This is a genomic window from Nocardia otitidiscaviarum (assembly GCF_007362295.1).
Classification (GTDB): Bacteria; Actinomycetota; Actinomycetes; order Mycobacteriales; family Mycobacteriaceae; genus Nocardia; species Nocardia otitidiscaviarum.
In genome coordinates this window covers 5,034,868-5,952,557 of the sequence record NZ_CP041695.1, presented here as the reverse complement: position 1 = coordinate 5,952,557, position 917,690 = coordinate 5,034,868, and the positions used below count along the sequence as shown (strand labels likewise).

The window sequence follows — 917,690 nt, the reverse complement described above, 5'->3', positions numbered from 1 at the left end:
GCGCGTGCTGGCTGAGGCCCTGCGCGACCCGGCGGTGGCGCAACAGATCTCACCGTCGGTCGCGCCGGAGGCGCGCACCATTCATATCGACGGGAACGGCCGGGTCAGCGTGGAAACCACCGATACCGTGCCGGTGGACCCGCACGGGCGGCCGGAGCCACGGGTCGACCAGCCCGACATCACACCGGGCCAGCTGGCGGATCAGGCTACGGCCGAACGCATCACGCGTCTGCGCGCGGTGCTCGCGGAGACTCCGGCCGGGCAATGGGCCAACGAGACGCTGGACCGCCACGGCGTCGCCTACACGCACCGGACGGGAGCTCCGGCACAGTACTACCCGGCCCGCAATACGCTGGTCCTCGACCCCGGTGCCACCGATGCCGAGCATCTGCTCGCCCTGACCCATGCCGCCATTCACGCCGACCTCGCGCACCGCGATCCGGTCGCCGTCCGGCATCGCATGCAGTCCACGCGCGAGGACTACATCCGCCGGATGATCGCGCAGCACAGCCGGGCCTACGCGCTGGAGATCGTGGTGGCCATGCAACTGCGCGAGGCGGGCCACGAGCTGCCGGTGAGCCCGCTGGAGCAGGTGTACCGGGACGCGTTCGACCGGACGCGCGCCGATGTCGCGCGGGCGCTGCCCGGCACGCCGGACGCCACCCTCGATCGGTTGGCCAACCAGGCGGGGCTGGAGGCCCTGCGCCCGGTGCTCGCGGACCATCGGACCACGGCAGCCGGTGAGTCCTACGCCGAGAGTTACGGCCGCGCCTGGGATGTCGCGCACGGCGTTCGCAGCTTCGCGGAACGGGCGCGGGCCGCCCTCGCGACGAGGCCGAGCTCGGTCGAGGTACTCGGCGAAGGCAGATCGCTGACCGAGCCACGCCGCACTGAACGGCTCACCTTCGACGACGGCACGGTGCTGCACCGCGTCACCATGCTCAACTCCCGGCATGCCGACGCCGAGCATTTGGTCTCGCTCGTCGGCCGCGCGGTCGGGGCCGACGCCCCGCAGGTGTTCCGCGACCCGCACCGCCCGAATGTGGTGTACCTGGAGCCGATGCCGGGATCGGTGGCGGGGGAGAAGTTCGTCGACGCCCACGAGATGTTCCTGGACGCGCCCGGCGCCCGGGAGCTCGGGCTGCTCGATATGCTGACCGGAACCCCGAGCCGCGGCGACTTCGATTGGGTGCTCGCGCCCGGCAATCGCGTGACCGGCATCGGCCACCACCTGAACTTCGGCAATCACCCGACCGCGGGCGACGCGCTCAGCCCCTTCACCCAGCACTTCCAGGTCCGCCTGCCCGACGGCACCCTGGAAGTCACCGATCACGCCCTCACGACCGCCGAGGTGGAGGCCATTCGCCGTCGCATCGAGGCGCTGCGACCAGACTTCGCCGCCCATGGCCGGGAAGGCTGGCACGATGTCGTGCTGGACCGGCTCGCGGAACTCGCCGACCACGCGGATCCGGGGCACCCCGACGACATGATTCCGGTCCCTGGGGGCGGTTTCGTCTCCGCGGACGGCGGAACGTATGTCAACCGCTACGGCGGCGACCACCGCCACGGCGTCCTCGCCAGGGTCGACGCCGACGGCACCCTCACCCTCGAACTGCGCGCCGGACCCGGTACGCCGACGGGGTCGGAGATGTTCGCCGACGCCTGGCGCGTGCTCGGGGATCGGGTGCGGGTCATCGAGGGCAACTGGTTCGAAGGCGGCGGCGGGCCGCTCGGCGACAACCTCGCGACCTTCAACGCGACTCTCCAGGCGGGCTTCACCCCTGAGGAATCGGCCTGGTACACGCACACCGGTCAGCTTGCGGAGCGGTACGGGTTCACCGATGTCACCATCGACCGCGGGCAGGATCTGGAAGGTCCGCTGGGCGAGAACATGGGTGCCACAGTCAGATTCACCCGTCCGGAGAATGGCGCGGTCCTGCACGAGGGCACGCTGCCGGACGGCGAGGGCCGCACCCCGCTCTATCGCGGCATTCCCAGGAAACTGGAGAGCGGGATCCTGAATCCGGCGTATGTGGCGGCGCTGCGCGGCGACGCCATTCCGCGTGGCACCGAAAGCGTTTCGGCGGAAGAACACGTGCTCTCGAAGTCGGATGTCAGCGATTCCACCTCATGGACCCGCGATCGCGGGGTGGCCGAGGTGTTCGCCAACGGCGACGGTCTCGTCATGGAATGGCGCACGGGTGCACCGCCGGAGGGCGCCGCCTGGCGGTTCAATCCGATCGAAGACTACGACCTGGCAATGCAATTGCAGCAGGTGGTCATTCAGGGCACCGTCAACGATGTGCGGGCCGTGCGCTTCCTCGCCGAGGACGCGGCACCCGAGGGTTCCGGGACTCCACTGGATCCGCAGCCACTGTCCGACGGCAGCGTGGACCCGGAGAACATCGACCTCGATGCGGGCATCCCGGATCTCGGGTCGACCGAGCACACGCCGACCGGACCGCAGGAGTCGAGCGCGCCCACGCTCGCCGACCGTGCCCTGACCATGCTGAAGCGACTGCTGGGTTCCCTGGCCGGGGATGAATGGGCGCTGCTCGCACCGCGTGAGGTGGCCCAGGTCCTCCAGGACCGTTACGACGATCTGACGGTCTTCGGGGTCGACGACCCGCAGGTGGACGCCGAGGTCGTCCGCGAAATGGCCCGGACCGTCGACGAGACACTGCGCACCTACCCGGAGATCCGGCTGCGCCGCCTGGGAATCGGCGATCCACCCGACCAGAACTGGATTGCCTGGGCGGAGCCGAGAATCGGGTCCGACGGTCGGATGTACACCGACGCGATCATCCTGAATCGTGCGTACGCCGCGGACCCGCAGGCGCTGCGGGCACTCGTGGAGCACCGCGAGTCCGTCGGCTGGTTCCCGCCGGGGGTCTCCGAGAATCCGGTGCGGTCGATCCTGCTGCACGAACTGGGTCATGCGCTCGACAATGCCGGCAATATCGAGCATTGGGACCCGCGGACGCAGCGGGACTACACGATCGAGCGCTTGCAGGCGTACTACCTCCAGGAAGCCGGGGCATACGACCACGCGGGATTCGTGCAGTGGCTGAGCCAGCTCAGCGGTTACAGCTTCAACGGGAATCCGAAACTCCCGGAGAACCTGGTACCGCAGGAGGCGTACGCCGAGGCATTCGCGGCCCACGGGATCAACGGCCGCTACGCATCCGGGCCGGAGCGGGCGCTGTACTCCATTCTGGTCGATGCCGCCCAGCGATTCGCACAACCCGGATATACGCGTCCGACGCCGGGTAACTGGCCGGAACCGCTACCGCGCCAGACGGATACGGCCAGCGATACCGATGCTGGTCCGGGGCGTGAGCCGAATCCGATGTCCGCCGCACCGGATCCGGCGCGGAGTGCGCCGGATCCGATACCGGAGTCCGATCCGGATCCGGTGGCGCACTACGACCGGTTGCTCGAACAGCACAAGAAACTGACGAAGGAACTGGAGTTCCAGCGCGCCAAGCGCGATTACCGGTTCGCCCAACTGGGCGGCGGCAATCCGGAGCGGGCGCTCGGTACCGGAGAGTCGCTCCAGGCCACGCTGCTCCGGCTGCACCAGGAGACCGGATCCCAATCGGTCGACATCGGAGCCCTCGGTGACCAGGGGCCGCAGCGAACCACCCGGTCACCGGGACCAGCAGAGCGCGCCTTCCGGCTGGACACCCTGTCCAAGCTGACCGAAGCCGCGGAACGGGTACTGGGGCTACGCGAGCGGATTGTCGATCTCGAACAGCGGATGAGTGCGCTGGAGCGCGCCGGGGTCGAGCGGGTGCGACCGCCGTCCGAACTGGTCACGGCCGAACTCGCCCGGCTGGCGCAGCAGCGGGCCGACGAACTGCTGGCCACCAAACCCGGACGGCTCGCGCGCGATGAACTGGCCGGGCGCCTGGGTGTACTCGACGACGCGGGCGCGGTGGACGAGTCAGCGCTCGGCCCCGACCGGCTCGCCGACACCCTGGCTCGGCTGCGCACTGACCTCCCCGACGAGCACCGGACCATCGCGGCTCTCGGTGAGGTGGCGCACGAGGTGAATCTGGCGCACAACCGGATCGGGCGGCTCCAGGACGATATGGCACGGATCGCGGGGGAGTGGCGGACGCTCGCCGAATCCGAGGGCGCCCGAATGGAATCCGAGCGGGTGGCGATCGTGGACGGGGATCCGCGCCGGATCATCGTCTTCGGCCCACGCGATGAATTCGGCCATTCCCGCGCCGACCACGACCGGGCGCTCGAAGACGCGCTGCGCCGCAGTGCCGCGGTGGCACAAGCGCTCGTCGACCCGGACACCCGGCTCGAATACCGGCGAGTCCGGGCCGATCGCGACGGCAATCTGACCGTCGACGCGCTGCGGCCGCCCGAGGTGGACCATCTCACCGCCGGTGGAGCCGGCTCGCAGCCCGGCGGTCGGTACGGCCTGGACCGCTTCGACAGCACCCGCTGGCGGGACGCCGAGGGGAACTGGCACGAAGTCGATCCCACCCGTCCGGACTGGACGGGCAATCGGGAAGGCGAGGTGCCCAAGAAGTACCAACCCCGCGACCTTCCGGAAGGCGTCAGCAGCTGGGCCGTGGACCAGATACAGGCCGCGGTCGTGGATGCGCTCGGCGTCGATCCGGCGACGGGGCCTCCATCCGACGCATTCAACCAGGATCTGTTGCCGCACTTCCCCGGCGGCGGCAGTCCCGCGGTGCCGGACGGCACGCCCATGTACGAGCTGCCGTACGCGGACGCGGTGTCCAACATCATGCGCGTGATCCTGGAAGTCGCGAAACTGAGCGGCTTCACCTGGTTCAAGGACCCGGATAATCCGGGCCGGATCCGTCCGGGATTCAAGGGACATCCCTGGTTCCGGGATCGGTCCGCCGAGGTGCAGCCCATGGTGCGCGAATGGCGGCCGGAGGAGCACGCCGACGGCGCCGCTCGACCGCGCCCACCTCGGCATCGAGCCGACGGCGTCGTCGATGGCGTGCTGCGCGCCATGAACGAGTTCACCAGTCGTGACACCGATATGGGTGTGGCGGAGAGCGTGCGCGAGCAGCAGGAGTCCGCCGCGCGCAGGTGGGCGCGGGTGCAGGAGTGGGCCGACGCCCAGTACGCCCGGTTCCGCGCCGACGACTCCGATCTGGACGCGATCACACGCGGCCTCGCGGAGCATCGCGAGGCGGTGCGGCGAACCCTCGTCGAGAAGCTGGCCAGAGCGCTGGGGCCCGATGCGGACGCGGACCGGCTCGCCACGCTGTTCTCCGACAAGATCAATGCCGCGATGGGCGTGGACCCACTGCCGCCCGCGTTCACCCGCGCCGAGATGGAGCAGATCAAGAACCATCTCATGCGGGACCGGCATCTCGTGTTGGATCCGGTCACCGGACAGCTGACGCGCAGCCCGCTGGACGCGGTCGCCGATGTCGCCGAGGCGTGGCACCGCCTGATCCAGGGCAAGCCCCTGCCGCCGGATCTGCTGCTCCTGCAAGACGCCCTCGCCGAATCCGCGTACCTGCGCGCGAATCCGACCGCGACCTGGCGCGAGGCCAATGCCCACGTCGCCGCGCTGGATGGATTCCATTGGGACGCGGCCCGCCCCCCGCTCACCGGCGACCGCGCGGGCATCCCCTACGAACCCATGCCCCTCCCACCACCCGCCCCCTTCCTCCCACCCCGCACACCAGAACATGCCACCGCGACAACCGAATCCGACGCCGCCACCGACAACGCGGCCGACACCCCCACCCCGCAACCCGACGGCCCCACACGGCCGTTCGGCCCCGACGACCTACCGACCGCTCAGCTCGATCAAGAAGAGGTAGCGACGACCCGGGTGGATCCGGACGGCCTGCCGACGGTGCCGCTGGATTCGGATGAGGTGCCGACGGTGCCGCTGGATTCGGATGAGGTGCCTACGGTGCCGCAGGACCCGGATGAGGTGCCTACGGTGGCGCTCGACCCGGATGAGCTGCCGACAGTACCTCTGGACCAGGATAAGCTGCCGACAGTAGCGCTGGACCCGGACGAGATCCCCACGGGTCCGGTCGATCCCGAGACCGATGAGGAGCCCGGCCGTACGCCGGCCCCGGACGGCCCGCAGGATCCCCCTGCCGACCCACCGTCCAGCCCGTCCACTCCACACGATGGCCACCGCATACCGCCGGCCGAATCCCACCAGCCGCCGAGGCGAGGCTTCCGCTCCCACATCCCGCATCCACCACACGAATTCGAGGTCGAACTCCCCGATTTCGAAGGCATCGACCCCTTCGACCCCCGCCGATGGCTACACCCGGACCGGCCGGACCAACCGAATCAGCCGGAGCAGCCAACACACCCCGAACAGCCGGGACAACCGGAAGCCCCAGACGCACCCGCACCACCGGCATCGCCCGAACCTCCGGACACGCCGGAACCTCCGGATGCGCCGGAATCTCCTGAACCCCCGGACCCCCCAGGGCTGCCGCAACCGCCGGAGCCACCCGAGCTTCCTGAGGTTCCGGAGTTGCCCGAGGTTCCAGAGTTGCCGGAGCCGCCCGAGCTTCCTGAGTTGCCTGAGTTGCCTGAGGTTCCGGAGTTGCCTGAAGTTCCGGAGCTGCCTGAGGTTCCGGAGCTGCCCCGACCTCCCGAGTTGCCAGGGTCTCCCGGGCTTCCGGACCTCCCGCAGCGCCCTGAACTGCCGAATGTCCCCGAGGTTCCGGGGCGTTCAGACCTGCCGGGGCGTCCTGGTCTGCCGGACGCACTCGAACGCCCTGACTTACCGGAGCGTGGCGAATTGCCGGAGCCCCTGAATCTCCCCGAGCCGCCAGGACGTCCTCAGTCTTCGGATCTGCCCGAACAGCCAGGTCTGCCGCACGCGCCGGAGTCCCCGGACACGCCGGAGCGCTATGCGCGGCCGCAGTCGCCTCGGCCGCTCGGCGTGTCCGAGCCGCTCGGATTGTCGGTGCCGCCAGAGCTGCCGCCGCTTCCTGGCGCGTCGGAGGCACCCACCCACCCTGATGCGCCAGAACGCGTTGGGCCGCAGGGACTTTCGGACACGCCGGGACGTCCGCAGTCGCCGCCCGCTCCGCTCGGGACACCCCTGGCGTCGGACAGCCCACCGGGGCGGTCGATGGTGGATGGGCCATGGACGCCGCAGTCCGCGGCGCCGTCGCCGTACGGGGCGGGGGACCGGCAGTGGGGGCCCGGATCCGTGGGTGAGCCGTGGGCGTCGCAGGGCGCGCCCGAGCGGTCGGGTCCGTCGGTGCCGGGCGGGCCGCATGCGCCTCAATCACCGCCGTGGGCGCAAGCGCCGGGAGCGCCACCGGGTGGGCAGCCGCCCTCCTGGCAGTCGCCGATGTCTCCGTACGCCGCTGCGCCGGAACGCGAATGGGGTCCGGGAGCGCCAGTACCGGACCAGCCGGCGACATTCCCGACCGTCGCGCCGCCGTCGTCGTCGGCGTCCGGTTACCCGATGCCGCCGGCTATGCCGCCCATGTCCGCACCGGGGACCGGGGCGACCGGGCCGAGCCGAGGCGGCACGCCGGGTGGGAATCGCTATCGGCGAGCCGAGCCGCGCGGGAATGGTGGCGGCGAGATCGTGGTGCGTCCGCACACCGGATTCGGTGTCTCGGCGAGCTTCGATCCCGCGAACGGCCGGTTGCAGGCCGGTGTGGCGGAGGCCCGGGAGATCGGCGGCGTCTACGGCGAACTGGGTGAGATCCCGGCGGTGTTCTATCGATTCGACGGTCGGTTGTGGCTGCGCGTGGGTGAGCACGTCATAGATCTGGACGACTCGGCGGTGCGGACACAGTGGCAGCAGCCGGAGAAACGCACGGCACGGTTCACCGTCACCGCCGGTGACCGGGTACTGGTCGATATCGGCTATCGCTCGATCGGTGGCGATCTCGATCTCGGCCTGTTCATCCGGGACGCACTCGCGGATCCGGACCGCCGTTCCCGAATGTTCACCGGGTAGCCGAGCGGCCGGTTCACCGGAACTTCGCCGATCCGTCGCCGAATGTTCGGGCACTCGAGCGAGTGTGGGCACGACGTCGTGCCGTCCCGATGGGCGGCCGCAACGAGAGGAGACACCGTGCGACTGGGTCCACCCACCGACGACGAACTGCGCCGAAACTTCGAGGCCGCCCTGACCTCGGTCCGCGAGGGCGGCGGTGTCAGCTCGGCGACCGGTCTCGATATGGAGACCGAGGGTGCGCTGTGGGCGATCGCACGCGCCCACCCGCGCATCGACGACGACCTGATCGCCGCTGCTCACCGCGCCTTCGCCGGACAGCTGGACGGCTCGAACGCGGCCGCGCGACGCGCCCGGATCGCGCACATGACCGCGCCGGCCGATCCGGATCGCGCATAGCGCACCCGGGATGACGCCGAGCGCGCCACCACATATGTTCAATGCCGACAGGTGCCGGACGAGGAGATGGCTGCGACGTGACGAGACCAGCGGAAGAGGCGCTCGAGGAGAGGGGTCTCGCGGGGGAGGGCCGGGTATCGGATGGCTCCGAGCAGGCCGCGGTGACCGCGGCGGTGCTCGGGGCGGACGAACCCGTCGATGAGCCGGATATCGGGTTCACCCTCGGTGCGGCTGCCCCCGAGCCCGACATCGATCTCGCCACGCGGGCAAGGCAACTCACCCACCGCATCGCCCGGGAACTGGCGGCCGCGGGCCCGCGTGGCTGGCGGCGATTGGACGCAGTCTTCGCGCTCACCGTGGCCACCGAGGTGGTGCACGTCTTCTTCGCGACCGACGAGAGTACGGTCCGTGTCCAGCCGCCACAGTCGGTCCTCGGGCTCATCCGCGAGCACCGCGGGTTGGCGGCGCGGCTGGGCGACGGACCCTGGTGGCGAATGCTGGTGTCGCTGGACGATTCCGGCAAGCTGGAGGCCGACTACGACTACGGCGACGTGCCCTTCCCCGACGACTATCTGTTCCCGGCACCGGCGTACCGTGCCGATCTCGCCGAGTATCCGCGCACCCGGCTCCCGGTCTGGCTGGCTGCTTATGTGAACCACGACGGTCGCCAGACCCGCTCGCCCCGTACGGCTTTCGCGCAAGCCGGTGCCGACCGGGCCGCCGATGTCGCGGCTACCGTGGCCGACAACGAGTTTCCCCCTTTCCCGCTGATGTGGGCCCGCTGGGCTGTCATCGCGGCGACCTTCGTGGGAGCGGAATCACAATGGGGCCCTAGGGTATTGCCGTCGCTGGCCTGGTTCGAAGGCGCCAAACGCAGCGGCTCCACCCTGTACGCCCTACCCGGTGGCCGCGCCGTGCTGTCCGGCGGCGTATGGGACGCGCCCACCCTGGACGCGGTCTACAACGCGGGCGCGCCCATGCCCCGGTTCTATGCCGGAGCACCGGAGTGGGTGGCGAACCCGGTCGTGAATCCGCGTGCCGCCAACGGTCTGCTGTCCTTCTGCTACTGGTGGGAGAACGGCCACTGGTATCGCGGCGAGTCTCCATCCGCGACCGCACTCGCCAGCGCGCTGCCGGGCATGTGGACGGTCGAGACCGTGGTGGATCTGATGTCGAGGCTGGTCGCCGAGCAGCCGACCGAGCGGCAACGCGAGTCGGTGGCGGCTCTGGTCTCGGCCGCGGAGGCGGCTGCGGTATCCCGGGATCATCTGGTCGAGACGTTCGGTGACACCGGTTCGTTCGATATCGACTCCGCGCTCTATCAGCTCACCATGGCCGGGGTGACCGTCGCGACCCGCTAGCCGGCCGCGTGGGGTATCGATTCGCCACGGGCACAGGCAATTCGATGTCTCGACGGATCGTATTCACAGCTCGTTCACTCGCGGCCGTTAGCGTTTCGATGCCGTAGGTCGAGGTGAATGTAGGAGCGGCGAGTGGGCGAGACCGTAAATCCTTGGCCGGGGCTCAAACAGCAGGCGGGCAACGGGCTGATTCAGGTCGCCGAAGGGGTGGCGCAGGAAGCCGCGGGATTCGCCGCCGATGTGGCGAACGCACTCGCCGATATGAAGACCTATGTCGCGAATCTGAATGAGCACACGGGCTTCAGCGATAACGGGCATCTGCAGCGGGCGCTGCAACTGGCGGGGAACTTCAATATCGAGGGCGGCCGCCTCGCCGAAATCCTCGATATCTACCTCGATATGGTCAATTCGCTGGGCGAGACCCTGGTGATCGCGGGGAAGCTCTACGACAATGCCGAGCAGGACTCGGGGGACGCGTTCAACGGGCTGAAGGGGCAATCCCTGGAGGATTCGCCGAACAGGGAGCGACCCAGGTACATCGGCGAGGATATTCCCCACTGGCCGGGCGACGATCAGACGGCGGCCACGGCGTACGACAGCCACTTCAAGAACCTCAAGGATCGGGCCGCCGCTGCCGGAGGCGTGCACGCCGCCATTTCACCCGAGAACCCGTACAACCACCTGCACGACGGTGCGTGGTTCGTCAAGGTGCGCGAGGGCATCAGCACGTCCGCCGTTTCGTGCTGCTCCGGGGAATGGGGATGGTTCGCCGATCGCATCAGTGGCGACTTCGAGAATCTCACGGGTCGGCTGGCCCGGATGGAGCAGGACGGCTCGTGGAAAGGTGACGGCGCCAACGGCGTCATCAACGCTGCCAGACTGTTTCAAGCGCAGGCCGATGACCTCTCCGCGGATCTGCGTGTCATGGCGGACAACCTGCTCTACATCGCGGGCTGGCTGCGCTATACCCGCGACAGCATGCCCGAAAGCTGGGAGTCGGAGTGGGACAACAACCACGAGGACTACGACTCGGTCAAACTCGAATACGCCCAAGCGTTCGAGAACTGGTACGTCACCGGAATGCGCAACTCCAGCGCGGCCATTCCGAAACTGACCGACCCGACCGATCCGACCGCCGGCCTGGAGGATCCGGGCGACCGGGGCAACAACGGCGGTGACAACTCCGGCGGCGGCAACAACGGTGGCAGTGGCAACGGCAACGGCGGCGGTAGCGGTAGCGGCGGCGGAAACAGCGGCGGCGGCCTGAGTCCTGGATTCCAGAGCCAGATGGCCGCCCTGTCGCAGCAGGCGGGCAGGGATACCGGTTCGACCACTACGTCTGCGGACGCGCGGTACCAGAACGCGGATCGGACCTCGCCGGATTCGCGCTACGGTCGACAGTCCACCGGTCAGCAGTCCACCGGCCAGGACGGCCAGCAGGCTCTGCAGCAGTTGCAGAGCGCCATGCAGCAGGGGTTGCAATCGGCCCAGCAGGCCGCCCAGCAGGCGCTGTCCCAGGCACAACAGTCCGATCTGGCCGACCGGATGGCGAACACGCCGTTGTCGGGATTGCCCGCCGCGCTCAACGACATTGCCAAGAAGGCCGGTGGCGGCGGGCCGAAGGGCGGTGGCGGCGCACCCGGTGGCGGCGGACCGCAGACCAGCCTCGCCCGGGACTCGGCGTCGTCGAAGCTGTTCCCACGCGCCGCCCTGGCCGCCGAGGCGGTGGGCAGCTTCCGCGCCGGCGCGGCACCGGGGGCGGGCTCGCCCATGATGGGCCCCATGGGTCCGGCGGGCGCGGGTGGTGCCGGAGCACAGAACCAGGGCGGCAAGGAGCGCAAGCGGCCGGAATGGCTCGAATCGGAGGAGTACCTGGAGGAGGCCATCGGCGCGCCACCGATCGTGGCGAAACCCGTGGTGGAGGACTGAACCGGTGCACCGGACCTGGAATCTCGGCGGCATGGAACTGCTGGTCCTGTGGGAGGACACGAACGCGGAGTATCTGCCCGCGCCCCTGATGTTCGCCACCGGCGCCGAATGGTGGGACGAACATCTGGCCGAGAAGGTGCGGGCCCGGGAGGAGTTGCGCGACCGCGATCCAGCCCTCGATCGAGTGGTGGCCGCGCTGCGTACGCCCGACATCCGCATCGAGGTGCGCGGCCGAGACGGCGGTGGCATGCCCGGTTCGACCGGAGCCATCCGGTGTTTCGGCGCCCGCTGCGGCGACCTCGGCTATCTCGTCACCCAGCGACCAGGTGAAACTCCGGGGCAGGCGGCGGGATTCACCATCGTGGAGTTCTACGCGGAGGAGCTCGCGCGGGAGGTGGTCGCCGCGCTCCCGGGCATCGGCGCGGGCCGCGGCCGCGACCTGGTGCTGGCGCAGCGGGAGAGCCGCGATCAGACCGACTACGGGTTCGGGTTGTCTCCGGCCCATGAGACCTACCACGGTTCGGCGATCGACCGTGCCGCCGAATTTCTCGCCGCGCCCGCGGCCGGCATCGGCACCATCACCGTGGCACAGGGCTATTCCGCCTACGGCCCCCGCGGTATCGCGCGGTATCGACTCGGCTGGCGTGACCTCGTCGACGACGGCCGCTATCTGATCACCGACGAGAACCCGCCCATGGCGGTGGCCGCCGACCGGCGGCGCATGCTCACCGCCATCGAGACCCGAATCGCCGAGGTGGCTTTCGTCCTCGACGACGAGCGGGTCTGACCGGACGTTCCACGCTCCTCGTTCTCGAAGTCGACGGACCTCTCACCCGCCGGGGCGGGCCTCGCCGCTGCACCGTGCGCGCCCGCGCGGCGCTCCGCGCTATGTTCGGTGGTTCGGTGCCTCGACGTCGTGATGCGTACACTTGCTGTTCACTTCATGGGTATCGCAGCGGCGCGGTTCCGGCAGGGGTAGGCGAGTCGGGCGCGCTCACGCTGCGCCACAGCGGCTTCGGGTGAGGGAGGAGCGATACGGTGGCCGAAGGCGACAATCCATGGACCGGTCTGGCGCAGCAGGCGCAGCAGGGGCAGCTGCGCATCACCGAGACCGCGGCGCGGGAGGCGGCCAATTTCGCGGCCGACTCGGTGCATTCGCTGACCTCCGTCGGCATGTACGTGTCCTTCGTCAAGGAGCACAAGGGCTTCAGCGACAACAACCATTTGCAGAAGGCGCTCGCCCTCGCCTCCCGTTTCGATGCGCAGGGTCGCCGGCTCGAGGAGTCGCTCGGCAAGTTCATCGATCTGGTCACCGCCATGGGCGAAACGCTCATGATCGCGGGGAAGCTGTACGACGACGCCGAGACCGACTCCGAGGCGGCGTTCGACGGGCTCGGGCCGGCCGCGGCGGAGCGGGACAGATCCATGCTGGGTCCCAGCCCGCGCTACGGCCAGATCGAGGTGCCGATGCCGGACGGGCGGAAGACGGCAGCGGAGATCCTGTCCTCGAACTACAGCGACGTCAAGGCGGTCGGCACCGGCGCGGACGACCCGAACCTGCACTTCGACGATCGTTACGCCGACCCGATCGACCCCGAGGACCCGAACGGCCATACCGGCCAGTGGTTCCAGACCGCCCGGGAGGGCATGGATCCGCAGAAGGTGGCCAACAGCAGCGGTGACTGGCGGTGGATCGCCGACCGCATCGATGAGGATTTCGACAATCTCACCGGCAGGCTGGAACGAATCGAGCAGGACGAGCAGTGGTCCGGTCAGGGCGCGGCCGCGGCCATCGCCGCGGCCAAACGCTTCAAGGCGCAGGCCAACGATCTCACCACGGATATGCGCTCGATCTCGCGGAATCTGCTGTACGCGGCCGAATGGCTCTGGGGGACACAGCAATCGCTACCGCGGAATGTGGGGCAGTACAGCCCCGAGATCCAGGAGTCGCTGGTGCAGTCCGCGATCCAGGGCTGGAAGCGGTACTACATCCCCGGCCTCACCGCATCCAGTCTCGCCATCCCGAAACTGGCCGATCCGACCGCCCCGCCGCCGTCGCTGGACGGGGGCGGCAACAACAACGGCGGCAACACCAACGGCGGCAACAACAGTGGCGGCGGCACCGGCGGCGGGGGTACGGGCGGCGGGGGCGGCGGACTGAGCGCCGACCTCCAGCGGCAATTGGCCGCCGCCCAGCAGGCGGGGTTGCGGCCGGACGCGGCGAACGGGTCACCGCGTCCGAATACGCCCTCCCCGGACGCGAATCGGGATCCGCGAGGGTCCCAGTCCGACTCGCGGACCGGCGGACAGCACGGTCAACAAATCGAGCAGCAGGTGCAGAGCGCGGTGGACCAGGGGATGCGGTCGGCGCAGCAGGCCGCGGAACAGGCTCAGCAGGCATTGGCCCAGCAGGCGCAGAACGATGCGCGGAACCAGCTGGCGAACGCACCGTTGGCGGGAATGCCCGCCGCGCTCAACGACCTCGCCAAGAAGGTGGGCGCCGGTGGACCGAAAGGGGGCGGCGGCGCACCGGGCGGCGGCGGTCCGCAGACTCAACTCAGCGCAAACAGTCCCGCCTCGAAGCTCTTTCCCCGCGCCGCCCTGTCCGTCGATGCCGTCGGTACCGTCCGGGCCGGTCTCGCCACCGGCGCGGGCATGCCCATGAGCGGGCCGATGGGACCCGCGGGCGCTCCGGGTGCGGGTGCTCAGAATCAGGGCAAGGAGCACAAGCGCCCGGACTTCCTCGATTCCGACGAGCATCTCGCCGACGCCATCGGTGAACCGCCGATCGTGGCGAAGCCCGTCGTGGAGGGGTGAATCGGTGGAAACGGAAGCGGCGTTGCGCACCTGGACGCTCACCGATCTGGAGTTGCTGGTGCTCTGGGAGGACCTCGGTGCGGAATTCCTGCCCTGGCCACTGGTATTCGCCAGCCGCACAGAATGGTGGAGCGAGCATCTGGAGAACCTGGCCCGCACCCGCGACACCCTGCGGGATCGAGATCGTGCCGTCGACAAGGTGCTCCGGGCCGTGCACGCCCCGGATCTCCGCATCGCGGTGTTCGGACAGAACGGGTGCGATCCGCACGATCCGCACGGCAGTATCCGCATCCTCGGCGCGCGGTGTGGTGATCTCGCCTATCTGGTGACGCAACTCCCCGGTGAAACGGTCCGGCACAGTAGCGGATTCACGATCGCCGAGTACTACGCGAACGAACTGGCCGAACGTGTGGTCGCGGCGCTGCCGGATGTCGGCGCCGGGCGGGGCCGGGAGATCGTGCTGGCCGGACGAGAGGACTCCGCCGAGGTGGATTACGGTTTCGGTCTTTCGCCGGCACACGAAACCATGGACGGATCGGTCGTGGACCGTGCCGCCGATTTCCTGGCGGCGCCCGCGTCCACCGTGGGCACCATCGACGTGGTGCAGGGGCGCTCCCGTTTCGGCCCGCGTGGCCTCGCCAGATACCGGCTGGAATGGCGAGACCTGACCGACGACGGCCGATATGTGATCATCGACGAGTACCCGCGAGTAGCCGTCGCCGCCGACCGCGGTCGACTGACGGCCACCCTGCACAACCGGATGGCCGAGGTCATGCTGGTACTCGAAGACGAACACGTGTGAAAGGCTGGATCAGCCAATGGGATACGACCCCGAACCCTTCCCGACCGAGTTCACGGCGTCGTCCCGGACGGGTTCGGTGGTGGTCACCACCACCGAACAGGGTCTGCCGCTGGGCATCGAGGTCGACCGCGACCGACTGCGCGGCGATCTGGGGCCGTTGGCCCGCGAGATCGTACTGCTGTGCCGGCAGGCGGCCAGCCGCGCCGGTATGGAACGGCGCGAACATTTGCGCGCCGCCGGGCTCGCCCCGGAACACCTGGCGCTGACCAGGCTGCCCACCGCCGAGGAGGTGGCGCGCCAGGAGTACGCCGACGAGCAGGACTACGAAGACGAACCGGATAGTTGGTTGCGCCCGGTCTGATCTCCGCGATACACCAGAAGGCAGGGAATGAGAGGGGATTCGCGTGATCGAGTCGATGGACGAGCTGCAGGCGCGGGTGAACGGCCAGCTGAACCGGCTGTTGGATTTGCAGGACGCCATGGTCGCGGTGCGGATGCGGGAAACCTCACCGGACGGCGCGATCACCGTCGAGGTCGACGGCAACGGCGGATTGGTCGACCTGGAACTCGGCACCCCGGTATCTCGGATGTCGCCGGAGGAGTTCGAGCGCGTCCTGGTGGATACCTGCGCCACGGCGGCGGGGCGGGTCTTCGCGGAACGGTCGCGACTGGTGGTGGACTTCAACGATGAAATGGCCACCGGGAAATAACCATTAGGCCGCCAGCTGTTAACCATGATCGCCGGAAGTTCGTTGAAGATTACCTCGAACTGGCGAATCTTATTCTCGTAGACTACATTTCGAACGTAACTTGTTGACGGGAGCATTATGAGCAATCTCATTGCAACACCCGACGCGATCCGCGGCTACGGGGATGCTTCTGCCGCCATGGCCGGTGCGGTGCTCGGCGCCGCCAGCACCGACCAAGCCGCCACCATTGCCGCGATCGTGCCCGTCTTCGGCTTGATCGGCCAGGATTTCCTGGCGGCTTTCGCCTACGCGCAGGCCAATCACTTCTCGTCCGCCGCGGAGCTCGCGGCCGTGCACGCCGGTACCGCGGTGGCCGCGTACGAGGCCGCCGGGACCTACGAGGCGGTCGACGCCGGGTCCGGCACCGATTTCCTCAACCTCACCGCGCAGCTATGAACCCGGTCCCGACCTCCGCGCCGGGACCGCTGGACCCCACCGTGTTGGACGCGTTGCGCGGCACGGCCCTCGGACCGCTGTTGGACCGGCCGGTCAACTCGATCCTGCAGGATATGGGCCTGCCGCAGCTGCCCGACCTGCCACCGGCCCCGCCGCTGCCCGAACTGCCCCCGCTGCCGCTGATCGACCTGGCCGCGCTCACCCGACCGCTCACCGATCTGGCTTCCAGCTTCGGTACCGGCCAGCTCGGCGACACCGGCGGACAGGATCCGATACAGGCGCTGTCCGGGGTCGCCAGTGCCCTGCAGCAGGCGATGACGCTCGCCACCAGCATCATGCAGCTGGCGTCTTCGCTGTGGCAGGGTGCCGGCGCGGCCGGCGCCGCCGAGAAGGGGACAGCGGCTGCCTCGGACGCGGCCGAACTCCAGGTACAGGGTGCGCAGCAGAAGACCGTGCTGGCCGGTGCGGCGGGCACGGTCGCGACCGGCGCGGCCAGCATGGCGGCCATCATCACGAAGTACATCACCGCGCTGGCGGCGTCGGCGCCCTTCCTGGTGACACCTCCGGGCCAGATCTTCGTGCTGACACTGACCACCGAGACGGCCGCGGAGGCGACGGCCGTGGTCGCCAAGACCAGGGCCGAGCTGACCGGGCACAGCGCCTCCATGACCGCGGCGGGCGAGAAGGTGAAGGTCACCAACGCCCCGCAGGGCGTGGATCCGATGCAGCACGTATCGCAGCTGCTCGGATTGGTGCAGCCGTTGATGGGCATGGCCACCACCGGTGCGCAGACGGTCAAGCAGTTGCACGACATCAGCCAGCCCACGACGCAGCCCGAGGACGAGCAGCGGACCACCGACACGGAGTCCGCCGGTCTCGCCACCCCGGAGGCCATGGGCGGACCCGTCGGGGCGGTGGCCGGACTCGGCGCAGCGGGCGCGGGAACGCAGCTGAGCCAGTGGTCCGGGGCCCGCGCCGCTGCCGGTGCGACCCCCAGCGCGCCCGCCGCCGTGACCGAGTCGACCACCCCGGCCACCCGCACGGTGGGAACGGGCGGTACGGGCATGGTGCCGATGGGTGCGGGCGCCGGACTCGCCGCGCGGGCCGGTGACGCCGACTCCGGCGATCACGAGGTACGCACCCAGTTGGTCACATCCGAACACGGTGACGCCGTGGTGGGTGATATGGGCAACACCGCGACCCCGGTGGTCGGCGCGGTGGGGACGCAGACTCCGCACGTCGAACGCTGACCCTGTAGGATGCCGTCGAAGGGAGGGACAATGAGCGAATTCAACTTGGGCGCTGTACGTTTCGACAAGGACACGGCACTGTCCGCGGCGGCTGCGCTGGACACGCTGGCGGACAACCTGGAGGCCGCGGTGCGCGCGGAAGCGCCGGTGCTGCCGGTGGCGGCGGCCGGAGCCGACGAGGTCTCGGTGCAGGCGGCCAACACTCTGACCGCGGTCGGCGCATCCTTCACCACACAGTCCGACCTCGGCATCGTGGAACTGCGCAAACTGGCCGCGGCATTGCGCGATCAGGTGAGCACCTTCACCCGGGTGGAGGCCGAATCCGTCGCCGACTTCTCCGCCATCTCGACGCTGGGCTGAATCCGGACGGTTCGCCGTCGACCGAGCGCACCCCCATCGACCGGCGGGGGAGCGCTCGGTCGGGCGGGCCGCCGCTCACCCGCCGATGACGAGTTCCACCGCGCGGTCCTTGGCGGCCTCGGCCACCTCGCCGATCCGGAATCCGCGCTCCGCCATATGCGCCAGCAGGTCCGGCTCCGGTGGCAGCCCGTACTTGCGCAGATAGTGCGGAACCGATCCGGCCCAGACCCATTCGCCGTCGGTACGGAAGTTCAACGGCACGTCGCGTTCTCGCGGCGCGAACTCGTCCACGTCGAAGCCGCGCGCGGCCAGCACCACGGGAGCCGCCTCCAGATAGGTGAGGACGGCGTCCAAGACGGTGGGGTCCACCGCCACCCGATCGGTGTGCGGGCGGCCGTCGCCGTCGCGTCCGTCGTACACCCGCGCCAGGCGGGGGCTGGATTGCCGACTCATCGGTCCGTTGCCTCCTCGAGGAACCGCGCCCATTCGGGCAGCGGACGTCCCTGCTCCACCGCACGGCGCACCGTGCGCCGTGCGCGCGGCACATCGGGTGTCATGGCATCGAGCCAGCCGGTGGTGCTGCCCCACATCGCACGGACCCGGCGGGTCCGCTCACCCTCGCCGATCTCCCAGACCGGTGGGTCCTCGTCGACGAGATCGACACCGTCGACGACGTGGTATGCCTGACCCGGATACGCGGCCAGGACGAGCATTCCGGCGGCATCGCGCAGCCCATGGTCCATACCGCCCACCACCTCGAGCACTTGGCGTTTCAACGGTCCGTCGATACCGTGGACGCCGAAAGTCATGGGGTGCAGCCAGAATCCGGGGTGTTCCCCGAGCAGCCGCAGCGTCGCGCGCACCGCGGTCGGCACCCGTTCCACGCCCTGTGCGGCGGCGAAGCGGTCGATCGCCGCGTCGGATGCGCCGACGACCGAATCCCGGCGCAGTCCCGCCGCGAAGACCCGCTCGACGATTTCGCCGATCCGCGGGCCAGGGTCCAGGACCGGGGGTGTGCCGGCGGTGCGCGGCAGGATGAACCGGGCCCAGGACGGGCGCGGCCGCCCCTCGCGGTCGTACCGCTCCAGCTCCCGGCGCCGGCTTTCGACGAGCGGCTCCATCTCGGTGAACCACGCGGTGGTCGAGTCCCAGCGGCGCACCGCCCGGCCCTCGCCTATCTCCCAGACCGGCGGGTCGTCCAACGCCAGGTCCGGCCCGTCGATCCCGTGGAACAGATAGCCCTGATGCGCCGACAACACCAACATGCCCGCCGGGTCGCGCATCTGCTGCTCGGTCCGGTCGAGGAGCTGGCCGACGACACCGCGCTTCACCGTGTCGTCGATACCGCTCTCGACGCCGAAATCGGTTCCGTCGAACCATAATCCAGGCTCGCCGCCGATCAGCTGGAACACCTCGTGCACGGCGGCCGGAACGTGCGCGACCTGCTGCCGGTCGGCGTATCGCGCGATCTCCGCCGCGGTGGCGCCCCGCACCGAATCCCGACGCAACCCCTGCGCGAGCACTTCCTCGAAGGCGGACCGGATCCGCTCGCGCGCTGCCTGCTGTGATCGAGTCATAACGGATACAACCTATCGAGCGCGAGGTTGACGGCCTCCAACCGGATATTGGGGAACATGCGCTGATACACCTCGAGCAGGTTGGTGCACGAAAAGCAGATCTGGAACCGCTCGGGCATATCGTGCGTCCGAGCGGACGGCAGGTCGATGACCAGTCGCAGGTCACCGGTGATATCCGCGGCGGTGAACGGGGTATGAGGTCGGCCCTCGCGGGCGGCTGCCGCCGCGGCGCGGGCATTGAGCTCGTCGATGGCCAGCTCGATGCGCAGTCGGGTGCGCTGCTCCTCGGCCGCACGGCCCGGCCGCATATCGGGAACTGCCGACTTGTGCACCTCCTGCGCGTCCTGGACGACCTGGTCCACCAGCTCCCAGGGCAGATCGGTGTCGTTCACCAACTCGTGCACCGTGGCGTCTCGGATGGTCCGAGGTGTGTAGGGGGTGCCGTTGGCGGCGGCTTCCCGGGCCGCATCGCGGTTGTCCTCGACGAGGAATCGGTTGATCTCCAGCCACGTCTTCCGCACCTCGGCGTAATCGGCCTTCGCCGCCGTATCCACCGCCTGGATGGCCTCGTTCAGCACCCGCTCGACATCCTCGCGGCGCAGCCCGCTGTACTGCTCCAACTGGTGCCGCAGCAGTTCCTCGAACAGCTTCGGTTCGGAGTCGTTGGCGCGATCGGTGCCCTCACCCGTGCGCGGCACGCCGGTTTCCGGGTCGTAGGAGGTGGCGTGGAAGGTCTCGAAGACCCGCTGCCCCTTGGGCGGTCGGGCCGGTGCTTCCTTTGCGGGGGTCCAATCGTGGTGCGCGCCACTGAAATTGAAGAAGTCAGTGGCGGTGCCGGTCCCGGCGTCCCGGTAGCGGGCCGTGGTGAGGGCGCGGTCCAGCGGGCGGCGTCCCGCGTCCACGGCGGGATGCCGCTGGGTCATGTTCTGGACCGATCCGAAGCCCTCGAGCCGCCGCTCTCGGTTCTCGTCCCGCAATTCGCGGAAGTCCTCGAGCCGCTGCGGGGTGTCCGGGAGATCGCGGGCGCGATCCCGCGCCTGGTCGGGGTCCAGGCCGACAACGTCCTCCGGTCGGGTGCCGGGGGCGAAGCCGTCCTCGGTGGCGGGGGTCGTGGTGCCGTCCGGATGATGGGTCTGCCACAGCCCGTCCGGTGGGATGCGGGGACGCCGGTTGCCGTCCGGACCGATCTCGGCGGTGGAGGTGTAGACGCGACCGGCGGAATCGGTCCAAGCCGGTGCCGTGGGCGCGAGCACGTCCACACCCAGGTGCTCGGCCAGCCGGGTGGCGAAGGTGTTCGATCCGGCATCGCAGCCGATGAGGCGGATGGGAGTGCTTCCGTCCCAACCGGTTCGGCGGAGCAGGTCGCCGTACTGCGCGGGCGTGTAGACATCGTCGCCGATATGCGCGTGCCCGTCCGGGGTGATGTGCACGTCGGCGGTGAAGCGATTCGGGTCCGGCGACACCCGGTGGGGCAGATCGCCGAGGACCGGATCCCCGCGATGGTGCGAGACACCGGCGGGAGTCGGCTCGGCGTAGCGCGTGGTGGGGGACTCCGCATCCGCGTCGGTGAATCGGGTGTGTTGCGAATTCAGCTGGTCGGCAACCGATTCCGTCGCCTGCGTGCCATCGGGGTCGTAGACGATCACCATGCGGTGGTCGGGACGCGGCGGCACGAACTGCGCCATCTTCCCGGCGTCCAGCGTATTGCTGGCTCCGGCGTCGATGGTGTAGTCGTAGTCGTCGTTGCCCGGGGGCGGGAATTCGGTGCTCTCGGCCACCCGGAACGGGCCGCCGGTGTCGCCATAGCGGCGCTGAATCGCCTCCCACAGTTTGTCGCCGTCGATGTGCCCGCGGTCGCCGAGCCGGCCGCCGTTCTCGATCGGCTTCTCCGGCTTCATATCCCATTGCAGCTCGATCCTGCCACCGGGCGCGAGTGTGTTCGCCAGTCCGGCGGCCAGCGCGTCGTAGGCGGCATCGGGCAGTTTGGCGCTGACATTGTTGATGTAGATCCGTGCCACGTCGCCGGTGGTGCCGTCGCCGAGTACGTGGCCGCTGAACAACAGGTCACCGAACACCATGACGGTGCCCGGTTCGGTGAGCGGTCCCGGGTCGAGAATGCCGAGATTGCGGCGGCGCTGCCCGGCCACGGCGAAATCGGAGGCGAGTTCGGTCTTGATGACCAGTCCGGCACCGGATCGGTCGCCGACCGGTGTCATCTCGACGGCGAAGGCGCTGCGGCCGACGCCGACGTCGATGGTGTGCGCACCGGCGACCGCCGCGGGCACGGATGGCCGGGGCTGATGCGGAAGCGGCTGGTTGTCCGGACCGAACACGTTCTGCGCCAGGGGAAGCCGATGTTGGGGTCGCGGCCGTGACAGGATCTCGACCGCGGCGGCGCCGTCGGCCGGATCGTGCACGATCACGGCGAACTCGAGGTTCAGCCCGTTCTCGGTGGCGCCGCGATTGGCCCGGTCGACCTGCCGGAGGAGGTCGCCGAGCGTGGTCTGCTCACCGTCGACGGTGAGCGCGCCCGTGGCCGGATCGAGGACGCCGGTGATGCGGGTCGGACCGATCCCGAAGGCATCCGCGGCCTCGTGCATGCGGTGGAACGCCGCCGGACCGAGGGCGTCGCGGAAGGTGTCGGGCATGGAGTTGTGAAATTCGTCGATGGCCTGGTGCACGGCCTGGGCTCGATCCGGACCGCTGAGGGTCGGATTGTTGATCGCCTCGTTGATCGGATCGAGTGCCCTCAACAGCTCCGGCGTCTTCACGGTCTTGCGCGCGGGTGCGGCGGCGGGATCGTTGAAGATGGGGTCGAAGACGCGCCGCGCGAGTTCCTCGCGCATGCGCCCGTCGAGCGCGCGCTGCTCCGCCCGCACGACATCGTCGACGAAGTCGCCGCCCAGCAGGTGCCGGAGGCGGTCGAGGTGTGCTGTCGGGTCGAGGTCGGTATTCGGCAGGTTCTGGTCGATGGTCGGTCGTGCGCCGAGCACGTCGCGCAATTCGAGGTCGATGCGCCGCGCGAGTTCGGGATGCCGGTCGGTCAGGTGCTGCCGCACGGTGTCAGCGTGCTCCGGATCGTGGAAGCCGAGCTGGTTCACCAGATCGTTCAGATCGGTTCGCAGCCCCGGGAGTTCGCGCGACCGCGCGGGATCGAAGGTCGCGCGGTCGATCTGCGCGGTGAGCACCCGCAGCTCCGCGAAGCGGCCGTCGAGGTGCGGCGTCTGCTGGGACGGGCGATCGGCGGTCGGGTCGATGTCGATCACCGGATCCTGCGAGAGCCGGATCTCGGCCAGCTCGTGGGCGACTGCCCGGACGACGTCCTGATCGCGTGTCCGCGGCGAGACGTGCACGTCGTAGCCCGAACCATCGGGGCGGGAGGTGAATTCCGCGACCGCGCCGTCGGTGGTGGGGCCGACGGCGACCGTCACGGTCCGGCCGTCGGGCAGCACGAAATGGCCCTGGTCCCGGTTCCACGCCATGCCCTCGGGCGTGATCAGGCCCAGATTGTTGCCGATCTCCCCGGACAGGCGTTCGGGCGTCAGGTCGGGCTGGCCCTCGGGGCGTGCGCCGCCGTCGAAGTCGCCGACCCGGCTCGCGGTGCCGTGCTCCGGTGAGCGGTTCGGGCCGCGGGTGCCCTGCGGCGTGGAGTCGGAGCCGCTCGGTCCGGGGACCGGCGTCGCGATCGGCACCACCGCTGCGGTGTCGACGGGGGTATCCGGTGAGCTCTGCTCGCGATCGACGGTGGTATCGGCGGACGCGGGCGCGCCGGGTGGTTCGACCCCGGTTCGGCCTGCCTGCATCGGTCCGGTGGTGCCCGGGTAGGGGCCGCGATCCGCGCCCGCACGGATCTCCACACCCGCCGACGGCCGATCGGCATCGGCTGTCGCCGGTGCGAATTGGCTTGGCGCACTGCTACCTCCGTCCAACGGAGGCACGGTCGGGCCGTTGTCCGGGAGTGTGGCCGACGTCGCGTCGGAGGGTGTGGGCGACGTGGCGTCCGAGGGTGTGGTCGGGTTCGCGTGGGAGGGTGCGGTCGCCGTCGCGTCCGAGGGTGCGGTCGGGCTCGCGTCGGAAGGTGTGGGCGACGTGGTCGGGGATGTCGTCGGACTGACGCTCGGGGTCGTGCCCGGCAGTGCGGTCGAGCTGGCGTTCGGCGGTGTAGTCGGGGTCGTGCCCGGGGATGCGGCCGGACCCGCGTTCGCTGGGGTGACGCGGTTCGCGCCGGTCGAGTCTGCCCCGCGCGCGCCGCTACCGGACGGGGAGGATGTGGATGCGGTGGTCGACGTCGGTGCCGACGCGGTGGTGCCGGAGGTGCCCGACGTGCTTCCGGCAAGACCGGTCGGTGCGCCACCGAGGGGTGCGGCCGGACCCGCGCCGATGGCTGCTGTCGATGCCGCCCCCGTGTCAGCCGTTGGGGACGTGGATCCCGCATTCGTCGCAGGCGCGTCGATGGCGGAGCGCTGGCCGGGTGGCGATTTCGAATTGTCGGAGGTATCCGAGTTCGAATGGGGGTCGTCGGACGCGCTCGAGGGCTCGGTTCCGTCGCGAGTCGAGTCCTGTTCACTCGTCGCATGATCCGAGTCGGTCTCGCCGCGCTGCGAGTCCTCGCGACGGTCCGATTCGTCGCGATTCGAGGACGAATCGGTATCCGATCCGCCCGGCTCGCCGCCGGACTTGTCCCCAGCCCGCGTGCCGCCGTCCGAGGATTCCGAATCGGCGCGGTCGGACCGGCCGCCCGCATCCGCGTCGGCCTCCGAGCTCGATCGCCCGGTCTGCCCACCGCCGGGGGATTCGCCCCCCGAACTCGAGGTCTGATCACCACCGGACCGGGATGCGGAATCGGTGCCGGTAGGGGCGGTCTCACTCGACCCGGCCGGGCGCAGGGATAGACCGTCGCCCGATATGGTGCTACCGGAGTTCGCGCCCACGTTCGGCGCATTGCCGCCGGTGGTGCCGGGCTCGCCGTCGGTACCGGTCGGGCTGGTCGTCGTGTCGGTGCCGGTCGGGCTGGTCGTCGTGTCGGAGCCGGTCGGGTCGGGCGTCGTGCCGCCGGGGACCGGCCCCGTGCTGCTGCCATCGCCGATGGTGGAGTCCAGGGGCGCGCCGGAGAAATCGGACTTTCCGCTGAACCCGTAGAGGGCGCTCGGCCCAGCTCCCGACAGCGCACCGCCGGTGAGCGAGCGCGGATCGAAATCCCAGTTGCCGGTGAGGGCGCCGCCACCCAGCCACGCGGCCCCGGCCCCGGCCGTGCCGGCGGTGGCGCCGGTGAGAGCGCCGTTCAGCGCACCCTTCCAACCGCCCATATCGGTGGGGAACAGGTGACCCGCACCGAAACCGACGCCGCCGCCCACCCCACCGGCGAAGGCGGAGACGGCGGCATTGATGCCGACCTTGTTCCAGTCGTAGCCGTCGATACTGCCGGTCTGGTTCTGAATGGCCTGCACCAGCAGCTCTTCGCTGACCCCCTGCACGGTCTCGACCAGCGCCTCCTGGCCGATCTCGTAGACCAGTTTGGGGAGAACGCGCTGCAGCACCGGCTTGGTGATGTGCCGGCCCAGGGTGGTCGTGATGCGCAGGGCCAGCCGTTCCGCGAGCTTGCGGAACGTAATGCGAGCCATGGCGAAGATGGTGCCGTGCAGCAGCGGCGCGGCGGGCCCGGCGGCAGCGGCCCAGGCCAGTTCCGCCAGCAGCCAGCCGCCCGCGATGTAGAAACTGAGTTTTGCGGCCTGGAGTTCGTCGCCCATCCCGTCGGCGGCCGCGGCGAGCGAACGGTAGTGCTCGGCGAGTTGCCCGATGGACCCGTGCTCCTCGGACCCCTCACCCTCGCGCAGTGGTTTCAGCCACTCCAGGATCTTGTCGCCGCCGGTACCGTCGGGGTAGGCGTCACCGACACCGCGGACGAGATCGTCCAGATCGTTCAGGAGGGCGTCGACCTCATCCGCGACGGCCTGCAAATCGCGGCCCATCTGCCACATGAGGTCTTCATTGCCGTGCGGCCAGTCCGCTCCGACCAGCCATTCCAGCCACTCCAGCCATGACGGAAACTGAAGTGCCACACATATCCTCGGACGGTGTCGTGTTGATCTCGGCGAGATCGACTGTGCCACAACGGGTAGGTGAACTCAACATGAACACCGTAGTGATAGCCTCCCGACGGAGGAGATGGCATGGGCGAGATTCCGGGAGCACGAGAGGAGCTCGACCGCCTGGGTCAGGCCCTGCGTGCGCAGCTCACCGAGCTCGTCGCCCGGCTGACCCCCGAGGCGGCCGATGATCTCTCCATGCCCGCCGAACCCAAGGTCGCCGACTGGCGCGAGCCGGAAGGGTACCGATACTCGGCGATCGTGCGTGGGACGCGCTCGGCGGATCCCGGGAGCGTGCTCGACCGCGCGAGCGAGCTGCTGACCGCCGCGGCGTGGCGGGTTTCCGGACCGGAGGACTCCGACGGGCGCGGCGCCATGGTGCTCACGGGCAGCCGTGACGGCATGACGATCGAGATTCGCGTCTGGGCGGACGCTCCCGGCGTGCTGTACAGCGCGCACACTCCCGCCGTCGCGCTCTACACACCGGAACCACCGGAAGCGCCCGAGCCGGTCCGCACACCGGATACGGTCACACCCGGCTATGTGCTGTGCTACGAATGCGACGGTCTGGGCTGGTGCCCGACCTGCGGTGGGCAGGGCTGGATCACCGGCGCCGACGGCGACCAGCAGCCGTGCCCGGAGTGCCTGCGGCAGCGGGTCTGCCCCATCTGCCGCGGCGCGGGACAGCTGTACATCACCGACCTGCGACCGGAGGAGCGCGCACTCTACGCGGAGCTGCGCGACGAGCCGCAGTAGGCTGCCCGGTGCCTGGTCGTCAGAGGAGGGGAGTGCCCGTGCCGGATGTCTTGCCGTTGGCGCGGACCAATGCCGAGGCACGGCTGTTCCTGGATCTGCAACCCTGCCCGGAATGCGGTGCGGGCAGCTGCGTCTTCCGCAGCGCGGTGGTGACCGTGGACGGCGTGCTGGCCAGCCGCTACACCGGCGACTGCGGACAGTGCGGTGCGCATCGGGTGTACGAATTCCGGCTGCCCGACGTAGTGCTGCCGCCGCCCGCCGATTCGGTGCGATTCGGTGCGGAGGATCCCTCGCAACTGCTGGACCCCGGTGTGTGGCTGTGGTACTCGGATATGTGTGCCCGCCGGGTCCCCGCCGACGGCGCGGAATTGGACGGCCGGGCCCGCCGCAGCGCCCGGCACACCCTGGCGACAGCGCTGGCCGCGGTCGACGAGGTGCTGAAATTCCTGCCGCCGAATGAGAACCGGGTGCCCGCGACGGCCTTCTTCTCCGCGGATGGCCGAGCGGTATACGACCGGGAGCCCGGACGCTTCACCCGAGAACGACTGACGGCCATCCGCGATCGATACGCCGCGACGCTGGCCCGCTGGTAGCACAGCCACCGACCACACGGGCGCGCCACTCGGACACCGCTAATTGGTCGATCGATCACGGGGAACTGGTGGCGGCGTCTGCCGAGAGGGGACCGCCACCAGTTCCCCCTCGCGGAGTCATCCATTCCGCGTGATCGTCACCAGGACCGGTCGGTCGCACCGGGGTTTCCTCGGGAACGCCACTCCTCGTATTCCTCGGCATCGGCGTACGTCGGGGCGTCGGCTTCCCGGTCTAGCCGTTCGCGAGCGTCCGGCGGTGCCATGGACGCGTCGGGGATGGCGGGCCGCTGATCTTCCAGATCGGGCAGTTCCTCGAGCAGTTCCGACAGCTTCGGCATCCTGGCCCGCCGATCCGCCAGCGGCCGCATCAACTCCTCGGTCTTGCGCGCCGCCTCCGCCGCCGCCTTCTGCGCCGCGCTGGTGACCGCCTTGGCGATCTCGGCATACGACAACTCGCCGACATGATCGGCGAATCGGGTAGCGATCACCGCGCCATCGGCATTGACGGTCACGGTGACCCGTCCGCCACCGGCCGTCGCGGCGGCGGTGAGCCTGGCACGCTCCTGCGCCGCCGCCCCGATGGCCCGCATCTGCTCGGAGAAACCCTCCAGCAGGGTCGCCGCATCACCTTCGCCGTACACGCCCCGCACTCCTACTAGAACCGGCCGGTATTGCGCTGTTCCATCAGCCGCAGATTCTGCGCGGCCTCGGTGAGCCCCTGCACCAGATTCCCGAACGAGCTGGACAGATTATCCGTTCCGGTAGCCATATTCCGACTCCCCGCCACGAACCCCTCGTCCCCGTCCGCGAACTTGCTCCCGAACTCGTCATCCCCCCACGCGGCCTGCCCCGCCGACACCGCCGCCCGTGCCCGCCCGGCAATCCCGGACAACCGATCCCGAATATCCCCCGCGATATCCGCGACCCCGTCGACCCGGTCCGGATCGACCTCAACCCGCTCAGCCATGGGATCCCCTCCGAGGTTCCGGCAGCCGTCCGCTGCGCGCGACAACACAGTGAGATCGACTGTGCCACAGCCGGTTGGTGACCACAATATGAACGGAGGGTGACGCACCGAACGTCCAAGCGGCACATCCTGGACCGGCGGCGCGGCGATCCGACGAATTCGGTGCGAAGCGGGGCACTCTCGGTCCGGGGGACGTTCCGCTGGAGTGGGGCGGAGCGCGGACTGCTGTTAGATTGACGCGGACTGGTCGGCATTCCGGCGGGGATCGAAGGTAGGAAGTCCGGTCGCTGGCACAGCGGCGGACCTAGGGGGAGATGCGGTTGCGGTACCACCGGCTTGCCGCCGTGGCGCTCGCCGCCACGGCCATTGTTTCGGCCGGGTGTTCGGACGGAAGCAAGGATCCGGCCCGGGATTTCGGTCCTTATCCGAGCGAGCGGATCGACGATGACTACGACGACCGTCCCAGCCGGGCGCGCGGGATTCTGGTGGAGTCGCTACGCCTCGGTGAGCACCTGGTGTACGCCGATGAGATCGACTCCGCGCTGACGGTGGGCCGAGGAGGCGGGGTCATCGCCAACCACACCGGAGTGGTGAGCATGATCTCCGGGCCGCAGCGCTCAGCCTTGAGCGATTATCCGGTGCTGGGCGCGTTCGGAGCCATCGCCGCTGATCGGGACTACGGCGGCGAGCAGACCGAGACCATGCTCTCGATCTCCCTCATCGCCCTGCCCGACGAACAGACCGCGGCAGCCGCGGCAGCCGCCATGGCCAGGGCCGATTTCGAGACCAACGCCGACAACGTGCCGGTCGCGGTAGACGCCTACCCGACAGCGCTGAGCCACTGGCGGCCCGGAGTGCCGACCATCGGCAGCTGGCTGACCTGGAAATCGGTGGTCATCCGCATCTACGCGCGCATGCCCGAGCCGAACCTGGAACGGCTCGTCGAGATGACGACTCAGGCATACCGCGCGCAGCTCGCGCACCTCGAGAACTTCGCCCCCACCCCGGAGGCCGAGCTGCCCACGCTGCGACTGGACCCGGACAACCTGTTGCCCCGGCTCGTGAAGACCGGTGATTACATACCCGACGATCGGGACTTCGCGGTCTACAGCCCGCGGACATTCGCGCTGCTGGTCGGCAAACCCACCGAGGCGCTCGCCGCGTACGCGACCCACGGGATCACCGCGATCGGGGTATCGCACAACAAGTTTCTGTTCCGCCTCGCCGACCCGGCGAGAGCGGACGAGGCGGTCGAGTATCTGGCGTCGGGCGACGAACAATTGGAATACGTCCCCATGTCCGGTGTCTCCGGCCTCGCGGGTGTGACCTGTTATCGGGCACAGCAGCCGTCCACAATGCAGAAGGAGGCTAGGCGATTCCGCTGCTTGATCGCGCGCGGTGATGCCGTCGCGCGGGTCTTCAGCAACCAGGAGAGCGACGTCCGTCAGCTGGCGGCGGCGCAGTACGCGGCACTGGGAGATGAACGGTGAGCGTCGCCTGCCATTTCGCGGAGGGAATCGCATGAAACCGCTGGGTCCCAAGGACCCGCGCCAGCTGGGGCGCAATCAGCTGATAGCCGTCATCGGACAAGGTGGCATGGGACGGGTGCTGCTCGGCCGCGCGCCGACGGGCAGATTGGTGGCCGTCAAGCAGATCCACCGGCACCTGGCAGGAGATACCGAGTTCCGTGCCCGGTTCGATCGGGAGGTACAGGCGAGTCGCCGGGTCGCCGGTGCGTACACCGCTGCTGTCGTCGACAGCGACACTGGCTCCGAGAGCCCTTGGCTGGCAACCGAGTACATCCCGGGTCCCGCACTCAAGACAGTGGTGGACGAATGCGGGCCGTTCACCCTGGGCGGTCTGCGGCTCCTGGCCACGGGATTGGCCTCGGCACTGGTGGAGATCCATCGCGCCGGTTTGGTGCACCGCGATCTGAAACCGGCCAACGTGCTGCTGGCGGCGGATGGCCCCCGCGTCATCGACTTCGGCATAGCCCGTGCGCTGGAAGCCGATCAGCAGCTGACCGCGACCGGCTCGGTCATCGGCTCACCCGCCTTCATGTCACCCGAGCAGGCGGAAGGCCGCAGCCTCACTCCGGCCGCCGATGTGTTCTCGGTCGGCGCGATCCTGGCCATGGCGGCGCGCGGCAGCAGCCCCTTCTCCGGCACATCCACCCCGCAGATCCTCTACAACGTCATGCATTCCGAGCCCGACACCACCGGTGTTCCGCCCGATATGCGCGCACTTGTCGAGGCGTGTCTGGCCAAGGATCCGGCGCAGCGCCCCACGGCGGAGCAACTGCTCGAGGTCGCCGGGCGGATCGCCGCCGAACCGGCGTGGCCGCCCGCGGTCCGCGAGCGTATCGCCGAGCATCAGGCCGATACCGACTGGTGGGTGGAGAAGGCCACACGGGAGATTCGTCACCGGGAACAGCTCGCGCGGGTGCGCGGCCGTCGGCGCGGCATGATCCGCGCCGCTGCCGCCGCTGCCGCGGGCCTGCTGGTAGTGGCCGGTACCGCTGCTGCCGCGCAAGATCTGGCACGTCAGCCCGGGCAGGCGGTGCCCATGACCGAGCCGTCATTGGCGCTGAGTGCGGAGGAATGGCGGCTGCTCGACCGGTGCGCGCTGCTGGAAGAGCCGGTGCTTGGGGTGCTCGGCACACTGGAAGACCAGGCGCCGGACAACCCTGAACTGTGCCAAACTTCCATTACCGATCATGATGGAGGGAAGGTTAACCTTAGCCTGTATTTCGGCTGGCCCTTGTCGGAATCTGCGGCGTCTCCAACCGGCAGCACGGTCGCGTGGATGCCGATCTTCAAGTCGGGACAGGGGGACGCGTGTTATCGCTCGGTTGTCGCGCAGAGCGGCGCACCCGTAGTGATCTCCGTGGATGGCCAGCTGGTGAGCGGAGACAGTTCGTGCGAGGAAATGGCTCAGCGGGCACTGATCGAGATCGTCAAGCGTCTCACCGTCAATCCGCCCTTCCGAAAGCTCCCCGCCGAGTCGGTATTTCGGATTGATCCCTGCGGAGTGATCGATCCGCAGCTTGCTCGTACGAGTGCTGGCGAGCCCGGACAGAAGACATCGAATGACCCGCACGAGTGCTGGGTGAGCGGCAGTGACTACTCCCTACAATTCGATCTGCTCGAAGAGGGACGTCCGGATCGAGAGAACCGTCCGTCCGTTCAACTGGGGGACGCGACGGTGTACATCAAGGATCGTGAGCAATACGGCTCCTGTGAACTCGCGTACATGGTGCGCCTGCTCGAGGGGATCGATGCCGAGGTAGCGAAGGTAAACGTCGTCAAACGTGACGGTGGGCCGGGCGCGTGCGAGGTCGGCAAAAAGATCATGGCCGCCGTCATACCGAGGCTCTCAACATGAAGCTCCAGCCACTAGCCGACGATGACCCGAACCATATCGGCCGGTACCGGCTGCACGGAGTGCTGGGTTCCGGCGGCATGGGAAGAGTGCTCCTCGGTATGGGGCCGGACGGCCGCTTCGTCGCAATCAAACAGGTGCATGCGCACCTCTTGGACGAGCCGGAGTACCGGTCCAGATTCCGCCGCGAAGTAGCGGCGACAGCACAGGTGTCCGGCGCATTCACGGCTCCCGTCCTGGATTTCGACGTCGATTGCCCGATCCCATGGTTGGCCTCAGTTTTCGTGGCCGGCCTGCCGTTGGACAAAGCCGTCACCCGGTATGGCCCGCTGCCGGTTCCGGCCGTGCGAGTACTTGCGGTCGGGCTGGCATCGGCATTGGAGGCCATTCATCGGACCGGTGTGATCCATCGAGATCTGAAGCCCGCCAATGTGATGCTGGCCGCAGACGGTCCCCGCGTCATCGATTTCGGGATCGCCCAACCGACCGAAATCACGAGCGAACTGACCGAAGCTGGTTCGGTGCTGGGATCACCGGCATACATGTCGCCCGAGCAGGCGCTGTCCCAACAGATCACACCTGCCAGTGACATCTTTTCGCTCGGTTCCCTGCTCGCCATGGCGGCGACCGGAGCCAGCCCGTTCCAAGCCCCTTCGCTGGCCTACACGCTGTTCAATATCGCGCACGCCGAACCCGAACTGGAACGGGTGCCACCGGAACTGCGAACGCTGATCGCGGCCTGCCTACACAAGGATCCTCAGTCCCGGCCCACACCGACGCAGCTACTCGACTACCTCGGGCACTCGGGGAGTCAGGGCCGCCCGTGGCCAGGAGCCGTACACGATGAACTCGACCGTTTAGCAAGACAACTGACAGAAATCGCTTCGGATCCGGAAGCGACACAGGTTATCCCTGCATCGGGTCGACAGCGTGCCACGGCGCGATCCGCACCCCCGGTAGAGAATCGTCGGCGATCAACGATCGCGCTTGCCGCGCTATCAGGGCTGGTCGTTGCGATGGTGGCGGCCACGGTGGTTTGGGCGGGTCGGACCGTCGAAGCGGAAGCTCCGGATATGCTGACCCGGTTTCGCGAAGCCGATACCTGTCGTTGGGTCCAGCAGGCGCTGGGGTCGGACCTTCCTCAAGAGGTGGCGGCCGGGTGGCCGGTCAACGTGACCGAGTGGTCTTGGCAGCCGACATCCACATGGGGATGCGGCGCGCAGGATGGTCAGCGGACCCTGCGGGTCGAGCCCGCTATGTCGCTGGATCTCGCTGAATTCGAACCCACGGGTGCCGCGATCGACGGCAAGCCGATAATGGCATTCGATGGCCAGGGTTTCTGTCGACGCAGTCTTCAGTTGGGTACCGCCGGGCGAGGCTGGGGCATGCGGACCACTTCGTCCGAGGCGGACAACTGTGCACTTGTCGAATTCGTGCTCACGCGAATGATGGAGGTCATCGACGCAATCCCGCGCAATCAGAACGCGGACCGATCTCTTGCTGGCGTGGACCCGTGCACCCTGCTGTCGCCCGACGACTTGAATCCACTGATCGGGCCGCTGCCGACCTCCCCCGCCTCGGTTGATGTTCATTCCTGTCTGTGGTCCGGCCGATCGGACATCAGTGTGAAGCTGCGACAGTACGACCCCGAGGACATGTCCGGTCAGTCAGTCGACCTGGGCGATGGACTGTCGGTCGTGGCTCCCTCACAAGAGTCTTCATACGGCTGCACTCGCATCTATGCCTATCGGGAGATAGGGGGCCGCACCGAGATACTGGAGGTACACGCTTCAGGAGGCTACAAGGAGACGGAGATTTCTTGTGCCGCAGCGGAATCCGCTATTCGGCTGGCAGTCGGAAACCTGCCCGCGTAAGCCCCTCCTACGGCAAGTCGAATTCGCTGCCCGCCAGCGCGGCAGTGAACGCGGCCCACGCTGCGCCGCTGAACCGCAGCGCGGGTCCAGAGGGGTGCTTCGAATCACGGACGGCAACTTGCTCACTCGCGAGAAACGCGACTTCTACGCATTCCTTGCCCATGGAGCTGCGCGTGCTCTTGTGCCAAACAGCCTGAGCTAGATCATTGTTCACGTCATGAACTCCTTCAACCGTTGCCGGAGCAAGGTTCGACTAGCGACGACGTCCAGAGCGGCACGGTGGATAGTCGCCCAGGCCGCGCTGTACTTCTGGACCTGCGACCTGCCCTCAAGGTACAGGTCGCCGGTGAACCCCTCCACGTAGACGACGGTCGGGTCGGCCGCCGTGGAACCGCCGTCAGCGCCGTAGCTCAGGATGACGAAAGGTCCGACGGGGCCGCCGACCGGGAAGCCCGAACTGAACGGAAGGACACGAATGGAGACGTTCGGTGAAGTGCTCAACTCCGCCAGGTGGCGCATCTGAGCGGCCATGGTCACCCTGTCGCCGACCTGAGAATGCACGACTGCTTCATGAAGCACAGCATCGACTACTACCGGTGACGCCCTTCGGGTGATGATCCGCTGACGTTTCATCCTCAGTTCGATACGCCGGGCTTGCTCTTCTTCGGTCGCGTATGGGAAATAGATCCGATCGAGAACACGCGCGTACCCGGCGTTTTGCAGCAGCCCGGGCACCAGGTCGGGTCGGTATATCTCGAGGGTGCGAGCTTCGTTCTCCAGTTCGATGTACACGTTGAAGCTCTCCGGGATGAGATCTCCGAAGCCGTGCCACCAGGTCTTCTCCGCACCCTGCTTGAACATCCCAGCCATGGCTGCGGTCTCGTCGTCGGTCAAACCCAGACTCCGGCACACGAGTTCGATATCGCGCTGCCGTAGACGGCCGACTTCGCCCCGTTCCAACCTGGACTGGGTGCTGACGCTCCAATCAGCCATCGCCGCGACCTGTCCCTGACTGAGATCCTGTGCCTCGCGTGCTCTGCGCAGGTACCGACCCATCTGCCGATGCGGCAGTGACGGTGTGGGCTTCTCGGTGACCATCGAAACTCCCATTGCGATTGCCGAACTGAGAAGTGCTTGTTCTCAGTCTGGCAATCCACCTGGGATGACACGCCGATCTCCAGAAATTCTCTGTTCGGCATTCTCCGTGCCGTTGTGAGCTGTTGTGCTGGATCCCTACTCACACAACTCTTCTCGACGCTTCAAGGAGTGGCCATGGTTCTCGACTCGTTGCAGGTTCTGCTCATGGTCTACAGCGGTCTGGCGGTCGTGCACGTAACGCTGGTGTCGATGGTCAGGCGGCACCGGCCAAGGGATCCAGAGGTGGAGAAGTGGACCGCCGCGGCGATCATCTCCCGAGTGCAGCACGAGGAAGCGGGCGCATCGCGATGAACACCGCGAAGTTCGAGCATGTGGAGAGCCGTACACACCAGGTGGCCGAAACGCTCTACCCCATCTACGAGTGCCGCGTCGATCCCGGCCCCCTGCCCGCGAACACACGCAACAGCGCGGCGGTCGCCAGGCTCCTCGAACGCATCCACGGCGACTGCGTCACCGCTTGGTGCCGTCCCAAGCAGCGTGCCCGCGAGGCCCTCGACCCGTTGGTCACGCCGATGCCGGAGTGGCGCTGCCCGATTCCCGCCGACGAGATCGAGGCGGCTGTCACAGCCGTCGACAAGGCGCGCGCCGCGCTGAAAGCCGCCGAGTCCGCGCACCGAGAGCGGCCATCGGCGAGCACAGACGCGACGAGTGCGGAAGCACTGGCTGACGCCTCGCATATCCTCAACGCCGCGATGAAACGGAGGGGTGATCTGTTGCGTCGTGCGTTACCCGAGGACGGCATCATTCCCATCCGCGTGGTCCGGCAGTTCCGTGCGTCCGAAGAGCATGTTTCCGCTCTGATCCGTGAGGTGACGGGGGAGCGGTAGGTGCAGTATCGACGGCGAGCCGACCGGAATACACCGTGATACGGTCGGACCCATGGCGACACACCGGGGGCGTTCGCGGGTGATGGGGAACGGAATCAATGACTGATGGTGGAACTCGGTTCGGCGGTCTGAAGTCGCAGGCCGAAAACGGCGGGGGTCAGCTTCTCTTCGACGCGAGTGTCGTCGCGGATATGGTCAATGCCTGCAATGGCGTGCTCGGTCAGCTGCTCGCGCTGCGAACTTTCGCCGACCAGGTGAGTACGCTGGCGGCATTCGCGGGTCCGCCCGAACTCTTCGAGTCCGGAACCCATCTCGCACAGGCGTACTCCAGTGCCGGTGCCGACCTCGCTGCCTACTTCGAGACTCATATCACGACGCTCGATGACCTGGTCGCAACCTACAAGGCGGCGGGTAAGGCTTTCGCCGGCGCGGAGGACGAATCCGTCAGGGCATTCGAGAGCATTCAGCGCCCACTCGGCGGCAGCTTCACCACGCCGCACCCGGCACTGGGTGGCGGGGGCGAGGTCCCCGCTTTCGAGCCCAAGGAACCGGCCGCGACGTCACCGTCCGGCGCGAATGCGATCAGCGCCGAGAACCCCGAGTCGAAGTCCTGGGAGGACCTCTACCAACTGCGCGAGAGCATCGACGCCCCGGCTGTCGCCTATATCGGGTCGGTCTGGGGATTCATCGCCACCGAGTTGAGCGGTGCGGTGCCGGAACTCCGCACCAAGATTGTCGGTTCGAACGACAAATGGGCGGGCGGTTCCGGGGACACCGCGAGATCGGCGGCCAGTTCGTACGCCGACAATCTCGTCGCGTTCGTCGCGAGTATCAAGACGATCGGCGAGGGGCTCGGCCACACCTCCGGTTGGCTGCAAGCCTGTAAGAACAGCATGCCGACGGAGGAACACAATCCCGCCTATCGGACGTCCTCCGGTCAGCAGGGACTGGCTGTCCCCGCCGAAGCCGTCCCGGATCGCACCAACGAGTTTCGCGAGAATTACCGCCGGACATACGTGGCGGGAATCGCGGACTACAACTCGGCGACCCCGAAACTACATCCGCCGACCAACCCCGTGAACCCCGCCACGGTGCCGCAGAGCCCGACCGGAGCCGACACGTCTCCAGTCACCGACGGCGGCAGTCCCGCACAGGAGACTCCCACCGCGCCGACGACCGAGGTCGACCCACAGCAGCCGCAGGACCAGGCCCCCGAGCCCAGCCCGGCTACCGATACACCGGCTCCGTCGACCGAAGACCCCGCCCAGCAGTTGACGCAACTGGCACAGGGAGCCCTGCAAATGGCTGGGCAGGTAGCACAGCAGGTGGCGCAAACAGTGCAACAGGCGATCCAGTCCGTGCAGGAACAGATTCAGCAACTCGACGACCGGTCCGACGAGGAAGACCAACTCGAGGAACCGCAACTCGCCCAGGACGATCGCGCGAACGGCACACCGGAATCCACCGTGCCCACCGGTAGCGGTGGCGGCCCATCGGCCACCCCGCAAACCACTCTCTCGGACACTCCCACCTCGAACCTCTATCCCCGAGCGAATATCGCGGAAGAAGTCTCGACGGCAAGAACTACGGGCACACCATCATCGAATTCGCCCTACGCCGCACCCGGCATGATGCCGATGGGCGCCGCCGGTGCCGCTGGTGCGGGGCAAAGCCAGGAGAAGGAATACAAACGAGCGAGTTTCCTCGAAGACCGCTCACATCTCGCCGAAGCACTCGGTGAGCTCCCGACCGCAGTGAAGCCGGTCGCCGACACGTGAACCGCAGTTGGCACTTCGGGGATCTGGAATTCGTTGTGCTGTGGGAGAAATTGACCGGAGATTTCCTCCCACACCCCTTCACTTTCACCAGCCGTACGCCACTGTATGACGACTTTCAACGCGAGAAATACGAGACATCGCTCCGGATGCGAGACGGGGTGGACGTTGCGCTGGTCCGTGCGTTCGAGTCATTGGCGCACCCCGATATTCGGGTGGCGGTACACAGTTGGGACGCGCAGGATCCGGAGCGAGCGGGCGGCTGGATCCGGCTCTTGGCCGGACGTCGAGGCGACCGTGGTTGTCTCGTCGCGCAACTGCCCGGCGAGACCCCGAGGCACAGCGGTGGGTTCACGATCATCGAGTGTCATGCCCTGGTGCTGGCGGACGCCGTGGTCGCCGCATTGCCCGAGGTGAATCCTGGCGGACGGGGCGATATTCCACTGTCGGCGGCAGTCGAGAACCACGACCACTCCTTCGGAATATCGCCGGTAGCGGCACCGGGTGATGACGCCGAGGAGCACGTCCGCGCATTTCTTCGCGCTCGCCACGATCGGATCGGCATTATCGAGATCATCCAGGGTGAATCGAAATTCGGTCCTCGTGGCATCAGTGCGCACCGTATCGAGTTTCGGGATCTGTCGGACGACGGCCGCTATGCCGTCGGACACTCGGCGCCGTGGACGGCAATGTCGACTGACGCAGCCAGATTGAAGGCGATCATCAACACTCGCATAGCGGATATCGTCCGAACGATCAGGGATGAGCGGTGTTGACGAATACTCTTTGTGTGGAAATCTCGGATCGCCGGATCGGCTGATGTGGTTCCGCACAGTCGGAGGTCCGCCGCTGGCGCGGGCCACCGGTGATGTGATATCTCTACCAATGGTCATATGGGAGGGAGTTCAGCATGGCGGATACGGGGGCGGTGAGTACTGGACCCGGTGAACAGGGGATTCCTACGTTCTCCGCGGCCACGTTCAGCGGCTCGATCAAGGTGCGAACCACTGAGCAGGGCCTGCCCGTGGCCATTCGTGTCAATCCTTCCGAATTGCATCGTGATCCATCACAGCTCGCGGCCGAGGTCTTGCGGCTGTGTCAGCGCAGCGCGGCTCGCGCGGGCGCCGAGCGGCGCAAGCAGCTGGAGGAGGCTGGCGTGAGCGCGGAGACGCTGCAGCGTTCCGGACTCCCCACCGAGGCCGACGTCGCACGTCTGGAACTGGTCGAGGAGCAGGAGTACGAGACCGAGCCGCAGAGCTGGCTCGGGACCGTGTAGGGGAGGGGTACGTGGTCGGGTCGTGGGATGAGCTGGAGACGCGCGTTCGTCAGCAGATGTATCGGTTCCAGGAGTTCGGGGACGAGCTTGCCGCCGTGCGCGGGCGAGAGACGTCCGAGGACGGTGCGGTGACCGTCGAGGTCGACGGCAATGGGGCGTTGCGGGATTTGAACTTCTCCAGCGAGATTGCGCGGATGTCGCCTGACGAGTTCGAGCGAGCCGTCGTGGACACGGCGAATGCGGCGGCGCGGAACGCGTTCACGAAGCGGGCAGAGCTTATGACTCGCTTCAACGAGGAGTTCGCTGGTTAGCCGCCAGGTTAAGCGGACCTTTTGAAATTGTTAACCAACTGGCGCAACCATTTTCGTGCCAGTACTCTTCACCCAAGATCGATCGTCAGGGAGGGAACACAATGGGCGACCTGGTGAAGGCCGAGTTCGCGGAGATCACAGCTTTCGGTAGCACCGAGGCCGCGACGGCGGCGCAGGTCGCCGGTGCTGCCGCGGCCGATTCGGCGGCGGCACTGGCATCGGCGGTACCGGTGTTCGGGCTGATCGGTCAGGACTTCCTCATCGCCTTCGCGCAGGCGCAGGCCAACTATCTGCTGTCGACGGCCGAGATCGCCGCCGTGCACGGACAGACCGCGGCCGCCGCGTACTCGGGCGTCGCGCTGTACGAGAGCACCGAACTCGCGTCGGCGATCAGCTTCGCAGTCAACTCGCTGTGAGTGACGCCACGCTGAACCCGACGGTGCTGGACGTACTGCGTACCAGCCCCGTGGGTTCGATGCTGGATCGTCCGGTCGCCGATGTGCTGCGCGATCTGGGTATTCCCCAGCTGCCGCAGCTTCCGCAGTTGCCAGCCATGCCGGAGATCACCCTGCCGTCCATTGATCCGACGGTGCTGATCCAGCCCGTGGTGGAGCTGCTGTCGGGCTTCGGCAGCGGCAGTCTGGGCGGCGGCGGATTCGATCCCACCGATCTGTTCTCGCTGGTCACGAATGCGCTGGGCAGCGCGAACGATACGACCATGCAGGCGCTGAACCAGGTCTCGGCCGGGTGGCAGAGCGAGGCGGCGGTCAAGGCCAAGCAGAAGAGCCTGAGCGTCGTCGACGACACGGGGCGGGTGCAGGCGCAGGGTTTTCAGCAGAAGGCCATTCTGCTCGATGCCGAACGGGTCGTCGCCCAGGGATACGCGGAGCTCAGCGGTGTCATCGCGAAATTCGTCGCCGAGGTGATCGCCGGTGCGCCGTTCTTCGTGACGCCGCCGGGTTTCCCGGTGCTGCTCGGCCTGGCGTCCCAGGTCGTCGGCGAGGCGACCATCATCGCCGCCAAGACCCGTGGCGAGCTGAGTGTCAAGACCGCCCAGATCGTCGGTGCGGGAATGAAGATTCCGGTCACCGGAGCGCCCACCGTCGCCGATGCGGTGCAGCTGGCGAATATGGTCGCGCAGTCGGTGCAGCCGCTGGCGCAGCCCGCCGCCCAGCTCGCGACCAAGGTCGCCGAGAAGGGCGGCGAGGTGGTCAGCAGCGGTGCGCAGGTGATCAGCAAGGCGACCGATACCGGTCAGCAGCTGCTCAGCGGTCTGACACCGACGACCACACCGACCAACCCGTCCAAGACCACCGACAGTCCCACCACGGATGGGCTGGGCGACGACCCGACCGGCAAGATCGACGGCGACGATTCGACTCCCGGCGGTTCCATCATCGGTGGCGGCGGCGTGCCCATGAGCCCGACATCGCCCAGCAATACCCCGTTGACCAGGACATCGTTCGGGGAGCCGACCGGATCCGGTGCTCCGGCCCGCACCTCCACGGGCACCACGACACAGACCGGCCGCATGTCGACCTCGCCGATGATGTCCGGCATGGGTGGCGGCGCGGGTGCGGCGAATCGTGCCGGGGCCGCCGACGAGACCGCTTCGAACGACCGCTCCAACCTCGTCACCGGCGTGAACGGCGACGAAGTGGTCGGCGTCGTCGAAGGTGTATCCACTCCCGTGATCGGTGGCGTGGCCCCGATCGAAGAGCCGCCGGACAAAGCGCTAACCCTCTGAAACGCCAAAGGCAACAGGAGAAACCACCATGGCTACCACCGAATTCGCCGGCCTTCGTTTCGATCCCGAATCAGCTCTGCTCGCCGCCGCCCAGCTCGACGCTCTGGCGGACCGCCTCGCCGGGGGTGTGCGGGACGAACAGCCCAAGCTCACCCTGGTTTCCGCCGGTTCCGACGAGGTCTCGGTGCGTGCGACGCAGACCCTCAACGCGGTCGCCGCGTCGTTCCAGCAGAGCGCCGACAACGGCGTGAGCGAGCTGCGCCGGCTCGCCACCGCCCTGCGCGCGCAGACCACCAACTTCGGACAGGTCGAGAGCCAGAGCGCGCTCGGCTTCGCGGTCTGATCGGAACCGCCGCCGATGCTGGAACCACAGAACCCCGGCTTCACCGGGACGGTTTGGGAAGCCAGGCCGCCGGAGCAGCTGGCCCGAGACCTGGTGACGGGTGCGGGCGCGGTGCCCGCGGCCGAGGCCGGTCTCGCGTGGGCGCGGTTGGGCGCGAGCTTCGCGGCGGCGGCCGTCGAGTACGACCGGATCCTCACGACGCTCGGCACGGCGTGGGAATCCAGTAACAGCGGACCGGCCATCGAGCGGTTCCGCATGTTGCGAGACTGGCTGACATCCTCGGCGGCGGCCGCCGCCGGCAATGCCACGCAGGCCGAATCACATGCTGTCGCTTACGAGATCGCGCGCCTGGCCATGCCCGACGCGCAGGAGACGGAAGCGCTGCGCGACCTGCAGAAGCTGATGGAACAGGTCGGCACCGCGCTCGGAGCGCCGATGCTCGCAAAGATCTCACAGGTCGAAGGCGACGCCGACGCCGCGAAAGCCGTTGCGGCGCGGGTCATGCGCACCTACGAGGCCGCGACCGAGACGTTGGCGACCCCGTGGGAACACGAGGCCCCGCCTGTCGTTGTGCCCGAGGTGGCCGCGAGCGGTACGGAACCCGGAGCGACGGACCCGAGCCAGTCGACCGCGCAGTCGCCCGGCGCTGTCCCGGGATATCCCATCGCTCCGATCAGCATCGCACCCGTGAAGACCGATTACCGCGGTCGAACCACCACCCCGGTCACGGTCACACAGTCCGAGCGGACGCAGGTACAGCCGGTCTCGACGATCCAGCACAGCACGGCCATGCCGCTGGCTCCGGCCGCGATGGCGGCGGGTGCCGGGCAGTCCGAAGAGGAACACACCACACGTTCGGATCTGGCGGGTATGCCGACCGGCGACACCGAACTCGGCCTGAACGCCGGGGTACAGGTCGCCCCGGCGGTGCTCGGCGGCCTGGATCCGAATGCGCAGCGGGCGGTTCCGGATATCGCGTTCAACGCGGGCAGCGCGGGAGCGGAGAGCGCCAAGCCCACCGAGTCGGGCAGAAGTGAGGAGGCGTCATCATGACGACTCTCACCAATGACGGCGTGATCGCGCTCGCCGGGCACCTCGGCGTGCAAACCCTGCCGCTCGTGCTTTCGGTTGGGCCGCAACAGGAATCACATCGTGACTGGGCTCTCGCTCAGGAGCGGGCCCGGGCCGAACTGATCTCCGGCCGGGTGATCGACGGTCGCGGCGATGTCGAACCCGACACGGCAGAAGCCATGTTCGTCCTCGCCCAACCCGAACGGGAGTTGGCCGTGCGGGTTTTCTCCGAAGACGGGCAGACACGAGTGTGCGTGGCTCGCCGCGGTGCGAGCCAGGCGGTCGCCGTGCGACGCGGCGACAGCCTCTCACTCCGGACGCTGTGGTCCGACGGCTCTGCCGAGTCACTGGCGCGCCCGATCATCGACGCACTCGGTGGATGTCCGCCCGCGGACGTGGTCAACCTCAGCGCGCCCTCCGCCGAACTTCACGAACGCTTCGATGCCGCAACGACATCGGAGGACTACGCGGGTGCTGTCTACAGTTACGGCCTGGAGGAGACCGAGGCCACCGCTTACGGTCTCGCACTCGCGTCCTGTAAGGCTTACGCCGAGGTGGTGGCCTACGCCCACGCCGACGGCGTGACAGACCGATCACCGGGAGCGGCCGTGGTGTACGACACCGCGCGTGGCCGCATCGTGTCCGCCCCCGGGGTCGCCCCGGACCAGCAGATCTGGTCCACGCTGACACCAGGCACCGATCACCGGATCGCGCAAGCGATTTCGGGTCTGTTCGACTGGCTGCCTGGGGGGAGGTGGCTGTCGTAATCCAGATGTGAACAGACAGTTGACCCATGCAGAGATGGGTGATGTGGTGCCACATCACCTGGCGTTCCTCGGAATACACAGAGATTGAGGTACATACGATGGTTGCAACAGATGCGGTAGCAGTCCAGAACGCGAAGGACGAGGTTGCTACGGTTGTCGACCGGATCCAGACGATTCTCGCCGCCGTGCAGGACCTGGTGCAGGAGGGCAGGACCGGGTTCAAGGGCGCGGCAGCCGCTGCGTACGAGAAGGCCGCGAATGAATGGGATCAGGAAGGCCTTCGTCTGAAGGGCGTGCTGATGAAGCTCGAGGCGCAGGTTGGTGAAGGCCAGACCCAGTACAACAACATGGAGCTGGAAAACGAAGAAGGTTTTGCAGCTGTTACCGGCGGTCTGACGAATTTGGCGTGAGAACCGAGTTCTCCGCAACCACATAAGTAAGCAGAAGGAGCGAAAATGTCGGATATCACCGTATACGACAAAGCGACTATCACCAACATGTACAACGAGCTGCACCGGCTTTACGGTCAGCTGTCGCAGGCTGGTGTCGACGACATGCAGGCCGCGTCCGAGAAGCTGCGGTTGGCATGGTCGGACGACAAGGGCAATATCAATGCGGCGTACACGTCCGGTTATGAGCCGGTGAAGAACGCGTGGGACGCCGAGTTCGGTGACACCCTGAGTGTCCTGAACAAGATCGCGGTCGCGCTCGAAACCGCGATGGGCAATGCCTTCGGTGCCGACGCGAGGATCGCGGACGGCTTCGGCGCGATCTGAATCGAGTTGAGCGCTCACACATGGCACCCCTCTTCGGAGGGGTGCCATGTCACTGTGTCCCGCCGCGGGCCTACTATCGTTGCCCCGAGGACCTGGCCGCCCTGCTCGTTGGCCTGATGGAGGATTCGTGCCAGCACAGTTGACCACCCGTGCCCAAGTCAACGGGTACCGATTTCTTCTTCGTCGGCTCGATCATGCCCTGATCCGCCGCGACGTGCGGATGTTGCATGATCCGATGCGGGCGCAGTTCCGTTCCCTGGTGGTCGGTGCGGTGCTGGCATTGTTGGTTGTCGCCGGTGCGGTGATCATGTCGTTCATTCGTCCCCAGGGGTCGATCGGGGACGCGAATATCGTGATGGGCAAGGAAAGTGGCGCGCTGTACGTTGTCGTGCCGGATGAGAACGACGAGGATGCCAAGACTTTGCATCCGGTGCTGAATCTGGCTTCGGCGCGGCTGATTATGGGAAGCAACGAGTCTCCCACGTCGGTCAAGGACAACAAGCTCAATTCGCTGCCCCGTGGGCCGCTGCTCGGGATACCCGGCGCGCCCGCGGCGCTGCCTGGTTCCGGTCAAGGTGACCGGTCGCAGTGGACGCTGTGCGATACGGTTCAGCTGTCCGCGTCCGGTGGCGCTGCCGCTTCCCAGGGTGCGACGACCACCGCGATCGCCGGGAAACTGGAGCTGAGCGACCGGATGAACAATGTCGCCGACAATGGTGCGCTGCTGGTGCGGGCGGGCGACAAGAGCTATCTGATCTACGACGGCAAACGCGCGGAAATCGATACGGCGAATGCGGTCATGCAGCGTTCGCTGCGGTTGGCCGATCAACAGCCGCGGCCGATTACCGCGGGCCTGCTCGGGGCGGCGACCGAGGTTCCGCCCTTGACGCCGCCGGTGATCGAGCGCGGCGGTGAGCCCGGACCCGGACGGCTCGCCGATATTCCGATCGGTGGCGTCATCCGGGTGACCGGACTCAGCGATGCCGACGCATCCGACCTGTACGTCGTGCTTCAGGACGGTGTGCAGCGCGTTTCCGAGTTCACCGCCCAGGTGATCCGGAATACCGATTCTCGCGGGATGAGCGATATCCCGTCGATACCGCCGGACATGCTCAGCGGAATCAATACGGTGCACACACTCCCGGTCGACGACTTCCCCGAGGACACTCCGACCGTGATCGCGGCCGAGGACCATCCGGTCGCCTGCATCACGTGGTCGAAGTCAGGTGGCGCCGGGCTGCTGCAAGCCGATGCGACCGAAGGCCCTGCCGACCGCGCGACGGTCACGCTGCTTTCGGGGACGCGGCTGCCGCTCTCGGATTCGGCGAAGCCGGTGGCCCTGGCGACGTCCGATGGCACCGGTGATCGCATCGACAGTGTCTATATCCCGCCGACCACAGGGGAATTCGTGCGGGTCACCGGAGTCGAGCCGGGCAGCCAGCGGCGGGACAGCCTCTTCTATGTCGCGGACAACGGGATTCGTTACGGTGTGCCCGATCTCGATACCGCGTCCGTACTCGGCCTCGGCAATACTCCGAATCTCGCACCCTGGGCCATCATCGGCCAACTCGTGCCCGGACCCACCCTGAGCAAACAGGACGCCCTGGTCAGTCACGATTCGGTGTCGGCAAGCGGCTGACCGCGCAACTCGAAAGTACGTCTGGACAGCGTCCGCGAAGGTAGCGGATCGAAATGGGGGGATCGTGCGATTCCGGATTCACCGTGCTGCGGCGGTTGGTGTCATCGCCGCATTGTCCGGCGTTGTCGCCGGATGCGGGGGCACCGCGGATGCGCCGCCGGGAACGGTTTCGACTACGGATTTCGGAACGTACTCCGCGCAACCTCCCGAAGGCGATTTCGACGTCCGTCCGGACCGGGCGCGCGGAATGCTCGTGGAGTCACTGCGATTGGGCGAGCACATCGTGTTCGGCAGTGAGATCGCCCCTGAAGTCGCGGTGCAGCGCTACGCTGCGGTGACCCTCGGAGAGCGTGGAGCGTGGTCGGGAATCCAGACGCACCAGGTGGTCGCGGCCCAGCCGTTCAACCCGTACGCGGGCTTCACGGCGGAGGCGGCGGACTCACCCTATCTCGGCGAGCATTCGAAGCAGCCGCTGGTGAGCGTCACCCTCATGGCGTTTCCGGACGAACAGTCGGCCGGCGCGGCCGCGGGAGCCATGGCCGCCGCCGATTTCGGACTGAACGCCTCCAATACCCCGGTAACCCTGCCCGGCTACCCCGCGGCACTGACGCACTGGATTCCCTCATACGCCAATGTCGGCAGTTGGATGGCGGTCGGATCGGTTGTCGTCCATGTCATCGCCCAGCTTCAGGAACCGCGACTCGACCAACTCACCGCTCTGTTGACCAAGACCTATCGCGAACAGTCACGGCGGTTGGAAGGGTACGCGGCCGTAGCACCCGACGGGCTCGATGCCCTGCCGATGGATCGCGACGGACTGCTGACCCGACTGGTCGGCACCGGTGACAATCTCCCGGACGCGCGCGATTTCGCGGTTTACGGTCTGCGCACTTATGCCGTGCTTTCCAGTCAGGATCCCGCCGACCTGGTGCGCGAGTTCGAGCAACGGGGGGTTACGTCGATCGCGGTGTCGGACAACAAGTATCTGTACGCCCTGACAGATCCCGGGGCCGCCGTGAACTTCGCGGGCTACCTGTCCGAGACACCGACCGTTTCGGAATACGAACGGATGGACGGCGTTTCGGGTACGGACGAGATCAACTGTTTCCAGGCCACCGCGCCGAATCCGACGGAGGCACAGGCGCGCCGCTTTCGCTGCGTCATCCCGCACCGAAATGTCGTAGCCGAGGTTTTCAGCGATCGGGAGTCCGATGTCCGCCAGTTGGCAGCCGCCCAATACGCCCTGCTGAAAGACGGCGAGTGAGGGCCATCACAAGACGGCCTCGATACCGCGGGGGCACGGAGGAAGACGTATGAAGGGTCTGGGTTCCAACGACCCACGCCAGCTCGGACGAAACCGAATCGTGGCCGTGATCGGCCAGGGCGGCATGGGCCGGGTGCTCCTCGGCCAGTCCGTGTCCGGGCGGCTGGTGGCGGTCAAGCAGGTGCACCGTCACCTCTCGAAGAACGCCGAGTTCCGGGAACGGTTTCGTCGGGAGGTGGCGGCGAGCCGGCAGGTGACCGGTGCGTACACCGCCGCCGTGGTGGACAGTGACACCGAATCGGCTACGCCGTGGCTGGCGACCGAATACATCCCCGGTCCGTCCCTGAAGACGGTGATCGAAGCAACCGGCCCGATGTCCCTGGGCGGATTGCGTTTGCTGGCAGCGGGTTTGGCCTCGGCGTTGATCGAGATACACCGGGCGGGGCTGGTGCACCGGGACCTCAAGCCCGCGAATGTGCTCCTGGCCGCGGACGGGCCACGCGTGATCGACTTCGGTATCGCCCGGGCGATGGAGGGCGACGCGGAGCTCACCGCGACCGGATCCGTCGTCGGCTCGCCCGCGTACATGTCACCGGAACAGGCACAGGGACAGCCGTTGACACCCGCCGCGGACGTCTTCTCGGTGGGAGCCATTCTGGTCATGGCCGCCACCGGCGCGGGACCCTTCGCCGGAACCGCGACCCCTCAGGTTCTCTACAACGTCATACACACCACGCCCGAGACATCTCGGGTGCCCGAGCCGCTGCGCGCCATCGTGGAGCGTTGTCTGTCGAAGGATCCCGGGCAGCGTCCGACACCGGACCAGTTGTTGGAGGCCGCCGGTTCGATCGCGGCCGAGCCCGTGTGGTCCGGGGCGGTCCAGGACGCCATCTCGGAGCACCGTTCCGACTCGGACTGGTGGGTCGAAACCACCGCCAAACATGCTCGATACGAATCCCAGCTGGCCGGTTTGAAGGAGCGGCGGCGGCGCACCGTTCGATTCGCCGGTGCGGCGCTCGGTGCGCTGCTGTTGTTCACCGCCACCGCCTATGCCGGACACCGGTGGGCCGAGCAGCCGGGGCACGCGGCGCCCGCCAGCGATCTCGCGGTGACGCTCACCGGCGAGCAGTGGCGAACCATCGACCCCTGCGCGCTGCTGGAGGGCTCGCTGCAGGATGAATTCGGAGCCCGCACGGGTGATTCCTCGACCAACTCCGCGGGGCAATGCAGCGCCGAGTTCACCGACTCCGCCGGAACCGAACGAACCTTCGACGTGTCGATCGGCGTCGGCATCGCGACGAGCCGAAATCGAATGCGGCCCACGGGAGCAGTGGCCGGCTGGATGCCGATCTACGGTCTGCTCGACCAGGGAGCATCGTGTGACCGGTGGGTCATTTCGCAGGGACGGCCGAGTGTCGCGGTCAGATTCACCGCGCGGGAGTCCGGCAGCGGGGCCGACGGATGTCCGGCGGCCGAACGCGGAATACAGGCAGTGGTGACCCGGCTGGCGGTCAATCCGCCACGACTTGCCCTGCCCGCGGGGACTATTCGGACACTCGATCCCTGCGATCTGGTCGATCGGCCGAAGGTCACGGAGCTGACCGGGAACTCCGTTCGGCAGCGCAGCGCTCCGACCAATTGCTACTGGTCCGGCGACGACTACTACGTGTCGCTCGAGCTGACCGAGGGCGCCCGGCCGGATCGTGCCGGCGGCAGCCGCAGCACCGAACCGAGGCAGACCGACGGTGAAACGGTCTATGTCGATGACATTCAGGCAGCGCACGGTACCGCGAAATGTGAGCTGACCTATCTGGCTCGCCCCACTCGCGACGATAGGGCCGAGATAGTGAAAATTACCATCGGCAGTTGGCATTCGGCTCCCGATACCTGCGATCGGGCTGGGCGCATGTTCTCCACGGTGCTTCCCCGGCTGACGACATGAAGATCCAGCCGCTCCAGGCCGATGACCCTCAGCATGTCGGTCGGTATCGGGTCCTCGGTGAACTCGGCGCCGGTGGCATGGGCCGGGTGCTGCTCGGCGTCGGCGCCGACGGACGGCTCGTCGCGATCAAGCAGGTACATCCGCATCTGCTCGACGAGGCGGAGTACCGCGCCCGCTTCCGCCGCGAGGTCGCCGCCACCACCAGGGTGTCGGGCGCCTTCACCGCGCCGGTGATCGACTTCGACATCGATTCGGGCGTACCGTGGCTGGCCTCGGTATTCGTCATCGGAATGCCCCTGGACAAGGCCGTGTCCCAGTACGGGCCGCTGCCCCCGTCGGCGGTACGCAGGCTGGCGGTCGGACTGGCGGCGGCATTGCATGCCATCCATCAGGCTGGTCTCGTTCATCGGGATCTCAAGCCCGCGAACGTATTGCTCGCCGACGACGGTCCACGTGTCATCGATTTCGGCATCGCGTCCATGAGCGAGAATCCGGGTGGACTCACCGAGACCGGTTCGGTGCTCGGTTCTCCCGCGTACATGTCACCGGAACAGACACTGGCGCAACGTCTTACATCCGCCAGTGACGTGTTCTCGCTCGGTTCGGTGCTAATGGCGGCGGCGACCGGATCCAGCCCCTTCGAGGCCGCTTCCTTGGCCTACACGCTGTTCAATATCGCCCACACTCAACCCGACCTGGAGGCGCTGCCGTCGGAACTTCGCGACCTCATCGAACCTTGTCTGCGCAAGGACCCGGCCGCACGTCCGACACCGGCACAGATCCTGGACTACCTGGGCCAGCCGGTACAGCACGAGCTGCCGTGGCCGGAACCGGTCCACCACGAAATCGAGCGACAGCGTACGGAATTGGCCGCGTTGGCGGCCGACCCCGATGCCACCTCCGTACTGCCCGGCGTCCGCCGGGTGCGCGACCGCCGCGAGCAGCCACACCCGACGCGTAGGCGGAGCGGACGCGTCGGGACGGCGATCGCCGTCGCGGTGGTACTGGCCGTCGCGATGGCGGTCACCGCCACCGCGGCATGGGTGCGGTCAGGTGACACCGCACCGCAGCCGGCGGCCAGGGAACTGACGCTGCCCCAGGTACGCGAGGCGGATACCTGCTCGTGGTTGAAAGAGGCGTTGGGAGCGTCGGTTCCAGTCGATCTCGCCCAGAACGTGCCCGCTGAGGTTTCCGCCTGGCAATTGGTCCCCTTCTCCCAATGGAGCTGTCATTCGGCGGTTCGTCTGGGCGACCGCCAGCTGATCTTCAGTGCGGGGGACATAGTGCACCGCTCGGAGAGGACAGCCGTCGAGGTCCCCGCGGGTTCCTTCGCGGCAGGCCAGCCGATCGTGGGCGATTCCGACGGGTACGGCTGTGAACGCTCGGTCAGAGTCTCCGACAGCACGACATGGGGTTTGACCGTGAGTGGCGGCGCCGAATCCTGCGACCTGCTCGAGCACATCCTGCTGCGGGTACTAGCGGTCGAGGAGGTTCCGCGGCTGGCGGACGTCGCGGGTTCGCTGGCATCGGTCGATCCGTGCGGCCTCGCCGACCCGGCGTCGCTGCTCCCGCTCATCGGTCCGGTTCCGGATATCCCGTCCGTGGCCTCGGCACGTTCCTGCGAATGGCAGGGTTCGGAATCCGTCGCGATCACGACCAGCCGCAGCACTGACCTGGATGACGCTCCGGTGATCGAGCTCGGGGACGGGCGGCAGCTGCTCGCGCCGACCTCGACCGTGGATGCGATATGCGACCGCAAGTACGTATTCCGACAGGATGGTGCGGACTCCGAGGTCGTGAACGTAAGGGTGCACGGTGGTGCGGGCATGAACGAACAGATCTGCGCCACAGCGGAATCCGTGGCTCGAACGGCTATCGACAGACTGCCGCGGCAACCTGGATGATGCCGGGAGCTGCCCCGCGCGGGGTGGCGGGCCACAGAAGGGAACCGGATGAGCAAGGATTGGTTGTTCGCCCTCATCCCGCTCGGACTGGGATCGGTGTTCTTCGCCGTCGGCGTCAACTTCGTGCTGCGCACCCGCGCATTGCGCCGGAACGGGGCTAAGGCGTATGGGGAGGTGGTGCGGTTGGCGACGAGTTCGGGTAACAACGGCACGCTCTACCATCCGGTGGTTCGGTGGGTGGCGGCCGATGGGCGGGTCGTGGAGCGTGCGGCGCCGATCGGCAAGACGTGGATCGTCAATTTCCGGCCCGGTCGGCAGGTGCTGGTGCACTACAATCCGGCCGATCCCGACCGGATGGCCATCGACGGCTACAGCGGCGGTTCGGAGTGGCTGTTCTGCCTGCTCGGCGCACTGCTGATCATCGGGACCGCGGCGGTTTTCGTCGTGTTCGGGCTCTGATCGGCTACCGTCGTGCGGGGTCTAGCGCCGCACCGGCATCGCGCCGATCAGCTGCTGTTCCGTCGGGGTCGTCACCAGCTGTGCCGTGGTGCGGGTCGCCGGGGTGTGCACCGTGACCGTCTGCGGTTCGTTCGGGTGCTGGACGATGGTGACGTCCGCGTTCGGCTGGTAGTGCTCGGGGATGCGGTCGAGCACGGTGATCACCGAGGCCGAGCCCGGGGGAGTGCTGGCGGGGACGCCGTCGAAGACGATGACGGTGGCCGCCGGGTGAGGGGCGTTGGGATTCATGATCTGGTGGCGGGTGCTGTGGGTGACCGAGGACGCCAGCGAAAGGGCGTGGGGAGCGGCCACATTGGCGATCATGCCCTGCCAGGCGGCAGGACGGGAGGTGTGCACCACCGCGCCCGCGCCGAGCGCGATGGCGCGGAGAATGGTCTGCTGGGCCAGGTGCAGGCTGGCGATGATGTCGATGCGGCGGGAGCCGGAGCCGATCAGCGGGACGGCGACACCGCTGCCGGAGGCGTCGGCGCCGATGAGCTGACCGCAGCCCGCGGTGGGGATGGCGATGCCGGACAGGGCCGTGACCGGACCGCGGTAGCCCTTCTCCCGGGCGTTCTGGGAATCGAAGGCCAGCGTGTCCACCAGCGCCCATAGTTGGCGGCGGGGGAGTTCGTGCAGGCCGTCCACCGGCGGGACCTCGGGCTCGTGGCGGGTGTCGTAGCGGACGCGGGCATCCACCTCGATGGTGGTGGCCTTGGTTCCGGGGCGGGCGGTGGGGTCGGTGACGGGCCGCAGGCGGACGGTCACCGTGGTGGCGAGGCTGCGGACCGCCCAGATCTTGGCGAGACCGTCGGAGGTGAACAGGTCGCGGCCGATGCGGTAGGTGGTCAGGTGAATGCCGTCGTGGGCAAGCGATTTCGGTGTCTCGGTGAATTCGCCCACCGGAATGCCGCGGGTGATCTCGCGGATGGCGGCGGTCATCTCGGAGCTGGTGAGCACCGATGCGGTGATGCCGCGGGCGGCGAGGCGGTTGGCGACGCGGCGGGTGGCGGTGATGGCGGAGCGCAGCGCTCCCTCCGACCCACCGCCGCGGTTCTGCACCGCCTTGGCATTGGCCAACGGGTTGAACCGCAGCATGATCCAGACGGTGCGATGCGCGATGGCGGGCAGCGGGCCGAGGATCTCGTCGTACATGCGCCCCAGATGCGCGACGCTCGCGGCGTAGCCGGAGAGCACGGCGTCGGTGCCGGCGGTGCGGGTGCCGGTGCTGACCACATCGGCGGAATCCAACTCGACATCGTATTGCCGCAGGCAGTCGGCGATCTCGGTGAGCGGGAGCACCTGATCGGTGCTCAGCGAACCACGACGGAGCAGGGTGAGGGTGTCCGGCGGCGGGTCGATACGAAGCATCGTGGTGACGAGCGTGCCGTCCCAGCGCATGCCGTAGCTGCCGCCCTCGGGGAGCGGCAGATCGGTGAGCGACTCCTCGTCCTCGGTGGCGCGGCGGCGAGACTGCCGCCAGCGGTAGGCGACCCAGCTGCCCAGCCGCAGCCCCAACGGAGTGCCGCCGACCGGTGCCAGTCCGATGAGGGCGGGGACGGCGGTGGCGATGGCCGTACCCCACCACGGCGCGTCGAACGCGATGGCGATCAGGGATGCCGCCACGGCGAGCAGCGCGACGGGAATCACCAGTCGCAGCGGCAGATTCCGGAACAGCCACATCTCGTCCGAATGCAGCTGCGGCGTCTGAGGTTCCGGTGCGCGATGGTGGCGGCCCGATCCGGCGGACCGGGAGTCACGTTGCGGCGCGGGTGAATCCGGCCGCGGCGGCTGATCCGGTCGGCGCGGAGGACGGTCCTGCGCGTGTCGGGCCGGGTCGCGCTGCTCGTGCTGGGGCGCACCGAACTGCTCATGCTGGGGTGCTCCACGCCGCTCATGCCGGGGCGGTCCACCCCCCGGGCGGGGTATGCGAGCGGTGCGCTCCATCGCATTCGCCTGGTCGTTCACCGAGCCGTTCACAGCCCACCCCCGAAATGCCTTGTGTACAGCCGAGATCCGTCCCCGGCAGCGTCTGTCGTTGTGCCCACCCTGTCCCCGACGATCAGGCCGTGGCCGACGCCAGGCCGAGCGAGGTGAGAACGGTCGTGAGCGCCGCCTTCATATCGGGTGCCTCGATCCGCATCAGGACCGTTTCGTCGACCGCGCTCAGGTCGAGCGAATCGTCGTTGGCGAGCCGGAATTCGCGCTCCTCCTCGGCGGCCTCGATCAGGTTGCGGATGAACCGGCCGTTACCGGCCAGGTCCACGCCTCGACGCGGCTGGCCGCTCTGATCGGTGCTCTCCATCTCGTAGAGCCGCTGACAGGTCTGTACCAGCAGCTCCAGCGCGCCCTCCGACAGCTCCGAATCCCGTTTGCCGGCGATGACCTGACCGATCTGGCCCAGCTCCGGCGCGGTGTAGGACGGGAACTGCAGGCGTTTGGCGAAGCGGGAGGCCAGACCGTCGTTGGCGGCCAGGAAGCGATCGATCTCGCCGTCGTATCCGGCGATGATCACCACGAGGCGGTCGCGGTCGTTCTCCATCCGCGCCAGCAGCGTGTCCACGGCTTCGCGGCCGAAGGCGTCACCGCCGGAGAGGCCGGTCTGGATCAGCGTGTACGCCTCGTCGATGAAGAGCACGCCGTCCAGGGCGCTGTCGATGAGCGCCTCGGACTTGATGGCCGTGGAGCCGAGGTGCTGGCCCACGAAATCGGAGCGCTTGGCCTCCACCACCTTGTCGGTCTTGAGAATGCCGAGTCCGCAATAGATCTTGGCGACCACCCGGGCGATCGTGGTCTTACCGGTACCGGGCGGGCCGGTGAAGGCCAGGTGCTGGCCGCGCGCCGAACTCGACAGCCCCTTCTCGGCGCGGATCTTGGCCAGCTGCGCACTCGACTGCAGCTTGGCCACCTGTGTCTTCACCGCGGCCAAGCCGATCTGCTTGTCGAGCTCCGCCCGCGCCTCGTCGAGGATCTTCTTGGCGCGGTCGGCGAATTCGGCCTTGGCCTTCTCCTCCAGCGAGGGCGCGGAGGCGGGATCCCACTTGTCGGTGCGGGCCTCGATGACCTCCTTGTTGGTCACCGTGATGCGGTAGGTCCGGTCGCGCATGGCGGCGGTATTGGCGTCGAAGTCCGGCGCCTGCGAGTACACCTTCTCGAACAGCGACTGTGCTTCGTCGGCCTTGCCCATCTCGCGCAGGCACAGGCCGCGACAGAACATGGCGGCGGTGCGGGCGGCCGGGATCGGCCCCGCCTCGGCCTTCTCCATGCGCTGCACCGCTTCGCCGAACAGTCCCAGCTGCGCGCACGCGGTACCCACCATCACATGGGCGCCCGCGGCGATATAGGGGTCCTCCCACTCCGCCGATCCCGCCAGAATGGTCATGACATCCGGCCAGCGCTGGGTGTTGTAGTGCAGTACCGCGCGCACGTAGGCGGCAATCCGGTTGTCGATCTCGCGGTCCGGGTCCGACGTGCGTTCGCGCCGGTGCTTCTCGAGGTCGTCGAGAATGCGTTCGGCCTCGTCGTACTGCTTTTCCGAGATCAGCTGCGCCGCGTACGCGAGCCAGATCTCGGTGAAGCTGGCGAGCGGGTAGTCGATGTAGAGGCCGGGGAGAAAACGTCCGGCGAACATCCGCGGCGGCAGACCGAGGCGGCGCTGCTCGCGGTAGAGCGTGGTGGTGCTGGTCTTGTGGAGGTTGTACAGAACGTCCTTGGTGACCTCGCCCGCGGCGGCCCGCCCCAGCCACGCGTCACACATGGTCGGATCCCACTCGGTGGCGCGCTGGAAGGCCAGTTTCGCGTACTCGAGATCGCGGGTCGACTCCTGTCCGTCGATGCTCAATCCCAGTGACAGCACCCCGGCGTCGAATGCGCGTTGTGCCTGGCGAGTGTCGATCATATTGGTCGAACCCCGAATTCGTTGAGCCTGGTTTAACTTTCGTTCACAATCCCCACCAACCCAGTGCCGTCGCACTGCTGCGGACTGTCGGATACATTATGGTTAACCGCCCTGAATGGGCAACTGAGGGAGAAGCTAGGAGCAGTTCAGGAAGTGACCGCACAGTCGACCAGCGGCGTCCGCGCCACTGAGCCCGAATTGTGCCGAGTGTCCGTCATCGGGGGGAACACCCAGCTCGACGTCGGTCTGCCGGCCAACGTACCCATCGCTGCCTTCATGGGCGATCTGGTGCAGCTCATCCAATCACGCAATCCGGATCCGGTCGAGAAGGAGGACTCGAACCCGGGCCAGGTGGAGAACTGGACGCTGGCCAAACTCGGCCGCGACATGATCCCGCCCAACCAGACGCTCAATGACGCCGAGATCCACGACGGTGAATTGCTGGTACTGCGTTCCGTCGCCGCGAAGGAGTCGCCGGCGCTGTTCGATGATGTCATCGATGCGGTGTCCCGACTCACCGCCGACGATTTCCGCGGCTGGTCGGCGGCCTCCGCGCGCTGGACCGGCCTGGTGGTCGGCGTGCTCGCCACCGTGCTCGCACTACTGCTCGGCGCGGACGCGCGTGGCCACGGCGACACCTTCGTCGCACCCGCCATGCTGCTCGGCGCCGCGATCGCCGCGTTGGTGGCGGCCGTCATCGCCGCGCGCAAATACGGTGACGAACTCACCGCGACCGTGCTCATGCTCTGCATGCTGCTACTCGTCTTCGGGGGAGCGGGACTGGCGGTGCCCGGAGCCATCGGCAGTCCGCACGCGCTGCTGGGGGGTTCAGCCACCCTGCTGTTCGCCGTCGTGGGATACCGCCTCATCGGCGTGGGCGCGGCCATTGTCTCCGCCGTCGTCACGCTCGTCGTCTTCGCCGGGGTCGCCGCGGCCGTGCACATGATCTGGGATACCGACCTGCCGAAACTGGCCGCCGGAATCCTGGTCTCCTCGATGATTCTGCTCTCCATGGTGCCGCGGCTGGCCGCCCTGCTGGCCCGGTTGCCGGTGCCGCCGGTACCGACCGCCGGTGCGGCCATCGACCCCGCCGACCACGAACCCCGCCCGAATATCGAGGGCATCGGCGCGATCGGCGCCACGGTGCTGCCGTCCGCGCAGGGCTTGGGGCAGCGCGCCCGCGCGGCCAATCAGTTCCAGACCGGCATCGTGCTCGGCGCGACGCTCGGCGCGGCGTTCGGTGCGATCGGTGCGGCCGATGTATTCGGCCAGGCTCGCTGGCAGGGCATCACCCTGGCCGTCGTCGTATCGGTCATCCTGTGCCTGCGCGGTCGCTCGTTCGCCGACCTCGCACAGGCCGCCATCCTGATCGCCGGCGGCTGCCTGACCTTCACCACACTGCTGGTGGCGCTGGCCATGGACGATCCGGACCGACTGCTGCTCTCCGCCGCGCTGCTGCTCGCCTTCGCGGTGGGTGCCATCGGCTTCGGGGTGATCGGCCCGCATATCGAGGTGACGCCGGTGACCCGGCGGCGCAACGAGCTGTTCGAGTATGCCCTGATCGTGTCGATAGTCCCGTTGGTGCTGTGGATCATGGACGTCTACTCGATGGCTCGGAACAGATGAGTCGGTGGTCCGGGGCCTGGGCACGGACGCTGTGCGCCGCATCGATTCTCGGTGCCGCGCTGCTGGGACCGTCCACTCCGGTCGCGGCCGCGCCGGTGCGGACCGTCAATCCGCCGGAGATCGACCTCGGCCGGCTCGGGGAAGCGCAGGCGCTCAGCGGTAATCCGGCCCCGCTACAGGAGACCGAACAGCACGCCGTCTGCGCGGAACCGACGCTGCGCGGTGAGGCCCCCCGCGATGAGCCGCTCGCCCAGAAGGTGCTCGACCTCCCGGCGGCCTGGCAGTTCAGCCGGGGCGCGGGCCAGAAGGTGGCCGTCATCGACACCGGTGTGAACCCGCATCCGCGGCTGCCCGCCCTGCAGGCCGGCGGCGACTACGTCTCCGACAGCGACGGCACGGTCGACTGCGATGGGCACGGCACCCTGGTGGCCGGCATCATCGCCGCGCGGCCCAGCCCGGACGACGCCTTCGTCGGGGTCGCACCGGAGGCGGAGATCCTCACGATTCGCCAGCTCAGCCTCGCCTACCGGGCCAAGGACAGCCGCGGCAATCCGCAACCGGGCGCCATCGACTCGTCCGGATACGGCAATATGCTCACCCTCGCCGGAGCAGTGGTGCGTGCGGTGGACATGGGGGCGACGGTCATCAACATCTCCGAAGTCGCGTGCGTACCGGCCGGATCCGACACCTCCGACGCACCACTGGGCGCGGCGGTCCGGTACGCCTACGACCGCAATGTGGTCGTGGTCGCCGCCGCCGGGAACCTCGGATCCGGCTGTGAGAACCAGAACGAGGACACCGGATGGGGGCAGGTGCGGACCGTGGCCACCCCGGCCTGGTTCAGCCCGTACGTTTTGTCGGTGGGCTCGGTGGACCCCAATGGCGACCCCTCGGCGCTCACGCTGTACGGCCCCTGGGTCGGGGCCGCCGCCATCGGCCGCAATGTCGTCTCGCTCGACAGCAAGCCCGGCGGCACCGGACTGGTGAACGCGGTGCAGGGACAGAACGGCCTGCAGCCCATCGACGGCACCAGTTTCGCGGCACCGTACGTGGCCGGGTTGGCGGCGTTGGTGCGGGCGCGCTTTCCGGAACTCTCCGCGCAGCAGGTCATGGACCGCATCACCCGCACCGCGCACGGACCCGGACCGGGCCGCGACGACCGCATCGGCGCGGGCCTCATCGACCCGCTGGCCGCCCTCACCGCGCAACTGCCCGCGGAGCCGGTGAGCGTCGGCGCCGATCAGCCCCGCGCCTTCCCCGAACCCGGCCGGCCCCAGGGCCCCGACTCGCTGCCGCGGCTCGTCGCCACCGTCGGATCCATCGTCTGCCTCGCCGCGCTGGCCATCGGACTCGCCATCTCGATTCCGTTCCGCCGTGCCCGCCGCGACGACGAGCTGCCCGACCTCGATTCGTAACGACCGGAGAAATACCCATGGCTACCGAAGGTTTCGTGCGCAGGCCCCGCATTGCGCCACCACGCGCGCCGGGCGGCGAAATGGCGCTCACCGCGCCGCCGGAGATCCCGCGGGCCGTTCCGGCTCCGCTGATCACCAAGATCATGCCCGTGGTGATGGTCGTCGCCGTGATCGGCATGCTGGTCATCTTCGCCACGATGGGGCGGTCCATTCTGACCAACCCCATGATGATGATGTTCCCCATGATGATGATCATGTCGATGGCCGGCATGATGATGGGCCAGCGCAGCGGCAACAAGAGCGCCGGCGAACTCAACGAGGAACGCAAGGACTACTTCCGGTATCTGGACCAGACTCGCCGCGATGTGCGGCGCACGGCCGCCAAACAGCTGGACACGTTGGTGTGGAGCCATCCCGCACCCGACCACCTGCTCTCCATCATCGGCACGCGGCGGATGTGGGAACGCCGGCCCAACGATCCCGATTTCGGCCATGTTCGCGTCGGCATCGGCACCCACCGCCTGGCCGCCAAGCTCGCCCGCCCGGAAACCGGTCCGCTGGAGGACCTGGAGCCGGTGTCGACCGTGGCGCTGCGCCGGTTCGTGCGCACCCACTCCGTGGTGCACCACCTGCCCACCGCGGTCTCTCTGCGTGCCTTCCCCGCCATCAATATCGAAGGGCCGGAAGAGGACAGCCGGGCGCTGGTGCGGGCCATGCTGATGGAGCTCTGCGCGTTCCACGGCCCCGACCACGTGGCGGTCGCCATCGTCTGCTCGGACCCGGATTCGGAGACCTGGGCGTGGGCGAAGTGGCTGCCGCACCTGCAGCACCGGACCGAACGCGACGGCATGGGCGCGGTGCGCATGATGTACGGATCGCTCGGCGAGCTGGAAACCGGGCTCGCCGACGATCTGCTCGAGCGCGGGCGCTTCATGCGCAATCCCCAGCCGACCCAGGGGCGGCTGCATCTGGTGGTCGTCATCGACGACGGCTACGTCAACGGAACCGAGCGCCTCGTCAGCGAATCCGGTCTGGACTCGGTGACGGTCATCGACCTCACGGCACCGGAGAACGGCCTCGCCGTGCGCCGTGGACTGCAATTGGTCGCCACCGGTGGGGACATCCTCGCCAAAAGTGCTGTCGGCGCGGAGAAATTCGCCACCGCGGACCGGGTCACGCTCGCCGAGGCGGAGTCTTTCGCCCGTGGCTTGGCCCGCTACCGGCTCGCCACCGCGGCACAGATCGTCAGCCTCGGCGACAGTTCCAGCACCACCGCCGATCCCGGTCTCATGGCGCTGCTGAAGATTCCGGATGCCGCGCAGATCGATCCGGCCAAGGTGTGGCGTCCGCGTGCCGGACGCGAGCGGTTGCGGGTGCCGATCGGCATCACCCCCGATGGTGCGCCCGTCGAGATCGACATCAAGGAATCCGCCGAGAACGGCATGGGACCGCACGGACTGTGCATCGGCGCGACCGGTTCCGGCAAGTCCGAATTCCTGCGCACCCTGGTGCTTTCCCTGGTGGCCACGCATTCGCCGGATCAGCTCAACTTGGTGCTCGTCGACTTCAAGGGTGGCGCCACCTTCCTCGGCCTGGACCCGCTGCCGCATGTGGCGGCGGTCATCACCAACCTCGAGGACGAGATCGAGCTGGTCGACCGCATGCGGGACGCGCTGGCCGGTGAGATGAACCGGCGGCAGGAACTGCTGCGCGAGGCGGGCAATTTCGCCAATGTCAACGACTACGAGAAGGCCCGGGCCGCCGGTGTCGCCCTCGATCCGCTGCCCGCGCTCTTCATCGTGGTCGACGAGTTCTCCGAACTGCTCGCGCAGAAGCCGGATTTCGCCGACCTGTTCGTCATGATCGGCCGACTGGGCCGGTCGCTGCACGTCCACCTGCTGCTGGCCTCGCAGCGGCTCGAAGAGAACAAACTGCGCGGACTGGACTCGCACCTGTCCTACCGGATCGGTCTGCGCACCTTCTCCGCCAACGAATCCCGTGCGGTGCTGGGTATCACCGACGCCTACCACCTGCCGTCCGTCCCCGGTGCGGGCTACCTGAAGAGCGACGCCTCCGACCCGCTGCGATTCAACGCGACCTATGTGTCCGGACCCTACGTCGCGCCCCGCGCCACCCGGCAGGCCGACGGGCGTGCCGTCATCGAGGCGCCGCCGCGGGTGTTCACCGCGTCCCCGGTCGAGGTGCTGGAGGCACCCGAGCCGGAGAACCCGTTGGATCCGCTGGACCTGTTGCCGCCGCCCCCGCCCGCGGGTGACGAGGGCGTGCCCGACAGTCTGCTCCAGGTCGTGGTGAAGCGGCTGACCGGTCACGGCCGACCCGCCCACGAGGTGTGGCTGCCGCCGCTGGAGGAATCGCCCACCGTGGACATGCTGCTGCCGGATCCGGACTGGCGGTCGCCGGTCAACCGACACGGCCAGCTGTGGATGCCGATCGGCATCATCGACAAGCCCTACGAGCAGCGTCGCGACGTACTGACCGTGAATCTGTCTGGCGCGCAGGGCCATGTGGCGGTGGTGGGCGGTCCGCAGTCCGGCAAGTCCACCACACTGCGCACCATCATCATGGCCGCCGCGGCCACCCACACGCCCGAACAGGTGCAGTTCTACTGCCTCGACTTCGGCGGCGGCAGCATGGTCGGTCTCAACGGGCTGCCGCACGTCGGCTCGATCGCGCGGGCCATGGACGTGGACCGGGTTCGTCGCACGGTCGCCGAGATGACCACCCTGCTGCGACAGCGCGAGGAGAACTTCACCCAGCTCGGCATCGAATCCATGGCCGACTACCGGCGGCGCAAGGACGCCGCGAAGGCGCAGGGCCGGACCGACGATCCGATTCTCGCCGACCGGTTCGGTGACGTCTTCCTCGTCATCGACAACTGGATGGTCATCCGCGACGATTTCGACAGTCTCGTCGGGCAGATCACCGCGCTGGCCCAGCAGGGCCTGTCCTACGGCATCCACCTCATCCTGGGTGCTAACGCGTGGCGTGAGATCCGCGCGAATATCAAGGACCAGATCGGAACTCGGATCGAGCTGCGGCTCGGTGATCCCTCCGACTCGGAGCTGGGGCGGCGGGTGGCGGCCAATGTGCCGCAGAACCGGCCGGGCCGCGGCCTGACCCCCGACCAGCTGCACATGCTCATCGCGCTGCCGCGGTTGGACTCCGACACCAACGCGCAGACCCTCGCCGAGGGCGTATCGACCTCCCGGGAGCAGATGGCCCAGCTCTACGGCGAACTCCGGGCACCGGAGGTGCGGATGCTGCCGGAGCATCTGCCGCGCGAACAGGTGCTGCGACTGGCCCAGGCCCGGGGTGTCGAACAGAGCCCCACCCGGGTGGTCGTGGGTATCGACGAGGCCGAATTGCAGCCGTTGGCACTGGATTTCGGTTCCGATCCGCACTTCATGGCCTTCGCGGACGTGGAGTCCGGCAAGACGACCCTGCTGCGCGCGCTGATTCGTGGCATCGCCGAGAATTCCACCGCCGAGACCGCGCGGATCATCCTCATCGATTACCGCCGCACCCTGCTCGGCACGCTGGAAGGTGATCAGCTGGCGGGGTATTCGACGTCCTCGCAGACCTGCGGACCCATGATCAAGGAGGTGGTGGGGTTCATGACCAAGCGGATCCCCGGCTCCGACATCACCCCGCAGCAGCTGCGGGACCGCAGTTGGTGGAGCGGCCCCGAGATCTACGTCGTCATCGACGATTACGACATGGTCTCGACGGGCGGCATGCAGGATCCGCTCGCGCCGCTGATCGAATTGCTGCCGCAGGCACGGGATATCGGCCTGCACATCGTCGTCACCCGCAATACCGGTGGCGTATCCCGCGCTCTCTACGGCGGTCTGCTGGGGGCCATGAAGAACATGTCGGTGCCCGCTCTGATCATGAGCGGCCCCCGGGACGAGGGCAAGATCATCGGCGATATCCGGCCCTCGAAGCTGCCCCCCGGGCGCGGCGTGCTGTGGACGCGCTCCGGACAACGCATGGTGCAGATCATCGACCTGCCGCCGGAGTGACCGGGCGGTGCCCCGGCTGGCTACCGAGCCGCCGGGGCATCCTGGTCCGGGGTCGCCGTGGACAGCAGGGGGTACATGCTGTCGGCCAGCGACCGCACCGGCCGGTGCGCCCAGCTCTCGGTGCGGCGTTCGAACAGCGCACCGGACGGGCCCGTCGCCTCCGGGCCCGCGAACCGGGCCAGGTGGAATCCGGCCCGCCGGTAGTAGGCGTGCAGGTCGGCATTGGCGGACCAGGCATCCAGACGAACCCAGCCGCGATGCCGGTCCCGGGCGATCCGTGCCGCGTGGGCCAGCAGCGCTTCCCCGACCCGCTGTCCCGCGAAGCGCAGATCCACGATCATGTAGTGCACGATGACCGCGTCGGCCAATTCCCCTGGGCTCCAGAGTCCTTCGTCGGCGCGGTCGTTGACCGTGATGGTTCCCGCGCGTTCGCCGTCGACCTCCGCCATCCAGGTTTCGCCATTGCTGATCGCTTGCGCGACCGAACCGGCGAAGGTCTCGATGGGTAGGCCGCGACCCTCGCGGGTCCACTGATCACTGCCGCGGGCCGCCAGCCATACCGTTCGTTGGAGTCGGAGCCTACAGATGGTCCCGAGATCATCGAGGCGGGCTGGGCGGATGCGAAGCGTCATGGTGAGCCGGGTAGCAGGGAGTTGCCGAAGGAGTGGGAGTTGGCGGGTGCCGAGGGGACGCCGAGGACGCGGCGGATCATCTCGGTGCCGCTGTCGTCGCCGAGTTCGTAGGTGAGGCGATTGCGTGCCGCAGTGGAACGATGCCTGGTCACTCGGGTGACGCGGTCGTGATTGGCGCCGATGCGCAGATGGTCGAGCAGAAAGGTGCCGGGGCCGACGCCGAGTACGGCGGCCTCCTCGGAGGTCGCCGGGCGGGCGACGATGCTGTCGCGGTGCGCCGTCTCGGCGTGTCCGCGGTCGGCGAGTCTGCGCGTGGTGCCCTCCGGTATGTCGTAGGGACAGTCGATGCCGGTGGCCTCGGCCAGGTCTCTGGGATAGAAGCTCACCTCCCAGGACCACGGTTCGTTGTCCAGGTATTGCACGACTGTACGCGCTACCACCCACGAGTCCTTCGCGATCCCCAGCCAATGCGCCACCTCCGCGCTCGCCGGCTCCATACGGGCGGTGAACTGCTTGGATGGCTCACGCCCGGCGGCGCGCGCGATCTCCTCGAAGATGTCGTGCGCCGCCCGCGGGCGGTTCGGGCGGATGTGGTTGGTGACAACCGATTCCAGCACTTCCTGGCTGCGCACGATGGTGCCGCGGGAAGTGGCCGTGTAGACCAGGTTTTCGGCGACGAGGACCTGGATGGCGTTGCGGGCGGTCGTGATCGACACCTGCATCTGCTCGGCCAGCTCGTTGTGGCTCGGTAGTCGATCGCCGGGCTTCCACTTGCCGCCTCGGATCTCCTCGCGGAGGAGGTCTGCGATCCGTTGATACCTCGGACCGTCCGCCATCTCGCTCCTCGGTTGTTGCTTCAAGGCATCGAAGTCTACTCCGCCCCACGAACCGCCGTGTGAGGCTTGACACACGCATTTCTCGGTTTATTGTAATGAACGTCCTGAATGCGTGTTGGTCAGCGATGAACGCGAGGCAACGTGGCAGTTTCGGAGACATCCAATACGGTCGTAGTGGCCCTTCCCGACGTTCCGGGTTATTCGGACGCCGAGTCGCAGCCCCTGACGGCGGGCCTATTGCCGCCCTCGGACCTACTCCTGCGTGCATGCCGCGGCCACCGCGTCATCGGTGGGCCACTGCTGTGGTTCGCCCATGACCTGGCCGTATTGCATGAGAAGCGTCTAGTCGGGCGGGGCGGCACCGGGCCGGATACGGACCCAACCTCCATCGTCGAGAACAAACGACGCCGAATCGAATTGGTCATGGCGATCGACGACTGGGTCGTGCGCAATCTGCCCCAACATCGGCTGGGCGCGACTCTACACACCGAAACGGTCGGTTCGGTCATCGACAGGCTGGCGGAAGCGTCGGTGCGAGCACATCACGCGTTGATGACGCTTGACGCCAATGATGAAATTCTGCATTCCGCTTGGCACCATTTGGCCGAATTGTCGGACGCATATGACGATTTGGTGCGGGATGTGCTGGCGGGACGGCGACGGTTGCCCGCCTGGTAGATCGTCCGGTGTGTGCCGTGTCCGCCCCAGCCGGCGGCGGACACGGCACTACCCGCGATAGCGGCGGTGCTCGGCGGTGAAGTCGTCGGCCACGGTGGCGGCCAGTTCCACCAGGGCGCGCTTGGTGGTCTTGTGCAGGCGGGCGAGGTCGATTTCCGCGCCCTCGGCCAGGTGTTGGTCGAAGGGAATGATGTGGACGGCTCGGCAGCGGGCGAGGAAGTACTCGCGGAGCTGTTGGATGCCGACATTGGGGGAACCCTGGCGGGGGAGGTTGATGACCACCACCGCGTTGCGGACCAGGTGGTCGTGGCCGTGCAGGGACAGCCAGTCCAGGGTGGCGGCGGCGCTGCGGGCGCCGTCGATGGCCGAGGACGAGATGAGCACCAGGGAGTGGGCCAGATCCAGGACGCCCGCCATGGCCGAATGCATCAGACCCGTACCGCAATCGGTGAGGATGATGTTGTAGAAGCGCTGCAGGATGCGCGCCACGTTGCGGTACTCCTCCTCGCTGAAGGCTTCGGAGGCGGCCGGATCGCGTTCGCTGGCAAGCACTTCCAGGCGGCTCGTGCCCTGGGAGGTGTGGCGGCGGACGTCGGAATAGCGCTGGATGTGCTCATCCAGCAACAGATCTCGCACCGTGGATCGGGTTTGCAGGGCGACGCGCTGGGAGAGGGTGCCGAAGTCGGGGTTGGCGTCCACGGCGATCACGCGGTCACCGCGGATGGAGGCGAAGATGGAACCCAGGCCCATGGTGGTGGTGGTCTTGCCGACACCGCCCTTCAATGACAGCACCGCGATGCGGTAGTCACCGCGCACGGGCTGGCGAATGCGGGCCACCAGCTCCTGTAGGCGGCGCTCCTCGGCGGACATGCCCGGGTTGATGGCGCCGCCGGACATGTGATGGACGGCCCGCCGCCACCCCGAACCCGGGGCCTTCTTGGCGCGGCGCAGCGGGACGTCATCCAGTGAGGGGATCGGACCGCCCTGCGCGGCAGCGGGATTGCCGTACGGACGCACGCCTCCCGCCGGTCCGTAACCCGGCTGTGCGGGCGCACCGGGCTGGCCGTAGCCAGGCTGGCCGTAGCTGGGCTGGTTGGGCTGAGCGTGGCCGGGCTGGCTGTGGCTGGGCTGGTTGGGCTGAGCGTGGCCGGGCTGGCCGTGGCCGAGGTGAGGTGGGTAGGCGGGACCGGGGTGCGGGTGTCCGGCCCGGCTGGCGTAGTCGGGCTGGCCCGGATTCGGCTGCTCGGGTCGACCCTGAGCGGACCGCTCCGGTTCGGGCCGCTCCGGTTCCGGCCGCTCGCCGGAATCGGGCCGCTCGCCGGAATCGGGCTGACCGTGCGTGGCGTAGGGCTGCTCCGGAGCCTGGGTGTACAGGCTCGGTGAGGGCGGTTCGGGGGCCTGGGCGTAGAGGTTCGGTGAGGGCGGTTCGGGAGGCTGGGGGTACGCAGTCGGCTGCTGTTGCTGCCAAGGCTGTCCGTCCTGCCCCGAGGCCATCGTCGGCGTGGGCGGGTAGGGCGCGGCGTGCCCCTGCTCCGGAGCCTGCTGCTCGGACTGGAACCGCGCCGCATCCGGTTGCGGCGCACCGTCGCCGGACCCGAAACCCGGTGAAACCGTGTGCGACGGACCGGTCGAGTGCGGGCCACCCGCCTGGGGACCGGTCGCGGCGCTTGTCCAGGGGCCGACCGCCTGCGCTCCTGCCCCTCCCGATCCCGGTCGGTCGATCGGACCGCTGGTCGGCCGCTCCTCCGGCGTCCGGTGCTCGGGGTGTGTGGCAGGCGGGGCGGCCCACCGATTCTGCGGCGTGGGTGCCGGGTGGCCGGGAGCAGGATTGCTCTGCGGTACGGGCGAACTCGATCCACGGCCGACCGAGCCGGGGTCGGTTGCGTCCGTTGTCTGGGGATGGTCGATCGGTGTGTTGTGTTGCGGTACGGGCGAACTCGACCCACGGTCGCCCGGACCAGGGTCGGTTGCGTCCGTTGTCTGGGGATGGTCGGCCGGTGTGTTGTATTGCGGTACGGGCGAACCCGGCCCACGGTCGGCAGGGTCGGAACCCGTCGTATCCGGTGCCTGGCGGTCGTCGGCCGGTGTGTTGCGCTGTGCTGCGGGCGAACTCGGTCCATGGTCGATGGGGCCGGGACCGGTCGTGTCGGGTGCCAGCGGACCGGCCGAGTCCGGTTCCCGCGCGGTTGTCGAACCGGGGACCTGTGCGCCGCGTGCGGGTGGTGTCTGCGGGTCCGGTGGCCGCGGAGTCGCGTACGGGGCCTGAGACTCGGCCGCGGTGTCGGTGCGAGCTTCGTCCGGTGCCGGGTGCGTCGGCGAGGCGGTCGGGGGAGCGGTCCAGCGCTGTTCGGCCGCGGGTGCGTGCGGCTGAGCGGCGGACGGTTTCCCTTCGGGGGTAGCCGGATTCGCCGTGCCGGGATGCTGCGGGCCGCCGGGCTGGGGCGTGTCGTAGCGCACCGTGGGCGGGCTCGGCGGGGGCGTGGTCGGGGCGCGGTGCCTACCGCCGGGGGACGTGCCGCGAACCGGCTCGGCCGCTGGCGCGTGACCGCTCGGAGGGGCGTCCGGCAGGTCGAACCGCTGCGTGGGAGGAGCAGCGGTCGGGGTGGTGCGGGCCGCCGAGTCCGGTGCCTTATCCGACGGTGGCGGGGTCCCCGCAGGCGCGGTGCGGGCCTCGGGAACCCCACCGTGCGGTGCGGCGGTCGCGCCCGGCACGGCCGAACCGTCGAAGTCGGTGTTCGCCGGGGTGGAGCCCACGGTGCCGTCGGCGGGCGTGGATTGCGGCGGGACACTGCCGTTCGGTGCGGAACTGGTCTGTCGCCCCGCTAAATTCGAGTCGGCCGACTTGGGGTCGGCGGCACTCGGGCTCACTGCCCCGTCGGTCGACTGCTGTCCCGATACTGCGGAGACTTGTTGCGGTGCAGCGGGGCTTGTGCGCGCGGTGCCGTCGTTGGCACCGGCAGCAGCATGGCCGGTGGACGGAGCGCCGGACACGGGACCGGTCGAGTCCGTGGGCGGTCGATGCGGTGCGGAGCGATCAGGTACGGCGGTATCGCTCGCACCGGAGACCGAGGTATGTCCCGGCCGCCCGCTCGCGGTCGGTGATCCGGTGTTGGACGGCATCGGGCGTTGTGCGGGCGAGTCGGGCAGCGGCGGGCGTTGTTCGGCCTGTCGAGAATCGGCGGCTGGCGAGGGGTGCTGCCCGGACGGGGCTCCGACAGGAGTGGGGTCGGTGCCGGGGGGAGTCGAGGTCGGGGAGGCCGTCGGGGGCGGGTCCGGGAGCGGCGGACGCGGTGGGAGCGGTGGGCGGGTTGCGGCGTTGGGGGCCGGTGCTTGGTTCGGGGCCGCGGGGTGGGCGGGAGCCGGGGGCGGCATGAGGGGACGCGACGACTGCTGGCCGGAGGTCGGTGTGGCACCCGGGGCGGGTGCGGTGCCACTCGGGTCGGCGCCGTCGGGTGTACCGGGGGGCGGCGAAGAGGGCTCGGCCGTCGGTGTCCGGTCGGGTGCGGTGCTGCCGGGGTGCGCGGCAGCGGTGCTGCCGGGGTGCGCGGCGGCGGGGGTGTCGGGAGAGGTCGGCTCGGCCGCCGGTGTCCGGGCGGGCGTCGGCGCGGGGCCAGGTGCGGTGTCGCGCGTCGAAGCCTCGGGCGCGATGGGAGCGGGTGGCCGGGTGAAATCCCGGCTCGGGGTGGGTGCCGAATTCGCGGAGGGCACGGACTGTGCCGGGGCGTTCGGTACGGGTGCCGGGTGCGTGGGGGAGCTCGGGGCGGGCACGGAGTGCGTGGGCGAGCCTGTGGCGTGTGGCGTATCCCGGTGCGGTGCGGGTGGGAGCGGGGGGTGGGCGCTCGACGGACGCTCGTGTGGTGGGGCGTCCTCATGGAGGGGTGGCAAGCGGCGGGGGGCGGCTGCGGCGGGGTCGGGCTGTGGCGTGGGGGTTCGGCCGGTTTCCGGGTGCTGTGGCGTTCGGTTGTCGATGGGCTGCGGTACCCGGTTGTCGTCGGGCAGGGGGTGGTGTGGAGCGGTGCCGGGGTGCGGCTGTGCGGGGGTGCGGTGCTCGTCCGGTGTGGATCGTTCGTCGCGCTGGCGGTGGGCGTCGAAGCCGTGGGCGGAGGCGGGGAGGGGGTCGCCGGGATGGTGGCCGGAAGCCTGCGGTGTGCGGCGGGGGAGGCCGGTGGGGGGCTCCGATTCGGGGGCGTGCGCGTCGTGGGGGGACGGGTCCTGGTTCCAGGCGGGGGTCGGGGGGATACGGACCGGCTCGCGCTGGGGGATGGGATCGGGCTCGGGGGCGTCCTTGTCCTTGCGGCCTTTGCGGCGGCCGAACAGGCCGCCGCGGGCGGACTTCTTCTCGGGAATGAGTTCGTCGTGCGGGAGGTTCTCGACGGGAGCCTCGTAGCCGACCTCGGTGACTTCACTCTCGGAGAGCCACGGCGGCAGCATCGGGAGGCCGTCGTTGTTGCGGCTCACATGTCCCCCTGAATGCTGGACCGAACTGATACAGGACAGCGCAGAGTTTAGCGATCGAGACAAGGCCCCGTTGGGGGCAGTCGGTTCTCCGCTGGTGGATGACGGCCGGGCGCGGGCTCCGCTCCGCACATCACCGGGCCTCCGCATCGCACGTCACAATGCCCCGCATTTGGCGCGAGCTGGGAAGACCGGTAAGCTTGGTCGGCGGTGCACCTACACGGTGGCTGTGGCATGTCCTCATGCCGTGTCCAGTGAGTATGGCACCGGGTCGACTGGAGTGCACGACAAACCAGTGATCGCACAGCTAGCCGAGAGCGCTGCAACCAACCAGGTTCAGCCTAAACGGGATCGCGGAGGATATGGCGAAGAAAGACGGGGCCATCGAGGTCGAGGGTCGAGTTATCGAGCCGCTCCCGAATGCGATGTTCCGGATCGAGCTGGAGAACGGTCACAAGGTTCTCGCGCACATCAGCGGCAAGATGCGGCAGCACTACATTCGCATCCTGCCCGAGGACCGCGTGGTCGTCGAGCTGTCGCCCTACGACTTGTCGCGGGGCCGCATCGTCTACCGCTACAAGTAATCGCCCCGGCGGTTACCCCCTAGATTTCCCCGGCCACACCGGCCGGGGAACAACTGTGTTCACGGCCAGTGGACACCGACCCAGATTGGATCTGACGTGAAGGTTCAGCCGAGCGTCAAGAAGATCTGCGAGAAGTGCAAGGTGATCCGCCGCAACGGACGGGTCATGGTGATCTGCGACAACCTGCGCCACAAGCAGCGCCAGGGCTGATTTCGGCCGGAAGGCCGGGCTCGCCGGGAGCAATCCCGGTCGCTCACCAGCCAAGCACCGAACGCAGTTCGGATTGGCAACACAAGAAGACCTCCCAGCGCCAGTCGCCGTTGTCGAGCCCCGCGAGGGGCGGATGGCGGCCCACCCCCGGTACGGAGGCCGGGGCCCCATACGAGGGGACGGACAGGGAGCAGACCTCCGAACAGAAAAGGAATCGCCACCATGGCACGTCTGATGGGCGTCGACCTCCCGCGCGAAAAGCGCATGGAGATCGCGCTGACCTACATCTTCGGCATCGGCCGTACCCGCGCCAAGGAGATCCTGGAAGCCACCGGCGTCAGCGCCGACCTGCGCTCGAAGGACCTCAGTGACGACGACCTGACCAAGCTCCGCGACTACATCGAGTCGCAGGACTTCAAGGTCGAGGGTGACCTGCGCCGCGAGGTGCAGGCCGATATCCGTCGCAAGATCGAGATCCAGTGCTACCAGGGCATCCGCCACCGCCGCGGCCTGCCCGTGCGTGGCCAGCGGACCAAGACCAACGCTCGCACGCGCAAGGGTCCGAAGAAGACCGTCGCCGGCAAGAAGAAGTAGGGATAGCGCATGCCTCCGAAGAGCCGGGCCGCTGGCCCGAAGAAGACTCAGAAGTCGCGTCGCCGGGACAAGAAGAACGTCCCCCACGGCAACGCGCACATCAAGAGCACGTTCAACAACACCATCGTGTCCATCACCGACCCGCAGGGCAACGTCATCTCCTGGGCGTCCTCCGGCCACGTCGGTTTCAAGGGCTCGCGTAAGTCCACCCCGTTCGCCGCGCAGCTCGCTGCCGAGAACGCTGCCCGCAAGGCGCAGGAGCACGGCGTCAAGAAGGTCGACGTGTTCGTGAAGGGCCCGGGTTCGGGCCGTGAGACCGCGATCCGTTCCCTCCAGGCCGCCGGCCTCGAGGTCGGCACGATCTCCGATGTCACCCCGCAGCCGCACAACGGCTGCCGTCCGCCCAAGCGGCGTCGCGTCTAGCGGGAAAGGAAGAGTAGAAAATGGCTCGTTACACCGGCCCTATCACCCGCAAGTCGCGTCGTCTGCGTGTCGACCTCGTCGGAGGCGACCAGGCGTTCGAGCGTCGTCCTTACCCGCCCGGCCAGCACGGCCGCGCGCGGATCAAGGAGTCCGAGTACCTGATGCAGCTGCAGGAGAAGCAGAAGGCTCGCTTCTCCTACGGCGTCATGGAGAAGCAGTTCCGCCGCTACTACGAAGAGGCGAACCGCCAGAAGGGCAAGACCGGCGACAACCTGCTGCGTCTGCTCGAGTCGCGGCTCGACAACGTCGTGTACCGCGCCGGTCTGGCCCGCACCCGTCGTCAGGCTCGTCAGCTCGTGTCGCACGGCCACTTCACCGTCAACGGTGTGAAGGTCGACGTGCCGTCGTTCCAGGTCTCCCAGTACGACATCATCGATGTCAAGGAGAAGTCGGCCGGCTACCTGCCGTTCCAGATCGCGCGTGAGACCTACGGCGAGCGTCCGGTTCCGGGCTGGCTGCAGGTCGTCCCGGGCCGACTGCGGATTCTGGTGCACCAGCTCCCCGAGCGTGCGCAGATCGATGTTCCGCTGCAGGAACAGCTGATCGTCGAGTTCTACTCGAAGTAGGCGCTCACCGCGCCGCTGGTGGGGGACCGACGAAAAACGGTCCCCCGCAATCCATGTCGTGAGCGTCAAATAGCGGGCGCTCTTGAAGGAGGAACAGTCCATGCTGATTTCACAGCGACCGACGCTGACCGAAGAGGTCGTTTCCGAGAATCGCTCCCGGTTCACCATCGAACCGCTGGAGCCGGGCTTCGGCTACACCCTCGGCAACTCGCTGCGCCGCACCCTGCTCTCGAGCATCCCGGGTGCCGCGGTCACCAGCATCCGCATCGACGGCGTGCTGCACGAGTTCACCACGGTTCCGGGCGTGAAGGAAGATGTCACCGACATCATCCTGAACCTCAAGGGCCTCGTGGTGTCGTCCGAAGAGGACGAGCCGGTCACCATGTACGTGCGCAAGCAGGGCCCGGGCACCGTCACCGCCGGTGACATCGTGCCGCCGGCCGGTGTGACCGTCCACAACCCGGACATGCACATCGCCACCCTGAACGACAAGGGCAAGCTGGAGATCGAGCTCGTGGTCGAGCGCGGTCGCGGCTACGTCCCTGCCGTGCAGAACAAGGCCTCGGGCGCGGAAATCGGCCGGATTCCGGTGGATTCGATCTACTCCCCGGTCCTGAAGGTGACCTACAAGGTCGAGGCGACTCGTGTCGAGCAGCGCACCGACTTCGACCGGCTCATCCTGGATGTCGAGACCAAGAACTCGATCTCCGCGCGGGATGCGCTGGCGTCGGCCGGTAAGACCCTGGTCGAGCTGTTCGGTCTGGCTCGTGAGCTCAACGTCGAGGCGGAAGGCATCGAGATCGGGCCCAGCCCGGCCGAGGCCGACCACATCGCGTCCTTCGGGCTGCCGATCGAGGATCTGGATCTGACCGTGCGGTCCTACAACTGCCTCAAGCGCGAGGGTGTGCACACCGTCGGCGAGCTGGTTGCCCGCACCGAGTCCGATCTGCTGGACATCCGCAACTTCGGACAGAAGTCCATCGACGAGGTCAAGGTCAAGCTGCATTCGCTGGGCCTCTCGCTGAAGGACTCCCCGGCCTCCTTCGATCCGTCCAGCGTCGTCGGCTACGACGCCGCCAGCGGCACCTGGAGCGACAGCGGCTCGTTCAGCGACACCGACAGCGGCGAGCAGGACTACGCCGAAACCGAACAGCTCTAAGGCCGCGCGGGGTGTAGCGCCCCGAGCCGGCCTTCAACACAGGAGATTCCAACAATGCCCAAGCCCAAGAAGGGTGCCCGCTTCGGCGGGTCGGCGTCGCACCAGAAGGCGATCTACGCCAACCTGGCCACGGCGCTCTTCGAGCACGGTCGGATCACGACCACCGAGGCCAAGGCCAAGGCGCTGCGCCCCTACGCCGAGAAGCTCGTCACCAAGGCGAAGGCCGGCACCCTTGCCGACCGTCGCGAGGTCATGAAGGTGATCCGCCGCAAGGACATCGTGCACGCTCTCTTCGCGGAGATCGGCCCGTCCTTCGACGGTCGCGAGGGTGGCTACACCCGCATCATCAAGACCGTTCCCCGCAAGGGTGACAACGCGCCGATGGCGATCATCGAGCTGGTCCGGGAGAAGACCGTGACCAACGAGGCCGATCGCGCCCGCCGCGTTGCCGCTTCGCAGAAGAAGGTCGACGAGGCCAAGGTCGAAGAGGCCAAGGCCGAGGAGAAGGCCGACGAGGCCGAGGCCGTCGCCGAGGCGCCCGCTGAGGAGAAGAAGGAAGACTGACGTCTGCCGTCTTCGGAGTCGAGCCCGTCGTCCCCTCCGGGGCGGCGGGCTTTACTCATGTCAATCCAGGAGGTCGCTGTGACGGTGGCGGATTCGGAGCCGGGTGCGGTGCGGGTGCGGCTGGATATCGGCTATGACGGGACCGACTTCATCGGCTGGGCCCGCCAGCCCGGGTTGCGCACCGTGCAGGGTGTGCTCGAGGAGTCGCTGAGCAAGGTGCTGCGCGAGCCCGTGCAGCTGACCGTGGCCGGGCGCACCGACGCGGGGGTGCACGCCGAGGGGCAGGTCGCGCATTTCGACACCCGCGCCGAGGTGGACGGGCCGCGGCTGGTGCACCGGCTGGCGCGGTTCCTGCCGAAGGACGTGCGGGTCAAGGCGGTGAGTTTCCCGCCCGCGGAATTCGACGCCCGCTTCTCCGCCGTCCGCCGCCACTACGCCTACCGCCTCACCACCGCGCCCTACGGCGCGGAGCCGTTGCAGGCGCGCAGCGTGGTCGCCTGCCGCTCCGACGTCGATCTGGACGCCATGCGCGCCGCGTCGCGAGAACTGTTGGGGCTGCACGATTTCGCCGCTTTCTGCCGCCGCCGCGAAGGCGCCACCACGGTACGTGAACTCCAGCGGTTCGACTGGGAGCGCGCCGGCGATCTGCTCACCGCCCACGTGAGCGCCGACGCGTTCTGCTGGTCCATGGTCCGCAGCCTGGTGGGTGCGGTCCTGGCGGTCGGCGAGGGGCGGCGCACGCCGGAGTGGGTGGCGGGCCTGCTGCTCGAACGGGAACGTTCCAGCGCGGTGACCGTGGCCCCGGCGCACGGCCTGAGCCTGGTCGCCGTCGACTATCCGTCCGCCGCCGAACTGGCCGCCCGCAATGCCCAGACGCGAGAGGTGCGCACCGTGCCCGGCGCTGAGGGCTGCTGCGGCAGTTGAGTATTCGCACAGCTGTCCGTTCGGGAGATGAGGAGTAGTCGTGTCGACCTGCCATGCCGCCATCACCGTGCTCGGAGTGACCGCCGCCGGAGGGAGCGGCAGACGGTGACCAGCTGGGTGCCGGATATCCGCGAGGTCGAGATCCGCTCCGGAGCCGAGGTCTCGTCGGGTGAGGCGTTTCAGCGCTGGGAAGCGCATATGAGTGAGACGTACTTCCCGCTGGCCGTATCGCCCACCGCGCCGCATCACTTCCACGGCTGGATCAGCCACGGCAGATACGGCGGCGTGGAGCTGTCGGCGGTCGGGTCGACGCCGCAGCGGGTGCGGCGCACCGCGCGGGCGGTCGCCGATGCCGAGGAGGAGTACCTGCTGGCCGGGATCTTCGTCCGAGGCCAGGGGCGGTTGCATCAGGGTGACCGGGTCGCCGAGCTGCGTCCCGGCATGATGGTGCTCTACGGCAGCGGGGAGCGGTACCACTGGGAGATCGAGGGCCGGTGGGAGAAGGCGGTCGTGCAGGTCCCGCTGAGCCGACTGCGTGAGCACAGCGGGATCACCCTGGACGAGGTGCCGACCGTGGTGGCGCTGCCCGGTAACTCCGCGACCGGTGTGGTGGCCCGCTATTTCCAGGGCCTGGCCGGAATCCAGCGCACCGATCCGGACCAGGCGGCGGTACTGGCGGCTCCGGCCATGGACATGCTCGTCTCCGCGGTGACCCTGGCCGCGGGTAGTGAGCGGTCCACCCCGGACGCCTTCGCCCGCGAGCGGGTGCTGGACTACATGCGCGCCCACCGCACCGATCCGGGCCTCACCGTCGATCGGATCGCCCAGGGCTGCCTGATGTCCCGGCGTACCCTGTATCGGGTCTTCGACGAGATCGAGGGCGGCCCGGCGGCGGTGCTGCGGCGGATGCGGGTGGATTACGCGTGCGAGCTGCTGACGAAATCGGCATTGCCCATCGCGGCGGTGGCGCGGGCGTCCGGCTTTCTCACCGAGCGGCACTTCTACCGGGCCTTCCGGCTGGAGAAGGGGGTCACCCCGGCGGCGTTCCGGGTGTCCGACCTCGCCTGATGTGCGCCCGATTTGTCCGATCGAATTCGCTTATCTGCGAATGTGAAGCGAGCGAACTCATAGCGTCGATCGGAATGCTGGGAGTTCCGGCCCACTCGGTGGGAAGATAGCGGTGTGGGCCGACCGATTGCCGCCACCGCCGAGGTCATATCGACCTCGGATGTTTCGCCGCGCCAAGCCTTCGAACAATGGGAGGCCATCGTCGCCGACACCGTGGTGCCGGCGACCGTCGCGCCGCTGGCACAGGGGCACTGGCACGGCCAGCTGACCTGCACCCAGTTCGAGCGCTCCAGCGTGACCCTGATGCGCGCCAGCGCGCAGCGGGTGATCCGATCGCGTAAACAGGTGGATCAGTCCACCGACGAGTTCTTCCTCGCCAATTTCGTCGTCGACGGGGTCAACTGGACCGAGCAGCAGGGGCGGCGCGCCGAGACCGACACCGGATCCATCGCCTTCTTCGACAGCGGGCGGCCGCTGGTCAGCCTCACCACGGACAACGCGCTGTCGGTGATCGTGCGCGCCCCGATGGACCAGCTGCTCGAACACTCCGGCCTGACCCGAGACGAACTGCCGATTGCCACGGCCATGCCCACCGACGGCGCACTCGGCGTGGTGACCGGATTCTTCCGCGGGCTGGCCGAACTGCCGCCCGGTGAAAGCGACCGAGCGGCAAACGTACTCGGCACCCAGTGCGTGGAGATGCTCGCTTCGGCGGTGTTGCTGGCCACGGGCGGCAATACCGCCGCGCCCACCGACTCGATCTTCACCCGGCGGCAGGTGCTGGCCTACCTACGTCGCCGGTTCACCGACCCGGACCTCACCATGGACGAGGTCGCGCACGCCTGCCTGGTCTCGCGGCGCACGCTCTATCGCGTCTGCGCCGGGTTCGGCGGGCCCGCCGCGCTGGTACGGCGCATGCGCATCGAGCACGCCCGCAAACTGTTGCGCGCCGATCCCTCCCGGCCGCTGTCGGCCATCGCCTTCGCCTCCGGTTTCGGCACCGAGCGGCACTTCTATCGCGCCTTCCGCGACGAGACCGGGATGACGCCGGGCGAATTCCGCACCGGTCTCGGTCCCGACAGCCAACCAGGCACGCACGGTCGGTAGCACGGCACGAGATGTCGGTGTGCCCCGGCACTCACCTGGCGAAGGGTGATTGCACCGTCAATCAACGGTGAGTGTCGAGGGGAGGCGAGGTGCTTTCGAAAGTGCGAGTCGCGGCGGTGCAAGCCGAGCCGCGCTGGTTGGACCTGCGCGCCGGCGTGGAGCAGACCGTGGAACTGATCACGGAGGCGGCCGCCGGCGGAGCGCGATTGGTCGCCTTCCCCGAGGCGTTCCTGCCCGGATATCCGTGGTGGCTGTGGTTGGACTCGGTCGGTGGGGGACCCGGGTTCTTCGCCCGCTACCGGACCAATTCGATGATCGTGGGCCGTGCCGAGTTCCGCCGCATCACCGATGCGGCGCGGCGGAATCGGATTCACGTGGTGTTGGGATTCAGCGAACGATCCGGCAACGACCTGTACCTGTCGCAGGGCTTGATCGACGATCGCGGGAATCTCGTCGGATTGCGGCGCAAACCGGAGCCGACGGAACTGGAGGCGAAGATCTTCACGCCCGGAGATCGGGTGCAGCCCTACGTATTCCGCTCCGCCATCGGGCGGATCGGCATGCACGGCGGGTCCGAGCAGCTGCGACTGCCCGCCCGGCAGGATCTCGAGCGTGCCGGGGCACAGCTGCACGTGGTGTCCTGGCCGGGCTTCATCGTCGCCAAGGAGGTGGGCTGGGGCGTGCGGGTGAACACCGCCGCCACGCTCTGGTACGCGGTGGTGGGCGGCATGTTCGTGATCGCGCCGTGTGCCGTCATGGATGTCGCGGGCAGTGAACAGCGCCGCGGGCCGGACGCGGGCAAGCGGCTGGTGCGCGGACCGGGCGGGCACACCCGGATCTACGCACCCGGCGGGCGGGAACTGGCCGCACCGCTGGTGGGCGGAGCCGAGGGCATTCTCTTCGCCGACGTCGAACTCGATCTCAGCGCGGTGCACGCGGCCTGAACGGCGGCGGTGACGGTGGAATAGCCGAGTGCGCAATAGAGTTCGCTCTCGGTATGACGGAACTCGGAAGATTCGGTGTCTGGCGTGCCCACGGGGGATTCACCTCGGAAGAGGCCCGGGAGCTGGAGCGGCTCGGCTACGGGACGCTGTGGCTGGGTGGATCGCCGCCGGCCGAGCTGCCGGGCGTGGCGGAACTGCTCGCCGCCACCGAGACCATCAGCGTGGCCACCAGCATCGTGAATGTCTGGTCGGCCCCGGCCAAGGAGGTGGCCGAGTCCTTCCATCGCCTCGACGCCCGCTATCCGGGACGATTCCTGCTCGGCATCGGTGCGGGCCATCCGGAGATGACCGGTGAATACCGTAAGCCCTACGAGGTGCTTGTCGAATACCTCGACGAGTTGGACCGCGCGGGGGTGCCGAAGGAACGGCGCGCCCTGGCCGCGCTCGGTCCGCGAGTGCTGCGACTCGCCGGTGATCGCACCGCCGGCGCGCTGCCGTATCTGGTCACCCCCGATCACACTCGCGGTGCGCGCGAGATTCTCGGGCCGGACGCACTGCTGGCCGTGGAGCACAAGGTGGTGCTGGATACCGATCCGGTGCGCGCCCGGGCGCAGGCGATACCGCGGGTGGAGTTCTATCTCGACCTCCGGAATTACGCGAGCAATCTGCGGCGGTTGGGATTCCAGGACGCCGATCTGGTGAAACCGGGCAGTGCTCGGCTGCTGGACGCCCTGGTGGCGCACGGAAGCGCGAAATCCGTTGTGGAACAGTTGATTCACCACATCGACGCCGGTGCCGACCATGTGGTTCTGCAGGTTCTCGACGACGATTCGATGGCGACGCTGCGCACACTCGCGCCACTGCTGCACGAGTCGTCGTGAACGGAAGCCGACTGTAAGCGCGGTCATTGGGATCGGCGCCGGGAATCTGAGAGACTGCAACGCAATCATCGACGTACACCAGGTGCAAGGTGAGTGCGGAATTGAATCGGTCGGCGCTCGAACGAATCGAGCTGCGATCCGGTGCCGACGAGTCGGCGGCGGAGGTATTCGAGCAGTGGGAGGCGCTGCTCGGGGACAGCTATGTGCCGCTGGCGTCCGCACCGCTGCCGTCCGGGACTTTTCACGGACGGATCGAACTGGGCCACTATGACGACATGGACTTGTCCACCGTCGGATCGACGCCGCAGGAGGCGCGGCGCACGAATGGTCTGATCGCGCGGTCGAGCGACGAGTATCTGATCGCGACCGTTCAGCTCGGTGGGCACGGGCGGTTGTATCAGGACGGCCGGGTCGCCGAGGTGGGGCCCGGCTCGCTGGTGTTCCTCAACACCACCCGGCCCTATCACTGGGTGATTCCCGAGGAATGGGAAATGGCGGTCGTGCGGGTGCCGCTGGCGCGAATACGGGAACTCACCGGACTCGTCGACGACGAATTGCCGACCGCCAGCGCCGTATCGCACGACAGTCCCGCCGGGGTGGTGGCGCGGTACTTCCGGGACCTGGCCGAACTGCAGGGACGGGAACCGGATCAGGCGCGGTTGCTCATGGCGCCGGGAATGGATCTGCTCGCCTCAGCGGTCACCCTGGCGGCCGGAGGGGCGGAGTCCGAGCAGTCCGCGGACGCCTTCGCGCGTCAGCGGGTACTCGACTTCATGCGCGCCCGCTGCACCGATCCCGAGCTCACCGTCGATCGAATAGCCGACGGCTGCGCGATGTCGCGCCGCACCCTGTACCGCGTGTTCGACGATTTCGAGGAGGGCCCGGCCGCGGTATTGCGGCGAATGCGGGTGGAACACGCCTGCGAAATGCTCGCCCGAGACTCTATGCTGCCCATAGCGGTTGTCGCCGCCGCATCGGGATTCCTCACCGAACGGCATTTCTATCGGGCCTTCCGAGTCGAAAAGGGCACGACCCCGGCCTCATTCAGGGTGGTGGGCCGCCGCACTGGCACGGACGGTCGGTAACCAGGCACGGATAGGCATTGTGCGGCAACCCGTTCCTGCAAAGAATGCGAAGACGAAGGGGTTTACGCGGGAGTTGCCGAGGGAGAGAAAGTGCGGGTCGCTGTCGTTCAAGCAGAGCCGAAATGGCAACTGCGCGCCGGAATCGAACATATTGTCGAATTGATGGGCGCTGCCGCTGCGGCTGGTGCGGAACTGATCGCATTCCCCGAGGCTTTCGTACCCGGCTATCCGTGGTGGGTATCGCCGGATGGGCGCGGTGCGGCGGAATCCGTTGCGCACTACCGCTCCAACGCCATGACCCGCGACGGCGCGGAAATGCGTGCGGTACTCGACGCGGCCCGGGAGTATCGAATACACGTGGTGTTCGGATTCGTGGAGCGGTGTGATCGCCGCGTATTCATGACACAGGCCGTCATCGACGACACCGGGACGGTGCTGTCGCTGCGCCGCAAACCGGGACTGAACAGCCAGGAGCGGCGCGTGTTCAGCGCGGGCACGCCGGGCCTGCCGACGGTGCACCGCAGCCGCATCGGACGCTTGGGCGCCCTGTCCGGGCAGGAGAATTCGCGGCCGCTGTTCACCCGCGCCATGCGCGCCGACGGACAGCAGATCCACGTCGCGGCCTGGCCCGGATTCCTCACCGCCGGGGATACCGCCGGAATCGGCGCGCCCACCACGGCGAGCCGGTTGTACGCGATCGAGGGCGGCGCATTCGTACTGGCCCCGTGCGCGGTGGTGGGGTCGGCCGGACTGTCGGTGCCCGGGGTGAACGCGCGACTGGCGCGCGGCGGGGGCTACGCGCGCATCTTCGGCTCGGACGGAGCCGAATTGGCCACTCCCCTCGCCGAGGACGAGGAGGGTTTCCTCTACGCCGATCTGAATCTCGGCGTCGGCCGGGTCGATCCGCCGCTGCGCGATCTGCTCGGCGCACCGCCGGTGGTCGCACCCGACGCCCCGGCCGCCACGCGCCGCCGGGGCTCCCGCGATACGGCGGCCGCGCCGGGCGCCGAGCGGATCCGTCTCGTGGGGCGCGAAAGCGCTTGATACCGCAGCCGCGTACCCGGGCTCAGCTGCGTACCAGGCGGGCGATGGCGTCGGTGGCTTCCTTGATCTTGGCCTCGGCTTCCGGTCCGCCCGCGACGGCGGCGTCCACCACGCAGTGGCTGATGTGATCCTCGAGCAGGCCCATGGCGACGGCCTGGAGGGCCTTGGTCATGGCCGAGACCTGGGTGAGGATGTCGATGCAGTACTTCTCCTCCTCGACCATGCGCTGCAGGCCGCGGGCCTGGCCTTCGATACGGCGCAGGCGCTTGAGGTAGTCGTCCTTGGCGGTGATGTAGCCGTGCGTGGCGTGATCGTGGCACGACTCGGCCGCCTCGACAGTGGTGTTCTCGTCGGTCACCGGCATACCCTCACTCCCGGCCGTGTCGGCCCTCGCCCGCTAATACCCCCCTAGGGTACACGTGCGCGCGGGCCGTCACCACCTGACACCGACACCCATGCACGGATACGCAAGAATCGGGGCATGAGTGCGGATCCTCGGGCCACGCTGGCCATTATCGGCGGCAGCGGGTTCTACGACTTCTTCGGTGACGACGCGACCACGGTCGAGGCCGAGACGCCTTACGGCGCGCCGAGCGCCCCGATCACCATCGGCACGGTGGAGGGGCGGTCGGTGGCCTTCCTGCCCCGGCACGGCCGCAAGCACGAGTACTCGCCGCACACGGTGCCCTACCGCGCCAATATGTGGGCGCTGCGCTCGCTCGGCGTGCGGCGGATCTTCGGTCCGTGCGCGGTGGGCAGCCTGCGCGCCGATTGGGGGCCGGGCACCGTCGCCGTACCCGACCAGCTGGTGGACCGCACCTCCGGCCGCGACCAGACCTTCTTCGACGCGGGCGGGGTGCACGTCGCCTTCGCCGATCCGTACTGCGCCGAACTGCGCGCGGCCGCCGTCTCGGCCGCCGTCACCGAACTCCCCATGAAGGACCACGGCACCATGGTGGTCGTGCAGGGGCCGCGCTTCTCCACCCGCGCCGAGAGCCGCTGGTTCGCCGGACAGGGCTGGGAACTGGTGAACATGACCGGGCATCCCGAGGCCGTCCTCGCCCGCGAACTCGAAATGTGCTACAGCGCAATCGCTCTGGTCACCGATCTGGACGCCGGGCTGGAGTCCGGCGAGGGCGTCTCCGCCGCGGCCGTGTTCGCCGAGTTCGAACGCAACCTGGTCCCGTTCAAAACCCTGGTGCGCCGTGCCGTCGCCGCCGTCGACCGCGACGACACCTGCGACCACTGCCGCGTGCACGCGGGCACGGGCGTGAAACTGCCGTTCGAACTGCCGTAACCGGTCGGGTGCCCGTACCGGGCAGCGGTGGTGGACGTACTCGCTCGGGGCCGGATCCGCGTGCGCCACGCGCGACGCATCGGCCGTTGGTCATGCGACCGCACGGGGATGCCCGGACTGGTCCGCCCCGGCACCGGCGACGGCAAGGACGGAGCCCGAGGTGATCGGACCGGGGCGGGGTGCGCGGCCGCTGTCGTTGCGTGCGGTGTCGTTTCGGGCTGCGGCCGGTGCGGCGGCCGTCCCGGCGGCTCGGAACGTTGTGCGGGGTTGCCTCCGGCGAGTGCGTGCGGTCGTGCCGGGGGGACCTTCGCTTCGCCGGAACCGGCGGCGGGCGTATTCGGGGCGAGAATCGGAAACGTTGGGGTCGGTCGTTATGGCTCCGGGCCCGGCCGAATCGCGGTGTGCGGCGCGATCGCAGGGGCGTGCGTTGGCCCGGCCCGGGGTGTCGCCGCTCGCTTACGCTGGGGGCATGAGCGTGGGTGATGGGCCGGGGGAGCGGTCGCGGGTGCTGGTGACCGGGGCGGCCGGGTTCATCGGGGGGCATGTGCGGCGGGCGCTGGCGGCGGCCGGGCACGAGGTGGTCGCGGTGGACAGCATGTGGGAGGACGTGCACGGGTCGGACGCCGAACCGCCGCAGGGGGTTTCGGTGGTCGATGTGCGCGATGCCGACGCACTGACGGAGTTGCTGCCCGGTATCGACGTGGTGTGCCACCTGGCGGGTGCCGGGCCCGGCGCGGTCGACGCGGAGGCGGTGGACCCGAGCCGGATGCCCGGCGCGGATCTCATGCGGGGCGCGTCGGTGTTCGTGGCGCACAACGACGCCGCGACCGCGACGCTGCTGGCGGCCATGGAGCGGGCCGGCGTGCGGCGGCTGGTACTGGCCTCGTCGGTGGCGGTCTACGGGGAGGGGCGGTATCGCGGAATGCGGGGTGGGGTGTTCCATCCGGGTCTGCGGCGGCGGCGCGATCTGGATCGGGGAATGTTCGATCACCGGGCCCCGCGCACGGGCGATCTGCTGACCTGGGAGCCGGTGGGCGAGGATGCGCCGGTGCGGCCCCGGAGCGCCTATGCGGCAAGCAAAGTCGCGCAGGAGAACTACGCGCTGGCATGGGCGGCGCAGCCGGGGGTGTCGGCCACGGTGCTGCGATACCACCACGTGTACGGCGACCCGGTGTGTCCGGTGCGGACGGCGGAAGCCGGTGTGGTGGCGCGCTTCCGTGCCGAACTCGCGGCCGGACGCGCCCCGCACATCTTCGAGGACGGCGGCCAGACCCGGGATTTCGTGCACGTGCGCGATGTCGCCGCCGCCACGGTGGCGGCCGTCCGCCAGCACCTGCCCGGCTTCGTGCCGCTGAATATCGCCTCGGGCCGACCGGTCACCGTCTGGCAGGTCGCCTCCCTGCTGGCCAAGGCCCTGGGCGGCCCCGAACCCGTCGTCACCGGCCGGTACCGCGCCACCGATATCCGGCACCTGGTCGCCAACCCCGAACGTGCCCGCCGCGCCCTCGATTTCACCCCGCGCATCCCACCCGCCCAGGGCCTCGCCGCCTACGCCACCGGCACCCAGCCCTGACCGCCCGCCGCGGCGATGGACCACCGGGTCGGGGGCGGCGGCCGTCGAGGCGGGGGATCGGGATGCGCGACACCCGGTCAGCGTGCGGTGCGCCACCGGTTTCCGCTCGGGGTTAGGCTGCGCGCATGGATGATCCGGTGCGGCTCGAGGTTATCGTGGCCAGTACGCGGCCGGGGCGGTTCGCGCCGGTGGTGGCGGACTGGTTTCTGCGGGCGGCGCGGGGAGACGGGCGATTCGATGTCGGAGTGGTGGATCTGCTCGATACGCCGCTGCCGGTGGATCTGAGCGAGACGCCCGAGGTGCTGGCGTACCGGGAGCGGGTGGCGGCCGCGGACGCCTTCGTGGCGGTGACGTCGGAGTACAACCACGGGTATCCGGCGTCGTTGAAGACGGCGCTGGATTCGGCCAAACGGGAGTGGCGGGGTAAACCGATCGGCTTCGTCAGTTACGGCGGACTGTCGGGTGGCCTGCGTGCGGTGGAGCAGCTGCGGCAGGTGGTGGCCGAGATCCACATGGTGTCGATTCGCGAGACCGTGAGTTTCCACGAGGCCAAGCGCAAGTTCGACGCGGCGGGCGAGACCGCCGACGGTGCGGCCGTCGACGCCGCCGGGCGGCTGCTGCGCCAGCTCGACTGGTGGGGCCGGCACCTGCGGGCGGCGCGGGCGTCGGAGCCGTATCCCGGTTGAGCCTCACCGGGTCTGGGCGTGTGCCCCGCGCGGTCGGCCGATGTAGGTGGTCTCGCTCGGGATGGACACCAGGGTCAGTTCCTCCCGAGTGGTGCCGGTGCGCAAGGTGATTCGGTTGCCGACGGCTCCGGGCTGGTGGATGGACAGCTCGGGCCTGGTGTCCGGCCAGCCGAGCGGGTCGCCGGTGAGGTAGACGGTGGTGATGCCCGCGTGCGGTGCGGGCGCGAGCACGCCGTCGACGACGGTGGCGGTGAAATCGGCGTCGGGCTGGTGGGTTTCGGTGGCGATGGTGAGCCGCTCCGGATTGCCGATGGTGGTGACGAGGTGCTCCCAGGAGTGCGGTCGGTCGGTGCGGATCAGCACCCGTTCCCCGATGGCCAGCGCCCGGAATATCAGCTGCTGGGCGAGATAGAGCTCGCCCGCCACGTACACGCGGGAAATCCCCTGTCCGACCAGGCGGATGGCGACGCCGCGGCCCTCGGCGTCGGATCCGAGCAGTTGCCCGCAGCCCGCGGACGGCAGCCGCAGCGCGTCGAGATCGGCGACGGGGAATTCGTCGGTCGGCACCGCGGCGTCCGCTCCGGGCAGGGCCAGCGGCAGGTGGGCGAGCAGTCCGTCGCGGTGGCGTCCGTTCATCGAGATCATGTGCGGCTGTAGGGGTTTCTCGGGCAGCTCGCGCATGGTCAACCGCCACGCCGCCCCGACTCGCACGGTGTGCGCCGACCGTCCCGGACGCAGCCGCACCACCACGGTGGTGCCTCGGGTCGGCGGCACCCAGAGGCTGTCGAGCACGTCGGTGCCGAGCCGCCGGGGGTCCACCGCCGCACCGATGTTCACGCCGTTGCCGACCTCGGCCCCCCGCCACTGCTGGGTGAGTTCGCGCGGGTCCAGACCGCCGGTCACCTGCACCGCCGCCTGCCGGATCTCGGGAGCGGTGAGAATGCGCGCCGTGCAGTCCGCGTCGGCGAGGGTGCGCACGACGCGCTGGGTGGCGATGCTGACCGCGCGGCAGGCCCCGCTCAGGCCGCCGCCGCGCCGTCGTGCCGCCTGCGGGCACCACAGCGGGTCGAACGCGATGGCCAGCCACACCGTGCGGTGCGCGGTGGCGGGCAGCGGTCCCAGCAGTTTCTCGTAGCTGGCACCGGCGGGAGTGCCGGAGCGGCTGCGGAATCCGTGCGCGACGATATCGATCCCGGCGAGCAGGATGTCGTGTTGCCGCAGGCATGTCGCCAGTTCCGGCAGCGGCAGCAGATGGGAGGCGTGCACGGTACCGCTGCCGAGCCGGGTCAGTCCGCCCTTGGTGGCGAGCACCTCCACGACGGCGACCACTCGGCTGCCGTCGCGGTAGATCCCGAGGGAGCGGCCGTCGGCGGCGCGGAAGTCGAGGGTGTCGCCGATGCGGTAGGCGCGCTGTCTCCGGTAGTACCACCAGGTCGCGAGCCAAGAGGAAACTGGTCGTTTGCCTAATGGAATCAGCAGTGCCGCCATGAGCGCCAGGCCGACCGCCACCGCCGCCCACCACGTCGCCCCGCAGGCGAATGCGGCCAACCCCGCCGCCAGCCCGGCCAGTTGCGCGCCCACCAGATCCGGCAGGGTGATCCAGCCGAGCAACGGGCGGCCCGGTGGCGGCGGCGCGGTCGGCGGATCGGTGGGTGCGGCGGTCTCGCCCGGTGCGGCCATCATGGTCCCCCAACTTCCGTCGGCGGCCGCCGGTGGCGACCCAAATCGGACAAAGACCAGGTGCGATAGGAATCGGCTGTCAGCGGAACTGTACTGTGTCGAGCGAACTCGATGACCCGTCGGGGGAGAATCCATGCCTTCGAAACCGACCACGCGCTGGCAGGTGAGCGGCTACCGCTTCCTGGTCCGCCGCATGGAACACGCACTGGTGCGCCGGGACGTGCGAATGCTGCACGACCCGATGCGCTCGCAGTCGCGCGCGTTCGCGGTCGGCCTGGTGCTCGCCCTGGTCGCCCTGGCTGGTTGCGGAGTATTAGCGCTACTGCGTCCGCAGGACAAGATGGGCAACAGCACCATCCTCATCGGCAAGGATTCCGGTGCGGTTTACGTGGTCATCGACGGTGTGGTGCATCCGGCGCTCAATCTCGCCTCGGCCCGGTTGGCGGCGGGCGAGGCCGCCGCACCCGCCACCGTCAAGGAATCGGAACTGGGCAAGAAGCCACGCGGCCAGCTCATCGGCATTCCGGGCGCGCCCGCCTCGCTGAACTTCGACGACAGCGGACGCGGCCGTGCCTGGACGGTCTGCGACACGCTCGCCAGTGACGGCAGCGGCGAGCTGACCACCGCCGTGCTGGCCGGTGATCCGGAACTGGCGGAGAAGGCGGGTCCGCTGGCCGCTGGCCGGGCGCTGCTGGTGCGGGGCCGTGAGTCCGCGTACCTGGTGTACGACGATCGGCGGGCCCGGGTGGACATGAACGACCGCGCCGTCGTCGATGCCCTCGGTATTCGCGGTATGACGCCGCGCCCCGTCAGTGAGGGGCTGCTCAACGCCATCCCCGAGGTGCTGCCCATCGTGCCGCCGCCCATCGCGGATGTCGGTGCGGCACCGGGCTATCCGCTCGGTGATCACCGGATCGGCGATGTGGTGCAGGTGCGCACCGACGGCAGTCACTACGTGGTGCTGGCCGACGGCCTGCAACCGGTGTCGGAGCTGACGGCCGATATCGTCCGCAACACCTACCGCGCCACGCCGACCGATACCCATATCGCCCAAGCGGATCGGACGGCGGCCCCGGTCTCCTCGGCACTGCGGGTCGCCGACTATCCGGCGGCCGCCCCCGAGATCATCGACGGCAAGGACCAACCCGTGGCCTGCCTGTCCTGGCAACCCGTTCCGGTCGCCGACAAGTCCGAGGGCAGCACCCGCGCGGAGCTGACCGTGCTGACCGGGCACACCGTGCCGATCCCGGATCGGGCGCGGCTGGTCTCCTTCGCCCAGGCCGACGGCTCCGGGCCGCACGCGGACGCCTTCTATATGCCGCCGGGCGCGGGCGCGTATGCGCAATCCACGGGAATCGAACCCGATAGCGAGCGCCGCGACAGCCTCTTCTACATCTCCGATTTCGGGGTGCGCTACGGCATCGTGGACCTCGACGCGGCGAAGGCGCTCGGCATGGACCCCGACAGCGTCCGACCGGAGCGCGCGCCCTGGCAGCTGATCGGCCTGCTGGCGCCGGGCCCGGCCCTGAGCCGGGCCGCCGCCATGGTCGCGCACGACGGTGTCGCCCCGGACGCAAACCCCGCGAAAGAGCCGGTGCGGACCCAGAATTGAGCCGGGGCCGGGCATGTGACCCGACCCCGGCGCCGACTACACCGTGGTCGCCAGCCAGGCGATGGTTTCCTTGGTGTGGGTACCGCTGCGCGGCGCGAGCGCCTTGCCCTCGACCACGACCTCGTTCATTCGAATGCGGAAGCCCTTGGTGGTGACGTCCGCGATGCGGACACCCGGGGTGTCCGGACCGTTGAAGGTCTGCACCATCGGAATGACGATCACGTGGGAATTCGGCGGGAACGGCGTCGGGAAGGTCACCTCGGTGAAGGTGCCGGTCTGCCCTCCCCGCAGTTCGGCTTCGTTCGGGGCGTCCAGGTCGATGAGGCCGGTCAGCATCATGCTCATGGGAATCTCCTGTGCGCGAAATGGATGGTCATGTCGAGCCTCATTGCGCGGCATGACTTCAGTGTGGCGCGTTCCCGGGTAGTTTCGGGTAGTAATCGAAAGTCTATTTCTGTTCGCGCACAACACTTTTCGTGCCAACCGGATCGTATGTGTCCGTTCAATCACGCGTGCCGAGGCGGCGGCGCAGCGGGAAGGAGGCCAGCCAGCCCAGGGTCAGCAGCAGGGCGATCACGGCGGTGCCGATCAGTGCCGTGTCCCGGGCCGTGGTGTCGGGCGGGGGCGGGGGTGTCGGGAGGGGGAGTTGTTCGCTGCGGGCGGCGCTGGAGCGTTTGGGCGGCAGCTGGTCCGGCACCTCGGCGGTGAGGGCGGCGACGGGATCGACAGCGCCGTAGCCGATGTAGGGGTTCCAGCCCTCGGCCGGTGCGTGCGCGGTGGCCTGGATGCGGTCGATGACCTGTCGCGCCCGCAGCTCGGGGAAGCGTGCCCGCACCAGCGCGGCCACGCCCGCCACGTACGGCGCGGCGAAACTGGTGCCGCTGTACGGAGTCAGCTGCCCCTGCCGGGTGAACTTGGCGGTGGTGAGGCCGGTATTGCGTGGATCCAGGGAGATGATGTTCTCCCCGGGGGCCGCCACGCCCACCCAGGGGCCGGGGACGGTGAAACCCGAAGGCTGGCCGAAGGAGTCGACCGAACCGACGGACAGTACGTACTCGTCCCACAGTGCCGGGGCCACGTAGGAGACGACGGTGTCCCAGGGGTCGCGGTCGGGATGCAGCGGGTCCGGACCCGGATTGCTCGCCCGGCAGGTGTCGGTGTTGCCCGCCGAGGTGACGATGACCGCGTCCTTCTCCAGCGCCGCGTATTGCACTGCCGCGCCGAGCATTCCGAACTCCCGGCTGTCGGGACGAGCGGTGGGGCAGGCCACCAGGGAGATATTGATGACGCGCGCACCGGCGTCGGCCGCGCGGCGCACCGCCGATGCCAGCGCGGAGATCTTGCCGTAGCCGTCGGGCATATCGTCCGGACCCTTGTCGCGCCCAGCCCCTTTCGCCTGGTACAGCGCGCTGGTCTGGCGGATGGTCAGCACCCGCGCCTCCGGGGCGACACCAGCGAAGCCCTGCCCCTCCACCCTGGTGGCCGCGATCAGACCGGCGACCAGAGTGCCGTGGGCATCGCAGTCCTCGGTGCCGTCGCCCCCGATCGCCACGTAGTCGCCGTCGGCGATGAGCCCGGGCAACCGTGGATGCGGCGTCACCCCGGTGTCGATGACCGCCACCAACTGCCCGGCCCCCCGGGAGAACCGCCAGGCGTGCTCCAGTTCCAGCGACCGCTGCGCGGGCGGAATCGTCGGGCCGCCGCCCCCGGCCTGGGTGCTGATGCACGGCGCGTTGGGCGGATGCTCGGTCTCGGTGGGCGGTGCGGCGGGACCTCCGGCGGGCAGCAGCCCGGCATCGATCGCGGGCGGCCGCTCCGCCCGCGCGGGCGCGGCGGTGAAACCGGTGCCCACCGAAACACTCAGGGCCAATACGGAAGCCGCCGCGAGCGCCCGAAGCCCATTGCCACACCGCGTGATTCGTGCGGCGAGTGCCGTTGTTCGCGGCGAGCTGGGCGCGGTGGCGTGCGGCGACATGGGGGCTCGATCAGAGGCCGCGGACGAGGGCGAAGAGCTGAGTCACCCAGAACACCAGCGGAATGACCGCCGCCACGAACGCGTACTCGAGCAGTTCCACCGCGCGGCGCATGGGCGGGGTGGCCTGCTGGTTGGGCAGGATCATGCCGAGGACCAGGGTCGCGCCCAGCACGACCATGGCCGCGCCGAAGACGAGCAGGGGCTGCTGCATGCGCAGGGCCGCGCCCGCCAGGATGAGCAGGACGATGGCCGCGCCGCCCGCGACGAGCGGAACGGCCTGCGCCGCGCCCGCGTAGGTACGGCTGCGGAACATGAGCACCGCCGCGCACACCAGCGCCAGCGCCAGCCCCGGCCGGTAGACGTCCGTACCCGCGGGGTCGGCGGCGGCCAGCGCACCGGTGGCCGTGACCAGCGTCGTGGCGGCCACCAGGCCGGTGAGAAAGCGGCGGGCCGCCTCGGCCGCGGCACGCAGCGCCTCCAGGGTGGGCAGCGCGCGATGGTCGTCGGGATCGTCCTCGGTGGGGTCGATGGGCGTGCCCGGCGCGGGGACCGGCGGCAGCGGCAGCCCGGCCAGCAGCATGGACAGCCGGGGCGCGAGCGCCAGCCCGGCCAGCCCGAGCCCGGCCGCACCCGCCCCGATGGAGCGTACGGGCAGGTCGGTGAGCAGTCCGACCAGTGCGGCGGGCACCGCGTACACCGTCACCGTGGCGACGCCGAGGAACAGGCCGGGGCTTACCCCGGCCCCGCGCCAGGCCAGGATCGCCACCGCGCCCAGCAGGGCCGCGCCGAGCAGCAGATTGGCCCAGCCGTAGTGGTCGGGCACGAAGAGCATCCCCGCGGTGGCCGCCAGCGGCAGCGCGCACCCGCCCAGCACCAGCGCGGTCCCGCCGTCCTCGTACAGGCGGGCCAGCACCGTGCTCGCCACGACCAGCAGCACGGTGACGAACAGCGCCACCGCACCGCTCACCCAGCCGGGAACGGCATCGGGTGCGGCGAGCAGTCCGAGGCAGCCGACCAGCGTGGCGGCGACCGCCAGCACCGACCCGGTCAGCCGCGCCGTGCCGGGCGTCCAGCCCCGGTAGTGGTCGGCGTCGGCGATGGCGACGTTGTACATGATGTCGTCGAACAGCGGTGTGGGAGCGATGTGTTCGGCGCTCTCCAGCATGAGCAGCTCACCGTCGCGCACCCCCTGTTCGGTCAGGCTGAGCGAGTTGGCCAGGGGCGGTTCACCGATGCGGGCGAGCACCCATTCGTGCGGTTCGACATCCTCGTCGTCGTCGTGGTCGAAGTCGTTGGCGCGGCTGTGCTGGGCGACCATGTCGACGACGCTGGGAATGACGAGCGCGACCGGAACATCGAGCGGAATGGCGGTATCCACCTGGGTGTGTTTGGCCAGGATGGTGACCCGTGCCAGGTCGGGGGCGCGGACGGTGCCGCGGGCGTCGTCGAGTTGATCCATTCGCGCGTTCACGCTGTCGCCAACTTTCGCTGTCACCTCTTTATCGGCGAGTTCGCCGATTCGCGGCGACGCCGTGATGTGCGGAATTGCTGCCCGCACTGTACGTCATGTCGGATGCTGGCCGTACACTGAGGCCGAATTCGGCAGTCTGGTCACGAACCCTATGGGGGATTTCCGTCAGATGAGCACCGTCCGGTTTCAGCGCCGTCCCCGCCGGGAGATTCCGCGTTCTCCCGGCGGGGAGGTGACATTGCAGCCGCCGCCGGAAATTCCCCGGAACATTCCCGCGAATCTGTTCACCAAACTCATGCCGCTCGTCATGGTCGTGGGCATGCTCGGCATGGTGGTGCTGCTGTTCACCTCGGGCAGCGGGATCGCCACCAATCCCATGAGCCTCATGTTCCCGATGATGATGGTGGTGTCCATGGTCGGCATGTATGCCGGGCAGGGCGGCAAGGGGCAGAAGGCGGCCGAGGCCGACGAGGACCGCAAGGACTATCTGCGCTATCTGGACCAGGTGCGTCGGGATGTGGCCGAGACCGCCGCGCGGCAGCGCGCCGCGGTTCAGTGGAGCCATCCCGAGCCCGGCCTGGTCTGGATGCTGGCCGGGACCACCCGCATGTGGGAGCGCAGGCCGGGTGACAAGGACTTCTGCCATGCGCGCATCGGGGTGGGCGGGCAGCGGCTCGCCACCCGGCTGGTCGCGCCGGAGACCGGGCCGGTGGAGGAGTTGGAGCCCATCGCGGCGGTGTCGCTGCGGCGGTTCGTGCGCACCCACTCCACCGTGCCGGACCTGCCGACCGCCATCGCGGTGAAGGGTTTCGCGAGTATCCAGCTGGGCGGCGATCGGGCGCAGGCGCGGGATATGACGCGCGCGATGCTGTTGCAGCTGGCCATGTTCCAGGGCCCCGACCAGGTGCTGATCGCGGTGGTGTGCGGTCCGGACACCGCGCGCGAATGGGAGTGGGTGAAATGGCTGCCGCACAGCCAGCATCCGGAGGCGTGCGACGGCGTCGGCTCCGAGCGCATGGTCTACGGCTCCATTCGGCAGGCGCACGCGGGCCTGCGTCCGCTGCTGCACAACCGGGTTCGCTACTCGCGCAATCAGCCGCCCGACCCCGCCCTGGTGCAGGTGGTGGTCGTGGTGGACGGCGGGCTGCTGGAAGCCGACGAGGATCCGTTGCGGGAGACCGGATTCGAGGGGGTGACCGTCGCCGACCTGTGCAATTATGCTCCGCGCCTGGCGGTTTCGCGCGGTATCCAGATGGTGGTGGAGGATGGTGACTGTTCGGGCCGGGGCGCGTCCGGGGCCATGGAGCGCTTCGCCCGGATCGACCGGGTCACCGCGCGCGAGGCGGAGCGGGCGGCACGGCGGTTGGCTCCGTATCGGCCGGTGGTGCGGCGCGGAACCGAACCCACCGGGGACGAGGGGGAGGTCATCTCCTCCTGGGCGCAATTGCTCGGTCTCGGGGATATCGGCGGTTTCAACCCGGAGCAGGCGTGGCGGCCGCGCTACGGCCGGGAGCGACTGCGGGTGCCGTTCGGGGTGGGGGCCGATGGATTGCCGGTCGTTCTCGATATCAAAGAGGCCGCCGAGGGCGGAATGGGCCCGCATGGTTTGTGCATTGGCGCGACCGGTTCCGGCAAATCGGAATTTCTTCGCACATTGGTGCTTTCGCTGATTGCCACACATTCGCCGGATCAGCTGAACTTCGTCCTCGTCGACTTCAAAGGCGGCGCGACATTCCTCGGATTGGACGGCGTCGCGCATATCGCCGCCATCATCACCAATCTCGAAGAGGAAGCCGATCTGGTGGACCGCATGCGCGACGCCCTGGCGGGTGAGATGAATCGCCGCCAGGAGCTGTTGCGCGCGGCGGGAAATTTCGCCAATGTGTCCGAATACGAGAAGGCCCGGGCGGCCGGGGCGGATCTCGACCCCATGCCCGCGCTGTTCGTGGTGCTGGACGAATTCTCCGAACTGCTCTCCCAACATCCGGACTTCGCGGAGCTGTTCACCATGATCGGACGGTTGGGCCGGTCGCTGCACGTGCACCTGCTACTGGCCTCCCAGCGATTGGAGGAGGGGCGGCTCAAGGGCCTGGAGAGTCACCTGTCCTATCGGATCGGACTGAAGACCTTCTCCGCCAACGAGTCCCGCCAGGTGCTGGGGGTGCCGGACGCCTACAACCTGCCCAACAATCCCGGCGGCGGCTACCTCAAGTCCGATTCGGGGGAGATCGTGCGCTTCCAGTCCGCGTACGTGTCCGGGCCGTATGTGGGCGGCGGGTCGCACCGCGAACCGAGCGCCGGCGGCGGGACTCCGGCGGTCGATGTGGCGGCGCGACCGTTCACCGCCACGCACGTGGACTACCGTGCGGGCGACTATCTTCCGGCCGCGCCGGAGCCGGTGCCCGACGAGCCGGCACCTGACGCCGAGCAGATCTCGAACCTGCAGATGCTGGTGTCCCGGGTGCGCGGACACGGGCGGGCGGCGCACGAGATCTGGCTGCCGCCCCTGGAGCACGCCCCGACCCTGGATCAGCTCATCCCCCGGTCGGTGCTCACCGGTGAGCACGCCCCGGTGGCGACGCTGCGGGCGCCGATCGGCATCGTGGACCGGCCCTACGATCAGCGGCGCGATCCGCTGGTGGTGGACCTGTCCGGATCGCGCGGGCATGTGGCGGTGGTCGGCGGACCGCAGTCCGGCAAGTCGACGGCGCTGCGGTCGCTGATCATGGCCATGTCGCTCACCCATACCGCCGAGCAGATCCAGTTCTACTGCCTCGACTTCGGCGGCGGCACCCTGGTCGGGCTCCAGGGGCTGCCGCAGGTCGGCGCGGTGGCGAGTCGGCTCGACGCGGATCAGGTGCGGCGCACCGTCGCCGAGATGGTCACCCTGGTGCGCCAGCGCGAGGCGCGGTTCCGGCAGCTCGGCATCGAATCCATGGCGGAGTTCCGGCGGTTGCGCGCCGACGATCCGACGGCCAGCCCGGCCGCCGCCGGAGCCCAGCAGGATCCCTTCGGCGACGTCTTCCTGGTCATCGACGGCTACGGCACCTTCCGTCAGGAGTTCGAGACCCTGGAACAGACCGTCATGAACCTCGCGGGCCAGGGGCTCTCCTACGGTGTGCACGTGGTCATCACGCTGGCGCGGTGGCCGGAGGCGCGACCCGCGCTCAAGGATCAGATCGGCACCCGTATCGAACTGCGCCTCGGCGATCCCATGGATTCGGATCTCGGCCGCAAATTCGCCGCGCTGGTGCCCATGGGGCGTCCCGGTCGCGGTATGACGCCGGACTGCCTGCACATGCTCACCGCGCTGCCGCGGGTCGACGGCGTCTCCGATCCGGTGACCCTGGGCACCGGGGTGGCCGCGGCGGTGGCGGCCATCGCCGCGGCGACCCCCGGCCGGGCCGCGCCGCCGGTGCGCATGCTGCCCGAGCGGCTGCCGCGCGAAGACCTGCTGCGGATGGCCGGGAACTGGCCCGCCGGCGTGTACCCGGGGGCCGCCTGCCTGCGCTTTCCGATCGGCATCAACGAATCCGAACTCGCCCCCGTCTACCTCGACTTCGCCGCCAGCCCGCACTTCCTGGTCATCGGCGATTCGGAGTGCGGCAAGACCACGCTGCTGCGCGCCCTGGTGCAGTCCATCTGCGCCGCGAACACCCCGGATCAGGCGCGGCTCATCGTGGGGGACTACCGACGCGGCATGCTCGGCACCATCCCGCAGGGCTACCAGGCCGGATACGCCTCCACCGCACCGCAGTTCACCCAGAACATGACCGATCTGGCCGCCTACGTCGCCCAGCGCACGCCCGGGCCGGACGTCACGCCGCAGCAGCTCAAGGACCGCTCCTGGTGGTCGGGGCCCGAGCTCTACGTCATCGTGGACGACTACGATCTGGTGGCCACCTCCTCCGGCAATCCGCTGCACGCCCTGGTGGACCAGCTCGCGCATGCCCGTGACCTGGGCTTCCATCTGATCGTGGCGCGGCGGTCCGGTGGTGCGGGGCGTGCCATGTACGAGGCCACGCTCAATCGCATGAAGGAGCTCAATTCGGCGGCGCTGATCATGAGTTGCAGCCGGGACGAGGGCACCCTCGTGGGGTCGGTCCGCCCGTCGCCGCAACCGCCGGGGCGCGGCACCTACGTCACCCGGGCCGCCGAGGAGCTCATTCAGCTCGGCTGGCTGCCGCCGGTGTGATGACCATCGACCTGGTTGTCACGGAGACGCGCGTGCGGGCCTGTACGCGCGAAATATGTTGGGACGGACCGCCGACCGTCGCCCCGGCAAGCGCCGGAACCGGGCTGACGGCGGGGGTGCCGCCGAGCCTGGGGGCCTCGCTCGTCGCCTTCGCCGACTCCGATCGAATCGCCTTCGCGCACCGGGCGGCCGCGGACACGATGGGGCGTGCGGGCAGCGACGGGTACTGTCTGCCGACTGTGGTGCACGCCTGGGCGGTGCTGCTGCGGCAGGCACTGACCAGCCTGCGGCTGACCGGCCCGCTGCTATCCGGCCCCCAGCCATCCGCCCCGCAGCTGTCCGGCCCACAACGGATCACTGCGGCGTGTCCGACGGCGTGGGGCGCGCGCCCCCTGGCAGCCTTGCGTGCGGCGGCGGGGCGGTGCGGCGCGACAATCGAATTCGACACCCTGGCGGTCCGAGCCGCCACTGCGGAGCCCGCCACCGGCTACGAGCAGCGGGTCCTGGTAATCGAATTCGACTCCATGTCCACCACGGCGACCGTGGTCGCGCGCACCCCGTACAGCGCCCGGATCGAACGCTGCGAATACGAACCGCGGGGCGGCGCGACCGAATCGTTCCAGCGCGGCGCGACCGAATCGTTCCAGCGCGGCGCGACTGAATCGTTCCAGCGCGGCGCGACTGAATCGTTCCAGCGCGGCGCGACCGAATCGTTCCAGCGGACTGCCGCAGACCGGCTCGCGGCACTGCTCGAGCGGGCGGTGGGCGACTGCCCGCCCACACGTACCATCGTGCTCGGCGAAAGGCAGGCAGTTCCGCTGCGGACCCTACGCGCCCTCCTCACGACCGGCCGCCGCCCGACCGATATCCGCTGGCTGGAGGACTCCCGGCTGTCCCGCGACCCGGGCGCGTAGTTCGCGCCGCGCCGCGAACCCGCCCGCATCGAGGCGGGGGCAAATCCACCACAGCCACGGCCCAACGTCGCTGCGCGGCACCGGGAATCGGCGTCGACGAGCAGCCTCGACCGCTGCTGTTCGGCCAGCGGCATGGGGGTGTTACGGATGGAGCGGTCGTGGTCGAGCGGCATCCCTCGGCGGGCGTCAATCGGCGACAGGGGGTGCGAGCGCGCCCCGAGCAGGTGACGGAGGCCCCGGCGGTGGACCGGGGCACCCGCGGGGTCGGGCTGCCTCAGAACAGGCCCGCGAGGGCGGTGTCCTTGGCCTGGAGTTCGGCGTTGCCGGTGCGGACCAGGGTGGCGGCACCGGAGAGGGTGGCGTTGAGCTGGTCGGTGTGCGAGCGCCAGGTGCGCTGGAGATCGGCGAACGCCTCGTTGGCGTCACCCTTCCAGTTGTTGGCGACGAACTCCTCCACGCTGCGGTGGAAGGCCTCGAGCTGGTCGCGCAGGTTCTCCGCGCGCTTGATGATGGTGTTCGCGTTCTGCTCCACGCCCGCGAACTGGGCGGAAATGATCTGACCCATGGAGCCTGCCATAGCTGTGTCCTTACTCGGGAGGTCGAGAGTTTCGGGGGAGGTCGAAAAGAGGCCGGGTGTGCGGTGGGCTACACCGGGGGCAGGTCGAGGCTGGAGACCTGCGCCTTCACCTGGGCCGCGTAGTCGAGATCGTGCTCCTCGTAGTTGGAGCCGGCCTTGATGAGGCTCTCGGCGGTCTGCATCAACTTGTCGTTGAGCCGGTCGGCCTGGAAGTAGTAGCGCTCCATGAAGGCGTTGAAGGCGTCGGCCGCGCCGCCCTTCCAGTTGGAGCCGGTGGTGATGGCGTCCTCATCGGCCTTGAGCTGACGGATCTGGCCCATCAGCATCTCGTGCGTCTTCTTGAACTCCTGGGCCTTGGCCTGGATGAGCTCATTACTGGCCTCGAATGCACCTGCCACGGTGCCTCCTTTCGATTCGCGGGCGGACGACCCGTACACAGTCTTGGACGCGGGTCACGGCCCTGCGGTTCCACCCCTGATTCAGCAATTTGTCAGCACCCTAGCCGACGCGCGGGGTGTCTGACCAGCCCTGATGCGCGAATCTCAGGCAGTTCGGCGCGAGAGTAATCCCACATTGAAGCCGACCGACCAGCACCTGATTGCGGTGCGCGACTACCAGCTATTGGCCAGCGTCGCGTACTGAGCGGCGGCTCGCTGATGCGCGTCCGCGAGCTGATCGCTCTCCACGGTCGCCACGTACCGGCGATAGCTCACCGCGCACCGGAACCGTTTGATGTCGTAGTCGTCCTGGATCGGGCTCTCCCCGCACACCGCGTGCGGAATCCCGGCCGGAGCGTCCGCTGGTTCCGGATACGCCTTGTCCAGGATCACCGCGACGAGATCGTCGGCGGCCGCGGTATCGCGAGTGCGGAACAGCATCGACGCGCTCGACATGGCGCTGGTCACCGCGAACCGGTCCACCCCGGCCTCGGCCATGATCGGCGACCAGTGCCGCTGGTCCGCGGCGAGATGCAGGAACCCGCGCGCTCCCACCACGAATTGCGTCTTGGTGTCCGGGCTGCCGAAGCCGTCGGGATTGAGGGTGCGCCGCAGCATGCCGTCGGTATCGTACTCGAGGCGCAGGATGTCCTCGCGGCTCAGCGGCGGCAGCTCGTCCAGCAGCGGCAGCTGGGCGTCGAGCACCTTCTCGGTCAGGGCGGTCAGCTGGGCGAGGTCGGGATCGCGCACGCGCAGCAGCAGATTCACGACGTAGTTCGAGCGCGCCACCGCGGTGCCGAGACTGGCTACGCCGGGACGCCAATGCGCATGCGCCTCAGGATATTTTGACAGCGTCACCGGCTCGTTCTCGGTGGCCGCCACCGCGAAGTCGGCCGCCTCGATCTCCTGGGCGGCCGCGGCCGCCGCCGCCTCGCTCGGGAACTGGAGCACCGTCATGGTGACGGCGTCGGCGTCCTTCGGTGTCTTGTCGTTCTCGTCCTTGTCCTGCGAGGCGTGGCCGACCGCGTAGCCGTACAGCAGGCGATGGGCTTCCAGTATCGGCTGGGTGACATCGGCCAGCAGTTTGGTGGCGGACTCGGCGTCGGTGATGGCCAGCGTGCCGGTGGTGTAGGTGAAGCGGTCGTCGAGTTCGAGCCCGTTCGCCACCTGTCCCGCCAAGCGCATGACGGCCAGCTTGGTACCCGCGCTCAGATCGTTGTAGTAGGTGTAGCGCATATCCAGCGGTTCGGTCGGATACGTGCCGACATCCAGTGTGCGCACATCGATTTCGCCCGCCGCCGGGGTGCCGTCGACGGCGGCGCAACCCGCCGCCGCGCAGACCGCCGCCACCAGGGCCATGAGCCGGATACGTCGTGAAAACATGGTCATCCTCGGCATGGTGTCGTACTGCGGCGTCGTCATTCGCTGTTGACGAGCAGGGCGTACTGCGCGGATATCCGCTGCTGGGCGTCGAGCAGCTGATTGGCCGCGACCTCGGCGGCATAGCGGCCGTACGAGACGTAGCAGTAGTAGGCGATCTCGAAATCGTTCGCGGTGACCGCGTGGCGGCACTCGGCGTCGGGCAGTCCGGTCGGTGCGTCGACACGGACGAACTTCCGGGTGGTCTCGGCCCGGTCGGCGACGAACTCGCGGGCGGCCGCCGCGTCGCGGGTGCGGTAGACGTACGCGCCGCGCCAGGCCACCCGATCCACCCCGGTCCGCTCGAACAGCGGTGCGTCGAGTTCGGGCGCGATGGAGATGTGCAGCCCGCCCTGTCGCTCGTACACCCCGGGAATGCCGCGCTGCGCGCCGTCGTCGAGCACGGTGAACAGCGAGCGCGCCAGCACGCCGTCGGGGTCGACCGGCAGCTGGGTCAGCTGATCGGCCGGGGTGACCGGGAATTCGGCGACCCGCGGCGCGATGGTCTCGATACTGCGTTCCACGCGTTCGATCAGCTTGGCGTGATCCGCTTCCCCGAGTTCGGCCATGACCGAATCGAAGACATAGGTGAAGATGACGAATCGGCCGGTGGCGTACCAGGATCGAATCTGCCCGGGGCCGGAGATGTTGTCGGTGGTGTAGGCGACGGCCTCCGGATAGCGCGGAATCGTCACCGGTGTGTTGTCCTCCGACGCGGCCAGATCCAGTTCACCCAGCGCCGTGGCCGCGGCCGCCTGTTCGTCGGAGAAGATCATGACCAGATTGTCCAGCTCGTAGGACAGGCTCGGCATATCGTCGGACCGGCCGGTGGTCACGAACCCCGCCACGAATCCCGGCGCGGCCTCGCGCATGGCGTCCTTGTCGGCCGTGGTGCGCGTCCCCATGGCGGAGGTGTCGAAGCCGATGAACGGGCGGATGGCGCCGCCCATGGCGGAGGCCGCGTATTTCACCTCGGGCATGATCTCCCACGGCAGCGGCAGGTAGTTGGCGAGCCGTTCGGCTTCGACGAGTCTGGCCAGCTCGATCTCGTCGGCGGTGCCGTAGGGCTTCGGTTCGGTGTCGAAACCGCCGACATCGAGGGCGGCCAGATCGACGGCCGGTTCCGGGATCGGCGGGCTCTCCGGCTCCGATCCGCAGGCGCTGGTCAGCGCCACGGCCGCCGCGAGTCCGGCGGCGCACAGCGCACGCTCCAGTAGACGCATGGGCTCCCCTCCCTACACCGAGTCGCGGGTGTCGCGTGCGACTCGGCTGCTGACGACGCGCCCCACCCTACTTCACGCGGCTCTGGAGTACCGGTACGAGTTCGGCCAGCAGGACGCGCTCGGAATCCGCCGTCCAGTTGCGCACGGCCGCCACCGCCGCCGGGGTGTCCAGCGGAATCACCACCGCCCGCGAGCCGGTGATTTCGTGGGGCAGGCCGAGAAGTCCACCGCCGCCGGCCTTCTCGTCGCTGCGCACGGCGATGATGTAGGAGTCGGCGGGCGCTTTCAGCGAACCGTACTCGGTCGCCGGGCGCGGTGAGGGCTCATCGCCCTGCCGGGTGAGGTCGAGGTTGTAGACGAAGCCCAGATCGGCGAGGAACTGGGTCTGCGGGGTGCCGCCGAGGTAGATGGAGAACTTCCGCGACTCGGTGACGTCCACCATGGTGATGGTCTTGCCGTGGAAGGCCGGATTCGCCTCGCGGGCCTGCTCCAGCGAGGTCAGCGCGATCGCCGTGGTGCTGGAAGGCGCTGCCGCCGTGGTGGTCCCGTCCCCGGTCGGGGTGTCGTCGCGCAGCGACCAGACGCCGATCCCGGCGGCGAGCGCGACCGCCACCGTCGCGGCACCGGCCCCTACGAGCAGACCCCGGCGGCGCTTGCCGGGCGCGCCGACCACCCGCCCGGGCTGAGAGACCTGGGTGGCCATATGCGGCCCGGACTCCTGCGGGCCCGCCAGCATGCTCGGCGGTGCGACCTGCACCGGATATGTGGGGGAGGTGGTGGTGCGGACCGGTCGGTAGCCGGGGGTGAGGGCCTCGGCCGCCGCGTCGGCGAGTTCACGGCAGCTGCCGAAGCGGTGCGCCGGATTCTTGGCCAGCGCCCGGGCGATCACGTGGTCGATGGCCTCCGGCAGATGCGGGTTCACGGCCGTGGCGCGCGGCGGCGGCTCGTGCAGGTGACCCATCATGACCAGTGCGGGTTGCGTTGCCGGATACGGGTTCTGGCCGGTGAGCAGCTTGTAGAAGGAGCAGGCCAGACTGTAGATGTCGGCGCGGTGGTCGAGCGGCTGTCCGGCCAGCTGCTCCGGCGGCGCATAGGCGATGGTGGCGACGAAACTGCCGGTCTGGGTGAGTTCGATGGTGTCCTCGGTGGACTTGGCGACACCGAAATCGGCCAGCAGGGCGCGCTCCTCCTCGTCCCCACCGGCCGCGGAGAGCAGGAAGTTGGCGGGTTTGACGTCGCGGTGCAGCAGGCCCTTGCGATGCGCGTAGTCCAGGCCGCGCCCCACCTGGGCGATGATATTGAGCGCCCGCAGCGGGGTCATGCCGTGTGGATCGCGCTTCTGCTCCGCGGAGGCATCGGTGCCCTCCACGTACTGCATGGCGATCCACAGCTGGCCGTTCTCCTCGCCGCGATTGTGGACCGACACGATATTCGGATGATCCAGTCCCGCGACGATATTCGCCTCGCGTTCGAAACGGCCACGGAACTCGCGGTCACGTGACAGATCGGCGCTGAGTACCTTGAGCGCGTCCATGCGCGGCAGTTGCGGATGTTTGGCCAGGTAGACAGTGCCCATGCCGCCGGAGCCGAGCACCCGTTCGATCCGGTATCCGCCGACGATGGTGCCGGGGCTCATCGCCATAACTCGCGAACTCCTGGTCGACGGGGGGGGGGGCCTTCGATGCTCTCGGCGAGCATACTGGACGGCTTCGCGGAGAGGCTCGGCAAAGAAATCCCGGTCCGAACGCGACAGTGGGCGGCCACGTAACCTGATGCTGTGCTGAACCTCGCCCGCCGCCCGTCGTTCCGGGGCCGATTCCTGTGATGGATCGGCAGGTCGAGGTGGTCGCGGGCAGTCATGTGCTCACCCGGGTGGCGGGTGCCGTCATTCTGGTGGCGCATCGGGAGAGCGGCAGGCTCACATCCGAATCCCGGGCCGCCGTCGCCGCCCGGGCGCTGGGTGATCTGGTCGCGGACGCCACCGAGGAGGCTCCCGACGGTCCCGGCCGACTGGTCGCGCGGCAGGCCACCCGGTGGCTCATGAAGGAGGCCGAGCGGATCTCGCCGGGGCAGTCCGTGGACTTCGGGATACTGTCGGCCGCCGACACCGGCGGTGTGGCCGTCTTCCTGCACGGTGCGGTGACCGCGGTGCTGGCCGGACAGTCGGTCGAGTACTACCGGGGTAGTGACGCCGCCTTCACCGTGGACCGGGTCGCCGAACATCCGGCGCTGGCCGCGGCGCTCTATATCGACGACGGCCGAGGACGGGTGCCGGAACTGCCACAGCGAGGTATCGGCTCACTCGTCGAGGGTGTCGCGCAGGCCGGTGGCGCGGTGGTGTGGTTCGAGGGCGAACCGCTGCCGGTGCGTCGGCGGGCGATCCCGTCGCACGGGGTGGAGTTCGGGGGCGGCGGGCGGCACAGCGCCCCGGAGCCGGGTGAGTCGCCCCGGGGTCGGCATGCCGCGCCGCCACCGACGGCTGCCTTCGATCCGATCACCGATCGTGCTGTGCCGGAATACGATCCGGATCTCACGCCGACCCGCACCTCGACCCAGCTGCCCGCCGAGTTCGAGGTCGCCGAGGGTGCGTCGACGCAGTCGGGTGCGCACACCGACCCGGATGCCGGTGCGGTCGGCGGTCACGGCTCGAGTGCGAGCCTCGGCGCGGGCTCACAGTCCGTGCCGCGCACCGGTCCCACCGGGACGCAATCGGATTCGGCCGATACCGGTGACTTCGACCCGCACCGCGCCCCGACCGAGCTGGGCGGCACCAATCCCGCGCCCACACCGGACCCGGATCTGCAGCGCCGCCTGGATGCCACCGCCAAGGCCACGGCGCTCACCGTGAAGGTGCTCGGATTCAGATGCGCGCGTGCGCATCCCAGTGATCCGCGGTCGGCGTTCTGCAGCGTGTGCGGGATGCCGGTGGACCAGACCCAGCCGCTGGCCGAGGTGATCCGCCCGCCGCTGGGCATGCTGCTGCTCGACGACGGCATGACCTACATGCTCACGGCGGATGCGGTGGTGGGACGCGATCCGGAGCAGTCCGAGGCGGCGCGGGCGGGCCTGGTGCCGCTGCGCGTCGACGACGCCTCCGGGGGAATGTCCCGCGCGCACGCCGAAATCCGTTTGGTGAACTGGGATGTCACGGTGGTCGACCGCGGCTCCACCAACGGCACCCGCGTCCGCCTGCCCGGCTACCACGACTGGGTGCGGCTGCAACCCCACCAGCCCATGGCGCTGACCTACGGCGCGGAGGTGCTGCTCGGCAACCGCGTACTGCGCCTGGAACCCGTCGCGCCGCCGCCCTTCGGGTAGTCGGGGTGATGCGTCGCGACAGCGCGACCGCCGCTAGCTGTAGCGCGCGTCGCAGGTGTTGCGGCTGCCGAGCACTCCGGCGCGGAACGCGTCCACCCGGGAGAATCCGCTCGGCACGGTCTTGCCCTCGGTATCGCTGGCCGCCAAGCCGTCGGTGAGCAGACCGGAGACCGCCTCGTCCAGATCGCCGGGGGAGAGTGTGATGCTCGCCTGGGTTCGCGTATCCGGATCGGCCAGTTCCGCCGTGATCACCCCCGCCAGGCAGGCGGCCCGCAGGCCGGTCTTCGCGCCGGTGAGCCGTTGACCGGCGGCGTGCTGTACGGCCAGCGCGTAGCGGGAGATGAACACCACGTACGCGTTGTAGTCGCCGGTCACCTTGACCGGAAGTCCGTCCTGCTCTTCGGCATCGGCCGCGCCCCGATCGGCGAGCGCGGACAGGTCGGTGCCGATGGTGTTGGTGGCCGGGCAGTAGGTCACCGGCACGGTGTCGGCGCCGTTGCGGCAGTCGAGATTCGCGGTGTCGTAGTCGTACTTGGGCTCGTCCGCGATCGGCATGATGGCCGCCATGGCCTTCGCCAGTTCGGTGAGAGTGCCCTGGCCGACTTCGGATTCGCCGCGGTTGGCGTCATCGCCGAAGTCCTGCGGCAGCTTTCCGCGTCGGCTCTCGATCTCGGCCATATCGATGGCCTTGCAGCTCCTGGCCCCGTCGGTGAAGCCGATCTGCACCGCCGTCACGCGTTCGAAGGCCGAACCGTGCACGCTCTCCGGATCTTCCGGATCGGAATCGCGGATGGCCACGGTGGCGGCCAGCACCGAATTCAACCCGTCGGAGGTGTTGATGGTGAAGTGCTTCGACTTGCCCTCGGCCACATGCCGGATGAACGCCCCCGCGAAGCAGTCCGCCTGCTGTTCCTTGACGATCACCGGATCCTTGCGGCCGAGCAGCTTGGCCATGGTCTGGATGGCGTGGCCGTACTCGTGGGCCATCACCATCACCACCGACATCTGTCCGAAGGTGTCCTGCATGGTCGGCAGCAGCACCGCGCGGTCCCAGCCGATGGAATTGTCGAGGCGGCAGTACGCGGCATTGACCAGCCGGTAGGTGGTCTCGTCGCAGAAGCGCACCGCCTGGGCGCGCGGGGTGCGCGCGCTCCACGACACGAAGGTGTTCACCGGCGTGAACTCGTTGCCGAACTCCTTCGGATACTCCTGCTGCCAATAGGTCTGGATATCTTCCAGGGCATTGAGGACCAGTGTGTCGATGGCGCCGCCATCGGAGTTGGTGGCGGTGAGGGTGGAGTCGGGCACGCCCGCGCGGGGGCCGTTGGGTCCGCTGGTGGTGGGCAGGCCGGCCACCTGGAACGGATCGTCGTAGATTGATACGGCCCGACCCTCGACGGTGAATGTGCATCCGGCCAGCAGCGCGGCCACCAGAGTGAACACGGCCAGGGCCGCCGCTGTCCGGCCGCCCGGTTCGATCCGTCGCGAGGATCGGCCGGTCGTACGGCGCATCGACACATCCACTCCCTTGCCAGCCGACCAGTTCCCGCCCGAGGGTAGACAGCTTGCCGCTCGGGGCTCCGCCGAAGTCCGGGCAATCGAATAGTATCCGCAGCATGTCTTTACCGGGGGCGCAGCAGATCACCGTGCGTCATGAAGGAACCGATCGGGTCTTCGACGCGAGTCAACAGGTCACCATGGGACGGGCACCCGAGGTGGCGCTGTTCGTGGACAGCCCTCTCGTGTCGCGCGTACACGCCACCCTGTCGTTTCAGGGCGGCGCCTGGGTGCTCACCGACAACGGCAGCACCAATGGCGTCTTCGTGGACGCTCGCAGGCTCACCATGCCGCTGGCCATCCACCGGCCCACCCAGGTGCGCCTGGGCGACGCCATCACGGGGCCGCTGCTGCATCTGCTGCCGCAGGCCGCCCGCGGGGGGAGCGGGCCGACGCCGAACCCGGCCGCGCCGCCGCAGCAGCAGTGGCCGCCGCAGCAGCGTCCGCCGGAACCGCGCCGCACCCCGCCGCCACCGCAGCAGCGGCCGCAGCCCTACGCGCAGCCGCACGCCTTCCGGCAGCCGACGAATCAGCCGCCGCTGCATCGGCCGCCGTCACAACCGCAGCACCAGCCACCTGCGCAGCATCAGCCGCCCGCGCAGCACCAGCCACCCGCGCATCAGCAGCCCTCCCACCAGCAGCCGCAGCACCGGCTGCCGTCGCAGCCGCAGCAGATGCACCGCCCGCCCTCCACCCCGCAGCCGGAGGTGCGTCCGCCGTCGATGCCGCAGCCGGAGGTACGGCCCCCGTCGATGCCGCAGCCGGAGGTGCGACCCCCGTCGGCGTCGCAGCCGGAAGTGCCGCTGCACGCGGGCGCTCCGGATGTCATGAATATGACGGCCAAGGCCGATGTCTCGGCCCTGCCGCCGGTGCGCGCCCGGGCCGCCGAAGGTCCCGTGGCGCGGGCGGATCGGCTGCCCGCGGGCGGGCTCACCATCGGTCGTACGCCGGACAATCAGATCGTCGTCAACGATCCGCTGGCCTCCCGCAAGCATGCCCGCCTCATCGCGGGCAATCAGGGCGGGCTGACCATCGAGGATCTCGGGTCGGCCAACGGCACCTTCGTCAACGGTCGTCGGCAGCAGCAGGCCGAGCTACGCGAACGCGATATCGTCACCATCGGCAATGTCGACTTCGTCGTCAAGGAGGGCACCCTCGTCCACCGGCAGCGGCCGGTCGCCGAGCAGGGCCTGCACGTACACGGCATCGGGTTCACCGTCGAGGGCAACAAACAGCTGCTCGTCGATGTGAACATGCAGGCCGGGCGCGGATCGCTGACCGCGCTCATCGGGCCCTCGGGTGCGGGCAAGTCCACGCTGTCCAAACTCATCGCGGGCGCGACCCAGCCCTCGGCCGGTGTGGTCACCTTCGAAGGTCGCAATCTGCACGCCGAGTACGACGCGCTGCGCTCCCGGATCGGCATGGTGCCCCAGGACGATGTGCTGCACCGCCAGCTCACCGTCAAGCAGGCGTTGGGCTTCGCCGCCCAGCTGCGCCTGCCCCCGGATACCACCAAGGAAGACCGCAAACGCGTGATCGACGGTGTGCTGGCGGAACTTTCGCTCACCCAGCACGCCGACACCCGCGTCGACCGGCTCTCGGGTGGTCAGCGCAAGCGTGCCTCGGTGGCCATGGAGCTGCTGACCGGTCCCTCGCTGCTGATCCTCGACGAACCCACCTCCGGTCTGGATCCGGCGCTGGACCGTCAGGTCATGACCATGCTGCGGGAGCTCGCCGACGCGGGCCGCACCGTCATCGTGGTCACGCATTCCGTTGCCTGCCTGGACATGTGCGATCAGGTGCTGCTGCTCGCACCCGGCGGCAAGACCGCGTTCTGTGGGCATCCGGGCGGAGTGCAGGACTTCCTGGGCACCAACGACTGGGCGGAGATCTTCGCCCGGGTCGCCGCCGATCCCGATCGCGCCTTCGCGAATTACCGGTCGCGCCAAGCCTTCGCGCCGCCGCCACCGGCGGTGAAACAGCTCGAACCGGTGAAGCCGCCGAAATCCAGTGGTTTCAAACAGTTCTCGACACTGGCGCGCCGACAGGTGCGGTTGATCCTGGCCGACCGCGGCTATCTCATCTTCCTGGCGGTCATGCCGTTCGTGCTCGGCGGGCTGTCACTGGTGGTGCCGGGCAAGAACGGTTTCCAGAAGGGTGCGCTCACCCAGATGCCGGACGGCTCCTTCATGGTCGTCGGCGGCAGCGAATCCCAGCAGTTGCTGGTGGTGCTGGTACTCGGCGCCTGTTTCATGGGATCCACTCTGACGGTGCGAGATCTGGTGGGGGAGCGCGCGATCTACTTCCGCGAGCGCGCGGTCGGCCTGCGCTCGGGCGCGTACCTCATGTCGAAGGTGGTCATCTTCAGCATTGCCGCGCTGCTGCAGGCGGCGGTCATGCTGGGCATCGTGCTGGCGGTCAAGAAGGCGCCCGGCGCCGGCGCGGTCATCCCCAACGGCAGTATTGAGCTGTATGTCGATATCGCGTTGACCACGGTGACCTGTGTGGTGCTCGGCCTGCTGCTGTCCACGCTGGCCCGCTCCAACGAGCAGGTGATGCCGCTGCTGGTCGTCATCATCATGTGTCAGCTGGTGATGGCGGGCGGCATGATCCAGGTGACCGACCGGGTGGTTCTGGAGCAGGTGTCCTGGCTGTTCCCGGCGCGCTGGGGCTATGCCGCCGGTGCGTCCACGGTGAACATCCGTGAACTGTTCGCCGCCGCGCAGCCCGATGAGCTGTGGCAGCACGAACCGCGGATCTGGGCGCTGAACGTGGGCATGCTGGGCGTGCTGGCGCTGGTCTTCGCGCTGCTCACCTGGTCTCGGCTGCGGCTCAAGAAATCGGCCGCGTGACGGGCGCGCCGCGCGTGCCGACGGGTGAACAGGCAGACTGGTGGCTGTGACGGCTCGAGTTGGGGCAGTGCATCTCGGGTGGGATGTGGTGACGGCGGCCGCCGGCGGCGGTGGCACACCGATCCGCCCGGTGCAGGTCGAAGGCACATATACACCGCCCGCGTACCTATTGGCGGATTCATCCGGTCGGCTGCACACCGCCGGGGTGGACCGGCGTCCCGACGTCGGTATCGCCATCTCGGATGTGCGCGACATCATCGGTCACCCGCAGATCGTGGTGGCCGGGGCCACCTGGCCCGCCGAACTGGTGTTCCGGGCGCGGCTGTTCAATCCGCTGGCGGGTATCGGCAAGCATCTGGGCGGGGCGCCCGCGGTGGTGGCGCTGCCGTTCCCGGACGACTGGCCCGACCCCAAGGTCGACGAATACGCGCGCCTGGTGGAACAGCTCGGCGTGATCGTGGAGCCGTTGCCGGAGTCGGTGGCGCTGTCGGGATACGTGCGCGCGCTGAACCTGGTGCGCGGCCCCGAACCCGGCCCGGTGGTCGGCGCGACCGGCGTCTACTCCGACGGTCGCGGCTGCCTGGTCGTCGCCGTACACGGTGACGACGAGGAGCCCACCGAATCCATGGGCCTGACCATCCATCCGGAGGCCCTGCACGACGCCCGCGCCGCCGACAATGTGGTGATCGAGGTCATGGCCGCCGCCCGCACCATCGGCGCGGACACCTCCACGGTCCTGCTCACCGGCAATATCGCCTTCAACGACGCCCTACGCCTGGCCTTCCAGAACCACCTCGGCCACCGCCTCCAGGTCGCCGACCACCCCATGCACGCGCTGGTCCTGGGCGCGACCCACCTGCTGGCCAATGACATCGAGGCCGACGAGTACGCACCGGACCCCCGCCTCACCCAACCCGCGCCCGGACAGCCCGGATACGCGCAGCCGGGCGGCGCCGCGGCGGGGCAGCGGGGGTCGAGCGAATCCGGTTCGGGCGCAACGGCGATCGGTCAGCAGGCGGTCGCCGCCGCCGATCAACAGGCCGGGGCCGCCGTCGCGGGACAGGTCGGGCACGGCACGGTGGCTAATCCCGCCGGTGCGGCGGACGGGGCGCAGGTGGCGAGCGGCGGGGGTGCGCGGTCGGCATCCGGTGGGATCGACCCCGCCGAAGGGCAGACGCGCCGGATGACCCAGGCCGAGGCCGCGCAGCTCGCGGCGCAGGGGCATGCGGCGGCCGCCCAGGGGCAGGATGGAACGCCCTCGAATCCGCCCAGCGGGGAGGTGCCGATCGCGTCGCAGTCGGCGCGGGGACTACCGCCGGGGCTCGCGAACGTGGGCGGCCGGTTCACGCGGCCACCGGGGACGCCCGCCGACGACCAGATGACCGCCGTGGTCGGGCGGCAGCCGCAGGCCGGTCAGACGGCGGGACAGGGGAATTCGCCCAGCGGGAGTGCTGGGCAGCCGGGTGCTGCCGCCGGGCAGGGCTATTCGGGTCAGACGCCCGGACAGCAGCAGTCAGGAGCTGGCAATAGTCCTGCGGGGCAGGACTATTCGGGGCAAGGTTATCCGGGGCAAGCTGCGGGCCCATACTCGCCGGGGCAGAGCACCGGCCCGCACGGGCAGGTTCCCGCCGCGCCCGGACCAGGCTCCGGTTACGGGCAGGCTTCCGGTGCGCCGGGGCAGAATGCTCCGTACGGCCAAGCTGCGCCGGGCCAGGGCACCGGGCCCCATGGGCAGGTTGCGCCCGGTCAGAGCGCGGGATCGCATGGGCAGGCCGCGGCGGGGCAGAGCACGGGTCCGCATGGGCAGGTAGCGCCGGGGCAGGGATACGGTGCCGGTGGCGTTCCGGGCGGGTACGGCCAACCGGGGCAGTACGGGCCTGGCGGCGGGGGATACGGGCCGCACGGACCCGGCGGAACGTCCGCGGGAACCGGGGCGGGTCAGGGCGGAGCGATGTACGGTGGACCGATGCCGTCCAGCGGGCCGCAGTCCCCCCATCCGCTATCGCCGGACCGCGATGCCGACAGTTCGGATCGCGATGCGGCCGAGGGCGATCGCAAGCGCAAGGGCTTGTGGCGAAAGATGAAGGGCAAGCGCTGATGCGAAGGCGCTTCGGAACCCCCGCCGTCCTGGGTGCGGCCGCTTTCGCCGCGGTCACCCTGCACTCCGGGCATCCCGCCGACGACCTCGCGGCGACCGCGCGGGGGACCGAAACCGTGGGGGACTCCGACGCCGCATCATCCGGGTTCGGCGCCGGCGATGCGCTCTCCGGTGCGCAGACGCCTCCGGTCGCCGCCGAAACACCCGCCACCACGGTCGACTCGACCGCGGTGGCCAGTGACTTCGACATCCGATCGGTCGAATACGACATCCCCGCGCCCGCCGTCCGGCCCGTGGGTGACTTCGGCTCCTGGCCCGCCGTGGACCGCACCGCCGAACCGGCCGGGGGCTCGTGCGCCGTAACCCCCTTCGCCACCCTCCCGCCCGCCCCCGGCATCGCCGCCATCAACGGTCCCGGGGTGGTCGAGTGCACCCCCAGCGGCATCGACACCCTGCGCTACTCCATCCCCGGCCCCATCCGAGGCGCGGACCCGGGCCCGCCCGTCCAGATCTGACCCGCACTTCGACTCCTGACCGGTTCACTCCGCTCGTGACCGGTTCGCGGTCCGAGCGGGCCTGTGGCCGGTGCGCCGACCCGCGTGGCCCGTGACCGGGTGCGTTGCCTCACTCGGCCGGTGAGGTCCACTGCCCGCCCGCCGGAGACCGGTTTCTGGTGCCCGGCCCACCCCTGGTATCGTGGCCCGTTGGCGTGCGGTACCGCCGGGCAACCGGTGTGTCCCACGAGTCCCCGGGTCTCCACCGGCCGCCGGGATCGGCTCGATCGCATGCTTGGCTGGCAACACCGACGACAGACAGGGAAGCACTGTGCCTACGTACAGCCCCAAGGCTGGTGACGTGACCCGCAAGTGGTACGTCATCGACGCCACTGACGTACGGCTCGGCCGCCTTGCCGTGCAGGCAGCGAATCTGCTGCGCGGCAAGAACAAGCCGACCTACGCCCCGAACGTCGATGGTGGCGATTTCGTCATCATCATCAACGCCGACAAGATCTCCATTGCCGGCAACAAGGCCGACCGCACCTTCATCCACACCCACTCGGGCCACCCGGGCGGTCTGAAGACCCGGTCTGTCCGCCAGGTGCTCGAGACCCGCCCCGACCGGCTGGTCGAGCGTGCCATCAAGGGCATGATCCCGAAGAACAAGCTGGGCAACCGCATCGCCGGCAAGCTGAAGGTGTACGCGGGCCCGACCCATCCGCATGCCGCTCAGCAGCCCATTCCGTTCGAGATCAAGCAGGTGGCCCAGTGACCGCTCCTGAGGAATTCAACGACGACTACGTCGTCGAGGACACCAGCGTCGAGGTCGTCGACGAGGGTGCCGGCTACGACGCCGAGTACACCGCCGAGACCTACGCCCCGGTCGTCATCGACCGCCCGGTGCAGACCGTCGGCCGCCGCAAGGAGGCCGTGGTCCGCGTCCGCCTGGTGCCCGGCTCCGGCAACTTCGTGCTCAACGGCCGCACCATCGAGGACTACTTCCCGAACAAGGTGCACCAGCAGCTGGTGAAGTCCCCGCTGGTCACCGTCGAGCGCACCGAGACCTTCGACGTGCACGCCCGCCTGGTCGGCGGCGGCCCGTCCGGTCAGGCCGGCGCGCTGCGTCTCGCCATCGCTCGTGCGCTGATCGAGGTCACCCCTGAGGATCGTCCGGCCCTCAAGCGCGCCGGCTTCCTGACCCGTGACCCGCGTGCCACCGAGCGCAAGAAGTACGGCCTCAAGAAGGCCCGCAAGGCGCCTCAGTACTCGAAGCGCTGATATCGCGCCGTACGGCTGTACCGTGCCCGGCCCCGCGATGGGCCGGGCACGGTATTGTCAGGTGCGGCGATTCGTACGGGCATGGCGCGGCGAGACCGCGTGCTCCCCGCAGGGCGGGGGCGATCCCCGGTACGAGAGCAGGCTTCCGGCAACGGTTTTCGGACCGGCCGGGCGCCTGCTTTTTTGCTATGTCAATCGACCAGGGGTGAGGTATGGGACGTTTGTTCGGCACCGACGGAGTCCGCGGGCTTGCCAACGAGTCACTGAGTCCGGAACTGGCGCTGCGGGTTTCGGCCGCGGCGGCGCAGGTACTGAGCCGGGGCAAGAAGCGCGCGCTGGCGGTGGTGGGGCGCGATCCCCGGGCCAGTGGCGAAATGCTGGAGGCGGCGGTCACCGCGGGCCTGACGTCGGCCGGAGTGGACGTGCTGTCCGTCGGCGTGCTGCCGACTCCGGCGGTCGCATATCTGACCGGCGTGTATGACGCGTGCCTGGGCGTCATGATCTCGGCATCGCACAATCCCATGCCGGACAACGGAATCAAGATTTTCGCCGCGGGCGGGCACAAGCTCGACGACGCCGTGGAGGACCGCATCGAGGCGCTGGTCGCCGAGGGCTCCTTCGCCCGGCCCACGGGGGCGGCCATCGGACGTGTGCTGGGCCGTCCCGGCCTCGGCGGACAGGTCTTCCACGCCGATGCCGCCTACACCCTGGAGGGCACGCACGAGCGCTATGTGGAACACCTCGTGGAGGCCACCGGCCGCGACCTCAGCGGACTGAAGGTCGTGGTGGACTGCGCCAACGGCGCGGCTTCCGAGGTGGGGCCGACCGCGTACCGCGAGGCGGGTGCGACCGTCATCGCCATTCACGCCGACCCGGACGGGTTGAACATCAACGACGACTGCGGTTCGACGCATCTGGAGCAGGTGCGGCGCGCGGTCCTCGAACACGGCGCGGATCTGGGTCTGGCGCACGACGGTGATGCCGACCGCTGCCTGGCCGTGGACGCCACCGGCGCGGTCGTGGACGGCGACGCCATCATGGCGATCCTGGCACTGGCCATGCGCGACAGCGGCCAGTTGGTCGACGACACGCTGGTGGCGACGGTCATGAGCAACCTGGGTCTGCACATCGCCCTGCGTGAGGCCGGAATCACGGTGCTCACCACGGCGGTCGGCGATCGGTACGTCCTGGAAGAGTTGCGGCGCGGCGGCTATTCACTCGGCGGCGAGCAGTCCGGGCATGTGGTGTTCCCGCGCTTCGGCACCACCGGCGACGGCATTCTCACCGGCTTGAAGCTCATGGCGCGCATGGCCGAAACCGGTCGCGGCCTGGCGGATCTGGCATCCGTGGTGCGGACGGTGCCGCAGGTGCTGGTGAACGTCCCCGTCAGCGACAAGTCCGCTGTCGCGGCGGCTCCCTCGGTGCAGGAGGCGGTGTCCGAAGCCGAACGTGTACTCGGCGATTCGGGTCGAGTTCTGCTGCGCCCCAGCGGAACCGAACAGCTGGTCCGCGTCATGGTGGAGGCCACCGATCTGGACCAGGCCCAGCGGCTGGCTGGTGATCTCGCGAAACTGGTAGCGGCGGTGTAGGACTCCGCCGCGCGTCAGCGGTCCTCGGTCAGTCGGCCGCGTTCCATGCGCCAGCGGCGGGTGGCGCGCACGGTGTCGAGCATGCGGCGGTCGTGCGTGACCAGCAGCAGGGTGCCGTCGAAGGATTCGACCGCCTGCTCCAGCTGTTCGATGGCGGGCAGGTCGAGATGGTTGGTGGGTTCGTCCAGTACGAGAAGGTTCACCCCGCGCGCTTGGAGCAGGGCCAAGGCGGCGCGGGTGCGCTCGCCGGGTGACAGGGTGTCGTTGGGGCGCAACACATGTGAGCCGCGCAGGCCGAACTTCGCCAGCAGGGTACGGACCTCGGATTCCGGCCAGTCGGGCACCTCGGCGCTGAACGTATCGGCGAGCGTGGCGGTTCCGCGGAACAAGCCGCGAGCCTGATCCACCTCGCCGATGGCGACGCCGGAGCCCAGGGCGGCGGAACCGCTGTCCGGCACGGTCTTTCCGAGCAGCAGCGACAGCAGGGTGGACTTGCCCGAACCGTTGTCACCGGTGAGCACGATGCGGTCGCCGAAGTCGATGCGCACGGTGACCGGCCCGAGTGTGAAGTCGCCGCGCGCCACGGTGGCGCTGGAGAGTGTGGCGACCACCGTGCCACTGCGCGGCGCGGTCGCGATGGACATGCGCAGCTCCCACTCCTTGCGCGGTTCCTCCACCGCATCCAGGCGCTCGATGCGCTTGAGCGTTTGCTTGATCTTGGATGCCTGCTTCTCGGTGGACTCCGCGCGCATCTTGCGACCCGCCTTGTCGGAGTCCAGCTTTCGCGGATCCTTGGCCTTGCGGCGGGCGGTGCGCACGCCGTGTTCCATCCAGTTGCGCTGCATGGTGGCGCGGGCCTCGAGTCCGGCCTTGGTGTCGGCGAACTCCTCGTAGGCCTCGCGGGCGTGGCGGCGGGCGATCTCGCGTTCGGTCAGATACGATTCGTAGGAGCCGTCGTAGACGTCCACCCGCTGCTGGGCGAGATCCAGTTCGACGATGCGATTCACGGTGCGCGCCAGGAACTCCCGGTCGTGACTGACGACCATGAGGGGTGCACGCACACCCGCCACGAACTGCTCCAGGCGCTCCAGGCCGTCCAGATCCAGGTCGTTGGTGGGCTCGTCGAGCAGCAGAATGTCGAAGCGCGACAACAGCACCGAGGCCAATCCGGCGCGGGCCGCCTGGCCGCCGGAGAGCACGGTCATGGGGGTGTCCAGGCCGTGCGGCAGACTCTCGGCGAGGCCGAGTTCGGCGGCCACCTCCGCGGCGCGCTGCTCCAGATCCGCTCCGCCGAGCGCCAGCCAGCGCTCCAGGGCGGGGGAGTACTCGTCCGCGCCGCCGTCAGCGAGCCGTTCGGCCGCCGCGTCCATCCGCCGCTGTGCGTCCGCGACACCGGTGCGGCGGGCCAGGAAGGCCATGACCGTCTCGCCCGCCAGCCGCTCGGGTTCCTGCGCGAGGTAGCCGACGGTCGCGTCGGGTGGGCTGAGCGCGATGCTGCCATCCGCCGCCCGACCGGCGGCGAGCATGCGCAGCAGGGTCGATTTCCCGGCCCCGTTCACCCCGACCAGGCCGATCACGTCGCCCGGTGCGAGGACGAGATCCAGATCGGTGAACAGGGTTCGTTCACCGTGCCCGGCCGATAGTCCGCGGGCGTGCAGGGTCGCGCTCACGCTGTGTCCTTTCGCGCATCGTCGGGGCGCGGCGTGGACACCCGTTGTCGCTGCCGCGCCTGCCCGCTCATTGGGTGCAGTCTGCCCTGTTCAGGGTTGGACCCTGAGATGGGGGCGGCGGAAAGTCAGGGTCCGAATCGGGCGTTGGACCGATGCGCGCGCGAGGCCGCGCGGGGAGAGTGGAGGTATGACAACACCGACTCCCACCCGCCGCCTCACCCGCTCGACCAGCGATAAGTGGATCGCCGGAGTCTGCGGTGGACTTGCCGAGTACTTCGGCTGGAACGCCAATCTCATCCGTGCGCTGTTCGTGCTGTCCTGTCTGCTGCCGGGACCGCAGTTCATCATCTATCTGGTGCTCTGGCTGGTGATTCCGAAGAACAAGGGACCGTACGTCGCCCAGGTGTAACCGATCCGGGTTGTCCACACCCGGCGAGTAATCCACAACTCGAGAGTAAGTCACCCCGAGCCACCGCCCCGGGTGCGAGGATGATGGGCACGTCGCAGTGAAGGAGTGCACATGGTCGCATCCGGTGATCTGCCCGGTCTGGACTTGCCGAATCTCGACACCCACTCGGAGCTGGGTGCTCTGGGCGCGGTGGAGCTAACCCATCCCGTTCAGGACATCGACGGCGACGGTCGCCTCGACACCCTCACCACCAATGGCGACCGCGCCATGCACGTATGGACCGACCTCGACCACGACGGCTACGCCGACCACGTCACGGTCGTCGACGAGGGCGGCGATTACGCGGCCTGGGAATTCCGCCACAACACGGACGGCACCAGCGAATGGGTGCGCACCGACGGCGGCAGCCTGGGCGGATGAACCCGTCGGCGGACCTCGCCCGACCCGACGCGCGGTAGTCATCCGACCGGACACACGGAACTCGTCCGATCGGGCGCGCGGGTCGGCCGGGCATGCGGGACCGTCCGCCCCGGACTCGCCGCGACCGATCTCGGGTCGATCGCTGCGGCGTTCGCGCCCGGACCCTGATCGGGCCGGGCGCGCAGATGGCGTCGGGGCCGTGCATGCCTCCACCGGACTCGCACAGCGACGGGTGAACATGCCTGTGCGGCCGTGTGACCGTGAACGATCCGGCCGCTCGGAGAGGTAGAGCACACGGCTCTGCGAGTGGACCACAGGTCGTCCGAGCGTGACGAATGACGGTCGTGGAATGCCGGTCGGTCGAATACCGCCGGGCGACCGTCGAGCGGTGGCCGCGGCCGGTCTCGGCGAGCCGTCGAACAACGGTCGCCGTGTCGAATGTGCGGGCGACGGTTGGATGATCGCCGCGACAGTGGCCGAACCCGGCCGCATCGGTGACTGAACGCGAAAGGGGGATATATGGGTGGCGGGGCCGATAGTTTCGCGGTGGATATCGCCGCGCTGCGCATTGCCGCAGCAACGTTGCGCGACTCCGCGGAATCGCTACGCCTACAGGCGCGTCGCATTGACGAGCACATGTTCGGTATCGGCAACGACGAGGCCGGGCGAAACTACGCGGAGCACGGCATGTCGGTGCATCGAGGGCTCGAGCACCTTGCGGGCTGGCTACGCGACTGGGCCACGGCCACCGCCACCACCGCCTCGGGTCTGGATACGGCGGTCACCGAATACGAGCGCACCGATCGGGAACGGGCCGAACAGACCCCGCGGTAGTGGTCGGAATCGGTGCCACCGGGTGGCTCACATGCCACTCGCGTGGAGTTGGTGCGCGTGCCGCATGGGCGAAACCGGTTGGCATGGCGAACGGCACGGGGCGGTCGGCGTGCTACCGGAGAGAGATGACGGGATATCAGGGGGGACTGTGACTTTCGATCCGGCGGGGAGGTCCGTCGACGAGATCCTGGATTACGGGGCGGCTGGGCTCGAGTACTGGGAGCGGTTCCTTCCGCTGTACGAGCGGGCCTTCGGTGCGCTGCCCGGTGTCGGGACGCGGGAACTGCAAGCTCGGTACGACGAACAGCGTGGGCTCGATCTCGAGAGACTCGATGCGGCACGGAATGCGCTGGCCGATGCGGTCATCGGGGCCGAGCGGCAGTGGATGGCCCAGCTGGGCGTCGCGCGGCGGCTACCGGATATCTGGGCGGGACGAGGTGGCGCGGCCGCCCGCGAGGTGGTCGACGGTCAGCAGCGGCGAGCGCGCGGTGATCTCGATATCGCGCGGGCCGTGGTGGCGGCCATCGACGGCGTGCTCGACCCGCTGCGGCAGGCGGTGTTCACGAAAGCCGTTCGGACGGTCGGGCTGCTCGAACGGCTCGGGGACGACAGCACCGCCGTCGCCATCGGCGGCAAGTCGCCCGGCGATATCGAGGCCATGCTCGACGCCGCGGACGATGCCGCCACCGACTGGCTGCGTACCACCTTCAAACCGGACGTGGAGCGCAAACACGCCGAGTTCACGGCCATGTGCGCGGATACCGACCACATCGTCGTCGACAACTATCGCACCGTCACGACCGCCATGGCGGCGCTCCTGGACAGCCCCTACCCCCGCCCTGTCGCACCTTTCGATCCACCGCTGCCCGCGAACGAAACCGGAACAGCACCAACGCAACCCGCGGACGCGATCGCCCCGGGGGCCGAAGAGGGAACGACCCCCGCCACGGCTGGCTCGTCCGCGAGTCCACCCGGTACGCCACCGGCAGGGGCCGCACCTCCGGGTGCCTCCTCGAGTTCGTCGACCGATACATCTTCTGGTGGGTGGTCGAGCCCGTCGACCGGTGCATCTGCTGGTGCCCCGCCGAGTTCGCCGAGCACCGCACCTCCGGGTGTGCCCTCGAGCACACCGAACGTCCCGTCTCCCGGTGCCTCGCCGACCCCGGCAACCGCTACACCCACCGGTGCCGCACCGTCAGCCTGGGCGGGCACTCCGACGGAAACTCCGTCCGCCTCGGTCGGCGCCGGCCGCACCGCTCCCACACTCGGGCAGCCCGCGCTGGGCGGGCACGCACAGCCGCTCGGCGCGGACACCCCCGACCACCCGCCATCGGGCACCTGGTCCGATACTTTTCCGGGCGAAGGCACCGGCGCACACTCGGATCCGCTGCCGCTCGGTTCCCTGCTCGCGGGCGCGGGCTCCGCACTCACCGAACTCCTCGGCCACCTCACAACGGGCCTCCAAACCGGCGTCGAATCCGCCCTCGGCAGTCTGATCGACCTGACGAATCCCGACCGTTCCGACGATCCGGCAACGGAACCCGGCACCGACGAAGACACCGACCAGGGTGACCTCGATTCCACCCCTGGCACCGACCAACCACCCGGAAGAGCCGATTTCGAGCTGGGCGAGCACGACCTCACCATCGAGCAGACCACAAACGGCACCCTGAGCGTCGCCCTCACCGACCCGTCCGGAGCCACGACCACTTTCACTCTCCGCCTGAACGAGCACGGCATACCGATCCTCACCGCCGAATCCGAAACCCCCGCCGCGCCCCCGAAACCCGATACCCCACAGCCCGATTCGCCTCGCTCCGATCCCACCGCACCCGACGGATCACCCCAGCCATCGCCGTACGCTCCATCCGCACCGAATCCCGGCGATACGTCGAATGCACCGAGCAGTCCACCCGACAACTCCACACCACCCGACTGCCCGCCCCCCGCTCCCGAATGCACCGAGCCGCCCACCCCGGCCTCGGAAAGCCCACCGGTCTGCCGCACTCCGGACCGGGACGCCCCGGACCAAGGTGCTCCGGACGTGGGTGCGCCGGGTCGATATGCCCCGGATGAGGGTGCGCCGGGCCAGAACGTCCCGCATCAGGACAACCCCGAACACATCCCCCCACAGCAGGACTCCCCGATGCCTCCGGGACCTCCGGATGCCCCTTCCCCCGACTTGCCGATCCCCGACCTGCCCGGAACCGACTCGCCGCCCACCTACCCAGGCATACCACCCCTGGACCGGCAATCGTCCCCGGACATCGGGGCGACCGGTGTCCCGGTGCAACCGATCCCACCGCTCCCCGATCCGCCCACACCCTGAACCGCTACACCGGTCCGCCGGACGCAACCCACCATTGCGACGATCACGACCCGAAAGGGTGCAGTGGGCGTGTGCGGGGCTGACCGATCGGGCTAGGTCCGAGTGTCGATCGCCTTCCGGATCAATGCCCGTGCGGAGTCACCGGTCAGCGCCAGCCCTGCGAGCTCGGCGAACAGTCGGCCGTACTGGCTTATCTCCCGGGGCTGAGTGACGGTCAGTTCTGCGGTGACAGCTTCCACCAGCACCAGCCGATCGTCGAACATCACGAAGTTGGTTATCTGCATCGGTAATTCGGCCTCCGATGGGACGATGCCCAGCAGGACGCGAGGCAGGCCGATCACGGCCAGCAGCCGATCGAGCTGACCCACCATGACGGAATCGCCTCCGACCGTGGTTCGCAGGGCTTGCTCCGCTATCAGTATGTGGAACCGATGGTTGCCCTTGTACAAGAGTTGTTGCCGCTCCAGGCGTTTGGCTACACCTTCGTCCAAGTCGTCGGGGACTCGGTAGAAGTCGATGTACCGGCGCAGGATCACCGCAGCGTATTCCGCGGTCTGGAGGATGCCGGGGATGATGGTCGGCTGAAAGATCCGCATGAGCTGGGACTGCTCAGCGAGCTTCGCCACTTGGTTCTGTCTGCGCTTGGTACCGGTTCCGAGGACCCTGCGCCACTCCAGGTATGCGGCTTGGACATTGCGGAGGGTGGCAATCAGGTCCGGTAGTTGAGAGTCGTTGCCGGTATGGCGGCAGTAGGCGCGGAGATGGGCCTCCGTGGGGCTTCGGTCCCCGGTTTCGATTTTGGACACCACCGACTCGTGCCAGCCTGCCAGGGAGGCGAGCTGACGGCCGGAGAGCCCGGCATCACGACGAAGCCCCCGGAGCGTCTGTCCGAGGGCTCGTCGTGCTTCGTGAACGGAACTTGTCACCGTGCCGCATACTCCGCGTACGGGATACCCAGCTTCCAAAGCCGTTCGCGGACACCTTGGCAATACGCCACGATTCCGGGGTCTGCGGTGACCGCTAGACCGGCCGGTGCCCCGGTCGGGTCCGTGAGGTTGTAGGCAACCCGCTCGCCGTCCATCAACCACCAATCATCCGGCGGTACTTGCCCGGCGAGCGTCCTGGGGACGTAGCGAATGTCCTCCCCAGCGGCAACGTTGTGGCCGGTGACCGACAGCAACCACCGCTGATAGTTCGAGTGCGGCTCCGTCACGACCCGAATCCTGCTGACCGGCACGCCCCGGCCGGTGGTTTCCCGCATGAGGTCTTGCCACGGTGTCCGGATGTACGGAGCCGGTTCGCCAGCGAGGAATGCTCGTATCCGGGAGTCCTCATCGGCTACGTGGTACTCGTCCCTGACCTCCAGGTGGAACGCATCGCGCCGCAACTCTCGGAACAGCCGCGGCCACAGGTCCGGTTCATTCTTGGGCCGCAGCAGCATTGCCGTAGAACGTCCTCTCCAGCTTCGGTACCTCGACAGCGGTTTCGTCGCCCGCCAATTCCAGTATGCTCAGCGCTTCCGGCTCGGTGACCGGCCGACCGGACAAGCTGAAGGTACCCCTTCCGGTATCGGTCAGGTGCGAGCCGATAAATGTATGCGGCTCAGCGAATCCCGTGAGCAAATGCGGGATTTCCACCGTTCCGGGTCGGGATGTCTCCCACCCTTGGACCACATACGTGCCCCGGTCGGTGGCGTAGAGACTGGGGCAGCCGCCGGAGTCGGATCCCCCCTTGCCGAGGAACTTCAGGTTCATCGGTCCCACTCCCATCCAATGCCTTGACGCAGTGTGGCGTGTGCCTTCTCGATTGTCTCGCGCCAAGGCACTTCATATGGCTGGTAATGACGATTTTGGTCAAGTTATGCCAAGTCGATGGACCACACTGGCCGCCGCTTCGTAGCGTCTTTTCTCAGGCGCTCGGAGGCGGTGCGGTCATCCCGCCCCCGGTTGCCGACCACCATCGAACCAAGGGGAGCGGGATGGCCAGGCGGACCAGGCTCGGAGAGTTCCCCGGCGGCGTGCTGGAGATCAACGCATACGACGATGACCCCGTCGATGGGTATCCGGGGGTGTATCTGGAGATCTACCACGCCGCCGACGACGCAGAGGAAGGCACCGAGATGCGTTATCGGGCAACGGCTATCGGCTATCTGCGGACCGATGTGTCCGGTGCGGCGCGGTTCCGGGACGAGAGCCGGATCCGCGAGTTGGCGGCTCGCCTCGGCTACGACTTCGCCGACATGATCGTCTACGACCCGAAATTCGGGCGGCCACCGCTGGCCCGGCTGAAGGCGCAGGCCACCCGGCTGGACGCCGCAGCCGTCATCGTCCCCGCACCTGAGCACTTCGAGGGCGGACACATCCCTGCGTCGCTGGTCGAATACGTGGATGTGATCACCGTGACGCCGGAAGAAGTCTGCGCGAGCCGCGCCATGTCGCCGGATCTGCCGCGGCAGGGCGTCCAGGGGCAGGGCGGCGCGGCATCCTGAAGTCCGCCGCTAGCCGCGTTCCGAGGTGGGTGTCCGGGCTTTCGGGCCGGGAGCGTTCATGCTGCCGAGCAGAGTGAGGGCGTGTGCCGCGGGCGAATCCGGTTCGGCGTGGTAGACGACCAGGACCTGGCCGGGAGCGTCGTTCACGGTGAAGGTCTCGTAGCCGAGTTCGCCGACCAGGGGTTGGTGAAGCGCTTGCTGCCGGAGGTTTTCATGGCCACGTCGTGACGAGCCCAGAGTCGGCGGAAATCTGCGCGATGCCGCGCGGACCGTGCGGGCGGCCCTCGGGCCGGTCGATCTGGTGGGCGCGAACGCCGGCGTCATGCTGGGCGCGCCGTTCGAGGCGGGCCATGTCGACGAATGGGATCGGATGGTCGGCACCAATATCAATGGGTTGCTCGGGTGAACATTGCCGAGATGATCGTCGTGCCCACCCCGCAGGGCTGAGTATCCGCGAGAGCGGTTGCGGTGGAGCTACTTTCGCAGGGCCTGTACCAGTTGCAGGAGGGGGAGCCGCTGCGGTTCCGGCTCCGGTTCCTCCTCGACCGCGTGCGGGTCCACCAGTTCGGTGTGCGGGATGATCGCTTCGGGGTCGGCGAAGAGTTTGTAGGTCTTGTCGCCGAGCAGGGTGTAGTTGAGGTAGCCGACCAGTAGGGCACGGGTGAGGCGTTCGGTTTTCGGTTCGTGCTTGCCCGCGCCGAGGGCGGCGAGGGCGCGGCGGCCCTCGACGATGCCGTTGTGTGTGGCCTTCTCCACCGAGCGCAGGATGGCGGGGCCACCCCAGGCGGCGGCCAGCGGGACGGCGTTGGAGCTGACCGAGTCGATGTCGGCGGCTCCGGCCAGAATCAGTGCGGGGGTGTCGATACTCGGGGCCAGCGCCTCACCCGAGGGGGCGGTCGGCGCGGGGTAGAGGGCGGCCACGGCGGCGACCGCGCGCTGGGAGGCGGCGATGGTGGCCGCCCCGGCACCCATTCCGTGCCCGGCCAGGGCCAGTTTGTCGGGATGCACGCTGATATCCCCGCCGCCCAGACGCACACCGGTGCAGATGTCGAGGGTGGTGAGCAGATCGGTGGCCAGGTTCAGATGCGAGGGGATCGGTCCGCGTTCGGTGTCAGGTGCGGCCGCGACGTATCCCCACGACGCCAGATGCTCGAGCAGGCGTCGGTAGTTCCCGGCTCCGGTCAACCACCCGTGCCCGAAGGCCACCGCGGGCAGGTTCATCCCCTTCTCCGGGGTGAACACCACCCCGGGCTGCCCGGCGATACCGAGATTGCCGCGCAGCACCGTGTGCGGACCCTTCGCGGTCAAGGTGCTCAATAGCGATTTCACTGACGCCGACACGCAGAAGAACTTAGCGCTTTCTCGATCCGCACGCTGCCGCCCACGCATGTCGCATATTCCAACGCGGCGACTACGTGCGGAAACATGGTGCGGCGAATGCCGGAGCGCGGCTCGCATTGCCTGGGGCTGTGGGGCCGTGGGTCGCGTTGCCGGGTGCGGACTGCCTGGCGCTGTGACGTCGGGGTCGCGTCGCTGGGGGACCGCCCGCCGCCGCAGCAATGTCATGGCCCGCTCCGGCCGAGCCGCGATCTTCGAACGACCATTCGTCGGACTTGCCCGGCGCGAATCGCGACTCGCCGCGACATACACGGAGGAATCGGGCGAACCGCCGAGGCGGGCGCTCGCAGGGGTGCCGAAGGGGCGAACCACCGGGCGGAGTGCCCCGCCCCAACCCAGTACTCTGAGGCCCCATGTGCGGAATCGTGGGGTACGTGGGGTATCGGGACGCCCTCACTGTGGTGGTGGACGCATTGCGCCGCATGGAGTATCGCGGCTACGACTCCGCGGGGGTCGCCATCCTGGACGGAATGGGCGGCCTCGCGGTGGAGCGCAAGGCCGGGCGGCTCGCCAACCTGGAGGCGGAACTGGCCGCGGCCGGGCCGGAACGATTCAGCGGAACCACCGGTATGGGGCACACCCGCTGGGCCACGCACGGCGCGCCGACCGACCGCAACGCCCACCCGCACCGCGACCACGACGGTCGGGTGGCCGTCGTGCACAACGGCATCATCGAGAACTTCGCGCCGCTGCGCCGCGAACTCGAGGACGCCGGAGTGGAACTGCGCAGCGACACCGACACCGAGGTCGCGGTGCACCTGGTGTCCCGCGCCTATGCCGCCGGCGAGACCGCGGGGGACTTCGTCGCCAGCGCGCTGGCCGTGGTGCGCCGCCTCGAAGGTGCGTTCACCCTGGTCTTCACGCACGCCGACCATCCGGGCACGATCGTGGCCGCGCGCCGCTCGACCCCGCTGGTGGTCGGGGTCGGGCAGGGGGAGATGTTCATCGCCTCCGATGTCACCGCCTTCATCGAACACACCCGCGAGGCGGTCGAGCTCGGCCAGGACCAGGCCGTCGTCATCACCGCCGACAGCTACACCGTCACCGACTTCCACGGTGCCGTCGATGGGGTGCGCACCCGGCCCTTCACCATCGATTGGGATCTCGCCGCCGCCGAGAAGGGCGGCCACGACTACTTCATGCTCAAGGAGATCGAGGAGCAGCCCGCGGGCGTGGCCGACACCCTCATCGGCCACTTCGCCGAGGGGCGGATCGTGCTCGACGAACAGCGCCTCGTCGACCAGGAGTTGCGCGAGGTCGACAAGGTGTTCGTAGTCGCCTGCGGCAGCTCGTATCACGCCGGGCTGCTCGCCAAGTACGCCATCGAGCACTGGACCCGGCTGCCGGTGGAAGTGGAGTTGGCCAGCGAATTCCGTTACCGCGACCCGGTTCTGGACCAGTCCACCCTCGTCGTCGCCATTTCCCAGTCCGGGGAGACCGCCGACACCTTGGAGGCGGTGCGGCACGCCAAGGATCAGAAGGCGCGCGTGCTCGCCATCTGCAATACCAATGGCGCGCAGATCCCCCGCGAATCCGACGCCGTGCTCTACACCCGCACCGGGCCGGAGATCGGCGTCGCCTCCACCAAGGCGTTCCTGGCGCAGATCACCGCCAACTACCTGGTGGGCCTGGCGCTGGCGCAGGCGCGCGGCACCAAATATCCGGACGAGGTGGCGCGGGAGTTCGAAGAACTCGAGGCCATGCCGAAGCTCGTCGAGCGGGTCCTGGAGACCGCCCCGCAGGTGCGCGCCATCGCCCGCCAGCTGGCCGGGGAGTCGACGGTACTGTTCCTCGGCCGCCACGTCGGATATCCCGTGGCGCTCGAAGGTGCTTTGAAACTCAAGGAATTGGCGTACATCCACGCCGAGGGTTTCGCCGCGGGCGAGCTCAAGCACGGTCCCATCGCCCTGATCGAAGAGGGGCTGCCGGTGATCGTCATCATGCCCTCCCCCAAGGGCCGGGCGGTGCTGCACGCCAAGCTGCTCAGCAATATCCGCGAGATCCAGGCGCGAGGCGCGCGCACCATCGTGATCGCCGAGGAGGGGGACGACACGGTGCGGCCGTTCGCCGATCACCTCATCGAAATCCCGTCCGCGCCAACGCTGTACCAGCCCCTGCTGGCAACCGTCCCGCTCCAGGTGTTCGCCGCCGAGATCGCCATGGCACGCGGCTACGACGTCGACAAGCCCCGCAACCTCGCCAAGTCCGTCACCGTCGAATAGGTCGGCGCGGCCCGTCTACTCGACGGTCACGGTGCCCTTCATCTCCGGATGCAGCGGGCACAGGTAGCGGTAGGTGCCGGGCACGGTGAAGGTGTAGCTCCACTCGCCCTTGGTGAGGATCGGGCTGTTGATGCCCATGGCGGCGTCGCCGATGCCCTGCACCGAATGCGGTACGCGGTCGGAGAATTTCCAGGTGACGGTGTCGCCCGCCGCGATGGTGATGTCGGCGGGGGAGAACGTCATATCCGTGACGGTCACGATGGTGCTGGCGGGCGTCCGCGGTCCGGAGGTGGTCGGGGTGGCCGAGTTCGACGCGGTGGACGTCGGCGTGCCGTCGGCATTCTCGCCGTTCGAACCGCACCCGGTGGCGACCAGTACACCCGCCACGGCGAACACGCTGATCAGGACACGTACGGACCTACCTCGGGAACCAGTCGACATGCTCGCCAGCCTAGTCTCCGCCGGTAGCCGACCATTCGCGGCCGCCCCGACCGACGACGCCCCACCGGAACCGCGGCCGACGCGCCCGCCTCCTGTTCATGATCAAGGGGAACTGGTGGCGGCATCGTGCGAGTAGTCCACGCCATGGATTCCCCCTCGCGGGATTCCGGGCCGATGCGGGGGCGGCGATGCGGGACGGGGCGGATATCGTGGGTTCCGACGGCGGCTCGAGTGGGAATTGGAGGCGACCTGTGCGCGGATATTTCACGGCCGACGAGGTGCGGGCGGCGGAGGCGGAACTGTTCACCCGGGTGCCCGCCCGAATGCCGATGCGGCGGGCCGCGTTCGGGCTCGCCGACGTGGTCGCGCGGGAATTGCGGGAGCGGACCGGTGGGGTCGCGGGGCGGACCGTGACGCTGCTCGTCGGATCCGGGGACAATGGCGGCGATGCGCTGTGGGCCGGATCCATGCTGCGGCGGCGCGGCGTGGCGGTGCACGCGGTACTGCTGTCACCGGAGCGGGTGCACCGGGAGGGTCTTGCCGCGCTGCGGCGCACCGGCGGCCGGGTCCGCGAAGAGTTGGGGACGCCGGATCTGGTGGTCGACGGCATCGTCGGGATTTCCGGTAAGGGCGCGCTGCGGCCGCGGGCAGCGGAACTCGTTGCCGCCGTGCAGGTTCCGATCATCGCCGCCGACCTGCCCAGTGGAGTGGACGCCGACACCGGGGCGATCTCCGGCCCGGCGGTCCGCGCCGATGTGACGGTGACCTTCGGCGCGTACAAGCCGGTGCACGCGCTCGCGGCAGCCCATTGCGGTCGAATCGTGCTGGTGCCCATCGGATTACGGTTGCCGCAACCGAATCTCGCGGCGCTGGAACCGGAATCCGTGGGAGCGGACTGGCCGGTGCCGGGGGCCGCCGACGACAAGTACACACAGGGCGTGACCGGTGTCTGCGCGGGCAGCGCGACCTATCCGGGTGCGGCCGTGCTGTGCACCGGGGCCGCGGTCGCCGCCACCTCGGGCATGGTGCGCTACGCCGGAACCGGATGCGAGCAGGTGCTCGCGCACTGTCCGGAGGTGATCGCGGCGCCCTCGGTGAAGGAGACCGGACGGGTGCAGTCCTGGGTGTTCGGTCCCGGCGCGGGCACCGACGCCGCCGCGCGCGACCGGCTCGCCGAGATCCTCGCCACCGATCTCCCGGTGGTGGTCGACGCCGACGGTCTCACCCTGCTCGCCCAGGACCCGAGCCTGGTCACCGGCCGCACCGCCGCCACGGTGCTGACCCCGCACGCGGGCGAGTTCGCCCGCCTCACCGGCGCGGACCCGTCGCCCGACCGGGTCACTGCCGTCCGGGATCTCGCGGACTCCTGGCAGGTCACCGTCCTGCTCAAGGGCCGCGCCACCCTCGTCGCCGCCCCCGGCCGCCCGGTCCTGGTCAACGAGGCGGGCGGATCCTGGGCCGCCACCGCCGGTTCCGGCGACGTGCTCTCCGGCATCATCGGCGCATTGCTCGCCGCCGGCCGCGACCCGTCCTGGGCCGCCGCCGCGGCGGCCCGCGCCCACTCCCTCGCCGCCAACCTCGCCGCCCACGCGCCGTCCGCCGCCGGAGCCCCCATCTCGGCCTCCCCCCTGCTCACCCACCTCCGCCCCGCCATCGGCACCCTGCGCGACCTGGCCGCCCGCTGACGCCCGCCGCCGGGGTCACCGCTGGATCGCCGGGACGAACAGTTCCGCCGCGAGCGCGCGGTGGTCTGTCCGGGGCAGGGCGTGGGTCGAGACCTCGCCGACGCCGATGCGGAAGTCGGCGAGGATGTGGTCGATGGTGATCGGCGGAATGGGTTTGCGGCCGTTGCGGCCGCGGTAGGGACCCCAGGTGCCGGTCAGGCCGACGCCGGTCGCGGCGGCGGCGTCACGGTAGCCGCGGGAGATGAGGGCGCGCAGGGCGGTGTGGTCCAGGGTGGCGTTGAAGTCACCGGCCAGAACGCGCATGGTGTCGCCGCTCGCGGCGGGCTGGATCGCGAGGTCCCTGCGCCAGTAGTTCAGATTGTCCAGGTGCGCGGGCGGGGTGGTGTGCACCGATTCGACGCTCACCGGCCGGGCGCCGGGGAGCGTGATGCGGGCGTACGCCTGGGTGAAATGTCCCGGATTCTCCCGCACCCCATCCTCGGCCAGCGGGTAGTGCGAGAACAGTGCGGAACCGGAAGCCTTCGGCAGCGGCCGGGTCCGGTGAAACGGCAGGACAGCGTCGATGCCCGCCGCCCGCAAGCCCACCTCGGCCTCCGGCGTGTACTCCTGCAGCACCAGCACATCCACCCGGCGCTCCCGCACCAGATCCATCAGCGCCCCCGCATCCGCCGCCCCGAACTGCATATTCGCGGTGAGCACCCGCAGCGACACCCCGCCGCCGGTCGCGGCCGACCCGATTGCCCGGGGCAGCACCGCCCCGGCCAGGGCCGCCACCACCAGCAGCGCCACCCCGGCCAGCCACCAGCGTCGCAGCGCCAGCATCACCACTGCGGGCAGTACCGACCACGCCGCCACGTACGGGGTGAAGGCCAGCAGTTGCACCAGCGGTCCCCGCTCCAGCCCGCACAGCCGCACCACCGCCCACAGCGCTCCCGGCGCGATCACCATGCAGCACAGTGCGGTACGGGTCGTGTCGCGCAAGGACGTCCTCCCAGAGTCGTGCTGACCGCTCGCGGTCACCGGTGCCCGCGAAACTATCGCCGACAGATGGGCATTCGGTGTGGGACCGGCGGAGATCCCGTGTGATCCGGCCGTGCGCTCGCCACGACCATGTCGGTGTCCGATTGGTGCGCCGCCTGCTTGGCAAGGGCCTGCTGACCGCCGGAATCGTCATCCTGCTGACCCGGACGGAGCGCCGGAACAGGTGGGAGGGGGTGGCGCTGGGCGCGCCGCTCGATCGGTGGCCGCCGGGTGTGAGCGGAAACGCAGCGGGCGGGATGGCAGGATCTAGGCCGTGAGTACGCCCGAACCGCAGGTGGAGACCGTCATCGATCTGGATGCCATCGCACACAATGTGCGGATCCTGATCGAACGTGCCGGGGACGCTGCCGTCATGGCGGTGGTCAAGGCCGACGGGTACAACCACGGCGCCGTCGAGGTGGCGCGCACCGCGCTGGCGGCGGGGGCGCGGGAACTCGGGGTGACCACGGTCGCCGAGGCGGTGGCATTGCGGGAGGCGGGGATCACCGCGCCGATCCTGTGCTGGCTCAATACCTCCGATACCGATTTCGCGCCCGCGGTGGCCGCCGATATCGAGATCGGGGTGTCGTCGGTGCGGCATCTCGACGCCGTCGCCGACGCCGCGCGGCGGCTCGGTAAGACCGCGACCGTCACGCTGAAGGTGGATACGGGGCTCAACCGCAACGGCGTGTCGGTGTCGGAGTACCCCGCGGTACTGCGGCGACTGCGTGAGCTGGTCGATGCGGGGGTGGTGCGGTTCCGGGCTATCTTCTCCCATCTGGCCCTCGCCGATCAGCCCGACCATCCGGCCAACGACAGTCAGCGCGAACGCTTCCTGGAGTACATCGCGGCGGCGAAAGAGCAAGGGCTGCAACCGGAACTGGTGCACATCGCCAATGCCGCCGCCACCCTCACCCGACCCGATCTCGCCTTCGACATGGTGCGGCCCGGCATCGCCGTCTACGGACTCTCCCCGATTCCCGAACTCGGCGACTTCGGGCTGCGGCCCGCCATGACTCTGCGCGCCCGCGTCATTCTGGTGAAGAAGGTCGCTGCCGGAGAAGGTGTTTCGTACGGGCACGAATGGATCGCCGACCGCGACACCACCGTCGCGCTGATCCCCGCCGGATACGCCGACGGCATCTGGCGACCGCTCAGCGGACGGTTCGACGTGCTGCTCGGCGGCCGCCGCCGTCCCAATATCGGCCGCATCTGCATGGACCAGTTCGTGGTCGACCTCGGCGACAACGCCGAGGGCGTGCGCGAAGGCGATCTCGCGGTGCTCTTCGGCGGCGGCCCCGGCGAACCGCACGCCCAGGAATGGGCGGACGCGCTCGGCACCATCCACTACGAGGTGGTGTGCTCGCCGCGCGGCCGCGTCGCACGCCGCTACATCGGGGGGAGCGCCCATGCATGACGGTCGCGGACACCGCACCCTCCCGACGGTCGAGGACACCGAGGCCCTCGGTCGCGAACTGGCCGCACAACTGCACGCCGGGGACCTGGTCGTCCTCGACGGCCCCCTCGGCGCGGGCAAGACCGCCCTCACCCGAGGTATCGCCGCCGGGCTCGGTGTACAGGGCCGAGTGAGTTCCCCCACGTTCATCATCGCCCGACAGCACCGCGCCGGGGCCGAACCGGGCGCGGTCGGACTCGTCCACGTGGACGCCTACCGCCTCGGCGGCGACCTCGACGAACTCGACGCCCTCGACCTCGATACCGAACTCGACGACGCCGTGGTCGTGGTCGAATGGGGCCTCGGCGTGGTCGAACACCTGGCCGACCGCCACCTACGCGTCCTCCTCCGCCGCGAACCCGAATCCGACACCCGCACCGCCGAATGGGAATGGGTGGGCTAGACACCGGCCCGCGCCCGCTACACCAACTCTGCCGCCACTCCGTTGGTTCGCGGCGCGTCCCGGTTCTGGACTGACGGAGCGGGGGAGCGAAGCGGAGGAGCGGAGGAGGGAAGAACTGGGACCTCCAGCGCCGCGAACCCGCCGGAGCGAAGCGGAGGCAATCAAACACAGTACAGTTGGGTCAATCATGTTGGTACTGGCTGTCGACACCGCGACCCCTGCCGTCACGGCGGGACTGGTGGAACTGGATCCGGCGGAGGCCGGTAGCACACCTCGAACAACCACGATCGCCACTCGGGTGACCGTGGACGCCCGCGCGCACAATGAGGTGCTGACCCCGCAGATTCTCGCCTGCCTCGCCGAATCCGGGCGGGCCCGCGGCGAGATCGACGCGGTCGTGGTCGGGGTCGGTCCCGGACCGTTCACCGGGCTGCGGGTCGGCATGGCCACCGCCGCCGCCTTCGGGGACGCGCTCGGTATTCCGGTGCACGGGGTGTGCAGCCTGGACGCCATCGCCGCCGATACCGAGAGCTACCTCGCCGAGGCGCGGGATCCGGTCGAACTGCTGGTCGTCACCGATGCCCGTCGCCGCGAGGTGTACTGGGCCCGCTATCGCGCCCTGTCGGCGGAGAACCCGCGCGGCCGGGTCGCCGGCCCGGAGGTGTGCAAACCCGCCGACTTGGACACCAGCAGCGCCACCGTGATCGCGGGCTCGGCCTCGCATGTGGACTACTTCGATCTGCCGGTGCTGCCGGTGGAGACGCCCTCCCCGGCGGGGCTGGTGCGCTGCGCCGCCCGCGACCTGCTCTCCGGTGCGATGCCGGACCCGCTCACCCCGCTCTACCTGCGTCGGCCCGATGCCGTGGAACGCAGCTACGCGCAGGTGAGTCGATGATCCGCGTCGAACCGATGCGGCCCTCCGATATTCCTCGCTGCGTCGAACTGGAGAAGCTGCTGTTTCCCGAGGACGACCCCTGGCACGAGGTCGCCTTCCGCTCCGAACTCGCCGGACCGCACAACCGCTACATCGTCGCCCGCAACGGCGACGGCCGTATGGTCGGCTACGCGGGTATCGCGCTGCTGGGCAATCGGGAGTACCCGGAGGCCGAGGTGCACACCATCGGCGTCGACCCCGGACAGCAGGGGCTCGGCATCGGCACCGCCCTGCTGGAAGCCCTGCTCGGTGAGGCCGGGCGGCGCGGCGGACCGGTTTTCCTGGAGGTGCGCACCGACAACGCCGCCGCCATCGCGCTGTACGAGAAGCACGGATTCCACATCATCGGCCTGCGCAAGAACTACTACCAGCCCAGTGGCGCGGACGCGTACACCATGCGCCGACCCGCCATGACCGGCTTCCCGCGGCCGCAGGACACAGAGGTCTTCTCATGATCGTGATGGGTATCGAAAGCTCCTGTGACGAAACGGGAGTCGGCATCGTCCGCTGGCTGCCCGACGGGAGCTGCGAACTGCTCGCCGACGAGGTGGCCTCCAGCGTCGACCAGCACGCGCGTTTCGGCGGCGTGGTGCCGGAGATCGCGTCGCGCGCGCATCTCGAGGCCATCGTGCCCGCCATGCGCCGGGCATTGGCGGCGGCCGGGGTGGACCGGCCGGATGCCCTCGCGGTGACCATCGGACCCGGCCTCGCCGGTGCGCTGCTGGTCGGGGTGGCGGCCGCGAAAGCCTATGCGGCGGCGTGGGATATCCCCTTCTACGCGCTCAACCATCTGGGCGGCCACGTCGCGGTGGACACCCTGGAACACGGGCCCATGCCGGCGTGTGTGGCGCTGCTCGTCTCCGGCGGGCACACCCACCTGCTGCACGTGACCGATCTGGCCGACCCCATCGCGGAACTGGGCAGCACCGTCGACGATGCCGCCGGGGAAGCCTTCGACAAGGTGGCGCGACTGCTCGGACTCGGCTATCCGGGCGGTCCGGTGCTGGATCGCATTGCGGCGGAGGGTGATCCGCACGCCATCGCCTTTCCGCGCGGCATGACGGGGCCGCGCGATCCACGCTACGACTTCTCGTTCTCCGGACTGAAGACCGCTGTCGCGCGCTATGTCGAAGCGGCGCAACGGGAGAACCGCGAACTGCCGATCCCCGATATCGCCGCGTCCTTCCAGGAGGCCGTGGCGGATGTGCTCACCATGAAGGCCGTGCGTGCCGCCCAGGACGTCGGCGTCGACACCATCGTGCTCGGCGGCGGTGCGACCGCCAACTCCCGTATCCGTTCGCTGGCCGAAGAGCGTTGCGCCGCGGCCGGTCTCACGCTCCGCGTGCCGAAACCGCGGTTGTGCACCGACAACGGCGTCATGATCGCCACCCTGGGCGCGCACGTGATCGCCGGGGGCGCGCGGCCCTCCGAACTCACCGTGGCCACCGACCCGGGCCTGTCGGTGGCGACCAGCCAACTCTGACGCCCGCCTGCCCCCAGTCGTCTGGGCAGGGGATCTGCTGTCTGGGGGCGTGATTCCGGCACCGATACCGTGCGATCTACGTGGGTGTCGAGGCGTCGGGAGTTCGGGATGTGGTTCAAACGTGTGCTGGCGGCCGTGCTGGCGGGTGGGGCGCTGGCGCTGCCGGGACTGTTGGGGTCGCCGACCGCGCCCGGTGACATGCCGGGCGAGCGGGCGGTGGAAATTCACGTCGGGCGGTGAGGCGGCCGTACGGAATCCGGCGACCAGGTGATCGCCGCAGCGGACTACCGCGCTCAGTGGCTGGATTCGACGCGCTCGGAATTGGATTCGGCGCGCTGAGGATTGGATTCGGCGCGCTCAGGACTCGATTCGAGCGGAGCGGTGACGCTGCCTCCGCCCGCGGAGCCCGAGTTGGATCGCGGGATCCGCGGCGCGGCGGGCGTGGTGGGAGCCGTCGTGCTCGGGCTGTTGGTGCTCGGGCCGGTCGTGCTCGGGCTCGTCTCGCTCGGATCGGGTTCCTCCGTCGGGCTGACGGGGGTGCCGAGGAACGGGCCGAGGATGCGGGGGAGTTCGGCCGGGAAGGGGATCTGCGGCAGCCCCGGATCCGGGCGCAGCGGCGGGGGCGATTGCGCGGGCGTGGTGGGCGTCGGCCGCGGACCGGTGGAGGTGGTGGGGTCGTCCGTATCCGGTGCGGTCGTCGGAGTGGCCGGGGCGGGCCCGGTGCTGTCGCGGTTCTGCGTCATGGGGGCGGTGCCCGGCGCGGTGGTCGTCGGCGTCGTGGTGTCCAGCTGTTCGCCGCTGGTGGTGCCGACCGGGGAGTAGTCGCGGTCCTCGGGGACGAGTTCCTTTACGCCGTAACCGATGACCAGCCCGACCACCACGATCGCCCCGGCCAGCGTGCCCACCAGTTTGGTGAAGGTGCCGACCGGCGCGTCGGTGCCGCGGCCGATCACGGTGAGCGCCGTCGGCTGCGCCGAATCCGCCACCAGCGCGGCGCCTTTCGCGATGGCCGCCTCCGGCTCCGGCACGGTGCACACCGGCACGTCGAGCTGTTCCTCGAGCTCCCGCACCACGGCCGGGACGTTCGCGCCGCCGCCGATCACCGCCACGCACTGCGGAAACTTCGGGGTCCGCGCGAAGACGCCGCGCGCGAACACCGCGAGTTCGCGCAGCAGATCGGCGATGAGTTCGTCGAAATCCTTGCGGGTGAGCTTGAGCGGCTGCCCGGCCACATGGTCGATGGTCACGGCCTGGGCGATGGCCAGATGCTCCTTGGCGGCCCGGCTGCGGTTGAGCAGCATGCCGCGATTGGGGCGGGTGCCGCGGCGCGCCAGATGGCAGTCCAGCAGATGCTGCAGGATCAGCTCGTCGATGGCGTTGCCGCTGATGGCGGTGGTGCGTTCGGAGCGGAGCACGGTGTCGTCGGCCTGATCGGCCACCGTGACCGTGGCCCCGGACGCGCCGAGATCGATGATGGCGATCGTCTCGTAGCGCTCCAGCATGCCGGTGTGCCGCAGGTAGGCGAGCGCCGCACCGGATTCCGGGATGAGCCGAACGTCGCGACGCTGCCGCCCGATGGCCGAGCGGATGGTCTGCGCCTGCTCCCGGTCGCGGTAGGCCACCGCGATATCGCCGGGCGGGGTGTGGTCGCCGTGCCGGGTGGCCGAGAGTGCCGAGGAGTGCGTGCCCACGGGATGGACGATGTCGCGGGACAGCTGATGCGTCGTCATCAACTCGATCGAGGACGCTACGAGATCGCCGAGATCGGAGTGCGCCGTATCCGCCGTGACGACCCGGTAGTCGAAGTGCAGGACGCCGTTGGGAGCGGTGGCGACCGTCGCCGAGCACACCACTTCACTCCCGGCCGAGATGCCGAGGGATGTTCGCATGTTCACCTCCCTTCGAGCGGATGGTCCTGGTGTCGCCGACCATCTCGAACGGACTGCGGAGCCGTCGCGTGGATGGCGAGCGACCCCGAGCTACGGATCCGGCCGAGTCCGTGTCCGATAGGGCATCGGATCCAGCCGTCGATCACTTGCGGTCTTGCTCTCGTCTCAGGTTTCTGCGCGTCGCCGCGCAGGGGGTGAAGCACTCTGTAGATCTCGCCGGAACGCGGGATGGGGGCCGTACCGTGCCCCTCTCGAGGCCGTGCGGTGCCCTTGTCTCGCGACCGTCGTCAATAATGTCACGATCCGTTATCCGAACGTTACAGATTTTCGTTTTTCTTTGGAAGACCTCAGATTCCTCGGCCCGTGGCTCGGTGTGTCGCGTTTGCGCTGGGCTGGCGTCCAGTCGGCTTCCCGGCGGTTGGCGACCGGTAGCAGAGCCCAGCCTTGAGCGCTGGCACTCGCGTGTATAGAGTGCTAGTTGGCACTCGCGCTTGTGCTTCGAGTGTCGGCTTTGACTACTGAGCAGGGGCTCCGGCACCCGCGACGACGGCGCCGTGCTCGGCGGTCAACAACGTGACCGAAACCGTGAGTCCGGGGAACCGCCCCGGGCGAAGAAGAATCCCCTGAAAGTGGAGGGCTCAACGTGGCGAGCGTGAACATCAAGCCGCTCGAGGACAAGATCCTCGTCCAGGCCAACGAGGCCGAGACGACGACCGCCTCCGGCCTGGTCATCCCCGACACGGCGAAGGAGAAGCCCCAGGAGGGCACCGTCATCGCCGTCGGCCCGGGTCGGTGGGACGACGAGGGTGAGAAGCGGATTCCGCTGGACGTCAAGGAAGGCGACGTCGTCATCTACAGCAAGTACGGCGGCACCGAGATCAAGTACAACGGCGAGGAGTACCTGATCCTGTCGGCGCGCGATCTGCTGGCCGTCGTCACCAAGTAACGCCCAACTCTCCGGGGCCCCGCAGGGGCTCGCCCCCTGATCCCCGAGCGTTGCCGCCCCGGTGTCGCGGCTGGTCACACAGCCACCGACCCGGGGCGGAGTGCGTTCGCCCCGGACCCACAGGAGTAGGAACACATGGCAAAGCAGATCGAGTTCGACGAGAAGGCTCGTCGGGCTATGGAGCGCGGCGTCGACAAGCTGGCCGACGCCGTCAAGGTCACCCTGGGCCCGCGCGGACGGCACGTGGTGCTGGCCAAGGCGTTCGGCGGCCCGACCGTCACCAACGACGGCGTGACCATCGCCCGCGACATCGACCTCGAGGACCCGTTCGAGAACCTGGGCGCGCAGCTGGTCAAGAGCGTCGCCACCAAGACCAACGATGTCGCCGGTGACGGCACCACCACCGCCACCGTGCTGGCCCAGGCCCTCATCAAGGGCGGCCTGAAGAACATCGCCGCGGGCGCCAACCCGATGGTGCTCGGCAAGGGCATGGAGAAGGCCGCCGCGGTCGTCTCCGAGGCGCTGCTGGCCGCCGCCACCCCCGTGACCGACGAGAAGTCCATCGCGCAGGTCGCCACCGTGTCCTCGCGGGACGAGGAGATCGGCGAGCTGGTCGGCAAGGCGCTCACCACCGTCGGCAAGGACGGCGTGGTCACCATCGAGGAGTCGTCCTCGCTGCAGACCGAGGTCGTCATCACCGAGGGCGTGCAGTTCGACAAGGGCTACCTGTCGCCGTACTTCGCCACCGATCCGGAGACCCAGCAGGCCGTCTTCGAGGACGCCTGGATCCTGCTGAACCGCGAGAAGATCAGCTCGCTGCCGGATCTGCTCCCACTGCTGGAGAAGATCGCCGAATCCGGCAAGCCGGTCGTCATCATCGCCGAGGACGTCGAGGGCGAGGCGCTGTCCACCCTGGTGGTCAACGCGATCCGCAAGACCCTCAAGGCCGTCGCGGTCAAGGCACCGTTCTTCGGTGACCGCCGCAAGGCGTTCCTGGACGACCTGGCCATCGTCACCGGCGGCACCGTGGTCAACCCCGAGCTGGGCATCAACCTGCGTGAGGCCGGGCTCGAGGTGCTGGGCAAGGCCCGCCGCGTGGTCGTCACCAAGGACGACACCACCATCGTCGAGGGTGCGGGCACCCAGGACGCCGTGGACGCGCGCGTCGCCCAGCTGCGCAAGGAGATCGAGCACACCGACTCCGACTGGGACCGCGAGAAGCTCGAGGAGCGGCTGGCCAAGCTGGCCGGCGGCGTCGCGGTGATCCGGGTCGGCGCGGCCACCGAGACCGAGCTCAAGGAGCGCAAGTACCGCGTCGAGGACGCGGTCTCCTCCGCCAAGGCCGCGGTCGCCGAGGGCATCGTCTCCGGCGGCGGTTCGGCGCTGGTGCAGGCGTCCACCAAGCTGGTCGAGCTGAAGGACTCGCTCTCCGGTGACGAGGCGGTCGGCGTCGAGGTCGTGCGCCAGGCGCTGCTGTCCCCGCTGTACTGGATCGCCAGCAACGCGGGCGTGGACGGCGCGGTCGTGGTCGCCAAGGTCTCCGAGGGCAAGGAGGGCTTCAACGCCGCCACCCTGACCTACGGCGATCTGGTGACCGAGGGCGTCGTGGACCCGGTCAAGGTGACCCGTTCCGCCGTCGAGAACGCCACCTCCGTGGCGCGCATGGTGCTCACCACCGAGAGCGCCGTGGTCGACAAGCCGGCCGAGGAAGAGCCCGCGAACGGCCACCACGGCCACGCGCACTGAGCGTGACCCGCGTGCGCTGAGCATGTGCCGACAGACCGAGGCCCCCGAGACGGAAATGTCTCGGGGGCCTCGTCGTCACTACACCGGGAAATTCAGGGCTCGACCGCGCGTCGAGGGGCCTGTGCCTGTCGGATGACCACTCCCGGTGGTCTGGACCCATCGGTGAGCCGGAGCGGACCGGGCGGATGACCTGTTCGGTGGACAGCCGGATCAGTCGTTGACGGCGTGGTTGTGGCCGTTGCCGTTGCGGGCGGCCGTGCGGGCGAGGGAGATGACGGTCGCGGGGGCCTGGTCGGCGGCGATCGCGTTCAGGACGCGGTCACGGAGAGCGGCGGGTGGTGCGGTGGCCGAGGCGGCTGCGAACAGCGCCAGGGCCTCGCGTGTCTGCTGCACTTCGAGGGTGAAGTCCGCGCGCAGCGCCGGGTCGCCGGCATCCAATAGCCGCTGCACTGCGCGCTGATCTTCGTCGCCGATCGATCCGAGCGCGACAGTGTGCGCGAGATCGATCTGGCTTTCGTTCATCTCACGTCACTCCCAAACTTTTCTTGAGTCTCGTCAGTCCGTCCCGAATACGGGACTTAACGGTAGGTAACCCTACGCCCAGATAGGCCGCTACCTCGGCATACGTCCGTCCGCCGAAGTAAGCGAGGGAGATCGCCTCCCGCTGGGTCTCCGTCAGTGTGGCCAGCCCCTGCAGAACCGCCTGCTGTTCCAGCCGTCGGCCTACTTCTTCGGTGACCTCATCGAATTCGTTACCGAGGGTGCTGGTTCCGTAGGCGACCTCGCGCTGGGCATGGGCCTGCTCGGCGCGGACGCGATCGACCGCGCGACGATGGGCGAGGGTCATGAGCCAGGTAACGGCCGAACCCTTCGCCGGATCGAAATTCGCCGCCGTGCGCCAGATCTGGAGGTAGACCTCCTGTGTGGTCTCCTCGGCGTAGCCGGGATCGTGCAGCACCCGTAGGACGAGCCCGAATACCCGCGCGCTGGTGCGGTCGTACAGCTCGGCGAACGCCTGCTGATCCGACTGCCCGCAGCGTTCGAGAAGTGCGGCGAGTTCGAGGCTTTCGGCTGCGCGAGCCGTCACCGCAGAGTCCACGCGGGGTGGGATGGCGCTCTGGAAGGAGTCGCCCTCTGCGGCCGGCGGCCGCGTTGTCACAACGCTCCGTTCTGTGTCATCGGCCACTACCGTAGCGTGCCGCTATGACCTCCTCTCGGTGGGGGTGGAGGCAAAATGGCTGTCGCCCAGCGTTTTTCGGACAATTCGCCCAACTCGCACTTCGACTTTCGATGACACGCCGTGAGCGTTGAGCCCAACCCGTCCGCGCTCGGCAGTGGCCGGTTGTTTGCTAGGAATTCGAGGCACCGCGGCGCGCGGATGGGAAAGAATCCGAAGTCACACGGTGTGCACAGCCGTCACAGGGCGCTGCGTTCGCCTCACGCGACAACACGTCGCCGATTGCGGCGCGCGTGCATCTCTCGTTCCGTTTCCGACATTCCGCCCCAGATGCCGTAGGGCTCGCTGACCTTCAGCGCGTGCGAGCGGCACTGCATGAGGACCGGGCAGGCGCGGCAGATCTCCTTGGCCCGCATCTCGCGCTGGGCGCGGGCGCGGCCGCGCTCGCCGTCGGGATGGAAGAACACCGACGAATCCTGCCCGCGGCAGGATCCCCGCATCTGCCAGTCCCAGACGTCCGCGTTCGGACCAGGGAGGTGGGTCGGCATAGGCATGTGAACTCCTCAGGTGCGAGCTCGTCGGCATTGTCGAGCGGGTGCTGGTGTGGCATAGGGCCGCATCACAATTCTTCGCGCGGCGCCGATGGCGGCGATGTCGTACGTTAGGACGAACAATGAAATGGCGTCAATAGCCTCACTCGCTCTATTGGGAATACCAGCACATTCGAGAATTAACGTGCTTGCTATTTACAACGGGCCGGTCTGCGGCGATACTGATCGGTTGCCCAGGTGTCGGATGGGGTGTCGACATGACGCCGAAGGCAATAAAACAGCAGTTCACGGCGTATTTTTCGTTACGGTGAGCAACGTTGCGGTGTCATGTGCACATGTGGCTATGGGTGATCTCAGCCATTGCGGGCCGCTTTATGGGTGCGGGCGAGATGGCCGCTTCGAGGCTGCCAGGTTAATAATGTGATACGCATACGAATTCCATACGAACGTGCTGGGGGATTGCGAGCACAGATTTACCCAACGGAAACAGGGCGGGCACTTCGAATGCTGAGAGTTAGCTGTAGGAATGTGCTATGTCGGGCAGCGGCGGACCCGCTCGGCTGCACCGATAGAGTGCGGCCGTGCCTGTGCTCGAAGTGAACTCCGTACTCGCCGAATCCGCTTTCGGCGGTACTCCGGAACGCGCTGCCGCCGGGTTGCCGGTTCCCGCGAACGCGACCGAATCCTGGTTGCGCGCGGTGGCGCTCTCCGGCGTCGGGCACTACGCGGCGGCCCGCGCCGAACTGGCCCGCACCCGGCGGCTCACCCGGGACCCGATCCTGCGCTCCCACACCCTCAGTACCGAGGCCTCGTTCCTGCGCCAGCTCGGCTGGCACGCCTTGGCCGCCACGTTGGACGGTCGCGCCGCCAACCTGGTCCTGCCCGATGCGGACCCGGCCGACCGCGGCCCAGGCCGCCCTGCGGGCGATGACCGCACGCTGCCGGACGCGGCGCGTCACGAGGCGGTTTGCGATGCGTTGACCGGTTTGGCCGCGGATGCCCTCGGCACCGGCCGCCCGAAGCTCGCCGCTCGGCTGCTGCGGCGTAGCCGACGCCACCTCGACGCCCTGCCCGCCGACTATGAACCCGCCTGGCGGCCCCGGATCCGCCTGCACTGGGTCAGCGCCGAAACCGCCCTGTACGCCCCCGGCGCGGGCCTCATCGCACCTCCCGAACCGATTGCCGCTACCCGGTCGGACGCCGCTGCTCGACCGCCGGTGACGCCATCCCGTATGGACGTGGGACACGGTGGTTCGGGGGGCGAGTCCACCGCCGCCGAACCTACGCATCTCGGCCCGGGGCGATCCACCCCCCGGGCCGGCTCCTCCGTGCCGCACGCTGCTGCGCGCGGCGAACATCTCGACCCAGCGCACACCGATCCCTCGTCGGCGCATGCCGACCCTGCCCTGGCGCACGCTGACCCTGCCCTGGCGCATGCCGACCCTGCCCTGGCGCACCCTGACCCTGCCCTGGCGCATGCCGACCCTGCCCTGGCGCACCCTGACCCCGCCCTGGCGCACGCGGCGGCGGCCCTGGCATTGGCGGAGCGGTCGCCGTCGGTGCGGCACCGGGTGAAATCGGGTCTGCTCGTGGCCGCCGCGACGGCCGCGGGAGGTGATGTCGATCGCGCTCGGGAGTTGGCCGAAAATGTCGCTGGGCAAAGTCGGATTTTCGGGTTGCTGCCGCTGCGATGGGCCTGCGCCATGCTGCTGTCGGGCCTGGATTCGGCCGGTGGCGGGGCGGATGAGGCGGCGGTGTGCGCGGCGTTGCTGGCCGCCCGGGGCGGGCGATTGCGAACGGCCGCCTGACATCTGAACCTCGCCCGCGAGTGACCCCGATCTCGCGCCGCCCGCTATTGTTGGACCGTTCCGCCCCCTCGCGGAAGCACGTGCCCAAGGCTGACGTGCCACTTCGTAACGCCAGGAACAGCTCTGACGATGAAGAACACGGGTGAGGAGTTGGACCCCGCCGTCGTCGCTGCCGCAGCGCAGGGCGACCGGTCTGCCCTTTCCCAGGTACTGGAGAGCATCCGCCCACTGGTGGTCAAGTACTGCCGTGCGCGAATCGGAGCCGCCGAACGCGGTCAGCTTTCCGCGGACGACGTGGCTCAGGAGGTATGTCTGGCCGTCATGACCGCCCTGCCCAGGTATCAGGATCAGGGCAGACCGTTCATGGCGTTCGTGTACGGCATCGCCTCCCACAAAGTCGCCGACGCCCATCGAAACGCCGCCCGTAACAAGGCGGACGCCATGGCCGAAGTACCGGATGTCATATCCACCGACCAGGGGCCGGAGCAGCGAGCTCTCGATTCCGAAACCAGTCGCCAGATGAACAAGCTGCTGGCGACGCTTCCGGAGAAGCATCGAGAGATTCTGATCCTGCGCTTGGTCATGGGTTTGTCAGCTGAAGAAACCGCGACCGCCGTGGGCAGTACGGCGGGCGCTATACGAGTCGCCCAGCATCGGGCACTCGCGAAACTCAAGTCACAAGTGGCGAGGGCAGGTGAAATGTATGGCTAGGGATGGCGAGCGCGGTCGGGGCGACTGGAAGGCGCGATCTGGATCGCACAACAGCGGTCCCTACGCCGAGGCGTCCGGTGACACCGGGCCGGTGGACATCGCGGCGGTACGCCGTGATGACGAGCTGATCGAGGCCATTGCCGGTGACGGCGCGGTCCAGACCAGCAGCGCGGACGAGTATCAGCTCGCGGCGCTGCTGGCCAACTGGCGGGCCGAGATCGTCAACGAGCCGATGCCGGCCGGACCGGACCTGGATGCCATCGTCGCCGCGGTGAACCAGGAGGTCGGCGCCAAACAGGCGCGGATCGCGGCCTCGGGTAGCAGGCGACTACGGCTGGTTCGTCCCATCGCCGGTGCGGCGGCCGCCGTGGCCCTGATCATGGGCGGTCTGACGGCGTTCTCCTACGGCGCCGAGCCGGGCGACGCACTGTGGCCTTTCAAGGAGGTCGTGTTCTCCGAACAGGCCCAGACCACCGTGGTGAACCGGGCCGGCAACGATATGGCGCAGGCGCAGCAGTTGATCGACGAGGGCAAGCCCGAGGCGGCCAAGGTACTGCTCGAGCGCGCCGAGGGCAATGTCAGCCAGGTCGACGACAGCGGCAAGAAGGACGATCTGCGGCAGCAGTGGGAGCGGCTGGTGGCGCAGCTGCAGGAGCGGGCCCCGGAAATCGCGGCCTCGCTGCTACCCAGCACCACCAAGGCGGCCGAACCCAGCGGATCGCAGCCGACGACCAAGCCCGGTGGCAATGCCACCACGGCCCCGGTCGCGCCGGATGCCTCCGTGACCACCGAACCGTCGGTGGATCCCCGGATCCTGTCCACCCAGCCGAATACCGGCGGTACGACGGAGCCGAGCGATTCCGCGACGACTCCGGACGGACCGACCACCGATCCGACGGTGCCGAGCACGGAGCCGTCGGACCCGGCGACGGAGCCGACGGTGCCGCCGACGACGGTCCCGACCGCACAGCCCACCACCACGGTGGTGGTGCCCACCGGTCTGCCGCAGCAGCCGACACTGCCGCCCACCGGTGGCGGGATCTCGGGGCTGCCGTCGGTGCCGGGTACGGAGGTGGTGCCGACGGGCGGCGGGCTCGTCCCGCCGACTCAGCTGCCCACCGCTCCGGGCGGCATCCGCTGAGCGCTGGCCGCCGACACTGCGCTGGCCGCTGGACAATCCGGCCGCTGCTGATCCGGCCACTGACAATCCGATAGGGGATCCGAGCCGATAGGGGAATCCGAGCCGTTCGCGGTGGGGATCCACAGGGGCTCACAACGCCGGGCCGCCCGTCCGGCGGTTCGATCACGCACCATCCGATCGCCGACCGGCGGTCGGCTTTTCGTATCCGCGCCTCGCCGCTCCTGCGAAACGATGTGGGCCCGCGCCATTCCCGAGTGGGAGGCGCGGGCCCACACCTGTATCAGTCGTTCCGGTGCACGGCCGGAGTGCCCGCGTCGATCGGGAGGGTCACCCGGGGCGACCCTCGAGTCAGACGTCGAACCCGTCGAACCCGTCGCCGTGCAGCGCCTCGTTCATCGAGGCATCGGCGTAACCGCGGCAGTAGTCCCACGTGACGTAGGCCTCCGGGGTCGGGTCGTACGCGGGTTCGTGCGGGCGCACCGTACCGTCCACCAGTAGCTGGAGCAGGTTGGCGCGCAACATATCCCAATCGTGGTAATGATCCTGCCGACAGTCCTCGCAGCTGACCACGAGTCCGCGGATACCGCGGTGCGCCAGCAGCGCCTCGTACACTGCGAGGTCGGCGAGATCCTCCTCGACCGCTAGGCGCTCGTGAGGATCCAGCGGTTCCCCCGGCTCGATGGCATCGAGCGCGGCCGACGGGTCGGAGGGATCTCCGGCGAATGGATCCGGCGGCAGGCCAGGTGGTAGATGGTCACGCACAGGTCCACGGTACGCAGAGATAGCCCTTCCGCGCCAGCGCTGACACCCATTTGCCCTGACATAACTGGTTCCATAGCGCAAATCCGGCGCTACCGACGTACCCGTCTCCGCCGCCCGCGGCGAGGCGGAGGGCACATCGAGCACAACTTTGCGCGACCGATACCATGGACGGGCAGATGCCGGGTAGCGATCTTCGGTATCGAAATCAATCCATTCGTCCGCCGGGTCCTGCTCCGGTGGGCATTGCCGAGGTCCAGGAGGGGTCGATCCGATGAGCAGTCCCGTGACAGGCGGCGACGATCCGAACAAGATCGCCATGCTCGGGCTGACGTTCGACGATGTGCTGCTGCTGCCTGCCGCGTCCGACCTCATTCCGAGTTCCGTCGATACCTCCAGCCGGTTGACCCGGGAGATCTCGCTGCGCACGCCGCTGGTGAGTTCGGCCATGGACACCGTCACCGAGGCGCGCATGGCCATCGCGATGGCGCGGGCGGGCGGTATGGGCGTGCTGCACCGCAATCTCTCCGTCGAGGCGCAGGCCGCCCAGGCCGAGACCGTGAAGCGGTCCGAGGCGGGCATGGTGACCGATCCGGTCACCTGTCGGCCCTCCGACACCCTCGCCGAGGTGGACGCCATGTGCGCGCGGTTCCGCATCTCCGGTTTGCCGGTGGTCGACGACGCCGGAATCCTGGTGGGCATTATCACCAATCGGGATATGCGGTTCGAGGTCGACCAGAACCGCGAGGTCGCCGAGGTGATGACCAAGGCCCCGCTGATCACCGCCCAGGAGGGCGTGACCGCGGAGGCCGCGCTGGGCCTGCTGCGCCGCCACAAGGTGGAGAAGCTGCCGATCGTGGACGGCAACGGCAAGCTGCGCGGACTCATCACCGTCAAGGACTTCGTCAAGACCGAGCAGTATCCGAACGCCACCAAGGACCGCGACGGGCGACTGCTCGTCGGCGCGGCGGTGGGCGTGGGCGAGGACGCCTGGTCGCGCGCCATGACGCTGGCCGACGTGGGCGTGGACGTGCTGGTCGTGGACACCGCGCACGGCCACCAGTCGGGCGTGCTGCAGATGGTGCAGAAGGTCAAGGCCGAGGTCGGCGACCGGGTGCAGATCATCGGCGGCAATATCGCCACCCGCGCCGGTGCCAAGGCCCTGGTCGAAGCCGGTGTGGACGCGGTGAAGGTGGGTGTGGGCCCCGGCTCCATCTGCACCACCCGCGTGGTCGCCGGTGTCGGCGCGCCGCAGATCACCGCCATTCTGGAGGCGACCGCCGCGTGCAAGCCGCACGGAGTGCCGGTCATCGCCGACGGCGGCGTGCAGTACTCCGGTGATATCGCCAAGGCCATCGCGGCCGGTGCGTCGACTGTGATGCTGGGTTCGCTGCTGGCGGGTACGGCCGAGTCGCCGGGTGATCTGATCCTGGTGGGCGGCAAGCAGTTCAAGAGCTACCGCGGCATGGGTTCGCTGGGCGCCATGCAGGGCCGCGGCGAGGCCAAGTCCTACTCCAAGGACCGCTACTTCCAGGACGATGTGCTGTCGGAGAAGAAGCTGGTGCCCGAGGGCATCGAGGGCCGGGTGCCGTTCCGCGGCCCGCTCGACACCGTGATCCACCAGCTGGTGGGCGGCCTGCGCGCCGCCATGGGCTACACCGGCTCGCAGTCCATCCCGGACCTGCAGGCCGCCCAGTTCGTGCAGATCACCGCCGCGGGCCTCAAGGAATCGCACCCGCACGACATCACCATGACCGTCGAAGCCCCCAACTACACCACCCGCGCCTGACGCGGACCCGCTGGAATTACACCCACCCGCAATGCTTCAAGCCATCGGTGCCGCAACCCCCGTGCTCCAACTGGCGGTGCGCGAACCACTGGCGTACCGATGTGCGATGCTCCACCCCGCAGTGCTCGAAGTGCCTGAACCTGCAGTGCACCACCCCCCGAAGCTCCACCCCACAGTGCTCCACCCCCGGCGCTCAGCCGAACTCGCCCGATTCGCGGCGCGTCTCGGTTCTGGACTGACCGGAGCGGAGGAGCGAAGCGGGGGAGCGGAGGGAGGGAAGAACCGAGACTTCCAGCGCCGCGAATCCGCCGGAGCGAAGCGGAGGCAATTAGACACAGGAGGAACCGATGCGCGATATGGTCGAGATCGGCATGGGCCGGACTGCCCGGCGCACTTACGAACTGGACGATGTCGACATCGTTCCCTCGCGGCGGACCCGCTCGTCGAAGCAGGTGTCGCTGGCGTGGCAGCTCGATGCCTACCGTTTCGAGATCCCGTTCCTGACGCATCCGACCGATGCGCTGGTCTCGCCGGAGTTCGCCATCGAGCTCGGCCGTCACGGTGGTCTCGGCGTTATCAACGGCGAGGGTCTGTGGGCGCGGCACGCCGATGTGGAGGCCAAGGTCCAGCAGCTCACCGAGGTGGCCGAGAAGGAGGGGACGGAGGCCGCGGTCGCGTTGCTGCAGGAATTGCACGCGGCCCCGATGCAGCCGGATCTGCTGGCGGCCGCGGTGGCGCAGGTGCGGGCCGCGGGTGTGACGACCGCGGTGCGGGTGAGCCCGCAGAATGCGCGCACGCTGACCCCCGCGCTGGTGCAGGCCGGTATCGACCTGCTGGTGGTGCACGGCACCATCATCTCGGCCGAGCATGTGGGCGACGGTGAGCCGCTGAATCTCAAGACGTTCATCGCCGAGTTGGATGTGCCGGTGGTGGCGGGCGGTGTGAGCGATCACCGCACCGCGCTGCATCTGATGCGCACCGGCGCGGCGGGTGTCATCGTCGGTTACGGCTCCATGCAGGGCGCGACGTCGACCGGTGAGGTGCTCGGTATCGGCGTGCCCATGGCCACGGCCATCGCCGATGCCGCCGCCGCGCGCCGCGATTACCTGGACGAGACCGGCGGCCGCTACGTGCATGTCATCGCCGACGGCGACATTCTCACCTCGGGGCACGTGGCGAAGGCCATCGCCTGTGGGGCGGACGCGGTCATGCTCGGTGTGCCGCTCACCCTGGCCGCGGAGTCGCCCGGCAAGGGCTGGTTCTGGCCCTCGGCCGCCGCCCACCCGTCGGTACCGCGCGGCGCCCTGCTGCCCTACGCCATCGACGAGGAACGCGTCCCCCTCGCCCAGGTCCTGGAGGGCCCCTCCAACGACCCCTTCGGCTCCCTCAACCTGGTCGGCGGCCTCCGCCGCTCCATGGCCAAGACCGGCTACTGCGACCTGAAGGAATTCCAGAAGGTCGGCCTGAACGTCCGAGCCTGACCGAGCCGCCCGCACACAGCACCCGCCGGGAGCGCAACACCCGTTGCGCCCCGGCGGAATCCTCGCCGCAACCCGCTGGTCTGCCGGGTGGCTATGTCCTCGCCCTGACCGGAACGCCCGCCCGCGCGGCCTGAGCGGCTCGTGATCACTGCCCTTGCTCCTGCCGGGATGCCCGCCTACGCGGTCGGTTCGGCCGCGCCCTCACCGGAACTCTCTACCAGCACCTGTCGACCAGTGCTCATCACCGTTCTCGTCCGGGAACGCAACAACTGATCTCGCATCGATTGGGGTAACTCATCGGGTACGCCCAGAATCGGATTGGCACTCGACCGCAGGCACGCGTGCACGCGCCGTAACGGCTCTCAGCCGCGCGCTGAAGTCCCGGAGAGGCGGGCTAGCGGCAGTGCGCGGAGGAAGTTCAGGATGGCGGTGTTCACCTCGCCGGGGTGGGTCATATTGACGGTTTGGCGGGCACCTTCGATTTCCAGGTAGCGGGCGGCGGGCAGGCGGGCGGCGAGTTCGCGGGCGTTGGCGCGGGAGATCCCGCTGTTGGTGGGGTGGATAACCAATGCGGGACAGGTGATTTCGGATAGTCGGTCGAGTACCGAGTCACGTCCGAGCAGGCAACCGGCGGCGACCTCGGTGGCGTGGTGGTCGCGGGCGAGCCAGCGTTTCACCCAGACGGCGCGATACCAGGCGTCGTCGCCGATGAGCCATTCCGCGAGGTGTTCGGCGAGGGCGCGGCGGGGGCCGTTCTCATACCATTTGTCCAGGAAGCGACGGGCATTGGTGAGTTCCAGCGTGGAGGGTTCGTGTGCCTCGGTGCTGATGAGAATGAGTGCAGCCACGCGGTCGGGGGCCAGCAGCGCGGTGCGCAGTGCGGTGAATCCGCCCTGTGAGGTACCGCCGATGACGGATCGCCGCACACCGAGTTGGTCCAGTACGGTCAGCACGTCGCGGGCGCTGGTCCAGTAGGTGAAGGGCAGGCCCTTGTCGCGCGTGCGTCCGTGTCCGCGCGCGTCCCAGGTGACGATCCGGTACTCCGGTGTGAGCGCCGCCTGCTGCGACGCGAACATCGTTCGGTCCATGAGGAATTCGTGCCCCAGTAGCACTACCGGTCCATCGCCCCCGCTGTCCTCGTAATGGATTTCGGCATCGATCGCATGGGCGAATGGCACGAGGAAGAGGATAGTCACGGCCGGTGACAGAGATCGACAGTTTTGCCCCGTGCCGGGTGCGCGTACGGCGTGCCGCGCCACCCGATTTGTGTGTCTCGGGATGAATGCGTCGATCTTGGTCCGGACCGGTGCGCCCGACGGACGTGTGTCCTGCATCGCTCACTAGACTGATCCGGTGGCAGAAACCCAGCGACCAGTCCTTGTCGTCGACTTCGGCGCGCAGTACGCGCAGTTGATCGCGCGCCGGGTGCGCGAGTGCAGTGTCTACTCCGAGGTGGTTCCGCACACCGCGACCGTCGAGGAGATCGCCGAGAAGCGGCCCGCCGCCGTGATTCTGTCCGGCGGTCCGTCGAGCGTGTACGCCGAGGGCGCGCCGCAACTGGATCCGCGGCTGTTCGACCTGGATGTGCCGGTCTTCGGTATCTGCTACGGCTTCCAGGCCATGGCGCAGGCGCTGGGCGGCACGGTCGCGCACACCGGTACCCGTGAATACGGCCGCACCGAGATCAATATCGACGGTGGTGTGCTGCACGGCGGCCTGCCGATCCACCATCCGGTGTGGATGAGCCACGGCGACGCCGTCACCGACGCCCCCGAGGGCTTCGAGGTCACCGGCACCACGCCGGGCGCGCCGGTCGCCGCGTTCGAGGACCGCGCCCGCAAGCTGGCCGGTGTGCAGTACCACCCCGAGGTGCTGCATTCGCCGCACGGTCAGCAGGTGTTGAGCCGCTTCCTGCACGAGATCGCCGGGATCCCGGCGGCGTGGACGCCCGCCAATATCGCCGAGGCGCTCATCGCGGATGTGCGTGAGCGGATCGGCGACGGCCACGCCATCTGCGGCCTGTCCGGCGGCGTGGATTCGGCCGTCGCCGCCGCCCTGGTGCAGCGTGCCATCGGCGACCGGCTGACCTGTGTGTTCGTCGACCACGGGCTGCTGCGTGCGGGTGAGCGCGAGCAGGTGCAGCGCGATTTCGTCGCCGCGACCGGCGCCAAGCTGGTGACCGTCGACGCGGTGGAGAAGTTCCTCGGCGAGCTGAAGGGCGTCACCGATCCGGAGGAGAAGCGCAAGATCATCGGCCGGGAGTTCATCCGCTCCTTCGAGGACGCCGTCGCCGAGGTGGTGGGCGAGCAGGGGGAGACCAAGGTCGAATACCTGGTGCAGGGCACGCTCTACCCGGATGTGGTGGAGTCCGGCGGGGGCGCCGGAACCGCGAATATCAAGAGCCACCACAATGTCGGCGGACTGCCCGACGACCTGGAATTCTCGCTGGTGGAGCCGTTGCGGCTACTGTTCAAGGATGAGGTCCGCGCCGTCGGCCGCGAACTGGGCCTGCCCGAGGACATCGTCGCGCGCCAGCCCTTCCCGGGCCCCGGCCTGGCCATCCGCATCGTCGGCGAGGTGACCGCGGACCGTCTGGAGCTGTTGCGCCAGGCCGACGCCATCGCCCGCGAGGAGTTGACCGCCGCCGGTCTGGACGGCCAGATCTGGCAGTGCCCGGTGGTGCTGCTGGCCGATGTGCGCAGTGTCGGCGTGCAGGGTGACGGCCGCACCTACGGCCATCCGATCGTGCTGCGGCCGGTGTCCTCGGAGGACGCCATGACCGCCGACTGGACTCGGTTGCCCTATGAAGTGCTGGAACGCATTTCGACCCGGATCACCAATGAGGTGGCGGAGGTCAACCGGGTGGTGCTGGACGTGACGTCGAAGCCGCCGGGGACCATCGAGTGGGAGTGAGCGCCGCGCGTCGCGTGCGGTAGGCGTGGGCTCTCGATCCGGACCGGATCGCCGGGCCCGCTACGTGTACGCGGCGACACCGACCGTGATCAGGACGATGAACAGCAGGAGCAGCACCGCGCCCGCGGTGGTGTAGCGGTGCTCGCCCGCTCCGTTCGGATGCCGTTGCGCGGGCTGGGTTTCGGGCAGCGTGCGGGTGAGCGGGTCGATGCGCGCCGCGTCCTTCGCGGCCACCGGGTTCGAAATCCCGCCCGTACTGCGGTATCCGGCGACGGTGAGGCGATGTCCCGTGCGGTGCCGCCAGGTCGCGGCCAGCGCCTGCGAGAACAGCGGGAGCAGGCCCGGGTCGTAGCTGTGTCGGTCGTGGTGGTCGCCGACGCCGCACAGGTCGGCGATGATCAGCTCGTCGAGACCGGCTTCGAGTTCGAGTCCGGCCAGGCGCGCGGGACCGGTGACGGCCTGGGCCAGTTCGTCGGGGCGCATCGGGCCCAGGATGTAGCTGCGCTTCTCCAGTGCGCCCTGCAGGCTCGAATAGGCGAGGCAGGGGGCGTAGTAGTCGGCGCGCAGGGCCAACACCACGGCGGCGGTGTGCTCGGTGGCGCAGCGGTGCAGGGCCGCCAGGAATTCCGCACGGGCGCTTTCGCTTCCGCAGCCGGTGAAGAACTCCTCGAACTGGTCGACGATGAGCAGACGCTGCCGGTCGAGCCGCTGTGCGGTGAGGGCGGTGACGATGTCGTCGGCGGTGAGGTCGCCGCCGTCGATGCCGTAGGCCGCTGCCAGGGTGGTGAGCGGGTCGGTGCCGGGGGTGATGGTGGTGACGTCCCAGTCGCTCACCGCCGGGACCAGCCCGGCCGCCAGCAGTGACGACTTCCCCGCCCCGGAGGCCCCGATGAGGATCACCATGCCGCTCGCGTCACCGGCCGCCTCGCGCACCAGATCGGCGAATTCCGCTGTGGCATGGGTGCGTCCGAAGAACAGGTCGCGGTCCCGACGCCGGTAGGGGGCGAGCCCGAGGTACGGACAGTCGGAGTCGTCGGGGGTCCGGGTGGGGGCCTCGTACTCGGTCGTGGTCTCGCCGCTCACCATGTTCTGTCCTCGATCTTCCCGAGTGCCGGTTGACCGGCCGTACCGCGTCGACCGCCCCAGTGTCGCATCCGTCGTCGCCTGGAATGCGAACGGCCCCTGAACCATTCGGGTCAGGGGCCGTACTCGGTGGTCGACTACTCCTTGCGTTTGCGTGGCGAGATCACCAGCAGCACGCCGACCACGATGGCGGTGATCACCACGATCCAGCCGAAGGACAGCCCCTCGGGCCAGGAGTGCGGGCCGATGAAGGCCCAGACGCTCACCAGCAGGCCGAGGACTCCGGCGATGAGGAGTGAGAACGACGGACGACGGGTCTTGTTGTCAGCCACGCTGCACCTCCACGGATCCCATGCTCATATCGACGGCCAGATCGAGAATCGGCCCCTCGGCGGGGCCCACGAGGCCGGTGGGGCAGTTGTTCTCTCCCATATCCACCGAGCAGTCGAAACGCACCCGCAGATCGTTCGGCACGATGATGCGGACCTCACCCATCGCCCCCTCGATCCTGGTCGCGTGATCCTCGGTGAGTCGCAGATTGCTCAGGTCCAGGGTGGCGGAGCCGAACGACCACGAATACTCCGGGGCCAGTTGGCCCGCGTCCTGCACCACCCAGACCCGGTCGCCCATCCCGCCGCGGTCGAATTCGATCGGGCCGATGAGCGAGGCCAGGAGGACGAATCCGGCCAGCGGTGCGAGCACCACCATGAGTCCGTACCCGCGCCGGGCGAACGCGCCGACGATGAGACCCAGTGCCACCACCGCCAGGGCGGCAGCTCCGATCCGGCCCGGCGTCATCCAGTCCACCCCGGCCGCGGCGGCCGCACCCGCGGCGGCCGCGGCCAGTATGGCCAGACCGATGACGGTGGGGGTCAGTCGGGAACGCGGGCGCTTGGGCGGGGCCTGCACCGGTACCACGTGGGAGGCGCTGGGCTCCGGGAGATCCCAGGCGAGCGGGGCCACGCCCAGCGGATCCCAACCCGGCGGGGTGGGGCCGAAGTCCGGGGAGATGGGGGCGGGGCCGTAGGCGCGGCGCTCCGGCTCCGAGGCGGATGGAATCCGGTGCAGGTCCGGGTCGTCGGCCGGACGCGGGCCGGGTGTGTCGTCCCGGTCCGCGCGCGGTGTCGGATCATCCGGGTTCGCGGGCTCGTCGGTGACGGCCGCGCCCTCCTTCCGCAGGATGACCGATTCCACCACGTCTCCGTCGACGCGCAGCACCTCGGTGCGTGCCTCGGCCGGTGTCGGATCGCCCTCGGGCACAGTCGAATCCGCGGTGGGTAGTGTCGCGGTGGGCGTGGGGTCGCCCTTGGACAGCTCGACGGTCGGGGTCGGGTCACCGTCGGCTGCCGAGGGCGTCCAGTCCGTCTCGGGCTGTCCGGTGTTCCCGGTCGGCCTGGGCAGCACGTCGGTGCGGTCGGCGTTCGAATCGTTTTCGTGCACCGGCGGTTCCGTGCGCAGTCCGGCGGCCTGCCGCGCCGGGTCGGGCTCGTAGTGGTCGGGCAGTGTGGTGTACGGCCCGTACGGTGAGGCGGTGCCCGGATATCCGGTCCACTGTGGCGAGCCGGGGAAGGCGGTCCCCGGGTATCCGGTGGTCGTCGGGTACCCCATGGCGGCGAATCCCGAATCCAGGCTCCCCACCGGCGGTTCCGGTTGCCGCTGGTAGAGCAGCCACCAGCCGCCCAGCATGAGCGCGAAGCTGATCAGTCCGGAGCCGCCGAGCCCGGTGCCGACCGGTCCGGCGGTCATGATCGCGATACCCAGCGCCACCATCAACACGATGGTCTTGGTGTGCGACTGCGAACTGCGACCCTTCCCGAACAGCGATTCGGCGGCCGACGCCTCGTCCCCCTCCTGCCGCATGAGCACCCAGCTCGCGAGGTACAGCACGATGCCCGCGCCGCCGAAGAAGGCCGAGATCACGAAGGCGACCCGCACCAGTACCGGATCGACGTTGTACCGCCGTCCGAATCCGGCGGCCACGCCCGCGATCGGCCCCTGCCGCGGCATTCGCACCGGCCGGGTATGCCAGAGATGATGAAGCTGATCGCTGAAGCTGCCCCGTCCGGCGCCACTGGACCAGTCGCTCGCTGAGTTCATGGTCCCATCGTCGCGCCGCCCGCCGCTCGGCCGCATCGGGGTTCACCCTGAAAAAGGGCCTGAACTCCCGGATCAGGCACAGGGCGGGTCGTAGGGCAGCTGCGGCAGGTACCGCTGCCAGAGTTCCGGGGTCCACAGCTCACCGGTGACCGCGCAGACGCGATCCACGGCATGCTCGATATCCAAGTCCCAGACGCGAAGTGCGCCGTCCTCATCGGTCGCGACGGCGAAACGGCCGCTCGGGTGCAGGGAGCTGAGCCAGGGCTGGCCCGATTCGACGAGCGGTTCGCCCAGGCGTCGGGGGTGCGCGGGATCGCTCAGCTCCCACAGCTGGATCGCACCTCGGAAATCACTGGTGATCATGGTGCGCCCGTCGGCCGAGAAGTCGATGGTGCGGGTCGAGAGCGGATGGGCGACGAAGGGCTCGCCGATCCGGACCGGTTTCGCGAGGTCACTGATATCCCACAGTTGCACGGATTCGGAGTCGGTGGTCGCCATGAGTCGGAAGTCGGGGGAATAGCTGGCGAAGTTGGACAGTCCGGCGCGCTGCCGGACCATATCGTCCAGGTATCGCGGTCGGGCGGGATCGCTGACATCCCAGCGGCCGATGGTGAAGTCGCCGTCGACCGAGACCGGCGGATGCTGGAGCAGCAGCGTCGCGCCATCCGGGCTGAAGTCCATCGAACTCGCATTGTTGCCGCTCGCTATGGCTCGATCGAAGGGGACGGGGTGGAAGCGGTCGGCCAGATCCCACAACCGGATCCGTTCCCCCTCACCCGACGCCATGATCTTCCCATCGCGGCTGAGCGCCAGGTCGTAGAGCGGATCCGGCATCCGCCAGGGGACCGGCGGTCCGATGCGCGCGGGATCGGAGATGTCGATGGCGTAGCCCGCCGGGGGGAAGAACGAGGTGACCAACAGGGTGCGGCCGTCCGGAGTGAGCGCGGCGTCGAAGTCGCGGCCGTCGAGCCTGCTGTCGCCGCGGAACGCGGGCGGCTGTCCGTCCCGCATGTCCCAGACCTGGATCCGTCCGTCGGCCGAGACGCTCACCATCCGATCACCCGAGGCGTCGAACAGCGGCGGAGCGACCACGCCCGCATGCCCGTCGAGCCGGGCCGGTGGCAACGACCAGGTCTGGATGCGCCCGCCCACGCCGGTCGCCAGGGTGCGGCCGTCGGGGGCGAAGACGATGTCGGCGGGGCCGTCGACACAGGGCGTCGACACCTCGCGATACCGGCAGCTGGTGGTGTTCGAGACGAGCCGGTGCGGATAGCGGATCGGCGATGCCGCGGCGGTGACATTCCACAGCACGGTGCCTTCCATACCGGCGATCGCCAGCGTGCGGCCGTCGGGACTGAAGGCCAGCGCGTTGACGGTGTCGTCCTCGATATCGAGGGATGGGCCGAGGGCACGCGGGTGCGCTGGATCGCCGATATCCCACAGCCGGACGGTGGCTGTGTGCCCACCGGTATCGGGTACCGCGTCGTAGCCGCCGACCGCGACGACGGTGCCTGTCGGATCGAAGGCGAGGTCGGTGACGGTCAGTGTCGCGCCGTGGAACTCACCGACCGGCACCGCACGGCCCGAGCCGGTCGTATCCCAGAGCCGGACGAGCTGGTCGCCTTCTTCCAGATTCACCGTCGCCAGGATGCGGCTGCCGGGGCCGTAGCGCAGCAACTGCTGAGTGGAGCCGTAGCGCCCGGTGCCCAACGGCAGGACCGACTTCCGAACGGCGAGCGCGGCATCCGCCACATCCCAGAGTTCGAGGTCGTAGGGGGTGAGGATGGCCACGGTGCGGCCGTCGCCGACGAACTCGGCGGCGAGTATCCGACCCGTTGTTTCGGGGAGAACGCCGACTTCACGAGGTGCTACGGGTCCGTCGACATCCCACAGACGCGCCGGTGCGGTCTTGGCCGTGGTGAGCATGAGCGCGCCGTCGGGGCTGAACGTGAAACCGGAGACCTGCTCGATCGTGCGCGCCGTCGGCCGGGGGCGCTGCTGTTCGGTGGCGTCCCAGAAACGCAGCACCCCGGCCGCGTCGAGCGAGGCCAGCGCCGAGTCGCCGGGGCGGTACCGCACCTGCTTCACCAGGAGGCTGTCGGCAGCCGGGCTGACGGTCACCAACGGCAGGTCCTGAGTCCGCAGCAGGCGGGTGCCCACCCCGGCGTCATTCGGGCGCAATTGTCGTGCCACCAGTGATAATTGGGCGGCCAATGACGGGTCCAGAGAGAACTGTCGGTCGGCCTCGGCCAGCACGGCGGCGAAGTTCTTCTCATCGCGCTGCTGATCGGCCAGGCGCATCTGGGTGTACGCCGCGAACCCGACCACCAGCAGCACGACGCCCAGCACGGCCAGCGCGGCCTTGGTGCGAGTGGACCGCAGGCGGGAGTGTGCGCGGGAGACCTCGGACGCGGTGAGGAATTCGCGGGCGAGGTCGCCGACGGGCGGTGGGTCGGCATTGTCGAGTGCGTGCCGGAGGCGGGTGCCCCGGTAGAGCAGCGAGGAATCCCGATGCTGGGCCGCCCATTCCGCGGCATCGGACTCCAGGCGCTGGCGGATCAGGTAGCCGACGCGGTCCTCGTCGATCCAGGCGTGCAGGCGGGGCCAGGCGGTGAGGACGATCTCGTGGGTGAGGGTGACCGCGTCGGCGTCGAGGGTGAGCAGGCGGGTCCGGGACAGGAGTTCCAGTGCGGCCGTGGCGTCTTCGCGGTCGACCGCCCGGGCCAGCAGTTCCGGGCGCCGGGCGGGACGGCGGGTGTCGTGCGCGTCCTGGCCTACCGTGACCAGACCCAGCAGGATGTCCTTGGCGGCGTGCCGCTGCGGTTCGGACAGCTCCCGCCAGGCGTCTTCGGCGGTGGCGGCGACCGAGCCGACTACACCGCCCGCCTTGCGGTACCCGGTGACGGTGAGTTTGCGGCCCTCGCGGTGCTGCCAGGTGGCGGCCATGACGTGGGAGAGCAGGGGCAGTGCGCCCGGGTCGTAGCCGCGCCGGTGGTCGTGCTCGCCGACGCCGCACAGTTCGGTGATGACCAGTTCTTCCAGGCCGGGCTCCAGTTCCAGCCCGGCCGCGCGGGCGGGCCCGGTGACGGCCTGGGCGAGTTCGTCGAGCCGCATCGGCCCGAGCAGGTAGCCGCGCTGCTCCAGTGCCTCCTGCAGGACGGGATAGCTGAGGCAGTGCGCGTAGAAGTCGGCGCGCAGCGCCACCACCGTTGTGCCGTGCCCGGCCCGGTCGGCGAGGGCGTCGAGAAACTCCTGGCGTTCGGATTCGCTGGCGCAGGTGGTGAACACCTCTTCGAACTGGTCCACGACCAGCAGGCGCCGCGGTGCCGCCTCGCTCGGCGTGGGAGGTTCCGGAACTGGTTCGGACACCGTGTGATTTGATGCGGCGGCCGATCCGGTGGGCGTGAGCGTGTCGAGCGCTTCGCGCAGCGCGGTGAGCGGGTGCGGCCCCGGGGTGAGGGCGGTGATCTCCCAATCGTCCAGTGCGGGAACGAGACCGGCCGCCAGCAGGGAAGACTTCCCGGCTCCGGAGGCGCCCACCACCACGATCACGTCCCGGTGGGTGCGCACCAGATCGGCGAGTTCGGCGGTGGCGCGGGCGCGGCCGAAGAACAGTCTGCGGTTCTCGCGGCTGTAGGAGGTCAAACCCGGGTAAGGGCAGGCGGTTTCGGTCTCGTCGTCCGGGTTCCAGGTGGTGGCCGCGTGCCACAGTCGCTGCCATTCCTTGGGATCGGCCAGCGGGCGGGGCAGTGGCGCAGCGGATGCGCGGACCTGGTCGATGAGGGTGAGCACCACCGGGAGCAGGGATTCGAAGCGGGCCGGAACATTGCGGCCCGCCTTCCAATCGCTGATGCGCTGGGCGGACACGCCGCCCCCGCGACGGCCCTGGGCGGCGCGCATGCGGGCCTCGCTGGCGGCGGCGACCCGACGCAGCGTCGGATTGCCTGCCGCCTCGTACAATTCGGCGAATCGATGTGCGAACAGTGCTCGTGGTGACCGGATTTCCGGATCGGTGCCGGTTCCGCCGCCGTTCGATCGATCCCCCACGAGCATGGAGTCAATGTAACTGTCGTTCAGCGGAATCGGTGAGGAGCGGCGGCGCGGATACCGCGCCGCCGCCCCCGGCGTAGCCGGTCAGAGCACGATCGGGTCGCCGGTGACCCAGTCGGCCGCATCGGCCTCCGGCGAGGTGGCCTCGACGATGGTGTACGACTGCACGGTCAGTGGGCCGCCGCAGTTCTGTACGGTCAGGCGGTAGTCGCGGTCGACGACGTAGCCGGTGCTGCCCGGCGGCAATTCCTTGGAACCGCGCTCCACCGTGACGATCTCGCCCGGCGTGATGGACAGATGCAGTCCCATGCCACCGCCGATGCGCGGGGTGATGCCCGCGCTGGCGTGCGGGGTCACCCCGGTGAGGGCGTTGGCGCTGACTCCGATGCCGAGGTCGGCGTCCACGCCTGCGCTCGCGTCGATGTCGAAGGTCACGTCCAGGTCGACCGCGCAGCCGACGAGCCACCCGGTGTGGATGGTTCCGGTGCCGCCCTCGACCCGCCCGTAGGAGGTGTTCGTGAGGTACACCTCGCGGTTGGTCGGCATGCCGTTCAGCGGCGCCACCGGATGGAACCAGCTGTCGGTGTGTCCGACGGTGACGCTCATGCCATCGGGTACGGCGGTGGTCTTCTCGTGCGGCGCCAGCCCCCCGGCTCCGGCGGTGGCCGCGAACGGCCCGGCGACGGTGACTCCGGTCGCGACGACGGCGGCGATGAGTACGGACTCGATATTCATGGTTCCTCCCCGAACCTGTTGCACCCGTGGCGATCCGCGAGTGCCGGAGCCGTTGTGGCTCTGAGAAGAACGTAGGGAGCGAGCCCGGGGCGATGTTGTGGTCCGCTTCGGTCCGGACTATGAAACCGCTGATGGGAGAGCTGGATGAGTTGTCCGGACCGGACGCCCCTCAGGCCCGAAAGGATCTGGCGCGCAACCGCTGTGCCACACTCGCCGCCATCAGGGTGGCGATTCCCGCCGGATCCTGCGGGTCGTATCCGGTGAGTTCGCCGATCCGGGACAGCCGGTAGGTCACCGTATTGCGGTGGATGAACAGGGCCCGCGCCACGGCGTTGTGATTGAAGTGGTTGTCGATGAACGCCGTCAGAGTGCGACCCAGCGACGGCTGATCATCGAGCGGGTCGAGGATGGCCGCCAGGTTCGGCAGTGCGGAATCCGCGGTGGCGATGGCGTATTCGAACAGCATGTCCTGGCGGCGGCACACGATATCGGCGCGCTCCAGGCAGCGCGCCGCCTCCGCCACGGTGCGCGCCTCGGCGAAGGCGCTCGGAATCAGTGGGTGCGCGGTGGCCACGGCGACCCCGATCCACAGCTGCGGATGCGGTTCGGCGCGCAGTGCCAGGCGGGAGCGCAGTGCGCGCACCGGATCTGCCTCATCGCCGGGACGCAGCGGGACGAGTGCGGCCCAACCGCCGCTGTCGCGATGCAGGAGTGCACCGGACAGACCGCCGATGCGGGCGCGCAGCGCGGTCAGGGTGCCGGGGGTCGGCTCTCCCAGGCGTACGGCCGCGACCAGGAAGGCGTCGGCGACGGGCGGTTCGCGGTCGCTGGCCCGGCGGCCGGGATCGCGCCCGGCCAGCAGGTCCGCGGCGATCTCGCTCTGTCGCTCCCAGGGCTCCCAGACATCCCAGCGGGGCTGGCGGGCGTCGGCGACCAGCGCCGCGGCGATGCGGGACATCATGAGGCCGGCGTAGTCGGTGGCGCGCTGGCCGATCTCGGAGATGAAGCGTTGCTCGTCGGCACGCAGCAGCGGTACGAGTTGCGACCAGAAGAACGCGATGCCGATCCGGTAGTTCGCCAGCACCTCGTCGACCGACATACCGTCGTGGACCAGCCGCACCGCCCGCTCGATGAGCGGCCGGGTGTCCTGTTCCGACGGTTCGGCATCCGTGGTGAGATACCGGAAGAACAGTTCGAGATTCAGCTGCGCGCTGGGCACGAAGTCGGCGTCCATCATCGACTGCGGCAGTGCGTCGTACGGCGGCACCTCCGCGCTGAACGCGCCGGCCAGTTCGACCGCTCGGGACCGCAGCCGCTCGACGACCTCCGCCCGCTGGCCGTCCTCGGCGTATTCGGTTCCGGCGGGGGAGAAGTGCGTCATCGGACTCCACCTTTCGCCGTTCGCGCTCACCCTATGTGACCGCCCGGCGGCCGAGGGCCGCCGGGCGGTGTGCGCTAGCCTCCGGGGAAGCCGGGCGGCAGTGGCTGGAAATCGGCCTTGAACTTCGGGCCCGGCGGCAGGCCGCGCAGCAGTGCGCTGGTCCAGGCGACCGCGGGAATCCATCCGGTCACGGCGTTGGTGATGTGCTCGGGGACGGGCACGGTGTAGAAGCGCAGGTCCGCACCGCGTTCCCAGTACGAGTTCACGGTGGGGATCACCACCGACGGTGGGATCAGCTCGTCCCACAGGCCGTGCCACCACAGCACCGGCGTATCGGGGATGTATTTGCCGAGGCTGTTGTCCCGCAGCACCTCCAGCACCGCGGGCGAATTCTCCAGCGACTTGCCCGGCTGGTAGTAGGCGCTGATCGGACGGTACGAGCCGGTCAGTGCGATGGTGGCGTAGCAGCGGTCCTGGAAGTCCGCGAGCAGCCGCTGCCCCTCCTCGGTGAGCAGTTCCTTCGGGTCGAACACGTCGGGGTATTCGCGGGCCAGGCTGGCCATGCCGAGCCACATGGTGAAGTTGCTGGTGCCGGTCAACCCCGGCTGCGGCTGGGTGGCGTAGCGCGCGATGCCCACCAGATCGGCCGGGGTGCCGCCGATGGTGGTGCCGAGAATCCGCACATCCGGTGCGTAGGTGGCGCGCAGTTCCGCCGCGCGGATGGAACCGGAACCGCCGCCGGAGTAGCCGTAGAGCGCGATGCCGGAATCGGTCAGGCCCAGGCCCGGATCGTTCTTCATGGCACGCAGGCTGTCCAGCACCATCTTGCCCTCGGCATAGGTATTGAAGGTGTTGAACTTGCCGTCGAAGTCGGGCACGTTGATGGCGAAGCCCTGCGCCAGCCAGTACTGGGCGAGCGCGGCCTCCTTCATGGTCCCGGTCCGCAGCGTGTAGGACGGATTGCAGGAGGAGTCGGTGGAGTCGATCGCCTCCTGGAAGGACACCACCGGGCGCGGGCTGCCCACCCACGGAATGCCGGGGACGATCACGGTGGTGGCGGTGACGATCGGATTGTCGTGCACGTCGTTGGACCGGTACAGCAGCTGCTTGGTGTAGACCGGGAACGGAATTCCCAGGATCCGGGTCTGCACCTCGCGCGAGCGCACGATCTGTCCGGGCTGGTAGGAGGCGATATCCGCCGGATCGTCGTACCAGGGATCCTCCTCCGGCACCGGAATCGGCAGCAGGTCGTACAGCTCCGGTTCGGACGGCAGCTGCGGCAGCTGATTCTGGTCGGGCGGGAAGGTCGGATATCCGGGTTCGGCGACCGCCGTCCCCGCCGCACTCACCGCCACTAGCCCCGACATCGCCATCACGGCGAGTCGGCGCAGGCGCGCCTTGCTCACTTGGATCCTCCAGCGTCGTTGCTCGTATCGCCGATCACACTTACTCGGCGGTCAGTTGCCAGCTCACAGCAAATGACAGCAATGCGCTATCGGCAGACCGCCGAGGGTGGACGGATCCGACTGTGCATGTGCACAAGCACCCCGGCCTCAGGGTGTGAATCCGGGTGTTTCCGGATGTCGTGGTGTCGGGTGTGCGTGCCAGTATCGAAGGCATGTACCCGCCGGTGCCTTTCCTCGACCCTGCCCAGGGGCAGCCCGTCGCGCATGTGCCGCGGCTGATGCGGCGTTCCGGTGGGCGGATCGTCGGCGGGGTGGCCGGTGGGCTCGCCGATCACCTCGGTGTCGACGTGTTCAAGGTGCGGATGGCGTTCGTGCTGTTGTCCGCGCTGGCCGGGGCCGGGATCCTGGCGTACGGACTGCTGTGGATCTTCACCCCGGGCGGTGGGGACGACACTCCGCCGTCGGCGCGGGAGCGGCGGCAGGGGATCGGGTTGGCGCTGCTCGGGCTGGCGCTGTCGGTGGCCATGGCGTGGGTGTTCAGTGGGACCGCCGCCCAGGTGATCGGGCCGATCATCGTGGTCGCCGTCGGCGCGGCGCTGGTGTGGCGCGAATTCGACGAGGACGGGCCGCGCTCGGTCCTCGGCCTGCCCGCCAAGGCGTCGGTGGTGACCTGGGCGCGCATCGTCGGCGGGGCCACCCTCATCGTGGTCGGTCTCGGTGTGGTGGTGTTGGCGCGCATCGATCTGAGTTCGCTCGGTTCGGCGCTGCTGGCGGTGGCGGTCACCCTGATCGGCGCGGGACTGCTCACGGTGCCGCTGTGGCTGCGCATGATGCGCGCGCTCAACGACGAGCGCTCCGCCCGCATTCGCAATGAGGAGCGTGAGGAGATCGCCTCGCATCTGCACGATTCGGTATTGCAGACCCTGGCTCTGATCCAGCGGCAGGCCGACAATCCGCAGGAGGTGGTGCGGCTGGCCCGCAGCCAGGAGCGAGAGCTGCGCAAATGGCTGTTCGACGACACCGGGCCCGCACATTCCAGCCTGGCCGCGGCACTGCGCACCATCGCCGGTGAGGTGGAGGACCAGCACGGTGTGAAGGTCACGCCGGTGACCGTCGGCGATGTCACCATGGATCTCGACGACAGCGGCAGCGGGCTGCCCAAGGAGCATTTCACCGCCATTCTGGGGGCCACCCGGGAGGCACTGGTCAATGCCGCCAAACACGCGGGCGTCCCGGCCATCGACCTGTTCGCGGAGGTCGAACCGCATCAGGTGAGCGTCTTCGTGCGCGACCGCGGCAAGGGGTTCGACCCGGACGGCGTCTCCGCCGACCGGCAGGGCCTGGCGAAATCCATTCACGGCCGGATCGAGCGGCGCGGCGGCACCGTCGAGGTGAAATCCGCGCCCGGCCGCGGGACCGAGGTGCGAATCTTCATGCCGCGCAAGGACGGCGCCGACGAGCGGTTGGTCGTTCGCACCGAGGAGCCGGTATCGGGCGCGGAGCCGGAGGCCGAGCCGCCGAACGGCCGGGTGGTCGATGACGCGACCGTGGAGGGTCGGCGCTGACCGCCGCATCGGCGCAGCGTGTGGTACGGATGTGGGTGGGTTCGATCCGCTGGCAGCGTGAGGAGATGCAGTGAGTGTCCGGGTTTTTCTGGTCGACGATCACGCCGTGTTCCGGTCCGGGGTGCGTGCGGAGCTGAGCCGGGAAACCGATATGCAGGTGGTCGGCGAGGCCGGTGGGGTTGCCGAGGCGATCGCCGGAATCAAGGCCAGCACCCCGGATGTGGTGCTGCTGGATGTGCACATGCCCGACGGCGGCGGTGTCGCGGTGTTGCAGGGGATCGAGGCAGGGCCGGTGTGCTTGGCGCTCAGCGTCTCCGATGCGGCCGAGGACGTGATCGCGGTGATTCGGGCGGGGGCGCGCGGCTATGTCACCAAGACCATCTCGGGGCCGGAACTGGCCGACGGGATTCGCCGGGTGGCCGGGGGCGACGCGGTGTTCAGTCCGCGGCTGGCCGGATTCGTGCTGGACTCCTTCACCGGCCGGTCCCAGGTTCCGGAGCCGCCGCTGGATCCGGAACTGGATTCGCTCACCCCGCGTGAGCTGGAGGTGCTGCGCCTGCTGGCGCGCGGCTACACCTATCGGGAGATCGCCGAGAATCTGTTCATCTCGGTGAAGACCGTGGAGACGCACGCCTCCAATGTGCTGCGCAAGACGCAGCAGTCAAACCGCAACGCCCTCACCCGCTGGGCGCATCGTCGGCGCATCGACTGAGCGGCACGCGCCATCCTGCCCGCCGGGTCCCCTCCGCTCGGCGGGCAGGATGCTGCGCGAACCGGTGGCGTGGTGCCGCCGATCCCGCTGGACTATCTGGGTGCTGAGCCGAACGACGGCCTCCTCCAGGGTGATTCCGAGGTGTTCGGCGCGGGCCGCGGCCAGTTCGAAGGCGAGCAGCACGTCCTCGGTCGGCGTGTCTCCGGCGGCCGCCGTGGCCAGATCGAAGTCGCCCAGGAATTCGTCGAGCGCCATTCCGCTCATCGCCTGCACCTTGGTCAGGAAGCGTCCGGGCAACCAGCTCAGGGTCCAGCCGTTGCCGCGCGGATCGTAGATCGCGATTTCCGGGGTGAGGTCGCTGGTGATCGACCAGTCGGTGATCCGGAGTGTCATGGTGCTCGCCTCCTGCTCAAGGTGCTCGTGACTTGGCTTGTTGGCGTGGATGTTTCGCGGGTGGGCCGTACCTAAATGCTAAGAGTCGCCACTTCGGGACGTCAATAAAGCTTTAGTGACTTGTGATGATATTTGATAAGCATTTCTGCTCGAATTTAGGCAATAGGAATGGATTTCGGCGCGAGTAGGCTGTCAATTGTCCGGTGCACAGTGCGCGGAAGCGGAAGAACACCGCCGAAAGCCGGGTGAGCTACCGTGCATCGCGTGTCACCCGTAGCGGGGGCTACAGCGGTGTGCCGCACGAAGTTCCAGGTGAGAGGGCATAACATCCATCACTCGACAACCGATGACACATCGTGATTAGAATGTCGCCTCGTGACACTCTGTGTGCACGCGAATTCCGGGCGACCGACAGGAGGCGCCCGATGACCCGGCCCTCGGACAGCGAGCGGATTGGCGAACTGGTACGCCGCCTGCGTATCGAACGCGGCTATACCCAGGCGTCCCTGGCGGCCAAGGCCGACTGTTCGCGCAGCCTCATCCAGCAGATCGAGAACGGCACCCGCATCCCGCCGCTACCGCTGCGGGAGCGGCTGAGTCTGGCACTGGGAGAGGAACTTCCGATGTCCGGCCCGGCCGAGCCCGGCGAGGCCGTCGGCAGCGAGTACTACGAGCTGCGCATGCGGTTCAACGTGCTGCTCGGCAAGGATCCGCAACTGGTGGAGCGCGCCCTCGGCATCGCCCAGCGCCTCATCGACGCGGCGGGCGCGCGCGACGACATCGAACCGCTGCGCCTCATCGCCGACCGGCAACTGGAACGCGCGGAAGAGATTCTGGCGCAGATACCCTCACGCAGCGCCACCGTGTGGGAGTGGAACACGGTGCTGGACTGGCTCACCATTCTCGACCAGGCCGTCCACACCGTGCGCGCCATCCACACCGCGGACCTGGGCACCATCGGCGGCGACGTCGGCGACGACTACCACCAGGCCATTCTGCGGCTCGCCGACGCCGGACGGGATGTGCGGCGCATGTACGTGCTCGACGGCATCGACGATGTGGTGCCCTACGAGGACAAGCTCTGGCGGCAGGCGCGCGCCGGCGTGGTGAGCATCCTGGTCAAGCGCGAACACGCCCGCAACGCGCAGAGCATGCTGGTGGTCGACGAACGCTATGTGGCCGTGGGGGAATACGACTACTCCCGGCAGGCGCGCGTCGCCACCCGCTTCTCCGCGCTCAAACACGATGTGGAATTCGCGGTGAAGCGGTTCGAGAAGCTCTACGACCTCGCCCGGGAAGGGTCGGCCATCACCGTCAACGATATCGTCGCCACGCCGGAGCTGGCCCGCTACGAGCGGCTCACCGACGACGGCTGCCGTGAGCTGTTCCGGGAAGCGCTGGAACGGCAATGGCGTGAGCTACCCGCACCCGGAGAAGCACCGCGGGGTGATCGGTGGTGAACCACCGGTTCGAACTGGGTGCCCGCACCAGCCGCTCGGAGGAGCGCAAGCGCGAGGTGCGGCGGTATCTGGGTGCGGCGCAGTGGTTTCCGGGGACAGAGGGGCGGATCTATCCGGAGGTCATCGACGCCTATCACGGGGAGACGGGGCTGGCCCCGGACGCCAAGGCCGTCGCGGCGCTGGACCGCGCGTGGAACGAGCTGCTGCGGCTGGAACGCCCGGCGGAGTACCGCGACGGGGTGCTGTACGACAAACGCCAGCCCATGATTCTGCGAGAGTTGGCCGCCGACAAGCTGTTCGGGCGGTTGTGGCAGCCCACGGCCGAGGTGGCCGGGGTGCGGGTGCGGCCCGAGGAGGTCGTGGTCTGCCCCTATTCGAGCACGGTGCTGCTCGAGGAGGCCGTGGCCACGCTGGCCCGGCCCGGCGGGGTGATCGTCTGTCCCGAGGGGTTCTACAAGAGCTCCAGCATTCATGTGGAGAAGTACGGGCTGGCCATCGTGACCTGCCCCGCCACCGCCGACGACGCGTTCCGGATCGACCCGGAGGCGCTGGCGCGTTGCCTGGACGGCTACGCGGCGCAGGGGCGGCTGTGCGGCGTGCTGCTCACGCTGCCCGGGAATCCGGTCGTCGCCGACTACTCGGCCGAGCAGCTGGGCGAGATCGGTCGGGTGCTGCTGGAGCGCGACGTGCCCGTCATCTGCGATATGGCCTTCGACCGGCTGGTGGAGCACATCCCGCTGGCGGCGGTGCGGGTCGCGGGCGCGGACGGGGTGCGGCGGATGTACGACCGGGTGCTGACCGTCACCGGTAATTCCAAGGGCTACAACGCCTTCGGGCCCTGCAAGTTCGGCGCGGCCTGCACCGGTGACGCGGTGTGGCTGCGGGAGGTCAGGGAGCGGCTGACCATCGCCTTCCAGCGGGAGACCACCCATCTGGTGCGCGCCACCCTCGAACACACGGGGGAGGAGTACTTCACGGCCAACCGGGCGCGGATGCGGGCGCAACTGGAGCGGGCGCGGGTGCGGATCGAGGGACTCAACGCCCGGGTGGGCGTGCCGGTGCTGCGTCCGCTCGGCAGTTTGCAGGGCATGTTCCTCAGCGTGGTCTTCGACCGCGCGATCCTGGAATCGGCGGGTGTGCACAGCAGTGCACAGCTCGAGGACGTGCTGTTGGCCGCCGCCGGAATCGACAGCGTGGCCCTGGACCGCACCGGGTCGCCGCGGCTGGGGGTGCGGCTCAATGTGCTCGCGCCGCGCAAGGCTCCCGGCAGTGAGTCCGCCGACCTGCTGGACGAATTGTTCGACCGGATCGAGCGTTTGGTGCTGGATATGGTGGCCGGGCTGACCTACGGGCAGGTGCTGGCCGGGCGCGGGCTGCCCGAGCTGCCCGAGTTCGCGGCGGCGTCGTGATCGTCGGCGTACCGCGCGAGACGGCTCCCCGGGAACGGCGGGTCGCACTGACCCCCAACGATATTCGAGGGTTGGTGGCGGCAGGCGTGACGGTGTTCGTGGAGCGCTCGGCCGGACTCGGGGCCGGGTCCGCGGACGCCGACTACGCGGCGGCCGGTGCCTGCGTCGCGGCCGACCGCCAGGCGATCTTCGGTCGTTGCGACGTGGTCGCCTGGGTGAAAAAGCCCGCCTTCGAACTGGATTCGATGCCGCTGCGTCCGGGTATGCGGCTGGTCGGATTCCAGGATCCGATCGCCCGCCGGGACGAGATCGCCGCCCTGCGGGCGCGCGGAATCGACTCGGTGGCCTTCGAACTCGTCCCGCGCACCGACCCGCCCGCCTCCCACGACGCGCTCTCCGCCATGAGCCGTTTCGCCGGGCGGCTCGCCTATGCCGAAGGGCGGGAACTGCTGTCGCCCCGGGACCGGCCGTTGCGTGTCCTGATCCTGGGTTGCGGGCAGGCCGGGCTGGCCGCCGTCGCCGCGGCCGTCGACCACGGTGACGAGAAGCCGACGGTCTTCGGCAACCGCGCCGAGCAGGAGTCCGCCGCATTCGCCTGCGGCGCAGGGGCCTTCGTGCCGGACACCAGCCCGGACCGCATCCGCGACCACATCGAACGCGAAGCCCCGGACCTGATCTGCTGCGCGGCCGTACACCGTGGTGACCGCGCGCCCTTGCTGCTCGATGCCGACGCGTTGGACGCTCTCGGTGCGGGTGCGGGTGCGGGTGCGGGTGCGGGTGCGGGTGCGGGTGCGGGTGCGGGTGCGGGTGCGGGTGCGGGTGCTGTGGTGGTCGATCTCGCGGCGAAGGCGGGCGGCAACTGCGTCGCGACCCGTGTGGACACCACGACCACTCTCGCCAATGGCGTTGTGGTCACCCATCGTTCGAACTACCCGGCCGCACAGCCCCGCGCGGCCAGCGTGGCGTACGGCGCGGCCACCGCCGCCATGATCCTGCGACTCCTGGGCTCCGCCCCGCACCTCTAGGACCGGTCGCCGGATACACCGAGGTGTGGCACTCGAGCACGGGCCGTGTGGGCGCCGAGGCGCCACTGCGGTGAACGCGGGGAACCAACGGGTCCGTAGGTCGGGCGCCACCGCGAGTGCCGGTGCCAGCCTATCCGGCGGCGGATCTCGGTGAGACGAACCGGTTCGACGGACATACCGCCATGGCGCGGGCGGCTACATCACCGCCACGAGGACCACGATGATGATCAGCAGGCCGATGAGCAGGCCGATGGCCACCGCCAGAGGGCCCGCGTTGGGTCCGAGGTTGGCGAAGTCGATGCCCTTCGGCTTGCGCTGTGCCGCTGCGGGAGCGGCGGTTTGGGTGCGCGGCGGGCGGGGGAGCGGGGTGGAGTGCGGGCTGCGCAGGCCCGCGGCGGAGTTGCGGGCGGCCCAGGCGGGGATGGTGCCGTCCTCGGTGCGTACGGGCGCACCGAGAATGTAGGGGGCGGTGCCGGGACCGAATGCGGCCGTGAGGATCTCGTTGCGGGCCTCGGTCATGGTGGGGCGGCGCTGCGGTGCCGGCTCCATCATGTGCAGCAGGGCCTGGGTGAGCGGTCCGGTGCGCTCCGGCGGAATGATCTGCGCCATGGCGGCCCGCTGCACCACCGCGTCGCTGTCGTCGGAGAAGCCGTAGGGCGGCTGGCCCTCGATGGCGGTGTACAGCGTCGCGCCGAGGGAGAACACATCGCTGGCGCTGGTCGGCTGTGCCCCGCGCGCCACCTCCGGCGGCAGGTAGGCGGGGGTGCCGGTGATGACATCGGGATCGTCCATGCCGTCGCCGACGCCGCGTGAGATGCCGAAGTCGCTGAGCTTCACCATGCCCACCTCGTCGCCGCGGTCGGCGACGAGGATGTTGCCGGGCTTGATATCGCGGTGCGTGATTCCGGCGGCGTGCGCGGCCGCGAGCGCGTCGGCCACCTGCGCGCCGATCTGCGCCACCTCGATGGGGGAGAGCCGGTCCACCAGCGCCAGTGCCTTGGCCACGCTGCGCGAGGGCAGGTACTCCATGACCAGCCACGGCTCACCGGCCTCGAGCACCACGTCGTACACGGCGATGGCGTGCTCGTGCGAGAGCTTGGCCGCCACCCGGCCCTCGTGGACGATCTGGTTGCGCACCGCCTCGGCCTGCTCCTCGCTCAGTCCGGCGGTGGTGAGCACCTGTTTGATGGCGACGTCGCGGTGGAGTAGGCGGTCGGTTGCCAGCCACACCGCACCCATGCCGCCGCCGCCGATTTTGGACTGCAGGCGGTAGCGGCCGGCCACCAGGTAATCGGGGCCGACGATGGGACGGGCGCGTTCGGTCACGGGTGCAGGGTAGCGGAAAACCATCCCGACGGGCCTGCTTCGAAACCCGAGGTTTGCGCCACTCCCCCTTGACGTGACCGAGGTGTCGGGTTCTACTGGATTGCACTCGAACGTATATTCGAATTATGTGGGTAGCTGGATCGGTGCTGGGTATTCGGGATCCGGTAGCGGTGGATCCATCGGTGGGAGAGGTGGTCGATGATGGGTTCGGCGGGGCAGGTGCGGGGGCAGCAGCTCGAGCAGCTGCGGCGGCGGATGGCCGCGATCCCGGCCCGCGGCGCGGATCCGGCCGGGCGAGCCGCGGTGTCCGGTGCGCTTCGACGGGAAGCGCTGCCCGTCCCGCCCGCGCTGGTGGAGCTGCTGCCCGAGGGCGGGCTGGCCAAGGGGTCGGTGGTCGCCTACACCGGAGCCAGCTCCCTGCTCTCCGGCCTGCTGGCCGCCGTGACCGGTGCCGGAGGGCACGCCGCCGCGGTCGGTCTGCCCCGTCTCGGTCTGCTGGCCGCCGCCGAAATGGGAGCCCAGCTGGGCCGCCTGGCGGTCGTGGCGGACCCCGGCCCCGACCGCCTGGAGGTGGCCTCGGTCCTGCTGGACGGCTTGGACCTGGTCGTCCTCGGCCTCGACGGGGCCGCCGTGCCGCCGTCGCGCGCCCGCGTGCTCTCCGCCCGCGCTCGCGCCCGCAGCTCCACCCTCGTGGTCACCGGCGGCTCCTGGTCCGGCCCCTCCCTGCACATCGACACCAAGGTCACCGGTTATGACGGCCTCGGCCGCGGCTGCGGCCGCCTGCGCACCGTCCGCCTCGACGTCTCCGTCCGCGGCCGCTCCCTCCCACCCCGCCACGGCAGCCTCGCCACCTTCCCCCGCAACGGCCGCGTCGAATGGGATCACACGCCCGTCGAAACCCTCCGCCCCGCCCACACCGACCCCGCCCACACCGACCCCGCCCACCCCACCGCGTCTTCCCCCGCCCACGCCGAACCTCCCGCCCGCCATGCGGCCTCCTGAACCGGCGGGACCCGGCGTGGCCGCGCCGCTGCCGAGCCACGGTCGGTCGGCCCGTACCGCTGTCGCCATGGCGGAAACGAATGCGCGGTGGCCCGAACGGGCGGCCAGTTCGCACCGACCCGGTTGTGCCGCAGCGTCTGCCACAGCGGCGAAACGTCCTGAGCCTCGGCAGCTCCAGGCGACAGCGCGGGGCGAATCGACAGCGCGCTGTCGCGACATCGAGACGGCGCGAACCTCAAGGCCGCACCGCGTCGCTGCGCGGTCGTCGTGGCGGCGTCCGTGGGCTGGGGTTCGGGTGGGTTTCGTGCTCGGCGAGCGGTCTCTGGAACCGGCTGATTCCGGCCCGGGAGTGTCCGCGCCGAACTGTGGGCAGTCGTCCAGGCCCGTTGTTCCGCTCTCGAGGTGGGTGTGGCCCTTCGTTGGGAAACGGTCCGGAAAGCGCCGGTGGACCGCGGAATGCTCGGGTGGTCGCGGTGAGTGAGCGGGCGCGGTCTCGGGTGTTGGCGGTGTGGTGTCCGGATTGGCCCGCGGTGGCGGCGGCGGCCGTGGCGGGGGTGCCGGTGACTCGGCCGGTGGGGGTGTTCTCGGCGAATCGGGTGGTGGCCTGTACGGCGGTGGCTCGGGCCGAGGGGGTGCGGCGGGGGACGCGGCGGCGGGAGGCGCAGGCTCGGTGTCCGGAACTGCTTGTGGTGCAGGATGATCCGGATCGGGATGCGCGGGCGTTCGAGCCGGTGGTGGCGGCCGTGGATGCGACGGTGCCGGGGGTGGAGGTGTTGCGGCCGGGGCTGCTGGTGCTGGCGGCTCGGGGCGCGGCGCGGTATTTCGGGTCGGAGGAGGCGGCGGCGGAGCGGTTGGTGGACGCGGTGGCGGCGGTGGGGGTGGAATGCCAGATCGGGATCGCCGACGAACTGTCGACGGCGGTGTTCGCCGCGCGGCGCGCCATCCTGGTGCCGCCCGGCGGCGGCGCGGCCTTCCTCGCGCCGCTGCCGATCGGCGAACTCGCGGTGGAACCCGCCCTGTCCGCCCCGGAACGCGCGGACCTGGTGGATCTGCTGCACCGCTTGGGATTACGCCGCATCGGCGACTTCGCGGCGCTCACTCCCGCCGAGGTGTCCTCCCGTTTCGGCGTGGACGCCATCGCCGCGCACCGCTGCGCGCTCGCCCGACCCGAACGCCGACCCGGCACCCGGCCGCCCGCCGCCGACCTCACCGTGGAATACCGCTGCGACCCGCCCATCGACCGCGTGGACGCCGCCGCCTTCGCGGGCCGCATGCTCGCCGCCCAGCTGCACGAACTCCTCGCCGCCGCCGCGGTGGCCTGCACCCGCCTGTCGATCCAGGCGGAAACCGCTGCCGGAGAACACCTCTCCCGCACCTGGCGCTGCGCCGAACCCCTCACCCCCGACAGCACCGCCGACCGCATCCGCTGGCAGCTCGACGGCTGGCTCACCCGCCGCACCCGCGGCGGCGGTCGGGCGGATCCGCCCGCGCCCACCGCCCCCATCACCCTGCTGCGGCTGGAACCCGTCGAGGTGGTGTCGGCGGGGGCGCTCCAGCTGGGCCTGTGGGGCGGGGTCGGAGAGGAGGAGGCGCGGGCACGGCGTGCGTTGGCTCGGGTGCAGGGGCTGCTGGGCGGGGAGGCGGTCCGGGTGGGGGTGCTCAGTGGCGGGCGCGGTCCCGAGGAGCGGATCACCATGGTGACCCTGGGCGAGGAGTTGGTGCCCGCGGCCGATCCGGCGCAACCGTGGCCGGGGCGGCTGCCCGAACCCGCCCCCGCCGTCATCCTGGCGCACCGCCCGCGGGTCCGGCTCGAGGCGGCCGACGGCACCCCGGTCTGGGTCACCGACCGTGGTCTCTTCACCACCGATCCGACGCATCTGCACTGGGGTTCCCGCAGTTGGCGGCTGCTCGGCTGGGCCGGACCCTGGCCCCTCGACGATCGCTGGTGGACCCACCGGAGCCCACAGGGTTACGTGGCCCGCGCCCAAGTGCTGCTGGACGGCGACACCCGCGCCCTGCTCCTGCTCGCCTACGACCACGCCTGGCATGTGGAGGGCCTCTACGAGTGACCACCGACCCGTTCACGCCGGGCGCGGCGGGCGGGCCTGGCCGCGATCTGCCCAGGTTTGGCCGTGATCTGCTCGGATCAGGCCTGTCCCGGTTTCGCCGGGCACTCCTGATCGGGGCCGGGTCAGGATGTTATCGGCCGGTACTCCGCCGGTAGCGGCACGGTTTCCCGCATATCGGAATCCAGCCGGGGTATGGTGCCGCGCACAACCGGCGGCGCGGTGCGGGCACGCCCCGTAGGCTGGCTGATCGTGGAGTCGACGGTTACGCGGGTCGCGTTCGAGGACGTGCTCATCGCCTATCGGGATTCCGGGGCGGAGCGGGCCGCGAGCACGGTGCCGGTGGTGCTGGTGCACGGCATGGGCGGGGATGGTCACACCTGGGATCGGTTCGCGCGGCAGTTGGCGCGGCGTGGACGGCGGGTGATCGTTCCGGATCTGCGTGGGCACGGGCGCAGCGCGCACGCCGACTCGTACCTGTTCGCCGAATTCGGCGGCGACCTGCTGCGGCTGTGCGACCGGCTCGGTCTCGAATCGGCGGATTTCGTGGGCCATTCGCTGGGCGGCTACGCGGTGTCGTGGCTGGCCATGCGACGTCCGGAACTGGTGCGCCGCTTGGTGATCGAGGAGCAGCCGCTACCGCTGCGCTCCGGTGACGAACAGGTGACCCTGACCCGACGGCTGCCCTCGGTGCCGGAGCTGTGGCACGCCACCACCAGCCTGCTGCGCCATCCGCGCGCCGTGCTGGCCTTCGACCGCTCCATGACCCGCACCGCCCTGGAGCAGTTCCGCAAGCCGTATCCGGAATGGTGGGAGGGTCTCGCGGATATCGCCGCGCCGACGCTGTTCCTGCGCGGCGGCCCCGGCGGCATGGTCGACCCGGACAAGGTCGAACAGTTGCGCGTCAGCATCCCCGACTGCACCGTGCACACCTTCCGCTGCGGGCACAGCATCCACCGTGACCGCTACCACGAGTTCGAGGCAGCGGTCCTGCCGTTCCTCCGGCACTGACCACGCAGGGGCGGCTCGCCGGCGATACCGCCCGGCCGCGGTCCTGACGGGTGACGCTCAGTCCGGAATCGGCGTCTGCTGGTAGCAGGCCAGCCGCCAGTCCCCGTCGACGCGGACGTAGACGCTGGTCATGATGCCCCGGAAGGCGGGCTCGGCACCCTCGCGGTACGCGATGCCGGTGTAGACCAGGATCGTGCTGTCGCCGGCGTCCACCAGACGCGGACTCTCCAACTCGAAGGTCCGCCACGGTGGAGCGTTCTTCAGCGAGTCGATGACGCCGTCGCGGTCCAGCACCATGCCGTTGGCGAGCACCATCACCGCGTCCTCGGTCATGAGCGAGCCGTAGAAGTCCGCCCCGGTGCTGGTGCACAGCGCGTCCCAGCCTCGACGCTCGACCGCGAGGAGTTCGTTCAGTAATTCCTTATCGGTCATGCCTCCACCCTACGAGCGCGTCCGATTTCCGCCGGTACGACGCTGTCCGGGGCAGGACGGGTGGCCCGTTTGCGCCACGTGTCGGCGGCGTTTTCTACAGTGAGATCGTGTCCGCATCAGATCGCCCGATCCTGTTCTTCGCCGGGGAGGCGGAGTTTCGGGAATGGCTGATGGCCAATCACGCCGCCATGGACGGGGTTTGGCTGAAATTCGCGAAGCGGGGCACCGGCTACATATCACTCGACTACGCCGGTGCGCTGCGTCAGGCGCTGTGCTTCGGCTGGATCGACGGGCAGGCGCGGCGGCTCGACGACGAGTTCTATCTACAGAGTTTCACACCGCGGCGGCCGCGCAGCTCGTGGTCGCAGCGCAATGTGGGCTACGCCGAGGAATTGATCGAACAGGGACTCATGCATCCGGCCGGGCAGGCCGAGATCGACCGCGCCAAGTCCGACGGCCGCTGGGACAATGCCTACGGTCGGGAACTGCCGCAGGACTTCCTGGACGAGCTGGCGAAGCATCCGGAGGCGGCGGCGTTCTTCGAGACGCTGCCCGATCAGATCAGTGTCGAGATCGGCCAGCAGCTCGGCAGCGCGGTGCGGCCGGAGACCCGGGCGCGGCGGTTGGATCAGATGATTCGCAAACTCATCGACGGGCAGCCGCTGTGACGGCATTCGCGGGTCTGCCGTGTACGACGGCGGCGTGGGAGGTGCCGCTACCCGGCAGCGCCACCCACATCACCGGCTGGCTGTGTGTCGAGCAGCCCGGGGCGTGGGGGCGCGATGTGATCGGCGACGAGGTGCTCGGCTCCGATATCACCGCCGAACTGGCCGCCCGCACCAAGGCCGCCCGTGTGCGTCCGACGCTCATCCGCAGACCGGGTCGCCACGAGTTCACCGGTGTCCGAACGGTATTGCTCGTCAGCTCGCATCCCGAGCGTCCCTGGTGCGAACGTTTCGAGATCACCGACCTGAAACAGCTGCTCGACTTCGACCCGCACCTGCTCAACGGCCCGCCCCCGGGAATCGGTGCGCCCGTCGCCGATCCGCCGGTGCTGGTCTGCGCGCACGGCAAGCGCGACCAGTGCTGTGCCCGCCTCGGCCGCCCCATCGCCGCCCGCCTCGCCGCCGAATATCCCGGCCGCGTCTGGGAGTGCTCCCACACCGGCGGCCACCGCTTCGCCCCCGCCGTGGTGCTGCTCCCCTCCGGCCTCACCTACGGCCGCCTGACCGCCGACACCGCCCTCGAAACACTCGCCGCCGCCGACCGGAACACGCTGTCCCTGACCGGCTTCCGCGGCCGCAGCGGCCACACCCCGGTGGAACAGGTAGCCGAGATCACGGTCCGCGAACACCTGCGCGATATCGGCGACGACACCGCCGTGGCCCTGAATGCCCTCACCGTCACAGCCGCTTCGGCGACCTGGGGTCCCGCCGAAGCGGCCGACCAGGCAAGCCTCGCCGAGGCGGATACCTCGGCGGGGAGTGCCGAGGTGCCCGCGTCGATCGCACCGGCTGCCGCCCGGCTCGGCGATGGGACGGCACCCGCCGACCCCGCCACCTTCGCGGGCGCGGCGCAGGTCACCCACCGCGACGGCCGCCGCTGGCTGGTCACCGTCCACGCCTCCGCCTACGCACCCCGCCAAGCCAGCTGCGGAGCCGCCCCCAAACCCGTCAAAGCACTACGCGCCACTCGGCTGCACCGGCTGGAGTGAGCCCGCAACGGGTGCCGAGGCAGCCGGTGTCGCACCGCTGTCGGGATGCGGTTATCGCTTGCCGCATGGACTGTCGGCGCACATTGCGCTGGGGCGATGCCGGGACAGTCATAGGTGGCTGCGACTGGTCCAGCGCTGCGGTTCGGGAAGGCGCTGGCAGCCTTTGCGTACCGTCTGCACGCCGTGGCTCGGTGCCTGGTCGCGGTGCCTCGGCTGCGCGGCCGATGACGGAATCCGGCGTGCCCCAGCCGGATCTATTTCGGGCGAGGGGGAATTGGTGCGCTGCATCGTGCGAGAGCGTTCCGCCACCGGTTCCCCCTCGCGGTGCTACCAGTGGGTGCCGGGGACGAGGCGGGCGGCGCGGCGGAGGGCGGTGCCGGTGGCGCGGACGGCGGGGGGTACTTCGCGGCGGTGGCGTTTCGGGGGGAGGATTTCCAGTTGTGTCGTCTCCTCGGACTTCTCGCCTTTGGCGGCGGGGGAGTCGGGGAGGGCGCGGTAGTAGCGGTGCAGGATGCGGTCCTTGATGCGCGGGGTGATGAGGCTGCCGTATTCGGCGAGGGTGCCCAGCGGGACGTCGATGCGCTTGGGGCGGTCGGTGAGGGCGCGGACGATGGTGGCGGCGGCCCATTCGGGGGATTCCGAGGGGCCCTGGTTGCCGCTCGGGGCGATCATGGGGGTGCGCACCAGCGGCATGTGGATGGTGGTGAAAGTGATGTTGTCGGCCAGCATCTCGATCGCGGTCACCTCGGCGAACTTGTCGAGGGCGGCCTTGGAGGCCAGGTAGGCGGCGAAGCGCGGCGTGGCGACCTGCACTCCGGCGCTGGAGATGTTCACGATGTGGCCGAATTTGCGCTCGCGCATCTGCGGTAGCAGGGCCAGGGTCATGCGCACCGCGCCGAAGTAGTTGACCGCCATGGTGCGCTCGAAGTCGTGCATGCGGTCGGTGGAGCGGTGTACGGCGCGGCGGATGGAGCGCCCGGCATTGTTGACCAGCATGTCCACGTGACCGTGTGCGTCCAGGATCTGGGTCACGGCCTTCTCGACGGAGTCCTCGTCGGTGACATCGCACTGGTAGGCGTAGGCGTCGCCGCCCTCGGCCCGGATCTTCTCGACCACCACGGCCAGTTCCTCGGCGCGGCGGGCGAGCAGGAAGACCGTCGCTCCCTTCTCAGCCACGGCCGAGGCGGCCGCGCGGCCGATGCCGGAGGACGCGCCGGTGATGACGACGTGTCTGCCGGACAGGTCCCGGCGAGCGCGTCGACGGGCCCGGTAGCCGTCGCCTGTCGTTTCGCTCATGACTGCTCCTTTGCAGGTCGGATTGGCTCGAACTTACTCCAAAGTAAGTTCCAATGCCAGGGTGAGTTCCGAGGTTGGCGTGATGGGCTCGAGTTAATACAAACCGCCCGGTTGGAATGCGTGTACAGTCGCTGACTATCGAACACAAGTTCGATTTCTGGAGTGTGTGCGGAGGAGGTGTCGTGGGCTGGCACAACGGACCGCCGACCTGGTCGGAGCTGGAACGGGTGCTCTCCGGACGCCCGAACCGAACCGTCCCCGCGGGCGACGGCGGCGACAGCCCGGCCTGGTCTCGCAAGCGCGAGCCCTACCGTGCCGCACCGCTGCACCGTCCCGACGAACCCACCGTCCCCTACGCCGAACTGCACGCCCACTCCGCCTACAGCTTCCTCGACGGAGCCAGCCAGCCGGAGGAACTGGTCGAGGAGGCCGTCCGCCTCGGCCTCGAGGCCCTCGCCCTCACCGACCACGACGGCTTCTACGGTGTCGTGCGCTTCGCCGAGGCCGCCCGCGAATGGGGTATGCCCACCGTCTTCGGTGCGGAACTCTCCCTCGGCAGCGCCGCCCGCCCCGGCGCCCACCTCGCCCCGCGCGGCGGCCGACCCGCCTCGAGCTACCCGACCGCGTCCGGTGGCAGGGCTCGGACGCGCGGACGCCCAGCCGATTCGGCCGTGCCGAGCGATTCCGAGCCCCGCACCGGCGCACCCGATCCCGCCGGACCGCATCTGCTGATCCTGGCGCGCGGGCAGGAAGGGTACCGGCGGCTGTCCCGGGAGATGGCGGCGGCGCACATGGCGGCGGGCGAGAAGGGCATTCTGCGCTACGACCTGGACCGGCTCACCGCGGCGGCGGGCGGGCACTGGCAGGTGCTGACCGGCTGCCGGAAAGGGCATGTGCGGCAGGCGCTGCGGCGGGGCGACGCGGAAGCCGAAGCGGCACTGCGGGATCTGATGGAACGATTCGGACCGGACCGGGTGAGCGTGGAGCTCACCCACCACGGCATACCCACCGACGACGAGCGCAATGCCCGGCTGCTCGCCCTGGCCGACCGCCTCGGCCTGCCGGTGATCGCCTCCACCGGAGCGCATTTCGCCGCGCCGCCACAGCGCCGCCGGGCCATGGCGCTGGCCGCCATCCGGGCCCGGCAGAGCCTCGACGAGATGGCGGGCTGGCTCGCCCCCACCGGCGGCGCGCATCTGCGGTCGGGAGCCGAGATGGCGCGGCTGTTCGCGGCCTGCCCGCAGGCGGTGGCCAATGCCGCCGAACTGGCCCGGGAATGCGCTTTCGACCTGCGCCTGATCGCCCCGCGGCTGCCGCCCTTCGACGTGCCGGAGGGGCACGACGAGACCTCGTGGCTGCGCGAACTCACCTACCGGGGGGCCGCCCGCCGCTACGGTCCCCCCGCGCACAACCCCCAGGCGTACCGGCAGCTCGAACACGAACTCGAGGTGATCGAGCGGTTGCGGTTCCCGGGCTACTTCCTGGTGGTGCACGACATCGTCAGCTTCTGCCACGACAACGACATCCTGTGCCAGGGCAGGGGTTCCGCCGCCAACTCGGCCGTCTGCTACGCCATCGGCATCACCAATGTGGATCCGGTCGCCAATCAGCTGCTGTTCGAACGCTTCCTCGCGCCCGAACGCGACGGCCCGCCCGATATCGACGTGGACATCGAATCGGACCGCCGCGAGGAGGCCATCCAGCACGTCTATGCCAAGTACGGGCGCGAGTACGCGGCGCAGGTGGCCAATGTCATCACCTATCGGGGTAAGTCCGCGGTGCGCGATGCCGCACGCGCACTGGGGTTCTCGTCCGGACAGCAGGACGCCTGGAGTAAGCAGGTGAGCCGCTGGACGGGTGTCGCGAAGGAGGAGCACACCGATATTCCCGACGACGTCCTCGCCCTGGCCGGTGAATTGGAGGGATTGCCCAGGCATCTGGGCATCCACTCCGGCGGCATGGTGATCTGCGATCGCCCCATCGCCGATGTGTGCCCCACCGAATGGGCGCGCATGCCGGGACGCAGTGTGTTGCAGTGGGACAAGGACGACTGCGCCGCCGCCGGGCTGGTGAAATTCGATCTGCTCGGTCTCGGCATGCTCTCCGCCCTGCACTACATGATCGACCTGGTGCGTGAGCACAAGGGGGAGACCGTGGAGTTGCACCGGTTGGACCTCACCGAAACCGCTGTGTACGACATGCTTTCGCGCGCCGACTCGGTGGGCGTGTTCCAGGTGGAGTCGCGCGCGCAGATGGCGACCCTGCCGCGGCTGCGGCCGCGGAACTTCTACGACCTGGTGGTGGAGGTGGCCCTGATCCGTCCCGGGCCCATCCAGGGCGGCTCCGTGCACCCCTACATCCGCCGTCGCAACAGGCTGGAGCCGGTCACCTACGACCATCCGGCGCTGGCGAACGCGCTGGAACGCACCCTCGGCATCCCGCTGTTCCAGGAGCAGCTCATGCAGATGGCCGTCGATGTCGCCGGATTCACCGCCGCCGAGGCCGATCAGCTGCGCCGCGCCATGGGCTCCAAGCGGTCACCGGAGAAGATGGAGCGGCTGCGGGAACGCTTCTATCAGGGCATGCGGGAACTGCACGGCATTACCGGCGAGGTGGCCGACCGCATCTACGAGAAGGTCTACGCCTTCGCGAATTTCGGTTTCCCGGAAAGTCATTCGCAGAGCTTCGCCTCACTGGTGTTCTATTCGGCGTGGTTCAAGCTGCATCATCCGGCGGCGTTCTGCGCGGGCCTGCTGCGGGCGCAGCCGATGGGGTTCTACTCGCCGCAGTCGCTGGTGGCGGACGCCCGGCGGCACGGGGTGGTGGTGCACGGGCCGGATATCAATCACAGTCTCGCCGAAGCGACGCTGGAACGGCGGGGGATGGAGATCCGGCTGGGGCTGGCCGCGGTGCGGCACATCGGCGACGAACTGGCCGAGCGGATCGTCGCCGCCCGCCTGTCCGACGGGCCCTACCGCTCCTTCCTCGACCTCACCAACCGCGTGGAACTTACTGTCCCGCAAGCGGAATCGTTGGCCACGGCGGGTGCGCTCGGCAGCCTCGACATCACCCGCCGCCAAGCCCTGTGGGCCGCCGGGGCCGCGGCGGGGGAACGCCCCGACCGGCTCCCCGGCACCGGCGCGGCCACCGCCGCACCCGCCCTGCCCGGTATGAGCGAGCTGGAGTTGGCCGCCGCCGACGTCTGGGCCACCGGCGTCTCACCCGGCAGCTATCCCACCGAGTTCCTGCGCCCGCGACTCGATGCGCTGGGGGTGGTGCCCGCCGCCCGCCTCGCCGATATTCGCGACGGCACGCGGGTGCTGGTGGGCGGCGCGGTCACGCACCGGCAGCGCCCCGCCACGGCGGGCGGCGTCACCTTCCTCAACCTGGAGGACGAGACCGGCATGGTGAACGTGGTCTGCTCCGTCGGCCTCTGGACCCGCTACCGCCGCCTCGCCCAGAGCGCGCCCGCCCTGCTGATTCGCGGGCGCGTACAGAACGCCGAGGGGGCGATCACGGTGGTCGCCGACCACCTGCAACGCATGGACCTGCGCATCGAGGCGAAGTCCCGCGACTTCCGCTGAGCGCCGTCACGACCCCCGGGCCGCAGTGGGACCGCAGCCCCGACCGGGTGCCCGGCGCGGGCGGGACGCGGGGAGAATGGAGCGTGAGGAGAATTGTCGCGCAGAGAAGGGAGCCACCGTGCCGACCGTGGTCCGCGCGACGATCAAACCGAACAGCAAGAAGGGGCCGCTGGTGGAAACCCTCCCCGACGGCACCCTCCAGCTCTACGTCCGCGCCCCCGCCGTGGAGGGCAAGGCCAACAGGGCCGCCTGCGAACTCCTCGCCGCCCACTACGGCGTGCCCAAATCCGCCGTCCGCCTCACCGCGGGCGCGACCTCCCGCTTCAAACGCTTCGATATCGACGACTGACGCGTGCCCGGGCCTACCCGGCCACGACCGGAGAGCGGTCGGGGCCGATCGGGTTCAGAACGCGAGCTCTTCCCACGGAATGCGCAGTTGGAAGGGGAAGTCGAACTCGATGCCGTCGGTATCGGCCGCGGTCCACTCGCCGGCCATGAGGTAGTTGGCGGCGTGCAGCAGGTGCACGCCCGCCGGGACCAGCTGGCCGGGTTCGGTTTGCAGCGCGAAGGCGCGCACCTTCTCGATGACGCTGGCCTCGCGGGCGAGCGCCACCTCCCAGTACAGCGGAATACCGGCCCGCGCGTAGCGTGCCTTCTTCGCCTCGATATCGGATGCGGTGTTGCCGGGAGACAGCACTTCGCCGACGAGGTGGACATCGGCGGCGCGGACATCCTGGTACGGGGTTTCGAGACAGCGGTGGATCAGGAAGTCCGGTGTCACGAAATCGGACTTTCCGCTGGCGCCGAAGAAGACGTTCGTCTCGGTGGTGACGCGCCAGCAGTGATCGGGATGGCGGGTCACATCCGACCGTGCGCATCGGCGCAGTGCGCTCCAGAGCAGATTCGTGAACGTCTGATGCTCGGCCGGGCCACGTCGCATCCACATCACCCGCCCGTCCCACAGTTCGATCTGCTCGGCGATCTCCTCCGGTAGCCGCTCGAGCTCCTCCCACGTCATGTACTCGGGGATATCGGGCTGCTCGAGGTGGGGGACGGACATGTCCTCAGGATATTTCGCCATGTCCACGGCCTCCCGGATTCACGAGAAGCAGACGGTTTCGTCCGCGATGTCGGGTGTTGTCAGTGTCAGTAGACCGTGTGGGCGCGCGTCTGTCACTACACCGCGCCCGGGAAGCCCAGTTGCCGCCAGGCTTCGTAGACGGCGACGGCGGCGGCGTTGGAGAGGTTCATGGAGCGGCGGCCCGGGAGCATGGGGATGCGGACCTGGGTGGTGACGTGCGGGTCGGCGAGGACCTCGGCGGGTAGGCCGGTGGGTTCGGGGCCGAAGAGCAGGGTGTCGTGCTCGCGGTAGGCGACGGCGGTGCTGTGCGTGGTGGCCTGGGCGGTGAAGGCGAAGACGCGTTCGGGGCGGATGGCGTCCCAGGCGGCGGCCAGATCCTTGTGCACGGTGACCGAGGCGAGGTCGTGGTAGTCCAATCCGGCCCGCCGCAACTTGGGCTCGGATAGGTCGAAGCCGAGCGGCTCGATCAGGTGTAGTCGGCATCCGGTCCCGGCGGCCAGCCGGATGGCGTTGCCGGTATTCGGCGGGATGCGGGGCTCGTAGAACACCAGATGGAACACCCCGCCAGTCAACCAGACGGGGGTCACGCCGCTGTGCCGGACCGGCGGCGCGGCCGTTGCCGGGCCGTGTGGCGTTGCTGGGTGGTGGGGTTGCCGACCGGTGTGGCGTTGCCGGGTGGTGGGGTTGCCGACCGGTGTGGCGTTGCCGGGCGGTGTGGGGTTGCCGGGTGGTGTGGGGTTGGCGGGCGGTGAGGCGTTGCGGGGCGGTGTGGCGGGTGCCGGGTGGATTCGACCGGGCCGTATCGGTGGAAACCGCCCCGCCGCTAGACTGCGGCGCGTGAGTGCCCACGCCGCCCCCGAGAGCCGCAGCAGCCGCATCGGCGCATCCATCCGCACCCATCTGCCGCTCATCCTGGTGGCCGCGGTGCTGGTGGTGGCGGTCGTCTTCCTGGCCTGGGACCGCTGGCGACGCGGTGCCGTGTTCATCGGCGGCGCGGCCCTGCTGGCCGCGGCCTTCCGCATGCTGCTGCCCGCCGAACAGGTCGGCCTGCTCGCGGTGCGCGGCAAATGGTTCGACGTGGTCGCCCTGACCGCGCTGGGCTCGGCCATCATCGTGCTGGCCGCCACGGTCAACCCGCTCGGTATCACCTAGATCCGGCTCCCGCCGCAGCGGACGACGCGGGCCGATGTCAGCGGACGACGCGGGCCGATGTCAGCGGACGACGCGGGCCGATCTCAGCGGTCGGCGTAGGCCGATGTCAGCGGTTGTCGCGGGCCGCGCGGGCCAGGTCCATGGTTTCGGTGAGGAGTTTGCCGACCGCTTCGGTTTCGGTGAGGAAGCCGTCGTGGCCGTCGCGGGAGCGGACGATTTCCAGGCCCTTGCAACCGGGGAGGAGGTCGGCCAGTTCCTGTTGGGTGCGCAGCGGGTACAGGCGGTCGGAGTCGACGCCGCCGACGATGCAGGGGACCGGGGTGGAGGTCAGGGCGGTGGCGATGCCGCCGCGGCCGCGGCCCACGTCGTGCCGGTTCATGGCCTCGGTGAGCAGGATGTAGGTGCCGGGGTCGAAGCGGGAGACGAGTTTGTCGGCCTGGTATTCCAGGTAGCTCTGCACCGCGTAACGGCCGCCGTCCCAAGGGTTCTCGTCACCCTGGGCGTGGTTCTCGAAGCGGTGGTCGAGTTCGAATTCGGTGCGGTAGCTCAGGTGCGCGATACGGCGGGCGATGCGCATGCCGGTCATGGGCGCGCGCCCGGTGCCGTGGTAGTCGCCGCCCTGCCAGTCCGGATCGGCGGTGATGGCGGCGATCTGGGTGGTCTGGGTGCCGATCTGGTCGGCGGTGGCGCGCGGGCCGACGGCCAGCACCAGGGCGGAGCCGACGCGGTCGGGATGGCCGATCATCCATTCCAGCACCCGCATGCCGCCCATGGAGCCGCCGACCACCGCGGCCAGCCGTTCGATCCCGAGCAGGTCGAACAGCCGCACCTCGGCGGTCACCTGATCGCGGATGGAGATATCGGGAAATCGTGAGCCCCAAGGCTTTCCGTCGGGGGCCAGGGAGGCGGGTCCGGTCGAGCCCTGACAGCCGCCGAGCACATTGGTGGCGATGACACACCACTCCCGGGTGTCGATGGGCGCACCGGGTCCGACGGTGCCCTCCCACCAGCCGGGCGGCGAACCCGCCGCCCCGACCACATGGGAGTCACCGGTCAGCGCGTGCTCGACCAGCACCACGTTGTCCAGATTCGCCGAGAGTTCGCCCCAGCGTTGCGCGGCCAGCGTCACGTCGGTGACGACCGCCCCGTTCTCGAGTTCGACGTCCCCGATGGCAATACTGCCGAGCGTCCCGTCGGACGGTGGAAGCAGCGCCTCCACCGTCTCCCGGGACGTGCTCGATTCGATGTTCACGGTCAACGTGCCGCCGCCGTCAGTCCGGCCGTGAGATCGGCCAGGATGTCGTCGATACCCTCGATACCCACGGCCAACCGCACCAGCCCCGGGGTGACGCCGGAGGCCAGCTGCTCTTCCGGCGTCAGCTGTGAATGCGTGGTGGAGGCCGGATGGATGACGAGGGAACGCACATCCCCGATGTTAGCGACATGGCTGTGCAGCTCCAGCGCGTCCACGAACTTCTTGCCCGCATCGACGCCCCCGGCGAGCTCGAAGGACACGATCGCGCCCACACCCCTCGGTGCCAGCTGTTTGCCACGCTCGTACCAGGGGGAGGACGGCAGCCCGGCGTAGGACACCGACAGCACCTCCGGCCGCTGGGCCAGGAACTCCGCGACCGCCTGCGCGTTGGCCACGTGCCGCTCCACCCGCAGGCTCAGCGTCTCGATGCCCTGCGCGATGAGGAAGGCGTTGAACGGCGAGACGGCCGAGCCGAGGTCGCGCAGCAGCTGCACCCGCGCCTTGAGCGCGAAGGCGGGCGCACCCAGGTCCGCGTACACCACGCCGTGGTAGCTCGGATCGGGGGTGGTGAAGCCCGGGAACCGCGCCGCGCCGGATTCGTCGCGCCCGGTCCAGTCGAATCCGCCGCCGTCGACGATCACGCCCGCGACCGCGGAGCCATGTCCGCCAAGGTATTTGGTGGCCGAATGCACCACGATGTCGGCCCCGTGGCGCAGCGGCTGGATCAGGTACGGCGTCGCCACGGTGTTGTCCACGATGAGCGGCACCCCGGCGGCGTGGGCGATCTCGGCGACGCCCGGGATGTCCAGCAGCGCGCTGCTGGGGTTGGCCACGGTCTCGCCGTAGAACGCCTTGGTGTTGGGTCGCACCGCCGCCCGCCACTGCTCCAGGTCGTCGGGATCGTCGACGAAGCTGACCTCGATGCCCAGCTTGGGCAGCGAGTAGCGGAAGAGGTTGTAGGTGCCGCCGTAGAGGTGCGGGCTGGCGACGATGTGATCCCCGGCGGCGGCCAGATTGAGGATGGCGAAGGTTTCGGCGGCCTGTCCGGACGCCAGCAGCAGCGCCGCGACGCCGCCCTCCAGGGCGGCGATGCGCTGCTCCACCACGTCCTGGGTGGGGTTCATGATCCGGGTGTAGATATTGCCCGGCTCGGCCAGTCCGAACAGCGCGGCGGCGTGTTCGGTGTCGCGGAAGGCGTACGAGGTGGTCTGGTAGATCGGCAGCGCGCGGGCCCCGGTGGTGGCGTCGGGAGCCTGTCCGGCGTGCACCTGCTTGGTCTCGAAAGACCAGTTGGCCGGTTCGATGGGCGCGGTCGAGTCACTCATGTCCTGCTCCAAGAAAAGTCGCCGAATGGCGGGAAGTCTGACGTTATCGGAAGGCGAATGGGCTTCGACAACAACACATTTCGGTAGACCTCCTACAGTGCGCTTGCGCTCGGCCTTCGAGCGCCCGGTCCTCACCCGGAGCACCCCACCGCAGCTGGAGGGTTGCCGATCAGCAAGCCGGGGCTTGACGCTGATGCTCTTGACCTGATGCGAGATTCTAGCGGGCGGAGGGGTCGGAGTCCGAAGTGGGGCTGGACACACAGACGTTTCCGCAGATACGCAGGAATTCGCGATAGGCCGCGACCACGGCGTCGGCCATGCCCCGGGCGGAGGTGGCGCAGTTGCCGTCGACGGCCTCGACCTCGGTGCCGACCCGCATGATGGTGTGCCAGGTACCCAGCAGCAAACGCACCGGCAGGCTGTCCGCGGGCTGGCCGATGCGCTCGGCGATCACCTCGCCCATCTGCTGGGTCTTGTGCTCGCCCGCGTCGAGACTGCGGGCGCGCACCGCGGCGCTGCCGCGGATGATGTTCTGCATCTGCTGGAACCAGCGGAACGGCACCGGTTCATCGGCCTCGATGATGCGGTCGGTCAGGGCCAGGAAGCCGTCCAGCATCGCCTGCAGCTCGTTGTCGTGCGGCGGCTGCGCCCGCAGATACTCGGCCATGGCCTGCCCCCATACCTCGATGGGGGCGATGACGATCTCTTCCTTGCTCTCGAAGTACCGGTTCACGGTGCGTGGTGAGACGTCGGCCGCGTCGGCGATCTGTTCGACGGTGGTGGCGTCGAAACCCTGGGCGTCGCACAGCTCGAGTGCCACATCGATGATGCGCTCGCGGGTCTGCTGCTTCTTGCGTTCGCGCAGTCCCGGTCGACGGCGTTCCAGGAGATCGGCAGGCGTTGACGACTCGGACATTGCCTCAGTCTATCGCTATCGGGCCGAATTGTGTCATTAACAGCCATCTGTCTGATTGCGACATTTTTCGCTTGACGTCATTTGTCGGTGGGTGCCAGTATGGTCCGGGTTGTTCGTAATGCCCTGAGGAGAACGACGTGACCACTGCGACCGCGACTCGCGAACCCGACGAAATATCCAGACAGACAAGCGCTTCCAAGCGCTGGCTGGCCCTGGGCGTACTCGCCCTGGCGCAGCTCATGGTGGTGCTGGACGCCACCATCGTCACGATCTCGCTGCCCTTCGCGCAGCAGGATCTGCACATCAGCGAGGCCGACAAGCAGTGGATGCTGACGGCCTACACCCTCATCTTCGGCGGCCTGCTGCTGCTCGGCGGCCGCCTCGCCGACTACCTCGGCCGCCGCCGCATCTTCCTGATCGGCCTGGTCGGCTTCGCCGCCGCCTCCGCGCTGGCCGGGCTCGCACAGAACGCCGGACAGCTGTTCGCCGGGCGCGGCCTGCAGGGTGCGTTCGCGGCATTGCTGGCACCCGCGGCGCTGTCACTGGTGTCGATCACCTTCACCGAGGTCACCGAGCGAGCCAAGGCGTTCGGTGTCTTCGCGGGCGTCTCGGCGGGCGGCGCGGCCATCGGGCTGATCGCGGGCGGCGCGCTCACCGAGTACGCCGACTGGCGCTGGTGCCTGCTGGTCAACACCCCCGTCGCACTGCTGGCACTGGTCGGGGCGTACGCCTTCGTCGTCAGGGACGAGCCCGCGCCGCGCACCGGCGGCTACGACCTGCCGGGCGCGATCACCGGCACCCTCGGGCTCATCGCCATCGTCTACGGCTTCACCCGCGCGGCCGAGAACGGCTGGGGCGCGGCATCCACCCTCGGGCTGCTGGCCGCGGGCGCGGCCCTGCTGGTGGCCTTCGTGGTCATCGAACACCGGTCCGCGAATCCGCTGCTGCCGTTGCGCATCCCCGGGGAGATCAACCGGGGCGGCTCGTTCCTGGTGGCGCTGCTCATCCCGATCGCCATGTTCGCCATGTTCCTGAACCTCAGCTACTACCTGCAGATCACCCTCGGGTACTCGGCGCTGAAGGCCGGTGTCGCCTTCCTGCCGTTCCCCATCGGCATCGTGGTGTCGGCGGGTATCGCCAGCGCGGTACTGCCGAAGCTGGGTCCGCGCCCGGTGCTGCTGGCCGGGACCGCGCTGGGCATGCTGGGGCTGCTCTATCTGGCCCAGCTCGATTTCGGTGACGGCTACGCGGCGTCGGTGCTGCCCGCCATGACGCTCATCGCACTCGGTATGGGTGGCGTCTTCGTGGCCATGCAGACCACCGCGCTGCATCAGGTGGACGAGGCCGATTCCGGGGTGGCCAGCGCGCTGCTCAATGCCGCGCAGCAGGTCGGCGGTTCCATCGGCACGGCCCTGCTGACCACCATCTCGGTGCAGGTCGCGCAGCGGTACGTGGCCGACAATCCGACCATCGACAATGTCATGGCCCGGGCCGCCATCCACAGCTACGACGTGGCGTTCTACATCGGTGCGGGCTTCTTCCTCATCGCCCTGCCGATCATCGCGCTGATGATCCGCGACAAGCCGGAGAACCTGCTCGAGGGCGCGGAGAAGCCGGTTCACGTGGGCGTCTGATCCTCGTATCCTCGACTCATAGGCCGCGTGCTTCCTACTTGCGAGTAGCCCTCCGCTGTTCCCGCACAGCGGGGGGCAACCGCGCGGTGAGGTTCATAGCAGCAGTACGCTTGTCTTGCTTGACGCCACAGCGTACGTGGACCTGGCACCACAGGCCCCGTGCCGCGCGCCATGCGTATACGTTGTCTGTTGAACAGCTGGGGTCCGCTACAAGCGGTGCTCACCGGCCGTGCAATGGGAGCACCACCTTCCTAGGAGGACACGAAGATCCATGTCCAAGATCAAGGTTGAAGGCACCGTCGTCGAGCTCGACGGCGATGAGATGACCCGGATTATCTGGCAGTTCATCAAAGACAAGCTGATCAATCCGTATCTCGATGTGAACCTCGAGTACTACGACCTCGGCATCGAGTACCGCGACAAGACCGACGATCAGGTCACGATCGACGCGGCCAACGCCATCAAGAAGCACGGCGTCGGCGTCAAGTGCGCGACGATCACCCCCGATGAGGCCCGCGTCAAGGAATTCGGTCTGAAGAAGATGTGGCGGTCGCCCAACGGCACCATCCGCAACATCCTCGGCGGCACCATCTTCCGCGCGCCGATCATCATCTCCAACGTCCCGCGCCTGGTTCCGGGCTGGACCAAGCCGATCATCATCGGCCGCCACGCCTTCGGTGACCAGTACCGCGCCACCGACTTCAAGGTGCACCAGGCGGGCACCGTCACCCTCACCTTCACCCCGGAGGACGGCTCCGAGCCGATCGTCCACGAGGTCGTGAAGATGCCCGAGGACGGCGGCGTCATCATGGGCATGTACAACTTCCAGGAGTCCATCCGGGACTTCGCGCGGGCCTCGCTGAACTACGGCCTGCAGCAGAACTACCCGGTGTACATGTCGACCAAGAACACCATCCTCAAGGCGTACGACGGCATGTTCAAGGACACCTTCCAGGAGGTGTACGAGACCGAGTTCAAGGAGGAGTTCGACGCGGCCGGTCTCACCTACGAGCACCGCCTCATCGACGATATGGTCGCCTCCGCGCTGAAGTGGGAGGGCGGCTACGTCTGGGCCTGCAAGAACTACGACGGCGACGTGCAGTCCGACACCGTGGCGCAGGGCTTCGGCTCGCTGGGCCTGATGACCTCCGTGCTGCTCACCCCGGACGGCCGGACCTGTGAGGCGGAGGCCGCGCACGGCACCGTCACCCGGCACTACCGCCAGCACCAGCAGGGCAAGCCCACCTCCACCAACCCGATCGCCTCGATCTTCGCGTGGACCCGTGGTCTGGCCCACCGCGGCAAGCTGGACAACACCCCCGAGGTCATCGGCTTCGCCCAGGCCCTCGAGGACGTCGTCATCAAGACCGTCGAGGACGGCCAGATGACCAAGGATCTCGCGCTGCTGGTCGGCGGGGATCAGGGCTACCTGACCACCGAGGAATTCCTCGGTGTGCTGGACGCCAACCTGGCGCGCGAACTGCGCTGAGCAATCCCGGGCGTACCCACGCCCGACCCGCTCCTCCGCGTTGCGCGGATGGGCACAGCGCTGACGCACGTGAACAGCGCGCCGCGGCGAACGATGGCGGCCGGGACCACCGTCCCGGCCGGAGCCATCGCCGCGACACATGCCGGGCACCTGCCCCCACTCACCGGTGGAGCGGGTGCCCGAACTGTTTTCCGGACGCGTCTACCCGAATCGCGGCGGACATGTCAGGATGCAGGACGATGTCTGCGACACAACGCCTTTCGCGTTCTTTCGGATCCCATCGACGGCAGCGCCGCTGGACGGTCCCGCTCCTGGTCGCCCTGCTGCTGGCCGGATTCGGCTGCATCGATCCGGCTCCGGCCGCCGCCGACTCCGATGCCGGGCCGCTGGTGCTCGCGCATCGCGGTCTGGGCCAGACCTTCGATCCGGACGGGATCGAGGCCGACACCTGCACCGCCGAGCGCATCCACCCGCCCGAGCACGGATATCTGGAGAACACCGTCGCCGGCATGCGGGCCGCCTTCGACGCCGGAGCCGACCAGGTCGAATTCGACGTGCACTGGACCGCCGACGGCCAGTTCGCCGTCTTCCACGACTGGGAACTGGACTGCCGCACCGACGGCACCGGCACCACCCGCGACCACACCATGGCGGAACTGCGCGGCCTCGACATCGGCTACGGCTATACCGCCGACGGCGGCAAGACCTTTCCGTTCCGAGGTAAGGGCGTCGGTCTCATGCCCACCCTGGAGGAGGTGCTGACCGCCTTCCCCACCCGGTCGCTGTTGATCCACATCAAGAGCAATGACCCGGCCGAGGGCGAGGCCCTGGCCGCCCGGCTGGCCGCCGAACCGGCCGAACGGCGCAGCGCGCTCACCGTGTACGGCGGTGACAAGCCGATCGCGGCCCTGCGGGCGGCGCTGCCCACCGTGCGGGTGATGTCCAAGCAGATCATGCTGGAGTGCCTCGGCGCGTACGCCGCCATCGGCTGGACCGGCACCGCCCCCGCCACCTGCCGCAATACCCAGCTGCACATTCCCGAGGGCTACACCCGCTTCCTGTGGGGCTGGCCCGACCGGTTCGTGGAGCGGATGGCCGCCACCGACGCCCGCGTGGTGCTGGTCGCCGGGGACGGCGGATTCTCCGAGGGATTCGACACGCCGGAATCGCTGGAGCGGATTCCGGACGGGTTCACCGGCCTGGTGTGGACGAACCGGGTGGATGTCGTCGCGCCGCTGCTGCGCTGACGCACGTGAACAGCGCGCCGCGGCGAACGATGGCGGCTGGGACCACCGTCCCGGCCGGAACCATCGCGGCGGTCGACGATCAGCAGAACATCGGGTTCCCGCAAGGGGGGCCGCTGAGGGTGCTGATCAACGCGAACGGCACCGCGAGCAGGTCACTGCTGCCCGTGCCGACGGCGCCGTCGATGGGTGCCGCGGGCGAATGGGCGTCGCCGGCGGACATCGGCTCCAACTCCAGCGGCGCCGCCATGACGCCGCCGGTCGTCCCGGTGAGCGCCGCTGCCACGGCCGCGGTCACGATGCCGATCCGCACGATATTCTTCATTGACGATACCTCCTGGTCGAGTGCCATATGTTCCCCGTGAACGCTTGCGGTTCACGGGGTTTCGACAATGCATGAGGGGAGCAGCGCCTGCGAGCCCCCAGTTATCAGGTCCGCTCCGGATTGCCCGGTTCTCGGCGGCGGAATCTGGAGCGGATTCCAGGCGGGTTCACCAGGGCGCGCGGCCGCCGTCCGAGCTCGACCGACTGGTCGATGCCGCGCGCATCCGCGTGAGTGGGATCACGCTGTCTGCGGAGCCCTGAGGGTAGGTGGAAAGCTGTGCGGGGCAGAGTATTTCGAGCCGGATGATGACTACGGCCAGGTCGTGACCGAGATCACTCGATACTCGGGTGGCGGTCGGGTTCGCGGCGGTGTTGCCATGGACTGTGACCGAACCCGGGATTGCCGCCGAGACGTCCGCCGCCGCGACCGAGGAGAGCGCGGCCGCCGCGCAGGGCGCGCGAGCGTCCGGGATGCCAGGCACCCGGGTTGCCGCGACGGACGGTCACGCCCCGTCCATTTCCGGCGGGGATGCGCCCGCCGTGCCCGGCGGGAGCGGTTGGCATATCCCCGCCATGCTCGCGCTGGCGCTGGGCGGTTTCGGTATCGGCACCACGGAGTTCGTCACCATGGGTTTGCTGCCGGATATCGCGTGGGGCATGAAGGTTTCCGAACCCGCCGCGGGTCATGCGGTGTCGGCGTACGCGCTGGGTGTGGTGGTCGGTGCTCCGGTGATCGCGGCGCTGTGCGCGCGGGTGCCGCGCAAGCGCTTGCTGATGGCGCTCATGGCGGCGTTCACGCTGGGCAATGCGGCGTCGGTGCTCGCGCCGTCATTCGGGACGTTCGTGGCGGCGCGCTTCGTATCCGGTCTGCCGCACGGGGCGTATTTCGGTGTGGCCTCCTTGGCGGCGGCCACGCTCGCACCGGTGGGGCAGCGCGCCAAGGCGGTTGCCGCGGTTATGCTGGGTTTGAGCGCCGCCAATGTTGTCGGCGTTCCCGCCGCCACCTGGATGGGCCAGCACCTCGGCTGGCGGGACGCCTACGTGGTGGTCGCCGTGATCGGCGTGGCCACCGTCGCCGCCATCGCGCGGTTCGTGCCGGAACTCACCGGCATTCGCATGACCGACCCGCGCACCGAGCTCGGCGCGCTCGGCAAATCTCAGGTGTTGCTGACGCTGCTGGTCGGCGCGGTCGGCTTCGGCGGCATGTTCGCCGTCTACACCTACATCACCACCACCCTCACCGATGTGGCGGGCATGCGCCTGGGCTTCGTCCCCATCGTGCTCATGCTCTTCGGCCTCGGCATGGTCGCGGGCAATATCATCGGCGGCGTCCTCACCGACCGCGGCGTCAACCGCGCGGTCTTCGCCGCCCTGCTGTCCATGGTGGTCATCCTCGCCGCCTTCATCGCGGCCGCTCACAACCCCGTCACCGCGGGCCTCGGCGCCTTCCTGGTCGGCGCCTCGGGCGCGGCCCTGGCCCCGGCCCTGCAAACCCGCCTCATGGACGTCGCCCACGAAGCCCAAACCCTGGCCGCCGCCCTCAACCACGCCGCGCTGAATATCGCCAATGCCGCCGGAGCCTGGCTGGGCGGCCTGGTGATCGCCGCCGGCCTCGGCTACACCGCTCCGGCCGCCGTCGGAGCCGGGCTGGCGACCCTGGGCGTACTGCTGTTCGCGGTGACGGTCACGCTGGCCCGCCGCACCGAAGCGCGGGTGAGCAGCCGCTGATCCCGTCCCGGGGTTGACCCTGACGCAGCGTCAACCCCGCAGCATTGTCGGCATGGCTACCACAATCGAGCACCGCACGATTACCCACGACGGTGTCGCCATCCCGGTCTCCCGGGGCGGCACGGGCCGTCCGCTGGTGCTGTGTCCGGGCCTCACCTCCACCCAGGCGGAGTTGTCCGAGCTGATCGGGTTGTTGCGGCGCGACCACGAGGTGGTGAGCTTCGACCTCCGCGGCCACGGCCGCACCTCGGCGGGCGCGGTGTATGCGTTCGAGGCGTTCCTCGGTGACTTCCGCGCCGTGATGACCGAACTCGTCCGCGACGGCCTGGCCGAGCCGCCGGTTCTCGTCGGCCACTCCTACGGCGCGGACGTGATCGCGCACTACGCCGCCGAATCCTCCGGCTCGATCGCACGGCTCGTCCTCATCGACGGCGCGAATCCGATCCCCACACCGTTCATCACCGCCGCCGATCTGCCGGGATTCCGTGCCTTGTGGGAAGACGCCGCGCGCGAACGGCAGGCGGTGGCGGATCCCGCGCGCCGGGTCGTGCTCACGGGGCGCGAGATCCTCGAGCTCAACCTCGAGATCGACCGGATGCGGTCCGGACTCGATCTCGACAATGCCGTGCTCGACAATGCCGTGGTCGGATCCGGCATCATCGACCGATACCGCGCGATCGGCTGTCCGATCACCATGATCATGTCGACCTCGATGGCCGGCAGCGGTGACGACGCCGGATCGCGCCGCTACAACGGGCTCTGGCGGGCGGGTGTGCAGCGCCTGGTTCGCGAGTTCCCGCACATCGCCACGAGCTGGCTGGACGCCGATCACGGACTGGTCGTGACCCATGCCCCGGAGATCGCGCGGATCATCCGGGATACGCGGGCCGCCGACGGTCGGCCACCCTCCTGAGCAGCAGTAGAGCCGGAAGGCGGGTCCGATGTTGACGATCGGCGAATTGGCGTCCTACGCGGGCGTGACGGTACGGGCGGTGCGCCACTACCACGCCGTGGGTCTGCTGCCGGAGCCGGAACGCGACCACTCCGGCTACCGCAGGTACGATGCCGGCGCCGTTGTCGAGTTGATCAGGATCCGAACGCTCGCCGACGCCGGGGTTCCGCTCGCGCGGGTGCGCGAACTGCTGCGGGCGGGGCCGGAGGAGTTCGCGGCGGCGATCACGGAGATCGATCGGCGACTGCGTGCGGAGATCCGGAAGCGGCAGCGATACCGGGAACGGATCGCGCGGCTGGCCGCCGGGGAGGAATTGGCGCTGCCGCCGGAGGTGGTGGAATTCCTCGATCGGCTGCGGGCGCTCGGGGTCGACGAGCGGATCGTCCGGGTCGAGCGTGATGGCTGGATTCCCCTGGCCGCCCGCTCGCCCGATCTGGTCCCGGTGCTGCTGGCGCGCAAGCGCGAACACCTCGCGGAACCCGAACTCGTCGACTTCTATCTGACCCTCGGCCGGGTCCTGGATCGGCCGGACGACGAGACCCTGCTGACCGCGTTGGCCGACCGGCTGGCGGCCTATTTCACGCGACTGGCCGATGCCGAGGGCGCGGAGTATGTGGGCGGCGGTATCGAGCAGCCACTGGTCGACCTGATCGACAGCCTGGCACGGGAGGCCGCCGCGCCGGTGCGTCGTATGACGGAACTGTTGACCGATCGCGGGTGGTCGGGGTGGACCAGGTTGGAGCGGGTCGATCCGGCGTGATCATCGCGGGTCGTCGCGCCGGGCCGCCGGCGGCGCGGCAGGCGGATCGCGCGGCGGTCAGTTACGTACAGATCTGCATGTAAGTGTAGAATCGTCGGAATGACCAGCTCCGCAGTCTCGAAGCCGCCGCGCCGCACTCAGGAGCAGCGCAGTAGTGAGATGCGGACGAGGTTACTCGACGCCACCATCGACTGCCTCGTCGAGTACGGGTACGCGGGGACCACCACGCCGCGGGTGGCGGAGCGGGCCGGGGTCACGCGGGGTGCGCAGGTGCACCACTTCGGGTCCAAGAACGATCTGGTGGTCGCGGCGGTGAACCATCTGGCGCAGCGGCGGACCGAGGCGGCCATGCAGGAGCTCGGGAAGATCAAGTCGGGGCCGGATCCCATTGCCACGGTGCTGGAATCGCTGTGGGAGCTGCATCAGGGGCCGCTGTTCATCGCGGCCATGGAGCTGTGGGTGGCGGGGCGCACCGATCCGGAGCTGGCGGCCGAGGTGCGCAAGGTGGAGCCGTTCGTCAACAACGCGGTGCTCATGGCGCTGAGCCGGTACGTGCCGGACGAGGTGGAGCGCAAGGACGCCCGCGATTTCGTGTACACGGCCATGGACGCGCTGCGCGGCATCCTGGTCTCCAGCTTCGTGGACCCGGGCACCGAACGCGCGCACCGTCGCTGGCAGCGCGCCTCGGAACACCTGCGCACCGCCGCCCAGGTGGCATTGCCGGGCATCCGGCTCACCGACTGAGGCGCGACCACCCGCCGCACCCGGAGTGTCGTGTCCGGAAATCAGCTCGGTTCCGCTCCCGCATGAAACGGGCCCGGCACCCGAAGGTGCCGGGCCGCAATCGCTTTCGGTCCGCGCTGGCCCCGGTCGAACTCAGTGCTGGCGGGGCAGCAGGTGGACGCCCGCCTTGTCCGTGGACAGTGCCAGTGAGCTGATGTACTGGATCTCGCCCTCCGGACCCGGCACCGCCGAGGCGATCATGTCGGGCCGCTCGAACTCCATGCCGGTGACCACGCAAGGCAGCGTCTCACCCGACGGGTTGCCGTGCTCGTCGAACATCGGCGCGTCGATGCCGTCGTCGTCGCGACGCAGGTAGTACCGGCCCTTCGTGGCGAGGGCCATGACCGGCGTCGCGACGAAGGCGACCACGATGGCGACCAGCGGCGAGTACGGCTTCAGCAGGTCGCCGAAGAGGCCGAAGAAGGTGGCGATGGACAGTACCGTCGAGAGGCCGAAGCCGACCAGGCCCACGGGGTTGAAGTCGTAGAGCATGCCGCGGCGGAACTCCGGCACCTTGGGCGAGAGCTTCAGCACGTACTTGTTGATCGCGATATCCGTTGCCACGGTGACGATCCAGGCGATACCGCAGTTGGCGTAGAAGCCCAGGATGTTGTTCAGGAAGTCGAACATGTTGGCTTCCATGAGCACCAGTGCGATGGCCAGGTTCACCACCAGGAAGACCAGGCGGCCCGGGTAGGTCTTGGTGACCCGGGTGTAGGAGTTGGTCCAGGCCAGCGAGCCCGAGTAGGCATTGGTCACGTTGATCTTGATCTGCGAGATGACCACCAGCACCACCGCCAGGGTCATGGCCAGCCAGCCCGGCACCATATCCTTGTAGATCTCCAGGAACTGGTGCACCGGCTGATTCGCGATGCCCTGCGCGGCAGGCAGATTCGCGATCAGGTAGACCGCCAGGAACAGGCCGACCACCTGCTTGAGCGCGCCGAACACCACCCAGCCCGGTCCGGCCAGCAGCATCCACGTCCACCAGCGGCGCGCGTTCTCCGGCGTCCGCGGCGGCATGAAGCGCAGATAGTCGATCTGCTCGGCGATCTGCGCGATGAGCGACAGGCAGACGCCCGCGGCCAGCAGGGTGCCCGACAGGCTCACGCCCGCACCGTCCTCGCCGCCGTAGGCGAAGAACGCCGACACCGAATCCGGATGGCGCACCAGCAGGAATCCGAAGGGCAGCACCATCAGCAGCAACCACAGCGGCGTCGTCCACACCTGCAGTTTCGCGAGCGTGTTCATGCCGTAGATGACCAGCGGGAAGATGATGAGCGTGGACACCAGATAACCCAGCCAGAGCGGTACGCCCAGGCCCAATTCCAGGCCCTGCGCCATGATGGAGCCCTCGAGCGCGAAGAAGATGAAGGTGAACGACGCGAACACCACATTCGTCACGATCGAGCCGTAATAACCGAATCCGCTACCGCGCGTGATGAGATCGAGATCGAGGTTGTACCGCGCGGCATAGTAGGCCAGCGGAAATCCGGTGAGCATCACCACGATCGCGAAAATACCGATGCCCAGCAGCGCGTTTCCGGTTCCGTGCGCGATTCCGATATTCGCTCCGATGGCGAAGTCGGCCAGGTAGGCGATGCCGCCGAGGGCGGAGACGCCGACCACCGCCGGACTCCATTTGCGATAGCTGCGCGGGGCGAATCGGAGGGTGTAGTCCTCCAAGGTCTCCTTGGCGGCGGCTATTCCATCCGAATCGGTCGCGCGGGTATCGATATCGACCACGTGCTACTCCCGTCAAACCTCTCAGCGTGCACAGCAACCATGTGAACTTCGTACAGGGATGTGCACGGGCAATTTCCGATCCATTACGCGGCCGTTACGTCATCCTCACCGGTGGCGTGGATCACAGAGGTTGGCTATCGGCTGGCATATCGGCTACGCGTGCGCCCGCGAAAGAGTCCACATACACCTCTGGCTGTATGTGTGATATCTGCTGGCTAAGCTGCGGTTTTAGTGTCGGATTCGCGGTCCGATCGGATAGCTCTTGTCTAGTTACGTACAGAGCTGTATGTTTGTGGCCAGTTCGATCCGCACGGATCGCGAATGTGAGGAGTTCGATGACGAACAGGGTCTACGTCGTCGGCGTCGGCATGACGAAGTTCGAGAAGCCGGGCCGCCGCAAGAACGAGGACGGCAGCGACTGGGACTACCCCGATATGGCGCGGGAGTCCGGTACCAAGGCTCTCGCGGACGCCGGGATCGACTATCGGGAAGTGCAGCAGGCATACGTCGGCTACGTGTACGGCGAATCCACCTCGGGCCAGCGCGCCGTCTACGAACTCGGCATGACCGGCATCCCGATCGTCAATGTGAACAACAACTGCTCGACCGGTTCGACCGCGCTCTACCTTGCGGCGCAGGCGATTCGGGGCGGTCTCGCGGACTGCACCCTCGCCCTGGGCTTCGAGCGTATGAAGCCGGGCTCGCTGGAGTCCACCTGGGACGACCGCGAACAGCCCATGGGCAAGCACATTCTCGCGCTCGCCGAGATCTCCGAGGTGCTGTTCCCGGTGGCCCCGTGGATGTTCGGCGCGGCCGGGCGGGAGCACATGAAGCAGTACGGCACCACCGCCGAACACTTCGCCAAGATCGGCTACAAGAACCACAAGCACTCGGTCAACAACCCGTATTCGCAGTTCCAGGACGAGTATTCGCTCGACGACATCCTGGGCGCGCGCATGATCTACGACCCGCTGACCAAACTCCAGTGCTCGCCCACCTCCGACGGCTCCGGCGCGGTCATTTTGGCCAGTGAGGCGTTCGTGGACAAGCACGGCCTCGCCGGACAGGCGGTGGAGATCGTCGGGCAGGCCATGACCACCGACTTCGCCTCCACCTTCGACGGCACCGCCAAGAACATCATCGGCTACGACATGAACGTCCAGGCCGCGCGCAGCGTGTACGACCAGGCCGGGCTGGGCCCGGAGGACTTCCAGGTCATCGAACTGCACGACTGCTTCTCCGCCAATGAGCTGCTGCTGTACGAGGCCCTGGGCCTGTGTGGCGAGGGCGAGGCCGGGAAGCTCATCGACGCGAACCAGACCACCTACGGCGGCAAGTGGGTGGTGAACCCCTCCGGCGGGCTCATCTCCAAGGGGCACCCGCTGGGCGCGACCGGTCTGGCGCAGTGCTCGGAACTGACCTGGCAGTTGCGCGGCACAGCCGACAAGCGCCAGGTGGACAACGTGACCGCCGCACTCCAGCACAACATCGGCCTGGGCGGCGCGGCCGTCGTCACCGCCTACCAGCGCGCCGAGCGCTGAGGCAGCCGACCTTCTCATTTCACTCAGGTCCCGCGCCCGGCAACGCCGGGGGAGCGGGCAACAGCACAGGAGTTTCATCATGGGCCACATCGAAGCCAGCAAGACCCTCAACGCCACCCCGGACGCCCTGTGGGCGGTCGTCTCCGACCCGCAGACCTGGGACAAGTGGTTCTCCATCCACGAGCGGTGGATGGAGGAGCCGCCCGCCACCCTGGCCCCCGGCGCCAAGCTGGTCGCCAAGATCGTCATGCTCGGTATGGCGAACAAGATCGAGTGGGTGGTGGAGAGCGTCGAGTCGCCCAACAAGATGGTGCTCAGCGGCACCGGCATGGCCGGGGTGAAGGTGCAGTTCACCTTCGACATCACGGCCGAGGGCGACGGCACCAAGTTCGCCGTCTCCGGTGACTTCGAGGGCGCGCTCATCAAGGGCGCACTCGGCAAGGCGGTCGAGAAGGACGGCCTGACCCAGCTGGACAAGACTCTCGCGCAGCTCGACACCCTCGCCACGGCGGCCTGAGATGCCGAGCACCGCAGTCGAATTCGACCCCAAAGGGCTCGACGTCTGGAGCGACGAGGAGCCCTTCGAGGTCACGCGGGAGCGGATCGCCGAATATGCCGCCGCCACCAACGATCCCATCGAAGCGCATCGCAGCGGCGATGTCGCGCCGCCGATCTTCGGGATCGTGCCGGTGTTCGACGCCATGATGGTGCCGATCATCGACGTGGTTCCGATGGACGTCTTCGGCCGGGTCGTGCACGGCGAGCAGGACTTCCACTTCCATCGGCCCATCCGCCCCGGTGACAAGCTGTCGTCACGCGCCAAGGTCATCGGCTACGAGGGCCGCGACAACGGCTCCACCATCACCGTGCTCATCGAATGCCGCGCCGAGGACGGCGAACTGGTCAACGAGCAGTACCTGACCGCGTTCTTCCGCAACCTCGACGCCGGGCCGCGCGTGGGCGACACCGCCCCGGCGCACAAGTTCGATCCGGCGCTGGCGGAGCGGAAGCCGCTGGCCACGGTCGCCGCGCACGTCGACGCCGACCAGACCTACCGCTACGCACCGGCCTCCGGTGATCCGGTGCCGATCCACCTGGACGAGCAGGTCGCCAAGGACGCCGGACTGCCGGGCATCATCGCGCACGGCCTGTGCACCATGGCCATGTCGTCGTGGGGTGTGCTCACCGCGGTGGCGGGCTCGGATGTGCACCGGCTGAAGCGGTTCGCGGTGCGCTTCTCGAAGATGGTCTTCCCCGATGACGATCTGGAGACCCGGATCTGGCGGGCCGACAGTGAGAACGGGCTCACCACCTACGCATTCGTGACCGCGCGCGGTGACGACCTGGTGCTGACCGACGGCCTGGCCGTGGTCGCCGACTGAAAGGAAAGATTTCCATGGGTGCACTCGAGGGCCGGGTGGCCGTCATCACCGGCGCCGGTCGCGGCATCGGCCGGGAACACGCGCTGCTGTTCGCCCGCGAGGGCGCGGCCGTCGTCGTGAACGATCTGGGCGGCAGCAATGCCGGTGAGGGCTCCGATGCGGGCCCGGCACAGGAGGTCGTGAACGAGATCGTCGCCGCAGGGGGGCGAGCGGTAGCGAACACCGACAGCGTCGCCGACTGGCAGGGCGCGAAAAATCTGGTCGATCAGGCGGTTTCGGAATTCGGTCGCCTCGATGTCGTGGTCAACAACGCGGGCATCCTGCGCGACAGCTTCATCGCGGGCATGGACGAATCGCAGTGGGACGCGGTCATCGCCGTCCATCTCAAGGGCCATGCCGCGGTGCTGCGCCATGCCGCCGCGTACTGGAAGGACCAGTCCAAGGCGGGCAACCAGCCCGCCGCCGCGGTCGTCAACACCGCCTCGGCCTCGGGCACCACGGTGCCGAACGCCGGTCAGGCGAATTACGGTGCGGCCAAGGCTGGTATCGCCGCGCTCACCCTGGTGGCCGCCGACGAGCTGGCCCGCTACGGCGTGCGCGTGAACGCCATCGCCCCGATCGCCCGCACCCGCCTCACCCTGGCCACCCCGGGGATGGGCGCGATGATGGCGGCCGAGGCGGATGCGGTGGAGGAGGGTGGATTCGACGCCTTCAGCCCCGCCAACATCTCGCCACTGGTGGCCTACCTGGCCACCGAGAAGTGCCCGATCACCGGCAAGGTGTTCGCGGTGCAGGGCGGTGCCATCTCCGAGCTGGCGGGCTGGCACGACGTGAAGACCATCGAGACCGAAGGTCCGTGGGCCGTAGACGACATCGCCAACCGGCTGCCCTGACCCCTACCGACCCGAAAGATCTGGCGAAAGATCGAGGAGAACAACGATGTTCGAGTGGTCCGAGACCGATGAGATGATCCGCGGCGCGGTCCGCGCGTTCATCGACAAGGAGGTCCGTCCCAACCTGGACGCCCTGGACAGCGGTGAGATGTCGCCGTACCCGGTGATTCGCAAGCTGTTCAGCGAGTTCGGCATCGACGTCATGACCGGCGAGATGGTCACCAAGATGCTGGCCAAGCAGCGGGCGCGGGAGGAGGCACTCGCCGCCGGGGAGCCGCTGCCGGAGAAGCCGAAGAAGGAGTCCGGCGGCAGCCCGTTCAGCGGTCAGGAATCGCTGATGGCCGTGCTCATCGGCGAACTGTCCGGTGTCTGCATGGGTTTGGTGAGCGCCATGGGCGTCTCCATCGGTCTCGGGGCCACCACCATCATGTCGCGCGGCACACTCGCCCAGAAGGAGCGGTGGCTGCCCGATATCGTGACCATGAAGAAGGTCGCGGCCTGGGCGATCACCGAACCCGATTCGGGTTCGGACGCTTTCGGCGGCATGAAGACCTACGTCAAGCGCGACGGTGAGGACTACATCCTCAACGGGCAGAAGACCTTCATCACCAATGGCCCGTACGCCGATGTGGTGGTGGTCTACGCCAAGCTCGGCGAGGGCGACGGTGCGGAGAAGCGGGATCGCAAGGTGTTGACCTTCGTGCTGGACAAGGGCATGGAGGGTTTCACCCAGGGCAAGCCGTTCAAGAAGATGGGCCTGCACTCCTCACCGACCGGCGAACTGTTCTTCGACAATGTGCGACTGTCCAAGGACCGCCTGCTCGGGGAGACCGAGGAGCACAAGGGCGGCGACGGACGCGACAGCGCCCGTTCGAGTTTCACCGCCGAGCGGGTCGGCGTGGCCTTCATGGCGCTGGGCATCATCAACGAATGCCACCGGCTCTGCATCGATTACGCCAAGAACCGCAAGCTGTGGGGCCAGGAGATCGGCCGTTTCCAGCTGGTGCAGCTCAAGCTGGCCAAGATGGAGGTGGCGCGAATCAATGTGCAGAACATGGTGTTCAGCGCGCTGGAGCGGGCGCGGGCCGGAAAGCAGCCCACCCTCGCCGAAGCCTCGGCCATGAAGCTGTACGCCTCGGAGGCCGCCACCGAGGTGGCCATGGAGGCGGTGCAGCTGTTCGGCGGCAACGGCTACATGACCGAGTACCGGGTGGAGCAGCTGGCGCGGGACGCCAAGTCGCTCATGATCTACGCCGGTAGCAATGAGATTCAGGTGACCCACGTGGCCAAGGGGCTGCTCGCACAGTAGCGAACGGCGGTCCGGAGTCGCCCGCGCGCGGCGGGCGGCTCCGGCGGGTACGCGGCAGCGCTGCCGCGCGACAGCAGGGAGTCCGGCGATGACGCCATCCGATCACGGTGCGGTGAGGGAATCCACCCGCGAGTACGCCGGAGTGCGTACCCGCGAACTCGCGGTCGGCGGGACGGGGCCGACCATCGTGCTGTTGCACGGCTACTGCGACAGCGCCGACACCTGGCGCGGAGTCCTGGCGCGGCTGGCGGCGGCCGGGCGGCAGGCCGTCGCGGTGGATCTGCCGGGCTTCGGCCTGGCCGATCCCCGGCTGCCCGGCCCGTTGAGTCCGCAGTTCGACGTGTTCGCCGACGCGCTGGTCGCGGCGCACGGACCCGTTGTGCTGGTGGGAAATTCACTCGGCGCGGCCACCGCGGTGCGCGCCGCCGGACGCGACCGTTCGGGCCGGGTCGCCGGGGTGATGACCCTGGACGAACCGATTCTGGCCCGGCACTGGCTGGCGCGGGTGGCCCGGTGGCGGGAGTACGCGCGCCTGTTCGAGCTGGCCGCCGCGCTGCCGGTACCGGACCGGATGGTGCACTGGTTCGTGCGCCGCGGTGTCGCCCGATTCGTCTACGCGCCCGGGGTGCGCCCCGATCCCGCCTTCGTCGAGTCGGCCATCAGGTCGGTGCCGACCATGGCGGCCGCCGCCGCGCGAGGCCGTGACGCGGTGCGCTACGCCCGCGAAAACCGGTTCACCCACGGCGATCTCACGGTGACGTGTCCGGCGCTGATCGTGCACGGCGCACGCGACCGCATCATTCCGGTCGCCGCCAGCCGCGCCCTGCACGGCCTGCTGCCGGGCAGTGAACTCGTGGTGCTGCCGCACGCCGGGCACTGCCCGCAACTCGACCAGCCCGATGCCGTGACCAGCTTGTTGCTCGGACTCGTGGACCGGGCGCATTCGGTGGGGCGCGCCGGATGACCGCCCGAGTCGACCCAGCACGGAGTCCAGCCGCCCGGGGGGATCGCACTCGACCACAGAACCGACCGATATGGCATTCCGCTCGGCCGGTGTCCCGGACCGGAGGTCGGGGATGTGTGGACGATTCGTCCGAATGCCTGCGCGATAGCGGCGGGCGATGAATTATCGAACTAGTGATCCGGCCGATTTCCCGGCCGAGTGGGGGATGGAGCCGGACGGATTCCCCCATGCCGACTTGGAGGCGAGATGAGTACGGCGGCGACAATCGCGGGCAAGGTCGTGGTGATCACGGGAGGAGCGCGCGGTATCGGGTACGCGACCGCGCGCACGCTCCGGGATCTCGGGGCGCTGGTGGCCATCGGCGATGTGGACGAGGCCAAGGTGAAGGAGTCGGGCGCGGACCTGGGCCTGGAGGTCTACGGCACGCTCGACGTCACCGACCCCGACAGCTTCACCGCGTTCCTGGACGAAGTCGAGCGGCGGTTGGGCCCGCTCGACGTCCTGGTCAACAATGCCGGGATCATGCCCGCGGGCCGCTTCGCGGACGAACCGGACCGGGTCACCCGGCGCATTCTCGACATCAATGTGTACGGCGTGGTGCTGGGCAGCAAGCTCGCCGCCCAGCGCATGCTGCCGCGCGGGCGCGGCCACATCATCAATATCGCCTCCCTGGCGGGTGAGGCGCCGACCCCGGGCCTGGTCACCTACTGCGCCAGCAAGGCCGCGGTGCTCCAGCTCACCGAGGCGCTGCGACTGGAGAATCGCGATTCCGGCGTGCACTTCTCCGCCGTGGCTCCGACCTTCACCAATACCGAACTCATCGCCGGTACCCAGGGCGCGAAGGGATTGCGCAACGCGGAGCCGCAGGATATCGCCGACGCGGTCGCCGGACTCATCGCCAAACCGCGCCACCGGGTGTCGGTGACCCGCATCGCGGGCGCGCTGGTGCACCTCCAGTACTTCCTGCCCCGCACGGCCAAGGAGTTCCTGGGCCGCGCCTTCGGGCTCGAGCACGTGTTCACCGATGAGGTCGACCAGGACGCGCGGCGTGCGTACGAACAGCGTGCCCGCGGCGAGAACTGAGCGGACGACCGCCCATGCTCGTTCGCCGAGGCGGGCAACCGGCGCGGGTGTCGAGGCTCACCGTGCGGACGGTGACCCGTACGGCGGACGACGTGGCGGTGCCCCGGCGGCGATCACACCGCGCGCAGGCGGGTGCGGCTGGCGTAGACGTGCTCGGCGATGAGGGTCGCGATCCGGTCCGGCGCTTCCAGCATGGGGACGTGTCCGACGCCGTGGACCATGATGCGGTCCGCGGTATCGGGTAGTTCCTTCAGGAAGCGGCGGGCGTAGACCCGATTGGGAATGATGTGGTCGTGCTCGCACATCAGCAGCCGCACCGGGGTGGGCAGATCGCCCAGGTGCTCGAGGCAGGGTGCGCGCAGGCCGCTGACCAGCATGGGGATCATGGCGCTGCAGTTCAGGGCCGAGGTGATGGCCGCCTCCACACCGCGCCGGTGCGCGGCCGTGAAGTTCTTGGTGAGCAGGGCCGCGACGAGCTGGCGGATCGGCGTGCTGAACGCGACGACCTCGGGCAGGCGTTTGCCGAGCTCCACCACCGGCACCAGGGACAGGAATTTCAGACCCACCCGGATCTGCAGGCTGGACGGGGTTTGCCAGCCGCCCGCCGGAGCGATGGCGGTGAGCGTGCGGGCCCGGCCGCGCCGCGCCAGCTCGAACCCCACCCAGCCGCCCAGCGAATTCCCGGCTATATGGCAGGAGCGCCAGCCCATCTCGTCGAGCTGATCCTCGATCCGATCGGCCAGGGCGCTGACGTCCAGGTACCAGCCGTCGAAATCCGGTCCGCCCCAATGCCCGGTGAAGGCGGGGGCGAAGACCTCGCAGTGGCCGGCCATCCGCTGTGCCACCTGCTCCCAGCAGTGCGGGGAGAGCATGAAGCCGTGCAGCAGGAGCAGCGGTTCGCCGGAACCCATGTGGAGGGCCTTCATCGGCGCGAGCGGGGTGGTGGGCTGGGTGGTGCCTGACGTCATCGTCATCACCCCTTCCTGGACCTCGATGTCCACGAGAAGAGTGGGATAGCCGCATTGTACGGTCGTACCGTGGCGACAATCATCTCAACGATCAACGTCAACGGGATCCGCGCGGCCACCGGCAAGACCGGGAAGGGGATGCTCGAGTGGCTGGCCGTCACCGAGGCCGACATCATCTGCCTGCAGGAGACGCGAGCAACCGAGGAGCAGACCCGCAAGGCGCTGGCTCCGGCCCTGGACGCCGGATGGTTTCTGAGCCACGCCGAACCGGGCGTGAAGGGTCGGGCGGGCGTGGGTGTGCTGTCGCGGCGGGAACCGCGGGCGGTGCGCGTCGGCATCGGCCACGACGACAACGGAACCTGGGTTCCCAGTACCGAATTCGGTGGTACCGGCCGCTACATCGAGGTCGACTTCGATGAGGTGACCGTGGCGAGCGTGTACGTCCACACCGGCGAGGCGGATACGCCCATGCAGGACGAGAAGTACCGCTTCCTGGACGCGGTGGGCGCCCGCATGCTCGCGCACACCGGCGATTTCGTCATCTGCGGCGATTGGAATATCGGCCACACCGAACTCGACATCAAGAACTGGAAGGGCAACGTCAAGAACGCGGGATTCCTGCCGGGGGAGCGGGCCTGGGTGTCGAGCATGCTGGCCGCCGGATACGTGGACGTGGTGCGCGAACTGCATCCGGGCGTGCCCGGCCCCTACAGCTGGTGGTCCTACCGCGGCCGCGCCTACGACAATGACGCTGGCTGGCGAATCGACTATCACCTGGCGCGCGGTGACATCTCCGGGCGGGCCAAGCAGGCGGTGGTGGAGAAGGCGCCGACCTACGCGCTGCGCTGGTCCGACCACGCCCCCGTCACGGTGCAGTACCGGTGACCATCTCGCCGCGGCTGCGCGCCTGGCTACTGCTGGGGGTCGCCCTGGTGGCGCTGGCGGTGGCGGTGCTCGGCTCGCGCGGCGGCGACTCCGACCGAGAGGCGGGCTCGCCCAGCGGAACTCGACCCGCGGCCACCGCGACCAGCGCGGCCGACCGCGACGCGGCGCCCGCGACCACCGCGCCGAAACCCGGACCCGCCACCGGAACCGGCGGCACGCCGTCGACGGCGGCATCGCCGAGCCACGTACCCGGCGTCCCCGACCGCGCCTACCGCACCCTCGTCGAGATCGACGCGGGCCGCTGGCCGGACTCCGCCAACGCTCCCGGAACCCACGGCGGCGACACGTATTTCAACCGCTCCCGAGCCCTCCCCACCAAGGACGCCGCGGGCAATCCGATCACCTATCGGGAATGGGACGTCAACCCCAAGCAGCGAGGCCGAGGCCGCGACGCCGAACGCATCGTCACCGGCAGCGACGGCTCCGCCTACTACACCGGCGACCACTACGACACCTTCACGAGGATGCGCTGATGCCCCGGCCGATCCCGCTGTCCCGCTTCCTGTCCGCCGACCCCGCCCGCACGGAATCGGCCGTCCCGCACCCGAGATCGGGCGTCACCGACTCTGCCCAGTCGCCAGGTGGGACGGAGTCGGCCAGTGGTGCGGCCGGGGCGTCGGGTACGGCCGGATCAGGCGCGGAGGCGGCCGAATCGGTTGCGGCGGGGGCCGGGCGAGCCGAAACGGCCGAGGGAACGGACGCGCGCGAGCGGAACGAGGCCGAGGAAAAGGATACGCACGCCCAGGACCCTCGGGTGCGAACGGGCGCGGGGGCGACCGGGGCGGATGCGTCGCCCGAGCCGGGTCCGGCGAGGCCGACCAACCGGACCCGTCCGGCGGACGCGGCAGCGCGCACGCCCGCGCTCGGCGCGCTGGACGTGAGCGCCCCCGATTTCGGCGGTGTCCGCTACGCGGTGCCGGACGGCTACACCGCACGCGAGGTGCGGGGACGCCGGATGCGCACGGTGGCCGGTGTACTCGACGAATTCGCCGCCGCACTGCAATTCCCGTACTACTTCGGTGGCAACCTCGACGCCTTCGACGACAGCCTGCGCGACCTGGACGACTGCCTCGCCCCCGCGCGGGGGTATGTGATCGCCGTGCGCGACGCGGACGAACTGCTCGCCGACGAACCCGGGCAGCGGTCCTGGTTCGATTCCGCCATGACCGACGCGGCGGACTACTGGGCACGGCGCGGGGTGGTCTTCCGGGTGGTGTTGCAGGGTGCCGCACCGACCGGCTCCGCGATGGCGTCGCTGGTACTCGATACACGAGACGACGACTGACTCCGGCGTACCGGGTAGCGCAATCGCCGACGCCGGGGCGGCGTGCGGTCGATCAGCCGATGGTGGTCAGTACCGTGGTCCTGGGGGGTTCGCGCAACACCGTGATCGCCTCGTGCATACCGGACTTGGCGGCGTCCTCCATATGCGCGTGGAAAGCGGCCGTGCTCTCCCACACCTGCACCGCGTAGAACGCGCCGGCGTCGTTGAGATCCGCGTACTCGGTGGAGCTGACCAGGCCCGGCTTCGCCGAGGTCTGGATCGCATGCAGCAGCGAATCCCGGGCCTGCTGTTCCTGGCCGGGGTTGGCGTGGATCTCGATGAGGACGGTCACGGTGTCCGGGCTGTTCAAGGCTGTGTCCTCGCTGTCGACTGCTGTGCGCGGTGCGAGCCGCACCGAGGTTCAGCGCAGCCGCTGTGCCAGGTCCTCGGCCAGCAGCACGAAGACGTCGGTGGTCTGGTCGATGAGTTCGTCGCGGGTCATGGCGAGGTCGCCTTCGACCCAGCTGGCCAGGATCTGCACCAGGCCGCCGACCAGGTAGGTGGCGCGGAAGGCGATGGCCGGGTCGGGGTCGGCCTCGGTGAGGCCGTAGAAGTCGATGCCCTCGGCGGCGACCAGGTTCGCGAAGGTGCGGATGGTGCGCAGGGTGCGGGAGCGCAGTTCCGGGGTGGCCGCGCTGACCAGCAGCGCCACCCGGGTCTTGCGCGGGTCGTCGGCGAGCACGCCGATTCCGGCGGATACGGCGGCGTGCGCCTTGCCGTGGGTGTCGTCGGGTGCGGTGAGCACTGCGCGCAGTACCGCCGCCGCCAACTCCTCGGCGATGCCGTCGAACAGCGCGGTGAGTACGGCATCGCGGCTGTCGAACTGTTCGTAGTAGTAGCGCTCGTTGAGTCCGGCGCGGGCGCAGAGTCCGGCGACGGTGAGCCGTTCCAGGCCCTCGCTGCCGAGGATGTCCAGGGCGGCGTCGAGCAGGGCCGCGCGGCGTCCCGCACGTCGTTGTTCCGCGGAGACGCCACCGTAGGTTCGCTGCCCGGTCACGAATCGATTCTGGCACGGTCGCGTTTTTGGTAGGACTCCTTGCCAGAATCGTAATTCTGGGGGATGCTCTTGCCAGATGGACGTGCGTCCCCTGACTGGAGGCAACGATGCCCGCACGCGAGCCCGGATACTTCTCCGACGATTCGATGATTCGCCGCGTCATGCGCAAGCGGGCGGTGGGACTCACCTACGGCCAGCGAGCGCTGGTGATCGGCGCGGTCAATCCGCTGCTGTACGTCGGCACCGCCGAGAACACCCAGCACCGGACCACCCCCTACACCCGGCTCGCCCTGACCGGACGTCTGTTCGAGGCGGTCTTCCTGGGCAGCAAGGCCGAGGCCGACCGGGCGCTGTCGTTCACCCGCAAGCGGCATGCCCCGGTGAGTGGCGCCCTGCCGGAGGCCGCGGGGGACAAACATCCGGCCGGAGCCCGCTACTCCGCCCGCGACCCGCATCTGATGTACATGACCATGGCGTTCACCTTCGACTCCGCCGAGGTCATGCACGATCTGCTGGTCCGCCGCCTGACCGCGACCGAGCGCGAGGGCCTCTACCAGGACTACGTGCGCTGGGGCGAACTGTTCGGCATGCCGCGTTCGGCCGCCCCCGCCGACTACCGGGAGTTCCGCCGCTCCTTCGACGCCTACCTGGCCTCCGACGAGCTGTACCTCACCGACGAGGCCACACTGGTCGGCTCCTATCTCATGGGGCAGCGGGTCGCCTATCCGCTGCCGCTGCCGTTCCAGTCGGCCGCGTCGGGATTCTCGCTGCTCGTGCAGGGCAGCCTGCCGCCCCGCATCCGGGAGATGTACGAGGTGAGGTGGGGTCTGCCCGAGGAGGTCGCCTTCCGCGGCCTGACCCGGGCCGTCCGCACCGCCCATATCGCCCCGCCGCTGGTACCCGCCCCGCTGCGCGGCCCCCTCTCCGGCCCCAGCCATCCGCTCTACCGCCTGCTCACCCGCCGGGAACAGCAGCTGGTGAACTCCGGTCGGCCCAGCATGCCGGGGGTGGATCCGCGTCCGCTGGCGGCGCGGCTCGGCGCCTGACGGGCGGTGCGGGCGGCCCCGCGCGGCCGGGCGGGGTGGCCCGAAATTCCGCTGGACGCGGCATGGGAAGATCGGGGCATGTCCAGTCCTGCACCCACCCCCGATCGCAAGCAGCGGGTCCTGTCCGGGATCCAGCCGACCAGCGGTTCCTTCCACCTCGGCAACTACCTTGGCGCGGTGCAGTATTGGGTGGGCATGCAGGAGGACTACGACGCCTTCTACTTCATCCCGGATATGCACGCCATCACGGTGACGCAGGATCCCAAGCAGCTGCGCGAGCGCACCAAGATCTCGGCCGCCCAGCTGCTCGCCGTCGGCGTCGACCCCAAGAAGTCGACGCTGTTCGTGCAGTCGCACGTGCCCGAGCACGCCGAACTGACCTGGGTGCTGAACTGCATCACCGGTTTCGGCGAGGCCAGCCGGATGACCCAGTTCAAGGACAAGTCGGCCAAGCAGGGCGCGGAGAACGCCACCGTGGGCCTGTTCACCTATCCGGTGCTCATGGCCGCCGACATCCTGCTCTACCGCGCGCATCAGGTGCCGGTCGGCGAGGATCAGCGCCAGCATCTGGAGCTCACCCGAAATCTGGCGCAGCGCTTCAACACTCGCTTCAAGAAGACCTTCGTGGTGCCCGAGGCGCATATCGTGTCCGGCACCGCCAAGATCTACGACCTGCAGGATCCGACCTCGAAGATGAGCAAGTCGGCCGCCAGCGATTCCGGGCTGATCAACCTGCTCGACGATCCCAAGGTCTCGGCCAAGAAGATCCGCTCGGCCGTCACCGACACCGAACGCGAGATCCGCTACGACCCCGAGCACAAGCCCGGCGTCTCGAACCTGCTGGCCATTCTCAGCGCGCTCACCGAGACCCCGATCGTCACCCTCGAGCAGGATTACGCGGGTAAGGGCTACGGCGATCTCAAGGCCGATACCGCCGACGCGCTGATCGAATTTGTCACCCCCTTCCAGGCGAAGGTGGGAGAGTATATGGCTGACCAGGGCGAACTCGACCGCATTCTCGCCGCGGGCGCGGAGCGGGCGCGTGAGGTCGCCGGCAAGACCCTCGCGCAGGTGTACGACCGGGTCGGCTTCCTGGCTCGGCCGAGCTGATTCGGCCGGGTCGGCGCAGCGCCGATATCCGCCGCACCCGCGCGGGGCCGTGGCGGAGGTGAATGGTGCTCGACAAGGTCAAAGCGCGAATCGAGGGGTGGATCCAGGCCCGCCCGTGGCTGGACCACATGGTGCGCGCGGGCGGCCGATATCAGCGGCAGCGCGGCGACTACTACGCGGCGGGCATTACGTATTTCACTGTGCTGTCGCTGTTTCCGCTGCTCATGGTGGGTTTCGCGGTGGCGGGCTTCGTGCTGGCCAACAATCCCGAGCTGCTCACCCAGATCCAGGAGAAGATCGTCGAGAACATTCCGGGCTCGGCGGGGGAGCAGCTCAACGACCTCATCGACCAGGCCGTCGAATCCCGCGCCGGGGTCGGCATCATCGGTTTGGCGGCGGGCCTCTACTCCGGACTGGGGTGGGCGGCGAATCTGCGCGCGGCGCTCACCGAGCAGTGGGAGCAGAAGGCCGAGGAGCGGAACTGGTTCGTGACCAAGGGGTCCGACCTGCTCGCGCTCATCGGTCTCGGACTCGCCTCGGTGGTGTCGCTGGGCCTGTCGGTGCTGGCGGGCAGCGGTCTGGCGGGGGAACTGCTCGAAACCGTGGGGCTCGACCATGTTCCGGGCGCGACCGCCGTGTTGACCGGGCTGTCGCTGCTGCTGGCGGTGTTGGCCACCTGGGCGCTGTTCGTCTGGATCATCGCCCGCATGCCCAGGCATGCGGTGACCCTGCGCAGTGCCGCCCGCGCGGCCCTCATGGCGGCCATCGCCTTCGAAATCTTCAAGCAGCTGGCCACATTCGTTCTCAAGCGGGTGGCGACCAGCCCGGCCGGGGTCGCCTTCGGTCCGATCCTCGGCCTGATGGTGTTCAGCTACATCACCGCGCGCATCATCCTGTTCGCCACCGCGTGGGCGGCCACCGCCTCGGAAAACGACGTCCCCGCGGATATCCCGGCTCCGGGACCGGCGGTCATCGAACCGCGGGTGACCGGTCCGGGGCTCACCGCCGGGGCGGGGGCGGCCCTGTTCGGCGCGGGAGCCCTTGCCGCCGGGCTGCTGTCGACGTTGCGCCGCCGACGATGAAGCGCCGCCCCGATCGGTACCCGGTGTCGGGGGCGGCTTCAATAGCGGCGGCGGCTGATGCGGCGCGCCCCGGCCAGCAGCACGAGCACCAGGACGGTGCCGCCGACCATGAGGGTGACCCGCAGGTTGTCGTGATCCCGGCCGCGCGGCGACAGCGCCCCGGCGTCGTCCAGCGGTGGACTCGCCACGGCCACAGCGGAATCGGTGCTCTCGGAAGGTTCGGCTCCGGTGCCCGTCAGTGATCCGACGCTCGCCTCGTCCGGCAGGGCGAAACCGTAATCCAGCAGCCCGGCCGCCTGTTCCCACGGCCGCAGCGGGCGCACCTCGGCCTGCAACAGGGTCACCACCAGTCGGCGGCCGCCCCGTTCGGCGGCGGCCACGAACGTCTGCCGGGCATCGTCGGTGAAACCGGTCTTGCCGCCCAGCGCGCCCTCGTAGTTGAAGAGCAGGTGGTTGTCGTTTCCGATGGCGAAGCCGGGGTGGTCCTCGTCGCCGGGTACCAGCGGGTTCGCCGGGAAGCCCGGAAAGTCCACCTGTTCGGTGCGAATCAGTTCGGCGAACAGCGGGATCTCCATGGCGTCGCGGAACAGCACCGCCAGGTCGTAGGCCGAGGTGCTCATGCCCGGACCGTCCAGACCCGAGGGGGTGGCGGCGCGAGTGTCCAGGGCGCGCAGCTGTTTCGCTCGCGCGTTCATCATCGCCACCGCCGCCTCGTCGCTGCCGAGTTGCGCGGCGATGGCGTGCGCGGCGTCATTGCCCGAGGCCATGATGAGCGCCTGGAACAGTTGCCGATTGGTGTAGCGGCCACCCGGCCCGATGCCGACCCGGGTGCCCTCCACATTCGCGTCCTCCTGGGTGCCGATCACCACCGTGTCGAGGTCGAGCGTGCGCAGCGCCACGGCCGCCAGCAGCACCTTGATGGTGGAGGCGGGCCGGTAGCGGCCGTGTGGATCCTTGGCGGCCAGTACCGCGCCGGTGTCGAGGTCCGACACCACCCACGCGGTGGCGGAGATGCCCTCCGGCACCGCCGGCGCGCCCTCGGGCAGCACCAGGCCACAGCCGCCGAGCTGTTCGCCGCCAACGGGCTTCGCCGGAATCGGCAGCGGGGTGGGCGTGGGCTGGCCGGGGGCGGGCACCTCCGAGGTGTCGACCGGCGGTGGCGGCTGCCTCTTGTTCGGGCAGGCGTCGGTATTGGGGGTGGTGAACGGTGCCGTCGTGGTCGGATCGGCGGTGGGCGGTTGCGCGGTGGCGGGCCCGATCGCCGACAACGCGATGAGGACGAGTGCGAGCAGTGGTGTGCGTAGCGCCGCGAACCGGCCGATCCGAATGCTCCGGTATCCGCCCGCGAGGTGCCGGGCGGAATCGGTGGCGTGGTCGTGGGGTGCTGGCCCGCAGCGAATACTCATCGTGGATGAGCTTAACGGTGGTCGATCGGCGGTCCGGCGCAATGTTCCGGGAACCGTCGATCCCATGTCCGATCGGACGGTGTGCGGGTCCGGCCTGACCGTACGCACGGGAGATGCCGCGATGCGGTCGCGCGCACCGTATTCCGGCGCGTCGCCGACCGCGCGGAGGCCGACGACGCGTGAAGATCTCCCCCCGGAGTGGTCGCCGACACCGGGTGACGAGCCCGTACGGCGGCGCAGCGGCCGAAACCGCTTGGGGGAGGGTGCTATTCGGCGCTGTTCCGCACGGGGCAGCCGTGCGCGAGCGGGCCGAGCAGCTTGTTGTTGTCGTAGAAGTGCTCGAGTTCGAGAATGCGCAGATCCTCGCTGACCTTGGCGATGGTGATGCCGGTCATCTCGATGAGCTCACCGGTGGGCTCGTGGCCCTGGTACGCCCCGGTGTAGCGGCCCCAGTGCCGCCATTTGAAGGTGACGGTGGGTGGTCCCGCCAGCACTTCGAGCACCTCCCAGAAGAATCCGCCCGGGAAGGCGGTGTGGAAGATGTGGTGCGAGGATTCGAAGTCCTCGCCCGCCGGGTAGTAGGGGTTGTCGCCGATCAGGATGTTGTAGCTGCCGATGCGGGCGAACTCCTCGGCGTTCTGCCAGGGGCCGCCGTTGACCCGGCCGCGGTAGTGCTCGGCGACCAGGGAGACCCAGGTGGCCGGGTCCTTCTTGTGCGACACCTCCATCTCGAAGACCTTCACCAGCTCCTCGACGATGGCCTCCAGGGAACCGGGGGCGTGGTCGGTGGTGCGCTCCTTGGGCATGACCTCCTTGCTCAGGTGGTAGTCCGGAGCCTCCGCGCGCCAATCCTCCGCTGCCGCAGCGGCGATCACGGCATCGCGGCCCTGCAGGTGGAGCGGGGTCTCGGTGGCTTCGGATTCTGTTGTATCAACCGTCATTTCGTGCCTCTTGTGTCCAGACCCGATGTGGGTCAGTCGATCTCGTTTCGGACCGGTTGAACCTAACAGCGAACGCGGGCGGCGTCGCGTCGAACGCGGCCGCCGTGACGGCTATTGACAGTGACTAGAAAATGGTAGACGCTTTCAAAATATAGTAAATATCAAATGATCGGAGCTGTCATGAAGGCTGCGGACACCCGCCGCTGGCTGGCCCTCGGCGCGCTCTCGGTGGCCATGCTCACCATCGGACTCGATGTCACCGTGCTGACCGTGGCGCTACCCACCGTGGCCGTCGACCTGCACGCCGACACCGCCGCGCTGCAGTGGTTCACCAGCGCCTACACCCTCGCGCTGGCCGCGCTCATGCTGCCCGCTGGTGCGCTCGGCGACCGCTACGGCCGCCGGAAATTCCTGCTCGGCGCGCTGCTGTTGTTCGGCGTCGCCTCGGTGGCATGTGCCTTCGCGGCCAGCTCCGGCCAGCTCATCGCCGCCCGCGTCGCCCTCGGGGTCGGTGCGGCGGCCATGATGCCGCTGTCCATGGCGGTGCTGCCCGGTTTGTTCCCGGACCCCGACGAGCGGCAGCGCGCCCTGACCATCTGGATCACGGCCACCGCCATCGGCCTGCCGCTCGGCCCCATCGTGGGCGGCTGGCTGCTCCAGCACTTCTGGTGGGGCTCGGTCTTCCTGATCAATGTGCCGCTGGTGATCGTGGGCGCGATCGCGGTACCGCTGCTGCTGCCGGAATCCCGCGGCGACAACGCGTTTCGGATGGACCTGCCCGGTGTGGTGCTGTCGGTGCTCGGCATGCTCGGCCTCACCTACGGCTTCATCCGCTGCGGCGACGAGGGCTGGGGCGACGGCATCGCCTGGGTCTGCATCGCCGCCGGGGTGGCGCTGCTGGCGGCGTTCGCGCTGTGGCAGCGGCGGACCACACATCCGCTGATCGATCCGGAACTGTTCCGGGCGCGCGGATTCCGCTGGGGCACCGTGTACATGGTCCTGGTGCAATTCGCCATGTTCGGCCTGTTCTTCACCATGCCGCAGTACTTCCAGGCGGTGCTGGCCGCCGATGCGCTCGGTAGCGGGCTGCGGCTGCTGCCGCTCATCGCGGGCCTGCTCATCGGCACCCGGGTGACCGACCGACTCCTGCCCGCGGCCGGACCTCGGGTGGTGCTCACCTCCGGGTTCGCGCTGCTCGCCGGAGGGCTCGCCCTCGGTGGACTCATCACGGTGGACAGCGGCTATGCCGTCGCGGCCGCATCCCTGACCCTGCTCGGCATCGGCATGGGCTTCGTCATGCCCGCCGCCATGGGGCTGGCGATCGACGATCTCTCGGCCGAGCGCGCCGGATCCGGCTCGGCATTGCTACAGGCGCTGCGTCAGGCGGGCGGCACCATCGGCATCGCCGTGCTGGGCACGGTGCTGTCCACCGCCTACCGGGCCGGACTCGGCGACCTGGACCGCGCGCCGATCAGCGACAGCGTGAATTCCGGTGTGGCGGTGGCGCATCAGCTCGGCGACGGCGCGCTGCACACGGTGCGGACCGCCTTCGTCGGTGGGATGAGCGCCATGCTGTGGGTGTGCGCGGCGATCTGTCTGGCCGCGGCCGGGCTCGCGGCGCTGACCACCGCGCCGCGCGCCGCGGGTGAGACGCCCACGGCCGATACGGGACAATCGCTGCATGTCGGTTGAGTCGAAGCCCGAGACCCGCCCGGCCGCCAAGCGGTCCGGCGGGTCGCTGCGTGAGCGGAAGAAGGAACGCACCCGCCAGGCCATCCGCGTCGAGGCGTTCCGGCTCTTCCGTGAGCAGGGCTACGCCGCGACCACCGTGGAGCAGATCGCCGAGGCGGCCGAGGTGTCGCCGAGCACCTTCTTCCGCTATTTCCCGTCCAAGGAACAGGTGGTGCTCGTCGACGACCTGGACCCGATCATCGTCGCGAGATACCGGGAGCAGCCGCCGGAGCTGTCCGCCTTGGAGGCCATCAAGCGGACCATGCTGGAGGCCATCGACGGGCTCGACCCGAGTCAGTTCGAGTTCGAGCGCGAACGCGCGGATCTGGTGCGCAGTGTTCCGGAACTGCGCGGCGCGCTGGCTCGGGAGATGGACCGCAATGTCGACCTCATCGCCCGGATGGTCGCCGAACGGGTCGGCCGGGAGACCGGCGATATCGAGGTGCGGGCCCTGGCCGGGGCCTTCATCGGGGCCGCGGAGGCGGTGCTGATGGACCCCGCCCGCGATCCGTTCGATCTCACGGCCGTCGCCGGGATCATCGACTTCCTGTCGGCCGGGATGCCACTCTGAGCGGCGACTCGTCGTCCATCTCGGCGAAGAAGCCGCCCACCACGTCCTCGATCTCGGCCACGGACTCGGCGCAGTACAGCACCGGCTGATAGTGCGTGATGTCGTAGCTGACGGTGCCCATCTCGGCGATGTCCAGCGGCCGCAGCTCGGCGGCGCGGAACTCCTCGATCTCACCGTACGACGACAGCAAACCCGCACCGTAGCAACGGATTTCACCCTCCTCGCGGACCACGCCGAACTCCATGGAGAACCAGAAGACGTCGGCCAGGAACTTCAGCGCGACATCGGTTTCCAGCCGGGCCACCGCCGCGCCCACCTCGGAGTAGATGGCGGCGAAGCGCGGACTGGCCAATTGATTGGCGTGGCCCAGGATTTCGTGTACCGCATCCGGTTCCGGGGTGTACAGCGGCGCGCTGTGATGGCGAATGTACTGGGTGGAGTGGAAGATCCGGTCCGCGAAGGAACCGAAGAACTCCCGCAGCGGCACCAGCCCGGCCGCGGGCACGTAGCGGAAACCGGTGAGCGGGGTCAGCGCCGCGGACACCTCGTCGAGCTGCGGGATGTGGTCGGCGGGCAGCGCCAGGCGTTCGGCCGCGGCCCGCACCTCCGCACAGGCGTAGCGGCGGCGTTTGCGGGCCAATTCGGCGGAGACGATCCGCCAGACCTCCTGTTCCTCGCCGGTGTAGTCGACGTGGGGCACCGGCTCCCCGGGGCGATACGACAGTGCGAGGGCGGCAATGGCATTGCGGCGGGCCCGATACTCCGGATCGTGCACGCCGGGATGCTCGTCGCTCAGATGCACCGTCACATCACCGTCGGCGCCCGTGGTCACCGGCGAGTACAGCTGAGCTTCGGTGAACATGCCTCCAGGCAAGCACCAGCCGGGCCGTACGACAACAAAAGCCATCCCAGCTGAACAGATTGACTAGCTTTGCGGCATGATCGGCCGCGTCAACGGGTAGCTCGCCGGGCAACGGTGCGCAGACGGCTCACCACCGCGGATCGGCAACTCTCGGCCCGTGTTCACCCGGCTTGTGTTGTTCCGTGGTTCCTTCCTCCGCTCAGCGGGTAATTGCCTACCGTAAGCAGGGTATGGCGCGACGGGGGCGACCACCCTGCCACAACGACCGCGCACGCGGCGGCGACAGTCCAATCGAGTCGATGGGACCTAGCGGTGCATCAGGTTGCCACCACATCTCCCATCCCGGAGCATTGGTACGACAGTGTTGGGTGATACGGAACTCCAGTGGCAGCGCGACGAGCGAGACGGGTGCACGGTGGTCCGTCCCCGCGGGGTGCTGAATCCGACCACGTACCGGTGCTTCAGCGACGACCTCGTCAAGTTCACCGTGGAGGAGCCGCGGGCGGTCATCGTCGTCCTCGATGACCTGCGGGTCTCCTCCGAGCCGCTGTTGTCCGTCTTCGCGAGTGTGTCCATGCGGGTGGGGGACTGGCCGGGGGTGCCCGTTCTACTGGTCGTCGAACTGGGCTTCCGGCGCGCGGTGCTGCGCTCCAGCGCCATCCGGCGTTTCGTGCCGGTCTTCGCCACCGTCACCGCCGCGGTTCGCTCACTCGAGCATCCGCCGCTGCGACGGTGGGCAACCCTCGATCTGGCGCCGACCGGGGACTGCGCCCAGCGCGCCCGCCGCTTCGTCGACGACATCTGTCAGCGCTGGGATACCGGCTCGGCCCTCGGCGATGCCCAGCTCATCGCCACCGAACTGGTCGAGAACTCCTTTCTGCACAGCCGCTCCGAGGCCGATATCCGGGTGCGCCTGGAGCTGCGCGACGACCTGCTGACCGTCGCCGTCGCGGATGCGGACCCACGGGAGGCGGTGCTGCGGGAGCCCGGCCCCGGTGGCCCCCGGTTCTACGGGCTGCACGTGGTGGCCCGGCTGGCGCGGGCCTGGGGCTGTGCGCCGAAATGGCCGATCGGCAAGGTCGTCTGGGCTACCGTGCCGGTCGGCCCCAGGCGGGAACCGCGCTGAGCCGACTGCACTGAGCAGCCGTCCGCACCGAGCCGACGCCACCGAGCCACAGCGGTATCACGCCCAGTGGTTTTCGAGTCGCAGCGGTTTCGAGTCGCAGCGGTTTCGAGGAGCCGAGGTACCGAGCTGGGTTGTCCAGCTACTGCGGGGGCTGGGCGTCCGCGGGTGCACCCGGTTCCGCGTCGCCCGCGCCGAACGGTTCCATCACCAGGATGGCACCGGTCGCCGCGCCGTTGCGATCGCGCAGCGCCGTGCACACCACCCGCACGGTGATGCGCCGCCCACGCCGGTTCACCCCCTCCAGTTCGACCTCGCCGCGGTAGGCCGGATCGCCGAGTGCCGGTCGCACGATCGGACGCAGCTCCGCCACCGGCAGCCCGATATCCAGGTTGAGCAGGTGTTCGCCCTCGGCCTCGTCCGCCCGCATGCCCCACAGGTTCTCCGCCCCGCTGTTCCACACCACGATGCGCATGGCGGTGTCCACCACGGCCACCCCGCCGGGCCACGAGCTCATGACCGCGGCGAAGAACTCGTTGACCTCGTCGAGTTCGCTGCTGCGCTCCCGCAGCTCGGAATTGATCGTCTGCAATTCGTCGTTGGTGGACTGGAGTTCCTCGTTGGTGGTCTCCAATTCCTCATTGGTGGACTGGAGTTCCTCGTTGGTGGTCTCCAACTCCTCGACGGTGGACTGGAGTTCCTCGTTCGTCGTCTCCAGCTCCTCATTGGTGGATTGCAGCTCCTCGTACGCGGATTCGCGCTGCTGATTGGCCCGGCTCAGCTCGGTGAGCAGACGGCGGTTCGCGGTCACGTCGTGGAACACCACCGAGACGCCGATCGGCACATCGTCGACCAGCAGGGGGCTGACGTGCACCTCCAAGGCCAGTATCTCGCCCGGGCCGCGCTGCCATTCGACATCCTTGATGCGCAACGCCCGCCGGTCGGCTCGCACCTGATCGATATAGCCGCGCAGCTCCACGGGGCGGTAGGACAGCTCGAGGTCGCGCAGCGGGCGACCCACATCGCGGTCGTTCAGGCCGAAGAGGTGTCTGGCCTGCTGATTCGCCAGTGTCACAACATCATTCGGGCCCAGCACCACCTGCGCCACCGGACCGGCGGAGAAGGACAGCGCGCGCAGGGCCTCCACCTGGTCCAACTCGCGCCGGTCCGGCACCAGCGATCGGCCGAAGACGGTGCCGACATCCATCCGCGACGTCGGCACCTTGCGGAACACCCGGCGTTTCAGATCGACCGGATCGAAGATGCGGCTGTGCGACAACAGCATCTCGGCCTTGCCGAGGAACAGCAAACCGCGCGGAGCCAGCGCGAAATGGAACTTGTCCAGGATCTTGGTCTGGGTCTCGGCATTGAAGTACATCAGCGTATTCCGGCACGCCAGCAGATCGATACGGGAGATCGGCGCGTCCTGCACCAGGTCGTTGCGGCCGAAGATCACCGAGCGGCGCAGGTCCTTGCGGAAGGAATAGCGCCCGCCGATCGATTCGAAGTACTTCTGGGTTAGTTCGTGGCCGAGCGGCTGCACCTCCTTGTCGCTGTACACGGCCTGGCGCGCGGTGCCGAGCGCCTCCTCGTCCACATCGGTGGCGTAGATCTTGACCCGCTGGCGGAACTCCTCGACACCGAGCGCTTCGGCCAGCACGATGGCCAGGCTGTAGGCCTCCTCACCGGAGGCGCAGCCCGCGCACCACACCCGGATCGGCTCCTCGGGTCCGCGCTCGGCGAGCATGCTCGGCACGATGTCGGACTGCAGGAACTCCCAGGCGTCGGGATCGCGGAAGAAGCCGGTCACATTGATCAGAATGGTGTTGAACAGGGCGACGAACTCATCCGAATTGGCCTGCAGCACATCCAGATACTCGACGTAGTCGCCGACGGCCAGTTGCGTCATGCGGCGGTCCACCCGGCGCATCAGGCTGCTGCGCTTGTAGCCGGTGAAATCGAAGCCGCGGGCGTCTTTCAGGTATTGCAGGATCTCCTCGAAGCCCTGGGTGGCGCGGGGCGTACTGTCCTGTTCCACCCGCTCAACCTACCGCTCGGAGCACTCGGCCCGGCGTTCGACCAACAGCTTTCGCAATACTTCCGCGGCGTGGGCGTGTTCGCCGCGCTGATCGGCGAAGCGGTGCGCGATCAGGTCGTCACCGCGACGTTCGGCGTCGGCCACCATCCGGTCGGCCAGACGCTCCTTCTCCTCCAGTGCGCGCACGGCCGTCCACAGCGCCTTCTCCACTTCGACGCTATGTTCCACCAGCAGTGCCTCGGCGGTCCACGCGTGTCCGACCAGGCAGCGGTAGCGCACGCCGTCGACCATCGTGAACAGCGGGCCGCTACAGTCCGGGCAGGTCAAGCCGGAGGGCTCGGCCGATGTCGCGATCCGGTCGTGCACGACGTGTCGACCGGCATCCATGTCGAGCTCCAATCGATCCAGTTCCGCCGGTGGCGGCGGTTCGGGTCGATGCGGACGCACACGCAACAGCCGCATCACCGCCGCCCCCAATTCCGCCGCGGGCAGCGCCAGGTCCACCCGCACCTGCGCCATCGCGCTCTCCGGCATGCTCCGGTACAACGCCTCTTTCGGATCCTGCACGGCCGCCAGGCCGCCACGTGCCTTGATCATCGACAGCCCGGCGGTCCCGTCGTCCAGCGATCCCGACATCACCACTCCCGCCGTCCGCGGGCCCCACGCCAGCGCCGCCGAGCGGAACAGCGCGTCCACGCCGGGCCGATGCCCGTTCTCGGTCGGCCCGTGCGACAGGACGATACGACCGTCCAGTACCAGCAGATGATGATCCGGCACCGCCGTATAGATCCGTCCCCCGCACAGCCGCGACCCGCTGCGCGCCGCCTCGACCGGCAGACCCGCCGCCCGCCGCAGAATCGCGGGCAGCGCGCTCACCCCGCGCGGCGGCATGTGCAACACCACCAGCACCGCCGCGTTCGCATCCTCCGGAATCCCGCGCACGAACTCACGCAACGCCTCGACCCCACCGGCCGACGCACCCACCACGATCACATCCGAAGGTTCCACCCGGACCTCTTTCCGTCGGCAGGCCCACCCCTCACGCTACGCCCCGGGATGCCACGGCCCGGGGGCGTCGATCTGCTCGCGCCGTTTCTCCGCTGGTGGGGCGGGACGATGGGGTGGCAGAGCCCGGCGCAGCGGTGAGACCCGGATGTTGTCCGCACAGCCGAAAGGCCGCCCGCATGCGGTGCTGCGGGCGGCCTTCGCGGTTCAGGCGATGCGGGGGAACTCAGCGCGCGAAGAGCAGGGCGCGCTTGACCTCCTGGATGGCCTTGGTGACCTCGATGCCGCGGGGGCAGGCGTCGGTGCAGTTGAAGGTGGTGCGGCAGCGCCACACACCCTCGACGTCGTTGAGGATGTCCAGGCGTTCGCGGGCGCCCTCGTCACGGCTGTCGAAGATGAAGCGGTGCGCGTTCACGATCGCGGCCGGGCCGAAGTAGCTGCCGTCGCTCCAGTACACGGGGCAGGAGGTGGTGCAGCAGGCGCACAGGATGCACTTGGTGGTGTCGTCGAAGCGGGCGCGGTCGTGCTGGGACTGGATGCGCTCGCGGGTCGGCTCGTTGCCCGAGGTGATCAGGTACGGCTTGACCGCCTTGAAGGCGTCGAAGAACGGCTCCATGTCCACCACGAGGTCCTTCTCCACGGGCAGGCCGCGGATGGGCTCGACGGTGACGGTGATGTCCTTGCCGTTCTTCGGCAGCATGTCCTTCATGAGGATCTTGCACGCCAGCCGGTTCACGCCGTTGATGCGCATGGCGTCGGATCCGCAGACGCCGTGCGCGCAGGAGCGGCGGAACGTGAGCGTGCCGTCCAGGTAGGACTTGATGTAGATCAGCACGTTCAGGAACCGGTCGGTCGGCAGCACCGGCACCTGGAAGGAATCCCAGTGCTGGCCCTGGCCGTCCTCCGGGTTGAAACGGGCGATCTTGACCGTGATGATCGTCGAGCCCTCGGGGACCGGAGCCGCCTTCTGCGGCGTTTCAGCGACAGCAGTCATCAGTACTTACGCTCCATCGGCTCGTAACGGGTCTGCACCACCGGCTTGTAGTCCAGCCGGATATCGGAGATGAGCTCCGGACCGGTCTTGTAGGCCATGGTGTGGCGCATGTAGTTGGTGTCGTCGCGATCCGGGTAGTCGTCGCGGGCGTGGCCGCCGCGCGACTCCTTGCGGTTGAGCGCGCCGACCACGGTGACCTCGGCCAGCTCCAGCAGGAAGCCCAGCTCGACGGCCTCCAGCAGGTCGCTGTTGTAGCGCTTGCCCTTGTCCTGCACGGTGATCCGCGCGTACCGCTCCTTGAGCGCGTGGATGTCGGTGAGCGCCTGCTTGAGGGTGTCCTCGGTGCGGAACACGGCGGCGTTCATATCCATCGTGTACTGCAACTCGGTGCGGATGTCGGCCACCCGCTCGTTGCCGTGGTCGGACAGGATCAGCGCCAGCCAGTCCTGCACCAGCTGCGCCGGGTTCTCCGGCATCTCCACGAACTCGCTGCGCTGCGCGTACTCGGCGGCGGCGATACCGGCACGGCGGCCGAACACGTTGATGTCGAGCAGCGAGTTGGTGCCCAGCCGGTTCGAGCCGTGCACGGACACGCACGCGCACTCGCCCGCGGCGTACAGGCCGGGGACGATATCGGTGTTGTTGCGCAGCACCTCACCGCGGATGCGGGTCGGGATGCCACCCATCACGTAGTGACAGGTCGGCATGACCGGCACCGGCTCCTTCACCGGGTCCACACCCAGGTAGGTGCGGGAGAACTCGGTGATGTCGGGCAGCTTCTCCTCGAGCACGTCCTCGCCGAGGTGGGTCACGTCGATGTAGACGTAGTCCTTGTTCGGGCCCGCGCCGCGGCCTTCGAGCACCTCGAGCACCATGGAGCGCGCCACGATGTCGCGCGGCGCCAGGTCCTTGATGGTGGGGGCGTAGCGCTCCATGAAGCGCTCGCCGGAGGCGTTGCGCAGGATGCCGCCCTCACCGCGCACGGCCTCCGAGATCAGGATGCCCAGACCCGCCAGACCCGTCGGGTGGAACTGGTGGAACTCCATGTCCTCCAGCGGCAGACCCTTGCGGAACACGATCGCCATGCCGTCGCCGGTCAGCGTGTGCGCGTTCGAGGTGGTCTTGTACATGCGGCCGGAGCCGCCGGTGGCGAACACGATCGACTTGGCGTGGAACACGTGCAGGTCGCCGGTCGCCAGTTCGTAGGCCACCACACCGGTGGCCACCGGGCCGCGCTCGCTCTCGGTGAGGATCAGGTCCAGCACGTAGAACTCGTTGAAGAACTCCACGTCGTGCTTGACGCAGTTCTGGTACAGCGTCTGCAGGATCATGTGGCCGGTGCGGTCGGCGGCGTAGCAGGCGCGGCGGACCGGAGCCTTGCCGTGGTCGCGGGTGTGGCCGCCGAAGCGCCGCTGGTCGATCTTGCCTTCCGGCGTGCGGTTGAACGGCAGGCCCATCTTCTCCAGGTCGAGCACGGCGTCGATGGCCTCCTTGGCCATGATCTCCGCGGCGTCCTGGTCGACCAGGTAGTCACCACCCTTGACGGTGTCGAAGGTGTGCCACTCCCAGTTGTCCTCTTCCACGTTCGCCAGCGCGGCGCACATGCCGCCCTGCGCCGCGCCCGTGTGCGAGCGGGTCGGGTAGAGCTTGGTCAGTACGGCGGTGCGGACGCGAGGACCGGCCTCGATCGCCGCACGCATGCCAGCGCCACCGGCACCGACGATGATGACGTCGTAGCGGTGCTCCTGAACAGGGCGAGATTCACCAGCACTGTTGATTCGTTCGCTGCGCTCACTCATGCGAGGTGGCCTGTTCCTAACTGATGTTGGGGTCGAAGGTGAAGATGACGTAGGTGCCCACGCCCATGACCAGGATCATCGAGACGACCAGCAGGGTCTTCAGCCAGAAGCGGGTGGAGTCCTTGCGGGCGTAGTCGTCGATCACGGTGCGCAGGCCGTTGCCGCCGTGCAGCTGGGCCAGCCACAGCATGGTGAGGTCCCAGATCTGCCAGAACGGGGAGGCCCAGCGACCCGCCACGAAGGCGAAGTTCAGGCGCTTCACGCCGCCGTCGATCATCAGCATGATGAACATGTGGCCGAGCACCAGGACGATCAGCAGCAGGCCGGAGAAGCGCATGAAGATCCACGCGTACTTCTCGAAGTTGTTGCCGGAGGTGCGGCGCGGCGCGCGGGGCGCGTCCAGGCTGGCGGGGCGGTCGTAGGACTTACCGAGAACAGGTGCGCTCATTTTCAGTGCTCCGTCAGCAGGTAGAAGAACTGGCGGCCGATGCCCGCCCCGGCGAGGAGGATCCAGACGGTCAGCACGATCCAGAGCATCTGCCGCTGGTAGCGCGGGCCCTTCTCCCAGAAGTCGACCAGGATGACCCGGACGCCGTTGAGGGCGTGGAACAGCACGCACACGACCAGGCCCATCTCCAGCAGGGCGACGATGGGGGTCTTGTACGTCTCGATCGTCTGGTCGTAGGTGTCCGGGCTGACCCGCACCAGGGCGGTGTCCAGAACGTGGACGAACAGGAAGAAGAAGATCGTGACACCGGTGATGCGGTGCAAAGCCCAGGACCACATGCCGGGGTCGCCTCGGTACAGGGTCCGCTTCGGCTTGGCCGGAGCTTCTAGCGTGGTCATAGAGTGCGGTGCCTCCAACGTCGTTGATGGACCCGGTCAGATCCCTCGCGGAGCCGCGTAGGCTTACTTGATAACACCAGCTCACAGCCGGAATCGTTATCCCGGTTGCGGTGGTCCGGTCCGCTGCCGGGTACCTGAACCGATCTGTCGTGAACTCTAATCCCACGGGTTTGGGGGAACTAATTCGGCGTGCCGCTCGTTGCCGCCGAATTGCCTGAGTTAGGTTTGCCTTTCCTGATTTGCAAGGCCGGTTGTCAAGGCTGTTAACGCGCTACCGTCGTGCCCATGCGAGGAAGGTCCGATATGCCGGAAGTGGATTGGAATGCCTTGCGCCGCAACGCATTCGAAGTCATGCGCAATGCCTATGCGCCCTACTCCCGATTCCCGGTCGGGGCGGCCGCTCTCACCGTAGACCGACGTATTGTGAGCGGCTGCAATGTGGAAAATATCTCATACGGTCTAGGCCTCTGCGCCGAATGTGTACTGGTCGGTAACTTGATTTCGGGCGGTGGGGGAAGGCTGGCCGCGGTGTCGGTCTGCGACTCGCGCGGAGAGATCCTGATGCCGTGCGGCCGGTGTCGGCAGATCCTGTTCGAGCACGGGGGCAATGAGCTGCTGGTCGACCATCGCGGGGGTCCGGTCGCACTGCGCGCGCTGCTGCCGGACGCCTTCGGGCCCGACGATCTCGAAGCCGGGCAGCGCTGATCGGTCGCCACAGCCGGTGCGCGGTCCGGCAGGGGGTGCGGGAACACCTTCGCTCGGGTGCGGACCGCGGTGGCGGCCATAGGATCGACCCATGCAGAGCGCGGTGGGGATCATCACGACCAAGCGGGACGGCGGCGAGCTCAGCGATGCCCAGATCGACTGGGTGATCGACGCGTTCACCCGCGGTGAGGTGGCCGACGAGCAGATGGCGGCGCTGGCCATGGCCGTGGTGTGGCGGGGCATGACGCGCCGGGAGACCGCGCGATGGACCGCCGCCATGATCGGCTCCGGGCAGCGTATGGACTTCACCGACCTACCCCGCCCGACCGTGGACAAGCATTCGACCGGTGGCGTGGGGGACAAGATCACGCTGCCGCTGGCCCCGCTGGTCGCCGCCTGCGGCGCTGCGGTGCCGCAGCTGTCCGGGCGCGGGCTCGGGCACACCGGCGGCACACTGGACAAGCTCGAGTCCATCCCGGGCTGGCGAGCCGAGCTGCCGGTCGCCCGGATGCGGGAGATCCTCGCCGATCCCACGATCGGCGCGGTGGTGTGCGCGGCGGGCGCGGATCTGGCCCCCGCCGACAAACGGCTCTACGCGCTGCGCGATGTGACGGGCACGGTCGAATCGATCCCGCTCATCGCCAGCTCGATCATGAGCAAGAAGATCGCCGAGGGCACCGGCGCGCTGGTGCTGGACGTGAAGGTGGGCCGCGGCGCGTTCATGAAGGAGTTCGCGGCCGCCCGCGAACTGGCGACCGCCATGGTCGAACTCGGCACCGACGCGGGCGTGCGGACGGTGGCGTTGCTCACGGATATGAGCACGCCGCTGGGCCGCACCGCGGGCAATGCGCTCGAGGTGGCCGAATCGGTGGAGGTGCTGTCCGGCGGCGGCCCGGCCGACGTGGTGGAACTCACCCTCGCCCTGGCGCGGGAGATGCTGGCGCAGGCCGGAATCCACGATGTCGACCCCGCGGACCCGCTGGCCGACGGGCGCGCCATGGACCACTGGCGGGCGATGATCGCCGCCCAGGGCGGCGACCCCGACGCCCCGCTGCCCCGGGCCGCGCACACCGAGACCGTGCCAGCCCCCTCGACAGGAACCCTCACCCGCCTGGACGCCCTCGACGTCGGCCTGGCCGCCTGGCGGCTGGGTGCGGGCCGCGCCCGCCAGGGCGACCCGGTGCAATGGGGCGCGGGCATCGAAATGCACGCCAAGCCGGGCGATCCGGTGACCGCGGGCCAGCCCCTGCTCACCCTGCACACCGACACCCCCGCCGCCATCCCCGCCGCCCTCGAAGACCTCCACGCCGCCTACACCATCGGCGCCCCCGGCGAATTCGCCCCCACCCCACTGCTTCTGGATCGCGTCGAACCCTGATCGAAGCGGGACGACCGATTTCGGAAGCGCAGGAACACCCCTTCGGCGGTCTGCCCACGACTCGCTGACCGCATCACCCGCACCTGACGCTCGGATGACTCGGGGGCAACGTATGGGCAACAACACGCCACAGTGCGGATGGCGGTACCGCGACTACCCTGACGCCGCGCGTTTCGCCGACTAACGTGGGTACATGACTGGACCGACGCCCCTTACCCTTGCTTCGATCCGCCAAGCGCCCAAGGCCGTGCTGCACGATCATCTCGACGGCGGGTTACGGCCCGCGACCGTGCTCGAGCTGGCGCGCGACTGCGGCTACGACCAGCTTCCGGCACACGACGCCGAAACCCTCGGGCGCTGGTTCCGAGACGCCGCCGACAGCGGATCGCTCGAACGCTATCTGGAGACCTTCGCCCACACCGTGGCCGTCATGCAGACCCCGGAGGGGCTGCGGCGAGTGGCCCGCGAATGCGCGCTCGACCTCGCCGCCGACGGCGTCGTCTACGCCGAGGTTCGGTTCGCGCCCGAACAGCACCTCGAGGCCGGGCTGACGCTGGACGACGTGGTGCGGCACACCCTCGAGGGCTTCCGCGAAGGTGAGGCACTGGCCGCCGAGGAGGGCCACCCCATCCGCGTCACCTGCCTGCTCACCGCGATGCGGCACGCGGCTCGTTCGCGGGAGATCGCGGAGCTGTCCGTGCGCTGGCGCGATCGCGGCGTATGCGGCTTCGACATCGCCGGCGCCGAAGCCGGATACCCGCCCACCCGGCACCTGGACGCCTTCGAGTACCTGCGGGCCAACCACGCGCACTTCACGATTCACGCCGGTGAGGCATTCGGCCTGCCCTCCATTCACGAGGCGCTGGCCTTCTGCGGCTGCGATCGGCTCGGCCACGGGGTGCGCATCACCGACGACATCGTCGACTCGGCGGACGGCCCCCGGCTTGGCCTGGTCGCGAATTACGTCCGGGACATGCGGATCCCGCTCGAGCTGTGCCCCTCCTCGAATGTGCAGACCGGCGCGGTGCCCTCACTGGAGAAGCACCCGTTCGACCTGCTGGCCCGGCTGCGTTTCCGCGTCACCGTGAACACCGACAACCGGCTGATGAGCGACACCACCATGAGCCGCGAAATGCTCAAGCTCGTCGAGACCTTCGACTACGGCTGGAGCGATCTGGAACGGTTCACCATCAACGCCATGAAGTCCGCCTTCATCCCGTTCCCCGACCGCCTCCGCATCATCGACGAGGTGATCAAACCCGGCTACGCGGTACTCCTGGGCTGAGCCCCGACCCACCGCGCAGCGTCCAACTTCGTTACCGTGGCGAACTATGAGGACTGTGCGCATTCCGAGCCGCTTCAACGGCCCGCCCGGCTCCGGTAACGGCGGCTATGTGGCGGGCCTGCTGGCCGACCAGCACGACGCCCCCACCGTGCGGGTCGTCCTGCGCAGTCCGCCGCCGCTGGACGTGGATCTGCGCTTCGCGGACGGCGACCTGTTCAACGGCGACACCCTGGTCGCGCAGTCGGCCCCCGGTGACTTCACCCGGCCCGCGCCCGCCCCGGTGCCGCTCGCGGCGGCGTCCGACGCCACCAGCGAATACCGGAACAACGACCTGTTCGGCCACTGTTTCGTCTGCGGCAGCCTGCGCTCCGACGGTCTGCGTATCGAACCCGGCCCGGTCGCCGACGGCGTCGTGGCCGCCCCCTGGACCCCCGACGGCACCGTTCCCATCGGGGCGCCGCTGCTCTGGGCCGCCATGGACTGCCCCGGCGCGTGGTCCGTCCCCGGAATGTTCGACCGTCCGGCGGTGCTCGGCTCCATGACCGCTACGATCACCGCCCGGCCCGAACCGGGTGAACAGTGCGTGGTGATCGGAGCCTTCCACAGCGAGGAGGGCCGCAAGGCCCACACCTCCACCGCCCTCTACGGTTCCGACCGCCGTCTGCTGGGCCGCTCCGAACAGATCTGGATTCGTCTCAACGCCGCCTGACGGCACGGCCGGTGAAACCTGCTGTCGCTCAGCCCTTGTGCACGCTGAGGCGGCTCTCGAAGCCCTGCTCCAACGCCCTCCACGCCTCCGCCTCGGCGGCGAACGGCGGGTTCGGCGCCAGCCGGGTCGGGTCCGGGTTGAGCAGGTAGGACACGTACCAGCCCAGCGGGGTGGACACCGCCAGCGCCGTCTCCACCGCGTCGTCGTCGGCGTAATCGGCGGCGTCGGTGAACAATTCGACCGCCAGGTCGAGCTGGTCCACATCCACGGCCTTCGGACCCTCGGCGAGGTCGTCGGCCAGGCCGGGCAGCACGTAGACGTTCTCGTCGGTCACCTCGACCTCGAGCGAGCCGTCCACGGCGGCGGTCTGCACCTCGCCGTAGGTGCTCACCTGCGCCAGATCGTGGTCGTGCTCGTCGGCCAGGTAGCGGGCCAGCGCGCGTTCGGATCCGAAGACGGTGATGGTGCCGTCGGTGCCGAGGAAGACCGGCTCGTCGTCGAGGTAGCAGCGCAGCGTGAAGTAGACGCCCTCGGAGGTGACGATCTTGACCGGGTCGATGCCGACCTCGTGCCAGAACGACTCGTCCTCGTCGTCGTCCTCCTCGTCGAGGTCGACCGGCTCGATATCCTCGTCGGTCTCGGCCGCGTCCTCGGCGTCGACGATATTCTCCTCCGCCGCAAGCAGTTCGGCCTCCGCGACCGCGACCGCGTCGGCATCCACCTCCGGCGTCTTCACCACCGAGTCGACGGCGTCGAGCACGGAGTCCCAGTCCTTGGCGATGGCCGCGCCGATCTGGTCCCAGAGCTCGAGTCCCTCCTGGCCGGTGAAGGCGCTCACCCCGGCGGGCAGCGCGCCCAGCACCGGATGCGAGCCGAAGAACTTGGTGATCACGTCGAGTTCGCAGACCTCGCCGATATTGCGCACCATGTCGAGGGTTTCCTCGAGCTCGGCGACGACCTCCGGGTCCGGATCGCCCGCCGCCAGCTCCAGCACGCCGACGAGGTCGAAGACGTACTGCTCCTCGGGCTCGAGCTCTGCCGCCGACAGCCCGGCGATGATCTTCCACGCCGGGTGGTCGACCAGATCGTTGTCGGAGTCGGTGCGAATGAACGCGGCCAGCTCCGCGACCGACTCGAAACCGTAGAGGGAGTCCTCGTGACCGAGGAACGCCTCCCACTCGTCGTCACCGTCCCGCCAGCGCGGCGCCCACAGGGTGACGAGGTCGCCATTTGTCAGACCGAGCTCGATCGGGACGATGTCTCCAGAAGCCATGACCGGAAGCCTAGCCAGTGGTGGCGTCAGGCACTATCCGGGTTCCCCGCAACATTTCCCGGCGTGAAGGACTCGTTCAACCGGGCAACGATTCGGGACCGCTGCGCACCGGCCTCCGCGGCCGCTCGGCCGCACGCCCAGAGGATCGATTCCGCCACTTCCGCCGGGGGCCGTGAGGTCATGGATTCGGCCAGCCAGAGGCCGGTGAGCGCGCCGTCGCCGTCCACCTCGGCGGTGACCGAACCATCCTCGGCGGCGAATCTGCCGCGCACCCGCTTCAGGTCGTAGAGCGCGGCCTCCAGCGCTTCCAGTTGGTTGGTAACCCCGGTGACCAGGGCGTCCATCTCGGCGCTCATACCGGCTTCACCCAGCTCGTCTGCCCGGTGTCGGCGTCGTCGAGGCGATCGAGCGCCTCGACCGCGGCCCGGCGGGTGGGCAGCCCCAGCCGGTCGAGCGCGTCGTCGGGCAGGCCCGCCTCCGCCAGCAGTTCGCGCCGCCGCGCCTTGGCCGCGATGGCGGACCGCTTGGTCAGCCGCAGGATCTCGTCGGCGAGAGCCTGTGCACCGTAACGGTATTCACCGCGCTCGAAGGAGATCTCCACCGGCATCCCCTGATCGGTGGCGCGCACCGTGACCGTGCCCGCGCGATTGGAACTGCTCGCCGTGGTCACGTTCGGGACCTGCGCTTCGCTCATGCGGTGACCTTCCGGAAGTGGGTGGTTGACCTGTCGGCCCTGGGCTGTGATCGTTCGAGCTGCTGTTCCCCGGCTCGTCCATCGTGCTCCGCTCGGTCGTGCTTCGCCCGTCGTGCTCTGGCGGTTGTGCTCCGCTGGTGGCGCTCCGCCGGTCGTGCTTTCCACCGGACGCCAGCCGCCAGCGGTTTCGGCTCGTCATGCGGTCGGGCGGTAGAACCCGAGGAACCGCATCCCGCTGTTCTCGGTGCGGATCGGGCCCACTTGGACCGGGTCGCCCGCCTCCACCAGTTGGCCGTTGCCGATCACCATGGCCACGTGCCCGTCCCATACCACCAGATCGCCCGGCAGCAATTCTCCCGGACCCACCCGCATATGCCCATCGCCCTGGTGCTGGGCCAGGCGCGGCAGCGGTACGCCCGCCTCCGCGTAGGCCCACTGCGTCAGTCCGCTGCAATCCAGGCCGACGCCGGGAGTGGTGCCGCCCCAGACATACGGGGTGCCGACCGCGCCGAGCGCATTGCGCACGGCATCCGCCGCCTGCTGATTGGGCGCTTCCACGGTACTGCCGTCGGGGAGGGTGAGCTTCACCCCCTGTCCGGTTGAACTGGGCTCGGTGCGGTCCTCGGACAGCGCGCTCGTGCCCAGGGTGCTCATCGCGGCGGGGACGGTGCGTGCGGAGTCGACCGGTCGCGATCTGCTGTCGAACATCCCGGCTCCAGAACCGACCGGACCGTTCGATACGGGTCCGACTGCGGCGGCCGGGGCCACAGCGCCGCCCACCGGTTCGGCCGTGCTCGCCGGACCGGCCGTGCTCGCCGGTGCGGTCGCTGACGCCTCCGCCTCGACCGGTAGGGGAGTGGGTATCGGCTCGGCCAGGTCGAGCAGTGCCGCCGTCTCGTCCTCGAGGTCCACCCGTACCCGGCCCACCACCGCCAGCGCCCGCCCCAGATGCTCGATGGCGGCCGCCACGATCAGGCCGATGCCCGGCGGTGTCGCCGCCGCCGGTCCGAGCGCGGTCACACTCGTCCCGAACGACCGCAGGATCTCCTCCAGCTCGCGCTCCCCGGCGACCACCTCCCCGGACGCGCGCTCCACCACCTCGGCCACGGCCCGGCCGCGATCGGCCAGTTCCGCCACCGCCGTCTGCACCCGCAACCCGGTGCCCAGCGCGGCATCCCCGGCCTCGCCCCGCCACGCGTCGGCCAACCGGTCGACCCCGGCCCGCCCCGAGCCGAGCATCCCGTCGAGCTCATCCGACAACCGCCGCAACGCCTCCACCGCGGCCGCCACCTGCGCCGCATCCCCGAGGCTCGCCCGCAACTCGACGATCGGCCGCGCCAACGCCCCGATATCGACCCCGCTCACCGCACACCCCCACCCGCATCACCCGGCGCCCCCCGCCGCCCCGAGCAACCCCCGCCCCGCCCCGCCCGCACCCGACACCCGGCCGGCCCTGCCGCCCGGTACGACCACCGCGCACAGACCCGTTCCCCGCGCGCCCGCCCCGCACCCCGCCCGGCGGTCACGCGACCACCTCCGCCGCGCTGGGCCGCGAATCCCCGCGTGTGCGCTCCGCGTGCTGCCGGATCGTCGCGCACCTACCTCTGCGCCCGGTCGTGGGGCTTCCGTACGGAAACCCGGCGTCCCCTGTCGAGCGGTCACGTGTGCATCCGCAGCGCGCTCGGTCCCGGGCTTTCGAGGCGTATGCTCCCGTGCCCCGCCAGGCGTTCCCGCCCTCGCCTTCGAGGTGATCGAAGCCGGCTCCAGGACCGGCGGGAAGGTAGTCATCCGGGGCGTCGCCGGGGTGGGGTGCGGTTCTGGGTGTGGAGGCGGCCCGTGTTGTGTTCGGAGTTCGTGTGCCTACACCCGCGCTGGTCGGGTGGCGTCCGAGGCCGGGGGTGGTGTCCACGCGGTGCTGGGTGGCCCGGCGCTCGCCGCTGGGGCGGGTTGTGGTCGCTCGGGTGTGGAGGCGGTCGGTGCTTCGCTCGGTGGTCATGCGTTCATCTCCCCGCTGGTCGGATGGAGTCCTGCGGCGCGGGCGCTGTCCAGGGCGGTATAGGTGGTGGCCGCGCCGGTGGCGGTGGCGGCCATGCTGGCCAGGACGGTGGCGAGGGTGGTGATGGTGGTGAGGTGAGTGGTGTGCGCTGCGGTGTAAGCGGCGAGGAAGTCGGGGGACAGTAGGCCGAAGCGGGGGGTGAGTAGGGGCGGGCCGGCGGGGGTGGCTCGGGTGGCGGCGGCGGTGAGGTCGGCCGCCCGGAGGTAGGTGGTGGTGGCGTAGGTCGCCATGCCGGTCGGGTCGACGGTGAGGTCGTACATCCGAATCCCCCAATCACACGGTGGCCGCCGCGGGCAGCCGTGGTACGTCGGGGACGTCGCGGCGGGCTGCCGACGGCGGAGCGGTTCGTTCATGGGATTGGACGCGGGCGGACCCGGACCGGTTCCGGTCGGCGCGGAAATGCGCAGGCCGTCGGCGTGGCGCGTGGCAACTCGCCGTATCCTCTTCGTACATGCGCACCCAGATCGTCGATCACCCGCTCGCGGCCGCACTGCTCACCACCATGCGCGACGCCCGCACCCCCAATCCGACATTCCGGGCAGCGCTGCGTGATCTCACCGCGCTGCTGGTCTACGAGGCCATGCGGGAAGCGCCGGTCGAGACCTTCCCCATCACCACCCCGGTCGCCGCGGCCGAGGGCACCCGGCTGGCCGCACCGCCGCTGCTGGTTCCGGTGCTGCGCGCGGGGCTGGGCATGGTCGAGACCGCCGAGAATCTGGTCCCGGACGCCCGCATCGGTTTCGTCGGCCTGGCACGCGACGAGAAGACCCACCAGCCGACGCCCTACATGGAATCCCTGCCGGACGACCTGTCCCGGACCCCGGTCATCGTGCTGGATCCCATGCTCGCCACCGGCGGCTCCATGGTCTACACCCTCGACCTGCTGGCCACCCGCAACGCCCGCGACATCACCGTGCTGTGCGTGGTCGCCGCCCCCGAAGGCATTGCCGCCCTGGAGAAGTCGGGCCACGCCATCCGCCTGGTCACCGCCTCGGTGGACCGCGGCCTCAACTCCGAAGCCTTCATCGTCCCCGGCCTCGGCGACGCCGGAGACCGCCAATTCGGCCCCCGCTGAGCATTTTTCGGCCCGGCCGCACGGCCGCTACTTCCGGACGAAGAGTTCCAGGTGTGAGCAGCGGGTGCAGCGGTGGGCGGTGACGGGGAAGCGGCGTTTGCCGAAGCGTCTCGCGCCACCGAACAGGCCGAACTCCAGCGGGCCGGAGATCCAGCGTGAGTAGCCGCGCGACGATTCCCCCGCGTCCTCCAGGAATCCCGGTTCCAGCTCGTGGTGTCCGCACGAGGTGCAGCGTTGACCGTTCATGGTGTGATTCACAGCTTTTCGCAGTACTCCCGGATTCCGGCGAGCCGCTGCTCGGCGGCGGCGCGCGCGGTGGCGAGTTGGGCCGGGTCCGGAACAGGTTCGAAGGTCTCCAGGTAGCACTTGAGCTTTGGTTCGGTGCCGGACGGGCGGACCACCAGGCGCAGCGCGTCGCCCTCGAAGATCAGGGCGTCGGTGCGCATGCGCCCGCGCACCTGGAGCAGATCCGTGGAAGTGACCGGCTCCCCGGCGATTTCGGTGGGCGGCTCGGAGCGCAACCGCGCCACCACGGCCGTGGCCTCGGTGGCGCCGGCCAGGCGCAGCGACACCTGGGCACCGGCGTGTACGCCGAATTCGACCGCGTAGTCGTCGAGTACGTCGTCGACGCTGCGTCCGGCGGCCCGCAGCCGCGCCACCAGATCGACCACCGCGACCGCGGCGGAGATACCGTCCTTGTCGCGCACCGCGGCCGGGTCCACACAGTGCCCGATGGCCTCCTCGTAGGCGTAGACCAGCCCGTCGCCCGCGCGGGCCAGCCACTTGAACCCGGTGAGCGTTTCCGCGTAGCGCGCCCCCCGTGCCGGAGCGAGTTTGCTCAACAGCCGTGACGAGACGATGGTGGTCGCGACCAGCGCACCCGGAGCGGCCGTGCGCAGCACGTAATCGCCCAGCAGCACCCCGGTCTCATCCCCGCGCAGCATGCGCCAGCCCCCGCGCCCCGGCACCCCGACCGCACACCGGTCGGCATCCGGATCCAGCGCGATGGCCACATCCGCCCCGACCCGCTCGGCCAGTGCCAGCAGCAGATCGGCGGCCCCCGGCTCCTCCGGATTCGGGAACGCGACGGTGGGAAAGTCCGGATCCGCCGCGAACTGCTCCGTCACCACCTCCACATCCGCGAACCCGGCCGCCCGCAACGCCCGCACCGCGAGCTCACCGCCCACACCGTGCATGGCGGTCAACGCGATACGAACGGGCCTGCGCCACAACCGCTCAGCACCGTCGCCATCGGACGTCCCCACGGTATCGACGGCGGACTCCAGGCCGTATGCACCGGCAGCTCCGGTGGTCGGCGTCGCGCGCACGTTGGCAGCGCTCACCTCGTCGCCGCCCGCGGTCGTACCGCCGATGCGCGCAGTCGCACCCGAGAAGGAGGAGCCCCCGGCGCCGGATGTGGTGGTCGGGGTGGTGAGTCCGCCGGTGCCAGGTCGGGCGGTCGGGGAGGTGGGGGTGCCGGAGCCGGATGCTGGGTCGGCACCGGCGTCCGGTGCCCCCGCACCCGCCACCGGGCTCGCGGACATGGGTGCAGTGCCGACGTCGGTTATCCGTGCTTCGACGGCGGTGGGCGGCGCTTCGGCTGCTGGGGGCCGTGTAGTGGCCCCGGCCGGGATCGTCGGTGCCCTGCGTGATGTGGCGGGTGCCGCACCACCGATGCGGGTCGGCAGCTCGGCGACCCGGGCGAGGTAGCGGCGGACGATCTCCTCGCCCATCTGCGCGACGCTGGCATCGGCGGGGAGCGACAGCAGGCCGGGATCCGGTGCGGCGGAAGCGGGATCGGAGCGGGGGACGGGGGTGGTGACCGCTTCGATCCGCCGTTCGATCTCGGTGTCGGCGGGCGGGACGAGCTGGGAGCCGCCGTCCAGGTAGAGCTTGTAGCCGTTGTCGGTGGCCGGGTTGTGTGAGGCGGTGATCTGCACGCCCGCAACCGCTTTCAGTTCGCGTACCGCGTAGGCCACGATGGGCGTGGGCAGCGGGCGGGGGAGGGGCAGCACCGTGAAACCGGCGGCGGCGAAGACTTCCGCCGTGGCGGCGGCGAATTCCGCCGACCCGTGCCGGGCGTCGCGGCCGACGATCACCAGACCGCCGCCGAGGCAGCGGTCGCGCAGCCAGTCCGCGATTCCGGCGCTGGCGCGCGTCACCGTCTCCACGTTCATACCGTCCGGACCGTCCCGCAGGGGTCCGCGCAGACCGGCGGTGCCGAAGCGCAGCACGAGCGCCTCCTAGAGTCGTTCCAGCACGCCGCGCAGCAACTTCCCCAATCGTGGTGCGGCCGCGTGGCCTTCGGCGAGCACCTCCGCATGCGACAGGTGCGCGCCGGTCACCCCGGCGGCGAGGTTGGTCACCAGCGAGATGCCCAGCACCCGCGCCCCCGCCGCTCGTGCGGCGATGGCCTCCAGCACCGTGGACATGCCGACCAGGTCCGCGCCGATGGTGCGCAGCATCCGGATCTCGGCCGGGGTCTCGTACTGCGGGCCGGTCAGCCCCGCGTACACGCCCTCGGTCAGGCTCGGATCGACTTCCTTTGCCAGGGAACGCAATTCGGGATCCCAGGCATCGACCAGATCCACGAAGTTCGCGCCGACCAGCGGCGTCCGGCCGGTCAGATTGAGGTGGTCGCCGATCAACACCGGCTCGCCGACCTGCAAGCCCTGGCGGATGCCGCCCGCCGCATTGGTGAGCAGCACGGTCCGCGCGCCCGCCGCGATGGCGGTGCGCACCGGATGCACCACCTGCCCGGGTTCGTACCCCTCGTACAGGTGCTGGCGCCCCATGAGTAGCAGTACGGGCGCATCACCCACGCTGACCGAGTGGATCGTGCCCTGGTGTCCCTGCGCCGTCGGCGACCCGAATCCGGGCACCTCGCTCATGGGAATGGAGACGGCCGGCTCCCCGATCTCGAGCGCCGCCTCCTGCCATCCCGACCCGAGCACCACCGCGACTCGGTGCTCCTGCACTCCGGTTCGTTCGGCGATCGCCTCGGCGGCCTGCGCGGCTAGCATGCCGCCCACCCTAGTCCCACTCGATCTCCCGCGCAGTCTCCCATCCACCCCCCGCCCCCTTTGCCCGCTTCCCGAGTCGGGCGGGCGATCAGGGGGAACTGGTGGCGGCGAAACGCGAGAGACCTCCGCCACCAGTTCCCCTTCGCGGGGAACCGGGTGGCTACCCGCGAGTAGGTAGTGGGTGTGGGGTGATTACGCTGCACGCATGCCGTATTTGAAGCGTGACGGGGACGTGTTCGTGCTGTACCTCGGCAATGAGGGGCAGACCGACAGCGAGAACCGTTTTCACCCGGACTGGATCGACGAGGTCCACGCGAAGCTGGATGAGGTCGAGGCGTCCGAGGGACCGGGCGCGCTGGTGACGGTGGCGACCGGCAAGTTCTACTCGAACGGACTCGACACCGACTGGCTGTTCGGCAATTTCGACAAGAACCACTGGTACCTGGACCGGGTGCACTCGCTCTACACCCGCCTGCTGGCCTTCCCCATGCCGACCGTGGCGGCGGTGAACGGCCACGCCTTCGGGGCCGGGGCCATGCTGGCCACCTCGCACGACTTCCGCGTCATGCGCGCCGACCGCGGCTTCTGGTGCCTGCCCGAGGTGCATTTGGGCATGCCGTTCACCGTGGCGATGAACGCGCTGGTCACCGGCAGGCTGACCAATCAGGTGGCGGTCGAGGCCATGACGACCGGACGCCGGTACGCGGCCGATGACGCCATCGCCGCGGGCATCGTGGACGACAAAGCGGATGCGGACCAGTTGCTGGGTGCGGCGGTGGCGCGGGCGGCGGCACTCGCGGGCAACCGCAAACCCAACCTCGCGGTCATCAAGAAGGCGCTGCACGCGCGCACGCTCGAAGGGCTGATGACGCCGACGACGGCGGAGAATCTCGCCTTCAGCGTGGGCTGAGCAAGCCGCTCGCGATGCCCCGCGCGCCAGTGGGCGTGCGGGGCGGACCCGCCCCCGAGCGGCAGGCCGGACGGTATTGGGGGTGCTTTCCGGGGCCGGCCGCTGCGACATTCGGGTGACACAATGCGAGACTGTCTCCCATGTCAGCGCACAGCGGCGGCGATGACCCGAGTTCGAATGGGCGGCAGCGCACTGCCGACCTATCGGTGCATGCTGCCGTGACATCGGCGGATTCGGCGCTGCTGACCGGGGCGGACACGGTGATCGCGGGGGCGCGGGAGCGCCTGGTGGCGCTGTCGCACGCGATTCACGACGAGCCGGAGCTGGCGTTCGAGGAGCGGCGCAGCGCGGCCAAGGTCATCGAACCGCTCGCCGAGCACGGCTTCGAGATCGAGACCGGTGTCGGCGGGCTGCCGACCGCCTTCACCGCCAGCTACGGCCACGGAGACCTGGTGGTCGGCTTGTTTGCCGAGTACGACGCGCTCCCGGAGATCGGCCACGCCTGCGGGCACAACATCATCGCCGCCGCCTCGGTGGGGGCGGGGTTGGGACTCGCCGCGGTGGCCGACCGGCTCGGCATCACGGTGAAGGTCTACGGCACGCCCGCCGAGGAGAGCGGCGGCGGCAAGGTGCTCATGCTCGAGCGCGGTGTGTTCGACGACACGGCCATGGCGCTCATGGTGCATCCGGGTCCCGAGGACATCGTGGGCGCGCATTCACTGGCCCTCGCCGATCTGCAGGTGGTCTTCCACGGACGCGAGGCGCATGCCAGCGCGGCCCCGGAATATGGACGCAATGCGGGGGACGCTGCCACCGTCGCTCAAGTTGCCCTCGGATTGCTGCGTCAACATCTCCTCCCCGGACAGCAACTCCACGGTATAGTCGGATCGGGCGGCGTGGCCCCCAACATCGTGCCCGGACACGCGGAACTGCTGTATTACCTACGAGCAGAGGACTCCGCGGCCCTCGACGATCTGATGCGACGCGCATCGGCGTGCTTCGAGGCTGGTGCCCTGGCTACCGGATGCACACACGACATCCGGCAGCTCGCGCCCACATATACCGAGCTCACGCCCGATGCCGCACTACTGTTGGCGTATCGCGAACAGATCATCGGTCTGGGACGCGCTCCGATTGCCCCGGAACTCGAGGCGGCACGACCGTTGGGCAGTACCGATATGGGCAATGTCACCAATGTCATTCCCGGCATTCACCCGATTATCGGCATCGATGCCGGTGGAGCGGTTACGCACCAGCCCGCCTTCGCGGCCGCCGCCGTGAACGCCTCGGCCGATCGCGCCGTCCTCGACGGGGCAACGGCGCTGGCGAGAACGGCGATACAGGTCGCGAGCGATGAATTACACAGAGACAGGTTGTCGGAACGCGTCAAGCAACGGCAGTTTCAGCGACAGGAGGACATTCGGTGAGTACAACCGGCCGGTCCCCGGTGCGAGGGTTGGGCCCGGAGAAGGCGGCTTGCGTGACCACGGACGGATCCGCGAGCACCGCTTCGGGCGCAGCACGAACCGCAGGCCCGGAGGCGGCGGCTTGCGTGACCAGACCGGGCAGAGCGAGCGCCGCCACGGCAGTACAGACCGGGCGTCACGCGGTCGACGCGTGGCTGTCGGAGCACATGGAAGACCTCATTTCCTGGCGACGGCACATCCACGCGAACCCCGAGCTCTCCCGCACCGAGTTCGGCACCACCGAATTCGTGGAGTCCTGGTTGGTCAAGGCGGGGCTGGAACCGCGGAAACTGCCCAGCGGTACCGGGCTGATCTGCGATATCGGTCCCGACGACGGCCCGCGCATCGGCCTGCGCGCCGATATGGACGCGCTGCCGCTGCAGGAGTACACCGGGCTGCCCTTCGCCTCCACCGTGCCGGGCGTGTCGCACGCCTGCGGGCATGACGCGCACACCACCATCCTGCTCGGCACCGCGCTGGCGCTGGCCGAGGTGCCGGACCTGCCGGTCGGTGTGCGACTGGTGTTCCAGCCCGCCGAGGAGGTCATGCCCGGCGGTGCGCTGGACATGGTCGCCGCGGGCGCCATGGAGGACGTGTCGCGCATGTTCGCGCTGCACTGCGATCCGCGTTTGGAGGTCGGGCGTGTCGGCATCCGCGTGGGTGCCATCACCTCCGCCGCCGACACCGTCGAACTGGTGCTGGACTCGCCCGGCGGGCACACCTCGCGGCCGCATCTGACCAGCGATCTGGTGTACGCCATCGGCACCGTGATCACCGGTCTGCCGGGCCTGCTCAGCCGCCGCATCGATCCGCGCACCAGCACCGTCATGGTGTGGGGCGCGGTGTCGGCGGGCAAGGCGCCCAATGCCATTCCGCAGACCGGCATGCTCACCGGCACCGTGCGCACCGGCGACCACGCGACCTGGTCGCTGCTCGAGCCCATGGTCCGCGAGATCGTGGACGGATTGCTGGCCCCGACCGGCGTGCGGTATCAGCTCAACTACAAGCGTGGCGTGCCGCCGGTGGTGAACGACGAGACCGCCGTGCGCATGTTCGAGGAGTCGATCCGGGCGCTCGGCCCCGACGCGCTGGCCGACACGCCCCAGTCCGGGGGCGGCGAGGACTTCTCCTGGTACCTGGAGGAGGTGCCCGGCGCCATGGCGCGCCTCGGCGTCTGGTCCGGGCACGGCGAGCAGTTGGACCTGCACCAGCCCACCTTCGACATCGACGAACGCGCGTTGGCGGTCGGTGTGCGGGTGATGAGCAACCTGGTGCTGAACGCGCACTGACACGGCGAGATTCGCACACCGGCGATTCGATACGAGCGGGCCGCGCCCCCGGATCGGGGTGCAGCCCGCTCGTGCCGGTAGGTCGCCCGCTCGTGCCGGTAGGGCAGGCGATCGAGTCTGCAGGGCAGCCGGTTCGGCACCCCTGTCGCCGACCTTCGGTGCCGGGCCCAGCGGTGCCGGGCCCGCGGCGGGAACGATGCGCGTACGGGAGCGAGGGGTGGGTCAGAGGCCGAAGGTGCCCGGACCCACGTTCTTGGAGTTGCGGGTGCGTAGCGCGTGCACGTAATCCTCGGGCGCGCCCGCCTTTTCGGCCGCGTCGGCGATGACACCGAGGTAGCGCGCCGAGGGCAGGCCGCCCTCGTAGGCGTCCAGCACGTAGAGCCAGGCCAACACCGGTTGGGTGCCGGTGCCGGGGCTGGGGGTGACGCGGAGCCGGATCTTCTTGTGGATCCCGAAGTCCGAGCCCTCCCAGCGATCGAGGCTCACCTCGTCGTCGTCGGGAACGTCGTAGAGGACGACGAACACGCGCGAACCGGGCTCCTCGACCACCGTCGCCAGCGGTCCCTCCCAGCCGATGTCGTCCCCGGCGAAGGTGAGGCGCCACCCCTCCAGCCAGCCGGTTCCGTACACGGGGGAGTGCGGACAGCGCTTGAGCATCTGCTCCGGATCCATGTTGGATCCATAGGCGGCGTAAATCGGCACTGTATGAGCCTATCGAATGAACCCACCCGGCGTTCCCGATCCCCGATCACGCGGTGTCGCCCGCGCGCGTTTTGCCGCAGCCCAGCCGCCACGCGTCGGCCCGACTGTCGCGCGCGCCACAATGGCGGCAGGGCCGTGCGAATACCGGGCGAATTCACACCGGATGCGGTCGGATGTGTACAGACCTGTCCCGATAACGTTGAGAGCGGTGCCGGAGATCCCGGTTGCCGAGCTGAAGCGGAGGAACAATGACCCGCATTGCGATCATCGGAGGCGGCCCCGCCGGATACGAGGCGGCGCTGGTGGCGGCCCAACACGGGGCGCCGGTCACGCTGATCGACAGTGACGGCATCGGCGGCGCGTGTGTGCTGTGGGATTGCGTGCCGTCCAAGACCTTCATCGCGTCCACCGGGGTGCGCACCGATCTGCGGCGCGCCCGCGATCTGGGCATCACCGTGCACCCGTCGCAGGCGCAGGTGCGGCTGGCCGAGGTGAACTCCCGCGTGAAGGCGCTCGCACAGGCGCAGTCCTCGGATATCAAGACCAAGTTGCAGACCGCGGGCGTGACCGTGCTGCACGGTCGCGGCGAGATCATCGACCAGGCCCCGGGTCTGGCCACCCACCTGGTGAAGGCCACCACCTTCGACGGTCAGGAGCGCGTGCTCGAGGCCGAGGTGGTGCTGATCGCGACCGGTGCCAGCCCGCGCGTGCTGCCCGGCGCGGAGCCCGACGGCGAGCGCATCCTCAACTGGCGGCAGCTCTACGACCTCAAGGAACTCCCGGAGACCCTGGTGGTGGTCGGCTCCGGTGTCACGGGCGCCGAGTTCGTCTCCGCCTACACCGAGATGGGCGTGAAGGTGAAGATGGTCTCCTCCCGCGACCGCGTCATGCCCGGTGAGGACGCCGACGCCGCGCTGGTGCTCGAGGACGCCCTCGCCGAGCGCGGTGTGGAACTGGTCAAGCACGCCCGCGCCGACGCGGTCGAGCGCACCGCGGACGGCATTGTGGCGAAACTCTCCGACGGCCGCACCGTCACCGGCTCGCACGCCCTGATGACCGTGGGCTCGGTGCCCAATACCCAGGGGCTGGGCCTGGAGCGTCTCGGCATCGAGCTCGACAAGGGGGGTTACCTGCGCGTCGATCGCGTCTCGCGCACCACCGCGACGGGCGTCTACGCCGCGGGCGACTGCACCGGCCTGCTGCCGCTGGCCTCGGTGGCCGCCATGCAGGGCCGCATCGCCATGTATCACGCGCTGGGCGAGGGCGTGCAGCCGATTCGTCTCAAGACCGTGGCCTCGGCGGTGTTCACCCGCCCGGAGATCGCGACCGTCGGCGTCAGCCAGACCGCCATCGACAACGGCGAGGTTCCCGCCCGCACGGTCATGCTGCCGTTGAACACCAACCCGCGTGCCAAGATGTCGGGCCTGCGCCGGGGTTTCGTCAAGATCTTCTGCCGTCCGGCGACCGGTGTGGTGATCGGCGGCGTGGTGGTGGCCCCGATCGCGTCCGAGCTGATCCTGCCGATCGCGCTGGCGGTGCAGAACAACCTCACGGTGAACGATCTGGCGCAGACGTTCTCGGTGTATCCCTCCCTTACCGGCTCCGTTACCGAGGCGGCGCGCCAGCTCATGCGTCATGATGATCTCGACTGACGGGTGAACATCCGGTGGTGGGAATACCTGCCGCCTTGCCGCTGGCCGCGCAGTGTGATTCACTTCGCGGCGGGAAAGCGATCGGTCGGGCGATCGCGAGATTGTCGGGGGTGCAACCCTTTCCGGTCCCTACCGGTGCGAACTCGCGGTCACCCGCGTGACGCGCGCGGGATGAGGGATCGAAAGGGATACACGAGAAGTGAAGCACCGCAAGCCGAACCGCATGAAGGTGAGCACCTCCCTAACGGTGGCGGGTGCGGCCGTGGCGGCCACACTGATGTCCACCCCGGCCAATGCCGTTCCGAACGATCCCAACGCCTCGCCGACCGCGCCGGCGCAGCCGGGTGAGGGCGAGAACCCGGAGGTACAGCCCCGCACGGGTGGCGCCCCGGCCCCGCAGCCGGACAACACCCGCAAGCCCGAGAACCGGCCCACGCCGAGCCAGCCGGGCGTCAATCCGGAGCAGCCGGTACCGCAGGGGGAGACCCCGGGCACGCAGCCGGGGACCACGCAGCCCGGCACCACGGAGCCGGGGACTCAGCCCGGCACGACGCAGCCCGGCACCCAGACCGACCCCGGCGCACCGGCCGAGCCCGGCGCCCAGACGCCGCAGCCGTCGCCGTCGCAGCCCGGTGTGACCACCCCGCGGGTGGCGCCGCTGCCGGTGCCGGGTCAGCAGAATCCGGCCGAGCCCGCCGTGAACACCCCGCGCCAGCCGGGCACCACCATTCCGGCGCAGCCGGAGGCGCAGGCCCCCGAGGCCGACGCGGAGGCGGTCCAGCCGGACGAGGAGACCCCGGTCGACACCCTGACGAGCCCGGAGACGGTGCAGCCGCGCTGGGAGGCCCCCGTGGTCGAGACCGCTCCCGCCGCGCCCGTGGTGGAGATGACGGGCCCGCACACCGAGGTCGGCGCGAACGTCGACGGCGGTGCGCTGCTGCCCGGTTTCGCGGCCAACACCCACCACTTCAGCAACCTGGACGGCTACGTCGGCACCGTCGGCTACAGCACCCCGGGCGGCTACGGTGAGGCCGGTGTCTCGCTGGAGTTCATCGAGGCCAACACCATCAAGGTGACCGGCTTCGTCGGTGGCGGCGGCGCCGAGGACCGCAAGGTCGAGTTCACCGTGGACACCACCCAGGCCAATGCGGCCAAGGCGGCCGCCGAGGGCTGGATCCGCCTGCAGCCGGGTGGCTCCGCGGCACTGGCGGCGCTGGGCGAAATTGGTAAGCTCCCGCAGGGCGAATTGCCCGCCCAGACGATCGAGGTCGGCGGTGCGACCACCCAGTGGGGTGGTTCGGTCCAGTACTGACCTCGAGGTCGAATCCGGCAGCTGAGTTTGTCGCGTGGGGGCGGTCGTTCGCGGCCGCCCTCAGTGCATGCGTGGGGAAAGGACACCGGTGATGGGTTCCGGCAAGGATGAGACCGCGGACGCCGCGAACGCGCAGTCCGGGCTCCCGCCGGAGTCGGACGGGTTGGAGTCGCGCCCCACGGAGCAGTTGTCGCGCGATGCGGTGACGGCCGACGCGGAGCCGACGGCCGATCCGGACGCGCAGGAGACCGAGCAGCTGTCGCGCCGCGATTTTCCCGACAGCGCGCGAAACGGCACGGAAGACGCGGGTTTCGGCCCGCCGCTGACGGAATTCGGCCCGCCGCAGGGCGAGTTCGGTCCGCCGCAGGGCGAGTTCGGTCCGCCGCAGGGCGAGTTCGGTCCGCCGCAGAGTGATTTCGGCCCGCCGCTCTCCGATTTCGGTCCGCCGCTGTCGGAGTTCGGCAAGGCTCCGGATTCGGGTGCCGCGGCGTGGACTCCGGCCGCGCCGCCGTCGCCCAGCCCCGAGATCGGGTGGCGGCCGGTGGACGGACCGCAGTACCGTGCGCCGGAATCGACTCCTGCGCCGCCGACCGCGCGGTTTGATTCCGCCGCCAACCCGGACGCCACCGTGCGCCTGTCCGGCGACCAGGTGCCGCCCGCGCCGAAGAAGTCCTCGGGCTGGGCCGTCGCGGGCGGGATCAACACCACCAACTCCGGTCGCGAGTCGTCGTGGCTGCGCGGCGGCGGTGAGTCGGGTTACCCGCCACCCGCCGCGCCGGAACCGGCGCGCTCGTCCACCTCGGCGTCGAAATCCACCGGCACGGAACGGGAATCGCTGTCGTGGGCGGATGATCCCATCGGCAAGATGCTCGCGCCGAAGACCGCGCCGCCACCGCCGCCCGAGCCGGAGAGCCGCGGCCGGAGTCGGCTGCTGCTGGTCGCGGGCGCGGTCGTGGCGTTGATCGCCGTCGTGGTGACGGTCGCGCTGATCACCCGGGGCGGCGGCTCCGACGACGGTGCGTCCGCCGATCCGCTTCCGGTCACCACCGGGGCGGCGGCCACGAGCAGTGCCGCCCTGAGCTGTCCGGCCCGCAAGGACGGCAAGGTCACGGTCGGCAACGGCCCGGGGTCCACCGCCTCCGGGGCGGAGGCGATCCTGGGCTTCCAGCACGCCTTCTACGCGCAGCGCAGCGGCACCAAGGCGCGCGAGTTCGTGGCTCCGGACGCGTTGAACATCTCCCCGGCCGACACCATTCAGCAGGCCATCGACGAGGTGATTCCGGCGGGCACCACCTACTGCCTGCGCATTGTGGAGATCACCCCGGACATCTTCGACGCCGACCTCACCGAGCACCGCCCGGACGGCACCACCACCGTGTACCGGCAGCACATCACCACGGTCAACCGTGACGGCAGGCATCTGATCGTCGCCATCAACGAGCGTCCCTGAGCGCAGGCGGCGGGTCGGGCCCGCCGCCTGCGCGGGTGCGGCCGCTGTGCGCGCCCCGGTACCGGCTAGAACACAGAAGATCTCAGAATATGAGAATCACATTTCATATTCTGGTAGCGCTGTGAAACAGTGGAGTTCCGCGAACCCCGGCTTTCCCTCGGAGGTGTCCATGTCGCCGCTCACTCCACCCCTGTCTCAGCGCCTCGACGGGCTGCGGAGTTCGGCGATTCGCGATCTGCTCAAACTCACCGCGCGCGCCGACATCATCAGCCTTGCCGGTGGTTTGCCCGATGCCGAACTCATGCCGCGTGACCGCATCGCCCGCGCCGCCGACGCCGCCCTCACGGACCGTTCGCGCTTGCAGTACACCGAATCGCCGGGCTGGGGTCCGCTGCGCGAGGTGCTGGCGGCACGTGAGTCCACCCGCCTGGCCCGCCCGGTGCCGGTCGACGAGGTGTTCGTCACGCACGGTTCGCAGCAGGCGCTGTCCCTGCTCGCCGAGGTGCTGCTCGATCCGGGTGCGCTGGTGGTGGTCGAGGATCCGGCCTATGTGGGTGCGTTGCAGGTCTTTCGCGCCGCCGGGGCGCGAATCGAGGCCGTGCCCCTGGACGCCGACGGCATGCGCCTCGACGTCCTGCGCGAACTGCTGGCCCGCGGCGAGCGGCCCGCCGTCGTGCACACCGTCAGCAACTTCCACAATCCCGGTGGTGTCACGCTCCTGTCGGACCGTCGCCGGGAGCTGGCCGAACTCGCCGAGACGTACGGTTTCTGGATCATCGAGGACGACCCGTACGGTGAGCTCTGGTTCGACCGGCCGTCCCCCGATCCGGTGGCCACCTACTCGCCCAACGTGATTCGGCTGTCGAGCTCGTCCAAGATCCTCGCACCCGCGCTGCGGGTGGGCTGGATGGTCGCGCCCACCCGGGTGTGCCGCGCGGTGGAACTCCTCAAGCAGGGTGCGGACCTGTGCGGTTCCGCGCTCACCCAGCAGATCGTGACCGACCTCCTCGCCGACGCCGAATGGCTGGCCGCGCATGTCGACTCCGTGCGCACCGCCTACGGCTCCCGGGCCAAGGCGCTCGTCGACGCGGTGCGCGCCCGCTTCGGCGACGCCGTGGTCAGCACCGACGCCGCGGGCGGCATGTTCGTCTGGGTGGATTTCGCCGACGGCACCGATACCGACGCCCTGCTGCCCGCCGCCCTGGACGCGGGCGTCGCGTACGTGCCCGGTTCGGCCTTCGCGGTCGCCACCGACTACAGCCACGCCATGCGCCTGTGCTTCACCACCTCCGACGCGGAGACCCTGGGCCGGGCGGTCGACCGCCTGGCCGGTGCCCACGCCGCCGTGCGGGGCTGACCGTCCACGGTCCGAGGACCGGAACGTATCGTCTTCCCCGACACGGGATCACGGCTGCCCCCGTGCGGTCGACGGAAGGAATGCGGTGCGATTCGGTGCTGTCCCCGGCGGTTTCGGCGATTCCCTGCCCGGCTCGACGGCCGCATGCCATGACCGCGATCGTGGCGGACCTCGATCGGCGGGGTGGTGCCGGAGCCGGATTCCGGCTCATACCCGCGTGATTCGCCCGCTCACACCCAGTCGTAGGTGCGTTCCACCGCCTTGTTCCACTCGGCCATGAGCCGGTCGCGGTCGGTATCGGTCATGGTGGACTTCCAGCGCCTGTCCTCCGACCAGTTGGCGCGGATGTCCTCCGTGCCGGCCCAGTAGCCGACCGCCAACCCGGCCGCGTAGGCGGCTCCGAGCGCGGTGGTCTCGGTGACGACCGGGCGCACCACCGGAGCGTCCACGATATCGGCCTGGAACTGCATGAGCAGGTCGTTGACCACCATGCCGCCGTCGACCTTGAGGGTCACCAGCTCCACGTCCAGCCGCTGGGCGGCCGCGTCGGCGCGCATGGCGTCGAGGACCTCCCGGGTCTGAAAAGCCGTGGCCTCCAGGGCCGCTCGGGCGAAGTGGCCCTTGTTGGCGAATCGGGTCAGCCCCACCGCCACGCCGCGGGCGTCGGGACGCCAGCGCGGTGCGAACAGTCCCGAGAACGCGGGCACGATGTAGACGCCGCCGTTGTCGGGTACCGACCGGGCCAGCTCCTCCACATCGTCGGCGGTGCTGATCAGGCCGAGATTGTCGCGCAGCCACTGCACCAGCGAGCCGGTGACCGCGATGGAGCCCTCCAGCGCGTAGACGGCCGGTTCCGCACCGAGCCGATAGCAGACGGTGGTGAGCAGTCCGTGCTCGCTGAACACCGGGGTGGTGCCGGTGTTCATCAGCATGAAATTGCCGGTGCCATAGGTGTTCTTGGCCTCGCCGGGGGACAGGCACGCCTGTCCGAAGGTGGCGGCCTGTTGATCGCCGAGAATGCCCGCCACCGGAACGCCGCGCAGCGCACCGGAGGTGATGTCCGCGTACACCTCCGACGAACTGCGGATGGTGGGCAGCATCGCGACGGGCACACCGAATTCCGCGCAGATCTCCGGATCCCATTGCAGGGTGCGCAGATCCATGAGCATGGTGCGCGAGGCGTTGGTGACGTCGGTGATGTGCTCGCCGGTGAGGTTCCACAGCACCCAGCTGTCGATGGTGCCGAAGCAGAGTTCGCCGTTCTCCCCGCGTTCCCGCGCCCCGGGTACGTGATCGAGAATCCAGCGCAGCTTGGGCCCCGCGAAGTAGGTGGACAGCGGCAGGCCGGTGCGATCGGCGTACCGGTTCGGGCCGTCACCGCCACCCAGTTCGCCGACCAGCGCGGCGGTGCGGGTGTCCTGCCAGACGATGGCATTGTGAATCGGCTTGCCGGTGCCGCGATCCCACACCACGGTGGTCTCGCGCTGATTGGTGACTCCGGCGGCGGCGATGTCACTCGCGCTCAGGCCGGTCTTCTCCAGGACTTCGGCGATCACGGATTCGGTATTGCGCCAAATGGTTTCGGCATCGTGCTCGACCCAGCCCGGCTGCGGAAAGATCTGCTCGTGCTCCCGTTGCGCGACGCCGACGATCGACCCGCGCTGGTCGAAGACGATGCACCGGCTCGAGGTCGTACCCTGATCGATGGCGGCCACATAGCGACGCATTGGAGCAGGCTACCGTGCGAACGGGCCGATACGGGCGGATGACACAGGCCCCGTCGTTCCTTCCTGTCGCGAACGACCGCGTTAGGCTGGTGTCCGGTTACCCGTGGGCAACCACACCAGAGCCACGAGCGTCATCGATACGAATGCCGCGTCGCCGGAGCCTCCGGCGCGCCGGTCGGCCGGAGGAGTCGAGCATGGCGAAGCACCCGCACTCTCAGTTCCTGGGCCCGGAGCAGCGTGCCGCTGCCTGGGAACGGCTCGGTAAGGAGCCGTTCGACGTGATCGTGATCGGCGGCGGCGTGGTGGGCGCGGGTATCGCGCTCGACGCCGCCACCCGCGGTCTGGAGGTGGCGCTGGTGGAGGCGCGCGATCTGGCGGCGGGCACCTCGAGCCGCTCCTCCAAGATGTTCCACGGCGGCCTGCGCTACCTGGAGATGTTCGAGTTCGGGCTGGTGCGCGAGGCGCTGCGGGAGCGGGAGCTGGCGCTGTCCAAGCTCGCGCCGCATCTGGTGAAGCCGCTGAAGTTCCTCTACCCGCTGACCCATTTCGGCTGGGAGCGCCCCTATGTGTCCGCGGGCTTGCTGCTGTACGACACCATGGGCGGCGCGAAATCCGTTCCCGGACAGCATCATCTGACCCGGCACGGGGCGCTGCGGCTGGCGCCCGGGCTCAAGCGCAGCGCGCTGACCGGCGGCGTCACCTACTACGACACGCTGGTCGACGATGCCCGTCACACCATGACGGTGGCGCGCACGGCCGCCCACTACGGGGCGACCATCCGCACCTCCACCCAGGTGGTCGGCTTCCTGCGCGAGGCCGACCGGGTGGTCGGAGTGAAGGTGCGCGACAGCGAGGACGGCCGCACCACCGAGGCCCGCGCCAGCGTGGTCATCAATGCCACGGGCGTGTGGACCGACGAGATCCAGGCGCTGTCGCATGTGCGCGGCCGATTCCATGTGCGAGCCTCCAAGGGCGTGCACATCGTGGTGCCGCGCGACCGCATCGCCAGCGACGCGGCCCTGATCCTGCGCACACCCACCTCGGTGCTGTTCGTGATCCCGTGGGGCAGCAACCACTGGGTGGTCGGCACCACCGACACCGACTGGAATCTCGATCTGGCGCATCCGGCCGCCACCAAGGCCGATATCGACTACCTGCTCGACCGCATCAACGAGGTGCTGGTCACGCCGCTCACGCACGCCGATATCACCGGTGTGTACGCGGGCCTGCGCCCGCTGCTGGCGGGGGAGAGCGACGAGACCTCCAAGCTGTCGCGCGAACACGCCGTGGCTCGGATCGCGCCCGGCCTGGTGGCGATCGCGGGCGGCAAGTACACCACCTACCGGGTGATGGCCTACGACGCCGTCGACGCGGCGCTGGTGGACATCCCGCGCCGGGTGTCGCCGTCGGTGACCGAGAAGGTGCCGCTGCTCGGCGCGGACGGCTATCACGCCCTGCTCAACCAGGTCCCGCATCTCGCCGAGAAGTACGGCGTGCACCCCTACCGCATCGAGCACCTGCTCAACCGCTACGGCTCCCTCATCGACGAGGTGCTCGGCCTGGCGGACGGCAAACCCGATCTGCTGCAACCGATCACCGCCGCCCCCGCCTACCTCCAGGTGGAGGCCGTGTACGCGGCGGCAGCCGAAGGCGCGCTGCACCTGGACGACATCCTGGCCCGCCGCACCCGCATCTCCATCGAATACGCCGACCGCGGCGTCGACTGCGCCGACCAGGTGGCGCGCCTGGTCGCTCCCGTCCTCGGCTGGGAGGACGCCGACATCGCCCGCGAGGTGAGCACCTACCAGGCCCGTGTGCGCGCGGAGATCGAATCCCAGACCCAGCCCGACGACACCTCCGCCGACGCGCTGCGCCTGGAAGCGCCGGAGGCGCGCCGGGAGGTCTTGGACCCGGTCCCGCTCACCGCCGACTGATCGACAGCTCCGGCGATACGGCGAGCGCCCCACCTGTGGTGGGGCGCTCGCATTCGCTTCGGCGGGGTGAGATCAGTTGGGCCGGTGGAGTTCTCCGGTGCTCACCCGCGTGGTGAAGGAGCTCCACTCGCTGGCGGTGAAGATCAGCGCGGGGCCGGTTGGGTTCTTGGAATCGCGGACGCCGACCATGCCGCCGTCGAGATATGCGATCTCTACGCATTCGCCACCATGCTGGCTGTGGCTGCTCTTGAACCAGTGCGTGTCGGAGAGATCAATGCCCACTTCCGTACTCCCTTGCTAACTGCCTGAGCAACTGTCGGCTGGTGGTGCAGTCGAGCGCCGCGTTCCGTATTCGATCGTATGACCGTGCGAAGCTCACCACGTCGTCCGCGTCCTCAATGTACAAGTTGCCCACCACGCCTTCCAGAAACACCACAGGCGGCTCGACCGGCTCGCCGGGTGCGGATTCCCCGTACTGCAGTACGACGAAGGGCGGCATCGAGATCCCGCTCGGAAAGCCTGCGGCGAAGGGGAGTACGCGAAGCTCGACGTTCTCGTCGGTCGACCTATCGGCCAGGTGCCGTAGCTGTGCGGCCATAACGCCTCGGCTGCCAGCGATTCGGTGCAGTGCGGCCTCACCGACCACGACATCCAATCGGACGGGCTGGGTCTTGCGCGTGACTATGCGCTGGCGCTGCATCTTCAACTGCACGCGCCGCTCCCGCTCGTCGTCGGTATCGTCCGGTCGGCTCGTTGCCAGCGCCCGGTCGTAGTCGGCGATCTGCAACAGCCCCGGCACCAACTCCGGCTGGTACGTAATGATTCTCGCCGCCGCGGCCTCGAGCCCCACATACACGTCGAAGTCCTTGGGGATCAGATCCCCGTACTGATGCCACCAGTTCTTGACATTCGCCTGTCTCGCCAACCCCACCAACGCCGCGGTCAAATCCTCCGGCACACCGTACAAATCACACGCGGCCTGGATATCCCGCGACTTGATCCGCGAATTCTCCCCCTTCTCCAGCCGACCAAGACTGGTCGCCCCGATCTCCAAGAGCTGTGCGGCTTTCGCCTGGGTGTATCCGGCGCGGCTGCGCCACTCCAGCAGATACCGGCCGAGCTGACGCCGCGGCAGCGTCGAACCCGCCTCACCGTTCGCCTGGGTCATCGCATCCTCCGATTCGGGGAGGTCGAGTTCACCGTTCCGAAGAAATGCTCCCACCTGCACCGGTGCCCGTTCAGCGATTTCCGGGCACTTCTTTCGGCCCCGCCGTTTCGGCCCGCGTGTCGCCGCCGCGAGGTGTGTCATCGAAACCAGCCCGACACCCCCACATCCCGACAGAACGGACTCACCATGAGATTTCGCCCCACCGCGATCGGCTACCTGCGCTCCGACATCAGCGGCCTCCGCCAAGCCTGGGACGAGTCCCAGATCCGCGGCCTCGCCTCCCGCCGCGGCTTCGACTTCGCCAAGATGATCGTCCTCGACGGCCGCACCGGCAAACCACCCCTCGCGGCCCTGAAATCCACCATCACCCGCATATCCGCCAGCGCCGTCTTCGTCCCCAGCACAGCCCATTTCGACGGCGACACCGTACCCCCCGCCCTCCTGAACGTCGTAGCCGTGATCACCATCGACCCGGACAACACCTACCCCCGATCCGATGCCGACCCACGGCGATGACACCCCGGCACCGACCGGCGACGACCAGCCGCTCGGCTGGATCCAATTCCACGACGGAACTTGGGCTTTCCTATGGCCCGATGGACATATCGGCCCTCCGCTCCCGATCCTCGAACTGACGCAGACGACCCGTACCGCGACAGTGTGCGACTCCGACTGACCTAGGCTGAACGCACTGATCTGCCGATTCTCGGGCGCGAACACGGAAGTCGACTCCGTGCTTCACCACATCAGGAAGATCGCCTCCAGGCCCACGGCATAGCCGATGACCGCTGCGGCCACACCACCGAGCACCAATACGAGCCATGATCTGCCGCGCCACCGAAGCGTCACTACCACGAGGGTGGTGAACACGAGAATTCCGATGAGCAAAGCTACGGCAGGTGCGTAATCGGTATGCATAACGAATCCAGGTGCACGATCGGACTCCACGCTCGTTGAATCGGCGCAGTGGGAGTCGACGTTTCGCCGAGCCGGCCGCCATGTTTGCCAATCGGTGTCTACGATCTTCGTGCTGTCGACATTTCAAGAACTCAACCGGCAGAATATCGGCCGAAAGCACGCTTAAGTCGGCAAGGCATGCGAGTCCGGGGCAGTACACACCTGGAACCGCCCACAACGATCGGGAGTTGAGATGAGGCGCAAGGCAATCGCTGGATTGGCTGCCACCGCCGCGATGCTCGGCATGGGTGTAGCGATGATGGGGTCCGGTACGGCTCAGGCGGCAGCGCCATCGGATTGTGGTTTGCAGCGGGACGCGTTCAGCGCCTCAGCCCAATGCCCGGTGGGCGGCGACGCGTTCTACGACCTGACCGTCGATTGCTGGGGCCTGAACTGGCCGTTCGGCGGGGGCCCGGCGATCGGCCCGTACAGCTACACGGTTTCCACCCTGGCCAGTGGCCCGAACGTGACCGCGCACTGCGCCATGGGGGCCGGGATTACCGGCGTGGTTACCAACGCCTACATCACCCCTCGTGATATCTAGAGCTGGTCGGGAGGGGTCCGGGCCAGCGCCGCGGCGAGACGTACTCCTCTGCCGAGTTCAGGAAACCGGCCTTATCCCGCACTCCCCAGCGCCCGTACGGTGTCAGAAGGCCAATTCTGCTGCAATAGTGCGAGACTAGCCCGGATGATCTTGCTGCAAGCTGCCCGTGCCGCATCCGCTCCTGTCTCGTCCCGCGCGGTCCGCAGCGGCCGGCGCACTAACTAGCTGAAGATCAACGGCCCGGGTATCTCGAGGCCGTCGTGGTGTCCGCACGTAGCCGAGTTGAGTGCGGTGTCCGTGATCGAAACCCGCACGATTGCATTGTGCGAACCGGCCGACGCGTTAGAGGTTATCGATTGCGGTGCCCAAGTCGTCGCCGTAACTCGACCAGCAGAAGATCGGTTCGCCCGCTGTTCCTCGGTTGCCCATGTACCACTCGGCATCGTCCACGCACCGGGCGAGGCACAGGCCACTGAAATCCAGGATCAGATCCACGTTCAATGGATCTGACTGGTCGGAGCCGTTCGGGGCCAGGTATACCCGGGTGCTGGGATCCAGCAGAACAGCACTCTCGGATTTAGCGCGTCGCCGGATCTCATCGATGGTCCACCCATCCGGAAGCAGTTGACCGTCCACAATACCCTCCATCCCTACGGGGATATCCTGTCATGCCGCATACCGCGCTGACCAAACCGGCCGCAGCTGGATGTCAAGCTGAACCCTGACGATGTAGCCAAATGCTGTGGAAGGCTGGATCGATGCAGCTGATCGATAGCGAGGGCCACGGGGTAGAGCTACGCATTGTGGGCTACCAATTCCCGGATGCTGCCGATCTGCGAATACGACGGAGTTGGCTCGTCATCGAGGGGTCTGCCTACTCTCCGCAAGGCGACTGGCCCTTTCGCTGGCAGGCGATGACACCCCCGGAAGCGGTGGCCCTGAAACAGTGGCTGCAACGGGTTGCGAATGTGCTGGTCGGTGGCGAACGTCCCATTACACAGCTGAGGTTCACCGAGCCCAATCTCGCGTTGTCCTTCGATACGAGCGAAGCGGAGCCGATCGAGTTGAGTATCAGCCTGGACCTCGAGTTTTCACCACCGTGGCAACGACGTACTCGCGCGGGCAACCCGTATGTCGTCTCCTGTCGTCTCACTGGTGGGTCCATCTCAGCTGCGGCGTCTGAATGGGCCACCGAGATCGAGCCGTATCCGGGATGATAGGCAGTCCGTGTCAGGGCGAATACACGATTCTGCCGCTGCTTGCGCGGGTTGGCGCGGGCTGCGGTATCCGCCGACGAACGTACTGATCTGCCGAGTACAGCGCGTCGAACTGCCGCCCGGTGGCGCGGCGTGTACGTCGACTGCGCCGACCAGGTGGCCCGCCTGGTCGCTCCCGTGCTCGGCTGGGAAGAGGCCGATATCGCTCGCGAGGTGAGCACCTACCAGGCCCGTGTGCGCGCGGAGATCGAATCCCAGACCCAGCCCGACGACACTTCCGCCGACGCGCTGCGCCTGGAAGCGCCGGAGGCGCGCCGGGAAGTCCTGGACCCGGTTTCGCTCACCGCCGACTGATCGAAGGGGATAGCGATACGGCGAGCGCCCCACCTGCGGTGGGGCGCTCGTGGTGCTGGGTGCTCCGTAGGCCGGAAAGTATGTCTTTCACCTGCGCACTCTGTTCCAAGCGGATGCCAATGGTTCGTTAATGCCCGGCGGTTAGCGTCCTCGGCGAGGGCCGTCCCATCGGCCGGTGCAGGAGTACGAAGTGACGGATCAGGATGGGCAGGTGGGCAACCGGGTCTACGAGGTTCGGTTCGGTTTCACCGTGCAGGATGTATCGACGATCTCCGTGTGCGCGGGATTCGCTCTCGTTGCTTTCCTTCCCGGCTGTCCGCTCCTGCTACGGATCGCATGCCTGGGGTTCTTCGGCGGGGGTGGTCTGGTCTACCTCTACCAGATCCTGAACCTGACGTGGTCACGTCGTGTCGCCTTGCGTGTTGACGCCACCGGTATCACGCTGGGCGAGTCTCCGATCCTGGGTCACCGGAAAGGGATTGTGCGCGTTCCGTGGTGCCAGCTCACCTCGGTTGCGGTGGTGACAGAACCTGGGCGCCATCCCTTGACCTACATCTGCGTGGCTACGCGAGATCGACCATCGGCATTGCCGAATCCGCCCGCCTCATGGCGAGACGGCGTCCACGATTTCGGCATTCCACACCCGTCACCGGGACTGTTCACGGCGAGCCGGCGGATCATCGGCTGGGAATTGAATCGCACGCGGCTGGAGCAAGCTGTGAAGCAGAATGCTCCGGGGGTCGACGTGCTGTACTTCAGCTGATACTGCCGCCCGCGGCCAGTTGTCGCGCCCGCTCGCCGCGTCTGACCCCCACCGGATGTCGCCGCCGCGAGGTGTGTCATCGAAACCGGCTCGACACCCACATCCCGACAGAACGGACCCCATCGTGAGATTTCGCCTCACCGCGATCGGCTACCTCCGGTTGATCCACGCAGGACGCCAGACCCCACAACAGGCATTGGACACCGCAGCCGCCGCGACCCGGCAGGCTCATGAGGCTGCCGCGGTGCCCAGGTGGGGGCCTGTTGCGGCTGGTGTGCTCACGGCGCTGGCCATGCTGCTGATCGAGACGGTGATCGAGGACAATCTGTCGCTGGTGGTCAGAGCGATCCTTGTGGTCGCCGGAATCGCCATCATCGTTGCGAATTTCAAGGTCCTCTGGTGGATGCGGGATCTGCGGCGTGCACGCGGGGTCGTCCCGCGTGAGCCATCGCCGTGGAAGGACGAGGCCGTGTGGTGGCCGCGCTCGTCATCGTGCCGTGCCAGGTCTGGGTGAACTCCGAGTACCGGGTGTGGCCGCGGCTGCTGACCAGTCTGATTCTGGGCGTGTGGATTTGGTACGTGTCGGCACGCCCGTCGGGGAAACCGCGATTGCGGCATGCGCCATGGAAGAACTGAACGAACTGTTCGCGACTGTGCCACGCCTCAAGCTCGTGGCATTCCTCGACGGCTGCGCCGAGGCCGAATTCCTCGTCATCGCCGAGATGTGCGATCTCAACAAATCCACCCTGTCCAAAGCGATGACCACACTCGAGAGCGCCGGCTACCTCGACGTCACCAAGGGCTACGTCGGCGTAAACCCAGAACCTGGCTGGCCCTGACCCCCAAGGGCCGCACCGCCTACCACGCTCACCTAGCCGCCCTCGCCGCCCTCACCCGCAAAGGCGGACAGGCCGCGCCTGAACCGTGACCGAATCTCGAGCGGTCCTGCGGACGCATCGCCTGTGCGAAATCCTATCGACTGCGGTAGGCCACTACGTCGGTACGGTCAGCGCCCGCACCATCGACCGCACGTTCTGGAGATTGCGGCCGTAGTCGACGGTCGTGATCGGAAGGCGCGGACGACTGGAGACCGCCACAGTGCTGCCGTCGAGCCGCTCGGCTACCACCACCTGCAGGTTCTCGCCCCAGCTCATCCATGACACCTTCGTGCGCGCGGTGAGTACACCAGCGGCTGGATCGCGCCGCGTGATGGTCGCCGGTACCTCGGCCAGTACTCGTTCGGCCATCGCGAACGCCTCCCCGGCGGGCCGCTGCACGTCGATCGAAACCTGCTGGCGCACCGCGGCTCCGAGCTCGTGGCCGGTGCCATCGCGTCGTGCCCGCATCATGGACAGTCCAGTGATGATGGCACCGAACAGGAGCCCGCCGATCAATCCGGCGATCACCCCAGCCCACACGGAGCCGGAGATCAATCCCAGATAGAGCGCCATCACAATGCCGAAAACCAGGCCGCTGCGCAGAAATATCCGGGTTGCCCCGCGCCAGAGAGGACTCATGGTCGGCAGCCTACTGAACTCGTCGAGGCCGACTGCCTGCTGAGTGCCGCCGGACAGCTATTGAGTGCCGTGCCGTCGACCGATCATCCGACGACTATGCTCGTTTCTCCGGACGCACTGATCTGCCGCGACCCGCGCGTTGGAGGACCATCCAAATCCCTTGGCCAACAGGCGGACCCCGGCACGCGATCATGCAACTCGATGCCGGACTGGCCCAGGGCGCTATCCAGGACCGGGATCTGGTCGAGGCCGGGTACGCCCTGGTCCAGGTAGACATCCGGGGAATCGGTGTCTCCGAAGGCGATTGGCAGCTTTGCGGCCCACAGGGTGCCTTCGAAAGCGTGGCCGTAGGTCGGTCCGGGGCGGTGCTCGACGAACAAGATGCCGGCGTCGATGGAGTGAGCGATCGGAACCCATTGGTGGGCATGGCCGTAAAGTGCTTCCTCGGGCATTCCCGACGCTCGATTCTCGGCGCTGAAGGTAGTGCGCCATTCGTGACCGTCGAGGATCCGGTCGATCGAGTCGAGCATGTACGCCATCGGCAGGAACTCGGCGCCTTCGACGGCATTCCCGTCGACGTACACAGTGCCGTTGTGATGTTCGAGCAGTGCCCGGACGTCGGGGTGCAGCGCGAAACCCTGGCCAGCTTCCAGTTGCGCGATCTGTTCGGCGGTGGCGCCGGGTTGCAGAGTCGCGACGGAGGCGGGTGAGTACCTGCCGAGCTGATGCAGGAAACGAGTCCAAACATGGTCGAAGGTGCGCGGAGCGGGATGGGTCATTCGGTGACCATGGCGACGGGCACCGCCACCGCCCGGGCGCAGGCGCGTTAGATGTGGAGGGCATCCAACGCACCGTAATGCCGCTGATCGCGCCGACCGCCCGAAGATGCTGGCGCTCACCGGCCGCCACGCCGATGGATGGATTCCTGGCCACCTCGCCGACTGGCGCAGCCTCGAAGTCACCCGGGGCCGACCCATCATCGACGAGGCCGCCGCGCCGCGGGCCGAAATCCCGCCGACATCGCCACCATCTACAACGTCGCGGGCACCATCTCCCGCGACCCGCTGCCCCGGACCCGCACCGCGGAAGGCCGCTGGATCGGAGGCTCGGTCACCCAGTGGGTGGAGGAACTGACCTACGCCGTCACCGAGCACCGCGCCGGTGCGTTCATCTACCTGACCCGCCCCGGCGACATCATCAGCGACGACACGGTCGACCGGTGGGCATTCGAGGTGGTGCCCGGCCTGCGAGTCGAACTGCGGGAACCTCCGACCGAGGTCACCCACCACACCACACGACGGTGGGCGACCCGCAACCAAACAACCGGAAAGGGACTGCTGCGGGGATCGGGGCGAGCTGACATGCTGTCCAGGTGGTAGCGGGACAGGAGGCAACGATGTCGGGTGAGTTGGTGAAGGTCGTTTTCCGGCTGCCGCAAGATGAGGGCGGATGGCCTCCTGCCGGGGCCGAGAGCATGTGGGCGAACCGGCGCAACGGTGATTGTGTTGAGCTGAACAACATCCCGTTCTTCGTTCGTGGGTTCGCGTCCGGGGACGTTGTGCGGGTCGCCGCTGATGACGATGGCGTGTTGTGGGTCGAGGAAGTGGTGGAGTATTCCGACAACTGCACCATTCGCATCATCCCGATCGGTGGCGGCGGTGAGGTTGCGGCCAGGCAGGCGGTGTTGGATGCGTTCGCGCCGTTGGGGGTTGAGGGCGAGGGCCTGGCCCAGTTCAACCTGGTCGCCCTGCATGTGCCGGCCAGTGCCGACCTGCACGCGGTGAAACGGCTGGTGGTTGTGGGCGAGGAGGAGGGTCGGTGGCATTACGAGGAAGGTTCCGTCACCGATGAATGGCGGGCGGCGGCTGGCCTGTAGTGCCGAGCTGTCCACTACTTCCGACGCCACCGGCGCGCGTATCCAGCGACCTCGGCGTGTCAGGCGAATGCCCCGTAATGCCGAAGGCAGGGAGCAAACCCCTCGCGTGGATCAGCTGAAGCTGTAAGAATCCGACCAGTGGGCAACTCTGCCGCGTTTCCGGCGTTTCGGACATTCGAGATCGCTGAGGCGCTAGACGTGGTCGACCGGCTGTTGGAGTTGGCTACTGAGGTTGTTTTGGTAATGTCGTCATTGCAGGCCGGTTTCGGTGAGGCAGCCGTCGATGAGCCCGGACCGGTATTGGATGCGGCGTAGCCGACTGCGGACGGCGGTCATCAGGTGAGCTGGGTCGGTGAACAGCGTGTTGGCCAAGCCGCGTCGCAGCAGCGACCAGATGCCTTCCACCGGGTTGAGCTCCGGTGCGTAGGAAGGCAACTGGAAGACGGTGAGCCAGTCCCGGGCGGCGGCGATCGACCGCATCCGCGCCGAGGTGTGGGTATTGAGGTTGTCCCAGAGCAACACGATCGGTTCACCGAGTTGGGCGTGTGCGGCATCGAGCAGGTCGCGATAGTCGTTCTCCGACATGCTCTTTCGATCGCTCACCCGGATGTGGCGGCGGGGCCGGTAGATCAGCCGGGATCGATGGCCGGGTTTGTGGCAGGTCAGTGCGGCGATCGAGACCTGCCGCCGCGACCTACCTCGCACGGTGACGATCGGAGTATGGCCACGCTGGGACCAGGTGCGGGCGGTCGGCGACGTCACCCGTGAACCCGGTCTCGTCCTCGAAGACGAGCCGGGCATCGAGCGCCGCCGCGGTCGTTTTACCCGCGGCCACGTATCCTTCACCCAGTCGGCGATCGCGTCCTCGCTGCGTTCGACCGCCCGACGGGCCGCCGATCACGGTGGTGATTCGGGCCAGGGTCCAGCGCTGGTCGGGCCAGCCGTGCGCGACCGCGCGCTTGGCCAGCTCGGCTTCCAACACCGCGAAGTGATCATCGGAGAGCAGCGGCAGCGATGGTGGCCCCTTCGACCGCACCCCAACCGGGTACCCCGCCCACCACCGAACAGCGTCAAGCCCAGCGACACAACGAATTCAATCTCGGTAAGCCCAGCGAGGTCGAGGTCGATTTCGACATTCGGGTGACATCAGCAGAGGCCCTTGACCCGTTGACGGCACTGCTGCCCCAGGCTGACTGGTGGGCCTATCGACCCGATCAGGACCCCTGCGCCCCAGTCCCGTGGTCGGAAAGTGGCGACGATCTACACGGAAGCTTGCCGATACACCTCAGACACTGGTGTAGAACCGGGATCGGTCGAATCCGTACTGGAGGCCGCTGGGGGCGAGATGGCGGCTGTTCGATGGGATTTCGATTCTTGGCTGCCCGTACCCGAACTCGGACTGGACCACACGTGCCGGTGTGCCTTCATCACGGTGAGTTTCAACGCCCGGAGCATCTACCCGGACGTACCGGGCTCCGACCACACACCCTTTACATGCTCATTCGATACCCAAGTCGAGCCCGAGCGCTCCGAACTCGAAGAGCGTAGCCGCCCCGAGATCGGAAAGGCCGTCGGCCCACAGGTCGGCCCAGATGAAGAGTGACGATCCGAATTCTGAGCTTTGTCAGCAAGCCCGACCTCCAACACGGACACCTCGCAGCCGACCGGACCGGGCCGCAGCCGATCGACATACCGCCGGTGATCGCCCGGTTTGAGACGGCTACGTCAAAGTCGTCCTGCAGCAAGGTCGCGTTTCGCGCTGGCCTGCCGCGTGTTCGAGTGGATAGTGTCCGCACGAGTGGAGGATCTCGTTTTCGAGCTGCTGGTCTCGAACCTCTCCGAGATCAGCGCAGTGGAGATTGCGCTGATCCAGAGTGGATTCCGGGCCGTTCATGTTCGTGCCGAGCGAATGGCAACGACGCCCGAGCCCAAAGGGTTTCGGATCTTGTTGCACAGCCACCAGGGCGAAGCGCAGAATTCGATCGCGTTGTGATCACCGCCGTGGCAGATGATGCCGTGGTGAGGTCGGACACGTCGTTCGCTCATGCTGAGTGTGTGCCTTGTCGCGTCGCAATCACTCTTCGGCCACGCTGAGGGACCTACGGCAAAGAACAGCAAGAATTCGACTCGGCGACGAGCCCGAGAACGAGATTTCTCCGACGCCGACCGGACCTCGTCCGGTCGTACGCCATCCTGCTGGACGCAACCGTGTCGCGCCGAGTCGTTAGGTTTTCGGCAGCTACCGGCGCTACCTCCGTGCCGACCTACCGCCTCTTCTCACCGGTTCCTACTCGATGCCCGACGAGTTCGGCGGATGCCCCATAGGGTGACGATTATGTGAGTCAGGAGCCCTGCGACTGCGATGGCGATTCCCACACCCGCTACAGCGAGCCAGATCATCGCGCCCAGCAGTAAATGGAGCCCCACCCCGAAGCCGACCAGTAGTGGTACCGCCCACCGCGCGATGCCGAGGCGAAGGTGGGAAGAGTTGCTGCACTTCATGCCCCGGTCCCGGGCTTGATCGCGGTGACGTAGCGGATCCACGGATGCAGGTCCCCGGCACTGGCGACCTCGAACCCAGCGTCGGCGACCATCGGCTCGAGCAGGTGCAGCGGATTGTGCGCCATCGCCGGGCCGGTCAACGCCTCGATGAGGTGTTTGCCGAGTGGGTTCGCCGGCGGCCGGAACTCACCGATCAGCAATCGGCCACCTGGCCGCAGCACCCGCCACATCTCGCCCAGCGCGCGGCCCCGCAGATCCTCCGGAAGGTGATGCAGCATGAGGCAATTCGCCACGATGTCGAAGGACTCATCAGCAGCGGGCAACGATTCGGCGACGCCGGTGGTGTAGGTGCAATTCGGTGCGCCCGTGACCGCCCGGGCCCGCTGCAGCACTGTCGCGGAGGGATCCACCCCCACCACCGTTCCGGCGCCGACGACGACGGCCAGTTCGCGCGTCAAATATCCGGTGCCGCAACCGATGTCGAGGGCGCGGTCACCGCCGCGCGCGCCAACGAGTTCGGCCAACCGCCGATACACCCGCCCGCGGCGCCCGCCGAAGAACACCGCACCGAACAAGTCATACCCGACACCGTGATCGATGGTCAGTCCCTCGGTGCCGGGATCTGGACTGTTATGCAAGAGACGTCCGAGGCCCATGGCCCACTCCTTAACTTAGTGACGACTAAGATAGACCACAACTTAGTCGCAACTAAGTTATGGTGCAAGAGTGGTTAGGATGACGGCATGGCCCGTTCCCGCCCGTCGGCACCCCACGATCGGCCCCGCACTCGGCTCAGTGGCGCCGACCGGCGGGCATTGATCATCACCACCGCCACCGAGGTGTTCGCGGAGTCGGGCTACCAGCGGGCCACCATGGGGCAGATCGCCGCCCGCCTCGGCGTCACCGAGCCTGTACTGTTCCAGAACTTCGGCTCGAAGACCGGCCTCTATGCCGCGACCGTGGCACACGCCACCGGTCGCATGGTCGCGATGCTGAGCGACCTCGCGGCACGCGCCGATTCCGTCGGCGCGCTGCTGAGGCAGCTGCTGAGCCCTGACCACATCGACGAACTACACGCCCCGGGCTCGTTGGGTGTCATCTTCGCCGATGCCATGACTCTCGCTGCGGAACCAGCGATCGAAGCCGCCGTACGGCAGCACCTCGGCGACCTGGCAACAGCACTGTCGGAAATCGTCGCACGCGGCCAAAACGACGGCGAGCTGCACACCGGCCTCGACCCCGAGGCTGTTGCCTGGATGCTCCTGTCATTCCTGTCCGCGCACCGATTCCGGACCGCGGTCATGCCCGACCGGCGGCGCCTCGAAGAACGCATCGCCGCAATGACTTTGAACATGATACTACCGTCCGGTGAGACCCCCACTCCAAGGCGCGACGACCATCGAGACCGGTAAACCGACAGCCGCCGGTGCGTGGGTCCCGCAGGGAACACCAGGCCGACGATGCAGCAGCGCAGCATCATTCGGCGTCGTTATTCTGCGTCGCCCCAGAACACTTCGCTAGAGACGGCGAGGCGGGCTCCGGCTACGGCCGCAGCACGATCTTGCCATGAGTGTGCCCGCGTTCGAGCTCGGTGTAGGCGTCGCGGACCTGCGTCAACGGGTAGACGTTCGCGATGGGGACTTCGAGGTACCCGGCGGCGATCAGGTCGGCGAGTTCGGCGAGCACCTCGGCGGCCGGTCTGGTCCTGGGGCCGGGTTCGGTCTTGACTCCGTACTTCGCGGCTGCCGCGAAATCGATGGTGGTGTCGATTCGCTCGCGCGTGACGCCGAGAGCGAGGGCCAGTTCGACATACCCGTCGCCGAAGGTGTCGATGAAGGCATCGATGCCGTTCGGTGCGGCGACCTCGATCCGGCCCATGACGCCGTCACCGTATGCGACGGGAATGACGCCGTGGCTCCGCAGCCACTCGTGGCCGGGCTCGCTCGCCAGGCCGATGACCGTGGCTCCGGCACGGCGGGCGAGATGCACGGCCAGCGAGCCGACTCCACCGGCCGCGCCGGAGACGACCACGGTCCGACCCTGCTCGAGCTGTACGGAATGTACTGCACCCCATGCAGTTACGCCTGCGACGTAGAGGCCGCCCGCCACCTCCCAGGGGACGTTGTCCGGTTTGGGGATGAGGTTGTCGATGTCGACCACGACCAGCTCGGCCTGAGCCGACCGCCGTTCGGAGAATCCGATCACCTCGTCACCGGGCGAGAATCGTTCGACACCGCCGCCGAGCTCGACGACGACTCCGGCGAGGTCGCTACCCTGCCCGGCCGTGGGCACCGGGCGGTCGACATCGTCGATTCGCAGCACGTCGATTCCGCCGAATTCGTTGTACCGCACTGCTTTCATAGCCTTCGGCGTACTCGTCACCAGGGCACTGCTCCAGCGTCGTCGTGGAATTCGCCGGTCGGTCCGTCGTCGGGCAGGGTCGCGAGGCGAATCGCGATGGCCGCGCCCTGTCGCGGTGTGCGGACGCCTCGGAACCCGTTGAGATCGGTGGCCGTGAAACCGGGGCAGCCGCAGTTGATCAGGATGCCGGTGCCGCTCAGTTCTCGTGCGTATTGGATGGTGATGGCGTTGAGGAAGGTCTTCGACGCCAGGTAGGCGGTGGGAACCGGCCCCATGTCGATGCCGGGCGTGGTCTGCAGGGAGAGCGAGCCCACGCTGCTGGACATGTTCACGATTCGCGGTGATGCCGATCCGCGCAACATGGGCAGCATCGCGTTGGTGACCCGGATGACGCCGATCACGTTGGTGTCCACGACGTTTCGCACGGTCGCGGGGTCGAGAGAGGTGGGAATCTGCGGCGAACCGCCGGTGATGGCGGCATTGTTGACCAGCACGTCGAGTCCGCCGGCTCGGTCGGCGATCAGCGCGGCGGCGGCGGCGACGCTCGCGTCGTCGGTCACGTCGAGCGGCACACCGAACGCATCGATCCCGCTCGCGCACAGCTTCTCCACCGCGGTGTCGCGGCGTTGCCGATCCCGCGCGCCCACGCCGATTCGCCAGCCGAGTGCGCCCAGCCCCGCGGCGATCTCATATCCGATTCCCTTGTTCGCGCCGGTCACCAGCGCGATCGTCTGTTCGCTCACACCGCCGATCCTGCTGCGCCGCTCGGTGCGGCGTCCAAGACCGATCGGGTGGTCGGCGATACCGCACGGGTATCGGCACTGGTCAGCGCCGGATACCATGATTCGGTGGAGACGCGGGAGATGCGATATTTCGTCGCCGTGGCCGAGGAGCTGCACTTCGGGCGCGCGGCACAACGGCTCACGATGGCGCAACCGCCGCTGTCGCGGGCCATCCAGCAGCTGGAACGACGACTCGGAGTCGTGCTGCTGCACCGCGATTCCCGCGCGATCAGGTTGACCGAGGCCGGGTCGGTACTGCTGCGGGAGGCCCGGCTCGCCCTCGAAGCGGTCGAAGCCGCCGAACGCCGCACCCGTCGTGCCGCCACCGACCAGCCAGGGCTGGTGCTGGCCATCAAGGCAGGAGCATCGAGCGAACTGTTGTCGACACTGCTGGACGCCTACGCCGCCGATCCCTGCGCAGTCGCGGTCGACGTGGTGCTGTGCGGCCCCAGCGAACCGGAAAGACTGCTACGCAACGGAAGTGCCGACGTCGCTCTCCTGCACCGGCCTTACGACACGACGACCGGATTCGACACCGAGGACCTGCGCAACGAACGGCAGGTTCTGGTCCTGCCCGCCGAGCATCCCCTCGCTAACCGCCCGCACCTGTCCATGGCCGAGATCAACGCTCTGACCGACCTACCGCTGCCGCGCTGGCCCCGACCGGATGGAACGTTTTCGGACGGTCCCGGCCCGAAGGTTCGCGACCACACCCAGTTGACCCAGCTGATCAGGCTGGGGCGGGCCTGCGCGGTCATGCCCGAGTCGCTTCGAGCCCGGCTGCAAGACGATCACGCCATCGTGCCGGTGCCCGACGCACCACCGGTCACGACCGTCATAGCCTGGCCACCGCACAGCAGATCCACGGCCGTCGCCGACCTCGTCCGCACCGCGACATGCCTCTGGCCGGCGTCCGGCGAAGTAATCCGACCGGGCATGTCGCATGTCAACTGACTGAAGGCAGCCGCCCCGACCGATGATTTCGCGGCCCCCGACCGGTCACAGCTCATGACACCGTAGAAGGGATATCACCATGTCTGAGCTTCTCGTCGACTTCATCACTACTCTCGACGGCTACGCGTCAGGGGAGGGGTGGCCCGGTTTCTGGGGCCTCGAAGGCCCGGAATACCTCGCATGGCTCGGTGAGCAGCCCGAGGCAACCTATCTGATGGGAGCCAAAACCTACCGCCTGATGTCGGGCTTCGCCGCCGGCGAGATTCCGGCTGGCCAGGACGAGTTCAGGCCCGAAGAGGAGGCGTCCGTCGACGGGCTCACGCGAGCGTCCAAAGTGGTATTCTCATCCTCACTGGAGGAGCCGCTGACGTGGGCCAACTCCACGCTCGTCCGTGACGACGCCATCGAGACGGTCCGCGCCATGAAATCGAACGGGTCGGGGCTGCTCAGCACGATCGGCAGCCTGAGCCTGTGCCGTTCCCTGTTGCGGGCCGGGCTCGTCGACCGGTTCCGGGTCGTGATGTTCCCGGTCATCACCGGTGCCACGGGTGCGGAACGCATCTACGACGGCTATCCGGACGTCGCGCTCGAGATGATCGAGCATCGCACCTTCGACGGCCGTACCCAGCTGGTCGAGTACCGGCCCCGCGTCCTCGAGCACCCGCCGCTCGGTGGCCCTGCGTAACGTCACGCATCCGCGTTCACGGCCGGATCTTCCCGGTCGGGCCGCTCGCGTGCGGGTTGCCGCTGTGTCAGACGCACGGGTTTGGGTAGGCCGTTGACAGAGGCGTTCGGGTCCCCGGACGTGACGGTCGAGCGACAGTGAATGCGGAGGTGATTGCCGTGTCGGGTGCGCAATCGCAGCACATCGGACCCGGGCCAGCCACCCACGATCCGAGCCGGGAGCCGGTCGGTGAGCTGGTGCAGCAGGCGTCGCAGCAGCTCACCGAGCTGGTGCGTGGGGAGCTGAGGCTGGCACAGGCGGAGATGCGGGAGAAGGGCAAGCGGTACGGAATCAGTGGCGGGCTGTTCGGCGGTGCCGCCGTGGTCGGATTCCTGACCTTGCAGGCCCTGGTCTTCACCGTGATCGCGGCGCTGGCCGTGGCCTTGCCGATGTGGGCGTCGGCGCTGATCGTCACGGCGCTACTCGCCGTGATCACCGCGGTGCTGGCGCTGGTCGGTCGCAAGGAGGTCGATCAGGCCACCCCGCCGACACCCGAGCACACCATCGAAACCGTCAAAGCCGATATCGCTCAGATCAAGGAAAGCGCACACCGATGAATCAGCCGGACTCGGAGAAGAAGACCGCGGCCTCCGTCGACGAGCTGCGCGAGCAGGTCGAGCACACCCGTGAAGAACTCGGGCAGACCGTCGAAGCGCTCGCGGCCAAAACGGACGTCAAGGCCCGCGCGCAGGACCGGGCCGAGGTGGCCAAACACCAGGCCGCCGCCAAGGCTGAACAGTTGAAGCACAAGACCACCGACGCCGCCGAGCAGGCACGCAGTCACCCCGGCCTCGTACTCGCGGGTGTGGCGGGCGTGGTGATCGCGGTGTGGGCGGTGCGTCGCCGACGGAACGGGTGATCCAGTGAAATCAGTCGACATTGCCTACAAGCCGATCGGTCTCGTCCTGGGCGCGGTCAGCGGCCTGCTCGCCGCGGCGGTATTCAAGCAGACCTGGAAGGTGCTCCGCCACGACGAACAGGTCCCGGAAGCAACCGACCCGGATCGAAGCTGGCGGGAGGTCCTGCTCGCTGCCGTCGTCCAAGGCTCGATATTCGCCGGAGTCAAGGCCGCCGTCGACCGCGCCGGCGCCACCACCACCCACCGCTTGACCGGCACCTGGCCCAGCTGACACGCCCGGCGGCTGTCATGACGGTCTCGGGCGACGATGACTCCGGCACGACAGTGAAAAGCACCGCCGCGTGGTGAATCACGCGGCGGTGCTCGGTTGCGCGTCAGGCTTGGGCGGCGGCGGGCACGTCTCGGGTGCGGTCGAGTTTGGCGCTGTCCGCGAGTTTGAGCCAGATGACTCCGCCGATGATGACCGCGAGCCAGAATGCTTTGGCCAGGGTCAGGGTTTCGTGGAAGAAGACCGGTCCGAGGAGGGCGGCGCCGACGGCTCCGATACCGGCCCATACGGCGTACCCGATCCCGACGTCGATCTTCTTCAAGGCGACGCTGAGGAAGTACAGGGTGAAGAGGAAGAAGACGATGGCGACGGCCGACCAGAGCGGGTTGGTGAATCCCTCGCTGCCGTTCACGCTGAGGGCGTAGCCGATCTCGAAACCGCCGGCTGCCAGCAGTGCCAGCCAGGGCCCGGTCTTCTGTTCGACCGTTGCGGGTGCCGAAAGTGGCGTGGTGGTCATTGGGGTTGTCCTTTCACGAATGGGGGAGGGGGTTACACGGTTCCGGCGAGATTGAGTCCGACGACGCCGACGATGACGACGGCGATGCCGAGGAGCTTCTTCCAGGTCAAACGCTGGGCGAGGAACAGTGCGCCGATGACGACGATCGAGACCCCGGCCAGCGCGGTCCACAGGGCGTATCCGACGCCGACGTCGAAGGTCAGCAGGGCGAGGCTGAGGAAGAAGGTGGCGATCGCGCCGCTGACGAGCGTGCCGATCGTCCACCGCAGATTCGTGAAGCCCTGTGCCTTGCCCGCGGCGATGCCGACGGCGACCTCGAAGATGACCGCGATGCCCAGGTAGAGCCAGCTCATGACTATGTTCCTTTCAGATCTGATTGTAGATGCATGTACATGCAGTTATATGGACGGGAAAAAAAAGACGTTGTAGCAGCGGATAATTCAGGAATCGAGCAGTGTTTCGATCTCCCGCAGTGCCGCCCCGAGTTGCCTGATGTCGACGCCGGGGAAGTGTGCTGGGGCTGTGGTCAGGAGTTCGGTGATGCGATCTTCGTACGGGGATCGCGCACGACGGACCAATGCCTCGCCGTCTTCGGTGATTACCGCGTAGACGCCGCGCTTGTCATCCGCGCAAAGATCGCGACGAACGTAACCCTTCGACTCCAAGCGGGTAACCAGGCGCGTCGCCGAACTCTGATTCAAGCCGACTGCCTGCGCGAGATCATTGACGCGCAACTCCTTTTCGGGCGACTGGCTCACCAAACTCAGTGCACGAAACTCCGTCAGCCCGACGTGATAGGTATCGGCGAGCCACCGATCGAGGTTCGAGTCCACGGCGGAGGTCAGTGCGGCAACCTTCGACCAAGCGGCGCTGACGCCACCGCGTGGCATCCGCCCCGCCCCAGCTGTTTGCATGTACATGCATGTACTGTAACGGCTCTGCGGCGACAACGCCAGTGGGACCCGCAGACCGCCCTTCAGCCGCAGACGGTTGTCCCGACCGCCGGTATCTGCTCACCACGGCCCGGCCAAGCCCGGCCGTACGCGTTTCTACTCGCCACCACCCGGGCGTGCGCTGGTCAGGGCGGCCAGATCGAGCATGATGCGACTGTTCCCGACGGCCAGCGTCGCCCGGCCGGAGTACTCGCCCGCGCTTTCGTAGTGTTCGCCGATGAGCTGGAATGTGGTGAGGCTCGACGGTTCGTCCAGGTCGATGAGCCAGTAGTGGGGTATGCCCACTTCGGCGTACTCGGCGAACTTGGTGACGCGGTCGGTGCGTCGGCTGCCGTCGGAGAGTATCTCGACGGCGAGCAGCACGTCCGCGGGTTCCCAGCGGGGCAGATTGGCGGCTATACGGCTCGTCGGGACGACCAGCACATCGGGAACTCGGACGGTCGGTGGTGTGCCCGGCTCGATGACGAGTTCGACCTCCGTCAGGACGCCCTGGTCGGTCGGCAACTGCGGTTCGAGTTGCGCGGCCAGACGCCACATGGCGCGCTGGTGTTGGGACATCGGCCTCGGCGACACGACGAGAACCCCCTCGACGAGTTCATACCAGCGATTGTTGTCATGTGGGAGTGCGATCCAGTCGTCGAGGGTCAAGAGACGGTCCGGCCAGGACACGACATTCACCGCTGCCTCCCTTCGCAGGTATGAACCCTTGGCAAGTCTTGCACACGACACGCCGTATTCGCTGGTCCGCAGCCCCAGCGCGGGACCTATTCGAATGCTGGGGGCTGGCAGCGGGGGCAGAAGTAGATGCTGCGGTCGGCGCGGGTGGGTTCGTCGGGGTCGGGGAGGTGGCGGGCGAGCAGGTTGGTGGCGCAGCGGGGGCAGGGGCGGTGGTGGCGGCCGTAGGCCAGGGCTCGCCATGGGGGGTGGTGGGCGGCCTGGGTGAGGACTCGGTGAGCCTCGTCGACCAGGGCGGGGAGGTCGTCGATGTGTGCGACCGGGGTGGCGGGGTGCACCCTGCGGAGAAAGCAGATTTCGCTGCGGTAGATGTTGCCGATTCCGGCGAGGTTGCGTTGGTCCAGGAGGGCGAGGCCGATCGGTTGGTCAGGGTGGGTGCGCATGCGGCGCAGTGCTTCGTCGGGGTCCCAGTTCGGACCCAGCAGGTCGGGGCCGAGGTGGTCGGTGGCGGTGTGTTCGTCGGTGCGGGGCAGCACTTCCACCTGGCCGAGGGAGAAGCCGACCGCCTCCGTGTCGGCGGTGGCGAGGATGAGGCGGGCGGTGAAACCCGGCTTGGTCCAGCGTTGTCCAGGGGTGTAGACGCGCCAGGTGCCCTCCATTTTCAGGTGGGTGTGGATGCTGAGGCGCGGGGTGCGGACGAACAGGTGCTTGCCGTAGCTGCCGACACTGTCCACCGGCTCACCGCGCAGGTCGAGGGTGGCGTAGCGGGGTACGCGGAAATCGGTGCGGGTCAGCGTCTTTCCGACCAGCGCCGCGCGCAGCCGCTCGGCCGCCAGGAAGACGGTGTCACCCTCGGGCATGTCGACACCGTGGGACGGTCACGGACGGCTCCGTAGTCGGAAACCGCGCGGGGTGGGGGCGAAGCCCGCCGAGGTCAGGAAGTCGGCGAAGGTGTTGCCGTGCACGGATTCCCCGTTCACCCGGTCGATGACCAGCGAATCCACGCGCCGGGCGTGCACCAGTCCGGCCAGGGCACCGGCGGCGGCCGTGCGCACCGCCGGATCCTCGGTGAAGGTCAGCAGCGTCTTGCCGCCACGCTCCAGATACAGCGCCAGCTCGCCCTCCACCAGCACCACCAGCGCACCGGCCTTGCGTCCCGGCCGATGCCCCGCCCCCTCGGCCGCCGCCTTGGGCCACGGCAGCGCCGCCCCGTACGGATTCGCCGGATCGCAGGCGGCCAGCGCGAGAGCGGAACCGGCTGCCTCGGTTTCGTAGGAGCGCAGCCGGTCCACCACATCCGTGGTCGAGAACTGCGCGCCGCCCAGGGAATCCACGAAGTAGCCGCGGCGGCAGCGGCCGCGGTCCTCGAACTCGGTGAGCACCCGGTACATGAGGGCGAAGCCGCCGGGTACGCCCTCGCTCTGGACCGCGCCGCGGGTGAGTACGCCGTAGCGTTCCAGTAGCACGTCGGCGGTGGCGTGCGCGCGAATCGTATTGTCCGCCACCCGCTCCGGAAGCGGAGACCAGCGTCCGGCCACCTGCGGCGGGCTGGTGCGGGTCGGTGCGCCCGCGCGGGGGAGGTACATGCGTCCGCGCGGGGCGCGGCGCGGAGTGCGGTGGGCGGTGGTGGTGCGGGTGGTGCCGGAGAGCAGCGCGCGCACGGGGGCGAAGGTGTCACCGCCCACGTGGCCCGCCCACACCAGCTCCCACAGGGCGGTCACGACCGGGGTCTCGTCCTCGGTGCCGGTGGCCTCCGCCAACTGCCGGAAGAAGTACGCCCCACCGGAACTCGGCACCACCTGGGCGGTCGCGGATTCGCCCGTACCCGGGGCGGTGGCCGCGCCGATCACGGTCGCGCCCATGGCGGTCAGCAGGCTGATGTGTACCTCGCCGAGTTCCAGTTCGTCGGGCGGCGGCAGGGTGAGGGGCGCTTGGTCGGCCGGATGCAGGGCGATCCAGCCGTCCTTGGCGGTGATCGCGCCATGGCCGGACCAGAGCACCTCGCCGGTGGCCAGGAGTTCGTCCAGCATGGCGGGGGTGTAGTCGCGCACCCGCGACGGCAGCACGAGCGATTCCCAGGCCGAGGCCGGAATGGGCACGCCCGCAAGCTGTTCCACCACGGCGGCGACACCGTCCACGCCGCGCAGTTCCCCGGTGCCGACATGCTGCCAGGCGGGCAGGAATCGTCCGAGGGCGGCGGTGGCGACCGGCTCCACCTCCTTGCGGGCGGCGGCGAGCGAGCGGCGGCGCAGTCGGCGAAGCACCTGGCTGTCGCACCATTCGGCGCCCGCCGTTCCGGGCGTGAATTCGCCTTCCACCACTCGCTTTTCGAGCGCGAGGCGGTGCAGGGCGGTAGCAGCCACGGCCGAGCCGAGCCCGAAGCGGTGCGCCACCGCGTCCAGGGTGAACGGTCCGTGGGTGCGGGCGTAGCGGCCGACGAGATCGCCGAGCGGATCGGCCACCGGTTCCACGAATGCCGCCGGAACGCCGATGGGCAGTGGCACGCCGAGCGCGTCCCGCAGTCGAGCGGCATCCTCCACCGCCACCCACCAGCTCGATCCCGCGAAGGAGACCTCCAGCGCCCGATGGGTTTTCACCAACTCCGCGAACCACTCACGCGGGTCCGCGACACAGCGCAGCGCCGCCTCCTCGGCGGTGAGCGGCCCGAGCAGTCGCAGCAGATCGGCCAGCCCCTCCAGATCCCGGGCGTGCCGCTCCGGGGTGAGCCGCTGCAACTCCCGCTCGGTCAGCTCGAGTACCGCCGCGTCGAGCAGTTCGCGCAGTTCCACCCGGCCCAGCAGTTCCGCGAGCAGGCTGGAGTCCAGCGACAGCGCCGCCGCCCGCCGCTCGGCGAGGGGACTGTCGCCCTCGTACATGAACTGGCCGATGTAGTCGAACAGCAGCGAATTCGCGAAGGGCGACGGCGTGGCGGTCTCCACCTCGACCAGCCGCAGCTGCCGCCGCGCCACCCGGCTCAGCAGATCGCGCAGCGAGGGCAGGTCGTACACGTCCTGGAGGCATTCGCGCACCGTCTCCAGCAGCATGGGGAAGTCCGGGAACTTGCGCGCCACATCGAGCAGTTGCGCGGCCCGCTGCCGTTGCTGCCACAGCGGAGCCCGTTTGCCCGGATCGCGGCGCGGCAGTAGCAGTGCCCGCGCCGAACACTCCCGGAATCGTGAGGCGAACAGCGCCGAGCCGCCCACCTGCTCGGTCACCACATCGTCGATCTCATCCGGTTCGAAGACGAACAGCTCGGCCCCGGGTGGCTCGTCGGTGGTGTCCGGCAGCCGCACCACGATCCCGTCATCCGACGGTGTCGGCGCGGCATCCACCCCGAATCGTTCCCGCAGCCGCGCCCCCACCGCCAGCGCCCACGGCGCGTGCACCGGCAGCCCGTACGGCGAATGCAGCACCAGCCGCCAGTCACCCAATTCGTCCCGGAACCGCTCCACCAGCAGCGTCTTGTCCGTCGGCAGCTGTCCGGTCGCCGCCCGCTGCTCCTCCAGCAGCGCAACGAGATTCGCCGTGGCGTTCTCGTCCAGCCCCGCAGCCGCCGACACCGCGGGCAGACTCAGCTCCGAGCTGCCCGCAGGCACCTCGGTGTGCGTCGCGGTGCTCCGGTTCGACGCCGTGGCGGTCGAGGAAGTCCCGGACGCGCGCGATGGGCTGTGTGCGCTGTCGGACGCGTTCGTGGGTGGCCGGGTGCTCGCTCCGCGTCGACTCGCCGACCGCTCGACCGCCTGCCCGGCGCGGCGCACGAATTCGCCCAGCGCAGCACCCAATTCGGCCGGGCGGCCCAGCGAGTCACCGTGCCAGAAGGGCAGTCGCCCCGGCAGCCCGAACGCCGGGGTGACCAGCACCCGGTCGAAGGTGATCTCCTCGATGCGCCAGCTGGTGGCCCCGAGCGCGAACACATCCCCGACGCGGGATTCGTACACCATCTCCTCGTCGAGTTCGCCGACGCGCGACGCCTTCTCGCCCACCATGAACACCGGGAACAGGCCGCGATCCGGAATGGCCCCGCCGGAGGTGACCGCCAGTCGCTGCGCCCCCGGCCGTCCGGTGAGCGTCCCGGCGTCGCGATCCCACACGATGCGCGGCCGCAGTTCGGCGAACTCGTCGGACGGATACCGCCCGGACAGCAGATCCAGCACCGATTCGTAGGCCGAACGCGGCAGTGCCGCATAGCTTCCCGTACTCCGCACCACCTCGAACCAGGCATCGGCGTCCAGTGGTTCCAGCGCGCACGCCGCCACGGTCTGCTGGGCGAGGATGTCCAGGGGGTGCGCCGGAATCTTCAGCTCCTCGATCTGCCCGGCGGTCATGCGCATCGACGCCACCGCGCAGTGGATGACGTCGGTGCGGTGCTTGGGGAAGATCACGCCGCGCGAGATCTCGCCCACCTGGTGTCCGGCTCGTCCGACGCGTTGCAGCCCGCTCGCCACCGAGGGCGGTGCCTCGACCTGCACCACCAATTCCACCGCACCCATATCGATGCCGAGTTCCAGACTGCTGGTGGCCACCACGCAGCGCAGCCGCCCGCTCTTGAGGTCGTCCTCGATGAGCGCCCGCTGCTCCTTGCTCACCGAGCCGTGGTGCGCCCGCGCCAGCAGCGGCGCGGCGCCGTGCACCACCTCGGTCGACGGACCCAGCTGGGCGGGCGGCGCGTGCTCGGTATCCACCGTCTCCCCGAGCCGGGCCGCGTACGCCTCGTTCAGCCGGGCGGTGAGCCGTTCCGAGAGCCGCCGCGAATTGGCGAACACGATGGAGGACCGGTGTTCGAGCACCAGGTCCACGATGGCCTCGTCCACGTGCGGCCAGATGGAGGCGGCCTCCCCGGACTCGTCCGGTTCGGTCATATCCGCCACCGGCACCCGCACGGTGAGGTCGAAGGTCTTGGGTGCGGGCGGTGACACGATGGTGATCGGGGCATCGCCCACCAGGAACCGTCCCACCTCGGCGGGCGGGCGCACCGTGGCCGACAGCCCGATCCGCTGTGCCGGGCGTTCGGTCAGCAAATCCAGTCGGGCCAGTGAAAGTGCAAGGTGCGCACCGCGTTTGGACCCGGCAATGGCATGCACCTCGTCCACGATCACGGTGTGCACCCCGCGCAGCGTCTCGCGCGCCGCCGAGGTGAGCATGAGGAACAGCGACTCGGGCGTGGTGATGAGGATGTCGGGCGGCGTGCGCTGCATGGACCGCCGATCCGCGGCGCTGGTATCCCCCGATCGCACCCCCACCCGGATCTCCGGCGGCTTCGACCCCAACCGCTTGGCCGTCTGCGTCACCCCCACCAGCGGCGCGCGCAGATTCCGCTCCACGTCCACGGCCAGCGCCTTCAGCGGCGAGATGTACAGCACCGAGGTGGTGCGCGGCCCCTCCGCGGGTTCGCGTGCGGCCAGCCGGTCGATGGCCCACAGGAACGCCGACAGCGTTTTGCCCGACCCGGTCGGCGCGACGACGAGCGTGTGTTCCCCGGCGGAAATGGCCTCCCAGGCCCCCAACTGCGCGGCCGTCGGCGCGGGGAACGCGCCGTCGAACCACTGCCGGGTGGCGGGGGAGAACCGATCCATGCCCCCAGTCTGCACCCGGGCACCGACATCGTCCGGATATCACCCGGTCACAGTCGAGACAACGGCGGGCAATCGAAGTACGCCCGCCGATGCCGCGCGTACGCTTTCCAACCGTGCAGAAGGTGCTAAGACTCGACCTGGTCAGTCACGGCATGACCGAGGCGATGCGCAAGGCACGATTCCCCGTCGACGAACCGCTCACCGAAGCCGGACGGCGGGCCGCCTCCGCCTGCGGACGTCTCAATACCGCCCGGGTGCTGACCGCGCCGGAACGCCGCACCGTCGAAACGGCCGCCCTGATGGGACTGCTGGGCGCCGAGGACGACCGACTACGCGACCTGGACGCGGGCGCGTGGCGCGGCGGCGAACTCATGACGGTGCCCAAGGAGGACCTCTACGCCTGGCTCACCGACCCCACCTTCAAGGGGCACGGGGGCGAGTCCGTGGTGGACGTGATCGAGCGGACGGCCCAGTGGCTGGCCGATATCGCCGCCGACGGGGAGCCGACCATCGCCATCACCCATCCCGCCGTCATCCGGTGCGCACTGCTGGTGGCGCTGGACGCGCCCGCGAAGTCGTTCTGGCGCATCGACATTCCGCCGGTGAGCATTACCCGGCTGCACTACCGAGGCGAGTGGACCCTGCACTTCCGGGCGTGACCGCGCCGCCTGCCCCGGGGGTGATCATGGACCGCACCGCATCGGTGATCAGCCGCGCCGACAGGCTCGGGTCGATGGCCCGCTGAATCCCCAGCCCCAGACCGAGGCTCAGCACCGCGGTGGCGGCGTCCTCCGGCGGCATGGGCAGCGCGATGCCCAGCGATCCGGCCAGCCTCTGCAATTGCGCGGCGACGGTGCCGCGAATCAGCGACAGATTCGACACCAGCGCGGCCTGTAGCGCCGGATCGTCGCGCGCCACGATGGCGAACTCGAATTCCAGCATGGTCCAGCCGATATCACCGAGGGTGCGCTCGGCCCAGTCCTGGAAGGCCGCCATGCGTTCGTCGAATGCCTCGTGCGCGGCCAGCAGCGCGCTCACCTCGCCGAACTTGGTCTCGTGAATGAGTTCGAGCACCTCCAGGCACAGCTGGGATTTGGTGCGGAAGTTCGAGTACACCGCGCCCTTGGAATAGCCGGCCTCGTCGGCGACGCGCTCCAGGCTGGTCTTGGCGTAGCCGTCGGTGAGGAAGAGGTCACGCGCGGTGGCCAGCAGATCCGCGCGGGTGCGGGCCTGGCTCTCGGACCGGGTGAGACGTGGCATGCGTCGATTCTATGTACCCACAGTTTTGGGATACCGCCGGTATCCGAGAACTGCTAGTGTTCGAAACCATGAGTAACAGCAACGGGTCACAGCGACGTGGCCTGGCCATCGGCTGCGGGGGCACGCTCGGCGCGGCGTGGATCATCGCCGCCCTGGCCGCGGCGCGCGACGTACTGGACTGGGATCCGCGCACGGCGGACGCCATGATCGGCACCTCCGCGGGGGCCGAAATGGTCACCCTGCTCGGCAGCGGCATCGCGGTGGACGACCTGGTCGCCGTGCAGCGGGGGGAGTCGAGCGATCCGGTGCTGACCGCGCATATGCGCGCGGAGCCGGGCCGCTTCCCACCGCTGCCGCGACCGCGCCTCGGCGCGCCCGCGGGCACGCTGCGCGCCCTGCGCGACGGTCGGATCTCCGGCGGTCAGCGTCTGCTGACCGCCGCCAGCGGACTGCTGCCCGTCGGCGGCGGCGATCCGGGCTGGTTGCAGCGGCTGGCCGACCGGCTGCGACCGGACGGCGGCTGGCTGCCGCATCCGGCGGCCCGGCTGGTGGCCATGGACTACGCCACCGGAGAACGGGTGGCGTTCGGCGCGCCCGGTGCACCGGAGGCGAATCTCGGTGCGGCCCTGCGGGCCTCATGGGCGGTGCCGGGCTGGTTCCCGCCGGTGCCCATCGCCGGACGCCGCTTCATCGACGGCGGCGCGGCCTCCACCGCCTCGGTGGACCTGCTCATCCCCGATCACCTCGACGAGATCGTGGTGCTCACCCCCATGGCCTCCGCCACCCCGGTGCCCGCCACCGGCCCCGGACACCTCCTCGAACGCCAACTGCGCCAGCGGATGAGCGCGCGGCTCGACGACGAGATAGCGCGGGTGCGCGCCACCGGCACCAAGGTGCTGTGCCTCGGAGCCGGCGCCGAGGACCTGGCGGTGATGGGCCCGAACTTCATGGACGGCCGCCGCCGCCGAGAGACCTTCGAACACAGTCTGGTCAGCACCCGCAAGGCCATGGAGCAAGGGGAATTCGCATGAGCATCTTCGGAAGCGGCTATCCGGCAATTGATCCGAAAGGGGCCCGGGTTCTGGTCACCGGGGCCGGGCGGGGGATCGGCCGGTGCACGGCCGAGCTGTTCGCGGGCAAGGGCGCGCAGGTCGCCATCGCCGACGTCGACACCGCCGCCGCCGAGGCCACCGCGGCGGCGCTGGGGGCCAAGGCATTCGAACTCGATGTCCGTGATCGCGCACAGTGGGACCGGGTGGTCACCGAATTCGGAGGCGTCGACATCCTGGTGAACAATGCCGGTGTCATGCCCGCCGGGGCCTTCCTGGACGAGCCGGACGCGGTGGGCCGCACCACCATGGACGTGAACGTCTGGGGGCTCATCCACGGCATGCGCGCGGTCGCGCCCGGCATGATCGACCGCGGGTCCGGTCATATCGTGAATGTCGCCTCGCTGGCGGGCAAGATCCCGCTGCCGGGGCTGGCCGTCTACAACGCCAGCAAGTTCGCCGCCGTCGGCCTCTCCGCGGCCACCCGGCTGGAATTCGCCGAGCACGGCGTGAGCGTCAGCTGCGTCATGCCTTCCGCCGTCCGCACCCGCCTGTCGTCGGGACTGACACTGGGACACGGCCTTCCGACCGTCGACCCGGAGGACGTGGCCGCCGCCGTCGTCCAGACCGTCCGCACCCGCAAGGCGGAGGTGGCCGTCCCCAACTACCTCGGACCGGTGGACGTGGCCCTGGCCGCCGCCCCCGAACCGGCGGTCCGCCTGGTTCGCCGCCTGTTCGGCGGCGACCGCGCCCTGCACCCCGCCGACACCGCCACCCGCGAGCGGTACGAGGCGCAGATCCGCGCCATCGCCACCGAGGACACGGACTGACCCGCGCCGCGCCCACCGCCGTCGGTCGGCGACTACTCGAAGCGGATGCCCTGTGCCAGCGGTAGTTCGGTCGAGTAGTTGACGGTATTGGTGGCCCGGCGCATGTACGCCTTCCACGAGTCCGAGCCGGATTCGCGACCGCCGCCGGTCTCCTTCTCGCCACCGAACGCGCCGCCGATCTCCGCACCCGAGGTGCCGATATTGACATTGGCGATACCGCAGTCGGAGCCGTCGGCGGCCAGGAAGCGTTCCGCCTCGCGCTGGTCGCGGGTGAAGATCGCGGACGAAAGGCCCTGTGGCACACCGTTGTGCAGGTCGATGGCGGCGTCCAGGTCGTGGTAGGGGAGTGCGTAGAGAATGGGGGCGAAGGTCTCCTCGCGCACCACCGCGGTCTGGGCGGGCATCCGCACCAGCGCGGGGCGCACGTAGAAGGCGTCCTCGCCGAAACCCTCCACCCGCTCACCGCCGCAGATCAACTCGCCGCCGTCCTCGAGCGCGCGCTGCAGCGCGGCCTGCATGCCGAGGTAGCCCGCACTATTGATGAGCGGACCCACCAGCACCCCCTCGTCGAGCGGATTGCCCACGCGCAGTTGCCGGTACGCGGCCGCCACCCGATCCAGCAGCGGTCCGATCACGTCCGCGTGCACGATGAGCCGCCGCAGGGTGGTGCAGCGCTGCCCGGCGGTGCCGGCGGCGGCGAACACGATGGCCCGCGCGGCCAGATCCAGATCCGCCGACGGCGTCACCACCGCGGCGTTGTTGCCGCCCAACTCCAGCAGGCAGCGGCCGAATCGGGCCGCCACCCGCGGGGCCACCGTGCGGCCCATGCGCACCGACCCGGTGGCGCTCACCAGTGCGACCCGGGCGTCGTCGACCAGCTGTTCACCCACCTCGGCCGAGCCCTGAATCAGTTGGTGCACTTCGGGATCCGCCCCCGCCTCGACCGCCGCGCGGCGCAGCAGGGTGTGGCAGGCCAGCGCCGTGAGCGGCGTGGTCTCCGACGGCTTCCACACCACGGTGTCACCGCACACCAGCGCCAGCGCGGTATTCCAGGCCCACACGGCCACGGGGAAGTTGAACGCCGAGATCACCCCGACCACCCCGAGCGGATGCCAGGTCTCCATGAGCCGGTGCCCCGGGCGTTCCGACGGCATGGTGCGCCCGTACAGCTGGCGCGACTGGCCGATGGCGAATTCGCAGATGTCGATCATCTCCTGCACTTCGCCGCGCGCCTCGGCCGGGATCTTGCCCGCCTCCAGCGTCACCAGTTCGCCGAGCTCCTCCTGATGCTCGGCCAGCAGGGCGGCCAGCCGCCGCACCACCGCCGCGCGCACCGGCGCGGGCACGGTGCGCCAGTCCCGGAAGGCCGCCGCCGCCCGCTCGACGGCCGCGTCCACCTCCGCCCGGGAACTCGGTCGCAGGCTGGCCAAGTCACCGCCGGTGATGGGAGTGCGGGCCGGTAGCGGACCCGGCTCCGGCATGGCCACGCCGAGCCGCTGCAACAGCGCCTCGGCGCGGTTCCTCAGCTCGCGAGTGTTGCGCTCGGTCAATGCCTGAGTCATCTGCACCTCCTGGGTTCCCACCACCGAGTTCGGTTCGCCGCGTTAGTCTTCGCTGATGGCGGATACACCGGCGAAACCCGTACTCGACGATATCGATCGACTGCTGATACGCGAACTGATTGCCGATGGTCGCGCCACCCTGTCCAACCTTGCCGAGAAGGCGAACCTGTCGGTTTCCGCCGTGCAGTCGCGGGTGCGGCGGTTGGAGGCGCGTGGCGTGATTCGCGGCTACACGGCGAATGTGGATCCCGAGGCGTTGGGTCAGATGCTGTCGGCATTCGTCGCGATCACTCCTCTCGACCCGTCGCAGCCCGATGACGCGCCCGCGCTCCTGCAACATGTACCCGGAATCGAGGCATGTCATTCGGTGGCCGGCGAGGAGAGCTACATGCTGCTGGTCCGGGTGGCGTCCCCCCGGCACCTGGAGCAACTGCTGCAAGAGATCCGCGCGACCGCGAACGTCAGGACACGAAGCACCATCATTCTGCAGACATTCTATGACAAGTAGCTCCAGATCGTAATTATTTCGTTGTTTACGGGTCTCGCCGTTAATTTTCCTTTACAGTGGTGGCGTGACCCTCGAATTCGATCGGCTCGGGGCGGTTGCCGAAACGACACTGGTCACCCCCGCCCGGGTGCACGAAATCCTGTCCGCTTCCATCCTCGCGGACGGTTTCGACATGGTCCTGGACCTGCGGAAATCCCGCGGTCTCCGTTTGGTCGACGCCCGTACCGGTGACGTCTACCTCGACATGTTCGGGTTCTTCGCCTCCAACGCGCTGGGGATGAACCACCCCGCGCTGGCCGACGACCGCGCCTTCCGCGCGAGCCTGTCGGACGCGGCGATCAACAAGCCCAGCAACTCCGATATCTACACCGTCGAAATGGCCCGCTTCGTGGAGACGTTCACGCGGGTGCTCGGCGACCCTCGGCTACCGCACCTTTTCTTCATCGACGGTGGCGGCCTCGCGGTGGAGAACGCCCTCAAGACGGCCTTCGACTGGAAGAGCCGCCACAATGAAATGCACGGTCGCCCAGCCGAACTCGGCACCAAGGTGCTGCATCTGACCGGAGCCTTCCACGGGCGCACCGGCTACACCATGTCGCTCACCAACACCGATCCGGTGAAGACGGCACGGTTCCCCACATTCGACTGGCCGCGCATCGAGACCCCGTACCTGGCCTCCGGGCGTGATCTGGAGGCCGCCGAGCGCCGCGCGCTGGACCAGGCCATTCGCGCCTTCACCGCGCATCCGCACGATATCGCCTGCTTCATCGCAGAACCCATCCAGGGCGAGGGCGGCGACCGGCACATGCGGCCGGAATTCCTGCGCACCATGCAGGATCTGTGCCACGACAACGACGCGCTGTTCATTCTCGACGAGGTGCAGACCGGCGTCGGTATGACCGGCAGCGTGTGGGCCTACCAGCAGCTCGGGCTGGAACCGGATGTGGTGGCCTTCGGCAAGAAGACTCAGGTGTGCGGGATCATGGCGGGCGGCCGGGTGGACGAGGTGCCCGACAATGTCTTCCGGGTGAGCTCGCGGCTCAACTCCACCTGGGGCGGCAACCTCACCGACATGGTGCGGTCGCGGCGGCTTCTCGAGGTCATCTCGCGGGACGGATTGGTCACGGCCGCAAAGGAACTGGGTGAGCATCTGCTGGAGCGGCTGACGACCCTGGCCGTCGACCACGCCGCGGTGAGCGATCCGCGCGGGCGCGGTCTCATGTGCGCCGTCACCCTGGAGTCGGCGGGTCTGCGTGACGAGGTGCTGACGCGCCTGCGGGAGGAGGAGCGGGTGCTGATCCTCGGCACCGGCGAGCGCGGCATCCGGTTCCGGCCGCCGCTCACCGTCACCGTCGCCGAACTCGACGAGGCCGTGGACGCCCTGGATCGCGTACTGACCCGCTAGCGCTCGGCCTGGAACCGGGCCGGTGTCGACCGCACGTCGCACCGGCCTGTTCCGCCGCGCGCGGAAACCCCTATTCGACACCGAATCCGGCAACTGTTCCGCGCGCGGAACAGTTGGGTTCGCGGCCGTCGAGAATCGGTGACCAGCAGGCAATTCACCCGTTCCGACCAGCGTTTTTCTACTGGCGGGTAGCCAATAGCGATACCGGTCAGTAGCACCCGGCGGATTACAAAGGGGGCCTGGTACTGGTTACACTCGCGGCCATGACGAGTGTCCAGCAGCAGCCTTCGCCGGGGTCGGCGGGCGCCCCAGATATCCACACCACCGCCGGCAAGTTGGCTGACCTGCGCAGTCGCCTCGAGGAAGCCAAGCACCCGGTGGGTGAGGCCGTGGTCGACAAGGTGCACGCCAAGGGCAAGATGACCGCGCGCGAGCGCATTCTCGCCCTGCTGGACGAGGGCTCGTTCGTCGAACTCGACGCACTGGCCCGGCACCGCAGCGTGAACTTCGGCCTGGAGAACAACCGTCCCCTCGGCGACGGTGTGGTCACCGGCTACGGCACCGTCGACGGCCGCGACGTCTGCATCTTCTCCCAGGACGTCACCGTGTTCGGCGGCTCCCTCGGCGAGGTGTACGGCGAGAAGATCGTCAAGGTCATGGATCTGGCACTCAAGACCGGCCGCCCGCTCATCGGCATCAACGAGGGCGCGGGCGCGCGCATCCAGGAGGGCGTCGTCTCCCTGGGCCTCTACGGCGAGATCTTCCACCGCAATATCCAGGCCTCCGGCGTGATCCCGCAGATCTCGCTCATCATGGGCCCGGCCGCCGGTGGGCACGTGTACTCGCCCGCGCTGACCGACTTCGTCGTCATGGTCGACCAGACCTCGCAGATGTTCGTGACCGGTCCGGACGTCATCAAGACCGTCACCGGTGAAGAGGTCACCATGGAGGAGCTGGGCGGCGCCCACACCCACATGGTCAAGTCCGGTGTCGCCCACTACGTCGCCTCCGGCGAGCAGGACGCGCTCGACTATGTCAAGGACCTGCTGTCCTACCTGCCGAGCAACAACCGGGCCGAGGCGCCGCGCTTCCCGGCGTCGGACCCGATCGAGGGCGCGATCGAGGATTCCCTCACCGAGGAGGACCTCGAGCTCGACACCATCATCCCGGACTCGCCGAACCAGCCCTATGACATGCACGAGGTCATTCGCTGCCTGGTCGACGACGACGAGTTCCTGGAGGTGCAGGCCGAGCGCGCGATGAACATCATCGTCGGCTTCGCCCGCATCGACGGCCGCAGCATCGGCATCGTGGCCAACCAGCCCACCCAGTTCGCGGGCTGCCTGGACATCGACGCCTCGGAGAAGGCCGCACGCTTCGTGCGCACCTGCGACGCCTTCAATATTCCGATCATCACCCTGGTGGACGTGCCGGGCTTCCTGCCGGGTACCGGCCAGGAGTTCAACGGCATCATCCGCCGCGGCGCCAAGCTGCTCTACGCCTACGGTGAGGCCACTGTGGGTAAGATCACAATTATCACCCGCAAGGCATACGGCGGCGCCTACGACGTCATGGGCTCCAAGCACATGGGGGCCGATGTGAATCTGGCGTGGCCGACGGCGCAGATCGCCGTCATGGGCGCGTCGGGCGCGGTCGGCTTCGTCTACCGCAAGCAATTGCAGCAGGCCGCCGCGGAGGGCAGCGACGTCGACGCGCTGCGCCTGGAATTGCAGAACGAGTACGAAGACACCCTGGTCAACCCCTATGTGGCGGCCGAGCGCGGCTATGTGGACGCGGTCATCCCGCCCTCGCACACCCGTGGTCAGATCGTCTCCGCCCTGCGTCTGCTCGAACGCAAGATGGTGACGCTGCCGCCGAAGAAGCACGGCAACATTCCGCTCTGATGCGGCGATAAGCGCGGTATGGGGCGCACACTGAGTTGGGTACGGACGTGCAATTCCATACCGCGCACCATCGCCCCATCCGAGTGAAAATGGTTATGGCCAAACCCTCGCCGTCGAGGGAACCAACGAATACCGTTTGCGGACCGGAACCGATCCGGACGCGAACCAACCGCCACGAGCGGTGAACGGACAGGAGGACTGGCGCTGTGACGACCATGGCAGATGAAGAGGTTTTGCGCGCCGCCGAACTGGATCTGGCGGTCGACGAGTTCGTCGAGGTGGTCGACGCGCCCGTCGCCGCGGCCGAACCGGCCCACGCGGGCCCGGTGGTGCAGGTGCTGAAGGGCAATCCGACCGACGACGAGCTGGCCGCCCTGGTGGCCGTGCTCACCGCGGCCGCGGCCAATGCCGCCGCCGCTCCCGCCGCCACCGGCCCGGCCGATATGTGGGGCCGCCCGACCCTGCTGCACCGCGGCACTTCGCCATTCTCGCCCTACGCGTTCCCGGCCCTGTCCCACCTGCGGGACTGAGCGGCTCCACCGGGTGCGACGGCTTGCGCGCGACCACGCGCGGCGTCGAACGCGCCTGCTGGAATACTGAGCGCCGTGACCGTATTCGTACTGGCCTCCGCGTCCCCGGCCCGGCGCGGCGTACTGCGCAACGCGGGTATCGAACCCGTGGTCCGGGTGTCGAATGTCGACGAGGACGCGGTCGCCGCCGCACTGCCCGCCAGCGCCACCCCGGAACGGGTGGTCGTGGAACTGGCGCGCGCCAAGGCGCGCGCCGTCGCCGCCACCCTCGATCCCGTCGAGTTCGCCGATTCCGTTGTGGTGGGCTGCGATTCGATGCTGCTGATCGACGGCGAGCTACAGGGCAAACCGTTGACCGTCGAGGTGGTGCGGGCGCGCTGGGCCGAGATGGCCGGGCGCGCCGCGGATCTGCTCACCGGACACTGCGTACTGCGCCTGCGCGACGGGGACATCGTCGCCGAAGCCGCCGATTGCAGCGGCACCACAGTGCATTTCGCCAAACCCGAACCCGAGGCGCTGGAGGCGTACCTGGCGTCGGGGGAGCCGTTGCAGGTGGCCGGGGCGTTCACCCTGGACGGCCGGGGCGGCTGGTTCGTGGAGCGGATCGAGGGCGATCCGTCCAGCGTCATCGGTATCGGGCTACCGCTGGTTCGTCGACTGCTTGCCGAGGTGGGCGTCGGAATTGCGGAGCTGTGGGTCGGTGCCGCGGAGCTGGGGATCGACACTGCGTAACTGTGGCGCCACCCGGCTGGTGGCCGGGGCCAGGCGTGGTTCCACCTCGTCGGCCTCGGTCGGCGGCTCCTCCGCGGCGGTGGCCGGGACCGGTTCGCCCGCAGGGGGTTTCAGCAGCTCCAGGCGTGCCACGCAGAGTTCCGGCTCCACGAACGGATGCAGTCGCACCTGCACGTGATCGCGGGCGCCGTTGCGGTCCAGCACTTCACGCATGAGGCCCAGGTGCACGCCGCACACCACCTCCGAATGCGTGCGCGCGAGTTCGCGCAGCGGGCAGGCGGTGAGCCGGACCAGAGCCTGCTGGTCGGTTTCGCTGGCCGGGTCGCGTTCCGGTGCGAAACCGAGTTCGGAGGCCAGGGTGATGGTCAGGTCCTTGGCGTCGTCCAGCGTTTCGACGGGCTGGTCGACCGATTCCATCTTCGCGCCCCACACCCGGCCCGCCGCCACGGCGGCATCGGAGCGTCGCCGCGGGTCGGTGCCCAGCTGGTCGGCCAGCACCTGCGCGAGCTCCTGATAACCCACCGATCGCTGTACGGCGGTGTAGCCGATGCGCGGGCGTCCGCGACCGCGCGGCGGCTGCTGGAATTGGCGTACGAGCGATTCGCGGGTGAGCACGTCCAAATGGAAACGAACCGTAGTCACATGCTGGCCGGTGACCCGGGCGAGCTCCTGTGCGTCGAGAGGCTCGCTGGCGCCACGTAGGATCGCGAGCAGACGCCGTCGTGGCCAAGAATCGGACATAGCTCACCCCTCCTCCCGGGAGACTTTATCGGATGAAGCTGCGCTTTATTCGTTCAATCATCTGATTCGTGATCTGAAACGAGTTTCGTTACCGCCACCCGCTTACGATCGGTGCAGAGATCTTCAACCGTCACAACCTACCCACCGAGCGTGAAGGACCGACACCTTGCCCGTCGCCCCGGACCCGAATCCCTCGTTCGGCACCTACGCATATCCTCACCGACTAGTAACCACAGAATGGCTGTCGGCAAACATCGGCGCGCCGGGACTCAAGATCATCGAGACCAATGAGGACATTCTCCTCTACGACATCGGTCACGTCCCCGGAGCCATCAAGATCGATTGGCGAACCGAGCTCATCGACCCGCTCACCCGCGATGTCGTGAACGCGGAACGGTTCGCCGAACTCATGCGCATCAAGGGCATCGAACGCGACGACACCGTGGTCGTCTACGGGGACAAGGGCAACGGCACCGCCGCGGCCACGGTCTGGACCATGCACCTGTACGGGCATCAGGATGTGCGACTGCTCGACGGCGGTCGCGACGCGTGGATCTCCGAGGCTCGCGACACCACCTTCGAGGTGCCCTTCGCCGGAGCGGGCGACTACCCGAAGGTGGACCGGGACGACCGCACGGCGCGGGCGTTCCGCGAGGACGTGGTGGACGGCCTCGGCGGATCGCTGGTGGATGTGCGTCCGCTGGCGGAGTACACGGGCGAACACACCCTGCTCACCGATCACGAACTGGAACGCGCACTGCGCGGCGGCCACATCCCCACGGCGGTGAACATTCCGTGGATGACCGCCGTCGGCCCCGATTCGCGCTTCCGGCCGCACGCCGAACTCGACGTCGTCTACGGTGCGGTCGGCGCGGCCCCGATCGTCTACGGTCGGGTGGGCGAGCGGTCCGCGCACACCTGGTTCGTGCTCACCTTCCTGCTCGGTATCGAGGGGGTGCGTAACTATGACGGCTCCTGGACCGAATGGGGTAATGCGGTCGGAATGCCGATCGTCATGGGAGCCGAGCCGGGTACCGCACCCGAGATCGCCGCGCGCAGGTAGCGACCACGGGCGTTGTAGAGTGTCGCATCGGTCACTCTTCGGGCCTACTCCTCGGTAGCCCTATCCCGACTCGGTGGTTGTTGGCAGACTGCCTACACTGCCCAAGACGAAAGCTTTGAGAGCACAGGAGGCTCAGTGCCCAACCATGCCAACGCGCAGATCACCAAGGTCCTCGTAGCCAATCGAGGCGAGATCGCCGTGCGCGTGATCCGGGCTGCCAAGGACGCCGGGATCGCCAGCGTCGCCGTGTACGCCGAACCGGACGCCGACGCGCCGTTCGTGCAGCTCGCCGACGAGGCGTTCGCCCTGGGTGGTCAGACCTCGGCCGAGTCGTACCTGGTGTTCGACAAGATCCTCGATGCCGCCGCCAAGTCCGGCGCCGACGCGATCCACCCCGGCTACGGCTTCCTGTCGGAGAACGCCGATTTCGCGCAGGCCGTGCTCGACGCGGGCCTCATCTGGATCGGACCCTCCCCGCAGTCCATTCGCGATCTGGGCGACAAGGTCACCGCGCGCCACATCGCCGAGCGCGCGCAGGCCCCCATGGCCGCGGGCACCAAGGACCCCGTCAAGGACGCGCAGGAAGTCGTCGCGTTCGCCGAGCAGTACGGCGTTCCGGTGGCCATCAAGGCCGCCTTCGGTGGTGGCGGTCGCGGCATGAAGGTCGCGCACACCATCGAGGAGATTCCGGAGCTGTTCGACTCCGCCGTGCGCGAGGCCACCGCCGCCTTCGGTCGCGGCGAATGCTTCGTGGAGCAGTACCTGGACAAGGCCCGCCACGTCGAGGCCCAGGTCATCGCCGACAAGCACGGCAATGTGGTGGTCGCCGGCACCCGGGACTGCTCGCTGCAGCGCCGCTTCCAGAAGCTGGTCGAGGAGGCCCCCGCGCCGTTCCTCTCCGACGAGGTGCGCGCCAAGATCCACGAATCCGCCAAGCGGATCTGCCGCGAGGCCGGATACTACGGCGCCGGCACCGTGGAGTACCTGGTGCAGGGCGAGACCGTGTCCTTCCTCGAGGTGAACACCCGCCTCCAGGTCGAGCACCCGGTCACCGAGGAGACCGCCGGCATCGACCTGGTGCGCCAGCAGTTCCGCATCGCCGAGGGCCACGAACTGAGCATCACCGAGGATCCGACACCGCGCGGGCACTCCTTCGAGTTCCGTATCAACGGTGAGGACGCGGGCCGCAACTTCCTGCCCGCCCCCGGCCCGGTCACCGTGTACAAGGAGCCGACCGGCCCCGGCGTGCGCGTGGATTCCGGCGTGGTCGAGGGCAGCGTCATCGGCGGCCAGTTCGACTCCATGCTCGCCAAGCTCATCGTCACCGGCGAGAACCGCGAGCAGGCATTGCAGCGCGCCCGCCGCGCCCTGGCCGAATACCAGGTCGAGGGCCTGGCCACCGTCATCCCCTTCCACCGCCACATCGTGGAGAACCCGGCCTTCATCGGCGACGGCACCAAGTTCGACGTCTACACCAAGTGGATCGAGAACGAGTGGGACAACCCCATCGAGCCCTACACCGGCGGCCAGCCCATCGAGGCGGACGACGAGGAGCCCCGTCAGAAGGTGGTCGTCGAGGTCGGCGGCCGTCGCCTGGAGGTGTCGCTGCCCGGACAGTTCACCGTCGGCGCGGGTGCGACCGGTGGCGGCAACGGCGCGGGCGTCATCCGCAAGAAGCCGAAGCCGCGCAAGCGTGGCGGGGCCGGTGGCGGCGCCGCCTCCGGTGATGCCGTGACCGCGCCCATGCAGGGCACCGTGGTCAAGGTCGCCGTCGAGGAGGGGCAGTCGGTCGAGGCCGGTGACCTGGTGGTGGTGCTCGAGGCCATGAAGATGGAGAACCCGGTGACCGCGCACAAGGCCGGTGTCATCACCGGACTGACGGTGGAGGCCGGTGCGGCCATCACCCAGGGCACCGTGCTCGCCGAGATCAAGTGAGTTCGCGCCGGATTCCGTAGTCCGGCAATGCTTCTCGAACGGGCCGCGCCAGTTGTGCGCGGCCCGTTCGCGCTGGCGCTAAGGTCGGTGTATGGCTGAACCACCCGACATTCGCATCGGCACCGCCGAACGCGAGGACGCCATGCGGCGGCTGTCGAATCACTTCGCCGCCGGGCGGTTGAGCGTGGCCGAATTCGACGAGCGCAGTGCGATCGTGGCGGCGGCGGTGACGCGGGGCGATCTCGAGCAGGTGTTCACGGATCTGCCCGCGCCGGTGTCGCTGGAGAAGCCGAAACCGGCCGCGCGCGGATTCCGTCTACCCGCCGGAGTGCCCGAACGGGTGATGCCGGTGGTCACCATTCTCGCGCTGATCCTGTTTCTGGTGACCCACCAGTGGTGGTTCTTCCTCGCCATTCCGCTGGTGGGCGCGCTGCTGTTCGGGGACCGCCGCGGGCACGGCCGCTGGCACTGACGACGGAAGGCTGTATGGAACCCATCGAGATCAACGCGGGCGGATGGTATCTGCGCGCCCTGCGCGCCGATGAGCGCATCGACGACCGGCCCGCGCTGGTCGATGGCGGCATCACCGATCCCGACTATGTGGTGCGGCGGGCGCTGGAATGGGACGACGAGACGCACTTCTCCTGGGCGGTGTGCGTGCCCACCACCGCCGAGATGGTCGCGGAGATCGGCGCGACGCCCGAGGGCGACGGCACCGCCGTCATCTCCGGCTGGGCCCGCGACGGCTACGACACAGCTCTCGCCGACGGCCGCACGGCGGTGCGGCGTTTCGTCCAGGGTGCGCTGGGCCTCGAACCCCGCGACATCCCCGTCGACCGCTGACCCGTCCGGTCCGGACATTTCCTGAACGTCGAAAAACCCTGCTTCACCTGGGTATTCGCTCGTCCGGGTGGAAATAATCGCTCGTGCTCACCCGGGTCGCGGTGGGACTCTCGGAGCACCACCCGATACCGAGCCGAGCGGAGACGCACATGTGGGCCTGGAGCGAACACCACGCCGAACACGCGGCCGCGGCGAGCTGGACAACCTGGCGGACCGGCACGCCGAAACCGACCGTCACCGACCCACAACCCTGGACCGAACCACAGCGCACCGAACCCGCCCGCACCGAAGGCCACGGCGCTCGCCGGGCGGGCGAGCCCGGCGGCCGCAGGGCGGTTGGCCGCGAGTCGAACAGCCACCGGGCTCCGGCGCGGCCCGCCGGGAACGCCCCCGAGAGGCGAAATGGCCTGGAGCGGAAGGGAGCTTCAGAGACTCGACCCGGGGCGGCAGCGACCGAACCCGCGGTCGGCTCTCCGGCCGATGGCGTCGAGCGGCGGGCCGATGTGCGCTCGGCTACCGCCGCGCTCGCGACCGCCGGTGAATCCCCGCGCGCCGTAGCCAAGGCGGCCTCCGCGTGCGCGACTCGGACTGCGGGGGCTGTGGCCGTCGATGCGTCGCCGGTTTTCGGCCCGCGATTCGCGCCGGCGACGAGATGCGGCGAGCGCGTGGTCCTCGGGCGTGCGTTGCCGAGCCGGAGCGGCTAGACCGGGGCGGTCAACTCCTCAGCGTCAGGTGCAGTAGCGGATACGGGCGCCCCTCGCCGTCCGTCTCGCTGCGGCCCGTGACGACGAACCCCTTGCGGACATAGAAGCCGACGGCCTGATCGTTCTGTTCGTTGACGTCCACGGTGCGGCCGTCGAATTCGGCGACGTCAACCGGACCTGAGGGAAGTACGACCCTGCCAACTGCCCCTCGATCGCGTCGCGGTCCGGGGCAGCGAGGAAGTGATGCGTGGCATCGACCGCGCTACGCCAGATCTCGACGAGTCTCGGGTATTCGACGGGTCCCACGCTCGCGCGCAATCGAATCACCGTCGGGTTCCGCATGGTCGGACGTGCTCGACGCCACTGATATCCGAGTACGGGCAGCGCGTCCGGTGATGCCGGGGGAGGGACTCGCACGGAGTGCGGCCGGATCACGTGGCGGGGGTGGGGGAGTAGCGTGCCCGGCATGGAACGGGCGCCTTTGGATGTGGAGCGGTTGCGGCGGGAGATCGCCGGGGCGGCAGAGTTGGGGTTCTTCACCGGGATCGAGGTGGTGGAGTCGACCGGGTCGACCAATGCGGATCTGGTCGCGCGGGCGGCGGATCCGGGGGTGGATCGGGTGGTGTTGCTCGCCGAGGCGCAGGAACGGGGGCGGGGGCGGCACGAGCGGGCGTGGGAGAGTCCGGCGCGGGCGCAGATCGCCATGTCGATCCTGGTGCGGCTGCCGGGGATCGATCCGGAGGTGCTCGGGTGGCTGCCGCTGCTGACGGGGGTGGCGGTGGTGGACGCCGTGCGTGCGGTCGCGGGCGTCGACGCCGCGCTGAAGTGGCCGAACGATGTGCTGGTCGACGGGCGCAAACTGTCCGGCATTCTGGCGGAGGTCGCGGCGAGCGCACCCGATCCCGCCGTGGTGATGGGCATCGGCCTGAACGTGAGCCTCACCGAGGCCGAACTCCCGGTCCCGCACGCCACCTCGCTCGCCCTGCTGGGCGCCGCCGACACCGACCGCACCGATCTGGCCTTGGCCATCCTCCGCGAATTCGCCCGCCGCCTCACCGCCTGGCGCGCCGCGAACTGGTCGGTCACCGACCTCGCCGCCGCCTATCGCGAACGCTGCGCCACCCTGGGCGCCGAGGTCCGCGCCGAACTCCCCAACGGCCAGGCGCTCACCGGCATCGCCACCGGCATCGACGACCACGGCCGCCTGCGCATCGGCGACCAGGCCGTCACCGCGGGCGACGTCACCCACCTGCGCCCGGCCTGAGCAACCTCCTGACCCGTCCGATCAGAGTCGGGGGGCCGGGGGTTGCGAGCGCGGCCTGGGCGGCGGTCGCGAATTCTCCCGCGCTGGAATGGCGGTCGGCTGGGTCGCGGGCCATGCCGCGGGCGATGACGGCGTCCAGTGCTCCCGGTAGCTCCGGGCGGACCACCGAGGCGCGGGGGCGGTCGGCATTGACGTGGGCGTACATGAGGCGGGCCGGGTTGCGGTCGCGGAAAGGTCGTTCGCCCGTGAGGCATTCGTAGAGCACGCAGGCCAGCGAGTAGATGTCGGAGCGTGCGGAGGCGGTGCCGGTGAACCGTTCCGGGGCCATGTAGGCGGGGGTGCCGACCACCATGCCGGAGAGTGTCACCGGGGTCTGCCCGTCCTGCTGGGCGGTGCCGAAGTCGATGAGGTAGGCGATGTCGTCGAGCGCCACCATGATGTTGGCGGGCTTGACATCCCGGTGGATCACCCCGGCCGCGTGCGCCTCGTCCAGTGCCGTCGCCACCTGCGCGATGAGCGTCACGGCCGACGCGGGCGGGCGCGGCCCCTCCCATTCCAGCAGCGCCTCGAGATCGACCCCGTCGATGAAACCGGTCTCGATGAACAGCCGTCCCTCCAGCTCCCCGAAGGTGTGCAGCAGCGCCACGTGCGGCCCGCGCAGGCGGGCCGCGGCGCGGGCTTCGCGTTCGAAGCGCCGCCGATAGGAGGGGTCGGCGGCGAGAGCCGGGGCCAGCACCTTCAGTGCCACGGTGCGGTCGGTCAGGGTGTCGTGCGCACGCCAGACCTGCCCCGATCCACCACTGCCCAGCAGTTCGTCGAGGCGGTACCGACCCAGCTGACCGTCCCCCACGCCAGATCCTCTCGTACCGGACAAGTCTCACTGGGGGAACACCCTACGGCCTGGCTATAACGGCTGGAAAACGCTCAGGCGGGCTGCAGTTCGCCGCGCGCGGCCTCGCGGGCGAGCAGCCGGTCGCGCTGCTCCTCGAACTTGAGCACATCGGCCTCCATCTTCTCCAGCCAGGTGCCGAGCTGTTCGCGCGCCTGTTCGCCGCGCGTCCCGAAGTCGTTGCGCTCGAAGACATTCCACTGCTTGAGCACGGGCTTGACCACCTCGTCGAGATGCTGGCGCAGATCGTAGATGCCGTGCTTGGCCATGAGTACGCCGTTGCGCCGGAAGTTGGGCATGCCGTAGCCGGGCATCACGAAGTTGGTGAGCACCTTGGTGATCGCCGCGATGGCCTGATCCGGCACCAGATCCAGTCCGGCCCCGCACAGGGTGCGGTAGAAGATCATGTGCAGGTTCTCGTCGGCCGCGATGCGCTGGAGCATGCGGTCGGCGACGGGGTCCTCGCACACCCGGCCGGTATTGCGGTGCGAGACCCGGGTGGCCAACTCCTGGAAGGTCACGTACGCGACATTGTCGAGGAAACCGCCCCATTCGGCGGGCGACTTGGCCCCGTTGGTCATGTGCACCATGCGCGCCTGCTCCAGCGCGACCGGGTCGACGCCGCGGGTGACCACCAGATAGTCGCGGATCACGATGCCGTGGCGGTTCTCCTCGGCGGTCCACCGCCCGACCCAGGTGCCCCAGGCCCCGTCCATCGAGAAGTTCTCGGAGATCTCCCGGTGGTAGGAGGGCAGATTGTCCTCGGTGAGCAGGTTGGTGACCATGGCGACCTTGGCGACCTCGCTGAGCTTGGACTGCTCGGGATCCCAGTCCACACCGCCCATGGCGGCGAAGTTGCGCCCCTCGTCCCAGGGCACGTAGTCGTGCGGATGCCAGTCCTTGGCCATGGACAGGTGCCGATTCAGATTCTGTTCGGCCACCGGTTCCAGTGCCATGAGTATTTCGAGCTGGGTCAGATCCTTGGTCACACACGCCTCCTGTGTCTTGCGGGGTGGAGCAGGACTGTGCACATGCGCGGGACTAGCTGATGGTTCCCCCTACAGCCGAACGATTGTGCCGCAGAACAAGGTCCCGCGTGCGGTATTCGAAGCATCCTTCCGGGGTAATCTGCCGGTATGGCATATCCGGAGGAAGCGCTGGCACCGGACGAACAGCTGCTGCTGCATCGCCATCCGCACTGGAAGATGTTGTTCCTGCCCGCCGTCGCGTTCATCTTCGTGACCGCGCTGGCCGGTTTCGGCTTCGGTCTCGCTTCGCGCGCTCCGCTGGGGATACTGCGCACCGCGTTCATGATCGCGGTGCCGGTGGCGTGGGTGCTGTTGGTGATCTGGTGGTGCATCGTCCCCCTGATCGCCTGGCGAACCACGCATTTCATCGTGACCGACCGCCGGGTGCTGGTCCGGGAGGGCGTGCTCACTCACACCGGCATCGACATCCCGATGACGCGCATCTCCAGTGTGCAGTTCAGTCACGGCCTGTCCGACCGGTTGCTGGGCGCGGGCACCCTGACCATCACCTCGGCGTCGGAGGAGCCGCTCGAGTTCACCGACATCCCGCGGGTGCAGCAGGTGCACGGGCTGGTGTATCACCAGGTTTTCGATGTGGTGCAACAGGACCCGCGCAACGGCAACGGTCGTTAGCGCGTTCGGCCCGGTTCTACCCGTAGTCTTGGGTCCGTGACCGCCGTACTGCTGGCCGAAGACGACGAGGCCATCGCCGCACCGCTGTCGCGGGCGCTGGGGCGTGAGGGTTATTCGGTGACCGTGGAGAGCTTCGGCCCCGCGGTCCTGCAGCGTGCCCTGGAGGGCGAGCACGACCTGCTGATCCTCGATCTCGGGTTGCCCGGGATGGACGGCCTCGAGGTGTGCCGGCAGGTGCGGGCGCGCGGCGCGGATCTGGCCGTGCTGATGCTCACCGCCCGCACCGACGAGGTCGATTTCGTGGTGGGCCTGGACGCGGGCGCCGACGACTACGTGGGCAAACCCTTCCGGCTGGCCGAGTTGCTGGCCCGGGTGCGGGCGCTGTTGCGCCGCAGCGGAATCGGGGACGAGGCGGTGGAGGTCGGCGGTATCCGCCTGGAGCCCGCCGCGCGCCGGGTGCTGGTGAACGGGGTGGAGGTGAATCTCGCGAACAAGGAGTACGAACTGCTCAAGGTGCTGATCGACCGGGCTGGACAGGTGGTGCCGCGCGAGACCATCCTGCGCGAGGTGTGGGGTGACGCGGACCTGCGCGGTTCGAAGACCTTGGACATGCACATGTCGTGGCTGCGCCGCAAGATCGGCGACGAGGGGCCGGTGGCCGAGCGCCGGATCGTGACGGTGCGCGGCGTAGGCTTCCGCTTCAATACCGACTAGGTGAACAGCCTGGTCCGTGCGCAGGCGCGCACCACCGAGCAGCCCCCAGTGAAGCGAGGCATGTCGACGATGCGGCGCAGAATTCTCATGTCCATGGTGGCCGCACTGACCTTGACGACGCTGGTCCTCGGCATTCCGCTGGCATACACGGCGTGGCAGTGGGTCGAGGATATGACCCGCAACGATCTACGCGGCCGCCTGGAACGCATCTCCACGGAGGTGATCGCGCAGGAACCGGACGGTCTGGTGCACGGTGAGCTGGATCTGCGCTCGGTGCGCCCGCTCATTCCGGCGGGCGGCCGGTTGACCATTATCTATCCGACCGAGCGGACCGTCGCGCACCGCGTGGACGTCGGCGTCGACTACGTCGACGATCCCATCGTGGAGTCACTGTCCATGGGCACCTCGGTCTCGCTGCGCCTGGAAACCCCTGCCTCCCCGATGCATTCGATGCAGCGCAAGGCGCTCGGCGCGGTGGCGGGCCTGGTGCTGCTGTCGCTGGGCGCGGGTATCGCGGTGGCCACGGTGACCGCGCGCCGGGTGGCCGACCCGCTGCGCGATGTGGCGGCCCGCGCCGCCCGGCTGGCCATGGGCGACTTCCGCGCCGACCCGCGCCGCCACGGCATCACCGAACTGGATCGCGTCTCCGATGTGCTGGATTCGGCGACCGTGGAGATCGCGGGCCGCCTGCAACGCGAGCACGCCCTGGTGGCCGACGTCTCGCATCAGCTGCGCAGCCGCCTGACCGCGGTGCGCCTGCGCCTGGACGAGCTGTCGGAGTACTCGGACCCGGATGTGGTGCACGAGGCCGAGGAGGCCATGGCGCAGGTGGATCGCCTCACCGACGCCATCGACGATCTGGTGCGCGCCTCCCGGGACGAGGGCGCGGCCGAGCGCGATCCGGTGCCGGTGATCGACGAACTGCGCGGAGTGGTGTCGGAATGGCGGCATCCGTTCGCGGAGGCGGGTCGCAAACTGGTGCTGGCGGGCGATCCGACGCTGCGCGCGCCCATCACCGGTTCCCGGTTGCGGGAGGCGGTGGCGGTGCTGGTCGACAATGCTCTCATGCACGGCGGTGGCACCTGCACGGTGTCGGTGCGCACGGTGACGGGCGGGCGGGACCGGGAGCCGCTGGTGTGCGTGGAGGTGGCCGACGAGGGCCACGGGGTGCGCGACGAACTCGCCCCGCACATCTTCGACCGCGGGTTCTCGGCGGGTGGTTCCACGGGTGTGGGGCTGGCGCTGGCCCGCGCCCTCATCGAGGCCGACGGCGGCCGGCTGGAGTTGCAGCGTCGCCGCCCGGCGCTGTTCGCGGTCTTCCTGGGCGCGCCCGCCGCGAATCGCGTCCAGGGCGAGGTGGTCGCCGAACCGCGGTAGCGGCTAGCTGTGGCCGAGCTGTTCCTCGCCGAGCAGATCCTCGAGTTCCTCTTCGATCTGGCGCATCTCGTCGGGGAAGACCCAGCGCCGCATGGCCCAGAACCGGAACACCATCTGCAGGATATTGCCGATGATGAAGGCGCTGATGAAGTCGGTGATGTTCTCGGCGGTGAGGCTGATATTCGGCACCTGCAGGTGCAGCATGTACCGCGAGATCCACAGCGGTGTGAAGCTCAGCACCACGCCGATACCGCTGACCGCGAAGAACAGCAGGGCCTCGTGGTGTTTCTCCCGTCCGCCCCGATTCTCGAACGTCCATTCGCGATTGAGAATGTAGGAGGCGATCACCGCGATCACCCCGGAGATGATCTTGGCGGTTACCGGCTTCGGTTCCAGAATGGTCAATTTCAGGAAGTAGAAGATGCCGCTGTCGATGACGAACGTGGTGGCGCCCACGATCGCGAACTTGATCAGTTCGTGATGGCGGATCGCGAGATCCCGCAGCGGTGTGGGCAGCAGTTTTACCACGTCGTCGACAAATGACACGAGGCCGAGTCTACGTGCCCGCGATACCGGGTCGGCAACCCGCAGGCACGGGGCCCCGGGGCACCATGACAATATTGTCGAACGTGAGCGCACGTTCCTTCGATTCCTCGGCCATGCCCACGGTCACCATGATCGGTGGCGGTCAGCTGGCGCGGATGACCCATCAGGCGGCGGTCGCGCTCGGGCAGCGGCTGCGCGTCCTCGCCGAACGGCCCGACGACCCGGCCGCCCAGGTGACACCCGAGGTGGTGCTGGGCACCCACACCGACCTGGCCGCGCTACGTAAGGCCGCGGTCGGCTCGCACGCGGTGACCTTCGACCACGAGCACGTGCCCACCGAGCACCTGGAGACGCTCATCGCGGAGGGCGTGAACGTGCAGCCGCCGCCGGGCGCGCTCGTCTACGCCCAGGACAAGCTGGCCATGCGCCGCAAGCTGGCGGAGCTGGGCGTGCCGGTGCCGGCGTTCACCGCCGTGGCGTCGGCGGCCGACGCCGTCGCGTTCGGTGACGAGCACGGCTGGCCCTTCGTGCTGAAGGCGGTGCGCGGCGGCTACGACGGTCGCGGCGTGTGGATGCCCGCCGATGCCGCCGAGGCCACCCGCATCGCCGACGACCAGCTGGCGCACGGTGTCGCGCTGCTGGCCGAGGCCAAGGTGGACCTGAAGCGTGAGCTGTCGGCCATGGTGGCGCGCTCGCCGTTCGGGCAGGCCGCCGTCTGGCCGGTGGTGGAGACCGTGCAGCGCAACGGCCAGTGCGCCGTGGTGATCGCGCCCGCCCCGGAGCTGCCCGAGCAGCGTGCCACCGAGGCGTCGGCCCTGGCGCTGCGGCTGGCCTCCGAACTCGGCACCACGGGCGCGATGGCGGTGGAGCTGTTCGAGACCCATGCCGGTGAGCTGCTGGTGAACGAGTTGGCCATGCGCCCGCACAACAGCGGCCACTGGAGCATGGACGGCGCGGTCACCGGCCAGTTCGAACAGCATCTGCGCGCGGTGCTGGACTATCCGCTGGGCGATACCGCGCCGCTGGCCCCGGTCACCGTGATGGCGAATATCCTCGGCGCGCCCGAAGCCCCCGCCATGTCCATGGACGAGCGGCTGCACCACCTGTTCGCCCGCATGCCGGACGCTCGGGTGCACCTCTACGGCAAGGGCGAGCGGCCCGACCGCAAGATCGGGCACATCAATATCCTCGGCGACGACGTCGCCGCCACACGCGAGCAGGCCGAGCGGGCGGCGCACTGGATGTCGCACGCGGTATGGACCGACGGATGGGATCCGCATCATGAGTGATACCGAGCGCACCGCGCCGCAGGTCGGCCTGATCATGGGCTCCGACTCCGACTGGCCGACCATGCAGGCGGCCGCGGAAGCCCTGGCGGAGTTCGGCATTCGCTTCGAGGTGGGTGTGGTGTCGGCGCACCGCACCCCGCAGCGCATGCTCGACTACGCCAGGGAGGCGGCGGGCCGCGGCATCCAGGTGATCATCGCGGGCGCGGGCGGTGCGGCGCATCTGCCCGGCATGGTCGCCTCGGCCACCCCGCTGCCCGTGATCGGCGTCCCGGTGCCGCTGAAGTACCTGGACGGCATGGACTCACTGCTGTCCATCGTGCAGATGCCCGCGGGCGTGCCGGTCGCCACGGTCTCCATCGGCGGCGCGCGCAACGCGGGCCTGCTGGCGGTCCGCATCCTGGCCGCCGCCGATCCGGACCTGCGCGTGCGCATGGAGCAGTTCCAGGCCGATCTGGAGAAGCTCGTCCTGGAGAAGGACGACGCCCTGCGCGCCCGGTTGCTGGGATGAGCCCGGCGGCCACCGCACCGTGAACTCCATTCCGCGACAGCTGAGTTCGAGACCGCATGGGTGACTCCAGGGGCACGCCCGAGCGTGGCGACGGCACCGCGGCACGGGTTCGCGACGCGACCGCCGGTGCGGCGAAGGCACGCGGCGGCGGGGGAGCCATCGCGACCGCGCGGCGGTTGACCGTGGTCGATCAGGCGTTGCGGTTGTTCGCCGAGAAGGGGTACGAGGCGACGACGGTCGATGAGATCGCGGAGGCGGCGGGGATCTCCCGGCGCACCTTCTTCCGGCAGTTCCGGGCCAAGGAGGATGTGGTCTTCGCCGATCACGAATCGCAGTTGGCGCAGGCGCGGGAGTTCCTGGACGGGTGGGACGGCGATCCGTGGGCGGGTGTGCTCGCGGCGGTCGTCGGGGTGTTCGAGCGGTTCACGCAGTGGCGGGAGCTGGCGGCGCGGCGGTATCGCGTGGTGCGGCAGGTGCCCGCGCTGCGGGAGCGCGAGATCGTGACGGTTTTCCGCTACGAGCGGCTGTTCACCGACTACCTGCGCGAACGCCTGCGCGGGGAATCGGATCTGGCGTTGGTGCAGTTCACCGCGGCGGTGACGGCGACGCACAACTATCTGCTGCGCCGGATGGTGCGCGGGGAGTCCGATGCGAGCCCGGCCGATCTGCGGGCGGCACTGGATGCCATTCCGCGGGGCGTTGTCGACGCCGCGGACGAATCCGACCAGTTGGTCGTGGCCGTCTTCCCGCGCACGCTGTCGCCCCGGCAGGTCGCCGATCTGCTGGCCCGTCGCCTGGATACCCTGGACTGATCCGCACGTGTCGAATCTGACACTGCGTGCCACGGCCTGATGGGGTAGTAACCGCACGTGGCCGCGATTTGGCGGCGTATACTCGGCGACGGTTGGCACTGAGTGCCGAGATGCTGGAGATGGCGCTGGCGAGCAGCGGCGATCCGAAACCACGAACCAGGAGTGAACTCATGGCGGGCAACCCCGACTTCAATCTGTTCCAGCTCGAGGACTTCCACCACGAGCTGCGCGAGGCCATTCGCGGTCTGTCCGAGAAGGAGATCGCGCCCTACGCCAAGGACGTCGACGGCAACTCCCGGTTCCCGGAGGAGGCGCTGACCGCCCTCAACGCCGCCGGTTTCAACGCCGTGCACGTGCCCGAGGCCTACGGCGGCCAGGGCGCGGACTCCGTCGCCACCTGCATCGTGATCGAAGAGGTCGCCCGCGTCTGCGGGTCCTCCTCGCTCATCCCGGCCGTGAACAAGCTCGGCACCATGGGCCTGATCCTCAACGGCTCCGAGGAACTCAAGCAGCAGGTCCTCGCCGACATCGTGGCCGGCAAGATGGCCTCCTACGCCCTGTCCGAGCGGGAGGCCGGTTCCGACGCCGCCTCCATGCGCACCCGCGCCCGCCAGGACGGCGACGGCTGGATCATCAACGGCTCCAAATGCTGGATCACCAACGGCGGCAAGTCCGACTGGTACACCGTCATGGCCGTGACCGACCCGGACAAGGGCGCCAACGGCATCTCCGCGTTCATGGTCCACAAGGACGACGAGGGCTTCGTGGTGGGCCCGCTGGAGCACAAGCTGGGCATCAAGGGCTCCCCGACCGCCGAGCTGTACTTCGAGAACTGCAAGGTTCCCGGCGACCGCATCATCGGCGAGCCCGGCACCGGCTTCAAGACCGCGCTGCAGACCCTGGACCACACCCGCCCCACCATCGGCGCGCAGGCCGTCGGCCTGGCTCAGGGCGCGCTGGATGCGGCCATCGCCTACACCAAGGACCGCAAGCAGTTCGGCAAGGCCATCGCCGACTTCCAGAACACCCAGTTCATGCTGGCCGATATGGCCATGAAGGTGGAGGCCGCCCGCCTCATGGTCTACACCTCCGCCGCCCGCGCCGAGCGTGGCGAGCAGAACCTCGGCTTCATCTCCGCGGCCGCCAAGTGCTTCGCCTCGGATGTGGCCATGGAGGTCACCACCAATGCCGTGCAGCTCTTCGGCGGCGCGGGCTACACCACCGACTTCCCGGTGGAGCGCATGATGCGCGACGCCAAGATCACGCAGATCTACGAGGGCACCAACCAGATTCAGCGCCTGGTGATGTCGCGCGCCATTCTGCGCTGAGCGGACCGCGCGGGATTTCGTACGCGCGGCTGAGAATCCGCGCGTGCAGCTGAAATCTCTTGTGTAGCCATGGGATAACTCCGGTGGCCGACCCACCGCTGGACTGCGGGGTGGGCGGTTAGCCGGAGTTTTCCTTTTTATCCTTCGGGTGGCGGGGCTCGATTTCGGGGCTGTCCAGGCCGGGGTGAGGGGAGCAGTATGGTTCCATGGCCGGCGTCGAAATCAACGACAGGTTCGTCCGGCGCACGTTGGACAACGGGCGAGTGGAAGAGGTTTCGTGGACGGAACTGTCGGAGGTACGAATCATCACCACGGCGGACGGACCGTTCGCCGAGGACGTGTTCTTCGTGCTGATCAGTGCGTCCGGAAAAGGCTGCGTGGTACCGCATTCGGCGGCTGACACCGCATTCCTCGCCCGCCTGCAGGCACTACCCGGCTTCGACAACGAGAAGGTCATCGAGGCCATGGTCAGCACCACCGACCGGCAATTCCTGGTCTGGCGACGAGCGGCGTCCCGCCGCCGCCGGCATTGACCTAGGCCACCAGATCCGCGTACTCCGGGTTCTCGGCGATGAACTTCTCCACGTACCAGCAGGTCGGAATAACGGTGAATCCCGCCTCGCGGGAATCGCGCAGCGCGAATTCCACCACCTGCGCGGCCACCTTGCGTCCCCGGAATTCCGGGAAGGTCAGCGTGTGCTGGAAATCGCGGACCCGCACGTCCCCGTCCACGCGTTCGGCGTAGTCGGCGTAGCCCGCGAGAGTGTCGTCGAGATAGATCTCGTAGCGGGTGGCCGCGACATTGTGTTCGAGCCTGGTGGTCATGTTCGAGTGAACTCCCTTGTGACGAGGATTGTTCCGACGGGCCGGAACGGACTAGAGCACGGCCCCGGGGTTGAGGATGCCGTGCGGGTCGAGGGCGTGTTTGATGCGGCGGGTCAGGTCCATGACCTCGGGGCCGACCTGGTCGGGTAGCCAGGCTTTCTTGAGGCGGCCGACGCCGTGTTCGCCGGTGATGGTGCCGCCGAGGGCGATGGCGAGGTCCATGATCTCTCCGAAGGCCTGGTGGGCGCGTTCGGTTTCGTCGGGGTTGTTCGGGTCGTGCACGATGAGCGGGTGGGTGTTGCCGTCGCCGGCGTGGGCGATGACCGAGACCAGCACCTGACGGCGGGCGGCGATATCGGCGATACCCGTGACGAGCTCGCCCAAACGCGGTAGCGGGACGCCGACGTCCTCGAGCAGCAGCGGGCCTTTGCGTTCCACGGCGGGGATGGCGAAGCGGCGTGCGGCGCAGAACGCCTCGCCTTCGTCGGGGTCGTCGGTGCGGAAGGCTTCGGTGGCTCCGGCTTTCTCGCAGGCGGTGAGCATGAGGTCGGCTTCGTGTCCGGCGTGCTCGCCGGGGGCGTCGGAGCGGGCGACCAAGAGTCCGGCGGCGGTGCGGTCCAGGCCCATGCGCAGCTCGTCCTCGACGGCGTTGACGGCGACGGAGTCCATGAACTCGAGCATGGAGGGTCGTAGTGTGCCGGTGATGGCGAGGATGGCCTCGGTGGCGGCGGTGAGGGTGGGGAAGGTGGCCACCACGGTGGACTGTGGCGGTTGGGCGGGCAGCAGCCGCAGGGTGAGTTCGGTGATGATGCCGAGGGTGCCCTCGCTGCCGACGAACAGCTTGGTCAGCGACAGTCCGGCGGAGTCCTTCAATCGGGGTCCGCCCAGGCGTGCGGTGGTGCCGTCGGCGAGGACGACTTCCATGCCGAGGATGTAGTCGGTGGTGACGCCGTATTTCACGCAGCACAGGCCGCCGGCGTTGGTGGCGGCGTTGCCGCCGATGGAGCAGATCTCGAACGAGGACGGGTCGGGTGGGTACCACAGGCCGTGGTCGGCGGCGGCGCGTTTGACCTCGGCGTTGAGCAGTCCGGGTTGGGTCACGGCGGTGCGGGTGACGGTGTCGACGGTGATGGCCCGCATGCGTTCGGTGCTCAGCAGCAGTGCGCCGTGTTGGGCGGTGGCTCCGCCGGAGAGTCCGGTGCCCGCGCCGCGCGGTACCACCGGCACCCGGTGGTGGTGCGCCCAGCCCATGATGGTGGCCACCTGTGCGGTCTCGGTGGGGCGGAGCAGGGCCAGGGCGATGCCGGCGTCGGGGTCCAGGGCGCGGTCCTGGCGGTAGCCGCCCAGGACGTCGGGATCGGTGACCACCATGCCGTCGGGCAGCAGAGCGCGAAGCGAATCGAGATCGGGGGCAGAGCTGTGCGGGTCCACAGTGGAGAAACTACGTGGCGAGCGCGCGGAAGTGGGGAACCGGTCCCATGTCCATGCTCCTCGTCCGGCCGGTGGCGCGGGCGCAGTACACTGCGGGCCGTGTCCGATCCCAAGCTCGAAATCCAAATGCTGCACGACCGCGTCATGGTCAAGATCAATCAGGACGCGGGGGAGCGGCGCAGCAGCGGGGGCATTCTGATCCCGGCGACCGCGCAGGTCGCCAAGCGGCTGTCCTGGGGCGAGGTGTGCGGCGTGGGTTCGCACGTGCGCGCGGTGAGCGTCGGCGACCAGGTGCTCTTCGGTGCCGAGGATCAGTACGAGGTGGAGATCCAGGGGCAGGCGTACTACGTGCTGCGGGAGCGGGACCTGCACGCCGTGGCGAACGAGCGCCCGGAGCACGGCACCGGTCTATACCTCTAGCTGCCGATACCGCCAGCCCACTTGCGCGCCACCCGCTTGCGTCCGATTCGCCGCATTCTTGGCAACTATTAACCAAACATTTGCCATCGCGCGGGCGTACGCGATTGCTCCGGCCACCGGCGTCGGCCAGCATCCGATCCCATGTCGCGCAATCGCCTGAACCCGGCCGGAGATATCCCCGATACCGGCATACCCGAGCCGCTCGCCGCCGGCATGACCATGGCCGAGCAGTACGAATGGCATCGGAGCTATCTGCGGCGGCACGCGGTCTCGCGGCGCGGCTTCCTGCGCGGGTCGGCGGCGGCCGCCGCGGTGGCGGCGGTGGGCGCGTCACCGTTCGGGGCGCGCGCCTACGCCGAGGAGGCGCGGCTGGGGGTGGGCGGCCTGCACGTCGGATACGGCGCGGACGCGGCGAGCCAGCTGCGATTCGCCGCGCAGCTGTCCCGGAATCCACACGGGGCCAAGGTATTTCTCGACCACGGGACGACACCGGCACTGGGGGCGAGCATCGAGGCCGAGGTGCGCAACCTGGTCACCCAGATTCCCAGCAGCGACGGGGGAGTGCTGGCCGCCGAACAGTTCTACGTGCACGCGCCCGTGGACGGACTGCCGGGCCGGATGCCGCACTTCTACCGCTGGCGCACCTCGGACGGCTTCGTCGGCGACATACGCTCGGCCGCCACCGCCATGCCCACGGCGCGAGCGGCGGTGCTGCCCTTCCGCTTCACCATGATGGGTGACCAGGGAGCCGATGAAACACCCACGCGGCCAGTGGGTCTCGCGCCCGGTGTCTACGACGACATGTACTACCAGGCCGACAACGATCCCACGGTGCGACACGCGGACAATATCGTTCGCCAGATCGCCGCCGCCCGACCGGATTTCCACGTGCTCGCCGGAGACATCGCCTACGCCGACCCCTCGGGTGCCGGTAAGCGGGCGCAGTTCGTCCCCTCGGGCGGCAAGCCCGCCGGCGGTTTCGACAAGTTCAACCCGTACGTGTGGGACGTGTACCTGGGCGCGATCGAGGCCAGCGCCGCCACCACGCCGTGGATGTTCGCCACCGGCAATCACGACATGGAGGCCGCCTACGACACCCACGGCTACGGCGGACACCTTGCGCGCCTGTACTTTCCGGGCAACGGGCCCACCGGCTGCCCCTCGGCCTACTCGTTCACCTACGGCAATGTGGCAGTGCTGTCACTGGACGCCAATGACATCTCCTACGAGATCAAGGCCAATACCGGCTACTCCGGCGGTGCGCAGACCGGTTGGGTGGAGCGCACTCTCGCCGCCTACCGCGCCGATCGCGCGATCGACTTCATCGTCTGCTTCTTCCACCACTGCGCCTACTCCACCACCGAGGCGCACGCCAGCGACGGCGGGGTCCGCGACGCCTGGTGTGCGCTGTTCGACCGCTATCAGGTGGATCTGGTGCTCCAGGGCCACAATCACGTGTTCGAGCGCACCGACCCACTGCGCGGCGGCACGGCCACCCGGGTGGCCGCCGACCACGACATCGTCTATCCGGAGACCGACGGCACCGTCTACTACACCGTCGGCGGCGGCGGGCGACCCCGCTACGAATTCCAGCCCGGCTCCCGGGAGTCCTACCGCGGCAACGAGCTTCCCGACACCACGGTGCCGAACAGCTACGTCTGGACCGCGGACGGCGGCAAGCGCGACGAAGCGGCACCCTGGTCCCGGGTCCGCTTCCGCAATTACTCGTTCATCCGGGTGGATGTGCGCCCCGGCTTCTTCGCCAGCGAGATGGACGTGGTCGCCGTCGACGAGTACGGCCGCGAATTCGACAAGCTGACCTATCGCCGCCAGGTCCGCCCGTAACGCCGAAAGGCCCGTATCCCCTGGGGGTACGGGCCTTCCGACGGATCGCGGTCGAACTACAGTGCCTTGAGCTCCTCGGTGACCTCACCGACGGACTTCTTGGCATCGCCGAACAGCATGGAGGTGTGATCGGCGTAGAACAGCGGGTTGTCGATACCGGCGAAGCCGGAGTTCATCGAGCGCTTGAGCACGATGACGCTCTTGGCCTTGTCGACATCGAGCACCGGCATGCCGTAGATCGGCGAGGCGGAGTCCTCGCGGGCGGCCGGGTTGGTGACATCGTTCGCGCCGATGACCAGGGCGACGTCGGTGCGGCCGAATTCGCCGTTGATGTCGTCCATTTCCTTCATGGCGTCGTAGGACACCTCGGCCTCGGCCAGCAGCACGTTCATATGGCCGGGCATGCGCCCGGCGACCGGGTGGATGGCGTACTTGACCTCGACGCCCTTGGCCTCGAGCAGCGCCGCCATCTCCTTGACCGCGTGCTGGGCCTGGGCCACCGCCATACCGTAGCCGGGCACCACGATGACCTGGTTGGCGTAGGCCATCTGGATGGCGGCGTCGGCGGCGCTGGTGGCCTTGGCCTGCTTCTGCTCACCGCCGGACGCGCCGGGAGCCGTTCCACCACCGCCGAATCCGCCCGCCACGATGGCCGGGATGGACCGGTTCATGGCCTTGGCCATGAGGTTGGTCAGGATGGTGCCGGACGCGCCGACGATCATGCCCGCCACGATCATGGCGGTGTTGTTCAGCGCCAGACCCGCCGCGGCGGCCGACAGCCCGGTCAGCGCGTTGAGCAGCGAGATGACCACCGGCATGTCCGCGCCGCCGATGGGCAGCACCACCATGAGGCCGAGCACGCCCGCCAGCACCAGCACGGCGACCATCCACCAGCCCGACGCACCGCCGTCGGCGGCGGAGATGCCGATGACGGCCGCGGCGACAATGGATCCGGCCAGCAGCAGCAGGTTCAGCGGCTGCTGTAGTCGGCCGATGCCGATGGGCTTGCCGGGCAGGATCTCCTGCAGTTTGCCGAAGGCGATGAGCGAGCCCCAGAACGACACCGAACCGATGATGGCCGCGAACAGCGAGCCGATCACGATGTGCACGGTGGGTTCCTCACCGTGCTTGAAGTTCGAGAAGCCGCTGGTGTCGAGGAACTCCGCCCAGGCGATGAGGGCGACGGTGCCGCCGCCGACGCCGTTGAAGGCGGCGACCAGCTGCGGCATCTCGGTCATCTTGGTGAACTTGGCCGGGGGCACGCCCAGCACCACGCCGACGATCAGACCGGCGGCGATGATGATCCAGTTGCCGGTGTCGCGCACCGCGATCAGGGTGGCGACCACGGCGAGGGCCATACCGACCGCGGCGATCCAGTTGCCGCGCACCGCCGTCTTCGGGCCGGTCAGGCCCATCAGGCCGTAGATGAACAGCGAGAAGGCGATGATGTAGAGAATATTGACCAGATTGTCCATGGCTTACTTACCCGCCTTCTCCTGCGCAGCGGGCTTCTTGCCCTTGAACATGCCGAGCATGCGGTCGGTCACCACGAAACCGCCGATGACGTTCAGGGTTCCGAAGACCACGGCGACGAACAGGATGATCTGCATCCCGATCGAGGGATCCTCCACCTTGCCCAGCACGACCAGCGCACCCAGCACGACGATGCCGTGAATGGCGTTTGTGCCGGACATGAGCGGGGTGTGCAGGGTGTTGGGCACCTTGGAGATGACGGCGAAGCCCACGAATCCGGACAGCACCAGGATCGCGATATTCGCGAGAAGTTCGGTGTACATCAGGCATCAACCTCACGCGTGACGCAGGAATCCGCCAGCACCTGGTCCTCGAAATCCGGTTGCAGCGCACCGTCTTTCAGCATGAGTTCCAGGAGTGCGGAGATGTTCTTGGAGTACAGTTCGCTGGCGTGCTCCGGCATGGTGGCGGGCAGGTTCAGCGGCGAGCAGATGGTGACATCGTGCTTGACCACGGTCTTACCGGGTTCGGTGAGCTCGCAGTTGCCGCCGGTCTCACCGGCGAGGTCCACGATCACACTGCCGGGCTTCATGCCCTCCACGGCGGCGGCGGTGACCAGGCGCGGCGCGGGACGGCCCGGCACCAGCGCGGTGGTGATGACCACGTCGAAGCCCTTGATGGCGTCCTCGAGCGCCTGCTGCTGCTCGGCCTTCTCCTCGTCGGTGAGTTCGCGGGCGTACCCGCCCTCACCGGCGGCGTCGATGCCCAGGTCCAGCCACTGCGAGCCGACCGAACGCACCTGATCGGCGACCTCGGGGCGCACGTCGTAACCGGTGGTGCGCCCACCCAGGCGCTTGGCGGTGGCCAGCGCCTGCAGACCGGCCACGCCCACGCCCAGCACCAGCACGGTCGCGGGCTTCACGGTGCCCGCGGCGGTGGTCAGCATGGGGAAGAAGCGCGTGGATTCCGACGCGGCCAGCAACACGGCCTTGTATCCGGCCACATTCGCCTGCGAGGACAGCGCGTCCATGACCTGGGCGCGCGAGATCCGCGGAATCGCCTCCACCGCGAACGCCTGCACGCCCGCGGCCTTGAGCGTGCCGATCTTGTTCTCGGCATTGCGCGGGGCCAGGAAGCCGATCAGCGTCTGCCCGGCGGACAGCTTGGCGATCTCGGCGTCATTGGGCGGCGCGACCTTGACGATCACGTCGGCATTCCACGGATCGCCGATGGTCGCGCCCGCTTCGGTATACAGTTCGTCGGGAATGAGCGCGCCCAGCCCGGCGCCGGACTCGACGATCACCTCCACACCCTGCTTGAGCAGTGACGGAATGATCTTCGGCACCAATGCGACGCGTCGTTCGTCCGTGTTCGTCTCACGAACCACGCCGACGCGCGCACCGCGGGGCGCATCGTGCTGTGCGCTCTGCGTTGTGTCCACTTGTCAAACTTCCTTCTCGTGGTGAGGCCGGACCGCCTGCGAACTTACCGCGCAGTAAGTTCTAGACAATTCTCGCAACCATACCCGGCTCGCGGTGAGCTTAGTGGAGATGGCTGTCACAGTGTGGGGTGAGCGGTGACCAGCGGCAAGTACGCACCTGCCAGGCAGGTTGCTTACTTTCGGGTGTGCCAGCAGGTGAGCGCCTCGCGCCCGCGCCCGGGGGTGTCGCGGCTCACTCTTACGCCGTAATCTCAGCGGGGTGAGTGGCTGCATCTTTTGCCGGATCGTGGCGGGCACCGCACCCGCCACCAAGATCCACGAGGACGACACCCTGCTGGCGTTCCTCGATATCCGGCCCATCACGCGGGGACATACGCTCGTCATCCCGAAATGGCACTCCGGCGACCTGGACAAGCTCGACCCGGCCCTCGGCGCGCGGCTGTTCGCCTTCGGTCACCGGCTCGCCAAGGCCATGCGACGCAGCGATCTCCGGGTGGACGGTGCGAACTTGCTGATCAACGACGGCAAGGCCGCCTTCCAGACCGTCGATCACGTGCATCTGCACGTCGTGCCCAGGCACAGCGGGGACAAACTCAGCTTCGCCAAGGGCCTGCTGCTGCGGCGACCACACGACCGCGACAGCACCGCGGCCGCCATTCGCGCCGGACTGGACCGGCTCGCCGACGAGGAGAAGGAAACCAACGCATGACCGACACCGTGCCGGACCGGGAACGGATCACCGCCGATCTGTCCGATCAGTGGGACGCGCTCGCCCACCTGGTGGACGGACTCGACGAGGGCGGCTGGCGCACGGCGTCGTCGCTGCCCGGATGGACGGTCTTCGACGTCATCGCCCACATCATCGGCACCGAATCCATGCTGCTGGGTGAGCTGCCGCCCGAGGCGGACGTGACCGGACTCGAACACGTCCGCAACGAGGTGGGCGCGCTCAACGAGAAGTGGATCGAATCGCTGCGCCCGCTCTCCGGCGCGGAGCTGATGGTCCGCTACCGCGAGGTCACCGGCCGCCGCCGCAAGGCCCTGGCCGCCATGGACGACGCGGCGTGGGCCGAACCGGTGCCCTCACCGGTGGGCATGGTGCCCTACGGGCGGTTCATGCGGGTGCGGATCTTCGACTGCTGGATGCACGAACTCGACATCGCCGACGGCCTGCGGGCATCGGTCGACGAGGGCGGCCCGCGCGCGGAGTCGGCCTTCCCGGAACTCGTGCTAGGCCTCGGCCGTGCCGCGGTCAAAGGCGCTGGCGCGCCCGATGGTTCGCGCATCACCCTCGAGATCGGCGGCGCCACACCGCATACCGTGCATCTGACGGTGGACGGCGGCCGGGCGCATCAGGTCGAGGCCCTCGACGGTCCCGCCACCGTGGTCGTCGGCCTGGACTCGGGCCTGTTCGCCCGACTGCGCGGAGGCCGCACGGACGCGGCGGCGCACGCCGACGAGATCGCGCTCAGCGGTGACACCGACCTCGGCGACCGCCTGGTGCGCAGCCTGGCGTTCACCATCTGATTCCGTGCGCCTGTTCCTGTCCAGCTACCGCTTCGGGGCGCACTACGACCGGCTGCTCGAGTTGGTCGGCGCGCCGGGGCGGGTGGCGGTGATCGCCAATGCCTGCGATGCCTGGCCCTCGGCGTGGGCCAGCGCGGTGACCAGTGATCTGGTTCCGCTGCGCCGCTCGGGATTCGAGCCCGAAGTGGTGGACCTGCGTGACTACGTGGGCCGCGCCGCGGACCTGGAGGAGACTCTCGCCGGATTCCCGATGGTGTGGGTGCGCGGCGGCAACACCTTCGTGCTGCGCGCCCAATTCGCCCGCAGCGGAGCCGATCTCGCACTCCGGCGGCTGCTCGACGCGGACGCGCTCGTCTATGCCGGTTACAGCGCGGGCGCCTGCGTCATGACTCCGGATCTGCACGGCCTGGAAGCCATGGACGATCCGGACGAGGTGCGCACGGCCTGCGGCGGCGATGTGCTGTGGGACGGATTGGGTCTGGTCGACCACCGCATCGTCCCGCATCTGGATTCCCCCACCGATCCGGAGGGGCTGAGCCGGAAACTGTCCCAGGAGTACCGGATCGGCGGTATCGCGCACTGGGCGCTCACCGACGACGACGCGGTGATCGTCGACGGCGAGCGGCTCGAGGTGCTCGGCGCGGTCTAATCGCCCCGGTGGCGCAGGCCGTGGCCGACCGCGACGGCCGCGGCGAGGAACGCGCCGACGGCCAGGATGGCGAAGCTGGCCACATAGGCGTCCAGCGTCGGCACCCGGGTACCCGCGATGACGTGCGCCGACAGAATGGACGCGGTGACCGCGCCCGCGATACTGCCGCCCGCCGTGCGCACCAGCGAGTTGATGCCGCTGGCGATCCCGCTCTCGCTCATCGGCACGTGCCGCACCGCCAGTGTGCCGAGTGCCGCGTAGCCGATGCCGAATCCGGTGCCCTGCAAGATATTCGAGATCACCATGTGATAGCCGTGATCGTGGAACACCGCCAGCCAGGCCATGGACAGCCCCGCGAAGGTGGCGCCGATGGCCAGCGTGTAGGCGGGCCCGATGCGGGCGGCGATGCGGCCGGTGCGGAAGGAGAAGAACGTCATCAGCACCGCGCTCGGAATGCCGTAGAGGCCGACCGCCAGCACCGAACCGGACAGGCCGTAGCCGACCTGATCGGCCGGGGTCTGGATGAAATTCGAGATGAGCGTGAACGATCCGAACAGGGCGAACCCGAGCAGCGCCGACGCGAGGTTCGCCGACAGCGACTGCGGGCCCACCAGCAGCTGCAACCGCACCAGCGGTTGCTTCACCCTCAGCTCCACCAGCACCCAGATCACGGTCAGCAGCGCGGCGGCGGCGAACAGCGCCAGCACCGATCCGGAGCTCCAGCCCCAGCGCGGTCCCTGGCTGATGCCGAGCAGCAGGTTCACCAGCAGTCCGGCCAGCAGGGCCGCCCCGAGGAAGTCGGGTCTGCCGCCGTGGCGCACGCCGTTGTTCGCGGCGCTGACGTGGATCAGCACCGTGGCGGCCACGCCGAGGGCGGCGGTCAGCCAGAACACCGGGTGCGGATCGGTGGTGTGGTCGGCGATCACTCCGGTGACCAGCAGGCCGACCGTGCCGCCGATGCCCATGGTGCCGCTGACGATGCCGATCGCGCCGACCAGCCGTTCGCGCGGGAAGGTGTCGCGAATGATGCCGATGGCCAGCGGGATCATGGCCGCCGAGGTGCCCTGGAGGGCGCGGCCCGCGATGTAGACGCCCAGTGTCTCGGCCAGCGCGCACACCACCGAGCCGATGATGAGCAGGCCCATGGCGACCATGACCATGCGCTTCTTGCCGAACATGTCGCCGAAACGGGACAGCAGGGGCGTGGCGACCGCGCCGGTGAGCAGGGCCGCGGTGAACAGCCAGGTGACGCCGGAGACGTCGGTGTGCAGCTGGCCGATCATGCGCGGCAGCAGCGGGATCACCACGGTCTGCTGGATCGAGACCACCAGCCCGGCAGCGCACAGGGCGAGCAGCGTCATGCCGAGGTGTGCCTTGGGACCGTTGTGGGTGGCGGTATCGGCCACAGCGGTGGAAGTCATGGGCATCCTTGTGTATTACTTACCAAAATTAAGTAATTAGGTTTCGTAGGATAACCGCATGCCTCCCCCGAAGGCCACCTCCGCATCCGATCCCACGGCGACGGTCGGCGCGGCATCCGACGCCGTGGCGCACATCGTCGAACTGGAACGGGCCATGTCCCGGCTCGCGTACCTGCTCACCCGGGCCCGGCGGCACGATCGTGCCGTCACCGCCTCCGGTATCACCGTGGACCGGGCGAGTGTGCCGCTGCTGCGCATCCTCGCCGACGCCGACGCGCCGCTGCGCCTGGGGGAGCTGGCCGTTCGGCTCGATGTGGAGGCCCCGCATGTGACCCGGCAGGTGCAGCGGTTGGAGAAGAACGGGTTCGTGGGCCGGGTCGCCGATCCGGGCGATCGTCGGGCCCAGTTGGTCCGGCTCACGGATTCCGGCCGCGCCGCCGTGGACGCCATCCGCACCGTGCAGCGCCGGTGGATGCGAGAAGCCCTGGCGGACTGGAGTTCCGAGGATCTGCGCACCCTCGCCACCCTCAACCATCGCATGCTCGACGACTTCGCCGAGCACACGCGCTGCCTGGAGGAATCCGGAATCGCCTGAGCGTCATTCTGCTTCGGCGACCGGCCGCAGCGGCGCGGGCTGCCGGTCGGCGGGCGGAGCCACGATGCGGGCGAACCAGGCGCACACCAGCATGGCGGCCAGGGGGAACAGCATGGCGGTGGTGAGCGGGACGAGTTCGGTGAGCCAGCCGATGATCACCGGCCCGGCCAGCAGACCCAGATAGCCGATGCCGAAGACGCGGGACATATCGGTCGCCGCCGTCCTGGAGCCGAGATTGCCCGCCGCCGTGAACACCTGCGGCACCCCACCGGAGAGCCCGATCCCGCACAGCGCCCAGCCCAGCACGGTCGGCACCGTCCACGGCGACACCACGACCAGCAGGTACCCCGCCGCCGCCAGCAGCGACCCCCACCGCACCACGGCCACCGGCCCGAACCGCCCGCTGACCCGATCGGCGCACAGCCGCCCCACCGTCATGGCGACCGAGAAGGCCGCGAACGCCAGCGCCGCCGTCCCCGCCTCGACCCCGAGCCGCTCGCTCATCTGCAAGGCGCTCCAGTCACCGACCACCCCCTCCGCCATCAGCATGGCGAACGCCACCGCCGCCAGAGCCACCACCTTCCGCACGGTGGACCCCGCCACCGGCACGGACGTCTCGTGCTGCGCGAAACTCAACTCCGCCCGCGCCTCGGCCTCGCTCGGCACCGGCCCTGATGCCGAGTGGGGCGTATCGGCGCGCGGATCGAGAGACGCGGCGGTGCGTGGCTCCGCCGCGGTGGCGCCGTCACCGTCGGGAGCGGGCGTCGAGTACTCCCGCGCGGTGGCCGTGTTCAGGTCTGGGCTCGTGGTGGCCGCACTCGGCAGCGGCGGCCGCGGCCCAGGGGCAATGATGGCGTGCGATCCTCGCGTCTCGGTGTCGTGCCCTTCGCGCGATGAGGTCGGTTCCCGCGTGGTCGCGGTCTGCGGAGGACAAGGTGATGCGAAGGCATGGTCCCGGTGGCTGGCCAGTCGATCGTCGGGCCGCCCGGATGCGGCGGAATCGGCAGCGGCGGTCGCGCTCGCAGTCCGTTCCCGCGCGCTGCCGGTGCGGGGCAGCAGATTCGGCGCGGCCAAGGCGGCCACGGTCAGTCCCACTGCGGCGGTGACGATCATGGTCAGCCGGATATCCGATCCGGCGCGCTGAGCGGCGGCCCCGGCGAGTGCGCCCGCCAGCGAACCGCCGGAGAACAGGGCGTGGAAGGACGACATGATGGGGCGGCCGTAACCCGATTCCACCTCCACCGCATGGGCGTTCATGGCGACGTCGAGCGCGCCGAAGCCGATCCCGTAGCCGATCAGCGCCGCCGCGAGGGTGATCGGGCCGGTGGCGAAGGCGGGGCCGATGATCGCCACGGCGGTGAGGGCGGCGGCCACGGCGGTGACGGCGCGGCTGCCGAACCGGTCGGTGAGCGTGCCGGCGGCCTGCATACTGCCGATGGCACTGCCCGACATGAGCAGGATCAGCATGCCCAGGGTGGAGTGCGACACCCCGGTACGCTCCGTCACGGCCGGAATGTGCACGAACCACAGGGCGGACACCAACCCGTTCAGGCCGAACACCGCGAACAATGCGGTGCGTGCCGCGCGGAGCCGAGGAGCGGACGTCGGAGCGACCATCGGTCCGACGCTACCGGTCAGCGGAAGCTCCTCGTAACCCCCATCTTTCGCGGCATCGTCGACGCTCGGGACGGGGCTCCGAACTACTGTGCGGTTCGACCTGTTCGTCCTTGATTCTATTCGGGGGCACCGACACATTCGGCGACGCGGACATCTCGGACCATGCTCGCGGCCACCCCACCGACGCTGCGAACACAGCGGCAATTCGCACGGGTCCATCGGTGCGGATGCGATCGACTCCATCCCCGGGCATCGCGCCCCGGGAGACACGTCCGGCCCATGGGACAGCGGTGTCGGCGGTGGGCACCTCGGCGTCGTGGAGTACACCGCGATTCCGTGCGCGGATACCTGTTGAGAAGCGCCCGCGTATTTGCCATCGTCGTGTTGTGGACGCGTTGGCCAGCCTGCTCGAGGGACCCCGCGCGCGTGGCGCGTTCGTCATGCGGTCGTCGTTCGATCCACCCTGGTCGCTGCGCATCGAGGACGAAGCGCCGCTGACCGTGGTGGCGGTGGTGCGGGGCGGCGGGTGGATCGTGCCCGACGCCCGGGGCGGCACACCGGTCGCGCCGCGCCCCCTGCGCACCGGCGACGTGGCCGTCTTCCGCGGCCCCGACCACTACACGATCGCCGACGATCCCGGAACCGCGCCGCAGGTGATCATCCATCCCGGGCAGATCACCACCACCCCCGACGGTGAGGTGCTGTGCGAGACGCTGAGCCTGGGCGTGCGCAGCTGGGGCACCGCGGTCGACGCCGAGACCGTGCTGGTCACCGGCACCTACGAGCACGAGTCCGCGACCGGTCGCAGGCTGCTGCGCGCCCTGCCGCCCATGGTCGTGCTCGGCCGCGGCGAGTTCGATACGCGCGTACTGGATCTGCTGGTCGACGAGGCCGCCAAGGATCTGCCCGCCCAGGGGGCCATGCTGGACCGCCTGCTCGACCTGTTGACCATCGCCGCACTGCGCGCCTGGTTCGCCCGCTCCGACGCCCCCGCGTGGTATCACGCCTACGCAGATCCGCTGGTGGGTAGGGCGCTGCGCCTCATGCAGCACAATCCGGCACATCCGTGGACGGTGGCCGCGCTGGCCGGTGAGGTGGGCGTCTCCCGCGCCGCCCTGGCCCGCCGGTTCACCGAGTTGGTCGGCGAACCCCCGATGGCGTTCCTCACCGAGTGGCGGTTGGCGCTGGCCGCGGATCTGCTGCACGAATCCGATGCCACGCTCGAGACCATCGCCCGCCGGGTCGGCTACGGCAGCGCGTTCGCGTTGAGCACGGCGTTCAAACGGCATTTCGGCGTGAGCCCGCGCGATCATCGCGACGCGGCGGTGCGGGAGCGCACGGCCTGACGCGGCGGCACGGTCGTTCGGGTCCGCGCCCGATCCCCGCACGGACCGTCGTCGAATCGAGCACCCGCGCGCCCGCCGCGCACCCTGCCACTATCGTCAGCGAGGTGACTTCGGAGCAGGATTACCCGGTGCTGTGGCCGGTTCCGACCCGCTGGGCGGACAACGACCATTACGGCCACGTCAACAACGTGACGTATTACTCGTACTTCGACACCGCGGTGAACGCGTGGCTGATGCACGCCACCGGCACCGATACGCGGGACCTACCCGCCATCGGCATCGTGGCGCAGACCTCGTGCAAATTCCTGGGCTCCCTGAGCTTTCCGGACCAGTTGCAGGTCGGCATCCGCATCGCCCGGCTCGGGAATTCCAGCATCAGTTACGAACTCGCCATCTTCCGGGAGGCCGGGGATACGCTCAAGCTCGCCGCCACCGGTACTTTCGTGCACGTCTACGTGGACGAGGTGACCCGGCAGCCGATCGAGATCCCCGCCATCATCCGCGCGGCCGCCGAACCCCTGGTGGTCACCGAGATCCTGGAATCCGAGGCGGCCGACGCCTGACGCGCGCGCGGTGGCGGGATGCGCTTCCGCCACCGCGGTCCGGCGACCCGGTCGATCCCGGCGGGTCAGACCCGACCGAGCAGGGTGAGCGGATCCTCCACCAGCGCGGCCACACTCGCCAGGAAGCGCGCCGCCTGCTCGCCGTCCACCAGCCGGTGATCGAAGCTCAGGCCGAGCGTGGTCACCCAGCGCACCGCGATCTCGTCGCGGTGCACCCACGGCCGCTTCCGGATGGAGCCCAGGCACAGGATCGCCGCCTCGCCCGGATTCACCAGGGGCACACCGGTATCCACGCCGAAGACGCCCACATTCGTGATGGTGAAGGTGCCGCCGGTCAACTCGTGCAGGGTCGCCGTGCCGGATCGCGCGGCCTCGGCCAGACGGCCGATCTCCCCGCACAGATCCCGCAGGCTCAATGCCTGCGCCTCCGCGAGATTCGGCACCAGCAGCCCACGCTCGGTGGCGACCGCGATACCCAGATTCACGTAGTGCTTGGTGACGATCTCCTGATTCGCCTCGTCCCACACCGCATTGAGTTCCGGGAATTCGCTCAGCGCGACCAGCGTGGCTTTGGCGACCAGCGCCAGCGGCGTCAGCGAGAGACCGGCGAAGCTCGGGGTGCCGCGCAGGTGGTCCAGCAGCTCCATGGACCCGGTGAAATCCGTGGTGACGAAGGTGCTGGCCTGCGGAATGTCCCGCGCGCTGGCCATCATCGCCGCCGCCGTGCGCCTGCGAATTCCGCTCACGGGCGTGCGGGTTTCCCGCCCGGCGGGCACCGGGCGCGACATTCCCGAATCCGGGCGCATGGACGGCACCGGTGGCGCGATGTGAATCGGCAGCTGCCCACCGTCGTCACCGCGCCTAGCCATCCCCTCCCGGCCTTCCGCGCGTTCGGGCGCGCTCCCGGATGCGGCCGCAGTGTCCGGTGGCGACGTCGCCGCGTCCCGCACCCGCTGCACATCGGCCACCACAATGGCCCCGTCGGGTCCGGTCCCCGTCACCGCTGCGAGGTCGATCCCCAACTCCCGAGCCAGCTTTCGCGCCGCCGGAATGGCGGCGGGCCGCCCCGCCGCCGCGGCTCGCTCCCGGCCCAGCCCCTCCGTGCCGTCCCGAGCATCCCCTAGCCCGCGCATTCCGGAACTCCCGATCGCGTCGCCTGCCCCGCCCGCCGGGGCCGGGTGTGGGGCGCCGCCGGGTGCGCCCGGTTCCGCTACCGCACCCGGGTCGGTACCCGTGGTATCCGTTCCCCGCGTTGTCGTGGCGCGGCTGGATGGCCTGCTGCCGGGGTCGTATGCCGCCGCAGCGGCACCGCCGGGCGACGCTTCGTCCGTTCCCGAAGATGCAGCCGTACTCCCGGCCACGGTCTCGGTGGCGCTTCCGCTCGGCGGGTGAGCCGTGGGCGTCGCCGCCGGGGCGGCATTGCCGTTCGAAGCGCTTTCGGCCGCTGCGGCTTTCGCCGCCGCGGCCCGCGCGCGCCGGGATTGCGGCTCGCTGTCGGGGCCGTAGCCCACCAGTACCGACTGCCGCTCCGGGGTGGCGTCCACCCCGGCGATGCGGATCAGGGGTGCGCCCACCGGCACCGTATCCCCGGGCTCGGCGAGCAGTTCGAGTACCGTGCCCGCGTAGGGGCAGGGCAGCGCCACCTGCGCCTTGGCCGTCTCCACCTCGGCGATGGTCTGGTTCAGTTCCACGCGGTCACCGACCGCCACCGCCCACGACACCAGTTCGGCGTCGGCCAGCCCCTCACCGAGGTCGGGCAGTCGGAACTCGAGAACCTGCTGATCTTCCACCGGGCAACCTCCGTGGCAGTACGGTCAGGCGGCTAGCGTGCGGTCGACCGCGGCGAGGACGCGGTCGGGGTCGGGCAGGTGGTGCCGTTCGAGCTTAGCGGGGGGATAGGGGATGTCGAAGCCGCCGACCCGCAGCACCGGAGCCTCCAGGTGATAGAAGCACCGTTCGGTGATCCGGGCGGCGATTTCCGCGCCCAGCCCGCCGGATACCGGGGCCTCGTGCACCACCACCAGCCGCCCGGTCTTGCGCACCGACGCCGCCACGGTGTCGAAGTCGATGGGCGACAGGCTGCGCAGGTCGATCACCTCCAGCGAATGGCCCTCCGTATCGGCGATCTTCGCCGCCGCCAGTGCGGTGGCCACGGTGCCGCCGTAGGCCACCACGGTGGCGTCGCTGCCGGTGACGCATACCCGGGCCCGGTCCAGCGGCAGCCCCTCGCCGCGGTCCAGCCGGTCGAAGTCCACGTCGGCCTTGTCCCAGTACCGCCGTTTGGGCTCGAAGAAGATGACCGGGTCGTCCAGCGAGATCGCCTGCCGGATCATGAGATACGCGTCGGCCGGAGTGCTCGGCGACACCACCCGCAGCCCCGCGGTATGCGCGAAATACGCCTCCGGCGACTCCGAATGATGCTCCACCGACCCGATGCCACCGCCGTAGGGAATGCGAATGGTGATGGGAGCCACCACCTTTCCCTTGGTCCGGTAGTGGATCTTGGCCACCTGGCACACGATCTGGTCGAAGGCCGGGTACACGAATCCGTCGAACTGGATCTCGCACACCGGCCGCAGCCCGCGCAGCGCCATGCCGAAAGCCGTTCCGACGATCCCGGATTCGGCCAGCGGTGTGTCGATCACCCGGTTGTTCCCGAAATCCTTCTGCAGGGTGTCGGTGACCCGGAAGACTCCGCCTAGGCGGCCGATGTCCTCACCCATCAGCACCACCCTGGGGTCGTCCTCGAGCGCCCGGCGCAGGCCGAAATTGATGGCTCCGGCGAATGTCGTCTTCATGACCGGGCTCCCTCCAGGTAGGCGAGGTATTCGCGGCGTTCCTGCTCGATCAGCGGATGCGGGGTGGCGTAGACGTGTTCGAACAGTTCCTCGGGTTCGGGGTCGGGCATGGCGAGGGTGGCCGAGCGCAGCCGTCCGGCCACGTCGTCGGCCCGCGCGGCCACCTGCTGTTCGAAGTCGCTGTCCCACAGCCCTTCCCGCTCCAGCAGCCGCCGCAACCGGTCGACGGGGTCGCGGCGCTGCCACAGTTCGAGTTCCGCCGAGGTGCGGTAGCGGGTCGGATCGTCGGCCGTGGTGTGCGGCCCCATTCGATAGGTGATGGCCTCGATGAAGGAGGGACCGCCGCCCGCTCTGGCGTGGTCGATGGCCTGGCGGGTCACCGCCAGCACGGCGAGCACGTCGTTGCCGTCCACCTGCACACCCGGAACCCCGTAGCCGATGGCGCGAGCGGCGAGCGGCGTGGCGCTCTGCACCCGCACCGGCGCGCTGATGGCCCAGTGGTTGTTCTGGCAGAAGAACACCACCGGCGCACCCCAGCTCGCCGCGAAGCCGAGCGCCTCGGCGATATCGCCCTGGCTGGTCGCGCCGTCGCCGAAGTAGGCGATGGTGGCTATCTCCGCGCCCTCCAGCTGCGCCGCGTAGGCGTAGCCGGTGGCGTGCAGGCCCTGCGCGCCCACCACGATGGCGGGATTGGTCATCTTGACCGCGTCGGCGTCCCAGCAGGAGTGCGCGACTCCGCGCCAGAGCCGGGTCTGCTGTTCCGGCGGCACGCCGCGCACGTGGGCGACGCCCGCCTCGCGGTAGCTGCAGAACACGTAGTCGTCGGGGTGCAGGGCGTGCGCCGAACCGATCTGGGCGGCCTCCTGGCCCAGCAGTGGCGGCCACAGTCCGAGTTGGCCCTGCCGCTGCAAGGCGGTGGCCTCCACGTCGATGCGGCGGGCGATCACCATATCGGTGTAGAGCTCGCGCAGGGTGTCGCCGTCGATATCGGCGATCAGCGGGGCGTGTACGCGATCGTGCACGCGGCGGCCGTCGGGCTGTACGAGCTGCACCGGGTAGGTGGTCTTCTCGGGCATGGGTATCGCCTCCTCGAAGCACCGGTACACCGGGTCGCCGGGGGGATTGTGTCCCGGTGGGCGAAGGTGTACGTGTCCTGTATCACACAGCTTCCTCGCTGGGGCGAACTGCGCAAGCCGACGCGCGGCAACTGTGCAGAATGCTCGGTAGATCGGGCTGGACTCATGGCAAACTGATTCCTATGTCCAGTAGGGAGCCGGTGGGCGGGGCTATCGACGCCACCGATGCGCGCATGTTGCTGGAGCTGGTCGCCAACCCGCGCGCGACCGGTGTCGAACTGGCGGCGCGGCTGGGCCTGTCCCGCAATACCGTGCAGGCCAGACTGGCCCGCTGGGAGGCGGCCGGGCTGCTGGCCAGCGTCGAGCGGCGGGTGGACCCGCGGGCGCTGGGCTACCCGCTGGCGGCCTTCGTCGCGGTGGTGGTCGATCAGCATCGGCTCGATGCGGTGGTGGCCGAACTCGCCGAGATCCCCGAGGTCACCGAGGTGTGCGGGATGACCGGGCCGACCGACCTGACCGTGCGGGTGGTGGCGCGCGACGCCGACGACCTGTACCGCATCACCGGGCAGATCCTGAAGATCCCGGGTGTCGAGCGCACCAATATGGCCCTGGTCATGCGGGAACTGGTGGGTCCGCGCACGACCCCGCTGCTGGATCGGCTCGCCGGCGTGAACGGGGTGGCCGCCCGGGCCGTCGAGTGAGTCCCGGATACCGTGCCTTATGGACGTTTCGGGCAAGGTAGCCATTGTCACGGGTGCGGGTTCGGGGATCGGGGCGGCACTGGCCGCGACGCTGGTGGCCGCGCACGCGCGGGTGGTGCTGGCGGATATCGACTCCACAGCCGTGCGGGAGGTGGCCGATTCGCTCGGGGCGGCCGCGGTCGCGGTGGCGGGGGACGTCTCCGACGAGGCGGTGATTCGCGAGCTGATCGACCGGGCCGAGCGTGAATTCGGGCCGGTGGACCTGTATTTCGCGAACGCGGGCATTTTCGGCGGACGCGGCCTGGACAGTGCCGAGGCACAGTGGGAGGCCGCGTTGGATGTCAATGTGCTGGCGCACGTGCGGGCGGCGCGGCTGCTGGTGCCGGGGTGGCTGGAACGGGGCGGCGGCTATTTCGTCTGCACCGCCTCGGCGGCCGGGCTGCTCACCCAGATCGGTTCCGCCCCGTACGCGGTGACCAAGCACGCCGCCGTCGGGTTCGCGGAATGGTTGTCGGTTACCTACGGGGACAGGGGGATTCGCGTGAGTTGCGTATGCCCCATGGGCGTGGACACCGCGCTGCTGCGCGCGGGCACCGAGAGCGCCGACGCGGCGGCCGCGGCGGAGACGGCGATCCGGGCCGTGGTCACGGCGGGCAAGGTGCTGTCCTCGGACGAGGTGGCCGATGCCATCCTCGCCGGTGTCGCCGCCGAGAGCTTCCTGATCCTGCCGCATCCCGAAGTGCTCGACATGTACCGGTTCAAGGGCTCCGACTACGACCGCTGGCTGGCGGGCATGCGGCGCTACCAGCATTCGCTGGAGAGCTGAACCGCCGCGACCAGCTCCGGGATTTCAGTCCAGTTTCGGGGGATTGGCTGGAGACCGGCGGTCCGGTCCGAGGTCAAAATGGCCCGATGAGCAGCACCGAAGTGGAGAACGACACCGCCGTCGCGGCCTCTCCGGACCGATCCGTCGGCCTCGGTCAGCCGATCGGGGCCGGGATCGTCACCGCGCTGGTGGGATTCACGAGTTCGTTCGCGGTGGTGCTGGCGGGCCTCACCGCCGTGGGTGCGTCCTCGGCGCAGGCCGCCTCCGGCCTGATGGCGGTCTGTATCACGCAGGGGCTCGGGATCCTGCTCCTGAGCCGCCGCTACCGGATACCCATCACGCTGGCCTGGTCGACGCCGGGGGCGGCGCTGCTGGCCAGCACCGGGGCGGTGGCGGGCGGCTGGCCCGCGGCGGTGGGCGCGTTCGTGATCACCGGTGCGCTCATCGTGGTGACCGGATACTGGCAGCGGCTCGGCGCGCTCATCGCGGCCATTCCGGTGGAGATCGCCCAGGCCATGCTGGCGGGTGTGCTGCTGCCGCTGTGCCTCGCGCCCATGCACGCGCTCACGGTCAGCCCGGCGGTGGTGGCGCCGGTGATCGTGGTGTGGCTGCTGTTGCAGCGCTACGCCGCGCGCTGGGCGGTGCTGGCGGCGTTCGCGGTGGCGGCGGTCGGCGCGGGGATCGAGATCGCGGTGCGGGGGCGCGGTCTCGAGCTGTCGGCGATGGTGCCCAGGTTCGAACCGACCGTGCCGCACTGGAGTTGGCAGGCGATGATCGGTCTGGCCGTGCCGCTGTACATCGTCACCATGGCGGCCCAGAACATTCCCGGCACGGCGGTCATGAGTTCCTTCGGCTACCGGGTGCCGTGGCGACCGGCCATGGCGGTGACCGGGCTGGGCACCATGCTGGGCGCACCCGCGGGCGGGCACGCCATCAATCTCGCCGCCATCAGCGCGGCGCTGGCGGCGGCGCCCTCCGCCCATCCCGATCCCAAGCGCCGCTGGGTGGCCGCGGCATCGGCCGGAGCCACCTACCTCCTGCTGGCGCTGGTCTCCGCCGCCCTGGTCGCCCTGGTGGCCGCCGCCCCCGAGGGCGTTCTGGAAACCGTTGCGGCCCTCGCTCTCATCGCCACCCTGGCCGCGGCGCTCACCGCCGCCCTCGCTCCCGCCGAACACCGCTCCGCCGCCGCCCTGACCTTCCTCGTCGCGGCCTCCGGCATCTCCCTGCTCGGCATCGGCGCGGCCTTCTGGGCGTTGGTTGCCGGGCTGGTGGTCCGCTGGTTCCTCCGCCCGCCGGTCTGAGTGGGACGGTGCGACCCGGGCGGCCGCGCGCGGGGAGATCGGTGCCGCTGTTCGAGTAGCCCGGCCGTGTGCGTGCGCGGGGCCGCCGCCGGGTGCGTGGGCGGGCCGCCGTGCGAGTGAGGCGGGCGGATGCGCGGGCGGGTCGGGGCTGCGTAGGGTGGTGGGCGTTCGCGTGTGCGTGCTGGAATTCTGCGACGAGGAGTGGGCTTGAGCGCGGTATTGATTTCGGCGGAGGAACTGCGGGAATTGTTGTCGCAGGCGGATTCTCGGTTGCGACTGTTGGACGTGCGCTGGGCGCTGGGGGATCCGGACGGGCCGCAGCACTATCTGGACGGACACATTCCGGGCGCGGTGTTCGTAAACCTGGAGACCGAACTCGCCGCCCCGCCGTCCCCGGCGCGCGGTCGGCATCCGCTGCCGGAGCTCGCCCAGTTGCAGAAGTGCGCGCGCAGTTGGGGTGTGCGCACCGGCGACACCGTCATCGCCTACGACGCCACCGGCGGGATGGCCGCGGCCCGCGCCTGGTGGCTGCTGCGCTGGGCCGGTGTCCCCGATGTCCGCATTCTCGACGGCGGTCTCCCCGCCTGGGAGCGCGCGGGCGGCACGCTCGCCACCGGTGCCGAACCCGACCCCACCCCCGGCGACGTGGTCCTCACCCCCGGCCACCTCGCCACCATCGACGCCGACACCGCCGCCGCCTGGCCCGGCCTGCTCCTCGATGCCCGCGCGGGCGAACGCTACCGCGGCGAAACCGAACCCGTCGACCCCCGCGCGGGCCACATCCCCGGCGCGCACAGCGCCCCCACCGCCGAAAACCTCACCGCCGAAGGATATTTCAAACCAGCCGCCGAACTGCGCTCCCGCTTCACCGCCCTCGGCGACGGCAAGGTGGCGGTCTACTGCGGCTCCGGCGTCACCGCCGCCCACCAGGTAGCCGCCCTCGCCGTGGCCGGCATCGACGCCGCCCTCTACCCGGGCTCCTGGTCCCAGTGGTCCAACGACCCGAAACGCCCGGTGGCGACCGCCTGACCCGCCTCAGGGGCAGCCGGTGGCGACGCGTCGCAGCACCGCCTGGTCGGCGGTGGTGATGGGTAGGTTGTACTGCCTGGCGGCGGTCAGGTACTTGGCCGCGTAGAAACAGTGGTTGGCGGCGGCGGGTGGGAGCCATTCGGCGGGGGTGCTGTCGCCCTTGTCCTGGTTGGTCTTGCCCTCGGTGGCAAGGAGATTGAAGTCGAGGTCGTTGGCGAAGCGGATGCGGCGGTCCAGCGGCCACCCGTGGGCGCCCATATCCCAGGCGGCGGCCAGCGGGTAGACGTGGTCGATCTGGACGGTACCGGCATCGGCCTTCTCGAAGGTGAGGCGGCGGCCGGTGTACGGGTCGTCGAGGATGCCCGAGACCACCACGCAGGTGCTGCCGGGGCGGAATCCGATCTCGGTCAGCTGTCCGGCCAGCACGTTGTTGCGGGTGTCGCAGCCGTCGTGACCGCCGGGCGCGTCGTGGTCGTCGGTCCATGCCGGGCCGAAGACGCACGCCTGGCCGGTCTTGCAGCCGCGCTCGTACCCGCCCGGGCGCGGGCGGGTCGGCATGACCTGCACCTGCCCGAGCAACTCCTCGACCTGGGCACGGGAGGGACTGACCGGCGCGGGCGCGGCGCGCGGGCCGATGATCGAGCAGCCGCTCACCGCGATCAGCGCCGCGCCCAGCACGACGAACGTTCGGCACCGCCGCGACGCCGCCCGTCGAATCCCGCTCAGAATCCGCACATCTCACATCTACCCGGGTGCGGAAACGCCACGCGGGTTTTCCAGGACTTCGCACCGGTTCCGTGTTCTCGCACCGGTTGCGGGGACTACAGCCAGGCCCGCGCCAGCAGATCGTCGGCCGACGTCTCCGACATCTGCGGTGGCATGCGGGTGGCCGCGATCGTCTCGCAGCGCGCGCCATCGTGCCCGATCAGCCACGATCCGCCGCGATCCTCGCACTCGGCGATCTTGGCGAAGGTGGTGAGCAGGAACTGGATGGCGTCGCGCGGATCGGCCGTGCGGGCCAACCGCTGCGATTCCCCCGGTCGGGACAGATCCAGCCACACCCCCGATTGGCCGTCCAGGCGCATCCCCACGATCTTCGTCGTGTCCACGAAGGTGAATTTCCGCCGTTCCCACGGCGTTGTGGGCGTGAAGCTCTGCTCGAGCACTTGGAGCAGAATCGTCATCTTCACGGCCTCCCTCGGTATCGAGTCGTCGCGGCCCTGGCTGGTGCCGCGATGGATTGTTGCCGGTGCGTCCCGCTCGATCGCCGCTGAAGCGCAGCAGCCACCGTCCACGCGCGGTGACCAGCGGATATCCCAGTATGTTCCAAAATCGCCCGGTTTGGTATCCCCTCGGCGCGCCGGGTTTCAGACGAGTTCCAGACCGCCGTCCACGGTGATGACCTGACCGGTGATCCAGCTGGCCGTCGGTTCGCTCACCCGCAGCATCCAGGCCGCGACCTCGGCCGGGACCCCGCGGCGGCGCAGCGGGATGCGGGCGGTCTCCTCCTGCTTGATCGCGGCCACCACCTCGTCGGGGAGCCCGGCCGCCGTCAGTGCCTCGCTCTCGGTCGGACCGGGGGCCACGGCATTGACCCGCACGCCGTCACCCGCCAGCTCCAGCGCCCAGCTGCGGGTGAGCTGTTCGAGGGCGGCCTTGCTGGCGCCGTAGTGGGCGGCGCCCGGAATCGGCCGATGCCCGTAGGTGCTCGACACATTGACGATGCTGCCCCGGGTCGCGCGCAGGTGCGGCAGCGCGGCAGCGGCGAGCAGGCTCGGGGCGGTGACGTTGAGCGCGAACAGATCCGCGACGCGCTCGGCCGACACCTCGGCCAGCGGCATGGCCGCGGTGGCACCGGCATTGTTGACCAGCACGTCCACCCGTCCCCACCGGTCGACGGCGGTGTCGATGATCGCGGTGGCGGCCTCCGCGCGCCGCAGATCGTGGGCGATCACCTCGATGGCCGGATGTTCGGCCGCGGTCCGCTCCAGCACGTCCCGCCTGCGGCCGACACCGAGCACCATGGCGCCCGCCCGGGCGTACGCGATCGCGGCCGCCTGTCCGATTCCGGTTCCGGCTCCGGTCACGATCACCACGCGGTCGTCGAAGCTGCCCATATCGCATCCTTTGTTCGATGTTCGTAGAACGTCGAACAAAGTAGCATGGCGGTATGCGCGAACCACAGCATCCGTCGGCCTCCGATATCGAGCTGACGGCCGTGCTGGCGGCACTGAGCGATCCGATCCGGGTCGGCCTGGTGCGCGTGCTGGCCGACGATATCGAGCGCGGGTGGGGCGAACTGCGCGCTCCGGTCGCCAAATCCACACTGAGCCACCACCTTCGGGTGCTCCGCGATGCCGGGATCACGCGAACCCGGCAGGAGGGCACCCGCTGTTTCGTGGTGCTGCGCCGCGACGATCTCGACCAGCGGTTCCCCGGTCTGCTCGACTCGATTCTGGACGCCGCGACGACCGACGACGTGGGCCGCCACGTCGGGCTCGCGGGGTAGCGCCGCTGGGTCGGGCTCGCGGGGTAGCGCCGCTGGGTCGGGCTCGCGGGGTAGCGCCGCTGCGTCGGGCTCGCGGGACAGGGCCGCGACGTCGGGCTCGCGGGACAGGGCCGCTACGTCGGGCTCGCCGGAGCGGGCTGCCGCCTCGCGCGGACCGGATCGGGACCGGTGCTCAGCCGAGGATGTGCACGGCGATCAATCCGTCGCCCCGCTCCTCGACGCGAACGCCGGTCAGATCGGCGACGTGGGCGGTCGGGTCGTGGGCGACCGCGCGCGCTCCGACGCCGACGACCCGCATGCCCGCCGCCTTGCCCGCGGCTATGCCCGCCCCGGAGTCCTCGAAGACCAGGCAGTCCCCGGGCGGCAGCCCCAGTTCGGCGGCCGCCTTCAGGAAGCCCTCGGGATCGGGCTTGCTGACCGTGACCGATTCGGCCGTGATGCGGACGGCCGGTACGGGCAGCCCGGCCGCACCCATGCGCGCCTCGGTGAGCGCGATATCCGCCGAGGTGACCAGGGCGTGCGGGAGGTGCGCGACGGCCGCCAGGAAGGCCGGTGCGCCCGGGACCGGCACCACGCCGTCCACGATGGTGGTCTCCTCCCGCAGCATGCGGGCATTGTCGGCGTGATTGAGCTCCATGGGCCGGTCGGGCAGCAGCGCGGCCATCGTCGCCCACCCCTGCCGTCCGTGCGCCACCGCCAGCACCTCGTCGATCGGCAGCCCGTGCGCCGCGGCCCAGGTTCCCCACAATCGCTCCACGACTGCTTCGGAATTGACGAGGGTGCTGTCCATGTCCAACAGGAGAGCGCGGGCGGTGAGCGTGGCGTTGACCGTCATGTACTGGTTATAACCACGCTGGCCCGGCGAGGCAATGCGCTCCGAAGGAATGGGCGTCAGCCCAGTAGGAAATCCAGTCGCTCGTCCGCGCGCGCGGCCGCGATCTCCAGGATCTCGGCGGTGACCACATCCGCGATGACGAACGGGTCCTCGGCTACGCGTCGACGCAGTTCCTCCGCGGTCGTGCCGTGCGCGAGGATCGCGCCGCCCAGACCGGGCTCGAGGCCACCGACCAGAAGGAACACCCCGTCGTCGAAACCGCGTTGGATCCACCTGTTGTGCTCGCCCATGTGCTGGGCGGCGGCCTCGTTGCGAGCGGAGAACCGGAGCAGAACTACGAACATGCGGGATCGTCCTTCGTATCGTCTCGGTCGTGTCGATGCACAGCGGATTCGGTCGACGCGGCGGTGCCGTCCACCCAGTCGTACAGGCGTCGCACCTCACGCCGGATGAACTGTTCGTCGTGGAAGGCGTTGGCCATGGTGGCGACGCCCTGGCTGACGGCGAGCACGTACATGGCGTGCGCATCGGCATGGTCGGCCTGACCCAGTTCGACGAACCGCGCGCGCAACCAGTTTCGGAACAGTGTGAACAGTCCGCTGGCCGTGTCGAGGGCGGTGTGGTCGAGTTTGGCCAGCTCCGTGGTGAGCGTGCCGACCGGGCAGCCGTAGTTCTGGATGTCGGCGCGGTTGACCACCAGGATGTCGATGAACTTCCGGATCCGACCCACGGGATCGGCTACCTCGGCCTCCCATCGGGTGAGCATCGCCCGGGTCTGGTCGAGGCGCGAATCGATGACCGCGTCCAGAATCTCGTCCTTGGATTTGAAGTGGTAGTAGAAGTTCCCGCGCGAGATGTGTACCGCCTCGGCGATGGACGCGAACGAAGTCTGTTCGAACCCCCGGTGATAGAACAGCTCATCCGCCGCTGCGACGATATTCTCGCGAGTTGCCTTGCCGCTCACCGTATTACGCACTGATTTCCTCCTCGCCCGGACAGTCGGGGTAGTCGACGTAGCCGGTGTCGCCGCCTACGTAGAAGGTCTCCGGATCGGCGATCGCCAGCGGCAGATTCTCCCGGAAGCGGCGCACCAGATCAGGATTCGCCACGAACGGCACTCCGAACGCGACCAGATCCGCGTGTCCGGTGCGCACCGCCGCTTGGGCGCGCGTCAGGTCGTAGCCGTTGTTGGCGATGTAGGTCCCGGTGAATGTCGATCGCAGCGAACGGTAGTCCACCCCTGCGGCTTTGGTCATCATGTCGCCCTCGAGTACGTGGACGTAGGCCAACCGGCGGGTGCTCAGGCGGTCCAGCAGGTATTCGAAGTGCCGCTGCGGCTGGGAATCCGACATCGCGTTGAAGCTGTTCTCGGGTGTCAGTCGCACTCCGACCCGGCTGGCGGTCCATACGGTGCACACCGCGTCGAGTACCTCGTCGAGCAGTCGCATCCGGTTGCTGATCGTGCCCCCGTAGCCGTCGGTGCGGGTGTTGGATCCGTCGCGCAGGAATTGGTCGATGAGATACCCGTTGCCCGCGTGCACCTCGATCCCGTCGAAGCCGGCTCGCTCGGCCCGGGCGGCGGCATCACGATACTGCGCGACGACCGACGGAACCTCCGTGAATTCCAGTGCCCGGGGCGTGACGAAATCCTGCTTTCCGGAATAGGTGACGGCCTGCCCATTCGGCCGAATCGCCGAGGGTGCGATCGGCAGTGCCCCGTCGGCCTGCATACTCGGATGCGAGATCCGCCCGCAGTGCTGCAACTGTGCCACGATGCGTCCACCCTCCCCGTGCACCGCGTCGGTCACCCGCCGCCACCCCTCCGTTTGCGCGTCGGTGAAGAGCCCCGGGGTGTGGGGATACCCGACCGCCTGCGGTGACACCGGTACGGATTCGGACACGATCAATCCTGCGGTCGCCCGCTGTCGGTAATAGGTCGCCATCGACGGTGTCGCCACCCCGTCGGCACCGGCTCGATTGCGTGTCATGGGCGCCATCACCAGGCGATTGGCCAATATCAGTTCGCCCAGGCGAAACGGCCCGAACACATCAGCGGACAACGGAACCTCCCGTAACAGTTGTCTAGGACTTGTGTCCTAGACACGAGATTAGGACAGTTGACCTATCGAGTCAATGTCGCTCCCGGTCGTGGCTGCGCCGTTTCGGGAACCACCCGCCGGGTCGGCGACCTCGCCGCGTCGGGTGCTCGGTCGAACGATGTGCGCGACCGAATCGGCCTGTTCCCTGGTCGTGGGCCGGGCGCGGGCTTGTCGGACCCGGCTGATTTGATGGGCGGATGCTGCACGGACTGTGGTCGCCGGGGTCCGGGCTGGTGCTGTGGCATCGTCCGGACGGCGATGCCGGGGCGGCCGTCGACGCGCTGACGCTGCCGGATCCGCTGGGGTCGATCGTGCGGACGGCCCGGTTCCGGCATCGGGCCGAGGTCCTGGTCCCCGGGCCGCACGGTCCGGAGCACAGCACGGTGCGTGGGCACGCCTTGGCGCCCGAGGCGGCGGCGCGGGTGCTGCTGCAAGAGCTGCCGCCGCAGGCGGTGGCGGGGGATCTGCGGTTTCTCGCTCATGTGGCGCGCGGAATCGACCGCTGGGTACGGGCCGGCCGCATCGTGCCCGAGGTGCGCCGGGACGACGGTGACTGGTGGGTGCGCTGGCGTTTGCTGGGTGGTCAGCGGCAGCGCGCCTGGTTGGCGGAGCTGGCCGTCGCCATGCCCGCGGCGCTGCGCACGGTAGGGCGGCCGTCCGCGCTGCTGGAGGATTTCACCGGCGAACTCGCCGACCCGATCACCCGGCTGCGCCTGGCCGAGGCGGAGCCGATACTGCTGACCGGCGAATTCTCGACCGGCGCGGCGCATTCCGCGGCGGAGGTCACCGCGACGCCGACCGCGAGTAGGGCTGGCGCCCGGTCGGCGGCGTTGCCGACCGTGGGCTCGGTGGCGGTCGACGATCCGGAATCGCTGACAGCGGCGTTGCGGGACAGTCTGGCGGCGGCGGAGAGATATCCCGGACCGCGGGATCGTCCGATGCACGCCACCCGGGTGGCCCCCCATCCACTGCTCGCCGCGCTGGTGGGAGACGGGCCGCTGGAGGTCGGGTCGTATCGGCTGGCGTCGGTGCTGGAGGACTGGCGGACGAGTCTGACCGTCGACGAACCCGAGCTGGTGCTGCGGCTGCTGGAACCGCCCGACGCGGAGGCCGAGGCGGAGGATGTGCTGTGGCGGCTGGAGGTGTGCCTGCACACCGAGGGGGAGGCTCCGCAGCCGGTGCTGCTGCCGGGCGACCCCCAGGCGGTGCGGGTGGCGGGGGAGAAGCTGGCCGCCGCCAAGCAGGCGTATCCGCGGCTGCGCGATCTGCCCGGCGACCCGCACAGTATGGATCTGCTGCTGCCGGCCGAGGTCGTGATGGATCTGGTGGCGCACGGGGCGCAGGCGCTGCAATCGGCCGGGGTGCGGCTGCTGTTGCCGCGCGCCTGGAAGATCACCACGCCGAGCCTGCGACTGCGCGTGCAGAGCCCCGCCGCGACCGAAACAGCGGTCGGGCTCCAGGGTTTGGTGTCCTACCGGTGGGAACTCGCGCTCGGCGACACCGTGCTGACGCCCGCCGAGATGGCGCGTGTCATCGCGGCCAAGTCGGATCTGGTGCAGCTGCGCGGGCAGTGGGTGCAGGCCGACCACCGCATCCTGGCCGCCGCCGCGGAGTACGTCTCGGGTCGCGCCGACGACACGCCCACCACCGTCGGCGGCCTGTTCGCCGAACTCGCCGCCAACCCGGTGACCCGCGTCCCGCTGACTTCCGTTACCGCGACCGGTTGGGCGGCAGAACTTTTCGACACCGACCATCCGACCGAACCGATCGACCCGCCCGCCGGACTGAAAGCCGAACTGCGCCCCTACCAGCAGCGCGGCCTGACCTGGCTCGCCACCATGTCCCGCCTCGGCTGCGGCGCTGTCCTAGCCGACGATATGGGCCTTGGCAAGACCATCCAGGTGCTGGCGCTACTGCTGCACGAACGCGAAACCTCTTCTGCCCGGCCGCAACCCGTGCACCGGGTGGCCCCGCGTGCCGAGCCGGGTCTGGCGGCCGGTGATCCCGCGACCGTCGCCACCGCGACGAGCCCGGCCCTCGGCGCGGGTCCCGCCCCCACCCTGCTGGTGTGCCCCATGTCCGTGGTCGGTAACTGGCAGCGGGAGGCGGAGCGGTTCGCGCCGGGGCTGCGGGTGCTGGTGCATCACGGTGCGGGTCGGCGCAGCGGACCCGAATTCGATGCGGCCGTGGCGGATTCGGACCTGGTCGTCACCACCTACGCGCTGCTGGCCCGCGATGTGGAGGAGTTGAAGCGGCAGGGGTGGCAGCGGGTGGTGCTGGACGAGGCGCAGCACATCAAGAACGCGGCGACCCGGCAGGCGCGCGCCGCCCGCGCGATACCGGCGCGGCATCGCCTGGCGCTCACCGGAACCCCGGTGGAGAACCGGCTCGAGGAACTGCGCTCCATCCTGGATTTCGCCAATCCGAAACTGCTGGGCAAACCCTCGGATTTCCACGCCCGCTTCGCGGTGCCCATCGAGCGCGAGCGCGACGAGAACGCGGTGGCCCGCCTGCGCGCCATCACCTCCCCGTTCGTGCTGCGCCGGGTCAAGACCGATCCGGCGGTGATCTCCGATCTCCCCGAAAAGATCGAGATGACGGTGCGCGCCAATCTCACCGTCGAGCAGGCCGCCCTCTACCAGGCCGTGCTCGACGATATGACGCAGAAGCTGAAGGCCGCCAAGTCCAAGGAGGATATGGGCCGCAAGGGCGCGGTGCTGGCTGCCCTGACCCGGCTCAAGCAGGTGTGCAACCATCCCGCGCACTTCCTCGGCGACGGTTCCGGCGTGCTGCGCCGCGGCCGGCACCGCTCCGGGAAGCTGGCCCTGGTCGAGGACGTGCTCGAAGCCGTCCTCGCCGACGGTGAACGCGCCCTGCTGTTCACCCAGTTCCGCGAGTTCGGTGAACTGGTGGCCCCCTTCTTCACCGAACGCTTCGGCGTGGAGGTCCCCTTCCTGCACGGCGGCGTCCCGAAGCAGCGTCGCGACGCCATGGTCACCCGTTTCCAGGAGTCCGGCGGCCCGCCGCTCATGCTGCTCTCGCTCAAGGCGGGCGGCACCGGACTGAATCTCACCGCCGCCAATCATGTGGTGCACCTGGACCGCTGGTGGAACCCGGCGGTGGAGAACCAGGCCACCGACCGCGCCTTCCGCATCGGCCAGCGCCGCGACGTGCAGGTCCGCAAGCTGGTGTGCGTGGACACCATCGAGGAGCGGATCGACGACATGCTCTCCGGCAAGCGCCAACTCGCCGATCTCACGGTGGGCGTGGGCGAGAACTGGATCACCGAGCTCAGCGACGACGAACTGCGCGACCTGTTCGCCCTCGGCTCCGAGGCGGTGGGGGAGTGAGCGATCGCGTGGACTACAGCACCTTCGGCAAGCGCCGCCCGGTGCGCGGCGGCGTCGAATCCCGCAGCCAGCGCGGCGGTTTCGCCACGACCCGCTGGGGCCGCGCCTTCCTGGAGGCCGTCGAGCAGGTCGCCGATCGTGGTCGGCTGACCCGCGGTCGCACCTACGCCCGCGCCGGGCAGGTCGTCAGCTATCACCTGGAGCCCGGCGCGGTGCACGCCGAGGTGCAGGGCAGCCAGCCGCGCCCGTTCACCGCCGTGCTCACCATGCGCCAGCTGCGCGACGACCGGTTGGACGAACTCGTCGCCGTCGTGCGGCAGACCCCCGGGATGCTCGCCGAGATCGCCTCGGGCACACTGCCTTCCGCATTGGGTTCGCTCATCCTCCCGACCACCGTCAGCGAACTGGACTTCGCCTGCTCCTGCCCGGACTCGGGATGGCCGTGCAAACACGTGGCCGCCGTCTGCTACATCCTGGCGGAGCGGTTGGACGACCATCCGAAGGATCTGCTGACCCTGCGCGGCGTGGATCTGGAGACCCTGATCGGTGCGGTGCAGCATGATTCGAATCCGCCGGAGCAGGTGGATATCTACGGCGAAGAGTCCGAGCTCCCCGCGCTCCCGCGCCCCGACTTCCACCCGGCCCCCGACGATCTTGACCCGGCCCTACTACGCCGAGCCCTGCGGATGGCGGCAGAAGACGAGCCCACAGCGGAGACGGGCCTGCGTCACCTCCGCGCGCTCTATCGCGCCCTGCGCTGAAGCCGATACCGCGCCCCGCGCTGAAGCCCGGTAGCCCGGCGCGGATTCCGCCCTGCGTGGCGGTGTCGTCACTCGGTGGGAGTCGGCCCGACCCAGCGCGTTCGCCGGTTCACCGCACGGCGACCCGCCGCGACCGCCGTTCCGGTTCGGCGTTCTCGGCGAGTCGGTCGAACCGGTAGTCGCCCAGATCGAAGTGACCGGCCCGCCACGCCGCCTCCACCGTGCTCATCGGCTTGAGCGGCACATCGCCGTTCTTGTCGAAGTAGTAGCTGTTGGCCAGTGTGCAGCTGTCCTGCCAGAACACCTGGGTGCCACGGCGATTCAGCATCTCCCGGAAGAACCGCGCATTGGCCTCCGGCGTGACCTCCACCCGGGTCGCCCGCCGCTTGCGCGCGTTGCGCAGCAGTCGCAGGATGTGCCGGGTCTGCATTTCGATGAGCGCGAAGTACGACGACCCGTTGTACCCGTACGGCCCGATGATGGAGAAGAAGTTCGGGAATCCGGGCACGCTCACGCCCTCGTAGGCTTGCAGCCGGTTGTCGTCCCACCAGTCCTCCAGCCGCGCGCCGCCGCTGCCGTGCAGGTCGAAGGTCGGCATATTCCCCGACTCCATGACCTTGAAGCCGGTCGCCATGATCAGCACGTCGACCGGGTGGTGGTTCCCGTCGGCGGTGCGCAATCCGGTTTCGGTGACCTCGGCGATCGGATCGGTCTCCAACCGCACGTTCGACCGGTTGAAGGTGGCGAGGTAGTCGTTGGAGAATCCGGGCCGTTTGCAGCCGAGGGCGTAGCGCGGCGTCAGCTTGTCGCGCACCTCGGGATCATGTACCTGGTCGCGCAGGTGGGCCAGTCCGACCCGCTCGCCTACCTTGGCGATGGGCAGCAGACCGTAGTAGTGCGCGCTGAGCGGGAAGGTCAGTTCGACGAAGGTCTGACTGGCGAGCCGGGTGAGCAGCTGGCCCCCGGGCAGCCGCATGAGCAGGCGGACCGCCCCGGGCAGCTCCCGGTCCGGTCGCGGCAGACACCAGATGGGGGTGCGCTGGAAGACGGTCAGATGGGCCACGTCGGGGGCGATCTCCGGAATGATCTGTACCGCCGACGCCCCGGTGCCGATGATGCCCACGCGTTTACCGCGCAGGTTCTGCCCGTGATCCCAGCGCGCGGTGTGCATGACGATCCCGGAATACCGTTCCACCCCCGGGATATCGGGCAGTTTGGGCCGGGTGAGCACGCCGGTGGCCCCGATCACGTAGCGTGCCGTGATCTCCTCGTCCGCGGCGGTGCGCAAGCGCCACAGGTGCAGGTCGTCGTCGTAGTCGGCGCGGGCGATGGTGGTGCCGAACCGGATTCGCGGTCGCAGCCCGTACTTGCCGACGCAGTATTCGGCGTATGCCTTCAGTTCCCGACCGGGTGCGTAGATCCGGGACCAGCCGCGCTGCTGTTCGAACGAGTACTGGTAGCTGAACGACGGAATGTCCACGGCGATACCGGGGTAGGTGTTCCAGTGCCAGGTGCCGCCCACCCCGTCGGCCTCGTCGACGATCAGGAAGTCGTCGAAGCCGTGCTTGCGCAGCATGATCGCGACGCCGATGCCGGAGAATCCGGCACCGATGATGACGATCTCGTGGTCGACGACGCTGGCGTTCATGAGGTCTCCTCGGCGTAGATGACGCAGTCCACCCGATGCTCGATGCCGTCCACGGTGCGGATGCCGCGCGGTGCGAGCCGGGCGATCGGCCAGGTGATGAGCCGGACATGGGGGCGGCGCAGGGCCCGGTAGTAGTGGTTGTGCCAGGTGACCCGGGTGGGTGATTCCGGGGTGAGCTGGCGGCGGGTCCACGAATCCGGCACCTGGAGGCGCAGATTCGTGGCGGCGGCCCGGCGGGCGAGTCCGAAGGGCAGCAGCCGCGCCGCCGTGGTGGCCGCCGCGGTGAGGTACGGCAGCGGCGGGCGCGGCAGCACCCACACCGGATCATGTTGGAAGACGGTGACCTTCCGCGCGCGCTCCGCCACCCGGGGCAGCACCCGCGCGATCGCCGCCGCGCTGCCGATCACCGCGACCCGCTGCCCGGCCAGCGGCAGCTGGTCCGTCCAGCGGTCGCAGTGCAGTTGCGGTCCGGTGAAGGAGTCAGCGCCGCGCGGCGGACGCACCCCATTGCCCCGCGCGCCCCAGTCGGAGAACGCGTCCACCCGTGCGGCCGCCGCGTTCATTCCGCCACCGGCTCGTAGGTCAGCTCCTTGGACCAGGACGGCTCGCGGCCCAGCATCCGCACCGGGAATCGGTCGATGACCCGGCCGAGCCCGTCGTTCACCGCCTGTAGCGGTTGCAGCCGGTTGATGGTGGCGCGGCCGTGCAGCCGCACCACGTGATAGAGCGGCACCCGTTTGATGCTCGGGCTGCGTTCCCCGGCTTTCTCGTAGCGCCGCACGGCGTTCCAGAGCTTCTCCTCGTCGAGCCCCATGGCCATGATGTTGGCCGACATGCGTGACAGCAGCGGGGTGTACACCAGCGCGCCGAGCAGCAGGGTGGGGCGCAGCGTGTATCCGGCCGTCTCGATGGCGATACGGCGCAGCGGGCCCGCGCCGAGCTGTTCCAGGACCTGGAATCCGACGGCGAGGTGCCGCGACTCGTCGCTGTTGATGTGCCGGAACACGGTGTGGCACAGCGGGTCCCGGACCTCGTCGAGCAGGAACTTGACCAGCGCCCCGTCCAGAGCGCATTCCAGTGAGGGGATGACGGTGGCGAGCACCGGCAGGGACAGGTCGTCGGAGTAGCGGTCCACCCATTCGATGACGAGTCGGATGTTCTTGTTGGGCACCGGCATGGCGTCCGCGTCGAGCATTCCCCAGCGCCGCATGAGCGCCAGTTCCGCATTGGCGTGCTTCTGCTCCTCGGCGTGGAAGTAGCGGTAGATCTCGCGCAGCGGCCCGGGCGGCGCCTTACGCGTGAGGGCCGCGAAGCCGCGCGCGCCGACGTGTTCGATCCACACCAGGTCGGCCATGAACGCGGCGAGCGTCGGCCGCTGTTCGGCGGTGACGAGGTCGGCTCCCGGTGCGTCCCAGTCGATATCGGCCAGGGCCCATTGGCGGTCTCGGATGGTTTCCAGCATGTCCGGATAGGCGAACGCCATTGTTCGGCTCCCTTATCGGCGCGCCAGCCGTTCGATGAGTCCGGCGGCGCGGGTGTACGGAACGGGCAGCAGCCGCTTGGACTGCCAGATGAGCTTGGCCTCGACCTGCGGCACCACGTACAGCTGGCCACGGTCGACGGCGTCGAGGGTTTCGCGGGCGATGTTCGCGGGCGGCCGTCCGGTCCAGCGCAGCAGCAGATCGCCGAGTCGCGCGGTGGACGGGTCGTCGATGGCGGCATTGTCGAGGATGTGGGTGCGAACCGCCGTGGGGCACAGTGCCGTGACGGTCACCCCGGTGCCGACCAGTTCCGCGGCGAGGGTTTCGGAGAGCGCCAGCACGCCCGCCTTGCTCACGTTGTAGGCGGCCATGCGCGGCGCGGAGCCGAAGGCGGCCGCGGAGGCGGTGTTCAGAATCGCCCCGTGGCCGGCCGCGCGCATGCGGGGCGCGAAGACGTGACAGCCGTGGATGACGCCCCACAGGTTCACGTCGAGCACCCGGTGCCATTCGGAGAGCGGGGCCTCGCCGACCGGTGCGCCGCCCGCGCCGATTCCGGCGTTGTTGCAGACCAGGTCGGTGGGATTGCCGAACCACTGTTCGGCGGTGTCGGCGAGGGCGGCCACCTGGTCGGCGCTGCCCACGTCGCAGTACACCTCGAAGGCCTTGCCGCCGGCCTCGTGTACGAGTTCGACGGTGTCGCGGGCGGTGTCGGTGTCGATATCGGCGCAGACGACGCGCCCGCCGCGGCGGCCCAGCTCGACGGCCAGCGCGCGGCCGATGCCGCTGCCCGCGCCGGTGACCACCGCGTCCGCGTATCTGGTGCGGCGGGATCCGCCGAAGGGGTTGAGTCGCATGGGAACTCCCGAAGCCGTGCGACGCGACCACCCAACTGGTGTCGCCTGCCACCATTGGCCGCGCCTGCCACCAATTAGGCGCTCGATGGGGTAATTTGTCAATGATGAACATGCGCGCACCGGCCCGAACCTGGGGTGGCCGAACCCCGGAGGAACGCCGCGCGCAGCGCCGCCGCAAACTCATCGAGGCCGGATTGGCGATCTGGCTCGAGCACGGTTGGGCCGCGGTCACCATGCGCGGCGTGTGCACCCGCGCCGCCCTCAACGACCGCTACTTCTACGAGCATTTCGCCGACCGCGACGAACTGCTGGGCGCGGTGTGGGACGAGGTGTGCTTCGAGGTCTTCGGCGAATTGTCCGCGGTCGTGGCCGAACACCTGGACCGGACGCCGCTGGAGATCCTGCGCCTGGCCGTCACCCGCGCCGTCGATCTGCAAACCCACGGGCACGCCCGCATCCTCTTCGACAACCACGCGGGCAGCCGGGTCCTCGAGGAGCGCCGCCGGGCCACGCTCAGCGATTCCACCGATCTGCTCATCGCCACCGCCCGCCCGTATCTGCGGACCGGTGTGGACGAATCCGATTTCCGCATGAGCGTTCTCATGGGCATCGGCGGTTTCAACGAACTGCTCTCCGCCTGGCGCACCGGGGCCGTCGAGGCGGACGCGGAGCGGGTCATCGACCATGCCAGCCGGGTCGCCACGCTGCTCGGAACGCAGTACCTCGATCCCGCGGCCATCGCCGCCGATCGGGAGTAGGCGAATTCCCGGGCAATACCGCTCGGTACGCCCATACTGGGCGCATGACGCGACGATGGGTGGGGACCGCGCTGGACCGGCTGGTCGACGACGGCGTGCTGACCACCGAGCAGCGGACGGCGGTGGCGACCGCGCTCGCCGAGGAGCGCGCCGCCCCGGTGCCGTGGCCGCGCCTCGTCGCCGAGATCGCGGCCTACGTGGGCGCGGGCCTGCTGCTCGGCGGCATCCTGCTGCTGCTGGACTCCTCCTGGGACGATCTGGACCGGCTCGGACAGCTGCTCGTGCTGGCGGTGGTGTCGATCGGGCTGGCGGTGGGCGGCGTGCTGCTGGCCGGTGGCCCGGCGGCGCTGTTCGTCCGCGACGACGGTGACCGCTCGGTCGCGGCGCGGTTGGCGGCCGTGCTGTTCGTACTGACCGCGCTGTGCGTGGCCGCGCTGGTCGGCCTCGCCCTCGACGACGCCGGTGACGACACCACCTGGGTGTGGGCGATGCTCGCCGCACTGATCGTCGGCCTGGCGGGTTACGCGGCGCTGCCGTCGGTGGTGGGGCTGCTCGCCTGCGGGGTGTTCGCGGCGTCGGCGGTCGCCGGGGTGTGCGGTGAGTTCCTTGGCACCGACAGCGTGGGGACGGGGGTGGCGCTGGTGGCCCTGGGCGGAATCTGGTTCGCGGCCGGTCGATTCGGCGTCGCGGCCCCGAACTGGGTGGCCTATGTGATCGCCATCGCCACCGCGCTCATCGGCGCGCAGGTGGCGGGATTCGTCCACGAACGCTGGTCGTACCCGCTCGCTCTGTCGGTGGCCGTCGTCTGCTTCGGCGTCTACGCGACCGAGCGCACGCCGGTGCTGGTGGTCGGCGGCGTTCTCGCGGTCGCCGTCGGAACGACTCAGGCCGTATGGGATTGGACCGGGCAGGCGGCGGCGACCGCGGTCACCGTGCTGGTGCTCGGCGCACTGCTGCTCGGTGTGGGCGCGATGGCGTTGACGCGCAAGCGCTCCTGAGCTTCAGAGCACGTCGATGCGGTAGACGCGCTGGGCATTGGTGCGGAAGATCATGTCCAGTGCGGCGGCATCGGCCCCGTGCTCGGTGAGTGCGGTGGCGATGGCCTCGGCGGCATTGCCGATCGAGGTGATCGGTCTGTCCACCGGGAAGTTGGAACCCCACAGCAGCCGGTCCGCCCCGAAGACGTCCAGCGCGTGGTGCAGCATGGGGGACAGGCGCTCCTGGAGGACGGCCACCGGCGTCGACTCGCCCCGGGCGGGTACCGGATGCCCGAGGATGGGCATGCCCAGACCGCTGATCTTGGCCACCACATTCGGATGGGTGGCCAGCGCCGCGAGATCGTCGCGCCAGCGCAGGAACAGCTCGCGACGGCGCCCGGGGTCCTTCCCGGTGTCGCGGCCCACCGGCCCGAACATGCCCGCGGGCGTGCCCAGATGATTGAGCACGATGGTGGCGTCGGGATAGCGCCGGGCCAGCGCGGTGACCTCCGGCAGCTGCTGGGAGTAGACCCACGCCTCGAAGGAGAGCTTGCGCTCGGCCAGCACCGCGAAGCCGTCGAGGAAGGCGGCGCTGGTGAGCACGCCCGGCGGTTTGCGGTGCCCGCGGATGCCGCGGTCGGGATGGTGTTCGACGCGGGTGCGTATGCCCCGGAACAGCGGCGAGGCCGACTGGTGGGCGTCGAGCAGTTCGGCGAAGGTGGCCGCGGTGGGGTCGCCCCCGCCGACGATCGCGCCGAGCGCGGGGGTGTCGACGCCGAAGGGCAGGCTGGCCACCCAGCGGGTCTCGTCGGCCTGGGCCAGCCCGCCCCTGCCCGACCATTCGGCCTCGACGTGGACGATCGCCTCGACGGGGACGTCCCCGGCGTCGTCGCGATAGTCGGCGGGAAGGTAGGGGTGGACGAACGGTTCGGGGTCGGCGACGAATTCCCGGTCGCGTCTGGGTGCCAGTCTGGCGGCTACGTCGATGCGAATCGGCAGGTAGCGAAAGAGTTTCGCCAATCCGCTGAACTCGCGCGGTGTGGTCAGCGGATCCCACTGATGGATATGCGCATCGACGACAGTCATTCCAGTCAGGTCCATGACGTCCCTTCCGTACTGGTCGCTTCGATGCGGATTGTCCCATTTCCCAGACGGTCGGGCAGGCGAATCAGACGTTGCGGCGGTACTGGCCCCCCACGGTGAAGAAGGTGTCCGTGATCTGTTGCAGCGTGCACACCCGCGCGGCGTCCATCAATACCTCGAAGACATTGTCGTCACCGCGCGCCGCCGCCTCCAGTCGTGCCAGCGCGGCATGCGCCTCGTCGCGGTGGCACCGGGTGAATTCGCCGACCCGCCGCAGCTGCGACTGCTTCTCCTCCTCGGTGCCGCGCGCCAGTTCGAGCACCCGATGCTCGTCCGGACGCGGATTGCGGAAGGTGTTGACGCCGATGATGGGCAGGCTGCCGTCGTGTTTGCGCCGCTCGTAGAGCATGGATTCGTCCTGGATGCGGCCGCGTTGGTAGCCGGTCTCCATCGCGCCCAGCACGCCGCCGCGCTCGCTGATCCGCTCGAACTCCAGCAGCACCGCCTCCTCCACGAGGTCGGTGAGCTCGTCGATGATGAAGCTGCCCTGGAGCGGGTTCTCGTTCATGGCGAGTCCCCATTCCCGGTTGATGATCAGCTGGATCGCCAGGGCGCGCCGCACCGACTCCTCGGTGGGGGTGGTGACGGCCTCGTCGTAGGCATTGGTGTGCAGGCTGTTGCAGTTGTCGTAGACGGCGATGAGCGCCTGCAGGGTGGTGCGAATGTCGTTGAAGCTCATCTCCTGTGCGTGCAGCGAGCGCCCGGAGGTCTGGACGTGGTACTTGAGCTTCTGTGAGCGTTCGTTGGCCCCGTACCGGTCCCGCATGGCGATCGCCCAGATGCGCCGCGCCACCCGGCCGATCACCGAATACTCGGCGTCCATGCCATTGGAGAAGAAGAACGACAGATTCGGAGCGAAGTCGTCGATGTGCATACCGCGCGCCAAATACGCTTCCACGTAGGTGAATCCATTGGCGAGGGTGAACGCCAGCTGGCTGATGGGGTTCGCGCCCGCCTCGGCGATGTGATAGCCGGAGATGGAGACGGAGTAGAAGTTGCGAACCCCGTTGCGCACGAACCATTCCTGGATGTCCGCCATCATGCGCAGGCTGAATTCGGTGGAGAAGATGCAGGTGTTCTGGCCCTGATCCTCCTTGAGGATGTCGGCCTGCACGGTGCCGCGCACGGTGGCCAGCGTCTCGGCGCGCAACCGCTCCGCCTCGTCGGCGGTGGGCTCGCGGCCCTCGGCGGCCGAGAACTGCGCCAGCGCCTGGTCGATGGCGGTATTGAGGAAGTAGGCGAGAATGGTCGGCGCGGGACCGTTGATGGTCATGGAGACCGAGGTGGTCGGCGCGTCCAGGTCGAATCCGTCGTAGAGCGCCTTCATATCGTCCAGCGTCGCGATGGAGACGCCCGAGGTGCCGACCTTGCCGTACACGTCGGGCCGCTCGGCCGGATCGTGGCCGTACAGCGTCACCGAGTCGAAGGCCGTCGAAAGCCGTTTGGCCTCGGAATGTTCCGAGAGCACCTTGAATCGCCGATTGGTGCGGAAGGCGTCGCCCTCACCGGCGAACATGCGTGCCGGATCCTCCCCGTCCCGTTTGAACAGGAAGACGCCCGCGGTGAAGGGGAAGCGCCCCGGCACGTGCTCCGAACGCAGGAAACGCAGCAGCTCACCGTGATCGGTGTAGCGGGGCAGCGCCACCCGGGGAACCTTGTTGCCCGACAGTGTTTCCCGGGTGAGCACGGTCCGGATCTCCCGGTCGCGCACCCGGACGACCTGCTCGTCGCCCCGGTACGACTCGGCCACGGCGGGCCATTCGGCCAGCAGCGCGGCGTTCTCCGGCGTGAGGGTGGCGCGGGCCCGCTCCAGCAGCGCACCGACCGCCTCGGCCGCCGCGTCGCCGGAACTCCCGGCCGCGGCCAGCTCCCCGAGTACCGATTCGAGCCGCTGCACCCGCCGCGCCGCATCGGCCTGGCGGACCGTCTCGGCGTGGTAGTTCCGGACGCTCTCGGCGATCTCCGCCAGATAGCGCACCCGAGCGGGCGGAATGATCTGGGCGAAGCGGGTGGAGGCGCGAATGTCCACGCGGGGCAGCACACCCGGCTCCAACGGCAGCCCCCGCTCGGCGAGCAGCCCGCTCAGATGCTGATAGAGCGCGGTGACCCCGTCATCGTTGAAAGTGGCCGCGCTGGTGCCGAATACCGGCATGTCCTCCGGTGCGGCATGGAACTCCTCACGATTGCGCAGCAGTTGCCGCGAGACGTCGCGCAGCGCGTCGGCGGCCCCGCGGCGCTCGAACTTGTTGATGGCCACCACATCCGCGAAATCGAGCATGTCGATCTTCTCGAGTTGGGAGGCCGCGCCGAATTCCGGGGTCATCACATACAGCGACACGTCGACGTGCTCGGCGATCTCCGCGTCCCCCTGGCCGATACCCGGTGTCTCCAGCACGACCAGGTCGTAACCAGCTGCCTTGCAGGCGATGAGCATGTCGTCGACATTGGTGGGAAGTTCCCGCTCCCCGCGCGTGGCCAGCGACCGGAAGTAGACGTGGTCCGCGTCGAGGGAGTTCATCCGGATGCGGTCGCCGAGCAGTGCGCCGCCGCCGCGCCGCCGGGTCGGGTCCACCGCCAGCACCGCCACTCGCAGCTTGTCCTGCTGGTCGCTGCGCAGACGGCGAATCAATTCGTCGGTGAGCGAGGACTTTCCGGAGCCGCCGGTGCCGGTGATGCCGAGTACCGGCACCCGCCGATCGGCCGCCGCGGCGCGCAGGGCGGCCCGGTCGGCCTCCGGCAGGGCGTCCTGCTGTAAGCAGGTGAGCGCCCGCGCCAGTGCGGCCCGCTCCCCGGCGAGCACCCGCTCCACCGGCACCGGTGACCGCGCCAGGTCCACATCGCAGGTCTCGATGAGCTTGTTGATCATTCCCGGCAGCCCGAGCCGCTGCCCGTCCTCGGGCGAGAAGATGGTCACCCCGGAGGCCGCCAATCGCGCGATCTCCTCGGGGATGATCACCCCGCCGCCCCCGCCGAAGACGCGCACGTGGTCGGCTCCGGCCTCGCGCAGCGCGGCGGCCAGGTATTCGAAGTACTCGACGTGCCCGCCCTGGTACGAACTGATGGCCACGCCCTGCGCGTCCTCGGTGAGCACCGCGTCCACGACCTCGCTGACGGCGCGGTTGTGTCCGAGGTGAACCACCTCCGCGCCCTGCGATTGCAGGATTCTGCGCATGATGTTGATGGCCGCGTCGTGGCCGTCGAACAGTGCCGCCGCGGTCACGAACCGCACCGGGTGGACCGGGACGTGCAGGTCGGCCATCGCATCCTCCGCGGGAAGATTCCATTGGCGTCCAGATAGTAGGACGTCAAACCAACTCTAGAGTGATCCGCCACACATTGCCAGAGCCGTGCGAATGATCTTGTGAGTTATCCCACAGTCAATACTTGGATGTCCAACTATAGGATCGCCACGTACACCTACGGCGACGACGAACAGGACTGGCATGGTTCGCGAACTCACCCACTTCATCGGCGGACGGCACGTCCCCGGCACCTCCGGCAAATTCGGGGACGTGTACGACCCGAGTACCGGTCAAGTGCAGGCCAAGGTGCCCCTCGCCACCACGGCCGAGGTGGAAGCCGTCATCGCGAACGCCGCCGAGGCGCAGCGGGAGTGGGCCGCGTACAACCCGCAGAAGCGGGCCCGCGTGCTCATGCGGTTCCTGACGCTGGTGCAGGAGGAGATGGACTCCCTCGCCGCGCTGCTGTCCTCCGAACACGGCAAGACCATCGCCGACGCCAAGGGCGACATCCAGCGCGGCCTCGAGGTGATCGAATTCGCCACCGGCATCCCGCATCTGCTCAAGGGCGAATACACCGAGAGTGCCGGCACCGGCATCGACGTGTACTCCATGCGCCAGCCGCTCGGCGTGGTCGCGGGCATCACCCCGTTCAACTTCCCGGCCATGATCCCGCTGTGGAAGGCCGGACCGGCGCTGGCGTGCGGCAACGCCTTCGTGCTCAAGCCCTCCGAGCGGGACCCCTCGGTGCCGCTGCGGCTGGCCGAACTCTTCGTCGAAGCCGGGCTCCCGGCCGGGGTGTTCAACGTGGTCAACGGCGACAAGGAGGCGGTGGACGCGCTGCTGCACGACGAGCGGATCTCCGCCGTCGGGTTCGTGGGCTCCACCCCGATCGCGCAGTACATCTACGAGACCGCCACCGCCAACGGCAAGCGCGCCCAGTGCTTCGGCGGGGCCAAGAACCACGCCATCGTCATGCCGGACGCCGACCTCGACGATGTGGCCGATCAGCTCATCGGCGCGGGCTACGGCTCCGCGGGTGAGCGCTGCATGGCCATCTCGGTCGCCGTGCCGGTCGGTGAGGAGACCGCGGATCGCCTGCGCGAGAAGCTGATCGAGCGCGTCAACAAGCTCAATGTGGGCCGCTCCGACGATCCGGGCGCGGACTTCGGCCCGCTGGTCGGCCGCGACGGCGTGGACCGGGTGAACAATTACGTGCAGATCGGCGTGGACGAGGGCGCGGAACTCGTCATCGACGGTCGCGGCCTGGTGGTCGAGGGCGCGGAGGACGGTTTCTTCGCCGGTGCCTCGCTGTTCGACCGGGTCACCCCGGAAATGCGGATCTACCGGGAGGAGATCTTCGGACCCGTGCTGTCGATCGTGCGCGCCAAGGATTACGAGGAGGCACTGCGCCTGCCCAACGAGCACGAATACGGCAATGGCGTGGCCATCTTCACCCGCGACGGCGACACCGCCCGCGACTTCGCCGCGCGTGTGCAGGTCGGCATGGTCGGCATCAACGTGCCGATCCCGGTGCCGATCGCCTACCACACCTTCGGCGGCTGGAAGCGGTCCGGTTTCGGCGATCTCAACCAGCACGGCCCGGATTCGATCCGCTTCTACACCAAGACCAAGACGGTGACGCAGCGTTGGCCCGCCGGGCTCAAGGAGTCCAACGCCTTCGTCATCCCGACCATGGACTGACCCATGTTCCTACTCGACGACGACGAGCAGGCGATCACCGCGACCGCCCGATCCTTTGCCGACGAGCTCCTGGCCCCCAACGCGCTGGAATGGGACGAGCGCAAACACTTCCCGGTCGACGTGCTGCGCAAGGCCGGGTCGCTCGGCCTGGGCGGCATCTACGTCCGCGAGGATGTGGGCGGTTCGCAGCTGCGGCGGCTGGACGCCGTGCGCATCTTCGAACAGCTCGCCACCGGCTGCCCGGCCGTGGCCGCCTACATCTCCATCCACAATATGGCGGCCTGGATGATCGACAGCTTCGGCACCGAGCAGCAGCGGCACCGCTGGCTGCCGGGGCTGACCTCGATGGACGCACTGGCCAGCTACGCCCTCACCGAGCCCGGCGTCGGCTCCGACGCGGCGGCCCTGAGCACCAAGGCCGTGCGCGACGGCGACGACTATCTGCTCACCGGCGTCAAGCAGTTCATCTCCGGGGCGGGCAGCACCGATGTGTACGTACTCATGGCCCGCACCGGAACCGAAGGGGCACGCGGGATCTCGGCCTTCATCGTGCCCGCCGACACCCCCGGGCTGTCCTTCGGCGCGAACGAGAAGAAGATGGGCTGGAACGCCCAGCCCACCCGGCAGGTCATTCTGGACAATGCCCGGGTGCCCGCTTCGAACCTGCTCGGCGGCGAGGGCAGCGGCTTCCGGATCGCCATGAACGGGCTCAACGGCGGGCGGCTGAACATCGCGGCCTGCTCGCTCGGCGGCGCGCAGGCGGCGATGGACAAGACCGTGGCCTATCTGGCGCAGCGCAAGGCATTCGGGGCGCGGCTGCTGGACAATGCCGCACTGCAATTCGAACTCGCCGATATGCGGACCGCGCTGGAGGCGTCGCGCACGCTGCTGTGGCGGGCCGCGGCGGCGCTGGACGCCGACGCACCCGACAAGGTGGAGCTGTGCGCCATGGCGAAGCGGTTCACCACCGACGCCGGATTCGAGGTGGCCAACAAGGCGCTGCAATTGCACGGCGGCTACGGCTATCTGGCCGAGTACGGGGTCGAGAAGATCGTCCGCGATCTGCGGGTGCACCAGATTCTCGAAGGTACGAACGAAATCATGCGGGTGGTCGTCGCCCGCTCGGTAGTGGGGGCGGCGTGAAAGGAAACAGCATGGGCGAACCGGAAGTCCTGATCGAGCGGCGCGACGGGCTCGGCCTGATCACGCTCAACCGGCCCAAGGCCATCAACGCGCTGAATCATCCGATGGCGCTGGCCATTCTGGACGCGCTGCGCGAGTGGGCCGCCGACGACGAGGTGCGCACCGTCGTGCTCACCGGCGCGGGCGAGCGCGGACTGTGTGCGGGCGGCGATATCGTCGCCATCCACAATGACGCCAAGAACGCGGTGGTGCAGGGCGATACGGCCGCCGCCGACTCGCCGAGCGGCCGGTTCTGGCGTGACGAGTACATGCTCAACGCGCTCATCGGCCGCTACCCGAAGCCGTACGTCGCCGTCATGGACGGCATCGTCATGGGCGGCGGTGTCGGCCTGTCCGGGCACGCCAGCCACCGCATCGTGACCGAACGATCCAAGATCGGCATGCCGGAGACCGGCATCGGCTTCATCCCCGACGTGGGCGGCACCTACCTGCTGTCGCACGCGCCCGGCGAGATCGGCACCCACGTCGCCCTCACCACCGCGCGGATGAGTGCCGGTGATGCCATCGCGGCGGGCTTCGCCGACTACTTCGTGCCCGCGGAGCAGCTTCCGGCACTGCTGGAAGCGCTGCGCGACAACGACGCCGATACCGCCATCGCCAAATTCGCGCAGACCGCACCGGAATCCGAACTGATGGCGCAGCGCGACTGGATCGACGCCTGCTACAGCGCCGACTCGGTGGAGGAGATCGTGGCGCGGCTGCGCACCCACGACGCCCCCGAGGCCGCCAAGGCCGCCGCGGACGTGCTGACCAAATCGCCGGTGGCGCTGAAGGTCACGCTGCGCTCGCTGCGCAACGCGCGCGCCGCGACGCACCTCGAGGAGGTGCTGAACGAGGAGTACCGGGTGTCGGTGGCCTCGCTGAGCACCCACGACCTGGTGGAGGGCATCCGCGCGCAGGTCGTGGACAAGGACCGCAACCCGCGGTGGAACCCGGCCACCCTCGCCGATGTCAGCGCGGCCGAGGTGGACACGTATTTCGCCGAATTGGGCGACAAGGAACTGGGATTGACCGCACCGGAGGGCAAATGAGCACGACCGTCGCATTCCTCGGACTGGGCCACATGGGTGGCCCGATGGCCGCGAATCTGGTGCGGGCCGGATACGAGGTGCTGGCCTACGATCCGGTGCCCGCCGCACAGGAGCAGGCGCGCACCGATGGCGCGCGGGTGGTCGACACCGCGAAACAGGCTGCCGCCGAGGCCGATTGCGTCATCACCATGCTGCCCAACGGCCGCGTCGTGCTGGATGTGTACGACGAGGTCCTGCCCGCCGCCAAGCCGGGCACGCTGTTCATCGACTGCTCGACCATCGATGTCGCCGACGCCAAGACCGCCTCGGAGCGAGCGGTCGCGGCGGGGCATCGGGCGCTGGACGCCCCTGTCTCCGGCGGCGTCGCCGGTGCGGCGGCGGGCACGCTCACCTTCATGGTGGGCGGCGCGGCGGCGGATTTCGCCGACGGGCTGCCGCTGCTGGAGGTCATGGGCGGCAAGGTGGTGCACTGCGGCGGCGCGGGCGTCGGCCAGGCCGCCAAGATCTGCAACAACATGCTGCTGGGCATCTCCATGATCGGGCTGTCCGAGGCCATCGTGCTCGGTGAGAAGCTGGGCCTCACGCACGAGAAGTTCTTCGACGTGGTGTCCACGGCGTCGGGGCAGTCGTGGGCGCTCACCTCGTACTGTCCGGTGCCCGGCCCGGTCCCGACCAGCCCGGCCAACAACGACTACCGGCCCGGATTCGCCACGGCGCTGATGAACAAGGATCTGGGTCTGGCGGCCAACGCGCTCGCGGCCAATGGCGTCGACGGACAGATCGGCCTGCTCGCCGCCGCGATCTACGACCGCTTCAACCAGGACGAAGCGGGCAAGGACTTCTCGGCTATCGTCACCGATATCCGCAAGCGATCCGGAGGAGAGAACACGCGTGGCTGAATTCGAGACCATTCTGCTGGAGCGCAAGGGGCGCGTCGCGCTGATCACGCTCAACCGGCCGAAGGCCCTCAATGCGCTGAACTCGCAGGTCCTCGCCGATATCTCCGCCGCCCTCGACGAGCTCGAGCACGATGACGAGATCGGTGCGGTCGTGCTCACCGGGTCGGAGCGGGCCTTCGCGGCGGGCGCGGACATCAAGGAGATGCAGAGCAAGTCCTATATGGACATGTTCCTCGCCGACCACTTCGCGGGCTGGGATCGGCTCACCGCCTTCCGCAAGCCGATCATCGCGGCGGTCGCGGGCTACGCCCTCGGCGGCGGCTGTGAGCTGGCCATGATGTGCGACCTGCTGATCGCCGCCGACACCGCCAAGTTCGGGCAGCCGGAGATCAAGCTCGGCGTCATCCCCGGCATGGGCGGCTCGCAGCGCCTCACCCGCGCCGTGGGCAAGGCCAAGGCCATGGACCTCATCCTGACCGGCCGGAACATGGATGCCGAGGAGGCCGAGCGGGCGGGTCTGGTCTCGCGTATCGTGCCCGCCGCCGACCTGGTCTCCACCGCTCTCGAGGTGGCCGCGACCATCGCCTCGATGTCGCTGCCGTCGGTCATGATCGCCAAGGAGGCCGTGGACCGCTCCTTCGAGACCACCCTCGGCGAGGGGCTGCGCTTCGAGCGCCGGGTCTTCCACTCGCTGTTCGCCACCGAGGATCAGAAGGAAGGAATGGCGGCCTTCGTCGAGAAGCGCGCCGCGAACTTCTCGCACAAGTAGCGGAGCGCCCCGGCTCGACTCGACAACCTGTGTCCCGCCGTGAATCACGGCGGGACACAGGCGTATTCGGCGACTAGCCGCCGGGTTTCGGCGGTCCGATCACCTCGACCGGGCTGGCCGGGGTGCCGCCTTCCTGATGGCTGCGATCCATCATGAGCACGCCCGCGATGGTGCCGCCCAGGGTGGCGGTGACCGCGACGGCGGCGAGGAGTTTGCGCCGGGATACCGGCTCCTCGGTACCGCGCATGGCGGCGGCCATCGGGGCGAACCGGACACTGCGCACCCGGCGGGCGGAGGGGCGTTCGGCGGCGAGCAGGACCGCGCCGCGAGCGGAGACGAACTCCGGCTCCGGGTCGTAGATGAGCGGTATGTCCAGCTGCTGCTGGAGTTCGTCGCGAATGCTCAGCGTCCGGGTGCAGCCGCCGAGCAGGGCGATGGCGGTGGGGTGCACCCCGGTCTCGGCGATCATCTGCCGGACGAACGACGCCGAATGGTGGATCCCCGCCTCCGCCAGGTCGGCGAAATCACTGCGGGTGATCACCGCCCGATGCCCGGAGATGGGGTCGCACACCGTCACCACCCGCTCGGTGTCCAATGCCTCCTTGTAGCGGCGGCTGGCGGGCAGATCCACCCCCACCCCGTTGCGGGCCAGCAGCCAGCGCAGCAGCGCGTCGTGCCCGTCACCGCCCAGTACCGTGCTGCGCTTGCTCGCCAGGATGGCATCGGCGCGGCAGTCGATCTGGGTAACCGTCAGCCCGGACGCGCCCAGGTCGTAGAGCAGCACCGAGCCCTCGGCGGGTAGTCGGCCGGTGAACCGCAGATACCGCAGTTGGGCGACCGGTTCGTCGATCACGGTGAGGCGATTGCGCCCGGCCGTGGCGCGCACCGCCTCCGCCGCCGTGGCGCTGCGGCAGGTGGCGGCGATGCCGGTGATGAACTCGTCGCGGCGCGCGGCCGACTGGCGCATCAGGCGGATCGCCTCGAAAACCGCCTCCTCCAGCGCGCCGCCCACCCGGCGCGGCACGTGCACGCGGTCGATCGGGGGCAGGTGGGGCTGGTCGGAATGGGTCAGCATCGCCCGCGCGCCCGAAGCGCCCGCCGATACCCCGAGGACCAGCACCATGGCTCAATGGTGAACCTTTTGCGGCCCGATTCCAAGACAATGGCGCAGGAAAGTGGCTATCCGGATGCTGGAGGGTTACCGGCTGGCCCATCGTGTCGGCGTGTCGCCCGCATCGAAGTCTCCGGCGGCGCGTCGGAATTCTGCCAGCAACTCCAGCAGCTGCCGCAAACGTTCCGGTGACAGGCCCGGTCGGGAGAACACCTCCCGGTTCAGCGCGGCGGTCGCCTCGGCCACCAGTTGCCTTCCGGCATCGGTGATCTCGATCAGGGTCGCCCGCCGATCGCTGGGATGCGGCACCCGTTTCACCAGGTGGGCCGCTTCCAGCCGGTCGACGGTATTGGTCACCGACGTCGGATGCACCTGGAGCCGGGCGCTGGCCACCGCCATGGGCAGCGCACCCGTCTTGCTGAAACCCAGCAGCATCAGCAGTTCGTAGCGGGAGAAGGTCAACCCCGAGGGTTTCAGTGCCTCGTCCACCCGGGCCATGACGATCTGCTGTGCCCGCACCAGCGACGTCACCGCCGCCATACCGTCCGCGACGTCACCCCATCCGTGCTCGGTCCACTGGCGATGCGCCTCCTCGATGGGATCGAGCGGCAGGGGACGTGGCCGAGACATGAACCGATCATCGCACGAGCGACCGTTTTCGATGGACCGGCCGACGGCACCGGGTGTCGGAGGGCGACGGGTCGCATTGCGATCAGCGCGATTCCAACCCTCGCGGAGCTCGGGCCGACAGGGGAGTATCGACGGCGATGCGGGTGTGACCGAGTGGTTAGGTACCGGCCTGCAAAGCCGTTCACGCGGGTTCGAATCCCGCCGCTCGCTCGATTCCGGCCCCCCGCGGTGTACCGCGGGGGGCCGCGACGCTGTTCGGACTCGCCGTTCAGTCGGGGGTGCCGGTTCCCCCGCCCCCATGAGACGCTAGGTTGGTTAGCCAAACCTCAGGTCAGAGGCGGGAAAGGACAGTCATGACGGCAGGCCGATGGAAACTGCTATCCGGTGCTCTCGCGGCCCTCACGCTGCTCGCGGCCACGGGTTGCTCGAACTCGTCCGAGGACGACAACGAGATTCTGGTCTACAACGCCCAGCACGAATCGCTCACCAAGGAGTGGGCCGAGGCGTTCACCGCGGAGACCGGCATCAAGGTGACCCTGCGCCAGGGCGGTGACACCGACCTGGGCAATCAGCTCGTCGCCGAGGGCGCGGCCTCACCCGCGGATGTCTTCCTCACCGAGAATTCCCCGGCCATGGCCCTGGTCGAGAACGCCGGGCTGTTCGCAGACCTGGACGCCGAGACCCTCGACGCCGTCCCCGCGTCCTACCGGCCCTCCACCGGCAAGTGGACCGGCGTCGCCGCGCGCGCCACCGTCTTCGTCTACGACACCGGCAAGTTGGCCGCCGACCAGTTGCCCGCCTCCCTGCTGGATCTCCAGCAGCCGCAGTGGAAGGGCCGCTGGAGCGCGGGTGTATCCGGCGCGGACTTCCAGGCCATCGTGGCCGCCCTGCTGGAACTGAAGGGCGAGGACGCCACCCGCGCCTGGCTGCGGGGCATGAAGGAGAACGCGATTCCGTCGCAGAACAATGTGGTCACCATGAAGGGCGTCAATGCCGGGCAGTTCGACGGCGGCGTCATCTACCACTACTACTGGTATCGCGACCAGGCCAAGACCAAGGAGAACAGCGGCAATACCGCGCTGCACTATTTCAAGAACCAGGATCCGGGCGCGTTCGTCTCCATTTCCGGGGGTGGCGTGCTGAAGTCGAGCGATAAGCAGGAGCAGGCGCAGCGCTTCATCCGATTCATCGTCTCCCGCGCCGGCCAGGAGGTGCTGCGCGACGGCACCTCCATGGAGTATCCGGTCGCCAGCGATGTGGCCGCCAATCCCGCACTGCCGCCGCTGGATTCGCTCCAGGCCCCGGCGATCGATCCGAGCCGGCTGAATGCGAAGAAGGTCACCGAGTTGATGACCGAGGCCGGTCTGCTCTAACCATGACCGTCCGGACCGCTGTAGTCGACCGGCCGGGGCGCGGCTCCCGCCCCGGCCCATTCGTCACGGGCGTCGCGCTGCTGCTGGTGGCGGCGACGTTCGTGCCGCTCGGCTACATCGTCTACACCCTCCTCGAGACCGGACCGCACGAGACGGCCCAGCTCATCTTCCGCGCCCGGGTCGGCGAACTGCTGCGCAACACGGTGAGCCTGGTGGTGCTCACCGTGCCGATCTGCGTGGTGCTGGGTGTCGGCCTGGCTTGGCTCCTGGAGCGCACCGACGTCCCCGGATCCGCTTGGTGGGGGCCGGTATTCGCCGCGCCGCTGGCGGTGCCCGCCTTCGTGAACAGCTACGGCTGGGTGAGCGTGTTCCCCGCGCTGCACGGGCTCGGGGCGGGCGTGCTCATCGCCACCCTGTCGTACTTCCCGCTGGTGTACCTCCCGGCCGCCGCCACACTGCGGCGACTCGATCCGGCCGTGGAGGAGTCGGCGCGGGCGCTCGGCTCCGGGCCGGTAGCGGTCTTCGTCCGCATCGTGCTGCCGCAGTTGCGCCTGGCCATTCTGGGCGGCGGTCTGCTCATCGCCCTGCACCTGCTCGCCGAATACGGCGCGTTCGCCATGGTGCGGTTCGCCACCTTCACCACGGCCATCTTCGAGCAGTACCAGTCCAGTTTCGCCGGGCCCGCGGCGAGCGGCCTGGCCAGCGTGCTGGTGCTGTGCTGCCTGGTGCTGCTGGCGGGTGAGGCGACGGCGCGGGGACAGGCCCGCTACGCCCGCATCGGCAGCGGCGCACCGCGAGCCGTGCGGCGGGTCCGGTTGGGCGGCACCGCGATTCCGGTGCTCGCGGTGCTGGCCGCGACAGCGGTCGCCGAGCTCGGGGTGCCGCTGTGGACCATACTGCGCTGGCTCGGCAAGGGCGGTGCGGCCGTGTGGGATTGGGCCGATATCGGCGAATCCCTGGGGCAGACGCTCGGTTTGGCGGTCGCCGCCGCCGTGATCACCACGCTGTGCGCCTTCCCGGTGGCCTGGATCGCGGTGCGCTCGGACACCGTGTTCGCGCGGCTGATCGAGGGGGCCAACTACATCACCAGTTCGCTGCCTGGCATCGTCATCGCGCTGGCCATGGTGACCGTGACCATTCGCTGGCTGCCGGGCGTCTACCAGACCACCGCCATGGTGCTGGCCGCCTACACCCTCATGTTCCTGCCGCGCGCCCTGGTGAGCGTGCGCGCCGGACTCGCCCAGGTGCCGGTGGGTCTGGAGGAGGTGTCGCGGGCGCTCGGCAAATCCGCCCCCGCCACCTTCTTCCGCGTCACCCTGCGGCTCACCGCCCCCGCGGCCGCGACCTCGGCGGCGCTGGTGTTCGTGGCCGTCGCCACCGAGCTGACCGCCACCCTGCTGCTGGCCCCCATCGGCACCCGGACATTGGCCATGCGGTTCTGGTCGCTGTCGAGCGAACTCGACTACGCCGCCGCCGCGCCCTACGCGCTGATCATGATCCTGGTGTCGGTGCCGGTCACCTATCTGCTGTTCACTCAATCAAGGAAGGCGGCCGGAGTATGAGTCGTCTTGTCGTATCCGGGGTGTCGAAGACCTTCGGCCACACCCGGGTGCTCGACGCAATCACCCTCGACGTCGCGAACGGCAGCGCCACCGCGGTGGTCGGTGCTTCCGGCTGCGGGAAGACGACCCTGCTGCGGGTGATCGCCGGATTCGAGTCGCCCGATGCGGGCAGCGTTTCGGTCGGATCCGAAACCGTTGTGCGTGAAGGCTTCTCGATTCCGCCCAATCGTCGCAATATCGGCTATGTGGCCCAGGACGGCGCGCTGTTCCCGCATCTGACGGTCGGCCAGAACATTGCCTACGGTCTCAACGGCGGGCTGTCCGGTCGCCGTCGCCGCCATCGCGACCGGGTCGTCGAACTCCTCGACATGGTGTCACTGGGCTCCGCCTACGCCGACCGCCGCCCACACGAGCTCTCCGGCGGTCAGCAACAGCGGGTGGCGTTGGCGCGGGCACTGGCCCGCAAACCCGATGTGATGCTGCTCGACGAGCCGTTCAGCGCCCTTGACACCGGACTGCGCGCCACCACCCGGCAGGCGGTCGCCGACACCCTGCGGGCCGCGGGCATGACCAGCATTCTGGTCACCCACGACCAGGAGGAGGCGCTGTCGTTCGCCGACCAGGTGGCGGTCATGTGCGCCGGGCGGTTCACCCAGGTGGGCTCGCCGGAACAGGTGTACGCCGCCCCCGCCGACCTGTTCACCGCCCGCTTCCTCGGCGACTGCGTCCTGCTCGACGGCACCGTCGAATCCGGTGTCGCCGAGTGCGCGCTCGGCCGCGTACCCGTGCGGTCGGACGCGCCCACCGGGGCGGTCACCGTGATGACGCGGCCGGAACAGCTGGTGGCGCAGGTGGTGACCGACGACGAACCGGGCACCGGAACGGTGCGCGCGGTGGAATTCCGCGGCGCGGACGTCATGCTCACCATCGCACTGGACGGTGTGGCCGCGCCCATCCAGGTGCGCCGGATCAGTGTCGGCGCTCCGGTGGTGGGGGAGCGGGTGCGGCTCGAAGTGCTCGGCACGGCAGTCGCTTTCGCCGCCGAGTCGGACGCCGCCGTGGCGTCGGCGCCGGCTACCGCCGCGTAATCGCAGTGGCCGCACCGAAATTTATGACCGGTGCCGTCACGCCCCCTATATTGACGCGAGAACAGCGGGACCGGCCGATGCGGTCTCGCACTCGCACGAGGGAGATCCATTGCGCACCACGCTGATCGTCACCGCCGCGGCCGCACTGGCCATGGTTCCGGTATCGGCCGCCGCCGAAGGTCCCGGCGACAACACTCTCCGGGTGAGCGCCGTGCACGCCGCCGATCGGTTCCCCATCGAGGGTGTCACCGCGGACGTGTCCGACTGCCTGGGCGGTCCGGTGCTCGCGACCGTGACCACCGGCGCGAACGGCGCCGGGAGCTTCGGTGTCGCCCCCGGCTGCTACCGGGTGCGGCTCACCTCGACGCCCGCCGGATGCACGCTCGACGGTGAGCCCGCCGTGCAACTCGCCGTGATCCCGGGCATGGTGCAGACCGCGGACTACCGCTTCCGCTGCGCCTGATTCCCCCGACGGCCTGATCTTACGGCCGTTCGAATTCGGTTGGATGGTTCGGCCGGATTGTTCCGGCCGGATTCGGTCCGGTGCTCGGCTGTGCCCGTCTGCCCCCGGGCACAGTCCGCGCGGGGATTTCTCCCGCGTCGCGGCCTCGTCGATCGGACCGGTTGCGCTACTGGATGACCGCGCAGCCGCCGCCGGAGGACAGCGTGCACAGCATGGTCGAGATGGCGCGCACCAGCGCCTCGAGCGGATTGCTGGGTACGGAAACCGGCGAAACCATCATGGTGTCGGACCTTTCTGTCGTGATGTACAGGTCACGGTTCGTGACCATGGGCTAGACCGCTCGGCACCACCGTCTTGTTACCAACGTGTGGTCGACGCGTGCGTGAATCGTGGCTGACCTCACCGGTAAACTCGGCGATGGGCAACATCACGGCAACAGGCCCGGTATTCGGTTCCTGACAGCCCCGGCGACATTCGCTGTCCGTCGCGCGAGAGGCGTTCGCACCACCGATCGGGTAGGTGACGAGATGGGCGTGAAGTTCGCGTTGGCACATCCGGTAGGAGCGGTCCCGATGCCGGACCTGCGCCGGTACGAGTGGACGATCGAGGTGTCGGCCGCCTTCCTCGGCGCGACGGTCGCCGGGCTGCTGCTGATGGCTCCGCTCGATTTCGCCTGGACCAGCTCCGGTCCGTCGCTCCAGGTCGATCTGCTGGTCATGAACGTGCCCCGTGCGGCGGCCGCCGGAGCGGTGCTCGCGGTGGTGACGGCCGCCCTGGCCGTCTCGCTGGGCGTGCGCGCCGCATGGGTCGCGGCGCTCGGCAGCGCGACGATACTGCTGGTCGACCACCTCCGCGATCCCGCCGCGGCCGCCGCGCTGACCACCGTGAACTATGTCGACTCGCTGTTCGGCGGCATCCTGCTGGGTGCGCTCGCGGTGGCGGCGCTGCGGCGTCCCGCCACCGGGTACGCCTTCCTCACCGGCATCCTGTCGGCGGTCCTCATCGGTGATCTCACCGCGCTGCCCGCAGGTACGGCGTCGTCGTTGGCCGAGTGGGCAGCCACCGATACGCCGCCGGTCTGGCTCATCGCCCTCGCCGTCCTCGCGCTGGCGGCGGGAACGCTGTTGAACCGGCTCGAATCACCATTGGGCAAGCCCGATTACGGTGATCTGCCACTCGGCCCGATCGTCGCGGCGCTGCTGCTCCTCACCTCGCACGTGGTGGCCGCCGAATGGATTGCACGCCAGGCGGATTCGTTCGCCGACAACGTGCTGGCGGTCGCTGTCGCCATGATCGTCACCGGGGCCGCGGTGCTGCTGCTGCCCGCTCGCGACGGCGTGCTGGTGTTGCTGGCGGTGGCCGCCGCCAATGTCGGGAGCGCGATTACCGCTGTGCCGCGCCCGGATTGGAGTATGCCCATCCCGCTGCTCGGCGTGGCCGCCGGACTGTGGGCGGGCCGCCGCTGGCCGCGGCCGTGGGCCGGACTGCTGGCCGCCGCGGCGCTCGCCGTCTTCGCGGCCCTGACCGCGGGTCGGACCGCCACCCCGGCGGCGGCGATCCCGATCCTCGGCATCACCGCCCTCGCCCTGATCGTCGGCTACTGCTTCGGCGCGGTCACGCCGAGCGCCGCGCCGAGCACGGTGCTGGCGGTGGCGGTGCTGGTGGTGCCGTGCCTGGTACTTGCCTTGCGCGGCAACAGTTTCGGCCGAGTGGCGTATTCGCCGCGCTGGTTCCGCGACCCGGCCGATATCGCGTCGCCCGCCGCGGGCTGGACCGCGCTGGCCATTGTCGGCTGCTGCGCCGTCGGAATGTCGGCGGTGTACGCGCTGCGGTCGCGGTGATACGCAATCGCGACCGTCGCTCAGCGGCCGAAACGTCCGTCGACCCAGGCCAATACGGTGGGGTAGGACGCGTCCAGCACCCCGCGATGGTCGACGCCCGGGTAGGTGCGGTACTCGACCGGCAGCCCGGTCAGCCGCTGCTGGGCCACCATGGCATCGGTGGCCAGCGCCGGAACGGTGGTGTCCGCGCGGCCCTGGAGCACCAGCAGCGGCCGGGTGAAAACCAGTGTACTGGGGTCGTTCTCGTCGAGCACGCGGGCCAGGGCGGAGACGTCGCCGTCGCGGTCGAACACCGCGCCGGCGGGCAGCCCGCCCCACTGGTCCGCGCCGCGCAACTGACCGATGCAGTCGGTATCGGCCAGCGGCAGCATGGCATCGGCGCGCGGGGTGAGGAACCGGGCGGGCTCGATCGGCGCCACCGTCTGCGCACCGCGAATCACCAAGGGCAGGAAGGCCGTTGTCCCGGCCGTGGCCTGTCCCAGCGCCGCCGCCGCACCGACCGTGGTGGCCAGCTGCGACGCCTGCACGCCGATGCCCTGATGCGAGGCGGGGGCCAGCGCCACCGCCCCCAGCAACTCCAGTTCGGGAGCCCAGGCGGCAGCCTGCGCGTTCGCGAACACCGCCGCCTGACCACCCTGGGAATGCCCCACGGCCACCCACCGGGTGCCGATGGCGGGCTCGATCTGCCTGGCGGCCAACGCCATATCGGCGACCGCCCGCTGCTCGGCCGCACCGATCAGATAACCGTGCGGCCCGGGTGTGCCCAGCCCCTGATAGTCGGTCTGCGCCACCGCGTATCCGGCCGCCACCCAGCGCGCCTGCACCTGCCGCACCAGCGAGGTGTAGTCGCGCGCCGGATAGGCGGGTGAGGTGTCGCGCGACGGCGCACAACCATCGGCCACCCCGGTGGTGCCGTGCGCCCAGGAGATGAGCGGCCAACCACCCGGCGGCGCTTCCCCGGGCGGCACCGCGACGGTCCCCGACACGGCGACCGGATTGCCGCCCAGATCAATCGACCGATACAGCACCAGATAGTTCCGCGCCCCCGGCACCCCCGGATCACCGTCGATCGACCGCATCTGAATCACCGACCCGTGCGGCCCCGCCACCCGATCCTCCGCCGGCGTGTAGAACGCGAGCAGATCCGGACTCTCGCCCACCACATTGCCGCCGGCGAGGGGCGCATACAGCGTGGACGCCGCCGCGACCGCCGCCACCAACACCGCCAGCCGCCCACTACGCCTCCCGCGCGGGGGCGTCATGGCGAATGCGGTAGCGGACATGCCTGCGAACATACCGTCCAGAACGTCTGTATTCGCGATGACAAGCCGTACCTGCCAGGCACCCTCTCGAGTGTTTCCACCCACAGGTACCGCCACGCTCCAGAACCCGCCCGGCGCGGCGGCGGATCGACCGGCCCAGTCCCAGTCGAAGCGGAGGCTCGACGTCACGTGGTCACCCCATGATTCGTGCCCAGGCATCTCGGACTGCGGTCAGCGCGTGCTCGGCCGTGACTTCCAGTCGGGTCTGCCCGGCCAGTTGTGAGTTCCAGTCGTCTTCGCTCGGCGCACGATCGAACAGTTGCGGGCTGGGGAGACGGTTGGTCGGGCCGTACCTGCGATACAGCGCACCCGCGGCGGCATCGATCGCGCCGATGTTGTTGAGCGCCCACAGATCCCAGAGGTCGCGTGCGGCGCGCCGGTCATGCCACGTCGCGGTCTTTCCCGCGACGAAGGCCGGCAATGTGGGCACGAACAGCTCGGCCGGTGGTACGTCGCCGTATCGCTGTTCGAGATCACGAAGTTCGGTCGGCCACGCTGGCTGTCCGCGTGCCGACAGCAACTGGATCTTGACCGATACACCGGACGCGGTACGCAGGCTGGCGGCTCCTGCTTCCGGGACATCGCTGAGCGATGGGGTCCATTCCAGCCGTCCGTAGCTCCGCGCGACCGCGCGTGGCAAAACAGCGTCGAGGTCGGCTGCCAGTGCGGTGCGGTTGTTCAGCGCAACCAGGTCGATGTCCTCACTGAGCCGACTGTTCACCAAATGTGTACGGGCAAGCGCGGTTCCGCCGATGAAGTGCAACTGGTCGCCGAAGCCGCGGCTGATGGCCGCCAGTAGATGGGAGATCAGATGGTCGCGCTCGACCTGTTCGGGCGCGACGCCGAACCGAGCTGCGACATTCTCGTGTTCACCGTTCATTTCCCACCCAACCTTCCGCGCGTCGAAGCGCCGCGCTCAGACGCTGGTTCGCCGCAAGGTCTGCAAGCCTCGTCGAATCGGTACGGCGGTAGAGCGTGGCGACAGCCGAACGAACCTCCGTCTCGGCGTTGCCCAGCGCTGGGCGTCGGGCAAGATCGAGGATGGTCTGTTCCGGGGTGGTGACCAGCATCGGGCCCAGCGGCGATTCGACGCGCTCGGCATCGATAGCCTCGGTATCACGGCGCACGAACCGAACGCGCGCGGGACGGTCGGTCAGCGCGATCGGTCGGTGTTGCGCCGGAACCGCGACAACTGCTGTCGCCAGCGCACGAGGTATCGCTCCGAACACTCGCGCTGCGCTGACGCCCATGACGATCGCCTGATCCGCCCCATAAATCGACGATGCGATACCTGCGGCCGCCGCTTCCAAGCCGGGCAGCCAACTGTGGCCGACGTAGTCCGGCGGGACGATGATGTAGTAGCCGTGAGCGACACGGTGCAGCACACCCCGATGGACCAGCCGCGCGACCTCGGGTCCCGGCTGAGCATAGATTTCGGCCAAGTCCTGCGGTCGCACGGTCCGCAGTGGTGCCCGCCAGAGTCGGTTGGGCAGCAAGGTGCTGTGCCGTTCGGTCAACCAACACCACCTTCCGAACAGTATGCATTTCATTGGCTATAGACCAATGAAATGCATACTAGTGGTAGCTGGCTCTACCCCACGCCAGCATCCGGATCGTGTGTTCAATTCCTGCCGCATCGGCGAGGTCTTTGAGAACCACGTCGGCGGCCTCGAGCTCAGCCGCGGCTGTACCGCCTGCGGCGACAGCGATCACGCGTGCACCGCCCTGGTGGGCGGTCTCGATATCGCCGACGCTGTCGCCGATCAGCACCGTATTGCCTTGGCCGAATTCGCCGCTGCTGCTGGCGCGCGCCTGCGCGATGGGCACGAGCGCGGGCCGATGCCCGTCGTCGTCGCCGTAGGCGCCGGTGTCGAGGTCGAGATATTTGTGCAGGCCGAAGGTTTCGAGCTTGATACGCGTGACTTCACGGGTATTACCGGTGAGGACCGACTGCCGGATACCCGTCACCACCGCAAGGTGTTCGAGTGCTTCCTCGGCCCCGGGCATCACGCGACCTTGTGTGCGGAGCTGGTCCTGCCGTTCGATGTACGCGGCAGCGAGGGACTCGGCGAACACTGAAAACGGTGGCGGTCGATCGATATCGTGCAGGGCTGCGGTGGCGGCGTAGATATCCGGTTCGGTACGGCCCGTGATTCGAGGCATGTGCTCCAAGACGCGGCCGGTGACCTGCTCGAACGCTGCGGCGAACGACGCGCGACCGACGCCACGGGTCTCGATGAGCGTATGGTCGACATCCCACAGCACGAGAACGCTGTCGTTCTGGGTGAATGACATGCGAGCCGTCACCTCCGGTCCTACTGTGGCAGACATGGCCAGAGTGCCACGCCCCAATGACAATATCGGCGCACGAGTCCGTGTCCATCGTGAGCGGTCGGGAAAGTCACAGGCCGTCGTCGCGGGCCTTGCCGGAATCAGCGAGGACTACCTCGGGCAGATCGAACGCGGCCGGAAAGTGCCGAGCGCCCGCGTGATTCAGACGCTTGCCGACGCGCTGCGGATTCCGGCGGGCGTACTGCTGGGCGATACATCTGCGGCCACCCCGGCACCCGCAGCGGGTTGCGGAGACCGTTTGGCGCTGGCTTTGTTGTCGGGCGGCGGAGTTGCGACTGATCTGGCCGATCTTTCCGAGCGGACCAGCCTCGCCTGGCGGCGCTGGCAGAGTAGCGACCACCGACCACGATCGGCGACCAAATACGACAGGTCTGAGCGGCCGACGCGACGCGTCACCGTGCGCAGCAACCCGTACAGGTCGCTGGCAACTATCCGGACGGCGGAGGATGCCGATAACCCGATTCGTCTTGCGGTCGCCAGGTGGAATCTCGGGCACACTTTGCTGATCTCCAACGAGTACGAGGCGGCCATCGAGTTGGTGGCCAACGCCGCAGCGTCAGTCCTTGCCGAGAGAGGGGCCGAACCCGCTGCGATTGCGCTGGCGGGCGCGCTCGAACTGGTGGCGGCGGTAGCCGAAGCACGAGCTGGCCGACTTTGGGAAGCGCGTGACCGCTTGAACCGTGTTCATCCGGTCGCGGTGCGATCGCCGAACATGACCGATATCGGGCACACGATGTTCAGTACGACGAATGTCGGCCTGCATGCCATCTCGATCGAACTTCAAGCAGGGGACGCGCTCGAGGCACTGCGGATAGCCGAGCAGCTCGACACATCGGAGTATCTGTCGGTCGAGCGGCGATTCACCTTCGCGCTCGATCTCGCCCGCGCCTACGAGCTCCGCCGCCAGGAGACCGGGACGTTGCTGCACCTTCTCAACGCCGAGCAGATCTCCCCTGAAGACCTGCAATACAACTCAGAGGCACACGACATGGTGCGCCGTCTGCTCCAAGGCAATCGCTCTCCGAACCGCGTTCAGGCTGCGGGTCTGGCCGACCGCCTCAGCATTCCAGTCTGACCCGGACCGGGAGTCAACCCGGTCTCTGAGACCAGGTTGCGGCACGGTGGGCGGCCTATGTTCGTCCTGCCCCGGTGCCGGGAGGGGCCAGTCGACCTTCATCACCCATTGAGCGCACTGCAACTCGCAGCCTCGATGGGCGGTCATTCCCGGCACTGGGTGCTATCCAAACCCATCGAGGACCGGGAGGGAACCGGCCATGGAACTCCTCGCCATCACGTTCATCGCCGCACTGCTGCTCGCAGCGATTGCCGTAGTTGCTCGCCCGCCGCGCCGCCGCGGCCCATCCGTCGCCGATATCCAGGCGCGCTTGGCCGCCGAACAGGGCCGCGCCTGTGCCCCGATCGGTGGGAGGCGTTGACGGTGGGACTGGTCAGCGTGCCCGAGGACGCCAATGCGGTCACCGTGCGGGTAATGCTCTCCTGCACGAATCCCCAATGGGCACAGAGTGATCCGCACAAGGCCATGCAGGTGCACATCGAGTGCGAGGTCGGTGTGTGCGTCACAAAGACTGTCGCGCACCAGATGTTGCGCGAGCAGGGGAAGCTCGTGCCGGATTCGGGGCGGACCCGGTGACCCGACAGCTCTCCGGCATCGGCGTCGGCTTGGTGTGCCTCGACCGCGCTGCCACAGCAGATGTGGAACCCGACCTGTCCGCACTGGCCGAGGCTCACGGCTGCGTTGTCAAGGCCGTCGTCGGGTGGCGGCGCGACGATCCCAGCTGGATCTTCACCGCGCTGGAGCAGGTCCATATCCATTCCGCGTCAGCGGTTTTCGCTCAGCACAGTGACGACCTTGGCGACTATGCGCGTGCCCTGACCGGCATCGCCGACGTCATCGTCGGCGGCCCTGGTCGTGTTCACACCTACGCCTACGTGGGCTATGAGGGCTATGTGCCGCGGCCCGGCCTGATCGAGGTCGCGGAACGTTCGGACTCGGGGCGGCCCCGGCGCCGAGTGGAACTCCGGCTCTCCCAGCGCTGGTGGCGCAGCTACTCCGGCGGAGGTTGCGTACGAGATCAGCGGACCGATGGCCGACGAACTCACGGCGATGATCGAGCAGTCTTAACCGGTGCAACTGCACCCTTCGGCTTCGTTGTTTCGCGGGTATGGTGGCGCCGCCCAGTGCTTCCACCCACAGGTACCGCCACACGTCAGAGCCCGCGACCTCCGGCGCGACGAGTAGTTTGGCCCTATGCGGTACGTCGACTGGGGTGAGCGGTCCACGCGGTGGTCGGGAATCCACAGCGAGACAGTCGATCCGGGCGGTCTGTCGGCGCACTGTCTCATGGCGGAAGGCGAGCGGGCGCCGTCGGACGCTCCGGTCCATCTGCTGGTTCCCAACCCGGCGGGCAGCGCTTCGAACATGATCGACGTGCTGCCGGTGCTGCGCGGGTACGGGCGCGTGATAGCGGTGGACCTTCCCGGCTCCATGACCGGCCATACGGAGGCGCGGGACCGGCGCGCGCACGGCCTCGAAGCCGACGCGATCTTCCTGCGAGACCTCACCGACGCGCTGGGGCTCGACACGGTCGTGATCCACGGCTGGTCGGCGGGCGCGATGGTCGCGCTGCTCTTCGCCGACCTCGCACCCGAACGCGTGGCCGGGCTGGTGCTGGTGGCGCCCGCCCTGCCCCCTCCGCTCAGCGCGGGCGAGAGTCGGTGGTGGCGGACGATCGGTAGGGCGGGATTGGCGGTAGGGCCGCCGGTCGCCCGAGCGGCGCTGCGGGTCTTCGGGAAACGCCTCATCGACCGGAAACGCGCGGTGTTGTCCGATCCGGCGGGATCGGGATGGGACCTCGCGGGCGGTGACGGATCGCGGCTGTCGGATGAGTTCCGGGAACTCGCGGGAGAAGAACTCAGGACGGCGGGGCCCAGACAATTGGGCCGCGGCATCACTGGCTTCGCGTCGATCATGTCGGCCATGTTCGTCCGGCGTCACCCGGTACAGGACGCCATGCGGCGTACGTCGGCGCCCACCCTGCTGCTGTGGGGCGACGACGACCGCCTGATCGTGCGGGCGTGGATCGACGACTGGACGGCCCGCCGACCCAACTGGCAGCTGACGGTGCTCGATACGGTGGGGCACGCGCTACCGATCGAAGTCCCAGGCCGGTACGCCGACGCGGTCGGCGAGTGGCTGTCCGGTGCGTTCGGCGGTACGTCGGGAGGCTGATTTCCGGGATGTCCTCGACAGGCATACGGACGTACCGCTCGCCGAAGAACGAAAAATCCCCGGCCAGCTGAGATAGCTGGCCGGGGACCTGATTCGGTGCCCTCGGCAGGAATCGAACCTGCGGCCTTTTGCTCCGGAGGCAAACGCTCTATCCCCTGAGCTACGAGGGCGGGGATATGTCCGGGCGGGTGTTCCGCTCGGGCTGGGAAAGCGTATCGCATGGGTTGCGTCTCGGCCAAAAACAGGTGTGGACCGGGCGTTTCGCGGGTGCCCGGTGCACGGTTCGGGGTCAGGGGTAGGGGAGTGGGGAGGCGCCGCGGGCGTCGAGCATCCGGGTCATGAGGGTGACCTCGCCCGCCTGGGTGCGGGCCATTTTCTCGGCGAGATCGCGGACTCCGCTGGTCTCGGCGCGTTCCAGGGCGTATTCGGTCATCGGCACGCCGCCCAGGTGGTGGCGCAGCATGAGCTGGAGGAACAGGATGTCCTGGGCGGTGCCGGTGGCCTGGCGCAGGGCGACCAGGTCCTGCTGGGACGCCATGCCCGGCATGGTGGACACCGGGCCGGTGTGTTCCGGTGCGGCGGCCTCGCCGCCGTGGCCGTGCGAGGAGCCCGCGTCGGCCATCCAGCCCATGTACCCGCCGGTCGGCAGCAGCGGCTCGCCCCACAGCTGCAACCAGGCGTGCATGCGCCCGAGCTGATTCTGCTGACTGGTGAGGATGTCGTAGGCCAGGCTCTTGATGGCCGGATCGTCGGAACCCGCCAGTGCGACACCGGCCATCTCGACCGCCTGGGCGTGATGCACCGACATGTCCTGGCTGAAGCCGATGTCCACGGCATTCGGAGTCGGCTCGGAGCTGCCGTCCAGGGGGATGCGCGCGAACACGCCCAGTGCGAAGCCGATGAGCAGCACGCCGATCACACCCAGCACGACCAGCGCCGGGCGTTGGCTCGGGCGGGCGGTCACGGTGGATTCGGCGGGCTGGTCGTCGGCCGACTCGTGGGAATCGCTGTGTGACAACAAGGGCGGCATCACTGTCCCGGCGCGGGCTGCTCGGGCTGCGGCTGGGCGTCCTCGGGTGCGGCGGGCTGCTCACCCGCGGGCGCGTCGGTCGGCGCGGGAATGTTCGGCACACCCTCCGGCAGACCCGACAGACCCTCCAGACCGGACAGGCCCTCCAACCCCGGGATGCCCGGCAGCCCGCCGCCGAGCTCGGTGGGATCGGTCATGGATCCCTGGGTCGCGCCCTTGCCGTCCATGCCCACCGCGCCGGGACCCGGCGGCGTCGGATCGAAGGCGGGCGGATTCACGGTGTCGAAGGTCGGGTTGGCGCAGCTGGCGCCCACCTCCGGATAGGTGTTCTCGTTCAGGCGCAGATCCTTGATGAACCGGTCGATCCGGGCATCGTCGACCTTGTCCACCTTCAGCTGATGCCCCCACGCCTGCAGCGAGATCGGCTTGTCCAGGCCGGGGTGGGGCGACATGAGCATGTACGGCTGTCCGTCGACCTTCTGCTTCAGCGTGTCGATGGTCCCGGCGTCCACGCGCTCCGGGTTGTAGGTGATCCACACCGCACCGTGTTCGAGCGAATGCACCGCGTTCTCGGTGCGGATGGCCTTGTCGTACACCACGCCGGTGCACGCCGCCCACGAGCTGTCGTGCGGGCCGCCGAAGGCCGGGGTCTGGTCGTAGGCCACCCGCTGGGTCGAGGACACGTGCTGACCCGCCGGGTAGTCCTTCTTGACCACGCCGTCGATATAGGCGGACGGGTTCTTCAGCTCCTCCTGCGCGTGGTACTTCGGCACCAGGTACGCGGCGAGCGCGCCGACGAGTGCGATGATCACCACCGCGGCACCGATGGTCGGCCACGGGATATTGCGCTTGGTCGGCAACTTCCCGCTCTTGCCTCCCTTCCACGGCGACGTGGAGGATTTGCTCGCGGCCTTGATGGCTTTCGCCGACTTGGCGCTGGTCCTGCTCGGCATCGCTGTTGTGCTCTTTTCGACGTGTGGACAATCAGACGGGGTGGCGACTCGTCGCCGCCCCGTTTGCCGGGCGCGTGCCCGCGAGGTGCCCGCTGACGGCGTTCACCTGCTCAGACCATAGGATAGTGACTCGTGACTCCAGCTGACCTTGCAGATCTCCTTCGTGCGACCGCGGCGAAGGTCCTTGTCGAACGTGGATCCGACCCTGCGGTCCTGCCCGACGAGGTCAAGGTGGAGCGTCCGCGTAACCCTGAGCACGGTGACTATGCCACGAATCTGGCCATGCAGGTAGGGAAGAAAGCGGGCTTGAATCCGCGGGATTTCGCGAACCTGCTGGCCGAGGCGCTGTCGGCGGCCGAGGGTGTCGAGTCCGCGGAGGTCGCCGGGCCCGGCTTCCTGAACATCCGGCTGGCCAAGGCCGCCCAGGGCGCGATCATCACCAGGATCCTGGCGGCGGGTGAGAGCTTCGGCACAGCCGACACCCTCGCGGGCACCAAGATCAACCTGGAATTCGTCTCCGCCAACCCCACTGGACCGGTGCACCTCGGCGGCACCCGCTGGGCGGCGGTGGGCGACGCCCTGGGGCGCATCCTGGCGGCGCAGGGCGCGCAGGTCACCCGCGAGTACTACTTCAACGACCACGGCGCGCAGATCGACCGCTTCGCCAAGTCGCTGGTCGCCGCCGCGCTCGGCGAACCCACCCCCGAGGACGGCTACGCGGGGGCCTACATCGGCGAGATCGCCGCGACCATCGTGGCCGCGCATCCCACCGCCGTCGAGCTGCCCGCCGAGCAGCGGCACGAGCTGTTCCGGCGCGAGGGCGTCGAGCTGATGTTCGCGCAGATCAAGCAGTCGCTGCACGACTTCGGCACCGACTTCGACGTGTACTTCAACGAGAGCTCGCTGTTCGAGTCCGGCGCGGTGGACGCGGCGCTGGAGCGGATGAAGTCCTCGGGCAACCTGTACGAGAAAGACGGCGCCTGGTGGATCAACTCCACCGAGTTCGGTGACGACAAAGACCGCGTCGTCATCAAGAGCGACGGCAAGTCGGCCTACATCGGCGGCGATATCGCCTACCTGGAGAACAAGCTGTCGCGCGGCTTCGACCTGTGCATCTACATGCTCGGGGCCGACCACCACGGCTACATCGGCCGTCTCAAGGCCGTCGCCTCGACCCTCGGTGAGAACCCCGACGTGGTCGAGGTGCTCATCGGCCAGATGGTGAACCTGCTCAAAGACGGTGCGGCCGTGAAGATGTCGAAGCGGGCGGGCACCGTGGTCACGCTGGAGGACCTGGTCGACGCCATCGGCGTGGACGCCGCCCGCTACTCGCTCATGCGGTCGTCGGTGAACACCAGCATCGATATCGACATCAACCTGTGGACCAAGCAGGACAGCGTCAACCCGGTGTACTACGTGCAGTACGCGCACGCCCGCACCTGCCGCATCATCGACAATGCCAAGGCATTCGACTTCGCTTCGGTGACACCGGATTTCGGCCTCATGTCGGCCGAGCGCGAGGGCGAGCTGATCCGCACCCTCGGTGAGTATCCGCGCGTGGTGGCCACCGCCGCCGAGATGCGCGAACCGCACCGGGTGGTGCGCTACCTGGAGGAGCTCGCCGGGGCCTACCACCCCTTCCAGTCCGACGACGACATGCGCGTGCTGCCCAAGGGCGACGAGCCCGTCTCGCCGCGCCACGCCGCCCGCCTCGAGCTGGTCAAAGCCACCAACCAAGTTCTCGCCAACGGCCTCGGCCTGCTAGGCGTATCTGCCCCGGAGCGTATGTAGATGAGTGCCCACCCCGCCGGACCCCGCCACGCCGACATCCCGCACGCGCCGAATCTGCCCGAGCGCCCGACCGCGGCCCGGCAGATGATCGAGCTGCCCGCGAATGTGTGGCCCCGCAACGCCACTCGCGACGCCGACGGTGTGGTGCGGCTGGCGGGCGTGCCCGTGCACGAGCTGGCCGCCGAATTCGGCACCCCGCTGTTCGTCGTCGACGAGGACGACTTCCGATCCCGCTGCCGCGATATGGTGCGCGCCTTCGGCGACAACGCCAAGGTGCACTACGCCTCCAAGGCGTTCCTGTGCGGTGAGATCGCGCGCTGGATTCGCGACGAGGGCCTGTCGCTGGACGTGTGCTCCGGCGGCGAACTCGCGGTGGCGCTGCGCGCCGGCTTCCCGGCCGAGCGAATCGCCTTGCACGGCAACAACAAGTCCGTGCCCGAACTGGAGGCCGCGGTGCGCGCCGGGGTCGGCCACGTGGTGCTGGACTCGCTCATCGAGATCGAGCGGCTCGAAGCGGTGGCCAAGAGCGCGGGCGTGGTGCAGGACGTGCTGGTGCGCCTCACCGTGGGCGTGGAAGCCCATACCCACGAATACATCTCGACCGCGCACGAGGATCAGAAGTTCGGCTTCTCGGTCGCCAGCGGCGACGCCATGCAGGCCATCGCGCGCGTCTTCGAGTCGTCGCACCTGCGCATGGTCGGCCTGCACAGCCACATCGGCTCGCAGATCTTCGATATCGACGGTTTCGAGATCTCCACCCGGCGCATGCTCGGCGTGCTGCGCGAGGCCGTGGACAAGTTCGGGGCCGAACGCGCCGCGCAGATCAGCATTCTGGATCTCGGTGGCGGCCTGGGTATCTCGTACCTGCCGCACGACGATCCGCCCGCGCTGGACGAGTTCGCCGCCAAGCTGGATCACATCGTCACCGAGGAGGCGGCGCACGCCGGGCTGCCCAAGCCGACCATCGCGGTCGAGCCGGGCCGGGCCATCGCCGGGCCGGGCACCGTGACCCTCTACGAGGTCGGCACCATCAAGGACGTCACCCTCGACGGTGGCAACCGCCGCCGCTACGTCTCGGTGGACGGCGGCATGAGCGACAACATCCGTCCCGCGCTGTATCAGGCCGAGTACGACTGCCGATTGGTCTCGCGCACCAGCGATTCCACCGCCGTCGTCGCTCGTGTGGTCGGAAAGCATTGCGAGAGTGGGGATATCGTCATTCGCGATACCTGGATGCCCGCCGACGTGGGTCCGGGCGATCTCATCGCGGTGGCCGCGACGGGCGCGTACTGCTATTCGATGTCGAGTCGCTACAACATGCTCACCCGGCCCGCCGTGGTGGCGGTGCGGGACGGCAAGGCGCGCTTGATTCTCCGCCGGGAGACGGTGGAGGACCTACTCAGTTTGGAGGTGAACGCATGACAGAGGTGGCTAACAACGCTGCGAGAAACGGCGTGTGGGGGACGGACCACCCGATCGGTGTGGCGGTGCTCGGCATGGGCACGGTCGGCACCGAGGTCGTGCGTATTCTGCGCGATCACGCCGACGACATCTGCAACCGCGTCGGCGCCCCCGTGGTGCTGCGCGGGGTGTCGGTGCGTGACCTCGGCAAGGACCGCGGCCTGCCCGCCGACCTGCTGACCACCGATTCCGAGGCCCTGGTCACCCGCGACGACGTCGATATCGTGGTCGAGCTCATGGGCGGCATCGACCCGGCCCGCGCGCTGATCAAACAGGCCCTGGACGCGGGCAAATCGGTGATCACCGCCAACAAGGCGCTGCTCGCCGACTACACCGGCGAACTCGCGGCCGCGGCCGAGAACAGCCGCGCCGACCTGTACTTCGAGGCCGCCGTCGCCGGTGCCATCCCGGTGATGCGCCCGCTCATCCAGTCGCTGTCCGGTGACCGGGTGAACCGCGTGGTGGGCATCGTCAACGGCACCACCAACTTCATCCTCTCCGCCATGGCCGAGACCGGCGCGGACTACCACGACGTGCTCGCCGAGGCCACCCGCCTGGGCTACGCCGAGGCCGATCCGACCGCCGACGTGGAGGGTTACGACGCCGCCGCCAAGGCCGCCATCCTCGCCTCGGTGGCCTTCCACACCCGGGTGACCTCCGCCGACGTCTACCGCGAGGGCATCTCCAAGATCACCGCCGAGGATCTGGAGACCGCCGCCGCCGTCGGCTGCACCGTGAAGTTGCTCGCCATCTGCGAGCGCGTGGTGGAGGGACCGGAGGAGGGCGGCAAGGAGAGCGTCTCGGTACGTGTCTACCCGGCCCTCATCCCGCGCAAGCACCCCCTGGCAGCGGTGAACGAGGCGTTCAACGCCGTGGTGGTGGAGGCCGAGAACGCCGGTCGCCTGATGTTCTACGGTCAGGGCGCGGGCGGCGCGCCCACCGCCTCGGCGGTCATGGGCGATCTGGTGATGGCGGCGCGCAACAAGTTCTTCGGTGGCCGCGCGCCGGGCGAATCGGTTTATGCTGAGCTGCCGATCGCACCGATCGGCGACACCCCCACCCGCTACCACGTGAACCTGCAGGTCGCCGATCGCACCGGCGTTCTCGAGGCGGTGGCGGGTGAATTCGCCAAACACGGCGTCAGCATCTCGACGGTCCGCCAGGAGGGGCACGACGAGGGCGCGCGCCTGGTCGTGGTGACCCACCACGCGCAGGAGTCCGCGCTGGCCGATACCGTTGCCGCGTTGGCCGAACTGGACTCCGTCACGTCCGTGACCAGTGTTCTGAGATTGGAAGGCACCGAGGAATGAGTACGACCGCGCGGGTCCCCGTGCACACTCCGTGGCCCGGTCTGATCGACGCGTACCGGGATCGGCTCCCGGTGCCCGCCGATTGGGAGGCGGTCACGCTGTTCGAGGGCGGCACCCCGCTGGTGCCCGCGCATCACCTCTCCCAGCTGACCGGCTGCGAGGTGTACCTCAAGGTCGAGGGCCTCAACCCGACCGGTTCCTTCAAGGACCGCGGCATGACCATGGCCATGACCGACGCCAAGTACTCCGGCAAGAAGGCCGTGCTCTGCGCCTCCACCGGCAACACCTCGGCCTCGGCCGCCGCCTACGCCACCCGGGCGGGCCTGCGCTGCGCGGTGCTCATTCCGCAGGGCAAGATCGCCATGGGCAAGCTGGCCCAGGCGGTCATGCTGGGCGCGGACATCATCCAGATCGCGGGCAACTTCGACGACTGCCTGGAGCTGGCCCGCAAGGTCACCTCGGACTTCCCCGAGGTCGGCCTGGTGAACTCGGTCAACCCGGCCCGCATCGAGGGCCAGAAGACCGCCGCCTTCGAAATCGTCGACGCCCTGGGCAAGGCCCCCGATGTGCACGCGCTGCCGGTGGGCAACGCGGGCAATATCACCGCCTACTGGAAGGGCTACAGCGAGTACCACGCCGACGGCATCATCACCGCCCGTCCGCGCATGCTCGGCGTGCAGGCCGCCGGGGCGGCGCCGCTGGTCAACGGGGCTCCGGTCAGCGATCCCGAGACCGTCGCCACCGCCATCCGGATCGGTGCGCCCGCCTCCTGGAACGGTGCGATGAACGCCAAGGAGGAGTCCGGCGGCGCGTTCCGCGCGGCCACCGACGAGGAGATCCTGGCGGCGTACCGCCTGGTCGCCGCCACCGAGGGGGTGTTCGTGGAGCCCGCCTCCGCCGCCTCCGTGGCCGGTCTGCTCGCCGCCCGCAAGGAGGGCTGGCTGGACGCCGGACTGACCGTGGTGTGCACGGTGACCGGCAACGGCCTCAAGGACCCCGACAATGCCCTCAAGGGCATGCCGGAGGTCACACCGATCGCGGTCGACCCGGTTGCGGTGGCCCACGAGCTCGAGCTGGCCTGAGTTGAGTTCGCGCGAAGGTCAAGTGATGACCCGGACCCTGCCCGCGGATCTCACCGTCACGGTGCGGGTTCCGGCGTCCAGCGCCAATCTGGGGCCGGGTTTCGACTCCCTGGGCATCGCCCTCGGTCTGTACGACGAGATCACGGTGCGCACCACCGAATCCGGTCTCACCATCAAGGTGGAGGGTGAGGGCGCCGACGACGTGCCCTGGGGCCCTTCACATCTGGTGGTACGCGCCATCGAGCGCGGACTGGAATCCGCGGGCGTCTGGGCCGACGGGCTGGATGTGGTGTGCCGCAACGTGATTCCCCACTCGCGGGGGCTGGGTTCCTCGGCCTCGGCGGTGGTGGGCGGACTGGCCGCGGGGCGCGGACTGGCCGCCAAGTTCGATCCGGCGCTGGGGTTCGGCGATGACGCGCTGGTGCAGCTGTCCTCGGAGTTCGAGGGGCATCCCGACAACGCCGCGGCCAGCGTGCTGGGCGGAATCGTGGTGTCCTGGACCGAAACCGACCCTCCCGCCAACGCCGCGGCCAATGGGGTGGGGGACCATCACACCCGCTCCTACCGGGCCGTTCGGCTGGATCCGCATCCGTCGCTGCGGCCGTTCGTGCTCATCCCCACCGAGCGCTCCTCCACGGCGCACACCCGCGGTTTGCTGCCCGACACCGTGCCGCACGCCGACGCGGCCTTCAACGCCAGCCGTTCCGCGCTGGCGGTAGTGGCCTTGACGCAGCGTCCCGACCTGCTGCTGCCCGCCACCGCCGACCGGCTACATCAGGGCTACCGGGCCGCGGCGCTGCCGCTGACCACCAAATGGATCGACACGCTGCGCGCGGCCGGAATCGCGGCCACCGTCTCGGGCGCCGGACCCACGGTATTGGCCCTGGGTACCGGTGAATTCCCGGCGGAGCTGCGGGAACTCGCCGCCGCCGACGGCATGCGCGTGGTCGAACCCGGTATCGCCGACGGCGTGCTGGTGGACTGATCGCCGACGTATTGCCGGATTGACAGCGTGCCTGCCTTGCCGATGCAACTGGTGAGAGCTATCCTGGGGCGGTCCGTACATCGTGCGCGTCAGACGCCGGTGCTTCATCAGGGCAATCGCTCCAGAGGCTCCTTGCTCAGGCTCGAGGCTCGAGCTCGAAACTTGGGGGTAGCCAGTCAACTGGAATGATCTCTCCCACCTTTTGCAGTCGGTGGCGAAGCCCAGCAGTCGGTGGCGAAAACCACGCAGTGGCACCACACCACCACGTGGCGAAACCACCGGTCCGGCGGGGCAGGCGATGCGGCATCCGAGTCCGGCACACGACCGGATTGCAGGAGAAACCCTCGACAAGGCACACGGCAATCGAGGGAAGGAAAGGATTTCCGTGACAGATACGGACCTGCTCGCGACACCCGGGGTGGATACCAATTCCGATTCCTCGGGCGACCGCGAAAGTGACTCCGGACAAAGTTCGAGCAAGATGAGTGAACAAACCGACGTCGCACGATCGGGGCTGACTGGAATGTTGTTGCCGCAGTTGCGTGCGCTTGCGGGAGAACTCGGTATCCGAGGCACTTCCGGGATGCGTAAGGGTGATCTCATCGCCGCCATCAAGGAGAATCAGTCCGGTGGCGCCAAAGCCGCCGCCGCGGGCAAGCCCGCGAAGGGTGGCCGGGGTGAGAAGGCCAAGGCCGATGCCGAGGCCACCAAGGGCGCGGATACCGCGCCGACCAGCGGGGATTCCGGATCGGCCAAGGCCGACGCCCCCGCCGAGACCAAGAACGAGCCGTCCAAGGGCGAGTCGGCCAAGAACGAGCCGTCCAAGAGCGACGCCGGCAAGAGCGACACCGCCAAGAACGACGCGTCGAAGCGCGGCGCGCCCAAGGGCGAGGCCGCCGATGCCGCTCCCGCGCAGGAATCCAAGCGCGACGCGGGCGATGGCGAGGACGGTGGCCGGGAAGGCCAGCGTGGTCGGGGTCGCCAGCGTCGGGGCCGCGAACAGCGTGCCGCCGCGGCGAACAACGCTGCCGCCGAAGGGACTTCGACCGAGGCGTCCGGAGGCGAGGGCAAGTCCGAGTCGGAGGGCGAGCGCCGCCGCGATCGCAATCAGCAGAACGACCGTCAGCAGAACGACCGTCAGCAGAACGGCGGCCAGCAGAACCAGAACGGCACCGCGCGCCGCGACGACCGCGGCGGGGACGACGAGGAAGGCGGCCGCGGCCGCCGGGGCCGTCGCTTCCGCGAGCGCCGCCGGGGCCGGGACCGCGACGGCGGCAGCGGTGAGTCCCGCGAGATGGAGATCCGCGAGGACGACGTCCTGCAGCCGGTGGCCGGCATCCTCGACGTGCTCGACAACTACGCGTTCGTGCGCACCTCCGGCTACCTGGCCGGTCCGAACGACGTGTACGTGTCGATGAACCTGGTCCGCAAGAACGGCCTGCGCCGCGGTGACGCCATCACCGGTGCGGTGCGCGCCCCCCGCGAGGGCGATCAGAGCAACCAGCGCCAGAAGTTCGACCCGCTGGTGCGCCTGGACACCGTCAACGGCTCGGATGTCGAATCCGCCAAGCGCCGTCCGGAATTCAGCAAGCTGACCCCGCTGTACCCGAATCAGCGCCTGCGGCTGGAGACCCAGCCCAACAAGCTGACCACCCGCGTGATCGACCTGATCATGCCGATCGGCAAGGGCCAGCGCGCCCTGATCGTGTCGCCGCCCAAGGCCGGTAAGACCACGATCATGCAGGACATCGCGAACGCCATCGCGACCAACAACCCCGAGTGCTACCTCATGGTGGTGCTGGTGGACGAGCGTCCCGAGGAAGTGACCGATATGCAGCGCTCCGTGCGCGGCGAGGTCATCGCCTCCACGTTCGACCGGCCGCCGAGCGATCACACCTCGGTCGCCGAACTCGCCATCGAGCGGGCCAAGCGCCTGGTGGAAATGGGTCAGGACGTGGTGGTGCTGCTCGACTCCATCACCCGGCTGGGTCGCGCGTACAACAACTCCTCGCCCGCCTCGGGCCGCATCCTCTCCGGTGGTGTGGACTCGACCGCGCTGTACCCGCCCAAGCGGTTCCTCGGCGCGGCCCGCAATATCGAGAACGGCGGCTCGCTCACCATCATCGCCACCGCGATGGTGGAGACCGGCTCGACCGGTGACACGGTCATCTTCGAGGAGTTCAAGGGCACCGGCAACGCCGAGCTCAAGCTCGATCGCAAGATCGCCGAGCGCCGCGTGTTCCCGGCGGTGGACGTCAACCCGTCCGGCACCCGCCGCGACGATCTACTGATGTCGCCCGACGAGGCCGCGGTCATCCACAAGCTGCGGCGCGTGCTCTCCGGCCTGGACTCGCATCAGGCGATCGATCTGCTGATCGACCGGTTGAAGAAGTCCAAGAGCAATATCGAGTTCCTCATGCAGGTCTCGAAGACCGCTCCGGGCGCACTCGACGAGTAGGACATGAGCCGGAAGGGCGCGAAATATCCTGTCGCCCTTTCACTCGCGGTTCGAACCAGTTCGGCGGCCCCGCTACGGCGGGGCCGCCGAGGTGTATTCGGGGTCGGGCGCGGGCTGAAGAAGAACAAGCCGATCAGGGCCGCGCCGATGATCAGGAACCCGATGATGGTGGCGGTCACGGCGACCTGTGCGCCGGACGCCGTGACCGCCGTATAGGTGAGGTCGCCGGTGCCCGGCCGCGGTGCGCGGGAATGCACCGTCGGGTTGGGTTCGGGCCTGGCGCACCATCCCACGACCACCCCCAGGAGCAGTACTGCGAAGACACCGCCCGCGACGATCTCGGCTCGGCGTTCGTGTGTCCGGTTCACAGCTGTCCTTCCTGTTCGTAGGGGGTTCCTCTCACCTGACACGACACTATGAACAACGGTGTTCGCATTCTTGAGTAGACGGCTACTCGACTTTCAGGGTGACTCGAGCCCTCGAAAGATGCGTGCCCGCAATTCCTTGGGGGTGGATTCGGAACAAATCCGACCATCCCCATGTTCTCGGTTACGGTCGTCGCGCACATCGCCCGCGAGAACTACTCCGGATGGGGGAGAAGTTCAGGGTTCGTCCGGGTGCTGCCACCCTGGCGCGCACGACCGGAGGGACCGGGAACAAGGCCCCGCGAGGCGGCGTTTATACTGGTCCGTCGGCAACCATGCCTAGTCGGTTCCGGTTCACGTCCTCGGTCGTCGAGGGCGACCCGGCGACCATCGAAAGGACATCCATGAAGGCAGGAATTCACCCCACGTACGTGGACACCACGGTCGTGTGCGGCTGCGGCAACACCTTCCAGACTCGCAGCACCAAGGAGTCGGGCCACATCACCGTCGAGGTCTGCTCCCAGTGCCACCCGTTCTACACGGGCAAGCAGAAGATCCTGGACACCGGTGGCCGCGTGGCTCGCTTCGAGGCTCGCTACGGCAAGCGCGCGAAGGCTGCCAAGTAGCTACCCCGCCGACGCCCGTCCTGCACTGCAGGTCGGGCGTCGCTGTGTTTGCAGAGCTTCGATCACACCACCCTCGAGGAGCACATGTCATGGCCGACAAGTCCGCGGCCCCGTCCGCGATCGACGACATCCTGGCCGAGTACGCCGGTCTGGAGACGCAGCTGGCGGATCCGGCGCTGCACAACGATCCGGGCGCGGCGCGTCGCGTCGGCAAGCGGTTCGCGGAGCTGGGGCCGGTCATGTCCACCTACAACAGGCTGACCTCCGCGCGTGACGATCTGACCGCGGCCGAGGAACTGGCCGCCGATGACGCGTCCTTCGCCGCCGAGGTGCCCGCCCTGCGCGAACAGGTCGAGGAGCTGGAGAAGACGCTCACCGATCTGCTCGCCCCGCGCGATCCGCACGACGCCGACGATGTGGTGCTCGAGGTGAAATCCGGTGAGGGCGGCGAGGAATCGGCGCTGTTCGCCTCCGATCTGGCGCGCATGTACATTCGCTACGCCGAACGGCACGGGTGGAAGGTCGAGGTGCTGGGCGTCACCTACTCGGATCTGGACGGGTACAAGGAGGCCACCTTCTCCATCCGGAGCAAGGAGCCCAGCCGCGACGGCGTGTGGTCCCGGCTCAAATGGGAGGGCGGCGTGCACCGCGTGCAGCGCGTGCCGGTCACCGAATCGCAGGGGCGCATCCACACCTCCGCGGCCGGTGTGCTCGTCTACCCCGAACCCGACGAGGTCGAGCAGGTGCAGATCGACGAGAAGGACCTGCGCGTGGACGTCTACCGCTCCTCCGGCAAGGGCGGCCAGGGCGTCAACACTACCGACTCCGCCGTGCGCCTCACCCACCTGCCCACCGGCATCGTGGTGACCTGCCAGAACGAGCGCTCGCAGCTGCAGAACAAGATCCGCGCCATGCAGGTGCTGGCCGCGCGCCTGCAGGCCCTCGCCGAGGAACAGGCCGAGCAGGAGGCCGCCGCGGGCCGCGCCTCGCAGATCCGCACCGTGGACCGCTCCGAACGCATCCGCACCTACAACTTCCCGGAGAACCGCATCGCCGATCACCGCATCGGCTTCAAGGCACACAACCTGGACTCGGTCCTGGACGGCAACCTCGACGACCTGCTCGACGCCCTCGCCGAAGCCGACCGCACAGCCCGCCTCACGGCGGAATGATTCCCGCTCGCAGGTTGTCGCCATGACACGTATCGGGCTGCGGGCCGTGATCCGCGAAGCCGTCGAGACTCTCGCCGCCGCCGGGGTGCACAGTCCGCACACGGACGCGGAGCTGCTCGCCGCCCATGTGCTGGGGGTGGACCGCATGCGCCTCATGATGGTCCCGCTGCTCACCCCCGAGCAGCTGGCGGACTTCCGGGCGCTGGTGGCCCGCCGCGCGGAACGTGTTCCGCTGCAACATCTCACGGGCACCGCCGCGATGGGCGAGATCGACCTCGCGGTCGGCCCCGGCGTATTCATCCCGCGCCCCGAGACCGAACTGCTCTTCGCCTGGGCGCTGGCCCAGCTGGAGGCCGTCGGCCACGAACACCGGCCCGTCGTCGTGGACCTGTGCACCGGTTCCGGCGCGCTGGCCCTCGCCATCGCCCACGCCCGCCCCGACGCCCAGGTACACGCCGTGGAACTGGACCCGGTGGCCCTGGACTGGGCCCGCCGCAACGCCCTGCACCGGGCCGAGCAGGGCGACACCCCGATCGACCTGCACGCGGGCGACGTCACCGACCCCGACCTGCTGTCCCACCTGAACGGCACGGTCGACGTGGTGGTCGCCAACCCGCCCTACATCCCCGAATCGGCCCGACTGGACCCCGAGGTCGCCGACCACGACCCCCACCGCGCCCTCTTCGGCGGCCCCGACGGCCTCTCCGTCATCCGCCCCATGATCGGCACCATCGCCCGCCTGCTCCGGGCCGACGGCGTCACGGCTGTGGAACACGACGACACCAACGGCTCCGACACCGCCGCCCTCTTCCACTCCCACGGCGGCTTCGACGCCATCGTCGAACACCCCGATCTGGCCGGAAAACCTCGCTTCGTCGCCGCCCGCCGCACCGGCTGACCCGCCCCCACCTCCGACGTCTCGCCCGCGCGCGCCGGCATCCGGTCACCGCGCCGGTGTTTGCCCGGTCGTACCGGCGCGCTGATCCGCACGGCCGACTCGGCGAGCGTCCGCCCCGCACGGCGGCTGTAACCCGTCGCCGCGGTGTCCGGTGGCGCGCTGGTGGCCGCCCGCCGCCGGTCCGTGCACCGCTCAACTCAGGTCAGCCGGTCGGCCAGCCGGACGAGGATATCGGCAAGCGTGCCGGGATCGCGGGGGCCGAGGTGCGGTGCGTCGAGGTCGAACACCTCGAAGGGGTTGTCCGGGGTGGCGGTGTCGGCCTCGCGGATCATGCGGTCCTGGAGGGCGAGGGGCAGGGTGCGGTCGCGGGTGCAGCGGATAAAGGTGCGGGGGATACGGCCCCAGGTCGCGGGCTCGCCGCGGGCATCGTCGGTGGTGACCGCCCACGCCTCGTCGGGTTCCATGGCGTTGAGCGCCGCCCGGAACGCGGCATCGTCGTAGCCCTCGGCCAGCGAGCTGTGGGCGGCAGCCAGGAATTCGGGATCCGCCGAGCGCCAATTGGTTCGGGTGAAGCCGGTCCGCTGGGGATCGCCGCCGACGCTGGGCATGGTGGTGGCCTGGGAGGTGGCAGCCTCGGGCGTCAGGTAGCACTCCAGCACGCTGCGCAGTTCGACGCAGCAGAAGGCGGTGAGATAGACCAGCCGCGCGATGCTGTCGGGTACCTCGTTGCCGACCCGCGTGATCGTCGCCCCGCCCATGCTGTGACCCATCAGAATCACCGGTCCCCGCGCGGCGGCCGCCCGCACCACCGCGACCACATGCGCCACATTGTCGGCCAGTCGCAATTCCGCCAGCGGCGACGGCTCGCTGGCCAGGGCCGCGAGATCCTGCGGGGCCTGATAGGACGGCGGGAAGTTCGCCGCCGCCCCGTGTCCGGGCAGGTCGACCGCCAGCGCGCGGTGTCCGGCCAGCGTCAGTGCCGCCAGCAAGGGGGCGTAGGACGCGCCATTGCCGTTGGCCCCGTGCACGATCACGATGGTCGGACGTTCGCGCGCCCCGGCGGTGTCCGCGCCGCGCGCACATCCGGCCGCGAGCGCGCCGATTCCCATCGCGCCCACTCCCAGCAGTCCTCGGCGCGACAGTCCGGTGGTCGCCCGTCTCGTCATCCCGTTCTCCTCACCTGTCGGCCGAAGGTTTCGATGCGTTTGCATCGGAACCTAACATTTTTCCGATGCGACTGCATCGCTACGATGTCCGCATGCCTCGCCACGTGGACCACGAGAGCCGTCGGCGGCTCATCGCCGACGCCGTCTGCGATCTCATCGGCCGACGCGGTCTGGAGGCGGCCACCCTGCGCGAGGTGGCCGCCGCGGCCGGGGTGTCCATGGGCGCGGTGCAGCGCTGCTTCGAAACCCGCCAGCAGATGCTGATATTCGCGCAGGAGCACGTGAACCAGCGGGTCGCCGAGCGGGCCCGGACTCGCATCGCGGCGTCGGCCGAGCCGGAATCGGTGCTCACCCTGGTGGAGCAGACGCTCGACGCCATGCTCGTCGTCGACGACCCCGATCTGGTTGAGGCGAGTGTCTGGCTGGCCTTCAGTGCACAGGCGGCGGTGGATCCGGTGGTCGCCGCCGCCCAGCGTGACCACTATCGGGGCCTGGCCGAACTGCTCGTCCTGCTGCTGCGGCTCGGCGTCGACGGCGGCCTGATCCGATCCGAGGTCGACCCCGAGCAGGTGGGCGAGGACCTGATCGCGCTGGCCGACGGTTTGACGATCCAGGCCCTCACCCGTCGCCGCACCCCGGAATCGGTGCGCGCAACGCTGCGGCGGCACCTCGCCGAGCTGCGCGTCTGAGCAGCGCGCGCAGTGGCGCGCCGGGGGCCGCGACCATGGCCTCGAGCCCCTGACACTTGCCGAGAGCGCATCCGTGCCAAGATGTTGCGCGTGAGTACCGTCTACGACTGCGCCGATCCCGATTCGCGCGCCGCGGGACTGACTGCCGCGCGCAGCGCTCTGAAGTCCGGGCGGTTGGCCGTCATTCCGACCGACACGCTCTACGGAATCGCCGCCGACGCGTTCGACAGCTCGGCCGTCGCCGCGCTGCTGGCGGCCAAGCGGCGCGGGCGGGATATGCCGGTGCCGGTGCTGGTGGGTTCCTGGAACACCATCGACGGACTGGTGTTCTCGGTGCGCCCGCAGGCGCGCGATCTGATCCGGGCGTTTTGGCCGGGTGCGCTGAGTCTGGTTGTGCAGCAGGCGCCTTCGCTGGCCTGGGACCTGGGCGACGCGCGCGGGACCGTCATGCTGCGGATGCCGCTGCACCCGGTCGCGCTGGAACTGCTGCGCGAGGTCGGGCCGCTGGCGGTGTCCAGCGCCAACGTGTCGGGCCAGCCGCCCGCCACCACCGTCGGCGAGGCGCGCGACCAGCTCGGTGAACTCGTCGGCGTCTACCTCGACGGCGGCAAGGCCGAGCACGCGCTGGCCTCCACCATCGTGGACCTGACCGCCGACACCCCGCGCATCCTGCGCGAGGGCGCGGTGCCGACCGCAGCGGTCGCCGAGGTGCTCGGCGTCTCGCCGGAGGAGCTCGTCTCGCAGGCAACGCGGTGACGGCCCGGTAGATGGTGTCGAGTAGCGACCTGCTGAGCCAAGGCGTTTTCAGTACGGCGGCGGTGGTCCCCCTGCGGGAGCTGCTGCTGGTACTGCTGGTCGCCACGGTGGTGACCTATCTGTCCACCGGTGGAGTCCGGGTGGGGGCCATCGCGTTCGGCGCGGTGGCGGTGCCCCGCGAGCGCGACGTGCACGTGAAGCCGATTCCCCGCATGGGCGGCGTCGGTATCTATCTGGGTGTGCTGGCCGCCGTGCTGTTCGCCCATCAGCTGCCCGCACTGCGCCGCGGCTTCGACTATCCCGCCGATATTCCGGCCGTGGTGGTCGCGGGCACGCTCATCGTGCTGGTCGGCATCATCGACGACCGCTGGGGGCTGGACTGGCTCACCAAACTCGTCGGCCAGGTCACCGCCGCCGGAGTCATGGCCGTGATGGGCCTGAGCTGGGTCGCCATCTACAACCCGTTCACCAATACCACCGTGGTGCTCGATCAGCTCCAGGGCGGCCTGGTCACGGTCGGTATCACCGTCACCATGATCAACGCCATGAATTTCGTGGACGGTCTGGACGGCCTGGCCGCCGGGCTGGGATTGATCGCCGCCGCGGCGGTATTCGTGTTCACCGTGGGCTTGCTCTACGAGCAGGGCGGGTCCACGGATACCTATCCGCCCGCGTTGCTGGCCGCGGCACTGGCGGGCGGCTGCCTCGGGTTCCTGGCGCACAATTTCCAGCCCGCCCGGATTTTCATGGGCGATTCCGGCTCGATGCTCATCGGATTGATGCTCGCCGCGGTCTCCACCGGCGCGTCCGGCCGAATTCCGCTCCAGGGTTACGGCACCCGCGACATCGTCGGTCTGTTGTCGCCGCTGTTGCTGGTGGGCGCGGTCATGTTCATTCCGGTACTCGATCTTGTTCTGGCCATCGTGCGGCGCGTGCGCGCGGGTGTGAGTTTCTCCACCCCGGACAAAATGCACCTGCACCACCGATTGCTCCAGATCGGGCATTCGCATCGCCGGGTGGTGTTGTTGATCTACCTGTGGGTGAGTGTGCTCGCATTCGGAGCGGTCGGTTCGTCGCTCATGGATCGCCGCCTGGTGGTGCTGCTGTTCGCCGGCGGCCTGGTTTTCGCCCTCGTGATCACCGCCGTTCCGTCCATGGGCGAACTGACCCTGAAGGCCGGTCGCAAACCGCCGCGCGGCCCCGACGCGGCCCGCGGGTAAAGTGGGTCGGCGTGACTACGGCATCCAATCCCGGTCAGGACGCTCCGCTCCGGGCCGCGCTGCGCTACGGCATCTTCGGATTGATTGTGCTCGTGGTGATTTCAGCCATCCTCGGCCTGATCTTCGCTGGGCTGCCGGGCCTGTGGGGCGCCCTGCTCGGCGCGGGGATCGGCGGCGGGTTCATTCTCACCACGGCGGCCTCGGTGCTGCTGAGTGCCCGCTTCGACTCCGGCATCCAGGGCCTGGTGCTGCTGGGCAGCTGGGTAGGCAAGCTGCTGGTGGCCCTGGTGGTGGTCGCGGTGCTGCAGAATTTCGACTTCTACAGCCGCCCCACCCTGTTCCTGACCGTGGTCGGCGCCCTGCTCGTCGTACTCGGCGCGGAGACGTACGGCCTTCTGCGCCAACGGGTTCCGGTCATCGACCTGGAAGACCGGTAGGGGGTAGGGGATAGTTCACTCGCTGTTTCCGGCCACCCCCTACACGTTGTCGTAGATAACTTGATAAACTCTTTACCTGTAGGCAACCGAACCAACAGGGGGGTCCCTCGTGGACCCAGGTGGGGCAGGTTATGCTTACAGCCGTGCCGGGCCCTGCGGGGTTCCGGTTCTGCACCGTCGACGATGTCGCCGACGCGCGCTCAGACGCCCGGGTAAATGCCCGAACAGCTGCTGACGAACTTCGAGCCGACCTGAGTCGACCCACCAGATCGTCAATGTCCGATCGAACCGCGGGTGAAAACTATGGCCCGCGGCCCGAACACGGGAGAGAACGCTGAGCGTCATCACTTTGGCGGCGGGCGAGTTCCACGCGCCGTCGCTTAACGACTTCTTCCCTCCAGCTCTGCTGTTCGAGGGGACGCCGTTCGAGCTCGACCGTCTGATGCTCGTTCGTATCCTGATGGCTGCCGTACTGGTGGGATTCATGCTGCTGGCATTCCGCAGCCCCAAACTCGTTCCGCGTGGCCTGCAGAACATCGCGGAAACCGGTCTGATCTTCGTCAAGGAGCAGATCTGCGACGAGGTGCTGGGTAAGGAAACCGGAAAGAAGTTCTTCCCGCTCATCGCGTCGATCTTCTTCGCGGTGCTGTTCCTGAATATCTCCGGTGTCATTCCGTTCCTGAATATCTCCTCGAACGCCCGCATCGGCTTCCCGCTGGTGCTCGCCCTGGTCGCGTATGTCGCGTTCAACTACGTGGGTATCAAGAAGTACGGCTTCTTCCACTACATGCGTTCCAGCATCGTGGTGCCGAACGTGCCGCCCGCGATGCACGTACTGCTGATCCCGATCGAGTTCATCTCGACCTTCCTGCTGCGCCCGTTCACCCTGACCGTTCGACTCATGGCGAACATGCTGGCCGGCCACATCATGCTGGTGCTGTTCTTCAGCGCCACCCAGTTCTTCCTGTTCGACGGCGCCGCCTGGATGAAGGTGCTCTCGCCGTTCTCGCTGCTCGGCGGGTTCGCGTTCACCCTCTTCGAACTCCTGGTGGTCTTCCTGCAGGCCTACGTCTTCGCGCTGCTCACGGCCGTGTACATCGGCCTCGCGCAGCACGCCGACTCTCACTGACCGACCGGACAACCTAAACCTGCTACACACCGCCGTCGGCGGGTGGGCGACAGAAAGGGAATGAAAGACTCATGAGCCTCGCGTACCTGGCCCAGGAAACCATCGAGACCACCTCCAAGGGCTACGGCGCCATCGGCTACGGCCTGGCCGCCATCGGCCCCGGCATCGGCGTCGGCATCGTCGTCGGTAAGGCCATCGAGGGCATCGCCCGTCAGCCGGAGCTGCAGGGCACCATCCGGACCAACATGTTCCTGGGTATCGCCTTCACCGAGGCCCTGGCGCTGATCGGCCTCGTGGCCGGCTTCATCTTCTGATTGCGGAAGTCAACTTATGAGCAGCATTCACTTGCTCGCGGCTGAGGGGGCCGAAGACCAGAACCCCCTCATCCCGGCGACATACGACATCGTCTGGTCGTTGGTCGTCTTCGCGGTCATCGCGTTCGTCTTCTACAAGTACGTCATCCCGCGCCTGACCAAGGTGCTGGACGAGCGTTCGGAGAAGATCGAGGGCGGTATCGCCAAGGCGGAAGCGGCCCAGGCAGAGGCGCAGGCCACCCTCCAGCAGTACCAGGAGCAGCTGGCCGAGGCTCGGCTCGAGGCCGCCCGCATCCGTGAGGAAGCGCGCACCCAGGGCCAGCAGATCCTCGCGCAGATGCGCGCGGACGCCCAGGCCGAGGCCGACCGCATCGTGGCCTCCGGCCAGACTCAGCTCGAGGCGCAGCGCCAGCAGATCGTGACCGAGCTCCGCTCGGAGCTGGGCGCGACCGCGATCGACCTGGCCGAGAAGATCATCGGGCAGTCGGTGTCCGATCAGGCCAAGCAGGCCGCTTCCATCGACCGGTTCCTCGCGGAACTGGACGAGAAGAGCGGCATCGGGGTCGGAAGGTAACGACGCGAAAGTGGGAAGCATGTACGCAGCGAGCCGCGAGGCGAGTTCCCGTGCGCGGGAAGCTCTTCGGTCCGCTCTGACCGGGAGCGACACTGTCGCGGAAACGACCGGCTCCGAACTGTTCGCCGTTGTCGCCGTACTCGACGACCAGCGTTCGCTGCGTGTGGCGCTCGCGGATAAGTCGGTGTCGAGCTCGGTGCGCGCCGAGCTCGCCGAACGGGTATTCGGTGGCAAGGTCAGTGCGGCCACCCAGGCGGTGCTCACCACCGCCGTCGCCCAGGACTGGTCGCGGACCCGCGATTTCGTCGACACCCTCGTGCTGCTCGGACAGGAGGCGCTGCTGCGCTCCGCGGCCGACCGCGGCCGTATCGACGCCGTCGAGGACGAGCTGTTCCGGCTGGGCCGGATCGTCGAGGACAACCCGGAGCTGGAGCAGGCGCTGTCGGATCACGGCAAGCCCGCCTCGGCGCGCCGGGAACTGCTGGCCCGCCTGCTCACCGGCAAGGTCGAGGACACCACGGCGAAGCTGGCCGAACAGGCGGTCGCCCGCCTGCGCGGCAATGGCGTCGGCGCGGCCTTCGACCACCTGTCCGATCTGGCGGCGTCCCTGCGGGACCAGATCGTGGCGCACGTGCGCGCCGCGGTCGAGATGACGCCGCAGCAGCGGGAGCACCTGGCTGCTTCACTGCAGCGCCTCTACGACAAGCCCGTCACGGTGCACGTGCAGGTCGACCCCAGCCTGCTGGCCGGTGTCGTCGTGCGCGTGGGCGATGACCTGATCGACGGCAGCGCCGTCGGACGACTGCGGCGGCTCCGCCAGAGCCTGGCCTGAGCGCGCAGTCACCCCAACACACCGACATTCGAGACCAGACAGCGAGAGCAGGAAGAACATGGCGGAGCTGACGATCTCCCCCGATGAGATCCGTAGCGCGATCGAGAGCTACACCCAGAGCTACACCCCCGAGACCTCCATCGAGGAAGTCGGTGTCGTCACCGACACCGGCGACGGTATCGCCCACGTCAGCGGCCTGCCGTCGGCGATGGCCAACGAGCTGCTCGAGTTCCCGGGCGGCGTCCAGGGCGTCGCGCTGAACCTCGATGCCACCGAGATCGGTGCGGTCATCCTGGGTGAGTTCGACACCATCGAGGAGGGCCAGCAGGTCCGCCGTACCGGCGACGTGCTCTCGGTCCCGGTGGGCGACAACTTCCTCGGCCGCGTCATCGACCCGCTCGGCGCGCCGATCGACGGCCTCGGCGAGATCGAGTCCACCGAGCGTCGCGTGCTCGAGCTGCAGGCCGCCACCGTGCTGGAGCGCCAGCCGGTCGGTGAGCCCATGGCCACCGGCATCACCGCGATCGACGCCCTGACCGCCATCGGCCGCGGCCAGCGTCAGCTCGTCATCGGTGACCGCAAGACCGGCAAGACCGCGGTCTGCATCGACGCCATCATCAACCAGAAGGCCAACTGGGCCACCGGTGACCCGACCAAGCAGGTGCGCTGCATCTACGTCGCCATCGGCCAGAAGGGCTCCACCATCGCCGGTGTGAAGGCCGCTCTCGAGGCGCACGGCGCGATGGAGTACACCACCATCGTCGCGGCCCCCGCGTCGGACTCCGCCGGCTTCAAGTGGCTGGCCCCCTACACCGGTTCGGCGCTGGGCCAGCACTGGATGTACCAGGGCAAGCACGTCCTGATCGTGTTCGACGACCTGTCCAAGCAGGCCGAGGCCTACCGCGCCATCTCGCTGCTGCTGCGCCGCCCGCCGGGCCGCGAGGCGTACCCGGGTGACGTCTTCTACCTGCACTCGCGGCTGCTGGAGCGTTGCGCCAAGCTGTCCGACGAAATGGGCGCGGGCTCCATGACCGGTCTGCCGATCATCGAGACCAAGGCCAACGACGTCTCGGCGTTCATTCCCACCAACGTCATCTCCATCACCGACGGCCAGGTCTTCCTGGAGTCGGACCTCTTCAACAAGGGTGTCCGACCGGCCATCAACGTCGGTATCTCCGTCTCCCGAGTCGGTGGTGCCGCGCAGACCAAGGCCATGAAGAAGGTGTCCGGTTCGCTGCGTCTGGAGCTGGCCTCCTACCGCGAGCTGGAGGCGTTCTCCGCCTTCGCCTCCGACCTGGACGCCGCCTCGCTGGCCCAGCTGGAGCGTGGTGCGCGCTGGGTCGAGCTGCTCAAGCAGGACCAGTACGCCCCGGTCGCTGTCGAAGACCAGGTCGTCTCGCTGTTTCTGGTGGACGCGGGCTACTACGACTCGGTGCCGGTCGGCGACGTGCGCCGCTTCAACACCGAGCTGCTGGAGTTCCTGCACGCCAACACCCAGGAGTCCTTCGACGCCCTGCAGGGTGGCGCCAAGCCGCTCGAGGGTGAGGCCGCCGACGCCATCAAGGCCGCGACCGAGAAGTTCAAGCAGACCTTCCTGGCCTCGGACGGCAGCCGCGTGGTGAACGAGCCCGCCGCGGGCGAGCTGGACCACGAAGAGGTCGAGTCGCTGTCGGTCACTCGCAAGCGCGTCGAGAAGTAATCGAGACCAGCGATGCGACTGTCGGAACTGACGAATGAAGGGAGTGAGTAGATGCCAAGCGTGCGCGAACTGCGCTCCCGCATTCGTAGTGTGAGCTCGGTCAAGAAGATCACTCAGGCGCAGGAGCTGATCGCGACCTCGCGTATCGGCAAGGCACAGGCGCGCGTCGCCGCCGCCAAGCCGTATGCCGAGGAGATCACCAAGGTGCTCGCCGAACTGGCAAGCGCCAGTGGCAATCTCACCCATCCGCTGCTGTCCGAGCGGCCGAACCCGCGGCGTGCCGCGGTGCTGGTGATCACCAGTGACCGCGGTATGTGCGGTGGCTACAACTCCAATGTGCTCAAGCGCACCGAGGAGCTGGTAACCACACTGCGCTCCGAGGGCAAGGAGCCGGTGCTGTACGTCATGGGCGCCAAGGGCCTGACCTACTACACCTTCCGCAACCGCGAGGTGACCGGTTCGTGGGTGGGCTTCTCCCAGTCGCCCAACTACGCCGACGCCTCCGCCGCGTGCAACCACCTGGTCGAGGCGTTCATGGCGGGCGCCGACGGCGAGGTCGAAACCCCCAACGGGGTGGGCACCATGGCCGGCGTCGACGAACTGCACATCGTGTACACGCGCTTCGTGTCGATGCTGACGCAGACCCCCGAGGTCCGCCGCCTGGCCCCGATCCAGGTGAGCTTCGTGGACGAGAGCTTCGACCTGGGGCCGGACAGCTTCACCGACTCGGCGTCGGCGGAGCCCACGGCCCAGTACGAGTTCGAGCCGGACGCGAGCACCCTGCTGGGTGCGCTGCTGCCGAAGTACATCAATACGCGGATCTACGCGTCGCTGCTCGATGCGGCGGCATCGGAGTCGGCTGCGCGCCGCACCGCAATGAAGGCCGCGACGGACAACGCCACCGAGCTGGTGAATTCGCTGACTCGGACCGCGAACTCGTTGCGTCAGGCCGGAATTACGCAGGAAATCACCGAAATCGTCGGCGGCGCCAACGCGCTGGCATCGAGCTCGAGCGACTAAGCCCAGGAAGAGAACCCAATGACCGCAGCTGTCAGCAAAGAGAACCGGGTTGGCGCCGGCACCGGCCGCGTCTCCCGCGTCATCGGTCCCGTCGTGGACGTCGAGTTCCCGCGGGGCTCCATCCCCGACCTGTACAACGCCCTGCACGTGGACATCGCGCTCGCGTCGGTGGCCAAGACGCTGACCCTCGAGGTCGCGCAGCACCTGGGCGACAACATCGTTCGCACGATTTCCATGCAGCCGACCGACGGTCTGGTCCGTGGCGTCGAGGTGCGCGACTCCGGCAAGCCGATCTCGGTGCCCGTCGGTGACGTCGTCAAGGGCCACGTGTTCAACGCCCTCGGCGACTGCCTGGACTCCCCGGGTCTGGGCCGCGACGGCGAGCAGTGGGGCATCCACCGCCAGCCGCCCGCCTTCGACCAGCTCGAGGGCAAGACCGAGATCCTGGAGACGGGCATCAAGGTCATCGACCTGCTCACCCCGTACGTGAAGGGTGGCAAGATCGGTCTGTTCGGTGGTGCCGGCGTCGGCAAGACCGTGCTGATCCAGGAGATGATCACCCGTATCGCGCGTGAGTTCTCCGGCACGTCCGTGTTCGCGGGCGTCGGTGAGCGCACCCGTGAGGGCACCGACCTGCACCTGGAAATGGAAGAGATGGGCGTCCTCCAGGACACCGCCCTCGTCTTCGGCCAGATGGACGAGCCGCCGGGCACCCGTATGCGCGTCGCCCTCTCGGCCCTGACCATGGCCGAGTACTTCCGTGACGTGCAGAACCAGGACGTGCTGCTCTTCATCGACAACATCTTCCGGTTCACCCAGGCCGGTTCCGAGGTCTCGACCCTGCTGGGTCGCATGCCCTCGGCCGTGGGTTACCAGCCCACCTTGGCCGACGAGATGGGTCAGCTGCAGGAGCGCATCACCTCGACCCGTGGCCGTTCGATCACGTCCATGCAGGCCATCTACGTGCCCGCCGACGACTACACCGACCCGGCCCCGGCGACCACCTTCGCGCACTTGGACGCCACCACCGAGCTCTCGCGTCCGATTTCGCAGAAGGGCATCTACCCGGCCGTCGACCCGCTGACCTCGACCTCTCGTATCCTCGAGGCGTCGATCGTGGGCGAGCGGCACTTCCGGGTGGCCAACGAGGTCAAGCGCATCCTGCAGAAGTACAAGGAACTGCAGGACATCATCGCCATCCTCGGCATGGACGAGCTCTCCGAAGAGGACAAGGTCCTCGTCGGCCGCGCCCGTCGTCTGGAGAAATTCCTCGGCCAGAACTTCATCGTGGCCGAGAAGTTCACCGGTCAGCCGGGTTCGGTCGTGCCGCTGGAGCAGACCATCGACGACTTCGATCGCGTCTGCAAGGGCGAGTTCGATCACTTCCCGGAGCAGGCGTTCAACTCCTGCGGTGGTCTCGACGACGTCGAGAAGGCCGCGAAGAAGATCGCCGGAAAGTAGTCGCACATGGCTGAAATGTCGGTCGATCTGGTCGCCGTCGAACGGCGACTGTGGTCGGGCACCGCGTCTTTCGTGAGTGCCCAGACCACGGAGGGCGAAATCGGCATCATGCCGAACCACGAGCCGCTGCTCGGCCAGCTGGTCGACGGTGGCACCGTGTCCATCCACTCCACCGATGGCGAGAAGATCATCGCGGCGGTGCACGGCGGATTCTTCTCCGTCACCGCCACCTCGGTGCGCGTGCTGGCGGAATCCGCTGAACTCGCGGCGGATATCGACGAGGCGGCCGCGCGTGCCGTGCTCGCCGACAGCGAGGCCGGCGACGCCGCCAAGGTGGTCGCGCAGGGCCGGGTGCGTGCCCTGGAGAAGGCCAAGGCCTGATCCGAGTTCTCTTCGCAGCGCGGCGGTTCCGGGATTTCCCGGGGCCGTCGCGCTGTTGTTTTTCCGGGTGTGGTTAGAATCATGCCGCCGAGTCTCGGCAATTCCGGTTCTTCAGCTTTGCTTTTCCAGCATTACCTCAATGAGTTGGCGCAGCGCGGTCGCCCTCGGGTAGGTGCGGCCTCGCCACGATGAGCGAGGGGTGAATGAGCAGGTTTGTTTCCATCGCGGCGGCCGTGATCGTCGCCGGTATCGGATTCTTCGCACCCGGGTCGGCCGCGGCGGATGTGGTCGTGCCGCTGCCGGACGGATATATCGAGGGCCCCGGGGTGAAAATCACCAGTCGCGGTGAGCGCGCGATTGTTTCGCCCTCGCTCGCGGTCAACGGGGCCGGTCGTTCGACCTGGGTCTCGGGCACTGTGACGGCCGAGGTGCAGACCCCGGACGGCGAGGTCGGGCCGAACAACGGACCACGAAATTTCCCGGGTACCAATAATTCCGGGACACACGGCTCGTCCAATCTCACGGTCGGCTATATCGTCGGCTGCCAGGTCGCCCTGGGTTCGTTCAGCGGCAGTACGTCGGTCGGTATCAGCACGACCCCGAGTCTCTCGGTCGGTTTCAGCTTTCCGTTGTCGCCGGGTGAGGTGAAATGGGTCGCCATCAACAACATCGAACTCATCAAGAGCGGCACCTACGACATTCAGTATCAGGACGTTCCGATGGAGATTCAGGGCTGCGGCGGTTACGCGCAGGCCCGGCAGGTCTCCGTGGTGGAGATCATCGGCACGGACTACGCCAAGGTCACCCTCTACGGCCAGCCGTTCAGCATCGGCTGACCGCACCACTGACGACGCGAAGGGATCGCATGTTCGGCATGGGGACAGTACGCGGGGGCGGCAGGATGGTCGGGACGGCGTTCGCGGTGGCGGTGGTGCTCGGGCTCCTGCCCGCCGGGACGGCGCGGGGCGACACCTTCATTCCGCTGCCGGGCGGTGAGATCTCCCGGCAGCTACCGGACGGCACCACGGTGACCGTCCGGATCGACGGCGAATCGGTGAAGATCAGCCCGTCGATGGGGGCCACGCCGATCCACCGGAACGTGTGGGCGACCGGTCGCGGCATCGTCGACCTGTCGGGGCCGAGCGCCGCGACGGCCACCATCAAGATCTCGCCCGGCTACGTGGTGGCCTGCCAGGTGGATATCGGCTCGGTCACCGGGAACAACAGCGGCGGCGCGACCGCCGAGCAGGACGCGCAGGGGGCCTGGTCGATATCGCCGAGCGCGGCAGTGGGCGGCGGCATCACGGTGGCGCCCGGCCAGGCGGTGTCCCGGCTGCTGCTCGATATCGAGAAGCCCGACGACTACGGCCAGGAATCGCACAAGCGCTACAACAAGGTGCCGGGTCCGCATGCCAGCGTCAGCTGGATCGACGAGACCTTCTCGGTGGACGGCTGCGGCGGCTACGCGCAGGCTCGCTCGTTCGTCGCCGCCGAGATCGACACCACGAATTTCATCGGCAACGTGGTGCTCTGGGGCCAACCGTTCAGCATGGGCTGAACAGCGCATACGTCACATTCGGCGGATGGCCGGGCTCACCGTTCGCGCGGTCGCTACTATCGACCACACGAGCGGAGTCCGGCCAACGGCCGGGCGCGTGCTCGACGGCGACGTGAACGTGAAGGGACGGAGCGACATTGCAGACCGGGATGGTTCTCCTGATCATTCTGGTGCTGCTGCTCGTCGGCCTGGCACTGGCCTCCACGTACCGGCTGGTCATGCTGCGCCGCGGCGGGACGGCCGCGATCGTGCGCGCACTGCCCGCCCGCGGCCACGGCGGCGGGTGGCGGCACGGGCTGATCCGCTACGACGAGGACACCCTGGTCTTCTACAAGCTCTCCAGCCTGAAGCTGGGACCGGACTTCGCCATGCGTCGCCTCGGCATCGAGGTGAGCGGCCGCCGCAATCCCGACGGCGACGAGTTCGACATCATGACCGATGAGATCGGCATCGTCGAGGTCACCGACGGCGCGGGCACCTACGAACTGGCCCTGGACCGCGGTGCGCGGGCCGCCTTCCTGTCCTGGGTGGAGTCGCGACCCTCCGACCGCATCCGCCGCCGCCCCGGTCTCTAGGGTCGTCGCGCTGTGATCAGCGCTACGGTGGTCGTGTGAGTGTGCACCTGACCCGGATCTACACGCGGACCGGAGACGACGGGACCACCGGACTCAGCGACTTCTCGCGGGTGTCCAAGAACGACCCCCGGCTGACCGCCTACGCCGACTGTGACGAGACCAACGCCGCCATCGGCGTCGCCGTCGCGCTGGGGCAGCCGGACGAGCGAATCCTGAAGGTCCTGCGCCAGATTCAGAACGACCTGTTCGACGCGGGCGCGGATCTGTCCACTCCCGTGGTCGAGGATCCGAAGTACCCGCCGCTGCGGATCACCCAGGCCTATATCGACCGCCTGGAGCGGTGGTGCGACGAGTTCAACGAGGGCCTGGCCCCGCTGAATTCGTTCATTCTCCCCGGCGGCACCCCCTTGGCCGCACTCCTGCACACCGCGCGCACGGTGGCGCGGCGGGCGGAGCGCTCGGCGTGGGCGGCGGTGTCGGCGCATCCCGACGACACCGGCGTGCTGCCCGCGAAATACCTCAACCGGCTGTCGGATCTGCTGTTCATCCTCAGTCGCGTCACCAATCCCGAGGGCGACGTGCTGTGGCAGCCGGGCGGCGGAACCGACTGATTCGCCCGCCGAACTCCCGAGCCGAAACGAAAATCCGTCGCCGACAGGCCGATATCGCGGCACACCGGGGCACTGCGGCGCATACACGCGCGCCCCGCCGCTCGCGATGGATAAGCTACCCCTGTGAGTGAACGGTTTCTGGTGACCGGGGGCAAGCGTCTCGTCGGTGAGGTTGCGGTCGGGGGTGCCAAGAACAGCGTCCTCAAACTGATGGCGGCTGCCCTCCTGGCCGAGGGGACGTCCACGATCACGAACTGCCCGGACATTCTCGATGTGCCGCTCATGGCCGAGGTGCTGCGCGGTCTCGGCTGCGATGTCACGATCGACGCCGGCACGGTGTCGATCACGACGCCGCCGGAACCCAAGTACCACGCGGACTTTCCCGCCGTGACCCAGTTCCGCGCCTCGGTGTGCGTCCTGGGTCCGCTCATGGCGCGGTGCAAGCGGGCCGTGGTGGCGCTGCCGGGCGGTGACGCCATCGGTTCCCGTCCGCTCGACATGCACCAGGCCGGACTGCGGCTGCTCGGCGCGACCAGCGAGATCGAGCACGGCTGCCTGGTGGCGCGCGCCGACGAGCTGCAGGGTGCGCGCATTCGCCTGGACTTCCCGTCGGTGGGCGCGACCGAGAACATCCTGATGGCGGCGGTGCTCGCCGAGGGGCAGACCATCATCGACAACGCCGCGCGGGAACCGGAGATCGTCGATCTGTGCAACATGCTCATCCGCATGGGCGCGAAGGTGGACGGCGCGGGCACCTCGGTGCTCACCATCGACGGCGTGCGCAAGCTGTCACCGGTCACCCATCGGGTGATCGGCGACCGCATCGTCGCCGCCACCTGGGGTATCGCCGCCGCCATGACCCAGGGCGACGTGCGCGTCTCCGGGATCAACCCCAAGCATCTGTCCCTGGTGCTGGACAAGCTGCGCTCCGCGGGCGCGCGGATCTCGTTCGAGCCGGACGGGTTCCGGGTCCTGCAGTCCGAACGTCCGCGCGCGGTGAACTTCTCGACCCTGCCGTTCCCGGGTTTCCCGACCGACCTCCAGCCGATGGCCATCGGTCTGGCCGCGATCGCCGACGGCACCTCGATGATCACCGAGAACATCTTCGAGGCGCGCTTCCGTTTCGTGGAGGAGATGATCCGCCTGGGCGCCGACGCCCGCACCGACGGTCATCACGCTGTGGTGCGCGGGATTCCGCGCCTGTCCAGTGCGCCGGTGTGGTCGTCGGACATCCGCGCGGGCGCGGGCCTGGTGCTGGCCGGTCTGGTCGCGGACGGCAGGACCGAGGTGCACGACGTGTTCCACATCGACCGCGGCTACCCGGATTTCGTGGAGAACCTGCGGTCGCTGGGTGCCGAGATCGAGCGGGTCGGCGCTCCGGAGTGACGGAGCGGTCGCTGCGATGATCGCGAAAACACCCGTTTACCAGGCGATTTGACATGCGAATCAGCACCACGTAACTTATTCCAGGTCAGAGCGACACGGACACCGACCCGGAGCCCCGAGGGCCTGGGAAACGAGGTTGGACGAGGAGCGCCTGACGATCACACTAGCTCCACCTACCAGCGGATTTGGTTCCGTTGAGATGGCTGAGCTAAGCTGTAAAAGTTGCCTCACCGATCGAGCCGGGAATGCCCGGGGCGATGGTGTGTGCGTGTGTTCTTTGAGAACTCAATAGTGTGTCGATGAATGTCAGTGCCAAATATTATTTTGGTTCCGGCGCTTACACCCCCGTGTGGGTGTCGGACATTTAGTCAGCTAATTTCCGGCTGGCGATTGTTTTGCTAGGTTTTCGGACTCTGGTTCGATTATTCTTCTGATTCACCTTCGGGTGTTTCGAGAGTCTTCAACGGAGAGTTTGATCCTGGCTCAGGACGAACGCTGGCGGCGTGCTTAACACATGCAAGTCGAGCGGTAAGGCCCTTCGGGGTACACGAGCGGCGAACGGGTGAGTAACACGTGGGTGATCTGCCTCGCACTCTGGGATAAGCCTGGGAAACTGGGTCTAATACCGGATATGACCACGAATCGCATGGTTTGTGGTGGAAAGGTTTACTGGTGCGAGATGGGCCCGCGGCCTATCAGCTTGTTGGTGGGGTAACGGCCTACCAAGGCGACGACGGGTAGCCGGCCTGAGAGGGCGACCGGCCACACTGGGACTGAGACACGGCCCAGACTCCTACGGGAGGCAGCAGTGGGGAATATTGCACAATGGGCGAAAGCCTGATGCAGCGACGCCGCGTGAGGGATGACGGCCTTCGGGTTGTAAACCTCTTTCGACAGGGACGAAGCGCAAGTGACGGTACCTGTAGAAGAAGCACCGGCCAACTACGTGCCAGCAGCCGCGGTAATACGTAGGGTGCGAGCGTTGTCCGGAATTACTGGGCGTAAAGAGCTTGTAGGCGGTCTGTCGCGTCGATCGTGAAAACGTGCAGCTCAACTGCGCGCCTGCGGTCGATACGGGCAGACTAGAGTACTTCAGGGGAGACTGGAATTCCTGGTGTAGCGGTGAAATGCGCAGATATCAGGAGGAACACCGGTGGCGAAGGCGGGTCTCTGGGAAGTAACTGACGCTGAGAAGCGAAAGCGTGGGTAGCGAACAGGATTAGATACCCTGGTAGTCCACGCCGTAAACGGTGGGTACTAGGTGTGGGTTTCCTTCCACGGGATCCGTGCCGTAGCTAACGCATTAAGTACCCCGCCTGGGGAGTACGGCCGCAAGGCTAAAACTCAAAGGAATTGACGGGGGCCCGCACAAGCGGCGGAGCATGTGGATTAATTCGATGCAACGCGAAGAACCTTACCTGGGTTTGACATACACCGGAAAGCCGTAGAGATACGGCCCCCCTTGTGGTCGGTGTACAGGTGGTGCATGGCTGTCGTCAGCTCGTGTCGTGAGATGTTGGGTTAAGTCCCGCAACGAGCGCAACCCTTATCTTATGTTGCCAGCGCGTAATGGCGGGGACTCGTGAGAGACTGCCGGGGTCAACTCGGAGGAAGGTGGGGACGACGTCAAGTCATCATGCCCCTTATGTCCAGGGCTTCACACATGCTACAATGGCCGGTACAGAGGGCTGCGATACCGCGAGGTGGAGCGAATCCCTTAAAGCCGGTCTCAGTTCGGATCGGGGTCTGCAACTCGACCCCGTGAAGTTGGAGTCGCTAGTAATCGCAGATCAGCAACGCTGCGGTGAATACGTTCCCGGGCCTTGTACACACCGCCCGTCACGTCATGAAAGTCGGTAACACCCGAAGCCGGTGGCCTAACCCCTCGTGGGAGGGAGCCGTCGAAGGTGGGATTGGCGATTGGGACGAAGTCGTAACAAGGTAGCCGTACCGGAAGGTGCGGCTGGATCACCTCCTTTCTAAGGAGCACTTCTACACACTGCGTCACACAGGTGATTGTGGGTGTGTCAGAGACCGTTTCGGACCCGAACGTGGTCCGGCGGACGCTCATGGGTGGAACACTGACATGTGCCGAGCCTGGCTCGGATGTAGTCGACACACTGTTGGGTCCTGAAAGAACAGACGTTCTTTCCAGGCAAAAACGACGAGGCTGGCTTTCAGTCATACCGCGCAACGTTGGTTGTGGCTGGTGCTGGGTAAAGGGTCAGGCTTGTGTGTTGTTTGAGAACTGCACAGTGGACGCGAGCATCTTTGTTAGTAAGTGTGTAAGAGCGTACGGTGGATGCCTTGGCACCAGGAGCCGATGAAGGACGTAGGAGGCTGCGATAAGCCTCGGGGAGCTGTCAACCGAGCTGAGATCCGAGGATTTCCGAATGGGGAAACCCAGCACGAGTGATGTCGTGTTACCCGCGCCTGAATATATAGGGTGTGTGGAGGGAACGTGGGGAAGTGAAACATCTCAGTACCCACAGGAAGAGAAAACAACAGTGATTCCGTGAGTAGTGGCGAGCGAAAGCGGATGAGGCTAAACCGTGTGGATGTGATAGCCGGCAGGCGTTGTCCATGCGGGGTCGTGGGATCATTCTTCTCAGTTCTGCCGGACTGAGCGACAGTCAGAAAAGATCGCGTTAGCTGAATTGGTCTGGGATGGCCAACCGTAGACGGTGAGAGTCCGGTAGGCGAAAACGTGTTCTCTGTCGTGGATGACTCCCGAGTAGCAGCGGGCCCGTGAAATCTGCTGTGAATCTGTCGGGACCACCCGATAAGCCTGAATACTACCTGGTGACCGATAGCGGACTAGTACCGTGAGGGAAAGGTGAAAAGTACCCCGGGAGGGGAGTGAAATAGTACCTGAAACCGTGCGCTTACAATCCGTCAGAGCCCTCCTTTGTGGTGGGGTGATGGCGTGCCTTTTGAAGAATGAGCCTGCGAGTCATCGGTATGTGGCGAGGTTAACCCGTGTGGGGTAGCCGTAGCGAAAGCGAGTCCGAATAGGGCGCCCAGAGTCGCATGCTATGGACCCGAAGCGGAGTGATCTACCCATGGCCAGGGTGAAGCGACGGTAAGACGTCGTGGAGGCCCGAACCCACTTAGGTTGAAAACTGAGGGGATGAGCTGTGGGTAGGGGTGAAAGGCCAATCAAACTCCGTGATAGCTGGTTCTCCCCGAAATGCATTTAGGTGCAGCGTCACGTGTTTCACGCCGGAGGTAGAGCTACTGGATGGCCTAGGGGGCCCACAAGCTTACCGAAGTCAGCCAAACTCCGAATGCCGGTGTGTGAGAGCGTGGCAGTGAGACTGCGGGGGATAAGCTTCGTAGTCGAGAGGGAAACAGCCCAGATCGCCGGCTAAGGCCCCTAAGCGTGTACTAAGTGGAAAAGGATGTGGGGTCGCAGAGACAACCAGGAGGTTGGCTTAGAAGCAGCCACCCTTGAAAGAGTGCGTAATAGCTCACTGGTCAAGTGATCCTGCGCCGACAATGTAGCGGGGCTCAAGTACACCGCCGAAGCCGCGGCACTCAGACATTAATCTTGCTTTCGAGCCAGGAGTCTGGGTGGGTAGGGGAGCGTCGTGTAGCCAGGGAAGCAGCAGGGTGACCTAGTTGTGGAGGCTGCGCGAGTGAGAATGCAGGCATGAGTAGCGAAAGACGAGTGAGAAACTCGTCCGCCGAATGACCAAGGGTTCCTGGGCCAGGTTAATCCGCCCAGGGTGAGTCGGGACCTAAGACGAGGCCGACAGGCGTAGCCGATGGACAACGGGTTGATATTCCCGTACCCGTGTACCCGCGCCCAATGGCGAATCAGTTGTGCTAACCGTCCAAAAGCGGATGGACTCCCTTCGGGGAGCCGGAAGTGGCTGCACGGGACCCTGATTGTAGTAGTCAAGCGATGGGGTGACGCAGGAAGGTAGCTGGGCCAGGTGATGGAATACCTGGTGTAAGCCGGTAGGGCGTCGTGTAGGCAAATCCGCACGACATATAGCCTGAGAGGTGATGCGTAGCCGATTGAGGCGAATTCAGTGATCCTATGCTGCCGAGAAAAGCCTCTAGTGAGTTGGTACACGGCCCGTACCCCAAACCGACACAGGTGGTCAGGTAGAGAATACCGAGGCGATCGAGAGAACTGTGGTTAAGGAACTCGGCAAAATGCCCCCGTAACTTCGGGAGAAGGGGGACCACGGCTGGTGACGGAACTTGCTTCCTGAGCTGGTGGTGGTCGCAGAGACCAGAGAGAAGCGACTGTTTACTAAAAACACAGGTCCGTGCGAAGTCGTAAGACGATGTATACGGACTGACGCCTGCCCGGTGCCGGAAGGTTAAGAGGACCGGTTAGCGCTTCGGCGCGAAGCTGAGAATTTAAGCCCCGGTAAACGGCGGTGGTAACTATAACCATCCTAAGGTAGCGAAATTCCTTGTCGGGTAAGTTCCGACCTGCACGAATGGCGTAACGACTTCTCTGCTGTCTCAACCACAGACTCGGCGAAATTGCATTACGAGTAAAGATGCTCGTTACGCGCGGCAGGACGAAAAGACCCCGGGACCTTCACTATAGCTTGGTATTGGTGTTCGGTACGGTTTGTGTAGGATAGGTGGGAGACTGTGAAAGCGGCACGCTAGTGTCGTGGGAGTCGTCGTTGAAATACCACTCTGATCGTATTGGACCTCTAACCTCGGACCCTGATCGGGTTCAGGGACAGTGCCTGGTGGGTAGTTTAACTGGGGCGGTTGCCTCCCAAAATGTAACGGAGGCGCCCAAAGGTTCCCTCAGCCTGGTTGGCAATCAGGTGTCGAGTGCAAGTGCACAAGGGAGCTTGACTGTGAGACAGACATGTCGAGCAGGGACGAAAGTCGGGACTAGTGATCCGGCACCGGCATGTGGAAGCGGTGTCGCTCAACGGATAAAAGGTACCCCGGGGATAACAGGCTGATCTTCCCCAAGAGTCCATATCGACGGGATGGTTTGGCACCTCGATGTCGGCTCGTCGCATCCTGGGGCTGGAGTAGGTCCCAAGGGTTGGGCTGTTCGCCCATTAAAGCGGCACGCGAGCTGGGTTTAGAACGTCGTGAGACAGTTCGGTCTCTATCCGCCGCGCGCGTTAGAAACTTGAGGAAGGCTGTCCCTAGTACGAGAGGACCGGGACGGACGAACCTCTGGTGTGCCAGTTGTTCCGCCAGGAGCACTGCTGGTTGGCCACGTTCGGAAGGGATAACCGCTGAAAGCATCTAAGCGGGAAGCCTGTTCCAAGATGAGGTTTCTCACCCCCTCGAGGGGGTAAGGCCCCCAACAGACCATTGGGTTGATAGGCCAGAACTGGAAGCGCGGTAACGTGTGGAGGTGACTGGTACTAATAGGCCGAGGACTTACCAACAAAGCTGCTACGCGTCCACTGTGCGGTATCTGAAACAACACACGCATGCTCGAGCCCCCGGGTTGGGGTGTTCGTGGTGTGGACAGTTTCATAGAGTTACGGCGGCTATAGCGGTGGGGAAACGCCCGGTCCCATTCCGAACCCGGAAGCTAAGGCCACCTGCGCCGATGGTACTGCACTCGACAGGGTGTGGGAGAGTAGGACACCGCCGGAACATCCTTCGCGAAGGCCCCGACCACACGGTCGGGGCCTTCCGCGTTTCCGGAGAAAGAACCGTCGAATTCCCCTGCCCCCTGGCATTTCCGGCCGGGTTCGGGCACTAGAGTGGTCCCGGTGCGCCTCGTGATTGCTCGCTGCCAAGTGGACTACGTCGGCCGTCTCACCGCTCACCTCCCGATGGCTCGTCGCCTGCTGCTCATGAAGGCGGACGGTTCGGTGCTGGTGCATTCCGACGGCGGTTCGTACAAGCCGTTGAACTGGATGAGCCCGCCGTGCTGGCTGGAGGAGCGTGACAGCGAGACGGAGGCGGCCAAGCTCTGGGTGGTCACCAACAAGGCGGGTGAGGAGCTGCGCATCACCGTCGCGGAGATCGAGCACGATTCCTCACACGAACTGGGTGTGGATCCGGGTCTGGTGAAGGACGGGGTCGAAGCGCATCTGCAGGAGCTGCTGGCCGAGCACATCGAAACCCTCGGCGCGGGTTACACACTCATTCGCCGCGAGTACATGACCGCCATCGGCCCGGTGGACATCCTGTGCCGGGACGCCGACGGCGCGACGGTGGCGGTGGAGATCAAACGCCGCGGCGAGATCGACGGGGTGGAGCAGCTGACCCGCTACCTGGAGCTGCTCAACCGCGACCCGCTGCTGGCCCCGGTCACCGGAGTCTTCGCAGCCCAGCAGATCAAGCCGCAGGCCAAGACCCTCGCAACCGACCGCGGGATCCGCTGCCTCACGCTGGATTACGACGCCCTGCGTGGCACCGAGAGCGACGAATTCCGGCTGTTCTAACCTCGGATCATGCCCCGTCGCAAGCCGAGACCCCAGCAGTCGGCGCGGTCCCACCCGGAACCGCGCCCGCTGGGTGATGTCTTCGGCCGCCAGGAGGAGGGGCCGGGCGGGGAGATGTATGTCGTCCGTACCGTGCCCGGCACCCGTGCCGTCAAGCGCTACCGCTGCCCCGGCTGCGATCAGGAGATCATGCCCGGTGTCGCCCACATAGTCGCCTGGCCCGCCTACGGAGGCGAGGACGACCGCCGCCACTGGCACACCGGCTGCTGGAAAGGCCGACATACCAGGCGAATTACCCGCCGCTGGTCCTAGCCGAGGCTGCTACGCGTCCACTGCGCGGTATCGGAAACAACGGGCGGAAATAGGCGAGGCCGCCCCGTGTGGGGGCGGCCTCGGAGTGGATGGGTGTCGCCCGGTCGGCGTCGAATGTGAGGGACTAGCTGGAGACCTCGGCGTTTTCACGCTGTTCTTCGTCGACGTTCTGCTCTTCCTCGGACTCGGACTTGGAGTCCTGGATGGCCTTGCGACCGGACTGCTTGCTCTGCAGTGAGCGCGGCTCCGGGTTGCCGTCGAGCAGTTCGCTCTCGCGGTTGACCGCGGCCAGCATGGCCGGAACCGAATCGAGCTGACCGCGAATGCCCAAGAGCTGAGCCAACACTCGTCCGCGCAGCACCCGCATCTCCTCGGCCAGCTCCTTGGCGTGCGCGATCTTGCGATCGGCCGTGTTGGTGGCGTTGGTGATGAGGCGGTTGGACTCGTCGGTGGCGTCCTTGATGCGCTGGGCGGCCTCGGCGCGGGAGGTGGCCTCGAGCTCCTCCATGGCGCGGGTGAGCTTGGTGCGACGCTCGGCCATGGTGACCTCGAAGTCCTGCTGCGCGGCCTTGCGCTTGGCCTCGGACTCCTTGGTGATGCGGTCGGCCTCGGCATTGGCGGCGTCGATGATCTTCGCGGCCTCGGCGCGGGCATTGGCGAGGGTCTGCTCGAACTCGACCTCGAGCGCCTCGCGCTTCTCCTTGGTCTCGGAGAGCAGCGATTCGTACTTTCCGCGCATCTCGGCCGCCTGCTGTTCGGCGATCGAGATCATCTCCGCGGCCTCGGCCTGAGCCTGGGCGCGCACCTCGGATGCCTCGTCGGAGGCCAGGCGCAGCATGCGGGAAATGCGGTCGGACATACCTTCCGCGGTGGTCGGCGGCACCGAGAGCCGGTCGACCTCCTTGCGCAGCTCATCGATCTCGTCGCGCGCGTCTTCCAACTGCGCGGCCAGGTTTCGGGCCTGGGCGGCAGCGGCGTCGCGATCGGTAGCGGTTACCCTTAGCTCGGCGTCGAATCGGTCGAAGTAGTTGCGCACCTCATCACGGTCATACCCCTTCCGCACTACGGTAAAGGGCAGAGCGACGAAGCGATTACGATCGGGCTCAGTGGACGACATGCCCCACAAACTACAGCCTGTCGACCACTGATGGTGACCCGACCGCGAATGTTGTTACAGCCTCTTTCCCGTCGTGGATGTCGGTACTAGTGAGTAGTTTTCGCGGCGGGCTCGACGAGTTCGACCAGCACACCGCCAGCATCCTTCGGGTGGATGAAATTGATGCGGGAACCTGCTGTTCCGCCGCGCGGGGCCTCGTACAGCAAACGCAAGCCCCGTGTACGGAGATACTCGGAGACAGCTTCGATATCCGTGACACGGTATGCGAGCTGCTGCAGGCCGGGCCCATTTCGGTCGATGAACTTGGCAATGGTGGAGTCCGCGTTCAGGGGAGCCAGCAACTGGAGAGCACTCGAGCCCGCGGGCGCGCCCGGGCACGACAGCATGGCCTCGTGCACGCCCTGGGCCTCGTTGATCTCCCGATGCGTCTCGACCATGCCGAGATTCTCGACGTACCAGGCGACGGCGGTGTCGAGATCGGGAACGGCGATGCCGACGTGGTCGACGGCGGTCACATACTCCGCGGGGACGAATTCGGGCTTTTCGGTGTTGCTCACGTACCGAACGGTAGCGCGCACCTGAGGAAGAGGGGCGGGAGGCAGCGGGTTACCTTTGAGTAGGGCCTCGACTGTGGCAGGGGTCCGATCATCCGACGTAAGCGAGGGCTCATCGTGACCACCACCGTCATCGTCTCCGGCGCCCGCACCCCGGTGGGGCGGTTGCTGGGATCGCTGAAGGACTTCAGCGGCTCCGATCTGGGCGGCATCGCCATCAAGGCGGCCCTGGAGCAGGGCGGCGTGACGCCCGAACAGGTCGACTACGTGATCATGGGCCAGGTGCTGACCGCGGGCGCGGGGCAGATCCCGGCGCGGCAGGCGGCCGTGGCGGCCGGAATTCCGATGGATGTGCCCGCGCTGACCGTCAACAAGGTCTGTCTGTCCGGCATCAACGCCATCGCGCTGGCGGATCAGCTGATTCGCGCCGGTGAGTACGAGATCGTGGTCGCCGGCGGTATGGAATCCATGTCCCAGGCCCCGCACCTGCTGGAGAAGAGCCGCGAGGGCTTCAAGTACGGCGACGTGACGCTGCGGGACCACATGGCCTACGACGGCCTGCACGACATCTTCACCGATCAGCCCATGGGCGCGCTCACCGAGCAGCGCAACGACACCGACAAGATCAGCCGCGAGGATCAGGACGCCTTCGCCGCCGCCTCGCACCAGAAGGCCGCCGCGGCCTGGAAGAACGGTGTCTTCGCCGACGAGGTCGTGCCGGTCTCCATTCCGCAGCGCAAGGGCGACCCCATCGTGTTCGCCGAGGACGAGGGCATTCGCGCCGACACCACCGCCGAATCGCTGGCCAAGCTGCGTCCGGCCTTCCGCAAGGACGGCTCCATCACCGCGGGTACCGCCTCGCAGATCTCCGACGGCGCGGCCGCGGTGGTCGTGATGTCCAAGGCCAAGGCCGAGGAACTGGGCCTGACCTGGATCGCCGAGATCGGCGCGGCCGGTGTGGTCGCGGGGCCGGACTCCACCCTCCAGGACCAGCCCGCCAACGCCATCCTGAAAGCCTGTGAGCGGGAGGGTATCTCGCCCGCCGATCTGGATCTGGTGGAGATCAACGAGGCCTTCGCCGCCGTCGGCGTGGCGTCCACCCGCACGCTCGGCATCGACCCGGAGAAGGTCAATGTCAACGGCGGGGCCATCGCCATCGGCCACCCGCTCGGCATGTCCGGCGCCCGCATCCTGCTGCACCTGGCCTACGAGCTGAAGCGGCGTGGCGGCGGCGTCGGCGCGGCCGCGCTGTGCGGTGGCGGCGGCCAGGGCGACGCCCTGATCGTCCGCGTCTAGCACTCCGGCGGACCATTGTGACCACCTCCACTACAAGGTGTCGTAGGTCTCAGGGCACAATGGTCCGCATGGGTGATTTCTTCGATCTCGGCACGGTGGCGAAGCGCTTCCGATTCTTCGCGGTGCTCGAGGCGGTGTCCTGGGCGGGTCTGCTGATCGGAATGGCGTTCAAGTGGATTCCGCGCCTGCTGGACGCCTTGAATCTCGGCGTGACCGATCCGCAGATCGTGGTCGGGGTGAAGATCTTCGGTCCGATCCACGGCGGCGTGTTCATCTTCTACGTGCTCATCGCCCTGCTGGCGGCGCGGGAACTGGAGTGGAACCGCCGGACCACGCTGTTGGCGCTGGTCGCGAGCATTCCGCCGTTCGCCACCGTCTGGTTCGAGCGCTGGGCCGTCCGCACCGGGCAGTTGGGTGAGCTGAGCGCGGGCGCCGCGGCGGAAGGCGCCGCCCCGGCCGCGACGCGTTCGTGACAGACTGGATGTCGTGACTCGACCTGCACGACGACCTTCAGCCGCCGTCGCCGCCGCTATGTCCGGTGCGGTGGATCTGTCCGCATTGAAGCAGCCCGCGGTGAGCGGGGACGCTCCCCAGGGGCACGCCGTCACCGAGGCTGACTTCGAAACCAAGGTGCTGCGCCGCTCCACCCAGGTGCCGGTGGTGGTGGCGCTGTACTCCCAGCGCAGCCCCGGCAGCATCGAACTGGTGAAACTGCTGGAGAAGCTGGCCGCCGAAACCACCGACTGGGATCTGGCCAGCATCGAGGCCGAGGCCAATATGCGCATCGCGCAGGCCTTCGGGGTGCAGGGCATCCCGACGGTGGTCGCGGTGGCCGCGGGGCAGCCGCTCGCCGACTTCACCGGCAACCAGCCGGAGGAGCAGGTGCGGCAGTGGCTCGCCGCCGTCGTGGACGCGGTGCGCGGCAAACTGCCCGGTGTCGGCGAGGGCGGCGAGGGGGAGCCGGAAGCGCCGGAGGACCCGCGCTTCGTGGCGGCCGAAGAAGCCTTGGAGCGTGGGGATTTCGCCACCGCCGAGGCCGCGTACCAGGCCATCCTCAATGCCGAGCCCGGCAATGCCGAGGCCAAGGCCGCGCTGCGCCAGGTGCAGTTCGTGGCCCGGGTCCAGGAGTTGGACCCGAGTTCGGTCGCCAAGGCCGACGCCGATCCGGCGGATCTCGACGCGGCCCTGGCCGCCGCCGATCTGGAAATGTTCAACCAGCAGCCGGAGCAGGCCTTCGAGCGTCTCATCGCGCTGGTGAAGCGCACCGCGGGCGATGATCGCACCCGCGTCCGCACCCATCTGCTGGAACTGTTCGAACTGTTCGATCCGGCCGAGCCCATCGTGGTGGCGGCCCGGCGCAAGTTGGCCGCCGCGCTCTACTGACCCGGTCGGTAGCGGCCGCATCGACCAGCACCGGTTCCCCGGCTTCACCCGAAGTGGGGGAACCGGTGCGTTTCATCAGGCGTCCGGCGTGGTGCCCGAGTTGGCGCTCATGGTGCTGAGCGACTTGATCACGTCGACCAGGGCCGAGGACGAGCCGGTGCCGCTCGGGTCGGGCTCACCGGGCGCGACGACCGGCGCGACGGTGACCGGGACGTCGGCGGCGGCCATACCGGCGCCCGCGCCCAGGAATCCGGCCGCGGCGGCGGCGATGAACATGGCGGTACCCAGCTTCTTCATGGAGATCTGTTCCTCTTCGGTGGATCTGAATTTGTTACGTTTCGGTTGCGACGCCGCACGGTCAAATCCACTACATGCCAACCGATCTCGGCAGACCCGAATGTCCGTGCCCCCATTTCCGGGGGCCATGAGCGGCAGGCGGGAGACTCACTCCGGGGTGAGCCACAGCGCACTGTTGGGGGCCAGCGTGACCGCCGCCGACACCGGACGGCCGTGCCGAGGCTCGCCGTCCGCGGACACCCCGCCCAGATTCCCGATTCCGCTGCCGCCGTAGGCCGTGGCATCGGTATTGAGAATCTCCCGCCAGCGCCCGCCGAACGGCAATCCCACCCGGTAATCCGGCTGCTCGGCGCCGGAGAAGTTGTACACGCACGCGATGATGGCGCCGTCGCTGCCGTAGCGCAGGAACGACAGCACATTGCGGTCGCGGTCGTCGGCGTCGATCCACGAGTAACCGCCGGGTGAGGTGTCCTGGCTCCACAGCGCGCGATGCCCGGTGTACAGCTCGTTGAGGTCGCGCACCAGCGTGTGGATGCCCCGGTGCAGCGGGTTGTCGAGTTCGTACCAGTCCAGGCCGCGGTCGTGGTCCCACTCCCGGAACTGGCCGAATTCCTGTCCCATGAACAGCAACTGCTTACCCGGATGCGACCACATGTACGCCAGCAGGGCGCGTACGCCGCTCGCTCTGGCGAAATCGTCGCCGGGCATGCGCGTCCACAGGGTGCCCTTGCCGTGCACGACCTCGTCGTGGCTGATGGGCAGCACGTAGTTCTCGCTCCAGGCGTAGGTGAGCGAGAAGGTGATCTCGTTGTGGTGCCAGGTGCGGTGCACCGGATCGTGGCCGAGATAGCCGAGCGTGTCGTGCATCCAGCCCATATTCCATTTCATGGAGAAGCCCAGCCCGCCGACCTCGGTGGAGCGGGTGACGCCGGGCCAGGTGGTGGACTCCTCGGCGACGGTGAGCACACCCGGATGGTGGCCGTGCACGGTGGCGTTCATCTCCTGCAGGAAGGCGACGGCCTCCAGATTCTCGCGGCCGCCGTGCGCATTGGGCTCCCAGCCGCCCTCGGGGCGCGAATAGTCGAGGTACAGCATGGAGGCGACGGCGTCCACCCGCAGACCGTCGATGTGGAATTCCTCGATCCAGTAGCGGGCGTTGGCGACCAGGAAATTGCGCACCTCGTTGCGGCCGAAGTCGAAAACATAGGTGCCCCAGTCGAGTTGCTCACCGCGACGCGGGTCGGGGTGTTCGTAGAGGGCGGTGCCGTCGAAGCGGGCCAGTGCCCATTCGTCGCGCGGGAAGTGGGCGGGCACCCAGTCCAGGAGGACGCCGATGCCCTTGCGGTGCAGGTGATCCACGAACCAGCGGAAGTCGTCGGGGGAGCCGAATCGCGCGGTGGGGGCGTAGTAGGAGGTGACCTGGTAGCCCCAGGAGCCGCCGAAGGGGTGTTCGGCCACCGGCAGCAGCTCCACATGGGTGAAGCCCTGGGCGGCAACGTATTCGGCCAGCTGCTCGGCGAGCGCCCGATAACCGAGGCCGGGCCGCCAGGAGCCGAGGTGCACCTCGTAGACGCTGATCGGCGCGCGGGTGGGATCGAGCCGGGCGCGGGCGCGCAGCCACCGGTCGTCACCCCACTCGAAGGTGCTCGCGGTGATCACCGAGGCGGTGGCGGGCGGTGGCTCGGTGGCGAAGGCCAGCGGATCGGCGTGGTCGACGACCCGGCCGTCGGCGCCGTGCACGCGGTACTTGTACTTGTCGCCCGGACCCAGCCCCGGCACGAACAGCTCCCAGACGCCGGAGCCGCCGAGCCGCCGCATGGGCGCGGTGTGCCCGCTCCACCGGTCGAAGTCGCCGATGACCGCCACCCCGCGGGCGTTCGGGGCCCAGACCGCGAACGAGGTGCCGGTCACCTCGCCGTCCAGCGTGGTGTAGCGGCGCGGATGCGCGCCCAGCGCCTCCCACAGCCGCTGGTGCCGTCCCTCGCCGATCAGGTGCAGATCCAGCTCCCCGAGGGTGGGCAGGAAGCGGTAGCCGTCGGCGTCCACGGTGGTGCGCCCGCCCGGATACGAGGTGACCAGGCGGTAGTCCCACAGCTCCGGGAACGGGACCACGCCCTCGAACACCCCGTGTTCGAGGTGCTCGAGCGGATGGTCGGCGTCGCCGATGCGGGCCGCCACGGTGTCGGCGTGCGGGCGCAGCGCCCGGATCACCGTGCCACCGGGGTGCGGATGCGCGCCCAGCACCGTATGCGGGTCCGGGTGGGTGCCCGCCGCCAACAGCATGAGGTCACGACGGTTCATGCGGGGCATTCCGGGCGAACGGGCTCACGGCTGGCGCACACATCTGCCAACTTACTGCGCGGCACTCGGCGCGGCGGGGTCGAACCGGCGCGCCGAGGCAACCGGACACCGCACCCGCAGCGCCGAGCGGGGGCGGGTTCGCCGGTGGGCGGGCCGCGGCGTTTACGATCGAGGGTGGATACGGAACGCTCGAACCACGCTCGGGTAGGAGCGCTGATGTGTCGATTGTTCGGATTGTCGGCCGCGCCGCAGCGGGTGAAGGCCACCTTCTGGCTGCTGGACGCGCCGGACAGCCTGGCGCGGCAGAGTCGGCGGGAGCCGGACGGGGTGGGTCTGGGCACCTTCGCCGCCGATGGCACCCCGCTGGTCGAGAAGCAGCCGCTGGCCGCGTACGAGGACGCCCGGTTCGGCAGGGAGGCGCGGGAGCGGGCGTCGGCCACCTTCGTCGCCCATGTGCGCTACGCCTCCACCGGGGCCGTGGAACCGCGCAACACCCATCCGTTCCAGCAGTTCAAGCGACTGTTCGCGCACAACGGGGTGCTGCACGGGCTGTCCGAGCTGGATGCCGAACTCGGCGCGTATCGCGAACTGGTGCAGGGGGATACCGATTCCGAACGATTCTTCGCCCTGATCACCAAGCGCATCGACAAGTACGACGGCGACGTCACCGCGGGCATCGCCGACGCCGTCGCCTGGATCGCGGATCGGTTGCCGGTGTACGCGCTCAACCTGGTTCTGACCACCGCGACCGAGCTGTGGGCGCTGCGCTACCCGGCCACCCACGAGCTGTACGTGCTGGAGCGGGCCGCGGGCGGAGCGGGCGGCGACCGGCATCTCGACCATGCGGGCCGCACCGGAATCCGGGCGCGCAGCGGGCATCTCGCGCGGCATCCGGCCGTGGTGGTGGCCAGTGAGCGCATGGACGAGGATCCGGGCTGGCGGCTGCTGCGGCCGGGCGAGCTGCTGCACGTCGACGAGCGGCTGCGGGTGCGCTCCACCCGGGTGCTGAACCGCCCGCCCCGGCATCCGCTGTCGCTGGCACAGCTGGAACCGGCCGCCGCCGCATCGCAGACCGGAGCCTGAACGTGCGCGGTCGCGTCCGGTGCTCAGTGGAAGCTGTGCCGGTACGCCAGTTCCTGGCGGGCCTGGATCGGCACCGGGGGCAGGTTCAGGATGTGCGCCACCGCGCGGGCGGGATCCAACCGCACGTAATTGGTCTGGCCCCAGTGGTATTCCTCGCCGCTCACCTCGTCGTACACCACCGGCCGGTCGTGCCATTCGCGGCCGATGGCGGGCAGATCCAGCGACACCATGCCCTGCTCGGCACCGAACGGGTTGAGGTTGACCACGATCAACACGGCGTCCCCGGTGGTGGGGTCGAATTTGGAGTAGGCCAGCAGCGCGTCGTTGTCGGTGTGGTGGAAGTGGATGCAGCGCAGCTGCTGTAGCGCCGGATGGGCGCGGCGGATCTCGTTGAGCCGGGTTATCCACGGCTCCAACGATTCTCCGCGCGCGGCCGCCTCGGCGAAGCGGCGCGGGCGCAGTTCGTACTTCTCCGAGTCGAGGTACTCCTCGCTGCCCGCGTGCACGGCCTGATGCTCGAACAGCTCGAATCCGGAGTACACGCCCCAGCTGGGTGCGAGGGTGGCGGCCAGTACCGCGCGAATGGCGAACATGCCGGGCCCGCCGTGCTGGAGGCTCTCGTGCAGGATGTCGGGCGTATTCACGAACAGGTTGGGCCGCGCCTCATCGGCCTTGGCGGCCAGCTCTTTTCCGAACTCGATGAAATCCTGTTTGGTGGTGCGCCAGGTGAAATAGGTGTAGGACTGGCTGAATCCGCGCCGGGCCAGGCCGTAGAGGCGGGCCGGGCGGGTGAACGCCTCGGACAGGAAGATCACGTCCGGGTGTTCGCGACGCACCTGGCCGATCAGCCACTCCCAGAAGTCGGCCGGTTTGGTGTGCGGATTGTCGACCCGGAAGATCCGCACCCCCAGGCCGATCCAGTGCTTCACCACCCGCAGTACCTCGGCGTACAGCCCGTCCGGATCATTGTCGAAATCGACCGGGTAGATGTCCTGGTACTTCTTCGGTGGATTCTCGGCGAAGGCGATGGTGCCGTCGGGCAGGGTGGTGAACCACTCCGGATGCGCCGCCACCCACGGATGGTCCGGGGCGCACTGCAACGCCAGATCCAGCGCCACCTCCATACCCAATTCCGCTGCCGCACCGACGAAGTCGGCGAAGTCGGACTCGGTGCCCAGGGCCGGGTGAATGGCGTCGTGCCCGCCCTCGTCGGAGCCGATGGCCCACGGCGACCCCACATCGCCGGGCTCGGCGGTGAGAGAGTTGTTGCGGCCCTTGCGGTTCACCCTGCCGATGGGGTGGATGGGCGGCAGGTACACCACATCGAAGCCCATGGCCGCGATGCGGGGCAGCTCCTTGGCGGCGGTGGCGAAGGTGCCGTGCACCGGCCTGCCCTCCGCGTCCCAGCCGCCCGTGGAACGCGGGAAGAATTCGTACCAGGCTCCGTACAGCGCCCGCTGCCGTTCCACCAGCACGGTGTGCTGGGGGCCGCGCGTCACCATGTCGCGCAGCGGGGTGGCGCGCAGGATCTCGCCCACCTCGGTGCTGAAGGCCGGCGCCACCCGCGCGGGCAGCTGTACGTCGCTGCGCAGGGCTGCGGCCGCCGCCCGCAGCGTCTCCCACTGCTTCTTCGGCACCGCCTGGGCGGCGCGCTCCAGCAGTCGCGCCCCGATCTCCAGGTCGTTGGCCAGATCGGCCGCGCTCTGCCCGACCGCGAGTTTGGCCTCCACCGCCGCGCGCCAGGTGGCGACGGGATCGCTCCAGCCCTCGATGCGGTAGGTCCACAGGCCGGGTGCGGTAGGCGTGAACACGCCGTTGAACACGTCGGGCTGGTAGTCCGGCGCCATCCGGAATCGACGGGCCCGCGAGGATCCGGGCGCCCGCACCGCCAGTGTCGCCGCCACCGCGGCGTGCCCCTCGCGCCACACCACCGCCCGCACCGGAAATACCTCGCCGACCACGGCTTTCGCCGGTCGGCCGCCGGGAATGGCAGGGGCGGTGTCATCGATGGCGATGCGGCCGGTCACGCTCCCGAACTTACCGGTTGCGCCGCCGCGTCGCCGGAGTGGGCGGCATCGCGGCCCGCTACGCCTGTCCGGGCTTCAGCACGATGAACAGCCCGTTGGCCTCGGCGCACAGCCGGTCGCCGTCGGACATGGTGGCCCGGACGTACACCTTGCGGCCCTCCACGCGCTCCACTCGGCCGTGCACCCGCAGCTCGGTGTCGAGCGGGGTGATGGAGCGGTAGTCGATGGTGAGGGAGGCGGTGCGGGTGACCTGTTTGGTGTGCACGGCGGCGGTCATGCCGAGCAGGTCGTCGAAGGCGAGCGCGATGTGTCCGCCGTGCGCGGCCGCATTGCCGCCCAGATGGAAGGTGCGGAAGGTGAGCCGGGCGTCCACCCCGTCGCTCGCGGCGCGGTCGATCCAGAACGGGGGCAGGGTGATATTGCCGCGCGAGGGCAGATCGTGTCGCCGCCAGGTCGGGGCCGACCACTCGTCCACGACGGCCTCGTCGAGCCGGTCGTTGAGCTGCTTCAGCATGGCGATGGCATCCAGGGCCACGTCGTCGCTCGGCGAGCACAGCCGCACCTTGTCCATGAGCTCGCGGACCTGCTCGATCAGTTCCCCGTAGTGCGGTCCACCCGCGGAGTTGTCCCGCGCGAGTTCCGCCATCGGCCGGAACCCGCCTTCGTGGTGCTCGGCGGTCGGAACCGACTCGACCTGCTGCTCAGTCATGAGAACACGTTATCGGTTGCTCGCGAGAAGCTCGTGCCGAGGGCCGATCGCGCGGTGTGAGCCGTGCCGTCGCCCGCCCGCCGCCCCGCGGCCACCCGGTAGGGTCGAGCGGGTGAAGGCACTGCGTCGATTCACCGTTCGCGCCCATCTGCCCGAGCGGCTGTCCGCGCTGACCGAGCTGGCGACCAACCTGCGGTGGTCCTGGCACGGGCCGACGCAGGATCTGTTCGCCGCGCTCGACCCGGAGCTGTGGGTGGAGGTGGGCCGCGATCCGGTGCGGATGCTGGGTGAGGTGCCCGCGGCGCGACTCGACGAGTTCGCCGCCGATGCCGACTACGTGCGCCGGGTGGACGCGGGGGCGGCCGATCTGCGTGACTATCTGACCCGGCCGCGCTGGTTCCAGCGGCAACCCGAACACGACCGCCCGCGCGGCATCGCGTACTTCTCCATGGAGTTCGGTGTCACCGAGGTGCTGCCCAACTACTCCGGCGGACTCGGCATTCTGGCCGGTGACCACCTCAAGGCCGCCTCGGATCTGGGGCTGCCGCTCATCGGGGTGAGCCTGCTGTACCGCTCCGGCTACTTCCGCCAGTCGCTGTCCGCCGACGGCTGGCAGACCGAGCACTACCCGGCCCTGGACCCGCAGGGTCTGCCGCTGCGCCTGCTCGCCGAGGGCGGCGCGCCCGTGCTGCTGCACGTCCCCATGCCGGAGGGCAGGGTGCTGCGGGCCCGGGTCTGGATCGCGCAGGTGGGCCGAATCCCGTTGCTGCTGTTGGATTCCGATATCGCCGACAACGACGCGGAACTGCGCGCCGTCACCGACCGGCTGTACGGCGGCGATCAGGACCACCGCATCAAACAGGAGATGCTGGCGGGCGTGGGCGGTGTGCGCGCGGTGCGCGCCTACACCCGGGCGCACGGCCTGTCCGATCCGGACGTCTTCCACATGAACGAGGGCCACGCCGGATTTCTGGGCATCGAGCGCATTCGTGAATTCATGGCCACCGGAATGGATTTCGACTCCGCGCTGGCCGCGGTGCGGGCCGGGACCGTCTTCACCACGCACACCCCGGTGCCCGCCGGGATCGACCGGTTCGCGGCCGGACTGGTGCGCCGCTACTTCGGCGGCTCCCATGGTGAGCGGGAATCGGTGCTGCTGCCCGGGGTTTCGGTGGACCGCATTCTGGCCCTGGGGCGCGAGCACGATCCGTCGGTGTTCAATATGGCCCATCTCGGGCTGCGACTCGCCCAGCGCGCCAATGGTGTCTCACGCCTGCACGGCGAGGTCAGCCGCGGCATGTTCAACCCGCTGTGGCCGGGCTTCGACACCGCCGAGGTGCCCATCGGCTCGGTCACCAACGGTGTGCACGCCCCGACCTGGGCCGCCCGCGAATGGATCGACAAGGCCCGCGAACTCATCGGTGACGAGCTGGTGGAGGAGGCGCGCGGCTGGGAGCGGCTCAGCGACGTCGATCTGGGCGAACTGTGGTCGACCCGCACCACGCTGCGCGGGATCCTGGTGGCCGAGGTGCGCCGCCGACTGCGGGCGTCCTGGCTGGAACGCGGCGCGGCACCGGCCGAACTCGGTTGGGTGGACGAGGTTTTCGATCCGAATGTGCTCACCGTCGGTTTCGCCCGCCGGGTGCCCACCTACAAGCGGCTCACCCTCATGCTGCGCGATCCGGACCGGCTGCGCGCCTTGCTGCTGGATCCGGACCGTCCGGTGCAGCTGGTGGTGGCGGGCAAATCGCATCCGGCCGACGACGGCGGCAAGGCGCTCATCCAGCAGATCGTGCGCTTCGCCGACGATCCGGCGGTGCGCCACCGCATCGTCTTCCTGCCCGACTACGACATGTCCATGGCCCGCTACCTGTACTGGGGATGCGATGTGTGGCTGAACAATCCGCTGCGCCCGCTGGAGGCGTGCGGCACCTCGGGCATGAAGTCCGCGCTCAACGGCGGGCTGAATCTCTCCATCCGGGACGGCTGGTGGGACGAGATGTACGACGGCGAGAACGGGTGGGCCATTCCCACCGCCGACGGCGTCCGCGACGAGCACCGCCGCGACGACCTGGAGGCTGCCGCCCTGTACGAACTGCTGGAACGTTCGGTGCTGCCGCGCTTCTACGATCGCGATCGCGACGGCATGCCGGTGCGCTGGATGGAGATGGTGCGCCACACCCTGCAGACGCTGGGTCCGAAGGTGCTGGCCTCCCGCATGGTGCGCGACTACGCGGTGGACTACTACCGTCCCGCCGCCGCGGCCGGTGCCGCGGTCGCGCGCGACGATTTCGGCGGCGCCCGCGCGCTGGCCGAGTACCGCCGCCGCGTCGAGACCGCCTGGCCCGCGGTGAAGGTCGTCCAGGTGGACAGCTCCGGGCTGCCCGACACCCCGGTCATCGGCGCGACCCTGGCGCTGCGCGCCCGCATCGACCTCGGCGGCCTCGCTCCGGTGGACGTCACGGTGCAGGCGGTGCTGGGCCGGGTCTCGACCACCGACGAGCTGTCCGATGTCGTGACCGTGCCGATGGACCACGTCGGGTCCGAATCGGGCACCGAGTTGTTCGAGGTGCGGACCCCGGTCCCGCTGTCCGGCGCGGTCGGCTACACCATTCGGGTGCTGCCCGACCATCCGCTGCTCGCCACGTCGTCGGAGCTCGGAGTGGTCGCCACGCCGAGCCCGTAGCGGGCGCGCCACCCGGCCTGATAATTTGCCCACTATTCGCCGGGTCGGATGCGGTTGTCCGGTATGCGAGCGGCTAACGTGCCTGCGGGGCACTCCCGCACCATCCGGCCGACTGGAGCAGAACACCGATGACCACCGACGTCCTGTCGCGCGCCAAGGGGCGCATCGACGAGTATCTCGGCGTCAGCCGCCACGGCTCGACCATGAAGCGTGAATTCATGGCGGGCACCGTCACCTTCCTGGCGATGTCCTATGTCCTCGCGGTCAATCCGACGGTGCTCGGCGACGGCGGTCCGCTGGGCGATCAGGGCATGCCGATGCAGGCGGTCTTCACGGCCACCGCCGTGGCCGCCGTGGTCGGCACCCTGGTGATGGGCCTGTGGGCGCGTTATCCGGTCGCGCTGGCCCCGGGCATGGGCCTCAACGCGTTCTTCGCGTACACGGTCGTGCTGAGTATGGGCATCCCGTGGGAGGAGGCGCTGTCGGGCACCCTGCTGTCCGGCATCATCTTCTTCGTCCTCGCGGTCACCAAGGTGCGCGAGAAGATCATCGACGCCATCCCCATGCAGATGAAGCTGGCCGTGGGCGCGGGTATCGGCCTGTTCGTGGCCTTCCTCGGCTTCAAGAACGCGGGCATCGTGGTCGCGAGCGAGGCCACCCTGGTGCATCTGGGCGACTTCCATCAGGGCACCACGCTGCTGGCGCTGCTCGGGCTGCTGCTGACGGTCGTCTTCATGGTGCTGCGCTGGAAGGGCGCGGTGCTGTACGGCATTCTGGTCACCGCCGTCGTCGGCATGGTCTCGGGTCTGGTGGAGCTGCCGAGTGCGGTGGTCGACCTGCCGCACGGACTGAACGAGACCTTCGGTGAGGCCATCGTCAATCTGCCGAACGTCTTCACCAACGAGAAGATGATCATCGTCGTGCTGACGATGCTGTTCGTCGACTTCTTCGACTCCTCGGGCACCCTGATCGGCGTCGCGCACCAGGCGGGCATGCTCACCAAGGACGGCAAGCTCGAGCGGGCAGGGCGGGCGCTGGCCGCCGACTCCATCGGCACCGCGGCGGGCGCGATCATCGGCACCTCCACCACCACCGCCTACGTGGAGTCCACCGCGGGTGTCTCGGCGGGCGGCCGCACCGGGCTCACGGCCGTCGCCACGGCGTTCTGGTTCCTGATCGCCATGTTCTTCTTCCCGCTGTTCGCCGTGGTGGCGGGCGTTCCGGCGGTGACCGCGCCCGCGCTCATCGTGGTCGGCGTGCTCATGTCCCGGGCGCTCGGGGAAATCGAATGGGACAAGCTGGAATACGCGGTCCCGGCCTTCATCACCGTCGTCATGATGCCGCTGACCTTCTCCATCGCGAATGGCATCGCCATGGGGCTGCTGTTCTACCCGCTGATCATGGTGGCGAAAGGCCGCGCGCGTGAGGTGCATCCGGTCATGTGGGCGCTGCTGCTGGTATTCCTGGCGTACTTCTTCTTCCTCGCCGAATAACGTTCGTCTCGTCGCCGCGTCGGTGTAACGGGGATTACATCCGATTTCGGATGTTCCGGAATAGGCTCCCGGTCCCGTAGGTTGGCTACCACTGAATGCGAAGCGGACCACGGTCCGGATGCTTTGCCGAAGTAACGACCCGACGTCGACAGATGAGGAAAGACGATGACCGCACCCACCACCGGTGGTACCAGTTCGACCCGCTCCCTGCTGGCGGCCCGGGAGGGCGTGGACGCCACCGCCACCGATATCGGTCTGCTGATCGCCCGCGTCGGTTTCGGCGGCCTGTTCGCCGTGCACGGCACCCAGAAGCTGTTCGGCTGGTTCAACGGCTACGGCCTCGAGGCCACCAATGCCGGCTTCGACCAGATGGGATACAACCCCGGTGCGTTCTTCGGCACCCTCGCCGGGCTGAGTGAACTCGTCGGCGGCCTACTCCTGCTGCTGGGTCTGTTCACGCCGCTGGCCGCCGCCATCGTGCTCGGCACCACCGTCAATATCCTCAACGCCACCTGGTCCGACGGCTTCGCGATGTGGGAGATGGGCGCGCTGTTCGCCCTCGCGGCCGCGGCACTCGCCTTCACCGGTCCGGGTCGGTTCTCGCTCGACCACGGTCGGCCGTGGGCCCGGCAGGGTGTGGTGTGGGGTATCGCCGCGGTGGCGCTGGCCATTGTGGCGGGCGTGCTCACGCTGATTCTGAAGGCGGTTCTCTAAGGATTGTGTGTCCCCGCGCCGCGTGCAGGGCTTGGCGCGGGGACCACGGATACTTCGATGTGGGAATTGGGGGTCATCGGAGTACCGCACGCCAATTTACTTCTGTCCGGAAGTATGTAGGCATTGGTGTGAGTGGTTTCACATCGGCGGTTTTCGTCAATAGGTTTATTTCGAGGCGGCGGCGGGTGATCCGGTCAGGCGTCGCAAAGCCTGGGCAACCACCTCGGGATCGGAAGTCTCCCAATACGGCGGCAATGACGCACGCAGATATCCGCCGTAACGTGCGGTGGCCAAACGGGAATCGAGAATCGCGATAACCCCGCGATCGTCCACACTGCGCAACAGGCGGCCGGTGCCCTGCGCCAGCAACAGCGCCGCGTGATTGGCCGCCACCGAGAGAAATCCATTGCCGCCCCGCGATTCCACCGCGCGCTGCCGGGCCACCAGCAGCGGGTCGTCCGGACGCGGGAACGGAATGCGGTCCAGGATCACCAGACTCAGCGACGGACCGGGAACGTCCACACCCTGCCACAGCGACAGTGTGCCGAACAGCGAGGTCTCCGGATCGTCGGCGAACTTGCGCACCAGCGCGCCGGTGGCGTCGTCACCCTGGCACAGCACGGGGGTGTCGAGCCGCTCGCGCAGAATCTCGGTGGCCGCCTTGGCCGCCCGCATGGAGGAGAACAGGCCCAGCGTGCGCCCGCCCGCGGCGGTCACCAGACGTTCGATCTCGTCCAGGTAGGCGGGCGGCAGGCCGTCACGTCCCGGGGCCGGGAGATGCTTTGCCACATAGAGGATTCCGGCCTTGGCATGATCGAACGGGGAGCCCACGTCCAGGGAGTTCCAGCGCACCTGCTCCGCATCGGCTGGGGCCTGCGCCCCGTTCGCGAGTGCGGCGTCCACCCGGCCGGGGGACTGCGGCGGCAACCCCCAGGTGACGGCGAGATTGTCGAAGGAACCACCCACCTGGAGCGTGGCCGACGCCAGCACCACGGTCGCCGTGCCGAACAGGCGGCTGCGCAGCAGCCCGCCCACCGACAGCGGGGCCATGTGCAGGGTGCGGCGCGGGACGCCGCGCATCTCGTCCACGGCCAGCCAGACCACATCGCGGTGCGCGGCCGGATCGGACTCCTCGAACGTCTCCAGCACCCGCACCGCGGCGTCGTGCACCTCCTCCACCGCGGCGAGGGCCTGATTGCGGGTGGCGGCCGTCTCCGGATCACCCTGCGGCGCACCGGAACCCTGTGGATTGAGCGCGGTGCGGGCATTCCAGGCGGCATCGCGCACCAGCGCCAGTGCCGGGGCCGCGCCCTCGGGCAGGGTGTCCCAGCGGCCCGCGGGCAGCTCGTCCAGGAAGGCGTGCCACGCCTCGGCGGCGCTCTCCAGCCGATCGACCTCCCGCTCGTCGATGAGTTTGGCGCAGCGCTTGGCGGCGGCGCTGATGGCGGCGGTGGACAGCTCCGCGGTGGCCACCCCGGTGACCCGGTCCACCAGTTCGTGCGCCTCGTCCACGATCACCACATCGTGTTCGGGCAGCACCTGGATGCCGCTGATTGCGTCGATGGCCAGCAGCGCGTGATTGGTGACCACCACATCGGCCTGTCCGGATTCGGCGCGGGCCTTCTCCGCGAAGCAGTCCACGCCGAACGGGCAGCGGGATTTGCCCAGACATTCGCGGGAGGAGACGCTGACCTGCCGCCAGGCGCGGTCGCTCACGCCCGGGGCCAGTTCGTCGCGGTCGCCGGTCTCGGTGTCGGAGGCCCAGTCGTTGAGCCGCTGCACCTCGCGGCCAAGCCGGGAGATGGCGAAGGCGTCGAACAGCTCGGCCTCGGCGGGCTCGTCCGGAATGGCGCTGTTGATTTTGTTGAGGCACAGATAGTTGTTGCGGCCCTTGAGAATCGCGTACTGCGGCACCCGGCCCAGCGGCTTCGCCAGCGCCTCCGACAGCCGCGGCAGATCGCGATCCACCAGCTGCCGTTGCAGCGCGATGGTGGCGGTGGAGACCACCACCGTGCGCCCGGTGCGCACCGCGTGGCGCAGACTCGGCACCAGATAGGCCAGTGACTTGCCGGTGCCCGTCCCGGCCTGCACGGCCAGATGCTCCCCGGTGTCGATGGCGTGCGCGACCGCCGCCGCCATGGTCTGCTGCCCGGTGCGTTCCTTCCCGCCCAGAGCCTCGACGGCGGTGGACAACAGTTTCGGCACGGGTGGGAGTTCGGGCACGGCCGTCAGCGTAGCGACTCCGGCCGACAAGCCGACGGTCCGTGCGAGACCGATCGGTCGGCGGCGCGGGCGTGTCGGTGCGAAACGCGAGTGACCGAATCGGGCGGCGCTGGGAGGATATGTGAATGGGGAAGGTGCTCATCATCGGCGACCTGCACGGCAATACCGAACACGCGCTGGCGCTCCTGCGGGAGGCGACGGCGCGCGGATGCGATCGGGTCTTCGCGCTCGGCGACTTCGGGGCCTGGGAACACGTGCCCTCGGGGCGGCGGTACTTCGACGTGGTGAACAAGGCCGCGCGGCGCGCGGAGCTGACCGTGTACTTCCTGGACGGCAATCACGACAAGAGTTCGCTGGTGCACGAGCTGTACGGGGAGAAGCTCGACGACGAGGGATTTCTGCGGTGCCGCAGCAATCTGCGCTACGCCCCGCGCGGACACCGGTGGACGTGGGCGGACACCCGCTTCGCGGCCTTCGGCGGAGCGTACTCGGTGGACAAGCAGCGCCGCCTGCAGTGGGAGGCGCAGCGCGCGGCGAAGGGCGAACGGCGGCGCGCCCGCGGTTCCCGCCGCGTCCGTGACACCGCCGGGACGCTGTGGTTCCCGGAGGAGCAGATGACCGACGCCGAACTCGACGCCCTGCTCGACGCCGACAGCTCACCGGTGGACGTGCTGTTCACCCACGACAAGCCCCGCGCCGCCGCGCCGGATTTCGACCGCAAGAAGCACCCGGACTGTCTACCGAACCAGGACCGCATCCAGCGCGCGGTCGAAACCCTGCGCCCCGCGGTCCTGTTCCACGGCCATTTCCACTACCGCTACACCGACCACATCAGCCTCGGCGACGACGAGTGGACCCGCGTCGAGGGTCTGGCCGCCGACCCGGACGCCTCCCCGCGCCCGGATTATCACCGCGACGACTCCTGGTACGTGCTGCCGCTGCCACACGCGCGCGACGGCGAGGAGACTTCCCGCGCGGCGAGCTGACGAGCCGGCCGCAGGCGCAGCGGCTCCCGCACCGCGGGATCCGGCTGCCGACGTCACGCTGCGCAGGGCTGCGTTGCGACGTTGTCCGCGGCTTCGCCGCGCTGCGACGTTGTCCGCTGCTTCGGTGACTCAGTTCTCCAGCGTGCCCGCCAGCTCCACCCCGGCGGCGCGCAGCTGTTCCAGCGCACGGTCGGCGGTCTCGGGTGCGACCGCGGCGGTGAGGCCCAGCAGCACTCGCGTGTCGAACCCGGCGGCGCGGGCGTCCAGGGCGGTCGCGCGGACGCAGTGGTCGGTGGCGATACCGCACACGTCCACGGTGTCGATGCCGTGGTCGCGCAGCCAGTCCGCGAGCGGGGTGCCGTCCTCGGCGCTGCCCTCGAAACCGGAGTAGGCCGCGCTGTACGCGCCCTTGGAGAACACCTGCTCGATGCGGCTGGTGTCGAGGTTGGGGTGGAAGTGCGCACCCGGCGTATCCGCGCGGCAGTGCGGCGGCCAGGTGTCCAGGTAGTCGGGCGTATCGGAGAAATGCGGTCCGGGATCGATGTGGAAGTCGCGGGTGGCCACGACGGCGGCGTAGTCGGAGACGCCGAGGTACTCGGTGATCCGGTCCGCCACCGCCGCCCCACCCGTGACGGCCAGCGATCCGCCCTCGCAGAAATCGTTCTGCACATCGACGACGATCAGGGCTCGGCTCATGGGGCGACCTCCCGGTTGAACTGCGGCGGTGCTGCCTGCGTTATGCATTCTGCCGCCCGGGCGGGCAGGGGTCCATGCGGCGTGCGCCCCACCGGCTCAGCGGAGGAAGGTCGTCGGAATCGCCGGATCGCCCACCGACAGCTTCAACCCCTCCCACGGCAGGCTGACCAGCGCCTTGGCCAGCCGTTCCCGGCTGTCGCCCACGGCGGTTTCGCCGACCACCTCGCCGCCGCGCACCAACGGCGTCTGCAGGTCGCGCACCTCGAAACCGTTGGGGGCCGGGCGTTCTCCGGCAGCCGGGTAGACGATCTCCTCCACCATGGTTCCGGTGCGCCGGGACAGCCGCACCGCGCGCTTGGTGCCGCCCCGGGATTCCTTGTGCGAGCTGCGTTTCGCCACCGGCACACCCTCGACCTCCACCAGCTTGTAGACCATGCCCGCGGTGGGCGCGCCGGAACCGGTGACCAGGGAGGTGCCCACGCCGTAGGCGTCGACGGGTTCGGCGCGCAGTGCCGCGATGGCGTATTCGTCCAGGTCTCCGGACACCACGATCTTGGTGCGGGTCGCGCCGAGTGCGTCCAGCTGCTCGCGCACCTGCCGGGCCAGCACTCCCAGATCGCCGGAATCGATACGCACGCCGCCCAATTCGGGTCCGGCCACCTCGATGGCGGTGGCCACGCCGCGGGTGATGTCGAAGGTGTCCACCAGCAGGGTGGTGCCGACGCCGAGCGCGTCCACCTGACCGCGGAAGGCCGCCGCCTCGTGCGCGCCGTCCGCCCCGCTGTGCAGCAGTGTGAAGGCGTGCGCGCTGGTGCCCGCGCTGGGCACGCCGAAGGCGCGGGCGGCCTCCAGATTCGAGGTGGCGTCGAATCCGGCCAGGTAGGCGGCGCGGGCGCTGGCTGGCGCGGCGAGTTCGTGGGTGCGCCGCGAGCCCATCTCGATCAGGGTGCGGCCCCCGGCGGCGCTCACCATGCGGGCGGCGGCCGCGGCGATGGCGCTGTCGTGGTTGTAGATCGACAGGATGAGCGTTTCCAGCAGGACGCATTCGGCGAAACTGCCGCGCACCGTGAGAATGGGGGAGCCAGGGAAGAACAGTTCGCCCTCGGGGTAGCCGTCGATATCGCCGCCGAAGCGGTAGTCGCGCAGCCACGCCACGGTGTCCGCGTCCAGGAACCGCTCGACCACCGCGAGTTCCGCCGCACCGAAACGGAAGTCGCGCAGTGCGTCGAGCAGCCGCCCGGTACCCGCGACCACGCCGTAGCGCCGCCCGTGCGGCAAGCGCCGGGCGAATACCTCGAAGGTGCAGCGCCGCTGTGCCGAACCGTCGGCCAGCGCCGCCGCCAGCATGGTCAGCTCGTACTGGTCGGTCAGCAGCGCGGTGCTGGATGGAGTCCCGTTCACCGTGTCCATCTTGCCCGCTGTGGCGGCTTCGCCTCCGCACTCCGCCCAGGGGTGGGAGCCGTGTCCAGGGTGCCGGTGCTGTCGTGCGTGGCCACGCGTGTTGCGGGGAAAGCCTCGGCGTGTCGCGGCGTCTGTTGTTTCTCCGGGGTCAAGTCGTACCCTGGGTGTTATGGGTCTGTGCATAGAAGACGCTGTCCGGATCGCCGCCGGTCCGGTCGGCGCGAACCTGACACTGTCGGCGGCGCAGGCGACCCCCGAGGCGGTCGAGTACACCGAGATCCTGGAGGCCGAGGACCGGCCGTGGGTGACCGTGGTCTGGGACGATCCGGTCAATCTCATGCACTACGTCACCTACATCTTCCAGAAGCTGTTCGGCTACAGCAAAGGCAAGGCAACCGAGTTGATGCTCAAGGTGCACAACGAGGGCAAGGCCGTGGTGTCCTCCGGGTCGCGGGACAAGATGGAACACGACGTACAGCGCCTGCACGCGGCTGGACTGTGGGCGACCATGCAGCGTGACGACTGATCCGGACGACTACGGTAGGCCCGTGCGGAAGTGGAGCAGGAAGAACTCCCTGAGCGGGCCGAAACTACGCTCGGAAATGGACGCCCACGAGGCGGAGGTATTGCGTTCCCTCGTCGGCGCGGTCACCGGGCTGCTGACCGAACGGGCGGGTGAGGCCCCCGAGGACGATCTCGCGGCCCTCACCGGGCTACAGATGGGCAATGCCGCCCCGCCGGACGATCCCCGGCTGCGCCGCCTGCTGCCCGACTTCCACCGCCCCGAACCCGGTTCTCCCGACGCCGACCGCGCCGACCTCAACAGCGCGCTGCGCAGCCTGCACGAACCCGACATCATCGAGGCCAAGGTCACGGCCGGACAGGTGGTCCTCGACACCGTTCCGGCGCAGGGCGGGAAGATCAACCTCTCGCCCGAGCAGGCCGACGCCTGGCTGACCTCGCTCAACGACATCCGGCTCGCCCTCGGCACCGCCCTCGGCATCGACGCCGACACGCCCGACATGCTGGACCCGGACGATCCCCGGGCCCCGCACCTGGACGTCTACCACTGGCTGACCTGGATGCAGGACTCGCTGCTCCAGGCCCTGGCTCCCTGACCGCGGGCACCGCTAGCGTGGGCGGTGTGAACACGGCTGCGGGACCGCGCGATTCGCTCACCGATGTGACCGGCCTGCTGGTCGGGCACCATCACGTGCTCGACGCCGACGCCACCCTGGGCTTCGGTGCGGCGACCGGCTGCACCGTGGTGCGCGCGCCGGGCGGTGCGGTCGCGGCGGTGGATGTGCGCGGCGGCGGTCCCGGTACCCGGGAAACCGATCTGCTCGATCCGTCGAATACCGTGCGCCAGGCCAACGCGATACTGCTGACCGGCGGCAGCGCCTACGGGCTGGCCGCCGCCGACGGCGTGATGCGCTGGCATGAGGAACACGGCGAGGGCATTCCGATGGATCCCGCCGATCCGAGCCGGGTGGTGCCGATCGTACCGAGCGCGGTGATCTTCGATCTTCCGGTGGGGGCGTGGAATATTCGGCCCACCGCCGACTTCGGCTTCCTGGCCGCCGAGGCGGCCGCCGTGGATTTCGCGCGCGGGTCGGTGGGTGCGGGCGTTGGCGCGCGGGCCGGGTCGATCAAGGGCGGAATCGGCACCGCCAGTGTGCGTTTCACCGACGGACCGGCCGCCGGGGTCACCGTGGGCGCACTCGTGGTCGCCAATCCGGTGGGTTCGGTCTTCGACCCGCGCACCGGATTGCCGTGGGGTGCGGGCACGGACGGTCCCGACTATTTCGGCCTGCGACCCGCCACCGCCGAACAGCTCGCCGCCGCCAACGCGCTGCCGGTGAAGGGCACTGTGCTCAACACCACCATCGGTGTGGTGGCCACCGACGCCGACCTCGGCCCGGCCGCCTGCCGCCGCCTGGCCACCACCGGTCACGACGGCCTGGCCCGCGCCATCCGCCCGGTCCACTCCCCGCTGGACGGCGACACCCTGTTCGCCCTCGCCACCGGTACCGTGCAGGCCGCCGACCAGGGCGTTCGCCTGCCGCCCGCCTTCGGGGCGGAACTGCTGATCCTGGATCAGCTCTGCACGGCCGCGGCCGTCTGCGTCGAGCGCGCGGTGGTCGACGCCATCCGCAGCGCCACCGCCGTCGCGGGCGTTCCGGCCTACGCCGACCTGTTCCCGGGCTGACCGCCCGCGCCTCCCCGGTTCCGGTTGGTCGGGAATAGCCGCATATTCTCGACTGTTGAGGGCCGGTGAGCGGAAGGAATGCGACAGTGCTGGTGATCAAGGCCGACCTCGTCGACAAGATGGTGGCGCACGCGCGCGCCGATCACCCCGATGAGGCGTGCGGTGTCATCGCCGGTCCGGAGGGTTCCGATCGTCCCGAGCGGTTCATCGCCATGATCAACGCCGAGCGCTCGCCCACCTTCTACCGGTTCGATTCCGCCGAACAGCTGCGGGTGTGGCGCGAGATGGACGACCGCGACGAGGCGCCCGTGGTCATCTACCATTCGCACACCGCCACCGAGGCTTACCCGAGCCGCACCGACGTCTCGTTCGCCTCCGAACCCGACGCCCACTACGTGCTGGTCTCCACCCGCGACCCCGAACAGCACGAACTGCGCAGCTACCGCATCATCGACGGCCAGGTCACCGAGGAGCCGGTCCAGGTCGTCGCCGACTACGCGGTGGACGCCTGAGCACTCCCCGCGCGACCACGCCAGCAGGAAACGAGCAAGGAGCACCCATGCCGGTCACCGTGTCCATCCCCACCATCATGCGGCCCATCACCAAGGGCGAGAAGCGGGTGCAGGCCGAGGGCTCGACCCTGGCCGCGGTCATCGACGATCTGGACTCGAACTACCCGGGGCTGAAGGATCGGCTGCTCTCCGACGGCAAGCTGAACCGCTTCGTCAATATCTACGTCGACGACGAGGACGTGCGCTTCGAGGGCGGGCTCGCGGCCGAGGTCACCGACGGCGGCACCGTCACCATCCTCCCGGCCGTCGCGGGCGGCGCGTAATACCGTGGCACGCTTCGAGTCGCTGATCGAGACGCTCGGCAACACTCCGCTGGTCGGGCTGAAGAACCTGTCCCCGCGCTGGGACGGCGACGACCACGTGCGGCTGTGGGCCAAACTCGAGGACCGCAATCCGACCGGGTCCATCAAGGACCGCCCGGCGCTGCGGATGATCGAGCAGGCCGAGGCCGAGGGCAGGCTCACCCCCGGCTGCACGATCCTCGAGCCCACCAGCGGCAATACCGGTATCTCGCTGGCCATGGCGGCCAAGCTCAAGGGCTACCGGCTGGTGTGCGTCATGCCGGAGAACACCTCGGTGGAGCGCCGGCAGCTGCTCACCATGTTCGGTGCGGAGATCATCGACTCCCCGGCGGCGGGCGGCTCCAACCAGGCGGTGGCGCGGGCCAAGCAGATCGCCGCCGAACACCCGGACTGGGTGATGCTCTACCAGTACGGCAATCCGGCCAACGCGCTGGCGCACTACGAGACCACCGGCCCGGAGATCCTGGCCGACCTGCCCGAGATCACGCATTTCGTGGCGGGTCTGGGCACCACCGGCACCCTCATGGGCACTGGTCGCTTCCTGCGCGAGAAGCTGCCCGAGATCGATATTGTCGCTGCCGAACCGCGCTACGGCGAACTGGTCTACGGGCTGCGCAATCTCGATGAGGGATTCGTGCCCGAACTCTACGACGAGTCCGTGCTCACCTCCCGTTTCTCGGTCGGCCCCTACGACGCGGTGCGCCGCACCCGGGAGCTGGTACTGGAGGAGGGCATCTTCGCGGGCATCTCCACCGGCGCGATCCTGCACGCCGCCCTCGGGGTCGGCCGGAAGGCACTGCGGGCGGGCAAGCGCGCCGATATCGCCTTCGTGGTGGCCGACGCCGGATGGAAGTACCTGTCCACCGGCGCGTACGACGGCACCCTCGAGGAGGCGGAGGAGCGGCTCGACGGTCAGCTCTGGGCCTAGCGCGCCCGGTACGCTCGGAGATACGAGCGTTCTAGGAGGTCGTGCCATGAGCGGCGGTGCCGGCATGGGTGCGTCGTTCGATCCGGACCGGATCGGGCGACTGCGCGGACAGCTGACCAACCCCGAGACCAGCACGCGGGGATCCACGGCGCTGAAGCTGTTGTGGCAGCGCGCCATTGCGATAATTCTTGCGTTTACCGCGCTGCTTTACGGGGTAGAGGGCGTGGATTCGGTAACGGGGCACAATCTCGATTACGAGGGTGTGCGCCCGCGCACCGACGAGGGCCTGGTCGGCATTCTGTTCGCGCCCGTACTGCACGCCAATTGGGAACACCTCTTCGGCAATACGGTGCCGGTGCTGGTTCTCGGCCTGCTCACGCTGCTCAGCGGAATCGGGCGCGGCTTGGCGGCGACGGCCATCATCTGGGTGATCGGCGGATTCGGCACCTGGCTCACCGGGGATATGAATTCGGTGCACATCGGCGCTTCGGTGCTGGTGTTCGGCTGGCTCACCTATCTGATTTCCCGGGGCTTCTTCGCCCGGAACGCCACCCAGATCGTGATCGGTCTGGTGGTGGGGTTGCTGTACGGGTCCATCCTGTTGGGAGTGCTGCCGGGACAGGACGGAATCTCTTGGCAAGGGCATCTTTTCGGGGCGATGGGTGGCCTGGTTGCCGGGTGGGTACTCTCTGGTGATGCACGTCGTCATCGTCGCGGGGCTAACGCCGGCCGTCTCGCGTCGTCGGGGTGACAGCGGATCCGGTCGGCGATATGGGGGATCCCTCCTTGAATGAGACAGCAGCGTGGCAGCATGGGGGAATGCGCCTCACAGTCGTCGGGTGTTCGGGCAGCGTGTCCGGCCCGGATTCGCCGGCGTCGGGATATCTGCTCACCGGCCCGGATATGACGCCCACCGTCATCGATTTCGGTCCGGGTGTGCTGGGCGCGCTGCAGAAGTATCTGGATCCGGGTGAGGTCGACATCTTCCTCACGCATCTGCACGCCGACCATTGTCTGGATCTGCCCGGGCTGCTGGTGTGGCGTCGGTATCACCCCAATCCGCCGTCCGGCAAGGCGGTCGTGTACGGGCCGTCGGACACCTCGCTGCGGATCGGCAACGCCTCCGCCGAAATCGGCGGTGAATGCGACGACTGGTCCGATGTCATCGATATGCGGCAGTGGTCGGTCGGCGCGCCCATCGCCTTCGGCCCCGGCCACACCGTCGAGGCCCGCCGCATGTTCCATCCGCCGGAGTCCTACGGTCTGCGCATCACCACCGCCACCGGGCGCACCCTCGTCTACACCGGTGACACCGCCCTCTGCGACGAGGTGTACGAGCTGGCCCGCGGTGCGGACATCCTGCTCTCCGAGGCGTCCTGGACCCACGACCCGGCCAATCGCCCACCCGGCATTCACCTTTCGGGCACCGAGGCGGGCATGATCGCCGCCGAGGCGGGCGTCGGCGAACTGCTGCTCACCCACATTCCCCCGTGGACCTCCCGCGAAGACGTGATCGCCGAGGCCAAGGCCGTCTTCACCGGCCCCGTCCACGCCGTGTCGCCCGGCGAGACCTTCGACATCTGACCCACTGGGTCACCGAGTCCGCCGCGCACTAGGCTGTGTCCGTGTCGAAACGAGCCGATGGCAGGGCGGACGACGAGCTCCGCGACGTACGCATCACCCGGGGATTCACCACGCATCCGGCGGGATCGGTGCTGGTGGAGTTCGGTCAGACGCGGGTGATGTGCACCGCGAGCGTCACCGACGGCGTGCCGCCGTGGCGGCGCGATTCCGGCCTGGGCTGGCTGACCGCCGAATACGCCATGCTGCCCGCCGCCACGCACACCCGCAGCGGCCGGGAATCGGTCAAGGGCAAAGTCGGCGGCCGCACCCAGGAGATCTCCCGCCTCATCGGCCGTTCGCTGCGCGCCTGCATCGACCTGTCCACCATCGGTGAGAACACCATCGCCATCGACTGCGATGTGCTGCAGGCCGACGGTGGCACCCGCACCGCCGCCATCACCGGCGCGTACGTGGCGCTCTCCGATGCCGTCACCTATTTGGCGGCGGCCGGTCAGCTCACCGATCCGCAGCCCATCTCGTGCGCCATCGCCGCGGTCAGCGTCGGCGTGGTGGACGGCCGGGTGCGGCTGGACCTGCCGTACGAGGAGGATTCGCGCGCCGAGGTCGATATGAACGTGGTGGCGACCGATACCGGAACCCTGGTCGAGATCCAGGGCACCGGTGAGGGCGCGACCTTCCCGCGCTCCACCCTCGACAAGCTGCTCGATGCCGCGCTGGCGGGCTGCGAGCAGATCTTCGCCATCCAGAAGGAGGCGCTCGCGCTGCCGTATCCGGGTGTGCTGCCGGAGCCGGAGGAGAAGAAGAAGTGAGCCGCCGCGTGCTGGTCGCCAGCCGCAATGCCAAGAAGCTCGCGGAGCTGCGCCGCATTCTCGACGAGGCGGGTATCGCGGGCATCGAGATCGTCGGCCTGAACGACGTGCCGCCCTACGACGAGGCTCCCGAGACCGGCGCGACCTTCGAGGAGAACGCCCTCGCCAAGGCCCGCGACGGTTTCGCCGCCACCGGATTGCCCTGTGTCGCGGACGATTCCGGTATCGCCGTGGACGCGCTGAACGGTATGCCGGGTGTGCTGTCGGCACGCTGGTCCGGTGTGCACGGCGATGACGAGGCCAACAACCGGCTGCTGCTGGCCCAGCTCGGCGACGTGCCCGACGAGCGCCGCGGCGCGCGCTTCGTCTCCGCCTGTGCCCTGGTCGGCGACGGCGTCGAAGAGGTGGTGCGCGGCGAGTGGCCGGGCGTCATCAACCGAAAGCCGCTGGGCGACGGCGGTTTCGGTTACGACCCGCTGTTCGTCCCGGACGGCGGCACGGTCAGCGCGGCCGAACTCACCCCCGCCGAGAAGGACGCGGCGTCCCACCGCGGCCGCGCCCTGCGGCAGCTCCTCCCCGCGCTGGCGGCCCTGGCCAGGGTCTGAGCGCGGAGACGGCTCACAGACCGAAGGTGGTCTTCACCTCTCGGGTGCGCCTGTGCTCGAACACGAAGGAGAGGAAGGGAATGGTGCCCGCGAGGGCGGTGGCGAAGGTGGTCATGGGCTGCCAGCGGGCCTTGATCCCGAGGTCGATGGTGAAGACCAGGTAGAGCATGTAGAAGATGCCGTGGATCTGACCGATGTAGAACAGCCACTCGGGAGCGGTGCTGGAATCCTCCAGCAGCACGTACTTGTAGATCATCTCGCCGGTGAGGACCAGCAGCCACAGGCCGGTGATCCAGGCCAGCACCCGGTAGCGCAGCAGCGCGCCGCGGATCTTCTCGGGGGCCGCGGCTCCGGCGGGGCGGGGCGCCAGGGTGGGGGTGTCGGCGGAGTTGTCGCGGGTGCTCACCCGGCGCTCCTCTCGGTGTCGGGGCGCATGCCCGCACCGCGCATCTGCTCCTCGATATCGCGGGCGTGCAGGTCGGCCAGGTACTGGTTGTATTCGGCGAGGACGGGGTCCTCGTCGCGGGCGGCGGTGGGGCGTTCGGGCAGCAGGCCCGCCGGTATTTCGCGCGGTCCGGACCGCGCGGCGCGCCACGTCGCCAGGACGCCCCGGATACCGCCGCGTTCATCGGTGGTCTCGGTCCGCGGCGTCGGCTCGGTTCGGTCGTCGGCCTCGGACCCGGCTGCGGCGTCGCGTTCCAACCGCACGAAGCGGAAATACGCCCACAGCGCGAACCCGGCGAACAGCGGCCACTGCAGGGCGTAACCGAGGTTCTGCGCGGTGCCGTTGCCGGACTCGAATCGCGTCCACTGCCAGTAGCCGAGCCCCAGACAGGCCACGGCCGTCACGACCACCAGGATGATGAGCGCCGGGCGGCGGTGGGGAGCGGACACGCCCTCCACGGTACCCGCCTACTACGCACCCCGTAGTAGGCAGGTGGCGCAGCGGACACCGTGCCCGGGATCAGAACTTGTAGGTGACGCCGGTGAGACGCTCGGACTCCTCCCACAGCCGCTTCCAGAGTTCCCGATTCTGCGACAGGCGGCTGGAGGGCGAGGGCTCGACCGGCCCCTGGCTGCCGAACAGGCGGGTCGGACCCCAGTACACGGTGGGGTCGGCGTCGGGCATGGTGGCCGCGAAGAGGGAGGAGTGCGCGGCGCGGGCGGGGGAGTGGCCGATCATGCGGACGAAGGGCTTGGAGATCTTGTCCAAGGGGGTCTCGGTGCGCGCGAACAGATCGGTGGCCGAGACGCCGGGGTGTACGCCGTAGGAGCGCTTGGCGGAGCCGGATTCGCTCAGGCGGCGTTGCAGTTCGCGGGCGAACATGAGGTTCGACAGCTTGGACTGCGCGTAGGCGAGGTTGCGCTGGTAGCGGCGGTGCTCATAGTTGAGGTCGTCGATCCACAGCTTGGGGGTCTGCCGGTGCGCGATGGAGGCCAGCGTGACCACCCGGTCGCCGATCCGGTCGAGCAGCAGCCCGGTCAGTGCGAAGTGCCCGAGATGATTGACGCCCCACTGGGTTTCGAATCCGTCCCGGGTGCGCGAGAACGGAATGTTCATCAGGCCCGCGTTATTGATGAGCACGTCGAATTCGCCGCTGTTGTCGGCGAATCGGCGTACCGAACTCAGATCGGCGAGATCCAGCTCGGCGACCCGCACATCGCCGGGGATGCGGTCGGCGATCTCCGCTGCCTTGGCGGTATTGCGGCAGGCCATGATGACTGTGGCACCCTTGCTCGCGAGGACCGTGGTGGTCTGCTCGCCGATGCCGCCGTTGGCTCCGGTGATCACGACAGTGCGTCCGGACTGGTCCGGGATCTCGCTGGGCTTCCACGCCATGGGTCAGACCTCACTGGGGGTTCCGATTCGATGTGGGGCCGCCGACAGCGGCCCACACTCGACCTTACTCCAGAGTAAGTTTCATGGGTAGACGCGAGCCGCCACATTGGCGGGACGGGCCGTCAGCGGCTGCCGATGGGCTGGCCGAAGGCGGCGGCGAGGGTGGTGCCGACGGTCTCGCCCCAGATCTGCCAGGTGACCGGGTCGAGGGTCATGGAACCGACATCGGTGGTCCGGCACCCGGGGCTGGCGGGGACTCCGGCGAAGCGATCCTTCAGCCAGAGCAGGGCGCGGGGCGCGGCGATGGGGTCGAGCGTCAGGTGTTCACTGAAGTGGTCGCGGGTGTAGTCGACGCTCGCGTTCGGATCGGCGCAGTAGGTGTCCACCAGGTCGTCGACCGGGCCGACCGGGATGAGCCAGTCCATATTGGCCTGATACAGGAACAGCGGCATCTCCGGAATCGCCCGGCCCATCCGGGTCGCGCCGAGCACGTCCAGCACCCCCGGGTCCTGGAAGGGATCGGCGTCGAGCATGCCGAGATTGTTCGCGAACGGCAGCAGGTAGGACTGGTAGCTCGCGCACAGCTGATCCTTGATCGCCAGCAGCCCGCGCCCGAGCGGATTCATGTGCCGCTCCAGGAAGTTCGCCAGCTGCGGGTACTCCCGCGACAGTCCCAGCACGGCCGCCAGGATGAGTCCGGAGGATAGATTCCCGTTGGCCAGTCGCAGCGCCGCCCCCAGATCGGCGGGCACGCCGCCGTAGGCCGCGCCGACCACATTCAGCTCCGGTGCGTAGTCGGCCTGCGATTCCGCGGCGTGCCCGGTGGCGATGGCTCCGCCGGAGTACCCCATGAGCCCGACCCGGGTCGCTGTCCCCGGCAACTCCATGGGCGCGAATCGTTGCGCCGCCCGAATGCCGTCGAGGGTGATGTGCGCCGCCAAAGGGCCTGCGGCATAGGCGGAATCGGGCCCCTGGTGATCCGGCACCACGGCGGCCCAGCCCTGTGCCAGCGCGGCCTGCACCTCCAGGAACTGCGCGGGCACCAGCAGTGAGCCGGTGATCGGCGCGGGCACCGAGCCCATTTGCAGCTGATAGGAGGGCATGCAGTAGTTGCCGGTGGAGTCCTCGGCGATCTGATACGAGAACAGCGGCCGGTCGGCGACGTGGCCGCGCGGCTTCATCACGGTCGCCACGGCCGCGATCGGTTCGCCGCGCGAATCGCTGGACCGGTAGGACAGCTGCCAGGCGTCGATGTTCACCGGCAGGAGCGACAGGTTGGCGAGGTTGACCTGTCGGGCCGCGATGATGTCGCCGGGCTGTTTGTCGCGGTAGGTCTCGGGTGCGGGCCGGTAGAAGTCCGGATCGAAGCCGGGTGGCAGCGGTAGCTGCGGGAAGGGCAGAGCCGGACGAACCGGAACTTCGACCGGCTGGGCCGGCGGGTCCGGGACGGGGTCGGCCGCCGCCGTCCCGGACAGTGCCAGCGGCAGCGCCGCCGCGATGGCGGCGACGGCGACCAGCGTTTTCGATGCGCGAATGCGGGGTGGTGCCACGGTGAACCTCTCTGAGCGGGCTCATGTGAGTCCGCTTGGTCTCAAAAGTGGGTTCGAGTATGCACCAGCCATGACGCGGGTCACAAGAGCGCCTGGCCATGACGTGACCCAGACGGGTGTGACCTACCCCAGCAGATCCGCGAGCAGTGCGCTGCGTCCCGGCTGTCGCAGCGTCCGCATCGCCTTGGCCTCGATCTGCCGCACTCGTTCCCGCGACACCCCGAAGATCCGGCCGACCTCCTCCAGGGTGCGCGGTTCACCGGTGTCCAGCCCGTACCGCAGCGCGAGCACCTGCGCCTCCCGCTCGGGCAGCGTCCGCAGCGCCTTGGCCAGTTGCTCGCGCAGGGCGCCCGAGGTGACGGTCTCCGACGGATCCGGGGCCTGGTCGGCGATGAGCGCACCCAACTCCGCATCATCCTCGCCCACCGGCGTGTGCAGCGAAATCGGTTCTCGCCCTTGGCGCATGAGCTCACGCACCCGCTCGGGTTCGAGTTCGAGCTCGGCCGCGATCTCCGCGGCGGTGGCCTCGCGCCCGGGCTGCTGCGACAGTGCCCGCCCGGTGCGCACCACCCGGTTGAGCACCTCCGAGACGTGCCCCGGCAGTCGGATGGTGCGGCTGCGGTCGGCCAGCGCACGCCCGATGGACTGCTTGATCCACCAGGTCGCGTAGGTCGAGAACTTCAGTCCCCGTTCGTGTTCGAACTTCTCGACCGCCCGCATCAGCCCGAGTGTGCCCTCCTGGACGAGATCCAGCAGCGACCATCCGGCCGGAACCGGATAGTGCTTGGCGATGGAGACCACGAGCCGCAGATTGGCCCGCACCATGTGGTCCGCCGCGCGGCGGCCGTCGGGACCGCCACGCGCGATGCGCGCACCCAACTCGTACTCCTGTTCGGCGGTGAGCAGGGCCGTGCGCCCGATCGTGCGCAGGTAATCCCGGACGGCATCGGTGCTGATGGAAGCGGTGCTGACGGTCGCGGCGCGGTGGTTCATGACGACAAATTTAGAACAGACCTAAAAATATGTCAACATCGAATTTATGACGAGATCGGCTATGCTGATCGGTATGAGCACACGGACTCCGACTCCGACGGCGGCCCCGCTCGGCCTCCGGGAGCGCAAGAAGCTGCAGACCAGGCAGAACATCTCCGATACCGCCACCCGCCTGTTCCTGGAACGCGGCTTCGACCCGGTGACCATCGCCGAGATCGCCGCGGCGGCCGACGTCGCGAAGATGACCGTCACCAACTACTTCCCCCGCAAGGAAGACCTCGTCCTGGATCTGCACGACGAGTTCGTGAGCGGACTCGCCCGCACCGTGCGGGAGCGGCGCGCGGGTGAATCCGCCCTGGCCGCGCTGCGTCGCGCCTATCTCGCCGACGCCGCCGCTCGGAACCCGGTGGTCGGCTTCTCCGGCCTGGAGTTCGCCCGCCTCATCACCGGCAGCCCGGCCCTGGTGGCTCGGTTGCGGGAATTTCACGAGGAGCGCGAGCGCGCCCTCGCCGAGACCTTGGCCGCGGAGACCGGCGTGGACGGCGCGGTCGACATCACGCCGCGGATCGCCGCCGCTCAACTCGGCGGCGTGCACCGGGCACTGTTCGAAGAAACCTTGCGCCGCACGCTGTCCGGTGAGGACGACGACACTGTCGCCACCGCGATCCTCGGCTGTATCGGCACCGCCTTCGATCTGCTGGAGCCGTCGCTGGGGAACTACGCCGTGCGCGCCGCCTGATACCGGTGTATTAGCCGTGTCGTTGCTGTAGATCGGTCGCGCCGCCTCGGATACTGGGCCGATGACCGGTGCCAGCGTGGCCGCGCCCCCGTCCGTGAGCCGAGCCGGTGTGAACCTCGTCTTCGCGACGGTGGTGCTCGGCATGCTCATGGCGGCGCTGGACCAGACCATCGTGTCCACCGCCCTGCCCACCATCGTCGCCGACCTGGGCGGCGCGGGCCATATGGCCTGGGTGGTGACCGCCTACCTGGTGACCGAGGCCATCGCGACCGCGCTCGCGGGCAAGTTCGGCGATCTGTTCGGCCGCAAGCTGGTGTTCCAGGTGAGCGGCGCGATCTTCATCCTCGGCTCGATCGTCGCCGGCATGGCGCAGGACATGACCCTGCTCATCGTGGCGCGCGGCATCCAGGGCGTCGGCGCGGGCGGGCTCATGGTCACCTCCATGGCCCTCATCGCCGATGTGATCCCCCTGCGCGAACGCGGCAAGTACCAGGGCGCGCTGGGTGCGGTCTTCGGCCTGACCACGGTGCTCGGCCCGACACTGGGCGGCCTGTTCACCGACCATCTGAGCTGGCGGTGGTGCTTCTACGTGAACGTGCCGCTGGCCGTGCTCATGATCCTCATGGCCGCGCGCTTCATTCCGAAGCTGCGCGCCGAGGTGAAACCGATCGTCGACTATCTCGGCATCGCGCTGGTCGCTATCGGCGTCACCTGCCTGATCCTCGGATTGGAATGGGGCGGACAGGAATACGCGTGGGGATCGCCCACCATCATCGGCCTGTTCGTCGGTGCGGCGGTGGCGCTGGCGGCCTTCGTGGCGGTGGAGTTGCGGGCCGAGGAGCCGATGCTGCCCATGCACCTGTTCCGCGGCAATGTCTTCACCGTGTGCTCGGTGCTGAGCTTCATCGTGGGTTTCGCCATGCTCGGCGCGATGACCTTCCTGCCCGCCTTCCTCCAGTACGTCATGGGCGTTTCGGCCACCGCGTCCGGACTGCGCACGCTGCCACTGGTGGTCGGCCTCTTCGCCACCTCGATCTTCTCGGGTGTGGTGGTCGGCCGCACCGGCGCGTACAAGATCTTTCCCATCCTCGGCACCGCGGTGATGGCGGTCGGCCTGTTCCTCATGTCGACCATGGACGAGAACACCGGATTCTGGGAGCAGTCGGCGTACATGATGATCCTGGGTCTGGGCATCGGCCTGACCATGCAGGTGCTCACCATCGTCGTGCAGAACACCGTGCCGTACGCCGATCTGGGCACCGCCACCTCCGGGGTGACCTTCTTCCGGACCATCGGCAGCGCCTTCGGCACCACGGTGTTCGGCACCCTGTACACCAATCAGCTCACCCCGAACATGGCGGCGGCGCTGGAGGAGGCGAAAGTCGTTTCCCCGCAGGTCGCTTCGAATCCGGAGACGCTGTGGCGGCTGCCGTTCACCGAGATCGCGCCGATCGTGCACGCCTACGCCGAATCCATCGGCTACGTGTTCCGCTGGGTGGTGCCGGTGGCGGTGCTCGGCTTCCTGGTGGCGTGGTTCCTCAAACAGGTTCCGCTGCGCGACAGCGTGCGCGCCGAGGCATCGGATGTGGGCGGCGGCTTCTCGGTGCCGGACTCCCCGGATCGCCTGGTGCAGTTGGAGAACGCCGTCGCGCGGGTGATCCGCGGCCTGCGCGACGACGCCGTCCCCACACCGCGGATCGCGGCCGCGGCGGGCAGTTCGCTCACCCCGGACGAGGCGTGGGCGCTGGGACAGGTCCGGCTGTACGAGCGGCTGCGCGGGTCCGCGACGCTCACGGATATCGCTCGCACGCACTGGATCCCGCCGGAAGTGATCGCCCCGCTGTACGAGCGGGCGCGACGGCACGGCCATCTCGAGATCGACGGCGACCGGCTGACCCTCACCGACACCGGCCGGATCGAAGCCGAGCGGATCAAAGGGGCGTGGCGCGCCTGGCTCGACACCCAACTGGTGGATTGGGATCTCAGCGACCCCGACGATCGCGCCCTGCTGGACCGGGCCTTGGACAATATCGCCACGAAACTGCTGGACGAGGCCGACCGCCCGGATGTATTGCCGCTGAGGACCTAGCGCACCCCGCGCACCGGTGCGTCCCAGTCGATCCGGAACCGCTGCTCGGGGCCGAGGGTCTTCTCCGGGTCCATCATCTTCGTCATGAGCGGCAACAGCAGGTACATGGCCCGCCGGGCGATCGGCCCCGCCGCCTTGGTCCGGTTCATCCGCGCCACCCGGGCCGCCACGCCTTCCACCCGGGGGCGTCGCATGGCCTCGTAGGTGGCGAAGGCCGTTGTCGGATCAGCGATGTCGCGTAGACACCGAGCCAGCTCTAGCGCACTCTCGATGGCCAGCGACGCACCCTGCCCGGAAGTGTTGCTCGGGGCGTGAATCGCGTCCCCGGTGAGCACCATCCGGCCGCGGTACCAGTGCGGCACCGACGGCATGACGTGCAGCGCGCCGGCCACCTCCAGTTGCTCGGTGGTGGTAGCGGCGGCCAGTCCCGCACCCGGATCATCCTCGGCATAGGTCTCCCGCAGGATTCCTAGCCACCGGTCGGCGGGCACGGCGCGGGCCTCGGTCAAGGACAGATACCGGTCGTGAGGCAGGTTCGCGCCCCATCCGACGCGACCGTCGGGCAGCGCCCAATACAGGTAGTACGCCTTCGTGCCGAAGGCGAAGACCATGGTCTCGGGCGGCAGCTCGACCGGGCAGTTCGTCGTCGCGCCGAAGCCGAGCATGTGCAGGAATCGCGGGCCGGGCGCGTTCGGGTCGACGAGCCCGCGCACGGTGGAGCGAATTCCGTCGGCTCCGATCAGCACGTCGGCGGTGGCGGTGGTGCCGTCGGCGAAGATCGCGGTGACACCATCGGCGTGTTCCTCGACATCGGTGAGCCTCCTGCCGTATTCGAACGGGACCCCGGCGGCGACCGCGTTGTCGTGCAGCACGCCGTGCAGGGTCGAGCGTTCGACCAGGTGCAGCGGTTCCACATCGGTGAGCGACGGTGCGGCCACCCGTCGGCCGCCGACGCTCATGAGCTGGTGCCGGATGGGTGCCGACACCGCGCGTACGGCATCACCTCCGCCGATGATGTCCAGCGCGGCCAGCCCGTTGGGGGCCAAGGCCAGCACCGAGCCGATGCCGTAGGCCGGACCCGGATACGCCTCGAAGACGCGGGCGTCGATGCCCGCCCTGCGGAGCGCGGTCGCGGCTACCGGGCCGGAGATGCCGCCGCCGATGACGATGGCGGTGCGAATGGGGGACATGGGTTTCTCCTCGGGTGTGTCTACCCGAACCGGCTCATGCCAGGTGAACCCGGTTATCCTGTGGTTGCCAAACTCGGATCCGGTTTCACCCGTACGGGTCGGTTCGAGACGGTGTTACCCGGGCCTCGACGCAGGTGTTGCCGCACCTCGTCGGGGCTCGGTCGGTATCAGGGGCGTTCGCCTCGGACGTATCGTTCAGTTCGTGTCGGGCCTGGTCGGCTCTCCCTTCTCGATCCGGTCGTTCACCTCGGCCATGATGTCGGCGGGGGACGCGCCCTCGCCGTACCAGCGCCGCCACAGCTCGACCTCGGGGAAGCTGCCGTCGGCGAAGGAGTCGCGCAGGGCGCGCACCCAGGCCGCCTCGGCCTCCAGCATGGCCAGTTCGAAATCGTTCTCGACCAGGAACAGTCGCGGCAGGGTGCCGTCGTGTTCGGCCAATTGCGCTCGGCCGGAGGTGATCTCGGCCTCCAGCTTGGTGAGGCGTTGCCCCAGCAGTTCGATCACCTCGTCCGGAGCCAGTCCCGACATGACGGAGAGCCCGGCCACGAAGCGGCGCGGCTCGGGCTGTGGCTCGGCGATGAGTTCACGGGTCCAGTCGGCGAGTTCGGCGCGTCCGGCCGCGGTGATGCGATAGATGACGCGTTCGGGTCGGGCGCCGTCGCGCTCGCTGCCCACGACCTCGAGGAAGCCGTGCTTCTCCAGATTTCCGACGACGGTGTACAGCGATCCCCATTTGATCGCCATATCCCGGTCCTTGCCGCGGGCCTCGAGCGTGGCGGCGATCTCGTAGCGGTGCATGGGCCGCTCGACCAGCACCGACAGCACGCCCAGGGCGAGCAGATTGCCGACCTTGCGCTTGCGGGCCATCCCGTTCACCTCCTTACTCGTAGACAAATATACGCCTACGAGTATTCATCGGCAAGCAATCCCCGATTCAGCTTTTCCGGCGGCTCGCACTCCCGCTCCGGTAGCCTGCGAAGGCATGGTTGACGTGCAGCGATCCGGATCCACCCTCCGCATCACCATGAACCGCCCGGCCAAGCGCAACGCCCTGTCCCACCAGCACCTGGAGGAGTTGCTGACGGCCTTCCGGGCGGCGGGCGAGTCGGATGCCACCGGCATCGTGCTGGCCGCCGAGGGCCCGGTGTTCTCGGCCGGACACGATTTCGCCGATGTGGCGACGCGCGACCTCGAGGGTGTGCGGGATCTGCTGCACCTGTGCACCGAGCTCATGCGCACCGTGCAGAGCGTTCCCCAGGTGGTGATCGCCCGAGTGCACGCGCTGGCCACCGCGGCGGGCTGCCAACTGGTGGCCTCCTGCGACCTCGCCATCGCCGCCGACACCGCCGCCTTCGCCCTGCCCGGCGGCAAGGGCGGCTGGTTCTGCCACACCCCGGCGGTACCGGTCGCCCGCTCGGTCGGCCGCAAACGCATCATGGAACTCGTCCTCACCGGCGACCCCGTCGACGCCGCCACCGCCGCCGAATGGGGCCTGATCAATCGCGCGGTGCCGCTCGCGGATCTGGACGCCGCCGTGGACGAACTGCTGGCCCGCGCCACCCGGGGCAGCCGCGCCAGCAAGGCGCTGGGCAAGCGCACCGTCTACGCGCAGTTGGACCGTCCGGAGGCGGACGCCTACGACATCGCGCTCGAGGCCATGGCCCAGGCATCGCAGTTCCCCGCCGCCAAGGAGGGCATGGCCGCCTTCCTGGAGAAGCGCGCGCCGGTCTGGCCGGAGTGATCATCGGTCCTCACGTCCCCTAGGGTCGGTGACATGCGCATCTTCCTGGCGGGCGCGACCGGCGTCCTCGGTGGTCGGCTGGTGCCGCTGCTCATCGCGGCGGGATATCAGGTGGCGGGTATGACGCGGTCGGCGGACAAGGCGGCCGGGTTGCGCGCCGCGGGCGCGGAACCGGTGGTCTGCGATGTGTACGACGGCGCGGCATTGACCGATGCCGTCGTCGCCTACGCTCCGGACCTGGTCATGCACCAGCTCACCGATCTGCCCGACGATCCGGCCCGGATCGCCGAGGGGCGGGGTGCGAACGCGCGGATTCGCGTCGAGGGCACCCGCAATCTGCTGGCGGCCGCCGCCGCGGCCGGAGCGCCGCGCGTCATCGCCCAGAGCGTGGCGTGGGAGTTGGGTGGTGAGGGGCAGCGGGCCGCGGAGTTCCTGGAGGAGTCGGTGCTGGCGGCCGACGGTGTGGTGCTGCGGTACGGGCAGTTCTACGGCCCCGGGACCTACTACCCCGACGGGATGCCGGACGATCCGCGCATCCACATCGACGAGGCCGCCGCCCGCACTCTGCTCGCGCTCGACCTGACACCGGGCGTCTACCGCCTGGTGGACGGCGCGGCCCGCGATATCGAACCCGCCGAGTAGCGTCCGATCCGGCTACGCCGCGATATCGGCTGCGGCGCGCGCGAATTCGCGGACCGCGGTGATTTCGCCGGCGGTGCGCCACAGCAGCGCCCAGCGCACCGGCGGTGCGTCGCGGATGGGGACGAACGCCACGTCGGGCCGGGCGTTGTAGCGGCGCGCGTGCGCCCCGATCGGGAAGACGCCCTGCCCCGCGGCCACCAGGGTGAGCAGTTCGCTGTAGGTGGCGGCGGTGGGTCCGGCCGGAATCGGATGGCCCGCGGGCGTGGCCGGGGGAGTGCGGATATCGCGGATGGCCGCGGGGATCTCGGGCGGCAGCCGCAATACGGTGACCCGCGCCAGATCTGCCAGGGTGATCGCGGTGCGGGCGGAGAAGGGGTGGGCGGCCGGCACCGCCAGCAGGCGCGCCTCGGTGACGAGGTCGGGTCCGGCGGTGATTCCCTCAGCCGGGAACGGCACCATATCCAGCGCCATATCGATCTCTCCCGCGTGCAGCCACGGGATCACCTGTGCCGGTTGGGCTTCGCGCAGCCGCACCGCGACATCGGGCAGGCGTGCGCGGAACAGTTCGGCGGCGCGCACCAGCAGCTGTCCGGTCGCCGCGTCCACGAAGGCGACCTCCAGGGTGCCGGCGCGGCCGCGGCCGGTGTCCATGGTGCGGCGCACGGCGGTGGTGACGCGATCCCAGGCCGGGCGCAGTTCGGCGTACAGTTCCCGCCCGGCCGGTGTCGTCCGCACCCGGCGGCTGCTGCGCTCGAACAGCGGAACCCCCAGTCGCCGTTCCATTTTCGCGATGGTCTGGCTCACCCGCGCGGTGGTGACGCGCAGCCGTTCGGCGGTGCGGCCGAAATGCAGCTCCTCGGCGAGGACGAGGAACGCCTCGATTTCGTGCCGCTCCAGCATGCCGGGCCATCCCCTCGATCGTTAATCCAAGCTTGATGATCATTGCGCAGGTGCTCATTGTTCCCGACCGCGTGGCGAGCGAAGTTGTAGGTGTCCGATAAACGCTCCACCAGGAGGAACCATGTACGTCACCGAGACCCGCGCCCTCGCCGCCGGCACCGCCGAGGCCACCGTTCGTGAACTCGCCGACCGGGCCGAGATTCTGGATGCGCTGTACCGATTCGGCCTCGGCCAGGATCTCCAGGACAAGGAGCTGTTCGCCTCGGCCTTCGCCGTGGACGCCGAACTCGATTTCCAGCCGGCCGCCGCGGCGTGGGGTGGCGTCGTCCCGCTCATGACCGGTCGCGACGCCATCGTCACCACCATCCTCGACGGCTTCGTCGGCCGCGTGGATACCACCCATCAGGTCACCAACCCACGCATCGTCGTCGACGGTGACACCGCACGCCTCACCGCCCTGGTGGAGGCGCAGCATCTGCTCACCGTCGAGCACGACACCTTCGCTCTGCTGAAGAACCTCTACGACGTCGAGCTGGTGCGAGATGGCGGACGCTGGCTGCTGCGGCGCATCCGCATCGACAATGTCTGGTACCAGGGTCATCCGCGCGCGATCTTCGGCGCGTGAGCACGGCTCGGCGAATGCCATTGCGCTAATTTCTCGCAAACGCATGCAATAGATATTCAGCTGGAATATTAGCCTTGGGATCTGTTGTCGCTGTCTCACAGCAAATCTGTGTAGCGTCTGGGGGAAGAGCTTTTCGGATCACTGGAGCAGGTGCTTGGAACCGAGGGAGTCTCAGCAATGGCAGGCGGCACACAGGGGCGCGGCCCCCGGGAGACCGAGGGCATGCTCGGCGTGTCCGCCAACGGTGCCGTACCGCCGCGTGCCGTCGGGCTCATGGTCGCGGCGGCGCTGGTGCTCACCTTCGCCGTCCTCGGCGGCAATCCGCTGACCTGGTTCGAGGGCAGTCACGCTCGGACCGAGGAGGGCACCGTGCCCCCGGCGTCGAGTGCGACGCGGACCGCCCCCGCCGAACCCGCCCGCTCGCCCGCCGAGGCCCCGCCCGCTCCGGCCCCGGCTCCCGCTCCGGCCCCGGCCCCGCCTCCCGCTCCGGAACCGGCTCCCGCGCCGGAACCGGTCTACGTGGAACCGGCGCCCGAGCCACCGCCCGCCCCCGAACCGGCTCCCGCACCCCCGCCGCCCCCGCCCCCGCCGCCCCCGGTCCCGGAGGTGCTGGTGCCGTTCCTGCCGCCGTGGCTGGTGCCCCCGCCGCCCCCGCCCGCCCCGTAGTCCGGGCGGCCGCGCATCGAAGGAGTCCAGATATGGCCGAAGGACACAGCGATGGTGACATCACGCCGCGCGCCCTCGCGGTGGTCGTGGTGATCGCGGGCGTGCTGGTGCTCGCCGTCGCGGCGGGCATGCTGCTCACCGGTCGCGACGACACGCGAACGCGCGGTGAGCGAGTCCCCGCGAGCACGCCCGCACCGTCCCCGACCGTGCTCGCGCCGACGACCACCGCGTCCGCCCCGGAACCCGCACCCGCCGTGCGGATTCCCACCCCGGTGGCGCCGCCGATAGACCTGGCCGACCGTCGCGTGGGTGACGACTGCACGCACGACAATGTCATCTCGGCGTGGGAGTTCCGGGACGGCGACTGGGTCTGTGTGCCCAAGCCGCCGGGCACCGAGCACTACATCCCGGCCGAGGCGGTGTACCCGGGTCGCTGACCGCGCGTCAGATTCCGGAGATTCCGGCGAGCTGGCCGATTCCGTAGGTGACGGCCATGGCCAGCGCACCGCCGATCACCACGCGCAGCACCGCGCGGCGCGGGTTGCCGCCACCCAGCCGCGCACTCACCGAACCCGTGATGGCCAGTGCCACAACCACTGCCGCGAAGGTGACCGGAATCCGCCACGACACCGGCGGCAGCAGGATGGCCAGCAGCGGCAGCAGCGCGCCGACGGTGAACGCCACGGCCGAGGAGAGCGCGGCCTGCCACGGATTGGTGAGTTCGTCGGGGTCCAAACCCAGTTCGGCCTCGGCGTGCGCGGCGAAGGCGTCGTGGGCGGTGAGTTCCTCGGCGACCTTGCGCGCGGTCTCCGCCGAGAGTCCCTTGGCCCGGTAGATATCGGTGAGCTCGGCGAGTTCGTAGTCCGGCTGCTCGGCCAGTTCGCGTTTCTCCTTGGCCAGCAACGCCTTTTCGGAGTCGCGCTGGGTGCTCACCGAGACGTACTCACCGGCCGCCATGGAGATCGCCCCGGCGGTGAGTCCGGCGACGCCCGCGGTGAGGATATTGGTGGCGTCCGTGGTCGCCGCCGCGACGCCCACCACCAGACCGGCGGTGGAGACGATGCCGTCGTTGGCGCCGAGCACCCCGGCCCGCAGCCAGTTGAGCTTGGACGCGAACCCCTCGCCGTGCGGTTCGTGCGGGTGTGCCGGCGTCCCGGTTGTCTGGTCCACGACCGCAGCCTAAGTGATTCCTCCTATGAATCAAGCGAGGTAAAGCTCTCCTTTCCGCGGATGCACCGGATTAGCTGCGAAACTGGACAGCATGGCCCGCTTCTGTCTGCGTCACTGGTCCACGCTCGTTCCCCTCTTCGCCGCCCTGGTGCTGGCGGTTTCCTGGGGTCGCGATCTGAACGGGGCAGCGGTGATTCTGGTGAGCGCGGCCCTGATAGGGGCGGTGCTGTCGGCGGTGCATCACGCCGAGGTGGTCGCGCACAAGGTGGGCGAACCGCTGGGCGCGCTGGTGCTCGCGGTCGCGGTGACGGTCATCGAGGTCGGCCTGATCGTCACGCTCATGATCTCCAGCGGTGACAAGGCGGCATCGCTGGCCCGCGACACCGTATTCGCGGCGGTGATGATCACCTGCAACGGCATCGTCGGTCTGTCGCTGCTGGTGGGTGCGTTGCGGCGGCGGGTTGCGGTCTTCAATGCCGAGGGCACCGGCGCGGCGCTGGCCACGGTGGCGACCCTGGCCACCCTGTGCCTGGTGCTGCCGACCTTCACCACCAGTGAACCGGGTCCGGTGTTCTCGGGTGGGCAGTTGGCCTTCGCGGCGGTGGCGGCGCTGGTGCTCTACGGCGTCTTCGTCATGGTCCAGACGGTCCGGCATCCGGACGATTTCCTGCCGGTCGAGGGCGGTCCCGCCACCGTCGTCCACGATGAGCACGAACAGCCGCCGACCGGTGGGCGGGCGCTGGCCAGCCTGGGCCTGTTGCTGCTGGCCCTGGTCGGCGTGGTCGGTCTGGCCAAGACCGTGTCCCCGAATATCGAATCCGCCATCGCCTCGGCCGGGCTGCCGCAGTCCGCGGTCGGTGTGGTGATCGCGCTGCTGGTGCTGCTGCCGGAGGCGCTCGCGGCGGTGCGGTCGGCCCGGCGGGGCCGGGTGCAGATCAGCATGAATCTGGCGCTGGGCTCGGCCATGGCCAGTATCGGGCTCACGATTCCGGCCATCGCGCTGGCCTCGATCTGGATCGAGGGGCCGCTCATGCTGGGTCTCGGCGCCACCCAGATGGTGCTGCTGGCGCTGACGGTGGTGGTCGGCGCGCTCACGGTGGTGCCCGGCCGGGCCACGCTGCTCCAGGGCTGTGTGCACCTGGTGGTGTTCTCCGGCTTCCTGTTCCTGGCCGTCAGCCCCTGAGGTTCACGAGGTCCAGCGGTACACCTGTCCGTCGCGTAGCTCGTAGGCGCGGGCGGGTGGTGTCGAATCGCCGTTGTGCGGACGTCCGGCGAGCATGGCCATCACCCGGGTGCGGCCCCGGGTGATGTGGCCGCTCTCGGACCAGTGCACGTAGGGGTGAACGAGCTTCGCGAATGTGGTCCAGTCGTCGGCTTCGATGGCCCCCAGGATCGCGGTCACTGTCTGATCCACACCGCCAGTGAACTCCTCCCAGCGGTGCGGGGGAGCCGATTCACGCGAATTCGTACGGCGCTGACCACGGCCATCGCGGTTGCTGACAGTTCACTTACTGCGCGGCCGAGGTATGACCGAGGGCTCCGAAACCTCGATGCCGGCGGTTCGCCGGGGCGGTGATATCCGCCACAGCGATAGCTGTTACCGCTGATAACAGGTTCCAGAACGCGCCTTAACATGCGGATATAGCCTCTTGACCTGGTGGTCGGTGTTGATACCGGCCGGTAGCTTGGCGGCGTCGGTCACACCGTAACCCGATTTGTTGTAACTGCCCGTAACCATTAGCTTTGATGGCAGGCAGTGTTGCCGATCACGGAGAAGAATGATTTGAAGCCCGACACCCGGTCGCTACCGACCCCATCCGCCGCACGGATCGTGCGCGACAACTTCTCCGGAACCGTCGTGTCCTCCCTGCGTACCTTCGGACGGGCCGCCGGTATCGCCCAGGAGACCGTCACCGGAGCGGTGAGCGATATCGCGCGCGGGCAGTTCCAGTGGCGGGAGGCCATCATCCAGGCGTGGCGGCTGATCACCGTCACCGCGCTGCCCGCGATCCTCATCGCCATCCCCTTCGGCGTCATCGTCTCGGTGCAGGTCGGCAATATCATCCACACCCTCGGCGCGGATTCGCTGCTGGGCGCGGCGGGCGGACTCGGCGTCATCAAACAGGGCGCACCGCTGGCCACCGGCTTCCTGCTCGGCGGCGCGGGCGCGGCGGCCATCGCCGCCGACCTCGGGGCGCGCACCATCCGCGAGGAGATCGACGCGCTGAACACCATGGGCATCAGCCCGATTCACCGGCTGGTCATCCCGCGCATGGTGGCCATGCTGTTCGTGGCCCCGCTGTTGAACATCCTCATCATCTTCGTCGGCGTCCTCGCCGGATACGCGGTCGCGGTCGGCGGCCAGAACGTCACGCCGGGCAGCTACTGGGCCACCTTCGGCTCCTTCGCCACCACCGCCGACGTGTGGGTGTCGCTGGTGAAGGCGGTCATCTTCGGCTTCCTGGTGGTCGTCATCGCCTGTCAGCGCGGACTCGAGGCCAAGGGCGGCCCGCGCGGTGTGGCCGACGCCGTGAACGCCGCGGTGGTGCTCTCGGTGGTGTCCATCGTCGTGGTGAACCTGGTCGCCACCCAGATCACCGCCATGTTCCTGCCCACGAGGCTGGCATGACCACATCGACCTACGTCCCCAAGGGACTCGGCTGGTTCGCGCGCTTCTATCGCCGCCGCGGGCTGATTCTGCGCCGCATCGAGAATCTCGGCTTCGTGCTGGCCTTCGTCTGGCAGGTGCTGTCGTCGATTCCGTTGACGCTGCAGCGCTATCGCGACGAGACCATGCGTGCCATCACCAATATGACCTGGGGCCGCGGCTCGGTCATCGTGGGCGGCGGCACCGTCCCCATGATGATCGTGCTCGGCCTGGTCATGGGCGCGTCGGTGGCGGTGGAATCGTTCGCCACCCTGGACATGCTCGGCATGGGACCGGTGACCGGTCTGGTGTCGGCCTACGCGACAACGCGCGAACTCGCGCCCATCGCGGCCGCCATCGGCTTCGCCGCGCAGGCGGGGTGCCGGATGACCGCCGAGATCGGCTCCATGCGCATCTCCGAGGAGATCGACGCCATCGAATCGCTCGGCCTGCGCTCGGTGCCGTTCGTGGTCACCACCCGCGTGCTGGCCGGTGCGGTCGCCATCATCCCGACCTTCCTGATCGCGCTCATCCTGTCGTACCTGTCCTGCCGCGGCCTGATCACGCTGGTGCACGGGTCCGCCGCGGGCGTGTACGACCACTATTTCTTCCAGTTCGTCACCGGATTCGACGTGATCGCGGCGGTGATCAAGGTGGCCATCTTCGCCACCGTGGTCATCCTCATCCACTGCTACTACGGGTTCTTCGCCACCGGCGGCCCGGAGGGCGTGGGCATCGCGTCGGGTAAGGCGGTGCGGGCCAGCTCCGTGGCGATCGTCGCCATCGACATGGTGCTGTCCATCGCGCTGTGGGGCTTCAACTCGGCGATCACGTTCACGGGGTAGGGATGCCGAATTACGGAATGCCCGGGGTCGCGGTGGACCGCGGCCGGGCGATGAAGGTGGGAGCCGTCGCGGTCGCGGTGGTGCTGGCCGTGACCGCGGCCTGGTACGGGATTCGCGCCATGACCGCCGATACGGGACTGCGTATCTCGCTGCACACCGAGCAGATCGGTGACGGCGTGCTGGCGGGCACCCAGGTGCGCCTGGACGGCGTGCTGGTCGGCAAGGTCGTGGAGATCACGCCCGCCGCGCGCGGCACCCAGCGCATCGCCCTGCAACTCGACGAGTCACGGCTGTACGGTCTGGACGACTCGCTGCTGGTCGACTACGCGCCGCAGAATCTGTTCGGCATCAGCGAGATCGAGCTGCGCCGCGGGGCGGGCGGCGCGCCGCTGCGCACCGGCACCGAGATCGACCTCACCGGCGCCAAGTCGGCGGCCGTCTACGACGCCACCATGGGTTCGCTGCTGCGCAGTATGTCGCAGGTCGGCGATTCGGTGCTGACTCCGCAGCTGGCCACGGTCATTGCGCAGGTCGCGGCCGACGTGGAGGCGTTCACGCCGCTGGCGCAGGCCATCGTGACCGCCTCGCGCACCGTGGTGGACAACCAGAAGATGCCGCCCTCGCAGCTGTTCGGCAATCTCGGCCCGGCCTTCGACGGCGGTGGCCGGTTCGCGGGCGCGGCGGTCGAGGTGGTCGACGTGATCCGCAGTATCGAACGGCTGCAACAGGATCGCGAATCCTACGACCACGGCGTGGACATCGTGGTGAACAAGCTGCTGCCCACCCTGTCGGAAACGCTGGGGCAGGCCGGAACTCAGCTCTCGGCCACCACCGACACCCTCGCCGCCATCCTGTCGGTGCTGGCGCAGATGGTGCCCGCGCCGCAGCGTACCGCCGCCGAGCTGACCGAACTGCTGCACCGGCTGCGCGCCGCCATGCCGGACACCCCGAACGGTCCGGTGCTGAATGTCGAAGTGGATCTGCGTGGCGTGCCCGCCGTGGCGGTGCCGCTCCTGGGTGCGGGAGGTGGCCGATGAAGGTGGGGGCCGCCGCCTGGCGGCTGGGACTGTTCGCGGTGGTGATCGTGGCCGTGCTGGCCATGGTCATCCAGCTCATCGAACGGCCCGTCGCGGGCGAGACCGAGGCGCACGACGCGCTGTTCACCGATGCCAACGGCCTCAAGGTGGGCGATGACGTGCGCATGTACGGCGTGCAGGTGGGCAAGGTGCGCAGCATCGACCTGGACGGCACCCGGGCGCGGGTGCGCCTGACCGTCAAGACCGACGCGGCCATCTACGACAACAGCAAGCTGGCCATCCGCTACCAGAATCTGACCGGGCAGCGCTACATCGACCTGCAACAGCAGCCGCGGCCGGGGGTGCGCCTGCCCGCCGACGCCACCGTCGGCGTCGAGCAGACGGTGCCGTCCTTCGATGTCACCAGCCTGTTCAACGGCCTGCGGCCGGTGCTGGCCACCATTTCGCCCGAGGCGATCAACCAGTTCAGCGCCAGTATGGTGGCGGTGATCGAGGGGGACGGCAGCGGCGTCGGCCCGGCCCTGGACGCCATCGGCCAACTCGCCTCCTATGTGGACAACCGCCAGCAGGTGATCGGCACCCTGATCCGCAATATGTCGGAGCTGTCGGACAAGGTCGGCGGCCGGGTGCACCACCTGGTGCCGCTGCTGGCCCGGCTCTCGGACATCTTCGAATCGCTGCGCGAGAACATCGGCGGCCTGGCGCAATTCGCGGTGACCGCGCCGTCGGTGCTGGCCCCCGTCGACTCGCTGCTGCGCACCCTGGGCCTGGCCGAGGGCAATGACGTGGACGAGCTGATCCGCCGGCTGTTCCCCGATCCGCAGGAGGCGGTGGCGGTGTTCGGGCGGCTGCCCGCGGTGCTGGCCGCCGCGGACGCCGCGCTGCCGTCGGCCTCGGGCTGGACGCCGCAGTGCAGTAGGGGAACCGCGGAGCTGCCGGGTCTGCTCCAGGTGCTGGTTTCCGGACAGCGGGTGGTGCTGTGCAACGGATGAGACTGTCGAGCCTGCTGCCCCGCGAGAGCAGGGTCATCGACGACCACACCCGCAAGCGCCGGGAGCTGCGCCGCGGCGTGGTCGGCGCGATCCTGCTCGCCATCTGCCTGCTGGCGGTGGGCGCGCTGTACGTGGTGCCGTTCGGAAAGCACACCTACACGGCGGAATTGACCGAGGCACAGTCGGTGAAGGCCGGTGACGATGTGCGCATCGCCGGCATCTCGGTCGGCGAGGTGGAATCGCTGGAGCTGAAGCCGGACCGGGTCGTCATGCGCTTCACCGTGAATTCCAATGTGTTCGTGGGTGACCAGACCTCGCTGGACATCCGCATGCTCACCGTGGTCGGTGGCCATTACGTGGCGATGTTCCCGGCGGGGGAGCAGCCGCTGGGCGACGCCCCGATCCCCGCGGACCGAGTCCGGCTGCCCTACAGCCTGATCCAGACCTTCCAGGCCGCCGCCGCGCCGTTGCAGCAGCTCGACGGTGACTCGCTGCACCGCAATCTGACCGCGCTCGGCGATTCGCTGGAGACCGCGCCGGACACCCTGCGCACCACCCTGGACACGCTCGGCACCTACGTCGACGCGTTGAACCGGCAGCGCACCCAGGTCTCGAACGCCGTCGCGGTGCTGGACGAGTACGTGCGCATGTACGACGGCGCGAAGACCGATCTCGGCCGCCTCATGGACAATGCCAACCTGCTGGTCACGGTACTGCTGGACAAGCACGCCGAGATGGCCGAGGCGATCCGGCTGCTCAGCGGCGTGCTCGACCGGGTGGGCGTGCTGGGGCCGGTGTGGAACGACCAGCTGAAGACCAGGGTCACCGACGCGGTGGCGGCACTGCGCGGCCTCAGCGGCGAATTCCAGCCCATGCTCACCGCCGCGCAGGGTTTGCAGGACAAGTTGTCGCAGTTGGTGATTCCCGACGGCGGGGTGGGTGTGGACCGGTCCGGCGAGACCATCACCGCGCCCGCCGCCATCTGCGTACCGCTGCCCGGGAGGGACTGCTGATGTTCAAGCGGATGCTCGGATCGCAGGCGTTCATGTCGGTCGCCGGGGCGCTGGTGATCGTGCTCGTCGCCCTGGTCGGCTATGTCGTCATCTTCGACCCGATGAAGAAGACCATCTCCTACACCGCGATCATGCCCGACGCGGTGGGCCTGTACGTGGGCAACAAGGTGACCATGCGCGGCATCGCGGTCGGCACCGTGGATTCGGTCGAGCCGGAGAACGGCAAGGTGACCGTCGGTTTCTCGGTGGACGCGGACCATCCGGTGTACGCCGACGCCGCCGCCACCACCGTCGCCGAATCGATTGTGGCCGACCGGAATCTGGCGGTGCTGTCCAGCGGTGCGGATCGGGCGCTGTGGGACCCGGCCCGGCCCATCACCAATACCCTCACCCCCAAGAGCATCACCGAGACGCTGACCGCGCTGGCGGATCTGTCCGCCGAGATCCAGCGCCCCGACGCCCCGGACGCGCTGGGCCGCGGCCTGATCGCGCTCGACGACGCCACCCGGGGCACCGGCCGCGAGATCAACGACATCGTCAACAAGCTGGGTGCGGCCATGGCCGCACCGGACGCCGATATCGCGCATCTGGTGGGCATTTTCGACTCCTTCGCCTCGGTGGCGGAGAAGGTGGAGACGCACTGGGGCGATCTGCGCAGCATGCTGCTGCGGCTGGCTCCGGCGCTCACCATCGCCAGCGACGAGCTGATCGGTCCCGGTGCGGTGCTGATCGACCGGCTCGGCGCGGTGCTGCCGATGCTCAACGACCTGGTCGTGCTGGCGGGCGATCCGATCATGGACGCGCTCAACGACGCCGTGCCCATGGTGCGGCTGCTGCGCGCGAATATCGGCTCGCTGTCGGAGGTGGTGCGCAAGCTGCCGGTGATCACCTCGGTGGCGCAGGCGGTCACCGGTTCCGACGGCATCACCTACGGGTCGCCGCGGGTGGCGCTGCCCGCGCCGGACGCCGAGCAGGTGTGCGCGGCGATCGACGCCGTCGCACCCGGTCGGTGCGCGAGCGCGGCGAACGGCATGGTCGAGATTTCTCTGGTTCAGCTGGTGCTGGGAACGGCGGGTGCGCGATGACGGCGAAATTCTTGCGCCGCACCGGAATCGCGGTGCTGGCGGCGGCGCTGCTGGCCGGTGTCGGCGGCTGTGGCTTCGATCCCGCCTCGGTGCCGGTGCCCGGCACCACGGTGTCGGGGCCCACCTATCGGCTGCACATCGAGTTCGACAATGTGCTGAATCTGCCCGCGAAGGCGAAGGTCATCGCCAATGGCGCGATGGTCGGCACGGTGGCCGGGGTGCGGGTGGTGGACGCCGCGCAGGCCCCCGCCGGTCGCGGTGGCTACGTGGTGGTGGATGTCGACATCTCCCGCGCGGTGCGGCTGCCCGCGACCACCGTGGCCGAACTGCGGCAGAACACCGTACTCGGCGACATCCATCTGGCGCTGACCACTCCGACCGACGGTTTCGGCGATCTGCTGTCCGACGGCGGCACCATTCCGCTCGAGCGCACCGCGCCGCCGGTGCAGCTCGAGGACACCATGGCCGCGCTGGCCACCTTCACCCAGGGCGGCGCGATCGACCAACTCCAGGACATCATCCACCGGTTCAACGCGGTGCTGCCGCAGGATCCGGCCGAGACCAAGCGGATCGCGCAGGTGCTCGCCGCCGACGCCGTCGACCTGGCCGCCAACCTGGACCAGGTCGATCTGCTGCTCGACGGACTCGGCACCAATGCGCAGGTGCTGCACGACAAGATGGGCTTCCTGGACCATGAGCTGAGCCAGGTCTCGGTGGACCAGATGAACGGCATCACCCATTCCATCGACGGGGTGGCGGGCCTGTTCACCGCGCTCGGCACGCTGGGCACCTCGCTGACCTGGCTGGCCCCCATCGCCACCTCGGGTGATGCGGCCGCGCAGGCGTTCGTGCCGCTGGCGGTGTCGGGTGCGCCGCTGGATCTGTCCGCGCCGGGCAATCTGAATCTGCTCATCGCGCTGTTGCGGGACAAGGTGATTCCGTTCTTCGAACAGGGCGCGAAGGTGAATGTCACCGGGGTGTCGGTGGATTCGGTCGGCAAGGACGAGCAGGTGGATCGCATGGTCGCCACCCTGCGCATGATCGGAGCCGTGCGATGAAATGGGGATCGCTGGCCTCGCTGGCCGGTATCGGCGTCGTCACCGTGGTCGGCGCGAGCTATCTGACCTTCGGTGTGGTGCGGGCGGATCCGTTCGCGGAGTTCACCGACGCCGCCATGGTGCTGCCGAATTCGGGATCGCTCGAGGTGGGTTCGCCGATTCTGCTGACCGGTGTCGAGGTCGGTGAGGTGACCGCCGTGCGGGGCACCGCCGACGGGGTGGAGGTGCGCTTCCGGGTGGCCGCGGATCGGCGGGTGCCGACCGGCAGCACCGTCGTCATCGAACACCTGTCGGCGCTGGGCGAACCGTATGTGGAGTTCCGGCCCAACGGCCCCGGCGGCCCGTATCTCGCCGACGGCCAGCGATTGGACGCCTCCGCGGTGCGTCCGCCGCTGTCCATTCCGGAGGTCGCCCGGCTGGTCACCAAGACCATGAACCAGCTCGACCCGGAGGCGGTCGGTTCCCTGGTGAGCACCCTGGGCGAGGCCTTCATCGGCACCGACGGCGCCATGCCCGCCCTGCAGCGGTCCGGTGATCTGCTGGCCGCGGCCATTATGAGCCGGGAGCCCAAGATCGCCCAGCTACTGAACAGCTTCCAGGCCGCGGCGGCCGATATCGACGGTATGGGCGAGGCCACGGGAGCCGCCGCCCCGGCATTCGTCGAGTTCTCGCATGCTTTGACCGCCCTGGTCGAGGCGGTCGGTAGACTGGTCGACGGTGCCCCCGGACCCGATGCGTATCTGGCCGACAACGGGCTGGCTACCTTCCTGGCCCGGCTGAACGACTGGTTGCAGCAGGCCGGACCCGAATTGAAGACCCTCGCACCCGCCCTGCAACCCCTGGCGGACGCGGTGCGCAGTACGGGACCCCAGATCGATATCAGCACCCTGATCTCGCAGGCGCTCGCCGACACCGGTGACGGTGCCGTGCGCGTGCGGGTGACTGTGAAGTAGTAGGAGGAAGCGGATGTCCGAGGACGCCGAGAAGCGCGACGCCACCGCGGCGACCGCGCGCAAGACCGTGTCGCTGCCGGTGTCCACCCTGGTGGCGGGGGCCGTCGCGGCGGTGCTCGTCACGGTGGCCGTCGTGACCACCGGCCTGTGGCTGTCGGCGCGTGGCGACCTCGACGACATCCATGCCGCGACCGCCGCCGAGCAGCACGCCGAGCAGGTCGCCACCGACTACGCGGTCGGCGCGTCGAATATCGACTTCGCCGATCTCGGCGCCTGGCAGGGCCGCTTGAAGGCGAACACCACCGGCAAGCTGTCCGAGCAGTTCGACGCGGCGGGGCCGAAGCTGTCCGAGGCGCTCACCGTCCTGAAGTGGACCTCCAGTGCCACGCCCATCGCGGCCAAGGTGACCGGTCGGGACGGCGACGCGTACCTCGTCGACGTCTTCCTCGATGTCACCAGCACCAATGCCCAGAATCCCCAGGGCGTCAAGACCACCGTCACCTACAACGTGACGGTCAACCCCGACGGCTGGACGATCGCCGACGTCGGCGGCATGGATATGACGCTGCCGCAGAAGTAGGGGCCGGGCTCCCTCACCACCCCTTGCGCAGGGTGTCCGCGAGCCGGATCGCCAACGCCACGATCATGAGTGTGGGATTGGCGTGCCCGTTGGTCGGGAAGACGGAGCTGCCCGCGATATACAGGTTGTCCATCCCGTGCACCCGGCACCGCGCGTCCACCACACCGGTGCGCGGGTCGGCGGACATGCGGGTCGCGCCGGTGGGGTGCGCCCAGTCGGTGAGTTGCACCGGCTCCGAACTGTTCTCGCACACCCATCGGTGCAGGTGCGGGGGATCGAAGCCGAGGCGCGCGAACTCGCCGGCCGCCAGGGCGGCGGTGCGCCGGACGGTGGCGTCCTCTATGTCGTGCACCTTCCAGTCCACCCGGGCCAGGGGAATGCCGAGCCGATCCACCTTGTCGCTCAGGGTGACCCGGCTGTCCGGATCGGGTTGTTGCTCGACCATGCAGCGCAGTTCCACTTCGGCGAGTTTGCGCGGCAGTCCGGTGCCGTGCACCAGGCGGCGGCGCACCCCCGACAGCAGCAGGCCGGGATGGGCCGACACGATGCGCGTATCCCGCAGGGTCAGTTGTCCCCGCAGCAGCCGCTTGACCGATTCCCACGGGTCGTCGTCGGCGGGCACCTCCTGAATCCACAGGGCGCAGTTGAGCAGTCCCTCGCTTTCCTGGATCGCCGGGGAGAGCGCGACGCCGTGCAGGAAGGTGTGCTTCCCGCCGCGACCCTTCACGACGTACTTGCCGAAGCGGTCGCGTGCGGTGGCGGAGGTGGCGGGATCGAGCGTCCCGACCGCGCCGCAGCGATGGTCGAGCAGATATCTGCCGACCATGTCGTGCCGGTTGCCCAGTCCGGCGGGCACGATGCGGTTGGCGGCCAGCAGCAGGCGCGGATTCTCGAGTCCCCCGGCCGCCAGCACGATTCGCTGGGCGACAACCAGGCGTTCGCCGCCCTCGGCGTCCAGGACCCGCAGCGCCCGCACGTGGGTTCCGTCCGGATCGGTATCGATATGGGCCACGGTGGCATTCAGGACGACTCGGACATTCGCGGCGGAGATCGCCGGGGCATGTCTGCCGAAACGCTTGCAGTCGAAGGGATCCGCGGGGTCCTTGCTGATCTGCCAGAAGTAGGGGCGCAGCCAGCGCCGGTCGAGTTCGGCCGCGGGCGCGGAACGTCCGGCCAGGGCCCAGAACCGGTCGTCGGTGAACCCGACCCCGTGTCCGAGCCCCAGATGCGCGCCCGCCCGCTCCAGATACGGTTCCATATCGCTCGCGCCGATCGGCCAGCCGGAGTCCGGAATCCATTCCCGCCGGGCGAAGTCCAGTTCGTCGAGGGGCGCGCAGCGCCCGGCCCAGGTGTGCGAACTGCCACCCAGCACCCGATTGCGGGCATGGCGGTGCGGTAGGGAGCGCGGCGCACCGACATTGTCGATGTCGTTGAGCTCCTCGGTATCCGGCTGCTCCGCGCGGCCTCCGCTCTCCAGCACCAGTACCCGCAGCGCTGACCCCGCCAGTTCGGTGGCGATGGTCAACCCGGCCGGTCCGGAACCGATCACGCAGACATCGGCGGAGAGCTCCTCGTCCCGCAACCCCCGCAGGTCGTCGATACGCACCGGAATGTCCTTCCGATCCCCGCATCCACCCCCGAGACGGACGCGCAGTGACTGTCCGGGCTCATCGTAACCGCTCGATTGCGCGTTCGTGGCCCATCTTTCACCCGGCTCAACAGCCGGGCTGCAGAAACGCCCGGACGTACCCCGCCGACTGGCGCACGTACATCCACGCCCAGAACAGCGGACCGGAGTCCGCGGGGCTGGCCACCATGGTCAACTCGTCGCGAAAGCACTTGCCCACGATGTACCGGGCGCGGGAGACGTGCGGGGTGTAGGTGATCACGATGATGTGCCGCCAGTGCCCGGTGTCGGCCCGCCGGGCGATCTCCTGCGCCTCGCCCTGGGTGGTCCACGGGTCGGGCACGAAGCACGACACCCGGAAGTCGAACGTCCCGTCGCAGTAGCGGTCCATCACGTGGTCGTCGATGCCGGTGGATCGCGAGATGACCAGTTCCGGCGCGTAGCCCTGGCGGGCCAGCCGCAGGCCCAGATCGAAGCGCTCGTAGGCCGTGCCGCCGAGCACCACGATGGCGTCGGCGGGCCGCAGCGGGTCCACCTGCGGATGGACGAACACCGGCACCCCGGCGACGCCGATTCCTACAACCAGGGCGACCAGTACGACGAGGGTGGCGACGGCTCGCCGGAACGCGGGCACGGTACCGACGATACCGACTGTCCCCGAGCCCCTTTGACTCCCCGCCGCCTCCCCGCGCGTTCCCTCCGGGCCTACCGCCCGGTACCATCGGCCCAGCTCAACACCGTGGAGGAGAATCGTGTCCGCGAATCCGACTGCTGCGCAGCTGCTGGCGACCGTCGAGGCGTCCCCGAAGGCGGTCGCCGCCCACGACCGGTCCGCCTGGGTGGACCTGTTCGCGGAGGGCGCCGGTGTGGAGGATCCGGTGGGCTCCCGCCCGCACCGGGGACGGGCGGCGTTGGAGCGGTTCTACGACACCTTCATCGCGCCCAACGACATCGCCTTCGAGGTGGACCACGACGTGGTGTGCGGCATGACGGTGTTCCGCGATCTGACCATCCACACCACCATGTCGACCGGCGTCACGCTGCCGGTGCCCATGCATCTGCGCTACGACATCGCCGAGGGCGACGGCGGACTGAGAATCGCTGCCTTGCGCGCGCATTGGGAACTGCCCGGCATGATCACGCGACTGCTGGGCGCGGGTGTGCCGGGTATGAGGGCCGGAATGAAGTTGGGCCCGCAGCTGATCGGCAATCAGGGCGTCGGCGGCGCGCTCGGTTTCCTGCGGGCGTTAGGTGGCGTGGGCTCCGGCGGCAAGCGAGCCGCGGCGCGCCTGCTCGACGCCGCCGGCCGCGGCGACGCCACGGGCGTACGCACGGTGCTCGCGCCGGTGGCGCGGCTGGAATGGCCGGTGGGAGACCGCATGTCGGTCGACGACTTCGCCGTGCGGGCGACCGGGCTACGCTGGCGCAAACCCATCGCGGCGGGCCGCACCGTCACCGCGACCGTCGACACTCCCGACGGTCGCGGCATCGCGGAACTCGATTTCACCGAGCACGGCACCCGCGTGCAGGCGGCGCGAATCTACCTGGTGCGCTGAATCACCGCTTCGCTCCGACGATCTCGTTCACCACATCGGTGCCGGTGAAGGTGCTGCCCCCGGCGGTGCCCACCACTCTGCCGTGCACCGCGATCAACCACTGCCCGCAGACGCAGCGCAGATAGCGCACACCACGGTGACCGGAGACGGCGGAAGCGGGCGAGGGCCAGGAGCAGGAGGGGCAATTCACCCTTCCCATCCTTATCGGAAAACTTCCAGCGAAGATCGACGACACGCGTCCGTATGCGAACTGTGTTGGTATTCCGCCGTGTTTGTCCGATCCACCGCGTGACTCACGATCGCGGTCCGCGACTTCCGCTGCGCCGCACCGCCGTCGGCGTCACGCCCCACCAGCGTCGGCAGCAGCGAGTGAAAACGGCCTGTTCCGACAAACCGATCAGCGAGGCCACCTGGCTCATCGGCATATCCGTGGTGGTGAGATACCGGCGGGCCTCCGCCCGGCGCACCTCGTCGAGAATGGCCGCGAACGAGGTGCCCTCCGCCGCCAGCCGCCGTTGCAGCGTGCGCGGATGCACCGTCAGAAGTCGTGCCACCGCGCCGATTTCGGGTGCGGCCGTGCCGAGCAGCCGCTGTACCGCGGCCCGTACCCGCGGTGCGATCTCGGTGCCCGCGCCGCCGGTGAGTTCGGCCAGGAAGGCCATGGCCAGCCGGTGCAGATGGGCGTCCCCGCCCGAGAGCGGCCGGGTGGCAAGGCTGCTGGGCACGCGCAGCAGTGCGGCGGGGCGCTCGATCCGCACCGGTGCGCCGAAGAACTCCTCGTACACCGACAGCGGTGCGGCGGGCCGATACGGCAACTCCACCGAGCGCAGGCCGTACCGCTCCGTCGCCAGCCGCTGCAGGATGGTGTGGTGCACGAAGGCCAGTCCGAGATCGGTGCCCTGCACCGGGCTCGGTGTGCCCGGCGGCACGCCGTAGCGCAGGGCGATCACCCGCTCATCCCCGTACGGGTCCGGTTCCACCGTCAGGCTCAGCGCGCGGGCGTGCACGAACAGATAGCGGGCGGTGCAGTTCATGACATCGGCGAGGGTGGGGGAGTTGCCGATGGCCAGGGCCAGCGGGCCGAGCATGGCCAGATCCTGGCGGCGGGAGATGCGCAGGCCCAGGTCGGGGCAGCGCAGTCGATGCGCGGCCAGTTCGAGCACCGCGCCCACCGCGTAGTCGGAGACCAGCAGGTCGTCGGTGTCGAGAGCGGTGACGGGCAGCCCGCAGGCGCGCGCGAATTCCTCGGCGTCGCCGCCGAGTTCCGCGACCGTGGCGCGGAAGCCGCGCAATCCGGCGGACCTGATGACCGACATGTCGTTCAGGATCAAATACTTGTCGCGCACAGTCAAGAAGCCGGGGCGGGACGGCCCCAGACTGGAGATCATGAGTGAGCGCACAACCGAACGGGTCGAGCACCTCGACGTGGTGATCGTGGGCGCGGGACTGTCCGGAATCGGAGCGGCCTACCGCCTGCGGACCGAGCACCCGGACCGCAGCTACGCCGTCCTCGAGGCCCGCGAGAGACTGGGCGGCACCTGGGATCTGTTCCGCTACCCGGGTATTCGCTCCGACTCGGATATGTTCACCCTCGGCTACCCCTTCAAGCCCTGGCGCGATGCCCAGTCCATCGCCGACGGGCCGTCCATCCTGCGCTACATCACCGAGACCGCCACCGAGAACGGCATCGACCGGCATATCCGCTACGGCACCAAGGTCGTTGCCGCCGAATGGGACAGCGCCGCCGCCCGCTGGACGCTCACCCTGGAGCATCGCGACGGCGGGCGCGCCGAACTCACCTGTGGATTCCTCTACTCCTGCTCCGGCTACTACGACTACGACCGCGGCCACGCACCCGAGTTCCCCGGTATCGACGACTTCGCGGGCCGGGTCGTGCACCCGCAGTTCTGGCCCGAGGACCTGGATTACACCGGAGCGCGGGTCGTGGTGATCGGCAGCGGCGCCACCGCCGTCACCCTGGTTCCGGCCATGGCCGAGCGGGCTGAGCGGGTGACCATGCTGCAACGCTCACCGACCTGGATCTCCGCGGTGCCGGGCCGGGACAAGGTGGCCGACCGGCTGCGCGCGCTGCTGCCGCCACGGTTGGCGCACCGCGTCATCCGCACCAAGAACATTCTGTTCGGCATCGGCTTCTACCAGTACTGCCGCCGTCGTCCGGAGGCCGCGCGCAAGCTGCTCACCGGGCTGACCACGCGCATCCTGAAGGACGAGCGGTTGGTCGCCGAGCATTTCACGCCCGACTACGATCCGTGGGATCAGCGGCTGTGCGCGGTGCCCAACGCCGATTTCTTCAAGGCCATGCGCAAGGGCAGGGCGGAGGTGGTCACCGATCACATCGAAACCTTCGTGCCCGAGGGGATTCGGCTGACGTCGGGCCGGGTGCTCGAAGCCGATGTGGTGGTCACCGCCACCGGACTGCGGCTGCTGGCCTTCGGCGGCATCGACCTCACCGTGGACGGCGAGCCGGTGCGACTGAACGAGCGCTTCGTCTGGCAGGGCACCATGCTCACCGGCGTCCCCAATTTCGCGGTGTGCATCGGTTACACCAATGCCTCCTGGACGCTGCGCGCCGACCTCACCTCGCGCCTGGTGTGCAAGGTGCTGTCGTATATGGATCGCAACGGCGTCGCCGCCGTGGCGCCGCATGCCGACGGCCCGCTCGCCGAGCGACCGCTGCTGGATCTGGCATCCGGGTACATTCAGCGCTCCATCGGGGACTTCCCGCGCCAGGGCGACCGGCATCCGTGGCGGGTGCGGCAGAACTATCTGCTCGATGTCGCCACCACGCTGCGCACGGATCTGGGCAGGACACTGCGGCCGCACCCGGGAGCCGAGTGCGCGAAGCCGGCGCTGTCGGGGCGAGCCGCGCTCAACACGCCGTGAATGCCCGTCAGGCCGGTGATCAGGTCCTTTACGGAACTGTCGGACCGTGCGATGCTGGCGCAATCGCATCGCGCGGGAATCCACCGGTGAATGGGGGAGCGGGCATATGGCATTTCGAGGCCGGTATCTGTCCCCGGCGCCCGATCCGGAGCCGCCGCTGACGCCCTGCTGCGCACATGTGACGCTCGACGCCCAATCCCCGCCGCCGTGTCGGAATCGGGTGGCCCGCAATGACACCCGGACGGCGCGCAATGATGCCCGCGCGCTGGGCCCGGGGCTGGAACGGGTGGTGCGCGGCACGCATCCGGAAATTGCCGCGAGCGAAGTCGAAGTTTGTTCCGGGGCACGGAATTTCGCATGGCGTACGGTGCAGTTCGCCGTGGAAGTGCTGGACGGTCGCCGGCCGGTCGCGCAACTGGCCGCGGTCGCCGATTCCGGGGTGGTGGCGGCCGTGCGTACCCTGGTGGGCGCGCGGCTGGTGCCGGGCCGCTCTCTCGGCACGGCGGTGCTGACCAGGGTCGATGTGGTGATGGTCGATGCCGTGCACGCCGAGGTGTGCGCCGCCTACGACCGCGGTGCCCGACATTTCGCCCTGGCCGCCCGCATTGCCCGTGGTCGGCGCGGTTGGCGGATGACCGCATTCCGGGTGCGGTGACGCCGCACGGCTCCTACCCGGCTGCCCGGTAATAGCCGAATAGCCTGATGGTTGCGAATTCCAATCGCGCCGGGTTTGAATTCTATCCGTCCCGGGCATAATATTTCCGGCGAAAAGCGGCATCAACGTGAAAGGGCAGTCCATGGCGAAGAAAGTCACCGTGACTCTGGTCGACGACTACGACGGCGAATCGAAGGCCGATGAAACCGTCTATTTCTCGCTGGACGGCATGGACTACGAGATCGACCTGTCGCTGAAGAACGCCGGTAAGCTGCGCGGGTCGCTGGAGCAGTGGACCGAGAAGGCCCGCAAGGTCGGCCGTTCCAAGCGGAAGGGCACGAGCGGCAAGACCCGTCCCGCGGTGGATCGGGAGGAGAGCACCGCGATCCGCGAATGGGCGCGCGCCCAGGGCCACCAGGTCTCCTCGCGCGGCCGTATCCCGGCGGAGATCGTCGAGGCGTACCACAAGGCGAAGTAAAAGCCGGTCCGGAAATCTGGAACTCCGGAATTCGGCCAGCGCCGGTGATCCCGCAGCGGGTCACCGGCGCTGGCCATATCCGACAATCGCGTCGAGGGATGTCCCCGCGGAATAGCGGTGGGGATTGCGTTCCCTATGTTGTCCGGGTGCGGCAGCCGGTCGCGCGGTCGTCGACCCGGGGCGGGGAGACGGCCCGCAACTCGGTGCGGGCGCGGTCCAGCACGGCGCGGGCCCGGGTGGCGTGGGCGCGCGCGGCCTCGTGATCGTCCAGTGCGATCGCCAGGCTGGCCAGCACGGCCTCCACCGGTCCGAAGGTCACCACTCCCATTTCCAGGCCGACGATCTTGCCCGCATGCGGTACGAGGTAGTCGTACATTTCGCGAATGGTGTCCGCGTCGTCGAACTGGATCGCGGCCGCCGCGCGGAAGACCGACATGGTGATGGGATAGATGCCGTCCTGGGGCGGCTTTGCTCCGTCGTACACCGCGCGCGCCGCGTCGCGATCGCCACCGTGCACCAGCGCGATCGCGTAGATGTGTGACAGCACGTCCGGCAGCGCCGCGTAGGCGTGTGCGAGCTCGCCGACCAGGCCGGACAGATCGGCGCGCGCCCAGGCGAGCGCCACCCGACCGGCCAACGCGGCCTCGGCGGCATTGGTCAGTCCGGAATCCGTTATGCGCGTACGGAATTCGCCGTACAGCTGCTCGGCTCGTTCGAGATCGCCGCGCAGCAGTTCCATACCGGCCGCGGCGCAGCAGGCGATATCGAGCAGCGGCCGCAACTGCCCCTCGTCGGCGAGTTCGACGGCCAGTGCGGCGTGCCGATCGGCCTCGGCCAGCTCGCCGGCGGCGAAGGCGCTGCGGAAACGCAGATGATGTGCCACCGCCTGGTATTCAGGGAGTCCGGCCGCGGTGGCGACGGCCTCCAGCTCCGCCGTCAGCGCCGCGTATTCGGGGCCGTAGTCGTAGTCCATGAAGGTGACCGCATTGACCGCGGCGCAGAGCAACTCGGGATCGCCGAGGGTGCGCGCCGATTCGAGCGCCTGGGTGCTGAGGTGGTGATAGCTCTCGCGGTTCTCCGCGTCGATTTCGAAGGCCGCCGCCAGCAGCAAGCGCACCCGCTCCGCGCCCGAGGCGGAATCCAGTACCCGCCAGAGGGCTTCGAAGATGTGCGCGCTCGATTCCCGCCATTCCCGAACGGGCCAGATGACCGGTGCGCGCCAACAGGTGAGCGCCCGAATCACCGGCTCGTCACCGCCGATCCGTTCGGCCAGCTCCAGCGCCCGGTCGCGGGCGGCCCGGGCGTCACGCTGAGATCCGTTGTCGGCCAGTGCGGTCACCAGGGCACAGTGCGCGTCGAGCAGTGCGGTGCGGTCGCGGCGGTCGGCGTGCTCGCCGTCGTGCCCGGCCAGCTCGTGCAGTTCGATGACCGAGTGGCTCAATTCGACCGCCGCCGAGCGCATCCCGTGATCCATACAGTGACGGGCCGCCGCCCGCACCCGGTCGATGGCGTGGTGGGCGGTCTCGGCGCTCGCACCGAGTACGGCGTGCCGGGCCAGCAGCAGCGGGTCGGCCGCGGCGGGGCCGTCGCGGCGCCGCCGCTCCAGGATCTCCAGTGCCGACCAGTGCATGCGCGCCCGCCGCAGCGACGGAATGCCCCGATAGACGGTGTCACGGATCAGGCTGTGCTCGAAGCGGATTCGACCCGCGCGGTCGGTACGCACCAGGCCCACCGATTCGGCGGCCGTCACCATGTCGATGAGCGCGTCCTCGGGCAGTCCGGCGGCCGGAGCGAGCCGGGACAGCTCCACCTCGTCGCCCCAGACGGACAGCTGTCGCAGCACCTCGGCGACACCGAACGGCAGCCGCGCGATGCGACTGTCGACCAGTTCGCGCACGGCGTCGGGGACGGCGTCGGGATCGCCGCCCGCGGCCAGCAGTCGCGCCGATTCCCGTACGAACAGCGGATTGCCGCCCGTGCGCCGGTGCATCCGTTCCAGTGCGGCATCGTCGAGCGCCGTGAGTCCCGCGGCCAGCGCGACGGACCGGGTGCCGGTCCGGTCCAGGCCGGTGAGTTCCAGCCACGCGGCGGTGTGCTGGGCCAGGGCCGCCGTGGTGGCGTGGGTGTCGGGGCCGCCCTCGGAGCGCCGCAGCGTCACCAGGATCAGCACCGGTTCGTCGCGCAGCCAGCTGGTGACCTGCCGCAGCACCTGCAGCGTGGCGGTGTCGGCGCGGTGCAGATCCTCCAGCAGCAGTGCGACCGGCGTCGCGGCGGTCGCGCAGAGCTGGGTCACGGTGCGCGACAGGGTGAACGGATCCGTCGCCGGTTCCGGTGCGGAGGTGGTGGCCAATCCGGCCACCACCTCCGACCAGGCCCAGGCCATGGGTGCGCCGTCCACCTCGGGGCAGGCGCCGGCCGCCACCGTCCAGCCGTTGCCGCGCAGCCGGGCCAGTGCGGATTCGGCGAAGGTGGTCTTGCCGAATCCCGCCTCCCCGGCCACCCAGACCAGCCGCAGGCGTCCGCCCCGCGCGGTCTCCGCGCTCGCGATAACCTGATCGAGCGCACTGGAATAGTCCGTGGCGCAACCGTTCTCACGGTCAGTGCCGGTCTCGTCGGGGACAGTCGCGGTGCTCGGCAGTTCGGCGGCCCCGGTCAGATTCGAGGCGTGGTTCAGAATGGCGGTTTCCAGCGCACGCAGCCCCGGGCCGGGGTCGACGCCGAATTCCTCGCCGAGAAATTCGCGGCAGCGGCGAATGGTGGCGAGTGCCTCCAATTGTTGACCCAGTTGATACTGTGCGAGCGCGAGCAATCGGGCGATCTCCTCACGGCCGGGATGTTCGTCGAACAGCTGCCGCAGTTCGATGACCACATCGCCGGGGCGCTGTAGATCGAGTTTCGCGCGGGCATCGAGTTCGGCCGCGGTCAGGCGCAGGTCGGTGAGCCGATTCGCTTCCGCCACAGCCCATTCCGTATCGGTGAACGCTTCCAGCGCGGGCCCGTTCCAGCAGGCGAGCGCATTCTCCAGCAGGTGGCTGCGGTCGCGGGTGTCGGCGCGCTGGTCGGCGTCGTTGAGCAGTTCCTGATGGGCGCGCAGCAATTCCTCGAAGTGCCAGGCGTCCACCGCGTCCGGCGGCAGATGCAGGGCGTAGCCGGAGGATTCCGAGACGATGAACCTCGACGGGGCGCGGCGGGGACGATCGGGTTCGAACAGGCGGCGCAGGTTGTGGATGTGGACCTGGAGGACGGTGGCCGCCTTGGGTGGTGGTGATCCGGCCCAGAGGTCCTCGATCAGCCGTTCGGTGCTGACGGCCTGGCCGCGGGCGACGATCAGGCGGCCGAGTACGGCGCGCTGCATCGGGGTGCCGAGCGGGACCTCGCGTCCGTCGATGGACATGTGCAGGGGTCCGAGCACCCTGACGTGCGGTCCTGCCATCGCCGAAACCCTTCTCGCGCGGGTAGGCGGTACCGGTCGTCCGCCTCAAAAGAGGATTATCATCCCACAAATCAGCGATGCCAAAAGTATGCTGAATAGTTGCCGAATGGTTATCGCAGTTTCGAGGACTCGAAATTGCCCTGGATCGGTGTCATCTGAACGTATGTCCAGTGGCGGGCGGTGGCGAGCAGGGTGCCTATTTCCCCCGCTCGAGCGGGTTATGACATGCATCACAAGCTCGTGAGTTCATGAAATCCACGGTGTCCTCCCATCGAAATTCCCCCGCCTATTTCATTCGCGACGCGCCTGGCGAATCAGGCTGGAAGTGAATCGGAAGATCGATGGCGAATAATTCCAAGGGGAAGTATTCAAAGGAGGTCCTAGCGATGTTGACGCGATTCGAGTGGCTGACAGGGGGCGAAGTGATGCGGGACCAGGCGATGCCCATGGTGGAACCCGAGATCTCCGGCTTCTACCTGGACCGAGACGGTGATATCTGGGAGCGGCGCAGCGAGGGCTGGCGGCTGATCCTGCAGCGTGGCGTGGCCGTCGATCCCGAGGCGCTGTGGGACTGGGCCGAAGGCCATGTCCGCGACTACGCCCCGTTCACCCTCGTACACGGCGACGCCTACGCCGCCCGCATGGCGGCCGTCGCCTTCCCGACCGCGCACCCGAAAGACGGCACCGCGCGGTAGGGCTCAGCGGTAGGTCTCAGAGGAAGACCTGTGCGGCCAAACCCGCCAGCGCGCCGCCCAGCAGTGGGCCGAGTACGGGCACCCAGGCGTAGGACCAGTCGGGATCCTTGCGGTGGGCGGTCTCGCGGTCGGGCAGGTCGCGGTGGCCGCCGACGCCGACACCGAGGTCGGCCGACACGGCCTTGGGCGGCACCTCGGCGGAGTGCTGGGTGGGCAGCAGCGCGTAGGCGATGCGGGGGCCGAGGTCGCGGGCCGGGTTGATGGCGTATCCGGTGGGGCCGCCCAGGGATGCGCCGATGCCGACGACCAGCAGGGCGGCGGCGAGCGGGCCCAGGCCGCTGGGGGTCTTGCCGAACGCGACGATGACGAAGACGAGCACGAAGGTGGCGATCACCTCGGTGAGGAAGTTCCACGGGTACGAGCGGATGGCGGGCACCGTGGAGAACACCCCGAGCTTCTTCTCCTCGTCGGGTTCGGCGTCGAAGTGTCGTTTGTAGGCGAGATAGGCCACGCACGCGCCGAGGAACGCACCCACCAGCTGGCCGCTGAGATAGGCCAGGGTGTTGGCGGCGTTCACCGGAACGCCGGGCGCGTATTCGTCGAATCCGGCGAACAGATTGCCGATGGTGACGGCCGGATTCAGATGGCCGCCGGTCTTGTAGGCGGCATAGACGCCCGCGAAAACGCCGAGACCCCAGCCGAAGGAAATGAGCAGCCAGCCGCCTTCGAAGCCTTTCGACTTGGCTAGCAACACATTGGCGACGACACCCGCGCCGAGCAGGATCAAGATGCCCGTGCCTAGTGCCTCACTCGCGAATATCGTGCCGAAATCCATGAATAGAGCCTCCGATCCGCGGGGGGACGCGGACGCGACCCCGGGCCTGAAATGACTCTACGATTCTCACTCAGCAAACTCTTGGAAACACACACGATCATCTCGAACGAGGCATGATAAATCCCACATTCGCCCCGCCGTTCGCGCGCGCTGAAAACGCTTGTGCCGCGCCGGAACCGACGTTCCGGCGCGGCGGCGCGAAGGGGGTGCGGCGGGGGCCGATCAGCGGGCGGCCACCAGCCGGGCGGCGTTCGCGGACTCGTCGTCGCGGGCCTCGTTGGCGGCCAGCTCCGCGTGCACCCGGTCGTTGTAGCGGTTGACCTCCGCGCTGGTCCGCTCGGCATCCCAACCCAGGTGCGGGGCCACCAGTTCGGCGATCGCGGCGGCGGCGCGGAGTCCGCGGTCGGCAACCTCGATGGAGATGCGGGTGCGGCGGGTCAGGATGTCGTCGAGATGCAGTGCGCCCTCGTGGGTGGCCGAGTAGACGGCCTCCGCGCCGATGTAGTCCTCCGCGCCCGGAATCGGGTGGCGCAGTGCGGGATCGCGGGCGATGAGCTCGAACAGATCCTTGGCCACCGCGCCGTAGCGGCCCAGCAGGTGCTCGACGGTCTGCACCGGCAGGCCCGCGTCCTTGGCGACGCCCGGGATGTCGGCCAGCATCTCCTGGTAGCCGGCCGCGCCGAGCAGCGGCAGATGCTCGGTCACCGAGTCGGCGACGCCGCTGCCGAGCCCCTCGACCGCGGCGTTCACCACGTCGGCGGCCATCACCCGGTAGGTGGTGTACTTGCCGCCCGCGATGACGAACAGGCCCGGCACCGGCTCGGCCACCGCGTGCTCCCGCGACAGCTTGGACGTGTCCGAGGACGCGCCCGAGAGCAGCGGACGCAGCCCGGCGTAGGTGCCGACGATGTCGTCCTCGGTGAGCGGTTCCTTCAGCAGGGTGTTGACGTGGTCGAGGATGTAGCGCACATCCGCCGCGCTGGCGGCCGGGTGGTCCTTGTCGAAGGCCCAGTCGGTGTCGGTGGTGCCGATGATCCAGTGCTGCTCCCACGGGATCACGAACAGCACGCTCTTCTCGGTGCGCATGATGATGCCGGTGTCCATGTTCAGCCGCTCGCGCGGCACCATGATGTGCACGCCCTTGGACATGCGCACGTGGAACGGGAAGTCCACGCCGGTCATCCGGTTCATCTCGTCGGTCCACACGCCGGTGGCGGAGATGACGCTGCGGGCGCGCACGTTGTATTCGCGGCCGGTCTCCAGATCCATGACGGTCGCGCCGATCACGCGCTGCCCCTCGCGCAGCAGGCCGGTCACCCGGGTGCGGGTGAGCACGGTCGCGCCGTGCTTGGCGGCGGTGCGGGCCAGCGTCATGACGTAGCGGGCGTCGTCGACCTGGGCGTCGTAGTAGCGGATCGCGCCGGTGAGCGCGTCGTCCTTGAGCGCCGGGGCCAATTCCAGTGCGCCGGAACGGGTCAGGTGCTTGTGCATGGGCACCGCCCGCGCGCCGCCGAGGGTGTCGTAGAGGGCGACGCCCGCGCCGATGTAGGCGCGCTCCCAGACCCGATGCTGGAGCGGGAACAGGAACGAGACCGGGTGCACCAGATGCGGGGCGATCTTGTTCAGCAGCAGGCCGCGCTCCTTCAAAGCCTCACGCACCAGCGCGAAGTCGAGCTGTTCCAGGTAGCGCAGCCCGCCGTGGATGAGCTTGCTGGAGCGACTGGAGGTACCGGCCGCCCAGTCGCGGGCCTCCACCAGGGTGACGTTCAGGCCGCGGGCGGCGGCGTCCAGGGCGGCCCCGGCGCCGACGATGCCGCCGCCGACCACGAGGACGTCGATCTCGGTGTCCTCCAGGTGCGCGATGGCGTCGTCGCGGTAGGCGCGATCCAAGCGTGCAGACACGGGAATCTCCTTGTTCTCCAGGGTGATAAGTCTTGTGGGGGCCGTGGATCAGTCGTCGAGATCGACCCAGTCGAGGGTGCGCGCCACGGCCTTCTTCCAACGGCCGTAACCTTTTTCGCGCTGCTCCTCGGACCAGGTGGGTTCCCAGCGTTTGTCCTCGTGCCAGTTGCGGACGAGTTCGTCGGTGCTGCTCCAGAATCCGACCGCGAGCCCGGCGGCGTAGGCCGCGCCGAGCGCGGTGGTCTCGCGAACCACGGGGCGCGACACCGGAACTCCGAGGATGTCGGACTGCAACCGCATACACAGTTCGTTGGCGGTGATGCCGCCGTCCACCCGCAGGGTGTCGAGTTTGACCCCCGAGTCGGCCTCCATGGCCTCCACCACGTCGCGGGTCTGGTAGCCGATGGCCTCCAGCGTGGCCCGGGCGATGTGGGCGTTGGTGCTGTAGCGCGACAGGCCGATGATGATGCCGCGGGCGTCGGAGCGCCAGTAGGGTGCGAACAGTCCGGAGAAGGCGGGCACGAACACCACCCCGCCGGTGTCGGCCACCTGGCTGGCGAGCAGTTCGCTCTGGGTCGCCCCGGCGATGATGCCGAGCTGATCACGCAGCCACTGCACCGCCGAACCGGTGACGGCGATGGAGCCCTCCAGCGCGTACACCGGCGCGTCGTCGCCGAACCGGTAGGCCACGGTGGTGAGCAGTCCGTGCTGCGAGCGCACGATATCGGTGCCGGTATTGAGCAGCAGGAAGTTTCCGGTGCCGTAGGTGTTCTTGGCCTCGCCGGGCCGGAAGCACACCTGTCCCACGGTGGCGGCCTGCTGATCGCCGAGAATGCCGGTGAGCGGCACCGCGCCCTTGAACGGGCCGTCGGGGTTGGTGAGTCCGAACATCTCCGGATTCGACGACGGGGCGATGGTCGGCAGCATGGCCCGAGGCACCCCGAACAGCTCCAGCAGTTCGTCGTCCCAGTCCAGGGTTTCGAGGTCCATGAGCATGGTGCGGGAGGCATTGGTGGGGTCGGTGACGTGCACGCCGCCGTGGATGCCGCCGGTGAGATTCCACAGCAGCCAGGTGTCCGGGGTGCCGAACAGCGCGTCGCCGCGTTCGGCGTCCGCACGCACGCCGGGGATGTTCTCCAGGATCCACTTCAGTTTGCCGCCGGAGAAGTAGGTGGCGGGCGGCAGGCCGGTCTTGCGGCGGATGAGTTCGCCGTGGGTGCGGTCGAGTTCGGCCGCGATGCGATCGGTGCGGGTGTCCTGCCAGACGATGGCGTTGCAGTAGGGGCGGCCGGTGCGCCGGTCCCACACGATGGTGGTTTCGCGCTGGTTGGTGATGCCGACCGCGGCCAGGTCGGCGGCGGAGAGGTTCGAGGAGGTGAGCACGGTTTTGACGACCGTGCGCGTGCGCTCCCAGATCTCGGCCGGATTGTGCTCGACCCACCCGGCGTGCGGCATGATCTGCTCATGCTCGAGCTGGTGGCGGGCGACCTCGTTGCCATCGTGGTCGAAGACCATGAAACGAGTGCTCGTCGTTCCCTGGTCGATGGCTCCGATGTATCGGCTCATCGTGTCCCTTTCGAAAGGCTCACCTTTGAGCCCGTCGTATGCCCTGGTGGACGCGGGTGGCGGCCACGCTCGACCACGAATCTACGAGTCGATGAGTGCGCTCAACAGTGGACGCGTTCGACAATGTCGAATGTTTCGGTGGCTGCTCGGTCACAGGTGTCGCTACCGTTCGCCGAATCACGAGCGGCTAGGTTCGTGACGTGCCGGGTCCCATCCAGTCCATCGAGCGCGCCGCCGCCGTGCTCCGCCTGCTGGCGCGCGGCTCCGGCCGCATGGGCGTCGGCGAGATCGCCGCGGCGCTCGGCCTGGCCAAGCCCACCGCGCACGGCATCCTGCGCACCCTGCAGGGCGTCGGTTTCGTGGACCAGGACCCGGCGACCGGCAGATACTTCCTGGGCGCGGCGCTGGGCCAGCTCGGCGGCGGCTACCTGGACGCGAACGAACTGCGCTCCCGCGCCATCAACTGGGCCGACGCGCTGGCGGCGCGCACCGGGGAGGCGGTGCGCATCGCCGCGCCCCAGCACGGCGAGGTGGTGGTCGTGCATCACGTCTTCCGCCCCGACAACACCGAACAGGCACTGGCCCTGGGGGAGTCGCTGCCCCCGCACGCCACCGCCCTGGGCAAAGTGCTGCTCGCCTACGACGCGGACCTGGCCGCCGCCCTGCACGGCGCGACGCTGACCGCGTCGACCTACCGCACCGTCACCGACCGCACCACGCTGAGCCGAGTCCTGTCCGAGGTGCGCCGCACCGGCTGGGCGGGTGAGATGGAGGAGTTCCGCACCGGCGAGGCGGGCATCGCCGCCCCCATCCGGTCCCGCGGCGGCCTGGTGGTCGGCGCGATCGGCATCTCCGGCCCCGTGGACCGGCTCTGCGACGCCCAGTCGCGCCCGCGCCGGACCCTGGTCGACCGCGTACGCGACGCGGCGCACGCGGTCTCACGGGATCTCGGTGCGGCGCAGTGATAGTCGAACGCAGCCTGGGGAGCCCGGAATGACGCAACGGTATGTGCTGGCCATCGACCAGGGCACCACGTCCACCAGGTGCATCCTGTTCGACCAGCGCGCCCGGCTGGCCGGAGTGGCCCAGCGCGAGCACCGGCAGCACTATCCGCGCCCCGGCTGGGTGGAGCAGGACGCCCAGGAGATCTGGCGCAATGTCGAGCGCATAGTGCCCGCCGCCCTGCGCAATTCGGGCATCGAGATGGACCAGGTGGCGGCCGTGGGCATCGCCAATCAGCGTGAGACCACCGTGGTGTGGGACCGCCACACCGGCGTACCCGTCGGCCGTGCCATCGTCTGGCAGGACGTGCGCACCGAGAACCTGGTGCGTGAGCTGTCCGAATCTGCTGCGGCACAGCGAGTCCGGGAACTCTGCGGCCTCCCGCTGGCAACCTATTTCGCCGCGCCCCGACTGCGATGGCTGCTGGATACGGTGCCCGGCCTGCGGGCCCGCGCCGACCGCGGCGAGGTGCTGTTCGGCACCATGGAAACCTGGCTCATCTGGAACCTGACCGGCGGCGTCGACGGTGGTGAGCACGTCACCGACGTCACGAACGCGGGCCGCACCCTGCTGATGAACATCGACACCCTGGGCTGGGATGACGAGCTGCTGCGGTGCTTCGACATTCCGAAGCGGATGCTCCCGCGCATCGAGCCCTCGACCGGATCGTTCGGCACGGCGCGAAAAGTGGTGCCGGGCACCCGAATCGCGGCGGCGCTCGGCGATCAGCACGCCGCGCTGTTCGGGCAGACCTGCTTCGCGCCGGGGGAGACCGAGTGCACCTACGGAACCGGCGGCTTCCTGCTGATGAACACCGGCCGGGAGCTGGTTCGCTCGCAGCACGGATTGCTCACGACCATCGGTTATCAGGTCGGCGAGGAGCCGGTGTACGCCCTGGAGGGCCCCATCGCCGTCACCGGCTCGCTCGTCCAGTGGGTGCGCGACAACATCGGCCTGATCGGTTCCGCCCCGGAGATCGAAACCCTCGCTCGCACAGTGGAAGACAACGGCGGGTGCTATCTGGTCCCGGCCTTCTCCGGCCTGTACGCGCCACATTGGCGCAGCGACGCACGCGGTCTGCTGATCGGTCTCACCTCCTATGTCACCAAGGGCCACATCGCCCGAGCGGTGCTGGAGGCGACCGCATGGCAGACCCGCGATGTGGTGGAGGCGATGAACGCGGATTCGGGTCTGCACGCCGAATCCCTGCGGGTGGCAGGCGGAATGACATCGGACAACCTGTTGATGCAGATCGTCGCCGACGTGCTCGATATCCCCGTGCAGCGGCCGATAGTCGCCGAGACCGTCTCGCTCGGCGCCGCCTATGCGGCCGGACTGGCGGTGGGGTATTGGCCGGATCTGGAGGGGTTGCGCGGTAATCGGCGGGTGGCCGCGCAGTGGGTCCCCACGATGGACGCCGGGGCGCGGGAGACCGAATACGAGAACTGGCGGCGCGCTGTCACGCTGACCTTCGGGTGGTTCCGGGGGTCCACACCGGCGGCGGCGCAGTCACCCCCGTAGGGCGAGACCCGGTCGGCCGCCGCGGCACCTCCGGCTACCGTCGTCTCATGCAACTGCACGTCGGATGCGCAATGTGGACCCACCCGGCCTGGCGCGACTACCAGCCCACCCCGTCGCGACGCCTCCACAGCTACGCGACCTGGTGCAACGCGGTCGAAGGCAACACCACCTTCTACGCCACCCCTGCCCGCTCGGCCGTGGAGCAGTGGGCCGAACAGACCGACCCCGACTTCCGCTTCGTCCTCAAACTCCCCAGAACCGTCACCCACGAACGCCGCCTGCGCGGAGCCGAGCAGGAACTGCACACCTTCCTGAACGCCGTGGAACCACTCGGTTCACGCCTGCACGCACTCTGGGTCCAACTTCCCGGCTCCTTCGGCCCGAACGACCTCCCCACCCTCACGCGATTCCTGCGCACCCTGCCCGGCCGCACGGCCGTCGAAGTCCGCCACCCGGCCTTCTTCGATGATGAACGAGCCGCCGACCAGCTGGAACGCGCGCTCGCCGGTGTCGGCGCCGAATGGATCCCCTTCGACACCACCGTGCTGTTCGACGGCCCCGCCAGCAGCGCCGCCGAGGTCGAAGCACGGTCGAAGAAGCCGAGGGTGCCGCGCAGGACCGAGGCCCTGACCGATCATCCGATCGTCCGCTACCACGGCCGCGACGATGTCGACCGCACCGTCGCCGGATGGCGGCCCTGGCTGGAGATCACCGCGGAGTGGCTACGCGAGGGGCGATCGCCCACCGTGTTCATCCACACTCCCGACAACGCGAGTTCGCTACCGCTCGCTCGCAGGTTCCACGACGAGGTGCGTGCCCGCGTACCGGAACTGGCGGCACTGCCGGAACCCGAACCGACGGAACCCATGACCCTGTTCTGAACCTCCCGACGCCGCGCTACTCGCGCTCCGCGTCGTCCGTCGCGACGAACCCCGGCACCCATTCGCGGACCAGGGCCAGGAACGGCCCCGTGGTGTCGAGTTGCGCGCAGATGCCCGCCACCCCGCCGAGCACCCGCCCGATCATCGGCATCTCGGGAAACTCCGGTGTCGCCTTGAAGGCCAGCGCGTTGTTGATCGACATATTGCGCACGTCCATGGAGCGCTGCGCCTGATCCTGGAGCACCTGCCGGGTCATGTGGAACTCCTCCTCGCGCAGCAGGACCACCAGCGGACCCAGGGTGCGTTGCAGCGGGCCGATATCGACGGTGGTGCCCTCCTTCACGAATCCGGAGCGGCGTACCACCTCGACCGCCTTGTCGAAGTCCTCCGCCAGCAGATAGCGCGCGGTCTCGCCGATGAAAGGCGGTAGCCCGTTGGGTGTTTCGGTGCACGCGCCGAAGTCGATGATGCCCAGCCGCCCGTCCTCGAGCAGCCGGAAGTTGCCCGGGTGCGGATCGCAGTGCAGGATGCCGAACCGTGCGGGCGACGATACCGCCAACTCCCACAGCAGGATTCCGGCGCGGTCGCGCTGTTCCCGATCGCCCCCGGTGATCACCTTGGACAGCGGCATCCCGTCCATCCACTCGGTGACCATGACCTTGGGCGCGGAGGCGACCACCTTGGGTACGAAGAACTTCGGATCGTCCGGCCCCAGCGCCTTGGCGAACCGCCGCTGATAGTCGCATTCGATGCGGTAGTCGAGCTCGTCGTGGGTGCGGTCGATGAATTCGTCGACCAGTTCCTTCACATCCGCCCCGGGCAGGATGAGGTTGAACACCGACGAGAACATCTTCAGCAGCGCCAGATCCGCCTTCAGCGACTCCTCGGCGTGCGGGTACTGCACCTTCACCGCGACATCGCGGCCATCGGACCACACCGCCCGGTGCACCTGTCCGATGCTGGCCGCCGCCACGGGTTTCGGATCGAAGGAGCGGAAGCGGTCGCGCCACCGGGTGCCCAGCTGCTGGGTCAGCATGCGGTAGGTGTCCGCCTCCGGCATGGGCGGCGCTTCGGCCTGGAGTTTGACCAGGGCCTCCCGATAGCGATCGGCGAACTGCGGCGGTACCGCGGCCTCCATGACCGACAGCGCCTGCCCGACCTTCATGGCCCCGCCCTTGAGTTCGCCGAGCACCGTGAACACCTGGTCGGCGGCCTCGGCGATGAGTTTCTCGTCGAGTTCGCCGCGCTCGGCCCCGGTGATGATCCGGGTACCGAGGGCCGCGGCGCGTTTGGCCATGATGCTCATCGGCAGGGCCGCCAGTCTGGCCCCGCGTGCGATCCCCTTGCGTCTGGTTCCGGCCACAGTCACGTCCTCACACCCACACCCGATCGTCTTGGTCGCCACTGTCCCAGACGGGTTCTGCGGCGTCAAGGCGAGGGTTGTGTAGGGTTCACGTGCGTGTCGCCGGGGAGACCGGTTCGATCGACGCCCGATAATGTGGGGCAATCTTCCGGCGACCGTAGTTATCGAGCTTTTCCGCACCACCGCTTTCCCGCTCCCGCCGCTCGTGCGCGCGGGGCGTTATGGCCACTGACCAGGCGTGTTACGGAGAGTGAGCGACAGATGAGTTCTTATACGAGCGCGGACGGCTTCCCCGATGTAGTCGTCACCAGCCTCGCGGCCACCACGTCCATCGCGGGTGATATCGATTCCACCTGGAAGGGACTGCTGAGCGGCGAGAGCGGAATCGATGTTCTCGACGATTCCTTCATCGACGATTTCGAGTTGCCGGTGCGCATCGGCGGCCACCTGAAGGTGTCTCCGGGCGCCTCCCTCACCCCGGGCGAGGTGCGGCGGCTGTCCTACGTCGAGCAGATGGCGACGGTCCTCGGCCGCGAGGTCTGGCGAAACGCCGGCAATCCCGAGGTGGACACCAACCGCCTCGGCGTCTCCATCGGCACCGGTCTCGGTGGCGCGGAGTCGCTGATCGTGGCCCGCGACAAGCTGTCCAAGGGCGGCTACCGCAAGGTGTCCCCGCTGACCGTGCAGTGCGTGATGCCCAATGGCCCCGCCGCCTGCGTCGGTCTGGAGTTGGGTGCGAAGGCCGGTGTGACGACCCCGGTTTCGGCCTGCTCCTCGGGGTCGGAGGCGATCGCCAATGCCTGGCGGATGATCGTCATGGGCGATGCCGACATGGTCGTCACCGGCGGCGTGGAGGGGTCCATCCAGGCCCTGCCCATCGCGGCCTTCACCATGATGCGGGCCATGAGCACCCGCAACGACGACCCGAAGTCGGCGTCGCGCCCGTTCGACGCGGATCGTGACGGTTTCGTCTTCGGCGAGGCCGGTGCGCTCATGGTGATCGAGACCGAGGAGCACGCCAAGGCGCGCGGTGCGACCATCCACGCCCGCCTCATGGGTGCCGGAATCACCTCGGACGGTTTCCATCTGGTGGCCCCCGATCCGGAGGGCACCGGCGCGGCGCGGGCCATGACCCGGGCGCTGGAGACCGCGGGCATCACGAAAACCGATGTCACGCATATCAATGCGCACGCCACCGCCACGCCCATCGGCGATACCGCCGAGTGCAACGCCATCCACAAGGCGATCGGCAACCACGCCTCGGTGTACGCGCCGAAATCCGCTTTGGGGCATTCCATCGGCGCGGTGGGCGCGCTGGAATCGGTCATCACCGTGATGAGCATTCGTGACGAGGTGATCCCACCCACGCTGAATTTGGACAATTTGGACCCGGAAATCGATCTCGACGTCGTGCACGGACAGGCCCGAACGGGACGAATCGACTACGCGGTCAACAACTCTTTCGGATTCGGCGGGCACAACGTCGCGCTGGCATTCGGCCGGTACTGAGTGTCGCCGATCACCACACCTGCTACTGTTTCCCAGCTTTGGTGTGTGTCGATCTTTGTTCGGTGTCACTGCACGATGGAGTGCGTTGAAAAAGGATAGGGAATGATCGGCGAGACCTTCGATGACTATCTGGACGAGCACGGCAATATCAAGATCACGGGCGACTGGACCCTGATCGACGTCGTCGACAAACACAGCGAGACGAATCAGGACGATCTCGCTTACCGCTATATCGACTATTCGCGGGAACGCGACGGCGAGTACCACGAGCTCACCTGGCGGCAGTTCGGCGTCCGGTTACGGGCCGTGGCGGCCCGGCTGCAACAGGTGACGCGGCCGGGCGACCGGGTGGCGATCCTGGCCCCGCAGGGCCTGGACTACATCGTCGGCATGTTCGCCGCGGTCTACGCCGGGAATATCGCCGTACCCCTGTTCGATCCGGATGAGCAGGGCCATTCGGATCGGCTGCACGCGGTGCTGGGCGACTGCGAGCCCACGGCCATCCTCACGGTCGGTTCGGCGGCGGCGGGCGTGCGGGAGCTGTTCCGCCACCTGCCCGCGCCGCAGCGGCCGCGCATCCTCGCCGTGGAGGCGATTCCGGACACCGTCGGCCAGACCTGGGTGCGCCCGGAACTCGACATCGACAGCGTCGCCTACCTGCAGTACACCTCCGGCTCCACCCGCACCCCCGCGGGCGTGGAGATCACCCACCGGGCGGTGGCGACGAACCTGCTGCAGATGATCGACGCCATCGGCATCACCGAGAACGCGCGCGGCGTCACCTGGCTGCCGCTGTTCCACGATATGGGGTTGCTGACGGTGATCCTGCCGACTATCGGCGGCAAGTTCATCACCATCATGTCGCCGAGCGCGTTCGTGCGCCGTCCGTACCGCTGGATCAAGGAGCTGGCGGCGCAGCAGGACGGAGCCGAGATCTTCGCGGCGGCACCGAATTTCGCCTACGAGCACGCCGCCCTGCGCGGTCTGCCCAAACCGGGCGAGGAGCTGGACCTGTCGAATGTGATCGGCCTGATCAACGGCAGCGAACCGGTGTCGGTGGCGTCGATGAAGAAGTTCAACGACGCCTTCGCGCCCTACGGGCTGCCCAGGACGGCCATCAAGCCCTGCTACGGCATGGCGGAGGCGACCCTGTTCGTCTCGGCCACCAAGCGCGAGGACGAGGCCCGCGTGGTCTACGTCGACCGCGGGGAGCTCAATGCCGGGCGCATGACGCCGGTCGAGCCGGACGCCGACAGCGCCGTGGCCCAGGTGTCCTGCGGCTATGTGGCGCTGTCGCAATGGGCCGTGATCGTGGACCCGGAGAACGGCAAGGAACGCCCCGACGGTGAGGTCGGCGAGATCTGGCTGCACGGCCAGAACATGGGCATCGGCTACTGGGGTCGGCCGGAGGAGTCGATCGCGACCTTCCACAACACCCTGACCGCCCGCCAGCCCATGGGCAGTCACGCCGAGGGCACCGCGCCGGGCGCGAAGTGGATGCGCACCGGGGATTTCGGCGCCTATCTCGACGGCGAGCTCTACATCACCGGCCGCGTCAAGGATCTGGTCATCGTGGACGGCCGCAACCACTATCCGCAGGATCTGGAGTACACCGCGCAGGAGGCCAGCACCGCGTTGCGGCCGGGCTTCGTCGCGGCCTTCTCGGTTCCGGCCGACCAGCTGCCGCCCGAGGTCGAATCCGGCCCCGGCGAATCCGGTGAGGTGCTCGTGGTGGTCGCCGAACGCGGTACGGGCGCGGCGAAATTGGATCCGCAGCCCATCGCCGAGGCGGTGCGCGCCGCGATCGCCAAGCGCCACGGCGTGACGGTGCGCGATCTGCTGCTGGTGCCCGCGGGCTCGATTCCCCGCACCTCCAGCGGCAAGATCGCGCGGCGGGCCTGCCGGGCGGCGTATGTGGAAGGCACGCTGCGCGGGGGATACCAGCAGAAGGATTTCCCCGACCAGGCGGACTGAGCGCGGATCGCCGTCGTGAGCAGAGGGGTGCGGGGTGACCCGCGCCCCTTTCTCGCGTGGCGGGTGCGCTATGCGGGGCGGGTGGCCCGGTAGTAGGTGACGCGTCCGAGGCGGCGGGTGACGGTGGAGCTGATCTCCTCGGCGTCGAATCCGGCCGTCCGCAGCAGGCGCGGAATGCCGTCGCCGAGATTGTCGGTGACGTGACCGCCCTTCAGCATGCGCCGGGCCATGAAACCGTCGGCGGTGGTCATGCGGCCGCCGACGTCGACGATGTGCAGCTGTCCGCCCGGTCGCAGGATGCGCAGTGCCTCGGCCGCCGCACCGGACTTCACGTCGGTGGGGAGGTGGTGCAGCATGAAGGCGGAGAGCATGTGGTCGACGCTGGCGTCCGGGAAGGGCAGGTCCTGGGCGTAGGCGTGCCGGAAGTCGATCCCGCTGCGGCCCTTGGCCTTCCGCTCGGCGCGGGCGAGCGCGAGGGGATCGGGATCGGTGCCGGTGATCTCGATGCCCGGGTGGGTGTCCTTGGCGAGAACGGTGAGATTGCCGGTGCCGCATCCGATTTCGACGACCTGCGCGCCCGGCCGCAGCCCGGCACGCGCGATCAGGGTGCGATGGACCGCAGGGACGCCGAGTGCCCGGGTCAGCAGATCGTAGAAGGGCAGCAGGCCGTTGCGCCCGGCGGCGGGCAGATAGTCCTGCCGGTTGCCCATCGCACGGACGATATCGGTATCCGAAGCGGGATTATTTTTCGTCATGCCTCCATGGTGTGGTCTCTATGCTCTGGTGAATTGGTCGATTCTCGGCAGTAATGGGACTATCTTTCGTTACATGTCCGAGCATGCGCTGCCGGTCCGCTACGCGGCGGGGGTGCCGGTGTACCGCTACTGGTCGGATCCGGCGATGCCCCCGCTGTCGGTCGCCCGCTTCACCCGGTCGACGCGCCCCACCCCCGGTCACGCCCACATCCACGAGTTCCCGGTGCTGCTCTACGTGATCCGCGACGGCGGCCTGCTGCGCGCCGCCGGTCGCCGGTTCGAGCTGCGCGCGGGCGATATCTTCGTGGTCGGCCTGGGTGAGGTGGTCGACACCACCGACACCCACACCTTCACCGACGCCCGCGGCCTCTTCTTCGATCCGGCGATCCTGGGCGGCGAGGGCCGCGCGCCCTGGCCCGCCTGGCGGGGACACCCGCTGCTCTACCCGTTCCTGCACGGCCGCCCCGGCGGCCTGCTGCGCCTGCGCCTCCCCGCGGACCGGCAGCCGACGTGGGAGCGCGCGATCGCCGCCATCGAGACGGAATTGTCCACCCGCCCAGCCGGTTACCGGCAGGCCGCCACCGCTCACCTGACCCTGCTGCTGGTGGACGTGGCGCGGCTGGCCGCCGATGTGGTGGGCGAGCTGCGCCGCAGCGGTGAGACCGTGCTGGCCGAGGTCTTCGACGTGATCGAGGAGCGCTTCGGCGAACCGCTGTCGCTGCGCGATGTGGCCCGCGTCGTCGGCATGACCCCCGCCTACCTCACCACGCTGGTCCGCCGCCGCACCGGACGCACCGTGCAGGACTGGATCACCGAGCGCCGGATGAGCGAGGCGCGCCGCCTGCTGTCCGACCCGGACTTGTCCGTCACCGAGGTGGCGCGCCGGGTCGGCATCGCCGATCCCGGCTACTTCACCCGCGTGTTCCGGCGCGAGAACGGCATGCCACCGCGGGCCTGGCGGGATCGGGTGGCCACCGCATGACGGTGGTCACCGTTACAGTGAGGCGATGGGCACCGAAGAGACCCGGCGGGGTGTGCGGCTGACCAACCTGGACGTCGCGCTCTTCGACGGCGCGGACGCGACCAAGCGGGACCTGATCGACTACCTCGAGGCCATGGCCGACCGGCTGATCCGGCAGCTGCACGACCGGCCGCTGTCGGTGGTCCGGGTGCGACCGGGGCAGGACCCGTTCATGCAGAAGAACCTGCCCAAGTACACGCCGGACTTCGTCAACCGGGTGACCCTGTGGGCCGACAGCGCCCATCGCGAGGTGACCTACGCGCTGTGCGACGACATCCGCACCCTGCTGTGGTTCGGCAACCAGCGGGCGGTGGAGTACCACCCCACCCTCGTCCCGGTGGACCACAGCCTGGGGCAGACGCATCTGATCCTCGATCTGGATCCTCCGGCGGGCGAGGATTTCGCGGTGGTGGTGCGGGCCGCCGAACTCGTGCGCGCCGCCCTCGCCGCCGACGGGCTCGCGGGGGCCGTGAAGACCAGCGGCTCCAAGGGGGTGCACATCTTCGTCCCGATCGAGCCGGGGTTGCCCATCGAGGACGCCGCCGCGGTCACCCGGGCCATCGCCGCCCGTGCCGAACGGCTCGATCCGGCGCTGGCCACCACCGCCTTCATTCGAGAAGACCGGGGCGGCAAGGTATTCCTGGACTCCACCCGGGCGGCCGGTGCCACGGTCGTCTCCACCTACAGCCCCCGCATCCGTCCGGGCACGACGGTGTCCTTCCCGGTGGACTGGGCCGATCTCGGCAGTGTCCATCCGCGCGACTTCACCATCCACACCGTGCCGAAGACCCTCGGCGACCGCGACCCGTGGGCCGAGAACATGCCCGCGCCGCAACGGATTCCGGCCGATCTGCTCGAGGAGGGGCACACCATTCCGGTGGCACGGGTGCAGGCCATGCACGAGGGCAAGCGTCGGGCTCGGGCGAAGCGGGAGAGTTAGCCGCGGTCAGAGCCGGTGCGCCGCCGCCTCTTCCGCCTCGGCCAGCAGGTCGGTGATTCGCGCGGCGGGCATCGGATGGTGGAAGTACCACCCCTGCGCCGTATCGCATCCCAGCGCGTGCAGCTGGTCGGCCTGATGTCGTGTCTCCACGCACTCGGCCGTGACGGTGTACCCGAGATCGTGCGCCAGCGCGATGATCGTCTCGAGGATGCGCAGATCCGCCGCCTCCATGGCATCGGGGGTGCGCAGGTGCCGCACGAACGGGCCCGCCAGTTTGACCGTGTGCAGCGGCAGCCGCCCGAGGTAGGCCAGATTCGAGTAGCCGGTGCCGAAATCGTCGACGGCGATGCGGACCCCGGATTCGGCCAGCGTGCGCAGCGCGTGCAGCGGCCGCCCGGTGGTGGCCATGAAGGCGCGTTCGGTCAGTTCCAGTTGCAGCTGTTCGGGTTTCAGTCCGCTGTCCGCGATGGCCTGCTGCACCAGGTCCAGCCAGGCGGGATCGGAGACCTCGGTGGCCGAGACGTTCACGCTCACCAGCGGCGTGAGCGCCGGGTAGCGCTCGCTCCACGCCCGGCTGTCCGCGATGGCCAGATTCAGCACCAGCGAGCCCAGCGCGCCGATATGGCCGTTGTCCTCGGCCAGGTCCACGAAGCGGGCGGGTGGCAGGATGCCGAGTTCGGGATGCCGCCAGCGGGCCAGCGCCTCCACCGCCACCATGCCCGACCCGTCCAGTGCCACGATGGGCTGGTAGTCGAGGAAGAACTCCCCGCGCGCCAGGGCGTCGGGCATGGCGGCGGTGAGTTCCACGCGGGTGTGCTCGCGGTGGCTGCGGGCGGCGTCGAAGATCTCGTAGCGGCCGCGCCCGGCGGCCTTGGCCCAGTACATGCTGGAGTCGGCCGAGCGCAGCAGTTCCTCGGCGGTGGTGTGTCCGGCGCGGTCCTCCATGACGCCGACGCTGGCGGTGACCGACAGCCGGTAGCCGTGCACGTGGAAGGGACGGGAGAAGGCGTCCAGCACGCAGCGGGCCAGGCTTGCCACCTCGTCCGCGCCGCCGCTGTGCGGCACCAGGATGACGAATTCGTCGCCGCCCATCCGGGCCACCAGCTGTCCGGGCCCGGTGGCGCAGGTGGTGAGGCGAGTGGCGGCCTGGGCGAGCAGTTCGTCGCCCACCGCGTGGCCGAAGGTGTCGTTGACGGTCTTGAAGTGGTCGAGGTCGACGTAGCAGAGCCCGACGCGCACGCCTGGGTCGGCGAAGACGGTGGTCAGGGCGTCGAAGAAGCGGGTGCGGTTGGCCAGTCCGGTGAGCTGGTCGTGATTGGCGCGGTAGTGCAGCCGCTCGCGCAACGCCCGCCGCTCGGAGATGTCCTCCACCAGAATGAGGGTGTACTGCGGTTCGCCGCGCTCGTCGCGGATGAGCGAGACATTGATATTGGTCCAGACCCCGTGCCCGTCCTTGTGCGGATAGCACTTCTCCAGCTGCACATTGTCCAGATCGCCGCGCAGCACCCCCGAGTACAGCTGCCACATGCCGGGATCGTCGCTGGGGTGACCCAGATCGGTGACGGACAGGCGCAGCATCTCGGCGGGGGTGTAGCCGAGCATCTGCGCGAACGCGGTGTTGACCTCGATGATGCGGCCGGTCATATCGGAGAGTCCGGTGCCGATTCCGGCCTGTGCGAAGACCGCCCGGAAGCGGGCCTCGCTCTCGCGTAATCGTTGTTCGACGAGTCGGCGCGCGGTGATGTCGGCGACGCGCACGCTCTCCTGTTCGGCCAGCAGCCAGGCGCGGAAGGCGCGCACGTAGCCGGTGGTGAAGGCGGCCAGCAGCATGGCCACCCGGTCGGCGGGGACGTCGTCGGCGATCTCGGCGAAGTACTCCTCGAGCACGGCGACACTGCGCCCGAGCACCTCGTCGCCCACGAAGTGGGCCCGCGCCAGTTCCGCGCCCAGTTCCGCGATCCGCCGATCCGATGCCGGATCCCGCGCGGCGGCGTCGAGTTCGCGGGCGAATCGGGTGAGCAGCGTCCGGGTCTCGGCACGACTCATCGGCACCACGTGATCGCGCGTGCCACGGGTGAGTGCGGCGACCCACTGCTCGACGAGGTCGGCGTGTGGGCCGCCCGAGTACCGCTCACCCCCGGCTTCCCACGCCATGGGGATCGATCGTAGCCCTACCCTCGTACGGCGGCGAATCACCTCCCGCTGGGATACCATTGCGGCGCTTGATTGTTCGTGGCGAATCACAACCGTTCCGGGTGAATGGTGTGAACGAGGCGAACGATGTGTTTACTTTTTCGCTGTCAGAAGGGTTCGCGATGACCAGGCCGAGTTGGGCTCCCGAGGGGATCGATCTGGATCGTCCCAGTGCCTCCCGCGTATACGACTACTTCGTCGGCGGCATGCACAATTTCGAGATCGATCGCGAATTGGCGCGCCAGATCGAGGCATTCACTCCCAATATCGCCGAAACCATGCGTGCGAACCGGGATCTGCTGCGCCGCCTGGTGCGTTTCCTGGTGGACGAGGGCATCACCCAATTCCTGGATCTGGGTTCGGGAATTCCCACCGTCGGAAATGTGCACGAGGTCGCCCAGGCCCGCAATCCCGAGGCGCGCGTGGTGTACGTGGATATCGATCCGGTCGCGGTGGCGCACAGTATCGCGATTCTGGACGGCAATCCGAATGCCGGGATCATTCAGGCCGATGTCGCCGATCCGGAGCGCATCCTGACCGATCCGGTGGTCGGCGAACTCATCGACTTCTCGAAGCCGGTGGCGGTGCTGCTGCTCGGCGTGCTGCATTTCGTCCCGGACGAGGCGGATCCCGCCGGTGCCGTCGCGCGCCTGCTGAAGCCGTGTGTCCCCGGCAGCTACGTGGCCATCACCCACGCCACCGCCGACGGGCAGCCGGCGGAGGTGCTGGAGGGGCAGAAGCTGTCCGGTCGCACCTCCACCGAGATCTCGCTGCGCACCCGCGACGAGATCGTCACCTACTTCGGCGACTGGACGCAGATCGAGCCCGGGCTGGTGCACCTGCCGCTGTGGCGGCCGGAGAATCCGGCCGATGTCGGTGCGGAGCCGTGGCGCTCCGGCGCCTACGGCGGCGTCGCCCGCAAGGACGGCTGAGCCGAACCCGTCGCGTCGTCCGTCCGCCGGGGCCGGGTGGTCCACAGGCGGACGGCGCGCGCGGTGATGACGGTGACCCCGGCGACCACCGCGACGGCCAGGAAGACCAGCACGGCCGGGAACACGTAGAGCACGTGCTGGAAGCCGCCCACCCGTCCGGCGAAGACGAAACTGCCCAGTCCGGGCAGGAAGGCCAGTACGGGCACGGCCGTCAGATACGGCAGCTGCCGCAGCACGATGAGCCAACCGGGCAGGGACATCTCGCGCTGCCGGTGCGCCCAGCGGCGCGAGCGCGCGACCGCGATACCCGCCAGCACCGCCACGGCGAGGGTGGCCGCCGCGAGTCCCCAGTCGGCGTAGATTCCGGCCGGTCGCCGCACCGTCGGTTGGTCGCCCCGGGCGATGTCGACCAGTCCGTCGGCGATGATCGACGGGTCCGACTCCAGCGCCATCCCCATATCGGTCAGCACCACGATGCCGTACCCGGTCTTGGGCAGCAGCACCTGCTCGGCGGTGTAGGTGAACCAGGACCCGGTGTGGTGCAGCCGTCCGGGTTCGGTGTCGTCGACCTGCCAGCCCATGGCGTAGTGGGAGCCGCGCGGCGGGGTGTGCATGAGGTCGACGGCGGCGGGGGAGACCAGTTGCTGTCCACCGGCCCCGCGGCCGCCGTTGTTCTGCATGATGAGCCACTGCGCCAGATCCGCCGCGGTGGTGACGATGCCGTGGCTGCCGCCCACGAACCAGTCGATCTCGGGGACCGCGATCGCCTTCCCGTACAGGCGGATGTGGCCGCGCGGCAGGTCGGCGTCCCGCGGTCGGTTCACGGTGGTGCTCGCGTCCATGCCCAGCGGCCCGAAGACCCGCTCGCGCAGGTATTCCGCGTACGGCTGGCCGCTCACCATCTCCACCAGGCGCGCCGCGACCTGGTAGTTCGGATTGTGATAGTGGTAGTCGGTGCCGGGTTCGTCGGCCAGCGCCGCGCCGTGCAGCCGATCGACCGCCTCGGCGAGGGAATGCGCCTGGGGCCGTTTGAGATCCGGGAAGGCGCGGTCGGACATGCCCGAGGTCTGGTTCAGCAGCTGCCGCACCGTGATCGCCTCGGCGCGCGGATCGGCCATGCCGAACTCGGGCAGATACCGCCGCACGGGTGCGTCCAGATCCACCCGGCCCGCCTCGACGAGCTGCATGACGGCCAGCGCCGCAAAGGATTTGCTCAGCGAGGCCACCGGCATCGGGGTGTCGGCGGTGATGGCCGCGCCGGTGGAGTCGCGGCCGTAGCCCGCCACGTGCACCACCCGGTCGCCGTGGGTGAGGGCGATCGCCGCGCCCGGTAGTCCGGTGCGCGCCAGATAGTCCGTCAGGAACCGGTCGACCTCGGCCGGATCGACCTCCCCGGTCTGTGCCGACGCCACCGCGACCGTCGGCGGCAGGGCCGGCAACAGCAGCATCGCGATCACGGCGAGGACCGCCGAACCCGAGATCCGCACCGTGTCCGCGAGTTTCCGCATACCTTCTCCCGATCTCAGCGCAGCGCTGGGATCACCTCGCGCTCGAACAACTCCATTCCGGAGGTGTCGTAGGCCGCCTCCGGGAAATTGAGAATGGCATATCCGAGGCCGAGTCCGCGTACGCGGGACAGATTTTCGACGACCTGTTCCGGGGTGCCGACGGCGGCGGTGCCCCGCAACATATCGTTGACCTGCTGCTGCGCATTGTCTGCCCCCACAAATGGGGTCAGGCGCGCGGCGAGCGCCGCCAGCCGGTCCTCCACTTCCGCCTCGGTCGCGCCGATGGCCACATTGAAATTCGAGGAGCGGGTGATGGCGTCGAAATCGGTGCCCACCTCGGCGCAGTGGCCGCGCAGCAGTTCGGACTTGCGGGCGAATTGCTCCGGCTCGCCCGCGAAATTGGTGTATTGCGCGTACTGGGCGGCGATGCGCAGCGTCACCTTTTCGCCGCCGCCCGCGATCCACAGCGGAATACCGCCCTCCTGGATCGGCAGCGGCCGCACGATCGCGCCGTTCACCTGGTAGTACTTGCCGTCCAGGGTGGCCGCGCCGGTGCTCCACGCCTGCCGGAAGATCTCCACGCCCTCGCGCAGGCGGCCCAGGCGCTCACCGGCGGGTGGGAAGCCGTACCCGTAGGCGCGCCACTCGTGTTCGTACCAGCCCGCGCCGATGCCCATCTCCACCCGGCCCGCCGACACATGGTCGACGGTGGCGGCGACCTTCGCCAGGTAGGCCGGATTGCGGTAGGCCATGGCTGTGCACATCTGGCCCAGGCGCACCCGCTCGGTGCTCGCGGCGAAGGCCGACATGAGCGTCCACGCCTCGTGGGTGGCCTCCTCGGTGGGCACCGGCACGGTGTGGAAGTGGTCGTAGACCCAGATCGACTCCCAATCCGGGTTGGCGTCCGCGCGTCGCGCGAGATCGCGCATGACCGCCCACTGTTCGGCCGGGTCGATTCCGACCAGGTCGAGCCGCCAGCCCTGCGGGACGAAGATGCCGAAGCGCACGGATATCTCCTTCATGTGTGATCCGCTGTCGTTCCAGTCTGCCGTTCCGACGCTACAAGGCCGGAGCTCCGATCTCCGTTGCATAAAACTCGCCACAGGTTTGCTGAGATTTGCCGGCAAGGTGGTTCGATGGGAAATCGTGGAGCCTCGCACCGATCTCGCCGCCACCGTCGACGCCCTCATGCCCGAGCTGAAAGCCAAGCTCGTGCGGCTCGTATCGATTCCCTCCATCGCCTTCCCCGACTACCCGCGGGAGAATGTGCAGCGGGCGCACGACCTCGTTGCCGAAGAATTGCGATCCGCTGGAATCGGCGATATCAGAGTCCTCGAGCTGCCGCGCACCGCCCCGGTCGTGTACGGCCGCATCCCCGCCCCCGAGGGCGCGCCGACCGTGCTGCTGTACGCGCACTACGACGTCCAGCCGCCGGGTGACGCGGAACTGTGGCACACCCCGCCGTTCCGGCCGACCGAGCGGGACGGCGCGATCTACGGCCGCGGCGCGGCCGACTGCAAGGCCAATGTGATCGCCCATATCGCCGCGCTGCGCGCCTACGGCGGCACCCCGCCGGTGGGCGTGATCGTGGTGATCGAGGGTCAGGAGGAGTACGGCTCCGACTTCGACGACTATCCGGCCGCGCATCCCGAGCTGTTCCAGGCCGACGCCATGCTCATCTGCGATGCGGGCAATCTGCGGGCGGGCACGCCGACCCTGGTGACCGCGCTGCGCGGGGTGGCCGATGTCTTCGTGGAAGTGCGGACGCTGGCCGCGCCCGTGCACTCGGGCCAATTCGGCGGGGCCGCACCGGATGCCCTGCTGGCGCTCATGGCCGGACTGGCGACCCTGCACGACGCCGACGGCAATGTGGCGGTGCCCGGACTGCGCCGCGACACCTGGACCGGAGCCGACTACACCGAGACCGAATTCGCGGAGATCACCGGGATGACGCCGGATATGCCGCTGCTCGGTACCGGACCCATCGGGGAGCGGATCTGGTACGGCCCGGCGATCACCGTGATCGGACTCGACGCCCCGGCCGTGGAGACCGCCGCCTCGGCGGTGGTGCCCTACGCCCGCGCCTATCTGAACGTTCGCGTGCATCCGGAGCAGGACCCGGCCGAGGGACAGCGCGCGGTGATCGAGCATCTGCGCCGGGCCCGGCCCTTCGGCATCCCGCTGACGGTCAGCGGTGGCGATGTGGGCACCGGTTTCGCCGCCGGCACCGACGGCCCCGCCTACGCCGCCATGCGCGCGGCCATGGCGAAGGCGTGGGGGACCGACGCGGTGGATTCCGCCATGGGCGGTTCGATTCCGCTCACCAACTCCCTGGCCGCGGCCGCGCCGCACGCCGAGGTGCTCATGCTGGGCGTCGAGGACGCCAAGTGCAACATGCACGGCTACAACGAGCGGGTGCTGCTCAGCGAGCTGCGCAATGTGGCGGTGGCGGAGGCGGAGTTCTTCCGACTGTTCGCCCGCACCTTCGCCGAACGGGCGGGCCGATGAGCGATACCGCCACCGCCGATCCCGCATCTCCGGAACACGAGCGCAGGTGGACGTTCCCGTCCACCTACACGATCCTCGCGGGCGTCACGGTCCTGGTGTGGTTGGCGGCCTTCGTGATTCCGCCGGGGACCTACGACCACGACGACACCGGCCGCCCCGTCGCCGGGACCTATCACCGCCTCGACGAGTCGCAGGGTTTCGGCGACCGGCTGCGGGATCTGTTCCTGGCTCCCATCAACGGTCTCTACGGCGTGCAGGACGATGCGACCGGCCAGGTCGGCCCCGATATGTCGGGTGCGCTCTACGGCGCGGCGGCGGTATTCCTGTTCGTGCTGGCGGTCGGAGCCTTCATCACCGTCGCGTTCGGCACCGGCGCGCTCGACACCGGTATCGGCCGCCTGGCCTACGCCCTGCGGCGGCGTTCCTTCCTGCTGATCGTCGGCATCATGGTGGTCTTCGCCCTGGCGGGCACGGTGGAGGGATTCGCGGAGGAGACCCTCGGCTTCTACGCCCTGCTGGTGCCGCTCATGCTGGCCCTGGGCTACGACCGCATGACCGCGGTCGGCGCGATCATCTGCGGTGCGGGCGTCGGCGTGCTGTGCTCGACGGTGAACCCGTTCGCCACCGGCACCGCGTCCTCGGCGGCGGGCATCCCCATCGGTGACGGCATCGTGCTGCGCCTAGTCATGCTGGTGGTGCTGACCGCGGTCACCGTCGCCTACGTGCTCTGGTACGCGCGCCGCGTCCAGCGTGACCCCGAGAAGTCGTGGTCCGGTTGGCAACCCGGCGACCGGGAGGTGAAAGCCGAAGACCACGAACCGAACCCGATGACCCGCCGTCAGCAGGCCGTGCTGTGGCTGGTGATGCTGACCTTCGCCTTCATGATCTTCTCCATCATCCCGTGGGCCGAGGTGATCGACGGCCCGGACGCCACACCGTTCCCGTGGGAACTGGGTTGGTACTTCCCGGAACTCACCGCCCTGTTCCTGGTGGGCGCGGTGGTGATCGGCCTGGTCGGCGGCCTCGGCGAAACCCGCATGACGGAGGAGATCGGCAAGGGCTTCGGCGATTTCGTCGGCGCGGGCATCGTCATCGTCCTCGCCCGCGGCGTCACGGTGATCATGAACAACACCCAGATCACCAGCACCGTCCTACACGCCCTCGAGGGCGTCGTCACCGGCACCTCCTCCGCCTTCTTCGCGGTAGGAGTCTTCCTGGTGAACGTCCCCCTCGCCTTCCTCATCCCCTCCACCTCCGGCCACGCCACCCTCGCCATGCCCATCATGGCCCCCCTCGCCGACTTCGCGAACGTCCCCCGCTCCCTGGTCGTCACCGCCTGGCAGTCCGCCTCCGGCTGGGCCAACCTCGTCACCCCCACCACGGCCGTGGTCACCGGCGGCATCGCCCTGGCGAAGGTGCGCTACGACCGCTACGTCCGGTTCGTGGGTCCACTCATGGGGATTCTCTTCGTGCTGATCTGTGTGTTTCTGGCGGTGGGGGCCTGGATCGGCTGACAGCTCAGCGGTTTGCGCGGGTCCGAGACCGCTATCCGACGACTGCGGTGAGGTCGAGGCGGCTGAGGCGGTCGCGGTCGGAGATGAGGTCGATGGCGGCGATGCGGTCGCCGACGACCGTGAAGTTCATGATCGAGAACGGCTTGCCGTCGAGCGTGTTGACCAGCCCGGCGCCACCGTTGACGATCGCGGGGTGGACGGTGCACGCGGCCGTCATGCGCTGGAACGTCGCGGCCATGCCCGCCACCGCGGTCGCCCCGTGAATCACGCGCAGGGCGTCGGCGGAGTCGGCGCGCAACACCACGCCGGGGTCGAGTATGCGGAGCAGCTCGTCGAAGTCGCCCTGGCGGGCTGCCGCGAGGAAAGCGTCGACGACGCGGCGTTGCCTGGAACGGTCCGGGTCGGGGGTCGGCACGCTGCCTTGGACTCGACGGCGCGCCTGGCTGGCCAGCTTCTTCGCGGTCTGCGGGGTCCGGCCCACAATGGGGGCGATCTGCTCGTAGGGCACGGCGAACATATCGTGCAGGACGAACGCGAGCCGTTCGGCCGGGCTCAGTGTCTCGAGCACGATGAGCAGTCCCAATCCTACCGAATCCGCCAGCAGCGCTTGCTGTTCCGGGTCGACCGCAGCGTCCGCGAGGACAACCGGATCGGGCAGATGTTCGGCCTCGAGCGGTTGTTCGTGGCGAGACTTGCGTGAGCGCAGCATATCCAGGCAGACCCGCCCGACGACCGTGGTCAGCCAGCCGCCGAGATTGCCGATGTCGGAGGCGTCGGTGCGGGCCAGGCGCAGCCACGCTTCCTGGATGGCGTCGTCGGCATCGGTGAGCGAGCCGAGCATGCGGTAGGCCACCGAGCGCAGATGGGTGCGGTGCTCGTCGAACTTCTCGGCCAGAAACTGTTCATCGCGCACAGGGTCCTCCTCGATCGGAAACGTCACACGGATGACGAATCGCGGGCGGGGAGTGTGACCCGCCGCTGTCACGGACAGCCGACCCGACCCACCGCCGTCCGGTCGGAAGTCGTGACTACCAGCGTCTTTCCGTCCTCAGGTCACGTTCTCTCGATCGCGTCCGTCAGTGCACCGAACACGATCCGGCGCAACCGGCGAGCGGGCACACCGTTCTTCCGGAGGCGCGGATCACTCGTCTATCGGAAGGAACTCTCATGAGCGCGATCGATGTACACGGGACCGTCGCCGACGGATTCGGCGACGTCCGAGCGGAATTCGAGGCCGTGGTGGCCGAGGAGGACGGCGAGTCCGGCGCGCAGTTGGCCGCCTACGTGCGGGGCCGCAAGGTGGTCGACCTGTGGTCGGGCCCGGGGGTCACCGACACCACGGTCACCGGCCTGCACTCGTCCACGAAGGGAGCGGCGGGCCTGGTGGTGGGTCTGCTCATCCAGGACGGTGTGCTCGATGTCGACCTTCCGGTCGCTCACTACTGGCCACGGTTCGCCGCGGTCGGCAAAGACCGCATCACCGTGCGTGACGTGCTGGTGCACCGCTGCGGCGTGGTCGGCGCGGACGGCGGATTCACCGTCGCCGATCTGGCCGACGATCGCATCGTCGCCGAACGGCTGGTAGGGCAGCGGCCCTACTTCGAGCCGGGCACGACACAGGGCTACGGCGGGTTCGTCACCTACGCCATCGTCGGTGAGGTGGTGCGCGCCATCACCGGCAGCACCATCCAGCAGCTGTTCGAGCGGCGCGTCCGCGCACCCTACGACCTGGACGTGTACCTCGGCCTGCCCGCCGACCTCGATCACCGGTACCTGCCCATCCTGCCGTGGCGGTCGACAGCGGAGATGGAGGCGGCCTTCGCGGCGAATTCCCCCAATCCCTATGGAATCGCGGGTATCGCGTACAACCTGAACGCGCACGGCTTCACCCCGGCCGACGTCATGGCGCTGCCCAACGATAAGACGTTCCGGCGACTCGGCCAGGCATCGGCCGGCGGTGTCGGCAGCGCGCGCGGCCTGGCGGCGATGTACGCGGCGGCCATCACCGGGCTCGACGGGCGACCGCCGCTGCTCGATCTGGACACCATCGCCATCGTCTCCGAGATCCATTCCGGTGGAACCGATCTCGTTCGCGGTACCGTACCGTACGCGCTGGGGTTCGAAGCGAAGGGGCTGATCCACCAGTTCCTCGGCGCACATGCCTTCGGCCACACCGGATCCGGCGGCTCCGACGGCTTCGCCGACCCGCACAGCGGCCTCACCTACGGATACACCCGCCGCCGCGCCGCCTTCGCCTTCAACGCCCCCGAGAACGCCCGACTGGCGGCCGCACTGCACCGTGCCACCCGGTCAGCCGACCTCGCTCGTGCCGCCTGACGCATACCCCGACAACCAGGAGTCTCACATGACCATCTCCACCACCTCGAAGTTCCGTTCCCGCGCACTGCGATTCGCGAAATGGGTGCCCGTGGCGGCCGTACTGACCGAAACCGCCGTCGGCTCCTACTGGGACCTCGCCCGCATCTCCTATGTGCGGGAAGCGTTCGACCACCTCGGCTACCCCATGTATTTCGCGACCATCCTTGGCACCGCCAAAGTGGCGGCCCTGGCCGCCATCCTGACCCCCGGCCACCCGCGCACCAAGGAATGGGCCTACGCCGGACTGGTCTTCGTCTACGGCGGCGCCGCCGTCTCCCACCTCGCCGTGGGCGACGGCCCCGACAAATGGGCCATGCCCATCCTGTTCGCCGCCGCCACCTTCGCCGCCCGCGCCTGGCTGCCAACCGGCTCCACCGGCGTACTCGCCTCGCTCGGCAAGGCAGTCCCACCCGTCCGCCGCCCCGACAGCACCGAGGTCAAGACACCGAGCGTGACGACTCACTGCTGACGCCGCCCCACCGCCCCGCGAACCGACACCGCCGCGGGGCTTCGTACACCACTCGCACGCTCCTCGCCTCCAGCGATCCGCGCCGGGTGCCGTGCAGTCGTCGAACGCCCCCGGGTTGTCTGTGGCTACCAACATGATTGACCTCTGAGTGGTGTGGGTGATGGAGCCCCTGATGGCCGGTACTTCACGTGTTCCCCGAACCGCCGTACTGCGTGGGCGCACTCAGCGATCCGAGTTGTGTTGCGGCTCGTGGATTTCGGCTGTTCCCGGCCATCCGGGGTGAACTCAGTAGACACCCGACCGGGCCTGATTTGGCACATCCAGCTGCGCTAACCGCTCCGGAAGTGCCGCACTTCCAAATCAGGTACTTCCAGAACACGGCCACGTCGATAGCGAGGCTGACGCGTACAACGTCGGCGACGACGACCGACGACTCATGCTGAGCTTGGCGTAGGACATGGCGACGGCGGAAAAGAACTGGTGGCGAGCCTATGCCGATGGGCTGCGATCGGGGTTCGACCATTACATGAGCCTGGAGGATGCCGCCATCAGGCTGAGAATGTGGAAGCTGACCATCGTGCCCGGCATGCTCCAAACTCCCGAATACCGGCGCGCCGTGATCTGGATGGAAACGCCCAACCTGCCGCAGGACCAAGTGGAGAAACGTGTGGAGGTCGCCATGCGCCGTTGAGTCCGCTTGGAAGACACCATGTTCGAGCTGGACGTCCTGCTCTCGGAGATGGTTCTCCGTGACCGAATCGGCGGCCCCGGTGTGATGGCGGGCCAACTGCTGCACCTCGCGGATATGGCGCAGCGACCGAACGTATCCATTCGCGTCATCCCGTTCGACGCTCCAGGGCATTCCGGCTCGCTCGTGGGATCGTTCGTGTTCCTGGAGTTCCCCAAACTACCCGCTACCGGCTTACAGGAACCCCCGGTCGTTTACGTGGAAGGCTACGCGGGTGACCTCTATCTGGAACGGGATCCTGAGGTGACGCGCTATCGCGACGCATACGCGCAGATCCGCCGGGTAGCTTTGGACGAGAACACATCCCGACAACTCATACTGTCGCTAGCCAAGGAGTGCGAAGCGTGAGCAGCGATCTAGCCGGAGCCCTATGGTTCAAGAGCAGCCGCAGTCATGGGAGCGGTGAATGCGTCGAGGTTGCCTACCTTGCCGGTGGCCGAGTTGGTGTTCGCGACTCGAAGGATTCTGCGGGACCTCCGCTGGTCTTTGCCCCCGGCGAGTGGGATGCCTTCGTAACGGGTGTGCAGACCGGCGAATTCGATACCGGCATGAGTTTGACTTGAGCGAGTGACGGCCGACCGTAGACCCTCACTACTCGACATCTCCCGTGATCGCCCGGAGGCTGAGAGTGAACTCGCGCCAGTCTGCGGCTCGCCACTCGATATTGCTCTCGGTAGGAGGATCCGCCTCATCGTCCTCCCCCTCATGGTCCCAGTGCCAAACTGACCCGAAATCTTCCTGGCGAGTCGAGATGGCGATGAGGTTTCCGTACTCGTCATCCGCCACGGGCAACAGCCAATCCGGCAAGCGTTCGCTGAACACCGACAACTTCCACCACAGGCTCTGCCAGTTGGGTGCACCATTACGAAGGCTGAAGACTTCTTTCACGGCTTGATCATTCGGCTCCATTCTCCCGCCGCCGTGAGCAAGCATGAACCGACGATAGTCGGCGGGTAGAGGTCGCTCCAGCAGCCGCTCGAGCCGGTCGAGATCAGCGGCATCCGCAGGTGCTTCGGCATGTTCGAGACCGACTTTCATCGTTTCAGTCTTTTCCTGTCCAGTGCAAATCGACCGGTATGTCCCCCGGCTCTACCTCAAAAGGGTGGGCTCGCCGTATACCGATCGGAGCCGCTGACGCTGCACAGGGTGCCTCCGACAGTGACGGTGTGGTGGATGTCGCGGTGAGTGCGCAGGTGTCGTCGCCCTGGCGGGATGTAGACGTGGAGTAGCTCGGTGAGCGTGTTGACCGCGGGGCCGGGGTTCAGTACTGGTGGATCGGGTTGTGGGTCAACGGGTTCCACCCGTGTCGCGGCCACCGGTGTATGCGGGAAGAGGAATTTCGCGCCTTCGGGGCTGGTGATGATCGTATCGCCGGTGGGCGTGCGCCATTCGATGCGCCGGTGTGGATGGTGGGTGACCGTCCACCCGTTGAGTCCGTGGTCGGCCAGGGTCTTGAGGCGATGGTGGCGGCGGCAGCGGCAGCCGAGGTTGTGCACGGTGGTGGGTCCGCCGGTGACGGGAGAGTGGTGGTCGAAGGGCTGTTGGTGATCGAGGTCGGTGGCCGCGGCCGAGACCGAGCAGCCGGGAGCCCGGCAGGTTCCATCGAGTGCCCGCACACGCGTGGCGACGGTGGCGCTGGGCCGGTACCGCAATTCTGGTGGGTTCGCCGGTGCTGGCGAGGGTTCCGGGAGGTGTGCGGGCGGGTCCGCGGTGCTGTCGTTGGTGGGTTCGATTGCGGCCGGTGCGGGATTGATGTCGGCGTATTCGCTGCTTGCCGAGGCGCGGTGGGCGGCGGCGGGTGTGGTCGCCGCCGGTGCACGGCGGCCAGCCGGCAGGGTCGCCACTGGGCCGGAGCCGGTGTCGACGCCAGTGTCTGTGGACCCGGTCGCAGTCCGCGACTCCGCAGTGTGGAGATCGATGGTGTCGCTCGTGTGGAGTGTGGTGCCACTCGTGTGCGATGTGGCGGAGCCGCGACGGATCTCGTCGCTGGTTTCGGTGATCACATGGAAGCGGGCGTGGCGGGCGATCTGCCGCGCCAGATCGGCGTCGATCGCCCCGAACCCGGCCAACAATCCGGGATTGTCCTGCACCCCCGCCAGGGTCGCCGCGCTGACACCGACCTGCACCAACGCCCGCCGCGCCACCGGCACCGGCACGGTCGGGTCCCGGCGGGCACACTCGGGCAATGTGCAGCCGCAGATCAGTCGCCCGCGCCCGTCGGCCAACGCCACCAAGGCATCAGCGCGCCGCTGGTTCATCGTGCGCGGATCAGCGGCACAACACTGACTGACCGCCATCTCCCGCAACCGTTCGAACAACGTCCACCCCCCGGCCGCGGGCAACACGGCATCGACCAGGGCGGTGCCGTCGTCGGCCGCCCGCACGGCCACGTAGCGTTCGCGTTCGGCCTCACGACGCCGTCGCGCCTGCCCGGCGGGGTCGAGCTCGAGCAGCCGCCTGCGGATGATGCGCCGCAACCGCGCAGGATCACACCCCTCGGCACGAGCGACCACCGTCTCTTCCAACTCCGCGACGGTGTCGTCGGGTGCGTTGACCAGGGTGTCGTGGATCGCGCGTACCCGCGCCAGATCGATCCGTCCCTGCGCGAACGCCCGCCGGGTCGCGGGCAACCGCCCCAATCCCATCCCGAGCGCGATCAGCCCGTCCGCGCTGCGCTGCGAGACCCGCACCGCCACACCGATTTCGGTCGCCGCCGACTCCCCGGCATACCGTGCCGCGACCCCGGCCTCGAGCTGCTGGGCGCGCCGCAGCCGATACAGCCGCGTCATCAACGCCACCTCCTCGGCCTGGGCGGCGGCGATCTGCGCGTGTACCTCCCGCAGCCGCGCGACCAGCTCGTAGCTGGTGGCCTCGACCGCGACGGTTTCGCTCATGTGTTCGAATCTACCGTCCGCGACTGCGACACGAAACCCCAGCTAGAGCGACATGCCGAAGAAATTCAACCTTTCGATATGGCACGAAGCTGATCGAATGCTCGGTGCGATGGGATGCGATCGACGAACCTCATGATCCGAGCAGAGTCGTCCGTAATCCGCCTGGAGGTGTTATCTGTTCTCTCACGGTTCGCTCAGCACTGTGTTAGGGGTGCGCTGGAAGAATTGCAGCTACCCAAGATCGTCCCTCCGAGTTCGGGAGCAGCCATGGAGATGGAGCCCTTCACCGTCACTCTCGCGCGGACGGGTCAGGCGGCGCAGCAGGAAGAAACCACGGTTGACGAGTTGTTGATCGCCTATCCCGGTGGCCCCGAGATCCGGATAAGCCTCCAGACCCTCGACGGCCGGCCTCACTTCGCTCTTGGGATCGACTCGACGCCTGATTCCGAGATCCTGCACGTTTTCGAGCTTCTACCGGCCGCGGCCAACGCCTTCAGGATTCGGACGGAATCCCGTCGTCGGGTAACCAAGCCGACTCACTGACTTCGCGGAGGTCCGCCAGTGCCCGCCGCGTCGCAGCCGTTCAATCAGTCAGCTACACGGCTGAATTGGATGCTCGATGTCTCGTTGTCGCGTTTGATGAGGAACCGGTCGAGTAAATCGAACAGGACTTCAAGGACGAGATCCTCCTGTTCGGGTGTCAGTTCGGTGAGGAAATCCCGGTCCGGGAGCGCGATCTGCTCGATCTGAGTCCACCAGGTCAGATTCGCCCCGACCTCATGGTTGCTCATGAGCCATTCGCTGAAGCCGGTCAAGCCTGCTCCACCGTATCTGCGGGCGGCATAGTCGTAGCCGTCCAGGAAGCTGGTCACGCCCCGCAGCGACGTTCGCCCGATATACATTCCCGGCCGCTGGGCGAACAGCCAAATATATTGACGTTCAGTGAGTTCGCCGAAGTCGGTGACAATCTCCCCGTCCACGGTCAACTGTAGGTTGGCCCGGTATGCCACAGGCGTGCTGTCATCCGTCGCCACACACACTCCGATCATGGTGGTTGCCGTCATCCTGGAACCACGTTGCCATGCCGCCCATTACCGGGTGCGACGGCAATATGACGTGGAAGCCATCTCGAACCGCACGAGACTCGGCTCTGAGGCGCGTTCGGCCACTTCTATTCGAATACGGACGTAGTCGGCGGATTCCTCGCCTGGACCGACCGCGGCGAAGACCAGGCTCTGCGGGAACCTGATACGGGGCATAGCCAGCGTACCGAGCAGCCGCCGCTACGCCCCGGTCAGGATCTCCGCCTCGGGTGCGGCCGAAACCACGTCGGTGACCGCTGAGTGCGCGGCGGCGGCATCGGCGGCGGGCGCGTGGGCGGGGTAGTAGTCGGCGGTTCTGGTGCCGGTGAAGTAGTCGGTGGCCCAGCCGACCGCGAGCGTCTGCAGGGTCGAGATGTTCACCGATTTCGGGTCGCCACACACCAGGTCGCCCAGGGTGTCTCCGCTGGGGCCTTCGGCGTCGGTGTGAACACCGGTACCGATGCGGATGCCGAGGTAGCGGCGGTGCAGCAATCGCTGGAGGGTGTCGGTGCCGACGCCGAAGAGATTGCACGGTGAGGGTTTCGCGGCGATATCGAGAATCGGTAGGTCGGTGTGGTCGAGATCGGTGAGCGCTTGGTCGGTGTTGTCACCGAGGAAGGACTTCACCGGGTCGAGCAGGATGAGTCCGCGCAGGTCGGCGAAGGCGGCGGGGTGGTCGGTGTGCAGTCGGCGCGCGACGTATTCGACGGCCTCGCCGCCGGCGGAGTGCCCGACGAAGACCGTCTGCCGCGGCAGTCGCAGATCCGGGCGGTGCGCCGTCGCGGTAGCCGCCGCGAAGCTGCGCGCCAGCGAGTTGGTGGGTTCGGCGTCGGTGGCGAACAGGTCGGCGATGTTCCCGAGGAATCCGGTGTTGTCGCCGAGGTTCTGCAGGGTGCATCCGGCCGGGTCCATGAACGGCAGCGAGGGTGCGAAGACGACGTATCCGGCAGCGGCGAAATGCTCGGCGAGGCTGGCCACATTCGCATTGCTCCGCGCGAAACCGTGTTGCAGCCAGATCAGGCCACCGGCGGGTCCGTCGGGCAGGTACCAGTCGGCGTTCAGATGCCGGACTGCATCGCCACAGGCGATATCGACGGTCTCCGGTACCCGGTCGGGTTCGGCGTGCGCGACGGGTGTCGCGGCGGTCGCCACGGCGCAGGCGGCGGCGAACATGGCAGTGAGTACGAGACGACGAAGGTTCATCACCACTCCTGTGCGGAAACACGCTGCTCCCGGGCGGGAGCATGGATTATCTGGACATACGCCCAATTGGGAACCTCGAGTGGGGCGCTGTCAAACGGACGGCAACAGATCACACAGGCAGGCGGAGGGAGGTCGACGTCGCATCATCGGCAGCAGTACTGACTCGGGAACTTCAACGGACTGTCCATCGAGCGCGCCTGGACGGGTCAGGTTCAGATTTGCGGGCGATGCCTGCGAGAGCCGCACCGCGACAACGATTTCGGTCGCGGCCGGGTCCCCGGCATACCGCGCCGCGACCTCTCGGTCCGGGTGAGGGCGATTCCACTGCGTATTCGATCGGTGTCGGGGACAATAGGCAGTTATCCGACCCTCCACGTGACCGAGGTGATCCGCATGCCCCCGACTTCCGGCAAGGCTCAGCTGTTCACCGACCGCGACTACGGCGGCGCGAGCGCGACTCTCGAGACCGGCACCTACAACATGGCCGGATCCGAGGTCGGCGACGACTCCCTCTCATCACTGCAGGTCGCACCCGGATACGCGGTCACCGTCTACGCCCTCGCCGACTGTCAGGGCGCGAGTACGACATTCACCACCGACACCGCCTACGTCGGCGACGCGTTCAACGACACCATCTCCTCGGTCCGGGTCGACACTGCCGGTTCCTCGTCGACCGGCGCACCCGCGCAAGACCAACAGGTCGTGTTTGTTCAGCCACCGAGCTACTAGAGGCACAACAGCGCCGACGAACCTGTCGAATCCTGTCCGTCACTGCGTTCAGCCTCGCAGTGATCCGTCACGGCGGAGACGTTCGGAAACGGCTTTGATCGATCCGTCACACCCTGCGCCGCACCGTCAACGCCATCAGGCGCTCCGCAGTCTCGCACGGATCACCGGTGGCCGACTGTACCCACCAGGTGACCGCGCCCGAATCGCTGGTGGTGACCCCGCAGGTAGCGGGATGCCCCGGCCGACGTTGGGAAAAGCCCTGCCAGCCAGCAGAAGTGATGGCGGTGACCTGGTAGCCGAGTTGTCGCGCTATCCCCTCCTCCCGTTCCATCGAGCCGTTCTCCAGCCAGCCGAAGGTCAGGTCAACGCGTCCGCCGATGCGCCACATGCACACGGCCCCATGGAAATACATTTCCGACCGGCCGGATTCGCCGACGGTCGACATGATGTCGTCCGGCGGGACCGCCGTGCATTCGTGGAGTAGTTCGTCGAGGCGTCCGGGTGGTTGCGTGGGGGCTGGTGCCCAGGCGTGTGCCCGGTCCACGGTCAGCCGGGCCAGCGGCCGCAGGACCGTGCAGTCGATGCCGGGGGCGAGGATGAGCCAGTGGAAGAAGTCCGCGCCGTCCTGGACCGCGACCTGGCACAGGCTCGTCGCGTTGGCGGTGAAGCCGTGGAAGCCGTCGATGGAGAAGTCCGCCACGGTCTTTCCGCTGACGGTGGCGATGGTGCGTTCGCGTTCGATGGGGCTGTCACGGAACCAGGTGAACATGACCCGCCGGTCCCGGCCGGGTGATTCCCAGACGCATTTGAGGCCGTTGCGGGCGACGGCCGCCAGGGTGGGCAGGCCCGTGATGGTGCGGATGTCGTCGTCGCGCGCGCCGCCGCACTCGCCGAGGAACGCGCCCGCGGAAGGGGACGAATCAGGCTCCGGTGGGCTGTCTTTCGGGCAACCGGACAGGAGTCCGGCGAACAGTGTCGCCGTGGCGATCACCATGGTCTTCCGCATGTATCCCCCTCGCACCAGCCCTGCTCGCGGGTGATCGGTGCGACCGCGCCGGGGGCCTTACTCCGGGATGCCCAGCAGCGCGGCCTGCACCTGCCGCAGCCGGTCCACGTCGCCGCGGATACCGGCCGCCGTGTCGTTGTAGAGGAAAGCTTCCAACAGCCGGATGAGAGTGTAGGCGAGCAGCTGCCGGTCCAGGATGGCGTGGTAGCCGTCCTCGTCCTCGGTGCGGGTGATGAGGTCCTCCACCGCGGCGACGGCCTTGGGCTGCACCGGTCCGTCGCTGGCGGTCAGCACCTTCAAGCCCACCAGGCGTTCGTTGTCCAGGTACCGCTGCAGCGGCGCGCTCGCGGCCAGCCAGTGGTTGGTGCGGTCCAGGGCTTCCAGGATGCGGTGTGCGCCTGTGGTTTTCCGGCGGCTGTCGGCGAGCCGCAGCAGGCTTTCGAACTCATCGGCCAGAACCGCGCCCATGAGCCCGTCCCGGGAGCCGAACCACCGGTAGATCGAGGCCCGGCTCAGGCCCAGTTCGGCGGCGACGGCTTGGACGTCGACCCGCTCGCCCGCCAGGAAGGCCCGCCGGGCGAGTTCGACGACCTCCGCCTTGGTGGCCGAGGCCGGACGCCCGGGGGAGCGGACGGGCTGCTGCCGAGTACTCACCGAGAAAATGATACGGCGTGTATCTCATGTATCTAACTCGGTGGTCACGGTCCCGAGTCAGCGCAGTGCGCTCGCCAGGGAGTTGCGCTCCACACTGACGAACGTGTCGTCGGCGGGCAGCAGCCACTCGGGTCCGACGAAATACCGTTTCGCCGTCTCGTCCCCGAGCGCGAGATAGCGCAGCCAGGCCACCGCCACTCCGGCGGAACGATAGTGCGCGAGCCCGTCCACCGGCGAGAAATGGCTGACTCCACGAGCATTCGCGATCCAGGCCGGGGCGTGCACGGTCAGGTCGTACTGCCACCAGCGCACCCACGCGCCATCGGGAACCACGAAATCGTCGGAGCCGGTGAGGAACAGCGTCGGCACCCCGATCGACGCCCCGATGGCCAGTGGACCGGGTTGGACGGCCAGCACCCCGGCGACCCGCAGCCCCGGATCGACGAGCCCGGCGACGCCGGGAAACAGTGCGCCCGCCTGCAACGCCGCCTGGCCACCGCCCGAATGTCCGGCGAAAACCGTGCGGCCGAGGTCGATACGGTTGTGCAGCGGGGAATTCGGATCCCGGTGCGCGACCACCGCCGCCGCCACACCCAGTGCCGGGACGTGGATCAGGGAGTTGAAGAACTCGTAGGGGATCACGACCACGAAGCCGTGACTCGCCCACTGCCGCGCCATGGCGTCGTACATGCCCGGGTTGGCGTGGTAGCCGGGCGTCAGGACGATCAGCGGTACGGGCGGCAACGCGGCGATATCGGCCGGGTGATAGACGTTCACGCCGACGGGCGAGTCGAGCCCGTTCGGAAACGCCCGGGTGCAGGTGAGATCGTCGCGATTGCCCAACGCCTGGACCGCGAGCTGCTGCACCATGCCCCACACCGATTCCCGGCACGGATCGATGCGCACCGTGGTGGCCACCGGATGCGGGCCGGGGGTGTTGAACAGGTTCTGGACGGTCGGCGCGGGCGGGTGCGTCGGTTCCTGCGCCGTCGCGGTTCCGGCGATCCCCAGCATGGCCACCACGATCGCCACGACCGATACCGCGACCGCGCGCGGCCCCGCTGTGGCCAGATTTCGTCTCGTCACGGTCCTCCCCATCGAGGCCCCTCCTCGTCTCGCTTCGCCGTGAGTGGCCGATGCGGGGGCGCTCGGCCACGCTCGCGGCGTGCGTCCACCCTCCCGCGGCCCCGGGCCGCCCGCATTGTTCGGCCACACAGTCCGCGCCCGCCTCCGGTGTGGCCCCGCCCATTGGGACGCGCGTCACCCGGTCGCAGAATGTGAGCCGGACCGAGGAGGAGATTCGATGAGTTCGAGAACCATCACCGCGGCACTGGCGGGTGTCGCCGCGACGGTGTTGTCCCTGGCGACCGCGACGGCCGCCCCGGCCGACGGCGGCGCCGAATACGTCGCCCTCGGCGATTCGGGCGCGGCCACCACCGGCATCGTCAATTTCGATACCTCAGCACCCCTGAGCTGCGCACGCTCCACCACCAACTACCCGCATCTGGTGGCCGCGCAGCTCGGCCTGCGCCTGGACGACCGGACCTGCAGCTCGGCCCGGATTCCGCATCTCACGCAGTCCCAAGCGGCCGGTGTGCCACCGCAATTGGACGCGCTTGGTCCGAACACCCGCCTGGTGACCCTGCACATCGGCGCGAACGACGCCCGGTTCACCGCCCATCTGCTGGACTGCTACCTGGCCGCGGCGCGCGGCGGCTGCGCCGGAACCGCCGACGGCTGGGATGCCGATATCGACGCCATCGCCGCGCCCTATGCCGCCGCCCTGCGTGAGATCACCCGCCGCGCGCCGCATGCCGCGCTGGTGGTCGACGGCTGGCCGCGCTATCTGCGCGACGGCGGCTGCCCCGAGACGCTCGGCCTGGCCCCGGCCGACGCCGCCTACATCCAATCCAAGTTCGAACGCCTCAACGCGGTGGTGGCCCGCGAGGCCGCGGCCGTCGGCGCGCTCTATGTGGACACCGTCGCCGCCTCGGCGGGCCGCGACGCCTGCGCGCCCGCGGGGGTGCGCTGGTTCGATCCGCTGCTGGCCACCGAGACCCTGGTGCCCTATCACCCGACGGTGCAGGGCATGCGCGGCGTGGCCGACCGGGTGGTCGAGGCCGTGCGTGCTGCCGGAGTTCTGCCCCTCTGATTGACATCACCTGCCATCAGTTCATACTTGCGGGTATGAGTGACAACGAAGTCGGGACCGCCACCCCACCGCTGGCAGATGTGATCAACGGCGCGCTGGAATTCACCATTCCGGCCGCCCACCGCATGGGAGTGCGCGCCCTCGAAGTACGGCCCGGCTTCGCGGCCACCACCGTGCCCGCCGAGGGCAACGCCAACCACTTCGGCGCGATCTACGCCGGGGTGCTGTTCACCGTCGCCGAGATCCTGGGCGGCGCGATCGCCATCGCCAGCTTCGACAGCGCCGAGTACTACCCCCTGGTCAAGGATCTGCGGATCGCCTTCCGCAAGCCAGCCCGCACCGATGTGCGCGCCGAGGCCACCCTCGGCGAGGAGGAGATCGCCCGCATCACCGCCGAGGCCGCCGCCAACGGCAAATCCGACTTCACGCTGCGTGCGGTCGTCACCGACGCCGACGGTGTGCTGGTCGCCGAGACCGAGGGCCTGTACCAGCTGCGCGCCCACGGCAAGTAGCACGTTGCCCGGCTGACTCCGATACGCCAGCCCGGCCTTTCGGGCGGAATGTAGCCCTGCGGCCGACTCGTTCGCCAGGATGGGGGCATGGATCGGTTTCTGGTGCTGCACGATTACGGAATCAGCCGGGCCTGGTGGTGGGTGCGGGCGAGTTCGCCCCGGGAGATCCTCGAGACCTTCGCCGAGGTCGAGGTGATCGAGGACGAGGAGTTGCTGGAGCAGGCGCGGCATCTGCGCCTGGACGAGACCGCGGTAGACGCCGACGACTTGCCGCCGGGCCTGCGGGATCTGCGGGATCAACGCCGGGCGCAGCGGTCGCGGCCCGGCTTCGGCGCACTGGTCGGTCGGGGCATCGTGCACCTGCGCCAGAGCGAGGGCGCGTTCGTCGCACTCATGGAGCTGGGCCCCGACGGCCACCGACTACGCGAGGTGGCCATCGCCGGTGACGGCACCGTACTGCGCACCGGCGCCGACGAATGGCCCGCGCATCCGCCCGTCGACCTCTACGACCCGGAGTTGGCGCGGCACACCATCAGCCGCGACGAATTCGAATTCGCCTGGGCCGCGGCCGGAGCCGACGACGACGCCTGAATCAGACCGACTCGTCCGCCATACGGAAGGCGCCGCTCTCGAGGCGTTCGATGAGACCGTTGGTCCAGGCCGTCCGGCTGTCGGCGGTATCGAGCCAGAGTCCGACCACCGCACCCACCGGGCCCCACGTGTCCAGATCGGTACCCGACGGCAGCTCGGTGGTGATGCTGGCGCGCCACCGCGCCAATTCCGTCGCGCGGTCTCGGAGCAACCCGATCGCCTCCGCGCGCGGCAGGTCCTCGATCAGGCCCACGGCGGCGGCCAGCACATCGAGACGCGGGTCGCGGTGTGCCAACGCCGTGCGCAGGGACGCCAGGTATTCCGCGTCGCCCGCCTCGGTGATCTCGTACTCCACGCGGGGTGGCCCGCCGGCGGCGCTGGGCGTGCTGTCGTGGACGACCAGTAGCCCGTTCCTGGTCAGCGCTTTCAGCGCGTGGTACACCGAACCCGAAGTGGCGCGGGCCCATTCGTGCGCCCCCCAGGACTCCAGATCGGCACGGACCTGATATCCGTGCGTGCGCCCGCGGCGGCGCACCGCGCCCAGCACGAGCAACCGAACCGCGGACACACGTCTCCTTCTCGGTCAGGCGGGTGAGGTTACCCACCACAGTGTGCCGAACGGGTCGACGAATCCGCCCGAGCGGCTGCCATCCGCTGCCACCTCGACCTCCCGTGCGGCTCGTGCGCCGACGGAAACCGCCCGCTCGAAGGTCTCATCGGCATCCGGGACGGTCGCCCAGAGCTGTACGTGCACGGGATCGGCGGGCGATCGCAGACAGCGGCCTCCGTCCGGTCCCGAGTCGGCGAAGTACACCGCTGCGTCGCCGATTCGCGCCTCCGCGTGGATCACTCGCCGTGGATCCGTTTCCAGGGGGATGAGTTGAGCGATCTCGGCGTCGAATGCGCGTTCCAGGAACTCGCGGAAGATCTGGGCGTCGTCGACCATGACGTAGGGGGTTACGGCGGACATCACTACCTCCTTATTAGCCAAATTTGGCTAGTGCCATTCTAGCCAAATTTGGCTAGCTGTCCATGGCGCGGGGAGATCGGATCTAGACGAGGCCCGCTCGCGGGGGCAAGCTGGGAGGGGTTGCGCAATCGGTTGCTGCGAGTACGCTCATTAATGAGTGTGCTCACTGATGGACCGGGAGGTGCACATGGTTCATTCGCCTCGGGACGTGCGGGGCGGGCGGCGGGTTCGGAAGATGCTGGACAAGCAGGGCCGCATCTTCGAGGCGGCCGCGCATCTCTTCGCCGAATACGGATTCGAGCGGGTGACCACACAGCAGATCTCCGATCGCGCGGATATTGCCGCCGGGACGCTGTTCCGGTATGCGGCATCCAAGGGTGAGCTGCTGCTCATGGTCTACAACGAGGAGTTCCGGGCGGCACTGGACGCCGGGGAGCGGGTGGCGCGCGAGCGGACCGACCCCGGGGCGGCGATTACCGCGCTGGTCCGCCCGGTGCTCGACCTCGCTGCCCGCCGGGTCGAGAACACCATTGCCTATCAGCGGGAACTGCTGTTCGGGCCGCCCACCGAGCAGTACCGCGCCGAGGGGCTCGCCCTCGTGCAGCGGCTCGAATCCACCATCGCGGACATACTCGCGGCATCGGCCCGATCGCGCGGGGTCGAGCCGCCGGACCTGCACGAGCGGGCCGAGCTGGCCGGACGCAGTGTGTTCGCCGTCCTGCATCTCGCGCTCGCCCAGCCCTCGACGGGCGCCCATGCGGGCCATGACGCCGCCGCGGACCTGCGGGGGCAGATCGCACAGATCGTCGCCGGATTCCTGGCGCGGAAAGGAGAACAATGAGCATCGAGATTCGCAAGGTCACCGTGCTGGGGACCGGAGTGCTGGGTTCGCAGATCGCCTTCCAGACGGCATTCAGCGGATTCGACGTCACCGCCTACGACATCGACGGTGAGGCGCTGGACGCGGCGCGCGAACGGTTCGCCAAACTGGCGGGCATCTACCGCTCCGATGTGCAGGGCGGCGGTGACGGCAAGGCGGAGCAGACCGCCGAATCCATCACGCTCACCTCGGATCTGGGCGATGCGGTGCGCGACGCCGATCTGGTGATCGAGGCGGTGCCGGAGGTGCTGTCCATCAAACAGGAGACCTACGAGAAACTGGGCAAGCTCGCGCCGGAACGCACCATCTTCGCCACCAACTCCTCCACCCTGCTGCCCAGCGCCATGAAGGACTTCACCGGGCGGCCGGACAAGTTCCTCGCCCTGCACTTCGCCAACCAGGTGTGGAAGTTCAACACCGGCGAGGTCATGGGCACCACCGACACCGATCCGGCGGTCTTCCAGGCGGTCGTCGACTTCGCCGCGGCCATCGGCATGGTCCCGATCGAATTGCACAAGGAGAAGGCCGGTTACGTCCTCAACTCCCTGCTGGTGCCCTTCCTCAACTCCGGAATGGCCCTCGCCGCAGGCGGATACGCCGAACCCGAGGCCGTGGACAAGACCTGGCGCATCGCCACCGGCGCCCCCATGGGCCCCTTCCAGATCCTCGACGTCATCGGCCTCACCACCCCCTACAACATCCTCGCCAATGGCGACGAGAACGGCCGGCAGCTGGCGAAGTGGCTGAAGGACAACTACATCGACAAGGGCAAGCTCGGCATCGCCACCGGCGAGGGCTTCTACAAGTACTGACGCCGCTCGGCCCGGACCCGATCAGCTCGGGTCCATCGCGCCGCCGTGATAGCGGGAGGCGGCGTTCCACAGGAAGAAGCTGTCGATGCCGCGGGCCGCGGTGGCCTCGATCTGGGCGCGGACCTCGGCATCGCCGTAGGTGACGCCGAGGCTGAAGTCCTGCAGCCACGGGATCACCTTGGCATTGGTGCCCTCCACCTGGCGGTGGAAGTCCTCCAGGGAGCGGAAGATGATGTCGTAGGGCTGGGCGTTGGGATTGGCCACGCCGTACTCGCCCGGATTCCAGTGCGAGGGATAGAGCATGGGCGCGACGTAGTCCACGTGCGGCGCCATGAGCCGGATGTCCTGGGCGATCTGATCGGGGCGGGTGGAGGCGATGCCGAAGACCGCGGCACTCTGGTACGCACCCGCGTCGCGCACCGGAGTGCGGCTCTCGCGCAGGAATTCGGCGATGGAGACGCTGGCGTTCTCCGTCAGGCCCGGGAAGGCCATGCTGGACAGCGACCCGTCGGGGCGACGGACGTAGTCGTACATCACCTCGTCGAAGCCGAGCCGCGCGGCTTCCACCGCCAGATCGATGTTGTACCTGCGAATCTCGGGGTGGGCGAAGTTCGTGAACGCGATGGCCCCGTAGTGGCTGGAATACGGCGCGCCGCCGCCGTTCTGGATCACCCAGTCGCGGCGGCCGTTGTGCCAGGCCCACTCCGCCATGGTCGGGTCGCGGAAGGCCACGATCCGGCCGACCACCCGCAACCCCATGTCGTGCAGCGTCCGCAGCGCGGTCGGAGCGTCGTAGATGGTGGTGGCCGCACCCGACTCGCGGGCCAGCGGCACCTGGGAGTCGTAGCCGACGACCCCGTCCTCGTCCTTGATGTCGAGCTGCACGGTGTCGATCCGGCCCTCGCGCGCCAGATCCAGCACCGCCTCCCGCAAACCGTCGTGCGACCAGGCGTGCGCGGTCACGTGCACCGCGCGAATCCGCGGCACCTCCACCCGGGTGGTGATGGGCTGCCTGGTCTCGTTGCCCGCCGCGTCCGCGGCCACCAGTGCCGCGCCGACCGGGGCGTTGGGCAGCGTGAGTTCGAAGGTGCCGTCGTCGGCCACCTCGACCGGCCGCCCGTCCAGGGTGAGGCTGTCCGCGCCGGAGACCGTGCCGCTCAGGGTCACCGGTTCGCGGTAGGACCCGACCGTCTCCGGCTGGCTGACCTCGAGCGACGGCGGTCGCGCATCGACGGTGAAGGTGCCGGTCGTGCCCGGGCCGGTGCGCAGCGCGCCGAACGGTCCGCCCGGCGGAATCTCCGCGGTGAGGGTGTGCGGACCGTCGGCGAGCTCACCCGGCCGGAACACCACGGTGTCACCGGACACCTCGCCGGTGACCGCCTTCCCGTCGAGTTCGAGCCGCACCGCCTCGGCGTCGTGACCGCTGGCGTCCACCACCAGCGCCAGCTCCCGCAGCGCGGCGGCGTTCACGACCCCGTCGGGAAGTCCGTTGAGCGCCATCCCCTCCGGGTCACCGCGCAGCGCCCCCGCCGTCAGCGCGATGACCACGATCATCACCACCGCGATCGCGACCACCACCGCCGCCCGCATCCGTCCAGCACGCGGAATCCGCCTCAACAACCCGTACACCCACTCTCGTTCGACTGCCTCCCCAGTCTCTACCGGGAAGGCCGTCCGTCATGCCATCTTCACAACTCTGGTACCAAATCGATTGCCTGACACTAGAGTTGGTGAGATGCGCGGAAAGACGCTGATGTTGGCGCGCCTGGCCGCGGTGGGCCTCGCCCTCGCCGCCTGCGCGGCGCCGGAGGACAGTGAGCCCACACCCCGGGCCGAGACGGCGGCCCCGACCACCACGGTCGCCCCCGATCCGGCGGCGGTCGGCGCGAACGAGTTAGGGCTCGTCCCGGTGCTCATGTATCACCAGCTGTCGCCCGCACCCGCGGGCGAATACGACCAGACGCCGGAGGAGTTCCGCGCCGAGCTGGAGCGGCTGTACCGGGAGGACTACCGCCCGATCACGGTGTCCGACTACATCTCCGGGACGATCGACATTCCCGCGGGCACCCATCCGGTGGTGCTGACCTTCGACGATTCCACCACCAGCCAGCTCGCCTTCACCGCCGACGGCGCCCCCACACCCGACAGCGCCGTGGGGATCCTGGAGGAATTCCGGTCCCGCTACCCCGATTTCGCCCCCACCGCCACCTTCTTCGTGAACAACGACCCCTTCGCCGGGGAGGAGCGGGCGCTGCCCTGGCTGGCCGCGCACGGCTACGAGATCGGCGCGCACACCGCCTCGCACGCCAACCTCGCGAGTCTCGACGCGGCGGGCGTGCAGCGGGAGCTGGTGGAGAACGTTCGCGCCATCGCCGCGGCGGTGCCGGACCAGCCGGTGCGTGCCATGGCCCTGCCGCTGGGCATCTTTCCCGGTGACCGGACCCTGGCCGCGACCGGCGGCTGGGACGGCACCTCCTACGCGTTCGAGGCCGTCATGCTGGTGGGCTCCAACCCCGCGCCGTCGCCGTACGGCCCGGTCGATCCGGCCGGCGTGCCGCGCATCCGGTCGGGCCGCGACACGGTGCCGTTCGATTCCGCCTACTGGCTGGACCGGCTGGCCGAGCAGCGCTACACCTCCGACGGCGATCCGGCGCGGATCTCCTTCCCGCGTCAGCTGTCCGGTGACCTGGCGGCCCGCTGGGCGGACCGGGCCAATCCGTACTGACCGCCGTCAGACCGCCGACAGCTCCGGAATCCGATCCGCCAGCTCCACCACCTCGGCGAGCAGGTCGGCCGTTGAGCGCAGCTGTTCGCCGGTGTGCTCGGAGGTGATGAAGAACCGCAGCCGCTCCTTGCCCGCCGGTACCGCCGGAGCCGAGATGGCTCCGGCGTACACGCCCCGTTCCAGCAGGGTGGCGGAGACGAATCCGGCCCGGAGCTCACCGGGCACGATGACGGGCACGATCGGAGTTCCCTGGGAATCACCGAGATTCAGGCCGTGCGCGCGGAGCGCGTCGTTGAAGGTCCGGGTATTGCTCCACAGTCGTCGCACCCGCTCCGGTTCCGCCTCGAGCAGGTCCAGGCCCGCCGCCGCGGCGGCGATGGTGGACGGCGCGGGACCGCCGGTGAGCATGGCCACGCCCGGCGCGCTCGCCTTCATGGCCCCGATCAGATCGGCGTCGGCGGCCACGAACCCGCCGCAGCTGCCCAGAGCCTTGGACAGGGTGCCCATCCAGATGTCGACGTCAGTCCCGGCCATGGCGTAGTGCTCGCGAATGCCGAGCCCGCGCGGACCGAGCACGCCGAGCGAATGGGCCTCGTCCACCATGACCGCGCAGTCGAATTCCCGCGCGACGGCCGCCAGTTCGGCCACCCGGCCGATGGTGCCGTCCATGCTGTAGTGGCCTTCCAGCACCACCAGCGCCCGGTCGAAGCCGCCGCGCGACATCTTGAGCACCGATCGCAGCGAATCCGGGTCGTTGTGCCGGAAGTTGACCCGCCGACATCCGGCCCACTGCGTTCCCGAGACCACGCTGCCGTGAATGAGCGAGTCGCAGACCGCCACATCGCCCTCCCGCAGCAGGAAGCCGATGACCCCGGCGTTGGTGAGGTAACCGCTGGTGGTGACCATGGCATCGCCCTGGTCGTACAGGTCGGCGAGGCGTCGCTCCAGGTCGCCGTAGAGCGGGATCTCACCGGAGACGATACGGCTGGCCGAGGCCGACGCGCCGTATCGATCCAGTGCGCCCTTGGCCGCCGCCACCACCCGCGGATGGCTGGACAGGCCCAGATAGTTGTAGGCGCTGAAGTTCACCAGCTCCCGATCCGCCGCCCGGATCACCGTGTCGTTCGGGCTCTCGCGCGGCAGGAACAGCGGGTTGGTCAGGCCCGACTGCGCACTGATGGCCTTGATCGCCGCCTGCTTCTGAACGGTCGCCGCCACCTCCGGGTGATCGGCGAACTGTCGGCCCGGCCCGCGCGGGGCGCGTGCCGGTGCGGCGGCCGCCGGTCGCGCGGTCACGGTCCGGGCGGCGGGTTCGCTGTGGACGCGCTTGTCGGCGAGTAGTTTCCGCGCCAACTCACGTGCCGATTCGCTCATGCTGCTTCCTTTCCGGCCTGCTCGCCGCCGACCAGTACTTCCGCGGCCCGCGCTCCGGCCTGTGCCAGCGTGAACGACCGGCCCACCTTCAGCGACATGAGATCCACGCCCACGGATTTGCCGACCAGTGCGCCGAATTCGACCGCCATGAGCGAATCGAGGCCGAGTTCCGGCACCGGGATGTGGATGTCGATCGAGTCGGCGTCCACTCCCATGACCGCGGCCAACTGCTCGGCCAACATGTGGGCGACCACATCCCCGCGCTGTGCCTCGTCGAGTTCGCGCAGTGTCGCGACCAGATGCGAGGCGGCGGAATCGTCCTCGGCCGCCGCGGCGATGAGCGCCGCCACCCGGCCGGTCATGCCGAAGATCGGCGCGGTGCTGCCGACCGTGCGCCAGTCCACCGGAATGATGGCCACCTGGTGGTGGATGTCGAGTTCCAATGCCTTCTCCAGGAATTCGGTGCCCTCATCCATATCGATGGCGTCGAACCCGGTGGTGCGCAGGTAGCGTGCCACGTTCTCGTCCGCCTCGGCCATGCCGCCGCCGGACATGTGGCCCCAGCCGACCGCCAGCACCTCGCCGCCCCCGCGCGCCACCACGTCCGCGACCGATTGCAGGGCGATATTCGCGGCCGTGTAGGAGTACTGCCCGGTGCCCGCGAAAATGGCGCTGCCCGAGGAGAACAGCACGAACATATCCAGTTCCGCCCCGACGGCGGCGATGCCGTGGCGCAGCGCGTGCACGCCCTCGATCTTCGGCCGGTACACCGCGGCCAGGCTGTCGCGGTCCATGACCGAGACGCGCTTGTCGTCCACCACGCCCGCGGTGTGGAAGACACCGCGCAGCGGATGGTCGGCGTCGTGCGCCCGCGCGAGGACCGCCGCCATCGCTGCGGCGTCGGTGACATCCACCTGCTCGGTGACGATCTCGACGCCCTGCTCCCGCCAGGCGGCGAGCTGGGCGCGGCTGGCGTCGGTGCGCGCACCACCGCGCCCGAGCAGGGTGAGGTGGCGTGCGCCGCGACCGACCAGCCAGCGCCCGACCGCCAGGCCGAACGCGCCGAAACCGCCGGTGATGAGGTAGCGAGCCGCCGGATCGACGGTCACCGGTCGGGTGTCGGGGCGCACCAGCGGGGCCGGGTCGTCGAGGCTGAGCGCGATCCGGCCCATCCGGGTGGAGCGGGCCACATCCTCGAACGCCTTGGTCACGTCATTGGTGCCGTACAGCTCGAACGGCAGCCGTCGGTAGCGCTGGGCAGCGAGATGTTCGTTGACCCGGCCGATCACGCGCATGGTCTCGGCGCGACGCTTGGCCAGCATGCGGTCCAGATCGAAGGAGTGATAGGAGACGTTCTTGTCGAACAGTCGCATATCGAGCACGCCGCCGCCGTAGATATCGGCCTTGCCGATCTCCACGATGCGGCCGAATTCGGCCACCGCCTTGAAGTTCCGGCGCAGGATCTCCCCGGGGGCGGTGCTGATCACCACGTCGGCGCCGCGACCGTCGGTGAGTCCGAGCACGTCGTCGGCGAAGTTCAGCGAGCGGGAGTTCAGCACATGATCCGCACCCTGGTCGAGTACGTAGGCGCGCCGCTCGTCGGTGCTCGCGGTGCCGATCACGGTCGCGCCGTGCAGTTTCGCGATCTGCACGGCCGCCGAGCCGACGCCGCCCGCCGCGCCGTGCACCAGCACCACATCGCCCGCGCGCACCCGCGCCAGTTCCAGTAGCGCGTAGTCGGCGGTGGCGAAAGCCGTTCCGCTGGTGCACGATCCGGGTTCCGCGTCGGTGTCGTACTTGATGATCAGATCGCGGGGTGCGGTGTGGTAGCGGCTGATCATGCCCTTGGAGGTCAGCGTCACGGCGTCGCCGACGGCCAGATCGTCCACTTCGGGTCCGACCCGTACCACCACACCGTCGCCCTCCATGCCGGGCAGGGTGCCGAAGAAGGTCTCCGCCATATCCTGTTCGGTGAGCACGCCGATCACCTTGAGCGGATCCTTGTAGTTGAGGCCGATGGCGCTGATCCGCACCTCCACCTCGCCCGGTCCGGGTTCCCGCCGCCCGCAGCGCCGCCAGCCGAGCCGCGAGAGCACCCGCGACTTGGGCAGTTCCAGCGTGAAATTCGCCTCCGGATCGGTGAGCGGCACCGCCTCGTCCAGCTTGTCGAGCCGTTCCGGCAGCGTGGCGGCCACGACCGTCACCCAGCGCAGGCCGTTGCGCAGCATCACCTCGTCGGCGTTGTCGTAGCCGAACGCACCGGGAACCGCCAGTTCCGCCGCCAGATCGGCGGTGGAGACCTCGGGTTCGACGTCCACCAGCCGCCAGCGCAGTCGCGGCTGCTCGTTGAGCAGGACGCGGCGGGCACCGGCGAGCGCGGCCTGAGACGGGTTCGGCGCGGCGTCCTCGTCCGGATGGGCGTAGGCGCGTTCGGTGATCAGGCTGACGTGGATGGAACCGTCACCGGTCATGGGCATCTCGTCGCCGCGCTGTTCCAGCCACACCTCGAGGAAGCCCTCGATGGTGACCGCCAGGCGGCGCAGCGTCCACAGGGCGTCGAGATCCGCGTACGCGCTGCCCGCCACCACGGCCACGTGCAGGCGTTCGACACCCTCGGCGGCGATCGCGGTCCGAAGCCGTTCCAGGACAGCGTCTTCCAGGTCGACGCGGTTCGGATCGCCGGTCGCGAACAGTTCGGAGCGCGGCGCGGTCGCGGCCACGGCGGTGGCGCGATCGCTCACCTCGGGGCCGAGCTCGACGACGAGGGTGAAAGCGCCCTCCGGCGACGGCAGCGCAGCGCGGTCCACCGGATCCCGCAGCTCCCAGCGGTCCTCGAAGAAGATGTCGGTCATCCGTTGCAGCGCACCGCGTCCCGGGGCGATGGAACCGAAGCGCATGCCGACGATCTGCAGGACCACATTCTGTTCCGCGTCCAGCAGATCGATATCGGCGACGGGCGCGCCGGTGGTGTCGAGCCGGGCCACCACCGTCACCTCGTCCGGAATGGTCTCGAAGGCTCGCACCCCGTCCACGGCCACCGGCACCATGGCGCCGTCGTCCGCGCCGCCGGTGCCCGCCAGCAGCGCCGCCACGCTCTGCAGCGCGGCGTCCACCACGCACGGGTGGGCGAGGTGGCCGGAGTCTCGGGCCACCGAACCGTCCAGGGTGGCGACCACGGTCGAACCGGAGACGCGGACGGCGGTGGCGCGGCGAAAGGTCGGACCGTACCGGAGTCCGCGCGCCGCCAGCCCGTCGTAGAACGCCGTCGGGTCCAGGGCATACATATCGTCGACGTCGGACAGCTCCACCTTGGTGGACTCGAAGACGCCGCCCTGGATCAGCCGCCCGGTGGCATGGGTGGTCCAGAGGGACCCGGCCATATCCCGGGAGCGAATGGTGAACCGGCCGGTGGACTCCTCCACCCGCAGTTCCACGACCGGGGCCGCGCCCTCGTCGATGACCAGCGGTGCGATGAAGCGCACCTCCTCCACCGCCACCCGGGTGGATTCGGTGCGCAGCGCGACCGCGCTCAGCGCGGCGTCCAGGTAGGCCGCGCCGGGCAGGATGCGCGCCTCGCCGACGACATGGTCGGCCAGCCACGGCATCGCGCCCACGCTGAGCTGGAGACGCCACGAGGTGGTGGAGTTGTCCAGGTCCGGATCGCCCAGCATCGGGTAGCCGTCAGGGGTGCCGTGGCGGCGCTGCTGGAAGACGGGATTGAGGTTCTGCAGCCGGGTCCGCTGCCACGGGTAGCGCGGCAGGTCCACGTGCGGGGTCACGGTCTCGGTGAAGAGCGCGTCGATATCGAGGGCCCCGGCCGTGTACAGCCCGGCGATGGTCTGCCGGATGCTCTCGGTATCGGACTGCTTGCGATGGAGCGTGGGCACCGTGGTGCCGGATTCGCCCGCGACGATGAGGATTTCGCGGATATTCGCGCCCAGCACCGGATGCGGTCCGACCTCCAGGAACACCCGGCTGCCCGCCCCGACCAGTGCGGTGACGGCATCGGCGAAGCGCACCGGCTGCCGGACATTGGCACACCAGTACTCGGCATCCCAGTCGCCCGCGGTGACCCGTTCCCCGGTGACCGTCGACCAGAGCGGAATGCGCGGCTCGGCGAGGGTGAGATCGGCCAGGGCCGTGCGCAGTTCGTCGAGGATCGGCTCCATGAGGTAGCTGTGATACGGCACCTCGACATGCAGCCGCTTGGCGAAAGTGCCCTGCTCGGTGAGGGTTTCGGCGATCTCGTCGAGGCGCGCCTCGGCCCCGGCCAGCGTCACCGCGCTCGGACTGTTGACGGCGGCCACATCCACCAGCTCGTCACCGTCGATGAGTTCCCGGGCGGCGGCGAGCGGGAGCCCGACGGCCAGCATGCCGCCCGATCCCGCGGTGGTGGCCTGCAAGCGGGCCCGGTGGTAGCTGACCAGGAGGGCGCCGCGCAGTGACAGCATGCCGGTGACGTAGGCGGCCGACACCTCACCGACGCTGTGCCCGACCACCGCGGCCGGACGCACGCCCAACTCCGCCAGCATGGCGAACAGCGACACCTGCACCAGGAAGTTGGCGGGCTGCGCGACCGCGGTCGTGGTGACCTTGGATTCCTCCTCCGGGCGCAGCAGCTCCTCGATGATCGACCATCCGGCGATCTCGGTGAACACCGCGTCGATGCGCTTCGCCTCGGCGGCGAAGACGCCGTCGGTCTCGAGCAGTTCCCGGCCCATGCCCCACCACTGTGGCCCCATGCCGGTGAAGACGAAGACCGGTTCCGGATGCTTGCGGGCCACCGTCTTGGTCGCGCCGCGGCCGGAGCCGTGCGCGAAATCGACCAGGGCGCGCACCAGTTCGGTGTCGTCGCCGAAGGTCAGGGCGGTGCGGTAGGGGTGATGCCGCCGCCGGGTCCAGGCCGCCTCGGCCAGCCGGGCCGGGTCCGCGCCCTCGGCGATGAGCTGGGCGAAGCCCTCGGCCAGTTCGCGGGCGGCCTGCTCGCTGCGCGATGAGATCGGCAGTACCCCATAGTGTTTCGGAGCACGCGCGGTGTTCGCGGTCGGCACGTACTCCTGCAGGATGGCGTGTGCGTTGGTGCCGCCGTAGCCGAAACCGTTGACGGCCACGGTCATTCGCTCGACCTCCGGACCGACCGGCTCGGCTTCCAGCTGGAGCCGGATTCCCAGTTCGTCGAACGGGATATCCGGATTCGGCTCGTTCAGCCAGCCCTGCGGGGCGATGGTGCGGTTGGCGACGGCCAGCGCGGATTTGATGATGCTGGCGATGCCGGACGCCGCCTCGGTGTGCCCGAGCTGCGCCTTCACCGAACCCACGCCCAGGGGAGCGGTGCGGCCCGGCACCCGCCCGTAGGCATTGCCGATGGCCCGCAGTTCCAGCGGGTCACCCACCGGAGTGCCGGTGCCGTGCGCCTCCACATAGGTGACCTGGTGCGGCTCGATACCGGCCCGCCGGGTCACCGTCTTGGCCAGTTCTTCCTGGAGATCGGCATTGGGCACCGTGATGGCGGTGGTGCGGCCGTCCTGATTGGAGCCGGTCGCCTTGATGACGGCGTACACCCGGTCGCCGTCGCGCTCGGCGTCGGCGAGCTTCTTGAGCACCACCATGCCCGAGCCCTCACCGCGGCCGTACCCGTCGGCGGCGGCGTCGAAGGGCTTGCTGCGCCCGTCGGCGGCGAGGAACCCGCCCTTGCACATGGAGACGAAGGGTTCCGGGCCGAGCAGCATGGTGACGCCACCGGCCAGCGCCACCGTGCAGTCGCCGCTGTCCAGGGCCTGGCAGGCCAGGTGCAGCGCGACCAGGGAGGACGAGCAGGCGGTGTCGACGGTCAGCGCCGGGCCGACCAGGTCGAGCGCGTAGGCGATGCGGTTCGACAGCATGGTGTAGGACGCGCCCACCGCGGTATGCATGTCCACGTACGGCAGCGCGGCGTTGGTGGTGGACACCGCGAGTTGGTCCAGGGTGAACGCGCCGAGGTACACGCCGACGGGCGCGCCGGTGATGCGGCCCGCCATTCCGGCGTCGTCGAGCGCCTCCCAGGCCACCTCGAGTACGAGGCGCTGCTGTGGATCCATGGCCGCGGCCTCGCGCGGCGAGATGCCGAAGAAGTCGGGATCGAATTCCCAGGGGTCACCGGTCATGAACGCGGCGCGCCGGGTGTACATCCGGCCCGGAGTGCGTTTGTCCGGATCGTAGTAGCGGCGATAGTCCCAGCGTGATTCCGGGATGTCGACCACCCCGTCGCCCTTGCGGACCAGGAAGTCCCAGAACGATTCCGGTGAATCGATGCCACCGGCATAACGGCAGCCGATTCCGACAATGGCGATGTCCGACACGACGAGCTCCTCGGCGAAACTGGAGAATGGACCTGCTGATATCCCCCCGCTGTTCGTCAATCCGCGCGGACCGGAACCGGTGGGCGCAGGACGAAATTCAGCTCCGGACCGGTCTTTCCGATCCGAGCCTTGGTGACGAACTCGAAGCCGAAGCGGCGATAGTAGGCGACGTTGTCGTCCTTGGTTATCCCGCACACCGGCGCGGATTCCCGGTCGGCTTGCGCGTCGACCCAGTCGACCAGCGCGCGACCCACCCCACTGCGCTGAATGCCCGGATCGATGCCGAGATAGACCAGCAGGTGGTGCGGTTCGGCGGGTGCGACCCTGGCGATGGCCTCGTCGACGTGGATGCCCCGCACGGTGGCCGGTCCCATGGCCCACAGCAGCTGTGGACCCGAAACCATCTCGCGCCACAGTGATTTGCGGTATCCGGCGGGGTACCACAGCATCGCGCCGACCACCCGGTCGTCGAGCGTGGCGACGATCGCGCCGTCGCCGGGTAGGAAGCGGTGCCGGATCATCGTCCGCAGCATGCCCGGCGTGCGACGTTCGCGGATCGCCGCATCCGGGAAGACGTACTCCTCGATCGGATCGTCGGTGGCGAAGGCCGCCGCGACAACGCGAACGATTTCGTCGATGTCAGCCTCGGTGGCCCGGCGAATAGTCGGAGTGGCCGACTGATTCAAGTCTGTCCCTTACATTTTCGTGCCCATAGTCCGACCCCCGATGCCGAACTGTCCCTGCCTGCCCTACCGGACGGTAGCCGATGATGCTACTTGCCAGTAGGTTACACGCGTTCACTGATCTCGCCACCGGTAACCGTTGTGGCATAGAACAATTCACCGCCGGATTGCGTCGCGGAGGAACATGTTCTAAGGTGGCCCGTTCCGACAATGTCCATGCGGGACTTCGTAATTGGCCCAGACGGTTGAATTCCGGACATACTTCTCATTCTTCGAACTGTTATGCATAGCCGCTATGAGCGTGTAGCCTGATCCCGGCCCTGAACACGACAATGCTCGTTCGGAAATGGGGACAAGCTCCGTGCCACCCACATCGGCATACGGCTGGGGAAGCGGCGTCATCGACCAGCTGTCCAGCCCGCCAGAGGTAACGCAATACCAGAATCCCGAGGATTCGCCCGCCACCATCGTCACCTACCAGCAGCTCGACTGGGCGATCATCGCTGTCGCCTGCGCCGCCGTGATCGCCCTCGCGGTACTGCTGATGGTGCTGGTGAGCAATGCGGAATTCGGTGCGGGGCCACCGACCCTGCCCCCGCACCCCGAAGCCTGCCAGCCCTTCTGCGCGGGCGGCACGGGCTACTGACACCCGCTCGGCCGCGACACGGGTCGCGGCCGAACGGAAGCCGCTACAGCGCCCGCAGGACGCGCCGCGCGATGAGCGGATCGGACAGCGGGCGCAGGGCGATCCGCATGAGCGCGAGGGCGTTGTCGTCCCCGGCCACGCGGTTCACTTTGAGCACTCCGCAGACCAGACACTGGTGCACCAGCGACCATTCGCCGTCATCGCGCACCGACATGCTCACCGCCCGCATCCGCCCACGGCAGGCCGCGGACCGGTCACCGGGAACTCGATCCACGTGGCGACTGGCCAGACAGTGCGGACAGTGGTTGCGATGCGCGGTGCCCGGCGCGGCGACCGGCACGTCGAGCCGGCAGCCCACACACCGGAAGGCGTCGCCGGATGTGCCCGCGCGGCCGTGCAGGACGGTTTTTCCACGCTGTTCGCGCCGCGGTGCCGCCTTGTTCCGGCGCGGCATCACAGCTCGCCGAACACTTCGAGCGGGAACGGCGGTTCGGCGAGCGGACGCACGGCCAATCGCATGAGGATCAGCTGATTGTCGTCGCCGCACACCGAATGCAGCGCCAACTCGTGGCACCGCGTGCAGCGGTGCACGAGGCCCCACTCACCGGTGCGCGACACCGCGATCGACAGCGGAGCCATGCGCGCCCGGCAGTCCGAGACACCGCCGTCGACGTGGTCGACGGTGTGCCGGGAGTGCAGGCAGCTGGGACAGTGATTGCGCCGACTGCCGTCGGGCGCGAGGACGGCCACGGTCAGACCGCAGCGCAGGCAGGGGAAGGTTCCGGTCCGCAGGGTCGGACCGGGATCGTGCTGGGTGGAGAAAGTGTCGGACAACCCGGATCACTCCTAAGCCGAGAGCTGATGTGCAGACAGCAGGAGCAGGCCGAGTGCGCCTCGGTGACGCAGGTCGTTACGGACGTATCCGGTTGTGGGCGGCCATATCTCGGGCCGAGGCCACACCATGAGGCGCTCTCGGCGCGGGCTGGCTCATAAATCATCCCCTCCGGCGGGTGAGTTCGGTGTGCGCGAACAGCGCGGCGGCAACCGTAGCAGCGGCCGCGCTCCGGCCGCCACCGGTTTTCCGGCCGTCAGGTGCGAGGTCGGGCCAGGCGGGTTTCGTGGACGCGACCGCGCAGCGTCACCGATTCGCCCGGATCCCAATGCTTGCGCTCGGAGGGTTCGGCGCTGCTTACGGCGGTGGCGGAGGCCAGGACGCGGCCGTCGTCCTGTTTGGCCAGTTCGCACAGGCGGGCCGCCTCGTTCACCGGATCTCCGATGACGGTGAACTCGTAGCGGCGATGCGCGCCGACATTGCCCGCCACCACCCGTCCGGCCGCGACACCGATGGCGGCGTCGAATTCGATGGCGGCGCCGGACAATCGCCGCCGGATGGCGCGGGCGCTCGCGAGCGCGGCCCCGGCGGCGTCGGTCAGCGGCGCGGGGGTGCCGAAGATGGCCAGTGCGGCATCGCCCTCGAACTTGTTGACCAGGCCGCCGTGCCGCTCCACCTCGTCCACCACGATGCCGAAGAACTCGTTGAGAATGGTGACGATCTCGTGCGGGGGCCGGGTCGCGGTCATGGCGGTGGAGCCGATGACGTCGATGAACAGCGCGGCCGCCTCGCATTCCTCCCCGCCCAGCTCCGGCTGCCCGGCCAGCGCCGCTGCCGCCACATCGCGGCCGACGTGGCGGCCGAACAGATCCCGGATCTGTTCGCGCTCGCGCAGTCCCGCCACCATGTGGTTGAAACCGCTCTGCAACTCACCGAGTTCGGTGCCGTCGTAGACGGTGACCGCCACCTGCAGATCACCGTCCTCCACCCGGCGCATCGCGGTGCGCACATTGCGGATGGGCGCGACCGTGGCGGCGAGCGTCTGCGTCATGAGCAGCAGGCCGAAGACCAGCGTCGCCCCGCCGAGCGAGAGCACGCAGACCGCCAGCCGCTCGGTGCTGACGTTCACTCCGGCCAGCGCCAGCACCGCCACGATCATGAGCAGCGCCACCGGCGTGCCCGAACCCAGCACCCACACCAGCAGTGATCGGCCGAAGACGCCGAGGCCGCGCTGCCGTCGGCGCGGTTCGGCCTCGAGCACCCGCGCGGTCACCAGCCGCAGGGCGAATTCGGTGATCAGATAGCTGTTGGCGCAGACCACGACGGCGCTGAACCCGACCCCCAGAATGATCTTGGGCACGAAGGCCGGATCGACCAGGCCGTACAGCGGCGTCAGCACCGCCATCCCGCCGAACCACAGCAGCGCCTGCTGATGCACCAGCCGCCGCGGTACCTTCGACGACGCGATGCGCTCCGCCTCGTTCGGAATCCGCTCCGGATCGGTGGCCCAGCGCAGCGTCCGCAGCCCGGACAGCGTGCCCCACACGAAACCCACCGCCAGGGCGAAGGTCACGTACACCGGGACGGCCACGAAGTTCAGGAGCACCAGGTCCTGCGTGAACACCGACGGACCCGGCAGCACCAAGCCGATGAGCAGGGCCGCCACCACCACACCGGTGAGGTTCGCGAACAGCACCGGCACGGTCAGCAGCAGCTGTACGCGCACCCGCCGCGACGTCGCTCCCTGATCGGCGGGCCCCAGCAGGCGCGACCCGAACGGGGCCGCGCCCAGCGCCCTGGGCGTCACATCGCTGTCGACCATGGATGCAGCCTAAGCGTGATCACGAACCGCCTGCTGGGAGGCGTCCGGGCGCGCCCGCTCGAGCGCGCCGGAATCACCGGGATCGCCAGGCGTTGGCATGGGATATGAGTACTCCGCTGGCCGCCGTCCGCTTCTCCATCCTGGACCGCTCGCGGGTGCGCCACGGGCAGAGTCATCCGGAGGCGCTGCGGGAGACCGTGGAATTCGCCCGACTCGCCGAGCGGTGGGGCTATCACCGCTTCTGGGTCTCGGAGCATCACAGCGTGCCCGGGGTGGCCGGATCCGCGCCGACCGTACTCGCCGCCGGGGTCGCCGCCGCCACCGCGCACATCCGGGTGGGCACCGGCGGGGTCATGCTGCCCAATCACCAGCCGCTGGTGGTGGCCGAACAGTTCGGCGTGCTGGAGTCGCTGTACCCGGGACGCATCGATATGGGGCTGGGCCGTTCGGTGGGCTTCACCGGGGGCGTGCGGCGCGCCCTCGGCCACGGCAGGGACTATGCCGATGATGTCGACGCCCAGCTGACCGAACTGCTGGACTATCTGGCCACCGGTCGCGCGGGCGTGCACGCCTGGCCCACCGAGGGCCTGCGCATACCGGCCTTCCTGCTGGCCGTCGGTTCGGGCGCGGTTCGGGCGGCCCGATTCGGGCTGCCACTGGTGATCGCTCCCGCCGCCGGAACATCCGCCATGGTGCGGTCCATCGAGCGCTACCGCGACGACTTCCGGCCCGGATACGACGCCACGCCCTACGTCGTGGTGTCCACCTCCGCCGTCGTCGCCGATTCCACGGAGCATGCCCATCGCCTGCTGCTGCCCGAGGCGTGGTCGGCCGCCTGGTCGCGCACCCGCGGCGAGTTCCCGCCCCTGATCTCGCCTGAGGAGATCGACCGCATCGCCATGACCGACAAGCAGCGCGGCATCTTCACCGACTCGCTGCGCGGCCACATCCACGGCACCGAGGAGACGGTCGTGGCCGAGCTGGAGGCGCTGGTCGTGCGCACGGGGGCGGACGAAATCCTGGTCCACACCAGCACTTACGATCGCACGGCTCGGCTGGAATCACATCGCCGCCTGGCCGCCGCCGTCGGCCTCACCGCGCGCTCACCTGCTGTTTTCGCCTAATACATCGGCTGTTTCGCCGCCGGTTGCCCGGAAAAAGCTGCACTGCACCGGGTTACGAATCGTCGGTAGGCTGTGAGCTGTGATTACGCTCAGGAAAGAAGACGGGGCCGCGGATCTCGCGGGCATCACCAAGATGAGTGTCGGAGTGAGCTGGGATCCGTCCGCCGGTGCCAGCGGGGGTCTGCTGGGTATGGCGCGCCGTAAGAAGGGCGTGGACCTGGACCTGGTCGCCATTCTCATGCAGGGCGGCGATCCGGTGCGCTTCGCCGGACTGGACTCCCTGGACCCGCTCGGCAACGGCTCGGTGGTGCACACCGGTGACGAGCAGACCGGCGCCGCCTCCGGCGACGACGAGACCGTGCACGTCACCTTCGCCAATGTGCCGACCGCCATCGACTCCATCGTGTTCGTGGCCGCGGCGTTCAAGAAGGGCTCATCCTTCGAGAAGGCGAACAACATCTCGTTCAAGATCTACGACGCCACCGGCGGCAGCTCCCAGCAGGTGGCCGATATCTGGCCGTCCCTGCTGGGCAGCGACAATGCCAACGCCATCGCCCGCGCCTTCCGCAACGGCCCGGCCTGGCAGCTGGAGGTGCTGGACCGCAAGGGCAAGATCAAGCAGGGCGATATGCAGGCGCTGCTGCACTTCGCGCTGGCCTGATCCCGGCTCTCAGCGGCTGGGGTCCGGCCAGGTCCACTCGGCGACCACCGGGATGTCCGCACCGTGTTCGCGCGTCCACTGGCGCGCGTTCCAGCGGGCATCCACCATCTCCTGGCGTAGCCCCGCGGCCGTCTCGCGCAGCGACGGCACCCGGTCGATGACATCGGTGACCAGGTGGTAGCGATCCAGGTCGTTGAGCATCACCATGTCGAAAGGCGTTGTGGTGGTGCCCTTCTCCTTGTAGCCGCGCACATGCAGCTCATCGTGGTTGGTGCGGCGGTAGGTGAGCCGGTGGATCAGCCAGGGGTAGCCGTGGAAGGCGAAGATGACCGGGCGGTCCCGGGTGAACAGCGTGTCGAATTCGCTGTCCGGTAGTCCGTGCGGATGCTCGTTCTCGGGCAGCAGCCGCATCAGGTCCACCACGTTCACCACGCGAACCCGCAGCTCCGGCAGGCGATCTCGCAGAATGGCGGCGGCGGCCAGGGTCTCCAGCGTGGGCACGTCGCCGGCGCAGGCCAGCACCACGTCCGGGGTGCCGCCCACCGTGTCGTTGTGGCCCGCCCACTCCCAGATGCCGACCCCGCGCGCGCAGTGCCGCGCCGCCTCGGGCACCGACAGCCACGACTCCTGCGGCTGCTTGCCCGCCACGACCACATTCACGTAGTGCCGCGAGCGCAGGCAGTGGTCGTAGGTGGACAGCAGCGTATTGGCGTCCGGCGGCAGATACACCCGGACGATCTCGGGGCTCTTGTTCAGCACCACGTCCAGGAACCCGGGATCCTGATGGGTGAAGCCATTGTGGTCCTGCCGCCAGACATGGGACGACAGCAGGTAGTTCAGGCTCGGAATGGGCCGCCGCCACGGCACCTGCGCACTGGCGTCCAACCATTTGGCGTGCTGGTTGAACATGGCGTCGACAATGTGGATGAACGCCTCGTAGCAGGTGAACACCCCGTGCCTGCCGGTGAGCAGGTAGCCCTCCAGCAGGCCCTGGCACATGTGCTCGGACAGCACCTCGATCACCCGGCCGGTGCGGTCCAGCTTGACGTCGAATTCGCCGATCTCGGCCTGCCAGTCGCGCCCGGTCACCTCCAGAATGTCCTGCAGCCGATTGCTGGCCAGCTCATCGGGCGCGAAGGTGAGGAAGTTGTCCGGATTTCGCCGGGTCACCTCCCGCAGCCAGCCGCCCAGCACGCGCGTCGCCTCATGCTTGACCGCGCCGGGCCGGGCCACCTCGACCCCGAAGTCGCGCCAGTCCGGCAGCGCCAGATCGCGGATCAGCAGGCCGCCGTTGGCGACCGGATTGGCGCTCATGCGGCGGTCGCCGACGGGGGACTGCTCGATCAGCTCGGGCACCGGGCCGCCGTTGGCGTCGAACAGTTCCTCGGGCCGGTAGGACTTCAGCCACTCGTCGAGGACCGCGCGGTGGGCGTCATTGTCGCGGGCCGCCGCCAGCGGCACCTGATGCGCCCGGAAGGTGCCCTCCACCGGATCGCCGTCCACGATCGGCGGGCAGGTCCAGCCCTTCGGGGTGCGCAGCACGATCATGGGCCAGCTCGGCCGGGCGCCGTCGGAACCGCCCCGGGCGGCGCGCTGCATCCGCTCGATGCGATCCAGGCAGGAGTCGGTGGCCGCCGCCATGGCCTGGTGCACGGCGGCCGGATCGCTGCCCGCCACCACGATCGGGTCGTACCCGTATCCCCGCAGCAGCGACAGCAGTTCCGATTCCGGAATCCGGGCGAGAATGGTGGGGTTGGCGATCTTGTACTCATTGAGCGCCAGAATCGGGATCACGGCCCCGTCCCGGGCCGGATTGAGAAACTTGTTGGCGTGCCAGCTGCCCGCCAACGGCCCGGTCTCCGCCTCGCCGTCGCCGATGACGCAGAACACCGTGAGCCTCGGATTGTCCAGTGCCGCACCGTAAGCGTGCAGTAGGGAGTAGCCGAGCTCGCCGCCCTCGTGGAAGGAGCCCGGCGTCTCGGGTGCGCAGTGGCTCGGCACTCCGCCCGGGAAGGAGAACTGGGCGAACAGCGCGCGCATACCCTCGGCATCGCGCGGAATATCGCTGTAGAGCTCGGAATACGTGCCCTCCAGCCAGCCGCACGCATTCGGCCCCGGTCCGCCGTGGCCTGGTCCGGCCACGAAGACCGCGTCGAGATCGCGCTGGCGAATGGCCCGATTGGCATGCGCCCATACGAGATTCAGTCCGGGCACGGTGCCGAAGTGGCCGAGCAGGCGCGGTTTGATGTGCTCGGGGCGCAGCGGTTCGCGCAGCAGCGGATTGTCCATCAGATAGATCTGGCCGACGGACAGATAGTTCGCCGCCCGCCACCACGCGTCGATGGCGGTGAGTTCCGCGCGGGACAGCGGGCCGGACGCCTCGCCGAGTCGATACGGTCGCGGTGCGACGGTGCGCCCGCCGCTGCTATCCACATTGTCGGCCGCGGTGTCGCCGGTAGCGCCCTCGGCCTGGGCCTGCTGAGCCATGCGCCGACTCTCCTCACGTTCGTTTCGGACCACGTCGGATGGAGAATTCGACAACCACTCTACTGGCCGGTCGTGACTTCTCCCGATCATGACCGTCGCCGGGGCGCTCCGGCGCGAACATCCTCTACCGTTCGCCGGGTGCGGCGTCGGGAAGCGCGGCCGACGCCGCACACCCCATCGCCCGGTGCCGACTCTGGAGGATTCACTGTCCCGGTCGGCGGCGATCGTGAACTATGCCAGAGTCGAGCCGGATCACTGTGCGGCCCTTCGTCTTCGGAATAGCGTGAGCGCGACACCGGATCGTGCGCCCGCCCCGCGGTGTAACCCTGCGAAACCCCCGCCGCCGGGCCCGGCGCACCTATCCGCCGCCATCCTCGTGCCGGGAGCCCATGGGGCCGAGCATCCCATCCGGCACGGGGAGCTCTCCAGTCGCGGCGGAGGCGGCCGACCGGGCCGGGTCGAGGCACTCGCCCGACCCGGTCGGCTTTCGCTCGTCGCCTGGGAACGGCTGTGGCCCAGAGGTTCTCGATCACATGTACGTCTCGATCACCTGCGCAGCGCGGTGTCGGCGAGTTCGGTCCAGTCGGCGAGTACCTGCTTGCGCCGGGCCCGATCCCGGCCGACCATCTCGTCGAGGGTGGTGCCGCGTACCAGGTTGATGGTGAGCCAGAAGGCCGACTCCAGGCGGTCCCTGGTGATACCGGAATCGATGCGGGCGGCGCAGGCGTCCAGCAGTTCGGTGGTGAGCTCGTGCTGCACCCGCAGCATTTCGCGACGCAGCTCGCGGTCGTTGGCGATGCCGACGTACAGCTCCACCGCCGCGCGGCCCAGTTTGCCCGCGAAGGTGGCGGTCACCAGCTCCACCAGCACCGCACCGGCGTCGGTGGCCGACAGCGACCGCAGGCGGCGCCGCATGGCCTCGCGCTGCCGCTGGGTGAGGTGGCCGATGGCCTGTGCGAACAGTTCCTGGCGGGTGTGGAAGTGATGCAGCTGCGCACCGCGGGTCACCCCGGCGCGAGCGGTGATATCGGCGATGGAGGCGCTGCCGTAGCCCACCTCGGCCAGGCTGTCGATCGCGGCGTCCAACAGCAGCGCGCGGGTGCGCAGACTCTTCTCCTGATGCTTGTTCGGCGGCAGCGACGAAACCATTCGACCAGTCTAAACGCTTGAATTACATGCTGCCTTGCATGCAATCAGGTGTCGGACGTAATGTGTCGACATGGCCGTGGACCGTATGCTGCCCACCCCGGAGGCCCGGGATCTGCTCGAGTTGACCCGCGATATCGCCGACAAGGTGCTCGAACCGCACGTCGTCGAGTTCGAGCGGGAACAGCGCTACCCCGAGGAGGCGTTCCGTGCGCTCGGCGCGGCCGGGCTGCTCAGCCTGCCGTACCCCGAGGAGTTCGGCGGCGGCGCGCAGCCGTACGAGGTGTACCTCCAGGTGCTCGAGGAGTTGGCCGCGCGCTGGGCGGCGGTGGCGGTCGCGGTGAGCGTGCACAGCCTGTCCTGCCATCCGCTGTTCGCCTACGGCACCGCCGAACAGCGGCAGCGATGGCTGCCGGAGATGTTGTCCGGCAACCTGATCGGCGCGTACAGCCTGTCCGAGGCGCATGCCGGATCCGATGCGGCGGCGCTGCGCTGCCGGGCGGTGGAGGTCGACGGCGGCTACCGGATCACCGGCACCAAGGCGTGGATCACCAACGGCGGCCGAGCCGACTACTACACGCTGTTCGCCCGCACGGGCGAGGGGTCTCGCGGCGTGTCCTGCTTCCTGGTGCCCGCCGACACCGCGGGCCTGACCTTCGGCAAGCCCGAGGAGAAGATGGGCCTGCGCGCGGTTCCCACCACCTCCGCCGCCTACGACGACGTCTTCCTGCCCGCCGAGCGCCGCATCGGAGACCCCGGTCAGGGCCTGTCCATCGCCTTCAGCGCCCTGGATTCCGGCCGTCTCGGCATCGCGGCCGTGGCCACCGGCATCGCGCAGCGCGCTCTGGACGACGCGGTCGCCTACGCCCGGGACCGCGAAGCATTCGGCCGCCGCATCATCGACCACCAGGGGCTCGGCTTCCTGCTCGCCGATATGGCCGCAGCCGTGGACTCCGCCCGCGCCACCTATCTCGACGCCGCCCGCCGCCGCGACGCCGGGCTGTCCTACTCGCGTCAGGCCAGCGTCGCCAAACTGGTGGCCACCGACGCCGCCATGAAGGTGACCACCGACGCGGTCCAGGTTTTCGGCGGCTACGGCTACACCCAGGACTTCCCGGTGGAGCGCTATATGCGCGAAGCCAAGATCACGCAGATCTTCGAGGGCACCAATCAGATCCAGCGCCTGGTCATCGCCCGCGATCTGGCGGGCAAGTAGCGGCTGCGCGCGGCTATTTCAGATCGGCCAGATCGAGGCCGAGCATGGCCAGCAGTTCCGTGCACTCGGCGGCGCTGCGCGCGTGGACGGCGACCGTCTTCGCGGCCAGGGCGTTGCGCTCGAGCAGGGCCGCCTTCTCGGCGGCGCGGGCGTCGGCGAAACCGATCACCGGATCCGGGTAGGAATTGCTGCGGGCCGTGGTCATGAAGGCTCCTTGCGGGTAGCCCCGACCGAAAACCTTGTGCCTGCGATCGAGGGCCGATACGCGATCACGATCCGCCGCGTGACGGCCGACGATCGGGTTCGACTGCCGCCGACGTTACCCGCTCGGCGGGTGCGGTACTCGATTACCCGATTACCGGCGCGTCAGCGCCTCGGGCCGGGGCCGTTCGGCTCCGGGGGATCGGTGTCGTCGGGGCGGCGTTCGTCCTGGTCACCGTCGGAGCCGGACCCCGCGTCCGATCCGATTCTGCGCGGTTTGGCCATGCGTCGACCGCCTCGGGGCGGGCCGTCCGCACCGGCTCGCTTCCGCCGCGCCGCGCCGAAGTCGATCACGCTCCCGTCCTGCTCGGCCGCCGCCGGATCCGGTTGTACGGTGGGCAGCCAGGCCGAATTCGGCCCCGCCTGCCACCAGCCCGTCTCGCGCTGCAATTCCGACCGCAGCACGGGCCTGGTGGGCGCGGGATCGTAGACCGATCCGCTACCTTCGGACCGCCACGTCTTGCGTGAGCGCTCGCCGGGTTCCTCCGACATGCGCCGCGGTCGCCGCGGCAGCCGGATCGGCTTCCCCGCCTCGGACGCCCCCGCCTCGGCGGCCTTCATCCCCTCCAATTTCCGGCGCAAATGCTCCACCGCGTCGAACCCCGGCTCCCCGGGCTCCGACGGGCGGCCCCGCCCCGGCACTTCCCGATCCGACATCGAACTAGCCGCCGACAGACGCGATGGCGCTCGCGCGCGCCCCGACCGCCGACAACCCGAACCGACTCCTGATCTTCTTCCTGATCGCGTCACTCACGTTCGTATCCTCCCTCGGGACCACCGCGCCCGTTTTCCTGCTCCGACCACCGCATACCGGAGCCAAGCCCGCACGCCGTCGCCACGTGACGAATCAACGATAACCCGGACCGGCCGACCGGCTGGTCAGGCGGCGTGGGTCAGCGTTCGCCGCGCCCCTGTAGCAGGGCGGTGCGGGCCGCGTGGATGGTGGGGTGGTGGGCGGTCCCGCGGCGGTAGGCGATGTGGGTGCGGCGTCGAGTGGCGAGGGGTGTGAGGTGGATGGCGTCGGGTGGGGTGTGGATGGCGAGTTGGGGGATGAGCGCCACGCCCTGGCCCGCCGCCACCAGGGCGAGGACGGCGTCGAAATCGTCGGCGTGGTGGCGGATGTGGGGGGTGAATCCGGCGGCCTGGCAGGTGCGGATGGTCATGGTGTGGCAGAGAGTGCCCGGGGTGCCCGCGATCCAGGGGGTGTCGCGGTGGGTGGACAGCGGGGCGGGGGAGAGGGCGGCGAGGTAGACGGTCTCCTCGAGCAGCGGCTCGGTGTCGAGGGCCGGGTCGGGGGCGACGGGGACGTAGTCGTATTCCTGGACCAGGGCGATGTCGAGGGCATCGGTGCGCAGGGCGCCGGGGGCCAGCGCCGGGTCCAGTTCGGTGACCAGGAGTTCCAGTTCGGGATGTGCGGTGCTGAGGGTGACCAGGGCGGGGGCGAGGATGGTGCGAATCGCGGTGGGGAACACGCCGATGCGCAGTCGGCCGGTCAATGTCGCACGGCCCGCGGCCAATTCGGCGGTGGCCTGTTCCAGCACGGCCAGAATCGTCTCGGTGTGCTGAACCAGGCCGTGTGCGGCGGCGGTGAGGGTGACTCGGCGGCCGGTGCGCTCCAGGAGCGGGACCCCGGCTTCGCGTTCCAGCGCGGTCAGCTGCTGGGAGACGGCGGAGGGGGTGAAATTCAATGCCTCCGCGACCGCCGCGATGGTCTCCCGGTGCGCGAGTTCGCGCAGCAGGCGCAGCTTGCGCACATCGAGCATCAGTTCAGCTTACGCTCAGATGAAGAAATGTGAACTGGACCTGATGGGTGTGGCGGGGGAGGCTCGTGCCATGACGCTCTCCGGACTCTTCGTGCCCCTGGTCACGCCGTTCGCCGCCGACGACACCATCGCCGCCGACGCCTTGGCCGGGCTGGCGCATACCGCGCTCGAACAGGGCGCGACCGGTCTCGTCGCACTCGGCACCACGGCGGAGACGGCGACCCTCACGGAGGCCGAACGCGAACTCGTCGTCGATATCTGCACCCGGGTGTGCCGGGAACACGATGCCCCGCTGATCGTGGGCGCGGGCACCAACTCCACCGCCGCCTCGCTGGCCGCCCTGGAGCGTCTCGGCTCCGGCGTCACCGCCGCGCTGACGGTCGTGCCCTACTACACCCGTCCCACCGAGGCGGGCGTCCTCGCGCATTTCCGGCGGCTCGCCGAAACCAGTCCGGTGCCGCTGGTGGTCTACAACATTCCCTACCGCACCGGCCGCACCCTCGGCCCGGAGACGCTGCGGGCCCTCGCGGCCATCCCGAATATCGTCGGCATCAAACACGCCGTCGGCGCGGTCGACGAGACCACCATCGATCTGATGCGCACCCGCCCAGCCGATTTCGCGGTGCTGGCGGGGGACGACCTCTTCGCCGCGCCCCTGCTCGCCCTGGGCGCGTCGGGTGCGATTCTGGCCTCCGCCAACGTGGCCACCGATGCCTTCGCCGCACTGATCGCCACCTGGCGACACGGCCCGCTCGACAAGGCCCGCCGCCTGAGCGACGCCCTATCCGGCCTGTCCGCGGCCCTGTTCGCCGAACCCAACCCCACCGTCGTCAAGGCGGTATTGGCCGACCGAGGCCGCATCCCCACGGCCTCGGTCCGGCTTCCCTTGCTACCCGCCGCCGAGGAGAGCACGCGAGCGGCCGTGGCCGCCCTCGATGTCCTTGCCGCCGAGCTCTAATCGGTACAACTCGACGAATCAGCCCCGCTCGCGCCGACGCGTCGGTACTCCGGCCATGCCGTTGCTCCCACTGTGGTCGTCCGGCCCGGAGGAGTACGGCTCCGACTTTGACACATGTGCGGCGTTCCCGGCCGCAGCCGAGCCTCCGGGTGTGTCGAATCACCGCAGGGCGACACGGGCTCCGGCGGCCTCGAGCTTGAGTTTGGCGGTCTCGGCGGCGGTTTGGTCCACCTGTTCCAGGATTCTGGCCGGAGCGGACTCGACCAGATCCTTGGCCTCCTTGAGACCGAGGCCCGGGATGACCTCCCGCATGGCCTTGATGACCTGAATCTTCTTGTCGCCGAAGGACTCCAGGACCAGATCGAATTCGGTGCGCTCCTCGGCCGCCTCGGCGGTCGGGGTCGCTTCGGCGGTGACGGCGGCGGCCGTGGGCACGGCGGCGGTCACTCCGAATTCGTCCTCGAACGCCTTGAGGAAGGCCGAAAGCTCCAGCAGCGTCATACCTTTGAAAACATCGAGCAGTTCGTCGATGGTCATTTTGGCCATGATCATTCCCCTATGCGGCCCGACCTGGAGATATCTCCAGGCTACGCGGCGCGCGGGGTGTGCTCGGGGCCCTTGTGCAGATCCTCGAGGAATGCCCGGTGCGTGGCGCAGCGGTGCGCCGGGCCGGGGGTGACGAAGGCCGGGTCCAGCCGCTGTGCGAAGGTCAGGTTGTCCCGGCGCCAGCAATCGACGCATACCGGCTCGCCCATGTCGTCCTCCTCGGGCCGTTCGCGGAAATCCTGTGCGTCTCTTGATTCCCCGTTCCGTATCCGATCAGTCCGCCGTACCCATTTGTTCCTCGGATCGTTACGCGGCCGCACCGGTCGGAGACCCTTTTCTGTCCTCAGTACAAAATGTGCCATTGACAAATGGCACATTCAGGGATGATTCTCTTGCTATGACGAGAGCAAGGTCAACGGCGACCTGCGCATCGGCGGCGATCCCCGTCTCGGCCTCGCGACAAGCGCGGCTCGCGGCGACGGCGTCGGTGGTCGGGTTACGCCGGGTCAATGGACTGCTGCCGCGCAATCGCGTGGGCATCGAACTGGGCCGCGGGCTGATCGCCGGCGTGATGGCCGCCTTCGGGCCGACCCTGCCGGGGACGCGGGTCACCCCGATCCGCTCCGGCGCGATGCGCGGCGAGTGGGTGCGCGCGGCCGGAGTCGCGTACGGGCCGCGGGCGATCTACTACATCCACGGCAGCGGCTACGTGGTGTGCTCGGCGCGCACCCATCGCGGACTGGCATCGCGGCTGTCGAAACTCACCGGACTGCCGGTCTTCCTGATCGATTACCGACTCGCACCCGAACACCGCTTCCCGGCGGCGGCCGACGATGTGGCGGCCGGATACCGCTGGCTGCTCGACCAGGGGCACCGTCCCGAGGACCTGGTGATCGGCGGCGATTCCGCGGGCGGCCATCTGGCCCTGGACCTGCTGCTACAGAACGCGGCGGGGGATCGGCCGCAACCGGCGGGCGCGTTCATGTACTCGCCGCTCATGGACCTCACCCTGACCATGGCCGAGCGGCGCGACCGCGAGCTTCCCGACCCGATGGCCCCGGCGCGCACCGGCCGCCGGCTCATCGAGCTCTACACCGAAGGGCAGCATCCGGATTCGCCGCGGCTGCGCCTCACCGTGCCGCGCGGCGCGGCACTTCCGCCGCTGCTGGTGCAGGCCAGTGCGGGGGAGATGCTCGCCGACGACGCCCGGCACCTGCGCGATATGGCCGTCGCCGCCGGGGCGCGCTGCGATCTGGAACTCTGGCCCGGCCGCATCCATGTCTTCCAGGCCCTGCCGCTGCTGGTTCCCGAAGCGGCACAGGCGCTCCGGCGCACGCGGGGCTTCGTCGCGGGTGCCTTCGCCGAGGCGGCCGCCGACCGGACGAGAGTGGGCTGACATGTCGATTCTCGACGCGGTGCTGCCGGTATTCGGCGGCCGACGATCGCACGGTGCGCGTGCCGTGGTCACCGGCGCGGGCAGTGGCATCGGCCGGGCCTTCGCCCTCGAGATCGCCGCGCGCGGCGGCGACGTGGTGTGCGCGGACATCGACAAAGATCGCGCCGACGACACGGTGCGGTTGATCGAGCGCACGCACGGCCGACCCGCCCACGCCATCTTCTGCGATGTCTCCCGCCGCGAGGACGTGGAGAGCCTGGCACTGCACAGCGAGCTCATCTTCGGCGGCGCACCGACCCTGGTGATCAACAACGCCGGGGTCGGCATCGGCGGAAAACCGGTGGGCGATATCGGTTTCGCCGACTGGGAGTGGGCGCTCGGCATCAATCTGTGGGGTGCCGTGCACGGCTGTGAGATCTTCGCGCCGCGGCTGCGTGCGGCCGGTCGCGGCGGCATCGTCAATGTCGCCTCCGCCGCCGGATTCGCGGCGGCCCCGGGGATGGCCGCCTACAACGTCTCCAAGGCCGGGGTGATGTCGCTGTCGGAGACCTTAGCCGCGGAACTGTCCGGTACCGGTGTGGCGGTGACGGTGCTGTGCCCCACCTTCGTCAAGACGAATGTGGTGCGCGACGGCCGCATCGGCGCACCCTCGGCCCGGCTGGCCGACGAACTCATGCGCCGAACCGGCTTCGCTCCGGAGCGGGTCGCCCGCACCGCCCTCGACGCCAACGACCGCGGTCGCCTCTATGTGCTGCCGCAGTTGGACGCCCACGCCGTCTGGCTGCTCAAGCGGTCCTTCCCCGCCCTCTACACCCATGCCCTCGGTGTGCTGAACCGAATTCTCCCGCAGGACGATTCGACCCAGGCCGCACCGCTGGAACAGACAGGAGTCTGATATGTCCTTCGACTTCGAGGCCATGTTGGCCAAGATCAAGTCCCGGCAGTGGGCGCTCGCCGACATCGACTGGGACGCACCGGGAGCCGAGCTCATCGAGCCCGAACTGCACGCCAAACTGAAGCCTTTCATGGCCGATCTCATGTGGATCGAGAACGTCGGCGCGCGCGGTTTCGCGGCCATGGCCAAGAAGGCCCCGACCGATACGCTGAAGCAGATCTACCAGTACTTCCATGCCGAGGAGCAGCGGCACGCCAATGCCGAACTCGCGCTCATGCGCCGCTGGGGCATGCTCGACGGCGACGAGATCCCCGAGCCGAACATCAATGTCAAACTGGTGATCGAGTTCCTGGACTCGCACGCCGACGATATGTCGCTGTCGTTCCTGGGCACCGTCATCCCCATGCTCGAGGTGGCGCTGGACGGCGCGCTGATCAAGTTCGTCACCGACGAGATCACCGACCCGGTCGCGCAGGAGGTCTTCAAGAAGATCAACGCCGACGAATCACGGCATCTGGCCACCGATTACGCGGTGATGGAGCTGCTCGGCCACGCCACCGTCCGCAAACTCGCCATCGATCTGGTCGGCGGCTGGGCCAAACCCTCGTTCCTCGTCGGCGTGCTCAGCTATGTGCCGCTGCTGAACAAGATGCGCGACAATATCGTCGCCATGGGGGTGGACGAGGAGAAGCTGTACGCGGCCATGCGGCGGTTCAAGGCCGTCGGCGAGCGCACCCCGATCGCCAACCGCGTGCCCATGTACCGCATCGTCAAGATGCACAGCGGCTGGGTGATCAACCGCGATCACCCGTATCACCTGTTCGCCGACGCCATGGTCAAGCTGACCGCGCGCATCCCGGACCGCTTCCTCGGACCGCAGCCGACCTGGTCCAAAGAGCTCACCTACGAGCCGGTCGCATGAGCACGGGCCAGCCGCTGGACGTGGCGATCATCGGCGCGGGCTTCGCGGGTATCGGCGCCGCGATCCGCCTGCGGCAGAAGGGGATCACCGACTTCGAACTGTTCGAGCGGGACACCCGGGTGGGCGGCACCTGGCGGGACAACACCTATCCCGGCGCGGCCTGCGACATCCCGTCGCGCCTGTACTCGTACGCCTTCGCCCCCAATCCGGACTGGTCGCACACCTACTCCGGCAGTGCGGAGATCCTCGCCTACATCGAATCCATGGTGGACGAATTCGGCATCCGCCCCCATATCCGCTTCGACCACACCGTGACCGGGCTGGAGTTCGACGAGGTGAGCGGGCTGTGGGACATCGCCTTCGCGGGCGGCCGCCGACCGGTGAAGGCGCGCAGCGTGGTCGTCGCCTCCGGGCCGCTGTCGAATGCCAGCTTCCCGAACATCCCCGGCATCGAGGACTACACGGGGCACAAGATCCACAGTGCCCGCTGGGATCACGACTACGACTTCACCGGTAAGAAGGTCGCCGTGGTCGGCACCGGTGCCAGCGCCGTGCAGATCATTCCCGAACTCGTGGGCCGGGCGGCGGCGGTCAAGGTCTTCCAGCGCACGCCGGGCTGGGTGCTGCCCCGTGCCAACCGGCGCACCAGCGGTGCCACCCGACGGCTGTACCGGCAGGCCCCCATCACCCAGAAGCTCGCGCGCGACGCCTGGTTCTGGGGCCACGAGTCGGTGGCGCTGGGGGTGGTGTGGAATTCGCCGCTGACCCGGGTGGTGGAATCGGTCGCGCGGCTGCACCTGCGCGGTCAGGTACGCGACCCGTGGCTGCGCCGTCAGCTCACCCCGGACTTCCGGGCGGGCTGCAAGCGCCTGCTGATCAGCAACGACTACTACCCGGCGCTGCAACGGGAGAACTGCAAGCTCATCACCTGGCCGATCGCGCGGCTCAGCGAGCACGGCATCCGCACCGCCGAGGGCATCGAGCACCGGTTCGACTGCATCGTGTTCGCCACCGGCTTCGACGTGTCCAAGGCCGGGGCTCCCATCCCGGTCACCGGACGCGACGGACGGGCGCTTGGTGACGAATGGAGCAGGGGCGCATACGCGTTCAAGAGTGTCGCGGTGGCGGGCTATCCGAACCTGTTCCTCACCTTCGGCCCGAACTCCGGCCCCGGCCACAACTCGGCGCTGGTGTACATGGAGGCGCAGATCGAATACCTCACCGACGCCATCGGCATTCTGCTGGACCGCGATCTGCGCATGCTCGAGGTGCGCCGCGATCGGCAGGACCGCTACAACGCGCGCATCCAGCGCAGGCTGTCGGCCACCACCTGGAACTCCGGCTGCCGCAGCTGGTATCTCACCGAAGACGGCTTCAACGCCACCATGTACCCGGGCTTCGGCACCCAGTTCGTACGCCAGCTGGCCCGGGTGGAACTCGACGACTACGTACTCACCCCGCGCGATGCGGCACCCGCGAGTGCCGACCGTGGAATCGCCGTCTCCCTCGGCTAATGTCGTCTCCGAGCGTGACGCCCGTGCCGCCGACCGGCGCACGGGCGACGCGTCCGGGCGAACCGCGACACAGGGAGGGCGAGACGAGGATGGCGGAATACCGCATCGACGATCTCGCGCGGGCCGCCGGAACCACCGCCCGCAATGTGCGCGCCTATCAGGAGCGCGGCCTGCTCGCCACACCCACCCGGCGCAGCGGCCGCGCACTCATCTACGACGATTCGCACCTCGCCCGGCTGCGCATCATCGACGCCCTGCTCCAGCGCGGGTTCACCACCGCGCACATCGCCGACTTCATCACCAGCTGGGAGACCGGCAAGGACCTCACCGAGGTGCTCGGACTGCAACAGGCCGTCACCGCCACCTGGGGCAGCAGCGCCGCACCACTGGAGGTGCCGCGTGAGCTCGTGGACACCTTCCTGGGGGGTGTCGACGGAGCCCCGGTGACCGGCGACGAGCTGGAACGGCTGGCCGAGCTGGGACTGATCCGGCTGCACGCCGAGACGGTCGAATTCACTCAGCCGGAACTGCTGGAGACCTTCGGGGCGCTGCACGGCTACGGATTCGGGCTCGAGGCCCTGATCGACGTCTATGCCGCCGTCGGTCGTCGCGTGGACGACATCGCCCGGCTCATGGTCACCGCGGCCAAGGACCACATCGTCGCCGAGCACGGTGCGGGCTGGCTGCCCGACAGCGATGCCGAGGTCGCCGCCACCACCAAGATGCTCAATCACCTGCGGGAGCTGGGTGTGACGGCGGTGCAGAACACGCTGGCCCAGGCACTGGACCGGGTGTTGCAGAGCGAACTCAGCGCCTACCTGGAGACGGCCGCCGAAAAGCGCGGCGCGACAAAGCAACCGAAGGATTAGCGGAACGGCCGCGCCCGCACGCTGGCCTACGGCCCATCGGGGTGCGGCGGGCCGGTTACGGTGGCGTGGACGTGAGGTTGTCGGCGGAAAGGGCATCAGGTGCGTGAACTCGGTGTGGCGGTGATCGGTTACGGGCTGGCCGGTGCGGTGTTCCATGCGCCGCTGATCGCCGCCGATCCGCGCTTGCGGGTGGCGGCGGTGGTCACCTCGTCGGCCGAACGCGGCGAGCAGGCGCGGCGGGAGCATCCGGGGGTGCGGGTGCTGGCGGCGGTCGAGGAGCTGTTCGCCGATCCGGCGGGCATCGATCTGGTGGTCATCGCGACGCCCAATCGCACCCACGCCCCGCTGGCCGTGTGGGCGCTGGAGGCGGGGCTGCCGGTGGTGGTCGACAAGCCGTTCGCGCTCACGGCGGCGGAGGGCGAACAGGTGGTGGCGGCCGCCGAGCGGGCCGGGCTGGCGCTGTCGGTGTTCCAGAATCGGCGGTGGGACAGCGACTTCCGCACCATCGCGGCGCTGATCGGCGACGGTCGGCTGGGGGAGGTGCGGCGTTTCGAATCCCGGTTCGAGCGGTGGCGGCCGGTGACCAAGGGCGGCTGGCGGGAGCTGGGCAGCGCCGAGGAAGGCGCGGGCATTCTCTACGACCTGGGCAGTCATCTGGTCGACCAGGCGCTCACCCTGTTCGGACCGGTCACCGACGTGTACTGCGAACTGGACAGCCGCCGTCCCGGCGTCCAGGCCGACGACGATGCCTTCGTGGCGCTCACCCACGCCTCCGGCGTCCGCTCGCACCTGTGGATGAGCGCCGTGGCAGCCCAGCTCGGTCCGCGCTTCCGGGTGCTCGGCTCCGAGAACGGCTATGTCGGTTACGGTCTCGACCCGCAGGAGCAGGCGCTGCGCGACGGGCGTCGACCCGATGACGGAAAACCCTGGGGGACGGTCGATGTCGAGCACGGGGGCTGGTTCGGCACCGATGGGGATACGCGCCGGATCGCCAGCGAGCCGGGCGACTATCCCGCCTTCTATCGCGGTATGGCGGCCGCGCTCATCGACGGTGCTCCGGTTCCCGTCGACCCGCGCGATGCCGTGGCGGCGCTGCGCGTCCTGGAGCGGGCCCGCGCGTCCGCGTCACCCTGAATCCACCTACCAATTGACATCCACCTACCAATTGACCAATGAGTAATTTACTATCTGGTCAATTCGCTGTCGATCGAGAGGTAGGACATGGCGGATCGATCCTGGTGGGGCTGGGGCACCCGCGCCGACGCGGTGACCGGTGCGGAACGCAAGGCGCTGACCACGCGGGTGGCGGCGCTGCTGCCCGGGGCCGACCTCAGCGTGCACGAACCGCCCGACCTCGCCGAGCTCGATATCCCCGATCCTCGGATACACGCCCCGGAATCCCTGGCGCCCTTGGCCTCCGATGATCGCGAGGATCGAGTGGCGCACGGGCACGGTCAGGCGTTCCGCGATGTGGTGCGAAATCTGCTGGGCCGCATCGACCATGTGCCCGACCTGGTGCTGCGACCGCGCGGCGAACAGGATGTCACCGCCGTTCTCGACTGGTGTGGCGGCGCGGATATCTCGGTGATCCCGTACGGCGGCGGCACCTCCGTGGTCGGCGGCGTCGAACCTCGCTGTGCCGCCGACTATTCCGGCGTCGTCGCGCTGGACCTCGGCCGCCTGGACCGGATCGTCGAGATCGACCGCACCAGCCGGGCCGCCCGCATTCAGGCCGGAATCCTGGGCCCCGCACTGGAAGCCGGTCTGCGCGACCACCGGCTGACCCTGCGCCACTTCCCGCAGTCCTTCGAATTCTCCACCCTGGGCGGCTGGCTCGCCACGCGCGCGGGCGGGCACTACTCGACCGTGTACACCCACATCGACGACATGGTGGAATCGCTGCGCGTCGTCACACCGGCCGGGATCAGCGAATCGCGCCGCCTGCCCGGTTCCGGCGCCGGGCCGTCACCCGACCGGATGTTCCTCGGCTCGGAGGGCACCCTTGGCGTCATCACCGAGGCGTGGATGCGGCTGCAGGACCGGCCACGCTGGCGGGCGGGAGCCTCGGTGCACTTCGACGACTACGCGCGCGCCGTGACCGCCACGCGGGTCATCGCGCAGGCGGGCCTGTTCCCGGCCAACTGCCGCCTCCTCGACCCGGTGGAAGCCTTCCTCAATGCCGGAACCGGCACCGCGGGCGGGGTGCTCGTGCTCGGTTTCGAATCCGCCGACCATCCGGTCGACGCGCCGATGGCGCGGGCCATCGAGATCTGCGCCGATTACGGCGGGCGGGTGCCCGACGGGGTGCGCGTCTCCGACACCGCCGAGGCGAAGGTGAGTTCCGGTGCCTCGGACGTATGGCGCTCGTCCTTCCTGCGCATGCCCTATCAGCGCGATGCCCTGGCCGCGCAGTCCATGATCGTGGAGACCTTCGAAACCGCCTGTACCTGGGATCGTTTCGAGGAACTGCGCGCCGCCGTGCTGGCCGCCGCCACCGCGGCGTTCGCGGCGACCGGCACCACCGGCCTGGTCAGCTGCCGCTTCACCCACGTCTACCCGGACGGCCCCGCGCCCTACTTCGGCGTCTACGCGGCGGGCCGGTGGGGCAGCACCGTGGCGCAGTGGGACGACATCAAGGCGGCGGTCTCGGAGGCACTCGCCGGTGCGGGCGCGACCATCACCCACCATCACGCCGTCGGTCGCGATCACCGCCCCTGGTACGACCGGCAGCGACCCGAACCGTTCGCACTCGCCCTGCGGGCGACGAAGGCGGCACTCGATCCAGCGGGCATTCTCAACCCCGGCGTTCTCCTCGATCCACCCGCGACGGTGGGCCACTCGTAGCCCTCACCGCCGTGCATGGCTGGATCTGCCATAGTCGTGTCGTTGACGCCATGGCCGCCGCCCGCGAGGCTGGGCATATGCGGGTGGTGCTGTTCGTCGTCTTCGACGGATTCCAGCTTCTGGACCTGGCCGGACCCGCCGACGTGTTCTCCTCGGCGGCGCTCATGGGCGCGCGTCCGGGGTACCGGGTCGAGATCGCCGCGGCGCGGTCCGGGCCGGTGCGTTCGGCCAGCGGTGTCGAGGTCACGGCCGCACATGCGCTCGACACCTGGTCCGAACCGGTGGACACGGTGCTCGTGGTCGGCGGACTCAGCGCCTGGAACGCCAGCCGTGACGCCGAACTGATCGCGGGCATTCGACGCGTCGCGAGCTCCGCCGAGCGCGTCGGCTCGGTGTGCTCCGGCGCGTTCCTGCTGGCTCGCAGCGGCCTGCTCGACGGCCGCAAGGCCACCACGCACTGGGCGGGCGGGGAGATGCTGGCCCGCGAGTTCCCGGCCGTGTGCACCGAACCCGACCGCATCTACGTCCGGGACGGGCCGGTATGGACGTCGGCGGGCGTCACCGCGGGCATCGATCTGGCCCTGGCCATCGTCGGTGCGGACCACGGTCCCGAACTCTCCCGCGAGGTGGCCCGCTGGCTGGTGGTCTACCTGCACCGCCCCGGCGGGCAGAGCCAATTCAGCGCGCCGATCGCCGCCGGACCCTGCCGGCGCAGGTCGCTGCGCGAGCTACAGGTCTGGGTGGAGGAGAACCTCACCGCCGATCTGTCCCTCGCCACCCTGGCACAGCGGGCGGGCATGAGCACCCGCCACTTCTCCCGCGTCTTCGCCGACGAGATCGGCACCACCCCCGCCCGCTACGTCGAGCGGGTCCGCATCGGCGCGGCCCGGCGACTGCTGGAGACCACCGATCAACCGCTGTCCCGGGTTGCCGCCGCCGTCGGCCTGGGCAGCCCCGAAACCCTCTATCGGATCTTCCACCGCCACTTGGGCATACCGCCCGGCGAATACCGCGCCCGCTTCACCCACAACTGAAAGAGAACGCCCCCATGACATTTCAGACCGCCATCGTGCTGTATCCGGGCATGACCGTACTGGACGCCATCGGCCCCTACGAGGTGCTGCGTCTCCTGCCCGACAGCGAATTGCGTTTCGTCTCCAATGAAGTCGGCCCCATCGTCTCCGACAGCGGCGTGCTCGTCCTGGGGGCCACCCACACCTTCGCCGAGACACCCGCACCCGATCTGGTGCTGGTGCCGGGATCGGAGGCCGCGACCACCGAGGCCATGGCCAATGGTGAGCTCATCGCATGGCTGCGCGCGGTGCACCCGAACACGCAGTGGACCACCTCGGTGTGCAGCGGTGCGCTGGTGCTGGCGGCGGCCGACATCCTGCGCGGGCATCCCGCCACCACGCACTGGTCGGCGCAGCCGGCGCTGGCCGCCTTCGGAGCCGAATCCCGTCCGCACGACCGCATGGTGCGCAGCGGCAAGATCGTCACCGCCGCCGGGGTCTCGGCCGGAATCGACCTCGGCCTCTGGCTGGTGGGTGAGATCGCCGGGACCGAACGCGCCGAAATGGCGCAGCTGGTCATCGAATACGACCCGCAGCCGCCCTTCGACACCGGCCACCCCGACAAGGCCTCCGCGGCCCTGCTCCGCCGGACCCGCCTCGAGATGTCCACCCGCGTTGTCACCCCGCGCATCCCGCTCGACGTCGCCACGGCCATGTGGCGGCTCACCCTCAACCGGATCCGCGACCGCGCGGCCAAACGCGCGAAGGTGTAGCGCGCGTTCACATCCAGCGCAGCAGTTCGGCCGTGCGCATGCGACCGGTCGGAACGGCCGACGGCGACGGCGCCGCCGCCGGGTACCCCATGGCCACCGCATGCCGGGGCAGCCACCCCTCGGGCAGCCCCAGCAGCGCTGCCACCCGCGAAACATTCTCCGCCGGATGGAAAGTCGTCGGACACGACCCCAACCCCAGCTCCCGCGCGGCCAGACAGACCGACTGCGTCACCCGCCCCATGTCGAACAGCGTGTCCGAGAACTCGTTCGCCACCGACGCCAGTACCAACACCACCGGAGCCGCCGCCAGATGCACGGCATAGGCCCCACACCGACTCAACTCCACCCGCAGCGCCGCATCCGTCACCGCGACGAACCGCCACGGCTGCCGATTCCGCGCCGACCCCGTCCACCGCGCCGCCTCGACGATCCGCTCGACCGACTCCCGGGGAACGGGGTCGGGCCGGTAGTGCCGGACGGCTCGCAGGGCTCGCAGGGGTTCCAGGGATTCGCGCATCGCGGTGATGCTAGCGACCGGCGGCCGTACCGCGATCCGACGGCACCGTCCGCAGCTCGGCGTTCGCCTCGTCGAGTACCCGTTTGAACACGTAGGTGAGGATCGGGCGGGCGATCAGTCGGGTCAGCAGTGCCCCGAGTAACGGGAAGCGGAGTTCGACCTGCGTCGACCAGACCACGCGGGTGCCGCCCGGCACCGCGGTGAAGGTGACGCTGCCGCCCTCGTGACGGGCGGGCGGAATCGCGCGGTAGACATGGAATTCGAACGAGTGCGGCGGGTCGTAGGCGGTGATGCGCTCCCAGAACCAGCCGACCGCCCAGCCCAGCACTCGCACCGCGCCGACCCCGTACGGTGCGTCCGCGCCGGGCCGGGCGAGATGCTCGTGCAGCACGAAGCCGACGCGAGTGTAGTTGTGCGCATTGCTCATCCAGTCGAAGACCGCGTGTGGCGGTGCTGCGACGATGCGTTCAACCGTGATCGTTTCCATGGGTTTCCCTCCCGAGAGTGAGTGGTTGCAAGGTCCTGGCCGCGCGCAGTTTCTCCGGATTGCGGACCGCGTAGAGCCTGGTGACGCGGCCGTCGGCGATCTCGAACAGGAGGATCGAATCGAGGACGCCCTCCGCGTGGAACAGCACGGCGGGCAGCGCGTTGTAGGTGCCGAATTCGGCTGTCATAGCGGCCATCTGCCTGCGGGCCAGGCCGGAGCAGAAGGCAGCGACACGCTCCGCGCCCGCGATCGGACGCGACGCGACGCGCACGCGGCCGCCGCCGTCGGAGATCTGGACGACATCCGGTGCCATGAGGTCCAGCAGCGCCGCGATATCGCCGGTCTTGGCGGCACGCAGAAACTGCCCGATCACCTTCGGGGCGGTGTCGTCGAGTTGGAAGCGCTGGCGGCGGGCCTGCACGTGCCGCCGGGCCCGATGGAGGATCTGGCGGACCGTGACATCGGATTTTCCGACCATATCGGCGATTTCGACCTGGCTGTACCCGAAGACCTCGGCGAGCACGAAGACGGCGCGTTCGGTCGGGCCGAGCGTCTCCAGGATCAGCAGCATGGCCATCGACACCGATTCCGCGAGCACGGTATCGGCGCTGGCATCCGGGCCGGTGCGGATGGGCTCGGGTAGCCAGCTGCCGATGTAGTCCTCCCGTCGCCGCCGCACCGTACGCAGATGATTGAGCGACTGCCGGGTCACCGTCTGCACCAGGTACCGGCGCGGATGCGCCACCGTGGCCGCGTCGACATCCCGCCAGCGCAGATAGCTGTCCTGCACTATGTCCTCGGCGTCGGCGGCGCTGCCGAGTATCTCGTAGGCGATGGTGAACAGCAGTGGCCGCAGTTCGGCGAATTCCTCGTCCCCGGTCGTCACGATCGCACCCTCCCTTCGTTCCCCAGTCGAACACAGGGACACCGCTCGGCACGGCAGCGTGACGTACCGGTGCTGTGCCCTCGGTCACAAGGAGGGGATGGGAGGGGAGCCGAGATCAGGAGCGGGCTGCGGCGACGAACTCGCGCATGCGGCCGTGGTCCTTCACGCCTCGGCTGGACTCCACGCCGCTGGACACGTCCACTCCCCACGGGCGGGCGACGGCGGCGGCCTCGGCCACATTGTCGGGGGACAGGCCGCCCGCGAGCAGCCACTGGCCGGTCGGCCGGTCGGCGGTCAGGGCGGTGAGGTCCCAGCGTTCGCCGGAACCGGCGACGGGGGAATCGAGCAGCAGCCATTCCTCGCCGTACGCGCCGGTGCGCACGTCGGTGTCGGCGGTGAGCGAGGTGGCGCGCAGCAGGCGCAGGTCGGACAGTTCGTCGAAGGCCGCGCGTGGGTACCCGCCGTGCAGTTGCAGCGCGTCCACCCCGGCCGCCCGCGCCAGCGCACCCGCCTCCGCCGCGGGGATGCCGTGGACGACGCCGACCGACAGCACCGTCGGCGGCACCTCGCGCAGCAGTCGCCGGACCACCTCGACCGAGACCTGCCGGGGGCTGGCGGTGAAGACGAACCCCACGGCGTCGGCACCGGCGGCGACGGCGGTCGTCACATCGGCCTCGGTACGCAGGCCGCACAGCTTCACGAACATGGGAAAACCCTAGGCGACGCGATGCGGCCGCCGACGCGGCCCGTCCTCCGTAGAGTGTCGACTGTGGACCTGCTGGCGGCGCGGTCGGAGTTCTCGGCCTACGGACTGTCGCACTGGATCGTGCTGGCCGTCTTCGCGGTCGGCGCGGTCGCGGTCGTGCGAATCGGGCGCGCGCACCGAAACGACCGTGCGGCAAAACTTTTCACCCGGACTTTCGGCGCGGCCACACTGCTGTCGTACGGGGTGATCTATGTCGTCGCCCTGATCCCGTTCACCGTCGACCGCTCGATACCGCTGCGGCTGACCGACCTCGCCACCCTCATCGCCGGGTACGCCCTGTGGTCGCACGCCCGGTGGGCCTACGCGCTGACCTACTACTGGTGTCTCACGCTGAGCACCCAGGCGCTCATCTCCCCGGCGCTGGAGAGCCGCGACTTCCCGTCCGCCGAATTCATCGCCTTCTGGGTCATCCACCTGGCCGTGGTCTGGGCGGCCATCTACCTGACCTGGGGAATCGGCATGCGTCCCGACTGGGGCAGCTACCGGTTCGCGGTGGCCGCCACCCTGATCTGGGTCGCGGTCACCTACGCCGTCAATACGCTCACCGACGCCAACTACGGCTTCGTCAACGCCAAACCCAGCACCCCGTCACTGCTCGACGTGCTCGGCCCGTGGCCCTGGTACCTGGCCACCGTCGCGGCCATCCTGCTCACGGTGTGGGCCCTGATGACCTGGCCCTGGACCGTGCGGCGGCCGGAGCGGAGCGAGGTCAGCCACCCAGGTCGGTGAGGATGGCCCCGGTGAAATCGTCCAGGTCGCCGGGGTTGCGGGAGGTGATCAGGGTCCAGCCGTTCGCGGAGCGGACCATCGGCTCATCGGTCCACTCGCCGCCCGCATTCCGGATATCGGTGCGCAGGGACGGGTACGAGGTCAGCGATCGCCCGCGAATCAGATCCGCCTCCACCAGCAGCCACGGCCCGTGGCAGATGGCGGCGATCGTCTTGCCCGCCGCGGCGAACGAACGCACCACCTCGACCGCGGGCTCGGTGAGCCGCAGCTTGTCGGCGTTCACGGTACCGCCCGGAATCACCAGGGCCGCATAGTCTTCCACCGCGACCGAATCCAGGCTCGCATCCGGATCGACGGCGATCGCCTGTTCGGTGTCGTGCAGGACGGTCCGCACCGCCTCCTTCTCCGGGGCGGCGTGCACCACCTGCGCACCGCTGTCGCGCAGCCTGCGCACGGGGACGAGCAGTTCGTCGCGTTCGACACCGGTGTTGGAGGTGATGACCAACACCTTCGCGTTCACGCTCATGACACTCCTTTCCGACGGGCGGGACTCGCTCACCGAATGCCCGGGGGCGGGCATGGCAAACCGCCACACCGCAGGTCGCTCGGTCATTGCCGAACCGGCTGGATTGGGTCATTGTTGTGGGTGTGCGGCGCCTGCGCGCGGGACTCGAAGCCGGAACGGTGTGCCTGACGGCCGCCCTCGCCGGGCTTACCGTCATGGTGCCGATCGACCCCCTCGAAGATGCGACTCCGCAGTCGGTGGCCTCGATCGACCTGGCCGTGTTCCAGGTGCCGCGGGCCACCATGGCGGCGGCCTTCGTGACCATTCTCGCGGCGGTGTTCGCCCTGATGATGCGCAGTGCCGTCGCGTGGGCCACCATCACACTGACCGGTATCGCCCTGCTGATCGATCAATTGCTGTGGAGTAGCTCGATTGCGGCGGAGGCAACGCTCACCTATATCGACTCGGCCCTGGCCGGGGTGCTGATGGGCGTCGTCGGCACGCTGGCCTGGCCCCGGAGAGCTACCGCGAGCGGATTTCTGTTCGGCGCCATGGCGGGCATTCTGCTGGGCGATTTCACGCCCGCGCCCGCCCCCGGCGAATCGCCCTCGCCGGTGGACCGGCTGCTGCTGGACGCGCCCTCGGTGGGGCTGTCGACGGTGCTGGTCGTGGCGGCCGGGGTCTGCGCCTTCGAACACCGGCGGCAACCGATGACGGTGCGTCGACTGGTCGATGTGGTGCCACTGCGGTCGATCCTGGCGGCGGGCATCATCTTTCCCACCATCCTGCTGACCTCGGAGTGGTTCGCGCGCGACGGCCGAGACCTGTCCGTGCTGACCGTCGGCGTGCTGGTCATCGTGGTGGCGGCCACCGTCGCCGCGCTGTTCCTGCCGGGCCGCGACGGACTGCTGTTGCTGCTCATGGTCGCGTTCGCCGCGGCCGGGAGCACGCCGGTCACCGTGCCGCGTCCCGACTGGGTGGTTCCGTTGTTCGTCGCCGCCATCGGACTGGGTCTGTACGTCGGATACCGCCGCGGGCTGCCGCTGGTGGCGGCGGCGCTCACGGCGGTGCTGGCCGTGGCCTCGGTGCTGGCGGTCGCCGCCGGGGTGCACGGCGAGGTGCCGGCCGTCGTGGGCGGCCTCGCGGTTGCGTTCGTGGGCGGCTACTGCCTCGGCGCGGCGACGCCGCTGTTTCCCACGGTGCCGCCGCTGTGCATCGCCGTGCTGTTCGTGCCGTCGGCGGCGGTGGCGTTGTGGGGCAGGGATTTCGAACGAGTCGCCTATTCGCCGGGCTGGTATCGGCCGACCGAGCCGGTGCGCGCGCTCGCGCCCGGACTGGTGGCGCTGGCGATCACCGCGGGCTGCACGGTCGGCATGCTGCTGGTGTATCGCCTGCGACCGAACACCAAGGAGGCGATCCGTCGCCGCTGGGCCCGGATCCGGGAGACGGCCGTCACGACCTCCGCACTGCCCGGTGCGGTGGTGGTCCGGCCGAGCCGTCCGGAGCCGCCACCAGCATGACCTACCGGTCGTTACTGTTTCTTGGGAACTCTGGACTTGAAATTTAGGTAAGCCGAACTTTACGATTCGACAGGTGAAGGTTTGGCTCCACCCGCTGCATCGTTCGCTTTTCCGCGCGTTCGCCCTGACGCTGCTCGCCGCCGCCATGGTGGCCGTGAGCGCCTGCGGCAGCCCCGCCGGCCGGGACGGGAAGCCGGTGGTGCTGACCACGTTCACCGTGCTCGCCGATATCGCCCGCAATGTGGCCGGAGAGCATCTCACCGTCGAGTCGATCACCAAGGTGGGCGCGGAGATTCACGGCTACGAGCCGACTCCGGGCGATATCCGCACCGCGTCGACCGCCGACCTCATCCTCGACAACGGATTGAATCTGGAGGCGTGGTTCGCCCAGTTCGTCGCGGATCTCGATGTCGAACACGTGGTGGTCACCGAGGGAGTCACGCCCATTCCGATCGGTGAGGACGCCTACGCGGGCAAGCCGAACCCGCACGCGTGGATGTCGCCGCTGAACGTGAAGATCTACGTGGACAACATGATTCGCGCGTTCTCCGAACTCGATCCGGAGCACGCGGCCGACTTCCGGGCCAATGGCGCGGCCTATCAGGCGCAGTTGCAGCAGGTGCACGACGAGTTGACCGGCACCCTCGCCGCGCTGCCCACCAACGAGCGCGCCCTGGTGACCTGTGAAGGCGCGTTCTCCTACCTCGCCCGCGACGCCGGACTCACCGAGAAGTACATCTGGCCGGTCAACGCCGAACAGCAGGCGACACCGCAGCAGATCACCTCGGCCATCGAATTCGTGCGCGCCAACCGGGTTCCGGCGGTGTTCTGCGAGTCGACCGTCTCCGATGCGCCCATGCAGCGCGTCGTCGAGGCCAGCGGTGCGCGTTTCGGCGGCACGCTGTACGTGGATTCGCTGTCCGAGGCCGACGGCCCGGTCCCGACCTACCTGGACCTCATCCGGCACGACGTCCGGACGATCACCACCGCGCTGAGGGGAGCCCAATCATGACTCGCGCGATCGAGACACCGGCCATCGAAATATCCGATGTCGCAGTTCATTACGGTGAAGTGCTGGCGTTGGACGGGGTCGATCTCACCCTGCGTCCCGGCCGGGTGTGCGGGCTGATCGGGATGAACGGCTCCGGCAAGTCGACACTGTTCAAGGCCATCATGGGCCTGGTGCCGCCGGACCGGGGCACGGTGCGCGTGAACGGCGGCGCGCCCGTGAGCGCGCGCCGCTCCGGCACCCTCGGCTATGTGCCGCAGAGCGAGGACGTGGACTGGAACTTTCCGCTCTCGGTGCGTGATGTGGTGATGACCGGGCGATACGGTCGGATGGGGTTCACCCGTCGGCCGCGCCGCGCCGACCGCGAGGCGGTCGCGCACGCGCTGGAGCGGGTGGAACTCACCGAGTTGGCCGACCGGCAGATCGGTCAGCTCTCCGGCGGACAGCGCAAGCGCGCCTTCGTGGCGCGCGGAATCGCCCAGGGCGCGACGATTCTGCTGCTGGACGAACCGTTCGCGGGCGTCGACAAGCGGTCCGAGGCCACCATTTCGGCGCTGCTGCGCGAACTGGCCGACGAGGGCGCGACCGTGCTGGTGTCCACCCATGACCTGCACGCGCTGCCCACGCTGGCGGACGAAGCGGTGCTGCTCATGCGCCGGGTGCTCGCACACGGCGATCCGAGCGAGGTGCTGCGGCCCGAAAAGCTGGCGCTGGCATTCGGTTTGGATACCACCGACGGCGGTGCACTGGCGCAGGCGAGTTGACCATGACACTCACCGAACTGTTCGCCGATCCGCTGCGCTACGAATTCATGGTGCGCGCCCTGGCCACCACCGTGATCACCGCCGTGGTGTGCGCGACGCTGTCCTGCTGGCTGGTGCTGATCGGCTGGTCGCTCATGGGCGACGCCGTCTCGCACGCGGTGCTGCCGGGCGTGGTGCTGGCCTATATCGTCGGCGCGCCGTTCGCGGTGGGCGCGGTGATCTTCGGATTCCTCGCGGTCGCCCTGATCGGCGTAGTGCGCGATACCAGCCGGGTGAAGGAGGACGCCGCCATCGGCATCGTCTTCACCACGCTGTTCGCCCTCGGCCTGGTGCTCGTGTCGGTGACCCCCAGCAATACCGACCTCAACCACATCATCTTCGGCAACCTGCTCGGTGTCGGCCGCTCGGAACTGATCCAGATCGCCATCCTCGCCGCCATCGTCATGGCCGCCCTGGTCCTCAAACGCCGCGACTTCACCCTCTACGCCTTCGACCCCACCCACGCCCACGCTCTCGGCCTGCGCCCCCGCCTGCTCGGCGCCGCCCTGTTGGGACTGCTCGCCCTGACGGCGGTCCTCGCCCTGCAAGCGGTCGGCGTCATCCTCGTGGTGGCCATGCTCATCATCCCGGGCGCGACCGCGCATCTGCTCACCGACCGCTTCGGCCACATGCTCCTCATCGCCCCGGCCGTCTCGGTGGTGTGCTCGGTCGCCGGTCTCTACATCAGCTACCACGCCGACACCGCCCCCGGCGGCATGGTCGTCGTGGTCCAGGGCATCGCCTTCACCCTGGCCTACCTCTTCGCGCCCACCCGCGGCGTGATCACCCGGACCGTCACGGCCCGCCGCCGCGGCCGAGCCCGGGAGGCCGCCGAGGTGCCGGTGTGATCAAGGATTGCCTCGAGCGGCTATCGCCTTCCGTATCAGCGCCCGAGCTTTGTCCCCGGTGACGGACCGACGTGCCAACGTATCGAACGTCCGCCCATAGAGCGCGATCTCGCGCGGTTGAGTGATGCTCAGCTCGGCCGTGATCGCTTCGACGGTCACCAGTCGGTCGTCGAACATGACGAAATTCGTCGTCTGCATGGGCGGACCCGACCGAGCCGGGATGATGCCGAGTAGAACTCGTGACAGCCCGACTACCGCCAGCAGTCTGTCCAGCTGTCCGAGCATCACGGAGTCGGTGCCTACCGATGTGTACAGCGCCTGCTCGGCGACGAGGATGTGAAACCGACGCTCGCCACGGTACAAGAAGTGCTGGCGCTCGATCCGTTTGGCGACTGCGCCGTCCACATCGTCTGGCAACCGGTAGAACTCGACGGAGTGCCGCAGGATGCCCTCGGCGTATTCGGCTGTCTGAAGGATGCCTGGGATGATTGCGGGCTGGAAGATTCGCACGATTTTCGAGCGCTCGGCCAGTCTGGCCGACTTCTGCTGCCCCCGCCGCAGTCCCGCCGCGTGTTGACGCCGGTACTCCAGGTAGGCGGCGTCGATATTGTGGACGGTGGCCAGCAGATCTTCGAGTTGATCAACCGCGCCCGCGTGCGCGCAATAGGCGCGGATGTCCGCATCGGAGGGTTTGACCCTGCCGTATTCGATCTTGGAGACCTTGGTTTCGTGCCAGCCGGACAGGCGTGCCAGTTGGCGGCCTGAGAGTCCAGCCCTTCTGCGGATCTCTCGAAGCCGCTGCCCGAGCGCCTGTCGAGCCTCCTGAACGCCGCTGCTCACTTCCGGATATCTGCCGAGCGCTCACAGGCGTAATCCGCGTACGGGGTCGCCAACCGCCATAGGCGCTCTTTTGTCTGTCGACACTGTTCCGCGATTCGCGGATCAGTGGTGCTGGCCGCAGCGCCGGCAGCGCGCCCGTTCTCATCGACCAGGTTGAACACGATCCGGGCGTCATCCAACAGCCAGAAGTCGTCGGTGGGCACGGTCCCGGCCAGGTGCCTGGGCAGATACCGAATATCCTCTCCCGCTGCGGTGTTCAGCGCCGCGAGCGCGAGAAGCCACCGCTGGTAGTCCACATGCGGGACGGTGACGACGCGGACGCGGGTCACCCGTACACCCCGCCCGGTCGTCTCCCGCATGAGTTGCGCCCACTGTTCGAACCATCCGTTGTCGTCCGGCTCTCCATTCAGAAACCGCCGCAACGGTTCCGACTCCTCCGGCACGGCGTAGGTGTCTCTGACCTCGAGGTGGAATGCTTCTCGATGGCACTGACCGAACAGGTCAGGCCACGGGTTGCCGCGAAGCAGTTGCACCGTAGAACGTCCTTTCCACCTTCGGAACCTCGATGGGGGCTTCATAGGTCTCCATCGTGAGCTGGTCTAACGTCTCATGGTCCGTGATCGGGCGACCGGACACCAGGAATGTCCCTCGGCCGGTGTCCTCCAGTCGGGCACCGAGGAATGTGTCCGGCTCCAGGAAGCCGAGTAGCAGGTGTGGGATCTCGACCGTTCCCGCCCGGTCGGTGGCCCAGCCGATGACCGCGTAGCTGTCCTGGTCGGTTGCGAAGAGCGTTGGGCAGTCGTTCAGGCCCGATCCGCCCTTGCCGAGGAAATCCAAGAGCATGGTCAGCTCCGTTTCCATTTGTATGCACGGGCTTTCCGTGCTGTCCTCCATGATCCACCGGCGCGATTCACAGAGCCAGCAGTTCAACAAACACGGGAAAGTTTTGTCATACTTCTGGCCCTGCTGATGTTCTGGTTTCTAGCGTGACATCCAGATGCTCGCTTCTCGTTCTGCTCTATTCGGGCCATCTGATGTCGGTTACCAGTGAGGGCGGTTGAAATGGATGTAGGGACAGGACTTTTCGCATTTCCCGGCGGTGTCCTGGAGTACCAGCAGAGCTCGCAGAGCGCTCCCATGCGTAGCAGACCGACGGCGATCGGATATCTCCGGACCGACGTATCCGGCACCGCACGGCTCCGAGATCAGCATGAGATCCGCAGGCTCGCGGTACGACTCGGCTACGACTTCGCGGACATGATCGTCTACGACCCGAAGTTCGGCCGCCCGCCGCTGGCCCGCTTGAAGGCGCAGGCGACCAGGCTCGATGCGGAAGCCGTGATCGTTCCCGGGCCGGAGCACTTCGACGGCGGGCGGGTGCCGGAATCGCTGGTCGAGCGGCTCGACGTGGTCACCGTGCGGCCGGAGGAGACCTATGCCCGGCGTGCGGCGCCGCCGGATCCAGCTCAGCACAGCCCCGCGAGTTTGTAGAGCACCAGCGAACCTGCCACCGCCACATTGAGACTCGCCCCCGTGCCGACCATCGGGATCTCGACCGCCGTGTCCAGGTGGTCGAGACCTTCCGGTGGGATGCCGTAGCCCTCGTTCCCGAGGACCACGACGGTGCGGCGGCGGGCGGCGGGTAGGTCGGCGAGGCGGATGGACTCGTCGGTGAGTTCCACGCCGAGAATGGTTGCGCCGCCGGTCCGTTGGCGGTCGAGCCAGCGGTCGGCGCGGCCGGATACCCAGTGCACGCACTGGCGGTGGCGCAGGGTGTTGCCGCGTTCCAGGGCCTCGGGGACCCAGGGGAAGCGGGGGACGGCGAGGCAGGCGCCGGTGGCGTCACAGGTGCGCAGCAGGGTGCCGAGGTTCACGCCGTGTTTCGGCCACAGCGGGGCGGCGATGAGGTGGTTCCAGCAGCCGTGTGCGCGGGGGCGGCGTTGGGTGCGCAGTTCGCGGCGGGTGCGCAGCCGGGCGGCCGTCATCGGATGGCGGGAAGAGCCTTCCCCGGGGGCAGAACGTAATTCATGGCAACGATGCTCGCGGCGCATCGGGGGCCGTCGTGGGATCGAATGGTGTCTCTACGATACGCCAACCGAGGTGCCGCGGCGCGCCCGCAGCAGTCGGGCGACCAGCGGCCAGGCCAGGATGGCGGCGATCACGGCGTAGACGGTGACCGAGAACCAGGTGTTGACCAGGCCGCTCAGCGCACCGTCGCTGATCTGCAGCGCGCGGCGCATCTGCTGTTCGGCGTTCGGCCCCAGAATGGCTCCGATAATGGCGGGCAGCAGCGGAACTCCGTAGCGGCGCATCAGGAATCCGAGCATGCCGATCAGCAGCAGCAGGATCAGGTCGGTGGTGTCGCCGCTCACCGCGTACGCGCCGACGCTGGCGAAGAACAGGATGCCCGCGTACAGGTACGGGCGCGGGATGAGCAGCAGTTTCGCCCACAGCGGTGCCAGCGGCAGATTCAGCGCCAGCAGCAGCACGGTGCCGATGAACAGGCTGGCGATGAGCGTCCACACCAACTCCGACTCCCGCTGGAACAGCAGCGGCCCCGGCTGAATCCCGTACTGCTGGAAGGCCGCCAGCATGACCGCCGCCGTCGCCGTGGTCGGCAGGCCGAGGGTGAGCATGGTGGTCAGCGTGCCCGCCGCCGACGCGCTGGCGGTGGATTCCGGTCCAGCCACGCCCTCGATCGCGCCCTTGCCGAACTCCTCCGGATGCTTGGACAGCTTTCGCTCGGTCGCATAGGACAGGAAGGTCGGGATCTCCGCACCGCCCGCCGGTACCGCGCCGAACGGATAGCCGATGAGCGGCCCGCGCAGCCACGGCTTCCAGGAGCGCTGGAAGTCGCTCTTGCTCAACAGCACTCGACCGACGGGTACGGCCGTGGCCGGTTGTCGGCGCAGATGCGCGGCCACCCAGAGCGCCTCGCCGACCGCGAAGAGCCCGACCGCCACCACGATCACGTCGATGCCGTCGGCCAGGTGCAGGGAGCCGAAGGTGAGCCGCTGCTGACCGGTCATCGGGTCGAGCCCGATCAGCCCGATCGCCAAACCGATTCCCAGCGAGGCGAATCCGCGTACCCGCGAACTGCCGAGCACCGAGGTGACGGCGATGAACGCCAGCAACATGACCGCGAAGTAGTCGGGCGCACCGATATTCACCGCCACCTTCGCCACCGCCGGAGCCAGCAGCACCAGCAGCAGCGTGCCGCACAACGCGCCGACGAAGTTGCCGATCGCCGCCGTCGCCAACGCCTGTGCGCCGCGCCCGCTGCGCGCCATCGGATGCCCCTCGATGGCGGTGACCACCGAGGCGGTCTCGCCGGGTGTGTTCAGCAGGATGGAGGTGGTCGACCCACCGAACATGCCGCCGTAATAGATACCGGCGAACATGATGAACGCGCCGGTCGGCTCGATGCTGTAGGTGATCGGCAGCAGCAGCGCCACCGCCATGGCGGGCCCGATGCCGGGCAGCACGCCGATGGCCGTGCCCAGCAGCACCCCGACGGCCGCGAGCAGTAGATGGGTGGGGGTCAGCGCCGTGCCGAACCCCGCGAGTAGATCCCCGAGTACATCCACGTCAGATCAGCCCCTCCAGTGGGCCGCCCGGCAACATGACCCCGAGCAGCCGGACGAATGCGATATAGGTGAGCAGCGACAGCGCTATCGCGATCACGGGATCGCGCACGTAGTGCCGGCTGCCGAGCGCGTAGGCCGCACCCCAGAACAGCAGCCCGCCCGAAATCGGGAAACCGACCACGTCGATGAGCATGATGTTGGCGACGAACACCCCGATGAGCAGCAGTACCGTCCGCCACTCCACGGGTGTGGACAGATCGATGTCCTCACCGGCCTCGGCCGGGCCGCGCCCGCCGCGCAGCACATCCACGGCGAGCACCACCGCGACCACGATCAGCAGCAGGCCGACGACCACCGGCACCGCGCGCGGCCCGACCGGGCCGCGCTGGGTGAAGTCGGCCGACATGGTCAGCGCGTCCACGATCACCAGCGCACCCGCCCCGGCCAGCAGGGCGGACACCCCGAGTTCGGACCGTTCACGCCACCAGGCCAGCGTCGAGGTGCGCCCGGGTCGCTCGGTCATGCCAGTCCCAGATCCTTCAGCACCGAGCCGACCTGGTCGGTCTGCCGCTGGATGAACGTGCCGAACTCGGTGCCGGTGACGAAGGCGTCGTCCCAGCCGTTGGCGGCGAGCGCGTCGCGCCACTGCGGCGAATCGTGCATGCGGGTGTAGGCGTCGATGAGTGCGGTGCGGTCGGCGTCGCTGATGCCCGGCGGTGCGACCACCCCGCGCCAGTTGGTGAACTCGACGTCGATGCCCGCCTCCTTCAGGGTGGGCGCGTCCACGTCGGCGATGCGCTCGGGTCCGGTCACGGCGAGCACCCGCAACTCACCGGCCTGGATCTGGTCGAGGTACTCGCCCACCCCGGAGACGCCGAACGCGATCTTGTCGCCCAGTACCGAGGCCAGCAGTTCACCGCCACCGTCGAACGGGATGTAGTTGACCGACTTCGGCTCGATGCCAACGGCTTTCGCCACCAGCATGGGTGCGAGGTGGTCCGGACCGCCGGGGGAGGAGCCGCCGCCCACCGGCACCGCGCCCGGATTCGCCTTCCAGTCCGCGACGAGCTGGTCGATGCTGGTGTACTTGGAATTCTTCGACACCACCAGGATGTCGGGTTCCTCGATCAGCTTCGCGATCGGCGTGGTGTCGGTCAGCGTGGAGGGCGAATTGTTGGTGTAGACGCTGCCGACCACACCCAGGCCCATCTGCATGACCAGTTTGCCGTTGCCGTCCTCGCCGACCAGGCGGCCCAGACCGACGGTGCCGCCCGCGCCGGGCAGGTTGAACACCTCCACCGAGCGCGCGATCCCCGCGTCTTCCATGGCCTTCGCGGAGGTGCGCGCGGTGATGTCGTAGCCGCCGCCGGGGGAGTTGGGCACCATGATCCGGACGCCGCTCAACTTCTCGCCTCCGGCCGCGGTGCTGCCGCACGCGGTCAGGGTCAGGGCCGCGACGGCAGCGGCCGCCAGTCCGGCCAGCATTGTGGATTTTCGCACTGTCGATCCCTCATCTCTCACCATCGAACAGGGTGGAATTGTGAGCAGGGCCACTGCGCGCTGTCTGCCTTGCGTCAGAAATGTTCGTTTTGTTCATAGTGTTCGCGGCGAAAACGGTCCGGTCGGGACCGTCGGGCGGTGAGACTGGCGACGGGCGATGAGGCCGGGAGGTACGAGAACACGTGGGCAAGAAGGGCTCGCTGGCACGACGGCTGCTGGCCCTGCAACTGACGATCGTGGTGGTCCTGCTCGCCGCGGTCGCGGCGGTGGTGGTCGCGCAGGTCGGCGAGACCTTCCGGGCCACCGAGTCGCGGCGCATGCTCGGCATCGCCGAGGACGTCGCCGCCAATCCGAGCCTGCGCGTGCTGCTCGCCGACCCGAAACAGCATCTGCGGCTGGCGCCCTTCGCCACCGTGGCGCAGGTGGCCTCCGGTGCCGATGTGGTCGTCATCGCCAGAATCGACGGCACGGTGCTGACCTCGCAGGACCCGGCGGAGATCGGCGAGCCGCTGGCCCTGGCCGATTCGACGGTGACCGAGGGGCGGGCCTGGGTCGGCGATGTCGACGGCGCGGTGGTGGCGCATGTGCCGGTGATCGGGCAGGGCAGTCACGAACTCGTCGGCTATGTCGCCGCGCGCAAACAGCTTCCGGGCTTCCTGACCATCCTCACCGAATCGTTCCCGCGCCTGCTCGGACTGCTGGGGCTGGCCTGCGTGCTCGGGATCGCGGGCTCGCTGTCGGTGACGTGGTGGGTCAAGCGGCAGACGCTCGGCCTGGAGCCCGCCGAGATCACCGGACTCGTCGAGCATCGCGAGGCCATGCTGCACGGCATCCACGAGGGCGTGGTCGGCCTGGATCAGCAGCAGCGCATCACCCTGGTGAACGACCAGGCCAAGGCGCTGCTGTCGCTCGGCGACGTGGTGGGGGCGAGCGTGCACGCCTTGGGGCTCAACGACCGGATTCTGGACGTCTTCACCGGCCGGGCGGCGGGCACCGATCTGGTCGGACTGCGCCGCGGCAAGGTGCTGATCATGAACCGCACCCCGATCCGCTGGGATCAGCGCACCCTCGGCGCGGTGATCACCCTGCGCGACCGCACCGAACTCATACGGCTGCGCGACGAACTGACCGAGAACCGCAATACCACCGATATGCTGCGCGCCCAGGCGCACGAGTTCAGCAATCGCCTGCACACCATCGCCGGACTCATCGAACTCGGCGAATACGACGAGGTGCGCCGCTATGTCGAGGTGGTGAGCGCGGGACGCGATCAGTGGCAGGCCGAGGTGACCGAGCGGATCGGCGACGTGGCGGTGGCGGCGCTGCTCATCGCCAAGGCCAGTCCCGCCGCCGAACACGGTGTGGGACTGCGGTTGTCGCCCAGCACCGCGCTGCCCGAGGTGGATGACGCGCTCTCCGCCGATCTGGTGACCGTGCTGGGCAATCTGGTGGACAACGCGCTGGACGCGCTGCGCGGTCCGGGCTGGATCGAGGTCGATCTGCGCCGGGTGGACGGGGCGGTGCGGGTGGTGGTGCGCGACTCCGGTCCCGGTGTCGCACCCGAGATCGCCGAGGAGGTCTTCCGGCACGGCTTCACCACCAAGGCCGCCGAGCGCGGCGGCGCCCGGGGGCTCGGACTGGCCATCACCCGGCAGACCTGCGTGCGGCGCGGTGGCTCGGTGTCGGTGCACAATGCCGAGGGCGCGGTCTTCACCGCCACCCTCCCGCTCACCCCGGTGGTGTCGCGATGATTCGGGTGCTGGTCGTCGACGACGACTTCATGGTAGCCCGGGTACACAGCGGATACGTCTCCCGCACAGCGGGTTTCGAGGTCGCCGGGGTGGCGCACACCGGCGGCGAGGCGCTGCGCATGGTCGGTGAGCTGCGTCCCGATCTGGTGCTGCTCGACATCTATCTGCCCGATATCGACGGCCTGTCGGTGCTGCGCGGTATCCGGGAGACCGCCGAGGCGGATGTCATCGTGGTCAGCGCCGCCGACCACGTGGACACCATTCGCGCGGCGGTGCGCGGCGGCGTCCTGCACTATCTGATCAAGCCGTTCACCTACGGCGCGCTGCACGATCAGCTCCGCCACTTCGCCGCCCTGCACACCAAACTCAGCGGCCTCGACCGCGCCGCCCAGGCCGACATCGACCAGGTCTTCGGCGCCCGCCCGAGCGGCACCATCGCCCTGCCCAAGGGCCTGACCGCGCATACCGCCGACCTGGTCGCCCGCGTCCTGCGCGCCGCCGACACCGACCTCTCCGCCCAGGAATGCGCCGACGCCGCCGCGCTCTCACGCGTCAGCGCCCGGCGCTACCTGGAGTACTTCGTGGGCACCGGCCGCGCGGAGGTCCGACTCCGCTACGGCGGCACCGGCCGCCCGGAACGCCGCTACCGCTGGACCGGATCCTGAGCAGCCGGATGGGATTCCGGCTCCGACGTATCCGCAGCGAGGACCGCCTCGCCGCGCGCGACCATGCCCGCCTCGTCGGAGAGCTTCAGGTGCGGGATGAACAGCGCGAGCAGGAAGGCTACGGCCACGCCGGGGAGCAGGTACCAGAAGCCGGGGACCAGGGCGTCGACGTAGGCGCTGACGATGGCATCGTGCAACTGCTGCGGTAGGTGCTTGACCACGGTCGGCACCAGGGCGCCGGGGTCCAGTCCGGCGGCCTGCTGGCCGTGCTCCTGGAAGGCATCGGTCAAACCCTCGGTGAGGCGGCTGGTGAAGATCGAGCCGAAGACGGCGACACCGATCGCGCCGCCCATTTCCCGGAAGTAGTTGTTGGCGCTGGTGGCCGTGCCGATCTGGTCCGGCGACACCGCGTTCTGCACCACCAGCACGATGATCTGCATGATCAGGCCGAGGCCCGCGCCCATGACGAACAGCATGCCCGACACCACCCACATGGAGGTGTCCGCGCGCAGTTGGGTCAGCCACACCATGCCGATGCCGATGATCAGCGCGCCCAGCGGCGGATACACCCGGTAGCGACCGGTCTTGGTGATGGCCGCCATGGACGAGATCAGCGTGGCCAGCAAGCCGACCATCATCGGGATCAGCAGTAGCCCCGAGACCGAAGCGGAAGCGCCCGTGGCCATTTGGAGGTAGGTCGGAATGAAGGCGAGCGCCGCGAACATCACCAGACCGACCACCAGACCGATGGTCGAGGTGAGAACGAAGGTGCGGTTTCGGAACAGCCACAGCGGCAACATCGGTTCCTCGGCCCGCGCTTCCACCGCCACGAAGGCGGCGATCACCAGCACCAGCGCGACGATCATCGACAGGATGACCGAAGAATCCCACGCGTAGCGCTTACCGCCCCAGTCGGTGACCAGAATGATCAGCGTGGTGGCCGCGGACATGAGCACGATGCCGAGATAGTCCGGCTTGGACTTGGGCCGATGGCTGGGAATGCTCAGGTATTTGAACGCGATGGCCATGGCCACCAGGCCGACGGGCACATTGATCCAGAAGCACCAGCGCCAGCCGATGTGGTCGGCGAAGAAGCCGCCGAGCAGCGGTCCGGCCACCGAGGTGATGCCGAAGACCGCTCCCATCGGGGCCATGTACTTGCCGCGATCCTTGGCGGGCACCACGTCGGCGATGATGGCCTGCGCCAGGATCATCAGACCGCCGCCGCCGACGCCCTGGAGTCCGCGGAAGGCGATGAACTCCCAGAAGCCGGTCGCCAGCGCCGCGCCGATCGAGGCGGCGGTGAAGACGCCGATGGCGAACAGGAACAGCCACCGCCTGCCGAACAGGTCGCCGAACTTACCGTAGATCGGCATGACGATGGTGGTGGCCAGCAGATACGAGGTTGCGGTCCAGGCCATTTCGGAGACGCCGCCGAGCTCGCCGACAATGGTCGGCATGGCGGTGCCCACGATGGTCTGATCGAGGCTGGCCAGGAACATGCCCGCGATGAGCGCGGAGAAGATGAGCCAAATCCGCTTCTGGGTCAGGACGATCGGGGTGGGTGGTGATGCGGCAGCCGTGGTCATCGGCGCGTCTCCTTCATCTGTTGTCGGGCTTGCGGACGCTCTGAGATCCGCTGAAGAGTTCGATCGCCATGGCGCATTGCGCTCGCACCGCGTCGGCCAGTGACCGGGATGGGTTCTCGCGCAGGGACGTCGCGGCCCGGGTGGCCAGTGTGGACATGAGTCCAGCTGTGAGACCGGCGAATTCGGCTGAGACGGTGTCACCGAGGCGGGCGGACAGTAGTTCCCGCAGGGCGTCCTCGTGTTGGGCTCCGGCAGCGATGAATCCGGCCAGCACCCGAGGCTCGGTCTCGATGATCGATGCGACCAGTGCGATGCTCTCACGCACTTCGTCTTCCGGTTCGTAGCCGGAGACGTAGAGCCGGATCACATCGTCGATCAGCACGCCGGTCGGCCCCCCGGCCGCGAATTCCAATCGCGCCTCGGGTGTTCCAATCTCGCCGACCGGTCCGACCACGGCGTCCAGCTTGGTCTCGTAGTAGTTGAAGAAGGTGCGCGGTGAGACGCCCACCGCCTTGGCGATCTCGTCGGTCGTCGTCGCGTCCAAACCGTGTTCGGCGGCCAGCCGTCGTGCCGCCATGCACAGATCGAGTCGGGTCTGTCGCTTCTTGCGCTCACGCAGTCCGAGTTCGGGCTCCTCGCGCCTCGCTTCCGCCATACTCGGAAATTTAGCAGAAACTGCAAAAATTCAGAAACTGCAAATTCTATCGCTGGAGAACGGCGAAGGGACGGCGGCGGACCACCTGGTCCGCCGCCGTCCCTTCGGTTCCAAGATCAGCTCGGCGTGCCCAGGCGCAGCAGCACGGTTTCGCCGGTGGCGTCGTCCAGGCCGTCGTTGTCGGTGACGACGTAGAGTTCGCCGTTGCCCGCGACGGCCATCCCCTCGACCTTCTCCTGCACCCAGCCGTTGCCGGCGCGCAGGTCGGGGAGCAGGTCGTGGGCGGTGGTCTTGTCCAGCACGGTCGGCTGGGCGGTGCCGGTCACGCCTGCCTCGGCCGGGATGGCGACCCGGGTGACCACCTTGAGTGCCGCGTTCGGGCCACTGAGCTTGTCGCGCTCCAGCAGCAGCAGGGTATCGCCGTCGACCGCGATCTCGGACAGGCCGATCCAGTCGCCCTTGGTGTCGGTGCCGTCCAATCGGTAGCCGTACCACTGCCATTCGCCGGTTTCGGGCCGGTACTTGCCGATGCGGGCCACCCCCTTCGGATCGGACTTCAGCTCGCGCTGCAGCACCACCCACACGGTCTCGTCCGCGCCGGAACCCTGCACCGCGATGCCCTCCAGGCCCTGCTTGCCGAGTCCGGCCGCGATCTCGGCGGGCAGCTGGATCCGCTGCTCGATCGCACCGTCGGCCGCCACCCGCAGCACCTGGTTGCCGGGGCCGTCCTCGCCCTCGACGGCCAGGTAGAAGCCGCCGTCGGCGCGGGCCGCCAGTCCCTCGATATCCAGTTCCGCCGGTGTGCCGTTGTCGGTGACGGCGATGTCGGTGTCGATCACGGCCGGAGTCACCGAGACGTCCAGGCCGAGGATGCGGGCCGGGCCGTAGGCGTTGTCGGTGGCGGTGAACAGCCGGTCGGCGGCGGCCGGGTCGGGGCTCAGCGCGCCGAGCGCACCCCAGCCGATCGGCGTGCCGTCGGCATCGGCCGAGACGATCGACGGGAACTCGGGCGTGCCGCCGTCGGCGTAGTCGGAGCCGTAGCCGAACAAGCTGACGGTGCCGCGCACCCCGGCCTTCGCGTCGTCCACCTCGGAGGAGACCGCCAGCAGATTCCGGTTCGGAATCGGGACGATGCCCTCGGGACCGACACCGGTCGCCAGCACCTGCCGGAACACCGGCTCGGCCGGATTCGAGACGTCGTATACCGCGACGAAGTTGCCGCGCTCCGAACCGATCAGCGCCACCGGGACGCCGTTCAGTTCGGTGACCGCGATCCCCTCGGGTTCGGTGCCCTTCTTTCCGGCGCGATCGTCGTTGTGGAGGCCGACGCGCATCGCCAACTGCTCGAACGAGTTACCGGCGTCCCAGACCACCGCGCCGGAGGCGGCGTCGAAGACGGTCCAGCCGCGCGAGCCGCCCTTCCAGTCGCCCTCGTTGGCGGTCACCACGTGGTCGTCGCCGATCCAGGCGATCGAATCCGGTTCGCGCGGGACGTCTTTCAGCGATCCGCTCGGATCGATCCGGCCGTCCTTCTCGGTGTCGATGCCATCGGCCGACACCTGCCCGGCGGAGAACACCTTCCGCACGGTTCCGGCGGCGGCGTCGATGATCGCGATGCCGTTGTTCTCCTGGAGGGTGACGGCCACCTCGCCGCGCGCGTTGAAGCTCACGTACTCCGGCTCGAGATCCTCGGGCGCGGCCAAACCCGCCGCGCGGGCGGCGGATTCGTCGATGCGCACCGGGGTGGCCGCCCACTGCTGCGGCGCGCCGGTCAGGTTCAGCAGCTGCACGAAGCCGGTCGGCGGCTGCGGCAGATCACCCTTCTCGCCGCCCGGCGGCGTGAACTCCTCGTCGCGCTGATTCTCCATGGCGATGGCGGCACGGGTGCCGTCCGTGCTGACCGCGATCGAATCCGGTTGCCCGCCCAGGTCGATGCTGTGCACCTTGGTGCGGTCGCTGATGCGCACCACGTCCACGCGTCCGGACGGCGCGGTGAAGTCGCCGCCGCTGCTGTCCACCACGACCAGCACGTAGTCACCGGCGACCGCCACCGAGGTGGGCTGGTCGTCGGCGTGGCCCAACTGCTCCAGTGAGACCGAACCGGTGCCCTTGGGAGCGGCCGGATCGCCGAGGTCGACGAAACCGATGCGCTTACCGGCCGCGTCGGTGTAGATCAGGGTCTTGCCGTCGGCGGTGACCGCGGAGATCTCGGCGGAGGTTTCCGCGTCGGCCGCCGCCCCGTCCGGGCGGTTCTCGACGATCGGATAGGTGGCCAGCCGGTGGTAGCTGTTCGCGGCGTCGCGCTCCCAGCCCGGCGCGGCCGCCGGGCCCGCCTGCCGGTCGTCGGATCCGCACGCGGTGGCGAGCACCGCCACCGCGGCGACCGCCGCACCCAGTCGCCAACGTCTCATCCCGGCCACACCGTACTCCTCGCAACGATCTTCTCCCCTCAGACGGGGGAACCCGGTGATCGTGGCGGAGACGGGTAGCCATCAGGTAGCGATGGAATGAACTCGCGGCCGTGTGGTCGGCCGCGAGGTGGTTCAGCCGGTGTCGGTGGCGTCCGGATCGCGGCGCAGCAGACTGGCCCAGCCGCCGCCGAACCGCTGGCGCGGGGACCGGCTCAACGGGACCAGCACCAGTGTGAGCACCCCGACGACCAGACTGTTCACCGTTGCCGTGGAAGGGAAGTCGAGTATCCAGGGAGCCAGCAGCAGCCAACCCGCGGTGAGCAGATTGAGCCAGCGCATCCCCCGCAGGATGTCGTAGGCGGCCAGATAGCCGATCGCCGCGAGCACCGGCCCCGCGATGCGGTCGCTGGTCGCCGCCGGTGCGCCGTAGTCGAGGACGGCGGGCGAACCCATCAGCCAGATCCCGAGGGCCGCGATGACGAACTGGGGAATCATGACGCCGCCTCCGTTTCCCTCTGCCGCAGCCCCCAGAACGCCCGCCACACCGACTCGCCGCGATCGTGCACTCGCCGCAGATACTGCAGGCTCGCCAGCACCTCGTCCATGGCGGGCGGGATCATCACCATGGAGATGACGGCCGAGGCCAGACACAATGTGCAGAACGCGCCGTAGAGCACCGGCTGCGCGATCACCAGCAGAATGCTGATGGTGCCCAGCGGGCCGACCGCGATGCCGAACACCACCACGATCCACGGCATGGTCCGCCAGCGCCGCACGCCCCCGTACGCGCCGGAGACGGCGTCGGCCAGATAGGCGAGCGCGCCCAACGTCGCATCCGACACGGGCAGCACGTACGACAGTTTCGAGTCCAGAATGACCCGGCTGCCGTCACCGAAGAACGGCTCCCACACGGTCGGCACCACGTCGTACTGGTAGAGCGCGAGATACGTGGCGATGGCGAAGCCCACCAGCGCGATGCCCACGATCGGCAGTCGCTGCGACCAGGAGGAGGGGTTCCACGTCCAGCGCGGCGGGATGGCGTCGGACCGCCGCGCGGAGCCGTTCATCGCCACACCGGCCGAGTGGTTGTCGCGGTGTCGATCGGTGTTCCGAATGCCGTGTCGCGCATCGTTACCTCTCCTGCTCCGGATCCGTCCCTCCGGCTCCCTGGCCCGGGCGGGAGGTCCGCTGCGTGGCCGCCGGTCAGCGCTGCGGCCGGGTCGGTGACGGGGGTTCACCCTTGCTCCACACGTCGAACGGCACTCCGAAGGTCACCTCGCCGCCGCGTTCGAAGACGAAGGTGAACGGCAACGCCACCCCGGGCCGCAGGGCGCCCGCGACCGGGCGCACCACGACCGTGAACGGCTCGTCGGGTGCGGTCGCCGGATCCACCGATTCGATCGGCTGCCCCGCGGCGATCGCGGTACCGGCGTCGATGACCAACTCGTCGGGTTCGGCCTCGATCCGCACCTCCTCGGCGGCCGCCGAGGCTATCGCCAGCAGCCGGTCCGGAGCGCCGATGCCGGTGTGAATCGCGGTGAACGACAGGCTGACCGAACCGTAGTCGCCGATCCGCTCACCCACGGACTCCGCCGCGAGATACACATTGCGCAACGCGATATCACCGGCCTCGGCATTGCTGCCGTTGACCGGGTTCTTGTCCATGCTGGTCTGCGAGAGCTGCCCCGCGCCGCACCCGGTGAGCAGTCCCGCCACCAGGATGAGCGCGGCGCACGCGGCTGGTGACAGCCCCGGAAAACGTCTCGGCATGCCGAATTCCTCACTGCGGCCGAGGGTTGATCGATGTCATCGGCGAGATGCCCGATGACATACGACCCAAACTTCGGCCGGGTCGCTCACATGACCGCCGCGCAGACGGATCGCGGTCCGGCATCGCCGGTGGAGCGGGTTTCGGCATCGGGCACCTCACCGCCCGGAACGGTGTAGCGGGGCGGGATATTGCCGAAGTTGTCCGCGCCCGCGTGGATGATGGCGGCGCGACCGACGCCGCCGTTGCGCAGATCCTCCAGCGTGAAGGCGGAGGTGGTCGTCACCAGCAGACCGCGGCCGTCGGGGCGGACGTGCACGGAGGTCAGATCGCCGCTGGCGGGCTGTCCGGTGTGCCCGTCCACCTGCATATGGCCACCCGCCGAGCGGAACGCACCGGGTTCGCCGCCCTCCGGCGGAGCGGAATCCGGTTCGCAGACGCCGCGCTCGTGGATGTGGAAACCGTGGAAGCCGGGGTCCATGCCGTGCACCTCGGCGCGAACCTCGACGAAGCCGGCGCGTTCGATGAAGGTCACGGTGCCGGCGGGACGGCCCTCGGCGTCGACGAAACCGGCGGAGACGGTGTTGCCGCCGGGGGAGTGGCCCGGCTCCCCGGGCGCGTCCCCGATCGTCGACGGCACCGTGCTCCCGGTCCACACCGACGGCATCGTGCCGGTGGTGTCGCTCGGGTTCTGGTCGGCCATACATGCGGCGGTGAGACCGGTCGCGGTGGCCAGCGCCGCCACGGCGGCGAGGCGGGATCGTACGGATCGCCGAATCGAGTCGCGTGGCATGGGCTCACTCCTGTTCGTCGGGTGCTGCGGTGTCGTTCGGGTCTATGTCGAGCGGTTAACCACTGTGACGGCGCTGATGCCCGGGTCGGCGCGATCATTCGGTTGAAGCCGGGTGCACCGGGTAGTCGCGGCATATCGAGAGCAGACGATTCGACACTGCGACGGAGGGATGCGGATGGCGGCGAACGGGGGTCGGGACGGGTCGCCCCGGGAGGCCGCGACCGGCTCGTCGGTGGCCGCGAGCCAGCCGTCCACCAATCTGCTGTTCCCGATTCCGCCGCCGCCCGAGGACACCCGGGTCGCCGCCCTGCTGCGCCGCGAAACCGTCGGCGGCGTACTGGTTCTCGCGGCGACGGTGCTCGCGTTGGTCTGGGCGAACTCGCCCTGGCAGGACGCCTACGCCACGGTCCGTGATTTCACCTTCGGGCCGCACGTCGCCCATCTGCACCTGTCGGTGGGGGAGTGGGCGGCCGGGGGTTTGCTGGCGATCTTCTTCTTCGTCGCCGGGCTCGAACTCAAACAGGAGTTCGTGACCGGTGAGCTGAGCCGGTTCCGCAAGGCGATCCTGCCCGTGGCGGCCGCGCTGGGCGGCATGATCGTGCCCGCGCTGGTGTACGTGGCGATCATCGCGAGCACGGGGGTGGACGCGCTGCGCGGGTGGGCCATTCCGTCCGCGACCGATATCGCCTTCGCGGTCGCCGTTCTCGGCCTGATCAGCACCCATCTGCCGCCGTCGCTGCGCACCTTCCTGCTCACGCTGGCGGTCGTGGACGACCTCATCGCCATCACCATCATCGCCGTGTTCTACTCGGGGACGTTGACCCCCGCGTACTTCGGCGGTGCGCTGCTCGCCCTGCTCGCCTTCGCGTTCGTGGTGCGGCGCTGGCCGCGAAGATGGTGGCTGCTGCTCCCGCTGGCGGTCGTGACCTGGGCGATGGTGCACGGTGCCGGGGTGCACGCCACCGTCGCGGGACTGCTGTTGGGCGCGGTGGTCCCGGTGCGCGGCGGCGATCGAGACCCTTATCCCGCGCAACGGCTCGAGGACCGCTGGCGACCGGTCGCGGCCGGGCTGGCGGTGCCGGTGTTCGCCCTGTTCGCGGCCGGGGTGTCGGTCCGCGGGCTGCGCGGTCTCACCGAGGCGCTCACCGATCCGGTGGCGATCGGCATTGTCGCCGGTCTGGTGCTCGGCAAGTCCTTCGGCATCTTCGGGACGACCTTCGTCGTGGCCCGCTGGACCCGCGCGCGCCTGGATCCCGGCCTGCGCTGGATCGACGTCTACGGCGCGGCCCTGTTGGCGGGCATCGGCTTCACCGTCTCCCTGCTCATCTCCGAACTCGCCTTCGGCCCCGGCAGCCCGCACGCCGAACGCGCCAAGATCGGCGTGCTGTGCGGCTCCCTGACCGCCGCTGTCGTGGCCGCCGTCATCCTCCGCATTCGCAATCGCGCCTACCGGCTCGCCGAACACGAGGAAGAGACCGAACAAGAGGAGGAAACATGAAAGCGGTGACTTGGCAGGGACGGCGCAAGGTGGCGGTGGATACCGTGCCGGACCCACGTATCGAAGCGCCCGGGGACGCGGTCATCAAGGTGACCTCGTCGGCGATCTGCGGATCCGATCTGCATCTGTACGAGGTGCTCGGCGCGTACATGAGCGAGGGCGACGTGCTCGGGCACGAGCCGATGGGCATTGTGGAGGAGATCGGTTCGGCGGTGACGGAATTGGCGGTCGGTGATCGAATCGTGGTGCCGTTCCAGATCAGCTGCGGCACCTGCTTCATGTGCTCGACCGGTCTTCCGACGCAGTGCGAGACCACGCAGGTGCGCGAATATGGATGCGGCGCGGCGCTGTTCGGCTATTCCAAGCTGTACGGCCAGGTTCCGGGCGGGCAGGCCGAATATCTGCGTGTGCCGCACGCCGATTTCACTCACGTCAAGGTGCCGCACGGTCCCGACGACACCCGCTTTCTGTATCTGTCGGATGTGTTGCCCACCGCCTGGCAGGCGGTCGAGTACGCCGCCGTGCCCGAGGGCGGCTCGGTGACCGTGCTCGGGCTCGGCCCGATCGGCGATATGGCCTGCCGGATCGCCGCGCACCGCGGCTACCGGGTGATCGGGGTCGATCTGCTGCCCGAACGGCTCGGCCGGGTGGCCGGACGCGGTATCGAATGCGTCGATCTCGCCGCCGCCGACCAGCCCATAGGCGACATCATCCGGGAGCGCACCGCCGGGCGGGGCACCGATGCGGTGATCGACGCGGTCGGCATGGAGGCGCACGGTTCGCCCGTGGCCGCCCTGGCCCAGCGTTCGGCCACGCTGCTGCCGGATGCGGTGGCGCGCAAGATGATCGACACCGTGGGCATCGACCGGATGGCTGCCCTGTACAGCGCGATCGATATCGTCCGGCGTGGCGGCACCATCTCGTTGATCGGCGTGTACGGCGGCATGGTGGACCCCATCCCGATGCGCATCCTGTTCGACAAGCAGATTCAGTTGCGCATGGGGCAGGCCAACGTCAAACCCTGGGTGGACGACCTGCTGCCGCTGCTCGTGGACGGTGACCCGCTGGACGTGGAAAGCTTTGCCACGCATCGACTTCCGCTCGGCGCGGCGCCGCACGCCTATCGAATGTTCCAGGAGAAGTCCGAGGGGGCGGTGAAGATCGTGCTCGACCCGGCCGCGTGACCGGATCAGCCGCGCCCGCTCAGCAGCCGTGGGTCGTGGTCGACCGGGTCGAAACCACCTACACCCGAGGTGAATTCATGAATTCGCAGCGGACCGCCCGCGTCGGCGGCGAGCGGAGGCGTATCCAGGTCGGCGCCGTCGCGCAGGCCCCCCAGCAGTTCGCGCAGTGCGTCGGCGGCGCTGTGGCGGGCGTCCAGCCCAGTTCGTCGCGCGCCCGCGTGGTGTCCATGATCGGCAGGCGCAGGAAGGCGTCCAGCAGTCGCGGGTCGACCGGTAGCAGGCGCAGCCGCCAGGCGGCGGCGACGGCGGCTCGCAATGGCCGCACCGGAATCGGGACGGGTCGGGCTCCGAGCAGTTCACCGAGCGAGTGCGGGTCGAGTACCGGCTCCGCCGCGATATTGAACGGTCCCGCCACCTCCCGGATGACGGCCAGCCGGTACGCCTGCGCCACATCGGCACTGTGCACCGCCTGGAATGCCAGGTCCCGGGGCGCCGGGAGCACGGGGAGCAGTTCCGGGCGCACCAGCGGGTTCGGCAGCAGCGGTCCGGCGAACAACCGGCGCTGTTCACTGGCCGCGCCGCGCTGGAAGATGAACGCGGGCCGCAGCCGCACGACTCGGCAGTGTGGATAGGCGAAGGCGAACCCGTCGAGCAGCCGCTCCACGTACGCCTTCTCCCGCGTGTACCCCGCCTCCGGCCAGCCGTCGGTGGGCCAGCTCTCGGTGACCGGTCGCACATCGCGGCGCGGTGAATACGCGCCCACCGACGAGGCGTAGATCAGCGCCGGAACCGACGCGGCCGCGACGGCTCGCAATACCCGTTCGGTGCCGTGCACATTGGTGCGCCAGGTATCGAGTGGCCGTCGCATCGGCTGGATGGCCCACGCCAGATGCACCACCGCGTCCGCTCCGCGGAGCAGCGGCTCCAGCTCGTCGGTCCGGATATCGGCGCCGACCCACTCCGTCTTCTCGACCTGTCGCTCGGGGATGCGGCGGGCCACTCCGAGAATGGAGGTCACCGCCGGATCGGCGGCCAGCGCGGCCACCACCGCGGTTCCGACATTTCCGGTACCGCCCAGTACTACGACTCGCATCCCGACTCCTCACCACGACGACGCCTCTACGGTCGCGGCATACCCGACCTCGCGGTGCCCACACGCGGACGGCTGGGCGGCGCTGCGATCAACCCGGGGTGAAGTAAGATTTGCCTAATCTAACTCTTGCGGGGTGCCGGGTTGTCCGTTCCCTGCCGGATCGAGTTGCGCAGGAGTCGAGTGTGCGAGGATTCCGTACCGTAAGCACCGCGGTCGGAACCGCGTTGATCGCGGTCACCGCCTTGGTGGCAGGCTGTGCCACCGCGCCGGATCGGACTTCCGGCGGCCGATCGAGCGGCACCGAGCGCGTGTATTACATCGCCGCCGATCCGGTGCGCTGGGACTACGCACCCGACGGCGAGAACCGCATCCACGGCGAGCCGTTCGACGACGACGAACGGGTATTCGTCGGCAGCGCCCCGGACCGGATCGGCTCGACCTACGCGAAATGCCTGTACCGGGGTTACACCGACGACACCTTCAGCACCCGGATCGAACGCGACGCCGACGATGCCTACCTGGGTTTCCTCGGCCCGGTCATCCGCGCCGAGGTCGGTGACACCATCAGGGTGGAATTCCGCAACAACTGCTCGTTCCCGGCCTCGGTGCACCCGCACGGCGTGTTCTACGACAAGGACAGCGAGGGCGCGCCCTATGCCGACGGCACCGGGGCCGCCGACAAACACGATGACGAGGTGCCGCCCGGCGGCGGCCACACCTACCACTGGGAGGTGCCCGAGCGGGCCGGTCCGGGTCCCATGGAGGGCAGTACCGCCATGTGGATGTACCACTCGCACTCCGATGAGATCGGCGACGTGTACGCCGGGCTGAGCGGTTTTCTCATCGTGACCGCGAAGGGCGAGGCCGATCCGGACGGCAGTCCGGCCGACGTCGATCGCGAGGTGTTCTCGCTGTACGAGGTCGTCGACGAGAACCAGAGCCCGCTGCTCGCGGACAATCTCGCGGGGCTGGCGGCGGCTCCCGCGGATCCCGAGGACGAGGAGTTCGTCGAGTCGAATCTCATGCACGCCATCAACGGCTTCGTCTACGGCAACGGCCCGGTGGTGACGATGCGCAAGAACGAGCGCGTGCGCTGGTACCTCATGGGCATGGGCACCGAGGTGGACCTGCACACCCCGCACTGGCACGGCAATACCGCCGTGGTGAACGGCATGCGCACCGATGTGGTGAGCCTGCTGCCCGCGACCATGGCCACCGCCGACATGCGCCCGGACGCCACCGGGACCTGGTTGTTCCACTGCCATGTGGGCGACCACATCGCGGCCGGAATGCAGTCGTTGTATCGCGTGGTCGATTGACGCAACGCCCGCATCAATCGGCCGGGGCTGGGTAACGCCGCCGTAGAGGTTCCCAACTCTGACGAGGAGGCGGCTATGCCGATGTCCTGCAACAAGATCGTTCGTACCACCGTGGCCGCCGGGTTCATCGCGGCCGGGGCGATGCTGGCGGCCTGCGGCGACGACGAAGAGCCCGGTGTCCAGGACACCACCACCATGACCACACCGGATCTCACGACCACGACCACGGCGACGGCCACGACCACTCCCGGCGGGGACGAGGACGTGGTGACGCCCGCCGCCGCCCAGCAACTCTGCGACATGATCGAGCCCGAACTCGACAACTGGCGCGACCAGGGCGCGACACTGGCCAAGGTCTCCTTCAACGGCACCGTGCAGAACTGGGCGGTTCGCAATGAGGGGCTCAACGACGAGGTGATCGGCGATACCACCATCGTCGACGAGGCCACCACCAACACCTGCCCGGACATCCGCCAGCAGGCACTCGAGGTGCTCGAGGTGCAGAACCTGTCCGACGCACTGGTCGGCTTCGGTAGCTGATCGCCGCGAGTAGCAGCACCGACGGGTGGTCGGCAGTCGCTACCCGCGTGGTGTCACGCGGGCGTTGGTAACTGTTCGCGGACGGCGGTGAGGGTGAATACGCCGGTGGCGGCCGCCACCACCGCCAACGCGGCCAATCCGAGCCCGTAGGAGCCCAGCGCACCGTACACCGCGCCCATCACCAGCGGTGGCACGAAGCCGCCCAGACCGCCCGCGGCGCCGACCATTCCGGTGACCGATCCGACCCGTTCGGCCGGGGCGAGCAGGGCCACCAGTGCGAACACCGCGCCGCTGGCGGCGCCGAGCGCCGCGGCCATCGACAGGAACGCCGCGGTGGCCACCGGCATCACGGCGGGCGTGGATGCCTGTACCGCGGCCGCGACGGTCACCACGGCCATGGCGGTGGCCAGCACTCGAATCGGCCCGAGATGGTCGGCCAGCCAGCCGCCGACCGGACGCATGGCCACCGCCAGCAGGACGAAACCGGCCATCCGCGCGGCCGCGTCCGCCTGTGTCAGCCCGTACGCGGTCTTCAGATAGGCCGGCAGATACACGGAGAAGGCGACATAGCCGCCGAACGTCACCGCGTACAACACCGCCGCCTGGCGGGTCACCGTCATGCGCGCGGTCGAACTCAGCCGTCGGGTCAGCGGCTCGGTCGGAACGACCCGGCCGGGAGCATCGCGAAGGACCAGCGCCGCCACTATCGCGTAGATCAGCAGTGCGGCCGCGGTGAATCCAGCGCATCCTTGAACGACGGACCCAACGGACTCAACAGCGCCCACGCCCAGAAGTTCAGCGCGAACCCGACCGTCGCCAGGGTGAGCATCAGGAGTCCCCGTGTCGACGTGGACTCGGCCTTCTCGGTGGGCGGAACCGGTTCTGGCGCAGATATTTCCAGGTTCTCTTCGGCTGTGCTCATCGCCACATCCCGCATCCGGTCGTGTCATCGGTGCCGCCCGTTTCGTCGGCACCTCGAGCATCGGCCGCACCGCGTGGTCGTCAGCAGAGGCGGTGGGTTTCGACCCTGATGACCATCGTCCCTAGCCCACCGTCGATGGATGCCCGCAGCATCTCAGCGGGGCGCGAGTTCGGTGAGGTAGCCGCGCAGGGCGCGTTTGGTCTCGCGGATCAGGGCCGCGCGTTCGGGTTCGGTCGCGGCGATGATGGCGGGCATGGTCGCCCGCACGATCTGCACCGCGATGAGCGCGCCGCGGCGGCGGTCCTCGATCGGCAGGTCCGGGTAGCGGACGGCGATGACCGATTCGGCGCGGCCGAGGACGGCCTGCTGGAGGGGTCTGGTGCCCGCGGCGAGGCTGGCGGGCATGTCGGGGTTGGTGAACAGGGCCTTGGCGCCGGGGTTGTCGAGGTTGAAGGCGATGAGCGGGTCCAGTAGGTGATCGACGAGTTCGTCGAGGGGGAGTTCGGCGAGGTCGGTGCGGTCGAAGGCGGAGGCGTGCGCGGCGCGGAAGGCGTCGACCAGTCGGGTCGAGAGGGCCTCCGCGATGGCCTCCTTGTTGGCGAAGAACTGGTAGAGCGAACCGGGGGAGACCCCGGCGCGGGTGGCGATGGCATTGGTCGAGGTCGCCTCGTAGCCGAGTTCGCCGAACAGTTCCAGTGCCGCGTCCAGGATGACGGACATGCGCTGCCTGCCGCGCTCCTGGCGGCGGACGGAACGGGCTTCGGGCACCACACCTCCTGTTGACAAATACGAGAGACCTCTCGTAATTTCAAAAACACGAGAGCTCTCTCGTATTCGCTGAGGCTAGCAGACCGACGGAGTCCACCCATGCCTGTATTGCACCGACTAGGCACCCTTCTCGCTCATCGACCCCGGCCGGTCCTGGCCGCGGGGCTGCTGCTCACCATCGTGCTGGCGGTGATCGGCGCGGGCGCGATGGGTGCGATGATCCTGAACCGATGGGAGGCTCCGGGCACCGAATCGGTGCGTGCGCAGGAGCTCTTGCAGCGCGAATTCCACACGGGCAACGCCAATTTCATTCTGCTCGTGACGGCTGTCGCGGGCGGCGTGGACGATACCGCCGTCGCCGCCGCGGGGCGTGAACTCACCGCGGAGTTGCGCACCGACCCCGCGGTCGCCGATGCCTGGTCGTACTGGTCGGAGGAGGGCGACCCGACCATGCGCAGCGCGGACGGCCGGCAGGCGGTGGTCCTCGCTCACGTCGCGGGCGACGCCACCGCCGCGCGCGCCGAGATCGTGGATCGGCTGCTGCCCGCGTACACCCGGGCCGACGACGTCGTGCGGGTTCAGGTCGCGGGCGCGGAGGCGGCATCGGGCCAGATCAGCGCCCAGGCCGCGCAGGACTTCCTGCGCGCCGAGATGATCATCCTGCCCGTGATGCTGCTGCTGTTGCTGCTGCTGTTCCGCCGCACCCGGCTCGCCCTGTGCACGCTGGGCGTCGGCGTGTTCTCGGTCGTCGCCACCCTTGCCGCGCTGCGCGGGGTCGCCGCCCTTACCGACGTCTCGACCTTCGCGGCGAATATCACGCTGGTGATGGGGATCGGCCTGGGAGTGGACTACAGCCTGTTCGTCATCACCCGGTTCCGCGAGGAACTCGGCAGGGGTGCAACGGTTTCCGATGCCGTCATCACCTCGGTGCGCACCGCCGGGCGCACGGTGCTCTTCAGCGGCGCGACGGTCGCGGCGGCGCTGGCGGTGCTGCTGGTCTTCCCGTATTCGTTCCTGCGGTCGTTCGCGTACGCGGGTGTGCTGGTGGTCCTGATGGCCTGCCTCGGTGCGCTGGTGCTGCTGCCCGCGGCGCTGGCCGTGATCGGTCATCGCGCGCTGCCGCGTCGCCCCCGCGCCAGCGCCGAGACCGAGCGCGGCTTCTGGTATCGCTTCGGTGATGCGGTCATGCGCTACCCGGTGCGGTTCTCGATCGCCGGTCTGCTGCTGATCGCCGTCCTCGCCGCACCCGCGCTCGGTATGCGGATCGGCCTGCCCGATGATCGCGTGCTGCCGCCCAGTGCCTCGACCCGGCAGGCGTACGACGAACTGCGCGCCGCCTTCACCGTCGAATCCAATGACACCATCCACTTCGTCGCACCGGACGGACGGCGGGTCGGTGCGGACCGCGTCGCCCGGTACGCGGTCGAGCTGTCCCGCATCGACGGTGTGGCGCAGGTGAATTCGGCCGCCGGTGTCTTCGTGGACGGCCGCGAGGTGCGCGCCGTGCCGCATCCGGAACGATTCGTCGGCGACACCGCCGCCCGGCTGGAGGCCGTTCCGCTGCGGGAGGTGCTCGCGGGCACCGACGTCCCCGGTTTCGTGGCACAGCTGCGCGCGGTCCCCGCACCGTTCGACACCGTGCTGGTCGGCGGCTATCCCGCCGAACTCACCGACTTCCGCGCGACGCTGACCGACCGCATCCCCCTGGTCGCGGTGCTCATCGCGGTGGTCACCTTCGTGCTGGTGTTCCTGATGTCGGGCAGTCTGCTGATTCCGCTGAAAGCCATTGTGCTGAACCTGCTCAGCCTGTCGGTCATGTTCGGCGCGCTGGTGCTCATCTTCCAGAACGGCGCGCTCGCAACGCTTCTCGGCTTCACCCCGATCGGCACCCTGGACCCCGCCTTCCCCATCCTGCTGTTCTGCGTCGCCTACGGCCTGTCCATGGACTACGAGGTGTTCCTGCTCTCCCGCATCGCCGAGCGCTACCGCGCCACCGGCGACAACCGCCGCGCCGTCCTGGAGGGGCTGCAACGCGCCGCCCCACTGATCACCGCCGCCGCGGTCATCCTGGCCGTCTCCTTCTCGCTCTACGCCACCGGCCGCGTCATGTACCTCCAGATGCTCGGCATCGGCACGGCGGTGGCCATCATCGTCGACGCCACGCTCATCCGCGCCGTCCTGGTACCGGCCTTCATGCGCCTGGCCGGTCGCGCCAACTGGTGGGCCCCCGCACCGCTGCGAAAACTGGCCGCCCGCTTCGATTCCCACGCCGATGACGCGCCCGCGATGCCCGCGCGGGCAGCAGCCCAGCCGTCGATGCCGGTCGGATAGGCCGATGCGGGCCCGGTCGGTCGTCCATCCAGGGCATCCCCAGCCCAGGCTGGGCGCGGCCCTGGTGGGCGGGCCTGGCGCCGCCGCACGCTGGGGACGAAATCTGCTCGCGCACAGCGATTCCGAGCGATGCCCGGTCGATCACCGGTAGGAGAGCGATCATATGAGCGAGATCCAGAACCCCACGGACCTCTGGCCGGTGCTCCGCGAACGCGCACAGACCGGGCAACTCGAATTCGAACCGGACGTCGCGTACGAGGCCGCCGAACTGGCCTCGGAGGTGATCGGCGAGCTGCTCGCCCTTCGGCTGGTCGCCGAACAGGTGGAGGAGAACGAGCCGGTCTCGAATCTGTCCTCCGGCTCCACCTTGGCTTCCAGATTCGCGATGAAGGGCAGCGAGTTGCACCGACTGCTCGGGAGCCATATCGGCATTCTCGAGGATATGGTCGACACGTTCGTCGCCGCCGGGCGCACCTACGCCATCGCCGAGGGCGAGAACGCCGACAGCTTCGATGATCTCTCGGTGCCGGAGCGCCCCACGGAACTGCCCGGTGGGCCGCCGGAGCGAACCGCGATCCCCGGACCGCTCGACAGCCGGTCCGAATACTCCGTCCCGGCCGATGGCACCGCACATGACATCACACCCCAGACTCAGCGGTTGCAGCACCACGACGCCTTCGACGTCACGACTGTCACGGTCGAGAGCGCCGCCAACAAGTCGTACGAATTCCTCTACGAACTCGGCCAGAGCATCGCCGATTCGTCATCGCCGCAGCGGACGGCGAACTGGTCCGGTATCTGGGAATGGATGGCGGATCAGCTGCGGGAGACGTTCCTCGAGTTCATCAACCGCATGGACTCGGTCACCGCCGAGCAGTGGCGCGGTGCGGGTGGCGAGGCGGCGGTGGCGTCGGTGCACAACTACACGCGAAGTATGTCGACGCTGTGGGAGAGCATGCGCCTGATGGGCGACAATCTCGCGTATACGTCGGGGTGGCTGGAGGCGACCCGGGTCAGCATGCCGCAGGACGCGGAGAACCCGGCCGGAACCATCGAACCCGGCGGGCTGGAGATGACGGGCGTCGGTGTGGGCAATATGACGACCTACAGCTCGGATACGACCGTGGTGGACCCCACTCCGCAGTATCGGCGGAACATGTATCAGACCTACGGCTCAGGATTGCCGTGGTCGATGCGTCGGCTGCCCACCTTGCCCGAACCCCAGGTGGCGGTGGAGGGGATCGACATTCCGACGCAGTCGAACGGGTCCGGCGGATCGGGCGGCACCGGGGCGGCGGGTGCTGGTGGCGTGGCTCCTGCGGTGGCCGGTGTCGGAGCCGCGCTGCCCGGTGTCGCGGGCAGCGGGCAGCCTGCCGTGCCGATGTCGACGCCCAGTCCGCCGTACCCCGACGCCGGGGGTCTACGGCCGGGCGTGCAGGGGCAGTCTGCCACCACGCCGCGCGGTGCCACCGCGCCACGCGGGGCCGACACCTCCGGCCAATTGGCCGACAGCGCACTGCGATCCGCCCAGCAGGCGCTCACCGCCGGTCAGGGCGCGCTGTCGGGCATACCTGGTCCGGGGCGGGTGGACCCCTCGCCCGTCTCGGCGCGACCCACCGATGCCGCGGTGAAGGGGCCTTCCGGCAGTTCGACGGGTGGTCGGGCCGGGGGTGGCGGGGGAGTGCCCCCGGTGCGCGATCCGGCGCAGTCGGCCCGGCTGTTCCCGCGCGCCACCCCGCCGGTGGACATTCCCGCAGCGTCCACCCGCGCGGCGACGCCGATGGCCGGGATTCCGGGTACCCCGGGCGCGGCGGGTGCGCACGGGGGCGCCGCGAACAAGGATGGGAGCGCGCACAAGCGGCCGGTCCATCTGGAGGGCGCCCATCATGTCGAGGAGGGCCTCGGGGCGCCGCTCATCGTCTCCCGGCCGGTGCTGGACGAATGACACCCGACTGGACCTTCGACGATCTGGAGTTCGTGGCGCTCTGGTCGGAGCACGACGAGGACGAGCTGCCGCATCCGTTCGTGTTCACCAGCCGCATCCCGCTGCACGACGACTACGTGCGTGCGCTTGCCCGGACGCGTGAGCGGTTGCGGCACAGCGTGTCGCCCGAGGTCCGTGACGTGCTGCGGATGGTGGCGCGGCCGGAAATCCGCATCGCCGTCCGCGCGGCCGACGCCCGTATTCCGAAGGATCCGGCGAGCAGTATCCGGCTGTTGGGGATTCTGGGGAACGGGCAGGCGTATCTGCTGCGACAGCTGCCCGGCGAAACCGTCGATCACAGCGCCGGATTCACCATCACCGCGTGCGATCCGGCCGGACTGGCCGATGCGGTGGTGGCGGCGCTGCCGGAGGCGCCGCCGGGTCGTCGGCCACGGCTGGTGCTGGATGTGCTGTCCGACGGGTTGGACTACAGCCACGAGCGCTATCGCGCCCTGGAAATGTACGAGGACACCGAACTGGAGATCGCCCGACGGTTCGTGGCGACAGCGCCGTCGCGTGTCGGCTGGGTCGAGGTGGCGCAGGGCGTATCGGGTTTCGGTCCGCGCGGACGCGTGAGTCGTCTGCCGCGCTGGCGGGAGCTGCCGGGGGACGGTCGCTATGTGATCGTCCCCGGACCGCCCACCGTGGCGCGGTCCGCGGACGCCCGGGTGTTCGCGGACATGGTCGGTGCTGAGATCGCCGAGGTGGCGGCGGCTGTCATGGACGAACGCCGGTCCCTCGCGCGTCGGCCCAGCTAGGCGCGGTCGGATTCGTCCCGGGCCGCCAGGGCTTGCTGGCGTAGTCGCGCGATCTGCGCGTCGAAGCGGGTGTGACCCCAGGCCGAGCGGTTGGGGCGTGGCCGTTCGGCGCGGGTGACGGCCATCTCGGTGTTGGGCGAGCGGAATTCGGTCCGCTTGTTCGACATCATCGTCGGCCTCCGGGTTCGGTTCGACTCCACGATGGCTCGCTGTGCGGGGGGTACCCGCTTTCGGCCGGGTCGAATCTTCGATCTTGTCGGTGGAATCGGCGGCCGTCTGGGACTCCGGAGCAGGCCAAGTATGTGTAGGCTACCCAAAGTCGGAGGTGGGAAACCCAGCTGAGAGACCGTGCGGCCGGCGCTGGCGCGGGGCCGCCTCCGCCGCACACCGATCGGAGGACAGGCGATAATGGCGCGCAGAGGGTTTCAGGGGGCGGTGCTACGCGGCTTCGGCGTTCAGTACCACACGGCAACGGTACTCGACACCGAACAGACGACACCGCGCATGCTGCGGGTCTGGCTGAGTTCGCCCAGCCTGTTCGAGGAGATCACTCTAGAACCGACCGCCTGGTTGCGGATCTGGTTCCCGGATCCGGAGGGCTCCGACGCCGAATTCCAGCGCGGCTACACCATTGCCGAGGCGGATCTGGACACCGGTCGCTTCGCCGTGGACTTCGTCCTGCACGAACCCGCCGGACCGGCCTCGGCCTGGGCCAGCCGGGTACAGGGCGGGGAAATGGTCGAGGTGGCCTCGTTCGGCTCCAAGGGCTTCCCGATCCCCGAGGACCTGCCCGCCGGATACCTGCTGATCGGCGACTCCGCCTCGATTCCGGCCATCAACTCGATTCTGGCCGCCGTGCCGCCGCAGGTGGCGATCGAGGTGTACCTGGAGAAGCACCACGACGACGACCTGCTCATCCCGCTCACCGAACATCCGCGCGCCCGGGTGCACTGGGTGCCCCGCACCTCGGAGAACTCCCTCGCCGCCGCCCTGGAAGCCCGCGACTGGTCGAACTGGTACGCGTGGGCGGGCCCGGAGTCCAAGTCCCTCAAGCACATCCGCGCGCGCCTGAAGGACGACTTCGGCTTCCCCAAGAGCGATGTCTACGCCCAGGCGTACTGGGTGCACGGTCGGTCCATGGGCAAGGAGCGCGACGGCTCCGAGCGGGCGCAGGCCGCCGCCGAGACGACGCCGGTCGAGGAGACCGTGACGGTCATCGAACCGGCCGTCGACACCCCGGCCGCCCCGAGCGCGCCCGCCGCCGAGACCGCCGCGGCCCCGCGCGGACGCTGGCGTTCCCAGGCGGGCAGCCGCCTGTTCGCCGATATCCGCGCCAAGCTGTGGGTCGCGGGCATCCTCCAGATCCTGGTGACCCTGGTTCAGCTCGCCCCCTTCGTGCTGCTGGTGGAACTGGCCCGGGAACTGTTGGCGGGCACCGACGAATCGACCCTGTGGTCCCTGGGCCTGTGGGCGCTGGGCCTGTTCGCCGTCGGCGCGGTGCTGGAATCGGCCCTGCAACTGTGGCTGCACACCGTGGACGCCCGCTTCAGCCGCGATCTGCGCGGTCGTCTGCTGAGCAAGCTGGCCCGGCTGCCGCTGGGCTGGTTCACCGCCCGCGGCTCCGGCAAGATCAACAAGCTGATCACCGGCGACACCCTGTCACTGCACTACCTGGTGACCCACGCCGTCACCGATGCGGTCGCCGCGGTGGTCGCGCCGCTGGCCGTGCTGGGCTACCTGTTCTGGGTGGACTGGCGGCTGGCGCTGGTGCTGCTGATCCCGGTGCTCGGCTACGTCTTCACCATGCTGACCATGATGGCGTCCTCGGGCCCCAAGATCATGCAGTCGCAGCGCTGGGCCGAGCGCATGAACGCCGAGGCCACCTCCTACCTCGACGGCCAGCCGGTGATCCGCGTGTTCGGCGGCGCGGCCGCCTCCCCGTTCCGGCGCAGCCTCGACGAGTACATCCGCTTCCTGGACAACTGGCAGCGCCCGTTCGTGGGCAAGAAGTCCGCCATGGACCTCATCACCCGCCCGGTCACGTTCCTGTGGATCATTCTCACCGTGGGCACCGCGCTCGTGGTGACCGACCGGATCGACCCGGTCGACCTGCTGCCGTTCCTGTTCCTGGGCACCACCTTCGGCTCGCGCCTGCTGGGCATCGGCTACGGCCTGTCCGGTCTGCGGGAGGGCCGCCTCGCCGCCCAGCACATTCAGGTGGCCCTGGACGAGTCCGAACTCGAAGTGCGCGGCGGCGCTACCGCGTCGGCCGAGCGGCAGCCGGGCCATGTCGAATTCGACGACGTCACCTTCGGTTACCGCCCGGGCGTCCCGGTGGTCGCGAACATCTCGCTCACCCTGGAGCCGGGCACCGTCACCGCGCTCGTCGGACCCTCCGGGGCCGGTAAGTCCACCCTGGCCGCGCTGCTGGCGCGCTTCCACGACATCGAGAGCGGTTCGATTCGGGTCGGTGGCCGCGATATCACCACCTTCACCCCCGACGAGCTGTACACCCGCATCGGATTCGTCTTCCAGGACACCCAGCTGATCCGCGGCACGGTGCGGGAGAACATCGCCCTCGCCGTCCCGGACGCCTCCGACGACGCCATCGAACGGGCTGCCCGCGACGCCCAGATCCACGAGCGCATTCTGCGGCTGCCGCAGGGCTACGACACCCAACTCGGTTCGGGCACCACGCTGTCCGGCGGTGAGAAGCAGCGCCTCACCATCGCTCGTGCACTGCTCGCCGACACCCCGGTGCTGATCCTGGACGAGGCCACCGCCTTCGCCGATCCCGAATCGGAATACCTGGTGCAGCAGGCCATCGACCGCCTGGCCGTCGGCCGCACCGTGCTGGTGATCGCGCACCGGCTGCGCACCGTCACCGCGGCCGACCGGATCGTCGTGCTGGAGTCCGGCCGCATCACCCAGACCGGCACCCACGGCGAACTGCTCGCCGCCGAGGGCCGCTACCAGCAGTTGTGGCAGGCCGGAGCCGTCGCCGCCGATGTGAAGGAGACCGTGCGATGACGCGCACCATACTGATGCTGCTGCCCGCCGAACAGCGCGGCCTGGTGGCCCGCTACCTCGCGCTGACCGTCATCTCGACCATCCTGCGCGCCATCGCGGTGGTGTTCGTGGTGCCGCTGGTCGCGGCGCTGTTCGGCGACACCCCGGCCGATGCCTGGCGCTGGGTGGCGCTGCTGACCGCCGCGGTGGCGGGCGGCTGGATCGTGGACTCCATCGCCTCCCGGGTCGGCTTCGACCTCGGCTTCACCATCCTCGACCACGCGCAGCGCGATGTCTCCGCGCAGGTGGCGCGGATTCCGCTGCGATGGTTCGACGAGGACAACGCGGCCACCACCCGCCGCGCCATCGCCACCACCGGACCGGATCTGGTGGGTCTGGTCGGCTATCTGGTGACCCCGGTGATCCAGGCGATCCTGCTGCCGATCGCCATCGCGGTGGCGCTGATCCCGATCGCCTGGCAGCTCGCGGTGGTCGCGCTGCTGGCGGTGCCGCTGCTGCTGGGCGCGCTGTGGGCGACCGGGCGCATCACCCGGCACGCCGATCGGGTGGCGGCCGAATCCAACAGCGCGCTCACCGAACGCATTCTCGAATTCGCCCGCACCCAGGCCGCGTTGCGCGCGGCCCGGCGGGTGGAACCCGAACGCAGCCAGACCGGTGCGGCGCTGGCCGCCCAGCACGGCGCGACGGTTCGCTTGCTACTGTTGAACATTCCCGGCCAGGTGCTGTTCAGTCTGGCCAGCCAGATCGCGCTGCTGCTGCTGGCCGGTACCACCGCCTGGCTGGCGGTGCGCGGCACCATCGGCATTCCGGAGGCCATCGCGCTCATCGTGGTCGTGGTGCGCTTCCTGGAGCCGTTCGCCGCCATGGGCGATCTGGCCTCCGCCGTGGAGACGAGCCGAAACGCGTTGCGCGACATCCGGACCGTTCTCGACGCGGGCGGACCGGCCGGGGCGTCGGCGGTGGAACGGGCTGTCGGCGAGCCCGCCGCGGTCGAACTGCGCGATGTGCGCTTCGGCTACGGCGATACCGCCGCGCCGGTGCTCGACGGCCTCGATATCGAATTCCGCGCCGGGGAGACCACGGCCGTCGTGGGGCCGTCCGGCTCCGGCAAGAGCACCCTGCTCGCGCTGGTGGCCGGACTGGAGACGCCCACCTCCGGCAGTGTCCGGGTCGGCGGCGTCGATCGCGGGTCGGTGGACGCGGCGCACCGCCCGGCCGATACCAGCATGGTGTTCCAGCAGCCGTACCTGTTCGCGGGCAGCATCCGGGAGAACGTGCTCGCGGGCAACCCCGACGCCGACGAGCAGCAGCTCGCCACCGCGCTGCGGCTGGCGCGGGTGGACGCCTTCGCCGACCGCCTGCCCGACGGCCTGGACACCCTCGTCGGCGACGAGGGCACCGCGCTGTCCGGCGGTGAGCGGCAGCGGGTTTCGATCGCCCGCGCGCTGCTGAAGGAGTCGTCGGTGCTGCTCGTGGACGAGGGCACCAGCGCCCTCGACGCGGAGAACGAGGCCGCCGTGGTCGCCGCCATCGGTGACGATCCGCGCGGCCGCACCCGCATCGTGGTGACGCACCGGCTGTCCACCATCGCGGGCGCGGATCGGGTGCTGTTCCTCGAGGACGGGCGTGTGGTGGAGGACGGCACGGTCCAGGAGCTGTTGGCCGCCTCGGGGCGGTTCGCGGAGTTCTGGGCGCATCAGGAGAATGCGGCGGGCTGGCGCATCGCCGCCGCCGAACGCGTCTGAACGACAGCCGATTCGGCGACAGACGAAGGCCGCCCGGCCGGAACCTCGAGGTTCCGGCCGGGCGGCCTTTCGTATGCGCGCTGCTGGTCTATTCGCTTCGCGTGTCGGCGACGGACAGTCGCACCGTGCCTACCACGAAGATCACCACACATAGGATCGCGAAGTACGCCAGCGAGCCGTTCTGCCCGCCGAAGTAGCTCTCGATGGTCGCCAGCTGACCGACGCCGAGTTCACCGTTCTTGAACGGCGAGAGCCGTTGCAGCAGCAGCCCCAGATCGCCCGGGATGAAGGTGACGAACACCTCGATGCCGAACTTCCACAGCAGCACGATCATGACGACCAGTCCCGGCTTGGGTACCAGTGCCGAAAGTCCCAGTCCCAGTGCGCAGATGAGCAGGGCGAAGACCGGCACCGCGATGAGCAGGCGCACGCCGTCGGCGGAGAACGCGTCGACCTCGCCCCAGATCTCGGGGAACAGCCGCGGGAATCCGGCGAGCAATGCGAAGGTGGTCAGCCCGGCGGTGACGGCCGAGATCGCGCCGTACACGATCAGCTTCGCCACCGGCAGGATCCAGCGCCGCGGCTGGATCGCGAACGCCGTCTCGGCGGTCCGATCCTTGAACTCCGCACTCAGCGAGGACACTCCGGCCGACATGAGGATGAAGGTGGAGAAGATGAGAATCCAGTAGGCGGCGTTGTTGGTGTCCATCCCGCCCGCGCCCCGGAAGGCGTTCGACTGGGTGGCCTTGGCGATGCCGAAATTGATCGCGACCGGAATCAGCACGGCCAACGGCACCACCGAGTACCAGACGGAGCTGCGCCACGACAGCTTCGCCAGCTCACTGCGCACGGCCTGGACGAGATAGGTGATCGTCATCGGCGCGCACCTCCGGCCGCCGCGTATTCCACGCTGCCCTTGGTGATGTCGATGTACGCCGACTCCAGCCGCCGGGGTTCGGATCCCTTCGCCACCAGTTCTTCCTTGGTCGTATCGGACAGCACCGCGCCCTTGCCCATGATGACGATCCGCGTTCCGGTGATCTCCACCTCGGTGAGATTGTGCGAGGCCACCAGCAGGCATTTGCCTTCCGCCGCCAGGCCGACGACCAGTTCACGCAGCCACAGGATGCCTTCGACATCGAGGCCGTTCGCGGGCTCGTCCAGTACGACGGTCCGCGGATCACCCAGCAGGGCCGAGGCGATGCCGAGCCGCTGCAACATGCCGTAGGAGAACTTGCCGACCGGCCGCCCGGCGACCCGTTCCAGTCCGACCCGCTCCAGCGCCGCGCCGACCGTCGATGTCGGCAGCCCACCCAGCCGTGCCTGCCACAGCAGGTGCTGGGTGGCGGTGTGCTGCGGATTGCGGGCGAACGCGCCCAGGCTGAACCCGATCTCGCGCAGGGTGTTCGGGAAGTCGTGCAGGGTCTTGCCGTTGATGGTGATCGACCCGGAGCTCGGCCGCGCCAGCCCGGCGATCATGCGCATGACCGTGGTCTTGCCCGCGCCGTTGGGGCCGAGCAGATAGGTGATGGCCCCCGGCTCGGCCTCGAAGCTGACGTCATCCACGGCGACGGTGTCGCCGAAGCGTTTGGACACGCCGCGAACGGTGATCATAGGGAAGTCCTGAAAAGCTGTTTCACAATCGAATTCGTTTCTCTGGGGCGCTGACATGACAAACGCGACCCCCCGGATCGCGTGGACGCAATCAGGGGGTCGCGCCGGATGTCAGCGGTGGCTCAGTAGCCGAAGTTCGGGTTACCGGCGCACTGCATCGACTGGCAGATGCTCTTCCAGTCGAACTTCCACAGGCCGCCCTCGCGGATGTAGTGGTAGGTGGTGCTGGTGGCCGGGAAGCCCGCCATCAGGCCCTCGACCTGGACCGACATGGTGTTGCCGGCGACGTTCACCGGACCGAGCGCGCGGCCCTGGATGGAGAAGAAGTCCATGGTGGCGCTGTTGCTCATGACGCGCTCGAGCGCACCGCGAGCGTTGGCGCCGTTGTAGCTCACCTCGACCTTGGCGTCCATGCCGATGTTCGGGTTCCAGAACGCGGCGAACTGCTTCTCGATCTGGTGCAGGCTCGGCACGTCGGCGCGGACGTAGAGGTCGGAGACCTGCGAATCGCGGATGGAGACATCGGCGGCCGCGGGCTGGGCGAAGCCCAGGCCGAGAATGGCGGCGAAGACGGCGATGGCGGCGACTTTGATGAACTTTGGCATGACAGCCCTTCTCGAACAGCGTGCGAAACGTGCAGCGAGAGCACACGCTAGCCAGGCAAATTAGGCAAGTCAATCCTAAGTCGGGCGTGGCCACCGAAGTGTGAGGTCTCCCAAAGTGATCGGTGTGGAGCGAGGCGGGTCACATCTGCGCTCGCGGTAAGTTAGTCTAGCCTTGCCTAACAAGCGAACGGAAGGATGCACGGTGTCGACCGAACCCGCCATACAGGTCGTCGATCTGGTCAAGACATACGGCGAGGTCTCGGCGTTGCAGGGGATATCGTTCGAGGTGGCGCCCGGCGAGGTGCTCGGCCTGCTCGGCCCCAACGGCAGCGGCAAGACCACGACCGTCACACTGCTGTCCACGCTGCAGCGGCCGACCTCGGGACAGGCCCGCATCTGCGGGCGCGACGTGGTCGCCGACGCGGCGCGGGTGCGCGAATTGATCTCGCTCACCGGGCAGTACGCCGCTTTGGACTCCGGGCTCACCACCGTGGAGAATCTGGCCGTCTTCGGCAAGCTCACGGGTCTGCGCGGACATGCGCTGCGGGTCCGGATCGACGAACTGGTCGAGCAATTCGATCTGGCGGCGGTGCGGGATCGCCGGGTCGGGGCGCTCTCCGGCGGTATGCAGCGGCGCGTGGACATCGCCAGCGCGCTGGTCACCCGCCCGGAGGTGCTGTTCCTGGACGAGCCGACCACGGGGCTGGATCCGCGCAGCCGCGCCGCCGTGTGGGATACCGTCTCCGGACTGCGCGGCGAGGGCATCACGGTGCTGCTCACCACGCAGTACCTGGAGGAGGCCGACCGGCTCGCCGACCACATCGTCATGCTCAACCGCGGCTCGGTGGTCGCCGCCGGTACGCCCGGTCAGCTGAAACAGCAGGTCGGCGCGGCCGTCTGCGAGGTGACCCTGATCGAGCGTGCCGACACCGCGCGGGTGCTGTCCCTGCTCGACGGCTTCGAACTGGTCGACGCCCCCGCGGACGGGACCGCCGGCACCGTGCACCCGCGCCTGGTGGTCCGGGCACCCGAGGGCATGGACACCGTGTCCGATGTGATCGCGCGGCTGCGCGGTGAGCGGATCGAGGTGGTGGACATCGGGCTGCGGCAGCCGTCGCTGGACGAGGTGTTCCTGCAACTCACGGAGATGCACTGATGTCGTCGACCACCCTCACCCCCGTCTCCGCCACACCGGCGCGCGGCGGCTCCATCGCCCGTGCCTCGGTGGGTTTGGGCGCGGCCACCGCCACCCTGGCCCGACAGAAGATCGTGGCCGCGATCCGTTCCGGCGACGCGATTTTCGCCGTCTTCGGGCCGGTCGTGTTCTTCGTCTGCTTCTACGTGCCGCTGCATCGGCAGTTCGAACTGGGCGGCGGTGACTACGCGCAGTTCCTCACCCCGATCATCCTGTTGCAGGCCGGGCTGTTCACCGCCATCACCGCCACCGAGACCGCCGGGCACGACGCCCGCGCCGGGGTGCACGAACGCACGATGTCGCTGCCCATCCCGCGCGTCACCCCGTTCCTGGGCCGCATGGCGTGGGTGGTGGTGCGCATGCTGCTGGCGCTGGCCGGTGGCGTCGGCATCGGCTCCTCGCTGGGCTTCCGCTTCCACGGAACTGCTTGGCACACAGTGGCTTTCCTGGCGCTGGTGGTGATCTTCGGGCTGGCGCTGAGCATGCTCACCGACGCGGTCGGCACGGTCGCGCGCAATTCGGTGTCCATCGCCAGCATTCTCATGATCCCGCAGCTGATCCTGGTGATGGCCTCCACGGGACTCGTTCCGGCGGAAGGGTTTCCGGACTGGGCGCAGCCGTTCGTCCGCAATCAGCCCATGTCGGTGTTCGCCGATGCGCTGCGCGCGCTGGCGAGCGGGACCGGGATCGAGTTGACGGCCGCTCTCAGCTGGGCGGCGGCGCTGCTCACCGTGGGCGGTGTCGCCATTGTCGCGGCGGGTCGAGCGCAGGTGAGCCGATGAATCAGGAAGCCATGACCACAACCGAATCCAGTTCCACCACCGTGAGTTCCACCGATTCTTCCGTGACATGGCCGCCGCGCCAGGCCGTTCCGCTGCTGCGGCAATCGCTCGTGCACGCGGGCGCGCTGCTGCGTTCCTGGTCGCGTGATCCGGGAATCGTGGTGCAGTCGTTGGTCTTTCCCGCCTTCATGCTGCTGATGTTCCAGCTGGTGCTGGGCAAGACGGTGACCGCCATGGGCGGCGGGGACAGCGTGTACGGCAATACCGGTCTGGTGGCGCTGGTGGGGGCGCTGTTCGGCACCCTCGCCACGGCGATCAGCCTGATCGCCGAACGCGATTCCGGGCTGCTGGCGCGCACCTGGACGCTGCCGGTGCCGCGCGCGGGCTTCATCGCCGGGCGGCTGCTCGCCGAGGCGCTGCGCACCGGCATCGCCACCGTGGTGCTGTTCGCCGTGGCGCTGCCGCTGGGCTTCCGCTTCGAGCACGGGGTCGCCGCCGCCGTCGGCGCGGTGCTGGTGCCGATGGTGTTCGCGGTCGGCATCGCGGTGCCGGTGATCGCGATGGCCACGGTGGCGTCGGGACGGCAGGCCGTGCAGCAGTTGGGCGGGTTGTTCCTGCTGCTGCTGTTCTTCAACGGCGGCTTCGCGCCGGTCTCGGAGTATCCGGGCTGGTTGCAGCCGGTGGTGCGGCATCAGCCGATGACCCCGGCGGTGGACGCCGTGCGCGGCCTGACCGAGAGCGGTGCGGTGGCGAAACCGCTCGTCCTCACGGTGGTCTGGACCATCGGCCTGATCGTCGTGTTCGGCCCGCTGGCGGTACGGGGGTACCGCCACGCCGCCGAGCAGCGCCGCTGAATCGATACGGCGGGGGCCGGAACACCGAAACGGCAGGGGCCGGAACGCGAATCGCGTTCCGGCCCCTGCTCGTTTGCCTGTGCGGTCTCAGGCCGGGATCAGGCTGGTCGCCAGTGAGCGGCGCAGCTTGCCCGACGGGGTCTTCGGCAGCGCCCCCTTCGTCACGATGGTGACCACGGCGGGCGCGATGCCGACATCGTCGTACACCGCGCGCGCCACCTCCTTGCGAATCCGTTCGGCCACATCGGCATCGGCGGCCGCATCGGATTCGGCGATGACCGCGATGCCCTCGCGGGCCATGGAGGGCAGCCGCACCGCCACCGCCGCCACACCACCGGGACGCACGCCGGACACGGTGCCCGCCGCGCGCTCGACCACGGTCGGCGCGATATTGCGGCCCGCGACGATGATGACGTCCTTCTTCCGGCCGGTGACCACGACCTCACCGCTCTCGGTGACATAGCCGAGATCACCGGTGGACAGCCAGCCTTCGGCGTCGACGGCCGACGCGTACCCGTCCGGTCCCAGGTAGCGGGTGGTGACGGCGTCGCCGCGCACCAGAATGCTGCCGATGCGGTCGGCGGGCAGCACGGTGCCGCGCTCGTCGACCACGCGCAGTTCGATCCCCGGCACGGGTGCGCCCAGTTTGGTCAGGGACCGGGGCCGCTCGATGCCGTCCCGGCGCGCGACGCCGTCGCGCTCGGCCACCTCACCGTCGATGACATCCACCGAGAACACCTCGTCAACCGGGGCGAACGACACCGCGAGGGTGGTCTCGGCCATGCCGTAGGCGGGCATGACGGCCTCCGGTCGCAGGCCGAAACGTGCTGCCTCGGTGACGAATTCGTCGAGGGTGCTCTCGTCGATGACTTCCGCGCCGTTCACCGCGACTCGCAGCGTCGACAAATCGTAGGCACCTTCGGGAGCGCGCTTGAGACGCCGGGCGAGCAGCGAGTACGCGAAATTCGGTGCGGCGGTGTAGGTGCCGCCGAAGCGCGTGATGTACTCGGCCCACTTCAGTGGGCTCTTCAGGAAGGCCAGCGGGGTGGTGATCACCGTGGTCGCCTGCGCGATCATGGGCGTGAGCATCATGCCCACCATGCCCATATCGTGATAGAGCGGCAGCCAGCTCACCACCACGTCGCTCTCGGGCCGGAACCCGGCGGCGGCGATCATGGCGTGCTGGTTCTGTCGCACATTGCCGTGCGAGATGGCGACGGCCTTCGGGACACCGGTGGTGCCGGAGGTCAACTGGAGAATGGCGATATCGTCCTCGGCGGTGGCCACCGGGTCGACTTCGGTGGCGGCGGCCAGTTCCTCCACCGACACGATGGGCGCGCCCAGGTCCAGATCGCGCACGGCCGCCGTGAACGGCTCGCCGACCGCGATCACCGCCGCGCCGAGCATGGCCACCACGGCGCGGGTATCGGCCACCCAGGTTTCCAGATTGGTGCGCGGCGTCGGCTGATGCAGCATGGTGAAGGCCGCCCCGCGCAGCCAGGTGGCCTGCACCAGTGCCGCCACATCGGCGGGCTCACCGGCGAGGATGGCGACCGAACCGCCGTGTTCGACGCCCGCGCCCGCCAGCCCGCCCGCGATCCGGCGGGCGCGCGAGCGCACCTGATCCCAGCTGTGGAAGGCCAATTCCGTTGTGTCGCTTCCACTCCACAGTCCGGTGGTGGTGGATGCGGGCTGCTCGAACAGCAGCTCGGTGACAGTGCTCATAACTCTTCCGGTCTCTTCCCGGCTCAGGCCGACGGTGCTGCCTCGCGCAGCACGCGGTCGAAGTTCTCTACGAAGGTCGCGGCGTAACCCGCGGGCAGGGCGGCCGGGTCGGTGACGACGCCGAACGAGGTGCGATTGCCCAGGATCAGGGAGGTCACCGAGAACGAGTATCCGGCCAGCGGCGACAGCGGCGTCAGTTCGGCGATGCGCCGGCCGAGCACCGCGCGAATCCGGGAGAAGCCCGGATTGATGCCGATGTGGATGTCCGGACTCATATGCGCCATGGCCGCGTGCGCGATGACGCGCTGCACCGGCCAGGGCAGCGCGGGACCGCCGTCGGGTGCGGCCGAGGTCAGTTCCGGCCGCCGCCGCTCGATGGTGGCCAATTCGCTGCGGCAGCGCTCGATCTGGCGACCCAGATCGGGTTCGTTGCCGAGCAGGTTCAGCGGCGTGACGATGACCGCGTTGCCGGTGTGCCGGAACTCCGGATCGTTGGTCACCGGCAGGGTCACCCGCAGCGTCTGCGCCGGGGTGCCGGGCGGGATGGTGCTGAGGGTGCGCCCGACGGCGGCGAGCACGAACTCGTGCACTGTCGCATCGTGTTTCTTGGCGGCGCGGCGCAGTTCCCGGGTGGAGATGCCGGTCGTCGCGACCTCGCGGCGGCCGGTCTTGGTCAGTTTGGGCCAGCCGCGGCCCGTGCGCCCGGCGGCCCACTGGTCGTTGAAGGCGGCCTTGGACTCCTTCAGCACCTCCGGCTCGACGGCCGGGGTGCGGAAGCGCGGGCTGGTGGCGAAACGCTCGAACTCCGAGAGGTCTTCGGCGGAACCGTCGGCCAGCAGCGCGGCGAAGGCGGCCCCGGCGATGCCGTCGGACAGCGCGTGGTGCACCCGCAGCAGTATGCGCTGCGCGCCGTCACCGCGCGGTGTCAGCAGCGTGATGTGCCACAGCGGCTCAGGACGGGGCAGCGGCGTCTCCATCAGCGTGGCCAGCTGCCGTCGCAGGTCGGCCTGATCGGTGAAGTCGCCGCCGGTGAGGTGCCGGGTGAGGTCCGGCCGGTCGGTCAACACGACGCGCGGTGCGCGCCAACGGCCTTCGGCGATGCCGACGCGGAAGATGTCGAACAGGCCGATGCGCTCGGCCACCCGGTCCCGGATGGCGTCGAGGGTGAGCCGTTCCCCGCCTGCCTCGAGTTCCAGCAGCATCGCCCAGTGCATGGGGCGACCCTTGCCGTCCAGGTGGAGGTAGGTGTGGTCGGGCGGGGCCAGTTCGATGGGTGCGCTGGCGTTGGTGATGGCGGCGTCGGTCATGGCAGTTCCACCTGGTTCTCGAACATCGTCCGGTATCGCGCGGTATCGGGTTTCATGGCCGCAGCCACCAGCTCCCACAGGATTTCGTCGGTGCCGCCGCCGACGCGGGCCAGTTTCATATCCCGCCACCAGCGTCCGATCGGCAGTCCGGTCTCCAGGTAGCCGATGCCGCCGAAGATGTGCAGGCACTGCGACGCCACCTCCTCGCCGAGGTTGGCGGCGGTGGCCTTGAGCGCGGCGGCGGTGCGCAGGTTGATCTTTCCTTCGGCCGCGACCCCGGCGAGGGCGTAGCGCAGCATGTCGACCCGCGATTGCAGGTCGGCCAGCCGCAGCCGCAGCGCCTGGTGGTCGTAGAGGCGCTTGCCGAACTGGGTGCGGTCCATCATGCGGGCCAGCGTGACGCCGAGCATGACCTCGCAGGCCCCGGCGATCTGTCCGGCCACCGAGAAGCGCTCGTGCGCCAGGCCCCAGCTGATCATGGCGAGACCGGTGCCCGGACGTCCGATGAGCGCCTCCGCGGGCACCCAGGTGTCGATGGTGACCGCGGCGGTGTCCAGCGGTCCCGCCCCCAGCTTCTCGTACGGGGTGGCGATCTGGACCTGCGCGGTGGGCACGATCGCCAGGGCCACATTGCCGTGCTCGGCCGAGGAGCCGTCCCCGGCGCTGCGGCACACGACCATGATCTGGTCGGCGATGGGCGAGAGCGAGACGAACTTCTTGTGGCCGACCACCCGGTAACCGTCGCCCTCGGGTTCGAGCATGGTGCGGGCGATCTGGAGATCGGAGCCGCCGGATTCCTCCGACGCCGCGATGCACAGCACCGCCTGGGTCTCGATGGCCCGGTCGGCCAGTTCCCGCTGAAAATCGTTGCGTCCGAACCGCCGCAGGATGGCGATGGCCGAATCGTGCAGGCTCACACCGACTCCGATGCCCGCCGAGTTCAGCGCGCCCAGGCGCTGCGCCAGGGCGAAATGCTTGCCGAGGTCGGTGAGCTTGCGGTCTTCCCACTTGCGGGCGAAGACGCCCTCCTTGCCGAGATGCTCGAGCAGCACCCGGGGGAACTTCTTGTCCTGCTCGGCCGCTTCGGTCCAGGCGACCACCTGGTCGTCGAAGACGCGGTCGAGCAGTTCCGCGTAGGTCTCCGGTGCGGTCGTCACGGTCACGAGCCGACCTTGGAGCGGATGAGGTCTTCCAGATCGCCCACCGACGCGGCCTGCGACATCTCCCGCTCGGTCAGCTTCACGCCGAGTCGCTCCTCGATGGCGACCACGCCGATGGCGAAGGCCACCGAGTCGACGCCGAGATCCTCGATCAGCAGCGACGAGCGGGTGACATCGGCCAGGGACAGATCGAGGTCTTCTTCGAGAATGCTGTTCAGCGCGTCACTGATGTGGTCGGACATGTCGAAACTCCTTGGGAACAGAAGAGAATGGGTAACCGGTGCGTGAGCGGCGCTATTCGAGGACTTCCTCGTCGCCGACACCGAAGCTGGTGAACGCCGTATTGCGCTGCAAGCGGTAGACCTCGCGGCCGAGGACCGAGTTGAGGATCTTGGCATTGCGCATCGCGCCGATGTCCAGGTTCGGCGCGGACACGCCCACCGCGTGCGCCTCGGCATTGGCGACGAACACCCGTCCCGCCAGCGCGGTGTCGGCGGCCACCGCGTGGTTGCCCTCGATCACCAGGCGGCCCTTGGTGTCTCGGTGCAGCCGGTCCGCGATCGGGTCCAGGAACGCCTGCGCGCGGGGCTGGTAGCCGGTGGCCGCGACGACCATATCGGCGGTGTGGGCCAGCAGCGCTCCGGTGTCGCGGTGGCGTCCGCGAATGCGCAGCCGCCCGTCGTCCAGGGTGTCGATGCCCTCCACCACGACACCGTTGCGCAGCCGCACCGGTTGCAGCTTCTCCTTGAGTTCGCGGCGGTAGAGCAGATCGTGCAGCCGGTCCAGGGTGTCGGTGGAGATGCCCTTGTGGAACTGCCAGTGTCCGGCGCGCACCCGGTCGCGGGTGTCCTCGGGCAGCCCGTGGAAGTACTCCATATAGGCGGGCGTGGTCATTTCCAGTGACAGCTTGGTGAAGTCCAGCGGCGCGAACCACGGTGTGCGCGTCCACCATTGCACCGCCGGGCCGCCGTCGAGGTTGGCCTCGAGCAGATCGACCACGATCTCCGCGCCGGACTGGCCGGAGCCGATCACCGTCACCGCGCCCGCGGCGTGCGCGTCATCGCGGTGGTGCAGGTAGTCGGCGCTGTGGATGAGCTTCGGCGAAGCGGTGGCCAGCGCGGCCGGGATGGCGGGCTCGGTGCCCACGCCCACCACGATGTGACCGGCGTGGATGGTCGAGGTGGTGCCGCCCGAGGTGACCGACACCTCGAACCGGTCGTGCGCGTCGTCCCAGTGCACCGCGTCGACGGTGGTGGAGAACCGCAGCGACGACAGCCGCCGCACCGCCCACAGCAGGTACGCCTCGTACTCGCGACGGGTGGGGAAGAAGTCCTCGCGCACCAGGAACGGGTACAGGCGGTCGACATCGGCCAGGTAGGCCAGGAACGACATGGGGTGGGTCGGGTCCACCAGCGATACCAGGTCCGACAGGAAGCTGACCTGGAGTTTGGCCTCCTCGAACATCATGCCGGGGTGCCAGTGGAACTCCTCGACGGAATCCACCACCAGCACCTCGACATCGTCGACCGTGGAGGCCATGGCGGCCAGGCCGATATTGAACGGACCCGCCCCGATGGCGAGGATGTCGACCGATTCGATGTCACTCATGGACCTTCACCATTTCGTCGTGTCCGCTGCGCAAGCCCTCGGACTCCACTTCCAATCCCACCCGCAGCAATTCGTCGAACAGATCGTCGATGTCCCGCGCGCTGGTCTCCGGATTCAGCAGGGTGAGCTTCACACAGGTGCGGGGCTCGCCGGCGCCGCCCACCCGCACCTGGGTGCGGCCGATGAGCGCGGTGCCGGAGCTGATCAGGCGGCGGCGCAGTTCGCCGTTCACCTGGTCCAGGTCCAGATCCTCACAGCGGTAACGGAATACGACCGTGGTCAGGGTCACCGGCGCGACCAGTTCCAGCAGCGGTTCGGCGGTGATGCGGGCTTCGGCGTAGCGGGCCAGGTCGTGGCAGGCGTCGAGCATCCGGCCCAGGCCGCTGCGGCCGTAGGCGAGGAAGGTCGCCGCCACCTTGAGCACATCCGGACGGCGCGTGGTCTGCAGCGTCTGGCCGAGCAGACCGCCGTATCCGGCCTCCACGTCGTCGTCCGGGTTGAGGTAGGCCACCGAGCGGTTCAGCGAGGCGAACCGGCGCTGATCCGACAGCAGCAGCACGCTGGCGGCGGCGGGCTGCCAGCCGACCTTGTGCAGATCGAGGGTCACCGAATCGGCGCGCTCGATACCGCCCAGCAGCGGAGCCAGCTTGTCGGAGAACAGCGAACCGAAACCGTAGGCGGCGTCGACGTGCATCCACACGCCGTGGCGCGCGGCGATATCGGCGATCTCGGGCAGCGGATCGATGGAGCCGAAGTCGGTGGTGCCCGCGGTGGCCACGATGGCGACCGGCGTATGGCTCTCGCGCAGTTCGGTCAGCGTCGCCTCCAGGGCCTCCGGAATCATCTGGTGGTCGGCGTCGACCGGGATCGGGATGGTCGCCGCCTCACCCAAACCCAGTGCGGCACAGGCGCGGTGAATGGAGAAGTGCGCCACCTGCGAGCACAGCACCACCGGTCGGGGCAGTGCGCTCACGCCGTTGTGGCGAATGTCGATGCCCTGCCGGGCCGCCCCGTAGTCGCGGGCGATGAGCAGCGCCAGCAGATTCGAGTACGACCCGCCCGGACCGAAGACGCCGCCCGCGTTCTCGCCGAATCCGGCCAGCTTCGCCAGTGCGCTGATGGTCCACTGCTCGATGCCCAGGGTGGCAGGGCCGGAGTCGTAGGTGTCCAGGGAGGCATTGGTGGCGCTGGCCAGCGCGTCGGCCACCACGGCCACGGTCAGCGGCGGCGGCTGCAGGTGCGCGGCGCACAGCTTGTGGGTGAGATCCAGTCCGTAGCGGGCGATCACATCGGCCAGCCGCGCGAGTGCGGCGGCCTCGCCCACGCCGTCGTCCGGAACCTGTTCCGCCCCCAGGGACGCCGCGACGGCATCCAGCATCTCCGCCGGTTGTCCGGACGGCAGCGGTGAGCCGTGGTGGCTCCGCTCGACCGCCGCGGCGAGTTGCGCCAGACCGCCGCCGACGGCGGTCCAGCCGTCGCCGGGTGAGGCGAACTTGGACGCTCTCCCCCAGGGGGACTCGAATTCAGGTGACACAGGTAGACCTCGTTACGTCAATGCGGGGGATGATTCGGAATGTCTGGTGCCGCAGGCGGGCTCGGCTATCCGGCCTCGGTTTCGCTTACCGCGCCGACCAATTCGGCCAGCGGGCGGTCCAAGGCCGCGGGGATGCGGGTGACCAGCGCCGTGGCGATGGCCGCCGCCCGATGGGCGCGGGCGGTGTCGACCACCTCCGGCTGGTGATCCACCTCCAGGTGGACGTCGTCACCGGCACCCAGTTCGAATGCGAGCGTCAGCGGGTAGTTGCCGATCCCGTGGAACACCGACGTGCAGTCGACCCGCGCACCGTCGGGGATCGGGATGCCGCGCAGCGGGGCGTTGCGCACCGAGGCCATGATCTCCGCCACCGGGAAGCGTCCGCCCGCCGCGCGCAGCGCGGTGAGCACGGCGCCGTAGTCGACGCCGGTGAACTCCATGGACCGGTAGACCACCGCGACGGCATCGCGCAGCGCCGCGCGCACGGTGGCGTTCGGGTCGAAGGCGAAGCGCATCGGGACGATATTGCCGCTGTAGCCGACGGCATCCGGGCTCTCGCCGTGGCGCCGGTTGTCGGCGGGGACGAGCAGCACGTGATCCGCGGCGTCGGTGAGGGCGTACACGGTGACCGCGCAGATCGCGATGAGCAACGCGTTCGAGGTCGATCCGACCTCGCGGGCGACACCCTCGAGCGCCGCCACGGCGGATCGCTCGACGGGCCGCTCGAACCGCACGCCCGCACTCTCGTCCATGGGCGACAGCCAGCTCTCCGCCGCGCTGACCGCGGGCAGTTCCCCGGACAGCGGGAAGCGAATCCCCTCGGCGGCCCAGGTCGACCGGGCGTGCCGCACCGCGCGATCCACCTCGTCGGCGGTCACCGGCGCGTTCGACCGGTTCGGCCGATCCGCCCGCGCGGGCCACGCGCCGGTGGTCAGCGTGCCCAGCAGCAGCGGCCAGGAGGTGTCGTCCACCGCCAGGTGATGCACGACCAGCACCAGCGTGACGCGCTCGTCGCCGCCGTAGATGCGTGCGCGCAGTGGTGGCTCGGCGGTGAGGTCGAAGGGCGTGCGCGTCAGAACCTCTGCGACGGCGGACATCTCGGCTCGTCGCCGTTCCGCTGCGCACCGCTCGGGAATCGTTCCCCACTCCCAGACCGCGCCCGGTTCGACCCAGCGTCCCTCGACCTCGGCCGGTACACGGCGCGGGACACCGTTCTCGGTGGCGACCACCGAGGACAGCACCGCGGCATTGCCGACCATGGTCTCGAAGGAGGCGATCACGCCGTCGAGGGTGTAGCCGCGCTCGAAGTCCAGGATCAGCCCGATGTTGTGGGACACCGAGGTCGGGTCGAGTTCGTAGATCTTCCACATGCGCCGCTCGGCGGTCCGCAGCGCGCCGTCCGGCAGGTCGGGGGCGGGTGTCGCGGCTGGGGCGGGGGAGCGGTCGGCGGCCACGCCCGCGGCGGCCAGGCGGCGGCGCAGCAGTTCGAGTCGCGCGTCGGTGAGGGTGGTCATAGGTCTCCCAAGCTCGAGGCGACGGCGGGGTCCGGTGTGCTCGGGCGTGCCGGACGGAAGCCGTCGGAGCCCGGCGTGCGGCTGAATTCCTCACGCTTGCTCGCTGTTTCGCGCAGCGTTGTCCAGTCGCTGACGATGTCGACCAGTTCGCCGCGCGCCCACAGCGGCGCTTGGTCCTCGAAGTGCGGCGAGCGTTTGTCGCCGCTCACGCCGAGCGGCACGATCCACCGGCTCGCGTCGCGGTCGTTCAGGTCCCACACGTAGCGGGCGGCGGAGCCGACGCTGCACGCGTGCGAGAAGCCGACGGCGCTGGCATTGGCGAAGACGCATTCGGCATCCCCGCCCAGCGGCAGCCGACTCGGCCGAATCCGTGCCGACAGTTCGGGATACCGCAGGCTCGCGCCGACCAGATCGAAGCCGTGGATGGGCGCGAACACGTGCATGCTGCCCCAGGTCGGAGTCTCCTCGGCCGCCTCGAGTCGAGCCGCGACCGCTTCGACGGATTCCCGGACCAGTCGGTCCACCTCCACCCCGAGCGTGGCCGCCCGATCCACCACGGCATCCAGTGCCGCCGCGACACGGGTGCCCACCACGAACCACGGATCGAAGGTGCGGCCGAAGGGATGGGGGGCACCCAGCCCCGCCAGCGCGGCATCGCCGGTGAGGGCGCGGACCAGGTGGGCGCGCACCTCCGCGTACACATACGCGTCGGTGCTGTCGGCGTGCATGGTGCGGTCCCAGTCCAGCAGCCGACGGCGCACCGCCTCGGCGCGCGGGCTCAGCCCGGTCAGCGGGCGCAGCACCCGCTGGACGACGTCGCCGGCGTCGACGGTGACATCGCGGTGGATGCGTTCGCAGTCCGCCGCCGCGACGGCCGCGGTCTCCGCGAGCAATGCGTCGATGCGGTCGGCCCGGAACGGAGCCGCGCATTCGGTGGTGATCGGTTGCAGCGGAGCTGTTTTCGCGATGCGCTGATTGGCGATGACCGAGTATTCGGACACCCGGGCGTCGAACGTCTCGTCCCGCACGGACGCGCCGGTGTAGCCGCGCCACCGGTAGCGCTCGTCCCAGCCCGGCACCGGCAGCCAGTAGTTCTCGGCGGCGCGTTCCGGCATGGCGCCCACCACGTGGTGGGTCAGGCTGCCGGAGGTATCGGCGATGACGATCCGGTTGACCGGTTCGGACCACTGCCGCAGTGCCTGTTCGACCTCGGGCACCGACGTGGCGAACAGCAGATCCAGTGCCGCGTCGAAGGTCGTCTCCGGATCGCACAGCATGGGGGTGCGCAGGCTCAGCGCGAACGCCTCGTCCGGGCCGCCGAAGATCACCGGGCCGTTGTCGGTGACGATGATCTCGACCCGCACCGGCTCGCCGCCGCGCACGCGGATCTCCTCGGTGTGCGTCTCGGCGAGCGTGGTGCCGTCGACGGATTCGGCGTACACGGCGGCGCCCGAGCGGGTCAGTTTCTCGACGTAGAGATCCTGGTAGTCGCCCATGGCATTGGTGATGCCCCAGGCCACCGTGCCGGAGTGGCTGAAGTGCGGCACCCCGGGCACGCCCGCGAAGGAGAAGCCCACTACGTCGAATTCCGGTGCCGCCAGATGGAACTGCTGGTAGATGCCGGGCAGCTCCAGGAAACGGTGCGGATCGCCCGCGATGAGCGGTGCGCCGGTGGCGGTGCGCGTCGCGGCCACGCCCCAGGCATTGCTGCCCGAGATGGCGTCGCCGAAGGAGGCTTCCGGAGCCGGACCGGCGGTGGCCGCGTCCGGTAGCCACCGCAGCAGATCGGCGACGAAGGCGCCGTCCGGCGTCGCGGGGACGCGATCGGTGGTGTCGTCGACACCCTCGCAGTCGAACAGCGCCAGCGCGTCCACGCCCAGCGCCCGGCACGCGTGCAGTCGCCAGAGCTTGGTGAGGAACCGGCCGAACAGCACGTTGTGGACGATGAACACCGAGATGGGCGTCCACGGCCGCCACGGCGCGGGGGTGTGGTCGAACTCGGTCAGCTCGATGGCGTCGGCCGTGTCCAGGGTGCTGTTCACACCGTCGGCGAAGGCCGCGACCAGTTCCCGGGTGCGCGGGGAGGATGCCTCGAAGATGCGCCGGGCCGCGGCGTCGAGGCGGGCGCGCCGGGCGAATTCGTCCCAGCCCACGCTGTCGCTGCCGAAGACCTCCGCGGTGCGGCCCTCGGCGCGCAGTCGCAGGAATTCCAGCTGCCAGGCGCGGTCGGTCCCGCAGGCGTGGCCCTGGCCGAAGAGCGCGCCCGCGGCCGAGGTCGCGGTGATGTGCGGAATGCCCCAGGCGTCCCGGATGATTTCCACATCCGGGTGGTTCGTGGGCTCGGTGGTCACGAAACCGCCACCTCCTCCTTGTGTTCCCGAGTCGTGTGTTCCCGAGTCGCGGACGGCTGGAATGCCGCGATCGGATTCACCAGTTCGTGCCGATCGTCGACGAGGGTCGAATAGGAATCGCCGAGATTGACCATCCGGCGGTTGTTGGTCAGCTGCAGCCGGTTCATATGGATCGCCTTGAAGGTCGGCGCGAACAGGTCCCAGGCGCGGAACCGGTCGTCCAGATCCGGGTGCAGTTCCTGGAATTGGGTCACGCTCTCGGCGACGACGGCCCAGAAGTCCCGATCCGGCAGCAGCCCGCTGGCATGGAATACGGCGGCGAGATGGCGCAGGAAATCGTCGAACACATCCGAGAGCACACCCATATTGCGGATGTCGTCGGTCGCCTCCGCCCGCGCCCGCTGGCAGGATTCGGGCAGGTCGTCCGGATCGCCGAAGACGGAGACCTCTTCGCCGATGTCCTTGAGCACGGCCCGCACCGGAATGCCGTTGTCGAGCACCAGGATCAGATTCTCCCCGTGCGGCGAGAACTTGAGCTCGTACTTGTAGAGCAGGTAGACGATCGGGTGCAGGTAGGAGCGCAGATAGCGGTGCAGCCAGTCCCGCACCGGAATGCCCGACTCGCGAACCACGGTCGCCACGAACGGATTTCCGTCGTGGTCGACGTGCAGCAGCGCGGCCATGGTGGCGAGCTGCTCCCCGTCGCGCACCAGCGGAATCGGGCTCTCCCGCCACAGCGCCGACAGCAGTTTGCGGTACTCCGAGCCGGGCTGGGTGATGGCCGTGTAGTTCGGGCTGCGGTAGCCGATGGCCGCGACCTCGTAGAGCATCTCGAAATCCAGCGATTTCAGGTACTCGTCATCGGTGACCAGCGCGCGCACCCAGTCGTTGATCGGCGGGGTATTACGCATGTAGTCCGCCGACATCCCGCGCGTGAATCCCATATTGACAATGGAGAGCGCGAGTTTGACGTAATGCCGGGTGGGGTGCGTGGTGTTGAACAGCGTCCGGATGGACTGCTGCGGCTGGTACAGATCCGGGCCCTCGCCCAGTTCCACGATGCGCTCTTCGGCGATGTCGACGGCGTAGACGCGCGCGACCTTCTCGACCCACTGCCACGGGTGCACCGGCATGTAGTAATAGGCCGCGGGTTCGAGCCCCCGCTCGGTGAGGACGCCGGCGAAGCGCGCGAGGGTCTCGGCACCCAGCTCGTCGCGGACCAGATCGGCGTAGTCGACCCCGGCCACCGCCGCGAACTCACAATTCTCCCGGCGCACGGCGACCCAGGTCAGCGGGAACCGCTGCCCGGATTCCGGGGCGTAGCGCTCGACATCGGCGGCGCTGAATCCGAGCCGACCGGCATTGGCCACGATGCATGGATGGCCCTCGGTCATGGTGCGCTCGATGGTCTGGAAGTCGGCGCGGGCCAGCTCCGCCACCGGAATGCGCCGAGCGTCAGCACGATTCGTACTGATCAGCAGCGTATTGGTGAACTCCTCCAGATATTCCGGCAGCGCCTCGGCGGGAATGCCGAGCGAGCCGCTGAGGTCGATGACGAGTTGGATCGCGTCGATGCGCAGTTCCTCACCCGCCCGCACGCGGCGCAGCGAGTTCTCGTCGATACTCCAGCTGTCCAGCGACAGGAGTTCGGCGCGGAAGAAATACTCGGTCCGCCCGTCGTCGGAGTGGACCACGAAGACGCCGGGGGACAATTCGACCGGATGCACGAAACGCTCGTGACAGAACTCGGAGAGGATTTTCTTCGCGATCCTGGTTTCGTACGTCTGCCAGTACGCGGATCGGCGGGCGGAGGCCACGGTGCTGTTCAAAACGCTACTTTCTCAGGGGTTCTCGAGCTGATCGGTCGCCAGGGAGCGCCCGCTGTCGGTCACTCGCAGGAAATCGGCGCGCGTGCAATAGCTCAGTCGTGCGATCTTGTCGGCGACCGGGAAGTCACCCACGACGCGGAACCCGACGGCGGCATTGAGGCGCTGCACATCCAGATTGCGGTGGTCCGGCTCGACCACGACCCGCTCGGCGCCGCAGTCGAAGAACGCCGTGCGCATGATGTGCAGCATCACGTTCCCGGTGAATCCGGCCAGTCGCCGTTCACTGCTGGAAACGAGCAGATGCATGCCGATATCGCCGGGCTCGTGTGCATACCCCGTGCCCGGCTTGGCGAGATCACTGGTCACCGGGTTGTAGAGCTCGAAGAGGAACTGCGGCTCGCCCTCGAAATACCCCATCCGCATACCGAAGCGGGGGTCGGGATCCGACTCGGCCTCCCGCAGTAGCCGTTCCACATCGGCCAGGCTGCTGTTCACCATCCCCCAGTACGCGGACTTGGGATGGTTGAGCCACCGGTGCGCGGTCTCGGTATCGCGTTCGATCTCGATCCGCCGCGACGTCAGCTCATAGCTCGGTACCGCTGAGCTGGGCGTATCGGACCGAGACGCCTCGGCTCGACCATCGACACCCGAACTCGCCTCGGGACGAGCAACCACCATGAGAACGCCTCTCGCAGATCCACTTTCGCGGGGTTAGCGTACCCTAATTAAGTTAGGGTAAGCTAACAAGCCCATCGGGTTCGGCTGCTCGCGACGTGAGAGCGATAGCGGCATGCTGTCAGCGGCGAACCTCTCGCCGGTGGCGAAGTCGTCGCCCGACGTGCGCCTCTCTCGTGTCATAGGAGTTTAGCCTCACCTAAATTAGGATAGGCTACTGTAAGATAGATCTCCTGGCGAGTGGCGCCTCGTGCCCACTCCTCGAGACGGGCACAGCGGCCCGCCGCGGCAGCGAGCCTGCCCGCGTCGCGGCGTAGGCCACCACGCGATACGCCCATCGATTGATGTCGAGCAGGAAATCGAATACCCCGCGCGGATAGCGTCCGCTGCACAGCAGCGCGATCGCGGTGATGAGAACCCCTTATCCCCCTTCTACTGTATATCCGATCGGCGTCGCTCATGACGAATCGAAATCTGGTCCATAATCGCTCGCTACATGCCGAAACCCCAGGTGAGGAGCAAGCCGAATGGCCTATGTGCTGGACTTCGCGGACATCGACCGGAGCCGGATCGCGGGTGTGGGCGGGAAGGGTGCGAACCTCGGGGAGTTGGCGAGGATCGACGGTGTTCGGGTGCCGGACGGCTTCTGTGTCACCACGGAGGCGTTCCGTCGGGTGCTGGCCAAGCTGCCCGCCGTCGAGGTTCAACTCGGCGAACTGACGGCCCTGGCTCCGGACGACCACACCCGCATCGCGGCGCTTAGCGCCGACATTCGCCGTGCGATCGAAGAATGCGTCATACCGGACGAGATCGCGACGGCGATCGCCGCCGCGTACGCCCGGCTGGGCGCGGATACCGCCTGTGCCGTGCGGTCCAGCGCGACCGCCGAGGACCTGCCGACCGCATCCTTCGCCGGTCAGCAGGACAGCTATCTGAATGTCACCGGCGTGCGGGCGATTCTCGAACACATCGGCCGGTGCTGGGCTTCCCTGTTCACCGAGCGGGCGGTTACTTACCGGCAGCGCAACGGCTTCGGCCACCGGGCGATCGATATGGCGGTGGTCGTCCAGCGGATGGTGTTCCCGCGGGCCGCGGGCATCATGGTCACCGCCGACCCGGTCACCTCGGACCGGAAGGTCGTCTCCATCGACGCCGGGTTCGGCCTCGGTGAGGCGCTGGTGTCCGGCTTGGTGAACGCCGACGTCTACCGGGTTCGCGACGACGCGATCACCGATCGGACCGTCGCCACCAAGAAGCTGACCGTCGAAGCGAACCCGGCGGGCGGCACGCAGATCCGGGAGCTCGAGCCGGAGCGACAGCACCGGCAGGTGCTGACCGACGCGCAGATCCTGCGGCTGGCACGGCTGGGCCGCGTCGTCGAGGCGCATTTCGGCTGCCCCCAGGACATCGAATGGTGTTTGGACGACACGGATTTCCGCATCGTCCAGAGTCGTCCGATCACCACCCTGTTCCCGGTCCCCGAGGCCGCCGACGACGACAACCACGTCTACCTCTCGGTCGGCCACCAGCAGATGATGACCGATGCGATGACACCGCTGGGATTGTCGGTGTGGCAGTTGACGAGCCCCGCGCCCATGCGGCACGCGGGTGGTCGACTGTTCGTCGACATCACCCGTGCCCTGTCGTCGCCGACCGCGCGGCAGGCACTGGTCGACGGTTTCAGCCAAGCCGATCCGCTCTCCGGCGACGCACTGCGCACCATCGTCGACCGCGGATTCATTCCCACGGTCCCGGACGCGACCCCCGCCGCCCCGGCGGCCGAGGCCGCCACGCCGATCGACGCCGACCCGGAACTGGTCGCCGAACTGATCGCCGCCAGCGAGCAGTCCCTCGCGGCGCTGAAGCAGGACATCGAGGCCGAAACAGGCACGGCCCTAATGGATTTCATCGCTGCCGATATCCAGGGCGAACTCCGGCGGGTCCTGTTCAACGCCCGCAGCCGACAGGCGATCATGGCCGGCATGGAGGCGGCGGGCTGGCTCAACGACCGGTTGCGGACCTGGCTGGGGGAGACGAACGCCGCCGACGTACTCACACAATCGGTGCCCGGCAATGTCACCGCCGAAATGGGCCTGGCCCTCCTGGATGTCGCCGACGCCATCCGGCCACACCAGGACGTGGTGGACTACCTGCGGCAGGTCGCCGATACCGGTGTCGACGGCCAGCGTTTCCTGGACGAGTTGGCGCAGCGTCCGGGCGGTGACGTGGCCCGCGCCGCGCTCGACGCGTTCCTCGACCGTTACGGCATGCGCTGCGTCGGCGAAATCGACATCACCCGCCCACGCTGGAGCGAACACCCCGCCGCCCTCGTCCCGACCCTCCTCGCCGATATCGCCAACTTCGCACCGGGCGCGGCCGAACAGCGCTTCGCGGACGGCCTGCGCGCCGCCGAACAGCACACCCGCGACATCCTGGAGCGACTGCGCGCACTGCCGGACGGAGAGTCGAAAGCCATTGAGACCCAGGCGATGATCGACCGCCTCCGCACTTTCACCGGCTACCGCGAGTACCCGAAGTACGCGATGGTCAGCCGCTACTTCGTCTACAAGCAGGCCCTCCTGCGCGAGGCCGCACACCTCGTCCGAACCGGAGTGCTAACCGACCCCGAGGACATCTATTATCTGCGATTCGACGAACTGCGCGAGGTGGTGCGCACCCAGCGCGCCGACCACGACCTCCTCCGCGACCGCAAAAACGCTTTCCGTACCCACCAAACCCTCACCCCACCCCGCGTGCTCACCTCGGACGGCGAAATGATCACAGGCACCTACCGCCGCACCGACCTCCCCCCGACCGCCCTCCCCGGCACGCCCGTATCCGCCGGCACCGTCGAAGGCCGAGCCCGCGTCATCTCCGACATAGCCGAAGCCGACCTCACCCCCGGCGACATCCTCATCACCGCCTACACCGACCCCAGCTGGACCCCACTGTTCGTAACCATCGCCGGCCTCGTCACCGAGGTAGGCGGCCTGATGACCCACGGCGCCGTCATCGCCCGCGAATACGGCCTCCCCGCCGTCGTCGGCGTGGAAAACGCCACCGAGCGCATCCGAGACGGGCAGCGCATTCGAGTGCACGGGTCGGAGGGGTACGTAGAGATCCTGCCAGAGCAGTAGATCAGCCGCGCGACCGGTGCCGATAGTCGCCGAGGTCAACGCGGCTCACCCGCGGCTAATCGGAAACTTCTCCAAGTGGTCGAGTAGCTGACCGAACAGTATCGAGATGATGATGAACGTACTGAACCAGCGCAGTGCCTGTTTCGTCGCCTGCCATGGCCAGCCCCCGCGCCACCCGGGCTGCGCTGGGCCCACTGTCGCCTCGACCCAGATCCCCCAACGCGCCACCGCCCAGGCGGCGACGAACATGAATGTGGGGACGTAGCCGAATGGGCTCTTGGGAGGGAGATTTCGCCATTCTCCGACAGCGACTAGCATCAGTCCAGTCGCTACCAACAACAGAGTGAGCCGGGTTGCCCAGATCACCCGCGTGAGCCGCACGGGACGCCCGCGCGAGCTGAAGCCCCCGCTGCGCCGGTGAACAGCGCGCGGAGGGCGAAGCCTCCTTGGTCTCGAAGTTGAGCTATCAGCTTGGATACGTCGTCTCGGCGTTCGCTAAGCCAATTCCGCCAAAACCTAGCGGCGTTCCCTGGTGGACGCGCAAAACCCCGGTAGTAGAGCAAGCCTCGGACCTGCGGGCGATCGCGCAGAAATCCGCGGCCATGGATGTCATTGCGTTCGACGATGCGACCACCTCGCTGGACTGTCTGCCAGCGCAGCAACGCACGCACCTCCCGGCCGCTGCGACGCCGATGGCCCGGCCGGTGATGATGACAGCGCCGCCATTCCCCGAGCACGCGGTTCCGGCACGGCCGGCCGGTGGTGGTGATCGGGTACTCGCAGCCCACCGGCCAGACGTTCCCGCGAGACCACCACACCATGATGGCCAATACCGTCAGGACGATCGGGAAGACGAGCGCGAAAGTCAGCGGCCACGGGACTTCCCAAGGACTCAGATACTCGAGCACCCCGGCGAAGAGCCCGAGTACTCGCCTGAGATGGTCGACGATCTCCCCCATGCCGCGATGCTACGGGGCGCCCTATTGGGCCGGGCGCCGATCGAAGGTGACGATTCGTGCCAATAGCTGCTTCGGTTACGCTCGCGCGCAGCAGCTTTCATATATTGACTGCGCGGTACCGTTGTCGGAAGCAGCCCGAGTTGTTCGGCGGTGCCGACGATCGAACCACCGTAGGAATGCCTACATAGCTGACCGGTGTGCCCGGCGCGTGGCTCCCGATTCCCGGTCGAGTTCTAGGCCGAAATCCACCAGTCGTTGGGCCTTCTCAGCGGCGAATTTCGGACATCGCGCGTGAGCAGTTGGCGGCGGAACTGTATATCGATGCCGCGTTGGCACGTGCTGTTTCCGCTGCTTTGCCGAGCCCGTCGAGGTTCCGGCTTTCGAGCTGACTGATCGTCGGCCGCATCAGCGTGGTGTCAGCGCGGTGATCTCGGCGGCGATCGCCGCCCTCGGAGTTCTCGATGTTCGCAGGCGAGGAACCGGTTCGCATGAGCGCGAATGCACTCGTGCGTTTGCTAGAGGGTTACGGCGGGTTGGGGGGTCGCGGGTGTTCGTTCCGGGGAAACGGACGAAGCGGGCGTTCGGCGGGGTTGCCGGACGGGATGTGAAACGTGGTGCGCGAGGGGGGACTTGAACCCCCACGTCCGTGGACACCAGAACCTAAATCTGGCGCGTCTGCCAATTTCGCCACTCGCGCTGATGGTACGACCGTCCAAACTCTACCGGGATTGACCGCGTTAGCGAAGCACCGGTGGGGTGTGGCGTACTGGTCAGTAACCCTACCAGGGGTTATAACGATTTGGTAACCGTGAATATGAGGGAGGCTCAACTTTCCTTCATGGGTGTAACCGCGTGGACCTGGGGGTTCAAACATGAGGCGGAGTCATGTTTCTGATCGTTCTGGGACGGACGTACCTGAATACTGCGCGGTAGGGGGTCGTGGGTAGGGGTAAACATGAGGAACCCCTCATGATTTTGTGGAATCCTCGGGCACTACCAGGGCCGGGTGGCCTCGGGAAGATCTGCGCGACGAGAGCGCGGCCCCGTCCTGCGGGGGCAAGCCGCTACGAGAAGGAAGTCGAACGTCTTGACGATCAACGAGAGCACCGGGACCGGATCTAGGGCGAGGGTGGCGCGCAAGGCCTCGGAGGGTGGGGTCAGGTCGTCGCTGTTGGACAGGTTGCTGGGTGGCGCGCCGTACGCGTTGGCGTTCGGTGGGCAGGGCGCCCAGTGGTTGCGGGAGCTGGAGGAGATCGGGCGGGATTCCGCGCTCGAACCGGAGCTCACCGCGCTCGTGAACGAGGCCGCGCAGCGGCTGGAACCCGTTGCCGCGCAGCTGCTCGTGGTCCGGCCGGTCGGTTTCGACCCCATCGGCTGGATGCTCGAAGAGGAGATCGCCGACCCCGAGCAGGGTGAGGTCTCGGCGGCCCCGTCGCCGCAGATCCTGCGGTCCGCCGCGGTATCCATGCCCGGCGTCTTCCTCACCCAGGTGGCCGCGCTGCGCGCGCTGCGGCTGCAGGGCCTGGACATTGTCGCGCAGGCTCCGGTGGCCTACATCGGTCATTCGCAGGGCCGCCTGGCCGCCACCGCCGCCGCCGCGCACGGCGAGCGGGATGCCGAGATGCTCGCGCTGGCCCAGTTGATCGGGGCCGCCGCCGGTCTGATCGCCCGCCGTCGCGGGCTGGTGCCGGTGGGCGAGCGCATGCCCATGGTCGCCGTCTCCCATGTCGACCCCGACCGGTTGCGGGCCGTGGTCGAAGAGGTGTCGGCGGACGTCGACGCGAGCAAGGCCGCCGTGGTCTCCATCCGCAACGGACGTCGCCGCGCCGTGCTCTCCGGCCCGGTGGCCCAGCTCGACCGGGTGCGGCAGCGCTGCGCCGAGATCAGCGCCGAGCAGACCCGCGACCGCGAGGCCAAGAAGCGCGGCGGCGCGGTATTCGCCCCCGTCTTCGAGGACATTCCGGTCGAGGTCGCCTTCCACCACCCGGCCCTGGCCGAGACCGTCGAACTGGTGAGCACCTGGGCCGGGCAGTGCGGACTCGACACCGAACTGGCCGCCGCGCTGACCAAGGAGATCCTGGTCGATCCGATCGACTGGGTCGCCACCGTCGACGAGGTCGTTTCCGAAGGCGCGCAGTGGATTCTGGACCTCGGCCCCGGTGACCTGCTCACCCGCCTGACCGCCGGATCGCTCAAGGGCACCGGCGTCGGCGTGCTCGCCGCCTCCACCCGCCCCGGCCAGCGCAGCCTGTTCACTCCGGGCGCGGCCCCCGAGATCGCCCCCGCCTGGGCGGAATTCGCGCCCAATCCGGTGCGCCTGCCCAATGGCCGCATCGTGGTGGAGACCGCCTTCACCCGCCTCACCGGCCGCTCGCCCATCCTGCTCGCGGGCATGACCCCCACCACCGTGGACGCGAAAATCGTGGCCGCGGCGGCGAATGCGGGCCACTGGGCCGAACTCGCCGGTGGCGGCCAGGTCACCGAGCAGATCTTCGCCGACCGGGTCGCGGAGCTGAAGACGCTGTTGCATCCGGGCCGCGCGGTGCAGTTCAACTCGCTGTTCCTCGATCCCTACCTGTGGAAGCTCCAGCTGGGTGGCAAGCGCCTGGTGCAGCGATCCCGCAGCGCCGGTGCGCCTTTCGACGGCGTGGTGGTCACCGCTGGCATCCCGGAGCTCGAGGAGGCCGTCGCCCTCATCGAGGAGCTGACCGAGGCCGGCATCACCCACGTGGCGTTCAAGCCCGGCACCGTCGCCCAGATCCGGGCCGTGCTGCGCATCGCCGACGCGGTGCCGGACTACCCGGTCATCATGCATATCGAAGGCGGTCGCGCCGGTGGTCACCACTCCTGGGAAGACCTCGACGACCTGCTGCTCGAGACCTACGCCGAACTGCGCGGCCGCGACAATGTGGTGGTCTGCGTCGGCGGCGGCATCGGCACCCCCGAGCGCGCCACCGAATACCTCACCGGCGCTTGGTCACAGGCACACGGCTACCCGGTGATGCCGCTGGACGGCGTGCTGGTCGGCACCGCCGCCATGGCCACCCTGGAGGCCACCACCGCGCCCGAGGTCAAGCAGATGCTGGTGGACACCCCCGGCACCCCGGACTGGGTGGGCGCGGGCACCGCCAGTGGCGGAATGGCTTCCGGCCGCAGCCAATTGGGTGCCGACATCCACGAGATCGACAATGCCGCCTCCCGCACCGGCCGCCTGCTGGACGAGGTCGCCGGTGACGCCGAGGCAGTCGCCCAGCGCCGCGCCGAGATCATCGAGGCGCTCGACCGCACCGCCAAGCCGTACTTCGGCGATGTCGCCACCATGACCTATGTCGAGTGGCTGGAGCGCTACGTCGAACTGGCTGTGGGCCTGGACCGCCGCAAGGACTTCGACTGCGGCGGCGACTTCGCCGACGCCATCGCCGACGCCACCCGCTCGGTCTGGCTGGACATCACCTGGCGCGACCGCTTCGCGGAGATGATGCGCCGCACCGAATCCCGCCTCAACGAGGCCGACCGCGGCGAGATCGAGACCCTCTTCGCCGACGACGCCGCCTTCGAGGAGCCGGTGCGCGCGCTGTGCACGCTGAAGGAGCGCTACCCGGCCGCCGCGGACACCGTGCTGCACCCGGCGGACGTGCCGTTCTTCATCTCGCTGTGCAAGACCCCCGGCAAGCCGGTCAACTTCGTGCCGGTCGTCGACCAGGACGTGCGCCGCTGGTGGCGCTCGGATTCGCTGTGGCAGGCCCACGATCCGCGCTACAGCGCCGATCAGGTGTGCATCATCCCGGGCACCGTCGCCGTCGCGGGCATCACCCGCGCGGACGAGCCCGTGGGTGAGCTGCTCGATCGCTTCGAGCAGGACGCCGCCTACTCCATGGTGCGCGCGGGCCTGGTCCCCGCCGCCGTGGACGGCCGTCGCCGCGCCGATATCGCCCACGGCGCACTGGATACCGTGCTCGCCGCCCCCGACGTGCAGTGGGCCGGACGCACCACCGTCAACCCCATCCACCGGCTCGGCGATGTGCACGAGTGGACCATGAACGGCAAGGGCGCGATCCACCCGCCCACCGGCGCCACCCTCAGCGCCACCGAGGGACCCGAAACCGACCACGCCTACGTGGAATTGACGGTGCCGCTGCTGGGCGGCGCGGTAGCCGCCGCGAAGGACGCCGTGCGCATTCGCATGACCGTTCCCACCTCGGTCTACAACGGTGGCGCGCCGGTCATTTCGGAGGCCGACGCCGAGACCGCCATGTCGGCGCTGCTGGCCGTCGCCGCGGGCCAGGCGCTGCCCGAGGTGAAGACCGTCGACGGCGCGAAGGTCGCGCACGTCAACACCGCCTGGACCCCCGACCTCATCGCCGACCACGCGGGCGTCACCGGTTCCGGCCTGCCCGAGAACCTGAGCACCAACGGCCGCACGGTGCCCGACGTGCTGGTGGGCGCGTGCTGGCCCGCCGTGTTCGCGGTGCTGGGCGCGACTCGCACCGAGGACGGCGCGAGCGTCATCGAGGGCATGCTCGACCTGGTGCACCTCGACCACCGCATCGAGCTGGCCGGTGAACTGCCCGACGGCGCAAGCGTTCTCGCGGTGCGCGCCGAGGCGGGGGAGACCCTGGACACCGATCTGGGCCGGGTGGTCGAGGTGCGGGTGCGCATCACCGGCATGCTGGACAAGCCCGAGACCGGCATGTCCATGCCGACCATCGCCACCCTCACCGAGCGCTTCGCCATTCGCGGCCGCACCGGCGCCGGCGAACTCACCGATCCGCCGCGCGCCGCGGGCACCCTGTCCGCCGACGCCGCCGACACCCCGCGCCGTCGCCGTCGCGATGTCACCGTCACCGCGCCGCGTGCCATGGCCGCCTTCGCGCAGGTGTCGGGCGATCACAACCCGATCCACACCTCCGATGCCGCCGCGAAGCTGGCCGGACTCGGCAGCCCGATCGTGCACGGCATGTGGCTGTCGGCCGCCGCGCAGCACGCCGTCTCGGCCATCGACCCGGCCGACAAGCTGCCGCCGCGCACGCTGACCGCGTGGACCACCCGCTTCCTGGGCATGGTGCGGCCGGGTGCGCAGATCGACGTGCGGGTCGAGCGGGTCGCGGTGGATCGCGGCAGTGAGATCGTGGAGGTGTCCTGCCGCACCCGCGGCGCGGGTAATGGTGACAGCGGTGGGGATCTGGTGATGACCGCCACCGGTCGTATCGCACCGCCCAAGACCGTCTACGCCTTCCCGGGACAGGGCATTCAGACCAAGGGGATGGGTCTGGACGCGCGCACCCGCTCCAAGGCCGCCAAGGAGGTCTGGGACCGCGCCGACAAGCACACTCGCGAGGCCCTCGGCTTCTCGATTCTCGCTGTGGTGCGCGACAATCCGACCTACCTCAAGGCGCGCGGCGTCGAGTACCGCCACCCTCAGGGTGTGCTGCACCTGACCCAGTTCACCCAGGTCGCCATGGCCACCCTGGGTGTCGCCCAGGTCGCGGAACTGCGGGAGGCCGGAGCCTTCGTGGACGGCGCGATGCTGGCGGGCCACTCGGTCGGCGAGTACAACGCGCTCGCCGCCGTCGCCGGGGTGCTGCCGCTCGAGGCCGTGCTCGAGGTGGTGTTCCAGCGCGGCTCCGCCATGCACGAGCTGGTGCCGCGGGATGCTCAGGGCCGCAGCGACTATCGCATGGCCGCCATCCGCCCCTCGCAGATCGGCGTGCCCGACGCCGCGGTGATCGACTTCGTCGCCACCGTGGGCGCGAAGGCGGGCGAATTCCTCGAGGTGGTCAACCTCAACCTGCGCGGCTCGCAGTACGCCATCGCGGGCACCGTGGCCGGACTCGAGGCCCTGGAGGCCGAGATCGAGCGCCGCCGTGCCGAATTCGGCGGTAAGCGCGCCTTCGTGCTGGTGCCCGGCATCGACGTGCCGTTCCACTCCACCGTGCTGCGCGCCGGGGTGCCGGAGTTCCGGCACAAGCTCCAGGAGCTGCTGCCCGCGGACCTGCATCCGGAACTGCTGGTCGGACGCTACATCCCGAACCTGGTGCCGCGCCCGTTCTCGCTGGAGCGCGAATTCATCGCCGAGATCGCCGATTACGTGCCGTCCCAGCCGCTGGCCGAGGTGCTGGCCGACTTCGACGACTGGGCCGCGCGTCCCACCGAACTGTGCCGCGTGGTGCTGATCGAGCTGCTGGCCTGGCAGTTCGCCAGCCCGGTGCGCTGGATCGAGACCCAGGATCTGCTGTTCACCGATGCCGCCCACGGTGGTCTCGGCGTCGAGCGCTTCGTCGAAATCGGTTTGGCGGCAACGCCGACCGTGGCCAACCTGGCGACGAATACGCTCAAGCTGCCGATGTTCGCCAACACCGCGGTCGAGGTGCTGAATATCGAGCGTGAGGCCGGCGTGGTGTATTCCACCGACACCGACCCTGCCCCGGTGGAGGAGCCGGAGGAGACCCCGGCCGAGACCGCGGCACCCACGGCGGCCGCCGCGCCCACCGCCCCCGTCGCCGCGCCGGCCGCCCCGACCGGCGGCCCGACTCCGGACGACATCGCCTTCACCGCCGCCGACGCCACCCGCGTGCTCATCGCGTTGTGGACCAAGCTGCGGCTGGACCAGATCGGTCCGGTGGACACCATCGAAGGCCTGTGCGACGGCGTCTCCTCGCGCCGCAACCAGCTGCTCGTCGACCTCGGCTCCGAACTGTCGCTCGGTGCCATCGACGGTGCCGCCGACGCCGACATGGGCGCGCTCTCGGCCACCGTCGACCGCCTGGCCCGCACCTACAAGCCGTTCGGCTCGGTGCTCTCCGACGCCATCGGCGACCACCTGCGCAAGGTCTTCGGTCCCTCCGGCAAGCGCCCCGCCGCCATCGCCGAACGTGTCAAGAAGGTCTGGGGACTCGGCGACGGCTGGGCCAGCCACGTCACCGCCGAGGTCTCGCTCGGCACCCGCGAGGGCGCGTCCGTGCGCGGCGGCGATCTGGGCGGCCTGGTCTCGGGCGCGCTGGGCGACGGTGCGGCCGTGGACGCCGCCATCGACGCCGCCGTGCAGGCCGTGGCCGCTCGCCGGGGTGTCGCGGTGTCGATGCCGTCGGCCGGTGGCGGAGGCGGCGCGACCGTCGACGCCGCCGCGCTGGGCGAGTTCACCGAGCAGATCACCGGCCGCGACGGCGTGCTGGCGCAGGCCGCCCGGGTGATCCTGGAATCGCTGGGCCACGCCGAACAGCTCTCCGCGCCGGAGGCCACCGACGACACCCTGGTGGACCTGGTCTCGGCCGAACTCGGTTCGGACTGGCCGCGATTGGTCGCTCCCGCCTTCGACGCCCGCAAGGCGGTCCTCATCGACGACCGCTGGGCCAGCGCCCGCGAGGATCTCGCGCGGCTGTGGCTGGGCGGTGACGCCGGACTGGACGAACTGCCGGTCGACGGCTACGTCGGCGCCGGGGAAGCGGTTGCCGCGCAGGCCAACTGGTGGCGGGAACGCGCCATGCACGAGGCCCGCTCGGTGCTGGCCGGTCTCTACGCACGCATCGCCGCGGCCGCCGTCGAGGTGACCGAGCCCGGTGTCTGGTCCTCGGAGATCGCCGTGATCACCGGCGCCAGCAAGGGTTCCATCGCCGCGGCCGCCACCGGGCGACTGCTCGGCGGCGGCGCGACCGTCGTCGTCACCACCTCCAAGCTCGACGACGCGCGCCTGGCCTTCTACAAGCAGCTCTACCGCGACCATGCCCGTCACGGCGCCGCGCTGTGGGTGGTGCCCGCGAATATGGCCTCCTACAGCGATATCGACGCCCTCGTCGAGTGGGTCGGCAACGAGCAGACCGACACCGCGGGCGGCGCCAAGGTGCTCGTCAAGGAGGCCATGACCCCCACCCTGCTGCTGCCCTTCGCGGCGCCGCGGGTGGCCGGTGACCTCGCCGACGCCGGGGCCCGCGCCGAAATGGAGATGCGGGTGCTGCTCTGGTCGGTCGAGCGCCTCATCGGCGGCCTGTCCAAGCTGGGCGCGGACCACGACGTGGACGCCAAACTCCATGTGGTGCTGCCGGGTTCGCCCAACCGCGGCCTCTTCGGCGGTGACGGCGCGTACGGCGAGTCCAAGGCCGCGCTGGACGCCGTGGTCGCCAAGTGGCGGGCCGAGAAGTCCTGGGCGCAGCGGGTCACCCTGGTGCACGCCCTCATCGGCTGGGTGCGCGGCACCGGCCTCATGGGCCACAACGATCCGCTGGTCGAGGCCGTGGAGAAGGCGGGCGTGCAGACCTGGTCCACCCAGGAGATGGCCGATGAGCTGCTCAAGTGGTGCACCGAGCGGGCGCGCGGCGTCACCGCGCAGGGACCGCAGCAGATCGACCTGACCGGCGGCCTGGCCGGTGCCAAGCTGGATCTGTCCGCGCTGGGCAGGGAGGCCGCGGAAGCGGCGGCGGTCGAGGAGGATACGGCCGCGAAGGCCGCGACCATTCCGGCGCTGCCCGCCCCGCCGACCATGGTGTCGTCGGCGCTGCCGGTTCCCGAATGGGGCGCGGTGACAGCCGATCTCGACGATATGGTCGTCATCGTCGGCGCGGGCGAACTCGGCCCCTACGGCTCGGCGCGTACCCGCTTCGAGATGGAGGTCTCCGACGAGCTCTCCGCCGCGGGCGTGCTCGAACTGGCCTGGACCACCGGACTGGTCACCTGGGAGAACGAGCCCAAGCCGGGCTGGTACGACACCGAAACCGGTGACTACGTCGACGAATCCGAGCTGGCCGAGCGCTACCACGACACCGTGGTGGAGCGCTGCGGCGTGCGCCGCTACGGCGACGACGGCGCGATGGTCGACAACACCGCCCCGCTGCTCACCTCGGTGTTCCTGGACAAGGATCTGACCTTCGTGGTCAACAGCGAGGCCGAGGCGCGCGCCTTCCACGCCGCCAACCCGGAGCAGACCGTCGTCACGCCGGTCGAGGGTTCGGGCGACTGGCAGGTGACTCGCAAGGCGGGCACCGAGATCCGGGTGCCGCGCAAGGCCAAGCTGTCGCGCTTCGTCGGCGGCCAGATCCCCACCGGCTGGGATCCCACCAGGTGGGGCATCTCGGCCGATATGGCGGGCTCCGTGGACCGGGTGGCGCTGTGGAACATCGTCTGCACCGTGGACGCGTTCCTGTCCTCCGGCTTCAGCCCGGCCGAGCTCATGAGCTGGGTGCATCCGGCCATGGTGGCCAACACCCAGGGCACCGGTATGGGCGGCATGTCCTCGATGCGCTCGCTCTACATCGACAACCTGCTCGGGGAGCCGCGCGCCAACGACATCCTCCAGGAGGCGCTGCCGAATGTGGCGCTGGCCCATGTGGTTCAGAGCTACGTCGGCTCCTACGGCGGCATGGTGCACCCGGTCGCGGCCTGCGCCACGGCGGCGGTCTCGGTCGAGGAGGGTGTGGACAAGATCCGGCTCGGCAAGGCCGATCTGGTGGTGGCCGGTGGCTACGACGATCTCGGCATCGAGGGCATCGTGGGCTTCGGTGACATGTCGGCCACCGCGGATTCGGCGGCCATGAGCGCCAAGGGCATCAGCGACCGCTACTTCTCCCGGGCCAACGACCGCCGTCGCGGCGGCTTCGTCGAATCCCAGGGCGGCGGAACGGTTCTGCTCGCCCGCGGCAGCGTCGCGGTCGAGATGGGCCTGCCGGTGCTCGGCGTGGTCGCCTTCGCGCAGTCCTTCGCCGATGGCGTGCACACCTCGATTCCGGCCCCGGGCCTGGGCGCGCTGGCCGCCGGTCGCGGCGGCCCGGAGTCGAAACTGGCTGCCGAGCTGAAGAAGCTGGGCGTCGCGCCGGACGAGATCGCGGTGGTGTCCAAGCACGACACCTCCACCGCGGCCAACGATCCCAACGAGTCCGAACTGCACGAGCGGCTCGCCACGGCGCTCGGCCGGTCCGACGGGGCACCGCTGTTCGTGGTGTCGCAGAAGACCCTCACCGGCCACGCCAAGGGCGGCGCGGCGGCCTTCCAGCTCATCGGCCTGTGCCAGGTGCTGGAGCAGGGCGTGATCCCGCCCAACCGCAGCCTGGACTGCGTGGACGCCAAGATGCGCGAATACCCGCACCTGGTGTGGCTGCGCGAACCGCTCGCGGTGGGAGATCGCCTCCCGCTCAAGGCCGGTCTGGTCACCTCGCTCGGCTTCGGCCACGTCTCCGGCCTGCTCGCCGTCGTGCATCCGCAGGCGTTCGTCGCGGCCATCGACCCCGAGCGTCGCGAGGAGTACCTGCGCAAGGCCGAAGAGCGGAAGCTCAACGGCCGCCAGCGCTTCGTCGAGGCCATGTGCGGCGGCGCGCCCCTCTACGAGCGCCCCGCCGACCGCCGCCTCGGCGGCGACGGCACCCCCGCCAAGCAGTCCCGCCAACTCGAGGCCGACGTCCTGCTCACCAAGGACGCCCGCCTCGGTACCGACGGCATGTACATCGCTCAGCGGGGGCCCGCCTGTAGCTGATCATCGGGAACCGCTGCGCTTGGGCAGTCTGCGCCAGGGGCGCAGGGTGGGCAAGCGCGGCACCCTCCGACGCGGCGCTGCCTCCCGGACCTGGGAACGCTTGCGGCGCAGACCAAAGCACTGCGGTCAGCCAGCGGAACCGATCGACTACCCGCGGAGCCTACGGAACCGTAGGCTCCGCTGGTATGTTCAGCCGACCACGACTGCACACCGACCGACGAGGAGCTGCGGCGCGTTGACGATCCTGGGTATCGGACTGGACCTGGTGACGATCTCGGAGTTCTCCGAGCAGCTGAAGCGCACCGGAACCACCATGTTGCGGGAAAGCTTCACCGCGGGGGAGCGCCGCTACTGTGAGAGCAAGTCCACCGATTCGGCGCGCAGCTACGCGGCCCGCTGGGCGGCGAAGGAAGCGGTGCTCAAGGCGTGGGCCTCCTCCCGTTTCGCGCGCAGCCCGCAGGTCGGCGACAATCCGTATCCGCTCATCGAGGTGGTCAACGACGCCTGGGGCCGCCCCAGCATCCGATTGCACGGCCTCGCCGCGGAATTCCTGCCGCGCGTGCGAATCCACCTGTCGCTCACCCACGACGGCGACACCGCGGCCGCCATGGTGGTGCTGGAGGATCCGGGCGAGCTGGCCGACCTCATCGGCCAGTAGGCCAGGCGAAACCACGGCCGCGCGCGGCTAGCTTCCGGCGTTCTTCTGCCCGCCCGTTCGCGATTCCTTCTCGGCGATCAGCAGATACGCCACCATGAGCCGCTTCAGCTCCGCCACCGCCGCATCGTGGCTGAGCCCGTCCTGCACCGAGAAGTTCAGCATCGAGTACACGACGTGCACCAGCACCTGCGCCATCATGGACCGGCGGGCGCGGGGGGTGCGCGGCATCAGCGGCCGCAGCATCTGCGCCACCACCTCCGCGAACTCCTTCTCGTGAATCGCGCCGGTGGCCCGCGTGGACGGCGTAGACTGCATGGCCAGCCACACCTCGCGCCGGGACGGGTCGGTCATCCACAGCTGCGCCATGTGGTCCACGAAGCTGTTCATGTATCGCAGCCAGTCCATGGACGGCACTTCACCGTGGAAGTTGGCCAGCTCCTGTGAAACCGCCACCAGGTCTTGGCGATTGAGTTCGCAGACGATCACGTACTTGTTGGCGAAGAACTGGTAGAGCGTGCCGATCGGCACTTCCGCGCGGGCCGCCACCTCTTCGCAGGTGAAGGATTCGAAGCCGACCTCGACGAGCAGCTCCCTGGACGATTGGAGCAGTGCGTCGAATTTCCGTTTGCTCCGTTCCTGCGTCGGACGGCGGCGGGGCATCAACTCTTGCGGGTCGTCCTGCAACTCCAACGCAGGGTCGGGCCTCGGCGTTGCCCTCGCTCCCGTGCGCGTTTCCACGTCCAACAGGCTACTGGTAGCGACACGCTGATGACACGCGGCGGTGTCCTGCGTGTTTTCGAAGGGCCCATCGGTTATGACCAATCCGCGCCGAGTGTGGCGTCGAACACTCATTGCAGCTGCTTATAGCGGCTGGACTCCAACGCGCTAGGCGGAAGGCTGAATCTGTGGTTGTTCCTGCGGTAGTTCGATCAGCGGTGACCATCGGTGTCTCCACCGAACGCGGCACCGTCCATGCTGTGGCGCTCGCGGACGACGGCGACAAGCTGCCCGAGCGAGTGCTGCTGCACCTCACCGGAAGGGTCGGCGGCGAGACCAAGGCGGACCTCGCCGCGGCTGTCGAGGCGGTCATGGATGCCGTCGCCGACAAGATCGGTCCCGATCGCGATGTCGTGGGGGCCGCGGTCGCCTACCGCGATGCCGCCGAGCGGCGCGCGATCGTCACCAGGCTGGCCTCCGGGCGCTGGCACGAGGCATCGCTGGTCTCGGCCAAGTCCTCGCATCTCGCGGCCGCGCGGGCCATGACCTGGGTGGACGAATTCGAGGATCTCGCCATCTGCGAGGTCGTGCCCGGCTTCCAGGCGTTCTCGCTCATCGACGGGGATCGCACCCGGGTGCTGGCGGCGGTGTCGCTCAGCGGCGGCGCGGCCACCGAGGAGGCCATGCGGGCCGCCGTGACGGCGGCCTGGGATCAGTTCGACGCGGCCGGGGTGCGTCCCGACGCGGTGGTGCTGATCGGTTCGGCCGCAAGCGAACCCACCGTGGTGGCGGCGCTGGAGGCCGGATTCGGGGCCCCCATCATCCCGTGCGCGGTGGCGGCGCAGGCCCCGGCCATCGGCGCGGCACTGGCCGCGCTGCCGGAGACCGAGTACGCGGGCGAGGCGGCCGAGCGGATGAAGCGCACCCGCGGCACCGCGGCGCTGTTCGCGGCGGCCAGTGTGCTCGCGGGCGGTCTGGTGGCGGGCGGGGTGTACTCGGCCAGCGGCAGTTCGCGCACGGTGCCCGAGCCCATGCTCACCGACGCCCGGATCAATGCGGACGGTGGTCACCGCGGCCCGCATCCGGCCATCGCCGATTCCGGTTCGGCGGTCGGTTCGTCCAATGAGACGCACTGGGAACCCGCCGTCGTCGAACCCTCGGAGGCGGGTGCGGTACTGGAGGAGGAGTCCGCGGCCGAGCCGACCGTGGTGACGCTGGATCCCGGCACCTCCGGCTGGGGTCCGGCGGACTCCGAGCCGCTCGGTCTCATGGGCCCCAAACCGCTGCTCGACGCTCCGGCGGAGCGCGAGACCGGCGTGGGTCAGCAGTCCATCATCCCCGCACCGACCAACCCGGTCGGCGCGCCGGACGGCTTCGGTCTGTTCCCGGGCGAATCCGCCCCGCCGCCGCTGGGCACGCCCGAATTCCAGAGCTGGTGGGACAGCCACTGGGCGATGATGCTGAAGTGGGCGGTGCAGATGCTGCCGCGCGTATAGCGCTGTAACGCACCGCAACCCGCGCGAAGGTCCGGCCAACCGACGGATGGCCGGACCTTCGTCGTGCTCAGACCGACAGGTCGCGACGCAGCTTCGCCACGTGCCCGGTGGCGCGCACGTTGTACTGGGCGGCCTCGATCTTGCCGTTCTCGTCCACCAGGAAGGTGGAGCGGATCACCCCGGTGACCTTCTTGCCGTACATCGTCTTCTCGCCGAAGGCGCCCCACGCGGTGAGCACCTCCTTGTCCGGGTCGGACAGCAGCGCGAAGGTGAGCTGCTCGTTGTCGCGGAACTTGGCCAGTTTGGCGGGTTTGTCGGGGGAGATGCCGACCACCTCGATACCCGCGCCGTTCAGTTCGGCCAGGTTGTCGCGGAAGTCGCAGGCTTCTTTGGTGCAGCCGGGGGTGCTCGCCGCCGGGTAGAAGTACACGATCACCTTGCGGCCCTTGAAGTCGGTCAGGGATACCGGATTCCCGTCCGCGTCGGGCAGGGTGAAGGCGGGGGCGGTGTCGCCGGGACTGAGGCGGTGATTCTCGGTCATGCCAGCACGCTAGCCGATCCGGCACCGGGCTATACACTCGCTGGCAGGCCGGCGCACATCGCGTTTGCCCTACTCACCACGGCGGATGTGGCGATGGGCGGCCGGCCGGCGGACGACGATCGCGCCGCCCATCGGGAGCGGCCTGAGACAGGAGTGTGACGTGGCGAGGGATACCGAGGACATTCAGCGCGAGATCGAGGCCGCGCGGCACCGGCTCGCGAACACCCTCGATGAGCTGGCGGTGCGTGCCGATCCCCAGCGGCTGGCCGACAACACCAAGCAGGCGTTCGTGGCCAAGGTGAACGAGCCCAAGATCAAGTACAGCCTCATCGGGGCCGGACTGCTGGTGTTCCTGCTGCTGGTGGTGAAGATCTTCCGGGACTGAGCGCCCGCCGCCGATCCGGGCGACCGGTATCGGCGGGTTTCGAGAGATGACGAACCCCCGGTGCGATCGAGGCACCGGGGGTTTCTGTCTGGGTGCGACGGCGTCGCGAATCAGACCGTGGGGCAGGCGAAGCCGTCACCGTCGGGGTCGAGGTGCGGGCCGTAACCGGGCTCGCCGCGGAAGAGGGGTGCGTGCCCGGCGGCGCGGGCGTCATCGCAGTTGCGGTAGGAACCGCCGGCCGAGCCGGTCTGCGACAGCTGGGCCGAGCCGACCGCGGCCGAGCCGGTGTCGATGGTGGACGAGCCGGTGCCCGAGGATCCGGCGGGAACCTGGGCGACGGCCGCCGCGGCGGGGGCGAGAGTCGTCAGACCCGCGACGCTGGCGGTGACGAGGAGCCTGCGAACGTTCATGTATTCCTCTGTGTTTTCGTGCGTTCTTGTGCGCGATGGACGGGGCGGACCGGCTCGACGCGGGCGCCACCGCTGCCGGGGACGGCACGGTGGCCGGTCCGGTCCGCCGTCCACCATCACAACGGACCGTTGCATTGTCAACCGGTTGCGCTATTCATCGAGGCAGAAGCCTTGCGCGCAGGCCCGTTTCGCCGCGTTTCACTCTCCGAGGCGGTGCCCCGCGCGGTGCTCCGCGGGAATATGACCCATTCGCCCGGCTTGGAAATCCTCGATGGCGTCGATGATTTCCTGTCGGCTGTTCATGACGAACGGTCCGTACTGTACGACCGGTTCCCGGATGGGGCGACCGCCCAGCAGCAGCACTTCCATATCGCCGGTGCGCGTATCTTGTTTCGCATCGGCGGCCACGGTGAGCGAATCGCCGTGCCCCAGCACCGCCAGTTGGCCCGCGGTCACCGGCCGCCCGCCGGCCGCGCCACTGCCGGAGACCACGTAGACCATGGCGGTGAAGTCGCGCGGCCAGGGTGTTTCCAGCCGCCCGCCCGGCGTGATGGAGGCGTGCGCGTAGGCGATGGGCGTATGGGTCGACCCCGGTCCGGAGAATCCGCCGACATCCCCGGCGATGATCCGCACCAGCGCCCCGCCGTCGTGCGAGCTGACCAGGGTCAGTTCGCTCGCGCGCAGATCCTGGTAGCGCGGCGCGGCCATCTTGTTGTCGCGCGGCAGGTTCACCCACAGCTGGAAGCCGTGCATCCGGCCGCCGTGTGTCACCAGTTCCTCGGCGGGCAGCTCGTCGTGCAGGATGCCGGATCCGGCCGTCATCCACTGCGTATCGCCCTCGCCGATGACGCCTCCGCCGCCGTGCGAGTCGTGGTGGACCATGCTGCCGTCGAGCACATAGGTGACGGTTTCGAAACCGCGGTGCGGATGCCAGGGCGCGCCCTTGGCCTCGTGCGGCTCGTAGGTGACCGGACCCATCTCGTCGAGCAGGATGAACGGGTCGGCGGTGCGCAGATCCACGCTGGGGAAGGGGCGCCGTACCTCGAAGCCCGCGCCCTCGCGCTGGCTGTGGGCGGTGACCAGGGTGCGGACGGCGCGCTCACGTCCGGTGGCGGCGTCGGGGCGCGGGAGCCGCGGCAGCACCAGGATGTTGTCGACGGTGATGGCGGGCATGGGAACCTCCTGTGGACCGGTTGGTGTCCATGTCAACCATTAGCCGCTAAGATCTATTCCATGGTGCGTTGGCTGAATGACGAGGAGCAGCAGACCTGGCAGTCCTATATCCGGATGCGCCAGCGTCTCGACGCCGCCATCGCGGCCGGATTGGCGGCCGACGGGCTCTCACCCTCGGACTACGAGATCCTGGTCGCGCTGTCGGCACACGGCGGAGAGTTGCGCGCCAAGGATCTGGGTGCGGAGATCTGCTGGGACAAGAGCCGCCTGTCCAAACACCTCGCCCGCATGGACGGCCGCGGCCTGGTGTCCCGGTGCCCGGCCACCGATGACGCGCGGGGGCGTGAGGTGCGGCTGACCGATGCTGGTCGCGCCGCCCTGGAACACGCCGCGCCGAACCATGTGGAACTGGTCCGGCGGGCCTTCATCGACCATATGACCGATGCCGAGGCGACGGCGCTGCGCTCGCTCGGTGCGAAGGTGGCGGAGGCGGTCGAGCGCGAGAGTGCGCTCGACTAGCTCTGCTCGTCCCGCGCGAACTGCGCGCGCTTCCAATCGCCGAACGGTTCGTCGCGCTCCCGGACCGCCTCGCGGAATCCCGCTGTCATGGAGCGCATCTGGAAGGCGTACCCCTCGCGCGTATGCCGCGAGACGCCGTCGAACACCGTGCTGACCATGCCCGAGTTGGCCACGCCCTGATTGAGCAGCGCGCTGTTGAGCGCCAGCTTGGCCATGATGAGCTGATTGATCGGCACCAGCGAGATCCGGCGCAGCAGTTCCTCGGTGCGCTCGTCGAGCCGCTCGGCGGGCGGTGCTTCGATGGCCAGCCCCCATTCGGCGGCCTGCTTGCCGCTGAGGCTGTCGCCGGTGAACAGCAGTCGCTTGGCGCGCTGATCGCCCACCCGGTGCGCCCACATGCCCGCGGCCGGAATGCCCCAGGTGCGGGTGGGGGGATAGCCGAAGCGGGCGTCCTCGGCGCAGACGATCTGGTCGGCGAACAGTGCGATATCGGTTCCGCCCGCGATGGCGAATCCGTGCACCTTGGCCACGGTGGGCTTGTTGGCGTACAGCAGGCTGGCGAAGCCGCGGTTGAATCGCGACATCATCTGATAGTCGACCATGGGGTCCCAGGTGCCGCGGGGGTCGTGGTTGCGCGCCTGGACCACCGGGTCGAGCACGCTGCCGTCGGCCGTCCCGCCGGCCGGTCCGAAGCCGCCGCTGCCCGCGCCCTCGGCGAAGATGGACAGGTCGTAGCCGCCGCAGAAGCCCTTGCCGCGGCCGCTTACCACGATCACGTGCACCCGGGGATCGAGATCGGCCTGTTCGACCGCGGCGGCCAGTTCGATCGGGGTGTCGGAGGTGATGGCATTGCCGTGCTCGGGCCGGTTGAAGGTGATGCGGGCGATGCGGCCGGTCACCTCGTAGGTGAGGGTGCGCGCGGTGTAGGAGTTCACCGGCTCGGGCCGATCCGCGAACAGTGAATCCGCGCCGCCGGTCAGGTCGTCGCGCCAGGCCGCGGGGCGGGTACCGGCATGGTTCTCAGGGGACACGCAAGTAGTGAACGCCAGTTCATTTCTTGCTGTCAAGAGCCGACCTGATTCCGGCACCGCGCTTGTACGGCCGGTGGCGGCACCACGGGCGGATCAGTTTTCGCCGGTGACCCACGGTTTCACCGGCGGTTTCACCCAGGTGATCTTCTCGTCGGCATGGCTGCGCCGGGCCGCGGGGTGGTCCGGATGCCGCGCCGCCCACGCATCCTTCGCGTCCAGCAGCCGCGCCACCACCTGCCACGTCTCCTCGCTGCCGGGCGGATTCACCCCCGCCTCCCGCGCCAGCTTGCGCAGCTGCGCCATGGGCAGCTCCCGCAGCTCCGCACTGCTGATATCGCGCAGCCAGACATACGCCGCCAGCCGCCGCGCCTTGTCCAGGCGCGCGTGTTCGGCGGCCTTGCTGTGGGCGTAGTCGTCGTTCTCGGCGTCGTTCATGGTCCAGGCTTTCGGATGGGGGCGATTCCAGGGTAGTCCCGGCCACCGACAGCGCCGCGGCGACCGAACCATCGGTGGCAATACGACCGTGCCGGGTGTCGGGACGCTGCGGCATACTGCCTGAAACCTGCTCGGAGAACGGAAGATCGACACGCATGAGCGCAGCACTGCCCGAACTGTTCGCCGACCCGCTGTGGGAGCGGCAGGCCCGGGCCGCCGCCGCGGCGGCGGCAGCCGAGCGGGCGAAGGAGATACCGTTGGTGCCCGGCCTGAAGCCGCCCACGGAGCGGAGCGTCGTCTGGGAACCGGGTGAACGGGAGGGATGGCTGCGGCGTGCGGACCGGTTGCGCCCGGCCAGTGCCCTGAGCGGTGCCGAGGACTGGGGTCAGGTGGTGCGGGCCTACCGCGACGGCGCGATCACCCGCCCCTCGTATCAGGCGAATATGTTCGGTGCCGCACCGGTCGAACTGGTGGCACCGCTGCTGCCGGAGTGGCAACCGCGCCTCACCGGAATCGGGGCGGGCCACGATCTGCGGGTGCTGGCCGCTCGGTACGAATGCGACGCGCTGCACGTCGTCGTCTCGAATGCCAAGTCCAATGCCTACGACAACGGCCCGGCGCTGGTGCCCTTCCTCGAGGTCGAGGTGGCGCGCCTGATGGCAGACTGGTTGGTGCGCTTGAAATCGGCGCAGCGGATCGCTCGCGGCTGGTTCGCCCGGCACGGTCTCACGGCCGTGCCCTATCTGGTGCCCGACGCGCTCGCCAAGCGCCGCGTTCCACGGGAAAAGGCCACGGCCGCATTGGCTCTCATCGCCAAGGCGCACGGAGTGGACGAGGTCGTGGCGGCTGCCCGCGTGTTCGGTGAGGAGACGGCGGCCGGGGTCGCGCGACTGCTGAGCGCCGAGACTCCCGAGGTCGTGCAGACCGGCCCGGTGGACAAACCCGCCAAACCGCCGAAGCTGCCCTGGCTGAATCGCGACGAGCTGCCCGAGGTGCGCCTGCACGACGGCAGCCCCCTGTCCGCGACCGCGCGGGACAATCTGATCGGCGGGCTCGCCCTGTCGCCCGGCTACCGGTGGAACGGTCCCGCGCAGGCCTATCCGGGGCTGCGAGAAGCCGTGGAGCAGTGCGATTCCCGAACGCTGGCCGCCTTCGGCTGGGCGCTGTTCGAGCAGTGGCTGCACGCACGCATGCCCGCCCGTAACGCCTGGGTCGTCGATCAGTTCTGCTGGCTGGCCGATGACGCGGTCGTCGAGCGGCTGGGCGCGCTGCTGCTGCGTTGGCCGGGGGCGGGCAGCGACAAGCACGCCATCGGTGTGCTCGGAGTCATCGGCACCGATACCGCGCTGCTGCATCTGCACCGAATCTCCCAGCGCGCCAAGGCTCCCGGCCAGCGAACGACGGCCGAAGGCTGTCTGCGCCTCGCCGCCACCGCGCGCGGCCTGACCGCCGACGAACTCGCCGATCGCCTCGTACCCGACCTCGGTCTGGACGCGGACGGCACCCTGCTGCTCGACTACGGGTCACGCCGCTTCACCGTCGGATTCGACGAGCAACTGGCGCCGTTCGTGATCGACGAGTCGGGCACCCGGCGCAAGACGCTGCCCAAACCCGGCGTCAAGGACGACGGCGAGCTCGCACCCGCCGCTTATGAGCGCTTCGGTGTGCTGAAGAAATCCGCGCGCGGTGTGGTCGGCGATCAGATTCGCCGCTTGGAGCGGGCGATGGTCACGCAGCGCCGCTGGAGCACAGCCGAATTCGACCGGTACCTGGTGAAACATCCGCTGCTGCGGCATCTCGCACGCCGTCTGGTGTGGACGACCGGTGAGACGAATTTCCGCCTGGCGGAGGATTTCACGCCGACCGATATCGAGGATGCGCCGGTGCGGCTCCCGGAATCGGCGCGTATCGGCATCGCCCACCCGCTCGAACTTGGCGACGCGGTCGTACGCTGGGGTGAGGTCTTCGCCGATTACGAGATCACCCAACCGTTCCGGCAGCTCGGGCGGCCCGTGTACGCGCTCACGCCGGAGGAGCGCGCCACGCGCCGGATCCGTCGGTTCGACGGGGTCGAGGTCTCGGTGGGCGCGCTGCTGGGACTCACCCGTCGGGGGTGGGACCGGGCGGCCGCGCAGGACGGCGGCGTCCAGCCGGGCCTGTACCGCGCGCTGGGTGCGGGGCTGAAGCTGGTCGTCGAGCTGGATCCGGGCATCGTGGTCGGAGCCGTCGACATCCACCCTGTCCAGAAGATCACCGAGATCTGCTTCACCGCAGGCGATCTCGACACCGTGACGGAAGTGACCGCCTCGGAGGTGCTGGCCGATCTCGCCGGTCTCACCTGATCGGCGAATCCGCGCTCACCAGGCCGCGGGTCGGACCCGTCCCGGCGTCACCACCTGCGCCAGCACGTCCCGCAGCGCGCCCAGTGTCGAATCGCCGAGTGTGGCGGCCCAGCGGGCGGTGAGGTCCGCCGCGGCGGCATCGGCCGCCCGGGTACAGGCCCATCCGCGTTCGGTCAGGGTGATCAGCCGGGCGCGGGAATCCAGCGGATGCGGATTGCGCTCCGCGTAGCCCTTGCGCACCAGCTCGTCCACCAGCTGACTGGCCGCCTGCTTGGTCACCCCGAGGTGTTCGGCGATCTCTCCGACCGTGGCCCCGTGCGGGGCCATGCGGACGAAGGCGAACCCGTGCGTCGGCCGCACATCGGTGAATCCGGCCGCCACCACACCCGCGTGGATGGCATCGGTGACCTCCGCGGCGGCGGCGAGCAGGAGCAGCGGCAGGTCTTGGGCGGAAGCGGGCATAGGGGAGATTTTGGCACTTGACAAGAAAGTCAACAAGCTTGACTATTTAGACAAGTTGCTTGACCAATAGGAGTGTTGATGCCTGTAGTCCGCGCCGCCGATGCACCCGTGCACCACCTGCACGGCTCCCGTTTCACCCCGTTGATCCGCCCGTCCTCCGGCAGCGCCGAGGTCTGCGTCTGGAAAGTGGAGGTGGCCCCCGCCACCGCCGGTGTCCCGCACCGCATTCTGCGTGAGGAAGCCTTCGTCCTGCTCGACGGCGCGATCACCCTCACCGTCGACGGTGTCACCACCACCCTCGCCGCCGGCGACGCCGCCGTCGCCCCCACCGGCTCGACCATCGCCCTCGGCAATGACTCCGACGGCCCCGCCACCGTGCTGGTGTCCACCACCGTCGGCTTCACCGGAGAGCTGCTCGACGGCACCGTGGTCGAACCGCCCTGGGTGAACTGACCGCTCCGCCCGACCGGAAAGGCGTTCTACACCAGTCGCTCTCGGTCCAGGCCGCGTTCGAGCGCGTCGAGCCGGGCGTTCACGGCACGCAGCAGCTCCAGCATTTCCTGGCGCTCCGCGTGCGCGGCCGTCTCCCGCGCCTCGAGCTCGGCGCGCTGATCCTGGTCATGGATCTCCTGGGTGGCGCTGACGATGATCGCGATGAACAGATTCAGCACCACGAAGCTGGTGAGCAGGATGAACGGCACGAAATACAGCCAGGCGTAGGAGTATTCGGCCATGACCGGGCGGGCGATGCCCATCGACCAGCTTTCCAGCGTCATGATCTGGAACAGGCTGTAGAGGCTGCGGCCGAGATCGCCGAACCAGTCCGGGAACCGCTGGCCGAACATCTCGGTGCCGACGACGGCGAACACGTAGAACAGCAGTCCCAGCAGCGCCGCGGACCAGCCGATGCCGGGCAGGGCCTGAGCCAGCGAGTCGACCAGCATGCGCAGCCGCCCGCGCCGCCGCGGAGGTCTCGACGCCGAGCACCACCGCATTGCCCAGGATGAGCGCGGTTGTCGCGCTGCGTACTCGCGGTGAGTCGATCCACCGCTCCAGGGCCATCCGCCAGTCTGCTCGGGTTGCAGACCCCACCGTATCCTCCACCGCCACACTCTCTTTCGGAGTTCGAACCCCGGAGAGCTTGGCATCGAGCGGATGTCGTGTCGAATCGTGCGGATGGTCCTGGGAGCGTGCGGGTCTGCCCACCCCGGGCCGTGGCCGAGGCCGGCCTCAGATATTGACCCCGTAGTCGCGGGCGATGCCCGCCAGTCCCGAGGCGTACCTCTGCCCGACGGCCCGGAACTTCCACTCCGCACCATTGCGGTACAGCTCCCCGAACACCATCGCGGTCTCGGTGGAGGCGTCCTCGGTGAGGTCGTAGCGCGCCAGCTCGGTGCCGTTGCTGCGATCCACCACCCGGATGAACGCATTGCGAACCTGCCCGAACGACTGCTGCCGCGTCGCGGCCTCGTGGATCGACACCGGGAAGAAGATATTGGTGATCGTCGGCGGCGTATTCGCCAGATCGACATTGATCACCTCGTCGTCGCCCTCACCCTCACCGGTGAGGTTGTCGCCGGTGTGCTCGATGCTCCCCTCGGGCGACCGCAGGTTGTTGTAGAAGATGAAGTGCTGATCCGACAGCACCTTCCGATCCGCGCCGCACGCCAACGCGCTCGCGTCGAGATCGAAGTCCGTACCGGTGGTGGACCGCACATCCCATCCGAGGCCGACCGCCACCGCGGTCAGATTCGGTGCCTGCTTCGACAGCGAGACATTGCCACCCTTGGCCAGGCTGACACCCATCGTGATTTCCTCCTCGTCCTGTTTCCTCGACACAGCGAATCGTCTGCCGGGACCGGCTGCTGCCCGACCTGCGGCAGCTTCGACCATAGTGTTTTCCGGCAGCGAGGTGTCGGCGGTGCGACCACGGACCTGTCAGGACCCGGCGACGCGGGCTGCGGCGGCGGCGATCCGGCCGGGTCACGGGTGTGTGGGGTCCTGGTCGAGCAGGTCCGCGCCGACGACACCGGTGAGCAGGTTCGGGTCGATGGGCCGACCCGCGCGCAGCACGCTGATGGTGCCGGAGGGTTCGAAGATCACCGCACCGACATCCTCGGTGTGCGCGATGCCCGCCTGCCGCAATCGGGAGTACAGCTCAGCGCGGGACACATGACAGGTGCGCATATGCGATTCCAGGATCTCCCGGCCCGCCATCAGCAATACCGGCCGGTTGACCACCGCCCGGGAACCGACCCGCGTACCCCGCACCACGCCGACGAGCGCCTGGATCGTCATGAGTGTCACCAGCGCGACGATCCCACCCGCGAGGCGCGGCGAATCCCCCAACGCCGCGCGCCCGATCACCGCCCCGAACGCGATCACCGCGACCAGGTCGAAACTCGACATCCCCGACAGCACCCGCTGCCCGAGCAGCCGCACCAGCACCACCATCACGAAGTACATCCCGGCGGTCGCGAACACGACCGCCAGCGCCCCCTCGACGGTGATCCCGAGTGACTCAAGCATCGCGCCCACCTCCGCGCGATACGGGTGAACAGGACATGATCGGCATCATGTGGTCAGCGTACGAACCGTGCCGTCGGTCGGCGCACCGACACCGCTAACGCGGCCGCGTCGTGTCGTGGCCGCCGATCACTGGGACGAGAGACCGCTGGGGATCGGTATCCGGGTCAGGAAGCAGAAGAGGTGGGATGGCAGATCACGAGGGTTGTAGCAGGGATCGCCCACTGCTTGGGCCGCGTTCGGCCTGGACTCATCCGACGAGACCGCCCCGGCAGGGGCGACGGCGGCCACCGGAGCGGCCGCGAGGATGATGGCGAAAACACTGGCGCGGAAGCAATTACGCATAAAGGTCCGTTCTGTTGGTTGCCAACGGATGCCCAGACTGCCCGGCGTGCGCTCGCTGCACAACCCCGGTTCGGCGACTGTTGATTACCTAGGCTTATCGGTGCTGGACAAGGGACGGGCGGATGGGTCTCAGGCGTATCGAGATTCTGCTCACCCCGGCCGACGAGCGGTATCTCGGCCGGCATCGATACTCCCGACCTCGTCGGGGGCCGGGATCGGCTGTGGCTGGTTATCGATTCGCGCCCACGGCATCGCCTCCTCGAGTTCGAAGGCCAGTTCGAGCAGGGTGCGTTCGTCTCCGATATTCGCCGAGAAGTGCGATGCCAGCGGCAGACCCGATCGTGTTCGGTGGAGAGGGAGTGTGATGGCAGGCGTGCCCGAGATGTTGTTCAGCGGCGCGTAACAGTCGAAGGCGCTCAGTCGCTCGAACCACGAATCGAACGGCTGATCCGGCGACAGGTGGCCGAGAATCGGTGTCGAGTGCGCGACCGCGGGCGACAGCAATACGTCGACGTGGTCGAACGTCGATCTGAATCGCTTCTGCACCTCGCGAAGTCGATGAATAGCGATCGGTGTGCGGAGGCTGGCGCGCCGGTACCGATCGCAGAGGCCGCTGGTTGTCGCCTCGAGCTCGGCCCGGTCGAGGCTGGACCCCACGATCCGGGTGGCGGCGCTCCGGATGGAAGTCATGAGCAGCCCCATGTACAGCAGGTAGTCCCTCATGAAGTCCGGCCGAACGGGAACCGCTACCGCGGTGACATGGTGCCCGAGAGAGTCCAGCAGATCCGCGGTGAGCCGGATGGATTCCCGCGTTTCCGAGTCGACCGGGCTCGGCGTGGGAGCAGCGGACAGTACTCCGATTCGCAAGCGTGTGCGACTGGAACCGGCCACGTCGCACACGGGGCGCAGTCGGGCGTTTCGGTAGCGGCGCTCGGCCTCGAACATCATGCGTGCGGTATCGCGAACCGACCGCGTGAGAACGCCCTGAACCGCGATTCTGAGCGGCATGGCCTTCTCCGAAACATCTTCCACCAGTCGTCCACGAGACGGTTTGAGGCCCACGAGACCGCACGCCGCAGCGGGGATCCGGATGGATCCGCCCGCGTCGGTGGCGTGGGCGATGGGAACCACGCCGGCGGCCACCAACGCCGCGGCGCCGCCCGACGAGCCACCTGCGGAATAGTCGGTGTTCCAAGGGTTTCGGACCGGTTCGTCGCGCGTGTACTCGCAGGTGACGTTGAACGCGAACTCGGGTAGCCGGGTCTTCCCGATCGGGATCATTCCGGTGCGCACCATCTGGTCGACGAAGTGCCCGTTCGCCGAAGCCGGGGCGGCGCGAAATGCGGTGCTGCCGAACTGTGTCGGCAGCCCGGCCAGGGCGGTGTTGTCCTTGATCGCGGTCGGTACGCCACCGAAGGCCCCACCGCCACGATGATCACCGGCGGACAATGCTCGATCGAAGTCCTCGGTGGCGAGGCCACGCAGAATCGGGTCCGCGTCGTGTGCCCGTGCGATGGCGGCCTCGACGACCTCGCGCGCCGAGACCTCGCCCGAGGCGATGCGCGTCGCGACCCCGCATGCATCCAGGTCGGCGAGTGCGTCATCTTTGAAGGTGTGGACGCGATTGTTCTTCATGCTCTCGAACCTCCGTGCGAGCCGCGTCATACGGGCGGCAGGTCGTAGGGCATGACTTCGATCCCGTACTGGCCGGCGACGACCGGACATTCGGTGCCGCCGCGGGGCGCCTCCTGCGTCGGATCGGAAAGGATGGTGCCGTCGTCCAGGAACATGCCCTCCAGGCCGGAGGGCGCCACCAGGATGAGCATCCTTGCATTGCGGTCGGTTTCGTTGCGGAAACCACGAACCACGCCGATCGAAGCGTTGATGAACGTCCCCGGCCCGGCCGGGACGCGTTCGGCCTCGGTGTAGAAGGCGACCTCGCCGTCCAGGACGAAGAACGCCTCCTCCTCGCGGCTGTGCACGTGGAACGGCGAGCCTTCCCCGGGGCGCAGAGTGGCTTCGAAAAGGGAGTACTTGTCGTTGGTTTCGGCTTTGGTGGCCAGAAAGCGGTAGACGATCCCGCCCGATGCGACGCGCAGGCCCTCGCCCGGGGTGCACACGGTGGGAAGCTGTACATCGGTGGCTGTCTTCTCGTGGTTCTTCATCTGAGTTGCTCCTCTTGCGGTGGTTGATGGTCGGGTGGTGCGCTCGTCGGTTCGGCGCCGGTCACGCGGGTGCGTGACCGTGCTGTCGTGCGAGATGTGGCGTTAGGACAGCGGCGAGCGGGGGTCGGAACGCTTCGCGCGCAGGACGATCGCGCTGACCTCTCGTTCCATCGCAGGCGAGAAGTTGCCGTCCGATGGCACTCGGTCTCGCTGGGCGAGGGCCGCGGCGACATCGCTGTCGAGGAGGTATCCGTTGATGGCGATCGCGGCGGCGGAACCGGCGCCCGCGGCGGTGATCACCTGCGCTCGCGGGTCGGCCACGTTTCCGGCCGCCCAGATGCCCGGCACACTGGTGCGACCGGTGCCGTCCACGGTGACGAATCCGTGGGGTCCGACATCGCATCCGATTCCGGTCAGCAGGGAGTCGTTGGGTACGAATCTGGGGCCGACGAAGAGCACCGCTCGGGGGACGAGTCGCCCGTCGTCGAGTTCGACCGCGCGGAGCCGATCATCGCTGGCGACGATGCCGCGCACGGGCCCCTCGACGATCTCGACACCGCGAGCTCGAATGCGAGCTCGTTCACCGTCCGTCAGCTCGATGCCATTGGGGAAGAAGACCACATCACTCGACCACTGCGGGAGCAGCAGGGCCTGGTGGATGGACAGCTCTCGGACCTCGCCCCCCAGGACGCCGATCGGTTCGTCGTGGACCTCGTAGCCGTGGCAGAAGGGGCAGTGCAGGACATCGATGCCCCACCGCTGCCACAGCCCGGGGATGTCCGGCAGCTCGTCCCGGAGTCCGGTGCTGACCAGGACCGCCCGGGTCTCGAGTTCTCGGCCATCGCTCAACCGCAGAACGAAGCCCGGATCGACTCCACGCCAAGAGATTTCGGTGACATGTTCGTCGACGAGATCGACGCCGTACGCGAGCGCCTCCTGCCGTCCGGCGGCGACCAGAGCGGCGGGCGGCGTTCCGTCGCGCGACAGGAACCCGTGCATGAGTGCGGCGGGCCCGTTCCGAGGGGCGTGGCTGTCGATCACCGCGACGGTGCGGCGGGCACGTCCGAGCACCTGCGCGGCGGTCAGGCCGGCGGCGCCACCGCCGATGACGACGACATCGAGAAGACTGTCGGTGGTGCTGTCTCGCTTCATGACCTGAGCGTGCCCGCGGTAGACAGCCGGCAGCAAAGAAGCTTGCTGTTTCCGCAACGGATTGTCGTACTCAGGCAGTAACCCCTCCGCCGGTCCTCCCGGCAGGTCACTGACTTTCTCAGTACCTGCGCGCGTTGTAGGGCCTGGAATCGGCCGCCAGTACCGCGTAGCCGATGACGCCGCCCCTCAGCACGGTTTGGTGATGAGGTTGGTGGTCACCGAGGGCGTGAGCCCAATCCCATAGGGCCTGCAGTACCGGGACAAGTGCGTGTCCGCGCTCGGTGAGCGTGTAGCAGACTCGGGCCGGCCACCCGGGTGTGCGTCTGCGCTCGATGACTCCAGCCCCGGTCAGCTGGGTCAGCCGGTCGGAGAGGACCTTGTCCGACAGGCTGGGCAGCGCCCGTGCGAGGTCGCTGAAGCCACGTGGTCCGTGCACGAGTTCGCCGACGATCAGTGGGGTCCAGCGCCCGCGCAACACGGCGAGGGTGAGTTCCACAGGGCAGTCGGGGCCGGGCGCGGGATCCGGCCTCCGGCAGCTGCCGAGCAACTCCGCCGAGGCGTAACCAACCGTTTGGTGAGCCACGAATGGCCTCCTTAGTGTCGCTGTCACGAGCACAGCAGAGAGAACGCGAAGCCGCCGCGATCGCAAGTGCGGCGACCCTGCTGCGATTCGATCATAGGAACCACGAACCGATCGGCCGTACGGGCCGACACAGGAGACGACATGACGCTCGAACATGAGAAGCTCGCGATCGCAGAAACCGTCACCAGGATCTTTCACGCATTGGATGCCCACGACTGGGACACGATCGGAGCGCTCACCACCGACCCTGTCGACCTCGACTACCCCTCCAAAGAAGGTGGCCCGGCGTCGGTGAGCACCGGCGAATTCCTGGCCGGACTGCGGGGCTTCCTGCCAGGGTTCGACGCCACGCAGCACCTACTAGGTCCGATCGTGGTCGACATGGATTCCGAGACCACGGCGACGGCGCGGTTTCACGCCCGGGTCACGCACGTGCTCACCGAGGCAGTCGGCGAACGGATCTGGGTGATCGGCTGCCACTACACGATCGGCCTCACCCGGCGGAACGGCACCTGGCTGCTGTCGTCGTCTCGGGTACGGATCTGGTACGAGGAAGGCAGCCGCGGACTGGAAACTACTGCGCGCCAACGGGTGACCGCAGCGTCGTAACCGGATTGCCCAGGGGGACTGCCCGTTCCAGAGGGCTGCCAGGAAAGTCGCCGAAATGCGTTATCGCTGAGTCGGCAGTTCGGCGACTATCTGCTGTGCCGCTACCTTCCACTTCTCATCGGTTGGTGCGGTTGCCGGTTCAGATTGGTCGGTGAGATTGATATCCAGTGCTACAGCGAGTGTGTCGGTGTAGATCCCGGCATTCGGGGTGCTTCCGTCGTCCCAGACCAACATTGTTCGGGCGACACCTGGGATCTCGCGGGCACCCGGGCCGCGGAACATGGCGATGAGGTCGTCGAAGGCTATGTTCTGCCAGAGACGAGCGATATTGATGGACGCGACCGCGAAATCGCTAGTACCGTCGGAGCGGCGGTACTCGCAGCGGCGGTCGATGCCAGGTACCGAGGTCTCGACGTTCGTCCCTTCACCGACGGTCACACCGGTCAGCGCACCGACTTCCGCGGCGGTGAGCAGGCACTCATTGTCGACGACTTCGCCCGAGTGGATCCCGATGATGGTGTCCTGAACGGCGGTCGTGGTGGTGGATGACTCTGCCGCTACCGAGGTTCCGGTGCTGGTGGCGTCGCAGCCGCTGATCGCCAGCAGGGCGATGGCAGCGGGAACGACAATGATCGATGGGGAGCGATGTCTCATGCCCAGTTCTCCGGTGCTTTGATCGACCAGTTCTCGTTGGCGTGCCAGCCTTCGTAGGCGACCGCTTCGGGGTAGTCGGGGTCATCGCCGATAGGCACGTCATCCTCGTCGAATGTTGGTTTGTCCGATGTGGACGGGTTCGTGGGGGTGGGTTCCTGGCCCGGCGGTGACGCGGGTTTTGGTTTCCGCTGCATCAACGCTGCCACGAGATCCCGTGATAGATGTTCGGTCACAGTGGCTCCCGGCGATGTGCTGAGGTCGATAGCGATCGGTTGATGATCAGGGGCTCTGCGGGTTTCTTGGTCTCAGTGTCGGTACCGGGGCCAGCCGGGGTAGGCGGGCAATGTTTCGGGCGGGGTGTCGGTGGTGATGGTTTCCGGTTCGGCCGGGGCATCCGGATCAAGGGTCGCCACCCACGGGACGCACCGTTCGCTGTCGTAGTCGTCCGGGGAGCCGGGGTCGATGATCCAGCCGGTGAACAGGTTGTCCTCGGGCGCTTGCCATTCGCGGGGGCCTGGTGTGGGGGTCGGCGTAGTGGTCGAAGTCGCCGTGGGAGCCGAGGTTGTCATCTCCAGCGGAAGGGGGCTGTCGTCCCACTTCGTGCGGGCGAATGTGATGGTCTGCGAGTGGCCGCGATGGCTGCGGGAGACGTTGTACTTGCCGTCTCTTTCGACAGCGAAGTCCTTGAACGATTCGCAGGTGTGAGCGGTGAATCCAGTTTCGGTTGGGACGATGTCGACGATGTGCTTATACAGCGTGCCGTACACCGTGTCACGGTTGGCCTTTCGGAAGTAGATTCCCCGTGTCGTGGGATCCGTGACGGCTTCGTCGAATCCCGGATAGGACTGTTCGGGCCCAGCAAGACCAGCGACCACAAGTGCTTCGGCGGCAGCACGGGTGAGAGTCGGGTAGGTGTCGAACAGATCGGTGCCGGGCTCCGCAGACCAGACGACGGTCGCGTTGCGAACCTCGTCTGGTGGTAGATAACTCGGTGAATCAGGGGACTCGTGCGAGTCGGACGGGCTGGTTGTGCAGGCGACGGCAAGCAGCAAGACTGCCGTGATCCCCGCAGTGTGCAGAAGATTGCGGGTCATCAGTCTCGGTACCTCCATCTGTTGGCGTTGCCTACGTTGGCGCTGTCGTTCTTCAGCACACTCTCGAGGGCGCGCTGGTTATCGCCATTGTCTGGGTGTAGGACCTCGCGATCGAGCACGCCGGGTGCTTCAGTTGCTGCCGACGTGTAGGAGAATTGTTCTTCGATCTCGACCCCGCCGTCCGCGAGGGCTTTCGGCAATGTCTTCAATGCATCATTTATTGCGGCTATCTGCGCGTAGTCCGTCGAATTCCTTTCGGCGTTCAGAGCCACCCAGGACTTCATAGTACCGTCCGTATTGAGGAATGCGTCGGGCAAGCTGGCCGGTTCGATGTGACCACCGTTGACGAGTCCCTGAACCATGGCGTACATCCGGTTGTTGTTGTCACCGATTTCCGCGGGGTTGTAATTGGTGTAGTCGATGCCGTCGGCGGTGAGCTTGACATCAGGGAATGGATTGATGAAAGTCCCGTCTACTGCGGTGATGTCGTTCTTGAAAAACTCGGTGACCGCCACCCCGGCGGCAGCCTGGGGACCGAAGCCGGCTGCGAAAATCTGTGCAGCGGTGTAGGCGGCGGCGTACTTCTGCTGTTTCGAAGTATCTGCTTCCTGGGCATTTTGGGTGCGGTCGGCGATTTCGGCATCGATTCCGGAGTCGACGAGCCAGCGCATGTCACCGGCCATGGTGCCGAGCAGATGATTCGGATTGCCCCTGGCGGCTTGATCGGCGTAGATGCCCTCGATCCGATCGGCCTCGGCCAGCGCGACGCTGTTGATGATGGTGGCGGCATCGGAGTCGGTATTGAGGACGCTCATGACACGCACAGCTTCGACGGGATTCAACTCGCCGAATCCGGTGGTGTTGGTCAGGTTGTCGTCGGCGTCGATCATATCGAGCGTGTACGGCGCGAGTGCGGTGGCCAGAGCCTTGGTCGCGAAGGGGTTGAGCTCGCCAAGGGACTGTTTGTCGTGGCCGGGCACATCGAGCCAGGATTGGTAGAGGTTTTCCTTGTTGAGTCCCGATTCGGTGGTCGACAACAGTTGTGCCAGCCCGTACGCGGCCTCACCAGCCTGCTTGGCGTCCGCGACCTGCACGGGGTTGCCGGGATCGGTGATGCGGGCGTCCTCGTTGATCCAGGTGAACATCTCCGAGAGGGCCTTACCGTCGTCGTCCCATTCGTGTTTCAACAGGGGGGTGAGAACCGAGTCGCGGTGGTAGCCGTCATTGTCCTGTCCTGGTGTACCTGCACCGAAAAGCTCCGGGTCGCCGTTGCCGGTGATGAGGGCGTAATTGGCATCGTCGTTGCGGGCTCCGACATTGACCAGGTCTTGTAGCGTCTGCTCACTGACCCCGCTCCACGGCACGTCATGCCCTGCCTCGGTCCGATCGGCGAGAATCGCCTGATGCGCCGCCTGGCGGGTCAATTCCATCCCAAACCGTTGCCCGGGTTCGTACCCCTTCTCCGAAGCCCCGAGCAGGTTCGCGAATCGCTCCAGGTCTTGGCGGTAAGCGGCCTCCCGGTCGTTGCCGAACAGGCCGCCGCGGTAGTCGTCGGGCAGTTCCCGAGTGTTGGCGTCAGGCAGGTTGATTCCCGTTCCGGCTCGGGTTCCGACGAGTTCACGGACCTCGGAATGGAGTTTGTCGTAGCCGCCGCGGTTGACGACGCTTCCGGTGTCCTTGTCACGCGTGACGACCTTCTCATTGGACAGCACCATCAGCCCGTTGCCGAGATCCGTCCGCAACTGCGTCGCCTGCGGAGTGTTGGTTCTCGCCAGTTGGTCTGAGAACTGGAGTAATCCGTCTCGCCCGGCGTAGCCGTAGAAGGCTTGGAGATAGGCCAGCGTCGCCGGTGGCACGTCAATTTCCTCGCCCTGCTCGAGTGCCGCCAGCTGCTCAGGAGTCAGTCCCGTGTCGGCCAGCCGCTCGGAGATCCGCGCGATCTCTTCGTCTGTGGCGGTGCCGTCGGCAATGGCTTTGCCATCCTCTTCGGCAGCCGAGGGAGTCAATCCGTCGGCGGACGTCTCGGGGGCGAGTTGCTCGATGCCGTCGAGGATCTTGCCGATCGCGTCGGCGGTGGCCGCGTCCTCGATCCCGATATCCCGGGCAAGCTGCTGCAATCTGATGGTTTCGTTGATGGCGGTGTTCGCCCGAGTCGACTTGATGTTGTCGAGCTGGCTGATGGTGTCCTGGTTGTCGCCCGCCGCCGCGTAGAGGGTGTCCCAGTCGGTGCCGTCGGTGACCGTCCAGTCCTCGGCGACCTTATAGAAGTTGACACCGTTGAAACTGTTGTCGCGCAGGCTCGCGACCGCGGTCTTGGCGGTCGACACCATATGGTCGAGATTGGCATGGTGGGTGCGGGACTGGGCGGCGAGGTCATCGAACTCGCTGGCCAGAGTCCCCATCTGCTGGTGTTCGCGATCGGAGCGGTAATCCGCGCCCGCGCGTCCTTCTCCCGACCAGTTCAGGCCGTCGATAGTGGAATTCATCCGGTCCGCCAGACTGCGCAGCTCCCGAGCGATCGTCTCGGCCAGCGGCGCGGTCGCGTCGACCTTGATCTGCCAGCTCAGGACTTGGCTGACCGTCGGCGTGATCGGGTCGGTCACGCCGAAGCCTCGCCGCCGTTGAAGTCACCCAGCGCGTAGAACCACGTGGCCGCCTCGGCATCGGCATTGGTGTAGGAGTCCGCGGCCACCCGAAGCAGGCTCGCGAACTGCTCGTAGCGGTCACCGACGTTCTTCAACGCGGTCGCGCGAACCGTTTCGATACGGTCGAGCACCGGCGCGGTTCGCGACCCGGCCATCAGCGTCTCGCCTGTGACCCCGCTCCACAGACCCGGCGAGTTCCCCGGCGCCATTGTCGGCAAGTTCCCCACACCGGTGACCAGCTTGTCGAACTCTCCCGCTGCTTGCCGCAACTCCTCAGCTGAAACCTTCATCGGCCCCCTCCTGGTGTTACTCGTGCCGAGCCGCTCGCCCGCTTGCTCCAGGGCATACAGCATGCCGACAATATCAAGAAACAAGCCTGCACCAGCCCCTGGATCGTTGCGATGGGGACTACGGGCTAGGGTGCGTGGGGAGCTTCACTCGTGGGGGATCGTGCGTCTTTTTTCGGCTGCCGCGAGTCTGACTGTGGCGCTGGCGACAGCGGGATGTACAGGGGCAGAGTCGAATTCCGAATCTGCGGGCCTGCGGCTTGATCGAAGTGATCGAGTCAGCGGCGGGTACGACCCTGTGGAGAGCGACGCCCTGGGGGTTCAGGGTCTTCGACTTGTCCATCTACATCTGGGATTGCCCAGGTGATAGCTACCCCCCGCACCGGACGCCCCTTGATGCGTCACGATGTACAGCGCGACCGGTGCGGAGATCGGCCATTATCGCGGCTGGTTGAAGGCGGCGGGTACCGACTGGGTGGCCGTGCTGCTCAACTCTGTACGGGAAAGGCAGTTGGACTTCCACGACCGAACGCGGGATCGGACCGATCCACCGAAGCCTCTGACGGCTGGACCGGTGGGTCGCCGGCCGTGAGCGGGACAGGGCCACATTGGGCCAGCTCCGCCACCAGTTGGCCGACTTGGGGGTCCATGCCGAAGCGTCCCGGGTCCAGCGAGAGAACCTGGTGTACGCCGAAACCTCTCGGGACTCGGCGTCGTCCTGGCTCACCCTGGCCGGACTGGAGCGCCGGGCCGCGACAACCACCATGCCGCCTGGAATGCGCTCCGCGAGTGCCGCCGAGCCCTCGATGGCGTGTCCGGATGGGCAGAGGTGGATCTGGGGCGGATGTACGTGGAGGAGCTGTTCCTGCTGGTCGGTTTCGCAGAGGGCGAGCTGGGCGAGGCGGTGTTCGCCGAGGCGGACCGTCAGGCACGCGATGTACCCGGCTTGCCGTTGGCGGTATTGCGGTCCGCAATCGCAGCGGCCGACAAGGTCGGCGACCAGTTTCGAGTGGAGCACTATCAAAAGCTCCACGATGCCGAGCAACGCCGCACCGACGCCGAGTTGGCCCCGTTCACCCGCGATGCTCGAGTCCTTCCGAACCAGACCAACGCATATGAGCGAACGGTTGTCCGCCTGTGCAAGGGAGGCAAGCTTTCGGAGCGACTACCAGCCTGGATGTCGCTCGGGCACCGCACCTCATTGCTGGTGAAACGGCGAAACCCCTGACCAGAATTCCTCGGTCAGGGGTTTCTCACTGTGCGCCATCAGGGACTCGAACCCCGAACCCGCTGATTAAGAGTCAGCTGCTCTGCCAATTGAGCTAATGGCGCGTGCCGTGTGCTCGCCGGTGTTTCGGGAGCTCTGCGGTGCGGAAGAAACCTTAACAGGCGGTGGCTCTGAAAGTGAAATCGTGGGGTCTAGCTGGGGGTTTTGTTGCGGTGGACGGATGTGATCATCCGTGTTAACGGAATGGGGTCGGGAACGGATGAAGGGGGCGAGCCCTGTGGAGGGTGGTTGTGGTCGTGTGTCGGTGTCCGTGGGGCCTGGCAGAATGATCGTGTCTCGACCGCTCCCCGCAGGCGTGGTGGGTCGAGCAGGCGTAGTCGGGGTAGGCAGCGGACCCCGCGCACGCACCGAGACGTGAAGTGGGGTTGTGAATATGAGGAATGGTCAGGGCCGACGCCGATCGCGGAAGCTGCTGGGCGCAGTGGCTGTGCTGTCGGCGCTAGTGCTGGCGCTGGGGGCATGTTCATCCGGGTCGGGGACGGATTCGTCCGCGGTCGCCATCGACTCGAATCCGATCAGCGAGCTGATCAAGCCGAAGCTCGTCGCGCCGGTCAAGGACGGGCAGATCGGGGTGTCGCCGGGTGATCCGCTGGTGCTGAAGGTCGAGGACGGCAAGATCAACAAGGTGAGCCTGCTCAATCCGGAGGGGCGGGAGGTCAGCGGTGAGCTGGCCGCCGACGGGCAGTCGTGGACGCTGACCGAGCCGTTGGGCTTCGGGCGGACCTATCGGCTGACCGTGGACGCCATCGGGCTCGGCGGCGCGAACACCACCAGCATGAGCTTCACCACGATCTCACCGAACAATCGCACCCACCCGTACCTGATTCCGGGTGAGAACGAGGTGGTCGGTATCGGGCAGCCGATCGCGATCCAGTTCGACGAGAACATCCCGGACCGCAAGGCCGCGCAGAACGCGATCAAAATCACCACCACACCCGCGGTGGAGGGCGCCTTCTACTGGGTGAACAACCGCGAGGTGCGCTGGCGGCCCGAACATTTCTGGGCTCCGGGCACCAAGGTCGACATCGAGGTCGACGTGTACGGCAAGGATCTGGGCAACGGACTGGTCGGTGACGCGGACATCACGTCCACCTTCACCATCGGCGATGCCGTGATCTTCACCGCCGACGACAACACCAAGCAGGTGACGGTGGAGAAGAACGGCGAGGTGATCCGCACCATGCCGACCTCCATGGGTAAGAACAGCACACCCACCGACAACGGCATCTACATCGTGGCCGACCGGCACGAGAAGATCATCATGGACTCCTCGACCTACGGTGTGGCGGTCGACTCGCCCGATGGCTACAAGACGCCGGTGGACTACGCGACGCGCATCTCCTACTCCGGCATCTTCTTCCACTCGGCTCCGTGGTCGGTGGGTGCGCAGGGTTCGTACAACACCAGCCACGGCTGCCTGAACCTGAGCCCCGCCAACGCGCGCTGGGTGTACGAGAACGCCAAGCGCGGCGACATCACCATCATCAAGAACACCGTCGGCGGCACCCTCTCGGGCGTCGACGGCCTGGGTGACTGGAATATCCCGTGGGAAACCTGGAAGGCCGGAAACGCGGACGACAACCGCTGATTCCAGCGAAAGGGGCTCCAGCTCGACGGCTGGAGCCCCTTTTCGTGCGCTCTGTCAGAAAGCGCCGCGCCTAGATGATGGCGGCGGCGGTGGCGATGGTTTGCGGCGGCTTGTTGTCCTTGATGAGGTCGCAGCCCAGTCCGGCCTTGCCCGCCAGCGCGAAGGCGCTGCCGGTGACCGCACACATGGTGTCGAACGGTCCGAACAGCAGCTTGTCGAGATTCGGCAGACCGAACGATCCGGTGCCGGTGGAGCCGCTGGTGACCAGCCCGCCGGTGGAACCGCTGCTCTGCACCGAGCCGGAGCCGGTGACCTCGGATTCCATCGGATCGTCGGCCACGTCGGTGGCCGGGACGAACGGTTCCAGGGGAACGGCGGAGGCGGTGGCTGGAGCGGCGGTGAGGATGGCGGCGGTCGCCAGGAATGTGGTTACGGCGCAACGATTCACAAGTGCGGTCTTTCTGATCGAGCTGGTTCGGGGGCCCCGACCTCCCCCGTGTTCGGATGAAGTCTACGAAGATCGAGTGGGCCGCGCCACAAATTCGAAGCGATGTTGTTTCAACCACAATTTCTTCATCGGAATGCCGGCGAGCTGCGAGCTAGTCCGCCGCGCGGCGCTGTTCGAAGCGCTCGGCGCAGCGGATCAGCACATCGGCCGGATCGGCGGGCGGCGACTGCTTGCGCCAGACGGCCCGGAACTTGCGGGTGAGCACCGCGTCGGTGAGCGGAATCTCGACCAGTGCCCCGCTGCGCAGGTCGGCGTCGGCGATGAGGCGGCTCAGCACCGCCGGTGCCACACCGGTGCGGGCGGTGGCGAGGATGGCCGCCGCGGAGCCGAGTTCGGCGGCGGGCGGCGCCGGTTCGGTCTGCGCGCCCAGGATCTCCCAGAGCGTGTCCCGGGTGCCGGAACCCGGTTCCCGCCACAGCAGTGCGGTCCCCGCGAGCTCCCGTGCCGTCACCGGCACCCGCTCCCGCGCCCACGGATGCGCGATGCCGACCACGACGACCAGATCGTCGGCCCCCAGCACCCGGCTGCCGAGTTCGGCCGGGGGATGGGGGCCCTCGACGAAGCCGAGATCGGCCTGCCCCGCACGCACCCACGCCTCCACCTGTCGCGAGTTGCCCACCTCGAGGGCCACCGCGACCTCCGGCCGCGCCTCCCGCAGTGCCGTGAGCCAGTGCGACATCCGGTGGTCGGCAATGGTTTTCGACGCCGCTATCCGCAACCGCGGCCGGTCGGCCGCGCGCAGGGCGGCGACGCCCGCGGCGAAGGTGTGCGCAGCCGCGAGTATCGGACGCGCGTAGTCCACCACCGCCCGCCCCGGTTCGGTGAGCGCGGAGCCGGTGGGGCCGCGATCGAGCAGCCGCAGCCGGAGCCGTCGCTCCAGCGCCGAGATCCGCATGCTCGCCGCGGGTTGGGTGATGCCGTGCCGCCGTGCCGCCGCGCCCAGACTGCCCAGTTCCCCGACCGAGGCGAGCAGATCCAGCACCTCGAGGTCGGGCATTCCCGGCGGCAGACTCATAAGCGTCGATTATGGGGTGCATCCGATTTGGTGGCTACCGGAAAGCGCGCGCCGGCCGGAGGCTCGAGGGGCGACACTTCCCGAGGAGACACCATGACCTATGTCATCGGCGCGGACTGCGTCGACGTCCTGGACCGCGCCTGCGTCGAAGAATGCCCCGTCAACTGCATCTACGTCGGCGACCGCATGGCCTACATCCAGCCCGACGAATGCGTGGACTGCTCGGCCTGCGAACCCGCCTGCCCGGTGGAGGCCATCTACTACGAGGACGATGTGCCGGCGGGGCAGGAGGAGTTCGTCACCGAGAACGCCCGCTTCTTCAGCGAGACCCTGCCGGGCCGCGACGAACCGCTCGGCATTCCCGGCGGACCCCTGAAATTCGGCGAGGCGGTGGGCGTGGACACGCCCTTCGTCGCGCGATTCCAGCGCTGAGACGGCGAGAAACCCCGGCCCCCCTCATGATCGGGCCGGGGTTTCCGCGTTCGGCGGGTGGCTACCGCACCGGAGTGACGACGGGGTCGTCGAGATCGCGCTTACGTCCCAGCACCGAGTGGTGGCGGCTGTAGGCGAAGTAGATGATGATGCCCAGCACCATCCAGACCACGAAGCGCAACCAGGTCTCGATGGAGAGGTTGACCATCAGCCACAGGCAGGCCAGCGCAGCCACGATGGGCAGGACCGGGACGAACGGGACGCGGAAGCCGCGCGGCAGGTCCGGTCGGGTGCGGCGCAGGATGGGCACGCCGATGGAAACCATGACGAAGGCGACCAGCGTCCCGATGTTCACCATTTCCTCGAGGGTGCCGAAGTCCACGAAACCCGCGAGCAGCGCGCAGACCACGCCGACGATGACGGTCAGCCGCACGGGCGTGCCCTTCGTGCCGGTGTGCGCCAGACCGCGGGGGAGCAGCCCGTCGCGCGCCATGGCGAACAGCACCCGGGTCTGGCCCAGGTACATGACCATGACCACGGTGGACAGGCCCGCCAGTGCGCCGATGGCGATGATGTTCTTCACCCACGTCGCGCCGTGGATGGCGAAAGCCGTTGCCAGGGTGGCGTTCTCGCCCTGGAGCTGGGTGTAGGACACCATGCCGGTGAGCACCAGCGAGACGGCCACGTACAGCACGGTCACAATGGCCAGCGAGCCGAACAGGCCGCGTGGCATATCGCGCTGCGGATTGCGGGTCTCCTCGGCGGTGGTGGCGACCACGTCGAAGCCGACGAAGGCGAAGAACACCAGGCTGGCCGCCGACAGCAGTCCGAACCAGCCGAAGCTGGTGCCGCCGGAACCGGTCAGGAACGCGAACAGCGACTGCCGCAGCCCCTCGGCCTTCTCCGACTCCTGCGCGGGCGGAATGTAGGGCGACAGGTTCGACGCCTTGAAGTAGGTCGCGCCGACCACCAGGACCAGCGCGATCACCCCGAGCTTGATCGCCACCGCGATGGCCGACACTCGCGAGGACAGTTTGGTGCCGGTGGCCAGCAGCACGCCGACGGCGGCGATGATCGCGACCGCGCCCCAGTCGAAGTGGATCGATCCGATGGTGAGGATCGGCGCGTCGGTGCCGAGCACCGCGCCCAGATACTGCGACCACCCCTTGGCCACCACCGAGACCGCGAGCGCGAACTCCAGGATCAGATCCCAGCCGATGATCCAGGCGATGATCTCACCGAAGGTGGCGTAGGCGTAGGTGTACGCACTGCCCGCCACCGGCACCGTCGAGGCGAATTCGGCGTAGCACAGCGCCGTGAGCCCGCAGGCGATGGCCGCGAATACGAAGGCCAGCGACACCGACGGACCAGCGACGTGTCCCGCGGTGCGGGCGGTGAGGGTGAAGATGCCCGCGCCGATCACCACGGCCACACCGAAGATGGTGAGGTCGCGGGCCGTCAGATCCTTGCGTAGCTTGGCATCCGGATCATCGGTATCCCGAATCGACTGTTCGACGGATTTGGTGCGGAGTAATCCGCTCGCGATCGCCACTGTTGTCTCCTCTCTGAAACTCCCTGCGGCGCTGTCAGATCGCGCGCGGGATGGCGTCGAGTCGCCGCTCGGCGAATCGGTTGGCGGCGGCGCCGGAACCGATGCCCTCGGTCCGCGCCGCGGCGAGAATGTCGCGGCAGCGGTCGAAGATGCGGGTCACATCGGCTTCGACGGCGGCCGCGTCGGCCCGGCGCAGTTCACCCTCCACCTGGATGAGTCCGCCCGCGTTGGCCACGAAGTCGGGCACCCAGGTGATGCCGCGCTCGCCGAGCGCGTCCTCCACCGCGGGTGTCGCCAGCTGATTGTTGGCCGCGCCGCAGACCAGCTTGGCCTCGATATCGGCCACGCTCGCGGCGGTGAGCGTGCCGCCCAGCGCGCAGGGCGCGTACACGTCCACGGGCGCGGTGGCCACCGAACTCAGCAGCCGCACCGCCGGGTGCGCCTGCGAAACCTGCTGCAGCGCGGCCTCGTTCACATCGGTGACGCAGACCTCCGCACCGTCCTCGAGCAGCAGGGCGATGAGTTCGCGGCCGACCTTGCCGACGCCTTCGACCCCCACCGTGCGGCCCGCGAGAGTGGGCTGGCCCCAGACGGATTCGGCACCGGCGCGCATGGAGTGGAAGACGCCCAGGGCGGTCAGCCGGGCGCTGTCACCGGAACCGCCCGCGGCCTTGCTGCGGCCGGTCACGTGGCTGGTGTGCTTGCCGATGATGTCGAGATCGTCGGTGTTGGTGCCGACGTCACCGGCGGTGATGTAGCGGCCGCCGAGGGTTTCCACGAACCGCGCGTAGGCGGCCAGCAGCGCTTCGGTCTTGTGCACGGCCGGATCACCGATGATGACGGCCTTGCCGCCGCCCAGATTCACGCCCGCGGCGGCCGCCTTGTAGGTCATGCCCCAGGACAGCCGCAGCACGTCCTCGAGTGCGGCGGCCTCGCTGGCGTACGGGTAGAAGCGGGTGCCGCCGAGCGCGGGGCCGAGCGCGGTCGAGTGGATGGCGATGATCGCCTTCAGTCCGGTCCGGTCGTCCTCGCAGAACACGACCTGTTCGTGGCTTCGGGCGCTCACTTCGTGCGAGCGGGCGAAAACCCCTGCGTCGGTGTGCATCGCGGTCACAATGGTTCCTTTCTGGCTGCCGCCGGGGTGCGGCGGCGGTGGTTACCGCCGGGGTGTGGCGGTGTCGGGTGCCGCGGGTTCGCGGCGGGTGCCCGTGCGTCACGAATGGCATTCGGGCACAAGGGATGTGATGTAGGCAGGCACGGCGGTATGACGTGCGGGTGTGACGGTGGTGGAGTCGGTTCAGAACTCGATGCCGAGTTCGCGCAGTGCGGAGCGGTAGCGCTCGACATTGCCGAGCTTGATGTCCTCGTAGCCGCGCACCACATCGGGCAGGGCGGCGGCCTCGGCGGCGGTGTCGTAGGTGTCGGTGCTGAGCTCGACGGCGAGGCGGCGCACCATGGCGGTGTAGTGGGACAGCAGTTCCCGCTCCACCTTGCGCACGTGGGCGTAGCCGAACGGGTCCAGCCTGGTGCCGCGCAGCGCCTTGCCCTTGGCGAGCACCTTCAGCGCCACATGCGATTTCGGGCCGAGACCGATCTTCTTCTTGCGGCCGAGGGCGCGCAGCACCGGCGGGTGCAGCTTGTAGGTGAGGTTCGCGCCGCCGGGCACCTGCGCCCGGACGTCGGCGAGGAAGTCCGGATCCACCAGTAGCCGGGCGACCTCGTACTCGTCCTTGTAGGCGGTGAACTTGTGCAGTCCGCGCGCCACGGCCGCGCTGAAGTCGGTGCGCTCGGTGACGGTGCGCTCGGCATCCCACACGAACTGCACCGTCTCCACGTAGCGCCGGGCCACCTTGGCATTCTGGTAGCTCACCAGTTCGGCGGCGCGCAGTTCCACCAGTCGGCGCACCTCACCGTCGAAGGTGGTGTCGGCCAACAGGTTCGCGGGCACGGCGGGTCGCTCGCGGCGCTGCCGGGCGGGCTCGACCGCGGCCTGGAAGGCGGCCGGATCGGCGACCGCGACCCGTCCCCACCGGAAGGCGGCGATATTGGCGGCCACCGCGACACCGTTGATGCCGATGGCCTCCTCGATGGCGGCGGCGGGCAGGCGCAGACCGCCGGTCTGGAAGGCCGCGCCGACCATCAGGAAGTTGGCCGCGGCGGTATTGCCGAACAGCTGCTGCGCCGCCGCCAGATGGTCGAACTGCCGCAGCGAATTCGACACCGACGCCAGGCGTTCCAGCAGTGAGTCGGTGGCCGGGTAGCCGACCGACTTGTCGTACACCATGTCACCGGTGGGGGTCTGGCTGGTGGAGGCGACCGCCACGGTGGTCGCCGGATCGCCGTACTGGAGGTTCTTGGGGTCGGCGGCGGTGAGCAGGTCGATGGCCACGACGCAATCCGCGCTGCCCGGGGTGAGCCGGTTGGACGGCTCCAATTCCGTCGCGGAGAACCGCAGATGGGAGATGACCGGTCCGGCCTTCTGGCTCAGGCCGATCTGGTCGAGGCTTTCCACCTGGTATCCGGCGCGCAGCGCGGCGGTGGCCAGCACCTGGTTGACCGTGACGATCCCGGTGCCGCCGATACCGGCGATCAGCACGTTCTGGGTGCGCCGCGGCGCGCCCAGCCCCGGATCGGGCACCGTCGGGGGTTCGAGTTGCTTGTCCCGCGTGCGGTTCTGCTTGTCCTCCGGCGTCAGCTCGACGGTGACGAACGACGGGCAGTCGCCGTCCAGGCAGCTGTAGTCGGTATTGCAGGAGGTCTGGTCGATACGGGTCTTGCGGCCGAATTCGGTCTCCACCGGCTGCACCGACAGGCAGTTCGACTTGACCCCGCAGTCGCCGCAGCCCTCGCACACGGCCTCGTTGATGACCACGCGGGTGTTGCGCACGGGCAGCTTGCCGCGTTTGCGCTGGCGGCGGGCGTCGGCGGCGCAGTGCTGGTCGTAGATCAGCACGGTGACGCCCTTGATCTCGCGCAGCATCCGCTGGGCCTCGTCGAGCCGGTCGCGATGCCACAGCAGGGTGCCCTTGGCGAGGGCTTTCCGGTTGTGCCGCTTGGGTTCGTCGGCGCAGATGATGATCTGCTTGACGCCCTCGACGGCGAGTTTGTGGGTGAGCTGCGCGACGGTGAGCCCGCCCTCGACGTCCTGTGCGCCGGTCATGGCGACGACTTCGTTCCACAGCAGCTTGTAGGTGATGTTCACGCCCGCGGCCACACACGCCTGCACGGCGAGCTGCCCGGAGTGGAAGAAGGTGCCGTCGCCGATGTTCTGGAACAGGTGCGGCACATCGGTGAACGGGGCCTGCCCGATCCACTGGCTGCCCTCGCCGCCCATCTGGGTCAGCCCGGTCACCGCGCTGTCGTCGCGGCCGGACATGGTCACCAGGGTGTGGCAGCCGATTCCGCCGCCGCCGATGGAGCCCTCGGGCAGGGCGGTGGAGCGATTGTGCGGGCAGCCGGAGCAGAAGTACGGGGTGCGCTTGGCGGACAGCACCTCCAGCGACAGCGGCGGCGGCGCGGCCTTCTTCAATTCCACGTGGTCGCGCAGCACCCGGCGCAGTGGGCCGAGCAGGCGACCCGGGGTGAGTTCGCCGTCGAAGGGCATGAGCAGCGCCCCGCGCTCGTCCTGCTTGCCGAGCACACGCGGGGCATCGGCTGTGCCGTAGAGGATTTCGCGGATCTGGGTTTCGATGAAGGCGGTCTTGTCCTCGACCACGATGAGCTGGTCGAGACCGCGGGCGAACTCGGTGATCCGCGCCGCGCCGAGGGGATAGGGCATGCCGATGCGCAGCAGCCGGATACCCGCGCGGTGCAGGGCCGCGTCGTCGACGCCGAGATCGAGCAGCGCCTGCCGCACAGCGTCGAAAGTGGTCCCGGTGGCGGCGATTCCGATCTTGGCGTCGGTGGGGTTCACCTCGATGACATCGAGGTCGTTGACCGCGCCGAAGGTGCGCACCAGCTCCCAGCGCGGACCGTACAGGTCGGCCTCGGCCAGCACACTGTCGGTCGGTGCCGCCATGGGCCGCTGGCGGTAGACGAAAGGCCGCCCCTCCCAGGTGATCTCGGGCACCGTCAACGGCCGGTCCGCGACCGAGGCATCGACGGTCCACGCGCCGTCCGCCACATCGGCGACGATCTTCATGGCCACCACGCAGCCCGAGGCGCGCGAGAGCGCCACGCCCTGCATGCCCATCGTGATGATCTCCTCCGCGTTGCGCGGGAACAGCACCGGAATCCCCATGGCCGCCAGCGAGCGTTCGCTCACCGCGGGCACCGTGGACGATTTCGAGGCCGGATCGTCGCCGACCAGCAGCAGCACCCCGCCGCGCGGATTGACGCCGTACATATTGGCGTGCCGCAGCGCGTCGGTGGCGCGGTCCACACCGGGCCCCTTGCCGTACCAGACGCCGACCACGCCGTCATGGGTCGGTGTGCCCGCGGGCAGATCGGCCTGGCTGCCCCACACCGAGGTGGCCGCGAGCTCCTCGTTCAGGCCCGGCACGAAGGTGATGTCGTGTTCGGCCAGCACGTTCGGCATGCCGAGCAGCATCTTGTCCACGCCGCCCAGCGGGCTGCCCTGATAGCCGGAGACGAAGGTCGCGACCCGACGGCCCGCGCGGATATCACGCACATGCTGTTCGACCAGCAGCCGGGCGATGGCCTGGACACCGGTGAGCAGGACCGGTCCGGCCCCGGAGCGATACCGGTCGGCGAGGTCGTACGGCGCGGTCGGCTCGGCCTGCGGTAGCGAGGACGGGCAGGCAACGCTGGTCATGAACTCTTCACCACACTTTCCACAACCCAGATCGTGAGCTGCGAACGAAGGGACTAGCGATCGGTGCAGCGAAATCTGCCGTGAAGGTGTGATCTATGTCAACAGTCGGGCAAAACGTTGATCAGATTGCTCAAAAGTGATCTAGGGCACTCGGGGTCGCGCGTCATTTTGCTCGAGTGCTGGTGTCGCCGGTCACATTACTGCCGGCCGGTCAGGTACTCCACGAGCGGCAGGGCCCGGTAGGGGATCGGCGTCGCCAGCGCGAGCATGGTCTCGGTGTGCTTCACGCCGGGAATGGCATGCACCCGCTGGATGATCTCCAGCAGATCCTGCTGGGTCTCCGCCGCGATGCGCACCAGCAGATCCGACCGTCCCGTGGTCGCGTGCACCTCGAGGACGTGCGGGAACTCCCGCAGCGCCGCCACGATCGCATCCATCTTGTTCTGATCGAGCTCGATGCCCAGCAGGGCGTGTACCGCGAAGCCGATGGCCTGCAGGTCGATACTGGGCGGGTAGCCGACCACCACGCCCGCGGCCTCCAGCCGCTTCATCCGCGCCTGCACGGTATTGCGCGCGATGCCCAGCCGCTGCGCCAGTTCGAGAATCGGCGCACGCGGGTCGGACGCCAGCTCCGCCAGCAGCGCGGAGTCCAATGCGTCGATCTTGATGGTCATGCCGCATTGTGGCACAGCGTTTCCGGTGCACCCCGGACGCCGGGGGCGGTCATTCCCAGCGGTGCCCGATGATCGTCACGTCGTCGAGCCGGACCACCGGATCGCCGAGATTGTCCTTGCCGGTCAGGGTGATGGTGCCGGTGAAGACGTCCCCCTGTCGGACGGCGTCGCCGCCCGTGCCGACCACCTGTGCGCGGGATCCGTTGATGGTGTAGTACTCCTCCGGTGCGCCGGACACGAAGGCCAGCGTCCATACCGCCGCGTCGGAGTACACGAGACCGTAGACGCGCGCCTGCTCGCCGACGCGCCCGCGGTGATCGCGCAGCATGCCCTTGACGTCGACCTCGGCCGGAGACTCCGGTTCCGCCGTGGTGGGAGACGCGGGGGATACCGCGGTCCCGGCGGCGCCGAACAGTGGCGCGACTGCCAGGACGGTGGTGGCAACAGCATTCCTACCGAACATCTTTCGCATCCGTCCTCATGGATTTCCCGTCCCCTGGGGATTCCCACGATCATGGTGGGCGAAAACCCCGATGGCGCACTGCGGCCGGAAACACATTCGGGCCGGATATGCGAGAAGCCCGGTCCGCGATGGACCGGGCTTCCGCTCGGGGTGACCGACGGGACTCGAACCCGCGACAGCCAGGATCACAACCTGGTGCTCTACCAACTGAACTACGGTCACCATCGCCGGTAACTTCCGGCGCGGTAGATCGTAGCGCGAACCGGCGTCCAGTTCCTAATCGGCTGATGAGGGGGTGTTTCCGGGGTGGGTTTCGGTGCCGGTCAGGTCGGCGGCCACGGCGGCGATCTCCGCGGTGGAGGGGCCGGGGGCGGGGACGAACGCGGTGCGGCGGTAGTACTCGAGTTCGCGAATGGATTCGCGGATATCGGCCAGGGCGCGGTGGGTGAGGCCCTTCTCCGGCTGGCCGAAGTAGATGCGGGGGTACCAGCGGCGGGCCAGTTCCTTGATGGAGCTGACATCGATCATGCGGTAGTGCAGATGCGCGTCCAGGGTGGGCATGTCGCGGGCGATGAAACCGCGGTCGGTGGCGATGGAGTTGCCCGCCAGCGGCACGGTGCGCGGGGTGGGCACGTACTGCTTGATGTAGTCGAGGATCTGCTGTTCGGCCTCGGCGACGGTGACGGTGGAGCGGCGGACCTCCTCGGTCAGCCCGGAGCGGGCGTGCATCTCGGTCACCACCGGCGGCATGGCGGCCAGCGCGGCATCATCGGCGTGGATCACGATGTCCACGCCGTCGCCGAGGATATTGAGGTCACTGTCGGTCACGAGCGCGGCCACCTCGATCAGCTTGTCGCTGTCGAGCCGTAGGCCCGTCATCTCGCAGTCGATCCACACCAGGTACTTGTCGCTCACCGGAGACACAGTAGCCGTTCGGTCCCGGTCCGCCGGGCGCACCGGGATGGCGTCGGCCCAGCGTGTTCAGCGTGGCGTCGCGCGATGCGGGCCGTTCCGATCCGGCGCGACGGTGTGGGTCCATGCCGTGCGGGTGCGCCGGGCGTGCGATGCATTGCCGCGCGGGCGTGGCGCGGTTGCCTGACGGCTGCGCGCTGCCATGGGTGCCGGTCTCTCGGCCGCGTCGGGGCGGGGTGGAGGACCGGCCGCGCGATACTGTTTGCGGCAGATCCGCGCGTTATCAGGCGGTCGGTTTGTTGTTCGGCGGTGTGTTCGGCAGAGCAGGCAGTGGCAGATCAACGGAGGACGGCGCGATGACCACCCCGCAGGAAAAGGCAGCGGCGGCCCGCAAGGCCGCGGAGGAAGCGGCGCGCGTCGCGGCGGAGGCGGCCGCCGCGGCCGAGGCCGCCGAGCGGGAAGCGGCCGAACAGGAAGCCGCGGAGCAGGCGGCGGCGACAAAGGCTGCGGCGAAAACAGAGGCGGCACAGGCGGACGCGGCGAGAACAGACGCGGCAAAGGCGGACGCGGCGAAATCGGAGGCGGCGACGAAGAACGCTGCGTCGACTGAGGACGCTGCCGGGGTCGCCACCGCCGCGGCTCCGGCGGAGGCCATCGCGGCCGGTTACACCTTCGAGGGGCTCGCTCTCGAGCTGGGCACCGTCATCGTGGACGGCGAGGTCAATCCGACCGCGCGCGTGCGCATTCCGATGAAGACCATGAACCGGCACGGATTGGTCGCGGGGGCCACCGGCACCGGTAAGACCAAGACCATCCAGGGCATCGCCGAGCAGTTGTCGGCGGCGGGGGTGCCGGTGGTGCTCGCCGATATCAAGGGAGACCTGTCCGGGCTCGCGCAGCCGGGACAGTCCAATGACAAGATCCTGAAGCGTGCCGAGGAGACCGGCGATCCGGACTGGCAGCCGACCGGGTATCCGTGCGAGTTCGTCTCGCTGGGCACCGGTGGCATCGGGGTGCCCATTCGCGCCACCATCACCTCGTTCGGGCCGATTCTGCTGTCGAAGGTGCTGGGACTCAACGAAACCCAGGAATCCACCCTGGGCCTGATCTTCCACTGGTCGGACAAGAACGGCTTCCCGCTGCTGGATCTGAAGGATCTGCGGTCGGTGATCCAGTTCCTCACCAGCCCGGAGGGCAAGGAGGATCTCAAGGGTATCGGCGGCGTCTCCGCCGCCACGGCGGGCGTGATCCTGCGCGCCCTGGTGAACCTGGAGGCCGAGGGCGGTGACACCTTCTTCGGCGAACCGGAACTGGATCCGGCGGATCTGCTGCGCACCGCGGGCGGTCAGGGCGTGATCACGCTGTTCGAACTGGGTTCGCAGGCCGCGCGGCCGCAGCTGTTCTCGACCTTCCTCATGTGGGTGCTGGCCGATCTGTTCCAGACGCTGCCGGAGATCGGCGATATGGACAAGCCGAAGCTGGTGTTCATCTTCGACGAGGCGCATCTGCTGTTCAACGACGCGTCCAAGGCGTTCCTGGACCAGGTGGAGCAGACGGTGAAGCTCATCCGCTCCAAGGGCGTCGGCGTGTTCTTCTGCACCCAGTTGCCCACCGACATCCCGAACTCGGTGCTCTCGCAGCTGGGCGCGCGCATCCAGCACGCGCTGCGCGCCTTCACCCCGGAGGACCAGAAGGCGCTGTCCAAGACCGTGCGCACCTACCCGAAGACCGCCACCTACGACCTCGAGAAGGCGCTCACCTCACTGGGTATCGGCGAGGCGGTGGTCACCGTGCTGTCGGAGAAGGGCGCGCCCACCCCGGTGGCCTGGGCCCGTATGCAGCCGCCGCGTTCACTCATGGACACCATCGGTGACGACGGCATCCGCTCCCGTGCCCAGTCGAGCACCCTGTACGCCAAATACGGCCAGACCATCGACCGGGATTCGGCCTACGAGATCCTCGCCGAGAAGGTCGCCGCCGCGGCGGAGCGGGCCGAGGACGAACCCGCGCCCACACGCTCCCGCTCCCGCCGGGCCGAGCCGGTGGAGGAGTCCATGGCCGAGAAGATCGTCAACAACGCGGCCTTCAAGAACTTCCTGCGCTCCGCCGCCACCGTGGCCGGACGCGAGATCGGCCGCAGCATCTTCGGCACCAGGAAGCGGTGACCGCACCCTGCCGGCCCACGGATCGCGCCTGACGGCCGCTAGCCCACGTCGCGGCGCAGCAGATCGTCGACCGTCTCGCGGCGCAGCAGTTCGCGGCAGCGGCCGCCGCTGATCGCCACGATCGGTGGGCGGCCGACGCCGTTGTAGGTGGAGGCGAGGCTGTGGTGGTACGCGCCGGTGCACGGCATCGCCAGCACCTCGCCCGGCCGCAGGTCGGCGGGCAGACGCACGTCGGCGGCGAGGATGTCGCCCGCTTCGCAGTAGCGGCCCGCGACGGTGGCGGTCATCTCCGGGCCGACGGTGTGCCGGTTGGCGACCACGGCGTCGTAACGCGCGCCGTACAGCGCCACGCGCGGGTTGTCGCTCATGCCGCCGTCCACCGTCACGTAGGTGTGGCCGTCGTCGATCCGCTTGATGGACAGCACCCGGTACAGCGTGATCCCGGCCCGCGCCACGATGGCGCGGCCGGGTTCGACGGCGATCGTCGGGCGCGGGAAGCCGTAGCGCGCGCAGGCGGCGTCCAGGGCGTCCTCGACGATGTCGGCGAGTTCGGGCAGGTTCATCTCGGCGTCACCGCACCCGTAGGCCACCGCGTGCCCGCCGCCCAGATCGAGTTCGGTGAGCAGGTGGTCGTGGTCGTCGCGCACCCGTGCCATGGCGGAGACCAGGCGGCGTACCGCCTCCCCGAACGGGAAGGTGTCGTGGATCTGCGATCCGAGGTGGCAGTGGAAGCCGACCAGACGCAGATTCGGTTGCCGCAGTACGCGTTCCACCGCTTCGGCGGCCAGGTCGCTGCCCACCGGGAAGCCGAACTTCTGATCGGCGACGCCGGTGCGCACGGCCGGATGCGAGTCGATGTCGATATCGGGGGAGATACGCAGCAGCACCCGCTGCGGTGTGGTGGCCAGCGCGGCCAGCAGCGGGATCTCGGTGAGCGAGTCGATCACGATGCGACCGACACCGGCGCGCACCGCCGCCTGCATCTCGTGAAACGGTTTCCCGTTGCCGTGCAGGATGATTCGCTTGGGATCGACACCGGCCGCCAGGGCTATGGCGAGCTCTCCGGCCGAGCAGACGTCCAGCGAAAGCCCTTCGGAGGTAACCCATTCCGCTACCGCCCGGGTGAGCAGCGCCTTGCCCGCGTAGATGACCTCCGCGTCCGGGAAGTATTTGCGGTAGGCGCGGCAGCGGGCGCGCACCTCGTCCTCGGCGAGCACGTAGGTGGCGGTGCCGTACTGGTCGGCGATATCGGAGAGGGCCACCCCGCCGACGGTGATGCGGCCGTCCGTGTCGTAGTGGGTGTCGGTCGGCCAGACCGACGGGGCCAGTCGCGGCACCATCGTCGATCCCAGGGAGGGGAACATGTCGAGCAGCGTCACGGTGTCTCCAGCTGTCGTCCCCGCCGTTCGGTATGCGGGGCCGATGTCAGGACTACGCCGGTTTCGGGGGACCGGCGCATCCGGTAACGCTGCTTTGACGGCCTCCCGGTCGATCTTGACAGATTCCTGATCCTCAGCCGGTCAGCTGCCCAGCTTCTTGTACACCGAGCCGGCGACCACCGAGGTGATGGAACGCGGGCCGAACTGCCCTGCCAGGCTCATCCCCTTGCTGAGCACGCCCGGGACGATGCGCATCCGGTTGCGGGCCAGGCCGTCGATGGAGATCTTGGCGGCGTGCGCGGCGGAGACCCAGACGAAGTCCGGGATCTTGTTGCCCACATCCTCCTGATCCGGATTGTCGGTGCGCACCGGGCCGGGGGCCAGCAGCGTGACGTGCACGCCGGTGTCCTTGAGTTCACCGCGCAGCGATTCGGAGAAGGTGTTGGTGAACGCCTTGCTCGCGGCGTAGGTGGCATTGTTCGGAATGGGCATATTGCCCGCCGCCGAACCGGTGATCAGGATGCCGCCCGCGCGCCGCGCCAGCATGCCCGGCAGCACCGCCAGGGACAGATCGTGCACGGCGACGGCATTGAGTTCCATGATGTCGCGCTCGTAGTCCAGATCCAGGTCGGCCAGCGCCCCGAAGGTGGCCACCCCGGCGTTGTTGCACAGGATCGCGATATCGCGGCCGCTGAGCTCCTTGGCCAGCGGAGCCCGCTGCTCCCGATCGGACAGGTCCACCGCCCGCACCTCGGCGATCACGCCGTACTTCTCGGTCAGCCGCTGCGCCAGCTGGTTCAGCAGATCCTCGCGCCGGGCGACGAGGATGACGTTGTAGCCGCGCGACGCGAGCTCGGTGGCGAGGGCGGTGCCGATACCGGACGAGGCTCCGGTGACGACGGCACGGTTGTCAGCGGTGGGTACGGGAAGACTCACGGTTGGCGAGCTTACCCGCCTCCCCGAATTCTCAGCGCGCGGTTGACAGCCGTCGCCAGTCGTGCACACGCGCCGGCGGTGCGTGCCGAAACCATGCTGGGCGTACCCGACGAGTTGCCCTCGCCTCACGAGATCAGTTGTCGCGTCTGCGGTCTACTTCTCCATGAAAGCAATGCCCCAGTTGACATGTCCCCGCCAGACGCTGGCGATGCGGCCGCCCTGGACCGCCGGCTTGGGGTCGCCGATGGGGCCGCCGGTGGTGCGCACGGCAGCGACCGTGGCATCCAGGTCGTCGGCCATGAAGGCGACGCCGACCAGGGCTCGGGGCAGGCCGGAGGTGACGACCTCGATGAAGGCTTCGCCGACGCGATAGAAGGCCATTTCCGGGCCGTCGGGGCCGCGCGGGTGGAAGCGGCGGCGCGGGGGCACGCCGAGGACCGCGTTCAGGTCCTCGACCGCCGTGTCCAGGTCGGGGACCCAGTAGACGATGTGGTCCACGCGGGTCACGCCGTTCGGATGCGGTGCCGCGGGCGGTGCGTCCGTCGTATCCAGCAGGGCCGGGACGTCCAACAGCGCCGGGTCGGCGTGCACCTCGTCGAAACCCCACGCGGGTTCGCCGAAGGTGCACGTCACCTGGCCGATGCGCACGGTGCCGTCGGTGACGGTGAACCCCAGTGCCGCCCAGGCCCGCTCGTCTCCGGGCAGGCCGAGGCGGGACAGCAGCGGCATTACAGCGCCGCCGCCAGACGGGTGCCCTGCTCGATGGCGCGTTTGGCGTCGAGTTCGGCGGCCAGGTCCGCACCGCCGATGAGATGCACCCGCACGCCCGCCGTCCGCAGCGGCTCCTCCAGTTCCCGCACGGATTCCTGTCCGGCGCAGAGGATCACGTTGTCGCATTCGATGACGCGCGGCCGCTCCCGCTTCTCGCCGAAGCTGATGTGCAGGCCGCGGTCGTCGATGCGCTCGTAGTTCACGCCGCCGATCTGCTCGACGCCCTTGGCCTTCACCGCCGCCCGGTGCACCCAGCCGCTGGTCTTGCCGAGCCCCTTGCCGAAGGACGAGGTCTTGCGTTGCAGCAGCACGACGTCCCGGGCGGCGGGGGAGGGCTTGGGGGTGGTGACGAATCCGCGCACGTTCTCGTCGTCGGTGACGCCCCACTCCTCCTTCCACTCGTCGAGCTTGAGGCTGGGATGCCCTTCCACGGTGAGGAATTCGCTCACGTCGAAGCCGATGCCGCCCGCGCCGATCACGGCCACCTTCTTGCCGACCGGTTTGCCGTCGCGCACCAGCTCGGCGTAGGTGAGCACCTTCGGGTGGTCGATGCCCGGAATCTTCGGAATGCGGGGCCGCACGCCGGTGGCCAGAATGACCTCGTCGTAGTTCCCGTCGATGAGCTGCTCGGCGGTGGCGCGGGTCTCCAGATGCAGGCGCACGCCCGCGACCTCGATCATCCGCGTGTAGTAGCGGATGGTCTCGTTGAACTCCTCCTTGCCCGGAATGCGCCGGGCGATGTCGAACTGGCCGCCGATCTTGTCATCGGATTCGTACAGGTCCACGTGGTGACCGCGTTGGGCCAGGCTGACCGCCGCGGAGAGTCCGGCCGGGCCCGCCCCGACCACGGCGAAGCGCCGGGTGCGCCGGGTGGGCAGCAGCTTCAGTTCGGTCTCGCGGCCCGCGCGCGGGTTCAGCAGGCAGGACACGTGTTTGGCCTGAAAGGCGTGATCGAGGCAGGCCTGGTTGCAGGCGATGCAGGTGTTGATCTCGTCGGTGCGCGCCTCCTGCGCCTTGACCACCCAGTCCGGGTCGGCCAGCAGCGGACGGGCCAGCGAGATGAGGTCGGCGTCGCCGCGGGTGAGGATCTCCTCGGCGGTCTCGGGCATATTGATGCGGTTCGACGCGCACACCGGAATACTCACGATGCCTTTGACTTTCGCGGTCCATTCCACGAACGCCGCGCGCGGCACCGAGGTGACGATGGTGGGCACGCGCGCCTCGTGCCAGCCGATGTCGGTATTGATGATGGTGGCCCCGGCGGCCTCCACATCCCTTGCGACAGCGGCGATCTCGTCCCAGGTCTGGCCGTTCTCCACGAAATCGGCCATGGAGAGCCGGAATACGATGATGAAATCCGGTCCGGTGGCCGCGCGCACCCGCTCGACGATCTCGGCGGCGATGCGGCGGCGGTTCTCGGAGCTGCCGCCCCACTTGTCCTTGCGCTTGTTGGTGCGCGGCACCAGGAACTGGTTGATGAAATAGCCCTCGCCGCCCATGATCTCGACGCCGTCGTAGCCCGCGAACTTGGCCAGCCGGGCGCAGCGCGCGTAATCGTCGATGGTCTGCTCGACGCCCTTGGACGACAGGGCGCGCGGGCGGAAGGGGTTGATCGGGGCCTTGATCGAGGAGGCCGACACACTGCCGGGCATGTACGAGTAGCGGCCCGCGTGCAGGATCTGCAGGGCGATCTTGCCGCCCTCGGCGTGTACCGCCTTGGTGATGGCGCGATGCCGGTACGCCTCGGTCTTATTGGTCAGTTTCGCGCCGAAGGGCAGCAGCCAGCCGGTGCGGTTGGGGGCGTAGCCGCCGGTGATGATGAGTCCCACACCGCCTTTGGCACGTTCGGCGAAGTAGGCGGCGAGCTTGTTGGTGTTCCACGCGCGATCCTCCAGGCCGGTGTGCATGGAACCCATCACCACCCGGTTGCGCAGGCTGGTGAATCCGAGGTCGAGTGGTTCGACGAGGTGCGGATAACTACTCATCGCTGAGCACTGCCTTTCTCAAGGCGCGGGCGACGGGGCTGTGTCGCCTCGCGGGTCCGTGTCCCGCCGCAGGGCGGCGAGGATTTCATCGCACCAGTCGACGAACCCCTCCTCGACGCGGATGCCGCCGCGCAGGACGAGGTACTGGTGCAGGGCCGTTCCGGAGAGTCGATCCGGTGCGGAGAAGTCCTTCTTCTCGAAGGCGCGATACAGCTCCAGCCGTTGGGCGTGCTGATCGCGCAGGCGGGCCACCTCGGTGCAGAGCGCGGGGATGTCGCCGTGTGAGGCGGCGCGCAGCTTCACGCCCAACTCGTTGCGCATGGGGCCGATATCCAGCGGTTCGGCGATCCAGCGGGTGAGTTCGGCTCGCCCGGCGTCGCTGACCGTGTACACCTTCTTGTCCGGTCGCCCGTCCTGTGCCACGGCCTCGGCGCTCACCCAGCCATGCTCTTCCATACGCTTGAGAACGCGGTAGATCTGCTGGTGGGTGGCGTTCCAGAAGAAACCGATGGATTTGTCGAAGCGACGCGCCAGTTCGTAGCCCGAACTGGCGCGCTCGGTCAGCGATACCAGCAACGCGTGTTCGAGGGCCATGCGCCGAGGATAACTGCGACGACTTGTACTATGCAACTCGGTGCATAGTGAGCCTGGGCACGGCCGCAGGGCCGCCGCGTGCACGGTGGCGTGTTTCCCGCCGCCGTTTCCGATTCGTCGCATACCCTGCGCTGATGGCGGAGGTTTCGGGTCAGGCGACGGTCGGGCAGGCCAGTGGCCGCGGGCAGGTGGTCGCGTGGGGGCTGTGGGACTGGGGTTCGGCGGCGTTCAATGCCGTGATCCTCACCTTCGTATTCTCGGTGTACCTCACCGACAAGGTGGGCGAGAATCTGCCCGGTGACATCTCGGCGAGCGCCTGGCTGGGGTGGGCGCTGGGGGCGGCGGGTCTGGTGGTGGCCCTCACCGCGCCGGTGAGCGGCCAGTGGTTCGACGCCACCGCCAAACGCAAACTCTCGCTGGCGATTCTGACCGGGCTGACCGTGCTGAGCATGTCGCTCATGTTCTTCGTGCGCGACGACTACCACTACCTGTGGCTGGGTCTGGTGCTGCTGGCCTTCGGCTCGGCCTTCTTCGAACTCGCGAACGTTCCCTACAACGCCATGCTGCGCCAGGTCTCCACGCCTGCCACGGTGGGCCGAGTCTCCGGATTCGGCTGGGCCATGGGCTATTTCGGCGGCATCCTGCTGCTGCTCATCTGCTATTTCGGTTTCATCAGCGGTGACGGCGATTTCCGCGGTCTGTTCGGCGTCCCCACCGATACCGGCCTGAACATCCGGCTGGTGGCGGTGCTGGCGGCCGTCTGGTTCGCCGCCTTCGCCCTGCCGGTGCTGTTCCTGGTTCCGGAGCTGCCGCGCACCGACGCCGATCCCGGTGCGGCCGTGCGGGTTCGGACCGGCAGCAGGCTGACCGGCTGGTGGCGCGCCCTGCTCACCTCGTACCGGGTGCTGTGGCGAGACCTGCGTGAACTCTGGCGCGTCGACCGCCGCACGGTCGGTTTCCTGCTGGCCAGCGCGGTCTTCCGCGACGGCCTGGCCGGCGTCTTCACCTTCGGCGCGGTCCTGGCCGTGAACGTCTACGGCATCGCCGACGCCGATGTGCTGCTGTTCGGTATCGCCGCGAACGTGGTCGCCGCCCTCGGCGCCGTCGTCGCGGGCCGTTTCGACGACCGCGTCGGCCCCAAATCCGTCATCGTGGTGTCACTGGTGTCCATGATCATCTGCGGCACCGCGCTACTCGCCGTCTCCGGCCCCCTCATGTTCTGGATCTTCGGCCTCCTGCTCACCGTCTTCGTCGGCCCCGCCCAAGCCTCCGCCCGCTCCTTCCTGGCCCGCCTCGCCCCACCCGGCCGCGAAGGCCAGATGTTCGGCCTCTACACCACCACCGGCCGAGCCGTATCCTTCCTGGCCCCCACCCTGTTCGGCCTCTTCGCCTACGCCTTCGACGCCGACCGCGCGGGCATAGTCGGCCTGCTGCTGGTGCTGGTAGCGGGCCTACTGGCCCTTCTGCCGGTGCGGCCGCCGCAGCGTGCGGAGCAGCGCTGATCGCCAAACTGGGTGGGTAGAGTGGGCCAGGTGACGATGCGTGCGAAGATCTGCGGAATTCGCTCCGAGAACGATCTGCGAATCGCGATGGCCGCCGGTGCGGATGCCATCGGATTCATCAGCGGCGTAACCCACTACAGCGAGGATGCCCTCGATGCCGACGAAGCGGCTCGGTTGTCGGGAATGACCCCGCCCTTCGTCACCCGAGTGCTGGTAACACATTTGGAGGATGCGGCCGACATCGTCGACCTGGCCTGTCGCATCGGAGTGGACGCGATCCAGGTGCACGGACTTGTCACCGACGAGACCGTGCGCCGTGTCAGGGAGCTCGCGAGCGGGCAGAAGATCCTACGAGCTGTCCATGTAACCGGTCCCGAAGCTGTCGATGTGGCGCGGCGGGTCGCGGCTGACTGTGACGCGATTCTGCTGGATTCGCGGACGGCAGAGCGCCTCGGTGGAACAGGGCGTACGCACGACTGGTCGATCAGCGCCGATATCGTGCGCGCTCTCGACGGTTCGCACTGCGCGGTGATTCTCGCGGGTGGGCTGAGGCCCGACAACGTGGGCGACGCGATCGCGGCCGTTCGCCCGTTCGGTATCGACGTCAACAGCGGGGTCGAGACCGAGACCGGAGATAAGGACGAGACGGCGTGCGCGGCCTTCGTCGCCGCCGCTCATCGAATGCCGTATCGGTTCGCACCTGCACAGCCACGGCCGTGAGCACCATGCCCCCGGCCGCCACGGTTGCCACAGTGAGACGGGTATCGGTCAGGACGGCGCCGATGATCGCGGCCGCGACGGCTTCGTTGAGCCCCACGATCCCGGCTGTCGTGGCATCCAGCGTTCGAAGCGCCCACCAGTAACAGGCGAACCCTGGGCCGAGCAGCAGTGCTCCCACCGCGACCAGTTGTATGACCGCCCACCCGGTGGGCGGTGCCGCGGCGATGGTGAGAGGTAGGGCCAGAAGCGTCGCCAGCAAAAGCTGGAGTCCAGCGGAAGCCAGCGTCGCGCGCTGTGCCGAATGCTCGGCGACGAGTGTCACGAGACCAGCCACACAGGCCGCGCTGGCCAACGCGAGGACGCACCCGACGACGATGGCGATGGTGTCCTTGGAGTCCGTTCGTCCTATGGCGACCAGGCCGATCGCCACGCCCACCAGCGTCAACTCCGTCACCACCGCCAACCCGAGCGCTCGTCTTCCCCGGACAACCTGCGACACGATGAGAATCATCGGTGCGGTCAGATGTAGTGCGACGACGACCGGGAGCGGCCCGAGACGTAGCGCCGCCACATAGAAGACGAGGTTCGCGGTCTCCAGTCCACTCAGACAGAGGAACAGCCGTCGGTCCGCGCGGAATACCCGCCACGGCCTCTCCCCACGGATCATGGCAACGCCCAGTAGTAGAAGTGCGCCACCGAAGGCCACCGGACCCGCTGCACCGATGCCGGGCACGGAGACTTCCGCCAGGAAGGCGCTGGATGCTCCCCACAGCGTCGTCGCGACGACCATCAGGACGATCGCTCGTCCACGGCCGATCACGAGAGCAGAAAGGTGACGACCGGCAGTACGACAGCCGTATAGGCGGCGAAAACGGCTGCTGCGATGCGTCCATTGGGCACGCTCGGGAGCCGTGTCGAGATGCCGGCTAATGTTCCCAATGCCACGAAAAGCACGCCCCAGACGACGAGCGCCCGGCTTCCGGCCTCGCCCAGGTCGTCGGCGAAGGCGACAGCGAGTAGCGCGATGGTCAAACCGGAAGCTCCGCCGACCGCGAGTAACGCCGCCCCGGCGTGACTGTTCATCACGAGGGCTCGGCCGCGGGTGGATATCAACCGTTGCGCATCCGCGTGGTGTACCCCATCTGCACGGCACACCAGGTCGAATACCTTTGCGGGGTTGACGCTCTCGTTCAGTGAGGTTCGGACATTCGTCATGGCCTCCATCGCCTGCGTTGTCGCGTAGGAGGTGACGAACCCGGACATGGACGTGCGGAAGCCGCCATGCTGTGCGTGTTGGCGTGTCGTTTCCTGTAGATCCAGGAGTTCGGAGAGGGCCTGCCGGACGGCCGGGTCGAAAATGGTTCGCGGATCGGCGGCCACTACCGCACCGACCGAGAGGTGCAGCGTCAGATGACGCCAAGTCTCGGACTGGTTGTCGCGCTGGAATGCCTCCTCGCCGATATGTGTTTCCTGGCGGCGCAGTCCGGCGAGGATGCGTTCCACGGAGAGGTCACGCGCCCGCTCGAATCGTTTGCCGCCCAGCGCCGATATTTCGGGCCGAGCCAGCGTGGACGCGATATGCGCGCATGCGTACAGCGGTTCGACGCGGGGGTCGCGGGCTAGCGTTGCCGAGACCAGGAACTTGATGCCGCGTTCCGCCGAGCCCATGGCTACCTCGTCCGGCTGAGCAATCCCGGTCAGTGCCCGCACCGCCGTCGCGGTCGCGGTGATCGATATCGGCCCGACTCGACTGGACATCCGCCACCCACCGCTGTCCGTATCCTGTTCGGCGATGAGTGCGTCACGGCATGCGGTGATATCGATATCTGCCGCGTCGACTCCGAGACAGCGCAGTCCACGGATCTTCCAGGCCAGATCTATGGGCGCCTGGAAGGCCCAGTCACCGCCTTCATCACGATGTACAACTGCTCGACGAACCAAACGGGAAACCTCATCGACGCGTGGTATCCGACGGCATGCTGTGGTGAGCGCACAGACGACCTCGGCGGTGTTCTGCGGATTCGGCGGTACGTCCGGTACCCACCCCCAGCCCGCTCCGCCTTGACCGTCGGGCATCTGATTGTTGTTCAGCCACTCGGTCGCAGCCCTGATCCGCTCGTCGAGACTTGACATTTCCCCTCCACGACAGCCATCCGTTCGCCTCGATAAATCTTGGTGGGCAAAGGATTTCAGGTCACTGTATCGGCAATCTGTCGATTGCCGGAGGGTTTCGTGTGTGAGCTCGTGAGTACAGTGCCGCCTGCCACACCAGCGGCGGGCTCACGGGCGCCAGGCGCTCATGCCGAGGGAGATCAGTCGGACCTGGCGGACGGCGGTGTCGATCAGGTGGGCGCGGTCGCGGGGGGCGGCGGTGATGTAGTCGGCTATGCGGGCGGCGACGGTGGAGACGATGAGGTCGGCGGCCAGTTCGAGGTCGTCGTGGGACCAGGTGTCGAGGGCGCGGATGCGGGAGAGGTCGACCACCAGTTCCCGGACGATGAGCTGTAGTTCGACGGAGATGGCGCCGCGCAGGGCGGCGGAACCGCCGTGGCGTTCGCGGAGCAGGAATCCGTAGAGATCTTCCTTGCCGTCGACTTGCTCGAAGACGAAGCGGACGGTCTCGGCCAGGCGGGCGTCGGGGGTGCGGCGCAGTTCCCGCAGGGCCAGGCGGAGTTCGCGCACGCCCTGATCGACCAGGGTGGCGCCGAGTTCGTCGAGGGAGGTGAAGTGCCGGTAGAAGGCGGTCGGCACGATGCCCGCGGAGCGGGCGATCTCGCGCAGACTCAGGGCGGCGAAACCGCGGTCGGCGGCGAGAGCGAGGGTGCCTTCGAGGAGCGCGGCGCGGGTGCGTTCCTTGCGTTCGACTCGGGTAGCTGCCTGCTCGCTCACGTCGATGAGCATACATGCGTTCACATTCAGTTCCTTCACGAGATGTCGCGTGGGTCACACGAACTGCTGGTTGCACTCGAGGCTGGGTACTCGGCAGACTAGTTCAGTGTACAGATGTGCACCGAAAAGTTGGCGAGCTAGTGCTCCCGGTGCACCGCAAGATCGACGGGGCGCGCCGAGGCGAACTCGGCGACGCGACAGGAGGCCCGCATGGTTGGACTGCTCGAACTGGTGCAGACGCTCACCAGCCCGCACCCGCTGGACCGCTACCTCGAGCTGGTGCGCCCGACCTTGACCGTGCGCGATATGCGCGCCGAGATCACCCACGTGCGCCGTCATCCGGGGCCGGGCAGCGCGGAGGGCTCGGTCACGCTGACCCTGCGTCCCACCCGGCAGTGGGCCGGACACCTGGCGGGGCAGTACGTGCAGATCGGCGTGGTCATCGACGGGGTGCGCCACACTCGCTGCTATTCACCGGTGAATACGCAGAGCCGCCGCGACCGGCATATCGAACTCACCGTCAAGGCCCACCCGAACGGCCTCGTCTCCCAGTACCTCAACGCGCACGCCATCCCCGGCATGGTGGTGGACCTGTCCCCGGCGGCGGGAGTCTTCCATCTGCCCGACCCGCGCCCGGACCGCATCGTGCTCATCAGCGGTGGCAGCGGCATCACCCCGGTGCTGTCCATGCTGCGCACCCTGGCGGCCGAGAGCTATGCCGGCCAGGTCGTCTTCCTGCATTACAACCGTTCTCCGGAAATGGTGCCGCACCGCGCCGAACTCGACGCCATCGCCATGCAGCACGGCAATGTGCGCGTCGAGCTGCTGTATCCGGAACGCGATCCGGGGCACCGCTTCTCCTACGACCAGCTGGAGGAGTTCGCCCCCTGGTTCGCCGACGCCGAGACCTACCTGTGCGGCCCGCCCGCGCTCATGAACGCGGTGCGCACCGTCTACGAGGCCGAGCAACTGGCCGACCACCTGCACAGCGAGGAGTTCACGCTCTCGGTGGCACCGGCCGATCCGGAGACCGCCGAGGGTGAGGTCACCTTCTCCGGCAGCGGCGTCACCGCCGCCAATTCCGGCGCGACCCTGCTCGAGCAGGCCGAGGCCGCCGGACTCACGCCCGAATACGGCTGCCGCATGGGGATCTGCTTCTCCTGCACGGCGGTCAAGACCAGCGGGTGCACCCGCAACCTGCGCACCGGGGAGCTCGACAGCGACCCGGATCAGCCCATCCAGCTCTGCATCAACGCCCCGGTCGGGGACGTTGACATCGCCATCTGAAAAGGAGGGTTCATCATGGCGATTCTGACCGAAACCACCGCGGGACCCCTGGTCCTGTCCGCCGAGCAGGTCGAGGAGATCGGCCACGAACTCGACGAGCTGCGCGCCCGGGTCGTCGCCGACCTGGGCGAGCGCGACCGCGAATACATCTACAAGATCATCAAGGCGCAGCGCGGCTTCGAAATCGCCGGGCGCGGCCTGATGTACCTGGGCTTCCTGCCGCCGTTCTGGCTGGCGGGCGTGGCCGCCCTGGGCGTGTCCAAGATCCTCGACAATATGGAGATCGGCCACAACGTCATGCACGGCCAGTACGACTGGATGCGTGAACCCGGTCTGAACTCGCGGGTGTTCGAGTGGGATACGGTGTGCCCCGCCGACCAGTGGAAGCACTCGCACAACTACATGCACCACACCTTCACCAACATCCACGACATGGACCGGGATATCGGCTACGGCATCCTGCGTATCGACGAGGGCCAGAAGTGGAACCCCTACTACCTCGGCAACCCCATCTACGCGTTCTGGCTGATGGTGCTGTTCGAGTGGGGCGTCATGCTGCACGACCTCGAGGCCGAGAACATCGTGCAGGGCAAGCGCAAGTGGGCGGACATCAAGCCGCTGCTGATCGGACAGTGGCGCAAGTCCGGGCGGCAGGTGCTCAAGGACTACATCGTGTTCCCGGCGCTCACCGGGCCGCTGTTCCTGTCCACACTGGCGGGCAACGCGGCCGCCAACCTGATCCGCAACGTATGGGCCTTCTCCATCATCTTCTGCGGGCACTTCCCCTCCGGCGTACAGACGTTCACCAAGGAGGAGACCGCCGAGGAGACCCGCGGTGAGTGGTACGTCCGGCAGATGCTGGGTTCGGCCAATATCACCGGCGGCAAGCTGTTCCACATCATGTCGGGCAACCTGTCGCACCAGATCGAGCACCACCTGTTCCCGGATCTGCCCGCCAACCGTTACCCGGAGATCGCGCCCCAGGTCCGCGCGCTGTGCGAGAAGTACGGCCTGCCGTACAACACCGGTCGGCTCAGCAAGCAGATCGGCTCGGTGTGGGCGAAGCTGTTCAAGCTGGCACTGCCGGACTTCCTCGTCAAGAAGTCGCCGCAGCCGGGTGTTATCGTCATGCGGCGGGGGAAGCCGAGCGAAGTGGGCGTTTAGATGATCGGAAAATTCGAGAGCAACAAGGATCTGATCCAGGAATTGACGTCGTCGGGCGCGAAGCACGTCGGCAATATCGCGAACATCATCACCGGCACCGTGGCCGAGGTGACCCGCGAGATCGGCGACTGGATCACCGACGCCATCGAGATGCGTGAGGCCGCCGCGGCCGCCGCCCGGGACGCCGAGGCGCAGCGTGCCGCGGAGGGTGATGCGGCGGGCAGTGCCGATGGTCTCGAGGGTGACGCGGATAGTGCTGCGCCGCAAGATGTCTCGCCCAAGCGTTCGCCGTCCGGCGACGTCATCGACGCCGAGGTCGTCGTCGAACCTCGCCACTACTGACCCGTCATAACGGCGCGCCACCCGGCGACGCCCCATGTCGCCGGGTCCTGCGACCGATTATCCGCGCAGGTCACCACACCGGTAGCCGACGCCGGTGCTCGGCCACGTCGGTGATCAGATCCCGGTAGCCGTCGGCCAGCTCGGCCAGGCGGTACCAGAGCAGATGAGTTTCCCGGTCGACGCCGCGCCGGCCATTGCGCCGCGCGGCGTCGTCGCCGTTCTTGGCGGTGTGTTCCCGGCCGGTGCCATTGCCTCGTGCGGAATCGTCGGCACCGCCGCGTGCGCCGTCGCCGGTGTGGACCGGTGGTCCGTCACCTCGATGGGGTCCGGTGCGTGGGCGGGGGCGGCCGTCGGCCGTGGGGGGCCGGGCGGAACTGCTGGGCATGCCCAAAGCCTGTTGTGCCGCAACCCATTTCGCCGCCATCCGATCGATGACCGCGCCCAGGGTCTCGGTGTGCAGCGAGGCTCCGCTGCGATGCGCGATATTGGCGGCCACCCAGGTGTCGATGCGTTCGACGAGTTCCGCGCGGCGGGCGTCGATGTTCTCCACGAGCTGGCTGCACTCGGCGACCCGGCGGGGAGTCGCGCCGGTGGCGTGCGCGGCCTGCTGCGCGTGGCGGCGGCATTCGTGGCATCGCACCAGCTCGTGGGCGGCATCCAGGACCTCCCGGTCCGGGCGCTCGGTGGTGACGGGTTCGCGGAAGGCGCGTAACAGGGTGGCGGGCGCGGGTAGCCGCGTCCCGGAGACCGGTAGCTCGTCCCCGAAAACCGCTGCGCCGTAGTCGGTTGTCATACTTCCACCCTCGACTGTCTGTGGTGTTGGATGCGCCAGGGCCGAGGGGGTTTCGGGGAGGGGCTCCCCTCGGCTCCGGCGCAGCCCCGTATGCCGGAACGCACAGCCCACCACTCAAACGACACGGTGAAGAAACCGGGAAATCCGCGACGATGCGATGAGAAGACTGTCCGAAATACGGGACATATTCAGGTTGGCGCGACTGTCGGAGACGCGCAACCAGCGGGCGCGCGATTCGCCGAAGCTGCCGGGGAATCGTTATACACCATTACAGGACGGTCACACACGGGGTGCGGTTCGAGGCGATTCGACACCTGAGCGCCCGGCTTGCCGGCGCGGGCGCACCACGCGCCGGGACCGTCGGCGCATGCGACCCGGTGATCGCCAGGCGCATCGATGGCAATCCGCAGGGCGTGGCGACCGGGCCGGACGGGTCCGCGGGGATAGCCTCGATATTCGTGCCAGCATACGTGTCCTCACCGGAGCTGACCTTCGGTTTCATGTTCGCTCTGGAAGACCCGGAGCGAATCGCGGAAGTGGTGCGCACGCTCATGGTTCGCCGGACCGTGTCGGTGTTCCGGCTCGCGCACCTGTCCACCGACAACGGCCCGCCGGAGCGCTATGTCGTCAACTGGGCCGCCATTCCGCAGATCTCCATCACCACCGCCGCGCCCGAGCCGGACGAGTTGCGTACCTCGGCGACGATGCTGGTCAACGCCTTCCTGGGGGAGGACGGCGAGGTGAGTCTGTATTCGGCCGGGGCGCAGCCTCCGCGATAGGCACGCACCGGCTTTCGTTACGGTGACACTACCCACAACGGGACTCAGCGATCTCTCAGCTACCGGCCAGTGCGCTGTAAGTCTGCGTCGGCAGTGTGGTCACGTCCACGGCGGGAAATCCTCGCCGGGGGCGCCATACGACAGAGAGGTTGATTCCATGATCCCGGTTATCATCGACACCGGTAGCGCCGCCCTGAACGGTCTGTTCAGCACCGGTTCGGCCGCGCTGCACGGCATTCTGAGCACCCTCTGGACGGGTTCCTTCGGCGGCTGATACCGCCCGCGAAGGGTTTTCGGGCTACCGCCCCGGATGCGAGCGCATCCGGGGCGGTCTTCGTGCGGGCGGTGTTCATCCCGCCAGCGCGGGCGCGCGGCGGCGCAGCAGGACCTGCTCCAGCAGCGCGACCAGCACCGCCTGCACCGATTTCCGGTCGCGCGCATCGCAATCCATGAGATGGATGGCCGGATCGATTTCCAGCGCCTCGCGCACCTCGTCGAGTTCGAACCGCTGCCCGGCGTCGAATCGGTTGACCGCCACCACGAATGGGGTGCCCCGCCGTTCGAAGAAGTCGAGCACCGGATAGCAGTCCTCGATCCGGTCGGTGTCCACCAGCACGACGCCGCCCAGGGCGCCGTCGAGCAGATCGTCCCAGAGGAATTCGAAGCGCTCCTGGCCGGGCGTGCCGAACAGGTACAGCACCAGGGAGCGGTCCAGGGTGAGGCGGCCGAAGTCGAGTGCCACCGTGGTGGTGGTCTTGCCGGTGTCGCGGCCGGGAGTGTCCACGCCCACCGAGACCTCGGTCATGGCGGCCTCGGTGGCCAGCGGCTCGATCTCGGAGATGGCCCCGATGAAGGTGGTCTTGCCGACCCCGAAACCGCCGCTCACGACGATCTTCACGGAGGAGGCCAGGGCGGGTGCGGCGGTGACGTGCTCAGAGTGCCCGGACAAGGTCCCGGATCCTTTCGATGGCGGCGGTGGACAGTTCATCGGCCCCGCTGACCGATACGTGGCCCGCGCTCACCAGATCGCTGACCAGCACGCGGGCGACGCCGACCGGAACCCGCAGGGCCGCGCCGATTTCGGCGATGGAGTGAGTGTGCTGACACAGCCGCACCACGCGTTCGAGTTCGAAGCGCAGCGGGGCGGACAGCGCGGCGGGGGTGGCGCGAACCAGGGTCTCCAGGCGCAGACCGTCCACCAGCGGGGTGGTGCGGCCCGCGGTCACCATGAACGGGCGTACCACGAGTTCGTCGGCGGGGTCGGGGCGGACTTGACTGTCGCGCGGGGCGGTGGTGGGCCGAGCCCAGCCCGCGGGCTGGTTCAGCGCGATCATGCGGGGGTCCGGGAGCCGTTGCCGATCGTTCATCGCGACAGCGACTCTCTCAGTTCGCTGATGAGCGCCGGGGTGAGCAGCGCTCCGGCGCGGTCGGCCAGCACCGCCATCTGATAGCCGACCAGTCCGACATCGCAGGTGCTGTCGGCGATGACGCCGACGCTGCTGCCGTCGGCCATGGCGGAGACGAGCAGGAAGCCCCGGCCCATCTCGATCATGATGAGCCGGAGGCCGTCGAAATCATAACTGCGGGAGGCGCTTCGGCTCAGACTGGTGAGTCCGGAGACGATGGCGGCGAGTCGGTCGGCGCCGGTGCGGTCCAGTCCGGCCGACATGGCCATGAGCAGTCCGTCCGAGGACACCGCGACGGCGTCGCGCACCCCGTCGGTGGTGCGGACGAAGTCGGCGAGCAGCCAGTTGAAGGTGTGCGGATCGGTCTCGGTGTAGTGGGTGGTCACCTGCGGTCCTCCTGGGTGTTCGACGCGCCGCGCTGATGCCCGGCACGAAATCCGGCGAGGATGCCGCGCACCTCGTCGGGGGAGCGTTGTGCGAGCGCGGCGCTGGGCTGCCGGGTCGGCGCGGGGTGCACGCTCTCCGCCGCACCGGTGTGCCCCCGAGCCTTCCGGTTCCGCTTGACGAGCCCGTTTCGAGTGCGTTGCACCTCCGTGCCGTTCGCCTCGTCCGCAATCCGAGAAGCGTTGCCCGGCAGCGGGTTCGTCGCCTCCACTACCGGGGACGGGTCCGCTGTCCGATCGGTCGGTGCTTGGTCGAGTGGGAACGACTGTCGCTCGCAGGTGGCCGCGCCGTTGGTCGCGGGGGCGGACCGGTGCCCGGTCGTCGAGGCGACAGGTCCGGGCCGGTGGTGGCGGCCAGGGGTCGGCCACGCCGGGTTCGCCGACCCCGGAGCGTCCCCCGACTGCCGCACCGGCGCGGGCGAGTCCTCGGACACGTGCGGCAGGATGGCCGCGCCGTCCGATTCCCGTGTCAACGGTGCGCTGATCTTCTGGGGCGCAGTGTCTTTCGCCGTCAGGGCGGGTTGCTCCGCGCGCTGGTCCACCACCAGATCCGGCGGCAGCAGCAGTCGTGCCACCACGCCGCTGACCGGCGAGATGGTGAGCTCCACCTGCACGCCGAGGCGGCGGGCGAGGCGGCCGACCACGTAGTGGCCGAGGAAGCGGGTGGGGGCGACCAGGAAGTCGGCCTCGCCGCGCAGGCGGGCATTGGCGATGGCGAGCTGGTCCGGCGGCATGCCGACGCCGTGGTCGACGATGGCGATCAGGTAGCGCTGGCCGGTCCGCCGCCCGTAGATCTCCACCTCCAGATCCGGTGGGGAGAAGGACAATCCGTTCTCGATGAGTTCGGCGAGCATATGCGCCACCTCGCTGACCGCCGAGCCGACGACGGCGATCTCGTCCACCCGCCGCAGCACCACCCGGCGGTAGTCGTCCACCTCGGACAGCCCGGCCCGGATCACATCGCTGAGCGGAATGGGCTCCGACCAGCGCCGCGGGCTGGCCTCCCCGACCAGTACGAGCAGGCTTTCGGCATTGCGGCGCATGCGCGTGGCCAGATGGTCGAGTTCGAACAGGTTGGACAGTGCGGTGGGATCCAGTTCCGCCCGCTCGAATTCACTGATCAGCCCGAGCTGGCGACGCACCAGATTCTGATTGCGCCGGCCCAGATTCGCCAGGGATTCGGTGGTATTGCGCCGCAGCAGCGCCTGTTCCGAGGCCAGGTCGAAGGCGGTGGTCTGGACGCGGTCGAGAGCCTGTGCCACCGAGACGATTTCCTCGCCCGCCCCGGCACTGACCCGTACCGGTGGCGGCGGCGCGGGGTCCGCGTCCGCATCCCGGTGCCAGGCCGCGATGAGTTCCGGCAGCCGGTGACCCGCCACATCGTCGGCTTCCGACGCCAGTCGCGCCAGCGGCCGCACGATGGAGCGCACAGTGGCCACCACCAGCGCTACCAGTGCCAGCACGGCCAGCAGCGCCGCGAGCACGTACCCGCCGAGCAGCAGCGCGGCCCGGTCCCGCAGGGTGTCGGCGCGAGCGCGGATATCGGCTGCGACCGACTGCTGCACCTCGTGTTCGAGGTCGACGACGGCCGTCATCTGTCGCCACCAGTCGGCGGTGCTCACCGGTTCCAGCAGCGGTCCCGCGGTGGACGCGATGGCGACGGCCTCGGCAGCGCCGGCACCGACCGCGTCCTCGGAACGCATGGCGGCGATGAGCAGGGCGCGCTGCTCGGGAGTGGCGTCGCGGTCGAAGGCGGTGATCGCGGCCTGTTTGGCGGCCCGGATATCGAGGAACCGCACGTATTCGCCCGGTTCGAAGCCGCCCGCGGCGAAGACGCCGTGCAGGAACCCGCGCTCCTGTCCGGTGTATTCCTTGGCGTCGCCGAGTGCGTACAGCGCCTGGAGTCCGTGCCACAGTTCGGTGTCCCGGGCCTTGTCGAGTCCGGGCCGGGCCTGGTTCAGTGCGGTGATGGCGCCGGTATAGAACTGGAAGGAAGCCGAGCGGTCGATGCGGCGGGCGTCGACATCGGCACGGTTGGCGCTCAATCCGGCCACGTGCGTGAGTGCCGAACGCACCTGATCGGCACCGGCGGGCCGCGCGGCCACCGCGCGTTCGAGCGCCAGCAGGGCGTTGTCGGTGGCGGCGCGCTGCTGCTCCACTACCGGCCGCAGCGAATCGTCGCCGCCCTGAAGCCCATTGGTGAGGCCGCGCTCGCGCTGCGCCTCGTGGACCAGATCCTGGACCGCCAGGGCGAGGGTGACCGCCCGTACGGTCGACCCGGTGTCGCGGTAGGCCGCGACCTCCCGGGAGATGATGATCGCGAGCAGTCCGAGCACCATCGCCACCGATACCAGCAGGATGCGCCGCAGCCGGGCGCGGATCGTGCGCGGACGTACCAGTGCCGTTGCCGGCGCGCGCTTCCCGCTACCGTTCGGCAGCAATGCCGCAGGTCGGAATAACACCATTCGACTCCTGCTCGATCGGTTACCGTGTCGAGGACGGCATGTCACATGCGCACACGATCCTGCTCGGGCGGGATGTGGAGTTCGGGTCCGGCGGGAAACAACGAGATGTCCATCGGCTCACCGCCGTGTCGGCGGTACGCGAGAGCCGTGGCGGTTCGGCCGGTCGCCGCGGACGATGTCGCGGAATTGTTACGAGCCGAGCGGTTTCGCGCTGGATTCGTAGATGCGACGCACCACATCCTCGATATCGGGTTCCTCCAGCGACAGGTCTCGCACCTGGGTGCGGGCCGAGATGGCGGCCAGCAGCTCCGCGGCCGTGGTGCGCTCGGAGTCGAAGGCGAACCGCTGCCGCAGCCCCGCGCCCTCGCTGTCGAGCAGTTTCGCGCCCGGCAGGTCGGTGAGTTCGGCGGCGGGCTCGACCAGGTCCACGGTCAGCACCCGCTGCGCACCGACGGTGGCGGCCAGTCCGGTCAGCGAGCCGTCGTAGACGAGACGGCCGCGGTCGACCACCAGGACGCGCTCGCACAGTCGCTCGATATCGCCCATATCGTGGGTGGTGAGCAGCAGCGTGGTGCCGCGCCGGGTGCGTTCGTAGCGCAGGAATTCGCGCAAACGCTGTTTGGACAGCACATCCAGGCCGATGGTCGGCTCGTCGAGAATGACCAGCTCGGGCGAATGCAGCAGGGCCGCGGCGACTTCCGCGCGCATGCGCTGCCCGAGGGAGAGCTGCCGTACCGGAGTGTCCAGGGTCTCGGCCATCTCCAGCTGCTCCACGAGTTCGTCCAAGCGTCGCCGCGCCGCCGACTCGGGCAGCCGGTGGATGGCCGCGAGAATCGAGAAGGATTCGCGCAGCGGCAGATCCCACCACAGCTGGGAGCGCTGTCCGAACACCACCCCGATTCGAGCGGCCAGTTCCCGCCGCTGCCGGACCGGATCGAGCCCGCAGGTGCGCACCGTCCCGGACGAGGGCACCAGAATGCCGGTGATCATCTTGATGGTGGTCGACTTCCCGGCCCCGTTCGCGCCGATATAGCCGACCGCGGCGCCCGGTTCGACGCGAAAGCTCATGGCGTCCACCGCCGTCAGCTCCTCGCGTCGTCGCCGCCAGCGCCCCTCGCGGCGGCGCAGGACGAAAGTCCTGGTCAGTTCCTCGATATCGATGATCTGTCCGGTCATCCGCCGCCTCCCTGGTAGTGCCTGGTCCCCAGCCGCCACAGTCCCAGCGCCGCCGCCCACACCCAGATCGCCGCCAGCGGCGCGCCCCAGGCCAGCCAGGACGGCAGCATGGCCGGGCCGGGGAGGTCCAGCAGTGCGATGGTCGGCAGATAGGAGGTGAAGGCCACGGGCACCAGGAATCCGAAGATGAGTTTCATCGGTGTGGGGAACACCGAGGTCGGTTGCATCGAGGCGTAGGAGCCGCCGTAGGTGAAGGAGTTGGTGAGCTCCGCGCCGTCGATCAGATAGAACTGGAGCCCCGCCGCGCAGACGAACAAACCCGCGAAGATCGCGATCCCGGACAGCAGGGTCAGTGCGAACAAGGCGAGATGCGCTGGGGTCCAGTCGATGTCGTTGTGGGCGATGCCGAGGCCGAGGATCGTCACCGCCACCGCGAGCCGCGCGATGCGGCGCAGTGCGATATCGCTGGTGGACAATTGCAGCAGCAGCGGCTGCGGGCGCAGATAGAAGGCGTCCAGCTGTCCCATGCGGATGTAGTTCGGCAGCGTGTCGAGATGTCCCACCAGCATGTCCGCCACCGTGAAGGCGGTATTGCTCAGGCCGAACAGCAGCAGCATGGCGGTGAGGTCGAGCCCGCCGAGCCGCGGCACATTGGCGAAGATCACGTACATCTCCGCGAATTCGACGAGGCCGATGAGGAGCGCGCTGCACAGGTCCAGTCCGAACGACAGCGGGTAGGCGCGTTGCGCGCGCAGCCGGGATGCGAGCACGGCCCGATAGGGGGCCAGCCGCGAGGGCGCCTCACCCACCCTGCACCTCCAGCTTGCGCTGTCCGGCGCGCAGCACCAGCTGCCCGGCGGCCAGCAGCGCGAACAGCCAGCAGAGCTGCGCCCCGACCAGTCCCACCGCGTGCCAGCCGACGGTGCGCCCGGAGAGCACGTCGATGGGCCATTGCAGCATGGACGGGAACGGCGTGCAGTAGGCCAGGATGCGCAGCCATTCCGGGAACAGGTGCACCGGTGCGAAGAGTCCGGCCAGGAAGGTGCCGAGGATCATGTGCAGCGTCCGCAGTCCGCGCGTCTCGACCACCCAGAACCCGGCCAGGCACACGGTGAACAGCGACAGGAACGATACGGCGATGGCCAGGACCAGGCTGATCGCGCCGAGCAGATAGGGCCCCGGCGTGGCGGGCACGGCGAGTCCGAAGGTGATCGCGCCGATGAGCACGCTGGGCAGACCGCGCGGCAGCAGGGTGTAGACGGCGCGTCCACAGTATTCAGCCAGGTGCGCCAGTTGGATGTCGATGGGTCGCAGGAAGTCGATGGCCACATCGCCGGACTTGATGCGCTCCACGATATTCGGCACCCCCCAGAATGCGATGGCGCCCAGCAGTCCCTGTGACAGCCAGGTGTAGGCGCCGATGGTGCCCTGGTCGTAGCCGCCGAATTCACTGCCGCTGTCCACGGCGGTCATCAGCACGGCGGCGCGGACGAAGCCGAAGACCACGTTGGTGATCAGGCCCGCGACCATGGCCGATCGGTAATAGGACTGTCGGCGGAATCCCGCCCGGACCAGCTGCCAGTAGATCCCTACGTCAGCACGCACAAGATGTCGACAGTATGGTGACCGCGCCGCCGACGCAAAGGATTTATTCTGGCCACCCCACCGGGATTCGGCGAAAACGGTCCGGTCCGCCACCTCGCAGTGATAGAAACAGTCACGTTTCACTTTGCCGCACTGCGAGGACGCCCATGACCACCGCCGAGACGACCGTGTTCGAGACGCTCGAATCAAATGTGCGCGGCTACTGCCGGTGCTGGCCGACGGTCTTCGCGACCGCCCGGGGCGCCTGGCTGACCGATGAGAGCGGCAAGGACTACCTCGACTTCTTCGCCGGGGCGGGCGCGCTCAACTACGGGCACAACAATCCGATCCTGAAGCAGGCGCTCATCGACTACCTGCTCGCGGACGGGGTCACGCACAGCCTCGACATGTCCACCGCGGTCAAGCGGGGACTGCTGGAAACCCTGCGCGAGGTGGTCCTCGACCCGCGCGAGTTGGACTACAAGGTGCAGTTCCCGGGCCCGACCGGAGCCAATGCGGTGGAGGCGGCGCTCAAACTGGCCCGCAAGGTCACCGGCCGCGGCACCGTCCTGAACTTCACCAATGCCTTCCACGGCATGACCCTGGGCGCGCTCGCGGTGACCGGCAATGCCGCCAAGCGAGCGGGCGCGGGCGTGCCGCTGGTGCACGCCACCCCCATGCCCTACGACGGCTACCTCGGTGCGGCAGACGATTTCGCCTGGATGCGCCGGGCGCTCGACGACTCCTCCTCGGGCCTGGACCGCCCCGCCGCGGTCATCGTGGAAACCGTGCAGGGGGAGGGCGGGGTGAACGTGGCGCGCGCCGAATGGCTGCGGCAGTTGGCCGACCTGTGCTCCGATCGCGGCATCCTGCTCATCGTCGACGATGTGCAGATGGGTTGCGGGCGCACCGGCCCGTTCTTCTCCTTCGAGGTCGCGGGTATCACCCCCGATATCGTGACGCTCTCGAAATCCATTGGCGGATACGGACTTCCCATGGCGCTGGTGCTCATGAAACGAGAGCTCGACCAGTGGACGCCGGGCGAGCACAACGGCACCTTCCGCGGTAACAACGCCGCCTTCGTGACGGGAGCCGCGGCGCTGCGGCACTACTGGTCCGACGGCACGCTGGAAGCCGCGACCCTGGCCAAGGGGGAGCGGGTGCGCACCGGGCTCACCGCCCTGGCCGCGCATTTCGACGGCGTGTCCACGCGCGGCCGCGGCCTCGTGCACGGGCTGGTCTTCGCGGAAGCCTCCGAGGCCGCCAAGGTCAGCCAGATCGCCTTCGAGATGGGATTGCTGGTGGAGACTTCCGGATCCGAGGACGAAGTGGTGAAATTGCTGCCACCGCTGACGATTACGGACGAGGAGCTCGACCACGGCCTGGACCTGCTGGGCCGGGCGCTGGACACCGTGCGCCACGCCCACTGACCCGCGCCACCCGGCGCGTAGACGTCGGCCCACCGCCCACACCGGTGTGTCGACAGGGGGCCGGGCTCCCAGCTGCGGAGGGAGCCCGGCTTCACCCTGTGCCGAGCCGATCGGATCGACGGGATAACCCGAAAGTAGTACCGATCCGTGGGCAATCGGCAGATGCTCGAACGCGTCGCACAGCGGATCGTCGACTCCATCGGCAACATCACGATGGAGGACACGAGATGATCGAGGCCCGCGGACTGGGCAAGCGCTACGGAGAGATGGTCGCGGTCGACGACCTCTCCTTCGATGTGCGACCCGGGGTGGTGACCGGCTTCCTGGGCCCGAACGGCGCGGGCAAGTCCACGACCATGCGGCTCATGCTGGGACTCGACCGCGGCAGTGGCCGGACCACCTTCGACGGGTACGCCTATCCGGAGTTGCGGGACCCGGTGCGCTCGGTCGGCGTCCTGCTCGACGCCGGCGCGGTGCATCCTGCCCGACGCGCCCGGGCGCATCTGCGCATGGTCGCGCGGGGCGCGGGACTGTCCGGCCGCCGTGTGGACGAGGTGCTGGATCTGGTCGGCCTGACGGCGGCGGCCGACCGCCGGGCGGGTGGCTTCAGCCTGGGCATGCGGCAGCGACTCGGCCTCGCGGTCGCTCTGCTCGGCGATCCCGGCACCCTGATTCTGGACGAGCCCGCCAATGGCTTGGACCCCGACGGCGGGCGCTGGCTGCGGGAGTTGCTGCGGCGGCTCGCGGCGGAGGGACGCACCATTCTGGTGTCCTCACATCTGCTCAACGAGATGACGCTGCTGGCGGACGAACTCGTCGTCATCGGTGCGGGCACGCTCATCGCCGCCGAACCACTGCCCGCATTCGTGGAACGGCATTGCGCGCCGCGAGTGGTAGCGCACACCGACCGGCCGCGCGAACTCGCCGAGGCGCTGGCCACGGCCGGCTACTCCGGCGTGCGCATTGGACCGGAAGGCGCGGTCATTGTCGACGGACAGGACCGACAGGGCATCGCCGCCCTCGCGCTCCGGGCCGGGGTGCTGCTCACCGGACTCTCACAGGAGCAGTCGAGTCTGGAGCAGGCGTACTTCCAGGCCACCTCGGCCACCGCCCGATTCCGCGGCCGCGCCGCCTGATGCCGAAGGAACTACGCTGATGATCAATGCGATTCGCTACGAACTGACCCGGCTGGCCACCGTCCGGTCCACCTGGGTGCTGCTGTGCACCGGCCTCGGACTACAGGCCGCCGTCGCCTACGTCTATGCGAGCAAGACGGATCTGACCGCCCGCGAGCAGTTCGTGTATTCCTTCACCGGGTTGTCGCTGACGCTGGTGACGCTGTGCATCACCGCCGTCGCGGTCAATGCTCTCGGCCACGAGTTCCGCTACGGCACTGTCGCGACCACCGTGCTCGTGCTGCGTGATCGCGGGCGTGTCCTGGCGGCGAAGGCGCTCACCGCGGCGGGGGTGGCGGCGTGCGCCAGCCTCGCGCTGGTCGGGGTGACCCTGCTGGTGCAGCTCCTGGTGTCCGCAGTGCCATCCGAAGCCTGGCGCGTCGCCCAGGTCACGGGAGCGGTCGCGGTATATGCGGTGCTGGCCGCGCTGGCGGGTCTCGGCCTCGTGGCGGTGACCGGCAATGCCACCCTGTCCATGGTCGCAGTCCTCGCCGTTCCGTCCGTCGTCGAGATCGCGGGCATGCTGGCGGGCATCGATCCGAGTCTGCTGCCGTTCCACGCGGCCGCCCAGTTGGTCACCCCGTCCGAAGGGAATCCGGTACTCATGGTGCTGCCGCTACTGTTGCTCGCTACCGGTTTGCTGGGTGTCGGCGCGGCGTTGTTCGCGCGCCGTGACCTGTGAATTACACCGCGTGTCTAAGATCGCCGGCGTGAGTCGGTCCCATCGGATACGCACCGCGATCCTCGATGCGCTGCTCGCGCTGGGCTTCGGCTGGCTCGCCCTGCATGACGTTCGGACCTCGGCCATCGGGCTGGCCCCGGCCGCGGTCGGCCCCGCGTTCGCGGTGCTGGCCGGCCTCGCGCTGATGGTGCGGCGACGGTTCCCGATTCCGGTGCTCGCCATCACCGCCTTGGCAGAGATCGCGGCAGGTGCGTCCGCGCCCATGGTGCTCGGCGTCTACACGGTGGCGAACCGATTCGGCAATCGTGCCGTGACGTGGTGGTGCGGGGCGGGTGCGCTGGTCGTCGCCGTCGTGCCCTGGGGGCCGCCACCGGACTCCACCGCGCTGCTGCGGGCCCCGGTCGTCGCCGTGCTCCTGGCGTTCCCTTTCCTGTTGGGGCTGTGGGTGAATCAGCGCCGGGAGCTGGTCACGGGACTGCGGGAGCGGGCCGAACAGGCCGAGCGCGAACGCGACCTGCGCGCCGCCGCGGCGGTCGAGGCCGAACGCATCCGGATCGCTCGGGAACTCCACGACATCGTGGCGCACCGGATCTCGCAGATCACAGTGCAGGCGGGCGCGCTCGAGGTGTCCACCGACGGGCGCCCCGCCGAGATCGCCGCGACCATTCGTGCCACCGGTGTGCGGGCGCTGGACGAGATGCGGGAGATGCTCGGCGTCCTGCGCAGCGACACCGGCTCCGTGGCCGATCCGGATGGGCCGAGTGCCGATCGAGCGCCCGTGCGCCCGGCTCCAGACCTCGCGGCCGTGACGGAACTGCTCGACGCGGCGGTCGCGGCGGGGCATCGGGTACGGCTGCGGGTACCGGACCCGCTGCCCGAGGTGCCCGGCCCGGTGGGCCGTGCTGTGCACCGCCTGGTCCAGGAGGCGCTCACGAACGCCGCCAAACACGCCGCCGGCGCCGAGGTCCGGGTGACGATCGGCTGGCGGGCGGGCGTCTTGGACGTCGACGTCCGCAATGGTCCCGGCCGGGTCGGTGCGCTGGCCGCGCACGGCTCCGGCTTCGGGCTGGTCGGAATGCGCGAGCGGGTCGAATTAGCGGGCGGCACACTGCGCTGCACCGCGATGCCCTCCGGCGGCTTCGTGGTGTACGCGCGGTTCCCGGTGTCCCAGGTGGGCGAGCGGTGAAGGAGGCGGTTTGATTCGGGTGGTCCTGCTGGACGACGAAGAGCTGGTGCGGTCGGGCATCGCCATGATCCTCGAGGCCGGCGGCGGTATCGAGGTAGTGGCGCAGGGTGAGGACGGTCGCGACATCGTGGAGCTGGTGCACCGGCACCGCCCCGACGTGGTGGTGACCGATATCCGCATGCCGCGGGTGGACGGTCTGGAGGTGACGCGCCGGGTCCGCGCGCTGTCCGATCCGCCCGCGGTGGTGGTGCTGACCACCTTCGGGCTGGACGAATACGTCCATGCCGCACTGGAAGCCGGTGCAGCCGGATTCCTGCTGAAGGACACGCCGCCGCGCGAGCTGGCGCGCGGTATCGAGGTGGTGGCGCAGGGCGATGCCGTGCTCGCCCCCGCCGTCACCAAACGCATGCTCGAAACCTTCTCGCGAGGAACCGGATCCCAGCGGCGGGAGGCGCTGACTCGGCTCGACCTGCTCACCGACCGGGAACGTGAGGTGGCGCTGGCGGTCGCCACCGGCGCGGGCAACGCCGAGATCGCACGCACGCTCCACATGAGCGAATCCACTGTCAAGGTGCACCTCAGCCGCGTGATCGCCAAGCTGGACATGGAGAACCGCACCCAGGTGGCGATCCTCGTACACCGCGCCGGTCTGGCGTGAGGCCCGGGCTCGACGCCCACGATCCGCTCAGCGCCGGAATTCCTCGACCGGCTGGAATTCCGCCGCGCGGTCCCCGACCTCGTTGCGGTACCACTGCTCCCGCCGGTGGCGCTGCACGCGGTCGGCGACGGCGTCCAGTCCGGGGATGGTGCGCCGCAGGGTTTCCGCGCCGAAGATGAGTGGGGCCTGGACGATGGGGTGCAGCACCCAGGGGAAGCGGCGCGGCATGGTGTGGCGCGCGTAGGTGGACGGCAGCAGCCAGACGCCCGTGTAGCCGATCTGCATCCGGTAGTTGATCTCGTCGCGCAGTCGTTTGCGCCACGGCGTCCCGGGTTTCGGTTCGAAGGCGGGCAGATACGACTCCACCAGCTCGGCGCCGTCCGTGCCCGCGGTGTGGGCGCGCTTGACGAAGGCCGCGAACATGAGCCGCACCGATTCCCGGAAGTCCCGCGGGTACCACTGCGGCTGCACACCCAGCAGATGTCCCACGTATCGCCAGAAGTGCAGTGTCGCTTCGATTTCGCGCACCGTGGTCTGGTGTCCGATGCTCCACAGCGCCAGACCGGGCACCACGCTGCCGCCCATCAGGGTGAGCGTCGCGTCGCCCACGCTGATCGGCACGCCCCAGGCGTCGTAGTCCCATTCCGGTCGGGCCATGAGCTTGCGGCGGATGAATACGTGCATGATCCGGACCCGCATGGCGGTCTGCCGTCCCCGAGCGCCGGGGTCGAGTCCGCCGGGTTCGGATACGTCGATCCAGAAGCGCACGGTCTCGAGCTGTCGTTTGTGCGCCCGGTCGCCCGCGTAGCCGCCGGTGTAGGACAGCGGTTTGGCGATGGAGCTCTCCGAATACATTTCCAGGGTGCTGGTGGTGGCGAAGCTGAATACCGAAGTGCCCCACCGTCGGAACACCTGCGCGCCCTGGGCGACCAGTTCCGGGTCCAGCCAGTCCGGCGGCGTCTCGAACTCCTCGAACAGCCGGATGAGGGAGGGTGGTGCGTCGGGCACCGAATCCACGCCGTACTCCAGGGCCCGGTCGAGCATGGCTCGGCCCGCCTTCGGGCCGGGCTCCCCCAGGTACACCTCGTCCACGAACGCCTCGGCCACCGGGTCGGCCTGGTAATACGCCTCCCCGAAGGCGCGCACCAGGTCCTCCGAGGGTTGCGGGTCGAATCGGAAGACGGTGCGGAACATGCGGCGCGCCTGCTGCACCCGAGGATCGGCGAGCCGGTCCCAGTAGTGGAATTCGGTGGGGATCACATTCTCGCGGGCCATGTCAGCAGCGTAAAGTGAGCTGATGCTCAGGTTCTACTCACTTTTCACGGCGAACCGGTTCCATGGCTGAAACCGGCAACCACCGGCGTAAACGTCCGACGCAGGAGCGGGCCCGGGAGTCCCGCGAGCGCATCGTCGCGACCGCGGCTCGACTTTTCGCCGAACGCGGTATCGCCGACACCTCCACCAATCGGATCGCCGCCGGCGCCAATATGAGCATCGGCACGCTCTACCGCTACTTCACCGACAAACACGAGATCGTGGAGGTGCTGCGGGCCCGGCTGCTCGCGGAACTGGAGGAGCGATTCACCGCGGCCGTACTCGACGGCATGGGCCTGTCCCCACGGGATTCGGTGGCCACCAGCCTGCGCGCCATCGTCGCGGTGCTGGCCGAGCGGGAGCCGCTGGTGCGCGCGCTCACCGCCGACGCGACGGTGGACGGCGCGGGCTTCGGCGGCCTGGAACGCCGCCTGCTGCTGCTCACCCGCGCCTACCTGCTCCAGCAGCTGGGGCCGCTGCCCGATCACGATCTGGACGTCCGTGCCTTCGTCATGGCCAATGCGGGCCTGGCCGCGGCCCTGCGCATCGGCCTGAAACCGCCGCCGGAGCTCGACCGCGACCGGCTCATCGACGAGACCGCGGAGATGATCGGCGGCTGGGTCAGCCGTTCCTGATCCGTTGCACAGGCGCTTCACCCGGATCGGGTGAAGGGGCGAAGGTGCGGCGGGGTAAGAATGGGAGGCCATGAACGGCGAACTCGATCGGTTGTCGACGCGCGTCTCGCGCCGCACCGCCCTCGGGCTGGCCGCCGCGGCCGGTTTCACCCTGGCCGCCTGCGGACGTTCCGACGACGGCGCGGGTGCGACGTCGACCGACGCCGCCGATCTTCGGGGGATCGCCGCCGACGCCTACGTCTTCGGCTACCCGCTGGTGCTCATGGACGCCACCCGCGGCGCGTTCGAGACGATCGTCCCGACGAATCGCTTCCTGCACGCCGACAGCCTGCCCACCCCGGCCCGTCGCGATCTGGTGCGCGTCAATATCGACACGCTGTACTCCATCTCCTGGCTGGATCTGGCCGTGGAGCCGATCGTGCTGCGGGTGCCCGCGGTGGAATCGGGCCGGTTCTGGGTGATGCAGTTCCTGGACGCCTGGACCAATACCGTGCACAGTCCGGGCAGCGTCCGGCCGCGGGTGGGACCCGACACGCCCGGACCGCCCTATACGTACGTGGTCACCGGACCGGGGTGGGCGGGAGAGGTGCCCGACGACGCCGTACGCCTGGAGATGCCGACACCCATGGTGTGGCTGATCGGCCGCATCCAGGTCGACGGCGTCGAGGATGTGCCCGCGGTGCGGGCCCGGCAACGCGAGTTGGCGCTGGTGCCACTCGGTGACTGGCTGGCCGGGCGGCCCGCCCCCGAGGGAACGGTCAAACCCGTCGAGACCACGACCCCGCCCGCCTTCCGGGTCGGCAGCATGGATGCGAACAGCTTCTTCACCCGTCTGTGCGCGCTCATGGCCGTGAATCCGCCCGCGCCGGCGGACGCACCCGCCCTGGCGCGTTTCGCGCGGATCGGCATCCGGCCCGGGGGAGCGGTCACCGGGATCTCCGCCGCCGACCTCGCCGCGGGGGTGGCCATCGCCCGGCGGCAGCTCCCGACCTACACCGATCCGGACACCACGGTCGCCAACGGCTGGGAGTACTCCACCGAACTCGGCGACTACGGCACCGACTATCGGTTGCGCGCCCGGGTCGCCCAGCAGGGGCTGGGCGCGAATCTGCCCGAGCATGCGATCTATCCGAATCTGGACGGGCTGGCCGACACCGACGGCACGCCCAACCGCTACCGGCTGCGCTTCCCGCCGGACCAGATCCCGCCCGTGGACGCCTTCTGGTCGATCACCGCCTACGACGGCGACGGCTTCCTGATCCCGCATCCCTCGGGCGTGCACTCGGTCGGCCACCATATTCCGCCGGTCCCGAATCCGGACGGGTCGCTGGAGATCGCGGTGCAGTACGAGCATCCCGGATCCGATGTCCCGCCGGGCAATTGGCTGCCCATTCCGGACGCGGGACCGTTCTCGCTGACCATGCGCCTGTACGCACCGCAACCGAGTGTGCTGCGCGGCGAGTGGCGGCCGCCCGCCCTGCAGCCCGCGCCGTGACCGGTCAGTTGGTCTGGATACCCGTGGCGATCTTCACCACGACCTGATCCGGCGTGACCTCCTGTACGGAGACGTTCATGCCGTCCGCGGGCTGCGTCTCCCCGGCCGGCACCGACACCTCCTGCCCGGCCACCTTCAACGTCACCAGATTGCCGTTCACGGCAACGAGTTCCGCCTCCACCCCCAGCACGCTGGCCTTGGCGTTCACACCCCGGTCGAAGGTGATGGTGCATCCGCTGACCTGGCACTCGGTCTTGGATCCGGGGCCCTCCGAGGTGCAGGCGGCCACGCCGAGCGGGGTCAAGACGGCACAGGCGGACAGGGCGATCAGACGTCGAATGCGCACGCGGTCAGTGTAGAGCGAAACCTCACCTCCCTGGGGCGGGAGCCGCCACCCGTGTGGCCCGGAATCCTCCACCGGGGCGATAGGGTTGCCCGGAGTTGACCGCCCGCCGAGCCGTCGTGGAGGAGTGCGCCGTGCCCAAGGGATCCCGCCGGGCGTACCGCACCGGCCTGTCGCGCGCGGTGATCGTCGATGCCGCACTGGCATTGACGGCCGAGCGCGGGCTGGACGGCTGGAGTATGCGGGAGCTGACCGGTCGGTTGGACACCTCGCTGTCGGTGATCTACCACCATGTCGGCGACCGGGGCAAGGTGTGCGCCGCGGTGGTGGATCGCGTGTACGCGGACATGGGCTTGACCTTCGACGAAACCGATTGGCGCGCAGGGCTGTACGCGGAGCTGTCGGCCATGGTCGACCAGCTGTCGCGGTATCCGGGGGTGGCCGCCTGGCTGCTGCGCAACGGTCCGCAGACCGAAGGGTTGCTGCCCATGGTCGATGCGGGGCTGACCCGCATGATCGAGGCGGGTTGGGGCGAGGAGGCGGCCCCGGCGTACACCGTCGCCTTCAACACCTGCCTCGGGTTGATCTCCATCGGTGACCAACGCGAGGACGAGGGGTTCGGCCTCGCTGGGCTGGAGCGGTTGCTCGCCGCGCATCCGTCGGCCGGGGTCGAGCGGATGCGGCGCATGGTGGCGGGGTTCGTCACGGCTCCCGAGGGCGTGGCGGCGGCGCGGCGGGAGTACTGCCGCTACGCGCTGGATCGCGTGCTGGACGGGTTGGAAGCGCGCCTGCGGCAGATCATCGAGGCTGGTTAGCCACCCTTTGCCGGTGACCGCTTGTCATTGCCGGGTTGCTCGGTACACTCCGAATTAGAACAGTGATCTAATTTATGGAGGGGTCATGACTACCGCGGTGCTGGAACCGGTGACGTCCGAGGAGACCCCGCCACCGCGCGAGCGCGGCGGCCTGGCGGTCGTGCTGGGGCCGGTGCGGCACCGGCTCACCGGGGCCGCCGCCCTGCAACTGGTGGGCACCCTCGCCGGACTCGCGCCCTATATCGCCGTGGTCGAGATCGCGCGCGAACTGCTCGCCGGTACGGCGGTGGACCGTGCCGCGGTGTGGGGGTGGGTGGCCGTGGCGGTCGCCGGTTTCGTGATCCGAACCCTCTGTGCGGCAGCGGCTTACACCATCAGCCATATCGCCGATGCCGATGTGGGGCTGGAGATCCGTCGCCGGATGGCCGCGCGGTTGAGCCGAGTTCCGCTGGGCTGGTTCACCGCTCGCAGTTCCGGTCGGGTGAAGCGGGTGCTGTCCGATGATGTGGCGTCGGTGCATCATGTGGTGGCGCATGCGCTCAACGATCTGGTGGCCGGGATCGTGACACCGATCGTGGCGCTGGGCTACCTGTTCGTCCTGGACTGGCGACTGGCGCTGGTCTGCCCGGTGCCGCTGCTGCTCTGGTTCGGCATCCAGCTGTGGATGATGCGTGACGAGAACGCCGCCATGGAACGCTGGACCGCCGAACTCGACCGAGTCAATGCCGCCGTCATCGAATTCGTGGACGGCATCGCGGTGGTGAAGGCGTTCGGGCAAGCCGGACGCGCGCAGGACCGCTATCGGCGCGCCGCCGACGAGATGGCGCGCTCGCTCAGCGCCTGGTCCGGCCCGATGAACCGGATGGAAGCGCTGTCCTCCACACTGATCTCGCCGCCGGTCCTGCTGCTGGCGGCGCTCGGCGGCGGGGTCTGGCTGGACGTCGAACCGGTCGAACTCATCGCCTTCGTCATGCTGGCGGTCGGGCTCGGCGGGCCGGTGCTGGCGCTCGGTTTCGGGGCGCTGGCCCTCCAGATCGCCAAGGACGCCGCCGGACGCATCGCGGATCTGCTCGCCACCGCGGAACTCGGCCACGTCGAGCATCCGCGGTCGCCGCACGGTGCGCGAGTCGAATTCGACCGGGCGCGCTTCTCCTACGACGGCGGCTCCACCGTGCTCGACGGCGTCGACCTGGTGCTGGAGCCCGGCACGGTCACCGCCCTGGTGGGCGCGTCCGGGTCCGGCAAATCGACGCTGGCGCGCCTGCTGCCGCGGTTCTGGGATGTGGATTCCGGTGCCGTGCGGATCGGCGGCGTCGATGTGCGCGAGATCGCCGAGGACACGCTGTACCGGCAGGTGGGCTTCGTTTTTCAGGAAACCTCGTTGTTGCGCACCAGCATTCGCGACAATATCGCCCTCGGACGACCCGACGCCGATCACGCCGACATCGAGGCCGCGGCCCGCGCCGCCCAGATCCACGACCGCGTCGCGGCCCTGCCGCGCGGCTACGACAGCGTCATCGGTGTGGACGCGCACCTGTCCGGCGGTGAGGCGCAGCGGATCTCCATCGCCCGCGCACTGCTGGCCGACACCCCGGTGCTGGTGCTCGACGAGGCGACCGCCTTCGCCGACCCGGAATCGGAGGCAGCGGTGCAGGACGCCCTGTCGCGCTTGGTTTCCGGTCGCACACTACTGGTGATCGCGCACCGGCTGCACACCATTCGCGGCGCCGATCGCATTGTCGTGCTCTCGCACGGCCGCGTGGTCGAAGCGGGCCGCCACCGCGAACTGCTCGCCGCCGACGGCGCGTACGTGCGCATGTGGCACACCCAGACCCGCGATCGGGAGGAATCACTGTGATCCGCAAGCTTTTCCGCATCGTCGACCCGGGCGACCGGCCGCGGTTCACGCGGTGGCTCGGCCTGATCGTCACCTTCTCGGTACTTCAGGGACTCTGTGTCCTGCTGGTGGTTCCGGTGCTGCGCGCGATGCTCGACGGCGACCGGAACACCGCACTGCCCTGGCTCGCGGCCTTGGGCGTGACCACCGCCGCCACCTGCGTGGTCTTCTACGCGCAGGCCCGGCAGGGGCAGCGGGTCGCCGACGCGCTGCTGTTCGGCATGCACCACCGCATCGGCGACCATCTGGCGCGACTTCCATTGGGCTGGTTCGGAACCGACCGTATCGGCCGCCTGACGCATTCCCTCTCCCAGGGGACGACCAATATCGTCAGCGTTCCCGCGCACCTCATGCAGCCGGTGATCGCCGCCGCGGTGACGCCCGCCGTGGTGGCCGTGGGCATGGTGGTGTTCGACTGGCGGCTCGCGGTCGCGCTGGTCGTCGCGGGCATGATCCTGCTGTTCACCCACGAGCGGGCGCAGACCGCGATGGCGCGCAGTTTCGGCGATATCGACCACGCGGCCGTCGAATCGGCCGGGCGGGTGGTGGAATTCGCGCAGAACCAGCCGGTGCTGCGGGCATTCGGGCGCGGGGGAGCGGGCAATCGTCTGCTCGACGACGCGCTCGTGGGGCAGCGGCGGGCCTACGGTGCCCTGAATCGCCGTGCGGTCGGGTCGCTGCTCACCTTCTCGGTCGCGGTGCAGGCCGCGTTCCTCGCGCTCATGAGCGTCGGTGTGGCGCTGGCCCTGGGCGGTTCGCTCGATGCCTCCGAACTCGTCGCCCTGCTCGTCCTCGTAACGCGGTTCACCGGGCCCCTCATCGAGATCGTGGATCACGCCGCGGCGCTGCGCATGGCGGCCGAGGACATCGACCGGCTCGACGAGGTGCTGGCCGTGCCGCCGCTGCCGGAAGGAACGGTGCGGCAACCGGTCTCGCCCGGCACGGTGGAGTTCGACCGGGTCGCCTTCCGCTACGACGACCGCCCGGTGCTGGGGAAGGTGAGCTTCGCCGCCCGCCCCGGCACCCTGACCGCCATCGTCGGCCCCTCGGGCTCCGGCAAGACCACGCTGCTGCGCCTGGCCGCCCGCTTCTGGGATGTGGACGCGGGTGCGGTGCGCATCGGGGGCGTCGATGTGCGTGAGCTGACCACCGAGGCGCTGATGGACCAGGTGGCCATGGTCTTCCAGGACGTCTACCTGTTCGACGACACCATCGAGGCCAATATCCGCCTCGGCCGCCCCGACGCCACCGTCGAAGACATCCACGCGGCCGCCCGTGCCGCCCGCGTGGACGAGATCGTCGAACGCCTGCCCGACGGCTGGCGCACCCGGGTCGGCGAGGGCGGCGTCAGCCTCTCCGGCGGTGAGCGCCAACGGGTTTCGATCGCCCGCGCCCTGATCAAGCAATCCCCGATCGTCCTCCTGGACGAGGCCACCGCCGCCCTGGACCCCGACAACGAGGCCGCCGTCGCCGCCGCTCTGCACACCCTGGCCCGAGACCGCACCGTCCTGGTGGTGGCCCACCGCCTGCACACCATCGCCAGCGCCGACCAGATCCTGGTCCTGGACGAGGGCGGCATCGCCCAGCACGGCACCCACACCGACCTGCTCGCCGTCCCCGGCCGCTACCGCGACTTCTGGCGCGAACGGGAACGGGCACAGGGCTGGCGACTGACGCCACCAGGGGGCTTGCACTCTCCTGTGGGGAGTGCTAAATAATATCTATGTCAGCAGACACAAGTTATCTAATCCACTTCGAATGAGATTGGAGTGAGTTGGAGTGGCGACCATGCTGATGCGAGCGGATCCGTTCCGCGATCTGGACCGGTGGACGCAGCAGGTGTTCGGCACGGCGGCACGTCCGGCGGTGATGCCGATGGACGCCTGGCGTGACGGCGACGAGTTCCTGGTGGAGTTGGATCTGCCCGGCATCGATCCGGACTCCCTGGATCTGGATGTCGAACGCAATGTGGTGACGGTGCGGGCCACCCGCCCGGAACTGGACTCGGACCGTTCGATGATCGCCGCGGAACGTTCCCGCGGCGTGTTCAGCCGACAGTTGTTCCTCGGCGAGAGCCTCGATACCGAGCGGATTCGCGCCGACTACCGAGACGGCGTGCTGCGCTTGGTCATTCCGATCGCGGAACAGGCCAAGTCCCGCAAGATCGAAGTCGCCCGCCCCGAGCGCGAGCGCCAGGCCATCAACGCCTGACTCGAACCCGGCGACGGGCCCCTGAACTCGCGTCGTGCAGACGCCGAGATATCAGTCGCGCAAGGAAGTGAGGTGGTGCCTGTCCATTCGAATCGCTCGACAGCCGTTTCGCGGCCGGCACGCGTTGTCCCGCCTGTCTCCGGCACTCCGCGGACACCTTCGTGATCGGGTGATTCGCTGTGCACGGTCACCGTTGTGGCGCAGCAGGCGACCCGCGTCGGTCGCCGCGACACGGCAGATATCTTCCCTCGCGAACGCTTCGTTCGACTCCTCCGTTACAGGTGGGCCCGGTCGGCATGCTTCCGGGCCCACCCGGCCTGTTCTCACCGATACGCGAATGGCCCGCATCCGTTGGTGGATGCGGGCCGTGTCGCCTGCTCAACGTTCGATCAGCTTGCGCCGCATGCCCTCGGTGGCGATGACCAGGGCGGGCACCAGGGTGAGGTGGGTGATCGACAGGGCGATGGTGGAGGCGGTGTCGAAATCGGCGTCGACGGTGAGCGCGATGGTCGCGACCGCCAGGAGTGAACCGATCACGGCCGCGGTTCGCAGCACGCCCACCCACTTGTAGGACAGCAGTGCGGCGGCGGTGAGGCCCACCAGCATCGGAACGACGGTCAGGATGACGATGCCGCCCGGCGCGACGGATTGCGTCACGCCCTCGTTCGTCATTTCGAAGGAACCGCCCGCGGCGGCACCGATCAACCAGACGACCAGGTTGACCGCGACGGCGGCCGTGATCGAGCCGAGCACGGCGACCGGGCGGCTCAGCGCGGGGACGGTGATGGCGTCGCGGGCGGGGCGGGTGGTGGTGGTCGTGGTCGTCATGATGATCTCCTGAGTCGAAGCTGTGTAGTCCGTGTGAGACCATCCTGAAACCTCAACAATTATTCAGGTCAAGCCGCTTCGGGGTGGAGTGCCGCGGATCACAGCACCGCGTGGCCGGTGGACCCGGACCGGCCCACGACTATGCTTCTGCGCCTATGGCCCTGAGTGCGACGATGTACAACTTCTCCGTCAACCTGGCCGACGTCGATCGCGGCGTCTACCAGGAGGTCGAGCTACGCGTCGCTCGCCACCCATCCGAAACACCCGCGTTCATGCTGACCCGGCTGCTGGCCTACTGCCTCGAATACACCGAGGGCATCGCCTTCAGCGAAGGCGGCGTCTCCTCGACCGACGAACCCGCGGTCCTGGTCCGCGACCTCACCGGCCGCATCACCGCCTGGATCGAAGTCGGCGCACCCGACGCCGAAAGACTGCACCGCGGCAGCAAACTCGCCGACCGCGCCGCCGTCTACACCCACCATCGCGACCCCGCCAAGGTGCTGGCTCAACTCGTCGGCAAGAAGATCCACCGCGCCGAGGACATCCCGGTCTACAGCCTGGATCGAACCTTCGTCGACGCGGCCGCCGCGACGCTGGACCGTCGCAATGCCATGAGTGTCTCCATTACCGAACGCCTGCTGTACTGCGAGATCAACGGCACCACCCTGACCACGCCCGTCGAGGAACTCCGTCTGGTCTAGTGGGACCTCGGATGGTTCATCCGCAAGTCCGGGCGTGGATATCGTCATCGTCGATCTTGATACGGTGCTCGCCATGACATCGACGACGCGCCCGACACGGCTGCTTTCGCTCCTGGGCCTGGTCGGCTGCCTCGTCGCCGGGCTGACCGCCTGCGGTGGCGCGGCCGATACGGCGGAGACCGCCGCCAGCGGCGCCCCGCGGGCACCGGGCCGCACCAGCTATCCGCTGACCATCGAGAACTGCGGTGTGGAGGTGACCTTCGACCAGGCGCCCACCCGGGCGGCCTCGCTGTACCAGGCGTCCACCGAGATCCTGCTGTCGCTGGGCCTCGCCGACCGCATGGTGGGCACGTCGACGTGGTTCGATCCGGTGCTGCCGCAGCTGGCGGCCGACAATGCGACGGTGCCCCGGCTGGCCGACAACGATCCGTCGCTGGAGGCGGTGCTCGCCACCGAACCCGATGTGGTGACCTCGGCGAGCGCGCACACCTTCACTCCCGCCGTGGTGGCGGAGCGGTCGCGGTTCGCGCAGCTCGGCATTCCCACCTATCAGTCGCCGTCGGTGTGCACGGGGGCGACGGTCGAGGGCGAAACCGTCACCCGCACCGAACCGCTCGGCATCGAGACGCTGTTCCAGGAGATCACGGAACTGGCCCGGATCTTCGATGTGCAGGAGCGAGGCGCGCGGCTGGTCGACGAGCTGCGCGGGCGGTTGGCGGCGGCGACGGCGAAGCTGAACGCGACCTCGGAGCCGACGGTCGCCTTCTGGTTCTCCGGAATCAAGACCCCCTACATGGCCGGATGTTGTTCCGCCCCCGGCATGTACGCCCGCGAGGTGGGTGCGCGCAATGTCTTCGCCGACGAGCGCGAGGACTGGCCCGAGATCAGCTGGGAGGCGGTCGTCGCCAGCGATCCCGATGTGCTGGTGCTCGCCGATCTCAGCCGCCAGCGCATCGAGGGAGACGCGCTCACCACGAAAATCGAGTTCCTGGAATCGAATCCGGCGACCAACCGGATGCGGGCGGTACAGGATAAGCGCTATGTCGTCATGACCGGCTCGGAGCTGGATCCGGGAATCCGTGAGATCGACGCCATCGAGAAGTTGGCGAACGGTCTCGCGACAGCGCGTTGACCCGCACCCGCCGCGCGGCGTCGATCTGCCTGGCGTGCGCTGTCCTGCTGTGCCTTTCGATAGCCGTCACGGTATCCATCGGCCCCGCCGACATATCCGTGCGCGATGTGTATTCCATCATCGGACAGCATCTCGGACTGGGGACGTCGTCGGCCGGTCGACTGGCCGACGGCATCGTCTGGCAGTTGCGCTTGCCGCGTGCGGTGCTGGCGGCGATCTGCGGGGCGGGGCTGGCGCTGTGCGGGGCGATTCTGCAATCGCTGCTGCGCAATACGCTCGCCGATCCGTTCGTCCTCGGCGTCTCCTCGGGCGCGTCCACCGGCGCTGTGCTGGTGGCGGTGGTCGGCGTCGGGGCGGGGGCGCTGACGCTGTCGGGTGGGGCGTTCCTGGGCGCGGTGCTGTCGTTCACGCTCATGCTGGCCCTGGCCTACGCCGCGGGCGGCACCCCGGACCGAGTGGTTCTCGCGGGTGTGGCGTGTACGCAACTGTTCTCGGCGCTGACCTCGCTGACCGTGCTGTGGTCGGCCAATGCCGAACAGACGCGCGGCGTGCTGTTCTGGCTGCTCGGTTCGCTGGCCGGCGCGACCTGGTCGGATGTGGTCGTCTGCGCCACCGTCGTCGCCGTCGGCTGCGTGCTCTGCCTGTGGTACGCGCCGACGCTGGACGCCTTCGCCTTCGGCTCCGATGCCGCTGCCACGTTGGGCGTCGCGGTGGGCCGAACCCGGCTGTTGCTGCTGCTGATCACGGCCGTGGTGACGGCGGCGCTGGTGAGCGCGGCCGGTGCGATCGGCTTCGTCGGCCTGGTGCTGCCCCATGCCGCCCGCTTCCTGGTCGGCCCCGGTCACGCCCGGCTGCTGCCGGTCACGGTACTGCTCGGCGCGGTCTTCATGGTCTGGGCGGACACCCTCGCCCGCAGTGCGTTCGGTGCCCGCGAGGTACCGGTCGGAGTGGTCACCGCCCTGCTCGGCGTACCCGCCTTCGCCATCCTGCTCGCCCGGCGTCGCAGGCAGCTCAGCTGACGCCCGCCGCATCGCCTCGGTCGGCCAGCACACACCACCCTTACCGCACACCGCCGCGATAGGTGGCGGGCGGGCGGCCGACCACCGTCTTGAAGTCGCGGGCGAAGTGCGCCTGATCGGCGTAACCGAGTTCGGCGGCGAGGGCGGCCAGATCCCGGTAGCCCTCGTGCAGGCGCTGGGCGGCCTCGTGCAGGCGGTAGCGCTGGATGACCCACTTCGGGGAGACCCCAGCATGGTCACGAAACAGCTTCTGCAAGTGGCGTTTTCCGAGACCGAAGCGCTGTGTGAGGTCGTCGACGCGCACGATCGTGCGATCGGTGAGGATCGCGTCCACGATCTCGTTGAGCAGTGCGGTACAGCCGGATTCGCTGTCACACCGTTGGCGAACGAAGTCTTCCGCGAATCCGCACCGCACGCGGGTGTCGGATTCCGCGCTGATGCGCGCGGCGAGTCGATCGGCATCCGACCCGAACAGGTCGGAACCGGGCACCACCCGATCGGAGAGATCGGCGACGGGTCGGTCGATCAAGGTGCGAAATCCCGCCGGGCGGAAGGTGGTTCCGAAGATATCGCCCCGGCCGGACAGCTTCTGCGCGTACTTGCCGCGCAGCACGCCGTGCACCCGGCACCGCGCGTCCTCGACGACCAGCACCACCGCCGGACTCGGGAGCACCTCCACGTCGAACGGCTCGCGCCCGCGCAGATCCCAGCGGACCGACCAGTGATGCGCCACGATGTGGGCCAGGTCCTCGGATACCGGAACGAAGCCCTCGCGATACACGCCGGCCCCCGCCCGCGGGTCGAGGAGGCCGCGCGGTGGGCTGTCGGCGGTCCAATCCATGGTGCCCCGCGTTCGCGTTTGTTCAAGACCGGGATACCCCCTCGACCTTAGCGTCGAGTCATGAACGACACGACCGCCACCGGCACCATCGAATCGAAGTCCTGGGAACAGACCGAGTTCGCGTCCGCCGACGGAGCCCCGGCCCTGGGCGTCGCCACCGGCCACGACCGCTACAGCGGCGACATCGTCGGCGACGCGGAATGGCGCGGCATCACCTATAGCGCCGCCGACGGCAGCGGCGGCTTCGACAGCCTGCAACGCATGCACTGCACCCTGGCGGGCCGCGCCGGCACCTTCGTCCTCCGCATGACCGGCACGTTCGACGCCACCGGCGATTCCCGGGCCGACTGGTCCGTCCTACCCGGTTCCGGCACCGGAGACCTCACCGGCCTCACCGGTACCGGCGGCTACGACTCCACCGATGGTGCCAACACCTACCGTCTCACCTACCGTTTCACCTAGCCGACACCACCCGCGGCGTCCCCGTCGGCACCGGACACCGATGGCGGCAGGCAGGACAAGGCGGTCGCAACGGCCGCCGCCGGCGTGCGCACCTCGATCCCCGCGTCGAGCGGTCGCCCGTCGGCATCGTGCACCCGCCATCCCCCGACGCTGATCACGGGCACGCCACCCCGCCTGCGGGCGAGGGCCACCTCCGACAGCGTCCCCCACGATCCGCCGACCACGATCACCGCATCGGCCGACCACACGATCACCGCATTCCGTGCCTCGCCCATATTCGTGTACAGCACCGCCGAGAGGCCGTCACAGACTTGCTCCCGATCGGTATCGGGACGCACGCCGATCACCAACCCGCCAGCGCGGGAAGCGCCTTCGGCGACCGCGGCCATAACGCCGGTGCCGCCGCCGCACAGCACCGTCGCCCCGGCTTCCGCCAGCAGGCGGCCGATCTCGCGGGCATTGTCGGCGTCGGTCGGCGTGCAGTCCCGAGGACCGCACACCGCAACCTGAATCGAGGGCATGTTCATCCGTCCTTCGCGTCGCTGATTCCGGTATTCCGTAATGGAAGAACGGGGCAAATCGGATCTGAAGATATGCAGTTCAGACGGCTTATTCCATTCTGCCGCAATGTGTTTCGCGATAGAATAAGGGCATGAATTCGGAGGGGGAAATCCAGCAGCGTGATCCCGCGCTCGCCATGTTGGCGACCGCGATCGACACGCTGTCGGCCGAGGACCTGACCGGATTCACCGACACCGAATTCGCCGCCCGCATCCAGGGATTGGAAGCGTGTCGCCGTCGCCTCGAAACGGTGGGGCATCGGCACGTGATCGAGATCAACGACCGCCGGTTGTGGACCACCACCGGGTCGGTGGGGTTGTACCGGTATCTGGTGGAGACTCTGCGCCTGGCCAAGGCCGACGCCGTCGCCCGGGTGAAGGGTGCCGCGCAGTTGGGGGTGATGACCAGTGCCTACGGCGAGAAGTGCGAACCCCGTTTGCCCGCTACGGCGGCCGCGCAGGCCGAGGGGGTGATCTCGGGGGATCATGCGCGGGCGGTGATGCGGGTGATGGACCGCATCCCCGACGCGGTCGACACCGAACACCGCGCGGTCGCCGAGGAACACCTCGCCGACGCCGCCCGGGCCGGGACGCCGGAGATGGTGGGCAAGGTCGGTGACCGCATCCTGGGCTACCTCGACCCCGACGGGACACTCACCACCGCGAAGGACCGCGCCCGGGTGCGGGCGGCCACCTTCGGAGAGCAGCGTGTGGATGGGATGAGCCCGTTCCAGGGGTGTTTCGATCCGGAGTTGCGGGCGATGGTCGATACCGTGTTCGCGAAGTGGGCGCGGCCGGGCATGTGCATGCCCGACGACCCCGACAGCCCCCAACTCGGGACGCACGATCCTGACGGGTTCGATCCGAACCGGTTGGCGGCCGCGGTCGGGCGTGATGTGCGGTCTGCGGCGCAGCGGCGGCACGACGCGTTGAAAGCGTTCCTGTCCGCCAGTGGCCCGGCCAGCCTGGGTGGGCATCGTGGGTTGCCGGTGTCGATCGTGTTGACGATGTCGGTCACCGACCTGGTCCGGGGTGCGGGGGTGGCGCGGGCGGCGTCGGGGACGACGATCCCGGTGCGGGAGGCGTGGCGGATGGCGCAGGGCTCGATCCCGCTGTTGCTGCTCTTCGACGAAACTCAAGGTAAGGCCCTGTATTTGGGGGAGGGGGCAAGGATCGCGTCGCAGTGGCAGCGGTTGGCCGCCATCGCCCGCGATCGTGGCTGTACCCACCCGGACTGTTCGGCGCCGGCGACGATGTGCGCGATGCATCACCTGATCCCGTGGGCGGCAGGCGGTCCGACCGATATCGACAACCTCACGTTGGTGTGCGATGCCCATCATGCGCAGATCACCGCCGGCCCGGATGATCCGAGCGGGTGGGCCACCCACCGTGTTCCGGCTGGTGGCGCGGATGCGGGGCGGACGGCGTTCTGCCCGCCGACCTCGGTGGATCCACAGCGTAGACCGCGGGTGAACCGGTTCCATCACCCCGAACAAGTACTGGCCGAGAGCGTGAAACGCCGCCGCGCCCGACTGCTGGCCGACCGCGCGGCCGTATCCGGGCATGGCGTCGGCCGCGCGGGTGAATCCCGCCGTGGCCGGGAGCCTCACTCCGCGCGCGAGCCGCACTGCCGCGAATCCCTGCACCGCGAATCCGGTGGTGGTCACGAGCTCGGACACCGCGAACCCAGTGGCAGTCGCGAGCTCGGACACCACGAGTCCGGTGGCAGTCGCGAGCTCGGGGACAGCGAATCCAGTGGCAGTCGCGAGTCCAGGCATCGCGAAACCGGTCACGGCCGCGAGTCTCATCGTCCCCGCGAACCTCACCGGGCCCGCGAATAGCGCCGTCCCGGCACAACCCCGGTTCGATAATCATCCAGCAGCGCGCGCCGCGCGACGAAAGCCCTTGTCGCGCGGGGTATTCGCTGCGGCACCCAGCGACTTCGTGCTACCCGAGCATCGACGCAGCCGCAGAGGTGCCTCCTGGTGGCGTAAGCATCGCACCGCGTCTGCGATGACTCGCCGCTCCCATCGCGTCCGCGACACACCACCGCCCCCTCGGGACGCACCCGAGTGCTTCACCGCGTCCCTCGCGAGGGAGCCATCCCACCGCCACACTCGCCAGCGCACCCGCCGCATCCAGCACCATCCGCCGTATCTCGAAACCGGACCACAGCCAGTCCGGCGGCCGGAACCGAGCCCACGACCCCCAACCTGGCGTCAGCGACAGTCAGGTAAGGCACACGACGCAACCACACTTCCAATCTTTTGATCTCTGCCGCAACCGCTCCTGTCACGGTCACCGCACCAGGCGAATGGTGAGCAACGCAGCCTGGAATGCCACCCCGGATATCTGAAACATTCATAGTTCTAATTGGGCCGATTCCTGGACGAGAGACCAGTTAACTGTGTTAACTTGGCCGCCGGGTGACCACCGTCGCCTCGGGGCCGTCCGCAGGGTCCTGTTGCTATTGCCTTGTCCCGGAGCATCTTTCGGGGCACAACAAGGAGAAGTATGTTCCGAACCACGAGGATGACCGCACTCACGGCGTCCACCGCGCTCGTCTTTGCGGGACTGAGCGCCGCCACCGGTATCGCCACGGCGGACGGGGGCTGCGAGGTGCGCAGCTATCAGACCAAGAAGGACGTCAGCACCGTGGGGATCACCCATACCTACGAGAAGATCGCCAGCGCCGAGAGCATCGGCATCGGCACCACGGTGACCTACGACGTGAAGATCGGCACCACCGGCATCGGCAACCCGTACGTCAACACCATCACCGACTTCCCGCCCGCGGGCTTCGGCGCGCCGGTGAAGGTCGCCGTCACCGCGTACCACGCGGGCCGGGGCCAGCAGACCGAGGATGTGACCGCCACCCCGAACGCGGGCGGCTGGAAGGTCACCAGTACCGGCTGGTTCGTCAACTCCGGCAATCCGGTGACCCTGCACATCACCTATCCGGTGCCGGACGACCTGCGCGCGGGCCAGCAGATCACCAGCGGCGGTGTGGGTGTCGCGGGCACGGTCGGCGTGAGCAACGAGATGCCGAATCTGACCGCGTGTTTCACCGCGCGCGGCGCCAACCCGGGTGAGACCGTGCTCGGCAGCCTCGACGACAACGGCCTCGGATCCAACGACGGCCAGCTCAGCTCGACCGGCTCGTTCAGCGACGTGCTGGCCGAGACGCTGCGCAAGTTCCTGGGCAGCTGACGGTCCGCAGTGCGGCCGCTCGCCCCGATCATGGGGCGGGCGGCGTCCGTCGTACGAGCGATGATGGGTGAACGAATGCGCGAGAGAAGATTGTCGATACTGGTGGCGATCGGCTGCCTCCTGGTCGCCGCGGGACTGTCCGGCGCGTCCGGCACGGCCGCGGCCGACCCCGACGCAGCCGACCCCGCCACGGCCGAACTGGTGTTCACCGACCGGGCGGGACAGCGGCAGCAGATCATGCACGTCTACTCACCGTCCATGGCCCGCGTCATCACTCTGCACGTGATCACCGCGTTCGACACCAGCGCGCCACGGCCGACGCTGTACCTGCTCAATGGCGCCGGCGGCGGTGAGGACCGCGCGAACTGGCATCGGCAAACCGATATCGTGCAGTTTCTCGCCGACAAGAACGTCAATGTGGTGACCCCGATCGGCGGCGCGTTCTCCTACTACACCGACTGGTACGCGGACGATCCCGAGATCGGCCGACACCGGTGGACGACCTTCCTCACTCGCGAACTGCCACCCGTCATCGACGCCGCCCTGGGCACCACCGGCGTCAATGCCATTGCGGGCGTCTCCATGTCGGCCACGTCGGCGCTCAATCTCGCGATCGCCGCCCCCGACCTGTACCGAGCGGTGGCGTCCTACAGCGGTTGCGCCTCCACCAGCGACGCCATCAGCCGCACCTACATCGAACTCGTCCTCGCCCGCGCCGACGCCGACGTCCGCAATATGTGGGGTGAGCCCGGCGACCCCGCCTGGCTGCGCCACGACGCGGTGCTCAATGCCGACAAGCTGCGCGGCAAAACCATCTACATCTCCAGCGCGACCGGACTGCCCGGCCGCGAGGACACGCTCGCCAATCCGCTGGTGGCCGGCGAACCGACCACCCTGGCGAATCAGATCGTGCTCGGGGGCATGATCGAAGCCGCGACGAACCTGTGCACCCACCGGCTGGCGGGCCGCCTGGCCGAGCTGGGCATCCCCGCCACGGTCGAATTCCAGCCCGCCGGAACGCATTCCTGGATGTACTGGCAGGACGCCTTCCACCGCTCCTGGCCGATTCTGGAGGCCGCGTTGCGGTGACCGTCCGCGTCACCCACCACCCACGCTGACCCGACCGGCCACCACCGGATGCGCGTAATCGGGTGCGAGGGCGAGTGATCTGGCGGGCTGCCAGAGTCGGCGCAGGGTGCGTTCGTTGGGGACGTCGGCCCAGTACGCGGTCGGCTCGCCCGGCGGTTCCCCACCGTGGTCCGCGAGGTAGCGGGCCGCCAGGACCAGTTCGGCGACCAGCCGCATATCCTCCTGGTCGGCTTCGGCGACGACGGTGTCGATCAGCTCGTCGACGGCATCGGGAAGCGGCCGGACGTAGCGGGCGACGATTTCCGCCGCGTCGTGAATCTCCATGCGGCGGCGGTGCAATCGCTCGCGGGGGGATCCGTGCCAGCTGTCGGCCCACTTCAGCCGGAACACCACCTGCGGCGCGGCGGCTGTCAGGTCCCGCCAGATCGGGGACAGGCGGCGTACGGTGCGCGACTCCTGGTCCAGCCGTAGCAGCCGCAGCACGGCCTGTGCCGAGGTGGGGATGAAGACGACCACCACGGCGGCGTACACGAACAGTCCGGCTTCGCCCGAGGCGAGTTCACCGGCCACCCGGGTGTAAGTGAGGTGGAAGGCATTGTCGACGCCGGCGAGATCCAGGACCCCGGCGGCCGCGATCGTGCCCAGCGGGAGCAGGGTGGCCAATCCCAGACCGACCATGGCGGCCACCGTGATTCGCTCCCACCAGGTGGTTGTCCGCCACAGCGCGCCCTTGTACAGCAGGATGAAGTAATAGGACGTGATCACGGCGGGCAGCCCCGTGTACAACCCGAAGTAGACCGCGAACTGCCAGCCGCCGTGGTTCGCGATGGACGGCAGACCCTGTGCGCGCGCCGGGTGGCTGAGGATCAGGAAGGCCAACCCCACGAGCGCCGACAGCCCGATCACGATGCGGAAGCGGTAACGGTAGCGGGTCGGCCCGTACTCGTGCAGCAGCGCCATCCCCAGCCCGCACGCCCAGGACAGCAGGGTCAGCCAGTGCCAGGCGTCGAAGACGGTGGGCAGGCCGCCGGGCACGACTGCGGCCAGATTGCGGGCGACGACCGGCTCCCGCAGTACGGCCGCCGAGGCATTGAGCGCGATCACCGTATTGGTGAGATGGCCGAAAATGCTCGCGTGCCTGGTCAGGGCGACTCGGATGATGGTGATGAGGACGATGAACGCCGTCGCCGACGCGGTGGCCCAGAGGGGCATGTGGTCGTGCGGCCACATGCGCTACATCTCTTTCAGCATCGGGTCCCGGCGCGGCCCGTCGGTGCGGGCGTGGGAGCCGATCAGGGTGGCGAACAATTCCGCTTCGTACTCCTCGTTGGAGGCGTAGCTGGAGATGCCGCGGGCGGCCCGGACCGTGGCGGGGTCGATATCGCCGACGGTCTCTTTCAGCGTCGCCCATTCCGTCGCGGAGATCGGCCGGTCCTGCCCATGGCCGAGCAGCATATGGCCGATCTCGTGCAGCACCACGTGGGTCTCCACGGTGGAGTCGGGGGAGGGCCGTAGGAAGATGGCGTCGTATTCCTTGCACGCCAGCCACAGTCCGCACAGTCCCACTGGCGCGGTGGGCGGCAGCGGCAGCCGCGCGATGCGGCGTCCGCGCATGCGCTCGACTGCGGCGATGAACTCCTCGATCGTCCAATCCGGGGGCAATTCGAGGTCGTCGACCATGGCCCGCAGTCGCGCCCGGGTGGAGATCTTGCTCCGGTCGGGCCGCCACGGCCACGGGAATGGCTTGCGCCAGAACAGGTTCAGTATGCCGCTCAATTGGAGTTCCTGTCCCGAGCCTTCGGACATCCGATCTTGTTCACCGCGCACGGCGGCGCGGACAATCACAGTCGACCACAACCCGGCGTTCCGCGCAATCGATCGGAAGTCGTTATGGTGGCTAGGTTTTCGACGTGTCGTCCGGGGTCGACTCGTCCGAGGCTCGGGTGGGTTTGGCGACATCTTGCAGTGCCTGTAGTAGCTGGTCGATCGCTGTCTTGGGGAAGATCAGCTGGTAACCGTCGGTGTGGCTGCGTGCCCGCTTCAATTCGATGCCCAGCCGGTCGAGTTCGGTCACGAGGTCCACGACGGAGCGGTGCTTGCGTGCCAGATTCTGCAGGGCGTTCACGCCGCTCTCGACATCGTCCGCGTCATCGGTCATGGGTGCGGCGGGTGGCTCGTCGACGGGCATTCCGAGCGTGCCGCCGTGGTGCAGGGCCGCCGTCGCGCTGCCGGGCGGCAGTCCCAGGGCCTCGAGCGCTCGGTTGTATTTGGCCTCCGATGTGGCGCTGATGGTGTCGACCTGCCCGCTCTCGATCCGAGATTGCACATTCCGGGTAGGACCTCCCAGTTCGTGGATGTGCTGATGTGTGATCAGCTCATCGGGAAGATTGCGTTGCCGAAACGCCTTCAGCTGCCGTCCGAACCGCTGTCCAGCGGACTCGACGACTTTCTCGCGCTGCGCGCTCTCGCCGACGCCCAATTCGTCGCCCATGAGCAGGCATTGTAGCACCCACATGTGCAGAGCTGGGCATGACGTCCCATCGCTGAGAAGCGTACCTAGTCGATCGAGGGTCGGCAACGTGATTTGACCTTGAATCTGCCCACGCTTTCGGGCGCCTGACGGCGGGATGCGATGTTAACGAATCTGCTGTGTGCACGATGCACACCGATGTGTTGACATGAGTATTCATGGTCGCTAAATTGCACTCGAAGGGGCGGGTTCGGGCGCCAATGCGAGGTGGGCAGCGATCATGTGGAAGTTCGGCACGATCGGAGAGACTCCCGACGGAATCACCTTCGGCGGAGTCGGGTTGCGCGAATCCGGCGCGGCGCGACCTCGGACACTCCTGGTTGCCTCCGATTCGCCGTTCGCGCGAACGGATTTCGAGGATGCGGTCGCGGCCAGCGAAGGCTTCGTGCTGGCGGGCACCTGTTCCTGGCGCGAGGTCGCCGACCGGGCCGGGCACTGGCGGCCCGACGTGGTCGCCGTGGACGCCTCGGTCGCCTACGTAGCGGGTCTGGCCGAGACGGTGGCCCAGCTGCGCGGCCTGGCGCATGCGCCCATGATCACGCTCCTGGTCGAGCACGGCGCGGCCAAGGCCGATATCGACCAGGTCGACGCGGTGGTGGCCACCGATCGCGGCGCGGCCGCGGTCTTGGAGGTGCTGGAGGTGCTGATCTCCGGGGCGGTGCTGGCACTGATGCCGCAACCGGACCGGGTGCATGCCGACGCGGCCGCGGATTACGAGGTGCAGCGCCGCCTGGCCGCCATGACCAAGCGGGAACGGGAGATCCTGGAGCTGGTCGTCGACGGCCTGTCCAATCGAGAGATCGGCTCCCGGCTCTACATCAGCCCGGAGACGGTCAAGGAGTATGTCAGCCGCATTCTCACCAAGCTCGATGTGACCAGCCGGATCGAGGCCGCGGTGGCCGCCGTCCGTGCCGAACAACTCGCCTGCGGCGACCGCTAGCGGGGCTATCGGTCGCCCCGGGGCGACTCGGGCAGCCAGACGTCCTCGGCCGCCAGGTCCGCGATCCGGTACTTGCCGAGGGCGCTGACCAGCAGTCGCAATTCCAGTTCCAGTGCGGCGAGCAGATTGCGCAGTCCGTGCTCGAGGTCCTCGTCGGCGGCGACCAGCGCCGCCCGACCGAGGCCGGTGGCACTGGCGCCGAGTGCCAGGCACTTCACCACCCGGGTGCCCTCCCAGCAGCGGCCGGACACCAGCAGGTCGCCACGGCGATCGCCGATCCGGCGCAGGCATTCGGCCAGGGGCAGGCCCACATTCTCCAGGAATCCAATTGGGGCCCAGCCGGTTCCGGCTTCGGCCCCGTCGACGGTCACCGCGTCCGCACCCGCCGTCCACGCCACCTCCGCCGCGGCGGCCACATCCCGCGACGGCGGCAGCTTCACCCATACGCGGCACCGTGGAAAGTTGTTGCGCATCAAGCGAATCTGATGGCGCAGGATCTCCGGGGTGAACGTGCCGGGGGTGGCGCAGCGCAGGACCGGGCCGGTGCCGTCCGCGCTATCGGGGTCGATTTCCACCATGTCGTACCACGCCGCCAGCCGCGCGGCATGGCGCCGGGGCACGAGGGTCATACCGCCGAGACCGGGCTTGGCGCCCTGCCCCACCTTCAGCTCGAAGGCGAGTCGGCCGGTGGCCAGCAGCGGCTCGGCCGCCGGGTCGCTGTACACCAGATTCCACACCTCGGCGTCGGCGTCCTCGGTGCTCTGCTGAACGATCACGCCACCGATGTCGTCGGCGGCCGTCTTGGCGTACTCGTTGAGCCTGCGCAGCAGCGACCCCTGTGACTCGCGCGGCCCCGGCGATTCCGGCGTCAACCGGCCGTAACCGGATACCGGAACGATGTTCTCGCCGATCACCATCGGTATGCCGGATGCGGCGGCCTGCCGCGCCAGCGCGACGCCGAGATCGCCCTCCACCACGGCGGTCGAGCCGAATGCCGAGACATAGACCGGAAGCTCGGTGCGCAGGCCGCCGATCGTGGTGGTCAGGTCGACATCACCGGCGAGTGGTTCCCGTCCCAGCTCGAACAACCGCTCCTCCCGCAGGGGGACGAAGACCGGTGGCACCACACGGATCCGGTCGATCGCGTCCGGGGCTTCCGGCATCGGGTGCTCGCCCTGACCGAACAGGGTCGAGCCGTACCGGGTGCGATCGGGGAATACCGCGCCCGCCGCCGACCGGGCGCGGGCGCGCACCTCCCGTTCCGGGAATCCCGGAGCTGTCAGGGCGCTCATGGTCGCGGGACTCCCGGCAGCTTCGGGTAGGCAGTGGCCTGCCAGACGGCGTCGGAGCCGCAGAGGAAGCGGGTGAACCGTTCCACTCCGAGGCCGAATCCCGCACTGGGCGGCAGTCCTTCGCGCGCCAGTGTGAGATACCACTCGTACTTGGCCGGGTTCTCCCCGGTTTCGCGAATTCGGGTCAGCAGGGTCCGGTAGTCCGACTCGCGCTCACTGCCGCTCATCATCTCCCCGAAGCCGCCGGGGAAGATCAGGTCGAAATTGCGGAGCACGCCGGGCGAGTCCGGATCCTCCCGGTCGTAGAAGCCCCGCGATCCCTTCGGGTAGTCGGTGACGAAGAACGGGCGGGTCGCGGCCGCCGAGACGAGTTCCTCACCGGCCCATTCGATCTCGGTGTGGTCCGGCTGGTCGTAGCCGAGGTCGCGTAGTTCGCGCACCGCCTCGGTATGGCGCTTGCGGCCGTAGGGACCCGCGAGGACCTGGTTCAGCTGTTCGACGTCGCGGCCGAGTTCTCGCAGCTCGTGTTTGGCATTGCTGAGCACGTACTCCACCACGTGGGTCGTCATGCGTTCGGCGACATCCATCGCGTCGTCCCGGGAGCCGCCGGCGATCTCCACGTCCAGTTGGTGGAATTCGACCAGATGGCGATGTGTCACCGCGGTGTCGAGCGGCTCCAGCCGCACATTGGGGGCCACGTGGAAGATTTTGTCGAAGGCGAGCAGGGATGCCTGTTTGTAGAGAATTCCGCTGGTCATCAGCTTGTATCGATGACCGTAGTAGTCGATGTCGACCTGCTTCGCGCCGCGGGACCCGGGATCGGTCACCGGGCCGATGATCGGCGGCAGCAGTTCGGTGAAACCCTCGGCGGTCAGGAATTCCCGCGCGGCCGCCTGGAATGCCGACTGGACGGTCAACGTCGCAATGGTCCGCGGTGAGGTGAGATGCGCACGTGTCGACGGGAGTGCGGATACCGTCGATTCGGTCGATTCAGTGGGCAAGTCCGGTCCGTTCAATAGTGGTGAAGGTTGATCGGATAATTGGATCGATACCGAAAAGAATTGTGTGGACGAAGCCCATTATCGAGTGTCGGAAGAAGTCTGTCCATCACCCGTTCGGGGGGATTTCGGCCATCGGGAGAAGTGTGAAACAGCTGGTTGACACCGGTCGTAACACGCGATTAATCTCGATCGGGAAGCTGTATTGATCAATTCCGAGACCGAAATGAATCTCGATAAATGAATTCTGATCGTATGGAGTTCGCCCCGATTTCCGCGGCGCGAAACCATGATTCCGGAGAATTGCGATTCCACTGGTGTGCCCCGGCGGACAGTGGACAGCAGTCGGCCACCGAGAAGTATCGGGTCGGCGAACTCGACTTCGACGGGATGGTGGCGTTCGCGCAGGAAGCCGACCGGCTCGGCGTCGACTCCCTGCTCATGGGCATCGCCCACTACATGCCCGATCCGCTGCCGCTGATCGGTGCGCTGGTCCGGGAGACGCGCGATGTCACCTTCATCCTCGCCTACCGGCCCGGACTGCTGTCGCCGACGCTGTTCACGCAGGTGGTGAACACCATCTCGTGGATGTCGGACGGCCGCATCGCGCTGAATCTGGTGGCCGGGATCTCGCCCGTGGAGCAGGCGTACTACGGCGACTTCGTGGCTCATGACGGACGCTACGCCCGCACCCAGGAGTTCCTGCAGATCTGCCACCGGTTCTGGAACGGCGAGTCGCCGCTGACCCACGAGGGTGATCACTACGCCATCAGGGAGGCCGAACTCGGCCTGGGTTACCAGGGCAAGGGCAGACCGGAGATCTACCTCAGCGGTGCCTCGGAGATCGCCAAGGAGACCGCGACCATGTACGCGGACTGCTGGCTGCGCTACGGCGACACCCCCGAGGGCATCGAGGCCGCGGCTCGGCCGGTGCTGGACAAGGGCACCCGGGTCGGCATTCGCATGCACGTCCTGGCCCGTGCCACCCGCGAGCAGGCGCTCGCCGATCTCGCTGCCATGCAGGAGAATCCGGATCAGGCGCATCGGGCATGGGTCGAGAAGTTCGTCGCCGCGTCGGATTCCGAGGCCGTCAAGACGTCCTTCCGGCTCGCCGCGCAGGCCGACGACGACTGGCTGTCCCCGATGATCTACTCCGGTTTCGTGCCGTATCGGGGCGGTCCCGCGCTCTGCGTGGTGGGCAGCTACCGGGAGGTCGCCGACTACCTCTATTCCTACCGCGCGGCCGGTGTCGGCGAGTTCATCTTCTCCGGCTGGCCGACCCGCGACGAGATGCGGATCTTCTATACCCATGTGCTGCCGCTCATCCGGGAACGGGAACGCGGCGGAGGGCCGGCGTGAACTCAGGGGCGAGTGTCCGACAGCGTGCGCTGTTCGCCTCCGGGGTCCTGCTGGGCCTGGTGGCCGAACAGGTGATCCTGTTCGCGGTGCCGCTGCTGATCTTCCAGGACACCGGTGAGGTCTCCACCCTCGGTTTCGCGTTCGCGCTGGAATGGCTGCCCGGCCTGCTCGCCTACCCCTTCGCGGGCCTGCTCGCGGACCGCGACGGCGGCGCGCGATTGTTCGCCCGGGTTTCGCTGCTGCGCGCGCTCATCCTGCTCACGGTGCTGCTGGTATGCCTCGCCGAGCCCGGCGCGGCGACGGTCGCCCTGATGGCGGGCGGTGCGTGTCTGTCGGTCTGCATGGCGCCCATCCGGATGTCGATCGAGAAGATGGTGCCGCAGCTGGCGCCGCCGTCGCAGGTCGCGGCGGTGCAGTCGCTGGTCCAGAATATGGAGCTGCTGGCCATGGCGCTCGGCCCCGCGCTGGCGACCGTGGCCGCGCTCTTCCTGGGCAAGCTGTGGCTGCTACTGGTCGCCGCCGCTGCCTTCGCGATCGCCGCGGCGACCTGGCTGCCGCTGCCCCGCCCGCGCCGCGAACCCGCGGTGCGCCAGGCGGCGCGGGCGGTGCTCGCCGAACTGGCCATCGGCTGGCGGCTGCTGGTGAGCATCCGTCCGGTGCTGCTGCTCGGCGTGCTGAACTTCGCCATCAATCTGGTGGTGGGTGTGCTGCTGGCGGCGAACGCGGCACTGATCACCGATGTGTTCCGGGCCCCCGATTCGGCGTACGGTCTGCTCAACACCGCGGTCGGGATCATGGGGCTGCTCAACCTGCTGCTGATTCCGATACTGTTGCGGCGCTTCGGCATCGGTCTCGTCGGCGTGACGGGTTTCGCGCTGATCTGCGCCGCCCTGCTGGTCGCCGCCTTCGCGCCGTCCTATCTCGTCTACGCTCCCGCCTTCGTCGCGGTGATCGTCGGAGCCGCGCTCTACAACGTCTACAACCGCACCCAGCGCCTCAAGGTGATCCCCGGCGAGCACCTCGGCAAGGTGATGGGGCCGTTCTATCTGCTCAACCTGGTGTCCTATCCGATCGCGGGACTCATGATCGGCGGGGTGGGCGCCAGCGTCGGCCCCCAGCGGCTCGTGCTGTGGCTCAGCGCTCTGCTGTGCCTGTTCGGCGCCGTCCTGCTGCCGCTCACCATGGCCGCCTTCCGCAAGGCGCTGCAACCCCGCGAGATCGCAACCGTGGAGGTCGAGGCATGAACAGTCGCTTTCGGTGCGTGCTGTGCACCGTCGAATCCGATTCCCACCTCTGGAATCTGGTCTATCTGCACAAGTTGCTCGAGGAATACGGCGCGTGCGTGCGCAATCTGGGCACCTGCACGCCGATCGGTGTGGTCACCCGCGCCCTGCGCGAGGACCGGCCCGATCTGTTGGTCGTATCGAGTGTCAACGGGCACGGCTTCCACGGCGCGCGCGTGCTGCTGTCGGCCGTCCGGTCCGACGGGCTGGCCGTGCCGTGCGTGGTCGGCGGCAAGCTGACGACCGCGGTGTCCGATGACGACCGGGTCCGTCGTGATCTGTTGGCGGCGGGCTACCTGGACGTCTTCACCGGCGACGACGCCATCGACCGCTTTCGCGTGCTGCTGGATTTCGATATCGCGCAGGGGTTCTCGTCCTGGCACGCCGAGCCCGCCGTCGCCACGCCCTGGGACGGCGAGCAGATCACCACACCGGAGGTGCACTGATGCACATCGTCATCGTCAACAAGTGGCCGCGCTTCAGCGACGGGGTGCGCTGGGACAACGAGCTCACCCGCTACGAGGAGTTCATCGACCACGACGCCCACCGGGTGAGCTACGTGGTCGACGGTCCCGGCGCCGACGGCGTGCTGGCCCACCCCGAGCGAATCGCCTGCCGGATAACGGTTTCCGATGTGAACGACGTGACCGAACTGGGGGCCGCCGTCGCGGATGTCATCGAGCGGGTGGGTCCGGTGGATCTGCTGATCGCGCTCTCGGAATTCACGCTGGAGACCGCGGCTCGGGTGCGGGAGCGGTTCGCGATTCCCGGGCCGACGGTCGACGAGGTCGCCGTGTACCGGGACAAGGTGCGGATGAAGCAGGTGGTGGCGGCGGCGGGCCTGCTCGTACCCCGCTTCGCCCGGTGCGAGCGGGCCCGGTCTTTCGCGGCGGAGTGCGGATATCCGTTGATCCTCAAGCCGATCGACTCCGCCGCCAGTATCGGCGTGCTGCGGGTGGACGACGCGGCCGAACTGGAAACCGCACTGGCGACCGTCGATTCGTCCCGCTACGAGGTCGAGGAATTCATCGCGGGCGACATCTACCATGTCGACGGTTTCGCCGACGACGACTCCCGGATCACCTTCCAGGCGACCGCCCGCTACATCAACGACTGCCTGTCGTTCACCGGCGGCACGCCGCTCGGCTCGGTGCTGCTCGGTCCGTCGCCGCGGCGCACCCTGCTGGAGGAGTTCTCCCGACGGGTCGTCGCCGCCTTGCGCCTGCGCCGGTTGCCTTTCCACCTCGAGATCTTCCTGCCTCCGGACGGCGCTCCGGTATTCCTGGAGATCGGCGGCCGGGTGGGCGGTGCCGAGGTGCCGCACCTGATCAACAAGGCATTCGGCGTCAATCTCTACGAACTGTGGCTGCGCGCGCTCGTGGGTGAGCCGGTCGCCACACCGCCCGCACCCACCGACACCTCCGGGGGCTGGCTGGTCGTGCCGAAGCCGGCCGAGCACTCCGAACGGGTGGTCCGGGCCGGATCCATGCGGGACCAGGTGCCGATCGTCTGGCGCGAACTCCTGCCCGAGGCCGGACAGGTGCTCGCACCGGGCGGCTCCTACGACGCGCTGCACCGCGGGCGTTTCATTCTGCTGCACGACGACGAGCACGTCGTCGAGGCGGGCATCCACAAGATCATCGAGAACTTCGACTTCGAGGCGGAACCGCTGTGAACGAGCAACAGGCCCACGACGATCGGGCACGGTACGAGCGGCTGATCGCCTTCCTCACCCCGGCCGAGCGGGACGGCGTGGCGGCGGTCGGCGATACGCTGCTCGAGGCCGCGGGCGGCCCGGACCGGATCGCCGACTACAAGGTCATGGTGGCCTACGGCGGCGGCAAGGACAGCACCTATGTGGTCGCGTTCGTGCGGGCCGTGCAGCTGCGGCTGCGGCTGGTGCACGGCACGACTTTCGCTGTCCGCGTGGCGAATATGCGTCATGCCGGGGTGCCGCGCGCGGTGATGGAGAACATCGAGCGAGTGTACGCGGCGCTGGGGCTGCTCGACGACGACCGCGCCGAACTGCTCACCGTCGACCACACCGAGGTCCGCCGCTTCGACGTCGATCTTCCGCTGCCCGCGCAACTGGTGGCGGTCAACCGGCTCGACGTGCTGATGAACGGGCACCGGTCGGCCGGTGACGGCCGCCCCACCTTCTGCAACAGCTGCAATCTCGCGGTCGCCGACTTCTACGGTCGGGCGGTCTGGTGGGGCGGCGGCGTGGACGCCGTGATGACCGGTGATTCGCGGCGTGAGCAGATGCTCTACGCGGCGTGGATCAGGCGTCTGGCGGAGGGGATCGGCATCGATGTGCGCCGCCACGGCATGACCTTCCAGGATCTGCTGATCGCCCTGCGCGGCATCGGTGACGCCTACTTCCGTGAGCTGTTCGGCGACGGCTCGCCGGAGGTGGCGGCCCGCGCGGTCGCGGTGGGCGATCGTGCGGTGCAGCCCGCCTTCGTCTCCATCTACGACCTGGTCAGCTACCGGGTGGACGACCACTGGGATCTGGTCGTCGACTTCCTCGGCTTCCGCTTCGACGACCTCGCCTTCAGCTTCACCGAATCCGATTGCGCCAACCCGACTCTCATGGCCCACCTGCGCGGCCTGCGGGCCGAGTACGTCGAGGGCCGGACCTACGCGGCGGGTATCGCGGAGTACCTGGAGTTCGCCGAGACGGTGATGCGCAAGAAGGAGATGCCCGACCGCCTCATCCGGCTGGCGCTGGAACGCTACGACTCGCCGGAGCGAATCGCCGAGCGGCGCGCGCTGGCCGACGCCTACGCCGAACGCGCCTTCGGGCTCCGCCCGGACACGCTCGTCACCATGGTGTTCTCGCCGTTCACCGATGCGGCCGCGCGGCTGGCGGACTTCGTGGAACGCTGCCATCCGCAGTGGCGCGACGAGCTGCCCGCACTGCTCGCCACGCTGCGCGGTGACACCACGGATGCGCGGTGTGTCGCCTGGCTGCACGAGATCTCGGGATTGTCCATCGCTCACCTGCGCACGCTCTACCGCAGTTCGCTGGTGGACTTCGCGGCCGGTGACACGGTGATGGCGCGGGTGCGCGCGGGCGATCCGCACAAGGCGCGGGTGCGCACCGTGGATCCGGACTCGGGCCGCCCGACGCTCGAGCTGATCTCGGGCCGGTGACGTGAGCGGATATCTGGACCGCTTCGTGGCGGACCGGGCCGGTGTGGGACCGGTGGTCCAGCCGCGCATGGGCTTCGGCACGGTGTCGACCATGCGATCGGGGCTGGCCCGGGTCGCCGCCCTGGACTATCCGGTCGTCGGCACGCTGACCCTGGACAGCTACACCCGCGTCGGCGACTACACGACCCCATTGCAACGGCTGGCCGCCGGAGAGGAACTGAACGGGTATCCGATCGTCTCCCATCCGGTCGAGCGCACGGCCGCCGTGCTCGCCGGGCTGTACGGTCCCGCCTTCCCGGTCCAGGTGCGGCACGGCACCGCGCTGCCGCTCGGCGTCTTCCGGCGGCTGGTCGAGCTCGGGCTGGACGCGACCGAGGGCGGTCCGGTCTCCTACTGCCTGCCCTACAGCAGAGTGCCGCTGCGCCAAGCGGTTCGGGCGTGGGCGGTCAGCTGCCGGTTCCTCGCCGACCACACCGAACGCGGCCATATCGAGAGTTTCGGGGGCTGTCTGCTCGGCCAGCTCTGCCCGCCCTCGCTGCTGGTGGCGATGGGTGTACTGGAGGGCTGCTTCTTCCGGCGACACGGGCTGCGCCACATGTCGTTCAGCTACGCGCAGGGGACGTCGGCCGCACAGGATCGCGGCGCCCTGCGCGCGCTGCGCGCCCTCGCCGCGACCTATCTGGGCGATGTGACCTGGCATGTGGTGCTCTACACCTACATGGGGCTGTTTCCGCGTACACCGGACGGCGCGGAACTGCTGATCCGCGACAGCGCGCGGCTGGCCCGCGATGCCGGGTGCGAACGGCTGATCGTGAAAACGGTGTCGGAGGCGTGGCAGATCCCGTCCATCGCCGAGAACGTGGCGGCGCTGCGCCTCGCCGCCACGGAGATCCGGCGACCGTCCCCGACCGAGGACACGGAGAGCGGAGACGACGCCTATTTCGAGGAGATCCTCGACGAGGCGCGGACCCTCATCGACGCCGTGCTCGACCTCGCCCCCGATGTCGGGGACGCGCTGGTCGAGGCATTCGCGTCCGGTCTGCTCGATGTGCCCTACTGCCTGCACACCGACAATGCGGGCGCGGCCACCTGCGTCATCGACGATCGAGGCGCACTGCGGTGGGGTGCGCTGGGTCGGCTGCCGCTGCCCCGCACCACCGCCGCCGACGCCTCCGGCCGACTCGGATCCGACCGGCTCTACGCCATGCTCGAGCATGTCGCGAACCGCTACGACAGCCCCCTGATCCCTCCGAGGGGAAACCCATGACCCATCGACGCCAACCCGCCGCCGTGGTGCTGGTGGACGCACTGTCCACCGGGGCGCTGCTGGTGCCCCGGGTGCGGAACCGCTGTCGGCTGATCCACATCCGCTCGCGGGCCGATCTGCCCGCCGTCTTCGCGGCCAGCCTGCCGGTCACCCAGTTCGACGCGGACATCTGCTACGCCGACGGGGCCGACGAGGTCTTGCGCGTACTCGCCGAGGAGAATCCGATCGCGGTCATCGCGGCCAGCGAATTCGGCGTCGAGGTGGCCGACGAGATCGCCGCGAAACTGGGTCTGCGGGGCAATGATCCGCACCGCTCCCGGGTGCGGCGCGACAAGTTCCACATGCTCGAGGCCGTCGCCGCCGCCGGGCTGCGCACCGCCGCGCAGACCCGCGGCACCACGGCGGCGGAGCTGCTGGCCTGGCGGCGCGCCAGCGGCCTGCGGCGCACCGTGATCAAGCCACTGGACAGCGCCGGATCCGAGGACGTCTTCGTCGCCGATACCGACGCGCAGGTGAGTGCCGCGGTGGCCGCCATTCTGGGCAAGACGAATCTGATGCTGCGCACCAATGAGGCTGTCCTGGCCCAGGAGTACCTGGTCGGCCAGGAGTACGTCGTCAACTCGGTCAGCCGCGACGGCGTGCACCGGATCACCGACGCCTGGGCCAGTCACAAGGCGACCGTGGACGACGAGCGTCGCATCTACGACCACGAGGATCTGCTGGCTCCGTCGGAGCCGCACGCGGCGGAGATCTTCGCCTACGTCCGCGGTGTGCTCGACGCGCTCGGTGTGGCCAACGGGCCCGCGCACACCGAGCTGATCCGCACCGCCGAGGGGCCGGTGCTGTTGGAGACCGGGGCGCGGCTGTCCGGTCTGGCCGAGCCGCGCGCGCTCGACCGCTGCACCGGGGTGAATCAGGTGGACCTGACCGTGGACTGCTTTCTGGACGACGGTCGGGTGCTGGCGGCGCAGCCGCCGGTGTACGTCCGTCGCGAGCGGGCGCGCTGTGTGAACCTCATCGCCCGTCGGGCGACGCCGCTGCCCGCGGCCGCCCTGCGCGCCGCGCTCGAACGTCTCCCGGCCTTCCAGAGCGTGCGATTCCGGATCCGCGACCGGGCGATGACCAGGCCGACGGTCGACCTGAATTCCTCTCCGGGGGTGGTGTTTCTGGTGCACTCCGAGGCCGCCGAGATCGAACGGTCGTATCACGAGCTCCGGCGAACCGAACGCGAGTTCCTGTCGTGACGTCGGTACGGCGCACGCCCACCCGATCGGGGGGATGTGTCCGCCGCTGCGACGGTCCTACGATTCTCCAAAGCATGGGCAGGTGAGAAAATGACACTGCAATACTGGTTGCGCTGGTTGTCACTGCAGGGGGCGCCGCGGCTGGTGCTGCGCGTGCAGACGATGCGCGGCGACACCTTCGCCAAAATGATGGGACCGCAGGGGATCTCGGATCCGCACCCGTTCATCGAGCACATCCGGGCGCAGGGCAGGCTGGTGAAGACTCCGCTGCCCTGGGCGACCTGTGACTATGAGCTGGCTCGAATGATTCTGCGGGACAGCAGGTTCGGCGTCCGCAGCTCCGCTCGCATCAAGATTCCGGCGATACTGCAGAAGTTCGCGAATCGCGTTCCACCACCGGCGAATCCGGCCGACCCACCGGCCATGCTGCGGTTGAATCCACCGGAGCACACCAAGATGCGCAAGCCGGTGGTCTCGGCGTTCACCCCGCGCGCCGTCGGCAGGCTGCGCGATCGGGTGGAGACCGTCACCGAGGAACTGCTCGACGCCCTGCCCTCCGGCGGCTCGGTCGACCTGGTCGAGACCTTCGCCTCGCGCGTGCCCATCGCGATCATCTTCGAGATTCTCGGCATGCCGGACTCCGACCAGGACAAGTTCCTGTTCTGGGGCGAGGAGATGACGCCGATGCTGGATGTCGGCATCTCCTGGCCCCGGTACCACCGGGCCATGCGCGCGGCGCAGGAGTTGAACGACTACCTGGACCAGCACATCGATCGACTGCGGCGGGAACCGGGCGAGGACATCCTCAGCACTATGATCGCCAGCGGCGAATTGGATCATTACGCGCTCAAGGCCAATGCCAGCATCATCATCGGCGCCGGTTTCGAGACCACGGCCAATTTGATCGCCAGCGCCATCACCCTGCTGCTGCGACATCCCGAACAGTTGGACCGATTGCGCGCGGAACCGGAGCTGTGGCCCAATGCGGTCGAGGAGGTTTTGCGCTATGAGCCGCCGGTATTCATCACGGCTCGCCAGGCGCTCACCGATGTCGAATTGGCGGGGGTGCCGTTGCATACGGGCGATATGATCATGCTGTCCCTGGCCGGAGCCAATCGCGACCCCGCGGTATTCGACGATCCGCAGCGATTCGATATCACCCGTCCGAATGCCAAAGAGCACTTGGCGTTCAGCAGTGGCGTCCATTCCTGCTTCGGTGCCAATCTGGCCCGAATGGAGGCGGCGTACGCACTGCGGGCGCTGTTCGAGCGCTTTCCCGATATGCGGGCGGCCGCGCCGCCGCGGCTGCGCCAGCAGCTCACATTCCGTGGCTATGGGAACGTGCCGGTCCGACTCGGGCGGCGCGCTGATTCCACTCGATCCGTCGCCGGCTGAATATATTTCCCACGGCCGCTGATATGCAATCCACCCGGCATGGCATTCCACCCGGCCGGGGGGATGTGGACGAAAAGTAATTCTCATACGATTTCATCGGAAGCAGATCGTGATATCCGATCGATCCGCAGGTGAAATCTGCCGATAGGCGTGCTGTTACAAAGGCGAGGCTATTCGATGAATTCTGTTCACATCTCCCCGACCGATGCCATGCCGACCGAGAACGAGGGCATCGCCATCGTGGGGATCGGTTGCCGGTTCCCGGGACACGTTCGCAATGTCGACGATTTCTGGCGACTCCTGCTCGACGAACGCGACGGCGTGCGCGAGGTTCCCGACGACCGGTGGACGGCGGCGGGCTTCTACGACCGCGATGCCGGACGGCCCGGACATATGCGGACCCGAACAGGCGGCTACGTCGACGACGTCACCGCCTTCGACGCGCACTTCTTCGGTATCACACCGACCGAGGCTGCCCGGATCGACCCGCAGCAGCGGCTGTTCCTGGAGACGACCTGGGAAGCGCTGCAGGACGCGGGCATCGTCCCGGAGGAGTTGGCCGGGACGAAGACCGCCGTGTACGCCGGGGTGTCCGGTCACGACTACGGCATCATCCAGCTCAACCCCGAGAACCGCTACCTCATCGGTGGCCACACCATGACCGGTGTCACGAACTGCATTGTGGCCAACCGTGTCTCGTACCTGCTCGACCTGCGCGGCCCCAGTATGACGGTGGACACCGCATGTTCGTCGTCCCTGGTCGCGATTCACCTGGCGTGCCGCAGCATCCGCTCCGGAGAGGCATCGATGGCCATCGTCGGCGGCGTCAGCACCCTGCTGCTGCCCGAGGCGACCATCGGCTTCAGTCAGGGCACGTTCCTGTCGCCCGAGGGCCGGTGCAAATCGTTCAGCGAATCCGGTGACGGCTACATCCGCAGTGAGGGTTCGGGCACCGTCGTACTCAAGCCGGTCTCCGCCGCCGTCGCCGACGGCGACCACATCTACGCGGTGATCCGCGGCAGCGCGACGAATCAGGACGGACGTACCAACGGCATGTCCGTGCCCAGCGAGGACGCGCAGGCACAGATGATCATCGACGCCTGCCGGGACGCGGGCGTCGCGCCCACCGATATCGGTTATATCGAGGCGCACGGGACGGGAACGCCCGTGGGCGACCCCATCGAGGCGCGGGCACTGGGAAAGGTGTTGGGAGCCGGGCGAAACGGCCAGGGCCCCTGCATTGTCGGTGCGGTGAAGTCGAATGTCGGCCACCTGGAGTCGGCGGCCGGGATGGTCGGCCTCGTCAAGGCCTGCCTGGTCGTCAAGAACGGTGAGATCCCCGCGAATCTGCATGCGGAGCATCCGAATCCGACCATCCCCTTCGCGGATTTGGGGCTGCGGCTGGCGACGGCCCGGCAGCCGTGGCCGAATGCCGGGCCGCGCCTGGCGGGGGTGAACTCGTTCGGCTTCGGCGGCTCCAATGCTCACGTGATCCTGGAGGGGCTGCCCGTCGACGGGGAACGCACCGATCCGGTCCGGGACAGCGTGGACGCCACCGTGCTGTTCACGCTCAGCGCGAAGACCCCGGACGCGCTGCGGGCCTACGCCGACAGCTACGCCGAATTCCTGGAGCGGCCCGCCGCCGATCTGACCGCCATCGCCTCCGCACAGGCACGGACCCGCTCCCACCACGACCATCGGCTCGCCATGGTCTGCACCTCCACCGAGGAGCTGCGCGACGCCCTGCGCGATATGGCCCGTGGCTCCGCGCCCGAGGCGCTGCACAGCGGGGCGCGGTCTACCAAGACCTCCGGCGTGGCCTTCGTCTTCTCCGGCCAGGGACCGCAGTGGTGGGGCATGGCGCGCGAATTGCTGGGCCGGAGCTCGGTATTCCGGCAGACCGTGGAGCGTGTCGACGCCGAACTGCGCAAACACGGCGACTGGAGCGTACTCGAGGAACTGGGCCGCGATGAGGCGGACAGCCGTATCGGTGAGACCTATATCGCGCAGCCCGCGGTCTTCGCGGTGCAGCTCGGCCTGGCACGGCTGTGGCAGAGCTGGGGCATCGTCCCGGCGGCCGTGGTCGGGCACAGCATCGGCGAGGTGGCCGCCGCCTGCGTGTCGGGGGCCCTGACCTTCGAGGACGCGGTGCGGGTCATCTTCCACCGCAGCCGGGTGCAGCAGCGGGCCTCGGGCAAGGGGAAGATGCTGGCCGTCGGCCTGCCCTCGCACGAGGCGGAGCGGCGTATCACCGGCTATCGCGGGCGGGTGGAGGTCGCGGCGCTCAACGGCCCGGAATCGACCGCCCTGGCCGGTGATCCCGATGCGCTCGAGGAGATTCGGGTCGAACTGGAACGCGACCGGATCTTCTGCCGCATGCTCCAGGTCAGCGTGGCCTTCCACAGCCACCACATGGATCCGCTGCGCGATGAGCTGCTGTCGTCGCTGTCCGGCCTCACCTCGGGTCCGGCCGAGATTCCGATGTATTCGACCGTGAGCGCGGAGGTGGTGCCGACCGGCGGGCTCGACGCCGAGTACTGGTGGCGCAATGTGCGCGAGCCGGTGCGCTTCGCGCCCACCATCGATCGGCTCATCGCCGACCAGCACCTGACCTTCGTCGAATTGGGCCCGCACCCCATCCATTCCACCGCCATCGGCGAGCTGCTGGCTGGGCGGCAGGCCGAGGGCGTGGCGGTGGCGTCGCTGCACCGCAAGCAGAGCGATCGCGTCACCCTGCTGTCCTCGCTGGCGACGCTGTACACGAACGGATTCGATCCGGACTGGGATGCCGTGTACGACGGTGTCTCCGAACGTGTTCCGGTGCCGTTCTATCCGTGGCAGCGCGAAACCTATTGGCTGGAAACCCCGGTCTCCCGGGAGCACCGCTTCCCGTCGCTGGGTCATCCGCTGGTGGGGACCCGCAATCTCGCCGCCGACGAACCGGACAAGCACGTGTGGGAGTTCGTCATGGACACCGCCGTGTTCCCGTGGCTCGAGGACCATCGCGTCCAGGGGCCCATCGTCTTCCCCGGAGCCGGACATCTCGATCTGATCATCGGCTGTGCGCAGGACGCGTTCGGTCCGGGCCGCTACTCCGTCGAGAACGTCGAATTCCGGCGGCCGCTGTTCGTTTTCGACGATCGCCCGGCGCCGCTGGTCCAGGTGGTGCTGACCCCATCGCTGCACTTCACCGTGTACAGCCTCCAGGACGGCGACAAGGACTGGGTCGCGCACTCGGTCGGGACGGTGCGTCGCGGTGCACCGGATACCGAACTGCCGGTGCCGTTCTCGGAATTCGGGGCGGACTGCCCGGTCGAGTTCGAGCCGGAGAAGGTGTTCGCGAAATTCCGCAACAACGGCCTGCAACTCGGACCGAGCTTCCGGGCCATCACCAAACTCCAGTACGGCGAGCTGCGTTCGCTCGGGCGCATCGACACTCCGGAGGCGCTGGCCGACGAGGCGCCGCGCCACACCATCCACCCGGCGCTGCTCGACGCCTGCTTCCAGTCGCTGTCCATCGCCATGGGCAATGATCCGAATACCGAGGACAGGCACCTCTACATCCCGTTCGAGGTCAAGCGCTTCAGCTTCCATGCCAAGGCGGGTAGCCGCGTCTACTGCTACGGGCGCGCGCACGTCCTCGACGATCTCGCCTACTGCGAGGGCGATCTCTGGCTCGTCAACGAGGACGGCACGCTGGTGGCCGAATTCGAGGGCTTCAAGGGCAAGTCGATCACCCAGAGCACCGAGGACCGCGACGCGCTGTTGCAGTGGCTCTACGAGTACCGGTGGCATCCGGCCCCGGTGCGCACGAAGACCCTGCTGCCCGCCGATTTCGTGCCCGCGGACGAGGCCCTGAGCGCGGCGGCCGCACCCGTCCTCGACGAGGTGCGGAACTGGTCGGTCAATCGCGACTACCACGCCGTGACCGAGGCGGAGATGAACCGCCTGTGCATGGCCTATGTCACCGAGGGCTTCCACCAGCTGGGCATGGACTTCGCGCCGGGACGGCGCTTCACCCTCGACGAGGTCGCCCGCGAGATGGGCGTGCGCGACAAGCACCGCGACTACCTCGCTCGCCTGCTCGAACTGTGCACCCGGCACGGGATCACCGGGAGGGACGGGGACGGCTGGCGGGTCGAGCGGGTTCCCGCCCGGGTCGATACGGCCGCCGAACTCGCCGCGCTGCGCGAACGGCATCCCGAATGCGAGGCCGAGTACCTGGTGCTGGAGCGGTGCGGCCCGCAGCAGGCCGCCGTATTGCGCGACGAGGTCAATCCGATCGAGCTCATCTTCCCCGAGAGCGAGTTCCAGTCGGTGGTCGATCTCTACGAGTCGTCGTTCTCCTTCGAGCGCTGCAACCGCACCGTCGCCGCACTGGTCGCGGAATGCGTGCGCGGGCTGCCGAGCGATCGGCCGGTACGGGTGCTGGAGATCGGCGCGGGCACCGCGGGCACGACCGGGTGGATACTGTCCGAACTGCCCGCCGACCGCGCGGAATACGTGTTCACCGATATCACCCAGCTGTTCCTGGGTAAGGCGCGGCAGCGGTTCGCCGACCACGACTTCGTGGACTACCGGATCCTCGATATCGAAACCGATATCGAGGAGCAGGGTTTCGATCCGCACTACTTCGACATCGTGGTGGCGGCGAATGTCCTGCACGCCACCGAGAAGCTGCGGACCACCCTGGACAATGTCACTCGGCTGCTCACCTCGCGCGGCCTGATGGTGATCGTCGAGGAGACGAATCCGCCGCACTGGGTCGATCTCACCTTCGGCATGACCGATGGGTGGTGGCGCTTCGCCGACCACGACCTGCGCCCCGACTATCCCCTGATGTCGGAGGCCACCTGGCGGGAGTTCCTGCCCACCGCGGGCTTCGAACACGTGCAGATCTTCTCCGATATGACCGATCCGGAGCAGACCGGCTGCTCGGTCATCGTGGCGCGGACACCCGAGGTGGATCTGGAGCCGCATCAGCCGCGCGTCGAGCCGGGCGCGTGGGTGGTGCTGGCGGACGCCGACGGCGTTGCCGAGCGGTATCTCTCGCTGCTCGGGGCGGCCGCCGCGGACAGTGTCGTGGTCACCCGCGGCGACGCCTACGAACAGCTCGACACCCGCGCCTTCCGGGTGGATCCGACCAGCGGCGCGGATCTCGAACGCGTACTCGGGCAGGTCCGCGACCGCGCCGGGACCGTGGCCGGGGTGCTGCACCTGTGGAACCTGGACTTCGCCGCGGCGGATCTCACCACCGAGCTGCTGGCCCAGGTGGAGAGTCACGCCGCCTACAGCGTCATCGCGCTGGCGCAGGCCGTCGAGAAGTTGGATCAGCCGGTGGCACCACGCTTCTGGGTGGCCACGTCCGGGGGACCACTGGTGGAGCGGGCCGACAGCGTCGCGGTGTCGCAGCTGCCGAGCTGGGGCATCCTCCGGGTGCTGTTGAGCGAGCACAGCAGCCTGCGTGCGAAGATCATCGACTTCGATCCGGCCGCCACCGCCGAGCGGCGGGCCGCGCAGCTGTTCGATGAACTCCTGCACGTGCGGACCGCGGAGGAGGAGGTCGCCTACCGCGGGGACATGCGCTACACCGACCGCTTCGAGCATCTCTCGCTCGCCGAGTTCGAGGCATCGGTCGCGACCCCCGCCCGGGTGTCGGACGACACCCCGTTCGCGCTGTCCGTCCCGGCCGAGCCCGGAATCGAGGAATTGCGCTACGAGCGGCAGCCGCGGCCCGACCTCGGCCCGACCGATGTCGCCATCCGGCCGGAGGCGACCGGACTGAACTTCCGCGACATCATGCTGACCCTCGGCGCACTGTCGCAGGGAGCGACCTTCGGCGGATTCTACGAGAAGAACCTCGGCGTGGAGTGCGCCGGCGTCGTCACGGCGGTCGGGCCCGAGGTCGAGGGCATCGCGGTCGGTGATCGCGTGATCGCCTTCGCCCGAGGTTGTTTCGGGTCGTCCGTGGTCACCGACGCGCGCCGCGTCTACCCCTCGCCGGAGCAGCTGTCGGCGGTCGAGGCCGCCACCCTGCCGATGGCCTATCTGACCGCGTGGTACGCGCTGATGGAGGTGGGCCGATTGCGGGCGGGGGAGCGGGTACTCGTGCACGCCGCCGCCGGTGGCGTCGGTCTGGCCGCGGTCCACATCGCGCATGCCGTCGGGGCGACCGTACTCGCCACGGCGGGTAGCCAGGAGAAGCGGGACTACCTGCGCGGGCTGGGCGTGGCGGAGGTCTTCGACTCGCGGTCGCTGGCCTTCGCCGACGAGATCCGGCAGCGCTGCGACGGCGTCGACCTGGTGCTCAATTCCCTTCAGGGCGAGACCATTCCGAAGAGTCTCGAACTGCTGCGCCCCCGGGGCCGATTCATCGAGATCGGCAAGAAGGATATCTACGACAACTACCAGCTGGGCCTGAAGCCGTTCGGCAACAACCTCAGCTACTCGGCCGTCGATATCGACCGGATGCTGCTGGAGGACCCGGCGCTGTGCCGGGAGTCCATGACGGCCGTGCTCGACCGGGTGGCCGCGGGGACGCTGCCAGCGCTGCCGCACACCGAATTCGGTGCCGCGGACGTGGCGTCGGCGTTCCGCTACATGGCCACCGCCAAGCAGATCGGCAAGGTCGTCGTCGCCTACGAGCCCGCCGACGAGGTCCTGGTCTATCCGACCGCCACCGACGCCGTCACCGTGGACGCCGACGGCACGTACCTGATCACCGGCGGCTATACGGGTTTCGGCCTGCGTACCGCACAGTGGCTGGTGGGCAACGGCGCGCGCACCGTCGTGCTGGTGGGCCGCCGGGCTGAGGTCGACGCGGAGAACGAGCAACCCATCGCGGCCATGCGCGCCGCGGGCGCCACCGTGGTGCTCGAACGCGCCGACGTCTCGGTCGAGGCGGAGGTCGAGGGTCTGCTGGAACGCATCGCGTCGCTGCCGCCGCTGCGCGGGATCTACCACGCCGCCATGGTCATCGCGGACGGGCCGCTGGCCACCATGACCGAGGCGGACTTCCTGCGCGCGGTGCGGCCCAAGGTCGACGGCGCCTGGCATCTGCACCACCACACCCGGTCGCTGGATCTGGACGTCTTCGTCTTGTTCTCCTCCATGAGCTGGAATGTGGGCACCCCGGGTCAGGCGAACTACGCCGCGGCCAACGGATTCCTGGAGGCCCTGGCACTGCACCGCCGGGAACTGGGCCTGCCCGCCCTGACGGTCAACTGGGGCGCCATCGCGGAGGTCGGATTCGTCGCCCGCAACAAGCTCGACACGCTCTCCTGGCTGGGCTGGACCCCGATCTCGCCCGACCACGCGCTGGACTTCATCGGCCGGTGCCAGGCCCACGGTGTCAACCGCGCCAGCGTCTTCGGCGTGAACTGGGCGAAGATGAATCAGGTGATGCCGATCGTGCGCAGCTCGCCGCGTCTGGCCCATCTCACCGCGCAGTCCACCGCCGGCACCGCGGCGGCGTTCGGCACCGAGGGGTTGCGGGCCGAACTGTTCGAGCTCCCGGAGCCCGAGCGCGCGCCGCGACTGGTTACGGCACTGTCGCAACAGATCTCCCGGATCTTCGACATGCCGGTCGAGCGCCTGGCCCAGGACGCCGGGCTGACCGACCTCGGGATGGACTCGCTGATGGCCGGCCAGATCCGCAATATGCTGGCCAAACACCTCGAGATCGACTTCCCGACCATGGGTCTGATGCGCGGTCCGAGCATCGTCGAGCTCGCGGACGAGGTACTCGCCCAGTTGCAGGGCGAGACATCCGGGACCGCAACGACTCCGGCCACCGGACCGGAGCGCTGGATCCGCACCGTGGTCGGCCGCTCCAACACCGCGTCGGTGCGCCTGTTCGCCCTGCCCTTCGTCGGCGGCGCGGCCTCGGTGTTCACCCCGTGGCCCAACCAGCTGCCGGAAACGGTGGAGGTGGTGGGAATCCAGTTCCCGGGCCGGGAGGACCGGATCGAGGACGTGCCGATCGACGCCATGCCGGAGTTCGTGGCGGAGCTGGCCGAGGCCATGCTGCCCTACCTGGACCGCACCTTCGTCGTCTACGGGCACAGCATGGGTGGACTGCTCGCCTACGAGCTCACCCGATACCTCGAACAGCAGTACAACGAGGTGCCGATGAAGCTCATCATCGGCGGCTGGCCCTCGCCGGTTCTGGTCGAGGACTACGTGCGAAACCTGAACCACGTGCGCGACGGCTTCGACCTGGCGAGCGAATCCGACAGCCGGGTGCTGGCGGTGCTGCGGGACAACAAGCTGCTCGACATCCCCGTGGAGGAGGAGGCGGCGATCATGCACTGGCTGCCCGCCATCCGCGCGGATCTGAAGATGCTGGGCGACTACCGGTTCCACAACGGCTACACGTTGCGCGCCCCGATCTCCGTACTGCGCGGTGCGGACGATCCGGTGTTCGAGGAATCGCAGTTGGAGGGCTGGGGCAAGTTGACCAGCGGCGGGTTCTCGCTCACCACGGTGCCCGGCGGGCATCTGTTCATCCAGAACCCGGACCCGCGGGTCATGCGCACCATCGCGGCGGAGCTGTCCGCCGAGGACGCGTTCCCGAGTTTCACGAGCCTGGTGGAAGGACGCTGACATGACGAATCCGGCAAGGACGAATCCGGCACTGACGAATCCGGCCGAGCGGTACGACGTGGTGGTATGCGGCGGTGGACTGGCGGGGCTGACGCTGTCGAGACAGCTGAAGCGCGCCATGCCCGAGCTGTCGGTACTGGTGGTGGAGCGCACGGCGGGCGACGTCATCCCCGACGGCGCCTACAAGGTGGGGGAGGCGACCGTCGAGGGCGGTGCGCACTACTTCACCGAACAGCTCGGTCTCGCCGGGCATTTCAATACCCGGCACCTGCACAAGCTCGGGCTGCGCATGTTCTTCGGCGACGCGCACGGCCCGTTCGAGGCGCGGCCCGAGCTGGGCGCCCGGCGGTTCCCGCGGGTGCCGTCGTACCAGATCGACCGCGGCATCTTCGAACGCGAATTGCGGCGCGGGGTACGAGAACTCGGCGTCGACCTGGTCGAGCAGGCGAAGGTGGTCGATGTCGACCTGTCGACCGGCGAGGACGACCACGTCGTGCACATCGAGGTGCCCGGCGTGGGCGGCGACCGGGCGGTGCGGGCACGGTTCGTGGTGGACGCGACCGGTCGGCGGCGACTGCTGCAACGCAAGCTGGAGTTGGGCACCCCGAGCCCGCACAAGATCAATGCGGTGTGGTGGCGGTTCCGGGGTGAATACGACGTCGAGCGGATGACCGACACCACCAGTCTCACCTGGCGGCCGAAAACGCAGGAGCGCCGGTGGTTCTCGACCAATCACCTGATGGGCGCGGGGTACTGGGTGTGGATGATCCCGCTGTCGTCGGGTAACACCAGCATCGGCCTCGTGACCGACGAGCGCATCCACCCGTTCAGCAGCTACGCCACGGAAGCCAAAGCGCGGCAATGGCTCGCCGAGTACGAGCCGACATTGGCCACCTTCATCCGGGACGCCGAGCCCATCGACTTCCTGCGCATGCGCAATGCGAGTTACGGCTCGCGGCAGATCTTCTCGCATCACCGGTGGGCCTGCCTCGGTGAGGCGGCGGTCTTCCTGGACGCCTTCTACAGTCCCGGCTCGGATTTCATCGCCTACACCAACCACATCACCACGCGGCTCATCGAACTCGACCGCGCGGGTCGGCTCACCGCGGATGTCGCCGCGACCTACAACCGGCTCATGCTCGAGGATCTGTGGCCCAACTACCTGGCGATGTACCACGAGAACTATCCCAGTTTCGGCAGCGCGCCCGCCATGTTCACCAAGGTGATGTGGGATACCTCGTTCTACTGGGCGCTGCCGTCGTCGCTGCTGTTCCACGGTCTGATCGCGAACGAGGACGCGGCGGCGGAGTTCCATCCCATCGCGACGAGATTCCAGGGCATCCAGCACCGCATGCAGGCGAATCTGCGGGCCTTCGCGGCGCAGGCCCCGCAGCCGGACAAGTACCTGTTCGTCGAGTACAGCAAGATACCCATCTGCGCTCAGCTGCATCTGGACCTGCTCACCGACAAGACCGCCACCCAGGCATTCCGCGATATGCGCCGCAATGTCGACCGCCTGGAGGCGTGGGCGGAGTCGTTCGAGCAGGAAGTCGGCAAACAGTACGACCTCCCCCAGCGGGAGCCCGCGGTGGCGGTCGCCGAGTGACCGCGATGACGAGCGAGAGGAGCGGAATGTGACCCAGTTCCAGGATCGGGTGGCGATCATCACCGGCGGCAGCCGGGGCATCGGCAAGGCGTTGGCGCTGGCCCTGGCCGAGCGGGGCACCAATGTCGTGATCGGCGCGAAGACGATGGAGGCCGGTGGGCGGCTGCCCGGCACCGTGCCCGAGACGGTCCGCGAGGTCGAACAGCGCGGTGCGCAGGCCCTGGGAGTGCGCTGCGACGTGCGCTCCGAGGCGGACCTGAAGAACCTGGTCGACCGGACCGTCGAGCGCTTCGGCCGGGTGGACATCCTGGTCAACAATGCCGGGGCGATGTGGTTGCAGACCGTCGAGGGCACCCCGCACAAACGGTACGACCTGGTGATGGCCATCAACGCCCGGGCGCCGTTCCTGCTCGCGCACCACTGCATTCCGCATATGCGCGAGGGCGGTTGGGGACACATCGTCAATCTGAGCCCACCGCTGGATCCCGAGGGGATTCAGCACATGGGCGGCAAGGTGGCGTACATGTCGTCGAAGCTCAATGCCACCCTGCTCACGCTCGGGCTGGGCAAGGAGGTCGCGGCGGACGGCATCGCCTGCAATACGATCTGGACGCGCACGCTGATCGGGACGCTGGCGACGCAGAACCTCGGCATCGGCAGCCCCGAGGACTGGCGAACCGAGGACATCGTGGTGGACGCCATACTGGCCGTGCTGGAACAGGATCCGGCGACCTTCACCGGCAACTCGCTGCTGGACGATGAGATCTTGGCGCGGTTCAAGGGTATCGAGGACCTGTCGCGGTACCGGTTCGTGCCGGACAAGGAACCGACGCCGATGACCTGGGAGCGTTGGGATCTGGTCGCCGAGGTCGCGCGGCAGCTCTACTTCCAGGCGATGGTCTCGGCCGACCAGGCGAAAGCGGCGGCACTGTCGGAGGGCGCCTGACGTGCCGACCCACCGCATCGGCTCGTTCGCGGTCCTCGCCCGGGGATTGCTCGAGGGCGCGGGCTCCAACCGGACGCTCGCGCTCGAGCTGGAACGGCGCGCCCGCACCCGGCCGACGCACCCGTTCCTGCTCTACGCGGACAGGCGATTCGACTACGCGCACGCCAATCGCCTCGTCAATGCCATCGCGCACGCGTATCGGGCCGCGGGTCTGCGCAAGGGCGACGTGCTCGCCCTGATCATGGAGAACCGGCCGGAATTCCTCTGGCACTATCTGGCCGCGGGCAAGCTCGGTGTCGTTGTGGCACTGGTCAATACGCAATCGCGCGGGGACGGGCTCGCGCACGCCCTGGCGGTGTGCGGTGCGCGGCGGGTGGTCGTCGGCTCGGAGTGCCTGCCCGCCTTCCTGGCGATCCGGGACCGGCTGCCGGGCGAGCTGGCCGGTGGCTGCTCGGTGGACCCGGACCCCGATCTGGACGAGACCGACTGCGACACAGCCGGGCTGGCGTTGTTCGTACCGAGCGAGACGGTCACCGATCCGGTCGATACCGCCGGTCACGCCCTCGGTGACACCGGCGCGTACGTCTTCACCAGCGGCACGACGGGGCTGCCCAAGGCTGCCGTCATGAGTTACCAGCGGCTGACCAGCGTCGGGCGGGTGCTCGGTGCGCTGGCGTGGCGGCTGGAACCGGGGGATGTGGTGTACAACTGCCTGCCGCTGTTCCACACCCACGCCCTGGTGATCCCGCTGGCCAGCGTCCTCACCCACGGCTCGACCCTGGCGCTGGGCCGTCGGTTCTCCGCGAGCGGGTTCTGGCACGACATCCACCGTTTCGGGGCAACGGGTTTCAACTACATCGGTGAGATGTGCCGGTATCTGGTCAACACGCCGCCCGGCCCGTACGACAACCGGCACCGGGTGCGGGTGATCGTGGGCCAGGGGTTGCAGGCCGATATCTGGGCCACGCTCCAGGAACGGTTCGACATCGGCCGAATCGTCGAGATGTACGCGTCCACCGAGGGGAATATCGCCACGCTCAACCTGTCCGGCACGGTCGGATCGGTCGGGAAGTTGCGCCTCGGCGGCACCCTCGCGCGATGGGATTTCGAGCGGGACGATTTCGTGCGTGAGCGCGGGCGTCTGGTGCGCTGCGGGCCGGGGGACGTCGGGATGCTGCTCGGCCCGATCCGCGAGCGCACCCCCTTCGCTGGATATCGCGACCCCGAGGCGACCCGCGCCAAGATCGTCACCGACGCCTTTCGCGACGGCGACGCGCTGTTCGTCACGGGTGATCTGTTCCGACTGGACGATCGGAAGAATCTGTTCTTCGTGGACCGGCTGGGTGACACCTTCCGGTACAAGGGCGAGAACGTCTCGACCACCGAGGTGCAGGAGCAGCTGGTGCGGTGCCCCGGCATCGCGGAGGCCATGGTGTACGGCGTACCGGTGCCCGGCCGTGAGGGGCGGGCCGGAATGGCGGCCATCGTCCTCGCCGAGGGAGCCCGTTTCGACGGCGCGGCGATCGCCGCGCGGTTGGACGCGGCCCTGCCATCGGCTGCGCGGCCGGTCTTCATTCGGGTATGCTCCTCACTGAAAACCACAGCGACACTTAAGGTTTCGAAACTGTCGCGACAGCGCGAGGGCTTTGCCCCGCAACCGGGGGAACCGGTCTACGTGCGTGACGGAACCGACCCCGCCTACGCGGAACTCACGCCGGAACGCTACGCCGCCTTTACCCATGTTCACCACCAGTCGCGATCGACACCATGAAGGAGCCGACCATGAGCGATGACACCACGATCACCGGCCACGACGAGATCATGAAGCACGCCCTCGCACTGTTCGACCATCTCCCGGTCCCGCCGGGCGTCGAACTGAAGCTGCCGCCGCCGTCCACGACGACACTGGAGATGCGCTTCGCGGAATTCGTTCCCGGCAAGTCGCTGTCGGCCACGGTGACGGTGGCCGCGAAGTACGGAAATGTCATGGGACTGCTGCAAGGTGGCTTCCTCGCCGCGATGTTCGACGATCTGATGGCGCCACTCGGCTACCTGACCGCCCGGAATCCGACGACGAGTATGGAGTTGACGACGCACTTCCTGCGCCCGGTATTCGTCGGTGAGCAGCTGACGCTGACCGCCACGGTGCGCAAGCGCGGTCAGTCGGTCATGTACATCGCCGCCGAGGCGGTCAACGCGAACGGCAAACTGGTGGCGACGGCCATGTCCACGATTCAGGTCATGCCCCTGTCGAAGTAGGCAGCTGCACCGCCATATTGTCGATCAGCCGGGTCGCGCCCACGCGCGCCGCCACCAGTAGGCGCGCGTCACCGTGGGCGGGTGCGGGGCCCAGCTCGGGGTCCCGCAGTTCCAGATATTCCACGGCCACACCGGGATCGGCCGACAGCAGCGCGTCGGCGGCGGCGAGCACCGCGTCGCCGCCCTCGGCCCCGGCCCGCACGCCCGCCGTGAGTGCGGCGGGCAGCACGACCGCCACCGCTCGCTCCCGGGCGCTCATGTACCGGTTCCGAGACGACATCGCCAGACCGTCGGCCTCCCGCACGGTGGGCACCCCGACGATCTCGATCCCCATATCCAGGTCGGCGACCATCTCCCGGATGAGCACGAGTTGCTGGTAGTCCTTCTCGCCGAAGAACGCCGCATCCGGGCGGGTGATCAGCAACAGTTTCGCCACCACGGTCAGCATGCCGCCGAACAGCTGCGGCCGCGTCGCACCGCACAGCCGGCTGCCCGTCGGTCCGGGGCGCACCGTGGTGCGCCGACCGTTCGGATACATCTCGCCCGCGGTCGGTGCGAAGACCACGCGGGTTCCGGTGCCGCGCAGCAGATGGAGATCGACCGCGAGCGTCCTGGGGTAGCGGTCGAAATCCTCACTCGGGCCGAACTGCAACGGGTTCACGAAGATGGAGACGACGACCTCGAAGCCGCGGTCGATCGCGGCCGCGACCAGGGACAGGTGGCCGTCGTGCAGCGCGCCCATGGTTGGCACGAGTGCGACGGGGCGACCCGCCGCCCGCAGCGCCCGGGAGGTCGCGACCATCTCGTCGACACGATGAACGACACGCACGGCTACCTCGTCAACTCGTCGGACATTCGCGGATGTGCCCCTGCACGGTGATCGGGAGGGGCAGCGGCGGCCTCGGACGGTGCCGACGATTCACAGGCTCCTCCGGGTGGTGGTGTGCCGGGTGTGCGGCGGCCCGACCGAGCGGATCGCCCGGGTGACGGCCGCCAGTGCCATGAGTCGCACGACATCGACATCGGCCTGAACCGAACCTGTTGCGGCGGTGATAAACCCATCGCCGTCGAAGCGTCCGTGCGGCGGCGTGAGGGCACGGGACAGGCCGTCGTGCGCGCCCTGTGCGACCGCCTGGCAGCCCAGCTTGTCCAGCCGGGCGTTGGTGACCACCACGCCGATCGTCGTGTGCATGCGTGCTCCCAGATCGATGTCGTGCAGCTGGGTGACCGCGTCCAATTCGATGTCCCCGGCGCCGTAGTCGATATCGCCGTAGGCGTTCACCACGCACAGCGCGCCCACCACCACGTCGTCCCAGCGGTGCTCGGCATAGGTGAGCCCACCGGGGCGGCGTCCGCCGGGGCCGCGCCAATGCGCGGTGTACGCGCCCGCGCCCGCGCCGATCCGACCGGAGACGATCGGGAGTCCGGTGGCCGTGCGCGCCGCCTCGTATCCGTTCGCCGCGGTGGGCCGGGCCGCCGGATTCCCCACGGCCAGATCGAACAGCGCCAGGGTCGGCACGATGGGGACCGGCCCGCCGGGGGTGGGCACGCCGCGGCCGCTCTCCTCGAGAAAGCGCATGACACCGTCGGCGGCGGCGAGACCGAAGGCGGAGCCGCCGGTGAGCACGGCGGCGTCCGCGCAGGGCACCATCTTGTCCGGCGCCAGCACATCCAGTTCGCGGCTGGCGGGCGCGCCGCCGCGCACCTCGCACGACGCGGTCGTGCCCTCGGGAAACAGGACGACGCTGCATCCCGTCTCACCGGTCGGATCGGTCCAATGTCCGACCCGCACATCGGGAATACCGACTGTCACAGTGACCTCACCTCAGTGCTGGGCGCCTGCGACAGGTACGAAGAAGTCGTCCGGCGTGGCCGGGAAACCCATTCGCGCCACCTCGGTCGGCACGGGTTGGTAGGGGAACAGCTGACGTTCGTTGTAGGCGAAGAGTTCCACGCCGTCGGGCCGCGCGGCATACAGGGACACGCTCGCCGTCCACTCCACCTCATCCGGACTCTCCGCAGCGAACGCCGCTGCGTTCTTGTGCAATTCGGTGGCCGTCGTGATGAATGGAGGCTGCACGGCGGAGTACGTGTACGCGGTCCAGGCCGGGCTGTGATAGTCCGGGCCCGGCTCGTCGGCACCGGTGTAGACCGACAGCCACGGCCCCCACGAGTCGAGACTCCCGGTAGGGGCGGGCAGCCGGGTGAGGCGGTCGATGAGCCGCTTGCCGAGCGCGCCGCCATCCGTCGGTTCGGCGGTGGTCAGCAGGTGCGGAACACCCGGGGGGAGTGCCGTCGTCGTCACCGCGGGGCCGTCGACGGCGACTACCGTGGCGTCGTGGCCGTCCGCGATCAGCAGCCGGTAAGCGAGTGTGGCGGTGTCGGTGTCGGCGGGTGGCAGTTCCTCGACGAGATGTACCGCGTGCCGAGCGGATTCGGCGGTGGCGCACAGGATCGGCAGCATCGTGACGGCTGCGGGCGCGGCGGTATCGGTGGTGAGCAGACGGCAGTAGACCCCGCTGCGGCGATTGAACGCGAGCCAGGTGCCGCCCTCGGCGTCGATGCCCCCGACAACGTCGGACAGGGCGTCGGGGTTCGGGGCTCGTCGCGCCGGAATGCGTTGGAGGAGTTCGGGATTGTCGTGCCAATGCGGACCGTACGAACAACGCGGGTGGAGGCCGAGTCTCCGGGCCGCCTCGAAGCCATGTGGCCGATGCACGGGTTGCTCATGCGACTCGATGGCGAGGAAACGCGCGGCCTTGTCGTCGAGAAGAAATACGCAGGTACACATCGGCCATCCACCTCGTCATGCGGTCCGCCCCACTCCCATCGGTGCGAGGGTACCCCGATCGCGGCACCGTTCGACTCCCCCGATCAGGGGGATGTCCTTGTGCCACAAGGAGATTAGGATTTCGCGCATGACCACAGCGGTGGAAGACCACGGCGGATCGGTCGCGGGGGAGCCGAACGATCCGAGTCCGACCGAGATCGAGTTCCGGCAATGGCGGGCGTTGAGCTCCGATGCGGGCGCCGAATTCTATGCGCGGGTCACGGCCGAGGACGCGGTATTCGCGGTGCCCTCACCGCATGCCACGCTGACCCGGCGCAGCGTTCTCGACGCGGTGGCCGCGGCTCCGCGTATCGAGACGTATCAGATTCTCGAATTCCATGAGCGCGCGCTGGGACCCGACGCGTTTCTGGTGTTCTACGAGATGTATCAGAAGCGGGTCGGCCTGGACGGAATCTACGCCGCGATCTCGACCGTCTACGTGCGGCGCGACGGACGCTGGCTGATGCAGTACCACCAGCAGACGCCGCTGCAGCGTGGATCCACCGGGAGCGTGCGGTGATGAACGGCGAATTCGATGTCCTCATCCTCGGTTCCGGGCTGTCCGGCAGTACGCTGGCGCTGTGCCTGCAGGCGGCCGGGCTGCGCACCTGCATGGTCGACGCCAAGCGGCATCCCCGATTCGCGATCGGCGAATCCACCATCCCGAACACCTCCAAGCTCTACACCTTGATGAGCGTCAAATACGGTGTGCCGGAACTGGCGGCGCTGTCGTCGTTCGACGATCTGATCGAACGCGTCGGCACCTGCGGTATGAAGGACAATTTCGGCTTCGTCTACCACGACAAGCGCGCCGATCCCACCAGGGTGCACCAATTCCCGCTGTCGGAGATCGTGTCGACCGAATCCCATCTGTATCGCGCGGACGTCGACCACTGGCTGGCCTGCCGGGCCCGGGACCGCGGCGCGGCGCTGTTGGAGGGGGTCGCGACGCGCACGATCGAGGTGACCGAGCGCGGCGTCCGCTTCGAAGGTGTCGACGGGACGCGGATCTCGGCCGACTACGTGGTCGACGCCACCGGTCGAGGTTCGTACCTGGCCGACGCTTTCGGCCTGCGCACCACCGAGGGGCTGCGCACCAAGTCGAAATCCATCTTCACGCATATGACCGGTGTCATCCCCTTCGATGAGGTGACGACCATCCGCGCCCCGCGGCGGTGGCACACGGGGACCCTGCACCACGTCTTCGACGGCGGCTGGATGTGGGTCATTCCCTTCGACAACAGCGACCGGTCCGCGAATCCCCGGTGCAGCGTGGGCATCTGCTGGCGGATCGACAACGGCGACGAATCTCCGATACCGAACCCGGAGCGGGCCTTCGCCACCTTCCTCGCCGACCATCCCGATATCGCGCGGCAGTTCGAGCACGCGCGTGCCGAGCGGGAGTGGACGAGCACCGGCAGACTCCAGTACACGGCGACCCGGACGGTCGGCGAGCGCTGGTGCCTGACCTCCAATGCCGCGGGCTTCATCGATCCGCTGTTCTCGCGCGGCATGCAGAACACGGCCGTGGTCGTCGACCGGTTGGCGGAACGGCTGATCAATCGTTTCGCGGCGGGTTTCGTGCCGGAGGTCTTCGACGACATCGACGCGTTGCAGGCCGGCCTGATCGAGGAGAACGACTTCCTGGTGTCGGGCGCGTTCCGCTCGTTCGCCGCCTTCGACCTGTGGAATGCCTGGTTCCGGGTGTGGCAGGTCAATCAGGTGACCGGGACCATGCGCACCGAACAGCAACTGCGCACGGTGTCCCAGCTCGTCGCGGCCGACGGCGGCGGATCATCGGTGCTGCGGCCGGGTTGCGCGCCGGGTTCCCGGGTCGACGGTTTCATCGACGCCTTCTACAGTCGAGCTGACCGGATCATCGAGTCGTATTGGAACTGGGAGATCAGTATGGAGACCGCCGCGCGCGAATTCCGCACCCTGTTCGCCGATGTCGACTTCGTGCCACCGTCTTTCGGACTGACCGACATGTCGCAGCCCTTCTTCGATATCGACGCCGACAAGGTGGCGCAGGCCGTCGCCTGGGCGCGCGGCGCCCGCCCCGGCATTCGGGAGCTGTATCTCGGTGGGCTACCGGCCGAGGCCGATGCGGAACGCTCGGGTGTGGTCGCGCCCTGATGTCCGGCGACAGATCGCCGTTCGGCACTGGCGCGTCGGGGGTCGTATCGGGGTTCGTCAACGGGCTCTTGCGGTTCGACCGGTCCATGGTGTGGTCGCTGGACGAGGTGGACGACGAGGCCGCGGACGCACCCGTGGTCGTCGTGCTGCGCGCCTACCAGTATCTGCTGGGCGGCGTGCTCCCGCCGGACGATGTCCGCGCGGCGCTGTGCCGGATCGATCCCGCCGCCATCCACCCGTGGGAGGCGGCGCATCTCGAGGTCGTGCGGTTGTTGCTGAACCGCGCCTATCGGGCGGCCAGCGCTCGACTGCTCGCCATCTCGGCCGAGTTCCCGGCCGACGAACTGGCGCTCGCCGCCGGGCATCAGGTCGACTTCCTGTCTGGATCGACGCGAATCATGCTGTCCCGCTTGACATCCAGCCCGCTGCTGGTCGAGGGCGCGAGCGCGGCCCACCCCTATCTGCTGGCCATGCTCGCCTTCGCCTACGGCGAGAACGACGCCTACGCCGACGCGGCCGCCGCCGGGGAGCGCGCGTTGGAGCTGGCCCCGGTCGACAATCCCTGGGCCGTCCACGCCTGTGCGCATACCTATTTCGAGCGCCGCGACTACGATGCGGTCGGGGCGCTGCTCGGTGCGACGACCGGTCACTGGAGCGCGCAGCGGTGCCTGTTGCGGACGCATCTGACCTGGCATCGCGCCCTCGCCTCGATGGCGGTCGCCGACCGGGACGGGCTGGCCGAACTGGTGGCCGAGATCCTCGGCACGGTCGCCGGTCCGTCCTCGGCGATGCAGTTCTGCGATGCGGTATCCCTGCTGTGGCGACTGCGATTGGCGGGCATCGCCGGGCCGGACGATTTCGACGCCCTGGCGCACCGGGCGGTGGAGATACGGGCCAGCTCCAACTCCGCGTTCGTCGATCTGCACACCCTGCTCGCGCTCGTTGGAGCGGACCGCCACGAGTTGGCCCGCCGGATCGCCGCGGAGATAGCGGAGGACCGCGCCGGGAGCGCGGATGACATGGTGCGGCCGCGTCATACGGCGATACGGGTGGCGGAGAGCTTCGTGGAGTATTGCGGTGCGAACCCGGAATCGGCCGTGCGGGGGTTGATATCGGTGCTGCCGGAGGTTGTCGCGCTGGGCGGCAGTATGATTCAGCGCGATCTGGTGCTGGAACTGCTGGTCAACTGTGCGCACGGCGGTGGCGCCGACCTGCTGATACCGTCCGGGGCCCGGGTCGGGACGCGCCCGTTGGTCACCTGTCGCGTCGCCTGATTTCACCCGGCTTCCACCCCCCTGTTCGGGGGTATGTGGGTCTATGGTGGGTCGCTTAGACTTCCTCGGTAGCGGGTCGTGATCTTCGATCAGAACAATTCCGACCGCCTGTTGAACGCATCTCCGCGGATAGAGATTCAACAGAAGTTCGTGCCATGACGACGCTGTCGAGGCTTATCCGATCACGCTCGGGGGGGCTCGGAACGAGGGCGTACGCACATGGGAGGACACAGTTTTGGAGCATCCGACGCCGATCGTCCCGGCACCTTTCATCCGCACCGAGCTCGGAGGCTGATATGCAGCTTACTCGTGGATCAGGGCTGGAAACCCGGATATGCCCCAATATCAGCGTCGTCACCGGAGCGCGGTTGTCGTCGCAGACTCGGCGCACCCTGGTCGTCGCATCCGAATTCCCGTTCGTACATGACGATTTCGAGCGCGCGGTGGCATCGGTAACCAATCTGACGCTCGCTGGGAGATCGACCTGCGGCGAAGTCGTGGAGCAGGTGGTGCGCTGTCGCCCCGATATCGTCCTGCTCGATGCGTCGGTGGAGGTGCCGCGCGACCTGCCCGCCCTCACCCGTCGACTGCGCGCCCTGGATCACCCGCCGCTCATCGCGCTACTGGTGGCGCGCGGCGTCCCCCGCTCCGCGACCGAGCATCCGGATGTCCTGCTGGCGGCCGACTTCGGCCCACCCGCGGTACTGCACGCGCTGAAGCTGGTGGCCTCCGGCGTCATGGTCGCCGCCGCCCCACCGCATCGCACCCCACTCACCCCCGCCATAGCGGATCCCGATGCGCGTCGACGTCTGGCGACCCTGACCGAACGCGAGCGTGAGATCCTGCTGCTGATCGTCGACGGTCTGTCCAATCGCGAGGTCGGCGCTCGCCTGTTCATCAGCCCGGATACGGTGAAAGACCACGTCAGCCGCATCCTCACCAAACTCGGGGTGGCCAGCCGGATCGAGGCCGCCGTGGTGGCCGTCCGCGCGAATCTGTGCCGTGCGACCGGCCTGGACGCCACCGGGACGCGCGGCCGCGGCCGCGGCGGGCGGGCGGTGCGCGCCGTGGCCAGCCGAGCGTGAGGAACGGCCGTGCCCAGTCTGCTGCAGATCGCCACCCACTTCTTCCTGCAGGTGGCCGTGATCCTGGTGACCTATCGCCTGCTCTGGCACGTGTTCCGGCGGCTCGGACAGGTGCAGGTGGTCGCGATCATGGTCGCCGGATTCGTGCTCGGACCGTCCGTACTGGGCTGGATCTGGCCGTCGGCCCAGCACTGGCTGTTTCCGACCACCCTGGAGGGCACCTCGATCACGCATCCCAACCTGGTCGCCATCTACGTGGTCGGCCAGCTCGGGCTGGTGCTCTACATGTTCCTGGTGGGAGCGTCCTTCAAACTGGACATCCTCGGCGCACATCTGCGTCAGGCCGGGGCGACGTCGGCCGCGGGCGTGGCGGTACCGCTGCTGCTGGGCGGGCTGGTCGGCTGGTGGCTGGTCGGGCAGGGCGGCTACTTCACCGAGCGGGCCGCCGGGTGGCAGGGTGCGCTGTTCGTGGCCTCCGCCGTCGCGATCACGGCGTTTCCCATGCTGGCGTGGATCGTGCACGATTCCGGACTGCTGCACACCCGGCTCGGCACCATGTCGCTGTCGTGCGCGGCCGTGGACGACGCGTGCGCGTGGGTGCTGCTCGCCACCGTGGTCGCCACCACCAAGGACGAGATGAGCGGCGCGCTGATCACCGTGATCGGGGCGCTGGGCTACCTGTTGTTCATGGTGTACGTGGCACGGCGCTGGCTGGCCCGACTGAACGCCTGGACCCCGCGCGCGGGCGCTCCGCAGGTTGGCGGACTGCCGATCGCGCACCTGTCGGTCATCCTGATCGTGGTGCTGCTGGCGGCCTGGTTCACCGACTGGGTCGGCATCTACTCGGTGTTCGGCGCGTTCGTCGCCGGCGCGGTGATGCCGCGCGGCGAACTGCTGAACCGCGTGCGTGAACGGCTGGAACCGCTGGTGTCCTACCTGCTGCTGCCCGGCTTCTTCATCTACTCCGGGCTGAACACCGAACTCGGCCTGATCTTCGCCCCCGAGGTGCTGCTGATGGCCACTCTGGTCCTGGTGGTGTCGTTCGCCGGGAAGTTCGGGGCCGTGGGGCTGGCCGCGCGGTGGCAGGGCATGGGGTGGCGGGAAGCGGCGGCCATGGGCGCATTGGCCAATGCGCGCGGGCTCATGGAACTGATCCTGCTCAATATCGGCCTGAGCGCGGGCCTCATCACCGGCGAGCTGTACACGATCCTCGCCCTGATGGCGATTGTCACCACCTTCCTGTCCACCCCGGTCCTGCGCCTGATCGAACGCAATATCCGAAGGGACGGAAGGACTTTCGGCCCGTACGGCGAGGAACCGTTGCCTCCGGCGCTACCCGACGGCCGCGCCACGGTCGCTCCCACCTGATCCGCCGGTCAGGAACAGCCGTGCCGCGACCGCGTAGGTCAGCGCATACCGCTTCAGGTCGCGCACGGCCACCCACTCGTCGGCCATATGCGCGATCCACTTGCCGCCCGGGCCGTACACCACACTCGGCACCCCGCCGTGCGCGGTGAGAATGGTGCCGTCGGTGGTGCCCGGTACGCCGCCGAGGCGGGGCCGGACGCCGTTGACGATCTCGTGTCCGGCGATCAGGGCGGTGACCAGCGGGCCGTCCGGATCGGTTGCGACCCAGGGGCGATCGTCGATCACGGTGACCGCCGATCCGACCCCACACCCCCGCGCCGCGGCGTCGACGCACCGGTCGATCCGTTTCGACAGCACCTCGTGGTCCACGCCGGGCACCGTCCGGATATCGAGGAACAGTGAGCTGCTGCCCGGAATCGTATTGATCTGATCCGCGGTCCCCGCCAGCGCCACCGTGGGCGTGATGGACGGTGCGCCCAGCGGCGGTCGACCGCCCACCTCCCGCACCAACCGGCACTCGAGATCCTGGAGGCCGAGCACCGCCCGGGCCAATGCTGGCAGGGTGTTCCGTCCCTGCCACGGTATCGCCCCATGGCTCATCACCCCCGTGAAATCCACCCTGAGCCGCATCGCGCCCTTCGACACCGGACACACCTCGTCGCCCTCGGGCTCACCGCAGATCACCCCGTCGACATCGCGGGTGAACCCCTGCGCCACAGCGGCTTTCGCACCCGTCATCATTCCCTCCTCGTCGGCGAGCAGCAGCAGGCGCACCCGACCGGGAAAGGGCCCGGACAGTTGCAAGGCCCGCACCGCGTACAGCATCGCCGCGACACCGGATTTCATATCCGCGGCACCCCGCCCGTACAGTCGCCCGTCCCTGATCTCGCCGCCGAAGGGATCGACGCTCCACTGCCCGACATCCCCCTCCGCCACCACATCCATATGTCCTTCGAAGGCCAGCATCGGCCCCGCCCCACCGCCCCCATCCACCGTCACCACGATGTTCGGCCGCCCCTCCGCCTCGAAAAGCGTGGCACTCCACCCCCATTCCCGCATCGTGGCGAGCAACAGATTCGCGACGGCCCGTTCTCCCCGCCCTTCCTCCCGTGGGGTGTACGTCCGCACCAGCCGTCGCGTGAACTCGATGAGTTCCCGCTCGTCGATCGCGGCCGTCAAGGCGTCGATGTCCACGATTACCCCCTCGGAGGGTCGGCGTCCGTGCGCGCCGGACGGTCCGGACTGATCCTGACCGCGCGCTGTACCAGACTGCGGGGCAGGGTTTTACGAATCCTCGCCGACACTTCGGGCACCCGGCATCCCCCGATCGGGTGGCGCTCGGTAATCCTCGACGGTCGGGCCTCAGCACCAGTAGGTGGGAAGGACCAGTCCGGGCGCCTGGAGACCCGCCGCGAGCGCCTGGATATCGCCGGCGGGGCAGGCTTCGTCGGATTCCGTGGTGGCCGCGCCCTCGGCGGGCGGATCGACCGTGGCCGGAACGGGGTCCCGCGGTCGGCGGCCGAGTGGGAACCTCAGGCGCATCGGGTCGATACCGGTTGGTCGCCGTGCCCGCGGCCGGGCCGCCGGTAGTCGTTCCAGGCCCACACCAGGGTGCGCCGGGCCATGACGGACAACGCGTGTCGGCGGTAGCGCGCGCTGCCGCGCACATCGTCGATGGGTTCCGCTGCCGCCGCGACCAATTCACCGAACCGGGTGACCGCCGCCGGATCGAGCTCGGCCCGGGATTCCCAGCGTCCGCTGGCGTGCAGTTCGCTCTCGAGGAACCGCTCGGCCGCCCTCGCCGAGCGGGGAGTCGGTGCGGCGGAGCCGAATCCGGTGCCGACGCGCCCGCGCTCGGGATGCAGGGACAGCGCGAAGGCCGTTACCGCGATGACCATGGCATTGCGCGTGCCGATTTTGGCGAACTGCTGCGGTCCGGCGGCGGGCGGCACCCGGACGGCGGCGACGAGTTCGTCGGGTGCCAGGGCATTGCGCTTGACGCCGGTGTAGAAATCGGCGATCGGGATGTGGCGGATACCGCGCACCGAATGCGCCACGACCACCGCGTCATTGGCGAGCAGCGGCGGATGGGAGTCACCGGCGGGGGAGGCCGCGCCCAGGTTGCCGCCCACCGTGCCGCGATTGCGGATCTGCGGAGATCCGACGGTGCGGGCGGCCATGGCCAGACCGGGCAGCTTATCGGCCAGTTCGGTGATGATCCTGCTGTAGGTCACCCCCGCGCCGAGGTGTATCCGGTCGTCCGTCGCCGACCAGTCGGTCAGCTCGGGGATCCGGGTCAGATCCAGCAGGACGGTCGGCCGGGCGAGGTCGAAGTTGAGCTCGACCATCACATCGGTCCCGCCGCTGATCGGTACGGCGTCGGGGTGGGCGGCCTTCGCGGCCAGTGCGTCGGCCCAGCTGGCCGGGCGCAAGAACTCCATATCGAGAACTCCTGGGGTCGAGAAGGATTCGTCGCTAGCGGACCAGACAGGACAGCACGCCGCGGGTGAGTTCGGCGCGGTCGAGATCGCGTCCGATGAAGACGACCTTGCCCTTGCGTTCGTCCCCGCGCCACGGGGTCGACGGCCGGATGTCGAACAGGCGGTGGACGCCCTGGAGGACGAATCGGCGCGGATCGTCGTCCACCGCGAACAGTCCCTTCATCCGGTAGACGTCGTCGCCGCGCGCCACGAGGTGGGCGCGTAGCCAGGATTCGAATTCCTCGTGGTCGAGACGGCCGTCCACCTCCACCCCGACCGAGGTCAGCCGTGGATCGTGCTGGTGGTCGCCGTCGTCGAGCCAGTGCGGATCTCCGGATACGGTGCGCGCCACATCGAATGCGCCGATCCCCAGCACGTCGGCGATATCGACCGCGGCGTACTGGGAGGTAATGATCTCGGCCGTCGCATTGATCCCGCGCACGGTCTCCCGCACCTCCCGGACCACCTCGGGTGCGACCAGATCGACCTTGTTGATCACGATGCGGTCGGCGAAGGCGATCTGGTCGACCACATGGGAGCCGACGCCCGCGGAGTCGCCCTCGGCGAGATGGGCGCGTACATGTTTGGCGTCCACCAGGGTGAGGATGGCATCGAGGGCGAAATGCTGCTCGATCTCGTCGTCGACGAAGAAGGTCTGCGCCACGGGATTCGGGTCGGCCAGTCCGCTGGTTTCGATCAGGATTCGGTCGAACCGGTCACTGCGGGCCAGCAGGGAGCGCAGGATGTCGATCAGGTCGGTGCGGGCGGTGCAGCACAGGCAGCAGCCGTTGCTCATCTCGATGATCTTCTCGTCCGCGTTCAGGACGAGGTCGTTGTCGATGGGGATCTCGCCGAACTCGTTCTCGATGACCGCGATTCGGTATCCGTGCTGGGCCGTCAGAATGTGGTTGACCAGCGTGGTCTTTCCGGATCCGAGAAATCCGGTCAGTACCGTCACCGGGATCTTGCCGCCGTCATGCATGTCGTCCTCCTGTTGTCGCGTTGGGGGTGAGGATCTTTCGGGCCCGGGCGCGGGCCGCCTCGGAGATCTCGATCCGGGTGCCCTCGAAGCCCGGCCCGCGGGTCGCGTCGAGACCCATCCGGGAGGTGGTGCCGTCGTCGGTCGAGGACGGATCCAGCGGTGAGCCGGGCAGTCCGGCGACGGTCAGCAGATCGCGATGCGGCTGGAAGTGGGTGGCCAGCGCCCACAGCACCGCGGCGTCGTCGGTGATGTCGATATCGCTGTCGACCGCGATCACCGTCTTGACGTAGGGGTCCCAGCCGAGCAGGCCCAGCATGACCTGGCGCGCCTGCCCGGGCCTGCGCTGTCGCAGCGCCACATAGCAGTGGAAGTGCGTTCCGGAGGTCGGATAGTGCACGGCGGTCACGTCGGGGAAGCGGGCCTTCAGCTTCTCCACCATTTCCGACTCACGCGGTATCCGAGCCAGATTGAGGTGTTCGGCGGTATTGCCGCCCTCGACGTCGAAGAGGATCGGTTCGTGCCGTCGCATGATCGCGGTCACGGTCATCAGATTGTTGGTGGACCGATTCGAGGAGTAGCCGGAGAACTCGCCGAAGGGGCCCTCCTCCGCGTACGCCGACGGGTCGATCGTGCCCTCCAGCACATGGTCCGACCATGCCGGGACCCCGATGCCGTACTCGGGAGTCGGCACCACCTCGAGCGGTTCGCCGAACAGTCCACCCGCGATCGCACGCTCGTCCACGTCGTAGCCGACCCGGGCGGAGGCGGCGAGCATGAACAGCGGATGGCCGCCGATCACCATGGCGACGGGCATCGGCCGTCCGAGTTCGGCGTACGTGCGCAGCATGCGCCAGAGGTCGCCGCGCGAATGCAGACTGGTCGCCAATGCGGTGGGGGAGTGCACCATCGAGCGGTGGTAGCTGAGGTTTCCGACACCGGTGTGCGGATCCTCGGCCACGATGATGCCGCTGGTGATGTACGGTCCCCGGTCCGAAGCGAAGTGCCGCAGCATCGGCACGGTCGCCAGATCGACATCGCCACCGGTCAGCACCGAGTCGAGGATCGGTCCGGAGTCCACCTCGCGCGGGGGCAGTTGGCGGGCCGCCCCGGCGGCGAAGGCTTCGTGCAGCCGCTGCGGTTCGGTGCCCAGGATGCGAGCGATCCGGCGGCGGGAGGCGAACATATTGCTCACCACCGGCACCGCGAGGCCGTCGACCTTGCGGCACAACACCATATCCGCGCGGCCGCGGGCGGCGAGTTCGTAGATCAACCCGGTCACGCCCTGATCCGCCGGGACGATGTCGTCGACCGTCAGCACATCCTCGGGGTGCGCCGCGCGGTACCGCTCGAGGAAGGCGTGCGGATCCTGTCGGTGCTCGGCGATCATCGGACCGCGCCTTCCGTGTGGCGAGCGGCCGCCGCACCCGCCCACCGGGGAAACAGCTCGTGCCGAATGCCGAATTGGTCGAGTATTTTTCCGCTCAGATGTGCGAGCACGTCCGGAATCGACGTCGGCCGCTGATAGAACGCCGGAACGGGCGGCAGCACGGTGGCACCGGCCTCGGTCACCGCGGCCATATTGCGCAGATGCACCAGGCTCAGCGGAGTTTCCCGGGTGACCAGCACCAGGCGGCGGCGTTCCTTGAGACAGACATCGGCGGCCCGGGTGAGCAGATCGTCGGAGTAGCCGTGCGCGACCGCGGCCAGGGTCTTCATCGAGCACGGCACCACCACCATGCCCAGGGTGAGGAACGACCCCGAGGCGATGGTCGCCGCGATATCGCCGCGCTGGTGGTGCACATCCGCGAGCGCGGTGACATCCTCGGGACGCAGCCCGGACTCCAGCTCGATGGTGCGATGCGCCGCCCGTGAGATCACCAGGTGGGTTTCCACGGCATCGAGGCGGCGCAGCGCGGTGAGCAGATGGATGGCGAGGTGCGGGGCGCTGGCTCCGGTGATGCCGACGATCAGTCGCGGCTTCGCCACCGCGCCGTTGCGGTACTCGGAGGTGGTCATCATTCCTCCACTCGGGTGACACGATCGGGCTCGGCGTCGTCGCCCGATGCGCGGGCCGGGGCGGGTTGTTCGCGCTGCACGCCGTTGAGCAGGAGATTCAGCAGGAAGGCCGCGATGCCGCCCGCGGCGATGCCGCTCGACAGCACGGTCTGGAGCGGACCGGGCAGCTGGGTGTAGAAGTCGGGAGCGCCCACGGGCATGAGTCCGAAGCCGAAGGCGATGGCGACGATCATGTGGTTGCGCGGCTGGCTGAAATCCGCCTCCAGCATGAATTTGATGCCGATCGCGCCCAGCGTGCCGAACATGACCACGCCGATGCCGCCCAGCACCGGTCCCGGCAGTGAGGCGACGACCGCGCCGATCTTGGGAATGAGGCCGATGATCACCAGAATCGCGCCCGCCGTGGCCACCACGTAGCGGCTCTTCACCCGGGTGATGCTGACCAGGCCGACATTGCCGCCGAAGGTGACGAAGGTGAAGGAGCTGAAGACGCCCGCGAGCGCCGTTCCGACACCGTCGGCACGCAGTGCGCGGGCGATATCGCGGGGGCCGAGCGTGCGGTCGACGATCTGGCCGGTGGCCAGGGTGTCACCGGTCGACTCCACCATATTGACGATCTGCACCACCAGCATGGGCAGGATGGCCGCGAGGACGAAGGTGGGTGCGCCGAAGGCGAACGGCTCGACCATGCCGAACAGTGGTGCGTCGCGGGTGGCGGAGAAGTCGGTGAGGCCGAGCGGCCAGGCCGCCAGTGTTCCGACGATCAGCGCGATCAGAATGGCGAACCGGCCGACGGCCGGGCGCATGACGCGTTCCAGGACGACCACCAGCGCGATGGTGCCGAGCGCGAGCAGCAGGCGTTTCGGCGCACCGTGGTCGGCCGCGGACTCCGGTCCGCTGATCAGCGTCGCCGTTTTCGGCAGCAGCGAGAAGCCGATGATCGCGATGGTCGTGCCGGTCACGATGGGCGGGAAGTAGCGGGACAGCTGCGCGAACCATGGCGCGATCACCCAGGTCAGCAGGCCGACCAGGATGGTCGCGCCGAAGACCGCCGGTAGGCCGGAATCGCTGCCCACGATGATGGCCGGGGTGATGCCGGTGAAGGTGGAGCCCATCACGATCGGCAGGCGCACACCGATATTGAAGATGCCGAGGGTCTGGATCAGGGTCGCGACACCGCTGATGAGGACGTTCGCGGTGACCAGGGTGGTGACCTGTGCCGGGGACAGTCCGACGCCCAATCCGATGACCAGCGGTACGGTGACCATGCCGGAGTAGGCGACGATGACGTGCTGCAGGCCGAGCGGAATCATCAGCCGCAGCGGGGGAACGGTGTCGACGGGGTGGCGGGGTTTCGATAACCGGGCTCGGTTTCGGGTGAAGATATTCATGGCAACTTCCTCGGCGTGCACAGGGCAGCCATTCCGGCGCGGGCGACGAGCTGTTCGGCCCGCGATTGAGCCGCTGCGACAGCGGCGTCCTCATCGATCAGCAGGCATCGTCCGTGCTGGTAGACGATTCGCCCGTCGACGATGGTGGTTTCGACGTCCGAGCCGCGGGCGGAGTAGACCAGGGCGCTCACGGCGCGGTGCAGCGGTCGCAGATGCGGCCGGTCGACGTTCACGACGATGATGTCGGCGAGGCGTCCGGGCTCGAGGACTCCCGCGTCGATGCCCGCGAATTCGGCGCCCTGCCGGGTGGCCAGCGCGAGCGCTTCCTCGGCACTCCAGACCGTCGGGTCCAGGGTCGACAGCCGTTGTGCGAAGACCGAGAGTTTCATCGCTTCGAACAGATCCTGTCGATGCCCGCAACTCGGTCCGTCACTGCCGACCGCCACGGTGACGCCGCTGTCCCGCAGCTCGCGCAAGCGGACGGTGCCCGAGGCGAGGTAGGCGTTGGACGACGGGTTGTGGGCGATCTTCGCACCCGCCTGGGCGATCTGGTCCAGCTCGTAGTCGTCGAGCCAGATGGCATGGGCGAGGGTGGCTCGTTCGTCCAACAGCCCGGCCTTCGCCAGCCACTGCACCGGCCGCACACCGTAGGCGTCGACGTAGCCGAGCGGATCCTTGCTGCTCTCACAGCAGTGGGTATGCCAGTGGGTGTCGAATTCCCTTGCCAGCTCCACACATCCGCGTACCAGGTCCTGGTCGACGTAGGTGAGATTGAGGGGTGCGGGCCAGATCTCGACCTTGGATCCGCGCGGGCGGTGCCGCATCGCCTCCCGCATGATCGACAGCTCGTCGGCGGCGCTGTACCGGAACAGTTCGGCCGGCTGGCCGCGCCGCGCCGCGACGGCCGTGCGCTCGCCGATCACCCCGCGGGCGACCGCGCCCCGGAGCCCGGACTCCTCGATCACGTCCGCGACCGCCAGTGTGGTTTCGAGATCGCTTGGGGCGTAATGGTTGTCGATGACGGTGGTGGTCCCGGCGCGGAGCGCTTCGACGGCTCCGAGCCGGGCGGCCGCGACGGCGTCGGCCGGGGTCATCGCGATGGAGTAGGGCCACATGAACTCGCACAGCCACGGCACGATCGACATGCCTTCACCGAGTCCGCGGGCCAGTGCCTGGTAGAGATGATTGTGGCCGTCGATCAGGCCGGGGAGTACCACCTTGCCGCGGCAATCGAGCACCGTGTCCGAATGCCATTGGGCCAGTTCGGCTTCCGGTCCCACCGCGACGATGCGCGAGCCGATGACGGCCACGCTCCCCGGGTCGTACACGGTGCCGGCGTCGTCGACCGTGACGACGATCCCGCCGGTGAGTAGTAGGTCGCAATGCGCAGGGGCTGTCGGTGTCATTGCCGCCCGAGCCTTTCCCAGGCGGCCGAGCCGCCTCGATCCGTAGGCGATTGGGAGATCAACTCCCCAGCCAGGACGCCAGTCCTGGAGTTCGCCGAACGGTTTAACCCAAGTCGGGAGGTCACCGGCGTCGCGGCCGATTCCAGCGGAACCTGGCAGCTCATACATGTAAACCGCAGCGGAATGCGTTTGTCAATGCCCGAAATCTGGCGCTCTGGATGGAATATCTGCTGCCACAGTGGCTTTGAACTGCGAAGATGCCCCCAGTGCGGCTGGAAGAATTACATGCAATCCGTTGACACGCTCGCCGTGCGTGTGTTGAACTCGGTGCCATCGAGCCGGCGGTCGGGCCGGCCCGCCACCGGGTGACTCGGTGGCCCGTAGGTGCGGTGATTCGCGGCCGGGGAAGTCATCCCGACCTGATCAAGGAGAATCACAGTGATCATCGATACGCATGTGCATCCCACCAACCTGGTCGACGAAGCCTGGCGGCACACCGGCGAACCGTTCACCGGGGAGCGCGTTCTGAAAATGATGGACGGTCCGTTCTGGATCAACGGCAAACCCCGCCGGGTCGATGTCAGCTGCATCATGCCGCCGCCGGGAAATACCGCCTGGCGCGAGGGAAATCGCAGTGGCCGCGAGGGAATTCGCGACTATCAGGCGTACGTCACCTCACTGGTCCGAAACTACCCGGACCGCTTCGTCGGAAATTTCATCTACAACCCCCGCTTCGGGCCCGAGAACGGGGCCGCCGAACTCGCGTTCCACGTCAAGGAATACGGGTACAAGATGATGAAGCTGCACGCCAACATGCACTCCTACCGCCCGGACCGGGCACTGGACTGGCTGCGCCCCGCCCTGCGCGTGTGCGACGAGCTCGGCGTGACCGTGTTGATCCACACCGGTGACGGCCCGTATTCCATTCCCACGCAGTTCTATCCGATCATCCGGGAGTTCCCGGGCGTCAACTTCATTCTCGGCCACTTCGGCATTCAGACCGGCGGTGTCTACTGTTTCGAGGCGTTCTGGATGATCCAGGACTCCACGAATGTCATCGGCGAATCCGGCTGGCTGCTGCAATCGCGCATCGTGGAATTCGCGAAGGAGATGAAGAAGAGCAAGATGGTGTTCGGCACCGACTCGCCGCCGAACGAGCCCGGCATGTGGGCCCGTGAACTGGAGGTGCTGTGCCATGAGCCGCCGCAGGGTCTGAACCTCTCCGAAGACGATCTCGAAGGCTATCTGGGCAACAATATGGCGAAACTGCTCGGACTGGCACCGACCCCGCCGCCGAAGGACCGGGCCGAAGCGGAGGCGTACCTGCGCGGCGACGTGGTGCAGGCATCGGCGACCAATTCGCACGCCGACCACTACAGCGACTACACGCCCTCCGCCTGGGCGGAGGAAGCGGCGCTGGACGCTGGCCGCTAGCGGGCCGTCCCGAGGGCGCGAGCGCGACGTGGCTTGCGCCCCTTGGGATCCGCTGTCGCATCGGATCCGACGACGAGGGAGAGCTTGCGGCGCTCGCCACCCGCGGGCTCGTCCCGTGCGGTGGCCTGCGAGAGCCGCACGCGCAGGCGGGAAATATGTTGCCGGGCAGCCTGTTCGGCCAGGTCCGGATCGCCTGTCGCCATCGCGTCGACGATGCCGATGTGCTCGTCGAGCGCGAAGCGCGGCGCCTGCGCACCGCGCCACAGCGAGTGCAGCGCGAGGTGCGAGCGTCCCGCGATGGGCTCCAGGGTGGCTGTGAGATGCGGATTTCCGGCGATCTCACGGATGGTCCGGTGGAAGCGGACATCCAGTTCGATATGCGCCGCCTGATCCGCGCCCGCGCTCAGCACACCCTCGTGGTCGGCGATGATCTCGCGCAGCGTGGCCAGTCCCGCCGTGTCCAGGCGCTCGGTCGCCAACCGCGCGGCAAGTCCCTCCAGCAGTTCGCGCACCACGTACAGCTGCCGGAGGTCGGCGATGTCGACCTTGCTCACCTGCGCGCCGCGATGCGAGATGTGGGTGGCCAGCCCCTCGTAGATCAGGCGCTGCACCGCCTCGCGGACCGGCGTGCGGCTGACCTCGAGCTGGCGCGCCAGCTCGGGCACGCTCAGCGCCGTGCCGGGGGTGAGCTGATTGCGGAAGATCGCCAGCTTGAGGGCCTCGTAGGTGCGGTCGGTGAGTAGCTCGGCGGCGGAGGAGTTCTCCGGTGCGGGCGACTCGGGCATGACGATCGGTCCTCCTGGTGGGCGATGCAGGCCATGTTACATGCAATGTTCCGGACACCCGCCGCCGTGTCCGGTCATGCGGCCTGTGGAACGAAACACATTGACAGACAACCTGATACACGCGCCAACCAGGAGGAGGCACCCCATGAACACATCCTCAGACCCCCGATTCGGCCGGAGTCCGCGATGACCGCCCTGGTGCGCGGCGCGCGCACGCGGGAGGGGTACGGCGTCGGCGACCGCGCGCCGCGGCCCGACGGAGCGCTGAAGGTCACCGGGGAGTTCGCCTACTCCTCGGACCTCTGGATGGAGGGCATGGTGTGGGCGACCACCGTGCGCAGCCCCCATGCCGCGGCGCGCATTCGAGGCATCGACGTGAGCGCGGCGGTGGCGCTCGCGGGCGTTCACGCCGTTCTCACCCACGAGGACGTCCCCGGAGCGAAGACCTACGGCATGAAGATCGCCGATCAGCCGGTGCTGGCCATCGATCAGGTTCGGTATCAGGGCGAGCCGGTCGCGCTGGTGGCGGCGGACGACCCGGAGACCGCCCGGCGGGCGGCCGAACTCGTGGTGGTCGACTACGAGGTGATGGATCCGGTCACCGATCCCGAACTCGCACTCGACGCGGATACCCGTGCCGTGCACGGGGTTTCGAATCTGGTGCGGCACGTCAAGATTCGGCACGGCGATATGGAGCGGGCGCGTGCCGAGGCCGACGTCGTGGTCACCGGCGACTACGAGGTGGGCATGCAGGACCAAGCCTTCCTCGGGCCCGAATCCGGCCTGGCCGTCCCCGCGTCCGACGGCGGCGTCGAGCTGTACGTCTCGACGCAGTGGCTGCACAAGGATCTCGAGCAGCTCGCGCCCTGCCTGGCGCTGCCGCCGGACAAGGTGCGGTTGACCATGGCCGGGATCGGCGGCGCGTTCGGCGGCAAGGAAGACCTCTCGGTGCACGTGCACGCCTGCATGCTCGCGCTGCGCCTCGGCAAGCCGGTGAAGATGGTGTACAACCGCTACGAATCCTTCTTCGGGCATGTGCACCGGCATCCGGCCACCATGCGCTTCGAACACGGGGCGACCCGCGACGGCAAGCTCGTCTACGTCAAGGCGCGCCTGCTGCTCGACGGTGGCGCGTACGCCTCCACCTCACCGGTCGTGATCGCCAACGCGGCCTACTTCGTGGCGGGTGCCTACGAGGTCGCGCACGCGGAGATCGACGGATTCGTCGTCTACAGCAACAACCCGCCGTGCGGGGCGATGCGCGGATTCGGAGCCGTGCAGTCGGCCTACGGATGCGAGTCCAATATGGACAAACTGGCGCGTGAGCTGGGTATCGACCCGGTCGAGCTGCGGCTGCGCAATGCCATGACCACCGGCACGGTGCTGCCGACGGGTCAGCCCGTGGATGGACCGGTCCCGGTCGCCGCCCTGTTGTCCGCGCTTCGGTCGAGGCCGATGCCGCCGTCGGAGGGCAGTCGGGATCTGCGCCTGCTGCCCGGCGGGGTGGGAAATACGACGCACGGCGAGGGGATTCGCCGCGGCGTCGGATACGCGGTCGGCGTCAAGGCGACCGGCTACTCGGGCGGGGTCGACGACATCTCCACGGCGCGCGTGACGCTGTCGGTCACGGCCGGTGCGCCCGTCGTCTCGGTCCACACCGCCGCGGCCGAATGCGGGCAGGGCATCACCACGGTGCAATCGCAGATCGCCACCACCGAACTGGGCATCACCCAGGTGGTGGTGCTGCCCGCGGACACCCGGATCGGCGACGCCGGCTCGGCGTCGGCGTCGCGCATGACCTGGATGTCCAGCGGCGCCGTCCAGGGCGCCTGTCGGCAGATCGCGGGGGAGATCCTGCGCCGGGCCGGAGCGGCGCTCGGTCGCGATGTCGGTGGTCTCGCGCTGCGCGATGACGCGGTCGTCGACGTCGAAAGCGGTGATCCGGTGGCCGCGATCGCCGATCTGGTCGGGACCGAGACCGTGGAACGGGTCTTCGTCTACCGGCATCGGCCGACCGAGACCATCGATCCCGAACGCGGCCAGGGCAATGCGCATGTGGCGTTCTCGTTCTGCGCGCATCGCGCGGTCGTCGACGTCGATGTGGAACTCGGGCTGGTGCGGGTGGTCGAGCTCGCCGTCGCCCAGGATGTCGGCAAGGCCATGAACCCGCTGGCCGTCGAAGGCCAGATCGAGGGCGGCAGCGCACAGGGGCTGGGTTTGGCGCTGATGGAGGAGATTCTCGTGGACGACCGTGGGCGAGTGCGCAATCCGTCGTTCACCGATTACCTCATTCCCACCATCCTCGACGTGCCGGACATGCCGATCACGCTGTTCGAATTCCCGCACCCGGACTCGCCGTACGGTCTCAATGGGGTGGGGGAGCCGCCCACCCTGTCGTCCACACCGGCCATCATGAACGCGCTGCGCGACGCCACCGGATTGGAGCTGCCGCGGGTGCCGGTGCGCCCCGACGAGATCGCCTTGCGCACATAGTGACTCGGTTCTTCTCGCCCTCGCGCCTCACCACAGCGCGAGGGCGAGGAAGAAGTCGACGCGATCCTCGAGCCGGGACAGGTCCCGCCCGGTGAGCTCCTCGATGCGTTCGATCCGGTAGCGAACCGTATTGACGTGCACATGCAGCCGGTCCGCGCAGGCGCTCCAGCCGCCGGACACACGCAGGAAGGTCTCCAGGGTGAGCACCAGATCGGTGCGGTGTCGCCGGTCGTAGTCGTGCAACGGGGCCAGCAGGCGTCCCCGGAAGATCCGCCGGACCTCGTCGGGGACACTGGACAGCAGCAGCATGTGGGTCGCGAGCTGGTCGTGGCTGACGACATTCGCGGGCTCGGCGCCGGCGGCGGCGGAGCGGCAGGCGTAGCGGGCCTCCTCGACCGCGCCGCGCAGCCCCGTGCGGTCCACGGCACGACTGATACCGAAGGAGAGGCGGACCCCGTCCAGGCCCGCCGCCAGCACCTCGGCGGCGCGGCGGATCTCGTCGACGACCGCGCTGTCGGCGGGTATCAGGGCGATGCCCTCGTGCCCGATCGTGCCGATCACCGGATTTCGGCCATACAGCGTCTCGCGCAGCACAATTCGGATCGTCTCGGCGTCCTGGCCCGCCGACGCCGCGGCCGCCACGGCGACGTGGCACTGCCCGGAACGGTGGCCGGTGAAGTCGAGACGCGACATCACCTCCGCCGGTTCGGCTTCACCGACGATCATGTCGATCAGCTCCTGTGCGATCCGGTCGGTCGTGCTCTCCCGGTCGGCCCGCGTGCGCTCCAGGGCGACCACGGCGGCCAGTTCACGCACGACCGCGCGCCGCTCCTCGGGCCAGTCGCTCCGATCGCCCTCGCACACCAGATACCAGTCGGCCACCCGGGCGGTGCTGTGCTCGCTGATCGCGAAAACGGTGCAGGGGCTGTCTGTTTCGCGTAGTACCAGGGGCAGGCGGCGGGTGCCCAGGGCGGTGCCGAGCCGCTCGATCGGCGGTGTCGACGACCCCGCCACCACACGCCCCGTGAAGCTCAGCACCCAGCAGCGCATACCGAGATCGCGTTCGATCAGGCCGAGCACCGATTCCAGCCCGCGCCCCGAGACGACCTGACGGTGCCGGTCCAGTACCGCGCTGAGATGCGCGGACCGGCCGGTGGCGACATTGCGATTGACCTGCTCGGTGACTCGCGCGAAGGTGACGGATTCCGGCACGCGCAACAGCGGGATGCGGTGGTGGCGGCATGCCTCGATGACGTCGCGCGGAATGCCGCCGTAGCGGGCGGGTCCGGCGATCATCCCGGCGGCTCCGGATCTGGCCAGGGCGCGCACGAAAGCCGCGCTGTCGGAGGCATGATGGCGCCAGTGCAGCCCGGTGATCACCAGTTCGTCTCCGGACAGGTAGCGGCTGGGATCGAGCAGATCGGTGGTGACCGCCCACCGCACCGAACGGTCGAGGTCTTCTTCGCCGCTGATGAGTTCGAGACCCAGATCCGCCATGGCGAGCACGGAGCGCAGTCGCACGGTCGACACGCTAACAGCTGTGCCCCTTGGACATACCCACAAAGGTGACCGGGTGAGCTGGGACACATTCTGGGTGCTTCGCGTCTGGCCCTCGATCGCCGTTGTCGGGTCTACTGGCCTACGTCGCGCGTGATCCATCGGTCGAGTACCGATTCCGAGCGCGTCCATTCGGTTGCCGGGTGCGTTCCCGTCGATTGCGCCGAATGCTGTCGCCGTTGCCGTCCGGCGGGCGTTTCTATCGTGGAAAGGAAGCTGCCCGATGCGTGTGACGTGCACCGTGAATGGCTCGCCGGAGACCGTCGATGGCGTGTGGGAGGGTGAGAGCCTGCTCACCATGCTGCGTGAGCGAATGGGTCTTCCCGGCTCCAAGAATGCCTGCGAGCAGGGTGAATGTGGTTCCTGCACCGTGTATTTGGACGACACCGCCGTCTGCTCGTGCATGGTGGCGGCCGGGCAGGTCGAGGGGCGCTCGGTGCGGACCGTGGAGGGGCTGGCCGATGGCGGCGAGCTGGATCCGGTGCAGCGGGCGTTCATTCGAGCGGGCGCGGTCCAATGCGGGTTCTGCACCCCGGGCCTCGTCGTGGCGGCGCACGAGCTGATCGAACGGCATCCCGATCCCTCCGATGCCGAGATCCGGGAGGCATTGGCCGGAAACCTCTGTCGCTGCACCGGATACGCCAAGATCCTCGACGCGGTCCGGCTGGCCGCCCAGCAGCGCGCGGCGGCGGAGTGAGCGCGGCGATGCGTGGATTGCCGGTCGGTGCCGAATAGGAATGGAGCCCTCCGATGTTGGACCTGCTGGATCGGCTGCTCGCGTGGAGATCCCGCGGTGCGCGTAGCGCCCTGGCCACGGTTGTCGACACCTCGCTCAGCGCGCCACGCGCACCCGGCAGCGCCATGATGGTCTCCGAATCGCTCGAGGTGTTCGGCAGCATTTCCGGCGGCTGCGTGGAGGCCGCGACGGTCGCGATCGCCGAAACCGTCCTGGCCTCCGGCACTCCCGTCCTCGAGCATTTCGGCGTCACCGACGACGACGCCCTCAGTGTCGGCCTGACCTGCGGCGGCACCATCGACGTCTACGTGGAGCCGGTGACGGACACGCTGCTCGATCACCTCGTTCGGATACGAGACGCACTGGCCGACCGCCGCCCGGTGACGATGACCACGGTCATCCGCGATGGTTGCCTGCCCATTCGCTCCCGCTGGGAGGACGGGACGATGATCGGATCGAATACCGGACTCGAGCCACCGAACTGCTCCGCCGACCGTATCCGACCACTGCTGGCGGCCGGGCGCGACGAGTTGATCCGCGTCGACGGTGCCGACCCGTTCACCCTCTTCGTCCAGGTATTCACTCCCGCCCCACGCTTGATCATCTTCGGTGCCGTCGATTTCGCCGCCGCCCTGGCGCGTCTGGCGAAACTGCTCGGCTACCACGTCACCATCTGTGACGCCCGCCCCCTGTTCGCGACCCCCGAACGCTTCCCCGACGTCGACGAGGTGGTGGTCGACTGGCCGCACCGCTACCTCGACGCGACCGAATCCGACGAGCAGACCGCACTCTGCGTCATGACCCACGACCCCAAATTCGACATCCCCCTGCTGGAACGAGCCCTCCGACGTCCCGCCGCCTACATCGGCGCGATGGGCTCGCGACGAGCCAGCGCGGAGCGCGCGCACGCCCTGCGCGCCCGCGGCATCACCCCCGCCCAACTCCGCCGCCTGCACGCCCCGACAGGTCTGGACATCGGTGCCGTGACCCCCATGGAAACCGCCGTGTCGATCCTCTCCGAAATCCTCGCCGAACGCGGGCAACGCTCCGCGAAACCCCTGACCGCCGGAACCGGCGCGATCCACGCACGCCTCCACCACGATGTCGGCCACGGCGACCGACGTGTACGACAGGAACCGTGAGCCAGCCTCCCCTGGTGAGCGGCAGCCGAAAGGAACCCGGTCGCGCCGGGTGACTGTCACGGTAGAAGCCCCAGCACGACCAGACGATGACGCCACCGCACAGCGCCAGAATCGCCAGCAGAGCCCATGCGTCCCACGCCATCTCGGCCTCCATTCGCGATTGGATACCGAGCGGGCTATAGGGGTTCGCCGCAGGTTCTCGATGCTCGGTGCTGTCCACCTTTCTCGAATTGGCAATTCCACGAAGCTGATTCCAGCTACGCTGGTGGAACTCCATTGAGGGGTAGTCCAGTACGGAGATTCCCAAATAGTGAGGCTAATCAAATATGGTCGGATCCTCGCTTCCCCGCAGGGCGCTCGGTCGCCTGCTTCGCCAGTATCGAATCGCTGCCGGAAAGGGCCAGTTGGCTGCGGGATTACACGTCGAAATCTCTCCGCAAAGCATCGGCCGCATGGAGGATGGGCGGAAGGTCAAAATTGTCACGTCTCAGATCAAGGATCTGCTAGACCTCTACGGCGTCGTGGAACCGAGCGAGAAGCGCGATGAAGTCCTCAGCCTCTGGCAGGAAGTCAGGCAGCAGGACCACGCCGCCAAATTGCAGGGTGATACGAAGGGGTGGTGGCGTTCGTACCGGGATCAATTCGCCGCGCACTTCGACCACTACCTCAGTTTGGAAGCCTCCGCGCATCGGCTGACCTCCCATCAGCTCACGTTGGTGCCCGGTTTGCTACAGACGCCCGAGTACCGCCGAGCCATGATCCACGCCGACGACCCGAACCTGTCCGCCGTCGATGTCGAGCGGCGCCTCGAACTGGCTGCGCGAAGGCGAATCAGGCTCGAGGACAGTGCTTTCCACCTCAGCGCCATGCTCTCGGAAGCCGTGCTTCGCCATCAGCCCGGCGGTTGTGCGGTGATGGGCGGCCAACTCCGGCAGCTCATCACCGATGGCGAACGCGAGAACGTCGCGATCCGGATCGTGCCCTTCGGCGTGGGCGCGCACAGCGGCCTGGTGGTCCAGTCGTTCACGTTGCTCGAATTTCCGCCACCGGCAAACAGATTGGTCGAGCCGCCGGTGGTGTACGTGGAAGGTTACGAAGGTGCGCTGTTCCTGGAACAGATGGACGTGATCGATCGGCATCGCCGGGCGCTGTCCAACCTCGGGCAGGTAGCGTTGAGTGAGGATGACTCCAGGGAGCTGGTGTGGAGAATCGCGAAGGAGTACCAGGCGTGACGATCGCTCTATCCGAAGCCCAGTGGTTCAAATCCAGCAAGTCCCCGAATGCTTCGGAGTGTGTGGAGGTCGCGTTCCTCGGCGCGGGAGGTGACCGGGTCGGGGTCCGAGACTCCAAGGACCCGACCGGCCCGGCGCTCGTCTTCGACGCGTTCGGCTGGGATGCGTTCGTGGGCGCGGTCCGGTCCGGGCGGCTCGATCAACCATGCGCTGGCCGACCCGGGTGCCACCCGGTTCCCAACGCGGGTGGCAGCACCGGGTTGTAGCCGCTACCCGGTGGTGCCGTAGCGGGCGGTGTCGGCGAGCACCGTATCGATGGGAGTGGGGGACAGGTCGAAGGTGCGCTGGGTCAGGGTCGAGTCGAGGACATCGGGATGTTCCAGCGAGTAGAACATCTCGACCATCTCCGCCGAGATGGGGTCGCCCGCCCCTGCCCACGCCAGCTCGGTCAGCGACATCGGAACCAGTTGCGGCGCAGGGGCGTCGGTCAGCTTCGCGAGACGCTCGACGACGGCACGCAGCGACATCACCGTCGACGGAACATGCCACGCCCGCCCCCAGGAACGCTCGTCGCGGGCGACAGTGGCCAGCGTCAACGCGACATCGTCGACGAACGACCAGCTCTTCGCCACGTCCGGATCGCCCGGGTAGCTGGCGGGTTCTCCGGCGATCACATTGCGCGTCACCAGGAAGTTGAACAGCGATCCAGCGTCTCGACCCAGGTAGTCCGAGGCGCGTACCTCGGTGACGCGCACCCGACCCGCCTCGTGCGCGGCGAGCGCGTCGAGCCACATGCGTGCTCGCACCGCACCTTTCACCGCGATCGGGGACATGGGCAGCTCCTCGGTCATCGGCCCGTCCACCCGGCCGTAGCCGTAGGTGTTGCTGAGCGACACGTAGTTCGCGCCCGTGCGTTCGGCCGCGGCGAGCACACCCGCGGCGATGGGCGGAAAGTCCGCGGGCCATCGGTCGTAGGCAGGCCAGGTGGTGTTGATCAGGGTCTGCGCGCCCGCGGTCAACGCGGTGAGCCCGTCGGCGTCGGTGGTGTCGGCAACCACCTTGTCGATCAACGGATGGTCGGGCCCGAGCCCGCGTCGGCTGACCAGCCGCACCTGCTCACCTGCCTCGGCCAGTAGTAGGGCGGTGCGGCTTCCCGTGCTCCCGGCACCAGCGACGACATGCAGAGACATTGCTTTCCTCCTCGGCTCGAGCCACCCCGGCGGCGGTCCGCAACCGACTGTGCCCGGCCCGAAACGCGTACGGTAGTGGCCTGAATGCCGTACATCCCAAGGATCGAGCCATGCACCGCGTCGTCGTTCTCGCAGTCCCCCCGGTGACCACCTTCGACCTCGCTATTCCCGAAATGGTCTTTCCCGCAGTACAGGTCGCCGGCGAACCGGTGTACGACGTCGTGGTGTGCACCGCCGATCCGGGCATCGTGCCCGCATACGTGGGACGCGATGTCGTGATCAGCGCGGGCCTGGACCGGCTCGCGACGGCCGACACCGTGATCGTCACCGGCACCGGCGCCCACGTGGACGGCGACCCGCGTGTCCTGGCCGCCCTCCGCACGGCCGCCGCCGCTGGCACTCGCATCGCCTCCATCTGCACCGGAGCTTTCGTCCTGGCCCAGGCAGGTCTTCTCGACGGGCGTCCCGCGACCACGTACTGGCAGTACTCGACCCGGATGAGTGAGCTCTTTCCCGCGGTACGGCTGCAACCCGATGTGCTCTTCGTCGACGACGGCCAGATCCTCACCTCGGCCGGACTGGCCGCCGGCCTGGACCTCTGCGTACACATCGTGCGCCGCGATCACGGCGCGGCCGTGGCCAACGCGGTGGCGCGTCTGGCCGTGGTCGCGCCCATTCGCCCCGGCGGCCAGGCACAATTCATCGAAACGCCCCTCCCACCGGAGACAGGGATCTCGCTGGCCGAAACCCGCGCCTGGGCAGCGGCGCGACTCGACGAACCGCTCACCCTGCGTGAGCTGGCGGCCCACGCCCACGTCAGCACCCGCACCCTCACCCGCCGCTTCCGCGCGGAAACGGGATGCAGTCCGCTGCAATGGCTGCTGCACCAGCGCGTCGACCGGGCGCGTGAACTCCTGGAGGTCACCGACCTACCCGTGCCCGAGGTGGCCCGCCGCTCCGGCCTGGGCACCGGAGAATCGCTGCGCCTGCACCTGATGAAACGGCACGGCCTGACCCCCAGCGCCTACCGCACAGCGTTCAGCCGCCGCTGACCACCATCAACTCGTGTCGGCGGGCCGGTCGATCGCGGCGATGTTCGCCCGCACGGCGTGACGACCGTGGACGATAGTGCCATCGGTGGCTCCCTCCGGATGGACAGCGATCGTCCACGACTGTGGCGTGGCATCGGCTGCCCGGCTTCACCCAGAGCGGGTGATGCGCACGGCGACGGCGCACGTGACCATCACCGGTATGGCGCACTCATCGACACTCGGACCGGTGGAACTGACGGTTCTCACCTTTCCCGGCACCCGCATCGACGCCGACGTGAAAGCCGGACTCGCCGCGGTGGTCGACCAGGGATACGTGACCTTGCTCGATCTGATCTACCTCGCCAAGGATGCCAACGGCTATCTCACCCAGGTGGAGATCGACGAGTCGCTCGAGGCGATCGGGCTCGACGGTCTGGCCGTGGACGCTCGCGGCCTGGTCAGCGATGACGACCTGGAGTTGGTCCGGTCGTCCATGGCGCCCGACACCTCCGCGGTGGTCCTCGTATACGAGCAGACCTGGGCGCGCGCACTGGCCGGGACGGTGTCGGCGGCCGGTGGCGAGGTGCAACTCCACGTTCAGGTTCCGCGCGACGCCCTCGACGCGGCGCTGGTCGAATCGTAGAGAAAGGAAGAGCCCCATGGTATTTCGTGGCGGAAGAATCGGACGGCCCGGACTGCTCGGCACCGTCGCCCGGACCGCGGTGGTCGCGGGCACGGCCAGCGCCACCGCCAACGCTGTCAACCAGCGCGCCCAGCGTCGCGCCGCCGAACAGCAGGCATACGCCGAACAGCAAACGGCCGCGTACGCACCACCCCAGGCCCCCGCCACCCCTCCACCGTCGGCGTCCCCGGCCACGGAAACCGGCGACGACCTCGTAGCCAAGCTCCAGCAGCTGGGCCAGTTGCACGCCTCCGGAGTGTTGTCGGACGAGGAATTCGCCGCCGCGAAGGCGCAACTACTCCGGTGAGACGCGCGGCGTCGGCACTACCGCATCGTCCCTACCTCTCATCCGATCCGGGTGCAGCGGATTCGCACCCGCGACGGACACAGTGAGAGTTCTCCCGTACTCCGTCCGAAAGGGGTTGTGATGGTGTCCACCGGTACGCGGCACCCGGCGCGGCAAGGGTTCGCGTTCGGGATCTCCTTCGCCGTCGGTATTCTCCTGTTCGCCGCCGCGGCGCTGTCGGTGTTGCAGGGCATCGCGGCGGTGAACGGCGATGCGCTGTTCGAGGTCGGTCCGGATTACACCTATCGGCTCGACCTGACCACCTGGGGGTGGATCCACATCGTGGTCGGGGCGTTTCTGGGCCTCGTCGCCATCGGGCTCATGTCGGGTGCGAAGTGGGCGCGGATGACCGCGATCTGCCTGGCCGCGCTGTCGATGGTGGTGAACTTCCTGTCCCTGCCGTACTACCCGTGGTGGGCGGTGTTGATCATGGCTCTCGACGCCGTGGTGATCTGGGCGGCGGCGACCTGGAACCCGGAACCCTGAGTCGCCGACTTCACCCCGTTCGGGTGAGGCCGATCCAACAGCGGAATCCCAGACTTCCGATATGACTGCGACATCGAAACCGGCATCCGAGTCCGTTGTTCGCCAGCATCAGGAGTTGCTGCGGCGGCTGCCCTTCTCCGATACCCAGGACTTCGACGACGCTACCAGGGGTTTGATCGGCCGACGCACGCCGAACGCGGTCACCGCGGCCGATGGGACGGTTCTGTGGGACAACGATACCTACTCTTTCCTCGATGGCGACGCGCCCGACACGGTCAACCCCAGCCTGTGGCGGCAGTCCAAGCTGGTGGCGATCGATGGCTTGTTCGAGGTGGTGCCGGGTATCTACCAGGTGCGCGGCATGGACCTGTCGAACACCTCGTTCATCGAGGGCGACGAAGGCGTCATCGTCGTCGACACGCTGCTGTCGAACGAGACGGGCCGCGCGGCATGGGAGCTGTACCGGCAGCACCGCGGTGACCGGCCGATCAAGGCGATCATCTACACCCATTCACACGCCGACCACTTCGGCGGCACCAAGGGATTCGTCTCCCAGGAACAGGTGGACGACGGGACGGTGCGGATTTTCGCGCCGGAGGGGTTCCTCGAGCACGCGGTGTCGGAGAACGTCTACGCCGGAATCGCGATGAACCGTCGCGCCGCCTATATGTACGGCGCCGCGCTCGCGCGCGGTCCACGCGGTCAGGTCGGAGCCGGGCTGGGACAAACGATTTCGACCGGGGTGGTCTCGCTCATCGCGCCCACCGACATCATCACCACCACCGGCCACGAGGTGACCATCGACGGCGTGCGGATGGTGTTCCAGATGGCCCCCGACACCGAAGCCCCGTCGGAGATGCTGGTCTACTTCCCGGATTTCAAGGCGCTGTGCGCGGCCGAGGACGCCACCCACACCTTCCACAATCTGCTCACCTTGCGCGGTGCGGTGGTGCGCGACCCGCACGGATGGGCCAACTACATCACCGAGACCATCGACCTGTTCGGCGACGAGGTCGAAGTCGTATTCGCCTCCCACCACTGGCCGATCTGGGACAACGAGCGGGTGCGGGCCTTCCTGTCCACCCAGCGCGACCTGTACGCCTACGTGCACGACCAGACGCTGAGGTTGATGAACAAGGGTCTCACCGGTCCGGAGATCGCCGAAGAGATCCAGCTGCCCCCGTCGCTCGAGAACGCGTGGAGCGTGCACGGTTACTACGGTTCGGTCAGCCACAATGTCAAGGCGGTCTACCAGCGCTATCTCGGCTGGTTCGACGGCAATCCGGCCAGCCTGTGGGAGCACACCCCGGTGGAGCAGTCCAAGCGTTATGTGGACTTCATGGGCGGTGCCGACGCGGTCGTCGCCAAGGCCCGCGAATCCTTCGACGCGGGCGACTTCCGGTGGGTGGCACAGGTTCTCAACCACGTCATCTTCGCTCAGCCGGACCACGCCCAAGCCCGCGAACTCCTCGCCGACACCTACGAACAGCTCGGATACGGTGCGGAGAACGGCACCTGGCGCAGCTTCTACCTCTCCGGCGCGACCGAGCTGCGCGACGGACGGTTCGGCACCCCCACCGAGACCACCGCGCCCGACGTCATCAACAACCTCTCGCCGACGATGCTCCTCGATGCCATCGCGATCCAGATCAACGGACCGAAGGCGTGGGACGAGAAACTGTCGATCGACATCGCGCTCACCGATACCGACCAGCGCTATCGCCTGTGGCTGGCCAACGGGGTGCTGACCTACAGCGGCCGTCCACAGCGCGGCACGGCCGATGCCACGCTGACCACCACCCGCCGGAGCCTCCCGATGCTGGTACTCGGCGGACTATCCGCGGACAATCTCGCGAACTCCGGCAGCGAGCTCACCGGAGATACGTCGGTCCTGCAACGTCTGGCCGCGGTGCTCGACCCCGGCGACAAGAACTTCGCGATCGTCACCCCGGACTAGATACACCTCGACGCCGCGATCCACGGAGGCCGTCGAAGACTCGACGGGAAACCTAGTCGCCGTCGCGGGCGGGTCCGGAGTGCTCGGGCAGGTCGGCGACGGCGGCGCTGATGGTCGGATACACCGGTGCCGCCCGGTTTCCGGTGTCGGCGGAGCTGAGTTCGTCGCCGAACTGGCCGATCGACCGCGCGATCCGGAAGTCGATGCGGCGACGGGCGAGGCTGTCGCGGAGTTCGGTGAGCATGGTTGCCGCGCTGACGTCGATGGTCGGAGAGGTTTCGGCGTCGAGCACGACGAGCCGGGTCGCATCGGTACACATGTGCTCGATGTGCTCCTGCACGTAGTCGGCATTGGCGAAGAACAGCCCGGATTCCACGCGCACGACCAGCACGTCGGCGCGCCGGGGCAGGTCCGGGTGACGATCGGCGTCCAGCCACAGCGTTCCCTGCGCGGCCAACGCCGTCACGTGCGGTTGGGAGGCCCGGTAGACGAGCAGCACCATGGAAATGCCGATGCCGATCAGCAGTCCGGGCAGGGTGTCGAACAGCAGCACACCGAGCATGGCCGCCACCGCGGCGGTGAAGTCCGCGCGGGCGGCTTTGCCGTAGATGCTGCCCAGCCGGTCGGTCCAGACCCGATAGAGCCTGCGCAGTGCCGCGATATCGACCAGCTCGATCACCGCGGCGATCACCACACCGGCCAGTGTGGCCTCGGGCAGCTTCTCGAACAGGCCGGTCAGAAACAGCAGTGTCAGCGCGGTCAGTGCCGCGACGATCAGACCGCTCAGCTGTGTCTTGGCACCCGCCGAGCCGTTGACGGCCGTCTTGGACAGGCTGCCGTTCACCACCATTCCCGAGCTGAGACCCGCACCCAGGTTGGCCGCGCCCATACCGAACAGCTCCCGATTGGGATCCACGGTGTAACCCGCTGTGGCCGCATAGGTTTTCGCCGCGCCCAGCCCCTCGGCGAATCCGATCAACAGCACCCCGACCGCGGGACCGAGCAGGTCCAGATAGTCGTGGAAGCTCAGGCCGTCGGGTGGTCCGACAGTGGGCAGGCCCGCGTCGATATGCCCGACGATATCGACGCCGTGGTCGTCCAGGTGCAGGGCGGCGACGGCAAGGATGCCGAGCAGCACGGCCAGCAGCGATCCGGGCACCAGCGGCAGCCAGCGGCGAAATCCGAGGACCACGACGAGGCTGAGCGCACCGAGCAGCGCTGTCCGCCAGTTGATCTCGCCCAGGTGGGTGATGACTCCCCAGGCTTGTTCGAAGAAGTCCCCGTCGCGCTTGTCGATGCCGAGCAGTTTCGGAACCTGCCCGATGATGATCGTCAATGCCAGGCCGACGATGAAGCCCTTGAGCACGGGCTCGGAGATGAAATTGGCCACGAACCCGAGCCGGGCCAGTCCGGCAAGCAAGCCGACCACGCCGGTCGCGATCGCCAGAGCGGTCGACAGCGCGATGTACCGGCCGCCGTCGGCCCCCGCGAGCGGGGTGATGATCGCCGCCGACAGCGCCGCGGTCGCCGACATCGGCCCGACAACCAGGTGCCGGGAACTGCCCGCCAATGCGTAGAGCACCAGCGCCGGCAGCGCCGCGTACAGTCCCGCGACCGGCGGGACGCCCGCGATCGACGCGTAGGCCAGTGCCTCCGGCACCAGGACCGCCCAGACGGTGAGGCCCGCGATCGCGTCGGCACGCAGCCACCGCGACTGGTACGCCTGCAAAGACTGAAACACCGGCCATGCCATGGCTGCCATCCGTTCTCGTGCGGGCATCGGCCCGTGTCGGAGTGCACCGATGCCTGTGCGACCACGGCCGCGCCCATCACCGGACACTGCCCACCGGCCACCGTAGGGCGGCGGGTGACGTCGGCTGCTCACCTGATCCGGGTGAATTCGACGGTCGCCCAGCCGCTCGTGTGCGGCACGGCCCTGTTCCTTTTCATCCGATTCGGGTGAGTTGCCGGTCCGTGCAGGTGGGCACCATGGTCGGTATGGCCGAGCACCCTCGGACTGGCGGTCGCCGATACCCGGAGGTAGATCGGGCTCCGGCGGAGACAGGTCGCGCCGCCCGCAAGCGGATCTCCAGATCCCGGCTCGGAGTCTGGGAAGCACCGCCCGACCGTGTCGATCCGATAGCCGTGCTGCAAGCGCAGGCCGCGAGTCGGCTGCCCGAACTGGTGCCGATCCGCCACGCGCGGATGGCCGCCGGGGTGTTCCCATTCCTGCGCGGTGCGCCCGCCATCATGGCCGCCGATCTCGCCGCGTCGCCGAACACCGGTCTCACCGTGCAACTGTGCGGCGACGCGCACCTGATGAACTTCGGGCTGTACGCATCACCCGAGCGCACTCTGGTCTTCGATCTCAACGACTTCGACGAGACATCGCCCGGACCGTTCGAATGGGATGTCAAACGGCTCGCCGCCAGCCTCGCTGTCGCGGCACGCGCGAACGGGTTCTCCGATGCCACCGCGGCTCTCGCGGCACGGACCGCGGCCGAGGCGTACCGCGTGAACATGCGCAGACTGGCTCGGCTCGACGGCTTGACCGTGTGGTACGAGCAGATCGACATCAGCGCCGTGATCGGGACGCTCGAGCATGCCCGACGTCGCAAACGCGCCCGACGACAGGCCGACGCCGCTCGATCGCGTACCAGCCTGCAAGCGTTGCGGAAGCTTACCGAGCCGGATCCCGAGGGCACACCGCGGATTCGGCATCAGCCGCCGTTGCTGGTACCGATCGCGATCGCCGACCAGCGCATCGTCGACACCGTATTCGCTGACTACCGGACCACTCTGCCCGAGGAACGCCGAACATTGCTCGACCGGTTCCGACCGCTGGAAATCGCTCGCAAGGTGGTCGGCGTCGGCAGCGTCGGCACCCAGTGCTTCATCATGCTGCTGCTCGACCGCACCACCGGCAGCCCCCTGTTCCTCCAGGTGAAGGAGGCGCAGCGGTCGGTCCTCGAACCGTACGCCGAACCCAGCCCATTCCCGCACCAGGGCCATCGCGTCGTCCACGGCCAACGCCTCAGCCAAACCGCGAGCGACATCTTCCTCGGCTGGGCCACCGGCCCGCAGGGGCGCTTCTTCTACTGGCGGCAACTGCGGGACATGAAAGGTTCGGCCGATACCGAATCCATGACCGCCCGAGGACTGACCGACTACGGCGCTCTCTGCGGGCGCACCCTGGCCCGCGCCCACGCCCGCTCCGGCGACCGCGTCGCCATCGCCGCCTACCTCGGCACGGCCGAAACCTTCGACCGCGCGATGAGCGACTTCGCCCTCGCCTACGCCGATCAGACCGCCGAGGACCACCGGGCGCTCACGCGAGCCATCGAAACCGGACGCGTGGAGGTGGCCACGGAATCCTGACCTCCCGCGCCGATTTCACCCACCGCGTGTGAGGTGCCCTCAGCCGCCACTCCCTTAGCGTCGCGATACTCGTCCTGCGCCGCGACGCTCGGCCACCGAGAGGAGTCCACATGAACGGGATCGTGGTCGCCCTGGTCGGAGCACTGCTGTGCTTCTACGGCATCCGATCGGTCCACCTGGGCATCCTCGCGATCGGTTTCGGACTCGGCTGGATGATCGCCGACCTGTTCAACCCGTCATTCGGGTGGCTGCTACTGATCGGCCTGATCGGCGCGCTCTCGTCGTGGGTGGTGACGTCTCTGATATTCCGCTTCGCGGCCTACTTCATCGGCGGCCTCACCGGCGCCATGATCGGCACGAAGCTGGCCACCCTCTTGCAACCCGGCGACAAGAGCTGGGCATTGAGCATGATCGTGGCGGCCGCGGTCTGCGTAGCCGGCGCATTCCTCGCCGACAAGTTCCGCGCCCGCGCCCTACTGTGGCTGACCTCCATCGGCGGCGCGAGCATGGTCCTCAGCGGCCTCGGCCGCATGGCCGACCCACTGGTCTTTCTCCGCGACCCGGACCCCGGCTGGCAACAGGCCACCGCCACACTGGCGTGGATCGGCCTCTCGGTGCTGGGCTGGATCACCCAGCGGCACCTGTTCGCCGAGAAGCTGGGTATCGAGCACCTGGTCGGCGACGACAGCGATCGGAGCGAGGCGCCGGACAGCTGACCCATGGACGCGGCTTTTCCAGCGGTCGGGCCGATGGCCACCGAGGCTGGTCACGCGTGTCAGACCTTCTTGACCACACTGGACTTCAGCTGCATCGCGCCGAAACCCTCGATCTTGCAGTCGATGTCGTGGTCGCCGATACCCTGGACGAGGCGGATATTGCGGACCTTGGTGCCGGCCTTGACCGGGTTCGGGCTGCCTTTCACCTTGAGGCTCTTGATCACGGTCACCGTGTCACCGTCGGCGAGCGGATTGCCGACCGCGTCCCGGACTACTTGTTCGCCGGTCTCCTCGGTCTCCTCGACGGTCCACTCGTGCGCGCATTCCGGGCAGATAAGCAGCGATCCGATTTCGTAGGTGAATTCGCTCGCGCACGAGGGGCAGGGCGGTAGGGCACTCATGGGCATCCTGTTCGGTTCGGTCGAGGTGTTCAGCTGGTGAGGAATTCGACGAGGGCGCGATTGACCTCGTCGGGCTGTTCGAGATAGCCGTAGTGTCCGCACTTCTCGATCTCGGTGTATCGCGCACCGGGGATGGTCGCTGCGACCTCGCGCCCGAGCGCGGGTGGGACCATCCGGTCATCGGCGAATCCCACGACCAGGCAAGGTCTGGTGATCCGCGCGTAATCGGCCAGCCGGTTGCGGGAGCGGTCCATGCCGAGCTGTGCTCGCACACCGACCGACGGTGTGGCGGTCGCACCGTACTCGAAGATGTCCAGCCACTGCTGGGCGCGCTCGGTGTCGGCGAGAGTGTGCGGGGAGAGATTGAGGATCGCCTTGATCGCGGCCGCGTATTGGGGCGGAAGCGCGACATTTTCGTCGATCAGGGCCTGTTCGCCGCGATTGAGAGTGTGCGCGACCGGGTCCGGCCTGCCGGTCGCGGCGAGGAGAACCGCCTTGTCGATCAGATCGGGCCGGGCCAGGGTCAGTTCGGCCACCACCCGGGCGCCCATGGAGGTGCCGACGACGTGCGCGGGTGCTCCACCGAGATGCTCGATCACGGCGGCGGTATCGGCGACCAGGTCGTCCATGGTGATGCCGTCGGGGGATTCGTCGGAGGGCGCGATGCCGCGGTTGTCGAAGGTCGCCACTCGGAATCCCGCCTTGACCAGTGCCGGTACTTGATAGGTCCGCCAGACCCGCCCGGGACTCCCGGATCCCATCACCAGCACGACCAGCGGGCCGGTTCCGGTGACGTCGTAGTTCAGTCGGATCCCGTTGAGGGTTGCGGTGGGCATCATCCTTCTTCCGGTCGCTCACATTATCAGTTGCGAACATTAGCAATCAGTCGGTGGCTTGGTTGGTCGCGGTGTGGCGCAGGGGTGGTCTGTCAGCACGCGCTGATCGCTGCGGACGCGGAGCGTCCCTTGAGATTCGCGATGAGTTCGGCAGGGAAGGCAACGGGCTAAAGTGCAGCCCATGCGGAATCCCGGAATGCTACTTGGAATGTGCATCATTGCCGGTTCCATGATGTCGGCTGCGCCAGCCGAGGCGCTGCCGCCGGACTGGCCGCCGCCGGAGGCCACGGCCCGGTTGACGTACGACTTCGGTCGCTGTGACACCAACGTCCTGCGAGTACCCCAGGACGTATCGGTCCAGTTGGACATCGTGGTCCAGAATCAGTTCGACCCCGACGCCGTTATGACCATTCCCCAATTCCTGTGGCGACGGCAGCTACCGCTCACCGTCACACCCCAGACGACCTCTCTGCAGTTCATCGCTAATCGGCCTGGCAGCTACGGTTTCTCGATCACTCCCTCTGTCGCCACCGGCAGCATTGGTGCAGGCTGCGAGGGAACGATCGTCGTGGAATGACCGCGCTGGCCGGTGAGTGAAGCCGTGACCCGATCGTCATCACAGCGAGGTGCCCTTCGTGTTCGAACAGCTCGATTTGCCATCGCGGCCAGCCGATATCGTCACCCCTGTCGGGACAGTGCTCTTCACTACCTGGCTCGGCCAGGAAGCGGTCGGTGGTTCGACCTCAGCACGCGCTTTGCCCTCCGGTGCTGTCGCGCATCGCTGGAATGATCCGAGCGCCACGGTCGACCTCGTGACTGGCCCGGTTCAGAATCACCGATACATCAATCGCGGACCGCTGACCGTGGCTGCGCTCTGGACGGCGATATGGCAGATTCGGGCCCGATCCCAGGTTCCCGGACTGGAATTGCGCGCCGAACTCACCGATATACCCGCTGATGCCCAGAGCAGTCCCGACTGCGGCGAGCACCTCGACGCCATGACGATCGACACCGCGACCACCACTCTGTCGATGGGCGGACCGGACTTGGAACTGCTGTCCGCGCAGGCCGAGACCGGTCGGCACTTGCCGCGACGGTGGGTACAGCACTTGCCGCGGTCGTCGGCGGACAACACTTCTCAGTACTTTGTCGCCACCAGCTACCCGGCTCGGCTGACCTGGCGACTCCCCGGCCTCGAGCCCGGCGAGGCAATCGAACTCTGCGTTGCCATCGCCTGGCGATCGCGAACAGTGCCGCTTGGTCCGAACGACGTCGACGCTTGGCTGGCGATCGATGTCCCGATCGATGACGCTCTCGAACAGCTCCTACCGGCGGCCGGGTCTTAGCGCCGCTATACGGCCCGTGCGCGCGTGCATCCTGCCGCAGCCACGACACAGTAGCCGGAGTGCTGTCGGCTGGATTCGGTGCTGCGGCGGTGGCCGCCTGCCGCGTGGGCAAGATCGCGATCAAGGTAAAATCCTGAACACTCAGAGATGAATTGAGCAACGCGCAGGTTTGGTCGGCCGTAATCTGCCGACCGAGGGATGGCCACCGAACGGGTGCCTTATCAAGCGCGATCCGCAAGGAGATATCAGTCGATGCAGCTACTATGATGCGGACGGGATCGCGACTAAACGTGTCGACCTGACAGGAAAGCCTCACTACGACAAGGCTACCGGCATGGATATTCCGACGCCTCACGTCGTAGATATTGTCGGAAACGTTGATCCGAAGACTGGAAAAGTATATGCGTCAACTGATTCTTCATCGACCCGACCGGCGCTTCCCGGGGAGATCCCCTGATGAATTCTGACTTCGAGGACGGCCTCCGATCTACCCTTGCACGGTCTAAGGATGAGGACACCGGTACTCGTCTCTCCGCGATCGTTGACTTGGCGTCGATGGCACATGACGAGCAAGCAATGGCGCGATTGGTAGAAATGCTGGACGATCCGAACGTTACCGTTGAGGTCGATGCAGCTGAGGCGCTGGCGCGCCACGGCGGGACCAATGGTCTACTGGCGGTGTTGGAGAACCTTGGCCGCCGAGGTGATGATGGTGATTTCCGACTTCATCGCTTATAAATTGAACGAACTCACCGCGACACAGGTTGTCAGGATGCTCGAGATTGCTGATTCGATCGGAGAAGCCGGGCTATCGACGAACCAGAAGCTCGGAGTCGATGATGTCCGCGAGGTCGGCGGTGACGTTCGCCGGTACCAAGCGTGATGAACTCTGAGCTTCTCGACTGGAGTCTGAATTCGGTAGTCGTGCCGCCGCGAATGCGGTAGGTGATCAGCATCGACGGTGCGTCGGTCGGTCATCGTCGTCGGCGGTTGGCGTGGAAGCGATGGTCGCGCTCGGCCAGCCGGACGACCTCGGCACGTTCCCCCGGAGTCAGTGGCGAGGAGAGGTACTCAATGGTGCCCATGAGCAGGCGTGCGTCGGTGCCGACGAAATCGACTGCGGGGTTTGCGACTTCGACGAGTTGGGCGTGCTCGTGCATGAGCATGACCGCGGTGTGAACCCGTATCCGATGTCCTTGTCGGGTCAGCCAAGCCTCCAGGTCGTGCGCGACCTGACCAACTTGCTGAGGCCAGCTGCGGCCGCCGCCGTCCACGGCCCATTCGGACTCGTACACATTCCCGCGCGTGCTGATCTTCTGGAACCACCACTGGTCGCCGACCGCGTGTAGCAGAACTCGGCGGCGCTTGACCTCGATGGCCCAGACCCCGTCGGGTCCGATCAGCACGCTGTCGGTCTCGCCGCGCCGGTTGCGGTAGCCGCGCAGCATGACCCACTCGTCGGGCAGGGCCGACAGGCTCCAGGCCAGCAGGTCCTCACCGTACGCACCCGACCCGTGCTGCTGCATCCGGCCGTATGCCTGCTGCGCGCTGTAGTCCGCCCACGCCACCTGCTGTGCGGCCTGGCCGACGTGGTGCTGTGCGGCTTCCTCGGCCTCGGTGGGGACGGCCAGTATCCGCTTCCAGAAGGGTTTGGCGCGTTTGGCGGCCTCCCACTCGGTCTGTGCCTGCGCGTAATAGCTCTGCCAGGCAGCCTGATTCGCTGCGGTCTCGTCGAGTTGCTGCTCGGAGAGCCGCAACTGCTCGCCGATGTGGTCGGACAGCACCTTGACTCGCATCGTGACCAGCCCCCTGCGCACGGCTACCGCATCCAGCATGACCGATCCGCCGACCACAGGCGCGGCGAATGCGCCGGATTCCAGCAATTCGAACAACGTCGAATCCTCTGGCTCGAACGATCAACGGCTACACCGTCGAGATTCGCGGCGCCACGATCGGTGGTGTCCTCGAGATCGGCACCGCGTACATTCCGTGACATATCGCAAGAACCTCCTGGAGAACCGATGAGTGTCACACCGATTCAGCCTCGGGCTCTGACCGACCTGGAGTGCGGCGTCATCGCCAAACTACTGGCCACAGGTAGGTCAGGCGCGCATGACTATCTGCGTCAACTTCCGGATGCGCAGGTCGTCGCGACCTGGGGCGTCGGTTCGCCCAGCGTCGATGTGGTGATTCCGGCCGACGTGCCGGCCGCATCGGATTCGACGGATGGGATCTTCGCCAGCGGAGCGGTCACCGATAGCGGAGGGGTACCGGTCGGCGAGGTCATTCTGTGGGTCGAGCATGGCAGGCTCAGCGGAATCGAGTACGCCTGGTACACCGACGAGCGCCCGCCGACGCTGCCCGAGCCGTCGCAGATCGAGGTCTTTGAGGCTCCTACCTACGCGACGCGTCTCGGGCCGACCGTACATCCGGATAGCAGCTGGGCCGAGACTTGGAGCGATCGCATCGGCGGTGGTGGAATGCCGACCGACTGAGACGGGCCAGCCCTGTGACGAAGCTACGAATAGTAGGACACCGCGCGACCACCGTCCGCGTGAAGCACACGGTGACGATCGAGCTGGGAGCGGAGTTCGAACTGCAGATCGAAGGCGACCTGACACTGCGAACAGCTGACGGAGCCGTGCTCCACGCGACCTCCGACGCCTATGCCAGTCTCGGTTCCGAACTCGAGACCCTCGTGAGTGCCGCAGTGACGAGGGCTGACGCCGACGAAATCAGCGGTTTGACCCTCGAATTCGACTCCGGCGCCAGGCTCCATGTTCCTGTCGACCAGCACTACGAAGCATGGGGTCTTGTAGGACCCGGCGGCTACCGAGTCATCTGTATGCCGGGTGGCGAGTTCGCCATATGGTCCGCACGCAAATAGGTCTCCCCAATGCCGGTTCAACGAGAGTGTCGATACTCCAGGCGCCTCGGCTCGGAAAGCGCACCGCAGTTCGGTGTCGAAGTCTTCCAGCCACGATGGCGTCGAGATCCTGCCCCATCAGGGGATCAGCCCGGTGAAAGTTCCTTGGTGTTTGAGCGCTGTATGGGATGGGTATTGGTGTAGGTGTGCGCGTTCGCGCAGGTCAACGGTGGAAAGTGCCCCCGGCAGGAATCGAACCTGCGACCTAGGGATTAGAAGGCCCTTGCTCTATCCAACTGAGCTACGGAGGCAGTCGGGTGGTGCACGGCTTTGTGCCACCAAACACCTTGACCGATATCGATCGTGGTGTCCAGCGGGTTAAGTATAGCGACCGTCCAGATGGGGGACGGTGGGCGTGGGGCGGCTGGGGGGCGCGTCGGGTGGGGTGGTGCGGACCGGGGGTCGGGAAACCCCGTGGGAGTCCGGATCGGCGCTTCGAACTACCCTGAGTCGTATGTCGTCTCCGCAGGACCCGCCCGCAGTCGCCGACTTCCAGGCCAATCGGTCGGGGTCGGGGGCGACGTTTGGTGTGCTCGCGGCTATGGCGGGGGCGTTCGCGGCTATGGTGGCGGCGCTGGTGGTGGGGTTGTCGGCGGCGGAGGCGCTGACGTTGCTCGGGATTCCGGACCCTGGGCCGCTCACGACGTATGGGTTGCCCGCGGTGCGGGCTGTCGCCGATTTGTCGGCGGCGTTGACCGTGGGATCGCTGTTGTTCGCCGCGTTCCTGGTGCCGCCGCAGCGGGATGGGCTGCTCGATGTGGGCGGGTATCGGGCGTTGCGGCGGGCCGCGAATTCGGCGCTGGTGTGGGCGGGGGCGTCGGCGTTGCTGGTGCCGCTCACGCTGTCGGATACGACCGGGCAGCCCTTGGCGGACTCGCTGCGGCCGGAGGAGGTGTGGCGGGCCGCCGATACGGTGGATGTCGCCGGTTCGTGGCGGCTCACCGTGTTCTTCGTGCTGGTGCTCGCGGTCGGGTGCCGGGTCGCGCTGCGCTGGGGCTGGACGCCGGTGCTGCTGTGGCTGTCGGTGCTGTCGCTGCTGCCGGTCGCGCTGACGGGGCACTCGTCGTCGGGCGGGTCGCACGATGTGGCGACCAACAGTCTCATTCTGCATCTGCTCGCCACCGGGTTCTGGGTGGGCGGCCTGTTCGCGGTCCTGGCCTACGCACTGCGCGGGGGTAAGTGGACCGCGCTCGCCACCCGGCGGTTCTCCACGGTGGCGACGGTGGCGTTCATCGTGATCGCGGCCAGCGGCGTGCTCAATGCCTGGGTGCGGTTGCAGGAGCCGTCGGATCTGGTGGACACCACCTACGGGCGGCTCATCCTGGCCAAGACGGCGGCGCTCATCGTGCTCGGCGTCATCGGATATCTCCAGCGGCGCGCGGCGCTCCCCGGGCTGGAGGCCGATCCGAGCGATCGACGCGCCCTGATCCGGTTCGCGGGCGTCGAGGCACTCATCTTCGCTGCCACGGTCGGGTTGGCGGTCGGGCTCGGGCGCACCCCGCCGCCGGAGCTGAAGCAGATCCCGACTCCGGCAGAGGTAGAGCTCGGCTACAACCTGGCCGGGCCGCCGACCGCCGCGCGGCTGCTGTTCGACTGGCGGTTCGACCTGATCTACGGCACGCTCGCGATCGTGCTCGCCGTCCTCTATATCCGCGGTGTGATGCGGCTGCGGGCACGCGGCGACGCCTGGCCGGTGGGGCGCACCATCGCCTGGCTGTCGGGCTGCGCGGTACTGCTGATCGCGACCAGCTCCGGTATCGGCCGCTACGCGCCGGCCATGTTCAGCGTGCACATGGGGCAGCACATGCTGTTGTCCATGCTGGCGCCGATTCTGTTCGCGCTGGGCGGGCCGGTGCTGCTGGCGCTGCGGGCGCTGCCGCCCGCCGGACGCGATGCCCCGCCGGGACCGCGCGAGTGGATTCTGGCGGCGGTGCACAATCCGGTGTCGCGCTTCATGACCCAGCCCGTGGTGGCGTCGGTGTTCTTCGTGGTCGGGTTCTACGGCCTGTACATGGGCGGTCTGTTCGACCAGTTCGTGGATTCGCACGGCGCGCACCTGCTGATGAATCTGCACTTCCTGGTGAGCGGCTACCTCTTCTACTGGGTGGTCATCGGCATCGACCCCAAGCCGCGTCAGGTGGAGCCGCTCACCAAGGTGGGCATGGTGTTCGGCTCACTGCCCTTCCACGCCTTCTTCGGCGTCGCGCTGATGAGCATGAATACCGTCATGGGCGGCTGGTTCTACCGCAGCCTCGGCCTGGGTTGGAACGACAACCTGCTCGAGGATCAGCGCAATGGCGGCAGCCTGGCCTGGGCCAGCGGTGAGATTCCGCTGGTATTGGTGATGCTGGCACTGCTCATCCAGTGGTCGCGCAGCGATCAGCGGCTGGCCAACCGTATCGACCGCGCCGCCGACCGGGACGACGACGCCGAGCTGGCCGCGCACAACGCCATGTTCGCCGAACTGGCGAGACGGGATCGAGAGGTACGCAAGTGACTGACCGGATCGTCGCGCCGACCGGGGAGGACCCGGCGCGAAAGGTCAAGAAGCTCTACCGATCCGACGTGCGGCGGGCCAGACGGCTGCTGCGCGGGCAGTTTCGGGTCACCCCGGTGTTCCATACCGAGGTCCAGGGTCCGCACGGACCGGTGCCGGTCACGCTGAAACTGGAATACCTGCAGCACGGCGGCACGTTCAAGGTGCGCGGCAGCCTGAACGCGCTGCTGGGTGCGCGGGCCGGGGCCGACAGCGTGGTACTGGCCTCCGGCGGCAATGCCGGTATCGCCGCCGCCCTGGCCAGTGCCGTGCGCGGACTGAGTTGCACGGTGGTGGTGCCGGAATCCGCACCGCACACCAAGGTCGCGGCCATGTGGTCGCACGGGGCCGAAGTGCTGTGGCACGGAACCACATACGCCGAGGCGTACCGGTTCGCCACCGAACTGGCGGTGGAGCGCGGCGCACTGCAACTGCACGCCTACGACCAGCCCGCCATCGTGGCCGGGGCCGGTGTGGTCGGGCTGGAGATCGAGGATCAGGTGCGCGGGCGGCCGCCGGTGCTGGTGGCCGTCGGCGGCGGGGGACTGGTCTCCGGGATCGCGGTGGCGCTGGGACCGCGCGGCCGGGTGATCGGCGTGGAACCGCACGGCGCGCCGACCCTGCACGCGGCGCTCGCGGCCGGGCGGCCGGTCGAGGTGGAGGTGTCCAGCGTGGCCTCGGATTCGTTGGGGGCCAGCCGGATCGGTGCCATCGCCATGGAGGTCGCGCAGCGCTACGGCGTGGAATCGCTGCTGGTCAGCGATGACGCCATCGTGATGGCGCGGGAGTACCTGTGGCGGGAGTTCCGGATCGTGGTGGAGCCCGCCGGCGCCACCGCGCTCGCCGCCATCCAGAGCGGCGTATACGTGCCCAAACCGTACGAGCGACCGGTCATCGTGTTGTGCGGGGCGAATACGGATCTGGCAACCTTGTAGTTCACAAGCATCGGAGTTATCCCCACTCGCCGAAGGCGGGCTGTCGTGCCGGTCTCGCGCGCGTCACGCTGGAGAGGTCTTCCGGGTACGGAAGCCAGTCGGCAAGGGGGAGCAACGATGTACGAAATCAATACGTCCATAGTGGGTACGGTGGTTACGCATCCGGTGCGACGGGAACTGCCCAGCGGTGAGCAGCTGATCAGTTTTCGACTGGCCAGCAATCCGCGGCGCTTCGACACCCAGCGCGGCGAATGGGTCGACGGTGACACCACCTATCTCACGGTGCGCTGCTGGCGGCGGCTGGTCGCGGGGGTGGAAGCCTCGTTGCACCGCGGCGATCCGGTCATCGCCTACGGACAGCTCAGTTCGCACGAATACCGCACGCGGGAGGGAGTGACGCGCAGTGATCTCGAGCTGCGGGCCTTCGCTCTCGGTCCGGATCTCGGCCGCTGCACGGCCCTCGTGCAGCGCAAACGGTTCGAACGCGTGGACACCGACCACACCGCACCACCCGGTGATACCGAACACAGGGAGGCCGAAGTGGCGACCGCATCGGACTAGCCCCACCACCGCCCTCGACGGCGGCGCTCAGCGCCGCAGCATAGGATTTTCCATATGGCTGAGTTCATCTACCAAATGCGAGGGGTTCGCAAAGCACACGGCGACAAGGTCGTGCTCGACAATGTGACCCTGAACTTCCTCCCCGGCGCCAAAATCGGCGTCGTGGGGCCGAACGGCGCTGGTAAGTCGAGCGTGCTGAAGATCATGGCGGGACTGGACCAGCCGAACAACGGTGATGCCTGGTTGGCGCCCGGTGCCACGGTCGGCATCCTGCAGCAGGAGCCGCCGCTGAACGAGGAGAAGACCGTTCGCGGCAATGTCGAGGAGGGCCTCGGCGAGATCAAGGTCAAGCTGGACCGCTTCAACGAGATCGCCGAACTCATGGCCACCGACTACTCCGACGAGCTCATGGAGGAAATGGGCAAGCTGCAGGAGGAGCTCGACCACGCCGACGCCTGGGATCTCGACTCCCAGCTCGAGCAGGCGATGGACGCGCTGCGCTGCCCGCCGCCGGAGGAGCCGGTCACCAACCTCTCCGGTGGTGAGCGTCGCCGTGTCGCGCTGTGCAAACTGCTGCTGAGCAAGCCCGACCTGCTGCTGCTCGACGAGCCCACCAACCACCTCGACGCCGAATCGGTGCTGTGGCTGGAGCAGTTCCTCGCCCAGTACCCGGGCGCGGTGCTGGCCGTCACCCACGACCGCTACTTCCTCGACAATGTCGCGGGCTGGATCCTCGAGCTCGACCGCGGCCGCACCTACCCCTACGAGGGCAACTACTCCACCTACCTGGAGAAGAAGGCCGAGCGGCTCGAGGTCCAGGGCAAGAAGGACCAGAAGCTGCAGAAGCGCCTCAAGGACGAGCTCGCGTGGGTGCGCTCGGGCGCCAAGGCCCGGCAGGCCAAGAACAAGGCCCGCCTGCAGCGCTACGAGGAGATGGCGGCCGAGGCCGAGAAGATGCGGAAGTTGGATTTCGAGGAGATCCAGATTCCGGCCGGTCCGCGCCTGGGCAATGTGGTGGTCGAGGTCGAGCACCTGGACAAGGGCTTCGGCGACCGCCAGCTGATCAAGGATCTGTCGTTCTCGCTGCCGCGCAACGGCATCGTCGGCGTCATCGGCCCCAACGGTGTCGGTAAGTCGACGCTGTTCAAGACCATCGTCGGCATGGAGGATCCGGACAGCGGCGTCGTGCGCGTCGGCGACACCGTCAAGCTGAGCTACGTCGACCAGAACCGCGCGGGGATCGATCCCAACAAGACGGTGTGGCAGGTGGTGTCCGACGGGCTGGACCACATCCAGGTCGGCAACCAGGAAATGCCCTCGCGTGCCTATGTTTCGGCCTTCGGCTTCAAGGGGCCGGATCAGCAGAAGCCGGCGGGCGTGCTCTCCGGTGGTGAGCGCAACCGGCTGAACCTGGCGCTCACCCTCAAGCAGGGCGGCAACCTGATCCTGCTCGACGAGCCGACCAACGACCTCGACGTCGAAACCCTCGGCTCGCTGGAGAACGCCCTGGAGAACTTCCCGGGCTGCGCCGTGGTCATCTCCCACGACCGCTGGTTCCTGGACCGCACCTGCACGCACATCCTGGCGTGGGAGGGCAATGACGACAATCCGGCGGCATGGTTCTGGTTCGAGGGCAACTTCGAGGCGTACGAGGCCAACAAGATCGAGCGCCTCGGCCCGGAGGCGGCCCGTCCGCACCGCGTCACCCACCGCAAGCTGACCCGCGGATAGGGCGACGACCTCCGACGCGCTGGCCCGCCGCCTTCGGGCGGCGGGCACGGCGACACCTGCGGTGTGAACGCACCGAGGTTGCTGGCGTCCCGGCGTTAGCCGGGGCAGGTGCGGCACTCAGCCATGCCCGCTGGCAATCTGAGAGCGAACTCAGTGCGTAGCGCAAACGCACTAGTGCGCGAAAGCCGTTCAGATGCAAGGTTTGTCGTACGCCACCTGGCGATTCGGCGGCATCGCGGTGAACGCCGCTCTGCCTTGTTTGTCGGGTCTGTACGACGCGGCGCGGCATTGAGAGGAATTGAGCCCGGCGCATCCCGCGCCCAGCTACTCTCGGGACCGGCGTCACTTTGTTACGGAACCGAATCCGAGGAGCTGGCGAAAATGACCGTCTCGTCCGAATTGTCCAGCGCGGCATGGGCTGCGAGTTTGCCCGCATCGCTGCGCGGCAACTTGGTGTCGCTGGAGGAGGCGTACTTCCGACACGTCGACGCCGGGGACGCGGACTGCGCGATCCCGGCGACGTCGACGCAGATCTTCCGCAGCCATGTGGAACTGGCCATCCGGCGCAGTCGCGGCCTGGCCAATGTGAAGGTCCACCACCCCGAGGACGAGTCCTGCCTGGGGGCCGCCCTGCAACTGGTCACCGACGATATGCCGCTACTGGTCGAGTCGGTCACCTCCTCGCTCAACCGCATGGGCATCAGCGTCAGCGAGGTCGTGCACCCCATCTTCGAGGTCACCCGCGACGCCGACGGCACCCTGGAGACCGCCGTCCCGCACGAGGTGGACGGCAATGGCGCGACCGGGCTGCGCGAATCCTGGATGCACATCCAATTGCACCCCTCCACCAGCCGGGAGCAGCTGGAGCGCATCGAATCGTCCATCCCGGACGTGCTCACCGACGTGCGCGACGTCATCGGCGATACCGAGGCCATGCGCGAGGCGCAGGAACACGTGGCCGAACAACTCGATGCCGCCGCCGCGGCGGGCGCGTCCCCGTTCTCCGCCACCGATCTGACCGACTGCGCGAAGCTGCTGCGCTGGTTGGCCGACGGGCACTTCACCGTGCTCGGCTACGCCCGCTACGAGCGCACCACCGTCGACGGCACCACCAAGTCGGTGGCGCGCCCCGACACCAGCCTCGGCGTGCTGCGCCCCAATGTGGGCACCGATTTCCGCGTCCCCGACAACAGCGGTGACCAGCCGCTGCTCATGCTGACCCAGGGCCTGGTCCCGGCCACCGTGCACCGGGCCGTCTACCCCTACTTCGTGGGTGTCGCCGAATTCGACGAATCGGGCGTCGTCACCGGTGAACACCTGTTCATCGGCGTCTTCACCGTCACCGCCATGCACGAGAACGTCCTCGACATCCCGGTCATCGAACGCCGGGTGCGCCGGGTCATCGAGGCGAGCGGTTTCGACCTGGACTCCTTCTCCGGTCAGGAGATGCTCGAGGTCATCCAGTCCTTCCCACGCACCGAGCTGTTCTCCTCCGACGCCGACACCCTGCGTCGCACCGCCAGTACCGTGCTGAATGTCGGTATGCGCCGCCAGGTTCGACTGTTCATGCGCCTGGACGGCTACGGCCGGTTCGTCGCCTGCATGGTGTACCTGCCGCGCGACCGCTACACCACCGCCGTGCGCCTGGAGATGCAGGACATCCTGGTGCGCGAACTCGGCGGCGCGTCCATCGACTACTCGGCGCGGGTCTCCGAGAGCGAACTCGCCAGCGTGTACTTCACGGTGCGCCTGCCCGACGAGGGCCGCGTCGCCGACACCTCCGAACCCAACCGGCTGCGCATTCAGCACTTGCTCGCCGAGGCCAGTCGCACCTGGGAGGACCACCTCAACGACGAGGTCGCGACGTCCGCCGTACTCGATCCGGCGGTGGTGGCGACCTACGCCGAAGCGTTCCCGGAGAGCTACAAGGAGGATTTCGGGGCGAGCCGGGCGCTGGCGGATATCGTTCGCCTGCAACGGCTTCAGGACGGCGGGATCGACCAGCACCTGTATCGCCGCTCCGATTCCGAGCCGGGCTTCTGGCGCTTCAGCCTCTACATCGGCGGCGCGAGCATTTCGCTGAGCCAGGTGCTGCCGGTGCTGCAGAGTCTCGGGGTGGAGGTCGTCGACGAGCGGCCGTACCAGATCGAACTCGATCACGGCCCGGAGCGTTGGATCTACGACTTCGGCCTGCTGGCCCGGCCTGAGCTGCTGCGCAGCGCGCTGGACCGGGATATGGACGCCCAGCTGGTGGAATCGGCCGACCGTATGCACCTGCTCGACGCCGAGGTCCGCGGCCTGCGCGAGCGGTTCATCGACGCCTTCGAGGCGCTGTGGTACGGGCGGGCGGAGGCCGACGGCCTCAATGAACTCGTGCTGCGCGCCGCCCTGCCCTGGCGCTCGGTCTCCATCCTGCGCGCGTACGCGAAGTACCTGCAGCAGGCCGGTTTTCCCTACAGCCAGGCCAATATCACCCGCGTACTGCTCGCCTACCCGGATGTCGCGCAGCTGTTCGTGAACCTCTTCGCGGCCATCTTCGATCCGGATACCGCCGACGCCGAGCAGGCCCGTGAGCTCGAGACCGCGGTGCGCCGCCGCATCGACGATGTGGTGAGCCTGGACGCCGACCGCATTCTGCGCGCCATCCTGGGGCTCATGCGCGCCACGTTGCGCACCAACTACTACATGACCGATGCCGAGGGGTGTCCGCGCGAATACCTGTCGTTCAAGGTGGAGCCGCAGGAGATCGCCGAACTGCCCAAGCCCCGACCGCAATTCGAGATCTTCGTGTACTCACCGCGGGTGGAGGGCGTACATCTGCGCTTCGGTCCGGTGGCGCGCGGCGGCCTGCGCTGGTCGGATCGGTTGGAGGACTTCCGCACCGAGATCCTGGGCCTGGTGAAGGCGCAGGCGGTGAAGAACGCGGTGATCGTGCCGGTCGGCGCCAAGGGCGGTTTCGTGGTGAAGCAGCCCCCGGCCGCGACCACGGACCCGGTGGTGGACCGGCAGGCGTTGCAGGCCGAGGGCGTGGCCTGCTACCGCACCTTCATCTCCGGTCTGCTCGACGTCACCGACAATGTGGACCGCGCCAGCGGCGAGGTGATTCCGCCCGCGCGGGTGGTGCGCCGCGACGGTGACGACACCTACCTGGTGGTGGCGGCAGACAAGGGCACGGCGACCTTCTCCGATATCGCCAATGACGTTGCCCGGCAGTACGGTTTCTGGCTCGGCGACGCCTTCGCCTCCGGCGGCAGCGCGGGCTACGACCACAAGGCCATGGGCATCACCGCCAAGGGTGCGTGGGAGAGCGTCAAACGGCATTTCGCCGAGATGGATATCGATACCCAGACCCAGGACTTCACCGTGGTCGGCATCGGCGATATGAGCGGTGACGTCTTCGGCAACGGCATGCTGCTGTCCGAGCACATCCGGCTGGTGGCCGCCTTCGACCACCGGCACATCTTCCTGGACCCCGACCCCGACGCGGCCACCTCCTATGCCGAGCGCCAGCGCATGTTCGCACTGCCGCGCTCGTCCTGGGCGGACTACGACCGCTCCCTCATCAGCGCGGGTGGCGGGGTGTGGGACCGCACCGTCAAATCGGTTCCGATCAGTGAGCAGGCCCGCCAGGCCCTGGGCCTGGACGAGGGCGTGACGGCCCTGTCGCCGCCGGAACTCATGCGCGCGATCCTGAAGGCCCCGGTGCAACTGCTGTGGAACGGCGGCATCGGCACCTACATCAAGGCCAGCACCGAATCCAATGCCGAGGTCGGCGACAAGTCCAACGACGCGGTGCGGGTGAACGGTAACGAGCTGCGGGTGCGGGTGATCGGCGAGGGCGGCAACCTCGGCGTGACCGCGCACGGGCGCATCGAGTTCTGCCGCAACGGCGGCAAGATGAACACCGACGCGCTCGACAATTCCGCGGGCGTGGACTGCTCCGACCACGAGGTCAATATCAAGGTTCTGCTCGACGGCGTGGTGAGCAGCGGCGAACTCGCCGAATCCGAGCGCAATCCGCTGCTGGCCTCCATGACCGACGAGGTCGCGGCGCTGGTACTACGTGACAACGTCTCGCAGAACTATCTGATGGGCATGTCGCGGGCGGAGGCGTCGCGCATGTTGAATGTGCAGGTGCGCGTCATCCAGGAGCTGGAGGAGCGGCGCGGGCTGGACCGCGAGCTGGAGGCGCTCCCGTCGGACGTCGAGATCAAGCGGCGGCTGGAGGAGGGGACCGGCCTCACCTCGCCCGAGCTGTCGAATCTCATGGCGCACGTGAAGCTTTCGCTCAAGACCGACCTGCTCGGCAGCGATCTGCCCGATACCGCCTACTTCGCCGCGCGGCTGCCCGACTACTTCCCGACACCGCTGCGGGAGCGGTTCGGCCCGGCCATCAAGCGGCATCGGCTGCGTCGGGAGATCACCACCACCATGTTGGTGAACGAGGTGGTCGATCTGGGCGGCATCACGTACGCGTTCCGCTTGAACGAGGAGATCGGGGCGACGGCCTCCGATGCGGTACGGGCCTTCACAGCCGCCACCCAGATCTTCGATCTGCATGCGGTCTGGGAGCGTATCCGGGCGGCGAGCATTCCGACCTCGATCAAGGACGCGTTGGAGCTGGAGACCAAGCGAACCCTCGATCGCGCCTCCCGCTGGCTGCTGAACAATCGGCCGCAGCCCATCGCCGTGGGCGCGGAGATCCACCGCTACGCCGCGTCGGTGCGATCGCTTTCGCCGAAGGTGCCCGGCTGGTTGCGCGGCCATCACATCGACTCGCTCATGGCGCAGTCGCAGGTGCTGATCGGGCGCGGCGCTCCGGCCGACCTGGCCAGTGAGGTGCTGGGGCTGCTCAACCTGTTCCCGCTGCTGGATGTGATCGATATCGCCGACATCACCGACCGGGGTGGTGACGAGGTGGGCGCGCTGTACTACGCGCTCAACGATCACCTCAAGATCGACTGGCTGTTGCAGGCGGTCAGTCACCTGGAACGCGGTGATCGCTGGCACGCGCTGGCCCGGTTGGCGCTGCGCGACGACATGTACGGTTCACTGCGGTCGCTCACCCTGGATGTGCTCTCCGCCGGAGACCCCGAGGAGACGGCCGAGGAGAAGATTGCATACTGGGAGTCGAAAAACCAGTCTCGACTGGGTCGCGCGCGTGCGGCGCTGTCGGAGCTGTTCGAGTCCGGAACCCACGACCTCGCCACGCTGTCGGTCGCGGCGCGGCAGGTGCGCAGCATGGTGAGCGGGGTGGGTGCGCAATCGGAGGTACCGCGTTGACGAGTGTCGGTTCGCTGAACGGAGCGGGGAGGGTGGCGCTCGCGCCGCCGCCCCGCTTCCACACCAAGGTCGAGGTTCGCTGGTCCGATATGGACGTGTTCCAGCACATCAACCATGCCCGCATGGTGACCCTGCTGGAGGAGGCGCGGATCCCCTGGCTGTTCACCGATGACCGGCCGACCGCTCGTCTGGGGCGTGGCTGTGTGCTCGCCGATCTCCGGGTGCAGTACAAAGGTCAACTGCGGCACGAGGATTCGCCGCTGGACGTCTCCATGTGGGTGTCGCAGCTGCGCGCGGTGGACTTCACCGTCGCCTACGAGGTGCGCGCGGCCGGGGTCGCCCCGGACGCGCGTCCGGCGGTGGTCGCGTCCACGCAGCTCGCGGCCTTCGATATCGACACCCAGCGACTACGCCGCCTCACCGACGACGAACGCGACTATCTCGCGCAGTGGCTGGCGGAGTGATCGCGGGCCGAATGATTTCGAGCTGAACCGTGGCAGGTCAAGCGACACTTCATATTCCGGATCCGGCCGAGCGGGAGAACCTGGCCACCTTCGTCAACCATGCGGTCCGGCTGGACCCGGCGGTGGTGATCCGGCTGCGCCGCCGGGGCGTGAACTACGTATCCGCCTGGGCCGCCACGGGTTTCGAAACCCTGGCGGTCCGCACGGTGGTGGCGGTGCTGAGCGTCGAGGACATCGCCGTCGGCGGTGACACCGTGCTGTCGGGCCTGCACGGGCCGGAGCCCGGCAATCCCATCGACCTCGGGTACGCCATGGATTCGGCTTGGCGTGCCGCGCTGCCGCCCGCCGCCGGGTTCGTGCACGTGGACGACGTCCCCGCGCGCATGCTGGTCGAGTTGGCCGAGCGTGGTGCCGAGGTGGCCCAGGAGCATGGCAGCGCCCACGGCCCGCCCGCCTCCCTGCTGGACCAGACCGTGCTCACCGTCTCCGGCGGCGGGGAAGAGGTGGAGGTGCCCATGCGGGTGGTCTTCGCCCTCACCGCCATGGACTTCATTCCGCACGGCGGCGAGAAGGCCGACTCCCGCCGCATCTCCGTGGACGAGATCGTCCGGGTCCGCGCCGCCCGCACCTGGCTGCGCCTCGACGCCCGCTACGGTTCCGTCGCCCGCCGCCGCGGCCCCGGCATGCCACTGTTCCCGCAGTAGGCGGGGAGATCGCGCGACTGTTCCCGCGGTAGGCGCAGCCAGCGGCGGCGCGAATCGCCGGAACGGCGGGGCGGCCGGGTGCGCGGCTCAGGCACTCTCGGTCGAGTCGCGGCGGTCGGCCCCGCTGCGCTCAGGAGACGCCGAGCAGGCGCAGTACTGCCGTGGTGACGGCCGCGGACAGGATGACCACCAGCAGCGGCGCGCGTCGCCAGGCGAGCACGATGGCGACGAGAACGCCTGCGGGCAGGGCGATCCCGGCGTGGGCGCTGCCGCTCGAGGGGATGAGCGTGGTGACGGCCAGGGCGGTGAGCAGGACGACCGAGGCGATCTCCAGCAGGCGGATCACGCGCGGGGAGACATTGACCCGGCGGCGCAGGACCGGGCCCGCGAAGCGGAAGGCGTACGTGCCCACGGCCAGCGCCAGGGTGCCGAAGAGGAGCGCCTTGGTCATGACGGCGCGCCCTCGGGGCCGGTCTCCGGCGACGGCTCGTCACCCGCGCGGCGGGCCACCAGCACCACGGCCAGCAGCGCCAGCAGAATGGGCAGGCCCGCACCCAGGAACGGGGTGGTCACCGCGGCCACGCCCGCGCCGATCAGAGCGGCGGTGCGGGTGAGCGTATCGTTGAACGCGGGCAGCACCAGTGAGATCAGGACGGCGGGGAAGACCGCGTCCAGGCCGAAGGCATTGGGGTCGGGCACCACCGATCCGAGGACCGCGCCGACGGCCGCCCCGAGCGGCCACGCGGTCAGCACCCCCAGGCCGCACAGCCAGTAGGCGGCGCGGCGGCGGTCGCGATCGGGCTGGGCCAGTGCCAGCGCCACCGACTCGTCGTTCATGACGTGGGTGCCGACCAGGCGACGCCAGCCCGACCCCACCACATCGGGGACGGACAGGCCGTAGGGCAGATGGCGCGCATTGACGAGCAGCCCCGCGAGCACGGCCGCGACGAGGCTGCCGCCCGCGGTGATGATGCCGATGAAGACGAATTCGGCACCGCCGGCCACGACCGCGATGCTGAGCAGCATCGGCAGCCAGGCGGGCAGCCCGGAGGTGACGGCGGTCGCCCCGTAGGACACGCCGATCATGGCGATCGCCAGGCAGATCGCCGCGATACCGGTGAGCACACCCCGATCCAGTGTTCGCCATATCGAACGCATGTTGTCTATAGTGAACGCATCGGGCCGATTCGTCAAAGCGGTGGACGAACATCACCCGGTACGCTGTGAACCCGATATGAGCCAGCACGACAGCCCCACTCCCGCCGCTTCACCGCAGCAGGCGATCGCCGCCGCCCTGCGCCGCGAGCGCACCCGTGCCGGGTTGTCGCTCAGCGAGGTCGCCAAACGGGCGGGTATCGCCAAATCCACACTGTCGCAACTGGAGTCGGGCTCCGGCAATCCGAGCATCGAAACCCTGTGGGCATTGTGCGTCGCCCTCGATGTGCCATTCTCCCAGCTGCTCGATCCGCCCCGCCCGCAGGTCCAGGTGATTCGCGCCGGGGAGGGGCAGGCGCTGGCCTCGGCGCAGGCCGACTACCGCATCGCCCTGCTGTCGGCCGCCCCGCCCAATGCCCGCCGGGACATCTACCGCCTCACCGTGGAGCCGGGGCATCCGCGCGAATCCGATCCGCATACTCGCGGGGTCGTCGAGCATGTGGTGCTGTGCGCGGGCCGCGCCAAGGTCGGGCACGTGGACGCGCCCGTGGAACTGCATCCCGGCGACTACATCTGCTACCCGGGCGACCTGCCGCACATCTTCGAGGCGCTCGAATCCGGGACCTGGGGTCTGCTCATCAGCGAATTCAGTTGACGGCCGCGACGACGGAATCGGCTAGGCCACGTCCTCGCCGAGATACTGCAACCACACCGGGTCCAACTCCGAGGAGGCCGAGAGCAGCCGCCAGTGCGGGCCCTTGGGCGCGACCATCGGGTGACGCAGCGTCCAGCCCAGTTCGCTGAGCAACTTATCGGCCTTGCGGTGGTTGCAGGGGGCGCAGGAGGCGACGCAGTTCTCCCAGGAATGCGCGCCGCCACGGCTGCGCGGGATCACATGGTCGATGGTCTCGGCCTTGCCGCCGCAGTATGCGCAGCGATAGCGGTCGCGGTGCATGAGCGCAGCCCGGGTCATCGGCACCCGGGCGCGATAGGGGACTCGCACATAGTTGCGTAGTCGGATGACGGAGGGGAGGGCGACCGCGGCGCCCGCGGAGTGCACGACCGGACCTTCGGGGTTGTCGTGGACCGCATCGGCCTTGTCGCAGATCAGCAGCACGATGGCGCGGCGCGCGGAGAGGGCGGTGAGCGGCTCGTAGGTCGCGTTCAGCAGGAGGACGCGACGTTTGGCCCAGCTCGGGACCTGCGGAGGGGAATCGGCGGAGCGATGCGCGTGATCGTGACGCGCACCCGGATACGAATGATCGGACAGAACATGCAGCGAGGGAGCCCCCGACCCACGATTGTGGACGTCGGCGGGCTGGAGTTGTCGGTGTGTGCGCGCCTCGTGCCGCGCGCCGTGCCGCTGCTTCATGTGTGCAACCCCGAATTCGTATTCGCTGGAGTATGTGGTAACTCGGCAGACTGCCCCCAAGTTGACCATGCCCGGACGTGGAATGCACGGTGATTTCGCACATTGTCGGGCACATTCAGGTGAACAGGCCGTGATAATCCGGTTCCCCACCTCCCCGGAATCCCCGCCGCGCGCTCGACAGGCAGAATGGACGGCGTGAGTTCGGGTGAGCAGACTGCGACGTCCTTCTACCAGGCGGTCGGTGGGGCCGAGACGTTCCACCGGCTCGTCGCCGCGTTCTACCGGGAGGTGGCCGCGGACGAGGTGCTGCGTCCGCTGTATCCGGAGGAGGATCTGGGGCCGGCCGAGCGGCGGCTGCGCATGTTCCTCGAGCAGTACTGGGGTGGGCCGCGCACCTACTCCGACGAGCGTGGGCACCCGCGGCTGCGCATGCGGCACATGCCGTTCAAGGTGGGCCCGCTGGAGCGGGACGCCTGGCTGCGCGCCATGCGGATCGCGGTGGCCGAGATCGAGCCGGAGGTGCTCGATGATCAGCACCGCAAACAGCTGCTCGACTACTTCGAGATGGCCGCGAATTCGCTCATGAACTCGCCGTTCTGAATTACTCGGCGCTTAAGCCCTTGGAGCCCTGAGCCTTTCCGGTGGGTTGCGCTGTCAACTGATCATTTGCTGAATCTCGTCAAGTGTGGGCGACACGCCAGCGCGAGTCGGTCCGCTTTGGCACACTACGGGCTGTGACAGACATTTCGGCGGTGTCGGGTCCCGGAGACGCCTCGGTCGACCCGTGGTGGCGATCGGCGGTGTTCTACCAGGTGTATCCGCGTTCCTTCGCGGATTCCAACGGTGACGGCGTGGGTGATCTGGGCGGATTGCGGGAGAAGCTCGGATATCTGGAGCTCCTCGGCGTCGACGCGCTGTGGATCTGCCCGGTCATGCGCTCGCCCATGGCCGACGGGGGGTACGACGTCTCCGATCCGCGCGATATCGACCCACTCTTCGGCGGACTGGACGCCCTGGACGCGGTGATCCACGAGGCACACTTCCGGCAGATCCGCGTCACCATGGACCTGGTGCCCAATCACACCAGTGACCGGCATCCGTGGTTCCAGGCCGCGGTGGCGGCGGGGCCGGGCAGTCCCGAGCGCGACCGCTACCTCTTTCGTGACGGCCGCGGCCCGGACGGTGCTGTGCCGCCGAACAATTGGCCGAGCGTCTTCGGCGGTCCGGCCTGGACGCGGATCACCGAACCCGATGGTCGGCCGGGACAGTGGTACCTGCACATCTTCGCGCCCGAACAGCCGGATCTGAACTGGGGGAACGAAGAGGTGGCCGCCGACTTCGAGCGGACCGTGCGGTTCTGGCTGGACCGCGGCGTGGACGGGTTCCGCATCGATGTCGCCCACGGCATGGCCAAACCGGAGGGTTTGCCCGATATGGCGCATGTCGACACCCGCATGCTGGTGCACGACGACAGTGATCCGCGCTTCAACGATCCGGGCGTGCACGAGATCCACCGTCGCCTGCGCAAGGTGATGGACGAGTACCCGGACGCGGTGGCCATCGGTGAGGTCTGGGTGGACGACAACACCCGTTTCGGGGAATACGTACGCCCGGACGAGCTACATCTGGCCTTCAACTTCCGCTTGGCGGAGACGCCCTTCGACGTGGCGAAGATCCATGCGGCCGTGGACAATTCGCTGGCCGCCGTGGCGGCGGTCGGTGCCACGCCCACCTGGACGCTGTCCAATCACGATATCGAGCGCGAGGTGACCCGCTACGGCGGCGGCGGGCTCGGACAGGCGCGGGCGCGGGCCATGATGATGCTCGAATTGGCGCTGCCGGGTTCGGTGTTCGTCTACAACGGGTCCGAGCTGGGACTGCCGAATGTGGACGATCTGCCGGATGAGGCGTTGCAGGATCCGGCGTGGGAGCGGTCCGGGCGCACCGTGCGGGGACGCGACGGGTGCCGGGTACCGCTGCCGTGGGAGGGCGCGCCGCCGAATTTCGGCTTCAGTACCGGGCGGCCCTGGCTGCCCATGCCCGCGAGCTGGGCCGGGCTGACGGTGGAGAACCAGTTGGAGCGGCTCGACTCCATGCTGTCGCTGTACCGGATGGCCATCGAATTGCGGGCCGGTCGGCCGGAGTTCGCCGGTATGGGAATCGAGTGGTACGGCGCGCCACCCGGATGTCTGGCCTTCCGGCGGGACGGGGGGCTGGTGTGCGTGCTCAACGGCACGGACGCCCCGATCACGCTGCCCGCCGGCGAGGTGTTGTTGGCGAGCGCGCCGATTTCCGCCAGGAAACTTCCAGCAAATTCGACCGCGTGGCTGGTGTGAGCCGTTCTACGACGACACGTAGGTGAACACGCTCACCGCTCGTCGGCAGCGTCGGAAGCATCGTCTACCGTTGAGCCGTGAGCATTCTCCAGACAGTGCTGATCTTTGTCGGCATCCCGTTGGCGATCTATCTGGTGATCGCTGGTTTGTCGTTTCTCGGCAAGCCGCTCCCCGGTAAGAAGCCGGAGCATTTCGAGCTCGGTGACACCTGGACCCAGGGCCCGGTGCTGTGGAGCGCGACCGACGAGGTGACCGGAGCGGGTCACCACGATACTGCCGAGTCGCATGGCAATCATGCTGCAATCGAATCCGCCGACGCGGACCTGATCGGAGGCCGGGCAAGTGGCAAGTTCTAATTGGCCCGCGGTGAACGAGGCCGATCTCCCGCACGGCTACGCCATCACCAGCAGCGGACGGGTGTCCGGCGTGCACGAGGCGGGCGACGTCTTCAACGAGGTGCCGTTCAGCGACCACGAGCGGCTGCTCATGGACAATGCCCTCACCGACGCCACCCGTGCCACCAAGGTGCGGTTCAACGTCTACATCGGTGATCTCGGCCCCGATGCCGCCGCCGGCGTGGACGCGCTGTTCCCGACCACCCCGGAAGCCGCGCGTTCGGTGCTCATCGCCGTCGACCCCAATGCCAAGTCCGTCGAGGTGCGGTCCGGCCGCGAGGTGGCGGAGCGGGCCAACGACCGCGTCTGCCAGCTCGGCGCCACCGCCGCCCTGAGCTCCTGCCGTCAGGGCGACCTCATCGACGGCCTGGTCTCCGCCATCCGGGTGATGGCCGCCGCCATCGGCCGCGTCTAGTTTCCACCGGCGCCGCGGTGTGCGGCGCGGGGAACATCGCGCCCCTTCCGTGTCCGCACACCCCTCGTTGTGCGGACACGGAAGGGGCGCGAGGTGTGTCCGGGGGCGGGCGCGATCGGGCTTCGAGTGGTGATCCGTCGCCCGCATCGACGGTGTGCCCGCCGCTCCCAGCCCGGGAGGTTTGTTCGCCCTCAGCAGAGAGGCGGGGCACGCGGCGATGGTTCGGCCGTAGGCTCCGAATATGACCGAGCAGCCGAGCACCGAGTTCCCGCGGACCGAGCTTCCGCGACTGCACGCGATTCCGGGAGGGCGGGATGATCGGCCGCGTCGTGCGTACGGCGAGGGGGCGTCGAGCCCGGGACCATCACCGGAACCGCGGGCGGTGCGCGAGCCGCTGTGGCGGGAGGTGCTCGGTCGGCGGCTGCGGGCGCTGCGGCAGGAGCAGGGCACGACGCTGGCCGAGACCGCCGGGCGCGCCGGGGTGTCGCCGCAGTACCTCTCCGAGGTGGAGCGCGGCCGCAAGGAGCCGTCGAGCGAGATGATCGCCGCCATGGCGGGTGCGCTCGGCACCTCGCTGTCCGGACTCATCGAACAGGTCGCCGACGACCTACTGACCCTGCGTCGCGCGGTGGCGGTGCGCTCGGCCACCCGGATCCGCCCCGCCGACGTCGCCCGGTCCGCCACCCCCTACGCCAGCACTCCGAATCTGGTCCTCCTCGCCGCCTGATCGGTCCGGTGTTCGACGTTTCCGCGACCTGGTCCGCAGCGTGCGTCGGCGGCGCTGACGCCAGCGGCGAACACTGCCGTTGGGGAGCACCCGCTGCTTCGCGTACTCACCCGGCCAGCCGCCGATCCGGCTCGCCGTCAGGTCCGGCCTGTGGTTCGGTGCAGCCGGGTGATGTCCCGGCTGACGCCATGTCTCCCGACCGAAGCCGCACCCTCGGTCGGGATCTGCCCGCGGTCCGACCTCGATCGGCGATGCGCCTGCGCTACGCGCCGCCGAGCACCTGGTCGACCAGGCCGTACTCCACCGCCGCGGCGGGTGTGAAGACGCGGTCGCGGTCGGTGTCGTGGCGGAGGGTCTCCGGGGAGCGCCCGGTGTGCTTGGACAGGACGGATTCCACCTCGGCGCGCATGCGCACCAGCTCGTCGGCCTGGATGATGAGGTCGGGGATGGTGCCCCGGCCCTGGGCGGCGGGCTGGTGCAGGACCACCCGGGCGTGCGGGAGGATGGAGCGGCGGCCGGGTGCGCCGCTGGCGAGCAGCACCGCGCCGACCGCGATGGCCTGGCCCACGCAGGTGGTCACCACGGGTGAGCTGATGTGCTGCATGGTGTCGTAGATGGCGAGCATGGCGGTGAGATCGCCGCCCTCGCAATTGATGTAGAGGTTGATGTCCTGGCCGGGGCTCTCCGCCTCCAGGTGCAGCAGCTGCGCGATGAGCGCGTTGGCCACGCCGGAGTCGATGGGCGTCCCCAGGTAGACGATCCGCTCGGTGAGCAGATGCGAGTACACGTCCATGATCCGCTCACCGCGCGGATGCTGCGCGATGACATTCGGAATCGTGTAGGAGGTCATGCGATCCCCACCTTCTGTCGTTGCGGAAGCACCTGGCCGAACGATTCGACGATGCCGTCGATGAATCCGTAGTCGCGGGCCTGCGCGGCGGTGAACCACCGGTCGTGCAGCGAATCCTCGTAGATCTGGTCGTAGGGCTGCCCGGTGTCCTCGGCGATGAGGCCGAGCACCGTCTGCACGGTGTGCCGCAGATCGTCGGCCTGCACCTCCACCTCCACCGCGCTGCCGCCGATACCGGCGGAGCCCTGGTGCATGAGGATGCGGGCGTGCGGCAGCGCGAAGCGCCGCCCCCGGGTGCCGGAGGAGAGCAGGAATTGCCCCGCGCTGCATGCCAATCCGAGCGCCAGGGTGGAGACCTCGCACGGCACCAGACGCATGACGTCGCGGATGGCGAGCATGGACGGAACCGATCCGCCCGGCGAGTGGATCCACAGCGCGATCCCGGTGTCGGGGTCCTCGGTGGCCAGTTGCAGCATCTGCGTCATCAGCAGGGTGCCGTTGTCGTCGTCGAGGGCGCCGTCGAGTACCAGGATGCGCTTGGCGAAGAGGCGTTCTCGGGTGTGCCAGTTGAAGATCGGTGTGTGCTCGTCGTGTGCCATGGGTCCACCGTGCCCCAGGGGTGCCCGTGCTGTCCGGTCCTGCTGCCGTGGGCAGATCTGCTCACAGCAGCGAGGCTCTGAGCTGGGTGAACAGAAATTCGAAAGATTTTTTCGCGAAGTGGGAATGATCGCAACGCCTCTAACCTTCTATATGGCAATGACCAGTTAGAAGGTCCGGTCAGGCCCCAGCGAACAGCGCGGAAAGCGCTCTACACGAAGAGGTTTCGTCATGTCCCGTCTGCCCCTGATCCAGCCCGAGTCCGCCACCGGCAAGGCTGCCGACCTGCTCGCGGGCGTACAGCAGGCCCTGGGCGTCACCCCGAACATGACCAAGGCCATGGTCAACAGCCCCGCCGTGCTGGAGGCCTACCTCGGCTTCTCCGGTGCGCTGGGCGGCGGTGCGCTGGCCGCCCCCACCCGGGAGCGGATCGCGCTGCTGGTCGCCGAGGAGAACGGTTGTGACTACTGCCTTTCCGCGCACTCCTACATCGGCGCGAATATCGCCAAGCTGACCGCCGAGGAGATCGAGGCCAACCGGCACGGCCGCTCCTCCGACGCCAAGGCCGCGGCGGTGCTGACCTTCGCCGCCGCGGTGGTGCGCTCGCGCGGCGGTGTGGAGGAGGCCGATGTGAAGGCCGCCCGGGCCGCCGGGCTCACCGATGGTGAGATCGTCGAGACCATCGCGAATGTCGCGCTCAACGTGTTCACCAACTACCTCAACAAGGCGGTCGAGACCGATATCGACTGGCCGGTGGTGCGCCACCACGAGCAATGAGGCCATCGACCGGCCCGGACCCGCGCGGGGGTCCGGGCCGGTCGGCGTCGCATCCACCCCGAACACGAAAGTCGATGAGATGACCGGGCATTACGGCCAGATAGCGTTCACCGAGCGCGTTCGCGAGCAGCAGCGCATACACGGCAGCCTGCGCAGTTACGAGCGCATGGCGGCGGTGCCGCCGGTGCCCGACGCGATCGGCCCCGACGAGGCCTGGTTCATCGGTGAACGCAGCAGCTTCTACCTGGCGACGGTGAGCGAGACCGGCTGGCCGTACATCCAACATCGCGGCGGTCCACCGGGTTTCCTGAAGGTGGTCGACGCGCACACCCTCGGCTTCGCGGACTTCCGCGGCAACAAGCAGTACATCAGCCGCGGCAATCTCGACCACGACGACCGCGTCTCGCTGTTCCTGATGGATTACGCCGCGCAGACCCGCCTGAAGATCTTCGGCCGCGCGGATGTGGTGGAGGCGGAAGATGATCCGCAGCTCATCGCCTCCCTCACCGTGGACGGCTACCCGGCCCGCGTGGAACGAGCCGTGCTCATCGACGTCGAAGCCTTCGACTGGAACTGCCGCCAGCACATTCCCCAGCTGTACCCGCGCGACGCCGTCGCGGCGGCGCTGGGGGAGCTGCGCACCCGGATCGAGGAGCTGGAACGGGAGAACGAGCGGCTGCGGCAGGGCGGGAATTGACCTGCCCGCCAGCCGCAATCGTCTACCGCCCATTGTTGTTCGCCAGCGCCGATCCGGAAGTCGCGGTGGCGCGCAGCGTTTCGGGGCACGCGCTCGCGGTGCCGGTCGGCATCACCGCCGCCTTCGGGGTGCGGATCGTGGGCGTACTGCTGGCGCTGTTGCGGATCGTACAGTCGGCAGGCTGGCTACCCCTCGCCCAGCTGACCGCTCGGCAGCTGGGCGAGGGCGCGGTGCGATGTCACCTCCGCGAGGCGGCTCCGCTCACCGCGCGTCGAACGCCCGTGCGCGCAGCGAGCGCTCGATACCGGCCTTGCCCTCCAGCACCAGGCGGCGCAGGGCGGGCGGATGTTCTCCGGCGAGGAACTTGTCGGCCGCCGCGACCGCCTCGTCCGTGATGGCCCAGTGCGGGTACAGGCCGACGACCACGGTCTGCGCCACCTCGCTGGAGCGGCGCTCCCAGACCGAGGCGACCTCGGCGAAGTAGCGCTCCACGTACGGGGCGAGCAGCTGGGCCTGGCCGACCGGGGAGAAGCCGCCGACGATGGCGCGGGCGGTGATGTTCGGGACGGTGTCGTCGCCCATCACGGTCTCCCAGGCCGATGCCTTGACCGCGGCCTGCGGGCGGGCGGTGGCCGCGGCGGCGGCCTGGCGGCGGCCCGCGGCGGTGGGGTCGCGCTCCAATTCCGCGTCGATGACCGGGGATTCGAGGCCCTCGGCGTCGATCTCACCCGCCGCCGCCAGCGCCTGCACGAGCCGCCAGCGCAGATCGGCGTCCACCGCCAGACCGGGCAGGCCGACGGTGGCCGGGTCGCCGTCGAGCAGCTCGCGCAGCACCTCGGTGTGGTGCGCCGACAGCAGCGCCCCGGTGAGGGCATTGACGAAGGCCAGCTGGTGATCCGACCCCGGCTGCGCCTCGCGCGCCAGCTCCAGCAGCCGGTCGGCGAACAGCTGCCAGCCCTGTGCCTCGGCCCAGGCGGGATCGGCATAGCTGCCCAGCGCGGTGTGCGCCTGCATGAGCAGCCGCTGCACCACCCCGATCTCCGATTCCGCGCCGATGCCGCGCTGCACCAGCGCCACGAAGTCGCGGGCCTTCAGCTCCGCCTGCCGGGTCATCTCCCAGGCCGCCGACCAGCACAGCGTGCGCGGCAGCGGTTCGGCGATATCGGCGATCCGATCCACCACGGTGGCAAGGGATTCCGGATCCAGCCGCAGCGAGCAGTAGGTGAGGTCGTCGTCGTTGACCAGCACCAGCCGCCCGCGCTGCACGCCGACCAGCTCCGGCACCTCGGTGCGCGCCGCCGGATCGATATCGAGTTCGACGCGCTTGGTGCGCACCAGCTTTCCGTCGCGGTCGTCGTAGACGCCGATGGCGATGCGGTGCACGCGCCGCTCACCCGCCCCCGGCTCCGCACCCTCCTGCACCACGGTGAAGGAGGTGAACTTGCCGTCCTCGACCTGGAATTCGGGCCGCAGGATGTTCAGGCCGGTGGTCTTGAGCCACTGCGCGCCCCAGTCGGACAGGTCGCGTCCGGACGACTTCTCCAGCGCACCCACCAGATCGTCGAAGGTGGCGTTGCCGTAGGCGTGTTCGGCGAAGTAGTCGCGCAGGCCCGCCAGGAACGGCTCCCGCCCGACATAGGCCACCAGCTGCTTGAGCACCGACGCGCCCTTGGCGTAGGTGATGCCGTCGAAGTTCACCTCCACCGCGGCCAGGTCCGGGATATCGGCGGCGATCGGATGTGTGGAGGGCAGCTGATCCTGCCGGTACGCCCAGGACTTCTCCACATTCGCGAAGGTGGTCCAGGCATTGGTGTACTCGGTGGCGTCGGACTGGCACAGCACCGAGGCGAAGGTGGCGAAGGACTCGTTGAGCCACAGGTCGTCCCACCACTTCATGGTGACCAGATCGCCGAACCACATGTGCGCCATCTCGTGCAGCACGGTCTCGCAGCGCCGCTCGTAGGAGGCACGGGTCACCTTGGAGCGGAACACGTAGTCCTCGAGGAAGGTGACCGCGCCCGCGTTCTCCATGGCGCCGGCGTTGAACTCCGGCACGAACAGCTGGTCGTACTTGCCGAAGGCGTAGGGCACCCCGAAGTTGGCGTGATAGAAGCCGAAACCCTGCTTGGTCTCGGTGAAAAGCCGCTCGGCGTCCATGAATTCGGCCAGCGAGGCGCGGCAGTAGATGCCCAGCGGGATGGTGCCGTGCGCGTCGGTGTAGGTGTCGGTCCACTTGGCGTACGGTCCGGCGATGAGCGCCACCAGGTAGGTGCTCATGCGCGGCGTGGTCGCGAAGGTGTGCCGCAGCACCGTGCCGGTCGGCTGGGTGTCCACCACCGCGCCGTTGGAGATGACCTCCCAGTCCTGCGGCGCGGTGACGGTGATGTCGTAGGTGGCCTTGAGGTCGGGCTGGTCGAAGCACGCGAACATGCGCTTGGCGTCGGCGGTCTCGAACTGCGAGTACAGGTACACCTTGTCGTCGGTGGGGTCGACGAAGCGGTGCAGGCCCTCGCCGGTGTGCGAGTACACGCAGTCGGCCTCCACCACCAGTTCGTTGCGCTCGGCGAGGTCGGGCAGGGTGATGCCCTGCTCCTCGTCGTAGGCGCTCACATCCAGGGGCGTGCCGTTGAGCACGGCCGAGCGGACCCCGGCGGCCACGATGTCGATGAAGGTCCGCGCGCCCGGCGTGGCGGTGAATGTCACCGTCGACCGCGAGCCGAATGTCTCGCCGACGGCGGCGTCGGTACTCGTCGGCTGCCCGGTCAGGTCGAGTTCGACGCGGTAGTTCTCCACCCGGATGGTCGCGGCGCGTTCGATCGCCTGTTCCCGGGTGAGATTCGGTGCGGACAAGGGGACTCCTTCGTCGTTCGCCAGGACTGTGCCGATGCCCAGAATGCCACCTCGGTAGGGTGTCGGTCGGCCCACGTGGACATTCGGATGTCCCGGCGACCCCAGTACGAGGAGGAGTCAGTGAAGCACATCCACGCCGGTAAGGTGCGCGACCTGTACGAGGACGGCGATGAGCTGATCCTGGTCGCCTCCGACCGGGTGTCGGTGTACGACGTGGTGCTGCCCACTCCGATCCCGGAGAAGGGCGCGCTGCTGACCCAGCTGTCGAACTGGTGGTTCCGGTTCTTCGCCGATGTGCCCAACCACCTGATCTCCACCACCGATGTGCCCGCCGAGTTCGCGGGCCGCGCGGTGCGGGCCAAGAAGCTGAGCATGGTCAAGGTGGAATGCATCGCCCGGGGTTATCTGACCGGCTCCGGGCTGGCCGAATACCGGCGCACCGGATCGGTGTCGGGGGTGGCGCTGCCGCCCGGGCTGGTGGAGGGCGACAAGCTGCCCGAGCCCATCTTCACTCCGACCACCAAGGCCGATGAGGGCCACGACGAGTTCATCACCTTCGACGATGTGGTGAACCAGGAGGGCAGGCAGGTCGCGGAGCGGCTGCGCGACCTGACCCTGGACGTGTACGCGCGCGGCGCCGAGCACGCGGCCTCGCGGGGCGTGATCATCGCCGACACCAAGCTCGAATGGGGTTGGGACGGTGACGTTCTCACCCTCGGCGACGAGGTGCTCACCTCCGACTCGTCGCGCTTCTGGCCCGCTGACGAGTACGCCCCCGGCCGCCCCCAGCCCTCCTTCGACAAGCAGTTCGTCCGCGACTGGTCCACCTCCACCGGCTGGAACAAGGAGTACCCGGGCCCGGAGATCCCCGCCGATATCGTCGCGGCGACCCGCGCCAAGTACCAGCAGGCGTACGAACTCGTCACCGGCGAGACCTGGACGGGCGTGAGCTGACAGTCCGCCGGATCTCCGGTGACGGGTGCCTGGCCGACGGCGAGAACCCTCGTCCGCGATCAGGCGGGCACGCGGTCGGCGGCGAGGAATTCCTCCACGTAGTTCGCCGCGCGCCGCTCCAGGGCGTCGTACTGGGCGCGGCGAGCCTCGCCCACGGCGACGTCGCTGATGGCCAGGTTGCCCTCGGCATCCAGGGTCTGGCGGCGCTCCTCGGCGTCGGGGAGCAGGCCGACCTTGGAGAAGGAGAAGCCGCAGTAATAGGCGATACCCGCGCTGAGCTGGGTGTCGAGAGCGGCTTCCATATCCGCCACCATGGGATCCTCGGCGGAGATGCCGCCGAGACCCAGCCACAGGATGCGCTTGCCCGCCAGTCGGGGCTTGCTGCGGCCGTAGGCGAAGCCGTAGTTCCAGACGCGGTCGATCCAGCCCTTGAGGATGGCGGGCACGCTCTGCCAGTACACGGGGAACACCGCGACCACGACGTCGGCGTCCAGAATCCGCTGCATATGCCGCTGCGTCTCGGTCGAGTAGGGCTTGTCACGATTGCCCCAGTCGGGCTGGTCCTCGGTGTTCATGCGCGGGTCGAAGCCCTCGGCGTGCAGGTCGAGCAGGTCGATGCGGTAGCCGTCCGCCTCCAGCTGTGCGGTGGTGCGGCGGGCGATGTGCGCGGTGAGCGAATCGGAGCGGTGGTGCGCGATGACGACCAGGGCGGTGCGAGTGGTGTCACTACCGTTGTGCTGCACGGGATCTCTCCTGACTGATGGGGTGAATCTCTCTTGCGGTACCACCAGTCAACCGGTGATCGAATGGACGATCCATGGGAGATACGCTTCAAAGGATAGGAGTTCGTCTACTCTGGTGGGCATGGATCCGGTGAGTTCACTCCTGAACGGCATTCGCGCGGAGGGGTCGGTGGTCAGCCACGCGGTGCTGGAAGCACCGTGGACCATTCGCTTCGCCGACCGCGCCCCGCTCACCATGGTGACCGTATTGCGCGGCGGCGGCACCCTGGTGCTGGGCGATGGCAGTGAGACGCGAGTGAGCAAGGGCGACACCGTCATCGTGCGCGGTCCCGAGGTCTTCCACCTCGTCGACGATGTCGCATCACTGCGGCGGCCACACGTGGAGTACGAAATCGCCTGCTTCGCCGCGGAAGCCGAATGCGACGCCGAGGAGCTGAGCGGAATCCACTGGGGCGCGGAATCTCCCGAGGCGACCGCGCTCATCGTCGGCGCGTACCGTGCCAACGGTCGCCGACACGACCGCCTGCTCCGGGCGCTGCCGCCGGTCCTGGTGGTGCGCGAGGACGCCGAGACCTGCGATTGGATGGAATCCGCCGCCAAGGAGTGCGCCGCGCGCCCGGCCGGTTCCGCCGCGATCATGGACCGGCTGCTCGACTGGGCGCTGGTCTGCACCCTCTGCACCTGGTTCGACCAGGCGGGAGCGCAAGCGCCCACCCTCTATCGAGGACTGTCCGACCCCGTAATCGCTCCGGCGCTGCAAGCCATGCACGCCAGCCCCGCCGCCCCCTGGACGGTCGCCTCGCTCGCCGCGCGCGCCGGAGTCTCCCGCGCCCTGTTCGCCAAACGCTTCACCGAACTCATGGGCCGTCCGCCACTGGGCTACCTCACCGAGTACCGCATGGACGAGGCCGAGGACCTCCTCACCGGCACCGACTTCACCGTAGCCCAGGTCGCCAAGTCCGTCGGCTACGCCGACCCCTTCGGCTTCAGCGCCGCCTTCAAACGTTACCGAGGCATGAGCCCCACCGCCTTCCGCTCCGCCGTCGCCGCGTGACCGCGCGGTCAGGGGGAACCAGTTCCCCCTGATCGGGTGTCCATCTCTTGGCGGAGGCGGGCGGCACGGAGGGTCAGGTAGTCGCGCTCGGGGAGGCTGGTGGTGCGGCGGGCCGCGGTGGTGTAGCAGGCGATGGCGGCGGTCGGATCGCCCGCCATCTCGTGGAGGTGGCCGCGCACGGCGGCGAGGCGGTGGGTGTCGGTGAGGGTGCGGTCGAGGGGCGCGGCCATGGCGAGTCCGGCCGCCGGGCCGTGCACCATGGCGGTGGCGACGGCGCGGTTGAGGGTCACCATGGGGTTGGGGGCGATCGCGTCGAGTGTGTTGTACAGCAGCAGGATCCGCTCCCAGTCGGTGTCCTCGGCGCGGCGGGCCTGGGCGTGCAGAGCGGCGATGGCGGCCTGGATCCGATACGGCCCGCGCAGGCCGGCGCCGACCGCACGGGTCGCCAGCCGCATGCCCTCGGCGATCATGTCGCGGTCCCAGCGGGTGCGGTCCTGCTCGGCGAGCGGGACGAGCTCACCGCTCGGGCCGGAGCGGGCGGCCCGGCGGGCATCGGTGAGCAGCATCAGTGCCAGCAGGCCGGTGACCTCGGGGTCGTCGGGTAGCTGCCGGTGGACGGCGCGGGTCAGCCGGATGGCCTCCGCGGCCAGATCGCCCCGGCGGATCTGCGGCCCGGCCGTCGTGGTGTGGCCCTCGGTGAACATCAGATAGAGCACGCGCAGAACGGAACCGAGCCGGTCCCGCCAGTCCCGCGCGGCCTGTGCCGGATCATCGTCGGCGGGCATGGCGAAGGGGCGGTCGACACCGCCGAGTTTCTTCTTGGCACGGGCGATGCGTTGCGCCATGGTGGCTTCCGGGACCAGGAAGGCGTGCGCTATCTCGGCGGTGGTCAGGCCGCCGACCGCGCGCAGCGTGAGAGCGATGGAACCGGCCGGTGGGAGCGCCGGGTGACAGCACAGGAAGAACAGGGTGAGACTGTCGTCCCCGGCGGCCGCCCCGGCCTCGACCGTGGTGGCTGCTTCCCGAAAAGCGGTGGTGCTCTCGCGCTGTCGGCGCGCGACCTCGGCGCGCACGGTGTCCACCAGCCGCCGCTGAGCCACCTGGACGAGCCAGGCGCGCGGATGCTCCGGCACACCCTCGTCGGGCCATTGCAGTGCGGCCGCGAGCAGCGCCTCCTGCACGGCGTCCTCGGCGGAGTCGAAATCCCCGTAGCGGCGCACCAGGATGCCGAGGACCTGCGGTGCGAACTCACGCAGCAGGTCCTCGACCTCGGGGTCGACGCCGCTCGAAACCCGTTGACCCGAGCGTGGATTCGAGTGGCGCTCGGGTGTCTTCGGGCTCATGGTGAACAGCGGTCAGGCGTCGGTGGCGGGTGCGCTCATGACCGCCCGCACCTCGATGTACTCACCGATCGGCTTGCCGCCCGGTCCGGGTGCGGCCGACGCCTTGGCGGCGATCTCGACGGCGCGCTCGGGACTGTCCACGTCCACCAGCCAGTACCCGGCCAGGAATTCCTTGGACTCCGGGAACGGGCCGTCGGTCACGACCGGGGCCGAGCGCCCGTCGGAGCTGACGATCCGCGCCTCGTCCGGGCCCGCCAGCCCCTGGGCGTCGACCAGTTCGCCGGATTTGGCCAGCTCCTCGCCGAGCGTCTGCTGGAACGCGATATGCGCGGCGATCTCCTCCGGCGTCCACTCGGACATGGCGGTGTCGCAGTACGCGGCCGCGGTATGGGTCTTGATCAGCATGTACTTCATGGCTCGGCTCCTCGATTCGACGCGCCCCCGGCGGGCGCTCTCGTGGGTGGGTCGGAGCCGCACCCGCGATCTCGACACACTTCGCCGCCGCGTGTCGTGACGATGGTCACAGTGGTGACGCCGGGTCGGCGAGACGGTCCGGATCGACCGGTTCGCCGCTCAGGATCAATTCCTTGATGCGATCGGTCACGTCCCAGACGTTCACATTCATTCCGGCCAGCACGCGATCGGCGCTGTCGAGCCAGCAGGCGACGAACTCGCGCGTGCCCACATCGCCGCGCACCACCACCCGCGCTTCCTGCCGCGGCGCCACGTACCCGGTGTACTCCATGCCGAGGTCGTACTGATCGGTGAAGAAGTAGGGCAGCCGGTCGTAGACGGCCGATCTGCCGAGCATGGTCTTGGCCGCGACCGCGGGCTGGTTGAGGGCATTCGCCCAGTGCTCCACCCGGATCCGCCGCCCGAGCACCGGATGCTGCTGATCGGCGATATCGCCGACGGCCACGATATCCGGGTCGCCCGTGGCCAGGCTCTCGTCCACCAGCACCCCGCTCTCGGTGGGGAGTCCGGCGTCGGCGGCGAGTTCGATATTCGGGCGCGCGCCCACCGCGACGAGGACGGCGTCGGCGTCGATGCGGGTGTCGTCGGCCAGCCGCACCCCGGTGGCCTTGCCGTCGGCGGTGAGAATCTCCGCGACCCGTACCTCGGTGCGCAGGTCGACGCCGTGCGCGCGATGCAGGTCGGCGAAGACCTCGCCCATCTCGGGGCCGAGCACCCCCTTCAGTGGGGTCGACTCGGCTTCCAGCAGCGTGACCTCGACTCCGGCATTGCGGGCGGCCGCGGTGACCTCGAGACCGATCCAGCCGCCGCCGATCACGGCCAGTCTGCCCGCCGAACCGAACAGCGACAGCAGCGTGTCGGAATCCTCGATGTGGCGCAGCGTGTGCACGCCCTCGGCATCCATGCCCGGCACCGGCAGCTTGCGCGGGCGGGAGCCGGTGGCCAGCGCCAGCTTGTCGTAGGGGAGTGTCGTACCATCCGGCAGCGCAACGGTTTTGGTGGTGCGGTCGATGGCGGTGACGGTGGTGCCGAGCATGACCTCGATGTGGTGGTCGCGGTACCACGACGCCGGGTCCACGGTGAAGTCGGGCAGCGACTTCTTACCCAGCAGATGCTCTTTGGACAGCGGTGGTCGCTCGTAGGGCAGATGCTCCTCGGCGCTGATGAGGGTCACCGTGCCGTCGAAATCGTTGGCGCGCAGGGCTTCCGCGAGCTTGGCCGCCGCCAGCCCCCCGCCTGCGATGACGAACCTGGATGCTGTGGTCAATGCCGACACCTCCCTGCGACGCGAATGCTGCGGGTGTTTACGACGGGACTTCCTCCGACCCTAACGCGCATCCGTGTGCGCTCGGAGGAAATATCGGCACAATCGCGCATTGTTGCCACTGGGGTATGGCCGTGCCCGCCCCCCGAAAGGACTTCCCCGTGAGCAAGAAGGACACCGTCGACTTCTGGTTCGACCCGCTGTGCCCGTGGTGCTGGATCACCTCCCGCTGGATCCTCGAGGTCGAGCAGGTCCGCGATATCGAGGCACGCTTCCACGTCATGAGTCTGGCGGTGCTCAACGAGGGCCGGGATGATCTGCCCGAGCAGTACCGGGAAATGATGGCCAGCGCCTGGGGTCCGGTCCGCGTCGCCATCGCCGCCGCCCGCGATCACGGCGACAAGATCCTCGCCCCGCTCTACACCGCCATGGGCACCCGCATCCACGACCGGCGCGCCGAGTACGAGCGGGAATCCACCGCGGCCACCCTCGAGGCCGTGATCGCCGACGCGCTCACCGAGGTGGGGCTGCCCGCCGAACTGGCCGCAGCTGCCACCTCCACCGACTACGACGAGGCCCTGCGCGCCAGCCACCACGCGGGCATGGACAAGGTCGGCAAGGATGTCGGCACCCCCACCATCCACGTCAACGATGTGGCCTTCTTCGGCCCGGTGCTCTCCCGCATCCCGCGCGGCGAGGAGGCGGGCAAGGTCTGGGACGGCGTCGTCGCCCTCGCCTCGTACCCGCACTTCTTCGAACTGAAGCGCACCCGCACCGAGGACCCGGTCTTCGACTGACGGGCACACCGCTGAGCACAGCGCACCGCTCGGCCGTGAACATATCCGCTGCTACCCCCGGCCGCACCGTGTCGGACACGCACACGGAGAGCGGGTTGTGAACCCTGGTGGCGATGCTTCGTACCGGGGCGTGTGAGCGGTCCGATGTTCGGAGGAGCCGGGCCGAGCGGCCGACAGGTCGGCGTGGCGTTGTGCCCTAGGGATTCTCGGTCGGTCGCTGGAATCCGGCGCTCGGTCCGGCAGGTCGGTCGCTCACCGTGGGTGGGAGCGGATAACCACCGGTGGTCGGGGCCTGCGGGTACGCGCCGGTGCTGGGCCGCTGGTAGCCGCCGGTGATGTGGGCCTGCTGGCTGCTACTGGCCATGGGGCCCTGCGGGTGGCCGGTCGCGGGGAGTGGCGGATAGCCCGTGGCGATCGGCGACGGCCTGTAGCCGCCGGTTGGGTAGCCGCCGTACGGCGGGGTCGGGTGGCCGCCGGTCGGTGTGGCCCCGACCATGGGGCCGTGGTGGTTCGGCGGGGTGGGGCGGAGGAAGAGCCTGCCGTGGCGGCTGCGGTCCCGCAGGGCCCACATGCGCCAGGTCAGCACGGGGTGGCTGGACATGGCGTTGACGATCCACACCATGAAGCCCTTCTCCTGGGCGGCGCGGTCGGCCATTTCGTCGAAGCCGACCAGTGCGTTGAGGTATTTGCCCGCGGCGAGGGTCTGCATGGCCCCGGGAGCGCCGGTGTGCCGGTTGCAGTAGCCGTGATTGTCGGCGGTGTACTCCTGCGAGCGGATGAGCGAGTTGCCGAGGATCGGCAGGAACGGCACCAGGAACATGCCGAGCTGCCGCCAATAGGACACATGCCCCGCGGCGATATGCCCCACCTCGTGGCCGATGATGAAGGCCAGCCCCTCGGGATCGCGGGCCTTGCCGCCGATTTCGAACAGGTCGCTGTAGACCACGACGAACCGCCGGAATCCGTGCCCGGAGGCGAAGGCGTTGATGGCGCCATTGCCGAGCAGCACGTAGGCGTCCGGCACCTGGGTCATCCCGAACCGGGCGGCCGCCTCCTGCACCATCCGGTACCCCTCGGGGAACTGGGTGGGCGACATCTTCACGGCGTTGAGCCGCATGGTCGCGTAGTTCATGCCACGGCCGAGCCACAGCAGCACCGGCGCGGTCAGCAGGATCAGCACGTACTCGTTGATCGCCCCGACCAGCAGGAACAGAATCGAGAAGAGGTACGCGAAGCTGGTCAGCACCACCACGATCACCAGCAGCGGTATCTCCCAGCTGTGCCGGGCGGGCATGCCGAACGGCGAGAGGCCGCGCGTCCCGTCGTGCGGCGGAACCTGCGGCGGCGAGTACCCGGTCTGCGGGGCCCAACCGGGCGGACCGACCTTGGGATCCCACCCGGCCATCCCGGTGACCGGATTCCACGCGGCCGGGTGCGGGGTGGTCGGCGGTGTCGCGCCCCCGGCATCCGGTGGCGCTGGCATCGACTGCGGTCGATCATCGGACGTCATGGGCTGAACTTTAGGCAGTCCTGCCGGCGGCCGGTCGGTCCAGCGGGCGGGTCATCCCCGGGCGCGTCGGCTCCGGGCGGCCTGACACAATCGCAGCCATGCGCGTATACCTGGGTGCCGATCATGCCGGCTTCGAACTGAAGAACCACGTCAAGGAACACCTGCGGGCGGCCGGTCACGAGGTCGTCGACTGCGGTGCGCTCGAGTACGACGCTCTCGACGACTACCCGGCCTTCTGCATCGAGGCCGCCCGCCGCACGGTCGCGGATCCGGGCAGCCTGGGCCTGGTGTTCGGCGGCAGCGGCAATGGCGAGCAGATCGCCGCCAACAAGGTGCCGGGCGCTCGCTGCGCCCTGGCCTGGAGCGTGGAGACCGCGCAGCTGGCCCGTCAGCACAACAACGCCCAGCTGATCGGCATCGGCGGCCGCATGCACAGCACCGAGGAGGCGCTCGCCATCGTGGACGCCTTCCTCGCCACCCCGTGGTCGGAGGAGGAGCGCCACCAGCGCCGCATCGACATACTGGCGGAGTACGAGAAGACCGGCGTCGCGCCCGAGGTGCCCGCGTACTGAGCCCGCCGACCGCGCGCCCCTTCGCTCGGAGGGGCGCGTAACCGGCTGCCCGGCGACGACGCTGACCTTTGCCGTCGGATATCCAGGAGAGGACCCGAATCACCCGTGCCTGAAGGGCATACGCTGCATCGGTTGGCGAGATCGCACCACAAGCGTTTCGCCGGGGGAGTGGTGCGCGTGTCGAGCCCACAGGGCCGGTTCGCCGAGGGCGCGGCGCTGGTCGACGGCCAGGTGTTGACCAAGGCCGATGCCTGGGGCAAACACCTGCTGCACCACTACGATTCGGGTCTGGTCGTCCACGTGCACCTGGGCCTCTACGGCAAGTTCACCGAATCTCCGCTGCCCCTCGGCGATCCGGTCGGCGAGGTCCGCATGCGTCTGGTCGGTGCGGGCCGCAGCGGCGAGCCCTACGGCACCGACCTGCGCGGCCCCACCGCCTGCGAGGTCCTGCTCGAACCCGAGGTGGACGCGCTCACCGCCCGCCTCGGCCCCGACCCGCTGCGCCGCGACGCCGACCCCGACCGCGCCTGGCACCGCATCCGCCGCTCCCAGCGCCCCATCGGCGCACTGCTCATGGACCAGAAGGTGATCGCCGGAGTCGGCAACGTCTACCGCGCCGAAGTCCTCTTCCGGCACGGCATCTCACCCCACCGTCCCGGTGTGAAGCTGACCGCCGAGGACTGGGATGACCTGTGGTCGGACCTGTGCGACCTGCTGAAGGTCGGCGTGCGCCGCGGCAAGATCGTCGTGGTCCGCCGCGAACACGATCACGGCGCTCCGGCCTACGCCCCCGACAAACCCCGCACCTACGTCTACCGCCGCCAGGGCGAACCCTGCCGCCTGTGCGGAACCACCGTCCTGCATTCGGTCATGGAGGGCCGAAACCTGTTCTGGTGTCCGGGGTGCCAGCCCAGCTGACGTTCGCTGGTGATCGTGTCCCGACGCGCTAGTCGTTCGCGACCACCGATCGGCCGTCGCGCAGTACCGCGTCGACGTCGCGCAGTGCGCCGATGTCGCTGAGCGGGTCGCCGCGCACGATGAGCAGGTCGGCGGCGCGGCCCGGTTCGATGACGCCGATGGTGTCGGCGCGCAGGGCGGCGGCCGGCGTGACGGTGGCCGCGGTGATGGCCTCGTGCGGGGTCAGGCCCGCTGCCACCAGTAGTTCGATCTCGCGCAGCAGGCCGTCTCCGGCGTGGACGCCCGGCATGCCCGCGTCGCTGCCCGCGATGACGCGGCCGCCCGCGTCGCGGAACTCGCGCAGGCGTTCGTAGATGGCCCTCCTGGTGTCCTCGTCGAAGCCCGGGTCGGTGACCGCGAGTGTCGGTGCCAGCGTGATGCCCTGCTGGACAAGGGTTTCGGGGTAGCCGTCCGGCCAGCCGTCGCGGACGCCGCGCGGTTCCAGGTGGTCGAGGCCGTCGATGCCGGCGGCTACCAGGTCGGCGAGGTCTTCGCGAGTTCCCCAGTGCGCGAAGACCTTCGTGTGGTGTCGGTGCGCCTCGTCGATGATGGCGGCCAGGATGTCGGGTCGGATCGGTTCCAGGACTTTGCGTTCCGGGTTGCCGCGTTCCTGGATGACCTTGATCAGGTCGACCGGATCGTCCCCGGTGACGAGGGCGCGCACCATCTCGCGCGCCTCCTCGGGGCTGCTCGGCACCCGGACCGCGTCCGAATTCCGCTCCAGACCGAAGGTCGCGATGGGATGGCCGCCCGGCGTGGTGAACATCGGCCCCGCGATGAGCAGTCGCGGACCCTCCAGTTCACCCTGGGCGATCTTGCGACGGAAGTCGTGCACCCAGGCGTTCTCGTCACCCATGCTGCGCACGGTGGTGACCCCGTGGCGGAGGAAGTCCTGCCGCTTGCCCGGGTAGTAGCGGACCCAGTCGGCCACGACGCCCGGCATATCCCAGAAACCGATCTCCTCCCCACGCTCCCGCTCCGGTGAACTCAGATGCACATGGGAGTCGATCAATCCGGGCAGGACGGTACGGCCGGACACGTCCCGGCGCTCGGCGTCGGGCGGTATCTCCACATCCGGTCCGACCGCGACGATCACACCGTTCTCGATGATCACCGTGGCATTCGCCACCGGGTTCAGTTCGGGCCCCAGCAGGACCGTGCCGCCGGTCAGCGCGAGCCGCCCGCTCTGCGCCGGCCCGGCCTTGTACAGCGTGAGCCGGTAGAACGCGTACCCCGCCACCACCGCCACCAGGAGCGCGACGACCAGGAAGATCAGCGGATAGAGCACCCAGCGTCGGAGTCCGCGTCGCAACGCCACCATGGCAATCCAGCCTCCTCGCGATATCTTTAACTGCTCAGTTAGTTAATGATAGGTTGCCTGATATGGCCCGAACTGTCGACCCGAATCGTGTAGCCGAACGGCGGGCGCGCATCACCCAGGCCGCAGCGGAACTGTTCGCGGCGCAGGGGTACGAGCGCACCACCGCCGCGCAGATCGCGCGCGCGGCCGGGCTCACCTCGGGGTCCGTCTTCTACTACTTCCGGGACAAGGCGGCGGTCTTCCGGTCGATCTTCGAGCAGTCGCTGCCGGAGCACGCCGAGCTGTACGGTCGGCATCTCGACCGCGCCGACTGTTTCGCGGCGATCCTCGATGTGGTCGACGGTCTGGCGGCGGAGGCGCTGGATCCGGTGGCACCGGGGCTGATGGTGGAGTTGCTGCGCCGGTTGGATCAGGACGAGGAACTCGCCGGGGTGGTCGCCGAGGACACCCGGCGCAGTGCCGAGGTGCTGACGACGCTGCTGGAGCGGGGGATGGTTGCGGGACAGCTCGATCCGGGGTTCGACGCGGCCGCTACCGCCCGCTGGATACTGTCGGTCGTCGACGCGGCATTCCTGAATATCGATCCGGAGCATCCCGAGGATCCGCGGCCGTTCGTCCGCGCCACCGTCGCGCGGCTGCTGCGGCCGATCGAGTCGGCGGGCCGGTAGCGGCAGCCGCGGCGAGCGGGTCGGTCAGAAACCGCCGTCGAATCCCCCGGAATCGAAACCGCCGGAATCGAATCCACCATCGGATCCGCCGGAACCGAAACCGCCGTTGTAGCCGCCCGAGTCGTAGCCGCCGGAGTCGTAGCCGCCGTCGTAGCCACCCGGCTCGTCGTAATACCCGGCGTCGCCCTGACTTCCGGTCTCCAAGCCCGCCTGGAACCCGTCGCCATAGCCGTGCTCGAAGGCGGTCGCGTCGTAGCCCACCCCCGACATGCCGCTGAAGAGCGCGTCGAACAGCAGCACCGAACCGACACCCCACGCACCCGCGACAAGTGCTGTCTTCCACCAGGGTTCGGAGTACCAGCCCGTGGGCACGGGTCGCCCGGCGACGCGTCCGCCCGGGTAGTAGTTCGGGGTGCGCGGCGACGGTGTCGGGGAAGCCTCGATGCGGCGGCCGTCGAGTTCGACCACGCGGTCCTCGCTGACCTTGCCCGCCGTGCGCTGGCCGTCCAGCTCCGGAATCGCCGGTCCCGGATCGAGTCCCATGGCGGTGCGGGCGGCGCGCACGTAGTACAGCCCCTCCAGCGCGGTCTCCTTGGCGAGTCGCGCCTGGGCGGGCGTCCGCGCCTGCTCGATCTGCGCACCCGCCGCGTTGAAACGCTCCCCGGCATCGGCCAGTGCCTGTTTCGCGGCCGCGTCGGTGCCGGTGAGGTTGTAGACCTGTCCGCCGAGGCGGTCGATGACGCGGCGGGCGTCGGCCTTCGCATCGGCCAGCCGGGTGGTGGTCCGGGACCGTTGCGCGACGACCATCACCACACCCAGGACGATGACCATCGCGATCAGCAGAATCAGCACCGTAGCCACGTCTTCCAGCGTACGCGGCAGCAGTTGCCTGCTATTTGCTGCTCGTCTGTGGAGGCTCGCTCACCCGGCCACGGCGGCGTAGCCCGCGCGGTTTCCCCCCGGCTCGGGCTCCTCCGCGTCCAACTCCGACACCGCGAACTGCCGCTTACCCGCGGTCTTGGCCGAGTACATGGCGCGGTCGGCGCTGCGTAGCAGATCGGAGAAGTCGCAGTCGCGATCCGGCGGGCAGAACGCGGTGCCGACGCTCGCCGAGACCGGCACCGACCCGGTGATCGAGGCCACGGGTTCGCACAGCGCGGCCAGCACCCGCATGGCCAGCTCGCCGAGCGTATTGCGGCGCGACGGCACGGCCAGCACGAACTCGTCGCCGCCGTACCGGCAGATCACCGCCTCCGGCGGACAGGTCGCGCGCAGCCGCTCCGCGATGGCCACCAGCACCTCGTCGCCCACCGCATGGCCGTAGTTGTCGTTGATCTGCTTGAAGTCGTCCAGGTCGATGAGCAGCAGCCCCACCCCTCGTGCCGGGTCCGCCGCCATCAACCGCACCCGCTCCTGCAACAGTGACCGGTTCGCCAGATCGGTCAGGGCGTCGTGGGTGGCCTCGTGCCGCAACCGGTGCTGGAGCGCGGCGATCTCCTGAACCCGCACCGACACCGCCTCGGTGAGGTTGCGTTCCTGCTGCGCGAGGGCGCGCTGTTGCAGCTCCTCGGCGTAACTGTCGATGGCCTGGCTGGCGACGAACATCCAGCGGGTGGCGAGCAGCGATCCGGATTCGCCGGGCGCGAGCCCGAGCAGGGCGCGGCTGGCGGGCGCGAGCATGCGCGTGCTCTCCAGCGGCGGCGCGGCCAGGCGGCGGCCGATGGTGCGTGCGGCCAGTACCGGGAACGGCTCGGACGCGGCCAATTCCATGAGGTCGTCGATGACGTCGGCGAAGACGGCCTCCAACTCCTCCGGCGGCATGGCCGGAACGGCACCGGTTCCATTGCCCCCCGCGTATACCGTCCGTACCCATTCCCTGGTGGTTGCCGCGATCATCGTGGCGGTCCGTGCGTCGAGTCGGATGGGCATGCGCTCACTCCGCGCCGACGCGGTCGGGATCCAGGCCGAGGCTGTCGCTCCGGGCCCTCCGGCCGGTCACACCCTTCGGTTCGTGCTCACTCGGTTCGTGCTCACTGCTACGCGGTCGGTCACACCACACTCGGCGCATGCTCACCGCCCCCTTTCCAGATACCCCCGTCCGGACAAAAAGGATCCTAGCAAGCCACTCGGCATCGAAAACCCAAGTTCTAGAACGGGTTCGCGATACCTCGCGAATGGCGAACGGTTGGGTGATCGGTGAACGACACCGCCGTGTTACATCCGATTTTCGCGTGTCTTCCGCGACGCGCCGAGGGGCGGCGCGAACTCTCCGGAGAGCTCACAACGAACCGCAGGTCCCGTTGGTGCCGATCACGAGCCCCCGCCCCGCCACGCCCACCGGACAGGCCGATGACGAGCCTGATTGGCATTTCCGGAGTGAGGTTCGGTACAGTCTCTTCCGCACACGACAAACGGTGCTCGCACCGAGTCGTCGCGCCGTGCGGGTGTAGTTCAATGGTAGAACCTCAGCCTTCCAAGCTGATGGTGCGGGTTCGATTCCCGTCACCCGCTCTGACCGGGGTTTCTCCCGTTCGGTGGGGTAGGCCCGGCGGATCCGCCGGGCGATAACGGGGTGTAGCGCAGCTTGGTAGCGCATCCGCTTTGGGAGCGGAGGGTCGCAGGTTCAAATCCTGTCACCCCGACCACACATCACATCGCCGCGAGCGATTCACTGCGATCGATGCCTGATTCCGCGCGTGCTGCCGGTCCGTAGGCACGCTGCGTCGACGAGCGATCGGTATCCAAGAGTCCGGGGGTGGGGCGAGTGGCGGCCCCCTCATGTGCCGCCACCCACTGTCCCCGTACCCGACTCTCGCATTGAGAAATCGTCAGGCCCAGTCATTCAATGCATCGTTCATCTGGAATTCGCCACTCGGTTGCTCGATGGCGTTCGGGGGTTGGGGTGCAACGCAGTTCGCGTGGTGTCGGGGCGCCGCCCGGCGGGTTGCGGCACGGCGAAGCCCACCCGCCGACGGGCGCGGGTGGGCTCGGTGGATCGGTGTTCGCGAAAGGTGTTCCGCGACAGCGCGAACGGCGTCGCGGGGCGAACGGGCCTTGCGGTGGGTACGGCTGCCGGGGTGTCCGGCCTACTTCGCCGGTTCGGCCTGGGCGGGGGCGGCGGGTTGGGGCTTGGGCTTGTCGGCCCACCTGGTGGTGCCGTCGGGGGCCTGGACGGTGGTGAGGTATTCGATGCCGGTGGCGATGAGGGCGGGGCCGCCCGCGACGATGGTGCCGATGATGCCGCCCACGCTGGCGCCGGTGGCGAGTCCGCCGATGCAGCCCGCCACCAGTGTTGCGACACAGCCGATTGTCGCGCCGATGGCGGTGCCGACGAAGCCGCCGATGGCGGTCGCCAGGCCGAAGTGGGTGGCCAGGTTGTTGAGGGCGCGCTGGTTCTCCACCTCGGAGGCAACGGGTTTCACCGCAAGGGGTTGCGAGATATCCAGTCCGGCAGGCTTTTCCGGGGTGAGTCGCAGCACCGTGTCGTCCTCGTCCAGGGCGGGCCGCACGGGGACCGAGACCTCGCCGAAGCGGAAGTCGAGCGGCAGCGCGACCGCCACGGCGCCGGTGGCGTCCTTGACGTCGACGATGTCGACCGTGCGGGCGGGATCGGCGGCGGAACCGTCGGCGCGGACCAGGGTGCCGTCGCGCTCCGTCAGGCGTTCCACACCGCCGTCCTCGAGCCTGGTTCCCTTGGACAGTTCGAAGGTGCCACCTCGGAGAACGGTGACGACCGTCTTGTCGACCAGTGTGGTCGAGTACGCGAGATTCGGCGTCTCGGGCTGCTGGGCGTGTGCCGGCGCCGCTCCGAGGGTGAGTGCGCCGATCACCAAGGTGGCTGCCGCGGTGGTGCTGCGGAACTCCATGCGGTATTCCAATCATCAGGTGTCTGCGAGCGAACGCATGGCAGCCTAGTGGAACCTGTCGCAGGTCAGGCCGTTTCATACCGACCCGCCCAATTTGTCGTGAAGCTCCCGTCCCGCCCCTCGGGATTGTCCCCGGCTCCTGGCACACTGCCCGCATGACCAGGTACAGCGCAGGCGTCCTGTTGTTCCGCCGCACCCCCGAGTTCGAGGTGCTCATCGCCCATATGGGCGGTCCCTTCTGGTCCCGCAAGGACACCGCCGCCTGGTCCATCCCCAAGGGTGAGTACGACCCGGAGACCGAGGACGCCGCCGCGGCCGCCCGCCGCGAATTCACCGAGGAACTCGGGCTACCCGTGCCCGACGGCGAATGGATCGCGCTCGGCGAGGTGGCCTACGGCAGCGGCCGCGCCCGCAAACAGGTGAGCGCCTGGGCGATCGAGGGCGATCTCGACCCCGCCCTGATCATCCCGGGCACCTTCGAGATGGAATGGCCGCCCCGCTCCGGCCGCCTCGCCTCCTTCCCGGAGGTGGACCGCGCCGCCTGGTTCCCGCCCGAGGCGGCCCGCGACCGCCTGATCGCTGCCCAGCGCGCCTTCCTCGATCGGCTCACCGAACTGGCGGTTCAGTAGCCGATGGTGAAGCGGTCGTTCGGGCTGACGCCGCCGGGCGACTGAGCGCCCGGCGGACGGTCACAGCCGGGGGTCGATCGGCTCGGTCTCCAGGGCGAGGACCGCGAAGACCGCCTCGTGGACGCGCCACAGCGGCTCCCCGGTGACGAAGCGGTCCAGGGACTCCAGGCCGAGGGCGTATTCGCGCAGGGCCAGGGAGCGTTTGCCGCCGAGGGCGCGCTGGCGCAGGCGCTTCAGGTTCTCCGGGCGGAGGTATTCCGGGCCGTAGATGATGCGGAGGTACTCCGGGCCGCGGCATTTCACGCCCGGTTGGACCGGACGGTTGCTCCGGGTGCCGGTGCCGGTCACGAAGGAGCCAAGAGGCTTGACCACCATGCCCTCGCCGCCCGCTGCGGTGAGCTCGGTCCACCAGGCGGTCGCGGCCGCCTCGCTGCCGACCGGGCACGCAGCGGCTGCGATACCCGCAACGGCCGAGTCGGTGGCCGCTGTCACAGGACGGGTGAAACCAGCGGGCGAGCCGTCGGCAGCCGTGGCCGGACCGGTAACCGCTGGGGTGGAGTTGGTGGCGGCTACGACCGGACCGGTGGCTGTCGTTGCTGTATCGGTGGCGGCCGCGGTCGCCTCGGTCGCCGTGCCCGCGGGGACGAGATTCACGATCATCCGGCGGGTGGGTGTGAACAGTTCCGGGTCGGCAGTGATGAGGCGGTCGATGCGCTCCAGGTGCCAGGTGTGGTCGCGCAGTGCGTGATTCGCACCCTCGGCGGCCAGCAGCTGGAACGGGGCCAGGCGGACTCCGGCGAGGCCGTCGGTGGCCCAGCAGTAGCGGCCGTAGGCGGCGGTGAACGCCTCCGCGTCGGTGCGCCGGTCGACGGTGCGGGCGGCCAGGTCGCCCACCTCGAGACCGCGCGCCACCGCCGCGGCGAGTACCGATTCGGCGGCTCCCAGCGATGCCCGCGCCGCCGCGCCCACTGCCGCGTACTGGGAGCGCAGCAGGCCCAGTGCCTTGGTCGACCAGGGCAGCAGTTCGGTATCGAACAGCAGCCAGTCGGACGCCAATTCCTCGAACAAGCCGGATTTTTCGGCCGCCGCGCGGACGCGGGCCAGCAGCGCCTCGGTGTCCGACGGCGCGTCGAAGAACGGGCGGCCGGTGCGGGTGTACACCGCGCCGGTGCTGCCGTCGTCGATGCCGAAGCGGTCCCGGGCGGTGTCGGCCGAGCGTGCCACCATGACCACGGCGCGCGAACCCATGTGCTTCTCCTCGCACACCACGATGTCCACGCCCTCGGAGCGGTAGTAGTCGAACGCCTCCGCCGGGTGCTCGAGATGACCGTCGACGGCCGAGGTGGCGCACGGGGACATGGTCGGCGGCAGATACACCAGCCAGCGCGGATCGATGGCGAAGCGGCTCATCACCTCCAGCGCCGCGGCGGCGGCATCCTCCTGCACGCCGACGCGGTCCAGGTAGCGCGTCTGCACCACCCGGCGGCCGAGCACATCGTCGAGATCCAGAACGCCCGGATCGCGGCGCACCGCCTCGGTCGCGCCACCGGGATCCTGGAGCGGGCGGGCCGGCTCGAACCACACCTGTTCCGCCGCGACGGAGACGGTCTCCTTCTCCGGATAGCGCAGGGCGCTGAGCTGGCCGCCGAACACCACGCCGGTATCCAGACACAGGGTGTTGTTCACCCACCGCAAATGGGTGACGGGGGTGTGCCCGTACAGCACCATGGCCCGGCCGCGATAGTCGTCCGCCCACGGGTAGCGCACCGGCAGCCCGTATTCGTCGGTCTCACCGGTGGTTTCGCCGTACATGGCGAACGAGCGCACCCGGCCGGAGGCGCGGCCCTGGTACTCCTCCTTCAGACCCGCGTGGGCGACGACGAGCTTGCCGTCGTCGAGGACGTAGTGACTGACCAGGCCCCGGCACCACTCGTGCGCGGCCTTGCGGAAGGCATCGTCCTCGGCCGCCAGCTGCTCCAGGGATTCGGCCAGGCCGTGCGCGATCTTGACCTTGCGGCCGTCCAGGGCGCGCACCAGTTTGAATTCGTGATTGCCGGTGACGCACAGCGCGTTTCCGGCGGCCACCATGCCCATGACCAGGCGCAGCACGCCCGGGGTGTCCGGGCCGCGGTCCACCAGGTCGCCGACGAACACCGCGGTGCGGCCGTCGGGGTGGCGCGCGTCCACCGGGCGGCCGCGCTCGTCGCGGGCGAGCCGGTAGCCGAGCGTGCCGAGCAGGGTCTCCAGTTCGGAGCGGCAGCCGTGCACGTCGCCGATCACGTCGAACGGGCCGGTGAGGTCACGCCGGTCGTTCCACAGCCGCTCGTTCACGATGGTCGCGGCGTCGATCTCGGCGACGCCGCGCAGGATGTGCACCTTGCGGAAGCCCTCGCGCTCCAGGTGGCGCAGGCTGCGGCGCAGATCGCGCTGCTGGCGGACCACCACGTGCTTGCCCAGGTGGGCGCGGTCGGGGCGCTGCGTATTGCGTTCCAGGCACACCGCGTCCGGGACATCGAGCACGATGGCCACGGGCAGCACGTCGTGGGCGCGGGCCAGTTCGATCAGTTCCTTGCGGGCCTGCGGCTGCACATTGGTCGCGTCCACCACGGTGCGCAGGCCGCGACGCAGCCGCACCCCGGCGATGTGGTGCAGCAGGGCGAAGGCGTCGGGCGTGGCGGACTGATCGTTCTCGTCGTCGCTGACGATGCCGCGGCAGGCATCCGAGGACACGATGGCCGTGGAGCGGAAGTGCTTGCGCGCGAGGGTGGATTTGCCGGAGCCGGTACTGCCGATGAGGACGACGAGCGCGAGTTCCGGGATGGACAGCTCGGTCATGACGCGACTCCTTTCGAATCGTCGGTGGCGGGTCGGGTGAACACTGCCATCTGGGTGGGTGGGCCGAGGGTGTCGTCCTCGGGGCCGATGGGAACGAAACGCACCGTATAGCCGTAGGTTTCGGCGACGTCGTGCGCCCAGGCGGCGAATTCGCTGCGGCTCCACTCGAAGCGGTGGTCGGCGTGCCGGAACTTGCCCGCGGGCAGGCCCTCGTAGAGCGAGTTGTATTCGCCGTTGGGGGTGGTGACGAGTACGGCTCCCGGTGCGGCGGAACCGAATACGGCATGTTCGAGCGCGCGCAGCCGGGAGGCGTCGACATGCTCGATCACCTCCATGAGCACCGCCGCGTCATGCCCGCGCAGCGACGCGTCGGTGTAGGTCAGCGCGCCCTGGCGCAGACTCACCCGCCGCGCCTGCCACTCCGGCAGCCGCGCCATCCGCCGCTTGGCGATATGCAGCGACCGCACGGCCACATCCACGCCCACGATCTCGGTGAACGCCCGATCCGCCACCAGTTCCCGCAGCAGCGCGCCCTCACCGCAGCCGAGATCGAGCACCCGCTGCGCCCCGACCTCGTGCAGTGCACGGATGACAGCGGCGCGTCGGGTGACCGCGAGCGACGGTGGCCGGGGCGCGGTCGCGGCCGCTGCCGGGCTCGCGCCCGTCGTCGCCGTGCGGGGTTCGGCGGCAGCGCTCTCGGAATCGGTTGTGTCGTCCAGGTTCTCCTCGATCGCGCCGAGATCCTCCGGTTCCAGGTCGTCCACCTCGGCGAGCCGGGCCAGGGCGGCGCGGACCAGGGTGTGGCGGCGGGAGAGGTAGCGGCGGGTGATCCATTCGCGTTCCGGGTGGTCGGCGAGCCAGCCCGCGCCGAAGCGCAGCAGCTTGTCGATCTCGGTGGTGTCGAGCCAGTAGTGCTTGCTGCCGTCCAGGACGGGGAGCAGGACGTAGAGGTGGGCGAGGGCGTCCGCCAGGCGGAAGGCCCCGGTGAGTTCCAGTCGCAGGTAATGGGATTCGCCCCACTCGGGGAAGGCCGGGTCCAGGGGGAGCGGTGTCGCCGCGACGGTCCAGCCGAGGGGTGCGAAGACGCGTTCGACCGCCTCCGGACCGCCCTTGCAGGGGACCGCGGGCAGGTCGATGCGCAGGGGCAGCATCAGGTCCGGCAGTTCGGGGCGCTGGGCGCAGCGGCCGTGCAGGGCCGAGCCGAACACCTTGGCGATCGCCACCGACAGCAGGGACGAGGCCGCGTACGGCCGGTCGTTCACGTACTGGGCGAGGCTGAATTCCGGTGTGCCGCGCTGCTTTCCGCGTACCAGCCGAACCGGATCCACCTCCAGCAGCAGCGCCGCGGTGCAGCGCTGGGCGGTCGCCTCAGGGTAGAGCACGTGCGCCATTCCGTACGACTGCTCGAACGCCTGCACCTTGGCGGGGTTCTTGTGCAGCAGATAGCCCAGGTCGTCCGCCGTCCAGGCGGCGCCCTCCGGTCGCGTACAGGTAATGGTCAACAGCACCCGGCGATCGTCTCCCAGCCGCAGGTCACCCGCAATCGAATTCACCCCGTGCCGGTCTCGGCGGCGGCGGGTGCGGCGACTTCGGCGGCCGCTCAGCTCGTTCGTGTAGTTTCGGCGCGGACATCGCCGCCCACAGGGTGGCCGGATAGGCAGCGAGGAGATGCGGATGCGCGTGGTGGGCAGGATCGGGTCGATCGGCGTGGCGGCCTGCGCCGTGCTGGCGTTGGCGGGCTGTGGCGAGGACACGAGCAAGTCCGCCGACTCGACGACCACCGAGTCCACCAGCGTCGCGGCGCTGCCGCAGACCACCGCGTCCAAGGGTCGCGAATGCACCGCCGAGGACATCGGCGTCACCGGCGGGTTCGGCGAGGCTCCCGAGATCACCATTCCGGACGACTGCGATCCGCCGACACAGCTCGTCGTGAAGGATCTGGTGGTCGGCGACGGCCCGGCCGCCAAGGCGGGCGATCAGCTGACCATGAACTACACGCTCGTCACCTGGTCGGACAAGAAGAAGCTGGACAGTTCCTTCGACCGCGGTGAGACCTTCCCGCTGACCCTGGGGCAGGGCATGGTCATCGAGGGCTGGGACACCGGCCTGGAGGGCGTCACCGAGGGCAGCCGCCGCCTGCTGATCGTCCCGCCGGATCTGGGCTACGGCTCCAGCAGTCGCGGCGGCATGAAGCCGAACGAGACCCTGGTCTTCGTGACCGATGCCGTGAAAGTGGGCTAGCGAACGCCGTCGCGGCCCCTACGCAGCCGATTGCACCGCTCGAACCCCCGTCGACTACCCTGGTCGGGATGCCTACGGGGGGGACCGAGCCGTCAATACGAACGAACGAACCAACGAACAAGGAGCATGTCCGTGAAGAGCACCGTCGAGCAGCTGAGCCCGACCCGGGTCCGGATCAATGTCGAGGTGCCCTTCGAGGAGCTGAAGCCGGACTTCGACAAGGCGTACAAGGCGCTGGCGTCGCAGGTCCGCATCCCCGGCTTCCGTCCGGGTAAGGCCCCGGCCAAGCTCCTCGAGGCCCGTCTCGGCCGCGGCGCGGTGCTGGAGCAGGTCGTCAACGACGTGCTGCCCAAGCGCTACAGCGAGGCCGTCATGACCTCCGAGGTGAAGGTCATCGGCCAGCCCGAGATCGAGATCACCAAGATCGAGGACGGCCAGGAGCTGGCGTTCACCGCCGAGGTCGACGTGCGTCCCGAGATCACCCTGCCCGACTTCGCGAGCCTGTCGGTCACCGTCGACCCGATCGAGGTCGCCGACGAGGACGTGGAGAAGCAGTTGGACTCGCTGCGCCAGCGCTTCGGCACCCTGACCTCGGTCGAGCGCGCCATCGAGAACGGCGACTTCGTCTCCATCGACCTGTCCGCCACCGTCGACGGCGAGGAGGTCGAGGAGGCCTCGACCACCGGCCTGTCGCACGAGGTCGGCTCCGGCCAGCTGATCGAGGGCCTGGACGAGACCCTGATCGGCCTGAAGGCGGAGGAGTCCAAGGAGTTCACCTCCAAGCTGGTCGCCGGTGAGCACGCGGGCAAGGACGCCGTCATCACCGTCAAGGTGAACTCGGTCAAGGAGCGCGAGCTGCCCGCCGCCGACGACGAGTTCGCCCAGATGGCAAGCGAATTCGACACTATCGACGAGCTGAAGGCCGATCTGGTCAAGCGCGTCGAGCAGTCCAAGAAGGTGCAGCAGGCGGGCGAGATCCGCGACAAGGTGCTCGACGCCCTGCTGGCGGCCACCGAGGTGCCGCTGCCGGAGAAGGTCGTCCAGGCCGAGATCGACGCCGTGCTGCACGACGCCGTGCACGGCTTCGACCACGACGAGGCCAAGCTGGCCGAGGCGCTGGAGGCGCAGGGCTCCTCCCGCGAGGAGTTCGACAAGGACACCAAGGAGGCGGCCGAGAAGTCGGTCAAGACCCAGCTGGTGCTCGATGTCGTCGCCGAGCAGGAGAACACCCAGGTCGGCCAGGACGAGCTGACCGAGCGGATCATCTTCCAGGCGCAGCGCTACGGCATGTCGCCCGACCAGTTCATCCAGCAGGTGCAGCAGGCGGGCCAGCTCGGCGCGATCTTCGCCGACGTGCGCCGGGGCAAGGCCCTGGCCGGTGTGGTCACCGCCGCGACCGTCACCGACACCGCGGGCAACACCGTGGACACCGCCGAGATGTTCGGCGCTCCGGCCGAAGAGGCCGAGGAAGTCTCCGCCCAGGAACTCGCCGAGGTGGCCGACGCCGCCGAGGCCGAGGCCAAGTAGACGAGGCCGGGTAAATACGGCACTACGGCGCGTGTAGGTTTTGCGCTGTGAGCGAAGCAGGGCGGTACCGGGAGTTCGGTGCCGCCCTGCTTCGTTAGGGTTTGTGTCAGCGAATCAGTAGGGCTTGGTGGGACCAGGCCGGTGAGAGAGGGCAGGTATCCGTGACAATCAATCAGGCAGGGGTGCAGATGACGTCGCCGACTGCGGGTCTCAACCTCAGTGATTCGGTGTACGAGCGGTTGCTGCGTGAGCGCATCATCTTCCTGGGCAGCCAGGTCGACGACGACATCGCCAACAAGCTCTGCGCCCAGATCCTCCTGCTGTCGGCGGAAGACCCGACCCGGGACATCTCGCTGTACATCAACTCGCCGGGTGGCTCGGTGACCGCGGGTATGGCGATCTACGACACCATGCAGTTCGCGGAGTGCGACATCCGTACGGTCGCCATGGGTCTGGCCGCCTCCATGGGCCAGTTCCTGCTGGCCGCGGGCACCAAGGGCAAGCGCTACGCACTGCCGCACTCGCGGATCATGATGCACCAGCCGTCGGCCGGTATCGGCGGTTCCGCGGCCGATATCGCCATTCAGGCCGAGCAGTTCGCCTACACCAAGCGCGAATTGAACGAGTTGCAGGCGCAGCACACCGGTAAGTCGGTGGAGCAGGTCACCGCCGACGCCGACCGCGACCGCTGGTTCACGCCGAACGAGGCGCTCGACTACGGCTTCATCGATCACGTGATCACCCACTCGCGTCAGGCGAACGGCAACTAGTCCGCAGCCCACCCACTCAGACCTCTTGGAGACATCTATGTCGAACATGTTCGATCCGCGGGCCGCGGGCATCACTTTCGCCGCCGCGGGCTCCAGCCTGCCGCAGGCCCGCTACATCCTGCCGTCCTACACCGAGCAGACCAGCTTCGGCGTCAAGGAGACCAACCCGTACACCAAGCTGTTCGAGGAGCGCATCATCTTCCTCGGCGCGCCCATCGACGACACGTCGGCCAACGACATCATGGCGCAGCTGCTGGTGCTGGAGTCGCTGGATCCCGACCGCGACATCACCATGTACATCAACTCGCCCGGCGGCTCGCCGGTGTCGCTGATGGCCATCTACGACACCATGCAGTACGTGCGTGCCGATGTGGCCACCGTGTGCCTGGGCCAGGCGGCCTCGGCGGCGGCGGTGCTGCTGGCCGCGGGCGCGCCCGGCAAGCGTGCCGCGCTGCCCAACGCGCGCGTGCTCATCCACCAGCCCTACACCCAGGGCGGCTTCCAGGGTCAGGTCTCCGACCTGGAGATCCAGGCCGCGGAGATCGAGCGCACGCGCTCGCTGCTGGACACCATCCTCGCCCGCCACACGGGCAAGGAGGCCGAGATCATCCGCCGCGACACCGACCGCGACAAGATCCTCACCGCCGACGAGGCGAAGGACTACGGAATCGTCGACACGGTGTTCGAATACCGCAAGCTCAGCGCGCAGCGGTAGACGTTTCTGCGGTGGCGGAGCGGGTGCGGCTCCGCCACCCGGCAGGGGTGAGTCCACGCACATGTCCGGTGAGAAACGTGCTCAAGTTATCGACCTCGGTCGCGAATAGCGGGTACGGTCACTCTAGGGACCTTTGCTCGTGGTTGTCGGCTCTGCCGAACCGCTCACATCTGAAGGCGGTAAGCGAATTGCCGCTCCGGGGTGAGGGCATACGCTGGATAGGTGGCAGGCTCCGGCAGCCGAGACAGACGGTTGCACGCGGACAAGGAAGTAGGGACCCAGGAGATGGCGCGCATCGGTGATGGCGGCGATCTGCTCAAGTGCTCGTTCTGTGGGAAGAGCCAGAAGCAGGTCAAGAAGCTCATTGCGGGACCGGGGGTGTACATCTGCGACGAGTGCATCGATCTGTGCAATGAGATCATCGAGGAGGAACTCGCCGAATCGAGCGAGGTCAAACTCGACGAGCTCCCGAAGCCCACGGAGATCCGGGACTTCCTCGAGCAGTACGTGATCGGGCAGGATTCCGCCAAGCGCAATCTCGCCGTGGCCGTGTACAACCACTACAAGCGGATCCAGGCGGGCGACAAGGGCCGCGACCCCCGGGGTGAACCGGTCGAGTTGGCCAAGTCGAACATCCTCATGCTGGGCCCGACCGGCTGCGGCAAGACCTATCTGGCGCAGACGCTGGCCAAGATGCTGAACGTGCCGTTCGCCATCGCCGACGCCACCGCGCTCACCGAGGCCGGATACGTCGGCGAGGATGTCGAGAACATCCTGCTGAAGCTCATCCAGGCCGCCGACTACGACGTGAAGCGCGCCGAGACGGGCATCATCTACATCGACGAGGTCGACAAGATCGCCCGCAAGTCGGAGAACCCCTCCATCACCCGCGACGTGTCGGGCGAGGGTGTGCAGCAGGCGCTGCTGAAGATTCTCGAGGGCACGCAGGCGTCGGTACCGCCGCAGGGCGGGCGCAAGCATCCGCATCAGGAATTCATCCAGATCGACACCACCAATGTGCTGTTCATCGTGGCGGGTGCGTTCGCGGGGCTGGAGAAGATCGTTCAGGATCGAATCGGCAAGCGTGGTATCGGATTCGGTGCCGAGGTGCGCTCCAAGGCCGAGGTCGATACCACCGATCACTTCGCCGAGGTGATGCCGGAGGATCTGATCAAGTTCGGTCTCATCCCGGAATTCATCGGCCGTCTGCCCGTGGTCGCGTCGGTCACCAACCTGGACAAGGAATCGCTGGTCCGGATTCTGGCGGAGCCGAAGAACGCGCTCGTCAAGCAGTACGTGCGGCTGTTCGAAATGGACGGCGTGGACCTGGAATTCACCCAGGACGCCCTGGAAGCCGTTGCCGACCAGGCGATTCTGCGCGGTACCGGCGCCCGTGGCCTGCGCGCCATCATGGAGGAAGTCCTCCTGCCGACCATGTACGACATCCCCAGCCGCGATGACGTGGCCAAGGTCGTCGTCACCGCCGACACCGTCAACGACAATGTGCTGCCGACCATCGTGCCGCGCAAGCGCCAGCAGGGTCCGGAGCGCCGCGAGAAGTCGGCGTAGGACGCCTCGGTTCCTCCCCGGATCCCCGACAACCACCGGTGGCCCCGCGATCGTCGCGGGGCCACCGTGCTGTGTACGGCCGGGGCCGAAGGTCAGTCCTGGGCCCACGGGACGCGGCACGCGTCCCGGCTGAACCCCTGGTCGGTGATGCCCAGTGCGTGATATGTGCGGGAGCGTGAGTTCTCCAGCGCGATCTGGTAGGTCAACTCCATGACACCCGCTGTCCCGAAACGTCCCTTCAGGTCCGTGACCTGCTCGTCGGTGACGGTGGGCGGGGTGGCGGTCATGGCGTCGGCGTAGGCGATGGCCGCGCGCTCGTCCGCGCTGTAGTGCGGGGAGGTCGCGAACTCGTCGATGTGCTGGAGCTTGTCGATATCCAGATCGGAATGCTTCATGAGCATGGTGCCGAAATCCACGCACCAGGAGCAGCCGACGGTCGACGCCACCCGGAAGACCGCGATCTCGCGGACGGCGGCGGGCAGTTGCGTGGACGCCTTCTCCACCATCGTCTCGTGCACGCCCGCGGCCCGCATCAGCTTCGGATGGTTCGCCAGTACCGCGAACGGTTCCGGCACCTCGCCGAAGCGGCGCTTGCTGTACCGGTAGGCGATGCGCGTGAGCAGACCGGCCTGCTGCGGCGTGACGGTGGGAATTCGGGTGCTACCCATGACGGCCTCCTTCGATCCGTGGGATGGTGCTGTCCCTTGGACGAGGTGGACCCGCCGAACGTGACGGGTCGCCGCGGGTGACTCGGCTCACGGTGTCACGAGGTTGGTGGCAGAAGCTCCATCATGGGTCTCCTGTCGGTCGGAATCGGTGACGATCGGGGGAGCGATCGCGCCCGTTTCGAGAATCGCCGTTGACTCTCCTGGTTCGCCTTTGAACCTTCATTCCTGCTTCGGAAATCGGCGCTCGCGCTACACCTGTTACGACGGTGCGGCAGGAGAGAATTCATCGCATCCGACGCGAGTTTCCGACGAGATGCGCGGGGCCGGTCAGCGCGGCGGGCGGGTGCCCTGGCCGCGGGTGTGCCGGGTGCTGCGCCGCTGTGGAAAACGCAGGGTGAAGGGGGCGGGCTCGGGCACCGGATGGCGTTCGCGCGGGGCCACGAACACGCAGGCCACGCCGAGCGCGGGAATCAGGATCAGGGAGACGGCGCTGAGTACCGCGCTGACGCCGCTCAGTTCATCGGGCCAGTGGGTGAGGTGATACAGCAGATGCGGCAGACCGAATACCGCCCAGGCCACCCCCGCCACCCGCGCGACCATGCTGTCCATCAGATACAGCGCGGCCAGCGCCACCACGGCCAGCGCGAGGAAGAACGCGCCCACATCGGCGGCCAGATGATGGTTGTACGGCCCGTCCACGCTCACCCAGCGCATTCCGAAACCCGGGAAGCTGTCGTACCAGGAACGGGGGGCCAGCACCGCCCACAGGCCGGTCAGCAGCCCGATGCCGGCCAGGATCCCCAGCATGATGCGCAGGGCCAGCCACCGACGGCGATTCACGTCCAAGCGCATGCGCACCCGGAGTCCGTCCCCGGTGCCGCGCAACGAGATTCGCATCGTGCCCTCCCGCCCCAGGCCGAATCGGTAGCGATGCTGATCACGGTAATTCGGTGGGCGGGAGGGGGCAAGGGGTGTCAGGTCTCGGATCTATTCCATGACCATGTCGTCGGGTCCCCAGTAGGCGCGCATGGCGACGATCTTGCCCGCGTCGTCGAATTCCATGGTGTCGATGGCCGACAGCGTCATCCGCTTGTCGCCGTAGACGGCGGTGAGGGTGAAGGAGGCCGCGGCACAGTTGCCGGCGACCCGGACGGCGTGCAGTTCGGTACTGCGCTGATCGGCGCTGTCGAGTGCGGCGTAGAGCTCGCGGATGGCGTCGTGGCCCACCCGGGTCGGGGTGCCGATCGGGTCCTCGACGGTGGCCTCGGGTGCGTAGAGGGCGATGATGTCGTCGGTGGGTCCGGTGGCGACCAGCTTCAGATACTGTTCGACCACGTCGCGGGGCTGCGCTGCCATGAGAACTCCCAGGAAAGTGGAACGTGTTCTAGGTTCGTACTGTAGGTCGCAGCGTAGCAGTGCGGCGGCGGCGATCACACCGTCCGGCTCGATGAGTGAACATCGTCGATGCGCTCGATTCCGGTGTAGACGTTCATCGAGTCACCACGCAGGAATCCGACCAGGGTCAGCCCGGCGTCCTCGGCCATGTCCACCGCCAGGGAACTGGGGGCCGACACCGCGCACAGCAGCGGGATGCCCGCCATGGCGGCCTTCTGCACCAGCTCGAAGGAGGCGCGCCCGCTCACCATGAGCACCAGATCGTGTGCGGGCAGCCGGTTCTCGCGCAGCGCCCAGCCGATCACCTTGTCCACGGCATTGTGGCGGCCCACATCCTCGCGCACGGCCAGCGCGGTGCCGTCGGCGGTGAACAGACCGGCCGCGTGCAGGCCGCCGGTGGCGTCGAAAACCGTCTGCCGGGAACGCAGTTCGCCGGGCAGGGTGGTGAGCACGGTGGTCTTCACCGAAAGGCCCGCGGCGGGAATCGGGAACGGCAGCCGGGTGCGCACCTCGTCGAGCGCCGTCTTGCCGCAGAGGCCGCACGAGCTGTTGGTGAGGAAGTTGCGCGGCCGCGCCGGAACCGGGTGGCGCAGGCGGATATCGAGCACATTGTAGGTATTGCGGCCGTCGGAGTCGGTGCCCGCGCAGTAGCGGGCGGTGACGATGTCGGCGGCGGCGGTGATCAGGCCCTCGCTGAACAGGAAACCGTGCACCAGGTCGATATCCGCGCCCGGGGTGCGCATGGTGACCGTCAGCGACCGGCCGTCGACGCGGATCTCCAGCGGTTCCTCCACGACCACGGAGTCCGGACGCCGCACCACCCCGGTGGGGGAGATGCGCACGGTCTTGCGGCGGGCGGTGACTCTACTCATGCGGGTGCCGATGGCGTTCGAGTCGAATCGTGATCGCCTTGGAGACCGGGGTATTGGACCGCCGGGCGACATGGTCGAGCGGGACGAGCGGATTGGTTTCGGGATAGTAGGCCGCCGCGTTGCCGCGCGGAGTGGAGTAGGCGACCAGGCGGAAACCGGATACGCGACGTTCCTGCGGCGCGGCATCGGGTGTCGCGGGGTCGGTCCATTCGGAGACGAGGTCCACGAGTTCATCCTCGACGAAACCGAGAGCGGCGATGTCCTCGGCATTGAGCAGGACGACCTTGCGGCCGTTGTGGATACCACGATAGCGGTCGTCGAGGCCGTAGATGGTGGTGTTGTACTGATCGTGGCTGCGCAGCGTCTGCAGGATGAGGCGGCCCTCGGGGACGGGCAGCCAGTGCAGGGCGTTGGTCGCGAAATTGGCCTTACCCGTCGCGGTCCGGAACTCGCGGGCGTCACGAGGTGGATGTGGGAGCTGGAAGCCATTGCGGCCCCGAACTTTTCGATTGTAGTCGGCGCAGCCGGGCACCACCCGGGCGATGGCGTCGCGAATGTGGTTGTAGTCGCGCCGGAACTGCTCCCACGGCACCGGATGCTCGGGGCCGAACAACTCCCGCGCGAGTTCGCACACGATGGCGACCTCGCTGCGCAGGTGCTCGCTCACCGGCTTCAGGCGGCCGGTGGACAGGTGCACCATGGACATGGAGTCCTCCACCGAAACCTGTTGGCGCTTACCGTCCTGCAGGTCGTCGTCGGTGCGGCCCAGGGTGGGCAGGATCAGCGCGGTCCGGCCGTGCACCACATGGCTGCGGTTGAGTTTCGTGGAAACCTGCACGGTGAGCTCGCAAGTGCGCAGCGCCGCCTCGGTGACCTCCGTATCGGGGGTGGCGGAGGCGAAATTTCCGCCCATGCCGACGAAGACCTTCGCCCTGCCGTCGCGCATGGCGCGAATGGCCGCCACCGTATCCCAGCCGTGCCGGCGCGGGCTGGTGATGCCGAATTCGGCGTCCAGCGCCGCCAGGAAGGTCTCCGGCATCTGCTCCCAGATGCCCATGGTGCGATCGCCCTGCACATTGGAGTGACCGCGCACCGGGCAGACGCCCGCGCCCGGCTTGCCGATCATGCCGCGCAACAGCAGCAGATTGGTGGCCTCCTCGATGGTGGCGACACCGTGCACCTGCTGGGTGAGGCCCATGGCCCAGCAGACGATGGTGGCCTTCGACTCGGCCAGCAGGCGGGCCGTGCGTTCCAGCTGCTCGCGGGTGAGACCGGTGGCCTGCTCCACCACGCCCAGATCGACGGCGCGCATATGCTTCTCGTATTCCGCGAAGCCCGCCGTATGGGCGTCCACGAAGGCGCGGTCGACCACGGTGCCCGGCGCGCGATCCTCGGCCTCGAACAGCAGCTTGCCCAGGCCCTGGAACAACGCCATATCGCCGCCGAGCCGGATCTGCAGGAAGTCGTCGGCGATCTCGACGCCGGTGGTGAAGCCCTTGACCGTCTGTGGGTCGCGGAAGCCGATGAGACCGGTCTCCGGCAGCGGGTTCACCGCGATGATCCGCGCGCCGTGGGCCTTGGCCTCCGCGAGCGAGGACAGCATGCGGGGATGGTTGGTGCCGGGATTCTGCCCGGCGATCAGGATCAGGTCGGCGTGGGCGAAATCGTCGATGGTGACCGAACCCTTGCCGATGCCGATGGACGAGGTGAGCGCAGCGCCCGAGGACTCGTGGCACATGTTCGAGCAGTCCGGCAGATTGTTGGTGCCGAGGCTGCGGGCCAGCAGCTGGTACAGGAACGCCGTCTCGTTGGAGGTGCGGCCGGAGGTATAGAAGACCGCCTCGTCCGGGGTGGACAGACCGCGCAGGGTGTCGGCGATGAGACGGTAGGCGTCGTCCCAGGAGATGGGGGAGTAGTGCTCGTCGCCGGGGCGCAGCACCATGGGCTCGGTGATGCGGCCCTGCTGGCCCAGCCAGTAGCCGGACTTCTCGGCGAGGTCGCGCACGGGGTGCTCGGCGAAGAACGCCGGGGTGACGGTGCGCAGTGTCGCCTCCTCGGCAACCGCCTTCGCGCCGTTCTCGCAGAATTCCGCCACCCGGCGCGTGCCCGTGGGGTCCGGCCACGCACAGCTCGGACAGTCGAATCCGTGGCGCTGGTTCAGGCGGGACAGGGTGCGGGCGGTGCGGACCACCCCCATCTCCTCGACCGCGCGCTCCAATGCCACGCTCACCGCCCGCACGCCCGCCGCCTGCGTCTTCGGCGGGCTGACGGTCAGTTCGGCCTCATCGATGTCCTGTTTCGGCGCGGCGCGATGCATGCGGCCATTGTCCTCTTCCGCGCGGGCGACGCCCGAATCGGGGGCTTCGGCGTGCCGGGGCGCATGAACACTCGGGTGTCGCGGCGCGATATACGACCGAGTGGGGTAGTCGGCTACCCGTGCTCGGATGCCCGTATCTCCCTAGTGTCTTCTCCTGGCGGCATTGCCAGTGCGTAACGCCTGGGTGAGACCGTTCCGCGCACGCCGACCGGGCCTTACCATCGAACGAGCGAGGTCACGTCCGATGAAGACATCCGTAGCTGTCGGATCGCGTGCCGGCGCCGGGCGTCGGCCGGTGAAATGCATACGTGGAGGGGGGTTTCGGCGCTCCCTCGCACTCCTCGCCGCCTGGCTCACCGTCTTGGCCGCTGCGGCGCTGCCGCCCACGGCGAGCGCGGAACCCGGGGCGTCGCCAACGATTTCGCCTGCGCCACAACAGCCTGCGCCACCACAGAGCGTCACCACCGGTCAGCAACCCCCGGTGCCGGATGGCAGCGGAACCCGGGACGGGGTACCGCAGGACCCGCAACCACAGCAGGAGCCGGAACCACAACCGGAGCCGCAACCACAACCGGAGCCGGACCCCCAGCCCCAACCGGAGCCCCAGCAACCGGACTGCCAGGTCGGGCGCTCGACCCCGAATTGTCCTGGCTCCGAGCCGGAATGCGAGCCGGGCTCGGCGGCCTGCGGAACCGACCCCCCGGGCGGGAGAGACCCCGCCTGCGCACCGGGAACGCCGACATGCGGGACGAACCCGGATGGCACCGCCGATCCCGGGTGCCCGCGAGGGGTTCCGAAATGCGAGACGGATCCGGGTGGTTCGACGGGTCCTGGGTGTGAGTCGGGGACGTCGGGGTGTGGGACCGATCCGGGTGGTTCGACGGGTCCTGGATGTGAGCCGGGGACGGCCGGATGTGGGACCGATCCCGGTGGCACGCCGGACCCCGGCGGGACCACCGATCCGGGTACGACGGGTCCCGGCACGACCGATCCCGGTGGCACGGACCCGGGGTCGAATCCGGGTGGGACCGATTCCGAGGGAACAAGTCCCGGCGGAGCGAATCCCGGGGGAACGAACCCCGGCGGTGGTAGTCCCGGTGTGACGCCCGACCGGCGGCCGAATCCGCAAGCGCCGGAAGCGCAACCGGACGAGCCACTGCCCGGGAGCGAGACACCGCTGCCGAGCGAACCGGATACGGGTCCGGCGACACCCGCCGGTTCCGGTCTCGCGGTCGAGCCACCGGCGGTAGCGCCGGGCGGCGAGGTCACGGTGACCGGGCACGGCTGTGATCCCGGCGCACCCGTGCGGCTGTCGATCGGCGACGGGCCGGTCGGGGACACCACCGCCGGCGCGGATGGCGGATTCGATGTGCGGCTGTCCACCGGGGATACCGATATCGGCCACCACCGGGTGACCGCGGACTGCGGGCGCACCCTCGCCGGGCCGCTGGACATCGTGCTGGTCAGTCGGGTCGGCGGGGCCACCTCCACCGCTACCGTCCTGCTGTTCTTCCTGCTCATCGGCGGCTGGTACTACGGCCACCGCCTGGTATCCCATCTGCCTGCCCGGAGGCCGCGATGAGTGCCCATGACACCGAACCGATGCCCCCGGCCCCGCGTGCGGTCCGACCCGCACCCCGCGGCCCGGCTACGCGCCTCGCCGCGCTGGCCATGATCGTGGTGCTGCTCGTACTGGGCGGGGCCGGGCTCGCGGCGGCGGCAGACGGGGTCGATGCCACCGCCACGCTGGACGGGCGGCCGCTGGCCGGGGCGAACGCGAGTGATCCGGTGCGGTTCGATCCGCATCGACCGGCGCAGATCGTCGTCGAATTGACCAATGGCACCGGTGCACCCGTGACCGTGCGGAGGGTCGATCTCACCGGCCATGTGCTCGGGCTCAACTTCTTCTCCTATTCGACCGCGGTCGAGATGACCGTCGCCGCGGGCGACACCGAGACGCTGACCTACCGGCTCGACCCCGCCGGACTGGACGGGCAGGCGACCGGGCTGATCGGCACGACCATCACTGTCATCGGCGGTGACGGCGAACCGGTCGCCACCGTGAGCACGGTCGTCGACGTGCGCGGGTCCCTGTTCTCGGTCTACGGGCTGTTCGGCATCGTCCTGGCGGTCCTCACCGCTCTCGCCATCGCCGACGCCGCGCTCACGGTGGCCCGCCACCGCCTCTCGGCCAACCGCTGGCAGCGCGGCCTGCGCCTGCTCGCTCCCGGTGTCGGCGTCGCCCTCATGATCGGTTTCACCGCTTCGGTGGCGCGCTGGTGGGTGCCCGCCACCCCACTCTGGCTGGCGCTGGCCGGGGCCACCGCCACGGTGTTCTTCCTGACCGGCTACTTCTCGCCGACTCCCGAACAACCCGACGATCTGGATCTCGACCCGGCCGACCTCGCCGCGGCACGCGAACTCGACGCCCACGGGTACGGCACCGTGGAGCCGGTCGGCCACGCGCAGCCCTTCGGTCCGTCGGTGTCCGCTGATTCCGCGGTCGGCGGTGCCGACGCTCGCCGCCGCACCGGCCCGCGGCCGAGTTGGTACGACCCGTCCGAAGAGCCGACCGTCAGCGTGCGGTCGCCGCACGGGCGGGGGCCGGGAGGAACACTGCACGACGTCGGGGGAACACTGCCCGAGCTGCCCGGGCCGAACCGTGCGGACATGGCCGCCAGCACTACCGAAGTGGCAGGCCGGACGGCATGGAGAACCGATGAGACGACGGTGGGAGCCGAGCCCGATCCAGGTGTGGGTCGGCGCGAACCGGCCGTGGTGACCGATCCGGACTCGACCGCGACCGTGCGCCGGGGACTGTCGGGTGACGTGGCGGGCTCCTCCGGGCAGGGGGACGGGCGATGAGCGTTCGGGATCTGACCGGGGAGGACACCGATCGGGTGCGGGCCGCGCTGCCCGGATACGTGATCGACGGTCAGGTCGGGCGCGGTGGGTGCGGGGTGGTGCTGGCCGGGACACATCGCGGATTGGGGCGGCGGGTCGCGATCAAACAGATTCCGCCGCAGTTCGCGCACGATGCGCAGGTGCGGCGGCGGTTCGTGGGCGAGGCGCGGCTCATGGCGGCCATCGACCATCCGCATGTGGTGCCGGTGTACGACTTCATCGAGCGTGCGGACCTGTGCCTGCTCGTCATGGAGTATCTGCCCGGCGGCACGGTCGAGAGTCGGTTCGCCACCGACGGTTTCGACGCCGCGGCGGCCGTGGCGGTGGCGCTGTCGTGTGCGGCGGGACTGGAGGCGGCGCATCGGCACGGCATTCTGCACCGCGATGTGAAGCCGTCGAATCTCATGTTCTCCCGGCGTGGTGCGCTCAAGCTCACCGACTTCGGTATCGCCAAGATCGTCGGCGGCGACGAGACACTGGTGACCCGCGCCGGGGAGATCATCGGCACACCGTCCTATATCGCGCCGGAACAGGTGCGTGGCCAGCAGCTCTCACCCGCCACCGACGTGTATGCCCTGTCCACCATGCTCTACCAGCTGCTGTCGGGTGTGCTGCCGTTCCCGCCCGACAGCGACCAGTTGGCGATGCTCTTCGCACACGCCTACGGCGAACCCGCACCCCTGCTCGACGTCGCCCCCGGCGTCCCGGAACCCATTGCCGACGTGGTCATGCGCGGGCTCACCCCCGACCCCGACCACCGTTTCGCCACCGCCGAATCCTTCGGCATCGCCCTCGCCGCCCCGGCCGCCCTGTGCTGGGGCGTGAATTGGCTGCCCCCCGTGGGCATTCCGGTGATCGGCGCGGACACCATTGTCGCGGCGGCCACCGGCGGCCGGTGGTCGCAGGGCCCGCAGACCGGTTACGTCCCGCGCGATCCCCTGCCGGTACGGCGGAGTATGCCGACCGCGCGCATGCTGCCGCGAGAACCCGTGGCGCGGACGGGGGCTCGACTGGTCGATGTGGAGCGTGCCGATCTGATACCCGTGCAGCGGGTCGTACACCTGTCGTCGCCACGGGTGCCGCTGCTGGTGGCCGGGGTACTGGCCATGCTGACGGTGGGTGTGGCGGTGCTCGGTCTCGGACCGGGGCCGAATCGGGACCTCCCGGCGCTGGACACCATTCGCGTCGGCGGGGTGGATGTGGCCGCCGGGGAACCGATCGAGATCGATCTGTCGCGACCGGTGCCGATCAGCGTCACGGGCACCGACGCCGATGCCGCGACACTCGCGGTCGTCGTGCTCGGCACCGCCACCGGCGGGACCGCCACACCCCTGTCGGCGGGGCCGAGTGGGGCGAGCGCCGAGGTGCCCGCGCCGGTGCACCGGTACGTCATCGCCGGTGACCTCACCGCGCGACTGACGCTCTCCCGCGCTGGAATCGAAACGGCCACCTACGATTTCGGTGTTCGCACCACCCAGTCGCCGTACCCGACCGCCGCCGCCGTCGGCACACTGCTGCTCGCACTGTTCGCCGGGGCGTACGCGGAGTCCAATGCCCGCGCCCTGCGCGCGGGCGGCGCGCGGTTCGCGGCCGCCGTCGGTCTCACCCTCTCCTGCGCCCTGCTGGCGGTGGCGGCCGTCGGCGCGGTCTGGGTGCTGCTCGGATCCGAACCGGCCCGCACCACCGTGATCGGCTGTGCCGTACTCGGCGCCGCCACCGGAAGCGCGGCGGCCGTGGCGTGCCGCCGACTCGGCCGCCGTCGCCGCTACCTGCGCATCACCAGGCTGCGGGACCTGTTGCGGGAGCCCTGATTCGGAAGAGGAGAGCGGATGGCGGGTCAGCCGCTGATCGAGATTCGGGAGTGGGGACGCGCCGCCCGGCGTCGGGTGCTCGACGGCCCACTGCTCATCGGCCGCGACGGCGCGGCCGAAGCCCTTGCCGACAACCAGGTTTCGCGCCACCACCTGCGATTGGTGCCGACACCCACCGCACTGTCGGCGGTCGATCTCGGCAGCCGCAACGGCACCACCGTGAACGGTGTGACACTGACCGGGCGTCGGGTGCTGGCCACCGGCGATGTGGTGCGGCTCGGGCGCACCGAGATCGTCGTGCTGCACACGCCCACCGCGGAACCCGACGGTCAGCCCGCCCTCACCACCGCGATGTTCGCGCGCGACCGCGTCGCGCCCCCGCCGCCCGCAGAGCCGACGGGCGCGGTGCGGCTGGCCAACCGCGTCCTGGGCATCGATCCCACGGACACGCGTGACCCCTTTCCCTCCTTCGCGGAACTGCCTGCGCGGATTCCGCTGCCGGTATGGCAGGGTGTGCGGTTCGTCAGCATCGGACTGTATGTCGGGCTGATCATCCTGTTGTTCGTACGCCCCGCCGCCGGGCTGGTCGTGCTCTTTCAGGTGATCGTCCCGCTGCTGCCCGCGCTGTTTCTCATCGCGCCCGGGCTGTGGCGCGATATCTGTCCGCTCGCCGCCACCAATCAGCTGCCCCGGCTACTGCGCCTCGATCGGGCCGCGACACCGCCGAAGTGGTTGCGCGAGCGCGGATATCTCGTCGCCGCCGTGCTGTTCTTCGGAATCGCCGGAGCTCGACTGGCGGGATTGGATCGCAGCGGTATCGCCACGGGCACCGTACTGTCGGCCGTCGCCGTCGCCGCTCTCGTCGGCGGCGTCGCGCTGGCGGGCAAGAGCGGTTGGTGCAGCAGTATCTGCCCCCTGTTCCCGCTGCAACGAGCCTACGGCCGAACACCGTTCGTGACGGTGGCCAACAACCACTGCCGTCCGTGCGTGGGATGCGCGAAGAACTGCTACGACTTCCGGCCCCGATCCGCGTACGACGCCGATCTGGCCGACCCCGAGCGCGGTTGGAGTGCGCCCCGGAAGCTGTTCGTGGCCGCGCTGCCCGGGTTCGTGTTCGGATTCTTCACCCTGGCGGGCGCCGACGCGGTGCCGATCCTGCGGCAGTACGCGGTACTCGCGCTGTTCATGCTGGTCGCCGTGGGATTGTACTTCGCGCTCGAAGCCCTGACACCGGTGAGTGCGGCGCTGCTCACCGCCACCTACGCCGCCGTGGCCATCAATGTCTTCTACTGGTTCGCGGGGCCGGTGCTCGTGGGCGCGCTGACGGGCGGCAGCGCCCCCGGTGCGCGGTGGGCGATCAGCGCGGTCGTCCTCGGGGCGACGGTGCTCTGGCTGGCACGCACCCGGGTCGTCGAATTGCAGTACGCGGTGCATACGGGTGCCCGACCCGGACCCGTACTGTTGTCCTTCCCCCGCGCGAACGGAACCTCCTCGCCCGCGGTCGCGTCGGTGGTGTTCGAGCCCGGCGGCACCCGGATCGCCGCCGATCCGGGAATGAGCCTGTTGGAGACGGCCGAGCGCGAGGACCTGCCGCTCGAGGCGGGATGCCGGATGGGCGTGTGTGGAGCCGATCCGGTGGCGGTGCTGGAGGGTGCCGAGCGACTCTCCACGCCCGGGCCCGACGAGCGAAAGACATTGCGCCGCCTCGGCTGTGCGGACAACACCCGGCTGGCGTGCTGCGCGCGACTCGACGCCGGGACCGTCCGGGTATCGCTCACGCCCGAGATCGGGCACGGAAACGGTTTCGCGCCAGCGAATTTCGACCGCGCCCTGGTGAGCGTGGTGATCATCGGCAATGGTGTGGCCGGGGTGACGGCGGCGGACTTCCTGCGTCGCGGGCACCCCGACTGCGAAATCCACCTCATCGGGCGGGAAGCGCACGGCTTCTACAACCGGATGGGTATCTCCCGCCTGGTCTACGGTCGCTCCGCCATGCAGGGGCTCACCCTGCTGCCCGACCAGTGGTACGACGAGCACGATGTCACCGTGTGGCTCAATACCCTCGCCACTCGCATCGACCTGCGGCAGCGGCGGGTTCATCTCGGCACGGGGGACGCGCTGCCCTACGACCGCCTCGTCCTCGCCATGGGTGCGGCGGGTGCCCTGCCCGATATCGAGGGCCTGCGGCGGCCCGGCAGTTTCGTGCTGCGCGAAGCCTGGGACGCCCTGCGCCTGCGCGCCTACGCCCAGGAACGCGGATGTGCGACAGCGGTCGTCGCGGGTGGCGGTCTGCTCGGACTGGAGGCCGCCGTCGCGCTCCGACAGCTCGGACTGCGGGTCACCGTGCTCGAACGTGGGGACCGGCTGTTGCGCCGACAGCTCGATCCGCGGTGCTCCGAACTGGTGTGCGCGCATATCGGGCAGGCGGGCATCGAGGTGCGCTACCGGGCCGAAACCGCATGGCTCACCGGTGATCCCGCCGTTCGCGAGGTGACGCTGAAATCCGGGGAGCGGTTGCCGTGCGAGCTGTTCCTCGCGGCCACCGGCATCCGCCCCAATATCGAACTCGCCCGCCGGGCGGGGCTGCCCGTCGCGCGCGGCGTGCTCGTCGACGACCGGATGTGCACGGCGGCACCCGGCGTCTACGCCGCCGGGGATGTGGCCGAGCATCGCGGGCGGGTGCACGGCCTGTGGCCGATCGCCGCGGAACAGGCCGAGGTCGCCGCCGTCAACGCCCTCGGCGGGCATCGCACACTGCACGCGGAGACGCCCGCCACCATTCTGAAAGGCGTCGGGCTCGAACTGTTCACCGCCGGAAGGGTGCGGCCCGAGCCCGGTGACGAGGTCATCGTGTCGGACGATCCGCGCCGCCGGTCGTATCGACGCCTGGTTGTCGCGCACGGTCGGGTGGTCGGGGCGACGGTGCTGGGACATCACCCCGCCGAGGTGGCGGGCGTCCAGCGGGCCCTGCGTGCGACGGAACCGCTCTCGTCCGGCGCGCTGGCCGCCGCCCGCGTCGGTGACTGGGCCGCGCTCGCACCCGGCTGACCGCGTGGGTGTCGTGTGGATCGTGTGGGTGTCGTGCGGATCGTGTCGGTGTCGTGCGGATCGTGCCGATGTCGTGCTGACCGTGTCGGTGCCGTTCCGACTACGTCAGCGTCGTTGCGGGCGAAGGGCTTCGGTGCTGTAGGTGAGGATGCGGTCGGCGATGCGCAGGCTCCAGCCCGGCTTCAATTCCATCGGCTGCGCACCCAGCCGAATCCAGTCCTCCGCGCGCGGGGCCGCGATGTAGGTACCGCCCGGGGTGGCGGCATCCTGTACGAAAACCGCTGTGCCCTCGATGAACACCCGCGCGTGCACCCGCGAGATGTGCCGGTCGCCGGTGAGGGCGATGGGGGAGGCGGCCGCTCGGCGCACCGCCTCGTCGGCCATGGGATCGCGGCCGAGCACATACGGGCGATCCAGCGGATAGGACGCACCGCCCGACATGGTGAGCGCGCCGAGCGGTTCGGCCAGCGCGGTCGTTTCCGGCGCGGGCTGGCGCGGCGGCTCGACCGCCTGGGCCGACCACGCCTTGGGCACGACCCAGGGTTTCGCCGCCGGTGCCGGGTGCGCGGGCTCGGAACGCCCCGGTGCTGAATGCGCCTGCCGCTGCGCGGCTTCCAGCGCGGGATGTGGGCTCTGCCGTGCGGCGTCGGGCGCTCCGGGCGTGGGACGTAATTCGTGCCGTGCGGCGTCGGGCGCTCCGGGCGCGGGATGTGGTTCGTGCCGTGCGGGCTCGGGTGTCGTTGGCTCGGGCCGCGACTGCCGCCGCGCGGTTTTTCCCCGCTTCGGGGTGGGCCGCGCCTGCTGGGCCGAATCGGCCGGCGGTTCGGCGGAATCCGGGCCGCCGGCGTCCTCCATGGCGGCCGCCCGGGCGTCGAACGGTGCGGTACGGGGAGGTTCGGCCGACGGGGACGCCTCCGTCCCACGCTTCGGTCGGTCGGATGCGGAGCGCTCGGAACGTGCGGGTTTCGACGTGGCCTCGGACTCCCCGCGTGCGGCACCGGCCTGCGGTGTCGCGGATCGCGCGGCGGCCGATCGCTTGCCCAACATGACTGTGGGCGGCGGATTCTCGGCGGGCGGACGCTCCGGATCGGGCCGGTCACCGGAGAGTTGGGTGGCGGCGTGCGCCGCGGGAGGGATGTCGCTGCTCGGTCGGACCTTCGGCCCGGAGGAGCGTGCGGAATCCGCTCCGGACACCGGCGACGACGGTGCGGGGGATTCGGTGGCCAGCGGTGTGGTGGCGGCCGGATTGGGGATCGTGCGTTCGGGATAGCCGGTGCGCGACACCCCTCGCTCGGGCGGCTGGCGCATCGCTCGGTCCGCTGACGGGGCATCCTCCTCGCTGCCGCTGCCGCTGCCGCTGCCGCTGCCGCTGCCGCTGCCGCTGCCGCTGCCGCTGCCGCTGCCGCTGCCGCTGCCGCTGCCGCTGCCGCTGCCGCTGCCGCTGCCGCTGCCGCTGCCGCTGCCGGTGCCGCTGCCGCTGCCGCTGCCGCTGCCGCTGCCGCTGCCGGTGGCGCTGCCAGCGCCAGTGCCGCTGCGGTGGCGGGCGGGGGCGTGCAGGATGAAGCCGCCGCCGGGGGCGATGCCGGAGCGGAGGTCGGTGTGGGGGATCTCGGTGGTGGTGTCGTCGGTGCCGACCGTGATGCGGCGGACGGGGTCGCGGATGATTTCGTCGGTCCAGGTCATGGCGCGGTCGCCGGAGAGTGCGCGAGCGCCCTCCGGGCCGTCCACCACCGCCCGGACCGGGCCGCGCAGCAGGATCAGCAAGCCGTCGGAGGTCGGCGCGACCACGCCGAACGACGGCGACTGCGCCGATCCACCCGCGAAGATCGCCGCGGCCAGGCGCTGGGCGATGGCGACACCCGGATCGGCGGCCCCGGCCGCCGCCTCGGCCGCCCCGAGAATCCGCTCGATGGACGGTGTCTCGCCGGTGAGGAACAGCACCACGCTTCCGAATCGCGCGATCAGCCCGTCTCCCCGCGACAGCGCCACCGTGGACGGAATACGACCCATTGCGCGCCTCCTCTCCCCTGGCGCATCGGATACCGCTGCCCAGAATAGGACGTTCCCCCGGTCGAGGGGATGGCTCGATCCGTCCCATTGACGCCGTCCATCCGCCGCAGCGAACTTCCAGTGGCCTTTCCGGACGAATTGAGCGTGTTTCGATGCGCCGTGACGTGGCACACGCGACGATCGACGCAGATCGTCGGCGCACCCGGCGTCGACTCGGTACGACGAGGACTGCTCCATGCGCATGACCACGGGAAACCGAGAATCCACCCGCCCACTCATCGCGGTGGGGGCGGGCTGTGCGGCCTTGGCCGCCACCCTGCTCACCATGCCCACCGCGGCCGCCACCGCCACTCGCATCGGTGTCGAACCGAGTATCAGCTTCGGTTCGGCGACCAACTACGGGGCCGGATGCACCTATCCGGTGAACGTGTACGTGGACGATCCGGTGACGCCGGTCGTCATCTACGACAACGGGGTGGCGTTCGCCGTGGTCCGGCCGTCGGGCGCGATCGCCACCGGGCACTGGACCCCGGCCGCTCCGGGAGAACACCGGTTGCAGGCCATCCAACCCAATGCCGGGGGCGACGTGGTGCCCTACGTCGACCTCACCGTGGGCGTCGGGCTCAACTCCGGATCCGGCTGCATCGTCACCCACTAGTGGGGGAATAGGCTCCGCACGTCGACAGCTGTGTCTTGGCATACGGCAGGCGAGAGGAGTCCACATGGCAGGCGGACGCGCACTGGTGCTCGGGGGCGGCGGGGTCGCCGGGATCGCGTGGCAGAACGGGGTGCTGGTCGGGCTCGCGGATGCGGGGGTGGACGTGACCGATGCCGATCTGCTGGTCGGAACGTCGGCGGGGGCCAATGTGGCGGCGCAGTTCACCAGCGGCTTGTCGCGAGAAGAGCTGTACCGCAGGCAGATCGACGCGCGCGTGCAGAGCCGGGAGGTGCTGCCGCCCGGGAATCCGCTCACCGAACTCACCGCCGCGCGGGCCGCCATCGCGGCCGAAACCGACGATCCGGCGGAAATACGAAGGAGAGCGGGGGCTTTCGCACGCGCCGCACGAACCGTTCCGGCACCGGTGCGACGGTCCGTTGTGGAAAGCCGCCTGCCCGTGCACGAATGGCCGCAGCGGCGACTGCTGGTGATCGCGGTCGATGCGGTGAGCGGGGAGCCACGGGTGTTCGATCGCCAATCGGGGGTGTCGTTGGTGGACGCGGTGACGGCGAGTTCGGCGGTGCCGGGGGTGTGGCCGGTGGTGGAGATCGAGGGAGCGCTATACACCGATGGCGGGGTTCGTAGCACCACCAATGCCGATTACGCGCGAGGATGCGCACGGGTTCTGATACTCGCGCCGTTACCCGTTTGGCCCCTGGACGAAGAGGTGGAGGAATTGGTCGCTGGTGGGGCGCGGGTGGAGGTCATCGCGCCCGACGATGCCTCGGTAGTGGCGTTCGGCGAGAACCCGTTGGATCCGGACTGCCGGGTTGCGGCAGCGAAAGCCGGTCGGGCGCAGGGGGAAGCGGAAGCGGAGCGGATCGGTCGACTGTGGGAGTGAGGGTTCGGCGGCGTTCCCGTTCCGGTCAGGCGAAGGCGGCTTTCGCGGCGGGTTCGGCGGCGGAGCGGGCCTCGGGGACGAGGCCGATTCGGGTGCGGCGGTCGAGCAGGTCGGCTGGGGTGAGGGCGGCCTCGTGGGTGGTGGCGAAGGCGAATTCGGCGGCGGTGACGTCCAGGCCGGGGGCCACCGGGGCGGCCAGGTCGGGGTTGGCCTCGGCCAGGGCGAGGACGGCGGGGGCCTCGGAGCCGTAGCGTTCGATGAGGTCGGGAGTGGCTGGGATGCGGTCGCGGGCCGCGCCGGAGACGGCTCCGACCAGGGGCAGCTGCCGGGTGCGGCAGGGGCGGGCGGTGAGGCCGCGCTGGGTGAGGACGGCGTCCACGGTGTCCTCGGCCATCTTGCGGTAGGTGGTCAGTTTGCCGCCCACGACGGTGATGACGCCGGAGGGGGAGGGCAGCACCGCGTGCTCGCGGGAGATATCGGCGGTGGCGTCGTCGGCGGTGCGCAGCAGGGGCCGCAGGCCCGCGAAGGTGCCGCGAATATCGCCGCGGGTCAACGGTTCCCGCAGCACGGTGTTGACCGTGTCGAGCAGGAAGTCGATCTCGGCGTCGGTGGCGTGCGGCACGTCGGGGACGGGGCCGGGCGCTTCCTCGTCGGTGAGGCCCAGATAGACCCGGCCGTGGGAGGCGGGGAAGGCGAAGACGAAACGGCTGATGCTGCCCGGAATCGGAATGGTGAGCGAGGCGTCGAGCCCGCCGAAGGACGCCGCGTCGAAAACCAGATGCGTACCGCGCGAAGGCCGCAGCTCGATACTCGAATCGACCTGATCGGCCCACACTCCGGTGGCGTTGACCACCGCCCGCGCCCGCACGGACAGGGTTTCGCCGGTGAGCCGGTCGTGCAGTGTCGCCGCGTCGCCGGTGACCCGGGTCGCCTCCACCCGGGTGAGCACCGCCGCCCCGTGCAGCGCCGCCGTGCGCGCGATCGCCACCACCAACCGGGCATCGTCCACCAGCTGCCCGTCCCAGGCCAGCAGCCCGCCGCGCAAACCGTCCCGGCGCACCGTCGGAGCCAGGCGCAGCGCCTCCGCCGCCGCCACCCGGCGCGAGCGCGGCAGTACGGCCGCCGACGTTCCGGCCGTGCGGCGCAAGACATCTCCGGCCAGGAAGCCGGCCCGGATCAGGCCCTGCTGTGCCGCACCGATGCCCGGCAGCAGCGGCACCACCTGCGGTAGCGCCCGGGTCAGATGCGGAGCCGTGCGGGTGAGCAGGATGTGGCGCTCCACCGCACTCTCGTGCGCGATGCCGACCCCGCCGCTGGCCAGGTACCGCAGCCCGCCGTGCACCAGTTTGGAACTCCACCGGCTGGTGCCGAAGGCCAGATCGTGCTTCTCCACCAGAACCGTGCGCAGTCCGCGCGCGGCGGCGTCCAGCGCCACGCCCGCACCCGTGATGCCGCCGCCGATCACCAGCACGTCGATCTCGCCGCCGTCACCCAGCGCCCGCAGCTCGCGCTCGCGTCGCCCGGCATTGAGCGCGGAGCTGGACTGTGCCGAATTTCCGGTCATGACTTGGCCTTTCGAAGAGGGCGCACTAGCGCCCGGCGTGCGGGGTGAGATAGCTGTCGATGGCGTAGGCGAGTTCGGCGTCGAGATGGTCGGCGTCGAGGAACTGAGCGACCGTGCCCGCCGACTGCACCGCCGACTGGCTCATGAGCAGCAGCATGGTGGCCATCCGCTCGGGATCGCCGTCGCGAATGGAACCGTCGGCCTGCCCGGCCAGAATGCTGTCGGCGAACATCTCGATGAGCCGCCGCTGATTTCGGCCCAGTCGCTCGAACACGTAGGTGAGCATCACGTCGGTGTCGGCGCGAAAGATCTTGCTGAACAACGGGTTCTCCCGCACCGCCGCACCACCGCCGACGATGGCCATGCACAGGCGCTCCCGCGCGTTGCCCTCGTCGGGTACGGCGCGGGCGACGATCTCGCGGAGTTCCCGCACCAGCAGGTCGGCCACCAGCGATCCGGTATCGGGCCAGCGGCGGTAGACGGTGGGGCGGCTCACGCCCGCCCGCCGCGCCACCTCGGTGAGGGTGGTGCGGCGCACTCCGAATTCGGCTACGCAGGCCCGCGCCGCGTCGAGGATCGCCCGATCGACGGCGGAGGACGGTTCGGTCATCGTGTCATCCCAGGTTCGTTACTGCTTGACAATCTATGTCAGACTGTAACGCATGGCCGACATGAAAGCACCCGCCGCATCCACCGGAAACCCGGGCGAGCCGGACGCTCGTCCGAGTATGGTGTGGGACGCCTGGGGCGCCCCGTCCGGACAGAAACCACTGCCCGAACAGATCCGGGGACTCCTCGCCCAGGTGTTCGGGGTGTCGGGTGAGCCGGTGGCCCGTCGCGATGAGGGCGACGTGCCGCTGCGCGCCTCGGCGATCACGCCGGACCAGCGAGCCGGGCTGGTCGCGGTGGTCGGCGCCGACCACGTGTCGGACGGCCACCGCGACCGACTCCGCCACGCGGGCGGCAAGAGCACCCCCGACCTGCTGCGCCGCCGCGCCGAGGGCCCGCAGGACGCGCCCGACGCCGTCGTCTTCCCGGCCGACCACGACGAAGTGCTCGCCGTCCTGGCCTACTGCGCCGACAACGGCATCGCGGTCGTACCCTTCGGCGGCGGCACCAGCGTCGTCGGCGGCCTGGACCCGGTGCGCGGAGCCTTCCCGGTGGTGATCGCGCTCGATCTGCGCCGCCTCGACACCCTCACCGAGGTGGATCCGGTCAGCGGCACCGCCACCCTGGGCGCCGGGCTCACCGGCCCGCGCGCCGAGGAACTGCTCGCCGCGCACGGACTCTCGCTCGGCCACTTCCCGCAGAGCTTCGAATTCGCCAGTATCGGCGGCTTCGCCGCCACCCGCTCCTCCGGACAGGCGTCGGCGGGCTACGGCCGTTTCGACGACATGATCCAGCGGCTGCGCATCGCCACCCCCGGCGGCAGCCTCGACCTGGGCCGCGCCCCGGCCTCGGCGGCCGGACCCGATCTGCGCGAACTCTTCGCGGGTTCCGAGGGCGCCCTGGGCATCATCACCGCCGTCACCCTGCGCGTCCATCCCGTACCGGAGACCACGGCATACCAGGCGTGGTCGTTCCCGGACTTCGGCACCGGCGCGAACGCGCTGCGCAGCGTGATCCAGACCGGCGCGGCCCCGACGGTGCTGCGGCTGTCCGACGAGGCCGAGACCGGACTCAACCTCGCCCGCGCCGGAGATATCGGCGGCGCCGCCGTGGGCGGTTGCCTGGCCGTCACCACCTTCGAGGGCAGCGCCGCGCACGTGGCCGCCCGCCGGGCCGAGGCCGAGGCGCTGTTCACCGCCGCCGGGGGCACCGCGCTCGGTGAGCGGCCCGCCGCCGAATGGGAGCACGGCCGCTTCTCGGCCCCCTACCTGCGCGACGCCCTGCTCGATGTCGGCATCCTCTGCGAGACCCTGGAGACCGCCACCAGCTGGTCCAACCTCGCCGAACTCAAGGCGAAGGTCACCGCCGCGCTGACCGATTCGCTCACCGCGCAGGGCACCCCGGCGCTGGTCATGTGCCATATCTCGCACACCTACCCGACCGGGGCCTCGCTGTACTTCACCGTCATCGCCAAACAGGCCGAGGATCCGCTCGGCCAGTGGGCGGCGGCCAAGCGGGCCGCCGGGGACGCCATCGTGGCCGCCGCGGGCACCATCACCCACCATCACGCCGTCGGCGCGGATCACCGCCCCTGGATGGCCGACGAGATCGGCGATCTCGGCGTGCGGGTGCTGCGCGCGGTCAAACAGGCCGTTGACCCGTCCGGAATCCTCAATCCTGGGAAGCTGATTCCGTGAAAGAGATCCACTCGGTCGCCCTCGTGACCAATCCGATGTCCGGGCACGGCCGCGGTCTGGAGGTCGGAGCCGCCGCCGTCGCCCGCTTCACCACCCACGGGGTGCGGGTGCGGGAACTGTGCGGTGACTCCGCCGCGGACACCACCCGGCTGGTCCGTGCCGCCCTCGACGATCCGGAACACCGTCCCGACGTGGTGGTGAGCGCCGGTGGCGACGGCCTGACCTGCGTTGTGCTGCAAGCGCTCGCGGGCACCGGGGTGCCGCTGGGCCTGGTGCCCGGCGGCACCGGCAACGATCTGGCCCGCCAGCTCGAGATCCCCGACGACACCGATGCCGCCGTAAACGTGGTGTTGGCCGGAAAGACCCGCCGGGTCGATCTGGGCACGGTCGAAACCGCCACCACCGGTGGCGAATCCGATCCGTTCTGGTTCGCCACGGTCACCGGCACCGGGCTCGACGCCCGGGTCACCCTGCGCGCCAACGACCTGCGCTGGCCCAACGGCCCGGCCCGCTACACGGTGGCCGCGCTGATCGAGCTGTTCCACGGGTTGGCCGTGCCGTACCGCATCGAGCTCGGCGGCTCCCCGGACCATCCGGACGGGACCGCGGTCATCGACACCGACGCCATCATGGTCGCGGTGGGCAATACCAAGACCTATGGCGGCGGCATGCTCATCTGCCCCGACGCCGTCCTCGACGACGGTCTGCTCGATCTCACCGTGGTGGGATCCATGTCGCGGCTCCAGATGCTGAAGATGCTTCCGGCCCTGTCCTCGGGTAAGCGCATCGACCATCCGGCGGTCACCCAGTACCGTGCCGCCACCATTACCCTGACCGCTCCGGGTGCACCCGCTACGGCCGACGGAGAACCGGCCGGCATGCTTCCGGCCATCTTCCGCGCCCGGCCCGGCGCGCAGGCGGTGCTGGTGCCGTAACGGGTAGCCGGTAGCCGTGGCTGAAGCCATCGCAGGTGGCCGACTCCGGAGCCGGCGAGGTGGTGCGGTGGCGGCCCCACTGCCTCGCCGTCACGGCGACGATGTCGTCGCCGCGACCTCGCCGACCACCTCCGAATACCAGCGGAACAGGCGAATCTGCTGCGCTGGTTCGGATTTCCGCAGTTCTGCCCAGCAGGCGGCGGTGCTCGCGCGGGCGGCCGTGCCGATCCACGGCTGCGGCAGCAGCTGCGGGGGCAGCAGCGGATCGGGCTCCACCGCACGGGTGAACTCCGCGGCCAGGGCCACGGCGATGGTCAGCCGCCGGGTGTGCGCGGCCGTGCGCAGTTCGCGCAGGAAGCCCTCGGCGGTGGCGAGCAGGCGGCGGTGGCCGTCGGCGATGCGGTCCAGCGGCCACAGCCGGGCGGCGAGTTCACGCGGCTCGTGTACGCCGCCGACCCGGAGATCCGTACTGGTCGCGGTCGTGATGTTGGCGGCGACCCCGAGGTCGTCCGCGGCGGCGTGCAGGCGGTCCTCCCACGGATTGGCGCAGACGTACAGTCCGCCCTGGATCGGCGCGCCACCCAGTCCCACGATGGTGTCGCGCATGGCGTCGCGGGCGTGGCGGGCCGACTCCGGAACGGCGAACGCGGCCAGATGCCAGACACCGTCCCAGGACACCTGCCCGCGGTCCTGCGCGTACATGAACCGGATGAACTCCAGATCGGGTTCGATGGCGGCGCGGGTGGTCGCGGTGGCGTGCAGCACCGCCTTGCGCCCGCGCCCCTCCTGGACGAAACGCCCGTCGGCGGCCAGTCGTTTGATGCAGAGCCGGACCTGCTGGTCGGTCATGCCGAGCGCATTGGCGACGTCGTACAGCTCCCCGGCGTCGATGGTCGCGTCCTCGCGGATCATGCTCTCGACCAGCGTGCGGGTGGAGACCTCCGATTCGTGCGGCGCGGCCACGGGGTCACCTCCTGATCGGTGCGGCGATGCGCTCGGCCGTGCTGGCGATGGCGCTCGGCCATCCTACGGTCGGCGCGGCTCCGATCGTCGGCGGCGGTGCGCTATCCGGCCTCACGTTCGACCCGGTACAGCGGGGTGTCCGAGTCGCGGCCCAGCACCCGGTCCAGGTCGGAGAAGAAGCGCACCGGGTCGATGGCGGTCTCGGGCGGATGCACGCCGGGGCGCAGCGCGGAGCTGTCGACGAGTTGGGACATGCCCAGCGCCAACGGAATTCCGGTGGCGCGTGCCATATCGCCGAGCAGTCCGCGCGCCGGATCGGTCGCGGGCAGTGCCATGTTCAGGCAGGCCAGCACCGTCAGCTCGCGCCCGTGCGCCGACCCGGTGACGGCGGCGAAGAACGCCGGCAGCGTGCCGGGACCCTTGGTGCGCAGCGCGATCGGCACGGATCGCAGCAGCCGGGACAGCGTGGGATCGGCCAGGGCGCGCGCGGCGGTGTCGTTGCTGAGCCTGCCGCCGTCGATATCGCGGCGCAGCACCTCGAGGTAGGCGAGCGTCCACGGCGTGACGACCATGAGCGTGGCCGCGTCGCCACTCGCCTTCAGACTGTGCCGCAGGGTGATCGGCTCCGGATGGCCGACGGTGTACGCGGTGCCGCGTCGTCCGCCGGGCAGCCGCAGGCTCGTGGGTGCGAGCGGTCGCCGATCGGTGAGCCGTCCGGCCTCGACCACCCGGATCGTGCCGCTGCTCTGCTGCATCCAGTGCACGGCGGCCGCCGACGGGGTGCCGCCCGGGGGCAGCAGCAGATCCTTGTCCTCGGCATCCATGTCCACCGGCCACGCGGTGTACACGTCCCGCACGGTCTCCAGTTCGGCGGCGGCGACGGCGGCGAGCAGATTGCTCATTCCCGGGCTCGCACCCATGCCGATGATCGCGCACACTCCCTGGTCGCGGGCCTCGTGATCGAGTTCGAGCAGGCGTTCCGTCGGCTCCCAGTCATCGCAGATGTCGAGATAGTGGGTGCCGGTGGCGATGGCAGCGCGCAATACGGCGGGTCCGAAACGGTAGTACGGGCCAACGGTATTGAGCACCAGGTCGGCGGCGGACAGGGCGCGCCGCAGCCGTTCGTCGTCGGTGACGTCCACCTCGATCGCCCGGATCGGCATGGGCGCGTAGGCGAGACGGTTCGCCAGCCGCCGGGCGGCGGCGAGATCGCGATCGGCGATGACGATCTCGTCGATATCGGGCAGGGTGACCGCGGTGTGGACGGCGGCGGCGCCCATGGCACCGGGACCGCCGAGGGCCAGAACTCGCATGGGAACTCCTATTCCGCCTGCGACACATAGCGTCGCAGATCCTCGAGATAGCCGGGCGCGTACAGGGCGCGCGGCGCGAAAACGGCCACCAGGAAGGCGCGGATCCCCTGCTCGTGGTCCAGCTTCGCGACGGCGATGCTGTGCGAGGCGTCCGGATACTTCCGGACGGTCAGCAGCCGGGGCGGCAGCGATGCGCGATAGAAGCGTTCGGTTTCGGCGACGTCGACGTTCAGGTCCTTCGCGCCCAGCACGAGCAGTACGGGTACCCGGATCAGCGGCAGGGTCGGGGCGGCGTCCGACCGGTAGTTCTCGACGACGAAGCGCCATCGGTCGGCCGACATCGGCGACTCGTCGACGCCGGAGGCCACATACCGCTCGTGGGAGGCGTTCTCGCGCAACAGTCGCCGTATCTCGTCGCGTCGCCGATGCGCCCGCGCGATCTCGTCGTCGGACGCGCCGCGGTAGCGCAGTTCGGCGTCGAGGTTGTAGGCGCCCTGCCGCTGCCAGTCGATCGCGACCCCCACCGCGATGACGAAGCGCAGCTCGGGGTGCCGGACGGCCACCTCGGGCAGCACCCACCCGGCCTGGCTGATGCCCCACAGTCCGGTCCGCAGCGGATCGAGGTCACCGCGCTGCCGAGCCCAGGTGAGCGCGGCCTCGGTCTCGACCGCCCGGTCGTGCATGCTCTGCTCCAGCCAATTGCCCGGCGCGCCATCGACTCCCGGCTTGTTCCAGGACAGCGACGCATAGCCCGCCCGGGCGAAGGACTCCCAGATGGGGCGGTAGAAGCCGTCTCGATCGGCGGTGGCGGGGCCGTCGCCGTGGACGAAAACGACCAGACCATACGGCGTTTCGCCGTGTTCGGGCAGCGCCAGGGTGGCCTGGAGCGGATGTGCCGCGCCGGGAATGGTCACCCGCTCCTCGCGGAAGGCGAAGTCGTGCCGGTAAACGATCCACGCACCCGCCGCCGCGATCAGCGTCAGCACGCAGCCGAATGCGATGACGGCCCGCCGTGTCCTGCTCACCGCGCCTCCCGTTGACGATCCAAGTAGATACTAACGATTATAGAACGATCGTAGAGAGAATGATAGATATGGTCGCCGGACAGCAGAGTGCCCCCGGACTTGCCGGGGGCACTCGACGAAGTGATCGATCGGGTCGGGCGGCGGTTGGGTCAGGCGGCGAAGGAGACCTCACGCAGTTCGGTCACCGTCCGGCGATCGAGGATCACCACCGAGGCGGGCTCGGGTCGCGGTTTCGTTCCGGCGGCGACGGCGTCCACCAGGCGTCGCCACTTCGCGCAGTGCACGCGGAAGCTCAGGCCGCTCACCTCGCGACCGCGCGAGACCTGCCCCGCCAGAGCCTGTTCCGCTGGGGCGTCGATCATGATCATGTGCACCTGCCGGCCCGCGGTGCGGGCCCAGAGCGCCACCAGGTGGCGCACCCACTGCCGGGTGCCGCAGTCGTGAATGACCACCGGACCGTCCGCCCGGTGCAGTGCGGCGCGAATCCGAAGATAGTGCGTGACGTGCACGATCGGCAGCCACAGCGGGTAGGGGACGGCACCCAGATATTGCTGCCACCAGTTGCGGGAGTGCTGGGAGTCCAGCAGAACCGTGCCGTCCGGTCCGGCGGCGGGGCGGACGGCATCGCTGGAGCAGCCGAACAGTCTACGTAGCGCGGTGCTCTTGCCCGCGCCCGGAACCCCCGTGACGATGACGGCCGCCGTTGCGGGGTAACGCAATTCGCCAATCGGATGGCCGCGTAGGTCGTGCACCTCGAACGGGGCCATGCTGCGCGGATCGGGGGAGAGGTGTAGCGGACCGGATTCGAGCGGGGGGTTCACCCCTCCCAGAATCCGTGCTCGTTCCCCGTTCGGCAACCGGGAAAACCCTGAGTTCCGGAACCAGATTCGCTGAGCGACAGGCACTTCGGGCGACGCGCCGGGAGTGACACACTGGCTACCGTCCCGCGGCGTCCCGGAAACGGCAAAATAGTTTGCCGTTCTCGCCGGGTGGCGGCACGGTGGACGCATGAGCGAAACGAATTACGACGTGCTGGTCATCGGCGGCGGCGCGGCAGGACTGTCCGCCGCCCTGCTCCTCACCCGATCCCGCCGCCGGGTCGCCGTGGTCGACGCGGGCGCACCCCGCAACGCCCCGGCCGCCCACATGCACGGCTTCCTCTCCCGTGACGGCATGAACCCCCTGGATCTGCTCGCCGCCGGTCGTGCCGAGGTGGCCGGATACGGCGGCGAACTCATCGACGACCGGGTGGTCTCGGCCGAGCGCACCGGAACGGCGGACCGAGCCGGTCGAGCCGATATCGGCCACGGGGGGCGCGGCCGCGCCCCGCAGACCGGCGACCAGGCGGTGGAGTCCGCCGATGGTGGCCATCCCAACCCCGGGTTCACCGTGCACACGGCGGGCGGTCGCATCCTGCGTGCCCGCCGTCTGCTGGTGGCCTCCGGTCTGCGCGATGAGCTACCGCCGCTGCCGGGCCTGCGGGAACGGTGGGGCAGAGATGTCCTGCACTGTCCGTATTGCCACGGCTACGAGGTGGCCGATCAGCCGATCGGTCTGCTCGGCGCCGCGGAATCCGGACCCGCGCCGCGCTCGGTGCACCTGGCGCTCGCGCTACCGCAGTGGTCACGGGATCTGGTGTTCTTCCCGCACACCTTCGAACTCTCCGACGCCGACCGCGCCCGCATCACGGCCCGCGGGGTGCGCATCGTGGACGGCAAGGTGTCGGGTATCACCGTCGCCGACGACGCCCTGCGCGCGGTGGAACTCGCGGACGGCACCTCCGTGGCCCGCTCGGCGCTGTTCGTGGTGGCCGACATGATTCCGGACAACACCGTGCCGGACGCCCTGGGCTGTGAGCTGACCGACAGTGGTTTCGTCCGCACCGACGCCAACGGCCGGACCAGCGTGCCCGGAGTGTTCGCGGCGGGCAATGCGGCCGACCCCCGCCTGCAGGTGATCTCCGCCGCCGGTGCCGCCGCGGCCGTGGCCATCGCCGTCAACACCGATCTGGTGGAGGAGGACAGTGCTGTCCGGTGAGCCGGGAAATCCGCCCCGGATGCAACGTGGATGCAACGAAAGTTGGCCTAGCCTGGGCGATTCGGTCAAAACCTGAGAATTGCTTATGGATTCGGGAGAGCGGCCCGATTCGCCGGTAGTCTTGCTGTTGAGGGCGGGGCTTTCGGTGTCCCTCATCCGCCGAAAGCCCCGCTCTTCGGCTATCTCGAGGTCCTTCTTTAGAATCGCACGGTGACCAGCACAGCCTCTGAGAACTCGCGTAATCGTGCCGATGCCCTCCCCAAGAGCTGGAACCCCGGCGAAGTGGAGGCCGAGCTGTACGAGCGCTGGGTAGCCGCTGGTTACTTCACCGCCGACGCGAGCAGCGACAAGCCGCCGTACTCGATCGTCCTGCCGCCCCCCAACGTCACCGGCTCCCTGCACATGGGCCACGCCCTCGACCACACCCTCATGGACACCCTGACCCGCCGCAAGCGCATGCAGGGCTACGAGGTGCTGTGGCTGCCCGGCATGGACCACGCGGGCATCGCCACCCAGAGCGTGGTGGAGAAGCAGCTCGCGGCCGACGGCAAGACCAAGGAAGACTTCGGTCGCGAACTGTTCGTCGACAAGGTCTGGGACTGGAAGCGCGAATCGGGCGGCCAGATCCAGGGCCAGATGCGCCGCCTCGGCGACGGCGTGGACTGGAGCCGCGACCGGTTCACCATGGACGAGGGCCTGTCCCGCGCCGTGCAGACCATCTTCAAGCGGCTCTACGACGCGGGCCTCATCTACCGCGCCGAACGCCTGGTCAACTGGTCGCCGGTGCTGAAGACCGGCATCTCCGACCTCGAGGTCGACTACAAGGACGTGGAGGGCGAGCTCGTCTCGCTGCGCTACGGCTCGCTGAACGACGACGAGCCGCACGTGATCGTGGCCACCACCCGCGTCGAGACCATGCTCGGCGACACCGCGGTGGCGGTGCACCCGGACGACGAGCGGTACGCGGCGCTGGTCGGCACCACGCTGTACCACCCGATCACCGGCCGTCAGATCCCGATCGTGGCCGACGACTACGTCGATCCCGAATTCGGCTCCGGTGCGGTGAAGATCACCCCCGCACACGACCCCAACGACTTCGAGCTGGGTCTGCGCCACAACCTGCCCATGCCGACCATCATGGACGAGACCGGCAAGATCGCCGGAAGCGGAACCGAATTCGACGGCATGGACCGCTTCGAGGCCCGGCGCAAGATCCGCGAGCGCCTGGAGGCCGAGGGCCGCGTGGTCGCCCGCAAGTTCCCGTACGTGCACAGCGTCGGCCACTCCGAGCGCTCCGGCGAACCCATCGAACCGCGGCTGTCCATGCAGTGGTGGGTCAAGGTGGAATCCCTCGCCAAGGCCGCCGGTGACGCCGTGCGCGCGGGCGATGTGAAGATCCACCCCGCCAGCCAGGAGCCGCGCTGGTTCGAATGGGTCGACAATATGCACGACTGGTGCATCTCGCGGCAGCTGTGGTGGGGGCACCGCATTCCGATCTGGTACGGCCCCGAGGGCGAGATCGTGTGCGTCGGCCCCGACGAGCAGGCCCCCGAGGGCTACGTGCAGGACCCCGACGTGCTCGACACCTGGTTCTCCTCGGGCCTGTGGCCGTTCTCCACCATGGGCTGGCCCGACGCCACCCCGGAACTCGGAAAGTTCTATCCCACCAGCGTTCTCGTCACCGGCTACGACATCCTGTTCTTCTGGGTGGCCCGGATGATGATGTTCGGCATGTTCGTCTCCGACGACCCGGCGCTCACGGCGGGTAAGGGCGGACAGCGGCAGGTGCCGTTCCAGGATGTGTTCCTGCACGGCCTGATTCGCGACGAACACGGCAAGAAGATGTCCAAGTCGCGCGGCAACGGCATCGACCCGCTGGACTGGATCAGCGAATACGGCGCGGACGCGACCCGCTTCACCCTCGCCCGCGGCGCACAGCCCGGCAGCGACCTGTCCATCGGCACCTCGCACGTGATGGCCTCGCGCAGCTTCGTCACCAAGCTGTTCAATGCCACCAAGTTCGCGCTCATGAACGGCGCGGCACCGGGCGAGCTGCCCGCCCGCGACACCCTCACCGACGCCGACCGCTGGATCCTGGACCGGCTCGAAGCCGTTCGCGCCCAGACCGATACGGCGCTGGACCGCTACGAGTTCAGCAAGGCCCTCGAAGGGCTGTACCACTTCGCCTGGGACGAGCTGTGCGACTGGTACCTGGAGCTGGCCAAGGTGCAGTTCGCCGCATCCGAGGAGCGCGCCGCCGGCACCCGCATCGTGCTCGGCAATGTGCTGGATTCGGTGCTGCGCCTGCTGCATCCGGCCATTCCGTTCGTCACCGAGGCGCTGTGGCGGGCGCTCACCGGCGGTGAATCCCTCGTGATCGCGCGGTGGCCCGAGACCTCCGGTGTGCCCGCCGACACGGTGTCGGATCGCCGCATCGCCGACGCCCAGCGTCTCATCACCGAGATCCGCCGCTTCCGCAGCGATCAGGGGCTCACCGACAAGCAGAAGGTGGCCGCGAAGCTCATCGGCATCGAGGCCGCCGACCTCACCGGGCAGCTCGCCGAGATCGCCGCGCTGGCCCGGCTCACCGAGGCGGGCGAGGATTTCGCCGCCACCGCCGCACTCGAGGTGCGCCTCACCGATGCCACCGTGACCGTGGAGATCGACACCTCCGGCACCGTCGACCTCGACGCCGAACGCCGCCGCCTGGAGAAGGACCTCGCCGCCGCCCAGAAGGAATTGGCGGGCACCACCGCCAAACTCGGCAACGAGGGTTTCCTCGCCAAGGCGCCCGAGGATGTGGTCGCCAAGATCCGGGGCCGTCGGGAACTGGCCGCCTCCGAGGTCGAGCGCATCGGCGCGCGGCTGGCGGAGATCGCGAAGCTGGCGGAGCGCCGGTGAACGACGAGCCGGAGCGTCGGTACGCGGAGGAGCCGTTGACAGGCGGCACCTCCCCGGTCGACCTCGCCGAAATGGCCCTGGTCGAAGCCGAACTGGACCAGCGCTGGCCGGAAACCAAGATCGAGCCGTCGCTCGCGCGCATCTCGACTCTCATGGATCTGCTGGGCTCGCCGCAGCAGGGCTACCCGGCCATCCACATCGCCGGAACCAACGGCAAGACGTCGGTCACCCGGATGATCGACGCTCTGCTCACCGCCCTGCACCGGCGCACCGGGCGGATCACCAGCCCGCATCTGCAACTGGCCACCGAGCGCATCGCCATCGACAACGCGCCCATCACCCCGGGGCGCTATGTCGAGACCTTCCGTGAGATCCAGCCCTACGTCGAGATGATCGACGCACAGTCCACGGCGGCGGGCGGTCCGGCCATGAGCAAGTTCGAGGTGCTCACCGGCATGGCCTACGCCGCCTTCGCCGAGGCGCCGGTGGACGTGGCCGTGGTCGAGACCGGTATGGGCGGTCGCTGGGACGCCACCAATGTGATCGACGGGCAGGTCGCGGTGATCACCCCGATCGGGTTGGACCACACCGACTATCTGGGACCGGATCTCACTTCGATCGCGGGGGAGAAGGCCGGGATCATCAAGAAGGCTCCCGACGACGGACTGGTGCCGCGCGACACCGTGGCCGTCGTAGCCCAGCAGGAGCCCGAGGTCATGGAGGTGCTGCTGCGCCGGGCCGTCGAGGTCGACGCCGCGGTCGCGCGGGAGGGCTCGGAGTTCCGGGTGCTGTCGCGGGCGGTGGCCATCGGCGGGCAGATGCTGGAACTCCAGGGTCTGGGCGGGGTGTACGACGAGATCTTCCTGCCGCTGCACGGTGAGCATCAGGCCCGCAATGCCGTGCTGGCACTGGCCGCCGTCGAGGCGTTCTTCGGCGCGGGCGCGCAGAAGCAGCTCGATATCGACGCCGTCCGAGCGGGATTCGCGGCCGCCGCGAGTCCGGGGCGGATGGAGCGCATGCGCAGTGCGCCGACCATCTTCATCGACGCCGCGCACAATCCGGCGGGGGCGCGGGCGTTGGCGGCGACCCTGACCGACGAATTCGATTTCCGCAAGCTGGTCGGTGTGATCGCGGTCTTGGGGGACAAGGACGCCGGTGGCATCCTCGACGCCCTGGAGCCGATCTTGGACACCGTCGTGGTCACCCAGAACGGTTCGCCGCGCGCCTTGCCCGTCGACGATCTGGCCAACCTGGCCGTGCAGCGCTTCGGCGACGAACGTGTCGCGGTCGCCCACGACCTGGCCGACGCCATCGAAACCGCCATCGCCCTCGCCGAGGAGGGCGAGGATATGGTCTCGGGGGCGGGCATCGTCGTCACCGGTTCGGTCGTCACCGCCGGGGCGGCCCGCTCACTGTTCGGAAAGGACCCCGCGTGAACGGCCCCCCATCCCACGAGCCAGTGCCCGCACCCGCCACCGATCCGTGGAAGGGCTTCCGCGGGGTGATGGCCGGGGCGCTGATCCTGGAGGCCATCACCGTGCTGCTGGCGCTGCCGGTGGTGGCGTCGGTGGGCGGCGGGCTGGAGTGGTGGTCCACCGCCTATCTGGTCGTGCTGGCCGCGGTGCTGGTCGTCGGCTCCGGATTGCAGCGGCGGCCCTGGGCCATCCTGTTCAATCTGGGCTTGCAGATCTTCGTGATGGCGGGCACGTTCATCCACCTGTCCATCGGCATCATCGGCATCGTCTTCGCCGCGGTGTGGGTATTCATCCTGGTGCTGCGCGCGGATGTGAAGAAGCGCATGGAGATGGGCCTGCTCCCGAGCCAGCGCACCGAGAATCAGGGCTGACGTCGCCGGATTCGGGAGTTCGCGCGGTCCCCGGTTACGCTGTGCGCCGTGACTGAGCAGACGTTGGTTCTCATCAAGCCGGACGGCGTGGCCCGTGGCCTGATCGGTGAGATCATCACCCGTATCGAGCGCAAGGGTCTGAAGATCGCCGCGCTGAAGCTTGTGAACGTCTCCGAGGAGCTGGCGGGCGAGCACTACGCCGAGCACAAGGAGAAGCCGTTCTTCGGTTCCCTGATCGAGTTCATCACCTCCGGCCCCGTGGTCGCGGCGATCCTCGAGGGTCCGCGCGCCATCACCGCCTTCCGCCAGATCGCGGGCGGCACCGACCCGGTCGAGAAGGCCGTCCCCGGCAGCATCCGCGGCGACTACGCCCTGGAAACCCAGTTCAACCTCGTCCACGGCTCCGACTCGCCCGAGTCCGCCAAGCGCGAGATCTCCCTCTGGTTCCCCGAAACCGCCAACTGACACAGCGCCCGTTCGCATCGGCCGCGCCGTCGCTCACCCCCGGGTGCCTCATCTCTCCGCGCACCCGGGGTGCCTTTCTGCCTGCGTAAACCCTCTCCGCCCGAGTAACCCCCCGTTGGTTCGCGGCGCGTCCCGGTTCTGGACTGACCGGAGCGGAGGAGCGAAGCGGGGGAGCGGAGGGAGGGAAGAACCGGGACCTCCAGCGCCGCGAACCCGCCGGAGCGGAGCGGAGGCAATTAGACACAGTGTGGGATACTGGGCAGCGGATGTAGCCGACGCCGGTCACTAGCGGCAGGTGGCGGCCACAACCGAGGCACCGCAGCATGACGGACGGTCATCGCTGCCGCCGACAGCTTCCGAGACTCGGCTGTCGGGCGGCACGCTGGATGAACGCTCGTGCGGTGGTGTTGAGCCAACCAGCCAGGCGCCGCGTGACCAGTTAGCCGAACGACGACAACAACAGGCGAACACCGGACACGCGGGGCGAGACCATACGACCTCGAGCCCACCGGGCACCGAGGCGAACGGACAGTGCCCCCGCGTCGGCCGCGTCACTCCCAGAGGGACGCGCCCGGGGGTCCGAGGAGAATTCGTGGCCGAACAAGAGCCGCAGGACGCATCGCAGGTGAACGGTGAAGGGGAGGCGGGCCGTTCGGGACAGGGACAGTCGGCTACCGCCCCGGCCGCCGAACAGTTGCCGGAACGGATCCGAGTGCACGCACTGGCGAAGTTGCTGGGCACGACCAGCAAACGCATCCTTGCCCACCTGACCGAGATGGGCGCGCAAGCCCGCAGCCCCCAATCCAGCCTGGACCGCACCGTCGCCGAAACCGTGCGTGACGCGTTCGGGCCGCGTGACGTGGAAGTGACCGCCGCGACCGTGCCCGGCGACGCCGCCCCGGGCACCGCCGCCCCGACCTCCGGGAGCGTAGCCGCCGAGGCGCCCGCGGCCGAGACCACGGCGGTGGCGGCCGCGGCCGGTCAGGCCGCCGCGACCGTCGACGAGGCCATTGCCGCGGGCGACGACCGGGCCGCCGACGAGCTGGCCGCCGAGGAGGTCGAGCAGGCCGAGGCCGCCGAGTCGACCGCCGCGCACCAGCCGACCACCCTGTTCGCCAGCCCGTTCCAGTCCGTGGCGCCGGCCGCCGAGGAATCCGTGGTCTTCGAGCCCCCCGCCGTGGTGGCCGCACCGCTGTTCCTGCCGCCGGACGCCACCGCCGCCGAGGAGCTGCGCCGCAAGCGCCGCGTCGAGCGCAAGCCCAAGGACGAGCCGGTCGAGGAGGCCGCGCCCGCCGCCGAGGAGCCCGCGCCCGCCGAGGACAGCACCGACGAGGGCGACTGGGACGAGAACCGCGACAAGAACGACGGCGCCTCCCGCCGTCGCCGCCGGGGCCGTCGCGGTCGTGGCCGGGGTCGCGGCGAGCAGCAGAACGAGGGCGAGGACAACGCCTCGGAGTCCGAATCGGATACCGACGACGAGGACGAGACGCGGACCGCCGCCGACGCCGAGGCGTCGGCCGAGGGCGAATCCGGTGATGACGACGCCGAGGATTCGGCCGTGCCGGAGGGTGCCAGCTCCCGCCGTCGCCGTCGGCGCCGCCGCCGCAAGGGCGGGGAGGACAGCGACAACGAGCCCGCCGACGACGATCCGCCGAACACCGTCGTGCACGAGCGCGAACCGCGCAACAAGCGGCGCGCCGAGAAGAATGTCGACGAGGTGCAGGGCATCACCGGTTCCACCCGGTTGGAGGCCAAGCGCCAGCGTCGCCGTGACGGCCGCGAGGCCGGTCGCCGTCGCCCGCCGATCCTGACCGAGTCGGAGTTCCTGGCGCGGCGCGAGTCGGTGGACCGCGTGATGGTGGTGCGGGAGAAGCACTTCGCCGAGCACCCGACCGCCACCACCCAGGTGGCGGTGCTCGAGGACAACATCCTGGTCGAACACTTCGTCACCAGCACCGGGTCGGCCTCCATGGTCGGCAATGTGTACCTGGGCAAGGTGCAGAACGTGCTGCCCTCGATGGAGGCGGCGTTCGTCGACATCGGCCGCGGCCGCAACGGCGTGCTGTACGCGGGCGAGGTGAACTGGGAGGCCGCCGGGCTCGGTGGTCGGGAGCGCAAGATCGAGCAGGCGCTCAAGCCCGGTGACACCGTGCTGGTGCAGGTCTCCAAGGATCCGGTGGGCCACAAGGGTGCCCGCCTGACCACCCAGATCAGCCTGGCCGGTCGCTTCCTGGTGTACGTGCCCGGCGGCACCTCCACCGGTATCTCGCGCAAGCTGCCCGATACCGAGCGCAAGCGGCTCAAGGAGATCCTGCGCGATATCGTGCCGCAGGACGCGGGCGTCATCATCCGTACCGCCTCGGAGGGCGTGAGCGAATCCGAGCTCGCCCGCGACGTGGAGCGGTTGCAGAAGACCTGGCGCACCATCGAGGAGCAGGCCAAGAACGGCTCCGGCGCGCCCAAGACGCTGTACGAGGAGCCCGACCTCCTGGTCAAGGTCGTGCGCGACCTGTTCAACGAGGACTTCTCCAAGCTGGTCATCGAGGGCGATCGGGCCTGGACGACCGTCGAGAACTATGTGCGCACGGTCGCCCCGGACATGCTGAACCGGGTCGAGCGGCACGACGACAACGGTGTGGACGTGTTCGGCGCGTTCCGCATCGACGAGCAGCTGGCCAAGGCGCTCGACCGCAAGGTGTGGCTGCCCTCGGGCGGCACCCTGGTGATCGACCGCACCGAGGCCATGACCGTGATCGACGTGAACACCGGCAAGTTCACCGGTTCCGGCGGCTCCAATCTGGAGGAGACGGTCACCCGCAACAACCTGGAGGCGGCCGAGGAGATCGTGCGCCAGATGCGGTTGCGCGATATCGGCGGCATGATCGTCGTCGACTTCATCGACATGGTGCTGGAATCCAACCGGGATCTGGTGCTGCGCCGCCTCACCGAGGCGCTGGGTCGTGACCGCACCCGCCACCAGGTGTCCGAGGTGACCTCGCTGGGCCTGGTCCAGATGACCCGCAAGAAGCTGGGCACCGGCCTGGTCGAGGCGTTCTCCACCACGTGCGAGCACTGCCACGGGCGCGGCATCCTGGTGCACAACTATCCGGTCGAGTCCGCTCCGGCGGAGGAGGGCGGGGGCCGCCGCGAGGGTCGCCGTCGCCGCAAGGACAAGGGCGAGAAGGCCGCCGCCGCGCCGGAACCGGCCGTGGTGGAGGAGAAGGCCCCGCCGACCGAGGAGAAGGCCGCCGCCAAGCGGGCCCACCCGGTGGCGCTGGCCATGGCCGCCCACCAGGCCGAGGACTCGGCGCACGAGGCCGCCGACGCCGCCGCCGTCGCCGTGGAAGCGGTCGACCTGGCGGTGGCGCAGGCCGAGACCACCGGAGTGGACGAGGCGGTCGCCGATACCGCGGCGACGTCGGACGTGACGGTCATCGAGGCGGCCGACCAGGCCGCCACGGCCGCCGCGCAGGCCGCCGCCGCGGCCGAGGAGGCCGCCGCCACCGCCGCGGAGCTGAAGGCGGCCGAGGTTCGCGCCGCCGAATCCGGGACCGCACCGACCACCGGGGAGTCCCGCGCCGCGAAGGCCCGCACCAACGGGACCGCGTCGACCGCCGCCGACGCGGTGGTCGCGCCGGAGGCCGAGACGGCCGCTGGTGAGGCGCAGCTGATGGTCACCGAGGCGCAGGCCGCCACCGGTGCCCAGACCGCGGAGACGGTGACCGGCGATGTCGGACGCCCGAAGGCGGTGCACCCCGAGCCGAAGATGGCCGTGGCCGAGCCGGAGAAGGTGGTACCGGCCCCGGAGAAGGCGGCTCCCGCCGCGACCACGGACGAGTCCCCGGCTCCGGCCGGTCGCCGTCGCCGCCGGGTCGCGCGCACGGCCGCCGCCCCGGCAGCCGACAGTCAGGGTGCGGTGTTCGTGCTGTCCAGCGCGGATCAGCCGCAGACCCCGGCACTGTCGCTCGAGGACACGGCACCGCCGCCGCCTCCGCGCGCCCGGACCCGCCGCCGTGCGGCCGGTCGCCCGGCCGGGGCCCCGGAGGGCGGCAATTAGCCGGTACGTTCGCTGACACAGATCGTGGCCCCGCCGATCCAGGCGGGGCCACGATCTGTCTCGGGGATGCGGCGATTCCGGGGATACGTCGACTCAGTCGTCGCGGACCGTGATTCCGAAGGTCTGGGCGAAGGCCGGGGCGAGATCCATGAGCTGGGGCGGGCTGATGATCGCGCCGCGCAGGGCTTCGATGCCCTGGCTGATGCCGAGCGCCCGCGCCCCGCGCAGGTCGACCTCCTTCAGCCGGGCATCGTGCAGAGTCATACCGTCGATCGACGAGCCGGGGAAGCCGACCCGGGTGAGCTTCGCCCCGATGAAATCCGGTTGTCGCAGCACACAGTCGACGAACTGGACATCCTGGAGGTTGGCGTCGCGGAAGTTCACGCCGTCGAGCTTGCAGCCCTCGAAACGGACGCGGCGCAGTCCGGAGCCGAAGATCTCGACGCCGGACAGGGCGGTGTCGATCAGCTCGGCATCCATCCAGTGCGTCTGGCTCAGGTCGACGCCCAGCCAGCGGGTGTCGCGGAACCAGACGTCGGAGAAGCGGGCGAAGCGCAGGCTGCCGCCCTGGAAGGTGACGCCGGTTCCGGCCGACTCCTCGAAGCGCGCACCACTGGCTCGCACATCCTGGAAGTGGGCGCCGTCCAGGTGCACGGTCTCGTAGCCGGTGTCGGGTTCCGGTTCGGTCTCCAGTGGCTTCAGATAGCGGGCATAGGGGAGATCGCTCAGCTCACGGGGCACCAGGGCACCATAGGCCCGGCCACCGACAGGTGTGCGCCGGGTGTGTGCTCGAGCCCATCGCGGCCCGGTTTGGAGGCGTCGGCTCCGGTCAGGTAGTCTTGGACGGTCGCTGCCCGGTGACAGCAGTCTGCTGTGGAGCCGTGGCCCGGTTCAATCGAGAGCCACCAGGCGCTGAGGCGGCGGTGATTACCAGACCAGTCTGCGGCGGTTTCCGGTGTCGATCGGAGACAGGCCGTGAGAGCCACAGTGCCCAGTGCACTAGTAGAGGAAGAAGGGCAGCCGACCGATGGCAACGTACGCGATCGTCAAGACCGGCGGAAAGCAGTACAAGGTCGCGGTCGGTGACCTGGTGAAGGTCGAGAAGATCGAGGGTGAGCCGGGCACTTCGGTGTCGCTGTCGCCGGTGCTGGTCGTGAACGGCGCCGAGCTGACCACCGATGCTGACAAGCTGGCGAAGGTTTCCGTGTCCGCCGAGGTCGTCGAACAGACCAAGGGGCCGAAGATCCGCATCCACAAGTTCAAGAACAAGACCGGCTACCACAAGCGTCAGGGCCACCGTCAGAAGCTGACGGTCCTGAAGGTCACCGGCATCAAGTAGTCCGACCAGGGGTTCGCACCCCGGCACGAGGAGTTAGCAATGGCACATAAGAAGGGTGCATCCAGCTCGCGCAACGGTCGCGACTCGAATGCCCAGCGGCTCGGTGTGAAGCGCTTCGGCGGCCATGTCGTCAAGGCGGGCGAGATCCTGGTCCGTCAGCGCGGCACCCACTTCCACCCCGGCGTGAACGTCGGTCGTGGCGGTGACGACACGCTGTTCGCCCTCGCGGCGGGCTCGGTCGAGTTCGGCACCAAGCGTGGCCGCAAGACCGTCAACATCGTGGAGCCGGTGTCGGCCTGACGCCGTCACGGAGCTTCTCCACAACTTTCCGAAGCGGGTCAGGGTGCGGAAACACCCTGGCCCGTTTTGCTGTTCGCGCTACTGTCCGATCGGCGCTGCCAACGCAGCCGACACGTCCTGAAGGAGGATGATCACCGATATGTCCAAATTCATCGACCGTGTCGTATTGCATGTGCGCGCGGGCAAGGGTGGGCACGGCTGTGCCTCGGTGCACCGCGAGAAGTACAAGCCGCTCGGCGGCCCCGACGGCGGCAATGGCGGCAATGGCGGGGACGTGGTCCTCGAGGTCGATCCGAATGTGCACACCCTGCTGGACTTCCACTTCCACCCGCACGCCAAGGGCGGCAACGGCAAGCCCGGCGAGGGCGGCAACCGCAATGGCAAACAGGGTGAGGAACTGCTGCTGAAGGTGCCCTCGGGCACCGTCGTCATGACCGCGGACGGGGAGATCCTGGCCGACCTCGTGGCCGACGGTGAGCGCTTCATCGCCGCCAAGGGCGGCCGTGGCGGCCTCGGCAATGCCGCGCTGGTGTCGAAGGCGCGCAAGGCGCCCGGTTTCGCGCTGCTCGGTGAGGCGGGGCAGGAGCGCGATCTGGTCCTCGAACTCAAGTCGGTGGCGGATGTGGGGCTGGTGGGTTTCCCGTCGGCCGGTAAGTCCTCGCTGGTGTCGGTGCTCTCGGCGGCCAAGCCGAAGATCGCGGACTACCCGTTCACCACGCTGGTGCCGAATCTCGGGGTCGTGCAGTCCGGTGACACCACCTTCACCGTGGCCGATGTGCCGGGGCTGATTCCGGGGGCCAGCGCGGGCCGCGGTCTGGGCCTGGACTTCCTGCGGCATCTGGAGCGTTGTGCGGTGCTCGCCCACGTGGTCGACTGCGCCACCATGGAGCCGGGTCGGGATCCGGTCTCCGATGTGGACGCGCTCGAGGCCGAGCTGGCCTCCTACAAGCCCGCGTTGCAGGCCGATACCGGACTGGGGGATCTGGCGGACCGGCCGCGCGTGGTCATTCTCAACAAGGCCGATATTCCCGATGCCGACGAGCTGGCCGATTTCGTGCTTCCGGAGTTCGCCAAGCGGGGGTGGCCGGTGTTCAAGATTTCCGCCGTCAGCCGGGACGGTTTGCGGCCCTTGACCTTCGCGCTCGCCGACATGGTCTCCGCGTATCGGGAGGCGCATCCCAAGGCCGAACCGAAGCGTCCGGTCATCCGCCCGGTCGCCAAGGGCGACAGCGGATTCCGCGTGACGCACGATCCGGAGACCGATGGCGGGTTCATCGTCTACGGCGAGCGCCCGGAGCGCTGGGTGGCGCAGACCCAGTTCGACAACGACGAGGCCGTGGGCTACCTGGCCGACCGCCTGGCTCGTCTCGGGGTCGAGGAGGAGCTGGTGAGGCTGGGTGCGCAGCCGGGCGCGCCGGTCACCATCGGCGATGTGTGCTTCGACTGGGAACCGCAGATCTCCGCGGGAGTGGAGGTCATGATGACGCGGCGCGGCGTGGATCCGCGCCTGGACCAGACCGAGCGCATCAGCGCCGCCGAGCGCAAGCACGCCTCGCGGGTGCGCCGTGGTCTGGTGGACGAGGACGACTACGAGGAATGACGTGCCGCGGCGGTTCGCTCCCGCATCGTGGCGTGGGCGGCAGCGGTGCAGCGGGTGTACCGCGGGCGAATTGAGGTGTGGTGCAGTGAGTTCGAGTATCACGCGGGTGGAGACCGAGCGCAGTGACGCGCGGCAGGCCATCGCGTCGGCGCGCAGTGTCGTCGTGAAGATCGGTTCCTCCGCGCTGACCAGCCTGGAGGGCGGCCTCGACAACGATCGGCTGGACAAGCTGGCCGATGCGGTGGAGACGCGGATGCGGGCCGGATCGGATGTGGTGGTGGTGTCCTCCGGTGCGATCGGCGCTGGTATCGCCCCGCTGGGATTGTCCAGTCGCCCCAAGGATCTGGCGACCAAGCAGGCGGCGGCGAGCGTGGGGCAGCTGGCGCTGGCGCACGCCTGGGGCACCTCGTTCGCGCGCTACGGTCGCGTGGTCGGACAGGTACTGCTCAGCGCGGACGATTTCGCGCGGCGGGAATCGCATCGCAACGCGCAACGCACTCTGGATCGGCTGCGCGCCCTGCACGCCATCGCGGTGGTGAACGAGAACGACACCGTCGCAACCGAAGAGATCCGGTTCGGCGACAACGACCGGCTGGCGGCGCTGGTGGCGCACCTGGTGGGTGCGGACGCGCTGGTGCTGCTCTCCGATGTGGACGGCCTCTACGACGGAGACCCGCGCAAGGGCGGCGCGAACTTCATTCCGGAGGTGCGCGGCAGCGCGGATCTGGACGGGGTGATCGCGGGCAGCGGCGGCGCGCTCGGCACGGGCGGTATGGCGTCCAAGCTGTCCGCGGCGCGCTTGGCCGCCGATGCCGGTGTACCGGTGCTGCTCGCCGCCGCCTCCGAGGCCGCCGCCGCCCTGTCCGGGGCTACGGTCGGCACCGCCTTCGCCGCCCGGCCGATCCGCCTGTCGGCACGCAAGTTCTGGGTCCGCCACGCCGCCGACAGCCGGGGTGCGGTGCACCTCGACGCGGGCGCGGTGCGGGCCGTGGCCGAGCGCCGCAGCTCCCTGCTCGCCGCGGGTATCACCGAGGTGCGCGGCCGCTTCTACGGCGGCGACGTGATCAGCCTGGTGGCGCCCGACGGCCAGGTGGTCGCCCGCGGCATCGTCTCCTACGACAGCGATGAACTGGAGACCATGAAGGGCCGCTCCACCACAGACCTACCGGAAGGTATGCAACGCCCCGTCGTGCACGCCGACGACCTCGTGAAGGTGTGAGCGCGGCCGTCGTGCCCAAGCCGCCACCGGCGTAAGGGGATTCGGCGGAGAGGCCGGAACCGGCCGGCAGCACCGTCGGTCCGGCGGCACGCCGCGAGTTCCCGGTATGGCTGGCGTGTCCCGAGTTGAGGGGCGACGGAAGGCCACCGGAAGGGCAGTGGGCGGACGGGCGGTACGGCGCATGCTGGAGAGGCACCCGGCGCCGTATCGCATGTGCCCTTCGCCGATAGCGGTCCCGGATCCGGCGCGGTCCGCCCTTGCCGCGCCGGGCTCGCGGTTCGGTGACCGCCCGCGGCGCCGGGTGCGCCCGCACCGCCGTGGAGGTAGGTATGTACGTACTGCCCGACTGGCATGAACTGCTGGCCGCGTTCTGCGGTCATATCGGCGATCAGCCGGAGGATCATCCCGTGACCCGCTGGGCTCGGCTGCTGGCCGAATCGCATCTGGCGCGGCGGGATCGGCCGGAGTGCGCCATCGAGATCGACCGTCGGCGGGCCCACATGGTCGAGTGCATCGACGATTACGTGCTGCGCCGGGCGCGGCGCGCCGATTCGGCCGCGGCGCACGGCGAATCGCTCGGCAGCGTGGTGGACGCCATGGCCGCCGCCCATGTGCGCGCGGTGCATCTGCTGCGCACCGTCGACGCGGTCTCCGATGAGCGGGTGCACGCGGCGTGGTTTCTGTTGGCCTCCATGGCGGACGGGTGGACCGACCGGGTGGCGCTGGTGACCGGAATGGTCGGCGAACCGGTGCGCCGGTCGGCCTGAGATGTGCCGGCCCCGGGGGCCAGACACCCGGGGTGCGGTGGTCGTGGTCGCGCGCAGGGGGCGCGGCCGCGACCACCACGGCCGCCGTCCACGCCGTGGCTATCCGGTCGGGCGGGCTTCGAGAATGCTGTCGGGAGCGGCCGTGTCGACGGTGCGGACGAGAGTGAAACCGCTGCGGGACAGAAGGTCTCGGAACTGCTCGGCGGTGCGTTCCCGGCCGCCGGAGTTGACCAGCATCTCCAGGTCGATGAACTTGCCCGCGTGCGGGCGGTGGTGTTCGGGCAGCAGGATCTCGATGACGAGGAGGGTGGCGTCGGGCGCCATCGCCGCGCGCACGGTGCGCAGCAGCCGCTCGGCGTCGGCGTCGGGCCAGTCGTGCAGGATGTGTTCGAGCAGGTAGGCGTCGCCGCCCTCGGGCACCGATTCGAAGAAGGATCCGGAGCGCAGCGTAAGGCGTTGGGCCAGTGCGAGTTCCGTGATCTCGTCGGGCGGCTCCGCCAGCACCCGAGGCAGATCGAAGAGTATGCCGCGCGCGTCCCGGTGGCGGCGCAGGATCGCGGCGAGCAGGGCTCCGTGTCCGCCACCGATATCGACGACCGTCCCGAACCGGCCGAAATCGTATGCGGCGAGCAGCGGTTCGATGGCGAGGGTGTTCACGCTGGCCATGGCACGGTCGAACAGCGCACCGAGTTCTCGGTGTTCGGCGGCGTATTCGAAGAATCCCGCCCCGTCCAGTGCGGGCCCGACCGGTTTTCCGGTCCGCACCGCATCGGCCAGATGCGTCCAGTGGCGGCGGTGGTACTCGGACCCGAAGAACAGCGACAGATCCCGCAGCGTGACCGCGCCGTCCGACCGCAGCGCCCGCGACATCCCGTTCAGCGCGTACGCCCCGTCGCGCCGCCGCGTGAACACGTCGAAGCTGACGAGCAGCCGCAGCAGTCGTTCCAGGGCGTCCGCGTCGGCCCCCACCGCCCGCGCCAGCTCCTCCACCCGTTTCGGCCCGTCCGCCAACGCGTCCGCGATCCCGAGCTGTGCCGCCGCCTGAATCGCCGGCGCCAGAAACCCGGTCATCTGCAATTCGAGCAGTGCGATATGCCCCGGCACCAGATGCCGATGCAGCGCCGCGAGCCCATCGCGCACCCGCCCCACCGCGCGCACCAGCGGTGGCGGAGGCAGTTTCAGAGATCCGAATGCCACGGCGGCTCCATCACTGATCGGCGCTGCTCGGACTCGTCGAGCCTACGCCGCCTCGACCACTGGGGCGCGGTCACTTTCGATCCGGCGTGGCGTGGCGGCAGTCGCACCGGACAGCGAACGGCGGCGGGGCCGGTATCCATCTCGAGAATGCGCGGCCGAGCGTCCGCGCTGAATTTGACAATTACTTGAGATTTTCGGTTTGCCGGTCGGGGTTACCGGCTGCTTCGATCGGGTCGAACCACCGACCGGAAGGAACAATCGTCGCCATGCGCCGAACCACCATGATAATTCTCGCAGTCACGATCAGCGTCGGCGCGCTGAGCGGCTGCAGCCGCACTTCCTCGGAGACGAGCGCTCCCAGCGGCGCCGGGACCTCGACGACAGCCGCGGCCTCCGGTGCGAGCACAGCCGAATACTGTGAGGCGGTCGAGGAACTGGGTGATTTGGCGGCAGCCTCGACCTCGGCGGAACTCATCGCCAAGGCACGTCGAATCGCCGAAGTCGCCCCGGCCGATATCCGCGCCGATTGGGTGGCGTTCGCCGACGCCAGTGAAGCTGGGCTCGATCTTTCGGAAATCGATTTCTCGAACCCCGACACCGCCATCGAGGAATTGCAGGGCAAAACGGTGGAGGCTCAGCAGAACGCCACGAAGCTGACCAATGCTTCCACCAATATCGGCAAGCACATCACACGAACCTGCAAGTAGCCCGGCCCGGTGGCGTGGGGTGTCCGCCCCCACGCACACGTAGCGGGGCCGGTGTGCGCATCGGCCTCCGGCGGGTTCAGGAGGGGGTGGCCAGGGCGAACGGCAGCACCGCGTCGGCTCCGGCGGCGCGCAGCGCGCGTGCGGCCATGGTGAACGTCCAGCCGGTGTCGGTGAGGGTGTCGACCAGCAGGATCGGGCCGTCCACCGAGGTGAGATCCGGTGTCTCCCAGGCATTGTGGAGGGCGGCCACGCGGTGGGCGGAGTTGACGGCCGAGACCGGGGGCAGGTCCGGGCGCAGGTGCAGGACGCCGAGGTCGCGCAGGCGGCCGATCTCGGCGAGCCGGGCGGCCAGGGAGGCGGCGAGAATCGGGTGGGTGGGTGATTCCAGGGCCATGACGGCGGTGGGGCGCCGCGCCCAATCCCATTCGCGCAGTACCACCGTGCAGGCGCGGAAGACCTCGTCCGGCACCGGGCCGTCCGGTGCGTCGAGCAGGGCGCGCAGCCGCTGGCCCCAGCCGAGATCGCTCAGGCGGCCCAGCACGCGGCCGGTCTCGGCGCCGTCGGAGATCTTGCCGGACAGGGAGATTCCGAGCTTGGCCATACCCGTCGGCCACTGCTTGCGCGGGGCCAGATCGATACCCGGCCGGTCCAGACGGGCTCGGATCTCGGCGACCTGGGCGGTGTCCACGCCGGTATCCGGGCGGGTGCCCGTGCAGTTGTCGCAGCGGCCGCAGCCGGGGGAATCGGGAGTGAGGCCCGGGTCGTCCAGTTGCCGCCGCAGGAAATTCATCCGGCATTCGGCCGTGGCCTGGTAGTCGATCATGGCCTGCTGTTCGGCGTCGCGGGCGGCGGCGAGCCGTTCATAGCGTTCGGTGTCGTAGGCCCAGGGTTCGCCGGTGGCGATCCACCCGCCGCGCACCCGCTTGACCGCGCCGTCCACGTCCAGGACCTTGAGCACCATCTCCAGGCGCGAGCGATTGAGTTCGACCAGCGGTTCCAGCGCGGCGGTGGACAGCGGCCGATCCCGGTCCAGACTGTCCAGCACCGAGTGCACGATATGTTCCCGAGGGAAGGCGACCGAGGCGAAGTAGCTCCAGATGCGCCGGTCCTCCGGTCCGGGCAGCAGCACCACCTCGGCGCGCTCGGTACCGCGCCCCGCACGGCCCACCTGCTGGTAGTAGGAGATGGGGGAGGAGGGCGCGCCGACGTGCACCACGAATCCGAGATCGGGTTTGTCGAAGCCCATCCCCAGTGCCGAGGTGGCGATGAGCGCCTTGACCTCGTTGTTCAACAGCGCGATCTCGAGGGCTTCGCGCTCGGTGGGTTCGGTCTGGCCGGTGTAGGCGGCGACCTGGTGGCCGTGCGAATTCAGCACGTCGGCGAGGTCGTGCGCGGCGGCGACGGTCAGCGTGTAGACGATCCCGGAGCCGGGCAGTGCGCGCAGGTGCTGGCTGAGCCAGGCGGTGCGCTCGACCGCGTCGGCGATGCGCACCACCGACAGCCGCAGCGATTCCCGATCGAGGCTGCCGCGCAGCACCAGCGTATCGGTGCCGATCTGGGTGGCCACGTCGGTGACCACGCGATCGTTGGCGGTCGCGGTGGTGGCCAGGACCGGCACATCGGAGCCGAGGTCGGCGATGAGGGTGCGGATGCGCCGGTAGTCCGGCCGGAAGTCGTGGCCCCAATCGGAGACGCAGTGCGCCTCGTCGACGACCACCAGTCCGGCGTCGGCGGCCAGTTTCGGCAGCACCGCGTCGCGGAAGTCGGGATTGTTCAGGCGTTCCGGGCTCACCAGCAGCACGTCCACGTCGCCCGCGGCCACCCGGGCGTGGATCTCGTCCCATTCGGTGACATTGCCGGAGTTGATGGTGGCCGCCACCACGCCCGCGCGCTCGGCGGCCGCGACCTGGTTGCGCATGAGCGCCAGCAGCGGAGACACGATCACCGTCGGGCCGCGTCCCGCCGCCCGCAGCAGTTTGGCCGCGATGAAGTACACCGCCGACTTGCCCCAGCCGGTGCGCTGCACCACCAGCGCCCGCTGCCGTCGCACCACCAGCGCCTCGATGGCGGTCCACTGATCCTCCCGCAGCCGCGCCGACGGCCCGGCGAGTTCGCGCAGCAGCCGTTCGGCGTCGTCCCGCAGCGCCGCACTGGTCTCGGTCGGAGAGGTCGCGTTGGTCGGGGTCACGCGCTCCATGGTGCCTCACGCCGCCGACAACCGACCGCCAGCGGGGGCTTCCCGCACCCCTTCCCCCGCTCGCGCACCGCTTCCAGGCGTTTCGGTCGATGGTTCGACGGCACGGCGACATCTCGACCGTGCGATCCGGTGTACCGAATGACGGGAGACTTCGTTGCGGTGCGGTCAAGATCGGGCGGGTCGAGGCTCGGTGCCGGACAATGGGGGGACCGGGGACCGGCGGGCGCGTCCCGGGGGCGGATGGGAGGCGTCATGGGTCAGCAATTTCCGTCGCCTGCGGGGTGGAGCCCGCCGGGCACACAGTTCACCAGTGGTTCCGCGACGTCGCGCTCGGTCACCGGGGTGGTGGCGGGACTGGTGATGACGCCGATCGGAATCGCCTTGGCGGCCAATGGCGGGCTGGATATCCGCTACTGGGTGATCGTCGGCGCGGTGACCGACCGGTTCACCGCGTCGGTGCAGATCATCGTGGGCTCGCTGCTGCTCATGCTGGTGGCGGTGCTGGCCGCCTACTCACCGCTGGGCACCATGGTGGCGAGCCTGGTGTGGGGTGTGTTCCCGGGCGTGCTGCACCTGCTGTTCCCCGACGACACCTTCCGGCTGATCGGGGACCTGCCGCTCATCTCCAGTGAGATGACGGTGGCGCTGCACGCCTGGGTCACCTACGGTTTCGCGCTCATCTCGGGGTTCATGCTGCTGGGCGCGGGCATCGTGGGCGCACTGCTGCGCCGCTGAGCCCGCGCCCGCACGGCACACCTCAGCCCTTCACACACAGCACCTGGCGCAGCGTCGCCACGACGTCGACCAGTTCGCGCTGGGCGTCGATGACCTGGTCGATGTCCTTGTACGCCGCGGGGATCTCATCGATCACCCCGGCGTCCTTGCGCGACTCCACGCCCTCGGTCTGCGCGATCAGATCGGCCACCGTGAACTGCTTCTTGGCGGCATTGCGGCTCATCCGGCGGCCCGCACCGTGCGACGCGGACTGGAACGAGGCCGGATTTCCCTTGCCCCGCACCACATACGACCGCGTACCCATGGATCCGGGAATCAGCGCCAGATCGCCCGCGCCCGCCCGCACGGCGCCCTTCCGCGTCACCAGCATGGGCACCCCGTCGACGATCTCCTCCGCCACATAATTGTGATGGCAGGAGATCGGCTCGTCGAAACGCACGTCGACTCCGGTGAATTCATCCCGCACGGCCTTGCACACCAGCGCCAGCATCACGGCCCGATTGCGCGCCGCGTATTCCTGCGCCCAGGTCAGATCCCGCCGGTACGCCGCCATTTCCGGGGTCCCGGAGAGGAATACCGCCAGATCCCGATCCGGCAGATCCTGATTGTGCGGAAGTGCCCGCGCGATGGCCATATGCCGCTCGGCGAGTTCCTTACCGATATTCCGGCTCCCGGAATGCAGCAGAATCCATACACTCTGCTCGGTATCCAGGCAGACTTCAACGAAGTGGTTGCCCGATCCCAGCGAACCCATCTGCTTGTGCGCCTTGGATTCCAGGGAATGGACTCCGGAATGCAGCGCACCGAAGGACTTCCAGAAGCGCTCCCAGCCGGAACGCAACGTGGTGCCCGCCGCACGCTGGCCGTGTATCTCAGCCTCGAGTCGCCGCACATTCACCGGCTCCCGATGCGCGGTGAATCCGACCGGTACCGCCGCCTCGATGCGGGACCGCAGCGACAGCAGATCATCGGGCAGCTGCGCGGCCGTCAGCGAGGTGCGCACGGCCTCCATGCCACAGCCGATATCGACGCCGACCGCGGCGGGCGCGACCGCGTCCCGCATGGCGATGACGGATCCGACCGTGGCCCCCTTGCCGAGGTGCACATCGGGCATGACGCGCACGCCGTGCACCCATTCCAGTTGCGCGATGGTGCGCAGCTGCCGCAAGGCGGCGGGGTCGACTTCGTGCTCGTGCGCCCACATGAGCGTCTGCGCGCGCGTTCCGCGCAGCTCGACGGGAAACATCGTTCGGTCCTTCCTCTTTTTCGAACAGCTCCACCGTAAGGAGCGAGTGGACGTGCGCGCATCCGAATATCGGGCCGGGTGAAGGCGTCGCGCTGTGCCGGTCTGCCGTCGCGACGGCGCTTTTCGGCGACCGAATGCTTTCCGGGTGTCGCCGGATTCGTCTAGCATCGCCTCGTTCGATCGCTTCTGAAATAGTGGAGATTCTCTTGTCGCTCGCTCGTAGTGCCGCAGTCACCGCCGCCGCCGTCGCCGTCTGCGCACTGGGTTTCGCCGCGCCCGCGCAGGCCGCGGGACAGCACGGCACCATCGCGATTTCCCGGCTGAACAATGTGGTGGTCGCCGCCACCGACACCTCCAGTCGGGTCGTCGCCGACGCCGCCGCCATCAAGGACTGCAATGTGTACGACTGCGAAATCGTGCTGCGCTTCAGTGACGGATGCGGTGCGGTAGCCCGGGGTGCGGACGGTCGGTACGGGTGGGCGGCCGCGCCGACGCGCACCGAGGCCGAGGCGGCCGCCGTGGGCGGATTGGGAGAATCGCATCCGCCATTCCCCGATCTCGGCAGTGCCTCCCCGCGACCCGCCCAGATCGTGCTCTCCGCCTGTACGGCAAACGCGTCCTAGCGGGCGAATCGGCGTAGATATTCGGAGGAATTCACGTCGGAAGTATTCGAGTTCGCCGAGTTTTCCGCTGTCGAATGGTTGGATGCACGATGGTTGCCCATTGCGCCACCAGATTACGCATTCCGAACCACCGCAGACAGGAGAGCGTTGTCGATGAAAGGTGTGAGCCTCGCCGGTGTGATCGCCGTGGGTCTGACGGTCGCGGCCTGCGGTGAGGAGAGTGAACCCGCGGTGCCGCCGCAACAGCCCCCGTCGCTGACCGTCGGGATCAAATTCGATCAGCCCGGGATGTCGGTCATGGGGCCGGACGGCGTGCCGCGCGGTTTCGACGCCGACACCGCCACCTACATCGCGGGCAAGCTCGGTGTCACGCCCGAGCACATCGTCTGGAAGGAAGCGCGCTCGGAAGACCGCGAGCGCCTGTTGAATTCGGGGGCGGTGGATTTCGTGGTCGCCTCCTACTCCATTACCGCGGGTCGCCAGCAGCAGGTGTCCTTCGCGGGGCCCTACCTGGTCGCGGGCCAGGATCTGCTGGTCCGGCAGAGCGAGCGGAAGATCGAACGTCCCGAGGACCTCAACGGCCGCACGGTCTGCACCGCGGAGGGCTCCAGCTCCGCGGACAAGATCCGCAAGGACTTCGCCGCCCGCGCCGATCTGGTCACCCGCGACACCTATGTGCAGTGCGTCGCCGACCTGCTCACCGGCACGGTGGACGCGGTCTCCACCGATGACGTGATCCTCGCCGGATACGCCGCGCAGCATCCCGGCACCCTGCGCGTGGTGGGCCATCGCTTCACCCGGGAGCGCTACGGCGTCGGCGTCCGCAAAGGTGACATCGACATGCAGGCCCGCATCACCCGGGCCATCCGCATGATGATCGACGACGGCAGCTGGCGGCGCGCCATCGAAGCCAATATCAGCCCGTCCGGCCACCGAACCCTGCCGCCCCCACCGGTTTTCAACGCACCGGACAAGGAGATCGCCCCCGGCGACCGCACTCAGCTCGATCCGGAGCTGGTCCGCATCACCGAGGCCATCGCCGCGACCTTCAACGCCCAGGACTGGGAGGGCTTCCAGCAGCTGGTCTGCCCCGAAACCGCCCAGGACATCGACGATCTCGTCATCCAGTACACCCCGCAGTACGACCGCACCCTGGGCCCGGAGGTGCGATCGGCGGGCTTCACCAAGACGATCACCGGCATCACCCAGACCAGCCCGAATTCGGCCACCTACCTGGCGCACGAATCGTTCACCGATATCCCGGAGAAGTACCGCCAGTACTTCAAGGACATCGACTACACCGGCACCATGGTCCGCCGCGACGGCGAGTGGCGATTGTGTTCCATCGCCGCCGATTTCGTCGAACCCTGAGCGGCTCGGCGGCCTCGGGTCTATCGGGTCACAGGTGCGGTGCGGGTGAGGGCGGTGCGCAGGGCGGCGAAGGCCGCCGCATTGGCGCGTCCGGTCTCCGGGAGGTGCCAGGCCATGGACATGAAGCCGTGGACGGTGCCGTCCCAGCGCTGGATCTCCGTGTCCACCCCGGCCGCGCGCAGGCGGCGGCCGTACGCCTCGCCCTCGTCGCGCAGCGGGTCGAATTCGGCGGTGACGATATGGGCGGGTGGCAGGCCGGACAGGTCGGCGCGGGTCGGGTTGGCGTAGGGGTGGTTCGCGTCGGCGGGGGTGCGCAGATACTGCTGCCAGTACCAGTGCAGGTGGGTGGCGGTGGTGAAGTAGCCCTCGGCGTTGTCGGTGTAGGAGGGGCTGTCGCAGGCCGGGTCGAGCATGGGGTAGAGCAGCAGTTGGAAGGCGATGTCGGGGCCGCCGGTGTCGCGGGCGCGGAGGGCGGCGACGGTGGCGAGATTGCCGCCGGCGCTGTCACCGGCGACGGCGATGCGGGCCGGATCGCCGCCGAGTGCTTCGGCGTGGTCGGCCACCCAGCGCAGGACCGCGTAGGCGTCGTCGGCGGCGGCCGGGAAGCGGGCCTCGGGGGCACGCCGGTAGTCGACCGACACCACGATCACGCCCGCCGCGTCGGCCATGGTCCGGCAGAACCGGTCGTGGCTGTCGAGTCCGCACAGGACGAACCCCCCGCCGTGGTAGAAGACCACGACGGCGGGCACCCGCTCGGCGTGTAGCGGCCGGTACAGCCGGACCGGCACCTCGGGGGCGTCCGGTGGCCCCGGTATCAGCCAATCCTCCACCCCGGCAACGGGTATCGGCTCCACCACCGGCGCGGGCCGGGCGGCCAGGAAGGCCCGCGCCGCGGCGGCGTCGCAGACCTCGGTGCCGAGAGCGGGAAAGGCCGCCGCGGCGGCGTCGACGAAGGATCGCCATTCGGGGGAGAGGGGCATCACGAATTCCTCACCGGGGTCGCTACGGATTCCGCGGGATGAACTTGCCCGCCGCCAGACCCCCGTCCACGGTCACCTCCGCGCCGGTGATGTAGGCCGCCGCGTCGGAGGCGAGGAAGGCCACCAGCTCGGCGACCTCCTCCGGCAGTCCGGTGCGTTCCAGCGGCAGCGTCGGGAAGCTGCCCGGACCGGTGGTCAGATACGGCACCATCGGGGTGGCGATGGGCCCCGGATGCACCGAATTCACGCGGATGCCGACGGGTCCCAGCTCCAGCGCCGCGATCTTGCTGAGTCCGCGCAGCCCCCACTTCGAGGAGCCGTAGGCGGAGTGGTTCATCAGGCCCTCGATCCCGGCCTGGGAGGAGATGTTGACGATGGAGCCGCCGCCCGCCTCGGTCATCGGCCCGACCACCGCCTTGATGCCGTTGAACGCGCCGACCAGGTTCACCCGCAGAATCCGCTCCAGCTCCTCGGTGGAGGTCTCCACGAGCGGTTTCATGGTGTAGATCGCGGCATTGTTCACCAGTACGTCGAGCTTGCCGAAGGTCGAGACGGTCTCACCGACCGCGGTGTTCCAGCTGTCGTTGTCGGTGACGTCGTGGTGCACGAAATGTGCCGCCGCCCCGAGTGATTCGGCTAGCTCCTTACCCTCGGCGGCCAATACGTCGGTGATCACCACCCGCGCCCCGCGTGACGCGAACAGCCGTGCCTCCGCCGCGCCCTGGCCGCGGGCGGCGCCCGTGATGAGCGCGACTTTGCCGTTCAGATCAACCATGTCGTTTCCCTGCTCCATGTCCTTGTGTCCGTCGCGCCGCCACCGCGGTCGGGTGGGGTTATGCCTGTCCGAAATAGTTCTGCACGCATACCCCGTGGTCACGGGGGTGTCCCAGTGGTCGGGACCACATCGTGCCGGGCACCGGGGGCCGCCTTAGCGTCGATCTCACAACCCGCGTCCCCGCCTGCCGTCGTCCCGCCGTGCCACGGCGGCCCGCGCACCGGCTGCGGTAACTGAAAAGGACTCGAGAACTGTGGAATTCGAATTCGATGTGGTCGTGGTCGGCTCCGGCGCGGCCGGGATGACCGCCGCGCTCACCGCCGCCTACCGCGGGCTGTCGGTGACGTTGATCGAGAAGAGTCGCCTGTTCGGCGGCTCGACCGCGCGCTCCGGCGGCGGTATCTGGGTGCCGAACAATCCGGTGCTCCAGGCGGCGGGCGTGCCCGACAGCCCGGAGATGGCCCGCACCTATCTGAAAGCCGTTGTGGGCGACCGCGTTCCGGAGGCCAAGCAGCGGGCTTTCCTGGATCACGGGCCGGAGATGTTCCGCTATCTGGGCGCTCGCTCGCGCTACTGGGAGTTCGTCTACGACCGCGGCTATTCCGACTATCACCCGGAGTTCCCCGGCGGGCTGTCACAGGGCCGCAGTATCGAGCCCGCGCCCATCGACGGGCGGCTGCTGGGCGCGGATCTGCACAAGATCAATCAGCCGACCATGTCCGCGCCCAAGGGCATCGCCATCACGGTCAGCGACTTCCACGACCTCAATATGATCGCCCGCACCTGGGCGGGCAAGAAGACGGCCGTGAAGGTGGGTGCGCGTACCGCGCTGAACCTGCTCAGGGGTGCGCTGCCGCTCAGCCTGGGCAAGGCCCTGGCCGCCCGGCTGTGGCTGTCGCTGCGGGACGCGGGCGTGCCGGTGTGGCTGAGCACGCCGCTCACCGAGGTCGTCACCGAGGGCGGCGCCGTGGTCGGGGTGCGGGCCGAGCACGAGGGTCGCTCCGTCGTCATCCGGGCGCGGCGCGGCGTGGTGCTGGCGGCGGGCGGCTTCGAACACAACCTCGAGATGCGCGAGCAGTACCTGTCCGGACCGCAGTCCACCGACTGGACCGTGGGCGCGACCGAGAACGTCGGGGAGGGCATCGTGGCGGGCCAGAAGGTCGGCGGCGCGGTGGACCTGATGGACGACGCCTGGTGGGGCCCGTCGGTGCGCAATCCCGACGGACCGCCGTTCTTCTGCCTGGCCGAGCGCTCGCAGCCGGGCGCGATCATGGTGAACGACAACGGGGAACGGTTCGTCAACGAATCCGCGCCGTATGTGAACGTGGTGCACCGGATGTACGAGATGGAAGCGGCCGGCACCGGCAGCATCCCGGCGCACTTCATCTTCGACCAGAACTTCCGCGACCGCTACCTGTTCCTCGGCAACTTCCCGAAACGTCCACTGCCGCAGAAGTATTACGACGCGGGCATCATCACCTCGGCCGACACCCTGGCCGAACTCGCCGACAAGATCGGGGTGCCCGCCGACCGGCTCACCGCCACCGTGCGGCGGTTCAACGACTTCGCCCGCGCCGGTCGCGACGAGGATTACGGCCGTGGCGATTCCGCCTACGACCGGTACTACGGCGATCCGACCGTGCGCCCGAACCCGACCCTCGCACCGCTCGAGCGCGGACCGTTCTACGCGGTGGAGATGGTGCCCGGCGACCTCGGCACCAAGGGCGGCCTGGTGACCGACGAGTACGCCCGGGTGCTCGACCACGACGGTGAGCCCATCGCCGGACTCTATGCGGCGGGCAACAATTCGGCCGCCGTCATGGGCAACGACTACGCCGGTGCGGGCGCGACCATCGGGCCCGCCATGGTGTTCGGCTTCATCGCCGCCAATCACCTGGCCGACTCGCGGTCGGCGCGACACGAGGAGAGCTGAGATGGGACGCGTCGACGATAAGCACGTCGTGATCACCGGCGGGGCGCGCGGCATGGGTGCGGCCTTCGCGCGCCGACTCGCGGCCGAGGGCGCGCGGGTGACCATTGCCGATGTGCTGGTCGAGCCGGGGCGGGCGGTGGCGGCCGAAATCGGTGACGCCGCGCTGTTCCTCCCGCTCGACGTGACCGACGAGGGCGACTGGACCACCGTGATCGCCACCGCCGAGGCGCGGTTCGGGCCGGTGTCCGGGCTGGTCAACAACGCGGGCATCGTGCACGTGGACCCCATCGAGAAGCTGTCGGAGGCCGACTACCGCCGGGTCGTCGACGTGAACCAGGTCGGCGTCTTCCTCGGGATGAAGGCGGTGATCGGCTCCATGCGCCGTGCGGGCGTGGGGTCCATCGTGAACATCTCCTCCACCGGGGGGCTCATCGGCTATGCCGATATCCTCGGCTACGTCGCCTCCAAATGGGCGGTGCGCGGGATGACCAAGACGGCGGCGCAGGAGTTGGCCGCCGACAATATCCGGGTCAACTCGGTGCATCCCGGCATCGTCGCCACCGAGATGACGGCGGCGTCGGATCGCTCGCGGTCGATCGCGGCGACGCAGCCCATCGCGCGCCCCGCCACCCCGGAGGAGCTGGCGAATCTGGTGCTGTTCCTCATCTCCGACGAGTCCTCCTACTCCACCGGCGCGGAATTCGTCGCCGACGGCGGCTTCACCACCCAGTAAGACCGGCGCTGTTCCGCCATCGTGCGACTCCGCCACTGCGAGACAAGGACATTCCCATGCAGAGCTTCCACGGCAAGGTCGCCGTCGTCACCGGAGCCGGGGCCGGTATCGGCCGGGCGCTGGCCCTCGAACTGGCCCGCGAGGGGGCGGCGCTCGCGCTGTCGGGGCGCACTCTCGACAGTGTGGCCGAGACCGCCGCCCTGTGCGAGCAGGAGGGGGCGAAGGCCCGCGCCTATCGGCTCGACGTCACCGACCGCGCGGCGGTGTACGCGCACGCCGATGCGGTGGTGGCCGATTTCGGCACGGTGAACCTGGTCGTCAACAACGCCGGTGTCTCGCTGACCGCCAATATCGAGGACGTCACCTGGGAGGACTTCGAGTGGATCTTCGATATCAACTTCTGGGGTACGGCGCACGGCACCAAGGCGTTCCTGCCGCATGTCATCGCCTCGGGTGACGGGCATATCGCCAATGTCTCCAGCATGTTCGGGCTGGTCGCCTGCCCGAGCCAAAGTGGTTACAGCTCATCGAAGTTCGCCATGCGGGCGTTCACCGACGCGCTGCGCCAGGAGATGATCATCGCGGGCCACCGGGTGGGCGTCAGCAGTGTGCACCCGGGCATGATCAAGACCGAGATCGCCTGGAAGGCAAGGGCGTCGGCCAATCGTGATCGCGACGCGCTGGCCTCCAACTTCGACCGGTTGGCCAAGACGTCGCCGGAGCAGTGCGCCCGGACCATCCTGAACGGCATCCGCAAGAACAAGCCGCTCATTCTCATCGGTACCGACGCCAAGGCCATGAACTGGATGCAGCGCCTGCTCGGCTCCGGCTACATGAAGCCGCTGACCGCGCAGATGCGCAAGGAGATCTGACTCAGGCGAGCACCTCGATGCGCGCCGGAACGTACTTGTGCCACGGCGTTCCGGCGATCGGGTCGCGGTGGTGCAGGGAGGTGAGCTCGTTCGGAGCCACGCCCGCGCGCCGACCGTCGTCATCGGTGCCGAGACCGTTGGGCAGGGTGATATTGCCGGGTCGGACGGTATCGGTCACCTCGACCACGGCCGGGGCCGCTCCCGCCTCGGTGACCACGCGCACCCGGTCGCCGGTGTCGACGCCGAGCCGCCGCGCGTCCTCGGGGTTCACCCGCAGCGCGCCGTCGGCGTCGCGGCGTCGCCAGGCCGGATCGCGGAAAATCGTGTTGGCGGTGAAGGATCGGCGCTCACCGGCCGCCAGGACGAACGGGTAGTCGGGATCGGCCCGGTCCGGCGCGTCGGCCAGTTCTCCGAAAGCCGCCAGCAGTTCCGGGATCTCGAGGGTGAAGCGGCGATCCGGGCGGCGGACGTAGTTCCAGGTGTCGGACCATTCGTCGACCGTGAACGTGATGCCCGAGCGGCCGTGCAGGATGGCCTCGAAAAGCTGCTCCCCGGCGGCCAATCCGGGACCGCGGTACCCGGCGCGGCCGACCCCGGCGGGATTGCCCAGGGCGCACAGGTGCGCGATGCCCCACAGCACGGCCGCCCCGCGCAACTCCGCGGGCAGGGTCGGGCCGAGGGTTTCGTAGAGCACGTACGGCGCCAGCCGCATCAGCGTCGGATCGGCGGCGACGGCACTGAAGAAGGCCAGCGCGAAGGCGTGGCGTCCGGCGTGGGCGGCGGTACGCAGCCGCGCGAGGGTGGTCTGTGGGACGGCGTCGAGCGCGGTGAGCAGGCGCGCGTAGATCTCCGGCTCCGGCAGCGTGCCCGTCAGCGGCGGCAGCAGCGGGGCGCGCAGCTGGAAGGTGTTGTGCGGGAACTCGAAATTGAAGAAGGTGGCCTCGCACTTCTCGAACTGGCTGGCCGCGGGGAGCACGTAGTGCGCGTGCCGGGCGGTTTCGGTGAAGGCCACATCGACCACGACCACCAGGTCGAGGGCGTCCAGTGCGGCCCGGAAGGTTTTCGAATCCGCCAGGGAGTGTGCGGGATTCACGCTGTCGATCCACATGGCGCGGAAGCGGTCGGGGTGATCGGTGAGGATCTCCTCGGCGATGGAGTTGCACGGCACCAGGCCCGCGATGATGCGCGCGCCGGTGACCGGGGTGCGGCGCGCACCGCCGGGCTGGCTGACCCCGCCCGCGCCGCCCAGCAGGCCACCGGCCATGGGGGCGACCGCGGTCACCAGTTTCTCGGCGGCGGTGTCGGCGAGTTTCGCACCGGCGGGCAGGGCGGTGAGTGCGCCGAGGGTGGCCGACAGCGTGGTCGCGCCGAGCGGAACGGCGCGGGTGGCGGCGGTGCCGAGGGTCTTGCGCGCCCGGTCCGGCAATGACGGCGGCCGGGTGCGTGCGGTGCGTGGGGGAGCGGCGCTGCCCGCCACGGCGGCCAGCACCGAGTGCAGGGCCATGGTGCCCGGCTTGCCGAAATTGCCGGTGAGGATCCACAGCAGCTTGTTGAGGTACGACGACAGGGTGGAGTGCGGGGCCTGCTGGATGCCGAGGTCCTCGTAGGTGGCGACGGATTCGCCGGTGCCGATGGCGCGCGCGGCGGCGCGGATCAGCTCCTCGTCGACCCCGCAGCGGCGGGAGAACTCGGGCACGTCAACGGTTTTCAGCTGCGCGAGCACGGCGTCGGCGCCCGTGGTGTGTGCGTCGAGGAAGTCGTGGTCGAGCAGGTCCTCCTGCACCAGCACGCCGAGCAGCGCGCCCAGGCAGTAGGCGTCGGTGCCGGGCGCGACCTGGAGGTGGATGTCGGCGAGTTCGGCGGTCTCGGTGCGGCGCGGGTCGATGACGATCATGGTGCGGTCCGGATCGGCGGCGATCTGCCGCAGCACCGGCCTGGCCCGCGCGAAACTGTGGGACTGCCAAGGGTTCTTGCCCACGAACACGACCACCCGGGCGTGTTCGAAATCGCCCTTGGTGTGGCCGCCGTAGAGCTTGCCGTCCACCCACATCTCGCCGGTCTTCTCCTGCGCCAGCGCATTGGAGTAGTACTTCGCGCCGACCGCGGCCTGGAGCGCCTGCGCGTAGCTGCCGCCCAGGTGATTGCCCTGTCCGCCACCGCCGTAGAAGAAGATCTTGTCGCCGCCGTGGGTGTCGCGCACCGCGCTGAGCCGGGCGGCGATCTCGGTGACGGCGGTATCCCAGTCGATCTCGGTGTAGCTGCCGTCGGGTTCGCGCCGCAGCGGGCGGGTCAGGCGGTGCGGATAACTCTGGTAGTAGTCCAGCCGCAGCGCCTTCTCGCAGGTGTAGCCCCCGGAGGCGACGTGCTCCTTATCGCCGCGGATGCGGGCCAGCCGCCGACCCTCGACCTCGATCTCCAGCCCGCAGTTGCATTCGCACAGGATGCACGCCGTCTTTCGCGCCGATGCCATGACGGTCTCCTCCTCGGTGAACGGACAGAACGTTCCTTCGTAGACGCATGATTGCAGTATAACGATCGGTATACAAGGGCGATGGGCAAACGCCCCGGTCGGCGGCGGTTGTTCGGTACCGTGGGATCCATGGCTGGACCGGTGTCGCCCAAGGGATCTCGCATCGCACTCGTACTGGGCGGGGGAGGACCCGTGGGTATCTCGTGGCTCGCCGGATTGGCGGTCGGGTTGCGTGAGGCGGGTATCGACCTGGGGCTCGCCGATCGGTTCGTGGGCACCTCGGCGGGTGCGGTGGTGGGCACCGTGCTCGCGGCCGGTGCCGACCCCATCCGCCTGCTGACCCCGCCGCCCGCGGACGCGCCGCCGCTGCGAGCGGATCCGGCGCGGCTGGGGGAGATCTTCGCGATCATGACCGAACCCGGAATCGCCCCGAAGGACGCCCGCCGCAAGATCGGCGCGCTGGCCATGGCGGCGGACGTCGGTGCGCCCGGAGTGCACATCGACCGCATGCGCGCCGTGGTCGGCATCGACGACTGGCCCGACCGCGATATCGTGCTCACCGCCATCGACGCCCACTCCGGCGACCTGCGCACCTGGACCCCCGGCGACGCGGCGACCCTGCCCGAGGCCCTTGCCGCCACCACATCGGTTCCCGGTGTGCTCCCGCCCATCCCCATCGACGGCCGCACCTACATCGACGGGGGCCTGCGCTCCACCGTCAACGCCGATCTGGCCCTGCCCGCGGACGTCGTCGTCATCCTCGAACCCCTGGCGCACATGTTCCCCCGCACCCGCGCCGACCGCGACCTCGGCTCCGCCCGCGAGATCTCCGTCGTCCCCGACGCCACCGCCGTCGCCGCCTTCGGGCCCGACGTCTTCGCCGTCGCCGCCCTCACCCCCGCCTTCGAATCCGGCGTCCGCCAATCCGCCGACGCCGCCACGTCGCTCAAAGACGTCTGGCCCGCCCGCTGACAGGTGTCGCGCAGCTGCGCGGTGGCGTCAGTCGTGGGTCGCGCCGATGTTGTGCAGCACCTCGTGGATGATCGGATCGTCGAGGTGGTTGGCGACCGCGCGGCCCATGCGGGTGGAGGTGATGAAGTTCTCGTGCCGCAGGACCCGCAGCGCCTGGGAGATCGAGTTCTCGGTGCGGCCGGTGGCGGCGGCGAGTTCGCCCACGGTGATGCCGGGGCAGCGGTGCAGGCAGAGCAGGATCTCCAGGCGGCCGGGATCGGAGAGCAGGTCGAAGCGGCGCGCCCAGGCGCGAATGTCCACGCCGCGCAGCGCCAGTTGTCCGCGCTGAACCGGTGACCCCTTCGTTGACCGCGGTTCTCCCATGGCCCTCACGGTAGTCGCGTCGGAACGCCAGGCCCTATTATCTGTTCACCTGAACAGGTGAACAGTTGAAAGGCTCTCGATGAGGATTGGCTCCCGGACGTCGCGCAGCGTCGGTGTCCTGCTCGCACTGACCGCCGCGCTGTCGGCGTGCGGTGCGCCGACGACCACCGACGACGGGTCGCTGGTCCTCGCCGACGGATACGAACTCGGCGGCTACAACCCGATCGCCGGATACGGCGCGGCGGGCGAGGCCAAGATGTACGACGGGCTGCTGCGGCTGCGCGGCGGCCCCGGGCTGCCGGAGTTCGATCCGGCGCTGGCGATCGCGCCGCCGGTCGCCGCCGCCGACGCCACGGTGTGGACCGTCGATCTGCGGCCGGGGGTGAAGTTCAGCGACGGAACGGATTTCGACGCCGCCGATGTGGTGGCCACCTACCGCGCCGTTCTCGACCCCGCCTCCGCCTCCGAGGTGCGCTCCTCCTACGAGATGATCGAGCGCGTCGACGCCGTCGACTCCGATACCGTGCGCTTCACCCTGCGCTACCCCTACGCCGCGTTCCCCACCAAGCTGCTCATCGGCATCGTGCCGTCGGAGGCGGTCGCCACCCCGGGCCCGGCCGCCGAATCCCCGCTCAACACCGCCCCCGTCGGCACCGGGCCGTACCGCCTGACCGAACTGACCCCGGAACGCGCGGTGCTGGTCGCGCACGAGGACTACTGGGACGGCCCGCCCGCGGTGCGGAAGGTCACGCTGGTCTACGTCCCCGACGACAACACCCGCGCGCAGCGCATGGCCGCCGGTGAACTCGACGGCACCACGCTGCCACCGCTGCTGGCCCGCACCTTCGCCGACCGCGCCGGAATGACGGTGTCCGCCAACACCTCCGCCGACTGGCGCGGCGTCTCGCTGCCCTCGGGACATCCGGTGACGGGCGACCCCGCCGTTCGCAGGGCGCTCAATCTGGCGGTGGACCGCCGCGCCGTCATCGACAATGTGCTCGGCGGCTACGGCCGCCCGGCCTATACGCCGATTCCCGAGGTGTACGGCGAAGCCCACAATCCCGCGGCGACATTCGACTTCGACCGGGAGCGGGCCGCGGCACTGCTGGACGCGGCCGGGTGGCGACCGGGACCGGACGGCATCCGCGTGCGGGACGGTCAGCGGGCCGCGTTCACGGTCATGTACAAGTCCACCGACACCCTGCGCCGCGATCTGGCGCAGGCGTTCGCCTCCGATGCCCGCCGCATCGGCATCGAGGTGGATCTGGAAGGGTTGTCCTGGGATCGGATCGAGCCGCGGGTGGAACGCGACGCCATTCTGCTCGGCGGCGGGGACGAACCCTACGATCCGGATACGCAGGCGTACAAGACGCTGCACTCGGCCTACCTGGACCCGGCCGTGGGCAGCGTCTACGACAATGCCAGCCGCCACGCCGACCCCGCCGTCGACGCCGCCCTCGACCGGGCCCGCCGCAGCACCGATCCGGCCGTCCGCGCCGCCGCGTACCGCGACGTGCAGAGCGCCTACATCGCCGACCCGAGCTATGTGTTCCTGGCCTTCCTCGACCACACCTACGTGACCAGGGATTCGAACTGGGTGATGTCGGGCCCCGTGCTGGAACCGCATACGCACGGCGTCGCATGGGGACCCTGGTGGTCCCTGCACACCTGGACGCGGCGCCCGTGACCTCGGTGACGCCGCGGCGCAGCCGGTTTCGGGACCGGGGGCTGCCCCGAATGATCGGCTTCCGGCTGCTCACACTGATCCCGGTGCTGGCGGCGGTGGCGGCCGGACTCTTCGCGGCCGCCGCGTATTCGCCCTTCGATCCGCTGGCGGGCTATCTGGGCAATCGCTACGAGACCACCTCGGAAGCCGACAAGGCGCTGCTGGCACGGGAATTGGGCCTCGACACCCCCTGGTACCAGCTGCTCGGCCGCTGGTTCGGCCGCGTGCTCACCGGTGACCTGGGCATGTCCCGAGGTTACGGTCAGCCGGTGAGTCAGGTGGTGGCCGAACGCATTCCGTGGACCGTGCTGCTGGTCGGCGTCTCGCTCACCGTGGCCGTTCTCGTCGCGGTGACGCTCGGCGCGTGGACCGGGATGCGGCGCGGCGGCCTGGTGGACCGGGCGGTCAGCACCGCCTGCGTGGTGGTGCAGGGGCTGCCGCCGTTCGTGCTGGCCCTGGCCGCCATCGGGATCTTCGCCGTCGGCACCGGCTGGCTGCCGCCCGCCGGACTCACCGACGCCGGCGCCGACCCCGATGTGGCGCAGGTGCTCCGGCATCTGGTGCTGCCCGCGTCGGCGCTCGCGCTGTCGCAGCTGCCCTGGCTGCTGCTGGCGGTGCGGGAATCGGTGTCGCACAACCGGAGTGAGGACTTCGTCGCCGGAGCCATGGCGCGCGGCGTGGACGCGGCCACCATCGCCCGCCGCCACATCCTGCCCATGTCGCTGGCTCCGTTCGTGACCATCCTGGGCGTGCGGCTGCCCGAACTCGTGGTGGGCGCGGTGCTGGTGGAGGAGATCTTCTCGTGGCCGGGCATCGCGGGCGCGTTCGTCGACTCGGCCACCGATCTGGATATGCCGCTGCTGGCCCTGCTCACCGTGGGCACCACGGCCGCGGTCATGCTCGGCTCGCTGCTCGCCGACATCGCCTGTGTACTGCTGGATCCGCGGGTGCGTGCCGATGGCTGACCGACGTTTCCGCATCGCGGCCGCCGTCCTCGTCGCGGTCGCGGCCTATGCGCTGCTGGTGCCGTGGCTGTTCGGCATCGACGACCGGCTCACCGACTTCGCGGCGGCCCGTCGGGCGCCGTCGGGCGCGCACTGGTTCGGCACCGACGCCGCCGGACGTGACCTGTTCGTGCGGGTGGCCGCCGCCATCCGCGTCTCACTGCTGGTGGCGGCGGCCTCGGCGCTGCTGGCCACGGTGCTCGGCACGCTGGTCGGCACCGCGTCCGCGCTGGCGGGTGGCTGGGTGGACCGGCTGGTCATGCGTGTCGCCGACACCACCAACGCGCTGCCGCATCTGCTGTTGGGCATCGTCATCGTGGCGCTGTTCCGCGGCAGCGTGCCCGCCGTGGTGCTGTCCATCGCGCTCACGCACTGGGTGCAGGTCGCCCGCGTGGTACGCGCGGAGACACTGAGCGTGCGCGAACACGACTACCTCGCCGCCGCCCGGCTCGCCGGTGCCGGACCCGGGTATCTGCTGCTGCGGCACGTGCTGCCCGCCGTCTCGCCGCAGGCGTTGATCGCGGTGGTGCTGTTGCTGCCGCATGCGGTGTGGCACGAATCCACGCTGTCGTTCCTGGGTTTCGGTCTGCCGCCGCACGCGCCGAGTCTGGGCACCCTGCTGGAGGAGGCGCGCTCCTCACTGCTGCTGGGCGGCTGGTGGACGCTGGCGTTCCCGGCCGGCGTGCTGGTCGTCACCACGGTGGCGGTGGCGGTCGCCGGATCGGCGCTGCGCGCCAGGCTCATTCCCCCGAAACCCGCGAGGCTGCTGTCATGACCCTGGTCGATCCCGTCCTGCGCGCCGGACTCGCCATCGCGGCGCTCACGGTGCGCATCCCGCTGCCCCGAAGGCGCGTCGTGCACGCGGCCACCGACGTGACGCTCGACGTTCCGCGCGGCCGGGTGACCGCCCTGGTCGGCGAATCCGGTTGCGGCAAATCGGTGGTCGCCGGTGCGGTGCTGGGTCTGCTGCCGCCGCACGCCGAGATCGGCGGGGTCATCCGCGTCCCGGCCGGGGACCGGCAGCTCGATGTGCGCACCACCGACGAGCCCTACCGGGGTCGGCATGTGGGACTGGTACCGCAGTCCCCGGCAACGCATTTCACCCCGGTGCGCACCGTCGGGGCGCAGCTCCTCGAGACGCTCGACCGGCTCGGCTCCCCGCACGGCTGCGCCGACCTGGCCGAGCGCGTCGGCTTCCCGATCGAGGCGTTGGACCGCTATCCGCACGAACTGTCCGGCGGTATGGCGCAGCGCGCCGCCGTCGCCGCCGCACTGGCCGGTGATCCGGAGACGATCGTCGCCGACGAACCCACCTCCGGACTGGATCGCGACCGCACCGACCACGTGCTGCGCCTGCTGCGCGAATGCGCCGACCACGGTGCGGCGGTCCTGCTCATCACCCACGATCTGGCCGCGCTCATCCGCACCGGAATCGCCGACACTCTGGCGGTCATGTACGCCTCCCACCTGATGGAGACCGGACCGGCCGCGGAACTGCTCGACGATCCGTGGCACGAGTACACGCGGGATCTGCTGGCGGCGCTGCCCGCGCGCGGACTGCGGCCGCTGCCGCATCCCAGCCCGGAGCTGACCGACCTGACCGTCGAACGCTGCCACTACCTCGGTGGACCGACGACCCTCACCGCGCGGGGACCGCGCCTGCTGCGCGAACGGAGCCGGTGATGCTGGCGGCCACCGCGGTGAGCGCGGGATACCGGCGCGGTGACACCGTGCTCGACGCGGTGGACTTCGCCGTCGCACCCGGGGAGGTGGTCGGCCTGGCGGGGGTATCGGGTTCCGGGAAAACCACTCTCGTGCGCGTCCTGGCGGGCCTGGTGGCACCGCGCTCCGGCGTGGTCACCCTCGACGGGCAACCGTTGCCGCGCGCGCTGCGGGGTGCGGTCGGCGTCGTCTTCCAATCTCCGCGCACGGCGGCCGATCCGCGCTTCACCCTCGCGCGGATCATCGGTGAACCGGCCCGCATCCGCGGGGAACGCGACCCCGATGTCACCGCGCTCGCCGGGGCGGTCGGGCTGACACCGGATCTGCTGGAGCGCCGCCCGCACGAGGTCAGCGACGGCCAGTTGCAGCGCGCGTGCGTGGCGCGCGCCCTGGCGCAGCGGCCGCGCTACCTGCTGTGCGACGAGGCCACCGCCATGCTGGACGCGGCGACCACGGCGGCCATCGTGCGGCTGCTCATGGACCGTGCCGCCGCCGACGGCATCGGGGTGCTGGTGGTATCGCACGACGGGGAACTGCTCGACGCCTGCTGCACGCGGGTGGCGACCATCGAGTCCGGATCACTCCGGTCGTGAGGCCGGTGCGCGCAGCAGGTTCTTCATCACCTTGCCGCCGGTATTGCGGGGCAGCGCGTCGGTGAACGTGATCTCGCGCGGCACCTTGTATCCGGCCAGCCGGGTGCGTGCCCATCCCAGGATGGCGTCGGCATCGGCGGTGGCCGGGTCGGTGGGCACCACCACCGCCCGCCCCACCTCGCCCAGCCGGGGGTCCGGGATGCCGACCACCGCCACATCGCGAATTCCGGGATGTCCCAGCAGGGTTCGCTCGATCTCGGCGGGATAGGCGTTGAAGCCGCCGACGATGAACACATCCTTCAGGCGGTCGGTGATGCGCAGGTAGCCGTCCGCGTCCAGGGTGCCGACATCCCCGGTGTGCAGCCAGCCGTCGGTGTCGATGGCGGCGGCGGTGGCCTCCCGGTCGTCGAGGTAGCCGCGCATGACATTCGGTCCGCGCACGGTGATCTCGCCCGGCACGCCCGCCGCGACGGGTGCGCCGTCGCGGTCCACCAGGCGAATCTCGGTGTCGAGGACGGCCTTTCCCACCGTGGTCGCCGCCAGTTCGGCGGGTGCGTCGGGCGGGCAGACGGTGATCACGCCGATGGATTCGGTGAGGCCGTAGGCCGTATAGACGTGCGGCACACCGAGTTCGGAGCGAATGCGCTCGACCAGTTCGGTGGGGATGGGCGCGCCGCCGGTTCCGGCCAGCCGCAGCGAGCTCAGGTCGCGGCCGGTGCGGTCGCGGCGCAGCAGGTCGGTGAACAGGGTGGGCGCGCCCGCGAGCATGGTGACGCGTTCGCGCGCGATGAGATCGAGCACCGCATCGGCGTCGAAGCGGGGGACCGGGATCATGGTGGCGGCGCGCAGCAGGCAGGCGATGATGCCCGCCTTGTACCCGAAGGTGTGCGAGAACGGATTGACCAGCAGACAGCGGTCGCCGTGCCGCAGTGTGACCGCGTCGGCCCAGCGGTCGAACACCTCCAGGGTCTGCCGGTGGGTGGCGAGCACGCCCTTGGGCGCCCCGGTGGTGCCGGAGGTGAACAGGATGTCGGAGATCGCGTGCGCGTCGACGGCGGCCGCCCGCGCGCGGGCCGCGGCAGCCGGTGTCCCCGAGCCGGATTCGAGGAATGAGCGCCATTCCCCGGCGGCGCTCATATCCACCGTCCTCCGCAGGGTCGGCAGCACCCGGCCCGACTCCGCCAGCAGCCGCGGATAGTCGTTGCCCAGGAAGCCGCGCACGGTGAACAGCGCCCGCGCCCGGGCGCGCGCCAGGATCTCCGCCGTCTCCACTCCGGTCAACCGGGTGTTGATCGGCACCAGCACCGCACCCGCTCCGAGCAGTCCCAGCGCGGTGACGATCCAGCGCGCGCCATTGGGAGCCCAGATCCCCACCCGGTCGCCGGGTCCGAGCCCGCTCGCCATGGCCGCCCGCGTCACCTCGAGGGCATGGTCCGCCAGTTCGGCGTAGGTCATCCGGCCGTCGGGCCCGGCGATGGCGAGCACGTCCGGGAACTGTTGTGCCCGGTCCGCGAGGAGCGCGGGAATACTCGTCAGCCGCGTATCGCCCATGGACTCGTCCCGCCGATCCATGCGCCCATCCTGCCGCACCACCCCGCCCGCCACGCCCGATTCGTCGGATGAGTCCCGTTCACCGGGGTCGATCCGCCGCGACCGGCGGACCGCCACCGCGGCAGCGCCGGTTCCGCTCAACGAGATCGGGTTGGAGAACCGCGTCGCCGACCCGGCACGCTCGGTACATGACGCCCGGACGGGAGGCACGGGGCGCGGTGCGCAGGAATCCACACGATCGAAGGAGTGATATGACCGCGGGAGCGGAGCTTGCCCAGCGACCGGATGTGGTGGCCGACGCGGCGACCGTCGTCGAACTCGACGGCCGCTGCGGGCTGTCGCGGGAGCGGATCGGCGGCAAGGCGTGGAGCATCGACCACATGCGGGCACTGGGGCTGCCGGTGCCGCCCGCCTTCGTGATCACCACCGACGGCTGGGCCGACTACCGCCGCCGCGGTGGCATCGCCGCGGAGATCTGGGCGCAGGTGCGCGCGGGGATCGCCATGATCGAACGCGGCACCGGCCGCGGCTTCGGCGGCACCGCGCGCCCGCTGCTGGTGTCGGTGCGCTCCGGCGCGGCGGTCAGCATGCCCGGCATGATGGACACCGTCCTCAATCTCGGTATGACCGACGCGGTGCGGCGGGCGCTGGCCGAGGAATCCGGGAATCCGGCCTACGCCGACGACACGTGGCGGCGCTTCCTCGCCCAGTACCGGGAGACGGTGCTCGGCGACGAGCACGGCGTGGTGCCGGATGATCCGTGGGAGCAGTTGCGCGGCGCGATCGAGGCGGTGTTCCGCTCCTGGGATTCCCCGCGCGCCAAGACCTATCGGCGCAATCGCGGTGTGGCCGACACGCTCGGCACCGCGGTCACCGTGCAGGCCATGGTCTTCGGCAATCTCGACGACCTGTCCGGCACCGGAGTGCTGTTCAGCCGCAACCCCAATACCGGCGACGGCCCGGCCTACGGGGAGTGGCTGGTCGGCGGGCAGGGCGAGGACGTGGTCTCCGGCCGCACCACGCCGCGCCCGCTCGACGAGCTGGCCGCCACCCAGCCGCGCGTGCACGAGCGATTGCTCGCCGCCGCGGCGCAGCTGGAACGCGACGGCCGCGATATCCAGGACATCGAGTTCACCGTGGAGTCCGGCGCCCTGTGGCTGTTGCAGTCGCGCCCGGCCAAACGTTCCGCCCGGGCCGCCGTGCGGGCCGCGGTCGCCATGGTCGACGAGGGGATGATCGGGGCACGGCAGGCGCTGGATCGGATCACTCCCGATCAGGTGCGGGAGGTGCTGCGTCCCGCCTCCGGCGACACCACCGGGCAGCAGCCCCTGGCGCACGGCGAATCCGCCTGTCCGGGACTGGCTTCCGGCCTGGTCGTCACCGATCCGGACGAGGCCGAGGCCCGCGCCCAGGCGGGGGAGGCGGTGATCCTGGTGCGCCCCACCACCAGTCCCGACGACCTGCACGGCATGATCGCCGCCCGCGCCGTCGTCACCGAACTGGGCGGCACCACCTCCCATGCGGCGCTGGTCAGCCGGGAACTGGGCCGCCCGTGCGTGGTCGGTTGCGGTTCCGGCGTGGTGGCGGCGTTGGCCGGGCGCACCGTCACCGTGGACGGGGGTGCCGGTGTGGTGTGGCCGGGCGAGGTCGCCGGAAAACCGGTCGAGGCGGATATTCTCGCCGATGTCGCGCAGCTCGCCACGTGGGCGGGCACCGCGCCCGACGGCCTGGCGGCACACCTCGAAGCGCGGGCGAGCGCACCGGAAACGACTGCCCGGCAGTCCGATTCGACCGAGGTGTTGCCGTTCACCGAACTCGAGCTGCTGCGTCTGGTGGGAATCAAGGGCCGGGTGAATGCCGAGGGCCTCGCCGCCAGCCTGGCCGCCGGGGTGGACGAGATCACCGCCCGCTGTGCGGATCTGGTCACGGCGGGCCTGTGCGCCACCACCCCCGCGGGCTTCCGGCTCACTTCGGACGGCCGTCCGCGCCTGGAGCGGCTGTTGGCCGATGAACGCGAAACCGTCGACCACGCCGCGATTTCGGCCGCCTACGACGAATTCTGTGTCCACAACCAGGATGTGAAGCTCATCATCACCGACTGGCAGATGAAGGACGCCGATACCGTCAACGACCACGCCGACGCCGACTACGACGCCGCCGTCCTGGCCCGGCTCACCGACGCCCACCGGCGGCTGCGTCCACTGATCGGGCGACTCGGCGACATCGCGCCGCGGCTGGGCCGCTACGCCGACCGCCTGGACCGTGCGCTGGAGCGCATCGACGCCGGTGACCACACCTGGGTGGCCCGCCCGATCATGGACAGCTACCACACGGTGTGGTTCGAACTGCACGAGGACCTGATCGGACTGTGCGGTCGCAACCGCGCCGAGGAGGCGGCGGCCGGTCGTGCCCACTGACACCCCGGTGACCGGTCCGGCACAGCACGAGAACTCCGCACCCGGCGTCTCCGCGCGCTACCCCGACACCGGGCGGCGGTGGGTGGAGTTCGCCCAGATCGACAACCTGCGGGATCTGGGCGGACTCCCCGTCATCGGCGGCGGCACGACGCGTTTCGGTGTGCTCTACCGCTCCAGCACGCTCCAGCAGGCCACCGCCGCCGATATCGAGTTGCTGCTCGGGGAGCTCGGTCTGCGCACGGTCGTCGACCTGCGCCTGCCCGACGAGGTCGAGCGGGAGGGTTACGGCCCGATCGCCACCGCGGCCGTCACCATCGCGAATCTGCCCATCCGCAAATCACCGCGATCCTCGCTGGCCGCACGTGATCTCGTACCCGACAGGACCCGGGTGGATCTGGTGGAACTGTACGGCCAGCTGTTGCGCGGCAGCCCGGAGCACATCGTCGAGACCGTGCGCCTGCTCATCGACGCGGACCGGCGGTCGTTGCTGTTCCACTGCGCCGCGGGCAAGGATCGCACCGGGGTGCTGGCGGCGGTGCTGCTCGATGCCGTCGGTGTGACGCCCGAGGCCATCGCCCACGACTACGCGCTCACCAACGAGCGCATGGCCCGGGTCCGCGAGCGGCTCGACGCGCTGCCGTCCTATACGGGGCTGCCACCGGTCAGCACCGGCATCCTCGCCGTCGAGCCGGAGGTGATGCTCCGCTTCCTGGAGCGGATGCGCGCCGACTACGGTGGCGCGGCGAAATGGTTGCTGGCCAACGGGCTTTCGGCGGCCGAACTCGATCGACTGCGGGATACGCTGGTGGTGTCACCGATGTGACACCATCCGGTCGACTCGTCGCCGGACGGCCCCCGGCGGCCGTATGCTCGAGGTATGACAACCAGCAGGCACGCGGTTGTCGGAGTCCGGGAACGAATTGTCGCCGCCGCGTACGAATTGTTCACTCGGCGCGGCGTTCGCGATGTCGATACCGATGAAGTGGTGGTGCGCGCGGGCGTTGCCCCGGGCGCGCTCGCGGAATACTTCCCGACCAAGGACGAATTGGTGCTCGCCGTCCTGCGGCGGCGTGAGGAACTGTGGACCTTCGCACTGGTGGAGGAACACTCCCGCACCCGCGGTTCGACACCGGTGCAGCAGTTGCTCGCCATCTTCGATGTTTTCGAGGAATGGTTCGCCTCGCGCGATTTCGACGCGTGCACCTTCATCAACGTGCTCCTGGAGATGGGCGCGGACCACCCCATCGGCCGGGCCGGGATCGAACATCTCGGCACCATCCGCGATATCGTCCGCGGCCGTGCCGAACAGGCCGGGCTGACCGACCCGGACGACTTCGCACGCACCTTCCACATCCTCATGAAGGGCTCGATCATCGCCGCCGCGGAGGGCGACGAACATGCCGCGGTGCGCGCGAAACGCCTGGGCCGCACGTTGATCGAGGCGCACCGACCGCCCGGCTCAGCGCCGCTCGACGACGACCTTCCCGTCCGCACCCGGCGCGATCAGGGCTATCAGCCGCGCCGCCTCGGCACATACGGCGACCTCGTCGGCGGCCGAGAGCGGATGCCACGGGATGATTCGGACGGTTGCGCCGTCCAATGACCAGCGGCCGTGCACGAATCCGTCGACGAGATACATGGGCACCCCGGCGGACGCCTCGGCCGCGATGCTCGCGCGGTCGGCGTCGCTGATCATCCGGCGGCGGTCGCGATGCCCGAGCAGGGCGTTGTCGAAGGCGGGCAGCAGGCGTACGGGCGTCGGCGTCTCCGGGTCGGCCAGTGGCGCGTCGGGCAGATCGAACAGTTCGCGCCCGGTGTCGTCGCGGAATACCCGCAGCTCCGGACGCAGCCGCGCCACCACCTCGGCCAGCCGGGTGAGGCCCGACCACGCCTGAATATCGGCGACGCTGGCGGGGCCGAAAGCCGCCAGATAGCGCAGCACCAGGGTGTCCGGCCGGGGTCCGGCCGCCAGCGGTGCGCCCAGCCACTCCTCGGCCAGAGCGACCGCGACCCGGCGATTGCGCCACCCACCCCACGCACCGGCCTCGGCATCGTGGACGAGCGGCAGCACCGCCCCGAGCGCCTGCGCCAGGCGGCCCGGATGCGGTGTCGTGAACCGTTGTGCCAGTTGGCGTCCCAGATCGCGGCGGGGCACCGTACGGCCGGTCAGCAGTTCCCGCCCGGCTGCCGCCAGCTCGACGGGATCCACCGCCGTCATGGCCTCGCGGAAGTAGGCCGCGCCGAGGATCGACTCCACCATGGGCGCGACCGTCGGCTGCAACCAGCGGTGGTCCGATGCGGTGGTGAGATGGACGGTGCGTCGAATCATGGTGGAGCGCACCACCGTCCGGTCCCGCAAGAGCGTGATGAGGTCGTCGGGCCGGAATCGGGTGAGCCGGGTCCACAGTCCCACGTAGGGCCAGTTCGGCTCCTGTCCCTGCACGGCGACCAGGTGCCGGATCAGGTCGGCCGCGGACATGTCCACCCGCTCCGCCAGCAGTTGACGCTGGAGCAGAGTGCGGTTCAACCGGCGCAGCGAGAGTTCGGTCGTCATACGACCATCCTGTCGCGCAAATAGGTCAGCTTCTGTCCTAGTCGATCACCGGATGTGCGGTGTCCGGCTCACGGTGCTCCCCGGCGGGCGGCTCAGAGTCCTCGCACGGTGGTGAAGACCGCGGCCAGACTGTTCTGGCGCAGAAAGACATCGGGCGGTGGGTCCGGGAAGGTCGTCAGGCCGGTATCGGTGAGCCAGGTGTGGTCGAGTACGCGCAGTGACAGCGGTCCCGCCGGTGCCACCACCTCGACCTCGAGGCCGTCGGCCGGGGGAGCCCAGAACTGGAAACCGGTGGCCGGAGCGGGCGTCACCGCGCGTCCGGCCACCCGCAGCGCGCGGATCTCGGTGTCGTAGTGCAGATCCAGGCGCAGCGCGTCGCGGGTCGACCGGAGACGCAGCCGGACGGTGCGCTGCCCGGCCTCGGTGGTGTCGGAGAGGATCTCGGCGACGGGAGCCGAGAGCGCCTGGGCCGGAGCGGGGCCGCTCGCGACCGCCGTGGGCCACAGTGCCGCGAACGGTCCGGCGGGCGCGGTGTCGTCGAGATAGGTGTCGTTCCAGGCATCCGGTTCGCGCGGGGACAGCCAGCGCGCCTCACCGGAATCCGCGTCCAGCGCGTAGATCAGCTGGGTCGGCATCGGGTGCTCGTCGTCGAAGCGGTCCACGGTCGACCCCAGCGCCGTCAGGGCGACGGTGAGCGCCAGCGCGGCCGTGGAAATCAGCCAGCCGTGCCGCGGCGGCCACACCCGCACCAGCGTCACCGTCAGCAGGCCGCCGAGCAGCAGCACCAGCGGGGCTACCAGGAAGGGCGCGCCCGCGAGTCCGGTCTGTAGCACCGGCCAGGTCACGCCGCCCAGGAAGACCGCCGCCGGCAGCAGGAAGACGGTGAGCGCCACCAGTTTCCAGCGCTGCGGCACCAGGAAGGTGAGGGCGACGCCCGTCGCCGCGGCGCCGGTCGGCACGATCAGGATCTGCGCACCCGCCGGAACCAGCACCGCGCACACCACCCCGACCAGCGTCACCGCGCCGAGCAGGCCGACCGCGGCCGCGGTGGTGTCGAACAGCCGCCGCGCCAGCGCCCACCACGCCGCCAGCACCGCGACCAGCAGCGTCAGCACCGCCGCGTAGTAGCTCTCCGGCCGATACGGATCGACCGGACCGAGGGCGGCGTACTCGGGCTGGATCACGCGCAGCAGTTCCCACAGCGCCCACACCGCGCCCATGCCGACCGGTACGGCGAGCAGGAAGGTGAGCCCGGCCAGCAGGATCGTGCGCGCCCGCGTCTCCCCGTGGCGCCGCGCCTGCCAGACCACCCAGGCGACCAGCAGCACGGTCAGCACCGTCAGGGCGATGATGACCCACACCGGGAGGACGACGAGCACGCCGAACGGCAGCTGGAAATAGGCGCGATCGACACCGGTGTCCAGCGTCGCGAGATCGGTGTTGCCGTAGTCACGGGCCAGGGCGAGGGTGTTCTCACCCATCTGCTGCACCGTCGGCAGGTGGACGTGCGCCGGATCGTCGAGGCGGTTGTGGTAGTAGGCGCTGCTCCCGGCGAACGCCCAGTCCAGGACGTGCAGGCCGCCCGCCTCCAACGCGACGAAATCGGTATTGCTGGTGGTCTGGGCGCCGCCCAGGGCGGTCGAGAGGGAGTCGGTGTTCGGGTACGGCGCGTCGGCGACGGCGTCGATGAGGTGGCCGTCGGGATGGGTGATCCGCCACAGCAGCACCGGTCCGGCCGCACCGCGCGCCTCGTGATTGACCACCACGCCGGGGCGGCTGCCGTCCAGCCCCGCGGCCACGTACGCCTCCGCGCCGAGCAGGCCCATCTCCTCGCCGTCGGTGAGCAGTACGACCAGGTCGTTGCGCAGCGAGATCTCACCCGCGCGCAGGGCGCGCACCGCCTCCAGAATGGCCGCCACACCCACCCCGTCGTCATTCGCGCCCGGGCCGGAGGGCACCGAATCGTAATGCGCCGCAAGGTACACCGTGCCCGTGGCGGCCGTGCCGGGCATGCGCGCCACGATATTGGCGGTGCGTCCCATGCCGAACCCCTCGCGCTGGAAGGCTCGGGGCCACTGCCCGATCCCCTCCTGGACCTCGGTCTCCAAGCCCAGTTCCCGCAGCTGCGCCACCAGCTGGTCACGCACGCGGTCGTGTTCGGCGCTGCCGATGGGATGCGGTCGCGACGCGATGGCCTCGACGGTCCGCAGCGCCCGCTCGGCGCTGAACACCTCGACGGGCGCGGCGGCGTCGCGATAGCCGCGCGGCTGTTGTTCCCAGGCCACCGCGGCCGCCACCGCCAGTAGCAGGACGAAGGCGAGCACACCGGAGAACCGCGATCCTGACCGCACGAACTCGATCGTAGCCACGATCATTCGCGGATCGTGGTGACAGCGGGCGCGGGGCGGTCACACTGAGGAGATGCGCGGAGCTGCCATCGAGGTGTCCGCGGGTGCTTTCACCCGCGTCTACGACCCGAGCGAGGGACTGTCGGAACAGTGGTACATCAACGACCACACCATCGTTCGGGACGCCGAGGGCGGCTGGCACCTGTTCGGCATCACCCACCCCGAACCCGCCGCACCGTTCGACGAAACCGTTTTCGCCCACGCCACCGCGCGATCGCTGCACGGGCCGTGGATCACCCGGGATCCGGCCCTGCTGGTGGACCCCGACTACGGTGAGACGCAGTTGTGGGCCCCGCATGTCGTCTACGCCGACGACCGGTACTGGATGTTCTACTCGGGCGGGGGACCCGACCGGACCGCCACCGCCATCAACCTGGCGACCTCCCCGGACCTGTTCCACTGGACCCGGCACCCGGACGGGCCGCTGTTCCACGACGGCTACGACGCCCGCGACCCGATGGTGCTGCGCATTCGCGGCCTGTGGGTGATGTACTACTGCGCCACCAGCGATCCCGAGGGCGGTCACCACGTGGTCGCCTACCGCGTCAGCCCCGATCTGGTGCACTGGGGCCCGCGCCGCATCGCCTACGCCGACCCGCTCACCGGCACCGAGGGCGGCAACACCGAATCACCGTTCGTCCTGCGGCACAACGGGATCTGGTACCTGTTCATCGGCCCCCGCCCGGAATACGTGGGCACCGAGGTGTTCCGCGGCGAGGGCCCCTTCCACTTCCGCCCGAGCGACCGGGTGGGCCGGATCCGCGCCCACGCGGCCGAGGTGGTCGACGACGGCGAGCTGTGGGTGACCAGTGCGGGCTGGGCGCAGGGCGGCGTCTCACTGGCCCCGCTGCTGATACCGGACGGCGAGTGCGGTCCCTGACCGGAGCGTGCCACCGTCCCGGTCACGCGGGCGGGTAGTACATATCCCGCACCTCGGCGTAGCGCTGCCGGATGGCATCGCCGAATCTCCGCGCGGGCGGCGGGAACTCGGTGGCGGGCGGACTCGGCCACGCGGGCGGCCCGGATCCGCCGCGCAAGGCCCACGCCGCCTGGCGGGCCGCGCCCCGGGCCACGTACTCCCCGGGTTCGGGCACGGTCACCGTGGCGTGGAAGATCGCCGCCGCGGTGTGGGCGATGAGTCGCGAGCGCGCGGCGCCGCCGATGAGCAGGATGCGGCGGGGCACGGTGGGCAGTCGGTCCAGGGCGTCGGCGATATTGCAGAGCATGCCCTCGATGGCGGCCCGCGCGAGGTGGTGCGGTCGCATGGTGTGCGGGCGCAGGCCGTGCAGGCTGCCCGCGGCGTGCGGCAGATTCGGGGTGCGCTCACCGGCGAGATACGGCAGCAGGGTGAGACCGTCCGCACCGGGCGGGGATTGGGCCGCCAGCACCTCCAGCCCGGAGATGTCGGTGCCGAGCAGGGTGGCGGTGGAATCCAGGACGCGGGCGGCATTGAGCGTGCACACCAGCGGCAGGAACGCGCCGGTGGCGTCGGCGAAACCGTTCACCGCCCCGCTGGCGTCGGCGCTGGGCCGCGGCGACCGGGAGAAGACGGTGCCACTGCTGCCCAGCGACACCACCACATCCCCCTCCTCGATGCCCAAACCCAGTGCGGCGGCCGCATTGTCGCCGGTACCCGCCGCCACCACCCGGCCGCCGGGGGTGTGCCCGGCGATCTCGGCCGGGGCCAGCACCCGGGGCAGCTCCGGGGTGCGCCCGCGGAAGGCCAGCGACAGCAGATCACGGCGGTAGCGTCCCGCGGCCGGTGACCAGTAGCCGGTGCCCGAGGCGTCCCCGCGATCGGTGGTCGGCTCGGTGCCGGCGTCGCCGCCGCGCAGCAGCCAGGTCAGATAGTCGTGCGGGAGCAGCACTTTCGAGGTGCGGTCGGCGAGTTCGGGTTCGTGGTCGGCGAACCAGCGCAGTTTGGCCACCGTGTGCGCGGCCAACGGCACACTGCCCACCGCGTCGGCCCACGCCTGCGGCCCGCCCAGCTCGCCGACCAGCTGCGCGGCCGCCTCCGCGGAACGGGTGTCGTTCCACAGCAGGGCGTCCCGCACCGGATACCCGGCCGCGTCCAACACCACGAGGCCGTGCTGCTGTCCGGCCACCGAAATGGCCGCCACCTCGCGCATCATCTGCTCCGACGCCGCGCGCAGCGCCTCCCACCAGGTCGCGGGCGGCACCTCGGTACCGTCCGGATGCGGAATCTGACGCTGCCGCACCACGGTTCCGGTGTCGGCGTCACACACCACCAGCTTGCAGGACTGCGTGGAACTGTCCACTCCGGCGACGATCGTCATCGCGCCGCCTCGATATCTGTGCTCCCGCGTGCGCGCATATATCCAGATTGCACCCGTTGCGTTCGCGACCGGTGCGTTTTCCGCTATCGAGGGGGATCGTACGGGGGTGTGGGGCGGGAGGTGCCTGCCCGCGCCGGTGGCTAGTCGGCGTCGGCCAGCAGGGTCACCGTTCCGGCCGCGCCGTCCACTCGCACGCGCTGTCCGTCGGACAGGCCGGTGCTGGCGGTCTTGGTGTCCACCACACAGGGCACGCCGAACTCCCGGGCCACGATGGCGGCATGGGAGGCCGCGCCGCCGATATCGGTGACCACGGCCCCGGCATAGCCGAACATGGCCGTGTGGCCGGTATCGGTCACGGCGGCGACCAGGATGTCGCCGGGCTCGATATCGTCGTCGAGGGACAGCACGCGCTTGACGGTGCCCTCCACCACGCCGGGACTCACGCCCAGCCCGGTGAGGGTGTCGCCGACGGCGATCGCGCCCTCGATCTCCTCCGGAACCCAGTGGCCGTTCACCAGGTCCGGCATGCGGATGGCCTGCAACCGGCCGCGTTCCTCCCGGCGGCGTGCCACCCGCTCCTTCAGATCCGATGGGGCCCAGAGGATCTCGTCCAGGGTCAGGAACGCCGAATCGTCCGGCTCGGTGAGCTTGCCGCCGGCGACCAAGCGTGCGGCGCGCTCCCGGGTGGCCATCCGCAGATTGTTGGTGATCCGCACGACGGCGTCGCGGGCGCGTTCACGGTAGACGGTCGCGCCGACCGCCATCCGGGCGGTGCGGGTGGTCGGCGCGGGTACCGGCTCCCGCTGCGGGGCAGGCATTTCCGCGGCGCGCGCGGCGGCGGCGACCAGCAGTTCGGGACGGTTGCCGAAGGTCGGGTTGAGCAGTTCGCATTCTCCGGGACCGCGATGGCCCACCCGGCCCAGTTCCTCGTCCAGCGCCGCCGCGAACTCCGGCGACTTCTCCCGGGCGGCCGCCACATCGCCGGTCCGCGCCACCTCGTGCAGTCCGGCGTCGCGGCGGCACAGCGCCGCCAGCCGCTCCACGGCCAGCATGGGTTTGGCCGACTCCAGCCGGTCCAGGTCGATCTTCACCTCGCCCTTGTGCACGGCGGTGGCCGCCCCGGTCATCATGACGCCGATGGCGGCGGCCTGCCACGCCTGATTCAGGCGGTCGCGCCACAGCAGGGCGCGGGCGTGCAACTGCTCGTCGGTGAGCTCCGAAATCTCCTCGCGGGACAGCGATTCGGTATGCGATGCGGCATTGATGTGCTCGGCGGTGCGGCGATAGCCGAGGGCGGTGGCCGCCACCCGGCCGGTGGCCTTCAGGGTGCCGAGGCGACCGCCCGCCATCGGGGGACGGCCCAGCGGATGCAGCTCCATATCGCCGATCGCGCCGTAGACATCCTTGCGGATGCTCTCCTCGTCCCAGCCGGGCATGTTCTCGGCGGTGAACACACCGATCGAAGGATTGATGTACATGTGGTGGCCGAGCACACTGGTCACCCGGGACACCCAGTGCTCCAATGCGATTCCCTCCAGCGCGATCATCCGGCCCATGGCCTCGTTGCCCAGCCGGATGGCACCGGCCTGCAGGTCGATGGTGAGCGGGGTCAGCGGACCGGGCAGCGCTTCGGAGGTGTTGGTGGCGGTGTGCACCGGGATACGCTCGTCGACGAGATCGTCGAACTCGCCCTGATACCCCTCGGGGGCGGCGGAGACCAGCGGATGGCCGTCCGAGGTCGGGGCCGACTGCGGCACTACGTGACTCGGCAGCGGAATGGCCCCGCGCCGGGCCCGGAACCCGGTGCCGTCGGCCTTGCGCCCGTGCAGGCCGCGCGCCACGTCGGCCACCACCTCCCGGGCGGTCCAGCCGTAGCGGACCTGCCATTCGTCCCGGGCGGCGGTGGTGTCCACCGGGGCGCGCCGGGTGGACGAGCGCGGCAGCCAGGCCGAATACCGTACGCCGGACTCCTTCAGTATGCGGCGCACGTCGTCGCCGGAAACCTCACCGGGAGCGGCCAATCCGACCACGCCACCGCGCTGGGAGACGGCCGCGAGCACCAGGAAGCGTTCCAGATCGTCGTAGTGCAGCACCTGCAGCGCGTGATCTCCGCGCGCGCCCGCGAGGGTTTCCAAGGCGCGCCAACTGGTTCGGTCCACTCGGCGGCCGGTGACCACGGGGGTGCGCACGATGAGCGCGTCCGCACCACTGCCGGTGATCGTGCGCTCCACCGTCGGATCGAGGCCCGCCGCGACGGGCACCACGATGCGTGCCCCGGCATCGCGAACGGCGGACAGCAGCCCGGCGACCGCGCCTCCGGCCAGATGCACCACCGCATCCGCTCCGGCGACGGCGTCGGCGCACACCCGCGCGTCGGACAGGTCGCCGACGGTCACCGTGACCCGCGGGTCCACGTAGCGGTGTCGCCGCCGGTCCAGGCCGACCACCTCGTGGCCCGCCGCCACCAGCATGCGCGCCACGGCACGACCACTCGGTTCGGTGACTCCGGTGACCAGAATCCGCATTGACTCTCCTCCTCGTGAGGCGTCCCAACCACACGTGACGCCGTTCACACACCATCGCCACTGCGCTGACCGGCCACGGTTCCCAGTCCCGATCAACGGGATCGGAGAGTCATTGAGCAAGATGCGCCGCTATGCCCTTCCCGCGGCGCGGGGACCGTCGTAGCCATGACGGTGCGGAAAGCTGTGACAACGCGGGCGGCGACCGAGGTCGACGAGTTCGACATCGACACCGATGTGCTGGTGGTCGGATACGGTGCCGCCGGTGCCGCGGCGGCGTTCGAGGCGGCACGGGCCGGGGCGCGCGTGCTGGTGGTGGACCGGGCGGGCGGAGCGGGTGGCGCGTCCGCGCTGTCGGGCGGCGAGATCTACCTCGGCGGCGGCACCCCCGTACAGCGGGCGTGCGGCTTCGACGACACCCCGGAGGAGATGGCTGCGTTCCTGACCGCTGCGCTGGGGCCGAGCGCGGACCCGGCCAAGATCGCCGAGTACTGCGCGGGCAGCGTCGAGCACTTCCACTGGCTGGTCGACCGCGGCGTCCCGTTCACCGCGAGCCTGTGGGACGCCCCGACCTGGGTGCCGCCGACCGACGACGGGCTGATGTGGCTGGGCGAGAACAGTTGGCCGTTCACGGAATCGGCGCGGCCCGCACCGCGCGGGCACCGGCCCGCCGCGCACGACTTCGGCGGCAGACTGCTCATGGAATGCCTCACCGAGGCCGCCGAAACAGCCGGAGCCGGAACGCTTTTCGACACCTACGTCACCAATCTCGTGATCGCCGAGGATCGGACCGTGATCGGGGTGGTCGCCCGGCGATACGGCAGGGAGATCGCCATCCGTGCCCGGCGCGGCGTCATCCTCACCACCGGCGGATTCGTCGACAACGACCCCATGCTGGCCGCGCACGCGCCACATCTGCTGGGCCACACCAAGGTCAGCGCCGGAACCGATGACGGCAGCGGCATTCTCATGGCGCAGGCGCTCGGGGCGGGGGTACGGCACATGGGTGCGGGGCAGGTCGGCATCTCGCTGATACCGGGCCTGGCGGCGCGCGGCATGGTGGTCAACGCTCGGGGACAGCGATTCGTGAACGAGGACACCTATCCCGGGCGCATCGGGCAGGCGGCGCTGTTCCGGCAGAACATGGGCGGCGCCTGGGCCGGTGGCGACACGGCCGTCTGGGTGATCGTGGACGAGGAAGGATTCGAGGCGGTGCCCGAACCGCAGCGGTGGGGGGTGCGGCCGACCCACGTCGGCGAGACACCCGAGGAACTGGAGCGGCTGACCGGGCTCCCGGACGGCGCGCTGGTCGACACGGTGCGCCGGTACAACGAATTCGCCGCGCGGGGAGCGGATCTGGACTTCCACAAGGCATCCCGCTGGCTGCGCCCGCTCACACCGCCCCTGGCCGCCATCGACGTGAAGGCCGGGGTGCGCCCACCCGCCGAATCCGGCGACCGGCGCGGCACCGGGGCCTCCGTCTTCACCCTGGGCGGGCTGCACACCGACCTGGACGGGCACGTCCTGGATCTGGGCGGCAGTTCGATCGGCGGTCTCTTCGCCGCCGGGCGGGTCGCCAACGGGTTGCACGGCTTCGGCTACATCAGCGGAACGTCCCTCGGTGACGGCACCTTCTTCGGCCGCCGCGCGGGCACCGCCGCCGCCCGGAACGAATAGCCCGAACCGCCGCCCGGCCGAGGGCCGCCGCGACGGCTGAGCGGGCCGGGGGTTCCGATCACCGGGACTTTTCCCGATCGCCGCGCGACGGCGGCCATAGCGTCGACAATCAGAATCACTGGACCAGGAGGGAACAGCTCAATGACGAACAAGGTGCTCGATCGGGTCCGGGATCTGCTGCCCGCGATCCGGGAACGAGCCGTGCAGGCCGAGGAGCAGCGGCGGATTCCCGACGCCACCATCGCCGAGCTGACCGCGGCCGGGGTGTTCCGCATGTTGCAGCCCGCGCGGTTCGGGGGCGCCGAGGCGTCGCCGGTGGCCTTCTACGAGGTGATCCGCGCCATCGCCACCGCCTGCCCGTCGAGTGCCTGGGTGGCATCGGTGCTGGGTGCGCATCCCTGGCAGCTGGCCCTGTTCGACGATCGCGCCCAACAGGACGTGTGGGCCGAGAACCCCGATACCCTGGTCTCCTCCTCGTACGCGCCGACCGGCAAGCTGACCGCGGTCGAGGGCGGCTACGAGATCTCCGGCCGCTGGAGCTTCTCCTCCGGCTGCGACCACGCGCAGTGGGTGTTCCTGGGCGCGCTGGTGCCCTCGGACCAGGGCATGGACTACTTCACCGTGCTGGTGCCGCGCAGCGACTACGTCATCGAGGACGTCTGGGACGTGTCGGGGCTGGCGGGCACCGGCTCCAACGACATCGTCATCGACAAGGCGTTCGTACCCGCCTACCGGGCCTACAGCGCCGCAGACCAGGCGAATCTGGTCGGCCCCGGACAAGAGCTGAATACCGCTGCACTGTACAAGATCTCGTTCGGCAGCGTGTTCTCCAACACCATCACCGCGCCCATCATCGGTGCCGCGCAGGGCGCGTACGAGGCGCATATCGCGCGGCAGCGCGAGCGGGTGCGGCTGTCCTACGGCGGTCAGAAGGTGGCCGAGGATCCGTTCGCGCACGTGCGCATCGCGCGCGCCGCGTCGGAGATCGACGCCGCGATCCTGCAGATGGAGCGCAATATCGGTGAGCAGCTGCGCTATGCCGAAGCGGGCGAGGAGATTCCGTTCGAATCGCGGTTGCGGGCGCGGCGTGACCAGGTGCGCGGCACCGAACGGGCGCTGGAGGCAATCGATCTGCTGTTCAAGAACTCCGGTGGCCACTCCATCCGCCGACCCAACCCCATCGAACGGCATTGGCGCGACGCGCACGCCGGAAGCGTGCACGCCATCAACGACGTGGAGCGTGCCCTGGCCATGTTCGGCAAGGGCGCCATGGGGCTCGAGGTCACGGATCGGATGCTGTAGATGACGTTCACCGCCGAGAACACCTCCCGCCGGTGCAGCGTGGACGGTGTCGAACTGCGGTACCACGAGGCGGGATCCGGTGCGCCGCTGGTACTGCTGCACGGCTCCGGGCCGGGAGTGTCGGGGTGGGCCAACTTCGGGGCCAACCTCGAGGTGCTGTCCCGGCACTTCCGCTGTCTGGTCCTGGATCAGCCGGGCTTCGGGGCGAGCGGGCGGCCGGAGGTGTACGAGCGCAACTATCTGCGCATCGCCTCGGACGCGGTCATCGCGCTGCTGGACGAGTTGGGCATCGAGAAGGCGAGCCTGCTGGGCAACTCCATGGGCGGCGGGGTCGCGACGCTGACCGCGCTGGAACATCCGGGGCGAGTGGACAAGCTGGTGTTGATGGCCCCCGGCGGCGTGGGCGTGAACATCCTCGGACCGGAGCCGTCGGAGGGCATCAACCGGCTGCTGGCCTTCAACGCCGATCCGACGGCCGAACGCGCCCTCGACTGGTTGCGGACCATGGTGTTCGATCCGGCGGTGCTGACCGAGGACTTGATCGCCACCCGCACGGCGGCGGCCACCGATCCCGCGCAGACCAAGGCGCTGGCCGATGCCTACGCCACCTTCTACAACCCGAGAATGGCCGAACCGCTGCCGCTGTGGGCGCGTCTGAAAGGTGTTCCGCACCAGGTCCTCATGCTGTGGGGACGTGACGACCGTGTCACGCCGGTGGAGGGCGCGCTGTTCCCGGCCCGCCAGCTCCCCAATGCCGACCTGCGGATCTTCTCGCGCTGCGGGCACTGGGTGCAGGTCGAGCGCAAGGATGCTTTCGAACGCGCGGTGATCGACTTCCTCACCCGGGGAATGTGATCACGTCGGGGCGGTGGTCGCATTAGATTGCGAGAATGACATGGACCGCACCGGAAGTCGATCGCCGCTCGTTCGCACTCGTTGGTGACGAACGCACCATGCTCCAGTCCTTCTTGGACCGCTCCCGCGACACCCTGCTGTGGAAATGCCAGGGGCTCACCGCAGTTCAACTAACCTCCCGTAGCGTGGAACCCTCCTCGATGTCGCTGCTCGGCCTCGTGCGCCATATGACCGAGGTCGAGCGGGGATGGTTCCGACGGACCACGGCGGGGGAGCGGGTGGATTACATCTATTGCGACGAAACCAACCGCGACGGCGACTTCGACGACATCTCCGCATCGGACGCCGAGGCGGACATCGCGCGCTATCGCGAGGAAATCGCGTTGTGCGACAAGGCGGTTGCGGGGCTGCCGGTGGAGTACACCGTGAAGCATCCTCGGAGTGGGCGGGATCTTTCGTTGCGGTGGATCTATCTGCACATGATTGAGGAATACTCGCGGCATTTGGGGCATGCTGACTTGTTGCGGGAGCGGGTGGACCGGGTCGTGGGGTATTGAGTGCGGGGAGAGTTTCGGCCCTGTCCATGTGTTGTCGTCGTGCGGTCGCGCTTGGGCGGGGGTGTTGCCGCAGAGATGAAGAGAAATAGTGTGGTGGCGTTGGGCGCCTTTCCTGGCTTTCGCTGACGCCGGGTGGGGTGCCGTGGGCTGCGATTCCGGCGGGCGGACTGGCTGTGGGGGCGTTTAGAGAATTTGGGGTCCTGAGGGATCTTGGGGAATCGGGGGGCGTGCGTGGCTGGCCGGAGCAAAGACGAGTTTCGTGTCAGGTAGTTACGTGCACTCGGGGGATTTTGGGGACATGCGCTTCATTGGTGGTTGATGAATTCGAGCCCTGCGTGGGTTGGTCGGGGTGGTCGTGGGTGCCTGGGGGTTACAGCGGCGTGTGGGGGCGGAGCGTCTCGTGACGCTCTCGGTTCTGCATCGGTTGGCCGGGGACGACCTCGAGTGCCCCGGGGAGATGGCGCACCCGTGGGTGCCGCGTAACGAGATCGAGCACCAACGGGCGGCACAGGGTGTGGCTGTGCGCCCGAGGATGCTCGGGGTGTTCTCGAGATTCGCCGGTGACGAGGTGTGGGGGCAGGTGAGTTTCGCGCAGTAGCGTTTCGAACTCTCGGCCAGGATGAGTTCGGGATGGTGATGCTGGTTGACCTGTGCGATGCGGTGCGGGTCGATCTCGACCGGTGGCCACCATCGGGTGTGTTGAGCCATCGCGGACCGTCCAGGACGGTGTCGGGGACGAGTTCGAGGGTGGCACTGGGGTGGTCGAACGAAATCGAGCACCCTGGGGCGGCACAGGGTGTGGCTGTGCGCCCGAGGGGTGCTCAGGTGTTCTCGATACTCGCCGGTGACTGTGGGCGGGCGGGTGTTAGTTGTGGAGGCGGGTGAGTTTGGCGCGGTAGCGTTTCAGGCTTTCGGCCAGGATGTGTTCGGGGTGGTGGAGGTGGTTGACCTGTGGGGTGCGGTGTGGGTCGATCTCGACTGGTGGCCGCCATTGGGTGCGTCCGGCCAACACGGATCCGGGCGGGACTGTTTCGGTGGCCCACCCGTGGGGATTGTCGGGGTCGGCGGTGATCTGGGCGTGGCAGCTGTCGCAGACCAGGGTCAGGTTGTCGATGTCGGTGGGGCCGCCCTTAGCCCAGGGGATGATGTGGTGCATGGCGCACATGGTCGCGGGGGCGGTGCAGCCGGGGCGGGTGCAGCCGCGTTCGATGGCGGTTTTGGCGCGGCGCTGCCAATTGTTGGCGAGGCGGGGGCCTTCGCCGAGGTAGAGGGGTTTGCCGTGGTGTTTGTCGAAGATCATCAGGAGCGGGATGGCGCCTTCGGCCATGCGCCAGGCGTCGCGGATCGGGATGGTGGTGCCGGTCGCGGTTACCGCGTGGCCGGTGCCGCGCAGCAGGTCGGTGACGTCCATGGTCAGGGTGACCGCGACCGGCAGTCCGCGGTGGGTACCGAGGTCGGTGCGGCCGGGGCCGCCGCCGGAGGACAGGAAGGCTTTCAACGCGTCGTGGTTGCGTTGGGTGGTGGTGCGGGTGTCGCGGGCGATGGCCGCGTGCAGGCGGGCGGGATCGAACCCGGCGGCACCGACACCAGCGACAGCGACACCGCCAGGACCGCCCGCGCCTGCGCCAGCACCGGCACTGTCAGCACTGACGACACCGGCATCGACGCGGCCAGCGGCGGTGACGCTGCCAGCCGTGGCGCCGTCGCCTCGGACGGTGTCGACATCCATGCCATTGACGCCGTCGGCGTCGATTGTGTCGGGGTCGTGGGTGCCTGGGTGGGGGCTGTCGGGGTCGTCGGGCATGCACATGCCCGGGCGTGCCCACTTGGCCAGCACGGTATCGAGCAACGCCCGCAGTTGCGGGTCGACGCAGCCGGTGATCTCGGACATGCCGTCGATCCGTTGCGGGGACAGGGTGAGCCCGCGCAGGCGGGCGCGGTCACGGTCGTCGGTGAGGGTGCCGTCGGGGTCGAGGAAGCCCAGCAGCCGGTCCCCGACGTGGGTGAGCTGTTCGGGAGCCAAGATCCGGGCGGCGTCGGCGAGGTGCTGTTCGGCGATGGTGCGGGTGGCGGTGTCGATGGCGTCGGGCAGCCGGTCCATTACCCGCATGACCGCGCGGGCGTGGGTGGGCGAGATCGCGCCCTCGGCTTGGGCGGTCGCGGTGGCGGGCAGCGACGGTTCGCGCACCGCGCCGCTGGGTTCGCGGAACGCTCCCAGGGCGTGGGCGGCGTCGATGCGGGAGGCGGCTTCGAAGCGGGACAGGCGCAGGGTTTCCACCAGGTAGCGGTGCAGGCCGCGGCGGCCGATCATGCGGGGGAGGTGGCGGTCGCTGGTTTCGATGAGCAGGCGATGCGAGACCGACTCCGTGATCCGGCGGCAGGTCTCGAATTCGGCGAGCAGGCCCTCGAATTCGTCATCGGTGAGGGCGGTCAGGTCCACGGTCTGCAACGCGGTCAAGCCCGCGCGGACAGCGGCGATACCGCTGTCGCTGTCGTGGATTCCCTCCCCCGGATTCATACGTTCATTCTATCGCGAAATGCATTGCGGTAGAAGGGAAAACAGTATCTGAACTGCGGATATTCAGATACGAAATGTCCGTTCTGAACCTATTTCACAGCCCATGCTCGTGAACCCACGCCGCAACCTGTGTTCGCGATGTGAATCCGAGCTTGGTGAGAATATGCTCCACATGCGTTTCCGCCGTACGGGTGGAAATCACCAATTCGGTGGCAATGCGCTTATTGCTGTATCCGGCGGCTATCAGGCGCGCGACGTCCTTTTCTCGTCGGGTGAGGACGTCGGTTTCGGCGGTGGTCGTGGCGGAGACGCGTGGCGGACGGCGGGGGGCTGCGGGTTCGGGGTCCGCGATCGGGGCGGGGGTGCGGCCCAGGGCGTAGTCGATGGCGTCTTCCAGTGGGACGTTGGCTCCGGCATTGAACTGATCGCGGAATATCTTGTCCCCCAGTGCCTCACGGACACGGCGGCGTTCCTCGTCGGCTATGACGCTGGTGATGTGGTGGGCCAGGCGAACCGTGCTGCGTTGCAGGGTTTCGGCCGCGCCCATCAGGCGGGCGGCGCGGTGCGGTTCGCCGCGTGCGGCCTCGGTCCAGGCCAGGCCCTCGAAGGCCGAGGCCAGCCAGACGCAGCGTTCGAACAGGGCCAGTTGTTCGATGGAGCGGACGTGGTAGTGGGCGGCGGTGTCGTAGTCGCCGCGTCGCCAGTGCACGATGCCGACGGTCCACAGGGCCAGGCCGCCGAGCAGGTGGGAGCCGGAATCCTCGGTGAGCTTCAGGAAGCGTTCGGCCAGTTCCGCGCCGCCGGTGGCGTTGGTGACCTCCGCGCACATGAAAGCGAAGGCGTGGCTGTCCATTTCGATGGCGGGTTGGCCGGTGTCCACGGCCAGGTCGATGGCGGTGCGGGCCAGTTCCAGGGCTCGGCTGCCGTCGCCCTCGGTGAAGGCCAGTAGGGAGCGGTCCAGGTTGATTTCGGGTAGCAGGTCGGTATTGCCGAGATCCGTTGCCAGCACCAGGCATTCGTGGACCAGGCGGGCCGCGGACGCCTGATCGGACAGGAGCGCCGCCAGGGAGGCCGCGGAGGACAGGGCGCGGGCACGAGCCCGGGTGGGTTCGGGGTTGAGTTCCAGGGCTTCGGTGAGCCAGCGGTAGCCCTCGGAGAGGAAGCGGTGGTGCTCCCAGAACGGGCGCAGCACGCTCACCGTCTCCATGGTGGCCAGCGGCTCGTCCTGGAGTCCGGAGCGCAGTGCCGCACGGAGATTCGCGTGTTCCCGGGTCAGGTCGCGGAACCAGGCCACGTCCTCGCCCGTCCAATAGGCGGTCTGGCCGCGCAGGGCCAGCTGCCGGTAGTGCTCGCGATGGCGGGCGCGCACGGCCTGCACATCGCCGCGCGCGGTCAGTCGGTCGGCGGCGAACTGGCGGATGGGCTCCAGCATCGAATATCGGCCCACCGTGCCGTCATAGCGTGGTGTCAGCACCGATTTGTCCACCAGGCCGGTGAGCGCCTCCATGAGCGACGCGCCGCCCAGATCGCACACCGCCTCGGCGGCATCGATGTCGAAGCCGCCCGCGAAGACCGAAAGCTGTTCCCACAGCAGCTGTTCCGCTGGTGTGCACAGGTCGTAGCTCCAGCGGATCGCGCCCTCGATGGTCTGTTGGCGCTGCGGGGCCGTGCGCGGGCCGGCGCTGAGCAGATCCATGGTGTCGTCGAGGCGGGCCAGGATCTGTTCGGGGGTGAACATGCGCAGGCGCAGGGCCGCCAGTTCCAGGGCCAGCGGCATACCCTCCAGGCGGCTGACGATCTCGGCGAGGACGGGACGGTTCGCCGCCGTCACCGCGAAACCGGGGTTCGCCGCACTGGCTCGTTCGACGAACAGGCGCATGGCGTCGCCGTCCTCGCCCGACCCGTCCTCCCGCACCGGCAGCGGCGGGACCGGCATCACCTGCTCGCCGGGAATCCCCAGCACCTCGCGGCTGGTCGCCAGCACCCGCACATCCGGCGTGGTGGCGATGATCCGCCCCACCAGTGCGGCGCACGCGTCGATCAGATGCTCACAGTTGTCGAGAATCAGCAGCAGGCGTTTGTCGGCCAGGAATTCGGTGAGCCGCGGCAGCGGGGCCGTGGTCTCGTCGCGCAGCTCCAGTGTCTCGGCCACGCTGAGCGTCACCAGGTTCGGGTCCTGCACGTCGGCCAGCTCCACCAGCCAGACGCCGTCCGGGAACGCTCGGGCCACCAGCTTCCCGACCTGTCTGGACAGCCGGGTCTTACCCATTCCGCCCGGTCCCAGCAGGGTCAGCACCCGGGTGGAGGGCAGCAAGCGCTTCGCGGTAGCCAGCTCGTCGCGGCGGCCGACGAAACTTGTGACCTCTTCAGCGAGGTTTCCGATGACACGCCGCGCCATGGGATCAACCTAAGGTATCGCGCACTGTCTCGGCCAGCACACGCGAATAAAAGCCGGAATAATCGGACGGGGTCGCGTGGCGGAATCGTGCCGGGGCGGCGGGGTCAGTGCGCGGCGGCTCCTGTCAGGAAGGATGTCATGGCGGCGGCGACCGCGTCGGGGCGGTCGAGCATGGACAGCACGTAGGCGTCCTCGATCTCGACCAGCCGCCCGTGCGGTAGCAACTCGGCCAGGCGGCGGCCGTGCTCGCGCGGCATCACCCTGCCCGCCGCGGACCACAGCACCAGGGCATCGCCCGAGAAGTTCCGCAGCGCCTCGGTATTCGCGATGAGATCCGCCTTGCGGAAGCCGGATCGGGTGTAGGACAGCAGGTCCCGGCGAATGCGCCGGTCCCGCAGCCCGGATTCGGTCCAGCCGCGCACCATCTCGTCCGGCAGCGGCTCGCGTGCCATCCAGCCGAACATGAGTGGGGAGCGGCGCAGCCACGCTATCCGCAGCTGTCGCAGGGCCAGCCAGACGCCGCCCGGTGCGTAGGACGCGAGGACGGCGGTCTTGCCCGGCAATCCGGGCGGGAAGTTGTCGAACGCCTCGCAGGGGGTGATGATCAGTCGCCCGACCCGCTCGTCCAGCCCGTACGCGGTGAGGAAGAGCCCACCGCCCCAATCGTTGTGCACGAGGGTCACCGCGCGTAGATCCAGGGCGGCGAGGAAATCGGCGATGATCCGGTTCTGCCCGCGCAAACTCAGGTCCGCGCCGGGGCGCATCGGCTCGGGATGCGCACCCAGCGGCAGATCCGGCAGCACGTACCGGAACCCCTCGGGCAGCCGGTCGAGCACCGGGTCCCAGACGGTGTGGTTCATGAGCAGGCCGTGCAGCAGTACCACGGGAGGCCCCTCGCCGCGCTCGACATAGTGGATCCGACCTGCGGCGATATCGACAGTGGGCATCTCTCACCTCCGGTAGAGCAGACGCTCTAGTGCGTTTGCTCTAGTCTGGTGGGGTGAGTGAGAAGATGTCAACCGGTACCAGGGACCGCCTCGTCACGGCGGTCGCCGAGCTCATGCGGGTGCACGGCTACAGCGCGGTCACGGTCAAACAGATCACCGCCGCCTCGGGCGCGCCCATGGGCTCGCTCTACCACCACTTCCCGGGCGGCAAGCCGCAGATCGCCGCCGAGGCGCTGCGCACCTCCGGCGCGGCCTACATCCAGCTGCTGCCCTTGCTCATGGACCCGCACGACGATCTGCGCGCGGCCGTACCCGCCGCGTTCGCCGCGGCCGCCGACACCATCGAGCAGAGCGGTTGGATGAACATGTGCCCGGTCGGCACGGTCGCGGGCGAGATCGCGGACAGCGAACCCGACCTGCGCGCGGTCGCCGCCGAGGTCGTCACCGACTGGATCGACCGGGGCACAAGCTATTTCGTGCGCCGCGGCCTCACCCCGACCGACGCCCGCGAGACCATCCTCGCCATCCTGTCCGCGCTCGAGGGCGCGTTCATCCTGAGCCGCACCCTCCGCTCGGCCGAACCCCTGCACGCCGCGGGCGCGGCCATGGCGGCGCGTCTGGAAAACCTGCTGAGCGCACCGAAAGCGGCTGCGGCACCACAGCGCGCGAACCGCGATCTCGACGCCACCCGGGCGGCCGCGGATCAGAGGTAGCCGACGGCCGGGTCCACGTCGGTGAGTTGATGTCGCATGCGGTCGCGCTTGGTGCGTAGGTAGCGCACGTTGTGTTCGGTCGGGCGGGTGTGCAGGGGAATGCGGTCGGTGACCGCGATGCCGTGCGCCTCGAGCCCGGACTGTTTGGCGGGGTTGTTGCTGAGCAGCCGTGCGGAACGCACGCCGAGGTCGGCGAGGATGCGGGCGGCGGCAGCGTAATCGCGGGCGTCGACGGGTAGGCCGAGGGCGAGATTGGCGTCCACGGTGTCGGCGCCGTGGTCCTGTAATTCGTAGGCGCGCAGCTTGTTCAGCAGGCCGATGCCCCGGCCCTCCTGGCCGCGCAGGTACACCACCACCCCGCGGCCCGCGTGGGCGACGGACCGCAGGGCGGCGTCGAGCTGTGCGCCGCAATCGCAGCGCAGGGAACCGAAGGCGTCGCCGGTGAGGCATTCCGAATGCACGCGGACGAGGCTGTCCGTGCCGGCCGGATCCCCATACACCAGCGCCAGATGCTCGGCGCCGGAATACTCGTCGGCGTAGCCGATGACCCGGAATTCGCCTGCCGGAGTGGGCAGGCGTGTCTCGGCCACCCGAGATACACCGGGCTCCAGCCGCTTTCGGTAGGCGATGAGGTCGGCGATGGAGATGACGGGCAGGTCGTGGGCGCGCGCCAGGGCGAGCAGCTCGGGCCGCCGCGCCACGGAACCGTCGTCGGTGACCACCTCCGCGATCACCCCGGCGGGCCGCATTCCGGCCAGTCGCAGCAGGTCGACGGCGGCTTCGGCATGGCCCGGACGGCCCAGTACGCCACGGGGATTCGCGCGCAGCGGCAGCACGTGCCCGGGGCGGGTCAACTGCTCCGGAGTCGTGCGCGGATCGGCCAGCAGGCGCATGGTGTGCGCCCGGTCGGCAGCGGAGATCCCGGTGCTCACCCCCGACGCGGCGTCCACCGCCACCGCGTAGGCGGTTCCCCTGGGGTCCTGGTTCACCGCGGTCATGGGCGGCAGCCGGAGACGGTCGAGATCGGCTCCCGGCATGGGGACGCACAGCAGACCGCTGGTGTGCCGCACCAGGAACGCGATGCGTTCGGCCGTCGCGTGCTCGGCGGCGAGCACGAGATCGCCCTCGCTCTCGCGGTTCTGGTCGTCCACCACGAGCACCATGTCGCCGCGTGCGAGCGCCGCCACCGCGTTCGCGATCGGGTCGAGTTGACCGGTCATCGTCGACCACCTCCTCCGGTATTTCACATCGAAATATGTCGGGTGGAGAACAGCGAGGTCGCGTCTCGATCACCGGACACGGCCCGGAGGCACATCGCCTCCGGGCCGCATACGGTCGGGCTCGGTCCGCTCAGTAGGCGGTGCCGCCGGTGGCCGGGGTGCGGCCGTGCTTCATCCAGATCGCGCCGAGCAGCGCGATGAGCGAGGTCGCGGCGATCACCCAGAAGGTGATCTCGTACCCGCGATCGGAGAACAGCAGCGGGATCTCACTGGTGACCGTTGGTTGCCCGGTCACCGTCACATCCGCAGCGACCGGATTGGCGTGCAGGAAGGCGGTCGCCACCGCGAGTCCGATGGCCACGCCCATGGCCTGCATGACGCCGAGCATGCCCGCGCTGACGCCCTGCTGCTGGGCGGGCACCGCCTCCACGATGAGATTGGGGGTGGCCGCGTAGTAGATGCCGAACGCGATTCCGAAGACCGCGCTGATCAGGGCGAGGGTCACCCAGCCGTGCCCGAGCGCGGCATAGGCGACGGCCGCGCCGACGAAGATACACAGCGCCACGATCAGCGGTATGCGCGCACCGGATCGGCGAATCCACAGCCCGGCCACGAAGCCGAAGATCATGGAGATCACCGCCTGCGCCAACGCGAGGTGGGTGGCGAACTCCAGCAGACTGAAGCCCTCGCCGTAGGAATACCCCGGATTCATCTGCACCCGCACCATATCCGGCGGCAGCTGCGCGAGCACCGCCTCCTCGGGCACCTGGACCGCGCCCGGCGGCAGCTCCACCCCGGGCGGCAGCTGTGCGCGGGCCTGCTCCTCGGCGGCGGCCTGCGCCTGCTGCATCGCACCGGCTTTCACCTGCTCCCAGGTGGCGGCGGTGACCTCGCCGGCCACCGCGGACTCGGGCGGCGACTGGGTCATGTAGCCGATGGCGTAGGACTGGTACCCGATCATGAACGAGGCCAGTAGGGCGATGAACAGCACCACGCTGACCCGGGGCGTGAACAGCAGCTTCATATCCATGATCGGCTGTTTCACCCGCAGCTCCACCACCGGGAACAGCGCCAGCAGTACCAGGCCGCCGATCAGGTACGCCAGCGAGGTCGGCTCGGTCCATCCCCACGCCTGACCGTTGTCCAGGTAGATCAGGGTCAGCACCGCGCCCGCGCCCAGCAGGGCCGCACCGACGACGTCGAGCCGCTGCGGCACCCGCAGTTTCGATTCCGGCACCACCAGGATCACCAGCGGGATCATCACCGCGGTGAAGATGAACAGGAACCAGAAGATGGCGCGCCAGCTGTTGTGCTCCACGATCCAGCCGCCGATGAGCGGACCGGCCAGCGCCGAGACGCCCAGTCCGGTGGCGGCGATGCCGATGCCGACCGGAACCAGCCTGCGCGGCATGAGATCTCGAATGAGTCCGTAGGAGATCACCGCGGTGGCGATGGCCGTCGCCTGGAGTCCCCGGCCGAACAGGAACAGCAGCCAGTTGCTGGTGACCGCGCAGATGACGCAGCCGATCATGAACAGCACGCCGCAGGTGAGGAACATCTTCTTCTTGCCCCAGATATCGCTCAGCTTGCCGATGAGCGGTGAGGTGGCGGCGCCGATGACGCCGAAGATGATGATGGCCCAGTTCAGATTGGCGCCCACGGTCGGGAAGCTGGGCGCGATCTGGCGCAGCGCCGCCGACACCATGACGTACTGCATGGGCGCGACCTCGGTGAACAGCACGATCACCGCGAGGACACCGAAGATCCTCAGCTTCGACGCGCCGTCGAGACGGCCGGTGTCCTCATCGCCGACGCCCGACGGCGTCGTGGTTTCGACGGAGGTGGACATATTCGTCCTCCAGGTGGGTAGGTAACACGATGGCGTGAACCGTGTCACACCCGGAGATCGCCGAGAACAACCGAGTTCGGTCAGTGGGAATTATCGGAATTCCGGTTCCCGGCTGCATTGCGCCGGTTACGCTTTTTCGCCAATTTGTCCAGGTCGTCCAGGAGATCTCGGGCGAATTCCCGCTCCGCCTCGTAATGGCGTACACACCAGCGCAGTACCGCGCTCGGATAGGCCCATTCCGGATTGGCGTCCGCGCCGTCGGCGTCGGCCTGGGCGCGCCGTCGCATGGTTTCGGCGTAATCGATGTGCTGGCCCAGTATTTCGCGCATTCGCTCCGGTTCGGCCAGATGACCGAGCCAGGCCCGCAGCATCACGCTGTGTTTCAGCACCGGCGCCTCGACGGGGGAGTGGTTCACCCAGTGCGCGGCGGCTTCGCGACCCGATTCGGTGATGGCGTACATGCGTTTTCCGCGCATGCCGTCCTCGGACACCACGGTGCGCGAGGTCGCGTAGCCGTACTTCTCCAGCCGTTTGAGTTCGGCGTAGATCTGACTGAACGACGGACTCCAGTAGAAGAACTGGAGGCTCCAGTCGGCCCATTTCTTCAGGTCGTAACCGGACAGTTCATCGGCGTGCGAGAGCATTCCGAGCACGGCCCACGCCGTTGTCGGAAGGTCCGGGCGCTGCCCGTCGGAATGCCCGGACCGCGCTGCTGCGCCTTCGGTCATCACTGCAATCTACCCCCGCCCGTCCAGGCTCAGCGCCAGTGGGCACGGCGCGGGAACAGGGTGCGGCCGGCCTCATGCGCCACCTCGAGCACCACCCGGGCCAGCCGGTCGAAGCTCATGGCGTCGGCGCGCCCCGACAGCGAGATGGCCGCGGGCGCGGTGCCGCGTCCCCGCAGCGGCGCTGCCACGCAGGCGATTCCGACCACCGCCTCCTCGCGGTCGATCGCCACCCCCTGGCGCAGGCGGATCTGCTGGAGCTCGCGGCTGAGCGCCTCGGCCTCGCAGATGGTGCGCGGGGTCAGCCGGGGCAGCCGGGCGCGCACCGCGGCCTCGGCGATATTCGGTTCCAGACAGGCCAGCATGGCCTTGCCGAGTCCTGTAGCGTGCGCGGGCATCCGGCCGCCGAGTCGGGTGGGCAGGCTGGCGGCGAAACGGCCACCGGCCTTGTCCAGGTACACCACATCGCGCCCGTCGAGCACGGCGAGATGGCCGACCATGCCGGTGCGCTGGGACAGTTCGTGCAGCAGCGGGCTCACGGCGTCGCGGATCTCGTTGTGGTCGGCGGTGAGTCCGCCCAGTTCGAGGGCGCGCATACCCAGCCGATATCCGCCGGATGTGTGCGCCAGCCAGCGAAGTTTGATCATTTGGTCCAGAATGCGATGGACCGTCGAACGTGGCAGTCCGGTGCGCTCGACCAGGCCGAGCAGGGTGAGCGTCGGAGTGGAGGCATCGAACGCGTCCAGGATGAGCGTCATGCGCTCGATCATCGACACCGGGACCTCCGCGGCGGTGTTGCGGGCGTCTTTGGTGTGAGAGTCTCTGCCGCGCATGGGGGTTCGGTTCTCCGCCGAAGAGAGCAGGGCGACGGACATGAGTACCTCCGTTGGTTCGTGTCCAGTCTAGGACTATGCCGATTAGGCATGTACCTGTTTCGGACGTTGTGCTACCCATCACAGTGCCCTGCGGCACATACGGAGGAATCGGGAGAACTACGTATGTTCCACGGATCCGTGTCCCGGTGACCGAACCCCGATATTGACGCTTCCTCGGCCCGACCTGCTGTTATGACTGCCAGCGATATTTCGGATCGAAATAAGGAGTTGCCGTGGAACCGGCTCTCGACGAGGTTCCGGCGATCGACGCGGCGGCGTTCAAGGCCGTGCTGGGGCGGTTCTGCTCCGGCGTCACCGTGATCACCGCGCTGGACGACGGGCATCCCGTCGGCTTCGCCTGCCAATCCTTCGCCGCCCTGTCCCTGGACCCGCCGCTGGTGAGCTTCTTTCCGGCGCGCACCTCCACCACGTGGCCGCGCATCCGGCGGGTGGGCCGCTGCTGTGTGAACATCCTGGCCGACCATCAGGACGAGCTCTGCCGACGGCTGGGCAGCCGGGGGCCGGACAAGTTCGCGGGCGTGGACTGGACGCCCTCGGCCAATGGCGCACCCCGGCTGGCCGGGGCGCTGGCCAGCATCGACTGCGAACTCCACGACGAGGTCGACGGCGGTGACCACACCGTTGTCATCGCCCGCGTCACCGGCCTGACCGAACATTCCGACGCGTCGCCGCTGGTGTTCTACCGGGCGGCCTTCGAGCGTCTCGCCCAGCGGTAGTCCGGCGTCTCGACTACCGGTAGCCACCTCCCGGCCAGCGGGACTTCGCCTGCGACGCCCAGCACCGCGGCCGCAACCTCGAACCAACGGATTCTCGAAAGGACCTCACATGACCACCACGGACAGTGACGTGCGCGTGATCGACGCGGGCGCACCGCCCACGCGGTTCGCCCGCGGCTGGCACTGCCTGGGTCTGGCGGACTCCTTCCGCGACGGAAAGCCGCACAGCATCACGGCTTTCGGCACCGAACTGGTGGTGTTCGCCAGCTCCGACGGTGCGCTCAACGTGCTCAACGCCTACTGCCCGCACATGGGCGGCAACCTGGCCGACGGCACCGTCAAAGGCGATTCCCTGGCCTGTCCCTTCCACGACTGGCGCTGGAACGGCAAGGGCAAATGCACCGGCATCCCCTATGCGCGCCGGGTGCCGCCGCTGGCCCGCACCAGGGCGTGGCCGACCATGGAGCAGAACAAACAGCTCTTCGTGTGGAACGACCCGGAGCACCGGCAGCCGCCCGCCGAACTGGCCATTCCGCGCATCGACGGCGCGTTCGACGACGGCTGGACCGACTGGACCTGGAACAGCATGGTCGTCGACGCCAATGCCCGCGAGGTGATCGACAACGTGGTCGACATGGCGCACTTCTTCTACGTGCACTACGGCTTCCCGACCTTCTTCAAGAACGTCTTCGAGGGCCACGTCGCCAGCCAGTACATGACCTCCATCTCGCGCGAGGACATGATGGGCGAGACCGCGAAAGCCCTGGGCGGCAAGAACGTCCTGCATTCCGAGGCGTCCTACTACGGCCCCTCCTACATGATCGACTACCTGCGCAGCGAGAGCGCCGGGCTGACCGTCGAGGGCTACCTGATCAACTGCCACTACCCGGTCTCGGAGAACCGGTTCGTGCTCCAGTACGGGGCCATCGTCAAGAAGCCCGAGGGCATGGACGAGGACAGGGCCCTCGAGATCGCGAACAAGTTCGCGGGCGGTCTGGGCAAGGGGTTCGAACAGGACGCCGCCATCTGGAAGCGCAAGAGCCGCATCAACAATCCGCTGCTGTGCGAGGAGGACGGCCCCGTCTACCAGCTGCGCCGCTGGTACGAGCAGTTCTACACCGACGTCGCGGATGTCACCGAGGAGATGACCACCCGCTTCGAATTCGAGGTGGACACCAGCCGCGCGGTCACCGCGTGGGAGGCGGAGGTCGCCGCGAACCTGGCCGAGGGCGCGACCGCGCCGTTCTGAGAGGCGCTGCCATGGAACAGGTTTCGTGCCGGTCCTGCGGGACGTGCGTCGCGGTGGAGAAGTTCAGCCCGCAGCACACCAGCGTGCAGTGGAACAGTGCGGCCGTGGCCGCGTGTACCGGTCTGGCTCGCGACGGACTGCGCTCGCACACCTGCCCGGCGTTGCGGGCCAGCATCGAGAACGCGGTGGCGGCCGGGGAATTGGGCGTGAGCACGCGCGACGCGGACGTGCGCACCCGCGGCCGGACGCTGCGCTGAGTGTCGCGCCGAGCCGGTCGCCCGCGCGGCGGCGGTCGGCCGCCACGACGCGGAGCGCGTGCAGAGTACCGAGCGCGTGAAGAGTACTGGAGGAATGGATGACGGTGACAGAGCTGGAACCGGACAGCGCCCGACACGGCGGTGCTGTCGCCAGCGTGCGGGTGGTGCGCGTGGTGCGGGAAACCCACGACGCGGTGTCGCTGGAACTCGCGCCCGAACCGGCGCACGCCGCGCGCTTCGGCTACCGGCCCGGCCAGTTCCTGACCCTGCGCATCCCCAGTGCGCTGACCGGTTCGGTGAGCCGCTGCTATTCGCTGTCGAGCGCGCCGCACGAGGGTGGCCCGCTCAAGGTCACCGTGAAACGCACCCCCGGCGGCTACGGCTCGAACTGGTTGTGCGACAACGCCGTAGCGGGCACCACCCTGGAGGCGCTGCCCCCGGCGGGCCTGTTCACCCCCGCCTCGCTGGACACCGACCTGCTGTTGTTCGGTGCGGGCAGCGGTATCACCCCCGTCCTGTCGATACTCAAGGCCGCACTCGCCGAGGGCACCGGCCACATCACGCTGTTCTACGCCAATCGCGACGCCGAATCGGTGATCTTCGCGGGCGAACTCGCCGCACTCGCCGCGGCGCATCCGGAGCGGTTGCTGGTCTGGCAGTGGCTGGAGAGCGTGCAGGGCCTGCCGACCGTGGCGCAGCTGGCGGCGGTGGCGCGCCCCTGGGCGGGGCGGGAGATTTTCGTCTGCGGCCCGGGCCCGTTCATGGACGCGGTCACGTCGGCCATGACCCAACTCGGCGCGGACCGCGAGCGGGTGCACCTGGAGAAGTTCGTCTCGCTCACCGGAAACCCCTTCGAGGACACCGGCACCGACACCGCACTCGACGACGGACCCGACTCCGGCGCACCGGCGACGGCGCACGTGGAGCTCGACGGCGAGCAGCACGAGGTGGACTGGCCGCGCCGCCGGACCCTGCTCGACGCCCTGCTGGCGCAGGGCATCGAAGCGCCCTACTCCTGCCGGGAGGGGGCGTGCAGCGCCTGCGTGTGCCGGGTGGTCTCGGGTGCGGTCGCCATGCGCCGCAACGAGGTGCTCACGGACGAGGACCTGGCCGAGGGCTATGTGCTCGCCTGTCAGGCCGTCCCGGAGACCGACGACGTCTCGGTCACCTATTCCTGATTCCCCCGAACCGATTCCCTCCGAACCCAGAGGAGTTCCCATGGCTGTCCTCAGCTCCCTCGGCTATGTGCGGGCGCGTATCGCCGACGTGCGGGCCTGGCGTGAATTCGCCTTCGACACCATCGGTTTCGCGGAGGGGTCGGGGCCGAATCCGGAATCGGTCTACCTGCGCACCGATGAGCACACCTACCGCTTCGAACTGGTGCCCGGCGCCCGCGACGAGGTGATCGCCGTGGGCTGGCAGGTGGCCGACGGCCGGTCGCTGACCCTGGTGCGGGAAACCCTGGAGCAGGCGGGTGTCGCGGTCACCGCGCTGTCACCGGCCGAGGCCGCGGCCCGGCACGTGGAGGAGGCCATCGCGTTCACCGATCCGTCGGGCTTCACCATCGAGGTGTTCCACGGTCCGCTGCTCGACCACAGCCCGGTGCTCACCCGGCACGGCGCCCGCTTCGTCACCGGCGAGCTGGGACTCGGACATGTGGTGCTGCCGGTGTGCGATATCGAGGCCGCGCGCCGGTTCTACACCGAGGTACTGGATTTCACCGCGCGCGGCTCCTTCCGCGTGGGTCCGCCGCAGCAGCCGATCTGGATCCGGTTCCTGGGCGTCAACGCCCGCCACCACAGCCTGGCCCTCATCCCGGGCAGCCGTCCCGACGGACCGGGCATCGTGCACGTGATGGTCGAGGTGGACACGCTCGACGACGTCGGCCGCGCCCTGGACCGCGTCACCGCGGCGGGCTACCACCTCTCCTCCACCCTGGGCCGCCACACCAACGACAAGATGATCTCCTTCTACGTCCGCACGCCGGGCGGCTGGGATCTCGAATTCGGCTGCGCGGGAATGCTTGTCGGCGACGACTACGTCGCCGAGGAGATGACCGCCGACAGCTACTGGGGTCACGAATGGGCCCGAGGCTGACCCGGCCCCACCTCGTCGGACCCACAACGTCGGACCCACAACTGCATACCCGCAAAGGAGCGTCGACACGTGCATCAGCCCACCGCGTCCGGACCCACCCGGTTCGGCTTCTTCATCGCGCCGTACCACCCGCTGAACGGCAATCCGACCCTGCAACTCCAGCGCGACCTGGAACTGGTGGAACTGGCCGACCGGCTCGGTTTCGCCGAAGCCTGGGTGGGCGAACACCATTCGGCCGGAATGGAGATCATCGCCGCGCCCGAGGTGTTCCTGGCCGCCGCCGCGCAGCGCACCACCCACATCCGGCTCGGCACCGGCGTGAACTCACTGCCCTATCACCAGCCGATGATGCTGGCCGACCGGTTGTGCCTGGTCGACCATCTCACCAAGGGGCGGCTCATGATGGGCATCGGCCCGGGGCAGCTGGCTTCCGACGCGGCCATGATGGGCATACCCCAGCCCCGCCAGCGCGACATGATGCACGAGTCGATGGACGTCCTCGTCCGGCTGTTCCGCGGTGAGGTGGTCACGGCCAAGACGGACTGGTTCGAGCTCGACGAGGCCCGCCTGCAACTGCTGCCCTATCAGCAGCACGGCCTGGAAATGGCGGTGGCGTCCACGATCTCGCCGTCCGGTGCGGTGCTGGCCGGACGCCACGGCGCCGGGCTGCTCTCCCTCGCGGCCTCCGATCCCAGCGGCTACGAGGCGCTGCTGCCCAACTTCCGGGTCTACGAGCAGACCATGGCCGAGTACGGCCACACCGTGCGCCGCGCCGACTGGCGGCTGGTCGCACCCATGCACCTGGCCGAGACCCGCGACCAGGCGCGGCGCGAAGTCGAATGGGGCATCGGGCATCTGGTGGACTACATCCGCAAGCTCAGCGGCATGGACGTGCCCTGGGGCGATACCGCCGCCGAGGCGGTGGCGCAGTGGGTCGGCCCCGGATTCCCCGCCTTCGGCCGGGCCACCATCGGCACCCCGGATGACGCCATCGCCGCCATCACCGATCTGGCCGAGCAGTCCGGCGGATTCGGCACCTTCCTGGTGCTGGCGCTCGACGTGGCCGACCGGGACGCCACCCGACGTTCGGCGCGGCTGTTCGCCGAACACGTCATTCCGCACTTCACCCGCGCGAACCGCAATCGGGTGGCCTCGCTGGACTGGGCCAATGCCAACAGTGAGCGACTCATGTCCGGTATGCGGGCCGGAGTGGAGGCCGCCTTCGAACGGCACGGACAGGCGCTGGCCGCCGCGCTCGGGCCCCGTCGGGAAGGACAGTGAGATGCGCGCGGTAGTCATGCGTGATCGGCGGCTCGTGGTCGACGAGGTGCCCGAACCGGTGCCCGGACCCGGTCAGGTGCTGGTGGAGACGATCGCCTGCGGGATCTGCGGTTCCGACAAACAGGCCCTCGACCACACCGACGCATTCCTGCGGGCGTCCCGCGACAGCGGCGTGCCCACCTTCCTGTTCGACCCGCACCGCGACCTGGTCATGGGCCATGAACTGGCGGCCCGGGTGATCGGGGCCGGACCGGATACGCCCTACACCGAGGGCCAGGCCGTGGTCGCGCTGCCGTGGGCGCTGGACGCGGCGGGCGGCATCCACGGCGTCGGGTACTCCAACGACTTCCCGGGCGGCTACGGGGAGCGCATGGTGTTGCAGGCCATGGCGCTGGAGCCCATTCCCGAGCATGTGCCGCCGCGGGTGGCGGCCCTGACCGAACCGCTGGCCGTCGGCTTCGGCAATGTCGCTCGTACGGGTATCGGCCCGGAGGGCACCGGCATCGTGATCGGCTGCGGGCCCGTGGGTCTGGGTGCGGTGGCGGCGCTCGCGGAGCGTGGCGCGGCACCGATCGTCGCCTCGGATCCGTCCCCGCTGCGCCGGGCGGCGGCGCTCCGGTTGGGGGCGCACCGGGTGATCGATCCGGCCGCCGAGGACCCCGTGGACGTCTGGCGGGAGCTGGCCGCGCCCGGGCAGCAGTTGCACGTCTGGGTGTGCGCCGCGGTGCCCGGACTGCTCAACGACCTGCTGTACCGGTGTCCGCGCGAAACCCGGATTCTCCAGGTGGGCGCGGTCATGACCGATGACGTGATCCGGCCCATCGTGGGCATCTACAAGGACATCTCGGTGCAGATGTGCATGGTGTACCCGCACGAGGAGTACGCGCGCACCCTGCGCCGCATCGCCGAGGGCACCGTCGACGCGGCCTCGCTCATCACCGACGAGGTCGGTTTCGACGGCGTCGCGGGAGCGATCGAGGCGCTGCGCCGCCCCGACGACCACATCCAGATCCTGGTCCGCCCGGATCTGTGAGCCCCGGGCAGGGCCGACGGCGGTCGTTCGAGCACTGGATTCGAACGACCGCCGTCGGGTATTCACCGCGTTTCAGGATCGGACGGGAGAATCCTGATCGGTGAAGGTGACGCGCACGGTGACGGGAGTCGTCTCCAGCGCGGCGAACATGGTTCGGGCCAGTGGCGCCAGCAGCGGATGCGGTGCGAAGGTGCGCGCCCGCGCCACCACGTCGTCCTCCGGCAGCAGGGTGGCGGTGCCGGTGCGCCACCGATCGCCCTGGCGCACCCGGATGGTCGGATTCTCGGCGATATTGCGACCCCACCCCGAGCGCATGCCGTGCTGGCAGATCATCCACGCGCCCTCGTCGTCGAACAGCACCGAGACCGGAACCCGGCGCGGGGCACCGGATTTGCGGCCGATGGTCTCGATCTCGGTGGCCAGCGTGGTGCGCACACCCACCCGATCCAGCGCCCGCACCGTCGGATTCATGAGGTAGCGGCCGAGCGCGCGTTCCCGCCGGAACTTGCGGGCCGCCCGGTCGTCGGCGGAGCGCGAGGCGGGGGAGCGCTTGCTGCGGAAGGCGTCGATACCGTGGTGGCGCACCATGTTCACGGCCGTGAGCCAGGGGGAGCGGGCCGGATCCGGATCCGCCCCGGAGCCCATGCGGTGCAGTTGGTCGGTGTGCCACTGCAGATCCAGCGCGCCGTCGAACGCTTTCAGGTTGCCGTTGGCCGCCAACCGCGGCGGCAGGCCCAGGGTGACGTGCGGCGGGCGCAGCACCTCGGTGCGCCCGGTGAGCAGATCGGCCGCGGCGGTGGGGAACACGGCGGTCGGGCGGCCCAGCCCGACCACATCGCAGCGCCCGGAGGCGACCGCCTCGGCCATCGTCGCGGCGGAGCGGAACCCGCCGGTCACCCCGATCGGCGTGGACCCGGCCACGCTGCGCACGGTGTCGGCGTAGTCCAGGAAGTACGCCTCCCGGGCGCGGGTGCTCGCCGCGACCGTGCGCGGTCGGCCCATCATGGCGGGGGATTCGTAACTGCCGCCGCTGATCTCGATGAGGTCGACGGCTTCGGCCGCCAGCCGGGCCACCACGTCCCGCGATTCCGCCTCGGTGAAGCCACCGCGCTGGAAGTCGGCCGAGTTCAACTTGATTCCGAGGGCGAAACCGGGGCTCACCTGAGCCCGAATGGATTTCACCACCTCGAGCACGAATCGCGCCCGCCGCTCGGGATCACCGCCCCAGGCGTCGGTGCGGCGATTCGACAGCGGCGACAGGAACTGCGACACCAGGTAGCCGTGTGCCCCGTGGATCTGCACGCCGTCGAATCCGGCCGCCTCCGCCACCCGGGCGGCGGTGCCGAAGCGGCCGACGATGTCCAGGATCTCGTCCTCGGTGAGTTCGCGCGGGGCGGGCAGGCCCGGAATGGTCAGCGCGACGGCCGACGGGGCGACCGGGCGGTGCCGGGTGACGAGCGGGTTGGCCTGCCGACCCGGGTGGTTCAGCTGGACCCACACCGGTGTGCCGCCGTCCTTGCCCGCCTTGGCCCAGCGGGTCAGGGCTCCGAGGTGGCGCTCGTCCTCCATGGCCACATTGCCCGGTTCGCCGAGGTGGCGGCCGTCCACCATGACATTGCCGGTGACGAGCAGGCCGTAGCCGCCCGCGCCCCAGCGGCGGTACAGCCGTTCGAGGCGTTCGTCGGGTGCGAGGTCGGCGTTGCCCAGGCCCTCGCTGAGGGCGGACTTCATGATCCGGTTGGGTAGGGTCCGGCCGCAGGCGAGCGGTAGCGGATCGTGCAGGGTCGGCATCGTTGGCCCCCGTTCGTGTGGAGTGGTTGCCCGGGTTGGTAGACCAATCGGTATACTCGGACGGTAGTACACCAACCGGTCTAGGACAAGCCGTAGACTGATCATCGCGGGCCGACGCGGAAAGGGGTGCGCGGATGGGAGCCAGGGACAAACTGGTCGACAGTGCGATCGACCTCATGCGCCGCTACGGCATCGCGGGCACCGGCGTGGCGCAACTGCTCGAGCACAGCGGCATCTCGCGTCGCTCGATCTATCTGAACTTCCCGGGCGGCAAGGCCGAATTGGTCGCCGAGGCCACCCGGGCGGCCGGTGCGGCGTCAAGTGCCCTTATCCGAACTTTCGCGGCCGGCGCCGATGTGGTCTCCGGTATCGCCGCCGTGCCGGGGATCTGGCGTGAAGCCCTCATAGCCAGCGATTTCTCCGCGGGTTGCCCGATCGTGGCCGCGGCGCTGGGGCGCGCGGAATCGGCGGCCGCCGCCGACGCCGCGGGGGACGTCTTCGCCGAATGGGAGGACATCCTCACCGAGCGCCTGCGGGCCGAGCAGGTCGACCCCGAGACCGCACGCACGCTGGCGACCACCATCATCGCCGCAGTAGAGGGCGCGATTGTCATGTCATTGGCACAGCGGTCCACCGAACCGTTGGAGCGCACCGGGAAACAGTTGACCGCCCTGGTCGCCCAGTACACCCGCGCCGCCGCCACCGCGAACTGACACCTCGCGTAATACCGTGCAGTGCACGGTTTTCCGATCTTGCGGAGTCGGTCGAGGATTCGCTGTGATGCTGCTACTGTGTTCGAGTCGTCGGGATCGCAGTCCGCGCGCAATGAAAGCCGCTGCCGCGCGCGCGATCTCCGAACACTCGACATGAGCTGCGAGGAAGGGCGAGACCGAACGCTGTGAATCTATCCATCGCCATGGTGATTTCCTGGGTCGTCGCTCTGTTGCTCCTCGGAGCGCTCGGTGCCTATGCGGTACGGGAGCGCACGCGCGCCCGGGCGCTGGAGCACGAGCTT

828 protein-coding genes, 8 tRNA genes, 3 rRNA genes, 5 pseudogenes and 1 riboswitch (2 of these 845 only partly in view) are annotated in these 917,690 nt (G+C 68.9%); of the genes and pseudogenes, 490 read left to right on the top strand and 354 right to left on the bottom strand.

All coding sequences use genetic code 11. The annotated features are described in order from the left end of the window. The 12 genes from FOH10_RS26755 to FOH10_RS26700 form a co-directional block, all read left to right on the top strand. A protein-coding gene (locus FOH10_RS26755) for a WXG100-like domain-containing protein (RefSeq protein ID WP_143982787.1) crosses the window boundary here: on the top strand, positions 1-7,960 show its 3' portion. Its footprint begins 16,406 nt before the window's first position; the window shows 7,960 of its 24,366 coding nt (coding positions 16,407-24,366); the start codon falls outside the window, past its left edge; its stop codon occupies positions 7,958-7,960. A 117-nt stretch (positions 7,961-8,077) separates the two neighbouring features. Next, entirely contained in the window at positions 8,078-8,356 is a 279-nt protein-coding gene (locus FOH10_RS26750; protein ID WP_029923667.1) for a hypothetical protein, read from the top strand. A gap of 77 nt (positions 8,357-8,433) precedes the next feature. Beyond that, a complete protein-coding gene (locus tag FOH10_RS26745; RefSeq protein WP_143982786.1) occupies positions 8,434-9,717 on the top strand; it encodes a hypothetical protein in 1,284 nt (427 codons plus the stop codon). A gap of 132 nt (positions 9,718-9,849) precedes the next feature. Then, on the top strand, positions 9,850-11,646 hold the full coding sequence (locus FOH10_RS26740) for a hypothetical protein (RefSeq protein ID WP_143982785.1): 1,797 nt from the start codon (positions 9,850-9,852) through the stop codon (positions 11,644-11,646). Positions 11,647-11,650: 4 nt separating this feature from the next. Further along, a complete protein-coding gene (locus tag FOH10_RS26735; RefSeq protein WP_143982784.1) occupies positions 11,651-12,433 on the top strand; it encodes an ESX secretion-associated protein EspG in 783 nt (260 codons plus the stop codon). Between the two features lie 251 nt (positions 12,434-12,684). Beyond that, positions 12,685-14,463, top strand: coding sequence for a hypothetical protein (locus FOH10_RS26730; protein ID WP_143982783.1), 1,779 nt, complete (start codon positions 12,685-12,687; stop codon positions 14,461-14,463). Positions 14,464-14,467: 4 nt separating this feature from the next. Then, positions 14,468-15,265, top strand: a complete 798-nt coding sequence (locus FOH10_RS26725; RefSeq protein ID WP_244961387.1) for an ESX secretion-associated protein EspG — start codon at positions 14,468-14,470, stop codon at positions 15,263-15,265. Between the two features lie 16 nt (positions 15,266-15,281). Next, complete coding sequence (locus tag FOH10_RS26720) at positions 15,282-15,626, top strand: hypothetical protein (protein WP_039809873.1); 345 nt, start codon at positions 15,282-15,284, stop codon at positions 15,624-15,626. Positions 15,627-15,669: 43 nt separating this feature from the next. Then, positions 15,670-15,975: a hypothetical protein gene (locus FOH10_RS26715; protein ID WP_029923674.1), complete on the top strand. Its 306-nt coding sequence runs from the start codon at positions 15,670-15,672 to the stop codon at positions 15,973-15,975. Positions 15,976-16,092: 117 nt separating this feature from the next. After that, a complete protein-coding gene (locus FOH10_RS26710; protein ID WP_039809876.1) occupies positions 16,093-16,410 on the top strand; it encodes a type VII secretion target in 318 nt (105 codons plus the stop codon). After that, positions 16,407-17,660, top strand: a complete 1,254-nt coding sequence (locus FOH10_RS26705; protein WP_143982782.1) for a hypothetical protein — start codon at positions 16,407-16,409, stop codon at positions 17,658-17,660. Before FOH10_RS26710 ends, FOH10_RS26705 begins: the two co-directional genes overlap by 4 nt. A gap of 30 nt (positions 17,661-17,690) precedes the next feature. Further along, complete coding sequence (locus FOH10_RS26700) at positions 17,691-18,020, top strand: PE family protein (RefSeq protein WP_143982781.1); 330 nt, start codon at positions 17,691-17,693, stop codon at positions 18,018-18,020. Between the two features lie 75 nt (positions 18,021-18,095). Here the strand turns inward: FOH10_RS26700 and FOH10_RS26695 are convergent, their stop codons facing one another. The 3 genes from FOH10_RS26695 to FOH10_RS26685 are packed head-to-tail and all read right to left on the bottom strand — an operon-like array spanning position 18,096 to position 25,656. After that, the gene (locus FOH10_RS26695; RefSeq protein WP_143982780.1) at positions 18,096-18,473 is read right to left on the bottom strand and encodes a hypothetical protein; all 378 of its coding nucleotides are present in this window, start codon (positions 18,471-18,473) and stop codon (positions 18,096-18,098) included. Further along, on the bottom strand, positions 18,470-19,597 hold the full coding sequence (locus FOH10_RS26690) for a hypothetical protein (RefSeq protein ID WP_143982779.1): 1,128 nt from the start codon (positions 19,595-19,597) through the stop codon (positions 18,470-18,472). Before FOH10_RS26690 ends, FOH10_RS26695 begins: the two co-directional genes overlap by 4 nt. Further along, on the bottom strand, positions 19,594-25,656 hold the full coding sequence (locus FOH10_RS26685; protein ID WP_143982778.1) for a WXG100-like domain-containing protein: 6,063 nt from the start codon (positions 25,654-25,656) through the stop codon (positions 19,594-19,596). The genes FOH10_RS26690 and FOH10_RS26685 overlap by 4 nt, the downstream gene beginning before the upstream one ends. 111 nt (positions 25,657-25,767) lie before the next feature. Here FOH10_RS26685 and FOH10_RS26680 point away from each other — a divergent pair, with 111 nt between their 5' ends. Both FOH10_RS26680 and FOH10_RS26675 read left to right on the top strand, forming a co-directional pair. Beyond that, complete coding sequence (locus FOH10_RS26680; RefSeq protein WP_143982777.1) at positions 25,768-26,439, top strand: DnaJ-like cysteine-rich domain-containing protein; 672 nt, start codon at positions 25,768-25,770, stop codon at positions 26,437-26,439. Positions 26,440-26,477: 38 nt separating this feature from the next. Next, positions 26,478-27,032: a hypothetical protein gene (locus FOH10_RS26675; protein ID WP_143982776.1), complete on the top strand. Its 555-nt coding sequence runs from the start codon at positions 26,478-26,480 to the stop codon at positions 27,030-27,032. Between the two features lie 137 nt (positions 27,033-27,169). Here FOH10_RS26675 and FOH10_RS26670 read toward each other — a convergent pair whose 3' ends face one another. Beyond that, positions 27,170-27,673: a YbaB/EbfC family nucleoid-associated protein gene (locus FOH10_RS26670; protein WP_143982775.1), complete on the bottom strand. Its 504-nt coding sequence runs from the start codon at positions 27,671-27,673 to the stop codon at positions 27,170-27,172. 14 nt (positions 27,674-27,687) lie between these two features. Continuing rightward, positions 27,688-27,999 carry a hypothetical protein gene (locus tag FOH10_RS26665; protein ID WP_143982774.1) on the bottom strand — a complete coding sequence of 104 codons (312 nt, stop codon included), beginning with the start codon at positions 27,997-27,999 and terminating at the stop codon, positions 27,688-27,690. A gap of 314 nt (positions 28,000-28,313) precedes the next feature. Between FOH10_RS26665 and FOH10_RS26660 the strand changes: the two genes are divergently transcribed. From FOH10_RS26660 to FOH10_RS26650, 3 genes are read left to right on the top strand one after another with little or no spacing between them, the layout of a single operon-like run. Next, a complete protein-coding gene (locus FOH10_RS26660; protein ID WP_221937883.1) occupies positions 28,314-29,489 on the top strand; it encodes a DUF7373 family lipoprotein in 1,176 nt (391 codons plus the stop codon). 31 nt (positions 29,490-29,520) lie between these two features. Then, positions 29,521-31,383, top strand: a complete 1,863-nt coding sequence (locus FOH10_RS26655; protein WP_186000598.1) for a serine/threonine-protein kinase — start codon at positions 29,521-29,523, stop codon at positions 31,381-31,383. After that, positions 31,380-33,254 (top strand): serine/threonine-protein kinase, encoded by a 1,875-nt coding sequence (locus tag FOH10_RS26650; protein WP_143982771.1) that lies wholly within the window; start codon positions 31,380-31,382, stop codon positions 33,252-33,254. Before FOH10_RS26655 ends, FOH10_RS26650 begins: the two co-directional genes overlap by 4 nt. Before the next feature lie 7 nt (positions 33,255-33,261). Here FOH10_RS26650 and FOH10_RS26645 read toward each other — a convergent pair whose 3' ends face one another. After that, positions 33,262-33,468 (bottom strand): DUF397 domain-containing protein, encoded by a 207-nt coding sequence (locus tag FOH10_RS26645; protein WP_143982770.1) that lies wholly within the window; start codon positions 33,466-33,468, stop codon positions 33,262-33,264. Beyond that, complete coding sequence (locus FOH10_RS26640) at positions 33,465-34,352, bottom strand: helix-turn-helix domain-containing protein (RefSeq protein ID WP_186000597.1); 888 nt, start codon at positions 34,350-34,352, stop codon at positions 33,465-33,467. Before FOH10_RS26640 ends, FOH10_RS26645 begins: the two co-directional genes overlap by 4 nt. A gap of 174 nt (positions 34,353-34,526) precedes the next feature. Here FOH10_RS26640 and FOH10_RS35005 point away from each other — a divergent pair, with 174 nt between their 5' ends. From FOH10_RS35005 to FOH10_RS26555, 18 genes are all read left to right on the top strand, one after another. After that, positions 34,527-34,703 carry a hypothetical protein gene (locus FOH10_RS35005; protein WP_186000596.1) on the top strand — a complete coding sequence of 59 codons (177 nt, stop codon included), beginning with the start codon at positions 34,527-34,529 and terminating at the stop codon, positions 34,701-34,703. Beyond that, a complete protein-coding gene (locus FOH10_RS26635) occupies positions 34,700-35,239 on the top strand; it encodes a hypothetical protein (protein WP_143982768.1) in 540 nt (179 codons plus the stop codon). The genes FOH10_RS35005 and FOH10_RS26635 overlap by 4 nt, the downstream gene beginning before the upstream one ends. A gap of 98 nt (positions 35,240-35,337) precedes the next feature. Next, positions 35,338-37,017: a hypothetical protein gene (locus FOH10_RS26630; RefSeq protein ID WP_143982767.1), complete on the top strand. Its 1,680-nt coding sequence runs from the start codon at positions 35,338-35,340 to the stop codon at positions 37,015-37,017. A gap of 35 nt (positions 37,018-37,052) precedes the next feature. After that, entirely contained in the window at positions 37,053-37,790 is a 738-nt protein-coding gene (locus FOH10_RS26625; protein WP_221937882.1) for an ESX secretion-associated protein EspG, read from the top strand. Positions 37,791-37,924: 134 nt separating this feature from the next. Continuing rightward, a complete protein-coding gene (locus FOH10_RS26620; protein WP_143982765.1) occupies positions 37,925-38,290 on the top strand; it encodes a hypothetical protein in 366 nt (121 codons plus the stop codon). Positions 38,291-38,301: 11 nt separating this feature from the next. After that, a complete protein-coding gene (locus FOH10_RS26615; protein WP_029923694.1) occupies positions 38,302-38,601 on the top strand; it encodes a YbaB/EbfC family nucleoid-associated protein in 300 nt (99 codons plus the stop codon). Positions 38,602-38,702: 101 nt separating this feature from the next. Further along, complete coding sequence (locus FOH10_RS26610; protein ID WP_029923695.1) at positions 38,703-39,017, top strand: hypothetical protein; 315 nt, start codon at positions 38,703-38,705, stop codon at positions 39,015-39,017. Continuing rightward, on the top strand, positions 39,014-40,348 hold the full coding sequence (locus tag FOH10_RS26605) for a hypothetical protein (RefSeq protein WP_143982764.1): 1,335 nt from the start codon (positions 39,014-39,016) through the stop codon (positions 40,346-40,348). Before FOH10_RS26610 ends, FOH10_RS26605 begins: the two co-directional genes overlap by 4 nt. Before the next feature lie 28 nt (positions 40,349-40,376). Beyond that, entirely contained in the window at positions 40,377-40,691 is a 315-nt protein-coding gene (locus FOH10_RS26600; protein ID WP_029923697.1) for a PE family protein, read from the top strand. Between the two features lie 15 nt (positions 40,692-40,706). Then, positions 40,707-41,744, top strand: a complete 1,038-nt coding sequence (locus FOH10_RS26595; RefSeq protein ID WP_143982763.1) for a PPE domain-containing protein — start codon at positions 40,707-40,709, stop codon at positions 41,742-41,744. Then, a complete protein-coding gene (locus tag FOH10_RS26590; protein WP_143982762.1) occupies positions 41,741-42,529 on the top strand; it encodes an ESX secretion-associated protein EspG in 789 nt (262 codons plus the stop codon). The genes FOH10_RS26595 and FOH10_RS26590 overlap by 4 nt, the downstream gene beginning before the upstream one ends. Positions 42,530-42,555: 26 nt before the next feature. Further along, positions 42,556-42,939: a WXG100 family type VII secretion target gene (locus FOH10_RS26585; protein WP_039809909.1), complete on the top strand. Its 384-nt coding sequence runs from the start codon at positions 42,556-42,558 to the stop codon at positions 42,937-42,939. Between the two features lie 45 nt (positions 42,940-42,984). Continuing rightward, positions 42,985-43,305, top strand: coding sequence for a hypothetical protein (locus FOH10_RS26580; protein ID WP_143982761.1), 321 nt, complete (start codon positions 42,985-42,987; stop codon positions 43,303-43,305). Positions 43,306-43,432: 127 nt separating this feature from the next. Continuing rightward, positions 43,433-44,944: a type VII secretion protein EccB gene (gene eccB / locus FOH10_RS26575; protein ID WP_143982760.1), complete on the top strand. Its 1,512-nt coding sequence runs from the start codon at positions 43,433-43,435 to the stop codon at positions 44,942-44,944. A gap of 253 nt (positions 44,945-45,197) precedes the next feature. Continuing rightward, the gene (locus tag FOH10_RS26570) at positions 45,198-46,208 is read left to right on the top strand and encodes a DUF7373 family lipoprotein (RefSeq protein WP_143982759.1); all 1,011 of its coding nucleotides are present in this window, start codon (positions 45,198-45,200) and stop codon (positions 46,206-46,208) included. Between the two features lie 49 nt (positions 46,209-46,257). Beyond that, a complete protein-coding gene (locus FOH10_RS26565) occupies positions 46,258-48,150 on the top strand; it encodes a serine/threonine-protein kinase (protein ID WP_143982758.1) in 1,893 nt (630 codons plus the stop codon). Beyond that, entirely contained in the window at positions 48,147-50,054 is a 1,908-nt protein-coding gene (locus tag FOH10_RS26560; RefSeq protein ID WP_143982757.1) for a serine/threonine-protein kinase, read from the top strand. Before FOH10_RS26565 ends, FOH10_RS26560 begins: the two co-directional genes overlap by 4 nt. Before the next feature lie 48 nt (positions 50,055-50,102). Beyond that, positions 50,103-50,513: a DUF3592 domain-containing protein gene (locus FOH10_RS26555; protein ID WP_143982756.1), complete on the top strand. Its 411-nt coding sequence runs from the start codon at positions 50,103-50,105 to the stop codon at positions 50,511-50,513. Positions 50,514-50,534: 21 nt separating this feature from the next. Here FOH10_RS26555 and eccE (FOH10_RS26550) read toward each other — a convergent pair whose 3' ends face one another. Together eccE (FOH10_RS26550) and eccA are read right to left on the bottom strand one after the other, a co-directional pair. Continuing rightward, entirely contained in the window at positions 50,535-52,235 is a 1,701-nt protein-coding gene (gene eccE / locus FOH10_RS26550) for a type VII secretion protein EccE (RefSeq protein WP_143982755.1), read from the bottom strand. 379 nt (positions 52,236-52,614) lie between these two features. Beyond that, positions 52,615-54,450 (bottom strand): type VII secretion AAA-ATPase EccA, encoded by a 1,836-nt coding sequence (gene eccA / locus FOH10_RS26545; RefSeq protein WP_143982754.1) that lies wholly within the window; start codon positions 54,448-54,450, stop codon positions 52,615-52,617. Between the two features lie 153 nt (positions 54,451-54,603). Between eccA and eccD (FOH10_RS26540) the strand changes: the two genes are divergently transcribed. From eccD (FOH10_RS26540) to eccCa (FOH10_RS26530), 3 genes are read left to right on the top strand one after another with little or no spacing between them, the layout of a single operon-like run. Next, the gene (gene eccD / locus FOH10_RS26540; protein WP_143982753.1) at positions 54,604-56,076 is read left to right on the top strand and encodes a type VII secretion integral membrane protein EccD; all 1,473 of its coding nucleotides are present in this window, start codon (positions 54,604-54,606) and stop codon (positions 56,074-56,076) included. Then, positions 56,073-57,491 carry a type VII secretion-associated serine protease mycosin gene (gene mycP, locus FOH10_RS26535; RefSeq protein WP_143982752.1) on the top strand — a complete coding sequence of 473 codons (1,419 nt, stop codon included), beginning with the start codon at positions 56,073-56,075 and terminating at the stop codon, positions 57,489-57,491. The genes eccD (FOH10_RS26540) and mycP (FOH10_RS26535) overlap by 4 nt, the downstream gene beginning before the upstream one ends. 17 nt (positions 57,492-57,508) lie before the next feature. Beyond that, positions 57,509-61,534 (top strand): type VII secretion protein EccCa, encoded by a 4,026-nt coding sequence (gene eccCa, locus FOH10_RS26530; RefSeq protein ID WP_143982751.1) that lies wholly within the window; start codon positions 57,509-57,511, stop codon positions 61,532-61,534. Positions 61,535-61,554: 20 nt separating this feature from the next. Here eccCa (FOH10_RS26530) and FOH10_RS26525 read toward each other — a convergent pair whose 3' ends face one another. Both FOH10_RS26525 and FOH10_RS26520 read right to left on the bottom strand, forming a co-directional pair. Beyond that, complete coding sequence (locus FOH10_RS26525; protein WP_143982750.1) at positions 61,555-62,166, bottom strand: GNAT family N-acetyltransferase; 612 nt, start codon at positions 62,164-62,166, stop codon at positions 61,555-61,557. Then, the gene (locus FOH10_RS26520) at positions 62,163-63,002 is read right to left on the bottom strand and encodes a GntR family transcriptional regulator (RefSeq protein ID WP_051036894.1); all 840 of its coding nucleotides are present in this window, start codon (positions 63,000-63,002) and stop codon (positions 62,163-62,165) included. The genes FOH10_RS26525 and FOH10_RS26520 overlap by 4 nt, the downstream gene beginning before the upstream one ends. 174 nt (positions 63,003-63,176) lie before the next feature. Here FOH10_RS26520 and FOH10_RS26515 point away from each other — a divergent pair, with 174 nt between their 5' ends. Beyond that, positions 63,177-63,680: a DUF4254 domain-containing protein gene (locus tag FOH10_RS26515; protein WP_029923711.1), complete on the top strand. Its 504-nt coding sequence runs from the start codon at positions 63,177-63,179 to the stop codon at positions 63,678-63,680. A gap of 48 nt (positions 63,681-63,728) precedes the next feature. Here the strand turns inward: FOH10_RS26515 and FOH10_RS26510 are convergent, their stop codons facing one another. Beyond that, positions 63,729-65,174, bottom strand: coding sequence for a MinD/ParA family ATP-binding protein (locus FOH10_RS26510; RefSeq protein WP_244961386.1), 1,446 nt, complete (start codon positions 65,172-65,174; stop codon positions 63,729-63,731). A gap of 2,451 nt (positions 65,175-67,625) precedes the next feature. Here FOH10_RS26510 and FOH10_RS26505 point away from each other — a divergent pair. The 15 genes from FOH10_RS26505 to FOH10_RS26435 all read left to right on the top strand — a co-directional run bounded on the left by FOH10_RS26505 (position 67,626) and on the right by FOH10_RS26435 (position 79,348). Then, on the top strand, positions 67,626-68,150 hold the full coding sequence (locus FOH10_RS26505) for a hypothetical protein (RefSeq protein ID WP_143982749.1): 525 nt from the start codon (positions 67,626-67,628) through the stop codon (positions 68,148-68,150). Between the two features lie 347 nt (positions 68,151-68,497). Then, positions 68,498-68,719 (top strand): translation initiation factor IF-1, encoded by a 222-nt coding sequence (infA, locus tag FOH10_RS26500; RefSeq protein WP_003886926.1) that lies wholly within the window; start codon positions 68,498-68,500, stop codon positions 68,717-68,719. 96 nt (positions 68,720-68,815) lie between these two features. After that, on the top strand, positions 68,816-68,929 hold the full coding sequence (gene rpmJ / locus FOH10_RS26495; protein WP_025347279.1) for a 50S ribosomal protein L36: 114 nt from the start codon (positions 68,816-68,818) through the stop codon (positions 68,927-68,929). A gap of 222 nt (positions 68,930-69,151) precedes the next feature. Further along, positions 69,152-69,523 carry a 30S ribosomal protein S13 gene (gene rpsM / locus FOH10_RS26490; protein WP_029923716.1) on the top strand — a complete coding sequence of 124 codons (372 nt, stop codon included), beginning with the start codon at positions 69,152-69,154 and terminating at the stop codon, positions 69,521-69,523. 9 nt (positions 69,524-69,532) lie between these two features. Then, positions 69,533-69,946, top strand: a complete 414-nt coding sequence (gene rpsK / locus FOH10_RS26485; protein WP_029923717.1) for a 30S ribosomal protein S11 — start codon at positions 69,533-69,535, stop codon at positions 69,944-69,946. 20 nt (positions 69,947-69,966) lie between these two features. Continuing rightward, a complete protein-coding gene (rpsD, locus tag FOH10_RS26480; RefSeq protein ID WP_029923718.1) occupies positions 69,967-70,572 on the top strand; it encodes a 30S ribosomal protein S4 in 606 nt (201 codons plus the stop codon). Between the two features lie 100 nt (positions 70,573-70,672). After that, the gene (locus FOH10_RS26475) at positions 70,673-71,731 is read left to right on the top strand and encodes a DNA-directed RNA polymerase subunit alpha (protein WP_029923719.1); all 1,059 of its coding nucleotides are present in this window, start codon (positions 70,673-70,675) and stop codon (positions 71,729-71,731) included. Between the two features lie 54 nt (positions 71,732-71,785). Next, positions 71,786-72,295: a 50S ribosomal protein L17 gene (gene rplQ / locus FOH10_RS26470; protein ID WP_143982748.1), complete on the top strand. Its 510-nt coding sequence runs from the start codon at positions 71,786-71,788 to the stop codon at positions 72,293-72,295. A gap of 57 nt (positions 72,296-72,352) precedes the next feature. Next, on the top strand, positions 72,353-73,219 hold the full coding sequence (truA, locus tag FOH10_RS26465) for a tRNA pseudouridine(38-40) synthase TruA (RefSeq protein ID WP_143982747.1): 867 nt from the start codon (positions 72,353-72,355) through the stop codon (positions 73,217-73,219). Between the two features lie 105 nt (positions 73,220-73,324). Next, positions 73,325-74,287, top strand: a complete 963-nt coding sequence (locus tag FOH10_RS26460; protein WP_186000595.1) for an AraC-like ligand-binding domain-containing protein — start codon at positions 73,325-73,327, stop codon at positions 74,285-74,287. 114 nt (positions 74,288-74,401) lie between these two features. After that, positions 74,402-75,394, top strand: coding sequence for an AraC family transcriptional regulator (locus tag FOH10_RS26455; protein WP_143982745.1), 993 nt, complete (start codon positions 74,402-74,404; stop codon positions 75,392-75,394). 89 nt (positions 75,395-75,483) lie between these two features. Then, positions 75,484-76,338, top strand: a complete 855-nt coding sequence (locus tag FOH10_RS26450) for a nitrilase-related carbon-nitrogen hydrolase (RefSeq protein WP_039809987.1) — start codon at positions 75,484-75,486, stop codon at positions 76,336-76,338. A 53-nt stretch (positions 76,339-76,391) separates the two neighbouring features. Beyond that, a complete protein-coding gene (locus tag FOH10_RS26445) occupies positions 76,392-77,219 on the top strand; it encodes an LLM class F420-dependent oxidoreductase (RefSeq protein WP_143982744.1) in 828 nt (275 codons plus the stop codon). A gap of 89 nt (positions 77,220-77,308) precedes the next feature. Further along, positions 77,309-78,304: a helix-turn-helix domain-containing protein gene (locus FOH10_RS26440; RefSeq protein ID WP_143982743.1), complete on the top strand. Its 996-nt coding sequence runs from the start codon at positions 77,309-77,311 to the stop codon at positions 78,302-78,304. A 90-nt stretch (positions 78,305-78,394) separates the two neighbouring features. After that, positions 78,395-79,348 carry a nitrilase-related carbon-nitrogen hydrolase gene (locus FOH10_RS26435; RefSeq protein ID WP_081592245.1) on the top strand — a complete coding sequence of 318 codons (954 nt, stop codon included), beginning with the start codon at positions 78,395-78,397 and terminating at the stop codon, positions 79,346-79,348. A 22-nt stretch (positions 79,349-79,370) separates the two neighbouring features. Here FOH10_RS26435 and FOH10_RS26430 read toward each other — a convergent pair whose 3' ends face one another. Then, positions 79,371-79,712, bottom strand: a complete 342-nt coding sequence (locus FOH10_RS26430) for a metal-sensitive transcriptional regulator (protein ID WP_051036898.1) — start codon at positions 79,710-79,712, stop codon at positions 79,371-79,373. Positions 79,713-79,829: 117 nt separating this feature from the next. Between FOH10_RS26430 and FOH10_RS26425 the strand changes: the two genes are divergently transcribed. The 3 genes from FOH10_RS26425 to FOH10_RS26415 all read left to right on the top strand — a co-directional run bounded on the left by FOH10_RS26425 (position 79,830) and on the right by FOH10_RS26415 (position 82,904). After that, positions 79,830-80,645 carry an S-methyl-5'-thioadenosine phosphorylase gene (locus tag FOH10_RS26425; RefSeq protein WP_029923729.1) on the top strand — a complete coding sequence of 272 codons (816 nt, stop codon included), beginning with the start codon at positions 79,830-79,832 and terminating at the stop codon, positions 80,643-80,645. 469 nt (positions 80,646-81,114) lie between these two features. Beyond that, a complete protein-coding gene (locus FOH10_RS26420) occupies positions 81,115-82,218 on the top strand; it encodes an NAD-dependent epimerase/dehydratase family protein (RefSeq protein WP_143982742.1) in 1,104 nt (367 codons plus the stop codon). Between the two features lie 125 nt (positions 82,219-82,343). Next, complete coding sequence (locus FOH10_RS26415; RefSeq protein WP_029923731.1) at positions 82,344-82,904, top strand: NADPH-dependent FMN reductase; 561 nt, start codon at positions 82,344-82,346, stop codon at positions 82,902-82,904. Positions 82,905-82,907: 3 nt separating this feature from the next. Here FOH10_RS26415 and eccE (FOH10_RS26410) read toward each other — a convergent pair whose 3' ends face one another. Continuing rightward, on the bottom strand, positions 82,908-84,587 hold the full coding sequence (gene eccE, locus FOH10_RS26410; RefSeq protein WP_244961385.1) for a type VII secretion protein EccE: 1,680 nt from the start codon (positions 84,585-84,587) through the stop codon (positions 82,908-82,910). Positions 84,588-84,717: 130 nt separating this feature from the next. Between eccE (FOH10_RS26410) and eccB (FOH10_RS26405) the strand changes: the two genes are divergently transcribed. Continuing rightward, positions 84,718-86,196 carry a type VII secretion protein EccB gene (gene eccB, locus FOH10_RS26405; protein WP_143982741.1) on the top strand — a complete coding sequence of 493 codons (1,479 nt, stop codon included), beginning with the start codon at positions 84,718-84,720 and terminating at the stop codon, positions 86,194-86,196. A gap of 36 nt (positions 86,197-86,232) precedes the next feature. Here eccB (FOH10_RS26405) and FOH10_RS26400 read toward each other — a convergent pair whose 3' ends face one another. The 3 genes from FOH10_RS26400 to eccD (FOH10_RS26390) form a co-directional block, all read right to left on the bottom strand. Further along, complete coding sequence (locus FOH10_RS26400) at positions 86,233-86,541, bottom strand: hypothetical protein (protein WP_039809956.1); 309 nt, start codon at positions 86,539-86,541, stop codon at positions 86,233-86,235. A 157-nt stretch (positions 86,542-86,698) separates the two neighbouring features. Further along, positions 86,699-88,171, bottom strand: a complete 1,473-nt coding sequence (gene mycP, locus FOH10_RS26395) for a type VII secretion-associated serine protease mycosin (RefSeq protein ID WP_143982740.1) — start codon at positions 88,169-88,171, stop codon at positions 86,699-86,701. A gap of 10 nt (positions 88,172-88,181) precedes the next feature. After that, complete coding sequence (gene eccD / locus FOH10_RS26390; protein WP_244961383.1) at positions 88,182-89,666, bottom strand: type VII secretion integral membrane protein EccD; 1,485 nt, start codon at positions 89,664-89,666, stop codon at positions 88,182-88,184. A gap of 145 nt (positions 89,667-89,811) precedes the next feature. Here eccD (FOH10_RS26390) and eccCa (FOH10_RS26385) point away from each other — a divergent pair, with 145 nt between their 5' ends. Both eccCa (FOH10_RS26385) and FOH10_RS26380 read left to right on the top strand, forming a co-directional pair. After that, positions 89,812-93,837: a type VII secretion protein EccCa gene (gene eccCa / locus FOH10_RS26385; protein WP_143982739.1), complete on the top strand. Its 4,026-nt coding sequence runs from the start codon at positions 89,812-89,814 to the stop codon at positions 93,835-93,837. A 32-nt stretch (positions 93,838-93,869) separates the two neighbouring features. Beyond that, the gene (locus FOH10_RS26380; protein WP_143982738.1) at positions 93,870-94,751 is read left to right on the top strand and encodes a hypothetical protein; all 882 of its coding nucleotides are present in this window, start codon (positions 93,870-93,872) and stop codon (positions 94,749-94,751) included. Between the two features lie 274 nt (positions 94,752-95,025). On the opposite strand, the gene FOH10_RS26375 is transcribed toward FOH10_RS26380, so the two are convergent. From FOH10_RS26375 to FOH10_RS26355, 5 genes are all read right to left on the bottom strand, one after another. After that, positions 95,026-95,328 carry a WXG100 family type VII secretion target gene (locus FOH10_RS26375; RefSeq protein ID WP_228808589.1) on the bottom strand — a complete coding sequence of 101 codons (303 nt, stop codon included), beginning with the start codon at positions 95,326-95,328 and terminating at the stop codon, positions 95,026-95,028. Positions 95,329-95,396: 68 nt separating this feature from the next. Beyond that, entirely contained in the window at positions 95,397-95,726 is a 330-nt protein-coding gene (locus FOH10_RS26370; RefSeq protein ID WP_186000594.1) for a WXG100 family type VII secretion target, read from the bottom strand. Positions 95,727-95,939: 213 nt separating this feature from the next. After that, positions 95,940-97,154, bottom strand: a complete 1,215-nt coding sequence (locus FOH10_RS26365) for a DUF7373 family lipoprotein (RefSeq protein WP_143982736.1) — start codon at positions 97,152-97,154, stop codon at positions 95,940-95,942. Between the two features lie 29 nt (positions 97,155-97,183). Continuing rightward, the gene (locus FOH10_RS26360; protein WP_143982735.1) at positions 97,184-98,407 is read right to left on the bottom strand and encodes a DUF7373 family lipoprotein; all 1,224 of its coding nucleotides are present in this window, start codon (positions 98,405-98,407) and stop codon (positions 97,184-97,186) included. A gap of 67 nt (positions 98,408-98,474) precedes the next feature. After that, on the bottom strand, positions 98,475-100,049 hold the full coding sequence (locus FOH10_RS26355) for a serine/threonine-protein kinase (protein ID WP_143982734.1): 1,575 nt from the start codon (positions 100,047-100,049) through the stop codon (positions 98,475-98,477). Between the two features lie 182 nt (positions 100,050-100,231). Between FOH10_RS26355 and FOH10_RS26350 the strand changes: the two genes are divergently transcribed. Further along, a complete protein-coding gene (locus FOH10_RS26350) occupies positions 100,232-101,725 on the top strand; it encodes an FHA domain-containing protein (protein ID WP_143982733.1) in 1,494 nt (497 codons plus the stop codon). A gap of 33 nt (positions 101,726-101,758) precedes the next feature. Here the strand turns inward: FOH10_RS26350 and FOH10_RS26345 are convergent, their stop codons facing one another. Further along, on the bottom strand, positions 101,759-103,237 hold the full coding sequence (locus tag FOH10_RS26345) for a neutral zinc metallopeptidase (protein WP_244961382.1): 1,479 nt from the start codon (positions 103,235-103,237) through the stop codon (positions 101,759-101,761). A gap of 104 nt (positions 103,238-103,341) precedes the next feature. On the opposite strand from FOH10_RS26345, the gene FOH10_RS26340 reads away from it, so the two are divergent. The 6 genes from FOH10_RS26340 to glmM all read left to right on the top strand — a co-directional run bounded on the left by FOH10_RS26340 (position 103,342) and on the right by glmM (position 111,596). After that, positions 103,342-106,134 (top strand): FHA domain-containing protein, encoded by a 2,793-nt coding sequence (locus FOH10_RS26340; RefSeq protein ID WP_143982732.1) that lies wholly within the window; start codon positions 103,342-103,344, stop codon positions 106,132-106,134. A 46-nt stretch (positions 106,135-106,180) separates the two neighbouring features. After that, positions 106,181-108,232, top strand: a complete 2,052-nt coding sequence (locus FOH10_RS35855; RefSeq protein WP_244961381.1) for a mediator complex subunit 15 domain-containing protein — start codon at positions 106,181-106,183, stop codon at positions 108,230-108,232. Then, complete coding sequence (locus FOH10_RS36100) at positions 108,232-108,747, top strand: hypothetical protein (RefSeq protein ID WP_143982731.1); 516 nt, start codon at positions 108,232-108,234, stop codon at positions 108,745-108,747. The genes FOH10_RS35855 and FOH10_RS36100 overlap by 1 nt, the downstream gene beginning before the upstream one ends. Positions 108,748-109,057: 310 nt before the next feature. Next, positions 109,058-109,501, top strand: a complete 444-nt coding sequence (gene rplM / locus FOH10_RS26325; protein WP_029923748.1) for a 50S ribosomal protein L13 — start codon at positions 109,058-109,060, stop codon at positions 109,499-109,501. After that, complete coding sequence (gene rpsI, locus FOH10_RS26320; RefSeq protein ID WP_029923749.1) at positions 109,498-110,007, top strand: 30S ribosomal protein S9; 510 nt, start codon at positions 109,498-109,500, stop codon at positions 110,005-110,007. Before rplM ends, rpsI begins: the two co-directional genes overlap by 4 nt. Before the next feature lie 212 nt (positions 110,008-110,219). Next, positions 110,220-111,596, top strand: coding sequence for a phosphoglucosamine mutase (gene glmM / locus FOH10_RS26315; RefSeq protein WP_143982730.1), 1,377 nt, complete (start codon positions 110,220-110,222; stop codon positions 111,594-111,596). 14 nt (positions 111,597-111,610) lie between these two features. On the opposite strand, the gene FOH10_RS26310 is transcribed toward glmM, so the two are convergent. Continuing rightward, on the bottom strand, positions 111,611-113,266 hold the full coding sequence (locus FOH10_RS26310; RefSeq protein WP_143982729.1) for an ABC-F family ATP-binding cassette domain-containing protein: 1,656 nt from the start codon (positions 113,264-113,266) through the stop codon (positions 111,611-111,613). 187 nt (positions 113,267-113,453) lie between these two features. Here FOH10_RS26310 and FOH10_RS26305 point away from each other — a divergent pair, with 187 nt between their 5' ends. From FOH10_RS26305 to FOH10_RS26290, 4 genes are all read left to right on the top strand, one after another. Next, complete coding sequence (locus tag FOH10_RS26305) at positions 113,454-113,675, top strand: PspC domain-containing protein (RefSeq protein ID WP_143982728.1); 222 nt, start codon at positions 113,454-113,456, stop codon at positions 113,673-113,675. A gap of 111 nt (positions 113,676-113,786) precedes the next feature. After that, positions 113,787-114,095: a DUF6802 family protein gene (locus FOH10_RS26300; RefSeq protein WP_029923753.1), complete on the top strand. Its 309-nt coding sequence runs from the start codon at positions 113,787-113,789 to the stop codon at positions 114,093-114,095. Positions 114,096-114,614: 519 nt separating this feature from the next. After that, positions 114,615-114,929 (top strand): hypothetical protein, encoded by a 315-nt coding sequence (locus FOH10_RS26295; RefSeq protein ID WP_143982727.1) that lies wholly within the window; start codon positions 114,615-114,617, stop codon positions 114,927-114,929. A 148-nt stretch (positions 114,930-115,077) separates the two neighbouring features. Beyond that, the gene (locus FOH10_RS26290; RefSeq protein WP_143982726.1) at positions 115,078-117,258 is read left to right on the top strand and encodes a hypothetical protein; all 2,181 of its coding nucleotides are present in this window, start codon (positions 115,078-115,080) and stop codon (positions 117,256-117,258) included. Positions 117,259-117,350: 92 nt separating this feature from the next. Here the strand turns inward: FOH10_RS26290 and FOH10_RS26285 are convergent, their stop codons facing one another. The 3 genes from FOH10_RS26285 to FOH10_RS26275 are packed head-to-tail and all read right to left on the bottom strand — an operon-like array spanning position 117,351 to position 119,012. After that, positions 117,351-118,184, bottom strand: coding sequence for a helix-turn-helix domain-containing protein (locus FOH10_RS26285; protein WP_143982725.1), 834 nt, complete (start codon positions 118,182-118,184; stop codon positions 117,351-117,353). Next, positions 118,181-118,699, bottom strand: a complete 519-nt coding sequence (locus tag FOH10_RS26280; RefSeq protein ID WP_143982724.1) for a DUF6879 family protein — start codon at positions 118,697-118,699, stop codon at positions 118,181-118,183. The genes FOH10_RS26285 and FOH10_RS26280 overlap by 4 nt, the downstream gene beginning before the upstream one ends. Continuing rightward, entirely contained in the window at positions 118,677-119,012 is a 336-nt protein-coding gene (locus FOH10_RS26275) for a hypothetical protein (RefSeq protein WP_143982723.1), read from the bottom strand. Before FOH10_RS26275 ends, FOH10_RS26280 begins: the two co-directional genes overlap by 23 nt. 224 nt (positions 119,013-119,236) lie before the next feature. On the opposite strand from FOH10_RS26275, the gene FOH10_RS35000 reads away from it, so the two are divergent. Further along, a complete protein-coding gene (locus FOH10_RS35000; RefSeq protein WP_186000593.1) occupies positions 119,237-119,746 on the top strand; it encodes a hypothetical protein in 510 nt (169 codons plus the stop codon). Positions 119,747-119,755: 9 nt separating this feature from the next. Here FOH10_RS35000 and FOH10_RS35290 read toward each other — a convergent pair. Next, positions 119,756-119,962, bottom strand: a pseudogene (locus FOH10_RS35290) (MmyB family transcriptional regulator); the annotation flags it as partial. A gap of 85 nt (positions 119,963-120,047) precedes the next feature. Here FOH10_RS35290 and FOH10_RS36150 point away from each other — a divergent pair. After that, a complete protein-coding gene (locus FOH10_RS36150) occupies positions 120,048-120,152 on the top strand; it encodes a hypothetical protein (RefSeq protein ID WP_342355909.1) in 105 nt (34 codons plus the stop codon). Positions 120,153-120,220: 68 nt separating this feature from the next. Here FOH10_RS36150 and FOH10_RS26260 read toward each other — a convergent pair whose 3' ends face one another. Continuing rightward, positions 120,221-121,087 (bottom strand): dienelactone hydrolase family protein, encoded by an 867-nt coding sequence (locus tag FOH10_RS26260; protein ID WP_143982722.1) that lies wholly within the window; start codon positions 121,085-121,087, stop codon positions 120,221-120,223. Positions 121,088-121,497: 410 nt separating this feature from the next. Here FOH10_RS26260 and glmS point away from each other — a divergent pair, with 410 nt between their 5' ends. Further along, complete coding sequence (glmS, locus tag FOH10_RS26255) at positions 121,498-123,366, top strand: glutamine--fructose-6-phosphate transaminase (isomerizing) (RefSeq protein WP_143982721.1); 1,869 nt, start codon at positions 121,498-121,500, stop codon at positions 123,364-123,366. Between the two features lie 15 nt (positions 123,367-123,381). Here the strand turns inward: glmS and FOH10_RS26250 are convergent, their stop codons facing one another. Continuing rightward, a complete protein-coding gene (locus FOH10_RS26250; RefSeq protein WP_143982720.1) occupies positions 123,382-123,807 on the bottom strand; it encodes a plastocyanin/azurin family copper-binding protein in 426 nt (141 codons plus the stop codon). A 251-nt stretch (positions 123,808-124,058) separates the two neighbouring features. Between FOH10_RS26250 and FOH10_RS26245 the strand changes: the two genes are divergently transcribed. After that, positions 124,059-125,492: an NAD(P)H-hydrate dehydratase gene (locus FOH10_RS26245; RefSeq protein WP_143982719.1), complete on the top strand. Its 1,434-nt coding sequence runs from the start codon at positions 124,059-124,061 to the stop codon at positions 125,490-125,492. 15 nt (positions 125,493-125,507) lie between these two features. Here FOH10_RS26245 and FOH10_RS26240 read toward each other — a convergent pair whose 3' ends face one another. Continuing rightward, entirely contained in the window at positions 125,508-126,473 is a 966-nt protein-coding gene (locus tag FOH10_RS26240) for an endonuclease/exonuclease/phosphatase family protein (RefSeq protein ID WP_221937880.1), read from the bottom strand. A 313-nt stretch (positions 126,474-126,786) separates the two neighbouring features. Here FOH10_RS26240 and alr point away from each other — a divergent pair, with 313 nt between their 5' ends. The 6 genes from alr to FOH10_RS36095 all read left to right on the top strand — a co-directional run bounded on the left by alr (position 126,787) and on the right by FOH10_RS36095 (position 131,028). After that, the gene (alr, locus tag FOH10_RS26235) at positions 126,787-127,929 is read left to right on the top strand and encodes an alanine racemase (protein ID WP_244961380.1); all 1,143 of its coding nucleotides are present in this window, start codon (positions 126,787-126,789) and stop codon (positions 127,927-127,929) included. After that, positions 127,922-128,371 carry a tRNA (adenosine(37)-N6)-threonylcarbamoyltransferase complex ATPase subunit type 1 TsaE gene (gene tsaE, locus FOH10_RS26230; protein ID WP_039810063.1) on the top strand — a complete coding sequence of 150 codons (450 nt, stop codon included), beginning with the start codon at positions 127,922-127,924 and terminating at the stop codon, positions 128,369-128,371. Before alr ends, tsaE begins: the two co-directional genes overlap by 8 nt. Before the next feature lie 187 nt (positions 128,372-128,558). After that, positions 128,559-129,266 (top strand): tRNA (adenosine(37)-N6)-threonylcarbamoyltransferase complex dimerization subunit type 1 TsaB, encoded by a 708-nt coding sequence (gene tsaB, locus FOH10_RS26225; protein ID WP_143982718.1) that lies wholly within the window; start codon positions 128,559-128,561, stop codon positions 129,264-129,266. Then, positions 129,263-129,760 carry a ribosomal protein S18-alanine N-acetyltransferase gene (gene rimI / locus FOH10_RS26220; protein ID WP_029923769.1) on the top strand — a complete coding sequence of 166 codons (498 nt, stop codon included), beginning with the start codon at positions 129,263-129,265 and terminating at the stop codon, positions 129,758-129,760. The genes tsaB and rimI overlap by 4 nt, the downstream gene beginning before the upstream one ends. Next, positions 129,757-130,788: a tRNA (adenosine(37)-N6)-threonylcarbamoyltransferase complex transferase subunit TsaD gene (gene tsaD, locus FOH10_RS26215; RefSeq protein ID WP_143982717.1), complete on the top strand. Its 1,032-nt coding sequence runs from the start codon at positions 129,757-129,759 to the stop codon at positions 130,786-130,788. The genes rimI and tsaD overlap by 4 nt, the downstream gene beginning before the upstream one ends. 108 nt (positions 130,789-130,896) lie before the next feature. Then, entirely contained in the window at positions 130,897-131,028 is a 132-nt protein-coding gene (locus FOH10_RS36095) for a hypothetical protein (RefSeq protein WP_255056107.1), read from the top strand. Positions 131,029-131,081: 53 nt separating this feature from the next. Here the strand turns inward: FOH10_RS36095 and FOH10_RS26210 are convergent, their stop codons facing one another. Beyond that, the gene (locus FOH10_RS26210) at positions 131,082-132,677 is read right to left on the bottom strand and encodes a DUF7159 family protein (protein WP_143982716.1); all 1,596 of its coding nucleotides are present in this window, start codon (positions 132,675-132,677) and stop codon (positions 131,082-131,084) included. A gap of 643 nt (positions 132,678-133,320) precedes the next feature. Between FOH10_RS26210 and groES the strand changes: the two genes are divergently transcribed. After that, positions 133,321-133,623, top strand: coding sequence for a co-chaperone GroES (gene groES / locus FOH10_RS26205; RefSeq protein ID WP_029923772.1), 303 nt, complete (start codon positions 133,321-133,323; stop codon positions 133,621-133,623). A gap of 135 nt (positions 133,624-133,758) precedes the next feature. Continuing rightward, positions 133,759-135,369, top strand: a complete 1,611-nt coding sequence (gene groL / locus FOH10_RS26200) for a chaperonin GroEL (RefSeq protein WP_143982715.1) — start codon at positions 133,759-133,761, stop codon at positions 135,367-135,369. Between the two features lie 210 nt (positions 135,370-135,579). Here groL and FOH10_RS26195 read toward each other — a convergent pair whose 3' ends face one another. The 3 genes from FOH10_RS26195 to FOH10_RS26185 form a co-directional block, all read right to left on the bottom strand. Further along, entirely contained in the window at positions 135,580-135,891 is a 312-nt protein-coding gene (locus FOH10_RS26195) for an RskA family anti-sigma factor (RefSeq protein ID WP_228813285.1), read from the bottom strand. 1 nt (position 135,892) lies between these two features. Beyond that, entirely contained in the window at positions 135,893-136,468 is a 576-nt protein-coding gene (locus FOH10_RS26190) for a sigma-70 family RNA polymerase sigma factor (protein ID WP_029923775.1), read from the bottom strand. A 338-nt stretch (positions 136,469-136,806) separates the two neighbouring features. Then, the gene (locus FOH10_RS26185) at positions 136,807-137,100 is read right to left on the bottom strand and encodes a WhiB family transcriptional regulator (protein ID WP_029923776.1); all 294 of its coding nucleotides are present in this window, start codon (positions 137,098-137,100) and stop codon (positions 136,807-136,809) included. 578 nt (positions 137,101-137,678) lie between these two features. On the opposite strand from FOH10_RS26185, the gene FOH10_RS26180 reads away from it, so the two are divergent. The 3 genes from FOH10_RS26180 (at position 137,679) to FOH10_RS26170 (ending at position 140,757) form a co-directional block, all read left to right on the top strand. Further along, the gene (locus FOH10_RS26180) at positions 137,679-138,905 is read left to right on the top strand and encodes a hypothetical protein (protein WP_143982714.1); all 1,227 of its coding nucleotides are present in this window, start codon (positions 137,679-137,681) and stop codon (positions 138,903-138,905) included. Between the two features lie 129 nt (positions 138,906-139,034). After that, complete coding sequence (locus tag FOH10_RS26175) at positions 139,035-139,616, top strand: sigma-70 family RNA polymerase sigma factor (protein ID WP_143982713.1); 582 nt, start codon at positions 139,035-139,037, stop codon at positions 139,614-139,616. Beyond that, entirely contained in the window at positions 139,609-140,757 is a 1,149-nt protein-coding gene (locus tag FOH10_RS26170) for an anti-sigma-D factor RsdA (RefSeq protein WP_143982712.1), read from the top strand. The genes FOH10_RS26175 and FOH10_RS26170 overlap by 8 nt, the downstream gene beginning before the upstream one ends. A gap of 348 nt (positions 140,758-141,105) precedes the next feature. Here the strand turns inward: FOH10_RS26170 and FOH10_RS26165 are convergent, their stop codons facing one another. Further along, positions 141,106-141,519, bottom strand: a complete 414-nt coding sequence (locus FOH10_RS26165) for a DUF5319 domain-containing protein (protein ID WP_029923780.1) — start codon at positions 141,517-141,519, stop codon at positions 141,106-141,108. Between the two features lie 271 nt (positions 141,520-141,790). Here FOH10_RS26165 and guaB point away from each other — a divergent pair, with 271 nt between their 5' ends. Both guaB and FOH10_RS26155 read left to right on the top strand, forming a co-directional pair. Next, positions 141,791-143,305, top strand: a complete 1,515-nt coding sequence (guaB, locus tag FOH10_RS26160) for an IMP dehydrogenase (protein ID WP_029923781.1) — start codon at positions 141,791-141,793, stop codon at positions 143,303-143,305. A gap of 347 nt (positions 143,306-143,652) precedes the next feature. Further along, positions 143,653-144,786: a GuaB3 family IMP dehydrogenase-related protein gene (locus FOH10_RS26155; RefSeq protein WP_029923782.1), complete on the top strand. Its 1,134-nt coding sequence runs from the start codon at positions 143,653-143,655 to the stop codon at positions 144,784-144,786. 362 nt (positions 144,787-145,148) lie between these two features. On the opposite strand, the gene FOH10_RS26150 is transcribed toward FOH10_RS26155, so the two are convergent. Beyond that, entirely contained in the window at positions 145,149-145,964 is an 816-nt protein-coding gene (locus FOH10_RS26150; protein WP_143982711.1) for an alpha/beta fold hydrolase, read from the bottom strand. 175 nt (positions 145,965-146,139) lie between these two features. On the opposite strand from FOH10_RS26150, the gene guaA reads away from it, so the two are divergent. Then, positions 146,140-147,699: a glutamine-hydrolyzing GMP synthase gene (gene guaA / locus FOH10_RS26145; protein ID WP_039810098.1), complete on the top strand. Its 1,560-nt coding sequence runs from the start codon at positions 146,140-146,142 to the stop codon at positions 147,697-147,699. A 60-nt stretch (positions 147,700-147,759) separates the two neighbouring features. Here guaA and FOH10_RS26140 read toward each other — a convergent pair whose 3' ends face one another. The 7 genes from FOH10_RS26140 to FOH10_RS26110 form a co-directional block, all read right to left on the bottom strand. Continuing rightward, positions 147,760-148,785: an ATP-binding protein gene (locus tag FOH10_RS26140; RefSeq protein WP_143982710.1), complete on the bottom strand. Its 1,026-nt coding sequence runs from the start codon at positions 148,783-148,785 to the stop codon at positions 147,760-147,762. A gap of 134 nt (positions 148,786-148,919) precedes the next feature. Beyond that, entirely contained in the window at positions 148,920-149,114 is a 195-nt protein-coding gene (locus FOH10_RS26135) for a hypothetical protein (RefSeq protein WP_029923786.1), read from the bottom strand. Next, positions 149,107-150,879, bottom strand: coding sequence for a PspC domain-containing protein (locus FOH10_RS26130; protein ID WP_143982709.1), 1,773 nt, complete (start codon positions 150,877-150,879; stop codon positions 149,107-149,109). The genes FOH10_RS26135 and FOH10_RS26130 overlap by 8 nt, the downstream gene beginning before the upstream one ends. 72 nt (positions 150,880-150,951) lie before the next feature. After that, a complete protein-coding gene (locus FOH10_RS26125) occupies positions 150,952-154,839 on the bottom strand; it encodes a WD40 repeat domain-containing protein (RefSeq protein WP_143982708.1) in 3,888 nt (1,295 codons plus the stop codon). Positions 154,840-155,013: 174 nt separating this feature from the next. Next, positions 155,014-155,664, bottom strand: a complete 651-nt coding sequence (locus FOH10_RS26120; RefSeq protein WP_143982707.1) for an MspA family porin — start codon at positions 155,662-155,664, stop codon at positions 155,014-155,016. A 169-nt stretch (positions 155,665-155,833) separates the two neighbouring features. Further along, the gene (locus FOH10_RS26115) at positions 155,834-157,045 is read right to left on the bottom strand and encodes a PucR family transcriptional regulator (protein WP_186000592.1); all 1,212 of its coding nucleotides are present in this window, start codon (positions 157,043-157,045) and stop codon (positions 155,834-155,836) included. A gap of 74 nt (positions 157,046-157,119) precedes the next feature. Beyond that, positions 157,120-158,418, bottom strand: coding sequence for a lipase family protein (locus FOH10_RS26110; protein ID WP_039810261.1), 1,299 nt, complete (start codon positions 158,416-158,418; stop codon positions 157,120-157,122). A gap of 245 nt (positions 158,419-158,663) precedes the next feature. Here FOH10_RS26110 and FOH10_RS26105 point away from each other — a divergent pair, with 245 nt between their 5' ends. Together FOH10_RS26105 and FOH10_RS26100 are read left to right on the top strand one after the other, a co-directional pair. Continuing rightward, on the top strand, positions 158,664-160,016 hold the full coding sequence (locus FOH10_RS26105; RefSeq protein WP_143984325.1) for an ATP-binding protein: 1,353 nt from the start codon (positions 158,664-158,666) through the stop codon (positions 160,014-160,016). A 70-nt stretch (positions 160,017-160,086) separates the two neighbouring features. Beyond that, the gene (locus tag FOH10_RS26100) at positions 160,087-160,728 is read left to right on the top strand and encodes a response regulator (RefSeq protein WP_039810146.1); all 642 of its coding nucleotides are present in this window, start codon (positions 160,087-160,089) and stop codon (positions 160,726-160,728) included. Here the strand turns inward: FOH10_RS26100 and FOH10_RS26095 are convergent. Continuing rightward, complete coding sequence (locus FOH10_RS26095) at positions 160,678-161,121, bottom strand: hypothetical protein (RefSeq protein WP_052372093.1); 444 nt, start codon at positions 161,119-161,121, stop codon at positions 160,678-160,680. The genes FOH10_RS26100 and FOH10_RS26095 overlap by 51 nt on opposite strands. Before the next feature lie 425 nt (positions 161,122-161,546). On the opposite strand from FOH10_RS26095, the gene FOH10_RS26090 reads away from it, so the two are divergent. Genes FOH10_RS26090 through FOH10_RS26080 form a run of 3 tightly spaced genes read left to right on the top strand, consistent with a single transcriptional unit; the run spans position 161,547 to position 165,015 of the window. Continuing rightward, complete coding sequence (locus FOH10_RS26090) at positions 161,547-162,581, top strand: helix-turn-helix domain-containing protein (protein ID WP_186000591.1); 1,035 nt, start codon at positions 161,547-161,549, stop codon at positions 162,579-162,581. Continuing rightward, positions 162,578-163,990: an aminotransferase class I/II-fold pyridoxal phosphate-dependent enzyme gene (locus FOH10_RS26085; RefSeq protein WP_143982704.1), complete on the top strand. Its 1,413-nt coding sequence runs from the start codon at positions 162,578-162,580 to the stop codon at positions 163,988-163,990. Before FOH10_RS26090 ends, FOH10_RS26085 begins: the two co-directional genes overlap by 4 nt. Then, positions 163,987-165,015, top strand: coding sequence for a Rossmann-fold NAD(P)-binding domain-containing protein (locus FOH10_RS26080; protein ID WP_143982703.1), 1,029 nt, complete (start codon positions 163,987-163,989; stop codon positions 165,013-165,015). The genes FOH10_RS26085 and FOH10_RS26080 overlap by 4 nt, the downstream gene beginning before the upstream one ends. Before the next feature lie 195 nt (positions 165,016-165,210). Here FOH10_RS26080 and FOH10_RS26075 read toward each other — a convergent pair whose 3' ends face one another. Continuing rightward, a complete protein-coding gene (locus FOH10_RS26075) occupies positions 165,211-166,365 on the bottom strand; it encodes a serine/threonine-protein kinase (protein ID WP_143982702.1) in 1,155 nt (384 codons plus the stop codon). Between the two features lie 174 nt (positions 166,366-166,539). Between FOH10_RS26075 and FOH10_RS26070 the strand changes: the two genes are divergently transcribed. The 3 genes from FOH10_RS26070 (at position 166,540) to FOH10_RS26060 (ending at position 170,420) form a co-directional block, all read left to right on the top strand. Next, complete coding sequence (locus tag FOH10_RS26070) at positions 166,540-167,343, top strand: hypothetical protein (RefSeq protein ID WP_425326103.1); 804 nt, start codon at positions 166,540-166,542, stop codon at positions 167,341-167,343. A 473-nt stretch (positions 167,344-167,816) separates the two neighbouring features. Beyond that, positions 167,817-169,412 carry a DNA polymerase Y family protein gene (locus FOH10_RS26065; RefSeq protein ID WP_244961379.1) on the top strand — a complete coding sequence of 532 codons (1,596 nt, stop codon included), beginning with the start codon at positions 167,817-167,819 and terminating at the stop codon, positions 169,410-169,412. Between the two features lie 249 nt (positions 169,413-169,661). Next, positions 169,662-170,420 carry an alpha/beta fold hydrolase gene (locus tag FOH10_RS26060; RefSeq protein WP_029923799.1) on the top strand — a complete coding sequence of 253 codons (759 nt, stop codon included), beginning with the start codon at positions 169,662-169,664 and terminating at the stop codon, positions 170,418-170,420. 57 nt (positions 170,421-170,477) lie between these two features. On the opposite strand, the gene FOH10_RS26055 is transcribed toward FOH10_RS26060, so the two are convergent. Next, complete coding sequence (locus FOH10_RS26055; protein WP_039810154.1) at positions 170,478-170,852, bottom strand: nuclear transport factor 2 family protein; 375 nt, start codon at positions 170,850-170,852, stop codon at positions 170,478-170,480. A gap of 107 nt (positions 170,853-170,959) precedes the next feature. Here FOH10_RS26055 and FOH10_RS26050 point away from each other — a divergent pair, with 107 nt between their 5' ends. Both FOH10_RS26050 and FOH10_RS26045 read left to right on the top strand, forming a co-directional pair. Beyond that, complete coding sequence (locus tag FOH10_RS26050; RefSeq protein ID WP_029923801.1) at positions 170,960-171,520, top strand: YdeI/OmpD-associated family protein; 561 nt, start codon at positions 170,960-170,962, stop codon at positions 171,518-171,520. Continuing rightward, a complete protein-coding gene (locus FOH10_RS26045; protein ID WP_143982699.1) occupies positions 171,517-172,566 on the top strand; it encodes a ferredoxin family protein in 1,050 nt (349 codons plus the stop codon). The genes FOH10_RS26050 and FOH10_RS26045 overlap by 4 nt, the downstream gene beginning before the upstream one ends. A 327-nt stretch (positions 172,567-172,893) precedes the next feature. Here the strand turns inward: FOH10_RS26045 and FOH10_RS26040 are convergent, their stop codons facing one another. Further along, positions 172,894-173,862, bottom strand: a complete 969-nt coding sequence (locus FOH10_RS26040; RefSeq protein WP_143982698.1) for an SDR family NAD(P)-dependent oxidoreductase — start codon at positions 173,860-173,862, stop codon at positions 172,894-172,896. A gap of 182 nt (positions 173,863-174,044) precedes the next feature. Here FOH10_RS26040 and FOH10_RS26035 point away from each other — a divergent pair, with 182 nt between their 5' ends. Continuing rightward, positions 174,045-177,446, top strand: coding sequence for an error-prone DNA polymerase (locus FOH10_RS26035; protein ID WP_143982697.1), 3,402 nt, complete (start codon positions 174,045-174,047; stop codon positions 177,444-177,446). 118 nt (positions 177,447-177,564) lie between these two features. After that, positions 177,565-177,795, top strand: a complete 231-nt coding sequence (locus FOH10_RS26030) for a DUF167 domain-containing protein (RefSeq protein WP_039810162.1) — start codon at positions 177,565-177,567, stop codon at positions 177,793-177,795. A 54-nt stretch (positions 177,796-177,849) separates the two neighbouring features. Here the strand turns inward: FOH10_RS26030 and FOH10_RS26025 are convergent, their stop codons facing one another. Then, positions 177,850-178,506: a Uma2 family endonuclease gene (locus FOH10_RS26025; protein ID WP_143982695.1), complete on the bottom strand. Its 657-nt coding sequence runs from the start codon at positions 178,504-178,506 to the stop codon at positions 177,850-177,852. Between the two features lie 116 nt (positions 178,507-178,622). Continuing rightward, complete coding sequence (locus tag FOH10_RS26020; RefSeq protein ID WP_029923806.1) at positions 178,623-179,087, bottom strand: tRNA (cytidine(34)-2'-O)-methyltransferase; 465 nt, start codon at positions 179,085-179,087, stop codon at positions 178,623-178,625. Between the two features lie 277 nt (positions 179,088-179,364). Between FOH10_RS26020 and FOH10_RS26015 the strand changes: the two genes are divergently transcribed. Beyond that, positions 179,365-179,679 (top strand): DUF3017 domain-containing protein, encoded by a 315-nt coding sequence (locus FOH10_RS26015; protein WP_244961378.1) that lies wholly within the window; start codon positions 179,365-179,367, stop codon positions 179,677-179,679. 106 nt (positions 179,680-179,785) lie between these two features. Here FOH10_RS26015 and metX read toward each other — a convergent pair whose 3' ends face one another. From metX to FOH10_RS26000, 3 genes are all read right to left on the bottom strand, one after another. After that, positions 179,786-180,937: a homoserine O-acetyltransferase MetX gene (gene metX / locus FOH10_RS26010; protein WP_186000590.1), complete on the bottom strand. Its 1,152-nt coding sequence runs from the start codon at positions 180,935-180,937 to the stop codon at positions 179,786-179,788. Beyond that, positions 180,934-182,259: a bifunctional o-acetylhomoserine/o-acetylserine sulfhydrylase gene (locus FOH10_RS26005; RefSeq protein WP_143982694.1), complete on the bottom strand. Its 1,326-nt coding sequence runs from the start codon at positions 182,257-182,259 to the stop codon at positions 180,934-180,936. The genes metX and FOH10_RS26005 overlap by 4 nt, the downstream gene beginning before the upstream one ends. A 94-nt stretch (positions 182,260-182,353) precedes the next feature. Continuing rightward, positions 182,354-182,464, bottom strand: a riboswitch (SAM riboswitch). A gap of 12 nt (positions 182,465-182,476) precedes the next feature. Then, positions 182,477-183,175 (bottom strand): TetR/AcrR family transcriptional regulator, encoded by a 699-nt coding sequence (locus FOH10_RS26000; protein WP_143982693.1) that lies wholly within the window; start codon positions 183,173-183,175, stop codon positions 182,477-182,479. A gap of 137 nt (positions 183,176-183,312) precedes the next feature. On the opposite strand from FOH10_RS26000, the gene FOH10_RS25995 reads away from it, so the two are divergent. From FOH10_RS25995 to FOH10_RS25985, 3 genes are all read left to right on the top strand, one after another. After that, a complete protein-coding gene (locus FOH10_RS25995) occupies positions 183,313-184,809 on the top strand; it encodes an MFS transporter (RefSeq protein ID WP_244961377.1) in 1,497 nt (498 codons plus the stop codon). A gap of 271 nt (positions 184,810-185,080) precedes the next feature. Further along, positions 185,081-186,298: an NADP-dependent isocitrate dehydrogenase gene (locus FOH10_RS25990; RefSeq protein WP_039810171.1), complete on the top strand. Its 1,218-nt coding sequence runs from the start codon at positions 185,081-185,083 to the stop codon at positions 186,296-186,298. 239 nt (positions 186,299-186,537) lie between these two features. Then, positions 186,538-187,545, top strand: coding sequence for a glycerophosphodiester phosphodiesterase family protein (locus FOH10_RS25985; protein ID WP_143982692.1), 1,008 nt, complete (start codon positions 186,538-186,540; stop codon positions 187,543-187,545). Positions 187,546-187,624: 79 nt separating this feature from the next. Here FOH10_RS25985 and FOH10_RS25980 read toward each other — a convergent pair whose 3' ends face one another. Further along, positions 187,625-187,894, bottom strand: a complete 270-nt coding sequence (locus FOH10_RS25980; RefSeq protein WP_143982691.1) for a hypothetical protein — start codon at positions 187,892-187,894, stop codon at positions 187,625-187,627. A 545-nt stretch (positions 187,895-188,439) separates the two neighbouring features. Between FOH10_RS25980 and FOH10_RS25975 the strand changes: the two genes are divergently transcribed. From FOH10_RS25975 to FOH10_RS25960, 4 genes are all read left to right on the top strand, one after another. Further along, positions 188,440-189,594: an MFS transporter gene (locus tag FOH10_RS25975; RefSeq protein WP_143984322.1), complete on the top strand. Its 1,155-nt coding sequence runs from the start codon at positions 188,440-188,442 to the stop codon at positions 189,592-189,594. A gap of 52 nt (positions 189,595-189,646) precedes the next feature. Further along, on the top strand, positions 189,647-190,507 hold the full coding sequence (locus FOH10_RS25970) for an alpha/beta fold hydrolase (protein WP_143982690.1): 861 nt from the start codon (positions 189,647-189,649) through the stop codon (positions 190,505-190,507). A gap of 28 nt (positions 190,508-190,535) precedes the next feature. Next, a complete protein-coding gene (locus FOH10_RS25965; protein WP_143982689.1) occupies positions 190,536-191,306 on the top strand; it encodes a MerR family transcriptional regulator in 771 nt (256 codons plus the stop codon). A gap of 99 nt (positions 191,307-191,405) precedes the next feature. After that, positions 191,406-192,050, top strand: coding sequence for a TetR/AcrR family transcriptional regulator (locus tag FOH10_RS25960; protein WP_039810180.1), 645 nt, complete (start codon positions 191,406-191,408; stop codon positions 192,048-192,050). Positions 192,051-192,182: 132 nt separating this feature from the next. Here FOH10_RS25960 and FOH10_RS25955 read toward each other — a convergent pair whose 3' ends face one another. Continuing rightward, entirely contained in the window at positions 192,183-193,835 is a 1,653-nt protein-coding gene (locus tag FOH10_RS25955) for a purine-cytosine permease family protein (protein WP_186000589.1), read from the bottom strand. Between the two features lie 335 nt (positions 193,836-194,170). Here FOH10_RS25955 and FOH10_RS25950 point away from each other — a divergent pair, with 335 nt between their 5' ends. From FOH10_RS25950 to FOH10_RS25920, 7 genes are all read left to right on the top strand, one after another. Next, the gene (locus tag FOH10_RS25950) at positions 194,171-195,376 is read left to right on the top strand and encodes a lipid-transfer protein (protein ID WP_039810183.1); all 1,206 of its coding nucleotides are present in this window, start codon (positions 194,171-194,173) and stop codon (positions 195,374-195,376) included. 79 nt (positions 195,377-195,455) lie between these two features. Then, on the top strand, positions 195,456-195,893 hold the full coding sequence (locus tag FOH10_RS25945) for a type II toxin-antitoxin system Rv0910 family toxin (protein ID WP_143982688.1): 438 nt from the start codon (positions 195,456-195,458) through the stop codon (positions 195,891-195,893). A 1-nt stretch (position 195,894) separates the two neighbouring features. Next, entirely contained in the window at positions 195,895-196,758 is an 864-nt protein-coding gene (locus FOH10_RS25940) for a MaoC/PaaZ C-terminal domain-containing protein (protein ID WP_143982687.1), read from the top strand. A gap of 14 nt (positions 196,759-196,772) precedes the next feature. Beyond that, the gene (locus FOH10_RS25935) at positions 196,773-197,651 is read left to right on the top strand and encodes an SDR family oxidoreductase (RefSeq protein WP_143982686.1); all 879 of its coding nucleotides are present in this window, start codon (positions 196,773-196,775) and stop codon (positions 197,649-197,651) included. A gap of 46 nt (positions 197,652-197,697) precedes the next feature. Next, on the top strand, positions 197,698-198,960 hold the full coding sequence (locus FOH10_RS25930) for an acyl-CoA dehydrogenase family protein (RefSeq protein WP_143982685.1): 1,263 nt from the start codon (positions 197,698-197,700) through the stop codon (positions 198,958-198,960). 88 nt (positions 198,961-199,048) lie between these two features. Then, positions 199,049-199,924 (top strand): alpha/beta fold hydrolase, encoded by an 876-nt coding sequence (locus FOH10_RS25925; RefSeq protein ID WP_143982684.1) that lies wholly within the window; start codon positions 199,049-199,051, stop codon positions 199,922-199,924. 246 nt (positions 199,925-200,170) lie between these two features. Next, entirely contained in the window at positions 200,171-201,007 is an 837-nt protein-coding gene (locus FOH10_RS25920; protein WP_143982683.1) for an SDR family oxidoreductase, read from the top strand. Between the two features lie 113 nt (positions 201,008-201,120). Here FOH10_RS25920 and FOH10_RS25915 read toward each other — a convergent pair whose 3' ends face one another. Beyond that, the gene (locus tag FOH10_RS25915) at positions 201,121-201,981 is read right to left on the bottom strand and encodes an alpha/beta fold hydrolase (protein WP_244961376.1); all 861 of its coding nucleotides are present in this window, start codon (positions 201,979-201,981) and stop codon (positions 201,121-201,123) included. Positions 201,982-202,044: 63 nt separating this feature from the next. Here FOH10_RS25915 and FOH10_RS25910 point away from each other — a divergent pair, with 63 nt between their 5' ends. The 3 genes from FOH10_RS25910 to FOH10_RS25900 are packed head-to-tail and all read left to right on the top strand — an operon-like array spanning position 202,045 to position 204,205. After that, entirely contained in the window at positions 202,045-202,860 is an 816-nt protein-coding gene (locus FOH10_RS25910; RefSeq protein WP_143982682.1) for an exodeoxyribonuclease III, read from the top strand. Beyond that, the gene (locus FOH10_RS25905) at positions 202,857-203,393 is read left to right on the top strand and encodes a guanyl-specific ribonuclease (RefSeq protein WP_143982681.1); all 537 of its coding nucleotides are present in this window, start codon (positions 202,857-202,859) and stop codon (positions 203,391-203,393) included. Before FOH10_RS25910 ends, FOH10_RS25905 begins: the two co-directional genes overlap by 4 nt. After that, positions 203,393-204,205 carry a barstar family protein gene (locus FOH10_RS25900; protein WP_143982680.1) on the top strand — a complete coding sequence of 271 codons (813 nt, stop codon included), beginning with the start codon at positions 203,393-203,395 and terminating at the stop codon, positions 204,203-204,205. Before FOH10_RS25905 ends, FOH10_RS25900 begins: the two co-directional genes overlap by 1 nt. Positions 204,206-204,257: 52 nt before the next feature. Here the strand turns inward: FOH10_RS25900 and FOH10_RS25895 are convergent, their stop codons facing one another. Continuing rightward, positions 204,258-204,554 carry a putative quinol monooxygenase gene (locus FOH10_RS25895; RefSeq protein ID WP_143982679.1) on the bottom strand — a complete coding sequence of 99 codons (297 nt, stop codon included), beginning with the start codon at positions 204,552-204,554 and terminating at the stop codon, positions 204,258-204,260. Positions 204,555-204,605: 51 nt separating this feature from the next. Next, on the bottom strand, positions 204,606-205,241 hold the full coding sequence (locus FOH10_RS25890; RefSeq protein WP_143982678.1) for a TetR/AcrR family transcriptional regulator: 636 nt from the start codon (positions 205,239-205,241) through the stop codon (positions 204,606-204,608). Positions 205,242-205,348: 107 nt separating this feature from the next. Between FOH10_RS25890 and FOH10_RS25885 the strand changes: the two genes are divergently transcribed. The 3 genes from FOH10_RS25885 (at position 205,349) to yhjD (ending at position 208,479) form a co-directional block, all read left to right on the top strand. Then, positions 205,349-206,287 (top strand): oxygenase MpaB family protein, encoded by a 939-nt coding sequence (locus FOH10_RS25885; protein WP_143982677.1) that lies wholly within the window; start codon positions 205,349-205,351, stop codon positions 206,285-206,287. Positions 206,288-206,365: 78 nt separating this feature from the next. Continuing rightward, a complete protein-coding gene (gene trpS / locus FOH10_RS25880) occupies positions 206,366-207,397 on the top strand; it encodes a tryptophan--tRNA ligase (RefSeq protein WP_029925550.1) in 1,032 nt (343 codons plus the stop codon). Positions 207,398-207,459: 62 nt separating this feature from the next. After that, a complete protein-coding gene (yhjD, locus tag FOH10_RS25875; protein ID WP_143982676.1) occupies positions 207,460-208,479 on the top strand; it encodes an inner membrane protein YhjD in 1,020 nt (339 codons plus the stop codon). Positions 208,480-208,517: 38 nt separating this feature from the next. On the opposite strand, the gene FOH10_RS25870 is transcribed toward yhjD, so the two are convergent. Together FOH10_RS25870 and FOH10_RS25865 are read right to left on the bottom strand one after the other, a co-directional pair. Further along, positions 208,518-209,885: a D-alanyl-D-alanine carboxypeptidase family protein gene (locus FOH10_RS25870; protein WP_143982675.1), complete on the bottom strand. Its 1,368-nt coding sequence runs from the start codon at positions 209,883-209,885 to the stop codon at positions 208,518-208,520. A gap of 266 nt (positions 209,886-210,151) precedes the next feature. Continuing rightward, on the bottom strand, positions 210,152-210,826 hold the full coding sequence (locus tag FOH10_RS25865) for a nuclear transport factor 2 family protein (protein WP_039810211.1): 675 nt from the start codon (positions 210,824-210,826) through the stop codon (positions 210,152-210,154). Between the two features lie 180 nt (positions 210,827-211,006). On the opposite strand from FOH10_RS25865, the gene FOH10_RS25860 reads away from it, so the two are divergent. Continuing rightward, a complete protein-coding gene (locus FOH10_RS25860; protein WP_143982674.1) occupies positions 211,007-212,518 on the top strand; it encodes a DHA2 family efflux MFS transporter permease subunit in 1,512 nt (503 codons plus the stop codon). Continuing rightward, positions 212,508-213,128, top strand: coding sequence for an acyl-CoA-like ligand-binding transcription factor (locus FOH10_RS25855; protein WP_143982673.1), 621 nt, complete (start codon positions 212,508-212,510; stop codon positions 213,126-213,128). Before FOH10_RS25860 ends, FOH10_RS25855 begins: the two co-directional genes overlap by 11 nt. Here the strand turns inward: FOH10_RS25855 and FOH10_RS25850 are convergent. After that, positions 213,094-213,990, bottom strand: coding sequence for a phenylalanine 4-monooxygenase (locus tag FOH10_RS25850; protein ID WP_143982672.1), 897 nt, complete (start codon positions 213,988-213,990; stop codon positions 213,094-213,096). The genes FOH10_RS25855 and FOH10_RS25850 overlap by 35 nt on opposite strands. Positions 213,991-214,351: 361 nt before the next feature. Here FOH10_RS25850 and FOH10_RS25845 point away from each other — a divergent pair, with 361 nt between their 5' ends. After that, positions 214,352-215,116 (top strand): ATP-binding protein, encoded by a 765-nt coding sequence (locus FOH10_RS25845; RefSeq protein WP_143982671.1) that lies wholly within the window; start codon positions 214,352-214,354, stop codon positions 215,114-215,116. Between the two features lie 139 nt (positions 215,117-215,255). Here the strand turns inward: FOH10_RS25845 and FOH10_RS25840 are convergent, their stop codons facing one another. From FOH10_RS25840 to sdhC, 6 genes are all read right to left on the bottom strand, one after another. After that, positions 215,256-217,151 carry a CheR family methyltransferase gene (locus tag FOH10_RS25840; RefSeq protein ID WP_221937879.1) on the bottom strand — a complete coding sequence of 632 codons (1,896 nt, stop codon included), beginning with the start codon at positions 217,149-217,151 and terminating at the stop codon, positions 215,256-215,258. Between the two features lie 9 nt (positions 217,152-217,160). Next, complete coding sequence (locus FOH10_RS25835) at positions 217,161-218,159, bottom strand: chemotaxis protein CheB (protein ID WP_143982670.1); 999 nt, start codon at positions 218,157-218,159, stop codon at positions 217,161-217,163. Positions 218,160-218,382: 223 nt separating this feature from the next. Next, positions 218,383-219,150 (bottom strand): succinate dehydrogenase iron-sulfur subunit, encoded by a 768-nt coding sequence (locus FOH10_RS25830; RefSeq protein WP_029925565.1) that lies wholly within the window; start codon positions 219,148-219,150, stop codon positions 218,383-218,385. Further along, positions 219,150-220,949: a succinate dehydrogenase flavoprotein subunit gene (gene sdhA, locus FOH10_RS25825; RefSeq protein WP_143982669.1), complete on the bottom strand. Its 1,800-nt coding sequence runs from the start codon at positions 220,947-220,949 to the stop codon at positions 219,150-219,152. The genes FOH10_RS25830 and sdhA overlap by 1 nt, the downstream gene beginning before the upstream one ends. 16 nt (positions 220,950-220,965) lie before the next feature. After that, complete coding sequence (locus FOH10_RS25820) at positions 220,966-221,397, bottom strand: succinate dehydrogenase hydrophobic membrane anchor subunit (protein WP_029925568.1); 432 nt, start codon at positions 221,395-221,397, stop codon at positions 220,966-220,968. 2 nt (positions 221,398-221,399) lie between these two features. Then, a complete protein-coding gene (sdhC, locus tag FOH10_RS25815; RefSeq protein WP_143982668.1) occupies positions 221,400-221,795 on the bottom strand; it encodes a succinate dehydrogenase, cytochrome b556 subunit in 396 nt (131 codons plus the stop codon). A gap of 303 nt (positions 221,796-222,098) precedes the next feature. Here sdhC and FOH10_RS25810 point away from each other — a divergent pair, with 303 nt between their 5' ends. The 4 genes from FOH10_RS25810 (at position 222,099) to FOH10_RS25795 (ending at position 225,872) form a co-directional block, all read left to right on the top strand. Then, a complete protein-coding gene (locus FOH10_RS25810) occupies positions 222,099-222,500 on the top strand; it encodes a cytidine deaminase (protein ID WP_029925572.1) in 402 nt (133 codons plus the stop codon). 91 nt (positions 222,501-222,591) lie between these two features. Beyond that, a complete protein-coding gene (locus FOH10_RS25805; protein ID WP_143982667.1) occupies positions 222,592-223,878 on the top strand; it encodes a thymidine phosphorylase in 1,287 nt (428 codons plus the stop codon). A 193-nt stretch (positions 223,879-224,071) separates the two neighbouring features. Next, a complete protein-coding gene (locus tag FOH10_RS25800; protein ID WP_029925575.1) occupies positions 224,072-225,163 on the top strand; it encodes an adenosine deaminase in 1,092 nt (363 codons plus the stop codon). Between the two features lie 46 nt (positions 225,164-225,209). Then, the gene (locus FOH10_RS25795) at positions 225,210-225,872 is read left to right on the top strand and encodes a hypothetical protein (RefSeq protein WP_143982666.1); all 663 of its coding nucleotides are present in this window, start codon (positions 225,210-225,212) and stop codon (positions 225,870-225,872) included. A gap of 28 nt (positions 225,873-225,900) precedes the next feature. On the opposite strand, the gene FOH10_RS25790 is transcribed toward FOH10_RS25795, so the two are convergent. From FOH10_RS25790 to FOH10_RS25770, 5 genes are all read right to left on the bottom strand, one after another. Continuing rightward, entirely contained in the window at positions 225,901-227,145 is a 1,245-nt protein-coding gene (locus FOH10_RS25790; protein ID WP_143982665.1) for a primosomal protein, read from the bottom strand. Positions 227,146-227,171: 26 nt separating this feature from the next. Continuing rightward, positions 227,172-227,501, bottom strand: coding sequence for a YbaB/EbfC family DNA-binding protein (locus tag FOH10_RS25785; protein ID WP_143982664.1), 330 nt, complete (start codon positions 227,499-227,501; stop codon positions 227,172-227,174). After that, entirely contained in the window at positions 227,498-227,839 is a 342-nt protein-coding gene (locus FOH10_RS25780; protein ID WP_143982663.1) for a hypothetical protein, read from the bottom strand. The genes FOH10_RS25785 and FOH10_RS25780 overlap by 4 nt, the downstream gene beginning before the upstream one ends. A 195-nt stretch (positions 227,840-228,034) precedes the next feature. After that, entirely contained in the window at positions 228,035-229,204 is a 1,170-nt protein-coding gene (locus FOH10_RS25775) for a C40 family peptidase (protein WP_143982662.1), read from the bottom strand. Between the two features lie 627 nt (positions 229,205-229,831). Next, entirely contained in the window at positions 229,832-230,155 is a 324-nt protein-coding gene (locus FOH10_RS25770; RefSeq protein WP_186000588.1) for a type VII secretion target, read from the bottom strand. Positions 230,156-230,346: 191 nt separating this feature from the next. Between FOH10_RS25770 and upp the strand changes: the two genes are divergently transcribed. Continuing rightward, positions 230,347-230,970: a uracil phosphoribosyltransferase gene (upp, locus tag FOH10_RS25765; protein ID WP_143982660.1), complete on the top strand. Its 624-nt coding sequence runs from the start codon at positions 230,347-230,349 to the stop codon at positions 230,968-230,970. 27 nt (positions 230,971-230,997) lie between these two features. On the opposite strand, the gene FOH10_RS25760 is transcribed toward upp, so the two are convergent. From FOH10_RS25760 to FOH10_RS25750, 3 genes are all read right to left on the bottom strand, one after another. Further along, positions 230,998-231,216 carry a hypothetical protein gene (locus FOH10_RS25760; RefSeq protein ID WP_143982659.1) on the bottom strand — a complete coding sequence of 73 codons (219 nt, stop codon included), beginning with the start codon at positions 231,214-231,216 and terminating at the stop codon, positions 230,998-231,000. A gap of 8 nt (positions 231,217-231,224) precedes the next feature. Continuing rightward, positions 231,225-233,147 carry a phosphohexomutase domain-containing protein gene (locus tag FOH10_RS25755; RefSeq protein WP_244962122.1) on the bottom strand — a complete coding sequence of 641 codons (1,923 nt, stop codon included), beginning with the start codon at positions 233,145-233,147 and terminating at the stop codon, positions 231,225-231,227. Between the two features lie 66 nt (positions 233,148-233,213). Continuing rightward, a complete protein-coding gene (locus FOH10_RS25750; protein WP_143982657.1) occupies positions 233,214-233,993 on the bottom strand; it encodes a purine-nucleoside phosphorylase in 780 nt (259 codons plus the stop codon). Between the two features lie 205 nt (positions 233,994-234,198). Here FOH10_RS25750 and FOH10_RS25745 point away from each other — a divergent pair, with 205 nt between their 5' ends. The 3 genes from FOH10_RS25745 (at position 234,199) to FOH10_RS25735 (ending at position 237,658) form a co-directional block, all read left to right on the top strand. Beyond that, a complete protein-coding gene (locus FOH10_RS25745) occupies positions 234,199-234,903 on the top strand; it encodes an enoyl-CoA hydratase-related protein (protein WP_143982656.1) in 705 nt (234 codons plus the stop codon). Between the two features lie 218 nt (positions 234,904-235,121). Next, positions 235,122-236,330, top strand: a complete 1,209-nt coding sequence (locus tag FOH10_RS25740) for a M20 family metallopeptidase (RefSeq protein ID WP_425326102.1) — start codon at positions 235,122-235,124, stop codon at positions 236,328-236,330. Between the two features lie 206 nt (positions 236,331-236,536). Beyond that, a complete protein-coding gene (locus FOH10_RS25735; RefSeq protein WP_051036920.1) occupies positions 236,537-237,658 on the top strand; it encodes a M20 family metallopeptidase in 1,122 nt (373 codons plus the stop codon). A gap of 222 nt (positions 237,659-237,880) precedes the next feature. Here FOH10_RS25735 and FOH10_RS25730 read toward each other — a convergent pair whose 3' ends face one another. Continuing rightward, the gene (locus FOH10_RS25730) at positions 237,881-238,360 is read right to left on the bottom strand and encodes a gamma-glutamylcyclotransferase family protein (RefSeq protein WP_029925601.1); all 480 of its coding nucleotides are present in this window, start codon (positions 238,358-238,360) and stop codon (positions 237,881-237,883) included. Positions 238,361-238,608: 248 nt separating this feature from the next. On the opposite strand from FOH10_RS25730, the gene FOH10_RS25725 reads away from it, so the two are divergent. From FOH10_RS25725 to FOH10_RS25710, 4 genes are all read left to right on the top strand, one after another. Continuing rightward, positions 238,609-240,012: an NAD(P)H-quinone dehydrogenase gene (locus FOH10_RS25725; RefSeq protein ID WP_143982654.1), complete on the top strand. Its 1,404-nt coding sequence runs from the start codon at positions 238,609-238,611 to the stop codon at positions 240,010-240,012. Positions 240,013-240,241: 229 nt separating this feature from the next. After that, positions 240,242-241,324 carry a hypothetical protein gene (locus tag FOH10_RS25720; RefSeq protein WP_244961375.1) on the top strand — a complete coding sequence of 361 codons (1,083 nt, stop codon included), beginning with the start codon at positions 240,242-240,244 and terminating at the stop codon, positions 241,322-241,324. A gap of 91 nt (positions 241,325-241,415) precedes the next feature. Next, positions 241,416-242,774, top strand: a complete 1,359-nt coding sequence (locus FOH10_RS25715) for a DUF8176 domain-containing protein (RefSeq protein ID WP_244961374.1) — start codon at positions 241,416-241,418, stop codon at positions 242,772-242,774. A 169-nt stretch (positions 242,775-242,943) separates the two neighbouring features. Then, positions 242,944-244,131, top strand: a complete 1,188-nt coding sequence (locus tag FOH10_RS25710; RefSeq protein ID WP_143984318.1) for an aminotransferase-like domain-containing protein — start codon at positions 242,944-242,946, stop codon at positions 244,129-244,131. 230 nt (positions 244,132-244,361) lie between these two features. Here the strand turns inward: FOH10_RS25710 and glpK (FOH10_RS25705) are convergent, their stop codons facing one another. Next, entirely contained in the window at positions 244,362-245,858 is a 1,497-nt protein-coding gene (gene glpK, locus FOH10_RS25705; RefSeq protein ID WP_143982653.1) for a glycerol kinase GlpK, read from the bottom strand. A gap of 194 nt (positions 245,859-246,052) precedes the next feature. On the opposite strand from glpK (FOH10_RS25705), the gene glpD (FOH10_RS25700) reads away from it, so the two are divergent. Beyond that, on the top strand, positions 246,053-247,792 hold the full coding sequence (gene glpD, locus FOH10_RS25700; RefSeq protein ID WP_143982652.1) for a glycerol-3-phosphate dehydrogenase: 1,740 nt from the start codon (positions 246,053-246,055) through the stop codon (positions 247,790-247,792). Between the two features lie 72 nt (positions 247,793-247,864). Here the strand turns inward: glpD (FOH10_RS25700) and FOH10_RS25695 are convergent, their stop codons facing one another. Both FOH10_RS25695 and FOH10_RS25690 read right to left on the bottom strand, forming a co-directional pair. Further along, the gene (locus FOH10_RS25695; protein ID WP_143982651.1) at positions 247,865-248,074 is read right to left on the bottom strand and encodes a DUF397 domain-containing protein; all 210 of its coding nucleotides are present in this window, start codon (positions 248,072-248,074) and stop codon (positions 247,865-247,867) included. Continuing rightward, positions 248,064-248,960: a helix-turn-helix domain-containing protein gene (locus FOH10_RS25690; RefSeq protein WP_143982650.1), complete on the bottom strand. Its 897-nt coding sequence runs from the start codon at positions 248,958-248,960 to the stop codon at positions 248,064-248,066. Before FOH10_RS25690 ends, FOH10_RS25695 begins: the two co-directional genes overlap by 11 nt. A gap of 186 nt (positions 248,961-249,146) precedes the next feature. Between FOH10_RS25690 and FOH10_RS25685 the strand changes: the two genes are divergently transcribed. Then, positions 249,147-249,476: a hypothetical protein gene (locus FOH10_RS25685; protein ID WP_143982649.1), complete on the top strand. Its 330-nt coding sequence runs from the start codon at positions 249,147-249,149 to the stop codon at positions 249,474-249,476. Between the two features lie 634 nt (positions 249,477-250,110). Beyond that, positions 250,111-250,461, top strand: coding sequence for a hypothetical protein (locus FOH10_RS25680; RefSeq protein ID WP_244961373.1), 351 nt, complete (start codon positions 250,111-250,113; stop codon positions 250,459-250,461). Positions 250,462-250,803: 342 nt separating this feature from the next. Here FOH10_RS25680 and FOH10_RS25675 read toward each other — a convergent pair whose 3' ends face one another. Next, positions 250,804-251,097, bottom strand: coding sequence for a hypothetical protein (locus FOH10_RS25675; protein ID WP_143982648.1), 294 nt, complete (start codon positions 251,095-251,097; stop codon positions 250,804-250,806). A gap of 122 nt (positions 251,098-251,219) precedes the next feature. Between FOH10_RS25675 and FOH10_RS25670 the strand changes: the two genes are divergently transcribed. The 5 genes from FOH10_RS25670 (at position 251,220) to FOH10_RS25650 (ending at position 253,634) form a co-directional block, all read left to right on the top strand. After that, positions 251,220-251,678: a WapI family immunity protein gene (locus FOH10_RS25670; protein WP_221937878.1), complete on the top strand. Its 459-nt coding sequence runs from the start codon at positions 251,220-251,222 to the stop codon at positions 251,676-251,678. Between the two features lie 132 nt (positions 251,679-251,810). Further along, on the top strand, positions 251,811-252,032 hold the full coding sequence (locus FOH10_RS25665; RefSeq protein WP_425326101.1) for a hypothetical protein: 222 nt from the start codon (positions 251,811-251,813) through the stop codon (positions 252,030-252,032). A 175-nt stretch (positions 252,033-252,207) separates the two neighbouring features. Beyond that, the gene (locus FOH10_RS25660; protein ID WP_143982646.1) at positions 252,208-252,795 is read left to right on the top strand and encodes a hypothetical protein; all 588 of its coding nucleotides are present in this window, start codon (positions 252,208-252,210) and stop codon (positions 252,793-252,795) included. Positions 252,796-252,919: 124 nt separating this feature from the next. Next, positions 252,920-253,309 (top strand): hypothetical protein, encoded by a 390-nt coding sequence (locus FOH10_RS25655; protein ID WP_143982645.1) that lies wholly within the window; start codon positions 252,920-252,922, stop codon positions 253,307-253,309. A 52-nt stretch (positions 253,310-253,361) separates the two neighbouring features. Next, the gene (locus FOH10_RS25650; RefSeq protein ID WP_221937877.1) at positions 253,362-253,634 is read left to right on the top strand and encodes a transcriptional regulator; all 273 of its coding nucleotides are present in this window, start codon (positions 253,362-253,364) and stop codon (positions 253,632-253,634) included. Positions 253,635-253,787: 153 nt separating this feature from the next. Here FOH10_RS25650 and FOH10_RS25645 read toward each other — a convergent pair whose 3' ends face one another. Then, complete coding sequence (locus tag FOH10_RS25645) at positions 253,788-254,312, bottom strand: hypothetical protein (protein WP_143982644.1); 525 nt, start codon at positions 254,310-254,312, stop codon at positions 253,788-253,790. Positions 254,313-254,395: 83 nt separating this feature from the next. Further along, the gene (locus FOH10_RS34990; RefSeq protein WP_186000587.1) at positions 254,396-255,091 is read right to left on the bottom strand and encodes an SMI1/KNR4 family protein; all 696 of its coding nucleotides are present in this window, start codon (positions 255,089-255,091) and stop codon (positions 254,396-254,398) included. Between the two features lie 138 nt (positions 255,092-255,229). Between FOH10_RS34990 and FOH10_RS25630 the strand changes: the two genes are divergently transcribed. Both FOH10_RS25630 and FOH10_RS25625 read left to right on the top strand, forming a co-directional pair. Next, the gene (locus tag FOH10_RS25630; protein WP_186000586.1) at positions 255,230-255,691 is read left to right on the top strand and encodes a hypothetical protein; all 462 of its coding nucleotides are present in this window, start codon (positions 255,230-255,232) and stop codon (positions 255,689-255,691) included. A 17-nt stretch (positions 255,692-255,708) separates the two neighbouring features. Then, entirely contained in the window at positions 255,709-256,188 is a 480-nt protein-coding gene (locus tag FOH10_RS25625) for a DUF4265 domain-containing protein (RefSeq protein ID WP_143982642.1), read from the top strand. A gap of 249 nt (positions 256,189-256,437) precedes the next feature. Here FOH10_RS25625 and FOH10_RS25620 read toward each other — a convergent pair whose 3' ends face one another. Next, entirely contained in the window at positions 256,438-256,893 is a 456-nt protein-coding gene (locus FOH10_RS25620; protein ID WP_244961372.1) for a transposase, read from the bottom strand. Beyond that, positions 256,883-257,170 carry a hypothetical protein gene (locus tag FOH10_RS25615; protein WP_221938080.1) on the bottom strand — a complete coding sequence of 96 codons (288 nt, stop codon included), beginning with the start codon at positions 257,168-257,170 and terminating at the stop codon, positions 256,883-256,885. Before FOH10_RS25615 ends, FOH10_RS25620 begins: the two co-directional genes overlap by 11 nt. An 816-nt stretch (positions 257,171-257,986) precedes the next feature. Here FOH10_RS25615 and FOH10_RS25610 point away from each other — a divergent pair. After that, positions 257,987-258,181, top strand: coding sequence for a hypothetical protein (locus tag FOH10_RS25610; RefSeq protein WP_143982641.1), 195 nt, complete (start codon positions 257,987-257,989; stop codon positions 258,179-258,181). 505 nt (positions 258,182-258,686) lie between these two features. On the opposite strand, the gene FOH10_RS25605 is transcribed toward FOH10_RS25610, so the two are convergent. Continuing rightward, entirely contained in the window at positions 258,687-259,328 is a 642-nt protein-coding gene (locus tag FOH10_RS25605) for a class I SAM-dependent methyltransferase (RefSeq protein WP_221937875.1), read from the bottom strand. 177 nt (positions 259,329-259,505) lie between these two features. Here FOH10_RS25605 and FOH10_RS25600 point away from each other — a divergent pair, with 177 nt between their 5' ends. Continuing rightward, positions 259,506-260,102 (top strand): TetR/AcrR family transcriptional regulator, encoded by a 597-nt coding sequence (locus tag FOH10_RS25600; RefSeq protein WP_186000585.1) that lies wholly within the window; start codon positions 259,506-259,508, stop codon positions 260,100-260,102. Between the two features lie 130 nt (positions 260,103-260,232). On the opposite strand, the gene FOH10_RS25595 is transcribed toward FOH10_RS25600, so the two are convergent. Together FOH10_RS25595 and FOH10_RS25590 are read right to left on the bottom strand one after the other, a co-directional pair. Beyond that, a complete protein-coding gene (locus tag FOH10_RS25595; RefSeq protein WP_143982638.1) occupies positions 260,233-261,051 on the bottom strand; it encodes an NADP-dependent oxidoreductase in 819 nt (272 codons plus the stop codon). 17 nt (positions 261,052-261,068) lie between these two features. Next, a complete protein-coding gene (locus tag FOH10_RS25590; protein WP_143982637.1) occupies positions 261,069-261,794 on the bottom strand; it encodes an SDR family NAD(P)-dependent oxidoreductase in 726 nt (241 codons plus the stop codon). 105 nt (positions 261,795-261,899) lie between these two features. Here FOH10_RS25590 and FOH10_RS25585 point away from each other — a divergent pair, with 105 nt between their 5' ends. From FOH10_RS25585 to FOH10_RS25565, 5 genes are all read left to right on the top strand, one after another. Continuing rightward, positions 261,900-262,787 carry a LysR family transcriptional regulator gene (locus FOH10_RS25585; protein WP_143982636.1) on the top strand — a complete coding sequence of 296 codons (888 nt, stop codon included), beginning with the start codon at positions 261,900-261,902 and terminating at the stop codon, positions 262,785-262,787. A 79-nt stretch (positions 262,788-262,866) separates the two neighbouring features. Beyond that, positions 262,867-263,472, top strand: a complete 606-nt coding sequence (locus tag FOH10_RS25580) for a dihydrofolate reductase family protein (RefSeq protein ID WP_143982635.1) — start codon at positions 262,867-262,869, stop codon at positions 263,470-263,472. Positions 263,473-263,630: 158 nt separating this feature from the next. Next, entirely contained in the window at positions 263,631-264,068 is a 438-nt protein-coding gene (locus tag FOH10_RS25575) for a phage holin family protein (RefSeq protein ID WP_221937872.1), read from the top strand. Further along, positions 264,065-264,370 (top strand): DUF3618 domain-containing protein, encoded by a 306-nt coding sequence (locus tag FOH10_RS25570; protein WP_143982634.1) that lies wholly within the window; start codon positions 264,065-264,067, stop codon positions 264,368-264,370. The genes FOH10_RS25575 and FOH10_RS25570 overlap by 4 nt, the downstream gene beginning before the upstream one ends. 4 nt (positions 264,371-264,374) lie before the next feature. Then, entirely contained in the window at positions 264,375-264,641 is a 267-nt protein-coding gene (locus FOH10_RS25565; RefSeq protein WP_143982633.1) for a DUF4235 domain-containing protein, read from the top strand. Between the two features lie 103 nt (positions 264,642-264,744). Here the strand turns inward: FOH10_RS25565 and FOH10_RS25560 are convergent, their stop codons facing one another. From FOH10_RS25560 to FOH10_RS25535, 6 genes are all read right to left on the bottom strand, one after another. Then, positions 264,745-265,155, bottom strand: a complete 411-nt coding sequence (locus tag FOH10_RS25560; protein ID WP_143982632.1) for a DMT family transporter — start codon at positions 265,153-265,155, stop codon at positions 264,745-264,747. A 32-nt stretch (positions 265,156-265,187) separates the two neighbouring features. Continuing rightward, the gene (locus tag FOH10_RS25555; protein WP_039810458.1) at positions 265,188-265,508 is read right to left on the bottom strand and encodes a DMT family transporter; all 321 of its coding nucleotides are present in this window, start codon (positions 265,506-265,508) and stop codon (positions 265,188-265,190) included. Positions 265,509-265,595: 87 nt separating this feature from the next. Next, complete coding sequence (locus tag FOH10_RS25550) at positions 265,596-266,075, bottom strand: MarR family winged helix-turn-helix transcriptional regulator (RefSeq protein WP_244961371.1); 480 nt, start codon at positions 266,073-266,075, stop codon at positions 265,596-265,598. Positions 266,076-266,204: 129 nt separating this feature from the next. Then, the gene (locus FOH10_RS25545; RefSeq protein WP_143982631.1) at positions 266,205-266,786 is read right to left on the bottom strand and encodes a Uma2 family endonuclease; all 582 of its coding nucleotides are present in this window, start codon (positions 266,784-266,786) and stop codon (positions 266,205-266,207) included. Positions 266,787-266,872: 86 nt separating this feature from the next. Continuing rightward, positions 266,873-267,643: a DNA-formamidopyrimidine glycosylase family protein gene (locus tag FOH10_RS25540; protein ID WP_143982630.1), complete on the bottom strand. Its 771-nt coding sequence runs from the start codon at positions 267,641-267,643 to the stop codon at positions 266,873-266,875. An 18-nt stretch (positions 267,644-267,661) separates the two neighbouring features. Further along, a complete protein-coding gene (locus FOH10_RS25535; RefSeq protein ID WP_143982629.1) occupies positions 267,662-272,356 on the bottom strand; it encodes an ATP-dependent helicase in 4,695 nt (1,564 codons plus the stop codon). A 113-nt stretch (positions 272,357-272,469) separates the two neighbouring features. On the opposite strand from FOH10_RS25535, the gene FOH10_RS25530 reads away from it, so the two are divergent. After that, positions 272,470-273,015 (top strand): histidine phosphatase family protein, encoded by a 546-nt coding sequence (locus FOH10_RS25530; RefSeq protein ID WP_029925649.1) that lies wholly within the window; start codon positions 272,470-272,472, stop codon positions 273,013-273,015. On the opposite strand, the gene FOH10_RS25525 is transcribed toward FOH10_RS25530, so the two are convergent. Beyond that, complete coding sequence (locus FOH10_RS25525) at positions 272,966-273,616, bottom strand: TetR/AcrR family transcriptional regulator (protein ID WP_143982628.1); 651 nt, start codon at positions 273,614-273,616, stop codon at positions 272,966-272,968. The genes FOH10_RS25530 and FOH10_RS25525 overlap by 50 nt on opposite strands. 68 nt (positions 273,617-273,684) lie before the next feature. On the opposite strand from FOH10_RS25525, the gene FOH10_RS25520 reads away from it, so the two are divergent. Together FOH10_RS25520 and FOH10_RS25515 are read left to right on the top strand one after the other, a co-directional pair. Further along, a complete protein-coding gene (locus FOH10_RS25520; protein WP_143982627.1) occupies positions 273,685-274,647 on the top strand; it encodes a patatin-like phospholipase family protein in 963 nt (320 codons plus the stop codon). Next, on the top strand, positions 274,644-275,495 hold the full coding sequence (locus FOH10_RS25515; RefSeq protein ID WP_143982626.1) for an SDR family oxidoreductase: 852 nt from the start codon (positions 274,644-274,646) through the stop codon (positions 275,493-275,495). Before FOH10_RS25520 ends, FOH10_RS25515 begins: the two co-directional genes overlap by 4 nt. Positions 275,496-275,527: 32 nt before the next feature. On the opposite strand, the gene amaB is transcribed toward FOH10_RS25515, so the two are convergent. Further along, positions 275,528-277,057: an L-piperidine-6-carboxylate dehydrogenase gene (gene amaB, locus FOH10_RS25510; protein WP_143982625.1), complete on the bottom strand. Its 1,530-nt coding sequence runs from the start codon at positions 277,055-277,057 to the stop codon at positions 275,528-275,530. A gap of 55 nt (positions 277,058-277,112) precedes the next feature. Here amaB and FOH10_RS25505 point away from each other — a divergent pair, with 55 nt between their 5' ends. The 5 genes from FOH10_RS25505 (at position 277,113) to FOH10_RS25485 (ending at position 282,136) form a co-directional block, all read left to right on the top strand. Beyond that, on the top strand, positions 277,113-277,565 hold the full coding sequence (locus FOH10_RS25505) for an Lrp/AsnC family transcriptional regulator (protein WP_029925658.1): 453 nt from the start codon (positions 277,113-277,115) through the stop codon (positions 277,563-277,565). A gap of 64 nt (positions 277,566-277,629) precedes the next feature. Then, entirely contained in the window at positions 277,630-278,970 is a 1,341-nt protein-coding gene (gene lat, locus FOH10_RS25500; RefSeq protein ID WP_081592270.1) for an L-lysine 6-transaminase, read from the top strand. 263 nt (positions 278,971-279,233) lie between these two features. Then, positions 279,234-280,874: an acyl-CoA carboxylase subunit beta gene (locus tag FOH10_RS25495; RefSeq protein WP_039810469.1), complete on the top strand. Its 1,641-nt coding sequence runs from the start codon at positions 279,234-279,236 to the stop codon at positions 280,872-280,874. Between the two features lie 215 nt (positions 280,875-281,089). Then, on the top strand, positions 281,090-281,404 hold the full coding sequence (locus FOH10_RS25490) for an acyl-CoA carboxylase subunit epsilon (protein ID WP_228813762.1): 315 nt from the start codon (positions 281,090-281,092) through the stop codon (positions 281,402-281,404). A 75-nt stretch (positions 281,405-281,479) separates the two neighbouring features. Beyond that, positions 281,480-282,136, top strand: a complete 657-nt coding sequence (locus FOH10_RS25485) for a Maf family protein (protein WP_143982623.1) — start codon at positions 281,480-281,482, stop codon at positions 282,134-282,136. Here the strand turns inward: FOH10_RS25485 and FOH10_RS25480 are convergent. Continuing rightward, positions 282,044-282,778: a helix-turn-helix transcriptional regulator gene (locus FOH10_RS25480; RefSeq protein WP_244961370.1), complete on the bottom strand. Its 735-nt coding sequence runs from the start codon at positions 282,776-282,778 to the stop codon at positions 282,044-282,046. The two genes, FOH10_RS25485 and FOH10_RS25480, sit on opposite strands and share 93 nt — an antisense overlap. Before the next feature lie 265 nt (positions 282,779-283,043). Between FOH10_RS25480 and FOH10_RS25475 the strand changes: the two genes are divergently transcribed. From FOH10_RS25475 to FOH10_RS25460, 4 genes are all read left to right on the top strand, one after another. Next, on the top strand, positions 283,044-283,940 hold the full coding sequence (locus FOH10_RS25475) for a sulfurtransferase (RefSeq protein WP_143982622.1): 897 nt from the start codon (positions 283,044-283,046) through the stop codon (positions 283,938-283,940). 135 nt (positions 283,941-284,075) lie between these two features. Beyond that, the gene (locus tag FOH10_RS25470) at positions 284,076-285,875 is read left to right on the top strand and encodes an acetyl-CoA carboxylase biotin carboxylase subunit (protein ID WP_029925671.1); all 1,800 of its coding nucleotides are present in this window, start codon (positions 284,076-284,078) and stop codon (positions 285,873-285,875) included. A gap of 91 nt (positions 285,876-285,966) precedes the next feature. Beyond that, positions 285,967-286,347, top strand: coding sequence for a DUF1707 SHOCT-like domain-containing protein (locus tag FOH10_RS25465; protein ID WP_143982621.1), 381 nt, complete (start codon positions 285,967-285,969; stop codon positions 286,345-286,347). Between the two features lie 14 nt (positions 286,348-286,361). After that, a complete protein-coding gene (locus FOH10_RS25460; protein WP_143982620.1) occupies positions 286,362-286,718 on the top strand; it encodes a hypothetical protein in 357 nt (118 codons plus the stop codon). Positions 286,719-287,432: 714 nt separating this feature from the next. Here the strand turns inward: FOH10_RS25460 and FOH10_RS25455 are convergent. Further along, positions 287,433-287,764: pseudogene (locus tag FOH10_RS25455) on the bottom strand (GNAT family protein). 124 nt (positions 287,765-287,888) lie between these two features. Here FOH10_RS25455 and FOH10_RS25450 point away from each other — a divergent pair. Beyond that, complete coding sequence (locus FOH10_RS25450) at positions 287,889-288,686, top strand: biotin--[acetyl-CoA-carboxylase] ligase (protein WP_143982619.1); 798 nt, start codon at positions 287,889-287,891, stop codon at positions 288,684-288,686. Here the strand turns inward: FOH10_RS25450 and FOH10_RS25445 are convergent. Then, on the bottom strand, positions 288,664-289,536 hold the full coding sequence (locus FOH10_RS25445; RefSeq protein ID WP_186000584.1) for a serine/threonine-protein kinase: 873 nt from the start codon (positions 289,534-289,536) through the stop codon (positions 288,664-288,666). The two genes, FOH10_RS25450 and FOH10_RS25445, sit on opposite strands and share 23 nt — an antisense overlap. A gap of 74 nt (positions 289,537-289,610) precedes the next feature. Continuing rightward, a complete protein-coding gene (locus FOH10_RS25440; RefSeq protein WP_143982617.1) occupies positions 289,611-290,564 on the bottom strand; it encodes an acyl-ACP desaturase in 954 nt (317 codons plus the stop codon). 147 nt (positions 290,565-290,711) lie between these two features. On the opposite strand from FOH10_RS25440, the gene FOH10_RS25435 reads away from it, so the two are divergent. The 3 genes from FOH10_RS25435 to FOH10_RS25425 all read left to right on the top strand — a co-directional run bounded on the left by FOH10_RS25435 (position 290,712) and on the right by FOH10_RS25425 (position 293,327). Continuing rightward, positions 290,712-291,236, top strand: a complete 525-nt coding sequence (locus FOH10_RS25435; RefSeq protein WP_039810487.1) for a PH domain-containing protein — start codon at positions 290,712-290,714, stop codon at positions 291,234-291,236. 36 nt (positions 291,237-291,272) lie between these two features. Continuing rightward, a complete protein-coding gene (locus FOH10_RS25430; protein WP_029925688.1) occupies positions 291,273-291,950 on the top strand; it encodes a response regulator transcription factor in 678 nt (225 codons plus the stop codon). A 69-nt stretch (positions 291,951-292,019) separates the two neighbouring features. Continuing rightward, positions 292,020-293,327: a sensor histidine kinase gene (locus FOH10_RS25425; protein ID WP_029925689.1), complete on the top strand. Its 1,308-nt coding sequence runs from the start codon at positions 292,020-292,022 to the stop codon at positions 293,325-293,327. A gap of 3 nt (positions 293,328-293,330) precedes the next feature. On the opposite strand, the gene FOH10_RS25420 is transcribed toward FOH10_RS25425, so the two are convergent. Further along, positions 293,331-293,873 (bottom strand): GtrA family protein, encoded by a 543-nt coding sequence (locus FOH10_RS25420; RefSeq protein ID WP_029925691.1) that lies wholly within the window; start codon positions 293,871-293,873, stop codon positions 293,331-293,333. Between the two features lie 113 nt (positions 293,874-293,986). Between FOH10_RS25420 and FOH10_RS25415 the strand changes: the two genes are divergently transcribed. The 5 genes from FOH10_RS25415 to FOH10_RS25395 all read left to right on the top strand — a co-directional run bounded on the left by FOH10_RS25415 (position 293,987) and on the right by FOH10_RS25395 (position 298,343). Beyond that, positions 293,987-295,162 carry a 5-(carboxyamino)imidazole ribonucleotide synthase gene (locus tag FOH10_RS25415; RefSeq protein ID WP_244962120.1) on the top strand — a complete coding sequence of 392 codons (1,176 nt, stop codon included), beginning with the start codon at positions 293,987-293,989 and terminating at the stop codon, positions 295,160-295,162. Next, the gene (gene purE, locus FOH10_RS25410) at positions 295,155-295,670 is read left to right on the top strand and encodes a 5-(carboxyamino)imidazole ribonucleotide mutase (protein ID WP_143982615.1); all 516 of its coding nucleotides are present in this window, start codon (positions 295,155-295,157) and stop codon (positions 295,668-295,670) included. The genes FOH10_RS25415 and purE overlap by 8 nt, the downstream gene beginning before the upstream one ends. A 56-nt stretch (positions 295,671-295,726) precedes the next feature. After that, positions 295,727-296,482, top strand: coding sequence for a TetR family transcriptional regulator (locus tag FOH10_RS25405; RefSeq protein WP_143982614.1), 756 nt, complete (start codon positions 295,727-295,729; stop codon positions 296,480-296,482). A 170-nt stretch (positions 296,483-296,652) separates the two neighbouring features. Then, positions 296,653-297,810: an acyl-CoA dehydrogenase gene (locus FOH10_RS25400; protein WP_039810597.1), complete on the top strand. Its 1,158-nt coding sequence runs from the start codon at positions 296,653-296,655 to the stop codon at positions 297,808-297,810. 206 nt (positions 297,811-298,016) lie between these two features. Next, the gene (locus FOH10_RS25395) at positions 298,017-298,343 is read left to right on the top strand and encodes a hypothetical protein (protein ID WP_143982613.1); all 327 of its coding nucleotides are present in this window, start codon (positions 298,017-298,019) and stop codon (positions 298,341-298,343) included. 1 nt (position 298,344) lies between these two features. Here the strand turns inward: FOH10_RS25395 and FOH10_RS25390 are convergent, their stop codons facing one another. Continuing rightward, complete coding sequence (locus FOH10_RS25390; RefSeq protein ID WP_143982612.1) at positions 298,345-298,635, bottom strand: GNAT family N-acetyltransferase; 291 nt, start codon at positions 298,633-298,635, stop codon at positions 298,345-298,347. A 51-nt stretch (positions 298,636-298,686) separates the two neighbouring features. Beyond that, positions 298,687-300,006, bottom strand: a complete 1,320-nt coding sequence (locus tag FOH10_RS25385; RefSeq protein WP_143984313.1) for an FAD-binding oxidoreductase — start codon at positions 300,004-300,006, stop codon at positions 298,687-298,689. A 159-nt stretch (positions 300,007-300,165) separates the two neighbouring features. On the opposite strand from FOH10_RS25385, the gene FOH10_RS25380 reads away from it, so the two are divergent. Further along, entirely contained in the window at positions 300,166-300,486 is a 321-nt protein-coding gene (locus tag FOH10_RS25380; RefSeq protein ID WP_039810499.1) for a GroES family chaperonin, read from the top strand. A gap of 141 nt (positions 300,487-300,627) precedes the next feature. Further along, a complete protein-coding gene (locus FOH10_RS25375; protein ID WP_143982611.1) occupies positions 300,628-302,331 on the top strand; it encodes a metallophosphoesterase family protein in 1,704 nt (567 codons plus the stop codon). 56 nt (positions 302,332-302,387) lie between these two features. Here FOH10_RS25375 and FOH10_RS25370 read toward each other — a convergent pair whose 3' ends face one another. Genes FOH10_RS25370 through FOH10_RS25360 form a run of 3 tightly spaced genes read right to left on the bottom strand, consistent with a single transcriptional unit; the run spans position 302,388 to position 305,245 of the window. Then, positions 302,388-303,806 (bottom strand): NAD(P)(+) transhydrogenase (Re/Si-specific) subunit beta, encoded by a 1,419-nt coding sequence (locus FOH10_RS25370; RefSeq protein WP_143982610.1) that lies wholly within the window; start codon positions 303,804-303,806, stop codon positions 302,388-302,390. 3 nt (positions 303,807-303,809) lie between these two features. After that, positions 303,810-304,127, bottom strand: a complete 318-nt coding sequence (locus FOH10_RS25365) for an NAD(P) transhydrogenase subunit alpha part 2 (protein ID WP_029925713.1) — start codon at positions 304,125-304,127, stop codon at positions 303,810-303,812. After that, a complete protein-coding gene (locus FOH10_RS25360; protein ID WP_143982609.1) occupies positions 304,127-305,245 on the bottom strand; it encodes a Re/Si-specific NAD(P)(+) transhydrogenase subunit alpha in 1,119 nt (372 codons plus the stop codon). The genes FOH10_RS25365 and FOH10_RS25360 overlap by 1 nt, the downstream gene beginning before the upstream one ends. Positions 305,246-305,504: 259 nt before the next feature. Here FOH10_RS25360 and FOH10_RS25355 point away from each other — a divergent pair, with 259 nt between their 5' ends. From FOH10_RS25355 to FOH10_RS25345, 3 genes are read left to right on the top strand one after another with little or no spacing between them, the layout of a single operon-like run. Beyond that, entirely contained in the window at positions 305,505-305,954 is a 450-nt protein-coding gene (locus FOH10_RS25355; protein WP_029925716.1) for an HIT family protein, read from the top strand. Continuing rightward, positions 305,951-306,772 carry a maleylpyruvate isomerase family mycothiol-dependent enzyme gene (locus tag FOH10_RS25350; protein ID WP_143982608.1) on the top strand — a complete coding sequence of 274 codons (822 nt, stop codon included), beginning with the start codon at positions 305,951-305,953 and terminating at the stop codon, positions 306,770-306,772. Before FOH10_RS25355 ends, FOH10_RS25350 begins: the two co-directional genes overlap by 4 nt. Before the next feature lie 4 nt (positions 306,773-306,776). After that, complete coding sequence (locus tag FOH10_RS25345) at positions 306,777-307,421, top strand: Type 1 glutamine amidotransferase-like domain-containing protein (RefSeq protein WP_143982607.1); 645 nt, start codon at positions 306,777-306,779, stop codon at positions 307,419-307,421. On the opposite strand, the gene FOH10_RS25340 is transcribed toward FOH10_RS25345, so the two are convergent. After that, the gene (locus tag FOH10_RS25340) at positions 307,418-308,842 is read right to left on the bottom strand and encodes an MFS transporter (RefSeq protein ID WP_221937871.1); all 1,425 of its coding nucleotides are present in this window, start codon (positions 308,840-308,842) and stop codon (positions 307,418-307,420) included. The genes FOH10_RS25345 and FOH10_RS25340 overlap by 4 nt on opposite strands. A 58-nt stretch (positions 308,843-308,900) precedes the next feature. Between FOH10_RS25340 and FOH10_RS25335 the strand changes: the two genes are divergently transcribed. Next, positions 308,901-309,437, top strand: a complete 537-nt coding sequence (locus FOH10_RS25335; RefSeq protein WP_186000583.1) for a MarR family winged helix-turn-helix transcriptional regulator — start codon at positions 308,901-308,903, stop codon at positions 309,435-309,437. 3 nt (positions 309,438-309,440) lie between these two features. On the opposite strand, the gene FOH10_RS25330 is transcribed toward FOH10_RS25335, so the two are convergent. After that, positions 309,441-311,054: an MFS transporter gene (locus tag FOH10_RS25330; RefSeq protein ID WP_143982605.1), complete on the bottom strand. Its 1,614-nt coding sequence runs from the start codon at positions 311,052-311,054 to the stop codon at positions 309,441-309,443. Between the two features lie 386 nt (positions 311,055-311,440). On the opposite strand from FOH10_RS25330, the gene FOH10_RS25325 reads away from it, so the two are divergent. Together FOH10_RS25325 and FOH10_RS25320 are read left to right on the top strand one after the other, a co-directional pair. Continuing rightward, a complete protein-coding gene (locus FOH10_RS25325) occupies positions 311,441-312,400 on the top strand; it encodes an AraC family transcriptional regulator (protein ID WP_221937870.1) in 960 nt (319 codons plus the stop codon). Between the two features lie 104 nt (positions 312,401-312,504). After that, positions 312,505-312,963 (top strand): acyl-CoA thioesterase, encoded by a 459-nt coding sequence (locus tag FOH10_RS25320; protein ID WP_029925728.1) that lies wholly within the window; start codon positions 312,505-312,507, stop codon positions 312,961-312,963. Positions 312,964-313,028: 65 nt separating this feature from the next. On the opposite strand, the gene FOH10_RS25315 is transcribed toward FOH10_RS25320, so the two are convergent. From FOH10_RS25315 to pdhA, 3 genes are read right to left on the bottom strand one after another with little or no spacing between them, the layout of a single operon-like run. Next, positions 313,029-314,753, bottom strand: a complete 1,725-nt coding sequence (locus tag FOH10_RS25315; protein ID WP_143982603.1) for a dihydrolipoamide acetyltransferase family protein — start codon at positions 314,751-314,753, stop codon at positions 313,029-313,031. A gap of 24 nt (positions 314,754-314,777) precedes the next feature. Next, positions 314,778-315,761, bottom strand: coding sequence for an alpha-ketoacid dehydrogenase subunit beta (locus FOH10_RS25310; RefSeq protein WP_143982602.1), 984 nt, complete (start codon positions 315,759-315,761; stop codon positions 314,778-314,780). Continuing rightward, a complete protein-coding gene (gene pdhA, locus FOH10_RS25305) occupies positions 315,758-316,837 on the bottom strand; it encodes a pyruvate dehydrogenase (acetyl-transferring) E1 component subunit alpha (RefSeq protein WP_143982601.1) in 1,080 nt (359 codons plus the stop codon). The genes FOH10_RS25310 and pdhA overlap by 4 nt, the downstream gene beginning before the upstream one ends. A gap of 182 nt (positions 316,838-317,019) precedes the next feature. On the opposite strand from pdhA, the gene FOH10_RS25300 reads away from it, so the two are divergent. From FOH10_RS25300 to FOH10_RS25285, 4 genes are all read left to right on the top strand, one after another. Beyond that, entirely contained in the window at positions 317,020-317,538 is a 519-nt protein-coding gene (locus FOH10_RS25300) for an Lrp/AsnC family transcriptional regulator (protein ID WP_029925734.1), read from the top strand. 19 nt (positions 317,539-317,557) lie between these two features. Beyond that, positions 317,558-318,364, top strand: coding sequence for an SDR family oxidoreductase (locus FOH10_RS25295; protein WP_143982600.1), 807 nt, complete (start codon positions 317,558-317,560; stop codon positions 318,362-318,364). Between the two features lie 86 nt (positions 318,365-318,450). Next, positions 318,451-319,665, top strand: coding sequence for a benzoate/H(+) symporter BenE family transporter (locus tag FOH10_RS25290; protein WP_143982599.1), 1,215 nt, complete (start codon positions 318,451-318,453; stop codon positions 319,663-319,665). A gap of 207 nt (positions 319,666-319,872) precedes the next feature. Beyond that, positions 319,873-320,694: a sulfurtransferase gene (locus FOH10_RS25285; RefSeq protein WP_425326100.1), complete on the top strand. Its 822-nt coding sequence runs from the start codon at positions 319,873-319,875 to the stop codon at positions 320,692-320,694. Between the two features lie 6 nt (positions 320,695-320,700). Here FOH10_RS25285 and FOH10_RS25280 read toward each other — a convergent pair whose 3' ends face one another. The 3 genes from FOH10_RS25280 to FOH10_RS25270 all read right to left on the bottom strand — a co-directional run bounded on the left by FOH10_RS25280 (position 320,701) and on the right by FOH10_RS25270 (position 322,811). Then, positions 320,701-321,372 carry an HNH endonuclease family protein gene (locus FOH10_RS25280; RefSeq protein ID WP_244962119.1) on the bottom strand — a complete coding sequence of 224 codons (672 nt, stop codon included), beginning with the start codon at positions 321,370-321,372 and terminating at the stop codon, positions 320,701-320,703. A 143-nt stretch (positions 321,373-321,515) separates the two neighbouring features. Further along, positions 321,516-321,878, bottom strand: coding sequence for a hypothetical protein (locus FOH10_RS25275; protein WP_029925743.1), 363 nt, complete (start codon positions 321,876-321,878; stop codon positions 321,516-321,518). Between the two features lie 183 nt (positions 321,879-322,061). Continuing rightward, positions 322,062-322,811 (bottom strand): SDR family NAD(P)-dependent oxidoreductase, encoded by a 750-nt coding sequence (locus tag FOH10_RS25270; protein ID WP_143982598.1) that lies wholly within the window; start codon positions 322,809-322,811, stop codon positions 322,062-322,064. A gap of 53 nt (positions 322,812-322,864) precedes the next feature. Here FOH10_RS25270 and FOH10_RS25265 point away from each other — a divergent pair, with 53 nt between their 5' ends. After that, on the top strand, positions 322,865-323,203 hold the full coding sequence (locus tag FOH10_RS25265) for an ArsR/SmtB family transcription factor (protein WP_143982597.1): 339 nt from the start codon (positions 322,865-322,867) through the stop codon (positions 323,201-323,203). A gap of 172 nt (positions 323,204-323,375) precedes the next feature. On the opposite strand, the gene FOH10_RS25260 is transcribed toward FOH10_RS25265, so the two are convergent. Genes FOH10_RS25260 through FOH10_RS25245 form a run of 4 tightly spaced genes read right to left on the bottom strand, consistent with a single transcriptional unit; the run spans position 323,376 to position 326,026 of the window. Further along, complete coding sequence (locus FOH10_RS25260; RefSeq protein ID WP_143982596.1) at positions 323,376-324,038, bottom strand: HAD-IA family hydrolase; 663 nt, start codon at positions 324,036-324,038, stop codon at positions 323,376-323,378. A gap of 56 nt (positions 324,039-324,094) precedes the next feature. Further along, positions 324,095-324,382 (bottom strand): YciI family protein, encoded by a 288-nt coding sequence (locus FOH10_RS25255; protein ID WP_143982595.1) that lies wholly within the window; start codon positions 324,380-324,382, stop codon positions 324,095-324,097. Beyond that, entirely contained in the window at positions 324,373-325,014 is a 642-nt protein-coding gene (locus FOH10_RS25250; protein WP_221937869.1) for a TetR/AcrR family transcriptional regulator, read from the bottom strand. Before FOH10_RS25250 ends, FOH10_RS25255 begins: the two co-directional genes overlap by 10 nt. Beyond that, entirely contained in the window at positions 325,007-326,026 is a 1,020-nt protein-coding gene (locus FOH10_RS25245; protein ID WP_244961369.1) for an alkene reductase, read from the bottom strand. The genes FOH10_RS25250 and FOH10_RS25245 overlap by 8 nt, the downstream gene beginning before the upstream one ends. A 308-nt stretch (positions 326,027-326,334) precedes the next feature. Here FOH10_RS25245 and FOH10_RS35845 point away from each other — a divergent pair, with 308 nt between their 5' ends. Together FOH10_RS35845 and FOH10_RS25230 are read left to right on the top strand one after the other, a co-directional pair. Beyond that, positions 326,335-329,487: a DEAD/DEAH box helicase gene (locus tag FOH10_RS35845; RefSeq protein ID WP_244961368.1), complete on the top strand. Its 3,153-nt coding sequence runs from the start codon at positions 326,335-326,337 to the stop codon at positions 329,485-329,487. After that, on the top strand, positions 329,484-330,248 hold the full coding sequence (locus FOH10_RS25230; protein WP_143982593.1) for an SWIM zinc finger family protein: 765 nt from the start codon (positions 329,484-329,486) through the stop codon (positions 330,246-330,248). The genes FOH10_RS35845 and FOH10_RS25230 overlap by 4 nt, the downstream gene beginning before the upstream one ends. Positions 330,249-330,357: 109 nt before the next feature. Here the strand turns inward: FOH10_RS25230 and FOH10_RS25225 are convergent, their stop codons facing one another. From FOH10_RS25225 to FOH10_RS25210, 4 genes are read right to left on the bottom strand one after another with little or no spacing between them, the layout of a single operon-like run. Next, on the bottom strand, positions 330,358-331,896 hold the full coding sequence (locus FOH10_RS25225) for a flavin-containing monooxygenase (protein ID WP_143982592.1): 1,539 nt from the start codon (positions 331,894-331,896) through the stop codon (positions 330,358-330,360). After that, positions 331,893-332,459: an NAD(P)/FAD-dependent oxidoreductase gene (locus tag FOH10_RS25220; protein ID WP_143982591.1), complete on the bottom strand. Its 567-nt coding sequence runs from the start codon at positions 332,457-332,459 to the stop codon at positions 331,893-331,895. The genes FOH10_RS25225 and FOH10_RS25220 overlap by 4 nt, the downstream gene beginning before the upstream one ends. Continuing rightward, complete coding sequence (locus FOH10_RS25215) at positions 332,456-333,379, bottom strand: hypothetical protein (protein WP_039810538.1); 924 nt, start codon at positions 333,377-333,379, stop codon at positions 332,456-332,458. Before FOH10_RS25215 ends, FOH10_RS25220 begins: the two co-directional genes overlap by 4 nt. Positions 333,380-333,391: 12 nt before the next feature. Further along, entirely contained in the window at positions 333,392-334,231 is an 840-nt protein-coding gene (locus FOH10_RS25210) for an SDR family NAD(P)-dependent oxidoreductase (protein WP_039810541.1), read from the bottom strand. A 110-nt stretch (positions 334,232-334,341) separates the two neighbouring features. Between FOH10_RS25210 and FOH10_RS25205 the strand changes: the two genes are divergently transcribed. Both FOH10_RS25205 and FOH10_RS25200 read left to right on the top strand, forming a co-directional pair. Next, positions 334,342-334,989: a TetR/AcrR family transcriptional regulator gene (locus FOH10_RS25205; RefSeq protein WP_039810616.1), complete on the top strand. Its 648-nt coding sequence runs from the start codon at positions 334,342-334,344 to the stop codon at positions 334,987-334,989. Positions 334,990-335,033: 44 nt separating this feature from the next. Continuing rightward, positions 335,034-335,987: a DUF2157 domain-containing protein gene (locus tag FOH10_RS25200; RefSeq protein WP_143982590.1), complete on the top strand. Its 954-nt coding sequence runs from the start codon at positions 335,034-335,036 to the stop codon at positions 335,985-335,987. 3 nt (positions 335,988-335,990) lie between these two features. Here FOH10_RS25200 and FOH10_RS25195 read toward each other — a convergent pair whose 3' ends face one another. Then, on the bottom strand, positions 335,991-337,052 hold the full coding sequence (locus tag FOH10_RS25195; RefSeq protein WP_244961367.1) for an amidohydrolase family protein: 1,062 nt from the start codon (positions 337,050-337,052) through the stop codon (positions 335,991-335,993). A gap of 82 nt (positions 337,053-337,134) precedes the next feature. Further along, positions 337,135-340,368, bottom strand: a complete 3,234-nt coding sequence (icmF, locus tag FOH10_RS25190) for a fused isobutyryl-CoA mutase/GTPase IcmF (RefSeq protein WP_143982588.1) — start codon at positions 340,366-340,368, stop codon at positions 337,135-337,137. A gap of 184 nt (positions 340,369-340,552) precedes the next feature. Between icmF and FOH10_RS25185 the strand changes: the two genes are divergently transcribed. The 5 genes from FOH10_RS25185 to FOH10_RS25165 are packed head-to-tail and all read left to right on the top strand — an operon-like array spanning position 340,553 to position 345,954. After that, positions 340,553-342,052 carry a CoA-acylating methylmalonate-semialdehyde dehydrogenase gene (locus FOH10_RS25185; RefSeq protein ID WP_143982587.1) on the top strand — a complete coding sequence of 500 codons (1,500 nt, stop codon included), beginning with the start codon at positions 340,553-340,555 and terminating at the stop codon, positions 342,050-342,052. 3 nt (positions 342,053-342,055) lie between these two features. Beyond that, on the top strand, positions 342,056-343,195 hold the full coding sequence (locus FOH10_RS25180; RefSeq protein WP_143982586.1) for an acyl-CoA dehydrogenase family protein: 1,140 nt from the start codon (positions 342,056-342,058) through the stop codon (positions 343,193-343,195). Positions 343,196-343,206: 11 nt separating this feature from the next. After that, positions 343,207-344,286 (top strand): enoyl-CoA hydratase/isomerase family protein, encoded by a 1,080-nt coding sequence (locus FOH10_RS25175; RefSeq protein WP_143982585.1) that lies wholly within the window; start codon positions 343,207-343,209, stop codon positions 344,284-344,286. Next, entirely contained in the window at positions 344,283-345,185 is a 903-nt protein-coding gene (gene mmsB, locus FOH10_RS25170) for a 3-hydroxyisobutyrate dehydrogenase (RefSeq protein WP_143982584.1), read from the top strand. The genes FOH10_RS25175 and mmsB overlap by 4 nt, the downstream gene beginning before the upstream one ends. Further along, the gene (locus FOH10_RS25165; RefSeq protein WP_143982583.1) at positions 345,178-345,954 is read left to right on the top strand and encodes an enoyl-CoA hydratase; all 777 of its coding nucleotides are present in this window, start codon (positions 345,178-345,180) and stop codon (positions 345,952-345,954) included. The genes mmsB and FOH10_RS25165 overlap by 8 nt, the downstream gene beginning before the upstream one ends. Before the next feature lie 73 nt (positions 345,955-346,027). Here the strand turns inward: FOH10_RS25165 and FOH10_RS25160 are convergent, their stop codons facing one another. Further along, positions 346,028-347,077: an acetate and sugar kinases/Hsc70/actin family protein gene (locus tag FOH10_RS25160; protein ID WP_143982582.1), complete on the bottom strand. Its 1,050-nt coding sequence runs from the start codon at positions 347,075-347,077 to the stop codon at positions 346,028-346,030. 75 nt (positions 347,078-347,152) lie between these two features. Then, positions 347,153-347,695, bottom strand: a complete 543-nt coding sequence (locus FOH10_RS25155; protein WP_143982581.1) for a MarR family winged helix-turn-helix transcriptional regulator — start codon at positions 347,693-347,695, stop codon at positions 347,153-347,155. Between the two features lie 139 nt (positions 347,696-347,834). Between FOH10_RS25155 and FOH10_RS25150 the strand changes: the two genes are divergently transcribed. The 5 genes from FOH10_RS25150 (at position 347,835) to FOH10_RS25130 (ending at position 352,181) form a co-directional block, all read left to right on the top strand. Continuing rightward, positions 347,835-347,905: transfer RNA gene (locus FOH10_RS25150), tRNA-Cys, on the top strand. A gap of 143 nt (positions 347,906-348,048) precedes the next feature. After that, the gene (locus tag FOH10_RS25145; protein WP_143982580.1) at positions 348,049-349,068 is read left to right on the top strand and encodes an iron ABC transporter substrate-binding protein; all 1,020 of its coding nucleotides are present in this window, start codon (positions 348,049-348,051) and stop codon (positions 349,066-349,068) included. 2 nt (positions 349,069-349,070) lie between these two features. Continuing rightward, positions 349,071-350,630 (top strand): ABC transporter permease, encoded by a 1,560-nt coding sequence (locus FOH10_RS25140; protein ID WP_143982579.1) that lies wholly within the window; start codon positions 349,071-349,073, stop codon positions 350,628-350,630. Then, on the top strand, positions 350,627-351,718 hold the full coding sequence (locus FOH10_RS25135; RefSeq protein WP_143982578.1) for an ABC transporter ATP-binding protein: 1,092 nt from the start codon (positions 350,627-350,629) through the stop codon (positions 351,716-351,718). The genes FOH10_RS25140 and FOH10_RS25135 overlap by 4 nt, the downstream gene beginning before the upstream one ends. 109 nt (positions 351,719-351,827) lie before the next feature. Then, positions 351,828-352,181, top strand: a complete 354-nt coding sequence (locus tag FOH10_RS25130) for a prealbumin-like fold domain-containing protein (RefSeq protein ID WP_143982577.1) — start codon at positions 351,828-351,830, stop codon at positions 352,179-352,181. Positions 352,182-352,347: 166 nt separating this feature from the next. Here the strand turns inward: FOH10_RS25130 and FOH10_RS34985 are convergent, their stop codons facing one another. Further along, a complete protein-coding gene (locus FOH10_RS34985; RefSeq protein ID WP_186000582.1) occupies positions 352,348-352,509 on the bottom strand; it encodes a hypothetical protein in 162 nt (53 codons plus the stop codon). 244 nt (positions 352,510-352,753) lie between these two features. On the opposite strand from FOH10_RS34985, the gene FOH10_RS25125 reads away from it, so the two are divergent. Continuing rightward, on the top strand, positions 352,754-354,022 hold the full coding sequence (locus FOH10_RS25125) for a hypothetical protein (RefSeq protein WP_143982576.1): 1,269 nt from the start codon (positions 352,754-352,756) through the stop codon (positions 354,020-354,022). Between the two features lie 20 nt (positions 354,023-354,042). Here the strand turns inward: FOH10_RS25125 and FOH10_RS25120 are convergent, their stop codons facing one another. The 4 genes from FOH10_RS25120 to FOH10_RS25105 all read right to left on the bottom strand — a co-directional run bounded on the left by FOH10_RS25120 (position 354,043) and on the right by FOH10_RS25105 (position 357,639). Beyond that, positions 354,043-355,305 carry an alpha/beta hydrolase family protein gene (locus FOH10_RS25120; protein ID WP_186000581.1) on the bottom strand — a complete coding sequence of 421 codons (1,263 nt, stop codon included), beginning with the start codon at positions 355,303-355,305 and terminating at the stop codon, positions 354,043-354,045. Positions 355,306-355,477: 172 nt separating this feature from the next. After that, positions 355,478-356,224, bottom strand: coding sequence for a nucleotidyl transferase AbiEii/AbiGii toxin family protein (locus tag FOH10_RS25115; RefSeq protein WP_143982574.1), 747 nt, complete (start codon positions 356,222-356,224; stop codon positions 355,478-355,480). After that, positions 356,214-356,786: a type IV toxin-antitoxin system AbiEi family antitoxin domain-containing protein gene (locus FOH10_RS25110; RefSeq protein WP_244961366.1), complete on the bottom strand. Its 573-nt coding sequence runs from the start codon at positions 356,784-356,786 to the stop codon at positions 356,214-356,216. Before FOH10_RS25110 ends, FOH10_RS25115 begins: the two co-directional genes overlap by 11 nt. Positions 356,787-356,919: 133 nt before the next feature. Then, positions 356,920-357,639, bottom strand: a complete 720-nt coding sequence (locus tag FOH10_RS25105) for an HAD family hydrolase (protein ID WP_143982572.1) — start codon at positions 357,637-357,639, stop codon at positions 356,920-356,922. A 34-nt stretch (positions 357,640-357,673) separates the two neighbouring features. On the opposite strand from FOH10_RS25105, the gene FOH10_RS25100 reads away from it, so the two are divergent. From FOH10_RS25100 to FOH10_RS25090, 4 genes are all read left to right on the top strand, one after another. Beyond that, the gene (locus FOH10_RS25100) at positions 357,674-358,771 is read left to right on the top strand and encodes a helix-turn-helix domain-containing protein (protein WP_186000579.1); all 1,098 of its coding nucleotides are present in this window, start codon (positions 357,674-357,676) and stop codon (positions 358,769-358,771) included. Between the two features lie 199 nt (positions 358,772-358,970). Further along, the gene (locus tag FOH10_RS34980) at positions 358,971-359,132 is read left to right on the top strand and encodes a hypothetical protein (protein WP_186000578.1); all 162 of its coding nucleotides are present in this window, start codon (positions 358,971-358,973) and stop codon (positions 359,130-359,132) included. Positions 359,133-359,134: 2 nt separating this feature from the next. After that, positions 359,135-359,347 (top strand): hypothetical protein, encoded by a 213-nt coding sequence (locus tag FOH10_RS25095; protein ID WP_143982570.1) that lies wholly within the window; start codon positions 359,135-359,137, stop codon positions 359,345-359,347. A 618-nt stretch (positions 359,348-359,965) separates the two neighbouring features. Continuing rightward, on the top strand, positions 359,966-360,946 hold the full coding sequence (locus tag FOH10_RS25090; protein WP_143982569.1) for an alpha/beta fold hydrolase: 981 nt from the start codon (positions 359,966-359,968) through the stop codon (positions 360,944-360,946). Between the two features lie 97 nt (positions 360,947-361,043). Here the strand turns inward: FOH10_RS25090 and FOH10_RS25085 are convergent. From FOH10_RS25085 to FOH10_RS25075, 3 genes are all read right to left on the bottom strand, one after another. Then, positions 361,044-361,116 (bottom strand) — tRNA-Arg (locus FOH10_RS25085). Positions 361,117-361,235: 119 nt separating this feature from the next. Further along, positions 361,236-361,967 (bottom strand): DUF305 domain-containing protein, encoded by a 732-nt coding sequence (locus FOH10_RS25080; protein WP_425326099.1) that lies wholly within the window; start codon positions 361,965-361,967, stop codon positions 361,236-361,238. An 8-nt stretch (positions 361,968-361,975) separates the two neighbouring features. After that, a complete protein-coding gene (locus FOH10_RS25075; RefSeq protein ID WP_143982567.1) occupies positions 361,976-362,929 on the bottom strand; it encodes a thioredoxin-like domain-containing protein in 954 nt (317 codons plus the stop codon). A 132-nt stretch (positions 362,930-363,061) separates the two neighbouring features. On the opposite strand from FOH10_RS25075, the gene argS reads away from it, so the two are divergent. The 9 genes from argS (at position 363,062) to prmC (ending at position 375,077) form a co-directional block, all read left to right on the top strand. After that, a complete protein-coding gene (gene argS, locus FOH10_RS25070; RefSeq protein ID WP_143982566.1) occupies positions 363,062-364,720 on the top strand; it encodes an arginine--tRNA ligase in 1,659 nt (552 codons plus the stop codon). Continuing rightward, positions 364,721-366,142: a diaminopimelate decarboxylase gene (lysA, locus tag FOH10_RS25065; RefSeq protein ID WP_039810648.1), complete on the top strand. Its 1,422-nt coding sequence runs from the start codon at positions 364,721-364,723 to the stop codon at positions 366,140-366,142. Beyond that, positions 366,139-367,491: a homoserine dehydrogenase gene (locus tag FOH10_RS25060; protein WP_143982565.1), complete on the top strand. Its 1,353-nt coding sequence runs from the start codon at positions 366,139-366,141 to the stop codon at positions 367,489-367,491. Before lysA (FOH10_RS25065) ends, FOH10_RS25060 begins: the two co-directional genes overlap by 4 nt. Next, the gene (gene thrC, locus FOH10_RS25055; protein ID WP_143982564.1) at positions 367,488-368,573 is read left to right on the top strand and encodes a threonine synthase; all 1,086 of its coding nucleotides are present in this window, start codon (positions 367,488-367,490) and stop codon (positions 368,571-368,573) included. The genes FOH10_RS25060 and thrC overlap by 4 nt, the downstream gene beginning before the upstream one ends. Before the next feature lie 25 nt (positions 368,574-368,598). Next, positions 368,599-369,558, top strand: a complete 960-nt coding sequence (gene thrB / locus FOH10_RS25050; protein ID WP_143982563.1) for a homoserine kinase — start codon at positions 368,599-368,601, stop codon at positions 369,556-369,558. Between the two features lie 523 nt (positions 369,559-370,081). Next, on the top strand, positions 370,082-372,016 hold the full coding sequence (gene rho, locus FOH10_RS25045) for a transcription termination factor Rho (protein WP_303627988.1): 1,935 nt from the start codon (positions 370,082-370,084) through the stop codon (positions 372,014-372,016). Positions 372,017-372,785: 769 nt separating this feature from the next. Beyond that, positions 372,786-373,007, top strand: a complete 222-nt coding sequence (gene rpmE, locus FOH10_RS25040; RefSeq protein ID WP_029925807.1) for a 50S ribosomal protein L31 — start codon at positions 372,786-372,788, stop codon at positions 373,005-373,007. Positions 373,008-373,096: 89 nt separating this feature from the next. Next, complete coding sequence (gene prfA / locus FOH10_RS25035) at positions 373,097-374,179, top strand: peptide chain release factor 1 (RefSeq protein ID WP_143982561.1); 1,083 nt, start codon at positions 373,097-373,099, stop codon at positions 374,177-374,179. 22 nt (positions 374,180-374,201) lie between these two features. Next, a complete protein-coding gene (gene prmC / locus FOH10_RS25030) occupies positions 374,202-375,077 on the top strand; it encodes a peptide chain release factor N(5)-glutamine methyltransferase (protein ID WP_143982560.1) in 876 nt (291 codons plus the stop codon). Positions 375,078-375,274: 197 nt separating this feature from the next. Here prmC and FOH10_RS25025 read toward each other — a convergent pair whose 3' ends face one another. Further along, complete coding sequence (locus FOH10_RS25025; RefSeq protein ID WP_143982559.1) at positions 375,275-376,243, bottom strand: alpha/beta fold hydrolase; 969 nt, start codon at positions 376,241-376,243, stop codon at positions 375,275-375,277. A 92-nt stretch (positions 376,244-376,335) separates the two neighbouring features. Between FOH10_RS25025 and FOH10_RS25020 the strand changes: the two genes are divergently transcribed. The 22 genes from FOH10_RS25020 to FOH10_RS24910 all read left to right on the top strand — a co-directional run bounded on the left by FOH10_RS25020 (position 376,336) and on the right by FOH10_RS24910 (position 397,595). Then, positions 376,336-376,932 carry a TetR/AcrR family transcriptional regulator gene (locus FOH10_RS25020; RefSeq protein ID WP_029925814.1) on the top strand — a complete coding sequence of 199 codons (597 nt, stop codon included), beginning with the start codon at positions 376,336-376,338 and terminating at the stop codon, positions 376,930-376,932. Between the two features lie 90 nt (positions 376,933-377,022). Next, entirely contained in the window at positions 377,023-377,688 is a 666-nt protein-coding gene (locus FOH10_RS25015; protein WP_039810696.1) for an L-threonylcarbamoyladenylate synthase, read from the top strand. 11 nt (positions 377,689-377,699) lie between these two features. Continuing rightward, positions 377,700-378,908, top strand: a complete 1,209-nt coding sequence (locus FOH10_RS25010; RefSeq protein WP_051036956.1) for an MraY family glycosyltransferase — start codon at positions 377,700-377,702, stop codon at positions 378,906-378,908. Positions 378,909-378,919: 11 nt separating this feature from the next. Next, positions 378,920-379,345 (top strand): Cg1360 family ATP-synthase-associated protein, encoded by a 426-nt coding sequence (locus FOH10_RS25005; protein WP_143982558.1) that lies wholly within the window; start codon positions 378,920-378,922, stop codon positions 379,343-379,345. A 349-nt stretch (positions 379,346-379,694) separates the two neighbouring features. After that, positions 379,695-380,474, top strand: coding sequence for a F0F1 ATP synthase subunit A (gene atpB / locus FOH10_RS24995; RefSeq protein ID WP_483406958.1), 780 nt, complete (start codon positions 379,695-379,697; stop codon positions 380,472-380,474). A gap of 71 nt (positions 380,475-380,545) precedes the next feature. Next, complete coding sequence (locus FOH10_RS24990; RefSeq protein WP_029925821.1) at positions 380,546-380,788, top strand: ATP synthase F0 subunit C; 243 nt, start codon at positions 380,546-380,548, stop codon at positions 380,786-380,788. Between the two features lie 16 nt (positions 380,789-380,804). Continuing rightward, positions 380,805-381,362 (top strand): F0F1 ATP synthase subunit B, encoded by a 558-nt coding sequence (locus FOH10_RS24985; RefSeq protein WP_143982557.1) that lies wholly within the window; start codon positions 380,805-380,807, stop codon positions 381,360-381,362. A 19-nt stretch (positions 381,363-381,381) separates the two neighbouring features. Further along, positions 381,382-382,194 (top strand): F0F1 ATP synthase subunit delta, encoded by an 813-nt coding sequence (locus FOH10_RS24980; protein WP_039810665.1) that lies wholly within the window; start codon positions 381,382-381,384, stop codon positions 382,192-382,194. Positions 382,195-382,252: 58 nt separating this feature from the next. Beyond that, positions 382,253-383,893, top strand: coding sequence for a F0F1 ATP synthase subunit alpha (gene atpA, locus FOH10_RS24975; protein ID WP_143982556.1), 1,641 nt, complete (start codon positions 382,253-382,255; stop codon positions 383,891-383,893). A gap of 51 nt (positions 383,894-383,944) precedes the next feature. Further along, complete coding sequence (locus tag FOH10_RS24970; protein WP_143982555.1) at positions 383,945-384,913, top strand: F0F1 ATP synthase subunit gamma; 969 nt, start codon at positions 383,945-383,947, stop codon at positions 384,911-384,913. Between the two features lie 18 nt (positions 384,914-384,931). Next, positions 384,932-386,374, top strand: a complete 1,443-nt coding sequence (gene atpD / locus FOH10_RS24965; protein ID WP_143982554.1) for a F0F1 ATP synthase subunit beta — start codon at positions 384,932-384,934, stop codon at positions 386,372-386,374. 6 nt (positions 386,375-386,380) lie between these two features. After that, on the top strand, positions 386,381-386,755 hold the full coding sequence (locus tag FOH10_RS24960) for a F0F1 ATP synthase subunit epsilon (protein ID WP_143982553.1): 375 nt from the start codon (positions 386,381-386,383) through the stop codon (positions 386,753-386,755). 203 nt (positions 386,756-386,958) lie between these two features. Next, complete coding sequence (locus FOH10_RS24955) at positions 386,959-387,591, top strand: MspA family porin (protein ID WP_143982552.1); 633 nt, start codon at positions 386,959-386,961, stop codon at positions 387,589-387,591. 38 nt (positions 387,592-387,629) lie between these two features. Further along, entirely contained in the window at positions 387,630-388,313 is a 684-nt protein-coding gene (locus FOH10_RS24950; RefSeq protein ID WP_143982551.1) for an MspA family porin, read from the top strand. Positions 388,314-388,462: 149 nt separating this feature from the next. Then, a complete protein-coding gene (locus tag FOH10_RS24945; protein ID WP_029925836.1) occupies positions 388,463-388,888 on the top strand; it encodes a DUF2550 domain-containing protein in 426 nt (141 codons plus the stop codon). 35 nt (positions 388,889-388,923) lie between these two features. Continuing rightward, complete coding sequence (locus FOH10_RS24940) at positions 388,924-389,499, top strand: cob(I)yrinic acid a,c-diamide adenosyltransferase (RefSeq protein WP_143982550.1); 576 nt, start codon at positions 388,924-388,926, stop codon at positions 389,497-389,499. A 123-nt stretch (positions 389,500-389,622) separates the two neighbouring features. Next, positions 389,623-390,885 carry a UDP-N-acetylglucosamine 1-carboxyvinyltransferase gene (gene murA / locus FOH10_RS24935; protein WP_143982549.1) on the top strand — a complete coding sequence of 421 codons (1,263 nt, stop codon included), beginning with the start codon at positions 389,623-389,625 and terminating at the stop codon, positions 390,883-390,885. A 460-nt stretch (positions 390,886-391,345) separates the two neighbouring features. Beyond that, positions 391,346-392,864 (top strand): 16S ribosomal RNA (locus tag FOH10_RS24930). 296 nt (positions 392,865-393,160) lie between these two features. After that, positions 393,161-396,272, top strand: a 23S ribosomal RNA gene (locus FOH10_RS24925). Between the two features lie 97 nt (positions 396,273-396,369). Then, positions 396,370-396,486, top strand: a 5S ribosomal RNA gene (gene rrf / locus FOH10_RS24920). Together the 16S, 23S and 5S rRNA genes form the textbook arrangement of a ribosomal RNA operon. A 119-nt stretch (positions 396,487-396,605) precedes the next feature. After that, positions 396,606-397,283, top strand: a complete 678-nt coding sequence (gene nucS, locus FOH10_RS24915) for an endonuclease NucS (RefSeq protein WP_039810709.1) — start codon at positions 396,606-396,608, stop codon at positions 397,281-397,283. Between the two features lie 9 nt (positions 397,284-397,292). Beyond that, positions 397,293-397,595 carry an ATP/GTP-binding protein gene (locus tag FOH10_RS24910; RefSeq protein ID WP_143982548.1) on the top strand — a complete coding sequence of 101 codons (303 nt, stop codon included), beginning with the start codon at positions 397,293-397,295 and terminating at the stop codon, positions 397,593-397,595. Between the two features lie 124 nt (positions 397,596-397,719). On the opposite strand, the gene FOH10_RS24905 is transcribed toward FOH10_RS24910, so the two are convergent. Next, positions 397,720-398,712, bottom strand: a complete 993-nt coding sequence (locus tag FOH10_RS24905) for a coiled-coil domain-containing protein (RefSeq protein ID WP_029926480.1) — start codon at positions 398,710-398,712, stop codon at positions 397,720-397,722. Positions 398,713-398,798: 86 nt separating this feature from the next. Next, positions 398,799-399,269 (bottom strand): methylmalonyl-CoA epimerase, encoded by a 471-nt coding sequence (gene mce, locus FOH10_RS24900; RefSeq protein ID WP_244961365.1) that lies wholly within the window; start codon positions 399,267-399,269, stop codon positions 398,799-398,801. 114 nt (positions 399,270-399,383) lie between these two features. Between mce and FOH10_RS24895 the strand changes: the two genes are divergently transcribed. The 3 genes from FOH10_RS24895 to FOH10_RS24885 are packed head-to-tail and all read left to right on the top strand — an operon-like array spanning position 399,384 to position 401,945. Then, positions 399,384-400,562: an acetyl-CoA C-acetyltransferase gene (locus FOH10_RS24895; RefSeq protein ID WP_143982547.1), complete on the top strand. Its 1,179-nt coding sequence runs from the start codon at positions 399,384-399,386 to the stop codon at positions 400,560-400,562. Positions 400,563-400,621: 59 nt separating this feature from the next. Further along, a complete protein-coding gene (locus FOH10_RS24890) occupies positions 400,622-401,035 on the top strand; it encodes a DUF3817 domain-containing protein (protein ID WP_143982546.1) in 414 nt (137 codons plus the stop codon). A 58-nt stretch (positions 401,036-401,093) separates the two neighbouring features. Further along, positions 401,094-401,945, top strand: coding sequence for a tetratricopeptide repeat protein (locus FOH10_RS24885; protein ID WP_029926488.1), 852 nt, complete (start codon positions 401,094-401,096; stop codon positions 401,943-401,945). A gap of 75 nt (positions 401,946-402,020) precedes the next feature. On the opposite strand, the gene FOH10_RS24880 is transcribed toward FOH10_RS24885, so the two are convergent. Together FOH10_RS24880 and glgB are read right to left on the bottom strand one after the other, a co-directional pair. Continuing rightward, on the bottom strand, positions 402,021-402,242 hold the full coding sequence (locus tag FOH10_RS24880; RefSeq protein WP_029926490.1) for a hypothetical protein: 222 nt from the start codon (positions 402,240-402,242) through the stop codon (positions 402,021-402,023). A gap of 147 nt (positions 402,243-402,389) precedes the next feature. Beyond that, the gene (gene glgB / locus FOH10_RS24875; protein ID WP_143982545.1) at positions 402,390-404,543 is read right to left on the bottom strand and encodes a 1,4-alpha-glucan branching protein GlgB; all 2,154 of its coding nucleotides are present in this window, start codon (positions 404,541-404,543) and stop codon (positions 402,390-402,392) included. Positions 404,544-404,759: 216 nt separating this feature from the next. On the opposite strand from glgB, the gene FOH10_RS24870 reads away from it, so the two are divergent. Then, a complete protein-coding gene (locus tag FOH10_RS24870) occupies positions 404,760-405,626 on the top strand; it encodes a class II glutamine amidotransferase (RefSeq protein WP_039810718.1) in 867 nt (288 codons plus the stop codon). Positions 405,627-405,649: 23 nt separating this feature from the next. Here FOH10_RS24870 and FOH10_RS24865 read toward each other — a convergent pair whose 3' ends face one another. Together FOH10_RS24865 and FOH10_RS24860 are read right to left on the bottom strand one after the other, a co-directional pair. Further along, positions 405,650-407,653 carry an alpha-1,4-glucan--maltose-1-phosphate maltosyltransferase gene (locus FOH10_RS24865; RefSeq protein ID WP_143982544.1) on the bottom strand — a complete coding sequence of 668 codons (2,004 nt, stop codon included), beginning with the start codon at positions 407,651-407,653 and terminating at the stop codon, positions 405,650-405,652. A gap of 58 nt (positions 407,654-407,711) precedes the next feature. Then, a complete protein-coding gene (locus tag FOH10_RS24860) occupies positions 407,712-408,362 on the bottom strand; it encodes a PaaI family thioesterase (protein WP_039810723.1) in 651 nt (216 codons plus the stop codon). Between the two features lie 112 nt (positions 408,363-408,474). On the opposite strand from FOH10_RS24860, the gene glgP reads away from it, so the two are divergent. The 3 genes from glgP (at position 408,475) to FOH10_RS24845 (ending at position 413,255) form a co-directional block, all read left to right on the top strand. Then, positions 408,475-411,048: an alpha-glucan family phosphorylase gene (gene glgP / locus FOH10_RS24855; protein ID WP_143982543.1), complete on the top strand. Its 2,574-nt coding sequence runs from the start codon at positions 408,475-408,477 to the stop codon at positions 411,046-411,048. A gap of 128 nt (positions 411,049-411,176) precedes the next feature. After that, positions 411,177-412,541 (top strand): NCS2 family permease, encoded by a 1,365-nt coding sequence (locus FOH10_RS24850; RefSeq protein ID WP_143982542.1) that lies wholly within the window; start codon positions 411,177-411,179, stop codon positions 412,539-412,541. A gap of 165 nt (positions 412,542-412,706) precedes the next feature. After that, complete coding sequence (locus tag FOH10_RS24845; protein ID WP_143982541.1) at positions 412,707-413,255, top strand: DoxX family protein; 549 nt, start codon at positions 412,707-412,709, stop codon at positions 413,253-413,255. A gap of 165 nt (positions 413,256-413,420) precedes the next feature. On the opposite strand, the gene FOH10_RS24840 is transcribed toward FOH10_RS24845, so the two are convergent. After that, positions 413,421-415,478 carry an ATP-dependent DNA helicase gene (locus FOH10_RS24840; RefSeq protein ID WP_143982540.1) on the bottom strand — a complete coding sequence of 686 codons (2,058 nt, stop codon included), beginning with the start codon at positions 415,476-415,478 and terminating at the stop codon, positions 413,421-413,423. A gap of 125 nt (positions 415,479-415,603) precedes the next feature. Between FOH10_RS24840 and FOH10_RS24835 the strand changes: the two genes are divergently transcribed. Continuing rightward, positions 415,604-416,464 (top strand): metallophosphoesterase family protein, encoded by an 861-nt coding sequence (locus tag FOH10_RS24835; RefSeq protein ID WP_143982539.1) that lies wholly within the window; start codon positions 415,604-415,606, stop codon positions 416,462-416,464. 129 nt (positions 416,465-416,593) lie between these two features. On the opposite strand, the gene FOH10_RS24830 is transcribed toward FOH10_RS24835, so the two are convergent. Next, complete coding sequence (locus FOH10_RS24830; protein ID WP_039810737.1) at positions 416,594-417,160, bottom strand: nicotinamidase; 567 nt, start codon at positions 417,158-417,160, stop codon at positions 416,594-416,596. 96 nt (positions 417,161-417,256) lie between these two features. Next, a complete protein-coding gene (locus FOH10_RS24825; RefSeq protein WP_143982538.1) occupies positions 417,257-418,570 on the bottom strand; it encodes a nicotinate phosphoribosyltransferase in 1,314 nt (437 codons plus the stop codon). 160 nt (positions 418,571-418,730) lie between these two features. On the opposite strand from FOH10_RS24825, the gene clpS reads away from it, so the two are divergent. From clpS to rdgB, 10 genes are all read left to right on the top strand, one after another. Further along, on the top strand, positions 418,731-419,087 hold the full coding sequence (clpS, locus tag FOH10_RS24820) for an ATP-dependent Clp protease adapter ClpS (protein WP_029926511.1): 357 nt from the start codon (positions 418,731-418,733) through the stop codon (positions 419,085-419,087). 22 nt (positions 419,088-419,109) lie between these two features. Further along, on the top strand, positions 419,110-419,679 hold the full coding sequence (gene aosR, locus FOH10_RS24815; protein WP_039810742.1) for an oxidative stress transcriptional regulator AosR: 570 nt from the start codon (positions 419,110-419,112) through the stop codon (positions 419,677-419,679). Between the two features lie 26 nt (positions 419,680-419,705). Then, positions 419,706-420,770 carry a P1 family peptidase gene (locus FOH10_RS24810; protein ID WP_143982537.1) on the top strand — a complete coding sequence of 355 codons (1,065 nt, stop codon included), beginning with the start codon at positions 419,706-419,708 and terminating at the stop codon, positions 420,768-420,770. An 86-nt stretch (positions 420,771-420,856) separates the two neighbouring features. Beyond that, positions 420,857-421,282 carry a M67 family metallopeptidase gene (locus FOH10_RS24805; RefSeq protein WP_143982536.1) on the top strand — a complete coding sequence of 142 codons (426 nt, stop codon included), beginning with the start codon at positions 420,857-420,859 and terminating at the stop codon, positions 421,280-421,282. 47 nt (positions 421,283-421,329) lie between these two features. Beyond that, positions 421,330-421,605, top strand: a complete 276-nt coding sequence (locus FOH10_RS24800; RefSeq protein ID WP_029926519.1) for a MoaD/ThiS family protein — start codon at positions 421,330-421,332, stop codon at positions 421,603-421,605. A 4-nt stretch (positions 421,606-421,609) separates the two neighbouring features. Next, a complete protein-coding gene (locus FOH10_RS24795) occupies positions 421,610-422,572 on the top strand; it encodes a PLP-dependent cysteine synthase family protein (protein WP_143982535.1) in 963 nt (320 codons plus the stop codon). 64 nt (positions 422,573-422,636) lie between these two features. Further along, positions 422,637-423,323, top strand: coding sequence for a rhomboid family intramembrane serine protease (locus tag FOH10_RS24790; protein WP_143984307.1), 687 nt, complete (start codon positions 422,637-422,639; stop codon positions 423,321-423,323). A 68-nt stretch (positions 423,324-423,391) separates the two neighbouring features. Then, positions 423,392-424,156: a cyclic nucleotide-degrading phosphodiesterase gene (locus tag FOH10_RS24785; RefSeq protein ID WP_143982534.1), complete on the top strand. Its 765-nt coding sequence runs from the start codon at positions 423,392-423,394 to the stop codon at positions 424,154-424,156. A gap of 41 nt (positions 424,157-424,197) precedes the next feature. Next, entirely contained in the window at positions 424,198-424,965 is a 768-nt protein-coding gene (gene rph, locus FOH10_RS24780; RefSeq protein WP_029926527.1) for a ribonuclease PH, read from the top strand. Continuing rightward, positions 424,962-425,570, top strand: coding sequence for an RdgB/HAM1 family non-canonical purine NTP pyrophosphatase (gene rdgB, locus FOH10_RS24775; RefSeq protein ID WP_143982533.1), 609 nt, complete (start codon positions 424,962-424,964; stop codon positions 425,568-425,570). The genes rph (FOH10_RS24780) and rdgB overlap by 4 nt, the downstream gene beginning before the upstream one ends. Before the next feature lie 13 nt (positions 425,571-425,583). Here the strand turns inward: rdgB and FOH10_RS24770 are convergent, their stop codons facing one another. The 5 genes from FOH10_RS24770 to FOH10_RS24750 all read right to left on the bottom strand — a co-directional run bounded on the left by FOH10_RS24770 (position 425,584) and on the right by FOH10_RS24750 (position 429,953). After that, positions 425,584-425,940 (bottom strand): DUF3817 domain-containing protein, encoded by a 357-nt coding sequence (locus tag FOH10_RS24770; protein ID WP_029926529.1) that lies wholly within the window; start codon positions 425,938-425,940, stop codon positions 425,584-425,586. A 32-nt stretch (positions 425,941-425,972) separates the two neighbouring features. Then, positions 425,973-426,464: a transcriptional regulator gene (locus tag FOH10_RS24765; RefSeq protein WP_143982532.1), complete on the bottom strand. Its 492-nt coding sequence runs from the start codon at positions 426,462-426,464 to the stop codon at positions 425,973-425,975. 70 nt (positions 426,465-426,534) lie between these two features. Beyond that, positions 426,535-427,410 (bottom strand): oxidoreductase, encoded by an 876-nt coding sequence (locus FOH10_RS24760; protein WP_039810761.1) that lies wholly within the window; start codon positions 427,408-427,410, stop codon positions 426,535-426,537. A gap of 122 nt (positions 427,411-427,532) precedes the next feature. Continuing rightward, positions 427,533-428,960, bottom strand: coding sequence for a lipase family protein (locus FOH10_RS24755; RefSeq protein WP_244961364.1), 1,428 nt, complete (start codon positions 428,958-428,960; stop codon positions 427,533-427,535). Positions 428,961-429,083: 123 nt separating this feature from the next. Further along, positions 429,084-429,953: a sigma-70 family RNA polymerase sigma factor gene (locus FOH10_RS24750; RefSeq protein ID WP_143982531.1), complete on the bottom strand. Its 870-nt coding sequence runs from the start codon at positions 429,951-429,953 to the stop codon at positions 429,084-429,086. 73 nt (positions 429,954-430,026) lie between these two features. On the opposite strand from FOH10_RS24750, the gene FOH10_RS24745 reads away from it, so the two are divergent. Together FOH10_RS24745 and FOH10_RS24740 are read left to right on the top strand one after the other, a co-directional pair. After that, positions 430,027-430,692: a TetR/AcrR family transcriptional regulator gene (locus tag FOH10_RS24745; protein WP_221937868.1), complete on the top strand. Its 666-nt coding sequence runs from the start codon at positions 430,027-430,029 to the stop codon at positions 430,690-430,692. Positions 430,693-430,753: 61 nt separating this feature from the next. Continuing rightward, positions 430,754-432,781, top strand: coding sequence for an MDR family MFS transporter (locus tag FOH10_RS24740; RefSeq protein ID WP_143982530.1), 2,028 nt, complete (start codon positions 430,754-430,756; stop codon positions 432,779-432,781). Here the strand turns inward: FOH10_RS24740 and FOH10_RS24735 are convergent. Both FOH10_RS24735 and FOH10_RS24730 read right to left on the bottom strand, forming a co-directional pair. Continuing rightward, positions 432,778-433,971: an FAD-dependent monooxygenase gene (locus FOH10_RS24735; RefSeq protein WP_143982529.1), complete on the bottom strand. Its 1,194-nt coding sequence runs from the start codon at positions 433,969-433,971 to the stop codon at positions 432,778-432,780. The two genes, FOH10_RS24740 and FOH10_RS24735, sit on opposite strands and share 4 nt — an antisense overlap. Before the next feature lie 195 nt (positions 433,972-434,166). Continuing rightward, positions 434,167-434,865 carry a PadR family transcriptional regulator gene (locus FOH10_RS24730; protein WP_308212891.1) on the bottom strand — a complete coding sequence of 233 codons (699 nt, stop codon included), beginning with the start codon at positions 434,863-434,865 and terminating at the stop codon, positions 434,167-434,169. Positions 434,866-434,953: 88 nt separating this feature from the next. On the opposite strand from FOH10_RS24730, the gene FOH10_RS24725 reads away from it, so the two are divergent. Next, entirely contained in the window at positions 434,954-435,712 is a 759-nt protein-coding gene (locus tag FOH10_RS24725; RefSeq protein WP_143982528.1) for an enoyl-CoA hydratase-related protein, read from the top strand. 33 nt (positions 435,713-435,745) lie between these two features. Next, positions 435,746-436,354 carry an NAD-dependent epimerase/dehydratase family protein gene (locus FOH10_RS24720; RefSeq protein ID WP_039810774.1) on the top strand — a complete coding sequence of 203 codons (609 nt, stop codon included), beginning with the start codon at positions 435,746-435,748 and terminating at the stop codon, positions 436,352-436,354. A 12-nt stretch (positions 436,355-436,366) separates the two neighbouring features. Here FOH10_RS24720 and FOH10_RS24715 read toward each other — a convergent pair whose 3' ends face one another. Then, the gene (locus FOH10_RS24715) at positions 436,367-437,254 is read right to left on the bottom strand and encodes a LysR family transcriptional regulator (RefSeq protein ID WP_143982527.1); all 888 of its coding nucleotides are present in this window, start codon (positions 437,252-437,254) and stop codon (positions 436,367-436,369) included. Positions 437,255-437,375: 121 nt separating this feature from the next. Here FOH10_RS24715 and FOH10_RS24710 point away from each other — a divergent pair, with 121 nt between their 5' ends. The 3 genes from FOH10_RS24710 to FOH10_RS24700 all read left to right on the top strand — a co-directional run bounded on the left by FOH10_RS24710 (position 437,376) and on the right by FOH10_RS24700 (position 438,982). After that, positions 437,376-437,879 (top strand): nuclear transport factor 2 family protein, encoded by a 504-nt coding sequence (locus tag FOH10_RS24710; protein WP_143982526.1) that lies wholly within the window; start codon positions 437,376-437,378, stop codon positions 437,877-437,879. A gap of 177 nt (positions 437,880-438,056) precedes the next feature. Beyond that, positions 438,057-438,545: a hypothetical protein gene (locus FOH10_RS34975; protein ID WP_186000577.1), complete on the top strand. Its 489-nt coding sequence runs from the start codon at positions 438,057-438,059 to the stop codon at positions 438,543-438,545. A gap of 32 nt (positions 438,546-438,577) precedes the next feature. Next, complete coding sequence (locus tag FOH10_RS24700; protein WP_143982525.1) at positions 438,578-438,982, top strand: DUF3597 domain-containing protein; 405 nt, start codon at positions 438,578-438,580, stop codon at positions 438,980-438,982. Positions 438,983-438,989: 7 nt separating this feature from the next. On the opposite strand, the gene FOH10_RS24695 is transcribed toward FOH10_RS24700, so the two are convergent. Continuing rightward, the gene (locus tag FOH10_RS24695) at positions 438,990-439,715 is read right to left on the bottom strand and encodes a VIT1/CCC1 transporter family protein (RefSeq protein WP_029926555.1); all 726 of its coding nucleotides are present in this window, start codon (positions 439,713-439,715) and stop codon (positions 438,990-438,992) included. Between the two features lie 91 nt (positions 439,716-439,806). Between FOH10_RS24695 and FOH10_RS24690 the strand changes: the two genes are divergently transcribed. Continuing rightward, positions 439,807-440,898: a calcium:cation antiporter gene (locus FOH10_RS24690; protein ID WP_143982524.1), complete on the top strand. Its 1,092-nt coding sequence runs from the start codon at positions 439,807-439,809 to the stop codon at positions 440,896-440,898. Positions 440,899-440,901: 3 nt separating this feature from the next. On the opposite strand, the gene FOH10_RS24685 is transcribed toward FOH10_RS24690, so the two are convergent. Next, the gene (locus tag FOH10_RS24685) at positions 440,902-441,129 is read right to left on the bottom strand and encodes a hypothetical protein (RefSeq protein ID WP_039810794.1); all 228 of its coding nucleotides are present in this window, start codon (positions 441,127-441,129) and stop codon (positions 440,902-440,904) included. A gap of 369 nt (positions 441,130-441,498) precedes the next feature. Here FOH10_RS24685 and FOH10_RS24680 point away from each other — a divergent pair, with 369 nt between their 5' ends. From FOH10_RS24680 to FOH10_RS24640, 9 genes are read left to right on the top strand one after another with little or no spacing between them, the layout of a single operon-like run. Further along, a complete protein-coding gene (locus tag FOH10_RS24680) occupies positions 441,499-442,344 on the top strand; it encodes an MlaE family ABC transporter permease (protein WP_029926563.1) in 846 nt (281 codons plus the stop codon). Further along, the gene (locus tag FOH10_RS24675) at positions 442,341-443,207 is read left to right on the top strand and encodes an ABC transporter permease (protein WP_029926564.1); all 867 of its coding nucleotides are present in this window, start codon (positions 442,341-442,343) and stop codon (positions 443,205-443,207) included. The genes FOH10_RS24680 and FOH10_RS24675 overlap by 4 nt, the downstream gene beginning before the upstream one ends. Positions 443,208-443,224: 17 nt before the next feature. Next, a complete protein-coding gene (locus tag FOH10_RS24670) occupies positions 443,225-444,244 on the top strand; it encodes an MlaD family protein (protein ID WP_228814594.1) in 1,020 nt (339 codons plus the stop codon). After that, positions 444,241-445,236: an MlaD family protein gene (locus FOH10_RS24665; protein ID WP_143982522.1), complete on the top strand. Its 996-nt coding sequence runs from the start codon at positions 444,241-444,243 to the stop codon at positions 445,234-445,236. The genes FOH10_RS24670 and FOH10_RS24665 overlap by 4 nt, the downstream gene beginning before the upstream one ends. After that, complete coding sequence (locus FOH10_RS24660) at positions 445,233-446,249, top strand: MlaD family protein (RefSeq protein WP_143982521.1); 1,017 nt, start codon at positions 445,233-445,235, stop codon at positions 446,247-446,249. Before FOH10_RS24665 ends, FOH10_RS24660 begins: the two co-directional genes overlap by 4 nt. After that, positions 446,249-447,334: an MlaD family protein gene (locus FOH10_RS24655; RefSeq protein WP_143982520.1), complete on the top strand. Its 1,086-nt coding sequence runs from the start codon at positions 446,249-446,251 to the stop codon at positions 447,332-447,334. The genes FOH10_RS24660 and FOH10_RS24655 overlap by 1 nt, the downstream gene beginning before the upstream one ends. Continuing rightward, the gene (locus tag FOH10_RS24650; RefSeq protein ID WP_143982519.1) at positions 447,331-448,392 is read left to right on the top strand and encodes an MlaD family protein; all 1,062 of its coding nucleotides are present in this window, start codon (positions 447,331-447,333) and stop codon (positions 448,390-448,392) included. Before FOH10_RS24655 ends, FOH10_RS24650 begins: the two co-directional genes overlap by 4 nt. After that, complete coding sequence (locus FOH10_RS24645; protein WP_143982518.1) at positions 448,389-449,345, top strand: MlaD family protein; 957 nt, start codon at positions 448,389-448,391, stop codon at positions 449,343-449,345. Before FOH10_RS24650 ends, FOH10_RS24645 begins: the two co-directional genes overlap by 4 nt. A 13-nt stretch (positions 449,346-449,358) precedes the next feature. After that, a complete protein-coding gene (locus FOH10_RS24640) occupies positions 449,359-449,925 on the top strand; it encodes a hypothetical protein (RefSeq protein WP_143982517.1) in 567 nt (188 codons plus the stop codon). A gap of 13 nt (positions 449,926-449,938) precedes the next feature. Here the strand turns inward: FOH10_RS24640 and FOH10_RS24635 are convergent, their stop codons facing one another. Together FOH10_RS24635 and FOH10_RS24630 are read right to left on the bottom strand one after the other, a co-directional pair. Beyond that, positions 449,939-451,531, bottom strand: a complete 1,593-nt coding sequence (locus FOH10_RS24635; protein ID WP_221937867.1) for a GMC oxidoreductase — start codon at positions 451,529-451,531, stop codon at positions 449,939-449,941. 109 nt (positions 451,532-451,640) lie between these two features. Further along, on the bottom strand, positions 451,641-452,186 hold the full coding sequence (locus tag FOH10_RS24630; protein ID WP_143982515.1) for a YdcF family protein: 546 nt from the start codon (positions 452,184-452,186) through the stop codon (positions 451,641-451,643). Positions 452,187-452,304: 118 nt separating this feature from the next. Between FOH10_RS24630 and FOH10_RS24625 the strand changes: the two genes are divergently transcribed. After that, entirely contained in the window at positions 452,305-453,108 is an 804-nt protein-coding gene (locus tag FOH10_RS24625) for a nuclear transport factor 2 family protein (RefSeq protein WP_143982514.1), read from the top strand. Position 453,109: 1 nt separating this feature from the next. On the opposite strand, the gene FOH10_RS24620 is transcribed toward FOH10_RS24625, so the two are convergent. Further along, positions 453,110-453,298: a hypothetical protein gene (locus tag FOH10_RS24620; RefSeq protein WP_228808054.1), complete on the bottom strand. Its 189-nt coding sequence runs from the start codon at positions 453,296-453,298 to the stop codon at positions 453,110-453,112. Between the two features lie 103 nt (positions 453,299-453,401). Next, the gene (locus FOH10_RS24615; RefSeq protein ID WP_143982513.1) at positions 453,402-454,424 is read right to left on the bottom strand and encodes an AraC family transcriptional regulator; all 1,023 of its coding nucleotides are present in this window, start codon (positions 454,422-454,424) and stop codon (positions 453,402-453,404) included. 70 nt (positions 454,425-454,494) lie between these two features. On the opposite strand from FOH10_RS24615, the gene FOH10_RS24610 reads away from it, so the two are divergent. The 3 genes from FOH10_RS24610 to FOH10_RS24600 all read left to right on the top strand — a co-directional run bounded on the left by FOH10_RS24610 (position 454,495) and on the right by FOH10_RS24600 (position 457,145). Beyond that, the gene (locus tag FOH10_RS24610; protein ID WP_143982512.1) at positions 454,495-456,012 is read left to right on the top strand and encodes a flavin-containing monooxygenase; all 1,518 of its coding nucleotides are present in this window, start codon (positions 454,495-454,497) and stop codon (positions 456,010-456,012) included. A gap of 106 nt (positions 456,013-456,118) precedes the next feature. Then, the gene (locus FOH10_RS24605; RefSeq protein ID WP_143982511.1) at positions 456,119-456,667 is read left to right on the top strand and encodes an Rv3235 family protein; all 549 of its coding nucleotides are present in this window, start codon (positions 456,119-456,121) and stop codon (positions 456,665-456,667) included. Positions 456,668-456,809: 142 nt separating this feature from the next. Beyond that, positions 456,810-457,145 carry a histone-like nucleoid-structuring protein Lsr2 gene (locus tag FOH10_RS24600; RefSeq protein WP_029926580.1) on the top strand — a complete coding sequence of 112 codons (336 nt, stop codon included), beginning with the start codon at positions 456,810-456,812 and terminating at the stop codon, positions 457,143-457,145. Between the two features lie 133 nt (positions 457,146-457,278). Here FOH10_RS24600 and FOH10_RS24595 read toward each other — a convergent pair whose 3' ends face one another. Further along, the gene (locus FOH10_RS24595) at positions 457,279-460,578 is read right to left on the bottom strand and encodes an ATP-binding protein (RefSeq protein ID WP_143982510.1); all 3,300 of its coding nucleotides are present in this window, start codon (positions 460,576-460,578) and stop codon (positions 457,279-457,281) included. 386 nt (positions 460,579-460,964) lie between these two features. On the opposite strand from FOH10_RS24595, the gene FOH10_RS24590 reads away from it, so the two are divergent. Further along, entirely contained in the window at positions 460,965-461,273 is a 309-nt protein-coding gene (locus FOH10_RS24590) for a hypothetical protein (RefSeq protein ID WP_143982509.1), read from the top strand. A gap of 16 nt (positions 461,274-461,289) precedes the next feature. On the opposite strand, the gene FOH10_RS24585 is transcribed toward FOH10_RS24590, so the two are convergent. From FOH10_RS24585 to glpK (FOH10_RS24575), 3 genes are all read right to left on the bottom strand, one after another. Further along, positions 461,290-462,108: an MIP/aquaporin family protein gene (locus tag FOH10_RS24585; protein ID WP_039810827.1), complete on the bottom strand. Its 819-nt coding sequence runs from the start codon at positions 462,106-462,108 to the stop codon at positions 461,290-461,292. A 222-nt stretch (positions 462,109-462,330) separates the two neighbouring features. After that, a complete protein-coding gene (gene glpD / locus FOH10_RS24580; protein WP_029926585.1) occupies positions 462,331-464,010 on the bottom strand; it encodes a glycerol-3-phosphate dehydrogenase in 1,680 nt (559 codons plus the stop codon). Between the two features lie 48 nt (positions 464,011-464,058). Next, a complete protein-coding gene (gene glpK, locus FOH10_RS24575) occupies positions 464,059-465,576 on the bottom strand; it encodes a glycerol kinase GlpK (protein ID WP_143982508.1) in 1,518 nt (505 codons plus the stop codon). A gap of 200 nt (positions 465,577-465,776) precedes the next feature. Here glpK (FOH10_RS24575) and FOH10_RS24570 point away from each other — a divergent pair, with 200 nt between their 5' ends. The 3 genes from FOH10_RS24570 to FOH10_RS24560 are packed head-to-tail and all read left to right on the top strand — an operon-like array spanning position 465,777 to position 468,980. Then, positions 465,777-466,541, top strand: coding sequence for an IclR family transcriptional regulator (locus FOH10_RS24570; RefSeq protein ID WP_039810839.1), 765 nt, complete (start codon positions 465,777-465,779; stop codon positions 466,539-466,541). 28 nt (positions 466,542-466,569) lie between these two features. Beyond that, a complete protein-coding gene (gene glpK, locus FOH10_RS24565) occupies positions 466,570-468,099 on the top strand; it encodes a glycerol kinase GlpK (RefSeq protein ID WP_143982507.1) in 1,530 nt (509 codons plus the stop codon). Between the two features lie 47 nt (positions 468,100-468,146). Next, positions 468,147-468,980 carry a DUF72 domain-containing protein gene (locus FOH10_RS24560; RefSeq protein WP_143982506.1) on the top strand — a complete coding sequence of 278 codons (834 nt, stop codon included), beginning with the start codon at positions 468,147-468,149 and terminating at the stop codon, positions 468,978-468,980. A 16-nt stretch (positions 468,981-468,996) separates the two neighbouring features. Here the strand turns inward: FOH10_RS24560 and FOH10_RS24555 are convergent, their stop codons facing one another. Beyond that, positions 468,997-470,343: an ABC1 kinase family protein gene (locus FOH10_RS24555; RefSeq protein WP_244961363.1), complete on the bottom strand. Its 1,347-nt coding sequence runs from the start codon at positions 470,341-470,343 to the stop codon at positions 468,997-468,999. Positions 470,344-470,604: 261 nt separating this feature from the next. On the opposite strand from FOH10_RS24555, the gene FOH10_RS24550 reads away from it, so the two are divergent. Both FOH10_RS24550 and fadD32 read left to right on the top strand, forming a co-directional pair. After that, positions 470,605-471,852, top strand: a complete 1,248-nt coding sequence (locus FOH10_RS24550; protein ID WP_143982505.1) for a KasA/KasB family beta-ketoacyl-ACP synthase — start codon at positions 470,605-470,607, stop codon at positions 471,850-471,852. A gap of 102 nt (positions 471,853-471,954) precedes the next feature. Next, positions 471,955-473,826: a long-chain-fatty-acid--AMP ligase FadD32 gene (fadD32, locus tag FOH10_RS24545; RefSeq protein WP_221937866.1), complete on the top strand. Its 1,872-nt coding sequence runs from the start codon at positions 471,955-471,957 to the stop codon at positions 473,824-473,826. Between the two features lie 68 nt (positions 473,827-473,894). Here the strand turns inward: fadD32 and FOH10_RS24540 are convergent, their stop codons facing one another. Continuing rightward, positions 473,895-474,581, bottom strand: coding sequence for a class I SAM-dependent methyltransferase (locus FOH10_RS24540; RefSeq protein ID WP_143982504.1), 687 nt, complete (start codon positions 474,579-474,581; stop codon positions 473,895-473,897). Positions 474,582-474,654: 73 nt separating this feature from the next. Between FOH10_RS24540 and FOH10_RS24535 the strand changes: the two genes are divergently transcribed. Both FOH10_RS24535 and FOH10_RS24530 read left to right on the top strand, forming a co-directional pair. Further along, a complete protein-coding gene (locus tag FOH10_RS24535; RefSeq protein WP_143982503.1) occupies positions 474,655-475,563 on the top strand; it encodes a helix-turn-helix transcriptional regulator in 909 nt (302 codons plus the stop codon). A gap of 25 nt (positions 475,564-475,588) precedes the next feature. Next, a complete protein-coding gene (locus FOH10_RS24530; RefSeq protein ID WP_029926596.1) occupies positions 475,589-476,542 on the top strand; it encodes a DNA polymerase domain-containing protein in 954 nt (317 codons plus the stop codon). Between the two features lie 6 nt (positions 476,543-476,548). Here the strand turns inward: FOH10_RS24530 and FOH10_RS24525 are convergent, their stop codons facing one another. After that, entirely contained in the window at positions 476,549-478,696 is a 2,148-nt protein-coding gene (locus FOH10_RS24525) for a putative bifunctional diguanylate cyclase/phosphodiesterase (protein WP_143982502.1), read from the bottom strand. A 161-nt stretch (positions 478,697-478,857) separates the two neighbouring features. Here FOH10_RS24525 and FOH10_RS24520 point away from each other — a divergent pair, with 161 nt between their 5' ends. Further along, complete coding sequence (locus FOH10_RS24520) at positions 478,858-479,667, top strand: SAM-dependent methyltransferase (protein WP_029926598.1); 810 nt, start codon at positions 478,858-478,860, stop codon at positions 479,665-479,667. Here FOH10_RS24520 and FOH10_RS24515 read toward each other — a convergent pair. Together FOH10_RS24515 and FOH10_RS24510 are read right to left on the bottom strand one after the other, a co-directional pair. Continuing rightward, complete coding sequence (locus tag FOH10_RS24515) at positions 479,637-481,175, bottom strand: serine hydrolase domain-containing protein (protein ID WP_221937865.1); 1,539 nt, start codon at positions 481,173-481,175, stop codon at positions 479,637-479,639. The two genes, FOH10_RS24520 and FOH10_RS24515, sit on opposite strands and share 31 nt — an antisense overlap. A gap of 14 nt (positions 481,176-481,189) precedes the next feature. Further along, a complete protein-coding gene (locus FOH10_RS24510; protein ID WP_143984300.1) occupies positions 481,190-482,182 on the bottom strand; it encodes an LLM class F420-dependent oxidoreductase in 993 nt (330 codons plus the stop codon). A gap of 139 nt (positions 482,183-482,321) precedes the next feature. On the opposite strand from FOH10_RS24510, the gene FOH10_RS24505 reads away from it, so the two are divergent. Together FOH10_RS24505 and FOH10_RS24500 are read left to right on the top strand one after the other, a co-directional pair. Continuing rightward, positions 482,322-483,683: a M20/M25/M40 family metallo-hydrolase gene (locus FOH10_RS24505; protein WP_244961362.1), complete on the top strand. Its 1,362-nt coding sequence runs from the start codon at positions 482,322-482,324 to the stop codon at positions 483,681-483,683. Next, positions 483,680-485,197: a YfcC family protein gene (locus FOH10_RS24500; protein WP_143982501.1), complete on the top strand. Its 1,518-nt coding sequence runs from the start codon at positions 483,680-483,682 to the stop codon at positions 485,195-485,197. Before FOH10_RS24505 ends, FOH10_RS24500 begins: the two co-directional genes overlap by 4 nt. A 31-nt stretch (positions 485,198-485,228) precedes the next feature. On the opposite strand, the gene FOH10_RS24495 is transcribed toward FOH10_RS24500, so the two are convergent. Then, positions 485,229-486,110 carry a sigma-70 family RNA polymerase sigma factor gene (locus tag FOH10_RS24495; protein WP_143982500.1) on the bottom strand — a complete coding sequence of 294 codons (882 nt, stop codon included), beginning with the start codon at positions 486,108-486,110 and terminating at the stop codon, positions 485,229-485,231. A 254-nt stretch (positions 486,111-486,364) separates the two neighbouring features. On the opposite strand from FOH10_RS24495, the gene FOH10_RS24490 reads away from it, so the two are divergent. From FOH10_RS24490 to FOH10_RS24470, 4 genes and pseudogenes are all read left to right on the top strand, one after another. After that, entirely contained in the window at positions 486,365-487,534 is a 1,170-nt protein-coding gene (locus tag FOH10_RS24490; RefSeq protein ID WP_143982499.1) for a serine hydrolase domain-containing protein, read from the top strand. 28 nt (positions 487,535-487,562) lie between these two features. Beyond that, the gene (locus tag FOH10_RS24485; protein ID WP_143982498.1) at positions 487,563-488,045 is read left to right on the top strand and encodes a DoxX family protein; all 483 of its coding nucleotides are present in this window, start codon (positions 487,563-487,565) and stop codon (positions 488,043-488,045) included. A 457-nt stretch (positions 488,046-488,502) separates the two neighbouring features. Next, a pseudogene (locus tag FOH10_RS24475) lies at positions 488,503-489,141 on the top strand (DUF5753 domain-containing protein). After that, on the top strand, positions 489,138-489,356 hold the full coding sequence (locus FOH10_RS24470) for a DUF397 domain-containing protein (RefSeq protein ID WP_143982495.1): 219 nt from the start codon (positions 489,138-489,140) through the stop codon (positions 489,354-489,356). The pseudogene FOH10_RS24475 and the gene FOH10_RS24470 overlap by 4 nt, the downstream one beginning before the upstream one ends. A gap of 28 nt (positions 489,357-489,384) precedes the next feature. Here the strand turns inward: FOH10_RS24470 and FOH10_RS24465 are convergent, their stop codons facing one another. Next, positions 489,385-489,831 carry an SMI1/KNR4 family protein gene (locus tag FOH10_RS24465; protein ID WP_143982494.1) on the bottom strand — a complete coding sequence of 149 codons (447 nt, stop codon included), beginning with the start codon at positions 489,829-489,831 and terminating at the stop codon, positions 489,385-489,387. Positions 489,832-489,887: 56 nt separating this feature from the next. After that, positions 489,888-491,687: an HNH endonuclease signature motif containing protein gene (locus FOH10_RS24460; protein ID WP_143982493.1), complete on the bottom strand. Its 1,800-nt coding sequence runs from the start codon at positions 491,685-491,687 to the stop codon at positions 489,888-489,890. A gap of 267 nt (positions 491,688-491,954) precedes the next feature. Between FOH10_RS24460 and FOH10_RS24455 the strand changes: the two genes are divergently transcribed. After that, the gene (locus FOH10_RS24455) at positions 491,955-492,230 is read left to right on the top strand and encodes a hypothetical protein (protein ID WP_143982492.1); all 276 of its coding nucleotides are present in this window, start codon (positions 491,955-491,957) and stop codon (positions 492,228-492,230) included. A gap of 44 nt (positions 492,231-492,274) precedes the next feature. Here FOH10_RS24455 and FOH10_RS24450 read toward each other — a convergent pair whose 3' ends face one another. Both FOH10_RS24450 and FOH10_RS24445 read right to left on the bottom strand, forming a co-directional pair. Then, a complete protein-coding gene (locus FOH10_RS24450) occupies positions 492,275-492,751 on the bottom strand; it encodes a hypothetical protein (protein WP_143982491.1) in 477 nt (158 codons plus the stop codon). Between the two features lie 219 nt (positions 492,752-492,970). Next, positions 492,971-493,972 (bottom strand): alpha/beta hydrolase, encoded by a 1,002-nt coding sequence (locus FOH10_RS24445; protein ID WP_143982490.1) that lies wholly within the window; start codon positions 493,970-493,972, stop codon positions 492,971-492,973. A gap of 393 nt (positions 493,973-494,365) precedes the next feature. Here FOH10_RS24445 and FOH10_RS24440 point away from each other — a divergent pair, with 393 nt between their 5' ends. Further along, entirely contained in the window at positions 494,366-494,701 is a 336-nt protein-coding gene (locus FOH10_RS24440; RefSeq protein WP_143982489.1) for a beta/gamma crystallin family protein, read from the top strand. Positions 494,702-494,807: 106 nt separating this feature from the next. Here the strand turns inward: FOH10_RS24440 and FOH10_RS24435 are convergent, their stop codons facing one another. From FOH10_RS24435 to FOH10_RS24425, 3 genes are read right to left on the bottom strand one after another with little or no spacing between them, the layout of a single operon-like run. Next, on the bottom strand, positions 494,808-495,707 hold the full coding sequence (locus FOH10_RS24435; RefSeq protein ID WP_143982488.1) for a DUF3558 family protein: 900 nt from the start codon (positions 495,705-495,707) through the stop codon (positions 494,808-494,810). Between the two features lie 57 nt (positions 495,708-495,764). Next, positions 495,765-496,361 (bottom strand): TetR/AcrR family transcriptional regulator, encoded by a 597-nt coding sequence (locus FOH10_RS24430; protein ID WP_244961361.1) that lies wholly within the window; start codon positions 496,359-496,361, stop codon positions 495,765-495,767. A 57-nt stretch (positions 496,362-496,418) separates the two neighbouring features. Further along, entirely contained in the window at positions 496,419-497,459 is a 1,041-nt protein-coding gene (locus tag FOH10_RS24425) for a poly(ethylene terephthalate) hydrolase family protein (protein WP_143982486.1), read from the bottom strand. A gap of 205 nt (positions 497,460-497,664) precedes the next feature. On the opposite strand from FOH10_RS24425, the gene FOH10_RS24420 reads away from it, so the two are divergent. From FOH10_RS24420 to FOH10_RS24410, 3 genes are all read left to right on the top strand, one after another. Next, positions 497,665-498,513, top strand: coding sequence for an SGNH/GDSL hydrolase family protein (locus tag FOH10_RS24420; RefSeq protein ID WP_143982485.1), 849 nt, complete (start codon positions 497,665-497,667; stop codon positions 498,511-498,513). 35 nt (positions 498,514-498,548) lie between these two features. Further along, entirely contained in the window at positions 498,549-499,025 is a 477-nt protein-coding gene (locus tag FOH10_RS24415; protein WP_029926631.1) for a YiiD C-terminal domain-containing protein, read from the top strand. An 87-nt stretch (positions 499,026-499,112) separates the two neighbouring features. Further along, positions 499,113-499,616, top strand: coding sequence for a hypothetical protein (locus FOH10_RS24410; RefSeq protein ID WP_143982484.1), 504 nt, complete (start codon positions 499,113-499,115; stop codon positions 499,614-499,616). Between the two features lies 1 nt (position 499,617). Here the strand turns inward: FOH10_RS24410 and FOH10_RS24405 are convergent, their stop codons facing one another. Both FOH10_RS24405 and FOH10_RS24400 read right to left on the bottom strand, forming a co-directional pair. Then, positions 499,618-500,184: a PadR family transcriptional regulator gene (locus FOH10_RS24405; protein WP_143982483.1), complete on the bottom strand. Its 567-nt coding sequence runs from the start codon at positions 500,182-500,184 to the stop codon at positions 499,618-499,620. Positions 500,185-500,199: 15 nt separating this feature from the next. Then, positions 500,200-500,586, bottom strand: a complete 387-nt coding sequence (locus FOH10_RS24400; protein WP_143982482.1) for a VOC family protein — start codon at positions 500,584-500,586, stop codon at positions 500,200-500,202. 235 nt (positions 500,587-500,821) lie between these two features. Between FOH10_RS24400 and FOH10_RS24395 the strand changes: the two genes are divergently transcribed. Then, positions 500,822-501,427 (top strand): TetR/AcrR family transcriptional regulator, encoded by a 606-nt coding sequence (locus tag FOH10_RS24395; protein ID WP_143982481.1) that lies wholly within the window; start codon positions 500,822-500,824, stop codon positions 501,425-501,427. Continuing rightward, entirely contained in the window at positions 501,424-502,278 is an 855-nt protein-coding gene (locus tag FOH10_RS24390) for a 3-hydroxyacyl-CoA dehydrogenase (RefSeq protein WP_143982480.1), read from the top strand. Before FOH10_RS24395 ends, FOH10_RS24390 begins: the two co-directional genes overlap by 4 nt. Positions 502,279-502,299: 21 nt before the next feature. Here the strand turns inward: FOH10_RS24390 and FOH10_RS24385 are convergent, their stop codons facing one another. Next, positions 502,300-503,907, bottom strand: coding sequence for a putative glycoside hydrolase (locus FOH10_RS24385; RefSeq protein WP_244961360.1), 1,608 nt, complete (start codon positions 503,905-503,907; stop codon positions 502,300-502,302). Between the two features lie 106 nt (positions 503,908-504,013). Between FOH10_RS24385 and FOH10_RS24380 the strand changes: the two genes are divergently transcribed. Further along, the gene (locus FOH10_RS24380; protein ID WP_244961359.1) at positions 504,014-505,003 is read left to right on the top strand and encodes a polysaccharide deacetylase family protein; all 990 of its coding nucleotides are present in this window, start codon (positions 504,014-504,016) and stop codon (positions 505,001-505,003) included. A 6-nt stretch (positions 505,004-505,009) separates the two neighbouring features. Here the strand turns inward: FOH10_RS24380 and FOH10_RS24375 are convergent, their stop codons facing one another. The 3 genes from FOH10_RS24375 to FOH10_RS24365 are packed head-to-tail and all read right to left on the bottom strand — an operon-like array spanning position 505,010 to position 513,401. Beyond that, positions 505,010-506,377, bottom strand: coding sequence for an aminotransferase class I/II-fold pyridoxal phosphate-dependent enzyme (locus FOH10_RS24375; RefSeq protein WP_143982479.1), 1,368 nt, complete (start codon positions 506,375-506,377; stop codon positions 505,010-505,012). Further along, entirely contained in the window at positions 506,374-512,715 is a 6,342-nt protein-coding gene (locus FOH10_RS24370) for a type I polyketide synthase (protein ID WP_143982478.1), read from the bottom strand. The genes FOH10_RS24375 and FOH10_RS24370 overlap by 4 nt, the downstream gene beginning before the upstream one ends. 56 nt (positions 512,716-512,771) lie before the next feature. Continuing rightward, the gene (locus FOH10_RS24365) at positions 512,772-513,401 is read right to left on the bottom strand and encodes a GNAT family N-acetyltransferase (protein ID WP_244961358.1); all 630 of its coding nucleotides are present in this window, start codon (positions 513,399-513,401) and stop codon (positions 512,772-512,774) included. Between the two features lie 358 nt (positions 513,402-513,759). Here FOH10_RS24365 and FOH10_RS24360 point away from each other — a divergent pair, with 358 nt between their 5' ends. After that, positions 513,760-514,044 (top strand): hypothetical protein, encoded by a 285-nt coding sequence (locus tag FOH10_RS24360; RefSeq protein WP_039818931.1) that lies wholly within the window; start codon positions 513,760-513,762, stop codon positions 514,042-514,044. A 43-nt stretch (positions 514,045-514,087) separates the two neighbouring features. Here the strand turns inward: FOH10_RS24360 and FOH10_RS24355 are convergent, their stop codons facing one another. From FOH10_RS24355 to FOH10_RS24345, 3 genes are all read right to left on the bottom strand, one after another. Beyond that, positions 514,088-514,498 carry an RNHCP domain-containing protein gene (locus FOH10_RS24355; protein ID WP_143982477.1) on the bottom strand — a complete coding sequence of 137 codons (411 nt, stop codon included), beginning with the start codon at positions 514,496-514,498 and terminating at the stop codon, positions 514,088-514,090. Then, the gene (locus tag FOH10_RS24350) at positions 514,498-514,878 is read right to left on the bottom strand and encodes an RNHCP domain-containing protein (RefSeq protein WP_143982476.1); all 381 of its coding nucleotides are present in this window, start codon (positions 514,876-514,878) and stop codon (positions 514,498-514,500) included. Before FOH10_RS24350 ends, FOH10_RS24355 begins: the two co-directional genes overlap by 1 nt. Before the next feature lie 254 nt (positions 514,879-515,132). After that, entirely contained in the window at positions 515,133-516,698 is a 1,566-nt protein-coding gene (locus FOH10_RS24345; RefSeq protein WP_143982475.1) for an adenylate/guanylate cyclase domain-containing protein, read from the bottom strand. Positions 516,699-516,802: 104 nt separating this feature from the next. On the opposite strand from FOH10_RS24345, the gene FOH10_RS24340 reads away from it, so the two are divergent. Both FOH10_RS24340 and FOH10_RS24335 read left to right on the top strand, forming a co-directional pair. Then, a complete protein-coding gene (locus FOH10_RS24340) occupies positions 516,803-517,822 on the top strand; it encodes an MsnO8 family LLM class oxidoreductase (protein ID WP_143982474.1) in 1,020 nt (339 codons plus the stop codon). Positions 517,823-517,901: 79 nt separating this feature from the next. Beyond that, positions 517,902-518,483, top strand: a complete 582-nt coding sequence (locus FOH10_RS24335) for a TerD family protein (protein ID WP_029926645.1) — start codon at positions 517,902-517,904, stop codon at positions 518,481-518,483. A 9-nt stretch (positions 518,484-518,492) separates the two neighbouring features. Here the strand turns inward: FOH10_RS24335 and FOH10_RS24330 are convergent, their stop codons facing one another. Both FOH10_RS24330 and FOH10_RS24325 read right to left on the bottom strand, forming a co-directional pair. Next, positions 518,493-520,970: a phosphoketolase family protein gene (locus FOH10_RS24330; protein ID WP_143982473.1), complete on the bottom strand. Its 2,478-nt coding sequence runs from the start codon at positions 520,968-520,970 to the stop codon at positions 518,493-518,495. A 546-nt stretch (positions 520,971-521,516) separates the two neighbouring features. After that, positions 521,517-522,119, bottom strand: a complete 603-nt coding sequence (locus FOH10_RS24325; protein ID WP_143982472.1) for a TetR/AcrR family transcriptional regulator — start codon at positions 522,117-522,119, stop codon at positions 521,517-521,519. A gap of 70 nt (positions 522,120-522,189) precedes the next feature. Between FOH10_RS24325 and FOH10_RS24320 the strand changes: the two genes are divergently transcribed. Next, a complete protein-coding gene (locus FOH10_RS24320) occupies positions 522,190-523,332 on the top strand; it encodes an acyl-CoA dehydrogenase family protein (RefSeq protein WP_143982471.1) in 1,143 nt (380 codons plus the stop codon). A gap of 13 nt (positions 523,333-523,345) precedes the next feature. On the opposite strand, the gene FOH10_RS24315 is transcribed toward FOH10_RS24320, so the two are convergent. The 3 genes from FOH10_RS24315 to FOH10_RS24305 all read right to left on the bottom strand — a co-directional run bounded on the left by FOH10_RS24315 (position 523,346) and on the right by FOH10_RS24305 (position 525,356). After that, entirely contained in the window at positions 523,346-523,537 is a 192-nt protein-coding gene (locus FOH10_RS24315) for a hypothetical protein (protein WP_029926649.1), read from the bottom strand. A 161-nt stretch (positions 523,538-523,698) separates the two neighbouring features. Beyond that, positions 523,699-524,250 (bottom strand): hypothetical protein, encoded by a 552-nt coding sequence (locus FOH10_RS24310; protein WP_143982470.1) that lies wholly within the window; start codon positions 524,248-524,250, stop codon positions 523,699-523,701. A gap of 236 nt (positions 524,251-524,486) precedes the next feature. Then, positions 524,487-525,356, bottom strand: coding sequence for a LysR family transcriptional regulator (locus FOH10_RS24305; protein WP_143982469.1), 870 nt, complete (start codon positions 525,354-525,356; stop codon positions 524,487-524,489). A 19-nt stretch (positions 525,357-525,375) separates the two neighbouring features. Here FOH10_RS24305 and dapA point away from each other — a divergent pair, with 19 nt between their 5' ends. Further along, positions 525,376-526,314: a 4-hydroxy-tetrahydrodipicolinate synthase gene (gene dapA / locus FOH10_RS24300; RefSeq protein ID WP_244961357.1), complete on the top strand. Its 939-nt coding sequence runs from the start codon at positions 525,376-525,378 to the stop codon at positions 526,312-526,314. A 159-nt stretch (positions 526,315-526,473) separates the two neighbouring features. Here dapA and rplL read toward each other — a convergent pair whose 3' ends face one another. Both rplL and FOH10_RS34970 read right to left on the bottom strand, forming a co-directional pair. After that, positions 526,474-526,860, bottom strand: coding sequence for a 50S ribosomal protein L7/L12 (gene rplL / locus FOH10_RS24295; RefSeq protein WP_143982468.1), 387 nt, complete (start codon positions 526,858-526,860; stop codon positions 526,474-526,476). A 41-nt stretch (positions 526,861-526,901) separates the two neighbouring features. Continuing rightward, positions 526,902-527,069 carry a hypothetical protein gene (locus FOH10_RS34970; RefSeq protein WP_186000576.1) on the bottom strand — a complete coding sequence of 56 codons (168 nt, stop codon included), beginning with the start codon at positions 527,067-527,069 and terminating at the stop codon, positions 526,902-526,904. A gap of 188 nt (positions 527,070-527,257) precedes the next feature. Between FOH10_RS34970 and FOH10_RS24290 the strand changes: the two genes are divergently transcribed. The 9 genes from FOH10_RS24290 to FOH10_RS24250 all read left to right on the top strand — a co-directional run bounded on the left by FOH10_RS24290 (position 527,258) and on the right by FOH10_RS24250 (position 537,086). Further along, the gene (locus tag FOH10_RS24290; RefSeq protein ID WP_143982467.1) at positions 527,258-528,256 is read left to right on the top strand and encodes an alpha/beta hydrolase; all 999 of its coding nucleotides are present in this window, start codon (positions 527,258-527,260) and stop codon (positions 528,254-528,256) included. A gap of 1 nt (position 528,257) precedes the next feature. Next, positions 528,258-529,151, top strand: a complete 894-nt coding sequence (locus FOH10_RS24285) for an SDR family NAD(P)-dependent oxidoreductase (protein ID WP_143982466.1) — start codon at positions 528,258-528,260, stop codon at positions 529,149-529,151. A gap of 1 nt (position 529,152) precedes the next feature. Further along, entirely contained in the window at positions 529,153-530,073 is a 921-nt protein-coding gene (locus FOH10_RS24280; protein ID WP_143982465.1) for a ferritin family protein, read from the top strand. Further along, a complete protein-coding gene (locus FOH10_RS24275) occupies positions 530,070-531,587 on the top strand; it encodes a flavin-containing monooxygenase (protein ID WP_143982464.1) in 1,518 nt (505 codons plus the stop codon). Before FOH10_RS24280 ends, FOH10_RS24275 begins: the two co-directional genes overlap by 4 nt. Positions 531,588-531,676: 89 nt before the next feature. Next, the gene (locus FOH10_RS24270; protein WP_143982463.1) at positions 531,677-532,456 is read left to right on the top strand and encodes a MerR family transcriptional regulator; all 780 of its coding nucleotides are present in this window, start codon (positions 531,677-531,679) and stop codon (positions 532,454-532,456) included. A 99-nt stretch (positions 532,457-532,555) separates the two neighbouring features. Further along, entirely contained in the window at positions 532,556-533,590 is a 1,035-nt protein-coding gene (locus tag FOH10_RS24265; protein ID WP_143982462.1) for a Gfo/Idh/MocA family protein, read from the top strand. Positions 533,591-533,677: 87 nt separating this feature from the next. Further along, entirely contained in the window at positions 533,678-535,300 is a 1,623-nt protein-coding gene (locus FOH10_RS24260) for an FAD-binding oxidoreductase (protein WP_143982461.1), read from the top strand. A 50-nt stretch (positions 535,301-535,350) separates the two neighbouring features. Further along, the gene (locus FOH10_RS24255) at positions 535,351-536,334 is read left to right on the top strand and encodes a GlxA family transcriptional regulator (RefSeq protein ID WP_244961356.1); all 984 of its coding nucleotides are present in this window, start codon (positions 535,351-535,353) and stop codon (positions 536,332-536,334) included. A gap of 14 nt (positions 536,335-536,348) precedes the next feature. Next, on the top strand, positions 536,349-537,086 hold the full coding sequence (locus FOH10_RS24250; RefSeq protein ID WP_143982460.1) for a DJ-1/PfpI family protein: 738 nt from the start codon (positions 536,349-536,351) through the stop codon (positions 537,084-537,086). Positions 537,087-537,093: 7 nt separating this feature from the next. On the opposite strand, the gene FOH10_RS24245 is transcribed toward FOH10_RS24250, so the two are convergent. The 4 genes from FOH10_RS24245 to FOH10_RS24230 form a co-directional block, all read right to left on the bottom strand. After that, entirely contained in the window at positions 537,094-537,603 is a 510-nt protein-coding gene (locus tag FOH10_RS24245; RefSeq protein ID WP_143982459.1) for a nitroreductase family protein, read from the bottom strand. Positions 537,604-537,613: 10 nt separating this feature from the next. Further along, positions 537,614-538,090, bottom strand: a complete 477-nt coding sequence (locus FOH10_RS24240) for an SRPBCC family protein (RefSeq protein WP_143982458.1) — start codon at positions 538,088-538,090, stop codon at positions 537,614-537,616. Further along, positions 538,071-538,976, bottom strand: coding sequence for an RNA polymerase sigma-70 factor (locus tag FOH10_RS24235; protein ID WP_244961355.1), 906 nt, complete (start codon positions 538,974-538,976; stop codon positions 538,071-538,073). The genes FOH10_RS24240 and FOH10_RS24235 overlap by 20 nt, the downstream gene beginning before the upstream one ends. 115 nt (positions 538,977-539,091) lie before the next feature. Beyond that, complete coding sequence (locus FOH10_RS24230) at positions 539,092-539,682, bottom strand: phosphoribosylanthranilate isomerase (RefSeq protein ID WP_039818953.1); 591 nt, start codon at positions 539,680-539,682, stop codon at positions 539,092-539,094. 69 nt (positions 539,683-539,751) lie between these two features. On the opposite strand from FOH10_RS24230, the gene FOH10_RS24225 reads away from it, so the two are divergent. Then, positions 539,752-540,471: a YwaF family protein gene (locus FOH10_RS24225; protein ID WP_221938061.1), complete on the top strand. Its 720-nt coding sequence runs from the start codon at positions 539,752-539,754 to the stop codon at positions 540,469-540,471. Here FOH10_RS24225 and FOH10_RS24220 read toward each other — a convergent pair. Continuing rightward, positions 540,452-540,997, bottom strand: a complete 546-nt coding sequence (locus FOH10_RS24220; RefSeq protein WP_143982456.1) for a type 1 glutamine amidotransferase domain-containing protein — start codon at positions 540,995-540,997, stop codon at positions 540,452-540,454. The genes FOH10_RS24225 and FOH10_RS24220 overlap by 20 nt on opposite strands. Positions 540,998-541,113: 116 nt before the next feature. On the opposite strand from FOH10_RS24220, the gene FOH10_RS24215 reads away from it, so the two are divergent. The 4 genes from FOH10_RS24215 to FOH10_RS24200 all read left to right on the top strand — a co-directional run bounded on the left by FOH10_RS24215 (position 541,114) and on the right by FOH10_RS24200 (position 545,156). Further along, on the top strand, positions 541,114-542,496 hold the full coding sequence (locus tag FOH10_RS24215; protein ID WP_143982455.1) for a hypothetical protein: 1,383 nt from the start codon (positions 541,114-541,116) through the stop codon (positions 542,494-542,496). 145 nt (positions 542,497-542,641) lie between these two features. Continuing rightward, on the top strand, positions 542,642-543,508 hold the full coding sequence (locus FOH10_RS24210) for a metal ABC transporter substrate-binding protein (RefSeq protein WP_143984292.1): 867 nt from the start codon (positions 542,642-542,644) through the stop codon (positions 543,506-543,508). Continuing rightward, complete coding sequence (locus FOH10_RS24205; RefSeq protein WP_143982454.1) at positions 543,505-544,269, top strand: metal ABC transporter ATP-binding protein; 765 nt, start codon at positions 543,505-543,507, stop codon at positions 544,267-544,269. Before FOH10_RS24210 ends, FOH10_RS24205 begins: the two co-directional genes overlap by 4 nt. A gap of 2 nt (positions 544,270-544,271) precedes the next feature. Continuing rightward, on the top strand, positions 544,272-545,156 hold the full coding sequence (locus FOH10_RS24200; protein ID WP_039818949.1) for a metal ABC transporter permease: 885 nt from the start codon (positions 544,272-544,274) through the stop codon (positions 545,154-545,156). Here the strand turns inward: FOH10_RS24200 and FOH10_RS24195 are convergent, their stop codons facing one another. Genes FOH10_RS24195 through FOH10_RS24185 form a run of 3 tightly spaced genes read right to left on the bottom strand, consistent with a single transcriptional unit; the run spans position 545,157 to position 546,890 of the window. After that, entirely contained in the window at positions 545,157-545,996 is an 840-nt protein-coding gene (locus tag FOH10_RS24195; RefSeq protein ID WP_143982453.1) for a helix-turn-helix domain-containing protein, read from the bottom strand. After that, positions 545,993-546,529 carry a DUF6879 family protein gene (locus FOH10_RS24190; protein WP_143982452.1) on the bottom strand — a complete coding sequence of 179 codons (537 nt, stop codon included), beginning with the start codon at positions 546,527-546,529 and terminating at the stop codon, positions 545,993-545,995. The genes FOH10_RS24195 and FOH10_RS24190 overlap by 4 nt, the downstream gene beginning before the upstream one ends. Then, the gene (locus FOH10_RS24185) at positions 546,498-546,890 is read right to left on the bottom strand and encodes a hypothetical protein (protein WP_244961354.1); all 393 of its coding nucleotides are present in this window, start codon (positions 546,888-546,890) and stop codon (positions 546,498-546,500) included. Before FOH10_RS24185 ends, FOH10_RS24190 begins: the two co-directional genes overlap by 32 nt. A gap of 243 nt (positions 546,891-547,133) precedes the next feature. Between FOH10_RS24185 and FOH10_RS24180 the strand changes: the two genes are divergently transcribed. Next, positions 547,134-547,487, top strand: coding sequence for a hypothetical protein (locus FOH10_RS24180; RefSeq protein WP_143982451.1), 354 nt, complete (start codon positions 547,134-547,136; stop codon positions 547,485-547,487). Here the strand turns inward: FOH10_RS24180 and FOH10_RS24175 are convergent. The 4 genes from FOH10_RS24175 to FOH10_RS24160 form a co-directional block, all read right to left on the bottom strand. Beyond that, positions 547,463-547,981 (bottom strand): TrmH family RNA methyltransferase, encoded by a 519-nt coding sequence (locus FOH10_RS24175; protein ID WP_143982450.1) that lies wholly within the window; start codon positions 547,979-547,981, stop codon positions 547,463-547,465. The genes FOH10_RS24180 and FOH10_RS24175 overlap by 25 nt on opposite strands. A 96-nt stretch (positions 547,982-548,077) precedes the next feature. Further along, positions 548,078-549,583, bottom strand: coding sequence for a tripartite tricarboxylate transporter permease (locus tag FOH10_RS24170; protein WP_143982449.1), 1,506 nt, complete (start codon positions 549,581-549,583; stop codon positions 548,078-548,080). 1 nt (position 549,584) lies between these two features. After that, the gene (locus tag FOH10_RS24165) at positions 549,585-550,106 is read right to left on the bottom strand and encodes a tripartite tricarboxylate transporter TctB family protein (protein WP_029926703.1); all 522 of its coding nucleotides are present in this window, start codon (positions 550,104-550,106) and stop codon (positions 549,585-549,587) included. Next, entirely contained in the window at positions 550,103-551,107 is a 1,005-nt protein-coding gene (locus FOH10_RS24160) for a Bug family tripartite tricarboxylate transporter substrate binding protein (protein ID WP_218007419.1), read from the bottom strand. The genes FOH10_RS24165 and FOH10_RS24160 overlap by 4 nt, the downstream gene beginning before the upstream one ends. Positions 551,108-551,265: 158 nt before the next feature. Here FOH10_RS24160 and FOH10_RS24155 point away from each other — a divergent pair, with 158 nt between their 5' ends. Both FOH10_RS24155 and FOH10_RS24150 read left to right on the top strand, forming a co-directional pair. After that, positions 551,266-552,834: a sensor histidine kinase gene (locus FOH10_RS24155; protein ID WP_143982448.1), complete on the top strand. Its 1,569-nt coding sequence runs from the start codon at positions 551,266-551,268 to the stop codon at positions 552,832-552,834. After that, positions 552,831-553,499 (top strand): response regulator, encoded by a 669-nt coding sequence (locus tag FOH10_RS24150; RefSeq protein WP_143982447.1) that lies wholly within the window; start codon positions 552,831-552,833, stop codon positions 553,497-553,499. Before FOH10_RS24155 ends, FOH10_RS24150 begins: the two co-directional genes overlap by 4 nt. Here the strand turns inward: FOH10_RS24150 and FOH10_RS24145 are convergent. From FOH10_RS24145 to sodC, 7 genes are all read right to left on the bottom strand, one after another. Next, complete coding sequence (locus FOH10_RS24145) at positions 553,478-555,088, bottom strand: MDR family MFS transporter (protein WP_143982446.1); 1,611 nt, start codon at positions 555,086-555,088, stop codon at positions 553,478-553,480. The genes FOH10_RS24150 and FOH10_RS24145 overlap by 22 nt on opposite strands. A gap of 13 nt (positions 555,089-555,101) precedes the next feature. Next, the gene (locus FOH10_RS24140; protein WP_051038163.1) at positions 555,102-555,743 is read right to left on the bottom strand and encodes a TetR/AcrR family transcriptional regulator; all 642 of its coding nucleotides are present in this window, start codon (positions 555,741-555,743) and stop codon (positions 555,102-555,104) included. Between the two features lie 116 nt (positions 555,744-555,859). Further along, positions 555,860-558,154 (bottom strand): esterase-like activity of phytase family protein, encoded by a 2,295-nt coding sequence (locus FOH10_RS24135; protein WP_143982445.1) that lies wholly within the window; start codon positions 558,152-558,154, stop codon positions 555,860-555,862. A gap of 132 nt (positions 558,155-558,286) precedes the next feature. Next, entirely contained in the window at positions 558,287-558,649 is a 363-nt protein-coding gene (locus FOH10_RS24130) for an SPW repeat domain-containing protein (protein ID WP_143982444.1), read from the bottom strand. Beyond that, positions 558,646-559,221, bottom strand: coding sequence for a vitamin K epoxide reductase family protein (locus FOH10_RS24125; protein WP_143982443.1), 576 nt, complete (start codon positions 559,219-559,221; stop codon positions 558,646-558,648). Before FOH10_RS24125 ends, FOH10_RS24130 begins: the two co-directional genes overlap by 4 nt. A 136-nt stretch (positions 559,222-559,357) precedes the next feature. After that, on the bottom strand, positions 559,358-559,924 hold the full coding sequence (locus FOH10_RS24120; protein ID WP_143982442.1) for a copper chaperone PCu(A)C domain-containing protein: 567 nt from the start codon (positions 559,922-559,924) through the stop codon (positions 559,358-559,360). An 86-nt stretch (positions 559,925-560,010) separates the two neighbouring features. Then, complete coding sequence (gene sodC / locus FOH10_RS24115; RefSeq protein ID WP_143982441.1) at positions 560,011-560,715, bottom strand: superoxide dismutase[Cu-Zn]; 705 nt, start codon at positions 560,713-560,715, stop codon at positions 560,011-560,013. Between the two features lie 175 nt (positions 560,716-560,890). Between sodC and nhaA the strand changes: the two genes are divergently transcribed. Together nhaA and FOH10_RS24105 are read left to right on the top strand one after the other, a co-directional pair. Continuing rightward, complete coding sequence (nhaA, locus tag FOH10_RS24110; protein ID WP_143982440.1) at positions 560,891-562,213, top strand: Na+/H+ antiporter NhaA; 1,323 nt, start codon at positions 560,891-560,893, stop codon at positions 562,211-562,213. After that, positions 562,210-563,397: an alcohol dehydrogenase catalytic domain-containing protein gene (locus tag FOH10_RS24105; protein ID WP_143982439.1), complete on the top strand. Its 1,188-nt coding sequence runs from the start codon at positions 562,210-562,212 to the stop codon at positions 563,395-563,397. Before nhaA ends, FOH10_RS24105 begins: the two co-directional genes overlap by 4 nt. 58 nt (positions 563,398-563,455) lie before the next feature. Here the strand turns inward: FOH10_RS24105 and FOH10_RS24100 are convergent, their stop codons facing one another. After that, on the bottom strand, positions 563,456-564,490 hold the full coding sequence (locus FOH10_RS24100; protein WP_308212890.1) for an NAD-dependent epimerase/dehydratase family protein: 1,035 nt from the start codon (positions 564,488-564,490) through the stop codon (positions 563,456-563,458). Between the two features lie 182 nt (positions 564,491-564,672). On the opposite strand from FOH10_RS24100, the gene FOH10_RS24095 reads away from it, so the two are divergent. Beyond that, a complete protein-coding gene (locus tag FOH10_RS24095) occupies positions 564,673-565,809 on the top strand; it encodes a multicopper oxidase domain-containing protein (RefSeq protein ID WP_143982438.1) in 1,137 nt (378 codons plus the stop codon). A 75-nt stretch (positions 565,810-565,884) separates the two neighbouring features. Beyond that, on the top strand, positions 565,885-566,349 hold the full coding sequence (locus FOH10_RS24090) for a hypothetical protein (protein WP_143982437.1): 465 nt from the start codon (positions 565,885-565,887) through the stop codon (positions 566,347-566,349). Positions 566,350-566,402: 53 nt separating this feature from the next. Here FOH10_RS24090 and FOH10_RS24085 read toward each other — a convergent pair whose 3' ends face one another. From FOH10_RS24085 to FOH10_RS24080, 3 genes are all read right to left on the bottom strand, one after another. Continuing rightward, on the bottom strand, positions 566,403-567,053 hold the full coding sequence (locus FOH10_RS24085) for an MFS transporter (protein WP_342355906.1): 651 nt from the start codon (positions 567,051-567,053) through the stop codon (positions 566,403-566,405). An 11-nt stretch (positions 567,054-567,064) separates the two neighbouring features. Continuing rightward, positions 567,065-567,271 carry a hypothetical protein gene (locus FOH10_RS35285; RefSeq protein ID WP_221937863.1) on the bottom strand — a complete coding sequence of 69 codons (207 nt, stop codon included), beginning with the start codon at positions 567,269-567,271 and terminating at the stop codon, positions 567,065-567,067. A 153-nt stretch (positions 567,272-567,424) separates the two neighbouring features. Beyond that, positions 567,425-568,039 carry a TetR/AcrR family transcriptional regulator gene (locus FOH10_RS24080; RefSeq protein WP_221937862.1) on the bottom strand — a complete coding sequence of 205 codons (615 nt, stop codon included), beginning with the start codon at positions 568,037-568,039 and terminating at the stop codon, positions 567,425-567,427. Between the two features lie 99 nt (positions 568,040-568,138). Here FOH10_RS24080 and FOH10_RS24075 point away from each other — a divergent pair, with 99 nt between their 5' ends. The 3 genes from FOH10_RS24075 to FOH10_RS34960 all read left to right on the top strand — a co-directional run bounded on the left by FOH10_RS24075 (position 568,139) and on the right by FOH10_RS34960 (position 573,112). Beyond that, positions 568,139-570,370, top strand: a complete 2,232-nt coding sequence (locus FOH10_RS24075; protein WP_143982436.1) for an MMPL family transporter — start codon at positions 568,139-568,141, stop codon at positions 570,368-570,370. Positions 570,371-570,533: 163 nt separating this feature from the next. After that, the gene (locus FOH10_RS34965) at positions 570,534-572,315 is read left to right on the top strand and encodes a hypothetical protein (RefSeq protein ID WP_186000575.1); all 1,782 of its coding nucleotides are present in this window, start codon (positions 570,534-570,536) and stop codon (positions 572,313-572,315) included. Next, positions 572,312-573,112, top strand: a complete 801-nt coding sequence (locus FOH10_RS34960) for an ESX secretion-associated protein EspG (protein ID WP_186000574.1) — start codon at positions 572,312-572,314, stop codon at positions 573,110-573,112. Before FOH10_RS34965 ends, FOH10_RS34960 begins: the two co-directional genes overlap by 4 nt. On the opposite strand, the gene FOH10_RS34955 is transcribed toward FOH10_RS34960, so the two are convergent. Further along, positions 573,109-573,282, bottom strand: coding sequence for a hypothetical protein (locus FOH10_RS34955; protein ID WP_158453138.1), 174 nt, complete (start codon positions 573,280-573,282; stop codon positions 573,109-573,111). The genes FOH10_RS34960 and FOH10_RS34955 overlap by 4 nt on opposite strands. Before the next feature lie 238 nt (positions 573,283-573,520). Between FOH10_RS34955 and FOH10_RS24065 the strand changes: the two genes are divergently transcribed. Next, positions 573,521-576,142: an ABC transporter ATP-binding protein/permease gene (locus FOH10_RS24065; RefSeq protein ID WP_143982435.1), complete on the top strand. Its 2,622-nt coding sequence runs from the start codon at positions 573,521-573,523 to the stop codon at positions 576,140-576,142. Next, positions 576,139-577,887 carry an ABC transporter ATP-binding protein gene (locus FOH10_RS24060; RefSeq protein WP_143982434.1) on the top strand — a complete coding sequence of 583 codons (1,749 nt, stop codon included), beginning with the start codon at positions 576,139-576,141 and terminating at the stop codon, positions 577,885-577,887. The genes FOH10_RS24065 and FOH10_RS24060 overlap by 4 nt, the downstream gene beginning before the upstream one ends. Positions 577,888-577,975: 88 nt before the next feature. Here the strand turns inward: FOH10_RS24060 and FOH10_RS24055 are convergent, their stop codons facing one another. The 3 genes from FOH10_RS24055 to FOH10_RS24045 all read right to left on the bottom strand — a co-directional run bounded on the left by FOH10_RS24055 (position 577,976) and on the right by FOH10_RS24045 (position 580,106). Next, entirely contained in the window at positions 577,976-578,764 is a 789-nt protein-coding gene (locus tag FOH10_RS24055) for an ABC-2 transporter permease (RefSeq protein WP_143982433.1), read from the bottom strand. Beyond that, complete coding sequence (locus tag FOH10_RS24050; RefSeq protein ID WP_143982432.1) at positions 578,761-579,501, bottom strand: ABC transporter ATP-binding protein; 741 nt, start codon at positions 579,499-579,501, stop codon at positions 578,761-578,763. Before FOH10_RS24050 ends, FOH10_RS24055 begins: the two co-directional genes overlap by 4 nt. Positions 579,502-579,623: 122 nt before the next feature. Further along, a complete protein-coding gene (locus FOH10_RS24045) occupies positions 579,624-580,106 on the bottom strand; it encodes an MTB12 C-terminal domain-containing protein (RefSeq protein ID WP_029926745.1) in 483 nt (160 codons plus the stop codon). A 202-nt stretch (positions 580,107-580,308) separates the two neighbouring features. Here FOH10_RS24045 and FOH10_RS24040 point away from each other — a divergent pair, with 202 nt between their 5' ends. The 3 genes from FOH10_RS24040 to FOH10_RS24030 are packed head-to-tail and all read left to right on the top strand — an operon-like array spanning position 580,309 to position 582,937. Continuing rightward, entirely contained in the window at positions 580,309-581,262 is a 954-nt protein-coding gene (locus FOH10_RS24040) for an ATP-binding cassette domain-containing protein (protein WP_143982431.1), read from the top strand. After that, positions 581,262-582,083, top strand: a complete 822-nt coding sequence (locus FOH10_RS24035) for an ABC transporter permease (RefSeq protein ID WP_143982430.1) — start codon at positions 581,262-581,264, stop codon at positions 582,081-582,083. The genes FOH10_RS24040 and FOH10_RS24035 overlap by 1 nt, the downstream gene beginning before the upstream one ends. After that, positions 582,080-582,937 carry an ABC transporter permease gene (locus FOH10_RS24030; RefSeq protein ID WP_244961353.1) on the top strand — a complete coding sequence of 286 codons (858 nt, stop codon included), beginning with the start codon at positions 582,080-582,082 and terminating at the stop codon, positions 582,935-582,937. The genes FOH10_RS24035 and FOH10_RS24030 overlap by 4 nt, the downstream gene beginning before the upstream one ends. 87 nt (positions 582,938-583,024) lie before the next feature. On the opposite strand, the gene FOH10_RS24025 is transcribed toward FOH10_RS24030, so the two are convergent. The 10 genes from FOH10_RS24025 to FOH10_RS23980 all read right to left on the bottom strand — a co-directional run bounded on the left by FOH10_RS24025 (position 583,025) and on the right by FOH10_RS23980 (position 596,643). Continuing rightward, positions 583,025-584,662 (bottom strand): long-chain-fatty-acid--CoA ligase, encoded by a 1,638-nt coding sequence (locus FOH10_RS24025; protein ID WP_143982429.1) that lies wholly within the window; start codon positions 584,660-584,662, stop codon positions 583,025-583,027. A 23-nt stretch (positions 584,663-584,685) separates the two neighbouring features. Next, positions 584,686-585,969, bottom strand: a complete 1,284-nt coding sequence (locus FOH10_RS24020) for a wax ester/triacylglycerol synthase domain-containing protein (protein WP_143982428.1) — start codon at positions 585,967-585,969, stop codon at positions 584,686-584,688. Next, positions 585,966-587,132 (bottom strand): acyl-CoA dehydrogenase family protein, encoded by a 1,167-nt coding sequence (locus FOH10_RS24015; RefSeq protein WP_143982427.1) that lies wholly within the window; start codon positions 587,130-587,132, stop codon positions 585,966-585,968. The genes FOH10_RS24020 and FOH10_RS24015 overlap by 4 nt, the downstream gene beginning before the upstream one ends. Further along, entirely contained in the window at positions 587,129-587,371 is a 243-nt protein-coding gene (locus tag FOH10_RS24010; RefSeq protein WP_039810932.1) for an acyl carrier protein, read from the bottom strand. Before FOH10_RS24010 ends, FOH10_RS24015 begins: the two co-directional genes overlap by 4 nt. Before the next feature lie 52 nt (positions 587,372-587,423). Continuing rightward, positions 587,424-588,737, bottom strand: a complete 1,314-nt coding sequence (locus tag FOH10_RS24005) for a lysine N(6)-hydroxylase/L-ornithine N(5)-oxygenase family protein (protein ID WP_143982426.1) — start codon at positions 588,735-588,737, stop codon at positions 587,424-587,426. Further along, complete coding sequence (locus FOH10_RS24000) at positions 588,730-590,271, bottom strand: pyridoxal phosphate-dependent decarboxylase family protein (RefSeq protein WP_143982425.1); 1,542 nt, start codon at positions 590,269-590,271, stop codon at positions 588,730-588,732. The genes FOH10_RS24005 and FOH10_RS24000 overlap by 8 nt, the downstream gene beginning before the upstream one ends. 65 nt (positions 590,272-590,336) lie before the next feature. Next, positions 590,337-591,785 (bottom strand): condensation domain-containing protein, encoded by a 1,449-nt coding sequence (locus FOH10_RS23995; protein ID WP_143982424.1) that lies wholly within the window; start codon positions 591,783-591,785, stop codon positions 590,337-590,339. Continuing rightward, complete coding sequence (locus FOH10_RS23990; RefSeq protein ID WP_143982423.1) at positions 591,782-594,136, bottom strand: penicillin acylase family protein; 2,355 nt, start codon at positions 594,134-594,136, stop codon at positions 591,782-591,784. The genes FOH10_RS23995 and FOH10_RS23990 overlap by 4 nt, the downstream gene beginning before the upstream one ends. Next, a complete protein-coding gene (locus FOH10_RS23985; RefSeq protein WP_143982422.1) occupies positions 594,133-595,965 on the bottom strand; it encodes an IucA/IucC family protein in 1,833 nt (610 codons plus the stop codon). Before FOH10_RS23985 ends, FOH10_RS23990 begins: the two co-directional genes overlap by 4 nt. Positions 595,966-595,977: 12 nt before the next feature. Further along, positions 595,978-596,643, bottom strand: a complete 666-nt coding sequence (locus FOH10_RS23980; RefSeq protein WP_143982421.1) for a GNAT family N-acetyltransferase — start codon at positions 596,641-596,643, stop codon at positions 595,978-595,980. A gap of 524 nt (positions 596,644-597,167) precedes the next feature. On the opposite strand from FOH10_RS23980, the gene rph (FOH10_RS23970) reads away from it, so the two are divergent. Continuing rightward, the gene (gene rph, locus FOH10_RS23970; RefSeq protein WP_143982420.1) at positions 597,168-599,777 is read left to right on the top strand and encodes a rifamycin-inactivating phosphotransferase; all 2,610 of its coding nucleotides are present in this window, start codon (positions 597,168-597,170) and stop codon (positions 599,775-599,777) included. Between the two features lie 362 nt (positions 599,778-600,139). On the opposite strand, the gene FOH10_RS34950 is transcribed toward rph (FOH10_RS23970), so the two are convergent. The 3 genes from FOH10_RS34950 to FOH10_RS23965 form a co-directional block, all read right to left on the bottom strand. Beyond that, positions 600,140-600,736, bottom strand: a complete 597-nt coding sequence (locus FOH10_RS34950) for a hypothetical protein (RefSeq protein ID WP_186000573.1) — start codon at positions 600,734-600,736, stop codon at positions 600,140-600,142. A 265-nt stretch (positions 600,737-601,001) separates the two neighbouring features. Beyond that, complete coding sequence (locus FOH10_RS34945; protein WP_186000572.1) at positions 601,002-601,226, bottom strand: hypothetical protein; 225 nt, start codon at positions 601,224-601,226, stop codon at positions 601,002-601,004. 122 nt (positions 601,227-601,348) lie between these two features. After that, positions 601,349-601,433 (bottom strand) — tRNA-Leu (locus FOH10_RS23965). Positions 601,434-601,823: 390 nt separating this feature from the next. On the opposite strand from FOH10_RS23965, the gene FOH10_RS23960 reads away from it, so the two are divergent. Both FOH10_RS23960 and acpS read left to right on the top strand, forming a co-directional pair. Then, entirely contained in the window at positions 601,824-611,192 is a 9,369-nt protein-coding gene (locus tag FOH10_RS23960; RefSeq protein ID WP_143982419.1) for a type I polyketide synthase, read from the top strand. A gap of 235 nt (positions 611,193-611,427) precedes the next feature. After that, on the top strand, positions 611,428-611,850 hold the full coding sequence (acpS, locus tag FOH10_RS23955; RefSeq protein WP_029926780.1) for a holo-ACP synthase AcpS: 423 nt from the start codon (positions 611,428-611,430) through the stop codon (positions 611,848-611,850). Between the two features lie 27 nt (positions 611,851-611,877). Here the strand turns inward: acpS and FOH10_RS23950 are convergent, their stop codons facing one another. Further along, positions 611,878-612,510, bottom strand: a complete 633-nt coding sequence (locus FOH10_RS23950; RefSeq protein WP_085996356.1) for a TetR/AcrR family transcriptional regulator — start codon at positions 612,508-612,510, stop codon at positions 611,878-611,880. 275 nt (positions 612,511-612,785) lie between these two features. Here FOH10_RS23950 and FOH10_RS23945 point away from each other — a divergent pair, with 275 nt between their 5' ends. Beyond that, a complete protein-coding gene (locus FOH10_RS23945; protein WP_143982418.1) occupies positions 612,786-614,063 on the top strand; it encodes a DUF7159 family protein in 1,278 nt (425 codons plus the stop codon). Positions 614,064-614,130: 67 nt separating this feature from the next. Here FOH10_RS23945 and bcp read toward each other — a convergent pair whose 3' ends face one another. Further along, positions 614,131-614,604 (bottom strand): thioredoxin-dependent thiol peroxidase, encoded by a 474-nt coding sequence (gene bcp, locus FOH10_RS23940; RefSeq protein WP_143982417.1) that lies wholly within the window; start codon positions 614,602-614,604, stop codon positions 614,131-614,133. A 160-nt stretch (positions 614,605-614,764) separates the two neighbouring features. Between bcp and FOH10_RS23935 the strand changes: the two genes are divergently transcribed. Further along, positions 614,765-614,989 (top strand): DUF3618 domain-containing protein, encoded by a 225-nt coding sequence (locus FOH10_RS23935; RefSeq protein WP_029926789.1) that lies wholly within the window; start codon positions 614,765-614,767, stop codon positions 614,987-614,989. A 110-nt stretch (positions 614,990-615,099) separates the two neighbouring features. Here FOH10_RS23935 and FOH10_RS23930 read toward each other — a convergent pair whose 3' ends face one another. Then, entirely contained in the window at positions 615,100-615,399 is a 300-nt protein-coding gene (locus FOH10_RS23930) for an excalibur calcium-binding domain-containing protein (RefSeq protein ID WP_029926791.1), read from the bottom strand. A 198-nt stretch (positions 615,400-615,597) separates the two neighbouring features. Continuing rightward, entirely contained in the window at positions 615,598-616,572 is a 975-nt protein-coding gene (locus FOH10_RS23925) for a pirin family protein (RefSeq protein ID WP_143982416.1), read from the bottom strand. A gap of 60 nt (positions 616,573-616,632) precedes the next feature. Between FOH10_RS23925 and FOH10_RS23920 the strand changes: the two genes are divergently transcribed. Beyond that, positions 616,633-617,091, top strand: coding sequence for a MarR family winged helix-turn-helix transcriptional regulator (locus FOH10_RS23920; RefSeq protein WP_051036969.1), 459 nt, complete (start codon positions 616,633-616,635; stop codon positions 617,089-617,091). On the opposite strand, the gene FOH10_RS23915 is transcribed toward FOH10_RS23920, so the two are convergent. Then, entirely contained in the window at positions 617,088-618,122 is a 1,035-nt protein-coding gene (locus FOH10_RS23915) for a crotonase/enoyl-CoA hydratase family protein (RefSeq protein ID WP_143982415.1), read from the bottom strand. The two genes, FOH10_RS23920 and FOH10_RS23915, sit on opposite strands and share 4 nt — an antisense overlap. Before the next feature lie 93 nt (positions 618,123-618,215). Further along, complete coding sequence (locus FOH10_RS23910) at positions 618,216-618,557, bottom strand: hypothetical protein (RefSeq protein WP_143982414.1); 342 nt, start codon at positions 618,555-618,557, stop codon at positions 618,216-618,218. A gap of 155 nt (positions 618,558-618,712) precedes the next feature. Between FOH10_RS23910 and FOH10_RS23905 the strand changes: the two genes are divergently transcribed. Next, complete coding sequence (locus FOH10_RS23905) at positions 618,713-620,899, top strand: DUF4132 domain-containing protein (protein ID WP_143982413.1); 2,187 nt, start codon at positions 618,713-618,715, stop codon at positions 620,897-620,899. A 15-nt stretch (positions 620,900-620,914) separates the two neighbouring features. On the opposite strand, the gene FOH10_RS23900 is transcribed toward FOH10_RS23905, so the two are convergent. Next, positions 620,915-621,361 carry a MarR family winged helix-turn-helix transcriptional regulator gene (locus tag FOH10_RS23900; RefSeq protein WP_029926802.1) on the bottom strand — a complete coding sequence of 149 codons (447 nt, stop codon included), beginning with the start codon at positions 621,359-621,361 and terminating at the stop codon, positions 620,915-620,917. 78 nt (positions 621,362-621,439) lie between these two features. Between FOH10_RS23900 and FOH10_RS23895 the strand changes: the two genes are divergently transcribed. Further along, positions 621,440-621,814 (top strand): cupin domain-containing protein, encoded by a 375-nt coding sequence (locus FOH10_RS23895; protein WP_143982412.1) that lies wholly within the window; start codon positions 621,440-621,442, stop codon positions 621,812-621,814. A gap of 26 nt (positions 621,815-621,840) precedes the next feature. Here the strand turns inward: FOH10_RS23895 and FOH10_RS23890 are convergent, their stop codons facing one another. The 7 genes from FOH10_RS23890 to FOH10_RS23860 all read right to left on the bottom strand — a co-directional run bounded on the left by FOH10_RS23890 (position 621,841) and on the right by FOH10_RS23860 (position 628,132). Then, entirely contained in the window at positions 621,841-622,305 is a 465-nt protein-coding gene (locus FOH10_RS23890) for an ion transporter (protein ID WP_221937861.1), read from the bottom strand. A 286-nt stretch (positions 622,306-622,591) separates the two neighbouring features. Beyond that, the gene (locus tag FOH10_RS23885; protein WP_143982411.1) at positions 622,592-623,167 is read right to left on the bottom strand and encodes a TerD family protein; all 576 of its coding nucleotides are present in this window, start codon (positions 623,165-623,167) and stop codon (positions 622,592-622,594) included. A 177-nt stretch (positions 623,168-623,344) separates the two neighbouring features. Next, on the bottom strand, positions 623,345-623,890 hold the full coding sequence (locus FOH10_RS23880; protein WP_143982410.1) for a DUF421 domain-containing protein: 546 nt from the start codon (positions 623,888-623,890) through the stop codon (positions 623,345-623,347). A gap of 492 nt (positions 623,891-624,382) precedes the next feature. Further along, a complete protein-coding gene (locus tag FOH10_RS23875; RefSeq protein WP_143982409.1) occupies positions 624,383-625,867 on the bottom strand; it encodes an amidase in 1,485 nt (494 codons plus the stop codon). A 26-nt stretch (positions 625,868-625,893) separates the two neighbouring features. Then, on the bottom strand, positions 625,894-626,397 hold the full coding sequence (locus FOH10_RS23870) for a cupin domain-containing protein (RefSeq protein WP_143982408.1): 504 nt from the start codon (positions 626,395-626,397) through the stop codon (positions 625,894-625,896). 102 nt (positions 626,398-626,499) lie between these two features. After that, positions 626,500-627,549, bottom strand: a complete 1,050-nt coding sequence (locus FOH10_RS23865) for an NAD(P)/FAD-dependent oxidoreductase (RefSeq protein WP_143982407.1) — start codon at positions 627,547-627,549, stop codon at positions 626,500-626,502. A 118-nt stretch (positions 627,550-627,667) separates the two neighbouring features. Further along, positions 627,668-628,132, bottom strand: a complete 465-nt coding sequence (locus FOH10_RS23860) for a winged helix-turn-helix transcriptional regulator (protein ID WP_244961351.1) — start codon at positions 628,130-628,132, stop codon at positions 627,668-627,670. Positions 628,133-628,273: 141 nt separating this feature from the next. Between FOH10_RS23860 and FOH10_RS23855 the strand changes: the two genes are divergently transcribed. Next, on the top strand, positions 628,274-628,741 hold the full coding sequence (locus FOH10_RS23855; protein WP_143982405.1) for a nuclear transport factor 2 family protein: 468 nt from the start codon (positions 628,274-628,276) through the stop codon (positions 628,739-628,741). Positions 628,742-628,801: 60 nt separating this feature from the next. Here the strand turns inward: FOH10_RS23855 and FOH10_RS23850 are convergent, their stop codons facing one another. The 5 genes from FOH10_RS23850 to FOH10_RS23830 form a co-directional block, all read right to left on the bottom strand. Next, positions 628,802-629,395: a hypothetical protein gene (locus FOH10_RS23850; RefSeq protein ID WP_143982404.1), complete on the bottom strand. Its 594-nt coding sequence runs from the start codon at positions 629,393-629,395 to the stop codon at positions 628,802-628,804. Continuing rightward, a complete protein-coding gene (locus FOH10_RS23845) occupies positions 629,392-629,628 on the bottom strand; it encodes a hypothetical protein (protein ID WP_143982403.1) in 237 nt (78 codons plus the stop codon). Before FOH10_RS23845 ends, FOH10_RS23850 begins: the two co-directional genes overlap by 4 nt. Before the next feature lie 72 nt (positions 629,629-629,700). Continuing rightward, positions 629,701-630,489 carry a hypothetical protein gene (locus FOH10_RS23840; RefSeq protein WP_143982402.1) on the bottom strand — a complete coding sequence of 263 codons (789 nt, stop codon included), beginning with the start codon at positions 630,487-630,489 and terminating at the stop codon, positions 629,701-629,703. Then, complete coding sequence (locus FOH10_RS23835; RefSeq protein ID WP_143982401.1) at positions 630,489-633,092, bottom strand: TPR repeat domain-containing protein; 2,604 nt, start codon at positions 633,090-633,092, stop codon at positions 630,489-630,491. Before FOH10_RS23835 ends, FOH10_RS23840 begins: the two co-directional genes overlap by 1 nt. Then, positions 633,089-633,487, bottom strand: coding sequence for a type VII secretion target (locus tag FOH10_RS23830; protein ID WP_143982400.1), 399 nt, complete (start codon positions 633,485-633,487; stop codon positions 633,089-633,091). The genes FOH10_RS23835 and FOH10_RS23830 overlap by 4 nt, the downstream gene beginning before the upstream one ends. A 778-nt stretch (positions 633,488-634,265) precedes the next feature. Between FOH10_RS23830 and FOH10_RS23825 the strand changes: the two genes are divergently transcribed. Beyond that, positions 634,266-634,649: a hypothetical protein gene (locus FOH10_RS23825; protein ID WP_143982399.1), complete on the top strand. Its 384-nt coding sequence runs from the start codon at positions 634,266-634,268 to the stop codon at positions 634,647-634,649. Positions 634,650-634,680: 31 nt separating this feature from the next. Here FOH10_RS23825 and FOH10_RS23820 read toward each other — a convergent pair. Next, a tRNA-Lys gene (locus FOH10_RS23820) sits at positions 634,681-634,753 on the bottom strand. Between the two features lie 329 nt (positions 634,754-635,082). Between FOH10_RS23820 and FOH10_RS23815 the strand changes: the two genes are divergently transcribed. Continuing rightward, complete coding sequence (locus FOH10_RS23815) at positions 635,083-636,297, top strand: L,D-transpeptidase (protein ID WP_029926819.1); 1,215 nt, start codon at positions 635,083-635,085, stop codon at positions 636,295-636,297. Positions 636,298-636,367: 70 nt separating this feature from the next. Here FOH10_RS23815 and FOH10_RS23810 read toward each other — a convergent pair whose 3' ends face one another. Together FOH10_RS23810 and FOH10_RS23805 are read right to left on the bottom strand one after the other, a co-directional pair. Beyond that, entirely contained in the window at positions 636,368-636,745 is a 378-nt protein-coding gene (locus FOH10_RS23810; protein ID WP_029926821.1) for a hypothetical protein, read from the bottom strand. Between the two features lie 151 nt (positions 636,746-636,896). Continuing rightward, positions 636,897-637,820: a LysR substrate-binding domain-containing protein gene (locus FOH10_RS23805; RefSeq protein ID WP_143982398.1), complete on the bottom strand. Its 924-nt coding sequence runs from the start codon at positions 637,818-637,820 to the stop codon at positions 636,897-636,899. Positions 637,821-637,913: 93 nt separating this feature from the next. On the opposite strand from FOH10_RS23805, the gene fdxA reads away from it, so the two are divergent. Continuing rightward, the gene (fdxA, locus tag FOH10_RS23800; protein ID WP_029926825.1) at positions 637,914-638,252 is read left to right on the top strand and encodes a ferredoxin; all 339 of its coding nucleotides are present in this window, start codon (positions 637,914-637,916) and stop codon (positions 638,250-638,252) included. 61 nt (positions 638,253-638,313) lie between these two features. Here the strand turns inward: fdxA and FOH10_RS23795 are convergent, their stop codons facing one another. The 7 genes from FOH10_RS23795 to orn all read right to left on the bottom strand — a co-directional run bounded on the left by FOH10_RS23795 (position 638,314) and on the right by orn (position 646,630). Continuing rightward, the gene (locus tag FOH10_RS23795) at positions 638,314-639,804 is read right to left on the bottom strand and encodes an amino acid permease (RefSeq protein ID WP_143982397.1); all 1,491 of its coding nucleotides are present in this window, start codon (positions 639,802-639,804) and stop codon (positions 638,314-638,316) included. Positions 639,805-639,838: 34 nt separating this feature from the next. Next, a complete protein-coding gene (locus tag FOH10_RS23790) occupies positions 639,839-640,909 on the bottom strand; it encodes a Glu/Leu/Phe/Val dehydrogenase dimerization domain-containing protein (protein ID WP_143984287.1) in 1,071 nt (356 codons plus the stop codon). A gap of 192 nt (positions 640,910-641,101) precedes the next feature. Next, complete coding sequence (locus FOH10_RS23785; RefSeq protein WP_143982396.1) at positions 641,102-644,578, bottom strand: indolepyruvate ferredoxin oxidoreductase family protein; 3,477 nt, start codon at positions 644,576-644,578, stop codon at positions 641,102-641,104. A gap of 197 nt (positions 644,579-644,775) precedes the next feature. Then, a complete protein-coding gene (locus FOH10_RS23780; RefSeq protein ID WP_029926833.1) occupies positions 644,776-645,252 on the bottom strand; it encodes an Lrp/AsnC family transcriptional regulator in 477 nt (158 codons plus the stop codon). Positions 645,253-645,301: 49 nt separating this feature from the next. Continuing rightward, on the bottom strand, positions 645,302-645,715 hold the full coding sequence (locus FOH10_RS23775; protein WP_039810996.1) for a hypothetical protein: 414 nt from the start codon (positions 645,713-645,715) through the stop codon (positions 645,302-645,304). 149 nt (positions 645,716-645,864) lie between these two features. Further along, positions 645,865-645,937, bottom strand: a tRNA-His gene (locus FOH10_RS23770). A gap of 54 nt (positions 645,938-645,991) precedes the next feature. Continuing rightward, entirely contained in the window at positions 645,992-646,630 is a 639-nt protein-coding gene (orn, locus tag FOH10_RS23765) for an oligoribonuclease (protein WP_143982395.1), read from the bottom strand. A gap of 353 nt (positions 646,631-646,983) precedes the next feature. On the opposite strand from orn, the gene FOH10_RS23760 reads away from it, so the two are divergent. Further along, positions 646,984-648,792, top strand: coding sequence for a helicase HerA-like domain-containing protein (locus FOH10_RS23760; protein ID WP_143982394.1), 1,809 nt, complete (start codon positions 646,984-646,986; stop codon positions 648,790-648,792). A gap of 38 nt (positions 648,793-648,830) precedes the next feature. Here the strand turns inward: FOH10_RS23760 and lysA (FOH10_RS23755) are convergent, their stop codons facing one another. The 5 genes from lysA (FOH10_RS23755) to FOH10_RS23735 form a co-directional block, all read right to left on the bottom strand. Beyond that, entirely contained in the window at positions 648,831-650,171 is a 1,341-nt protein-coding gene (gene lysA, locus FOH10_RS23755; RefSeq protein WP_143982393.1) for a diaminopimelate decarboxylase, read from the bottom strand. Positions 650,172-650,312: 141 nt separating this feature from the next. Further along, complete coding sequence (gene cmrA / locus FOH10_RS23750; RefSeq protein ID WP_143982392.1) at positions 650,313-651,107, bottom strand: mycolate reductase; 795 nt, start codon at positions 651,105-651,107, stop codon at positions 650,313-650,315. Between the two features lie 153 nt (positions 651,108-651,260). Next, the gene (locus FOH10_RS23745) at positions 651,261-651,836 is read right to left on the bottom strand and encodes a VOC family protein (protein ID WP_143982391.1); all 576 of its coding nucleotides are present in this window, start codon (positions 651,834-651,836) and stop codon (positions 651,261-651,263) included. Further along, the gene (locus tag FOH10_RS23740) at positions 651,836-653,863 is read right to left on the bottom strand and encodes an NADPH-dependent 2,4-dienoyl-CoA reductase (protein WP_143982390.1); all 2,028 of its coding nucleotides are present in this window, start codon (positions 653,861-653,863) and stop codon (positions 651,836-651,838) included. The genes FOH10_RS23745 and FOH10_RS23740 overlap by 1 nt, the downstream gene beginning before the upstream one ends. Positions 653,864-653,881: 18 nt before the next feature. Continuing rightward, the gene (locus tag FOH10_RS23735) at positions 653,882-654,457 is read right to left on the bottom strand and encodes a PadR family transcriptional regulator (protein ID WP_143982389.1); all 576 of its coding nucleotides are present in this window, start codon (positions 654,455-654,457) and stop codon (positions 653,882-653,884) included. Positions 654,458-654,591: 134 nt separating this feature from the next. On the opposite strand from FOH10_RS23735, the gene FOH10_RS23730 reads away from it, so the two are divergent. Further along, positions 654,592-655,959, top strand: coding sequence for an MFS transporter (locus FOH10_RS23730; RefSeq protein ID WP_143982388.1), 1,368 nt, complete (start codon positions 654,592-654,594; stop codon positions 655,957-655,959). 21 nt (positions 655,960-655,980) lie between these two features. Further along, positions 655,981-656,679 (top strand): phosphoribosylanthranilate isomerase, encoded by a 699-nt coding sequence (locus FOH10_RS23725; protein WP_244961350.1) that lies wholly within the window; start codon positions 655,981-655,983, stop codon positions 656,677-656,679. On the opposite strand, the gene FOH10_RS23720 is transcribed toward FOH10_RS23725, so the two are convergent. From FOH10_RS23720 to FOH10_RS23710, 3 genes are all read right to left on the bottom strand, one after another. Then, complete coding sequence (locus FOH10_RS23720; protein WP_143982387.1) at positions 656,564-657,469, bottom strand: DMT family transporter; 906 nt, start codon at positions 657,467-657,469, stop codon at positions 656,564-656,566. The two genes, FOH10_RS23725 and FOH10_RS23720, sit on opposite strands and share 116 nt — an antisense overlap. 26 nt (positions 657,470-657,495) lie before the next feature. Beyond that, entirely contained in the window at positions 657,496-658,812 is a 1,317-nt protein-coding gene (locus tag FOH10_RS23715) for a prenyltransferase/squalene oxidase repeat-containing protein (RefSeq protein WP_143982386.1), read from the bottom strand. A 147-nt stretch (positions 658,813-658,959) separates the two neighbouring features. Further along, positions 658,960-659,580 (bottom strand): TetR family transcriptional regulator, encoded by a 621-nt coding sequence (locus FOH10_RS23710; RefSeq protein ID WP_029926853.1) that lies wholly within the window; start codon positions 659,578-659,580, stop codon positions 658,960-658,962. Between the two features lie 198 nt (positions 659,581-659,778). Here FOH10_RS23710 and FOH10_RS23705 point away from each other — a divergent pair, with 198 nt between their 5' ends. The 3 genes from FOH10_RS23705 to FOH10_RS35835 are packed head-to-tail and all read left to right on the top strand — an operon-like array spanning position 659,779 to position 662,361. Beyond that, complete coding sequence (locus tag FOH10_RS23705) at positions 659,779-660,855, top strand: ferredoxin reductase (protein ID WP_143982385.1); 1,077 nt, start codon at positions 659,779-659,781, stop codon at positions 660,853-660,855. 15 nt (positions 660,856-660,870) lie between these two features. Further along, positions 660,871-662,019, top strand: a complete 1,149-nt coding sequence (locus tag FOH10_RS23700; RefSeq protein WP_143982384.1) for a fatty acid desaturase family protein — start codon at positions 660,871-660,873, stop codon at positions 662,017-662,019. After that, complete coding sequence (locus FOH10_RS35835) at positions 662,020-662,361, top strand: hypothetical protein (RefSeq protein ID WP_244961349.1); 342 nt, start codon at positions 662,020-662,022, stop codon at positions 662,359-662,361. 70 nt (positions 662,362-662,431) lie between these two features. Here the strand turns inward: FOH10_RS35835 and FOH10_RS23690 are convergent, their stop codons facing one another. After that, positions 662,432-663,154 (bottom strand): DUF4254 domain-containing protein, encoded by a 723-nt coding sequence (locus FOH10_RS23690; protein ID WP_143982383.1) that lies wholly within the window; start codon positions 663,152-663,154, stop codon positions 662,432-662,434. Positions 663,155-663,444: 290 nt separating this feature from the next. On the opposite strand from FOH10_RS23690, the gene FOH10_RS23685 reads away from it, so the two are divergent. Next, positions 663,445-663,933 (top strand): hypothetical protein, encoded by a 489-nt coding sequence (locus FOH10_RS23685; protein WP_244961348.1) that lies wholly within the window; start codon positions 663,445-663,447, stop codon positions 663,931-663,933. 349 nt (positions 663,934-664,282) lie between these two features. Here FOH10_RS23685 and FOH10_RS23680 read toward each other — a convergent pair whose 3' ends face one another. The 7 genes from FOH10_RS23680 to FOH10_RS23650 all read right to left on the bottom strand — a co-directional run bounded on the left by FOH10_RS23680 (position 664,283) and on the right by FOH10_RS23650 (position 671,028). Continuing rightward, complete coding sequence (locus tag FOH10_RS23680; protein ID WP_244962115.1) at positions 664,283-664,843, bottom strand: GTP-binding protein; 561 nt, start codon at positions 664,841-664,843, stop codon at positions 664,283-664,285. Positions 664,844-664,865: 22 nt separating this feature from the next. Next, positions 664,866-665,300, bottom strand: coding sequence for a DUF742 domain-containing protein (locus FOH10_RS23675; RefSeq protein ID WP_143982381.1), 435 nt, complete (start codon positions 665,298-665,300; stop codon positions 664,866-664,868). Further along, on the bottom strand, positions 665,297-665,725 hold the full coding sequence (locus FOH10_RS23670; protein WP_143982380.1) for a roadblock/LC7 domain-containing protein: 429 nt from the start codon (positions 665,723-665,725) through the stop codon (positions 665,297-665,299). The genes FOH10_RS23675 and FOH10_RS23670 overlap by 4 nt, the downstream gene beginning before the upstream one ends. Continuing rightward, positions 665,722-668,247, bottom strand: coding sequence for a sensor histidine kinase (locus tag FOH10_RS23665; RefSeq protein WP_143982379.1), 2,526 nt, complete (start codon positions 668,245-668,247; stop codon positions 665,722-665,724). Before FOH10_RS23665 ends, FOH10_RS23670 begins: the two co-directional genes overlap by 4 nt. 189 nt (positions 668,248-668,436) lie before the next feature. Next, positions 668,437-669,423: an ABC transporter ATP-binding protein gene (locus FOH10_RS23660; RefSeq protein WP_143982378.1), complete on the bottom strand. Its 987-nt coding sequence runs from the start codon at positions 669,421-669,423 to the stop codon at positions 668,437-668,439. Further along, positions 669,420-670,232, bottom strand: a complete 813-nt coding sequence (locus FOH10_RS23655) for an ABC transporter permease (RefSeq protein WP_143982377.1) — start codon at positions 670,230-670,232, stop codon at positions 669,420-669,422. Before FOH10_RS23655 ends, FOH10_RS23660 begins: the two co-directional genes overlap by 4 nt. Further along, the gene (locus FOH10_RS23650) at positions 670,225-671,028 is read right to left on the bottom strand and encodes an ABC transporter permease (RefSeq protein WP_244961347.1); all 804 of its coding nucleotides are present in this window, start codon (positions 671,026-671,028) and stop codon (positions 670,225-670,227) included. The genes FOH10_RS23655 and FOH10_RS23650 overlap by 8 nt, the downstream gene beginning before the upstream one ends. A 146-nt stretch (positions 671,029-671,174) precedes the next feature. On the opposite strand from FOH10_RS23650, the gene ectB reads away from it, so the two are divergent. The 5 genes from ectB (at position 671,175) to FOH10_RS23630 (ending at position 676,138) form a co-directional block, all read left to right on the top strand. Then, a complete protein-coding gene (gene ectB, locus FOH10_RS23645; protein WP_143982376.1) occupies positions 671,175-672,437 on the top strand; it encodes a diaminobutyrate--2-oxoglutarate transaminase in 1,263 nt (420 codons plus the stop codon). 227 nt (positions 672,438-672,664) lie between these two features. Further along, a complete protein-coding gene (locus FOH10_RS23640; RefSeq protein WP_143982375.1) occupies positions 672,665-673,573 on the top strand; it encodes an ATP-binding cassette domain-containing protein in 909 nt (302 codons plus the stop codon). A gap of 19 nt (positions 673,574-673,592) precedes the next feature. Further along, positions 673,593-674,294 (top strand): ABC transporter permease, encoded by a 702-nt coding sequence (locus FOH10_RS34940; RefSeq protein WP_186000571.1) that lies wholly within the window; start codon positions 673,593-673,595, stop codon positions 674,292-674,294. 28 nt (positions 674,295-674,322) lie between these two features. Beyond that, positions 674,323-675,480, top strand: a complete 1,158-nt coding sequence (locus tag FOH10_RS23635) for a sensor histidine kinase (protein WP_186000570.1) — start codon at positions 674,323-674,325, stop codon at positions 675,478-675,480. Between the two features lie 19 nt (positions 675,481-675,499). Next, entirely contained in the window at positions 675,500-676,138 is a 639-nt protein-coding gene (locus tag FOH10_RS23630) for a response regulator transcription factor (RefSeq protein WP_244962114.1), read from the top strand. A gap of 27 nt (positions 676,139-676,165) precedes the next feature. On the opposite strand, the gene FOH10_RS23625 is transcribed toward FOH10_RS23630, so the two are convergent. After that, positions 676,166-677,413: an oxygenase MpaB family protein gene (locus tag FOH10_RS23625; protein ID WP_143982372.1), complete on the bottom strand. Its 1,248-nt coding sequence runs from the start codon at positions 677,411-677,413 to the stop codon at positions 676,166-676,168. Between the two features lie 62 nt (positions 677,414-677,475). Here FOH10_RS23625 and FOH10_RS23620 point away from each other — a divergent pair, with 62 nt between their 5' ends. Both FOH10_RS23620 and FOH10_RS23615 read left to right on the top strand, forming a co-directional pair. Then, positions 677,476-678,087: a TetR/AcrR family transcriptional regulator gene (locus FOH10_RS23620; protein ID WP_143982371.1), complete on the top strand. Its 612-nt coding sequence runs from the start codon at positions 677,476-677,478 to the stop codon at positions 678,085-678,087. Between the two features lie 70 nt (positions 678,088-678,157). Next, positions 678,158-679,582 (top strand): DUF1254 domain-containing protein, encoded by a 1,425-nt coding sequence (locus tag FOH10_RS23615; protein ID WP_143982370.1) that lies wholly within the window; start codon positions 678,158-678,160, stop codon positions 679,580-679,582. Between the two features lie 4 nt (positions 679,583-679,586). Here FOH10_RS23615 and FOH10_RS23610 read toward each other — a convergent pair whose 3' ends face one another. Then, positions 679,587-679,928, bottom strand: coding sequence for a hypothetical protein (locus FOH10_RS23610; RefSeq protein ID WP_029926885.1), 342 nt, complete (start codon positions 679,926-679,928; stop codon positions 679,587-679,589). A gap of 131 nt (positions 679,929-680,059) precedes the next feature. Here FOH10_RS23610 and FOH10_RS23605 point away from each other — a divergent pair, with 131 nt between their 5' ends. The 4 genes from FOH10_RS23605 (at position 680,060) to FOH10_RS23590 (ending at position 684,848) form a co-directional block, all read left to right on the top strand. Further along, entirely contained in the window at positions 680,060-680,740 is a 681-nt protein-coding gene (locus FOH10_RS23605) for a TetR/AcrR family transcriptional regulator (protein WP_186000569.1), read from the top strand. 85 nt (positions 680,741-680,825) lie between these two features. Further along, a complete protein-coding gene (locus FOH10_RS23600) occupies positions 680,826-682,598 on the top strand; it encodes an ABC transporter ATP-binding protein (RefSeq protein WP_143982368.1) in 1,773 nt (590 codons plus the stop codon). Continuing rightward, the gene (locus tag FOH10_RS23595) at positions 682,595-684,355 is read left to right on the top strand and encodes an ABC transporter ATP-binding protein (RefSeq protein ID WP_221937860.1); all 1,761 of its coding nucleotides are present in this window, start codon (positions 682,595-682,597) and stop codon (positions 684,353-684,355) included. Before FOH10_RS23600 ends, FOH10_RS23595 begins: the two co-directional genes overlap by 4 nt. 70 nt (positions 684,356-684,425) lie before the next feature. Next, positions 684,426-684,848 carry an Hsp20/alpha crystallin family protein gene (locus FOH10_RS23590; RefSeq protein WP_143982367.1) on the top strand — a complete coding sequence of 141 codons (423 nt, stop codon included), beginning with the start codon at positions 684,426-684,428 and terminating at the stop codon, positions 684,846-684,848. Between the two features lie 378 nt (positions 684,849-685,226). Here FOH10_RS23590 and FOH10_RS23585 read toward each other — a convergent pair whose 3' ends face one another. Then, on the bottom strand, positions 685,227-685,676 hold the full coding sequence (locus FOH10_RS23585; RefSeq protein WP_143982366.1) for a DUF6069 family protein: 450 nt from the start codon (positions 685,674-685,676) through the stop codon (positions 685,227-685,229). Between the two features lie 155 nt (positions 685,677-685,831). On the opposite strand from FOH10_RS23585, the gene FOH10_RS23580 reads away from it, so the two are divergent. The 3 genes from FOH10_RS23580 to FOH10_RS23570 all read left to right on the top strand — a co-directional run bounded on the left by FOH10_RS23580 (position 685,832) and on the right by FOH10_RS23570 (position 688,528). After that, positions 685,832-686,377, top strand: a complete 546-nt coding sequence (locus FOH10_RS23580) for a YaeQ family protein (RefSeq protein WP_039811040.1) — start codon at positions 685,832-685,834, stop codon at positions 686,375-686,377. A 73-nt stretch (positions 686,378-686,450) separates the two neighbouring features. After that, positions 686,451-687,509 (top strand): ABC transporter substrate-binding protein, encoded by a 1,059-nt coding sequence (locus FOH10_RS23575; protein ID WP_143982365.1) that lies wholly within the window; start codon positions 686,451-686,453, stop codon positions 687,507-687,509. After that, a complete protein-coding gene (locus FOH10_RS23570; protein ID WP_143982364.1) occupies positions 687,506-688,528 on the top strand; it encodes a FecCD family ABC transporter permease in 1,023 nt (340 codons plus the stop codon). The genes FOH10_RS23575 and FOH10_RS23570 overlap by 4 nt, the downstream gene beginning before the upstream one ends. Positions 688,529-688,568: 40 nt before the next feature. Here FOH10_RS23570 and FOH10_RS23565 read toward each other — a convergent pair whose 3' ends face one another. Next, entirely contained in the window at positions 688,569-689,369 is an 801-nt protein-coding gene (locus tag FOH10_RS23565) for a helix-turn-helix domain-containing protein (protein WP_143982363.1), read from the bottom strand. 60 nt (positions 689,370-689,429) lie between these two features. On the opposite strand from FOH10_RS23565, the gene FOH10_RS23560 reads away from it, so the two are divergent. Beyond that, positions 689,430-689,831, top strand: coding sequence for a DUF3224 domain-containing protein (locus FOH10_RS23560; protein WP_143982362.1), 402 nt, complete (start codon positions 689,430-689,432; stop codon positions 689,829-689,831). Here the strand turns inward: FOH10_RS23560 and FOH10_RS23555 are convergent. Then, the gene (locus tag FOH10_RS23555; protein ID WP_143982361.1) at positions 689,828-690,352 is read right to left on the bottom strand and encodes an SLOG cluster 4 domain-containing protein; all 525 of its coding nucleotides are present in this window, start codon (positions 690,350-690,352) and stop codon (positions 689,828-689,830) included. The two genes, FOH10_RS23560 and FOH10_RS23555, sit on opposite strands and share 4 nt — an antisense overlap. 131 nt (positions 690,353-690,483) lie before the next feature. Here FOH10_RS23555 and FOH10_RS23550 point away from each other — a divergent pair, with 131 nt between their 5' ends. From FOH10_RS23550 to FOH10_RS23540, 3 genes are all read left to right on the top strand, one after another. After that, positions 690,484-692,232, top strand: coding sequence for an HNH endonuclease signature motif containing protein (locus FOH10_RS23550; RefSeq protein ID WP_143982360.1), 1,749 nt, complete (start codon positions 690,484-690,486; stop codon positions 692,230-692,232). 673 nt (positions 692,233-692,905) lie between these two features. Then, positions 692,906-693,601: a hypothetical protein gene (locus tag FOH10_RS23545; protein WP_143982359.1), complete on the top strand. Its 696-nt coding sequence runs from the start codon at positions 692,906-692,908 to the stop codon at positions 693,599-693,601. A 75-nt stretch (positions 693,602-693,676) separates the two neighbouring features. After that, entirely contained in the window at positions 693,677-694,690 is a 1,014-nt protein-coding gene (locus tag FOH10_RS23540; protein WP_244961346.1) for an alpha/beta hydrolase, read from the top strand. A gap of 9 nt (positions 694,691-694,699) precedes the next feature. On the opposite strand, the gene FOH10_RS23535 is transcribed toward FOH10_RS23540, so the two are convergent. The 3 genes from FOH10_RS23535 to FOH10_RS23525 all read right to left on the bottom strand — a co-directional run bounded on the left by FOH10_RS23535 (position 694,700) and on the right by FOH10_RS23525 (position 697,181). Continuing rightward, on the bottom strand, positions 694,700-695,920 hold the full coding sequence (locus FOH10_RS23535) for a DUF6545 domain-containing protein (protein ID WP_143982357.1): 1,221 nt from the start codon (positions 695,918-695,920) through the stop codon (positions 694,700-694,702). A 3-nt stretch (positions 695,921-695,923) separates the two neighbouring features. Further along, the gene (locus FOH10_RS23530) at positions 695,924-696,466 is read right to left on the bottom strand and encodes a regulator (protein ID WP_143982356.1); all 543 of its coding nucleotides are present in this window, start codon (positions 696,464-696,466) and stop codon (positions 695,924-695,926) included. Between the two features lie 121 nt (positions 696,467-696,587). Continuing rightward, entirely contained in the window at positions 696,588-697,181 is a 594-nt protein-coding gene (locus tag FOH10_RS23525) for a hypothetical protein (RefSeq protein WP_143982355.1), read from the bottom strand. A 259-nt stretch (positions 697,182-697,440) separates the two neighbouring features. Between FOH10_RS23525 and FOH10_RS23520 the strand changes: the two genes are divergently transcribed. Further along, positions 697,441-698,160 (top strand): response regulator transcription factor, encoded by a 720-nt coding sequence (locus tag FOH10_RS23520; RefSeq protein WP_039818795.1) that lies wholly within the window; start codon positions 697,441-697,443, stop codon positions 698,158-698,160. Between the two features lie 5 nt (positions 698,161-698,165). Here the strand turns inward: FOH10_RS23520 and FOH10_RS23515 are convergent, their stop codons facing one another. Continuing rightward, entirely contained in the window at positions 698,166-699,452 is a 1,287-nt protein-coding gene (locus tag FOH10_RS23515; protein ID WP_143982354.1) for a glutamate synthase-related protein, read from the bottom strand. Further along, on the bottom strand, positions 699,449-700,369 hold the full coding sequence (locus FOH10_RS23510; RefSeq protein WP_228814615.1) for an asparagine synthetase A: 921 nt from the start codon (positions 700,367-700,369) through the stop codon (positions 699,449-699,451). Before FOH10_RS23510 ends, FOH10_RS23515 begins: the two co-directional genes overlap by 4 nt. Positions 700,370-700,690: 321 nt before the next feature. On the opposite strand from FOH10_RS23510, the gene FOH10_RS23505 reads away from it, so the two are divergent. From FOH10_RS23505 to FOH10_RS23445, 13 genes are all read left to right on the top strand, one after another. Then, on the top strand, positions 700,691-701,809 hold the full coding sequence (locus FOH10_RS23505) for an LLM class flavin-dependent oxidoreductase (protein ID WP_143982353.1): 1,119 nt from the start codon (positions 700,691-700,693) through the stop codon (positions 701,807-701,809). After that, entirely contained in the window at positions 701,806-703,053 is a 1,248-nt protein-coding gene (locus FOH10_RS23500; protein ID WP_143982352.1) for an MFS transporter, read from the top strand. Before FOH10_RS23505 ends, FOH10_RS23500 begins: the two co-directional genes overlap by 4 nt. Continuing rightward, positions 703,050-703,538, top strand: coding sequence for a cobalamin B12-binding domain-containing protein (locus FOH10_RS23495; protein WP_143982351.1), 489 nt, complete (start codon positions 703,050-703,052; stop codon positions 703,536-703,538). Before FOH10_RS23500 ends, FOH10_RS23495 begins: the two co-directional genes overlap by 4 nt. Next, positions 703,538-704,767: an ATP-grasp domain-containing protein gene (locus tag FOH10_RS23490; RefSeq protein WP_143982350.1), complete on the top strand. Its 1,230-nt coding sequence runs from the start codon at positions 703,538-703,540 to the stop codon at positions 704,765-704,767. The genes FOH10_RS23495 and FOH10_RS23490 overlap by 1 nt, the downstream gene beginning before the upstream one ends. Further along, on the top strand, positions 704,764-706,248 hold the full coding sequence (locus tag FOH10_RS23485; protein WP_143982349.1) for a hypothetical protein: 1,485 nt from the start codon (positions 704,764-704,766) through the stop codon (positions 706,246-706,248). The genes FOH10_RS23490 and FOH10_RS23485 overlap by 4 nt, the downstream gene beginning before the upstream one ends. Position 706,249: 1 nt before the next feature. Then, positions 706,250-707,515: a methylaspartate mutase gene (locus FOH10_RS23480; RefSeq protein WP_143982348.1), complete on the top strand. Its 1,266-nt coding sequence runs from the start codon at positions 706,250-706,252 to the stop codon at positions 707,513-707,515. After that, on the top strand, positions 707,512-708,759 hold the full coding sequence (locus tag FOH10_RS23475) for an ATP-grasp domain-containing protein (protein ID WP_143982347.1): 1,248 nt from the start codon (positions 707,512-707,514) through the stop codon (positions 708,757-708,759). Before FOH10_RS23480 ends, FOH10_RS23475 begins: the two co-directional genes overlap by 4 nt. Positions 708,760-708,849: 90 nt before the next feature. Then, positions 708,850-710,154: a cytochrome P450 gene (locus FOH10_RS23470; RefSeq protein ID WP_143982346.1), complete on the top strand. Its 1,305-nt coding sequence runs from the start codon at positions 708,850-708,852 to the stop codon at positions 710,152-710,154. A 177-nt stretch (positions 710,155-710,331) separates the two neighbouring features. After that, positions 710,332-718,758 carry a type I polyketide synthase gene (locus FOH10_RS23465; RefSeq protein ID WP_143982345.1) on the top strand — a complete coding sequence of 2,809 codons (8,427 nt, stop codon included), beginning with the start codon at positions 710,332-710,334 and terminating at the stop codon, positions 718,756-718,758. A 1-nt stretch (position 718,759) separates the two neighbouring features. Continuing rightward, on the top strand, positions 718,760-720,364 hold the full coding sequence (locus FOH10_RS23460; RefSeq protein ID WP_143982344.1) for an NAD(P)/FAD-dependent oxidoreductase: 1,605 nt from the start codon (positions 718,760-718,762) through the stop codon (positions 720,362-720,364). Between the two features lie 28 nt (positions 720,365-720,392). Next, positions 720,393-721,310: an SDR family oxidoreductase gene (locus tag FOH10_RS23455; protein WP_186000568.1), complete on the top strand. Its 918-nt coding sequence runs from the start codon at positions 720,393-720,395 to the stop codon at positions 721,308-721,310. A 1-nt stretch (position 721,311) separates the two neighbouring features. Beyond that, positions 721,312-723,081, top strand: coding sequence for a long-chain-acyl-CoA synthetase (locus FOH10_RS23450; protein WP_186000567.1), 1,770 nt, complete (start codon positions 721,312-721,314; stop codon positions 723,079-723,081). Between the two features lie 11 nt (positions 723,082-723,092). Next, entirely contained in the window at positions 723,093-723,569 is a 477-nt protein-coding gene (locus FOH10_RS23445) for a PaaI family thioesterase (protein ID WP_186000566.1), read from the top strand. Here the strand turns inward: FOH10_RS23445 and panC are convergent. From panC to FOH10_RS23430, 3 genes are all read right to left on the bottom strand, one after another. Next, positions 723,550-724,371 (bottom strand): pantoate--beta-alanine ligase, encoded by an 822-nt coding sequence (panC, locus tag FOH10_RS23440; RefSeq protein WP_143984282.1) that lies wholly within the window; start codon positions 724,369-724,371, stop codon positions 723,550-723,552. The genes FOH10_RS23445 and panC overlap by 20 nt on opposite strands. A gap of 117 nt (positions 724,372-724,488) precedes the next feature. Continuing rightward, positions 724,489-725,382, bottom strand: a complete 894-nt coding sequence (locus FOH10_RS23435) for a P1 family peptidase (protein ID WP_143982340.1) — start codon at positions 725,380-725,382, stop codon at positions 724,489-724,491. A 12-nt stretch (positions 725,383-725,394) separates the two neighbouring features. Beyond that, entirely contained in the window at positions 725,395-726,360 is a 966-nt protein-coding gene (locus tag FOH10_RS23430) for an NRDE family protein (protein WP_186000565.1), read from the bottom strand. 127 nt (positions 726,361-726,487) lie between these two features. Here FOH10_RS23430 and FOH10_RS34935 point away from each other — a divergent pair, with 127 nt between their 5' ends. The 5 genes from FOH10_RS34935 to FOH10_RS23405 all read left to right on the top strand — a co-directional run bounded on the left by FOH10_RS34935 (position 726,488) and on the right by FOH10_RS23405 (position 732,262). Beyond that, positions 726,488-726,919, top strand: coding sequence for a nuclear transport factor 2 family protein (locus FOH10_RS34935; RefSeq protein WP_186000564.1), 432 nt, complete (start codon positions 726,488-726,490; stop codon positions 726,917-726,919). Beyond that, complete coding sequence (locus FOH10_RS23420) at positions 726,919-728,535, top strand: NAD(P)/FAD-dependent oxidoreductase (protein ID WP_143982337.1); 1,617 nt, start codon at positions 726,919-726,921, stop codon at positions 728,533-728,535. Before FOH10_RS34935 ends, FOH10_RS23420 begins: the two co-directional genes overlap by 1 nt. Next, on the top strand, positions 728,535-729,809 hold the full coding sequence (locus tag FOH10_RS23415; protein ID WP_143982336.1) for a tetratricopeptide repeat protein: 1,275 nt from the start codon (positions 728,535-728,537) through the stop codon (positions 729,807-729,809). Before FOH10_RS23420 ends, FOH10_RS23415 begins: the two co-directional genes overlap by 1 nt. A 296-nt stretch (positions 729,810-730,105) precedes the next feature. Continuing rightward, positions 730,106-730,894, top strand: a complete 789-nt coding sequence (locus tag FOH10_RS23410) for a LuxR C-terminal-related transcriptional regulator (protein ID WP_186000563.1) — start codon at positions 730,106-730,108, stop codon at positions 730,892-730,894. A 9-nt stretch (positions 730,895-730,903) separates the two neighbouring features. Then, complete coding sequence (locus tag FOH10_RS23405; RefSeq protein ID WP_143982334.1) at positions 730,904-732,262, top strand: cation:proton antiporter; 1,359 nt, start codon at positions 730,904-730,906, stop codon at positions 732,260-732,262. Here FOH10_RS23405 and FOH10_RS23400 read toward each other — a convergent pair. From FOH10_RS23400 to FOH10_RS23365, 8 genes are all read right to left on the bottom strand, one after another. Next, positions 732,227-733,456 (bottom strand): M20 family metallopeptidase, encoded by a 1,230-nt coding sequence (locus FOH10_RS23400; RefSeq protein WP_143982333.1) that lies wholly within the window; start codon positions 733,454-733,456, stop codon positions 732,227-732,229. The genes FOH10_RS23405 and FOH10_RS23400 overlap by 36 nt on opposite strands. Before the next feature lie 168 nt (positions 733,457-733,624). Continuing rightward, positions 733,625-733,804: a hypothetical protein gene (locus FOH10_RS23395; RefSeq protein ID WP_029926963.1), complete on the bottom strand. Its 180-nt coding sequence runs from the start codon at positions 733,802-733,804 to the stop codon at positions 733,625-733,627. Next, the gene (locus tag FOH10_RS23390) at positions 733,795-734,703 is read right to left on the bottom strand and encodes an FAD binding domain-containing protein (RefSeq protein WP_143982332.1); all 909 of its coding nucleotides are present in this window, start codon (positions 734,701-734,703) and stop codon (positions 733,795-733,797) included. Before FOH10_RS23390 ends, FOH10_RS23395 begins: the two co-directional genes overlap by 10 nt. Positions 734,704-734,737: 34 nt before the next feature. After that, on the bottom strand, positions 734,738-735,724 hold the full coding sequence (locus FOH10_RS23385) for a CobW family GTP-binding protein (RefSeq protein ID WP_143982331.1): 987 nt from the start codon (positions 735,722-735,724) through the stop codon (positions 734,738-734,740). Further along, positions 735,717-737,111, bottom strand: a complete 1,395-nt coding sequence (locus FOH10_RS23380) for a UbiD family decarboxylase (RefSeq protein WP_143982330.1) — start codon at positions 737,109-737,111, stop codon at positions 735,717-735,719. Before FOH10_RS23380 ends, FOH10_RS23385 begins: the two co-directional genes overlap by 8 nt. Continuing rightward, entirely contained in the window at positions 737,108-737,740 is a 633-nt protein-coding gene (locus FOH10_RS23375) for a UbiX family flavin prenyltransferase (RefSeq protein ID WP_143982329.1), read from the bottom strand. The genes FOH10_RS23380 and FOH10_RS23375 overlap by 4 nt, the downstream gene beginning before the upstream one ends. Further along, positions 737,740-739,131 (bottom strand): nucleobase:cation symporter-2 family protein, encoded by a 1,392-nt coding sequence (locus FOH10_RS23370; RefSeq protein ID WP_186000562.1) that lies wholly within the window; start codon positions 739,129-739,131, stop codon positions 737,740-737,742. Before FOH10_RS23370 ends, FOH10_RS23375 begins: the two co-directional genes overlap by 1 nt. Further along, a complete protein-coding gene (locus FOH10_RS23365) occupies positions 739,128-740,537 on the bottom strand; it encodes an amidohydrolase family protein (RefSeq protein WP_143982328.1) in 1,410 nt (469 codons plus the stop codon). The genes FOH10_RS23370 and FOH10_RS23365 overlap by 4 nt, the downstream gene beginning before the upstream one ends. A 438-nt stretch (positions 740,538-740,975) precedes the next feature. Between FOH10_RS23365 and FOH10_RS23360 the strand changes: the two genes are divergently transcribed. Then, the gene (locus FOH10_RS23360) at positions 740,976-741,971 is read left to right on the top strand and encodes an amidohydrolase family protein (protein ID WP_143982327.1); all 996 of its coding nucleotides are present in this window, start codon (positions 740,976-740,978) and stop codon (positions 741,969-741,971) included. On the opposite strand, the gene FOH10_RS23355 is transcribed toward FOH10_RS23360, so the two are convergent. Next, on the bottom strand, positions 741,968-742,756 hold the full coding sequence (locus FOH10_RS23355; protein ID WP_143982326.1) for a GntR family transcriptional regulator: 789 nt from the start codon (positions 742,754-742,756) through the stop codon (positions 741,968-741,970). The genes FOH10_RS23360 and FOH10_RS23355 overlap by 4 nt on opposite strands. Positions 742,757-742,942: 186 nt before the next feature. On the opposite strand from FOH10_RS23355, the gene pucD reads away from it, so the two are divergent. Next, positions 742,943-745,249: a xanthine dehydrogenase subunit D gene (gene pucD, locus FOH10_RS23350; protein ID WP_143982325.1), complete on the top strand. Its 2,307-nt coding sequence runs from the start codon at positions 742,943-742,945 to the stop codon at positions 745,247-745,249. Between the two features lie 27 nt (positions 745,250-745,276). Here pucD and FOH10_RS23345 read toward each other — a convergent pair whose 3' ends face one another. Continuing rightward, a complete protein-coding gene (locus FOH10_RS23345) occupies positions 745,277-746,770 on the bottom strand; it encodes a PucR family transcriptional regulator (protein ID WP_186000561.1) in 1,494 nt (497 codons plus the stop codon). Positions 746,771-747,029: 259 nt separating this feature from the next. On the opposite strand from FOH10_RS23345, the gene FOH10_RS23340 reads away from it, so the two are divergent. The 4 genes from FOH10_RS23340 to FOH10_RS23325 all read left to right on the top strand — a co-directional run bounded on the left by FOH10_RS23340 (position 747,030) and on the right by FOH10_RS23325 (position 750,182). Next, the gene (locus tag FOH10_RS23340; RefSeq protein ID WP_143982323.1) at positions 747,030-747,503 is read left to right on the top strand and encodes a (2Fe-2S)-binding protein; all 474 of its coding nucleotides are present in this window, start codon (positions 747,030-747,032) and stop codon (positions 747,501-747,503) included. A gap of 53 nt (positions 747,504-747,556) precedes the next feature. Further along, entirely contained in the window at positions 747,557-748,684 is a 1,128-nt protein-coding gene (locus tag FOH10_RS23335) for an XdhC family protein (RefSeq protein ID WP_143982322.1), read from the top strand. 326 nt (positions 748,685-749,010) lie between these two features. Then, positions 749,011-749,916: a helix-turn-helix domain-containing protein gene (locus FOH10_RS23330; protein ID WP_143982321.1), complete on the top strand. Its 906-nt coding sequence runs from the start codon at positions 749,011-749,013 to the stop codon at positions 749,914-749,916. Further along, the gene (locus tag FOH10_RS23325; protein WP_342355905.1) at positions 749,886-750,182 is read left to right on the top strand and encodes a DUF397 domain-containing protein; all 297 of its coding nucleotides are present in this window, start codon (positions 749,886-749,888) and stop codon (positions 750,180-750,182) included. The genes FOH10_RS23330 and FOH10_RS23325 overlap by 31 nt, the downstream gene beginning before the upstream one ends. Before the next feature lie 3 nt (positions 750,183-750,185). Here FOH10_RS23325 and FOH10_RS23320 read toward each other — a convergent pair whose 3' ends face one another. After that, entirely contained in the window at positions 750,186-751,106 is a 921-nt protein-coding gene (locus tag FOH10_RS23320; protein ID WP_143982319.1) for an NAD-dependent epimerase/dehydratase family protein, read from the bottom strand. Between the two features lie 110 nt (positions 751,107-751,216). Between FOH10_RS23320 and FOH10_RS23315 the strand changes: the two genes are divergently transcribed. The 5 genes from FOH10_RS23315 (at position 751,217) to FOH10_RS23295 (ending at position 755,608) form a co-directional block, all read left to right on the top strand. Continuing rightward, positions 751,217-752,158, top strand: a complete 942-nt coding sequence (locus FOH10_RS23315; protein ID WP_143982318.1) for a GlxA family transcriptional regulator — start codon at positions 751,217-751,219, stop codon at positions 752,156-752,158. Positions 752,159-752,384: 226 nt separating this feature from the next. Next, positions 752,385-752,780, top strand: coding sequence for a DUF6325 family protein (locus tag FOH10_RS23310; RefSeq protein ID WP_244961345.1), 396 nt, complete (start codon positions 752,385-752,387; stop codon positions 752,778-752,780). A 16-nt stretch (positions 752,781-752,796) separates the two neighbouring features. Continuing rightward, positions 752,797-753,126: an SHOCT domain-containing protein gene (locus FOH10_RS23305; protein WP_143982316.1), complete on the top strand. Its 330-nt coding sequence runs from the start codon at positions 752,797-752,799 to the stop codon at positions 753,124-753,126. 120 nt (positions 753,127-753,246) lie between these two features. Next, a complete protein-coding gene (locus FOH10_RS23300) occupies positions 753,247-753,651 on the top strand; it encodes a DUF7144 family membrane protein (RefSeq protein WP_143982315.1) in 405 nt (134 codons plus the stop codon). 61 nt (positions 753,652-753,712) lie between these two features. After that, positions 753,713-755,608, top strand: a complete 1,896-nt coding sequence (locus tag FOH10_RS23295) for an alkyl/aryl-sulfatase (RefSeq protein ID WP_143982314.1) — start codon at positions 753,713-753,715, stop codon at positions 755,606-755,608. 52 nt (positions 755,609-755,660) lie between these two features. On the opposite strand, the gene FOH10_RS23290 is transcribed toward FOH10_RS23295, so the two are convergent. Next, complete coding sequence (locus tag FOH10_RS23290; protein ID WP_143982313.1) at positions 755,661-757,370, bottom strand: SulP family inorganic anion transporter; 1,710 nt, start codon at positions 757,368-757,370, stop codon at positions 755,661-755,663. A 236-nt stretch (positions 757,371-757,606) separates the two neighbouring features. Between FOH10_RS23290 and FOH10_RS23285 the strand changes: the two genes are divergently transcribed. Both FOH10_RS23285 and FOH10_RS23280 read left to right on the top strand, forming a co-directional pair. Then, a complete protein-coding gene (locus tag FOH10_RS23285) occupies positions 757,607-758,986 on the top strand; it encodes a DUF2252 domain-containing protein (protein WP_143982312.1) in 1,380 nt (459 codons plus the stop codon). 110 nt (positions 758,987-759,096) lie between these two features. Continuing rightward, the gene (locus FOH10_RS23280; protein ID WP_143982311.1) at positions 759,097-759,702 is read left to right on the top strand and encodes a DUF4203 domain-containing protein; all 606 of its coding nucleotides are present in this window, start codon (positions 759,097-759,099) and stop codon (positions 759,700-759,702) included. 59 nt (positions 759,703-759,761) lie between these two features. Here FOH10_RS23280 and FOH10_RS23275 read toward each other — a convergent pair whose 3' ends face one another. Continuing rightward, entirely contained in the window at positions 759,762-760,103 is a 342-nt protein-coding gene (locus tag FOH10_RS23275; RefSeq protein WP_143982310.1) for a zinc ribbon domain-containing protein YjdM, read from the bottom strand. A gap of 29 nt (positions 760,104-760,132) precedes the next feature. Beyond that, complete coding sequence (locus FOH10_RS23270) at positions 760,133-760,939, bottom strand: alpha/beta fold hydrolase (protein WP_143984280.1); 807 nt, start codon at positions 760,937-760,939, stop codon at positions 760,133-760,135. Between the two features lie 181 nt (positions 760,940-761,120). Here FOH10_RS23270 and FOH10_RS23265 point away from each other — a divergent pair, with 181 nt between their 5' ends. The 5 genes from FOH10_RS23265 to FOH10_RS23245 all read left to right on the top strand — a co-directional run bounded on the left by FOH10_RS23265 (position 761,121) and on the right by FOH10_RS23245 (position 763,168). Continuing rightward, positions 761,121-761,516, top strand: coding sequence for a hypothetical protein (locus FOH10_RS23265; RefSeq protein ID WP_143982309.1), 396 nt, complete (start codon positions 761,121-761,123; stop codon positions 761,514-761,516). A 58-nt stretch (positions 761,517-761,574) separates the two neighbouring features. Beyond that, positions 761,575-762,285 carry an immunoglobulin domain-containing protein gene (locus FOH10_RS23260; RefSeq protein ID WP_143982308.1) on the top strand — a complete coding sequence of 237 codons (711 nt, stop codon included), beginning with the start codon at positions 761,575-761,577 and terminating at the stop codon, positions 762,283-762,285. A 169-nt stretch (positions 762,286-762,454) separates the two neighbouring features. Then, positions 762,455-762,742, top strand: a complete 288-nt coding sequence (locus FOH10_RS36325; protein ID WP_186000560.1) for a polymorphic toxin type 24 domain-containing protein — start codon at positions 762,455-762,457, stop codon at positions 762,740-762,742. Further along, complete coding sequence (locus FOH10_RS36320; protein WP_143982307.1) at positions 762,742-763,023, top strand: HEAT repeat domain-containing protein; 282 nt, start codon at positions 762,742-762,744, stop codon at positions 763,021-763,023. Before FOH10_RS36325 ends, FOH10_RS36320 begins: the two co-directional genes overlap by 1 nt. Further along, positions 762,914-763,168 carry a hypothetical protein gene (locus FOH10_RS23245; protein WP_186000952.1) on the top strand — a complete coding sequence of 85 codons (255 nt, stop codon included), beginning with the start codon at positions 762,914-762,916 and terminating at the stop codon, positions 763,166-763,168. Before FOH10_RS36320 ends, FOH10_RS23245 begins: the two co-directional genes overlap by 110 nt. 91 nt (positions 763,169-763,259) lie before the next feature. Here the strand turns inward: FOH10_RS23245 and FOH10_RS23240 are convergent, their stop codons facing one another. Continuing rightward, the gene (locus FOH10_RS23240; RefSeq protein ID WP_143982305.1) at positions 763,260-764,177 is read right to left on the bottom strand and encodes a nuclease-related domain-containing protein; all 918 of its coding nucleotides are present in this window, start codon (positions 764,175-764,177) and stop codon (positions 763,260-763,262) included. Between the two features lie 129 nt (positions 764,178-764,306). Between FOH10_RS23240 and FOH10_RS23235 the strand changes: the two genes are divergently transcribed. Together FOH10_RS23235 and FOH10_RS23230 are read left to right on the top strand one after the other, a co-directional pair. Beyond that, positions 764,307-764,780, top strand: a complete 474-nt coding sequence (locus FOH10_RS23235; RefSeq protein WP_244961343.1) for a hypothetical protein — start codon at positions 764,307-764,309, stop codon at positions 764,778-764,780. 71 nt (positions 764,781-764,851) lie between these two features. Beyond that, on the top strand, positions 764,852-765,172 hold the full coding sequence (locus FOH10_RS23230) for a DUF6188 family protein (RefSeq protein WP_143982304.1): 321 nt from the start codon (positions 764,852-764,854) through the stop codon (positions 765,170-765,172). A 216-nt stretch (positions 765,173-765,388) separates the two neighbouring features. On the opposite strand, the gene FOH10_RS23225 is transcribed toward FOH10_RS23230, so the two are convergent. Next, a tRNA-Arg gene (locus FOH10_RS23225) sits at positions 765,389-765,462 on the bottom strand. 203 nt (positions 765,463-765,665) lie between these two features. On the opposite strand from FOH10_RS23225, the gene FOH10_RS23220 reads away from it, so the two are divergent. From FOH10_RS23220 to FOH10_RS23190, 7 genes are all read left to right on the top strand, one after another. After that, a complete protein-coding gene (locus tag FOH10_RS23220) occupies positions 765,666-767,708 on the top strand; it encodes a bifunctional copper resistance protein CopD/cytochrome c oxidase assembly protein (RefSeq protein ID WP_143982303.1) in 2,043 nt (680 codons plus the stop codon). 8 nt (positions 767,709-767,716) lie between these two features. Continuing rightward, positions 767,717-768,682: a threonine/serine dehydratase gene (locus FOH10_RS23215; RefSeq protein ID WP_143984278.1), complete on the top strand. Its 966-nt coding sequence runs from the start codon at positions 767,717-767,719 to the stop codon at positions 768,680-768,682. 117 nt (positions 768,683-768,799) lie between these two features. Further along, a complete protein-coding gene (locus FOH10_RS23210; protein ID WP_143982302.1) occupies positions 768,800-769,243 on the top strand; it encodes a single-stranded DNA-binding protein in 444 nt (147 codons plus the stop codon). Between the two features lie 54 nt (positions 769,244-769,297). Next, a complete protein-coding gene (gene ettA / locus FOH10_RS23205; RefSeq protein ID WP_115061533.1) occupies positions 769,298-770,974 on the top strand; it encodes an energy-dependent translational throttle protein EttA in 1,677 nt (558 codons plus the stop codon). A 381-nt stretch (positions 770,975-771,355) separates the two neighbouring features. Next, positions 771,356-776,257: an NAD-glutamate dehydrogenase gene (locus tag FOH10_RS23200; protein ID WP_143982301.1), complete on the top strand. Its 4,902-nt coding sequence runs from the start codon at positions 771,356-771,358 to the stop codon at positions 776,255-776,257. Positions 776,258-776,346: 89 nt separating this feature from the next. After that, a complete protein-coding gene (locus FOH10_RS23195) occupies positions 776,347-776,721 on the top strand; it encodes an acyl-CoA thioesterase (RefSeq protein WP_052372936.1) in 375 nt (124 codons plus the stop codon). Positions 776,722-776,750: 29 nt separating this feature from the next. After that, positions 776,751-777,425 carry a DUF8185 domain-containing protein gene (locus FOH10_RS23190; protein ID WP_143982300.1) on the top strand — a complete coding sequence of 225 codons (675 nt, stop codon included), beginning with the start codon at positions 776,751-776,753 and terminating at the stop codon, positions 777,423-777,425. Between the two features lie 130 nt (positions 777,426-777,555). On the opposite strand, the gene FOH10_RS23185 is transcribed toward FOH10_RS23190, so the two are convergent. Both FOH10_RS23185 and FOH10_RS23180 read right to left on the bottom strand, forming a co-directional pair. Further along, on the bottom strand, positions 777,556-777,876 hold the full coding sequence (locus FOH10_RS23185) for an AzlD domain-containing protein (RefSeq protein WP_029927016.1): 321 nt from the start codon (positions 777,874-777,876) through the stop codon (positions 777,556-777,558). Continuing rightward, complete coding sequence (locus FOH10_RS23180; protein WP_143982299.1) at positions 777,873-778,583, bottom strand: AzlC family ABC transporter permease; 711 nt, start codon at positions 778,581-778,583, stop codon at positions 777,873-777,875. The genes FOH10_RS23185 and FOH10_RS23180 overlap by 4 nt, the downstream gene beginning before the upstream one ends. Positions 778,584-778,659: 76 nt before the next feature. On the opposite strand from FOH10_RS23180, the gene FOH10_RS23175 reads away from it, so the two are divergent. Then, positions 778,660-779,235, top strand: a complete 576-nt coding sequence (locus FOH10_RS23175; protein WP_029927018.1) for a helix-turn-helix domain-containing protein — start codon at positions 778,660-778,662, stop codon at positions 779,233-779,235. Positions 779,236-779,256: 21 nt separating this feature from the next. On the opposite strand, the gene FOH10_RS23170 is transcribed toward FOH10_RS23175, so the two are convergent. Continuing rightward, positions 779,257-779,952, bottom strand: a complete 696-nt coding sequence (locus FOH10_RS23170) for an HNH endonuclease (RefSeq protein WP_172544796.1) — start codon at positions 779,950-779,952, stop codon at positions 779,257-779,259. A gap of 186 nt (positions 779,953-780,138) precedes the next feature. On the opposite strand from FOH10_RS23170, the gene FOH10_RS23165 reads away from it, so the two are divergent. The 5 genes from FOH10_RS23165 (at position 780,139) to FOH10_RS23145 (ending at position 783,825) form a co-directional block, all read left to right on the top strand. Further along, on the top strand, positions 780,139-780,552 hold the full coding sequence (locus FOH10_RS23165; RefSeq protein ID WP_029927020.1) for a globin: 414 nt from the start codon (positions 780,139-780,141) through the stop codon (positions 780,550-780,552). Between the two features lie 143 nt (positions 780,553-780,695). After that, positions 780,696-782,288 (top strand): glycoside hydrolase family 13 protein, encoded by a 1,593-nt coding sequence (locus tag FOH10_RS23160; protein ID WP_244962113.1) that lies wholly within the window; start codon positions 780,696-780,698, stop codon positions 782,286-782,288. Between the two features lie 77 nt (positions 782,289-782,365). Next, positions 782,366-782,644 (top strand): aa3-type cytochrome oxidase subunit CtaJ, encoded by a 279-nt coding sequence (ctaJ, locus tag FOH10_RS23155; protein WP_029927022.1) that lies wholly within the window; start codon positions 782,366-782,368, stop codon positions 782,642-782,644. A gap of 10 nt (positions 782,645-782,654) precedes the next feature. Continuing rightward, complete coding sequence (locus FOH10_RS23150; RefSeq protein WP_244961341.1) at positions 782,655-783,098, top strand: DUF5130 domain-containing protein; 444 nt, start codon at positions 782,655-782,657, stop codon at positions 783,096-783,098. Between the two features lie 241 nt (positions 783,099-783,339). Further along, positions 783,340-783,825, top strand: coding sequence for a helix-turn-helix domain-containing protein (locus FOH10_RS23145; protein WP_143982298.1), 486 nt, complete (start codon positions 783,340-783,342; stop codon positions 783,823-783,825). A gap of 262 nt (positions 783,826-784,087) precedes the next feature. Here FOH10_RS23145 and FOH10_RS23140 read toward each other — a convergent pair whose 3' ends face one another. Beyond that, positions 784,088-784,675 carry a ClpP family protease gene (locus FOH10_RS23140; protein ID WP_143982297.1) on the bottom strand — a complete coding sequence of 196 codons (588 nt, stop codon included), beginning with the start codon at positions 784,673-784,675 and terminating at the stop codon, positions 784,088-784,090. Continuing rightward, entirely contained in the window at positions 784,672-785,274 is a 603-nt protein-coding gene (locus FOH10_RS23135) for a ClpP family protease (protein WP_143982296.1), read from the bottom strand. The genes FOH10_RS23140 and FOH10_RS23135 overlap by 4 nt, the downstream gene beginning before the upstream one ends. 229 nt (positions 785,275-785,503) lie before the next feature. Here FOH10_RS23135 and FOH10_RS23130 point away from each other — a divergent pair, with 229 nt between their 5' ends. Continuing rightward, positions 785,504-786,049: a carboxymuconolactone decarboxylase family protein gene (locus FOH10_RS23130; protein WP_143982295.1), complete on the top strand. Its 546-nt coding sequence runs from the start codon at positions 785,504-785,506 to the stop codon at positions 786,047-786,049. A 79-nt stretch (positions 786,050-786,128) separates the two neighbouring features. After that, positions 786,129-786,746: a pyridoxamine 5'-phosphate oxidase family protein gene (locus FOH10_RS23125; RefSeq protein WP_143982294.1), complete on the top strand. Its 618-nt coding sequence runs from the start codon at positions 786,129-786,131 to the stop codon at positions 786,744-786,746. A 261-nt stretch (positions 786,747-787,007) separates the two neighbouring features. Here the strand turns inward: FOH10_RS23125 and pepN are convergent, their stop codons facing one another. Beyond that, on the bottom strand, positions 787,008-789,596 hold the full coding sequence (pepN, locus tag FOH10_RS23115) for an aminopeptidase N (RefSeq protein ID WP_143982293.1): 2,589 nt from the start codon (positions 789,594-789,596) through the stop codon (positions 787,008-787,010). Between the two features lie 120 nt (positions 789,597-789,716). On the opposite strand from pepN, the gene FOH10_RS23110 reads away from it, so the two are divergent. Then, positions 789,717-790,550, top strand: coding sequence for a phosphoribosylaminoimidazolesuccinocarboxamide synthase (locus FOH10_RS23110; protein WP_244961340.1), 834 nt, complete (start codon positions 789,717-789,719; stop codon positions 790,548-790,550). A 59-nt stretch (positions 790,551-790,609) separates the two neighbouring features. On the opposite strand, the gene FOH10_RS23105 is transcribed toward FOH10_RS23110, so the two are convergent. Next, positions 790,610-791,293 carry an NAD(P)H oxidoreductase gene (locus FOH10_RS23105; protein ID WP_143982291.1) on the bottom strand — a complete coding sequence of 228 codons (684 nt, stop codon included), beginning with the start codon at positions 791,291-791,293 and terminating at the stop codon, positions 790,610-790,612. 121 nt (positions 791,294-791,414) lie between these two features. Here FOH10_RS23105 and FOH10_RS23100 point away from each other — a divergent pair, with 121 nt between their 5' ends. Beyond that, positions 791,415-792,347 carry an AraC family transcriptional regulator gene (locus FOH10_RS23100; RefSeq protein ID WP_221937857.1) on the top strand — a complete coding sequence of 311 codons (933 nt, stop codon included), beginning with the start codon at positions 791,415-791,417 and terminating at the stop codon, positions 792,345-792,347. Positions 792,348-792,355: 8 nt separating this feature from the next. On the opposite strand, the gene FOH10_RS23095 is transcribed toward FOH10_RS23100, so the two are convergent. From FOH10_RS23095 to FOH10_RS23085, 3 genes are all read right to left on the bottom strand, one after another. Beyond that, positions 792,356-793,690, bottom strand: coding sequence for an RNA polymerase sigma factor (locus FOH10_RS23095; RefSeq protein WP_143982290.1), 1,335 nt, complete (start codon positions 793,688-793,690; stop codon positions 792,356-792,358). A gap of 12 nt (positions 793,691-793,702) precedes the next feature. Then, a complete protein-coding gene (locus FOH10_RS23090) occupies positions 793,703-794,104 on the bottom strand; it encodes a YciI family protein (protein ID WP_143982289.1) in 402 nt (133 codons plus the stop codon). Between the two features lie 106 nt (positions 794,105-794,210). Continuing rightward, positions 794,211-795,431 carry an NAD(P)/FAD-dependent oxidoreductase gene (locus tag FOH10_RS23085; RefSeq protein ID WP_143982288.1) on the bottom strand — a complete coding sequence of 407 codons (1,221 nt, stop codon included), beginning with the start codon at positions 795,429-795,431 and terminating at the stop codon, positions 794,211-794,213. 125 nt (positions 795,432-795,556) lie between these two features. On the opposite strand from FOH10_RS23085, the gene FOH10_RS23080 reads away from it, so the two are divergent. Beyond that, entirely contained in the window at positions 795,557-796,225 is a 669-nt protein-coding gene (locus tag FOH10_RS23080) for a mycothiol-dependent nitroreductase Rv2466c family protein (RefSeq protein WP_143982287.1), read from the top strand. A gap of 520 nt (positions 796,226-796,745) precedes the next feature. On the opposite strand, the pseudogene FOH10_RS23075 reads toward FOH10_RS23080, so the two are convergent. After that, positions 796,746-797,630, bottom strand: a pseudogene (locus tag FOH10_RS23075) (M48 family metallopeptidase); the annotation flags it as partial. A gap of 203 nt (positions 797,631-797,833) precedes the next feature. On the opposite strand from FOH10_RS23075, the gene FOH10_RS23070 reads away from it, so the two are divergent. Together FOH10_RS23070 and FOH10_RS23065 are read left to right on the top strand one after the other, a co-directional pair. Further along, on the top strand, positions 797,834-798,307 hold the full coding sequence (locus FOH10_RS23070; RefSeq protein WP_029927041.1) for a ribose-5-phosphate isomerase: 474 nt from the start codon (positions 797,834-797,836) through the stop codon (positions 798,305-798,307). A 105-nt stretch (positions 798,308-798,412) separates the two neighbouring features. After that, a complete protein-coding gene (locus tag FOH10_RS23065; RefSeq protein WP_143982286.1) occupies positions 798,413-799,225 on the top strand; it encodes an Fpg/Nei family DNA glycosylase in 813 nt (270 codons plus the stop codon). 28 nt (positions 799,226-799,253) lie between these two features. Here the strand turns inward: FOH10_RS23065 and FOH10_RS23060 are convergent, their stop codons facing one another. Then, entirely contained in the window at positions 799,254-800,585 is a 1,332-nt protein-coding gene (locus FOH10_RS23060; RefSeq protein WP_143982285.1) for an amidohydrolase family protein, read from the bottom strand. A 62-nt stretch (positions 800,586-800,647) separates the two neighbouring features. Here FOH10_RS23060 and FOH10_RS23055 point away from each other — a divergent pair, with 62 nt between their 5' ends. Then, entirely contained in the window at positions 800,648-801,253 is a 606-nt protein-coding gene (locus FOH10_RS23055) for a TetR/AcrR family transcriptional regulator (protein WP_143982284.1), read from the top strand. Between the two features lie 24 nt (positions 801,254-801,277). Here FOH10_RS23055 and FOH10_RS23050 read toward each other — a convergent pair whose 3' ends face one another. Beyond that, on the bottom strand, positions 801,278-802,114 hold the full coding sequence (locus FOH10_RS23050) for a DUF1542 domain-containing protein (protein ID WP_143982283.1): 837 nt from the start codon (positions 802,112-802,114) through the stop codon (positions 801,278-801,280). Positions 802,115-802,174: 60 nt separating this feature from the next. Next, positions 802,175-803,182, bottom strand: coding sequence for a GGDEF domain-containing protein (locus FOH10_RS23045; protein WP_029927052.1), 1,008 nt, complete (start codon positions 803,180-803,182; stop codon positions 802,175-802,177). Positions 803,183-803,693: 511 nt separating this feature from the next. Between FOH10_RS23045 and FOH10_RS23040 the strand changes: the two genes are divergently transcribed. Both FOH10_RS23040 and FOH10_RS23035 read left to right on the top strand, forming a co-directional pair. Continuing rightward, a tRNA-Gly gene (locus FOH10_RS23040) sits at positions 803,694-803,764 on the top strand. Positions 803,765-803,821: 57 nt separating this feature from the next. Continuing rightward, positions 803,822-803,898, top strand: a tRNA-Pro gene (locus FOH10_RS23035). A 441-nt stretch (positions 803,899-804,339) separates the two neighbouring features. On the opposite strand, the gene FOH10_RS23030 is transcribed toward FOH10_RS23035, so the two are convergent. Further along, a complete protein-coding gene (locus tag FOH10_RS23030) occupies positions 804,340-805,119 on the bottom strand; it encodes a DUF8020 domain-containing protein (protein ID WP_143982282.1) in 780 nt (259 codons plus the stop codon). Positions 805,120-805,274: 155 nt separating this feature from the next. Here FOH10_RS23030 and FOH10_RS23025 point away from each other — a divergent pair, with 155 nt between their 5' ends. Continuing rightward, positions 805,275-805,748 (top strand): NUDIX hydrolase, encoded by a 474-nt coding sequence (locus FOH10_RS23025; RefSeq protein WP_143982281.1) that lies wholly within the window; start codon positions 805,275-805,277, stop codon positions 805,746-805,748. A gap of 60 nt (positions 805,749-805,808) precedes the next feature. Here the strand turns inward: FOH10_RS23025 and FOH10_RS23020 are convergent, their stop codons facing one another. Continuing rightward, complete coding sequence (locus FOH10_RS23020; protein ID WP_143982280.1) at positions 805,809-808,583, bottom strand: polynucleotide kinase-phosphatase; 2,775 nt, start codon at positions 808,581-808,583, stop codon at positions 805,809-805,811. Next, positions 808,580-810,091: a 3' terminal RNA ribose 2'-O-methyltransferase Hen1 gene (locus FOH10_RS23015; protein WP_143982279.1), complete on the bottom strand. Its 1,512-nt coding sequence runs from the start codon at positions 810,089-810,091 to the stop codon at positions 808,580-808,582. Before FOH10_RS23015 ends, FOH10_RS23020 begins: the two co-directional genes overlap by 4 nt. Positions 810,092-810,257: 166 nt before the next feature. Here FOH10_RS23015 and FOH10_RS23010 point away from each other — a divergent pair, with 166 nt between their 5' ends. The 5 genes from FOH10_RS23010 (at position 810,258) to clpX (ending at position 815,405) form a co-directional block, all read left to right on the top strand. Continuing rightward, complete coding sequence (locus tag FOH10_RS23010; RefSeq protein ID WP_143982278.1) at positions 810,258-810,824, top strand: FKBP-type peptidyl-prolyl cis-trans isomerase; 567 nt, start codon at positions 810,258-810,260, stop codon at positions 810,822-810,824. 132 nt (positions 810,825-810,956) lie between these two features. Beyond that, positions 810,957-812,351 carry a trigger factor gene (gene tig, locus FOH10_RS23005; protein WP_143982277.1) on the top strand — a complete coding sequence of 465 codons (1,395 nt, stop codon included), beginning with the start codon at positions 810,957-810,959 and terminating at the stop codon, positions 812,349-812,351. 188 nt (positions 812,352-812,539) lie between these two features. After that, the gene (locus FOH10_RS23000; RefSeq protein WP_029927067.1) at positions 812,540-813,121 is read left to right on the top strand and encodes an ATP-dependent Clp protease proteolytic subunit; all 582 of its coding nucleotides are present in this window, start codon (positions 812,540-812,542) and stop codon (positions 813,119-813,121) included. 37 nt (positions 813,122-813,158) lie between these two features. After that, complete coding sequence (locus tag FOH10_RS22995; RefSeq protein ID WP_029927069.1) at positions 813,159-813,836, top strand: ATP-dependent Clp protease proteolytic subunit; 678 nt, start codon at positions 813,159-813,161, stop codon at positions 813,834-813,836. A 285-nt stretch (positions 813,837-814,121) separates the two neighbouring features. Next, on the top strand, positions 814,122-815,405 hold the full coding sequence (gene clpX, locus FOH10_RS22990; RefSeq protein ID WP_143984274.1) for an ATP-dependent Clp protease ATP-binding subunit ClpX: 1,284 nt from the start codon (positions 814,122-814,124) through the stop codon (positions 815,403-815,405). A gap of 92 nt (positions 815,406-815,497) precedes the next feature. On the opposite strand, the gene FOH10_RS22985 is transcribed toward clpX, so the two are convergent. The 5 genes from FOH10_RS22985 to FOH10_RS22965 form a co-directional block, all read right to left on the bottom strand. Beyond that, a complete protein-coding gene (locus FOH10_RS22985) occupies positions 815,498-816,073 on the bottom strand; it encodes a carboxymuconolactone decarboxylase family protein (RefSeq protein ID WP_143982276.1) in 576 nt (191 codons plus the stop codon). 327 nt (positions 816,074-816,400) lie between these two features. Next, a complete protein-coding gene (locus FOH10_RS22980) occupies positions 816,401-816,970 on the bottom strand; it encodes a hypothetical protein (protein WP_186000559.1) in 570 nt (189 codons plus the stop codon). Between the two features lie 90 nt (positions 816,971-817,060). Beyond that, on the bottom strand, positions 817,061-817,429 hold the full coding sequence (locus FOH10_RS22975; protein ID WP_039811187.1) for a nuclear transport factor 2 family protein: 369 nt from the start codon (positions 817,427-817,429) through the stop codon (positions 817,061-817,063). 74 nt (positions 817,430-817,503) lie between these two features. Then, positions 817,504-818,340 carry a formate dehydrogenase accessory sulfurtransferase FdhD gene (gene fdhD / locus FOH10_RS22970; protein ID WP_143982275.1) on the bottom strand — a complete coding sequence of 279 codons (837 nt, stop codon included), beginning with the start codon at positions 818,338-818,340 and terminating at the stop codon, positions 817,504-817,506. Further along, positions 818,333-820,657, bottom strand: coding sequence for an FdhF/YdeP family oxidoreductase (locus FOH10_RS22965; protein WP_143982274.1), 2,325 nt, complete (start codon positions 820,655-820,657; stop codon positions 818,333-818,335). Before FOH10_RS22965 ends, fdhD begins: the two co-directional genes overlap by 8 nt. 1,099 nt (positions 820,658-821,756) lie before the next feature. On the opposite strand from FOH10_RS22965, the gene FOH10_RS22960 reads away from it, so the two are divergent. Genes FOH10_RS22960 through FOH10_RS22945 form a run of 4 tightly spaced genes read left to right on the top strand, consistent with a single transcriptional unit; the run spans position 821,757 to position 828,420 of the window. Continuing rightward, positions 821,757-822,239 (top strand): hypothetical protein, encoded by a 483-nt coding sequence (locus tag FOH10_RS22960; protein ID WP_143982273.1) that lies wholly within the window; start codon positions 821,757-821,759, stop codon positions 822,237-822,239. Next, positions 822,236-823,522 carry a lamin tail domain-containing protein gene (locus FOH10_RS22955; RefSeq protein WP_143982272.1) on the top strand — a complete coding sequence of 429 codons (1,287 nt, stop codon included), beginning with the start codon at positions 822,236-822,238 and terminating at the stop codon, positions 823,520-823,522. The genes FOH10_RS22960 and FOH10_RS22955 overlap by 4 nt, the downstream gene beginning before the upstream one ends. Continuing rightward, positions 823,519-825,372, top strand: a complete 1,854-nt coding sequence (locus FOH10_RS22950) for a serine/threonine-protein kinase (RefSeq protein WP_143982271.1) — start codon at positions 823,519-823,521, stop codon at positions 825,370-825,372. The genes FOH10_RS22955 and FOH10_RS22950 overlap by 4 nt, the downstream gene beginning before the upstream one ends. Before the next feature lie 18 nt (positions 825,373-825,390). Next, positions 825,391-828,420 (top strand): FAD-dependent oxidoreductase, encoded by a 3,030-nt coding sequence (locus FOH10_RS22945; RefSeq protein ID WP_143982270.1) that lies wholly within the window; start codon positions 825,391-825,393, stop codon positions 828,418-828,420. 105 nt (positions 828,421-828,525) lie between these two features. On the opposite strand, the gene FOH10_RS34930 is transcribed toward FOH10_RS22945, so the two are convergent. After that, positions 828,526-830,430 (bottom strand): FHA domain-containing protein, encoded by a 1,905-nt coding sequence (locus tag FOH10_RS34930; RefSeq protein ID WP_186000558.1) that lies wholly within the window; start codon positions 830,428-830,430, stop codon positions 828,526-828,528. A 235-nt stretch (positions 830,431-830,665) separates the two neighbouring features. Between FOH10_RS34930 and FOH10_RS22935 the strand changes: the two genes are divergently transcribed. Continuing rightward, entirely contained in the window at positions 830,666-831,088 is a 423-nt protein-coding gene (locus FOH10_RS22935) for a hypothetical protein (RefSeq protein ID WP_143982269.1), read from the top strand. 64 nt (positions 831,089-831,152) lie between these two features. Continuing rightward, positions 831,153-831,989, top strand: a complete 837-nt coding sequence (locus FOH10_RS22930; RefSeq protein ID WP_143982268.1) for a patatin-like phospholipase family protein — start codon at positions 831,153-831,155, stop codon at positions 831,987-831,989. Positions 831,990-832,014: 25 nt separating this feature from the next. Here the strand turns inward: FOH10_RS22930 and FOH10_RS22925 are convergent, their stop codons facing one another. Beyond that, positions 832,015-833,553, bottom strand: a complete 1,539-nt coding sequence (locus tag FOH10_RS22925) for a glycerol-3-phosphate dehydrogenase/oxidase (RefSeq protein ID WP_143982267.1) — start codon at positions 833,551-833,553, stop codon at positions 832,015-832,017. 25 nt (positions 833,554-833,578) lie between these two features. Then, positions 833,579-834,163, bottom strand: coding sequence for a TetR/AcrR family transcriptional regulator (locus FOH10_RS22920; protein ID WP_143982266.1), 585 nt, complete (start codon positions 834,161-834,163; stop codon positions 833,579-833,581). A 118-nt stretch (positions 834,164-834,281) separates the two neighbouring features. On the opposite strand from FOH10_RS22920, the gene FOH10_RS22915 reads away from it, so the two are divergent. Together FOH10_RS22915 and FOH10_RS22910 are read left to right on the top strand one after the other, a co-directional pair. Then, positions 834,282-835,859, top strand: coding sequence for an FAD-binding oxidoreductase (locus tag FOH10_RS22915; protein WP_143984271.1), 1,578 nt, complete (start codon positions 834,282-834,284; stop codon positions 835,857-835,859). Then, positions 835,856-836,794 (top strand): diacylglycerol kinase family protein, encoded by a 939-nt coding sequence (locus FOH10_RS22910; protein WP_244961339.1) that lies wholly within the window; start codon positions 835,856-835,858, stop codon positions 836,792-836,794. Before FOH10_RS22915 ends, FOH10_RS22910 begins: the two co-directional genes overlap by 4 nt. A gap of 90 nt (positions 836,795-836,884) precedes the next feature. On the opposite strand, the gene FOH10_RS22905 is transcribed toward FOH10_RS22910, so the two are convergent. The 4 genes from FOH10_RS22905 to FOH10_RS22890 form a co-directional block, all read right to left on the bottom strand. Then, the gene (locus FOH10_RS22905) at positions 836,885-837,706 is read right to left on the bottom strand and encodes a PaaX family transcriptional regulator C-terminal domain-containing protein (protein ID WP_143984270.1); all 822 of its coding nucleotides are present in this window, start codon (positions 837,704-837,706) and stop codon (positions 836,885-836,887) included. 152 nt (positions 837,707-837,858) lie between these two features. Beyond that, positions 837,859-839,070 (bottom strand): saccharopine dehydrogenase family protein, encoded by a 1,212-nt coding sequence (locus FOH10_RS22900; RefSeq protein ID WP_143982265.1) that lies wholly within the window; start codon positions 839,068-839,070, stop codon positions 837,859-837,861. A gap of 8 nt (positions 839,071-839,078) precedes the next feature. Then, positions 839,079-840,095, bottom strand: a complete 1,017-nt coding sequence (locus tag FOH10_RS22895; protein ID WP_244961338.1) for an alpha/beta hydrolase family protein — start codon at positions 840,093-840,095, stop codon at positions 839,079-839,081. A 149-nt stretch (positions 840,096-840,244) separates the two neighbouring features. Beyond that, positions 840,245-840,916: an ATP-binding protein gene (locus FOH10_RS22890; RefSeq protein WP_244961337.1), complete on the bottom strand. Its 672-nt coding sequence runs from the start codon at positions 840,914-840,916 to the stop codon at positions 840,245-840,247. Positions 840,917-841,103: 187 nt separating this feature from the next. On the opposite strand from FOH10_RS22890, the gene FOH10_RS22885 reads away from it, so the two are divergent. The 6 genes from FOH10_RS22885 to FOH10_RS22860 all read left to right on the top strand — a co-directional run bounded on the left by FOH10_RS22885 (position 841,104) and on the right by FOH10_RS22860 (position 851,401). Further along, positions 841,104-842,132 carry an NAD(P)/FAD-dependent oxidoreductase gene (locus tag FOH10_RS22885; protein ID WP_143982264.1) on the top strand — a complete coding sequence of 343 codons (1,029 nt, stop codon included), beginning with the start codon at positions 841,104-841,106 and terminating at the stop codon, positions 842,130-842,132. Positions 842,133-842,342: 210 nt separating this feature from the next. Beyond that, positions 842,343-845,033 (top strand): valine--tRNA ligase, encoded by a 2,691-nt coding sequence (locus FOH10_RS22880; RefSeq protein WP_143982263.1) that lies wholly within the window; start codon positions 842,343-842,345, stop codon positions 845,031-845,033. Positions 845,034-845,104: 71 nt separating this feature from the next. Continuing rightward, on the top strand, positions 845,105-846,469 hold the full coding sequence (folC, locus tag FOH10_RS22875) for a bifunctional tetrahydrofolate synthase/dihydrofolate synthase (protein WP_143984267.1): 1,365 nt from the start codon (positions 845,105-845,107) through the stop codon (positions 846,467-846,469). A 68-nt stretch (positions 846,470-846,537) separates the two neighbouring features. Then, positions 846,538-846,879, top strand: a complete 342-nt coding sequence (locus FOH10_RS22870; protein WP_143984266.1) for a DUF4233 domain-containing protein — start codon at positions 846,538-846,540, stop codon at positions 846,877-846,879. A gap of 48 nt (positions 846,880-846,927) precedes the next feature. Further along, a complete protein-coding gene (gene ndk, locus FOH10_RS22865; protein WP_029927102.1) occupies positions 846,928-847,344 on the top strand; it encodes a nucleoside-diphosphate kinase in 417 nt (138 codons plus the stop codon). Positions 847,345-847,936: 592 nt separating this feature from the next. Then, positions 847,937-851,401 carry a translation initiation factor IF-2 N-terminal domain-containing protein gene (locus FOH10_RS22860; protein WP_425326098.1) on the top strand — a complete coding sequence of 1,155 codons (3,465 nt, stop codon included), beginning with the start codon at positions 847,937-847,939 and terminating at the stop codon, positions 851,399-851,401. Between the two features lie 93 nt (positions 851,402-851,494). Here FOH10_RS22860 and FOH10_RS22855 read toward each other — a convergent pair whose 3' ends face one another. Then, the gene (locus FOH10_RS22855; RefSeq protein WP_143982262.1) at positions 851,495-852,142 is read right to left on the bottom strand and encodes a pentapeptide repeat-containing protein; all 648 of its coding nucleotides are present in this window, start codon (positions 852,140-852,142) and stop codon (positions 851,495-851,497) included. 286 nt (positions 852,143-852,428) lie between these two features. Here FOH10_RS22855 and rplU point away from each other — a divergent pair, with 286 nt between their 5' ends. The 5 genes from rplU (at position 852,429) to FOH10_RS22830 (ending at position 856,626) form a co-directional block, all read left to right on the top strand. Continuing rightward, on the top strand, positions 852,429-852,740 hold the full coding sequence (rplU, locus tag FOH10_RS22850; protein WP_029927107.1) for a 50S ribosomal protein L21: 312 nt from the start codon (positions 852,429-852,431) through the stop codon (positions 852,738-852,740). A gap of 39 nt (positions 852,741-852,779) precedes the next feature. Then, positions 852,780-853,040 (top strand): 50S ribosomal protein L27, encoded by a 261-nt coding sequence (rpmA, locus tag FOH10_RS22845; protein WP_143982261.1) that lies wholly within the window; start codon positions 852,780-852,782, stop codon positions 853,038-853,040. A 139-nt stretch (positions 853,041-853,179) separates the two neighbouring features. Beyond that, positions 853,180-854,640: a GTPase ObgE gene (gene obgE, locus FOH10_RS22840; protein WP_143982260.1), complete on the top strand. Its 1,461-nt coding sequence runs from the start codon at positions 853,180-853,182 to the stop codon at positions 854,638-854,640. An 85-nt stretch (positions 854,641-854,725) separates the two neighbouring features. Further along, entirely contained in the window at positions 854,726-855,859 is a 1,134-nt protein-coding gene (gene proB / locus FOH10_RS22835) for a glutamate 5-kinase (RefSeq protein ID WP_244961336.1), read from the top strand. 329 nt (positions 855,860-856,188) lie between these two features. Then, positions 856,189-856,626 (top strand): DUF4254 domain-containing protein, encoded by a 438-nt coding sequence (locus FOH10_RS22830; protein WP_063821450.1) that lies wholly within the window; start codon positions 856,189-856,191, stop codon positions 856,624-856,626. A 99-nt stretch (positions 856,627-856,725) separates the two neighbouring features. Here the strand turns inward: FOH10_RS22830 and FOH10_RS22825 are convergent, their stop codons facing one another. Further along, positions 856,726-857,823, bottom strand: a complete 1,098-nt coding sequence (locus FOH10_RS22825; RefSeq protein ID WP_244961335.1) for a methyltransferase — start codon at positions 857,821-857,823, stop codon at positions 856,726-856,728. Positions 857,824-858,089: 266 nt separating this feature from the next. On the opposite strand from FOH10_RS22825, the gene FOH10_RS22820 reads away from it, so the two are divergent. After that, entirely contained in the window at positions 858,090-858,530 is a 441-nt protein-coding gene (locus FOH10_RS22820) for a hypothetical protein (protein ID WP_143982259.1), read from the top strand. A gap of 76 nt (positions 858,531-858,606) precedes the next feature. On the opposite strand, the gene FOH10_RS22815 is transcribed toward FOH10_RS22820, so the two are convergent. Then, positions 858,607-860,727 carry a RecQ family ATP-dependent DNA helicase gene (locus FOH10_RS22815; protein WP_143982258.1) on the bottom strand — a complete coding sequence of 707 codons (2,121 nt, stop codon included), beginning with the start codon at positions 860,725-860,727 and terminating at the stop codon, positions 858,607-858,609. 252 nt (positions 860,728-860,979) lie between these two features. On the opposite strand from FOH10_RS22815, the gene FOH10_RS22810 reads away from it, so the two are divergent. Beyond that, the gene (locus tag FOH10_RS22810; RefSeq protein WP_039811385.1) at positions 860,980-861,462 is read left to right on the top strand and encodes a hypothetical protein; all 483 of its coding nucleotides are present in this window, start codon (positions 860,980-860,982) and stop codon (positions 861,460-861,462) included. Between the two features lie 22 nt (positions 861,463-861,484). Here the strand turns inward: FOH10_RS22810 and FOH10_RS22805 are convergent, their stop codons facing one another. Beyond that, positions 861,485-862,708, bottom strand: a complete 1,224-nt coding sequence (locus FOH10_RS22805; RefSeq protein WP_143982257.1) for an RtcB family protein — start codon at positions 862,706-862,708, stop codon at positions 861,485-861,487. A 206-nt stretch (positions 862,709-862,914) separates the two neighbouring features. On the opposite strand from FOH10_RS22805, the gene FOH10_RS22800 reads away from it, so the two are divergent. Then, on the top strand, positions 862,915-863,331 hold the full coding sequence (locus FOH10_RS22800) for a DUF4189 domain-containing protein (RefSeq protein WP_244961334.1): 417 nt from the start codon (positions 862,915-862,917) through the stop codon (positions 863,329-863,331). A gap of 153 nt (positions 863,332-863,484) precedes the next feature. Beyond that, complete coding sequence (locus FOH10_RS22795) at positions 863,485-864,702, top strand: glutamate ABC transporter substrate-binding protein (RefSeq protein ID WP_051037001.1); 1,218 nt, start codon at positions 863,485-863,487, stop codon at positions 864,700-864,702. Between the two features lie 20 nt (positions 864,703-864,722). On the opposite strand, the gene FOH10_RS22790 is transcribed toward FOH10_RS22795, so the two are convergent. After that, positions 864,723-865,682, bottom strand: coding sequence for an alpha/beta hydrolase (locus tag FOH10_RS22790; protein WP_143982255.1), 960 nt, complete (start codon positions 865,680-865,682; stop codon positions 864,723-864,725). 22 nt (positions 865,683-865,704) lie between these two features. Continuing rightward, entirely contained in the window at positions 865,705-866,457 is a 753-nt protein-coding gene (locus tag FOH10_RS22785; RefSeq protein WP_039811476.1) for a glucose 1-dehydrogenase, read from the bottom strand. Between the two features lie 253 nt (positions 866,458-866,710). Between FOH10_RS22785 and kstD the strand changes: the two genes are divergently transcribed. The 3 genes from kstD to FOH10_RS22770 are packed head-to-tail and all read left to right on the top strand — an operon-like array spanning position 866,711 to position 869,995. Continuing rightward, the gene (gene kstD / locus FOH10_RS22780; protein ID WP_143982254.1) at positions 866,711-868,390 is read left to right on the top strand and encodes a 3-oxosteroid 1-dehydrogenase; all 1,680 of its coding nucleotides are present in this window, start codon (positions 866,711-866,713) and stop codon (positions 868,388-868,390) included. Position 868,391: 1 nt separating this feature from the next. Then, on the top strand, positions 868,392-869,123 hold the full coding sequence (locus FOH10_RS22775) for a glucose 1-dehydrogenase (RefSeq protein ID WP_039811373.1): 732 nt from the start codon (positions 868,392-868,394) through the stop codon (positions 869,121-869,123). A gap of 56 nt (positions 869,124-869,179) precedes the next feature. Further along, positions 869,180-869,995: an SDR family NAD(P)-dependent oxidoreductase gene (locus FOH10_RS22770; RefSeq protein WP_143982253.1), complete on the top strand. Its 816-nt coding sequence runs from the start codon at positions 869,180-869,182 to the stop codon at positions 869,993-869,995. 1 nt (position 869,996) lies between these two features. Here the strand turns inward: FOH10_RS22770 and FOH10_RS22765 are convergent, their stop codons facing one another. After that, entirely contained in the window at positions 869,997-872,465 is a 2,469-nt protein-coding gene (locus tag FOH10_RS22765) for a molybdopterin-dependent oxidoreductase (RefSeq protein ID WP_143982252.1), read from the bottom strand. 129 nt (positions 872,466-872,594) lie between these two features. On the opposite strand from FOH10_RS22765, the gene FOH10_RS22760 reads away from it, so the two are divergent. Further along, positions 872,595-873,437 (top strand): patatin-like phospholipase family protein, encoded by an 843-nt coding sequence (locus FOH10_RS22760; protein WP_186000557.1) that lies wholly within the window; start codon positions 872,595-872,597, stop codon positions 873,435-873,437. A gap of 27 nt (positions 873,438-873,464) precedes the next feature. Here the strand turns inward: FOH10_RS22760 and FOH10_RS22755 are convergent, their stop codons facing one another. After that, positions 873,465-873,800, bottom strand: a complete 336-nt coding sequence (locus FOH10_RS22755) for an ArsR/SmtB family transcription factor (RefSeq protein ID WP_143982250.1) — start codon at positions 873,798-873,800, stop codon at positions 873,465-873,467. 79 nt (positions 873,801-873,879) lie between these two features. On the opposite strand from FOH10_RS22755, the gene FOH10_RS22750 reads away from it, so the two are divergent. The 5 genes from FOH10_RS22750 to FOH10_RS22730 are packed head-to-tail and all read left to right on the top strand — an operon-like array spanning position 873,880 to position 878,845. Further along, on the top strand, positions 873,880-875,487 hold the full coding sequence (locus FOH10_RS22750) for an ABC transporter substrate-binding protein (RefSeq protein WP_143982249.1): 1,608 nt from the start codon (positions 873,880-873,882) through the stop codon (positions 875,485-875,487). Between the two features lie 50 nt (positions 875,488-875,537). Continuing rightward, positions 875,538-876,491 (top strand): ABC transporter permease, encoded by a 954-nt coding sequence (locus FOH10_RS22745; RefSeq protein WP_244962112.1) that lies wholly within the window; start codon positions 875,538-875,540, stop codon positions 876,489-876,491. Beyond that, positions 876,484-877,305, top strand: coding sequence for an ABC transporter permease (locus FOH10_RS22740; protein WP_143982247.1), 822 nt, complete (start codon positions 876,484-876,486; stop codon positions 877,303-877,305). Before FOH10_RS22745 ends, FOH10_RS22740 begins: the two co-directional genes overlap by 8 nt. Then, positions 877,302-878,213 (top strand): ATP-binding cassette domain-containing protein, encoded by a 912-nt coding sequence (locus FOH10_RS22735; protein ID WP_186000556.1) that lies wholly within the window; start codon positions 877,302-877,304, stop codon positions 878,211-878,213. The genes FOH10_RS22740 and FOH10_RS22735 overlap by 4 nt, the downstream gene beginning before the upstream one ends. Further along, complete coding sequence (locus FOH10_RS22730; RefSeq protein WP_143982246.1) at positions 878,213-878,845, top strand: ABC transporter ATP-binding protein; 633 nt, start codon at positions 878,213-878,215, stop codon at positions 878,843-878,845. The genes FOH10_RS22735 and FOH10_RS22730 overlap by 1 nt, the downstream gene beginning before the upstream one ends. On the opposite strand, the gene FOH10_RS22725 is transcribed toward FOH10_RS22730, so the two are convergent. After that, positions 878,831-880,417, bottom strand: a complete 1,587-nt coding sequence (locus FOH10_RS22725; protein ID WP_244961333.1) for a FadD3 family acyl-CoA ligase — start codon at positions 880,415-880,417, stop codon at positions 878,831-878,833. The two genes, FOH10_RS22730 and FOH10_RS22725, sit on opposite strands and share 15 nt — an antisense overlap. A gap of 230 nt (positions 880,418-880,647) precedes the next feature. On the opposite strand from FOH10_RS22725, the gene FOH10_RS22720 reads away from it, so the two are divergent. The 3 genes and pseudogenes from FOH10_RS22720 to FOH10_RS22710 all read left to right on the top strand — a co-directional run. Continuing rightward, entirely contained in the window at positions 880,648-882,813 is a 2,166-nt protein-coding gene (locus tag FOH10_RS22720) for a pyruvate, phosphate dikinase (RefSeq protein WP_143982245.1), read from the top strand. Then, entirely contained in the window at positions 882,803-883,636 is an 834-nt protein-coding gene (locus FOH10_RS22715) for a tyrosine-protein phosphatase (protein ID WP_143982244.1), read from the top strand. The genes FOH10_RS22720 and FOH10_RS22715 overlap by 11 nt, the downstream gene beginning before the upstream one ends. Positions 883,637-883,690: 54 nt before the next feature. Further along, positions 883,691-884,269 (top strand): annotated as a pseudogene (locus FOH10_RS22710) (TetR/AcrR family transcriptional regulator); the annotation flags it as partial. A 3-nt stretch (positions 884,270-884,272) separates the two neighbouring features. On the opposite strand, the gene FOH10_RS22705 reads toward FOH10_RS22710, so the two are convergent. After that, complete coding sequence (locus tag FOH10_RS22705; protein WP_143982243.1) at positions 884,273-885,367, bottom strand: winged helix DNA-binding domain-containing protein; 1,095 nt, start codon at positions 885,365-885,367, stop codon at positions 884,273-884,275. A 92-nt stretch (positions 885,368-885,459) separates the two neighbouring features. Next, positions 885,460-887,718: a M20/M25/M40 family metallo-hydrolase gene (locus FOH10_RS22700; RefSeq protein WP_186000555.1), complete on the bottom strand. Its 2,259-nt coding sequence runs from the start codon at positions 887,716-887,718 to the stop codon at positions 885,460-885,462. Positions 887,719-887,788: 70 nt separating this feature from the next. On the opposite strand from FOH10_RS22700, the gene FOH10_RS22695 reads away from it, so the two are divergent. Then, positions 887,789-888,655, top strand: a complete 867-nt coding sequence (locus tag FOH10_RS22695; protein WP_221937856.1) for a family 43 glycosylhydrolase — start codon at positions 887,789-887,791, stop codon at positions 888,653-888,655. Positions 888,656-888,677: 22 nt separating this feature from the next. On the opposite strand, the gene xylB is transcribed toward FOH10_RS22695, so the two are convergent. Beyond that, positions 888,678-890,072 carry a xylulokinase gene (gene xylB / locus FOH10_RS22690; RefSeq protein WP_143982241.1) on the bottom strand — a complete coding sequence of 465 codons (1,395 nt, stop codon included), beginning with the start codon at positions 890,070-890,072 and terminating at the stop codon, positions 888,678-888,680. Positions 890,073-890,212: 140 nt separating this feature from the next. Continuing rightward, positions 890,213-892,597, bottom strand: a complete 2,385-nt coding sequence (locus tag FOH10_RS22685; RefSeq protein ID WP_143982240.1) for a PEP-utilizing enzyme — start codon at positions 892,595-892,597, stop codon at positions 890,213-890,215. Between the two features lie 165 nt (positions 892,598-892,762). On the opposite strand from FOH10_RS22685, the gene FOH10_RS22680 reads away from it, so the two are divergent. The 5 genes from FOH10_RS22680 to FOH10_RS22660 all read left to right on the top strand — a co-directional run bounded on the left by FOH10_RS22680 (position 892,763) and on the right by FOH10_RS22660 (position 897,583). Further along, entirely contained in the window at positions 892,763-894,271 is a 1,509-nt protein-coding gene (locus FOH10_RS22680; RefSeq protein WP_143982239.1) for an FAD-dependent oxidoreductase, read from the top strand. Positions 894,272-894,412: 141 nt separating this feature from the next. Beyond that, positions 894,413-895,573 (top strand): 3-hydroxy-9,10-secoandrosta-1,3,5(10)-triene-9,17-dione monooxygenase oxygenase subunit, encoded by a 1,161-nt coding sequence (gene hsaA, locus FOH10_RS22675; RefSeq protein WP_143982238.1) that lies wholly within the window; start codon positions 894,413-894,415, stop codon positions 895,571-895,573. Further along, positions 895,574-896,428, top strand: coding sequence for an alpha/beta fold hydrolase (locus tag FOH10_RS22670; RefSeq protein ID WP_143982237.1), 855 nt, complete (start codon positions 895,574-895,576; stop codon positions 896,426-896,428). A gap of 35 nt (positions 896,429-896,463) precedes the next feature. After that, on the top strand, positions 896,464-896,985 hold the full coding sequence (locus FOH10_RS22665) for a DinB family protein (protein ID WP_143982236.1): 522 nt from the start codon (positions 896,464-896,466) through the stop codon (positions 896,983-896,985). 400 nt (positions 896,986-897,385) lie between these two features. Then, positions 897,386-897,583, top strand: a complete 198-nt coding sequence (locus tag FOH10_RS22660) for a hypothetical protein (RefSeq protein WP_143982235.1) — start codon at positions 897,386-897,388, stop codon at positions 897,581-897,583. A 267-nt stretch (positions 897,584-897,850) separates the two neighbouring features. Here FOH10_RS22660 and FOH10_RS22655 read toward each other — a convergent pair whose 3' ends face one another. The 3 genes from FOH10_RS22655 to FOH10_RS22645 all read right to left on the bottom strand — a co-directional run bounded on the left by FOH10_RS22655 (position 897,851) and on the right by FOH10_RS22645 (position 902,848). Then, positions 897,851-899,503, bottom strand: coding sequence for an HNH endonuclease signature motif containing protein (locus FOH10_RS22655; RefSeq protein WP_143982234.1), 1,653 nt, complete (start codon positions 899,501-899,503; stop codon positions 897,851-897,853). 94 nt (positions 899,504-899,597) lie between these two features. Further along, the gene (locus FOH10_RS36090) at positions 899,598-901,901 is read right to left on the bottom strand and encodes a LuxR C-terminal-related transcriptional regulator (RefSeq protein WP_143982233.1); all 2,304 of its coding nucleotides are present in this window, start codon (positions 901,899-901,901) and stop codon (positions 899,598-899,600) included. Positions 901,902-902,005: 104 nt separating this feature from the next. After that, positions 902,006-902,848 carry an alpha/beta fold hydrolase gene (locus tag FOH10_RS22645; protein ID WP_143982232.1) on the bottom strand — a complete coding sequence of 281 codons (843 nt, stop codon included), beginning with the start codon at positions 902,846-902,848 and terminating at the stop codon, positions 902,006-902,008. A gap of 53 nt (positions 902,849-902,901) precedes the next feature. Here FOH10_RS22645 and FOH10_RS22640 point away from each other — a divergent pair, with 53 nt between their 5' ends. Then, the gene (locus tag FOH10_RS22640) at positions 902,902-903,561 is read left to right on the top strand and encodes a TetR/AcrR family transcriptional regulator (protein WP_244961332.1); all 660 of its coding nucleotides are present in this window, start codon (positions 902,902-902,904) and stop codon (positions 903,559-903,561) included. Here the strand turns inward: FOH10_RS22640 and FOH10_RS22635 are convergent. The 4 genes from FOH10_RS22635 to FOH10_RS22620 all read right to left on the bottom strand — a co-directional run bounded on the left by FOH10_RS22635 (position 903,552) and on the right by FOH10_RS22620 (position 908,230). Beyond that, positions 903,552-904,781 carry a bifunctional 3,4-dihydroxy-2-butanone-4-phosphate synthase/GTP cyclohydrolase II gene (locus FOH10_RS22635; protein ID WP_143982231.1) on the bottom strand — a complete coding sequence of 410 codons (1,230 nt, stop codon included), beginning with the start codon at positions 904,779-904,781 and terminating at the stop codon, positions 903,552-903,554. The two genes, FOH10_RS22640 and FOH10_RS22635, sit on opposite strands and share 10 nt — an antisense overlap. A gap of 130 nt (positions 904,782-904,911) precedes the next feature. After that, entirely contained in the window at positions 904,912-906,630 is a 1,719-nt protein-coding gene (locus FOH10_RS22630; RefSeq protein WP_143982230.1) for an MFS transporter, read from the bottom strand. Between the two features lie 80 nt (positions 906,631-906,710). After that, positions 906,711-907,358: a PadR family transcriptional regulator gene (locus FOH10_RS22625; RefSeq protein ID WP_143982229.1), complete on the bottom strand. Its 648-nt coding sequence runs from the start codon at positions 907,356-907,358 to the stop codon at positions 906,711-906,713. 29 nt (positions 907,359-907,387) lie between these two features. Continuing rightward, positions 907,388-908,230, bottom strand: a complete 843-nt coding sequence (locus FOH10_RS22620; protein ID WP_143982228.1) for an IclR family transcriptional regulator — start codon at positions 908,228-908,230, stop codon at positions 907,388-907,390. A gap of 233 nt (positions 908,231-908,463) precedes the next feature. On the opposite strand from FOH10_RS22620, the gene FOH10_RS22615 reads away from it, so the two are divergent. The 7 genes from FOH10_RS22615 (at position 908,464) to FOH10_RS22585 (ending at position 914,884) form a co-directional block, all read left to right on the top strand. Further along, positions 908,464-908,967, top strand: coding sequence for a flavin reductase family protein (locus tag FOH10_RS22615; protein WP_143982227.1), 504 nt, complete (start codon positions 908,464-908,466; stop codon positions 908,965-908,967). Positions 908,968-909,076: 109 nt separating this feature from the next. Continuing rightward, entirely contained in the window at positions 909,077-910,216 is a 1,140-nt protein-coding gene (locus FOH10_RS22610; RefSeq protein WP_143982226.1) for a 3-ketosteroid-9-alpha-monooxygenase, oxygenase component, read from the top strand. A gap of 11 nt (positions 910,217-910,227) precedes the next feature. Further along, a complete protein-coding gene (locus FOH10_RS22605; RefSeq protein ID WP_143982225.1) occupies positions 910,228-910,473 on the top strand; it encodes a hypothetical protein in 246 nt (81 codons plus the stop codon). Positions 910,474-910,571: 98 nt separating this feature from the next. Beyond that, positions 910,572-911,651: a ferredoxin--NADP reductase gene (locus FOH10_RS22600; protein WP_143982224.1), complete on the top strand. Its 1,080-nt coding sequence runs from the start codon at positions 910,572-910,574 to the stop codon at positions 911,649-911,651. 40 nt (positions 911,652-911,691) lie between these two features. Further along, entirely contained in the window at positions 911,692-912,570 is an 879-nt protein-coding gene (locus tag FOH10_RS22595) for a VOC family protein (RefSeq protein ID WP_143982223.1), read from the top strand. Positions 912,571-912,639: 69 nt separating this feature from the next. Beyond that, the gene (locus FOH10_RS22590) at positions 912,640-913,851 is read left to right on the top strand and encodes an LLM class flavin-dependent oxidoreductase (RefSeq protein WP_143982222.1); all 1,212 of its coding nucleotides are present in this window, start codon (positions 912,640-912,642) and stop codon (positions 913,849-913,851) included. 1 nt (position 913,852) lies between these two features. Beyond that, positions 913,853-914,884 carry a zinc-binding dehydrogenase gene (locus FOH10_RS22585; RefSeq protein ID WP_186000554.1) on the top strand — a complete coding sequence of 344 codons (1,032 nt, stop codon included), beginning with the start codon at positions 913,853-913,855 and terminating at the stop codon, positions 914,882-914,884. Positions 914,885-914,956: 72 nt separating this feature from the next. On the opposite strand, the gene FOH10_RS22580 is transcribed toward FOH10_RS22585, so the two are convergent. Then, entirely contained in the window at positions 914,957-916,675 is a 1,719-nt protein-coding gene (locus tag FOH10_RS22580) for a nitroreductase family deazaflavin-dependent oxidoreductase (protein ID WP_143982220.1), read from the bottom strand. A 134-nt stretch (positions 916,676-916,809) separates the two neighbouring features. Here FOH10_RS22580 and FOH10_RS22575 point away from each other — a divergent pair, with 134 nt between their 5' ends. Together FOH10_RS22575 and FOH10_RS22570 are read left to right on the top strand one after the other, a co-directional pair. Continuing rightward, the gene (locus FOH10_RS22575; protein ID WP_029927205.1) at positions 916,810-917,388 is read left to right on the top strand and encodes a TetR/AcrR family transcriptional regulator; all 579 of its coding nucleotides are present in this window, start codon (positions 916,810-916,812) and stop codon (positions 917,386-917,388) included. Positions 917,389-917,573: 185 nt separating this feature from the next. Continuing rightward, positions 917,574-917,690, top strand: partial view of an ATP-binding protein gene (locus FOH10_RS22570; RefSeq protein ID WP_235204407.1) — the start only. It continues 1,077 nt past the right edge of the window; 117 of the gene's 1,194 nt are visible here — the first part of the coding sequence; the start codon lies at positions 917,574-917,576; its stop codon lies beyond the right edge, outside the window.

What these genes read in the sequence shown, in the direction of transcription:
- FOH10_RS26720 (WP_039809873.1), top strand. Translation starts at nt 15,282, where the DNA reads ATGGGATACGACCCCGAACCCTTCCCGACCGAGTTCACGGCGTCGTCC.
- FOH10_RS26710 (WP_039809876.1), top strand. Translation starts at nt 16,093, where the DNA reads ATGAGCAATCTCATTGCAACACCCGACGCGATCCGCGGCTACGGGGAT.
- FOH10_RS26705 (WP_143982782.1), top strand. Translation starts at nt 16,407, where the DNA reads ATGAACCCGGTCCCGACCTCCGCGCCGGGACCGCTGGACCCCACCGTG.
- FOH10_RS26700 (WP_143982781.1), top strand. Translation starts at nt 17,691, where the DNA reads ATGAGCGAATTCAACTTGGGCGCTGTACGTTTCGACAAGGACACGGCA.
- FOH10_RS26695 (WP_143982780.1), bottom strand. Translation starts at nt 18,473, where the DNA reads ATGAGTCGGCAATCCAGCCCCCGCCTGGCGCGGGTGTACGACGGACGC.
- FOH10_RS26690 (WP_143982779.1), bottom strand. Translation starts at nt 19,597, where the DNA reads ATGACTCGATCACAGCAGGCAGCGCGCGAGCGGATCCGGTCCGCCTTC.
- FOH10_RS26680 (WP_143982777.1), top strand. Translation starts at nt 25,768, where the DNA reads ATGGGCGAGATTCCGGGAGCACGAGAGGAGCTCGACCGCCTGGGTCAG.
- FOH10_RS26665 (WP_143982774.1), bottom strand. Translation starts at nt 27,999, where the DNA reads ATGGCTGAGCGGGTTGAGGTCGATCCGGACCGGGTCGACGGGGTCGCG.
- FOH10_RS26660 (WP_221937883.1), top strand. Translation starts at nt 28,314, where the DNA reads ATGCGGTTGCGGTACCACCGGCTTGCCGCCGTGGCGCTCGCCGCCACG.
- FOH10_RS26655 (WP_186000598.1), top strand. Translation starts at nt 29,521, where the DNA reads ATGAAACCGCTGGGTCCCAAGGACCCGCGCCAGCTGGGGCGCAATCAG.
- FOH10_RS26650 (WP_143982771.1), top strand. Translation starts at nt 31,380, where the DNA reads ATGAAGCTCCAGCCACTAGCCGACGATGACCCGAACCATATCGGCCGG.
- FOH10_RS26640 (WP_186000597.1), bottom strand. Translation starts at nt 34,352, where the DNA reads ATGGTCACCGAGAAGCCCACACCGTCACTGCCGCATCGGCAGATGGGT.
- FOH10_RS35005 (WP_186000596.1), top strand. Translation starts at nt 34,527, where the DNA reads ATGGTTCTCGACTCGTTGCAGGTTCTGCTCATGGTCTACAGCGGTCTG.
- FOH10_RS26635 (WP_143982768.1), top strand. Translation starts at nt 34,700, where the DNA reads ATGAACACCGCGAAGTTCGAGCATGTGGAGAGCCGTACACACCAGGTG.
- FOH10_RS26630 (WP_143982767.1), top strand. Translation starts at nt 35,338, where the DNA reads ATGACTGATGGTGGAACTCGGTTCGGCGGTCTGAAGTCGCAGGCCGAA.
- FOH10_RS26620 (WP_143982765.1), top strand. Translation starts at nt 37,925, where the DNA reads ATGGCGGATACGGGGGCGGTGAGTACTGGACCCGGTGAACAGGGGATT.
- FOH10_RS26610 (WP_029923695.1), top strand. Translation starts at nt 38,703, where the DNA reads ATGGGCGACCTGGTGAAGGCCGAGTTCGCGGAGATCACAGCTTTCGGT.
- FOH10_RS26600 (WP_029923697.1), top strand. Translation starts at nt 40,377, where the DNA reads ATGGCTACCACCGAATTCGCCGGCCTTCGTTTCGATCCCGAATCAGCT.
- FOH10_RS26595 (WP_143982763.1), top strand. Translation starts at nt 40,707, where the DNA reads ATGCTGGAACCACAGAACCCCGGCTTCACCGGGACGGTTTGGGAAGCC.
- FOH10_RS26590 (WP_143982762.1), top strand. Translation starts at nt 41,741, where the DNA reads ATGACGACTCTCACCAATGACGGCGTGATCGCGCTCGCCGGGCACCTC.
- FOH10_RS26585 (WP_039809909.1), top strand. Translation starts at nt 42,556, where the DNA reads ATGCAGAGATGGGTGATGTGGTGCCACATCACCTGGCGTTCCTCGGAA.
- FOH10_RS26580 (WP_143982761.1), top strand. Translation starts at nt 42,985, where the DNA reads ATGTCGGATATCACCGTATACGACAAAGCGACTATCACCAACATGTAC.
- FOH10_RS26565 (WP_143982758.1), top strand. Translation starts at nt 46,258, where the DNA reads ATGAAGGGTCTGGGTTCCAACGACCCACGCCAGCTCGGACGAAACCGA.
- FOH10_RS26560 (WP_143982757.1), top strand. Translation starts at nt 48,147, where the DNA reads ATGAAGATCCAGCCGCTCCAGGCCGATGACCCTCAGCATGTCGGTCGG.
- FOH10_RS26555 (WP_143982756.1), top strand. Translation starts at nt 50,103, where the DNA reads ATGAGCAAGGATTGGTTGTTCGCCCTCATCCCGCTCGGACTGGGATCG.
- eccE (WP_143982755.1), bottom strand. Translation starts at nt 52,235, where the DNA reads ATGTGGCTGTTCCGGAATCTGCCGCTGCGACTGGTGATTCCCGTCGCG.
- eccA (WP_143982754.1), bottom strand. Translation starts at nt 54,450, where the DNA reads ATGATCGACACTCGCCAGGCACAACGCGCATTCGACGCCGGGGTGCTG.
- mycP (WP_143982752.1), top strand. Translation starts at nt 56,073, where the DNA reads ATGAGTCGGTGGTCCGGGGCCTGGGCACGGACGCTGTGCGCCGCATCG.
- eccCa (WP_143982751.1), top strand. Translation starts at nt 57,509, where the DNA reads ATGGCTACCGAAGGTTTCGTGCGCAGGCCCCGCATTGCGCCACCACGC.
- FOH10_RS26525 (WP_143982750.1), bottom strand. Translation starts at nt 62,166, where the DNA reads ATGACGCTTCGCATCCGCCCAGCCCGCCTCGATGATCTCGGGACCATC.
- FOH10_RS26520 (WP_051036894.1), bottom strand. Translation starts at nt 63,002, where the DNA reads ATGGCGGACGGTCCGAGGTATCAACGGATCGCAGACCTCCTCCGCGAG.
- FOH10_RS26510 (WP_244961386.1), bottom strand. Translation starts at nt 65,174, where the DNA reads ATGGCCTCGGGGCAGGACGGACAGCCTTGGCAGCAACAGCAGCCGACT.
- infA (WP_003886926.1), top strand. Translation starts at nt 68,498, where the DNA reads ATGGCGAAGAAAGACGGGGCCATCGAGGTCGAGGGTCGAGTTATCGAG.
- rpsM (WP_029923716.1), top strand. Translation starts at nt 69,152, where the DNA reads ATGGCACGTCTGATGGGCGTCGACCTCCCGCGCGAAAAGCGCATGGAG.
- rpsK (WP_029923717.1), top strand. Translation starts at nt 69,533, where the DNA reads ATGCCTCCGAAGAGCCGGGCCGCTGGCCCGAAGAAGACTCAGAAGTCG.
- rpsD (WP_029923718.1), top strand. Translation starts at nt 69,967, where the DNA reads ATGGCTCGTTACACCGGCCCTATCACCCGCAAGTCGCGTCGTCTGCGT.
- FOH10_RS26475 (WP_029923719.1), top strand. Translation starts at nt 70,673, where the DNA reads ATGCTGATTTCACAGCGACCGACGCTGACCGAAGAGGTCGTTTCCGAG.
- rplQ (WP_143982748.1), top strand. Translation starts at nt 71,786, where the DNA reads ATGCCCAAGCCCAAGAAGGGTGCCCGCTTCGGCGGGTCGGCGTCGCAC.
- truA (WP_143982747.1), top strand. Translation starts at nt 72,353, where the DNA reads ATGTCAATCCAGGAGGTCGCTGTGACGGTGGCGGATTCGGAGCCGGGT.
- FOH10_RS26445 (WP_143982744.1), top strand. Translation starts at nt 76,392, where the DNA reads ATGACGGAACTCGGAAGATTCGGTGTCTGGCGTGCCCACGGGGGATTC.
- FOH10_RS26430 (WP_051036898.1), bottom strand. Translation starts at nt 79,712, where the DNA reads ATGCCGGTGACCGACGAGAACACCACTGTCGAGGCGGCCGAGTCGTGC.
- FOH10_RS26425 (WP_029923729.1), top strand. Translation starts at nt 79,830, where the DNA reads ATGAGTGCGGATCCTCGGGCCACGCTGGCCATTATCGGCGGCAGCGGG.
- FOH10_RS26420 (WP_143982742.1), top strand. Translation starts at nt 81,115, where the DNA reads ATGAGCGTGGGTGATGGGCCGGGGGAGCGGTCGCGGGTGCTGGTGACC.
- FOH10_RS26415 (WP_029923731.1), top strand. Translation starts at nt 82,344, where the DNA reads ATGGATGATCCGGTGCGGCTCGAGGTTATCGTGGCCAGTACGCGGCCG.
- eccE (WP_244961385.1), bottom strand. Translation starts at nt 84,587, where the DNA reads ATGATGGCCGCACCGGGCGAGACCGCCGCACCCACCGATCCGCCGACC.
- eccB (WP_143982741.1), top strand. Translation starts at nt 84,718, where the DNA reads ATGCCTTCGAAACCGACCACGCGCTGGCAGGTGAGCGGCTACCGCTTC.
- FOH10_RS26400 (WP_039809956.1), bottom strand. Translation starts at nt 86,541, where the DNA reads ATGAGCATGATGCTGACCGGCCTCATCGACCTGGACGCCCCGAACGAA.
- mycP (WP_143982740.1), bottom strand. Translation starts at nt 88,171, where the DNA reads ATGTCGCCGCACGCCACCGCGCCCAGCTCGCCGCGAACAACGGCACTC.
- eccCa (WP_143982739.1), top strand. Translation starts at nt 89,812, where the DNA reads ATGAGCACCGTCCGGTTTCAGCGCCGTCCCCGCCGGGAGATTCCGCGT.
- FOH10_RS26375 (WP_228808589.1), bottom strand. Translation starts at nt 95,328, where the DNA reads ATGGCAGGCTCCATGGGTCAGATCATTTCCGCCCAGTTCGCGGGCGTG.
- FOH10_RS26365 (WP_143982736.1), bottom strand. Translation starts at nt 97,154, where the DNA reads ATGACCATGTTTTCACGACGTATCCGGCTCATGGCCCTGGTGGCGGCG.
- FOH10_RS26360 (WP_143982735.1), bottom strand. Translation starts at nt 98,407, where the DNA reads ATGCGTCTACTGGAGCGTGCGCTGTGCGCCGCCGGACTCGCGGCGGCC.
- FOH10_RS26355 (WP_143982734.1), bottom strand. Translation starts at nt 100,049, where the DNA reads ATGGCGATGAGCCCCGGCACCATCGTCGGCGGATACCGGATCGAACGG.
- FOH10_RS26350 (WP_143982733.1), top strand. Translation starts at nt 100,232, where the DNA reads ATGGATCGGCAGGTCGAGGTGGTCGCGGGCAGTCATGTGCTCACCCGG.
- FOH10_RS26345 (WP_244961382.1), bottom strand. Translation starts at nt 103,237, where the DNA reads ATGCGCCGTACGACCGGCCGATCCTCGCGACGGATCGAACCGGGCGGC.
- FOH10_RS26340 (WP_143982732.1), top strand. Translation starts at nt 103,342, where the DNA reads ATGTCTTTACCGGGGGCGCAGCAGATCACCGTGCGTCATGAAGGAACC.
- FOH10_RS36100 (WP_143982731.1), top strand. Translation starts at nt 108,232, where the DNA reads ATGCGAAGGCGCTTCGGAACCCCCGCCGTCCTGGGTGCGGCCGCTTTC.
- glmM (WP_143982730.1), top strand. Translation starts at nt 110,220, where the DNA reads ATGGGACGTTTGTTCGGCACCGACGGAGTCCGCGGGCTTGCCAACGAG.
- FOH10_RS26305 (WP_143982728.1), top strand. Translation starts at nt 113,454, where the DNA reads ATGACAACACCGACTCCCACCCGCCGCCTCACCCGCTCGACCAGCGAT.
- FOH10_RS26300 (WP_029923753.1), top strand. Translation starts at nt 113,787, where the DNA reads ATGGTCGCATCCGGTGATCTGCCCGGTCTGGACTTGCCGAATCTCGAC.
- FOH10_RS26295 (WP_143982727.1), top strand. Translation starts at nt 114,615, where the DNA reads ATGGGTGGCGGGGCCGATAGTTTCGCGGTGGATATCGCCGCGCTGCGC.
- FOH10_RS26280 (WP_143982724.1), bottom strand. Translation starts at nt 118,699, where the DNA reads ATGCTGCTGCGGCCCAAGAATGAACCGGACCTGTGGCCGCGGCTGTTC.
- FOH10_RS26275 (WP_143982723.1), bottom strand. Translation starts at nt 119,012, where the DNA reads ATGAACCTGAAGTTCCTCGGCAAGGGGGGATCCGACTCCGGCGGCTGC.
- FOH10_RS35000 (WP_186000593.1), top strand. Translation starts at nt 119,237, where the DNA reads ATGGCCAGGCGGACCAGGCTCGGAGAGTTCCCCGGCGGCGTGCTGGAG.
- glmS (WP_143982721.1), top strand. Translation starts at nt 121,498, where the DNA reads ATGTGCGGAATCGTGGGGTACGTGGGGTATCGGGACGCCCTCACTGTG.
- FOH10_RS26250 (WP_143982720.1), bottom strand. Translation starts at nt 123,807, where the DNA reads ATGTCGACTGGTTCCCGAGGTAGGTCCGTACGTGTCCTGATCAGCGTG.
- tsaE (WP_039810063.1), top strand. Translation starts at nt 127,922, where the DNA reads ATGCATGACGGTCGCGGACACCGCACCCTCCCGACGGTCGAGGACACC.
- tsaB (WP_143982718.1), top strand. Translation starts at nt 128,559, where the DNA reads ATGTTGGTACTGGCTGTCGACACCGCGACCCCTGCCGTCACGGCGGGA.
- rimI (WP_029923769.1), top strand. Translation starts at nt 129,263, where the DNA reads ATGATCCGCGTCGAACCGATGCGGCCCTCCGATATTCCTCGCTGCGTC.
- tsaD (WP_143982717.1), top strand. Translation starts at nt 129,757, where the DNA reads ATGATCGTGATGGGTATCGAAAGCTCCTGTGACGAAACGGGAGTCGGC.
- FOH10_RS36095 (WP_255056107.1), top strand. Translation starts at nt 130,897, where the DNA reads ATGTGGTTCAAACGTGTGCTGGCGGCCGTGCTGGCGGGTGGGGCGCTG.
- FOH10_RS26210 (WP_143982716.1), bottom strand. Translation starts at nt 132,677, where the DNA reads ATGCGAACATCCCTCGGCATCTCGGCCGGGAGTGAAGTGGTGTGCTCG.
- groL (WP_143982715.1), top strand. Translation starts at nt 133,759, where the DNA reads ATGGCAAAGCAGATCGAGTTCGACGAGAAGGCTCGTCGGGCTATGGAG.
- FOH10_RS26195 (WP_228813285.1), bottom strand. Translation starts at nt 135,891, where the DNA reads ATGAACGAAAGCCAGATCGATCTCGCGCACACTGTCGCGCTCGGATCG.
- FOH10_RS26185 (WP_029923776.1), bottom strand. Translation starts at nt 137,100, where the DNA reads ATGCCTATGCCGACCCACCTCCCTGGTCCGAACGCGGACGTCTGGGAC.
- FOH10_RS26175 (WP_143982713.1), top strand. Translation starts at nt 139,035, where the DNA reads ATGAAGAACACGGGTGAGGAGTTGGACCCCGCCGTCGTCGCTGCCGCA.
- FOH10_RS26170 (WP_143982712.1), top strand. Translation starts at nt 139,609, where the DNA reads ATGGCTAGGGATGGCGAGCGCGGTCGGGGCGACTGGAAGGCGCGATCT.
- guaB (WP_029923781.1), top strand. Translation starts at nt 141,791, where the DNA reads ATGAGCAGTCCCGTGACAGGCGGCGACGATCCGAACAAGATCGCCATG.
- FOH10_RS26155 (WP_029923782.1), top strand. Translation starts at nt 143,653, where the DNA reads ATGCGCGATATGGTCGAGATCGGCATGGGCCGGACTGCCCGGCGCACT.
- FOH10_RS26140 (WP_143982710.1), bottom strand. Translation starts at nt 148,785, where the DNA reads ATGGTGAGCGGCGAGACCACGACCGAGTACGAGGCCCCCACCCGGACC.
- FOH10_RS26130 (WP_143982709.1), bottom strand. Translation starts at nt 150,879, where the DNA reads ATGAACTCAGCGAGCGACTGGTCCAGTGGCGCCGGACGGGGCAGCTTC.
- FOH10_RS26120 (WP_143982707.1), bottom strand. Translation starts at nt 155,664, where the DNA reads ATGAATATCGAGTCCGTACTCATCGCCGCCGTCGTCGCGACCGGAGTC.
- FOH10_RS26115 (WP_186000592.1), bottom strand. Translation starts at nt 157,045, where the DNA reads ATGACGCACTTCTCCCCCGCCGGAACCGAATACGCCGAGGACGGCCAG.
- FOH10_RS26110 (WP_039810261.1), bottom strand. Translation starts at nt 158,418, where the DNA reads ATGGCGATGTCGGGGCTAGTGGCGGTGAGTGCGGCGGGGACGGCGGTC.
- FOH10_RS26105 (WP_143984325.1), top strand. Translation starts at nt 158,664, where the DNA reads ATGTACCCGCCGGTGCCTTTCCTCGACCCTGCCCAGGGGCAGCCCGTC.
- FOH10_RS26095 (WP_052372093.1), bottom strand. Translation starts at nt 161,121, where the DNA reads ATGACACTCCGGATCACCGACTGGTCGATCACCAGCGACCTCACCCCG.
- FOH10_RS26090 (WP_186000591.1), top strand. Translation starts at nt 161,547, where the DNA reads ATGACCCGGCCCTCGGACAGCGAGCGGATTGGCGAACTGGTACGCCGC.
- FOH10_RS26075 (WP_143982702.1), bottom strand. Translation starts at nt 166,365, where the DNA reads ATGGTTTTCCGCTACCCTGCACCCGTGACCGAACGCGCCCGTCCCATC.
- FOH10_RS26070 (WP_425326103.1), top strand. Translation starts at nt 166,540, where the DNA reads ATGATGGGTTCGGCGGGGCAGGTGCGGGGGCAGCAGCTCGAGCAGCTG.
- FOH10_RS26055 (WP_039810154.1), bottom strand. Translation starts at nt 170,852, where the DNA reads ATGACCGATAAGGAATTACTGAACGAACTCCTCGCGGTCGAGCGTCGA.
- FOH10_RS26040 (WP_143982698.1), bottom strand. Translation starts at nt 173,862, where the DNA reads ATGAGCGAAACGACAGGCGACGGCTACCGGGCCCGTCGACGCGCTCGC.
- FOH10_RS26025 (WP_143982695.1), bottom strand. Translation starts at nt 178,506, where the DNA reads ATGTCCGTCCCCCACCTCGAGCAGCCCGATATCCCCGAGTACATGACG.
- FOH10_RS26005 (WP_143982694.1), bottom strand. Translation starts at nt 182,259, where the DNA reads ATGAGTGACTCGACCGCGCCCATCGAACCGGCCAACTGGTCTTTCGAG.
- FOH10_RS26000 (WP_143982693.1), bottom strand. Translation starts at nt 183,175, where the DNA reads ATGTCCGAGTCGTCAACGCCTGCCGATCTCCTGGAACGCCGTCGACCG.
- FOH10_RS25990 (WP_039810171.1), top strand. Translation starts at nt 185,081, where the DNA reads ATGTCCAAGATCAAGGTTGAAGGCACCGTCGTCGAGCTCGACGGCGAT.
- FOH10_RS25985 (WP_143982692.1), top strand. Translation starts at nt 186,538, where the DNA reads ATGTCTGCGACACAACGCCTTTCGCGTTCTTTCGGATCCCATCGACGG.
- FOH10_RS25980 (WP_143982691.1), bottom strand. Translation starts at nt 187,894, where the DNA reads ATGGCACTCGACCAGGAGGTATCGTCAATGAAGAATATCGTGCGGATC.
- FOH10_RS25975 (WP_143984322.1), top strand. Translation starts at nt 188,440, where the DNA reads ATGCTCGCGCTGGCGCTGGGCGGTTTCGGTATCGGCACCACGGAGTTC.
- FOH10_RS25970 (WP_143982690.1), top strand. Translation starts at nt 189,647, where the DNA reads ATGGCTACCACAATCGAGCACCGCACGATTACCCACGACGGTGTCGCC.
- FOH10_RS25965 (WP_143982689.1), top strand. Translation starts at nt 190,536, where the DNA reads ATGTTGACGATCGGCGAATTGGCGTCCTACGCGGGCGTGACGGTACGG.
- FOH10_RS25960 (WP_039810180.1), top strand. Translation starts at nt 191,406, where the DNA reads ATGACCAGCTCCGCAGTCTCGAAGCCGCCGCGCCGCACTCAGGAGCAG.
- FOH10_RS25950 (WP_039810183.1), top strand. Translation starts at nt 194,171, where the DNA reads ATGACGAACAGGGTCTACGTCGTCGGCGTCGGCATGACGAAGTTCGAG.
- FOH10_RS25945 (WP_143982688.1), top strand. Translation starts at nt 195,456, where the DNA reads ATGGGCCACATCGAAGCCAGCAAGACCCTCAACGCCACCCCGGACGCC.
- FOH10_RS25940 (WP_143982687.1), top strand. Translation starts at nt 195,895, where the DNA reads ATGCCGAGCACCGCAGTCGAATTCGACCCCAAAGGGCTCGACGTCTGG.
- FOH10_RS25935 (WP_143982686.1), top strand. Translation starts at nt 196,773, where the DNA reads ATGGGTGCACTCGAGGGCCGGGTGGCCGTCATCACCGGCGCCGGTCGC.
- FOH10_RS25930 (WP_143982685.1), top strand. Translation starts at nt 197,698, where the DNA reads ATGTTCGAGTGGTCCGAGACCGATGAGATGATCCGCGGCGCGGTCCGC.
- FOH10_RS25925 (WP_143982684.1), top strand. Translation starts at nt 199,049, where the DNA reads ATGACGCCATCCGATCACGGTGCGGTGAGGGAATCCACCCGCGAGTAC.
- FOH10_RS25920 (WP_143982683.1), top strand. Translation starts at nt 200,171, where the DNA reads ATGAGTACGGCGGCGACAATCGCGGGCAAGGTCGTGGTGATCACGGGA.
- FOH10_RS25915 (WP_244961376.1), bottom strand. Translation starts at nt 201,981, where the DNA reads ATGACGATGACGTCAGGCACCACCCAGCCCACCACCCCGCTCGCGCCG.
- FOH10_RS25900 (WP_143982680.1), top strand. Translation starts at nt 203,393, where the DNA reads ATGCCCCGGCCGATCCCGCTGTCCCGCTTCCTGTCCGCCGACCCCGCC.
- FOH10_RS25885 (WP_143982677.1), top strand. Translation starts at nt 205,349, where the DNA reads ATGCCCGCACGCGAGCCCGGATACTTCTCCGACGATTCGATGATTCGC.
- trpS (WP_029925550.1), top strand. Translation starts at nt 206,366, where the DNA reads ATGTCCAGTCCTGCACCCACCCCCGATCGCAAGCAGCGGGTCCTGTCC.
- yhjD (WP_143982676.1), top strand. Translation starts at nt 207,460, where the DNA reads ATGGTGCTCGACAAGGTCAAAGCGCGAATCGAGGGGTGGATCCAGGCC.
- FOH10_RS25870 (WP_143982675.1), bottom strand. Translation starts at nt 209,885, where the DNA reads ATGAGTATTCGCTGCGGGCCAGCACCCCACGACCACGCCACCGATTCC.
- FOH10_RS25865 (WP_039810211.1), bottom strand. Translation starts at nt 210,826, where the DNA reads ATGACGGTTGATACAACAGAATCCGAAGCCACCGAGACCCCGCTCCAC.
- FOH10_RS25860 (WP_143982674.1), top strand. Translation starts at nt 211,007, where the DNA reads ATGAAGGCTGCGGACACCCGCCGCTGGCTGGCCCTCGGCGCGCTCTCG.
- FOH10_RS25855 (WP_143982673.1), top strand. Translation starts at nt 212,508, where the DNA reads ATGTCGGTTGAGTCGAAGCCCGAGACCCGCCCGGCCGCCAAGCGGTCC.
- FOH10_RS25850 (WP_143982672.1), bottom strand. Translation starts at nt 213,990, where the DNA reads ATGTTCACCGAAGCTCAGCTGTACTCGCCGGTGACCACGGGCGCCGAC.
- FOH10_RS25830 (WP_029925565.1), bottom strand. Translation starts at nt 219,150, where the DNA reads ATGACTGCTGTCGCTGAAACGCCGCAGAAGGCGGCTCCGGTCCCCGAG.
- sdhA (WP_143982669.1), bottom strand. Translation starts at nt 220,949, where the DNA reads ATGAGTGAGCGCAGCGAACGAATCAACAGTGCTGGTGAATCTCGCCCT.
- FOH10_RS25820 (WP_029925568.1), bottom strand. Translation starts at nt 221,397, where the DNA reads ATGAGCGCACCTGTTCTCGGTAAGTCCTACGACCGCCCCGCCAGCCTG.
- sdhC (WP_143982668.1), bottom strand. Translation starts at nt 221,795, where the DNA reads ATGACCACGCTAGAAGCTCCGGCCAAGCCGAAGCGGACCCTGTACCGA.
- FOH10_RS25810 (WP_029925572.1), top strand. Translation starts at nt 222,099, where the DNA reads ATGCCGGAAGTGGATTGGAATGCCTTGCGCCGCAACGCATTCGAAGTC.
- FOH10_RS25805 (WP_143982667.1), top strand. Translation starts at nt 222,592, where the DNA reads ATGCAGAGCGCGGTGGGGATCATCACGACCAAGCGGGACGGCGGCGAG.
- FOH10_RS25800 (WP_029925575.1), top strand. Translation starts at nt 224,072, where the DNA reads ATGACTGGACCGACGCCCCTTACCCTTGCTTCGATCCGCCAAGCGCCC.
- FOH10_RS25795 (WP_143982666.1), top strand. Translation starts at nt 225,210, where the DNA reads ATGAGGACTGTGCGCATTCCGAGCCGCTTCAACGGCCCGCCCGGCTCC.
- FOH10_RS25790 (WP_143982665.1), bottom strand. Translation starts at nt 227,145, where the DNA reads ATGGCTTCTGGAGACATCGTCCCGATCGAGCTCGGTCTGACAAATGGC.
- FOH10_RS25785 (WP_143982664.1), bottom strand. Translation starts at nt 227,501, where the DNA reads ATGAGCGCCGAGATGGACGCCCTGGTCACCGGGGTTACCAACCAACTG.
- FOH10_RS25780 (WP_143982663.1), bottom strand. Translation starts at nt 227,839, where the DNA reads ATGAGCGAAGCGCAGGTCCCGAACGTGACCACGGCGAGCAGTTCCAAT.
- FOH10_RS25770 (WP_186000588.1), bottom strand. Translation starts at nt 230,155, where the DNA reads ATGTACGACCTCACCGTCGACCCGACCGGCATGGCGACCTACGCCACC.
- upp (WP_143982660.1), top strand. Translation starts at nt 230,347, where the DNA reads ATGCGCACCCAGATCGTCGATCACCCGCTCGCGGCCGCACTGCTCACC.
- FOH10_RS25760 (WP_143982659.1), bottom strand. Translation starts at nt 231,216, where the DNA reads ATGAACGGTCAACGCTGCACCTCGTGCGGACACCACGAGCTGGAACCG.
- FOH10_RS25755 (WP_244962122.1), bottom strand. Translation starts at nt 233,147, where the DNA reads ATGAACGTGGAGACGGTGACGCGCGCCAGCGCCGGAATCGCGGACTGG.
- FOH10_RS25750 (WP_143982657.1), bottom strand. Translation starts at nt 233,993, where the DNA reads ATGCTAGCCGCGCAGGCCGCCGAGGCGATCGCCGAACGAACCGGAGTG.
- FOH10_RS25745 (WP_143982656.1), top strand. Translation starts at nt 234,199, where the DNA reads ATGCCGTATTTGAAGCGTGACGGGGACGTGTTCGTGCTGTACCTCGGC.
- FOH10_RS25735 (WP_051036920.1), top strand. Translation starts at nt 236,537, where the DNA reads ATGGAAGACCTCATTTCCTGGCGACGGCACATCCACGCGAACCCCGAG.
- FOH10_RS25725 (WP_143982654.1), top strand. Translation starts at nt 238,609, where the DNA reads ATGACCCGCATTGCGATCATCGGAGGCGGCCCCGCCGGATACGAGGCG.
- FOH10_RS25715 (WP_244961374.1), top strand. Translation starts at nt 241,416, where the DNA reads ATGGGTTCCGGCAAGGATGAGACCGCGGACGCCGCGAACGCGCAGTCC.
- FOH10_RS25710 (WP_143984318.1), top strand. Translation starts at nt 242,944, where the DNA reads ATGTCGCCGCTCACTCCACCCCTGTCTCAGCGCCTCGACGGGCTGCGG.
- glpK (WP_143982653.1), bottom strand. Translation starts at nt 245,858, where the DNA reads ATGCGTCGCTATGTGGCCGCCATCGATCAGGGTACGACCTCGAGCCGG.
- glpD (WP_143982652.1), top strand. Translation starts at nt 246,053, where the DNA reads ATGGCGAAGCACCCGCACTCTCAGTTCCTGGGCCCGGAGCAGCGTGCC.
- FOH10_RS25690 (WP_143982650.1), bottom strand. Translation starts at nt 248,960, where the DNA reads ATGACCCAGGCGAACGGTGAGGCGGGTTCGACGCTGCCGCGGCGTCAG.
- FOH10_RS25685 (WP_143982649.1), top strand. Translation starts at nt 249,147, where the DNA reads ATGAGATTTCGCCCCACCGCGATCGGCTACCTGCGCTCCGACATCAGC.
- FOH10_RS25680 (WP_244961373.1), top strand. Translation starts at nt 250,111, where the DNA reads ATGAGGCGCAAGGCAATCGCTGGATTGGCTGCCACCGCCGCGATGCTC.
- FOH10_RS25670 (WP_221937878.1), top strand. Translation starts at nt 251,220, where the DNA reads ATGCAGCTGATCGATAGCGAGGGCCACGGGGTAGAGCTACGCATTGTG.
- FOH10_RS25645 (WP_143982644.1), bottom strand. Translation starts at nt 254,312, where the DNA reads ATGAGTCCTCTCTGGCGCGGGGCAACCCGGATATTTCTGCGCAGCGGC.
- FOH10_RS34990 (WP_186000587.1), bottom strand. Translation starts at nt 255,091, where the DNA reads ATGACCCATCCCGCTCCGCGCACCTTCGACCATGTTTGGACTCGTTTC.
- FOH10_RS25630 (WP_186000586.1), top strand. Translation starts at nt 255,230, where the DNA reads ATGGATTCCTGGCCACCTCGCCGACTGGCGCAGCCTCGAAGTCACCCG.
- FOH10_RS25625 (WP_143982642.1), top strand. Translation starts at nt 255,709, where the DNA reads ATGTCGGGTGAGTTGGTGAAGGTCGTTTTCCGGCTGCCGCAAGATGAG.
- FOH10_RS25595 (WP_143982638.1), bottom strand. Translation starts at nt 261,051, where the DNA reads ATGAAAGCAGTGCGGTACAACGAATTCGGCGGAATCGACGTGCTGCGA.
- FOH10_RS25580 (WP_143982635.1), top strand. Translation starts at nt 262,867, where the DNA reads ATGTCTGAGCTTCTCGTCGACTTCATCACTACTCTCGACGGCTACGCG.
- FOH10_RS25570 (WP_143982634.1), top strand. Translation starts at nt 264,065, where the DNA reads ATGAATCAGCCGGACTCGGAGAAGAAGACCGCGGCCTCCGTCGACGAG.
- FOH10_RS25560 (WP_143982632.1), bottom strand. Translation starts at nt 265,155, where the DNA reads ATGACCACCACGCCACTTTCGGCACCCGCAACGGTCGAACAGAAGACC.
- FOH10_RS25555 (WP_039810458.1), bottom strand. Translation starts at nt 265,508, where the DNA reads ATGAGCTGGCTCTACCTGGGCATCGCGGTCATCTTCGAGGTCGCCGTC.
- FOH10_RS25550 (WP_244961371.1), bottom strand. Translation starts at nt 266,075, where the DNA reads ATGTACATGCAAACAGCTGGGGCGGGGCGGATGCCACGCGGTGGCGTC.
- FOH10_RS25540 (WP_143982630.1), bottom strand. Translation starts at nt 267,643, where the DNA reads ATGCCCGAGGGTGACACCGTCTTCCTGGCGGCCGAGCGGCTGCGCGCG.
- FOH10_RS25535 (WP_143982629.1), bottom strand. Translation starts at nt 272,356, where the DNA reads ATGGATCGGTTCTCCCCCGCCACCCGGCAGTGGTTCGACGGCGCGTTC.
- FOH10_RS25525 (WP_143982628.1), bottom strand. Translation starts at nt 273,616, where the DNA reads ATGCCACGTCTCACCCGGTCCGAGAGCCAGGCCCGCACCCGCGCGGAT.
- FOH10_RS25520 (WP_143982627.1), top strand. Translation starts at nt 273,685, where the DNA reads ATGAGTAACAGCAACGGGTCACAGCGACGTGGCCTGGCCATCGGCTGC.
- FOH10_RS25515 (WP_143982626.1), top strand. Translation starts at nt 274,644, where the DNA reads ATGAGCATCTTCGGAAGCGGCTATCCGGCAATTGATCCGAAAGGGGCC.
- amaB (WP_143982625.1), bottom strand. Translation starts at nt 277,057, where the DNA reads ATGACTCAGGCATTGACCGAGCGCAACACTCGCGAGCTGAGGAACCGC.
- FOH10_RS25505 (WP_029925658.1), top strand. Translation starts at nt 277,113, where the DNA reads ATGGCGGATACACCGGCGAAACCCGTACTCGACGATATCGATCGACTG.
- FOH10_RS25495 (WP_039810469.1), top strand. Translation starts at nt 279,234, where the DNA reads ATGACGAGTGTCCAGCAGCAGCCTTCGCCGGGGTCGGCGGGCGCCCCA.
- FOH10_RS25490 (WP_228813762.1), top strand. Translation starts at nt 281,090, where the DNA reads ATGGCAGATGAAGAGGTTTTGCGCGCCGCCGAACTGGATCTGGCGGTC.
- FOH10_RS25465 (WP_143982621.1), top strand. Translation starts at nt 285,967, where the DNA reads ATGGCTGAACCACCCGACATTCGCATCGGCACCGCCGAACGCGAGGAC.
- FOH10_RS25460 (WP_143982620.1), top strand. Translation starts at nt 286,362, where the DNA reads ATGGAACCCATCGAGATCAACGCGGGCGGATGGTATCTGCGCGCCCTG.
- FOH10_RS25450 (WP_143982619.1), top strand. Translation starts at nt 287,889, where the DNA reads ATGGAACGGGCGCCTTTGGATGTGGAGCGGTTGCGGCGGGAGATCGCC.
- FOH10_RS25435 (WP_039810487.1), top strand. Translation starts at nt 290,712, where the DNA reads ATGGCATATCCGGAGGAAGCGCTGGCACCGGACGAACAGCTGCTGCTG.
- FOH10_RS25425 (WP_029925689.1), top strand. Translation starts at nt 292,020, where the DNA reads ATGCGGCGCAGAATTCTCATGTCCATGGTGGCCGCACTGACCTTGACG.
- FOH10_RS25415 (WP_244962120.1), top strand. Translation starts at nt 293,987, where the DNA reads ATGCCCACGGTCACCATGATCGGTGGCGGTCAGCTGGCGCGGATGACC.
- purE (WP_143982615.1), top strand. Translation starts at nt 295,155, where the DNA reads ATGAGTGATACCGAGCGCACCGCGCCGCAGGTCGGCCTGATCATGGGC.
- FOH10_RS25405 (WP_143982614.1), top strand. Translation starts at nt 295,727, where the DNA reads ATGGGTGACTCCAGGGGCACGCCCGAGCGTGGCGACGGCACCGCGGCA.
- FOH10_RS25400 (WP_039810597.1), top strand. Translation starts at nt 296,653, where the DNA reads ATGGCGGGCAACCCCGACTTCAATCTGTTCCAGCTCGAGGACTTCCAC.
- FOH10_RS25395 (WP_143982613.1), top strand. Translation starts at nt 298,017, where the DNA reads ATGGCCGGCGTCGAAATCAACGACAGGTTCGTCCGGCGCACGTTGGAC.
- FOH10_RS25390 (WP_143982612.1), bottom strand. Translation starts at nt 298,635, where the DNA reads ATGACCACCAGGCTCGAACACAATGTCGCGGCCACCCGCTACGAGATC.
- FOH10_RS25385 (WP_143984313.1), bottom strand. Translation starts at nt 300,006, where the DNA reads ATGGTGGTCACCGATCCCGACGTCCTGGGCGGCTACCGCCAGGACCGC.
- FOH10_RS25375 (WP_143982611.1), top strand. Translation starts at nt 300,628, where the DNA reads ATGTCGCGCAATCGCCTGAACCCGGCCGGAGATATCCCCGATACCGGC.
- FOH10_RS25370 (WP_143982610.1), bottom strand. Translation starts at nt 303,806, where the DNA reads ATGGACAATCTGGTCAATATTCTCTACATCATCGCCTTCTCGCTGTTC.
- FOH10_RS25365 (WP_029925713.1), bottom strand. Translation starts at nt 304,127, where the DNA reads ATGTACACCGAACTTCTCGCGAATATCGCGATCCTGGTGCTGTCCGGA.
- FOH10_RS25350 (WP_143982608.1), top strand. Translation starts at nt 305,951, where the DNA reads ATGACCGACACCGTGCCGGACCGGGAACGGATCACCGCCGATCTGTCC.
- FOH10_RS25340 (WP_221937871.1), bottom strand. Translation starts at nt 308,842, where the DNA reads ATGACTTCCACCGCTGTGGCCGATACCGCCACCCACAACGGTCCCAAG.
- FOH10_RS25335 (WP_186000583.1), top strand. Translation starts at nt 308,901, where the DNA reads ATGCCTCCCCCGAAGGCCACCTCCGCATCCGATCCCACGGCGACGGTC.
- FOH10_RS25330 (WP_143982605.1), bottom strand. Translation starts at nt 311,054, where the DNA reads ATGGTCGCTCCGACGTCCGCTCCTCGGCTCCGCGCGGCACGCACCGCA.
- FOH10_RS25310 (WP_143982602.1), bottom strand. Translation starts at nt 315,761, where the DNA reads ATGAAGACGACATTCGCCGGAGCCATCAATTTCGGCCTGCGCCGGGCG.
- pdhA (WP_143982601.1), bottom strand. Translation starts at nt 316,837, where the DNA reads ATGCCCGAGAAGACCACCTACCCGGTGCAGCTCGTACAGCCCGACGGC.
- FOH10_RS25300 (WP_029925734.1), top strand. Translation starts at nt 317,020, where the DNA reads ATGTCCAGTAGGGAGCCGGTGGGCGGGGCTATCGACGCCACCGATGCG.
- FOH10_RS25295 (WP_143982600.1), top strand. Translation starts at nt 317,558, where the DNA reads ATGGACGTTTCGGGCAAGGTAGCCATTGTCACGGGTGCGGGTTCGGGG.
- FOH10_RS25290 (WP_143982599.1), top strand. Translation starts at nt 318,451, where the DNA reads ATGAGCAGCACCGAAGTGGAGAACGACACCGCCGTCGCGGCCTCTCCG.
- FOH10_RS25275 (WP_029925743.1), bottom strand. Translation starts at nt 321,878, where the DNA reads ATGACGATTCTGCTCCAAGTGCTCGAGCAGAGCTTCACGCCCACAACG.
- FOH10_RS25270 (WP_143982598.1), bottom strand. Translation starts at nt 322,811, where the DNA reads ATGGGCAGCTTCGACGACCGCGTGGTGATCGTGACCGGAGCCGGAACC.
- FOH10_RS25265 (WP_143982597.1), top strand. Translation starts at nt 322,865, where the DNA reads ATGCGCGAACCACAGCATCCGTCGGCCTCCGATATCGAGCTGACGGCC.
- FOH10_RS25260 (WP_143982596.1), bottom strand. Translation starts at nt 324,038, where the DNA reads ATGACGGTCAACGCCACGCTCACCGCCCGCGCTCTCCTGTTGGACATG.
- FOH10_RS25255 (WP_143982595.1), bottom strand. Translation starts at nt 324,382, where the DNA reads ATGTTCGTAGTTCTGCTCCGGTTCTCCGCTCGCAACGAGGCCGCCGCC.
- FOH10_RS25245 (WP_244961369.1), bottom strand. Translation starts at nt 326,026, where the DNA reads ATGACACGCAATCGAGCCGGTGCCGACGGGGTGGCGACACCGTCGATG.
- FOH10_RS35845 (WP_244961368.1), top strand. Translation starts at nt 326,335, where the DNA reads ATGCTGCACGGACTGTGGTCGCCGGGGTCCGGGCTGGTGCTGTGGCAT.
- FOH10_RS25225 (WP_143982592.1), bottom strand. Translation starts at nt 331,896, where the DNA reads ATGAACGCCAGCGTCGTCGACCACGAGATCGTCATCATCGGTGCCGGA.
- FOH10_RS25220 (WP_143982591.1), bottom strand. Translation starts at nt 332,459, where the DNA reads ATGAACGCGGCGGCCGCACGGGTGGACGCGTTCTCCGACTGGGGCGCG.
- FOH10_RS25215 (WP_039810538.1), bottom strand. Translation starts at nt 333,379, where the DNA reads ATGGCGTTCGCCTATCCGGACATGCTGGAAACCATCCGAGACCGCCAA.
- FOH10_RS25210 (WP_039810541.1), bottom strand. Translation starts at nt 334,231, where the DNA reads ATGCGACTCAACCCCTTCGGCGGATCCCGCCGCACCAGATACGCGGAC.
- FOH10_RS25205 (WP_039810616.1), top strand. Translation starts at nt 334,342, where the DNA reads ATGCGCGCACCGGCCCGAACCTGGGGTGGCCGAACCCCGGAGGAACGC.
- FOH10_RS25200 (WP_143982590.1), top strand. Translation starts at nt 335,034, where the DNA reads ATGACGCGACGATGGGTGGGGACCGCGCTGGACCGGCTGGTCGACGAC.
- FOH10_RS25195 (WP_244961367.1), bottom strand. Translation starts at nt 337,052, where the DNA reads ATGACTGTCGTCGATGCGCATATCCATCAGTGGGATCCGCTGACCACA.
- icmF (WP_143982588.1), bottom strand. Translation starts at nt 340,368, where the DNA reads ATGGCCGACCTGCACGTCCCGGTCCACCCGGTGCGGTTCGTGACCGCG.
- FOH10_RS25185 (WP_143982587.1), top strand. Translation starts at nt 340,553, where the DNA reads ATGGTTCGCGAACTCACCCACTTCATCGGCGGACGGCACGTCCCCGGC.
- FOH10_RS25180 (WP_143982586.1), top strand. Translation starts at nt 342,056, where the DNA reads ATGTTCCTACTCGACGACGACGAGCAGGCGATCACCGCGACCGCCCGA.
- FOH10_RS25175 (WP_143982585.1), top strand. Translation starts at nt 343,207, where the DNA reads ATGGGCGAACCGGAAGTCCTGATCGAGCGGCGCGACGGGCTCGGCCTG.
- mmsB (WP_143982584.1), top strand. Translation starts at nt 344,283, where the DNA reads ATGAGCACGACCGTCGCATTCCTCGGACTGGGCCACATGGGTGGCCCG.
- FOH10_RS25160 (WP_143982582.1), bottom strand. Translation starts at nt 347,077, where the DNA reads ATGGTGCTGGTCCTCGGGGTATCGGCGGGCGCTTCGGGCGCGCGGGCG.
- FOH10_RS25155 (WP_143982581.1), bottom strand. Translation starts at nt 347,695, where the DNA reads ATGTCTCGGCCACGTCCCCTGCCGCTCGATCCCATCGAGGAGGCGCAT.
- FOH10_RS25145 (WP_143982580.1), top strand. Translation starts at nt 348,049, where the DNA reads ATGACGGCAGGCCGATGGAAACTGCTATCCGGTGCTCTCGCGGCCCTC.
- FOH10_RS25140 (WP_143982579.1), top strand. Translation starts at nt 349,071, where the DNA reads ATGACCGTCCGGACCGCTGTAGTCGACCGGCCGGGGCGCGGCTCCCGC.
- FOH10_RS25135 (WP_143982578.1), top strand. Translation starts at nt 350,627, where the DNA reads ATGAGTCGTCTTGTCGTATCCGGGGTGTCGAAGACCTTCGGCCACACC.
- FOH10_RS34985 (WP_186000582.1), bottom strand. Translation starts at nt 352,509, where the DNA reads ATGGTCACGAACCGTGACCTGTACATCACGACAGAAAGGTCCGACACC.
- FOH10_RS25125 (WP_143982576.1), top strand. Translation starts at nt 352,754, where the DNA reads ATGCCGGACCTGCGCCGGTACGAGTGGACGATCGAGGTGTCGGCCGCC.
- FOH10_RS25120 (WP_186000581.1), bottom strand. Translation starts at nt 355,305, where the DNA reads ATGTCCGCTACCGCATTCGCCATGACGCCCCCGCGCGGGAGGCGTAGT.
- FOH10_RS25115 (WP_143982574.1), bottom strand. Translation starts at nt 356,224, where the DNA reads ATGAACGGTGAACACGAGAATGTCGCAGCTCGGTTCGGCGTCGCGCCC.
- FOH10_RS25105 (WP_143982572.1), bottom strand. Translation starts at nt 357,639, where the DNA reads ATGTCATTCACCCAGAACGACAGCGTTCTCGTGCTGTGGGATGTCGAC.
- FOH10_RS25100 (WP_186000579.1), top strand. Translation starts at nt 357,674, where the DNA reads ATGGCCAGAGTGCCACGCCCCAATGACAATATCGGCGCACGAGTCCGT.
- FOH10_RS34980 (WP_186000578.1), top strand. Translation starts at nt 358,971, where the DNA reads ATGGAACTCCTCGCCATCACGTTCATCGCCGCACTGCTGCTCGCAGCG.
- FOH10_RS25090 (WP_143982569.1), top strand. Translation starts at nt 359,966, where the DNA reads ATGCGGTACGTCGACTGGGGTGAGCGGTCCACGCGGTGGTCGGGAATC.
- FOH10_RS25075 (WP_143982567.1), bottom strand. Translation starts at nt 362,929, where the DNA reads ATGCCGAGCAGGACCAGCGCCAAGTCGGCGAAAGCCATCAAGGCCGCG.
- lysA (WP_039810648.1), top strand. Translation starts at nt 364,721, where the DNA reads ATGAGTGCCCACCCCGCCGGACCCCGCCACGCCGACATCCCGCACGCG.
- FOH10_RS25060 (WP_143982565.1), top strand. Translation starts at nt 366,139, where the DNA reads ATGACAGAGGTGGCTAACAACGCTGCGAGAAACGGCGTGTGGGGGACG.
- thrC (WP_143982564.1), top strand. Translation starts at nt 367,488, where the DNA reads ATGAGTACGACCGCGCGGGTCCCCGTGCACACTCCGTGGCCCGGTCTG.
- thrB (WP_143982563.1), top strand. Translation starts at nt 368,599, where the DNA reads ATGACCCGGACCCTGCCCGCGGATCTCACCGTCACGGTGCGGGTTCCG.
- rho (WP_303627988.1), top strand. Translation starts at nt 370,082, where the DNA reads ATGTTGTTGCCGCAGTTGCGTGCGCTTGCGGGAGAACTCGGTATCCGA.
- rpmE (WP_029925807.1), top strand. Translation starts at nt 372,786, where the DNA reads ATGAAGGCAGGAATTCACCCCACGTACGTGGACACCACGGTCGTGTGC.
- prfA (WP_143982561.1), top strand. Translation starts at nt 373,097, where the DNA reads ATGGCCGACAAGTCCGCGGCCCCGTCCGCGATCGACGACATCCTGGCC.
- prmC (WP_143982560.1), top strand. Translation starts at nt 374,202, where the DNA reads ATGACACGTATCGGGCTGCGGGCCGTGATCCGCGAAGCCGTCGAGACT.
- FOH10_RS25025 (WP_143982559.1), bottom strand. Translation starts at nt 376,243, where the DNA reads ATGACGAGACGGGCGACCACCGGACTGTCGCGCCGAGGACTGCTGGGA.
- FOH10_RS25020 (WP_029925814.1), top strand. Translation starts at nt 376,336, where the DNA reads ATGCCTCGCCACGTGGACCACGAGAGCCGTCGGCGGCTCATCGCCGAC.
- FOH10_RS25010 (WP_051036956.1), top strand. Translation starts at nt 377,700, where the DNA reads ATGGTGTCGAGTAGCGACCTGCTGAGCCAAGGCGTTTTCAGTACGGCG.
- FOH10_RS24990 (WP_029925821.1), top strand. Translation starts at nt 380,546, where the DNA reads ATGAGCCTCGCGTACCTGGCCCAGGAAACCATCGAGACCACCTCCAAG.
- FOH10_RS24985 (WP_143982557.1), top strand. Translation starts at nt 380,805, where the DNA reads ATGAGCAGCATTCACTTGCTCGCGGCTGAGGGGGCCGAAGACCAGAAC.
- FOH10_RS24980 (WP_039810665.1), top strand. Translation starts at nt 381,382, where the DNA reads ATGTACGCAGCGAGCCGCGAGGCGAGTTCCCGTGCGCGGGAAGCTCTT.
- atpA (WP_143982556.1), top strand. Translation starts at nt 382,253, where the DNA reads ATGGCGGAGCTGACGATCTCCCCCGATGAGATCCGTAGCGCGATCGAG.
- FOH10_RS24970 (WP_143982555.1), top strand. Translation starts at nt 383,945, where the DNA reads ATGCCAAGCGTGCGCGAACTGCGCTCCCGCATTCGTAGTGTGAGCTCG.
- atpD (WP_143982554.1), top strand. Translation starts at nt 384,932, where the DNA reads ATGACCGCAGCTGTCAGCAAAGAGAACCGGGTTGGCGCCGGCACCGGC.
- FOH10_RS24960 (WP_143982553.1), top strand. Translation starts at nt 386,381, where the DNA reads ATGGCTGAAATGTCGGTCGATCTGGTCGCCGTCGAACGGCGACTGTGG.
- FOH10_RS24955 (WP_143982552.1), top strand. Translation starts at nt 386,959, where the DNA reads ATGAGCAGGTTTGTTTCCATCGCGGCGGCCGTGATCGTCGCCGGTATC.
- FOH10_RS24950 (WP_143982551.1), top strand. Translation starts at nt 387,630, where the DNA reads ATGGGGACAGTACGCGGGGGCGGCAGGATGGTCGGGACGGCGTTCGCG.
- FOH10_RS24945 (WP_029925836.1), top strand. Translation starts at nt 388,463, where the DNA reads ATGGTTCTCCTGATCATTCTGGTGCTGCTGCTCGTCGGCCTGGCACTG.
- FOH10_RS24910 (WP_143982548.1), top strand. Translation starts at nt 397,293, where the DNA reads ATGCCCCGTCGCAAGCCGAGACCCCAGCAGTCGGCGCGGTCCCACCCG.
- FOH10_RS24905 (WP_029926480.1), bottom strand. Translation starts at nt 398,712, where the DNA reads ATGTCGTCCACTGAGCCCGATCGTAATCGCTTCGTCGCTCTGCCCTTT.
- FOH10_RS24890 (WP_143982546.1), top strand. Translation starts at nt 400,622, where the DNA reads ATGGTCCGCATGGGTGATTTCTTCGATCTCGGCACGGTGGCGAAGCGC.
- FOH10_RS24885 (WP_029926488.1), top strand. Translation starts at nt 401,094, where the DNA reads ATGTCCGGTGCGGTGGATCTGTCCGCATTGAAGCAGCCCGCGGTGAGC.
- FOH10_RS24880 (WP_029926490.1), bottom strand. Translation starts at nt 402,242, where the DNA reads ATGAAGAAGCTGGGTACCGCCATGTTCATCGCCGCCGCCGCGGCCGGA.
- glgB (WP_143982545.1), bottom strand. Translation starts at nt 404,543, where the DNA reads ATGAACCGTCGTGACCTCATGCTGTTGGCGGCGGGCACCCACCCGGAC.
- FOH10_RS24870 (WP_039810718.1), top strand. Translation starts at nt 404,760, where the DNA reads ATGTGTCGATTGTTCGGATTGTCGGCCGCGCCGCAGCGGGTGAAGGCC.
- FOH10_RS24860 (WP_039810723.1), bottom strand. Translation starts at nt 408,362, where the DNA reads ATGACTGAGCAGCAGGTCGAGTCGGTTCCGACCGCCGAGCACCACGAA.
- FOH10_RS24850 (WP_143982542.1), top strand. Translation starts at nt 411,177, where the DNA reads ATGACCACCGACGTCCTGTCGCGCGCCAAGGGGCGCATCGACGAGTAT.
- FOH10_RS24845 (WP_143982541.1), top strand. Translation starts at nt 412,707, where the DNA reads ATGACCGCACCCACCACCGGTGGTACCAGTTCGACCCGCTCCCTGCTG.
- FOH10_RS24835 (WP_143982539.1), top strand. Translation starts at nt 415,604, where the DNA reads ATGGGGAAGGTGCTCATCATCGGCGACCTGCACGGCAATACCGAACAC.
- FOH10_RS24830 (WP_039810737.1), bottom strand. Translation starts at nt 417,160, where the DNA reads ATGAGCCGAGCCCTGATCGTCGTCGATGTGCAGAACGATTTCTGCGAG.
- FOH10_RS24825 (WP_143982538.1), bottom strand. Translation starts at nt 418,570, where the DNA reads ATGGACACGGTGAACGGGACTCCATCCAGCACCGCGCTGCTGACCGAC.
- clpS (WP_029926511.1), top strand. Translation starts at nt 418,731, where the DNA reads ATGGGTCTGTGCATAGAAGACGCTGTCCGGATCGCCGCCGGTCCGGTC.
- FOH10_RS24800 (WP_029926519.1), top strand. Translation starts at nt 421,330, where the DNA reads ATGCCGGTCACCGTGTCCATCCCCACCATCATGCGGCCCATCACCAAG.
- FOH10_RS24790 (WP_143984307.1), top strand. Translation starts at nt 422,637, where the DNA reads ATGGGTGCGTCGTTCGATCCGGACCGGATCGGGCGACTGCGCGGACAG.
- FOH10_RS24785 (WP_143982534.1), top strand. Translation starts at nt 423,392, where the DNA reads ATGCGCCTCACAGTCGTCGGGTGTTCGGGCAGCGTGTCCGGCCCGGAT.
- FOH10_RS24760 (WP_039810761.1), bottom strand. Translation starts at nt 427,410, where the DNA reads ATGGCGTGGAAGCCCAGCGAGATCCCGGACCAGTCCGGACGCACTGTC.
- FOH10_RS24750 (WP_143982531.1), bottom strand. Translation starts at nt 429,953, where the DNA reads ATGAACCACCGCGCCGCGACCGTCAGCACCGCTTCCATCAGCACCGAT.
- FOH10_RS24745 (WP_221937868.1), top strand. Translation starts at nt 430,027, where the DNA reads ATGAGCACACGGACTCCGACTCCGACGGCGGCCCCGCTCGGCCTCCGG.
- FOH10_RS24740 (WP_143982530.1), top strand. Translation starts at nt 430,754, where the DNA reads ATGACCGGTGCCAGCGTGGCCGCGCCCCCGTCCGTGAGCCGAGCCGGT.
- FOH10_RS24735 (WP_143982529.1), bottom strand. Translation starts at nt 433,971, where the DNA reads ATGTCCCCCATTCGCACCGCCATCGTCATCGGCGGCGGCATCTCCGGC.
- FOH10_RS24725 (WP_143982528.1), top strand. Translation starts at nt 434,954, where the DNA reads ATGGTTGACGTGCAGCGATCCGGATCCACCCTCCGCATCACCATGAAC.
- FOH10_RS24720 (WP_039810774.1), top strand. Translation starts at nt 435,746, where the DNA reads ATGCGCATCTTCCTGGCGGGCGCGACCGGCGTCCTCGGTGGTCGGCTG.
- FOH10_RS24715 (WP_143982527.1), bottom strand. Translation starts at nt 437,254, where the DNA reads ATGCTGGAGCGGCACGAAATCGAGGCGTTCCTCGTCCTCGCCGAGGAG.
- FOH10_RS24710 (WP_143982526.1), top strand. Translation starts at nt 437,376, where the DNA reads ATGTACGTCACCGAGACCCGCGCCCTCGCCGCCGGCACCGCCGAGGCC.
- FOH10_RS34975 (WP_186000577.1), top strand. Translation starts at nt 438,057, where the DNA reads ATGGCAGGCGGCACACAGGGGCGCGGCCCCCGGGAGACCGAGGGCATG.
- FOH10_RS24700 (WP_143982525.1), top strand. Translation starts at nt 438,578, where the DNA reads ATGGCCGAAGGACACAGCGATGGTGACATCACGCCGCGCGCCCTCGCG.
- FOH10_RS24690 (WP_143982524.1), top strand. Translation starts at nt 439,807, where the DNA reads ATGGCCCGCTTCTGTCTGCGTCACTGGTCCACGCTCGTTCCCCTCTTC.
- FOH10_RS24675 (WP_029926564.1), top strand. Translation starts at nt 442,341, where the DNA reads ATGACCACATCGACCTACGTCCCCAAGGGACTCGGCTGGTTCGCGCGC.
- FOH10_RS24670 (WP_228814594.1), top strand. Translation starts at nt 443,225, where the DNA reads ATGCCCGGGGTCGCGGTGGACCGCGGCCGGGCGATGAAGGTGGGAGCC.
- FOH10_RS24665 (WP_143982522.1), top strand. Translation starts at nt 444,241, where the DNA reads ATGAAGGTGGGGGCCGCCGCCTGGCGGCTGGGACTGTTCGCGGTGGTG.
- FOH10_RS24660 (WP_143982521.1), top strand. Translation starts at nt 445,233, where the DNA reads ATGAGACTGTCGAGCCTGCTGCCCCGCGAGAGCAGGGTCATCGACGAC.
- FOH10_RS24655 (WP_143982520.1), top strand. Translation starts at nt 446,249, where the DNA reads ATGTTCAAGCGGATGCTCGGATCGCAGGCGTTCATGTCGGTCGCCGGG.
- FOH10_RS24650 (WP_143982519.1), top strand. Translation starts at nt 447,331, where the DNA reads ATGACGGCGAAATTCTTGCGCCGCACCGGAATCGCGGTGCTGGCGGCG.
- FOH10_RS24645 (WP_143982518.1), top strand. Translation starts at nt 448,389, where the DNA reads ATGAAATGGGGATCGCTGGCCTCGCTGGCCGGTATCGGCGTCGTCACC.
- FOH10_RS24640 (WP_143982517.1), top strand. Translation starts at nt 449,359, where the DNA reads ATGTCCGAGGACGCCGAGAAGCGCGACGCCACCGCGGCGACCGCGCGC.
- FOH10_RS24615 (WP_143982513.1), bottom strand. Translation starts at nt 454,424, where the DNA reads ATGTCGGTCATCAGGTCCGCCGGATTGCGCGGCTTCCGCGCCACGGTC.
- FOH10_RS24610 (WP_143982512.1), top strand. Translation starts at nt 454,495, where the DNA reads ATGAGTGAGCGCACAACCGAACGGGTCGAGCACCTCGACGTGGTGATC.
- FOH10_RS24605 (WP_143982511.1), top strand. Translation starts at nt 456,119, where the DNA reads ATGGCATTTCGAGGCCGGTATCTGTCCCCGGCGCCCGATCCGGAGCCG.
- FOH10_RS24600 (WP_029926580.1), top strand. Translation starts at nt 456,810, where the DNA reads ATGGCGAAGAAAGTCACCGTGACTCTGGTCGACGACTACGACGGCGAA.
- FOH10_RS24595 (WP_143982510.1), bottom strand. Translation starts at nt 460,578, where the DNA reads ATGGCAGGACCGCACGTCAGGGTGCTCGGACCCCTGCACATGTCCATC.
- FOH10_RS24590 (WP_143982509.1), top strand. Translation starts at nt 460,965, where the DNA reads ATGTTGACGCGATTCGAGTGGCTGACAGGGGGCGAAGTGATGCGGGAC.
- FOH10_RS24585 (WP_039810827.1), bottom strand. Translation starts at nt 462,108, where the DNA reads ATGGATTTCGGCACGATATTCGCGAGTGAGGCACTAGGCACGGGCATC.
- glpK (WP_143982508.1), bottom strand. Translation starts at nt 465,576, where the DNA reads ATGAGCCGATACATCGGAGCCATCGACCAGGGAACGACGAGCACTCGT.
- glpK (WP_143982507.1), top strand. Translation starts at nt 466,570, where the DNA reads ATGACGCAACGGTATGTGCTGGCCATCGACCAGGGCACCACGTCCACC.
- FOH10_RS24560 (WP_143982506.1), top strand. Translation starts at nt 468,147, where the DNA reads ATGCAACTGCACGTCGGATGCGCAATGTGGACCCACCCGGCCTGGCGC.
- FOH10_RS24550 (WP_143982505.1), top strand. Translation starts at nt 470,605, where the DNA reads ATGAGTTCTTATACGAGCGCGGACGGCTTCCCCGATGTAGTCGTCACC.
- fadD32 (WP_221937866.1), top strand. Translation starts at nt 471,955, where the DNA reads ATGATCGGCGAGACCTTCGATGACTATCTGGACGAGCACGGCAATATC.
- FOH10_RS24540 (WP_143982504.1), bottom strand. Translation starts at nt 474,581, where the DNA reads ATGACGAAAAATAATCCCGCTTCGGATACCGATATCGTCCGTGCGATG.
- FOH10_RS24535 (WP_143982503.1), top strand. Translation starts at nt 474,655, where the DNA reads ATGTCCGAGCATGCGCTGCCGGTCCGCTACGCGGCGGGGGTGCCGGTG.
- FOH10_RS24530 (WP_029926596.1), top strand. Translation starts at nt 475,589, where the DNA reads ATGGGCACCGAAGAGACCCGGCGGGGTGTGCGGCTGACCAACCTGGAC.
- FOH10_RS24525 (WP_143982502.1), bottom strand. Translation starts at nt 478,696, where the DNA reads ATGGCGTGGGAAGCCGGGGGTGAGCGGTACTCGGGCGGCCCACACGCC.
- FOH10_RS24520 (WP_029926598.1), top strand. Translation starts at nt 478,858, where the DNA reads ATGACCAGGCCGAGTTGGGCTCCCGAGGGGATCGATCTGGATCGTCCC.
- FOH10_RS24515 (WP_221937865.1), bottom strand. Translation starts at nt 481,175, where the DNA reads ATGCGGAAACTCGCGGACACGGTGCGGATCTCGGGTTCGGCGGTCCTC.
- FOH10_RS24500 (WP_143982501.1), top strand. Translation starts at nt 483,680, where the DNA reads ATGAGCGATACCGCCACCGCCGATCCCGCATCTCCGGAACACGAGCGC.
- FOH10_RS24490 (WP_143982499.1), top strand. Translation starts at nt 486,365, where the DNA reads ATGAGCGCGATCGATGTACACGGGACCGTCGCCGACGGATTCGGCGAC.
- FOH10_RS24485 (WP_143982498.1), top strand. Translation starts at nt 487,563, where the DNA reads ATGACCATCTCCACCACCTCGAAGTTCCGTTCCCGCGCACTGCGATTC.
- FOH10_RS24465 (WP_143982494.1), bottom strand. Translation starts at nt 489,831, where the DNA reads ATGAAAGTCGGTCTCGAACATGCCGAAGCACCTGCGGATGCCGCTGAT.
- FOH10_RS24460 (WP_143982493.1), bottom strand. Translation starts at nt 491,687, where the DNA reads ATGAGCGAAACCGTCGCGGTCGAGGCCACCAGCTACGAGCTGGTCGCG.
- FOH10_RS24455 (WP_143982492.1), top strand. Translation starts at nt 491,955, where the DNA reads ATGGAGATGGAGCCCTTCACCGTCACTCTCGCGCGGACGGGTCAGGCG.
- FOH10_RS24450 (WP_143982491.1), bottom strand. Translation starts at nt 492,751, where the DNA reads ATGACGGCAACCACCATGATCGGAGTGTGTGTGGCGACGGATGACAGC.
- FOH10_RS24445 (WP_143982490.1), bottom strand. Translation starts at nt 493,972, where the DNA reads ATGAACCTTCGTCGTCTCGTACTCACTGCCATGTTCGCCGCCGCCTGC.
- FOH10_RS24440 (WP_143982489.1), top strand. Translation starts at nt 494,366, where the DNA reads ATGCCCCCGACTTCCGGCAAGGCTCAGCTGTTCACCGACCGCGACTAC.
- FOH10_RS24435 (WP_143982488.1), bottom strand. Translation starts at nt 495,707, where the DNA reads ATGCGGAAGACCATGGTGATCGCCACGGCGACACTGTTCGCCGGACTC.
- FOH10_RS24425 (WP_143982486.1), bottom strand. Translation starts at nt 497,459, where the DNA reads ATGGGGAGGACCGTGACGAGACGAAATCTGGCCACAGCGGGGCCGCGC.
- FOH10_RS24420 (WP_143982485.1), top strand. Translation starts at nt 497,665, where the DNA reads ATGAGTTCGAGAACCATCACCGCGGCACTGGCGGGTGTCGCCGCGACG.
- FOH10_RS24415 (WP_029926631.1), top strand. Translation starts at nt 498,549, where the DNA reads ATGAGTGACAACGAAGTCGGGACCGCCACCCCACCGCTGGCAGATGTG.
- FOH10_RS24410 (WP_143982484.1), top strand. Translation starts at nt 499,113, where the DNA reads ATGGATCGGTTTCTGGTGCTGCACGATTACGGAATCAGCCGGGCCTGG.
- FOH10_RS24400 (WP_143982482.1), bottom strand. Translation starts at nt 500,586, where the DNA reads ATGTCCGCCGTAACCCCCTACGTCATGGTCGACGACGCCCAGATCTTC.
- FOH10_RS24395 (WP_143982481.1), top strand. Translation starts at nt 500,822, where the DNA reads ATGCTGGACAAGCAGGGCCGCATCTTCGAGGCGGCCGCGCATCTCTTC.
- FOH10_RS24390 (WP_143982480.1), top strand. Translation starts at nt 501,424, where the DNA reads ATGAGCATCGAGATTCGCAAGGTCACCGTGCTGGGGACCGGAGTGCTG.
- FOH10_RS24380 (WP_244961359.1), top strand. Translation starts at nt 504,014, where the DNA reads ATGCGCGGAAAGACGCTGATGTTGGCGCGCCTGGCCGCGGTGGGCCTC.
- FOH10_RS24375 (WP_143982479.1), bottom strand. Translation starts at nt 506,377, where the DNA reads ATGAGCGAATCGGCACGTGAGTTGGCGCGGAAACTACTCGCCGACAAG.
- FOH10_RS24355 (WP_143982477.1), bottom strand. Translation starts at nt 514,498, where the DNA reads ATGCCGCGCCGGAACAAGGCGGCACCGCGGCGCGAACAGCGTGGAAAA.
- FOH10_RS24345 (WP_143982475.1), bottom strand. Translation starts at nt 516,698, where the DNA reads ATGGTCGACAGCGATGTGACGCCCAGGGCGCTGGGCGCGGCCCCGTTC.
- FOH10_RS24340 (WP_143982474.1), top strand. Translation starts at nt 516,803, where the DNA reads ATGAGTACTCCGCTGGCCGCCGTCCGCTTCTCCATCCTGGACCGCTCG.
- FOH10_RS24330 (WP_143982473.1), bottom strand. Translation starts at nt 520,970, where the DNA reads ATGGCTCAGCAGGCCCAGGCCGAGGGCGCTACCGGCGACACCGCGGCC.
- FOH10_RS24325 (WP_143982472.1), bottom strand. Translation starts at nt 522,119, where the DNA reads ATGGTTTCGTCGCTGCCGCCGAACAAGCATCAGGAGAAGAGTCTGCGC.
- FOH10_RS24320 (WP_143982471.1), top strand. Translation starts at nt 522,190, where the DNA reads ATGGCCGTGGACCGTATGCTGCCCACCCCGGAGGCCCGGGATCTGCTC.
- FOH10_RS24315 (WP_029926649.1), bottom strand. Translation starts at nt 523,537, where the DNA reads ATGACCACGGCCCGCAGCAATTCCTACCCGGATCCGGTGATCGGTTTC.
- FOH10_RS24310 (WP_143982470.1), bottom strand. Translation starts at nt 524,250, where the DNA reads ATGTCGGATCGGGAAGTGCCGGGGCGGGGCCGCCCGTCGGAGCCCGGG.
- FOH10_RS24305 (WP_143982469.1), bottom strand. Translation starts at nt 525,356, where the DNA reads ATGCTCGATGTGCGCAAGCTGCGCCTGCTGCGCGAACTCGCGCACCGG.
- dapA (WP_244961357.1), top strand. Translation starts at nt 525,376, where the DNA reads ATGAAGAAATGTGAACTGGACCTGATGGGTGTGGCGGGGGAGGCTCGT.
- rplL (WP_143982468.1), bottom strand. Translation starts at nt 526,860, where the DNA reads ATGGCCAAAATGACCATCGACGAACTGCTCGATGTTTTCAAAGGTATG.
- FOH10_RS34970 (WP_186000576.1), bottom strand. Translation starts at nt 527,069, where the DNA reads ATGGGCGAGCCGGTATGCGTCGATTGCTGGCGCCGGGACAACCTGACC.
- FOH10_RS24290 (WP_143982467.1), top strand. Translation starts at nt 527,258, where the DNA reads ATGACGAGAGCAAGGTCAACGGCGACCTGCGCATCGGCGGCGATCCCC.
- FOH10_RS24285 (WP_143982466.1), top strand. Translation starts at nt 528,258, where the DNA reads ATGTCGATTCTCGACGCGGTGCTGCCGGTATTCGGCGGCCGACGATCG.
- FOH10_RS24280 (WP_143982465.1), top strand. Translation starts at nt 529,153, where the DNA reads ATGTCCTTCGACTTCGAGGCCATGTTGGCCAAGATCAAGTCCCGGCAG.
- FOH10_RS24275 (WP_143982464.1), top strand. Translation starts at nt 530,070, where the DNA reads ATGAGCACGGGCCAGCCGCTGGACGTGGCGATCATCGGCGCGGGCTTC.
- FOH10_RS24270 (WP_143982463.1), top strand. Translation starts at nt 531,677, where the DNA reads ATGGCGGAATACCGCATCGACGATCTCGCGCGGGCCGCCGGAACCACC.
- FOH10_RS24260 (WP_143982461.1), top strand. Translation starts at nt 533,678, where the DNA reads ATGGCGGATCGATCCTGGTGGGGCTGGGGCACCCGCGCCGACGCGGTG.
- FOH10_RS24255 (WP_244961356.1), top strand. Translation starts at nt 535,351, where the DNA reads ATGGCCGCCGCCCGCGAGGCTGGGCATATGCGGGTGGTGCTGTTCGTC.
- FOH10_RS24250 (WP_143982460.1), top strand. Translation starts at nt 536,349, where the DNA reads ATGACATTTCAGACCGCCATCGTGCTGTATCCGGGCATGACCGTACTG.
- FOH10_RS24245 (WP_143982459.1), bottom strand. Translation starts at nt 537,603, where the DNA reads ATGCGCGAATCCCTGGAACCCCTGCGAGCCCTGCGAGCCGTCCGGCAC.
- FOH10_RS24240 (WP_143982458.1), bottom strand. Translation starts at nt 538,090, where the DNA reads ATGGAAACGATCACGGTTGAACGCATCGTCGCAGCACCGCCACACGCG.
- FOH10_RS24230 (WP_039818953.1), bottom strand. Translation starts at nt 539,682, where the DNA reads ATGTTCGTGAAGCTGTGCGGCCTGCGTACCGAGGCCGATGTGACGACC.
- FOH10_RS24220 (WP_143982456.1), bottom strand. Translation starts at nt 540,997, where the DNA reads ATGAGCGTGAACGCGAAGGTGTTGGTCATCACCTCCAACACCGGTGTC.
- FOH10_RS24210 (WP_143984292.1), top strand. Translation starts at nt 542,642, where the DNA reads ATGGTGGCCGTGAGCGCCTGCGGCAGCCCCGCCGGCCGGGACGGGAAG.
- FOH10_RS24205 (WP_143982454.1), top strand. Translation starts at nt 543,505, where the DNA reads ATGACTCGCGCGATCGAGACACCGGCCATCGAAATATCCGATGTCGCA.
- FOH10_RS24200 (WP_039818949.1), top strand. Translation starts at nt 544,272, where the DNA reads ATGACACTCACCGAACTGTTCGCCGATCCGCTGCGCTACGAATTCATG.
- FOH10_RS24185 (WP_244961354.1), bottom strand. Translation starts at nt 546,890, where the DNA reads ATGGAGGACAGCACGGAAAGCCCGTGCATACAAATGGAAACGGAGCTG.
- FOH10_RS24180 (WP_143982451.1), top strand. Translation starts at nt 547,134, where the DNA reads ATGCGTAGCAGACCGACGGCGATCGGATATCTCCGGACCGACGTATCC.
- FOH10_RS24175 (WP_143982450.1), bottom strand. Translation starts at nt 547,981, where the DNA reads ATGACGGCCGCCCGGCTGCGCACCCGCCGCGAACTGCGCACCCAACGC.
- FOH10_RS24165 (WP_029926703.1), bottom strand. Translation starts at nt 550,106, where the DNA reads ATGACCGAGCGACCCGGGCGCACCTCGACGCTGGCCTGGTGGCGTGAA.
- FOH10_RS24160 (WP_218007419.1), bottom strand. Translation starts at nt 551,107, where the DNA reads ATGGTGAGAGATGAGGGATCGACAGTGCGAAAATCCACAATGCTGGCC.
- FOH10_RS24150 (WP_143982447.1), top strand. Translation starts at nt 552,831, where the DNA reads ATGATTCGGGTGCTGGTCGTCGACGACGACTTCATGGTAGCCCGGGTA.
- FOH10_RS24145 (WP_143982446.1), bottom strand. Translation starts at nt 555,088, where the DNA reads ATGACCACGGCTGCCGCATCACCACCCACCCCGATCGTCCTGACCCAG.
- FOH10_RS24140 (WP_051038163.1), bottom strand. Translation starts at nt 555,743, where the DNA reads ATGGCGGAAGCGAGGCGCGAGGAGCCCGAACTCGGACTGCGTGAGCGC.
- FOH10_RS24135 (WP_143982445.1), bottom strand. Translation starts at nt 558,154, where the DNA reads ATGAGACGTTGGCGACTGGGTGCGGCGGTCGCCGCGGTGGCGGTGCTC.
- FOH10_RS24130 (WP_143982444.1), bottom strand. Translation starts at nt 558,649, where the DNA reads ATGATTCCCCAGTTCGTCATCGCGGCCCTCGGGATCTGGCTGATGGGT.
- FOH10_RS24125 (WP_143982443.1), bottom strand. Translation starts at nt 559,221, where the DNA reads ATGAACGGCTCCGCGCGGCGGTCCGACGCCATCCCGCCGCGCTGGACG.
- FOH10_RS24120 (WP_143982442.1), bottom strand. Translation starts at nt 559,924, where the DNA reads ATGCCGAGACGTTTTCCGGGGCTGTCACCAGCCGCGTGCGCCGCGCTC.
- sodC (WP_143982441.1), bottom strand. Translation starts at nt 560,715, where the DNA reads ATGCCACGCGACTCGATTCGGCGATCCGTACGATCCCGCCTCGCCGCC.
- nhaA (WP_143982440.1), top strand. Translation starts at nt 560,891, where the DNA reads ATGGCGGCGAACGGGGGTCGGGACGGGTCGCCCCGGGAGGCCGCGACC.
- FOH10_RS24105 (WP_143982439.1), top strand. Translation starts at nt 562,210, where the DNA reads ATGAAAGCGGTGACTTGGCAGGGACGGCGCAAGGTGGCGGTGGATACC.
- FOH10_RS24100 (WP_308212890.1), bottom strand. Translation starts at nt 564,490, where the DNA reads ATGCGAGTCGTAGTACTGGGCGGTACCGGAAATGTCGGAACCGCGGTG.
- FOH10_RS24090 (WP_143982437.1), top strand. Translation starts at nt 565,885, where the DNA reads ATGCCGATGTCCTGCAACAAGATCGTTCGTACCACCGTGGCCGCCGGG.
- FOH10_RS35285 (WP_221937863.1), bottom strand. Translation starts at nt 567,271, where the DNA reads ATGAGCACAGCCGAAGAGAACCTGGAAATATCTGCGCCAGAACCGGTT.
- FOH10_RS24075 (WP_143982436.1), top strand. Translation starts at nt 568,139, where the DNA reads ATGCCTGTATTGCACCGACTAGGCACCCTTCTCGCTCATCGACCCCGG.
- FOH10_RS34965 (WP_186000575.1), top strand. Translation starts at nt 570,534, where the DNA reads ATGAGCGAGATCCAGAACCCCACGGACCTCTGGCCGGTGCTCCGCGAA.
- FOH10_RS34960 (WP_186000574.1), top strand. Translation starts at nt 572,312, where the DNA reads ATGACACCCGACTGGACCTTCGACGATCTGGAGTTCGTGGCGCTCTGG.
- FOH10_RS34955 (WP_158453138.1), bottom strand. Translation starts at nt 573,282, where the DNA reads ATGATGTCGAACAAGCGGACCGAATTCCGCTCGCCCAACACCGAGATG.
- FOH10_RS24065 (WP_143982435.1), top strand. Translation starts at nt 573,521, where the DNA reads ATGGCGCGCAGAGGGTTTCAGGGGGCGGTGCTACGCGGCTTCGGCGTT.
- FOH10_RS24060 (WP_143982434.1), top strand. Translation starts at nt 576,139, where the DNA reads ATGACGCGCACCATACTGATGCTGCTGCCCGCCGAACAGCGCGGCCTG.
- FOH10_RS24055 (WP_143982433.1), bottom strand. Translation starts at nt 578,764, where the DNA reads ATGACGATCACCTATCTCGTCCAGGCCGTGCGCAGTGAGCTGGCGAAG.
- FOH10_RS24050 (WP_143982432.1), bottom strand. Translation starts at nt 579,501, where the DNA reads ATGATCACCGTTCGCGGCGTGTCCAAACGCTTCGGCGACACCGTCGCC.
- FOH10_RS24045 (WP_029926745.1), bottom strand. Translation starts at nt 580,106, where the DNA reads ATGCCAAAGTTCATCAAAGTCGCCGCCATCGCCGTCTTCGCCGCCATT.
- FOH10_RS24035 (WP_143982430.1), top strand. Translation starts at nt 581,262, where the DNA reads ATGTCGTCGACCACCCTCACCCCCGTCTCCGCCACACCGGCGCGCGGC.
- FOH10_RS24030 (WP_244961353.1), top strand. Translation starts at nt 582,080, where the DNA reads ATGAATCAGGAAGCCATGACCACAACCGAATCCAGTTCCACCACCGTG.
- FOH10_RS24025 (WP_143982429.1), bottom strand. Translation starts at nt 584,662, where the DNA reads ATGAGCACTGTCACCGAGCTGCTGTTCGAGCAGCCCGCATCCACCACC.
- FOH10_RS24020 (WP_143982428.1), bottom strand. Translation starts at nt 585,969, where the DNA reads ATGACCGACGCCGCCATCACCAACGCCAGCGCACCCATCGAACTGGCC.
- FOH10_RS24010 (WP_039810932.1), bottom strand. Translation starts at nt 587,371, where the DNA reads ATGTCCGACCACATCAGTGACGCGCTGAACAGCATTCTCGAAGAAGAC.
- FOH10_RS24005 (WP_143982426.1), bottom strand. Translation starts at nt 588,737, where the DNA reads ATGAGTGACATCGAATCGGTCGACATCCTCGCCATCGGGGCGGGTCCG.
- FOH10_RS23995 (WP_143982424.1), bottom strand. Translation starts at nt 591,785, where the DNA reads ATGACCACCCTCACCGACGCGCGACTCGAACTGCTGCGCCGCCGCCTG.
- FOH10_RS23980 (WP_143982421.1), bottom strand. Translation starts at nt 596,643, where the DNA reads ATGGTGGTTGCTCGTCCCGAGGCGAGTTCGGGTGTCGATGGTCGAGCC.
- rph (WP_143982420.1), top strand. Translation starts at nt 597,168, where the DNA reads ATGGCCTATGTGCTGGACTTCGCGGACATCGACCGGAGCCGGATCGCG.
- FOH10_RS34950 (WP_186000573.1), bottom strand. Translation starts at nt 600,736, where the DNA reads ATGGGGGAGATCGTCGACCATCTCAGGCGAGTACTCGGGCTCTTCGCC.
- FOH10_RS34945 (WP_186000572.1), bottom strand. Translation starts at nt 601,226, where the DNA reads ATGCGAACCGGTTCCTCGCCTGCGAACATCGAGAACTCCGAGGGCGGC.
- FOH10_RS23950 (WP_085996356.1), bottom strand. Translation starts at nt 612,510, where the DNA reads ATGCCCCGCCGCCGTCCGACGCAGGAACGGAGCAAACGGAAATTCGAC.
- bcp (WP_143982417.1), bottom strand. Translation starts at nt 614,604, where the DNA reads ATGACCGAGAATCACCGCCTCAGTCCCGGCGACACCGCCCCCGCCTTC.
- FOH10_RS23930 (WP_029926791.1), bottom strand. Translation starts at nt 615,399, where the DNA reads ATGAACGTTCGCAGGCTCCTCGTCACCGCCAGCGTCGCGGGTCTGACG.
- FOH10_RS23925 (WP_143982416.1), bottom strand. Translation starts at nt 616,572, where the DNA reads ATGCCCGCCATCACCGTCGACAACATCCTGGTGCTGCCGCGGCTCCCG.
- FOH10_RS23920 (WP_051036969.1), top strand. Translation starts at nt 616,633, where the DNA reads ATGGTGCGTTGGCTGAATGACGAGGAGCAGCAGACCTGGCAGTCCTAT.
- FOH10_RS23910 (WP_143982414.1), bottom strand. Translation starts at nt 618,557, where the DNA reads ATGAACGACGCCGAGAACGACGACTACGCCCACAGCAAGGCCGCCGAA.
- FOH10_RS23905 (WP_143982413.1), top strand. Translation starts at nt 618,713, where the DNA reads ATGAGCGCAGCACTGCCCGAACTGTTCGCCGACCCGCTGTGGGAGCGG.
- FOH10_RS23900 (WP_029926802.1), bottom strand. Translation starts at nt 621,361, where the DNA reads ATGCCCGCTTCCGCCCAAGACCTGCCGCTGCTCCTGCTCGCCGCCGCC.
- FOH10_RS23895 (WP_143982412.1), top strand. Translation starts at nt 621,440, where the DNA reads ATGCCTGTAGTCCGCGCCGCCGATGCACCCGTGCACCACCTGCACGGC.
- FOH10_RS23890 (WP_221937861.1), bottom strand. Translation starts at nt 622,305, where the DNA reads ATGCTGGTCGACTCGCTGGCTCAGGCCCTGCCCGGCATCGGCTGGTCC.
- FOH10_RS23885 (WP_143982411.1), bottom strand. Translation starts at nt 623,167, where the DNA reads ATGGGTGTCAGCCTGGCCAAGGGTGGCAATGTCTCGCTGTCGAAGCAG.
- FOH10_RS23880 (WP_143982410.1), bottom strand. Translation starts at nt 623,890, where the DNA reads ATGCTTGAGTCACTCGGGATCACCGTCGAGGGGGCGCTGGCGGTCGTG.
- FOH10_RS23875 (WP_143982409.1), bottom strand. Translation starts at nt 625,867, where the DNA reads ATGAAGAACAATCGCGTCCACACCTTCAAAGATGACGCACTCGCCGAC.
- FOH10_RS23870 (WP_143982408.1), bottom strand. Translation starts at nt 626,397, where the DNA reads ATGAAGAACCACGAGAAGACAGCCACCGATGTACAGCTTCCCACCGTG.
- FOH10_RS23865 (WP_143982407.1), bottom strand. Translation starts at nt 627,549, where the DNA reads ATGAAGCGAGACAGCACCACCGACAGTCTTCTCGATGTCGTCGTCATC.
- FOH10_RS23855 (WP_143982405.1), top strand. Translation starts at nt 628,274, where the DNA reads ATGACGCTCGAACATGAGAAGCTCGCGATCGCAGAAACCGTCACCAGG.
- FOH10_RS23850 (WP_143982404.1), bottom strand. Translation starts at nt 629,395, where the DNA reads ATGAGACATCGCTCCCCATCGATCATTGTCGTTCCCGCTGCCATCGCC.
- FOH10_RS23840 (WP_143982402.1), bottom strand. Translation starts at nt 630,489, where the DNA reads ATGACCCGCAATCTTCTGCACACTGCGGGGATCACGGCAGTCTTGCTG.
- FOH10_RS23830 (WP_143982400.1), bottom strand. Translation starts at nt 633,487, where the DNA reads ATGCTGTATGCCCTGGAGCAAGCGGGCGAGCGGCTCGGCACGAGTAAC.
- FOH10_RS23825 (WP_143982399.1), top strand. Translation starts at nt 634,266, where the DNA reads ATGTACGTGGAGGAGCTGTTCCTGCTGGTCGGTTTCGCAGAGGGCGAG.
- FOH10_RS23815 (WP_029926819.1), top strand. Translation starts at nt 635,083, where the DNA reads ATGAGGAATGGTCAGGGCCGACGCCGATCGCGGAAGCTGCTGGGCGCA.
- FOH10_RS23805 (WP_143982398.1), bottom strand. Translation starts at nt 637,820, where the DNA reads ATGAGTCTGCCGCCGGGAATGCCCGACCTCGAGGTGCTGGATCTGCTC.
- fdxA (WP_029926825.1), top strand. Translation starts at nt 637,914, where the DNA reads ATGACCTATGTCATCGGCGCGGACTGCGTCGACGTCCTGGACCGCGCC.
- FOH10_RS23790 (WP_143984287.1), bottom strand. Translation starts at nt 640,909, where the DNA reads ATGCACACCGACGCAGGGGTTTTCGCCCGCTCGCACGAAGTGAGCGCC.
- FOH10_RS23785 (WP_143982396.1), bottom strand. Translation starts at nt 644,578, where the DNA reads ATGACCAGCGTTGCCTGCCCGTCCTCGCTACCGCAGGCCGAGCCGACC.
- FOH10_RS23780 (WP_029926833.1), bottom strand. Translation starts at nt 645,252, where the DNA reads ATGACCATCAAGATCGACGCATTGGACTCCGCGCTGCTGGCGGAGCTG.
- FOH10_RS23775 (WP_039810996.1), bottom strand. Translation starts at nt 645,715, where the DNA reads ATGTTCGGTAGGAATGCTGTTGCCACCACCGTCCTGGCAGTCGCGCCA.
- FOH10_RS23760 (WP_143982394.1), top strand. Translation starts at nt 646,984, where the DNA reads ATGACCACCCCGCAGGAAAAGGCAGCGGCGGCCCGCAAGGCCGCGGAG.
- FOH10_RS23745 (WP_143982391.1), bottom strand. Translation starts at nt 651,836, where the DNA reads ATGCCGCTGCTGTCCCGCCTCGGCCTGCCCGGAGACGAGCGGGCCTGG.
- FOH10_RS23740 (WP_143982390.1), bottom strand. Translation starts at nt 653,863, where the DNA reads ATGAGTAGTTATCCGCACCTCGTCGAACCACTCGACCTCGGATTCACC.
- FOH10_RS23735 (WP_143982389.1), bottom strand. Translation starts at nt 654,457, where the DNA reads ATGGCCCTCGAACACGCGTTGCTGGTATCGCTGACCGAGCGCGCCAGT.
- FOH10_RS23730 (WP_143982388.1), top strand. Translation starts at nt 654,592, where the DNA reads ATGGCGGAGGTTTCGGGTCAGGCGACGGTCGGGCAGGCCAGTGGCCGC.
- FOH10_RS23720 (WP_143982387.1), bottom strand. Translation starts at nt 657,469, where the DNA reads ATGGTCGTCGCGACGACGCTGTGGGGAGCATCCAGCGCCTTCCTGGCG.
- FOH10_RS23715 (WP_143982386.1), bottom strand. Translation starts at nt 658,812, where the DNA reads ATGTCAAGTCTCGACGAGCGGATCAGGGCTGCGACCGAGTGGCTGAAC.
- FOH10_RS23710 (WP_029926853.1), bottom strand. Translation starts at nt 659,580, where the DNA reads ATGCTCATCGACGTGAGCGAGCAGGCAGCTACCCGAGTCGAACGCAAG.
- FOH10_RS23705 (WP_143982385.1), top strand. Translation starts at nt 659,779, where the DNA reads ATGGTTGGACTGCTCGAACTGGTGCAGACGCTCACCAGCCCGCACCCG.
- FOH10_RS23700 (WP_143982384.1), top strand. Translation starts at nt 660,871, where the DNA reads ATGGCGATTCTGACCGAAACCACCGCGGGACCCCTGGTCCTGTCCGCC.
- FOH10_RS35835 (WP_244961349.1), top strand. Translation starts at nt 662,020, where the DNA reads ATGATCGGAAAATTCGAGAGCAACAAGGATCTGATCCAGGAATTGACG.
- FOH10_RS23690 (WP_143982383.1), bottom strand. Translation starts at nt 663,154, where the DNA reads ATGACAACCGACTACGGCGCAGCGGTTTTCGGGGACGAGCTACCGGTC.
- FOH10_RS23675 (WP_143982381.1), bottom strand. Translation starts at nt 665,300, where the DNA reads ATGAACGATCGGCAACGGCTCCCGGACCCCCGCATGATCGCGCTGAAC.
- FOH10_RS23665 (WP_143982379.1), bottom strand. Translation starts at nt 668,247, where the DNA reads ATGGTGTTATTCCGACCTGCGGCATTGCTGCCGAACGGTAGCGGGAAG.
- FOH10_RS23660 (WP_143982378.1), bottom strand. Translation starts at nt 669,423, where the DNA reads ATGACCGGACAGATCATCGATATCGAGGAACTGACCAGGACTTTCGTC.
- ectB (WP_143982376.1), top strand. Translation starts at nt 671,175, where the DNA reads ATGACCACCGCCGAGACGACCGTGTTCGAGACGCTCGAATCAAATGTG.
- FOH10_RS23640 (WP_143982375.1), top strand. Translation starts at nt 672,665, where the DNA reads ATGATCGAGGCCCGCGGACTGGGCAAGCGCTACGGAGAGATGGTCGCG.
- FOH10_RS34940 (WP_186000571.1), top strand. Translation starts at nt 673,593, where the DNA reads ATGATCAATGCGATTCGCTACGAACTGACCCGGCTGGCCACCGTCCGG.
- FOH10_RS23625 (WP_143982372.1), bottom strand. Translation starts at nt 677,413, where the DNA reads ATGGCCCGCGAGAATGTGATCCCCACCGAATTCCACTACTGGGACCGG.
- FOH10_RS23620 (WP_143982371.1), top strand. Translation starts at nt 677,476, where the DNA reads ATGGCTGAAACCGGCAACCACCGGCGTAAACGTCCGACGCAGGAGCGG.
- FOH10_RS23615 (WP_143982370.1), top strand. Translation starts at nt 678,158, where the DNA reads ATGAACGGCGAACTCGATCGGTTGTCGACGCGCGTCTCGCGCCGCACC.
- FOH10_RS23600 (WP_143982368.1), top strand. Translation starts at nt 680,826, where the DNA reads ATGACTACCGCGGTGCTGGAACCGGTGACGTCCGAGGAGACCCCGCCA.
- FOH10_RS23590 (WP_143982367.1), top strand. Translation starts at nt 684,426, where the DNA reads ATGCTGATGCGAGCGGATCCGTTCCGCGATCTGGACCGGTGGACGCAG.
- FOH10_RS23585 (WP_143982366.1), bottom strand. Translation starts at nt 685,676, where the DNA reads ATGACGACCACGACCACCACCACCCGCCCCGCCCGCGACGCCATCACC.
- FOH10_RS23580 (WP_039811040.1), top strand. Translation starts at nt 685,832, where the DNA reads ATGGCCCTGAGTGCGACGATGTACAACTTCTCCGTCAACCTGGCCGAC.
- FOH10_RS23575 (WP_143982365.1), top strand. Translation starts at nt 686,451, where the DNA reads ATGACATCGACGACGCGCCCGACACGGCTGCTTTCGCTCCTGGGCCTG.
- FOH10_RS23565 (WP_143982363.1), bottom strand. Translation starts at nt 689,369, where the DNA reads ATGGATTGGACCGCCGACAGCCCACCGCGCGGCCTCCTCGACCCGCGG.
- FOH10_RS23560 (WP_143982362.1), top strand. Translation starts at nt 689,430, where the DNA reads ATGAACGACACGACCGCCACCGGCACCATCGAATCGAAGTCCTGGGAA.
- FOH10_RS23555 (WP_143982361.1), bottom strand. Translation starts at nt 690,352, where the DNA reads ATGCCCTCGATTCAGGTTGCGGTGTGCGGTCCTCGGGACTGCACGCCG.
- FOH10_RS23550 (WP_143982360.1), top strand. Translation starts at nt 690,484, where the DNA reads ATGAATTCGGAGGGGGAAATCCAGCAGCGTGATCCCGCGCTCGCCATG.
- FOH10_RS23545 (WP_143982359.1), top strand. Translation starts at nt 692,906, where the DNA reads ATGTTCCGAACCACGAGGATGACCGCACTCACGGCGTCCACCGCGCTC.
- FOH10_RS23540 (WP_244961346.1), top strand. Translation starts at nt 693,677, where the DNA reads ATGCGCGAGAGAAGATTGTCGATACTGGTGGCGATCGGCTGCCTCCTG.
- FOH10_RS23535 (WP_143982357.1), bottom strand. Translation starts at nt 695,920, where the DNA reads ATGTGGCCGCACGACCACATGCCCCTCTGGGCCACCGCGTCGGCGACG.
- FOH10_RS23525 (WP_143982355.1), bottom strand. Translation starts at nt 697,181, where the DNA reads ATGGGCGACGAATTGGGCGTCGGCGAGAGCGCGCAGCGCGAGAAAGTC.
- FOH10_RS23520 (WP_039818795.1), top strand. Translation starts at nt 697,441, where the DNA reads ATGTGGAAGTTCGGCACGATCGGAGAGACTCCCGACGGAATCACCTTC.
- FOH10_RS23515 (WP_143982354.1), bottom strand. Translation starts at nt 699,452, where the DNA reads ATGAGCGCCCTGACAGCTCCGGGATTCCCGGAACGGGAGGTGCGCGCC.
- FOH10_RS23505 (WP_143982353.1), top strand. Translation starts at nt 700,691, where the DNA reads ATGAATTCTGATCGTATGGAGTTCGCCCCGATTTCCGCGGCGCGAAAC.
- FOH10_RS23495 (WP_143982351.1), top strand. Translation starts at nt 703,050, where the DNA reads ATGAACAGTCGCTTTCGGTGCGTGCTGTGCACCGTCGAATCCGATTCC.
- FOH10_RS23490 (WP_143982350.1), top strand. Translation starts at nt 703,538, where the DNA reads ATGCACATCGTCATCGTCAACAAGTGGCCGCGCTTCAGCGACGGGGTG.
- FOH10_RS23475 (WP_143982347.1), top strand. Translation starts at nt 707,512, where the DNA reads ATGACCCATCGACGCCAACCCGCCGCCGTGGTGCTGGTGGACGCACTG.
- FOH10_RS23470 (WP_143982346.1), top strand. Translation starts at nt 708,850, where the DNA reads ATGACACTGCAATACTGGTTGCGCTGGTTGTCACTGCAGGGGGCGCCG.
- FOH10_RS23465 (WP_143982345.1), top strand. Translation starts at nt 710,332, where the DNA reads ATGAATTCTGTTCACATCTCCCCGACCGATGCCATGCCGACCGAGAAC.
- FOH10_RS23460 (WP_143982344.1), top strand. Translation starts at nt 718,760, where the DNA reads ATGACGAATCCGGCAAGGACGAATCCGGCACTGACGAATCCGGCCGAG.
- FOH10_RS23445 (WP_186000566.1), top strand. Translation starts at nt 723,093, where the DNA reads ATGAGCGATGACACCACGATCACCGGCCACGACGAGATCATGAAGCAC.
- panC (WP_143984282.1), bottom strand. Translation starts at nt 724,371, where the DNA reads ATGGTCGCGACCTCCCGGGCGCTGCGGGCGGCGGGTCGCCCCGTCGCA.
- FOH10_RS23430 (WP_186000565.1), bottom strand. Translation starts at nt 726,360, where the DNA reads ATGTGTACCTGCGTATTTCTTCTCGACGACAAGGCCGCGCGTTTCCTC.
- FOH10_RS34935 (WP_186000564.1), top strand. Translation starts at nt 726,488, where the DNA reads ATGACCACAGCGGTGGAAGACCACGGCGGATCGGTCGCGGGGGAGCCG.
- FOH10_RS23420 (WP_143982337.1), top strand. Translation starts at nt 726,919, where the DNA reads ATGAACGGCGAATTCGATGTCCTCATCCTCGGTTCCGGGCTGTCCGGC.
- FOH10_RS23415 (WP_143982336.1), top strand. Translation starts at nt 728,535, where the DNA reads ATGTCCGGCGACAGATCGCCGTTCGGCACTGGCGCGTCGGGGGTCGTA.
- FOH10_RS23410 (WP_186000563.1), top strand. Translation starts at nt 730,106, where the DNA reads ATGCAGCTTACTCGTGGATCAGGGCTGGAAACCCGGATATGCCCCAAT.
- FOH10_RS23395 (WP_029926963.1), bottom strand. Translation starts at nt 733,804, where the DNA reads ATGCGCCTGAGGTTCCCACTCGGCCGCCGACCGCGGGACCCCGTTCCG.
- FOH10_RS23390 (WP_143982332.1), bottom strand. Translation starts at nt 734,703, where the DNA reads ATGGAGTTCTTGCGCCCGGCCAGCTGGGCCGACGCACTGGCCGCGAAG.
- FOH10_RS23385 (WP_143982331.1), bottom strand. Translation starts at nt 735,724, where the DNA reads ATGCATGACGGCGGCAAGATCCCGGTGACGGTACTGACCGGATTTCTC.
- FOH10_RS23380 (WP_143982330.1), bottom strand. Translation starts at nt 737,111, where the DNA reads ATGATCGCCGAGCACCGACAGGATCCGCACGCCTTCCTCGAGCGGTAC.
- FOH10_RS23375 (WP_143982329.1), bottom strand. Translation starts at nt 737,740, where the DNA reads ATGACCACCTCCGAGTACCGCAACGGCGCGGTGGCGAAGCCGCGACTG.
- FOH10_RS23370 (WP_186000562.1), bottom strand. Translation starts at nt 739,131, where the DNA reads ATGAATATCTTCACCCGAAACCGAGCCCGGTTATCGAAACCCCGCCAC.
- FOH10_RS23365 (WP_143982328.1), bottom strand. Translation starts at nt 740,537, where the DNA reads ATGACACCGACAGCCCCTGCGCATTGCGACCTACTACTCACCGGCGGG.
- FOH10_RS23355 (WP_143982326.1), bottom strand. Translation starts at nt 742,756, where the DNA reads ATGCCCGAGTCGCCCGCACCGGAGAACTCCTCCGCCGCCGAGCTACTC.
- pucD (WP_143982325.1), top strand. Translation starts at nt 742,943, where the DNA reads ATGACCGCCCTGGTGCGCGGCGCGCGCACGCGGGAGGGGTACGGCGTC.
- FOH10_RS23340 (WP_143982323.1), top strand. Translation starts at nt 747,030, where the DNA reads ATGCGTGTGACGTGCACCGTGAATGGCTCGCCGGAGACCGTCGATGGC.
- FOH10_RS23335 (WP_143982322.1), top strand. Translation starts at nt 747,557, where the DNA reads ATGTTGGACCTGCTGGATCGGCTGCTCGCGTGGAGATCCCGCGGTGCG.
- FOH10_RS23330 (WP_143982321.1), top strand. Translation starts at nt 749,011, where the DNA reads ATGGTCGGATCCTCGCTTCCCCGCAGGGCGCTCGGTCGCCTGCTTCGC.
- FOH10_RS23320 (WP_143982319.1), bottom strand. Translation starts at nt 751,106, where the DNA reads ATGTCTCTGCATGTCGTCGCTGGTGCCGGGAGCACGGGAAGCCGCACC.
- FOH10_RS23315 (WP_143982318.1), top strand. Translation starts at nt 751,217, where the DNA reads ATGCACCGCGTCGTCGTTCTCGCAGTCCCCCCGGTGACCACCTTCGAC.
- FOH10_RS23305 (WP_143982316.1), top strand. Translation starts at nt 752,797, where the DNA reads ATGGTATTTCGTGGCGGAAGAATCGGACGGCCCGGACTGCTCGGCACC.
- FOH10_RS23300 (WP_143982315.1), top strand. Translation starts at nt 753,247, where the DNA reads ATGGTGTCCACCGGTACGCGGCACCCGGCGCGGCAAGGGTTCGCGTTC.
- FOH10_RS23295 (WP_143982314.1), top strand. Translation starts at nt 753,713, where the DNA reads ATGACTGCGACATCGAAACCGGCATCCGAGTCCGTTGTTCGCCAGCAT.
- FOH10_RS23290 (WP_143982313.1), bottom strand. Translation starts at nt 757,370, where the DNA reads ATGGCAGCCATGGCATGGCCGGTGTTTCAGTCTTTGCAGGCGTACCAG.
- FOH10_RS23285 (WP_143982312.1), top strand. Translation starts at nt 757,607, where the DNA reads ATGGCCGAGCACCCTCGGACTGGCGGTCGCCGATACCCGGAGGTAGAT.
- FOH10_RS23280 (WP_143982311.1), top strand. Translation starts at nt 759,097, where the DNA reads ATGAACGGGATCGTGGTCGCCCTGGTCGGAGCACTGCTGTGCTTCTAC.
- FOH10_RS23275 (WP_143982310.1), bottom strand. Translation starts at nt 760,103, where the DNA reads ATGAGTGCCCTACCGCCCTGCCCCTCGTGCGCGAGCGAATTCACCTAC.
- FOH10_RS23270 (WP_143984280.1), bottom strand. Translation starts at nt 760,939, where the DNA reads ATGCCCACCGCAACCCTCAACGGGATCCGACTGAACTACGACGTCACC.
- FOH10_RS23265 (WP_143982309.1), top strand. Translation starts at nt 761,121, where the DNA reads ATGCGGAATCCCGGAATGCTACTTGGAATGTGCATCATTGCCGGTTCC.
- FOH10_RS36320 (WP_143982307.1), top strand. Translation starts at nt 762,742, where the DNA reads ATGAATTCTGACTTCGAGGACGGCCTCCGATCTACCCTTGCACGGTCT.
- FOH10_RS23245 (WP_186000952.1), top strand. Translation starts at nt 762,914, where the DNA reads ATGCAGCTGAGGCGCTGGCGCGCCACGGCGGGACCAATGGTCTACTGG.
- FOH10_RS23235 (WP_244961343.1), top strand. Translation starts at nt 764,307, where the DNA reads ATGAGTGTCACACCGATTCAGCCTCGGGCTCTGACCGACCTGGAGTGC.
- FOH10_RS23220 (WP_143982303.1), top strand. Translation starts at nt 765,666, where the DNA reads ATGTCGTCTCCGCAGGACCCGCCCGCAGTCGCCGACTTCCAGGCCAAT.
- FOH10_RS23210 (WP_143982302.1), top strand. Translation starts at nt 768,800, where the DNA reads ATGTACGAAATCAATACGTCCATAGTGGGTACGGTGGTTACGCATCCG.
- ettA (WP_115061533.1), top strand. Translation starts at nt 769,298, where the DNA reads ATGGCTGAGTTCATCTACCAAATGCGAGGGGTTCGCAAAGCACACGGC.
- FOH10_RS23200 (WP_143982301.1), top strand. Translation starts at nt 771,356, where the DNA reads ATGACCGTCTCGTCCGAATTGTCCAGCGCGGCATGGGCTGCGAGTTTG.
- FOH10_RS23195 (WP_052372936.1), top strand. Translation starts at nt 776,347, where the DNA reads ATGGACGTGTTCCAGCACATCAACCATGCCCGCATGGTGACCCTGCTG.
- FOH10_RS23185 (WP_029927016.1), bottom strand. Translation starts at nt 777,876, where the DNA reads ATGACCAAGGCGCTCCTCTTCGGCACCCTGGCGCTGGCCGTGGGCACG.
- FOH10_RS23180 (WP_143982299.1), bottom strand. Translation starts at nt 778,583, where the DNA reads ATGCGTTCGATATGGCGAACACTGGATCGGGGTGTGCTCACCGGTATC.
- FOH10_RS23175 (WP_029927018.1), top strand. Translation starts at nt 778,660, where the DNA reads ATGAGCCAGCACGACAGCCCCACTCCCGCCGCTTCACCGCAGCAGGCG.
- FOH10_RS23170 (WP_172544796.1), bottom strand. Translation starts at nt 779,952, where the DNA reads ATGAAGCAGCGGCACGGCGCGCGGCACGAGGCGCGCACACACCGACAA.
- FOH10_RS23165 (WP_029927020.1), top strand. Translation starts at nt 780,139, where the DNA reads ATGGACGGCGTGAGTTCGGGTGAGCAGACTGCGACGTCCTTCTACCAG.
- FOH10_RS23145 (WP_143982298.1), top strand. Translation starts at nt 783,340, where the DNA reads ATGACCGAGCAGCCGAGCACCGAGTTCCCGCGGACCGAGCTTCCGCGA.
- FOH10_RS23140 (WP_143982297.1), bottom strand. Translation starts at nt 784,675, where the DNA reads ATGACCTCCTACACGATTCCGAATGTCATCGCGCAGCATCCGCGCGGT.
- FOH10_RS23135 (WP_143982296.1), bottom strand. Translation starts at nt 785,274, where the DNA reads ATGGCACACGACGAGCACACACCGATCTTCAACTGGCACACCCGAGAA.
- FOH10_RS23130 (WP_143982295.1), top strand. Translation starts at nt 785,504, where the DNA reads ATGTCCCGTCTGCCCCTGATCCAGCCCGAGTCCGCCACCGGCAAGGCT.
- FOH10_RS23125 (WP_143982294.1), top strand. Translation starts at nt 786,129, where the DNA reads ATGACCGGGCATTACGGCCAGATAGCGTTCACCGAGCGCGTTCGCGAG.
- FOH10_RS23100 (WP_221937857.1), top strand. Translation starts at nt 791,415, where the DNA reads ATGGATCCGGTGAGTTCACTCCTGAACGGCATTCGCGCGGAGGGGTCG.
- FOH10_RS23095 (WP_143982290.1), bottom strand. Translation starts at nt 793,690, where the DNA reads ATGAGCCCGAAGACACCCGAGCGCCACTCGAATCCACGCTCGGGTCAA.
- FOH10_RS23090 (WP_143982289.1), bottom strand. Translation starts at nt 794,104, where the DNA reads ATGAAGTACATGCTGATCAAGACCCATACCGCGGCCGCGTACTGCGAC.
- FOH10_RS23080 (WP_143982287.1), top strand. Translation starts at nt 795,557, where the DNA reads ATGGCCGTGCCCGCCCCCCGAAAGGACTTCCCCGTGAGCAAGAAGGAC.
- FOH10_RS23070 (WP_029927041.1), top strand. Translation starts at nt 797,834, where the DNA reads ATGCGCGTATACCTGGGTGCCGATCATGCCGGCTTCGAACTGAAGAAC.
- FOH10_RS23060 (WP_143982285.1), bottom strand. Translation starts at nt 800,585, where the DNA reads ATGGTGGCGTTGCGACGCGGACTCCGACGCTGGGTGCTCTATCCGCTG.
- FOH10_RS23055 (WP_143982284.1), top strand. Translation starts at nt 800,648, where the DNA reads ATGGCCCGAACTGTCGACCCGAATCGTGTAGCCGAACGGCGGGCGCGC.
- FOH10_RS23045 (WP_029927052.1), bottom strand. Translation starts at nt 803,182, where the DNA reads ATGCCCATCCGACTCGACGCACGGACCGCCACGATGATCGCGGCAACC.
- FOH10_RS23030 (WP_143982282.1), bottom strand. Translation starts at nt 805,119, where the DNA reads ATGGAGTTCCGCAGCACCACCGCGGCAGCCACCTTGGTGATCGGCGCA.
- FOH10_RS23025 (WP_143982281.1), top strand. Translation starts at nt 805,275, where the DNA reads ATGACCAGGTACAGCGCAGGCGTCCTGTTGTTCCGCCGCACCCCCGAG.
- FOH10_RS23020 (WP_143982280.1), bottom strand. Translation starts at nt 808,583, where the DNA reads ATGACCGAGCTGTCCATCCCGGAACTCGCGCTCGTCGTCCTCATCGGC.
- FOH10_RS23010 (WP_143982278.1), top strand. Translation starts at nt 810,258, where the DNA reads ATGCGCGTGGTGGGCAGGATCGGGTCGATCGGCGTGGCGGCCTGCGCC.
- FOH10_RS23000 (WP_029927067.1), top strand. Translation starts at nt 812,540, where the DNA reads ATGACGTCGCCGACTGCGGGTCTCAACCTCAGTGATTCGGTGTACGAG.
- FOH10_RS22995 (WP_029927069.1), top strand. Translation starts at nt 813,159, where the DNA reads ATGTCGAACATGTTCGATCCGCGGGCCGCGGGCATCACTTTCGCCGCC.
- clpX (WP_143984274.1), top strand. Translation starts at nt 814,122, where the DNA reads ATGGCGCGCATCGGTGATGGCGGCGATCTGCTCAAGTGCTCGTTCTGT.
- FOH10_RS22985 (WP_143982276.1), bottom strand. Translation starts at nt 816,073, where the DNA reads ATGGGTAGCACCCGAATTCCCACCGTCACGCCGCAGCAGGCCGGTCTG.
- FOH10_RS22980 (WP_186000559.1), bottom strand. Translation starts at nt 816,970, where the DNA reads ATGCGAATCTCGTTGCGCGGCACCGGGGACGGACTCCGGGTGCGCATG.
- FOH10_RS22975 (WP_039811187.1), bottom strand. Translation starts at nt 817,429, where the DNA reads ATGGCAGCGCAGCCCCGCGACGTGGTCGAACAGTATCTGAAGCTGGTC.
- fdhD (WP_143982275.1), bottom strand. Translation starts at nt 818,340, where the DNA reads ATGAGTAGAGTCACCGCCCGCCGCAAGACCGTGCGCATCTCCCCCACC.
- FOH10_RS22965 (WP_143982274.1), bottom strand. Translation starts at nt 820,657, where the DNA reads ATGCATCGCGCCGCGCCGAAACAGGACATCGATGAGGCCGAACTGACC.
- FOH10_RS22955 (WP_143982272.1), top strand. Translation starts at nt 822,236, where the DNA reads ATGAGTGCCCATGACACCGAACCGATGCCCCCGGCCCCGCGTGCGGTC.
- FOH10_RS22950 (WP_143982271.1), top strand. Translation starts at nt 823,519, where the DNA reads ATGAGCGTTCGGGATCTGACCGGGGAGGACACCGATCGGGTGCGGGCC.
- FOH10_RS22945 (WP_143982270.1), top strand. Translation starts at nt 825,391, where the DNA reads ATGGCGGGTCAGCCGCTGATCGAGATTCGGGAGTGGGGACGCGCCGCC.
- FOH10_RS34930 (WP_186000558.1), bottom strand. Translation starts at nt 830,430, where the DNA reads ATGGGTCGTATTCCGTCCACGGTGGCGCTGTCGCGGGGAGACGGGCTG.
- FOH10_RS22935 (WP_143982269.1), top strand. Translation starts at nt 830,666, where the DNA reads ATGCGCATGACCACGGGAAACCGAGAATCCACCCGCCCACTCATCGCG.
- FOH10_RS22930 (WP_143982268.1), top strand. Translation starts at nt 831,153, where the DNA reads ATGGCAGGCGGACGCGCACTGGTGCTCGGGGGCGGCGGGGTCGCCGGG.
- FOH10_RS22925 (WP_143982267.1), bottom strand. Translation starts at nt 833,553, where the DNA reads ATGACCGGAAATTCGGCACAGTCCAGCTCCGCGCTCAATGCCGGGCGA.
- FOH10_RS22920 (WP_143982266.1), bottom strand. Translation starts at nt 834,163, where the DNA reads ATGACCGAACCGTCCTCCGCCGTCGATCGGGCGATCCTCGACGCGGCG.
- FOH10_RS22915 (WP_143984271.1), top strand. Translation starts at nt 834,282, where the DNA reads ATGGTGTGGGACGCCTGGGGCGCCCCGTCCGGACAGAAACCACTGCCC.
- FOH10_RS22905 (WP_143984270.1), bottom strand. Translation starts at nt 837,706, where the DNA reads ATGATCCGCGAGGACGCGACCATCGACGCCGGGGAGCTGTACGACGTC.
- FOH10_RS22900 (WP_143982265.1), bottom strand. Translation starts at nt 839,070, where the DNA reads ATGCGAGTTCTGGCCCTCGGCGGTCCCGGTGCCATGGGCGCCGCCGCC.
- FOH10_RS22885 (WP_143982264.1), top strand. Translation starts at nt 841,104, where the DNA reads ATGAGCGAAACGAATTACGACGTGCTGGTCATCGGCGGCGGCGCGGCA.
- folC (WP_143984267.1), top strand. Translation starts at nt 845,105, where the DNA reads ATGGCCCTGGTCGAAGCCGAACTGGACCAGCGCTGGCCGGAAACCAAG.
- FOH10_RS22870 (WP_143984266.1), top strand. Translation starts at nt 846,538, where the DNA reads ATGGCCGGGGCGCTGATCCTGGAGGCCATCACCGTGCTGCTGGCGCTG.
- rplU (WP_029927107.1), top strand. Translation starts at nt 852,429, where the DNA reads ATGGCAACGTACGCGATCGTCAAGACCGGCGGAAAGCAGTACAAGGTC.
- rpmA (WP_143982261.1), top strand. Translation starts at nt 852,780, where the DNA reads ATGGCACATAAGAAGGGTGCATCCAGCTCGCGCAACGGTCGCGACTCG.
- obgE (WP_143982260.1), top strand. Translation starts at nt 853,180, where the DNA reads ATGTCCAAATTCATCGACCGTGTCGTATTGCATGTGCGCGCGGGCAAG.
- FOH10_RS22830 (WP_063821450.1), top strand. Translation starts at nt 856,189, where the DNA reads ATGTACGTACTGCCCGACTGGCATGAACTGCTGGCCGCGTTCTGCGGT.
- FOH10_RS22820 (WP_143982259.1), top strand. Translation starts at nt 858,090, where the DNA reads ATGCGCCGAACCACCATGATAATTCTCGCAGTCACGATCAGCGTCGGC.
- FOH10_RS22815 (WP_143982258.1), bottom strand. Translation starts at nt 860,727, where the DNA reads ATGGAGCGCGTGACCCCGACCAACGCGACCTCTCCGACCGAGACCAGT.
- FOH10_RS22810 (WP_039811385.1), top strand. Translation starts at nt 860,980, where the DNA reads ATGGGTCAGCAATTTCCGTCGCCTGCGGGGTGGAGCCCGCCGGGCACA.
- FOH10_RS22805 (WP_143982257.1), bottom strand. Translation starts at nt 862,708, where the DNA reads ATGTTTCCCGTCGAGCTGCGCGGAACGCGCGCGCAGACGCTCATGTGG.
- FOH10_RS22795 (WP_051037001.1), top strand. Translation starts at nt 863,485, where the DNA reads ATGAAAGGTGTGAGCCTCGCCGGTGTGATCGCCGTGGGTCTGACGGTC.
- FOH10_RS22790 (WP_143982255.1), bottom strand. Translation starts at nt 865,682, where the DNA reads ATGCCCCTCTCCCCCGAATGGCGATCCTTCGTCGACGCCGCCGCGGCG.
- FOH10_RS22785 (WP_039811476.1), bottom strand. Translation starts at nt 866,457, where the DNA reads ATGGTTGATCTGAACGGCAAAGTCGCGCTCATCACGGGCGCCGCCCGC.
- FOH10_RS22775 (WP_039811373.1), top strand. Translation starts at nt 868,392, where the DNA reads ATGGGACGCGTCGACGATAAGCACGTCGTGATCACCGGCGGGGCGCGC.
- FOH10_RS22770 (WP_143982253.1), top strand. Translation starts at nt 869,180, where the DNA reads ATGCAGAGCTTCCACGGCAAGGTCGCCGTCGTCACCGGAGCCGGGGCC.
- FOH10_RS22765 (WP_143982252.1), bottom strand. Translation starts at nt 872,465, where the DNA reads ATGGCATCGGCGCGAAAGACGGCGTGCATCCTGTGCGAATGCAACTGC.
- FOH10_RS22760 (WP_186000557.1), top strand. Translation starts at nt 872,595, where the DNA reads ATGGCTGGACCGGTGTCGCCCAAGGGATCTCGCATCGCACTCGTACTG.
- FOH10_RS22755 (WP_143982250.1), bottom strand. Translation starts at nt 873,800, where the DNA reads ATGGGAGAACCGCGGTCAACGAAGGGGTCACCGGTTCAGCGCGGACAA.
- FOH10_RS22750 (WP_143982249.1), top strand. Translation starts at nt 873,880, where the DNA reads ATGAGGATTGGCTCCCGGACGTCGCGCAGCGTCGGTGTCCTGCTCGCA.
- FOH10_RS22745 (WP_244962112.1), top strand. Translation starts at nt 875,538, where the DNA reads ATGATCGGCTTCCGGCTGCTCACACTGATCCCGGTGCTGGCGGCGGTG.
- FOH10_RS22740 (WP_143982247.1), top strand. Translation starts at nt 876,484, where the DNA reads ATGGCTGACCGACGTTTCCGCATCGCGGCCGCCGTCCTCGTCGCGGTC.
- FOH10_RS22735 (WP_186000556.1), top strand. Translation starts at nt 877,302, where the DNA reads ATGACCCTGGTCGATCCCGTCCTGCGCGCCGGACTCGCCATCGCGGCG.
- FOH10_RS22730 (WP_143982246.1), top strand. Translation starts at nt 878,213, where the DNA reads ATGCTGGCGGCCACCGCGGTGAGCGCGGGATACCGGCGCGGTGACACC.
- FOH10_RS22725 (WP_244961333.1), bottom strand. Translation starts at nt 880,417, where the DNA reads ATGGATCGGCGGGACGAGTCCATGGGCGATACGCGGCTGACGAGTATT.
- FOH10_RS22720 (WP_143982245.1), top strand. Translation starts at nt 880,648, where the DNA reads ATGACCGCGGGAGCGGAGCTTGCCCAGCGACCGGATGTGGTGGCCGAC.
- FOH10_RS22705 (WP_143982243.1), bottom strand. Translation starts at nt 885,367, where the DNA reads ATGACGACCGAACTCTCGCTGCGCCGGTTGAACCGCACTCTGCTCCAG.
- FOH10_RS22695 (WP_221937856.1), top strand. Translation starts at nt 887,789, where the DNA reads ATGCGCGGAGCTGCCATCGAGGTGTCCGCGGGTGCTTTCACCCGCGTC.
- xylB (WP_143982241.1), bottom strand. Translation starts at nt 890,072, where the DNA reads ATGACGATCGTCGCCGGAGTGGACAGTTCCACGCAGTCCTGCAAGCTG.
- FOH10_RS22685 (WP_143982240.1), bottom strand. Translation starts at nt 892,597, where the DNA reads ATGCGGATTCTGGTCACCGGAGTCACCGAACCGAGTGGTCGTGCCGTG.
- FOH10_RS22680 (WP_143982239.1), top strand. Translation starts at nt 892,763, where the DNA reads ATGACGGTGCGGAAAGCTGTGACAACGCGGGCGGCGACCGAGGTCGAC.
- hsaA (WP_143982238.1), top strand. Translation starts at nt 894,413, where the DNA reads ATGACGAACAAGGTGCTCGATCGGGTCCGGGATCTGCTGCCCGCGATC.
- FOH10_RS22670 (WP_143982237.1), top strand. Translation starts at nt 895,574, where the DNA reads ATGACGTTCACCGCCGAGAACACCTCCCGCCGGTGCAGCGTGGACGGT.
- FOH10_RS22665 (WP_143982236.1), top strand. Translation starts at nt 896,464, where the DNA reads ATGACATGGACCGCACCGGAAGTCGATCGCCGCTCGTTCGCACTCGTT.
- FOH10_RS22655 (WP_143982234.1), bottom strand. Translation starts at nt 899,503, where the DNA reads ATGAATCCGGGGGAGGGAATCCACGACAGCGACAGCGGTATCGCCGCT.
- FOH10_RS36090 (WP_143982233.1), bottom strand. Translation starts at nt 901,901, where the DNA reads ATGGCGCGGCGTGTCATCGGAAACCTCGCTGAAGAGGTCACAAGTTTC.
- FOH10_RS22645 (WP_143982232.1), bottom strand. Translation starts at nt 902,848, where the DNA reads ATGCCCACTGTCGATATCGCCGCAGGTCGGATCCACTATGTCGAGCGC.
- FOH10_RS22635 (WP_143982231.1), bottom strand. Translation starts at nt 904,781, where the DNA reads ATGACCGGTCAACTCGACCCGATCGCGAACGCGGTGGCGGCGCTCGCA.
- FOH10_RS22630 (WP_143982230.1), bottom strand. Translation starts at nt 906,630, where the DNA reads ATGTCCACCTCCGTCGAAACCACGACGCCGTCGGGCGTCGGCGATGAG.
- FOH10_RS22625 (WP_143982229.1), bottom strand. Translation starts at nt 907,358, where the DNA reads ATGACCGAAGGCGCAGCAGCGCGGTCCGGGCATTCCGACGGGCAGCGC.
- FOH10_RS22620 (WP_143982228.1), bottom strand. Translation starts at nt 908,230, where the DNA reads ATGTCCGTCGCCCTGCTCTCTTCGGCGGAGAACCGAACCCCCATGCGC.
- FOH10_RS22610 (WP_143982226.1), top strand. Translation starts at nt 909,077, where the DNA reads ATGACCACCACGGACAGTGACGTGCGCGTGATCGACGCGGGCGCACCG.
- FOH10_RS22605 (WP_143982225.1), top strand. Translation starts at nt 910,228, where the DNA reads ATGGAACAGGTTTCGTGCCGGTCCTGCGGGACGTGCGTCGCGGTGGAG.
- FOH10_RS22600 (WP_143982224.1), top strand. Translation starts at nt 910,572, where the DNA reads ATGACGGTGACAGAGCTGGAACCGGACAGCGCCCGACACGGCGGTGCT.
- FOH10_RS22595 (WP_143982223.1), top strand. Translation starts at nt 911,692, where the DNA reads ATGGCTGTCCTCAGCTCCCTCGGCTATGTGCGGGCGCGTATCGCCGAC.
- FOH10_RS22585 (WP_186000554.1), top strand. Translation starts at nt 913,853, where the DNA reads ATGCGCGCGGTAGTCATGCGTGATCGGCGGCTCGTGGTCGACGAGGTG.
- FOH10_RS22580 (WP_143982220.1), bottom strand. Translation starts at nt 916,675, where the DNA reads ATGCCGACCCTGCACGATCCGCTACCGCTCGCCTGCGGCCGGACCCTA.
- FOH10_RS22575 (WP_029927205.1), top strand. Translation starts at nt 916,810, where the DNA reads ATGGGAGCCAGGGACAAACTGGTCGACAGTGCGATCGACCTCATGCGC.